This window comes from Campylobacter sp. CFSAN093259 (assembly GCF_012889985.1).
GTDB lineage: Bacteria > Campylobacterota > Campylobacteria > Campylobacterales > Campylobacteraceae > Campylobacter_D > Campylobacter_D jejuni.
Genome location: NZ_CP040617.1, coordinates 57,672 through 980,417 on the forward strand (window position 1 = coordinate 57,672; position 922,746 = coordinate 980,417).

Here is a 922,746-nt window from a genome sequence, read left to right on the forward strand (position 1 = left end):
AGGCATCTCTTATAAAAACAAAGGCTAAAAAACCTACAAGTAAGGCTTCGATAATGCTTAGGAATTTTAAGATTCCTAAGCGTTTAAGTATATAAAGTCTATTATTTTCTAAGCTTTTTAAATCCATTAAGATTTTGCTTTTTCCATTCTTTTTCTTTGAGTTGGGTCAAGATAGCGTTTGCGAACACGCACATTTACAGGTGTAACTTCTACAAGTTCATCTTCTTCTATCCACTCTAAAGCTCTTTCAAGACTTAATTTTCTAGGTGGCACAAGTTTGATTGCATCATCGCTTCCACTTGCTCTTACATTGGTAAGATTCTTTCCTTTGATAGGATTAACATCTAAATCATTTGGACGAGAGTGCTCACCTATAATCATACCGGTATAAACTTTAGTTTGAGGCTCTATGAAAAGTGCTCCACGCTCTTGAAGGTTAAACAAAGAATACCCTAAAGCCACGCCATTTTCCATAGAAATTAACGCTCCATTATTACGCTTTTCAACCGCACCGCTAAAAGGACGGAATTCTAAAAAGCTATGATTCATCACACCTTCGCCTTTAGTATCGGTTAAAAACTGACTTCTAAAACCTATAAGTCCGCGTGCTGGAATTTCAAACTCAAGTCTTGTTTGTCCATCGCCCGTTGGTGCCATGGTTTTCATTTCAGCTTTTCTTTTGCCAAGTTTTTCTATTACTGCACCGCTAAATTCTTCAGGCACATCGATAACTAAATGTTCAAAAGGTTCTGTTTTAACTCCATCTTCAACTTTTACGATAACTTCAGGTCTTCCCATGCAAAACTCAAAACCTTCACGACGCATATTTTCAGCTAAAATAGTGATTTGAAGTTCGCCCCTACCGCTTACTTTAAATTTACCTTCGCCTGTGCTTTCGTATTTCATAGCAATATTAGTTTTCATTTCAGCTTCTAAACGTTCAGCGATTTTATTTGAAGTTACATGTTTTCCTTCAGTTCCTGCTAATGGTCCATCATTTACAGAAAATACTATGCTTAAAGTCGGCTCTTCAATGTGTAAAGGATCAAGTGGCATGGGATTGTTTGGATCTACAACGCTATCGCCAACATCTAAAGCTTCAAAACCTGCTATAGCTACAATATCTCCACTTCCTGCTTCTTCGATGTCCATTTTTTCTAAGCCCATAAAGCCAATGAGTTTTGAAATTCTACCATTTACCTTGGTACCATCAGCTTTTGCAAGCATTACGCTTTGGTTTTTCTTCACAACCCCATTGAAAATTCTAGCAATGCCTATTTTACCTACGAAATTATCATACCCCAAAGTGAAAACTTGAAGTTGCAAAGGATTTTCATCACTACCACTTGGAGCTGGAACGCGTTCAAGTATGGTTTTAAAAAGTGGCTCCATATTATCACTTTCATCGTTTAGATCAAGCTTAGCATAACCATTTTTTGCTGCAGCATAAACTATAGCAAAGTCAAGTTGCTCATCGTTTGCATCTAGGGCTACAAAAAGATCAAAAATTTCATTGATCACTCTTTCAGGATCGGCAGCTGGTTTGTCTATTTTGTTGATTACAACTATAGGTTTAAGCCCTAAAGATAAAGCTTTTTTAACCACGAATTTAGTTTGTGGCATAACGCCTTCTTGAGCATCTACTAAAAGCAAAACTCCATCAATCATTTTTAAAACACGTTCTACTTCTCCGCCAAAATCAGCATGCCCTGGAGTATCTATGATGTTGATTTTTGTACCTTTGTAATTGATCGCTGTGTTTTTTGAAAGTATGGTAATACCGCGTTCTTTTTCTATATCGTTGCTATCCATAACGCGTTCTGAAATTTGTTCTCTTTCGCTAAAGGTGCCTGATTGTTTTAACAATTCATCTACCATAGTGGTTTTACCATGGTCAACGTGAGCTATAACTGCTATATTTCTAATGTTTTCCAAATTTTCTTCTCCAAAGCTAAATTTTTAAAAGCTTAAATTATACAAAAATTTAACTTAAACTACAAAGTATCAAAACTTGGAACACTTCTTGCTTTAAAAACTTATGAAATTAAAATTTTAAAAAGGAAGTTAAAATGTCAAAACCATTAAATGAAGAGATTTTTGTTGAATTTAAAAGTGATTTAGCTGAAAGAAAAAATGAAGTTTTGCTTCAAGTTTTAGAGCTTTTAGAAACTTTTAGATCAGATGAAAACGAAAAAATGGCAAGAATTTCAAGTGAGCTTACAGAAATTTTAGAAAATGAAGAAAATTTAGAGAAAATTTTAAATGCTAAAAATTTAGAAGAGCTTTTAAATATCTTAACTGCTTTAAATGAAGATAAGATGATTAAAGTATATGAAGATTCTTATTTGAAAGAAAAATTTCCTAATGTAATGGTAGATAAATTTTTAAAATAATTTTTTGAAGGAAAAGTGATGTCAAATTTAGCTCCGCAAAATGATGTTTTAAATCTTACGCCGAGTAAAACTTCTACTACTAGCAGTTCTTTTAGTAAAACTAGTAAAAATAAAGAACATGAAAGTAGTGATAGTAAAAATTCAACTCAAGATGATACGGAAAGTTTTTTAAATTCTTTGCTTAATTCTATCAATGAAACCAATGAATTTTTACCTGATCATATGAAGATCAGTCAAAAAGAAGTTGTTAATGAAGCGATGAGCAGACTTCAAAAAGGAGCTTTTGATGAGAGCGATAAGATAAGCATTTTCGAATCTGCTTCTTTTATGCAAATTCTTTCTTTGTTAGATAAGCTAAAAACAGATACAGCAGATGTTAAACTAGCAAATCTTTCTACTCAACTTTCAAGTCTTATTAAAACAGAGGCTAATTTTAATGCTTTAAAAGGTGCATCAAATCTTAGTGAGCTTTTGGACATAGCTAAAGATCTGGGCTTAAATGTAAAAAATATTAAAGTAGATCGTCTTCTTGATCTTAAAGCAACTTTTCCAAATTTAGATAAGGCTGATTTTTTTAAGGGTGCTGTGGATAATGTTTTTAAAGAAATCATCAATAATAAAATTTCCAATGTGAGTAAAAATTTAAATCACAATTTAGAAAATACAACTCATACTACAAGCACTCATTCTATGCAAAAAACAAATTCTAAAGATAGCGGTTCTTTGCTTTCTCAAACTTTAAAAAATTTAGATTCCATACTTTCATCCAAAGAAAGCAAACACGAAAAAAACGATAAAGTTAAATCAAAAATAGAAGAAGATACCACAGATGCTAAAAATACTTTAAAAAATATCAAAAATGATGAGTTTGCAAAAAATTTAACAGAAGAGTTAAATATAAAAGATAAAAAAAACCAAGATAATTTAAATAAAGAAAGCAAAGACTTAAACAAAGATTTTAATAAAGAGTTAAATAAAAATCAAGAAAAAAACAATTTAAATCAAGAAAATATACAAGATCAAAATAAAAATTTAAAGAACAATGATCAAAATTTAAATCTTGATAAAAATTTAAATAAAGAAATTGTTAAAGATACTCAGAAATTAGTTTCAAATTTAACACAAAAAGATTTTAATCTAAATAAAGAGCCTAAAAACAACAACAAAGAAAATAAAGATATAAAACAAAATTTCTTTGATCAAAAATTAAATTTTGAAAATTTAAATAAAACTCAAGTAGTTCAAAACAAAGAGAATAATGCAAATTTTAATAATAATACTACTAATAAAGAAACTTTTACTCAAGAGCAAACAAAAACGCACAGTGAAAATGTAGATAAAAATAGCTTAGATGAGTTAAATTCTTTAGTCAAAGATTTAAATAAAGTAACACAAAACAATGCTCGCAATATCACTCCTAAAGAAACTTTGCAGTATTTTTCACAAGATTTAAAAGAGGCTGTGGATCAATACAAAGCGCCTATTACTAAACTTAGTATCACTCTAAATCCTAATAATCTTGGAGAAGTGGAGGTAACTTTGATACAAAGAGGTAATAACCTTCATATCAATTTCAACTCCAATGCCAATGCAATGAATTTGTTTATCCAAAATCAAGCCGAGTTTAAAAATTCTCTTGTAAATATGGGATTTACTGGACTTGAAATGAATTTTAGTGATCAAGGTAAAAGAGAGCAAAATCAAAATCAAGGAAAAAATCGTAGTGGATATGGTTTTAAAGATGCTTTAGATGGAAAAAATGAAAGTGAAAAAGTCAATCTAGAGCTTGTTTTAGCGAAGTATTTTTAAATTGGAACACTTATTGCTTAAATAATAAAAAACTAAATAAAAAGGAGTTTATAATGATATCATCATCGGATTGGAATTTAAATACCACTGCTACAACTTCAGGTACTACTTCTTCAGGAAGTACTAGTGGAACAACTAGAACAGATTCAAGCAGTAGCTCAGGAATAGTGAGCAATCCAAATGCTACCTTAGATAAGGATGCGTTTTTAAAACTTCTTTTGATAGAGCTTCAACATCAAGATCCAACAGATCCTATGGATAGCGATAAAATGCTTACTCAAACTTCACAGCTTAGTGCACTTGAAATGCAGCAAAATACCAATACAACTATGCAAAAAATGGTTGAAACTATGCAAAAGCTTTCTGATTCTTTTAGTACAAGTATGAGTACTTCAGCTTTAGGGGCTATTGGTAAAATGGCAACTGTTTCAGATAATAAAATCAAACTTACAGGTGCAGATGAGCTTATCGCTCTTAAAATGTATTTGCCTGAAGATTCTGATGAAAACGGTGTTACGCTAGAAATTTATGATAGCAATAATAAACTTGTTTTCAGTGAAAAAAGCGATGCTAAATCTATTTCTCAAGGTTTATTTACTATGGAGTGGCCAGGAAGAAATAACGATGGGGTTTATGCAGGTGATGGTGAGTACACTGTTAAAATGGTTTATAATAATAAAAATGGTGAAAAAATCACTGCAAATTACGGAACTTATCCTATCGAAGGTGTTGTTTTTAAAGATGGTGTTGCCTATGCAAAAATGGCTGGACAAGAAGTTCCTTTTGATGCAATACAAGAAATAACAGATTATAAGCTTGGTTCATCTTCATCTACTGGAGGAAGCGGTTCAAGTGGAGACTCAAGTGGTGGTTCAAGCGATGGAGATTCTTCTGGGTCTGGATCTACAGAAGATGGCGACAAAGAGGAAAAGGCATAAGCCATGATGAATTCATTTTATAATGGGATTTCTGGAGTAAAAAGCAATAGCTTTGGTATTGATATCACTGCTAATAACATAGCAAATGTCAATACCACGGGCTTTAAATACTCTGATGCTCAATTTAAAGATATTTTTTATACTACCATAACAACCCAATCAACCAACCCTGCTCAAGGTGGTTATGGTAGCGGTGCAGCATCTTCTCAAGTTGTTTTCGAACAGGGTTCTCCTGTTGCAAGTGATGGCGAATTTGATGTGGCTTTGCAAGGAAAAGGATTTTTTGGGGTTTTAGGGGCTGATGGCAATGCTTACTATACTAGAAATGGATCATTTAGAAGAGATGCCAATGGATATTTGGTAGATTCTTATGGAAATTTTGTTTTAGGAACAATGAATCCTGCTTTTACTGGTATTAACTATAGCGATAGAGTTGCTGGGCTTATGGGGGATTATCTTAACACAGGAACTCCGGTAAATAATGGTTTTACTGTAAATTCAAATAATTCTTTCAGTATAGGCACAACCGCTTCTCAAGGGGCTATTAAAGTACCTGTGAATATGTATTTACCTCCTCAAGTAACTCAAAATGTAAAATGGAGTGGAAGTTTAAATACTAACACAACAACAGAAGTAGTTAAAGTAGATCTTGATCCTAGTAAATTTAACATTACAAAAACTGAAGATGGAAAATATGTAGTTAGTGGTAGTGTTAGCAAAGAAGATGTGTTTAGTGCTAAAGCGGGTGATAGGATTATTTTAAATTTCACTGATGATAATGGCGTAAAAACAAGCTTTGAAGCGACTTTAGATGAAAATCTAAATTTTAAAAGTAACGAGCTTGATTTAAAAGGATTGGATGAAAATAGCATCAAGCTTGATACAGCTCAAATTTCAACAGAGCAACAAAAAGCCAATAAAGATATTTTAGAATCCCCTATTTATAATGCAGATGGAAGTAAAAGCACTTTAAGGGTTACACTTGAAAGAGTTTTACCGCAAGAAGGCGATAATATACAATATAAAGCTATTGCACAAATTTATGATTCTAATGGCAATGCCGTAGGCAATCCGACTGAAGGAAATATGGTTTTTGATAAAAATGGTGCTTTGCTTCAAAACAATATTACAAGCATTGCAAATCCAAATGGTGGAACAATTAATATTGATTTAGGTTCTCCTTATGATGCTAACAAACCTGGTTCGGGTTATAGTGGGATTTATATTAAACAAGGCGTCGAAAAAAATGTATTTACACAACAAGATGGTGTAGCTGAAGGGTTTTTTGAACAATATAATATATCCGATGATGGAAGTATTGTTGCGCAATTTAGCAATGGTAAAAATGCCATAGTTGGAAAGCTTGCTTTATATAATTTTATCAATGAGCAAGGATTAGTTGCTATGGGAGATAATATTTTTGCAGCAACGGCAAATAGCGGTGATGCAAGTTTTATTATGAAAGATGGTCAAGTTGTTAATACAGCTAAATTTAAAGGCGGATTCTTAGAACAATCAAATGTTGATTTAAGCGCAGAGCTTTCAAACCTTATCGTAACTCAAAAAGCCTTTGATGCAAGCTCAAAAAGTATCACTACAAGTGATCAGATGATACAAAAAGCCATTAATATGAAAAGATAATTCTTAGGAATTATCTTTTTCTAATTTTTCAAAAATAATTTTAATTTCTTCTATGTCGCTTTCGCTATAATTATGGCTTGATTTAATATAACTTACTTGCTGTCCTTTTTCAAGATATAAAACCTTTTCATAGTCTTTTAAATTTATATGATGTTTTAGTTCAAGGTTGGTGTTTGTGTTAGGATAAAATTTTAAAAAATTATCCTCTCCGATATTTTCGGCTTTTATGTATATTTTTACATTGTAAACCATTTCATTTAAGAAATTTAATTTCGCATCAATTTGATATTTTAATTTTACAAGTTTTTTATACGAAATGCTAAGATGATTGTATTTTTTTATGATATCGTGATAAAGATTTGAAAATTTCATTTCTATGGCGCTAGGATTTTTAGTCTTTTGAAGTTTGATGATTTTGATTTGATTTTTGATTAGATAATCATAGTAATTTTGCATTTTGCTTATGGTGTCATCAAGCTTACTTTTTATTTTAAGGCTTAGATTTTTAAGATTTTCGCATTCTGTATCTGAGTTGTTTTCAATAGAAACTAGTGGTGAAACTACGATATTGTTTTTGAATTTTATATTGTTTGTTATGATTAGATTTTTTCTTGGATATAAAGTATTATCCGTTAGTAAATTGCAAATATAAATATTTTCTGCTTCTATTTTTCCACCCATGCAGTTTTCAACAAATACATTTTTAGCTATAATTGTCCCATTTTCTAAATTTTTTATATATACAGTGTCAGCTTGCAAAGTTCCTTTGTGTGTTGTAATAAAAATATCTTGTGCAAAAATTTCGCTTTTTGCATGAGTTAAGCCTTTGATACTGATATTTTTTCCATAAAGTTTTGTTGCTCCAACATTCCCATTTACTTTTATATTTGAAGCTTGAACATTTACAATACCTGATTTAATAGCATCATCACTTATATCAAAATTAGTGATTTCTAAGTTTATATTTTCATCGGTATTTGTTTTGATTGAACCGGTTGTTTTAAGCCCTATTTGTGATAATTTTAAATTATTTGCGATACAATATCCTGTATGATCTTTGTTTAAAAATCCATAATTGGCGCTAAAATATTTAATTCTATCTTCTAATTCTTCTGTGTAAATGCTTTCATCTTTTATGATAAAAGGATTATCAAGAAAGGCTATTGGATTTAAATGAAGTATCTCTCCTCTTAAATTTCGTCCTTCTTTTCCAAGAATTCTATAAATGTATTCAAAAAGTAGCTCATTTTTTTCAATAGGTTTACAGTAGTTTCCTTCATCATAGTTAATATTTTCGTCAAAACATTCTTCGTTAACATCTCTATGATAAATAATTTCATCACTTTTATGTTCAATCTTATCTACACCTTTGGCAATTTCAAGCTCTATTTCTTTAATAGATGGACTTTTTTGTATTGATAAGATAAAATCATCAATCTTGTCAAATAAATTTTTATCAAGTCTTAAGATTAAAAATTTTTGTTTGATCATTATTTTGTAGATATTTTGCAAAATATCAAATTTTAAATTAGGGTAATATTTAAAATTTTCTGTAAGGTTGATACTGGCTTTTAGATGGGTTAGGTTGGAGTTGGATCTAAGTTTGACTGTAAAAGGAAAACTTTGGGTTTTTGGGTAAATTTCTATAAGAAATTTTTGCACTATGGTATTGTAGTTTTTTACAAAAAAATCATCTGCATAAAATAAGTCAAAATCCTTTCTTTCATAAGTTTTTGTTTTTGCTGGTTTTACACTAGAACACAGAAGTTTAAAATCTATAACTCTAAAATCAAGAATTTGTTCTGTGTTTGCTTGTTCATGATTTAAACTTTCAAAAGGATTGAAAGTTTCTAAGGTTTTTACTTGAAAATTCATCTATCCCCCCCCCCATATCATTTTTTTGAGTCGTGAAATGGTGATTTTGTAGTGCATCTTCAAAAGTAGCATTGAATTTTTCGAAATTTTGATTCAAATCAAAATAATCCAAATGAACTAAAATTTGCCCACATTTTTCGCACTTTAAGGTATTTTCTTTGCTAACAAGCTCTTGATGTATAGTCTGTGGAACTGCATGGATACGCAAAGAACAATTGCAAATATAATCATGAGTTTTTTCAGCCCTTAGGTCTTGTTTGATTGATTTTAGTTTTATGTATTGTTCTAAGGTATAATGGATTTCTTGAAGGTGTAGGGTTTTTTTTGTAAAATTAGCTATCCATAAATCTTCATTAGCAAAATGATCTAAAATCCAATCTTTGGTTAATATGGAAAGTTCTTGAGACATTTTTACAATATCATTTGAGTGTTCTAAAAGCTCTTTAGTTTTTTCTACTAATATTTGATGAGATTTTTTATGTTCTTCAATCAAAGGAAAATCAATGCTTTCCATAAATTTTTCTTCATCTTTAAAATGAATTTTGATGTATTGAAATAGCTTTACAAGAATTTGTTTTAAATCATTTTTGTGTTGTGTATTATTATCTTGAATGTTTAGAGCTAAATCATTTGCAAGATTGGTAATTTCAAAAATTAGTTCGTGTTGTTTGTCTAATTGCATATTTTTAATGCTAAAATCTCTACTCCATTTAACTTTCATATTTTTTCCTTGCGATATAAATTATTTTTATATCGTATTTTTAGAGAATAAAATAATAGTTTTTATAAATAAATTTTAAAAAATGTATAAAATTTTAACCAATTTATTATTTATATATTATTTTTTTAGTTTTATAATTCTCAAGGCTTTTTAAGTATATTGTGATATAATTTTAGAGCCTTTTCTTAGACCTGTGCAATGCTATTTTTAAGCACCGCTTCAGGGTGGGAACACAGCAGAGCACTTGATTTTAGTGTGTGCCGCAGTTATCTGGGGAAGGGTTTTATTCATTTTAAAATTCCCTATTTATTTTTCAATCAGGCTAGCTTTTTTATAAATTAAAAATTTATTTAAAAATTATAATTTTAAGATTTATTAAAATATTAGTTAACTAGAATTTCATTACCAATATCAAAAGATAAACAATGGATAGAAAGAAAATTCCCTTGTTGGTGCTGCGTATTTTAATTGCAGCTGTGTTTTGGCCTATACCTACTCCTTGTAGGTTTGGAAGATAATTCTTGGCATTTTCTTGGGCTTTTTATTGCTGTGATTTTACAAGTAATGCCTTTGGGGCCTGTTTGTATGATAGCTATTGCCATAGTAGCTCTTAGTGGCATTACCACTACCCAATTGAAAATCTAAGTAAAATTTACACCAAAGCTACTTCGAAAACTTCTACGCAACAACTTATTGATGAGACTAAAATTTCCTTTAAATACTTCAGTACTTGATTTTTTATATCAAAAGAGTATAAGATGAAAAGGTAAATACTGCTATATCAAATTTAAAATCTAAAACGGGTATAAAAGACGCTTTAAGTGGTTTTTCAAATTCTCTTATTTAGCTTATAGTTATTCTATTATTGTGGCTCGTGGAGTTATTAAAACAGGACTTGGAGAGCATTTGGCTTATCATTTTATCAGTATTCTTGGTAAAAAAACCTTAGGTATTGCTTATTCTATAGCTTTTTGTGAAACTATTTTAGCTCCAGTTACTCCTTCAAATACTGCAAGAGCAGGGGCTATCATAAATCCTATAGTTCAAGTTATTGCAAGAAGTTTTAAATCCACTCCTGAAGATGGAACACAAAATAAAATAGGCACTTATCTTTCTTTGGTAAATTATCAAGAGCCAATCCTATTTCATCAGCTATGTTTATTACAGCTACAGCTCCAAATCCTTTGGTGCTTTATTTTCTCTCTCCGCTAGAAATTAAATCCACGCCTAATGCTTCTACTTTTACTAAAGATAAATTAAAAGAACTTGTAAAAATGAAAAATAGTGAAAAAATCATGCTCAGTGTTTTTGTCTCGCTTTTACTTTTATGGGCTGGAGCTTTGGGCTTGTTTTTTTGGAATTTCTCTTGATGCGACTAGTGTGGCTTTGCTTGGGTTGTCTTTGGTGTTGATTAGTGGAGTTTTAACTTTTGGGGAAGTTTTGGCCGAAAAAGCTGCTTGGAATACTTTAGTATGGTTTTCAGCTCTTGTAATGATGGCAACTTTACTTGGCAAACTTGGCGTTACACAGTTTTTAGCTGAAGCTTAAGGTGAATTTGCTTCTGCTATGGGACTTGGGGAAATTTCTATTATGATATTTTTAAGCCTTGCTTTTTTTATATACACACTATTTCTTTGCTTCCATTGCAGCTCATATATCAGCAATGTTTTTTGTTTTTTTAGTGCAGCTTGCCTTAGGAGCACCACCACTTCTTTATGCTTTTATTATGATAGCTTCAGGTAATGTTATGATGGCATTAACTCACTATGCAATAGGAACAGCTCCTGTTATTTTTGGAACAGGCTGTGTAACTCTTAAAAAATGGTGGAGTATAGGTTTTGTGATTTCCATAGTTGATATAGTAGTGATGATAGCTGTTGGGCTTATTTGGTGGAAAATTTTAGGATTTTATTAATAATTTCTAGGAATTAATTCCTAGAAATTATTCTATAAAACCGCTTGCTATGACTTTATCATGATCATAAAAGACTGCCATTTGTCCGCTAGCAAGTCCATAAACAGGATCTTTTAGGATGATTTTTGCACTTTTATCTTCATAAATTTCTACCTTGCAAGGTGTGGATTTTGAACGATAGCGGATTTTCACTTCGCAATCAAGCTCTTTAGCGTCTATAAAAAGATTGATATTTTTTAGGTTAAATTCACTGATTTTAAGTTCTTCTTTGGTTCCTACGATGATTTGGTTTTGCTTAGGATTGATTTTTAAAACAAAATGTGGTTCATGTGCCCCACGCACTTCAAAGCCCCTTCTTTTGCCTATGGTATAGTGCATATAGCCCTCATGTTTGCCTACCACTTTTCCGCTACTATCTAATACTTCTCCAGGAATTTTTGTATCCATAAACTGATCTAAAACTTGCACATAAGTATCTTCAACAAAGCAAATTTCAGAACTTTCCTTTTGGGTGGCAAAAGATTTTAAAACCTCTATAGTGGAAGCAAATTTTTTCACATCTTCTTTTTTCATTTCGCCTAGCGGAAAAATAAGATATTTTAAAGCTTCTTTATCTGCGCTAGCTAAAAAATAGCTTTGATCCTTGCTTTCATCTACTGCGGTTTTTATTAAGTTGTTTTCAAGTCTTGCATAATGCCCTGTGGCAAGTTTTTCACAACCTAAACTTTTAGCAAATTCTAAAAGTTTTCCAAGTTTGATAAAACGGTTACATAAAGCGCAAGGATTTGGTGTTTTACCCTCTTTATAAGTATCCACAAAAGGCATGTAAACTTTGTTTTTAAAATCTTCTTGTAAGTCTAAAATATGATAAGGAATTTGCAAAAAGTTTGCAACTTTTTCTACTTTTTTGATATTTTCTTCGTGATAATTTGGTTTGCCATGAAGTTTCATATAACAACCTATAACTTCATGACCTAAATTTTTAAGTTTATAAGCAGTGACTGTACTATCAACTCCACCGCTCATAGCGACTAGAATTTTCATTAAATTTCCTTTAAAGTATTAATTATAAAATCCAAGTCGTCAGTGATTTTATACTTTAACTCATCTCCTTTAGAAATCACTTCAAGTTTGAGTAAAGAATTTCTGACGAACTCATCAAAACCTCGCCAAAATTCACTCCCAAACAAAATAATAGGAACATCTTTTTTAAATTCTAATTGTTTTAATGTAAGAATTTCACACAATTCATCAAGTGTTCCAAAGCCGCCTGGGAAGATCACAAAAGCTAGACTCTTTTCAATAAGAGCCATTTTGCGTATGGCTAAGCTCTCAAAAGTAATATTATATTCTACAAAATCATTAAGTTTTTGCTCGTGAGGTAAAAATATATTAAACCCTACAGAACTCATTGAATTTGTATTATTTTTTTGTGAAAAAGCACCTTCGTTGGCTGCACGCATAATACCACCACCTCCACCACTTATCACACAAAAACCATTTTGAACACATTTTTGTGCCAAAATTTTAGCCTGCTGATAATAAAAATTATCTTCTTTAAGTCTTGCTGAACCAAAAAAAGTTACGGCATTTTTTAGGTTTGGTATGTTAGCAAATTTTTCTAAATCTTGGCTTATTTTTTCATTCATTTTTCAACCTTTAGTTAAAATAAATTCCATTCTAGCTAAAAATTTATAATAAGTTCTTTATTATATAAGTTTTAATAGGTTTATTTTATTAAGATTAGGAATTTAAAGACTTTTAAATCCTTAAGCTTTAATATCTATACTTTTTTGTGCAGTATTTTGAGAAATAATTTTGTTAAATTCTCCTGTGTTATCATCACTAAATTTCATACCAAAAAGAAGTTCTAATTCTTTACTAGTGCTAAATTTACCTTCTAATAGTTTTTTTACAAGTTCGTTTCTTGTGCTATCATCTTTGTAAGTTTCTTTGTTTTTACTTTCGCCTTGAATGGCTTTGAAGGGTTTTTCACTTTGTTGAGTGATAATTTCATCATCACTAGAAAGCAACATTTTATCACCCATAGCCATTTCGTATTCTTTCACAAATTCATCGTATCTTTGCTTAAAATCTATGTATTTAGTTTTAAACTCATTTAAGCTTAAATCTTTACTTATAAGTGCGTCAAATTCTTTATAAAATTCATCGGCTTTTTTGATGATGTCGTAGCCCAAATGAAACATCTTAGAATAAGAAACAAAAAAACCTAACATCATTTTCTCCGTAGTTGGGTCCCATTTTGTATAAGCAGGATTAAAATCTTTTAAAGGGGATTTTTCTATTTTATTGGGGTCTTTTAAAGCATTTGACTTCATAAAGTTGTTAAATTCTTGCATATCTTTTTTGCTAATACTTTCATCAAGTCCGAATATTTTAGGATTATACTCAAATTTTTTTCCACGATAAGGCAAAGCACCTTCTCCTGTTATAACGGCTACTCCGTGTTTGTTGATTTTAAAATCAATATTTTTATCTTGTTTAAAATTTGAAGTGTTATAATCATAGTTTAAATTTGAGTTTAGACTATTTATCATTAGTTTTTCCTCTTTACTTGATAGAATACCCACCAAGATATCTTTCTAAAAAGTCTTTATAGTTTGAACTGATTTCCTTAACTACTCTGTAATTATTCAAAGACAGGACTTGATTTTACTCTATACCAAGAACCTGATTGTTCGTTGATTACAGCCACTCCATAAGAAAAATACACAAATCTTTTCCCTAAATTAGAAATACCAATATTTCTTTTCACAGTATATCCAAGAAAGTTACGATAAGGGTCATCGCCCACTATACTCATAGTTTCCCAAAGTCTTTTTTGATTGATATAGGAATGCTTACCATTAACCAAACAATTTGTAGTTTCTATACCGCACATTCCACCAAATCGAACAAGTCCTTCTCTATTCCAATAATATTGATCTCCGTTACTATCTTGAAATAAAGTTAATTCCAAATTCCAATCAGGTTTGGCAAAGGCTATAACTTCATTATCACTAAGTCGTTTTAAATAGGTTATATACCCACCCTTCACTTCTTTCATCTCTTCAAGGCTGAGTTCTTTGACACCCGGGCTTGTATCGCTTAAGGCACCTTTTGTGAGTTTAGCTAAAAAATCCTCAGCAAAACAGAACTAGTCAGTAAAGAAGTTAAAGCTAATAAAGCAAAAATCTTTTTCATTGAAAATCCTTTCATAAATTCTTTTTGTAAGTTCTTTAAAACTACTATCGACTTATTCTAGAAAAAGTTTAATCTTGCTTTGAAAGTTAAGTGAATTTTCTTTAAATACTTAAAATTTTATTCTCGGTTTGTTTGCTTTTGTAACAAATTTTCATTTTTATCTTAAATTATATTAAGCAAGTAAAAATATTTAAAGATTTTAAAATATTTTATCTTAGAATAATAAACTTTTCAATATCAAGGATTAAATTTTAAAATTAACTTGAGCTGATTATTTAAAATGTAAGGATTGACTAATGAAAAAAATTTTCTTAACATTTATGGTTTTAGTTAATTGTGTTTTTGCTAGTGATGAGCTAAATATAGACAGTTTATTTAAAAAGCAAATAGGCTTAAGAAGCATTACAAGCTTTTCTTTACTTAGCACAGGAAATGCAAACTCGTATTCTCTTTATCCTAATATAACAATAGGCGGAGATCCTACAATTTGGAATGATACAAAGCAGGTGTTTTTAACTCAAACTTTCATTTATACCCTAACACCTAAGTTTGACATACTTATTTCAGGGGGCGGAAGTTATGCAAGACAAGAATATACAAATTTTTTCACAAATGCATATTCCCATAAAGATCGCATAGGATTTGATAATCTATGGCTAGGTTTTATTTATACAGGCGATAGTATTGCAGATTTAATTCCACAAATTACCTTTCAAACTGCAGTTGTTCAAAGAGAAAAAGCAATCAATCAAACCAAAAACTTTTATCTAAAATCACAAAGCTTACAAGCTAGTTTAAGGGGATATAGCGATCCTGTAGTTTATAGTATTTATACAGGGTTTGGTTATAATCAATCAAGAAAATTTAAAACCCTTAAAATAGAGTATGGAAATAGTATTTATGTGGGTGGGGATTTATCTATTATTCTAAGTCCTAAAATTACTTTAGATTTAGGAGCAGAGCAAAGATTTCAAATGAAACAAAAAATCAATGGCTATCAAAATTCTGAAGTGCGTTCTATTCCAACTTTAAGTTTAGGTTCTACTTATAGCATTAATTCAGATACCGCAGTTTCTGTTAATGCTAGTTTTGGAGGAAGCTCTGCTTCTCCTGATAGCATATTTGGGATAAGCTTATGGAAAAAATTCTAAAAATTTTATTATTTTTACCCATTCTTGCTTTGAGTACAAAAGCCGAATGGGTAGTTAAGTCTTATCAAGAAATTAAAAACGAAAGAGTAATAAGACAAACTTATGAGCAATCTTGTGGTGCTTCATCTTTAGCAACTTTACTTAATATACTTGATGATCAAAAAAAGTTTGATGAACTTGAACTTTTAAAGATTATGAGCGGACAAGAACTTTATACGGATATGGTAAGCTTTGCAGATTTAAACGATGCAGTTAAAAAACTGGGCTTTCAAAGCAATTCATATCAAATCAATAGAGAAAACTTGGATAAACTTGTAAATATTCCAATGCTTGTAAAAATTGAAGATGATCCACGCTTTCCACATTTTGTTATAATTATCAATCATAAAGGTAATTATTTACAAGTGCTTGATCCAAGCCATGGAGAATATATAAGTTCTAAAAGTCAATTTTTTAGTATTTGGGATAGATATAATAAAGGTGGTTATGCTTTAATTGTTGCTCCTAAAAAAGAGCTAAAACCTTTTAAGTTAAACACTCCAAAATCTTTACATTTTGATTTCAGCCCTTTTAGTTTGTTTTAGTTTTAATTCGTTTATATTTATTATTCTTAATTTGTAGGCTAAAACTTTTTATCTTAGTTGTTCTAATCTTTCTTTTTTAGAACCAATTTCTGTAATTTGAACGCCGAAGTTACCATCGACAATTACTACCTCGCCATAAGCAATTCTTTTATCCCCAATTAAAATTTCAAGCGGATCGTTTGCAAGTTGATTAAGCTCCACAACTGAACCTATATCCATAGTTAAAACATCTTTTAAAAGCATTTTTTTATTGCCTATACGCACACGAACAGGCAAACGCACATCCATGATAAGATTGATATTTTTAAGCTCTTCGCTAAGCATTATCGCTTTTTCTTCAGTATTGTGATTAGAATCAGTGCTTGTATTTCCTGTTTCAGCAGGTTTCCCGCTTAGGATGTTATGGAGTGTTTGATCCATGGCTAAAGAAACTTGTTCTTCTAAATCGCCTATTTTTACATCATATAAAAATAATTTTTTAAAATCTTTAAAATCTACGCTTTCAGCCACAAATTCACAAGATTCTATGCTAAAATCCATTTTTGGAATGTCTTTTTGGGCTCCTAAGGTTGTAGAAAATGCTGAAATGATATTTTGGATGGCTTCTTTAGCTGCATCCATTTCATCAGGACCTAGTTTATCGTTTTTGGTGATCTCTTCTTCACCCATCATCCATTCACCAATAGCACTCATTAAAATAGCACCAGCTAAAATTCCTATTTTTCCACCATTTGCTATATTAAATATAGCATACACTAAAGGTGCTTTTAAAGTATCGCTTGTATTGACATCAAATTCTTTATATTCGCTAAATTCAGCACTTTTTCCTGTTAAACCTTCAATGGTGCTGATGCATTCATTTGTAAACATTTTTAAAAAATCATTGATCATATTTCTTCATCCTCCTCTTCAGGCTCATCATAAACACTAGCTTTAGCTTTACGCTCTTCTTCGTATTTTTCCAAAATTTCTTTGATTTCATCTTTATCTGTGCGTATAAGTTCTAAAATTTTAATAGATTTTCTAAAACGATGCAATCCAATTTGTGCTAAGAAAACATCTTTTTTATCGATGCTTACTATAGCTTTATCATCTGCTTCTCTATCAAGTCTTAAGATATCGCCTTGTTTAAGTTCTAAAAATTCATGAACATTAATTAAGGTTTTTCCTAAAATTGCCTCATATACCACTTCAGCACGACCGATTAAAGTTTTAAGTTCTTTGTTGCGTGATTTTTTGGCTGAGGTTTCACCCATCATAATATCACGGTTTGCTAAACGGCTTAATATACTTTCTAAATGTACTACAGGATAGCAGATATTTACCATTCCGCTTGAATTTCCTATGATGATTTCCATTACTACCATGATAACAATCTCATTTTGAGATACGATTTGTACAACATTTGGACTTGATTCTTTAGCTTCTATACTAGGATAAATTTCAGTTACGGTAGCCCAGCTTTCTTTAAGTCTTTGCATAATGATACGCAAAATAGAATCAAGCAAATTAAGCTCAATATCCGTAAGCTCACGCGAAGCTTCATAGCTATCACCTTGTCCGCCCAAAAGTCTATCTATCATAGGAAAAGCTATGCTTGGATTGATTTCTAAAACACAGTTTCCATCTAAAGGTTTGATAGAAAAAACGTTAAAACTTGTTGGGCTTGGCAAAGACATTAAAAACTCTCCATAAGTCATCTGATCGACTGAATGAAGTTTAGTTTCAACAATACTTCTCATCATCGATGAAATTTGAGAGGCTAAATTTCTTGCTAATTTATCATGTATGCCTTTAATCGTCCTAAGTTGTTCTTTTGAAACTCTGTTTGGACGCTTAAAATCATATACAACGATATTTCTTTCATCTTTTTCATCTTTTGAATTTGAGGCTATGGGTGTGTCGGTGTTATCATCGACAACTTCAAGTAGAGCATCAATTTCTTCTTGGGAGAGTATCTCAGCCATTACACTAGCCTTTCTCTAAGTTTTTTAAGAAGTTTTTTGTGAATTTGTGAAATTCTGCTTTCACTGATTTGTAAAATTTCACTGATTTCTTTTAGGCTTAATTCTTCATAATAATAAAGCTGAATAATTAACTGATCGCGCTCTTTAAGATCATCTAGCACTTCGTGAATTTTTTCTAAAAGTTCTTCTTTTTCAATTTTTTCTAAAGTATTGTCTTCATTATAAAGTTCGATTTGCTCATCAATGGGCAGGGTATAGCTAATAGCATGAGCTGTTCTTACTTCTTTGATTTTTTCTACATCTAAATCAAGTTTTTTGGCTAGATACTCATCATCAGGTTCGCATTCATGTTCTAAAAAATATTCATCCATGATTGCATCAATATCTTTAATAATTTTACGATTATTTCGACTCATTACATCAAGACTTCTAAGATAATCAAGCATAGAGCCGTTAACTCTTTTTCTTGCAAAACCCCAGAAGTTATCATTTTGTTCTTTATCGTAACGGCGTGAAAGCTTTATCATTTCTTCAACGCCTATGCTAATAAGATCATTAACATCTATACTTGAAGGCAAGCGTTCTTTTAGTCTAAAAGCCATAGCACGCAGAGCTGGCATGTAAGAAAGCACAAGCTCATCTTGCTCTTTCTTTAGCATTTGTGCATAAGCTTTAGGCGGCTCTTTTAGCATTTCTTCGTCTTTCTTTGAATTCATTTTTCTTTAGCTCTTCTCTTTCTTCATTGAGCTTTTCTAAAATTATATCCATTTTCTTTTCACGAATAACTAAATCGTTGATAATATTATTGCTAGTTTTTTCATAATCGTGTTTATTAAAGATTCTGCCACTAATTTTCTTTACATCTATAAAATTCATAATAGCAATATGAACAAAAACATAAAACATAAAAGTAATAAAACAAGTAAAAATCAGTATATCAAAGGCTTCATCTATACTAATAATGCTAAATGCAAGTCCTATAAAAAATCCACAAACAGTGAAAAATGCTACGTAATTTTCTGGCCTCATAATCTCTTCTCTTTATTGCTAAAATCTTTCAATAATTTTTCTAAAAAAACTTGAAAAACTACGATTTGAAACATTATCAAGCACTTTCCGTTCCAATCTATATAAAAGCTTGGAAGCTAGGGCTTTAATCTCATCACTTGAGGCTGTGTTTTCATCGCTAAATAAAGTTCTTTTTTTAATACTACCACTTACATCTTTAGAAGCGCTTAAATGACCTAAGAATTCTAAATTTAAAGGATTTTTAATGTTTGCATCTGCAACTTTTTTAATATTTTCAAAAACTTTTAAAGCTTCATTTTCATTTTTTACAACATTAAAGAGCATTAGTAAATTTTCTTTTGTCTTAGAAGTTGTTTTTATGGTTGCATACGCATCAGTGATTGCTGCAGGATCAGGAACAGTTACTACTATAACTTCATCAGCCATTTCTAAAAAATTTAAAATATTTCCACCAATACCCGCGCCTGTGTCGATAATAAGAAAATCAAGTTCATCTAAAATACTTGCTTGATTTAAAAATCTCTCGTAAATATTTTTATCATTATATTTTAAAATCTCATCTCCACTTTCGCCTGGGATGAGCCATAAATTTGGCTTAACTTCTATTAAAATGTCTTCCAAGGAGCATTCTCCGCGTAAAACATGCAAGAGATTTTTTTGTATGCGTACATTTAAAATGACATCCAAATTTGCCAAGCCAATATCAGCATCAAAAAGCCCAACTTTATAGCCATTATTTGCTAAAACATTGGCTAGATTCGCGCTAATCGTACTTTTTCCAACGCCACCTTTTCCACTTGTAATAGCTATAAAATGAGTGTTTTGGGATTTTTTGGTTCCATTTTGACTCATGAGATTGCGAAGTTTATTTGCTTGGTTATTCATTATTTTTTCCTTTGTTAAACCCTTCTAAAATACAATGAACTAGAAAATCACTATTGGCTACTTCTAAATCATCTGGCACTTCTTGTCCTATAGAGAAAAAGCTTAGAGGAATATTTGTTTCATAAACAAGAGAGAAGATATTTCCAAAAACCTTTGTTTCATCAAATTTAGTAATAATCAAAGTATCAATATTTAAGAATGAAAAATTTTTATAAATTTCCATTAAATCTTCATGTTTGGTGTTTGCAGAAACCACTAAATTTACATCAATTTCTGCATTTGAGTGCATTAAAAATTCTTTAGTTTTAGCAAGTTTGCTTTGATCGTATTGTGAATTTCCTATAGTATCAACTAAAATTACTTCGCAATTATTTAAGCTTTTTATCGCTTCATCTAAATCCTTTGGTTCTATGCTATCAATAATAGGAAGTTTCATCATTTTTGCATACTGAAAAAGTTGCTCAACTGCACCGATTCTATAAGTATCAAGCGTAATAATACCTGTTTTATAACGCTTATCTCCATAAGCATAGCGAAAAGCTAACTTAGCTAAGGTTGTTGTTTTTCCGACTCCTGTTGGGCCTACTAGCATCATGATTTTTTGTTTTTTTATATCGCTTTCAACACGACAAGGCAAGATATTTCTTAAAAGTGAGTGAAAATATCTTTGAACCGCATCTTTGTTGGTTTTCATAGCAGCTGGCATATTTTCTATAGTTGCTTTCATAATCGCTTCTAGATGATTTTCAAGCATTCCACTTTCTTTGGCTTGTTTATAAATACTTGCAAATTCAGGAGGTATCATAAGATTTTTTCTAGCTTCAGCTTTATCGTCCCACATCATATCTGCAAGAAGATCTATTTTATCATTAAGCTTGTTGATTTGTTTTTCAAATTGCTTTTCAAAATTTTCTATTTTTTTATTATAATTTGGATTAGGGGTGTAATTTTCTAAAGGTGTGTTTGTGACTTTAGAAATTTCATTGCTAACTTCACTTAGTTTTTCTTTGAAATCATCAAAGCCTAGAGTCTTATTTTGATGAGGGTTGATTTTGTTTTGTGGAAAATCTTGATAGGTTTTTTTAGCTAAGTCATTGTTTTTTACAGTGTTTAAATTTGTATTTAAGCGAGTGTTTGAGAAATCCAAGACTACATCTTCATCTTCTTGAGGGATTTGAGATCTAATTTTTTCTTCTGCAAGAGAGGTAGAGGATGGTTTTGGCGAGCTTTTTTTTGCAGGTAAAGATTTTCCTTGTTTTTTTAAGTGTTCTTCATAGTCGCTTTCTTCTATGGCTACCATAACCTCATAAAGCGCACTGCGATTTAAGGTTTTAGGACGAATTTGTTTATTTGTTATAATTAAAGCTTTATCTCCGTAATCTTCTTTTACTTTGGGTATAATTTGTTCTGTATCTTCAACGGTAAAAGTATGTATAAGTTGTCCCATTTATATTCCTTATATCATGCCTAAAGGCAAAATTACACTCACTCTTTCTTTAGCCCCTTTATGAGGCACCTCACACCACTTATCACGCTTGACTTTTTGTGAAAAGTATAAAAGATCTAAATCAAGCGTTCTAGGAGCGTTTTTGAAAGTTCTCTTGCGTTTAAATTTTACTTCATAGTAAAGTAAAACTTTCAAAAGTGCTCGTGCATGCAAATTAGTTTGTATCAACATAACAGCATTGGTAAAATCTTTTTGCTCTTTAAAACCAAAGGCTTCATTTATCAACATAGGAGATGTGGATAAAATTTTAAATCTTTTATCATCCATCATTACTCGAAAAAGCATATCAAATCTTTTTTTTTCGGGTTCTATATTGCTTCCTAAGCCTATAAGAGCTAAATATTTAAAAGATCGTATATTTTGACTAAAAAAAGGAAAAAAACGACTTTTTTCAAAGTGTTTTACTCCTTGAATTTTTAGCATTATTATTTATTCGTTTGTTGTGCTTGTTGCATTGCGCGCAAATTTTTTATTTGTTCGCAAATTTGAATTATACCCATTAAAGCCAAGTGATAGCCAAAAGGACCAAAACCAACAATAGTTCCAGAACATACAGGCGCTATAAGACTTTTTTGACGAAATTCTTCTCTGCGATAAACATTGCTAATATGTACTTCAATTGTAGGCAAAGCTACTGCTGCAATAGCATCGCGAATAGCTACTGAAGTATGAGTATAGCCTGCTGCATTGATAATAATTCCATCAACTGTTCCAAGGCATTCTTGAATTTTATCTACGATTTCACCTTCAAAATTACTTTGGAAAAAGTCAAGTTCTACATTGTTTTGCGATGCTGCAAGTTTCATTTGCTCATGAATTTCTTCCATTTTCATAGCACCATAAATTCCCACTTCTCTTACGCCAAGCATATTAACATTTGGGCCTTGGATAATCATTATTTTCATGGATTTAACCTTAAAAATTTATTTTTAACCTTTTATTATAACATTTTAAAAATAAATTTTTGCTACAATGTAATTTTTGAAAGGAAAATCGTGTTTATAGTTGCTGCAAGATATCTTTTTTTATGCGATGAAGATTTTACAATACTAGAAAATCAAGCCTTTGTTTTTGAAGATAAAATTTTAGAATTGGGTGAATTGGATAATTTAAAAAAAAAATATCCTAAGGCTAAAATCATCAAAACACCTAAAAATTCGGTTATTTTACCTGCTTTTATAAATCCTCACACACATTTAGAATTTAGTGCAAATTCAACAACTTTACATTTTGGAGAATTTTTAATTTGGCTTAAAAGTGTTATAAATTCTCGTTCCATATTAAATGCACAGGCCAAAGAAGAATTAATACTTCAAAGCATTAAAAAAATGCAAAAAAGTGGTATAGGCACTATAGGTGAAATTTCAAGTTTTGGGAGTGATTTAGATCCTTGCTTAAAGGCTAGTCACAAGGGTATGCGTATAGTATTTTTTAATGAAATTTTGGGTACAAATGAAAATCAAGTTGAAGATAAAAAACAAGAATTTTTAAAAAGATTTGAAAATTCTTTGAAATTTAAAAATGATTTTTTTATCCCGGCAATTTCGATTCATTCTCCTTATTCAACTCATCCTAGTTTGGCTCATTTTGCTCTTGATTTAGCTAAAAAGCAAAATTTACTAGCTAGTACGCATTTTTTAGAAAGTAAGGCTGAAAATATCTGGCTTAGAGAGTCTAAAGGGGGTTTTAAAAAATGGCTTGAAAATTTCACACTTCATCCTAAGCCTCTTTATACACCAAAGGATTTTGTTAAACTTTTTAAAGGAGTAAGGACTCTTTTTACGCATTGTGTTTATCTAAAAGAATATGAATGGTTAGATAAAAATTTACATTCTATTACACATTGTGCATTTTCAAATCGCCTTTTAAGTCAAAAAAGCTTAGATTTAAAAACGGCTTTAAAAAGTGGATTAAATATCCATTTAGGAACCGATGGACTTAGCTCAAATATTTCATTGTCTTTACTTGATGAAATGCGCGCGAATTTGCTTATACATAAGAATTTTGATTTATTAGAGTTAGCCTCTAAGCTTTTGCAAATGGTAACACTTTATCCTGCAAGGGCTTTAAATTTAAATTTAGGAGAGCTTAAAAAAGGTAAAATTGCTGATTTTAACGTATTTGAGCTAGGAGAATGTGATAAAAAGCAAGCTCCTTTGCAGTTTATTTTAAATGCTAAGGAAGTGGATAAATTATTTATAAAAGGAAAAGAATGCAAATTTTAAAATCATTTTTTAAGGCTTTAGGATGCGGTATAAAATTTATCAATACTTATTTTAAAACCTTTGTTTTATTGTTGATTGTTATATGGATTTTAATACCTAGTGCAAATTCAAGCTCTAATCTTGCAAATTTAGAACGCATTGATTTAAAGGGTGAAATTTTTGACAGCTCTGCGGTTTTGGAAAAAATTATCAATGCTAAAAATGATAGCAATATCAAAGGAGTGCTTTTTGTTATAGACTCTCCTGGTGGAGCTTTTGCTCCTAGCATGGAACTAGCTCTAGCTATAAAGGATTTAAAAATTAAAAAGCCTGTGCTTGTTTATGCAAGCGGAACTATGGCAAGTGGAAGTTATTTAGCAGGAGTTGGAGCAAATAAAATTTTAGCCAATCCGGCAAGTTTTATAGGCTCTATCGGTGTGATTATGCAAGGAGCTGATTTAAGCGGATTGGCTAATAAACTCGGTATTAAAGAACAAACTATTCAAGCGGGTGAATTTAAAAGTGCTGGAACTTTTGCAAGAGCTTGGAATGAGAATGAAAGAAATTTTTTACAGGGTTTAATTGATCAAAGTTATGATCTTTTTACAGGTTTTGTTGCCAAGGAAAGAGCATTAGATCTTAACAAAAAAGATCAATGGGCAAATGCAAGAGTGTTTTTAGCTGCCAAGGCTAAGGAGCTTGGTCTTATAGATGAGCTTAGTAATTATGAAAATGCTAAAAAGGAGCTTGAAAAACTTGCTAATGTTTCAAATCCTGTTTGGAAAGAAGAAGATAAGATTGATAAATTTCTTAACCGCCTAGAAGGACAAACATCAAGCTTGATAAGTAAAAGCTTAATCGAAATCGCTTATAAAACTAATAGCAGTTTTATAAACGCTAGATAAAATATATAAATATTTTTATTTAATTTTTGTAATATTTTTATGCAATAATTATTTATATCTTAGATAAGGAGTAAAATAATGAAAAAAAATATTGTTTTTTTCGAAGTTAAAGGTGGGAGTGATAAAGGTGAAGATGGCTATAGAAAAGATACCATGCCTATGGTAAATGCCTTAAAAGCTAAGGGTTGGAATGCTGAGGTGATTTTTTTTGAAGTGGGTAAAAAAGATGAAATTTACAAATATGTGAAAGAAAATTTTGATGGTTATGTTTCTCGCATCAATCCTGGCAATCTTAAAGAAGAAAATGAGTATTTTGATATGTTAAGAAAACTTTGTGCCGATAAGCTTGTAGGTATGCCTCATCCTGATGCTATGATAGGTTATGGTGCTAAAGATGCACTTACAAAATTAGCAGATACTGATCTTGTTCCAAGCGATACTTATGCTTACTATGATATTAAGACTTTTAAAGAAAATTTTCCAAAAAGTTTGGCTAAAGGTGAAAGGGTTTTAAAACAAAATCGTGGCTCTACAGGAGAGGGAATTTGGCGTGTGAGTGTAGAGGGTAATGTTAGTGGAGATAGTTTGCCTTTAAACACAAAAATCAAATGTACAGAAGCTAAGGATAATCATGTAGAACATAGAGAGCTTGGGGAATTTATGGATTTTTGCGAGCAATATATCATAGGTGATAATGGTATGCTTGTGGATATGACTTTTTTACCGCGCATTAAAGAAGGTGAAATCAGACTTTTAATGCTTTATAACACCCCTGTAAATGTAGTGCATAAAAAACCAGCCGAAGATGCTGATGCTTTTTCTGCTACGCTTTTTAGTGGGGCAAAATATCGCTATGATAAGCCAGAAGATTGGAAAACTTTGGTGGATATGTTTTTAGGCGAGCTTCCTAAGGTAAGGGAAAAATTAGGCAATTACGACTTACCATTGATTTGGACGGCTGATTTTATTTTAGATACTGATGAAAAGGGCAATGATAAATATGTTTTAGGCGAGATTAATTGTTCTTGTGTAGGTTTTACTTCTCATTTAGAACTTGCTGATGAAGTAGCTTCAAATATTATTAATATTGTAAGTAAAACTAAGGCTTAGTCTTTAAGCTTAATGTCCATTTTATTATTGTAAAATGGACATTCTTTTTCTATTGTTTTTAAGTTTGAGCTATATTCTATCGAGAAAAAATTTTCACAAAATGAGCATTTTGTATCTTTGGTTAGTATAGGATAGGAATAGTCAAATTTATCCAAAATAAAATATTTTATTTTTTTATCCTTAAATTTCCTTCTTTGTCTAACTTATACTTTATTTATTATTTTAACGCATAAATAGTTAATTAGAAATTTTCTGAATATTTTTTATAAAACTGTATGGCTTCTTTGCATTTTTTACATTTAAATTTTACGCCCTTAAGTTGAATTTTTTGATGAATTCCAAATGGTACATCATGCATTTGTTCTACGCATTCGCATGTATAAAGATAAACTGTATTTTCATCATCTTTTTCTTCTTTGACTTCTTCAAAGCTTACTTCCCCATCATCTTCAGAAGTTAAAGAAGATCTTCTGTATTGTTCAACTTTCACATCTTTATAGAGTATATGTTCTAAAAGCCATTTTTTAGAAACTGTGTAAAGCTTCTCTTTTAAATCATTAGTGGTTTTTATGTTTTGTATAAGATAAGACATATCACGAATGATATTTTATGCATGATTTTGTGTTCATTTAAATAAGGATAATGAATTTCTTGCATATAATCTTCTTCATTACTAAAATGTTCTTTCATATAGTTAAAAAGTTCTGTTAAAATTTCTTTGAGTTCTTCTCGTTTTACAAATTTATAAACAGCACTTTCAACCTTGCTTGCAAGTTCACAAAGTTTTTGGTGTTGAATGTCAATCATTGTGTCATGAATACTGTATTTTTCATTCCAAGTTGGAATTAGTTTATCTAAAAGCACCTTCTTTAATTTTTATATTTAAAATTAATTTAATATATTTGAGTGAAATATTACATAATATTTTATTAAAATATTATTAATTAGAAATTATTTATTTTATTTATATTTGTATAATATAAAAAATATATATAATTAATATTAAAAATTAAGACTTACTGATTCTAGTATAGAATCAGTAAATAATAATATGTGCAATTTGTGGCCCATGAACACCAAAAACAGTGATAAGTTCTATATCTGCTGTTCTTGAAGGCCCTGCTATAAATAAGATATTAGTAGGTAAAATTTCATTTTCTTTTTTTACTAAATTTAAAGCTTCGCTAAGACTTTTAACAACATTTTCTTTTTTAAGCAATACTATGCAAAGTTTAGGTGCAAGGCTTAGCATTCTAGGTTGGGTTTTACTTGAAGGTATAAGTGCAACTCCGTGAGAGCTTACCCCTGCTCTTGCGTGAATGATGGAAAAATCACTATGAAAAACTTCAGATCTTAAATTTTCGATTTCTTTATCAAAGCAAATCTTTTTTTCTGCTTTGATTTGTTCTAAATTTAAATTTAAATCCGCTCCATAAATCATACTTTTAAAGCTATATTTTGCGACAATTTCATTGATTTTTTCTTCTAAGGTATCTTTTGTAGCATTTTCAACGATGTATTTGTTATCGCTCATTTTTTGCTTCATTTCTGTAAGCATATCTTGGGTTGTCTGGATATGTTCTACAGGATCTATACTTTCAATGCGTGTGAAAGTTGTTTCTTTGTAAGCTTTTTTAAGATGTTCTAAAATATTTGCTTTGCTTTTGCTTGAAATTTCATCGATTTTACTCATAGCTTACTCCTTCTAGTTTTTGCACTTCTTTATAAAGATCCATTTTAATTTGAGGTAATTCTTTAAAAGCGTACCATTTTTTAATCACAGGCAAAATGCTTGCGAAATTTTGTACCGTCCAGTTGAAATAATGTGCTTTTGAAAGTGAAAAACGCCATTTATCGCCATTGGTTGCGATATTTTTAAATTGTTTAAAAGCAAAGGCTTCTAGGGCATTGTGATGAACATTATTTGCTCCTAAAGGTGGATTTTTACCTTGTCCTATTTTATCACATCTTAATTTGCGAATAAGATCAGCCAAAGGAATTTGGACTGGACAAACTTCAGAACAACGCCCACAAAGTGAACAGAAATTCAAAATATCTCCTGTATGATCTATACCAAAAATATTAGGACTGATTACTTCTCCTATAGGTCCTGGATAAGTGGTTTGATAAGCATGTCCGCCGATTTGATCATAAACAGGGCAAAAATTCATACAAGCCCCGCATCGAATACAACGCAAAGCCTCATAATAATCCTCATGAGCTAACATTTTAGAGCGATTGTGATCAAATAAAATCACATGTACTTCTTTAGGACCATCTAAATCTCCATTTTTTCTAGGACCTGTAATGATATTGTTATAAGTTGGTATAAATTGTCCTGTGGCTGAAGGAGTAAGTAAAGAAACCATAGTAGCCGCATCTTCAAAGCTTTCCATGATTTTTTCTATACCACAAAGTGCGATATGAATATCAGGTGCTGTAGTGCACATTCTACCATTTCCTTCATTTTCTATAAGCCAAAAAGCTCCTTCTCTTGACATGGCAAAATTGACCCCACTAAGTCCAAGTTTTAAGCCTTCAAAATCTTTTCTTAAATGTTCTCTAGCCACCGCATTTAAACTTTCGGGTTCATCGTTTTCTAAATTTGCTCCTAATTTTTCTTTGAAAATTTCTCCGATTTCATGGCGGTTTCTATGTATGGCAGGTACAACTATGTGTAAAGGGGGTTCTTCATTAAGCTGTAAAATAAGCTCTCCAAGATCGGTTTCTATAGCTTTTAAACCTTTTTTTTCTAGGTAGTGATTTAGGCCTATTTCTTCACTTGCCATAGACTTGCCTTTTAAAAGCTTGGTGATATTTTTTTCTTTCATGATTTCATAGACGATTTCACAGGCATCTTCATCACTACTTGCCCAATGCACCTTAATGCCATTTTTTGTAGCATTTTTTTCAAATTCTAAAAGTCTTTCTTCTAAGCTCATTAAGGCATTATTTTTAGCTTGCTTAGCTTTAGCTCTTAAGCCCTGCCAGTCTTTAAATCTAGCATCAATAACATTGAGTCTATTTTTTTGCAAAGTATGCATGGCAGTCATTAAATTTTCTTGCATTTGTTTGTCATTGAGTTTAATTTGAACGATTTGTTCGTGAGGAATTTTTTGACTCATAGTCTCCCTCCTTCTAAGCGTTTAAGTAAAAAGTCATATAAATGTATGCCTTTTATATCCAAACCCATTCTTTTCATTGTGCCATCTATATTTAAAAGACAACCTCCATCACCACTGATGAGATATTTTGCACCGCTATTTTGTATATCTTTGATTTTGCTTCTTACCATAGCATTTGAAATTTCAGGCTCTTTTACTGAAAAGGTTCCTCCAAAACCACAGCATTCTTCTTCGTATTGAAGTTCTACTAATTCTACGTTTTTTAGTTTTTTGATAAGATTTTTACTCGCTTGTATGCTTTTTTGCACTCTTAAAGCATGGCAATTAGAATGCCAAGTTACTTTTATAGGTACACCTTTATCTTCATAATCTACTTTTAAAACTTCATCAAGGTATTGTGAAAGTTCTATCACTCTAGAGCTAAAAGTTTTTATTTTGGAAAATTCAGGTCTGTTTTTAAAAAGCTCTTTATAGTCATGACTCATCATACCCGCACAAGAACCACTGGGTACAACGATGGGATAATCTTTATCAAATAAATCTACATTATATAAAGCGATCTCACGACTTTCATCGAAATAACCTGAGTTAAAAGAAGGTTGGGCGCAACAGGTTTGATTTTTTTTGAAAATCACTTCAATACCCTCACGCCTTAAAAGTTTTATCGCATTTAAAACGCTTTGTTGCATAGCAGTACTTCCTAAGCATGTGGCGTAAAAATACACTTTTTTCATCATTTTTCTCCTTTTAGGATAATTTAGGATAAATGTTCTAATCCTGTAAAAATAAAAGCAAAGTAAAATTTCTAACAAATATTCTAAAAACGAATATTTGTTGAAATAAAACTTAAATTTTTTTAATTATTTCACTATAACTTCAGGGATGATTCCTTGTAAGAAAAAAGCTATAATGCAAGTCCAAATTCCTATTAAAATAATAAAAGCTACAGAATATTTTAATGTGAATTTGAAAAGATCAGATTCTTTTCCCACAAGTCCAACCGCTGCACAAGCTATAGCAATGCTTTGTGGACTGATCATCTTCCCAACAACCCCACCTACTGAATTAGCTGCTAAAAATAAAGCTTCGCTAATACCTAGTTTTTGAGCGCTTACTTGTTGCAAGGTTCCAAAAAGTAAATTAGCACTTGTATCAGAGCCTGTTAAAAATACCCCTATCCAGCCAATGATTGGTGAAAAGAAAGAAAAAGCGTCACCTGTGTGTGCAAAAGCAAGTCCTAAAGTAGTGCTCATACCACTATTTTTAGAGATAAAAGCAAAGGCCACAACCAAACCTATGGTGATACAAGGTATAGCCATTTCTTTTAAGGTAACCCAAAAGCATTCTGCAGCATCTTCGGCTTTGATTTTTAAAATAGCTATAGTTAAAAAAGCGGCAAGTAAAATCGCTGTTCCTGCTTGAGCTACGGTTTTTCCATTGATTAAATCTACACCCAAGGCCAAAGATAAAGGCTTAGCTTCTCCTATGCCTGTGATAGAAGGGCTTAAAATTCCAGTTGTGATATTGCTAAATTGTAAAGTAATACTTGTATAGCTTAAAATTCCATCCTTATCAAAGAGAGCTTTAAACCAAGGTTGTGTCCAAATGATAATACAAACAATGAGTAAAATAAAAGGTGACCAAGCTTTTAAAATTTGATTAAAACTTAAGGTGTTATCTTGAGTGAAATTGCTTTCATTGTCAAATCTAAAAATATTTTTTGGTTTCCAAAATTTCAAAAATACAGTCGTAACTGCTAAAGAAACCACAGCTGAAATAATATCAGGTAATTCCGCTCCTAGGTGATTTGAGCTTAAAAATTGAGTAGTTGTAAAACTTAGCGCCGCAACTAAAATAGCTGGAAAAGTTTCTTTAATACCTTTAAATCCATCCATTAAAAAAACTATGAAAAAAGGTATAGTAAGGCTTAAAGGAACTAGCATTCTACCTACCATGGCAGAAACTGAATGCTGTTCTATGCCGACAAGATTTGCCATAGCAATAATAGGAATTCCCACCGCACCAAAAGCAACAGGAGCGGTATTTGCGATAAGACAAAGCCCTGCAGCTTGTAAAGGACGCAAGCCAAGTCCTACTAAAAGTGCAGCGGTTATAGCCACAGGGCCACCAAAACCTATAGCACCCTCTAAAAATGAACCAAAACAAAAACCTATTAAAATCACTTGAATTCTATGATCTGGAGTAATGCTCATCACGCTTTTTTTAATGATTTCAAAAGAACCTGACTTGATAGAAAGTTTGTAAAGAAAGATTGCCGCGATGATAATCCAAGCTATAGGCCACATACCATTTGTAAAGCCTTGAATAAAACTTGCACCCACTAAATTCCAAGGCATTTTATAGGCAAATAAAGCTACTAAAGTAGCAAGTATAACAGTTAAAAAACCTGCTTGATAGCCTTTAAGTTTTAAAACAACCAAACAAACTAAAAAACATAGTATAGGTAAAAATGCCACTAAAGCACTTAGCCAAATATTTGAAAAAGGGTCATAAATTTGTTGCCATGTTAAAATTTGTTCCAATTTTTCCTCCTTGATAATTATTATGTATAAATTTATTGTAACAAAAAAATTACATTAAAATAAAAAAATTATAGAGTAAGGTAAATTACATTGTATTATTAATTATTTTGTGTATTTTAGTAATATCATAAATATTAAATAAATATAAAAATAGAACAAGATAAAAATCTTATTCTAAAGGGGTAGCAGCTGTTAAAGGTGGGGTTATAATCATTAGTTCATTTACTTCAGCAAAAAAAATAGGATCTAGGGTGCAAGGGGCTATTCCAAAGCGTTTTTGTATAGGAATATTTGGATTAAAAAAAGTTACTATACATTCATCAGATTCCAAAACTAAAGAACGAATTTGCACAGCTGAAGTTGTTGTTGGCATTATAGAAAATACAGTTTCTAATTTACCATCTTTTAGATCATCTTGACAAGATTTTGCTCCAAAGGTTCCATCTTCTAAGATGGCTAAACAAAGATCGCTTTCTTTTGGATTTGTAAATTGCACATAACCAAAAGGAAGTTCATCAGCTAATTTATCTTTTTGTTTTAACTCATCGCTTAAAACAATTTCTTTAATATTCCAATTTTGATCAATAGGATCTTTTGAGGTATCCCTAAAGGCGCTTAAAAAAATTCCCGTTTCTAAGCTTCTTATAGAAACCATTTCGGTAAAATCTTTCAAATCTCCAGTAGGAGTTGCAAAGGCTAAAGTTATAAACATAAAAAACAAAGTAATAATTTTTTTCATATTAAATGTCCTAAAATTTTCTAAAATTTACTGGAAAATGATCTGAAACTATATGAGATCTTAAACTTGCAAGCATTAAAATCGCAGCTAAAAGCGGTGGAGTATAGGTTTGTTGTCTATTTGAATTTCCTGTAATTGCATAATCAAGAGTCCCTCCGCTTGCTTGAGTTGCGCTAGTTGGAAAAACCACTCTAATTCTATTTGCTAATTCTCTATCCACTGTACTTGTTATAGTAGAAGGATCACGGTTAAAATCCCCTGCTATCATCCAGTTAACTTGAGGCATATTTGCAAAATGTGCATCTACAGCTGTGATAATTGCTCCTACATCTGTTCCTCCATTAGCTAAAGCATGGATATTGAAAAAAGCATCATTTCCATTGCGAATTCCTATAATGGGTCTTGAAACTGTAGTAGGTGGAGGTAAAACAATCACTTCTTCAGCTTGCATTCTTGAAACTATAGCTAAATTTACACGATTAGCTCCTACATCAACGCGAGAATAATAAATAAAAACCCTATCAGGCCTTGAAAGAGTTCCTAAATTCCACTCATATTCATCAATAGGTGTTCCACCTTGTTGCACATGGCGTCCTGTTGGAGTGGCTGTTCTTGGTAAAGTTCCTGCTTCTTGTATCATTAAGATATCTAAGGGGTTTGCTCCACTTACAAGTTGTCTTACACTAACACTCCATTTGCTTTCTGTGGCTGCGGATGAGCCTTGCAAATTCCAAGTGCCAACATTAAAATTTTCTAAATTTGCAAAAGCAAGGTTAAAAGATAAAAATAAACATATAATTTTTTTCATCGTACCTCTCCTTGGCGATATAAAGGTTTTGCGGTAAAAGGCGGAGTAGTTAAAAACCATTGTTGATCAAAATTATCTTTTTTTGCACACTCTACGGTAAAAATTTTAAAAACCTTGTGAAAATCACCATAAAGATTTGTAATAGGTGCTTGTATGCATTTTCCATTTCCTAAATTTTTAATTTGAACCGCTGTATTGCTCATAGGGATAAGTTTCCACATTTGTGCGTGATTGCTTGCATCACAAGGATAATGGACAATTCCATTACCATAAGCATTAAGACAAGTATTGGTTTTGGCATTTTTAATCATTGCAAAATCATTAGGATAAAGCAAAAGTTGCCAAACTCTAGCATCGCCAAATCCTTTGCTATCGATTAAAGTATAGCCCCAAATCCAATTTCCTTGTGCTAAAGCCCAAACCGTTAAAGCTGCTCCGCTAGGGCCTAAAATGGTTAAAAAATCAGAAACCGCAGGGCGATTTTCAAAAATTAAAACATCATTAAAAGCTTCGTCTTTAAAGCGAGGATTGATCCCATTTGCTGCATTATTGTTGGCACTATTGCTTGTTCTAGTTAAAGGTGGGGTAATAGGAGTAATAGGTACTAAATCAGCACCGCTAATTAAACTTGGAATTTCTTGATTGGTAGGAAAAGTAGGTTCAAGTCCTAGTTTTAAAGGATCAGTATCTTCAAATTCTCCAAATGAACGCCCCAAAGGATTTACATTTTCAAATTTAGAAGAACATGCATAAAGAAAAAAAGTCATAAAACAACATAAAATAAAAACTATAATTTTTTGCATTAAAAACCTTGATATGTATTTAAATTTTTAAGAAAATAATAACATAAATTTCATTATAATTTTCCGCTTTTTAAAAATGTTTTATTTTGTTGTTTTTAAAGGTAGAATTTATATGTATCTTAAACACTTATATTTTAGCATCTCTCAAATTTTTAATTTTTACAAAGAAGGTTTTAAAAATTTAACTCTTGGAAAGACCCTTTGGAAAATTATTTTTATCAAACTTTTTGTTATGTTTGTGATTTTAAAACTTTTTGTTTTTGATGTAAATTTTAATTCTATTTTTAAAAGCGACAAAGAAAAAAGCACTTTTGTACTCAAAAATCTTACACTCGAAGGAAAATAAATGAACGAACTTAGTAGCGTTGATTGGTCAAGAGCGCAGTTTGCTTTAACTGCACTTTATCATTTTTTGTTTGTGCCTTTAACCTTAGGCTTGTCTTTTATGATCGCTATCATGGAAACCATCTATGTAAAAACTAAAAATGAAAGATGGAAAAAAATCACCAAATTTTGGCTTTCATTATTTGCTATAAATTTTGCTATCGGTGTAGCTACAGGCATTATAATGGAATTTGAATTTGGAACAAACTGGGCAAATTATAGCTGGTTTGTGGGTGATATTTTTGGTGCACCTTTGGCGGTTGAAGGTATTATGGCATTTTTTTTAGAGGCTACTTTTTTTGCAGTTATGTTTTTTGGCTGGGATAAAGTAAGCAAGGGTTTTCACTTACTTTCAACTTGGTGTGTGGCTATAGGAAGTAATCTTTCTGCTTTTTGGATTTTAGTGGCAAATGGTTGGATGCAATATCCTGTAGGAATGAGCTTTAACCCTGACACAGCAAGAAATGAAATGCAAAGCTTTTTTGAAGTAGCACTTTCTCCTGTAGCTATTTCAAAATTTTTACATACCATAGGCAGTGGTTATGTAATTTCAGCTTTATTTGTAATGGGAATTTCAGCTTGGTTTATGTTAAAAGGACGCCATATTATCGAGGCTAAAAAAAGCTTAGTTGTAGGAGCTAGTTTTGGTTTGGTTTGTTCAATCTTTTTGTTTTTCAGCGGAGATGAAAGCGCTTACCGTGTAACTCAAACTCAACCTATGAAACTTGCAGCTATGGAAGGGGTTTATCAAGGTGAACATCGTGCAGGACTTGTACCTTTTGGAATTTTAAATCCTAAAAAAACCATAGATAATAACGAAAGTGTGTTTTTATTTGACATTACTATACCTTACGCTCTTTCTATATTAGGAAACCGTGATCCAAATTCTTTTGTTCCAGGAATTGAAGATTTGATCTATGGAAATGAAAGCAAAGGTATAGAACCTATGCAAAATCGTATCGATAGAGGAAAAATCGCTATACAAGCTCTAAAAGACTATAAACTTGCTAAAGAAAACAATGATACAATAGCTATGGCAAATCACAAATCCATTTTAGAAACTCATTTTAAAGATTTTGGTTATGGATATTTAGAAAAACCAAGCGATACTATTCCACCTGTGGCTTTAACTTTTTATAGCTTTCATATCATGGTTGCTTTAGGAAGTTTTTTCTTTTTACTTTTCATCGTTACGCTTTATCTTACCATGGCAAATGATATTGAGAAATTTAGAAAAGTACTTTGGGTGTGTTTGTTATCCATTCCATTGGGTTATATTGCCGCTGAAGCAGGTTGGATTGTTGCTGAAGTAGGCAGACAACCTTGGGCAATTCAAGACTTGCTTCCTGTACATATCGCAGCAACACAACTTGGAAAAGTCAATGTTCAAATTTCATTTTGGATTTTTGCAGTACTTTTTACAGCATTATTGATTGCAGAAGTTAAAATCATGCTTACTCAGATTAAAAAAGGTTTTGACGCACATGCAGGACATACTCCACTTATGGGCAAAGGAGAAAAATAATGTTTTTTGGTTTAGAACTTGAAGGTTTGCAAATTTATTGGTGGTTGATTTTAAGTTTACTTGGTGGACTTTTAGTTTTTATGTTTTTTGTTCAAGGTGGACAGACTTTAATCGATGAGCTTAGCAAGGATGAGCTTGAAAAAACTATGCTAGTTAATTCTTTAGGGCGTAAATGGGAGCTTGGTTTTACAACTCTCGTACTTTTTGGCGGAGCAGCTTTTGCAGCTTTTCCACTTTTTTATAGTACAAGTTTTGGCGGAGCTTATTGGGCTTGGCTTTGTATTTTATTTTGTTTTATTTTACAGGCTGTGGCTTATGAATATCGCAAAAAAGAAAATAATGTTTATGGCTCTAAAACCTATGAAATTTTTCTTAAAATTAATGGTTATTTAGGTGTGTTTTTAATCGGAGTTGCAGTAAGTAGTTTTTTTAGCGGTTCTGAATTTATCTTAAATGAGCATAATTTTGTTTCTTGGCAAAATCCTTTGCACGGCTTAGAACTTTTACTTAATCCTTTTAATTATCTCTTAGGCTTATCTTTAGTATTTTTAGCAAGGCTTTTAGGCGCAGCGTATTTTATGAACAATATCAATGATGAGAATATCAAAATAAGAGCTATGAAAAAACTCATGATCAATAGTATTTTATTTTTACCTTTTTTCTTAGGTTTTTTAGCGTGGATTTTCTTAAAAGATGGTTTTAGTGTAGATACAAATGGAGTTGTAAGCATGAGTGCGAATTTATATTTATATAATTTCTTAAATCAAATGATTTTTGCTGTTTTGCTTGTTATTGGTGTGATTTTAGTGCTTTTAGGTATGGTTCAAGGAACAAAAGGTTGCTCTAAAGCTATTTTTACCCTAGGACTTGGAACGGTTTTAACAGTTTTTGCTTTATTATCAAGCATTGGTTTAGGTCAAAGTGCTTTTTACCCATCTTTAAGTGATTTACAAAGTTCTTTAACTTTAAAAAATGCAAGTTCAAGCTATTATACTCTAAGCGTCATGGCTTATGTATCTTTACTTGTACCTTTTGTTTTAGCTTATATTATCTATGTTTGGAATGCAATGGATAAAGTAAAAATCACACGCGAAGAAATCGCAAACGATGATCACGCATATTAAGGAGAAAAAATGTTACATGCTTTGTTTTTATTGGCTTGGCCTTTAGTAATTTATCTGAGCTATAAATTTATAATGCTAAATATCAATCAATTAGAAAAAGATAGCAAACTATAAAGCAAGATAAGATTTAAACCGATATAAGTATAAATCTTTTCAAAATATTGCAATTTGCCCATTTTTGGGCATCTTTTAATCATAAATCTTTTAAAGCTTCATTAGCAGCATCAAGGGCGTGAATAAGGCTTGTGTCAAAAATTTTGATATTTGTATCATTTTTGGATATTAATAAACCAATTTCAGTGCAAGCTAAAAGCACTCCTTTTGCCCCTTTTTCTTGTAGTTTTTTTATAATATTTAAATATTTTTCTTTAGAATCTTGCTTGATTTCACCTTTGCAAAGCTCATTAAAAATAATATCATTAACGATTTTTATATCTTCATCACTAGGAGTAATAACGCTAATATTTTCTTCAATCAGCATTTTTTTATAAAAATCCTGCGTCATTGTGTATTTAGTACCCAATAAACCAATTTTTTGTATGTTTTCTTGTTTTAAAGCCTTAGCAGAACTTTTTGCAATATGTAAAATAGGGATATTTATATTTTGTTGAATTTCATCAAAAACCTTATGCATAGTATTAGTTGCAATTATTATAAAATTAGCCCCTGCAAGTTCTAATTTTTTAGCACATTGAGTCAAAATTTGTGCAGCTTCTTGCCATTTATCTTGGCTTTGTAAATTTTCTATTTCTTCAAAATTAACACTGTAAAGTAAAATTTTTGCAGAATTTAAAGATTTTAATTTATCATTTATAGCTTGATTTATTGTTTTATAATAAGTAATAGTGCTTTCAAAACTCATTCCGCCTATAATACCAATGGTTTTCATTTTTCTCCTTAAGAATTAATTTTTGAGTCGTTTTATTACAATATATTTCATAGAAATATGATTTATTTTTAAATAAATATATTTTAATATTTTTATTAAAGTTTAAAATAATTTTTTAAACTATTTTCCAATCTATAGGAATTTTACCAACTTTTTTTAAAAATTCATTAGCCTTTGAAAAATGCTTACAACCTAAAAATCCTGTTCTAGCTAAAGGGCTTGGGTGAGCTGCTTTTAAAATCAAATGCTTAGTATTATCAATCAAAATCTCCTTGTTTTTTGCGTAATTTCCCCAAAGCATAAAAACAAGCCCTGATTTTTCATTACTTAATTTATGTATTATAGCATCACTAAATTCTTGCCAACCCCACGAACTATGGCTAGCTGCTTTATTTGCTTCAACGCTAAGAATAGAATTTAAGAGCAAAACTCCTTGTTTTGCCCAAGAGCTTAAATCTCCGCTTTTTGCTGGAGTGATGTTTAAATCATTTTGCAATTCTTTAAAAATATTATTAAGACTTGGTGGGATTTTTACATTTTTTGGAACCGAAAAACTAAGCCCCATTGCTTGATTTGGTTGATGATAAGGATCTTGTCCTAGGATAATAATTTTAATTTCTTTTAAAGGACATAAATTAAAAGCATTAAAGATTAAATTCGCAGGTGGATAAATAATTATATTTTGATTAATCGCATTTAGGTATTGTTTTTTGATTTCTAGAAAATATTTTTTTTGAAATTCGTCTCTTAAAAATTCTTTCCAGTCATCATTTATTTTAATCTTATCTATGTTTATTGTAATTTCTTCCATATTATCCCTAATTATTTAAATTATTAAAAATTTTATTCTAACAAAAAAGCTTGCAAAAATATATTAATTTTTTTTGAAGTAAATAAAATTTTTTATATTAATAAAAATTAAATATAAAGACATAATAGGATATAAAAATACTTAATTTATCGTATTTGAAAGCAGTTTACTTATTAATCAATTATTAACTAAAAATGCGATATCATTATTTTATGATTTAAATCAAAAATTTTTGATTTAAAATTAAAATACTTTTATGAAAGGTTCAAAATGGGAACAAGAAAAGAACATGATTTTATTGGGGAATTGGAAATCTCTGATGAGGTTTATTATGGAGTGCAAACTTTTAGAGCTGTTGAAAATTTTGATATTTCTCATGATAGATTAAAAGATTTTCCTCGCTTTGTTAGGGCTTTGGCTAGAGTAAAAAAAGCTGCAGCTATGGCAAATCATGAATTAGGTCTTTTGGATAAAAATATCCAAGATGCGATTATTAAAGCGTGTGATAAAATTTTAGAAGGTGGGTATTATGATCAATTTGTAGTAGATATGATCCAAGGAGGTGCTGGAACAAGTACAAATATGAATGCTAATGAAGTTATAGCAAACATAGGACTTGAACTTATGGGTCATAAAAAAGGTGAATACCAATATCTTCATCCAAATGATCATGTTAATTTAAGCCAAAGTACTAATGATGCTTATCCTACAGCTTTACACCTTGCCTTGCATGATTATTTAAGTGATTTGGCAAAAGCTATGGAACATCTAAAAAAAGCTTATGAGAGAAAAGCTGAAGAATTTAAAGATGTTCTTAAAATGGGTAGAACCCAACTGCAAGATGCTGTACCTATGACTTTAGGTCGTGAATTTAAAACTTTTGCCGTAATGATAGGTGAAGATATACAAAGAGTATTAGAAGCTAGAAAATTGATTTTAGAGATCAATTTGGGTGGAACTGCTATTGGAACAGGAATTAATTCTCATCCTGATTATCCGAAGGTTGTAGAAAGAAAAATAAGAGAAGTGACAGGTTTTGAATATACTGTGGCTGAGGATTTAATCGAGGCGACTCAAGATACGGGAGCTTATGTACAAATTTCAGGTGTTTTAAAACGTGTTGCAACAAAACTTTCTAAAGTATGTAATGACTTAAGACTTTTAAGTAGTGGTCCAAAATGTGGTCTTAATGAGATTAATCTTCCAAAAATGCAACCAGGTAGTTCTATCATGCCAGGTAAGGTAAATCCTGTTATTCCTGAAGTAGTTAATCAAGTTTGTTATTTTGTTATTGGAGCAGACGTAACTGTAACTTTTGCTTGTGAGGGTGGACAATTACAACTTAATGTTTTTGAACCAGTTGTAGCATATAGCTTATTTAATTCTGTTGTAATGCTAGAAAAAGCAATGTATACTTTAGCTGATAAATGTATAGATGGTATTACCGCAAATGAAAAAATTTGTTCAGACTTTGTCTATAATTCAGTAGGTATAGTAACAGCTTTAAATCCTTATATTGGTTATGAAAATTCAGCTTCTATAGCCAAAGAGGCAATGAACACTGGAAAAAGAGTGGCTGATATTGCGCTTGAAAGAGGGCTTTTAAGCAAAGAACAAATTGATGAAATTTTAACTCCATCAAATATGCTAAATCCTCACATGGAAGCTAAAAAATAGCACTTAGGATTTAATATGGATATAATGATAATTTTGCAAGTAATCGTCCTTCTTGGGGCGATTTTTATCGGTATTCGCCTAGGTGGTATTGCTATAGGTTATGCTGGAGGATTAGGTGTAGTTATATTAGGGCTTGTTTTAGGTATGAAACCTGGTAATATTCCTTGGGATGTTATTTTAATTATTGCCGCAGCTATTGCAGCAATTTCTGCTATGCAACAAGCAGGTGGACTTGATTACATGGTAAGGGTGACAGAAAAAATTTTAAGATCAAGTCCTAAATTTATAAATTATTTAGCTCCAGCTTGTGGGTGGTTGCTTACAATTTTAGCAGGAACAGGAAATGCGGTATTTTCTTTAATGCCTGTTGTAGTTGATGTTGCAAAATCTCAAAACATAAAACCTAGTGTTCCACTTTCATTAATGGTTGTTTCTTCGCAAATTGGAATCACTGCTTCTCCTGTAAGTGCAGCTGTGGTTTATATGAGCGGAGTTTTAGAGCCACTTGGATGGAATTATCCAACTTTAATTGGAATTTGGATTAGCACAACTTTTGTAGCTTGTATGCTTGCAGCTTTTATAGTGAGTTTAATCACTCCTATGGATTTGAGTAAGGATAGTGTTTATCAAGAACGATTAAAAGCAGGACTTGTAAAGGATGCAGGAGCTGTTTTGCATGGCGAAGATAAACCAGGTGCTAAACTTTCAGTGGTAATTTTCTTGATCACTGTTTTGGCAGTTGTACTTTATGCAACCGCAATTTCAAGTAATATTAAATGGATTGATCCTGTTGTGGTTTCAAGAGATGCAGCTATTATGAGCTTTTTACTTACTGCAGCAACTTTGATCACTTGGCTTTGTAAAGTTGAACCAGGTAAAATTCTTGACACTAGTGTATTTAAAAGCGGTATGACTGCTTGTGTTTGTGTTTTTGGTGTAGCATGGCTTGGAAATACTTTTGTTGCAGGACACGAAGCTTCTATCAAAGAAGTAGCAGGCGACTGGGTTAAACAAACCCCTGCTATGTTAGCAGTTGCATTTTTCTTTGCAAGTATGCTTTTATATTCTCAAGCAGCAACCGCAAAGGCCATTGTACCTGTAATTATCACTGCTTTAGGAATTTCAGCAGCAAATCCGCATGATTCTTATATGCTTGTAGCTTGTTTTGCAGCAGTTTCAGCACTTTTTGTACTTCCAACTTATCCGACTTTGTTAGGTGCAGTGCAAATGGATGATACAGGAACGACTAGAATTGGTAAATTTATATTTAATCACTCATTCTTTATACCAGGGGTTTTAGCTATTGCAATTGCTGTAGCATTAGGCTTTGTATTAGCTCCTATGCTTATTTAAATCAAACCCTAGGTTTTTCTCTCCTAGGGTTAAAATTTTTTCATTAGTTTTTAAGTATATACTACGCTATAATATTCATTTTTAATTTTCTTTAAGAAAGGAATTTAATGAAGATAAAAGTTGGGTTGATTTTTTCAGGTATTGCTTGCCTTTTTTTAACAGCTTGTGTTAATCAGGTTAAACAAAATACAACATTTGAAAATACTTTAACACAAAAATATTGTGGTGATGATTTTTTCAATCAAAATTTAGAAAAAATTAAAAAAAATGATGATGTCATTTATACAGGATTAAATGCAGGTTTGATTGCTAGAAATTGTGGTGATTTTAATAAAAGTAATGTATTTTTTGATGCTGTAGAAGAATCTTATAAATATGATGTGGATTTAGAAAATGTAAGCCCTAAAGCAGCTAAATTTATTGGTACAACCTTGCTTAATGATAATATAGTAGATTATGATGGTTCTTTATATGAAAGAATTATGGTTAATATATATAAAGCTCTAAACTATATGGAAGAAGATGATTATGAAAATGCAAGAGTTGAGTTTAATCGTGTTTTAATGCGTCAAGATAAGGCAAAAGAATATTTTGCTAAAGAAATTGAAAAAAATCGTGCTGATTTAGATAAGGCAAAAGAAGATAAAAATTATGATAAAAATATGAATGAAAATTCAAAAGTTATAGAAGCGCAATATGACAATTTATTTAAAGAATTTGATACAACAAAAAATTTCATAAATCCTTATGCGACTTATCTTGCTTCAATATTTTTCTTTATGGATAAAGATTATAGAAAAGCTGCAGATTTATTTAGAGAAGTAGCTATTATTTATCCAAAAAACAAAACTATCAAAAAAGAGGCTAAAATTTTTAAAGAATATGCCACAAAAATAAAAGTCAAAAAAGCTAAAAAATATGTTTTTGTAGTTTATGAAAATGGATTTGGTGTAGTTAAGGATGAATTTGCTTTAACCTTACCTTTTATAGTGGATAAAAAAATTATTAGTACAAATATTGCTTTGCAAACCTTGAAAAAAAGGGAAGCTTCTTTTGCAAATTTAAATATAAATGGTCAAAATACAAATGATTTTGTAGATTTAGACAATATTGTCGCTACTGAATTTAAAATAAATATGCCTGCAATGATTGCTAAAGCCTTAGCTCAAACTATAATTAAAACCACTTTAAATGTAGCTGTTGCAAATAATGACTCTACAGGTGGATGGCTAAGTCTTGCAACAGCAGTAGCAACTGCTGCAACCAATAAAGCTGATGTGCGTTCTTGGAGAGGTTTACCAAAAAGTATTGCCATAGCAACAATAGAAAACGACGGAAATTTAGAAATCAAAGATCCACAAGGCAATATTTTGTTTCAAAAATCATTGGATAAAAATAAAAATGCTCTTGTGATAGTGCGTTCTTTTGCTCCGTATTTACCCGCAAGTGTTGCTATCATGGAAAAATAAGGCTAAAAGATGAAAAAAAATATTTTATTTATTTTAATGTTTTTACTTAGTGCTTGTGCACCAAGTTATCAAATAAATTCAAATCAAAATACTGTAATTTTAGGTTCAAATTTACCAAAAAGTTTAGTAAAACAATTTCAAAAGCGTATAAATAGCAATGGTTATTTAGAATTTGAAGTGATTTTGCGCAGTACTTTTGCTAAAGATGTAATTTATAAAGTAGATTGGTTAGATAAAGATGGTTTTGTGCTAAGAGATGTTTTAAATGAGGACTATCAAGCCCTTAGAATTCCAGCAGGACAAGAGGTAATTCTTCGTAAACTTGCATCTGATACAAGAGCGAATGATTTTAGATTAGAAATTAAAGCAAAAAATTAATCTCATTTTAGGAAGGATAAATCATGAAAAAAACAAAAATTTTAGGAACAGCTCTTATTGGAGCTTTGCTTTTTAGTGGTTGTGCGCAAACAGCTTATACAGATGGAAAGGCAAGTCAGGTAAAAAAAGGCGATGCTTTAACCTTGGGTCTTGATAGACAAGATTTTGAAAGTGCAGCTGAAACTATGATAAATAGTATGTTAAGCGATCCTGCTTTTGCAAATATTAAACCAGGTACAAGAAAGGTTATTGCTATTGGTAGGGTTGTGAATGATACCCCGCAAAGAATCGATACTGAAAAACTCACCGCAAAAATCACTTCTGCATTAAGAAAATCAGGTAAATTTGTTCTAACTTCAGCAGTTGCTGCAGGCGGAGCACTTGATAGCATGAGTGAAGATGTAAGAGAATTAAGAGATAATGATGAGTTTAATCAAAAAACCATAGCAAAAAAAGGGACATTGGTATCGCCTGATTTTTCTCTTGCGGGTAAAATTAGACAAGATAATGTAAAACTTAGCAATGGTAAAACTCAAGTAGAATACTTTTTCTTACTAAGACTTACTGATTTAACATCAGGTTTAGTTTATTGGGAAGATGAACAAACTATTGATAAAACCGGTTCTAGTAAATCAGTTACTTGGTAAAATAAAAATTAATTTATGAATAAAATTTTTTAGCTCAAGTGTTTAGCTTGGGCTTTTTTTATGATTTTTAAAAGGATACGAAATGAAAAAAATATTATTTATCGGCTCTTTAGTTATGGCAAGTTTACTTTATGCACAAGGTTCCCAGCCTGTAGAAATTACACAACAAGATATAAATACTCAAAATGAAATGTCTGACGCAAGTACTAAGGATATTACCCCAAAATCAATTGAAGATTTTTTTGAAGAATTTGCGGATAATTTCGGTATAGAATATGGTATAACCAAAGATGGAAAAACTTTTTATACAGGAAAAAGTACTGTTGCTGTAAATGATACTGATCCACAATTTGCACAAGCTTTACAAAATGCTTACCAAAAAGCAATGTTAAATTTGCAAAGCGAATTTATAAGAGATGCTTTTGGAAGAATTGCTACAAGCAAGATTCAAAATTATGAAGCAGATAATTCTACGAATGCTAAGGAATTTGATGAATTGCCAAAAGGTGATAAGGTTGATCAAATTTTAAATAAACTTACACAATTAGCTGGTGCTCAGCTTGATAAGGCATTAAAAGATTTAGGTATAGATACAAATTCTTTAAGCGAAGACAGAAAAAAGACTTTATTAAAGCAAGAATTTCTTAATAAAACTATGACAAATGCCATAGGTTCTATGAGTGGACTTGTTCCTGTGCAAACTATAGTTACACAAAGAAGAGGTGAGTATGATGTAGGTGTTATTGCTGTTATTTCCAATAAAACTCGCCAATTAGCAAAAGATATGGCACTAGCAAGACAGAGTGCTATTAAGGGTAAAGGCAAGGCAATAAGTGAGTATCTGCCAAAAGATACAAAAGGCTTTTTAAATGAATATGGAATTCGCTTAGTTTATGATGAAAATGGTGCACCTATTATTTTAAGTTATGGAAACTGGGGTTATGTAGCAGATCCTAGCAATGCTAAAAAAACAAATATTTTAGAAGATAGAGCCAAAGAAACAGCACTTACTATGGCTGATGCTGCTATTATAGAGTTTATTAATACAAATTTAAGTCTTAAAGATGAAAGAACAACTGGTGATACTTACGAGGAAATCATCAAACAAAGTATTAATGTTAATGATAGTTCCACTCAAGAACAAACTCAAAACATAACAAATATTATTGACAAAGTAAATAGTAAAATAAAAGCAAGCGCAAGCGGTAAAATTCGTGGTATTCGTACTCTTAAAAAATGGAGCTATACAAGTGAAAATGGTATTGAACATGTAGGAGCTGTGAGATTTTATTCTTATGAAAATTTAGCTAACACAAATGAGGCTTTAAATTCAAAGTCAAATGCAACAAAAAATGAAGCTAAAAAATCTTCTAGCATACAAAGAAGTTCTAATGTTGTAAATAGCATGGATGATTTTTAAAGGTAAAAGATGAAAATAATTAAAATTCTTTTTTTAGGCTTATTTTTAAGCCTAAGTCTTAATGCTAAAGTTATAACCACAACTTCAACAAAATCAAGCACAGGTGAAGGCACAGGCTTGACTAGGGAAGATGCGATAAACAATGCCATTATAGAAGCTATAGGAAAAATGAGTGGAGTAAGCATCAATTCTCTTAAGAAATCTAACACTAGCGTTTCAACTGATAATTCAGGTTCAAATATACAAGATAATTACAGCGAGCAAATTTCAAAAGCCACCAAAGGTAGAGCTGATACTTATGAAATCAATAGTGTTGAACAAGATGCAAATGGTAAATATGCAGCCAATGTAACGATTTTTAAAACCACAACAACAAAAAAGTATCAAGCTCCAGGTTTAAGTGCAGATAATAGAAGAAGTATTACTGTTTTTGATTCTACTCCAGATGCTGCAAAAAGAGGTATAGGCTCAGCTTTGCAACAAAAAATCATTTCTGATTTATTGCAAAGTCGTAAATTTAATGTTTTAGACCGTGATTCTAGTGGCTATTATGAAATGGAAAAAGCTTTAATCAAAAGTGGCGACGCAGCTAGCGATGAAGTTTATAAACTTAAAAATATGTTAGCAACAGATTATATTTTATTGTTTTCTATTTCAGGACTTGAAGGTAAACAAAAAACAAGCAATTTAACAGGAAAAAGCAAAACTGAAATTGAAGTTATCGTAGATTATCGTGTGCTTTTATTTGCTACAAGACAAATTAAATTTTCTAATACTTTAAGCATGAAAGTCAATCTTAAAGACAATAGTCTTAGTGCCAATGAAACCGCACTCAAACAAATTGCAAATCGTATAGCAGGAGATATTTTAAACGCAATTTATCCTTTGAAAGTTGCAAGTGTTGAAAACAATGAAGTAATATTTTCTCAAAGCTTAAATCAAGGTGATGTTTATGAATGTTTTGCTCTTGGGAAGGTTATAAAAGATACTTATACAAAAGAAAATACAGGAAGAGTAGAAAGCAAAACAGGAAGTATTGAAATCACTCGCACAAGCCCTAAATTTTCTTATGCAAAAATCACAGAAGGTAGTGTAAAAGTGGCCGATATTTGCAGACCTTTAAGTAATACTGGTAGTGGAAATGGCTACACTATAGGTCGTGATGCAAATTATCAAACCCAAGAAGGCGGCGGAGTAAATCTAGGCTTTTAAATTTTTAGAGTTTGATTTTTCTCAAACTCTAAACTCTTTCTTAAATTCATCAAAAATTAAAGAAAAATTTTGTAAAATCGAAATTTTATTAAACCACTAAAGCTTTTAAATCCGTTATTACGGTGCTTTATGGTACTACCAATTTATAAGGAAAAGCAATGTATGCTATTATCAAACACAGCGGAAAGCAATACAAAGTAAGTGTTGGCGATGAGCTAAAACTAGATCACTTTGAAGCTGAAAGCAAAGCAAGTATTGAAGTAAGCGAAGTTCTTGCTATCAATGATAAAGAATTAAAGGTAGGTGCGCCTTTCGTAGCAGGTGCAAAAGTTGTTTTGGAAGTGATCAATCACGGAAAAGATAAAAAAGTTGTGATTTACAAAAAAAGACGCAGAAAAGATTCTAAACTCAAACGCGGTTTTAGAAGACAATTTACTCGCGTTGTAGTAAAAGATATCAAAGCTTAAGGAGTAAAGAATGGCACACAAGAAAGGTCAAGGTTCAACTCAAAATAACCGCGATTCCATAGGTCGTCGTTTAGGTGTTAAAAAATTTGGTGGCGAGTTTGTTAGAGCTGGAAATATCATCATCCGCCAAAGAGGAACTGCAACTCATGCAGGTAACAATGTAGGCATGGGAAAAGATCATACTATCTTTGCTCTAATTGATGGTTTTGTAAAATTCGAAAGAAAAGACAAAGATAGAAAAAAAGTTTCTGTATATCCTGCATAAGTTTTTAGGACGCTTTTTAGCGTCTTGAAAACTTTAAATTTATAAATTTAACTTCTTTTATTTACTCAAATTTAGCTTTATAAATTTAAAGTCAAAGGCAATTTAAATGTTTATTGATAGTGTTAAAATTACTTTAGCTTCAGGCGATGGTGGCAAAGGTGCTGTAAGTTTTCGCCGTGAAAAACATGTTCCACTTGGTGGCCCTGATGGAGGAGATGGTGGAAATGGTGGTGATATTATTTTCGTATGTGATAATAATACCCACACTCTTGTAAATTTCAAAGGCAAAAGAGAATTACGCGCGCAAAATGGTGCTGGTGGAATGGGACGCAATAAAAATGGCAAAAAGGGTGAAAATTTAGAACTTATAGTGCCCGAAGGAACGCAAGTTATCGATGCACAAACCAATGAAATTTTACTTGATCTTACCAAAGAAGGACAAAGAGAGCTTTTTTTAAAAGGTGGAAAAGGTGGACTTGGCAACACCCATTTTAAACACGCCACCAATCAACGCCCCGATTACGCACAACCTGGTATAAAAGGAGAAAGTCGCTTAGTCAGACTTGAACTTAAACTTATTGCCGATGTAGGGCTTGTGGGCTTTCCAAATGTGGGAAAATCTACTCTTATAAGCGTTGTTTCAAATGCAAAACCTGAAATTGCAAATTATGAATTTACCACCCTTACTCCAAAACTTGGACTTGTAGATGTAAATGAGTATAATTCCTTTGTTATGGCTGATATTCCAGGGATTATCGAAGGAGCAAGTGGGGGTAAAGGCTTAGGACTTGCCTTTTTAAAGCACATAGAAAGAACGAGCTTTTTACTTTTCGTGCTAGATCCTATGAGGCAAATGCCTTTAAAAGAACAATTTATAGTACTAAGAAAAGAACTTGAAAAATTTTCCAATGAACTTTTTGGGCGTAAATTTGGCATCATGATTTCAAAAAGTGATAGTGTTCGTTTAGGAGAGGAATTTGCTGAGCAAATTGCTTTAAACATTAATGAGTTAGACAATTATCTCAAAGAAATAAATAATCCACAAAGCTTTTTAATCAAAGTCTCAAGCCTTGAAAAAACAGGACTTAAAGAACTTAAATTCATGCTTTTAGAAGAAATTAAAACTTTAAGAAATAACAAAAAAAATTTAACAATCTAGGAAGTGTTTTATATTAAAAATTTCAAACACTCCCTATTTTTTCAAAAATAACTAGTTTATATGAAATTTTGGCTAAAATTATAAAAATTTTTCAAGGAATAAGCATGAAAAGAATAGTTGTTAAAGTGGGTTCTCATGTGATTAGCGAAGAAAACACTTTAAGTTTTGAGCGTCTTAAAAATTTAGTCGCATTTTTAGCTAAACTCATGGAAAAATATGAAGTAATTTTAGTAACCTCGGCGGCTATTTCGGCAGGACACACCAAACTAGATATCGATAGAAAAAACCTTATTAATAAACAAGTTTTAGCTGCTATTGGACAACCTTTTTTAATCAGTGTTTATAACGAGCTTTTAGCCAAATTTAACAAACTAGGCGGACAAATTTTACTTACAGGCAAGGATTTTGACTCTAGAAAAGCTACTAAACACGCAAAAAATGCTATCGATATGATGATAAATTTAGGAATTTTGCCTATTATCAATGAAAATGACGCTACAGCTATAGAAGAAATTGTCTTTGGTGATAATGATAGTTTAAGTGCTTATGCTACGCATTTTTTTGATGCGGATTTGCTTGTGATTTTAAGCGATATTGATGGATTTTACGATAAAAATCCTAGTGAATTTAGTGATGCAAAGCGTTTAGAAAAAATCACTCATATTAAAGAAGAATGGCTACAAGCAACCATAAAAACAGGTAGTGAGCACGGAACAGGTGGTATAGTAACCAAACTTAAGGCAGCTAAATTTTTACTTGAACACAATAAAAAAATGTTTTTAGCAAGTGGCTTTGATTTAAGTGTGGCAAAGACATTTTTATTAGAAGATAAACAAATAGGTGGAACTTTGTTTGAGTGATTAATTTATTAAATTCTCTTTTAAAATCAAATAAGCTATAATTAAAACTTTTAATTTCACACAAAGCGAAAAAATGAAAAAAATTATTTTTATGGGCACTCCATCTTACGCAACTTGTATTTTAAAAGCACTAGTAGAAAATGAAAATTTTAAACTCGTAGCACTTTTTACTCAGCCTGATAAAGCCGTAGGTAGAAAGCAAATTTTAACTCCAAGTGATACTAAGGCTTTTTTAAGTCAAAATTATCCTAGTATTCCTATTTTTACTCCAAGTTCTTTAAAAGATAAAAATATTATAAGAGAGATTAAGGATTTAAATCCTGATTTTATCGTGGTTGCTGCCTATGGAAAAATTTTACCTAAAGCCATTTTGGATTTAGCGCCTTGTGTGAATTTGCACGCTTCTTTACTTCCAAAATACCGTGGTGCCAGTCCGATCCAAAGTGCGATTTTAAACAAAGATGAAAAAAGTGGAGTTTGCACCATGCTCATGGAAGAAGGGCTTGACACAGGTGCTATACTTGAAAGCTTAGAATGTGATATAAAAGATAAAAATTCAAGTGAAGTTTTTGAACTTTTAGCAAATTTGGCCGCTAAGATCATCCTCTCTACTCTTTTAAATTTCGATAAAATCACCCCTAAAAAACAAGAGGAAAGTCTAGCAACACTTTGTAGAAAAATCAAAAAAGAAGATGGGCTTATAAATTTGCAAAATGCAAGAGAACTTTATCAAAAATATCTAGCTTTCACCCCTTGGCCTGGAGTTTTCTTGGAAAATGGACTTAAATTCTTAGAACTTGAACTTGTGGATGAATTAAAACAAAATGCTAAGATGGGTGAAATTTTAGAATTAGAAAAAGAAAGTTTTTTGCTTGCTTGCAAACAAGGAGTTTTGCGTATTAAAAAACTTCAAGAAAGTGGAAAAAAAGCTCTTGATGGTAGGACTTATTTAAATGGAAAAAGGCTTAAAAGTGAAGATAGTTTGTGTTGAAAGTATAGACTCAACTCATCTTTTTTTATGCAAGCAAATACGCAATGGAAAGATTGATGAAAATTTTGCTATTTATGCTTTAGAACAAATAAATGGAGTTGGAAGTAGGGAAAATTCTTGGCAGAGCTCTAAAGGAAATTTACATCTTTCTTTCTGTATTAAAGAAGAAGACTTGCCAAAAGATTTACCTTTAGCTTCTGTGAGTATTTATTTTGCTTATTTACTTAAAGAAGTTTTACAAGAAAAAGGTTCTAAAATTTGGCTTAAATGGCCTAACGATCTATATTTAGATGATAAAAAAGCTGGAGGGGTTATAAGTGCTAAAATTTCAAATTTTATCATAGGCGGTATGGGTTTAAATCTGAAATTTGCACCCCAAAATACAGCTTTATGCGATATAGAAATTTCGCTTAAAGATTTAGTGAGTGAGTTTTTGCAAAAAGTAGAAAAAAAAATTTTATGGAAGAATATTTTTAGCAAGTATATGTTAGAATTCGAAAAATCAAGAAAATTTAGCGTCCATCATGAAGGTAAAGTTTTTTCACTTGAAAATTCTTTTTTGTATGAAGATGGTTCAATTTTACTAGGCGATAAAAGGGTGTATAGTTTAAGATGAGCGAAATTATTACAATAGCAAATCAAAAAGGTGGAGTAGGAAAGACTACAACAGCAGTAAATTTAGCCGCTTCTTTGGCTGTGGCTGAAAAAAAAGTACTTTTGATTGATGTTGATCCGCAAGCTAATGCGACTACAGGACTTGGTTTTAATCGTAATAACTATGAGTATAATATTTACCATGTTTTTATAGGAAGAAAAAAGCTTTCAGATATTATTTTAAAAACAGAATTGCCACAACTTCATTTAGCTCCTTCAAATATAGGTCTTGTAGGTATAGAACAAGAGCTTGCTAAAGGTGAAAATAATGAGAAAAAAATGCTGCTTAAAAATCAAATTCAAGAAGTGATTGATGAGTATGATTTTATTATTATTGATTCTCCGCCTGCTCTTGGAAGTATTACTATAAATGCTTTTGCAGCAAGTGATAGTGTAATTATCCCTATACAGTGTGAATTTTATGCGCTCGAGGGTGTAGCTATGGTTTTAAATACAATTAAAATTATCAAAAAAACTATTAATTCTAAACTCAGGGTTCGTGGATTTTTACCGACAATGTATAGCTCTCAAAATAATCTTTCTAAAGATGTTGTAGATGATTTGAAACAAAATTTTAAAAAACAACTTTTTACTATTAATGGAAACGAAGATGACTTTATTGTGATCCCTCGCAATGTAAAACTTGCAGAAAGTCCAAGTTTTGGAAAGCCTATAATTCTTTATGATATTAAATCACCAGGTTCTGTTGCTTATCAAAATTTGGCGTATTCTATATTAGGATAATTATAATGGGGTTAAATAAAGATAGGGGTTTAAGTAGTTTAATCAGTGATATGGATACTGTTTATAGTAAAGAATTGGGTTTTGATAAAAATCAAAGCACTATGATAGAAATTGATCAAATTTCACCCAATCCATTTCAGCCAAGAAAGAATTTTGATCAAGAAGCTTTAGATGAACTTGCTAATTCTATCAAAGAATTTGGACTTATTCAGCCTATTATTGTATTTAAAAAAAATAATAAATTTATTTTAATTGCTGGGGAACGTCGCTTAAGAGCAGTGAAAGCATTAGGAAAAAAAGAAATTCTAGCTTTTATTGCTGATATTGATGAGAATAAGCTTAGAGAATTGGCTCTTATTGAAAATATACAAAGAGAGAATTTAAACCCTATTGAGCTTGCTAATTCTTATAAGGATTTAATGCAAGTTCATAAAATTACTCAAGAGAATTTAGCAGAACTTATTCATAAGTCTCGTACTCAAATAACAAATACTTTAAGACTTCTGAATTTAGATATTAGAACTCAAGAGTTGATTGCTTCTGGAAAAATTTCTCAGGGTCATGCTAAAGTTTTGGTTGGTTTAGATCAAAAAGATGAAAAAATGTTGGTTGATAGCATAATAGGTCAAAAACTTAATGTTAGAGATACTGAAAAAATAGTTAAAAAAATAAAAAATAATGAAAGCTTACCTAATCAAGAATTTGAAGATGAAATAAAAAAATTAAAACAAATGCTAAATCGCTTTGGATTTGACTGCAAAAATAAAAATAATGATTTTGTAATTCATTTAGAAAATATTGATAAAATTAAAAAATTAATCAAAATGCTTGAAAAGCTTTAACCAAAATCTTAGCTTTTTTATGGTAAAATAGTCCTTCAAAAATTCTAACCAAGGAGAATTATGTTTGAAGATATGCATCCTTCCATAATGCTTGCTACTATGGCTATTTTTTTAGCTATGATAGTTATTTTAAATAGTATGCTGTATAAGCCGCTTTTAAAATTTATGGATGAAAGAAATGATTCTATAAAAAATGATGAGAATAAAGTAAAAGAAAATTCTCAAGAAGTTTTAGGTGTGAATGATGAATTAGAAGCTATTCATATTAACACTAGAGAAGAAATTCAAAAAATTAAACAAAGTGCTATAGCTGCTGCTAAAGAAGAGGCAGAGCAAATTCTTAGAAGCAAGAAAGAAGAATTAGAAAGAAAAATGGCCAGTTTTTATGCAGATTTAGCCGTTCAAAAAAAAGAGTTGCAAGAACATTTAAACATACATTTATCTGAGCTTAAGCAAGCTTTGCAAAATAACATAAAGAAAATTTAAGAGGAGAGAAATGAGTAAGTTATTCTTTATTATATTTTTGCTACCTTTGTATGCTTTTGGTGCATCAAACGGTAGTGGAGAATATGATATTATTCCAAGGACTATTAATTTTCTAATTTTTGTAGCTATATTGTATTATTTTGTTGCAACTCCATTTAAAAATTTTTACAAAAACCGTATTGTAAAAATTTCTTCTAAACTTGATGAAATTCAAAAAAAACTTTTAGAAAGTAAAGCTAAGAAATTAGACACGATGAAAAAACTTGAAGAAGCTAAGGCAAGTGCTGCTGCCGCTTTAATTACAGCAAAAAAAGAAGCTGAAATTTTAGTTCAAAATATTAAGAAAGAGACTCAAGATGAGTTAGATTTACTTCAAAAACATTTTGAGGAACAAAAAGATTATGAATTTAGAAAAATGGAAAAAGAATTAGTATCAAATACTTTAAATGAAATTTTTTCTGATCCAAATATGACATTAAAACAGAGTGAAATAATAGAACTTATGATGAAGAAGGTATCTTAAATATGGAAAATATAATTGCAAGAAGATATGCAAAAGCGATAGCTTCAAGAGCTGATATAAATGATTTTTATCAGAATTTGTGTATTTTAAATTCTGCTTTTGTTTTGCCAAAATTTAAAAATATTATAGAATCTAATGAGATTAAAAAAGAAAGAAAAATGGAATTTCTTGATTCTTTTTTTGATATTAAAAATTCTAGTTTTCAAAATTTTTTAAGACTTTTGATTGAAAATTCAAGATTAGAATGCATTCCTCAAATAGTTAAAGAACTTGAAAGACAAAAAGCTTTTAAAGAAAATATTTTTGTTGGTATTGTATATTCTAAAGAAAAATTAAGTCAAGAAAATCTTAAAGATCTTGAAGTCAAACTTAACAAAAAATTTGATGCAAATATTAAACTAAATAATAAAATCAGTCAAGATGATAGTGTTAAAATAGAATTAGAAGAATTAGGTTATGAACTTTCTTTTTCTATGAAAGCTCTTCAAAATAAGCTAAACGAATATATATTGAAAATTATCTAAGGAGAAAAAGTAAATGAAATTTAAAGCTGATGAGATCAGTTCAATAATCAAAGAAAGAATTGAAAATTTTGATTTAAATCTTGAAATTGAAGAAACAGGAAAGATTATTTCTGTAGCTGATGGTGTTGCTAAGGTATATGGACTTAAGAATATTATGGCTGGAGAAATGGTAGAATTTGAAAATGGTGATAAAGGAATGGCCTTAAACCTTGAAGAGTCGAGTGTAGGTATTGTTATACTTGGAAAAGGAGAAGGTTTAAAAGAAGGTGCTTCTGTAAAAAGACTTAAGAAATTACTTAAAGTTCCAGTAGGTGAGGCTTTGATTGGCCGTGTTGTAAATGCTTTAGGTGAGCCAATTGATGCTAAAGGTGTGATCAATGCTAATGAATATCGTTTTGTTGAAGAAAAAGCAAAAGGTATTATGGCGAGAAAAAGTGTTCATGAGCCTTTACATACAGGAATTAAAGCTATTGATGCGCTTGTGCCAATTGGTCGTGGTCAAAGAGAGCTTATCATAGGTGATAGACAAACAGGTAAAACTACTGTTGCTGTTGATACTATTATATCTCAAAGAGGTCAAGGAGTTATCTGTATATATGTTGCAATTGGTCAAAAGCAAAGTACAGTGGCACAAGTGGTTAAAAGACTAGAAGAACATGGTGCTATGGAATATACTATTGTTGTAAATGCCGGTGCTTCAGATCCTGCGGCTTTACAGTACTTAGCTCCATATACTGGTGTAACCATGGGTGAATTTTTTAGAGACAACGCAAAACATGCTTTAATTGTTTATGATGATTTGAGCAAGCATGCTGTAGCTTATCGCGAAATGTCTTTGATTTTACGTCGTCCTCCAGGTCGTGAAGCTTATCCAGGTGATGTTTTTTACCTTCATTCAAGATTGCTTGAAAGAGCAAGCAAGCTAAATGATGAATTAGGTGCTGGTTCTTTGACGGCATTGCCGATAATTGAAACACAAGCAGGAGATGTTTCTGCTTATATTCCAACTAATGTTATTTCAATTACAGATGGACAAATTTTCTTAGAAACTGATTTATTTAACTCAGGAATTCGTCCTGCAATTAATGTTGGTTTATCAGTATCTCGTGTAGGTGGGGCTGCTCAAATTAAAGCTACAAAACAAGTTTCAGGCACATTAAGACTTGACCTTGCTCAATATAGAGAGCTTCAAGCTTTTGCACAATTTGCTAGTGATTTAGATGAGGCAAGTAGAAAACAACTTGAACGTGGACAAAGAATGGTTGAACTTTTAAAACAACCACCTTATTCTCCGCTTAGCGTTGAAAAACAAGTAGTTTTAATTTTTGCAGGAACCAAAGGTTTCTTAGATGATATTGCTGTTTCTAGAATTAAGGAATTTGAAGATGGAATTTATCCTTTTATTGAGGCAAAACATCCAGATATTTTTGAGCAAATTCGCTCTAAAAAAGCTTTAGATTCTGATTTGGAAGAAAAACTAGCTAAAGCCATTAATGAGTTTAAAGCAAATCATTTATAAGGTCTTTTATGTCTAATTTAAAAGAAATTAAAAGAAAAATTAAAAGTGTTCATAACACTCAAAAGACTACAAATGCTATGAAGCTAGTTTCTACTGCTAAGTTAAAAAAAGCAGAAGAAGCAGCTAAAAGATCAAAAATTTATGCACAAAAAATCGATGAAATTTTGAGTGAAATTTCATTTCAGATCAATAAAATTGTTCACAATGAAGATGATGTGCGTTTATCTTTGTTTCATAAAAAAGAACAAATTAAAACCGTAGATTTAATATTTATCACTGCAGATAAAGGCTTATGCGGTGGTTTTAATATTAAGACTTTAAAAACAGTAAGTGAAATGCTAAAAGAATATGAAGCAAAAAATATTAATATTCGTCTTAGAGCTATAGGTAAAACTGGGATTGAATATTTTAATTTTCAAAAAATAGAATTGTTAGAGAAATATTTCCATCTTAGTTCTAGTCCTGATTATGAGAAAGCATGTGAAGTAATTCATGCTGCTGTAGATGATTTTTTAAATGGAAATACAGATGAAGTGATTTTAGTTCATAATGGTTATAAAAATATGATTACCCAAGAACTTAAAATTAATCATCTTATTCCAGTTGAGCCAAAGAGTATTGAACAGACTCATAATTCTCTTTTAGAGCTTGAACCGGAAGGAACTGAGCTTTTAAAAGATTTAATGAAAACGTATTTTGAGTATAATATGTATTATGCGTTAATCGATTCTTTGGCGGCAGAGCATAGCGCAAGAATGCAAGCTATGGATAATGCAACTAATAACGCAAAGGCAAGAGTGAAACAACTAAATTTAGCTTATAACAAAGCAAGACAAGAATCCATTACTACTGAGCTTATAGAGATTATCAGTGGTGTTGAATCAATGAAATAGTAAAATTTTAAGGAGAAGATAAATAATGCAAGGATTTATTTCACAGGTATTAGGTCCGGTTGTTGATGTAGATTTTAACGACTATTTGCCTCAAATTAATGAAGCAATTGTTGTAAATTTTGAAAGCGAAGGAAAAAAACATAAACTTGTTTTAGAAGTAGCAGCTCATTTAGGAGATAATAGAGTTAGAACTATTGCTATGGATATGACAGATGGTTTGGTAAGGGGCTTAAAAGCTGAGGCTTTAGGTGCTCCCATTAGTGTTCCTGTTGGTGAGAAAGTTTTAGGAAGAATTTTCAATGTTACTGGAGATTTGATCGATGAACGTGAAGAAATTTCTTTTGATAAAAAATGGGCAATTCATAGAGATCCACCAGCTTTTGAAGATCAAAGCACAAAAAGTGAGATTTTTGAAACAGGGATTAAAGTTGTAGATTTACTTGCTCCTTATGCAAAAGGTGGTAAAGTAGGTCTTTTTGGTGGTGCAGGTGTTGGTAAAACTGTTATTATTATGGAGCTTATTCACAATGTTGCATTTAAGCATAGCGGCTATTCTGTATTTGCAGGTGTGGGTGAGAGAACTCGTGAAGGAAATGACCTTTATAATGAAATGAAAGAAAGTAATGTTTTAGACAAAGTTGCTCTATGTTATGGACAAATGAATGAACCACCAGGGGCAAGAAATCGTATTGCTTTAACAGGTTTAACAATGGCTGAGTATTTTAGAGATGAAATGGGTCTTGATGTGCTTATGTTTATTGATAATATCTTTAGATTTTCACAATCAGGTTCTGAAATGTCAGCACTTTTAGGAAGAATTCCATCAGCTGTGGGTTATCAACCAACCTTAGCAAGTGAAATGGGTAAATTCCAAGAAAGAATTACTTCAACTAAAAAAGGCTCAATCACTTCAGTTCAAGCTGTTTACGTTCCAGCTGATGACTTAACAGACCCAGCTCCAGCAACTGTTTTTGCTCACTTAGATGCTACAACGGTTTTAAATAGAGCTATTGCTGAAAAGGGTATTTATCCTGCAGTTGACCCACTTGACTCAACTTCAAGAATGCTTGACCCAAATATCATTGGAGAAGAACATTATAAAGTTGCTCGTGGTGTTCAATCAGTGCTTCAAAAATACAAAGATTTACAAGATATCATCGCCATTTTAGGTATGGATGAGCTTAGCGAAGAGGATAAACTTGTAGTTGAAAGAGCAAGAAAGATTGAAAAATTCTTATCACAACCATTTTTCGTTGCAGAAGTTTTCACAGGTAGCCCAGGAAAATATATAAGCCTTGAAGATACAATAGCAGGATTTAAGGGAATTTTAGAAGGTAAATATGATCATTTACCAGAAAATGCTTTCTATATGGTTGGAAATATAGATGAAGCTATTGCAAAAGCGGATAAATTAAAAGGTTAATTTATGAACGATTTGATTAATTTCGAGATAGTTACGCCTTTGGGTGTAATCTATCAAGGAGAAGTAAAATCTGTTACTTTACCGGGTAGTGAAGGAGAATTTGGCGTGCTTAAAGGACATGCTGCTTTGGTTTCTTCTTTAAAATCTGGAGTAATTGATATTGAAAAAGCTGATTTAAACCATGAATTAATTGCTATTGATGCTGGACATGCAAAGGTAGATGAAGATAAGATTTGCGTGTTAGCAAAGGGTGCGGTTTGGGTTTGTGGAAGTGATGAAAGTGAGATTGAAAAAAATCTTGCTCAAGCAAAAGATTTGATTAAATCTATGAGTTCTGATAATGCAGCTTTAGCAGCAACTTTTTCAAAACTTGATAATGCAAGGATGCATTAATGAATTTTGAAGCTATATTTCATTTTTTCAATAGTTCAAGTATTATTACTTATATAGTTTTATTATGGCTTTCTTTATATTTTATTTTAGCATTTAGTATTTTGTTTGCTAGATTGACTTATTTGGCTACATGGAGAAATAAAGAAAAAGAAAGTTTAGAAACTTTGCTCTTGGGTGAGAAGGATTTAAGTCGTACTGATTCGATTTTAAGAAAATGTAATGATACAACTTCAAATCATTTAGAAATCTATAAAAATTTAGCAAGTCGCCGCGCTTCTGCTGGACTTACTTGGCTTAGTATTATTGCTTCAACTTCACCTTTTATAGGTCTTTTTGGGACAGTTATTTCTATACTTGAAACTTTTGGTGGGCTTGGAACTCAAAATTCTTTAAGTATCATAGCTCCTAAAATCAGCGAGGCTTTAGTTGCTACAGGTTGTGGTATTTTAGTAGCAATTCCTGCTTATACATTTCATCTCATCATTAAAAGAAAAGCTTTTGAACTTTTAAGCATTATTGATAGCGAGATTAAAGTTATAAGTTCGAGTAAATAAGGTTAAAAATGCCATTTGATGATGAAAAACCTGAACTTAATATCACACCTTTAGTAGATATTATGCTTGTATTGCTTGCGATTTTAATGGTAACAGCTCCAAGCATTACTTATGAAGAAAAAATTAATCTTCCACAAGGTAGTCAAAAAAATACCAGCACTCCAACTGTTAAGAGTTTAATTATTAGTATTAATGCAAAAAAAGAAATTTTTTTAAATCAAGAAAAATACGATTTTATAAGTTTTGCTGACAATCTTGCTCAAAGAAAAGCACAATTTAATACCGAAGATCCGGTTTTTATACGCGCTGATAAAAGCTTAAAATATGACGATGTTATTTCAGTCTTAAGAAGTGTAAAAAATTTAGGATTTAATAAAGTTGCTTTACAGACTGAATAATCATGAAAAATTATGGTTTGAGTAATTTAAATTCGTTTTTACTTGCTTTAGCAATATATATTAGTATAGTAATTCTTGTTTTTTTTAGACTTGTAAGCGAGGTTGAACCTGCTATACAATATACTGATATAAAAGATAGTTTTGTAGATATTGAACTTGCTGAACCATCAAAACAAGTTATTACTCAAAGCAACACTCCTAAAGAAATACAAAAACCAACAGAGCAAATTGATATAGAAAAGCTTTTTGCTCAGACTACAAATAAAACAGTTAAAACTGAAGATATTGACCAAAAGGCAAGTAATTTTAATGAGCTTTTTGGAAATATTAAAGAAATACAAGAAGAAAAGACTACAAAAATTCAATCAAGTGCTAAATCAGGAATTTCTAGTGCCCCAAAACCTCAAGCTTCTGAACTTGTAAAACAACTTAATGATAGTTTACTTCAAGAAGAAAGTTCAACGCAAGGCGAAAGCACAAAGGCGCAAAAGATTGGAATTTATGATGAATTTTTAGGGAAAGTTGTGCGTATTATCACTCAAAGATGGACTCAGTATTATCCAAATAGTGAAAAAATTTCTGTTAAGGTAAAAATTTTTATTGATGAAAATGGAAAATTTGGCTATACTTCAGTTGAAAAAAGTGGGAATCCTTTATATGATGCTAAAGTGGCTGAATTTTTAGAAAGTCAAAAAGGTAAATTTATTACTTATCCTCCGCAAAATAAAAATATAAGCATTACCATGAATTTAAGAGATGAAGTAAAAGTTAAAAATGATTAGGAGAAAAAAATGAAAAAAATTGTAGCAATTTTTTTAGTCTTTTTAGGAAGTCTTTGGGCAGAAGATCCAGTGATTGATGTTGTTAATTCTGGTGTAGTTTTACCAAAGATTATTGTTAAAGACAATTCAAATTTAAGTGATGAGAATTTAAAGAAAAGCTTTTATAATATCATTGTGAACGATTTGAAAGTAAGTTCAAACTTTGAAGTTGTTGCTAATGCAACTGAGACAAGTAATTATATTTTTGAATACACTTTAAATAAAAATGGTAACACTTTGAGTTTAAATGTAAAAATAAAAGCTGGCGGTTCTGATAAGTCAGAGCAAACTTATACTTTAAATGGTTTAGAGCAATATCCATTTTTGGCACATAAAAGTGTCAAAGCTTCTGTAAATGCGTTAGGACTTGCACCTGTTGATTGGATGGATCATAAAATTTTGATCGCGAGAAATTCTAGCTCTAAAAAAAGTCAAATTATTATGGCTGATTATACTTTAACTTATCAAAAAGTTATTGTTGATGGTGGACTTAATTTATTTCCAAAATGGGGAAATAAAGAACAAACTCTATTTTATTATACAGCTTATGATCATGATAAGCCAACTTTATACCGTTATGATTTAAATACCAATAAAGCTAGTAAAATTTTATCAAGTGGCGGTATGGTTGTAGCAAGTGATGTGAATGTAGATGGAAGTAAACTACTTGTTACCATGGCTCCAAAAGATCAGCCTGATGTTTATTTATATGACTTAAATACCAAAAATCTAACACAATTAACTAATTATTCTGGTATTGATGTTAATGGAAATTTTATTGGCTCAGATGATAGTAAAGTGGTATTTGTAAGCGATCGTTTAGGATATCCTAATATTTTTATGCAAGATTTAAATAGCAATAGTGCTGAACAAGTTGTTTTTCATGGTAGAAACAATTCGGCTGTTTCGACTTATAAAGATTTTTTGGTTTATTCAAGTCGTGAACCAAATCAAGCAGGTGTTTTTAATATTTATTTGATGTCAATTAATAGTGATTATATTCGTCAACTTACAGCAAATGGAAAAAATTTATTTCCAAGATTTTCTAGTGATGGTGGAAGTATAGTATTTATCAAATATTTAGGTGCGCAAAGTGCTTTGGGTGTTATTCGTGTAAATGCAAATAAGACTTTTTATTTTCCTCTTAGGGTTGGAAAAATTCAATCAATTGATTGGTAAAAATTTCAATTTTAGGTTAAAATTAATTAAAAATTAGATATAATAATAAGAATTTATTAACTTTGAAAGGTCATAAATGAAAAAAATTCTTTTTACTTCAATCGCAGCTCTTGCAGTTGTTATTAGTGGTTGTAGCACAAAAAGCACTAGCGTAAGCGGTGATAGTAGTGTTGATTCAAATCGTGGTTCAGGTGGAAGTGATGGTTGGGATATTGATTCAAAAATTTCTCAACTTAATGATACTTTAAATAAAGTATATTTTGATTTTGATAAATTCAACATTCGTCCTGATATGCAAAATGTTGTAAGCACAAATGCTAATATTTTTAACACTGAAGTAAGCGGTGTAAGTATTACTGTTGAAGGAAACTGCGATGAGTGGGGAACCGATGAATATAACCAAGCTCTAGGTTTAAAAAGAGCAAAAGCTGTAAAAGAAGCTTTAATCGCTAAAGGTGTAAATGCTGATAGAATTGCTGTTAAAAGCTATGGAGAAACAAATCCTGTGTGCACTGAAAAAACTAAAGCTTGCGATGCGCAAAATAGACGTGCTGAATTTAAATTATCAAGATAATTAATGAAAAAAATATTCACAGTAGCTCTTCTTGGAGCTACTTTACTTTATGCAGAAAGCTCAGCTTTTGGTGCAGGAGATATAACAAGCAATTCTTCTTATGGTTTAACTTCAAATGAAAAATTATTTAAAGAAAAGTTAGATAATTTAAATAATGAAAATATACAAACAAATGCTAGAATTAATGAAATTAACGAAAGAATCGAGGGTTTACAAAGCACTTTAGAAGGTATAAATTCTCAATATGCCAAATCAAATTCTAGATTAAGTCAAGTTGAAGAGAATAATCAAAATATTGAAAATAATTTTACTAGTGAAATTCAAAAATTAAAGGCTTATGTTGAAGAAAGTAGAAAAATTCAAGAAGCTAATAATAAGCAAGTAAAAAAAGTTTTAGCCGAACTTAGTTCTTTAGTAGATGCTATTAATGCAAATTATGTTTCTAAAAACGAATTAAATGATGCAAATTTAAGCGTTAAAACTATTACACCTAGTGTTGTTGTTTCAACTACAGATTCAAATAGTACCATTGAAAACAATAATACTCAAAATACCCAAGATGATAAAGCAAAACAAATTGATGAATCTTGGAAAAAGAAAAAAAATAATGAAATTTTAGAATTAGCGATAAAAGATGTTGATAAAAATGCTTTTGAAGATTCCAAAGCAAAATTAAATTTTCTCATAACAAAGCAGTATAAACCTGCAAGAGCAAATTTTTGGTTAGGGGAGATCGAGTATAAACAAAAAAATTATAACAATGCTATTGTTTATTATAAAAAAAGTTCTTCTTTGAGTACAAAAGGAGATTATTTCCCAAAACTTTTATATCATACTGCCATTTCATTGGATAAAACAGGTGATACAAAAACAGCAAATGGTTTTTATAAAGCTTTAAAAACTAATTATCCAAATTCACCCGAAGCAAAAGCTTCACCTAATAGAAAATAAATTAAGGAGATAAAATGGCTATAGAAAAAAATAGTGTAGTTTCAATGTTTTATGAGTTAAAAGATGCAAATACAAATGAAGTTTTAGAATCAAATTTATATTCTCAACCTATTTCTTTTATTTTAGGCAAAGGTCAGATTTTAGAAAGCTTAGAAGAAGAAGTGATGAAGCTTGATTGCCCTAGCAATGCTGATGTGGTAATTAAAAAAGAAAAAGGTTTAGGCGAATACGATGAAAATGCCGTTCAAACTTTACCAAAAGAGCAATTTGCAGGTATTGATTTAAAAGTAGGTATGGAGCTTTTTGGCGAAGGTGAAAATGGCGAAACCGTTCGTGTAACTGTAAAAGAAATTGGTGAAAATGATGTGACAATTGATTATAATCATCCTTATGCAGGTCGTGATTTGCTTTTTTCTTTAAATATCGTAGATGCTAGAGCTGCGAGTGAAGATGAAATTCTTACAGGTATTATCGCAGGAAGTCATAGTTGTGGTTGTGGAAGCGGACATGGACACGATCATCATCACGGACATGGACATGGTGGCGGCGGTTGCTGTGGTGGCGGCGGTTGCGGTTGTCATTAATGAATGCTGCGTTTATATTTCCAGGTCAAGGCTCTCAAAGTCTTGGCATGGGAAAAGATTTTTATGAAAACTCTATAAAAGCCAAAGAACTCCTTCAAAACGCAAGTGATTTTTGTAAGATTGATTTTAAACATTTGCTTTTTGAAGAAAACGAAAAACTCAATCAAAGTGAATTTACTCAACCCGCCATCGTTTTAAATTCCTTAATGGCTTATAGTGTTTTACTTGAAAAAAAACCTGATTTAAGTTCGAAATTTGCTTTAGGGCATTCTTTGGGAGAATTTTCAGCCTTAGCTGTCAATGGTGCTTTTGATTTTTTAGAGGCTCTTTCTTTGGTCAATAAAAGAGGGCTTTTCATGCAAGAAGATTGTGCAAAAGTTGAAGCAGGTATGATGGTGGTTTTGGGGCTTGATGATGAAAAGGTTGAAGAGCTTTGTCAAAAAGCACAAAAAGAAAACAAGCAAATTTTCGCTGCAAATTATAACTGCGATGGACAAATCGTTGTAGCAGGTTTAAAACCTGATTTAGCAAGTTATGAAAGTGTATTTAAAGAAGCAGGAGCTAAAAGAGCTATGCTTTTAAATATGAGCGTGGCAAGTCATTGTCCTCTTTTGGAAAATGCTTCAGCTAAGCTTTGTGTGGAGCTTGAAAAGGTGTTAAAACCAAATTTTAAAGCCGTAATTTCTAATGCAAATGCCAAAATTTATACAAGCAAAGAAGAAGCCCTTGAGCTTTTAAAAGTACAACTTATCTCTCCTGTGCTTTATAAACAAAGCATTAAGGCATGTGAAAATGAAGTAGATTATTTCATAGAATTTGGCGCAAGTGTGCTTAAGGGTTTGAATAAAAAAATCACTTCAAAAGAAACTTATGCTTTAACAAATATGAATGATATTGATGAATTTTTAAAGGTTGTATGATGAAAATAGCAATTTTAGGAGCCATGAGTGAAGAAATCACTCCTTTACTTGAAACACTTAAAGATTATACGAAAATAGAACACGCTAATAATACTTATTATTTTGCAAAGTATAAAAACCATGAACTTGTTTTAGCGTATTCTAAAATTGGCAAGGTAAATTCTACTCTTAGTGCTAGTGTGATGATAGAAAAATTTGGCGCACAAGCTTTGCTTTTTACAGGAGTTGCAGGTGCTTTTAATCCTGAACTTGAAATTGGCGATTTGCTTTATGCAACAAAATTAGCTCAATACGATCTTGATATTACTGCTTTTGGACATCCTTTGGGTTTTGTTCCAGGTAATGAAATTTTTATCAAAACCGATGAGAAATTAAACAATCTTGCTTTAGAAGTTGCTAAGGAATTAAATATCAAACTTCGTGCAGGCATTATTGCAACGGGTGATGAGTTTATTTGCGATGAAGCAAAAAAAGCAAAAATTAGAGAAATTTTCAATGCGGATGCTTGTGAAATGGAAGGCGCAAGTGTGGCTTTGGTTTGTGATGCTTTAAAGGTGCCTTGTTTTATCTTAAGAGCTATGAGTGATAAAGCAGGGGAAAAGGCTGAATTTGATTTTGATGAGTTTGTGATCAATTCAGCTAAAATTTCAGCCAATTTTGTGCTTAAAATGTGCGAGAAATTATGATAAATCTTAGCAAAAAACTCATACGCCAAGTTGCACAAGCTAATGCTAAATTTGGACTTATTAAAGATGGAGATAGGGTTCTTTTAGGGCTTAGTGGCGGGAAAGATTCTTTGGCTTTAGCCCATCTTTTAAATCGTATGCAAGCTCACGCTCCTTTTAAATTTGAACTTGAAGCGGTAACTTTGAGTTATGGTATGGGCGAGGATTATTCTCATCTTCATGCACATTGTGAAGAACACGGCATTAAACATAGCGTGCTTGATTCAAATATTTATGAAGTTTCAGGCGATACCATAAGAGAAAATTCAAGTTTTTGTAGTTATTTTTCGAGAATGCGTCGTGGAGCTTTATATACTTACGCTCTTGAAAAAGGTTTTAACAAGCTTGCTATAGCTCATCATTTAGATGATGCAGCAGAAAGCTTTTTTATGAATTTTATTCATAATGGAGCTTTAAGAACCTTAGCGCCTATTTATCAAAGCAAACGCGGTATAACTGTGATACGCCCTTTGATTTTTGTGCGAGAAAGACAGCTTAGGGATAATGCTACGCAAAATGAACTTAGCGTGATAGGAAATGAATTTTGTCCTGGTATGAAACTCAGCGAAAAAAATGTGAAATTTCCACACGCTAGAGAAGAAGCTAAACAGCTTTTAGCAAATTTAGAAAAAGATCATCCTAAGCTTTTTACAAGCTTAAAAACTGCTTTTACAAATTTACACACAGAAAGTTTTTGGCTTCAAAAGGCATAAAAGCATGAAAAAAGCTTTTGTTTTAGTGGATTATCAAAATGATTTTATTGATGGAAGTTTAGGTTTTGATAAGGCTTTAAAAATCAAAGAAAATATTCTTAAAGCCTTAAATCAAATCGATTTTAATAACACGCATTTGCTTTTAACCTATGATACGCATGATGAGCATTATCTACAAAGTAAAGAAGGTTTAAATTTACCTGTAAAACATTGCATTAAAGAGAGTTTGGGTTGGCAAATGCCAAAGGAATTTGAACCTTTTTTACAAAAAGCTCATAAAATTTTTTATAAAAATACTTTTGGTAGCTTAGAATTAGCTAATTTCATACAAAAAAGTGATTATGAAGAACTTCATTTTGCAGGGCTTGTTTCTCATATTTGTGTGTTTTGTAATATTATTTTAGCTTTTGGTGCTAAGCCTAATGCAAGGATAATTTTACACCAAAATTTAAGTGCAAGTTTTGATGAAAATTTAGAAAAATCCGCTTTTGATATACTTAGGGCTTATGGTATTGAAATTGTTTAATGCAAGGCTTTATACTTCATACTCAAAAAGTTAAAGATGAGGATTTGATTGTTTATATTTTAAGTCCTAAAATGCTTATTAAGGCTTATCGTTTTTATGGACTTAGACATTCTAGTATTTTAAGCGGCTATAAAATCGACTTTGCTTTAGAAGAAAATCCTAGTTTTTTACCAAGACTTAAAGATGTATTGCATTTGGGATTTTTATGGATTATGCAAAGGGATAAAATGCTTATTTGGCAAGAATTTATCCGTCTTTTATATAGGCACTTAAAAGATGTAGAAGAGCTTGATAGTTTTTATTTTGATTTACTTGATGAGTGTGTGAAAAGGTTTGAAAAACAAAATCCAAAGCGTGTTATTGTTGATGCTTATTTAAAAATTTTGGAATTTGAAGGAAGATTGCATAAGGATTTTTTTTGTTTTGCCTGTGATGAGAAAATCCAAAATTCCATTACACTGCTAAGGGCTTTTTTACCTTCGCATTCTCAATGTGCTTTAGGATTTGAGTTTGAAGAGAAAAAACTAAAACAATTTTATAGCAGTAAAAATTGTGCGATTTTTGATGATGAAGAAATAGAAAATTTATATCATTTGATTAAGGAAGGTTTATGATATTAAGTGATGAAAAATGTGATTTTTTAGAATCTATAGCAAGTTTTTTAAGTCCTAAAGATGTGGAGCTTGTCTTTGTGGATAGTAAAGAAATGCAAGAAATTAACTTAGAGCAAAGAAAACAAGATAAAACTACTGATGTACTTTCTTTTCCGCTTGAAAATATCGATGAGAGTTTGCCTTTGGGTTCTGTTGTGATCAATGTAGATTTGGCAAAAGAAAAGGCTAAAGAGTTAGGGCATAGCTATGAAGAAGAAATAAGCTTGCTTTTTATCCACGCTATGCTTCATTTGTTAGGTTTTGATCATGAAAATGATAATGGAGAAATGAGAGAAAAAGAGAAAGAACTTATAGAGCATTTTAATTTACCTAAAAGTTTGATTGTAAGGACTTTGGAAGATTAAGTAAGATTTTTTTCAAGGGCTAGAAGACTTGCGCTTTATATTTTAAATATATGAGTAAAAATATTAAAAAAATCATTTTTGCCGATTTACTTTAGAATAAAATTTATTCCAAGGTGATAAAGATGATAGTATTTCCTCTAAGCTCTTTTAATAGATATTTTGGAAACAATCCTTTGCAAACACTTACCAAAATAAGAGATGAAAGTATTGAAAATGGAAATCCCGAGCTTACAAAAAAACAAAGAGAAGAATTAGGTAATGATTTGATAGATTTGTATAAGATTTCTAAAAAATTCAGCGATAAAATAGAATTAGTCGAGGGTTCAATAGAAGATAAGCTTAGAAACAATGAATTACCAGAATCAGAAGTTAAAAATTTATTTCAATGGATGGATGAAAATGCTAAACACCCTCGTTGGATGCATATTGATGGCGTGAGTTATGATGAAGCTTATGTTAAAATTTTTCACACAAGCAAAAGTATAGATGAATTTAAAGAAAAATATCTTGAGCTTCAAAAAAAATATTTTGTTGATTTTAACAATATTGATTCATCGCAGAAAAAATTGCAAGAAACTTCAGAAGAAGACAAAAAAGCTTTCAAACCTATACAAGTAGAAAGTAAAAGCGAAACCTACAAAGATGATAATAAAATGAATGAGCTTTTAAGAAAACTACTAGAAACTAAATTTGGCACAAGCGATGAGCTAGAAATTCTTTTTGGTATGAATTTTAGCAATGATAATGCAGGGGAATTTAATAAAATTCTTTCTCAAAACACTTCAGCAAAAATTATAGATATTAAGGCTTAAGATTTTTTAAATTATAAAAATCAATCAAGTTAAACTAAAAAATTCTTCTATTTTTTTTCGCATTTCTTCGACATTGTCGATACGATTAACGGTATCTCTAAAGGCTGAAGCGTCTTTATGCCCTTTAGAATACTCGTGTAAATGCTTGCGAAATATACTTACGCCTTGATCTTTGTAGTGTTTTATCATTTCATCAAAATGAGTGAGTATGATTTCTTTTTTGAGTTTTTCATCTACACTTTTACCGCTTTTGATTTCATAAAATATCCAAGGATTTCCTACGCTTGCACGCCCTATCATGAGTCCATCACATTTTGTGATTTTATAAACTTCTTTAGCGTTTTGTGCGTTAATATCGCCATTTGCAATCACAGGAATTTTCACGCTCGCTTTAGCACTAGCAATGGATTCATAATCGGCTTTTCCGCTATAAAGCTGTTTTCTTGTGCGTCCATGAATACTTACAAAATCCACCCCCAAGCTTTCACAAATTTTAGCCATTTTTTCAGGATATTTTTCATTAAATCCTAGTCGAAATTTCACACTTGTAAGGCTTTTTTTATTGTTTTCTTTAATCACTCCTACAAGATTTTTAAAAAGCTCTAAATTTTCTAGCAAAGCACTGCCAGCACATTGTTTAACAACTTTATTTACAGGGCAACCGCAATTAAAATCGATCCCATCTACAAAATCCATTTCATTTAGCATTTGCACTGCTTTTTTTAGCACTTCTTTATCTCCACCTGCAATTTGGACTATATAGGGATTTTCTAATTCAGCTCTTTCTAGCATATGTAAAGTTTTAGAACTTTCATAAACTAAGGCATTAGAACTTATCATTTCACTTATGGTAATATCAGCACCAAATTTTTTTACTACATTACGAAAAGGCAGATCTGAAAAACCTGCCATAGGGGCTAAAAACAGGGGTTTTTTGCTAAAATCTATCATTGTATGAGTTGATTTAGATCGATTTTGATATTTTTTTCACGCAAGGCTAAAAAGGCTTTAAAATCATTAAATTTTTTATCATCATTGTGAATTTGTTCTCTTAACTCATCTAAAAGTCCAAATTCAGCCAAAAGATATAAATATGCTCTTAAAGCTTCGCTTTTTTCATTTTTAATTTTGTTAAAAATTCCTAAAATAGCATCAGGATTTAAAAGTTTAGTACTTAGTTTTGCTGCATTAAGATAGTCTTTTTCGCTTAATATGTTGTGTGAAAGTAAAACTTCATATTCTGCTACACTAAGTTCTAAATTTCCTTCTTTAAAACGCTTGATAAGTGTGAGAACTTCAGAAGGCTTTTTAGGGATTTTTACATTTTTAATTTGCTCATAACTAGCTTTTTCTATAAGAGTGTTAAAAGCAATTTCTTCAAATTCATCTTTGATTTCATTAAGGTTTTTAAGTTTGTTATAGGCATAATTTGCATCATTTTTGAGATGATTTTTTTCATTTTGCAAATATAAAACATTGTTATTTTCGAGTTTAAATTTGCTAAGGTTAAAAAATTCGTTTTTATTTAAACCATCAATAAGATCTAAAATTTCATTGATTTTATTTGAGTGTGGAATTTTTTCATGTGTTTTTATGGTTTTAAAAAGTTGTGCTACAGATCTAAATTCTTTTGTTTGAAAAGTGGTTTTAAGATCTTTTTCAAGAAGTAAATCTTGAGTATAAGCTTCAAATTTAGCTGCGTCTTTAAAAAAATGCTTAAATTTTAAATAACGCAAAAATCCATAAAATGCTATGTGTAAAACGGCTAAAATCATATAAATAAATAAAGGAATAACAAGCCATATCATAATAGGTAGTTCAAAGGTATAAGTGCTGATATTTAGAGTATAGCTTCCTAGTTCTAGATGCCAAGCAAAGGCAAAAATAAGTGCTATATAAATAAAACTTGCAAGTAAGAAGAGTTTAATTTTCATGTTTTTTTCCTTGTTCTGCAATTTGACGGCAAGTGATACAATATCTTGCGTGAGGTTTGACTTTTAGTCTTTGAGAGTCGATTTCATCATCGCAAGATTCGCAAATTCCATAAGTGCCGTTTTTGATTTTATCTAAAGAATCTTCGATTTCTATAAGTTCTTCTTTGAGATTGGTGCTGATAGCAAAGTCAATTTGAGAGCCTGTTTCTATGACAGAAAAATCTACACTATCGCTTGGGACGCTATTGTGAAGAGCTTCGATTTCATTTGAATTGCTTTGCAAATTTTCTAAGATAGCTTTTTTTCTTTCTTCTAAAATATTTTTGAAATTTTGTATTTCATTTTTTTTCATTTTAAAACTTTCTATTTGTGATAAGGGTGATTGTTGTTGATGCAAAATGCACGATAAATTTGTTCTAAAAGTAAGGTTTTAACAAATTGATGTGCTAAAGTAAGTTTGCTTAATGATAGTCTAAAATCCAAACTTTGATTAAATTCTTCTCTTAAACCATAAGCACCTCCTATAAAAAAACTTAATTCATTTTTATCTTGGATGAGTTTTGCAAATTCTATACTTGTAAGATCTTTCCCTTTTTCATCAAGAGCGATACAATAGCCTTTTTTATAAGGCATAAAAGCTTCTTCATAGCTTTTTTTTGCTTCTATGGCATTTAAATTTTGAGCTAAGGCTATTTTTTTATTAAAAACATTTATTTCTTTTAAAGTGGCGTATTTGGAGATGAGTTTAGAGTATTTCTCACTACAAGTTTTAAATTCATCACTTTTTTGAATACAAAAGATATTAACTTGCAAATTATTTTCCACTAAAAAATTTTAGTACATCGCTAAGATATTGTTTTTGTTCTCCTCTTTCAACTATGGCATCTATAAGTCCATGTTCTAACAAGAACTCTGCTTTTTGAAAACCTTCAGGTAAATCTGCTCCTATAGTTTGTTTAATAACTCTTGCACCAGCAAAACCTACTAAAGCTTCAGGTTCAGCGATGATTAAATCTCCAAGCCAAGCAAAAGAAGCACTTACTCCACCCATAGTAGGATCGGTTAAAATGCTAATATAAGGAAGTTTTTCTTTGCTAAGAAGTTTAAGTGCAGCACTAGTTTTGCTCATTTGCATCAAAGAATAAGTACTTTCTTGCATTCTAGCTCCACCGCTTGCACTTACGATGACAAGAGAAGTTTTGCTTGTGATAGCTCTTTGTATAGCTCTAACAATTTTTTCTCCTTCAACAGAACCTAAAGATCCGCCCATAAAAGAAAAATCAAATACAACAAGTTGGGTTTTTAAACCATTGATTTCACATTCTCCACTGATGACAGAACTTTTTCTACCTGTTTTACTTTCACCTTCGCTAAGGCGTTTTTTATAGGATTTGCTATCAACAAATTTTAAAGGATCTATAGCTTCTAAATTTGCATCATACTCAATAAAACTGCCTTCATCGCTTAAAAGTTTAATACGTTCATCAGCTGAAATTCTCATGTGATAATTGCATTTAGGACAAACATTAAAACAAGATTCTATTTCTTTATAATACATCAAAGCATGACAACTTTGGCACTTTACCCAGTGATTTGGCGCTTCTTTAACGCTAGGTTGTTGTCTTCTTATTTTTGAAAAAATATCTGCAAAATTCATATATTCACCTAATTATTTTTTAAAAATTCTAAGATTATATCAAAAATTTTTTTGTCTTGGCTTAGGAGAAGGAAATTTTCATTTTTTTCTATATATAAATTTTGATGAATTGCTAAAGCAGCTGCTGTATCAAAAATTCGTGTTTTTCCAAGAATTAATACAAAACTAAAATACGAAGCATAAGCAAGACTTAAGGCTGTTGCACCCAAAGAGCGAAATTTTAATTGATTTTTTGTTAAAAAATCGAGAAGTTCTGGATAAAGTGAAATTTTTTCAACTATACCTATTTTAGAAAATAGATTAGGTGTTAAGGGTGAGTATTTTGGATCGGAAAGATTGGATTTAAAAGCTTGTTTGTTATTAAAAGCAAAAATTTCTTGACTGACAAGATTGCAAACAAAAGCGCTTTTTGCCTGATCTTTTTCCATAAGAGCTATAGAAGTTCCATAAAATGGTATTTTAGAAACAAAATTTGAACTTCCATCCAAAGGATCAAGAATCATTTGTTTTGGGCTAGCTTTTCCGATCAATCCGCTTTCTTCAGAAAAAATTTGTCCAAAACAACTAAGATATTTTATGAAAATTTGTTCACATTTTAAGTCAAGCTCATAGCCTTGATTTTTATCATAGCCTAATTTAGAGCAAAGTTTAAGATCATTTTGTGGGATATTGTTTAGATACTTGCGTATTTGCAAATTTGCATTCAAGCAAGCATCTAAAAATTCTTTCATTAAAAGCGTGTTCCAAGATTAAATTCAAAACTATTAGTATCATCACCTTTTTTATCATTAAGAGGTTTGGCAAATACAAGTTGTAAAGGTCCAATAGGTGTAATCCATTCAATGCCTATACCTGTACTCATTCTTTTTATTTCATCTAAATTTTTACGCCCTATCATACCATAATCAAAAAACACGCTACCACGAAGTTTGATTCTATCAATCAAAGGAAAACTAAGTTCTACGGAATTGGCAAAAGCTATGGTTCCGCCTATTTCATCTCCCCATTGATTTTTAGGACTTACTGTTCTGCTTTCAAAACCGCGTATCGATCTAATACCACCTAAATAAATTCTTTGGTTAATTGGTAAATAACCTTCATCCCATACTTTATAAAAACTCGCTTTATAGCGATAAATAAGATCATATCCTATATAGTCTTGCAAACCTTGATAAAAGTTAAATTTAGAGCTTGATGAAATAAATTCTTGATCTCCGCCAAGTCCAGCGTATTCTAAACTAGTTGAAGCAATAATACCTGATCGTGGCAGATAATAATCATCTGTATTGTTAAAGGTGATTGCTGGAGTTATAGAGCTTTTAATACTTTTGCCAAGTTCATATCCTGTTCTTAAAAGAGTTGGACTTAAGTGGTATATATCGCTTTGTTCAAGATTATAAGTTAAGCTTACATTATAGTATCTTGCAAATTGGCGTCCAACTGTTATATCAAAGCCGTAATTTTTTTCTGAATAATTATCCCATTCATAGTCATTTGAATAAAGTGTTCCACCCAGACTATATTGACTATCAAGAACGCGTGGATTTATGAGACTAATCCTTCCTGATAAGGTATCATCGCTTTTATCTACGCTTACAGAGCTTTTTATTCCTGAACCAAAGATATTTGTATCTGATAAAGAAGCGTTAAGCAAAATACCATCGCTTGATCCATAGCCAATGCCTCCAGAAATAGCTCCTGTAGAAGCTTCTTTAACATCAACAATCAAATCAATATGTGTATCATCAACTTTTTCTTCTTTGATATTTACATCGTCAAAATAAGAAGTTCTTTTTAAAGCATTTTTTGACTCGCTTAAGTCTGTTCTATTATATAAATTACCTTCTGTTATATATAATTCTCGGCGTATGACGCGATCTACGGTGCGTGAATTTCCTGAAATAATAACATTTCTTATATAAACTTTATCGTGAGGGATTACTTTAAATACAACGGTGGCTTCTTGAGTTTGATCATTTTTTTGAATATCAGGATAGACTTCTACAAACGCATAACCCAAATCAGCACTTTGTGTTTCTATGGTTTTAACATCTTTTCTAATGTCTTCGATATTGATAGTTTTGCCAGCGCTTGATCTTAAATCTTTTACGGTTTGTGCATTTTGCTTATCATCAAATAAAGGATTTTCTATGCTTATACTTTTAATTTTATAAGGCTTTCCTTCTTTGATAAAATAAGTCAAATTTGCTTGATAAGTATCTGTGTAGGTTTTAAGATAAGGGGAGGATACTTGAACATCTAAATATCCTTTTTTCATATATTCATCAGCAATTCTTGAACTATCGTTACTAAGTTCAAAAACTTTTAATTTTCCATCATTGCGTCCCCACATCCATCCCATAAATTCTTTTTCTTTGTTAACAACAGCAGGTTCTATATCAGAATATGAAAATTTCTTTGCTCCACTTAAATGAACATTATCAATAATGATATTTTCACCACGATTTACTATAAATTCAAGCTCTAGTCCATCAGTATTTTCTAAAGTCTTTTTTTTGTATTCTACAATAGTATCAAAATAACTTTTTGCTTCATAATAAGCTTTAATGCGTTCAATAGCTTCTTTTATATTTCCTTCATCAAGTAGTGTACCTCTTTTAATCCCTAAAATACTTTCAACTTGTTTTCTATCATTTGAAGCTATACCTGTGATAGTAACCTTTGCTATAGTTGGTTTTTCAGTAACTATAATTTCCAAAATTCCATTGTTGTTTTCTACTGCAATATTTTCGAAATAATTTTGTTTATAAAGATTAAGAATAGCAGTGTTGATTTTTGCAGGATTTATTTCCTCGCCTATTTTAAGCCCCGCGATATTTATAGCGCTTGTGTTCGATAAATGATTTAATCCGATAAATTTAATATCTTTAATGGTTGCTGCATTGGCCATAGCAACTAAAGCACAAATACTAATAAGATGTTTTTTCATTGATTTTTTACCTAAAGCTTTATTAAAAGCTGTATAATAGCAAAAAAAATTTAACAAAAAAACTAAGGTAGAAAGTATGAAAATAGCAATTATAGGGCTTGGGCTTATGGGTGGATCTTTAGGGCTTTGTTTGAAAGAAAATAAGCTTATTTCTTGTGTTTATGGTATGGATTTAAGCAAAGAAAATGAAAAAGATGCCCTGCAATTAGGTCTTATTCATGAGCTTATAGAATTTAAAGATTTAGCTTTATGTGATATGATTTTTGTCGCAACTCCTGTTGATGCTATTATAGAAATTTTGCAAAAGTTAGTTGATTTGCCTTCTAATGTAACAATTATAGAGCTTGGAAGTACAAAAAGAAAAATTATAGAAAGTTTGCCTAAGAATTTAATCAAACAAACTCTTTTTGCTCATCCTATGACAGGAACTGAAAATTCAGGTCCAAAAGCAGCTTTTAAAGAGCTTTATAAAGATGCAGTTTGTGTTCTTTGTGATAGTGAAATAGCTGATGATTTACATCAAAAAAGAGCGGTAGAAATTTTTTCTCATTTAGGGATGAAAATTGTTTTTATGGATAGTAAAGCCCATGATCATCATGCTGCTATTATTTCTCATTTGCCTCATGTTATAAGTTTTTCTTTGGCAAATTTTGTAATGAAGGAAGAAGATAAAAGAAATATTGTTCATTTAGCCGGAGGATCTTTTAAAGGTATGAGCAGAATTGCCAAATCATCGCCACAAATGTGGGAAAGTATTTTTTTACAAAATAAAGATAACTTATTAAGTTCTATTGATTTTTTTCAACAAGAATTAGAGAGATGTAAACAAATGATACAATTAGACAAAAACGATGAATTAAGAGAATGGATGAAACAGGCTAATACCCTAAGAGAAATTTTATAAATTTGCTAGATATTTACTGAAAATATAATAGAATTTATATTAAAAGCAACAAAAACATTGAAAATTTTTAAGGAAGGTTATGGTAAAAAGAAAAGGCAAAACTTATTTATCTGTTTTAATTTTAGTTTTAATAGCAATTTTGATTTTTTTTATTTCAAGATTAAGTATTTTTGAAAAAAATCCTCCTCAAATTTTAATGCCAGATGTTGTATATACTGATCTTAAAAAACCTATTTTAGTGCATATTAAAGATGATGAAAGTTCTATCAAAAATGTACAAATTATATTGCATAAAGACGACAATACTAGTGCAATGGTTATAGCAGATGAAAAGATTTCTAATTTAAAAGATATTACCTTACAAGTTGCTTTGCCAAAATTTGGTTACAAAGAAAATGTAAAATCTTTTGTTTTGGAGGTGATAGCTAAAGATTCTAGTTTTTGGAATTTTTTTAGTGGCAATGAAGCAAGAAAACAAATTGCGGTATTAGTAGATAATACGGCTCCAAAAATCAATATCATAAGCAATTCTTACCAAATCGAGCAAGGCGGTGCCGGGGCAGTTGTTTTTAAGGCTGATGATGCTAATTTAGATAAGGTGTATATAGAAACAAATAAAGGTAAAATCTTTAAAGCCACACCTTATGTAAAAGAAGGATATTATGCGGCTTTGATTGCTTGGGATGCAAGAGATGAGGAATTTCGTGCATTTGTTATCGCTACGGATAAAGCGGGCAATATTTCAAAAGAACGTATAAGGTATTATTTTGTTAATCGTAAATATCGTGTTTCAAATATCAATCTAACGGATAAATTTTTAGATGGAAAGATTGAGAATTTAGCAAATCAGTACGCTCCAAAAGATAATAATCTCAATCGTTATGAAAAATTTAAGTTTGTCAATGAAACTTTAAGAAATAGCAATGAAAAACTTATCCATGAAATCACTTCAAAAGTACCTGAGGAAAAAATTGATAATTTTGATTTGAATTTATTTTTACCTCTTAAAAATGGTATGAAAGTAGCGGATTTTGCTGATCATAGGTATTATTCTTATAATGGGCAATTTGTGAGTGATTCTTATCATATGGGGCTTGATCTAGCAAGCGTAGCACAAGCTCCTATCATAAGTAATAACGCAGGCAAGGTTGTTTTTGCTGCTGAAAATGGAATTTATGGTTTAAATTTAATTGTTTATCATGGTTTTGGAGTATATAGTCTTTATGGGCACTGTTCTTCTAAAAATGTTGATTTAGATGAAATGATTAATAAACAAAGCATTATAGGCAAAACAGGAACAAGTGGTTTAGCCTTAGGCGATCATTTGCATTTTGGAGTTTTGGTTCAAGGGGTTGAAACGCGTCCTGAACAATGGCAAGATAAAAAATGGATAGAAAATAATATTTACAATGTTTTAAATGATGGTAAAAAGATAATTTTAGGAAAAAATTAATGAAACAATTAACTTTAGCAAAAACTGTCAAAGGCGTAGGTATAGGACTTCATAAGGGTGAACCCATAGAAATTACTTTAGAGCCTTTAGAAGCAAATAGTGGTATAGTATTTTTTAGAAGTGATCTTAATGCAAGCTATAAGGCAAGTCCTGAAAATGTGATCAATACTCAAATGGCAACTGTTTTAGGAGATGAAAGAGGGTTTATTTCTACAATAGAGCATTTAATGAGTGCGATTAATGCTTATGGAATCGATAATGTACGCATAGTTTTAAATGCAAATGAAGCTCCTGTTATGGATGGATCAAGTATTAGTTTTTGTATGATGCTTGATGAAGCAGGGGTAAAAGAACTTGATGCGCCTAAAAAAATTATGGTAATTAAAAAGCCTATAGAAGTAAGAGATGGTAATAAATTTGTGCGTTTAACTCCTACTAAAGAACCCCGTATTAATTACACAATTAAATTTGACAATGCTGTTATAGGTGAACAAAGTTACAATTTTGAATTCAGCAAAAAAAATTATATAGAAAACATAGCAAGAGCTAGAACTTTTGGTTTTTTAAAAGATGTTCAAGCTCTTAGGAGTATGAATTTAGCACTAGGTGGAAGTTTAGAAAATACTATAGTGGTAGATGAAAATCGTATTTTAAATCCTGAAGGTTTGCGTTTCAAAGATGAGTTTGTAAGACATAAAATTTTAGATGCAATTGGAGATTTAACCTTACTTGGATATCGTGTTTTTGGGGATTATACTTCATATGCTGGGAGTCATCATTTAAATCATTTACTCACTAAAGAAGTTTTAAAAGATAAAGATGCTTATGAAATTGTAAGCCTTGAAAAAACAACCCAAAAAGCTTATGAAAAGGTATTTGCATAAAAACTTCTCTTTTACTTAATACTTTATCTAAGCCTTTAATGATCGGAATTTATCAAGATGATAAACTTATAAAAACTTATAAAAGTGAAGAAAAAGCAAGCGAATTTTTACCAAAAATTTTAGATGAATTGCTTAAAGAATATGATTTTACAAGTTTAATCTATGCTAATGGTCCAGGTTCTTATATGGGGATTAAAATTTCTTATGTAAGTTTGAGTACTTTAAGTATAGTAAAAAATATTCCTTTATTTGCGGTGAGTGCTTTTGAATTAAATGGCTATAAACCCATAAGTGCAAATAAAAATTTTTGTTTTGTATATAAGGAAGGTGAAATTTATTTAGAGCAAAATATCCCAGCAGAGTTTTTTTTACCAAAAAATTTACAAGAGCTTAAACTAAATAATGATAATCTTCCCTTTTATTTTTTAGATGCAATTTAGGATGAAATTTGAAAATTTTAGTTCCAGCTACGAGTGCGAATTTAGGGCCAGGTTTTGATTGTTTAGGACTTAGTTTAAAGCTTTTTAATGAAACTCAAATCCAAAAATCAGGTGTTTTTAGCATTAGTATTGGAGGCGAGGGAAGTGATAATATTTTTCTTAAAAAAAACAATATATTTGTAAATATTTTTTATGAAATTTATGAAAAACTAAGCGGAAAAAAAGATAATTTTCGTTTTATTTTTCAAAATAACATTCCTCTTTCAAGAGGATTAGGAAGCTCTTCAGCTGTGATTGTTGGAGCTATTGCCAGTGCTTATTATATGAGTGGATTTAAGGTAGAAAAAGAACGTATTTTAGATGAAGCTTTAATTTATGAAAACCATCCAGATAATATCGCTCCAGCTACTCTTGGTGGTTTTGTGTGTTCTTTGGTTGAAAAAAATAAAGTTTATAGTATCAAAAAAGAGATTGATAAAGATTTAGCTGCTGTGGTTGTGATCCCAAATTTGGCAATGAGCACGGAACAATCACGCCAAGCTTTGGCCAAAAATTTAAGTTTTAATGATGCGGTTTTCAACCTTTCTCATGCTTCATTTTTAACCGCTTGTTTTTTGGAGAAAAAATATGAATTTTTAAAATTTGCAAGTCAAGATAAGCTCCATGAAATCAATCGTATGAAAAACTTACCCGAGCTTTTTGAAGTGCAAAAATTTGCCTTAGAAAATAAAGCTTTAATGAGCACACTTTCAGGTTCGGGATCGAGCTTTTTTTCTTTAGCTTTTAAAGATGACGCTTTAGCTTTGGCAAAGAAAATACAAACAAAATTTAAAGATTTTCGTGTGCAATATTTAGAATTTGATGATAATGGCTTTGAAATTTGCTAAAAAATATAAAAAAAAGATATAATTTTGAAAAAACATATACCAATTAGAATGTGCATAGTGTGTAAAAACCGCTTTGAGCAAAATATGTTATTTAGATTTAAAGTTGTTTTAGGAGATATTGTGCCTAAAGCAGAACATGGAAGAAGCGGATATTTATGTCAAAATTGTATTGAGAGAGAAGATAAAGTCTTACAAAAAGCATTTTCTAAAATATGTAAAAATTTAAATACTAAAATTACTCAGCAAGGACTTAAGGAGATATTTTTAAATGGCAAAGATTAGAATTCATGAAATCGCAAAAGAATTAGGTTATGATAGTAAGGAAATTATTGAAAAGGCAAATGAATTAGGACTTGGAATTAAAACAGCATCAAATGCTGTAGAACCTGAGATCGCGGCAGCTATTTATGAGTATATACAAACAAGAGAAATTCCAGAAGCTTTTAAGAAAAATATCAAAACTCCTACGGCAAAAAAGCCTAAAAAAGAAAATATAAAAGAACAAGAAAAGCTAAATGAATCTGAAAAAAAAGAACCTAAAAAAGAAGAAAAGCTTAAACAAGAAGTTAAAAAAGAAGAATTAAAAATTGAAAAAGAAAATGCAAAAGAGGAAGAAAAACAAGAAATTATTGATGCTCATAAGCCACAAAGCCTTGCTAGTGCAACTTTAGCCAAAAGACGCGGACTTGTTATTGTTAAAAAGAAAAAAGACGAAGAAGAAATTCAAGTTAAAAAAGAAGAAGTAAAAAATTCAAATGATATATCTATCAATAATGAAGAGCGCTTAAGTTTAAAAACTATGTTTTCAAATGCTGATGAGAGTTTAAAGAAAAAGAAAAAAGAAAAAAAATCTTTTGTTGCGAGTAAAAAAGAAAGTACCGAAAAAATGAATTTTTTAGATGAACATGATTTTGGTGATATTTCTTTAGATGATGAAGATGAGGTAGTATTACCTGATTTTAGTGTAAAAGAACAAGAAAAACCACAAAATATCAATAAAAAACAACCTAATTTTATAAGACAAGCTGTTGGAAATTCTGCGGGTTTTGGGCTTGAAGGTGGAATTCAAAGAAGAAGTCGTAAAAAACCATCTAAAAAGATTGAAAAAAAGGAAGTAGAAGAAGTAGGTAGCGTTGCTATTTCTAAAGAAATTCGTGTATATGAATTCGCTGATAAGATAGGAAAAAGCACTAGTGAAGTGATTTCAAAACTTTTCATGCTTGGAATGATGACAACAAAAAATGATTTCTTAGATGAAGATGCGATTGAAATTTTGGCTGCTGAATTTGGTATAGAGATCAATATCATTAACGAGGCTGATGAGTTTGATTATGTAAAAGACTATGAAGAAGAGACTGATGAAAAAGATTTAGTGACTAGAGCACCTGTGATTACCATCATGGGGCATGTTGATCATGGTAAAACTTCTTTGTTAGATTATATTAGAAAATCACGCGTTGCAAGTGGTGAAGCAGGGGGTATTACTCAGCACGTGGGTGCTTATATGGTAGAAAAAAACGGGCGTAAAATTACTTTTATTGATACTCCAGGTCACGAAGCTTTTACTGCTATGCGTGCAAGGGGTGCAAGTATCACTGATATTGTAATCATCGTTGTAGCCGCAGATGATGGGGTAAAACCACAAACTAAAGAAGCGATAAATCATGCTAAAGCAGCAGGTGTGCCTATTATTATTGCTATTAATAAAATGGATAAAGAAGCAGCAAATCCCGATATGGTAAAAACTCAACTCGCAGAAATGGAAATCATGCCAGTAGAATGGGGCGGATCTTATGAATTTGTAGGAGTTTCGGCTAAAACAGGAATGGGGATTGAAGATTTGCTTGAAATCGTGCTTTTACAAGCTGATATTTTAGAACTTAAAGCCAATCCAAAAAGTTTTGCTAAAGCAAGCATTATAGAAAGTTCTGTGCAAAAAGGGCGTGGTGCGGTGGCTACTATCATTGTGCAAAATGGAACACTTACTGTAGGAAGTACCGTGGTTGCAGGCGAGGCTTATGGAAAAGTGCGTGCGATGAGCGATGATCAAGGTAAAGCCTTAAAAGAAATTAAACCAGGCGAATGTGGGGTTATCGTAGGGCTTAGTGAAGTAGCAGATGCAGGTGAAATTTTAATCGCAGTAAAAACCGATAAAGAAGCAAGAGAATATGCTAATAAACGCCACGAATACAATCGCCAAAAAGAACTTAGCAAATCCACTAAAGTTAGCATTGATGAGCTTGGAGCTAAGATCAAAGAAGGTAATCTAAAAGCCTTGCCTGTTATTTTAAAAGCTGATGTGCAAGGCTCTTTAGAAGCCTTAAAGGCAAGTTTAGAAAAACTTAGAAATGATGAGATTAAAGTGAATATCATTCATAGTGGAGTAGGAGGAATCACGCAAAGTGATATAGAGCTTGCAAGTGCGAGTGAAAACTCTATAGTACTAGGTTTTAACATACGCCCAACAGGGGAAGTTAAAGAGCGTTCTAAAGATAAAGGCGTAGAAATTAAAACTTATAATGTGATTTATAATCTTTTAGATGATGTAAAAGCCTTGCTTGGTGGTATGATGAGTCCGATTATTTCTGAAGAGCAATTAGGACAAGCAGAGATTAGACAAGTGATCAATGTGCCAAAAATCGGACAAATTGCAGGTTGTATGGTAACCGAAGGGGTGATTAACCGTGGGGCTAAAATTCGCCTTATCCGTGATGGAGTTGTGGTTTATGAGGGAAATGTAAGCTCACTTAAACGCTTTAAAGATGATGCTAAAGAAGTGGCAAAAGGCTATGAATGTGGCGTAGGTATAGAAGGGTGCGATGATATGAGAGTGGGTGATTATATAGAAAGCTATAAAGAAGTAGAGGAACAAGCAAGCCTATGAACCCAAGTGAGATTAAAAAACTACGCACTGAAAGTATCTTAAAAGAGCTAATCCCTGAAGCTTTAGCAAATTTAGATGATGAAAATTTGAAAAATTTGTGTGTAGTGGATGTAGAGTGTAAAAAAGGCAGATATGATGCTTTTGTGTATCTTGATAAGATGTTTTTTAATGTTCATGAGCAAGAAAAAATTTTATCTTCTTTAAAAAAGGCAAGTAGAGCTTTGCAAAATTACTGCATGAGTGAGCAGGGTTGGTATAGGTGTCCGAATTTTCATTTTAAATTTGATGATAGGCTTGAGTATCAAAACCATATGGATGCACTTTTTGAAAAAATAAAAAAGGATAAAAATGAATCTTGAAGCCCTTTGCAAAGAAGCAGAGCTTAGCTTTTATGATGATGAGCTAGTAAGTGAAAATGGCAGAAAAATTTATAGAATTTATGTGCAAAAAGAAGGTGGGGTAAATCTTGATGATTGTGCAAGGCTTAGTGAAATTTTATCGCCTATTTTTGATGTAGAGCCACCTGTAAATGGGGAGTATTTTTTAGAAGTATCTTCACCAGGACTTGAAAGAAAACTTAGCAAGATAGAACACTTTGCTAAAAGTATAGGTGAACTTGTGAAGATCACAACCAATGAAAAAGAAAAATTCGAAGCAAAAATCATTGCTGTAGATGATGAAAATATCACTTTAGAAAATTTAGAAAATAAAGAAAAAACTACTATAAATTTTAATGATATAAAAAAAGCTAGAACCTTTGTGGAGTGGTAAGAAATCTAAATATGATTTAAAAATAGCATAATTTAAGGATTTGGTAATGTGGAATTTAGATGAAAAAAAATTACAAGAAATGCATGATGGCTTTTTAAATTTTCAAGAAGTATGGACTTTAGAAAAAGTTAAAAATATGACTCTTGAAGAATATACTAACATTAAAAAAGATAATCCAAATAGAGATGATTTTACTTTTTGGATAGAAAGCAAATTGGATAATCTAGGAAGTATTTGGGGTGGCTCAGCTTTTAAATTTGGTATATATAGAAGAAATGATGAAAGTCAGAAAGAATCTTCTAACGGTAGATTATATAGTCAAAATTATGCTTGGATTGCTAAATATGGCAATAATGAAAATGAAGCATTTAATAATATCAAAGAAAAAATCATACAAATAATACAAGCAAGTCAAGATAATAATTTAAAAGCTATAGAAAAAATAGATTTTGGGGATGCAATTAAATGGAAAATAGCTTTTCATTATCAAGATGTAAAGAATATAAAAATAGTTAATATTTTTTCTAAAAATGTTTTAGATTTAATATCTTTAAATGAATTTAAAGAAAAATTAAAAATATATCAAATACATAAAAAATCATTAGAGAATAAAAATTTATCATTAGTTAAAATGATAGAAAATATAGCTATTCCTTTATGGAATAAATATGGCATGAATAGCCAAAATTATATAGATAAAATGAAAAATTTATTTAGTGAATATTTAAATAAAAAGAAATTAGATAGAAATACTATAAATAAATATATTCAAGTTATAGAAAATATATCAAAAGAATTTTTAAAAGAAAATCTATATAGTTGTGATTTATTTAGTTTTGATCAAAATATAAATAAATTAAATAAAAATGAAGAATTTGAGTTAAAAAACAGCAATGGAAACAATATGTATTCTAGTGCATTGAATTATTATAGAGCTTTTTTGATTGATTATTATGAACAAGATATTTTTATAACTGAAAGAGTGCAATCTGAGGAATCAAATATGAAAATTATACCCTTAAATCAAATTCTTTATGGGCCTCCAGGGACAGGAAAAACTTATCGTACTATAGATAAGGCTTTAGAGATTATATCAAAAGAAGAAAAAATACAAATTCCAAGCGAAGATGATAGGATAAATAGAAAAAAATTATTTGATGAATATGTAAAAAATGGACAAATAGTATTTACTACTTTTCATCAAAGCTATGGATACGAAGAATTTGTAGAAGGCATAAAACCTATAATAGACAATGATGAAAATTCTCAAGAAGTAAAATATGATATAAAAGATGGGATTTTTAAAAAGCTTTGTAAAAAAGCTTTGGATAAAAAAAGAAAAATTATAAATAATGAAGATATATCTATTGATAAAAATTCAAAAGTTTGGAAAATTTCTTTAGGAGTTAATGCTTCATTAAGAGATGAGTGTTTTGAAAAAAATAAAATTTGTATAGGTTGGAATGATATTCCAAAAAATAAAGATGAGCGTTTTTTAAATTTAGGTTCAAATGATAAAAATAGTATAATAAGTTTTGTAGAATACATGCAAATAGGAGATTTGGTATGTGTTTTTAATACTTCAAAAACTATAAAAGGTGTAGGGGTTATTGTAAGTGATGTTAAATATAGTGATGGAGAATATCAAACTTATAGAGAAGTTAAATGGATTTCCAAAGATAATGAAATAAATATTCTTGACTTAAATAATGATAAAATTTTAGTGCAAAAAACCGTTTATGAGTTATATAGAATTAGTTCTAATGATTTATTAGCAAAGATAAATCTAAATAATCCTAAAGATAACACTAACAATTTAGAAATTGCAGAAGATAATACAACAAAGAATTTTATAATCATCATCGATGAGATCAATCGTGGTAATGTAAGTAAGATTTTTGGTGAGCTTATAACCTTGATAGAGCCTAGTAAAAGGATAGGTGAAAAAGAAGAGTTAAAAGTGACTTTGCCTTATAGCGGTGAAGAATTTGGGGTGCCTAAAAATGTTTATATCATAGGCACTATGAATACAGCCGATAGAAGCATAACTTCTCTTGATACAGCTTTAAGAAGAAGATTTGAATTTGTTGAGATGATGCCTAATTCTGATTTACTTAATAATGTTTTTATTTGTAAAGATGTAGAAAATCCAAATGAAGACGAAGATTATTTAGGAGATGATGCTAAAACAGAGGGTTATGCAGAGATACTTCAAAATATTTTAATAAGTATAAATAAAAGAATTGAATTTTTATTAGATAGAGAAAAAACTATAGGGCATGCATTTTTTATGAGTGAAGCTGTTAAATTTAATAAAAATAATTGGATTAAGCCAGATGAATATGAAGAAGATTGGTATGTTTTAAGTATCTCAAAGTTAAAAAAAGTTTTTCAAAACAAAATTATCCCGCTTTTGCAAGAGTATTTTTATAATGATTATGCTTTGATTAATGCGGTTTTAAATGATAATGGTATGATTTTTGAAGATAAAAAAGACGATAAATATCTTCAAAAAATAAAAAATCTAGATAGTGTTAATAGCGAGAGAAGTATTTATAATATTGCTTCATTTGATGATAAAATTTGGGATAAAATAGAAATATATCAAGCAATTTATAATGATGAAATAGCAAATAAATTAAAAAACGAAAATGAATAGTATTTTTTCCATCATCGAATACCAAGCTTTTTCTAAAGAAGATTTAAAAGAAATTTTCAAAGAAAAGGCCGAAGGGTTTTATAAAGAGCTAGAAGACTTTGCAAAAAATAATGAAAATCTTCTAGGCTTTAAAAACAAAAATTCCTTAAAAGCTAAAAATTATGTCGGCATTATACAGACTAAAAGCGGGGTTTTGGAGATTTTGCCAAAATGCACGAATTTAGATAGTTATAAAAAAGAAGATAGTTCTTCAAATCATGACAAAGAAAAACTAAGAAGATGTTATGAATTAGACAATATTTCTAAAAATAATGATTTTTATGAAAAAGATTTTAAATTTAATCCTAAAAATCTTTTGATAAATATGCTAAAAACCTTAAAAAACTCCCCGTTTAAAAAATCGCAAATTTCATCTTTGCAAAGTTCTAAAATTCCTTTATTTGAAGTGTTTATCACTATGTTTTTAGATGAATTTGATAGCGTATATAAAAAAGGCTTGATGAGATCTTATCTAAGTTGCGAAGAAAATAGGGCTTTTTTAAAGGGAAAATTACTATTTAACGAGCATATCAAGCGAAATTTGATACACAAAGAAAGATTTTTTACAAGCAATGATGAGTTTGTTTTAGATATAGCACCCAATCGTTTGATAAAATCAACGCTAAATTTTTTAAAATCAAAAACAAGTTTGAATAAATTTAGACTTATAAAATCTATGCAAATTCTCGATGAGGTAGAATTTTCTAAAAATTATGAAAAAGATTTTAGTTATAAAATTTCAAGACATTTTGATTATTATGAAAACTTGCTTTTGTGGTGTAAAATTTTCTTAAAAAATGAAAGTTTTATGCCTTATCATGGTAAAAATGAAGCTTTTGCTTTGCTTTTTCCTATGGAGAAAATTTTTGAAGATTATGTAGCTTATATGCTAAAAAAAGTAAATCCAGCTCAAGATATTAAAGTTCAAAACAATGGAAAGTATTTAATCTCAAAAAATGATGAAAATTGTTTCATGTTAAAGCCTGATTTATATATAGAAAATAAAATGATCCTAGATACCAAATGGAAAATTCCAAATGATAGTGAAGATGAGAAAAAACAGGGTATAGAACAAAGCGATTTGTATCAAATGTTTGCTTATGCTTGCAAATTTAAAATTTATGATATTAAACTTGTGTATCCTTTATGTGAAAAAACTCAAGATTTACAAAGAAAAATCGCAGAAAAATTTTTTGTTTTTAAGGCAAGCGAACATTTGTATTTTAAAGAACAAGGGCAAAAAGATATAAAAGTGCAAGTGTGTTTTGCACCTTTACCTTTTTAAAAATTTGCCTATCAAATGCATTAAAAAACCAAAACAAGCTACAGCTATGATACAAGCACCGCTTGAGAGGTTAAGATAATAGCTAAGTATAAGTCCTAAAACACAAAAAATCATACTTAAAAAACTTGCTAAAACCATGATAAAGCCAAGTTTTTTGGTGAAATTTTCAGCAATAAAGCTTGGGATACTAAGTAAAGCCATAACCAAAATAAGCCCTACAAGGCGTATAGAAATAACTATACAAAAAGCCATAAGGGCGATTAAAAGATAATGAAAAAAACTTGTATTGATACCACGAACTTTTGCAAATTCCGCATCAAAGCTTAATGCTTCAAATTGTCTATAAAATAAAAAGATCAAAAGCACCACCACGCTATCAACCAAAGCCATAAGCCATAAATCTTGTGTTCCTACAGCCAAAATGCTCCCAAAAAGATAAGCCATTAAATCTGTGTTATAACTAGGGCTTAAATCGATTAAAATAATCCCAACAGCCATTCCAAAAGCCCAGATTACAGCGATAATACTATCACTTCTGTGTTCATAGCGTTTAGCTAAAAAAGCTACTAAAAAAGCCAAAAATAAAGTAAATATTCCCGTGCTTAATAAAATAGGCAAAGAGAAATAAAAAGCTATACCTATACCACCAAAAGCCCCATGTGTTATACCTCCAGCCATAGAAAAAAGGCGATTTATCATCACCAAAGTACCTATGATCCCACAAGCTATACTGACTAAAATCGCTCCTAGTAAAGCGTTTTGAAAAAAGGTGAAATTTAAAATTTCAAGCATTATTTTCCTTTGAAAATTTTAAACAAAAATTTTCTTTTTTAAATTCTGTTTTTTTCAAATTTCTTCTTGTAAATTCTTGTTCGCATAGTTTTTTACTATCGCAATTTTCTTCATCGCAAAAACAAGTATTTAAACTCATTTCTACATCACAAAAATGAGAGTGGTTTTCGTATAAGTGTTTTAAAAATGAACTTTTTTCTTTTTCTTTAGTGTTGGTATGCAAGAAAAGTTCTTTGTTTAAATGTGCAATTTTATCGCTATAAGCTAATACAAGGTTGATATCGTGACAAATGAGTAAAATTCCCATGCCTTTTTGGTGCAAAGAGCTTAGAAGTTCAAAAATTTGTATAGCAGACTTGTTATCAACGCTTGCGGTAGGTTCATCTAAAATAAGCATTTTGCATTCACTAGCTAAGGCTCTTGCGATAAAAACACGTTGCCTTTGTCCTCCGCTTAAAGAATCAATGGTTTTGTTCCAAAATTTTTCCATTCCTACACTTTTTAAAGCTTGCATAGCTTTTTCTTTATCTTTTTTCCCATAAAAACCAAAAATTTTTTTACTTACAAGTCCCATAAGAACGATTTCAAGTACTCTTGGGCAAAAATTAGGATTGGCTAGAGTGTGTTGAGGAACATAGCCTATTTCTTTTCTTTGAAGAGCTTTGAAATGGATTTCATTTTTGGATTTTAAAAGTCCTAAGATAAGTTTTACGAGTGTTGATTTTCCTGCACCATTTGGACCTATGATAGAGAGAAAGTCTTTATTGTCATAGCTAAGATTGATGTTTTTTAAGATGATTTCATTATCATAAGCGTAGTTTAGATTAGAAATTTCAAAAAAAAGCATCAAAAAACCTGATTATAAATTATGAGAAAAGGCATCAGCAGTTTTTAAAAGCTCATTTTCCCAATCATAAGATAAATGATCTATTTTGTAAATTTTTGCATCACATTCTTTAGCAAGTGTTTTTGCTGCATTTTCAGGGAAACCATTTTGAACAAAAATGACTTTTAAATTTTTATCTTTCATTAGAGTGATAAGTTTTTGCAAATCTTTGCTTTTTGGTTCCTTGCCTAAAATTTCTACAGGAATTTGCGTAAGATTATAGCGTTTTGCAAAATATGTCCAAGAAGGATGATAAACTACAAATTCTCTATTTTTTAATTTTTCTAATTTTGAGGCAATTTGTAAATTTAAACTATCTAATTCTGCTAAAAATTTATCTAAATTTTCTTTATATAAATTTTCATTTTGTGGATATTTTTGAATTAAGGTGTCATAAATATTTAAAGCCATAGTTTGGACTAAAATAGGATCTAGCCAAGTATGAGGATCAAAATGCTCATGTTCGTGGTGTTCATGCTCATGAGAGTGTTCGTGTGTATCATGAGTTTGAATCAAAGCTATGTTTTTTTGCATATTTACAACTTGAAGTTTTGGAAAATTTTGTTTAAATTTATCCGTAAAAACTTTTTCAAATTCTAAGCCTATAGTGAAATAAATATCACTTTTTTCAAGTTTTTTCATAGTACTTGGTTTAAATTCAAAATTATGCTCATTGCTATTTGGGGGCAAAATAACATTGATATCTAGAGTATTTGCAGCTATTTTTTTAACAAAAAATGCTTGAGGTGCTATACTGACACTAACTAAATTGCTACTAGTATTTTGTTCTTGCTCTAAATTTTTAGCTTGTGTGAAAGTATAAAATATCCCTAAAGATAAGATAAATAATATAATTTTTTTCAAAATATTTCCTTTCGATATAAATTTTTTAAATTATAACGATATTAAGCTTAATACATAGAATTTTCGAAGCGATATTTATTTAAATAAAATTTTTTATTACTTTTATATTTAAGTAAAAATCTAGATTTTTTAATTTATAATTCTAAAACTTTATGTAGATATCTCTATAAAATAATATTAGAAAGGAGCGCTTAAATTATGAAAAGCGTAAAATTGAAGGTTTCACTGATTGCAAATTTAATCGCAGTAGTGTGTTTGATAATTTTAGGTGTTGTAACATTTATATTTGTAAAGCAAGCAATTTTTCATGAAGTTGTGAATGCTGAAATAAATTATGTTAAAACGGCTAAAAATTCTATAGAGTCTTTTAAGGCAAGAAATTCTTTAGCTCTTGAAAGTTTAGCTAAAAGTATTTTAAAGCATCCTATAGAACAGTTAGATAGTCAAGATGCTTTAATGCATTATGTTGGAAAAGATTTAAAGAATTTTAGAGATGCTGGAAGATTCTTAGCAGTTTATATTGCTCAACCAAATGGCGAACTTGTTGTAAGCGATCCAGACTCTGATGCTAAAAATTTAGATTTTGGAACTTATGGAAAAGCTGATAATTATGATGCTAGAACAAGAGAGTATTATATAGAAGCAGTTAAAACAAATAAACTTTATATTACCCCATCTTATATTGATGTAACTACAAATTTACCTTGCTTTACATATTCTATTCCGCTTTATAAAGATGGTAAATTTATAGGGGTTTTGGCTGTAGATATTCTTGCGGCAGATTTGCAAGCTGAATTTGAAAATTTACCAGGTAGAACTTTTGTATTTGATGAAGAAAATAAAGTATTTGTTTCTACAGACAAAGCTCTTTTACAAAAAGGTTATGATATTAGTGCAATTGCAAATCTTGCTAAAACTAAAGAGGATCTTGAACCTTTTGAGTATACTAGACCAAAAGATGGTAATGAAAGATTTGCTGTATGCACAAAGGTTTCTGGAATTTATACTGCTTGCGTTGGAGAGCCAATAGAACAAATAGAAGCTCCAGTTTATAAAATTGCATTTATACAAACTGCGATTGTTATTTTTACAAGTATTATTAGCGTCATCCTCCTTTATTTCATCGTATCAAAATACCTCTCCCCACTTGCAGCTATCCAAACAGGTTTAACTTCATTCTTTGATTTTATCAACTATAAAACAAAAAATGTTTCTACTATAGAAGTAAAAAGTAATGATGAATTTGGACAAATCTCAAATGCTATCAATGAAAACATTCTTGCTACTAAAAGAGGTTTAGAACAAGACAATCAAGCCGTTAAAGAATCAGTTCAAACCGTATCAGTTGTAGAAGGTGGTAATTTAACAGCAAGAATTACTGCTAATCCAAGAAACCCACAGCTTATTGAACTTAAAAATGTTCTAAATAAACTTCTTGATGTTTTACAAGCTAGAGTAGGTTCTGATATGAATGCTATTCATAAAATTTTTGAAGAATACAAAAGCTTAGACTTTAGAAATAAATTAGAAAATGCTAGCGGTAGTGTAGAATTAACTACTAATGCTTTAGGTGATGAAATAGTTAAAATGCTAAAACAAAGTTCAGACTTTGCTAATGCTTTAGCTAATGAAAGTGGAAAATGACAAACTGCTGTTCAAAGCTTAACCACTTCTTCAAATTCTCAAGCTTAATCGTTAGAAGAAACTGCAGCAGCTTTAGAAGAGATCACTTCTTCTATGCAAAATGTTTCAGTTAAAACTAGTGATGTTATCACTCAATCTGAAGAGATTAAAAATGTTACAGGTATTATAGGTGATATTGCAGATCAAATCAATCTTTTAGCTTTAAATGCAGCTATTGAAGCAGCTCGTGCTGGAGAACATGGTAGAGGCTTTGCAGTGGTAGCTGATGAAGTTAGAAAGTTAGCTGAAAGAACTCAAAAGTCTTTATCAGAAATTGAAGCTAATACTAATTTACTTGTTCAATCTATCAATGATATGGCAGAAAGTATTAAAGAACAAACTGCAGGTATCACTCAAATCAATGATAGCGTAGCTCAAATTGATCAAACTACTAAAGATAATGTTGAAATTGCTAATGAATCAGCTATTATTTCTAGTACAGTAAGTGATATAGCTAATAATATCTTAGAAGATGTTAAGAAGAAAAGGTTTTAATTAGTCATTTATACCTAGTGAAAAACTAGGTATAAATTTTTCCTTCAATTTAAATTTTTCATCAAAGTTTCTAAAAAGTTTCCAAATATTTTTATACTTCCATTGTTTTAAATTTTAATATGGAGTAAAAACAAATGGAAAGAAGATTGTTTTTAAAAGGTTCAGCTTTAGGTTCTATGGTGGCTTTTTTTGCAAGTTCAAATTTAAGTGCTGCTATGCTTAAGGATAAGGATTTGCTAGGTTTTAAAGCTGTTAGTGCAAGCACGCAAGATAAAGTTATAGTACCACAAGGTTATGAAGCAAAGGTTTTAATTTCTTGGGGTGATCCACTTTTTAGTAAAGCAAAACCTTATGATGAAAGTAAAATCATCGATATGAATGCGGTTAAAAATGCTCATTTGGTTTTTGGAGATAACGATGATGGTATGAGTTTTTTTCCACTTTCAAAAAACAGAGGAATTTTAGCCGTTAATAATGAATATATAAATCCTGAAATCATGTTTAATCATCATGGTAAAAATTTAAGCAAAGAAGATGTTTTATATGAACAAGCCAGTGTGGGTGTGAGTATCTTAGAAATCGAAAAAAAGGGTGATGATTGGACTGTGGTTTTAGACTCTAAGTATAACCGCAGAATCGATGCAAACACTAAAATGCAAGTAAGTGGAGCAGCTAAAAAAGAAGTTTTAAAAAATGAAAAATTTGTTCATGGAACTTTTGCAAATTGTGCAAATGGACAAACACCTTGGGGAACTTATATCACCTGTGAAGAAAATTTTGAAAATTTTTTTGGAAGTTCAGATGAAAATCTAGAATTTAATGATGCCTTTAAGCGCTATGGATTTAACAAAACTAGTCTTTATGGATGGGAAAAATTTGATGAAAGATTTGATTTAGCTAAAAATATGGATGAAGCCAATCGTTTTGGTTGGATAGTGGAAATCAATCCTTTTGATGCAAAAAGTACACCTGTTAAAAGAACTTCTTTAGGGCGTTTTAAACATGAAAATGCAGAAATTATCGTAGAAAAAGATGGTTCTGTTATAGTTTATATGGGTGATGATGAGATGAATGAATTTATTTATAAATTTGTTAGCAAACACAAATACAAAAAAGGTACTGATACAAGTAAAATTTTAGATGAAGGCACTTTGTATGTAGGACAGTTTAACGGCAATGTGGGAGATTTTAAAGGACAGGGAAAATGGATAGCCTTAGAATATGGCAAAAACGGCCTAGATGAAAAAAATGGTTTTAAGTCTCAAGCTCAAGTACTCATCAATACGCGTCTTGCCGCAAGCATTGTAGGTGCAACTCCTATGGATAGATGTGAATGGATAGCAAGCCATAAACAAAGTGGTTCTAAAGAGGTATTTGCAACACTAACGAACAACAAAAATCGCCAAGAACCTAATGCAGCAAATCCAAGGACTAAAAATGTTTATGGACAAATTTTAAAATGGATGCCAAAAAATTCTCATAAAGACGATGATTTTACTTGGGAAATTTTTGCTCTTGCTGGAAATCCTGATAACCAACAAGGCTTATATAAAGGCTCAAATAATATTACAAGTGAAAATAAATTCAATTCTCCTGATGGACTTAAATTTGATAGAGATGGAAGACTTTGGATACAAACAGATGGATCTTATTCTAATAAAGATGAATACGAAGGTATGGGAAATAACTGCATGCTAGCAGCAAATCCAAAAACAGGGGAAATCAGACGCTTTTTAACAGGACCTATTGCTTGTGAATTAACAGGGATTGCTTTTAGTGAGGATTATACTACAATGTTTGTAGGCATACAACATCCAGGAGAAGGTTTGAAAGGTAGTACTTTTCCTTATGGAAAAACACCAAGATCAAGTGTAATGATGATAAGAAAACTTGATGGTGGAGTGATAGGAAGCTAAATAAAAATAAAGTTGCTTTTAGCAACTTTATAAAATCTTAATGCAAGCTTTCTATATAAGCCATAGCACTTAATGCAGCTACAGCTCCATCACCTGCAGCACAAATAACTTGCTTAGGCGCATCTTTTCTAAGGTCCCCTGCGGCAAAAAGTCCAGCAACGCTAGTTTGCATTTTAAGATCAACACTTACTTGCCCACCTTCTTCCATATTGCATAAAAACTTACCATCGTCTTGTTTTAAAATTTCATTTCTTACATTAAGACCAACAAAAGTAAAAATTCCTGGAACATTTAAATCTCTAATACTACCATCTTTTAATTTTACTTTTACCCCAGTAACACCCATTTTATCACCATATACTTCATCTACACTTGCACTAGTAATAAGTTCTATTTTTTCATTTTTCTTAACTTTTTCTACTGTAGATGGAGCCGCTCTAAACTCATCTCTGCGGTGGATAAGATAAACCTTAGAACAAATATTTGCTAGATATAAAGCTTCTTCTAAAGCCGTATCTCCACCACCTAAAACTGCAACTTCTTTATTTTTATAAAAAAATCCATCACAAGTTGCACAAGTACTTACACCTTTTCCAAAAAATTCATCTTCGCCTTTAAAACCTGCTCTTTTTGGAGCCGAGCCTGTACAAACTATCACAGCTTTAGCAAGTTCTGTTTTGCCACCTTCTAATTTGATGGTAAAACTTCCATCGCTATTTTTTAAAATTTGCTCTACTCCAACCATTTCATGTTTTAAACCAAAACGCATACATTGTTCATTCCAAGGAGCCATAAAAGAAATTCCATCCATAACTTGGGCTACACCTGGATAATTTTCTATTTCAGAACTTGAGGTAATTTGTCCGCCAGGCATACCTTTTTCAAGCATTACTACATTCTTAAGACCACCTCTAGTTGCATAAAGTCCAGCACTAAGTCCAGCAGGACCTCCACCTATGATTGCTACATCTAACATTTATATTTCCTTTATATTGAATTTTATTATTAATAATGATATAAAAATTATTCTTAATAGTAGTTAATAAAAATTATTATTTAGTATAAATTTGAAATTTTTAAGAAGAAGGCTAGTCATACTAGCCTTTAGTTTATAGTAAAGAGTTTAGTTTATCGCTAATTGCTTGTTTAGATTGTGCACCAACGAGTTGATCTACAACTTCACCATTTTTAAAGAAAATAAGCGTAGGAATAGAGCGAACACCAAATTCAGCTGCTAAATCACCTTGTTCATCTGTATTTACTTTGCAAATTTTAGCTTTACCATCGAAGTCATTTGCAAGTTCATCAATAACTGGAGCAAGCATTCTACAAGGTCCGCACCATGGAGCCCAAAAATCAACTAAAGCTACACCTTCTTTTGCTTGAGCAAAATTATCACTTGTTAATTCAATATATTTTCCCATAATTTTTCCTTTCTTTAATTTTTGTCTAATTGTATTTTATTTTTTTAAATATCAGCTTAAAAACTTATATTTTCGCAAAATTGTATCACATCATTTTTAATGCAAATCAGATCAATCTGAAAATCCGATGAAATCCCATTTTTAAGATGATAAAATTCTATAGTTTTTAAAATTTTTTCAAGTTTTTTTCTATCCAAACGCTCGGAAACTTCATAATCATTTTGAGTAAATTTAACTTCTATAAAATGTAAAATTTCATCTTTTTTGGCTATTATATCGATTTCTCCAAATTTAGAATGGAAATTTCTTTTTAAAATTTCAAAGCCCTGTTTTTTTAAAAATTTACAAGCTTTATCTTCCCCTAAAATTCCATCTAAATAAGCTTTTACACCCATTATTCTATACGCATCATAAAAGGCTTGGTTTTTATAAAATCTTGTTTGCGTAAAATTTCAAGCAAATTTTGTATGCTTTTTTCATAAGTTAAATGTGTAGTAAAAAACAAAGTACTGTAATTTTCATCATTTTTTTTAGGTTTTTGTAAAAAACTATCGATAGAAATATTATTTTCACTCATCAATTGTGTGATTTTAGATAAAACTCCTATTTTATCTTCAACTTTCACCCTTAAATAATATTTTGTATAAATTTCATCTTTGCTTAAAAGCTTGTATTCTAAAGTATTCACAAAACCAAGCATTGGTGCTTTTACCTGATCTCTTGCTATATCCATAAGATCTGAAATCACAGCACTTGCAGTAGCCTCTCCTCCTGCTCCTGCTCCATAATACAAACTTTCACCCAGCAAATCTCCATTAATGCTTATAGCATTCATCACTCCATCAACTTTTGCAAGCATTTTTTCTTTATCTATCATAGTGGGATGCACTCTTAATTCTACTTTATTTTCACGCACCTTAGCTATACCTAAAAGTTTTATGGTAAATTCAAACTCATTAGCAAAATACATATCTTCAGGCGCAATTTCGCTAATACCCTCGATCAAAATATCTTCAGGTTTAGCTTTAAGATTATAAGCGATACTTGATAAAACAAGCAGTTTGTGAGCTGCATCTTGTCCTTCTATGTCAAAAGTTGGATCAGCTTCTGCATAACCTAAATTTTGAGCTATTTGTAAGGCTTGTTTAAAACTCATATTTTTTTGACTCATAGAACTTAAAATATAATTACTCGTACCATTTAAAATCCCTTTTATAGCCAAAATATTATTTGCACTTAAACCTTCTTTTAAAACCTTGATAATAGGAATTCCTCCAGCCACACTTGCTTCATAACCAAAAGCTAAATTTTTAGCTAAATTTTCAAGTTCATAACGATGATAAGCAAGCATAGCTTTATTTGCAGTAACAACAGCTTTTTTCTTTTTTAAAATTTCACTCACTATTTTAAAAGCTTCATCCACCCCACCCATTAATTCTACAAAAACATCTACATCAGCATTTAAAATTTCTGCAACGCTATGAGTAATTGGAATTAAAGCATTTTTTTTAGGACTTCTAGCAAGAGCGATCACAGGAGTTATGCTTTGCCCACATCTTGCACGAATAAGTTTATCATTTTCTAAAAGAAATTTAACCACCGCACTTCCAACAGTGCCATAACCAAGAATCGCTACTTTCATAACTTACTCTTTTAAATATTTTTTGATATTGCGTGCAGCTTGGCGTATGCGATTTTCATTTTCAATTAAAGCAATTCTTACATACTCATCACCTGCTTCGCCAAAACCTACCCCAGGACTTACTGCAACACTAGCGCGTTGTAAAAGTTGCTTTGAAAATTCTAAACTTTTTAAATGTCTTTTGCTTTCAGGGAGTTTTGCCCAAACAAACATACTTGCTCTTGGTTTTTGAAGTTTCCAGCCTGCATTTTCAAAAGCTTCAAGTAAAATGTGCATTCTTTTATCATAAGTTGCACGGATTTCATCTACACAAGTTTGATCTCCATCTAAAGCTATGGTAGCTGCTACTTGAATAGGTGTGTACATACCATAATCAAACCAAGATTTTATTTTTTTAAGCGCACTGACTAAGCGTTTATTTCCTACTACAAAACCCACGCGCCAGCCTGCCATATTGTAAGATTTTGAAAGAGTGTAAGTTTCTACCGCTACATCTTTTGCGCCTTCAATTTCCAAAATAGAAGGAGTTTTATAGTCATCATAAGTTAAATCTGCATAAGCAATATCTGAAATAATATAAAATCTTTCTTTTTTTGCCGTTGCTATCAATCTTTCATAAAAACTTTTCTCACAAGTTACTGTTGTTGGATTATGCGGGAAATTAACAACGACATATTTTGGGCGTGGGATGCTTTCATTTAAAGTTTTATGTAAATTTTCAAAAAATTGATTTTCATCAAGCTCAAATTTTTCATTATAAGCTAAAGGCATTTTTGCTACATTACCTCCTGCTATAATAAAAGCTTGAGTATGTATAGGATAAGCAGGAGTTGGCACGATAGCAACATCTCCAGGATTTATAATCGCTCTTGCAAGATTTACAAAACCCTCTTTTGAACCCATAGTAGCTACAACTTCATTTTCAGGATCTAAATTGACATTATATTTTCTTTTATACCAATTACAAATTGCTAAGCGAAGTTTATAAATCCCCATGGATGTAGAATATCTCGAGGTTTTATCTTTGTTAGCACTTTCACAAAGTTTATCTATAATGTGTTGTGGAGTTTTACCATCGGGATTTCCCATTGAAAAGTCGATGATATCCTCTCCAGCACGTCTTGCTGCCATTTTTATCGCATTTACTTCTGCGAAAACATAATTTGGAAGTCTTTCTATGGTATTAAAACGGATTTCATCAAACATTTCTTAATCCTTTATTTTTTAAGTGTGATTTTTAAACCCCTGCGTATATTATCTAAACTATACATATCGCTTACAATAGCATATATAGCACCATTTGGAATAAGTTCTGAAAAATGATTATTTTTATTTTCGCTTTTTACTGCTTTAATTAGATTCAGATTTTTATCTAAAAAGAAGATTTTAGGAAACCAATTGTCTAAATCATTTGCATCAATAATCAAATTTGTAGCATTTTTTAAATCAAGCACATAGTCTTTAAGGGGTTTTTCTAATGATTTTGGAGTATTTAAATTAACATTTGTATTGGTTTTTAATACAGCATTGGAAAAATTTAAATCATATTCATAGTCATATGCCCCAATGCGCTTAATATTATCTATATAGACAGAATTTTCTTTTAAGAGATTGTAAAGCGTTCCAGGATCTAAAACATATTGAGATTCTACTTGTATGGTATAGTCAATATTTCCTTCTCTTAAAATCAAATCTGTAGGGATAAAATATATATATCCGGCATCTGTTAAAACATCGGATAAAATTTTAAAAAACATAACTTCATCAGCTTTTGCTTTAAAATTTAGTCTTAGACTTTGAGGATTTGATAGTGTTAAGGCAATTAAAGAATTGGTTTTTAATATTTGAGATATTTTTGCAATATCACAATTTCCATTATTATCTATGTAAGAATTATTTGAAAATAATAATTCTAGTTGAGAATTTTTACTAGGATTGTTTACTAAATTTTTTGCTAATTCAAGACTTGAGATTGCAAAAGATATATTAACCCAAAAAGTAAGAATAATAATTTTTTTTACCATTCTTTACCTTTATTTAATTTTACAAATTCAGCAGCTGAAATACTTGTAATTTTTCCATCTTTAATCAAGAAACGTTTTGAAATTCCTGCAGGAAATTTTTGTTCTTTATTTTCTTGATCAAACATTGTTAAAGCTGCAGCCCCTGTTAAAATTAACTGATCTTTATTTAAAGAAATATTAAAATCTTTTTCTTTAACAAAGCTTGTTTTTTTAAGACTTTTTAAATCTATTAAACCTATCCAAATCTTGGTAGAGGTTTTAAAATGTGCTTCTTTTAAAGAATCAGTTTTTAGTGTATTTGTGTCTTCTTGGATTTGGGTATTTTTTTCTTCATCGAGTAGAGTTGTGTTATTTTCACTGATATTATTTTCTATGCTTATGTTTTTATCATTTTCTTGTAATGAGGTGTTTTGGCTTGGTAAAACGCTCTCTGTTTGATTTGTTTCTTGTGCTTTATTGTTGTCTATAACAACAACATTGTTTCCACTTAAAGATTTTAAATTTTCTTGTGCTTGTCCTATTATGTCTATAACTGTTGCACTAGTATTATTTTGTTCATCTTTGAAAAAAGTTTTAAGTGTATCAAAATAATAAATTCCGCTTCCTATAATCACTAAAACAATAAGAACAATCAAAAAAGGCCAAGCGTTAGAGGATTTTTGACTATAAGCATCTAGTTTTGGGGTTATCATTTTTGATTTTGTTTGTGGAGTAGGATTGTTTTCGTTAAGATAAGCTTCATACTCTTCGTTAAAATCACTAAAGTCGAGTTCGTATTCTCTGCTTAAAATTTTAACAAAACCTTTAACATTAAAACGACTTAAAACAGCAAAATTCTTTTCTACTAAAGCTTCAAGAAAATCAAGTTCAATTTGCGTTTTTGCTGCAACTTCTTTTAAATTTAATTCTTGTATTTTTTTCCAATTAAGCATTTAACATCCTATCACAAAGTATTGCAAAAGCAGCGCTGACATTAAGACTATCAAAATTATTTTTCATCGCAATGCCTACACATTCATCGCATTTTTTTATAATTTTAGAGCTTAAACCAAAACCCTCACTACCCAAAACTAAAACTTTTTTACCATTGCTTATTTTTACACTGTGAATTTCTTTTCCCGAGCCATCGCTCGCATAAAAATAAAAACCTACTTGTTTTAGTTCGTTTATTACACTTAAAGCATCGTTGCTTATTGCAATAGGTAAATCAAGAGCCGCTCCGCTGCTTGTGCGAATTACTCCTTCCATGGCTAATTTTTCACCAATAAAAATTAAAGCCCCAACCCCTAAAGCATAAGCTGTACGCGTGATAGCCCCTATATTTCCTACATCGCTAATTCCATAAAGCATAACAATAAAATCATTTTTTTTGATCTCATTTAAATTCGCAAAAGAACTTTCTTTAATATCTAGCAAAAAACCTTGATGATTGCCACCTTTCGCATAAGCTTGAGCAGTTTTAAAATCAAGTTTTTTGATTTTAAAACCTGATTTTGCGATTTTGGAAAAAGTAATTTTATCACATTCTTTTGCTAAATAAAGCTCATTGATACAGTCTTTATGATATTCTAAAATATAAAAAAATATTTGCTTCCCATAAACTATCATATTAAAATTTTACCTAATCTTGACTTAAAAGCAGTTTTTGATAAATTTCTTTTGCATTTTTTCCATTGATCTTTGATAATAATTTTGCTTTTGCTTTTAAAGGCAGCTCTAAATCCATAATATCTTTTTCACAAAGAGTATTTTGCAAAAAATTTTGTTCTTTTGATTGCAGTACTACAACCCATTCACCGTTTAAATTAGACTTTTTTAAAATTTCAAAAAGCTCTTTAGCATTGCCTTTAAATTTTTTTTCAAATTTTTTACTGATTTCTTTAATCAAAAAAATTTCTCTTTGGCTGTCTAGAATCATAATCTGTTCTACTAAAGATAAAATACGCTTGGGGGATTCGTAAATAATACTTGGATAAGGAAAGTTTAAAATTTTTTCTATATCTTTTTGTCTTTCTTTGCCTTTATTTGCTAAAAAACCAATAAAGATAAATTCTTTTTGACAAAATGCTGAGCTTACAAGAGCAACTAAGGCTGCATTTGCACCTGGTAAAATTTCATAGGCGATATTATTTTCTTGTGCAAATTCTACCAAAGTCTTGCCAGGATCACTAATCCCTGGCATTCCTGCATCGCTTAAATAAACTACATTTTTTTCAAATATCTTTAAATCAATACTCGCTAAAACTTCTTTTTCATTATGGGAGTGTAAGGCTATAAATTTAGAAATATGTATATCAGTGTGAAATTTGATATTTAATAACGAAATCAAAGACTTACTTACTCTTGTATCTTCACAAAACACAAGATCGCAAGTCTTTAAAAGTTCTAAGGCTCTAAAAGAAATATCGCTTAAATTTCCTATGGGAGTAGGAATAAAATAAAGCATAATTATTGCATTGCGTATTTTTTCTTAAATTTCTCTACACGACCTGCAGCATCTACAATTTTTTCACTGCCTGTAAAAAAAGGATGGCAATTTGAACAAATATCTACTCTTAATTCTGCTTTGTTTGACTTTGTTGTAAAAGTATTTCCACAAGCACAACTTACTTTGCATTCTACATATTCTGGGTGAATTTCTTTTTTCATTAGTTTTCCTTAAAAATTAAAACAATAAGCCGTGATTATAAATTATTTAACATAAAAAAGAGATTAATTTAAGAAAAGTTAAAGCAAAATTTTTGAAGCTATAGCTATGATAGCTGTTTGACTTTTTAGAATATTAGAGCTTTTAAGAGAGATTTTTCGGTTAAACAATAATCTCTCATCATTGTTAAATCCACCTTCAGGACCTATAAAATACAATTCTTTTTCATTGAAATGACTTTGTTGTTCTCCTTGAAAATCAACCATAATTGCATTTGGAAATTTTTGAACAAATTCTTGAGTGCTTTGGTGGATAATTAAATCCATTTTAGTATTTCTACCGCATTGTTCACAAGAAGAAATAATGATTTTTTCAAATCTTTCTAAATCGATTTTAAAATTTCTTTGTGAAAAATTTGTAAAAACCAAATGTAACTTTTTTACTCCAAGTTCATTTAAGAAAGGTAGAGTTTTTTCTAAAATTTTAATATCTATAATGGCTAAGGCTAAGTTTAATTCACTTTGTTTTATATTTTGTGATTTTTTGTTTAAAAATTTTAAAGTGCAAGAATTTCTTGTTAAATTTGTGATTGTATAGTTGTAAAGAAAATTATCTTGTAAATTTCTAAGATTTAGCTCCGAATTTTCCTTTACTCTTCTTACTTTTAAATGGTTAAAGTTTTCACCTTGAAGTTGTATAAACTCTTCTCCAGCTTGCTTGTTATACAAAAATTGCATTTTATAGATATCTTTCTATTAAAAAAGGCAAAAACAATAAAAAAATTTCAAAAGGTAAAATCAAACAACTAATCCATCTAAAAGTGGCATATTTTCTAAATCTTCTTGCTTTTTTAAAACAAACAAAGTGAAAAATTGCTAAGGCAAAAATTAAGATCCAAGAAAAAATCATTACCCAGATATTGACATTCATTTGAAATTGTTTCATTGCTGATAACAAACAACCTGTAAAAATAATCAAAGCTAAAAATAAATAATAAATTGGTAAAAATAATCGTATTCTGCGAATAAAAATGAATTCGGTTTTAAAATTTCCTTGTGTTAGTATAAGATAAAAAAGCATTAAAAAACCGCTCGCATAAAGACTATAAAGATGTAAAGCTAAAAAGAATTCGTAACTTTGATCCATTATTTTCCTTTGTTTATAAAATCAGCTAAATTTTGAATTTGTTCATCACTTAAAAAACTATGGTTTTTATCTTTTATCGTTTTTATTTTTTGTATAAAAATTTTATTGCTCAAGGTTTTAATGGCCGTGCTGTTTTTAGGTTTTAATTCCCCTTTTTCTCCATGACAAGTGGCGCATTTTTGTTTATATAAAGAGTTGATAATACTAGGATTGACTTCATGTTCATCATTTGAACTTTGTGCTTCATCATCTACAGGTAAAGGCAGGTTGGAGTCACTTAATTCTGTTTTTTCATCGTTTTGTTCTATTTGGACTACTTCTTGATCTGTATTTTGAGTCTTGGAAATATTTTTTTCATCATTAGAACAGGCAGATAAAACTAATAAAAAAAAACTTAAGGCAATTAAAATTTTAGCTTTTTGCATTAAATCTCCTTTGGATTTATAAAAATTTCTTCATTTTTTAATTTGTTATAAAAATCTATATCATTCCATTCTGCTTTAATGCCATTGGAAAATTCTATGTCTTGAAGTGAAATTTTTGGCATTAGCTCACTATAGGCATCTTCTCTAAAACCTTGTGCATAGCCTGTTCTTGTTTCATGAACAATGATGCTTTGTAAAGTCACTCCTTGTTCTCCATTTACCATTTTTGTTTGTTTTAATAAAGCATCTATAAGTATGAAAAATACACGACAAAAATTTTCAGCACTTACATTAACAGGCAGGCAAATCCAACGACTTGAATATTTTTTCATTTCTTCTAAATATTTTGCGTCATCATATTTAAAAAGAGTGATAGCATGATCAAAACTATCAATAATTTGGCGTATATAGGTTTTTAAAAGTCCAAAATCATAGACCATTCCAGCATTATCTAAATATTTGCTTTCAAGTAAAACTTCAACTTTGTAAGAATGTCCATGAATGCTACTTTTGCAACGCTTAGAAGAACAAAATCTAACAATGTGTGCGTTTTCAAATTCAAATAATTTTCTTATAATCATACACCCTCTTTATCGTTCCAAAGACGAATATGAATTCTATCAGAATAATTATAACCATTCTTAATACAAAATTCAGCAATTTTTTGAGCATTTTTTTTAAGGTTTTGCTCATTTTCACCCATAGGCATACAAAAAATTTGATTTGGAGCTTCTTTTAGAATTTCATTGATTTCTAAAAATGAATTATCAAGAGTATTGGCATCTAAAACAAATTTATAAAAACTATCTTTTGCGTAATTTTTAAATGCTTTTAAAGCTTTAAAATTTAATCGTTTATCTTTTTTTATCCCACTATTTTGGAGTTTAACGCTTAAAGCAAAAATACATTCTTTGTAAAAAGGATATCTATCAAAATCAATTTCTATGCTTCCATTGCTTTCAAAGTGTATTTCGAATTTATTTTTTAATAACATTTGGATAAATTCTATAAATTCAGGATTTTCATAATGGATTAATGGCTCTCCACCTGTGATAACAACTATAGGATCAAAGTCTTTTTTTAATTTTATCACTCTTTTTAAAAGTTCATTAGCATTTAAAGTTTCATAACTTTCTTTAAAATCTTTTGTGAAAACAGCTCTTATCGTGTCACATCCAATGAGAGTTTTATCGTTTTTTGATATTTTTACATTAAAACCTAAACAGTTGAAATTGCAACCAGCAAAACGCATAAAAATAGCTAATTTTCCATTATATTTGCCTTCTCCTTGAATGCTTAAGAAACTTTCAACAAGTTGCAAAATTAACCTCCAGTTTGATAAAAAGCACGAGATGAGGTTTCATTATCAACAACACTCCATTTATTTTTTTCTGGTTTATTTCTTAATACTTCTTGTAATATTTCTACAGCGGCTTTAATATCACCTTTTCGAACCGCTTCTTTTATGCTTAATGCTTCATCAAAATAAAGGCAAGGTATTAACAAGCCTTCAGCACTTAAGCGTATGCGATTGCAAGAATCGCAAAATTCATGGCTATGAGGATCTATAATTCCAAATTCATAATCATCTGCCTTGTAAATACTCACAGGTGCTTTTTCATCTTTTTTTATAAGTTGAATTTGATATTTTTGACTCAAAATTTGTATAATTTCATCTCTTTTTAATCCTTGTAATTTACCATAAGCATGAGTATTTTCCATAAATTCTATAAAGCGAATTTGAGCTTTTTTTGATTTTGCAAATTCCAAAAGAGATATCAGTTCATCATCGTTTAAATTTTTAAGAGCTACAGTATTAAGTTTTACTTTCAAATCTAGATTTAAAGCTTCATCAATTCCAGATAAAACACTATCTAATACATCTTTTTGCGCAAGAGTTTTTGCTTTTTTGTGATCTAGGGTATCAAGTGAAATATTAAGTCGTTTAAGTCCAGCATTTTTTAGGTCTTTAGCAAAGTCTTTTAGTAAAAATCCATTTGTAGTTATAGCAAGGTCAATATCGCTTTTATAATCGCTAATCATTTTTATAAAAATACTTAAATCTTTTCTTAATAAAGGTTCCCCACCTGTTATACGGATTTTTTCAATTCCTTCGTCTATAGCTGCTTTAACAAATAAAAAAAGTTCTTCAAAGCTTAATAAATTTTCTTTTGGCTGATAATCGAAAGGAATTTTTGGCATACAATAAAGGCAGCGAAAGTTACATCTTTGTGTAACTGAAATTCTAAGATAATTTATCTTTCTACCGAATTGATCTATAAGCATTTATTTTCCATTCTATTTTATTAATTTCTTAAATTTTAAGACAAGTTCTACATTTCCAGTGCCAATGCGTAAATCTTTAGCGATTTGTTCTATGCTTTTTCCTTCTTTGAAAAGATTTTCTATTTTTTGTTCTTCTGTATCGTAATTTGGTGTAAGTTTAGCCATGCTTTGTGCTTTTTGTTCCAAATTTAAAAGACGATTTTGTTGTTCATTTTGAAAATCTTCTATGATATGTTCCATAGTTTTTAGTGTTCTTAAAACAGGAGTGATTTTTGAACTGATTTGTTTATCAAGTTCAATCATAATTTCTTCTTTTAAAAGAGAGGTTTTATAGTCTTCATCCTCTTCGCTATCATCTTTAACTCCTAATTCTTTACGAAAATAATGAAGTTCTTTGGTAATATCTTCTATCACATTTTGAAGTTTTGCTATTTTTGCATTATTTTCTCTTTCTTTGATATTCATGTAGGCTAGCATTGCAATTAAAAGCACAATTATAAAAACTAAATAAAGTACATCATCACTCATTCTTGGCCTTTCTTATTTCTTATCATATTTCTTTGGATTTCAACAACAAAAGCATCAAAAGCCATTTTGTCTTCAGGCTTAATTTTGATAATTTTTGCCAATGTTTGACTTTGAGCTTTGATAAAAATAGCTATTTTTTGATTATTTAAATCAAATCTTAAATAATATTCTTTATCTTCTTCTAAAATAGTATCCAAAAAATTTAGATACTCAAAATTTAAAGATTCTATTACCCCTTTTTGCTTAAGTGGTATAAGTTCTTTATTTTTATCTAAAGAATTTTCAAGTCTTAAAATATCTTCTTTTAGACTTAAAAGAAGATCAAAAATAATTTTTTCACCCTCGTCAAAATCAATGCGTAAAGCAAGTTTTTTCCATTTTAAAATTTGAGAAATTGCTCCAAGTTTTAGGTATTCTCCAAGAAAACGGTTATTTTCTATTTCACAACATTCTAAATGAGCTTCAAATCCTGCTTTAAAAAGTGCTAATTCCATAATAAATCAATCCAAATAAAAATAAAAAAGATAATACTTAAATAACCATTTAGAGTAAAAAATGCTCTATCAATATGAGCAAAATTCTTATGAACAATTTTATGTTCCAAGGCTAAAATAATACCGCTTATAATTACCCCAATAAGTGCTATTTTTCCAAGTGCTACACCCCAAACTTCCCACACAAAAAGAAGCCAAAATAATACCGCTAAAATATGGCAAAAAGATGATATAAATAAAGTAGCCTTTGAACCAAATTTAGCAGGAATAGAGTGAAGTCCTATTTTTTTATCATACTCCATATCTTGTAAAGAATAAAGCAGATCAAACCCAGCTGTCCAAAAAGTTACACCTAAACATAAAATAACGCTATAAATGTGAATTTCACCCATAATTATAACACTTCCTGCAATAGGCGCAAGTCCTAAACAAAATCCTAAAACTAAATGTGCTAAAGAACTAAAGCGCTTAAAAGCTGAATAAATAGCCAATACCAAAAGCACAGGAAAAGACAAATAAAAGGCCAAGGTATTAATAAAATAAGAACATGATATAAAAATAAGTGCATTAATAATGATAAAAATCCATACGCTTTTTCTACCTATTTTTCCACTGACATTAGGGCGATTTGCACAACGAGGATTATCCTTATCTATATCTTCATCCATTAAACGATTTGTAGCCATGGCAAAATTTCTTGCACTTACTGCACAAATAATGCCTAAAATCAACGCCTTAAAACCAAACCAAGCAGTGTCATTTGCAAGTTTTGATGCTACAATCATAGAGGAAAATAAAAAAGGCAAAGCAAAAATAGAATGCTTAAATACTACAAGTTCTAAAATATCTTTAAATTTTATCCAGAATGTGTTCATTTTTCTACTTTAAAATATTTTTTGCTATGATTTTACTAAAATTTTTATAAATTTTAGGATAAATATTAAAATGTTTTTTGAAATAGCATTAATAGGAACAACCGCGAGTGGAAAAACATACATAGCCAATACTTTAGCAAGAGAATTTAATGCTGTTGTTTTAAGTCTTGATAGTCTTTGTGTTTATAAAGAGATTAATATAGCAAGTGCCAAGCCTTCACAAGATGATCTTGCGAGTATAAAATACTTTGGGGTAAATTTATTGAGCGTGAATGAACATTTTAATGTTGAGTTATTCATAAGAGAATATCAAAAAGCAAAAGAATTTGCTTTAGCTAGAAATTTACCTCTAATTATAGTAGGTGGAACTGGATTTTATTTAAAAACTATGATAGATGGTTTAAGTGAAAAAACCTTAGAGTCAAAGAGTTCTTTAAATAACGATGAAATTTATGCTCTTTTATTAAATATTGATCCAAACTATAAAATAGAAAAAAATGATACTTATAGATTAAAAAAATGGCTGGGTATTTATGAACAAACAAGAGAAATTCCTAGTGAATTTTTAAAAAGAACACAAAAAACTGGGGTGCTTAAAGATATAGAAATTTATGAGCTTGCGTGGGATAAAGAAATTTTAAAAAAACGTATTAAAACTAGAACAAAAGAAATGCTTGATAATGGACTTTTAGATGAAGCAAAAATTCTTTTTTCTAAATTTGATCATAAACTTAAAGCATTAAATTCTATAGGTTTGAAAGAGTGTAAAGAATATTTAGATGGAGAAATTTCCTTTAAAGAGCTTGAAAATTTAATCACGATACATACTACACAACTTGCCAAAAGACAAAGAACTTTTAATAAAAAATTTCAAAGTAAAGCCTTGGAATTTGATAAAGCTTTAGCTACTTTAAGAATGAAATTTTCAATCGAAAAATAAATGTTCTATTAGAATTTTTACTCCTAGTATAATTAAAACCAATCCGCCTAAAAGTTCAGCTTTATTTTTAAGATAAATTCCAAATTTATTCCCTGTTTTTAGAGCAATGATACATAAAATGAAGGTGATAATACCTATTAAAAATATAGCTAATAATAAATTTACATTTAAAAATGCAAAACTCACACCAACTGCTAGTGCATCGATACTCGTAGCAATTGCTAAAGCTAGCATGGTTTTAAAGCCAAATTGATTGGCATTACTATCGCAATTTTCATTTTCCAATGACTCTTTGATCATTTTTAATCCTATTAAAGAAAGTAAAATAAAAGCTATCCAATGATCAATACTCGCAATAAAAGATGCAAAAGTTATGCCTATAAAATAACCAATAGTTGGCATCAAAGCTTGAAATCCACCAAAATAAATTCCAACAATAAGATAATGTTTTAAATGTAGTTTTTTAACACTAAAACCTTTGCATAGTGATACAGCAAAAGCATCCATTCCTAAAGCACAGGATAAAAAAATAAGACTATAAAAATCCATAATAAATCCTAAAATTTTATAAAAAATTGAAGATGAAATTATAATCAAACAAAGATAAAAATCACATAATTTTGATATATTTAATTAAATTTTAAGAAATAAATATATATAATTCAATTTCATTTTTATTTTTTACTCCTTAAAAGTGGCCCATTCGTCTAGCGGTTAGGACATCGCCCTTTCACGGCGGTAACACGAGTTCGAGTCTCGTATGGGTCACCACTTTTTAATTTTTCTTTTAAAATAACAATTTTTTCATTTTTTCTATTGAAATTTAATAAATATTAATAATTTATTTTGTAGAATACGAATAGCTTTTGATATAAGTCTATTATAGACTTATATCAAGGCTGGGCATTATTGAGCTGGTGTTTGCTCTTTTGTTTTTTTGTGAGTTTTAGCTTCATGTTTTTTATCAGCTTTAGCTTTTGAATGATGAGCTTTTGTATGTGTTTGATTTACATCGCTTGGAGTATTAGCTGCAAAAACATTAGCTGCGAAAGCACCTAGTAATGCCGAGATTAGTACAACTTTTTTCATATTTTCCTCCTTATGAATAATTTTTAGTTGCAAATTAATTGTAATTATTAAAAATCAACAAATAGATATTTTTTGTAAAAATATTTCAAAAAAATATAATTTTTTATATATATTTAAATTATTATTAAAATATATTATAAATGTATCTTATTTTATTTAGGTTAAATAAATAGAAATTTTACCCACTAAGCTTTTAAGATATTTTTACTCTTTTTAATATTATTATGGTAATATTTTCAATATCAAACTAAAAATAAAGGAGAAATTATGTTTGAATTAAGAAAATTACCTTATGATACCAATGCTTTTGGTGATTTTTTGAGTGCTGAAACTTTTAGCTATCATCATGGAAAACATCACAATACTTATGTTACAAATCTAAATAATCTTATTAAAGATACTGAATTTGTAGGTAAAGATCTTGTAAGTATTATCAAAACTTCAAATGGGGGCGTATTTAATAACGCAGCTCAAGTTTATAATCATGATTTTTATTTTGATTGCATTAAGCCAAGTACAGGCTGTGGCTGTGGCGGTTCATGTCAAAGTATAGATGCTAATTTACAAGCGGCACTAGAAAAAGAATTTGGATCTTTAGAAAATTTCAAAGCTGAATTTATCAAAGGCGCTACAGGAGTTTTTGGTTCAGGATGGTTTTGGTTAGTTTATAATACTAAAAATCAAAAACTAGAATTTGTAGGTACTTCAAACGCAGCTACACCAATTACTGAAGATAAAGTTCCTTTACTTGTTGTAGATGTTTGGGAACATGCTTATTATGTAGATCATCGCAATGCACGCCCTGCTTATTTAGAAAAATTCTATGCTCATATTAACTGGGAATTTGTTGCAAAAGCTTACGAATGGGCTTTAAAAGAAGGCATGGGATCAGTTAGCTTTTATGCAAATGAACTTCACCCTGTAAAATAACTTTAATCCTTTTTGTGCTAGAATGGATTTTGACATTAAGTCAACATTCTACACAAAAAGGGGCAAAAATGGATAATTCTTTATCTGCATATACTCAAAAATATGACAAAGAAGGTTATGGACTTCAATATCCTGATGGTCATGTTATAAGATTTTACGAGAGAATCTTAAAATACAAACTAAGCAAAACAAGTGGAAAATTACTTGATTTTGGTTGTGGAAATGGAGTGCATTCTAAGTATTTTAAAAATATAACCGGGGGGGGGGTATAGAGCCTTATGGCATTGATATAGTTCCTAGTTTAAAAAAAGTTTGGGAAAAAGATCCTTGCTTAGATTCTAAAAATTTTCACATCATATCTCCTAATTCTAGCTTTAAAAAACTCTTCAATACAAAAATGGATTTTATATTTGCAAATCAAAGCTTATATTATCTTACAAAACAAGCTTTTAAAGAAGCTGTGCAAGAATTTTATGAACTATGCAATGAAGGAGCTATTATATTTGCAACCATGATGAGCGATAAAGGCTATAGTATGTATGAAAGAGGAGAACTTATGGATAATAGCTTGCGTGAAGTAAAAGGATGTCCAAGTGGTAGATTGAGTGGTTCTTCATATATACGCTTTACTAAAGACATAGAAGAATTAAAAGAAGATTTTAAACCTTTTAAACCTTTATTTTGGGGAGATTATGAATTAATTAATCTGTATAATTTTGAAGGCAGTGTGGAGCACTTTATTTATATAGGACAAAAGTAAGTGCTCTAGCACTTACTCTCCTAAGCTTGGAGTCATTTCGATAATCTTCCAAGGAAGTCCTTGAGAATTCAGCTCTTCCATAAAAGGCTTAGCGTCAAATTCTTCCATATTAAACACGCCTTTTCCTTGCCAAATTCCTTTAGCGATTAATTTCGTACCTATCATAGCAGGAACACCTGTAGTATAGCTCACAGCTTGCGCGCCAGTTTCTTTGTAACATTCTTCATGATTGCAAACATTATAAATATAAACTTGTTTGTCTTTTCCATCTTTTTTACCACGAATCACGCAACCTATATTGGTATAACCTTTAGTGCGTGGTCCTAAACTTGCAGGATCAGGAAGCAAGGTTTTTAAAAATTCTATAGGAATGATTTCTTTACCTTGGTGTATCACAGGTTTAATCCCTAGCATTCCAACATTTTCAAGACATTTCATGTGAGTTAAATAACTTTGTCCAAAAGTCATAAAAAAGCGTATTCTTTTTAAACCTTTGATATTTTTTACCAAGCTTTCAAGTTCTTCATGATAAAGCAAATAGCTATCTTTCACTCCTACTTCTGGATAATCCCACTCCATTTTTATTTCCATAGGCTGCGTTTCTATCCACTTGCCATTTTCCCAATAACGCCCTTTAGCAGAAACCTCACGCAGATTGATTTCAGGGTTAAAATTCGTCGCAAAAGCATAGCCATGATCACCTGCATTGCAATCTAAAATATCTATATAAGAAATTTCATCAAATAAATTTTGCTGTGCATAAGCACAAAAAACATTAGTTACACCAGGATCAAATCCACTTCCTAAAAGTCCTAAAATTCCTGCTTGTTTAAACTCATCATTTCTCGCCCATTGCTCTTTGTATTCAAATTTAGCTAAATCAGGATGTTCATAATTTGCCGTATCTATATAATCAATCCCTGCTTTTATACAAGCATCCATTAAACTCAAATCTTGATAAGGCAAAGCCACATTGAGTAAAATTTGTGCTTCTGTTTTCTTGATAAGTTCTACAACTGCATTGCTATCATCAGCATCAATTTGCGCCGTTTCAATTTGAACCCCTAAACGCTCTTTGATAAAAGCAGCGATTTCATCACATTTGCTTTTTGTTCTACTAGCTAAAGTGATTTTACTAAAAGTATCAGAATTCATTGCGCATTTTACAGTAGCCACACGACTTACCCCACCTGCGCCTATGATTAAAAGATTTTTCATTCCTATCCTTCAAAAATTTTTTTGATTTTATCAAATTTAAACTAAAAATTGATAATATCAAAACTTATTTTCTCTTCTAAATCATAACTTGAGCTCACCAAAATAAAAAAAATTATATTTTTATAAAGTAATTTTAGCCTACAAAAAGCCCCTAAAAATTCTTTTTGTAAAATTTTAGCCTCAAAGCGATTTCCTATTTTAAGCTCTGCATAACCAAAAATATAATTTTTTGAAGCTATCCAAGCAAAAAATTCATCTTCTAAATCAAGTTTTTCTTCTATGATATTTAAATCAGGTAAAATTTGTGCACTTTTAAAATCAGGTTTAAAATAAAGCTCTTTAGGATTTGCATGAGCTAAAATTTTTCCTTTTTCTAAAAAAGCGATTTGATCAGACATACAATAAGCATCTTCAATATCATGAGTTACCATAATAGCCGTAATGCCTTGATTTTCTATCATTTTTTTCAATTCTCTTCTTAAATCCTGTTTTAAATTTTGATCCAAATTAGAAAAAGGTTCATCTAAAAGCAAAAGCTTACATCCTCTTGCCATAGCTCTAGCAAAAGCCACTCTTTGCGCTTGTCCTCCTGAAATTTCATCGATTTTTTTATATCTTAAATCTTCAATTTCAAAAGTTTTAAGCAAATGATTTAAAATTTGATTTTTATCTTTTTTATCATAAAGTGCAAAAAGTATGTTTTTCTCAACATTTAAATGAGGAAATAAAGCATAATTTTGAAACATCAAAGCCACTTCACCTTTGCAAGAAAACAAATCATAAGAACTAGCTTGTTCAAGCTTAGCAATAATCCTTAAAAGCGTGCTTTTTCCGCTTCCACTACCTCCTAAAATGCTTAAAAATTCTCCTTCTTTGACATGAAGATTGATATTTTCTAAAGCTTGTATTTTTCCAAAATTTTTAGATAAATTTTTAATTTCTAACATCATCTTTCCTTGTGATTTTATCCATCCAAACAACAACCATTAAAGAAAGAAAAACGATAAACAAGGAAGGCAAAGCTGCATCATAAATTCTTTCATCACTTGCAAACCAGAAAGCTTTAACACTTAAAGTTTCAAAGCCAAAAGGCGCTAAAATTCTACTTAAAGGAAGTTCTTTAATCGTATCAATAAAAACAATAATAAAAGCCAAAAATAAAAAATGTTTCATTAAAGGTGTGTGAATTTTAAAAAATAAAATAAAATAACTCGTTCTTAAATTTAAACTTGCTTCATCAATGTTTAGATGAATTTTATTATATCCTCCCTCTAAAGAATAAATTGCACTCGCTAAAAAACGAATTATATAAGCAAAAACAAGAACAAGTAAAGAATTTCCCAATAAACTCATGTGAAAAAATTTATCCAAAAATACAAAAAGCACTATAATGCTAATCCCTAAAGCAGCAGCAGGTATAGAATAACCCAAAGAACTTATTTTTAAAATAAATAAATTAAAAAAATGATTTTTAACTATCCTAGAGCTAAACATCAAAAAATAAGCTAAAAAAGTGGTAATTAAAGCAGTGATTAAAGCTAAGATTATAGTTTGAAAACTGATAATATAAAATTGCGATTCAAAAAGCTTATGATCTTTTAGCCCCCAATAAACTAGCCAAATAAAAGGTAAAATAAAACCTACAAAAGCAATCATAAAACAATAAATACAGGATAGAATTTGTTTAATAGGATTTAATTTTCTTTTTTTGATAAAAAGAGCTAAATTTTGATTAAAACTATAATGATGTTTATTTTTATAATAATAATCCACATACATAATCAAAAATACAAAAAGCATTAAAATACCCGATAAAACACTAGAAGAATAAGAATCATTCAAATCATACCAGAGTTTAAAAATTCCAGCCGAAAAAGTATCCACTCCCAAATAAGCACTTGCACCATAATCACTCAAAGTTTCCATTAAAACCAATAAAGCTCCAGAAAAAATGGCAGGTCTTGCACTCAAAAGTGCCACGCGTGTAAAAATTCTAAATTCAGAATATTTCATGATTTTAGCTACTTCATAAGCCTCTTTAGCTTCACTTTTAAAAGCTGTTTTAGCAAATAAATAAATATAAGGATATAAAGAAATAGCCAAAACAAAAATAACACCATAATGATTGAAAAAATCTATCCTAAAGCCAAAATTTTCGTGAAAAAATCCTTGAAAATCCATAATTCCCACATAAACAAAGGCTAAAATATAAGCAGGTATGGCTAAGGGTAAAATGAGTAATTTTTCTAAAATTTTACAGAAATAAAAATCATAATTTGCAATCAAATAAGCAGAACTCACACCCAAAATCAAGCTTAAACACAATACTCCCATGCTAATTATAAAAGTATCTTTGATGAATTTTAAAAATAAATAATCAAAAAAATGACTCAAATTTTCTTTAATAGATGAAAATTGGGTTAAATCACTTGTATTAAAATTTTGAAATAAAATATAAAAAAGTTCAGCAAAAATACCAAAAATAGGTAAAGCAAGAAAAAGGGCAAGTAAAATTGCCCCGAGTTTATAGTATTTTAAGGTTTTATACATTATCTAAAACCGACTTCATCGTAAATTTTAACCGCTTCTTTAATATTTTCTGCTATCTTACTCACAGGGATTTGATCTTCTTTGAAAGTTCCAAAATCTTTTACCGTTTGGCTTAATTCTACATCATTTCTTATAGGAAATTCATAATTACTATCAGTAAGAATTTTTTGAATTTCAGGACTTAACATAAATTCCATAAATTTTTTAGCCGCATCTTGATTTTTACTTGATTTTGTCATAGCAATACCGCTAATGTTAATATGCGTTCCTCTATTGTCTTGATTAGGAAAAATAATACCCAAAGAATTCCCCACTTCTACATCTTTTGGATTTTTAGAATTCTTTAAAAGCCCTATATAATAAGTATTCATAACTGCAAATTTAGCTTCGCCTGCAAATACTTGTCTGGCTTGATCTCTATCCCCACCCTTTGGATTTGTCGCAAGATTTTCAAGCACACCTTTAGCCCATGCTTTAGCCTCTTTATTTCCGTCATTAGCTATAATAGATGCTAAAAGAGTTTTGCTATAAGGAGCTGTAGCACTTCTCATAACAATTTCTCCTTTAAATTCAGCTTTTGCTAAATCTTCATAATTTTTCATTTTGCTAATATCGATATTTGTGTTTTTGTTGTAAGCAATAATTCTTGCTCTTTTTGTAATCGCAAACCATTCTTTATCCTTATCTCTTAAATGAGCGGGTATAAATTCTTCTAAATATTTTGATGAAACAGGGGATAAAAGTCCTAAATTCTTAGCTTCTGTAAGATTTGAAATATCAGCTGTGATGAAAATATCAGCAGGAGAATTACTTCCTTCAAGAGAAAGTCTTTTAATAAGTTCTGAAGCTTTGGCTTGAGTATGATTGACCTTAATACCTGTTTTTTCTTCGAATTTTTTTATGATTTCAAAATCAGCATTATAATGTCTTGCTGAGTAAATATTAAGCTCACTAGCACCTAAAAATGAAACAGCTGTTAAAAACATAAAGAAGATTTTTTTCATATTTTATCCTTTAATTGAGAATTATACTCGGTTTTATTAAGATCTTTAAAATCGGTATGAGAATGTTCAGAGCAAGCAAAAGCAAAGCCAACGCATAGTAAAAATAAAATTATTTTTTTCATAGACATTAATTCCTTTTAGATATTTTGATAAGAAATATTAATATTAAAAAGTAAATATAAAGTAACTTAATAATTTTATAACTGATAAATATTTTCATTTTATTATAATAAATTTTGATAATAATTATAAATAATTAAATTTTAATATAAATATTTAATAGTATTTTTATATATAAAATATTAATATTCAATATCAAAAATAAACCACTAAGAAAGTAACAATAATAATGAAATTTTATACTATTTTAAGCATTCTATTTATAAGCTTTATGTTGAGCGCTTGTGCTGTTTTGCAAAAATCATCTCCACTTCAAGAAAATAAAGATTTTTATATACTTGATACGCATACTCAAAAAAAGATTTCTTTTGAAGATATGATTTTAGAATTGCTAAAAGCAGATGTGATACTGCTTGGCGAAAAACACGATGAGGTTAAACATAAGATAAGTCAAGTTATGATTTTTAATGCCTTAGAAGGAAATTTAAGTTCTCAAAATATAAACTTTGATGTAGCTTTAGAAATGTTAGCAAGCACAGAGCAAAATCACTTAGATAAAGCTTTTAAAAATAAAAAAACCATTAAAGCCAATGAACTTACTAATGCATTAAATTGGGATAAGGTCTGGAAATGGAAAGATTATGAGCAATTTGTCAATGTGGTTTTTTATTCAAAGTCAAAAATATTAGGTGCAAATCTTTCACGCTCAGAAATTACAAGCATTTATAATGGGGCTCAGCCCTTAAAGGGTTATGTTTCAACCACAAATGAAGTAAAAAAACAACTTTTTGACATTATATCCTTAAGCCATAAGCTAAATCCTGAAGAAAATAAAGAATTACTAGATAAATTGGTGGAAATTCAACAATTCAAAGACAGGCGTATGGCTGATGTATTGGTTCATCATGTAAATAAAGTTTTATTGCTAGCTGGAAGCTATCATACAAGTAAAAAAATAGGAATTCCTTTACATATACAAGATTTTAAAAGCAGTAAAAAAATAGTTGTAGTGAATTTAAGCTATGGAGAAATAGATTTAAAAGACAGTGATTATGTTTTGATTTATAAGGGGGAGGAATGAAAAAATTAAGTTTATTTTGTGCTGTAGGTTTATGTTTTGCTAGTTTTGCTTTTTCTGAAGAATTAGAATTTGATAGTCTTGAAATTTCAGGTTCAAAAATCAAAAACGATGAAAAACCTTTTGTAACTCCTGGGGCAACAAGCACAAGAGAGGGTATAGGTTCAGATACACAAAGTATAGATTCTATAGTGCGTAGTATACCTGGAACCTACACAAACACAGATCAAGCTCAAGGCACAGTTCAAGTAAATATTCGTGGTATGAGTGGTTTTGGGCGTGTTAATACCATGATTGACGGTGTTACTCAAACTTTTTATGGTAGTGCATCAGATGATCCAGCTAGATTTCATTCACAAACGGGAACTTCAGCTTTTGGAGCTGTTATTGATACAAATTTCTTAATCGGAGTTGATGTTACAAGGGGAACTTTTGAAGGAGTAGGTGGAGCAAATGCCTTGATGGGATCAGCAAATTTTAAGACCATAGGTATAAATGATATTGTACATGATGGCAATATCTTTGGATTTTTAGGACGATTTTCTTATGGAAGCAATGGAATCGGACCAAGTTATATGAGTGCAGTGGCTGGAAAGACTGAACTTGAAAATAATGGATATGTGGGCGCGCTTTTTGGTTATAGCGCAAAGAGAATTACTCAAAATTACACTGTAGGCGGGGGTGGCAAGATAGGTAGTAGTATGGTTGATACTGATGGAGATGGTATAGCTGATACCAATATCGCTCCTTTTGATCCAGATTTTTTAACCCAAAAACCAAACTCTCAACTTTTTAAACTCGAATATGTCCCAAATTCTTTTACAAACACTATATTTTCTTATCGTAGATATCAAAACGAACTTGCCGGTAGAAAAATACACAATGACAATTATCAACTTGATTTTTGGCACAACCCTAATGAGTGGCTTAATGTAAATACGCTTATTGCCTACAATCAAGGCATACAAACCTATGGATCAAAATTTACTTTTGCGGCAAACGATGCCATAGCTAACACAAAGGCAAAAAATACTGCCACTACTTTTGATATAAGTGATACTTTAGAGGGTGAATGGCATAGATTTAATCTAAACATACGCTTTGGAGCAAATATTTTGCTTAATGATTATAAAAATACCTTAAATACATCAATTCAAGGAGTAAATTCTATACCTTTTCAGCCTCGTGGAAAACAAAATCTTTTTACTTATTATCTTGATAATAGTCTAAATTATGGTATCTTTACACTTGATACCAATGTGAATCTTTTAGATTGGAATATCAAAGGACACAGACCTGCTTGCGATGAAGTAAATTTTATGTGTTTTCCAAAAGCGGCGACAGATATAGATAAAAATGGACTTCGCCTGAATGCTTCTGTCATGCTTTCAGCTGCCATACACGAGCTTTTTACACCCTTTGTAAGTTTTGCGAGAACAAATAGAGCCCCTAATGTGCAAGAAATGTTTTTCTCAAATAACGAAGGCAATGGTATCAATTCTTTCTTAAAACCAGAACAAGCCAATACTTGGCAAATAGGTTTTAATTCTTTTAAACATGGACTTTTAAAAGATGATGATCGCTTTGGTTTTAAAGCCGTGTATTATCATACAAAAATAAAAGATTATATTTATAATGAACAATTTTATCTTGAAGATCCAAGTAAAGATCCTCCAAGCTCGCAATTTTATATGCACTTAAATTCAGCTGATGATACCATATTTAAGGGTGTGGAGTTAGAATTAAGCTATGACTTGGGTTTTGCTTATGCTAAAGCTATGTATTCAAGACAAGATACAAGTTCGACTATTTCTCAAACTTCAGGACCTCTTCTTGGCTCTTTTTCGGCAAGTAAAATCATGGAGCTTCCAAAAGATTATGCAAATGTAGAGCTTGGCTTTAGGTTAAATGATAAAATAAGCTTTGGTGGTATAGCAAAATACACAGGCAAAGCAAAAAGGGTAAATCCAAATACAGATGATTGGAATAAGGATCCAAACAATCCTTATTATCCTAAACCAACCACACAAGACTTACCAAAAATTCCTATTATAGTAGATTTATATTGGAATATAGAATGGTTTAAAAACCTCACAATGAGAGCAGAGGTGCAAAATTTATTTGATAAAAACTACATGGATGCCTTAAATGCTTATAATTCCTTAGATAATCAGCTTCAATATAATGGAGCAGGTGATCCTATCTATCTTTTTAGCAATTCTGCTCGCGGTCGTACTTTTATAGTAAGTTTTGAATATAAATATTAAGGAATATACAAATGTTAAAAAAATATTTTTATTTTGTTTTTTTATTGTTAAATTTAAATGCAGAAGCAAATGCAACAGATACAAATTTATCTTTTGATTCTTCTAAGATAGAAACCGAAGCACCTAAAATAGAGCTTTCTCTTTCTAGTCTTTATCAAAATGCTGATGAGGTGGTAAAAGGTGTTATTTATATATTGGTTTTATTTTCCATTTTAGCATGGGCAGTTTTTATTTCTAAGCTTATGCAATTTTATTTTATGAAAAAAAATCTAGACTTGTCTATACAAAAGATAAAAGAATTAAAAAATCTCAATGAATTAGATCAGACAAAAGATTTTGCAGGTGTTTTATCTTTAGAAATTCAAGATGAGCTTGAAAAAAGTGAATATAAAAATGATCACATAAAAGAGCGTATAGAATTGCGTTTGCAAAATACCATCTCAAAGCAAATCACAGCAAGCAAAAATGGCTTGAGTTTGCTTGCGAGCATAGGTGCTAGCGCACCTTTTATAGGGCTTTTTGGAACAGTTTGGGGAATTATGAATGCATTTATAGGTATAGCAAATCTTGGCAATGCTTCTTTGGCAGTCGTTGCGCCTGGTATAGCTGAAGCCTTGTTTGCTACAGCTTTTGGCTTGATAGCTGCTATCCCTGCGGTGCTTTTTTATAATTATCTTACAAGAAAAAATTTAAAACTTATGCACCATTTAGATGAGCTTGCAAATTTTGTCTATATACTTTTTCATAGGAGTTATTTTAATGATAAAAACTGAAATGGCTCACAAAGAAGAGGAGTTAAGTGAGATCAATATAACTCCTTTTATAGATATTATGCTTGTATTATTGATTGTTTTTATGGCTGTTACTCCTCTTATCACAAGTTCTATCAAAATAGAATTACCCAAGAGTTCGCAGCAAGCAGAGGATAAGCTTAAAAATCCCATCATACTTTATTTAAATACTGATAATACTTTGGCTATTAATGATGATAAATTAAGCCTAGAAAATCTTTCAAGTGCTTTAGATATAAAAACCAAAGGCAATAAAGAAGAAATTATTTATTTTCATATCGATAAAAGTGTAAAGTATGAAGATATTATGCAAGTAATGCAAAAATTAAAAGAGAATGGCTATGGAAAAATAGCTCTTTCAAGTAAAAAGATGGATTAGTATGAAGTCTAGTGTGATTTTTGGGTTTGTGTTAAGTTTGATATTGCATACTTTAGTATTAATGTTTTCCCTTTTTTCTTTTTATACTCAAGAAAAATCAAGTGGTGTTGATTTTAAACAAGGAGCGGAATTTACTTCCATTATGATGGTATCAGAGTTTCCTATCGGGGAATTAAAAGAAGTTTCGATTGATCAAAAAAAGAGTAATTCTCAAGATAAAAACAAAAAACAAGACGAAAGAATAAGTTTTAATTCTCAAGATAAAAATGCTGTATTAAAAGTTCAAAAAAAGATTGAAAAGCAAGATGAAAACCAAGCTCAAAAAGAAATAGCTAATGCAAGTGAAAATTCAAAATTTAAAAATGAATCGCTCAGTGCTCCGCTACAAAGTAATAAAGATAAAACACAAACTATAGTAAGTGGCAATGCCAAAGAACAAGTTAAAAGCTATCAAGCTTTGCTTATGGCTCATTTGACTAAATTTAAAAAATATCCTCAAGAAGCGATAATGCAAAAACAAGAAGGCGTTGTAAGAATTCGCGTAAGCATTGATGAAAGCGGAAATGTCTTAAGCAAAGAGCTTAAAAAATCTTGCCCTTATGCAGCGCTCAATGATGAAGCTTTAAGTTTATTTAAAAGAGCTTCTCCATTGCCAAAACCGCCTAAAGAAATGTTAAAAAATGGTGATAAAATCAGTTTTGTTATGCCTATTGATTACAATATTAAAGACTATTTAGGTAAAAAATAAACTTTTCATTAAAAAAAGTTTATTAGAATTTTTATTTTAAAGGTGATGATTATGTTCTCTTCGTTTTTTAAAAGTAAAAAATGGGCTTTATGGGCTTATTTGGGACTTTTTTTACTGTTATTTTTCTTATATATACAAACAAGCTTAAATGTTGCGATCAATTCATGGTATAGTGATTTTTACAATGTTTTACAAAAGCCAAAAATAGAACTTTTGGATTCTAATTCTACGCAAAAAATAGAAGAAAATCTTGAAAATAATGCCACTTTAATCCAAGAGGCTAATCAAAGAGCTGAGCAAAATTTCCAAAAAGCTAATTTTATCAATAAAGGCGCATTGTATTATTATCAAAATTTATTAGAATATTTTTTCAACTCTAGGGCTATGATTGAAAAGCCAAATTATTCAGCAAGTGATTTTTATGCTTTGATTTTAGTTTTTTTGGCTATTGCTATTCCTTATGTTTTAATCGCTACAATTAATATCTATTTTGCTAGCGTCTATGCTTTTAAGTGGCGTGAGGCTATGACTTTTTCTTATTTAAAATTTTGGAAAAATAAAGATGATAATATAGAAGGAAGTTCGCAAAGAATTCAAGAAGATACTTATAATTTTTCTAAAATCGTAGAGAGTTTAGGACTTAGTTTTATAAAAGCTTTGATGACCCTTGTAGCATTTATTCCGATTTTATGGAGTTTAAGTGATGTTGTGAGTAAAGCTTTATTTGCAAATTTAAGCGAAAATTCTTTTTTTTATTTTTTAAAAAACATTGATGGTTTGCTTGTTTATATTGCACTTTTGATTTCTTTAGGAGGCTTGGTTGTGTCATGGTTTGTAGGTATTAAGCTTCCTGGACTTGAATATAACAATCAAAAAGCTGAAGCAGCTTTTAGAAAAGAGCTTGTTTATGCTGAGGATAATCGCAAAGAATACGCTAAAAATGAGACTATGATAGAGCTTTTTACAGGGCTTAAATTTAACTATAAAAGACTTTTTTTACATTATGGATATTTTAATATTTGGCTCATTTTATTTGAGCAAATGATAGTTATAGTGCCATTTTTAATCATGGCACCAGGGCTTTTTGCTGGAGCTATAGGACTTGGTATTGTAATGCAGATTAATAATGCATTTGATCAAGTGCGAAGCTCTTTTAGTATTTTTATCACAAACTGGACAACTATCACTCAACTTAGAAGTATATATAAGCGTTTAAAAGAATTTGAGAAAAATATTTCTTATAAGTCTTAGTTTTTTCTTATAAAATACAAGAAAAAATTCAAATATTAAATTTACTTTTAATTGTGTATAATAAGGTTTAATAATATTTTATTTCTTAAGGAGCTTCATTGGACCCCAGTCAGGTTTTGGATTTAAACCAAACTTCTACAGCATCTTTTGATGCAGGATATTCTATACTTATGGTTGTTGTTGCACTTGCTCTAGTGTTTTTAAATGGTTTTTTTGTTTTGTCTGAATTTAGTATTGTTAAAGTACGTCGTTCCAAGCTTGAAGAGATGATAAAAGAAAAAAAAGCTGGTGCCAAGAAAGCTTTGGAGGTTACTTCAAGACTTGATACTTATCTTAGTGCTTGTCAATTAGGAATCACTTTAAGTTCTCTAGCTCTTGGTTGGATAGGTGAGCCTGCTATTGCAAAAATGCTAGAAATTCCGCTTATTAATCTTGGTTTTAGCACTGTTATTATCCATACTATGGCTTTCATTATTGCTTTTAGCATTATTACTCTTTTACATGTGGTTTTAGGAGAACTTGTGCCAAAAAGTATAGCTATTGCAGTTGCAGATAAAGCGGTTTTATTTATAGCTAGACCGCTTCATTGGTTTTGGATGCTCTTTTTGCCTTGTATTAAAATTTTCGATTTTTTAGCAGCTATAAGTTTGAAACTTTTTGGAATAAAACCTGCTAAAGAAAGCGAGCTAACTCATAGCGAAGAAGAAATTAAAATCATAGCAAGTGAGAGTCAAAAAGGTGGAGTTTTAGATGAATTTGAAACAGAGATCATACGCAATGCTGTTGATTTTTCAGATACTGTTGCTAAAGAGATTATGACTCCTAGAAAAGATATGATTTGTCTAAATAAACAAAAAAGTTACGAAGAAAATATGCAAATCATTTGTGAGCATAAACATACTCGCTTTCCTTATATTGATGGCTCTAAAGATACTATTTTAGGTATGATACACATACGAGATATAATACAAAATGAATTAAACCATAAAAGTCAAAATTTAGATACTTTTGTTAAACCTTTGATTTTGGTTCCTGAAAATATCAGCATTTCAAAAGTACTTGTAATGATGAATAAAGAACGCTCTCATACTGCATTAGTAGTTGATGAGTATGGTGGAACTGCTGGAATTTTAACCATGGAAGATATCATGGAAGAAATTATTGGCGAAATTAAAAGCGAGCATGAAGAAGACAGCTATAAAAAACTTGCTGAAAATATCTATGAATTTCAAGGACGATGCGATATAGAAACTGTTGAAGAAATGCTTGTAATAAACTATGATGAGGATTTAGAACAAGTTACTATAGGTGGTTATGTATTTAATCTTTTAGGACGCTTGCCTATGGTAGGAGATCGCATTGAAGATGAACTTTGTTACTATGAAGTTAAAAAAATGGATGGGAATTCTATAGAGCGTGTTAAGGTGGTTAAAAAAACAAATAAAGATGAAGAATAAGCCTCTTTAGGCTTATTTCTTTTTGTAAATTTGGTTTTTAATTTCTATACACTCAAAACCTTTTTCATCTAGTGTAACTACGCGTAAATATCCACCATCATCTATTTTACCCTCGCATAAAAATACTCTTTTGGCTATTTTCATAGGAAGTTTTTCTTTATTTCTGTGTCCAAAGATTTGATAAAGATTGTCCGAGGTGAAATTACAAAATTGATTTGCTACTTTTTGACTGTCTTCATATCCACCTACACCATAAATAAAGTCATGGCTTGGTATAAAACTTATTTTTTCAGGTTTGGAGGGTATAAAATTTACTCCTCCATGTGAACAAAATATGAATTTATTTTGGAATTTGTAGTATAAACATTCTTTTAGATGAGGATAGAGTTTTCTAGCATCTCTTGGAGTAAGTTTTTCTTTTCTAAAATCCTTTAAAGTATTTTCATTAAATTCTTTGGAATTTGACAATTCTCCATTAGCCCATTTTATAAGATGTCTTTCGTGATTTCCTTCTAATAAGCATACGTTTTCTTTTTCGCAAATTTTTAAAAGAAATTTTATTACTTTGCCATTTTCTATACCTCTGTTGATATAATCTCCCAAAAATATATAAAATTCATCTTCTTTGATTGTTTTAATGTATTCTTTTAAAACACTATAGCAACCTTGTAAATCTCCTATATGATGAATTTTTTTGTATTTGCTTAAATTTGGCATTTGGTAAAGACATTTTTTCCAGTCTCTTGAGTCTAAAATTGGGTATTTTTTTGGATTTTTTTTGAGCAAATCTTGAGTTTTTTCCAAAAGAGCATAAGGAATGATATATCCATTTTTTTTAGCTTCTAAAAGATTTTTTTCTTGACATTGTTTTAAAGAGCTATCAAAAACAATAACATATATTTTATAGCGATATTGTTTAGCTAAGTCTTTATAAATTTTTAATGTTTCGTTGTAAGCGTTTATGATGCTAAACTCACCTTTTTGCATACGCATTTCTAGAAGTTTGAGTAAAATTTTACTCAAATCTTCATCATTTTTAACATTTAAAATTTTATATTCACTGACTATATTTTTAACGCTTCCTGATAAAAGACGCAAAGCATTTAAATCAAGTGTATAATTTTGAAGTTTATTATTTTTGATAAATTCTTCTTGTCCTGCGTAATAATTCCCTCTTAAAACAAGTAAGATTCGCACATTCTTTGCCTAGATTTTCTTTAAAAATTCAGTTTTTAAAACAATAACGCCAAATTTATCTACTCTAGCCTCAATTTCACCTTCTTTAGAAGTGAGCTTAATATTTTTTATAGTAGTTCCACGTTTTAAAGTTGTACTTGCACCTTTAACCTTAAGATCTTTTATTACACTCACGCTATCACCTGTGTTAAGTTCTATTCCATTAGCGTCTTTAGCCATTTTTTTCCTTTCTTTGATCTAAAATATTTAAAATTTGCACCACTAAAGCAAAAGCCATAGCGGTATAAATATATGCCTTATCAATATGAATATCAAAACTTTCAGCAACTAAAACTACGCCTATTAGCACCAAAAAAGCTAAGGCTAAAATTTTAATGCTTGGATATTTTTCAACAAAATCTGCTATAGGTTTAGAAGCAAAAAGCATCACAGCTACTGCGATAATAACAGCGATAATCATGATGGTTACATCTTGAGCAATTCCTACTGCGGTAATAACACTATCAAGCGAAAACACTATGTCAATCACAGCAATTTCAGCTACAACTATCCAAAGTTTATTGCTTGCTTTAAAATGACTTTGACTTTCTTCTTGATGAGAAATTTGCTCTTTAATTTCTTTAATAGACTTTACAATCAAGAAAAGCCCACCTAGTAAAAGAACTAGATCTCTTCCTGAAATTTCATTGCCCAATACACTAAACAAAGGTGTTACAAGTTTCATTACCCAAAAAAGAGATAAAAGAAGTAAAATTCTTGTAATCATTGCAAAAGCTAAACCTAAGATACGTCCTTTATCACGATGTTCAGCGGGTAGTTTGCTTACTAAAATAGCTAAAAAAATGATATTATCTATCCCTAGTACAATTTCAAGAGCACTTAAAGTAGCTAAAGTAATCCAAGCATCAATACTAAATATCCATTCAAACATAAATTTCCTTGAAAATTTTAAAATTTTTTAAAGCGATATTTTATAGTTTTAAAGCAAATACCTTTAATTCTTTAAGAAAAAATTTCAATCACACTTAAGGGTAAAATTTCATGTTCTAGACTATGAATTTTTTCTTCAAATTCTTCAAAACTCAAATTTCTTTTTTCAAAAGCTTTTTGAGCTATAATCATTCCACCATCAAGTTCTTCACTGACCCAATGCACACTCACACCAGCTACTTTCATATCACTTTCATAACTTTCTTTAATCGCATGTGCTCCTTTAAAAAGGGGTAATAAAGAAGGATGAAGGTTAATTGCCTTAATATTTTTTGTAAAAACAGGACTTAAAATTCTCATAAAACCTGCTAATACAGTAAGATTTGCTCCACTTTCTTTGATTTTTTGTACCAAAATCGTATCAAATTCTTCACGAGTATTATAAGCCTTATGATCAACAATGACAGTATCAAGACCAAATTTTTTTGCTCTTTGTACACCAAAAGCATCTTTTTTATTACAAATGCAAAGTACTACTTCATAGGTATTTTCCCCTATGGTTTTTTTATGAAGTTTTTCTAAAATATTTTCTAAATTACTTCCATTTCCACTAAAAAGTACAGCTAATTTTACAAGCATTTTAATCCTTTGATAAGTTTTAAAGCGTCAAAGCTATTTTTATTAAATTTATATTTTTTTGCAACAAGTCCATGAGCTAAAGTAGCATTTTTTGCTGCTTCTAAAGCGCTAAAACCAAAACCTAAATGTGCAGCAATCATTCCACTTAAAACATCTCCACTCCCACCTTTAGCTAAGGCTTGATTTCCTAAATTTACAACAAATAATTTTTCTTTTTGCACAATAATAGGATTTGCTCCTTTTAAAACAAGAACACAATCATAATTTTGTGAAAATTTTCTAGCATAGAAAAAGCGATTTTTTTGCAATGTTTCTATATCTAAATTCTCATCAAAGCACATTTTATAAAGTTTTATAAATTCTTTTGGATGAGGGGTTATAACAACATCTTTTCTGTTTAAATACCAAAGCAAAGCTTCACTTAAAAAGCAGTTTGCATCCAAGATCAAAGGAGTGTTTTGCAAAATTTCATCTTTTAGAAAATCCAAATTTTCAAGCCCCATACCTAAAGCAATAGCACTTGCATTATTTTCAATTTTTTCTTTTAACATCAAAAGAGGCGAGAAACTTTTTTGTGCTACTAAAGAAACAAGACCTGCTCCAAAATTTAAGGCTCCAAGTCCTGCCAAAGTTCCAGCACTTGCATTGGCAACTATATAAATATGGCCAAAATTTCCTTTATTGGCGTTGATTTTTCTATCTATAGTTTTTAAATCTTTTTTTTCAAGCAAAAAAGCTTGAGAATTAGGGTAAAATTTCTTAGATCTAATGCCTAAATTGGCTATTTTAATCCTTCCTACAAATTCCTTAGCAAAATCTTCAAGTAAAATTTCCTTTAAAGCTCCCATACAAAATGTAATATCAGCTTTAAAACAAGGATAAAATCCCAAATTTGTAGGTATATCACAAGCTATTTTTAAAGCCTTACTTTGATTAACTTTTTGAATAATTAAACTTGTTTTTTCATCTAAACAACGATTTGAACCTGTACCTAAAATACAATCAATGATAATATGAAATTTTTTAAAATTGGGTTCTTTTTTACAAAATTTAAAAGCATAATTTTGTAAAATTTGCTCTTGTTTTTTAAAAAGCGTATTTTCTTTAAAGCCTATTTTATAAGCTTTAGCGTGTTTTAAATTTCTTAAAGCCACCAAGCCATCTGAAGCGTTGTTACCCCCGCCTAATAAAAAAAGTATTTTTACTTTTCTAATCTTGCGTTGAATGCGAATTTTTTTAGCTTCTTTTTTAATTAGCTTGGCTAAATTTAATCCCGCATTTTCCATTAAAATAAGCTCATCTAAGCCTTTATTTATAGCATTTTGTTCTAAAATTTTTATATTATCAATAATAGCTTTCATAATCTTTTTTCACCAAAAAATATATATTTTTTTCTCTTTCTTCTTCAAATTTTTTCATTTTGGGTAAAAATTTCTGGATCAAAGCACGAAAATTCTTAAAACCATAATTTTGCGGATGAAAATCCGAGTATTTGCGGTTCATATTAGTACGGATTTGTGCGTATTCGGCACGCCCTTTTTCATCGATAAGTTGTTCGGTGATATTGATTAAAGCTCTTAAATAATCCTTACTTAAAATATCTTCTTTTTTACTCTCATCTTTATCTAAATAAAAAAATTCACTAAAGGCATTTACATAAGATTTTATAGACTTTTCAAGCCCCATTCCTATAACTTGTTTTTTATTTTCTCTTAATTTTTGAATGAGTGAAGTATAATCACTATCGCTTGAAACAATAACAAAAATATCTATATTTTTTTCATAAAATATGGACATAATTTCAGTGATTAAATACATATCGCTTGAGTTTTTGTTGGCTGCAAAATTAAATTGTTGCATAGCGATTAAAGAATATTCAGCAATTTGCTCTCTCCAACCTTGTATATTTTTTTGAGTCCAATCCCCATAAATGCGTTTAATGATAACCTCTCCGTAATCTGAAGCGATATCAAAAATACTTTTAGCGTATTTTGCAGGGATATTTTCTGCATCTATAAAGATAGCTATACTTTTATTTTCCATTTTAATTCCTTGCTCTAAAGCTTAAAGCTTCTAAAATATGGGTTTTGCTAATATTAAGACTTTGTTCTAAATCCGCTATACTTCTTGAAACTTTTAAAATTTTATTAAGCGATCGCAAAGAAAGATTATAACGTGAAATTGCTAAATCTAGCGTATCTTTGGCATCTTTTTCCAATACACAAAAACGACTTAAATCTTCATCTTTTAATTTCCCATTAAATTCTTTTTGCCCCCGTTTTTTACTAAAAATAAAAGCTTGTAAAATTTTTTCACTCATTTCTTTAGAACTTATACTCGTTTTATCATCCTTGCTGATCTCATCCATAGCTACATAAAGATCAATCCTATCCATAATAGGAGCTGAAATGTGATTTTTGTATTTTTTAATCTCATTTTCACTACAAACACAAGAAAGATTTTTGGAGAATAAATTTCCACAAGGACAAGGATTTTGGGCAGCTATAAAGCTAAATTTTGTTTCATAAGTGATTTTAGAATTTACTCTTGAAATATGAATTTTATGATCCTCTAAAGGTTCTCTTAAACTCTCTATGATTTGCTTGTTAAAATGTGGAAATTCATCAAAAAACAATACTCCACCATTTGCAAGTGCTACTTCTCCAATTCTGGCATTTTTTGTTCCTCCGCCAAAAATACTTGCTCTTGTAGAAGTATGATGAGGATGACGAAAAGCACGAATTTTAGTAAATTCACAATCTTTTGAATCTAAAGACATATAAGCATTTTGCATTAAAATTTCACTTAAACTTTGAGGGGGCATGATATAAACAAGGCGTTTAGCACACATGCTTTTACCACTTCCTGGACTTCCTTCAAATAAGATATTATGCATACCTAAAGCAGCTATCATACAAGCTCTTTTGGCTTTTTCCTGCCCTTTGATATCTTTAAAATCAAGTTTAAAATCCATATTTTGTAAAAAAATTTCATTTTCTATTTGTAAAGGGTTTGCAAATAAAGGATGATTGTGAGAAAAGCGAAAATTTTCATAATTTTTTTCTTTAAAAAACTCTATTGCTTCATTTAAATTTTCAAGTCCATAAACCTCTAAATTTGGTATCATGGAAGCTTTTTGTGCTATACTTTTTGGAACAACGATCTTAGCTTTTTTAATTTTAGTAGAGAGAAACAAAAGCAAAGAAAAAAGCTCATTTGTGCTTTTAATACTTCCATCAAGTCCTAATTCTCCTACTACAAAAAAGTCATCTAATTCTTCATTTTGCAAAAGGATTAATAAAGCGATAGCCAAATCAAAATGCGATCCCTTTTTTGGGATGCCTGAAGGACTAAGATTGATAGTGATTTTTTTAGCAGGAAAAGCAAAATCACAACTTAAAAGTGTGGCTTTGATGCGTTCGACACTTTCCTTAATCGCTGTACTTGCAAGCCCTACTATGCTTAAATTTGGCAAACCTCTTGTAAAAGTGGATTCTACCTCTATAATGTCTAAGCCTTCATGAAAGCTTATGCACTTTAGTTTTTTCATTTCTCTTTTTTATGATTTTTCTTCTTTTTCTTAAATTCTTTATCGAATTTTTGACGCTTAGCAAAGGAAATTTTTTCTATAAATAAATGTCCATTTAAATGATCATTTTCGTGTTGAATAGCCACAGCTAAAAAACCTTTTGCTTCAAGTTCTTTAAATTCTCCAAAGCGATCTTGATATTTAAGCAAGATATGATTATAGCGTTTCACTTCTTCAAAAAAATCTGGCACACTCAAACACCCTTCTGTGCAAGTAATCATTTCTTCATCTAAAGGAATAATTTCAGGATTGATAATCTCTAACAAATCTTCTTTTTTTTGTTCATCGTTTTCATCAAAAATATTTACAAGTAAAACACGCAAAGGAATATCCACTTGAATAGCTGCTAAACCTACTCCATTACTTGCTATCATAGTTTCATACATATCATCAAGCAAGGTGTGAAGTTCTGTATCAAATTTATTTACAATTTCAGAGTTTAAAAAAAGTCTAGGATTGGGATAGGTGATAATTTTTCTAACCATTAAAAAACCTTTGTTTTAAATGATCTCCAAAGAAATCATTTAAAACTTTTTTCCAAAACCTTATCAATCAGCCCATATTCTTTAGCTTCTTGTGCTGACATGAAAAAATCTCTTTCTGTATCTTTTGCTATTTTTGCAACTTTTTGCTTAGTATTTTTTGCCAAAATATCATTAAGTATAGTTTTGAGTCTTAAAATTTCTTTGGCTTGAATTTCAATATCTGTGGCTTGACCTCTAGCTCCACCTAAAGGTTGATGAATCATAATACGTGAATTAGGCAAAGCAAAACGTTTTCCTTCTGCGCCACAACTAAGCAAAAATGCTCCCATAGAAGCAGCTTGTCCTATACAAATCGTACAAACATCAGGTTTGATATAGTTCATAGTATCATAAATACTAAAACCACTTGTAATTACACCACCTGGAGAATTGATATAAAGATAAATATCTTTTGTAGGATCTTCAGCTTCTAAAAAAAGAAGTTGTGCTACGATAGAAGCGGCAAGTTCATCATGAATTTCACCACTTAGCATAATAATTCTATCTTTTAAAAGGCGTGAATAAATGTCATAACTTCTTTCACCACGACTAGATTTTTCAATAACATAAGGAATAAACATTATTTATCTTCTTTCTCTTTTTTGCTCACTTTTTCTGATTTTTCTGTTTTTGGTATAAAAATATCATTAAAAAGTTTTTCTTCAATTAAAGCCATTTTCACAGCAGGCAAAGCTCCTTGTTTTTTATAGTTTTCTAAATGCTCTTTTGGATTCATACCATAGCGATATGCTTCAAAATAAATCGCTTGAATCAATTCTTGATCATTTACTTCAATCTTACGCAATTTTGCAAGTTCATCAATGATAAAAGTAAGTTTTACACTTTTTTGTGCTTCTTCTTTAAAAGAATCACGTTTTTCTTGATATTTTTCTTTACTTGCTTTAAGCTCTTCAATTTCTTTTTCGCTAAAAGTATTAAAAGCCGCACGCATCTGCATATCAGTTTCTTGTTCTACTATGCCTTTAGGTAAATCAAAATTATATTTTTCAATCAAAGCATCTGCAAATTTGCCTTTTAATTCATCATTTACAAGTTTGAAAAGTTTTTCATTTTTGATTTGCTCTTTTAATTTTTCATCTAAAACTTCAACACTAGCTTTTTCTTCTCCTGGTAAAAGTTTTTTAAGCATTTCATCATCAAGTTCTGGAATTTTAAGCTCTTGAATTTCATGTAGTTTTACTTTAAATACTGCATCTTTACCCGCTAAATGCGCTGCGCCGTATTCTTTAGGGAAAGTTACTTTGATATCTTTTTCTTCACCTATTTTCATTCCCACCATACCATCTTCAAAACCTGGAATAAATTGCTTAGAACCAATTTCTAAAACATAATTTTCAGCTTTACCACCTTCAAAAGCTTTATCATCTACAAAACCTTCAAAATCAAATTTTGCAAAATCACCTTCTTTTAAAGCTCTTTTTGTTTTTATAGCTTCAGGAGTAGCAAAACGCTTTAAAAGCTCATCTTTTTTCTCATCAATTTCTTTTTTACTTACTTTTGGAGTTTGATATTCAGGGATGAGTTTTTCATAACCCTCAAGTTTGATTTCAGGTTTAAAAGAAAGTATTAATTCAGCAATAATTTCTCCATCTTTACGATCAAATTTTTCAAAATATGGCTCACCTACAAGCTCTTTATTTTCTTTTTTAAGTTCTTGTAAAGCGCTATTTACAGCGGATTTAAAAAGATTTTGTTCTGCATCTTGAGTGAGCTCTCTTTCATATCTTTTAAGTACGGCACTTACAGGAACTTTTCCTGGTCTAAACCCATCCATTTTTACACTTTTAGAAGCTTTTTTTGCTAAATTTTCTACTTCACTTTTGATCATTCCTGAAGGAATTTTTACACTAGCAGTCGCATTAACAGAATCTAGTTGCTTTGCCTTTACTTCCATAGTTTTTTCCTTATAAAATAAAATTTGCCTTCAATGATAGCAAATTTTTCCTTATTACTTGCATAAAATTTTAAAGTAATTTATGATAAAATTGCAATATTACATTATTATTAAAATATAAAAAATATTTTTGGAGAAAAATGTGCAAAAAAAATTTGAAGATTGTGTTAAAACCATGCTTGAAATTATAGGAGAAAATCCAAATCGTGAAGGGCTTATTAAAACGCCAAATCGTGTTTTTAAAGCTTATGAATTTCTTACTAGTGGTTATACGCAAAATGTCAAAGAAATTTTAAATGACGCTTTATTTGAAAGTTCTAATAATGAAATGGTTTTAGTGCGTGATATAGAATTTTACAGTCTTTGCGAACATCATCTTTTGCCTTTTTTTGGGCGTGCTCATGTAGCCTATATCCCTAATAAAAAAGTAGTAGGTTTAAGCAAAATTCCACGCCTTGTAGAAGTGTTTGCAAGAAGACTTCAAATTCAAGAACAACTTACTGAACAAATCGCACAAGCTTTAATGGAAAATGTCGATGCAAAAGGTGTGGGTGTAGTCATAGAAGCAAGACATATGTGTGTTGAAATGCGTGGAGTGCAAAAAGCTAATTCCACCACTACAACTTCAGCTTTACGTGGAATTTTCTTAAAAAATGAAAAAACCAGAGAGGAATTTTTTTCTCTCATAAACTCTGCTAAACAGGTAAGATTTTAATGAATCTTGAAAAACTACGCTCCAAACTTGGCAAAGAAAATTTAAGTGCTATTTTTGGAGAGATTACAAAAATTTCTGCTACAAGTATAGAAATTCGTGGGCTTAAAACAGGGGTTGGAGATATAGTGAAGTTAGTTTCTAATGAAAATGAAAATTTAAACACTCTAGCTATGGTTGTAGAAATCAAAGAACAATTTAGCTATTTAAGCCCATTTTCTTTTATAGAAGGTTTTAAAATAGGCGATCGTGCTTTTATAAGTGATGCAGGTATGCAAATAGGCGTTAGCGATGAACTTTTAGGCAGGGTAGTAGATCCTTTTATGCGTCCAAAAGATGGTAAAGGAGCTATAGAAGCAACCAAATATATGCCTATAATGCGTGCACCTATTGATGCAATGAAAAGAGGGCTTATAGAAGAAGTTTTTCCCGTGGGTGTTAAAACCATAGACGCGCTTTTAACTTGTGGTGTAGGACAAAAACTTGGTATTTTTGCAGGAAGTGGGGTAGGAAAATCCACTCTTATGGGAATGATAGTTAAAAATTCCAAAGCTCCTATAAAAGTAGTGGCACTCATAGGAGAAAGGGGGCGTGAAATTCCTGAATTTATACAAAAAAATTTAGGCGGAAAGCTCGATGATACAGTGATTATTGTTGCTACAAGTGATGATAGTGCTTTGATGCGTAAATACGGTGCTTTTTGCGCAATGAGTGTGGCAGAATACTTTAAAGAACAGGGCAAAGATGTACTTTTTATCATGGATAGTGTAACGCGTTTTGCTATGGCACAAAGAGAAATTGGACTAGCTCTTGGAGAGCCTCCTACAACCAAAGGTTATCCACCAAGTGTTTTAAGTCTTTTGCCTCAACTCATGGAAAGAACCGGTAAAGAAGAAGGTAAAGGCACTATAACAGCCTTTTTTACCGTTTTAGTGGATGGTGATGATATGAGCGATCCAATCGCCGATCAAAGTCGTTCTATCTTAGATGGACACATTGTTTTAAGCCGTGAATTAACAGACTTTGGAATTTATCCTCCTATTAATATACAAAACTCTGCTTCAAGGGTGATGAGTGACATTATAAGTCCTGAACATAAACTTTGGGCAAGAAAATTTAAGCGTTTAAACTCGCTTTTAAAAGAAAATGAAGTATTGCTTCGCATCGGTGCTTATCAGAAAGGAAGTGATAAAGAACTTGATGAAGCTATTTCTAAAAAAGAATTTATGCAAAAATTCTTAGGACAAAATCCTGAAGAAAGCTTCGAATTTAATCAAACTTTAGAGCTTTTAAGTCAAATTGATACACCAAATACTCCTTTGCCACCAACTCAAAATATAAATGTAGGAAGTGCAAGTGCAACTTTGCCTAATCCTAATTTAAAATAAAATTATTTAATAAAATAATCTCCATCAAAACTGATTAAAGAATATTTCCTTTCATCGCCTATGCTTTGAGTTAGCTCTTCTATGCTTAAAAAACTTAGCGTATCAGCTTCTACATATTCACGCACTTCTTCAGCATTTTTATTTGCACTGATAAGTTCTTCAAAAGTTGGAGTATCTATGCCATAAGTATCAGGAAATTTGATCTCAGGACAAGCTATGGCAAGATGGATTTTGCTCGCTCCTGCAGCACGAAGCAAAGAAATTATTTTTTTAGAAGTAGTGCCACGCACCAAGCTATCATCAATGACTACGATTTCTTTGCCTTCTAAAACTTTACGCATAGGATTAAGTTTTAATTTTACTTTTAAATTTCTAAGCTCTTGAGTTGGCTCTATAAAAGTTCTTCCTACATAATGATTTCTTACTATTGCCATTTCAAGAGGGATTTGTAAATATTGCGCAAAACCTATAGCTGCACTTACTCCACTATCTGGCACAGGCACGACAAAGTCTGCTTTATAAGCAAATTTTTTAGCTAAAGCTTCGCCCATTTTTTTACGCACTTCATACACGCTTTTGCCTTCTACTATACTATCAGGTCTAGCAAAATAAATGTATTCAAAAGCGCAAATTCTAGGAGTTTGAGAAAAAAGTTCTATGCTTTCAAATTTATCATTTCCCTGAGTAAAAATAAGCATTTCCCCTGGTTTAACATCACGAATAAATTCAGCCTCTATAAGATCAAAAGCACAAGTTTCACTAGCAACTATATAGCCTCCATCTTTTAAACGCCCTAAAGACAAAGGACGCACCCCATGAGGATCTCTTACAACATAAAGTTTATCTTTGCTTGCTAAAACAAAACAATAAGCTCCTATACATTCTTTTAAACTCTCAATAAATCTATCTTTTAGACTTTCTTGCTTACTTCTTGCGATAAGATGGACAACATTTTCTGTATCCATATTGGTTTGAAAAATAGCTCCATCTTGAATAAGTCTTGATCTTACCTCTTCTTTATTGACTAAATTTCCATTATGCGCTAAAGCAATATCACCTAAAACCGAAGTAGCTGCTATGGGCTGAGCGTCATTTAAACTTGAATTTCCTGCTGTAGAATAGCGATTATGCCCTATAGCGATTTCACCTTCTAAAGTTTTTAGATTATCAGGATTAAAAATTTGACTCACTTCACCTTTAGCTTTAATAGTCTTAATATTTTTACCATTACTCACACTAATGCCACTTGCTTCTTGCCCACGGTGTTGCATAGCAAAAAGCGCATAATACGCATAAGTGCTAGCATTTTTTGAATTGATAACTCCTACAACTGCACACATTTTAAATTCCTAAAAAATCATTGATTGAATACATTTTTGCTTCTTGCTTGCTAAGCCAAATAGCGATTTTAATCGCACCTTTAGCAAAAGTCGCCCTTGAAGTAGCGGTATGATTAAGTTCTAAAAACTCACCATCTTCGTAAAAACCTACCGTATGGCGTCCTACTATATCGCCACCCCTTAAACTCATCACGGCAATCTCATCTTTACTTCTTTCACCTATAATGCCATCTCTTCCACTTACTCTTACTTTTTCAAGTTCTAAATTTCTAGCTTTTGCTACACTTTGAGCTAAAGTCATAGCTGTACCACTTGGGGCATCTTTTTTATGGCGATGATGCATTTCTAAAATTTCTATATCAAAATTTCTTAGCATTTGACTGGCTTTACTAGCAAGATAGTTTAAAACCGCAACACCTAAAGACATATTGGTCGCATAAAAAATCGGCATCACTTCACTAGCACTTTGCATCAAATGTAAAATTTTCTCATCAAGCCCTGTTGTACCTATTACCAAAGGTTTAGGCATAGTTCTTGCATAATTTAAAAGCTCATGAGTTCCACTTGGGGAAGAAAAATCAATAATCACATCGCTTTTTTCAAAAAGCTCTCCTAAATTTCCACCCTTATCATAAAGTATCGAAATTCGTGCTTGTGTTTCGCTTTTTAAACATTCTTCAATCTGTTTTCCCATTCGTCCTTTAGCGCCATAAATTCCTATTTTAATCATCTTTTTCCTTGAAAATAAAATATTGATTTTAGCATTTATTTTGTAAATTTTAAATAATAAAATTAAGCTTTATGGTTTTTTAATTTATATAAATTATCTAACAATTTTGCTTCTTCTCCTAAGCCCTTGCTATGATAAAATTTTAAATTTTTACCAAGATATTTTTGCTCTACCCAGCCACCAAAATCATGTGGATAAAGATAGTTTTGTTTTTCTTGATGATTGTTGTTAAGATAATTAGGTATTTCTAAAGCTTCATTATTTTTTACATAGTTTAAAGCTTCATTGATAGCTTTGTAGCTTGCATTGGATTTGATTGTGCTTGCTAAATAAACTACGCATTGGGCTAGGATAATTCTTGCTTCAGGATAACCTATATTTTTAACAGCATCTAGAGTCGAAACTGCTAAATTTAAAGCATTTGGATCGGCATTTCCGACATCTTCACTTGAAAAAATCACCAAACGCCTAGCGATAAAATCCGCACTTTCTCCTGCATCAATAAGTCTTGCAAGATAATAAATAGCTGCATCAACGTCACTTCCGCGTAAACTTTTTATCATTGCACTTGCTAAAATATAATGTGTATCTTTTGAGCTAACACCTTCACTATTTATGGTGTTGCGAAGTTTTTTAAGATTTTCAAGACTGATATGTTTTTCATCTAAAACCAAGACAAATTCAAGCAAATTTAGCATAGCTCTTGCATCAGCACTTTTAAGTAGAAAATCTTTAGCTTCTTTATCAATACTAAATTTCATTTTTTCCTGTACGCGTAAGAGTAAAGTTTCAAGTTCCTTTGCCCCTAAAGATTTAAATTCAAAAAGCATGGAACGACTTCTTATACCAGAACTTAAAACAAAATAGGGATTTTCAGTGCTTGCACCAATTAAAATTAAACGGTAATTTTCCATAGGAATTAAAAGCATTTCTTGTTGGGTTTTGCTAAGGCGGTGAATTTCATCAATAAAAATTAAAGGCTTATAAAGACTATTTTTATAATTATCTAAAATTTTTCTTAGTTCTTCGAGTTTAAAATTTCCTCCATCAAATTCATAAAAATCTAAGCCAAATTCTTTTGCTACAACTCTAGCAAAAGTTGTTTTTCCAGAACCTGCTGTTCCAAAAAAAATACTATGAGGAAGTTTTTGTAAAGCAGTAAATTTTTTGAAAATTTCTATAAGCTCATATTGTCCTAAAATATCATCAAAATTTTCAGGGCGAAAGGTCAAAGCTAGGCTCATTAATTTAAATCCATATTTGAAAATTCACTACCATTAATTTTTAGTTGAGGATTGGCCAAGCTATCATAAGATAAATTTAGAAAAAAGTTATTATTTTCTTTTAAAAAATATTGATTTAAACCTCCATAATCCTTTGTCCAAGGAAAAATTTCATCAGGCTCGTCTGAACTGATAACTTGTAATTTTGCTTGATAAGAGTTGTTAATATTTAAATTGCCTTGTAAACTGATATTTTGTTTATTTTTTTCAAGGATTAAATTTTGTATTTTTAGATCAAGATTTTTTTGAATAAAATGAGAGATATTGAAATTTGAATTAAAAAATTTGTTTATGGTTATATTAAATTTTGTTTTGTCAAAATTCAAATTCTGACCCAATAAAGATTTAAGATCAATTTCATTGGATTTTCCTTGTATGTTTAAGTTTACTGCTGAATTTTCTTCATTAAAATTTACTTGGTTTTTGCTGTAAAAAGAATTGATTTTATTGTTATCTAGCACAAGATAATCAAAGTTGATCTCTTGTTGGCTATCGCTAAATAAATTTAACTCATAAAATTGTACAGGATTGTTAAAAAATTGTTCGTAATTTAAATTTTGTAATACAAATTTAGTATAAAATTGAGAAAAATTAATCATATCAAAATGTATTTTCATGTTTTTAATTTCTAAATTTTTATTCATTAAAACTTCAATATATCCGCCGTTTATGATGGTATCTCCGCCTTCATTGCTTAAATTTATATCTTTAATATTTAGAAATATTTTAGAGTTATTATCGTGTAATTTGAGAGTAAAAGTTCCTAATTTATTGTTTTTTAACACTTCATCTAAAAAATCAAAAGGATTTGTAAAATTTCCTTTTATAATTTTATTTAAGAAAAAATAATTATTAAATTTAAGGTTGATTTTGGTTGAAAGCTGTGTATGAGAGTGATTTAAAGTAAAACTTCCTTTAGAGGTTAAAAAACCTTTTTTGAAGTAAATATCTGTAATTGTATAATCAGGATTGCTATTTTTAATAAATTTATTAAATAAAAGTTCGTTAGTGTATCCTATATAAAATATATGAATAATAAAACCTAATATAAAACAAAAAACAATAAAAATCCATTTTTTCATTATTTGCCTTAGATGAAAATATAAGTGTTATTTTATAAATTGCTTGTTAAAAAAGAGTTTAAATTTTTATTTAAGAGTAATGAAGTAGTTTGCCGAAGAATGATTTTTATAAATCCCTTGTTAAGGGATTTATATTAATAAGCTTTTTTATAACATTGAATTTCAATTTTTCTAGCTACTGGAATAGCCTGAGTATTTGGTGTAGCAGGTGTTCCATAAGAAATTTTACTTTCTAAAAAATTTCCAACCTGTAAATCTTTAAAAGTTCCATCTTTATCTGTTCCAAAAATACCACAATCATCCATTTCTATTTCGGTATTTGGTAGAACTTTTATAGCCATTTGTCCGCCATAAATAGAGTCAATAAGCAAGGTTTTGTTGTTATCATAAATTTGTGCAATAGTACCTTCAAGTTTTAGACTATCTGCAAAAAGCATTGAGCTAGCTAAAAGTGCTGATGCGAATAAAATACTTTTTTTCATAATTATTTCTCCTTAATGTAAAGTGATGACATTATAAAATTTTTAAGTGAAGTGAATGTGAAATTAAAAATTTTGACTTTCATAAATTAATACGCTTTGATTATTTTCAAAAAAAGTTTGTGGAAAAAGATATAAACCTTCATTAAAAGGAGCTTTGATTAGAGTATATTGAAGATGAAATGGGGTAATGGAGTTAATAGATTGTTCTAAAAAAGTAGTGCAGTAAAAAGCATCTTTATCTGTACTTATGATAAATTTTCTGCCTAAATGTTCCAAATCTTTAGCAACTATTTTTTGTTTGGTTTTTTCATCAAATTTTAATCTTTTAATAGCAATTTTATGACTCAGTTTTAAAAAATCATCCATAGAGCTTAAGATAACTTGGTTTTTAGCATTTTTGTCATCATCTGTTGTAGCATGTATGAGTATAGTTGGAGAAGTTTTAACTACCATAGCGATATGAGAATAAGGGCTTTGACTTAAATTTTCTATTAAAAAACTTTCACTTCCTATTCCTGCACGAAAGACAAGATCACCTATTTCAAGAAAAGGTAGATAGGGTTTTTTGATGATTTGATTTGAAGGATTGGAATTTATAAAGAAACCCAAAATTCCAATCAATAAAAATAAAATTAAGAAAAAATATAAAATTTTATTTAAGTAAAACAAGCCATTTTCTATCTTTTTTAGCAAGAAAAACATTGCTGCTTTGATTATTATCATTGTTAAATAACACTAAAACTCTGATTTTAGCAGAATCTTTATTGATTGTTTTTTCTTCAATTTGAATATCTTTAACACCACCCATTCTTTTTGCTTTGGCTGCATTTTCAGCAACAACTTGAGTGATTTTATCACTAACAAATGTTTTTTCTTCATCGCTTTTAGCTTCGCTAAGATCAATGTAACTCATAACAGATTTAGTATCACCACTGTAAAGATCTTTTGTAAAATTTTTAGCTAAATCTTCAGGATTTGAAGAACCGTAAGCCACTAAAAAAAGGCAACTAAAGCCAAGAAAGAAAGTTTAAAAAATTTCATTTTTTTCTTTTGATAGTATAAATTAAAATATTCATAATTATAGCAAAATAATTCAAAATTATTTTTTTATTCTTGTTTATAATGGTTACATTAGAAAATATATTTTTTTAAAAAGCTATAAATTTAAACACATATAAGTTGGAGTTAAAATATCCTATTTTATTATCGAATAAAAATGATACAAAAGGATAGGATATGGAAATTTTTTTAGCTTTATTGGGTTTTTTCTCGTTAGGATTGATAGTTTGGCTTTTGCTAAAAGATTATACTACTCCAGCATTAGCTTTTATAAGTGTAAGTATTAGTGTAGCTTGTATTTTACTTATTCTTGAACGGCTTGGTTTTGGCGTGGGTGTAGCTTTAGGGGTTAAAGGAGGTGTTTTTGATATTAAAACATTGGTTGTTTTTATTAAAGATGGAGTCAAAAGCGTAACGGATACGGCAGCTTTGTTTGTTTTTTCTATACTCTTTTTTAGTGTTTTAAATGCAAGTGGTTTTTTTACTAAAATTTTAAATGCATTTTTATCAAAAATGAAAGCTAATGTATATCAAGTTTGCATTCTTACTGTTTTTATTGCTGCTGCTGTGCATTTAGATGGTTCAGGTGCTTCTACTTTTCTTATTGTAATACCTGCATTATTACCTATTTATGAGCGTTTAGGTATAAGAAAGACTTCAATGTTATTGATTATTACTTCGGCTATGGGGGTTATGAATGTTATTCCTTGGGGTGGTCCTACTTTAAGAGCGGCTACTAATATAGGAATGGATGCAAATTTGCTTTGGCACCATATTATACCTATTCAGATTGTAGGTTTGGTATTATCCCTTCTTTTGGCAATTTGGATTGCTAAGATAGAAATAAAAAGAGGTGCAGGCGCAGGTAACTTGTCTGGAATAAATTTAAATATAGAAAAAAGCGAACACCATAATGAAAAATGGTTTTGGTTAAATTTACTTGTAGCTATTGGAGTTATTGGGCTTTTAATTAGCGGTATTATTCCTAGTTATATTTGCTTTATGATAGGACTTGCAATAATTTTACCGCTTAATTATCCTAATTTAAAAACAGCTAAAAAAGTTGTAGATCGTGCAAGTGCTGGTGCAATGCTTATGTATATTACTTTAATTGGTGCTGGGATATTAATAGGCGTATTTGATAAAAGTTGTATTATGGAGAAAATGGGTGTTTTGATTTTAAATTTTGTTCCAGATTATTTAGGCGCTTATATTCCTTTGATGGTAGGGATATTGGCTGTTCCAATGGCAATTATTTTTTGTACAGATTCTTATTTTTATGGAGTGATGCCTATAGTTTTGAGTGTAACTAAGGCTTTTGGCGCTGAACCTTTGACTATAGCTATTATCATGGTGATAGCAAGAAATTGTGCGACATTTATTTCTCCTGTTGTGCCTGCAACTTTGCTAGGTTGTGGTTTAGCAGAGGTTAATATTAAAGATCATATCAAAAGAAGCTTTTTTTATATATGGGGTATAAGTATTATTTGCTTGATTTTTGCTGAGGTAGCTGGGATAATATAATTAAAATAAAAGAACTTTTGATTTTTCAATGATTGGTTCATTGTTTTATGATATTTTTGAGTCAAAAATTTATAAAAATATAAGCGTTTTTTTGTATTATTTTATTTTGCTTTAGAGAAAAATTATAAATTTAAACTTATAAGAATATTTTTTAAGTTGAAAGTAAATTTTAAAACGGAGAAATGATGTACAAAAAACAAAATTTACCAGAACTTACCTTAAGGGGTTTGATTTTGGGAAGTATTTTAACTATTATTTTTACAGCTTCAAATGTATATTTGGGGTTAAAAGTGGGACTTACTTTTTCATCATCAATTCCAGCTGTGGTCATCTCCATGGCGGTTTTGAGTCTTTTTAAGACTTCAAATATTTTAGAAAATAATATGGTTCAAACTCAAGCTTCAGCAGCAGGAACTTTATCATCAGTTATTTTTGTTATCCCAGGGCTTTTTATGTGTGGGTATTGGAGTGAATTTCCACTTTGGCAAACTTTTATGATATGTCTTTGTGGTGGCGGACTTGGAGTGCTTTTTACTATACCATTAAGAAGGACTATGGTGGTTGAAAGCAAGCTTGCTTATCCTGAAGGTAGAGCCGCAGCTGAAATTTTAAAAGTAGCCAATAAAGATCAGAGTAGTAAAAAAGGAAAACAAGGCATTAAAGAAATAGCATTAGGCTCTTTTATAGCTGCTATTTTTAGTTTGTTAAGCAATGGTTTTAAACTCGCTGCAAGTGAGAGTAATTTTGCTTTTATTTGGAATAAAATGGCTTTTGGTTTTTCTATGGGATATTCTTTGGCACTTTTAGGGGCAGGTTATTTAGTTGGTTTAGCAGGTGCTATAGCTCTTTTTGTAGGTATGTTTTTAGCTTGGGGTATTTTTACTCCCTATCTTTCAAATTTTGAATTCGATAGTACAAAAAATGCCGTAGATTTAGCTTCTAGTGTATGGAGTTCTAAAGTAAGGCTTATAGGAACAGGAGCTATTGCTATAGCAGCGCTTTGGACTTTAATAGAACTTTTAAAACCCGTTATTGAGGGTATTAAAGAAATTGTTAAAAATGTTAAAATTACTAATCAAGAAAAAAATGAAAGAACAAATATAGACCTTTCTTTAAAAAGTATTTTTATACTTTTTGTTTTAATGGTTGTGGGTTTATTTATTACTTTTTATAGTTTTGTTGAAGATGCTAACTTAAGTATTTATTATCAAATGCTATTTTCATTTGTTGGAACTTTAGTTTCTGTTTTAATAGGTTTTTTTGTTGCAGCAGCTTGCGGATATATGGCAGGACTTGTAGGATCCTCTTCTAGTCCTATTTCTGGAATCGGACTTATTGGTGTTATTATTTCTTCTATTGTTTTTTTGGTTTTAGGTGTGGAACTTTTTCAAGATCCTATGCTTTCTAAATTTGCAGTAGCATTAGCTATTTTTACTACTAGTGTTATTTTAGCTACAGCTGCTATTTCGAATGATAATTTACAAGATTTAAAGACAGGACATTTAGTCGGAGCTACTCCTTGGAAACAACAAGTTGCTTTACTTGTAGGCTGTGTTTTTGGTGCTTTGGCTATAGTTCCTGTTTTAAATTTGCTTTATCAAGCCTATGGTTTTGTCGGAGCAATGCCAAGAGAAGGTATGGATGCTTCATCAGCTTTAGCAGCACCGCAAGCAAATTTAATGAGCACTATCGCCCAAGGAATTTTTCATCACAATATAGAGTGGGGTTATATGGCTTTTGGTGTATTTGTAGGAATTTTAATGATTATTATAGATAAAATTTTAAAAGGAACACAGAAAATGTCTTTGCCGCCTTTAGCCGTTGGAATAGGTATTTACCTTCCCCCTGCTGTAAATATACCTTTAGTTATAGGCGGAATTTTAAAATATATTGTAATGCAACACTTGACTAAAAAATATGCAAAAAATTCTCATAAAGAAGAAAAACTTGCAAGTTGTGAGCAAAGAGGCACGCTTTTTGCTTCAGGGCTTATAGTGGGTGAAAGTATTTTTGGGGTAATTATCGCAGGAATTACTGTATTTTCAGTAAGTATGGGTGGTAGTGAAAATCCTTTAGCTTTAAATTTAGCAAATTTTCATGATAGCGAGCTTTTCGCACTTATCTTTTTTGTGGGAGTTGTATTATATTTCATTAAGCGTATTGTTAAAAAAGATGCTTAATTTTTGGGGTTAAAACCCCATTTAATCCATTCTGATATAATTTTTCTTTTGCAATTATCATTCAAGGATTAAAATGGAAAATTTATATGCTTTAATACTTGGAATTATAGAAGGTCTGACTGAGTTTTTACCTATTTCTTCAACAGGACATATGATTTTAGGTACGACTATTTTAGGTATCGATATAGATGAGTTTTGGAAAAGCTTTTTGATTATCATCCAGCTTGGTTCTATTTTGGCGGTCATTTTTGTATTTTGGCGTAAATTGTTTCAAGGGCTTGATATTTGGTTAAAACTTGCAGTTGGATTTTTTCCTACCGGAGTTATAGGGCTTTTTGTGGCAAAATACTTAAATGCTTTATTTAATGGTTGGGTTGTGGTTGGAATGCTCATTTTTGGCGGTGTTGTGTTTATTCTTATAGAACTTGCACATAAAAATAAACAATATCGTATCAATTCTTTAGAAGAAATAAGTTTTAAACAAGCTTTTTGCATAGGTATTTTTCAATCTTTAGCCATGATTCCTGGTACTTCAAGAAGTGGAGCAAGTATTATTGGTGGACTTTTGCTAGAATTTAATAGAAAAGTTGCGGCTGAGTTTAGTTTTTTGCTTGCCATTCCAACGATGATTATCGCTACAGCTTATAGCATTTATAAAGAGCCTGAGCTTCTTGGCAATGCAAATTCTTTAATTCCTTTAGGCATAGGTTTTATCACTGCTTTTATTGTTGCAGTTTTAGTTATAAAATTTTTCTTAAAATTTATTTCTAAATTCGACTTTATCCCTTTTGGAATTTATCGTATTATTTTAGGATTTGTTTTCTTTTATTTGTATTATAGTGGGATTTTAAATGCTGGAAGTGAATTTAAGCTATAAATAAATATTAAATTTATTCTAAGATTTTTTTAAAAATAAGCTGAATTTCAAAAATAATTAAGTCTTAGAAAGTTAAAATTAGAACTTTATAAACACTCACAGGGTAAGTGAGCGACAAAGGGTTAAAAATATGGAAAAAGAAGTTATTGCGTATTTGGACAATGAGACAATAATTGACTCTCAAAGTGTGAAAAATACAAATTTAAAAGAAATTTATTTTGATAATTCTAAAGAAAGTTTAGAAGTAATCCGTCATTCTTGTGCGCATTTAATGGCACAGGCGATTAAGAGTTTGTATCCTGAAGCTAAATTTTTCGTTGGTCCTGTTATAGAAGATGGATTTTATTATGATTTTCGTGTGGAAAGTAAGATTGGCGAAGAAGATTTGGTAAAAATTGAAAAAAAGATGAAAGAACTTGCTGAAGCAAAGATTGAAATTTCAAAATATGAAATCACAAAAAGCGAAGCTTTGGCTAAATTTCAAAATGATGATTTAAAACAAGAAGTTTTATTGCGTATTCCTGATAGAGCTGTAAGTATTTATAAACAAGGTGAATTTGAAGATTTGTGTCGTGGTCCTCATGTGCCAAATACGAAATTTTTACGCTTTTTTAAACTCACTCGTGTTGCAGGAGCGTATTTGGGTGGCGATGAAAAAAGAGAAATGCTTACTCGAATTTATGGAACTGCTTTTGCAGATAAGGAAAGTTTAAAAGAGTATTTAACCATTATTGAAGAAGCTAAAAAACGCGATCATAGAAAGCTTGGAACAGAGCTTAAGCTTTTTACTTTTGATGATGAGATCGGAGGAGGTCTTCCTATTTGGTTGAGTAATGGTGCAAGACTTAGATCTAAACTTGAACATATGCTTTATAAGATCCATCGTTTACGTGGTTATGAGCCTGTGCGTGGGCCTGAACTTTTAAAAGCAGATGCATGGAAAATCAGTGGGCATTATGCAAACTATAAAGAAAATATGTATTTTACACAAATTGATGAACAAGAATATGGCATTAAGCCTATGAACTGTGTGGGACATATTAAAATTTATCAAAGTGATGTAAGAAGTTATCGTGATTTGCCTTTGAAATTTTTTGAATACGGCGTGGTACATCGTCATGAAAAAAGTGGCGTTTTGCATGGACTTTTTAGAGTGAGAGAATTCACTCAAGATGATGCACATATTTTTTGTATGCCAAGTCAGATTAAAGAGCAGGTTTTAGAAATTTTAGCTTTTGTGGATAATTTGATGAAATTATTTGATTTTAGCTATGAAATGGAAATTTCAACTAAACCTGAAAAAGCCATAGGTGATGATGAAATTTGGGAAATAGCGACTAAGGCTTTAAAAGAAGCTTTAGATGAACAAGGTTTAAAATACGGTATTGATGAAGGTGGCGGGGCTTTTTATGGGCCAAAGATTGATATTAAAATCACCGATGCTTTAAAAAGAAAGTGGCAATGCGGAACCATACAAGTAGATTTTAACCTGCCAAGTCGTTTTAAACTTGAATACACTGATAGTGATAATGAAAAAAAACAACCTGTAATGTTGCATCGTGCGATTTTAGGTTCTTTTGAAAGATTTATAGGAATTTTAACCGAGCATTGCGCAGGGGAGTTTCCATTTTTTATCGCACCAACCGCAGTGGGTATAGTGCCGATTTCTGATTCTCATATTGCTTATGCGAAAGAAATTCAAAGAGCCTTGCTAGAATTAAATATCGATAGCGAAGTATATGAGAAAAATGAGAGCTTAAGTAAGAAAATTCGCACTGCTGAAAAACAAAAATTACCTATGATTTTAGTTTTGGGCGATGAAGAGGTGGCAAAGCGAAGCGTTGCTTTAAGAGATAGAAGAGCTAAAGAACAAAAAAATCTTAGCTTGGACGAATTTATTAAATTAGTTAAGGAGAAAATGAGTGAGGTACATTTTTGAGTAAAGAAAAAGAAGTATTGCTCAACGAAGAAATTAGAGCGGACGAAATCAGATGTATAGGTGATGATGGCAAAGCATATGGCATTATCAGCAGTGATGAAGCTTTAGAGATTGCAAATCGTTTAGGACTTGATCTTGTAATGATAGCTGCAGATGCAAAGCCACCTGTTTGTAAGATTATGGATTATGGAAAATTCCGTTATCAGCAAGAAAAAAAGCAAAAAGAAGCAAAGAAAAAACAAAAAGTAATCGATATTAAAGAGATTAAACTTTCTGTGAAAATTGCTCAAAATGATATAAATTACAAAGTAAAACATGCTTTAGAATTTTTAGAACAAGGTAAGCATGTGAGATTTCGTGTGTTCTTAAAAGGACGTGAAATGGCAACTCCTGAAGCAGGTGTAGCTTTGCTTGAAAAAATTTGGACTATGATAGAAAATGAAGCTAATCGTGACAAAGAGCCAAATTTTGAAGGTCGTTATGTAAATATGCTTGTAACTCCAAAAAAAGCTTAATCCACTTTTGTGGATAAAGCTTTTAAAGGTTTTAAATTTTGAAAGAAAATCCTTCTTTTTTAAAAGAGCAAATTATAACTTATCTTGGAAATAAAAGAGCACTTTTAAGTTTTTTAAATAATGGCTTTAAGGTAGCTAAAAAAGAACTTGGTAAAGATAAATTTAGTTTTTGTGATATATTTAGTGGCTCAGGTGTTGTAAGTCGTTTTGCAAAAGCACACTCAAATTATATTTTAGCCAATGATTTAGAAGATTATTCAAAACTCATCAATGAGTGTTATCTTGCTAATAAAGACAAAGATTTACTTCAAAATATAAAAAAGTATTATAAAAATTTAATCCAAAATTTAGATTTTCAAAAAGGTTTTATCAGTGAGCTTTATGCTCCAAAAGATGATGATGATATTAAAAAAAATGAAAGGGTTTTTTATACTTTTAAAAATGCTTTATATCTTGATACTATAAGGCAAAAAATCGAAAATGAAATTCCAAAAGAATTGAGGCATTTCTTTATAGCTCCTTTGATTTATGAAGCCAGTGTTCATTCAAATACTAGCGGAGTTTTTAAAGGTTTTTATAAGGGTAAGGATGGCATCGGAAAATTTGGTGGCGAAGGACAAAATGCACTTAAACGCATTAAAGGAGAAATAGAGCTTAAAATGCCTATTTTTTCAAATTTTTCTTGTGAATTTGAAGTGATGCAAAAGGATGCAAACATGCTTGCAAAAGAACTTGATTTTTTTGATGTAGTGTATCTTGACCCCCCTTATAATCAGCACCCTTATAGTTCTAATTATTTTATGCTAAATTTAATTGCAAATTATAAAAAACCTGAAGAAATTTCTAAAATCAGTGGCATTCCAAAGGATTGGAACCGCAGTACTTTTAATAAGTCAAAATTTGCCCAAGATGCTTTATTTGAACTTATTAATGATTTAAAAGCAAGAGTGATTTTACTTTCTTATAATTGTGAAGGTTTTGTAAAAAAAGAAATTTTTTTAAAGCGCTTAAGCACTCTTGGAAAATGCCGGATTTTAGAGCAAAAATATAATACTTTTAGAGCTTCTCGCAATCTTAAAAATCGCAATATCCATCTTCATGAGCAACTTTATATTTTAGTTAAAAATTAGTTTTTCGTGCTAAAATTGCACTTAAAAATGAGGAGGGATTTATGAAACTAAAATTATCTTTTTGTACATTAATGGCATTTGGTTTTTCTAACTATCTTTTTGCTTCAGCTATTGATCCAAAGTTATTTTCAAGAATATCTTGATTTTGCCAGTAATAAAGGCAAATTTCAAGTAGGTCAAATTGGCTTTTAAATTTTAGCAAAAAATCCTAGTCAAAATATCTCTTTTAATGTGCCTATGATTGATTTTTCTACTTCAAATCGTGGAGGAAAATTCCAAGGAGAATTTACCAATATAGGACAATCTTATATAGTCAGCGCTTCTCATATGAGTACAAGTTTAAATACTGGGAAGTAAATAAAGACTATGTGAAACAAGGTAGTGTTTTACACTTTGGAGGGGTAGCAAATAGAATCGTAAGCTCAAGTGATAATTTTACTTATAAAAAAGAAAATGTGGATTTTGCTGTTTTAAAAATGAGTAAGATTAGTCTCAATAAAAGTGCAAATTTGAGTAAAGATTTAAATCTTATTGAAAAAATTCTGGCGATGGTGGAGATATTTATGAATACAAGGATCCATTTTGGGATAGTTGTCAAAGTGGAAAATGTGATTATTCAAAAGGTAAAGGCAAGCTTTTTGATAGTTCGGGTTATGAGTACTTTGCAAGAGAGGGAAGTGGTATTGTAGCTTTAGGTTTTGAAGATACAAATAAAGTACCCATTAAGATTTTTGATTCTAATGAAATCAATTTAGGAGGTTTTGTCGGTTTAACTCCTAAAAATACTGAAGATAAGCGTTTTAAGTTGCAATTTCTTAATTATACCAATGATAAAAGAAATCCTTTTACAAGTTCTTCAATATCCGGGGATTCTGGAAGTAGAGTTTATGTTTATGATAAGATGGATAAAAAATGGTATTTAGTAGGTGTAGTAAGTACGAGTAATTGTAATGTCCATTTTACTATGGATATACTTGTTTGCAGGTTGATTATGCTTTGATCAATCAAGCAAAGATCAATGAATTTTAAAATGCTCATAAAGTAGCCATAGGATCTGGAACTTATACACTTAGTAGCGATGGTTTGGTGAAAGATGGTAAAAAAATAGAAAATGTAAGTTTGATTTCTAAGACTAATGTGGGTTATGTAAGCTATAAAAATTCTTTTGATGATAAAAATAATTGTGATAAGAGAATTGAAGAAATGCAAAATAGCAAGGATTTGTATTTTTCTCAAAATGGAAGTATAAATTTAAATAGCGATGTGGATTTAGGCGCTAGTGTTTTAAATTTGATAAAAATTCAAATTGGCAAATAACAGGCGATAAATGGCTTATACATGGTGGAATTTATGCTGATAAGGGTTCAAGGTAGAATATAATGTTAAAACCAAAAAAGATGATTTTCTTTATAAAATGGGTGAAGGAGAGCTTGTTGTCAAAAGTCAAAGTGTGGATACAGGACTTAGAATGGGTGAGGACCAAGGTAAGTCTTGAGGGTGAAGGTTTAAATTTTGGCGAAATTTATATGAATGGCAGAACTTTGGATTTATCAGGCTTAACATTAAATTTTGATCAAATTAAAACTGACTCTAATAATGTTTTTATCACAAGTTCTTAATCAGGAATACATTTAAATTTAGAAAACAAGCAAGATTATCTTTATCATGGCAATATCTTTTCAGATGAAGCTGTAACAATGAGTGCCAATACAGACAAAGCTTTGATTTTTGATGGTAATATTTACAATAAAGAAGGTGTTTTTAGGACAGAAAATGCCAAGTTAAATTTTCAAGGACATGCTAGAATACACGCTTATGTAAGCAAAGAACAAGCTAAAAAACTTCAAGAACATGGTTTAAGTGCTTTAACTAAGCCTGTAAGTTTTACACAAGAAGATTGGGAAGATAGGGTTTTTGTTTTAAAAGAGCTTAATTTAGAAAAAAAGCGAGTTTTATTTAGGGCGTAATGTAAGCTTAAAAGTAGAAAACCTTAATGCTAAAAATTCCAAAATAGAGCTTGGAAGTAAAAATTTGTGGATCGATGAAAAAGATGGGGAAAATATTATTGATAAGACTGATGATTATTCTTATGGAGATGTTGTATAAACAGGAGTTGGCAAAGAAATGGCTTTTGAGCAAAAGCTTTAAAATACCCAAAATGCTAAGATAGAAAAGGTTTATTTTAGTGTAAATTTAAATCTTGATCATTCTGATATTACTTTGCAAAACACATTTTTTAGTGGTAATATCAAAGGTATCAATGATACGCAAAAAAATCTTGCGATTAAAGATTCTTTGCTTGAGTCTCATATACAAATGAGCAATCTTCAAGTAGAAAAAAGTGCTATTTATAGGAAAGTTGATGCAAAAAAATTAAGTGCAAATAATACAATATTTAAAATCAATGCGGATTTTGAAAATTCTAAAGCAGATTATATTAATTCTAAGGAAAGCACACAAGGAGTAAATAATACTTTAGTATTAATTTTTCTTAATAATCCTAGTAAAAAGCGGGTTTAAATATCTTACTAGCTCATTTAAAAGATGAAAATAAACATTTAACAAAGGAATTTTTTACTATGCCAAATGTGAGCAAGGTTTTAGTACGTATACCCCAAATGTTGTTTTTTCTCATAATGAGGAAAATTTTGCCCAGAGTGGAATTTAGAAAAAATTGATTCTAAGATTAAAGATGAATATTTTTTTACTAATGATAATACTCAAGCTATTGTAAAAACTAAATCTATACTTGCTCAAGCTATTTTAGGCTCCATGATAGGAGTGGAATAATATGCATAAAAGAATGGGGGAATTACGCAATAATCCTTATGAAAGTGGTGTATGGTTAAGAACTTTTGGATGGGGTACGAGTGATGAGTATAATAGTGGAAAATACTTTGAAATTCAAAGCGGACATGATAAATTAAACGAGTATTTGAATTTCGAGCTTTACAGTGGAGTAAGGTTTTTATAGTGATTTTGTTTTAGATATATTTATTATCAAAATGAAATAAATGCAAATTTTATTCCAGGAAATCAAGGTAGATTAGATGATAATGATGGTTCGCATAATATTATCTTAAGTGCTGAGTTAGGTTATAGAAAAGCTTATGATAAATTTTATCTTGAGCCGAGTTTGGAATTTATCAGTGGTTATGTAGGAGCTATGGATCTAAAAGGAGATATTGCTAGTTTAAAACGATTTTCTTATATTCCTTTAGTCGTAAAAACAGCATTTTTCATAGGAAGTCAAAATTAAAATTTAAATTTTAGAACAGGACTTGGTTTGTATGCGGATCCGATTAAAGCAGGAGATCAAATCTTGGAGGATCAAGCAAGTCAGAGAAGATATGAAGGAAAAAAGATCAAAGAATGTTTATAAATTTAGGAAATGATTATAAGCTTAACGATAAAACACGCTTTAGTTTTGAATTTGAAAAGACATTTTTTGGCGATTTAAATGTAGATTGGAGTGCAAATGCTAATTTAAGATATAGTTTTTAAATAAAAAATAATTTAAAAATTGTATTTTTATTTTAAGCTTTTTTGTTTATAATACTTGCTTTTACATTTAAAGGATAAAGATGAAAATAAAAGTTGGGATTTTAGGAGCGAGTGGTTATGCGGGAAATGAACTTGTTCGCATTTTGCTTAATCATCCCAAGGTTGAAATTTCTTATTTGGGTTCGAGTTCTAGCGTGGGGCAAAATTATCAAGATCTTTATCCTAACACCCCTTTAAATTTATGTTTTGAAAATAAAAATTTAGATGAACTTGAACTTGATCTTTTGTTTTTGGCTACTCCGCATGAATTTAGTGCTAAACTTTTAAATGAGAATTTATTAAAAAAGATGAAAATCATTGATTTAAGTGCGGATTTTCGTCTTAAAAATCCTAAAGATTATGAGCTTTGGTATAAATTCACTCATCCTAATCAAGAGCTTTTGCAAAATGCGGTTTATGGACTTTGTGAGCTTTATAAAGAAGAGATAAAAAAAGCAAGTTTAGTGGCAAATCCAGGTTGTTATACCACTTGTTCCATCTTAAGTCTTTATCCGCTTTTTAAAGAAAAGATCATTGATTTTAGCTCAGTTATTATTGATGCAAAAAGTGGAGTAAGTGGAGCAGGAAGAAGTGCAAAGGTGGAAAATCTTTTCTGTGAAGTTAATGAAAATATCAAAGCTTATAATTTAGCTTTGCATCGCCATACTCCTGAAATTGAAGAGCATTTAAGCTATGCAGCCAAAAAGAAAATCACTCTACAATTTACCCCTCATCTTGTGTCTATGCAAAGAGGAATTTTAATCAGTGCTTATGCAAATTTAAAAGAGGATTTGCAAGAACAAGATATACGCGATATTTATACAAAATACTATCAAAACAATAAATTCATAAGGCTTTTACCGCCGCAGTCACTTCCGCAGACTCGGTGGGTTAAATCAAGCAATTTTGCGGATATAAATTTTAGTGTAGATCAACGCACAAAGCGTGTTATTGTGCTTGGTGCTATTGATAATTTAATCAAAGGTGCAGCAGGACAAGCTGTTCAAAATATGAATTTAATGTTTGATTTTGATGAAGATGAAGGACTTAAATTCTTTGCAAATTTGTAAAGGATAAAAATGTTAATACGAGCTATGCAAAAAAGCGATTATGAAGCCGTTTATAAGCTTTGGTGTGAGATAAAAGGCTTTGGGATAAGAAGCATTGATGATAGCAAAGAAAATATAGAAAATTTTTTAGATAGAAACCCAAATCTTAGCGTTGTAGCAGTGATTGATGAAGAAATTGTAGGAAGTATACTTTGCGGGCATGATGGACGCACAGGAGGATTTTATCATGTATGTGTACATAAAGATCATAGAAAAAAGGGCATAGCGCACGAGATGACAAAATTTTGTCTTGAGGCTTTAAAAGCTCAAAAAATCAATAAAATCGCCTTAATCGCTTTTAAAAACAATGATTTAGGCAATGAGTTTTGGAAACATTATGGTTTTACTTTAAGAGAAGATGCGAATTATTACGATCTTTCTTTAAATGAGTATAATCAAACTAGCTTTAATGCTTAAGGAATGATCATGCAAAAATATTTAGAAAAAGCTAATGTCTTAATCGAAGCTTTGCCTTATATACGCAAATTTAATTCTAAGATTATACTTATAAAATACGGCGGATCAGCTATGGAAAATGAAGAGCTAAAGCATTGTGTGATGCAAGATATAGCTCTTTTAAAACTCGTGGGTTTAAAGCCTATTATTGTACATGGTGGGGGAAAAGATATTTCTGCTATGTGTGAAAAATTAGGCGTAAAGAGTGAGTTTAAAAACGGTCTTAGGGTTAGTGATAAAGCCACTATTGAAGTAGCCAGCATGGTTTTAAATCATATCAATAAAAATTTAGTCCATAGTTTGCAAAATTTAGGAGTTAAAGCCATAGGGCTTTGTGGTAAAGATGGCGCGCTTTTAGAATGTGTGAAAAAAGATGAAAATTTAGCTTTTGTTGGCACGATACAAAAGGTAAATTCGAAAATTTTAGAAGAGCTTTTGGAAAAAGATTTTTTACCTATCATTGCTCCTATTGGCATGGATGAGAATTTTAATACTTATAATATCAACGCTGATGACGCAGCTTGTGCGATCGCTAAGGCTTTAAGGGCTGAAAAACTTGCTTTTTTAACTGATACTGCAGGGCTTTATGAGGATTTTAATGATAAAAATTCTTTAATTTCTAAAATCAGCCTTGAACAGGCTAAAATTTTAGCTCCTAAAATAGAAGGTGGTATGCATGTAAAATTAAAATCTTGCATTGATGCTTGTGAAAATGGAGTCAAAAAGGTACATATTTTAGATGGGCGTGTGAAACATTCTTTGTTGCTTGAGTTTTTTACCGATGAAGGTATAGGCACTTTGGTGGGTTAAAGGATGAAAATGGATTATAAAGAACAAAGTCATATTATCCCTACCTATAAGCGTTTTGATATAGTTTTAGAAAAAGGGCAGGGGGTTTATCTTTTTGACGATAAGGCTAAAAAATATCTTGATTTTTCAAGTGGCATAGGTGTTTGTGCTTTAGGATATAATCATGCTAAATTTAATGCTAAAATCAAAGCGCAAGTGGATAAGCTTTTGCATACTAGCAATTTATATTATAATGAAAATATAGCTGCTGCAGCTAAAAATTTAGCCAAAGCTAGTGCTTTAGAGCGTGTTTTTTTTACAAATTCTGGTACAGAAAGTATAGAAGGAGCGATGAAAACAGCTAGAAAATACGCCTTTAACAAAGGTGTTAAGGGTGGACAATTTATCGCTTTTAAGCATTCTTTTCATGGGCGTACTTTAGGGGCTTTATCGCTTACTGCTAATGAAAAATATCAAAAGCCTTTTAAACCTTTAATTTCAGGGGTTAAATTTGCAAAATATAATGATATTTCAAGCGTTGAAAAACTGGTGAATGAAAAAACTTGTGCCATTATCTTAGAAAGCGTGCAAGGAGAAGGTGGGATAAATCCTGCAAATAAAGATTTTTACAAAGCCTTAAGAAAGCTTTGCGATGAAAAAGATATATTATTAATCGCTGATGAAATTCAATGTGGCATGGGTAGAAGTGGAAAATTTTTTGCCTATGAGCACGCACAAATTTTGCCTGATATCATGACTTCAGCTAAGGCCTTAGGTTGTGGGCTTAGTGTGGGTGCTTTTGTAATAAATCAAAAGGTAGCAAGCAATTCTTTAGAAGCAGGCGATCATGGTAGTACTTATGGTGGAAATCCTTTAGTTTGTGCAGGAGTGAATGCAGTTTTTGAAATTTTTAAAGAAGAAAAAATTTTAGAAAATGTCAATAAACTCACGCTTTATTTAGAGCAAAGTTTAGATGAGTTGATAAATGAATTTGATTTTTGTAAAAAACGCAAAGGCTTAGGGTTTATGCAAGGGCTGAGTCTTGATAAAAATGTAAAAGTAGCTAAGGTCATTCAAAAATGCCAAGAAAATGCACTTTTACTGATAAGTTGCGGGGAGAATGATTTGAGATTTTTACCTCCTTTGATTTTGCAAAAAGAACATATTGATGAAATGAGTGAAAAGTTAAGAAAGGCTCTAAAGAGTTTTTGATAAATTTTGTAAAAAAAGTTTATTCTTTCCCATCTACTATAGGCACAAATAAACATTCTTCTAAAATTTCTTTTTGTAAATTTGTGCCATTTTTTCTAAGGCGTGTGATGAATTGTTTGCCATTGTGTAAAATAGGAGCAACTAAAATACCATCATCGCTTAATTGATCGAGTAAAATTTCAGGAATTTGTGTCGCATAAGCAGAAAATAAAATCCTATCATAAGGAGCATAATTTTTCCAGCCATTTTGTCCATCATCAAATTTTACATTGATATTAAAAAGTTCTAATTCTCTGAAAGTTTGAGCGGCTTTTTTGGCTAAATTTTCTATGCGTTCTATGGTAAAAACACGCCTTATGACTTTGCTTAAAATCGCAGCTTGATAGCCACTTCCACAACCTATCTCTAAAATACTATCAGCATTTTTAAAATCTAAAGCCATAGTCATTTTAGCTACAGTTAAAGGTGAACTAATCCATTGAGAATTTGCTAAAGGCAAAGCATCAAGGCGATAAGCATGGGCTTTTAAAGGAGAAAAAATTTCACGCGGAATTTGACAAAAAGCATTAAAAAGCTCTTCATTGATAAAAACTTTTTGTGCAATTTCTTCAGCCATATTTTGACATCTTTTTTGTTCAAATGCGTTCATTACTTCTCCTATAAATTTAAATAAAAATTGTAACTAAAAAAGTTGAAATAGAGTTAAACTTAGCTATACTTAAATAAAAAGGAAAAAAATGCTTATAAAATTTAAAAATCATAGTCCCAAACTAGGTCAAAATGTTTTTGTTGCAGAGGGCGCTAAAATCATAGGAGAAATAGAAATAGGAGATGAAAGTAGTATTTGGTTTAATTGTGTTTTAAGAGCCGATGTTAATTTTATAAAAATTGGCAAAAGAACCAATATTCAAGATCTTAGCACGGTACATGTTTGGCATAGGGAATTTGATGAAAAAGGAAAGTTAAAAGATGCCGGTTTTCCTACAATAATAGGAGATGATGTAACTATAGGACATAATTGCGTTATCCATGCCTGTGTGATAAAAAATCGTGTTTTAATCGGAATGAATGCTGTTATCATGGATAATGCTTTGATAGAAGAAGATAGCATAGTGGGTGCTGGAAGCGTTGTAACAAAGGGTAAAAAATTTCCGCCACGCTCTTTGATATTTGGAAATCCTGCAAAATTTGTGCGTGAATTAAACGATGAAGAAATAAGCTTTCTAAAACAATCCGCTTTAAATTATGTGGATTTTAAAAACGAGTTTTTAAAAGATCTTCAGTGATATTTTGAAGTTTAGGCGAGAGTTTTACTTCAAATTTCACAAAACGATCAAGATCTAAAAAACTCTCATCGAGTTTTGAAATTTGCTCTTTTGTATAATCTTGCATAGTATTTAAAGATGACTTTTTAAGAAGTCTTTTTTCTTTGTAGACTAATTTTAAAAGTTCTTTGCGTTCTAAATTTTCATCTTGATTTGGGTTTTCGTCAAAAACATAAAGTTCATCAAAAAGGATTTTTTGCGTGTTTTTATCATAAACCCTAAAAAGCTTTTTAAAATGAGGTAGGGTTGATTTTTCGTTATTTTCGCTGATTTTGATTTTAGGTTTTATGCCTTGATCTTCTAAGGCTGCGAGTTTATAAACGCAACTAAAAATAGGGTCACTTGAAGCAGTGATCAATCTTTCACCTACACCAAAGATATCAATAGGTGCATTTTGTTCTTTGAGTTTTTTAATGCTCCATTCATCAAGTGCGTTAGAAACTATGATTTTACATTTTTGAAGTCCTGCTTGATCAAGTTCTTGTCTGATTTTCAAACTCAACTTAAGTAAATTTCCAGAATCTATTCTCACGCCGCCTTCTTGAATACCAAATTCTTTAAAAACTTTAATCGCATTTTTAAGTCCGCTATTTAGACAATCATAAGTATCAATCAAAAAAACAGGATTTTTTGGATAAATTTTCACATAAGCTTTAAAAGCTTCAAGTTCATTTTCAAACATTTGCACCCAAGAATGTGCCATAGTTCCATTGATAGGGATATTATAAATTTTTCCTGCTAAAGTACAAGCACTTCCTATGCAACCTCCTATAAAAGCTGCTCTTGCTCCTTTTAAGGCTGCTTCACTTCCTTGTGCTCTGCGTGAACCAAATTCTAAAATTTTACTGTCTTTAGCTGCACGCACGATACGATTGGTTTTGGTAGCAATAAGGCTTTGGTGGTTTAAACTTAAAAGTAAAAAAGTTTCTAAAAGCTGTGCTTCTATGGTTGTAGCTTTAATACATAGCAAAGGTTCGTTTGGAAAAATCACTTCTCCTTCACGCATAGCATAAATTTCACCCTTAAATTTAAAGTTAGCTAAAAAATCTAAAAATTCTGTATCAAAAATACCTTGTTTTCTTAAAAATTCTATATCTTCTGCATCAAAACTCAAATTTTCAACAAAGTCTAAAATATCTTCAAGACCTGCAAAAATAGCAAAAGATCCTGAATCTGGAATTTTTCTAAAAAATATATCAAAATAACAAATTTGATCTTTTTTATTGTTTTTGAAATAGCCTTGAGACATTGTAAATTCATAAAAATCACAAAGCAAGGCTAAAGAAGTTTTAGAAGTCATCAAAGCTTATACTACCCTTAGAATAATTCGTTACTTTACTTTCAAAGAAATTGCTCTTTTGATCGTTAAATTTTGAAAAATCATCTACCCATTTAATAGGATGTTTTGCATTGTATAACTTATCTAAATTGATCGCGCTTAATCTTTGATCTACAAGATAATGGATATATTCTTCTATGATATCATCAGTAAAGCCCATGATTTGATTTTGAGTGATGTATTTACCCCATTTGATCTCAAGATCTCCAGCTTTTTTAAACATATCATAAATTTTATTGATATTTTCATCATGGAACAAATCAGGTCTTTCTTTGCGTACTGAATTGATCATATTTTGAAATAATAAAAGATGTGTGATTTCATCTCTTTGGATAAAGCGGATCATTTGTGCTGAACCTAGCATTTTTCCTGCACGTGCAAGTGCGTAAATAGCAGTAAAACCACTATAAAAATATACTCCTTCTAAAATTTGATTTGCTACCATAGCCAAAAGAAGTTTATTATCATCTACATCGCCTGCTAATTCTTCATAAATGCTTGAAATAAAGTCATTTTTTTCACGCAAAGTTTCATCATGCTTTTCCATTTCATAAATCAAATCTGTATTATCGCAAATCGCTTCTACCATAACAGCGTAAGATTTTGAATGGTTTGCCTCTTCATAAGCTTGGCGTGCCAAAACCGCATTGATTTCAGGAGCTGTGATGTAAGGGTTGATATTATCTGCTAAATTATTGGTTTGAAAACTATCCATAGAAATAAGCTGACTCCAAACCAAATCATACATTCTTTTTTCACCTACAGTTAAATTACAGCGATAATCAAGTGCATCTTTAGTTGTATCCACTTCTTTTGGAAACCAAGTATTTGCCTCCATTAAATCCCAAAGTTTTAAAGCCCAGGTATATTTTGCCTTAGTGAAATTTAAAATTCCATGTGGGTTACCATCAAAAATTTTACGATCTCCTAGGGTTTCGTTTGAGTTTGGATTGTAAATTCTTTTTCTTTGCATTTTTAACCTTTCTTTATGCTTTTAGTAGCTATACAACTTTGAGTTAAAATATCGTGTAAATTTAAACGATCTTTTCTTACAAAACTGACAAATAAACCAAAGAGTAAGCCAAAACTTATAATAAATATCACATATCTTAGTAAAATTCTAAGAAAACTTAGTTTCTTTCCCGTTTTTATATCAATAAGATATAAATCATATGCTTTAAGACCTGGGCTTTGTGCCTTTTTTGTTAAAAAAATAGCTTGAATCAAGCCAAATAAAAAAGTACATAAAGTTGTGATAAAATGGTTGTTTAAAAAAGCTTCTTTAGAGCCTAATAGAAAATAAAATAAATACAAAATAGGAATATAAATAAGAAAAATATCTATAAGCAAAGCTCTAAATCTTAGCCATCTAGAGCTAATTTTTGCTTTAGTTTTCATTTAATTTCCACGACTTCCTGGTTTTATAGCTTTACTCCCTTTTTTACAAAGTGGACAATTTGTTTCATCGTAAATTTCAAATTCAAAATTTCCTAGAGTAAAGAGTGGTAAATTTTCAGGTAATTTCGCATTATCTTTTCTTGGAGATTTTAAATTTTCTACTGCACAAAAACCACGATTTGCCAATGCTGCAAAACCTACAACAATACCACCTAAACTTTCAATGATTTTTGCACTCTCTAAAGCACTACCACCTGTAGTAATGATATCTTCACAAATTATAAATTTTTCACTCTTTTTTACCTCAAAACCACGTCTTAAAGTCATTTCTTTATTTACTCTTTCGGTAAAGATAAAACGTTTACTACAAGCTCTTGCAAGCTCATAACCTGCTAAAATTCCACCTAAAGCAGGGGAACAAATGCTATCAAATTCTATCTTATAGCTTGTAATAATCTTTGCAAGTTCATCACAAAGTTTTGCTGCTAATTTTGGATCCTCTAAAACTTTTGCACTTTGAAGATAAAATTGCGAATGTTTACCTGAACTTAGTAAAAAATGCCCTTCTAAATAAGCACCACAATCTTTATAAATTTGCTCTAAATTCATCGTTAAACCTTTAAAAGTTCACTTTCTTTGTTTTTTACACTCTCATCAATTTTTGTTGTATAGGTGTCGGTAAGTTTTTGCACTTCATCATAAGCTTTTTTTGCCTCATCTTCGCTTATTGCCTTATCTTTTTCTAGTTTTTTAACTGCATCGTTAGCATCTTTGCGTATATTTCTTATAGAAACTTTTGCCTTTTCACCCATAGCTTTAGCTTGTTTTACATTTTCTTCTCTTTGCTCTCTAGTCATCGGAGGGAAAAATAATTTTACACTTTCGCCGTCATTGTTTGGATTTACACCGATATTTGCAGCTGCAATAGCGCTTTCTATGGTTTTTAGTAAAGGTTTTTCCCAAGGAGTGATGCTAATAGTTGAAGCATCACTTGCTAAAACAGTTGCTACTTGATTTAAAGGAGTTTGAGTTCCATAATAATCCACTGTAATATGATCTAAAATATGGGTATTAACTTTTCCAGTTCTTAAAGTGGTGAAGTCTTTTTTTAAGGCTTCTAAAGATTTTTCACTTTGGGTTTTTTGTTTGTTAAAAATTTCATTTAGCATTATCATTTCCTTTAATTATTTACTTGAGTTAACATCGCTTGGAAGTTGTGGTGCACTTGGAGCGATAGAATTTGTGTTTGGGGTAGCAGGCACAATAGGAGCACTTGGAATAGTAGTATTGTTGTTTTCTACTTTAATTTTCTCTGCTAGAGAGTCTTTGCTAGCTTTATTGTATAAATAACCAAGACCAATAGTATTTGCAATAAGTAAAATTCCCATAACAAAGGTAAATTTTGCCAAAAATCCAGCTGGTCCTTTGGCGCCAAATAAACTTTCATTGCTTCCACTATAAGCTCCAAGTCCTATACTTGAACTTTTTTGAAGTAAAACTGCTATACAAATAACTATAACGATGATAAATTGTAAAATGATTAAAAGAGTGATCATTGAAAATTCCTAAAAGTTAATTTTTAAATGATTATTTTAGCTAAATAAAACTTGAAAAGTTTTGAAACTTGAAAAGTTTTTGTGAGAAAAATCCCACAAAAATTTATCTGCTATTGAAGCTTCTTAAGATATTAAGTAAAGATACGAAAAGATTAACAAAATCAAGATAAAGTGCTACTGCACCTTCGATTGGAGTTTCATAATTTCCGCGGATAATATTTTGCGTATCATAAAGAATGTAAAATGAAAATAATATTGCAGCTACTGCTGAAATAGCTAGATTAACTATACTGCTTTGGAAGAAAAGGTTTAGTAAAGATGCTGCTACAATAACGATTAATACTATAAATAAAGCTTTACCCATAACGGTAAAATCTTTTTTTGTATTCATAGCAAATACGCTAAGTCCTGCAAAAGCAACCGTTGTTAAAGCAAAAGCTTGAGCGATGATAATTCCTCCAGCTGGTAGAGCTAAAACTGAAATAAGCAAAGGTGTAAGAGTTAAACCTGAACAGAAAGTAAAACCAAAAAGTAAAACAAGATTTAATGGAGCCTCTCTTTTTTTCCATTGCAAAGCAAATAAAAGTCCGATTTCAACAGCAAAAAGGATCCAAAAAGTTACTTGTGATTGTATAAAAAATGATGCTAAAGCAAAAATTCCTACATACGCACCTACTGTTGCAGCTAATAATGAAGCAGCAAAAAGTTGATAAGTTTGTTTAATAAAAATACTTAATTCGCTTGAGCGTGTATTTTCAAATTCTTTTGATCTTGAGTAGTCTCTATCATAAAGACTCATAAAATTCTCCTTGCAAAATTGTTAGATTTTTTAAAATCTTGAGCGAAATCTAACATATTAGACTAAATAAAAAGTTAATTTATATAATATCTTTATGATTAAATGAAATCTTTGCTGAAATTTTGTTATAATTTCAAGATTTTAGTTTCAGGTTGGTTTTATGGAAAATCTTATTAGTGGTGCGATTAAGTTTATGCAAGAAGACTTTAAGGAGCATGAAGAACTTTTTGAAAGTCTAAAAAATAAGCAAAATCCCCATACTCTTTTTATAGGTTGTTCTGATTCTAGAGTAATTCCAAATTTGATCACCAATACGGGTCCAGGTGAGCTTTTTGTAATACGAAATATTGCAAATATAGTTCCACCTTATCGCATTGGGGAAGATTACTTAGCGACAACTTCAGCAATAGAGTATGCTTTAAATTCATTGCATATTAAAAATATCGTCGTTTGTGGCCATAGTAATTGTGGAGGTTGCAATGCTCTTTATTATTCTGATGAAGAGTTAAATAAAATTCCTAATGTGAAAAAATGGCTTACTATGTTAGATCCGATAAAAAAAGATGTAATGATTTTTGCAAGAGACGATTTGGCTATGCGTTCATGGCTTACAGAAAAATTAAATTTAGTAAATTCTTTGCAAAATATACTTACTTATCCAGGCGTGCAAGAAGCTTTAGATGAAGGAAAAATAGAAGTACATGCTTGGTATTATATTATAGAGACAGGTGAAATTTATGAGTATGATTTTAAAGCAAAAATTTTTACTTTAATACAGGATAGGAAAGTTCAATGAAGAAAATTATTTTTAGTTTATGTTTTTTTATTTTATACCTTGGAGCACAAGAATTTAAATTTATTGATGCGAATATTAGTAAAGAGGATGAAGGAATTTATGCTTTAGTTGAAAAATATGTTGATCTTAACAATCAAATTAAAGAATTTAAGAAAAACAATGATGAAAATTCAAGCACTTTTAATGGTATTTTAAGTGAATTTGAAAAAGACAAAAAGACTATTTTAGCAAAAATACCCGATATGATAGTAGGACAAAAGATTAATGAAGAGGCAGTGGCTAGATTTTTAAAAGCAAAAGAAAAATTACTAGATGTTCAAAAAAAGAATATTAATAAGCCTTATATTTATACAGATGCCACTCTTAATCTAGTTTATTTTAATATTGTGGAAAGTTTTTATTCTTCTTTGTTTGAAGTGGAAAAACTTTTTAAAAATACAGCAAGCAGTGAAGATTTGATTGCTACTGTTGATAAGGCAATGGAAAATTTACAAAATTCTTCTAATGTTAATTTAGATAGTTTTAAAAGCAAAATTACAAATTCAGAAGAATTAGAAAAAATTACCCTAAAAGAAAGATATATCAGTAATGCTGTAGATTCTTATTCTGAAATTCTTAAGTATTTACGCTCAAATGCAGATTTGCTTGAAAGTAATTATATTTTTTCATTACTCGAGCTTCAAGTTTGGATAGATCGTATAAATGAGGCAATTGGGGTAAGTTTTGTTAATATCGGAAAAATAGTAATTTCTGCTTTGGTTTTAGTATTTTTTATATCTTTAAGACGTTTTTTTGCAAATATAGTATATTTTTTCCTTGTTCAGTTTTTTTATAGAAATAAAAATGATGTAGATGATATTAAAGTCATTTTTATTGAGAATATTAAAAAACCCGTAGGCTTCTTGTTGATTGTCTATGCTATTTCTCTTTGTCTTACTATAGCAACTTATCCTGCACCTTTGAGTGTAAATTTAAGTAATTTTTTTCATATAGTTTATGCAGTTTTAATTGCATGGCTTATTTTAAGAATGCTTGATGGTTATGGCGTGGTATTGGTTTCTAAACTTGCTCAAAAAAGTGGAAAAAAAGAAGTTGTAAATTTAATTATTAAAATTTTATATTTTGTCATTATTATTATAGCTTTATTATATATTCTTGCTCAACTTGGTTTTAATATTTCGGCTATTATTGCATCTTTGGGAATTGGTGGTTTAGCTGTTGCTTTAGCGGCGAAAGATATCATTGCAAATTTCTTTGCTTCTATACTCTTACTTTTTGATAATAGCTTTAATCAAGGAGATTGGGTAGAGGTTTCAGACATAGAAGGAACCGTGGTTGAAACAGGACTTAGAAAAACTACTATTAGAACTTTTGATAATTGTCTTGTATTTTTACCAAATTCAACTATTATGGGAGCTAATATCAAAAATTGGAGCAAAAGACGCATGGGTCGCCATGTTAGAATGTATTTGGGTGTTGGTTATGATGCTACTCCTGAAAAACTAGAACAATGTGTAAAAGATCTAAGAGAATTTTTGCATACAAGTGATTTAGTAGCTCACGATGAGGATAGTGCATTAAAATATGGCGATCATACAACAAAATATCGTCAAAATCTTGTATCTATTAATGATTTAGAAGGCTATAAAAATGCTTGTTATGTGGCTTTAAGTGAATTTGCAGATAGTAGTATTAATATAGAGCTTTATTTTTATATCAAAGAAATAGGTGGAAAAGATTTTAGAGAAGCTAGACAAAGTTTAATGCTTGAGTTTATGCGTATAATTGAAAAAAATGGTTTAACCTTTGCTTTCCCAAGTCGTAGTATTTATATAGAAAATTTACCACCCCTTGATTTGCAAGCAAAAGCTAAAAAATAGCAAGATTTTATCTTGCTATTTTTTTAAACCGGCATAACGCGTATATTTGGACTTAATTCTTCTTGTAAAATTGTTTCAATAGCATAAAGTGTTGCACCACTTCCACTAGAACAACCACTACAAGCACCAAGATAACGAATATAAACATCAATTGCTGCACCTTCAGTCTTTTGTATATCAATCACTTCCAAATCTCCACCATCATTATGAAGCATAGGGCGAATTTCAGCATCTAAAACACTTTCAACTGCTTTTAATTGTCCCACTACGGTCATTTCATCAAAAGCTACATCACTTTTCATTGTATTTTTGAGTTTTTCTCTATCTATTTCAGCTCTAGTTTCAGCTAAAATATCTACAAGGTAATAATCTCTTTTTTCATGTCCGCCTGGTTTGATACAGGATTTACAAAAAGCACCCGCTTTAGTGTATTGTGTGATTTCTTCTACGCTATGCAAATCATTAAGTTTAATCACTTCTTTAATAGTTCCAAGACTTACCCTAGCGCACTCGCAAACTATAATTTGATCTTCAAAATCTTCAGGACTTATGCCTTTATAATGCGCTGCTGCTTGTTTGATTACATCATAAGCCATAACCGAACAGTGCATTTTTTGAGGTGGAACAGCTGGAGTTTCTGGATTATCACGCATAGCAAATTCCACATCTAAATTTGTGATTTTTACTGCTTCATCTACAGTTTTTCCTATACAAAGATCCACCATAGTATCACTACTTGCTATAGCTGTACCACAACCAAAACTTTTAAATTTTGCATCGATAATTTTATCAGTTTTTTCATCTACAAGCCAAAAAAGTCTTACCGCATCGCCGCAACTTTCTGCGCCAAAATCAGCTACGATCAATTTTGCATTGCGTGCTTTAGCATCTTCTTCACTAAATTCTCCCATATGTTGAGGATTATTCATTCTATCTTGAACTTTTTGTGAATACTCATCCCAAATGGATCCACCAATTAAACTATTTTTTCCCATTTTTCATCCTTATTTGTAATTATTTGGATTATAAGCATAAGTACAAGAAATTGCTCTTAATCTCTGTGTTGCATTTTTAATTTGTTTTGCTGCATAATCAATTTCTTCTTCAGTGTTAAAACGTGACAAAGAAAGCCTTAAAGCTGTATGCGCTAAATCATGCTCCGCACCGATAGCTTCCATAATAGGATTGCTTTCTAAAGCTTCACTTGCACAGGCTGAGCCCGTACTTGCAGCTATACCATTTTTATTTAAATCCCAAAGCATTGCTTCGCCTTCAACTCCTTTAATACTTGCTAAGATTGTATTAGGCACACGGTGTTCTCTTTTTCCAACCACTGTTGTATCAGGCAAGGCTAAAATTTGATCTTCTAGTTTATCTCTTAAACGGCGTATATGAGAATCTTCAAAATCAAGCATAGTATTTGCAATACGCAAAGCCTCGCCCATAGCCACTATATAAGGTACATTTAAAGTCCCGCTTCTACGACCACCCATGTGTTCTCCACCGTGTAAAAGTGGAGTAAGCTTAAGTCCTTTTTTTATAAAAAGTCCACCCACACCCTTTGGTCCATGAAATTTATGTGCCGAAAATGAAGCAAAATCAACTCCTACTTGAGTTAAATTAACCTTTATTTTACCTACTGCTTGAGTAGCATCTGTATGAAAAAGAGCACCAAATTCATGCGCAAGTTCTGCCATCGCTTTAATATCAAAAATCATACCTGTTTCATTATTTGCCCACATAACACTTACAAGTGCTGTTTTATCGCTAATCACTTTACGCAAATCTTCTACAGTAGAAACTCCTTCTTCATTTACAGGAAGTTCTATGACTTTTACTCCAAGACTTTTTAAAAAATAAGCAGCAGCAGTAACAGCAGGGTGTTCTACACTAGAAATAATCACTTCATTGCGTTCTTTATCTAAAATATAATCAAAATACACACCCTTAAGCACCCAGTTAATGCTTTCTGTCGCACAGGAGGTTACAATTATGTCATCTAGGTCATTTGCTCCAAGTCCTGCATAAAGTTTATCCAAAGCTTCTCTTAAGGCAGGATGTGTTGCGCTACCATATTGATGAAGGCTATTTGGATTTCCATACATATCCTTTAAAAAAGGTAGCATCAACTCATAAGCATTAGGATCAAGCATTGTCGTTGCGTTGTTATCTAAATATACTTTCACTTTAAAATCCTTAATTTATCCTTAATTTTAATTAGGATATTTTTTATCTTTATTTAAAAACGGATAATAACAAAAATTTATAAAAATTAGGTTAAAAATTATAACAAAAATAAAATGCTAAAGTAAAATTTTAAAGTGAAATATTTTGTGAATTTTATATAGCAAAAATGAGAAATACTATTTCTTAAATTTTTCTTCGTAATACTTTACTATTTTTGAATCTTCTTTGGCTGTATGTTTAAAGATAAAATCTTGAACAACGAGATTTAATTTTTCGGTCATTATATTTACAAATTTAGCTTCACTGATGATAATTTCTTCAATTTCTAAGATAATTTTTCTGTGAATTCTTGTATGATGGTTGATATAAGGATATTCTATTTCTCTCATAAAGGCTTCTTCATCTGAAAAATGTCTATTGATCATTATTAACAACTCTCTTAAGACAATTTTTAATTCTTTTGTTCCAACATGACGTTGGTTCATTAAAGAGAGTTTTTTAGAAATTTCAAAAAGTTCTTTATGTTGATGATCTAAAAGATCATTATTCATTGAAATAATTTTTTCATTATAAGTCATGGTTTTGAGTACTTTTATATTTATATTTTTTGAGAGCGGATTATAATGCTATAATACTTAAAATTTTATTAATTAATTATATAAAAATTATTATTATTAAAGTATTTATAATTTATATATTTTTTAAAAAATTATTTTAAACCATTACAGACATATAAGAATTTAGAATTTTATTTATATTTGCTTGTTTTTGACGACGATCTAAAAAATTTTCTATAGAGCTAGAACGTAGTTGATTTGCTTCTTCTAATCTTTGCGTATCTTGGCTTTGGTTTTGATATTGTTTTTTAAGAGTATCAAAATCATTGCGATTTTGATCGATATAAATTTGAAATATTGAACTTGAATTTGCAAATTCTCTTAAATCCATATCTTTTTGGTAGTTAATATATTGTTGAAAAAATACAGATAGTTTGTCTTGAGTGCTTGTTTTTTTATCTACGCCATTAATATAAAGATAAAGATCAAAACTCATCTTTTTTTCATTTTCTTTTTTGATGTAATCTTCTATATCTGTTTCGCCCTTGAGAATTTTTTGTAAATTTTGATGAGAGCTTAGTTCTAAAGTGGCAGGTTTCATAAAAAAGTTAAATTCTTTTTCGTTTTGAGTTTTTATATCATGGTAGATAAAATTCATTAAAAGACCAGATTTTGATACTTCTGCATTTTTAGTTAAATAAGGTTTTAAAATTTCATTAGAAGAAGTGTTTTCTATGGCTTTATCAAAATGAAAATTAGTTATTTTATTATCTAACATTAAAGTATTTAAATTTGTGATATTGCTTAATGCCAAATCAATTTCTTCTTGATTGTTGTAAATTCTTGAAATTTGGCCTAAAAATTCTCCATTATCTGTTGAAAAACCTGATGATAGTTTTGAAATAAGATCGCGACTTAAATAAGCATTATCATCTTGTAAAAATTCTGAATTTATAGATTTTAATGAACTATGATAGCTATTTAAAAGATAAGGTAGATCAATTTTATTGTAGTTTAAATTTTCGTCTTGTTTTGCGAGTTCTTTTGCTATGCTTCTAACACTTTTAATGTTGATATCATAAGATTCTGGTATATTTGCAATTTTATTTAAATCTTTATCAAAAAAACCTTCTTCATTGATTCTAAATCCAAATTCACTAGCATAAGTGGTATTATTAAAAATATAACTTAATTGTTCTAAGCTATTTTCATTTCCTTCTTGATCCAAAGCTTTACTATCTTTAATCAAATTTAGAGCAGAGCTATTCTGCAAAGGATTAGATAAGGTTAAATTTTGATATGGATTTGCCGAATTTATAGTCATTTTAAATCTTTCCAAAATATTGCTGATTTTTTATAAGCAAAAGGTGTGCCAAGTTTTTTAAAAATTAAATTCAGTCAAAAATTAGAAAAAATTTGATAGTATTTAGCTTTTCTTTTAATTTGAAAAATAAAAATTTATCTAAATAAGGAAAGCGTATGCCAAAGATGAAAAGCGTTAAAAGCGCAGTTAAACGCTTCAAAGTAGGTAAAAATAAAATCAAAAGAGGCTCAGCTTTTAGAAGTCATATTTTGACTAAAAAACCTGCAAAAAGAATGCGTGGTCTTCGCACAGCTAAATATGTGCATAGCACAAATGTAAAAGCTGTTGAAAAAATGCTAGGAATTTAAGTTTTTGACTAAAAGTCATTCAAACTCCCCTCTGAGATAAAATTTCAAGGGTAAGCTCCAAATTTGGACGCCACTTTATGAAAGGAAATAAAAATGGCAAGAGTAAAAACAGGTGTTGTTAGACGCCGCAGACATAAAAAAGTTTTAAAATTAGCGCGTGGTTTTTATAGTGGACGCCGCAAACATTTTAGAAAAGCAAAAGAACAATTAGAAAGAAGTCTAGTCTATGCTTATCGTGATAGACGCCGCAAAAAAAGAGACTTCCGTCGTCTTTGGATTGTGCGTATCAATGCTGCTTGCAGACTCAATGATTTAAGTTATTCAAGATTTATCAATGGTCTTAAAAAAGCAGGCATTGAACTTGATAGAAAAATTCTAGCAGATTTAGCTATGAATGATGCTGCTGCTTTTGCAAAAATTGCAGAGGCTGCAAAAAAAGCACTTTGATTTTTTAGTATAAGAATTTCAAGATTTTTGATTCTTGAAATTCTTAATTTTTTCAGTATTGATTTAATTTAGCTAGAACATCTTCATAACATTTGAGTTGATTTACATTTTTTTCAAAATCTTCGCTGACATTGCTTCTTTGTTCCAATTTATCTGAAATTTCTTTACCTGAATTTATAAGATTTGAAATGATTTTGGAAAATTCATTAGTTTTATCTCTTATAAAATTCATTTCTTGAGTACTAGAATTGGAACTTTTTGCAATGGATTGTATGGTCTGAATAACTAATTTGATAGCTCCTTCCATTTCACCTAGACCCATTTGGGTATTTTCTGAAAGTTTTCTAACTTCATCAGCTACAACTGCAAATCCACGACCAAGTTTTCCAGCTCTAGCAGCTTCTATACCTGCATTTAAAGATAAAAGGATAGTTTGTTCAGCAATCCCTGAAATAAGATCTAAAATACTATTTAATTGATCTATATTTTTCAAAGAAGATTGTACTTCTTTTTCTAAATTCATTTTTTCTTCGCTTTGGTAAAGGTTGTATTCTAGGTAGTTAGTGAAATTGGTAAAACTTTCACTAATAGTTGTAAGACTTCTTCTTATATTTTCAAGTTCTTCAAAAATTTCTTTAAATATACTTGTATTTTTATCAATTTCTGATGTATTTTGTTTGAGTTGATTTAAGATTATTTTATTAATCTCATTTGTCATTTCTAGTTTTTGAGCTCTTATATTAAGATAATAGTATTTAAAATCGCTGTATTTTTGTATGAAAGTTTTTAAATATCTAGGTTTGAAATCATTAAAATTTTCAACTTCATAAAAAAATATTGCCACTAAACTTTTTGCAATTCCCACTCCATAAATTTCTCCAAAACTAGAAAAACCAACTATAGGAAAATCATTAAAATGGATTTGATTTAAATGTTCTTTGTTGTGAAGCCTTCTTAAGATACAATCGTTAAAAATTGCTCCTAGTGGTTTTGGTTTATTAAGAGAAAATTTTTCATAATCTTTTTTTATAGCTTCAATAAAATTTGTTTTTTTAAGCAAGCTTAATTCCTGAGCGCTTTCTATATCACAATAACTAAATAATGTTTTATTTGGGTTGATTTCCATAGGGGAAATAAGATAGTCTTCTCCAATTTTTAAAGCAAAAGTATATTCTTGCATTTTATTTTTAAGTTCTTCAAAAGTGCAGTTAAAATAATTACATAAAGCTTCAACCGGAAAGGTTTTTTATTAATCAATTCGCGTACGGTTTTATCATATAAGCTTACATCAAGTATGGTAAAGGTGATATTGCTTTGAGGATTAAAATTTTGAGACTTCATTAAATTAAAACGGTATTTAGGTTTAAATTGAACATGTATGCTTAAAGCTTGATTTTTTAATATTTCTCCATTATAAAATATAAATGCTCCGCTAAAGTCCATGTTTCCGCTAGACCCACCCCCTACTAAAGCACAAGGATAGGGGTTGTGTTTGTACAAAAGTTCTAAAAGAGAACTTTCGCTTTGACTTAAACCATCATAAATTAAATAATACAAAGTATTTATGCAGTGTGCTTCAAAAGGTATATTTATAAATAAAACTTCTTTTTCTATCAGTTTTTTTCTTTCTGTATAATCTTTTATATCACTAAAAAGCTTGATTTTATTTGTGCAAAGATTTTCTATCATATCTTCACTAAAAAGTATCAAGCTTATTCCTTGGATATTTTGTTTATAAGGACTGTTTTCAATGTTTGAGTTAGAATCAAGGTTGCATAATAAATCAGTAGCACTGCTTAAGATGATATCACATTGCTCATTTATAGAATTTTGAATCTTATTTCCTATGATCGCTAGATTAAGTTGATTGACACAAAGCCTATAATTAATTTTGGCTTGATGTTTATTTTTTTTAATTTTTCTTCAAGTTCATTTTATTGAAGATATAGAGCTTCTAAAACTTTTTTACTTCTTCTTTTTTTGTTGAGCTTTTATTTTTAAAATTAAAAAAACATCAATTTTACTCCATTAAAACTATTTTTTAATTACTAGTTAACTAAATCAAGACACCATAAATTCGACATTTATTTGTAATTTTTATTATACCTTAAGTCATAAAAAATGCAATAAGTAAATTAAAATTTAGATATAATTGCAAATTATAATAATATTAATTAAGGATAAATTAAATATGATTGGAGATATGAATGAGCTTTTATTAAAAAGCGTTGAAGTATTGCCACCTTTACCTGATACTGTAAGTAAGTTAAGAAAATATGTGAGCGAGGCTAATTCAAATATAGAAACTATGAAAGTTGCTGAAATCATTTCAAGCGATCCGTTGATGACGGCTAAGCTTTTGCAATTAGCAAATTCTCCTTATTATGGTTTTACAAGAGAAATTACAACCATAAATCAAGTGATTACTTTATTAGGCGTTGGTAATATCATCAATATAGTTATGGCTGACTCCATTAGAGATAATTTTAAAATAGACGTTTCACCTTATGGTTTAAATACTCAAAATTTTTTAAAAACGTGCAATGAAGAGGCAACTTTTATCGCAAATTGGCTTAATGATGAAGATAAAAAACTTTCTCATCTTTTAGTTCCTTGTGCAATGCTTTTAAGGCTTGGTATTGTTATTTTTTCAAATTTTCTTATACAAAATCATAAGGATAAGGATTTTTTAGCTTTTTTAAATAAAAATGAAAATCTTGCTTTAGCGGAGAATGAATTTTTAGGCGTAGATCATATTTCTTTCTTGGGATTTTTGTTACATCGTTGGAATTTTGATGATGTTTTGATTGAAAGTATATGTTTTGTTCGCACTCCTCATGCTGCTCGCGAAAAAGTGAAAAAATCCGCTTATGCTTTAGCAATAACAGATCATCTTTTTGCTCCGCATGATGGTTCTTCTCCATTTAACGCAAAAGCTGCAGTTGCTTTACTTAAAGAGGCAAAAACTCAAGGAATTAATTTTGATTTAAACAATCTTTTATCTAAGCTTCCTAACAAAGCTAAGGAAAATTTAAACAAAAAAGATTAAAGAGCCTTTTTAAGGCTCTAAATTGTAGTGATGAAAAGTTTAATCTTACCTCCTAATGAATTTTTAGATCACTATATTTTAAACGCTGAATTTCATCGTTTTGCTGGAATTTCAAAAAATGCTTATAAATTTTGGAAAAATGCAGAAATAGGTAGATATCAAGGAACAAGAATTATATTTTTGCATAGAAATTGCATTTTAGAAAAACATCAGCAAGCTTTAAGGCAATGTAGTGGTTTAAATGGTTTTGTATTGGCAAGTGCTTTTTGTTCTTTTACTGGATTAGCTCCCTCTCATTTAGTGGAAAAAAATAATTCTTCTATTTATAAACTTTTAGAGCTTAAGGAAATTTGTGGGATTAAATTTGTTAATTTAAAAAAATTTTATGATTTTTTAGGGCTAAATTATCATCAGCATATTTATATAGAAAAATGCCATTTTTTTAGCCCAGCTCCTTTTGAAAAGCGTATTAAAATCACTGAGAGTATGTGCGTTGGGTATTATTAAGATAAGAAAAAATAAATGCACATAGCAAAGCTATAATAGCCAAAAAGAAAACATAAAGTCCCAAAGAAAAACGCCAAAAATTACTTAAATTATTTAAGGCAAAACTATGCAAGAAAAAAGCAAGTTGCGGAGTTAAACCTCCAGCTATAGCATAAGCAATATTATATGAAAAAGAAAGTCCTGAAAATTTAATTTTTGCATCAAATACTTCACTCATTATTAAAGGGCAAAAATTCATCACTCCGCTAAAAAAACATACAAGTAAATATAAGCAAGCTACTAGGTTAAAATCAGCATTTTGTCTATATAAAGTATTAAAATAAAGCAAGCTTGCAATTCCAAAAAAAACACTAAAAAATACACAAGATTTAATAACGCCTATTTTATCCGCTAAAATTCCACTTATAATACACCCTAGGCAAATAAGCAAAATTCCACCTATTTGAAGATAGGTTTGTATAGAAGTATTAATTTGAAGTATTTTTGCCATATAACTAGGCATAAGCAAAATCATTACAACAATACAACCTGTCAAAACCCAAGTAATCATCATAGAAAGAACAATTCCCATTTTAGCTTTTTTAAACACTTCTTTTAAAGGAAATTTTTCTAAAGCCTTGTCTTTTTTCATTTGTTCAAAAACAGGAGTTTCTCTTAAAAATTTTCTCAAATAAGCAGAAATAATCCCAAAAATTCCACCTAAAAAGAATGGAATTCTCCAAGCCCATTCATGAAGTTCTTCTTGGGTATAAATTTTATTCATAATTAAAAAAACCAAACTACCTAATAAAATTCCACCTACAACCGAAGCGGTTAAAATTCCCAAATAAGTTCTTTTTTGACCTTGTGGTGCGTGTTCGTATACAAAAACCCAAGCTCCAGGGAGTTCCCCGCCTATAGCTATACCTTGACAAATGCGTATAAAAACTAAAAGCACAATACAAAGAAAACCTATACTTTCATAATTTGGAATAAAAGCTAGAGTAAAAGTTGGAATAACCATTAACAAAATACTAATCATAAACATTCTTTTGCGTCCAAATTTATCTCCAAAATGTGCCAGTATCACACCCCCTAAAGGACGTGCTAAATATCCAGCTGCAAATATTCCATAAGTATTAAACATTTGCCAAAAACTACTTAAATCTTTTGGAAAAAAGTTTGTTGAAATATAATTTGCAAAAAATACAAAAATAATAAAATCATAAAATTCTAAAGTTCCACCTAATGATGAAAGTCCTAAAACTTTTATATCTTTTTGGTTAAGGGTTTTGCTCATTCTTAATCCATCTCATAAAAATCATCATCATTGTTATCATCATCGTATTCATAATCATCATCATCGTAATTATAATTTTTATGGTGATTTTGTGGATATTCTTCATCTTCGTTTTCATAATCATCGTAATTTAAATCTTCTTCATCTTCATAAGCCATTGTTTTCTCCTTAAATAAAAATACAAAGCTTATTTTATCTTAAATTTGTTTGGTTTTGCTATAATTTTTATAATTTTTTAAAAGGTGAATTTATGAAATTAAGTCATTTAGATGAAAAAAATCATCCTAAAATGGTAGATGTAAGCGATAAAAATATTACTTTAAGAATAGCCACAGCTAGTGGTATAATATATATGAGTCAAGAAGCTTTTGATGTAATTAAAAACAATACCGCAAAAAAAGGTCCTGTTCTTCAAACAGCTATTGTTGCGGCTATAATGGGGGTTAAAAAAACAAGTGAAATTATTCCTATGTGCCATCCTTTGATGCTTTCTAAAGTTGAAACTAATATTGTGGAATTTGTTAAAGAATGTGCATTTAAGCTTATTGTAACAGTTAAGTGTGAAGGTAAAACAGGTGTTGAAATGGAAGCTTTAAGTGGAGTTAGTATAGGACTTTTAACTATATATGATATGATCAAGGCTATAGATAAATCAATGAGAATTACGGATATAGTGCTTGAAAGCAAAGAAGGAGGTAAAAGTGGTAAATTTGTGCGATCTTAAAAAAGAACCTCAGATCAATTATCCTACTTTTTGGGATTATAAGGTGATTTTTGAGGTGCATGTTAAGGCAAGTGAAATTTTTGAAGAAATTTTAGGTCAAAGAGAATATAAATTTAAACATTCGAATTCAAGTGCGAGTGGAAAATATCAAAGTTATTTGTTAAATGTTTATGTTGATAGCAAAAAAGATCGTTTGGATATATTTGATAAATTAAAAGCTAAAGCAAAATTTGTACTTTAAGAAAGAAGGAAAAATGAAAAATACTTTAATTATTTTTGAAAATTCTTTATCAAATCTCGGTAAAGATGAAGCAAGTGATTTACTTGAAGACTTGAGTTTTAATCTTGCGTATAAGCAAATTTCACATAATCCTCATGAAACAAAAAAAGTTTTAAATTCTCTTTTGGTTGAATTTTTAACTATTTTGAAAAAACTTGATTTTTTTGATGATGAAAATGTTACAAAGGTTATCAAAGCTTTGGTTAAGGCGAGTATTGTAGATGCTCAAAATTCACTTTATGAGTATATTAGCGAAGCTGAATTATTAAACAAACAGATTGAAAATCAAAAGAATTTGATTAAAAATCAAATCAGCGATAATTTTTTTGAATTCGAGAATATTTTACAAGAATGTTCTTTTTGTGATGAATTTAGTGGTGGTTTAAATGATGCTATTTTATTTGATATAGAAATGCTTGGAATTTTAAAAGAAACCGCTGAAAGTGCTTTTTTAACTACATTAGAAAAGGCTGAAGATATAGAACTTACAAGTAGTGAAATAGCTAAAAATCTCGTATATAATGCCATTTGTGAAGCTCATTTTGAAAAAGAAAGAATTTTAAAAATTTCAAGTATTATTTTAAATACCGCTTTTGAAATAGCTAATGAATCTATGGCTTATGCAAAAGATCTTTGTTTAGGCGTGATTAAAGGCACAAGGGATGGTATTGTTTTGGCAATGGAAAAATTTAAAGCTTCATTAACTTATGCAAATTTTGAAGAAGATGTTAGTTTAAAAAGCAAAGAACTAATAGGTATAGAAGATGATTTTATTGCTCTTTTAAAAAAAGAGATTCAATTACAAAATGATCCTTGTAAGAGTATAGTTGAGAATTTGCTAGAACATGAACTTGATAATCTTTTTGCTAAATTTAGACGTCTTGCAGGTGAAAGCAGAGAGCAACTAATATTAGTTTTAAATGATATTAAGAAAAATCCAAAGATTAATGATTTTAACAAACTTACTCAAAGAAAATTAAATCGTTTTAAACAAGAAATTTTTGAATTAGAAAAAATTGCTAGTGAAAAATACAAAGATTTAAATTCCAAAAAAGCTAAAAAGCTCGGTGTAAGACTTTGGGAAAAAGCAAAAAAATTCGTTAAAAAATAATATCCCATTTTTGGGATATTAAATATCTATTTCTATACCTACAGGTGCGTGATCAGAGCCAAAAATATCATCTCTTATGAAAGCGTTTTTAAGTTTATCTTTTAAACCCTTTGAAATGAAAAAATAATCAATCCTCCAGCCTACATTTCTTTCTCTTGCTTTCATTCTATAGCTCCACCACGAGTATTTTTCTTTGATTTCGCCATTAATTTCTCTAAAAGTATCTATAAAACCAAGCTTTAGCAAATCATCAATCCAAGCTCTTTCTATAGGTAAAAAACCTGAAGTGTTGGCATTGGCTTTTGGATGAGTAAGATCGATTTCTTTATGAGCGGTATTGACATCACCGCAAATGATAATTTCAAATCCATCCTTTAAAAGCTTATCCAAATACACTAAAAAATCTGCATAAAATTGCATCTTAAAATTTAAACGCTCTTCATCTTTTTGACCATTTGGAAAATAGATATTAAAAAGTGCAATATTTTTAAAGCGGTGTTCTAAAACCCTACCTTCTTCATCATCAAAAAATTCGCATTTTTTTACTTCGCTATTAAAATTACAAAGACTCATTACCCCAGAATACCCCGCTCTTTTAGCAGAATTAAAATACATGTGTTTAAAAGGATATTCATAAATTTTTTTAGGAAATTTATCTTCATGTGCTTTGATTTCTTGAAAACCTATAAAATCAATTTGTTCTTGTGCTATCCAATCAAGTGCATTTTTATCACAAATAGCTCTTAAGCCATTGACATTCCATGAAAGTAGTTTCATTATTTTCCTTAAAATTTTCATTAAAAGTGTAAATCATAACATAAAAAGATTTAAAACTACAATCCATTTAAAAAAATTCAATAAAATTAAAAGCTTAAATTTGAAGGTGGGATTTATATGCTTAGATTAACTTGGTTTCAGTTTACTTTTTTTAATTCTTTGATGATTGTATTGTTGAATTTTAATTTATTTTATTTTGTGTATGAAAAAAATACACAAAACTGGCTTATAACTTTTGTTTTTATTGTGGCCTATTTTGCACTTGTTCACGTGATTTGCTCTTTGCTTTTTATAAAGTTTTTTACTAAATTTTTTTCTATATTATTTATAATATCATCTTTTTTAAGTGTTTACTTTATTAGTTTTTATGGGGTGCTTATAGATTCTGATATGATGCAAAATGTTGTTCAAACAGACATTAAAGAAGTAAAAGATTTGTTAAATTTAAAATTGATCTTATTTGTTGTTTTGGCTTTATTATTGGTTTTTTATGTTGTTAAAGTAAAAATTGATTATTATGGTAGTTTTAAATCCCATATAAAAATTAAAATTATCAATATAATATCAGGTTTGATTGTTGTTTGTGCAGTTTTAATCCCTTTAAGTAAAACTTTCTTGCCTTTTTTTAGAAACTATAATGAAATAAGAATGTATAATACTCCTTTTTATCAAATTTATGCCGTATATCGCTATTATGTTCGTTTTGTAAAAGCTAAGCCAGAATTTAAAACTATAGCTAATGATGCTTATAGAGAAAACAATCACACTAAAAAACTTTTGGTTTTGGTGGTGGGTGAAACCGCTAGAGCGGCAAATTACTCTTTGGGTGGATATACTAAAAATGATACCAATTTTTATACCAAAAAAGATAATGTAGTCTTTTTTGATAATTTTTCATCATGTGGAACAGCAACAGCGGTAAGTTTGCCTTGTATGTTTTCTATTTCTAAGCGTGAAAATTATTCAAGTTCAGAGTTTCAAGAAAATGCGATGGATGTGCTTTATAAAACAGGTGTAGATGCTGTATGGTTTGATAATAATTCTGGTGGTTGTAAAGGGGTTTGTGATAGATTAGCTTATAAGCAAAAGCTTTCTAGTGATTTGGATGAAAATTTACTCGCCCCTTTTAAAGAAAAATTAAATCATTTAAGTGATCAAAATATAATAGTTCTTCATTTGCAAGGTTCTCATGGGCCAACTTATTATAAACGCTATCCAAGCGAATTTAAAAAATTTACTCCAACTTGTGATACTAATGAACTTTCAAAATGTGATAGCGAGGCTTTAATCAACACTTATGATAATACTTTGCTTTATACAGACTATCTTTTAAGTGAGATTATAAAACTATTAAAAGAGCAAAAAAGCTATGAAAGTTCTTTGTTTTATCTTTCAGATCATGGTGAAAGTTTGGGTGAAAATGGTATTTATCTTCATGGTATGCCTTATGCTATAGCACCAAGTTATCAAACTCATATTCCTGCTATTTTTTGGAGCAATGATAAAAATTTAATGAATTTAGCTAAAGAGTATAAAGGTTTAAAACTTTCTCAAGATAATCTTTTTAGTACTCTTTTAGGATATTTTGATGTAAAAACAAGTGTTTATGAACCAGAATATGATTTATTAAATCCTAAACTTAAGGCAAATCCATGAAGCCTAAATATCATTTTTTAAATAACGCAAGATATGCTTTAGAAGGGCTTTTTGCTTTATTTAAAAATGAAATGGCGTTTAGAATTGAACTTTGCATTATTATCCCCGCGATAGTTTTTAGTTTTTTCTTAAAAATTAGTTTTTTGGAGCATTTGTTATTGATAAGTGTCTTAATACTTATCTTAATTGTAGAAGCTTTAAATTCGGCTATTGAAGCTTGTGTTGATTTGATTACAAACGAATGGCATGAAAAGGCAAAAATCGCTAAAGATTGTGCGAGTGCGGCAGTGTTTTTTAGTGTGCTTTTAGCTCTTTTTGTTTGGGGCTTTATTTTATATAATATTTACTTATGAAATTTGAAAATTTAATACGAGAAATTTTAGGAAAAAAGCGTTTTGAATTGTTAAAATTTTTATGTGAAAATGCCGATGAAAATGGTTTTATTATGATTAAAATCAGTGATCTTGAAGAAAAATTACATCAAAGTAAACCTACCATCATCGCTACTTTTAAGTTTTTAGAAGAAAAAAAACTTTTTAAGCGTCTTAAAAATGGATTTTATCAGCTAAATATAGGAGATAAAAATGAAACTTAAAAATCCTTTAGATATGCATTTGCATTTAAGAGATAACCAAATGTTAGAACTTATTGCACCTTTGAGTGCAAGAGATTTTTGTGCAGCTGTGATTATGCCAAATTTAATCCCTCCGCTTTGCAATTTAGAAGATCTAAAAGCTTATAAAATGCGTATCCTTAAGGCTTGTAAAGATGAAAATTTCACTCCTTTAATGACACTTTTTTTTAAAAATTATGATGAGAAATTTCTTTACAGTGCTAAAGATGAAATTTTTGGCATTAAGCTTTATCCAGCAGGAATTACAACAAATTCAAATGGTGGAGTTTCAAGTTTTGATATAGAGTATTTAAAACCTACTTTAGAGGCTATGAGTGATTTAAATATTCCTTTGCTAGTGCATGGTGAAACCAATGATTTTGTAATGGACAGGGAAAGTAATTTTGCTAAAATTTATGAAAAATTAGCCAAACATTTTCCACGACTTAAGATTGTTATGGAGCATATTACCACTAAAACTTTATGTGAACTTTTAAAAGATTATGAAAATTTATACGCGACAATCACTTTACATCATTTAATCATCACTTTAGATGATGTTATCGGAGGTAAAATGAATCCTCATCTTTTTTGTAAGCCTATAGCCAAGCGTTACGAAGATAAAGAAGCCCTTTGCGAACTTGCTTTTAGTGGTTATGAAAAAGTTATGTTTGGAAGTGATAGTGCGCCTCATCCAAAAGATACTAAAGAGTGTTGCGGTTGTGCCGCAGGTGTATTTAGTGCCCCAGTGATTTTACCTGTTTTAGCTGAATTATTTAAGCAAAATAGCTCAGAAGAAAATTTGCAAAAATTTTTAAGCGATAATACTTGTAAAATTTATGATTTAAAATTTAAAGAAGATAAAATTTTAACTTTAGAAGAAAAAGAATGGCAAGTACCAAATGTTTATGAAGATAAATACAATCAAGTCGTGCCTTATATGGCTGGAGAAATTTTAAAATTTCAATTAAAACATTGATTTCCCACCTTAAAGATGGAAAATTTAAGCTTTATTTACAAGAGCATCTCTGATATCTATAACAAGATAGATTACAAAAAAACTTAAAAATAAAGCAATAAAACTGACTATCAGCGATAATAAACCAGCTAAAAATCCAATGCTAAACATCATAAAAAGAGAATAAAGCAAAGCTACAACAAAACTTATCGCTGCAATTGCATCAAGAATCAAGCGTCCAAATTTGATGATTAAATTTTTAACCATTAAAAACTCCTTTGAAATAATGAGTGAAATTGTAATAAATATCAGCTTAATATTTTTATAAGTTATTTATAATTAAAAGTTTTATTTTAGATTCTATAGTTTCAATAATATCATTTTCAACAAAAGAACTTACAGCTTCTTTAGAAGTTGTGATTTTGTTCATGCTTAAATGCCATAGAGCATTTTCTATAGCCTCTTCTTTTGTTCTTTGGACTTTGCGTGTTTCATCAAAAACAATCTTATGAAAAAATATATTTTTTTCTAGTAAATAATTTTCTAAATCTTTTTTATAAAAACCTTTAAATTCAGTATTAAAATATTTAAAAATCGGATCTAAAAAATCACTTTTTCTATAATCAGCCCAACCAAGATAAATTTTTATTTTGGCTAGATTTAAGAAATTTGTATAATCTTTTTCATTTTGTAAAGCAGGAGACATACTTAAAAATGCAAGATCAAATTTAACATTAGGATTGTTTTGCATCCAAGTTTCAAAGCTCAAATTTTCGCATTTTATATTGTTAAGATTTAGTTTTTTAGCATCTTCTTGTAAAATTTCAAGCATAGTATTTGCACTATCTAGGGCTAAAATTTCTTTAGCTTCTTTAGCTAAGTGTAAAGTCCAAACCCCAGTTCCACATCCTATATCTATAATGCTTTTATTTTGAAAAGAAATATTTAAATTTTGTAAATATTCAAAAGTTTGCTTTTGTATGGTGTTTAAAGTGTTTTGATATCTTGCGTAAGTTTTGGCCTTTTTATCCCATAAATTCATATATTTTCCTTGATAAAATATATAAAATCATAGCATAAATTTTTAAAATTCAAGCCCTTTTTTTGGGCTCGAATGACTAATTAAAACCTTTTCTTCTTAACATCTTCTAAGATATTATTAGCTATATCACTTACTGTACTAGAAATAATAGCTGATTCATTAGCAATTTCAACATTATCTTTAGTAGTTTGATCAATTTGAGCTACGCTATCATTGATTTGAGTGATACCTGCAGTTTGTTCTTTAATACTTTCTGCCATATCATTGATAGATTGAACAAGTAAATTAGTATTAGCTTCAATTTCTGATAAAGACTTTTGAGTTCTTTCAGCTAACTTTCTAACTTCATCAGCTACCACTGCAAAGCCTCTACCATGTTCTCCAGCACGAGCTGCTTCAATAGCTGCATTTAAAGCTAAAAGATTGATTTGATCTGCAATATCACCTATAATACCTGTAACATTTTTAATCTCTTCAGATTGAGTGATAACATCACTAGTTTTAACTGAAACATTTTGCATAGAAGAAGTGATCTCTTCTAAAGCTGCTGCAGTTTCTTCTAAAGATTGAGCTTGAGAATTTGAAGAAGTGGTTAAGCTTTGAACAGCAGTTTGTAATTTTCCACTTTCATTAGCTAAAGCATTAGCAAAGTCTGAACTTTGTTTTAGCATTTTAACTATTTCATCACCTAAAGCATTAGTAGTTAATTCTACACTACCGCTAGCATTTTCTAATTTATTTCTAAAGTCTAAGCTTTTGTATTCTTCAAAAATTTTATGAATAGCATTCATATCAGAACCTACTCTAGTTTGTAAAGCATCAAGAAGTCTATTTAGAACATTTTTTAATTCTATTAATTGTGGGTTTCTTGGATTAGCAGTAATTCTTGCTGTTAAATTACCACCTTCTACAACTGATACGGTTTGAACTGATTCTTTAACGGCTTGATTGTCTTGTTCTAAACCTCTTTTAGTAGCAAGAATGTTTTCATTGATAGCATTTGAGATTTGTCCAAATTCATCATTACTTTTTACTTCTATAGTAGAAACATTTTTTGTTTTATGATTGATAAAATCAAAGAATGAAGTTAAACCTGTTTGGATAGCTGCAAGTGGGGAGAGGCTTCTGCTGATTAAAAATCTAATCAAGATTAAAGCTATGATTATAGCTATAATACCGACTATAACTTGTTTCATTAAAATGGAATTAACAGCGGAAGTATAGTTACTATCTAAAGTTACAGCACAAATACGATATAATCCATTGGAACTTGTATCGCACATTGCTTCATATTTGATACCTTTATCATCAAATACAGGAAAAAGAATATCTCTCTTATTTAGATCTATATATTCAGGGTTTTCTTTTATGGCGTTAGCAATATTAACGCTTAAAGTGTTTTTTGTTAAAATTCTATCAAGCACTTCGTGAAAAATAATTCTTCCTTCAGAGTCATAAACAGCAGCATAAGTAGTTGATGAGTGTCCTAAAGATAATACATCTTTGGAAAATTTATCTAGATTGTAATCGCCTCCAACGAAAGCTATAAGTTGATTATTTTTATAAATAGGGAAAACATAAGTTATACCAATCTCTTGATCTATAGGGGATTTATATGGTTGAGTTATTGTGATGCCTTTGTTATTTTTTGCTTCTTGATACCAAATTTGTTTTGTAATGTCAAAATTTGATTTTTTATCTAAAATTGTTCCATTTGACAAAAGCATTTTGTTGTTTTTATCAAACGCAATAAAAACAATATCAAAATCAAACGCCTTCTTAAAAGAATCTAGAAGCAGTGAAATATTTTCATCTTCTAATTTTTTAGCACTTTCATATGCTAGAACCTCTATAGCTTTTTGCTTGCTTTTGGAATAGTTTTCAAAAGTTACTTTAACATCATCCATAGTTTTTAATTGATTTTCTTTTAGTAATTCATATGTGTGATTTTTGGCATCAAAGTAACTAACGGTACTTGTGATTGCTAAAATTAATACAACTAAAATTCCAACCCATAGCGTAAGCTTGGCTGAAATTCCAACGGATTTGCCTGAATTTATTGATTGCATTATAACTCCTATATTTATATTGAAAATGAAATAAAAATATTATTCTAGCAAAAAATAAGAGAAAAAGTGTATAAAAAATGAACTTTTTTACATAAAAAATCAAAAATTTTTAATTATTTTGTATATTTTTATCAAGTATTAACTTTTTATAAATATAAAGAGTTTTAAAATATTATTTATTTAAGAATATTAATGCAATTTACATTTGAACAAATTTTTATCGCAATGCTATTGACTCTTTTTGCAGGTTTTTCTACGGCTATAGGTTCTATAATAGCCTTTTTTTCCAGAAAAGATGATTTAAGAGTGCTTTCTTTGGGGCTTGGTTTTTCAGCTGGAGTAATGATATACATTTCTTTCATGGAAATTTTACCTACTGCACTTAAAGATTTTAAAAATCACTATGATTCGCATTGGGCTGAGCTTTTGGGATTAGCTTGTTTTTTTGGTGGAATTTTAATATCTTTATTGATTGATAAATTAATCCCCGAAGATGTCAATCCTCACGAGCCTAAAGAGGATTTAAGCGAGTTAAAAATTTGTCCCTTGCCTCAAAAAGGACAAAATCCTCCGAAATTTCATCCTGGAGAAAAGTTGCATCAGATCAATACTAAAGCTTTAAAACGTACAGGGATTTTTACAGCTTTGGCTATTGCTATACATAATTTCCCAGAAGGTTTTGCTACTTTTATTTCAAGTCTTGATAATCTTACTTTAGGAATTGCTATAGCTATAGCTGTGGCTATACACAATATCCCAGAAGGTTTGGCTGTGAGTTTGCCAATTTACCATGCTACAGGAGATAAGAAAAAAGCTTTTATTTATTCAGCTCTTTCGGGTTTAGCAGAGCCTTTGGGTGCTTTTGTTGGAGCTTTGATTTTATTGCCTTTTATAGGCGATCTTACTTTAGCTATAAGTTTTGCTGTGATTGCAGGAATTATGGTTTTTATATCCCTTGATGAGCTTTTGCCCGCTGCAAAAACTTATGATAAGGCTCATGATAGTTTATATGGACTTATAGTAGGAATGGCAATAATGGCTTTAAGTTTAAATTTGCTTGGACAATAGAAAGCCTTGCGGCTTTCTTAAATTTAGTTTGCACCTTTTGGCGCGCTGAAGGCAGTAAGTTTTGGTAGTTCACCTTTAAATTTTTCTATATTTACGAGTCCTGTGTGAGAGATATTACCATTGGCAAGTTTTGAAGTTGGTATATCCATAGTTAAAACATTTGCATTTCCACATTTGCAAAGTCCGTTTTCATTAGGATCATACCAAGCACCTTCGCAAAGTCTTACAACCCCTTGCATGATTTCATCACTTACAACCGCCCCTGCTAAAACTTCACCGCGTTTGTTAAACACACGCACTACATCGCCATTTTTTATTCCAAGTTTTTTTGCATCTTTGGAATTGATTAAAATCGGCTCTCTATCTTTTACTGCATAAGTATCTCTTAAGCTTGTGTGGCAAAGTTGAGAGTGCAAGCGATCTCTTGGGTGATTTGTAAGTAGGTGGAAAGGTGCTTCTTTGGTTGCATTTCCAAGCCATTCAATAGGCTCAAACCAAGTAGGGTGGGCTTTGCAATCATCATAATTATAATTTTTAATCGTTTCTGAGTAAATTTCAATGAGTCCTGAATCTGTACCCAGAGCATTTAAGATAGGATCTTCTATAAATTCTGAAAAACGAGTCCATTCTAAACTTTCAGCTGTTGGTTCAAAAGTGATTGGTTCATTTTTAGCCCAAAATTCTTCAAAACTTGGCATAGGAGTAGCAAAAGCTTCACCAAAACTTTGAGTTTGTTTTAGGGCGCTGTTGTAGTATTCTTTGATGAAATCTTTAGCTTTTTTGCCATTTTCTGTGTAGGCATTAAAGACATCTTTTCCATAAATTTTGCAAATATCAGAGAAAATTACATAATCATCTTTGCTCTCACCCACAGGCTCAACGGCTTGTTTCATAGGAGCTATATGCATATTTGAATAATCTCCTGTCATGGTAATATCATCTCTTTCGTAAGATGAAGTTACAGGCATGATAATATCTGCCATTTTAGCTGTTGGAGTCCAGTAAATTTCATTTACCACAACGGTGCGTGGTTTTCTCCATGCTTTTACATTAGTGTTGGTATCTTGATGATGCACTAAAGGATTTCCACCTACCCAGTAGATAAAATCAATATCAGGATAAGTGATTTTAGCACCATTATGATCTATGGTTTTTCCAGGATGAAGTAAAGCATCAGCGATTCTTGCTACAGGGAAAGAATAACTCGCTGCATTTTGAAGCCATTCTGCACCTTCGCTTGAAGCTTCTGCTTTGCTTAAGCCTTTAAATTTACCATTTTTCCAAATTCCTAAGCTACCTGCTGTCATACCACCGATCACTCCGCCTTTGCAAGTTGGAACACCGCCATTGCTATAATGGTAGCTTAGTCCAAAACCACCTCCTTTTGTGCCGATTTGTCCTAACATCGCACAAAGAGTAACTAGCATCCAGTGAGGCTGTTCTCCATGATGTGCTCTTTGCATACCCCAACCACTCATAATCATAGTAGGATTATCATAAAAAGTTTCAGCTAAATTTTTGATAGTTTTTTCATCGATACCACAAATTTTACTTGCCCATTTGGTATCTTTTTTAACTCCATCTTCTTTGCCTTCTAAATAGTCTTTAAATTTATCAAAGCCAGTGGTGTAAGTGTCTAAAAACTCGTAATTGACTTTTTTCTTAGTGATTAAATGGCTTGCCATACCCATCATTAAAGCCACATCGGTATTTGGGCGTGGAGCTATCCATTTGGCATTTAAAAATTTCGCTGTAGTGGTTTTTACAGGATCTATACAAATCACTTTGATTTTACTGTTTTTAAGTTTTTCAAAATACGCCAACCCTCTTTGTTCGTTTGAAGTCCAAGCTATGCGTAAAGTAGAAAGCGGATCAGCACCCCAAATCACAACATATTTAGAATCGCTTAAGATATTTTCCCATGAGGTTTGTTGCTCATAAACTTCAATCGATCCTACAACATAAGGCATAATCACTTGAGAAGCTCCTGTAGAATAGTCCCCTGTAGCTCCTACAAATCCACCTGTTACATTTAAAAATCTATGAAGCAAGATGCGTGAGTTTTGCATATTTCCACTTGATTTCCAGCCATAACTTCCACCAAAAATTGCACTTGCACCTTTGCTATCTCTTGTTTTTTTAAGTTCTTTGGCGATAAGTTTGATCGCTTCATCATAACTTACGCGAACAAACTCATCTTTACCACGAAGTTCAGGTTTAGGATTGTCAGGATTTTCAAGGTAGGATTTACGCACATAAGGGTATTTCACACGAGATTTATAAACCATATCAGCAGTGTAGTGCTGTAAAGGATTATCCATTTTTGTAACTTTTTCCCAAGGTTCACTTTTTACTATTTTGCCATCTTTTATAGTAAGTTTTAAAATCCCCCAGTGTGCTGCGGTGATCACTTCTCCATTTTTTACAAGTCCGAGGCTAACTTTTGAAGCTTCTACGGTTTTTCCTGCACTTAAGCTTGGAATGAGAGGTAAAGCACTTAAGCTCGCTCCAATTTTTAAAAATTTTCTTCTATCTAGCATGCTTTTCTCCTTATTTTGTTTTAAAATCTTTTGCGTTTTTTTGTAAGTATTCTATAACTAGCCATCTGTCTTTTTTATCAATACCTGTTCTATCAGCCATAGAACGGAAAATTGCAGGCCAAGCATTAGCTGTAAATTCTTTTTCTTTGTGGATAGCGTGGCAAATTCCGCAGTTATTTACAAAAAGCTCTTTGGCTCGATTTAACATTTCTTTATTGTCTTTGACAAATTCTTTTTTATCTGCCCAAATTTCAAGGCTTACCTTATCCCATTTGCCATTTTTTCCAGTTATTCTTTGAGAGAAATTTAATTTTGTATTTTTAGAAAAAGCTGCAACAATAATTCTTTGAGAGTCATTGAAATAAATCACAGAAGGTGCTTTAGGATTTACATAACCATCAATTTTTAGCAAAACCCTGTTATTTTCGCTTTTTAACACTTCAAAAGGATTTGTAGGTAAAAGTCTTCCTATGACTTTAGTATCATCTTTATTAAGATAAAGCGATACAACTTCATCAGTATAGGCGGTATTTTTTGCCCATAAACATGTCGCTAGGACAACAAAAGAAATGAAAATTTTTTTCATCACTAATTCCTTAATATAAATTTGATGTAAATGTATTTTAATACTATGCAATTTAATTATTACTTAATTGTATAATTTTTACTAAGATTACTTATTTTTGGTGCTTTAATATTATTCTTTATTGATATAATGAATTTGAGTTAATTATATTTTACTTATTGTTTTTTAGAAAAGATAAAACTTCAATTATAAAAAAAGTTTGTTTTGAGCTCAGATTAATACTTCTGAGCCCATTTTAATCTCGTTGAGTTTTAAGGTATAAGCTTTTTATAGCTTTATTTTTCCTCCCATTTTTAACTCTCATTTAGCAAAGTGCTTTTATATTTAAAGATTGATTGACTCCTTATCTTCTATATTAATAAATATTATATTAATAAAACTTAAATTATTATTAATATTTATATAATTTATAGCGGAATTATTGTTTTGTTATGTGAATAATTAATGTATTTTAGAATTTTTGCTAGTTGATTTCTTGAATCAAATACATTTTAAGGTGTGATAAAATTCAGGATTATTAAAAGTTGGAGGAAAAGGAACGCTAGCTCTAAATTCTTTATAGGTATTACCCGGGAGTGTGTCTATGATTTCTATAGTATAAGAAACACTTGTATTTTGCATTTTAGCGTTACGGATATTTTTATCATTGAAAATTTCACCTCCTACTTGTTGTTGGTTTAATATGCTAAGTATCAAATAGCATTTTTTGATTTCAAATTTAGTAAGATTTTGAACTTTTCCACTTACTATAACGCTTTCATGTCTTAGATCTCTTGTGTAGGTTAGTTTGCTAAGATCGGCTTGAGTGGTGAATTGATTGATTGTTAGAAAAATAGAATATATCAAAAGTGCGGTAAAAATAGTAGCTATGGTATAAGAAATCAAAGCCATTTCTTTCTGTTTGACTTTTAGAAAGATTAAAATACAAATCAAGGCAAAGCAAATAAGTAAAATGATAAAAGCTATAATATGAAAAATCGTAAAATGCATTAAAAACACTCCGAAACTAAGCGTATGGTATAGTTATTTTCATAGTTAAAATTTTCAAAAGCAATTCTTTGAACTTGGGTTGCGTTTTTCTTTAGATCTTTAATTTCTCTACTTTTTTGTCTAAAAGGGATAAATTTCTTTTTATATTCTTCTATGATATTATCATTAGGTATTTTATCTGCAAAAATTTTAGCTGTAATTTTACATTCTTTAAAATTATTTTTTGAATTATTTGTAATGTTAAAATCAACAATTAAATCATTTGAGCTTTGTATCATTTTTTGATCTGTAATAGCGATTTTTCGAGTTCTTACTTCATTGTCTATTAGTTTATACCCATAGATATAAACTAAAAAACAAATAATAATATCAAATGCAATAATAAAAAGTGCTGCTATAGGTCTATGGCGTAAAAATACACAAAGAAGTAAAACACAAGTGAAGAGAAAAAAAACTAATAAAATCAGCATATAATCTACTAAATATAAATGAGTAGTGTAAAAAAGCACGATTTCTCTTAGTTTCTCCACTTGTGTATCCTTTAGTTCATGTTGGCAGCACTTTGCTTTTTAGCATCTTTGGTATCAACCCAAATGTTTGGCACTGCTCCACCTGGAGTTAAGAAAATTTTAGCATCTTGATTGACTTTTAAAGCTTCATTAAATTCTTTTTGAGTTTCAATTTGTTTTAAATTTAGCAAAGGGGTGTTTAGGCTGTTTGCGATTTCTTTGTTAGAATAAGCTTGTGCATCTGCTTCTATTTTAACAGCCATAGCTTTACCTTTGGCGCTGATTATGGTTGCATTTGCTTCCCCTTCAGCTAAAGCAGCTTTTTTTAAGGCTTCTTGATTAGCTCTTTCTACTTCATATTTAGTTCTTTCAGCCTCTTGTTTTGCAATTTGCACGCGTTCGATTTGTTCTTTTACTTTTGAAGGTAAAATAATTTCTCTAAGTTGTACAGCGCGAAGTTCTACAGGTTCATTTGGTTGGGCTTCTATGGTTTTTCTTATACCTTCTTCTATTTGAGTGGCTATTGTATTACGATTAGTAGGAAGTTCTTCGGCTGTGTATTTTCCTACAACACTTCGCACTACATCACGAACAACTGGATCGATAATTTTATTTTCCCAATTTAAGCTCCAAGTAGCTATAGTTTGAGGAACTTGCAAAGGATTTAAGCGGTATTGTACTGTAACATCAATAGATACAGGCAATCCACGAGAGTCAAGTACAGAAATACTATTTTTATTAATAACACCTGAACCTGAAGATAAATTTTCATTACTTCCCTCTATAGAAGCATAGTTGATTTGTCTTACTCTAGTATCGATTATGGTTATTTTTTGTACAAAAGGTAAGAAAAAGTGAAGTCCTGGTTCTAATGGATTTGGGTCATATTTACCTGTTGTTGATTTAATCCCCATTTCCCCAGAATTTATCACCATAAAAGGTTTTGCAACGATTAAAAATAAGATAATAATAATCACCCCATAAACAAATGGAGAGAATTTTCCAAAACCTTTAAAATTAAATTCTGGTGCTTTGAAATTGAAATTTTGACGGTTGTTGTTTCCGTTATTGTTAGAATTTCCATTTTTTTTATTGAAATAATCATTCAAATCAGCTGGCATTTATTTCCTTTTTTAAATATAAGTTAGCATAGATGCGTATTTTTCATTGCGTCCATAAACTACATCAAAATAAGCATCTTGAAGTTTTTTAGTTACAGATCCTCTTAAACCATTTCCTATTATTCTTGCATCAATATTATTAATAGGTGTGATTTCAGCGGCTGTTCCGGTAAAAAATGCTTCATCAGCAGTATAAACTTCATCTCTTGAAATTCTTTGGCGAAGCACAGTAATACCAAGATCATGAGCGATTTTAAGCACTGTATCTTGAGTAATGCTTTTTAAAGAAAAATCATTTGGAGGTGTGATTAAAACCCCATCTTTTACAATAAAGAAACATTCTCCTGTTCCTTCTGCGATAAAACCTTCTTCATCAAGCATCAAAGCTTCTTCATAGCCTGCTTCAATAGCTTCAAATTTTGCAATTTGAGAGTTAAGATAATTCGCACTTGCTTTAGCTTTTCCCATGCATGATTTAACACTATTTCTTGCAAAAGACGAAATTTTTACTTTTATACCTTTTTCTAAACCTTCTTCTCCAAGGTAAGCACCCCATTCCCAAGCTGCAATCCCAACTCTTACAGGAGCTTTTATATGATAAAGTCCCATAACTCCATCGCCTAAGAAAATCAAAGGGCGGATATAGACATTGCTTTTAAAATTGTTTGCTTTTAAGAGTTCAATTTGTGCATTTTCAAGCTCTTTTTGAGAAAAAGGACAATTTAAAAGAGTAATTTTTGCAGACTCTAAAAGTCTTTTGGTGTGATCTTCAAGTCTGAAAATTGCTAAGCCTTTATCTGTTTTATAGGCTCTAGTTCCTTCAAAAACAGCATTGCCATAATGCAAAGAATGGGTTAAAAAGTGCAAAGTTGCATCTTTAAAATCAACTAATTTTCCATCCATCCAAATTTTATCTGCTGAGATCATTTTTTTACCTTTTATAGTTGTTTATTTCTTAAAAAATATTATTTTAAGAATAAATCGGGATTTTATCAAAAATATACTAATAATAAGCTTTTATTAAATTAAGCTTTTTTGTTAAAAAAAATATTAGGTATTTTTTGAAATAATTATGAAAAATTATCGTTAAAAAAGGAGAAATTATGCCATTAGTAAATATCAAATTAGCAAAGCCGTCTTTAAGCAAGGAGCAAAAAGCGGAACTTATAGCTGATATTACCGAACTTTTAAGCACGAAATATAATAAAAGTAAAGAAAGAGTTGTTGTGGTTTTAGAAGATGTGGAAAATTATGACATAGGCTTTGGCGGAGAAAGTGTAGAAGCTATCAAAGCAAAGGCAAGTAAATGAGTTTAAATATAGGAGATAAGGCACCTCAATTTGAGCTTTTAAATCAAGATGGGGTAAAAATAGCATTAAAAGATTTTATTGGCAAAAAGGTGATTTTGTATTTTTATCCAAAAGATAATACCCCAGGTTGCACTACAGAAGCTTGTGATTTTAGTGCAAATTATGATAAATTTGGTGGTAAAAATGCGGTGATTATTGGTATCAGTCCTGATAGCGTGGCAAGTCATGAAAAATTTATCTCTAAATTTGATTTAAAACATATTTTACTTAGCGATAGTGAAAAAGAAGTTGCTAAAGCTTATGGAGCTTTGGGGCTTAAGAAAAATTACGGAAAAGAATACGAAGGTCTTATTCGTTCTACTTTTGTTATCGATGAAACAGGTAAGATTGCTCAAATTTATAGTAATGTTCGTGTAAAAGATCATGCTTTAAAAGTGCTTGAAAGTCTTTAATGCTAGTACATATTTGTTGTAGCGTGGATAGTCATTATTTTATTGAAGAACTTAGAAAGACTTATCCTGATGAAAAAATTATAGGATACTTTTATGATCCAAATATCCATCCTTTAAGCGAATACGAACTAAGATTTTTAGATGTAAAAAGATCTTGTGATAAACTTGGTATTAAGCTTTATAAAGGTGAGTATGAGTATGAAAAATGGCTTAATGCTGTGCGTGGTTATGAAGATGAGCCTGAAAAGGGTGCAAGGTGTGAAATTTGCTTTGATGTAAGAATGGGATCTAGTGTTAAATTTGCTGCTAAAATAGGAGAAAAAAAGCTTACTACTACGCTTTTAACCAGCCCTAAAAAAGATTTAGAACAGTTAAAAAATGCTTTACAAAAAGAATGTGAGCCTTATGGAGTAGAGTTTTTAGCTCCTGATTTTCGTAAAAATGGCGGCACTCAAAGACAGTTTGCTTTAGCAAAAAAGGAAATGCTTTATCATCAAAACTATTGCGGCTGCATTTATGGGCTTAAAAAACAAAAACAAGATAAGAATTTTATTGATGAATTAATGTCTTCTGTAAATAAGCAAATTTTACCTGTAAGTATAGAAGCAAGAATAGCTCTTTATAAAAAAGTAGTTTTATGGGAAAAAAAAGGTATAAAATTTGAAATTTTAAGAGAGAAATTTTTAAATTATCGTCTTTTAAGTGCTTTGATAAAATTAGATAAAAAGCCCGTTAAATCTCATATTTTATTTTATTCGCATTTTAAAAACGCTTATACAAGATTTTCTTTGGATGAGGAAAATTTAAAACAAAATTTAAAAGAAGGCTTTTATAGAAGTACTAAAGATGAAATAGTTTTAGTGGAATTTTGGCGTTTTAATGCATTTTTTAAAAACAAATGGAAAAATTTTGAAGATTTTTTAAAAAAACCTTTAAGTGTTCAAGCAGAAATTAAATGGCGTAATAAATTGTTTGGAACTTATAATCTTAGTCCTATTATCATCCTTGAAAATATTTTACCTTCAAGATATGAAGTGATAGCAAAAAGTGAAATTTATCATGATAATCAAGAGGTGCTTGTAAAAATTTAAGAAATTTATTAAGAAAAACTTTTTTGTTAATATAATTTTTAATGATTTTTTTATATAATAAAATTTTTAATTGTTTTCAAGGTTAATTTAATAATGATAGATGTAATGCAAATTCAAGAAATCTTACCACACCGTTATCCTTTTTTACTAGTAGATAAAATTACAGAATTAAAAGTTAAAGAAGTGGTGCTAGGATATAAAAACATCAGTATAAGTGACCATGTTTTTATGGGACATTTTCCAGGGCATCCTATTTATCCTGGAGTTTTGATTTTAGAAGGTATGGCTCAAACAGGTGGAGTTTTAGCTTTTGAAAGTATGGAAGATAAAGTGGATCCAAAAAGTAAAGTAGTTTATTTCACAGGCATAGATGGAGCAAAATTTAGAAATCCTGTGCGTCCTGGAGATAGGCTTGATTATGAAATGAGCGTGGTTAAAAATCGTGGTAATATGTGGATTTTTAAAGGGCAAGCTTTTGTAGATGGAAATTTAGTTGCAGAGGCCGAGCTTAAAGCTATGATAGTGGATAAATAATGAAAAAAATTCATCCAAGTGCGGTGATTGAAGAGGGTGCACAACTTGGTGACGATGTTGTAATAGAAGCTTATGCCTATGTAAGCAAAGATGCTAAAATAGGTAATAATGTTGTCATCAAACAAGGTGCTCGAATTCTTTCAGATACAACTATAGGTGATCATTCTCGTGTATTTTCTTATGCTATAGTAGGCGATATTCCTCAGGACATATCTTATAAAGAAGAGCAAAAAAGCGGTGTTGTTATAGGAAAAAATGCAACTATTAGAGAATTTGCAACGATAAATTCAGGTACAGCTAAAGGAGATGGTTTTACTCGTATAGGCGATAATGCTTTTATTATGGCTTATTGTCATATTGCTCATGATTGTCTTTTAGGTAATAATATTATTTTAGCTAATAATGCAACTTTAGCAGGACATGTAGAGCTTGGAGATTTTACAGTTGTAGGCGGGCTTACACCTATTCATCAATTTGTCAAAGTAGGTGAGGGTTGTATGATAGCAGGAGCAAGTGCACTTTCTCAGGATATAGTACCGTTTTGTTTAGCAGAAGGAAATCGTGCAAGTATTAGAAGTTTAAATTTAGTAGGTATTCGTCGTCGTTTTGATAAAGATGAAGTAGATAGACTTAGCAGAGCTTTTAAAACTTTATTTAGACAAGGAGACTTAAAAGAAAATGCTAAAAATTTGCTTGAAAATCAAGAAAGTGAAAATGTTAAAAAAATGTGTCATTTTATATTAGAAACAAAGCGTGGAATTCCTGTCTATAGGGGTAAAAATAATGCCTAGAAAATGTAGTTTTTGCAATGAAGTGGAGAATCCACAAAGAAGAATTTTAGCAAATGAAAATGATGATGCTTTTATTTGTGAATATTGCGTTGAAGGTGCTTATAGTATTATTTATGGAGAAGAAAAAGAATTTAAAGAACCTAAACAAAGTCATAATACAGAATTTAAAGATATCACTCCAAAAGAATTAAAAGCTTATTTAGATCGTTATGTCATAGGACAAGATAGAGCTAAAAAAGTTTTTAGTGTTGGAGTATACAATCATTATAAAAGACTTTTTAAAGCTGAACTTCAAGATGATGATACAGAGCTTTTTAAGTCAAATATTTTACTTGTTGGGCCAACAGGAAGTGGAAAAACTTTATTGGCGCAAACTTTAGCTAAATTTTTAGATGTACCTATAGCAATTTGTGATGCAACTTCTTTAACTGAAGCAGGATATGTAGGTGAGGATGTAGAAAATATTTTAACACGTCTTTTACAAGCTGCAGATGGAGATGTGCAAAGAGCTCAAAAAGGTATAGTTTTTATTGATGAGATTGATAAAATTGCCAGAATGAGTGAAAATCGTTCTATTACTCGTGATGTAAGTGGAGAGGGTGTGCAACAAGCTTTACTTAAGATTATCGAAGGAAGTTTGGTAAATATTCCACCAAAAGGGGGGAGAAAACATCCAAATCAAGAGTTTATACAAATTGACACTTCAAATATTTTATTTGTTTGTGGTGGAGCTTTTGATGGTTTGGAAACTATCTTAAAAAGAAAACTTGGAGATAAAGTTGTAGGTTTTTTTGATGATGCAAAAGAAGAAAATAAAGCTTTACTTGAGAAAATTGAACCTGATGATTTGGTTCATTTTGGTTTGATTCCTGAGCTTATAGGTCGTTTGCATGTGATTGCATCTTTAAATGAGCTTAATGAAGAAGATATGGTAAGAATTTTAACTGAACCTAAAAATGCCATTATTAAGCAATATCAAAAGCTTTTTGCTATTGATGGGGTAAATTTAAAATTTGAAGAAGATGCTCTAAGAGCTATCGCACAACTTGCATTGGAGAGAAAAACAGGGGCTAGGGGGCTTAGAAGTATTATAGAAGAAATGATGGTAGATTTAATGTTTGAGTTACCAGAGTATAAAGACTATGATATTGTAATAACCAAAGAAGTTGTTAAAGACAATGCAAAGGCATTATTAATAAAAAGAAAAATAAGTTAAAAAGGATAGAAATGATATTAGATCAACTTATAGGATTTTTTTCTAGTGATATGGGGATTGATTTAGGAACAGCTAATACGCTAGTTTTGGTAAAAGATAAGGGTATAGTGATAAATGAGCCTTCTGTTGTGGCAGTTGAAAGAGAAAGGTATGGTTCCAAAGCAAAAATTTTAGCCGTAGGTAAAGAAGCTAAAGATATGGTGGGAAAAACTCCAGGCAATATCGAAGCTATTCGTCCTATGAAAGATGGCGTGATTGCAGATTTTGATATGACTGAAAAAATGATCCGCTATTTTATAGAAAAAACACACCGTAGAAAAAGTTTTTTACGCCCTAGAATTATCATTTCTGTTCCTTATGGTTTAACTCAAGTAGAAAGAAAAGCGGTAAGAGAAAGTGCTTTAAGCGCAGGTGCAAGAGAGGTATTTTTGATTGAAGAGCCTATGGCAGCAGCTATTGGTGCAAGTTTACCTATACAAGAGCCTAAAGGAAATTTGGTAGTAGATATAGGGGGTGGAACTACTGAGATTGGAGTGATTTCTTTGGGTGGACTTGTGATTTCAAAGTCTATTCGTACGGCTGGAGATAAGCTTGATATGAGTATAGTTAATTATGTAAAAGAAAAATACAATCTTATCATAGGTGAAAGAACAGGCGAAGAGATCAAAATCACTATAGGTTCAGCAATACAACTTCCAAAAGAGCTTTCTATGGTGGTAAAAGGACGCGATCAAGTAAGTGGACTTTTAAGTCGTATTGAACTTACAAGCGAAGATGTAAGAGAAGCGATGCGTGAGTATTTAAAAGAAATTGCTGATGCTTTAAAAATGGTTCTTGAAATGATGCCGCCTGATTTAGCAAGTGATATAGTAGAAAATGGTGTAGTTTTAACAGGTGGCGGAGCATTGATTCGTGGTCTTGATAAATACTTAAGTGAAATTGTACGTTTGCCAGTTTATATCGCAGATGAACCGCTTTTAGCTGTAGCAAAAGGAACAGGTAAAGCTTTAGAGGAAATTTCATTATTGCAACAATTAACCAATGAAGAATAAGATTTTTTATGTTCTTGTCTTAGCCTTTTTGGTTTTTATATCTTTTTATTATGGAGGACTTATTAAGCAAAATGTTCTCCGTGTTAATGATTTTGTTATAGGTAATTTTTATAATATTAAAGATTATTTGGGAGAAAAAATTTCAGAACACTTTAATCAAGCAAATCAAATTCAGCAACTAAAAGCTAGAAATAAAGAATTAGAAGATATTGCTGTAAAGGTAACTAGTTTTGCAAATCAATTAAATCGTATTTTAGAGGATCAAAATTCTACAAAATATTTACCTCAAGTTTCTTTAACTAGAGTTATTTCTTATGTTCAATTGAATGATTATAAAAAATTATGGTTAGATTGGAGCAAAATTCCCGTTGGTAAAAACCGTGGTTTGATATATCAAGGATATACTGCAGGTATAGCTATTAATAAAAATGGTAGAGCAATGGCTCTTTTACAAGGTGATGATCAGTGTGTTTTTTCTGTTTATATAGGAAAATCCAAAGCTCCAGGTTTAATCCAGGGTGAAGATGGCAGGATTGTGGTTAAATTTATTCCAAAATGGGCAAAAATTAATACCGGAGATGAAATTTTAACAAGTGGACTTGATAATATTTTCTTTTCAGATATACCTGTCGGTATTGTGAATAGAGTTAATGATGAAGATATGTATCAAAGTGTAGAAGTAAAGCCTTATGTTAAGATTAGTATTCCTGCTTATTTATATGTAGTTGATAATTTATAAGTCAAGGATTAGACTTTTTAAAAATTTTCTATATTTTTGCTAATTATTATAACTTTGTTTAATGCTAAAAATTTTGTTAAATTATCAAATAAATGTTTATAATTGAATGAGAATTTTATAAAAAATCTTAAATTTCTTTATGTATTATTTCCTAGATTAAAAGCAGAGTGTTTATTTTTTAAAATTATATCGATAATTTCAAAGTTTATAAAACTAATTTTTGTTATAATCAGCCCAAATTTATGCTCTTAGGAAAATTTATGCCAAAACGAACAGATATTAAAAGCATTTTACTTATAGGAAGTGGTCCTATTGTGATAGGACAAGCTTGTGAATTTGATTATTCTGGAACTCAAGCCGCAAAGACTTTAAAAGAATTAGGATATCGTGTAGTATTAATCAACTCAAATCCTGCAACCATCATGACAGATCCCGAATTTGCAGATGCGACTTATATAGAACCCATAACAAAAGAAAGTATTTTAAGTATTATTAAAAAAGAAAAAATTGATGCAATTTTGCCAACTATGGGTGGACAAGTAGCGTTAAATGTTGCTATGGAAGTTTATGAAAGCGGACTTTTAGGAGATGTGAAATTTTTAGGCGCAAATCCTGAGGCGATTAAAAAAGGCGAAGATCGTCAGGTTTTTAAAGAATGTATGAAAAAAATTGGCATGGATTTGCCAAAATCGATGTATGCGTATAATTATGACGAAGCTTTAAAAGCCGTAGATGAAATCGGCTTTCCTTTGATGATCCGTGCTTCTTATACTTTAGGGGGTGCTGGAAGTGGTGTGGTTTACAATATGGACGAATTTAAAGAACTTACCAATACTGCTTTAGCTTTATCACCTATTCATGAAATTTTGATTGAAGAAAGTTTGTTAGGTTGGAAAGAATATGAAATGGAAGTTATACGCGATAGAGCGGATAATTGTATCATAGTTTGTAGCATAGAAAATATCGATCCTATGGGAGTTCATACAGGAGATAGTATTACAATAGCTCCAGCATTAACTTTGACAGATAAAGAATATCAAGTTATGCGTAATGCTTCTTTTGCTATTTTGCGTGAAATTGGTGTAGATACAGGCGGAAGTAATGTGCAATTTGCTATCAACCCAAAAAATGGAAGAATGATAGTTATAGAAATGAATCCAAGAGTTTCAAGATCAAGTGCTTTAGCTTCTAAGGCAACGGGTTATCCTATAGCAAAGGTTGCGACACTTTTGGCAGTAGGTTTTAGCTTAGATGAGATTAAAAATGATATTACAGGAACTCCTGCATCTTTCGAGCCTGTGATTGATTATATTGTAACAAAAATTCCTCGCTTTACCTTTGAAAAATTTCCAGGAGCAAATACAACTTTAGGTACAGCTATGAAAAGTGTGGGTGAGGTAATGGCTATAGGACGCACTTTTAAAGAAAGTATACAAAAAGCACTTTGTTCGCTTGAGCGTTCTTTAAGTGGTTTTGATAGGGTAAAATTTGAAGATAGAAATGATCTTGTTTTTAAAATTCGCAATGCCAATGAAAAGCGTTTACTTTATGTTGCTCAAGCTTTTAGGGAAGGTTTTAGCGTAGAAGAACTTTATGAGCTTTGTAAAATAGATCCTTGGTTTTTAACACAGATTAAAGAAATTGTAGATTTTGAAGAACAAATTGATATGGATATTTTAAACAATAAGGCTCTTTTGAGAAAAGCAAAAACTATGGGCTTTTCAGATAAAATGATAGCCTTGCTTGTAAATTTGAAAGATAATTTAGAATTAAGCCAAAATGATATTTATTATGTAAGAATGAAGCAAAAAATCATCGCAGAATTTAGTGAAGTGGATACTTGTGCGGGTGAATTTGAAGCCTTAACTCCTTATCTTTATTCAAGTATCAATGTAAGCGAACTCACTCAAAGTAAAAACGATGCTAAGGATAAAAAAGAAAAAAAAGTGATGATTATAGGTGGGGGGCCAAACCGTATAGGACAAGGTATAGAATTTGACTATGCTTGCGTACATGCTTCTTTTGCGCTTAAAGATATGGGTATTAAAACTATTATGTATAATTGTAATCCTGAAACCGTTTCGACTGACTATGATACAAGTGATATTTTGTATTTCGAGCCTATTGATTTCGAACATTTAAGAGCGGTGATTGAGCGTGAAAAACCTGATGGAGTGATTGTGCATTTTGGTGGACAAACTCCTTTGAAATTTGCTAAGCGTTTAAGTGCTTTTGGAGCTAAGATTATAGGTACTAGCGCAAGAGTAATTGATATGGCAGAAGATAGAAAGAAATTTGCCGAATTTATTACAAAGCTAGGTATCAATCAGCCAAAAAATTCTACTGCAACAAGCGTAGAAGAAGCGGTTCTTAAGGCTAGTGATATAGGGTATCCTGTGCTTGTAAGACCAAGTTATGTTTTAGGTGGGCGTGCGATGCGCGTGGTAAATGATGAGGCTGAACTTAGACTCTATATGCAAGAAGCTGTGGATGTAAGCGATAAAAGCCCTGTTTTGATCGATCAGTTTTTAGACAATGCTACAGAAATTGATGTTGATGCGATTTGTGATGGCAAAGATGTTTATGTTGCAGGAATTATGGAGCACATAGAAGAAGCAGGAATTCATTCGGGTGACAGTGCTTGTTCTTTGCCGCCTTGCAATATCGATGAAAAAATGCAAGAATTTATTGCACAAAAAACCGCAGATATTGCTTTAAATTTGGGAGTTGTAGGACTTTTAAATATACAATTTGCTTTACATAATAATGAGCTTTATATGATAGAGGTAAATCCTAGAGCTAGTCGTACCATACCTTTTGTTAGTAAAGCTACGGGTATTCCTTTAGCAAAAGTGGCAACGCGTGTGATGTGGCAAGGAAATTTAAAAGAAGCTTTAAAATTTTATGATACTTTTAAAGTGGTTAATTTTGATACTAAAATTTTACGCCCTAAAACTCCAAAATATATGAGCGTGAAAGAAGCAGTATTTCCATTTGCAAAACTTAGTGGAAGTGATTTAGAATTAGGTCCTGAAATGCGTTCAACGGGTGAAGTTATGGGTATAAGCAAGGATTTTGCAAATTCTTATGCGAAAAGTCAAATTGCATCGTTTAATCATCTTCCAGAGCAAGGCGTGGTATTTATCTCCTTAAAAGATAAGGATAAAAAATATACCAAAAAAATCGCTGCAGAATATGTAAAGCTTGGCTTTAAGCTTATGGCAACAGGGGGAACTTGCAAGGAAATTTTAGAAAGTGGTTTTGAGTGCGAACTTGTACATAAAATTTCAGAAGGACGCCCCAATGTTGAAGATAAATTGAAAAATGGAGAAATTCACTTAGTTATCAATACAAGCGATAGTCACAGTTTTAAAGGCGATACGAAAAAAATTCGTGAAAATATTATTCGTTTTAAAATACCTTATTTTACAAATTTACGATCAGCTTTAGCAGGTGCAAAATCGATTAAAGCTATACAGAGTAAATCTTGCCTAGATGTAAAGAGTTTGCAAGAGTGGCTTAAATCTTGATTTATTTAGCTCAAACAGATACTACGGTAGGATTTTTAAGTAAAAATTTAGAAGAGATTAATGCTTTAAAAGGTAGAGATAAAAATCAGCCTTGCTTAATCACTTCTGCGAAATTTTGCGAGTTAAAAAGTTTAGCAAGAATTCCAAAATCTTTTAAAAATTTAGTACGTCGTTCTAAAAAAACAACTTTTATTTATCCAAATAATCAGGCTATTCGTATTGTGAAAGAGTGTAAACATGCGAATTTTTTAAGTAAAAATGGCTATTTTTATTCATCTTCGGCAAACAAGCATGGAAAAGAATTTGATGAAAAATGGGCTAGAAGTGTTGCTGATATAATACTTGATGAGAAATTTTTCGAAAATATCCCATCAAAAATATTAAAACTTTCAAAGAATAAAATGATAAAAATACGTTAATTAAAGAGCTTTTAAAATATCTTCAAAAGCAATACAAAATTGCTCTATGCCATCGCTTAATAAATCATTGCAAGCTTTTTCTCGTTCGCTTTGAGAAATGATTTGATTAAGTTCTGTATAAATTTCAAAATTCATTAAAGGTTTTTTAAAATCCATTTTTCCTTTAAATGCCTCTATTGCATCAAGAGGAGCAGTATTAACAGAATTCTCAAAAAGAAGTTCTTTGATATAATAGTCTTTTGGCAGATCATCTCCTTTAACTCCAGTACTTGCAAACAAGGCGCGAATATTAGGTTCATTTTTTGAGTAGATATTGTTATAAGCTAAATTTGCATTTAAAATTCCAATACGATTTTGCTCTTTGGCTTTAGGATTTAAAAGTCTATCAAAACGACTTACAAAAATACTTACAACAGCTTGTGGTGTTCTAGTATTTTGTTCTTTTAAGGCTATATTGTTTTTTCTAAATTCGACTAAACCTGCATTTAAAGCTTCAAAACATTTTTGACTTTGTTCAAGAGAAAAAATTAAGGTAGCATTGACGCTAATACCATTTTTCATAAGTTCATACATTACTTCATAAGAAGCTTTTGTAGCTGGAATTTTAATCATTACATTTTCTTTGCTAATAGCACTATAAAGTCTTTTAGCTTCGCCTAAACTAAGAGTCGTGTTATCATGAAGTCTTGGATCTATTTCAATACTTATAAATCCATCGTTTTTTTGATAAAAAAGAGGAGCTAATTTATCAGCTGCTTTTTGAATATCAGAAATTGCTAATTCTTCATAAATATCTTTTGTTTTTTTTCCTTTTAATTTAAGAATTTTATCTTTATAAATTGGAGAATTTAAAATAGCATTTTTAAAAATAGCAGGATTTGAAGTAGCGCCATTAATTCCATGTGATAATAAATTTAAAAATTCATTATCTAAAAAACTATTTTCTATAAAATCACACCAAAGAGAAAAATTTTTCATTATATTACCTTTATTATTTCTTTTAAGTCTTTTATATCTATGCAAATATCAGCTTGAGAACGTAAAATTTCTTTAGCACAAAATGCAATCTTTAATCCACTTTCGTTAAACATTGCCAAATCATTTGCCCCATCGCCAACACACATCACTTCATCTGTTTTCAAATTTAAAAAGCTTTTTAATCGTTGTAGCATTAAGCCTTTTGAATTTGAAAACATCATTTCCCCACCAACTAGCCCTGTTAAAATGTCATTTTTATGATGCAGATAATTTGCAAAACCGAGGTTAATTCCAAGTTTTTGCATAGCAGGATTTATGCCTTCATGAAAACCACCGCTAAAAATAACAATTTGTATATTTTTAGATTTTAAATATTGGATAAGTTCATGTGCTCCACGCATTAGTGGAAGTGTGCTACTTAATTCTAAAACTTTTTTATAAGACATACCTTTTAAAAAGCTTACTCGTTTTTGAAGACTTTCGAAAAAATCAAGTTCTCCAGTCATAGCATGGCGGGTAATTTCGCTTGTTTGATTACCCTTGCCATGCGCTGTAGCTAAAATATCGATGGTTTCACCATCCATTAAAGTAGCATCAAAGTCAAAAACACAAAGTTTAATCATTAAAATTCGCGCTTAAGCAAAGCTTCTACTTTGAGTATAGTTAAGATATTTTCATCTCTTTTTCCTATACCATAAATCATACCTTTGTCTTTAACTAAAGTTTCAGGTGGTGGATCGATTCTGTTTCTGTGAATTTTAATTGCTTCAGTTAATCTATCTATAACAAAACCAGCATTTCCTCCAACTCCAGTTCCATTTGTCTCACCTCTTAAAACAATATATCTTGTTTGAGGTGTCATTTTAGAACTTCCTAAATGAAAGCGTTGAGCTAGATCAATGAGCGGCATAACATTACCACGCATATTAAAAACCCCTAGAACATAATCAGGTACACTAGGAACTCTAGTATATTCTATAGGTTTGATGATTTCTTGTATATTAAGAATTGGAATCGCATATTCCTCATCTCCAACTACAAAGCCAACAAGTTGGATGATATCATCTTCTCTTTGATCGACATCAGGACCAGCCATCTGAGTTTGCTGTTTTTGCAAAATTTGCTCTAATTTTTCATTACTCATATTCTTATCCTAGTTTCAAATTTTTTCTAACCACATTTTCCAAGTATTCTGGAGAATAAGGTTTAGTGATATATTCAGTCATACCCACTTCAACACCTCTTAAACGGTCAGTTTTACTTGTTCTTGAAGTAACTGCTATCAATGGTAAGTTGCGATATTTAGAATACTTTCTAATTTCACCAGCTAAGGTGTATCCATCCATTCTTGGCATTTCGATATCTATAAGCATTGCATCAATATCATGTTCGCCAGATTTTATAATATTCAATGCTTCAACACCATTTGTTGCTTCGATTAAACTAACTCCTAGCGGTTCTAAAGCTTTTTGCATTAAAGTTCTATCCATTTTAGAATCATCTACAATTAAGACTTTATAGTCACTTGGTTGTTCTTTAGGTTTTTTGGCACTTGATTCTAATTGCGCTTTAATATCAACTTTAATTTCTTTGGCCATATCCATCATAGCACCTACATCAATGATTAATGTCACTCTACCATCACCACGGATTGTAGCTCCTGCTATACCTTGGATATTTTGTAAATAATCACCCATAGATTTAATAACTATTTCTTCTTGTCCTACAAGAGTATCTACTATAATACCAAGCTTGCTTTCTGCTACCCCTATAACAACGACATAAGTTTGATCACCGCTTTCAAGGACTTGTTTAACTCCAAATACATCTGAAAGTCTCACAAGAGAAAGCACTTCATCTCTTAAGCGTAATACATTTTTACCTTCGATAGTATAGATATCATCAATTGGCACTCTAACTGTTTCAAGAACGCTTGCAAGTGGAATTGCATAGAATTCCTCTTGAGTTCCTACAAGTAAAGATTGAATGATTGCCAAGGTAAGAGGAATTTTAAGTTTAAATGAACTTCCTTTGCCTAACTCACTATCAATTTCAATTACCCCATTAAGTTTTTCGATGTTGGTTTTAACAACATCCATTCCTACACCACGACCTGAAACATTTGTTACTTTAGCTGCAGTTGAAAAACCAGGCTTGAAAATCAAAGCAAAAGCTTCTTTGTCTGTCATTTGATCTGCTTCTCTTTCGGTAATCAAATTTTTCTCTATAGCTTTTGCTTTTAAGCCATTTGGATCAAGTCCTTTACCGTCATCTGTAATTTCTACAACGATGTGATTGCCTTCATTATAAGCTTTAAGTTGTACTATACCTTTTTCAGGTTTTCCATTTGCTGCACGAGTTGCTGGATCCTCAACACCATGATCACATGAATTTCTAATCATATGCATGATAGGATCGCCAATTTCCTCTACGATAGATTTATCAAGTTCAGTTTCTTCACCTGTAATTTCAAGTTCTATTTGCTTTCCTAATTCACGACTTAAATCACGAACAACTCTTGGGAATTTATTGAAAACTTTTGCTATAGGTTGCATTCTTGTTTTCATCACAGCAAGCTGAACATCAGTTGTAATAATACTTAATTGACTTACAACCTGATTAAGTTCTTCAAGGAATTTTTCTCCTTCATAACGCTCTTCAACATCATCGTAAATTTTAAGCAAACGGTTTTTGCCTAAAACAAGCTCTCCAATTAGATTCATTAAGTGATCTAATCTTTTTACCTCCACGCGTATGGTTTGATCCATACTGCTAGCATTACTACCTGAAGCAGGAACTTTTTTCTCTCCACTTTCCGTAGGTTTATTTGCTGTATTGTTAGTCGGTTTAGGTGCCGCATTTGTTGTTTGTTTCTTTTGTGCGCGACGAGCTTGATCTTCAGCTTTTCTAACTTTTAAAAGTCTTTCTATTTCAGCTTCAACTTCAGAATCACTTAATTGATTAACATCTACTTCAGGTTCTGGAGTAGCTATTTCTTGTTTTGGTGCTTCTAGTTCTGCTTGTGGAATAGATTTTTCATTTGAATCTGTTGCCACAACAGGAGACTCTCCCTCTGAAATAGCTGTTAATCTTGCGCAAATTGGTTCTATATCCATACCAATAGCAGTATCGTTGCCATTATCACGAATGGAATTAAGTAAAGTTTTCATTCTATCAATAGACTCTAAAACCACATCCATGATATCTGGAGTTATTTTTAACTCGCCATGTCTTGCTTTGTTTAAAACATCCTCCATGTGGTGAGTTAACTTTGTTAAAACATCAAAATTTAAGAAGCTTGATGATCCTTTAACCGTATGTGCAACACGGAAAATTCTATTTAATAATTCTAAATCTTCTGGATTTGATTCAAGCTCTACTAAATCATGGTCGATTTGCTCAACAAGCTCAAAAGCTTCAACCAAAAAGTCTTCAAGTATTTCTTGCATATCTTCCATATTTTACCCCTGTTCTTGAGATTGATGTTTTTTAATAACCTTTGCAATTTCATTGAAGAAATCGCTAGCGTTAAATTTGACAAGATAGCCTTCTCCACCAGCTTCTTGAACACCTTTCTCATTCATAAATTCATTTGATAAAGATGAGTTAAAGACTATAGGAATATCTTTAAATCTTGGATCTTCTTTAATGCGTGCAGCAAAGTGGAAACCATCCATTTGTGGCATTTCGACATCGCTTACTATAATTTTTAAAGTATCGTTTAAACTTTCACCATAAATTTGGCTTAATTCTTCTAATTTGTTTATGCCCTCTACGCCGTCCTTAGCTTCAACAACTTGAAAGCCCATCTGTTGCATCATTTCTTTGACGCGTTTTCTAGCAGTCATGCTGTCATCAAGTATAAGTGCTGTTCCAGTAAATTTTTCTATTTTTCCAAAATCTATATCTGTTTTTGGAGCGTAAATTCCTAAATCTTCAACAACACTTTCAAGATCTAAAATTAGCAACACTTCATCATTTTCAATGCGTGTTACACCTGTAATTTTACCTTTATCTAAAGCACCTGATCCTGTAGAAAAAGTTGCTGGTTCTATATCTTTCCAGTTTATTCTACGAATTCTTTTTGCTTCGTGAACTATAAAACCAATAAGAATATTGCTAAATTCAGTAATAATAACTCTAGGTTTTAGCATAGTGCTTTCTGGCTCAGTGATTTGCATCCATTTGGCAAGATTGACTACAGGTATAACCACTCCACGAAGATCAAAGATTCCTTCGATGTAATCAGGTACACCTGGAAGTTCTGTAAGGCTTGGGATTTTTATAATCTCCCTTACCTTAGAAACATTTACACCATAAATTCCTTCATAGACTTTATCGTGCCCTTGCTTAAAGATACGGAAATCGACAAGCTCCATTTCATTTGAACCCGTTTTCACGATATTTTCATCAAACATTTTGACCCCTCAATTTCTGTTCTCGAAATTTGATTTCTTGCTGATATTCTACTACAAAAAAACTTCTCTCATATGCAAAACTAGCTAAGTTAAGATATTTAATGTTTTCTTTGTTGATTTGATGATTTTGATGATAGTGTCCTTCACATACCCAAAATCCTAAATTTTCATATTTTTCATATCTTTTTTTCGCTAAATTTTCAAAATCTTTTATTTGATAAAAAAGGTTTTTTTTGTTTTGATTTTGAAGAATTTTATTTGAAATAAAATTACGAGTAATAATATTTAAAAAATTCAAAAATACAAGCAAATAATGATTTCTTAATGTTTTCAGAGTAAATTGTAAAAGAGGTGGTAAAAAAATATCTCCGTGAGCTAATTTTATAAAAGCACTATTTAAAACAAGATTATTACCTTTACTTGTATGCAAATTAAGCTTTATGGGCTGCTCTTGTAAGTTAAAAATTTTTACCCTTTTAAAAAAACAAGAAAGATTAAAATCATGATTGCCTTCTAAGTAGATAATTTCAATTTTTAAGGCCAATTCTTCTAAAAGTTCTATGTAAGGTTTAGCAAATTCATGTGTAGCAGAGATTTCGCCTATAAGCAAATCGAAAATATCACCTATAAGTATGAGTTGAGGGGTGGAAATTTTACCTTTTTTTAAGGCTTGTAAAAATTCCCAAAATCCCTTTCTTTGTTCATTTTCATGAGCATCTGCGATTAAAATCGCTCCATTTTGTAGTAAAATTTTTTATCCTTAAAATTTCAAAGGCTCATAATTTATAGAAAGGATTTCAAATTCACTTTCACCTTTTGGCAAACGCACTTTAAAATCATCTCCTTCTTTTTTTCCAAGCATAGCTTTTGCTATTGGAGATGCGATGGAAATATAACCCTTATCTAAATTTCCTTCGCAAATTCCTACTAGAGTATATTTGCTTTCTTTTTCTGTATCCAAATCCATGATCACAACACTTGAACCAAATTTCACACTATCGTGCTCATAGCTTGAAGGATCGATCACTTGAGCTCTTGCTAGCAAGTCACTAAGCTCTGCAATACGACTTTCTATCAAAGCTTGCTTTTCTCTTGCAGCATGGTATTCAGCATTTTCTTTCAAATCCCCATGACTTCTTGCTGTATCGATTTCTATTACAACGGCAGGGCGTTGATTGTCTTTTAAATCTTTTAATTCTGCGGCTAACTTATCATAGCCAAATTGACTCATTGGTTCTTTTTGCATGATTTATCCTTTTATATTTCGTTTAGGATTTTTGCTAAATTTTTAGCACTTCCAAATTGTAAATATTCTTTTAAAAAATCAACTTTAGCAAAAAATGCCTTATAATCATATTTATTGTAAGCTTCATATAAATTTAAAACATTGACTTTATCTTGTAAAAATTCAGGATTTAAAGCTTCTTTTCCAGCGAAATCACAAAAAATATTTGCAAGTCCTATATGTTTTAATTTTACAAAAAGTTTTGCGATAAAAATATCGATAGCCTTTGCCTTATAAGCAAGAACAAAAGGAGTTCCCACTAAAGCTGCTTCTAAAGTAGCTGTTCCACTACAAATAAAGGCAAAATCAGCTTTTTTAAGCACTTTTGGAGTGTTACTTTCTATCTTAAATTCGCTAATATCACCATAAACTTCTAATTTTTCAAGATTAAATGAGGGAACGCAAAGAATTTTTTTACCCTTAAATTTTTGAGAAAGTTCTTTAAAAATAGGCATTAAACGCCTAATTTCACTACGCCTTGAACCTGGTAAAAAGGCTATAGTTTTTTCATCATCTTTTTTTGAAAATGTATGATTAATGTCTTCTTGATTTTTAAATTCTTTTATCTCATCTAAAAGCGGATGGCCTATATAGGTGCTTTTGTTAAAAAATTGATTATCAAAGGGCAAAATAGAAGCTAAAATATCAAAATGACTTTCTATGATAGGTATGCGACCTTTTTTCCACGCCCAAACTTGAGGCAAGATATAATAAATGCGTGGAATTTTACTGCCTGCTTTTTTTAAAGCTTTAGCAAAAGGTATGTTAAAAGCGGGTGAATCTATACATAAAATCCCATTTATTTTTTGAGTAAAGCTTAAATTTGCAAGTTCTTTTATAGCTTTTTTTGCTTTGAAAATCAAAGGTAAAACTTCTATAAAACCCATAGCACTAAATTCATGTGAGCTATAAAGTGGTTTAGAATTTAAATCAAATTCTTTGCATAAACTCTCATCATAAATCCCATGAAGTTCAAATTCACCAAAATCTTTTTTATAAGCTTTTAAAACTTCTTTTAAATGCAAATTTGCTGAAGGCTCTAAAGCACAAACTAAAAAGGTTTTCAAAAAATTTCCTTATCAATATTTTAAACATTTTATCTTATTTTGGCTTAATTAAAAGAAGTTATGCAAGAATACACGCTAAAAAGCGTGTATGAAGGTTTATTCTCTCCAGCCGTATTTTTTAAAAATTTCTTTAGCTTCCTTAGAACTTAAATAAGCAATAAAATCTTGTGTTTCTTTGCTCGCACCTTCTTTAGCTATCACATTAAAAGTTCTATAAACAACCAAATCTTTTTCTATAGCTACGGCAGTTCCTATGTCAGGATTGCTTTTTGACCAGTCAATCCAAGTGATCCAAGCATCGGCTTGATCTTGTGCGAAAAGCTTTCTTGCACTTCCACTATTTGGAACAAAGGCCACGATATTGTTTCTAAAATTTTGTATGGTTTTTATATCTTGAGTTCTACCTATCATATCTTCCCAAACTCCAGTTCCAGAAGTATTGCTCTTTCCAGCACCTTCAGGCACAACGATTCTTACTTTTTTATTAGCCAAATCTTTTAAACCTTTGATTTTTAAAGGATTGCCTTTTTGAGTAAGTATGATGGCTTCTCTAAAATATAAAGGCTTGATTTTACTCACATTAAAATCTTTTCCAAAATCACTCGCTATAGCTAAAGCCGATTGATCTGAAGCGCCAAATAAAATATCTGCATCTTTTTTAGCCTTTTCAAACCAAGTCGCTTGAGGGCCAAAATTTACATTTACTTTAACGCCTGTTTTTTCGCTATATTTGTTTGCTATATCTTTTAAGGCCGTGTGTGGGCCACCTGGTCCGTAAAGGTTTACATCTGCATTTGCCATACTAAAAGCTAAGGCACATGCACCAAATAAAGTAATAATTTTTTTCATAGTATTTCCTTTTATGATAAATTTTTATTGATTGAAGGTAAGATTTTAGAAATTGTATGTTAATAAATAGTTATAATGTAACAAAAATATTATTAAAATCTAACTTTTGCTTGGTATTTTTGCAAGCAAAAGTTAAAATTGTTATTGATGCTTCTTTTTAGCGCTAAAATGACATAAAGTAGAACAAAGTATACAAAGAATACAAGCACTAAGGAGCATGATAAGACCAGCATTCCAACTACCATAGTAATCCACAGCCCAACCTATGCTTTTGTTCCAAGTGAAGCGCCGACTACATAACTCATAAAGCCATGAAGTCCTACACAAGATCCTACTGCAAAAGCAGGAACGACTTCCATAGTTTGCATACTTGCTAAAAATTGTGGTATATAGACTAAACACCCCGCCATAGCTGCAAAGAAAATAACCATATAAAGATTATTTGAAGTAAAATATCCAATAATCATAAAGAAAATAATCACCATGGCGCCTATAGCAGGAGGCATTCTATAGCCTTTAAAAATTTTATCTGAAATATATCCTGCAAGTAAAGTAGAAGGTATAGCAGCCCATTCAAAAAGCCAAAAGGCAATACCTATTTGTTCTTTATTAAAGCCTTTTGTTTCTAGCAAGTAAATAGGAAGCCAAGAAATAAGCCCAAAACGCACCATATAAACAAAAGTATCCATCCAAGCCACATACCAAGCATTTTTGTTTTTAAGTACATAATGATAAAAAATTTCAAAACTGCTTAAATTTGGAGTTTCTATAGCTTTGATTTCTTCTGTTTTAATCCCTCGCATTTCATTGATTTCAGTAATATCAACCAAACCTTCATTTTTAGGATTTCCTTTAACTGCATAAAGCGCATAAAGACTAATGATAACTGCACAAGCAGCAGGAGTATAAAAATGATTCATGTGCCAATATGTTTCGTTAAAATTTGCCATACTCACACCCAATAATGCTGCCAAAGCAAAACCTGAAAGCGAAACTATAGGAGCAACTATCCCGCCTCCTATATTATGTGAGATATTCCAAACGGCCGTGTAAATTCCCCGCTCTTTTTTAGGATACCAGTTTGCAAGAGTGATAAAAGAAGGACCTACCCCCATACCTTGAAAAACCCCAAGCGCGATAACAAAACCTACATAAGCGTAAAAAGAATTTGAAAAACCAAGTAAAACATTTACAAGAGCACATAAAATAAGACCTAAAGCCATGATTTTTTAGGATCAGCTTTGTCGCTTATAACGCTCATTGCACCCTTGCTAATCCCGTAAGCTATAAGCATTGAGCCTGTGATTGTTCCGATGTCTGATTTACTGAGATTAAGTTGATTTTGTATAAATGGAGTTGAAAGAGTGATATTATTTCGCACAAGATAATATCCCATATATCCTATAAAAACCCCACTTAAACTCCAAGTTCTCATTTTGTAATATCTAGGTAAAATTTCCTAAAGAGGAAATTTAATAGCTTTTGCCTTAGGTTTGAAAAAATCAAACATATTTAAACCATCCTTACTAACTTTATATTTTTATAGTTTAAATAATGTTAATCGATATAAAATAAAAAAATAATTAAAAATAATACGAAATTTATATAATTTAAAAATTAAAATTTTATACTATGAAGCTTTAAAAAAATATGTTAAAATCCAGATTTTTATCTTTTGCAAGGAAGACAATGAAAGAAATTCTTATCACTAATGACGATGGTTATGAAAGCGAAGGACTTAAAAAACTCATTAAGATGTTAACAAAAGAATTTAAAGCCAAGATCACCATAGTAGCTCCTGCTAGTGAAAAATCAGCTTGTTCGCACTCTATAACCCTAACCAAACCTTTGCGTTTTGTTAAAGTGGGAAAAAGATTTTACAAACTTGATGATGGCACTCCAGCAGATTGTGTTTATCTTGCTTTGCATGCTTTATACAAAAAGCGTTTGCCTGATCTTGTAATAAGTGGGATTAATAAAGGTGCTAATGTAGGCGAGGATATTACCTACTCAGGAACTTGCGCAGGAGCTATGGAGGCGGTTTTACAAGGAATTCCTGCTATCGCTCTTTCTCAATTTTATAAAAAAAGCGAAAAAGAACTAGACTATAAAAATGCTTTACAAATTACCAAAAAAATCATTCAAAATATTTTTGATAAAGGTTTTCCTTTGGAAAAAAAAGAATTTTTAAATATCAATTTTCCTGCAAAATCAAAAATCAAAGGCATTAAAATTTGTAAAGCAGGCAAAAGGGTTTATAATTTTGAAGCCCATTCAAATGTCAATCCGAGAGGAGTAGAGTACTATTGGCTTGCAGCGGCGAATTTAGACTTTGAAGATGAGAAAAATAGCGATATTGCCTTACTTAAAAAAGGCTACGCTACAATAACACCTATAATGCTGGATCTTACAGCTTATGAAAGAATGAAAAAAGTTAAAAAATGGTTAAAGGCAAATGATGAATGATAGATTTACACGTATAAAATGGCTAGTTGGAGAAGAAAAATTTCAAAAAATTTCACAAACAAAAGTTTTGGTTTGCGGACTTGGTGGAGTGGGTGGAATTTGCGTTGATGCGCTTTATCGTAGTGGTTTTAAAAACCTTACTTTAATCGATGCGGATAAATTTGAAATCACTAATCAAAATCGCCAAATTCATAGCGAAAATATAGGCGAAGAAAAGGCTAAAGTATTTGAAAGAATTTATAAGGTTAAAGGTATAGTCAGTAAAATCGATGAAAATTTTTTAAAAAATTTTGATTTAAGCGAGTTTGATCTTATCATAGATGCCATTGATGATATTCCTGCAAAAGTAGCTTTGGCTCATCTTATAGATTTTAAAAAACAAATTTTTATCTCCTCAACAGGTGGAGCTAGAAAGCTTGATCCAACACGCATTAAAACTACAAGTATTTTTAAAACTCACGGCGATGCTTTAGCGAAAAAATTTCGTTATGAGCTTAGAAAATCAGGCTTTAAGGGAAATTTTGATGTGGTATTTTCAGATGAGGAAGCGCATTGTAAAGATCTTGGATCTTTTATGGGTGTGACTGCATCTTTTGGTTTAGCCCTAGCCAGCTTGGCATTAAGAAAAGTTCTTGCTAAGAAAAGCTGATATTAAAGATTTAAATGCTTGTTTGTCGCTTTTTGAGCAAAGCGTAAAAACACTTTGTGCTAAGGATTATACAAAAGATCAAATTTGTGCTTGGATTAAAATTGATAGACAACAATGGGAAGAAAAATTTAAATATGATGAGATCTTTGTCTATGAAAAAAGAGGAAAAATCGCAAGTTTTATAAGTGTTAAACAAGAGCAGAAATTGCTTGATTTGCTTTTTACTCATCCTGATTTTGTTAGACAAGGTTTAGCACAAAATTTACTTGATTTTATTTTAAAAACTTATTTGCATAATGAAATTTACACTTTCGCATCCTTAAGTGCTAAAGATTTTTTCTTAAAAAATGGTTTTGAACTTATAAGGGAAAACAAGGTTATCAAAGAGGGACAAAATTTAAAAAAAATTTTAATGAAAAAAGATGTGATTTATAAAAACTAGAAGTTAAGATAAGCAAAAATAATGGATTAAAAGATATAAAAATCATTTTTTTCTATCTTAGATAAATGAATTTATCTAAGATAGAAAAAATTACAAAAATAGCTAGATGTTAGAAAATAGCTCCGTGTTTTTCATAATTTGTTATTTTTGTAGCAGTGTTATTTTCATCCACAAAAACAACTTTTGGTTTAAATGTTTTTGCTTCTTCTTCATTAAAATCAGCATAAGACATGATGATCACCTTATCTCCCACTTCTGCAAGACGAGCCGCAGCACCATTTAAGCATACAACTCCTTCTTCTTGCGTGGCTATGGTATAGGTTTCAAATCTAGCGCCATTATTGACATTGACTACTTGGACTTTTTCGTATTCTAAAATTCCACTCGCTTGCAATAATTTTTCATCTATACTTATACTTCCTATATAATCAAGCCTAGCTTCTGTTACGCTTGCGCGATGTATTTTTGATTTGAGTAAAGTGATATTCATTTTAATCCTTGTACTAAAAAATTATCAATGAGTCTTGTTTTTCCAACAAAAGCAGCCACCGCTCCTAAAACATTATCAGTGATATTTTCGATATTTTCCATGGTGTTAAAATCGACTAATTCTATATAATCGATTTTGATTAGTTTTTCTTTTTCTAAAATATCTTTCATAGCTTGGATGATCTTAGAAGTATTTTTTTCTCCCTCTCGGACTAATTTTTCAGCCAAAAAAATGCTTTGAGATATAGCTAGTGACGCTTTTCTTTCTTCTTTGCTAAGATATACATTTCTAGAGCTTTTAGCTAAGCCATCTTCTTCTCTAATGATAGGACAAATTTGAATTTTTAAATCAAAATTTAAATCATCAACCATATGCCTAACGACTACGCATTGCTGCGCGTCTTTTTGCCCCATATAGACTATATCAGGGTTTAGGATATTAAAAAATTTAGTTAAAACCGTGCAAACGCCTCTAAAATGCCCCGGTCTTTTAGCCCCGCAAAGTTTATCAGTGATCGTATTCATATCTACATAGGTGCTAAAATTCTTAAGATACATTTGAGTTGCATCGGGGATAAAAACCATATCAACGCCATTATCTTGACACATTTTAATGTCGCGTTCTAAATCTCTTGGATAACTAGAAAAATCTTCATTAGGCCCAAATTGCATAGGATTTACAAAGATACTTACTATAACCTTATCTTGTGTTTTGGCATGTTTGACTAAACTTAAATGTCCATCGTGTAAAAAACCCATGGTTGGAACATAGCCTATACTAAGTTGATGTGATTTCCAATCTTTTACAATTTGTTTTGCTTCTTTGACAGAAGTAATGACTTGCATATTTGTATCCTTAGTATAATTTATCTAATAATTCATCATCTAAATAATCAAAGCTGTGCTCTTGGGAAGGAAAAATACCGCTTTTAACTTCATCTCTATATTTTTCAACTCCTACTTGAGGATCAATTTTATCAAAATGCTTTACAAATTTTGCTTTAAAATCTTTATTTAAACCCAAAAGATCGTGATAAACTAAAACTTGTCCATCGCAGTATTTGCCTGAACCTATGCCGATTGTTGGAATTTCTAAAATAGAGCTTATTTTTTGTGCTAGTTTTACAGGCACACATTCTAAAACCAACATACAAGCACCCGCATCTTGCACAGCTTTTGCATCATCTATAATTTTTTGGGCTGATTGTAAATCTTTACCTTGAACCCTATAGCCACCTAGCATATTTACAGCTTGTGGGGTTAGTCCTAGGTGAGCAACGACGGGTATTCCTGATTGGGAAATCAATTTAATCTTACTTGCGATTTCTATACCCCCTTCCACTTTTACCCCATTTGCGTGGCTTTCTTTGATAAATCTTGAGGCATTTAAGATAGCGTCACGATCTGAACTTTGATAAGACATAAAAGGCATATCAGCAAGTACGAAAGACTTTTTAGCTCCGCGAGAAACAGCTTTGGTAAAAATCAACATTTCATCCATAGTAACACTTAAAGTATCTTGCATACCAAGTACCGTCATGGCTAATGAATCTCCAACCAATATAATATCTATATCGCTATTGTCTAAAATTCTTGCACTATGATAATCATACGCACTTACCATGGTTATTTTTTCATTTTTGGCCTTTTTTTCCAAAAAACTAATCATACTTTTTCTCATTTTGCATACCTCAATTTTTAGCTATAAAATAATAAGCAAAAAACTAGCATATAATTTTTCATAAATAGTAAATGAATGATAAAGTAAGTTATATTTAATCGATGGATTGCTTTAATGGTTACAATTTTAGAAAATTTCAGTTCATGTTAAAGGATATTTAAAGAAAATAAAGCTTTAAAAAGTATTTTGTTTAAAATTATTTAAATAGAAAGATATTTTATGAAAAAAATAACTTTATTTTTACTTTTCTTAAATTTAGTGTTTGGGCAAGATAAGATATTAAATAATTGGTTTAAAGAGTATAATACAAGCGGCACTTTTGTTTTTTATGATGGAAAAACTTGGGCGAGTAACGACTTTTCAAGGGCTATGGAGACTTTCTCTCCCGCTTCCACTTTTAAAATTTTTAATGCTCTAATTGCACTTGATAGTGGTGTGATAAAAACTAAAAAAGAAATTTTTTATCACTATAGAGGTGAAAAAGTATTTTTATCTTCTTGGGCGCAAGATATGAATTTAAGTTCAGCTATAAAATATTCTAATGTTCTTGCTTTTAAAGAAGTGGCAAGAAGAATTGGTATCAAAACTATGCAAGAATATTTAAACAAGCTTCATTATGGTAATGCTAAAATTTCCAAGATCGATACTTTTTGGCTTGACAACTCACTAAAAATAAGCGCTAAAGAACAAGCAATTTTGCTTTTTAGACTTTCACAAAATAGCTTACCTTTTTCTCAAGAAGCAATGAATAGTGTTAAGGAAATGATTTATTTAAAAAATATGGAAAATTTAGAGCTTTTTGGAAAAACAGGTTTTAATGATGAGCAAAAAATTGCTTGGATTGTAGGTTTTGTGTATTTAAAAGATGAAAATAAATATAAGGCTTTCGCGCTAAATTTAGATATTGATAAATTTGAAGATTTATATAAAAGAGAAAAAATTTTAGAAAAATATTTAGATGAACTTGTAAAAAAAGTTAAAAATGATGGCTAGTGAGTATTTCGTAAAATGCAAAAATACTTAATTGTATGATTTGCGTACACTTAAAGTACTCATTAAAAAATTAAATTTTTGCTCTTATTTATCAAGTTTTCCTACGATGATAGGGTTAAAGGCTTTTATGGATAGCAAAAGCGTATCGCCGATTTTTACATCTTGATAAGCTTTTAGAAATTCCTCTTCACTAAGAGTGATTTTAATAATATCTTGATTTAAAAGCAAGGTTAAAACCACTAAAATATCACTTTTTTTAATTTCTAGCAAAGTTGCACTTAAGCGTAATTTTGCGCTGATATTTGAATGAGTAAAAAATTCATTTTTAGGAAAATCTTTAATAATTTTTCCGTTTTTAAGCTCTAAAATTCTATGACTTAACTTATAAATTTCAGCTAGATCATGACTTACCAATAAAGTACTTATTTTAAAATACTCTAAAATCTTGGTTAATTCATCTTGTAAATTGGCACGCATTTTAAAATCCAAAGCACTCAAAGGTTCATCTAAAAGCAAGATTTTTGGTTCTCTTGCTAAAGCTCTTGCTAAAGCTACTCTTTGTGCCTGCCCCCCACTTAAATGTTTAGGATAAATTTTAGCTAAATTTTCAAGCTTCATTAAGGCTAAAAGCTCGCTAACCTTTGCTTTAGAACTAGCGGCATAGGCGATGTTTTCTTTTATATTCATATTTGGAAAAAGCGCATAATCTTGAAAAACAAAACCAATTTTTCTTTTTTGTAAAGCTAAACTAAAATTTTTTGAAGAATCAAACCAAAGTTCATTATCTACTTCTATACGCCCCAATTTAGGCTTTATAAGTCCCGCTATGATTTTTAAAAGAGTGGTTTTTCCTGCTCCACTTTCGCCAAAAAGTGCAGTAATTTTTCCTGATTCTATATCTTTTTTAAAATTTAAATCCAGTCTTCCTTTAGCGGTATTCATAGGATGATTGATATCAATTCTTATCATTGAAAACTCATTTTTTTATTGATAAAATAAAGACTAAAAAGTACTAAAAAAGAAAAAATAAACAATATAAAAGCATATTGATGGGCTAAGCTATAGTTTAAGATTTCAAGTTCATCATAAATAGCTATACTAGCCACTAAAGTTTCACCTTGTTTATGTCCTCCTATCATCATCACGACTCCAAATTCACCCACAGTATGGGCAAAACTCATCGCACAAGCACTAAAAATTCCTGCTTTAGAATTAGGTAAAATCACTCTAAAAAGAGTATAAATTTTACTTTTACCTAAACTATAAGAAGCATCGAGCAAATTTGGATTGATCGATGAAAAGGCACTTTGCAAAGGATTTACCATAAAAGGCAAAGAAAAAATCAAAGAAGCAAAAACAAGACCTTCAAAACTAAAAACCAAAGAAAGATTAAAATATTCTTTTAAAACTTGCCCTAAAAAACTATTAGCCGAAAAAGTTACAAGCAAATAAAATCCCAAAACACTAGGAGGTAAAATCAAAGGCAAGGAAATAAAGCTTTGAAGGATTGTTTTAAAAGGAAAACGCACAAAACTTAACAAATAAGCTAAAAAAACACCGATAAAAAAAAGGATAAAAGTCGTGATAAAAGCAAGTTTAAAAGTAAGATAAAGGGTTTGTAAAAAAGCTGGATCAAGCACTATGACTCCTTAATACAATATCATTTGCTTTTACAAAACAAAGCCATTCTTGATTTTCACAAATTTCAAGTTCTAAAGCTTTTTCTTTGGTGATAATACTAGAAAGTTCATTACCTTTAAAATCAAAAAATACCTGATATAAAAGTTTGCCTTTTTTAATTTTTGTAATTTTAGCTAAAAAAGAATTTTCAACACTTAAAAGAGTTTTGCTTGCGCTAAAACAAAGCTCATGCTCTTTAAAAAGAAGTTCTACACTCACACCAATTTTTAAATTTTCTAAAGATTTTAATTCAAGCATTAAAACACTAAAAATCACTTCTTTAGAAAGTATTTTAACAATAACTATATCCTCTTGATTTAAAAGCTCACAAATTTGTCCTTTTATAAGGTTCATGGTGTGCTAAATCCGTATTTTTTAAAAATTTCTTTTGCTTTTGAAGAGCCAATAAATTCGTTAAATTCAAAGGCTAATTTTTTATCCTTAGCGTATTTTGTGATGACATAACTTTGCTCTAAAGGGCTAAAATACTTTGCATCAATTATAACAGCCTTACCCTTAGGATGATTGATAGAAGAAACTAAAGAATAAGCCACTATAGCTATATCTGAATTTTTGCTATCTACATGTAAAACAGGCACTGAGATATTTTCGCCTAAAACGATTTTATCCTTAAGAAGCTCATTTAAACCCAAATTTTCAAGCACTTCTTTAGCTGCTACTCCATAAGGAGCTACTTTAGGATTGGCTATGCTTAGATGCGTGATTTTGTTTGCCTTTTCTTTTAAATTTTCAACGCCTCCTTGGAGTAAATTTTCATCCAAGCTATACAAAGCCAAAACTCCCAAAACATAAACTTTTGGTTTTATTAAAGCATTTTTATCATCATAAATAGCCTTAGCATATTTAGTATCCGCTGAAAAAAAGAGATCAAATTCTCTTCCTTGTTTTAAAAGCTCATAATATTTTCCAGAAGCACCAAAAACCAATTCTATTTTATCTTCTGGATGTGTTTTCAAAAACTCATCTTTAACTTCACTCATCGCCTTTGAAGCTGAAGAAGCTACAAAAATACTTAAATTTTGCGCATTTAAACACGAAACAAAAAGCAAAATCCCAAAAAATACTACAAACTTTTTCATTTAGTTTTCCTTGTGTAAAAATTTAATTTTTGGATTATAACACAAAAAATTCATTTTATATCATTTTTGCATAAAATAAATACAGGATGATAAGTGAGTTTGTTTTGAAATTTTTCTTCAAATTCTTTTAAAAAACCTTTATTTAAAGGATAAAATCCTAAAGAATTTACTCCGCTTAATTTTAAATGTCTAAAAACATCTAAAGCATTATCAAAGCTTAATTTTATGAGTTCTTGAGTAATTTTTACTTCATTAAAATAGACTTTAAAAATTTGCTCTAATTCATTTAAGCTAAAATAATTTAAACCAAAACCCGTGCTTTGCTTGATTTCTTTTAAATTTTGCTCTGCAAAAGTAGAAAGAAGTAAAATCCCATTTTGATTTAGCATATCTCTAAGACTTGGTATAATGCGTTTTAAATCAAGCCATTGCAAAGTTGCATTTGAAACAATAAGATCAAATTTCTCTTTACTTAAATCCTGTTTTGCAATTTCGTTCATATCAAAAATTAAAATACTAGAATTTTCTTTAAAATCTAAAATATCGTTTTTTAAATACTCATCAAAAGTGATAATTTTTGAAAGTTTGTCGCTAAATTCGCCCCTGCCACAACCAAATTCAAACACTTTTTTAAAATGCGAAATTTCTAAATTTTTTAAAATTTCACAAAGTTTTAAGCCCATTAAATCTTGCACTTTTGCGTGTTTTTGATAATCTTTTGCTTTTAAAAAATTCAAATTTCATCCCAAGTTTTAAAATGAAAAAAAGCAAAATGCGGCTCATCTAAAAAAATAAGCTTTGAAAAAGTATTTTTTAAAGCATTTTGAGGAAAAATTTCATCATGATTGCTTGAGTAAATTTTATCCCAAATAAAGCTTTCATTACGCTCTTTTAAGGCAAATTCGAAAAGTTTTTCAAGCTCGGTTTTTAAATCTTTTTCATCTTTAAAGATAAAATCTTTTGCTTCATTTTCGCGCTCTTTAAATAAAGATTTTTTAAAAGCTGTAAGATCAAATTTTTTAATTTGCTTAGCAAAAATTGCAGGATGAATTCCTTTTAATTTATCTATACCAAAAGGAGTACCATTGATAGCTATTTTTTGCGAAAACTCTATATTTTTTAAAACTCTACTTGCCACGCAAACTCCCATAGAAAAAGCTATGAGAGTGATTTTAGAAAAAGAGTTTAAATCAAATTTAAAGTCTAAATTTTCATAATCATAAACCAAAACTACATTTTTATCGCTTTTTAAATGTGCAAAATGACTAGGATGTGAAGCAAAACCACCAAATACCAAGATAAGTTCTTGTGAGTTTTCATTTTGAATTAAATTGCTTATTTTCATAAAAGTTCTACCACTTTCTTTAAGTCTTCTTTGCTAAGTCCTGCATGCAAAGAAAAACGAATTCTAGCTGTATTTTTAGGCACAGTAGGTTCTTTTATAGCGGGTGCAAAAATGCCATTTACTTCAAGTTTTTTTGCTAATTCTATAGCCTTTTGATTTTCTCCTAAAACCAAGGAGATGATGTAAGCATCGCCTAAAATTTGATGACTTTTTTCTATGAGTTGATTTTTAAAAAAATTGCCTATGATTTGTAGTTTTTCTCTTTTTTCTTTTAGTTCGCTCATTTTTTCAAAAATAAATTTTGTCCAAGCTATATTGATAGGAGGCAATGCTGTAGAATAAATAAAAGCTCTAGCCTTGTTGATAAAAAAGCTTTTATAAAGATTATTACAAATCATACAAGCACCCATAGAAGCAAGAGCCTTGCCAAAGGTAAAAACTATAAAATCAACCTTTTCTTCCAAATTTAAAGCTTTAACAAGTCCCAAGCCCTCCTCATCAAAGCAACCCACGCTGTGTGCTTCATCGATATAAAGTTTGATTTTAGGGTATTTTTCTTTAAAGGCGATGAGTGTATTAAAATCAGAAAAATCACCATCCATGCTAAATAACGCTTCGCTTAAAATGATGATATTTTCATAATGATCATAATGTTTTTGAATTAAATTTTCTAAATGATTCATATCGTTATGATAAAAGCGAAAAAATTTTGCTCCGCCAAGTTTTAGTCCATCAATCATACTTGCATGGATGAATTTATCTGCTAAAAAAAGTGTGTTTGGAATGCTTGCAAGTGCAGCTATACAAGAGATATTAAGATGATAACCGCTGTTAAAATGTAAAATTTCTTTTTCTTTAAATTTGGATTTTAAAAAGCTTTCTAATTCTTCATAAATTGTAAAATTTCCACTCAAGCTTCTTGAACTTGAACTTGAAAAAAATAAGTCTTGTTCTTTGATATTATCTAAAAATTCATCTTTTAAAGATTTGCAAAAGCTTAAATTTAAATAATCATTCCCCGCTAAATTTAAAAGCTTTTTGCCCTCTTTAAAAACAAAATTTCCTTCATGTTTAAGGCTTGTAAGTTTTCTAAGGTTGTTTTGTTCTTTTAATTTATCTAAAATTTGTTTGATTTGCATGTTTTAACTCGAATTTATCTTTTAAGTCTTGCGTAGTTTTTACAACCTGTATCATATTTTAGATCGCAAGCCTTACCATAAAATTTTAGAGCTTTAGAAATATCTTTTCTAACACCATAGCCATTTTCATACATACCGCCAAGGTTAACGCAGCTATTTGCGTAGTCCATATCGCATGCTATTTTTAAAAATTTTACCGCTTTAAAATCATTTTTTTCTACATATGTACCATTTGCATACATAGCACCGACAACACCGCAACTGCTTCCTTCGTTTAAATTACATGCTTTTTCATAAAGTTCTATCGCTTTAAATTTATCATCTTTAGTTCTCATGCCTAGCATATACATAAATCCTAAGTTGCTACAACCTTGCTTATAATTCAAATCGCAAGCTTTTTGATATGATTCCATTGCTTTAAAATTGTTTTTTTTGACTAGTGTATACATAGTACCAAGTTCATTGCAGCCATTTCCATTATTTAAATCACAAGCTTGTTGAAAATATTTTATAGCGTTTGTATAATCCTTATTTTTATAAGCATTTTCACCTTTTTCTATTAAATCTTCTTGAGAACATGCGAAATTTAAAAATATAAATCCCAAGATAATTAATACTTTTTTCATAGCTTACCCTATTAAGAAATTTCTGACTCAAAATAATAATTATATAAATATTTCCTAAATAATTCTTTTTAGTTATAAATGTATGATTTTAACTAAAAATTGTAGTATTATTGTATTAAAAAAATAAAGAAATGAAAATGAATTTAAAAGAACTAGACTTAAAACATATTTGGCACCCTTGTACGCAAATGAAAGATCATGAAAATTTGCCACTCATTCCTATAAAAAGAGCTAAAGGAGTGTGGCTTTATGATTTTGATGATAAGGCTTATATGGACTGTGTGAGCTCGTGGTGGGTAAATCTTTTTGGGCATTGCAATGAAAAAATCGCAAATGCCATTAAAAAACAAGTTGATGAGCTAGAGCATGTGATCTTAGCAGGCTTTACACATGAGCCCATCATCAAGCTTTCTGCAAGACTTTGCGAAAAAGTAGGCAGGAATTTTAACAAATGTTTTTATGCAGATAATGGCTCAAGCGCTATTGAAGTCGCACTTAAGATGAGTTTTCATTATCATTTAAATAAGGGGGTGAAAAAAAGTAAATTTTTATCTTTAAGCAATTCTTATCATGGTGAAACCTTAGGGGCTTTAAGTGTGGGCGATGTTGCGCTTTATAAAGATACTTATAAGCCTTTACTTTTAGAGTGTTTAAGCACGCCTGTGCCACAAGGCAAAGACTACACTAAAGAGCTTGAAATTTTAAAAGATATTTTAGAAAAAAATGCAAGTGAAATTTGTGCTTTTATACTTGAACCCTTGGTGCAATGTGCAGGAAATATGCATATGTATCAAGCAGGGTTTATTGATGAGGCCATAAAGCTTTGCCATAAATTTGGAGTGCAAGTGATTTTTGATGAAATTGCAGTGGGCTTTGGACGCACAGGAACTTTGTTTGCCTTACATCAATGCAAACAAAGCCCCGATTTTATCTGCCTTTCAAAAGGGATAACGGGTGGATTTATGCCACTTTCTGTAGTGCTTACAAGAGATGAAATTTATAATGCTTTTTATGATACTTATGAAAGCCAAAAGGCTTTTTTACATTCTCATAGCTATACGGGAAATACCTTAGCTTGCGCGGCAGCAAATGCGGTTTTAGATATCTTTGAGGATGAAAATATTTTAGTAAAAAATCAAATTTTAAGCGAGTTTATCAAAAAAGAATTTTCAAGACTTGAAAAATTTGACTTTTTGGGTAATTTTAGAACTTGCGGGATGATTAGTGCTTTTGATATTTTAAGCACCAAGTATAAACGCGTAGGACTTTTTGTATTTAGGAAGGCCTTAGAAAAAGGTTTGCTTTTAAGACCTTTAGCAAATACGATTTATTTTATGCCTCCTTACATCATCACAAAAGAACAAATCGTTTATGTACTAGAGAGTTTAGAGCAGATTTTTAAGGAATTTTAAGTTGTAAAATTTCTTGCATTTGCTCTTTAAAATCTTTATTTAAAATGCTATTTTCATCAAAAAAATCAAGATTGATTATAGGAATTTTTGCATAATTTTTTATAAAATCATCTTGTAAGATATCTTTTTTACCCATCATTACAAGGGCTAAAATATTGATATTTCTTTGCTTTAAAGCTTCAATGCTAAGCAAGATATGATTAATACTTCCAAGATAGTATTTTGCTACCAAAATCGTAGGGTGTTTGAAAATATTCACAAAATCAATCATAGTGTAATTTTCATCCATAGGAGAAAAAAGCCCACCCGCAAGCTCAATAAGTAGGTTTTTGCTTTTTGGTAAAATGATATCTAAGGCTTTATAATCAAGCTTTTCTTTGATTTTTCCAAGATGAGGAGAAGCTGGAGTTTGCAAAAAAATACCTTCTTTAAAAATCTTTGTTTTTGGGCTAAATTTTGCAATAAACTCACTATCTGTTGGAGTTCCTGCTTGAATGAGTTTAAAATAATCATAGTTAAAATTCGCACAAAAAGCTGCGCTAAAATGTGTTTTTCCTACATCAGTATGTATTCCACTTACATAAATTTGCACAAAAAATCCTCAAGAAAGAAATTTTAAACCCGCTGTACAGGTAATAATCACAGCGATTAAAAAAAGTTTCAAAAAACTTTTACTTTCTTTATAAAAAAGCACTCCTATCATTACCCCACCAGCGGTTCCAGCTCCTGTCCATATAGCATAAGCAACGCTCATAGCGATATTTTGCATACTTAAGCTTAAAAAAGTAAAAGAAAATCCAAAACACACTATCAAAGCTAAAAGGTAAAGCTTGTTTTTAGTGCTTACAAGTTCTTTCATGATCACCACGCCAAAAATTTCACAGGCAGTAGCTAAAAACAAATAAAACCATTCCATAGTTTAAGCTTCCTTGCTTACCCATTTAAGGGCTATAATACTTAAAAGTAAAATTGCTATAAGCACAAGTTTAATTATAGAAACAGCTTCGTTAAAAATAAACATTTCATTTAAAACCACCCCAATAGTGCCAATGCCTACAAAAACACTATAAGTAATACTTACTTCAAGTCTTTCGCAAGCTTTTAAAAAGCAAGTAAAAGAAATACAAACCCCAATGGCTGTTAAAATATACTGCCAAATTTCTGTAGAATATTTAAGTCCACTTACCCAAAAGCACTCTATAATTCCACCTAAGATTATTAAAAACCAAGCTATATTAATATTGAATTTTTCATTCACATGAAGCCTTAAATTAACATAATATTTGTAAAACAAATTATATCTTAAAGAAATTAAAAGAAGCTATAAATTTACTTTTCCATAAGCCAAAATTAGATATAATCAAAGCTCATTTTTTAAGAAAGGATAAAAGATGTTAGAAGGTATCGTTAGAGAGAGTATCGGTAGAAAAGCTGCTAAAGCTTTAAAAAGAGATGGTTATCTAATTGCAAACATCTATGGAAAAGGATTAGAAAACATCAATGCCGCTTTTAAAGTAAATGAGTTTATTAAGGAAGTTCGTAAAAAAACTACTTTAATTTTTGATGTAAAAGTAGGTTCTCAAACTTTAAGCGTTGTAGTTGTGGATTATCAAAAAGATCCTGTAACTGCAGAACTTAAACATGTGGATTTAAAAGTTGCGCAAAAAGGTGTGATTTCTAAATACATGGTTCCAGTTAAAATCACAGGAACAGCTATAGGTCTTAAAAATAAAGGTGTTTTAATTCAATCAAAAAGAAGATTAAAAGTAAAATGTGCAGCTGAAAATTTACCAAATTTCTTCGAACTTGATGTAAGTAAACTTGATGTGGGTGATGCTTTACTTGTTCGTGATATTGTAGTTCCTGCGGGAGTAACTATGATTGATGCTGATAGAGTAGCGGTTGTAGGTGTAGAAAAAGCTAGATGATTTTAGTCGTAGGGCTTGGCAATATAGGCGTAGAGTATGAAAATACCCGTCATAATGTCGGTTTTATGCTAATTGACTTACTTTTAAAAGAAAGCAATTTTACAAATCTTACAAACTCTAAATTTAAAGGAGAGCTTTTTAAAATAGGTTCTTCTTTACTTCTTCTTAAACCTAGTACTTATATGAATAATTCAGGACTTAGCGTAAAAGCAGTGAATGATTTTTATAAATGCGAAAGAATGATAGTTATCCATGATGATATAGATATAAATTTAGGAGCCTTGCGCTTTAAAAAAGGCGGTTCAAGTGGTGGACATAATGGGCTTAAAAGCATAGATACTTTATGTGGAAATGACTATGAAAGAGTGCGTATAGGAGTGGGAAAGGGTGAAAATGTGATTTCCCATGTTTTAGGTAAATTTAAATCCGAAGAAGAAATAACTTTAAGCAAAGTTTTAGAGCATGCAAAAAAAGCTTTGCTTGAGCTTATTGAAAATGATGATTTGTCTGCTATATCATCCAAATACAGCCTAAAGGCTTAAGATGTGGATATTTTTTCGTTTTATTTCAGGGATTTATTTAAAAAATTTTTTTATTATATTTTTTTCTTTACTTGGTTTTTATTGCGGTATTGATTTGCTCTTAAATTTTAAAGATCTACCAAAAGCCGCAAATCTTGATTTGCTTTATGTTATGTTTTTATCTTTTTCGGCAGTGCCTTATGTATTACCCATTTCTTTGATTTTTGCTTTGGTAGTTTCTTTGATTTCTATGATCAGAGCAAATGAATTTGTAAGTCTTTATGCGTTAGGACTGAGTAGAAATTATGTTATTTTATTTCCTTTTTTATGGGCTTTATTTTTTTGTTGTATTTATATAGGATTGAATTTTACTTCTTTTGCTTATGCAAATGATTATAAGAGAAATATTTTGAAAAATGGCACTATTATGAATCAAAGTGGAGAAGTGTTTTTGAAATTTAACAATAATTTTGTTTATATTTCAAAGATAAACAATGGACAAAATAGTGCTCAAAATATAAAAATTTTTAATATTAATGATTTAAATTTAAGCTCTTTTGTAAGTGCTAAAAATGCCCATTTTGAAGGTGAAAGCTGGATTTTGCGAGATGGTAATATTACATTATTACCTAAAAATTATGAACTTGCTAATGATGGTTTAAAGATACAAGATTTCTCCGAGCTTAAATCACTTGAGGGTTTTAAACCAAAGATTATAGAAGGGGTTGCTAGTAATAGTGATTATTCAATATCTGACGCACTTGAAAGTTTTGAGCTTTTTAAGGCGCAAAATGTCAATACAGATACTCTTAAAATCAATCTTTATAAATTTGTTTTTACTCCTTTTTTTGCACCATTTTTAATGCTTATTATGTATTATTTTTTTCCTGTAATAGCAAGATTTTTTAATCTTGCTTTTGTAACTTTTATAGCTTTTGTAGTGACTTTGATGATTTGGGGAGTCTTGTTTTTGCTTACTAGATTAAGCGAAAATAGTGTGATTGCAAGTGAAATTGGCATTGTAGTGCCTATTATAATTTTGGGTTGTTTAAGTGCTTATATGTATTATAAGCATCGATAAATTAAGCTTTGTGTAGTAAAATTATAAAAATTAAAGGTTAAATATGGATTATAAACAATTAAAGCAAGAATTTAATACTCCTTTTTATATTTACAATTTTGATTTCATAAAAGAGCGTTTTTTAAATCTCAAAGAGGCTTTTAAGGCAAGAAAATCTCAAATTTTTTACGCTGTAAAAGCCAATTCAAATTTAAGTTTGTTGCAAATGCTTGCAAATTTAGATAGTGGATTTGATTGTGTAAGTATAGGCGAGGTAAAGCGTGCCTTAAAAGCAGGAGCAAAAGCTTATAAGATTATTTTTAGTGGAGTAGGAAAAACCAAAGAAGAGTTAAGACAAGCTTTAGAATATGATATTTTATATATTAACCTTGAAAGCGAAGCTGAAATGATGCTTTTAGAAAGTGTGGCTAAAGAACTTAATCTAAAGGCAAGAATCAGTATTCGTGTTAATCCAAATGTTGATGCAAAAACTCATCCTTATATTTCTACAGGATTAAATGAAAATAAATTTGGTGTTGAAATTGATATAGCAAGAAAAATGTATCTTTATGCAAAAAATTCATCTTTTTTAGAGCCTGTTGGAGTGCATTTTCATATAGGTTCGCAACTTTTAGATATTTCTCCCATTCATGAAGCAGCAGCCATTGTTGCAAAACTTGTAAGAGAGTTAAAAGCCTTGCAAATCGATCTTAAATTTTTTGATATAGGCGGTGGTTTGGGTGTGGCTTATGAAAAAAATGAGTGCGAACCTGATCTTTATGATTATGCACAAGGTATATTAGCACAACTTCATGGGCTTGATTTAACTATAGGAATGGAGCCTGGAAGGTATCTAGTTGCTAAAAGTGGAGAATTTGTTTGTTCAGTGCTTTATGAAAAACAAAATAAAACCAAGCGTTTTGTTGTAGTAGATGGAGCGATGAATGATCTTATACGCCCAAGTTTATACGAGGCTTATCATGAAATAATCTTACCTTATAATCAAGGCGAAGAGAGTTTATGTGATGTTGTAGGTGGAATTTGTGAGAGTGGGGACTTTTTTGCTAAAGCAAGGTCTTTGCCTAGCACTCAAAGTGATGATATAATGGTTATTAAAAATACTGGAGCTTATGGTTTTAGCATGAGTAGTAATTACAATACTCGTAATAAAGTTTGCGAATTAGCCCTTGAAGAAGGACAGGTAAGATTGATCCGTCAAAGAGAAAATTTTGAAGATCAAATCGCTTTAGAAGAGAAATTTTTAAAGGCTTAAAATGTTTTTTTTAGATGTTCAAGGGACTTTAATTTCTGATCATGATAAATCTTTAATCCATGGTGCTAAAGAACTGATCGATTTTTTAAATGCAAAAAATCTTCCTTATCTTATCATCACTAACAATACAAAAAAACTTGATTTTTTAGAAAAATTACAGCAAAAAGGATTGGTTATAAAAGAAAATGCTTATATTGATCCTTTCAGCGTTTTAAAACACCTTTTAAGACCTTGTAAAGTTGCGGCTTTTGGTGCAGATGAGTTTGTAAAAAGTCTTGAAAATCTTGGTTTTGAGCTCGATTTTGTAAATCCTAGTGCTGTGCTTGTGGCTAGTTATGATGATTTTAAATTTAAAGATTTTGCCACTATGATAGAATTGGCTAGAAGAGAAGTTAGATTTATAGCTATGCACGAAACTAGTATTTATAAAAAAGATGGTAGGCCTTATCCTGGTGTAGGTAGCATTATGGCTATGCTTAAAAATGCTATTGATTTTGAATACGAGGTTGTGGGTAAGCCTAGCATTGCTTTTTATAAAGAAGCTTTAAATTTAATAAGAAGACAAAATTCAAAAATTGATTTTGAAGATATTAAAATCATTAGTGATGATTTTAGGGGTGACTTGCTTAAGGCAAAAGAACTTGGCATGAAAACCTTGCTAGTTTTAAGCGGCAAGATAAGCGACACAAAAGGGCTTGATACGGATTTGCTTGATGGAGTTTATCCTAGTGTTTTTGAGTTTTTAAAGGATCTAAAATGCCAAATTTAGAAGAATTTAGAAATAAAATCGATGCGGTTGATGATAAAATTTTAGATCTTTTAAATGAAAGAATGACTTATGTTAAAAGTATAGGTGAGCTTAAGCAAAGTAGTGGGGGAAGTATTTATCGTCCTGAGCGTGAAAGAGCCATTATCAATCGTTTAAAAAATGCAAATTTAGGACTTTTAGATCAAAATGCCATAGAGGCAATTTATCAAGAAATTTTTGCAGTTTCAAGAAATTTAGAAATGCCTCAAACTATAGCTTATTTAGGGCCTGAAGGAACTTATACACATCAAGCAGCAAGAAGTCGTTTTGGTGCGATGAGTCGTTATATAGCCTTGGCTAATATCGAAGATGTTTTTAAAGAGTTAAGCAACAAAGAAGCAAAATATGGTGTTGTACCTATAGAAAATAATACCGAAGGTGCAGTGGGCATTACTTTAGATTGTCTAGGTAAGTATAATGAGCTTAAAATTTTTGGCGAAATTTATATGGATATTCATCATTCTTTTGTAGGAATTAATGAAAATTTAAAAGAAATCAAACGCATTTATTCGCATCCGCAAGGTTATAATCAATGTCGTAAATTTTTAGAAAGTCATGAACTTAGTGCTATAGAATTTGTTCCTTCAAAATCTACAGCTAATGCAGCTTACCTAGCTTCGCAAGATAAATATGCGGCAGCAATTTGTTCTAGAATAGCGGCTAAGCTTTATAATGTGCCTGTACTTTTTGATAAAATAGAAGATAATGCAGCCAATAAAACAAGATTTTTAATTTTAAGCGATATTAAAAATCCTAAAATGCCAAATTGTAAAACTTCTATTTTAGCACACACAGCACATAAACCTGGGGGACTTAGCTTTTTATTAGAGCAGTTTAAAAAAGAAAATATCAATCTTACTAAGCTTGAATCTCGCCCTGTAAAATCAAAAGAATTTTTACACAGTTTTTATATAGATTTTGAAGGGCATATTGATGATGAAAATGTAAAAAAAGCCTTAAAAGATATACAAGAGATTGTTTGGCTTGGATCTTATTTATCAGGAGAAAAAGATGAAATTTAATGAATTTTTAAATAATTTAAGCAATTATGAACCCGGCAAAGATATAGAAGTTATTGCTAAAGAATATGGCGTTAAAGAAGTGATAAAATTAGCAAGCAATGAAAATCCTTTTGGCACGCCACCAAAAGCTATAGAATGTTTAAGACAAAATGCAAACAAAGCCCATCTTTACCCTGATGATAGTATGATAGAACTTAAAAGCACATTGGCTCAAAAATACAAAGTTCAAAATGAAAATATCATTATCGGTGCAGGCAGTGATCAAGTGATTGAATTTGCTATACATTCTAAGTTAAATTCTAAAAATGCTTTTTTGCAAGCTGGAGTTACTTTTGCTATGTATGAAATTTATGCCAAACAATGTGGTGCAAAGTGTTATAAAACTCAAAGTATTACTCATAATTTAGATGAGTTTAAAAAACTTTATGAAACGCACAAAGATGAAATTAAACTTATTTTTTTATGCTTACCAAACAATCCTTTAGGCGAGTGTTTGGATGCAAGTGAGGCGACCGAGTTTATTAAAGGTGTAAATGAGGATTGTTTAGTTGTGATTGATGCAGCTTATAATGAATTTGCAAGTTTTAAAGATAGCAAAAAACATTTAGAACCTTGTGAATTGATTAAAGAATTTGACAATGTGCTTTATTTGGGAACTTTTTCTAAACTTTATGGATTAGGAGGCTTACGCATTGGTTATGGCATAGCTAATGCTAATATTATTAGTGCATTTTACAAGCTTCGTGCTCCTTTTAATGTGAGCAATCTTGCTTTAAAAGCAGCAGTTGCAGCAATGGATGATGATGAATTTACTGAAAAAACTTTAGAGAATAATTTTTCTCAAATGGAGCTTTATAAAGAATTTGCTAAAAAACATAATATCAAAATTATCGATAGTTATACAAATTTCATCACTTATTTTTTTGATGAAAAAAATAGTACAGATTTGTCTGAAAAATTGCTTAAAAAGGGTATAATAATAAGAAATTTAAAAAGCTATGGTTTAAATGCTATACGCATTACTATAGGAACATCTTATGAAAATGAAAAATTTTTTACAGAATTTGATAAGATTTTAAGATAGATAAATCAAATAAAAATATGTAAAATTCGCTAAACTAAGGGATGAGAATTAATGGATTTTAAAAATATGCTTCATCAAATTGGGCAACTTTATCAAAATTTAACTCGCAAGCAGCGTATAGTGATTGCTGCATCTATTATAGTTGTGGTTGGGTTTTTGGTTTTTTTAGCTTTATTTCGTGGAAGTGGTAGTAATGCAAATAATGGATATGCAGTTTTAGTTGAAAATGTAAGCCCAAGTTCTTCTGCTGCAATTGTAGCTAAACTTGAACAAAATAATATTCCCTATAAATTAGAAAGTGAAAATAAAATTTTAGTTCCACAAGATCAGGTTTATCGTCAAAGAATGTTTATTGCAAGCGAAGGTCTTATAAAAGATAGTCGCGTGGGTTTTGAAGCTTTTGATACTCAAGCTTTTGGAGCTACAAATGAAGAGCAAAAGGTAAAATACCAAAGAGCCATAGAAGGCGAACTTGCAAGAACTATTGAGACTTTAGAACCTATTCGTAGCGCTGTTGTACACATAGCATTTCCTAAAGATAGTGTTTTTACTGAAAGGCAAATTCCGCCTACAGCTTCAGTTGTTGTTAATGTTCGCGAAGGCTTAAAGCTTACTAGAAAACAAATTGATGGTATAAAAAATATTGTTTCAGCGGCAGTTCCAAAACTTACTAAAGAAAATGTTAAGATTAGTGATCAAAGTGGTGTGCCTTTAGATGAGCAAGAAGCATATGAAGATGACTTGGTTCGTGCGCAAATTAAATTTAAAAGTGATCAAGAAAAAGCTTTAGAAGATAAGATTATAGAAAATTTAGCTCCTTTTGCAGGTGGCATGGATAAAGTAAAAGTGAGTGTAAATATAGATTTTGATTTTTCCAAGCAAGAATCTCAAAGTGAAATTTATGATCCAAATCCTATAGTACGTAGTGAGCAAACTTTAAACGAGGAAAGAACAGGTAGAAAAGATCCAGAAATTCAGGGTGTTCCAGGTGCTGTTTCTAATATAGGTCCTGTTGAAGGACTTGACAATAAGGGTCAAATTGACACTTATAAAAAAAATCAAGTTACTACAAATAATGAACTTTCTAAAACTATCACAAATACCAAAAAACAATTTGCAACAGTTTTACGCACTTCAGCAGCTGTTACTATAGATGGAAAATATCAAGATGTGGTTGATGAAAATGGGGATGTGAAAAGCGAATATGTCCCATTGACTAAAGAAGAGCTTGCAAGTGTTGAGAGTATAGTTAAAAATACTATTAATTTTAGCGCTACTAGAGGTGATAGTGTTGTGGTGCAAAATTTACCATTTCATCGTGAGTCGATTAGAGTTGAGAGTAAAGTTAAAACTTTTTACAATCGTTTTGTTGAGCCATTTATTCCGCCGGTTAAATACTTTATTGCAGCGATTTTACTTTTTATTTTTTACAAAAAAGTTATTGCTCCATTTACTCAAAAAATGCTTGAAGATGTCGCAGCACAAGAGGAAATGCAGCAAGGTCCAAATGCTGTTTTAGATGATGCTGAAGATGCTTTAGAGAAATTTAATGCAGCAAGGAAAAAAGTTGAAGAACAACTTGGTTTTGGGGATAACTTCAATGAAGATTCTATCCAGTATGAGGTTTTGCTTGAAAAATTGCGTGGTTTGGTAAGTGATAAAGGTGAGGAAATTGCAGCACTTTTGCAAAACTTAATTCAAAATGATAGCGAATTTGGCGAAAAGGATATGTGATGATAAAGCTAAGTGAAGAACAAAAAATGGTCTATGATGATTTATCGATGCCTGAGAAGGTAGCGATATTTCTTATACAACTTGGCGAAGATGCAACCACTTCTGTGTTTTCACATATGGAAATTGATGTAATCACAGAAATTTCACGTTATATTGCTATGGCTAAAAATGTTGATAGATCTGTAGCTACTGCAGTTTTAGAAGAATTTTACACTCTGCTTCAATCAAATCAATATATTAAAAGTGGTGGTTTGGAATATGCTAAAGAAATACTTTTTCGTACTTTTGGACCAGAGATTGCAAATAAAATTCTTGAAAAACTCACTAAAAGTATGGAGAATAATCAAAATTTTGCTTATTTGGCGCAAATTAAACCACAGCAACTTGCAGACTTTATTACCAAAGAGCACCCACAAACCATCGCTCTTATTTTGGCACACATGGATTCTATTCATGCGGCAGAAACTTTAGAGTATTTTAGCGATGAATTAAGGGCTGAGGTGGTTATAAGAATGGCAAATCTTGGTGATATTTCTCCAAGTATTATTAAAAGAGTTTCTGCAGTGCTAGAAAGCAAGCTTGAAAGTCTTACCTCTTATAAGGTTGAAGTGGGCGGCCCAAGAGCAGTAGCAGAAGTGCTTAATCGTTTGGGTCAAAAAGCAAGCAAATCAACCATTACTTATATTGAACAAAGTGATGAACGCTTAGCAGAGACTATTAAAGAGCTTATGTTTACTTTCGATGATATACAAAAACTTAGCACTCAGGCTATAAGAGAAATTTTAAAAGTAGCCGATAAGCGTGATTTAATGATAGGTTTAAAAGGTGCAAGTGAAGAGTTAAAGCAAAAATTCTTAGCCAATATGTCTACGCGTGCAAGCGAAGCTTTTCTTGAAGAAATGGGTTTTTTGGGTGCTGTGCGTGTTAAAGATGTTGAAGATGCACAAAGAAAGGTTGTTGAAGTGGTGCAAAAACTTGCAGAACAAGGTCTTGTTCAAACAGGCGATGCGGATGAAATGATAGAGTAGGTGAGAGATGGTTAATCGTAGCAATGTAATTTCTGGTGGGGCTTCTGATCAGCATGTTGTTGAAGGATATCGTTTTAAAGTTATTTCAGAATTTGATAATCATACAGGTGAAAAAAAACATACTCAAACTCCAGATGAAGAAAATACTAATATATCTTTAAATGACGAAAAACCAGTCGAAGAAAATCAAGTCATTGCCTCTACACAAGCTGTTATGGAAACTCAAATTCCAACATTTCAACCAAGCTTTGTTGAAGATTTACTTAAAAAAACAGATGAAATGTCAAGCAATATTATTAAACTTCAAATGCAAATAGAAAGCCAAGAGAATGAATTTAATAACCGCTTAAATTCAGAACTTGAAAATGCTAAAGAAAAATTTACCAAAGAGGGTTATGAGAAAGCAAAAGAAGAATTTCAAAAGGAATTGAGTGATTTTAAAGATAAGTATTTAAAAAGTATAGCCAAACTTGATAATGCTTGCGAAAATCTTGAAAATTTCATAGAAAAAAATGAGAAAGAATTAGCAGATACTGCTATAGATATCGCTAAAGAAGTAATCTTAAAAGAACTTGAACTAAATTCAAGTAAGATAGCTTATGCTTTGGCTAAAGATTTAATCGGTGAGCTTAAGGGTGCTAGTGCAATTGAGCTTAAGGTTAATGCAGAGGATTATGAGTATTTAAAAGAGCAATTTGATCAGAATGCTCATATTAAAATAAGTCTTGATGATGCAATTAGCAAAGGAAGTGTTGTTATTATAAGTGACGCAGGCAATATAGAATCCAATCTTAACTCTCGTCTAACTAAAATTAAAAAAATGGTGAATAATGAGTAAAAAATTTGCCCATACTCAAGAAGAGTTAGAAAAGCTAAGTTTAAAAGAATTAGAAAATTTAGCAGCATCTATGCGTGAAAAAATCATACAAGTTGTGAGTAAAAATGGTGGGCATTTAAGTTCAAATTTGGGTGCTGTAGAACTTAGTATAGCAATGCATTTGGTTTTTGATGCAAAAAAAGATCCTTTTATTTTTGATGTGTCGCATCAGTCTTATACACACAAGCTTTTAAGCGGAAAAGAAGAAATATTTGATACTTTAAGACAAATCAATGGTTTAAGTGGTTATACAAAACCTAGCGAGGGAGATTATTTTGTAGCAGGGCATTCTAGTACCTCTATTTCTTTGGCAGTAGGTGCTTGTAAGGCTATTGCTTTAAAGGGTGAAAAGCGTATTCCTGTTGCTTTGATTGGAGATGGTGCTTTAAGTGCGGGTATGGCCTATGAGGCTTTAAATGAATTGGGTGATTCTAAATTTCCTTGCGTAATACTTTTAAATGATAATGAAATGAGTATTTCAAAACCAATTGGAGCAATTTCAAAGTATCTTTCTCAGGCTATGGCAACGCAGTTTTATCAAAGTTTTAAAAAGCGTATTGCTAAAATGTTGGATATATTGCCTGATAGTGCTACTTATATGGCCAAGCGTTTTGAAGAGAGTTTTAAACTTATTACCCCTGGGCTTTTGTTTGAAGAATTAGGGCTTGAATATATAGGGCCTATTGATGGACATAATTTAGGTGAAATTATTTCTGCATTAAAACAAGCAAAAGCTATGCAAAAGCCTTGTGTGATACATGCTCAAACCATAAAGGGTAAAGGCTATGCTTTAGCTGAAGGAAAACATGCTAAATGGCACGGGGTGGGAGCCTTTGATATAGATAGTGGAGAGAGTGTTAAAAAAAGTGATACTAAAAAATCTGCTACTGAAATTTTTTCTAAGAATTTGCTTGATTTAGCCTCAAAATATGAAAATATTGTTGGGGTTACGGCGGCTATGCCAAGTGGAACAGGTCTTGATAAGCTTATAGAAAAATATCCAAATCGTTTTTGGGATGTGGCTATTGCAGAACAGCATGCAGTAACTTCTATGGCCGCTATGGCAAAAGAAGGATTTAAACCTTTTATTGCAATATATAGCACCTTTTTGCAGCGTGCTTATGATCAAGTGATCCATGATTGTGCGATTATGAATTTAAATGTGGTTTTTGCTATGGATAGGGCAGGGATAGTAGGCGAAGATGGGGAGACGCATCAAGGTGTTTTTGATCTTAGTTTTTTAGCTCCTTTGCCAAATTTCACTCTTTTAGCCCCAAGAGATGAACAAATGATGCAAAATATAATGGAGTATGCTTATTTACATCAAGGACCTATTGCTTTGCGTTATCCTAGAGGGAGTTTTATTTTGGATAAAGAATTTAATCCTTGTGAGATAAAACTTGGTAAGGCACAATGGCTTGTAAAAAATAATAGTGAAATTGCTTTTTTAGGTTATGGACAAGGTGTGGCAAAAGCGTGGCAAGTCTTAAGAGCCTTGCAAGAAATGAATAATAATGCTAATTTGATTGATTTAATTTTTGCTAAACCTTTAGATGAAGAGCTTTTGTGTGAGCTTGCTAAAAAAAGTAAAATTTGGTTTATTTTTAGTGAAAATGTTAAAATTGGCGGTATAGAAAGTTTAATTAATAATTTTTTACAAAAATATGATTTGCATGTAAAAGTTGTTAGCTTTGAATATGAAGACAAATTTATTGAACATGGAAAAACAAGTGAGGTGGAAAAAAATCTAGAAAAAGATGTCAATAGTTTGTTGACGAAAGTTTTAAAATTTTATCATTAAATAATAAAAAATATTATTTAATATAAACTTCTTTTAATGAAAATTTTATTATTATTTTTACTTAAAAAAGCAAGGAATAAATAAAATGGAATTACTACAAATGCTTAAAAAACATGAGTTAAAAGCTACTCCGCAAAGACTATGTGTTTTAAAAATTTTAAAAAGACATGAGCATCCTAATATTGATGAATTATATACAGAAATTAAAAAAGAATACCCTTCAATCTCTTTAGCGACGGTTTATAAAAATCTTAATACTTTACAAGAACAAGGTTTAGTTGTTGAAATCAATGTTTTAAATCAAAAAACTTGTTACGATATCTATGAAGAAGAACATATTCATGTTGTTTGCACCAAATGTGGTGGTATAGAGGATTTAAGTTTTAAAGATGCTAAGCTTTATGAATATCAAGAGCATTTAGAAAAAAAGATAGGCAATCTCGTCAATCATCTGTCTGTTTGTGCTTATGTTGATAATTGCAAAAAGTGTCATTAAGCAAAATAAGGTTAAAATAACCCATATATTTTAAGGGTTATTTTAATGGTTTATGAAATTCAAAAAAACTTTTTACTATCTGATTGCACTCTTTTAGAGAATTTAAAAAAAGATAATATACCTTTTCGAAATTCTAAATTTGAAACTTTTTATACTCAAATAACTTCAAATCATAGTGTTAAATTTCAAAGTTTTTGCAATGAATTTTATAAAATTACAAAATTTAATAATTCAATTTTAGAACAGAATCAAGAAGAGAAAATTTCTAAAAAAAAATTTGAAAAAGCTCGAAAAAAGATTATAGGAAAGAGCATTAAAAAAGAACGCTTCGAATTTAAATTTTGCTCTTTAAAAAGTTATATTGATATTTATGAAGAGCCTAAAATTTGTATTTTAAAAATATTTTTTCCAACTTTGGATAGTTCCAATGAATTTAAAATTCCTAAAGATTTTAAAATTCAAAAAGAATTACATCATGATTTAAATTCTAAACATATCGTTTTATATGGTTTTGAATATCAAAATTTTGATATAGAGAAATATTTTAAAATTATAGAAAAAAATCAGAATTTTAGCTTGGATTTTCCAAATTATATTAATGCTTATGATGGATTTAGAATTTTTTTATTTTATTTATTTAAAAAATTAAAATTTTATTGGACTTTATCTTTAGAGAGAAAAGATAAGCAAAGTTTATGCGAATTTTTATTTTATTCAAGAAGCTTGTATATAGTTTTATCAAGTATGAATACTATTTTAGATAAAAATTTGAGTAATATTTTGGCTTTAAAGTTTAAAGATATAACGAAAAAAACTCAAGATATTTTAGCAAGTGAAAATTCAAATCAAGATTTATTGCTATTTTTAAGCGATGAAAAAATCCAAGATTTGTTTAATGATTTTGATTTTTTCATAAAGGAAAATTCTTTTTATGAAGGCGATTGCAAAGATAGGTTTTTTAAACAACTTGTTGCGTTAGAACTTAGAAAAAAAATTATTTTATTTAGAAAAAATATACTAAAAAATTTTGATTTAGAGCTTTTTGAAAATAGTTTTTTTGAATTGGCAATATTTTTAGAATATTTTTATCATTTTTTAGAGATAAAAAATTTAAACAAACTTTATGAAAAATATTCCAAAGATAGGGATAAAAATATTTTTTCCAAAATAATCAATAATAAAAATAAATTTTGCAAATTGCTTAAAAAATCAAGTAAAAATTTGAAAATTTACAAAGGATAAAAATGCAAAAACAAGAAAAAATTATAGAAATGTTTAATCAAATTGCACCTACTTATGATAAGGCGAATAGAATTTTAAGCTTTGGAGCTGATGTAGCGTGGCGCAAAAAAGCTTGTCAAAGAGTGATGAGTTTGTATTTAAAAAAAGATTTAAAAATCGCTGATATTGCCTGTGGCACAGGGGATATGATAGAGATTTGGCAAGAGAGTGCTTTAAAAATGGAAAAAAATATTTTAAATATTAAAGGTATTGATCCAAGTAGTGGCATGCTAAATGTTGCAAAAGAAAAATTTCCAAATGTCGAATTTATAAAAGCAGGGGCGCAAAATTTACCTTTAGAAAGTCAAAGTTTAGATATTTTAAGTATTAGTTATGGCATTCGCAATGTTGTAGAAAGACAAAAAGCCTTAAGCGAATTTGCTAGAGTGCTTCAAAAAGATGGTATTTTGGTAGTTTTGGAATTTACAAAAAGAGAAAAGGGTGGATTTATAGCAGCTTGTAGAGATTTTTATCTTAAAAATATTTTACCAAGTATAGGTGGGATAATCAGTAAAAATAAAAGTGCTTATGAGTATTTGCCAAACTCTATTGAAGGATTTTTAAGTAAGAAAGAATTCATCTTAGAACTTAAAAATGCTGGTTTTGAAATGCTTGATTATAAAAGTTTTAGCTTTGGCGTGAGTTCAATGTTTATAGCAAAAAAACTATGACACCAACAGAATTAAATCTTAAAGCAAAGGCTTTATTAGAAACACATTTTGATGATATAGTTTTAAGTGGAGAAATTTCAAAAATTACTTTGCATGGTTCAGGGCATTGGTATTTTGATTTAAAAGATGAAAGATCAAGCATTGCTTGTGCTATGTTTAAAGGAGCTAATTTAAAAGTCGGGTTTAAACCAGCGGTGGGGGATTTTTTAGAGCTTTGTGGAAGTGTGAGTTTATATCCTGAAAGCGGTCGTTATCAATTTATCGCTACTAGTATGAAAAAAGCAGGTTTTGGGGATTTGGAAGCACAGTTTTTGGCTTTAAAAGAGCGTTTGCAAAAAGAAGGACTTTTTGATCCACGCTTTAAAAAATCTTTGCCAAAATTTCCTAAAAAAGTAGGTATTATAACTTCAAAAACTTCTGCTGCTTTGCAAGATATGTTAAAACTTATTCATCAAAAAGAATATTTTTTGGCAAAAATTTATATTTTTGATGCTTTAACTCAAGGAAATAATGCTCCTTTTTCTCTTATACAAGCTTTAAAAAAAGCCGATGATATGGATTTAGATGTTCTTATTATAGCACGTGGTGGAGGAAGCAGGGAAGATCTTTTTTGTTTTAATGATGAAAATTTAGCAAGAGAGATTTTTAAAGCAAAAACTCCTATTATTTCAGCCATAGGACATGAGATTGATTATGTTATTAGTGATTTTGTTGCAGATTTTAGAGCTCCAACGCCTTCAGCTGCTATAGATACTTTGTTTTATTCTAAGTTGGATATAGAGCAAAGTTTGGATTTAATGGAAGAAAAATTAATGCAACTTTGGAATTATAAAATACAAAATTATGAAAATTTGCTTTTAAATTTAAGCAAATTTTTCAAATTTAATTCTTTGCCAAAAATAATAGATGAAAAAATAAAACAAAGCCATAATATAGAAAAGCAATTAAATCATCTATTGGCAAATCAAATGCGTTATAATGAATTAAAATTAGATAAATTGCAAAATGCTTATTTGCAACATGAGAATTTTTTTAATAAAAGCAAAAAGTTTATTTGTATCAGAAAAAATGGTAAAATAGCAAATTTAGAAGATCTTAAGAGTGATGATATCGTTATTTTAAGTTCTCAAACTTCTCAAAAAGAAGCAAAAATTTTATAAGGATAGATTATGAGAAAAATCAATTTCAGTGCAGGGCCATCGACTTTACCTTTAGAAATTTTAGAGCAAGCTCAAAAAGAACTCTGTGATTATCAGGGTAGGGGTTATTCTATAATGGAAATTTCTCACCGCACAAAAGTATTTGAAGAAGTGCATTTTGGAGCACAAGAGAAAGCTAAAAAACTTTACGAGTTAAATGATGATTATGAAGTATTATTTTTACAAGGTGGAGCAAGTTTGCAATTTGCTATGATTCCTATGAATTTAGCTTTAAATGGGGTTTGTGAATATGCAAATACAGGAGTTTGGACAAAAAAAGCGATTAAAGAAGCACAAATTTTAGGTGTCAATGTTAAAACCGTAGCAAGTAGTGAGGAAAGTAATTTCGATCATATTCCTAGAGTGGAATTTAGCGATAATGCTGATTATGCTTATATTTGTTCTAACAATACTATTTACGGCACTCAATATCAAAATTATCCTAAAACTAAAACTCCTTTGATTGTCGATGCATCGAGTGATTTTTTTTCTAGAAAAGTAGATTTTTCAAATATTGCTCTTTTTTATGGCGGAGTGCAAAAAAATGCTGGAATTTCGGGTTTAAGTTGTATTTTTATCCGTAAAGATATGTTAGAAAGATCTAAAAATAAACAAATTCCTAGTATGTTAAATTATTTGACTCATGCTGAGAATCAGTCCTTGTTTAACACGCCTCCAACCTTTGCCATTTATATGTTTAATCTTGAAATGGATTGGCTTTTAAATCAAGGTGGGCTTGATAAAGTGCATGAGAAAAATTCTCAAAAAGCTACTATGCTTTATGAATGTATTGATTTAAGTAATGGATTTTATAAAGGACATGCAGATAAAAAGGATAGATCTTTAATGAATGTGAGTTTTAATATTGCTAAAAATAAAGATTTAGAGCCTCTTTTTGTAAAGGAAGCCGAAGAAGCTGGAATGATAGGACTTAAAGGACATAGAATTTTAGGAGGAATTCGTGCAAGTATTTATAATGCGCTTAATTTGGATCAGGTAAAAACCTTGTGTGAATTTATGAAAGAATTTCAAGGAAAATATGCATGATAAAGCGTTTTGATGAGTGCGATAGAATGTCGCAAATTATTGTTTTTGATAAATATTTTAAGACTGCAGGACAAGTGGCTTTTGAACCTAGCGGAGATATTAAAAAACAAACTAAAGAAGCGCTTGCAGAACTTGATGCTTTGTTTGAAAAAATAGGCGCAAACAAAGGAGATTTGATTCAAATTCAAATCTGGTTAGCTAATATGCAAGATTTTGATGCAATGAATGAAATTTATGATGCTTGGATTAAAAATTATCCTAAACCTGTTAGAGCTTGTGTAGGAAGTGCTTTAGCAGAGGGTTATTTGGTAGAAATTCAAGCTTTTGGAAAGCTAAGAGAGAATTAAAAATTCTCTCCTCCAAATTTTAAAAGCGCAGATCCCCAAGTAAAACCACCGCCAAAAGCATCTAGTAAGATCAGATTTCCTTTTTTAAGTCGACCTTCTTCATAGGCATCATTCATTGCCATAGGTATAGAAGCAGCTGAAGTATTGCCATATTTTTGTACAGTGATCACACATTTTTCATCGCTTAGATTGAGTTTTTCTTGGACGGCTTTAATGATGCGTAGATTAGCTTGATGAGGAATAAAAAGATCAATTTCTTGTGCTAAAATGTTATTTTTAGCTAAAATTTCTACAACATCATTACTAAGCGTGTTTACTGCTATTTTAAAAACTTCATTGCCTTTCATTTGCATAGAAAGTGTTTGACATAGGCTTGATTTTTGCGATCTTTGAGTCATTAAAAGATCTCCATAATTACCATTGCTTGCAGTATGTACATCAAGGATATGATTTTCATTATCCAAACTTACAACTCCAGCACCTGCACCGTCTCCAAAGAGTATGCAAATACTTCTGTCATTGTAATCCATAATTGAACTTGTTTTTTCAGCTCCTATGATTAAAACATTTTTTTTCAAACCACTTTCTACTAAGGCTTTAGCTTGTTCAAGCAAATAGATAAAACCAGAACAAGCTGCTGAAATATCAAAAGCGCTAATATTTACAAGTCCTAAATTTGAAGCAATTTTACAAGCCGTTGAAGGCATAGTAAAATAATCAGGACTTAAAGTAGCTACAAGAATCGCATCAATATCTTCAGGTTTTAAATTTGCTCTTTCTATGGCTTTTAATGCAGCTTTTGTGCCCAAATCGCTAGTATTTTCATTTTCACTAGCAATGCGCCTTTCTTTAATACCTGTGCGTCTAATGATCCATTCATCGGTGGTATCTACCATTTTTTCAAGATCAGCATTGCTTAAAATTTTTTCTGGAATATAAGAAGCTATACTTTTAAGACTGGCTTTAAGCATTGTATTTCCCAAGTTCATTTTCTATAAATTTATTGATATGAGATTGGCTAAAATTTATAGCTTGAAAAATTGCATTTTTAATAGCTCTAGAATCGCTTTTTCCATGACTTATGATCACGCAGCCATTAACTCCAAGAAGGGGTGCTCCGCCATATTCTTGCCAATCTGTGTGTTTTTTTAATTTTTTAAAAGATGGCTTCATAAGTAAAGCACCTATTTTAGAAATAAAAGATTGCTTTACTTCGTTTTTTAGAAGTTGAAAAATAGCTGTTGCCACACCTTCACAAGCCTTTAAGATAACATTTCCATCAAAACCATCGCAGACTAAAACATCTATTTCACCATTGAAAATATCTCTACCTTCAGCATTACCTATAAAATTTGGAATTTTTTTCATAAGCTGATGACTTTCTTTGGTAAGTTCATTACCTTTGCATTCTTCTTCACCATTAGAAAGTAAAGCAAGGCGTGGTTTTTGAATTTGCATGATTTCTCTAGCATAAACTTCACCCATTATGGCAAATTGAAATAAATTTTCAGCTTTACAATCTGTATTAGCTCCAACATCCAAAAGTAAAGTTTTGTTAACGATATTTGGCATTAAAGTGGCAATAGCAGGTCTTGAAATACCTTTAAGTCTTCCAAGCTTTAAGGTAGCCAAAGACATACTTGCTCCACTATGACCCGCTGAAACTACAGCATCTACTTTTTTTTCTTTTAATAAATTAATAGCTTTGTATATGGTTGTTTCTTTATTTTTTAAAGCATCTGTGGCATTTCCATTCATCGAAAAAATTTCACTAGCTTCTTCGTATTGTATATATTGTTCTAATTTTTTTGGTATTAAAGGTTTTAGAATTTTAGAATTTCCCACTAAGATAGCGTTAAAAGGTTTTGTTTCTAGTGCCTTTAAAACGCCTTCTATAATGGGTTTTTCTCCAAAATCACCACCCATTGCATCAATGGCAATGTTAATCATTGATTTTAATATTCCTTAGTTGTTGGATTCGCACGGTGAGGCATTTTGTAGCTTCCATCTTTGTCTTTTATAGGCATAGGAAGACTAACTTTATAGTGAGTTCTGCGTTTAGCTGCACGAGTTTTGCTCACTCTTCTCTTTGGTACTGCCATTTTTTCTCCTTTATAAAATTTAATTAATTATTGCAATTTATGCAATAAAAATAATCACTCAAATAAGCTTCAAGCTCGCTGATAGCAACTTCTATTAAATCAATATGTCCATCGAAAAATTCTATAGTATTGCTCAATTCGTTTGCTTCATCTTTAAAAATACCATCACTTGCAAAAAGTTCTAAATTTTCTTTAATTTCAAGTTCTAACTCAGTTCCACAACTATCACAAGGTCTATAGATAAAACCTTGCATAATAGCATTTATTTTAACAAGCTTAGGATTTATTTTTACTAAATTTCCCTCAAAAATAATATTTTCAAGATTAAGTTTAAAAGGATATTCCTTTGTATTAATCTTAGAAAAAGGGATTTTCATTTAGCAAATTTCATTTGGTTTAAAGAAAAATTCAATTTCTATTTTTGCATTTTCTAAGCTATCGCTTCCATGAACAGCATTAGCGTCAATACTCTCAGCAAAATCAGCCCTAATTGTTCCTGCTTTAGCTTCTTTAGGATTTGTTGCTCCCATTAAATCTCTATTTTTCAATACAGCACCTTCTCCTTCTAGTATAGAAACAACAACAGGACCGCTAATCATAAATTCAACCAAGTCTTTAAAAAAAGGTCTTTCTTTATGAACAGCATAAAAATTTTCAGCTTGTTCTTTACTAAGTTGAACTTTTTTCATTGCAGCGATTCTTAATCCATTGCTTTCAAAACGATCTAAAATTTTTCCTATAACACCTTTTTTAACAGCATCAGGTTTAATTATAGATAAAGTTTTTTCCATCTTTGTAATAACTCCTTATTTTAATAAAGCTTAAAATTATACTTGAATTTGTTTAAAGAAAGTTAAATTAAATTAAAAAGCTAGGAATCTCTAGCTTTTTAATTTTTTAAAATTATGCAAAAACTGGAGTGTCCCCACTTCTCATATCAGCACCAATATTATCACGACTTGGTTGTCCTGATTCTACAGCACTCCAAACTATACATCCATCTGTTGGGCAAGCACTAGCACAAGCTGGTTGATCATTATGTCCTACGCATTCAACGCATTTGTTTGCATAGACATAATATCTATCTTCACCTTCTGGATTGTTAGTATCATCAACGATAGCATTCACTGGACACTCATCAATACAAGAACCACAAGCAATACATATATCTGTAATTTTTACAGCCATTTTTTCTCCTTATTTAATATTAAGATTTAAAAGATTTTAGCATAAAATTCTTAAATAAAGTAAATTTTGATAATCAAAAATTTACCTTATTTGATAATAATTATAACTTTTTTAAATTTTTAATATTATCTTAGATATTTAAAAAAAAATAAAGATTTAAACGATATAATTTCGTTATCAATAAAATTTATTATTTAGGAGAAAATATGATAGTTACTAAAAAAGCTTTAGATTTTACTGCTCCAGCGGTATTAGGAAACAATGAAATTGTTCAAGATTTTAATCTTTATAAAAACATAGGTCCAAAAGGAGCGGTAGTATTCTTTTATCCAAAAGATTTTACTTTTGTTTGTCCTTCAGAAATTATAGCTTTTGACAAAAGATATCAAGAATTTAAAAACCGCGGTATTGAAGTAATTGGAATTTCAGGAGATAATGAATTTTCACATTTTGCTTGGAAAAATACTCCAGTAAATCAAGGTGGTATTGGTCAGGTTAAATTCCCACTTGTTGCTGATTTAACTAAGCAGATTGCTAGAAATTTTGATGTACTTTATGCAGAAGCAGTTGCCCTTCGTGGTTCGTTCTTGCTTGATGCTGATGGAACAGTTCGCCATGCTGTGGTTAATGATTTACCACTAGGTAGAAATATAGATGAAATGTTAAGAATGGTTGATACTATGCTTTTTACAAATGAGCATGGTGAAGTTTGTCCTGCAGGATGGAATAAGGGCGATGAAGGTATGAAAGCTAACCCTAAAGGCGTGGCTGAATATCTTGGCAAAAACGAAGCTAAACTTTAATTTCTTAGTATAAAGCCTCTTTACGAGGCTTTTTCTTCATTTTTATTCTTTAATTGAAATTCATAAATTTTCTACTATAATTTTACACACATATTAAAATTTTTATTTAGGCTAAAATATGGCAGGCGAAGATCAAGAAAAAACAGAAGAACCCACGTCCAAAAAGATAGAAGATGCGCGTAAAGAAGGTAATGTTCCAAAGTCTCAAGATGCGGCAGCTATTGTAACTTTGATAATTGGAGTAACTATAACTTTATTTATGATGAGTTTTATGGGCGAGAGAATTGTAAATTTATATAGATACTATCAAAGTTTTATTGGTGTTGAATTTGATTTGCGTATTATTCAAGCCATTATGATTAAAAGCATTTTTGAGGTTTTAATTATTCTTGCACCTATTGTTTTAAGTATTATGATTGCTGGGGTTTTGGGAAATATTATGCAATTTGGTTTTATTTTTACAACTAAACCTATTATGCCAAATTTAGGAAAAATCAATCCTCTAAAAGGTTTAAAAAACCTTTTTTCATTGAAAAAAATTGTTGAAAGTATAAAAATTATTTTAAAAGTGGGTATTGTTTTTACTATAGCTTTTATAGTTTTACTTAAATTTATGCAAGAGCTTCCAAGAGTTGAGCTTTATACTATGGTTGCACAGCTTACTTGGCTAAGAGACAGAGCTATTGTTTTAGCAGCTATTGTTATAGTTGCTTTTTTAATTATTGCTGTTTTAGATGTTTTTTTGGTGCGTTTTCAGTATTTTAAAGGTTTGCGTATGAGCAAACAAGAAATAAAAGATGAGTATAAACAAATGGAAGGAGATCCTCAGGTTAAAGGTAGAATTCGTAGACTTCAAATGGAAGCTGCGCGTCGTCGTATGGTTCAAGATGTTGCAGGTGCGGATGTGGTGATCACAAACCCAACGCATTATGCCGTAGCTATTCGTTATGATACAGGTAAAGAACAAGCCCCTAGGGTTGTTGCCAAAGGAGTGGATTTTCTCGCTCTTCGCATAAAACAAGTAGCCTATGAAAATAATGTTGTAGTTTATGAAAATCCTCCTTTAGCAAGAGAGCTTTATAAAGCTTGTGATGTTAATGATCTTATTCCTAGGGAAATGTTTAAAGCTGTAGCTGAGGTGCTAGGATTTGTTTATAATACAAATAATAAGAGTCGTTTAGCTGGTCAAGTAAAAAAAGGAAACTAAAACTTTTAAGGTGCTTTAGTTCCTATTTTGTTAATAAGCTCAAGAACCGATTTTTGAGTACTTGTATCTGCTGTATCGACTTTAAAATATATTTCTACTCTATTATTTTCTAGAGTTTGTGGATTTCCATTGATAGGATTATTAAGCCCGTAGCTTTTAATGCTAATATTTTTCAAATTTGCTCCACCTTCTATAAAATATTTTAATACATTTTCCGCTCTTTGGTAGGCGAGTTCATAACTTCTTATAATAGAGTCGCTATTGTCTGTATAGCCTCTAATTTCTATTTTTGCTTGAGGTGGCAAATATGTTGTTAGCTCAGCCATACGTTTTAAATAATCTTGTATATCAGCTGAAACGATTTGAGCACTACCTCTTTCAAATTCAACTTTAGATGGAAGGTTAAGAGCAACCTGATTATCGCTTTGATCTAGAGCTGCTTGAAGACGTTTGATAGTTTCTTGCTGTGTCATAGTCATTTGTTTTAACGATTTGAGTTCATCGCTTTCTTCTTTTGCTGCGCCTTTATATTTTTCTTGGGTTTTACTCTCTTCTTTGACTGTTTGAGTAGAGGTGTAATCAAAGATTTTAACAAATTCAGTTTTTAAAGCCTCTACTTTAGCAGGGTTTGTTTTAGAAATTGCCCAAAGAGCAATAAAAAGTGCCAAAAGCAAACTTAGAAAGTCTGCATAAGGCACAGCCCATTTTTCACCTGCTGGACATTCTGGGCATTTATGTTTTTTAGCCATTTTTAACCTTTGTCAAATTGTGAAATTCTTGGATCATCGTGACTTAAGAAGTTAAAAAGTTTAGCTTCTAAATCTCTAGGATTAGCACCTTCTGCAATTCCTTTTATAGCTTCAGTAATAACAATTTGCTCTTTTACAAGATCCATTCCATTAGCTTTTAATTTTTTCCCCCAAGGAGCAAAAAGTGCATAAGCGCCAAAAATTCCCGTAACTGTAGCTGTGAAAGCACCTGAAATACCCGCTGCCATTGCTTGAGGATTGTCTAGCAATTTAAGAGCTAGAATAAGACCAAAAACCGCTCCAACAAGCCCCATGGTAGGGCAAGTTTCTCCAAATACTATCCAATATTCTGCGCATTCTTTATAATGCTCTTCAAGTTGTTCGGTTTGTATTTCCATGCTTTCGTGAATTTCTTCAAAGCTTTTACCATCTACAAGCATCATCATAGCATTTTTTAAAAATTCATTTTCAATCTCACTGGTTCTTGATTCTAACGCTAAAAGACCATCTCGTCTTGCAATAATAGCAAATTCTATTAACTGGGCTATCCTTTCGGGTAAATTTACTCCAGAACCTTTAAAAACAACTTTGAGTTCTTTGTAGGCTGCTTTTACAATTTTTTTATGCGTAGAAGTCATTGCGCAAAATGCAGCTGTTGGCATAACTATGAGAAAGGAAGAAAGATGCACAACATGCAAAGGATTGCCTCCCTCTAGTATATCTCCTACCGAAATACTAGTAACTGCAAGCACCATTCCTAATATGGTTGAAAGATCCATTAATTATCTCCTTGATTATTTTAAATCGCCCCAATTTTTGGCGATACTTGAACTTGTTTTTAATTTTACTTTTAATTTTACTATATTTTCCATAATATCTCTAGTTTTTTTTACAAAATTTTCACACAAATCGTCTTTTACTTCAAAAATTAATTCATCATGAATTTGTAAAATAAGCTTTTTATCTTCATTTAATTCTTTATTGATTTCTAGCATTGCAAGCTTGATTACATCTGCTGCTGAGCCTTGCAAGATTGAATTAATGCTTTCTCTTTCATACATGGCAATTTGCATAGGTTTTGCGTTTTCAAAATCAAAATAACGCTTGCGACCGCTTAAAGTAACAATAAAACCATTTTGTTTAGCTTCGTTTTTAACTTTTTCAAAATATTTCTTAATGCTAGTAAAATTTTCAAAATATTTTTCTATGTAAGATTTGGCTAAATTAGCTTCTATTTTTAAATTTTGACTTAAGGTTTTATAACCCATACCATAAATAAGTCCAAAATTTATACTTTTTGCAACACTTCTGGTTTCATAATTGCTTTCACCAAAAATCATTATTGCTGTTCTTGCGTGTATATCTTCATCATTGGCAAAAGCATTTAAAAGTTTTTCATCTTCGCTAAAATGTGCAAGTATTCTAAGTTCGATTTGAGAATAATCAAGAGAGATAAAACTAAATCCATCTTTAGCTACAAAGCAAGATTTATAATCTTTTGCATATTGTCCGTGTGCAGGGATGTTTTGCAAATTTGGATCCTTAGATGAAAGACGTCCTGTAGCGGTTCCAGTTTGTAAAAAACTTGAATAAATGCGTGAATTTTTATCTTTTAACGCTAGTTTTAACAAAGGTTCGCAATAAGTGGAATAAAGTTTGGCAAGTTCTCTATAATCTAAAATTTTAGCAATTACAGGATGTTTATCTAAAAGTATATTTAAAACTTTTTCATCGGTAGAATATCCTGTTTTTCCTTTTTTTCCGCTTGGGAGTTTGAGTTTTTCAAAAAGTATATCACCCATTTGTTTAGGTGAATTTAGATTAAATCTATCCTCGCAAAGAGTATAAATTTCTTCACTTAAATTTTTGATTTCATTTTCAAATTTTTTCATAAGGATTTCAAGTGCATTTGTATCAAGCTTTATGCCATTTTCTTCCATCATCATAATGATTTTAATGAAATCAAATTCGCAGTTTTTAGCAAGTTCTAATAAAGGAGTTTCAAGATTTTTTAAAAAATAAAGATAAAATCTTAAAGTGATATAAGCATCTTCTGCAGCGTATTTACAAGCTTTTTCAAGTTCTACACTTGCAAAATTTTCTCCTTTTTTAACAAGGCTTTCAAAATGCAAGGTTTCGTAATTAAAAAGTCTTAAGGCTAAATCATCCATATTTACTCTTAAAGAAGGATTTTTAAGCCATGCCAAAATCATTGTATCTGCGTATTTTTGAGGTAAATTTAAGTCAAAATTGTTTTGAATGATTTTAAAATCATATTTGAGATTGTGCCCTATAACAAAATGATTAAAGATTACTTCTATAGCTTTTTTGGCACTTTGCAATGAGATTTGCTCACCTACTCCAAGATAATTATGAGTTAAAGGCACGTAAAAGGCTTCATTTTCATTCATGCAAAAACTAAAACCAACAATTTTTGCTTCTTTAGTATCAAGTCCTGTGGTTTCGGTATCAAAAGCAATAATACTTTCTTTATCAAGGGTATTTAAAATTTCAAAAAGTTTGTTTTCATCTTGTACTAAAGTGGCTTTAAAACCTAAATTTTTATCTTTATTATCAGGATTTTGACGCAGTTTTTTAAGCAAAGTATTAAGTTCGTAATGTTCTAAAATTTCAAGTATTTTTAAAAGAGGTTCTTCATCAGGATAAGTGGCTTTTTCTATGAGATTTTGTACTTCTAAATTGTCATACAAAGAAGCTAATTTTTTGCTTAAAAATGCATTTTCCTTACCCTCTAAAAGCAAGTTACGACTTCTTTCGTTACGTACTAGGGTTAAATTTTCATAAATTCCCTCTATGCTACCAAACTCATCAAGCAAGGTTTTAGCTCCTTTTGCACCTATACCTTTAACGCCTGGAATATTATCAGAACTATCCCCACAAAGAGCTAAAAAATCTCTGATTTGATTAGGTTTTACTCCGTATTTTTCTAAACACGCTGCTTCATCATAGTCGTTTTTAGAAATAGGACTGTAAATGCTTGTTTTACCATCTTTTATGAGTTGATAAAGATCTTTATCTTGAGTGATAATACGTACAAAAATATCTCTATTTTCACAAGTTTTTACAAAAGAAGCAATGATATCATCAGCTTCATAACCTTCTTGAGAAACGCTTATGAAACCCATTTTTTCTATCATCTTTATGCAAATTGGAATTTGTTCTAGAAGTTCAGGTGGCGGTGGAGTGCGATTTTGTTTATAGTTTGGATCAATTTCGCTACGAAAAGTTTTTCCTTTGGAATCTAATGCAAAAACAATATAATCACTTTTATATTCATTTTTTAAGCTATAAATAAAATTTGCAAAACCGCTAATCATTCCACTAGCTTGTCCTTGTGAATTTTTAAAACCTTTTAATGCGTAGTAAAGTCTGAAAAAAAATCCAAAAGTATCAACAATAGTTAAAGTTTTCATAATAATTTCTTCTTTTGATAAAATATATTTTTTGGTTATATTATTTCAAAATTTTGCTTAAAATGTCTCGAAATTTAAAGATATTTAAGCGAAAATACTTCAATTTTTAGTCATAATATCGAGTAGAGTAAAAATTTTATATGAATAATGTAAGGAAAATGTAATGACAAATCAGCAAATTGATGGAATTGCAGATAAGAATTTTAACACACCTGAAGGTAGAAAAGTTTTTAAAAAGGCAGTTTTTTCTTGCTGGTTGGGAACTGCTATGGAATATGCAGATTTTGCACTTTATGGTTTAGCAGCTGCAACAATTTTTTCAGAAGTATTTTTTCCTGAGCAAACTCCAGTAATTGCACTTTTGCTTAGTTTTGTAACTTATGGCATAGGTTTTATTGCAAGACCTATTGGGGCTTTGTTTTTTGGTCATTTAGGTGATAAACACGGAAGAAAAAATGTTATGATGGCTACAATAGCTTTAATGGGAATTTCAACTACTCTGATAGGTTTTATCCCAAGTTATGCAGTGATTGGTGTTTGGGCGCCTATTTGTTTGGTTGCATTACGTTTTATGCAGGGTTTTGGCGCAGGAGCTGAACTTTCAGGTGGAACAGTTATGCTAGGAGAATATGCTCCTAGCAAGAGAAGAGGGCTTGTTTCTTCTGTGATTGCTTTAGGATCAAATAGTGGAACTTTGCTTGCGTCTTTTGTATGGCTTTTGATGGTACAAATGGATGAAGCAAGTTTTAAAGAATGGGGCTGGAGAGTTCCTTTTATGGGAAGTATTTTAATCGCTCTTTTTGCTGTATATATTCGTTTTCATGTCAAAGAAACCCCTGTTTTTGAAAAGCAAAAAAATGAAATGATGAAATTGCGTCTTAATAACGAAAAGCATATGAAAAAAGATGAAAGAAGTTTTTGGCAAAGAAGTCGTGCTTTTTGGACTATGGTGGGCTTAAGAATAGGCGAAAATGGACCTTCTTATCTTGCGCAAGGTTTTATTGTAGGTTATGTGACTAAAATTTTACTTTTAGACAAATCAGTAGCTACTACAGCGGTAATGATAGCTTCATTGGTAGGGTTTTTAGTTATTCCTTTGGCGGGTTATTTAAGTGATAAATTTGGAAGATGTATTACTTATAGAATGTTTTGTTTGCTTTTAATGATTTATGCTTTTCCTGCTTTTATGCTTTTAGATAGTAAAAATGAAATTATTGTGATTTTAACTATTATTGTAGGTATGTCTTTAGCATCTTTAGGGATTTTTGGTGTGCAAGCGGCTTGGGGTGTGGAGCTTTTTGGGGTAAAAAACCGTTATACAAAAATGGCTTTTGCTAAGGAGCTAGGTTCTATTCTTTCAGGAGGAACAGCGCCTATGGTGGCTTCTGCTTTGCTTGCATATTATGGCTCTTGGTGGCCTATCGCGACATATTTTGTATTAACTGCAGGTATAGGTTTTGTGACTACATTTTTTGCGCCAGAAACTAGAGGTAGAGATTTAAATAAAATAGAAGATGCGATATGAGACTTATCTTAGACACGGACATAGGCAATGCTATTGCAGGAGCAAATACTGATGATGGTTTAGCACTTGCTTTGATTTTGTCATCTAAAGAAATCAAACTTGAAATGCTAAGCACAGTTTGCGGTAATGTTCCAAGCCTTGTTGCCTATAGTGTGGCTAAGGATTTATTTCAACGTTTAAATTTAAATATCCCCGTTTATTTGGGAGCGAATGAAGCCCTAAAAGAACCAAGTAAAGCTTGGCGTCAAAGACTTGATGAAAGTGTTAAAAATTTTAAACTTGAATATCTTTGGGAAAATATAAAAAGTCCTGAAATTTTAGAAAATATAAATCCTGATGCGATTTTTAAAATGGGTGAGTTGGTGAGTAAAAATCCTAAAGAAATTTCTATTTGTGCGATAGGACCTTTGACAAATATCGCTATGACTATGAAAATTTTTAAAGATTTTGATATAAATCTTAAAGAGCTTTTTATTATGGGCGGCAGTTTTGATATGCCTTATTACACTAAAGATACAAATTTTGGTTTTGATCCTGAGGCGGCTAGTATAGTGCTAAATTCAAGAGCTAAAATTACACTCATACCTTATAATGCAACCATGCAGACTTTATTAACACACGAGGATTTAAAAGAGTTGCAAGGTAAGAATATTTTATGTGATTTTATCGTTGAAACTTTAGGTGTTTGGATTGATTATGCCTCTAAAACACGTGGTACAAAGGGAACTTGGATACATGATGCTTTAACGATAGCTTGCGCATTAGATTCTAGTATTGCAGATTTTGATGAGTGTTATGCTGATGTTATTTGCGATAGTTCTTTGGCAAGAGGTATGAGTTGGCGTTGTTTTAGAGAACCAAAAATGAGTATGGGGGTGGATTTAAGCACTAAAAATTGTGTTAAAATTTTAAAAAATGTAGATAATGCAAGGCTTTTAAAACTTATAAAAGAGAGGCTTTTAAAAGGAGTTTGCTATGAAAATTATGAAAGTATAACGACTTAATTTTCCAAGTAAGATAAAAAATATAGTTTTTAAAAAAGAATATTTCGCAAAACCAAGTCCCAAGGCAAAAAGATCTCCCACTAAAGGTAAAAAAGTAAAAAAAGCAAATATACTTCCAAATTTAGCAAAATTAGCATTGAAATTTTCTAATTTTTTCAAGGATTTGCTAAAGTATTTTTCTAAAATTTTTTCTTTTCCAAAATACGCTAAAGCATAAGTACTTAAACTTCCTAAGGTATTACCCAAAGTGGCTACGATAAATACCAAATTCGGATTAAAATCAAGTTTTATAAAGCCTAAAACAAAGGCTTCACTTGCTAAGGGTAATAGTGTGCTTGAAAGAAAACACACCATGAAAAGCCCCAAATAGCTAATATCATTATATAAAAAATCAAACATAAAATTATGATTTTTGTGTATTTTTAAGCTCTAAGTCTAGATAATATCCTGTGTAAGAACGGGTTTTTTTGTGTTCTTTAGCGACTTTTTCCACGCTTCCTGTGCTTATAACTTTTCCACCTTTAACTCCGCCTTCAGGCCCCATATCGATGATATAATCAGCATTTTTAATCACATCTAAATTATGTTCTATCACAAAAACAGAATTTTTAAGATCAACCAAATGTTGTAAAACTAAGATGAGTTTATTGACATCTTCAAAATGCAGTCCTGTTGTAGGTTCATCAAGTATATAAAGCGTTTTTCCTGTATCGCTACGGCTTAGTTCTTTAGCAAGTTTGATTCTTTGTGCTTCACCTCCACTTAAGGTGGTGGCATTTTGTCCTAGAGTTAGATAATCTAAACCCACTTTTACTAGAGTATCTAATTTTTGTTTGATTTTAGGAACGGCTGTAAAAAATTCACTCGCTTCTAAAACACTCATATTTAAAATTTCACTGATATTTTTGCCTTTATATTTGATTTCTAGCGTGGCATCATTGTAGCGTTTGCCCCCGCAAGTATCACAAACTACCATAACATCAGGTAAAAAATGCATTTCTATTTTGATTTCTCCATCTCCGCTACATTTCTCACATCTTCCACCCTTGACATTAAAAGAAAAGCGTCCGGCTTTATAACCACGCATTTTGGCTTCTTTAGTGGCGGCAAAAAGATTTCTGATTTCATCCATAGCACCTGTATAGGTGGCAGGATTTGAACGTGGTGTGCGCCCAATTGGGCTTTGATCAAGATAAATGACTTTATCAAGTTTTTCAAGTCCTTCTATTTGTACTCCGCCAAGTTTTTTAACTTTTTTCGCACGGTTTAATTCCTCTTGTGCAAAAGGAAGTAGGGTTTGAAGTATCAAAGAGCTTTTTCCAGAACCTGAAACTCCTGTTATAGCGACTAAATTTTGCAAAGGAAATTTTACGCTTAAATCTTGGATATTGTTAATATTTACATTTTTAAGCTCAAGCCATTCTTTCTGTGTTCTGTTTTGAAGTTGTGAAATTTGTTTTTTACCATTCATATAAAGTGCAGTTTCGCTTTTGCTTTTTAAAAGTTCTTTATAAGTTCCACTAAATACAACCTCACCCCCAAATTTTCCTGCTTTTGGACCAATATCTACAATAAAATCTGCTTCTTCTATGGTCATTTTATCATGCTCTACGACAATTAGGGTATTGCCCTTTTGTTGTAAATTTCTTAAAGTTTTAATCAGTTTTGCAGTATCTCTTTCATGAAGTCCTATGCTAGGCTCATCTAAGACATACATCACTCCGCTTAAACCACTGCCAATTTGTGAAGCTATGCGGATTCTTTGTGCTTCACCCCCACTAATCGTTCTTGCATCGCGCCCTAAAGAAAGATAACCTAGCCCCACATCATACAAGAAAAACAATCTTTCGTTGATTTCTTTTAGGATAGGTTTAGAAATAAGTTTTTGTTGCTCGCTTAAATAAGAAAAATTTTTCTCATCTGCAAAAAAGGCCGTACTATCTTCTATGCTCATATCTAAAATTTCACCCAAGCTTTTTTTTGCTACTTTCACGGCTAAACTTTCAGGTTTTAAACGATGCCCACCGCAGTCTTTACAAATTTTTTCACTCATATATTCGGCTAAATCTTTTTCATCTTTTAGCATTTCATAAGCCATTTTAACCACGCCTTCAAAAGTGCGTTTTAGGCGATTTCTTTTCCAAAGAAATTCTATAGTTTTGGCATTACCATACAATACAAGACGTTTTTGTACTTCGTTTAATTGCATAAAAGGTATTTTGATAGGAATTTCATTTTGTTCGCAAAAGGCGATTAGGAATTTATAATAATAACTTTTATTAAAACCATACATGATTTTAACAGCACCGTTTTCGAGACTTAAATTTTCATCGATGATTTTTTTCATATCTAAAGTATAACGAATTCCAAGTCCATCGCAAGCTTCACATGCTCCTTTTGGAGAATTAAAAGAAAAGCTTAAAGGCTCAAGTGGAACAAAGGAAATTTTACAATCAAAACAAGCTGAATGCTCGCTAAAATGATAGTGTTTATTAAGGTTTATTTCCTCATGATTTAAAACTTCTATTTCTATTTCTCCAAAGCTTTCCTGTAAACCTTTTTCTATATCGCTTGCAAGACGAGAAAGTAAATCTTCTTGAATTTCAAGTCTATCTATGACAAGTTTAATGGTGTGTTTTTTGGTTTTGGCTAGTTCAATTTCTTCATCAAGTCTTACCAAAACTCCATCAATTTGAGCTCTTACATAGCCTTTGTTGCGTAAATTTTCAAGCAAATCTGCATAAGTTCCTTTTTTTTCTCGTATGAGTGGGGCGTAGATGATGATTTTTGCACCTTTTGGAAATTTTAAAATTTCACTGACTATATCACTTACACTCATAGATGAAATTTTTTGTCCACATCGATGACAATGTTGAATGCCAACTCTTGCGTATAAAAGTCTTAGATAATCATAAATTTCAGTGATGGTTCCTACAGTAGAGCGTGGATTTTTAGAAGTAGTTTTTTGATCTATGGCAATGGCTGGAGTTAAACCTTCGATTTTATCGACATCAGGTTTGCCTACCTTATCTAAAAATTGTCTGGCGTAAGCACTTAAACTTTCTATATAACGGCGTTGTCCTTCAGCATAAAGAGTTCCAAAAGCAAGGGTTGATTTTCCACTTCCGCTCAGTCCTGTAAAAACAATGAGTTTGTTTTTGGGAATTTCAAGGTGGATATTTTTTAGGTTATTTTCTCTTGCGCCAATGATTTTTATGGTATCGTTCATAGTCTTTCCTAAACATTAAATAAATTTAAGATTTTAGCATAATAATATTAAAAGAACTTGGATAAATCCAAGTTAAAAATTTATAAAATTTAGCTTATTAAGCAAAGAGTGGGTGGTTCCAAGTATTGATAAGGCATATACGCAAAGTAAAATTTTTCTATGAGCTGAAATATGCATTTTTTCTATGATTTTAATTCCTATAAAAACTCCAACCATAGAAGCTATACCTACTAGTATTCCTTTATGAATAACTTCAGAGTCTATAACTCCAGAATTTGAAAAAGATATAATACCAGAGACTGAAGCAAAAATAACAAAAAACAAGGATAAGGAAACAACTTTTTTACTATCATAGCCTAAAAAATAAGCTAAAATCGGAGCAATTAAAAGTCCGCCACCAATTCCCAAAGAAATAGCAAAAATACCAGTAAAAGCTCCAGCAATAAATAAAATGACATTCTTTACCCAAACGCTTCTTTGATTTTGCACAATGTTTTCTTTAATTCCAAAAGCATATTTGATAAAAAATATACAACTTACCGCCAAAAATACGCTAGTAAGAGCTACATCACTTAAAGCTTTTAAAAGCATTCCGCTAAAGCTTGCTCCTATGAGCCCTCCAAAACCTATCATAATACCATCTTTAAGATTTAGATTTTTTTTCTTATAATTAATATAAGAGCCAAAAACTGCTGCAAAAATCATTTGCAATACTGAAATTCCGATAGCATGGTGAGCACTTGCTCCAAGTGCGAACATAGAAGGAACGATAATCATACCTCCACCAATGCCAAAAAGTCCAGAAGCAATACCTGAAATGATTCCTATGATTAGATAAGGTAAATCTGTGATTTCCATAGCTTTTCCTAAAAAATATTAAATATTTCAAATACGGAATAATTTTATCTTATTAAGCTAAGTATTATCTTAGTTTTTTTATAACAATAGAATATTTTTTGGTAACTTTAAGCATCGTAAAAATGTTTCAAAATATTATAAAATATAAAGATTTTATAATATTTATTTTAAATTTAAAGCAAAATTTATATTTATTGATTAAAATTAATTTAGACTTTAAAAATTTTCATAAAAGTCTTAATTTTTGAAATATTTTATAAGAAAGGTAAAAGATGAGTGAAAATGGTTTTTTTAGTAATTCTTTGATTTTAAAACTTACACATACTCTTCGCTCTTGGCGTTTCTAAACTTCTTTTTATCTAAATTTTTTCTTTAATATTATTTTAATTTATTTTTTAAAAAAAGGTTTATTATGTTTGTTAAAAATGTAAATTTTTATTACAGACAAATCCTTGAAAAATTTGAAAATTCTTATTTTGCAGAGGATTTGACTAAGGTAATTATAGGGATTGATTGTGATTATTTAGATGCTAATGAATTATCCTTTAGCGAGTTTAAGGCAAAATATTATGAAGCTTTAAGCAAGAATAAAATTTGCGACTTTGCTGGATTTTTTGGAGTTTTTAGTGCAAATTTTGTATCTTTGTTTGAAAAAATTCCACTTTCTTCTAAGAAAAATTATGATTTTCCTTTATTTTTATTTGCCAATGCTAAGGCTTATTTGATTTATGAGAAAAATAGCAAGATGTTTTTTAAATTTGGTGCTTCAAAATATTTTGAATATTTAAAAGATGATATTGAACCAATGAAAAAGAAACAAAAAAATGATTTTGAAATTTTAAATTCTTTAGAAGATGAAAAAAATGATTTTTTAAAAATGTGCGAAAAAGCCAAAGAATATCTTTTAAGTGGAGATATTTTTCAAGTGGTCTTAAGTAAGCAACTTTGTATCAAACATCAAGTAAATGCTTTTGATTATTATGAGAGTTTAAGTGCTTTAAATCCAAGCGCTTATATGTTTTATTTTCCAAGTAAATATGGTGTTGTTTTGGGTTCTTCTCCAGAGTTTTTATTGAAAATTAAAAAAAGAGAGATTTATTTAGCCCCTATTGCTGGAACTAGAAATTTGGAAAATAACTGTGATCTTTTAGCTTTAGAAAAAGATCTTTTAAGCGATGAAAAAGAACTTAGTGAACATAAGATGCTTGTAGATTTAGCAAGAAATGATGCTTCTAAATTTGGCACTCAAACAAGAGTGGAAAATCTTTTTTCTATTATTAAAAATAAATTTGTAATGCACATAGTGAGTGAAGTGTATGCCAATATGAAAGAAGATGCGAGTATTTTTGATGTGATTGAAGCAGTTTTTCCAGCGGGAACTTTAAGCGGAGCTCCTAAAATAAGAGCTTTAGAGATCACTAGCGAGCTTGAAGATTGCGATCGTGGAATTTATGGTGGTGCGGTAGGATTTTTAAATTTTAACGAAGACATAACTTTAGCGATTTTAATCCGTTGCGCTTTTTTTACTCAAGATAAGGCTTATTTGGCAAGTGGGGCGGGTATTGTTTTGCAAAGTGAGAGTCAAAAAGAATATGCAGAAATTTGTGCTAAACGCAAGGCGCTTTTGGTAGCTTTTGAAAATTTAAAAAAGGAAAATCAATGATACTTTTAATTGATAATTATGATTCTTTTGTTTTTAATGTTAAAAGCATGTTAGAGCAACTCAGCAATGATGAAATTTTAGTAAGAAGAAATGATGCAATTTCTCTGAGTGAAATTAAAAATTTAAATCCTACTCATATTATTTTAAGTCCTGGTCCAAAGCATCCAAGTCAAAGTGGGATTTGTCTTGAAATTTTTAAAGCAAGGCTTAATATCCCTGTTTTGGGCATTTGCTTAGGACATCAAGCTTTAGCTTTAGCTTTTGATTCTTTAGTGGTTAAGATGCAAGAGCCTATGCATGCAAAAAATTCTTTGATAAAACAGTGCAGGGAAAATGAATTATTTTCTAATTTGCCTTCAAATTTTAGTGTAATGCGTTATCATTCTTTAGAGGTTAAACAGCTTAGTGATGAGCTTGAAATTTTAGCCCTTGATGAAAAGGGTGTGATTATGGCTTTGGGACATAAAAATTTACCTTATTATGGTGTGCAATTTCATCCTGAAAGCTATTTTAGTGAATATGGCTTGCAACTTTTTTCTAATTTTTTAAAACAAGATATAAAAAAACCACAAAAACAAGAAAATCCTTTAAGTTTTTATTTGCAAAAAATGAGTGAAAATCATTTTTTACAAAGCGATGATTTTGAGCAAATTTGTAAGATTATTATGTCTAAAGATTATGAAATTTTACAAGTAGTGGCTTTGTTGATTTTAATCACTGAAAAGTCCTTAAATGAAAAATCTTTAAGTGCTTTTGTAAGACAAATTTTAAGATATTCTCAAACTTTTAGTGATGAGAGTGAGATGATTGATATTTGTGGAACAGGTGGAGATGGTTTTAAAAGTATCAATGTTTCTACGACTAGTGCTTTTATTTTAGCAGCTTTAGGAGTAAAAGTAGCCAAACACGGAAATCGTGCCATTTCAAGTTCTAGCGGAAGTACAGATGTGTTAGAAGCTTTAAATATAACTACTCCAAACACTTTAGAATCAGTTTTAAAACAACTAAATAATCAAGGGCTTAGTTTTTTACATGCTCCATTTTTTCATCCTTTAGTAGGAGAACTTAAAGAGATCAGATCAAGACTTGGAGTAAGAACGGTTTTTAATGTTTTAGGTCCTTTATTGCACCCTAATTTAAAGTTAAAATATCAACTTATGGGAAATTATCACGCACCTGTGCATAGGCTTTTGATAGAGGTTTTAAAAAATTTAGGACGCAAAAAAGCTTTAGTGGTAAGAGGAAATGATGGTATGGATGAGCTTAGTATTTGCGATGAAAGTAAAATTTATGAGCTTTGTGAAGGAGAAATTTTAGAGTATTCTATCTGTCCTGAACAATTTGGTTTTAAAAGAGCTTTTCATAGTGAAATCATAGGATCTAGTGCATATGACAACGCTAAAGATTTAAAAGATATTTTAAGCGGTAGAATGCAAGGGGCAAAATTTGATTTGGTAGTTTTAAATGCTATGTTTGCACTTTATACAGCCAATAAAGCAAGTTCGCCTTTAGTGGCTAAAGATATGATTTTAGAAGCCATTTATTCAGGTAAGGTTATAGAATATTTTAAGGAGTATCAAGCTTATGCTAAAGCTTAAAATTTGTGGTATTAAAGATGAAAAAAATGCCAAAGATTTAGCTTTTTTAAATATTGATTTTTTTGGACTTATTTTTGCTAAAAGTCCAAGAAGAGTGAGTTTAGAACAAGCAAGAAATTTAAGTGCAATTTTTCATGAAAAAGATAAAAAAGTTGTCGGTGTTTTTGTAGATGAAAATTTGGAACAAATTTTAAGATGTATTAAAGAAGCTAAGCTTGATGGGATACAAATTTATCGCACTATTACCAAAGAAGAATTTGAAATTTTAAAGGTGCAAAATGTTTTTGTTTGGCAGGTGATTAGTGTGGAAAATAGTTTAGATTTAAAAAGTGAAATTTTTGCTAATTTAGTACTTTTTGATGCTAAGGGAATTTTAAAGGGCGGTAATGGAATAAGTTTTGATTGGACTTTATTAGGTTCTTATACTAAAGATTTTATATTAGCCGGAGGCATAGGTTTGGATAATGTTCATAAGGCTGTAAAAACGGGAGCTAAAATTTTAGATCTTAATTCAAAACTTGAAGATGAAAAAGGCTTAAAAGATATCAACAAAATAAAACAAATTTTAAAGGAGTTGAAAAAATGAAAAAAGCGTATTATGGGGATTTTGGTGGGCAGTTTTTGCCTGAAAGTGCAATGTTTGCTTTAAATGAGCTAGAAGGTGCTTTTTTGAAATTTTCTAAAGATAAACTCTTTAAAAAAGAATTAAACGAGCTTTTAAAAACTTATGTAGGGCGTCCTACTCCACTTTATTTTGCTAGAAATTTAAGCAAAAAATATCAGCATGAAATTTATTTAAAACGCGAGGATTTAAATCATACCGGAGCACATAAAATCAATAATGCCATCGCTCAAGCCCTTTTAGCAAAAAAAATGGGAAAGAAAAAAATCATAGCAGAAACAGGAGCAGGTCAACACGGGCTTGCAACAGCCACTGCAGCAGCACTTTTAGGACTTGAATGTGAAATTTATATGGGGGCAACCGATGTGCAAAGACAGGCTTTAAATGTTTATAAAATGGAGCTTTTGGGTGCTAAAATTCATGCAGTACAAAGTGGGCTTAAAACTCTAAAAGAAGCTACTACTGCGGCTATTCAAGCTTGGGTTGGAGATATTAAAAATATTTTTTATGTGGTTGGAAGTGCGGTAGGTCCTTATCCTTATCCTAAAATGGTAATGCATTTTCAAAGTATTATAGGAAAAGAATGCAAAATGCAACTTCAAAAACTCAATAAAAAAGTAGATTATATTATCGCAGCTGTTGGGGGTGGAAGCAATGCAGCTGGGATTTTTTATGATTTTATCAAAGATGAAAATGTTAAACTTATAGGTATTGAAGCAGGGGGGCTTGGCATTGATACGCCTTATCATGCAGCGACTTTAAATAAGGGAAAAACAGGCATTATTCACGGTATGAAAACCAAGGTTTTACAAGATGATTTAGGCAATATCTTGCCTGTACATAGTGTTTCTGCAGGGCTTGATTATCCAGGAATTGGTCCTTTGCATGCTTTTTTATTTGAAAGCAAAAGAGCGCAATATCATGCTATAAGTGATGAAGAATGTATGCAGGCTTTAAAATTACTTTGTAAAGAAGAAGGTATTATTGCAGCGATTGAAAGTTCGCATGCTTTGGCATTTTTAGAAAAACTTTGTCCAACTTTAAAAAAGAAAAGCGTGATAGTAGTAAATCTTTCAGGCAGGGGAGATAAAGATATGCAAATGATTAGAGATTATAAAAAAGGGGTGATTTATGGTTGATTTTAGAAAATTTTATAAAGAAAATGCAAATGTGGCTTATACGGTTTTAGGTTATCCAAATCTTCAAACAAGTGAAGCTTTTTTGCAAAGATTGGATCAAAGTCCTATTGATATTTTAGAACTTGGTGTTGCTTATAGTGATCCTATTGCCGATGGTGAGATTATTGCAGATGCGGCAAAAATAGCTCTTGATCAAGGCGTGGATATTCATAGTGTTTTTGAGCTTTTAGCTAGGATAAAAACTAAAAAAGCTTTGGTTTTTATGGTTTATTATAATTTAATTTTTTCTTATGGCTTGGAAAAATTTGTGAAAAAAGCAAAATCTTTAGGGATTTGTGCTTTGATTGTGCCTGAATTGAGTTTTGAAGAAAGTGATGATTTGATTAAAGAGTGTGAAAGATATAATATAGCTTTAATTACACTTGTAAGTGTTACAACCCCTAAAGAAAGGGTTAAAAAGTTAGTAAAACATGCTAAAGGTTTTATTTATTTATTAGCAAGCATAGGTATTACAGGTACGAAAAGTGTCGAAGAAGCAATCTTACAAGATAAAGTAAAAGAAATCAGATCTTTTACAAATTTGCCTATTTTTGTAGGCTTTGGCATTCAAAATAATCAAGATGTAAAAAGAATGAGAAAAGTTGCTGACGGAGTGATTGTGGGAACTAGCATAGTAAAGTGTTTTAAACAAGGAAATTTGGATATAATAATGAAAGATATTGAAGAAATTTTCAAAAAATAAAATTTTAAAACATATTTTTATTTTATATTTACTATAATTTTAAATTAAGTTTTTTATAAAGGCGGTAGTTATGTTAAAGATTCTTGAGTATTCCATCACTCATTTTTGCGAGCATATCTTAAGACTTCGCATTGAAGCAGCTCAAGATATAAGCGGTGAACTTTATGGAGCGAGTATTCCTATCATGGGCAAAAGCGAAGGAGAATGTAATTTTTATTTATTTTTTCCAAAAGAATTTTTAAAAAAAATTGCAGAAATTTTAATTAATGATGAAAAATTTAAAGAAGATGACTGGTGCGATTTAACTAAAGAATGTGCCAATCAGATTATAGGTTATGCTAAAAATTTGTTAAATGATGCCAAGGGTGATGACGAGTATAAACTCGGAATTCCGGAATATTTAGGAAAAGTTGATTTTTCTGAAATAGTTCTAGATGAAGCTTTAACTTATAAATTTGAAAATTGTTATTTTAGAATAGGATATTGCAAATAATGAGCGATGATATAGAGTTTAACATTCATCATGGGCTTTTACAATCTTATGAAGATATCTTAGATATTACAGTAGATTTTGTAAGCGAGCTTGGAACTACAAATATGAGTGTAGCGGAGCTTTTAAAACTTGAAGTAGGTTCGGTTATTGATCTTGAAAAGCCTGCTGGAGAAAGCGTTGAGCTTTATATCAATAAAAGAATTTTTGGCAAAGGCGAGGTTATGGTTTATGAAAAAAATCTCGCTATAAGAATTAATGAAATTTTGGATTCTAAGACTGTGCTTCAATACTTTAAAAAAGAAATTTAAATGAGATTGCTAGTATTATTTTTTTTAATTTTACCTTTATATAGTGTTGAGCTGATTAGTTTTAATATCTACGATAGAAATGATCGAGTAGATTTAATGCTTTCTTTTGATAATGCCTATAATGGCAAGATTTCTCAAAAAAAAGAAAAAAATTTAACTCTTTTAACTTTTAGTGATTTAACGTATTCTAAAGATGAATTAAAAGAACTTAACTCTCAACTTGTAGATAAAATTAGTATTAGTTCTAAAAATAATAATACCTATATTATGCTACAAAACAAACAAAATATTAATTTAGAACTTAGCTCTATCAATGATAAATTTGGAGTAAGGATACGAGCTATAGAGCAAGGAAAAGCAAATATCAAATCTGTACCTACAACTACTGTGAATAATTCTCAAGAATTAATGCCTAAACCAAAAAGTACAAGTTTAGAAGGGTATGATTATACAAATTATATCTTAGTAATGCTAATTTTAGTTATTTTGTTAATAGTGCTTTGGTGGTTTAAAAAGACTATGGTTTATAAAAATAACAATGTTTCTAGAGATTTTACTATGATTTTCCAAAGATTTTTAGATAAAAATAATCAACTTGTTATTTTTGATCACGCTAATAAACGTTATACAATGATAATAGGTAATTCCAATGTACTTTTAGAAAGTGTTGAAATTCCAGAGGAACAAACAATAAAACATACAGAAAAAACAGAGAAAAATTTTGATTCTTTTTTTGAAGAGAATAAAAAAAGAATTCAAAATCTTATAGAGCAGCGTCAAAAAGGTAAAAAATCTTAAATTTTTTGATTGATTGCTAATGCTATGGTAGCTGGTTTTGCAATTTTTTTGAGCTCATCTTTGGGTAAATTAAGAATTTTGTTTTCTTGATATATATAAAGAGTATTGTTTGCAAAAGCAAAATCAATCTTATCTTCATTTGTGCTTAAAGTTTTAGCTAAGCACAAAATAAAATTAAGCCATGAAATGGTATGAATATTGGGTAAAAGTTGTTTATAGGGTTCAAGATTATAAGGATTAACTTTTTTTCCATTAAGCTTAATAATACTAGCAATTAAAGCTTTTTCTTTATGCGAAAATCCATAATTTAATCCACCTAGTACAAAATGAGCAGAGTGTTCATTAGCAAAATAGAAATTTAAATATTCTCCAATATGGCATAATTTGGCAGCATTTAGTAAAGTATGCTTATAGTTATCGTTAAGTTTATGAAGATTTTTAAGGGTTGTAAAAATTTGCAGAGCAAAATGTGGAGTTTTATTTTTTTGTTTTGATTGTAAAAATTTATCTTGCAAACATTTTAAACTGGGATTGAAATTTGGTGGAAATGTGATTTTAGGACGAAGTAAATCTTGCAAATAAACTCCTTCTCTGATTCCAACCCCACTCGTGATAACTTGTTTGGCTTTTATTTTTTCCGCAATCTTTAAAAAAATAAATATACCCTCTTTAATGGTATCAAAACGATCCTTTTTTATGCCAAAATTGATTAAAGAGTCTAAGTTTGAATTAAAAATTTTTAAAATATGTCCTTTTTCTTCATCTAGCATATAGCGAAAATCATGTAAATTTTTCAGTGGATAGGAATTTTTTTGCATGATGGAATTAGATATTGCTCTTAAGCTTCCACCTATTGCAATAAGGTTTTGATTGTAAAATTCTTTAGGAATTTGTTCTAAAATTGGTTTTATAAATTCTTCTAAAGAATCCATTTTTCCAGTATCATAGAACAATTCTTTTAGCCTAACAGTGCCAATATCAAGAGATATGCAAGAAATAATTCTATTATTTTTTATTAAACACAATTCACTAGAACCACCACCTATGTCTAAAGTGGTTCCATCCTTAAAAGGACTTAATAAATTTAGAGCTGCAAGACCACCTAAGTAACTTTCGCTTTTTCCATCTATACAGCGTATATTTAAAGACAGATTATCTTTGATTCTTTTAATGAAATTTTTTGAATTTGGGGCATCTCTTAAGGCTGATGTGCCTACTATAAATATTTTTTTGCACTTATGCTTTAAAGCGCATTGTTTGAAAAAAGCTAAGGCATCTTCGGCTCTTTGCATGGCTTCTTCTTGGAGAATTTTGCCATTATTATAAGCATTTTCTCCAAGTCTTACTTTGCGTTTGTATTCGCAAGTTGTATAAAAACCATATCTAGAAGTTTTTTCAAAAATCACCATTCTAATGGAGTTTGAGCCAAGATCAACAACGGCTGTTTTTTTTGCCATTAAAATTCTCTATCTCTATGTTTGAGTTTTAATTCTTCTATAGTTTCTACATTATCAGGATCAGGAATGATACATTCATATGGGCAAGCAACAATACAGGCAGGCTCTGAAAAATCATTAACGCACTCTGAACAAAGATCAGGGTCTATTACATAAATTGGACTATTTTCATAAATAGCTTCATCAGGACATTCTTCTCTGCAAGCATCACAACATACGCAGTCTTTTGTAATTAAAAGAGACATCATAACCTTTCAAAAATTTAAAAAATAATTTTAGTTTATACAATAACCAAACTTAAATAAAATATAAAAATAGAAATAAAGATAAATTTTTTGCACCGAAGGTGCAAAATTGTTAAGATTTTTTAGGGAAGCAGAAACGGTATCCTCTACGACGAACTGTTTCTATGGTAGATATATTTAATGGTTTATCCATTTTTTGACGAATTTGATTGATAGCTACTTCGATAACATTTGGAGTTACTAGCTCAGGTTCTTCCCAGATGGCATCTAAAAGTTGTTCTTTGGATACAATTTGATCCGAATGTCTTGCTAAGTGCGTTAAAACTTCAAAAGGTTTTCCTTTAAGTTCTATATCTTGATCTTTATAAGTAATTTTTTCCTCATCTGGATCAATAACTAAGTCTTCAATTTTAATAACATTGGTTCCGCCAAGTCTTAGTCTTGCTTCAATTCTTGCGAGTAGAATATCAAAATCTAAAGGTTTTGTAACAAAATCATCAGCTCCAGCTTTCAAAGCTTTGATTTCTGTTTCTTTGTCTGTTTTTGAAGACATAATCATAACTGAAGTTCTTGGAGATTTATGCTTAATAGTGTTAACAAGTTCCGCTCCATCTCCATCAGGTAAAGTCCAGTTTGCTAAAACTAAATCATAATGTCTAATGCCGATAAAGTATTCTCCATCTTTAAAATTTTCAGAAGAATCAGTTTGATAACCAAATTCATTAAGATTGTCTATAATTGTTTTATTTAGGCTAATCTCATCTTCTATAACTAAAATTCTCATTTGTTCTATCCTTATTAAGAAAAATTTAAAGAATTATATCATAGCTTAAGTAAATGTTTAGATATCTTTAAAAAAAAATTAATATTTTTTTTTCAATTTAACCCCAACTGTAGCATTTTTTATTATATGGGGTTTGAAAATTTTTATGTTAAGATTGGTTAAATTAGGAAAATCTTTTTTTAAATTTAAGCTTACAAAGTCTAAAGACTCTTCAAGGGTGTAAAATTCTTCTTTTTTATACCATGTTTTAATTTTGGTAATTACTTCTGCATAATTTAAAAATTCATTTGCTTTAGCTTTAAGCTTGATAATAATTTTTTGTTTTTTCCTTCTTTCGAAATCTAATATACCAATGATACACTTAAAGTGAAATTTTATTTTTATATGACTTTGCATTCTTCTTTAAAAATCAATCTTTTAATATTAGGTAGATGTTTATATACTATAATAAAAGCGATAATGAAAACGGGTGCATGTGTATGAATTTCTAAGTCATAATTAAATATAAAAGAACTTACAACAAAAGCAAGTAACGCTGCTAAAGAAGCTAACGAAGATATTTTAAAAATTTTTCCTATAACTACCCATACAATAAATGCTGTAAGCACTTCCAATGGAAGCAAAACTATCATAGCACCTGCTCCTGTTGCTATGCCTTTCCCTCCTTCAAATAACAAGTAAATTGAAAAACAGTGTCCCAAAATAGCCAAAACTGCCACGCTCCAAAGCAAAGCTTGATCATAATGAAGAAATTTCAAGGTTAATAAAGGAATAGCTGCTTTTGCAAAATCTAAAATTATTGTAGCAATGGCAAGTTTTTTTGCTAGTTTGGGATTTTTTTCTTTTACTACTCTTAAAACATTGGTTGCTCCTATACTTTTTGAACCTTCTTTTTTGATATCAGTTTTAGCAAAAAATTTAGCTAGGATTAGCCCAAAAGGGATTGAACCTAAAAGATATATAAAAGCGTAAATTATTAAATTTTCCATAATATCCTTTTCAAATCATCTTAAAATTTTAAGATTTATAACTAAAAATTATATCTTATGAAAATAAATAAACAAAAATAATTTTTATAGGATAAAAATAGTATTAATTAATTGTAAATATTTTTTAATAATATTTATCTTTATTTAAGCTCTAAATAATTATTATTTTATTTTAATTTATCTTTAATAGGAGTTTATAAATGAAAGTAAAAGCATTGCTAATCGCATCCTTAGTTGCTTTTTCAAGCTTAAATGCTGCAAGTCTTATAGATGAAGCTAAAAATTCAGGTCTTGTTGCCTTGCCAAAAGATCAAAAAGGTGTTGATGAAATTTTAAAACAAAATGGAGTAAAGGCTAGTGAATTTACTCTTGAAAAAGCAGAGCTTGGCAAAAAGCTTTATTTTGAACCACGCCTTTCAAAAAGTGGTATCATTTCTTGTAATACCTGTCACAATGTAGGACTTGGTGGAACAGATGGGGTTAGTACTGCAATAGGTCATAAATGGACAGCAAATCCCCATCATTTAAATTCACCAACAGTTTATAATGCGGTTTTAAATAATACTCAATTTTGGGATGGTCGTGCAGGAACATTAGCCGATCAAGCTAAAGGTCCAATCCAAGCTGATCCTGAAATGGCAACTCCTGCTAAACTCGCAGTAGAAAAAATTTCATCATTGCCTGAATATGTGAGTGAGTTTAAAAAAATCTATGGTAAAAGTGGTGTAAATTTTGACAATATTGCTGATGCAATTGCAAATTTTGAAAGAACCTTGATCACTCCATCTCGTTTTGATAAATTTTTAGAAGGCGATGAAAAAGCTTTAACAAAAGAAGAGCAAAAAGGCTTAAAGCTTTTTATAGACAAGGGTTGTGTAGCTTGTCATAATGGTGTGAATTTAGGTGGCAATATGCAAGCGTTTGAAGTTGCTGGTAAATATAAATTTGCAAATTTAGGTGATTTTAAAGGTGATGCAAATGGCATGGTAAAAACTCCAACTTTAAGAAATGTTGCTGAAACTGCTCCATATTTTCATAATGGCGCTATTTGGAATCTAAAAGATGCTATTAAGGAAATGGGTAGTGTGCAACTTGGCATTAAAATTTCTGATAAAGAAGCAAAAAGTATTGAAACTTTCTTAAAATCCTTAACAGGAACAAAACCAGCAATTGTTTATCCACAACTTCCTATTTCTACTGAAAAAACTCCTAAACCTGAACTATAAGGTTCCAAACAAGCTCTATTTTTAGAGCTTGTTTAAATTTCTTTATCTTAGCTTTGTTATAATTGTCTTTAAATTTTGCTAGAAAGGTTTGCAATGAGACTTTTTGGAACTGATGGAGTTCGTGGAAAAGCGGGTGAATTTTTAGATAGTTTTTTGGCTATGCGTTTAGCAATGGCTGCGGGTATTTATTTTAAAGATAAAAGTATTACTAATAATATCTTAGTAGGAAAAGATACAAGAAGAAGTGGCTATATGATAGAAAATGCTATTGTTTCAGGGCTTACTTCTATAGGATATAATGTTATACAAATTGGTCCTATGCCAACTCCTGCGATTGCATTCTTAACTGAAGATATGCGTTGTGACGCAGGGATTATGATTTCAGCTTCTCACAATCCTTATTATGATAACGGTATTAAATTTTTTGATGCTCATGGAAATAAACTCAGTGAAGATATAGAGAAAAAAATAGAAGAAATTTATTTTGATGATAAGCTTATACAAGCCTCTAAGGTAGATATGGAAAAAATTGGTCAAGCAAAAAGAATTGATGATGTTATAGGAAGATATATTGTTTCTATTAAAAATTCTTTTCCAAAAGATCTTACTTTAAAGTCTTTGCGTGTTGTTTTAGATGTGGCTCATGGGGCAGCTTATAAGGTAGCACCTACTGTTTTTAAGGAATTAGGCGCTGAAGTTATAGTAATGAGTGATAAACCTAATGGACTTAATATCAATGAAAATTGTGGAGCTTTGCATCCTGTAAACTTAGCTGCTGAGGTAAAGCGTTTGCGTGCAGATGTGGGCTTTGCTTTTGATGGTGATGCAGATCGTTTGGTGGTTGTAGATGAAAAAGGCGAAGTGGCTAATGGGGATAGTTTATTGGGTGTATTGGCACTTTATCTTAAAGAACAAGGTAAATTACAATCAAGTGTTGTGGCTACTATAATGAGTAATGGTGCTTTAAAAGAGTTTTTAAATAAACATGGTATAGAACTTGATACTTGTAATGTTGGCGATAAATATGTGCTTGAAAAACTAAAAGCCAATGGTGGAAATTTTGGTGGAGAACAAAGTGGGCATATTATTTTTAGCGATTATGCAAAAACTGGAGATGGTTTGATAGCTGCCTTGCAATTTAGTGCTTTAATGCTTTCTAAGAAAAAATCTGCAAGTTCTATTTTGGGTCAAGTTAAACCTTATCCTCAGCTTTTAATCAATCTTAAAATTGCAGAAAAAAAAGATTTAGATAAAATTAAAGGTTTAAAAGAATTAAAAAAAGATTTAGAAAATAAAAATATTAATACCTTATTTCGCTATTCTGGAACAGAAAATTTGATAAGACTTTTACTAGAAGCCAGAGATATTAAGCTCTTAGAAAAAGAAATGAAAAATGTTGTGGAGTTTTTTAAGAAAGCTTTAAATGGCTAAAACTTTTAAATTTATTTTTTATTTTTGGGGTGCCTTTGTTTTGGTTTTTGCCCTTGATCAATGGGTAAAATCCTTAACTTTAGCAGGATTTAGATGGCAGAGTGAATACCTAGATTTAACTTATGCTCTAAATACAGGCGTAGCTTTTTCAATGTTGAGTTTTTTAGAACATAATTTAAAATATTTACATCTTGCTTTAATTGGCGTGCTTTTTATTTATCTTTTTTGGCAAAGAACACTTTTAAAAACTCATAGCATAGCTTTTGGAATGATGCTTGGTGCCGGCGTTTCAAATTTATTGGATCGTTTTATACATGGAGGTGTAGTGGATATGTTTTTTTGGCATAAATGGTTTAATTTTGCTATTTTTAATGTTGCAGATGTCATGATAAATATAAGTGTGGCTTTGATTTTAATACAAGAAATATTTAAAAAAAGGAAAAAAGATGACAGAATGGATTAATGATTATTATTTTTGGATTAAATGGGTGCATTATTTGGCATTTGTTTCTTGGATGGCGGGTCTTTTTTATTTACCTCGTCTTTTTGTGTATCATGCTGAACATAAAGACAATAAAGGTTTTGTCGAGGTTGTAAAAATTCAAGAAAGAAAGCTTTATTATTATATACAAACTCCTGCAATGATTGTGACTTTAATCACAGGAAGTTTAATGTTGCATGCTCATAAGGAAGTTTTAATGGTAGGTGCGGGTTTTATGCATGTTAAACTTACCTGTGTTACACTTTTGATTATTTTTCATATACATAATTATTATTGTTTAAAAGCTTTAGCAAATGATACTTCTACTAAAAGTGGAAAATATTTTAGAATTTATAATGAATTTCCAACTATAATGTTTATTATCATCGCTTTAATGATGGTTGTTCGTCCCTTTTAGTTTGTCTCCGCTTTAAATTCCATACTAGCGGAGTTAAGCGGATCAATATTTTCTTTCATGATATCGATATAATCTTTATTTTTAAGACGCTTATCATCTCTAAATACTGCGCGCACAAGATCCATTCCTGTGTAAAAATCTTTCATTAAAACCACAAAAAGATATTGACCAAATTCAGTTGCGATTAAAGCATTTTGATCTTTTATGATGGCACCACTTGTTTTAAGTCCTAAAAGTTCTATGAAAAGTTCTTTTTCGAGATTGCAATTTAGAGTTTTATTAAATTTATCAATTTCTATTTTCCCTGAAAAAATTTCAGTTAAAAAGACATATTTGATAATTTCTTTTTTATCAAAACAAGCTTTGGCTATATTAGCATTTTGTTTTTCTTGTATAAATTTAGCATAATCATTTAGATTAAATGCATTGATTAAAAGCTCCCCATCTAAAAAGCTAAAAGCCCCGCTGCCTACTCCTAGGTATTCATGATGAGAACTGACATATTCGTCATTAAGCTTGTTTTTTTCTAAAGAAAAACTCCAACCATTGTTTTGGGTATAGTCTTTAAAAAATTCTCGTATGATTTGATAATAAGTAAATTCATTATCTTTAATGCTCACTCCTAGACTTTTAGCGATATTATCTTTGGTAAGATTTGATTTCATTAAAGGATAGGTTGTGATTTGTTGCGGGGCTAAATTTTTAGCAATTTCTAAGTCATTTAAAAGTTGTTTTTCGTTTTGTCCTGGAAGATTGAAAATAAGATCTATACTAAAAATAGGTAAAATTCCTAAAGCTTTTGAAATTTTTTCTTGAAGTTCTTTAGATGAACCAAATTTATTATATCTTGCCACTTTTTTCAAAGTTTCATCATCAAAACTTTGAATCCCGCAACTTAAACGATCAATTATACCTTTAAACATAGAAAGCTTATTTGGATCAATATGATTTGGATCGCTTTCGCATGAAATTTCTTTTATATTAAATAACTTTTTACAAAGTTCTAAGGTTTTTAATAATTCCTCTTCATCAATCAGTGTTGTACCACCACCCACATACATGGAGGTAAAATCAAAACCTTTATTTTTCATGATTTTAATTTCTTCTCTAAGATTTTGAAAATATACTTTGGCTAAATTTTCATCATAATAATATTTATGAAAGCTACAATAAGGACAAAAAGTATGGCAAAAAGGTACATGGGCATAAAGCATATAGCTTTTGTCTTGTTTTGGAATTTTTTCTTCGGGTTGTTTTAAAAGTTCGACATTGAAACCTTTTTGGAGGGATTTTTCCATCATAGTATGAGAGTATTTTAAAGCTAAATTTTGAAATAAATTCATAAGTGGCCTATATATTAAAATATTTAAGTCATAACTTTATCAATTTTTAGCTAAAATAGGAGTAAATTTTTTATTTCTTAAATAAAAAATGGGATTAAGTTTTTAAATTATTTAAAAAGGATATAAAAATGGATAAAGCCAAAATTGTTCAAAATTTAAATGCTTTGTTTAAACAAAGAGCAGAGTTTTACTCTTATTTTGATGAAAATATTGCCAAAATCAATAATACTGAAGTATTTGATTTTAAGAATGCTAAAAATTTAAATCCAGAAGAGGTATATAAGCAATTTTATCATTTTGATTATGCTATAAGAAAATTATTGCCTGCTATTTACAAGGCTTATGAAATTACAGATGCAGATTTAGACAAAGATTTTTAATTTATTTAGAGAATAGAACAAACTATTCTCTAAAAGACATATCTAAATTTTTTGATTCTTCTTTTATATTTTTACTCGTATCTTCACTTTGCTCAAATCCTCCACCAAATGCTTTGATTACATCTACTATGGAATTGGCATAAGAATATTTAGTATTATTAAAAGCAACGGCAGCATTAAGCCAATTTTGACGTGCCTCTAAATAATCTTGCAAAGACATTTCTCCTATATCATAGCGTTCTTTAGCAATTTCATAGATTCTTTTGTAAGATTGTTCGCTTGCTTGTGCATTATCGTATTGTAAGCGTATAGTTTTTCTAGCTACTAAAGCATAGCGAATTTCTCCAAAAGCAGTAATCAAAGTATTTTGATAATTTACAAAAGCTTCATCTTTATTAAGCTTGGCTAAATTTACATTTTGGTAAATTTCACCCCAATGAAAAATAGGCAGAGTAAAGTTTCCACCTATATTCCAAGTCTTAGAACCTCCTTTAACCAAGGTATCTAAATCCCCGCTTTCAAATCCCAATAATCCTGTTAAAGAAAGGCTAGGTAAGAAAGCCGTGCGAGCTACTCCAACAAGATAATTTTGCTGAGTTAATTTTTCTAAAGAAGAGCCAATATCTGGACGTTGAAGCAAGATGGTACTTGAAATTCCAGTTGGAATGTCAAATTCTTTAAGATTAAAAACTTGATAGCTTTGATTTTTGTAAAGTATGTCATTTAAATCATTTGAAGTTAAAATTTTTAAAGCTTTAAGGTAATTTTCTTTATTTAACTTTGCTTCATTATATTGCAAAGCCATACTTTCTAAGTTGGCTCTTGCTTGAGCAAGTTCATATTCACCTACAGCACCAACTTGAAATTTTTCATCATTAATCCTATAAATTTCTTTTGCAGATTTATAGGCTTCTTTAAGAGCATTTTCATTTTCATAAGCATTTACAAGATTAAAATAAGTTTGAACTGTATTTGAAATAACAGAAAGTCTTGCAGTTTCATAATCATACTCACTTGCTTTAAAGCCTGATTTTGAGGCGCGATATGTATCGCGATATTTTCCCCAAAGATCGATTTCATAGCTTAAATTAAGTCCCATTTTAAAATCATTACCGTAACTTACTTCCCCAGTTCGATTGCTTGGAGCATTTATAGCTGTTTTTGCACGACTTCCGCTTGCGCTACCATCAAATTTTGGCAACAAACTGCTAAAATCTATACCTAATTGAGCAGCAGCTTGTTCCATGTGTATGAAAGCAAGTTTTAAATCATTATTATTTTTAAGTGCTAAATCAACCACTTTATTTAAATTTTCATCATCAAAGTCTTTCCACCAATTTTTTGTGATAGAGCTATTGTTTTCTTTTTCCCAAGATAAGGCTCCAAGCTTATTATCAATGCTATAGTTTGCTTCGGGAATATTTAAATTTGGACTTAAAGAGCAAGCTGAAATCAAAAGAGTAAAACTTGCTATAGCACTAATTGAAATTATTTTATTCATGAACCTTACCTCTTTTTTTATCTAGCCATTCATTAAAATTTTCTAAAAGATAGAAAAATAAAGGCACAAAGAATATCGCTAAAGTTGATGCTGCGATCATTCCACCAATAAGCCCTGTTCCTAAAGAGTGTCTTGAAGCACTTCCTGCTCCTGTTGCGAAAATCATTGGCAAGACCCCAAAAGTAAATGCCAAAGAAGTCATTATGATAGGACGAAAACGAAGTTTTGCTGCTGCAACAGCTGCTTCAAAAACTCCTTTGCCTTTTTTAAAGCGCTCTTCCATTGCAAATTCTACGATTAAGATAGCATTTTTAGCTGAAAGTCCAATCAAGAGCAAAAGTCCTGTTTGAAAATATATGTCATTGCTAAATCCCCTTAAATATACCAATAAAAATGATCCAAATACCGCAAAAGGTACAGCTGTTACAACTGCTAAAGGTATAAGCCATCTTTCATATTGGGCAGCTAGAATTAAAAAGACAAATATCATACCTAAAGCAAAAGCATAACTTGCTGTTCCTTTACTAGAAACTTCTTGATAAGCTGATCCACTCCAAGCTATGGAATAATCATCCCCTAAAGTTTCTTTTGCTACTTGAGCAATCGCTTCTATAGCTTGACCTGAAGTATAACCTGGTGCGGGTTGACCTTGAACTTGTGCCGCTGGGAAAAGGTTGAATCGTTTTACATCATCAGGCCCTGAACTTCTTTGTAAAGTTAAGAAAGAATCAAGTGGTATCATTTTTCCATCATTTGATCTTACAAAAATATTTTTTAATGCATCTTGTGTATTTCTAAAATCACCTTTTGCGCGGATATTTACTTGGAAGTTTTTACCTAGCATAGAAAAATCATTAACATAATAAGTGCCTATAGTTGCATTCATCGTGTTAAAAACATCTTGCATGTTAAGATTGTAGTGTTTTAATTTATCTCTATCAATTATAAGCTTGTATTGAGGGAAAGTTGTATCAAGGGTTGTTCTTACTCTTGATAGCTCTTTTCTTTGGTTGGCCACAGCAACAAGTTTATTTACATCTTTTTGTATTTCATCATAGCTTTTTCCGCTTTTGTTTTGAACATACATTTCAAAACCGCCTGTGATACTTAATCCAGGTATAGGAGGTAGGCCTATAAATATACTTGAAGCATTGCGATCAAAAGCAAATTTTTTATTAAGCTCCATGGCGATTTCATCAGCACTCACATTTCTATCTTTCCAATCTTTCAAGCCTATAAACATTGCAGCGGCATTTTCTTTGAGTGAACTTGTAAAAAGATCAAATCCTATCATAGCCATTGCATCTTTAACTCCATTAGTTTTTAAAACTTCTTGGCTTATGTGATCAACTTCTGAGATTGTTCTATGGAGTGCTGAAGCCGAAGGAAGGTTGATAATGCCAATCATCAAACCTTGATCTTCTTCAGGAACTAAAGAGCTTGGTACAGCTTTATAGAGATAAAAAATTGCCCCAAGCATAATACAAAAAATTAAAACAAAACGAATGGTTCTTTTTAGAATATATGCTACTCCTGCGCTAAATACAGAGGTACTCCAATCAAAAAAATCATTAAATTTCTTTACAAATTTAAATGGCTCTCCTTCATTACGTCGCAAAAAGAGTGCACATAAAGAAGGTGTTAAGGTAAGAGCAACAAAACCTGATATGGTTACAGATATAGCTAAGGTAAGAGCAAATTGTCTTTGAATTTCTCCAACAAAACCTGATATAAAAGAAACTGGTACAAAAACAGCACAAAGCACAAGAACAATTGAAATAACCGGAGAGCTAACTTCTTGCATCGCTTGGATAGCAGCATCTTTTACGCTTATTTGCTCATTTTCATGTAAAATCCTATCAATATTTTCTACAACTATAATCGCATCATCTACAACGATCCCTATGGCTAAAATTAAAGCAAAAAGCGTAAGCAAGTTAATACTAAAACCTAAAACATAAAGTCCAGCAAAAGTTCCTAACAATGAAACAGGTACAGCTATCATAGGAATAAGTGTTGCACGGAAATTCTTTAAGAACATATACATAACAATGATAACTAAAATTAGAGCTTCAACAAAAGTTTTAACAACTTCTTTGATTGATTCTATTACAAATTTTGTTGTATCGTAAGGAATTTTATATGTTAAACCTTTTGGAAAATTTTTTGAAAGTTCTTGCATTTTAGCTTGAACAAGTTCTGCTGTATGCAATGCGTTTGCCCCTGATTGAAGATTGATCATAATTGGAACTGCATCATTGCCATTTAATCGTCCTTGTGAGCTGTATTGTTGTGATCCTATTTCCACATCAGCTACATCTTTAAGTCTTAAAAATGATCCATCATTATTTGTTCTTAAAATAATGTTTTCAAATTCACTAGGATTTTGTAGTCTTCCTTGCATAGTGATTGAATAAACATAAGGGGATTTTTGGGTTACAGGTTCTTCGCCAATTTTACCAGTTGCGTATTGGGCATTTTGGTCATTAACCGCAGAAATTACATCAGTAGCTGTGATTCCAAATTTATTTAATAAATCAGGCTTGAGCCAAATTCTTAAAGAATAATTACGATTTCCTATAGCGTTTGCATCTCCAACTCCTGGAACCCTTTTTAACTCATCTAAAACATTTAAAGTGATATAGTTATATACATCTACTGCACTCATTGAGCCATCACTTGAATACATAGAAATTGCAGCAAGTGTTGTTGAGGAAGTTTTTCTAACTGTTACTCCAAGTTTTTTAACTGCATCTGGCATTTTTGCAGTTGCGGCTGAAATTCTATTATTAACATCTATGGTGGCTTGATCAGGATCTGTACCGATATCAAAATAAACAGTCAAACTCATAGTTCCTGAAGAACTTGAAGTTGAATCCATGTAAATCATATTATCTGCGCCATTGATTGCATCTTCGATAGGACTTGCAACTGTTGAAGCAATGGTTTGTGCATCAGCTCCTGTGTAAGTTGCACTTACTTTAACTGTAGGAGGGGTTAAAGAAGGATATTGTTCTATAGGTAAATTTGTAAGACCTATAGCTCCAGCTAAAGAAATGATAATTGCAACAACTGAAGCAAAAACAGGTCTTTCGATAAAAAATTTAGAAAACATTATTGTGCTCCAATTTCTTTAACTTCGCTACCAACTTGAATTTTTTTAAAGTTATCTAAAATGATTTTATCGCCATTTTGTAATCCTTTGTCAATAATGGCATATTCATTGTTTTGGTAGCTTATATGTACAGAAGATTTTTCTACTTTTCCATTTTTAACAAGAAGAACATAAACATCATTTTGATTTTGTTTAACAGCTATTTGAGGCACTTTAAAGCCATTTTTTTGTATAAAACCTTCTGAAGTAATTGTTGCAAAAGCACCTGGTAAAAGTGTTGAGTTGTTGTTGTCAAATATAGCTTTGGCTTTTACTGTTCCACTATTAGCATCTATAACAGAATCAATAAAATAAAGTTTGCCTTGAACGGTTTCTCCATTAAGATTTAAATTTGCATGAATGCTGTCTAAATCCCATTTTCCATTTTGAGTATTGCGGACTAAATTTAGTTTATCTGTATCTGAAATAAAGAAATCTGCGTAAATAGGATTTAAATTTGTAACTCTAACTAGTTCAGTTGTTGAAGCACTTACATAATCTCCTATATTAACTAAAGCATCTCCTATAGTACCATCAAAAGGAGCTTTTATTTCGGTATGATCTAGATCAATTCTTGCATTTGCAAGCTGTGCTCTAGCACTTGCTAGACTAGCTTTTGAATTGTTAAATGTAGCAAGAGAAGAGTCGTATTCCTTTTGAGAGATTGCACTTTTACTAAAAAGAGCTTTAGAACGATTAAAATCCTTGCTTGCATTTTCGAAAGTTGCCTTAGCCATCAAAGCTTGTCCGTAAGCCGAATCAACACTAGCTTTAAATTTGTCTTGTTCTATAATAAATAATGTTTGTCCTTTTTTTACTTTATCTCCAGCTTTAAAAAGTTTATTTTCTATTACGCCACTAACTTGAGGCTTTATAATGACATCATAATCACTGACAAGTTTAGCAGGGTAAGTAAAACTAAGTGGTAAATCTTCAGATTTAGCACTCATGGTTGTTACAGGTTGAGGCGGCATTTGTATTTTTGGTGCTTCTTCTTTGCTGCAAGCAGTGAGTAAAAGCACAACACCTAAAGCTAAAATAGTATTTTTTTGAAATAATTTCATGGTTTTGCCTTGAAAAATTAAATTAAAAATTGTAATTTTTATTACAAAAATTTTTGGCTAATTATATCTTAATTTTGGTTAATAAAATTATTTTTTAAGCTTTGGAGCTATTGATTCCATTTAGAAAAACATTTACAACAAATTCAACATGTTCTTTTTGTTCTTTTTTATTTTTCAAAGGAGCGTTAATTAAAACATTAAGATGATGATAAGGTTCTTTTAACATAGTGCAAAAAAGAACAGCAAGTTTTTCTGCATTTTTTTTCATATAAGAATTATTTTGTTGCTTGAAAAAACCCATAAGTATGTTATAGGAAAAATTTTGTTGATTATTTTCTATCCAATTGGCAAGATGTCTATCTTTGTCATAAACTTGAGAATAGATAATTTTACCAAAAGCTACAGCTTCTGGTTGATTGAAAATTTCTATAAAAGCTAAACCAAAAGAAGTTAAAATTTCTTTTAAAGTGCCATTTTCAATTTCTTGTGTTTTGGAATAAATAAGATGAAAGTGTTTTTTACATATGTCATCTAAAATTTCAAAGAATAGCCCTTCTTTACTTTTAAAACCATCATAAATATTAGAATAAGATCCTCCAGATAATTTAATAATATCACTCAAACTTGTTTCTTGGTATCCTTTTGTTAAAAAAAGCTCTAAGGCCACTGCTTTGATTTTTTCTTGTCTGGCTAAAACTTTTTGTGATGGTGTTCTATTTGAGTTCATTTTTATCCTTTATAAGAGTGCTTTTAGGGTATACAAATATACTTTTTCTAAAAACCGAAATTTTTTCATTATCCTTTGCGTAAGCTTTTATATGTAAAGGAAAGATTACGTCTTTTTTATCATTATTTGCTAAATTTTTTGTAGCCCTGATAACAACTATTTTTTTGACTTGTTCTCCTGCTTTTAATTTAAAAGGTTTGTTTGGTCTTATGATTTCAATTCCATCATTTATTCCTTCTAAATTTGCTGTAAAATAATATTCATGAGGTTTAGAATCTGTATTTTGAAACAAAAAGGTATAAGCATTTGAAATGACTAATTCACCTTTAACATTTGAAATATTATATAATTCACTACTACGATTGATATTTAAAAGCATGCTTTCTTTTTTGCTTCCCATGATGATTAAAGCCAGTAAAGCAATTAAAAGAACTATAAAATATGCTATCGTTCTAAATCTTAAATAATGAACCTTAGAACGCGTTTCAATAGCTTTTGCACTTGTCCAATTGATCAAACTTGGACGATTAAATTTGCTTTGAACCTTAGAGCAAGCATCGGCACATTCAAGACAATTAATACATTCAAGTTGCATTCCTTTGCGTATGTCAATATGAGTTGGACAGATACTAACACAGGCTTCGCAACCTATGCATTCTCCCTCAGGCGGTTTTTTATGAAGTTTGGTGTGTCCATCATAGATCAAGCCCCCGCGTTTTTCATCGTAGATCACTTGCATTGTATCATGATCGAACATTACAGATTGTATTCTTGCATAAGGACAGACATAAACACAAAATTTTTCTTGTAAATAGGTAATATCCAAAGTAAAAAGTAAGCTAGCACAAAATAAAATTCCAAGTAAAAGTAGATGCTCGCCAGGATTTTGAATATAATTGAAAAAATCTTCAGGAGGAATAAAGTACCAAAGTAAATTACTAACAGCAACTAAAGATATAAAATAAAAAATTATCACTCCAAGAAATTTTTTAAAATATTGCCTCTCATATTCTTTTTGTTTGTTATTGATATTTTTGCGAATTTTAAGAAATTTAGTTTGTATGATATCTCTATATATAACTCTAAAAATCGTTTGTGGACAACTCCAAGCACACCAAATTCTTCCACCTAAAGTTGTAATAAAAAAAATAAATAAAAAAAGAAATATAAGAACAAAAGGCATGAGATAAAATTCTTGTGTTGAAAAAGAAATAAAAAATAGGTTTAATTTAGAATGATCAAAACTTAAAAGAAAAAAATGATTCTCATTAATTCTTATGAAAGGTAGGGAAAATATGATAATACTTGCAATTAAATATACAAAATATCGTTTTTTTGTATAGTTTGTAATGTGTCCTTGCATTTTTAGACCTTAATTATAATTTTTTAGCACTTTGTAATTAAGGATTATAACCGATAAAAACTAAAACAATTTTTAAATGCTTTCTAAGTTAGAATTAATAAGAAGTGTTTTATAATTATATTTCACAACAAAAATTTACACAGAAAGGTGGTGAGGACTGTGCCAGGAATCAAGGTGCATCCTAACGAGTCTTTTGATGAAGCGTATCGTAAATTCAAAAAACAAGTAGATAGAAATCTAGTTGTGACTGAAGTAAGAGCAAGAAGATTTTTTGAGCCTATGACTGAAATTCGCAAAAAACAAAAAATTTCAGCACGCAAAAAAATGCTTAAAAGACTTTATATGCTTAGACGCTACGAGTCAAGACTCTAACCCAAAAGCCCGAAAGGGCTTTTTTATATCTACAAACTTCATTTGGTATTAAATTAAAAAGTATTTATTATTTTTTGTTAAAATTTCTAATTTAAATTTTCTGTTTTTAGGATAAACTTATGAAAAAAATCAAAAAAATCATTCAAATTGGTATGATAGGTGGTTTAGCAGCTGTTGCTGGAGGTGCTTTAGCAGGTTGTGGAAGTAATAATGACAATGCAGATACTTTAAATCAAGCGGCTAATGCTCAAGGAGCTTTTGTAATTATCGAAGAAACAGCTCCAGGGCAGTATAAAATCAAAGATCAATATCCAAGTGATGAAACAAGGGTAGTTTTAAAAGATCTTAATGGTACAGAAAGAATTTTATCCAAAGAAGAAATGGATGCTTTGATTAAAGAAGAAGCAGCTAAAATTGATAATGGAACTTCAAATTTAACTAAAGACAATGGACAAATCAGTAGTGGGGGATTGAGTTTAGGGGAAACTTTACTCGCAAGTGCTGCAGGTGCTATTTTAGGAAGTTGGATAGGTTCAAAACTTTTCAATAATCAAAATTTTGCCAACCAACAACGCGGTGCTTTTTCAAATCAAAGTGCTTATCAAAGGAGTGTTAATAGTTTTAATAAAGCAGGCACAACAAGCTCTGCTTCAAGTGCTAAAAAATCAGGTTTTTTTGGTGGAGGCTCTAAAGCCACAAGTTCTAGTTCTTCTTTTGGCTCTTAAGGATAAATAATGCAATTATTACAAGTAGACAAACTTCAAAAAGATTATTTAGAAAATATAGGTTTTTCTTGGCATACAGATGAAGATGGAAGTGATTATATTAGCAATAAGTTAGTTTGTGTTAAGGAAAGTGAAGCTAATGCTTATTATGAAGCGGTAAATGAGCTTTATGATATGTTTATTGCTGCAGCGCAAGAAGTGATTAATAATGATCGTTTTGATGAGCTTGGAATTCCTTTTAATCTTATTGATGCGATTAAGATGAGTTGGGAAAATGAGGTTCATTGGCATTTATATGGGCGTTTTGATTTAGCGGGTGGACTTGATGGCAAGCCTATAAAACTTATAGAATTTAATGCTGATACCCCTACTGCTCTTTTTGAAAGTGCGATTTTACAATGGGCACTTTTAAAACAAAATGGAATGGATGAAAGCGCACAATTTAACAGCATTTATGAAAGTTTGATGGATAATTTTAAAAGACTTATTACCCTTGATGAAAGTGTTGAAGGGTTTGAAGAGCATTATCAAGGATGGAAAATTCTTTTTTCAAGTGTTGCAGGAAGTAAAGAAGAGGAAATCACTACAAAATTGCTTGCACATATAGCCAATGAAGCAGGTTTTCAAACTAATTTTTCCTTTGTAGATGAGGTAGAATTTAGTGAAGAAGGAATTTTTAAAGAGGGTGAAAATTATGAGTATTGGTTTAAGCTTATTCCTTGGGAAGATATAGCCATAGAAGAGGGTGAACTTGCTATGCTTTTAACTCAAATCATGCGTAATCAAAGAGCAATTATTTTAAATCCTGCTTATACGCTTTTATTTCAATCTAAGGGAATTTTAAAAATTCTATGGGAACTTTATCCAAATCATCCATTACTTTTAGAAACAAAAGATACTCCTTTGGAAGGTAAAAACTATGTTAAAAAACCTGTTTTTGGTAGAGAAGGTGCAAATATCAGTATAATTAAAGATGGAAAAACTTTGCATGAGAATGTAGGTCCTTATGGGAATAATAAGGCTATTTATCAAGAATATGTAGAGTTTAATTCATGTGAAAACGAATACTATCAAGCAGGTGTTTTCTTTGCTTATGAAGGGTGTGGCTTAGGATTTAGAAAAGGAGGACTTGTGCTTGATAATTATTCTAAATTTGTAGGACATATTATAAAGGATTAGAAATGAAAATTGTTTGTTTAGATGCGGCAACTTTAGGGGATTATGATTTAAGTGTTTTTGAAAAATTTGGTTCTTTGCAAATTTATACCACAACAAATAAAGAGCAAACCATAGAGCGTTTAAAAGATGCTAATGTCGCCATGACAAACAAGGTTGTAATTGATAAAGATGTGATTGATGCTTGTAAAAATTTAAAACTCATTTTGGAAACTGCTACAGGGGTTAATAATATCGATATTGAGTATGCTAAAGAAAAAGGTATTATTGTAAAAAATGCTGCTGGGTATTCTACTATGAGTGTGGTGCAACATACTTTTGCATTTATGTTTGCTTTTTTAAATCAAGTGCTTTATTATGACAAATGGAGCAAAGAGGGTAAATGGTGTGAAAGTCCTATTTTTACAGATTATAGTAGAATTTTAAACACCTTAAGTGGTAAAAAACATGGTATTATAGGTTTAGGAACCATAGGTAAAGAAGTGGCAAAAATTTCAAAGGCTTTTGGAGCCGAAATTTATTATTATTCTACGAGTGGAGCTAATAAAAACGCAGATTTTGTACATTTGGAATTAAAAGATTTATTAAAAACTTGCGATATTATAAGTATCCACGCACCTTTAAATGAAAAAACCAAAAATTTACTCGCCTTTGAAGAATTAAAGCTTTTAAAAGATAATGCGATTTTGATTAATGTAGGAAGAGGTGGGATTGTCAATGAAAATGATTTAGCTAAAATCATAGATGAAAAAAATATTCGTGTAGGGCTTGATGTTTTAGAAATTGAACCTATGATGAAAAATCATCCACTTTTAAGCATTAAAAATAAAGAAAATCTTATTATCACTCCTCATGTTGCGTGGGCGAGCAAGGAGGCTTTAAATGCTTTAATGGATATAGTTTATAATAATTTAAAAGAATGGATAGAAAATGGCAAGTGAACATAGTTTTGATATTTCAGCAGCTTTAGATAAACAAGAGTTAAAAAATGCTTTTGAACAAGCTAAAAAAGAACTTGATAGTCGTTATGACTTAAAAGGAATTAAGTGTGAGATTGATTTAAGCGAAAAAGAGAGTATTTTTAAACTCAGTTCTTCTAGTGAAGGAAAACTTGATGTTTTAAAAGATATAGTGATTTCTAAACTTATCAAAAGAGGAATTAATCCTAAAGCTATTAAAGAGCTTTCTCGTGAAAGTGGAGCAATGTTTCGTTTAAATTTGAAAGCAAACGATGCTATTGATAGTGAAAATGCTAAAAAAATCAATAAAGTTATTAAAGATAGCAAGCTTAAAGTTAATTCTTCGATTCGTGGTGAAGAAATTCGTGTTGCAGCAAAACAAATCGATGATTTACAAGCTGTGATGAAGCTTGTAAAAGAGCTTGATTTAGAGTTAAATATTAGTTTTAAAAATCTCAAATAAGGTCAAATTTGAAACATTGTTTAGCTCTATGTTTTGTTTTTTTTCTTTGTGCTTGTAGTGTGAAAAATCAAAATTTTTCAAGTCAAAGCTTGATGGTTTTGATTGCTTCCCCTATGATAAAAATCAATGATACAGCTTTTTTAAAAAAAGAAAATAATGCTTTAAATTTAGAAGTTTATAAACTAGGGCAAGCTTTTTTTGAACTCAAAATCAAAGATAAAATTTGTATCAATGCAGTGTGTTATGATAAACAAGTGTTTAATCAAAAATTTTTTAAAAATGTATATTATGATGATATTTTAAGTGATATTTTAAAGGCAAATCCTTTATGGCAGGGTAAAAATTTAGAAAAAACTGATTGTGGTTTTGAACAAAATTTAAAAGCAAAAAATTATGAAATTTTTTATCAAGTTTGTGATAATAAAGTAAGTTTTTTTGATAAAATTTCACATACTAAAATTATCTTAACGCATATTCAAAATTGAAGGATAGAGTTTGAAATTTTTTTTACTGGTATTTTGCTTTGTAAATCTAGCTTTAGCGAAAGTTTATAAAGGTGAATTGCATTTTTATCATTTACAGGATAAAGAAATTTTTGCCATAGTTTATGATAATGCACCTATGACTCCACTTTTTGACAGGGATAAAAATCAAACAAGTTCTAGTTTTTTAATTGTTGATGATATAAATGGAAATTTAGAGATTCCACTCGTTAAGATAAATGATTTTTGGCAAGATGAGCGTAAAAAATATAAAATCAATTCTTCTAAAATGCTTACATATGATAATAAAAATTTTCAAGGAGAAAATTTAGGAACAACTACTTTAGAACTTGTCGAAACGCAAGATGGCATTCGTATAAAGCGTAGTCTTGATTTTATAGGTTTTAATGATGATTTTAAAGAATTTCATCCTGTTCATAAGGGTGTATTTAGTTTTGAACAAATTCGCCAAAAACCTATTTTTTTACAAGATGGAAAAATTAGTTTTGAAGAATGGTATTATTTTTATGAAGATGGTATGAGTCGTGCTATTTTAGAGTTGAATAATTTTGTTTATGATATTAATGCTCACGCGTTTGTAAAACTAAATGATTTATATAATACTGAAAATCAAAAATTTCAAAATCTTTTACATGAGAAGCTTAAAAATACATGTGATGAGTGTTTTGAAGATCTGCAAAATTTACAATTTAATAATAATTTTTTGCTTAATAATGGAAAACTAAAAATTTGTTATCTACCTTTTGAAGGTCATTTTTTAGATGAAAATATTTGCGTAGAATTTAATGAAGATGAGCTTAAGGAATTTAAAAAATAATGGAAAAATTAAAAAATTTTTTAATTTTGAAAAATATAGAAGATACTCAAATTTATAAAGAGCTTAAGTGTGCTAAAAATGAGGCTTTGATTCTTAGGGAGCTTTGTAGAAATTATGTCGTTTCTATTTCTTCTATCAATGCCTTTACTTTATTATCGACAATTTTTGGAAATGATAAGTATCTTTATCTTGATGCTTTGGAGGATTTAAAAAAACTTATTGAAAGAGGTTTTGTAAATCAAAATTCGAGTTTTTTTAAAAGTTTAGAAAATAATAAAACTCAAACATTAACTCTTGCCTTATTGCAAAGTGAGCTTAGTCTAAGTGAATATTTTTTAGAATTTTTAGAAGCAAAACCTCGTTTAAACTTTGAGAAACAAGAGGCTTATGCAGATTATTTAGAATATTTAAAAGATGAATTTGCGCGTATTCAATTATATGAAAGATTAAGTTTTATACAAAAAAGTGCTTATAATAGTGAAATAAAAAACCAAATTAAACTTTATGAAAGACATATCAAAGAAAGACTAAAAAAAAGTAAATTTTATAATGTATTGGCTGATATTTTTAAAGAATATAATCTTGAACATAAAGAACAAATTATTTTTCTAGCACTTTTAAAAGAAGAATATGCCTTAAGTAATGAAAGTTCGATTTCTAGAGAAATGAATTCTTTACTTTCTTTAATCAGTGAAAATGATTTAGAAAGACATAAAAACAAAAAATTATTACAAGAAAATGCTCCTCTTTTAAACTTAATCGAGTGTGATGAATATTTAAATGCTTTTGGAGATATTTCTAAAAGTTTTTTTATTATTGATGAAATTTTACAAAGAATTATAAATTTTGAACCAAAACAAAGTAAAAAAATCAAAATTGAAAGTGTTTTAAAAGATCAAGATATTTTCGAGCTTATAGAACCAAGCACTGACATCAATGATATTATTATGCCTGAAAATACAAAAGAGCTTTTAGAAAATATTTTAAAACAACAAGATAAAAAAGTCCTAGAAAGACTTCATTCTTGGGGTATAAAGAGTAATAAAAATATAGAAGCTAAAATTATTTTTTATGGTCCTGCTGGTACTGGAAAAACTATGTCAGCTTTAGCTATGGCTAAATCAATGAAAAAATCTGTTCTTAGTTTTGACTGTTCTAAAATTTTGAGCAAATGGGTTGGAGAGAGTGAGCAAAATGTAAGAAAAATTTTTGATACTTATAAAAATATCGTGCAAACTTGCAAACAAAGTCCTATTTTACTTCTCAATGAAGCCGATCAGTTTTTAAGTACGCGTGTAGATGGAAGTAGTGGTAGTGATAAAATGCATAATCAAATGCAAAATATATTTTTAGAGCAAATCGAGCGTTTTAGTGGTGTGATTATCGCTACGACAAATTTTTTAGAAAGCTTAGATAGTGCATTTTCAAGAAGATTTGATTATAAGATAGAATTTAAAAAACCTGATTTTAAAGATAGGCTTAAAATTTGGGAAAAATTTCTACCTAAAAAAGCATTATTTGAAAAAGATTTTGATATAAATATTTTATCAAATTATGAATTAAGTGGAGCACAAATTTTAATGGTGGTGAAGAATACAGCTTTGAAAGTAGCTGTATCAAAAGATGGGGTTTTTAAAATGCAAGATTTTATAGAAAGTATACAAAAAGAATTAAATTCAAGTTTTGATAAAAGTAAGATTGTTGGATTTTAACTTTTTAATGTTTTTGTATAGCGAACTATAAAATAAAACAAAGCTATAATTAAAGCACTCCATTCCCAAAACATAGGAATTTTTGGGGTTAAAAAATAATGATAACTTGCCAAAATTAAGCATAAATATCCCAGTTTTCTGATTTTACTAAGTTTTTTAAAGATTTTAAAAGAACTTAAAAGCATTAAAAATATGATTAAAAATGCGATAAATCCAATTGCTTCTAATAAACGATGTGAAATATCATCAAAAAGCCTTAAAATTTGAGCATTTCTATCAAAAATAAAATAATTTAAAAAGTGCAAAATCGCCCAAAAAGCTGCAAAAATACCTAAAATTTTAGGATAATTTTTTGTTTTTTTAAATTTAAGTAAAGAAAATAAAAGACTTAAATTTAAAAAGATTAAAGCAAATATTCCGGTGTAAATATAGGCTTCTTTTACAAAATCAAAGGCTTTTATGATATGATAAAAGCCATAGATTAAACTTATGATAAAGCTAAAATAAGCAAGAAATTTAAAGTATTTTGTCTGCATTAAAAATTCACTTTCAAGTCCATGTTTTTATATAAACTTGCCACTTCTTTTTCATAACCATTAAACATTAAAGTAGGCTTGGTAAAGAAGTCTCCTAAAGCCCTTTCGTTAGCTTGAGACCATCTAGGATGAGAAACATTAGGATTGACATTGGCATAAAAACCATATTCACTTGGAGCGTAACTTTCCCAAGTGGATTTAGGCTGTTCTTTAGTAAATTCTATTTTAACTATAGATTTAATACTTTTAAAGCCATATTTCCAAGGAACAACAAGACGTATTGGAGCGCCATTTTGAGGCTTTAAGGCTTTTTTATACATTCCTACTGCAAGCAAGGTAAGAGGATGCATAGCTTCATCCATGCGAAGTCCTTCTACATAAGGATAGTCTATAGTTGGAAATAAAGCGTCTTGATCGGGAAATTGACTCTTATCTAAAAGAGTGGTGAATTTAACAAATTTTGCCTCGCTTGTAGGTTTTGCCATTTCAATCAAACGACGCAATTCAAAGCCTACCCAAGGTACCACCATAGACCAAGTTTCAACACAGCGAAAACGATAAATTCTCTCTTCTAGTGGAAATTTTAAAATATCTTCCATGCTTAAAGTTAAAGGTTTTTCTATTTCTCCACTGATATCGATTTTCCAATTTTGAGTATTGAAATTTTGTGCCAATGATACAGCCTTTCTTTTATCTGTTGAAAATTCATAAAAATTGACATAATTTGTAGCTAGTTCTTCATCGCTGATTTCAAGTTTGTTTGGATTAGTATCGCTTGTGAAATTTAAAGCAGATAGTTTAGAAGCAAGCACGCTTGAACTTATTAAAGCACCCGCTCCAAGTTTTAAAAAATTTCTCCTTTGTTTATAAAGTTTTTCAGGTGTTATAAGCATAATTTTTCCTTATTAAAAATTTTTATTATTAAACTATAACAATGTTAATACAGGATTAATTTTGTGTGATTTTTTCAAGTTCTATATTGTAGAATATTTCTTCGCAAAATTCTTTATAATGATTAAGTAGTTTAATTTTTGAAGTTTCTTGCATTAGAATTTTAAATTCTAATTTTTTTAATTTTCTAAGTTCATCCTTGAGCTCTTTATCTTTTGAAAACAATAAAAAATATTCTTTAAAGATGAGCTCATAAATTTCAAAAGTTCCATCGACAAGATAATTAATCGCTTTATCAAGATGCCGATTAGAGTCTTTAAAATTTAAAGGATTTAAAACCATGAAACAAAGATGAATCATGGCGAAGTGAAAATATTTAAGATGTTTTTCAGGTAAGGTGAACAAATCGCTTTTTTGAAAATTTTGAAGATTGTTAAAGTCAGAATTCAAGAAATGATAGCCAAAACAGTCATTGATATTTGAAATCAAATTTTTAATTTTTTGTTCTCCATCAAGTTTTTTTCTAAAGGCTACAAAATAAGCGAGAGCCTTGTAAAATATTTGAAAAAATTCAATATGTTTATTTTCTCTTAGACAAATAAGACTTAAATCTTTTGGAGAAGTGGAGTGCTCTTGCATATAATTATAAACTTTCAGGGAAATTTTATTTCTTACCTCAAGCAAGTAGCTCAAGTCTTTTTGTTTTAAAATTTGATAATAAAAAAATATAAAATCTTTAATTAAACCTTTATGATCTTTTTCAAATAATGAAATTTGAAAATCCACGCTAAGAAACTGATTGTAAAGATTAAAGTAATCGCATTCTAATTGTTGATAATTCAATATTTTATCCCACACTTAGCATAAAATTCTTTTAAAGCATGTTCTTTATCAGGCTGAGTTTTAATCCATTCTTCAAAGTGATTACACATATCCCATTCTTTTTGCTGAATTACTTCATAATTTTGCTCTATATCGTTTTCGCTTATATTTTTTCTGTGTATTTTGTTTAAAATTTTTTCACATACAGCCCTAGGATTTTCATTTTTATATATAGGCCTTCCCACAACGATATAATCACTCAAATTTTCTCTAGCCATTGCAAGATTAGCAACACGTTTTTGATCATCATTTGTTTCTCCAAAAGGACGAATTCCAGGAGTAAGGGTTAAGAAATTTGAACTTGTGTGCTCTTTAATTTTTTTGCTTTCAAAAACAGAGCATACCATACCATCAAGTCCATTTTCATAGGATATTTTTGAAAAATTAATTACAGCTTCTTCAATTTTTTGTCTATAAATACTAAAGAAATTTTCTTCATCAAAACTCGTAAGAGCAGAAACTGCTAAAACTAAAGGTCTTTTTGAAAATTTGCTAAGCCGTGTCATAACTTCTTGTATGGCTATTTTTCCAGCACTTGCGTGGATATTGATCATATCAACACCAAGTTTTGATACTTCTTCGCAAGCATCTGCCATAGTGTTGGGAATATCATGAAATTTAAGATCAAGAAATATTTTAAAATCATCAACTTTTTTAAGTTCTTCTATGAATTTAAAACCATCTCTTAAATATGCTCTTAAACCTACTTTTAACCATATGTCTAAATTTTTTAATTCTTTGGCAAGTTGTAAGCATTCTTCTTTTGTAGAAAGATCAAGTGCGACACAAAGCTTCATTTTTTAGCCTTTATTAAGGCATCTAAAACTCCATTTATAAATTTTGGAGAATTGTCATTAGCAAGTTCTTTAGCAAGTTCTATAGCCTCATTGATGACAATGGCGCTAGGAGTATCGGTAAAAAGTAACTCATAAGCTCCAAGTCTTAGTATAGCTCTTTCTACATGTCCTAAAGCTGTAATTTGATTATCATTTAGAAATGAATTTAAGGTTTCATCAATATTGTTTAAATTATCTAAAATTCCATTATATAAATTTAAAGTAAAATTTTTTTGTTCATTGCGTATTTTTTTTTCATCTAAAATTTCATCTACAAAAACGTTGTTTTGAGAATTTAATTCAAAAGCATAAAGTAAGGAGATGACGCTTTGGCGAACTTGATGACGCGTTGCCATTAAAGCTCCTTGCTTAAATTTAACATCTCGATTACAGTTGTCATAGCTTCAAAGCCTTTATTGCCTGCTTTGCTTCCAGCTCTTTCTATGGCTTGTTCTATTGTATCTGTAGTTAAAACACCAAAGCTTACAGGGATATTATGATTTAAACTCACATTGGCTATGCCTTTGGTGGTTTCTGCTGAAACATAGTCAAAATGCGGAGTTGAGCCACGAATTACTGCGCCTACGCAACAAATTGCATCAAATTTTTTGCTTTCTATAGCTTTTTTTAACGCATACGGAAGTTCAAAAGCACCAGGAACAAGTATAAGGCTTAGATTTTCCTCTTTGCCCCCGTGTCTTAAAAAAGCATCTTTTGCTCCTTCTACAAGGCGATCTGTGATGATATGATTAAATCTTGCATTAATGATAGCAATTTTTGTATTTGAGTCTAAATTTAATTTTCCTTCAATAATATTCATTTGTTTTCCTTTATGATATTTTGTATTTCTAGTAATGTATTAACGCAATTTTTAAGGCGTGTAAGATTAAGCATATTAGGTCCATCGCATAAAGCCTCGCAAGGATTAATATGTGTTTCAAAGAAAAAGCCATCTATGCCTACGGCTGCTGCCGCTCTTGCTAAAGGTTCTACAAATTCGCTTTTCCCTCCGCTACTTCCACCTGCAGCCCCTGGCATTTGTACGCTATGGGTAGCATCAAAAATAACTGGAGCAAATTCACGCATGATAACTAAAGAACGCATATCTACTACTAAATTTCCATAGCCAAAGCTAGCCCCTCTTTCAGCTACAAAAACACCATTTCTTTGAGCAGCTTCATAGCCTTCATCTTCTATACCACGGGTTTGTAGAACTTTTTTAACGCTGTATTTGATATCGCTTGGGTTTAAAAATTGTCCTTTTTTGATATTAATTTTTGCCTTAGTTTTTGCTGCGGCTACAAGTAAATCGGTTTGACGACATAAAAAAGCAGGAATTTGCAAGACATCAGCTACTTCACTTACAGGGTTTGCTTGATTGCTTTCGTGTATATCGGTTAAGATTTTCATACCAAATTCATCTTTTACGCTTTGTAAAATTTTTAATCCTTCTTCAAGACCAGGACCTCGAAAAGAATTAATACTTGTGCGATTGGCCTTATCAAAACTTGATTTGAAATAAAATTCTATATTTGGATTTTCATTAAAATTTTTTAACTGTTCAGCAACTTTAAAAATCAAATCTTTGCTTTCTATCACGCAAGGACCAGCAATGAGTATCATTTTTTTCATTTTTTTCCTTTGTTCTTAACTAAAATTAATCCACCAAAAATAATGCCTATTATACCTAAAAAAACCATAGTACTTGGTAAATTATCTCCCAAAATTATCCCAACTATCATACTAAATACTACATCAAGATAACTAACTCCGGCAACCACTCCTGCTTGTTTAGCGATACCATAAGCTTTAGTGACATGAATTTGATAAATGGTGCCTAAAGTTCCCATAATGGCAATGATAAGCCAAGCTGTAAGACTTGGCATCACAAAAGGTGCTAGAATGAAATCTAAATGTAAAGAATCAAGATGCTGTGGTTCAAAAAATTCAGCACTGATCATAGAAATTAAAGGCATTAAGGTTCCTAAAAGGATAAAAGAAAAGGCAATTTGTTCTGTAGTGTAAGATTTTCTAAGTTCTCTTACACTTGTAAGAGCTAAAGCGGCTAAAAATCCACTCGTGATACCTATAACTGAATTTTTTAAATCAAAGCCTGAATGATTTAAATTATGAGCCCAAGGCTGAGCGATTAAAAGCACTCCACCAAATGCTATTAAAATTCCTATCCAGCCTTTGATGCCAATATTTTCTTTAAAAACAACAAAAGCTATTAAAGTAATAAAAATAGGAGCAGTTTTTTGAAAAGCAAAAGCTCCACCTAGTGTAATATTTGAAACATTATAGAAAAACATATATAGTGAAAGCGTGCCTACTACTCCACGAAATACCAAGAGCCAAAAATATCCCCCTTCTTTATGTGCCTTAGATCGTTTTAAAAGATAGACTATGAAAAAAATTCCTATGATATTTCTAAAAAACATAATTTCTATAGAACTCATTTCCTTGCTAAGAATTTTTGCACAAGCTCCCATAAGTGCAAAATCCAAACATGCTAAAATCATGAAATAAATTCCTAAATTATGCTTGATTACTTTTAGCATTTTTTTTCCTTGACTAAAATCTGGGTTAATTCTAGTCTTTTTTTGCTTAATATTAAGCCAAATTTTATATAATTTTAAAAATATAATTTTCTAGGAAAAAAATGCAAAGCATTATACTTATAGGTAAGCCAAATGTGGGAAAATCAAGCCTTTTTAATAGAATGGCAAGACAAAGAATAGCTATTACAAGTGATATTTCAGGCACAACTAGAGATACAAATAAAACGCAAATTCATATTCATTCAAAAAAAGCCATGCTTATTGATAGTGGAGGGCTTGATGAAAGTGATGAACTTTTTAAAAATGTGAAAAAAAACACTTTAAAAGTAGCTAAAGAAAGCGATATCATACTTTATCTAGTTGATGGGAAATTAGCGCCTGATGATGAGGATAGACAGTTTTTTTATTCTTTAAAAAAACTTGGAAAACCTATAGCCTTAGTGATTAATAAAGTAGATAATAAAAAAGATGAAGAAAGGGCTTGGGAGTTTGCAAATTTTGGCGTAAAGGAAATCTTTAATCTTTCAGTAACCCATAATGTAGGCTTAGATGAACTTTATGAATGGCTTGAAAAATTTTTACATGAAGAGTTTTTAATCCCCGATGAAGAAGAAAATTTAGAAGATTTTTTAGAGTATTATGAAGAAGGAAAAGAATTTCAATTTAAAGAAGTCGATCAAAATCATATCAGAGTGGGTATTGTAGGGCGTGTAAATGTTGGAAAATCAAGTCTTTTAAATGCTTTGGTTAAACAAGAACGCAGTGTTGTAAGTTCTATTGCAGGAACTACTATAGATCCTGTTAATGAAAGTGTAGTTCATAAAGATAAAGTGATAGAATTTGTTGATACTGCAGGTATTAGAAAAAGGGGTAAAATTCAAGGACTCGAACGCTTTGCCCTAAATCGCACGGAAAAAATTTTATCTCATTCTCAAATAGCACTTTTGGTTTTAGATGCGCATGAGGGCTTTAACGAGCTTGATGAACGCATTGCTGGGCTTGTGGCTAAGCATTATTTGGGTGTGATTATTGTTTTAAATAAATGGGATAAAAGTGAGATGGATTTTGATAAGACTGTAAAAGAATTGCGTCTTGATCGTTTTAAATTTCTAGCTTACGCACCCGTGATTAGCGTATCAGCTTTAAGTGGAAAAAGGGTGCATGTTTTACTCGATAAAATTTTGCAAATTTTTGAAAATTTCACTCAAAAAATCCAAACTTCTAAGCTTAATACCTTGATAGAAAATGCCACAAGAGCACATCCTTTGCCGCATGATTATGGGAAATTGGTTAAAATTTATTATGCAGTACAATATGACTTAGCACCGCCAAAAATTGCACTTATTATGAATCGTCCTAAGGCCTTGCATTTTAGCTATAAGCGTTATTTACAAAATCAAATCAGAAAAGAATTTAATTTTGAAGGTGTGCCTTTAGTGATTGCTTCGCGTAAAAAGGGCAGTAAAGAAAATGATGAAAGCTAAAAATATCGTTTTTATAGGATTTATGGGTTCTGGAAAAAGCACTTTAGCAAGAGCTTTAGCTAAGGATTTAGATCTTGTTTTTTTAGATAGTGATTTTTTAATAGAACAAAAATTTAATCAAAAAGTCAGTGAAATTTTTGAACAAAAAAGGGAAAATTTTTTTAGAGAACAAGAGCAAAAAATGGCTGATTTTTTTAGTTCTTGTGAGAAAGCTTGTATTGCTACAGGTGGGGGTTTTGTTAATGTTTCAAATTTAGAAAAAGCAGGTTTTTGTATTTATTTAAAAGCAGATTTTGAATATTTAAAAAAGCGTTTAGACAAAGATGAAATTTCTAAAAGACCTTTATTTTATGATGAAATTAAAGCAAAAAAATTATATAATGAGCGTTTAAGCAAGTATGAACAAAAGGCAAATTTTATTTTAAATATAGAAAATAAAAATATAGATGAGCTTTTAAGCGAGATTAAAAAGGTGATAAAATGAGAGTATTAACAGGCCTTCAGCCAAGTGGCGATTTGCATATAGGTAATTATTTTGGTGCGATTAAGCAAATGGTAGATGCACAAGAAAAAAGCCAAATGTTTATGTTTATTGCTAATTATCATGCCATGACTTCTTCTCAAGATGGAGAAAAACTTAAACAAAATTCCTTAAAAGCTGCTGCGGCTTTTTTAAGCCTTGGTATAGATCCTCAAAAAAGCGTTTTTTGGTTGCAAAGTGATGTTAAGGAAGTTATGGAGCTTTATTGGATTTTATCGCAATTTACTCCTATGGGTTTATTAGAGCGTGCACATAGTTACAAGGATAAAGTTGCTAAGGGACTTAGTGCTTCACATGGGCTTTTTTCTTATCCTGTTTTAATGGCGGCAGATATTTTACTTTTTGATACACGAATTGTCCCTGTAGGAAAAGATCAAATCCAGCATGTTGAAATCGCACGCGATATTGCTTTAAAAGTTAATAATGAATGGGGTGAAATTTTTACCCTTCCAGAAGCGAGAGTTAATGAAGAAGTAGCTGTGGTTGTGGGTACTGATGGAGCAAAAATGAGTAAATCTTATCAAAATACTATAGATATTTTTAGCAGTGAAAAAACCTTAAAAAAACAAATTTCTTCCATAGTTACAGATAGTACCGCTTTAGAAGATCCAAAAGATCATGAAAACTGCAATATTTTTAAAATCGCAAAGCTTTTTTTAGATGAATCAGGGCAAAAAGAATTACAAATACGCTATGAAAAAGGTGGTGAGGGTTATGGACATTTTAAAATATATTTAAACGAGCTTGTAAATGCTTATTTTAAAGAAGCAAGAGAAAAATATAATGAGCTTTTAGAAAAGCCTTCGCATTTGAAAGAAATTTTGGATTTTGGTGCGACAAAAGCAAGAAAAATCGCCCAAGAAAAAATGCAAAAAATTTATGAAAAAATCGGACTTTAAGGAGTAGAAAATGCTAGATTTAAAAAATTTGCAAAATAATTTTGATGAAGTGGCTAAAAAGTTAAAAAATAAAAAAGTTGATGAAAATATCTTAAAAAAACTTGCTGAACTTTTTGCAAGTTTAAAAAAAGAAAAAATAGCCTTGGAAGAATTTCAAGCTTTTCAAAATAAATTCAGTAAAGAGCTTGCTACAGCCGAAGATAAAGAAAGTTTAAAAGCAAAATTAAGCGAAAATAAAAGCAAAATTAATGAGCAAAGCGCTAAAGTAAATGCTTTAGAAAATGAGCTTGAGGAAATCGCTCATGCCATCCCAAATATCCCTGATGAATGTGTGCCTGTGGGTGAAGATGAAAATGAAAATGTGGAGCTTAAAAAAGTTTTAAATCCACCTAGCTTTGATTTTACTCCAAAAGAACATTTTGAATTAGGCGAGAGTTTAAATTGGCTTGATTTTATGCGTGGGGTAAAAATTTCACAAAGTCGTTTTTGTGTGCTTAAAAATGAAGGAGCTTTATTAAGCCGTGCTTTGGTAAATTATATGATAGATTTTAATAGAAGTCGTGGATTTGAATTTGTTAATGTACCTTTTTTGGTAAATGGTGCTACTATGTTTGGGACGGGTCAGTTGCCAAAATTTAAAGAAGATATGTATAAGGTAGATGATGAGGATTTGTATTTGATCTCAACTTCTGAAATTCCAGTAACCAATCTTTACAGCGGAGAAATTTTAGCGAGTGAAACTTTACCTATAAAAATGACTTGTTATAGTGCTTGTTTTAGAAAAGAAGCAGGCAGTGCAGGGCGTGATACAAGGGGTATTATAAGACAACACCAGTTTGAAAAAGTAGAGCTTGTAAGTATCACTAAACCTGAGCAAAGTGATAGTGTGTTTAATGAAATGCTTGAGTGTGCAAGTGATTTGCTGAGTTCTTTAGGTTTAGCGCATAGACATTTGATGCTTTGCACTGGAGATTTGGGTTTTAGTGCAGCAAAAACTGTAGATCTTGAAGTGTGGCTTCCAGGACAGAATAAATATCGTGAGATCAGCTCGGTTTCAAATTGTCGTGATTTTCAAGCAAGACGCGCTAAAATTCGCTATAAAAACGAACAAGGAAAAAATGAACTCGTCCACACTCTTAATGGCTCATCTTTGGCAGTAGGAAGAACCTTGGTAGCGATTATGGAAAATTATCAAGATAAAGAAGGAAAAATTCATATTCCTGATGTTTTGAAAAAATATTTTTAAAGAGTATAGATGGCTGAACAAGAAGATATAATACTAGAAAAACCCGAAGATGGCTTAAATCAACCAAGACTTGATGAGAGTTTAGAGGGATTTAAAGGGCAAGAGGGGCAAGCTCCAGAAGATGAAGAATTTGCATCATTGCCAGAAGAATTACCTCAAGAAAATAGTGAAAGTGGTTTTAAATTTACAAGAGAAAGTGCGCCTGAAGATGTATCAACTTTTGAAGAAGTTGAAAGTCAAGAGCCTACGCCTTGGTATAAAGATCGTAAGTTTATGTCTCTTGTGGGTTTATCTTTGGGGATTATTTGTATTTTAGTTTTTACACTTTTTTATTTAACTTTTAGTGAAGGAAAAATTAAACCAGATATTATAGCTTCTAAGCCTTTAGAACAACCTGTTATTATGCCTGATGAATCATATAAATACAATGATATGCAAAGAATTGATGGTATGATCCAAAAAGCAAATGCTTTATATTTAAAGGGTGAGGTTGAACAGGCTTTAAAAGTTTATGAGCAAGTTGCCGTATATAATGAATCTTTATCTAATTATAATTTAGGCGTTTCTCAAATGAATGAGAATAAATTCCAAGAAGCTTTTGAAAGCTTCAAGAAAGCTATAGCCAATGGAGAAAATCAAAGTGTAGCTGCTATCAATGCTGCTGTTTGTGCTTTAAAGCTTAATGATAAGGAAAAATTTAGATATTATATTGATTTAGCTCAAGTGTATCTTCCAAAAGAAGGAAAATCAAAATTATATGATTATTATTTAAGCTTGATTAATTATTACAAAGGATATTACCCTGAGGCCTTACAAATGTTACAAAGAACAGATGTGGAGCCGTATTCTGATGTTGCAAAGTATTTGTCTGCTAAAATTTATGCAAAAATGGACTTTGATTCCAAGGCTATACAGCAATTAAATTCTCAAGGCAATTTTGAATCTAGTTTATCTTTAGGTCTTTTATACGCTAGAATAGGAGAATATGCTAAAGCTAAAGTCGCTTTAAGTACAGCGATGAAAATTGAAAGAGATTTTAATCAGAGTTTGGCGGCTTTAACATTGGTTGATATTAAAACAGGAAATTATCAAGATATGTTAGCGCGCTTGCAAAATTCTTATGATAACGATAAAGATAGATATAAGATTTTAGATACTTATAAAATTCAAGTTCGTTTAAATAAGGATCTTTTTAATATAGCAGTTGCTCAAAATTCTTTTTCAAAAGATTTGCTAAAAAAACAAAAAGATCAATTCGATTTGCTTTTTTATTTTGCACCTTATCAGGTTTTTGATAGTAAGCAGGCTGCTTTATATATTAAAAAAGCTAATGTTACAGATTTCGTTGATGATAGTACTGATGCGGGAATTTATCTTAATATAAGCAAGGCTCTTTCATCTACCAATGTAAAAATTGCCAATATTATTAACTATGCATTAAATCAGAAGTTACGCCTTGCTAACCAAGAATTTCAAAAACTTATCAAGGATTATCCAGAACATAGTATTTTACATTATAATTTGGCTTTAACTTATGCCCAAATGCAAAATTATGAACTTGCTTATAAGCATTTTTCAAGTTCATATCATCTTAATCCTAAAAATTACTTAGCAGGTGCTTTTGCTATGTTTTGTGCAAAATTAATTGATATTGATACAACTAAACTTTACAATGAAATTCTTGATAATATAGCTGCTGATTCTAATTTTAAAGCTAATATGCAAAAAAGTATGTTATTTTTAGTTAATAATAATTATATTTCTATGCTTCCTTATTTAGATGAAACAAAAAAAGATACGCCTTTGAGTTTGATTTTTGAAGCTATTGTTGCTAAAAATAATAACCTTAATAATCAAGTAGATGTGAAAATTGCTAAATTGCGTTCAGAGTTGCCTGAAGATATTTTGGCAAATATTTTGTATTTTAATTCTTTAAATTCAAATTTAAATATTAAAGAATATGCTCAAAATGCTCAAATTCATTTTAAAAATTTAAAACTTGATTATCGTAGTGTTTTTGGTGGGCCAAATATAGCTAGGGAATTTTATGTTAATTTAATGCATATTGCAGGGCTTTTAAATTTAGAAAGACAGAAATTTAAAGAGTTGATTAATGTTTCAGGAGCAAAAGATGAGGGTATTTTACAAACTTTAGCTTATTTGGATATTTTTGCACAGCAATACGAGGAGGCTTATGCGCTTTATAATTCTTTGATTGATGATTATGGAGCAAAAGATACTAAAACTTTATTTTTAGCAGCCGTAGCAGCCGTAGGTGCAAATAATCCAAATTCAGCTATAGCGCTTTTGCAGCTTTCTAAACTTACAGATAAAAATAACAAAGAGAGTAAAGCAGCTCTTGGTATGTTGTATCAAGAAGTAAAGAACTATGAAGCTGCGATATCTCAGTATAAAACTTTACCTAATAATTTTAAGAGTGAATTTTTTACTTTTGATATTAATAACAACTAAAAATGCTTAGAAATTTCTAAGCATTTTTAGTTAAGCTTGAAGATCTAGAGTTTTTCCGCCTAGTTCATCAATGCGATCGCTAACTTTTTTAAGTGCCGCATCTATTGTATTTTGACTGATTTGAGGAAGTTCTCCACCCCACATTTTTTCTGCTTGCTCAAATCCTTTTTTCATACCTTCAAGACCTTTTTTCAATTTTTCAACATCGTCGCCACCGCCTTTAATAACAAAATCCGCGATGCGATTGGCTGTATTTTCCACTCCAAAAAAACCATCTTCACTTACAAGTTGTTGAAGTTCATCTGTATTCATATCAAGTGGATTTTTGCTACTGTAGCCTAAGGATGCAAAATCAATATTTGTAAGTATAGATTTCGCAGTATCTAAATTGGCACCATTTAAAAGACTATCTAGTCCAGTTTGGGCATTGCTCGAACCTATTACAGCATTCATTGTTTGCTGTTGAAACTGAACTAGGTAAATTTGTGTAATGCCTTTTCCACCAAGTGCATTTAATTTTTCAAGGGTATTTTTATCTACATCCTTGCTAGAATTAGCACTTTGAACATTTTTGTCTTTTGTGTTTTCCTTAGCATCATCTGCCTTCTTATTGCTAACTTGTGTTCGTGCCATGCTAGCGATATTTGAAAAAGTATTCACTTGCATATTTGCTCCTTTGTGTGAGGCTTTAATTTATATCGACTTTTGACTTAAAAAATTTATAAGGACATTAAATTCCTTATTTTCAAAGGAATTTAATGTTTTATTGTAGATAATAAGCAATTTGCTCTTTATTGAGAATGCGGATAAGATTGCTAGTACCTTCTACTCCTGTTGGAAAGCCTGCAGTTAGAAGATAGCATTTATCTTCATCCATAAAACCTTTTTCAACACTTGATCTTACAGAGTCTTTTAATAATTCTGTAAGTTCATTACTTTTGTTAACCAAGATTGCAGGATTAACTCCCCAAACTATACTTAAAGAGTTTAAGGTTTTTTCAGAATGCCCTACTGCTATGATTTCTATATTTGGACGATATCTCGCAATCTTAATAGCAGATTTTCCGCTACTTGTTAAAGAAAAAATAGCATCAGCGTTAAGATCTGTTGCAAGATGAGCTGAAGAACGCATGATTTTATCTGTATTGTCTAAATCATTAAAATCATTAAATTTGTTATATGGATAGCGTTTTTCTGTTTCTATTATAGTTTGGCACATTATATCAACAGCGTTTGCAGGATCTATACCAACGGCACTTTCTTCACTTAGCATTACTGCATCTGTTCCATCTAAAACAGCATTTGCAACATCTGAAATTTCAGCTCTTGTGGCGGTTTTGCTTTTGGCTAATGAAAAAAGCATCTGAGTCGCAGTAATAACAGGCTTAGAGGCATTGTTTGCTTTTTGTATAATTTCTTTTTGGATATTAGGAACTTTATAATAAGGTACCTCAATACCTAAGTCTCCTCTTGCAACCATTATACCATCGCTAGATTTAATAATCTCATCAATATTTTCTACTGCATCAAATTTTTCAATTTTTGCAAAAATAGATATTTTTGCGTTATTTTGTGCTAAAATTTCACGAACTTCATCAATATCGTGCGCATTTTGTACGAAAGATATTGCTAAAAAATCTACTTCATTTTTTATACCCCAAAGTAAATCATTTTTATCTTTTTGTGTAATAACATCAATATTGATTTTAGTATTCGGAAAATTAATACCTTTATTTGAGTTTAAAAAACCATCATTTTCTATAATGGTTTCAATTTTTTGATTATCTATATTTACTACTTTAGCACGAATTGATCCATCATACAGATAAATATATTCATCAATTTTTAACATATCTAAAATGGATTTTTGATTGATACTGATTTTATAATGATTTTGAGCAATCTTCTCCCCTAAAATTGTTTCACGATAAAAATCAAGTCTATCACCCTTTTTTAATTCAAATGGTTCTTTAAGTTCACCTGTACGAATTTTAGGACCACTAATGTCTTGTAAAATTCCAATACGAGTATGCAATTCTTTAGCTACTCTTCTTATGGTATCTAAGTTTTTTTTATGATACTCATGTGTTCCATGAGAAAAGTTTAAACGGAAAACATTTACACCATTGATAATCATTTGGCGTAGAATTTCTTCCTTTTCACTTGCTGGACCTACTGTGGCTACAATTTTTGTTTTTTTAAGCATGGTAAACTCCTTTTGAAATTATTGTAGCTAAAAATAGAAACAAAATGATTACAATAATTCTGAAGAAAATTTATCTTCGTTAAATTCCATTCCTAGGTAATTACATACAAGCTTTGCATCTCTTTCAGCATTTCCTAGACAACTTGTTGCTCCAGGACTTGGAGTCATATTGAAAATAATACCAGGGGTTTCTGTGATGCTTGCTTCACCTAGCATTAATTCTCCTTTAGTTTTATCAATAACTTGCGGTCTTACGCCTCCAAAACCTTTCGCATAATAAATATCGCTTGCTTTAAGACTTGGGACTATTTTTTTGGCATCTTTAACAAATAAGCTTTTATCAACAAAAGGTAGTTCAAAAAGATAATTATAAAAGATGTAATTTCTAATTGTTGCATCTTTAAACATATTAAAAGTTACTTTTAAAACAGTTTTATCAAGTTTTAGTGCTTCAAAAAATTCTGGAACTGATTTTAGACCATGATAACGTTCTAGTTTTGGAATAACAAGTGCGGTAGGTCCAAAGCGGGTGTTCATATCAGCAAGCAAATCAGGATCTCCATGAAGAGCTGCAAATGGAAGTTTAGGATTTTGCACCATATAAACCTTACCATTTAAAAGTTTTTGTTTGGTTAAATAAAAACTTCCTGCAACAGGCCAACAAGACTTATCCATACCTAAGTTCATTTTATGTGCTAAATATAAAGAGTGCGCTCCAGCATTGACAACTACGCTTTTGGCATGGTATTCTTGATGATTTGAGGTTTTTAATATAAAAATATCATCCTTTTTTTCTATGTGAATAATTTCTTGATTAAAGGCAACGAAAGTATTTTTATTTTGTTTTTGAGCTTGTTCTATTAGATTTATACTCATTTTCCCAAAATCTACAGTTGTAAAAACCTCGCCGCTTTCAACACCCATGGCGCAGATATTTTCAGGTCTATCTTGATTGCAATCTTCTCCTAAAACAACTTTGGGTTCAATTTGTTTGATTTTTGCTTTATCGAAAAATTTTATATAAGGATAAAGTTCTTTAAATTCTTCATAGCGTTTTTTCATATAATCACATTCTATATCTCCAACAGCTAGAGCCATTTTTTGATGAGAAAACATGAAATTATTTTGCGCATTTTGCATGAGTCCATATTTAACTATCATATCAGCTGTTCTTTTTACTTTTCGCGCTTTTTCTAAAGTATAATTGGTTTCAATATCTCCACAATGAATGGTTTGAGAATTACTCGTTCCCTTAGAATTTAATGTTGCAGCTGTATTATATTTTTCTATCAAAGCAATATTTTTAATATTTGTATATCTTGCAAGCTCGTAAAATAATGCTGCTCCTGAAATTCCAGCTCCGATGACAAGCACATCAAATTCTTGTTGGCTCATTGTTTTTCCTTTTTTTATTTTAATAAACTTTTTTCTAAATAGAAGTTTAATTGAATTTGTTTTACAAAAAGTTAAATTTCATTAAGGTTTGATATTAATGAGAATTTTTGTAACATTTTTAATAAAGTAAATTGGGATTTTCTTTTATAATCTTTTTCATTCCTCGAAAGATTAAAAGTTTATCATAAATTGCGTGATCGAAATAATTTGCTAAAAATTGCCCATCTCCACCAGTGAAATAAAGCTTTTTATTTTGAGCGGCATCTTTTATCAGTAGGTAAATTCCTTTAAAAACACCATAACTTAAAGCATCCATGGTTTTTTGTGGGAATGCATCAAGACTAACTTGAGTGTTAAATTCACTTTTTAATCGTGGTGAAATATGGCTATAAATTTTTTTATAATTTGCAATACCTGGCAAGATAAAACCACCAAGATGTATAGAATTAGAAATAATATCAATTGTAATAGCACTACCTGCATCTACAACAACTCCATCTTCAATAGTATAACAAGCTGCTATGCGATCGATTCCTAATCCTTGATAAATTGTATCAAATAAAAAATAAGGTTCAAGATTGATAAAATTTTTTTGATTTTTTAAATGTTCTTTGAGATGTTCATTGACATTGATATAAAAAATTTTTTGTTCATTTTTAAATTCTAAAAACTGATCTATATTAAGAGTAAAATATTTGTTATCATCTAGGAAATTAGCATTTGAATTCCCAATATCACAGAGCAACATAGATATTAAATCCTTTCATTTCTAGATGATTTTTTGCTTTAGAGCAAAGAGAAGCCATACTAAAAAAATATTTGTTATTTATGTTAATTTGCTGTGCTAGATTTTCTAAAAATAAGGCATCTTTCATTAAAAATTTTGTTTTTCCTGTATACATAAAAAGAATGTTATTTTGATCTTTAGCACAAATATAACTTTTTTTTCTAGTCAACATACTTAAGTCATAGGGCTTTAAATTTAATTTTAAAGCCTTTATTGTTTGTTCTAAAATTTTTATCATAGCAAATCTAAAATTTTATCTCCGTAGTAAAATTTACCATTTCCCATGAAAGAAATTTTATCAACAGCTTCTGAAAGTTTAAATACTTGTGCATTATCTAAATTCAGATTCATTTTGATAAGATAGCCTGTTTTTTCAAAAATATATAAATAATTATTGTATATATTGCTTTTTACAAAAATAGCAAATTCAAATTTTTTTTCCGCAATTTTTCTTAAGTTATAATCAGTTTTAATAATAGTGCCATCTTTTTCTAGTATAAAAATACCATCATCGCTAAGTGCAACATCTTTTATGTCAGCGTCAAGATAAAGAGTTCTAGCAGGGCTTACAACAATGATTTTTTTAGCTGTTGCTGCTATAAGTTTATCTCCGATTACACTTAGATGGATTACATTGTTGAAAAAATTTTCTGCTGAAATAACCACATCTTTAATGATTTGAAGATTGTTTCTTGAAAGAATTAAAATTTTACCATCTAGTGTTGGATAAACGATGATATTGTCTAAAAATATAGGATTAGCGGTACGACTGTCTTGGGCTGGAGCTGAGGTTAGGGTTTGACTGAATTTAATACCCAAAGAACGATTTGCAAGAACTATAGTATTGTTTGCAAGTACAAGGGCTAAATCATCTCCATTAGAAGCTACTCCTACAACACTAGCGTCAAATTGAAAATTATAAATTTCATTATAAGAATTGTCAAAAATTTTTAAATTTCCATTATTATCTGCAGTAAAATATTCCCCATCTTGATAAGCTAGAAGCATATAATTTTTAGGAAGTTTAAACTTGTCTATGGAGATATTATTTTTTAAGATAGTTGTATTATTGCTAAGTTTTGCAGAAACTAGATTCCAATCAACGATTTTACTTTTTAAATTGCTATTATGACTTAAATCTCCATCGGTTTGTTTTGGTTCAAAATATTGTCTTTTGGTGCCACAAGCACATAGAAATATTAAACAAAATAGTGTTAAAAATATTTTTTTCATTGTGTAATGCCTTGATAATGTTTGAGGTTTTTAGCTATTTGATTTAAACTTGAATTTTCTTTTATCTGAGAAAGTAAAACATTAGCTTCTTCGATTTTATTTTGCTCTAAAAGTTTGTAAGCTTCTAATAATTTATCATAATTTTTTAAAAATATTGATTTATCCCCTAAAGATAATGCAATAATATTTTTAAGTAAAGTGTTTGTTTGAGCATTATTATAAATTTGTTTTAGTTCATTTTGGAGAGTTGTATTATTAAAATCATTAATATTTTCTTTTAGTAAAAAGATAGCGTAAAGATTGGTATTTTTATTTTTAAGTTGTTCTAAAAGATTTTTATTGCTAGGATCTTGTATTAGATTGGCATAAATTTCATTTGCTTCTTTTGTTTTATAATCGTTTATTTTTGAGATTATAAAATTTCCAGCAAACCAAGCAACTAAAATTATCACAACAGCAGATATATAAAATTTATACTTGCGTATAAATCTCTCTCCTTTGATAAAATTTTCTATAAATTGTTCTTCTGTGTTAAGTTCATTTTTAACAGCTTTTAAATTATCTTTTAGTCCCAAAATTTATCCTTGAAAAAATATTTTTATTTTTGTATAGAAAAATTATAGTATTGTATCATATAAATTGCAAAATATCCTAAACAATTTAAAGCTTTTTATGATATAATTTTCAAAATTTTAACTTTTTTATTAAGGTTTAAGAAATGCAAATAGATGAGAAATTATTAAGCAAGCTTGAAAAATTAAGTGCTTTACAAATAACAAAAAACAGAAATGAAACCATTGCACAGTTAAGTGAAATTGTGAATTTTGTTGAAAAATTAAACGAACTTGATCTAGATTCCCAAGAGATTACTGTGAGTACTATAAAAGGTGGAGCTCCTTTGAGGATTGATGAGATAAGAAATAGCAATGTTATTGATGAGGTTTTGGATTGTGCTCCAAAAAAACAAGAACATTTTTTTGTTGTTCCTAAAATCATAGAATGATTAACTTAGCATTTAGTGCTTATTTGTAGAATAAATTTAAAACAAAAAAAATCAGAGAGTGATTGAAATGAATTTTTATTGGTTTGATGCTTTTATTTTAGGATTTACCTTGCTTTTAGGGCTTAAGGGTATTATCAATGGTTTGATAAAAGAAATTTTTGGGCTTTTGGGTATTATTGGTGGTGTTTTTATTGCTTCAAAATATGCAACTCAAGCAGCTGAATTTATACAAAGTACTTTTTATAAGATAGAAAATCAAAGCTTAGCTGGATTTGCTGGATTTTTGGCCATATTAATTATTTTTTGGATAGCTTGTTTGTTGGCAGGTAATTTTCTTTCTAAGTTGATTAAATTAAGTGGCCTAGGTTTTTTAGATCGTATTGGTGGCTTTATATTTGGCGGGGCAAAAATCTTTTTAATTTTTGCAATTTTAGTTTTTTGTGTAGCAAGAATCGATTTTTTAAATGATAAATTAGATAATTTTGCTAAAAATAGCTATACTTTGAATTTGCTTAAAGAAACTGGATCTTTTATTATGAATCAACCTTTAACAGAAAATAGTCTAGATCATGCTAGTGAAAAGTTGCAAGATATTGTAAGTGATTTAAACAATACTCAAAAAGGGGAGTGATATGCTGATAGAAAATGTGGAATATGATGTTTTACTTGAGAGATTTAAAAAAATATTAAGACAAGGCGGACTTAAATATACTAAGCAAAGAGAAGTGCTTTTAAAAACTCTTTATCACAGTGATACTCATTACACACCCGAAAGTTTATATATGGAAATCAAACAAGCTGAACCTGATTTAAATGTAGGAATTGCAACTGTTTATCGTACTTTAAATTTGCTTGAAGAAGCAGAAATGGTAACTTCCATTTCTTTTGGTTCAGCAGGTAAAAAATACGAGCTTGCCAATAAACCTCACCATGATCATATGATATGTAAAAATTGCGGAAAAATTATAGAATTTGAAAATCCTATTATAGAAAGACAGCAAGCCTTGATTGCAAAAGAACATGGTTTTAAACTTACAGGGCATTTGATGCAGCTTTATGGTGTTTGTGGTGATTGTAATAATCAAAAAGCAAAGGTAAAAATATAAATGTTTGATAATATTTTAGAGCAGCAAAGAATAGAAAAAGCTAAGGAATTAAAAAATTTAGGGATCAATCCTTATCCTCATTTTTTAGAAAAAGAAATGTCTTTAAAGACTTTTAAGGATAAATTTTCTTATATTTTAGAGCAAGTTGAAAAAAGAGATGAAAGTGTCAATGCTGTTGTTGCAGGACGTTTGAAACTTTTGCGTATAGCTGGGAAATCGATTTTTGCAAACATTGAAGATGAGGATACAAATTTACAAATTTATTTTAGTAAAGATAGCGTAGGCGAAGAGCTTTATACGATTTTAAAAAAGAATTTAGAGGTGGGTGATATTGTTTTGGTTAAAGGTTTTCCTTTTGTAACTAAAACAGGTGAGTTTAGTTTACATGCAAGTGAAGTAAAACTCGCTACAAAAGCTATTGTTCCTTTACCTGAAAAATATCATGGATTAACAGATATTGAGCAAAGATATCGTAAACGTTATGTTGATATGATAATGAATGTCGAAGTTAGAAAAGATTTTTTAGTGCGTTCTAAAGTGGTGAGTTTAATCCGTCATTTTTTTGAAAATAAAGGCTTTTTAGAAGTAGAAACTCCTATGATGCATCCGATTGCAGGTGGAGCAAACGCTAAGCCTTTTGTAACTTTTCATAATTCTTTAGGCGTAGAAAGATTTTTAAGAATTGCTCCAGAACTTTATCTTAAAAGACTTATAGTAGGTGGTTTTGAGGCGGTTTTTGAAATCAATCGTTGTTTTAGAAACGAAGGTATGGATTTAACTCATAATCCCGAATTTACAACTATAGAATTTTATTGGGCCTATCATAATTATAAAGATTTAATGGATTTAACCGAAGAACTTTTTGCTTTACTTTTGGATAAACTTAATTTAGGAAAAACAATAGAATTTGATGGAAAAATGATAAATTTTTCTAAACCTTTTGAAAGAATAACCTATAAAGACGCACTTTGTAAGTATGGTGGTTTAGATAGGGATTTAATCGAAGATAAGGAAAAAATTCTTACTAAATTAAAAGCAGATGGTTTTGAAGCGAATGAAAAGCTTGAACTTGGACATTTGCAAGCTGAACTTTTTGACAATTATGTGGAAGAAAAATTGATCAATCCTACTTTTGTGATTGATTTTCCTATTTCCATAAGTCCTTTATCAAGACGTAGCGATGAGGATTCTCAGATTGCTGAGAGATTTGAGTTGTTTATTTGCGGAAGAGAATTGGCAAATGGTTTTAATGAGCTTAATGATCCTCTTGATCAATATGAGAGATTTTTAAAACAAATTGAAGCTAAAAATGCAGGCGATGAAGAGGCTTGTGAAATGGATGAAGATTTTGTAAATGCTTTGGGTTATGGAATGCCTCCAACGGCAGGGCAGGGCATAGGTATAGATAGACTTGTTATGCTTTTGACAAATAAAAAATCCATTCGTGATGTGATATTGTTTCCTGCAATGCGTCCATTAAAATCAGAACTAAAGGAGAAAGAATGAGTTTAGAAATGTTTGATAAAGAAATTTTTGATTTAACAAACAAAGAGTTAGAGCGTCAATGTGAAGGTCTTGAAATGATAGCGAGTGAAAATTTCACTTTACCTGAAGTAATGGAAGTTATGGGAAGTATCTTGACAAACAAATACGCAGAAGGTTATCCGGGTAAAAGATATTATGGTGGTTGTGAATTTGTTGATGAGATTGAAACTCTAGCTATTGAAAGATGTAAAAAACTTTTTAATTGTAAATTTGCTAATGTTCAGCCTAATTCAGGTTCTCAAGCTAATCAAGGTGTTTATGCGGCTTTGATTAATCCAGGTGATAAAATTTTAGGAATGGATTTAAGTCATGGCGGACATTTAACTCATGGTGCAAAAGTAAGTTCTTCGGGCAAAATGTATGAAAGCTGTTTTTACGGCGTAGAACTTGATGGAAGAATTGATTATGAAAAAGTAAGAGAAATTGCTAAAAAAGAAAAACCAAAACTTATAGTTTGTGGAGCTAGTGCTTATGCAAGAGTGATTGATTTTGCTAAATTTAGAGAAATTGCTGATGAAATAGGTGCCTATCTTTTTGCTGATATAGCACATATTGCAGGTCTTGTTGTGGCAGGTGAGCATCCAAGTCCTTTTCCATACGCTCATGTAGTAAGCTCAACTACACATAAAACTTTGCGTGGCCCAAGAGGTGGTATTATTATGACAAATGATGAAGAGCTTGCTAAAAAAATTAATTCTGCCATTTTTCCAGGTATTCAAGGTGGTCCTTTGATGCATGTAATTGCTGCAAAAGCAGTAGGATTTAAATTTAATCTTAGCGATGAGTGGAAAGTTTATGCAAAACAAGTAAGAACTAATGCTCAAGTTTTAGCTAATGTTTTAATGGATAGAAAATTTAAACTTGTTAGCGATGGAACGGATAATCACCTTGTTTTAATGAGTTTTTTAGATCGTGAATTTAGTGGAAAAGATGCAGATTTAGCTCTTGGAAATGCAGGTATTACTGCAAATAAAAATACCGTTCCAGGAGAGATTAGAAGTCCTTTTATCACAAGTGGATTAAGACTTGGAACTCCAGCCCTTACTGCCAGAGGTTTTAAAGAAAAAGAAATGGAAATTGTGTCAAATTATATTGCAGATATTTTAGATGATGTTAATAATGAAAAATTACAAGAGAATATTAAACAAGAATTAAAAAAACTTGCAAGTAATTTTATTATTTATGAAAGGGCTATGTTTTGATTTCACCAATGGATATGTCGCTAATTAAAATAATTGGCGATCATTATTATATAAGACGCGATAAAATTGTAAATAAAATTACACATAGAGGTCGCTTATTTTTTGATAAATTTGAAAGAGTTGATGCTCCTTTAAATTTAAATGTCATGAGAGAACACGCTGCTAAAAAAATTGTTGTCGCTCATGATTTAATAACAAAAGATAATAAAGTAGAAAATATTGTCTTTGATTATAATGGTTTTAATGCTGAAAGATTTTATCACCGTGCACAACTTATTTTAAGAGAAGAAGGTTTTATAAATTTCACAGCCTATAAGACTAAAACTCCAGGACATTTACATCTTTATATTCACAAAGGACACACGGCGTTAAACGAAGGTTATTCTTTAGCGTCTAAACTTTCAATGATGTTTGCAAGTAAAATGCCAGTAGAATGGAAGGTGTTTCCTAGCATGGATGTACCTAGGGAATTTAATATTTTAATATTGCCTTATGAGGTTTATCAAAAAGAACGAGGAAGTTCTTGGTCTAAGCATATGTAAGAAAGGACAAATTATGGAAAATCAAAAAAATGAATTTGATGATATTATTTTAGAAAAAAGTAATAAAAGTGAAAAAGTAAAAAAAATTCTTTTACGAGTTATTGCTTTAGTTATTTTGTTTTTAGCTATCATGATAGTTATGAAGCTTATTAATGGTAGTGGTGATGAAAATACGCAAAATCAAAGTGTATTGCCAAGTGAACCTATAGCAACTCAAGACAATAACAATGATACTTCTTTTGAAAGTATGCCAATTACAGATAATACTTCAGCAGAAGATCAATTTGAGGCATTAAGAAAACAATTTCAAGATGAACAAAATACAACTCAAAATACAACAACCTCTAGTTCAAATAACAATGATACTACAAATTTTGCTATGCCTGATCAAGAAGTTCCAGCAGAACCAACAGCAACTACTTCAGCAAATACCACTCCACAAGCAAGTACTCCTAAACAAGAAGTAACACAAACTGCAAAATCTAAAGAAGAAGCAAAAAAACAAACAGCTGTAAAAAAAGAAAAAGAAAGTGCAAAACAAACCCCTAAAAAAGAACAAAATGCAAATGATTTATTTAAAAATGTTGATGCTAAACCTGTACATCCAAGTGGTTTAGCATCGGGTATTTATGTGCAAATTTTCTCAGTAAGTAATTTGGATCAAAAATCAAAAGAACTTGCTTCTGTAAAGCAAAAAGGTTATGATTATAAACTTTATAAAACTACAGTTGGAAGTAAAGAAATTACCAAGGTTTTAATAGGACCATTTGAAAAGGCAGATATTGCAGCAGAACTTGCTAAAATCCGTAAGGATATTGCAAAAGATGCTTTTTCTTTTACTTTAAAATGAAATTTTTAGCAGTTATAGGCGATCCTATTTCTCACTCTAAATCGCCTAGAATGCATAATAATGCTATTAAAGCCTTAGGGCTTGATAGCATTTATACACGCTATCATTTAAGAAATGCTAACTGTTTAAGAGAAGATTTTTTTAAATTAGGACTTAGTGGAGCTAATATTACTTTGCCTTTTAAGGAAAAAGCTTTAGATATTGCTGATGTGAAGGATGATTTTGCTAGAAATATTGGCTCTGCAAATACTTTATGCTTAAAAGAAGATAAAATTTACGCTTATAATACTGATGCTTTAGGTTTTTTAGAAGCTATTAAGGATTTTGATAATATAAAAAAAGCTTTGATTTTGGGTGCTGGAGGTACAGCTTTGGCGCTTGCTTATGCATTAAAACAAAAAGGCGTAGAAGTGTATATAGCTAATCGTAGTAAAGAAAGATTTAAAGATTTTTTAGCTTATCCAACTTATCTTTATAAAAACTTGCAAGATTTTGACTTTGATTTGGTTATAAATTCAACTTCTGCTGGATTAAAAGATGAAAATTTACCTTGTGATAGGGAGCTTTTAGATAGAATTTTACCTAAAGCTAAATTTGCTTTTGAGGTAATTTATGGCAGAGAAACACCTTTTTATAGATTGTGTAAAGAGTATCATTTAAAAATTAAAGATGGACTTGATATGCTTTTATGGCAAGGAGTTTTTGCTTTTGAACTTTTTTTTGAAATACAAGATAAAAGAGAGATGATAAAAAATGCAATGCAACAGGCATTGATTTTAAAGTAGAATGATAGTTATTTTTCTTGTATAAGAAAATCTTATTTTTTGTGTGAGAAAGTTTAATTTTCCCACAAGTTTTATCATTCAAATATTTCTACCCCATCTTGATTTTTACTTTGATTATTTTGATTTGTTGAAGATGGATTTGTAGGAATATTTTGTGTAGGCGCGTTTTCAATTGTATTATTTTGATTAGAATTTGTTTGAGGTAAGCTTTCTTCAAAGGTAGCATCGCCATCAAAACTATTAAAACCACTGTTTGTATTAGGTATAGTTTTGCCTATGTCTGTTGCTTTTGGTAGATTGTTATAAAGTGTATTTAATGTATTTTTATAAAAAGCTAAAAAACTTTTATCAATTTCAAAAGCAGGTTGCTCTAAACCTTTATTGAGTTGAGTTGGTACGGTAGAGATAGTAGTTTTAAACATATTAACCCCATCATCATTTTTAATAGGATAGTTAAGCGCAACTAAAGAATCTAGTTTAGTGCTACTTGAAAGATTGGTTGAATTTTGTGGATTGTGTGCATCTATAAAATCTATTTTACCTTTAAAATTTATACCTAAATTGGATTTTACATAATCTCCACTCATAAAATTGTTTGTTTTTTGTACATTTTTTTCTTCCGTATAAATACTGATTGAACTTTTAAGAGTGTAGTCTGGATTAGTAGTAACTATTTTATAGCCTTTTAGTTGAGCGATGGTTTTGATCTGCTCTTCTAAATTTTGTTTTAAAAGATCAATTTCTTTTTCTATGCGAATTTTAAGCACTGAATTTTCAAAATAATCAGAATAATTGTTATTTTGTTCTATATTAATAGGCACAAGAGCAATGCTTACTCCAGAATCAATAGGTTCAACCTTTGTTGGAACTTGGGGTTTAAAATTTGGCATAGAAACATTGACAAAATTACTACTTGTACCCCCACAAGCTGCTAAAATTAACATACTACTAGCAAGTAAAATATATTTTTTCATTTTTTACCTTTATTTAATGTGTTTGTGTTAATTATAGCAAGTTAAAGTTTTTTTGTTATATTTTTATAAAAGAAAATTAGGAAAGATATATGGAATTTTGGCAGCATATTTATTCAAATTTTAATGTTATAGCTTTTAGCATCTTTGGTTTAAAGGTGCATTGGTATGGCATTATGTATGTTATAGCTTTGCTTTTGGCTTTGCTTTTGGCTAAATTTTTTGTAAGAAAATTTCAACTAGACATTAATGAAAAACATTTGGATAGTTATTTTATATGGGTTGAAATAGGGGTTATTTTAGGTGCAAGACTTGGATATATTTTGATTTATGATGCAAATACTATGTATTATATTACTCATCCTTGGCAAATTTTTAATCCTTATATTAATGGTGAATTTGTAGGTATTCGAGGTATGAGTTATCATGGAGCAATTATAGGATTTTTGATAGCTACTTTATTGTTTTGTAAAAAATATAAAACAAATCCTTGGATTTTTCTTGATTTGGTTGCTTTAAGTGTTCCATTGGCTTATGTTTTTGGTCGTATAGGAAATTTTTTAAATCAAGAGCTTTTTGGTCGCATTACAAATGTGCCTTGGGGAATTTATGTTGATGGAGTATTGCGCCATCCATCGCAACTTTATGAAGCATTTTTAGAAGGTATTGTTGTTTTTATTATAGTTTATTTAGCAAGATTTAAGCAAAGCTTTCAAGGGGAATTGATTCTTGTGTATGCTGGTGCTTATTCATTGGCAAGATTTATATGTGAATTTTATCGCGAGCCTGATTTTGGTATAGGTTTTGTTTTATGGGGTATGAGTATGGGGCAAATTTTAAGTTTTATAATGTTTATAACAGCTTTGTTAGTTTATATTTGTATAAAGTTTAAAAAAGTAAATATTTAATCTATCTTAAAGACTTTTGTAATATAATGAAATGGATTTTTTTTAATTTCTTTTTACAAAGGAGTAAAGATGCGTGAGCTTATCGAAGGTTATTTGGGTAAGAGCATTGAGGGCAAAAAAAGTAAAATGCCTGCGAAATTAGACTTTATCCAAAGTGCTTCAGGGCTTTTTTTAGGTCTTTTTATGTGGGTGCATATGCTTTTTGTTTCTACAATTTTAGTCAGTGAGGATTTTTTTAATTCTGTAGTGCATTTTTTAGAATTAAAATTTGTTTACGATAATCCTGTTATGAGTTATCTTACTTCATTTTTAGCCGCCTGTGTTTTAGTGGTTTTTTTCGTTCATGCTTTACTTGCAATGAGAAAATTTCCTATTAATTACCGTCAGTATCAAATACTAAGAACACACAGTAAAAAAATGAATCACAGCGATACTTCGTTATGGTGGGTTCAAGCTTTTACAGGTTTTATTATGTTTTTCTTAGGTTCTGCTCATCTTATTTTTATTGTAACCAATGCAGATAAAATCAGCGGCGATATGTCAGGAGATAGGGTTGTAAGTCATTTTATGTGGCTTTTTTATGCTGTTCTTTTAGTCTGTGTTGAACTTCATGGAAGTATAGGGCTTTATAGACTTTGTGTTAAATGGGGTTGGTTTGAAGGAAAAAATGTAAAAGAAAGTCGCAAAAAGCTTAAAACTGCTAAATGGATAATCAGTATTTTCTTCCTAGTTTTAGGTGTGTTAAGTCTTGCAGCATTTATAAAAATAGGTTATGAAAACTACCAAAATCAAACCCAAACTACTGCGATGATAAAAAACTACAATGGAGCAAATTATGAATATACAATATAGTGATGCTTTAGTAATAGGCGGAGGATTAGCAGGTCTTAGAGCGGCTATTGAAGTAGCAAAGAGTGGCCAAAGTGTAACACTTTTAAGTATTTGTCCAGTGAAGCGTTCTCACTCTGCAGCGGTGCAAGGAGGTATGCAGGCAAGTTTAGCAAATGGGGCAAAAGGTGAGGGTGATAATGAAGATCTTCACTTTGCAGATACAGTAAAAGGAAGTGATTGGGGCTGTGATCAAGAAGTAGCAAGAATGTTTGCTCAAACTGCGCCAAAAGCAGTGCGTGAGCTTGCGGCTTGGGGTGTGCCTTGGACTAGAGTTACTAAAGGTCCAAGAACTGTTGTAATCAATGCACAAAAAACTGTGATTGAAGAAAAAGAAGAAGCGCACGGGCTTATTAATGCTAGAGATTTTGGTGGAACTAAAAAATGGAGAACTTGCTATATCGCAGATGCAACAGGGCATTGTATGCTTTATGGTGTAGCAAATGAAGCTATTAAACATCAAGTAAAAATTATTGATAGAATGGAAGCAGTAAGAATTATCCATGATGGTAAAAAATGCTTAGGTGTGATCGCTAGAGATTTAACTAATGGACAACTCATTGCTTATATTGCAAGAGGAACCATGATAGCAACAGGGGGCTATGGTAGAATTTATAAACAAACTACAAATGCGGTAATTTGTGAAGGAACAGGTGCAGCCATCGCTCTTGAAACAGGGCTTTGCAGACTTTCAAATATGGAAGCAGTGCAATTTCATCCAACTCCTATTGTGCCAAGCGGTATTTTGCTTACTGAGGGCTGTCGTGGTGATGGTGGAATTTTACGCGATGTGGATGGATATCGTTTTATGCCTGATTATGAACCAGAGAAAAAAGAACTTGCAAGCCGTGATGTGGTAAGTCGTAGAATGATGGAACATATTCGTAAAGGCAAAGGTGTAAAAAGCCCTTATGGGGATCATTTATGGCTTGATATTTCTATACTTGGAAGAGCTCATGTGGAAAAAAATCTCCGCGATGTACAAGATATTTGTAAAACTTTTAATGGTATTGATCCAGCAGATGAGGGTCCAAAAGGTTGGGCGCCAGTTCTTCCAATGCAGCATTATTCTATGGGTGGAATTAGAACTAAACCAACGGGTGAAAGTCAATGGTTAAACGGACTTTTTGCTTGTGGAGAAGCAGCTTGCTGGGATATGCACGGATTTAATCGTTTAGGTGGAAATTCATGTGCTGAAACTGTTGTAGCAGGTATGATAGTGGGAGATTATTTTGCAGATTATTGTAAAAATAATGGTGAAGTAATTGACACAAATGTAGTAAAAGACTTCTTAACTAAAGAGTATCAATATTTAAAATCTTTAGTAGATAAAGAAGGTAAACATAATGTTTTTGAAATCAAAAACAGAATGAAAGAAATCATGTGGGATAAGGTGGCCATCTTTAGAACAGGTGAAGGTTTGAAAGAAGCAGTAGATGAACTTGAAAAACTTTATAAAGATTCTCAAGACGTTAAAGTACATTGTAAAGAACTTGATTGTGCAAATCCAGAGCTTGAAGAAGCGTATAGAGTGCCAAGAATGTTAAAAATAGCACTTTGCGTAGCTTATGGAGCGCTTTTAAGAACAGAAAGTCGTGGAGCGCATTATAGGGAAGATTATCCAAAAAGAGATGATTTAAATTGGATGAAAAGAACCAATACTTTTTGGGTAGAAGGCGAAACCTTACCACGCATAGAATACGAAGAGCTTGATATTATGAAAATGGAAATTCCACCAGCATTCCGTGGATACGGAGCCAAAGGAAATATTATAGAAAATCCTTTAAGTGAAAAACGCCAAGCTGAAGTGGATGCAATACGTGAAAAAATGGAAGCTGAAGGCAAAGGTCGTTATGAAATTCAAAACGCTTTAATGCCTTATGAATTACAAGCTAAATATAAAGCACCAAACCAAAGAATAGGAGTTGATTATGAGTAGAAAATTGACAATAAAGGCATTTAAATATAATCCTTTAAGCAAAATTTCTAAACCACATTTTGTGACTTACGAGCTTGAAGAAACTCCTTTTATGACGGTTTTTGTATGTTTGACTTTGATTCGTGAAAAAATGGATGCGGATCTGAGTTTTGACTTTGTTTGTCGTGCAGGGATTTGTGGATCTTGTGCGATGATGATTAATGGAGTGCCAAAACTTGCTTGTAAAACTTTGACTAAAGATTATCCTGATGGAGTGATAGAGCTTATGCCTATGCCCGCATTTAGACATATTAAAGATTTAAGCGTGAATACAGGAGAGTGGTTTGAAGACATGTGTAAACGCGTTGAAAGCTGGGTGCATAACGAAAAAGAAACTGATATTTCTAAACTTGAAGAACGTATTGAGCCGGAGGTTGCGGATGAAACTTTTGAACTTGATCGTTGTATAGAGTGTGGAATTTGTGTAGCTTCTTGTGCAACTAAACTTATGCGTCCAAATTTCATAGCTGCTACAGGACTTTTAAGAACAGCTAGATATTTACAAGATCCGCATGACCATAGAAGTGTGGAAGATTTTTATGAATTAGTGGGCGATGATGATGGTGTTTTTGGTTGTATGTCATTGCTTGCTTGCGAAGATAATTGTCCTAAAGAATTACCTTTACAAAGTAAAATCGCTTACATGAGAAGACAACTTGTCGCTCAAAGAAATAAATAAATCTTTCCCCTTTTTAAGGGGAAGATTATGAAAGAATTATTCCAAAAAATTTGGCAAAATGAACTTCAATTTTTAAATTTTGATGCTAAATTTCAAGATAAAAACAAACTTAATACGGCCGAGTGCGCGATTATTTTAAGTGTCAATAAAGACAATTATGAAAGATATTTTCTCTTAAAAGAATTTCAAGAGCTTTGCAAAAAAATTGATTTAAGAGTGGATATTTTTAGTATACAAAATGCTCAAATTTGTATTTTAAATTTTTTTAAATCAGGCTTTATTTCAAAGCAAGATTTGCTTAAGGCTCTAAAAATTTTAGAAAAAATTTCAAAAAATACCGAAATGCTTGATTTTATTTCACAAGAAAAAGTTCAAAGTATAGATCAAAAAGCTTTATTTCAAAATGATTTTAAAGAATTAAACACCATTAATTTAGAGCTTCAAAAGCTAAGTTTTGATGAAAATTTAAAATCAAGACTTCAAAAAACTTTGGAAAAATTTCAAAATTTAGAGTTTAATATAGCCATCACTGGCGTGATGAATGCAGGAAAATCAAGCCTTTTAAATGCTCTTTTAAAAGAAGATTTTTTAGGGGTTTCAAACATACCTGAAACAGCTAATTTAACAGTATTAAGCTATGGTAAGAGTGAAGAAGCAAAGATATATTTTTGGGATAAAAAAGAATGGCAAAATATACTTGAAAGTTCGCACTTTAATGCAGATTTAAAAGAATTTATTGACAAGCTGGATAAGAGTGTAAATATAGAGGATTTTATCAAGGATAAACCTTTAATACAAAATATCGCACTTTGTGAACTTAAAAATTTCAGTTCAGCTAAAAATAAAATTTCAGCTTTAATTAAAAAAATAGAAATTAAAAGTCATTTAGATTTTTTAAAAAATAATATTTCCATAGTTGATACTCCAGGGCTTGATGATGTTGTAGTTCAAAGAGAAATTGTTACAAATGAGTATCTTAGAGAAAGTGATTTTTTAATTCATTTAATGAATGCTTCTCAAAGCTTAACTCAAAAAGATGCAGACTTTTTAGTGCATTGTCTTTTAAATTCAAGGCTGAGTAAGTTTTTAATTGTTTTAACTAAAGCGGATTTGTTAAGCAAAAAGGATTTAGAAGAAGTCATTGTTTATACCAAAGAAAGCTTAAAATCAAGACTTGTGGATTTAGATGAAAATTTGGTTGAAAAGATTGATTTTTTATGTGTGAGTGCTAAAATGGCAAGTGATTTTTATAAGGGTTTAGCACCTAAGGAAAGTTTGCAAAAAAGTGGTATGCAAGAATTTGAAAACTATCTTTTTAACGAGCTTTATGCAGGAGAAAAAAGCAAGATTGCCTTAAGAGCTTACAAAAAAGAATTACATTTGGAACTTAAAAATATTCTAAGCAAATATGAAATGCAAAATCGTCTTATTAAGGAGAATAAACAAGGTGTAAGTGAAGAAAATCAAAAGCTTTTACTTGAACTTCAAAAGCAAAATATCTTATTAAAAGAAGCACAAGATGAAATTTCAAATTCCATTGTAAAACTTAAAAATATAGATAATGGTATAGATAATCTTGTTTTACTTTTGGCTAAAAAATTAAAAGAACGCTTGATAGATGAGTTTAAATATTTAAAAAATAATGCACAAAAGCTTAATCTTTCTCGTATTTTAAATATAGTTGATATTACTACAAAAGATGGGATTAATGATATTTTAAGAGAAATTAAATTTGAAAATATTAAAAAAATCGAGGAGCTTAAAACAAATTTGTCTTTAAAATATGATTTTTTAAAAGATGATTTTGATAATGGTTTTGAAGGTTTTAAAGATGGAATTTCAAAAAATATAGATAGTATTTTTCAAAGTGAAAAATTTGCACTTTTAAGATTGAAAATTGAAAAATTAAGCAATTTAAAATCAGATTTATATGAGCTTGAAACGAATTTAGATATGGTTATTTTTGATACTTTTAAAGAATTTAAAATGAGCGAAATTTTAAATTCTTTAAATATCAATGGAGCATTTTTTGAGTTTTTAAATGATAAATTAAAACATTATGAAAAAAATCAAAAATCAAAATTAGAAAGTCTTGAAAAAGTTTTACAGAGTCTGAAAAATCAAGATATTAATATTTTAAATTCTTTTGAAGAAAATTTAGAAAAAATTGAAAAATTAAAACAACTTGAAATGGGGCTTTTAAATGCAGATTAATCTTTTAAATGATTTTATAAAAGCCTATGAAAATACTTATAGTGTGAGTTTTGATGATAGTTTTAAAGGGCGTATTCAAGAGCTTTGCAAGGAACTTAATGAGCCTTTTATGCATGCAAGTTATGCTTTAGAAAATGAATTAAAAGAGCTTGTATTTTCTTTGGATAAGAATGTTAATATCGCTATTATAGGGCAGTTTTCAAGTGGTAAATCAAGTTTACTAAATTTGATCTTGGGGTGTGATTGTTTGCCTACGGGTGTTGTTCCTGTTACTTTTAAACCTACTTTTTTACGCTATGCAAAAGAATATTTTTTAAGAGTAGAATTTGAAGATAGAAGTGATATTATCACAAATATAGAAAAATTAGCCTTTTATACGGATCAAAGAAATGAAGTAAAACAAGCAAAAAGTTTGCATATTTTTGCACCTATTCCTTTACTTGAAAAAATCACTCTTGTAGATACTCCGGGTTTAAATGCAAATGAAAATGATACTTTAACAACTCTTGATGAGCTTAAAAATATTCATGGAGCGATTTGGTTAAGTTTGATTGATAATGCAGGCAAAAAAAGTGAAGAAGATGCCATAAAAGCAAATTTAGAACTTTTAGGAGAAAATAGCATTTGTGTATTAAATCAAAAAGATAAATTAAACACAGAAGAGCTAGATAATGTTTTAAATTATGCAAAAAGTGTATTTTTAAAATATTTTGATGAGCTTATTGCCATTTCTTGCAAAGAAGCTAAAGATGAGCAAAGCTATGAAAAATCTAATTTTCAATCTTTGCTTGATTTTTTAACTCAGCTAGATACAACAGCTTTAAAAGAAAAATTTGTTAAAAGAAAAATTTTAAATTTATGCGAAATTTTAGAAGATGAAAACCAACTTTTTGTAGGTATTTTTGATCGTTTATTAAATCAATTTCAAAGTTATGAAAAGCATTTACTTTTAGCGTATGAAAATTTTTTAAAAGAGATTGAAATTTTAAATCATCAGATTTTAGAACAGCTTAAAAGCATTAGCGAAAGAATTTCTAGTGAAATTTTTGCAAGTGTTAAGGAAAAAGATGCTTATTTTTACAAAGAAAGCAAAGGATTTTTAAAGAAAGATTTATACACAAGATATGATTATAAAGTGCCTTATATTTCAAGCGACGATGCTTTTTTGGCGATGTTTTACAATAGTGATGTAATGAGTAAAGAGTTTAAAAAAATCAAAAATGAACTTTATAAATCTTTTGAAGAAATCAAGATGAAATTAAAAGATTTTATAAACATACTTGAGAGAGAAATTTTGCTTTTTAAAGCAGAATTTTCAAACATACAAAAAGATCACATTTTCCAAAGTGATAAAAATTTTAGTGAATTAAGAGCTTTTTGCAATGCAAGTGATGAGTACTTTTTGAAAGATTTTAAGGAGCTTTTATTTAGAAGTATTTTAGAGCTTGATTTATTTTTTGAAAAATTAAATCTTAAGGCTTTTACAAATTATGAAAATGCTACGAAACTAAGCCTTGCATTTTTTAGTCGTAAAATCAATGAAAGTCGTGTTCTTTATGAGCTTGATAGTTCTGAATTTGTACTTTTTTATCCTAAAAAAAGTGAAATTTATGAAAGAGTTTTAAATGAATTAAATGTTTATGAGTTTGAAGCTTTGCTTATTAATAAACCTATTTTGACAAAAATTGCAAAAAATTTTTTAGAACAAAGTCAAATTTTAATCCAAGAAAAAAGTAAATTTTTAGATCTTAAAAAAGCAGAACTTCGAAAAAGAAGAGCACAGATTTTAAATGTTAGAGAAAGTATAAAGGAAGATTAATGAGAATATTTTTAACTTTATTTTTATTTTTTAATTCATTATTTGCATTAAGTGAGCTAGAAGAGGGTTTAAAACTTTACGAGGCAAATAAATTTGATAAAGCTTATGAAATTTTTAAGAATCTTTGTGAAAAAGATATTTCTAAAGCTTGTTTTTCTTTAGCTTTTATGCATGAAAGTGCTAAGGGCGTGAGTAAGGATTTAAATCAAGTTTATAAATTTTATGATAAAGCTTGCAAATTAGGTTTAGCAAATGCGTGTTCTAATATGGCTTTGCTTTTGCAAAATCAAGGTTATAAAAATGAAGCTCTTTTGGCTTTTAATAAAGCTTGCACTTTAGGAGAATCGTTAAGTTGTAATAATATAGCTTTATTTTATAAAAAAGAAAAAGATGGACAAATGGCCTCAAGTTTTTATAAAAGATCTTGTGACTTAAAAAATGCAAGAGCTTGTTATCAGTTAGGATCTTTATATGATAAAGGAGAGCTTGTTAAAGCAAGTGTAAAATCTGCTCTTGCTTTTTATTCTAAATCTTGCACTTTAGGTTTTGGTGAGGCTTGTTATTTGCTAGGACGCTATAATCAACTAGAAAAACAAGATCTAACAAAGGCAAAAAGATATTTTGGTATGGCTTGTGATCAAAAACATCAAGAAGCTTGTGCAGCTTATAAAGAACTTAATTCTAAAGATATAGAGCTTTATTAAAAGTTCTATTTTCATTACTTTCAAAGATATACTTAAATAAAATTAAGAATAACACAAAATTTATCGCTTTTTAAAGTTAAATTTATATTAATAGGACTAATATAGTCTTGTTTAAATTATTATCAAGGAGAAGTAATGCAAGACAATATTATTGATCGCAGAAGCTTTTTTAAACTAGGGCTTCTAGGTGGTTCTGTAGTAGCAGCTAGCACTATAGGTGGCGGTGCTGTTTTAAAGGCAGCAGAATTTACGCATTCGCATCAAGCTTCACAAGGGAAATCAAATAAAGTTAGAGGTAGAATGTTTTTTCAAACTCAAACTGAATTTGATACCTTAAGTGCAGCCTGTGAAAGAATTTATCCTAAAGATGAGCAAGGAGAAGGAGCTATAGGTTTAGGCGTGCCTTATTTTATCGATAATCAGCTAGCTAGTGCTTATGGTTATAATGATAGAGAATATATGCAAGGACCTTTCATTGAGGGTAAAGCTGAACAAGGCTATCAAACTCCTATGCAACGCAAAGATATTTTTTTAGAAGGTGTGCGTGCTCTTGAAGAAAATGCTCAAAAGCGTTATAAAAAATCTTTTTCTTTGCTTAAAGGTGGAGATCAGGATAAAATTTTAAGTGATTTTGAAAAAGGAAAAATTCAAACTACAGGTTTTAAATCTTCTTATTTTTTCACACTTTTAAGAGATATGACAGTAGCTGGAGTTTTAGCTGATCCAATTTATGGCGGAAATGATAATAAAAATGGTTGGAGAATGATGCAATATCCAGGCGCACAAATGAGCTATGTGGATAAAATTGCAAGTGATGAATTTTTTAACATTGAACCTATGGGTTTAGCAGATATGGAGAATTAAAATGGCTGAAGTATTAAAAAAAGTAGATGTAGTAACAGTTGGAGCAGGATGGACTGGAGGTATAGTGGCCGCAGAGCTTACTAAAGCAGGTTTGAATGTACTTAGTTTAGAACGCGGACATATGCAAAGTACTGAAAATTTTAATTTTATCCATGATGAGTGGAGATATGGGATTAATTATGGTTTGATGCAAGATTGCTCAAAAGACACTGTGACTTTTCGCCATGATCCTAGTGGTTTAGCCTTACCTTATCGTAAAATGGGTTCGTTTTTATTGGGTAATAATGTTGGCGGTGCAGGGGTGCATTGGAATGGTTGGACTTTTAGGTTTATGCCTTATGACTTTGAAATTCAAACCCTAAGCAAACAAAGATATGGTAATAAATTAGGTAATGATTATACCTTGCAAGATTGGGGCGTGACTTATAAGGATATGGAGCCTTATTATGATAGATTTGAAAAAACCTGTGGGGTATCAGGTGAGCCAAATCCTTTAGCGGAAAAAATGGGAGCTTTTAGATCCAGTCCTTATCCACAAGAACCTCTTGAAAATACTAAAATGCTTAAACGATTTGAAAGTGCAGCAAAAAGTTCAAATTTACACACTTATCGTTTGCCAGCTTCAAATTCTAAAGGTGGCTATACAAACCCTGATGGTCAAGATTTAGCTCCTTGTCAATACTGTGCGTATTGTGAGCGTTTTGGTTGTGAGTATGGCGCAAAAGCAAGTCCTTTAAACACAGTAATTCCAAAGGCTATGAGCACAGGTAAATACACTATACGCACTTATAGCAATGTAACGCAAATTCTTAAAAAAGACGGAAAAGTAATGGGGGTAAAATTTGTCGATACTAGAACGATGAAAGAGTATATTCAACCTGCTGATATAGTTGTGCTTACAAGTTATATGTTTAACAATGCTAAGCTTTTAATGGTAAGCAACATAGGTGAGCAATACGATCCAAAAACAGGTAAAGGAACTTTAGGTAGAAATTATTGTTATCAAATGAACATGGGTACAACAGCTTTCTTTGATGAGCAATTTAACACCTTCATGGGTTCAGGTGCTTTAGGAACTACGAGTGATGATTTTAACGGAGATAATTTTGATCATTCTAAGGAAAAATTCCTTCATGGAGCTATGATTTATAGCGTTCAGCTTGGAACTCGCCCTATACAATCAGCCCAACTTCCAGCAGGAGCTCCAACTTGGGGTGCTGAATTTAAAAAAGCATTAAACTATAATTTCACAAGAGCTATTACCGTAGCAGGACAAGGTGCTTCTTTGCCTCATAAGAATAATTATTTAAGTCTTGATCCAACTTATAAAGATGCTTTTGGTATGCCACTTTTACGCTTAACTTATAATTTCACCGATCAAGATAGAGCTTTGCATAAATTTATTACAGATAAAACAGCTGAGGTAGCAAAAAGAATGCAAGGAGTAAAATCAATCAAAAAAGGCGCTTATCTTAAGGATTATAGCGTTGTGCCTTATCAATCTACTCATAACACAGGTGGAACAACAATGGGTGCAGATAGAGAAACTAGTGTGGTTAATACTTATTTACAACACTGGGATGCGGATAATCTTTTTGTTGTAGGAGCAGGAAATTTCCAACACAATAGTGGATATAATCCAACTGATACTGTGGGAGCTTTGGCTTATCGCTGTGCTGAAGGTATTTTAAAATATCATAAAAGTGGAAAAAGCTTAGCTTGATAATAACTTGAGAGTTTTTGAAAACTCTCAAGATTATAAATTTTTAATTTTCTTCCGATATAGTATATAATATCAAGGAAGGCAAAAATGATTAATGGTATAAATTCTTATTCAAACTACAATTATACAAAAAGGCAAATGTAGTCTGCTCTTGGAGGGTGGTATGCAAGATGATTACTTTAAGTTCTTTTAATAGATATTTTGGAAATAATCCTCTGCAGACACTTACTAAAATTAGAGATGAAAGTATTGAAAATGCAAAAATTTAAATTATAAAAAGGATAAAAAATGTTAAATATTTTACATGCAAATTCAAGTCATCGTTTCCATAAATGTATGCCTAAGGAAGTTCATCAAATATATGATACTTTAAAGCTTATGGAACAGCAAGAAGGTACAAAAAAAAGTAGAAGCCAAAAAAGAAGAGCAAAGTAATTCTACAAATACAGATAAAGCAGATAATAAAAAAATAAATTTTTAGACATGTCCGTTTAGTTTTAAAACAAAGCTTTATTTATAAGGAAGATTGGCATAATTTTTTTATTTAAATTAAGAATTTTAAGATGCGATGCTGAATTTAATGTCGTTATTTTGTGAATTTTGTTGATAAGTTCTAGTGACAAGATTTTTAAAGTCTTTATCAAAATTTGAATTTTTATCGTTGTTTTTTGAATCTTTATCTGTTTTTTCTAAGCTATTTTCTGAATTTTTGTCATCTTTTTCTTTATTTTCTTCTTCTTTTTCTTTGGCTTCTTCGGCTTTAAGTTTCATTGCTTCAGCTCTTGCTTCAAATTCCATTTTTGTAGCATTTGCTGCAACTTTATAGTCTTGTGGGCTAGGATCAGCAGGAGCCATAGCTGCTGCTGCGATTTGTCTTGCATTGGCTATAGTTTCTTCTGGTGTGTTTCCTTTTTGCATGCTGATAGGAACTTCGCCCGCTGTAGCATACATTTGATTATCAGGGCCTCTTGTGTAAGTAAAACTTGCAGCACCTGCTAAGCCGCCACCCGCTGCTTGATGTGCAGCTTCATGAGCCTTTACATTTCTATCGATACTTTGGAGTTCGCGAACTTGAGCTACTTCTTTTTGGCTTAGCTCTACGCCATTAACCATTTGGGTTTGTTCGCCATTTTTTTCTTTATCATCTTTATTTTCACTAAGATTTTTTTCATCTTTTTGAGTGGAATCAGATTGATTTGTTTTATCAAAAGAAGGTTTGCTAGAGTAGTAATCATAAGAGTTATAACTTGAACTAATTTGCATTTATCCTTCTTTTTGTTTTTTAAATTTTTAGGAATTTTAACGCATTTTGACTTAAAAATTTGATAAATTTTGTAAAATAATCATAAATACAATTTCAAAGGAATGTAATGATTTATGAAAATGATTTGATTTATATAGAGAAAGAGGAGGCTCAAGTGCCTTGGCTTAAAATTTTTACTAAAGAAATTTATAAAGAATTTAGCGATTGTCCTTTAGAGTTGCAAAAGGAACTTTTTGAAAAAATTTTATTTTGTGAAAAGGCTATGATAGAATTTTACAAACCTGAAAAAATCAATATCGCCTCTTTTGCAAATTATGTGCCAAGGGTGCATTTTCATGTTATGGCAAGATTTAAAGAAGATGCGTTTTTTCCAGAGTGTATGTGGGGAAAACAGCAAAGAGAAACAATAAAGCTTGATTTGCCTAAATTTGAAGAATTTGTAAAATTTTTAAATAGTAAAATTTTTTGATTTTTATTAATGATTTGTTATGTTTTATCTAATAAAATTTTTATATTGAAAATTACTATAAAAAAGGAAAAAAATGAAAAAAGTTTTATTGAGTTCATTGGTTGCGGTGTCTTTGTTAAGCACAGGTTTGTTTGCTAAAGAATATACTTTAGATAAAGCACATACAGATGTAGGTTTTAAAATCAAACATTTACAAATTAGCAATGTAAAAGGAAATTTCAAAGATTATTCTGCGGTGATTGATTTTGATCCTGCGAGTGCTGAATTTAAAAAGCTTGATGTAACTATAAAAATCGCATCTGTAAATACAGAAAATCAAACAAGAGATAATCACTTACAACAAGATGATTTTTTCAAAGCAAAAAAATATCCTGATATGACTTTTACAATGAAAAAATATGAAAAAATCGATAATGAAAAAGGCAAAATGACAGGAACTTTAACTATAGCTGGAGTTTCTAAAGATATCGTTTTAGATGCTGAAATCGGCGGTGTAGCTAAAGGCAAAGATGGAAAAGAAAAAATAGGATTTTCTTTAAATGGAAAAATCAAACGCTCTGATTTTAAATTTGCAACAAGTACTTCAACTATTACTTTAAGTGATGATATTAATTTAAATATCGAAGTTGAAGCGAACGAAAAATAATTTTTTAGTCTAAGAGTCTTGCTCTTAGACTTTGTAAATTTTTATCCAAATTTTCTTCACTTTCTTGCCAAATCAATTTAAAATCCGGTTTAAAATTTTCATTTTCTAAATTAAATTCCGTGTTTTTCAAGGTGGATTCTAAAAAAGCAAGATGATTTAAAGCTTGATTTTTATCATTAAAAATTAAAATAAAATCATTTTCTACGATAAAAATTTTTGCTCTAAAGCGTTTTAAAATTTTTGCAATTTGTTTTAAAATGAGTTTGGTATAGCTTTCTTTGGTATCTTTTAGTTCATTAAAATGAAGCAAGGCAATGATATAGTTGTTTTTTCCTTTTGTAAAGCGTGTAAGGCTTTTTTCATTGGGTAGCTTTGTTAAGGTGTCAAAAAAAGCTAACCTATAAGCGTGATTTAAAAGATAAAAACAAAAAACCAAACTTGCAAATTCAAAATATCTTATTCCTGCTCCTTCTTGGAATAAAAATTGAAAATACGCAGTAAAAAATGCGATAAGAAGATAATATTCTTTAGTTTTAAAGGTTTTGATAAAAATGAGTATTAAGCCGACTAAAAAAAATAAAAATCCTAATTCACTCACAGGTTTAAAAAAATCTAATGCAATAAAATGAAATTCTAAACCAGCACTATTAAAAGTAGTATTTCTAGGTAAAATGATACTTAAAATGCCTATAAAAATAAGGGTTGTAATTGAAGCGATATTTTTTTTATTTAAAATTAAAACATGATGTTTTCCAACGCAAAATAGAGTAAAAATCATAGGTAAAAATAAAGCTACAAATAAATTAGCTTGAAAAAAACTTGTATAAAAATAAGGCAACTTGGCTCCTAATAGCACTAAAGTTAAAAAGAAAATTTTTGAATTTTTAAAGTAAAAGGATAATACAAGTGCTGAAATTTCAAAAATAAAACTCAATGATATTAAAAAATCTAATAAAAACATTATCAAATCCTTGATTTTAATAAAAGTGATAATTGTATAGAAAAAAGCTTAAAAGCGGATTTTATTTAAATTTAGCAATTTCATCTTGTATGGTTTGTTCTATATGGAGTAATTCTTCATGAGTTTTTTTGCTATTATCTAAAAGTTCATCAAATTTAAAGCCAAGCATAACAATACGATATAAATTGGGTTTATATTTTCTCCAATTATATAAAGTGCTAACATCAATGTCTAGTTCATATGCCATATCACGCTTGCTCTTTTTTGTCATTTTTTACCTTAAAAATTTAGCCTTTAAAAAATTTTACATTAAAATTTCTTTATTAAAAACACTTGAAATATTCAATCTTTTATATAAAATATATTTAATATTTCAATATTAATTAAGTTATAGTATGGAATAATAGTTTTTATAAAATTTTTATTTAAGGAGAATTACATGGAAGGTGCAAGTGGCGGGTCTATTTTTGTAACAATATTATTGTTTATATTATACATGTTGCCCGCTATTATTGGTTTGAGCAGAAAGCATTCTAATTGGCTGATAATTTCTTTGCTAAATTTGTTTTTTGGTTGGACTATTATTGTTTGGCTTGTTTGTTTAATATGGTCTTTTACGGGAAGTTTTAAGCAAACTATTATTATTAAAGAAAAAAATGAGAAATAGGAGAAAAAATGACAAAATTTTTAAGCATTTGTAGTTTAATTGCGATGTTGTTAAGTGGTTGTGGAAGTGATTTTCCTGGACAACCTAGTGATGTGGCTAGAGTTCAGCAAAACAAATATCCAAATGGAAATTTAAAAGAAGAAATTCCCTATAATAAAGATTCAAGAATACATGGGTTAAAAAGAGCTTTTTATGACAATGGTCAGCTAAGAGCTGAAGAAAATTATAAAAATGGAAAAAAAGATGGAATTAGCAGGGAATATTCTAGAAATGGGCAATTACTTGAGGAGGTGCATTTTAAAGATAATCGCGGATATGGTGATTTTGCAAGCTATTATGAGAATGGAAATATGAGAGCAAAGGGAAAACTACTTGGCTATAATGAAGATGGTATGCCAGAATTTGAAGGTAATTACAAGGAATATTATGAAAATGGAACTTTAATGTGTGATTATAATTTTGATAATAAAGGTAAATTTGATGGAGTACAAAAGCGTTATGATGAAAATGGCGCCTTAGAAGACGAAGAAAATTATAAAAATGGACTTAAAAATGGAGTCTTTAGAGAATATAAAAAAGGGGAGATTGTAAGAGAAGAAGAATATAAAAATGGTATTTTAGTAGCAAAACCTAAAAATTAGAGGAGTTTAGATATGTTTAAAAAAGTAATTTTATTTTTCTTAATGGGGTTTGCCTTGCTTCAGGCCAACTCATTAGACAAATGTGATAATACGGCAGTTGTTTCAAATCTTAAAGAAAAAATTCCTAGTGAAATTTTTAAAAATCTTTATGAATTATCCGGACTTAAAGCCCAAGGGATTGATTATGAAGATTATGCAAAAGGCCTCAAGGAAATAGCCAAGCATGATGGAATGGTAAATTACACTGATATGATCGAAATTAATTCCATTTCAAATTTTGATCTTAATTTTGATTCTTGTATGGCTACGATTAATGCTGCATTAAAAGGGGAACAGAGAAAAGGTCTTTGGAGTGTTGTTTATAAGGTTTCTAACATAAATCAAGTGAAAATTACAGATATAACTTATATCAATGGAGATTTCCAATAATATTTTTATTAAAGTAAGTCAATAGAATTAATTTCATGACTTACTAATATTTTATACTCAATTAATTTCAAGTCTTTTTTTGATACAATTTCTTAAAAATTTTTATAAGTAAAAAATTTAAGGAAAATCATGGTTGAAGTAAAAAATCTTACTATGCGTTTTGCAAATCAGCTTTTATTTGAAAATGTTAATTTAAAACTTGTTCGAGGACAAAGATACGGACTTATCGGTGCTAATGGTGCGGGAAAATCGACTTTTTTGAAAATTCTTTCAGGAGAAATTGAGTCAAGTAGTGGTGAAATAGTATTTGATGAAGGCTTGAAAATCGCAGTTTTAGGACAGGATCAATTTGCTTTTGAAAACTACACCATCAAAGATGCAGTGATGTGTGCAAATAAGCGTTTATATGAGGCCTTAAAAGAAAAAGAAAAGCTTTATATGAGCGAGGAATTTACTGATGAGATCAATGAGCGTTTAGGTGAGCTTGAGATAATAACGGCTGAAGAAGATCCAAATTATGATTGTGAAACACGTTGTGAAAAAATTTTAAGTTCTTTAAAGATTAAAGATTTCGATGCTTTAATGAGCACCTTACAAAGTGCGGATAAATTTAAAGTTTTGTTAGCTCAAGTTTTGTTTTTAGGTGCCGATGCGCTTTTTTTAGATGAGCCTACAAATAACCTTGATTTAGAGGCGATTTCTTGGCTTGAAAATGAACTTTTAAGACATGAAGGAACTTTGGTTGTCATCTCTCATGATAGGCATTTTTTAAATAAAATTTGCACAAGGATTTTGGATGTGGATTTTAAACAAATTCGTGATTTTGCGGGAAATTATGATGATTGGTATATGGCTTCAACGCTTTTGGCAAAACAAGCTGAGCTTAAACGCGATAAAACCTTAAAAGAAAGAGAAGAATTAGAAAATTTCATTCGCCGTTTTAGTGCAAATGCTTCTAAAGCAAAACAAGCCACAAGCCGTGCTAAGGCGCTTGAAAAACTAGAGCTTGAAGAGATTAAAATTTCAAGCCGTAGAGATCCTAGTATAGTATTTAGAACTAATCGTGAAATAGGTAATGAAGTTTTAGAAATTAAAGGTATAGGCAAGGCTTATGATAAACAATTGTTTTCAAATTTGGAGCTAAAAATAGAAAAAAATGATAAAATCGCTTTGATTGGGGCAAATGGTGTGGGCAAAAGTACTTTGGCAAAAATCATCGCCCATGCTATAAGTCCAGATAGTGGATCCATACATCTTGGGGCAACTATAGAGCTTGGATATTTTCCTCAAGATACAAGTAATTTAATTTGTGAAAATTTGAAACTTTATGAATGGTTGATGAGTGAAAAATTTAAAGATCTAGATGAAATCCGTAAGTGTTTAGGTAGAATGCTTTTTAGTGGCAGTGATCAAGAAAAGATGGCAGCAAGTTTAAGTGGGGGTGAAAAACACCGTTTAATGCTTTCTCGTTTAATGCTAGAGCGTCCAAATTTCTTGCTTTTAGATGAGCCTGATAACCATTTAGATCTTGAAAGTATTATTGCACTAGGTGAAGCTTTGTATAATTTCAAAGGTGTAGTGCTTTGTATCAGCCACGATAGGGAGTTAGTTTCTGCTTTTGCTAATAGAATTTGGCATTTAGAAAATGGTAAGCTTACGGATTTTCGTGGAACTTATCAAGAATTTTTAGGAGAAAATGATGGCTAAATTTAGAATTCAATACAGCGCAGGTTTTGGGCACTATACGCAAAATCACAAGGGTTTTGGACCTACGATTTATATAGAAGAGGTCGTAGAGTTTGATAATGGCAAGGATTATTTTGACTATATAGATTTTTATAAAACTTATTCAAAGAGCGATGATACTTATTTTCATATCAGTTTTTTAGAAGATAGACCTCTAAGCGATAAAGAAATCACCATTCGCAATGAATACCGCAAAATGCGTGATGAAAACTGTAAAAAAGCCAAGGAGGAATTTATAGCCAACAATGAGCTTGATGTGGAGCATTTGCCTACTCACCATGATTAAAAAACATTAATTTTTACATAAAAAGGAACGCTTTTTGCTTGTATAGTTTTTGCATATTTTGAAAGGAGAAAACTATGCAGGTAAATTATAGAACGATTAGCTCGTATGAATACGATGCTATTAGTGGTCAGTATAAACAGGTGGATAAACAGATTGAAGATTATTCTTCATCTGGAGATTCTGATTTTATGGATATGTTAAATAAGGCGGATGAGAAGTCAAGCGGAGATGCTTTAAATTCTAGCAGTAGTTTTCAAAGCAATGCGCAAAACTCAAATTCAAATTTAAGTAATTATGCTCAAATGTCAAATGTTTACGCTTATCGTTTTAGACAAAATGAAGGCGAGCTGTCTATGAGAGCTCAAAGTGCTAGCGTTCATAATGATCTTACACAACAAGGTGCAAATGAACAAAGTAAGAATAATACTTTGTTAAATGATTTATTGAACGCAATTTAATCAAAAGCTCCATTTTGGAGCTTTTATATTTACTTGCAAGAATTTATAATTTCTCTATTTCAAAAGGTGCAAAATTTTTACAAAAAATTTCAAATTCTTGCTCCTCTTTTTCATTTAATTTGATATGTAATATAGCTTTGCAATCCTTAAAATCTTTTGTGAAATTAAAAGAATAAGTTTTTAAAAAATGTTCAAAACGATTTAAATTTTTTAAATCAATAGCAATGGTTGTATTTTTTTTCAATTCGAATGAAAGTAAAGAAGAATTATTTATCACAGCATTTGCTGCATCGCTATAAGCTCTTACAAGTCCCCCTGTACCAAGTTTTATACCGCCAAAATATCTTACAGTGATTAAAGCCGCATTGATAAGATCATAGCCCCTTAGAACATTTAAAGTTGGCATTCCAGAAGTTCCTTTAGGCTCTCCATCATCACTTTTATCTTCTACAATTTGATTGAAATCATTTAAAACACGATAAGCATAGACAAAATGAACGGCTTTTGGATGTTCTTTTTTTAGTGTTTCTATTAAAAATTTAAAATCTTTAAAAGGGCAAAGAAAAGATAAGAAAGTAGATTTTTTAATATCGATTTGTGTTTGAAAAATTTGATCAATAGTTTGCATTTTTGCCTTCTTTTATTTAAAATTATACTTATAAAAACTAAAATCAATTTGATGTTAATTTTTAAGATATTTGATATTTGTATGATTTGCATTGATATTTTAAGTTTAATTTTGTAAAATTTTCATTATGGAAAAAATCAAAAATTATAAACTTATCATCATTTTACTTAGTCTTGATTTGTTGGCTTTGCTTTATGGAACTTCAACACTGAGTATTAGTGCTGATGAAGCTGATATTTATTTTGGTGAGCAGGGTAAATCACTTATTTTTTCTCATAGTTTGCTTTATTATATATCTCATTTTGGAACTTTTATTTTTGGGCAAAATGATTTTGGTTTAAGGCTTCCTTTTTTATTTTTTCATTTTTTAAGTTGTTTGCTTTTGTATTTGCTAGCTTTAAAATATACTAAAACTAAAATTGATGCTTTTTTTTCTTTATTGTTATTTGTTTTATTGCCGGGTACTGTTGCAAGTGCTTTACTGGTTAATGCCGCATCTTTGGTGATTTTTTTAACCCTTGCTATATTATGTGCTTACGAATATGAAAAAAAATGGCTTTTTTATATATTATTGATTATAGTATTATTTGTTGATAAATCTTTTAATATTTTATTTTTAACTTTTTTCTTTTTTGGGATTTATAAAAGAAATGCTATTTTATTTACCTTATCTCTTGTTTTGTTTGGAGCGAGTATCAGTTTTTATGGTTTTGATACAGGTGGTCGTCCAAGAGGTTATTTTTTAGATACCTTAGGAATTTTTGCTGCATGTTTTTCTCCTTTGGTTTTTGTGTATTTTTTTTATACTATTTATCGTTTGACTTTTCAAAAATATAAAAATTTATTATGGTTTTTAATGAGCGTAACATTTGTATTTTGTTTGTTGCTTTCTTTAAGACAAAAACTTTTTTTAGATGATTTTTTGCCTTTTTGTGTTATTTGCACTCCTTTGCTTATAAAAACTTTAATGCAAAGTTATAGGGTGAGATTACCAGTTTTTCGATTAAGGTATAAAATCTTTATAGAATGTTCTATAATTTTTTTGATATTTTGTTACTTTTTAATCGTCGCTAATCAATTATTGTATTATTTTATAAACAATCCAAATCGTCATTTTGCCAATAATTATCATTTTGCTAAAGAATTGGCACTAGAATTAAAAAAACAAGATGTTTTAGAGCTTGCAACAGCCCCAAGTTTGCAAAAAAGATTGCGATTTTATGGAATAAAAAATAGCAATAAGTTTTATTTAAAAGCTTTAAAACAAGCCGATAAGCATGATATGGACAAAAAAATTGTTAAAGTAAAACTTGGAAAATATGAAAAAGTATATCAGATTTTAAACTATGATTAAAGCTTTCAGTTTGTTGGAATTTGTGTTTATAATTCTCATTTTAGGTATAGTTTTTAATTTAGGCAGTCTTTACTTAAAAAAAGACAATCTACTAGAAGGTGCGATACAAATTCTTAATGATATCCAATATACCCAAAGTTTAGCCATGATGCAAGAAGGTATAAGAGTTGATGAGTTGACTATTGCAAAAAGAGAGTGGTTTAAAAGTAAATGGCAGATTTATTTTATAAAATCAGCTGCCACAGGTTATGATCAAACATATACTATTTTCTTGGATAAAAATGGCGATGGAAATGCTAATTTAGGTAAAACTGAAATCAATATAGATAGAGAAATTGCTGTTGATGTAATCAATCATAACAAATTAATGAATTCAGGTCAAAGTGGAGTTATTAGTAAAGATGATGAAAAAACTACACAAAGATTTAATCTTACAAAAAGATTCGGAATAGAAAAGGTTGAATTCAAAGGATCTTGTTCAGGATTTACTAGATTAGTATTTGATGAAATGGGCAGAGTGTATTCTCCGTTAAAAAATGCCAATTATGCCTATGAAAAAACTTTAGCAAAGAATAATTCAGATTGCATTATACGTTTGTTATCAAAAAAGCATGCTCTTTGTATCGTTATAGATACGCTTAGCGGTTATGTTTATATTCCAGATTTTAAAACACTTAAAAGTCAATTTGTTAATATAAAAAATAAAAATTACGAGTGCTCTAAAATATAGCCCCCATTATACTTATATAAATACTTACACAAATATTTATACTATTTAATCCTTTGTTTAATCCCCTTTTAAGTTTAATTGGTTATACTTTCATTTCCTTTTTTGAAAAAAGGACTTAAAATCTTTTAAATTATAAAGTTTCACTAGCTTAGTAGATTTTATAAATTAACTCTTTTGGTTTTTGTCTTATAAACTAAAAGCTTTTTTATAAATCTTGTTTTTTAATTTAAAAACTTTTCTTTTAAAAATGATTTTTTGTTTTGTTCTTTTAAATTAGTATTGTTATTCAAATCTTATTAGTCAATCTTTGAAATCTAAATAAGTGATCGATTGAGCCAGAACAGATTTAGGCATAAGCAATTATGTAAAATCTATTCAATCTAATAATTAAAAAGATTAAAAACTTTTCTTTTAATCTTTCATAACTTTTTCTTTGAAGAAAAAGATTAAACTATCTATAATTTTTTATGGAGAGTTTGATCCTGGCTCAGAGTGAACGCTGGCGGCGTGCCTAATACATGCAAGTCGAACGATGAAGCTTTTAGCTTGCTAGAAGTGGATTAGTGGCGCACGGGTGAGTAAGGTATAGTTAATCTGCCCTACACAAGAGGACAACAGTTGGAAACGACTGCTAATACTCTATACTCCTGCTTAACACAAGTTGAGTAGGGAAAGTTTTTCGGTGTAGGATGAGACTATATAGTATCAGCTAGTTGGTAAGGTAATGGCTTACCAAGGCTATGACGCTTAACTGGTCTGAGAGGATGATCAGTCACACTGGAACTGAGACACGGTCCAGACTCCTACGGGAGGCAGCAGTAGGGAATATTGCGCAATGGGGGAAACCCTGACGCAGCAACGCCGCGTGGAGGATGACACTTTTCGGAGCGTAAACTCCTTTTCTTAGGGAAGAATTCTGACGGTACCTAAGGAATAAGCACCGGCTAACTCCGTGCCAGCAGCCGCGGTAATACGGAGGGTGCAAGCGTTACTCGGAATCACTGGGCGTAAAGGGCGCGTAGGCGGATTATCAAGTCTCTTGTGAAATCTAATGGCTTAACCATTAAACTGCTTGGGAAACTGATAGTCTAGAGTGAGGGAGAGGCAGATGGAATTGGTGGTGTAGGGGTAAAATCCGTAGATATCACCAAGAATACCCATTGCGAAGGCGATCTGCTGGAACTCAACTGACGCTAAGGCGCGAAAGCGTGGGGAGCAAACAGGATTAGATACCCTGGTAGTCCACGCCCTAAACGATGTACACTAGTTGTTGGGGTGCTAGTCATCTCAGTAATGCAGCTAACGCATTAAGTGTACCGCCTGGGGAGTACGGTCGCAAGATTAAAACTCAAAGGAATAGACGGGGACCCGCACAAGCGGTGGAGCATGTGGTTTAATTCGAAGATACGCGAAGAACCTTACCTGGGCTTGATATCCTAAGAACCTTTTAGAGATAAGAGGGTGCTAGCTTGCTAGAACTTAGAGACAGGTGCTGCACGGCTGTCGTCAGCTCGTGTCGTGAGATGTTGGGTTAAGTCCCGCAACGAGCGCAACCCACGTATTTAGTTGCTAACGGTTCGGCCGAGCACTCTAAATAGACTGCCTTCGTAAGGAGGAGGAAGGTGTGGACGACGTCAAGTCATCATGGCCCTTATGCCCAGGGCGACACACGTGCTACAATGGCATATACAATGAGACGCAATACCGCGAGGTGGAGCAAATCTATAAAATATGTCCCAGTTCGGATTGTTCTCTGCAACTCGAGAGCATGAAGCCGGAATCGCTAGTAATCGTAGATCAGCCATGCTACGGTGAATACGTTCCCGGGTCTTGTACTCACCGCCCGTCACACCATGGGAGTTGATTTCACTCGAAGCCGGAATACTAAACTAGTTACCGTCCACAGTGGAATCAGCGACTGGGGTGAAGTCGTAACAAGGTAACCGTAGGAGAACCTGCGGTTGGATCACCTCCTTTCTAGAGTACAAAGTAATAAGTCTCACAACTATTACTTCAATATATAAACTCAATTGATTCTTGTTTAGATTTCAAAGATTGATGATAAAGCTAATTGTTTATGGGGAATTAGCTCAGCTGGGAGAGCGCCTGCTTTGCACGCAGGAGGTCAGCGGTTCGATCCCGCTATTCTCCACCATTTATTAAGGGCCTATAGCTCAGCTGGTTAGAGTGCACCCCTGATAAGGGTGAGGTCACAAGTTCAAGTCTTGTTAGGCCCACCATAAAAAAGATTTGAATAAAGAAGCTTTAAAATCTAAAGCAAGTATATAAAATAGATTAAATATAAAATATAAACTCTATACTTAGATTTATTTTTTATCTTTAACTATAAAAGAATATACTTTAATAGATATAAGTAGCATATACATTTATATTTATAATGATTATGTTAATATATATACTTCCTTTAGGTTTTAAACCTAAATGTTCTTTTTAATTATCATTGTTAAGAGTCACAAGCAAGTTTTAATAAAAACAATTTTACAGGACTTGTTAAAGGATAAAACCTATTTATCTTTTCTTTAGTTTAACTTAACTTTTAGCTGTCTTTATTTCTATGAATAAAGAGAATATTGGATTTAAGGATTATAAATTAAAGACAAGTTTCAAACTCACAGCTTAGTTGAGACTAAATCATTTAGTTTTATATTAAGTGTTTGAATGCTTTCCGTCTTAAGATAAAGAAGTCTTATCATAAAAACTTTAACAAGGAAGTGATGCGTTTTAGAATCAATAATAAAAGGTAAAAAAAGGTAAGCTACTAAGAGCGAATGGTGGATGCCTTGACTGGTAAAGGCGATGAAGGACGTACTAGACTGCGATAAGCTACGGGGAGCTGTCAAGAAGCTTTGATCCGTAGATTTCCGAATGGGGCAACCCAATGTATAGAGATATACATTACCTATATAGGAGCGAACGAGGGGAATTGAAACATCTTAGTACCCTCAGGAAAAGAAATCAATAGAGATTGCGTCAGTAGCGGCGAGCGAAAGCGCAAGAGGGCAAACCCAGTGCTTGCACTGGGGGTTGTAGGACTGCAATGTGCAAGAGGTAAGTTTAGCAGAACATTCTGGAAAGTATAACCATAGAGGGTGATAGTCCCGTATGCGAAAAACAAACCTTAGCTAGCAGTATCCTGAGTAGGGCGGGACACGAGGAATCCTGTCTGAATCCGGGTCGACCACGATCCAACCCTAAATACTAATACCAGATCGATAGTGCACAAGTACCGTGAGGGAAAGGTGAAAAGAACTGAGGTGATCAGAGTGAAATAGAACCTGAAACCATTTGCTTACAATCATTCAGAGCCCTATGTAGCAATACAGGGTGATGGACTGCCTTTTGCATAATGAGCCTGCGAGTTGTGGTGTCTGGCAAGGTTAAGCAAACGCGAAGCCGTAGCGAAAGCGAGTCTGAATAGGGCGCTTAGTCAGATGCTGCAGACCCGAAACGAAGTGATCTATCCATGAGCAAGTTGAAGCTAGTGTAAGAACTAGTGGAGGACTGAACCCATAGGCGTTGAAAAGCCCCGGGATGACTTGTGGATAGGGGTGAAAGGCCAATCAAACTTCGTGATAGCTGGTTCTCTCCGAAATATATTTAGGTATAGCGTTGTGTCGTAATATAAGGGGGTAGAGCACTGAATGGGCTAGGGCATACACCAATGTACCAAACCCTATCAAACTCCGAATACCTTATATGTAATCACAGCAGTCAGGCGGCGAGTGATAAAATCCGTCGTCAAGAGGGAAACAACCCAGACTACCAGCTAAGGTCCCTAAGTCTTACTTAAGTGGAAAACGATGTGAAGTTACTTAAACAACCAGGAGGTTGGCTTAGAAGCAGCCATCCTTTAAAGAAAGCGTAATAGCTCACTGGTCTAGTGATTTTGCGCGGAAAATATAACGGGGCTAAAGTAAGTACCGAAGCTGTAGACTTAGTTTACTAAGTGGTAGGAGAGCGTTCTATTTGCGTCGAAGGTATACCGGTAAGGAGTGCTGGAGCGAATAGAAGTGAGCATGCAGGCATGAGTAGCGATAATTAATGTGAGAATCATTAACGCCGTAAACCCAAGGTTTCCTACGCGATGCTCGTCATCGTAGGGTTAGTCGGGTCCTAAGTCGAGTCCGAAAGGGGTAGACGATGGCAAATTGGTTAATATTCCAATACCAACATTAGTGTGCGATGGAAGGACGCTTAGGGCTAAGGGGGCTAGCGGATGGAAGTGCTAGTCTAAGGTCGTAGGAGGTTATACAGGCAAATCCGTATAACAATACTCCGAGAACTGAAAGGCTTTTTGAAGTCTTCGGATGGATAGAAGAACCCCTGATGCCGTCGAGCCAAGAAAAGTTTCTAAGTTTAGCTAATGTTGCCCGTACCGTAAACCGACACAGGTGGGTGGGATGAGTATTCTAAGGCGCGTGGAAGAACTCTCTTTAAGGAACTCTGCAAAATAGCACCGTATCTTCGGTATAAGGTGTGGTTAGCTTTGTATTAGGATTTACTCCGAAAGCAAGGAAACTTACAACAAAGAGTCCCTCCCGACTGTTTACCAAAAACACAGCACTCTGCTAACTCGTAAGAGGATGTATAGGGTGTGACGCCTGCCCGGTGCTCGAAGGTTAATTGATGGGGTTAGCATTAGCGAAGCTCTTGATCGAAGCCCGAGTAAACGGCGGCCGTAACTATAACGGTCCTAAGGTAGCGAAATTCCTTGTCGGTTAAATACCGACCTGCATGAATGGCGTAACGAGATGGGAGCTGTCTCAAAGAGGGATCCAGTGAAATTGTAGTGGAGGTGAAAATTCCTCCTACCCGCGGCAAGACGGAAAGACCCCGTGGACCTTTACTACAGCTTGACACTGCTACTTGGATAAGAATGTGCAGGATAGGTGGGAGGCTTTGAGTATATGACGCCAGTTGTATATGAGCCATTGTTGAGATACCACTCTTTCTTATTTGGGTAGCTAACCAGCTTGAGTTATCCTCAAGTGGGACAATGTCTGGTGGGTAGTTTGACTGGGGCGGTCGCCTCCCAAATAATAACGGAGGCTTACAAAGGTTGGCTCAGAACGGTTGGAAATCGTTCGTAGAGTATAAAGGTATAAGCCAGCTTAACTGCAAGACATACAAGTCAAGCAGAGACGAAAGTCGGTCTTAGTGATCCGGTGGTTCTGTGTGGAAGGGCCATCGCTCAAAGGATAAAAGGTACCCCGGGGATAACAGGCTGATCTCCCCCAAGAGCTCACATCGACGGGGAGGTTTGGCACCTCGATGTCGGCTCATCGCATCCTGGGGCTGGAGCAGGTCCCAAGGGTATGGCTGTTCGCCATTTAAAGCGGTACGCGAGCTGGGTTCAGAACGTCGTGAGACAGTTCGGTCCCTATCTGCCGTGGGCGTAAGAAGATTGAAGAGATTTGACCCTAGTACGAGAGGACCGGGTTGAACAAACCACTGGTGTAGCTGTTGTTCTGCCAAGAGCATCGCAGCGTAGCTAAGTTTGGAAAGGATAAACGCTGAAAGCATCTAAGCGTGAAGCCAACTCTAAGATGAATCTTCTCTAAGCTCTCTAGAAGACTACTAGTTTGATAGGCTGGGTGTGTAATGGATGAAAGTCCTTTAGCTGACCAGTACTAATAGAGCGTTTGGCTTATCTTTAATAAAGCATCACTTCCTTGTTAAGGTTTTTAAGAAGACTTTGAATATAGATAATATTTAGAGTTTAATAGAAATCTTTCAAGTAGAGTTTGTATTAGAACTTGCTCTTAACATTGTTTTTTAAGTATTCTATATAAAAACTTATCAAAGATAAAAGATAAGAAAAGAAGAAAGAGAATAAAGAAAAAAGTAAAGGAATAAAAGATTAAGTTTTATTCTTAAATTCAATCTTTCAAAGAATATTTAAATAACAATGTCCGTGATTATACAGATGTGGAAACGCCTTGCTCCATCCCGAACCAAGAAGCTAAGCACATCGTGGGTGATGATACTACGCCTTACTGGCAGGGGGAAAGTAGCTCATTGCGGACTTGTTAAATGTCTTCATTACTTACTTTATATATAAATCCTATGTTTATTTTTATTGTTGTTTTAGATGATACTTAGAATCGTGTTTAAAAAAGAGTTTGCTGCTGGTTAGGGTTTTTAGAGAGAATAGGGTGTTTTTAGGGGTTTGAAAATACTAGAAGGATAAAATTTAAAATTTTCTATGAAAAGTAAAATAAATTAAATTTTATTCACACATTCTTTAAAGACTTTTCCACGCTCTGCGTAAGAGTTGAACTGATCTAAACTTGCACAAGCGGGACTTAAAAGAGCTACTTCATTGACTCTTAAGTGATTTGAAATTTCATTTACAGCTTTAGATAAAACTTCGCATTTATAGGCTTTCAAATTCGCTTTTTTTGCATAATCAAGCATTTTTTCGGTACTAATACCTATAGCATAGAGTTCTATATCAAATCCTTTCATAAAATCAAATAAATTGCTAAGATCTACACCCTTATCATCTCCCCCTATGATAAGATGGATTTTTTTATCTTTATAGCGACTAAGTGCAGCCATTACAGCACTTTCATTTGTAGCTTTAGTGTCATTTACCCAAAGCCTATTTTGACTGTCTTTAAGCTCTTCGAGTTTATTTTTTTTCATTACAAAGCTATTTAAAAGCTTATAGCTTAAAGTATCAAGTAAAATTTTTTCTATAGCTAAAGCCATGATAGCATCGAGTAAAAAAGGACTTTTAAAGGAAATTTTTTCCGTATCAATGCCAAATTTAACAGCTAGATCTTTTTCATCTTCATAGCTTATTTTATGAGCTTTTGTTGGAGTATTTGCATAAATTTTAGGCAGTATTACTACATCACATTCATTCATTCTTTTTAAAACGCTTAGCTTATCTTGAACATAATTATCAAAACTTCCATGCCAAGAAAGATGATCAGGACTTATAGGTAAAAGTGCATAAATTTCAGGTTTAGCTTTATGAGTGTAGTGTAGGGTAAAAGATGAAGTTTCAAGTATCCAAAGTTTTGCATAAGGATTAAGCTCTGCTAAAGGAGTTCCAACATTTCCACCCATAACAGCACCAATGTGTGATAATAAATGTGTAGCCATTTGTGTGGTGGTGGTTTTGCCATTGGTTCCGCTTATCCAAACGGATTTTGGCATGATATCATAAAAAAAGTCATATTCGCTTTGTAAATTTTTTGCTTTTTGAATGAGTTTGTGCTTTGGTGGAAAACCTGGACTAGGAATTTCAATATCGCTTAAATTATCATCAAAATCATTAGGATTTAAAAGTAAATTTCCTAGTGTATCTTTTTTTGTTTCTGTAAAATGATCATCATAAATATCAAAAGGTCCAAATTTATCTACTAAATTTTCAGCAATAGCACGTGTGGTTTTTCCGTATCCAAAAAGTGAAATTTTCATTATCTTAGCTTTATTGATGCAAGTGCAAGCAAATTTGAAAGTAAGGCTATCATCCAAAAACGCACTATAATTTTATTTTCCACCCAGCCAACTTTTTCAAAATGATGATGAATAGGCGCCATTTTAAATACTCTTTTATTAAAAATTTTAAAACTTCCAACTTGTAAAATTACAGAAACAGTTTCAAGAACAAAAACAAAACCTATGAGTAAAAGTAAAATTTCATTTTTGCTAATAACGGCTAAAAATCCTATAAAGCCACCTAAAGCTAAACTTCCACTATCTCCCATAAAAACTTGTGCAGGATAACAGTTGTACCATAAAAATCCCATTAAAGCACCAATTAGCGCTGCACAAATAATCACTACTTCACCAAGTCCTTGAATTTTTGGCAAAAGTAGATATTCACTATAATTTAAATTTCCACTCAAATATAAGAATATCCCTAAAGTAGATAAAGAAAAAATGCCTGGAACTGTAGCTAAGCCATCAAGTCCATCGGTTAAATTTACAGCATTAGAGCTAGAAATTAAAACCAAAATCCAAAAAGCAATGGCAAAAATTTCCATATCAAAAAGAGGGTGTTTATAAAAAGGTATAAAAAGTTCCGTGCTAAGCTCTGAACTAAAATATAAAGGTAAGATGCAGATAAGTCCAGCGATGATTTGTGCTAAAAGCTTCATTCTTGGACTAAGTCCTGAATGATTATCTTTTTTTAGAACTTTGCCTAAATCATCTATGAGTCCTATCAAACAAAAAAGTATCAAACAAAGTAAAGCACTTATAGCAAAAATATTATCAAATTTGATACAAAATAAACTTGCGATTACTGCAGAACTGATGAAAATAAGCCCACCCATGGTTGGAGTATGGCATTTGGTTTTATGAGTTTCTGGGGCGTATTCGTAAATAGGTTGACTAGCATTTTTAGCTTTTGCCCAAGTAATAAATTTAGGCATTAAAAATAAAGACAAACATAAAGCGATAAAAAATGCAAATCCTGCACGCACACTAATATAAGTAAAAAAAGCATAATGACTTAAATCTGAAAGATAATACAAAACCTAGCCTTCTTTTTGGTTTTTAAAAGTTTAATTTTAGTAAAATCTAACCAAAAAAATTCTTATAAAAGAGAGAAAAATGAAGCAAAAATGCGTTTTAATTATTACAGATGGAATAGGGTATAATAAGAATAGTAAGTTTAATGCTTTTGAAGCAGCTAAAAAACCAAGTTATGAAAAGCTTTTTAAGGAAGTCCCAAATTCTTTACTAAAAACGAGTGGTTTAGCTGTAGGTTTGCCAGAAGGGCAGATGGGAAATAGTGAAGTAGGGCATATGTGTATAGGAAGTGGGCGTATTATTTATCAAAATTTAGTGCGTATTAATAAAGCCATTGAAAACAAAGAACTTGAAAAAAATGAGAATTTAAAAAAACTTTTAGCAAAATGTAAAAGAGTGCATATTATAGGGCTTTATAGTGATGGCGGGGTACATTCTATGGATACGCATTTTAAAGCCATGCTTGAAATTTGTGCGAAAAATGGCAATGAAGTTTTTGCTCACGCAATCACTGATGGGCGTGATGTAAGTCCAAAAAGTGGCTTAAATTTCATAAAAGATTTAAAAGAATTTTGTGAAAACTTAGGCGTGCATTTTGCTACGCTTTGTGGGCGTTTTTATGCTATGGATAGAGATAAGCGTTGGGATAGGGTAAAAGAGTATTATGAGTGCTTGTTAGGTAAGGCTTATAAAGTGCCAAATTTATTAGAATACCTACAAAAATCTTACGATGAAAATGTTACTGATGAGTTTATCAAAGCAGCTCAAAATGAGAATTACAAGGGCATGAGAGAAGAAGATGGCATTATCTTTATCAACTTTAGAAATGATAGAATGAAACAACTTGTTGAAGTGTTAAATTCTAAGGATTTTAAAGAGTTTGAACGCGAAAAAATCTTTGAAAATTTACTTACTATGAGTGTTTATGATGATAAATTTAAACTCCCTGTGCTTTTTGAAAAAGAAAAAATTGAAAATACTTTAGCGCAAGTGATTTCTAAAGCAGGGCTTAGTCAGCTTCATACCGCAGAAACCGAAAAATACGCCCATGTAACTTTCTTTTTTAATGGCGGAAAAGAAGAGCTTTTAGAAAATGAAACAAGGGTTTTAATCCCAAGCCCCAAGGTAAAAACTTATGATGAAAAACCCCAAATGAGTGCTTTTGAAGTGTGTGATGCAGTGAAAAAAGGCATAGAAAAGGGTGAGGATTTTATAGTGGTAAATTTTGCAAATGGAGATATGGTTGGACATACAGGTGATTTTAATGCTACTATAAAGGCTGTTGAAGCGGTGGATACTTGTTTAGGCGAGATTTTAGAATGTGCAAAAAAGCATGATTATGCTTTTATCATTACAAGTGATCATGGAAATTGCGAGGCTATGCAAGATGAAAAAGGAAATTTGCTTACCAATCACACCACTTTTGATGTTTTTGTTTTTGTGCAAGCAAGGGGAGTTTCAAAGATTAAAGATAATATGGGGCTGAGTAATATAGCTGCAAGCGTGCTTAAAATTTTAGACTTAGAAATTCCAAAAGAAATGAATGAGGCTTTATTTTAGTTTGTTTGCCTTTTTTATAAGAAATTTGTTAAGATTGCAATTTTTAAAATTAAACTTATTAAGGATAGATAATGAAATTTAGTGGAAAAAATGTTTTAATTACTGGAGCAAGTAAGGGAATAGGTGCTTCTATCGCAAAAACTTTGGCAGGTTTTGGGCTTAAAGTTTGGATCAATTATCGTTCAAAACCTGAACTTGCAGATGCTTTAAAAGATGAAATTATTGCAAGTGGTGGTGTTGCTGCTGTGATTAAATTTGATGCAAGCAAAGAAGATGAGTTTGAAAACGGCGTAAAAACTATAGTTGAGAGTGATGGAGAGTTAAGTTATCTTGTAAATAACGCAGGCGTTACAAATGATAAACTTGCTTTAAGAATGAAATTAGAGGACTTTAGTGGCGTTGTGGATACGAATTTAAGCTCAGCTTTTTTAGGTTGTAGAGAAGCTTTAAAAACCATGAGTAAAAAACGCTTTGGTGCTGTTGTAAATATCGCTTCTATTGTCGGAGAAATGGGCAATGCTGGGCAAGTAAATTATTCTGCTAGTAAGGGTGGAATGATAGCTATGACTAAATCTTTTGCTAAAGAAGGAGCAAGTAGAAATTTACGCTTTAATTGCGTAACTCCAGGTTTTATAAAAAGCGATATGACTGAAGTTTTAAGCAATGAAATCAAACAAACCTATCAAGATAATATCCCTTTAAAACGCTTTGCAGAGCCTGAAGAAGTAGCTAATTGTGTAGCGTTTTTACTTAGTGATTATGCCTCTTATGTGACAGGCGATGTGCTTAAGATCAATGGTGGTTTATATATGTAAGGAAAAATGATGGATTTAAAAGAAATAGCACAATTTTTAGATGATAATGCACCAGCATTTTTAGCCACTTTAGGAACTTGTGGAAATCCTAGAGTGCGTCCTATACAAAGTCCATTGCTTGTGGGAGATAAAATTTATTTTTGCACAGCAAATACAAAAGGACTTTTTAAGCATATAAAAAATTATAATGATATTGAATTTTGTTCTTGTGCAAAAGATGGGACTTTTTTAAGACTTAGAGCTAATGCGGTTTTTGAACCAAATTTAGAAGTTAAAAAAATGATGTTTAAAAAATATCCTTATCTTGTAAATCTTTATGAAACTCCGCAAAATCCAAAATTTGAAGTTTTTTATCTTGATCATTTAAGCGCTAGAATGCAATTTATGAATGGAGAATTTAAGCTTTTTAAGGCTTAATGATTTGATAATTTTATTAACTATATATTAATTAAGATAAATATTATCTTAATTAATATTAACTTTTTGTTATTTTTTTAAGGTATAATCATTCCGTTTAATTTGCAAGGAATAGATTATGATATATTGCAAAAATTTTTTAATATTTATTTTATTATATTCATCTATCTTCTTTGATTACTTATCTTATGCTTTTTTATATTTACTAAATTATAAATTTGTTTTTAATCCATTTTATATTGAAAGGAGAGTTTGTTTTTGGATTTTTGGCATGCGGTTATGTAAGATTGACTTACATTAAAAATTATTATTAATTTTTTTAAATAAGGAGAATGATATGGGTGAATTTTCTAGAAGAGATTTTATAAAAACAGCCTGTATTAGTGTAGGAGCTTTAGCTGCAAGTTCAAGTGGAGTTTATGCTTTAGATGATTCATCTAAGATGGATAAAGATATAAATTTACCTTCTTGCGATGTTTTGGTAATTGGATCAGGTGGAGCAGGTTTGTGTGCTGCAGCCGCAGTGAGAAAAGAAAATCCAAAATTAAGCGTTGTAGTAGCTACAAAGATGATGCCATCGCGTAACGCAACTTGTATGGCAGAGGGTGGAATTAATGGAGTTACTGATTTTTCTAATGGAGATTCCTATAAATTACATGCTTATGATACTATTAAAGGCGGAGCTTATTTGGTAGATCAAGATGCGGCTTTAAAATTTTGCGAATTAGCTGGAAAGGCTATTTTTAATATGGATTTTATAGGAACCTTGTTTTCAAGAAATGAGCAAGGTGGAGTAGCTCAGCGTTTAATGGGAGGAGCTTCTAAGAAACGCTGTAACTATTCTGCAGATAAAACAGGTCATATTTTAATGCATTCTTGTTTAGATGATGCTATTAGTAGTGGTGTGAAATTTTTAATGGATCATGAACTTTTGGATATAGGTGTTGTGGATGGAAAATGCGAGGGTGTCGTTTTAAGAGATATACAAAGCGGTGGAATTTATCCTGTGTTATGCAAAGCTTTGGTGATTGCTACAGGGGGATACACAAGGATATTTTATAATAGAACTTCAACTCCTTTTATTGCCACAGGAGATGGTGTGGCAGCTGCTCTTAGAGCAGGACTTGGTTTTGAAGATCCTGAGATGATACAATTTCACCCAACAGGAGTTGCAAATGGTGGAACTCTTATTACAGAAGCGGCGCGCGGTGAAGGGGGATATCTTTTAAATAATCGTGGTGAGCGTTTTATGAAAAATTACCATGAAAAAATGGAGCTTGCACCGCGAGATGTGGTTGCGCGTGCTATAGAAACAGAAATTCGTGAAGGTAGAGGTTATGGCGAGGGACTTGGAGCTTATGTTTTGTGCGATGTACGCCACTTAGGAAAAGAAAAAATTTTAAAAGATTTACCAAAAATTCGTCACACTGCAATGCTTTTTGAAAATATTGATTTAGTAGATACTCCTGTACCTATCCGTCCAACGGCGCATTATTCTATGGGTGGAATTGAAGTGGCTAAATTTGAAGATATGAGTACTAAAATTGCTGGAATTTATGTAGGTGGAGAAGCTTCTTGCATTTCTATACATGGAGCTAATAGACTAGGGGGAAATTCTTTAGCCGATGCAGTTGTAACAGGGCATTTAGCAGGCATTGGTGCGACAAATTATGCTAAAGATGCAAGTTTTGGAAAAGGGGCAAAAACTCATAAACTTGCTCAAAAATGGCAGGTTAGATTTAAAGAAATTACAAATAATGGCGGAAATGGTCAAGAAATGTATGAATTGCGAGAAGAGCTAGGAAGTCAAAATTGGGATAATATGGGGATTTTTAGAACTCAAGAAAAACTCGATCTTCTAGCAAAAAAATTAGAAGATATACAAGCGAGATATGAAAAAATTCGTATTCCAAATCCTAATGAAGTGATGAATACTGCTTTTACAGATTATGTAGAGCTTGGTAATTTGATTTTACTTTCTCGCTGTGCTTGTTTAGCAGCTAGAAATAGACTTGAAAGCCGTGGGGCTCATACTAGAGAAGATTATCCAAAGCGAGATGATAAAAATTTCTTAAAACATAGCATTGTAAATTTAGAAAATGATGAATTAAAACTTAGTTATAAAGATGTCGTGGTAACTGAGTTTTCACTTGATGGAAGGAGAGTACAATGAAAATTATCATAGATCGTTTTAATGGCAAGGAAAAATATGAACAAAGTTATGATATTGATGATAAGGATATACAAGGAAAAACTCTGCTCTCTCTTTTGCTTTTTATCAAAAAAACAAAAGATATTACTTTAAATTTTACCGCCTCTTGTCAATCTGCAATTTGTGGGGCTTGTGCAGTTCGTGTGAATGGGCATTCTTATCTTGCTTGTGATACTAAAATGCAAGATTTGTTAAAAGAATATGATAATCCTTCAAGTATACGCATTTCTCCGCTTGGAAATTTTAGAGTAATTTCTGATTTAATTGTGGATTGGGAACCTTCTATAGAAAATTTAAGAAAAATTCGTCCTGCCATGGTGGCAAAAAATGAATTTTCAGCGGAAAAGGGCTGTAAACAAAGTCAAGAAGAATTTGATCGTATTAGCAAGCAATGGGATTGTATTTTATGTGGTAGCTGTGCTTCAGAGTGTAATAAATTAGAAGCAGATAGTAGCGATTATATGCAACCTTTTGTTTTTACTCATGCTTGGCGTGCAGCGGCGGACTCTCGAGGTAAGGATCCTATGTTGCATGTAAAACCCAGCGTAATGAATGGACTTTGGCTTTGTGTTCATTGTCAAGAGTGCGCTGATCGTTGTCCAAAGGGTATAAGTTCAGTAAGTGATATAGCAAATTTAAGAGTGATGGCGATTAAAAAAGGTTTAAATGAAGGCTTAGGGCCTGATCATGCTGAAGCTTTTTATAAAGATTTAGTTGAAGGTTCAGGACGCTTGAATGAAATTTATCTTGCTTTGCGTTCTGAGGGTGTTATAGGTTCTATGGGTAAAACAGATATAGCTTTTAAACTTATGCGTGCAGGAAAAATGAATCCTATGCATGTTTTTGGCGAGGGTGAAATAGAAGGGTATAAAGATTTGGTTAAAATGATAAAGGCGGCACAAGAAGCTGCTGTTAAGGAGTAAAATATGCAAAAAGAGTACGCTTTTTTTCCAGGTTGTGTTTTATCTCAAGCTGCAAAAGAATCTAAAATTTCACTTGAAGCTATTGCACCTATTTTGGGTTGGAAGTTGAATGAAATTAAGGGGTGGAGTTGTTGTGGGGCTTCTCAAGCGCAGTGTGTTGATCCTATTGCGACTTTGGTAGCTAATGCAAGAAATATTGCTTTAGCAGAAGAGATGAAAATGCCAATGCTTACAACTTGTAGTACTTGTATGCTAACTTTAACTAAAGCAAAAAATACTCTTGATAAGGGTGCAAAAGAACGCATCAATATTTTTTTAGCACAAGGTGGAATGAAATATCAAGGTTCAACGCCTATTACAAGTCTTTTGTGGGAGCTTTATGAGGATTTGGATAATTTAAAAAGCAAGGTGAAAAAGCCGCTTTCAAATTTAAAAGTAGCTTTATTTTATGGTTGCCATAGTTTAAGACCTGAAGATGCTTTCGGTAAAAAAGAAAGTTCAACCAATCCAAAAAGTTTTGAAAGTGTAGTAGAAGTTTTAGGGGCTAAAATAGTTCCTTTTGAAAAACGCCTTGATTGTTGTGGTTTTCATGCTTCTTATCCTGCAGAAAAATCTGTGAAAAAAATGTCTAGTCAAATTGTCAATAATGCAAGTGAAAATCAAGCTGATTGTGTTGTAACACCTTGTCCACTTTGTCAAATGCAGCTTGATATCTATCAAGAAAGATTTCAAGATTATACTAATTCTAAAGCAAGATTGCCTATTATTCATTTATCACAATTAGTAGGACTTGCATTAGGACTTTCTAAAGAAATGGTTGGTTTAGATTATAATATTATTGATGCAAGTAAAATTGCATAAAAACATGGGCAAAAAGCCCATGTTTAAAGATTTAATTCCATTCTTAAAGAATGCTCCCAAAAAGCCACTTCTAAGCGTGTTACAGTATGAAAAATTTCGCTGAGTTTTTGGAATTTTTGTGCACCAACACTTGAAGTATAAGAATTAACAAAATCTTCAAATTCTTTAGCTTCATTTTGAAAATTTTCACTTCCATAGGTCAAAATCCATTCCTTGTAAGGATGATCTTTTAAATTTTCATTTTTTAAACGATTTATAATTTCAGCACCTATTTTTGCATAGCCTATAGCGCAAGCACTAAGAGCAACTAACATATCTAAAAAATCTCCATTTTCACCTACGCTTAACATATAACGCGAATAGGCTATATTGACTAAACTTTCATCTTTTATATCGAGTTCATCTGCATTAATGCCAAGAGATAAAATTGCACGATGAAGTTCCATTTCTCCTTCAACTATATAATTTTGAAATTTCATAGCAAAACGAAGTTCTTTTGCAGTATTTGAGTTAAGTGCTAATCTTGCATAACATTTTGCGTAATTAAGCAAATAAATATAATCTTGCTTGAGATAAAAAAGAAAATTTTCTTGCTTTAGGCTTTTATCTTCCAATTTTTTAACAAAATCATGATGTAGATAAGCATTCCAAATTTTTTGATTTTCTTTGATTAAATTAGAGAAAAGCATCATTTTTCCTTTATGTTTTAATATTTTATTTTCAAGTATAATGAAAAACTATAAATATTTTAAGCTTTTTATAGTAAAATACGCTTTATTTTAATTTTTTAAAGGAGAACAAATGGCAACATTTGATGATGTAAAAGCAGTAGTAGTAGAGCAATTAAGTATTGATGCAGATGCAGTTAAAATGGAATCAAAAATTATTGAAGATTTAGGTGCTGATTCTTTAGATGTTGTAGAGCTTATTATGGCTTTAGAAGAAAAATTTGAAGTAGAAATTCCAGATAGTGATGCTGAAAAATTAATTAAAATTGAAGATGTTGTAAATTATATTGACAATCTAAAAAAATAATTTTTTTTCTTGCAAGGAGCTTATTCTTGAAAAGAGTTGTAGTTACAGGTATTGGTATGATCAATGCCCTTGGTTTAGATAAAGAAAGTTCATTTAAAGCAATTTGCAATGGAGAAAGCGGAGTAAATAAAATTACTCTTTTTGATGCTACGGACTTTCCTGTTCAAATTGCAGCTGAAGTTAAAAATTTTGATCCATTAGAGGTTGTTGATGGCAAAGAAGTAAAAAAAATTGACCGTTTCATACAACTTGGAATTAAAGCAGCAAGAGAAGCAATGCAGGATGCTGGATTTAGTGAAGAATTAGATAAAGAAGAATTTGGCATTGTTTCGGCTTCTGGTATTGGAGGTTTGCCTAACATAGAAAAAAATTCCATTATTTGTTCCGAGCGAGGTCCGCGTAAAATTTCCCCTTTTTTCATACCTTCAGCACTTGTAAATATGTTAGGAGGTTTGATTTCTATAGAGCATGGACTTAAAGGGCCAAATATTTCTTGTGTTACAGCTTGTGCAGCAGGAACTCATGCTATAGGAGAAGCTTATAAAAGTATAGCTTTGGGAAATGCTAAAAAGATGTTAGTCATAGGTGCAGAAGCTGCGATTTGTCCTGTGGGTATAGGTGGTTTTGCTTCAATGAAAGCTTTATCAACTAGAAATGAAGATCCACAGCATGCTTCAAGACCATTTGACAAAGAAAGAGATGGTTTTGTCATGGGAGAAGGTGCTGGAGCTTTAGTTTTTGAGGAATATGAAGAGGCTAAAAAACGCGGTGCTACGATTTATGCTGAATTAATTGGATTTGGAGAAAGTGCAGATGCGCATCATATTACTTCACCAACTTTAGATGGGCCTTTAAGGGCTATGAAAAAAGCTTTAAATATGGCAGGGAATCCAAAGGTAGATTATATCAATGCACATGGAACTTCAACCCCTGTAAATGACAAAAATGAAACAGCAGCAATTAAAGAGCTTTTTGGCAATAATATCCCGCTTATAAGTTCCACCAAAGGACAAACAGGTCATTGCTTGGGTGCTGCAGGTGCAATTGAAGCAGTTGTTAGTGTTATGGTTTTAAGAGATGGGGTAGTTCCACCTACAATCAATCAGCTTGTAAAAGATGATGAATGTGATCTTGATTATATTCCAAATATATCAAGAAAAGTAGATTTAAAAGTGGTGATGAGTAATTCTTTTGGTTTTGGTGGCACAAATGGCTGTGTTGTATTTAAAAAAGTAGATTAATATGGCTTCTTATTTAGATTTTGAAAAAAATATTCAGCAAATTGACGAGGACATTATCAATGCTCAGATTAAAGGAGATACTGAAGCTGTATCAATTTTAAAGAAAAATCTTGAAAAAGAAATTTCTAAAACTTATAAGAATTTAAGTGATTTTCAGCGTTTGCAATTAGCGCGTCATCCAGATCGCCCTTATGCTCTTGACTATATTGAACTTATTTTAAATGACGCTCACGAAATACATGGTGATCGTGCCTTTAGAGATGATCCTGCTATTGTTTGTTTTATGGGTTATTTAGGAGAGAAAAAAATAATTGTAATTGGTGAGCAAAAAGGACGTGGAACAAAAGATAAAATCGCTAGAAATTTTGGGATGCCACATCCTGAAGGATATCGCAAAGCCTTAAGAGTAGCAGGACTTGCAGAGAAATTTCAAATTCCTATTTTATTTTTGATAGATACTCCAGGTGCTTATCCTGGAATAGGTGCTGAAGAAAGAGGACAAAGTGAAGCTATCGCTAGAAATTTATATGAATTAAGTGATTTGAAAATACCGACCATTGCTATAGTTATCGGAGAAGGCGGTAGTGGCGGGGCGTTAGCTATAGGGGTTGCAGATAAACTTGCAATGATGAAAAATTCTGTTTTTTCAGTAATTTCTCCTGAAGGTTGCGCTGCAATACTTTGGAATGATCCTGCAAAAAGTGAAGCTGCAACCAAAGCTATGAAAGTAACAGCTGATGATTTAAAATCTCAAGGTTTAATTGATGATGTGATAGACGAACCTACAAATGGTGCACATCGCAATAAAGAAGCTGCAGCAGTAGCTATTGCTGATTATGTAAAAAAATCCCTAAATGAACTTGAAAATATTGATGTACGAGAACTTTCTGCAAATCGTATGCAGAAAATTTTAAAGCTTGGAGCCTATCAAGAGGCTTAGGCTTTTACTTCGCTTTTTTAAATAATTTTATTATTTATAATTGTTATCAAAATTAAGTTAATTAAAAGTATTCTTTTTTTATACTCCAAAAATGATTTTAAATATCAAAATAATTTTTTTTTAAAGGAATTAATTTGACTCAAATCAAAAATATGAAATTTAAAAAAAGTTTACTGTGTTTTTTAATTTTATCTGGAGCTTTGTTAAAAGCAGAAGAAACATATCAACTTAATGATGTTGTGGTTAGCGCTAGTGGTTTTGAACAAGATTTGGTTGATGCGCCTGCTAGTATTTCTATCATTACAAAAGAAGAGCTTGAAAAAAAGCCAATTAAGGATATAGGGGAGGCTATAGGAGATATTCCAGGTGTAGATGTGACTATGGATAAAACAGGCACTTATGATTTTAGCATACGAGGTTTTGGTAGTTCTTATACTCTAGTTTTAATTGATGGAAAACGTCAAAGTGTTGCAAATGGGTTTTATACTAATGTTTTTAAAGGCAGTGAGTCAGGATATCTGCCGCCTTTATCTATGATAGAGCGTATCGAGGTTATACGTGGTCCAGCTTCTACACTTTATGGCAGTGATGCTGTAGGCGGTGTGATAAATATTATCACCAAGAAAAATCCTGATAAAATCGAAGCAAATATAGAATTTAATACTCTTTTGCAACAGCACTCTAATCACTATGGCAATGCGGGCGTTTTAATGCTTATGTAGCAACTCCTTTGATTGAAGATACATTATCAATTTCTGCAAGGTTGAAGTATTATGATAAGGCAGCTTCTGATTTAAAATGGCCTACACCGGTTTGGAATAATAACAATCAAAAACCTGATAATTACCAACAAAGACCTGATAATTACCAAATTGCTATTCATAGTCCAGGTGCTTTTACTAGCTTAGGTTTTGGTTCTAGGCTTAATTGGACAGTAGATGATAAAAATAATATATATTTTGATATAGAGCGATATATTAATGAAATTTCAGTGAATTCTATAAGTAGTAGGGCTATTAAAAGTGAAAAACAACTTTTTAAGGATAATATTGTTTTAAATCATGATGGTAACTATGATTTTGGTTCAACTAACTCATATTTACACAATATGGTAGCACTAAGGATAAGGAATTACATAGTCAAATTTGGGTAGGAGAAGGTAAGGTTGTTTTACCTTGGAATTTAGGTCAATACGGTAATTTAGTAAATACCTTTGGTGCAAGGATTGATTATGAGATGTTAAAAAATGATCAAGCAAGCGCAGGTAGTTAAATAAGAGGTAAAAATCTTGATCAAACCATGGTTGCGCTTTATGGGGAAAATGAGTATTTTATAACCGATGATTTGATTTTTACTACAGGTTTGCGTTATATTTATAGCAATTTGTTTGATTCTGAATTTACCCCTAGGATTTATTTGGTTTATCACTTAAATGATAATATAGCCTTTAAAGGAGGTGTTTCAAAAGGCTATAAAACTCCTTCTGCCAAGCAGTTGACAAATGGATATTATAATTATGCCAATGGCAATGCTCTTTTTGGAAACCCTGACTTAAAACCAGAAGAAAGTATAAATTATGAATTGGGTGCTGATTTTAGGGTATTTGATTTTGCACATTATTCTATCACAGGATTTATTACTGATTTTACAAATCAAATCAGTAGTGAATATTTAACAGGTATGCAAAATGGTATTAATTGTAGCAATGGCACTGTTTGTAAGCGTCCTATTAATCTTGGAAAAACACAGACTAAAGGTATAGAATTTGCATTTAATACCAAAACTTACAATGGTTTTAGCCTAAATTCAAGTTATACTTTTATGGATAATCGCTATAAAGATAGTCAAAAAAATTGGTTTGGTGGTGATAGAATAGAAAATTTACCAAGGCATATAGCAATGTTAAAATTAAACTATGAGCGAGGTAAATTTAATTCCTATATAAAAACACGAGCAAGACTCGATACTATAGCTAAAGCAAGAGTTGGTGGTAATGGTAGTTTGCCATGGCAAAAATATAAGCCTTTTTATATAGTAGATTTAGGGATAAATTATAAAATCAATAAGCAATCTAGCTTAAGTTTTGCAGTGCAAAATCTTTTTGATAAAAATTTCTTTGATCCGCAAGTTACAAGATGGGATGGGGCTAATCCTGCTGGATATGCAAATCGCTATCAAGATTATACAGAAGGAAGAAGTTTTTGGTTAAGTTATAAATATGATTTTTAATTTTTTAAGGCTTTAATCACCTTTATATTTTCAAAAAAGCAAAAATAAAGTACAATGTGAAAAATAAATAAAAGGTTTTATTATGGCGTTTAAAAATTTAAAAGAACTTTCTTTTGAAAAATCAAATTATATTAAGCCTAAGAGATTTGCTTATGAAAGTAATGGTAGGCTTTGCACTTGGGATTTTATAGAATCTAAAGATAGTGTTTCAGTGCTTTTGTATCATAAAGAATTAGAAAGTTTTATTTTTGTACGCCAATTTCGTATACCACTTTGGTATCATCAAATGCATGATAAAGATTATGTAAAAGATGATGATATGGGTTATACTATAGAGCTTTGTTCTGGGCTTGTGGATAAAAAATTATCTTTAGAGGAAATAGCAAAAGAAGAATGTATAGAAGAACTAGGATATGCTCCTAAAAATTTAGAAAAAATAGGAGATTTTTATACAGGGTTTGGTTCAGGTGTAAGCAAGCAAAGCTTTTATTTCGTAGAAGTTGATGAAAAAGATAAAATTTCTTCTGGAGGTGGAGTTGATGATGAAGAGATTGAAGCTGTTTATGTTAAGGTGCAGGATTTTGAAAAAAAATGTAAAAATATGATAAGAACGCCTTTGCTTGATTTTGCTTATATGTGGTTTTTAAAGGAAAAGTGGGGAAAATTAAAGATTATTTAGGTTAAACCTTAAAAAGGTTCAACCTAGGATTTTAATGATCTGACTCATCAAGCATTTCTTTAAATACATTGAAAAGATCAAGCGATGCATTTTCAGCAACTTCGCATTTATTAATTATGCTGTGTTGAGTAATATCTTTGCTAATATCTTCTGTATTTGCTATTGTTATAGCATTATTCATATTTTCATGAACTTTTTCATGTGGCTCGTTAATTTTTAAGAAGCTTTTATTTTGCCCAAATCTTTCTTTTCCTGTGCTAGCAAGCCATTTTCCTAAGCGACAAGATGTATGATCGGCTAATTGCTTTCCTGATTTGGAAAAAATTTCTTTATAACCATTTAATTTAAAAGCTATATGATCTAGTTTTGCTAAAGATACGAAAGCTTCTGAAGCGATACCAACTGCATTTGAATTAGTAGAATGCGCTTCATTTACTAAGTGAGTAAATTTTTCGGAAAAACTCATAATATGAGCATTAGAATCTATAGAAATTTTTTCAACTTGCTCACTTTGAGTATACATTTCATTTGCATTTTGCTTTAGAAGGTTGATGTTCATTTCAACTTCTGTGGTTGCTTTTTGTGTTTTTTCAGCTAGTTTTCTTACTTCATCGGCAACAACAGCAAAACCACGCCCATGTTCACCTGCGCGTGCAGCTTCTATGGCAGCGTTAAGAGCTAAAAGATTGGTTTGATCGGAAACATCTTTAATTAGATTAATTACATTAGTAATTTCATCTACACTTCTATGCAATGTTCCTGCAACATCTCTTGTTTTATTGGCTGATTCTGTAATATTTCCCAAAGAGGCATTGATAGAATTAGCAATATGGTTAAGTTCATCCATTTCAGCAAGAGAAGTTTTAGAATAGCTAGAGATAACTTCTGCCTTATTTACATTTTCTAACATATCGCCTTGAATAATAGTAATATTTTTTAAAACCCCAGTTAATAAAACATTTAAAAGATCTGTTTTAAGTTTAGACTCTAAAGCCGCTTGTTCTAATGATGTAATTTTATTTTTTAATTCTAAATTTTCCGATTGAAATTTTTCAATTTTATGTGTAAGATTTTTATTTTCTTCTTCAAGTTTTTGAAGATCAGAATGGTTTATTTTACTTCCAAACATTGTTTTGCCTTATTTTTTATAATTTGCTAGATATTGGCTAAGTTCATCTTTTACATGAAGCTTTTCTTTTTTTAAAGTTGAAATTTCCATGCTGCTAAGAGAAGTTCTACCTTCTTCTGCATCTTTAATCATGTCATCAAGTTCATTATGACGATCAAATAGTTTATCAAAATGAGCATCTTTACCTTTTAGCTCTGACATTAATTCTCTATATTCATGTAGCATAAACTCTCCTTGTATTAGTGAAATTTAAAATTCATTTAACAAGGTATTTTACACTATTAAAAGATATTTTTAGCTTAAAAAATAATAAAATTAATAATAATTTTTAAATGTGTGTTATATAAGTGATTTGTTAAAGTTTATTTTTAAATTGGAAATTTTAAAATTGAGGAATAAATCCTCAAAATTATTTAGAATTTTGTTTTTTTAGAGTTCTTAGAGTAGAAGCTGCAATTCTCATTTTTCTCGTGGTGCCATCTTCTAAAGTTACACGAACTGTTCTGAGATTAGGTAAAAAGCGTCTTTTTGTTTTATTGTTAGCATGGCTGACATTATTACCCACCATTGGACCCTTGCCTGTGATTTGACATACTCTTGCCATTTTTTTGTCCTTATGAAAATTTTTAAATGGAGATTTTATCAAAATTAAGCTTAAAATATTCCATAATTTATAGTTTTTTTAATATATAAGTCGATAAAATATTATTTATCACATTTATATATAGTTTAAGGTTTTGATCATGTATGTAGCTCCAAGTTTATTGTCTGCAAATTTTTTGAAATTAGAAGAAGAAGTTAAAGCTATTGAAGCTGCAGGTGCGGATCTTTTACACATTGATGTAATGGATGGACACTTTGTTCCAAATTTGACTTTCGGACCTTGCGTGATCGAAAAAATTTCAACTATTAGTAAGTTGCCATTAGATGTGCATTTAATGGTTAAAGATGTAAGTAAATTTGTAGATCTTTTTATCTCTTTAAAACCGAAATTTATCTCTTTTCATATGGAAAGTGAAGTTCATCCTATAAGGCTTTGTGAATATATAAGAAGTCAAGGAATCCATCCTGCTATTGTTTTAAATCCACATACTCCTATTGATTCTATTAAACACATGCTAGAATTTGTAGATATGGTGCTTTTAATGAGTGTTAATCCTGGATTTGGTGGGCAAAAATTTTTACCTTTGATACATGAAAAAATCAAAGAATTGCGCCAAATGATTGATAAAAAAAATGCTAAAGTTTTTATAGAGGTTGATGGTGGTGTCAATGGTTTAAATGCTAGTGATTTAGAAGAATCTGGAGCTGATATTTTGGTGGCTGGAAGTTATATTTTTTCTTCTAATGATTATAAAACTGCAATTTCATCTTTAAAGCTTGAATTTTGAGTTTACAGCAAATTGATCAGATTATTTCTATATTAAATAAGCAAAGCAAGCCTTATGATTGGGTGATGCAAGAGTTTGCCAAAGTTGAAGAATTAAAAAATTTTGATTTAGATTTAGAAACTTTTGAGCTTTTGGGGTTAGGTTTAACTTTAAATAAAGATAATATTTTTACTCTTAAAACACGCACAACAAAAATTAAAGATGAAATTTTTTGCATAGTGGATATAGAAAGTACTGGTGGGGTGAGCAAGGGGGAAATTTTAGAAATTGGAGCGGTAAAAATTCAAAATTATAAAGAAATTGGACGCTTTCAAAGTTTTGTTAAGGTAAAAGAAATTCCAGAAAATATAACTGAGCTTACGGGTATTACTTATGAGATGGTGGAAAATGCTCCAAGTTTAACAAAGGTTTTAAGTGATTTTAGACTTTTTTTAAAAGACAGTATTTTTGTAGCACATAATGTGCGTTTTGATTATAGTTTTATTTCTAAGGCTTTAAATGAGTGTGGTTTTGGCATTTTGCTTAATCGTCGTATTTGCACTATAGAATTTGCACAATGTTGTATAGAAAGTCCAAAATATAAACTAGAGGTTTTGAAAGAATTTCTGGGCGTGGAAAATACGCATCATAGGGCCTTAGATGATGCTTTGGCAGCTGCTGAAATTTTTAAATATTGCCTTGGAAAACTTCCTTATCATATAAAAACTACAGAAGAACTTATAAGTTTTACAAAGACTGCACGCATAAAGTAAAAATAAATATTTAAAGTGTATAATTAAAACATAAATGACGGGAGCTTGTGTAACAGGCTGAGAGTAAGCTAAAAGCTTAGACCGAACCGGATCTGGATAATGCCAGCGTCGGGAAGATTTATAAATTTTAATACTTTAAAAATTTATACTCACCCTTCATTTATCCAAATTTTTTAAAGGATAAATTTATGAAAACTCAAATGAATTATGCCAAAGAAGGTATTTTTACTAAAGAAATGCAGATTGTCGCGCAAAAAGAAAATTTAAGTAAAGATTTTTTGCTTGAAAATATTGCTTGCGGTAAAATTATTATCCCTGCAAATATTAATCATAAAAGTCTTGATCCAAATGGTATAGGTTTTGGACTGCGTACTAAGGTTAATGTAAATTTAGGAGTTTCAAATGATTGCGTTGATTATAGCGAGGAAATGAAAAAAGTAGAGCTTGCTCATAAATTTGGCATAGAAGCAATTATGGACTTAAGCAATTATGGCAAAACAAGTCGTTTTAGAGACGAGCTTGTTAATGTTTCAAAAGCTATGATAGGAACAGTTCCTGTATATGATGCGGTAGGATTTTTAGAAAAAGATTTAAAACAAATTGGTGCTAAAGACTTTTTAGATGTTGTATATCATCATGCTAAAAGTGGGGTTGATTTTATGACAATTCATGCAGGTATTAATTCTCGCGCAACGCATATTTTTAAACAAAGTAAAAGACTTACAAATATAGTTTCAAGAGGAGGCTCTGTGCTTTATGCTTGGATGATGATGAAAGATGCCGAAAATCCTTTTTTTGAGTATTATGATGATTTGCTTGACATTTGTTTAAAATACGATGTAACTTTATCTTTGGGCGATGCTTTGCGTCCTGGATCTACTCACGATGCAAGTGATGGGGCGCAAATTTCAGAGCTTATAGAATTATCGCTTCTTACCCAAAGGGCTTGGGATGTTGGGGTTCAAGTAATGATAGAAGGTCCAGGGCATATGGCTATTAATGAAATAGAGGCAAATATGCAATTAGAAAAGCGTTTATGCAAAGGAGCGCCTTTTTATGTCTTAGGACCTTTGGTAACAGATATTGGCGCAGGGTATGATCATATTAGTGGTGCTATTGGAGGAGCTGTGGCTGCAGCTAGCGGTGCTGATATGCTGTGCTATGTAACACCTGCTGAACACTTAAGACTTCCAAATTTAGAAGATGTTAGAGAGGGTATAGTTGCGACTAAAATTGCAGCTCATGCAGGAGATATAGCTAAACTTCCAAAAGAAAGATCAAGAGATGATGAGATGAGTAAGGCTAGACAAGAGATAGATTGGGAGAAAATGTTTAAACTTGCTATTGATGGAGAAAAGGCTAAAAAAATGTTTAATGAGCGTCGCCCTGATGATTTAAACTCATGTTCCATGTGTGGAAAAATGTGTGCAATGAATACTATGAATCAAATTTTAAAAGGCAAAGATGTGAGTTTAGCTTGAATAAACTTTGAGAGTAAGATCTATAGAGATACCTTGCTCTCCTGCTTTAAGATTAAGTGGATAATCAAGCTTGATTAAGTTATTATAGTTTTTTAGAGCATCAATAAAATCATAAAGTCTTCTAGGATTGTTCATTGTCGCTTTAATGGCTAAGCGGTTTTTTAGATATTTTTCTTGTTTTTCGGGCTTAGTTTCTTGAATTTTTACGTTTTGAAAATATTTTTGTAAAAAAATATCAAAATTTCCTATATTAAAATTTTGCTCAAATTGCTCTAAGCTTTTGTTGTTTTCGCTTCTTAGAGTTGATATTTTATCTTCACTAAAGTCAAATTTTGATTTAGCGGCTTTTAAGATAGCAAGTTGTGAGTTTTCTCTAAGATTTGCTTGTTTGTAATTTTTTAATGTCGGTAAAAGTAAAAATAAGATCAAGGCTGTGCAAACGCTTATAAAACTTAACGCGCAAATGATAAGCTTTAATAAATCAATTTCTTCTAGGCTTTTATCTTTCATCTGCAACTCCTGGAATTTGTTTACTAATACTAACAAAACGATACCACCCATTATCTAAGCGATAATAGGTTGTATAGCTTTGATCAAAGATGCTTTTTAAAGGGGTTTCTAAAAGTAGAGTAAACATTTCTCTTGTAGGAGTGACTCCGATAAGTTTTAAGGAATATTCGTCTTGTTCAACACTTTCAAGAGTAATATTATCAGTTTTTACAATAATATCAAATAGATTTCTTAAGCTTTCTTTAACAATTTGATTTTGAGTATTAAAATTTTTCGCTATTTGGCTTTGATCAAATAAAATTTCATAAAGCATTTCATTTTGCTTAGTTTGATTTTGAAGCACTATAACTTGTTGTTTTTCATCATCGATAGAGCTATTGATTAATGCAATTTTTATTGTATATGTAAAATATACTAGTAAGATAAATAATATACTAAAACCAAAAAGTCCTAGCCAAATTTTATCAAAGAGTGTGAAAATAGGTTTTTTTCTTGGCTGTATAAAGCTATAAGTCATTTAACCTCCTTTCGCATCAATTCTATCATAAGATCTAAGGTGTTGATTTGTTTCGTTTTTATCTCTAAAAAAGTTTCACTTTCTAAAAAATCAATAGCATTTATGTTAATATCTGATTCGCTATATAATAAAATACCATTGATAAATACCCCAGCATATTTATCATCATTATAAAATTTTTCAATGCTCGTAATAATATAACGGCAAAGTTCCATATCATTGCTAAATTGATTTAATTCATCAAGATTAAAATTATCATTATTATCCAAAGTTTCAAGATTATTTTCTTGATCAAGTAGATCAAATTTATTATTTAAGGCTTCATTGAAGTTATCTAAGGTAACTTCAGTATCATCGTTGTTGTTTTCAATTTCTTGATTATCTTCTGATGGAAGTTCAAGCTCTAAACCTAATTCTTGCTCAAATATTTTAAAATCACCGTATAAAATAGTATTGCCTTTAGCAACAATAATTGCCAAAAGATATCCTTGCTTAAATCCATAAAGTAAAATTTGATCATCAGGCTGTTTTTCTTTTTGCATATTGTAGTAAAGAAGAGCAAAAGGGGAATATAAAAAATCTAAACCTCTATATTCTTCAAAAAGCTCGCTATAATATTCTACATGTTCGGTAGCCGTATAAACAAGGGCATTATTAAGCAAAATATGCTGTAAGCTGATTTTTCCTATATTAAAGTGCTCACAATCTTGAATATTTGTACTAGGTATTAATCCTTGTTCTTTGGCGTCTAAAAATAAAGCAGTGTGGTAAAATAAGAAATGCTTGCTTAAATTTTTTATGTACTCTAATAAATTTTCACTTTTATCAAAAGTTTTTTCATTGCTACTGATTAGTTTATTTCCTCTATAAATAGAAGCTTTTACAATATTTTTTTTATCTTCTAAAATAATACTAATAAAAAGTTGTGGAAATATTTTTTTAAGTAAAAATAACATTTCATTCCTTAAATTGATCAGCTAAGCTAATTTTATCAAATTGTTTCATTAGAAATTCTTTAGCTTTTTCTTTATCTAAAGATAAAATATCCAAAGGTTCACTTAGACTATAAGTAATCTTACTAAAAGGTTTTGGCAAGATCATCTTATCCCAACTTTTAAATTTCCAAAAACGATTTGCTTCATAGTTTAAAATTCTTATCTTTAGTTCTTTTTTTTGAGCCAAAATGATAGAACCATCTGAAATACTATGATAAGGCCCTCGTGGACCATCGGGCGTGATAACTATATCGTCATTTTGTTCTAAAACTTTAAATGCAGCTCTAAGTGCACTGCTAGCACCCCTTGAAGTGCTTCCTCTTACAGTATCAAGACCGAAAAGCTTGATGATTTTTGCAATTTGCTCTCCATCTTTATGGTGGGAGATCATGACATAGGCTTTTTTATTTTTTTGTCTATAATGTCTAAACGCAAAAGGCATGAGTGCTAATTTTCCATGCCAAAAAAGTATCACACCAGCTTTACGGTCAACTTTTTCACCTTTATAGTGCTTTTTACAGCTTAAAAAAATAAGCCATTGTAAGATGAAAATTATATATGTTAAGCAATGGATTTTAAACGATTTCCCCATATAAAACCATACGCTTTGCATTAGTTATTTTTACTTCTTTAAATTGCCCTAAAAGTTCTTCGCTACCTTCAACTTGAACTAAAAAGTTATTATCTGTTCTTCCAGCAATGCTATTGCCTGCTCTTAATTCTTCAAATAAAACTTTAAAAGTTTTATTTTCTTGTTTTTTTACAATTTTATCTAAAATTTCACTATGACGATTTTGTAAGGTGCTAAGTCTTCTTGAAGCTATTTCTTCATCGATTTGATTAGGCATGGTTGCGGCTTTTGTTAAAGGGCGTTTGGAGTATTTAAAAGAAAAAATTTGTTCAAAACGCACTTTTTCCAAAACATCTACAGTCTCTTCAAAATCTTTTTCACTTTCCCCTGGAAAAGCTACAATAATGTCTGTAGAAATGCTAACATTTGGACAAAGTTCTCTAAGTTTTAAAGCTCTATTTAAATACCATTCTTTAGTATAGCCACGCTTCATAGCTTTTAAAATTTCACTTGAGCCGCTTTGTAAAGGCATATGCATGGATTTGCAAACTTTTGGATTATTGGCAAAAACTTCTAAAAATTTATCATCCATGTGCAAAGGATGTGGACTTGTAAAGCGAATGCGTTCCAAACCTTCTATAGTGCTAAGTTCTTCTAAAAGATCTGAAAAGTCCATTTTTTTATGTTCGTTTCTAAATCTTTTGCCATAGTTATTGACATTTTGTCCTAGCAAGAAAATCTCTTTAGCGCCTTTTTCAATAGCTTTTTGAGCTTCTTTGTAGATGATGTTAAAAGGTATGGAAATTTCATCTCCTCTAGTATGTGGCACTATACAATAAGTGCAGTGTTTATCACAACCTATGGAGATATTAATATAGGATTTATAAATACTATTTCTAAAATCTGCAAAAGCAAATTCACTTTCATCATAGTCTATATCCACGCCCATAAATTTTGGAGTTTTTATAGCTTGAGTGATTTTGGAAATATTTCTTGCCCCTAGAACAAAATCCACATAAGGAGCACGTTTGAAAATTTCATTTCCCAAATGTGATGCAGTGCATCCACAAACTCCTATTTTAGCACCTTCTTTTTTAACTTTTTCAAAGCCACCCACTTCTGAGAAAAGTTTATGCACAGGTTTTTCACGCACTGAACAGGTATTAATAAGAATAAGATCTGCTTCTTTGATATCTTCTGTTAGTGCGTAATTTTCTTTTTGTGTTAATTCTGCGATCATATGCTCAGAATCTCTGACATTCATCGCACAACCTAAAGTTTGGATAAAAAGTTTTTTAGCACTCAAAGAATATGTACCTCATACATAAAATCATTATCATCAAGTCCGTATTTTACGGTTCTATGATAAATGCTTACTCCTTTTTTTTCAAAATGATTTACAAGGGCAATGAGTTGTTTGTGTGTATTATCTTTATCAAAATAAAAAAACTTTTGTCCTTCTTTTTCTATAGCCTCTTCGATTTTTTCTAGGCTAATATTTTTAGGTTTTTCATTAATCAAAGTTCTTGCCAATTTTAATTCCATAGCTAAATCCTTAAGAATTTTCATTTTAATCTATAATTTTAGCAAATTTTACTTTTAATTAAACTTATTAAGGATATAATTTTTATCTACATTATTTAAATTTCCCACAAAAAAGGTTTTATAAAATATGGAAAAGATAGCAGATATTATCGAATCTATTGCTAATGAAAAAAATTTAAACTTAGAGAATGTAAGAGAAAAGGTAGCTACCGCTTTAATCAATACTGCAAAAAGAATTTATGGACAAGAATATGAGTTTTTTGTGGATCCTAAAAATTTAAATCTTTATCAAAAAATTACCATAGTAGCAGATAATGACGAGAGATTGCAAAATAAAAGTGAGAGTTTTATCGCGTTAAGTAAGGCAAAATCAGAAGCTCCAGATGTTGAAATAGGAGATGAATTAACCTATGAATGTTCTTTGGAAAATTTAGGAAGAACTGCGGTAAATACCTTGCATAAAGAACTTGAATATCATATACAAAAATTATTAGAACAAACTATTTTTGAAAAGTATAAAAACAAAGTAGGGCAAATGGTTTTTGGTACAGTTGTTAGAGTGGATAATGAAGAAAATACTTTTATTGAAATAGATGAATTAAGAGCTTTTTTACCGAGAAAAAATCGCATTAAAGGGGAAAAGTTTAAAATAGGTGATGTGGTAAAAGCTGTGATACGCCGTGTTTATACAGATAAGGGTATTAAAATCGAGCTTAGTCGTACAAGTCCTAAATTTTTAGAATGTTTACTTGAAGCTGAGGTTCCAGAAATCAAAGATGGTTATGTCAATATTATAGGATGTGCTAGAATTCCAGGTGAAAGAGCAAAAATCATTCTTCAGGCCAATGGAACAAATATCGATCCTGTAGGAGCTACAGTAGGTGTTAAAGGTGTAAGAATTAATGCGGTAAGCAAAGAGCTTCATAATGAAAATATTGATTGTATAGAATTTACAAATGAGAGTGAAATTTTAATTTCTCGTGCCTTGGCTCCTGCTATTGTAAATTCTGTAAAAATTGAAGATAAAAAAGCTATTGTAAGTTTAAATAGCGAACAAAAAAGCAAAGCTATAGGAAAAAATGGTATTAATATTCGCCTTGCTTCTATGTTAAGTGGTTATGAAATAGAGCTCAATGAATTAAGCTCATCGCAGCTAAATAATGCCATCAGCAATGAAGAAGCAATGAAAAATCTTCAAGATTTGTTTAAAATTTAAAATATTTGTGAATTTTCACAAATATTTTTTATAAAACCACTTCCAATAAAATGCCGCAAAGATAAAAATCATACCCAATAAGCCTGTAATTAGTTCTAAACTCAAGCCTATTTCAAATAAAAAGCCCATAAGCATTGAAATAATAGCGCTAAAACTAAGATAAATCATATCTGTATAAGCGATCACTCTACCATGATATTCTTTGTCGGCATTTTTTTGTATCATAGTGTAGGTGTAAGCCCAAAGCGCTGAGGTAAAAAAACCTGCACCGATTAAACCTAAAAAAGAAATATAAAAATTAAATTGAGTTAAAGCCCAAAGTATAATACCCAAGCCTTGACCAAGATACATGTAAAATAAATTTTTATCATTAATAAATTTGCTTAAAACCATAGGTCCTATAGCTAAAGAACAAGCACGTACTGCATTTAAAAACCCTATTACTAAAGCAGCAGATAAAACTTCTTTATATTGATGTTGCGCTAAAAGCGTAACCAAGGTTTCATAAGCAGTTAAACCTATAAAAGCGTGAAGCAAGATAAGATGAAAAATTATCTTATTGTTTAAAACATAGAAAAATCCTTCTTTTATCATGGTAAAAAAGCGACTTTGTGTTTTTTGATGAAAATCAGGAATGCTTAATCTTACTAAAAAAGAAATGCCTATGAGTATAAGTATACAGTCAAATAGAAAAGCGGTTTTAACTCCTAGAAAATAAATAAAAATTCCCGCACTTGCCATACCTGCTGTATAAGAAATCGCCCAAATGACACTGTGCATTTCATTAGCGAGTTTAAGTTCTTGAGGAGTTAAAATTTTGGCCAATAAACTCATTTCAGCTTGAAAATAAATCGAAGCAACACAAAGTCTTATGAAAATTAAAATAAATAAAAGCCAAAGCATACTAAGACTTGTGACAAAAATAAGACAAAAAATAGAAATTAATTCTATGCTAATCATACTGAGTAAAAGTTTTTTAGGTTTATTTTTCTCTACTATGACGCCATTAATAGGAGCAAGTAAAACTCCAGGTAAAAAAGCAAGCATAGCACTTGTAGCTGTTGCCCAAGTAGGAGCATTAAGTTCGACTAAAAGGGTAAAAACTCCCGTTTGAGAAAACCATGCTCCAAAATATACTATAAACTGAACCGAAGCTAATATTCTGATATTTTTATTATTTTTTAATAGTTCAATGTAATTCATAAGCGAAACTATAGCATAATTTATATTTTAAATGCTATAATTATTTTAATTATGTAAAAAACAAGGAAAAATTTTGAAAAGACTGGATAAAAAAGAAGCTTTAGATTTATTACACCATGCAAGTTTAACAGAACTTGGAGAAATGGCTTATAAAAGAAAATTAGAACTTCATCCTGAAAAAATCACCACTTTTGTTGTGGATAGAAATATTAATTATACCAATGTTTGTTGTATTGATTGTTCTTTTTGCGCTTTTTATCGCCATCATAAAGAAGATGATGCTTATATTTTAAGCTTTGAAGAGATAGGCAAAAAGATAGAAGAGCTTGAAGCTATCGGGGGAACACAAATTCTTTTTCAAGGCGGGGTGCATCCAAAATTAAAAATAGAATGGTATGAAGAATTAGTTTCTTGGATAAAAGAACATTATCCAAATATCACTGTGCATGGTTTTTCAGCAGTTGAGATCGCTTATATTGCAAAAGCATCTAAAATTTCAATCACTGAAGTGTTAAAAAGATTGCAAGCTAAAGGTTTATTTTCTATACCAGGAGCAGGTGCTGAGGTGCTAAGCGATAGGGTGCGTGATATTATCGCACCAAATAAATGTGATACAGCTACTTGGTTAGAAGTACATCGCCAAGCTCATAAAATTGGTATGAAAAGTACAGCTACTATGATGTTTGGAACGGTTGAAAATGATGAAGAAATCATCGATCATTTTGAGCATTTGAGAAAATTACAAGATGAAACAGGGGGATTTAGAGCTTTTATTTTATGGAGCTTTCAAAGTGATAATACTGCTTTAATCCAAAAACATCCAGAGATTATGAAACAAAGTTCTAACAAATATTTAAGACTTTTAGCTTTAGTAAGACTTTATTTAGATAATTTTAAAAATTTACAAAGTTCTTGGGTAACTCAAGGCTCACTTATAGGCCAGCTTGCTTTAAAATTTGGGGCCAATGATTTAGGCTCAACTATGATGGAAGAAAATGTAGTAAGTGCTGCAGGAGCAAGTTATAGAATGAATCAAGATGAGATGATAAGGCTGATTAGAAGTTTAGGCGAAAATCCAGCTAAACGCAATACCGCTTATGAAATTTTAGAAAGGTTTTAATGCAGTATTTAGAGAGTAGGGGTATTAAAATCCCTTTTATTTTTGAAAAAAATTCTGATTTTCCTATTGTTGTTTTAAAGCTTGTTTTTAGAAATTGTGCTAGAAGTTATGATGAAATAGCAGGCTTAGCTAAGATGTTTTCACGTATTTTAAATGAAGGCGTGGATGATAAATTTTTTAAGGATTTAGAATTTAGAGCGATAAATTTAGAGGCAAGTAGTGGTTTTGAAAGTTTGGAAATCAATCTTTCTTGCTTGAAAGAAAATTTTGATTTTGCTTTAAAGAGTTTAGAAAAATTGCTTTTAAAACCAAGAATAGAAGAAAAAACTTTGCAAAAATTAAAAATCAATGCCTTAGGTGAGCTCGCGAGTAAAAATAGTGATTTTGATTATTTAGCAAAAAATTTACTCAATGCTCAAATTTTTAAATGTAAAGAATTTCAAAGTCCAAATGATGGAGATGAAAAAAGTATAGAAACTTTGTCTTTAAAAGATTTGCAAAATTTTTATAAAAATTTTATCCATCTTAGTGATTTGGTTGTGATTTTAGGAGGAGATTTAGAAGAAAAACAAGCCAAGGAAGATCTTTTAAAACTCTTATCAAAACTTCAAATAGGCAAAAAAAATACTCCAAAAAAATATGAGTTAGGCAAAAACATCAAAGATGAAATTTTGGTACGCCCAGAAAGTGAACAAGCTTATATTTATTTTGCTACGCCTTTTTTTGCTGATTTTAAAGATAAGGATTTATATCTTGCAAAAATTGCCTTATTTGTGCTAGGGCAAGGAGGATTTGGTTCAAGGATTATGGAAGAAATTCGTGTTAAAAGAGGTCTTGCATACTCAGCTTATGCTATGCTTGATATGAATATGTCTTTTTCTAGAGTTTTTGGATATTTACAAACTAAAAATGAAAGCGCTAAAGAAGCTAAAAAAATCGTAAAAGAGCTTTTTGAAGATTTTATAAAAAATGGCATGACTCAAAATGAACTTGATCAAGCTAAAAATTTTCTCATAGGATCAACTCCTTTGCGTTATGAAAGCTTAAGCAAGCGTTTATCTATGTCTTTTAACGAATTTTATCAAGGTTTAAATTTGGGATATTATAAAGAAGAGTTAAAACTTATGGAAAAGGTTAAACTTGAAACCATAAATGCTTATATTAAAAAACATCAAGAGCTTTTAAATATAAGTTTTGCAAGCATACAAAATGAAAATTAAAGAAAGTGATTTTGAATTTTTTAAAAAATTAAAAATTAGAAGTGCTATTGATTTAGCGCTTCTTTTACCTAAAAAAATTGAAAATTTAAATCCAAGTAAAAATCCTAAAGAAAATGAAATTTGTACCCAAAAAATCACTATAAAAAGCGTTAGTTCAAGAAAAAATCAACTTTTTGGTTTAGGTTTTTGTGAGGAATGGCAAGAAAATATTTCTTTTGTGTTTTTTCATCCTAGAGCTTGGCATTTTGGTATTTGTAAGGTAGGAAAAGAGCTTATTTTTAATGCTAAACTCTCGCATTTTAATCACACTTGGCAATTTAACAATCCTAAAATTTTAACTTCTTTTGAGGGTTTTAGTCCAAAGTATCAAATTTTAGGTTTAAAAGATACAAAAATTGCTGCTTTTATACATAAATATCTTAATTATGAAAATTTAAAAGAAAGTGGCATAGAGGATAAATATATACATTTTCTTTTAAATTTGCATGCTTATGATGAAAAAAGTTTTTTTATGTTTGAAAATTTGCAAAATTTTAGCAAAGATTTAAAATATATAGAAATATATAATTTTTTAAAGCGTTTAAAAGCTAAAAAAACGCATTTTAAAGCTCATCAAATCAATGTTTTTAATATAGCCAATTGGCTTAAAGATTTGCCTTTTTCTCTTACTAAAGATCAGCTTAATGCCTTAAAAGACATAGAAAAAGATTTACACTCAAAAGAAGCCAAAAGGCGTGTGATTATGGGTGATGTGGGGTGTGGTAAAACCTTGGTTTTACTTGGTGCGGCTTTGATGGTTTATCCTAAGCAAGCTATTTTAATGGCACCTACTAGTATTTTAGCGTATCAGCTTTATGAAGAGGCTAAGAAATTTTTACCTGATTTTATGAATATTTTGTTTATTAAAGGGGGTAAAAAAGAAAAAGATTTAGAACAAAATATCCAAAAAGCAAATCTTGTTATAGGCACTCATGCTCTAATTCATTTAGAAAGCCATAATGCCGTACTTGTAATGATAGACGAACAACATCGTTTTGGATCAGCTCAGCGTGAGAAAATTCATTCTTTAAATAAACAAGAATTTGCCCCTCATTTTATACAGTTTTCAGCTACGCCTATTCCAAGAACTTTAAGCATGATACAATCTGAACTTTTAAATTTTAGCTTTATTAAACAAATGCCTTTTAAAAAAGATATTACAACTTATTGCATACAAAATGAAGGTTTTTCTAAGCTTAGCGAGAAGATCAAAGAAGAAATCGCTAAAAATCATCAAATTATCATTATTTATCCCTTATTGAGTGCTAGTGATAAGATTCCTTATCTTTCTTTAGAGCAGGCCAAAGAATATTGGCAGAGTCATTATGAAAAAGTTTTTGTAACTCATGGAAAAGATAAACAAAAAGATGAAATTTTAGAGCGTTTTAGAGACGAGGGAAATATTTTACTAAGCACTACAGTGGTGGAAGTAGGTATTTCTTTGCCAAGATTGAGTATGATAGTGATTGTAGGAGCGGAACGTTTAGGACTTGCTACTTTACATCAACTTCGTGGCCGTGTAGGTCGTGTAGGGCTTAAAAGTGCTTGCTATCTTTATACTAAGCTTAAAGAAATTCCGAGTCGTTTAAAAGAATTTGCTAGCACTTTAGATGGGTTTAAAATAGCAGAGCTTGATCTTAAAAATCGTTTGAGTGGAGATTTGCTCGATGGTTTTATGCAACATGGAAATGAGTTTAAATTTTTTGATTTTTCCAAGGATGAGGAGATTTTAGAAAAGGTAAAAAAAGATTTGGCAAAAAAATTGCCAAATTAATGTCCGCCGTACTTGTAAAGCATATTTTGAAAATGTGAAGCTATCATTTGTGCACGCTGTAAAATGACATTTTTCATTTCTTCATTATAAACTATATTTAAACTTTCTTCAAAAAGTTTTAGCCAAATTTCAAAAAACTCTTGAGGAAAAGGAGGTAGATCTAAGTGCTTTTTTAAGGGTTGCCCATTATAATCACCTTCGCCTAAAAGCATGCCTGCCCAAAAATTTCCTATTTTTGCTTTATGTTCTTTCCATTCTTCATCGCTTGTTCCAATAGCATTGTTAAAAATAGGACCTAAATCCTTATCTTTTCTAACTTTTTCATAAAATATTTCCATGAGTTTTGCTATGCTTTCTTGATTAATTGTTTCAAATTTCATATAAGCCTTTCTTAAATGTTAATTTTATGGCGTTAATATAGCAAAAATAAGATAAATTAAATTTAACATAAGTTAAGAATGGAAATATTATATAATGAAAGATTATTTAGAACTTTTATCTAGTGTAGGAAAATTAAAAAAATTTCAAAAAAATAGTATTTTATTTTATGAAGGCGAAGAGGCTAAAAAATTTTTTATTTTACTCAAGGGAAAAATACGCATTTATAAAAGTACAGCAAGTGATAAAGAAATTACTTTGCATTATTTTAATCCTCCAAATTTTATAGCAGAAATGCCTGCTTTTAAAAAATTAAATTATCCTGCTAATGCTGTTTTTGAAGAGGATGGAGAAATTTTGGAAATTGATTTTATTAATTTTCAAAATTTATGCAGTGAAAATAAAGAATTCAATTTTTTACTTATCAGTTCACTTTTTGATAAAATTAAAATTTTAGAAAAGAAATTATCTCAAAATGCATTAGATTTAAGGACGAGATTATTAAAGTATCTTTTGGAAAATGAAAAAAATTTAGATACAATTTCACAAAAACAAATTGCAATTGATTTAAATGTTAGAGCGCAATCTTTATCTCGAGTGTTAAAAGAACTTAAAATTTCAGAACTTATTGATACAAAAAAAGGTAGAATTGAAATTTTAAATAAAGATATGATCATGAAAGAACTTTGGTAAAATTTAAGGTAGAGAATGGATTTTGATTTTATATTAGCTCAAGCTCCTGCTTTTTTAACGGCTGCTTGGCTTACGATAAAACTAAGCTTTTTTGGAATTATTTTTTCTTTGATAATAGGTTTGTTTTGTATTTTAATGAGTTATTTTAAAATAAAAATTTTAGAAAATATTTGCAAGCTTTATATAGAGTTTTCAAGAAATACGCCTTTATTAATTCAACTTTTTTTCTTATATTATGCTTTACCTAAATTTAATATACATTTAGAGCAAATTCCACCGCTTGATTTGATTTGCTTAAGCGTAGAAGAAACTTTAAGGCCTTCTTTTGCTTGTGCTATAGTAGGACTTAGTTTTTTAGGAGGTTCTTATATGGCTGAAAGTTTAAGAGCGGGATTTGAAGCCATAAGAAAACAGCAGTTTGAAGCGGGACTTTCTTTGGGTTTTTCAAAATTTGGAAATTTGCGTTATGTGATTTTGCCGCAAGCTTTGGCTATTTCTATGCCAAGTATTAGTGCTAATATTATATTTTTAATCAAAGAAACTTCAGTCGTTAGTATTATTGCCTTGCCAGATTTGGTGAATTTAATGAAGAGTTTAAATTCCTTAACCTATAAGACAGATGAGCTATTGTTTTTGTTGTTTATGGGATATTTATGCATTATTTTGCCTTTGTCTTTTATTTTGCTAAAGTTTGAAAAAAGGTTGCTTCATGCTTGAACTTTTAAATACCGATACGCTTTTAAGACTCTGGCAAGGGCTTTTTGTCACTCTTGAAATTTCATTTATCAGCATTATTATTACTTCGATAGGTGGGTTATTTTTAGGAATTTTAATGAGTTTTAAAAATACCTATATCTATGCTTTTTGTCGTTTGGGTTTAGAATTTGTGCGTGTTATGCCACTTTTAGTATGGCTTTTTGTGGTGTATTTTGGTTTTCCTAGATGGTTTGGGTGGGATTTGAGTTCTGTAAGTGCAGCTATTATTGTTTTTAGCATTTGGGGTTGTTTTGAGATGATGGATTTGGTGCGTGTTTCCTTGCAGAGTATTCCAAAACATCAGTATGAAAGTGCATCATCTTTAGGTTTAAATACGGTGCAAAGTTTTGCTTATGTTATTATTCCACAAGCTATGCGTCGTTTAACTCCTATGAGCATGAATTTACTTACTCGTATGATTAAAAGTACAACCTTTGCTTATTTAATCGGCGCGGTAGAGCTTGTAAAAGTAGGGCAACAAATTATAGAATTTCATAATAGAAATGATTTTGCACCTTTTATTATTTATGGTTTGATTTTTTTTATCTTTTTTATACTTTGTTATCCTATCACTTTATATTCAAGAAAATTAGAGAAAAAATGGAGCTAAAATGAGTATACTAAAAATAGAAAATTTACAAAAGTATTATGGTTCGCATCATGCTTTAAAAGATATTAATTTAGAAGTTAAGGCTAAAGAAGTTGTGGTGATTTTAGGTCCTAGCGGATGTGGAAAATCTACGCTTTTGCGTTGTATTAATGGGCTTGAAGAGATTGCAAGTGGTAATATTTATATTGATAATGAGAAAATAGATAAAGATTTTAAAGAATGGCCAAGAATGCGTCAAAAAGTTGGTATGGTTTTTCAATCTTATGAGCTTTTTGAGCATTTAAGTGTTGAAGAAAATATACTTCTAGGGCCTATGAAAGTGCAAAAAAGAAAGAAAGATGAGGTTTTAAAAGAGGCTAAAATTTGGCTTGAAAAGGTGGGGCTTTTGCATAAAATTCATGCTTATCCAAGAGAACTTAGCGGAGGACAAAAGCAAAGAATTGCCATAGTAAGAAGTTTATGCATGAATCCTGAGTTAATGCTTTTTGATGAGGTTACAGCAGCGCTGGATCCTGAGATTGTCAGAGAAGTTTTAGAAGTGATGTTAAATCTTGCAAAAGAGGGTATGACTATGCTTATTGTTACTCATGAAATGGGTTTTGCTAAAGCTGTAGCAGATAAAATTATTTTTATGGATGAAGGAAAAATCATCGAAGAAAATGATCCTAAAAGTTTTTTTAAAAATCCAAAAAGCGAAAGAGCAAAGAAATTTTTAAATTTATTTGATTATCATAATATAGATAAAAATAATATTGGTTTATGATAATAAAATTTACAAGACTAAAATTTTATAGAAAAACTAAAAAAGTCTTGACAAAATTTTTTTTTTGAGTTATAATCTTACTTTTATTTTTGCTGGTTTAGCTCAGTTGGTAGAGCAGCTGCCTTGTAAGCAGCAGGTCGGGGGTTCAAGTCCCTTAACCAGCTCCATTTATTTTAGCAGTGTTTGACCAGAATATTGAAAAAGCAATATTTTTATGGTGAGTTACTCAAGTGGCCAACGAGGGCAGACTGTAAATCTGCTGGCTTTCGCCTTCCGTGGTTCGAATCCACGACTCACCACCATGCTTTGCGGGAGTAGCTCAGTTGGCTAGAGCATCAGCCTTCCAAGCTGAGGGTCGCGGGTTCGAGTCCCGTTTCCCGCTCCAATAATTTAAAAGAACTGGGAGCTGTATTTTAAAACCTTTAACTTACAGTATATATCCCATTTAAGAGTTTTTGTTGTCTGTTATTGTGTATAATTTTTCTGAGCGCTCGTATGGCTCAGAGGTAGAGCACTCCCTTGGTAAGGGAGAGGTCGCGGGTTCAATTCCCGCTATGAGCTCCATGAATTGAAAAAATTATATAGATATAAGACTTGCTTTGCTCAATTTATTTTTTATACGGAGGAAAAAAATGGCTAAAGAAAAATTTTCACGTAATAAGCCACACGTAAATATTGGTACTATTGGTCATGTTGACCATGGTAAAACTACTTTAACAGCTGCTATTTCTGCTGTTCTTTCTAGAAGAGGTTTAGCAGAGCTTAAAGATTATGATAATATCGATAATGCTCCAGAAGAAAAAGAGCGTGGTATTACTATTGCTACTTCTCATATTGAATATGAAACAGACAATCGTCACTATGCACACGTTGACTGCCCAGGTCACGCAGATTATGTTAAAAACATGATTACAGGTGCTGCACAAATGGATGGAGCGATCTTGGTTGTTTCTGCTGCAGATGGCCCTATGCCACAAACTAGAGAGCACATTCTTCTTTCTCGTCAAGTAGGCGTTCCATATATTGTTGTTTTTATGAATAAAGCAGATATGGTTGATGATGCTGAACTTTTAGAGTTAGTTGAAATGGAAATTAGAGAATTATTAAGCTCTTATGATTTCCCAGGCGATGATACACCTATTATTTCTGGTTCTGCTTTAAAAGCTCTTGAAGAAGCTAAAGCTGGACAAGATGGTGAATGGTCAGCAAAAATTATGGATCTTATGGCTGCAGTTGATAGCTATATTCCAACTCCAACTCGTGATACTGAAAAAGACTTCTTGATGCCAATTGAAGATGTTTTCTCAATTTCAGGTCGTGGTACTGTTGTTACAGGTAGAATTGAAAAAGGTGTTGTAAAAGTAGGTGATACTATCGAAATCGTTGGTATTAAAGATACTCAAACAACAACTGTAACAGGTGTTGAAATGTTCAGAAAAGAAATGGATCAAGGCGAAGCAGGAGATAACGTAGGTGTTCTTCTTCGTGGTACTAAAAAAGAAGAAGTTATCCGTGGTATGGTTCTTGCTAAACCAAAATCAATTACTCCACACACTGACTTCGAAGCTGAAGTTTATATCTTAAATAAAGATGAAGGTGGTAGACATACTCCATTCTTTAACAACTATAGACCACAGTTTTATGTAAGAACAACTGATGTTACAGGTTCGATTAAATTAGCTGATGGTGTTGAAATGGTTATGCCAGGTGAAAATGTGAGAATTACTGTAAGCTTGATCGCTCCAGTAGCACTTGAAGAAGGAACTCGTTTTGCTATTCGTGAAGGTGGTAAAACTGTTGGTTCAGGTGTTGTTTCTAAAATTATTAAATAATTTAATAAAGCCAAGTTAAAAGCTTGGCTTTAATTTTTTAAGGAAAATTGAAATGAGAATTAAAGTTGGTTTAAAGTGTGAAGAATGTGGTGATATTAATTATAGCACCTATAAAAATAGTAAAAATACTACTGAAAAATTAGAATTAAAAAAATATTGCCCAAGATTAAAAAAACATACACTTCACAAAGAAGTTAAGCTAAAAAGTTAAGCTTGCGCCCTTAGGGCAATAGCTCCAACGGTAGAGCGCCGGATTCCAAATCCGATGGTTGGGGGTTCGAATCCCTCTTGCCCTGCCATAATTAAGGTTTAAATAAATGGAAAAATTAATAACTTATTTTAAATTATCAAAAGCCGAATTAAGGAAAGTAATTTTTCCTTTAAAAGAACAGGTAAGAAATGCCTATATTACAGTTTTTGTGGTTGTTGCGGTGATTTCTTTGTTTTTGGCGTTAGTGGATTGGCTTATGTCCTCTATTGTTTCTGCGATCGTATAAGGAGAGTAAATGAGTACTCATAAATGGTATGCAATTCAAACTTATGCTGGCAGTGAAATGGCAGTTAAAAGAGCCATTGAAAATTTAGTAAAAGATAACGGAATTGAAGAACAACTTAAAGAAATTGTTGTTCCAACTGAAGATGTTATTGAATTTAAGAATGGAAAGGAGAAGATTAGCGAAAGAAGTTTGTATTCAGGATACGTTTTTGCACTTCTTGATTTAAATACAGAGCTTTGGCATCGCATTCAATCTCTTCCAAAGGTTGGTCGTTTTATTGGAGAATCCAAAAAGCCAACCCCTTTAACAGAAAAAGATATTAATTTGATTTTGGAAAAAGTTCACAATCGTGCAGCGCCTAAACCAAAGATTTCTTTTGAAGAAGGGGAAAATGTGAGAATCACAGAAGGGCCATTTGCAAACTTTACTGCAATTGTAGAAGAGTATGATATGGTTCGTGGTTTATTAAAATTAAATGTTTCTATTTTTGGACGTTCAACTCCAGTGGAGATCTTATATTCTCAAGTTGAGAAAATAATTTAATTTATATCAAGTAAGGAGATTTGTTATGGCTAAAAAAGTCGTAGGCGAAATTAAATTGCAAATTGCTGCCACAAAAGCAAACCCATCACCACCTGTTGGTCCTGCTTTGGGTCAGCAAGGTGTTAATATTATGGAGTTTTGTAAGGCTTTTAATGAAAGAACAAAAGATATGGCAGGTTTTAATATCCCTGTTGTTATCACTGTTTATGCAGATAAAAGTTTTACTTTTATTACAAAACAACCGCCAGCTACGGATTTGATCAAAAAAGCAGCTGGAATTTCTAAAGGTACGGATAATCCACTTAAAAATAAGGTGGGTAAGTTAACTCGTGCTCAAGTTTTAGAAATAGTAGATAAGAAAATTGCAGATTTAAATACTAAAGATAGAGATCAAGCTGCTAAAATTATTGCAGGTTCAGCTCGTTCTATGGGTGTTGAAATCGTAGATTAATCCTTTCACCGCCAAGGTAAAAGGCGGTAGCACTTTAAAATGCGGAGAAAATAAATGGCTAAGATAGCAAAAAGATTAAAAGAATTATCACAAAAAATTGATTCAAATAAAGAGTATGCTTTAAGCGATGCAATTGATACAATAAAGACTTTAAAGTCTGCTAAATTTGATGAGACTGTAGAAATTGCTTTAAAACTTAATGTTGATCCAAGACATGCAGATCAAATGGTAAGAGGATCTGTTGTTTTACCTGCTGGAACGGGTAAAAAAGTTCGTGTTGCTGTAATTGCAAAAGACGCAAAAGCTGATGAAGCGAAAAATGCTGGTGCAGATATTGTGGGTAGCGATGATTTAGTAGAAGAAATTCAAAAAGGTAATATGAATTTTGATGTTTTGATTGCTACTCCAAATTTAATGGGACTTGTTGGTAAAGTTGGTAGAATTTTAGGGCCAAAAGGTTTAATGCCAAATCCTAAAACTGGAACAGTGACTATGGATGTTGCTCAAGCAGTTAATAATGCAAAAAGTGGTCAGGTAAATTTCCGTGTTGATAAGCAAGGAAATATCCATGCAGGTCTTGGTAAAGTAAGTTTTTCCAAAGAACAATTATGGGATAATGTTAGCACTTTTGTAAAGGCAATTAACAAACATAAACCTGCTGCAGCTAAAGGTAGATATATTAAAAATGCGGCTTTATCTTTGACAATGAGCCCTTCTGTAAAGCTTGAAACACAAGAATTGCTTGATATGAAATAAGAGTTGCTTTTTTGCAACTCTTTTGTTTTAAAATAAACATTTGAAAAAATTTTTGATTTTTTGAAATGTTTATTTTAGATTGAAGATAGTCGAGGCGTAAGCTTAATTGGATTTCCACTCTACTTGAAATCTCAATCGGAAAGGAGAAAATGTGACTAGAAGCGAAAAAGTTGAGATTATTGCTAAACTTGAAGAAGGTTTTAAAGCTAGTGAAGCTATTGTAGTTTGTAATTACAGAGGTCTTAGCACAAAAAAACTAGAAGAGCTTAGAAATAATGCAAGAGAAAACAATGTAAAAGTTCAAATTGTTAAAAATACTTTGGCTAACATTGCTCTTAACAATTCCGGTAAAACAGGTCTAGTTCTTAAAGATACAAATATTTATCTTTGGGGCGAAGATCAGCTAAGTGTTTCAAAAGTAGCTGCTAAATTTGAAGAAAATAACGATAAATTTGAAATCAAAACAGCTCATATTGAAGGCGAAGTTGCAGATGTTGCTAAGGTTAAAGCTCTTGCTAAAATGCCTTCACGCAATGAGTTGCTTGCTATGCTTTTGCAAGTTTGGAATGCGCCAATTACCAATTTCACAATAGGTTTAAATGCGCTTAAAAATAAAAAAGAATCTGAATAAATTAAATAAAAGGATAAAAAATGGCAATCTCTAAAGAAGATGTATTAGAATATATTTCAAATTTAAGTGTTCTTGAGTTATCAGAACTTGTAAAGGAATTTGAAGAAAAATTTGGTGTGTCTGCTGCTCCTGTAATGGTAGCTGGTGGTGCTGTAGCTGGTGGTGCTGTAGCTGCTGCTGAAGAAAAAACTGAATTTGATATCGTTTTAACTGATGGCGGTGCTAAAAAGATTGAAGTTATTAAAATCGTTCGTGCTCTTACAGGCCTTGGTCTTAAAGAAGCAAAAGATGCAGTTGAGCAAACTCCTTCAACTCTAAAAGAGGGTGTGGCTAAAGCTGAAGCTGAGGAAGCTAAAAAACAACTTGAAGAAGCTGGTGCTAAAGTAGAACTTAAGTAATTTTAAGCTTTAAAGTTAGAAGAAGATTTGCCAAGGCAAGTCTTCTTTTTTTATTTTTACCTAATTTTTAGGTCTTCTTTTTTAAATTTACAAAATTTACCATGAGGTATGTGCGATATGTTAGATAATAAATTAGGAAATCGTTTAAGAGTAGACTTCTCAAACATTTCAAAACAAATAGAAATCCCAAATCTTCTACAATTACAAAAAAAGAGTTTTGATTATTTTTTAAATCTTGATAATGGTGAAAGTGGTATAGAAAAAGTTTTTAAATCAATTTTTCCTATTCATGATCCGCAAAATAGATTGAGTCTTGAATATGTTAGTAGTGAAATAGGCAAGCCAAAATATACCATTCGCGAATGCATGGAAAGAGGTTTGACTTATTCTGTAAATTTAAAAATGAAAATCCGTCTTACTCTGCATGAAAAAGATGAAAAAACAGGGGAAAAAGTTGGCGTAAAAGATATTAAAGAACAAGAAATTTATATCCGCGAAATTCCTTTAATGACAGATCGTGTATCTTTTATCATTAACGGGGTTGAGAGAGTGGTTGTAAATCAATTACATAGAAGCCCTGGTGTTATTTTTAAAGAAGAAGAAAGTTCAACGGTTGCAAATAAGCTTGTTTATACAGCACAAATTATTCCTGATCGTGGTTCGTGGCTTTATTTTGAATACGATGCCAAAGATGTTTTGTATGTAAGAATCAATAAGCGTAGAAAAGTTCCTGTAACTATGCTTTTTAGAGCTTTAGGGTATAAAAAACAAGATATTATTAAGTTGTTTTATCCTATTCAGACTATACATGTGAAAAAAGATAAATTTTTAACAGAATTTAATCCAAATGATTTTATGGATAGAATAGAATATGATATTAAAGATGAAAAAGGAAAAATCGTTCATCAAGCTGGAAAAAGACTTACAAAGAAAAAAGCAGAACAGCTTATTAAAGACGGTTTAAAATGGATAGAATATCCTGTAGAAATTTTACTTAATCGTTATTTAGCAAATCCTATTATTGATAAAGAAAGTGGAGAGGTTTTATTTGATTCTTTAACTTTGTTAGATGAGAGTAAGCTTGCTAAGATTAAAGAGCAAAAAAGTTTTGATATAGCAAATGACTTGGCTAATGGCGTTGATGCAGCGATTATTAACTCCTTTGCCCAAGATGGAGAAACTCTAAAACTTCTTAAACAAAGTGAAAATATCGATGATGAAAATGATTTAGCTGCGATTAGAATTTACAAAGTTATGCGCCCAGGTGAACCTGTGGTAAAAGATGCAGCGAAGGCTTTTGTAAATGATTTATTCTTCAATCCTGAAAGATACGATCTTACCAAGGTAGGTCGTATGAAAATGAACCATAAATTAGGTCTTGAAGTACCTGAGTATGTTACTGTTTTGACTAATGAAGATATTATTAAAACTGCAAAATATTTAATTAAAGTAAAAAATGGTAAAGGACATATTGATGATAGAGATCATTTAGGAAATCGTCGTATCCGTTCTATAGGTGAACTTTTAGCCAATGAACTTCATTTAGGTCTTGCAAAAATGCAAAAGGCGATCAGAGATAAATTTACTTCTTTAAATGCGGATCTTGATAAAGTAATGCCTTATGATTTAATCAATCCTAAAATGATTACTACAACTATCATTGAATTTTTTACAGGAGGTCAGCTTTCGCAATTTATGGATCAAACCAACCCTTTAAGCGAGGTTACTCATAAGCGTCGTTTGTCAGCGCTTGGTGAAGGTGGACTTGTAAAAGAAAGAGCAGGTTTTGAAGTGCGTGATGTTCACGCGACACATTATGGTAGAATTTGTCCAGTTGAAACACCTGAAGGTCAAAATATTGGTTTGATTAACACTCTTTCTACTTATGCAAAAGTAAATGAACTTGGCTTTGTTGAAGCGCCATATAGAAAAGTTGTAAATGGTAAAGTGACTAATGAAGTTGTTTATCTTACAGCGACACAAGAAGAAGGCTTGTTTATCGCACCAGCTTCAACTAAGGTTGATGCTAAAGGCAATATAGTAGAAGAATTTGTTGAGGCTAGGCAAGATGGTGAAACTATACTTGCAAGACGCGAAGAAGTGCAATTAATCGATCTTTGCTCAGGTATGGTTGTTGGAGTTGCAGCTTCTTTGATTCCGTTTTTAGAGCACGATGATGCAAACAGAGCGCTAATGGGTTCAAACATGCAACGTCAAGCTGTGCCACTTCTTACTGCTTCAGCTCCGATAGTAGGAACAGGTATGGAACAAATTATTGCGCGTGATGCTTGGGAAGCTGTTAAAGCAAAGCGTGGCGGTGTGGTTGAGAAAGTGGATAATAAAAGCATTTTCATTTTAGGTGAAGATGATAAAGGTCCATTTATTGACCATTACACTATGGAGAAAAATTTAAGAACCAATCAAAATACAAATTATATTCAACACCCTATTGTTAAAAAAGGTGATATCGTAAAAGCAGGACAAATTATCGCAGATGGTCCTTCTATGGATCAAGGCGAACTTGCTATAGGTAAAAATGCTTTAATCGCTTTTATGCCTTGGAATGGTTATAACTATGAGGATGCTATAGTTGTAAGTGAGAGAATTATTCGTGAAGATACTTTTACAAGCGTGCACATTTATGAAAAAGAAATTGAAGCAAGAGAACTAAAAGACGGTATAGAAGAAATTACCAAAGATATTCCAAATGTAAAAGAAGAAGATGTTGCACATCTTGATGAGAGCGGTATTGCAAAAATTGGTACCCATATTAAACCAGGTATGATTTTGGTGGGTAAGGTTTCTCCAAAAGGTGAGGTTAAACCAACTCCTGAAGAAAGACTTTTAAGAGCGATTTTTGGAGAAAAAGCAGGACATGTTGTGAATAAATCCCTTTATGCAACCGCTTCTTTAGAGGGTGTTGTTGTGGATGTTAAAATTTTCACTAAAAAAGGCTATGAAAAAGATGATCGCGCAATAAAATCTTATGATAAAGAAAAAATGGCTTTAGAAAAAGAGCATCATGATAGACTTTTGATGATGGATAGAGAAGAAATGCTTCGTGTTTGTGCTCTTCTTTCCAAAGCCCCTTTAAATAGCGATCAAAAAATTGGAGATAAAAATTATAAAAAAGGACAAACTGCAGATATTAGCGAACTTGAAAAAATCAATCGTTTTACTTTAACAACTTTGATTAAAGCTTATTCTAAAGAGATTCAAAAAGAATACGATGATTTAAAAAATCATTTCCAAAATGAGAAGAAAAAATTAAAAGCAGAACACGATGAAAAGCTTGAAATTTTAGAAAAAGATGATATTTTACCAAGTGGGGTAATTAAGCTTGTTAAAGTTTATATTGCTACAAAAAGAAAGCTTAAAGTCGGTGATAAAATGGCAGGACGTCATGGAAATAAAGGTATAGTTTCAACTATAGTTCCTGAAGTAGATATGCCTTATTTGCCAAATGGTAAGAGTGTGGATATTGCGCTTAATCCACTTGGCGTTCCAAGTCGTATGAATATAGGTCAAATTTTAGAAAGTCATTTAGGTTTAGTTGGACTTAGACTTGGGGATCAAATTCAAGAAATTTTTGATAGAAAGCAAAAAGATTTTCTTAAAGAGTTAAGAGCGAAAATGCTTGAAATTTGTTCTATTCCAAGACTTGCAAACGAAAAAGAATTTATTAAAAGCTTAAGCGATGAAGAGCTTTTAAACTATGCTAGAGACTGGAGTAAAGGAGTTAAATTTTCTACTCCTGTTTTTGAAGGTGTAAATATAGAAGAATTTAGCAAGCTTTTTAAAATGGCTAAGATAGATATGGATGGCAAAACAGAACTTTACGATGGACGAACAGGGGAAAAAATTGCAGAGCGTGTTCATGTAGGATGTATGTATATGCTAAAACTCCATCACTTGGTTGATGAAAAAGTTCATGCAAGAAGTACAGGACCTTATAGCTTGGTTACCCAACAACCTGTGGGTGGTAAAGCACTCTTTGGGGGACAAAGATTTGGAGAAATGGAAGTTTGGGCACTTGAAGCTTATGGAGCAGCTCACACTTTAAGAGAAATGTTAACCATAAAATCAGATGATGTAGAAGGTAGATTTAGTGCCTATAAAGCATTGACAAAAGGTGAAAATGTTCCAGCAACAGGAATTCCTGAAACATTTTTTGTATTAACCAATGAGCTTAAATCTCTTGCTTTAGATGTTGAGATTTTTGATAAGGATGAAGATAATGAGTAAATTTAAAGTAATAGAAATTAAAGAAGATGCAAGACCTAGAGATTTTGAAGCATTTCAACTAAGACTTGCAAGTCCTGAAAAAATCAAATCATGGTCTTATGGAGAAGTAAAAAAACCAGAAACTATTAATTATAGAACCTTAAAGCCTGAAAGAGATGGGCTTTTTTGTGCAAAGATTTTTGGACCTATAAGAGATTATGAGTGTCTTTGTGGTAAATACAAAAAAATGCGTTTTAAAGGCGTTAAGTGTGAAAAATGTGGTGTTGAAGTAGCAAATTCAAAAGTGCGTCGTTCTAGAATGGGGCATATCGAGCTTGTAACTCCTGTGGCTCATATTTGGTATGTTAATTCTCTTCCAAGTCGTATAGGAACGCTTTTGGGTGTTAAGATGAAAGATCTTGAGCGCGTGCTTTATTATGAAGCTTATATTGTTGAAAACCCAGGTGATGCTTTCTATGATAATGAAAGTACTAAAAAAGTGGAATATTGCGATGTTTTGAACGAAGAGCAATATCAAAATTTAATGCAACGCTATGAAAATAGCGGCTTTAAAGCAAGAATGGGTGGAGAAGTTGTTCGTGATTTACTTGCAAATTTAGATCTTGTAGCGCTTTTAAATCAGCTTAAAGAAGAAATGGGGGCTACAAATTCAGAGGCTAAGAAAAAAACTATCATTAAACGCTTAAAAGTTGTAGAAAATTTCTTAAATTCAAATTTAAACGCCAATACCGATAGCGACGAAGCTGTACCAAATCGTCCTGAATGGATGATGATTACAAATCTTCCAGTTTTACCGCCAGATTTGCGTCCTTTAGTGGCTTTAGATGGTGGGAAATTTGCAGTTTCTGATGTGAATGACTTATATCGTCGTGTTATCAATAGAAATACACGTCTTAAAAAACTTATGGAACTTGATGCACCTGAAATCATTATCAGAAATGAAAAAAGAATGCTTCAAGAGGCTGTTGATGCACTTTTTGACAACGGTCGTCGTGCTAATGCTGTAAAAGGAGCAAATAAACGCCCATTGAAATCTTTAAGTGAAATCATCAAAGGGAAACAAGGACGTTTTAGACAAAATCTACTAGGTAAAAGGGTGGATTTCTCAGGTCGTAGCGTTATTGTTGTAGGTCCAAAACTTAGAATGGATCAATGCGGTTTACCTAAAAAAATGGCTTTAGAGCTTTTTAAGCCACATCTTTTAGCTAAGCTTGAAGAAAAAGGTTATGCAACCACAGTAAAACAAGCTAAAAAAATGATAGAAAATAAAACCAATGAAGTTTGGGAATGTTTAGAAGAGGTAGTAAAGGGACATCCTGTTATGCTAAACCGTGCACCTACTTTGCATAAGCTTTCTATCCAAGCTTTTCATCCTGTTTTAGTGGAAGGTAAGGCTATACAACTTCATCCTTTGGTTTGTGCAGCATTTAACGCAGACTTTGATGGGGATCAAATGGCAGTGCATGTACCGCTTTCTCAAGAGGCTATTGCAGAATGTAAAGTGCTTATGCTTTCATCAATGAATATTCTTTTACCAGCAAGCGGTAAGTCTGTAACCGTTCCATCGCAAGATATGGTTTTAGGAATTTATTATCTTTCGTTGGAAAAAGCAGGTGCTAAAGGTTCGCATAAAATTTGTACAGGCATTGATGAAGTGATGATGGCGCTTGAAAGCAAGTGTTTGGATATTCATGCGAGCATACAAACTATGGTAGATGGTAGAAAGATTACCACTACAGCAGGAAGATTGATTGTTAAATCCATCTTGCCTGATTTTGTGCCTGAAAATAGTTGGAATAAAGTCTTAAAGAAAAAAGACATTGCTGCGCTTGTAGATTATGTTTATAAACAAGGTGGTTTAGAGATTACAGCAAGTTTCTTAGATAGACTTAAAAATTTAGGTTTTGAATATGCAACTAAAGCAGGTATTTCAATTTCGATTGCAGATATTATTGTTCCTAATGATAAACAAAAAGCTATCGATGAAGCAAAAAAACAAGTAAGAGAAATTCAAAATTCTTATAATCTCGGTTTGATTACTTCAGGGGAAAGATACAATAAAATCATTGATATTTGGAAAAGTACAAACAATGTTCTTTCAAAAGAAATGATGAAGCTTGTAGAAAAAGATAAAGAAGGTTTTAACTCTATTTATATGATGGCAGATTCTGGTGCTAGGGGTAGTGCAGCTCAAATTTCTCAGCTTGCTGCGATGAGAGGACTTATGACCAAACCTGATGGTTCTATTATCGAAACGCCTATTATTTCAAATTTCCGTGAAGGGCTAAATGTTCTTGAATACTTTATTTCAACTCACGGTGCTAGAAAAGGTCTTGCAGATACCGCTCTTAAAACAGCAAATGCGGGTTATTTGACAAGAAAACTCATCGATGTTGCACAAAATGTAAAAATTACCATTGAAGATTGTGGAACACATGAGGGTGTTGAAATCAATGAAATTACCGCAGATAGTTCTATTATAGAAACTTTAGAAGAAAGAATTTTAGGCAGGGTTTTAGCTGAGGATGTGATTGATCCTATTACAAATTCTGTGCTTTTTGCGGAAGGTACTTTAATGGATGAGGAAAAAGCAAAAATTCTTGGCGAAAGCGGTATAAAAAGTGTCAATATCCGCACTCCTATTACCTGCAAAGCTAAAAAAGGAATTTGTGCAAAATGTTATGGTATCAATCTTGGTGAAGGTAAATTAGTAAAACCAGGCGAAGCAGTGGGAATTATTTCCGCTCAATCTATCGGTGAACCAGGAACGCAGCTAACTCTAAGAACTTTCCATAGCGGGGGAACTGCAAGTACGGATTTACAAGATAGACAAGTAAGCGCACAAAAAGAAGGTTTTATAAGATTTTATAATCTTAAAACTTATAAAAACAAAGAAGGTAAAAATATCGTAGCAAATCGTAGAAATGCGGCGGTTTTACTTGTGGAGCCAAAAATCAAAACTCCATTTAAAGGTGTGATTAATATAGAAAATATTCATGAAGATGTGATTGTTTCTATTAAAGATAAAAAACAAGAAGTAAAATATATATTAAGAAAATACGATCTTGCTAAACCAAATGAATTAGCAGGTGTAAGTGGCAGTATAGATGGAAAACTTTATTTGCCATATCAAAGCGGCATGCAAGTAGAAGAAAATGAAAGTATCATAGAAGTGATTAAAGAGGGTTGGAATGTACCAAATCGTATTCCTTTTGCGAGTGAAATTTTAGTAGAAGATGGCGAGCCTGTAGTTCAAAATATCAAAGCAGGCGAAAAAGGAACACTCAAATTTTACATCCTTAAAGGCGATGGTTTAGATAGAGTAAAAAATGTTAAAAAAGGTGATATTGTTAAAGAAAAAGGATTCTTTGTAGTGATTGCTGATGAAAATGATAGAGAAGCAAAAAGACACTATATCCCAAGAGAATCTAAGATAGAATTTAACGATAGTGAAAAAATCGATGACGCAAATACTATCATTGCAAGTGCTCCTAAAAAAGAAAGAAAAGTGATTGCAGAATGGGATGCTTATAATAATACTATCATTGCAGAAATTGATGGTGTTGTAAGCTTTGAGGATATTGAAGCAGGTTATAGTGCTGATGAGCAAATTGATGAAGCTACAGGTAAGCGTTCTTTAGTAATTAATGAGTATTTACCTAGCGGAGTTAGACCAACTTTGGTAATTGCAGGAAAAGGTGATAAAGCTGTGCGTTATCACCTTGAACCAAAAACCGTTATTTTTGTTCATGATGGCGATAAAATTGCTCAAGCAGATATTTTAGCAAAAACTCCAAAAGCAGCAGCTAAATCAAAGGATATTACAGGAGGTCTTCCAAGAGTTTCTGAACTTTTTGAAGCAAGAAAACCAAAAAATGCGGCTGTGATTGCAGAAATTGATGGTGTTGTTCGTTTTGATAAGCCTTTGCGTTCTAAAGAAAGAATTATTATCCAAGCAGAAGATGGAACAAGTGCTGAGTATTTAATTGATAAATCAAAACATATTCAAGTAAGAGATGGAGAGTTTATTCATGCAGGTGAAAAACTTACAGATGGAGTTGTTTCGAGTCATGATGTGCTTAAAATTTTAGGTGAAAAAGCCTTGCATTATTATTTGATTTCTGAAATTCAGCAAGTTTATCGCGGACAAGGTGTTGTGATTTCTGATAAACATATAGAAGTTATCGTTTCTCAAATGCTAAGACAAGTAAAAGTTGTAGATAGTGGACATACGAAATTTATTGAAGGTGATTTGGTTTCAAGACGTAAATTCCGTGAAGAAAATGAAAGAATCATTAGAATGGGTGGAGAACCAGCTATTGCCGAACCTGTGCTTTTAGGTGTAACAAGAGCAGCGATTGGAAGTGATAGTGTGATTTCTGCGGCTTCATTCCAAGAAACTACCAAAGTTTTAACTGAAGCAAGTATAGCAGGTAAATTTGACTACTTAGAAGATTTAAAAGAAAATGTTATTCTAGGTAGAATGATTCCTGTTGGAACAGGGCTTTATGGCGAACAAAATTTAAAACTTAAAGAACAAGAATAAAACTCTATTTTATAGCCCTTCGGGGCTATATTAATACAGTGTATCTAAATCATTAAAATAAATTTTTAAAACTTTTTCTATTTTATTTTTTTCTTCTAGAAGTATTTTTTTATTTTTTTCTCTAAAAGCTTTATTAGAGTAATAAATTAGATAAGATATACTAATGGCAGCAATTATTTTATTTTTATGTTCTATGCCTATAGCCATACATTCAATTTGAGGATTCATTTCTCCAATTTCTATGGCAATTTTTTCTTTTTTAATTTGCTTGATTTGTTGATAGAGTTCATTTATATTATTTAAGGTGTTTTCTGTAATTTTATCAAAATTTTTAGGATAAAGTTTTTCTAATTCCTTTTTATTTTTATTTGATAGTAAGGCTTTGCCTAAAGATGTTGCATAAGCAGGATACGAAGTGCCTATAAAAGATTTTAATTGTACTGTATTATTGGCATCAATTTTTTCTAAATAAAGCACATTTCCATCTTTTAAAATTCCCATTTGACAAGTTTGATTGGTTAAATTTCTTATATTTTTCATATGCTTTTTGATTATTTCAAAAATATTATTTTCATTTTTTATATTACATCCTAATTCTATAATCTTAAAATCCAAATAATAACTTTTATTTTTTAAATCACATTTGATATATTTTTTTTCTTGAAGAGTTTGTAAAATAGGCCAAAGAGTTCCAGCAGGAATGTTTAATTTTTTAGCTATAGCACTTAAGGTAAGCTTTTCTTTTGCAAGTAATTCTAGAATATTTAACACTCTAAGAGTGGGCTGATGCATATTGTCTTTATCCTTGTTTTATTTTTATAAATTTTAGCATATTTTTTACTTTTAGTAACATAAAATCATAATTTTTATTATTTATTAATTTTAATATTTTTTTTGTAAAAATTGGCAGTTAATAAGAATAAAATACGAATTTTTACCAAGTTAACAGCTTGATTTTTTTACAAATATTTTGTTATATTTTTTGTATATAAATATATTTTTGTATATACGAAAGGAAAAAAATGGGAATTTTAAAAGGAACTTTACCGGCTTTACTTACTCCATATAAAGATGATGGAAGTATCAATGAAAAAGAATTTATTCGCTATTGTGAATTTGGTATTTCTAAAGGCTTGAACGGATTGTTTTGTAATGGAAGTGCAGGGGATTCTCAAGCTTTGAGCGTGGAAGAGCAAGTTAAGTTAATGAAACTCACCAAAAAGGCTACAAAAAATAATATACCTATCATCACGGGTATTACCTCGACAATTTATGAAAACACTTTTATTTTGGCGCAAAAAGCTTATGAATTAGGTCTTGATGCCTTATTACTTGCTATGCCTTATTATTATAAATTGAGTGAAGATGCACTTTTTGAATATGTAAAATATTTAGCTTCTGAAGTGAAACTTCCCTTATATGTTTATAATATACCTCTTTTTGCACCAGCACTAAGCTTAAAATTTATAGAAAAGGTTTCAAAGCTTGATAATGTTGTGGGTATAAAAGATAGTAGCGGAGATGCTTTGCTTTTAAATCATATTTTAGATGTAGTACCTAGTAATTTTGATGTTTTTGTAGGAAGAGAAGAATTTTATGTAGGTGCATTATTAGCAGGTGTAAAAGGTTCTATGACTAGCATAGGTGGAGTTTTTCCAGAACTTATGAGCGAAATTTACAAATCAATCAATGAAAAAAATATAGGCAGAGCTTTGCTAATACAAAAAAGTTTATTAAAGGCCATAAGATTTGGTATGAGCATAGCTTTTCCTATGGGTTTTGCTTTGCTTTTAAAGGCCAGAGGATTTGAATTTGTAAATGCTAGTATTCATCCTTTATCACCTGCTACAAAAGAAGAATTAAACACTCGCTTTGATGAAGCAAAAGAGCTTATTAAAACTATAGAAAAAGAAACAGGTATAAAACTATGAAAGGATATATTATAGTCAATGAAAAAGACAATGTTGCCACAGCTTTGCGTGACTTTAAAAAAGGCGAAAAAGTGGCAAATATTGAGCTTTTAAATGATATTGCAAGCGGACATAAATTTGCACTAAAGGATATAAAAAAAGATGAAATTATTATCAAATACGCAGAAGCTATAGCTAGTGCAAGTTGCGATATTAGTACAGGGGAATGGGTGCATATCCATAATACTGCGGGAATTAGAGGTCGTGGAGATAAGGAATGAAAATGAAAAAGATAATGGGTTATAGAAGGGAAGATGGAAAATTTGGTTTAAGAAATAAAGTCATTATCATACCAAGTGTACATTGTGCTAATAAAGTGTGTGAAAATATAGCTAGAAAATGTAATGGAGCAGTTTATATCAACCATCAGCATGGTTGCTCCCAGCTTGAATTTGATGCTTTACAAACTAGAGATGTTTTAATAGGTCATGGGAGCAATGCCAATGTTTTTGGTGTTTTAATTATAGGGCTTGGTTGTGAGGTAATACAAGCCAAAGCAGTAGCAGAAAAAATCAAAGAAGCAACGCCTTATAAAAAGGTTGAATATTTAGTGATACAAGAATGTGGTGGTAGTAAAAATACCATTGAAAATGGTATCAAAATAGTCAATGAAATGCTTGAAAGTGCTGCAAAATTACAAAAAAGTGAAGGAGATTTCAGTGATTTGATTTTAGGCACAGAATGCGGTGGAAGTGATAGCTATAGCGGACTTAGTGCTAATCCTGCTTTAGGAAGTTTGAGTGATTTTGTAATCGATGAGGGTGGTGCGGTAATTTTAGCAGAAACTACAGAACTTATAGGTTGTGAAGCCATACTAGCTAAGAGAGCAAAAAACGATGAAATAGCTAAAAAGGTATATGATAAGATTTTAGCTTATGAGAATTTAGTCAAATCTTTTCATGCTGATATTCGAGGAGCAAATCCTAGCCCAGGAAATATGGCAGGCGGGCTTAGTACTATAGAGGAAAAATCTTTAGGCTGTGTTTATAAGGCAGGAACTAGAACCTTAATGGATGTGATTGATTATGCTAAGCCTGTAGTTTCTAAAGGTTTAACTTTTATGAATACACCAGGCAATGATATAGAACAACTTAGTGCTATGGTTGCAGGTGGAGCAAATATTTGTGTTTTTACTACAGGTCGTGGCACTCCAACGGGTTCTGCTATCGTGCCTACTATCAAAATGAGTTCTAATACTTTTTGTTATGAAAATATGAATGATGCTATTGATATTAACGCAGGAAGCATTATAGATGGGGTAAAAACAAAAGAAGAAGTGCGTGATGAGCTTATAGAATTAATCGTGCGAATTTCAGATGGAGAATTGGTAAAAGCAGAGCTTAACGAGCAAAATGATTTTTCAGTTTGGAGACTTGCTACAACTTGTTAAAGGGTAAAGTGATGAAACATGCAAATTCAATAAAGTTAGAGTTAGTATGTAAAAAAATATCTTGGCGTATTTTGCCTTTGATTGTTTTGATGTTTTGTCTTTCTATGCTTGATAGGACAAATATTAGCTTTGTGAAATCTCATATAGAAATTGATGCAGGCATCGGTGAGGCTGCTTATGCTTTGGGTGCTGGAATATTTTTTATAGGTTATGCCATTTTTGAAGTGCCTTCAAATTTATTTTTGCATAAATTAGGAGCAAAAATTTGGTTGAGCCGTATAATGATCACTTGGGGTCTTGTAACTATGGCAATGATTTTTATACAAGGAGAAATAAGTTTTTATGTATTAAGATTTTTATTGGGTTTAACTGAAGCAGGTTTTAGTCCAGGCATTATTTTATACCTTAGTTATTTTTTCCCAGCTATATATCGATCTAAGGCTTATGGAATTTATCAAATGGGAGTTCCAATTGCTTTTGTTTTTGGTTCTTTAATTAGCGGTTTTATACTTGATTATACACCAAATATATATTTTAAAAATTGGCAATGGATGTTTTTAATAGAAGGAGGTATTACCGTTTTAGTAGGTATTTTTTGTTTATTTTATCTTGATTCACATCCAAAAGATGCAAAATGGTTAGATATAAAAGAAAAAGATATTTTGCTAAAACATATTGAAATTTCCAATACTAAAGCTAAGGATTATTCTATAAAAGATATTTTTAAAAGTATTTTGGTGTGGAAATTTGTATTTGTTTATTTTTGTATTCAATTAAGTGTTTATGGAGTGCTTTTTTATTTACCAAGTAAAATTGCCCAAATATTGCAAATAAATGTAGGTTTTGAAGTTGGACTTTTAAATGCCATACCTTGGATTTTGTTTTTATCGCCTTGCCAATATTTACCTCATTGGCTGATAAAAAACATTCTTGGAATTTACATGCGATTTTATTTTTACTGCTAGCAAGTTTGAGCATGATAGCTTCAACTTTTGTTACAAATTTGGCGGCATTTTTATTTTTTATTAGCTTGGCTGCTATAGGTTTTATAGTCATTCAGCCTATATTTTGGAATTTGCCAACTCAAGTTTTAAAAGGAAAAGGAGCCGCGGCTGCTATTGCTCTTATAGGATCCTTGGGAAATTTAGGAGGTTTTGTGGCTCCTACTTTAAAAACATATATAGAAAATCATTTTGGAGTTGAGTTTGGACTTATAGTGTTAGCATTGATAGCAATTTTAGGTGTATTGGTATTAATACATTTAAAAATAACTTTAAATTTAGATAAAGGAGAATAAATGGATTTAAAAATTAAAAATAAGGTTTGTATTATTACAGGAGGGGCTAAAGGTATTGGGTATGGTATTGCTAAATTATGGGCAAGCGAAGGCGGAATTCCTGTAATTTTTTCAAGATCTATGCCTAAAGAGCACGATAAAGAATTAAAAAAATTATCTAGTGAGTATGAATTTTATGAAATTGATTTAAAAAATTATGAGCAAATTGAAAAGCTTGTAAAAAAAGTTGCTATCAAACATGGTGGAATCTATGCTCTTGTAAATAATGCAGGTACAAATGATAATTTACATATTGAAAATACAAGTACTCAAGATTTGATAAAATCTTATGAAAATAATCTTTTTCATTATTATACTATGACCAAAGAATGTTTGCCTTACATTAAAAAAGAACAAGGCAGTATTTTAAATATAGTGAGTAAAACAGGCATCACAGGACAAGGAAGAACTTCAGCTTATGCTTCGGCCAAAGCGGCTCAAATGGGTTTTACTAGAGAATGGGCTTGTGCTTTTGCTAAGGATAATGTTAGGGTAAATGCTATAGCTCCTGCTGAAGTTATGACTCCTCTTTATGAAAAATGGCTGCAAAATTTTCCTAATCCTAAAGAGCAATATGAAAAAATCGCAAAAGCTATACCTTTAGGCCATCGTTTTACTACCATAGAGGAAATTGCAAATACAGCGGTTTTTACACTTAGTCCCCTTGCTTCACATACTACAGGGCAAATTTTAATGCCAGATGGAGGTTATGTGCATTTAGATAGAGCATTAAATTGGGATGAAAACTAAGGAGTAAAAAATGACTGATTCTAAAAATATAAAAATAGCTATTGTTTTGGTAACTTCTCTTTTCTTTTTATGGGGAGTAAGCTATGGACTTATTGATGTGATGAATAAAAATTTTCAAAATCATCTTCATATTAGCCAGCATGAAAGTGGTTTTTTACAGTTTGCTTATTTTGGTGCTTATTTTATCATAGCCTTACCCGCAGGTTATATAGCCAATAGATTTTCTTATAAAATGGGAATCATTTTTGGCTTAGCTCTTTATGCCATAGGAGCTTTGCTTATTATACCTGCTACAAATTTGGCTTCTTTTCATTTGTTTTTGTTTGCGTTTTTTATTTTAGCTTGTGGTATTGGTTCTTTAGAAACTAGTGCAAATCCCTACATGACAAAGCTTGGTGATGAAAAAAATGCGAGTTTTAGAATCAATGCTGCGCAAAGTTTTAATGGTTTGGGGCAATTTGTAGGACCTATTATAGGCGGAGCTTTATTTTTATCTATTACTAAACAAGAAGAGGGTGCGAGTAAAGAGCAAATCGAGGCTGCATTGGTAGCTAATATGGGAAATGTCCAGCTTGTTTATATAGGAATTGCTGTCATTGTTATTTTGATTTTAATTGCTTTTGTTGCAAATAAGCTTCCAGAAGGAAGTGCGGTAAGTGATGATTATAAGCAAAAAGATGATTCTAAGCCCATATATGTTTTTAAACACAGACATTTTAACTTAGGGCTTTTAGCGCAGTTTTTGTATATAGCCAATCAAGTTGCAGCAGGAGCTTTTTTTATCAATTATGTTGTAGAACATAATGAAGGTTTAAAAGATGCGCAAGGTGCTTATTATTTTTCTATAGCTTTGGTTGCATTTATGCTAGGGCGCATTGTTTCTACTCCTTTGATGAAGATAATCAAAGGTGAAAAAATTTTAGGATTTTATTCTCTAATCAATGTGCTTATATGCTTTAGCTTGTATTTTGCTAGCGGGTTTTTTAGCATAGTGCTTTTAATAGCTTTATTTTTCTTTATGTCTATTTCTTTTCCTACTATTTTTGCGGTAGCAACAAAAAATTTACCTTTAAATCAAGTAAAACTAGGCGGTTCTTTGCTTGTGATGAGCATAGTAGGTGGAGCAATTATGCCTATAATTATAGGTTTTATTAATGATCATTATGGTACAGGCGCTGGGTATTTAGCAATGGCACCTTTGTTTTTATATGTGGCTTGGTATGGCTTTATAGGCTCAAAAGTGAGAAAAAATGCAAAAGATTTTTGATGCTCATCTACACCTTTGGGATTTGGAAAAAATACCTATTTCATGGATAAAAGACGATGAAAAATTAGAGCAAAATTATGATTTTTTTAGGATGAAACAAGAATATAAAGAATTTGAATTTATAGGTGCTATGTATGTTGAGGTTAATAGTGATGATTTAGAAAAGGAAGCTTTGTTTGCTTTGGAGCAAAAAAAGCTTCATAATCTTTTGTTTTGTTTAGCGGATTTTAAGCATAAAGAAGAGCTTAGTTCTTTTAGGGAAGTAATGCACACGAGCAAAAAAGGAGCTAAAAGACTATTTGAAGCAGACTTTGAAGAAAAAATAGAAATTTTAAAAACTTTCAATATACCTTTTGAGGCTTGTATTAAAAATGAAGAGCTTGGTTTTTTAGAAAAATTTTTAAGTAAAAATCCAAATTTAAAAGTGGTTTTAAATCATCTAGGAAGTCCAAAAATAAATCGTTTAAATGAATACAAAAAAGATTTAAGTTTTTTGAAAAAATTTCAAAATTTATATATCAAGCTTTCTATTCCTGATGGTTTTTCGCAAGAAACTCCTAAGGAATTTATTTTTGAGCTTTTTGCTTTTTTAAAAGAAAATTTTAGTGAGAATAAATTTATATTTGGGAGCAATTATCCAGTGGCAAAGATAACTCCAGCTAAGTGGGCCAAGCTTATTATAGAGAGTAAAATTTTTGATGATCTAGATAAAATATTTTACAAAAATGCTTTATTAATTTATAAAGGAGGATGAATGCAAAGATACGGTCAAATCATAAAAATAAAAAAAGAAAAAATAGAAGAATACAAAGAGCTTCACACAAAGCCTTATGAAGGGGTTTGTGAGATGATTAAGGAATGCAATATACAAAATTATTCCATTTATTTGTTTGGGGAATATTTATTTGCATATTTTGAATATATAGGTGCTGATTTTGAAGCAGACATGGCTAAAATGGCAAGAGATGAAAGCACACAAAAATGGTGGAAAGTAACAGATCCTTGTCAAATATCTTTAGGCTATGCAGGACAAAAATGGCTAAATATGGAAGAAGTATTTCACTTAGACTAAAAAAGGAGAAAAAATGACAACTTATTTAAATTATATTGATGGAAAGTTTATCCCACATAATGGAGAATTTATCGAAGTTTTAAATCCAGCTACCAAAGAAGTGATTTCAAGAGTAGCTAGCGCTTCTTTAGAAGATACTAAAAGAGCGATTGAAGCAGCTAAAAAAGCACAAAAAGTTTGGGAGGTTAAACCAGCGATTGAAAGAGCAAATCATTTAAAAGAAATAGCTAGTTTAATACGCAAAAATGCTAATTTCTTAACCGAAGTTTTAATGCAAGAGCAAGGAAAAACCAGAGTTTTGGCTAGCATAGAGATTAATTTTACAGCAGATTATATGGATTATACGGCCGAATGGGCTAGAAGATATGAGGGTGAAATCATACAAAGCGATAGGGCTAATGAGCATATATATTTATATAAAAGTGCTATTGGGGTAATTGGTGGAATTTTACCTTGGAATTTTCCATTTTTCTTAATCGCAAGGAAGATGGCACCTGCTTTACTAACAGGAAATACTATTGTTATAAAACCAAGCAGTGAAACTCCAAACAATGCTTTTGAATTTGCAAAGCTTGTTTCGCAAAGTTCTTTACCAAAAGGTGTTTTTAACTTAGTTGCAGGTAAAGGCAGTGTAGTAGGATATGAATTATCAAGCAATGAAAATATAGGTATGGTAAGTCTTACAGGAAGTGTTGAAGCAGGGACTAGAGTAATGGAAGCTGCAGCTAAAAATATTATCAAAGTTTCTTTAGAACTTGGTGGAAAGGCGCCAGCTATAGTGTGCAAAGATGCGGATATTGATTTAGCAGTAGAAGCGATTAAAGCAAGTAGAATTTGCAATAACGGACAAGTTTGTAATTGTGCTGAAAGAGCTTATGTGCATACAAGCGTTTATGATGAATTTGTAGACAAATTTGTAAAAGCCATGAGTAAAGTAAGTGTTGGAAATACCTTAAAAGGTGATTTTGATATGGGACCATTGGTCAATCAAGCAGGAGTTGATAATGCTTTGGCAATGCTTCAAAGAGCTACAGCTAAAGGAGCGATTGTAGAATGCGGTGGAAAAATCACTGATACAAGTGGGTATTATTTTCCCGCAAGCGTTCTTACTAATGTTAAACACGAAGATGAGATCATGCAAAAAGAAATTTTTGCTCCGATTTTACCTATTGCTAAATTTGATACACTTGATGAAGCTATTGATATGGCAAATGATTGTGAATATGGTCTTACAAGTTCTATTTATACACAAAATTTAGATATAGCAATGAGAGCTAGCAGAGAAATTAAATTTGGTGAAACTTATATTAATCGTGAAAATTTTGAGGCTATGCAAGGTTTTCATGCAGGCTTTAGAAAAAGTGGCATAGGCGGAGCTGATGGAAAACATGGTCTTGAAGAATATTTAGCTACCCATGTGGTATATTTGCAGTATAATACTAATAAACAATGATTTTTATCCTATCTAAATTTTTAGATAGGAGTTATTATAATCTTGGAATCAAGTATAATGCTTTATAACTATGGATTAAACACTTTTTTAGTAATTTCTTAAAATCAATTTTGGAATTTTTCATTTTGTCTAAAATGAGTAAGATTATTTTTATAAGTAAAACAATAATTAAAAATTAGTTTATGTTTTATAAATATTAATGTAAATTATGTAGGTTTATTTTATAAAAATTTTTAAAAGCATTTAAATTATTTCTAGTTTATATTTTTGTAAGTAAATTTTAGATATCATCCAAAGTTTATTACATTTTTAAAGAAAGGAATTATTGTGCCTACCATAAATCAATTGGTTAGAAAAGAGCGCAAAAAAGTTTTAGAAAAATCTAAATCTCCAGCGCTTAAAAATTGTCCACAAAGAAGGGGAGTTTGCACTAGGGTTTATACTACAACACCTAAAAAACCAAACTCAGCGTTAAGAAAAGTTGCCAAAGTAAGACTTACTAGTGGCTTTGAAGTGATCAGCTATATCGGCGGTGAAGGTCATAACTTGCAAGAACACAGCATTGTTTTAGTGCGTGGTGGTAGGGTAAAAGACTTACCAGGGGTTAAATATCACATCGTTCGTGGTGCTCTTGATACAGCAGGTGTTGCAAAAAGAACAGTTTCTCGTTCTAAATATGGTGCTAAACGTCCTAAAGCAGGCGCTGCAAAATAATCATTCATACAGACAAATCCGTTAGATTTGATTTTGTTTGAGTAAAATTTAAAATTTGAAGGAAAAATAATGAGAAGAAGAAAAGCTCCGGTAAGAGAAGTTTTGCCTGATCCGATTTATGGTAATAAAGTAATCACAAAATTTATTAATTCTTTAATGTATGATGGTAAAAAAAGCACAGCTACAACAATTATGTATGGTGCTTTGGAAGCTATTGATAAAAAAGGTGGCGAGAAAAAAGGTATTGATATTTTTAATGATGCGATTGAAAATATTAAGCCTTTATTAGAAGTAAAATCTCGTCGTGTAGGTGGTGCAACTTATCAAGTTCCAGTTGAAGTTCGTCCTGCTAGACAACAAGCTTTGGCGATTCGTTGGATTATTTCTTTTGCAAGAAAAAGAAGCGAAAGAACTATGATTGATAAACTTGCAGCTGAGCTTTTAGATGCAGCAAATAGCAAAGGTGCTTCATTTAAGAAGAAAGAAGATACTTATAAAATGGCTGAAGCAAATAAAGCGTTTGCTCACTATCGTTGGTAAGAAGGAGTGTGTATGTCAAGAAGTACTCCTTTAAAGAAAGTTAGAAATATCGGTATTGCTGCTCATATTGATGCGGGTAAAACGACTACATCTGAAAGAATTCTTTTCTTTACAGGTATGAGTCATAAAATCGGTGAAGTTCATGATGGTGCTGCAACTATGGACTGGATGGAACAAGAGAAAGAGCGTGGGATTACTATCACTTCTGCAGCTACAACTTGTTTTTGGAAAGATCATCAAATCAACCTTATCGACACTCCAGGCCACGTGGATTTTACAATCGAAGTTGAAAGATCTATGCGTGTTCTTGATGGTGCTGTTGCGGTATTTTGTTCAGTGGGTGGGGTACAACCTCAAAGTGAAACGGTTTGGAGACAAGCAAATAAATACGGTGTTCCAAGAATAGTATTTGTAAATAAAATGGATAGAATCGGTGCAAATTTTTATAATGTAGAAGATCAAATTCGCAACCGTTTAAAAGCTAATCCAGTTCCACTTCAAATTCCAATCGGTGCTGAGGATAATTTTAAAGGCGTAATCGATCTTGTAACTATGAAAGCTTTAGTTTGGGAAGATGATACTAAGCCAACGGATTATGTAGAAAAAGAAATTCCAACTGAACTTAAAGAAAAGGCAGAAGAATATCGCACAAAAATGATAGAAGCAGTTTCTGAAACTTCAGATGAGTTGATGGAAAAATATTTAGGCGGAGAAGAATTAAGTCTTGAAGAGATTAAAACAGGGATTAAAGCAGGATGTTTAAGTCTTTCTATCGTTCCTATGCTTTGCGGTACAGCGTTTAAAAATAAAGGGGTTCAACCTTTACTTGATGCTGTTGTGGCTTATTTGCCAGCTCCTGATGAAGTGGCAAATATCAAGGGTGAATATGAAGATGGCACAGAAGTTTCTGTAAAATCAACTGATGATGGCGAGTTTGCAGGACTTGCATTTAAAATTATGACAGATCCATTTGTAGGACAACTTACTTTCGTGCGTGTTTATCGCGGTTGTTTAGAAAGTGGTTCTTATGCTTATAACTCAACTAAAGATAAAAAAGAAAGAATTGGTCGTTTGTTAAAAATGCACTCTAACAAAAGAGAAGAGATTAAAGTGCTTTACGCAGGCGAAATTGGTGCTGTTGTAGGACTTAAAGATACTTTAACAGGGGATACTCTTGCAAGTGAAAAAGATAAGGTAATCCTTGAAAGAATGGATTTTCCAGATCCAGTTATTTCTGTTGCAGTTGAGCCAAAAACTAAAGCAGATCAAGAAAAAATGTCTATTGCTTTAAATAAATTAGCACAAGAAGATCCAAGTTTTAGAGTTTCTACAGATGAAGAAAGTGGCCAAACTATCATTTCAGGTATGGGTGAGTTGCACCTTGAAATTATCGTTGATAGAATGCTTCGTGAATTTAAAGTTGAAGCTGAAGTAGGTCAACCACAAGTTGCTTATCGCGAAACTATTAGAAAAACTGTTGAACAAGAATACAAATACGCTAAACAATCAGGTGGTCGTGGTCAGTATGGACATGTATTCTTACGCCTTGAACCACTTGAGCCAGGTAGTGGATATGAATTTGTTAATGATATCAAAGGTGGAGTAATTCCAAAAGAATACATTCCTGCAGTTGATAAAGGTGTTCAAGAAGCATTACAAAATGGTGTTTTAGCAGGTTATCCTGTGGAAGATGTTAAAGTAACTGTTTATGATGGAAGTTATCACGAGGTGGATTCATCTGAGATGGCGTTTAAACTTGCTGCTTCTATGGGCTTTAAAGAAGGTGCTAGAAAAGCAGGTGCTGTGATCTTAGAGCCTATGATGAAAGTTGAAGTAGAAACTCCTGAAGATTACATGGGTGATGTTATTGGAGATCTTAACAAACGCCGTGGTCAAGTAAATAGCATGGATGAGCGTGGTGGAAATAAAATCATCACAGCATTTTGTCCTTTGGCTGAAATGTTTGGTTATTCTACTGATCTTAGAAGTCAAACTCAAGGTCGTGCGACTTATTCTATGGAATTTGATCACTATGATGAAGTTCCTAAAAATGTTGCGGATGAAATCATCAAAAAAAGAAACGGTTAAATTTTTAGCGGGATTTTTCCCGCTTTCTGTCCTCGTAGCTCAGCAGGATAGAGCGCAAAATTCCTAATTTTGAGGCCGTGAGTTCGAATCTCGCCGTGGACACCATTTTATGGGGTGTTATTATGATAAAAATTGCTTTTTTTATAACTTTTGTAATTTCTTTTTTGGCAGCACAAAGCCCAGTAAATTTTAAAGAAGATAATAATATAACAAAAGAACGAAATATATTTAAAGAACAATCTCCAAAACGCATTAAAATTCCAACGCATTAAAATATATGTCAGATCTGATTACGCTAGCACAATTATCACAAGGGTATCGTTACAATAGTGATTCTTTAATTTTAGCTGATTTTATTTTAAAACAAGGAATTAAAGGCGCTGTTTTTGATGTAGGTGCGGGCTGTGGTATCATAGGTATTTTACTTAAAAAAAATATTGCAAATTTAAGTTTATCTTTGATTGATATTCAAAAAGAAAATATAAAATTGATTGAAAAAAATTTAAAATCCAACAAAATACAAGGCGATATTTTTCATGATGATTTTAATCAATTTCAAATCATAAAAAAATTTGACTTCATAGTTTGCAATCCTCCATTTTATAGACAAGGAGCTTACAAGAGTGAAGATCAGCATAAAGCTATAAGTAAATTTCAGGAATTTTTACCCTTGCATAGCTTTTTAGCTAAAACAAATTCTATGCTTAAGCCAAATGGTACTTTGTATTTTTGCTATGAAGCTTTAGCTTTAGATGAAATTTGTTTTATTTTAAAAGATATGAAAATGAAAATAACAAAGCTTTGCTTTGTGCATACACATCAAAACAAAAAAGCAAGACTTGTTTTGATACAGGTAAAAAAAGGTTCAAAATCGCCTTGTGAGATTTTACCTCCTTTTTTTGTATATGAAAATGAAATTTTAAGCAAACAAATGCAAGAAATTCACTTAAGATTTAAGTTAAAAAGTTATGATATTTGATAAAAATTTTTCTTATGCTTTTGATGAAAATGCTTGTGAGAAATGCGGTGGAAAATGTTGCACTGGAGAAAGTGGCAATATTTTTGCGAGCAAGGAAGAATTAGAAGCATTAAGAAAGCATTTAAATTTAGAAAGCAAAGAATTTGCTGAAAAATACTTGAGAAAGGTGGGCTTTAAAATGAGTTTTAAGGAAGTCGAATGTGAAGATGGCTTTGCTTGCATTTTTTTTGATACTCAAAAAAGAAATTGTAGTATCTACGATTTTCGTCCAAAACAATGCAGAACTTTTCCATTTTGGGAATATTTTAAAACACATCAAAAGGAATTAGAAAAAGAATGTATAGGTATTTGTTATTTGTCTTAGCAGCCTTTTTTTTGGCAGCTTGTGGAAGTTCAAAAATCAATGTTGTTTATCCTGATTATACAAAATATAAAAGCAATGATTTTGATTTAAGGGTTATGAAGGCTTATAATTATGAGTATTATAAACAATACAAAGAAGCCAGAGATGAATTTTTAAGTCTTTATCAAGATTATAATAATACTAATTTTTTAGAAAATGCATTTTTACTTACTTTAGCAAACAACCTTGATAAAAAAGAAGAGATAAATAATATAGCCAAGCCTTATCTTGATAAGAGTGATAATCTTAAGCGACTTAGTGCTCTTTATGCTTTAAATTCAAATGATATCAACAATGCTCAAAAACTTATGAAAGAACTTTTAACAAAAAAGGATAGTGATCCTATAAATTTAGAGCTTTATGGTGATATTTTGGTTAAAAAAAATGATTTAAAAAATGCTACAAAATACTATAGATCTGCTTATAATCAAGTGCAAAATGAAGAAATTTTATTTAAACTCATAGGAATTTATGCGATTTTGAATGATACTTTAAATATTAAAAATGTTTTAGAATTTTCAAGAAAAACCAATGGTTGCACTCTCAAAACTTGCGTCTTGCTTGCTAAAATTTATTTTGATGAAAAAAATATCGAAGCTTTAAAAAGTATATATAAAGAGCTTTATCAACTTACCAAAAATAAAAGTTTTGTATTGGCTTTAGTTGAGCTTTTAAATTCTCAAGGCAAAACAGAAGAAGCTTTAAAAATTTCTTTGCAGTATGATTTAGATGATGACATTAAACTCGCTTTGTATCAGAATTTAAAACGCTTTGATGATGCTAAAAAAATGAGTTTAGCTCTTTATCATAAAACAAAAAATAAAGAATATCTTCTACGAGCGGCAGTTTTTGAATTTGAAGCTGCAAATGAAGCTAAAAAAATCACTCCAAAAGTAATTGATTCTGTAAAAGAAAAATTCGAACAGGCTATCGATAAAGATAGCAATGCTTTGTATTTAAACTACTATGGATATTTGCTTATAGATTATGATTTAGATGTTAAAAAAGGTATAGAGCTTGTGAAACTTGCCTTAGAAAAAGATCCACAGAATTTGTATTATTTAGATTCTTTAGCTTGGGGGTATTATAAACTAGGCGATTGTAAGCAAGCATGGGAAATTTTAAAACAAACATTAGATGATAAAGAATTTGCAAATTCTGATGAGAGCAAAGTTCATATAAAAGCGATAAAGGCGTGTATAAAACCATGATATTGGATAAAATTTTTGAAAAAACAAAAGAAGATTTAAAAGAACGCAAACTAAAACTTCCTTATGATATGCTAGGGCGTTCTTTAGCTTCAAATCCTTTCTTTCCAAAAGATGTGATTAAGGCTTTAAAAAGAGTAGAAAAAGAAGTTAAAATCATAGCAGAAGTAAAAAAAGCAAGCCCTAGCAAGGGAGTCATTAGAGAAGACTTTGATCCTTTGAGTATCGCTTTAAATTATGAGAAGAACAAAGCTGCGGCGATTTCTGTTTTAACTGAGCCGCATTTTTTTAAAGGTTCTTTAGAATACTTAAGTCTTATACGCCGTTATACGCAAATTCCTTTACTTAGAAAAGATTTTATCTTTGATGAGTATCAAATTTTAGAAGCTTTGGTTTATGGGGCGGATTTTGTATTATTAATCGCTAAAATGCTAAGCATGAAAGAGCTTAAAAAACTGCTTGAGTTTGCAAGACATTTAGGTCTTGAGGCTTTGGTTGAAATTCATGATAAAGAGGATTTGAGTAAGGCTATTTTTGCTGGAGCGGATATCATTGGTATCAATCATCGTAATTTAGAGGATTTTACTATGGATATGAGTTTGTGCGAAAAACTTATCCCACAAATCCCAAATTCAAAAATCATCATCGCAGAAAGTGGTTTAGAAAATAAAGAATTTTTAGAGCATTTGCAAAATTTAGGCGTTGATGCTTTTTTAATCGGCGAATATTTTATGCGCGAAAAAGATGAAGGAAAGGCTTTAAAAGCTTTGCTTTAAGGAGGGAAAATGCAGTATTTGTATGCACCATGGCGGAGTGAGTATTTTGAAAAAGAAAAAAGCATTTGTCCATTTTGTGATTGTGCTAATAAGATCAAAAGCGATGAAGAATTAGGCGTGATTTTTAGAGCAAAGCATTGTTTTGGAGTGATGAACCGCTATCCTTATTCTGCAGGGCATTTTATGGTGATTCCTTATATACATGAAGAGCATATAGAAAATTTAAGTGATGAAATTTGGCAAGAAATGAGTTATTTTGTGCGTTTGGGGGTAAAAATTTTAAAAGAGCAAATTCATGCAAATGGAGTGAATATCGGTATGAATTTAAGCAAGGATGCAGGAGCTGGCATAGCTTTTCATTGTCATTATCATCTAGTGCCACGCTGGTCAGGAGATACAAATTTTATCACAACCATAGGAGAAACTAGGGTTTGTGGCACTAATATAGAGCAAGTTTATCAAAAACTTGTTTTGGCTTTTAAAAATGCTCAGTGAAGTTGAATTTGTAGAGTTTCAAAAAGAAAATTTCTCTTTTTTAATCGATGCAAGAAGCCCTAGAGAATTTTTGCATTCTCACTTGATAGGAGCTTTAAATTTTTATGCACTCAATGATGAAGAATATCAAGAAATAGGAACAATTTATAAGAAAAATCAAGCTTTAGCTAAGGCTATGGGTGCGAGTTATATTTGTCAAAATACCGCTAAGCATATATTAGAAATCACTCAAAATTTTCGCATAGGAGAAAAGGTGGGGATTTATTGTTCTCGTGGGGGTTTGCGTTCAAAGTCTATCGCAGTGATTTTAAGTGAGCTTGGCTTTAGGGTGGTGCGTTTAAAAGGTGGGTTTAAAGCTTATAGAACTTTTGTAACGCATTATTTCGAAAATGAAATAAATTTTGATTTTTTTGCTCTTTGTGGTAATACAGGTTGTGGAAAAACAGAGCTTTTAGAACAACTCCCACAAGCTATAAATTTAGAAAAAATGGCAAATCATTTAGGCTCGTCTTTTGGTGATATTTTAGGAAAACAACCTACGCAAAAAGCTTTTGAAGCAGAACTTTTTCACAATATTCAAAATTTAGAAAATTTTGCTTTCATAGAAAGCGAAAGTCGCAAAATAGGGGATATTATCTTACCTTTGAAATTTTATGAAAAAATGCAAAAGGCTTTTAAAATTTATTGTTTTTGTTCTTTGGAAAATCGCGTTAGAAGAATACAAAAAATTTATCAAGAAAAAATGACTCCTTTGAAATTTCAACAATGTGTGCAAAAAATCAGTCCTTATATCAGCTTAAATTTACGCCAAGATTTGCTTCAAAGTTATGAGAGAAAAGAATGGCAAAAGCTTATTGTTATGCTTTTGGAGTATTATGATAAAACTTATAAAAAACCAGATAAGATTGATCTTGAGTTAAATACTGATGATATTTTAAAAGCTAAAGAAGAGCTTTTAGGCTATTTTAAAACGCAATTACTTTTTTAATATCAGATAATTTTATTAAATAATCAAATTTTTTCTTCATTATCTTGTAATAATCCTTTTTATCTTTGTTGTTTTTTAACTTGGCTCAAATTTTTATTTTAATGCTAGTAATTTTGAATTATAGAGAAGTAAAATATTTTTTAAAATACCTATTTATAGTAATTTAAGATAAAAAAATAAATTTTGATAAAAAAAATATATAAAATATTTCTTAAATTTATATTTTTTTAAATCATTTTAAATATAATTATCTCGCAATTAAATTTTTGTAAGAAAGGACAGGTAAATGAATGCGATAAATTCAAGTTTTATTGTGTTGTGTACTTTGCTAGTTTTGCTTATGACTCCAGCTTTGGCAATGTTTTATTCAGGTATGGTAAGAAGTAAAAATACTCTTAATACTATAATGAATTGCTTTATTGTTTTTGGTGTTATTACTTTACAATGGGTAGTGCTTGGATTTAGTCTTTCTTTTGGTAAAGATGAAGGACTTGGGCTTGTAGGAAATTTCGAGAATTTCCTCTTAGAGGGTATTAGCGGATACAACGCTTCAGGCGTTCCAAATATTCTTTTTGTGATTTTTCAAATGATGTTTGCACTTATTGCATCTGCCATCATAACAGGCTCTTTGGTGGGAAGAATTAAACTGGGTGTTTTGGTGATATTTCTACTTTTTTGGAGTACTTTAGTTTATGATGTGTTAGCACATATGATTTGGAGCAGTGAGGGATTTTTGCTTAAAAGAGGAAGTCTTGATTTTGCTGGGGGCGGTGTTGTGCATATTAGCTCTGGGGTTGCTGGACTTGTAGGAGCTTTGATGGTAGGCGCTAGAAAAAGTGATGATGAGGATAAAAACGCGCATTCTATTCCTTATGCTTTCTTAGGTGCGATTTTGCTTTTTATAGGATGGTTAGGTTTTAATGCTGGAAGTGCTGGCGAAATGAATGATATTGCTATCAATGCTTTTATAGTAAGTATTATATCAGCAGCTTGCGGCTTTTTATCTTGGGTGGTACTTGAGTGGCTCATCCATAAAAAACCGACTATTTTAGGTGGACTTAGTGGGCTTGTAGCAGGGCTTGTGGGAATTACTCCAGCTTGCGGTTATGTAGATATTTATGCTTCTCTTGTTATAGGGACTTTGTCTTCTGTGTTTTGTTATTTTGGTTTAAGTTTTATTAAATACAAACTCAAATGGGATGATTCTTTAGATGCCTTTTCTTTACATGGAATCGGAGGTATTTGGGGAGGAATTGCCACAGGGTTTTTTGCAAGTGCTAAAGTAAATTCTAATGTGATTGCCCAAAATGCACTCGGCGAGGGACTTTTTATCAGCGGAAGTTTGGAACTTTTAAAAGAGCAAATTTTTGCTATTGTGATTTGTGTGGTTTTGTCAGCTCTTATAAGCTTTGTTATTTTTAAGATTATCTCTTGTTTTACAGACTTAAGAGTAAAAGAAGAAGTAGAGCAAAAAGGCTTAGATGTGAGTTTGCACGGAGAAAAAGCTTATACTTTAGCTTAGTTGGCTAAATTTTTACTAAAAAGTCCTTGTAATCATAAACAAGGACTTCAAAATCATTCTTAATTAAAATCAGACAAATACTTTAAAATAAAGTGGATAAATTCATCACTATCATTTGGGCAAGTGATTAAATCATAATCGCACTTTGCTAAATGTTTATACTCCATACCTAGCTCAAAAATCGTTTCAGAACAATCAATGCAAAAAGAAATAGGGTAAATCAGAGCTTTATCGTTTAAATTTGCCAAAACATCGCTTGTATTTGGTTCAAGCCATTTTACAGGGCCTAGTTTAGACTGATAAGCTAAAATAAATTCATCAAAATGATCTTTTAGCTTTTCTTTTAAAATTTCTACATGATCATTTACATGCTTTTCATATAAATCACCTTTATCAATAATGCTTTGTGGTAAAGAATGCGCTGAAAAAATCAAAATTTTGGCATCAAATTTACTTTTTTTAGCCAAAATGTGCGAAACTATCATCTCGTTATAAAGCTCATTTTTGTAAAAAATATCTATAGTTTTTACTTTTGCTTGAATTTTTTGCTTTGAAATTTCATTTTGCAGAACTTCTAAAGATGAAGTTACTGTGGTGCAAGAATGGTGCGGATAAAGTGGAAAAAGAATGATTTCATCACTTGCATTTAAAGTGTATTTTTGCAAAATTTCTGTGGCAAAAGGAGGAACATAAAGATTTACAAAATCAAATTTAAATTCATCTTGTTTTAAATTAAGCTTGTCACACAGGCTTTGAGTAAGTTCGTTTAAAGGGGATTTTCCGCCCATTTTTTTATAGTTTTCTTGCATGGCTTTAACGCGAGCCTTTGTTATGATCCATGCTACAAATTTTCTTAAAAATCGATTTTTGATTCCTAAAATATAAGGATCATTAAACATATTTTTTAAAAAAACTTCACAATCTTGTAAATTCGTAGCTCCGCCCATATTTAAAAATAAAACTAATTTCACGCAAACCTTTCTAAAATTTCTTGAACTTTGTAAGCATCGCTCGTGCTGGCTAAATGATTGGGTTGATTATCGATAAGTTTTAACAAAGCTTCGTGTTCTGAAAAAAGTGGACTTTGTTGAGTAAGTTCTATAAAATTTCCATCTTTTAATAAAGAAAAGTCATTTAAATTGGCTTCATAAAAATGATTTTTAGTAATAAGATGAATTTTTCTTAGTTTTTGTGTGCTATTCCAACTTTGATGTATGCTAGCAATACATTTTTCAAGCTCACATAGAATAATGCTTTCACTTTCTCTTGTTTGATCTTGGGTGTATTTTTTAAGCAAATTGGTTTTTGTTATTTCTTGTTTGCTTAAAAAACAAAGCAAATCAAGATCATGCACAGCCAAATCTTGCAAAATCCCTACATCGCTGATTCTTTGTGGGTAGGGTGAAAATCTTTGTATGTTAATGCTGATAATTTCTTCATTTTCAAGCTCTTTTTTTAGGGCTAAAACCGCAGGATTAAATCTTTCGCAAAAACCTACACCTACTTTTATGCTGTATTCTTTAGCTAAATTTGAAATTTCGTCTATTTCTTTTAAATTTAGAGCTAAAGGCTTTTCGATTAAAACGCATTTGCATTGTTTAAAAACTTTTTTTGCTATTATTAAATGTGAATTTGTAGGTGTTGCTATGATGATAATATCATTATTTTGATTTAAAAATTTATCCAAATCATCATAAAAAATATCATCAAAAATATTTAGGTTTGGATTTTTGCAAAGATCAAAAAGTGCATTAAGTTTAAAATGAGAATTTTTACTAAGTTCATTTAAGTGGTTTTGCCCCATTTTTCCAAGGCCTATGATACCTATTTTCATGGAATCAATCTTTAAAAATACAAATAACTTGCTCTTGCTCTTCTTCACTTAAAAAAGGTGAAAAAGGCAAAGATAAGATGTGTTCGCTTGCGTATTCTGAATTTTTAAGTTCTAAATTTGAAAACTCACTAAAGCAAGGTTGTTTATGCAAAGGGGTTGGATAGTGTATAGCATAAGGTATATTAGCTTTTTCAAATTTTTGCAATACACTAGCTCTATCTTCAACTAAAACGCTGTATTGTGCATAAGCACTAAAAGCATTTGGATTAATTTGTGGAATTTGGCAGTTTTTTAAATTTGCATTATAAATTTGTGCTAATTTTTGTCTTTTGTCTAATTCTTTTTCTAGGTATTTTAACTTAACATTTAAAATCGCTGCTTGTAAGGTGTCAAGGCGTCCATTTATACCTATAAATTCATGTTTATAACGCTGAGTTTGTCCGTGATTGAGTAAAATTCTTATTTTTTTAGCAATTTCATCATCATGGCAAAAAATAGCCCCGCCATCGCCATAAGCTCCCAAAGGCTTCGAAGGAAAAAAGCTTGTGCATGAAATTTTAGCTATAGAGCAGGATTTTTCTCCTTTGAAACTTGCGCCAAAACTTTGTGCACCATCTTCGATCAAAGTGATATTTTTATCTTTTAAAATTTCTTCTAAAGCCCTTAAATCACTCATTTGTCCAAACATACTCACTGCTATAACAGCTTTAGTTTTTGGAGTTATTGCTTTTTGCACTGCTTTAAAATCAAGATTGTAATTTGATAAATTTATATCTACAAAAACAGGTTTTGCACCTACCAAGGCCACAACTTCAGCTGTTGCTATGAAAGTAAAACTAGGTACTATAACTTCATCATCTTTACCAATATCTAAGACTCTTAAGGCAAGGTATAAAGCACTAGTTCCACTTGAGCAACCTATAGCGTGTTTAACACCTAAGAAATGAGCTAAATTTTGCTCAAATTCGTTAAGCTTTGCACCGCCTATGAAAGAAGAGCTTGATAAAACGCTTTCAATTTCAGCATTGATTTCATCTTTGTATGCGAGATATTGGGCTTGAAGATTGATAAAATTCATAAAAAACCTTAGAGAAATAAAATTAAATAAAAATGTTTATTGTATTTTAGTTTTACTTAATTTAAAGTAATTTTGGTATGATATGTTTTTATAAAAATTTCTTTAGGAAAATTCATGGATATTAGAAAAGCTTATTTGGATTTTTTTGCATCAAAAGGACATGAGATAACCCCGTCAAGTCCTTTAGTTCCTGATGATGCAACTTTACTTTTTGCCAATGCGGGCATGGTGCCTTTTAAAAGTATATTTACAGGAGAAATTCCACGCCCAAACCCTCCACGCAAAACAAGCTGTCAAACTTGTATAAGAGCAGGTGGAAAGCACAATGACTTAGATAATGTTGGCTATACCGCACGCCATCATACTTTTTTTGAAATGCTTGGGAATTTTAGTTTTGGAGATTATTTTAAAGAACAAGCCATAGCTTATGCTTGGGAATTTGTAACTGAAGTTTTAAAACTACCTAAAGATAAACTTTATGTAACCGTGCATGAAAACGATGATGAAGCTTTTAATCTATGGCAAAAACACATTCAAAAAGAAAGAATTTACAAATTTGGCGATAAAGATAACTTCTGGCAAATGGGCGATACTGGTCCTTGTGGTCCTTGTAGTGAGATTTTTTATGACCAAGGACAAGAGCATTTTAACTCAAGCGAAGATTATATGGGCGGAGATGGAGATAGATTTTTAGAAATCTGGAATCTTGTTTTTATGCAATATGAAAGAAGTGCTGATGGAGTGCTTAGCCCACTGCCAAAGCCAAGTATTGATACAGGAATGGGGCTTGAAAGAGTAACAGCAATTAAAGAAGGTAAATTTAGCAATTTTGATAGCTCGCTTTTTATGCCAATCATCAATGAAATTTCAAAACTTTGTAACAAAACTTATGTTTATGAAAGTGGAGCAAGTTTTAGAGTCATAGCTGATCATATAAGATCAAGTGTATTTTTACTTGCACAAGGGGTAAGTTTTGATAAAGAAGGTAGGGGTTATGTTTTGCGTCGTATTTTGCGTCGTGCTTTAAGGCATGGATATTTGCTAGGTTTTAAACAAGCTTTTATGTATAAACTAGTTGATGTTGTGTGCGATTTAATGGGCGGACATTATACCTATCTTAATGAGAAAAAAGACTTTATAAAAGAACAAATTCGCCTTGAAGAAGAAAGATTTTTAAGCACTATAGAAAATGGGATTGAAATTTTTAATGAAGAGCTTAAAAACACTAAAGAAATTTTTAGCGGAGAAGTAGCCTTTAAGCTTTATGATACTTATGGTTTTCCGCTTGATTTAACGGCTGATATGCTAAGAGAAAAAAATCTTAAAGTTGATGAAGAAAAATTTGAACTTTTCATGAATGAGCAAAAAGCACGCGCTAAGGCTTCTTGGAAAGGAAGTGGAGATAAAACTGCAAGCGGAGATTTTAAAAACTTACTTGAAAAATTTGGAGAAAATCATTTCGTAGGTTATGAAAAAGCAGAATGCGAAAGTAAAATTTTAGCCCTTTTAGATGAAGATTTTAAAGAAGTTTCCACCCTTAAAGATGCGGGTTGGGTGATGCTTGAAAACACACCTTTTTATGCAACAAGTGGGGGGCAAAGTGCTGATAGTGGATTTATAGCTAAGCGTGAAGTTTTAGATACGCAAAAGTTTTTTAATCTCAATCTTAGCTTTATAAAAGCAGGCGAAGAACTAAAAGTTAACGATATAGTTCATGCAAGAATCGATACAGAAAAAAGAGAGCAAATCGCACGCCACCACTCAGCCACTCATCTTTTACATCATGCTTTAAGAGAAATTTTAGGTTCTCATGTAAGCCAAGCAGGATCTTTGGTTGAAAGCAATAAACTAAGATTTGATTTTACTCATCATAAAGCTTTAAACAAAGAAGAGCTAGAAAGCATTGAAAAAAGAGTCAATAAAATGATTATAAACTCAAGCGAAGCTATCTTAGAAAATATGCCTTTAGAAGAAGCTAAAAAAAGCGGTGCTATAGCATTGTTTAATGAAAAATACCAAGGCAATGTGCGTGTTTTAACTCTAGGTGAAAGCAAAGAACTTTGCGGGGGAACTCATGTTAAAAATACTGCTCAAATAGGAAGTTTTTACATAGTTAAAGAAAGTGGTGTGAGTGCTGGAGTTAGACGTATTGAAGCTGTGGTTTCTAAAGCGGCTTTAGAATTTGTAAAAAATCAACTCGAAGAACTTTCTAAAGTAAAAGATGAACTTAAAAATAATGATATTTTAAGCGGGATTAAAAAGCTTAAAAATGAAATTTTAAGTTTAAAAAATGAGCTTAAAAATTCAAGTAAAACCGAGCTTGATTCTAAAAATATCCAAGGTGTTGAAATTTGCGTAAAACGTATAGATAATGGCGATATTAAAGCTATGATTGATGATTTTAAAAACAAATTTGCTAAAGCGGTGATTTTACTTATCCAAGTAAAAGATGAAAAAATCACTTTAGCAGCTGGCGTTAAAGATGTGCCTTTAAAAGCAGGAGCTTTGGTTAAAGAAGCGGCGCAAATTTTAGGTGGAAATGGTGGCGGAAGAGATGATTTTGCTACTGCAGGTGGAAAAGATTTAAGCAAAATCAATGAAGCTTTAAAACAAAGCTTAGAAACGATAGAAAAAGCACTTTAATGTTAATTCTTGCTTCAAGTTCCATTTCAAGAGCTAACTTGCTTAAAACCGCAAAGATTGATTTTAGGCAAGTTAGTTTTGATTATGATGAAAATTTAAATAAAAATATTTCACCTTTTTTATATGTTCAAAAAATAGTTCTTGAAAAAGAAAGACAATTTTTAAGTACTTTAGGCAAAGATTTTCAAAACCAAAATTTGCTTTTTGCAGATAGTATAGTTTGTATAGATGAAAAAATTCTTACCAAAGCAAAGGATAAAAAAGAAGCTTATGAAATGCTTGCCTTGCAAAATGGAAAGTATGCAAGTATTTTATCGGCTTTTTTGCTTGTAAAACCTGAAAAAAGAGTTTTTTCTCTTTCAAAAACTACACTTTATTTTAAAAATTTTGATGAAAATGCTTTAAGAGATTATGTAGAAAATGATCTTTATAAAGGCAAGGCGGGTTGTATTATGTGTGAGGGTTTTCATCAAAATTTCATCACCCAACAAGTAGGAAATCTAAGCACTGCTTTAGGGCTTGATATCCAAACTTTAAAGGCTTATTTATGAAAATATTAAAATATATTTTTTCATTTTTTACTCTTTTGTTTATAGCTGGATTTATTTATGTGGCTTATCTTTTCACAAGTGCTGATACTGAGGGTTATACTTTTAAAGAATACAAACCTCCTCTTACAACACAAATTTACGATAGAAATGGCAAGCTTGTGGCTAATATTTTTGAACAACATCGTTTTTACGCTCCTTATGAAGAGCTTCCTCCACGCCTTATAGAAGCTTTGGTTGCTATAGAAGATACAAGCTTTTTTGAACATAATGGAGTTAATATCGACGCCATTTTTAGAGCTGCCGTAAAAATTATAAAAAGTGGTGGAAAAACCATGGAAGGAGCTTCCACTCTTACTCAGCAATTTATTAAAAACACGGAATTAACCCCAGAAAGAACTATTGCGCGTAAAATTCGAGAAGCTTTGCTTGCTTATAAAATGGAAACCATTTTAACTAAGGAACAAATTTTAGAAAGGTATTTAAATTTTATCTTTTTTGGACATGGGTATTATGGAGTAAAAACCGCAGCTTTGGGGTATTTTCATAAAAATTTAAATGAACTAAGCCTTAAAGAGATTGCTATGCTAGTAGGTATGCCAAAAGCACCTAGCAGTTATGATCCTACAAAGCATTTAGATCTTTCCATCTCAAGAGCAAATAATGTTATTTCAAGAATGTATAATCTAGGTTGGATTTCAAAAGCAGATTATGATACAGCCATTAAAGAAATTCCGCAAGTTTATGATGATACGCTTACTCAAAATGCTGCTCCTTATGTCGTAGATGAAGTGATTAAACAATTAAGCCCTAATATCAAAGACTTAAAAACAGGTGGATATAAAATCATTTTAAATATAGACTTAGATGTTCAAAATATGGCACAGAATGCTTTAAAATTTGGTTATGATGAGATAGTAAAACGCGATAAAGATGCAAATTTAAGCACTTTAAACGGAGCTATGGTCGTGGTAAATCATCAAAGTGGTGATGTTTTAGCTTTGGTAGGTGGAGTTGATTATGAAAAAAGTAATTATAACCGCGCTACTCAAAGTATGCGTCAACCTGGAAGCTCTTTTAAACCTTTTGTGTATCAAGTGGCGATTAATTTAGGATATTCGCCTATGAGTGAAATTGCTGATATTTCTAGAATTTTTGAAGGTGGAGCGGGTAATAATGAGGATTGGAAACCTAAAAATGAAGGGGGTAAATTTTTAGGTTTAATTACCTTAAAAGAAGCTTTAACAAGATCAAGAAATTTAGCTACCATTAATCTCGCACTTGATATGGGGCTTGATGTTCTTTACTCTAAACTAATGGAATTTGGATTTAAAGATATACCGCCTAATTTATCAATCGTATTGGGAAGTTTTGGTATTTCTCCTTTGGAGTATTCGAAATTTTATACCATGTTTGGGAACTATGGTACGATTAAAGATCCTCAAATTATCAGACAAGTTCAGGATAAAACTGGTAAAACCATCATGGAATTTAACTCAAATGAGCGTAAAGTCAGCGATGAAGCGCAAAGTTTTCTGGTTTTAGATATGATGAGAAATGTTGTTGAAAAAGGCACAGGGCGTAATGCAAGAGTAAAAGATATAGAAATAGCGGGAAAAACAGGAACAACGAATAAAAGTGTTGATGCTTGGTTTTGTGGACTTACGCCTGAAATAGAAGCAATCATTTGGTATGGAAATGATAACAACAAGCCTATGCGTTATACAGAAGGTGGGGCTAGAACAGCTGCTCCTGTGTTTAGAGAATTTTTAACTCAATATATAGAAAAATTCCCTGATACAACTAGAAAATTTAGCATTCCTAATGGAGTTTATCGTGGAAATTATAAAGGAGAAAGTGCTTATTATACCACCAAATCACCATTACCAAAAGCAAATATGAAATTTAATGAAAGCGAGATTATATTTTGAAAGTAGAAAGATCTACTTTCAAAATGATTAAGCTTTTTTGATGATTATTTCATCATCTTTTGCATCAATGATAATACTATCATTTTCATGAAGTTCATCAGCAAGTATCATATCGCTTAATTTATCTTCTATAAGATCATAAATAGCTCTTCTTAAAGGTCTAGCACCAAAATCAGGGTCAAAACCATCTTTAGCGATTAAAAGGGCTGCATTTTCGCTTAAACTTGCTTTTATTCCCTTGTTTTCTAAGCTCATTTGTAAATCTTTAAATAAAAGCTTGACTATTTCATAAGCTTCATCTTTTCCAAGTGGATTAAAGGTGATAATATCATCTAAACGGTTTAAAAACTCAGGTTTAAAGAAATTTTTTAACTCATTTTTTACCGCATCTTCTTGTTCTTTTCCGCTTAAATTCATAATAGCGTTTGAGGCGATATTAGAAGTTAGAATGATAATGGTATTTTTAAAATCCACTGTTACACCTTTGCTATCGGTTGCTCTACCATCATCTAAAATCCCTAAAAGCACATTAAATACATCTTTATGTGCTTTTTCAACTTCATCAAACAAAAGCACGCTATAAGGTTTTCTTCGTACGGCTTCAGTAAGCTCTCCACCTTCTTCATGTCCTATATATCCTGGAGGCGCACCTAAGAGTCTTGAAACACTATGTTTTTCCATAAATTCACTCATATCAAAGCGAATCATTGCTTTTTCATCATCAAATAAAAATTTTGCCAAAGCTTTAGCCGATTGTGTTTTTCCTACCCCTGTTGGCCCTAAAAATAAAAAGCTTCCTATAGGTTTATTGTCCGCATTAAGCCCTGCTTTGTTACGTTTAATGGCTCTAGCTAAAGCACTTAAGGCCTTATCTTGTCCTATGACACTTTCTTTTAAATGTTTTTCCACTTCTAAGAATTTTTGTTTTTCAGAAGTTAACATTTTTTGCACGCTAATACCCGTCCATTTGCTTAAAATTCCAGCAACCAAATCCTCATCTACTTGATTTTTAAGTAAAACTCCATTTTCACTCATTTTTTTCCATTTATCTTCTAAAATTTCTACTTCTTTTTCAAGACTTGGAATTTTTCCATACTCTAGCTCGGCTGCTTTTTGAAATTCACCTCTAGCTTTAGCCAAAGAAGCTTCATTTTTAAGCAGATCAATTTCTTTTTTCTTAGCACTTATGCCATCAAAAACACTTTTTTCATTTTCAAACTGTGAATTTAGGGCATTTTGTTTTTCTTTTAAATTAGCTAGTTCTTTTGCGATTTCATCGAGTCTTTTTTGATTTTTTTCATCATTTTCCATTTTTAAAGCTTCATTTTCAACTTCTAAAGTTTCTATATCTTTGCGTACTTTTCTTAAAGAACTTGGTTCGCTTTCAATTTGCATTTTCAGTTCAGCTGCAGCTTCATCGATTAAATCAATGGCCTTATCAGGTAAAAAACGATCTGCTATATAACGCTTTGAAAGTTTAGCTGCGGCTACTAAAGCACTATCATTTATGGTTACATTATGATGAATTTCAAGCTTTTCTTTTATACCCCTTAACATAGCCAAAGCCTCATTAACACTTGGCTCACCTACATTTACAGGTTGAAAACGGCGTTGCAAGGCTGCATCTTTTTCAAAATATTTACGATATTCTTTTAAAGTAGTTGCGCCTATGGTATGGAGTTCACCTCTTGCAAGAGCAGGTTTTAAAATATTTGCCGCATCCATGCTGCCTTCACTCGCTCCAGCTCCTACTATAGTGTGAATTTCATCGATAAAAAGAATGATATTTTCACTTTTTATCACTTCATTAACCACAGCTTTTAATCTATCTTCAAATTCTCCTCTGTATTTTGCACCTGCAATTAAAGCACTCATATCAAGAGCGATGACTTTTTTATTTTGCAAAGATTTTGGAACATCTTTTTTAATAATTCTTTGTGCTAAAGCTTCTACTATAGCTGTTTTTCCTACGCCTGGTTCACCTAAAAGTATAGGGTTATTTTTGGTTTTACGTATTAAAATTTGCATCAAACGTTCGATTTCTTCTTCTCTGCCTATAACAGGATCAAGTTTACCCTCGCTTGCTTTTAAGGTTAAATCTATACCAAATTTATTTAAGCTATCTAAAGTTTCATCGCTTGTTTTGCTATCCATTTTTCGTCCCGCTCTTAGACTTTCAAGCTCTTTTTGAAATTCTCTTAAATCTAAAAATTGCGCCAAAATTTCTTTAATAGGACTTTTTTGACTTTCACTTATAAGCCAAGTATCCACACTTAAATAACTATCTCCATTAGCACTCATTAATCCTTTAGCATTTTCTAATGAATTTATAAGTTCATTGGAAAAGCGTATATTTTCACGGTTTACATTTGAACTCGTTGCAAGTTTTGAAATTCTGCTTTTAATTTCAAGCTCTAAGGCTTCTTTAGAAATATTTAATTTATTTAAAATTTGATTTAAAATACTTGTACTATCTACGCTTAAAGCCCATAAAAGATGTAAAGGTACAACTTCATTATTTTTAGAATGTATAGCTAAAGATGCTGCACTTTCAAGGTTTGAAAGCATATTATCAGTTAAAAAATCTTGTATATTTGCCATGTTTTATCCTTTATTTAGTTTATAGACTTGCTATTATATAACTTTAGTCATATAATGTCAAGTTAATTGAGTAAAATTTTTTAAATAATAGGACAAATGACTAATTTTAGATTATTTCATAAACATATCTATAGCCTTGTTTAATTCTTCTATACTTTGAATATCATTTTCTTCTACGGCGTGTACCATACAATGAGCTAAATGTTCTTTTAAAACTACTTTTGCAGTATTGTTAACTTCGGCTTTTACGGCAGCAAGCTGGATTAAAATTTCACTACAGTCTTTGTCATTTTCAACCATTCTTTTAATAGCGCTTAAATGTCCTATGGTTCTACTTAGACGATTGCAAACTGCTTTAAGATGTTTTTGAGAATGTGTATGAGTATGTTTTTCTTGGCACATTGTATTAACTTTCTTTTTGAAATTTTTAGTCTATTTTAACATATTTTTAAGAATTTAAATTTATTTACGAATTTTTAAGCAATTTTTATTAAAATTTACTCTTTAAACTAAAACTCAATGATGGAGCTTATTTTGAAAACAAAACGATTTTTTGCGGGTCTTGCAGGCTTTGCCACTACTTTCATTTTATGTCTATTTTTAACAAGTCATTTACAAGCTAAAGTTGATCAAAAAGAAGAGCAGGTTCAAAAACGCCTAGAAGCTTTAGATAAGCTTACAAAAACTCTTGCCATAGTAGAGCAATACTATGTGGATGATCAAAATATCAGCGATTTGGTGGATAAATCTTTATCAGGACTTTTAAGCAATCTTGATGCGCATTCTTCTTTTTTAAATGAAAAAGATTTTAATGATATGAAAATTCAAACCAATGGCGAATTTGGTGGCCTTGGTATAACCGTAGGTATGAAAGATGGTGCTTTAACAGTTGTTTCTCCTATAGAAGGAACACCAGCAGATAAAGCAGGGATAAAATCAGGAGATATTATTTTAAAAATTAATGATGAGGCCACTTTAGGAATTAATCTCAATGATGCTGTAGATAAAATGCGTGGTAAGTCAAAAACTCAAATCACTTTAACTATTTTTAGAAAAGGTGCAACAAAACCTTTTGATGTTACACTTACAAGAGAAATTATTAAGATAGAAAGTGTTTATGCAAAAATGATAGAAAATGAAAACATTCTTTATCTTAGGGTTACAAATTTTGATAAAAATGTTGTAGATGTGGCAAGTAAAGAACTTAAAAAATATCCTAATGTTAAAGGAGTTGTTTTAGATCTTAGAAATAATCCTGGTGGACTTTTAAATCAAGCCATAGGACTTGTAAATTTATTTGTAGATAAAGGTGTTATTGTTTCTCAAAAAGGACGCATCGCAAGTGAAAATCAAGAATATAAAGCCGATCCTAAAAACAAAATTTCTAATGCTTCTTTGGTTGTGCTTGTAAATGGTGGAAGTGCTAGTGCAAGTGAAATCGTAAGCGGAGCTTTACAAGATCTTAAACGCGGTGTTATTGTGGGTGAAAATACTTTTGGAAAAGGTAGTGTTCAGCAAATCATACCTATTAATAAAACTGAAGCTTTAAGGCTTACTATTGCAAGATATTATCTTCCAAGCGGGCGTACTATTCAAGCAGTGGGTGTAAAACCTGATATTGAAGTTTTTCCAGGTAAAGTAAATACTCAAGAAGATGGTTTTTCTATAAAAGAAAGCGACTTAAAACAACATTTAGAAAGTGAGCTTGAAAAAATAGATAAAAATAAAAAAGAAGATAAACAAGAAAATAAAGACAATAAAAATCTAATCAGTCAAAAACAAATCAATGATGACGCACAGTTAAAATCAGCTATTGATACTATTAAAATTTTAAATATCAAACAAGGACAATAAAATGACAAAAAAAGAAATGCTTTATGAAGGAAAAGGTAAAAAACTTTTCAAAACTGATGATGAAAATTTACTAATTAGTGAGTTTAAAGATGATTTAACTGCTTTTAATGCAGAAAAAAGAGGCAATGAAAGTGGAAAAGGTGCATTAAACTGTAAAATCAGTACTGAAATTTTTCATTTGCTTGAAAAAAATGGGATTAAAACCCATTTGGTAGAAATTATAAGCGATACAGAACAAGTGGTTAAAAAATGTAAAATTGTTCCTATTGAAGTTATAGTACGCAATGTTGCAACAGGTTCTCTTACAAAAAGACTGGGCATTAAAGATGGCACTGTGCTACCTTTTGCTTTGGTGGAATTTTGTCTTAAAGATGATGCCTTAGGCGATCCTTTTATCAATGATGAGCATTGTTTGATTTTAAATTTAGTGCAAAATGAAGCTCAAATTAGTGAAATTAAAAATATGGCTAGGAAAATCAACTCTATTTTAACTCCATTTTTTGACAATAAGAATTTAAGGTTGATTGACTTTAAAATCGAACTGGGTTTAACTAAAGATAATGAGCTTGTTTTAGCTGATGAAATAAGCCCTGATAGTTGTAGATTCTGGGATAAATTTAGTAATGAAAAATTAGATAAAGATAGATTTCGTCAAGATCTAGGTAATGTAAAAATGGCTTATGAAGAAGTTTTAAAAAGAATATTAAATTAAGGAAAAATATGGAAGTTATTGTAAATATTTCTTTAAAAAATGGGGTTTTAGATCCACAAGGCAAAGCGGTGGAAAAAGCTTTGCATTCTTTAAATTTTAATAGTGTTAAAGAAGTAAAAATAGCAAAACAAATCAAAATTTCTCTTGATGAGAAAGATGAAAAATTAGCCAAAGAACAAGTAAAAAAAATGTGTGAAGAGTTGTTGGTAAATAGCGTCATTGAAGATTATGAGCTTATAATTGAGAAAGAATAAAATGAAAGTTGCTATTATTAGATTTCCAGGGACAAATTGTGAATTTGATACAACTTATGCCTTTGAAAAACTTGGAGTAAAGACGCAGATTGTTTGGCATGAAGAAAAAGAATTTGATGCAGATTTAGTTGTTTTACCAGGAGGATTTTCTTATGGAGATTATCTAAGATGCGCAGCTATTGCAAAACTTGCTCCTGCTATGCAAGGTGTTTTTAATCATGCAAAAAAAGGAGGATATATCTTAGGTATTTGTAATGGTTTTCAAATTTTACTTGAAAGCGGTCTTTTAAAAGGTGCAATGAAGCATAACAACAATCTTAGCTTTATCTCAAAAAACCAAAGTTTAAGAGTGGTTTCTAATGATAATGCCTTTTTGAAAAATTTCAAAAAAGATGAAATTATTAATTTACCAATTGCCCATGGAGAGGGAAATTATTACGCTGATGAGACTACTTTAAAAGAATTGCAAGATAAAGATCTTATTATTCTAAAATACGAGCCAAATCCAAATGGTTCTGTATTTGATATCGCAGGAATTTGTGATGAAAACAAAAAAATCTTTGGACTCATGCCCCATCCTGAGCGTGCTTGTGAAAAAGTTCTAGGTAATGATGTAGGTTTAAAAATGCTTAAAGGCTTTTTATCTTGAAAATTTTATTAACTTTAATTTTTAGCATTGTTGTATTGTTTGGCAGGGGTGAAATTTCTGTATTTAGCGGCCAAGATGAAAATATGCAAAAAGAATTACAAAAATTACCCCAAGAAGAACAAAAAATTTATCAAAATATTCCGCCAAGTGATGAAAACAATGACTTTGAAAGCAATGTAGATGATCCTTTTGTAGCCAAAGGGAGTTTGGTTCTTACAAATGATGAATATCCAAGTAGAGTATATGTTGGAGAAGTTTTTCCTATTACGATCTATGCTCGCACTACGGAAAATATAAAATTTGATTTTAACATAAGCGTAGAAAAAACTAACTTATCTTTTTTGAATCCAGATGCAAAATGGGAATTTATCAACAATGAATATAAAACAACTTTATGGTTTGAAGCCAAAAATTCAAATGCTAGTTTGAGTAAAATTTCTATCAAACTTCTTAGAAATAATGAAGCTTTTCAAGAGGCTGATATCAATCTTAATCCTATCAAATTTGAAAATACTTTATTCAATAAAGATTTTTCACACCTTGTGGCAAGTTCTTTGGAAATTAAAAAAGTTAAAGCGAGTTATTTTGATGATGCTAATATCATTATGATGGTAGAACTAAACGCAACCAATACAAATCTTAAAAGCTTTTTTATAGAAGGAATTCAAAAGCAAGGTATTGAAAATTTAAAAGGGGATTTTAATGCTTCTAGTGCTTTTTATTATGCTATTTTGCCATTAAGTAAAACAAATTTTGAATTTTCGTATTTCAATAAGGACAGTAAAAAGCTTGAAAATATAAATTTAAAATTAAAAATTAGTGACGATGAGATTAGTACTCAGAGTGATTTAAATCCTGTAAATAAAGACTTAAATATTTATAAACAATATGCTTTGTGGTTTTTAGCGGTTTTATTTGGAGTTTTATTTGTATGGAGAAAAAATTACATTATTCTGGCTTTGGCAGTTGTTTGTTTTGCACTTAGTTTTCTTGTAGATACCAATACTCAAAATGCAATTATCAAGGCTGGTTCTAGGGCTAAAATTTTACCTACAGAGCCTTCAACTTATTTTTATACGGCAAATGCAGATGAAAAAGTAGAAGTTTTGGGCAAAAGACAAAATTATATTAAAGTATTGTTTTCTGATGGAAAAATAGGTTGGGTTAATAAAGATGATTTACAAAAAAATTAAAGCTCTTTATTTTTGGATTTTTTTTGTTTTAAGTGTTGCTTTGGTGATTTTTTGTTTTTGCTTTACAAAATCTCAAAACACACTTTGGAAAATTCGCAAAATTTGGGCTAAATTTCAAAGATATACTATCTCTTATAAACAAGAAATCATTGGTACTTTTAATCCACAAGCTCAGATGATTTTAATGAATCATCAAAGTGCTTTAGATATCATCGCTTTAGAAGAATTATATCCTAAAAATTTATGCTGGATTGCCAAAAAAGAATTAGGAGAAATTCCTATTTTCAAAGTTGCTATGAAAAAACCAAAACTTCTTTGTATAGATAGAAAAAATCCGCGTGATTTGGTGCGAGTTTTAAAAGAAGCAAAAGAAAGAATTAGTGAAGATAGGGTTTTGGCTATTTTTCCAGAAGGAACTAGATCTAAAAATGAAAAAATGCTTAAATTTCAAAGTGGAGCAAAAATTTTAAGTGAAAAATTAAATCTTAAAGTTCAACCTATTTTAATTGTGGATTCTGCAAAAATTTTAGACACAAAAAGTTTTAGTGCAAGCAGCGGAGTACTTAAAATCATTTGTATGGATTTAGTCGATACAAATGATGAAAAATGGCTTGAAAACACCAGAAAAAAAATGCAAGAATTACTCGATCAAGAAAGAGCTAAGCTTTGTTAAACACTCTTTTAGTAGTTGGTTTTGGGGGATTTATAGGAGCAATATTAAGAATGCTTTCTATAAATTTAGTGAATAAATTTTTTCCTTATTCTATCAGCTTTGGAACTCTTTTTGTAAATGTTTTGGGTTCTTTTATCATAGGACTTTTGTTTTCTTATGCACAAAATAAAGGTTTATCTCCTTTACTTAAAAGCTTTATAAGTACAGGTTTTTTAGGAGCTTTTACAACTTTTTCTACTTTTTCTTATCAAAATTTACTTCTTTTGCAAAGTGGAAATTATCTTCATTTTGCGTTAAATATTATCTTAAATGTCTTTCTTTGCTTATTTGCCGCATGGCTTGGCTTTTTAATTTTCAAATAAATCTTTAAATTTACTTTAGAATTTGTATTTTTTGCTAAAATACCACTTTAAAAAATTACAAAGGAATCAAAATGCAATTTCAAACCGAAGTTAATCAGCTTTTACAGCTTATGATACACTCTTTATATTCTAATAAAGAAATTTTTTTAAGAGAACTTATTTCAAACGCAAGCGATGCTTTAGATAAGCTTAATTTTTTAAGCGTAAGTGATGATAAATATAAAAGCTTAAAATTCGAACCTAAAATTGAAATCAAAATTGATAAAGATAAAAAAACTTTAAGTATTAGTGATAATGGCATAGGTATGGATAAAGATGATCTTATCAACAACCTTGGAACCATAGCAAAAAGCGGTACTAAAAGCTTTTTAGAAAATTTAAGCGGTGATGCTAAAAAAGATTCTCAACTCATAGGACAATTTGGAGTAGGTTTTTATTCTGCTTTTATGGTGGCTAGTAAAATCGAAGTTTTAAGTAAAAAAGCTTTAGATGATAAAGCTTATCTTTGGAGTTCTGATGCAAATGGTTATGAGATTGATGACGCAAACAAAGAAGAACAAGGAACAAGCATTACTTTATATTTAAAAGATGATGAGTTTGCTAATGCTTATAAAATCGAAAGCATTATAGAAAAATACTCTAATCACATTCAATTTCCAATTTTCATGGAAAAAGAAGAATTTACTCCTGCTAAAGAAGGCGAAGAAGAAGGGAAAACTGAACTTAAAATTTCTCAAATCAATAAAGCCAATGCTTTATGGAGAATGCAAAAATCAAGCCTTAAAGCAGAAGATTATGAAAGATTTTATGAGCAAAATTTTCATGATTCAAACAAACCTTTACTTTATCTTCACACTAAAAGTGAAGGAAAATTAGAATACAATTCTTTATTTTTCATACCACAAAATGCACCTTTTGATTTATTCCGTGTGGATTATCAAAGTGGCTTAAAACTTTATGTAAAACGCGTATTTATCAGCGATGACGATAAAGAACTTTTACCAACTTATTTGCGTTTTGTGCGGGGGATTATCGATGTAGAAGATTTACCACTTAATGTAAGTCGTGAAATTTTACAAGAAAATCAAATTTTAAAAGGTATCAAAGAAGCTAGCGTTAAAAAGATTTTAGGTGAACTTGAAAAACTCAAAAACAATGATAAAGAAAAATACTTATCTTTCTTTAAAACCTTTGGTAAGGTATTAAAAGAAGGACTTTATGGTTTTGGCGGAGAAAAAGATAGTCTTTTAAAACTCATGCTTTATAAAAGCACTAAAGGTGAAAATTTACGCTCTTTAGAGGAGTATAAAAATGACCTTCAAGGCGAACAAAAGGAAATTTTTTATATAGCAGGAAATAATGAAAGTTTATTAAGAACCTCCCCTTTACTTGAAGAGTATAAACAAAAAAATATAGAAGTTTTACTCATGGACGATGAGATTGATTCTTTAGTAACTCCTATGCTAGAATTTGAAGGTTTAAAATTTGTATCCATTAATCAAGTAGAAGATAAAAATGAACTAAGCGACGAAGAAAAAAATACTTTTGCTCCACTTGTAGCTAAATTTAAAGAACTTCTAAAAGATCAAGTTGAAGATGTAAGACTAACCAGTCGTTTGAAAGATAGTCCAAGTTGTATAGTTTATGATAAAAATAAACCTGATTTTGCTATGCAACAACTCTTAAAACAAATGGGTCAAGAACAAAATTTCAAACCTATTTTAGAAATCAATCCAAAACACGCTATTTTTACAGGTCTTAAAAACAACGAAAGCTTTAGTGCAGATATAGCAACCTTAGTTTTAAATATGGCAAAATTAAGCGAAGGTATGGGAGTGGATAATCCTGCTGAATTTAATGCAAGCCTTACAAAAATCATCAACAAGGCTTTTTCATGATAGAAAATATCTCTGCAAGTCTTTGGACAAAGCAAGATTTAAACGCATATCAAATTTTTGATGTGCGTACTCCTTTAGAATGGGAAGAAGGTATTTTACCTAATGCGCAATGTGTGGCTTTATATGATAATCAAGGGCTTTTAAATGCTAAATTTTTAGATGAATTTCAAAGCAAAAGAGATGAAAGTAAAAAACTTGCTTTTATTTGTCGTAGTGGCCATAGAAGCATGGTTGCAGCTGAATTTATAGCTGAAAAATTGGGACTTGAAAGCATCAATTTAGATGGCGGAATGCTAGCCCTTAAGGGTTGTTAATGCTAGGAATTTATTTACTCATAGCAGCTTTGTCTTTTTTAGCTCTTTATTTTGCTGTTAAAAAGCTTACTTTAAATATAGATGAGCGAACCCTTTTAGAGCCTATTAAAATGGATATTTATCCAAAATTTTGTGATTTAATCGATGAAAAAATCAGAGAATTTAAAGAAAATATCCAAAATGCTAATTTAACATTAAAAAATTCTAATCAAAAAGATGAATTTTTAGAAAAACTTGGGGATTTAAGCAGAGAGTTGACTTTCATACAAACCATGAATTTGAGCAATAAAAACGATAGTATCTGGCAAAATGAACTTTTTTCTTTTTTAAAAGAATTAGAAAATTTATTGCTTGAGTATCTAGAAAAAGGCGAAGAAGAAGCTGAAAATTTAAGAGAATTTCTGATGGATGAATTTGAAAAACTAAAAGGTTAGGCATTGCAAGAAGAAGGAAATTCTTTAAAATATTTTAAATTTATTTCATGAAGTATTTTTACTTTAGTTCTGATTTTTATTTTAATTCGTTATGACGAGCTTGCTAATCTTTTAGCAGGAGTGGCAATACTTCTTATTGGAATGACTAATTTAGGTATAGGTTTTAAAGTTTTTAGTGGTGATTTGCTTGAAAAAATTTTAGTAAAGTCAACTGATACAAAGATAAAAAGTATACTTTTTGGTACTTTAAGTACTTTAATTATGCAATTTTCAATTTTAGTTTCTATTGTTACGATTTCTTTTTTGAGTGCAGGGCTTATTTCTTTGGGTGCGGGCATAGGGATTATTTTTGGAGCAAATTTAGGAAATACGGCAAGTTCTTGGCTGATTGTTGGTTTGACAAATATTAAAATTTCAATGCTAGCTATCCCACTTTTGATTATTGGAGTATTATTTTTCTTTCAAAAAGATAGTGTTTTAAAAGGTTTAGGTAATATTTTTATTGGTATAGGTTTTTTCTTTTTGGGTGTGGATTATATTAAAAGTGGTTTTGAAAATTTTAAATATATAATTGATCTTTCTCGTTTTGATTTTGCTGGGTTTAAAGGAGTTTTTGTTTTTTTAGGATTAGGTGCTTTGCTTACAGGAGTTATACAATCAAGCACAGCTACAATGGCTATGATTGTTGCTGCTTTACTTGCAGGACAAATCAGTTTGGAAAATTCCTTAGCAGCAACTTTAGGCACTAGTGTTGGAGGAGTTGTAACGGCTGTTTTAGCTTCTTTAAGCACCAATATTGAAGGAAAGAAATTAGCGTTTGCAAATTGTATTTTTAATTTTGGTATAGCTTTTTTAATAGTGCTTATTTTTCCTTATTTTATACATTTTCTTAATTTTTTATCCATTGTATTAAACATAGAAGATATAGCTTTGAAAGTAGCATTATTTCACACTTTGTTTAATTTAATTGGCGTTGCGCTTTTTTCATTCTTTACTCCTCAAATTGTTCTTTTTTTTAAATAAGATAGTAAAAGCTCCTAAAGATAAGAATAAAGACAAGCCTTTATATCTTGATGGTAGTTTGGTTAAGTTTAGTGACACAGCCATCGAAGCTTTAAGGAAAGAAAGCGAGCATCTTTATAACAATACCTATGTAATTGTTGCTCATGCTATAGGTTTTAGTCGTAAAGATATACAAAGTGATAAAAGTTTTAAAGAAATTTTAGAAAATAAAAAGTGGTTTAGTAAAAATGTGGATTTAGACTATTTGTATCAAACTAGGATAAAGGTTCTTTTTGAAGCTATTATCGATTTTTCAACTAAAGCACAAGTTTATATTAACGATGAAACAAAGAATCATAAAATTTTTACCTTTAAGATGGCAGCTAAAAATTTAGCCGAAACAACTAAAAATTTAAAAATTATCCAAGCGAATATTAAGAAATATTCTAGTTCTTCTAATGAATTTTTGGCTTTAGAGTACAATAAAATTAGATCGAATTTAGGAGAGCTTTTAAGAAGTATCGAAGAGCTTAGAGTTGTTGAAGATCGTGAAAAGCTTTATTTGATTATTAAAAATCTTCAAAAAGGAAAAGAAATTTTAAAAGAAATCGATACTTTAACCTTGAGCAATGTTGAACATCTTATTTCAGTAAGAAAAATCACAACAGCTGAAGGAATTTCAATACTTAATGATACAACTTTTGCTGCTAAGATTGCTGAAGAACTTATAGGTGCTGTTGAGGTGATATTTTCTAAAGATATATCAAACTAGTTGTTTGTGCTAGTTTGGTTATTGTCTTGTATAGGCGTTAGAAATTCTTCATTGATTAAAATATCAACAACATCTTTAAACATAGGCAAAGCACTTTGTGCAGCATAATAACTATAAGGTTTAGTAGGATGTCTTACGAGAACTCCTATGGTATAGGCGTGATTTAAATCATTTGCAAAACCAAAAAAGGATGCATTGTAGCGATTTGAGGTGTAACCTTGTCTTTCGGCTATTCTTGCCGTTCCTGTTTTACCTCCTGCAATAATACCTTGTGTAATTGCCTTTTTTCCTGTTCCTTTTTCTATAACATTTATAAGAACATTTTGCATCGTTTTAGCGGCTTCGCTAGAAAGAATTTTTTCTTTTTTTACATCATCATCAAGATTTGTAAAGCGTCCATTTTGATAGAATTTTTCAGCTAAACGTGGTGTGATATAAAACCCATCATTGTTGAAAACATTATAAGCTGCAAGGAGTTGTATAAAGGTTGTTTTAAGTCCATAACCATAACTTAAAACAGATTTTTCTATATCTCTTAAGCGCTTAGGATTTGGAATTTCTCCTTTTTGTTCATAGGGTAGATCAATACCACTTTTTTCGCCAAATTTAAATATTTTAAGTCCTGATACGATTTCTATATTGTTAAGCCTTTTAGCAATTTGTATCATGCCTATATTTGAAGAATATCTTATAACTTCCTCCATAGTCATTTTGTCCATTTTGTGATCGTCTTTGATGGTGAAACGTCCTAGCTTGTAAGAACCGCCATAAGTATTAATCACTTCATCCATTTTTATTTTACCAAGTCTTAAGGCTGTTGTAAAGATAAAAGGTTTGATAACAGAACCTGCTTCATAGCCGTATTCTATAGCGCTTGCATTAAGAACTGATAGATCCTTTCCGCGATTTTGTGGGTCATAACGCCTTGAGCTTGCTAGAGCTAAAATTCTTCCTGTTTTACTTTCCATTACCCCAACGATGATTTCATTGGCTTTTAAATCCTCATTTCTTTGATCTATAGCTTTCTCTATACTTTTTTGCAGTTTTAAAGAAAGATTTAAATATAAATCACAACCATTGATCTTTTTTTGTTGTAGTGAATTTAGATTTAAAATAATATTTCCACCTATATCTTTAAGTCCTTGAATTTTTTCATTTTGAACAGGGCTTAGACATGCATCGTAGTATTTTTCTAAACCTTTAACTCCTATATTTTTTAAAATTCCACTTTCTGGATCTAATATCATTTTAGTATAACCGATAATAGGAGTAAAAGAATCTTTTGACATGTAAATTCTATCTTCTTCATGTTCGATGATATTTAATCCTCTTGTTTCAACTCTTCCTGAGTTATTTGTAAAAGCTTTGAAAAAACCTTGTATATAAAGTTTTTTAGCAAGATCTTTAAGGTAGCTTGCTTGCTTGGAGTCTAAGTTTTGTAAAAGAACAAAATTATAAGAGCGTTTTTTTTGATTTTGCATTCTTTTTTTAATATCTGCTACTTGATCGTTACTTATCCCACTATAAATTTGAAAAAGCTTTAAAAATAGATCAAATTTATCTTTGTTAATGCTTCTAAGATCAATTTCAGCACGATAAATTTGTTTAGAACTTGTGATAGTAAAATTATCTTTGGTTATAATCGATCCTCTTAGAGCAAGAGCGTATTGATCTTTTTCAGTGTTAGGTATATGACGTTTTGATGTAAGAAAAAAAGTAGAGCTGATAAAAATAATCATAAACAAAAGTGCCATGCAGTAGGCAAAGGCAACTTTTGAAACCCTATTTTTTTTATATTCTTGCATTAGGGTTTAAATTTGAGTTCTTGTGATTTCTTTATAAGCACTGATCGCTTTATTTCTTACTTCTAGCATAAATTTCATGCTGCTTTCAGCTTTAGTGATAGCTATAGCTGCTTGATGTAAATCTTTTACTTGTCCTGTGGCAATGTCTGTCATTGCAGCTTCTCCACTTTCTTGTGCTTTATTTAAATCATCGATTTCATTTTTAAGCATCTTGGCAAATTCATCACCAATTCCTGTGGAATTTTGACTTTTGTTGGTATTTGAAATATTATTATTTAACCTTAAATCATTAATATTGTTCATTTTTTATTATCCTCTTAATAAATCAATCGCACTTTGAGCTATAGTTTTTGCACTTGTAAAAGCACTTACATTGGCTTGATAAGCTCTTGTAGCTTCAATCAAATCTGCCATTTCAATAACAGGGTTTACATTTGGATACGCTACATAACCTTCAGCATTTGCATCAGGATGACTTGGATCATACTTCATACGAAAATCTTTGTCATCTCTGACCACTTTATCCACTACAACACTTTGAATAGCAGGTTTAGCTTCTTCTGGCGAACTTGGATCATTTAAAGGATTTTCATATTTTAAAAAATTATTATCTTTGTTAATTCGCTCATTTAAAAGCTTATCAAAATCTGTTGCTTTAAAGATCACTTCGCGTCTTCTATAAGGCCCACCTTCAGCTGTTCTTGTAGTGTTTGCATTAGCTATATTAGAGCTAATAACATTCATTCTAAAACGTTGAGCACTTAAACCATAACCACTAATATCAAAATCACTTAAGTATGCCATAATTTACCTTTAACTTAATTTAGAGCTTGCATCAAGTATAGAACTAAAGATATTGCTTTGTCTTCTTAAAACTCCATCAAGAGCTGTTATCATAACTGTATTTTTACTCATTTCTGTAGTTTCTACATCTAGATCAACAGTATTTGCATCATTTCTTGCCAAATGACCATCTCTTAAGTAAATAGTAGATTTACTAGGATCAGGAAATTTCCAAGGTTTTTGATGCCCTTCTTCGGTTACTGCCAATTCTAATTCTTTTTTGTCATTTTTTTTGAAAATTTCATTTGCACGATTTACCAAAGCTGTTTCAAATTCAATATCTCTTGCTTTATAAAAAGGAGTATCAACATTTGCAAGATTGGCATTGATGAGTTGATTTCTTAGATTTCTACCCGCTAAAGCACCAGTGACTAGTTCTTTTGATTTAAATGGGTTAATCATTTTTTATCCTTTTTATAATTTTTAATATTAACAAGCAAATACTGTTCCAATTTAACTATTTTGTATAAAAATATCAAAATTATTTTCCTTTTTGTAAATTTATGGCTTTATTGTGATCATCTATATTTGTGCTAAAAATATGAACTCCAGTATTTTTATCACGCACAAAATATAAATAATCTGTCTTTAAAGGAAAAATAGCTGCACGAATAGCAGCTAAAGAAACATTACAAACCGCTTCTTTAGGCAATCCTGTAAATTTATAGGTATTATAAAAGCTATTATCTTGTCTTATTCTTTGTGGGGTAACTTTTACATGGGAGTAAATTCCATAATTTAAAGTTCCATCCATTTGAAGCTTCATACCTTTTTTAAGTCGATTGTAAATTACGCTTGCAACTATAGGCATTTCATTGTCATTAGCAGCTTCTTTTTGTATTACAGAAGCGATGATGATATATTGGTGCCATTTTTTTGGATTATAATCACCAAAAATTTTCTCAGAAGTTTTTTTATTGGAAATTTCAGCATGGTTTAAAAGCATTTGAATGAGTAGATTTTCTGTAATGCCTTTCGGGATTTTATAAGTTTCTGGTAAAAAAACTCCTTCATCATAAGGAGCTTGAGCTTGAAATTCTTTTAAAAGTATATCTTTATCAAGTCCAAGTTGTTTGGCTGCTTGTTCTAGAAAGATTACGCTTGTTTCTCCTGGGATAAGAGTAATGGTTTGAAGTGCTGCTTTAGCAATAGTGAGTTTATGTAGAAATTCAGCTCTATTTAAATCTTTTGTACCTATGTTGATCCAGCCTGATTGAGGGTGTCCTAAAAAAAATAAAATATATTTATCAATATTACTCATCTGATATTTATTTTGCTTTAAATATGTTATAATTTGAGAAATTGAACCTTGGGGAATAAATACCACAGAATTGCTTTTTAAAGGCTGAGTTAGATAATAAAAAATCCCCAAAATAAATATCAAAAAGAAGTTGCGTATGAAAAAGAAAATTTTATATATTGTTGTATTTTTTGTTGTGCTTATATTAGCTTTGTTTATAGTGCTTAAAAATGGAATTGTCATCTCTAGTATCCAATTTGATTTTTTAAAATTGGAACAATTATATATTAAATTAGATAAAAAATTAATTGTACGAGCAAAAAATATCACTATAAATGAGACTCAAAATTCCGAAATTTCATCACAAACCCACTCTTCTGACAATGCTTCAACAGAGATTTTAAAAATAACAAAAAATTTAAAATATCTATATACTTTTATTAAAGAGATTGATATACAAAATTTAAATATAAAAGATAATCATGTGCGTATTTTATTTAAAGATAATGAATTTTTTATAGATAATGATTTATTGTTTTTAAAATTAACATTACAGCGTCAAAATAAAGAACTTATAGCTGATATTAAAAAACTTTTATTAAAAGATTATGATTTAAGTATTGATGGAAATTTAAGCATCAATACTAAGAGCGAGTTTTATTATTTTCAAGGTAGAGCAAGTGGAGAATTGCTTGACTTTAACGCAAGCATCTCTTACAAAGATAAAAATTTAGCTTATAAAATAGAAGATTTAAACATTAGAAATATTACGGAAATTTTTAAAAGAGTTAATAAAAGAATAGAACTTCCGCAGAGTTTAAATCTTTGGGTAGCATATAGGGCTAAGGGAGAATTTTATCATTTAGATTATTTGCAGGGCTTTATAGATTTTACTAAAGATAATTATTATTTAGACAATATTAGTGCATCAGGTTATGTTAATAATGTCAAAGTTCGCTTGGATGATAAAATGAATGCTATTGAAATTCCAAAACTCGATTTAAATTTAAACAAACAAAAGCTCGATTTTGTCTTTAATAAAGCTTTCTATAATGGTGCTGATTTAAGTTCTAGTAAGGTTTATCTATATGATTTGTTTGATGAAAAAAAAGTTGGGATTTATTTGCGCATTAAGTCTGATAATCTAAAATTTGACGAAAAACTTGCTAAAGCTTTAGAGGATTATCATTTTTCACTACCTTTTTATCAAAAAAGCGGAAAAATTAAAAGTGATTTGGAACTTAAAATTGATTTTCATGATAAGGGTGAAATTTCTTATAGTGGTATTTTAGCTTTAGAGAATGCTAGTATTTCTTTGGCTGATTTTAATATTACAAAAGCATTTGTAAAATTAAATCAAAATGATTTAAATATAGAAAATGCCAGTGTTAAAAATGGCTTTTTAGAAGCTGATTTTAATGCTAAATTTGACTTACAAAAACAGCAAGGAAATTTCAATACTCAGATTTCAAGGCTTTATTTTGACAATGGAGAGCTTTTAGATTTAAAAAATCAAAATGTAGAAGTAAAATTAGATTATTCGCAAAATGTTAACATTAGCATTCCTCAGTGGAATTTGATTTTAAATTTTAAAGATGGACTTGAGGCTAATCTTAATAATCCTAAGATTTTATTTTCATTTTCTCCATTACTTAAAAAGCTTGGGTTTATCGATGCTAAAAATGTTTATTATAAAACTTTAAATTTTGAAGATTTTAATGCAAGTGTTAATGATGCTTATTTTAAAAATAATTTACTTATCAACGGTCAAACTCCTTATGAAAATGATAGCTTTGATATTGTAAAAAATAAGGGCATTATGGAAATTCATACTCAAAGTGATACAGCAAGTGCTAAAATAAGTTCTGATAATAAAGAAATTCATTTAAAAAATTTAAGTTATATTTATAGAAAACATTCCAACTCTTCAAATTCAACATTTGATATTGCTACTAATACCCAAAATATTAGTTTTGGTGGAGCAAATGTAGCTTTAATTTTGGCAGATTCTAATAAAACTTTGGCTTTTGATAGAGTAGAAGCTGATTTAAAAGGCAATGCTTTAGATCTTAAAGGTTCTAGAGGAAATGCAAAATTTGATCTTTATTATTCTTCTAATGATTTAAATTTAAACGTTAGCAATATTGATGATAATTATTTAAATGAGTTTTTACAAAAACAAGCTGTTCAAGATGGAGTGTTTAACTTAAGTATAAAAGGAAGTGGATTGGAGTATTTTGATGGACAGATCGATTTTAAAAATACTTATGTGAAGGATTTAAGAGGTATAAATCAGCTTATTTCCTTTATCGATACTGTACCAAGTTTATTGATGTTTAAATCTCCAACTTTTAATCAAAAAGGTTTAAGCTTACATGATGGAAAGATTATTTTTAATAGAAAAAAAGATCTTTTAAGTGTTTCAGCTATTAATTTAAATGGCGATAGTGTAGATATATATGGTTTAGGATCAGCAAATTTAAGATTAAATACAGTGGATTTTAGTTTAGAGCTTAAAACTTTAAAATCAGCTTCAGAAGCTATATCCAAGGTTCCAATTTTAAATTATGTAATTTTAGGTAAAAATCAAGAAATTAGCACAAACTTAAAAATAGATGGAAGTATAGATGACCCTAAATTTCATACCGAAATTTTAACAGATACCCTAAAAACCCCTTTTAATCTTATTAAAAATATCATACAACTTCCTGCTAATTTACTTAATTAAAAATATTTAAAGTTTGTTTGAAAACTAAAACAAACTTTAAACTTACTCTTGCATTTTTTTTTATTTGTAATATACTTAAAAATAAAAATAAAAATAAGTATTTTAAAGGACTAAAAATGCAAATTACTTATACCTTAACAGATGAGTCTCCAGCTCTTGCGACTTATTCGTTTTTGCCTATAGTGAAAGCTTTTTTAAGTAGGGCACATATAGGAGTAAAAACCTCGGATATTTCTTTGTCTGGAAGGATTTTAGCTACTTTTAGTGAGTATTTAAAAGAGGAACAAAGATGTGAAGATGCTTTAGAACTTTTAGGTGAGCTTGTCAAAAGATCGGATGCAAATCTTATTAAAACCCCAAATATTTCAGCTTCTATTCCTCAGCTTAAGGCGGCGATTAAAGAATTGCAAGATAAGGGTTACATGTTACCAAATTACCCAGATGAGCCAAAAAATGATGAAGAATTGCAAATTAAAACAAAATATCAAAAAGTTTTAGGTTCAGCGGTTAATCCTGTATTAAGACAAGGAAATTCAGATCGTCGTTCAACAAAAGCGGTAAAAGATTATGCAAAAAACAATCCTTATCGTGTGGTTGAGTTTAATCCAAACTCAAAAACTCGTGTTTCTTACATGAAAGAAGGGGATTTTTTCTCTAATGAAAAAGCGGTTTTAATCGATCAAGATTGTGTGGCTAATATAGAATTTACAAGCGTTGATGGTAAAAAAGAAATTTTAAAAGAGGGCTTAAAACTTGAAAAAAATGAAATTTTAGACGCTACTTTTATGGATGTGCAAAAACTTCAGGAATTTTATGCAAAAGAAATTAAAGCAAGCAAAGATGATGATGTGCTTTTTTCTTTGCATTTAAAAGCTACAATGATGAAAGTAAGTGATCCTATACTTTTTGGTTATGCGGTAAAAGTATTTTTTAAAGAATTATTTATCGAATTTCAAGATGAATTTGAAAAATTAGGCATTAATCCAAATAATGGTTTAAGTGAGCTTTTAAGTAAGATCGAAAATTCAAGCAAAAAAGATGAAATTTTAAAAAAATACAATGAAATTTTAGCTAAATCTGCAGATATTTCTATGGTAAATTCAGATAAAGGCATTACAAATCTTCATGTTCCAAGCGATGTTATCGTTGATGCTTCTATGCCTGCAATGCTTAAAAATGGCGCAAGATTGTGGGATAAGGAAGGTAAGGAAAAGGACACAAATGCCGTAATTCCTGATCAAACTTACGCAACTATTTATGAGGCGGTTATTGAAGATTTGCATAAAAATGGTACTTTAAATCCTTCAAAACTTGGCAGTGTATCTAATGTAGGTTTAATGGCTAAAAAAGCTCAAGAATATGGATCGCACGATAAAACCTTTGTGGCTAAAGAAGAAGGAACTTTTAAAATAGTTTCTAACGGTAAAGTTTTATTAGAACATAAGGTTAGAAAAGGTGATATTTATAGAGCTAATCAGGCTAAATTTGATGCAGTGTTAAATTGGATTGATTTAGGTATAGAAAGATCAGAACTTAGTGGAGCCGAAGCTATTTTTTGGTTAGATAGCAAAAGAGCTAGTAATAAAATCATGATAACTTTGGTACAAAATCGTTTAAAAGAAAAGGGTAAAAATGTAGCCATTTTAACTCCAAAAGAAGCTTGTTTAAGAAGTTTAGAGTTAATCCGAGAAGGTAAAGATGTTATTTCTATCACGGGTAATGTTTTAAGGGATTATTTAACCGATCTTTTTCCTATTTTAGAGCTTGGAACAAGTGCAAAAATGCTTTCTGTTGTGCCTATGTTAAATGGTGGAGCTATGTTTGAAACAGGAGCAGGGGGTTCAGCACCTAAACAAGTAGAACAATTAGTCGAAGAAAATCATCTGCGTTGGGATAGTTTGGGTGAATTTTTGGCTTTGCAAGCAAGTTTGGAATTTTATGTAAATAAGTGTGGCAATCATAAAGCTAAGGTTTTAGCAGAATGTCTTGATGAAGCTATAGGAGAATGGCTTGAAAATAATAAAGCTCCATCAAGAAAAGTCAAAGAAGATGATAATAGAACAAGTCATTTTTATTTAGCAATGTATTTTGCAAATCATTTAGCAAGACAGGCAAGTGATATGGAGCTTCAAAGCTTTTTTAAAGATATCGCCCTAGAGCTTTCTTCTAATGAAGAAAAAATCAGAGCCGAATTTAACGATGCACAAGGTGTGAAAGTGGATTTGGGTGGGTATTATAAATTTGATGATGAAAAAGCAAATAAAATCATGCGTCCAAGTGCAACTTTTAACGCTATTTTAGAAAAAATAGGACAAAGATGAAAATCACTGTTATAGGGGCTGGCAATGTAGGTTCAAGCGTAGCTTATGCTTTGATTTTAAGAGAAATAGCAAATGAAATTGTTTTAGTAGATATTAACGAGGATTTGCTTTACGCAAAAGAACTAGAGCTTACTCAAAGCATAGCTGCTTTAAATTTAAATATAGATTTACTTTGCACTAAAGATTATACTCATACCAAAAATTCAGATATAGTGCTTTTTAGTGCAGGTTTTGCTAGAAAAGATGGGCAAAGTAGAGAAGAATTGCTTCAGTTAAATACAAGCATTATGCTTGATTGTGCTAAAAAAATTAAAGATTTTACAGAAGATCCGCTTTTTATTATTTTAACTAATCCTGTGGATTTTCTACTTAATACTCTTTATGAAAGCGGGATTTTTTCATCAAAGAAAATTATAGCCATGGCGGGTGTTTTAGACAATGCAAGATTTAAGTATGAACTTGCCAAAAAACTTAATGTCAAAATGTCAAGAGTGGATACAAGACTTATTGGTTTTCATAATGATGATATGGTTTTGGTAAAATCTTACGCAAGTGTTAAAAATAAAAATATAAGCGAATTTTTAAATGAAGAAGAATTTGAGGATTTAGAAAATGAAGTTAAAACAGGTGGAGCTAAAGTAATCAAACATCTTAAAACTTCAGCTTATTTGGCCCCTGCTAGTGCTTGTATAAGAATGCTTGAGTCTATAAGAAGTGGCGAGTTTTTACCTATGAGTGTGATTTTACATGGAGAATTTGGAGTGCAAAACAAAGCCTTGGGAGTTATGGCAAGATTAGGACTTGAAGGTGTGATTGAAATCATGAGAATGGATCTTAGTTTGCAAGAAAAAGACAAATTAGAAAAATCTTTAATCAAATATCAATATAAAGGAGAATAAATGAACATACATGAGTATCAAGCAAAAGCAATTTTTGTAGACAATGGCATCCCTACCTTAAAGGGAAAAGTTGCATTTAGCGTAGATGAAGCTGTGGCTAATGCTAAAGAATTAGGCGGTAGTGTTTGGGCAGTTAAAGCTCAAATTCATGCAGGAGGCCGTGGTCTTGGTGGTGGTGTTAAAATCGCTAAGAATTTAGATGAGGTAAAAGATTATGCAAGTAAAATTTTAGGAATGAATTTAGTAACTCATCAAACAGGACCTGAAGGCAAACTTGTGCAAAAACTTTATATAGAAAGTGGTGCTAATATAGTAAAAGAGTATTATTTGGCTATTTTGTTTAATAGAATGGCAGAGCAAATTACCATTATCGCTTCAAGTGAAGGAGGGATGGATATAGAAAAAGTAGCCAAAGAAAGTCCTGAAAAAATTGCAAAAGTAGGTATTGATCCACAAATTGGATTTAAAATGTTTCATGGACTTGAAGTAGCGAGAGTTTTAGGACTTGATAAAGATGAAGGCAAAAAACTCATTTCTATGTTAGCTAAACTTTATAAGCTTTACATGGATAAAGATATGAATATGCTTGAAATCAATCCTTTAATTAAAACTGCAGAAGGGGATTTTTATGCCCTTGATGCAAAATGCAGTTTTGATGATAGTGCGCTTTATCGTCATCCTGAAATTGCTGAACTTAGAGATATTACTGAAGAAAATCCTGCTGAAAGAGAAGCGGCTGAATTTGGCTTAAGCTATGTGAAATTAGATGGAGATGTAGCTTGTATGGTAAATGGTGCGGGTCTAGCAATGGCAACTATGGATATTATTAATTATAGTGGTGCAAAACCTGCAAATTTCTTAGATGTAGGTGGGGGAGCTTCTCCAGAAACTGTTGCAAAGGCTTTTGAAATTATTTTAAGAGATAAAAATGTAAAAGTTATATTTATCAATATCTTTGGTGGTATTGTTCGTTGTGATAGGATAGCAAATGGAATTTTAGAAGCTACTAAGAATGTTGAGGTAAATATTCCAATTGTAGTGCGTCTTGATGGCACTAACGCAGCAGAAGCAAAGACAATTTTAGATAATTCAAATCTTAAAAATATCAAAGCATCAACCAATCTTAAAAACGGTGCAGAGCTTGTAAAAAGTTTAGTAGGATAAGGATGGAAAATGAGTATATTGGTTAATAAAAATACAAAAGTAATAGTTCAAGGTTTTACAGGTAAAGAAGCAACTTTTCACGCTGAGCAATGCATGGCTTATGGTACAAATATAGTTGGAGGTGTCACCCCTCATAAAGGCGGACAAACTCATTTAGGTAAACCAGTTTTTGATACCGTTGCAGATGCGGTTAAAGCAACAAAGGCTGATGTGAGCTTGATCTTTGTCCCTGCTTTTGCTGTGGGTGATAGCGTGATTGAAGCAGCTGATGCGGGTATTAAGCTTGCAGTTGTAATCACCGAGCATACGCCTGTAAAGGATATGATGTTTGCTAAGCAATATGCCAATAAAAAGGGTATGAAAATCATTGGACCAAATTGTCCAGGTATTATCACTTCTGAAGAATGTAAGTTAGGTATTATGCCAGGTTTTATTTTTAAAAAAGGTTGCGTGGGGCTTATTTCAAAAAGTGGAACTTTAACTTATGAAGCTGCTAATCAGGTAGTTCAAGGTGGTTATGGAATTTCTACTGCAGTAGGAATTGGTGGTGATCCTATCATAGGTCTTGCTTATAAAGAACTTTTAAGTGAATTCCAAAAAGATGATGAAACTAAAGCTATTGTAATGATAGGTGAAATTGGTGGTAGTTTGGAAGTGGAAGCGGCTAAATTTATTAAAGAAAATATTAGCAAACCTGTGGTAGCATTCATTGCAGGTGCAACTGCTCCTAAAGGCAAAAGAATGGGGCATGCAGGTGCCATAGTAGGAAGTGCTGATGAAAGTGCTGCAGCTAAAAAAGAAGCTTTAAAAAGCTATGGAATTCATGTGGTGGATTCTCCGGCTTTGATTGGTGAAGAAATTCAAAAAATATTAGGTTAATAAAGGAAAAAAACATGAGTATGACAGCTCCAAAAGATACCCCTGTTTGGGTAGATGAGCATAGATGTAAAGCATGTAATATTTGTGTTAGCTATTGCCCCGCTGGGGTTTTAGCTATGCGCGATGATGTGCATGCGGTTTTAGGACAAATGATAGAGGTGGTACACCCTGAATCCTGTATAGGCTGTACCGAGTGTGAGACACATTGCCCTGATTTTGCTATTATGGTGGCAAAAAGAGAGGAATTTAAATTTGCCAAACTTACTGCTGAGGCTAAAGATAGAGCTGTAGCCGTAAAAAATAACAAATACAAAAAATTAGCATAGGAAAAATAATGAGAGAAGTTATAGCAACAGGTAATGTTTTAATCGCCAAAGCTGCGATTGATTGTGGATGTAAATTTTTTGGAGGTTATCCTATTACACCAAGTTCTGAAATTGCACATGAATTAAGCCATATGCTTCCTGCAAATGATGGAACTTTTATACAAATGGAAGATGAAATTTCGGGTGTAAGTGTGACTATTGGTGCTGCTATGAGTGGCGTAAAATCAATGACCGCAAGTAGTGGTCCTGGAATTTCTTTAAAAGCAGAGCAAATAGGACTTGCATTTATTGCTGAAATTCCACTTGTTATTGTAAATGTTATGCGTGGTGGTCCTTCAACAGGTCTTCCAACAAGGGTGGCTCAAGGGGATTTATTTCAAGCAAAAGCACCAACTCATGGGGATTTTGCAAGTATTGCTATTGCTCCTGCAAGTCTTGAAGAAGCTTATACAGAAACCATTAGAGCGTTTAATTTAGCTGAAAAATATATGACTCCAGTATTTTTACTTATGGATGAAACTGTAGGGCACATGAATGGTAAAGCGGTTTTACCTGATTTAAAAGATATTAAAATTTATAACCGCAAAAAATTTGAAGGAGACAAAAAGGATTATAAACCTTATGCAGCAGGAGAAAATGAGCCTGCAACTTTAAATCCTTTCTTTACAGGTTATCGCTATCATGTAACCGGACTTCATCATGGAGATATAGGTTTTCCAACAGAAGATGGAGCCACAGTGAAAAAAAATATGGAAAGACTTATAGGTAAAATTAAAAACAACCAAGATGATATTTGTACTTATGAAGAATATATGCTTGATGATGCTGAATTTTTAATCATTGCTTATGGAAGTGTAAGTCGTTCAGCAAAAGAAGCTATACAAAGATTAAGAGAGCAAGGGATTAAAGTGGGACTTTTCCGTCCAATTACTCTTTATCCAGTGGCTGAGAAAAAAATTGCTGAGGTTGTAAGCAAATTTAAAAAGGTAATGGTAAGCGAGCTTAATATGGGACAGTATCTTGAAGAGATTGAAAGAGTAACTTCGCGTCGCGATTTTATTAGTTTGCACCGTGCAAATGGTCGTCCTATCACTCCAAGTGAAATTATTGCTAAGGTAAAGGAGAATATATAAATGGCTTTTAATTATGATGAATATCTAAGAGTAGATAAAATGCCTACTCAATGGTGTTGGGGATGTGGCGATGGTGTTGTTTTAAAATGTATTATCCGCGCGATAGAAAAACTTGGTTGGAATATGGATGATGTTTGTCTTGTTTCGGGTATAGGTTGTAGTGGCAGAATGAGTTCTTATGTAAATTGCAATACAGTTCATACTACTCATGGTAGAGCTATTGCTTATGCAACAGGCATAAAACTAGCCAATCCTAGCAAACATGTTATTGTAGTAAGTGGCGATGGTGATACTTTGGCAATTGGTGGAAATCATACCATACATGGTTGTCGCAGAAATATTGATTTAACACATATTGTAATCAATAATTTCATCTATGGACTTACAAATTCTCAAACAAGTCCAACTACTCCAAAAGGTTTTTATACAGTAACAGCTCAATTTGGAAATATCGATCCAAATTTTGATGCTTGCGAATTAACTAAAGCCGCTGGAGCTTCTTTCGTGGCAAGAGGAAATGTTATTGAGGCAAATAAATTAGAAAATTTAATTTATAAAGCTTTAGCACACAAAGGTTATAGCTTTGTTGATGTTTTCTCAAATTGTCATATTAACCTAGGTAGAAAAAATAAAATGGGTGAAGCAGTGGCTATGCTTGATTGGATTAAAAATCGTGTTGTGGATAAGTCTAAATTTGAAAGTATGGATTTTGAAGAAAGAAAAGATAAATTCCCAACAGGTGTTTTATATGAAGATAGCACGCAGCCAGAATATTGTCATGCTTATGAAGAAGTGCGTCGTGCAGCCAAAGAAAAAAGAATGGTTGATTTAGGAGCCTTAAAATGAAATATCAATTAAGATTTGGTGGTGAGGGTGGTCAAGGTGTTATCACCGCAGGAGAAATTTTAGCAGAAGCAGCCATTAAAGAAGGTCGTCAAGCTTTTAAGGCTTCTACTTATACTTCACAAGTGCGTGGCGGTCCTACTAAGGTGGATATTATCATTGATGATAAAGAAATTTTATTTCCTTATGCTGTAGAAGGGGAAGTAGATTTTATGCTTTCGACTGCAGATAAGGGTTATAAAGGTTTTCGTGGGGGTGTAAAAGAAGGAGGTATTATAGTTGTAGAGCCAAATTTAGTACATCCTGAAAGTGAAGATTATAAAAAATGGCAAATTTTTGAAATCCCTATTATTACCATAGCTAAAGATGAGGTAGGAAATGTGGCTACTCAATCAGTTGTTGCACTTGCAATTGCTGCTTATATGAGCAAATGTATAGATTTAGATGTTTTAAAAGAAACTATGCTTCATATGGTTCCTGCAAAAACTCGTGATGCAAATGCTAAAGCTTTTGATCTGGGTGTAAAATACGCCACTCAAGCAAAACCATATTCATAATAAATTCCGCATCATGCGGAATTTAACTTCTAAAATTTTACACATTGCAAATAAAATTTAAATTTTAATTATTTTATTTAGCTACTTTTAACGATTAAAATTTTATAATCAAAAACTTATATTTTCAAGGAAAATTAATGGATTTTTTTGATGAAATGTTTAATAAAACTCCAAAAGAAAAATTTATAGAAATTATACAAAATGGAAATTTAGGAGCCTTAGAAAAAGTTTTTGAGGAATTTTTTGCTGATCATATTGCTATGGTGGAACTTTTGGAAAAACAAGGTCTAACAGAAATGGATGTAAAAAATTTCATATTAGAAAATGGTGATTTCATAGAAGAAAGGCAAAATGATATTTATATAGAATTGGGCGCAAAAATTTTAGGACACGAAGGCTAAAATTGTTTAAAATAAGCCCCTATTTAATTTGTATTTTTTTTATTTTTAGTAATGTTTTAGCATCTGAACCAACTTTTGATTATACTTATAAATTTATACTTAAAAAAGATGAGAGAGCTAGTGTGCAGATTAAAGAAATAGGCTATGAAGATAAGGTGCAAAATTTTGATTTTTATTGGACTTTGTTTGATAATACTAATATCATCGTACATTCGAAATTTCGCAAATATCCGCGTCAATTTGTGATGAGTTTAAGAAGAAATTTAGATTGGGTAACTCAAACTTTAATACCTGATTATACCAATCCACACATTGATAGAGCAAGACTTATTTTAGAATTTAGTGGTTATAATAAAGGTTTGGCAACTTTTACGGTTTATATAGAAGATAAGGAATCTCGCTTAATGGTAGAATTTTTAGATCCGAGAAAAAAAGCTTTACAAAATCCACCGCAAAATAATCAGGTTGTTCCTATGATTAATTTTAACGAACCTCAGGTAAAACCATTAACAAGCAAAGAAAATAATAATAGCAATTAACAAGGAAAAGATAGTGCAAAAAATAGATGAATTAATAAAACAGTTTTTAGAAGAACTTGGCTATGAACCTATTTTAAATATGCTTTCAAATGTAAAATCAGGAAAGAAATTACGCTCTAAATTATTATTAGCTATCGCAGATGAGAGTGAGATTGCTTTTAAAATTTGTGCAGCTATAGAATTGATACATCTTGCTAGTTTATTACATGATGATATTATCGATGAGAGTGAATTAAGGCGTGGGGCAAGATCTGTTAATGCTGAATTTGGTACAAAAAATGCTCTTATGTTGGGCGATATTTTGTATTCAAAAGCCTTTTATGAATTAAGTAAAATGGATGCTAGATTTGCAAGTATTATTTCAGACGCTGTTGTAAAGCTTGCTATAGGCGAACTTATGGATGTTGATTTGGGAGAGAAATTTAATATCAATAAAGAAGCTTATTTGAAAATGATCTATAATAAAACAGCTGTTTTGATCGAAGCAAGTGCGAGATGCGGAGCTATTTTGGCTGGATTATATGAAAAAGATTTTGCAGAATATGGAAAAAATTTAGGACTCGCTTTTCAGATGATTGATGATATTTTAGATATTAAGAGTGATGAAAAAATTCTTGGAAAACCTGCTATGAATGATTTTAAAGAGGGTAAGACTACCTTACCTTATATTTATCTTTATGAAAATTTACAAGAACAAGATAGGATATATTTGCAGACTTTATTTAAAAAAGATTTAAATGAAAATGAAAAAGAGTGGCTAAAAACTAAATTTGAAGAACAAAAAGCTTTAGAAAAAGCTATTTTAGAAGCTAAAACTTATGCAAAAAAGGCTAGTAAAGCGATTGAAAAATATGATAATAACAAGCTTAATGATATTATTAAAGCTATGATAGATAGGGAATTTTAATGTATTATTGTATATCTTTTACTCATAAAAATACAGATATTGCCTTAAGGGAAAAGTTAAGCTTTTCCAATGAAGCTAAAAAAAGTGAGTTTTTAAAAATCATTAGCACTCATGAAAATATTGAAGAATGTTTGGTTATAAGTACTTGCAATCGTGTTGAAATTGTTGCTTTTGTAAAAATGGCCTGTGCGGAGTTTATTGTTAAATCTTTGGCTTTACTTTGTGATGTTGATAAAGATATTTTACTTGAAAAAGCTGATATTTTTGAAAATAGTGGAGCAATCCACCATCTTTTTTCTGTAGCAAGTTCTTTGGATAGTTTGGTGGTTGGAGAAACTCAGATAGCAGGACAATTAAAAGATGCCTTTGCTTTTGCTGTAAAAAATAATTTTTGTGGAGTACACCTTTCAAGAGCAGTACATAGTGCTTTTAAATGTGCTGCTAAGGTACGCAATGAAACTCAAATTTCTAAAAATTCTATTTCTGTAGCTAGCGTTGCCGTGGCAAAAGCAAAAGAACTTGCAGATTTAACGCAAAAAAAAGCTGTTGTTATTGGAGCTGGAGAGATGGGAGAACTCGCGGCAAAACATTTAATTGCTGCGGGTGCTAAGGTGATTATTTTAAATCGTGATTTACAAAAAGCTAAAGATTTGTGTGAGAGACTTGGTGTTTTAAGCGAATATGATAGTTTAGAAAATTTAAAAAAATATTTAAATCAATACGAGTTTTTTTTCTCAGCTACCAATGCACCAAATGCTATTATTACAAATTCTTTAATAGAAGAACTTTCTTATAAAAGGTATTTTTTTGATATTGCAGTTCCAAGGGATATTGATATCAATGAAAATGAAAATATATCTGTTTTTGCTGTAGATGATCTTGAAATTGTGGTTCAAAAAAATTTAGCACTAAGAGAACAAGAAGCTCGTATGGCTTATGGGATAATAGGTCGTGAAACAAGTGAATTTTTTAGGTATTTAAACGATTTGGCTTTGATGCCTATTATCAAAGCTATACGCTTGCAAGCTAAAGAATATGCAGATAAACAACTTGAAATTGCGTTAAAAAAAGGATATTTGAAAAAATCTGATAAAGAAGAGGCTAGAAAGTTGATTCATCAAGTTTTTAAGGCTTTTTTACACACGCCTACTATGAATTTGAAACATTTACAAGGTAAAATGCAAAGCGATACAGTGATTAATGCTATGCGTTATGTTTTTGATTTGCAAAATAATCTTGAAGGTTTAAATCAATATAAATGTGAATTTGATATGGAGAATAATGATGAGATTTACTAAATTTTATGCACCAAGTTTAAAAGAAGCGCCAAAAGATGCGAGTTTACCTAGTCATATTTTTTTAACGCGTGCAGGTTTTGTAGAACAAATTGGTAGCGGACTTTATAATTTCTTGCCTTTGGGAAAAAGAGTTTTAGATAAGATTAAAAATATAGTTAAAGAAGAAATGGATAAGGCTGGAGCACAAGAAGTAAATCTTAGTTTTATCACTCCTGCAAGTTTGTGGCAAGAAAGTGGGCGTTATAATGTTTTTGGAAAAGAACTTTTGCGTTTTAAAGACAGAAAAGAAAATGAATTTGTTTTAGGTCCAACACATGAAGAAGCTATGCTTTCTTTGGTAAAAAACAAAATCACAAGCTATAAACAACTTCCTTTGCATTTATATCAAATTGGACTTAAATTTCGTGATGAAGCAAGGCCTAGATTTGGGCTTTTAAGATGTCGTGAATTTCTAATGAAAGATGGATATAGTTTTCATGCTAATGAAGAAGATTTAGGGCGTGAGTTTGAGCTTATGTATAAAACTTATTCTCAAATTTTACAAAGAATGGGGCTTGATTTTAGAGCAGTTGAAGCTGATAGTGGGGCTATTGGTGGAAGTGGCTCTAAGGAATTTATGGTTTTAGCAAAAAATGGGGAAGATGATATTTTAATTTGTGAAAATTGTGATTATGCGGCTAATGTTGAAGCTGCAAAAAGAGCTAAAAAAACTTGTCAAGATGAGCGTCCTGAAGCAAATTATGCAAGTAAATTTCACACTCCAAATATTAAAACTATAGATTCTTTAGCACAATTTTTTAAAATTAATGCTTTTTATACGATTAAAGCAGTGGTAAAAAAAGCTATTTATGAAAATGAAAGTAAATTAGTTGTGTTTTTTATAAGAGGAAGTGATGATTTGCAAGAGGTTAAGGCTCAAAATGCTTGCAGTGCCCTTGAACTAGTCGATGCGAGCGAAGAAGAATTGGAAAAAGCTGGCTTAGTAGCTGGTTTTATAGGTTTTGTGGGATTAAAAGATATAGATTTTTATATAGATTTTGAGCTTGAAAACGAAAAGCAAATGATTATGGGTGCGAATGAAAAAGATTATCATTTAATCGGTATTGATGTTGTAAATTTAAATAAAGATCGTTTTAAAGATTTGATTGAAGTTAAAGAAGGGGATTGCTGTGTTAAATGTGGAGCAAAATTAAAACAAAGTAAAGGTATAGAAGTAGGCCATATTTTTAAGCTAGGACAAAAATATTCCAAAGCGATGAATGCAAATTTCTTAGATGAAAATGGCAAAAGTCAGCCTTTTTATATGGGATGTTACGGCATAGGTGTTTCACGCTTGTTGGCTGTAGCTATTGAAGCAAGTCATGATGAAAAAGGATGTATTTGGAATAAAACTTTAGCTCCTTTTGTGCTTGAAATTATTGTTTCAAATCTCAAAGATGAAAAGGCTTTAGAATTTGCCAATAAGCTTTATGAGGATTTAACTAATCTTGGATTAGAAGTCTTGCTTGATGATAGAAATGAGCGTTTTGGGGTTAAAATGAATGATTTTGAACTTATGGGTTTTCCTTATGCGTTAGTTATTGGCAAGGGATTAGAAAATAATGAAATAGAGCTTATCCAAAGAGAAGATTTGGTAAAAGAACTTATAAAAACTGATGAACTTATGGAAATTCTTAAAAAGAAAGTGTTATGAATTATAAATTAAGTTTAAGTCCTTTATTTGTACTTGAAATTATTGCAAGTATACTTTTTATAGTGTTTTTTGGTTTTGGTAATTTTTTATTTTTCATACTTTTGAGTATGATTTTTGGTGCGGTTTTATTGGGAATTTTTTGGAAAAATATGCTTGAATTTCAAATGGGTGGCTTAAAGGATATGTTAACACAATTTTCTTTTGTTATCGCAGGGTTTTTACTTGTTTTTCCAGGGATTATTACAAGTGTTTTTGGAATTTTTGTATTTTTCTTTGGTATTGCTTTGAAATTAATAACTAAATCAAAATATCAATACACCAAGCAAGAGTATCAAAATTCTAATGAAGAAATTATTGATGTTGAAATTATAGAGGATAGAAAATGAAGCTTATTATTGCAACAAGAAAAAGTCAATTAGCTCTTTGGCAAAGTGAACATGTAGCCCAAATTTTAAAAAATACACATCAAATTGAAGTGCTTTTAGAAGGTTTTAAAACAAAAGGCGATGTTTTGCTTGATTCTCCTTTGGCAAAAATTGGTGGTAAAGGACTTTTTACAAAAGAACTTGAAGAAAGTATGTTAAGAAAAGAAGCACATTTAGCAGTGCATAGTTTAAAAGATGTGCCTAGTTTTTTTCCTCAAGGTTTAGTTTTGGCAGCGGTAAGCAAAAGAGAGCAAAGCAATGATGCTATGCTAAGTCAAAATTATAAAGATTTTCTTTCTTTACCAAAAGGTGCAAAAATAGGCACTACTAGTCTTAGACGCAAGATGCAGCTTTTATTATTAAGACCTGATTTAGATATTATTTCTTTGCGTGGTAATGTCAATTCTCGTATAGAGAAATTAAAAAATAATGATTTTGATGCGATTATTTTGGCAATGGCGGGAATTAAACGCTTAAACTTAGATAAGCAAGTGAATTTTGTTTATGAATTTAGCAAAGATGAGCTTATTCCTGCGGCTTCTCAAGGAGCTTTAGGTATTGAAAGCATAAATGATGAAAAAATTTTAGAACTTTTAAAATGTTTAAATGATGAAAATGCTTTGATTGAAACAAGCATTGAAAGAGAATTTATTGCTACTTTAGAAGGAGGTTGTCAAGTTCCTATAGGTATTAACGCAGAGCTCTTGGGAGATGAAATTTGTGTGCGTGCGGTACTTGGACTACCCGATGGAAGTGAAATTTTAAAAGATAAGAGAATGATTAAAAAGAATGATTTTAAAGGTTTTGGAGAGAGTTTGGCTAAGGAGTTTATTGCTAAAGGTGCTAAAGAACTTTTAAAAAAAGCTGAGAGTATGATATGAAAGAATTTATTCAAATTTTAAAAGAAAATGATCTTTTAAGGGTAATTGAAGAACCTGTAGATGTAGATCTTGAAATCGCTCATTTAGCCTATATAGAAGCTAAAAAAGGAGAAAAAGGGAAGGCTTTATTATTTAAAAATCCTATAGATAAAAAATTAAATAAACAATATAAATTTCCTGTTTTGATGAATACTTTTTGCAATGAAAAGGCTTTAAATTTAGCTTTTGGACGTGATTATGAAGAGGTGGCTGAAGAAATTTCAAAACTCACCAAGCTTCATATTCCTACGAGTTTTAAAGCAAAAATGGATTTTTTTATGAATTTGTTAAGTTTTAAAAATATTCCTCCTAAAAGACTGAAAAAAAATAAAGCCTTGTATGATTATGAAATTTTAAACTCACTTGAAGAACTTCCCATACTAAAAACTTGGGAAGATGATGCGGGTAAATTTATTACCATGGGGCAAGTTTATACACAAAATTTAGATAAAACTCAAAATAATCTTGGAATGTATCGTTTGCAAATGAGTGATAAAAATGAACTTTTAATGCATTGGCAAATTCATAAAGATGGGGCAAATTTTTATCACGAATACAAAAATGCTGGTTTTAAAAAAATGCCTGTAAGTATAGCCATAGGTGGAGATCCGCTTTATATTTGGTGTTCTCAAGCACCTTTACCTAAGGGAATTTTTGAACTTTTACTTTATGGTTTTATTAAAAAAACTCCTGCAAAAATTACTCCTTGTGAAAATGGTATTTTTATACCTTATGATAGTGATGTGGTTATTGAAGGTTATGTGGATTTAGAAGAGTTTAAAATCGAAGGTCCTTTTGGAGATCATACGGGTTTTTATACTCCTGCTGAACTTTTTCCTGTGATGAAAGTAGAAAAAATTTATGCTAAAAAAGATGCGATCTATCAAGCAACGGTTGTAGGAAAGCCTCCTTTAGAAGATAAGATCATGGGGCTTGGTACCGAAAGAATTTTTTTACCCTTGCTTCAAACTTCAGTACCTGATTTAATTGATTATAATATGCCTGAAAATGGGGTCTTTCATAATCTTATCTTAGCAAAAATCGATGCAAAATATCCCGCTCATGCGCAACAAATTATGCATGCATTTTGGGGAGTAGGGCAAATGAGTTTTGTTAAGCATGCAATTTTTGTGGATAAAAATGCACCTTCTTTGAAAGATTATGATGCTTTAATTCCTTATATGTTAGATCGTTTTAATACAAAGAAAATTTTAATTTCAGAAGGAATTTGTGATCAATTAGATCATGCTTCACCTAATTCTTGTTTTGGGGGTAAAGCAGGACTTGATGCTTGCGAAGAAATACAAGTTGAAGAGCTTGAAATTTTAGAAGATGAAAAATTACTAGAACTTTTTAAAACTAAGGTAGAACTTTTAAATTTAAAGCAATTTTATAAAGAAAGTAAAAGTCCTATAGTTTGTATTTTGCTTGATAAAAAAGAAAAAATCGAACAAAGTTTTGACAAACTTTTAGAATTTAAAAAACATTTTAGGATTTTAGTATTTTTAGATGCTGAAAATAAGCTTGAAAATTCTTATATGCTTGTTTGGCGTGTGGTAAATAATATAGATGCTAAAAGAGATATTTTTATCAAAGAAGAAAGACTTGGAGTAGATGCAAGTGCTAAAGGTGAAGCTGAGGGTTATTTAAGAGCTTGGCCTAAGCAAACAGATTGCACTAAAAGCGTGATAGAAGATTTGATCTTGCGTAATATTTTAGAAAATAATCCAGATCTTTTTAATAAATTTGAAATTTTTTAAGATAATTGAGATTTATTTTAAAATTTTGGCACAGTTTTTGCTTATTATTTTTTTATTATTGAAAAATAAAATTTTCTTTATAGGTGTTCATAAATTTATAAATTTGTCGATATAAGCTTTTAACTAGCAATAGGAAATTTTAAAAAGGATTTTAAAATGGAAATATCGAAGGCAAATGGGCAAATGGATACAGCTTTGGCAAACATTAGCCAAAGAACAAGTGAGACACAGGCTAGTTTAAACATTCAAACCGATAGAAGTCAAAGCCAAGGAGGCGATGATGGACAGCAACGAGGTGTGAGTGAAAAGTTAGCTGATATTACAAAAAAGTTAAATGAGCAAATGGATTCTCTAGATACCAATGTTCGTTTTGGTTATAGTGATAAAATCGGTTCTATGTATATTAGCGTGACTGAAAAAAGTACTGGAAGGGAAATCCGTCAAATTCCTAGCGAAGAAGCTATGAGATTAGCTGAGTATTTTAGGGATGTGATAGGAATGATATTTGATAAGGAGAGTTAAAAATGGCATTTGGTAGTCTATCTAGTTTAGGATTTGGTTCTGGGGTTTTAACTCAAGATACTATAGATAAATTAAAAGAAGCAGAGCAAAAAGCTCGTATTGATCCTTATACTAAAAAAATTGAAGAAAATACAACCAAACAAAAAGATTTAACAGAAATCAAAACTAAATTACTAAGTTTTCAGACGGCTGTTTCATCATTAGCTGATGCTACGGTTTTTGCGAAAAGAAAAGTTGTAGGAAGTATTAGCGATAATCCTCCAGCAAGTCTTACAGTTAATTCGGGTGTTGCTTTACAAAGCATGAATATCAATGTTACTCAACTTGCACAAAAAGATGTATATCAAAGTCAAGGATTGGCAAATGACAGTGGTTTTATTAATGCAAATTTAGCTGGAACCACCGATCTTACTTTTTTTTCAAATGGCAAAGAATATACTGTTACGGTAGATAAAAACACAACCTATAGAGATTTAGCTGATAAAATTAATGAAGCTAGTGGAGGAGAGATTGTCGCTAAGATTGTAAACACAGGAGAGAAAGGCACTCCTTACCGCTTAACTTTAACCAGTAAAGAAACAGGCGAAGACAGTGCGATAAGTTTCTATGCTGGAAAAAAAGATGCGCAGGGTCAGTATCAAAGTGATCCAGAGGCAGAAAAAATATTTTCAAATCTTGGATGGGAATTAGATAAAACGACTCAGACTATTGATCCAGCTAAGGATAAAAAAGGTTATGGTATTAAGGATGCTTCTTTGCATATCCAAACTGCGCAAAATGCAGAATTCACACTTGATGGTATTAAGATGTTTAGATCAAGTAATACTGTTACCGATCTTGGTGTAGGAATGACTTTAACTTTAAATAAAACAGGTGAAATTAATTTTGATGTACAGCAAGATTTTGAAGGTGTGACAAAAGCCATGCAAGATTTGGTGGATGCTTATAATGATTTAGTAACCAATCTTAATGCTGCAACTGACTATAATAGTGAAACTGGAACAAAAGGAACTTTACAAGGCATCAGTGAAGTAAATTCAATACGCTCAAGCATTCTTGCTGATTTGTTTGATTCTCAAGTTGTTGATGGAACTACTGAAGATGCAAATGGTAATAAAGTAAACACTAAGGTTATGCTTTCTATGCAGGATTTTGGCTTAAGTTTAAATGATGCAGGCACTTTGAGTTTTGATTCTTCTAAATTTGAACAAAAAGTTAAAGAAGATCCAGACTCTACTGAAAGTTTTTTTTCAAATATTACTAAATACGAAGACATTAATCACACAGGAGAGGTAATTAAGACAGGAAGTTTAAGTAAATATCTTAATTCCAATGGAGGTAATACTAATGGTTTAGCATTTAAACCAGGAGATTTTACTATAGTTTTTAATAATCAAACATATGATTTATCTAAAAATTCTGATGGTACTAATTTTAAATTAACAGGGAAAACAGAGGAAGAATTGCTTCAAAATTTAGCTAATCATATAAACAGTAAAGGTATTGAAGGCTTAAAAGTTAAGGTTGAATCCTATAATCAAAACAATGTTACAGGGTTTAGGTTGAATTTTAGTGGAGATGGTAGTTCGGATTTTTCAATCAAAGGAGATGGTAGCATTCTTAAGGAATTAGGTTTGTCTGATGTAAATATAACCTCTAAGCCTATAGAAGGTAAAGGTATTTTTTCAAAATTAAAAGCCACGTTGCAAGAGATGACTGGAAAAGACGGTTCAATTACAAAATATGATGAGAGTTTGACAAATGATATTAAATCATTAAATACCTCTAAAGACTCGACTCAGGCTATGATTGATACAAGATATGATACAATGGCGAATCAATGGTTGCAATATGAGAGTATTTTAAATAAACTCAATCAACAGCTAAATACTGTGACTAATATGATTAATGCGGCAAACAATTCTAATAATTAAGGATAAAAAAGATGCAAAATAATTTAGCCTATAATGCTTATTCTCAAAATCAAGTGGGGATAGAGTCCCCGCAAAAACTTATTGAAATGCTTTATGAGGGAATTTTGCGTTTTTGTGCAAGAGCTAAAGTAGCCATAAGAAATGAAGATATAGAACAAAGAGTGTATTTTGTAAAAAGAACCACGGCTATTTTTATAGAGCTTATTAATACTTTAAACTATGAAAAAGGCGGAGAAGTGGCACATTATTTAAGCGGGCTTTATACAAGAGAAATTCAACTTTTATCTTTGGCAAATTTAGAAAATAACGAAGATAGAATCAATGAAGTTATAAATGTAACCAAAGGTTTGCTAGAAGCTTGGAGAGAAGTGCATAACAATGAAACAGTGGCTCAGTGATTTTAAACTTGCATTAATCCAAGAAGATGTCAATAAACTTGAAAATTTACTTGATGAACTTGATATGAAAGCTTTTATTAAAAATTTAGCCAAAGAATCGCCTTCAGAAGATTTTTTAAAAGAAAATGCAAATGATGTATTTTATCAAGTTCAAGCTCTTTTGCAAGAAGCTGTTATACTGATTGAACAAAAGAAAAAAACAAAAGCTGTTGAAATTCAAAAATTTCAAAAAGCGTTGACATATTTTAAATCTTAAAAAAGCATAGCGATAAGCCGAGTTCTGTCTTGAATGCTCATTTATCTAGTTTTGTTTTTGCAAACAAAATCAAGCGAAGGGTTAAAACAAAGACGCTAACCATCCCTTCTTGCTGCACATTGGGTTTACATAGCCGAAATTGTTACCAAAATCGCTGGTGGGCTTTTACCCCGCCGTTTCACCTTTTCCACTTGCGTGGTAGTTTTCTTTCTGTTGCACTATCCCTTAGGTTACCCTAGCCATCTGTTAGATGGAATGTTTGTCTTTAGCAGCTCGGACTTTCCTCTCCTAAAAAGAAGCGAGCATTTACTATGCTTTAAATTTGGATTTTAACGTAATTTTACTTATTTTTTCATCAAATAAAATAATTTTATTGTGATATCAATCAAAATTTGATAAAATTGTTTTTTATTTTTTAACAAAGGAAATTTATGGCATCTTATTCAATGGGTGATTTAAAAAAGGGACTTAAAATAGAAATCGATGGAATTCCTTTTAAAATAGTTGAGTATCAGCATGTAAAACCAGGCAAAGGTCCTGCTTTTGTGCGTATTAAAATCAAATCTTTTATTGATGGTAAAGTACTTGAAAAAACTTTCCATGCAGGTGATAAATGTGAAGCTCCAAATTTAGAAGATAAAACTATGCAGTATCTTTATGATGATGGTGAAAATTGCCAATTTATGGATACGCAAACATATGAACAAGTAGCTATTAGTGATGATGATGTAGGTGAGGCGAAAAAATGGATGCTTGATGGTATGATGGTAGATGTGCTTTTCCATAATGGTAAAGCTATCGGCGTAGAAGTTCCACAAGTTATTGAACTCAAAATCATCGAAACAGCTCCAAATTTTAAGGGTGATACTCAAGGATCAAATAAAAAACCGGCTACATTGGAAACAGGCGCAGTAGTGCAAATTCCTTTTCATGTGTTAGAAGGTGAAGTTATACGCGTTGATACTGTGCGTGGTGAGTATATAGAAAGAGCGAACAAATAATACAAAAAAAGCTTTTGGACTATTCCAAGGCTTTTTTAAATTTATATAAAATTTATTTTGTTACTTAATTTCTCATTCCATTCTTAAAAATATTTTTTTAAACTTTTCTTCAATTTAAAATTTCTATAATATTTCTAATTCATATTGTGGAGATGGTTGATGGAATGGTTACTTCTTGCTTCTATACCTTTGATTGTTTTAGGTTTTGCTTTAAAGATTAACCCCTTTTTAGTGGTAACTTCAGTTGGAATTTATGCTGGACTTGTTTCAGGTTTTGATTTTGTTAAGGTTGTTAGTGATATAGGAAAATCTTTTGTAGATAATCGCTATGTTGCTATAATTTGGCTTATTTTACCTTTACTTGCTGTTTTGGAACGCAAAGGCTTAAGAGAGCAGGCTAAAAATTTAATATCCAAAATAAAAGTTGCCAGTACAGGACGAATTTTAATGTGTTATTTTGTTTTTAGACAAGTTACTGCAGCTTTAGGGCTTTTATCTTTAGGCGGACATGCACAGATGATAAGACCTTTAATAGCCCCTATGGCAGAAGCTGCAGCTAAGCTTAAATTTAAAAACTTAACACATAAAGATAGTCAAAAAATCAAAGCTTTTTCTGCGGGAACGGATAATGTTGCTGTATTTTTTGGAGAGGATATTTTTATAGCCGTGCATTCTATTTTATTTATTAAAGCTTTTTATGAGAGCAATGGTATTATTGTTGAGCCATTGCATTTATCAGTTTGGGCTATACCAACTGGAATTTTGGCTTTAATTATCCATTGCTCTAGACTTTATTTATTTGATAAAAGATTGGAAAAAACTTATAAAGGGTTGAGTGATGATAAGTCTTGATTTACTTTATTATATTGTAGGAATTTTATTTTTAGTTTTTGGAATTTTAAGTTTTTCTAATCAAGCTAAAGATATAAAATCAAGAATAAGCGGCGGGGTATTTTGGATAAGTTATAGTTTTACTTTTTTACTAGCAGGAGTTTTGCCTCATTTTGTGATGGGTTGTATAGTGATTTTACTAGCACTTATAGCAGGATTTAATTTATTAAAACCAGCAAAGATCGAAGTTAGCAAAGAAGAAAAAGAATATGAGATAAAACATGCAAATATTTATAAAAATAAACTTTTTATTCCTGCTTTAATGGTTCCTTTGATTACACTTATTGGGACTTTTTTATTTCCCTATTTGAGTTTTTTTGAAAATAAAAATGCTACATTGATGGCTTTGATTATAGGTATAATTATTTCTTCAGTAGTTGCTTGTTTTATGTTTAAGGCTTCTCCTAAAAGAGCTGTTAAAGATGCAGCACATACTATGGATCACATTAGTTGGGCAGCGCTTTTACCGCAAATTTTGGCTACACTTGGGGTAGTTTTTGTTTCTACAGGAATGGGCGATCAAGTATCTAAACTTTTATCTAGTTATATTAGTTTAGATAATGCTTTTATTGCAGTAGCTGTGTATTGTATCGCTATGGCGCTTTTTACTATAGTAATGGGCAATGCTTTTGCAGCTTTTCCTGTGATTACTGCTGCTATTGCTTTGCCGATTTTAATCATACAAATGCATGCAAATCCTGCTATTATAGGAGCGATTGGAATGCTTAGTGGATTTTGCGGAACTTTAATGACGCCTATGGCTGCAAATTTTAATATAGTTCCTGCGGCACTTTTAAATTTGGATGATAAAAATGGCGTAATTAAAGCCCAGTTTATGTCAGGACTTGTTTTGCTTGTGGCTAATATCTTTTTAATGTATTTTTTAGCTTTTAGATTTTAAGGAGAAACAATGGAAAAATTTATAAAACAATTTAGCTTTATTGCACTAGAAAATATTTTTAGAGAATTGCCAAATAAAATTACACATTCTTTTAATGATATCAATGATATTAAACCGCCAAAACTTATGTATCCTATATTTTATGGTTCTTATGATTGGCATTCTAGCGTACATTCTCACTGGCTTTTGGTGAAAATTTTAAAAGATTTTTCTCATTTTGCTCCAAAGGATGAAATCATCAAAGCTCTAGATTCTCAATTTAGCAAAGAAAAAGCAGAAGGAGAGCTTAAATATCTTCAAAACCCTGCACACAAAGGTTTTGAAAGACCTTATGGATGGGGATGGTTTTTAAAACTGACTTTGGAGATAAATTTACTTGCTAAAGAAAATGACAAAGCTGAAATTTGGGCTAAAAATTTAGAAGGCATAGCTGATTTCTTTGTTAAAGAATTTAAGGAGTTTTTACCTAAGATGGATTATCCTATACGAGTTGGAACCCATTTTAATAGCTCTTTTGCTTTGTATTTTGCTTTAGAATATGCAAGATTTAAAAAAGATCAAGAATTGGAGTATTGCATCATCCAAAGTGCTAAAAAGTGGTTTTTAAATGATAAAAATATGCAAGCTTTAGAGCCTTGTGGAGATGAGTTTTTATCTCCTGTTTTGATGGAAGCGGTGCTTTTAAGTGCTGTTTTACATAAAAATGATTTTGTAAAATTTTTTAAAGCATATTTGCCAAATTTAGAAGCAAAAGAGCCTGCAACTTTATTTACCCCTGTGAGTGTGAGTGATAGGAGCGATGGTAAAATAGCACATTTAGATGGGTTAAATTTAAGTCGTGCTTGGTGTTTTAAAATACTTTCAAATTCTTGCGATGAAAATTTAAAAATTCTTTTAAGAAACAATGCTACAGAGCATTTTGATAAAGCCATAGCTCATATAGAAGATGATTATCTTGGGTCGCATTGGCTAGGAAGCTTTGCTTTGCTTGCTATGGATGTGGATATTTTATAAAAAATTTCATAAGATGAGTAAATTTGTTACTAAATAGATATTTTTTAAATTTAGATTTTGTTTTTATGCTTTGAAAAATATATTTTTTGATATTATAAGCCCTATAATATTTTAAAGGATGATAATAGTTTTTTTAATCATCTCTAGTATTATAGTGGCTATTATTTTGGGCTATATTACTAGACATAATGTTGGAATTTTTGCTATGATTTTTGCTTATATTATAGGAGCTTTTTTTATGGATTTAGCTCCTAAAAAAATCATAGCTTTTTGGCCTATTTCTATATTTTTTGTTATTTTTGCTGTTTCATTGTTTTATAATTTTGCAACCGTAAATGGAACTCTTGAAAAATTAGCTGGACATTTGATGTATCGTTTTGCTAATCATCCTTATTTGCTTCCTTTTGTTATTTTTGTGGTTAGTGCTATTATAGCTGCTTTAGGAGCAGGTTTTTATACAGTTTTAGCTTTTATGGCACCACTTACTTTTTTACTTTGCGATAAAATCGGTTTAAGCAAAATTGCTGGAGCTATGGCTATAAACTATGGTGCTTTGGGAGGAGCAAATTTTATGACTTCTCAAAGTGGGATTATTTTTCGAGGATTGATGGAAAATTCAGGCATTGAAGCAAATGAAGCTTTTGTAAATTCTAGTATTATTTTTGCTTTTACTATAATTTTGCCTATTGTGGTATTATCTTTTTTTGTGTTTAATGCTTTTAAAAATAATATAAAAATTAGTGTTATTTCAAAACCTGATCCATTTGATTATAAACAAAAAACTACTTTAATTCTCATGTTTATGATGATTGTTGTTGTTTTAATCTTTCCTGTGCTAAATATTATTTTTCCACATAATGAGACAATTAGTTATTTTAATAAAAAAATAGATATAGCCATGATAGCCATGATTTTTGTTGCCATTGCTTTATTTTTAAAATTAGCCGATGAGAAACAAGTTGTTGCTTTAATTCCTTGGGGAACCTTGATAATGATTTGTGGAGTAGGGATGTTAATTAGCATAGCAGTTGAAGCAGGGGCTATAAAATTATTTTCAGATCTTGTAGAAAATGAGATCAATGTGATTTTTATTCCGTTAATAATGTGTGCTATTGCAGCTCTTATGTCGCTTTTTTCAAGTACTTTGGGTGTGGTTACTCCAGCGCTTTTTCCTATAGTTCCAAGCATTGCTGCAAGCAGTGGATTAAGCGAGGTATTGCTTTTTTCTTGTATTGTTGTAGGGGCTCAAGCTTCTGCTATTTCTCCTTTTTCTTCTGGAGGAAGTCTAATTTTAGGATCTTGCCCTGATAAATATAAGGAAAAATTATTTAAAGATTTACTTATTAAAGCTGTGCCTATAGGATTTATAGCGGCGATTTTAGCTACTATTATAATGAGTTTTATTTTATAAGGATAATTTAATGAAGATTGATACTCACGCACATATATTTTTGAAAAAGTTAAATACGGTTGCAAATGCAAGATATAAGCCTGATTATGACGCTAGTTTTAAAGATTATAAAGCAAATTTAGATCATTATGATTTTAATAAAGGGGTTTTAGTTCAGCCAAGTTTTTTAGGTATTGATAATGAATTTTTGCTTCAGAGTATAGAAAAAGATGAAAATATAAAAGCTATAGTTGTGGTTGATGAAAATATTAAATTTGATGAGCTTAAAAAATTAAAAGAAAGAAAAGCTTGTGGAGTTAGATTAAATTTAATTGGCAAAGAATTGCCAAATTTTAAAAGTATGGTTTGGACTCAATTTTTTGAAAATTTAAGTAAGCTTAAAATGCAAATAGAAATTCAAAGAGATTTAGATAATAATCTTGTTGATATTGTTGAAAATTTAATTCCTTATGGTTGTAATATTGTTATCGATCATTTAGCAAGAGCTAATGCAAACTTAACAAATTTAGAGGATTTAATTTGCTTAAAAAACTCTAGAATATTTTTTAAAATTAGCGGTTTTTATAGAGCAAAAATAGACTATGCTAATAATGAACAAGCTGTAAAATTTGCAAAGAAAATATATGAAATTTTAAAAGAACATTTTCCACTTAGCAATTTTGTTTTTGGAAGCGATTGGCCACATACAAATTTTGAAGCAAATATTAATTTTTCATCGGCTCTAGTGGCTTTTAATGAAGTTGTCGTATCTAAAAAAGAACAAGAGCAAATTTTAGGGGATAATGCTTGTGCTTTATTTGGCTTTTAAGCTTTTTGTTTTATCCTAAAGATGTATTTTGCAATGCGTTCAAAATGCACTCTTAGATAAGGTTTGTAAATCACAAAACCACCTAAAAGCCCTAAAATGCTTCCTATTACAACATCAATTAAACGAGCGAGTATTAATTTATCTGCATTTTCACTCATAAAATTAGCTGCTTCCGAAAGATAAGTAGCATAAGGAGTAAAGAAAATCATAGCTAAAGCATAGTTTCGATTGACTAAAAATTGTCCTATAAAAAACAAAGACATCATAAGTAAAATAAGCTCTATATCGTGAAATTGTTTAGATAAAAGCCACCATGCAAAACATACTCCTAAGGCCGTTCCTATGATGCGTTGAATTTGTTTAATCCATATAGAATTTAAAGTTACACCTTGCATAATAGCTGTGCAAGAAATGGCTATCCAATAACTTCTTTCAAGTTCTAAAAAAGTTCCTATAAATATAGAAAAAGCCACAAAAGAACCCATGATCAAAGAATCCACAAAAACTGCATCAAAACCTATGTATTCTCTAGGTGGAATTTCGCTAGGTAAAGCATTTTTAAATCCATAAATCACAACGATAGAATATAACAAAGCCATTAAATTAGCTACCATTGCTCCAAGAAAAACAAGACCTACTAAAAAGATAAAATCCTTAGCTTCAAAAGGAGAATAAGCTCCTAAAATACAAGAAAATACAAAGAAAAAATATCCAGGTGCACCAATGTTATAGTATCTAATTAAAATAGAACTTCCCATGGCCATAATTCCTATAGGGATGAAGGCAAAAATTGCAGGCAAAAAATGAGTTAAAATTCCTAAGAAAAAACTAGAAACTATGCCAAAAGAACAGCACATCATAACAGCCATTCTATGATATAAAGGAGTGTTTGGAACATATAAAAAAGACAAAGCTCCTATCATGGCAATGAGTCCATAGTTTAATTTTCCAAAAAATACACTAAGCCCTAAAACTATACCCACGCCTAAAGCCGCAAAAAAAGGCATTTGCCAAACTTGTTCGCTTGAATTTAATTTAGCAATTTCTTTAAAGTGTTGCTTTAGTATTTCTATTTTATTCACTCTCGAATTTGTCCTTCCCCATTGATTATATATTTATAAGTGCAAATATCTTCAATCCCCATAGGACCTCTTGCATGCAATTTGCTGGTTGAAATTCCAACTTCTCCACCAAAGCCAAATTCTCCTCCATCGCTAAAACGCGTTGAAGCATTAGCATAAATACAAGATGAGTTTATAAGGCGTTGAAATTTAGCGATATTTGAAGCATCATTTGAGATAATGGTTTCAGAGTGCAAGGAGCTGTGTTTATTGATATGCTCTATAGCTTCATCGCAATCTTTTACTAATTTTACACTTAAAGCAAAATCAAGCCATTCTGTATCAAAGGTATTTTCATTTGCTTTAAAAATTTCTAAATTTGAGTTATTAAAATAAACCAAAGCATTTTCATGGGCGTGAATTTTTACCTTAAATTTTTCAAATTCAGGTATTAAAAGACTTATAAAATTTTTAGCAATTTTTTCATGGATTAAAAGCGTTTCTAAAGCGTTACAAACACTTACTCTTTGACACTTTGCATTAAGGATTATTTTTAAAGCCATATCTAAGTTAGCACTTTGATCTACAAAAGCATGACACAAGCCTTTATTTTGCTTAATGAGAGGAATTTTGGTATTGTTTGCAATTTCTTGTATCATATTTGAACTTCCGCGAGGTATGATCACATCGATTAAATCATCAAAGGCTAGAATTTGCAAGATTTCATCTCTTTGGGTAAACATAGCAAAACAATCTTGCAAATCAAATTCCTTAAGTGCTTTATTAACAAGAGTAAATATGGCTTTATTTGTAAATTTTGCTTCACTTCCGCCTTTAAATACACAAGCATTGGAACTTTTTATCATTAAAGCTGCGATTTCAGCGCTAAGACTAGGCCTTGCTTCATAAATAACACAAATGAGTCCTAAAGGAATGCTCATCTTTTGTATGCTCAAACCCGCATAATTTTTCCAGCCTTTAGAAATTTTGCCTATAGGATCTTCGATGTAAGCGATTTTTTCTAGGCCTTCGCAAAGAGCTAAAATACGTTTTTCATCTAGCAAAAGCCTATCTTTCATTGCTCCGCTTTTTGTGAAATTTGCCATATCTTTTTTATTTGCTTCTAGGATAATTTTGAAATTTTCTCTTAAAATTTGAGCTAATTTTAGAATAATTTTTTCTTTATCTTTGGGTGTTAAGTTAAGTAGTTTTTGAGAATTTTTCTTAATATTTTCAAGCAAATTTCGCATTTTTAATCCTTTATTTACAAAAAACTTGATAAATTATACAAAAAAATTTAGAATTGAAAGGTAAATATAAATGAAAAAAATAGATTTAATTGTAGTAGGTGCAGGTCCAACAGGGATAGGCTGTGCAGTTGAAGCCAAGCTTAAAAACAAAGAAGTTTTGATACTAGAAAAATCAAATAACATTTGTCAAACTTTAATGCAATTTTATAAGGATGGCAAAAGAGTAGATAAAGCTTATAAGGGATGCGAAGGAACCAATCACGGACATGTTCCTTTTGAAGATGGCACCAAAGAAAGCACTATAGAAACTTTTCAAAACGCTTTAAAAGAGCGCAATATAGAAGTTGAATTTGGTTCTGAAGTTGAGAGCGTTAAAAATGAAAATGGAGTTTTTTTAGTAAGTACAGCTAAAGGTGTTTATGAGTGTAAAAACATTATTGTTGCTATAGGTAGAATGGGTAAACCTAATAAACCTGATTACAAACTTCCTATGACTTTAACAAAAATCATTAATTTTAATGCCAATTCAGTTTTAGCAAATGAAAAAATTCTTGTTGTAGGTGGCGGAAATTCAGCAGCAGAATACGCTGTGGATTTGGCAAATTCAAATCAAGTTAGCCTTTGTTATCGTAAAAAAGAATTTACAAGATTAAATGATATAAATCTTAAAGATATTCACGAAGCTGGAAATTCGGGTAAGGTAGAGTTAAAATTAGGAATTGACATTAATGAAGTAGAAGATGATAACGGCAAAGCTAAAGTAAATTTTACCGATGGTACAAGCGATATTTATGATAGAATCATTTATGCTATTGGTGGTTCTACTCCACTTGATTTTTTACAAAAATGTGGGATTAATGTTGATGATAAAGGCGTGCCTTTAATGGATGAAAACAAACAAAGCAATGTTAAAGGCATCTTTGTAGCAGGAGATATTGCTACTAAAAATGGAGCAAGTATAGTTACAGGGTTAAATGACGCTGTGAAAATTCTTTCTGTGCTTTAAAATTTAGCCTTTGGGCTAAATTTTTATTTTAGTTTAATCTAGAAAATTCATATGCAAAATAAAATAAATATTAATAAACTTATTGCGAAATTACTTTATTTAAATTCTTACATACTAGGACTTTTGGCATTTTATTAGCGGTTTAAAATATTTTTAATTTTAAATATTTTAAGGATTATTATGTCAAGTATTTTTAGCACCTTAAGCCCTTTTAGGCTTTTTGTAAAATGTGCCGTGCCAAATGTTATAAGTATGGCTTTTATTTCTTTTTATTATATAGTTGATGGAATTTTTGTTGGAAAATATCTAGGAAGTGATGCTTTAGCGGCACTAGCCTTGATTATTCCCTTTATCATGATGTCTTTTGCTTTGGCTGATATGATAGCCATAGGATCAGCAGTGCAAATTTCTATGCATTTAGGTTTAGGCAAGAAGAATTTAGCTAGAAAGATATTTAGCTCAAGTATGTTGATTATCTTTATAATCTCTTGTTTTATCGGAATTTTGGAGTATTTTTTAGGACCTGTTTTGATTGATTGTTTAAATGTTAGCGATGAGATTAAAACGATGACTAAAGAATGTATGTTTGTTTTTGCTTTGTTTGCACCCTTTACTATGCTTTCTTTTGCTTTGGATAATTATTTAAGAATTTGCGGAAAAACTGCTTATAGTATGGTAATGAATGTAATTATAGCATTAAGCAATATAGTGCTTGATTATATTTTTATAGTCGAGTTGGGTTGGGGCTTATTTTCAGCTGCTCTTGCAACTTGTTTGGGGCTTGTTTTAGGTGGTATTTTTGGAATTTTTCCTTTCTTGTTTCAAAATTTAGAGCTTAAAATTTCAAGCCTATACATGAATTTAAAAATTTTTAAAAATATTCTTTATAACGGAAGCAGTGAGTTTTTTGGCAATATTTCAGGATCTTTATATAGTATTTTTGCAAATTTTGTTTTATTAAAAATTTCTGATACTCAAGCCGTGGCAGCCTTTTCTATAGTTTTATATATTGATAGTTTTATTATAATGCTTATTATTGCTATGGGTGATGCAATGCAGCCTGCGCTTAGTTACAACTATGCTAAAAAAGATTTTTCAAGAATCAAAGCTATTGTAAAAGTGGTATTTTTTGCAGGGGGATTTTTATCTTTATTCTCTATAGTGCTTATATTGATATTTGGAGAAAATTTAATCACGCTTTTTACAAAAGAAAACAATCAAGAATTTAAAACTTTTGCTTATACAGCTTTGATGCTTTTTGCTTTTAATTATTTTTTTGCATGGTTTAATGTTCTAAGTGGTTCTTTTTTGACAGCTTTTAATAAGGCAAGCTTTTCTTTGGTTTTAAGTTTGGCGCAAAATTTATTTATACCTTTGTTTTTTCTTTTGTTTTTATCTTGTTTTATGGGTTTAAATGGAGTATGGCTAAGTCCATTTTTTGCTGAATTTTGTGTTTTGATTTTAGCTTGGATTTTTCTTAAAAGAATTTTTAAAGATCTATCTTTATAGGAGATAGATCTTTTTTAAATTTTATCAAAGGAGCTTTTTTATAATTTTTAGAATTTATATCCTATACCAGTTAGGACAATTTGATAGGTTTCATCATAAAATCCTATATCGCTATTTCTTTTTTCTATGCCATAATTTGCAAAACCATAAAGTCCGTTATAACCCAAAAATTGATTTTTAACAACTTTTAAATTAAGCTTAACTATATTACCATCTTGTTTTTTGTGAAAGATAGGATCAGTTCCTACTGCTTCATATTTGCTAAGATTTAAATTTGGAGTGAAGATGTAATCATTAGCAAAAGCCAAATTTGTTCCTATGCTAAAACCATATCTTGAATAGCTTTGAGCTTTTCCGTCTGCATCATTGTAATCATAATTTAACCCTAGGTTTAATAAGCTATAATTATAGTTTAATTCAAATTCGTGATAATACCCCTCCCTTTTTAAAGAGCTTTGTGCGATAGTGTCTTTATCATATTTGTTTTTGCTAAATAAATATGAAGTGGTAAATTTCCCAAAATCACTTTCATAAAGTTGAGAGATTTTAAAACCATATCTATCAACATCAGTTTCTTCTCTATTTCCTATTACATAAGGATTTGCATAAGCTTTTTCTCTTAAAGAGGAAATTACAGAAAAAGAAGTGCTAAAACGCTCTAAATAAGCTCTTTCGTAGCCTAAAGCTATACCGCTGATATCTCTTCCATTGTAGTTTTTAATAAAAATTCTATCATTATCTATAAGATTACCATAGTAAAGTTCTGCACCGATAAAAGGAATGAAAGAGGAGTCTGAATTATCAGCATTGTGACTGCTTAGATAATCACTGTTTGCCAAGGTTGAAATATTACTTTTAATATCCCTTGCACCCACACCTATGCTTAAATTTCCACTAAAACCTTCTTGAAATTCTACAGCCGTAGCTGATTGGGTTAAAATGGAGGCTAAAACACAGGAAAATAAATATTTTTTCAAATGTTCTCCTTGAAATGTTTGTTGTTTGTAATGAAATTACATTTATAATTGTAACTAATATTACATTAAATATTTATAAAAAAATTAAGTTTTATAATTTAAGTTTTTTTAGATAGAATTTTTAGAATTAATTTATATTTATAAGGAAATTTAGTGCAGCAAGAGTATTATGACTTGGATTTAGAACGAGCTATTTTAAGCAGTTGTATCATGAGTGAAGAAGCTTATGCTAGTATAGCAGGTGATATTAGCCCAAAAGATTTTAGTCTTAAAGCTCACCAAGATATTTTTAAAGCCGTTATAGCTTGTAGTAATAACAAAGAGCCCATTTCTGTAAGTTTTTTAAGAAAACATAAAAAAATAGATGAGCAAATTTTAGCAGAAATTCTTGCCACTCCTTCTATGATAGATTTGCCTGCTTATGTAAATGAACTTCACGAAAAGTCCGTAAAAAGACAACTCTTGAGTTTTGCACATCTTTTGCCAACTCGTATCAATGAAGATCGTGCTGTAAGTGAAATCGCAGATGAAATTGGTAAAGAAATTTTTAGCATTACAAATCGTGTGAATTCTAGAGATATTAAAGATGTTGATATGGTAATATCAGAACTTTTTGAAGAATTTAAAAAGCAAAAAACTTTAGAAAATAAAGGTATTATAGGGCTTGATACAGGTTTTGAAGGTCTAAATAAAATGACAAAAGGTTTTAAAGGGGGTGAACTTATAATAATCGCTGCGCGCCCAGGTATGGGAAAGACAACTCTTTGTTTAAATTTCATTGACAAGATTTTAAGACAAAAAAAAGGCGTGGCTTTGTTTTCTCTTGAAATGCCTGCAACTCAAATCATGCAAAGAATGCTATCTTCCAAAACTTCCATTCCTTTGCAAAAAATTTTAACTGCAGATTTAAATGATGATGAATGGGAGCGTTTAGGAGATGCTTGTAATGATTATAGTCAAAAGAAATTATATATTTACGATAGTGGTTATGCAACTATTGCTGATGTAAGGGCTATTTTAAGGCGTTTAAAATCTCAAGATGAAAGTATAGGACTTTGTGTGATTGACTATATAGGGCTTATGATGAGTAATTCAAATTTTAATGATAGACATTTGCAAGTTAGTGAAATTTCAAGAGGACTTAAGCTTTTGGCTAGGGAGCTTGATATGCCTATTATCGCACTTTCACAACTTAATCGTGGCTTAGAGCAAAGGGCAAATAAGCGTCCTTTGATGAGTGATTTGCGAGAAAGTGGAGCTATAGAGCAAGATGCGGATGCTATTTTGTTTGTATATCGCGATGAGGTTTATAGAGAACAAGAAGAAAAAGAAAGAGAGAATAAAGCTAAAGCTGAAGGCAAAGCTTATCAAAGACTTTTTATACCAAATCCTATGCAAGAAAATGCTGAAATTATTGTTGGAAAAAATAGAAATGGGCCTGTTGGAACTATAGAAGTTGTATTTTTAAAAGAAAAATCTTGTTTTGTAGATAAACCTATAGGCTATGAAACTACTGAATTTACAGGCTAGCTTTAATAAAATAAGTTTTTAATATTTTAAAGTTATTTTTTACGACACAACCTGTCGCAAGGGTGTTTTATACTTTCTTTGTTATTTTAAAACAAGGAGAGAAAATGTTAAAACAAATCGCATTTGGTAGTATAGCTCTTACAGCTACAGGATATGGTATAAAAAAATTATACGAAAAATTATCCAAGCCAGAAAGAAAATTTGATACACATGCTATTGTTCCAAGCTGTAAGGATGTAATCAATACCGAAGAATACAAACTCAAAAGAGAGCTTGAAATCGAACAAAAGAAAAATCAAATTCAAGAATTTCTTTGCGAATGTATGGAGTGTTATAGCGGCTTTTCAAAATATTTTAATTCTAAGGAATTTTTAGAATTTGAGCAAAATTTTACCTCTAAAAATAATCACAAAATAGAATTTCTTTTGTCGTCTTATAAAGATCAAATGATAAAAGTGATCGACTATGCTAAAAAATTTAAATGCTTGAGTGCTTTTTTGGAAACACAAAGCGAAAAAAATGACTTAGCGGTTGTAAAAATGATAAGTGAAAGTATGGAGAGAAAAACACAGAGATTTTATCTGCAAACAAAATTTCAAACTTTTCCTCAGTATATTTTTCCTTCTGTGTGGAGTTCTCCTATGTGGGATAAACAATGGGAATAATACTTGGAATTTTAAGCCTTATAGCTGGCTTTGTTGCCATAGTGTTGATGTGTGGTTTGTATTTTATAGCGTTTATGGTTTTTGTTGGCATAGCGATACTTATTTTTCTTTCTATGCAACCTTATCCTTATAATATAATATTTTGTGCTATATATTTAATCACAATTTTAGCGCTAGTGCTATGGCGTAAAACTTAAAAATTTCACTTCCCCCTTGACTGGGGGGGGGGGATTTGATAAAATACAAAGTTAAAAATTTTAAAAACAAGGAGAAAATATGGCCTACAGATATGATAAAGATTTAGAATTCTTAAAAGAATTAAGCAGTCCAGAACTCGATTAGCTTGTAAAAATTTTAACCCATGATAAAGACGGGAAAGTTCGTTTTACTGAAGAGTTAACCAATAATGATCTTTATAAAAAACATTATCCAGATCATAAAGAATATATCGAACTCATTTTAGAAGAATTTCAAAAATTTGGAGGAAATAGTATTCTTAATATATTTCGAGGTGGTGGAGTTTATATAATGAAATTCTACGCGATGTTGCAAAAAAATTTGATGTAAAATTTGATGAAAATGAAAGCACAAACTCCATAGAAACATCACTTTTATGCAAATTAATAGAAGAAGAGTTAAAAAATTCTCAAGATGAAAATACATTAAGAGAACTTGTAAATATTTTCGAACTTGGCATTTCTAATATTAATAAACAAACAGTTGTAATGGGATTGCAATCTCTTATTAAAATAGGTGGATTTAAAAGCTATCAAATTGCAGTAATAGTTGCAAATCAAGTTATGAAAGTTTTACTAGGAAGAGGTTTATCTCTTGCGGCAAATGCAACACTTACAAGAGCTTTAAGTCTTTTTTCTGGTCCGGTAGGTTGGACAATTATGACCACATGGACTGCATTGGATTTAGCTAGCCCAGCCTATAGGGTTACTATACCAGCAGTACTTCAAATTATAATTTTAAGACTAAAACACAATACAAAAAACTAAACACAAGGAAATGCATTAATGGAAAATATTTGCCAATTTATCATAGAAAATATTGATAAAAATTCATTAAATACAAAAAAATAAAACTTGTTTTCAATATGCAAGAGCAAGAAATTACAACAATTTCGAAGATATTTAAGGTATCTTCGGAACACATTATTGCTTTTTATGATACCTCAACATCCTTTAATTATTTTAGCAAAACTACCGGAATATGTTTTACTGGCAAAGAAGTTATCTTTAAAAGAAAAGAAGATGAAGTTTTAATGAAAATCAACTATGAAGATTTCAAAGAGGCAAATAAATCCTTACCTGAAAAAACAACAACTCTTCAAGACATCAAATTTCCCATATCTTTTCATAATCTTGGAACATCTTATCTTTCATTTGATGATTTCAAAAAGAAAAACTACATAGAAGAAAATGATGAGCTTATAATAAATTTTTTACACATCTTAACTTCAAAAAATAACATAGAAAGTTTTAAAAATGAAAGTATGTTTCCACAAGCCTTAGAAAAAACAAACGAAAGTATTAAAGAAAACTATATAAAAGTTATCATTAAAATAATATTAGATCAATACGGTTTTTTAGATGAAAAAAGATCAATCAAAATTTTTGCTCTAATGAATAAAATTAATGTTGCTTCAGAAACAAGGTATAAAATACAAGATTTTTTACATAATAAACATTCTAGTTTTGAAGATTTGCTAAACATCATAAAACAAGAATCTAGATTTATGCAATTCAAATATATTTTAATTTCGCTAATAAAAGACTTAATTGATATAGATTTTGAAGATAATAAAATTTATAATTTTTTGTATGAAAACAAAGACATTTTTAAAATCAAAGACCTTAAAGAAATCTATTGGGTAAAAGAAATCATTAAAAAAGAATATCAAATAATATTAGACGATAATAAAGAAATTCAGCAAATTTTTAACTTTATATCCGAAACAGCTACAAAAAATAATATATCATTAAACGGTTTACATCTTTCAGGAATGACAATTGGCATGTCTGTATCAATTATGGAGTTACTAGGATTTGGGGAATTAATAAAATTACCACTAATTGATTCTTCAAAAAAATATCACAATAAAAACAAACAACAATTACGTCTTTTTATTATTCAAGAAATTCTCAAAGAAAATCAAAAAACAATTACCCAAATTATTGATATCATCAATAATTTAATTGAGCAATGTAATACAAATACACAAAATTTACAAGAATTAATAAAATTATTAAAATTGGCTTCAAAAAATAATGAAACTTTTAAAGAAAGGGAAAAACTTTTATATTGCCCAGAAACGCTTTCATTGATAACAATAAATAATCATCTAAAAGAAGATGATATTCAATTTATAGAACAATACTATACCTATAATCAAAATACTCATGAGTATGAGCGCAATGACAATCTTTCTTCGTCGGATTTAGAAAAACTTTCAAATTTTTTTAAATTAAAAAATCTATAAGGATAATTTTATGGATAAAATACAAGAAAACACCAAAATAGAAAAGGCTATATTAGCCGAAAAACAACAAATCTTTTTAATACAAAATAAATTATCCGAAATTGAAAAAAATATCAAAGAATAATGTTTAACCATAGAACAGATTCAAAATAGTATCACAGAAAAAAATCAAAATTTGAGCAATATAGAATATAAGGAAAATCAATCAATCGATTCATTGGAAAATTTTTTTTAACACTTATAGCAATTGGGAAACATATTGTCAAAAAATTGAAAAATATTTAAACTTAAAAAAATAAACTCAAATGAAGATTCTTTAAAATTTTTGATCACTTATTCAAATTTATCAGATGTTAAAAAAAGAATTGAAGATGAATTTACCCATAGAAATGCAGAGTGCGATAAGTATGATTATTTAATAGCAATAACATGTGGAGCAATAGCTGGCATTATGGACATTTTTTTAGTTGGAAATCCTAAAGATAGCTATCTAGGAAAAAAGGTAGATAAGACGGTAGAAAAAATGACTCAAAAATTTGCACAATTATGTGGTTGGGATAAGCAAAAAGCATTAGACAAAAACAAAGATTTAACTAAAAGTGTATAGCGTTTTTGGAAAACAAATTTAAAATTAATTATGATCAAACTACTACAAATGGAAGAAATGGAACAAATGGAAAAGTAGATAATTTAAGTATGAAAAATCATCATTTAAAAAGCATAGGTCACTCTCCAGATATTTTCGGGTTATTTGTATCTATAGTAAATCAATTTACCAATACTTCAACTTTTGTCAGCAACGGAAAAATCATAACCATAGATACAAATACTTTTGAATTACAAGGGGGAAATTTTATTGCTAAAATATTTTGTGGATTTTTTAATTGGTTTGGACATTTAGCATCTGATTGGTGTGGATCTAGTGGAGGCAAGGAAAGAGGTGCAGGCATTCCTATGCCTTTTTATAATTTATTTTTACTTTGTGATTTTGGAAATTTTGGACAACATAGACAAACACTAGCACAAATTGCAACCCAAGTTTTTGAACAAGGATATGATCTTAGGCATGGAGTTACTATGTCTATTCCTGTTATGATTAATAAAATGCTAATTCGTTTTATGTATATAATAAAAGCTAAATTTTACCACAAAAAAGAATGGAAAGAATGTATACCAAAAGATGACATACCTGAATTAAATAAAATGCTTTTAATAGGATCTGGTACTTTTTTATTAATTGATACTGGTGGTGCATGGATAAAAAGTAAAAATCCTATAACAAATCCGGTAGTTTTCCTTTCTGAAATCAATTTAATTAATGTTATAAGATTTAGCACTTTAATTCTTAAAGAAATTTATATATTATATAATAATGGAAAAATAGATAATAAAAAATTAGAAAAATATCTAGATGACACTTGTAAAATTTTATTAATTGAAGCTCATAATAAATCTAAGCCTTTTAAAGAAATCCTAAAATAAGGCAAAGCATGAACCACCTTTTAATCCTTTATAATCCCTACTATCAAGAAGATGTCATCAAGCAACATTTAAGCATTTTACAAGAGAAATCCCAAGTTGCCTTTGGCAAAATCAAATCAAAACTCAACGATCAAGAAAAGCAAAATTCCTTAGAAGAAATTTACCAAAGTACAAATGAAGAAAATTTCTTGCAACTCTTTTTAAGCGATTATGCTAATTTATTTGTCGCTAAGGTGGTAAAAATTTCTAAAAATGTTGATGAAAGTTTGATTCCTAGTTATTATAAAGAAAAAAATTTAGAAGTGGAAGACTTTTTTATTATTAGTGATTTAAGAGAATTGGTCAGGGAAGATTTTAGTCGTTTAAGAGATAAATTTTTAGCCAATTTCATCACACCAAACGATCACACCTATGCTATCTATGGCAATCATTACACCTATCCTTTGCCTGTGAGATTAAAAGAAGAGTGTTCTTATTTTTTAGGAGATGAAAAGCATTATCTAAGTGTGTATAAAAGCAAAGAATACCTAGCCATGCAAGAAAATTTCATACGCTTTGTTTTTGGCAAAAGGATTTTTTATCTCTTACACTCTGATAGCATAAGCAATATCATTCATGCAGAATTAGAGCTTTTGCAAAGCGAAAACGATCTTTTAAATGATTTTACAAGTATTATAGTCAAATACTCTAAAACCTTAGAATATGAAATTTACGCTTTTGCCAAAAAAGTTCTTTTAAAAGCTTGTATGAAAGATCCTAGCCTTTATGATTTAGCTTATAATGTCCAAGGCAAATCTTTTATACTTAAAGATTTTTTTACCCAAAAACCCAATCTTGGAAGTATTAAATTTCTACTCAGACATGAAAATATCCAATGTCATTTAGGAAAAAGTTTAACTCAATTTATCAATTATCCTTTTTCAAAAAGTCTTACTATCATTCAAGAAATCCGTAATGAAGCCGTTCATGCGAAAGCCCCAAGTTTAAATGAAGTCAAAAAACTTAGAAATGAAATTTTAGGCATAGAAGGCGTAAGTTTGTTAAAAAGAATTTTAACCCACAAGGAAATTTCATGAAAGAATACGACAAATTAAGCATACGCTTGGTGCAGATTTTATCAAAATTTAACAATGGGGAAAGTCTAAGCGCCCAAGAGCTTGCACAAGAGTTTAATGTCGATACAAGAACCATACAAAGGGATCTTAACGAAAGACTTACTTTTATGCCTATTAAAAAAGAAAATGGAAGATATGTTTTAGAAAGCTTTGCTTTGGGAAAATTAAGCTTTAAAGATATACAGAATTTCGCCACCTTAAGTGGCATTGCTGAGCTTTATCCAAAACTCGATCAAGGCTTTATAGTTGATCTTTTAAGCCATAGGGTAAATAAAGTTTTGATGGTAAAAAATGAAGGTTTTCAAAAGGTGGATTATGAGCTTTTTAAAGATCTTAGTGTGGCTATACTCAAACACAATGTATTAAATTTTTTCTATAAGGAAAAAGAACGCCAAATCAAACCTTACAAACTCGTAAATTACAAGGGAATTTGGTATCTTTTAGGGGATGAAAACGATAAATTATGTAAGGGGTATTTTAAAAAGAACATGTAACTATCCCTAAATAATTTTAGCAAAAATCCCAAATAATAGGATTTTAAAGCTTACAAAAATGACTTTTTATCTTTCCTAATCTAAAGCGTAAAATATCCCAAATATCCCAAAATGTCCGCTTTGTCCCAAAAAAGTGATTAAATGCTGTTTAAAAGATGGATAAACACGAGCTTTGCTTTTAAATTTTATATCCCAAAAGTGTTTTTTACCCTCTAGGATAGTTACATTTTTGCTTAAAGTATTTTTATATTTTCTTATTGATGTAACTATCCCCATAAAACACTATATAATCATAGTTTAACCACTTTTTATATAAAAATAGCATGTAACTATCTATGGCATTAAGCTTTGGAAGATAGTTACATAGAAAACTTAAAAAGTAATGAAGCAATTTTTTATGAAATCTTGTTAAAAAAATAGCTTAGTAAGATGTTTTTAAATATCAATTTAGAGAGCTTGAAGTTAGATTTTTCAAGCTCTTATATTAAAAATCTTTCAAATCAAAAGTTTTTAATTGCTTTTTGAAATTTTATGTTTAAATTCTTTGAAGTTAAAATCAAAGGATTTAAAATGCAAATGCAAGAAGTGATTGAAAAGTTAAAGGATATACTTGCGAGTGAAGGCAAAAGAGATTTAAAAACAAAAGATATAGCCAAAGAATTAGGAATCAATCCTGATACTTTTAATTCCATGAAATTTAGAAACTCCATTCCTTATCCACAAATCTTAAACTTTTTAAATGAGAGGAATATAAGCATTAATTATTTTTTCTATGGTGTCTCTCCTAAAGATCAATTAGAATGTGAGAATAAATATAAAATTTTAAAGCTTTATAAAACAAATGCGAGTTTAGGCGGAGGTGGAATAAATGATTTAATAGATTGCTCTGAGCTTATTGTAGATGAAAAATTATTAAACTTTTTTGGTAGTAAAGAGTGTGAGTTTATCACTTGCTATGGAGAAAGCATGGAGCCACTTATAAAAGATGGAAGTATTTGTGTAATAGATAGAAATAAAACTTTTAAGAATAAAAGCATTTGTGTGATTAATACTAGAGATGGACTTTTTATAAAACAAGTTTTAAAACAAGATGATGGAGTGATTTTACACTCTTTAAATCCTTTATATAAAGATATATTTTATAAAAATGGAGATTTTTTGCTAATTGGTGTGGTAATTGGAGAACTTTCTAAGATGTAACAGTACACAATAAGCTAAGTCAAGCTAATCTCACAGAGAGTGTAAAACACAAGGTTGTTCTATCAAAAAAGGAGATAAACATGAAAGATATCAAAAATTACACCGATAAAGAATTAAAAGAAAAAATCATACAAGATTTAGAGAGTGAATTTAGGATTTTGTACAAAAAGCTTTTAAAAGAAAAAGATTATCTTGCTAGGGATAATATATTAGAGCTTATGACTATTTATAATATGGGCATAAACTCTTATTCAATCGCTAAAAGATTTGAGATGAATGAAGATAAAAGTCTTATACAAGTTCCTTTGTTTGAAAGATATATTATAGGTAGAAAATTTGTAGTTAAATATAATGATGAAAAACAAAGATACGAATTAAAAAGTACCTTTTGTGAATTTTAAGGAGAAAAGATGAAATATCCTAATGTTTATGTGAAATTAGTTGGCGAAGATGGCAATGCTTTTAGTATTCTAGCAAGAGTAAGCAAGGCTTTAAAAAAAGCAGGTGTAAGCAAAGAAGAAATAAGTAAATTTCAAAAAGAAGCCATGAGTAGTGATTATAATCATTTATTAAATGTGGTGCAAGATTGGGTTAATACAAATTGATTTCAAAAAGATGTCAAACAACAGCACACATTCAGCCAAGCGAAGCTAATCTTGTCTTATCAAAACAAAAGGAGATAAGATGAGTAAAGTAATAGTAGATATCAAAAAAGGTTTTAGCAAGACTTTTATAAACGCAATTTGCAACCATAACAATGAACTTGTTTTAGAATATCTTAAAAATGGTATGAGTGCAACTAAAGAATGCATGGGCGAAGAGCCTATGTTTTATGCAATAACTCATAATAATTTTGGAGCGATTTTGCTTTTATTAAAATACGGTGCTATTTTAGATAAAAATTACCTAGAAGAATACAATAAAGATTTTAGCAAAGAAGCTCTAAAGTTTTTAAGCTCTTTGCTAAAATAAAAGAGAATATAAAAATATTCTCTTAGCTTTTAAAAATTCATAATCAAAAGCTCTTTACTTTCTTTTCTTTTTAAAACATTATTATTTAAAGAATACCTTATTTTTAATTCCTTAATATTAAAATCTTTATAAAGCTCTCTTATAAGCTCACAATCATTATAAGAAAGCATAAATTTACCCTTGATATTTTTAAGCAAATTACATAAAAGCTCGTGTTCTTTTAAGCCAAAACAAGGCACATTTTTATAATAACTCTCAGTTCCAACATAAGGTGGATCTAAATAAAATAAAGCTTCATTGTAATCATATTCTTTTAAAATATATTCAAAGCTTTTATTTTCAATACTGGCATTTTTAAGTCTTTTTGTATGTAAGCTAAAATCCCTACATAATCTCTTTGGTGCTCTTTGTTTACTCATAGCAAATTGTCCCATACTTGAACCAAAAGAAGTACTGATAAGATAAAAATAAAAAGCAGCCCTTTCTAAGTCATTTTTTGGCTTGATTTCTTTATTTTTAAGCATATGAAAGATTTTTCTACTTATTATCATAGAATTAAGCACATTTGCTAGGCTTTGGGGTTTATTTCTTATACAAAGATGTAAATTAATAAGCTCGTCGTTAATGTCGTTAATGACTTCTATTTTTGAAGCACTTTTTTGATAAAAAACACTTAAAGCTCCACCAAAGACTTCAATATAGCTTTTATGCTCAGGCATTAAAGCGATGATTTCTTTAGCTAAATAGTTTTTACCACCCACCCAAGCAAACGGAGCTTTTAGTGTAGTTCTTGTAGGTTTAGTAAGTGTGCTAGTTTTTAGAAATTTGTCTGTATTATTTTTCATACAAACTCCTTTCAAAATAAAATTTAAAAAGCTAGTCTTTAAAAATAAAGCTATAATGCTTTTGCTAGTTTTTAGAAAAAGGAAGGCTTTAGTCTTCCTTGCCATTCTTGCTAACACTTTTTGAAAAATTGCGATTTTCCAAAAAGTCGCATCACTAAAGGCCACGCCCGACCATTCCTTGCTATGCAATGCCCCATATTGTCACTTCTTAACAATTTTTTCAATAAAATCCTTAGTATCTTTATAAATCACACTTCTTATACTTGGGTGCAAGACTTTGTTATTATCTATGGGTAAAAAAGCTCTTTGAGGAATTTTTCTTTTTCTGTTTCCCCATTGATGAACATAACCATATTTAAAGCCATTTTCAGTCTGTATATTATTAAAGACTTTTACGCCACTTTTAGTAGGTTCGCTTTGCCAATTTAAAGCATTGCTTAATTCTCCATCTCTTTTTAAAATTCCTTTATTCTTACCATCTTTTATCTTTTGTTTTATGGTAGCTGGTTTTAAGCTTTTCCATTTTCCATTAAAAATACTGCGTTCGTTTTTAAAAGAGTCTATAATGCTATTTCTTATACTCTCTCCAGCACCCGCCATAATGCTTTGCCCGTGTTTATCCATATCTATTAATTTATCACAAGCTTTAAAAAAGTTTTCAAGCCCTTTTATTTCTATATATTCACTCATATTTTATCCATAAATTGTAGTGTTAATTTTGTTTTGTTCTTGCTTTCTTAAAGCGTCGAATACACTTTTTTGTATAGTATTTGCAAATTCTTGCATATTAAAATTGCCATCTTTAGTTGCTATGTTAAAAGTGCCATTAACACTTACATTGATATTGCCATTATTAAAGCTTGGAGTATGATTTATACTTTTTGTCTCAGCTAATTCATCTTTATAAGTGTTTGTAGTAAAGACTTTTTCTTTGTTTTGTTCACTTTGGCTTATCTTAACTTCTTCATCATCTCCAAGCCCTATAAAATCAAGAGCATCTTTTATAAAGCCACTTATAGATGAGATCATATCTCCTACCCAAGAAAGCTTAGAAGCAAACCAATCAAATAAAGAACCAAAAATACTATAAAAGAAATCCCCAACACCTTGCCAAATAGAATTTAAAAACTCAGCTAATGGAGAAGCAACGCTCATAATAATATCTTTAAAACTTGTAAATACAAGGGCGCATTTATCAAATACTGCTTTAATGACATTGTATATAGGCTCCCAAACAGGTTTAAGCCATTCTATAAAAGATTTAAACCAAGACTTAACCTTATCCCAATTTGCAATAATAAGCCCAGCCACTATTGCAATGCCCCCTAAAATAAGACCAATGGGATTACTCATCATAGCCACGCTTAAGACTCTAATGCCATTAGCTACGGCTTTAAAAACTTTATTAAGCCCACCTAAAACAAAAGATAAGGCTTTAAGGGAGGTTGTGTAAATAGTAGTTGTGACGGTTTTTGCTTTTAAAGTAATATTAGATAATATACAAGAATTACGAAAAGCTAAAAGATGTATTCTTGTTTTAATCAAAGCACTTTTAAGTAAAATGGTGCAATCTTTAAGATAGTTTTTAGCAATAGCATAAGCTAAGACTGCAGGTTTGGCGAGCAAAAAAGTAGCTATAAGTCCTCCTAAAACCCCATTAAGACCAGGGACAAGTCCTGTAATATAAGTGATACTATTAACAAGATAAGAAATTCCAGCACTCACCCATGATATTGCAGGTAAAAAAACCGAACCTAAATTAACAGCTAAGGAATTAAAAGCATTTTTCATTAATATAATAGAATTTTCAGTGGTAGCAGCCCTTGTATCAAATTCCCTTTGTAAAGAGCCTTTTTTTGCTTCATCGCCAGCATTTTTTAAAGCTTCTTTATAAGTGTCAAGCCCTCCAACAAGAGTTGCCATATCATCTGCAAATTCACGACCAAAAATATCAACTAAAACGCCCATTTGTTCTTTTTGGTCTAGTTTTGAAATTCTTTGTAAAAACATATCTAAAGCTTTTTGAGGATCATCAAAACTGGCTTGTTTTAAAAATGCTCCACTTATACCAAGCTTTGCAAAAGCAGATTCAGTTTTAGTTCCCATATTATCAGCTGTGGCTAAAACGCGGTAAAGACTATTAATAGCTGTTCCTGCTACTTCAGGTCCCTTACCTAAAGATATAAAAGAAGAGCTTAAAGCCGCAATTTGTTCTTTAGTAAATCCTATTTGCTTTCCAGCAGCTGCAGTTCTTTTCATAACATCAATAATCTCTCTAGCCTTAGATGCACTATTATCTGAAAGATTATTAATACTATCACCTAAATCCTCCATGTCTTTTAAAGAAATGCCTAAAATATTTTTAATTTTCGCAACGCTATCTCCCACATCTTCAGCGCTCATATCAAATGCCACTTTCATTTTAGTTACAAGATTTGTAAATTCTCTTACATCTTTTGAACCAAGTCCAATCTGTCCTCCAGCAGCAGCTATAGCTGCTAACTCATTGGCAGTAACAGGTAAAGTTTGAGACATCTTAAGGATATCAGCACTCATTTTTTTAATATCATCGCCTTCATCAAAATTCACAACCTTTCTCACATCAGCCATAGCAGATTCAAAGCTGATAGCTTCTCCTAAACCCTTACCAATAATTCCACCTCGAATAACATTACCTAAACTTAAAAACTCATCTTGCAAACCTTTTCTTTGAGCTTTTAATTCCGCTCTTAAATTGGCATTGAGTTTAAGAGTGTTTAATTCTTTTTGCAATCCACTAATGCCGAGTTTAGTTTTTGCTGCTATTTTTTCTAAATTGCTAAAATCTTTAACTACCTTGCCAACCGCACTTGCGTTTTTAATCGCTAGTCCTAAAATAACACCAATTCCAATACTTCCAGCATTTTCCATATTCAACCCTTTTTAAGCGATTGTATTTTAAAATCTTTACTATGAAAGTTTTAAAATTTATTAACGATGATATAATTTCACATATTGCCTTATTATTAACAACGCTCATACCTGCTTTTTACATAAGCTATCAAAGTGCAAGTGATGGTTTTTTTAATACAATGGCTATTTTTATTTTTTCTTATTTTGCAAGCATTATCATAACTGCTATTTTAGTGATGATTATGCCACCCATTGCTTTATTGCTTATTTTACCCACTTGGCTAATTGTAATAAGTTTAGATTTTATTCTTTTTGCTATTTTAAAAATTTATTTTTTGAAAAATAAAACAATCAAAAACTCTTAGCCTTTAAAAATTCTTTTGAAATTTCCAAAGCTTCTTCAAACTCATCTAAGCTTAAATCTAAAACTTCATTTAATCCCCAATGCAAAGTATGACTTATAAGAGCTATAGCCTCTAAGCTATAACTCCTGCTTCTACCAAAAAATCTTTAAGAGCGTCCTGTAAAGCTTTAAAATCTTTAAGATTCAAATCTTCAATTTCACTTTCTTGCTTATTGGTAAGTGCAGCTATCATACAAATAGTTTGCTCCATTTCTTTTTCACCTTTATTAGTGGCGTTTTTTAGCACACGCACATTTGGCTCTCTCATTTTTAATTCTTCTCCATTTTCAAGTTTGATTATTTTTTCTTTCATTTTTCTTTCCTTTTTATCCTTCTTTATGGCGGAAGTAATTCCGCCTAAGAAGCAACTAAAGGCTTCCCCACCCATTGCTACGCAATGCCCAAGAAGCCAAACTTTAATCCTAAAATCCCAGTATTGTTAATTAAACTCCGATTAATCAGTGTTTAAAGGGTTAAATTGCTTCTTACATCACTCATCATATCCACCCCATTTATCATTAAAATAGTGTTTTTATGATCGTAGGTAATGATTGGAATGTTATTGCGGCGTTGCATGTAAAAATGAACTGCCATTTTAATTTCAGCTTCCACCTCTTTTCCACTTTCATGATCACTTTCACTTATGCTTATAAACTCTCCTAAAAACTCAGCACTAATACCATAGTTTTTTCCACCTTTGTGAACACTTTCTCTAAAAAGCAAAGGAGCTTTAATCTCGCTAAAAGTAGTATGAAAGAAAGCCGCATAAAGCACTGGATCAACAACGGCTAATTTAAAGCTAATTTCTAAAGGCTTTAAAACCCCGCTACTATAATTTGCTCCTAAAACTCCTTTGGTTTCAATCATCTCTTGTTCTATATCAGGCAATTTTAAATTTCTAACCACTCCAAGATAACCTTGACCATCTATATAAATATTACCTTCCTGTATAACTTCGCCAATTATTCTTTTCATTTTTATTTTCTCCTTGTAAAAATTTATTAACTATCCGCACTAATAGTTTTAATCAAATCACTCGCCCATTTATCAGAGTAGATGAACTCTAAAGTGATTTGTTTAACGATTGGATTATTCATCATTTTTATATTTAGATAAAACTTACCAGCACTCACATTGGCATCTGTGTTTCTTTCTTCATCCCAGCTTACCTCATAGCCAATTAAAACCTTAGCTCCTTTTAAATCTCTTAGCAATTCTTCAATGCTGATTTTTATAAAATATAATTCACTTGCTTTTTTATCAATAGCCTTAAAAGCTGCTTTTTGTCCTGCTAGGGCTATACGATCAAAAGTTCTTACACGAGCTAAATCTTGCCAAATCGTATCTTCATGGCTAGTCTCCCCACCCCAAGAGCGATAACCTTCACTTAAAATACAAGTTGAGATGTGAGCATTTCTTAATCTTTCTGCATCACAATCAAAGCCATTGATAAACTCTATAAAATGCTCTGTGCCAGTAACCCCATTCATCACTCTATTTGAGTAAGAATCACTGAAACCATATTCTTTATCCCCATCTGTATGGGCTATTAAACCTGCGATGATAGGAGATTGTGGAACATAAGCGTATTTTCCTTGTGTGTTTAAGATTTGAACCTGTGGCCAAGTGGCAATTAATCTTTTAGAGCTAAAAGCCTCCATTGTATTAATAGCTTCGCCAACATTTGTAGCGTAAAGATCCACAATAGCTGTGATATTCATAGAACTTGCCACACTTTCAAGCTTAGCCTTTACTCCTGCTTCATGTGAGTAATAAGGAGTAATGATTAAATCAGGACTAAAGCCTGTTTTATGTTTGGCTTTTTTAAAGGCTTCTATGGCATTAACAATATTGGTTAAAGTGTTTTCACTTTCCTCGCTTTCTTCAAAAAAGCTGACGATTATAACATTGCTTACATTTTGTAAATTGATACATTCTAAAGTATCTAAAAGTCTAAAATCTTGTAAGTTATTTTCTTTGATTAAATCGTTTACAAATTCTTTTGCTTTGCTTACATTTGAAAAGGCAAAGATTGGAAAGCTATCCGCGCTTTCATAACCAGCCTTTGTGTAAATCATTTCTTTACTTGCACCTTTTATAGCCCCAGCAATACCAATAGGCGTATCACTTTGCACTTTAATAGGACTTGCTGCACCATTACTGATATTAAAATTAACTCCATAATTTGCTGCCATTATTCACTCCTTATTTCTTTACATTTTTTTGTATTTTTTTGTTTTTTTAGGATTTAAATTAAGCTCTTTTTTCATAACAATTTGATCTTGTTTAGAAATTTCAAATAAAAAGGCATAATCTCCATAAGTATCAGAACTAGCTTCTAACTTTTCAACATTAAAATCTTCACTTTGAATTTCTTGCTCACCTATAAAAATGGATTTTTTTACTCTTACATTGGTAATTTCTGTTTGACCATAATATCCATTACCTCTAGCAAAAAGCTTATTAGGCATTGGTGTATTTTCAAGTTCTATGCTTACCTCTCTACTTCCTGAACTAGACCATAAGCAACACTCATCAGCGCCACCATTATATTTTTTAAACACATGGGCGATTTTGTGATAGGTTTCTTGATAAATCCCACTTGTTTTAATCGTTCCTACAATTTGATTATCTGTAGGAGTAGGATTAGAATCTATAGTAAAATCACTCCTATTAAGCCCATTGCCATCTTTAGTCATAGTAAATTTTGCGTTTTCATATTCATCTTGAACTTTATTTGGAGTAGCAAAACCATTTTCAAAACCAAGTCTTAAATCACTCATACAACCCCCATATTGTCCACCTGTTGTAGTGTTATCAAATGTGATAATGATTTTTTCTTTAGGGGCAATATCATTGCTACCATCTCCTAGTAAATCAACCCAGCTTGTAAAATCATTATCATTAGCAGTGCAAATAAATAATTGCTTTTTACTTTCTACAACCGCCCAAATTTCTCCCACTTTAGCTTGTGTATTGTAGTTAGGTGGAGTTTTTGATATTTTTATGTTTGTATTTTGGAAATTTTGATCTTGTAAAATTTCCTCAATGAGACTTTTAAGCTCCTCTTTATTAACAAGCTCTTCTTTAAAAAGTTTTAGTTTTTTATCTATAAGCTCATTAACTTTTTGAGCATTAAGCTTATCACTAACTATAGGTTCACTTGGCTCTTTTGAGCCTTGATTAATATCTGGAATAAAAGAAATTCCATAATCTTTCATTTTAACTCCTTTTTTATTGATTTAAACACACACTTTATTGCATGATAAAGATTGCAAGAATGATAAAATACAAAGATTTTAAACTTAGAACATCCAAGCAAAGTCATAGCTTCTTTTAATGCTAAATCAGCTGTCCTATAATCAGTTCTTGAATTTGCTTTTTCGCATAAAAAATCATGCACCACACAAGCGCTAAAATACTCACTTTTAAAAGGTGGAAACAAAGACCAAAAAAGGCGTGGGATACTTGCACCATCAGTTTTAAAGCCTTGTGGTACAATGCCTTTATAATTTGGCAAAGAAAAAGCATAATCACTAATCACTTCAAACCTGTCCTTATCGTATGGCTTTACACAAACCCTTTTTAATTCTGTTTTAGTCATTTTTCACTCTCCCAAACAATTAAATCAAGTTCTTCTTTGCTTTGTGCATTTCTAGCTTTTTCTTTTAAAGCACTTGCTTTAAAAATAGTTTCTTGCACAAAATAAGCCATGCTACTTGCAAAGAGTTTAAACTCATCTACGCTAAATCTTGTAGTTGAATTATCAAGCGCAATCCAATCAATATAAGGAATTAAATTAGGATTAACAAGAGCATTGGTTACTGCTCCATTAATTCTTAACTGATCTTCATTAGAACTTTGATAGATTTTACCTTTAAAAGAAAATCCACCATTTAGAATATTTTCTTTTTTTGCATTAATCTCGTTGATTTTTAACTCTTTTGCCTCGTTTAAAAGCTCTTCTTCGCTTTTAGGAGGATTTATTAAAGAGTTAAATTCTTCTTCGTTAATAGGTGTTAAGCCTGTTTTAATTTGCTCATCGCTCACTTCATCCTCATAAGCATAAATTTGATTATTATCGTTTTTGTCTATAAAATATTTCATTTTTTCTCCTTATTTGCTTGATGCTTATCTAAGCTCCATAAAAGATACAATGCTTTTGCTTGGGTAAAATCCGCTGTGTTCTGGTGTATTTAATCTGTATTGCCCATTTGGTGGAATGATTCCAAAACCAAAATAAGTTCGACTTACTCCACCATTGGATAATGAAGTTTGAAACATAGAAACTACAAATTGCTCACTACAAGAAAAACTGACACCCCCACTTGCACTAGCATTAACTTGAAATTTGGCTGCTATGGGTTTTCCTGTATTATTTGTATAAGTTACATCAAAGGCTCTTGAAACATTTTGCCAAGCTTGATTTACTCCCAATCCTCCTATTAAGCTAGGAGCTTGTTCTTTTAAGGTAGCTAAATTTACAAATTGATTGTCATTTGTAGCTTTTATAGAGCTTGTAGGTAGTTTGGTAAAGTTTTTAGCTCCTGCAATGGTTTGATTAGTAGCTAAAGTAACATATTTGGCAATTTCTGTATTAAATTTATTTTCTAAAAGATATTTAGAAAGCTCATCCCATACTTTTTTAAACTCTGCATCATATTTTTGCGTTAAAGCATCAATTTTAAGATTGAGCTCCACTTTAATAGCATCCACATAATCACGACTTGCCATGATTACACTAGGATCTAGTTTTAAAATAACTTCCTCTGCATTAGAAAGCTCCATGACAATTTTTATCATAAGCTCTTTAGCGCTGCCTTCTTTTAAGATAGGTTTATAAGTGCGTGGGACATTTCCTACTGCAAGCAAATCTCCTGCTTCATCATAAATGCCTACTGCATTAACTTCAAACCCGCCCACATCGCTTGGCACATGACACATTAAATTCACATAGTTTGGATTGCTTTCATCCACGCTTTTGCTACTAATATTAGCTTCATAAACAATCTCTTCTAAGCTTTGCATTTCTTCGCTGGGCAAAATAACTTTTGAACTTAATTTAAAGCTTTTTAAATTGATACCATTTCCACTTGCTCTTGCGGCAATAAATTTAGCAATGCCAATTTTAGTTAGTATGGTATAGTATTCACTTTTTGCCATTAATACACTCCTTTAAAATCAATATTAGTTCTTGTTATTTCACAAATAAAAACACCCATTGCATTTAAACTTGGTTTCTGATTGTTTTCAATTTGCGTGGTTTGAAAAGGTAAGATTTCTATAGTTTCTCCACTTATTTGTGCATTAGCATTAAAACTATCATTTTTACTTTCAATCTCTATTTCAATCGCTTCTAAAACGCTTCTAACATTTTTAAAATCATAAATTAGTCTTTCTAAAGTATTAAGCGTTCTTTCATCAAAGCTAACATTAGTTGTGCTTACTTTAACTTTAAAAAAATAAGGCTTTCCACCATAATTAAACCACTCTTTAACCACTGCAGTAGGAAATACGGCTCTTAAAGCTTCTTTTATAGCCCAAGTTGTGCCGTTGTATCTGTCTAAAAGCAAGGCTTTAGATATAAGCTTTCTTGCTTCTTTTTCATTTAAACCATCAATACTTACATCATAAGCATTGGCTAAAATTGGCAATAATCTTTCATCGCAATTTAGAGCTAGATTTGTGATACTAGATAAATTTAAATCTTCAAATCTTGTTTTAGCACTTAAATCAATAGCCTTGCTTTGTTTTGGATGGTGGTTTAGTATTAGTGTATTCATAGCACCGCCTTTTCATAACTAAGTGAAAAGCTAAGGGTTGCAAACTCATCATCAGCTATTATTATATTTTCTAAGGGCAAGTCTTTTAATTCTTGCTCTTCTTCATTTATGATTTTTTCTTTAATGCTTAAAATTTCGCTTTTATAAACTCCGTCTTGATGAAGACATTTATAAATAAATCCCAGTGCTAAATCCACACTTAAATCAAAGTCCTTTTGCAAAGCATTAATCTTTTCACTTATTTCATTAGCACGGCTTAATTCTAAAAGCAAAAGTTTGGCATCTACGATAAACTCTCTTTTTTTAGCTAACTCAACGCTGACTTCATCAGTTAAAGGTCTTCGCTCATCCGCACTTAAATACTCTTTAACCACATCAACGCTTAATTCATCTTCACTTTTAATGATAACTCTTACTTTTCCTGCTCCATTGTTTAAAGCTTTTATGGAAGCGACTTTTGCACTTGCGCTTAAAGCGTGATAGATATAGCCTTTTTCACTTCCTGCGGTTGAAAAGCGATGTACACTCATTATAGCTCTTTCTCTTAAAGCCTCATCGCTTTCTTCACTGGCTCCACCACTAAAATATTCAAGTTGTTTAATCTTAGCTACAAAAGGCAGTGGGGTTTGTAAAAACTCGGTTTTACTTTCTTTGCTTTGAATAAATTTATTAAGTTCTAAAATACCTTGTGCTTTACTTTGCCCTTTTTTAATCACCACTTCTTCTTTTAAAGTGGCAAGGTCTGCTTTTTCATTTGAAAAAATTGCACCTTTTGGGATGATGACATCATAAGTAAGTAAAGTATTTAATTCAAACTCTACTTTAGCTGTGGGCTTAACCCCTTTAAGCCTTTGTATCAAATAGCCATTAGCTACTACATTATCTAAATCACTTCCCTTTGCATAATGAAGATAAGTTGCTTTTATACTCTCATTAATTCTTGCTCTAATTATCATTTCTCTATAAGCTAAAGCTTCTAAAATGGCTTTAAAAGGGTCAGATTCTAAAAGCTCTACATTATCTTTTAAAAAGCTTTTAAAAAGTTCTTCATAGGCTTTTAAAAGCTTTTCATAATCAAGCTCTTCTATGATTTGTGGGTAAGGAATGTCTTTTAAAAAGCTTTGTTTAAAATAGCTATCATTTGCACTTAAAAGCTCACTCATTTGCCTAGCTCCATTGTTAAATCCCCATAATTTTCAAAAAGCAAGGTAATGCTTAATTTATTGTCTTTACACTCATTAAGTCTCACACCTTTTAGCTTTACTCTTTTTTCCCACTTTGAAATTGCTTCTGCAGTGTATCTAGTAAGCTTTATCTTAAAATCATCATCGATTTTTCTATCTATGAGTGTATAAAGTAAAGAACCATATTCTGGTCTCATTACTCTTGAGCCTAAAGGAGTGATTAAAATGTCTTTGATACTTTCTTCGATGCTTACCATGTAATTCATTTTAAACCTTTGTAAAATTCAAAAATGTTTTCTAGCATTTGCGAAAATCCTAAAAACATAAAAGCTATAAAAAAGCCTATAAAAATGCTTTTGATAAAAAAGTTTAGGTTTAAAAAAGCATAAAATGCCCCCATGCAAAAGAGCATAAAAAAGACTAATGAAAATAAAAGCAAAAATAATTCTTTCATAGTTTTTCCTATCTTGGCGAAGCTGTGGCACCACAAGTACAAGAATGGGTATGATTTGTTAAATCACCTTTGCTATCGCTTATATTTCCACTAACTTGTAAATTGCCTATTAAGTTTAAATTTCCTTTTATGCTAAAAGTACCACTTGCCCCACCTTCGCCACTTGTAGAAATTGCTCCTGCAATTTGAGTATTACCATTTAAATTAATACTTGGAGCGTTAAGCGTTATGGTATTAGCGTTTGTAGTATGATTTTTAGTATTTAAGGTGTTGTTTTGGTTATGGGTGGTTTTATCTACACAAGTGATATTTATATTTTTAACCACATCAAGTTTTAAAGTGCTACTCTTAGAGTTGTATTCTAAATGCGTTCCATCTTCAAAATCTATATTAAAAGTATTTTCATCTGTGTTTTTTGCTCTATGTTTTTCTTGGTAAAGCCCACGCAAAATAACTCCACTATTTAAATCCCCACGCACAGGTATGACTAATACTTGCTCTCCTATTCTTAAAGGAGAAAAGCTCACTGCATAAGAATTAGCTAGACTTTGAAAAACACTTAAAAAATCCGTTACCATATCTCCAATAGCAACCTTAGCTTTATTGTCTTTAATGTCGCAAATGATGCCAAGTTCGTTCATTATAGTTTTTCCATTTTTTTATTAATTAACTTTTCTACAAGTTGCTCAATTTTAAGCAATGCATCTGTCCCCATATAAGCTGCAAAACCACCCACTGCAACGCTAAGCTTTATGCCAAAATTAAGATAATTTACAATTTCAAAAACTAGATATGCCACAAACATAGAACCTAGCATACCTTTTAAAAAGAGTGTAAATTTACCTTTTAAATTAAGAGCTTTGCTTAATTTATTTTTTGTTACAATTCCTACAAGTCCAGCTATAAAGCTTACTATCATTAAAACCATATATACAAATATATCTTCTAATTTCATTGCTAGTTCCTTGTAAAAATTTCAAATAAATATAATAAAGCTAATGCAAAAGTTGAAAACAAAAGAGCTATAAGAAGATCTTTTGCAATGCTTTTTTGATTTATCATTTTATTATTTTCTTTCATCTTTCTCTCCTGTGCAAAGCTTGGCTATATTTTCAACTTCTAAGTAATACTTAGAGATTTCTTTAGCACTTTCTAAGTCTTTTTTGTCTAAAGGCTTTAAAGGAAGTTTTAAAGGGCATTTAATAGGAACTTTAACTTCTTTGATTTCAGTTTTAATCAAAATATCTTTAGAAGCACAAGCGCTTAAAAAAACAAAAGGTATAATTAATAGGAAAATTCTCATTTTATCATTCACTTTTTTGCTCCTAAAATATTAAATAATTCTTTATAAGCTTTAAGTTCACTCTGGCAGCTTTTATCTTTAATAAAAACCTTATCCACTTTTAAAACTTCTTTTAAAGTCTCTTTGGGCTTTAAATCAAGTTTTAATTTATCAATAGCTTTATTTTGCTGGGTTAATTTATCTTTAAAAACATTGATTTCATTGCTAAAATGCAAAGCTTTAAGTTTTAGATTTTCATTTTCTAAAGCTAAAGCATTGTTTTTTAAATATAAAAAACCACAAAGAGCAATTAGAACAAAAAAAGCTATTTTTGAAGGACTTAAAAACCTTGATAAAATAAAACTAAACACAATCTTTTCCTTATGGATAAGTCCATCTTGCTTTTTTGCCTCTAGTGTCTAAATGTACAAACCCAGCATAAGGATCATTAAAATTATGCTTTATGGCAATTCCCAAGCTCCTTTCGCCATAGGTGTTTAAAACATATTGATGAACTTCTTCTGTTTTAACTCCTTTAACCACAAAGTCTGCTGCACTTCCTATAGTGTGTTGGCTTTTAGGGGCTCCACCAACCTCTGCATTATGCTCTTTGCAGCGATATCCACTATTTATAATAATAGGAGCATTGTAATGTTCTCTGATTTCACAAAGAATGTCTATAAGCTCATCACTTGGTACATTTTGAGGCAATTCACATTTGCCGCATTTACATTTAAATTCGCTTTCTTTAAAATAAGGGTTATTTTTCATTTTCACTCCTTTAAATGTCGTAAGTTTAGTTAAAAAGCTGACCCAAAAACTAGAAAAATTTTGTGCTAAAACTCTTTGAAAAAATAATTTGCTTGATTAAAAAAAGAACTCATTTTAAAATTGCCGCTAATTTTTAAAGGATGAAAAATGCTTAAAAGTTTTGAAAATGAGCTTTTAGAACTATTAAAAGATTTTAAAGTAAGAATGTATTTAGGCGAGTTTGAAGACACCCAAAACATAGCAAGTTGTATTAATAATTTAGATGCTTCGCTTTTGCTTGATTTTGAAGGAGAAAGTTATAAAGATTTAGAAAATAAAGTGGGAACTTGGAAACTTTATATTTTAACCCATACAAAATCAAAAGCTCCTAAACACAGAATTGATGCTAAGCATAAATTATTTGATGCAATAGAAGCTGTTGATAAAGTGCTTTTAAATGCAGAACCTAGCAATGGTTTTAGAATAGAGCTTAAAGATCTTAAAAAGGTTTACGAAGGAATAAGCGATCATGGCTATTTAAGCATTTATGCAAGAACTTTGCAAAGTAGCTTTTTACCAAAAGATGATTTTTTAAGGATTTAAAATGCTTTTTATCAATAAAGAAAATTTAGTCGAAGTTAGCAATGATAAGCCCATAAAAGTGGCAATTAAGGGTGAGTGGAAAGGGCATAATAATGGCAGGTTTAAGGTTGATGATAAAGATTTAAACTCGATGATTGATAATTTTAATCAAAAAAAGATTGATTTGGTTATTGACTATGAGCATCAAAGCTTAAAAAATGAAAAAGCACCTGCTGCAGGTTGGATTAAAGAGCTTTATTTGGAAAATGATGCCTTAATGGCTAAGGCTGAGTTTAACGAAGAGGCTAAAAAATATATAGCAAATAAGCAATACCGCTATTTATCCCCTGTGTTTGAATTTAATTCAAAAGACAATAAAAGTGGAGAACTAGTAAGAGCTAAGCTTCACTCAGTCGCACTAACTAATACGCCATTTATTGATGAGCTAGGCGAACTCATTGCTAACAAAAATAATATTCATCAAAACAAAGGAGAGAAAATGGATGAAAAAATCAAAGAGCTAGAATCTCAGATTATAGCTTTAAAAAATGAAAATAGCTCACTCGTTTTACAAAATGAAGCTTTAAAAAAACAAAACGAAGAAAGCGTTAAAAACTTAGCAAGCTCTTTAGTTGATAATGCTTTAAATAGCGGAAAAATTGCTAATTCCCAAAAAGAATGGGCGCTAATGTATGCTTGTAAGGATTTAGAAGGCTTTAAAAGCTTTTTAGATACCAAGAATGATCAAGTGCAAGTTCCAAAAAATAATGTTTTTGCAAATAAAAACACAGCAAAAACTAATGAGTTTGATGTTGTGAAAATGATGTTAGGGGATTAAAAATGGCTAAAGCTAAAAAAGAAACCCAAAACCTAGAAAATGAAGACTTGGAAACTGGAGACTTACCTAAAGCTTTGTCTTTAGAAGATGAGAACCTAGCTAATGAAGAAGCTGTGAGTGAAAATGAAACCGCTAAGGAATTTATAAATGAAGAAGGAGAAGAAATGCCATCAAAGGTCACACCAAAAAGCTTAAGCAATGATCCTTTAATTGCTATGCCAAAAAGCCTTGAAAGTTTTATCAATAAAGATTTGTTTTCAATTAATGCGAAAATAGATCTTGAAACTAATGAAAGTTTAGCTCTTGGAACGCTTTTAATCAGCGAAGATTTTGGAGAAAGCTTTAAAAAATGTCCAAATGAAGATATTAGTGCAAAAGAAAATGTTAAATTAGCAATGCTTAAAGATCACGCTCTTAGTTCTGGAGTTTATGGGGTTTTATTAGCAGGAGAAATCAATTTAAAAGGCGTTCATGTAAGTGCGGTTAAAAAGGCTTTTATGCAAAATTTAATTATTAATACTAAGGAGTAAAAATGGATTTAGAGCAACTTTTGGAACTTTTTTCAAGTACAAAAATAACTGAAGTTATTAATCAAACCAAAGCTTCACCTCGCTTTGTAAGTGATACTTTTTTTAAGGATAAAATCCCAAGTTTAGAGAGCACTGTAAGGGTTGAAATTATAAAAGGTGCTGGAATTGTTTTAAATAGCATTTCAGATAATGGGGAACATTCTTTAGAAAATACTAAAGACGCTTATATTTTAAATATACCTTTACCACGCTTTGCATTAGCAAAAAGAATCAGTGCAAGCGAGATTAATTCTTTAAGGTCTTTAGCATTGCAAGAAGCTCAGACTAAAAGCTTAAGTGGAGCTCTTGGGGTTTTGGTTAAAGAAATGAAAGAAAGCTTTAACACTACGCTTGAATATATGGCAAATGGTGCTTTATTTGGCAAGATTTTAGATGGCAAAGGAAATGTGCTTTTTGATTTTGGAAGTGCAAGTAAGAAAGCTGTTAGTGTTAAAAAAGATGGGAGTGTGACTTTAGCCAGCGTTTGTGATGCGATTGATTCAGCAATTATTGATGAATTTGGAACAAGTGCTGATTATGAAGTGCTTTGTGGAAATGAACTTTTTGCGGCTATTTCTAACTTGGCATTAAGCGAAGATCTTTATAAAAATCATCTTGCAAGTAGGGATGAGAAAGATAAGTCCTTAATTTTATATGGCACCAAATATCGCCGTTATAGTGCAAAATATAAAAATACAAATGGAAAAAGCGTTGAATTTTTAAAAGGCACTGAGGGTATGGTTGTGCCAAAGGATAATTCTAATCGCATTTATTATACAAGAGCAAATCATACTGATGCTTTAGGAAAAGCACCAAGTTTAATGTTTGTTTCTAAGCCTGAGATTTTACCTCGTGGGGCTGGAATTGAAATTGTAGGCGAAATGAGAGCCATGCCAGTTTGCACCAGACCAAATGGACTTATTAAGCTTGTTTTAGAGTAAAACGCACAATTTTAGCTTTAAAGGCAAAAAATGCTTTTAAAGCTAAAAAGATATTAGAAAAAGATTTTAAACGATTTTAACCATATTTTAACCACATTAAAAAAAGGTTTTTTTAAATGAATTATCAAGACATTTTAGAAGAAAAGCTTATCACAGAAACTAAAACGCATTTTTTTATGATAGATGAAAAGGATTTAATCAAAGAATTAAGCGTTCATGCCATAGCAGAGCTTAGCGATTTAAATGCTGATGGGGTTTGTGATAAAGAAGTGATTGATGATGCTATTAATGATGCACAAAGTTATATTGCAAGTTTTATAAAGATACCTAAAAACCCAACTCCTCTTTTAAAAGATATCTGTGTAAAGCTTACAATTATGGAATTAAAACGCCGAAATGATTTTCCAAAAGAAAGCTTAGAAGAGATTAGAGAGTGGGCTAATGATTTACTTTTAAAAATGGCAAATAAAAAAATTCCAACTGAAATCAACGAAGATAACTTTATTCCACAAAACAAAGTTAGAGCGTTTAAAATTAAAAGAAAAAGAATGGATTTAAGGAGATTAAATGGCTAAAAATTTAACTTCCACCACAAAGCCTAAGATGGCAAAGGTCGGGTGCGGCCTTCAGGTGGGTGCAGAGAGTGAAACTCCTGCTCGTAAGGATAAATTTACTTCATCCGCGAAGTCTCAAAACAACTTAAAAGATTTAGCAAAAGAACTTTATATTGCAGGTTTTGATATATTTAAAATTGCAAAAATTTTAAACCGCAATGAAAAAACGATTAGAAACTACAAAGCCAAAGATGGCGATTGGGATAAGCAAAAAGCTAATCTTTTAACTTCAAAAATAAAAGATAAAGAAAGTGCCTCATTATATGAAAGTTTTACTGAGCAAATGTTTTGTGCGATTGAAAATATAAATACTGATGAAAAAATGAATGCAGAAAAGAAAACTGAAGCCATTGCAAGGATAGGCGATAGCTTTTCAAAAATGAGAAAGGTTGCAAGATTAGAAGATCCAAGTAGCTATCGTTTAAATGTTGCTAAAAAAGTGGTTGAAATTATCATAAGTCATTTAAAAAATGATAAAGATTGCGTAGCAAAACTTGTATCACTTTTAGAAAGTGGAGTGATAGAAAAAGAAATTTTAGCAATGGATATTTAATGCTTTTTTCCAAAGAAGAACTCGATGAGTTTTTAATCTCAAACGAACAAAAGCACAAAAACACTCCAAATGAACTAAAAGGTGCTATGCAAAGAAAAGACTTTTTAGAATGGATGGATGAGCTAAAAAATGAATTAAAAACTCAATTTTTGCATGAAAGCCATTTAGATCCTACTTTAAAACAAGAAAGAATTAAAAGAGCGAGTGTGGATTTTGATTATTTTGCAAGAACTTATTTTCCGCATTATTTTACCATTAAAGGAGAATGTGGCTTACATTTGCACTTAAATGAAGTTTTTACAAAAATCGCACTTAAAAAAGAAAGCAAAGGTGAAAAACACGCCATAGCTGCACCAAGAGCTCATGGTAAATCCACCTACACTTCACAACTCTTTCCTTTGTGGTGCTTAGTTTTTAATTATAAAAGCTTTATAGTAGAGATTTCAGATGCGGTCGAACTTATGGAAGGAATGCTTGAAGCTATTAAAGCAGAGCTTGAAGATAATCCGCATTTAAAGCTTGATTTTCCCGAAGTAGTAGGAATTGGCAAGACTTGGCGCGTAGGAGAGTTTGTAAGTAATAATGGCGTAAAGATTAAAGCCTTTGGCAGTGGAAAAAGACTTCGTGGGGTTAGATATGGGGTTAAAAGACCTGATTTAGTTATTTTAGATGATTTAGAAAATGATACTAATGTCAGGAGTAAAGATCAAAGGGATAAATTAGAAGATTGGGTGGATGAAGCGGTTTTAAACTTAGGGAGTGCAGATGGAAGTTTAGATGTGCTTTATATTGGAACCATTTTACATAATGATAGTGTTTTATCTAGAAAATTAAAGCTTGGTTTTTGGAATCCTAAAGTCTTCCGTTCCATCGAAGAGTTTCCACAAAGGCTTGATTTATGGGATGAATACGCCACGCTTTATAGAAATGCTGATTTTAATACCGCTCATCAATTTTATTTAAAAAATAAAGCTTTAATGGATAAAGGAGCTAAGGTTCTTTGGGAAGAAGCTAAAAGCTTAGAGGATTTAATGAAGTTAAGGGCTGAAAATCTAAAAGCTTTTAATAAAGAGCAACTCAATAATCCAAGAAGTGAAAATCAAATCTTTAGCCTTGATGGCATTAATTTTTATGATGATTTACCCGCCATTAATCAGTATTATATGTATATTGACCCAGCAGGAGAAAAAGCAAAAAGTGACTTTACTGCGATTACCATTATTGGCAAAGGTACAAAGGGTTTTTATGTAGCAGAAAGCATCGTAAAAATCTTAAAAGCACAAAGCATTATAAAAACCATTTTTAATCTTCAAAAGATTTATAAATGTCGCTTGATTGAAATTGAAACTAATGGCGGTCAATTTTTCTTAAAAAAATGGTTACAAGAAAAAAGCTTAGAAAGTGGAGTTTTTTTGCCTTTGCGTGGTAAAAATAATAGCGTTAGCAAGTTTGAACGCATTGAGAGTTTAAGCCTTGCTTTTGAAAATGAAGAGCTTTTTTTACATAAAAGCCAAACTATGCTTATAAATCAACTTTTAGAATTTCCAGAAGGGAAAAATGATGATGCACCTGATAGCTTAGCAGGAGCATTTTTATTAGCAAGAACTAAAAGTAGCATTAAAAGAAGAAAGCATCATTTTAACTCTGTTTCAAGAATAAGGCGTTTTTAAAGGAAGAATATGAAAGAAACAAAAAGTAAAAGAGAAGTGATATTAAAAAATAATAGTCTTATTAACACTCTTATCAATTCAAGCTATATAAATGTGCTTAAAATCAGCGAAAACGATCAAAGAATGATTTTTAAAGATCTAAGCTTTACTCAAGCTCATCAATCAAGAAGAAGTGTGATTTTAGCCAAAGAGCTTCAAATCGTTTGTGAAAATGAAAAAATTAAAGAAAGCTTTGAGTATCTTTTTAATCCCGATTTAATAGGTCAAATCTTAGAAACCTATCTTTATGGACTTAATGTTTTTGAGGTTAATTACAAGTTAAAAGATGGTTTTTACTATCCAATCTTAAAACAAAGAGATTTTAGAAATTTTGGCTTTAATGAAAACGATGAGCTAATTTATAATGGCAATGGTTTTGATGAAATTATAGAAGATAAAAAAGCAATTTATGGGCTTTTTGGCTCTAATTTCTTATTTAAAAATGGAGACGCCTTACTAACCAAACTTTATTTTCCAGTAAAGCTTAAAAATGCAAGTTTAAAGTTTTGGATGGAGTTTTTAGAAAGATTTGGCTCTCCTTGGGCGGTTGCAAAAACAGATAGCGATCCTGATGCCTTAGCTTCTGAAATCCATCAAATGCTAAATGGCGATAGTGCGGTCATTGATAAAGAAGAAGAGCTTGATTTAATCCAGCCAAAGGCTAAGGCAAATTATAATGAAATAATAGATTACTTAGATAATCAAATAAGAAGCGTGGTTTTAGGAGCTAATTTAAGTTCTCAAGTAAGCGGAGGTTCTTTAGCAGCGGCTGAGTCACATAATCAAATAAGAAAAGATTTAGCCGCCCAAGATGGACAAATCGTTCTTTTTATTTTAAATCGTGCCATTAAGTTTTTCAAAGAAATCAATCATTTTAAAGATGAACTCTATGTGCAGTTTTTTAGCGAAGCAGAACCAAAAAGTGAGCTTTGCGAAAGAGATTTAAAACTCTTTAATATGGGCTTTAACTTTGATGAAGAATACATTAAAAGCACTTATAATGTAGAGGGAAAGCTTATAAAAGAGCTTTTAAATCAAGAAAGCAAAGTCTTAAAAGATGATAAAGAAAACAAAAAAGCTTTATTTGAAAACAAAGCAAAGTTAGAGAGCTTTGAAGAAGATTTTATTGACAAAGCTTTGGAACAAAAAGAATACTTAAAAGTCGATGAGAGCATGTCAAAGTTTTTTCAAGAGCAATTTGAAAGCATTGTAAAAGATTGTAAAGATTTTAACGAGGCACTCAATAAACTTAAAGAAAATTTTTCTAGTTTAGAGCAAAGCGAGTTTGAAAAACATCTTTTTATAGCTTTAAATAATTCGAGTATTTTAGGATACTTGGAGGATTAAAATGACAGGTGCAAAAATAGGATTTTTTTCAGAACCTACTAAAGCTGTTGATTTTTTAAAAAATAAAAAGCCAGAGCTTAGTTTTGATTATGATGAACTTTCATATTCAACCCATAAAAAAGTCTTTACTATTGCTAAGCTTATGGATGAAAGCTTGTTAAAAGATATGCAAGATACTTTAGTAAATGCTATTAAAAATGGGGATAAATTTAGCACTTGGAGTAAGATTGCAGAGGAGAAATTAAAAGCTAAGGGTTGGTGGGGTTCAAAGGAAGTCATAAACCCTAAAACAGGAGAAGTTAAAAAAACTCATTTTAATAGTGCAAGATTAAAAAAAATCTTTGAGGAAAACTCAAGAAAAGCTAAAGCTAAAGCTATCTATGAAAATCAAATGAAAAGCACTAAACCTTATTTTAAATACTGCACCCAAAAAGATTCTTTGGTTAGGGATAAACACAGAGCCTTTGATGGCATAGTTTTACATAAAGATGATCCTTTTTGGGACACTCATTACCCACATGTAACCATGCATGATTATGGTTGTAGGTGTAAAGTTATAAATCTAGGCGAAAGTGAAGTTAAAGACTTAAAAATTCCACCTTCAAATACCAAAGAAAGCGAATTTAATGGCTTTAACGATGAAGAGCTTTTAGATGAGCTTTATAAACAAAAAAACACTGAAGTCATTCAAAACTTTATAAAGCTTGATATGTTAAGTGCAGCGGCTAAAAAAACAAAAGAAGTTAAAAGCTTTGCTCATCAAAAAGAACTTTACACTTGGCAAAAAAGCTTAGATGATATGGTGGATGAAGTATTAATCAAAGATAATCAAAAATATCCTATCAATTTCATACAAGTAGGTAAAATGGATAAAAGCACCAAAGAGTTTTTAGAAAAATTAAATAAAAAAGACTTAGAAGACTTATACTTTACACTGAGCAAAAACAATCTTTTACACGCAAGCCCTAAAAGAAAGGCAAGTTATAATCAAGCTTTAAGCGCGGATGAAATCAAGCAAATTGTTAAAGTTTTAGATGAAGCAAAAGAAGTTTATTGGGATAATGCAAATAATTCTTTATTGTATTTCTTTGAAGATAAAAAAGATGCTAGTCGTATCAATAAAATTGTAATTACCCCTGATTATAAGCTAAAGAAGTTTGGTAAAACCAATGCAATAGTTACATTAGGAAAAGTAGAAGCGATTAATAAAGATAATAAGACATATATTAAGATCAGATAAGGCGGTGAGACTTGCACTCACAATACATACCCCAATTAATTGGACTATCCTACTACTACATTTTAGGTATCAACCTTATCTAATTAAGATAATTTTAGCTTGATGAAACTAAAAAGGAGTTTAAATGGTTTTAGCTTTAGGAGAATTTGAGTTTAAAGCTTTAAATTTTGATAATTTAGAAAGAAGCTTAGAATATAACATACAAAGTCAAAATAGGCTTAATAATCATAATGCTTTATTTGCAAGTTCTAAAGAAAGCGAAAAGATTAAAATACAAGGCAAAACTTTACCTTTAAAAGGGGATAGAAATACTTATTTAGATAAGCTTGAGAATATGGCAAAAGAACAAAGATCTTTTATCTTAACAGGAGCTAATGGAAAGTATTATGGTAAATTTGTGATTTTATCCTTAAATGAAAACAGAAGTGCATTTGTAGATGGAAGTGGCTTTGTAGCACAAAGCTTTAGCATGGATTTAGAAAGGGACTTTGATGAGTAAGATTTACATAGCTAAAAACAACGAGAGGCTTGATAGTATAGTCTATAAGCATTATGGGACACTTTTGTATTTTAATCAAGTTTTATTAGCCAATCCAAGATTAGAGCCTCTTTTAAAAACAGGGGATAAAGTGATTTTACCTAGTATTAAAATCAAAGAAAGCAAGGAAAAGGCTTTATGGTAAGAAAACCTAAGTTTAAACTTATTGCCAAAGGTGAGGATATCACAGAAAAACTTTCTAAAAATCTTATTAGCATTAGTTATGAAGATAAAGAAAAAGCTGAAAGTGATGAGATAAGTTTAAGTGTTTTTGGGCTTTATTCCAAGCCACTTTTTGGGGATAGTTTAGAGCTTTGGCTTGGCTTTGAAAAGCTTTATAAATGTGGAAGCTTTAGTGTGAATGTAGTGAGTAAAAACTATACTTCAAATACTACTGAAGTTAGAGCAAGTGCTATTAATTTTAGTGGAAAAGGCAGCGTTAATATAAAAGAGAAAAAGACAAGAAGCTTTGAAAACACTACTCTTTTTACCATAGCAAGAAAAATCGCAAATGAAAACAATCTAAAAATCAAAACAAGTGGAGAGGATCAAAATATAGTAAGTATTTTACAAAATAATCAAAGTAATTTAGAATTCTTATATAGTATATGCTTTGATTATGGTTTTATTTGCTGTGTAAAAGAAAATACTTTAATCATTACTCCAAAAGATGGTAAGATTGGCGATAATGCTGCTAATATCACAAGCAAGAATGAAAATTTACCCTTATTTGAAATAGCTTTAAAAGAATGTATTTCATTAGAAATTTCAGAAAGTGCTAGAAATGAATATAGTGCCGTAATAGCAGAATGGCAAGATATAAATGAGGCAAAGATAAAAAGCATAAAAGTAGGAAGTGGGGAGAATATATATAAAATGCAAATCTCACAACCAAAAAATGATAATGAAGCTTTTAAAAAAGCACAAGCAAAACTCAATGAGCTTCAAAAAGGTGGATTAAATGGAAGATGTGAGCTTATTGGGCGTGAAATAAGAGCAGGTGGAAAACTTAAGATTAAAGATATTAATATGGATCATTATGAATTTAGTATTAAAAGCGTGAGTCATAGCTTTAATGACTCAGCTTATATAGTTAGTGTGGAGTTTGAGAGTTAAGACTGATGCTCTAAAATTTCATCAATCGTTTCAAAAAGTATTTTGTAGGCTATCATTATATCCTGTTGCTCTTCTTTCTCTAATTTGGGGTTAAAAAAAGTAATTTTTTTATCTTTTAGATCTTGGCCTAAAAGTAAAAATTCTTGTTCTCGTATTAAATAAAATGACTCAGTCAGCATATCTTTCTTTTTTACTTCGTTAATTGAGAATCTAATAAGTATTTTATAATAATCAAGTATCGCTCTATAAAGATGGCTTTTAGCTTTATCAATATTTTTAAATGGATCTTCAGGATTATCTTGATAAAAAAATGTAGCTAGGTGTGAAAAAGCATTATGAACCTCCAAAACAGGCTGAACAAAACCATTGCTTTTGCCATCTTTTGATTGTTTAAGAATACTAAGGATATCTTCTTTAGCTTTATTTATGATGGACTTAATAAGTTTATTAATTTTACTACAATCACAATATACATTTTTAAAATCTTTCATATACGGCTTCTCAGAAGATTCCCTAAAATAACCAGCTGCATTTAAAATTTCTCCGATTAAATCTACAATCTGATCATCTTCGAGTATTTTTTTAATACAAGATGGATTTATATTATCTTTTTTTATCTTAGTAAGGTTTCTTCCTTTTTTAAGAAGTTTTTCGATAAAAATCTCTAATTTATCCAAATCATGCTTGGTATCAGAAAGCAATGTACTATTAATTTGGTCAAAAAATAAAATACTCCCAAATATGTCTCTAAAACTTACGATAGCATCAATATTTCTACCTCTATCAGAATCATTTCTGAAAAAATTAGATAAATCAACTTGAAGATAATCTAAGTAGCATTTAAATAATCTGTTTATTAATTCTATTTTATTTTTTTCTATATTTGTTTGTGATAAACTCATAAACACCCGAATTTTTATAACTTTTATCTATAGAATCACTCAAATCTTGCAAAGCTTGGTTTAGCTCTTTATCTTCTATTTTGATACATATATCAGATACGCTACCAGTGTTATGAAAGGGTATATTAATATAATTTACCTTTCCATAACTATCTCTAACTAACTTTTCCATTTATTTTCCTTAAAGATATAAAAAAACATTGACAAATTAAAATATTTCTCAAGCCTAAATGCTATCATATTTTAACAAATATTGCAAATTTAATTGAAGTTTATTATCAACATAATCCAAACTAAAACAAACTTGGTTCCAAATTTTCTCTTAATTCTTTAGTGATTAAATACACAGCATTTAAACTTAAATCGTATTTTTTAGCACATTCCGCACTTGCATTTTTAGTGCTTATTCCCTGTTTTATGAGTGTTTTAAAATCCTGTTTTAATTCTTCATCTCTAAGTAAGGTTTTATAGCTTGGTATGTAAATATTTGCACCGCCAAATTCTTTTAAGATTTCTCGTTTGTCGTTATTTTTCACAAAATCAATAAAATATTCAAAGTATTCGTTATTGCTAAGCAATGCTAGTCCTATTTGAGTGTTTTTGCAAATTATAGCAAAAAAGCTAAATTTTATTTAGTAGGGTATAATTTTAAAAAATAAAAAGGAGAATAAATGAAAAAAATAATAAGCGTTTTAATACTTGCTTTAAGCTTATTAAATGCTAAAAGTTTTGAAGAAAGCAAAAAAGAATTAGTAAAATTTTATAATGATCTAGGGAGCTCTTACTGGTATGATTTTTATTGTCAAGCACCTTTTAAGGTTAATAAAAAAGGAAAATATATTAGTTTTGAAGTGATTAAAAGTGATTTATATGCTCCTAGAAACGAATACACCAAAAAAGGAAAAATTAACCAAAGAATCAAACGCATAGAATGGGAGCATATTATGCCCGCCCAAAACTTTGGAAAGCATTTACCTTGCTGGAAAGAAGGTGGCAGAAAAGCTTGTAAAAATGATCCAACTTTTGCAAAAATGGAAGCCGATAAACAAAACCTAGTCCCAGCCATAGGAGAGATAAATGGGGATAGAAGCAATTTTAGATATGCTGAGGCTCCTACTAATTTAAAATATACTCAATATGGAAATTGTAAGGTTTATACTGATTTTAAAGCAAAAAGATTTTATCCTGCAAATTATTCTAAAGGCTGGATTGCAAGAAGCTATTTATATATGAGTAAGACCTATAATATTAAATTGTCAGATCAAGAAAGAAAGCTTATGGAGGCTTGGGATAAACAATACCCTATGGATGAGAAAGAAAAAAGAATTAGAGAATTACTCTAATTCTTTGCAAACTTTAGCCACAATTTCATCTATATCAATAACCAAGCTTTTATCTTCTTCCTCAAAACTCTCATCAATTCTTTCTCTAATTACGCAAATCACATTAAGTAAAATCCCAAAATCTTTATCAGTTTTAATCTGATGAGTGATTCCATTATGCATTATTTCAAGGCTTGTTCTTTTTGCGGCAAAGGCAATTTGTGAGTGTTTTTCTATGCCTAAGGTTAAAAAAAACTCTGCATCGTAAGAATGTATTTCTAAAATCATTTTAATCTCCTTTTGTTTTGATGAGACAACATTAGCTTCGTTTGGCTTAATGTGTGCTGTTGTTTTCTAAATTTTTTAGCCCTAGGATAACTTTATTAGCATCTTCAACGCTTAAATACCAAAGATACAAAGGTCGTTTTTTAATAATATTATTAATAAACTCTCTTAAAGCCCACTGAGTAGGATTTTTAGCATTTTTACTCCAAATGGCTTGTATCATATTAAGTTGCTTTTTTGTAGCCCTTCCGCTTTTAGTGTTTTCTTTTTTAAAATACCTTGCTTTTTTGGTATTTTGCTTTTTTAAAAACTTTTCATCATAGCCCAAAGTTATAGCAAAGTCCCTTAGTTCATCTATGCTTAAATCCTTACTTGAAGCTTTGCCATATCTTTCATTTAAAACCCAGCGATAGCTTTCATCATCGCTTAAATTAGTATCTTTTCTTAAGGTATGAATGATTTTAATTAAGTGCTTTTTTAAAGTGTTTTGAGTATTCATTTTTTAGCCTTTAAAATTTGCTCTAGTTTTGAAGTGAATTTATCAATATTTGCATTATAAAGCTTATCTTGATTTTTTTTGTATTCTAAATAGTTTTGCTCGTAATCTTTATTTATTTTAGTTTGGCTAGGAATTTGAGTTTTAATAACAGGGCTTATTTCAATTTTATTATCAAAAATGATTTTATCTTGGTTTTTAAACATATATTCAACTAGCTTATTATAAAACTCTCCTACATTCAGTGGTTTTCTTTGCTCATCACAAAGCTCTTTATTAGCATTAATAAAATAAAGATTATCCCCACAATCAACATGCTTTAAAACAGGCTTTCCTAACTCATCATAAACAATGTTACCATCATAATATCTAAGTACAAAAGAATATGAGAAATCTCCTTTTTTTGTTTGAAAAATAAAACGATTTGAAAATGAAATGAAAAGCCATTCTAAAAAAGACTCTATATTTTTGTACCTTAAGTTTAAATCAAGCTCTGCAAAGGCGCACACAAGAGAAAGTTTTTCATAGCTTGTACCAACAAATTGCTTTTTTAACATGGTTAAATCATAGTATTTTTTAAAGCCTAGTATATCTTTTGGTGTTTTGGCTTTAAAATAAAGTTTTTCTATAACCACTGCTTGAACTTCACTAATACCAAAAAGCTCTTTTAGTGCCTCTTTTGCATTATCCATTAAAACTCCTCTTCTAGCCAAGAAGCTAAAGCTTTTTGCTTATCTTTGTTTTTATATTTGTTTGCCAGTTTTGGAAGCCAAGTTGAATTAAGTGCTCTTTTCCAGCATTTTAAAGGCTTTTTATTAGCCATGAGCCATCTTCCATCGTCTTGCTTATAGTAATTTATAAAACTATCTGCTATAAAATAAGGGATAGAGCAAGAGTTTTTAGCATTAAACTCATCAATGGCTTTAATTAAATCTTCTTTGCTTGGAGGGTTAAATTTCATAACTCACCCCCAAATAAGCTTAATTCTTTGTCGTTGCTGTCTTTATTGTCAGCTTTTAAACTTTTCCAAACAAAAGTGCGACCATTCTCTCCGCCAAGCTCACTTTCCCAAAAAACACCTTTAAATTTCTCTAAAGTATTCCTTGAAAAATTATCACTCCTACTGACATCAAGAGCCGATAAAATCTCACTTGTGCTTAGGCTTTTTTCGTTTAAAAGCTTTAAAACTTTATCTATAAAAGCTTCTTCTTTATCGCTGATTTTAGCGTTTTGCAAGTCGGTGTTTTTAATATTTAGAGTTTTTGTATTGATAAAAAAGGCTTGATCTTTAATTCCTGCTCTTTCTTTTTGCACACTAAGCAATACTTCAAAGCCTTGTTCTAAGTTAGCCACTTTTTGTAAAAAATACATGCAATCACTTGAGTTTCTAATATGATTTGAGCCTTTAAAAGCTCTGCCATCTTTTGTAGAATGGTGTAAAGCCATAATGGTTGCCCCACATTCTCTTAAATTCATGAGCAAAGACATTAAAGACATCATTTTAGTATCATTATCAATATCTGCAAAATTGCGTAAAGAATCAAGTACAAATAAAACCCCTTCATAGCTTCCTGCTACGCCTTTGCCTTCAATCATTTCTAAAAGTTCATAAGCTGAAGTTTTTAAGCTTGATCTGTGAATATAAGTGAATTTGCTTTCATTTAAAATAAGTTCACCAAAACCTCTTTCATTTAAAACATTTAAAGGATTATCCATGTCAACATAAACGATGCTTTTAACCCTTGCATCTTTGCAAAGTGTTTTAGAAATAGCAGCACTTAAATAACTTTTTCCACTGCCGCCATTTGCGTAAATAATGGTTATTGCTTTTTTAACTAAAAAATCAGGGATTAAAAACTCTAATTTCTCATTTAAATCTTTATTTTTTAGCTTAAACTCATTTAAAAAATCCAAATTCATTTTATTTTTTCCTTGTCAAAACTTAATCAAACCCACTAATTAGTGAGTTTTGTTAAATTTTTTGGCTTTTTTTAACATATTTCATTTTTATGTTAAAATTTTTAATATTTTTTAACATTTCAAAAGTTCAGGATTCTCGTGGATATTGCCGATAGTTTCAATAGTATATCCTTCATCTTCAACTAAATAAATTAAAGAGCCTATGTAATCTCCATTTTTTCCTTCAAAATAAAAAGTCCCTTCTTTGTGAATGCTGATTTTTGCTAAAAAGTAATCGTATAGACTTTTAACTTTAACAATATCATTCTCGTATACTTTTTTACCTTTCTTGTCATAAAGCCCTGTAAAAAGCTCTATTTCACAATCCTCTTTAAACTCAGATAACCTTGTTTTGGCTTCTTCACCATAAACATATTTTGTTTGGCATTTGCAATCCTTATTACCACAACCCTTGTGATGCTTATCCCAAACTCTAAAATCAAAATCTTGTAGTTTCATTTGTTACCTCCATTTATACTTTTTATAGTTTTTTGCCATTCCTCATCGCTTTTAAACTCATTATTAAGTTCTTTTAAAAGTTTAAGTGCTTCATCATTAGACAAATTAGAAAGAATAGCTCTTATTCTTTCTAATGGCTTGATATCCTTATGGATAATTCCAAAGAATTCCTCTTGCTCTTTTGTGCTTAAATCTTCAAAAAGTTCAGCCAAATCATGAGCATCTATATCTTCTAAATCACTCGCATCTATGCTTACATTGACATACATTTTTTATCCTTTTGTTTTAAATTAAGTTTTAAAAACTTAATCAAATCCGCCTTAGCGGACTTGTTAAATTCTTTTAAGTCTAATTTTTTGCTTTGAAGTCATTTTCTTTTTTCTTTTAAAGCTTTGCTTTTTTAGCTTAGGCTTATTTTTAAAATCAAGTTCTAAAAAGCCATTAAAATGAGCTGTTTTTGTTTTAAAAACACTATTTAAAAGTTTAAAAGTCGCTAAGGAAAGCTCTCTCATTTTTCAATCTCCAAGCTTTCAATCTTTGGCTCTATTCTAAAATTATCTTTTACAACTCTTTTAAGTCCTAGCTTTACTAAGGCGCTATCTTCAAGCTCTGCAATAGCATCTTTATTAAGTTCTTCTTTATAAGTAATGCAATCATTAAGTCCATAGCTTTTTAAAGCTTTGATTAAGTTTTCTAGTTTTTCTTTCACACGTGGTAAAGATACACTTTTACTTAAGCGATAGCCAATCTTGCCAAAGGTAAATTCTTTGCTTCTTTTTTCTGCAAACTCGTGTTTATTATTTTCACAAAAGGTTGTAATGCACTGCTCTATATATTTAAGTTCATCACTTAAAACCTTAATCTCTCCTGCACGAGCTTCTTTAATCTCATTACAAGCTAAAGTCACCTCGCCATTAATCTTTTCTATTTTTACGCTAAGTTCTGCCACTTTTTTAAGTGCTAAGTTAACATCTTCTAAATTATTTATTTGCATCTATTCTCCTTTTAAATTAAATTTATTAATTTGATAATCCCAAAGAATTACGCCATATCTTAAAAGCACTGCGTGTTTAGTTTTTTTCTTGATTATCCTTAAGCCCTTATTGTAAGGGCAACTCCAAAACTAGCTCTTTAATGCCAAGCTTTTTAGCAAGTGCTAATTCTTCTTGCATACCTTGTGAATATTTTGCATCTTTGTGTTTGCTAAGATAAATATAATCACACGCTTTTAAAAGCTCTAATCCCATTTGTAAAGCTTTGTCTCTGTGCTTGTTTTCATCCAAATAACTAAATTGTAGTATGGGTGAAACAGGCACAAAACCTTCACATTCACGCATAATTTTTAAGCATTCTTGCTGAGCTATGCTAATAGCTTGTGCTTTTCTTTGACTTTCTCTTACTACTAAAGCTTTGTAAGGAGAGGCTACATAAACTAATGCCATTGTTAATCCTTTCTAATAAATTTAAGTTTTAAAAAACTTAATCAAAGTGCTTTAATTTAAGCACTTTTGTTAAGCTTTTTACCCAAATGAAAACGAATGATTTTTTTTGCAATATAATCAGGATAAATTCCTTTTAAAACATCTACAAACACTCCACTTTCTTTATAAATAATGCTTACACCCTTTATCTCAAAAAGCGAAGCACTATAATCAGCTTTCTCACCTTTAATCATTGGTATCATTTTTTCTCTCCTTGTATTAAGTTTTCTTTCTTTGCTTTTTCTTTTTTGATTAAGTCAATCGTTTCAAAGATAGCCATCCACTTATCTTTATTTTTAGGACTCTTTAACTTTCTAAGAGCTTCAGTATAGATTTGATGAACGCGTGTCACGCTAAGATTAAGTTCTTTAGCTATCTCTTCAAAACTCATTTTTAGCCCAGCATTAAAAATGATGCGGCAGCTTCTATGTGTTTAAGCTCAACCGCTTTTCCATCTGCAAATTCACAAGCTCTTTTTAAAAGCTTCTCACTTTTTCTAAAGTTGCCACGAGCGAGGTTAAAAACTAAATCAATAGCCTTTTTCTCCTCCACATCAAAATGATTACAAAGTGTTTTTAAGTCTTCATCTTTTAAACCTTCTTTGTTTTGGTAGCAAAGTCCTTTTAATTCCCATTTTGCACCAATTCTAGAGCTTAGTTGTCCGTACTCGTTGTAATCATTTCTGCCAATGCCTGTAAGATTGTTTTTAAGTTTTCTAGTACCTACTAAGATTAAAGCAGTATTTGAAAAATCATATATGCGTCTTAAGCACTCCAAAGCACGAAACGGCAAATGCTCACTCTCATCTATAATTAAAACCTTTGAAGTTCTTGCTAACTCGCTAGCAATGCCTCTAATCTTATCATCCAAAGAACCTTTAAAACACACATTGAGTTTATTTTCAAGCCCCACCAAAAGCATTCTTTTGCTTGTCTCAGTTGTTGCTTCAAAAAGCACCACTCTTGTTCCATTTTTAGCGGCATATTCTTTAATGGCTCTGCTTTTTCCAGTCCCCGCTTCGCCAATGATTACTCCCATTTCGCGATTGCTCATGGCACTTTCAATGGTTACATTAATCGCCTTTGCATCTTTAGTGGCAATAAAAGGTGTTTGAAGCTCTTTCACGCTTTTTTCTTCCACAAAGCTTTTAATGTATTTTTCAAGTAAAGGCTCTACTTTTGAAGCGTATTTATAGCTACTTCCTTCTTTCATATAGCCCACCATATAGCTTTTATTAATCCCTAAACGATCGGAGAGATTGTTTTGAGAGATGTTTTGGGTGCTTAAAAACTTTTTAGTAAGTTCTACTAATTGCATTTTTTATCCTTTTGTTTTTTTATGAGTAAAAACTCTTTAAAATTTGAATTAATCAAGCTTTAAACAATTTTTAACCAGCAAAATATTTCTTTTCGACAAAAGCTTCCATGTCAAACTCGCTTTCATCGTTATTTATTTCTTTTTTAGCATTTAAAATAAGCTCATCTGCATTAGCATTATTTTTAATCTCTTCTAATTCTCTTTGAGTTTTTAAAGTTTCTTTTGCAAGGGATTTTTGATGCACCTCTTTAGCTTCTACGAGTGAGTTTTCAAAAGCACTTTGTAAATCTTGTAAGTCTTGTTTAATATTAAGTTTAGTAAAGGCGGCAATCTCATCTTTTTTAAGCACTTCTTTAATCGCTTTAACTTCACTTTCATAACCTTTTTTAAGCATTTTATAGCTTTCTTTACTAAGTTTAGCGATACTTTCATCAAGTGCTAGACAAAGAAAGTTTCCGCTTAAATCATAAATGAAAAGTTCTTTAATATTATCGATATTTTGCACACATTTAACCCTTGTGCCAACACTTGGCATTAAAGCACTTTTATAAACTCTACTTTCAAAGTTAATGCCTTTTTTGCCCACGACCCTAAGTTCTTTATTCCCAGCATTAAACAAAAATTCTTCATAAGATATTTTTACAATAGCTCTATCGCACGAGTTCCAAAGTTCAAGTGGAGTTTTAACGCCTTTTTTTCGGCGAACTTTGCTCATGTTCCACTTGATCACTTCAGCTTCCAAAAGCTCACAAGCTTCGCTGAAGGTGTGAAGGAGTTTTTGATTAGTTTTTTTAGCAAAGCCGTATTCATCTTTAGCTTTTCTTTCTTTCTTAGGAGTTTTTTGCTCTATCATTTCTCTTTTAGCTAAGCTATTTCCAATGTGACCGTGCATTTGAGATAATCTAGCTCTTTGAAGTGTTCCAAAACGCCTTTCAACTAAAGCTTTTTGCTCTCCTGCGTAAGCAATAGCTGCATCATAGCTTATATTAAGACTATCAAGTAAGCTTTGAAAATCTTTTGAAAGATAATCTTTACCATTATCCCCTTTAATCATATCAGGCTTACCAAACTTATCTATGGCTTTCCATAAAAGTCTAGTTAGGCTTAAAGAGTTTGATTTTCCTACTAAGGTAGCTACTCCCATGCCACTAAAGACATCAACGACACTTAAGATGTGCGGGCGGAAAGGCTCTAGTGTTTCATCATCTCTTACTATAAAATCAGCTGGAGAGCTATCGATTTGCCAACACATGTTTTTCATATCATAAAGCTCTCTTTGATTGCCTTGTGCAGGGAGAAACTTACTTTTTGCTTTATCTAAGCCTTGTGTGATAATACAATGCTCCAAAGGCTTGTCTTTATAATAGTTTTTAATGAAATTTTGTAAGGTTTTTACACTAAAGAGTGGCTTTACTTTTCCCAAATCAAAACCTATAAAGTCATAATTTTCTTTAATGGCTGCTTCCTTGTGAATTTGCCACCAAAGCTCAGTGAAATTAAATCCACCTGCCCCAAAGGTGCGATATTCTCTTAAAGCGTATTCTTGCATCCAAGCACTAAGCTTGGTTTTATCTTTGCGGTGAAGTCCGCGAGTGTCGATAAGACCTAGAATGCCATTTTCTTTATATGCTTTGCGAATTCTAAAAATTTCTATTTTAGAAATACCGCATAATTCCAAAGCTCTTTTCTGCTTAAGTCCTCCTTCAATATATTTTTCTACTTGCTTTAAAGACTTAAGCTTTTCTCTAGCATTGTTTTTAATTTCATCGCTTAAATTTTCAAACTTTATATTTAAAACAGCCAAATCATTGTCTATTTTTGGCTCTGTTAAATTTAAATTACTAGTTTTTAAACTATTATTTGTAGTTTTTAAATTATCGGTAGTAATAATTTCGCTCAATTTAACTTTTTGCATTTTTTCATTAAAAATCAAAGTATTTTTACTGATTAATTCTTGATTAAAAGCGGTTAAAAGCTCATCTTTGCTTATTTTAAATAGTAGTTTTTTACCACCCCTGCCACCTTTTTCATTATCCACTTTTAGCCACTCATATTTATTTGAGTTTCTACTTACTGCAAGCCTCAAAGCTCCTGTGCTTACATTAAAAGTTTGTGCGGCTTCTTTGGTTTCTAAGAAGTAACTCATGAACAAGCCTTAGGCATTTCATCAATGATTTTAAGTTCTAAAAGTTTTTCATAAACTGCTCTAGTGTTTTTCTTCGCTTTGTATTTTCCTAAATATTCACCTTTTATAACGCGAATAGTACTTAAATAGTCAAGATTGTGTTTTTGTGCGAATTTTTTTATATTAATACCATTATCTTCGAAGTATTGTTTTAACATTTTTTTCCTTTAATTTGATATTTTTATATCAAATTGAGTTATTTTAAGATACAATTTGCTATTAAAATATCAAATTATAAGACAAAATGCGAATTAAGTCAAGATATTTTATCGCATTTTGTGAATTTTTTAATAAAAGAAGGCTTATAATGCATAAAACAGCAGACATTTTGAATAGAGTTTATGCTCTGTTAAATATCACCGATGATAAAGAATTTTGTGGAATTTTTAAAGTAAAACCCAATACATTAAGCACTTGGAGAACTAGAAATACCATTCCCTACGATTTATTAATGAAAATTTCAAAAGAACACAATATTTCACTTGATGCTATCTTTTTTGACAAAATGCGAATTATAGATGATATTTTGAAATTAAGATATTATACAGATGCGGCAGCCGCCGCTGGATATGGTGCTATAAATAGTCAATTAGAATATACTGAGATAGCAATAAGTAAAAAATTTGCCTGCGAAGCCTTAGGATTACCGCCTTTAGCTAAACTCGATATTATTAAAGTTATAGGAGATAGTATGGAGCCTTTTATCCATAGTGGAGATGTTATAGCTATTGATGTGAGCAAAAATAAACTTGACCTTGTTAAAAATGGAGATATTGTGGTTATCAACCTTGATGGCGAAATTTACTGTAAAAAGCTTTTAAAACAACCATTTGTAAATGAAATTGTATTAAGTTCTATGAACTCTTTTTACAAAGATATTGTTGTTAATATTGAGCATATTAACAACGCTGAAATTATAGGCGTTGTTTGTAAGGCAATATCAATTAAAACTTTTGAAAATGCTATTATAAAGTACGAGTGATGTTATATTTTATTATTATAATATTGATTGCAACAATTGGTTTATTTGTTTATTCTGGTTTTAGAATAAAATCAAAATTAATAAAAATAGCAACAAACGGCACTCTTACTAAACAAGATTTAAAAGAAATAGAAGCAATATCTAAATATTATGAAATTTCTTTAATGGAAGCAGCTAAAATTCATTATGGTAAAGCCATGATTACAGAAGAAATGATTTTAAGATTAGAAAGACCTTATCGAGAATTATATGAGCAGTGTAAAAATTTTTCTACAAATAAACATGAAAAAATTTCACATTATCTCTCTTCAAATAATCAAGATAATTATTTAGAAGCAATAAATTTTATCTTAATCACAGAAGAAAGTGTTAGCATAGCTTTAAAATCAAAAAATAAAGATACTGCAGAAAGCAGAAGAAAACTTGCATTAGAAATGGAACAAAAAATACAGGAAAGACATCCCAAAGCCTATGGCTTAATTGTAGATACAATTCAACTTTTGGAAGATAATTATGATGTAAGTCTTTTTGAAAATCAATGTATTAAGTATTATGAAGAAGCTGGGAAATTAAAAACTATTAAATCCAAACAAAAAAGAATTGATTGTATAAATGATTTAATAAAAGAAGCTGAGGCAAATCCTAAAATTGATAGAAAATTTGTTGATTTTTGGAAAAACAAAGTAAAAGAAATAATATAATTACATTTTAAGTTTAAGTTTTATGGAAAAATAAAATGCAACCAAAAAGTATCATTTTATTTTTCTATGGTTACATTTTATTTTTCCGCCGACAAATTAAAACATTTTAATTTAGATAAAATTTCAAAACTTCGCACTAAAAATGAAAATTTTATTCCCAATGAAAAACTTGAGGAACAAATCCAAAATGATCCTAATATCTGGCTTGGAGAAAGCAAAGAAGTGATTTTAAAACTTGATAAAAATGCTAAGGAATATTTTTTTAGAAAAGAAATACTAAGCAATTATCAAATCATTGATAAAGATGAAACAAGCTATACTTTAAGCACTCAAGTTTCCTATGAAGATGAAATTTTACATTTGGTTAAACAGTGGATTCCTTATATAAAAATTCTAGCTCCTATAGAACTGAAAATACGGCTAGAAGATATTTTAAAAAGTTATTTAAACAATCTATCTAAATAAAATTTATTTTAAATCCTTAACTGGTTGCGAAGGGGAGATTTGAACTCCCGACCTTCGGGTTATGAGCCCGACGAGCTAACCACTGCTCTACTTCGCGGCATATAAGATCTTTGAAATATAAAATAAGAAGTGGATGGGGTAAAGGGATTCGAACCCCTGAATGACAGGACCAAAACCTGTTGCCTTACCGCTTGGCGATACCCCAATAAATATTTTTTAAAAGTGTGATTATAATGAATTTTAATTTATTTGTCAAGCAATTTAAGTTATAATTTTAAAAATTTTAAGGAAATAAAAATGAAATTTGTTAGCGTAGAACAAGCGATTAAGGATTTACAAGCAGGAAAAATGCTTGTTATGGTAGATGCAGAAGATAGAGAAAATGAAGGCGATTTAATCTTTCCTGCGCAATTTAGCACTCAAGAAAAAGTAAATTTCATGATAAAAGAAGCTCGTGGTGTGGTTTGTGTAGCCTTAGATGAAACTTTGGCAAAAAAATTTGAACTTCCTTTAATGGTGCCTAAAAATACTTCAAACCACGAAACTGCTTTTACTATAACCGTAGATGCAAAAGATGCTACAACGGGAGTTAGCGCCTATGAAAGAAATATGACTATACAAATTTTTGCCGATGATAATGCTAAAGCGAGTGATTTTGTAAGACCAGGACATATCAATCCTTTAATCGCAAAAAAAGGTGGGGTTTTAGAACGCACAGGTCATACAGAAGGCACGGTTGATCTTTGTAAATTAGCAGGATTAAAAGGTGCTTGTGTGATTTGTGAAATTGTAAAAGATAATGGAGATATGGCAAGAAGAGAAGATCTAGAAATTTTTTGCCAAAAACATGATTTAAATATGATAGCCGTAAGCGATCTTATAGAATATCGCCTAAAACATGAAAGCCTTATTAAGCTTGAAGAAAAAAGTCAAAGTGTTTTAGCAGGCTTTAAAGCAGAAAAATTTATCTTTAGTGATCATAATCAAACCCAACACATAGCTTTTTGCTTTAAAGATATCAAAAAATGTGAAAATGTTAAATTTCATATCAGTGGTAGTGATTTTGAGCTTTTAACTTCAGATAAATTTTCAAAACTTTTAGAGCAAATCAAATTTCTTAGTGAAAATGGTGGCGTTATAGTTTTCATGCAAGGAGAAAAATCCAGTACTACTCAATACAAAAACTATGGTATAGGAGCACAGATTTTAAGATATTTTGGTATAGAAGAAATTAAACTTTTATCTCAAAGTTGTGATAAAGACTATATAGGTTTAGAAGGTTTTGGTTTAAATCTTAAAGCTTGTAATTTTAACTAAAAAGGAAAAAAATGACTTTAAAAGAACAAATTTTAAACGATATCAAAGAGGCAATGAAACAAAAAGATGATTTTAAAAGAGATAGTTTAAGAACTCTAAATGCAGCTTTTAAGCAAATAGAAGTGGATGAAAGAATAGAGTTGGATAATGAAAGAATTTATAAAATCATTGCAAGTGAAATCAAAAAACGCAAAGACGCAATCGAACTTTATCTTAAGGCAAATCGTGAAGATTTAGCACAAAAAGAACAAAATGAAATAAGTCTTTTTGAAATTTATCTGCCTAAACAACTAAGTGATGAGGAGTTAACTTTAGCCTTAAAACAACTTATAGAAGAATTGGGCGTAAGTTCACTAAAAGAACAAGGTTTGGTAATGAAAGAAGCTAAAATAAAATTAGGTGCGAGTGTTGATGGCAAAAGACTTAATTTAGCACTTAAAGAGCTTTTACAATAATTTTTTGGAGTGTTATTATGAAAGAGTTAAGCGGTTCGGCAATGATTTGCGAGGCTTTAAAAGAAGAAAATGTTAAAATTGTTTTTGGTTATCCTGGAGGCGCTGCGCTTAATATTTATGATGAAATTTACAATCAAAAGTATTTTAAACATATTTTAGTGCGTCATGAACAAGCGGCTTTGCATGCTGCTGATGCTTACGCAAGAATGAGCGGAGAAGTGGGCGTAGCTATAGTTACAAGCGGACCAGGTTTTACAAATACTATTACAGGTCTAGCTACGGCTTATAGCGATTCTATCCCTTTGGTGTTGATTTCAGGGCAGGTGGCAAATTCTCTTATTGGTACAGATGCTTTTCAAGAAATTGATGCAGTAGGCATTTCAAGACCTTGTGTAAAGCATAATTATTTAGTTACTTGTATAGAAGAGTTTCCACGCATTTTAAAAGAGGCTTTTTATATAGCAAGAAGTGGTAGACCTGGGCCTGTGCATATAGATGTGCCAAAAGACGTAAGTGCAACTTTGGGACTTTGGGAATACTCTAAAGAAATTTCCATGAAGACTTATAAGCCCGTTTATAAGGGTAACTCAAAGCAAATTAAAAAATTTGCAGAGCTTTTAAAAGAAGCAAAAAGACCTTTGTTTTACTTAGGTGGAGGTTGCATCAGTTCTAATGCAAGCGAGCAAATCAGAGAGCTTATAAAATTTACAAAAATTCCAGCAGTTGAAACTTTGATGGCGCTTGGAACTTTAAGAAGTGATGATGTTTTTAATCTTAAAATGGCAGGCATGCATGGAAGCTATGCTGCTAATATGGCTTTAAGTGAGTGTGATTTGCTTGTGAGTGTAGGAGCGAGATTTGATGATAGGATTACAGGAAAAACAAGTGAATTTGCTAAACATGCGACTATAGTTCATGTTGATATTGATCCTAGTTCTATTTCAAAGATTATCAATGCGCATTATCCTATAGTAGGAGACATTAAAGAAGTTCTTAAAGAGCTTTTAGAAGAGCTTAAAAAGGAAAATTTCAACACAACTTTTAAAGAATGGCATGAAACTTTAAAGCGTTATAATGAACTTTATCCGCTTTCTTATGAAGATAGCAATGAGATTTTAAAACCGCAATGGGTGATTGAAGAATGTGCGAAAATGGCTCCAGATGCAAGGATTATTACCGATGTGGGTCAGCATCAAATGTGGGTAGCGCAGTTTTATCCTTTTAATTATCCAAGACAACTTGCAACAAGTGGAGGGCAAGGAACTATGGGATATTCTTTACCTGCTGCTTTGGGTGCAAAGCTTGCTGTGGGTGAAGAAGTGGTGATTAATTTCGTAGGTGATGGATCGGTTTTAATGAATATCCAAGAGCTTATGACTGCTTATGAGTATGGTATAAAAGCTATAAATATTATTTTAAATAATGCCTTTTTAGGTATGGTAAGACAATGGCAAAGTATGTTTTATAAAGAGCATTTTTCACAAACTGATTTAAGCACTCAGCCTGATTTTATCAAAATAGCTCAAGGTTTTGGTTGTGAAGGTTATGAAATTTCAAACAAAGAAGAATTCATTCAAGCTTTTAGCCAAGCTTTAAAAAGTGATAAAACCTCTCTTTTAAATGTAAAAATTGATCGCTTTGAAGATGTTTTACCTATGGTGCCTGCAGGAGGTGCGATTTATAATATGATTTTACCAAAGGCAAAGGATAGACAATGAGAAGGGTTTTATCGGTAATTGTTTTAAATGAGCATGGGGTTTTATCTCGTATAGTAGGACTTTTTTCAGGAAGAGGTTATAATATTGACTCGCTTACAGTAGCACCTTTGGAAAATAAAGAATTTTCTCGTATTAATATAGTCACTTCAGGAAATGAAAGAACTTTTGAGCAGATAGTCAAACAACTTCATAAGCTCATTCCTACTTATAAAGTGATAGAAAGTGAAGAATTTATTGACAAAGAAATGGCTTTAGTGAAAATTCCTTTAAATGAAAATTTAGGCGGACTTGATGCCGTTTTGAAAGCTTATAATGGTACTATTGCAAATAGCAATGAGAATTTTTTGTTTTTAATGGTTGCTGATGATGCAAATCGCATTGATAATTTTTTAAAAACAATTAAAAAATACAATCCTAGTGATATAGTTCGCAGTGGATCTGTTTTGATGGAGATTAAATGAAATTAAGTGAAATAGCAGAATTTTTAAGCTTGGAATATAAAGGCGAGGATATAGAAATCAGTGCTTTAAATTCTTTATTGAAAGCAAATTTTACAGAGCTTACTTATTGTGATGGTGAGAAAAATACCAAAGATATACCTCACACAGGAGCTGCTGCTATTTTAGTATCTAAAGAATATGAAAATTTAGTACCTAAAGATACTAAAGCTTTGATTACTCAAAGTCCACATTTGAGTTTTGCTTTTTTAAGCAAGCTTTTTGCTAAACCTTTGATAAGCACAGCTAAAGAAAAAGTACAAAATATCGCAAAAAGCGCAAGAATCATGCCTAATGTTTATATAGGTGATAATGTAAATATCGGTGAAAATGTAATCATTATGGCAGGAGCTTATATAGGCGATAATGTCAGCATTGGTGATGAGAGTATTATTCATCCTAATGTAGTGATTTATAATGATACTAAAATCGGTAAAAAATGTCATCTGCTTGCTAATTGTGTAATAGGAAGTGACGGTTTTGGTTATGCGCACAATAAAAACGGCGAACATTATAAAATTTATCATAATGGCAACGTGGTTTTAGAAGATTTTGTAGAAGTGGGGGCTTGTACAACTATAGATAGAGCAGTTTTTGATAGTACTATTATCAAAGCAGGTACTAAGGTAGATAATCTAGTTCAAATCGGACATAATTGCAATATAGGTCAAAATTGTATCATTGTGGCACAAACTGGAATTTCAGGTTCAAGTGAGTTAGGACGCAATGTTATTATGGGTGGTCAAAGTGCAACGAGTGGACATTTAAAAATAGGCGATTTTAGCACTATAGCTGCAAGAGGCGGTGTGAGTAAAAATTTAGAAGGCGGGCGTGTTTATGGAGGTTTTCCTATCATGCTTCAAAAAGATTGGCTAAAACTTCAAGCTAAAATAGCAATAAATTTTAAAGAAAAATCACAAGATTAGCATCGCATCGCCATAAGAGTAAAAGCGATATTTTTCTTTTATGGCGAGTTCATAAAGTTTTAAACACTGTTCTCTACCGATAAAAGCTGAAACTAGCATGATAAGAGTAGATTTTGGTAAATGAAAATTGGTTAAAAGATGATTTTGTCTTATAGGTGGATTTTGCGGGTGTAAAAAAAGATCACAAAAACCATTTTTTGTTTTAGTTCTTGTATAATATTCTATGGTTCTTGTTACCGTTGTTCCTACGCCTAAAATAGCTTGTTTAGAATCTATAATTTCACATGCTTGCTGCGGAATATTAAAAAATTCGCTATGCATTTTATGCTCTTGTATATTTTCACATTCCACGCTTTTAAAGGTTCCAGCTCCTACATGCAAGGTTAAATGATAAATTTCGTGTTTTTTTCTTAAATTTTCAAGCATAGTCTCACTAAAATGTAAACTTGCAGTCGGAGCAGCCACTGCGCCTAAATTTTTTGCAAAGATACTTTGATAATCTTTCAAATCACTTTTTTCATCCTCCCTTTTAATATAAGGAGGCAAGGGTATATGTCCTATCTTGTCAAGCAGGTTGTAAAGATTTGAGGTGTCTAAGGTTTTATCATTTTGAAAAAATTGAACTTTTCGAAGACCATCATTTAAAAGTTCTACAACGCGTACTTTTAAATCCTCTTTAAAATATAAGATTTCATCTTTTTTAATGCGCCCTTTAATTTGAGCTAGAAAAAGCGGATTGTGAGAATTTAAAAAAGGTTGATGCAAGAAAAGCTCTATTTTTCCTCCGCTTGCTTTATTGCCATAAATTCTTGCTTTAATAACTTTGGTATCATTGAAAAAAATCGCGCAGTTGGGTAAAAAGTCTTGTAAATTTTTAAAAGTAGTATGAAAAATTTCTTTGTTTTTGCGATCAAAAACCAAAAGCCTAGCATCTTCTTTTGGATTTGTAGGATAGTTGGCTATGAGTTCATTAGCTAGAGTGTAATCATAGCTTGAAAGAAGTAAGTCTTTATTCATCACTTTCTTTATCTTTTGGAGCAGGATTTACCTTTTGAACAATTAAAATAGAAAGTCCATAAAGTCCGCAAAGTGGTCCTGCCATTAAAAATTGAGATAAAACATCAGGTGGAGTCATAAAGGCTGAAAAAACAAAAATAACTAAAACAGCTATGCGAAAATGGCGTTTTAAAAAACTATCATCTATAAGTCCGATTTTAGCAAAGAAAAAGGCAATTACAGGCATTTCAAAAGCTAAGCCAAAAGCCACAACAACTTTGGTAAAAAAATCTACATAAGTTCCTATGGTAATCACAGGATTAAAATCTTCATTTAAACCAAAATTAATCAAAAATTTAAAAGCCAAAGGCACTACAACAAAATAGCAAAAACAAGCCCCAAAGGCAAACATAATGCTTGCAAAGCTAACAAAAGGCACTACAAGGCGTTTTTCATTATCATAAAGTCCTGGAGCTACAAATTTCCAAAATTGCCAAAAAATTACAGGTAGAGAAAAGATAAAGGCTGCAAAAAAACTAACCTTCATTGCGGTAAATAAGGCTTCTTGTACTTCAATTACATTCACATGTTTGGCTACTTCGGGTAAAACAGCTATAAGTGGAGCTTTTAGAATATCTAAGATATAGCTTCGTAGAGCAAAACATACAATAAACATAACTACAATGCAAGCAACGCTTATAAAAAGGCGTTTTCTAAGTTCTATTAAATGAGGTCTTAATTCTTCAAACATTTATTTTTCCGTTTTTATCTTGTGTTTCTAATTTGCTAAGATTTGGTTTTTCTTCTGTATTTAAATTTTGTCCGCTAAGGTTATTTTTTACTTTATCATCTCTGCTATCAAAGGTTAAATCTACCTTTGTTTTATCTAAAATATCTCTCTTAAGGTCATCAAATTCTTCAAAGCTGAGTTTTTTGCGTATATTTTCATTAGTGCTTGAAAATTCATCTTTGTATTTCTTAGCTTCTTCTTTTAAGTCATTGATGCGTATTTCTTTTTCTATGCTTGATTTTGCATCATCTATGTTGCGTTTTACAGCCTTTAGAATTTTTGCTATTTGTACTATAGCTTCTGGAAGTTTATCAGGTCCTAAGACTAAAATCGCTACAACTAAAATAACTATAATTTCACCAAAACTCATTAATCATTACTCTTTGATTTGATATTTTAATAAATATTTTACTTAAAAAACTTAAATTTAAGATGAGAGATATAAAGCAAGTTCATCGCTAATGAGAAAATTAGGATTAAAATATCTTTTATTTTTGTAAAAAAGTTTTTTTTCTTTTAATAATATATTTATTTTGTCTTTTTGCCATTGATTGAGTTTTGTTTCATCAATCCCTACTATACTTCTAAGTCCTAAAAATAGGTGCTCTAAATTCAAGTCTTTGGAACTTAGTTGCTCTATAGATCTAAAAGTAGGATTTTCTATGTAATTTTTTAAATTTTTTGCTGTATAAAAACGCTTATTTTCATAAAATCCTACTGCACTTAATCCACAAGCTAGGTAGTTTTTTCCTTGCCAATAAGCAAGATTATGTTTGCAAATTTGGGCTTTGGTTTTTGAAAAATTACTGATTTCATATTGAAAAAAGTCAAGCTCTAGAAGTTGTTTGATGAAAAATTTCATTAAATTAGGAGCATTTTTTTTGAAATGTTCTTTTTTAGCAAAGGCTGTGTTTGATTCTATGGTTAAATTATAAGCACTAAGGTGTGTGATTAAATCCTTGATTTGTTTTAAGTGTAAGAGTTCAAATTCAAGCATTTTTTTATTGTCTAATTTCGTATCATAAATAAGATCTAAATTGATATTTTTAAAACCTACTTTATTTGCGTTTTCTAATGTTTTGATAATCATTTCTTGATTGTGAATTCTTCCAAGAAAGTGAAGTTTTTTAGGATGAAAACTTTGAACTCCAAAAGAAATGCGATTAACTCCTAGATTTTTCATATTTTTAAGCCAATTTAATGTTGCTGAGTTGGGATTAGCTTCGCATGAAATTTCTACATTTTTATCTAGTAAGGGATATAAAATTTTAAAAATATCTTCATAATTATACGCATTAACACAACTTGGTGTTCCTCCGCCTATGAATAAGGTTTTAATTTGATTTGATTGAATGTTAAATTGTTTTAATTGAAAAACAATATCTTCTTTTAAAGCCTTAAAATAGGCTTTTTCATAATCATTTTTTTTCAAACTTGTAAAAGCGCAATAATTACATTTGCTTTCACAAAATGGAATATGGATATAAAAATGCATAAAAACCCTAAAATATTTTATTAAATTTTTTAATGTATTTTAATAAAAATTTGATTTGATTTAGGTTAAAATTATATCCTTGAGATTTAAGGAACAATATTGTGGAAAACGAGAAAAATTATAGACCAAATGTTGCAGCTATTGTTTTATCAAGTTCTTATCCTTTTGAGTGTAAGATTTTTATAGCTAGAAGAAGTGATATGGATAATATTTGGCAATTTCCACAAGGAGGTATTGATAAAGGTGAAAGTGTCAAAAACGCTTTATTTAGAGAACTAAAAGAAGAAATAGGCACTGATGAGGTTGAAATCATTGCTGAGTATCCAGAATGGTTGAGTTATGATTTTCCGAGTAAAATTGTTAAAAAAATGTATCCTTATGATGGGCAGATTCAAAAATATTTTTTAGTGCGTTTAAAGCACGGTGCTACAATCAATATCAATACTAAGCATCCTGAATTTGATGATTATCAATTTGTGAGTGTTAAACAAATTTTTGAAATGATTAATCATTTCAAAAAAAATATTTATGTTAGAGTGATCAAATATTTTGAAGAGAAAGGTTATATCTAAAATGCTTATAGTTCAAAAATATGGTGGAACAAGCGTTGGAACACTTGAGCGTATCGAAGCAGTAGCCAATAGGGTTATCCAAAGTGCGCAACAGGGTAATCAACTTGTTGTTGTAGTATCTGCAATGAGTGGGGTGACAAATACTCTTATCGAGCAAGCTGAATATTTTAGTAAAACTCCTAATGGTAAAGATATGGATATGCTTTTAAGCAGCGGAGAGCGTGTAACAAGCGCTTTACTTTCTATTGCTTTAAATGAAAAGGGTTGTCCCGCTATATCGTTTTCTGGGAGAAAAGCAGGAATTATTACAGATAGTGTTTTTACAAAGGCAAGAATTCATCATATTGATACAAAAGCGATAAAATCAGAACTTCAAAATGGTAAAATAGTTGTTATAGCAGGTTTTCAAGGTGTAGATGAGGAAGGTAATGTAACTACCTTAGGGCGTGGTGGAAGCGACTTAAGTGCTGTGGCGGTGGCAGGTGCCTTAAATGCGGATTTGTGTGAAATTTATACCGATGTTGATGGGGTTTATACAACAGATCCAAGAATTGAACCAAAGGCAAAGAAATTGGATAAAATTTCTTATGAAGAAATGCTTGAACTTGCAAGTTTAGGTGCAAAAGTTTTGCAAAATCGCTCTGTAGAACTTGCAAAAAAATTAAATGTTAATTTAGTAACTAGAAGTAGTTTTAACAATAACGAAGGAACAATGATAACAAAGGAAGATGGAATGGAACAAGCTTTAGTAAGTGGTATTGCTTTGGATAAAAATCAAGCAAGAGTGACTTTAAGAAATATAGAAGATAAGCCTGGAATCGCAGCTGAAATTTTTTCTGTTTTAGCAAATGAAAATATTAATGTAGATATGATTATACAAAATGTTGGAGTTGATGGTGCTACAAATTTGGGTTTTACGGTTCCTCAAAATGAACTTGAATTAGCCAAAAATGCTATGCAAAAAATTTTAAGCTCAAAAACAACTATAGAAAGTGATAGTGCTGTAGTAAAAGTTTCTATAGTCGGCGTAGGTATGAAATCACATTCAGGAGTGGCAAGTAAAGCTTTTAAAGCTTTAGCTGATGAGGGGATTAATATCGGTATGATTTCTACTAGTGAAATAAAAATTTCAATGATAGTTCATGAAAAATACGGAGAACTTGCAGTTAGAGCACTACATGAGTGCTACGGACTTGATAAATAAATGAGTGATTTTTTAAGTTTTACTCTTGAAAATATTCGCAATGGCGGAGCTTTTATGGCATGGTTGGAGTCGCGTCGTTTAGAATGGGCTCCTTTGATGGCTGCAAGACTTAAATATCTTTTAGAAGGACGCACTTTTGTATTAATGTGTGATGAACAAAGATCTTGGTATGAAGAGTATTTTTTAAAAAATATAAATTCAAAAGCCACTCGTCCCATGCTCCCTTTTGTGTCGTTAAATTCTTTATGTAAGAAGAAAGTACAAAGTTCAGAAGATATAGCTTTACTTAATGACTTGCTTGACATTTCTTTTCCTAATGGTTATGTATATTTTTATATAGGAAGTGCTTCTGATAATAAATCTTTAATCGCTAAATCAAGAGATGATAGTTTATTGTGGCTTTTTGATGAGCAGTTACAAGATAGTTTTTATTTAAATTCTAAAGATAAAGACTTGGATATCAAGCTTATTAGTTTATATCAACTTTTTGATGTAAGTTTGGATGCAATATTATTTTCCAAGGTGCAATTAGGATAAATATTTTGTTTATTAGTAAGATTATTATCAGTGAAGATTTTTTAGGTATTAAGGAAGAAATGATTAATAATTTTGGTATTAAAAAATTAAGATTTTTTATACCACAAAATGAATTTTTACTTGATGATGCAAGAGCGGTTGAAAAAGAAAGCTATATCGCAGAAACTGAAGAAAAAATTATTGTTTTAATGGCGGATTCTTATAGGATAGAAGCGCAAAATTTTTTACTTAAACTCCTTGAAGAACCTCCAAAAAATATTAAATTTCTTATTGTGATACCTTCTAAAAATTTACTTTTACCTACTATAAAATCACGTCTTATTTGTGAAAAAAGAAAAGTTGAAAAGGAAGTTAAAAAACTTGATTTAGATCTTAAAAGAATGGATTTAAGAATGCTTTTTGATTTTTTGCAAAAAAATGAAAATTTGGATAAAAATGAACTTATGGATCAAATCGCATTGCTTGCTAAAGAATGTGTGAAATATAAAGATTTTAACGCTGAAGAATTAGAGTTTTTTTATGAAAGTTATGAGCTTGCAAAATTAAATTCTAAAAGCGGGGTGCTTTTAGCTACTCTTTTATTAAATTACTATACAAAGAAATAAAATGAAATTTTTTAAAATCAATCCAAACACCGATTTTAATTTGCTTTGTTCTTTCATAAACCCTCATAAAATGGGACAAAAGATCATGAGTGAAAAAACAAAAATTCATTTTATTTTTATCAAAGATATTTCTACTCCTGCGGCAAATATTTTAAAACAAGATGCTTTAAGAGTAGGAGCTGAACTTATTACTCATAAAGAAGTAATTACTGCAAAAATCACTCATTCAAATGCGCTTTTAATGGCAAGTAAAGAGCAAATTCAAAAGCTTGTTGTCAAAGAAAAACTTCAAGATTTTGGACTTAAAAATTTGGCTCTTTTTTTGCAAAAAGATTTTTTAAAACCGAAAAAAGCCGAGCTTATGGCAGTGATTAATGTCAATGAAGACAGTTTTAATGCAAAAAGTCGTGTGAGTGAAGAAGACTTTGAAAAAAGGCTTAATGACTTTCTTGCTTTAAAGCCTGAATATATCGATATAGGTGCGGTAAGCTCAAGACCTGGGAGTGAGTATTGTGGCAAGGAAGAGGAATTTAAAAGACTGAAAAAAGTACTTGACTTAATTTATGAGAAAAATTATTACGAACAAGCAATTTTTAGTTTAGATAGTTTTGATGAATATTGTCTAGAATATGCTTTAAATAAGGGTTTTAAACTCATTAATGATATTACAAGTTTAAGAAATCTTAATCTAGCCAAACTTGCAAGTAAATATGGGGCAAAATATTGCTTAATGCACATGCAAAACAATCCAAATAACATGCAAGATAATCCTTTTTATGAAGATTTGCTTGATGAGATGACTTTGTTTTTTAAAGAAAAACTTGAGCTTTTAGAAAGTTTTGGAGTAAAAGAAAGTATTTTAGATGTAGGTATTGGTTTTGGAAAGAGTGCGGGGCATAATATGATTTTAATCAAACACTTAGAACATTTTTTGCAATTTAATAAACCTTTACTTATAGGTGCGAGTCGTAAAAGTGTGATTAATGCGTATTTTCAAAGCGAGATTAAAGATCGTTTAGCGGGAACTTTATATTTGCATTTAAAGGCTTTTGAAAATGGTGCTAGTATTATAAGAGTGCATGATTTATATGAGCATAAACAACTTTTTGCTTTAGCGCAGGCAATGGATAATATAGGAGTTTAGATGAAAAAAGAAGAGTATTTAGAAAAAGTTGCTTTAGCTAATTTGTGGATGAAGGCATATTATGAAAAAGATGAACCCTTGGCTAGCGATGAAGAATACGATGCTTTAATCAGAGAATTAAGAGTTTTTGAAGAACAAAATAAAGATGAAATTTCAAAAGACTCTCCAACGCAAAAAATAGCTCCTACTATACAAAGTGAGTTTAAAAAAATAGCTCATTTAAAGCGTATGTGGTCGATGGAAGATGTGTTTGATGAGAGTGAGCTTAGAGCTTGGGCAAAACGCGCAAAATGTGAAAAAAACTTTTTTATAGAGCCTAAATTTGATGGAGCGAGTTTAAATTTGCTTTATGAAAATGGTAAATTAGTAAGCGGCGCCACTAGGGGCGATGGCGAAGTGGGTGAGGATATAACGCTTAATGTTTTTGAGATAGAAAATATACCTAAAAATATAGCCTATAAAGAAAGGATAGAAATTCGTGGAGAAGTGGTGATTTTAAAAGATGATTTTGAGAAAATCAACGAAAAAAGAGCCCTTTTAAATCAAAGTTTATTTGCCAATCCACGCAATGCTGCAAGTGGGAGTTTAAGGCAGCTTGATACAAGCATCACTAAAGAAAGAAATTTGAAATTTTATCCTTGGGGAGTAGGGGAAAATACCTTAAATTTCACCAAACACAGCGAGGTGATGCAATTTATCAGAGAGCTTGGTTTTTTAAAGGATGATTTTGTAAGACTTTGCGCTAATTTAGACGAAGTTTTAAAAGCTTATGATGAGCTTTTAGCTCTAAGAGAAAAAAAACCTATGATGATGGATGGAATGGTGGTAAGAGTTGATGATCTTGCACTTTGTGAAGAATTAGGCTATACGGTAAAATTTCCAAAATTTATGGCAGCTTTTAAATTTCCTGCGCTTGAAAAAACCACGCGTTTAATAGGGGTAAATTTACAAGTAGGAAGAAGTGGAGTGATCACTCCTGTGGCAGTTTTAGAACCTGTAAATTTAGATGGGGTTGTAGTAAAATCAGCCACCCTTCATAATTTTGATGAAATTGCAAGACTTGATGTTAAAATCAATGATTTTGTAAGCGTGATAAGAAGTGGCGATGTTATCCCTAAAATCACTAAGGTTTTTAAAGAGCGTAGAGAAGGTTTAGAGATGGAAATTTCACGCCCTAAGCTTTGTCCTACTTGCCAAAGTGAGCTTTTGGATGAAGGAACTTTAATAAAATGTCAAAATATAGATTGTGAAGATAGACTTGTAAATTCTATCATTCATTTTGTTTCTAAAAAATGTCTTAATATCGACGGACTGGGAGAAAATATAGTAGAACTTTTATACAAGCACAAAAAAATCACTACGCTTGAGAGTATTTTTCATTTAAAATTTAATGATTTTGAAGGTTTGGAAGGCTTTAAAGAAAAGAAAATTAACAATCTTTTAAATGCCATAGAACAAGCAAGAGAATGTGAGCTTTTTCGTTTTATCACAGCTTTAGGAATAGAGCATATTGGCGAGGTTGCGGCTAAAAAATTAAGTTTAAGTTTTGGTAAAGAGTGGTACAAGCAAAGCTTTGAAGCTTATGCCAATTTAGAAGGTTTTGGAGAGCAAATGGCTTTAAGTCTTTGCGAATTTACGCGTGTTAATCGCACAAGAATTGATGAGTTTTACAAGCTTTTAAATTTGAAAATAGAAAAACTTGAAATCAAAAGCGATGGTGTGATTTTTGGTAAAACTTTTGTGATTACAGGCACTCTTTCACGCCCAAGAGATGAGTTTAAGGCTTTGATAGAAAAGCTTGGGGGTAAGGTAAGCGGCTCGGTTTCTAAAAAGACTGACTATGTGCTTTTTGGAGAAGAGGCAGGTTCTAAGCTTAGTAAGGCTAAAGAGCTTGAAGTAAAATGTATAGATGAAAGTGCTTTTAATGAGCTTGTTAAAGAATAGTTCTTATATTTTAACGCTTTTAAGCCTTTTTGGCTTTTTGCTAACTTGGCAAAGGAGTGCTTTTTCTTTATTTTTTTTAATTTCTATTTTTTTAACACTTTTTTGGGAATTCTTTTTATTTTTAAAGCTTAGAAAAAATATTATAAAAGAAGCTACTTTGATTAAGGGAAGTTTGTTTTATCGTGTTAGTATGGGGGATTTTTATCTTTATATTTTTAGTTTTTTCTTGGCGATTTTTGGACTTGTTTCTTTATTTTTAAATTTTTTAAATCTTGAAAAAATTGATTTTGTTTTTATATTTATAATTTTACCTTTATTGATGATATTTTTAAAAAAAGAATTGCATTTGCAATTTGTAGATAATGCTTATAATGATTTTAGAATAGTTGTTATCGCTAGTTTTTTTACTGCTTTATTTTATGCATTTTATGGGCTTTTTTTTACTTACAATGAACTTTTAAATTTAGAACTTTTTTCTAGGAAAATCATTGCCTATAAGAGTGCTTCTTTTGTTTATTTTGATTTTTTATCTGAATTTTTACATTTTGTTTCAAATTTAAAATTTTTTATTTTTTCTTATTTTGGATATTTGGGGTTTAGGGCTTTAAATTTTATTTTTGATTTTTTTAATTTTTTTATGTTTTGTTCTCTTTTGGCTTTTGTTTTTAATTTTGTTTTGAAAATAAAGATAAAAATAATTGTTTTATTTTTATGTTTTATCATGGTTTTAGGAAATTATTTTTTAAAAGAGCAAAGAAATAATGCCTTAAAATCCGAACAAGAGCAAATACTTTTATGGATGAATAATTTTAATTTTTTAAAAGATAATAACTTAAGTTTAATTCAAAAAGAAAAAGATCTTTTTGAAAAAGATCTTAAAGATCTTAGAGAAATTTTTAAAAAAAATGCTTTTGAAATAGGTATTTGGTGGTTTTCTAAAGAAAAAGAAGACTTAGAAAAAAGAATAAATGAGAGTTTAAAATGAGATTTGATTTTTTTGTTTCAAAGCGTTTAAATATCAGTAGAAATAAAGCTTTAGAGCTTATAGAAAATGAAGAGATTTTACTTAATGGTAAAAGTTTTAAAGCTTCTTTTGATGTGAAAAATTTTTTAGAAAATTTAAAAAAAACGCAAGATTTAAATCTTGAAGATATACTTTTAGCCAATGAGTTAAAATTGGATCTTTTAAGTGAAATTTATGTTTCAAGAGCAGCTTTGAAATTAAAAAATTTTTTAGAAGAAAATGATATTGAAATAAAACATAAAAATTGTCTTGATATAGGATCTAGTACGGGTGGTTTTGTGCAAATTTTACTTGAAAATCAGGCTTTAAAAATCACTGCTCTTGATGTGGGTAGTAATCAACTCCATTCAAGTTTAAGAGTAAATGAAAAAATTATCTTGCATGAAAATACAGATCTTAGAGCCTTTAAAAGTGAAGAAAAATTTGAACTTGTTACTTGTGATGTGAGTTTTATTTCTCTTATTAATTTACTTTATTATATTGATAATTTAGCTTTAAAGGAAATTATTTTACTTTTTAAACCTCAGTTTGAAGTGGGAAAAAATATTAAAAGAGATAAAAAAGGTGTTTTAAAAGATGATAAGGCAATCTTAAAGGCAAGAATGGATTTTGAAAAAGCATGTGCTAAATTGGGTTGGCTTTTAAAAAATACGCAAAAATCAAGCATTAAAGGAAAGGAAGGTAATGTTGAATATTTTTACTACTATATCAAAAATTAATATTACCTCTTTAGCCATAGGTTGTTTTGATGGTATGCATTTAGGACATCTAAAACTTGTAAAATGTTTAGATGAGAATGGGGCTTTATTAGTTATTAATAAATTTAAGGGTCAATTTCTTTGTTCAAATCGTCAAAAAGAAGAAATTTCAGGAAAAAAAGTTATAGAAGTGGATTTTGAAAGTATAAAATCTTTAGATGGTAGAGATTTTTTAAGCTTTTTGAAAAAAGAATTTGTCAATTTAAAATTTATAGTGGTGGGATATGATTTTTCTTTTGGGAAAAATAGAGCTTATAATGCTAAAGATATTGAGTCTTTAAGTGGGATAAAAACTATAATAGTTGATGAATTTAGCATAGACGGAATAGGTGTTCATGCAAGTTTAATTAAGGATTTTTTATCAAAAGCAAATTTGCAAAAAGCAAAAGAATTTTTAGGAAGAGATTATAGTATCAAAGGGAAGATGATTAAAGGACAAGGTTTGGGCTCTAAAGAACTTTTTGCGACTATAAATTTAGATTGTGAAGGTTATTTTTTACCTCAAAATGGTGTTTATGTTACTTTGTTAAAAAGTCAAAGAAAAACTTATAAAAGTGTGAGTTTTTTAGGTGTAAGATCAAGCGATGAAAATTTTGCTATAGAAAGTCATATTTTAGAAGAATTGGGTGAAAATTTCACGCAAGGAGAGTTTTTTGAACTCGAGTTTATATCTTTTCTAAGAGAGAATCAAAAATTTCAAGATCTAAAAAAACTTAAAAATCAAATTGCTAAAGACATAGAGCAAGCTAGAGAATTATTAAGGAAAAATGATGAAAGATGAACTTTTTAAACAAAGCCCTAAAAAACAATTTGAATTTGATAAAAGCGTGGCTAGTGTTTTTGATGATATGATCAATCGTTCTGTACCATTTTATAGAGAAAATTTAGAACTTTGTGGCAATTTATTGGCTAAAATTTTACCTACAAATGCAAGTGTTTGCGATTTGGGCTGCTCAAGTGCTAATTTTTTGATTTTTTTGGCAAATCTAAGAAAGGATTTTAAACTTTTTGGCGTGGATAATTCTGCTTCCATGCTTGAAGTTGCAAAATCAAAAGCTAAAGCTTATGGGCTTGATATAAGTTTTTTTGAAGCTAATTTATGCGAATTTGATTTTTTTACTTGCGATGTTTTTGTAGCAAATTATACCATGCAGTTTATTCGTCCTCCTAAAAGACAAGAATTGCTTGATCAAATTTATAAAAATTTAAACTCTAAAGGCATTTTGATTATGAGTGAAAAAATCCTTTATGAAGATGCTTTTTTGTCTAAAAATATCATAGAACTTTATGCTGATTATAAAGAAAAACAAGGCTATTCTAAGTTTGAAATCGCAGCTAAAAGAGAAGCTTTGGAAAATGTTTTAATTCCTTATAGTCAAAAAGAAAATTTAAATATGCTAGAAAAGGCAGGTTTTAAGAAAATAGAAAGTATTTTTAAATGGGCAAATTTTGAAACTTTCATAGCTTTTAAGGATTAGAAATATTTTCATCTTCCCATTCATCTTTTGGAAAACCTATCTTATATGCATTAACACAATCTTGACTAATGATAGCTTTGTGTCTGCATTCTAAACTTCTTTTTTTTGCTTCCTCGGGGTGATTTTGATAATATTCTACACTTTTGGTTTGTTCGCATGCTGCAAAAAATATACCAATAAGGCTTAAAAAAAGAGTTATTTTCATGGTCATTTTTCCTGTGTCATATTAACATCATCGCTAAAGATAGAACTTTGATTGTCTTCTGTTGTTTTGGAAGGATAAATTTCAGAAGGTGTTTCTGCTATAGGTGGTATTATAATACTTTCATTATTTTCTGAACTTTGGTTAATATCTTTTGTGGTTTTTTCTTTTTTTAAATCATTTTGTTTTAAAGCTTCTAATATTTGATTATCAGATTTTTTCGGTGTGTTTGGACTGTATTTACCCTCTTCATTTGTTGGTTTAACACCAACTTTTAATGCATTAATACAATCTTCGCTAAGAGTTCCGCTTTCTTTGCATTCTTTCGCTTTTTCTTTTGCTTCGCTAGGAAGATTTTTGTAGTAATTTTCTGTTTTACTATCACAAGCTGTTATATTAATAACTATTAAAATTGCAAGTAAAATACTTAGTCTTCGCATTTATCAATCTCCTAAAATTTTTAATATCTTAGCAAACTTGTATAAAGCAACGATAAATTATTTTTCTTCATTGTAAGAAAAAATAGGTAAAGACCATTGATATTTGATAGCTAAAAGCCTTGCAAAAACTCCTATAAAAAGAGTTAAAAGTGTGCAAACTAGGGCATTAAGCTCAAGCCAAATTATTAGAGAATAATAGATTGCTCCTGCAATTATGGCAATTCCTGCATAAATTTCTTTTTGAAACACCAAGGGGATTCTCATACATAAAATATCTCTTAAAATTCCACCAAAAACACCGGTAATTACAGCGGCAGCAACGGCTATGATAAAGCCATGGTTTTGATCTATAGCTATTTGAGCTCCAAGTATGCTAAAAACAACAAGTCCTATAGCATCAAGAGTTAGAAATAAAGTTTCAAGTTTGGTTACTACGCGCGGAATTTTTGTGGCTACAAGGGCGCAAAAACAGATTAAAATAATATATTCAGGATGTTTAACCCAAGTTAAAGGATAATGTCCTAAAAGCACATCTCGTATGCTTCCGCCTCCAATTGCTGTTACGAGAGCAATAAAAATAACTCCAAAAAGATCCATTTTGTGGCGTCCTGCAGCTAAAGCTCCTGTCATTCCTTCTGCGGAAATACCTATGATATAAAGAGTGGTTATCGTAAGAGCATTTATCTCCATAATTTATACCTTAAAATTTATCACAATTTATTTGATACTGTTTAATATTTTCATCATTTACTTCGTGGTTTGGTGCTTGATAGCATTCTTTAAATTTCGGAGTTTTAATAATTTTCACATAAAAACTTGGTATAGCAATACGGTTTTTAATGTATTGTGGTTCTTTATCGTAAAGTACTAAATTTAAAACTTCGATACTTTGAAATTCTAAAGCTAAATTTCTTTCTCTTTGTTCGATTTCATTCCAAATTTTATTATTTATTTGTGCATTTTGTGGGGTAATATTACTCATTAAAAATACTGAATTTTGAGCAGCTTTACTAAAGCTAAAAGAAGCATTGGGTGCAGTGTGTCCTCGTGTGTAACCACTGTTTTTATAATTACTCCAAGTAGTGCGGTATTTTTTAGGAATATTTGTATCATCTTCAAAGCGAGGGCGTTTTTTGATTTGTCTATCTTTCAAATTTGAAGCTTCTACCTTATAAGCAACAGCTTTTGTGCCTTTGAGTTTATAATCATAGCAATTTAGATAAAAAAACTTATCTAAGATTTGCGAGCAATTTATATTGTTAAAATAAGAAGAAAAATCAGCACTAGGCTTGTAAGGTTCTAAGGCAAAAATATTAAGAGATATAGTGAGTAAAAAGATGAAAATTTTCATTTAAGTTCCTTATCTTTACTTTTGCAAAGATGATTTAAAAAGCATTCTTTACATAAAGGTTTTTTAGCTTTACAGGTGTAACGTCCAAAAAGAACCATGGCTTGATGAAGATAGTTAAGATTATCTTTAAATGTGCGTGTTAAATCTTCTTCTGTAGCTTCTGGAGTTTTTGCTTTGCTAAGTCCTAAGCGGTGAGAAACTCTAAAAACATGAGTATCTACAGCCATGAAATTTGCTCCGCACCATTCTATTAAAACTACATGAGCGGTTTTTTGTCCTACGCCTGCTAAGGATTTTAAATTTTGTTCATCAAGAGGAATTTCTCCGTCAAAATTTTCACAAACTGCTTTTGCCATTTTTATAAGATTTTGTGCTTTATTATTAAAAAATGAACAAGTTTGTATATAGGTTTTAAGACTTGATAAATTTGCATTTGCAAGGGATTTAATATCAGGATAAGCTTTAAAAAGATCAGGAGTGATGAGATTAACTCTTTTATCAGTGCATTGGGCTGAAAGCATTACGCAGACTAAAAGCTCATATAAATTTGAAAATTTAAGCTCTGTTACAGGCTTGTCAAAATGTTTTAAAAAAAGTTCTTTGATTTCTAAATTTCTTTTCATTTTTTAATTTTAGTTAATTAGCTTTAAACCAAGTTTAGATATAATTGATTTTATATACATTTTATTAAAAAGGAAACCTAATGAAAAAATTTTCTTTAGTCGCAGCAACTTTGATTGCAGGTGTAGTTTTAAATGTAAATGCAGCTACAGTAGCTACTGTTAATGGCAAGAGCATTAGCGATACAGAAGTAAGTGAATTTTTTGCCCCTATGCTTAGAGGACAGGATTTTAAAACTTTGCCAGATAATCAAAAAAAAGCTCTTATTCAGCAATATATTATGCAAGATTTAATTTTGCAAGATGCTAAAAAACAAAATTTAGAAAAAGACCCTTTATACACAAAAGAACTTGATCGTGCAAAAGATGCAATACTTGTTAATGTTTATCAAGAGAAAATTTTAAATACTATTAAAATTGATGCGGCTAAAGTTAAAGCTTTTTATGATCAAAATAAAGACAAATATGTAAAACCTGCAAGAGTGCAAGCAAAACATATCTTAGTAGCGACAGAAAAAGAAGCTAAGGATATTATTAACGAACTTAAAGGTTTAAAAGGTAAAGAACTAGATGCTAAATTTAGCGAGCTTGCTAAAGAGAAATCAATTGATCCAGGTTCAAAAAACCAAGGTGGTGAGCTTGGTTGGTTTGATCAATCAACTATGGTAAAGCCTTTTACAGATGCTGCTTTCGCGCTTAAAAATGGTACTATTACTACAACTCCGGTAAAAACGAATTTTGGTTATCATGTAATCTTAAAAGAAAATTCGCAAGCTAAAGGTCAAATCAAATTTGATGAAGTAAAACAAGGTATTGAAAACGGACTTAAATTTGAAGAATTTAAAAAAGTTATCAATCAAAAAGGCCAAGATCTCTTAAATAGTGCTAAAGTGGAATATAAATAATGGGTGTTTTAGACATTGTAAAAGCAGGGGTGATTAGCGGAGATGAGCTTAATAAAATTTATGACTATGCTAAAGCAGAGGGTTTTGCTATCCCTGCTGTTAATGTTGTAGGAACTGATTCTATTAATGCAGTTTTAGAAGCTGCAAAAAAAGTTAACTCTCCAGTTATTATCCAGTTTTCAAATGGTGGGGCAAAATTTTATGCAGGGAAAAATTGTCCTAATGGAGAAGTTTTGGGTGCAATTAGTGGGGCTAAACATGTACATTTACTTGCTAAAGCTTATGGTGTACCTGTGATTTTACACACTGATCATGCTGCAAGAAAACTTTTGCCTTGGATTGATGGGCTTATTGAGGCAAATGCACAATATAAAAAAACCCATGGACAAGCTTTATTTAGTTCTCATATGCTTGATCTTAGCGAAGAAAGTTTAGAAGAAAATCTTAGCACTTGTGAAGTTTATCTTCAAAAACTTGATGCTTTAGGTGTCGCGCTTGAAATAGAATTAGGTTGTACAGGTGGCGAAGAAGATGGAGTGGATAATACAGGTATTGATAATTCCAAGCTTTATACCCAACCAGAAGATGTAGCTCTTGCATATGAAAGACTTGGAAAAATTAGTGATAAATTTTCAATCGCAGCAAGCTTTGGAAATGTACATGGAGTTTACAAGCCAGGAAATGTTAGCTTACAACCTGAAATTTTAAAAAATTCGCAAAAATTTGTAAAAGATAAATTTGCTTTAAATAGCGATAAGCCTATAAATTTTGTATTTCATGGCGGTAGCGGTAGTGAGCTAAAAGATATTAAAAATGCAGTAAGCTATGGCGTAATTAAGATGAATATTGACACAGATACTCAATGGGCTTTTTGGGATGGGGTGCGTGAATATGAACTTAAAAATAGGGCTTATTTGCAAGGACAAATTGGAAATCCAGAAGGTGATGACAAGCCAAATAAAAAATACTATGATCCGCGTGTTTGGTTAAGAAGCGGTGAAGAAAGCATGATAAAACGTCTTGAAATCGCTTTTGAAGATTTAAACTGTATAAACAAAAACTAAGCATTTTAAAAGCTTAGTTTTATTTTGTTTTAAAAATTTTTATCAAATTAAGTAGCAATCTTTAAAATAAAATTTTTAATGAGGTATTGGTTTCATGGATATTAAATCAGATGAAATTTCAGAACTTGTTTTGCCTGAAGGCAAAGATGCAAGAGGTTCTTTGGTTTATTTTAAAATTATTTTTATTCCAGCTTTTCTTTATATTTTGATTTTATTGGGTTATTTTAATGTAATTGACTTTAAGGTCGAATTACATACGGTTATTATGACAGGTGTGATTTTTTTTACAGCATTGATTTTTGCTAGACATAGTGCTGAGTATGCGTATAGTATTTTTGAACAACAAAAAGATGAATTTAAACAGGCTTTAAAAAGACATATTATGAGGCATTTTCTTGCCATAGGGAAAGACACGAAATCAAATGCCAATTTTGATGACTTTGCTTATACATATATTAAGGGTGCAAGAAATGAGAATTTTGCTAGTATAGGTTCGGCAATTTTTCCAATGATGGGAATTTTAGGAACTTTTATCAGTATAGCTTTTTCAATGCCAAATTTTAGTTCTAGTGATACAGCCGCTTTAGAACAAGAAATTGCAGATTTGTTAAGTGGAGTGGGAACTGCTTTTTATGTTTCAATTTATGGAATTTTTCTTGCATTATGGTGGATGTTTTTTGAAAAATATGGTAAAAGCAAAATAGATCGTTTGCTAAATCGTCAAAAAAACGCTACAAGTGGATTTTTTTGGACAAAAGAAGAGCTTGATCAAAGATATTTAACTGAAAGTTTGCAACATTTTGAAAAAATTGGAGCAATTTTTAAACAAGTTAGTAATGATGATTTTTTTGCAGAGCTTGATCATGCTATTGATAGAAAGTTTGGTATTTTCCAAGATATGCTAAATGTAGAAGAAAAGGCTATTAGATTAAGTAGTGAACATATCAAACAAACCATGGGTGAGCTTAGTAAAGCACAAAGAGATCAACGCGATCTTGGAAAGCTTTATAGTGAAATGTTAAATGGTATAGGTTTGCTCAATCAAAATTTAAAAGAAATCAATACAAGAATGTCAGAACAATATAATCGCTTGCTTGATATCAGTAGTGATAAAATTCATCATCTTGATAAGACACTAAGTGCATTCGATGAAAAAATAGAGCGTTTTGGTAAAAATTTTGAACTTTATGAAAAAGCAATGTTGGAAAGTCAAGAAAAGGTTTTTGAGGGATTTAAAGCAAGCTTGTTTGAAGGTATGCATAAATTTAAAGAAGTATATGAAGAAGAAAAAAGTATTGATGCTAAAATCAAAATGATGGATGAGCTTAAAAAAGAAATGAAAGCACTTGATGAAGAAACAAGTCAAATGATGAGCAAGCTTTCTGGGGATGAAAATCAGAATAAAGAAAATGAAACCAAACAAATAGAAGATTTTTCAGAGTCTAAGACTGAAGAAAATCAAGATGAAATTCAAGCAGAAATATCTAAGCAAGAAAGCAATGATGAGCTAAAAAATGAAGATAAAGAAAATAAATGAAAAATGAGTCAAAAGAAGATAGCAATTTTTGGATAGCTTATGCTGATTTAATGGCAGGATTGCTGTTTGTTTTTATTTTGCTAATAGGTGCTATTGTTGTAAAATATGTTTTAACTCAAAGTGATTTAAAAGAAATCAAAGATAATCTCAATAAACAAGAGGCACGCTTAGAGGAGAGTAAAGAAGAGCTTAGAAATAAAGAAGCCATAGTGTTTAAACTAAGTTCTGATTTAAACAATGCTTCTAGTGCTTTAAATCTTGCTAATTCTCAAAAAGCAGAATTAGAGGCTAATATTACAAATTACAAGCAGTTAAGTAAAGATTTAAACTCAACTTTAGATAATAAAGATAAGCAAATTTTGATTTTACTAGGTCAACTAGAGAAAAAAGATGAAGAGCTTAAAAATTTACAAGAAGATTTTCAAAAAGCTAAAGAAAAGGTGCAAAATCTTGGTTTGATTCGTGAAAATTTAAGCAAGGAATTACAAAGTAAGCTTGATAATAATATCACTATAGATGAAAAGATAGGATCTATTTCTTTGCCTGCTGAAGTACTTTTTGATAAAGATTCTTATGTGTTAAAAAATGAGGCAAAGGCAAGTTTGAGAAAAATCTTAAGCGAATATTTTGATGCTATTCTTGAAGATCCAAAAATTTTTTCTAACATTGAAAATATCATTATTGAAGGACATACTGATAGTGATGGATCTTATATTTATAATTTAGATTTGTCGCAAAAAAGAGCTTATGAGGTGATGAATTTTATCTATACTTTTTATAAGAGTGATAAGCTTCAAAAGCTTTTAATGGCAAGTGGACGTTCTTTTTCAGATCCTGTGTTTGTCAACGGAGTTGAAGATAAGGATAAGAGTCGTCGCATAGAAATAAAATTTAGCATTAAAAATGATAATGCTTTAAAGGATGTAGAAAAATTCTTTGAATTTCATTAAAACAATTAGTCCTATACAAAAAATCAATTTTAACGGATTTGAATTTTATATTAAAAGAGATGATTTATTAGGGGAAATTAATGGAAATAAAGCTAGGAAACTTGCTTTTTATATCCATCAAAGATATCCTAAAAATCAATCTTTTGTAAGTTATGGAGGAAGCCAAAGTAATGCTTTGGCGGCATTAAGTATTTTTGCTAAACAAAGATCATATAAGCTTGTTTTTGCTTGTGAAAAAATTTCTACTTTTCTTAAGAATAATCCTTGTGGAAACTATGCTTTAGCTTTAGAAAATGGTGTTGATTTTGTAGAAAATATCCATTCTTTATCCTTAAAGCAATTTGCTTTGTCTTTGTGTAAAAAAGATGATGTTTTTATAGAACAAGGTATAGCTAATTTAGAAGCTCAATATGGCTATATGGAACTTGCTCAAGAAATTCAAATGCAAAGTCAAAGTTTAAAGCTTGATTTTGATATTTTTTTACCTTCGGGTACAGGCACTTCGGCAGCTTTTTTGGCAAAGTATTCTAAATTTAAAGTATTTACTTGCGCTTGTGTAGGTGATATTAAATATCTTAAAAAACAAATTTTAACATTAGATCCAAGCTATGATTTTTCAAATTTAGAATTTTTAACAAGTGATAAAAAATATCACTTTGCTAAGCCGTATAAAGAATTTTATGAGCTTTATATGGATTTAAAGTTAAAGTGCAATATAGAATTTGACTTGTTGTATGATATTTTAGGATTAAGTATAGCATTAAAACAAGAGTGGAAAAAACCATTGCTTTATATACATCAAGGTGGAATTTTAGGAAATTCCACTATGTTAGAGAGATATAAATTTAAAAAATCAGTTTAAAATTCCATAGATAAAAATGATTAAAATAATCAAAGGTACTATATATTTTACATAATAAAACCAAATTCCAAACCATGAACTTTTAAGTGTATTGTTATTGCTAAGTTCTTTTAGACTTTCTTGTTTGCCTAAAATCCAACCTACATAAATACAGCAAAAAAATGCAGTTAAAACAAACAAAATATTTCCACTAATGAAATCAAAACTATCAAAAATGTTTTTTCCTTTGATGATAACAATATCACGCCAAGGCCCATAAGTTAGAATACAAGGAAGATTGCCAAGTATGAAGATAAACCCTAGAGTTAGGTTAATAGAAAGATTTTTAGAATATTTAAATTTTTCTTCTAATACGCTAATAATAACTTGATAAATTGGCAAGCTTGTGGTTAAAGCTGCAATCAAGAGTAAGACAAAAAATAAAATACACACAATAGTGCCAAAATGGATATGAGAAAATGCTATAGGTAAAGTTTCAAAAACCAAAGAAGGCCCGCTATCTGGAGCAAGTCCCGCTGAGAAAAGTGCTGGAAAAATCATAAAACCAGCCAAAACAGCTATGATAGTATTTAAAACCCCTGTATAAATAGCGGTTTTTGCCATATTTTCATTTTTATTAAGATGAGATGAAAGTGTTATCATTACTCCAAAACCTAGGGATAAAGCAAAAAAGACTTGTCCTAAAACATCGATTAAAAGTTTTGGTGATAAAATTTTACTAAAATCAGGTTCAAGATAAAATTTAACTCCAGCCATAGCTCCATCAAGGGTTAAATTGCGTCCTACAACAATAATAAGACAGATAAATAACAAAGGCATTAAAAATTTTACGGATTTTTCTATACCATCTATAATGCCTCTTTTTAAAATAATATAATTAATAATTACAAAAACAGTGGTAAAAATACCAACTCCTAAAGGATTGAAGGCTATTTTGTCGTTAAAAAACTGATGAGTAAATTCTTTGCTTACTACATTGGCAAGACTAAAATTCCCTAGGGTTAATTCCCAAATATAAACTAAAACCCATCCTCCAAGTACCATGTAGTAAGCCATTATGCCAAAGCTTCCTAAAAGTCCCATATATCCAATACTTTGCCATTTTTGTTTGAAAGCATCTACGCTATTTGTCATCGCTTTTCTGCCTATGACATTTTCAACTAAAATAACAGGAATGCCTATGATAATCATAGCTATACAAAAAACTAATACATAAGCACCGCCACCATTTTCTCCTACAAGATAGGGAAAACGCCAAGTTGCTCCAAATCCTATGGTTGCTCCAGCAACTGTTAGAATATAAGTTAGTGTACTACTCCATGTTTGTCTTTGCATGATTATCCTTTCGAAAAAGAATTATTTTACCTAAAAATAACTTTAAAAACTTATAAGCTATCCATATAGCTTATATCGTAAGTATTTTTTAAGCGTTTGTGTATCGTTTCGTGCCAATTTTGAGATATGAGAGAGTTTAATTTTTCTAATTTATCTAATAAAATCGGATTTTGTCTAAGAGCTTGATGTGGGGAGTAAAAAAGTTGATTGAGTTCAAATACACTAAGTGAAGTAGAATTTTTTTCTAAAATTTTAATATTTTCATACTTTCGTATTTGTCCAACTTGTAAAACTTTATAATACCATCCACTCAAGCCCGTTTTAAAAATTTCATGTGTAAAATTTGAATTATTGTGAATTTTAGAAATTTTTACACAAGGTTTTCTAGGTTCGCTTACTTGCAGTATTGCATTTGAAAATTGATGTATATCACCTATGCAAACATTTTGTTCACAAAGCCCATCGATGCTCAAATTTTCACCCATTGAGCCAAAATTTAGCTTTTTATTAAGAAATCTTTCCCATATAGGATAGTTTTGACAAGAGTTGGCAAAAATAGCCTTATGGTAGCCTCCATGATGAATTTTATCAGCTATTTGATCATCTAAAATACCTAGAAAATCAATTTGTGTTTCTTCTAGGTAAGTATCTTTAATAAATGCGCTTTGGAAATTTTTATAGTTTTTAATTTTCCCTATTTGCAAACTTTGAATTTTCATGGTTCTATTTTTTTTAATAAATCATCAGCACTGATAAAACCCGTGATTTTTAATTTTTCTTTTCCATTTTCAAAGAAAATTAAAACAGGTGGGCCAAAAACATTAAATTCTTTCATGGTTTTAATTTGTTCATTATTATTTTCGCTTACATCAACTTTGATAAGTTTGTAATTTTGCATTTTTTGTATGATTCTTTCATCGCTAAAGGTTAATTCATCTAAAAGTTTGCAATTTTCACACCAAGATGCAGTAAAATCAAGCATTATAGGCTTTGTATTTGTTTGTATTTCTTGCTTTAATTGTTCAAAATTGTTGATATAATCATAGCTTAAAGCATGTTTTGAGGCAGATATAGTATTGAAATTTAAAGGATTTAAGAAATTTTTAGCCCCAAAAAGTCCTCCTAGGAAAATACTTAGAGAATAAGCTAAAATAAGAATTAAAATACTTTTTTTAATTTTAGAAATTATTGTAAAACTTTTTTCAAAAATTCCCATAAAAACACTAAAAAATACACCTAAAATTCCATAGGCAATTAAAATGTAATTTTCTTCAATAATTCTAGAAAGTATCCAAATAGCCATAGCCAACATAACAAAACCAAAGAAAATTTTTACTTTTTCCATCCAAAAACCAGGTTTAATAAAACCTAATCCTAAGCCTATGAAAAGCAAAGGTATACCCATGCCAAAACTCATGATAAAAAGTGCACTACCACCTAATAAAGCATTGCCTGTATTGGCTATATAAATTAAAGCACCTGCTAAAGGAGCTGCTACGCAAGGACCTACTATTAAAGCAGATAAAAATCCCATGATGGCTATACCTACAACTCCCTTCCCTTTTTCGCTTTTTTTATGTATAAAGGTTTGAAATCTTAATGGCAATTCAAAACGAAAAGCTCCAAACATAGCAAAAGCAAAAGCTATGAAAATTAGAGCAAAAAGAATTAAAATAATAGGTTTTTGTAAAATTCCTTGAATACTTGCTCCTAGAAAACTTGCTATAACTCCAGCAATAGCATAGGCTAAAGACATGAAAAAAACATAGATAAAAGAGAGAAAAAAACTATATTTTTTTGAAAATTTAGCATTACTTTTTGCTACGATAAGAGAAGATAAAATCGGAATCATAGGTAAAATACAAGGTGTTAAGGAGAGTAAAAGTCCATAGCCAAAAAAACTTAGCAAAATCCAAAAAAAGTTATCTGTTGCTAAAAAATTTGCTATAGAGCTTTCTTCAGATTCAATTTTAGTTTTTTTATCTGTTTTTTGAGCTTTGTAAGGTTTTGAAATTTCAAAAGCATCTTTTTTAGAAATGAGATCAAAGTACCAAGTTTGAGGATTATAACACAAGCCTTGTTCAGAACAGCCTTGAAATTCGAGTTTGATTAAATTTGTGGTATTTTTTGCAAAGCGCTCTAGTAATAAATTTGGCAAAGCTAAATTTAATTTTTGATAATAAACATTTTCATTACCTCTTGTAGAACTTTGAGGTAGATTAATCAAAGAACTTATATCTTTTTCGTTTATATATAATTTAAGTTTATTAGAATAAAGATAAATATCTTTTCCAAGTTCAATATCAATTGAGATAGAGTTATTATAAGAGTTTGATTTTACATTAAAAGCTTCATTTAAAGATAATATAGAAGCAAAACATAAACAAAAACTTAATAAAATAATACCAAAAATACGCATAAATTTCCTAAAAACTTATTTTTTCCTTTATTTTTAACTTCAATTATAATTTATTATGGTAAATTTACTTTAAATACTTTATAAAGGTTTGAAAATGCAAGAAAATAATTCTCCAAAAGCGCAAGCGGTTGTTAAAAAGAATGAAATTTATGTTTCTGTTAAAAGAAAGAAAAGTACAATAGAATATGAAAAAGATTTAAAGAATTTGCAAATTGAGCTTTTGAAATTTCAAAATCATGTTAAAGCCAAGGGTTTAAAGGTTCTTATACTTATAGAAGGGCGTGATGCGGCTGGAAAAGGTGGGGCGATTAAACGTTTGATTGAGCATTTAAATCCGCGTGGTTGCCGCGTTGTGGCTCTTGAAAAACCTAGTGATGTGGAAAAAACACAGTGGTATTTTCAGCGTTATATAGCACATTTGCCCTCAGCCGGTGAGATTGTGATTTTTGACAGATCTTGGTATAATCGTGCAGGAGTAGAACCGGTTATGGGTTTTTGTACACCGCAACAACATAAAGATTTTTTAAGAGAAGTGCCTTTGTTTGAAAATATGATTTCAAATAGTGATATTATTTTTTTTAAATTTTATTTTTCAGTATCAAAAGACGAGCAAAAAAAACGTTTTGAAAAACGCCGAAGCGATCCACTTAAACAATATAAATTATCTCCTGTGGATCAAAAATCGCAAGAATTATGGGATAAATATACTTTAGCTAAATACTCTATGCTTTTAGCATCTAATACTCCAACTTGTCCTTGGACTATTATTTCTTCTGATGATAAGAAAAAAGCAAGATTAAATTTATTGCGTTTTATACTTTCTAAGGTAGAATATCCAAATAAAAAAACTGGAGATTTTTCCAAAATTGATGCAAAATTAGTGCGTAGTGGAGAAGAAGAAATACGAAAAATGGAGGCGAATTTGGAAAAACTTGACAGTAAAAAAGCAGATGAGAAAATAAAAGATTTAGATTAAGGAAAAGAATGCAAAAGCTGGTTGAAAATTTAGCACTAAAGTACTATGATAAAGTAGTTGATTTAAGACATCAAATTCATATGCATCCTGAGCTTGAATTTGAAGAAGAAAATACAGCCCATTTAGTGTGTAAAATTTTAGATGAGTTTGGCATTAAATATCAAAAAAATATTGCAAAAACAGGAATTTTAGCTATTATAGAAGGAAAAAAGAAGAGTCAGAAAAAACCAAAATGTGTTCTTTTAAGAGCGGATATGGATGCTTTGCCTGTGCAAGAAAAAACTAATCTAAGCTATGCTTCAAAAATTGATGGTAAGATGCATGCATGTGGACATGATGGACATACAGCAGGGCTTTTGGGAGCTGCTTTGATATTAAATGAGCTTAAAGATGAATTTTGTGGCACGATTAAATTTATGTTTCAGCCCGCAGAAGAGGGAAGCGGTGGAGCTAAACCTATGATAGAATCAGGTGTATTGGAAAATCCTTATGTTGATGCAGTTTTTGGTTGTCATTTATGGGGGCCTTTGCTTGAAAATACTGCTCAAATTGTAAGTGGTGAAATGATGGCTGGAACGGATATTTTTGATTTGGAATTTATTGGCAGAGGAGGGCATGGAGCTCATCCGCACACTTGTATAGATCCTATAATTATGACAACGCAATTTGTAAATAATATACAAAGTGTTATTTCTAGACGTTTAGCCCCTTATGAAGCAGGGGTGATTACCGTAGGTCAAATTTGTGCAGGAACTACTTATAATGTTATTCCTACAAATGCTTATTTAAAAGGAACTGTGCGCTTTTTAAATGATAAAACGCAAGATATTTTAAAAAGTTCTTTAGAAGAAGTGGCTGCTGCTACAGCAAAATCCAATGGCGGAGATTATAAGCTTAAATATACTAAAGAATTTCCTCCATTGATTAATGATGAAAAAGCTGTTTTAATAGCAAGAAAAGCTTTTGCAAAGGTCTTAGGAGAAGAAAATATCATTGTTTCTTCTAAACCTGACATGGGGGCTGAAGATTTTGCTTTTTTAACACGAGAAAGAATGGGGGCTTATGTATTTGTTGGAATTTCAAAGGATTTAAATCATCCAGCTTTGCATCATAGTTCTACTTTTTGTTGGGATGATGAAAATTTAAAAGTTTTAATGCAGGGTGATGTGATGATGGCTTTAGAATTTTTAAATTTATAAAATAGAATTAAAAATTCACAAAAAATTCACAAAAAATGAGTAAAATTTAATCTTGATTTTTCTTTAGGATTTGTTATTATGAAAAAGAAGATTGTTTTAATCATTTTAATTGCAATACTTGGAAGTGTTGGGGCTTATTTTATTTTTTTTAATAATGATGAAAAAATCAGCTATTTAACTCAAAAAATACAAAAAAAAGATATATCTCAAACCATAGAGGCAGTAGGAAAGGTATATGCCAAAGATCAAGTCGATGTGGGTGCTCAAGTTAGTGGACAAATTATAAAACTTTATGTTGATGTGGGAACTCATGTAAAGCAAGGTGATTTGATCGCTCAAATTGATAAAGATAAACAACAAAACGATTTAGATATTACAAAAGCTCAGCTTGAAAGTGCTAAGGCTAATTTAGAGAGTAAAAAAGTTGCCCTTGAGATTGCGAATAAGCAATATCAAAGAGAGCAAAAACTTTATGCAGCTAAAGCAAGTTCTCTTGAAAATTTAGAAACTCAAAAAAATAATTATTATACTTTAAAAGCCAATGTTGCAGAGCTTAATGCTCAAGTAGTTCAGCTTGAAATCACTCTTAAAAATGCACAAAAAGATTTAGGTTATACAACCATTACTGCTCCTATGGATGGTGTTGTGATTAATGTAGCTGTAGATGAAGGACAAACAGTTAATGCTAATCAAAACACTCCTACTATAGTTCGTATAGCTAATTTAGACGAAATGGAAGTAAGAATGGAAATAGCAGAGGCTGATGTGAGTAAGATAAAAGTAGGAACAGAGCTTGATTTTTCTTTGCTTAATGATCCTCAAAAAACTTATCATGCTAAGATTGCAAGTATAGATCCAGCTGATACTGAAGTGAGTGATTCTAGTACAAGCTCAAGCTCATCAAGTTCGAGTTCTTCAAGCTCAAGCTCATCAAATGCTATTTATTATTACGCAAAATTTTATGTAGCCAATAAAGATGATTTTTTGCGTATTGGTATGAGTATACAAAATGAAATTGTCGTAGCAAGTGCAAAGGCTGTTTTAGCAGTGCCAACTTATGCAATTAAAAGCGATCCAAAAGGCTATTATGTTGAAATTTTGGAAAATCAAAAAGCTGTTAAAAAATATGTCAAACTTGGCATTAAAGATTCTATCAATACTCAAATTTTAGAAGGTGTAAATGAAGATGAAGAATTGATAGTAAGCTCAAGTGCTGATGGTTTAGCTCCTAAAATGAAGTTGAGATTTTAATGATTTTTCTTAAAAATATTTGCAAAAATATAGGCGAAAATGCCATTTTAAAAAATGTAAGTTTAAGTATAGAAAAAGGTGAATTTGTTGCTATTATAGGACAAAGTGGAAGTGGTAAAACTTCACTTTTGAATATCATAGGAACATTAGATACACCAAGTAGTGGAACTTATGTTTTTGATGAGTATGAAGTCACTAAACTTAATAATGATGAAAAAGCAAGATTAAGGCGTGAAAAAATAGGCTTTATATTTCAAAGATACAATCTTTTAAGCTTGCTGAGTGCTAAAGAAAATGTTTCTTTACCTGCAGTTTATGCGGGAAAAAATTTACAAGAAAGAAGTCAAAATGCTAAAAAACTCTTAAATGATTTAGAATTAGCTCACAAGTTAGATTCTAAGCCAAACGAATTAAGCGGAGGGCAGCAACAACGCGTTTCTATAGCAAGAGCTTTAATCAATGGCGGAGAGCTTATTTTGGCTGATGAGCCAACGGGAGCTTTGGATAGTAAAAGCGGTATTATGGTGCTTGAAATTTTACAAAAACTTAACGAGCAAGGTCATACTATAGTCTTAGTAACTCACGATCCAAAAATTGCAGCACAAGCTAAAAGGGTTATAGAGATTAAAGATGGAGAAATTTTAAGCGATACTAAAAAGGAAAAAGCTCAAGAAAAACTTATTTTAAAAACAATGCCCAAAGAGAAAAAAACACTTACTTTGCTTAAAAATCAAGCCTTTGAATGTTTTAAGATAGCTTATTCTTCCATACTTGCACACAAACTTCGTTCTATTTTAACTATGCTTGGAATCATCATAGGTATTGCTTCTGTAGTTTGTGTTGTAGCTTTAGGATTAGGCTCTCAAGCTAAAGTGCTTGAGTCTATTGCAAGACTTGGGACAAATACTATTGAAATTCGCCCTGGAAAAGGATTTGGGGATTTGCGTTCGGGTAAAACAAGGCTTAATTTTAGTGATTTAGAAACATTAAGATCTTTAGAATATTTAGAAGCAGTTGATGCTCATTCAAATACTTCAGGAGTGGCAACTTATACCAATATTTCTTTAAGCGCAAGAGCTGAAGGAGTAGGGGTAAATAATTTTGCTATAGAAGGTTTAAGGATAGATGCGGGAAGAATTTTAAATAATGATGATGTAAAAAATAGTACCAATGTTGCTGTATTGGATTTTAATGCTAAAAAAAATCTTTTTCCTGATGAAAAAAGTGAAAATATTTTAGGTCGTGTGGTGCTTTTTAATTCTCAACCTTTTAAGATTATAGGAGTTTTGCAAAAAGATACAGACAAGCCTATAGAAGATAATGTAGTACGTTTTTATATACCCTATACAACACTGATGAATAAGCTTACAGGAGATAGAAATTTGCGTGAAATCATAGTTAAGGTTAAAGATGATGTGAGTTCAACTTTGGCTGAAAATGCTATTATAAGAATTTTAGAAATTAAACGCGGACAAAAGGATTTTTTTACTTTTAATTCTGACACTTTTAAGCAAGCTATTACAGCAAATAAACGCACTACAACCATACTTACCGCTTGTGTGGCTGTGATTGCTTTGATTGTTGGGGGTATAGGAGTGATGAATATCATGCTTGTTTCTGTAAGTGAAAGAACAAGAGAAATAGGCATACGCATGGCTATAGGGGCTAGAAGAGAAGATATTATGATGCAGTTTTTAATCGAAGCGGTTATGATTTGTACTATAGGGGCGATTTTAGGTGTGATTTTATCGATTTTTGTTATTTTTGCTTTTAATACTTTAAGTACGGATTTTCCTATGATTTTAAATGCCTATTCTGTGCTTTTGGGACTTTTAAGTTCTATGTTTATCGGTGTGGTTTTTGGTTTTTTCCCTGCAAGAAATGCAGCAAATTTAAATCCTATTAGTGCATTATCAAAGGAATAAAATGAAAATAATACTTAGCATTTTTTTAGCATTTTTCTTGAGCGCTTGTGGTGTAAAACTTAGCTTGCCTAAAGAAGTTGATTTAACTCAAGAACAAATGAAAGATTTAAATCTTACTTATGATTGGTATAGATCTTATGATAATGCAAAATTAAATGAATTTCTAAATTTTGTTTTATTGAATAATAGTGATATTAATATTGCTAGAAAAACTTTGCTTTCGGCTTTGGCTAGAGCTGATTTGATTGATTATGATTTATATCCGACTTTAAGTGGAAATTTGGGTTTTGGTGCGGATAAAGATTTAAATTCAGGCAAACAAAGTAAAAATTTCAATAATTCTTTAAATTTAAGCTATGAGCTTGATATTTATGGCAAATTAAGAGATAGTGCAAGTGCGAGTGAATTTAGTGCAAAAGCAAGTGCTTATGATCTTGAAAATTTAAAAATAAGTATGATCAATACAGCTTTAAATGATGTGTTTGAGCTGGCTTATTTTAACGATGTAGATAAATTGCTTCGAGCTTATCTTTCAAATTTAGAACAAATGAAAGAGCTTTATAACTATAAATACAAGCTTGGAAAAATAGAAGAATTAGATCTTTTAAACATAGAACAAAGCTTATTAAGAGCTAAACAAAATTTATTAAGCAATGATCAAAATCGTAATTTACTCATAAAAAATTTACAAGATTTATTGGCAAGGCAAGAAGGTTTTGCTTATATAGAGTATTTTAAAACTTTATCTTTAAATGATTTTAAAACCTTAAGTCCTGATTTTAATATACCTTTAAAAGCTTTAGCGTACCGTGCAGATGTGAGATCTAAACTCAATAGCTTAAAATCAGCCTTTAAGGATTATTCTTCCATGCAAAAATCTATTTTGCCTAGTATTTCTTTAGGTGGAGCATTAAGCGGAAGTGATAAAAAAATCGATGATAGTTTTAAATTTGAAATTTTAAGTGGCAATGTTAAGATTTCTTTACCTTTCTTAGATTATGGTAGAGTAAAGCAAAATATCAAAATTTCACAATTTACTTATGAGCAACTTTTAATTTCTTATGAGCAAGCCTTGCAAAGTGCGATGAATGAATTTGCATTGAATTATAAAGATTATCAAAGCGACACCTTGCTTTTGCAAAATTTGCAAAATATTAACATTAAACAAGAGCTTATCACTAAGGCGTATTATGAAAAATATATTTTAGGAAAAAGTGAATTAAAAGATTATTTGGATGCAAACAATACTTTAAATTCTACCCAGCAAGAATTTTTAAGAGCTAGATTTAATCTTTTAAAAACCATTAATTCTTACTATCAAATCACAGCTTTAAGTTTTAATGATGAAAACTTAGAATTTCCTAAGTATTAAATTTAATAATCAATGATATTTTTTAAATCCTCGAGTAACTTTTTAGCCATCAGCTCATAGCCTTTTATAGTAAGATGTACATCATTGAGCGAAAGCTTTTGTTCTATCCATTTGTTTTTTCCCCCACTATCTTGCATAAACTGATGCATATCAAAAATAAGAGTTTTTTCTTCTTTAGCAACTTCATATAATGCTTTGCGTATGGTAAAAAAATCAGGAGCAAGCTTGTAGTTTTTACCTTGTTTTTGAACTACAGTTGGTGGAGAGATTAGCATGATAACAGCGTTTTTATTGTAAGTTTTTAAAATACTAATCCATTTTTTTAAATTATTTTTGAATTTTTGTTTTTCAAACCCTTTAAAGAGTGCATCATTAGAACCATAGGCAAGAATAATTAAATCATTGTGTAAAAGTCCTAGTTCTTTTTTTACAACTTCTTGATTCCAAGAGAGCCATAAATCACTTTTGGCACCATTGATTGCAATGGTATCTAAGAAAACATTATTATCTTTATTTGTGATGAAATATCCTCCTAGCTCAGCATCTTTTTGTAAGGCTGAAATTTGCAAAGGAAGATCAAGTTCTAGTTCTTTATAAGACCATTTGTTAATTTGTGTAGTTCTTAACTCATAGCTTTGGTTTTTTGCATCTTTGATGCTAAAAGCATTGGTATTTTGTTTGGCTTTAAATAAAAATCCTATCTTGAATTTTTTTTTATCTAAGGTTGTATCAAGGTTGATTTTTGCGCCTTTGATTTTTGCTTTGGCTATTATCCCACCTAATGGAAAATTATGTCCAGCATTAGCAGGATTTCTTGAGTTTAAAATTTCAAAGTTTTTATAAGAATAAACAAGATTAAGATTTTGTTGATATTTGGGCTGTAAAGGATAGGCAAAACCTATAGAGTTAGAGCGGATTAAATATCCTCTTATGACACGCGGAAAGAAATCAGCCGCCATATGAGAATCTCCATAAATTCTAATTCCTATGTTTTGATTTTTTTCTAATTTTTTTTCTAGATTTTTAAGATCTTTTTTTAATACATAACTTGTTAAAGCAGAGTGATTTTTGTTTTGATTGAGTATGGAATCTATTATGTCATTTGTATTTAAATTTTGTGCATAAGAGCTAGTAAAAATAATAAAAAACAATAAGATAATTTTAAATTTATTTACTAGCATTTTCTTCCTTAAGTTTTATGTGTTCTAATAAAAGTTTAGACATTTCTCTTGCGCCACTTGGAGTAAAATGAACCCCATCATCTGTTCTTACTTTTATACTTCTATTGTTTTCATCTTTTATATAAGCTGAGTACTCATCATTGACACTAAAAAATAGCTTAGTGTTGATAAAAATTTCTTTATTTTTAAGAATTTCATCGCTGTAAATTTTATTGAGCACTTGTATTTTTTTGTTCAAATCTTCTTTTTTTACAGGAGGGATTTCAAACCAAAAAACTTTGGCTTTATGTTTTTTAGCGATTTTAATGATTTCATCTACACGACTTGTGTAAATATCTATCCAAGAAGGGGAGCCAAAACGATGGTAATTTCCTCCTTTTTTAATATCCCAAGGATCATTAGCGCCAAGAAGAACAACAAGATATTTAATATTTGAGTTTTTAATAAAAGCTTCATTGGTTGCTTTTGACCAATCAAAATAGGATTTATAAGAAAGGCCTGTATTTTGTTTGCTAAGATCGGTTACCTTAAGATTTAAATTTCTTAAATCTCTATTTAAGGCTATTGCAACACCTTGCATTAAAGAATCTCCGATAAATAAAAACTCATCTCCATTTTGTAGTTCTAATTTGGTATTGTCGATAAAACTAATATTTGCATCTCGGATTAAGGTTGGATTTGTTTCTTTATGAGAAGTGTTTTCATCATTTTCTAAAGTGTTTAGAACTTTATCTATTTTACTTAAGTTTTCATCTATTGATTTATTTTCTTGATTTGTAGTTTCTTCATTGGTTTGAGGCAAGGGTTCGTTGCTTAAAATTGCACGAATTTGTTCTAATTTAATTTTGAAGCCATTGGCTTCTTTTAAAAGATCATTATGAGGATAGAATGCAAAGTGATATTTTTGTTCTATATAAGAGCTAATGCTCTGATTCATAACTACAACAACCAAGCCAAGCACTATAATCAAAATAAAGAAAAATCTAACCACACTCATCTAAAAACTCGAATAAATAAAATCAGGAATTCCATCTGGCATAAAAGCAAAAACCAAAAGTAAAATAAAAGCTATGATAAAAGGTTTTAGTAAAAATGGAGTAAGATTTAAAATCTTAATGCAATATTCTTTAAAATTAATAAATAAAGGATAGATCATAAAAAGAACCCCAAAAGCAACCAACATATAGATATCGTTATAAGATGGAATTTGGAAGAAATTATAATAACAAGCTTTAAAATATTCTATTGCATCTTCTAGATTTTTGCTATAGTAAAAGAAAATCCAAGTAAAACATACAAATTGAAAGGTTAAAAATCTTCCTAAAGCTGGAATTTTTTGTAAACTAAATTTGCTTAAAGCTAGCAAATGTATAAAAACTATGCCAATACCATGCAATAAACCCCAAACAATAAAAGCAAGTGTATTGCCATGCCACATACCTGAAAGTATAAAAGCGATGAGTATGTTAACTATAGTGCGTGGCATTCCTTTTCTATTGCCCCCTAAAGGTATATAGATATAATCTCTTATAAAGGTTGAAAGACTGATATGCCATCTAGCCCAAAAATCTTTTAGGTTTTTTGCAAGATAAGGCATGTTAAAGTTAGATGGAAGGGTAAAACCTAACATTAAAGCAAAAGCACAAACTAAATCAACATATCCGCTAAAATCGCAGTATATTTGAATCGCATAGGCGTAAATTGCGCTTAAAAGTTGTATGAAATTATAAGATTGTGGAAAGTCTAAAATACTTTTAGCATAAATTCCAAGGTAATTGGCTATTAAAACTTTTTTAACTATACCAAAAACAAGCAAGATGATGATTAAATTTGCATGTTTAAATTCGCGTTTTTGATAGGCCTGTTCAAAGAAAAAAGAACTTCGCATAATAGGCCCTGAAAGTAGTGTTGGAAAAAATGATAAGAAGGTTGCTAAATTTAAAAAACTTTCTAAACGGCGTTTTTGATAAACTTCCACAAGATAAGTGATAGAAGTAAAGGTATAAAAACTAATTCCTATTGGTAATACTAAATCAATATTTAAAAATTCTAAACCGAAAAAATTTAATATCTCATCAACACTTCCTTTGATGCTAGGAAAGTATTTAAAAAAACATAAATTTAAAATAATAAAAGCTATACAAGTAGCGAAAATATAACGCTTGCGACGCACAAAAATTAGCAAGGCAAAATAGTGTATAAAAAAGGTATATATAAATAAAACCAAGGCGAAATAAGGATTGATTAAAATATAAATAATATAAGAGAAAATTAAAATTAAAATATTTTGTATTTTATAATTATTTTTAAAAGTCCAATAAATAGCAAAAAAAGCTATCATTAAAATACTAAATTCTAGAGAAAAATAAGTCATACCTTCAATCCAAAGCGAGATTTGCCCATAATAGGGCAAAGATTATTTTTTTCTACTTAATGCAATATTTTTGATGTATTGATCAGCTAAATAAAGTCCATTTCCGTGTTCTCCGATTAACTTAATCTTGTCAACTATACCGCGGAAAAGTGCTTCTTCTTCGTGTTGTTCGCTTACATACCATTGTAAGAAATTAAAAGTAGAATAGTCTTTATGTGTTAGCATGTGTTCAACTAAAGTATTGATTGATTTTGTGATAAATTGCTCATGTTCATAGGTTTTTTCAAAAACATCAAGTAAAGATTTGAAATTTTGTTCAGGCTGTTTTACTTCTTGAAGCTCTACATGAGAATCTGTTTCATTAAGATAAGTGATAAGCTTTTTAGCATGATCGCTTTCTTCGCTTGCATGTGCAAACAAGAAGGCTCCAGCTCCATCAAGACTGTTTTCATAGCACCAAGAACTCATACTAAGATATAAGTTTGCTGCATACATTTCTTTGTTTATTTGTTCATTGAGTAATTTTACAACTTCTTTAGAAAGCATTCTTATCTCCTTATTAAAATTTAAAATGTTTTATAATGATATATTATTTTTTTAAAAACAAGCTAAATTTTTTGATAGTTAAAAATTATATTTAAGAAAAATACAAAATAAAAAATGTTTCCAAAATGTTTCCAAGTTTTTTTAAACTTCCATTGCTTTTTTAAAGTTAAGGAGAAAAAATGAAAAAAATTCTATCTTTAAGTGTGGCAAGTCTTGCACTTTGTGGTGCTTTAAATGCAGCAGATTTAAAAATCGCAGGTTCATCGACTGTGTATCCTTTTACTTCTTTTGTAGCTGAAGAGTATGCAGCGATTCACAATACAAAAACTCCTATTGTAGAGAGTTTAGGAACAGGGGGTGGATTTAAAGTATTTTGCGAGGGCATAACTGACATTTCTAATGCTTCAAGAGCGATGAAATTTAGCGAATTTGAAACTTGCAAAAAAGCGGGAGTTACTGATATAGTAGGGATTATGGTAGGTTATGATGGTATAGTTTTAGCGCAAAATAAAACCAATGCTCCATTAAATATCACAAAAAAAGAACTTTTCTTAGCATTAGCAAAAGAAATTCCACAAAATGGAAAACTTATACCAAATCCTTATACAAACTGGAATCAAATCAATAAAAATTTACCTAATCGTAAAATCAGCGTTTATGGTCCTCCATCAAGCTCAGGCACAAGAGATACTGTAGAAGAACTTGTAATGAGTGATATTTCTAAAAAAATTCCTGAATACAAAGGCGAGTATAAAACCATACGTCAAGATGGAGCTTATATTCCAAGTGGTGAAAATGATAATCTAATCGTTTCAAAACTTACTATCGATAAAGATGCTTTTGGGCTTTTTGGTTATGGATTTTTAGTAAGCAATGTGGATAAAATCAATGCAGCAGATATTGATGGTGTAAAAGCAGATGAAAAAAATATTGCTGATGGAAAATACGATCTTGCAAGAAGTTTATTTATCTATATCAATGCAAAGAAAAATCCTAAAGAAGCCTTTGATTTTGCAAAAATTTATATGAGTGATGATTTGGCAAAAAGTGGTGGAGAGCTTGAAAAAATAGGACTTGTTCCTTTAAGTGATGATAAATTAAAAGCTTCTCAAAAACACGTAGAAGATAGAAAAATTTTAAATGATGAGCTTGTAAAAGCTGGAAAAGTTTTTTAAGGAAAAACTTTGTTAAAAGAAAAAATAATCAAATTTGCACTTTTTTTATGTGCTTTTGTAAGCGTGATAGTAAGTTTTGCTATCATGCTTACAATTTTAATTGAAGCTTTAAAATTCTTTCAAAAAGAAAGCGTTGTTACCTTTTTATTCTCAAGTCAGTGGGCAGCTGATGCAGCTTTTATGAATGCAGATGGCACGAGTAAACAAGGTGTTTTTGGGGCGCTATCGCTTTTTTGGGGAACTTTTTATATTTCATTGATTGCTATGCTAACGGCTTTACCTTTAGGGGTTATGTGTGCTATATATTTAGGTGTTTTTGCTGGCAAAAAATCTAAAAATTACTTAAAACCTATTTTAGAAATCATTGCAGGGATTCCTACTGTTGTTTTTGGATTTTTTGCGGCTATAGTTGTAGCGCCTTTTATAGTGTGGTTTTTTTCTTTATTTGGCATACAAGCAAGCTTTCAAAGTGCTTTAGGTGCAGGTTTTATCATGGGGATCATGATAGTACCTATAGTGGCTTCTTTATCTCAAGATTGTATTGAAGCAGTAAGCGAGAAAAGGATTAATGGCGCTTATGCTTTAGGTATGACAAAAAAAGAAGTGGTTTTTGCCGTGATTTTACCTGAGGCTATTCCTGGTATAGTTGCAGCTTGTCTTTTAGGACTTTCAAGAGCCTTAGGCGAAACTATGATAGTGGTGATGGCAGCTTCTTTGCGTCCAAATTTAACTTTAAATTTTTTAGAAGATATGACAACGGTAACGGTAAAAATCGTAGAAGCTTTAAGTGGAGATCAAGCTTTTGATAGTTCTTTGGCTTTAAGTGCTTTTTCTTTAGGTTTGGTGCTTTTTGTCATCACTTTAATCATCAATATGTTTAGCGTTTATCTTATCAATCGCTTTCACAAAAGGAAAAATTTATGAAAAAACTTTTTAAAAAAAGACAAAAAGCTTCAAAGTCTTTTAAAAGACTTTGTAAAATGGGGCTTTATATTAATTTAATTTTTCTTTGTATCTTTTTAGGAAGTGTGGCTTATCTTGGATTTCCTGCTTTTAAGCAAACCTATATTTTTGTAGAGGCTAATAGAAATTCTCCTGCTTATGATCTTTTATCTCGTGCTGAGCAAAGAAAGATAAGAACAGGGCAAATCACTGAAAAATCTTGGCTTTTGGCAAATTCAGAAGTAGATCAATATATGAAGCAAAAATATAATCGCCTTAGTGAAAAACAAAGAACTTTAGTCGATGATCTTATGCAAAAAGGCGAGATAGAGCTTAAATTTAATAGCAATTTCTTTTTAAATGGAGACTCAAAATCTCCTGAAAATTCAGGAATTTTATCTTCAGTTGTAGGGACTTTGCTTGTTATGCTTGTTTGTATGGTTGTGAGTGTTCCTATAGGCGTTGCAGCGGCAATTTACTTAGAAGAATTTGCACCACAAAATATCCTTACGCATTTTATAGAAGTGTGTATTAACAACCTTGCAAGTATTCCTAGTATCTTGTTTGGACTTTTAGGACTTGGAGTGTTTATCAATCTTTTTGGAATGCCTCGTTCAAGTGCTTTAGTGGGTGGGCTTACTTTGGCGATCATGAGTTTGCCTATTATCATTGTTTCAACTAAGGCAGCTTTAAAAAGTGTGGATATCAATATGAAAAATGCTGCTTATGCCTTAGGTATGACAAAGGTTCAAATGGTAAAAGGCATTATGCTACCTTTAGCTATGCCTATGATTTTAACAGGTTCTATTTTGACTTTAGCAGGGGCTATAGGCGAGACTGCACCTTTGATGATTATCGGTATGATAGCATTTATCCCTGATGTAGCTAGTTCGATTTTTGATCCAACTAGCGTTTTACCTGCTCAAATTTACTCATGGTCGGCTATGCCAGAGCGTGCATTTTTAGAAAGAACAGCAGCGGGTATTATTGTGCTTTTAGGACTTTTAGTTATGTTAAATCTTAGTGCAATATTATTAAGAAAATATTTTCAAGGAAAATTAAAGTGATAGCAAAAACAACAAATTTAAATTTATTTTATGGAAAAAAACAAGCTTTATTTGATATCAATATGCAAATCGAGCAAAATAAAATCACTGCACTCATCGGTGCTTCAGGATGTGGAAAATCTACCTTTTTGCGCTGTTTTAACAGAATGAATGATAAAATCGCAAAAATCGATGGTTTGGTAGAAATTGAAGGAAAAGATGTAAAAAATCAAGATGTAGTAGCCTTGCGTAAAAATGTAGGCATGGTTTTTCAACAACCTAATGTTTTTGTAAAAAGCATTTATGAAAACATCTCTTATGCACCAAAACTTCATGGTATGATTAAAAACAAAGATGAAGAAGAAGCTTTGGTGGTGGATTGCTTGCAAAAAGTGGGGCTTTTTGAAGAGGTTAAAGATAAATTAAAGCAAAATGCCCTAGCTCTTTCAGGCGGACAACAACAACGTCTTTGTATCGCAAGAGCTTTAGCGATCAAACCTAAACTTTTGCTTTTAGATGAGCCAACTTCTGCACTTGATCCTATTAGTTCAGGCGTGATTGAAGAGCTTTTGAAAGAATTAAGCCATAATCTTTCTATGATCATGGTTACGCATAATATGCAACAAGGCAAACGCGTAGCTGATTATACGGCATTTTTTCACCTAGGTGAGCTTATAGAATTTGGAGAAAGCAAGGAATTTTTTGAAAATCCAAAACAAGAAAAAACCAAGGCTTACTTAAGCGGTGCTTTTGGGTGAGATTTATTTTTTGGAAATTTGATGATATAATTAATTAAAAATTTCCAAAAAAAGGTTTAATATGATTATAAACCAAATTTATTCTATAGATTCTTGTGATGATGTAGAATTAAATATCAAAAGGGGAAGTAAATTAGAATTTAGATTGACTTATGATGATAGTAAAGAAATAGAAGCTATTGTTTGTATTATTCCAGGTGGTGCTGAAGATATGAATAACTATATTTATGTCGATGATTACTTGGCTAGAAATTATAATGTTGCTATTATTAATATTAACTATCATTGCATAGGAAATAGACCTCATTTGGGTTCTAGTTTTTATTTAGATGATATAGATAAATTCATTTTAGATACTAGCTTAAAAACTATCAATTTAAACCATATAAATGTTTTTGATATAAATTCTTATGAAAATCTAAATAATGCTTTTATAAGAATAGATCAAGAAATTCAAAAATTAAAATTAAATCAAAAACTAAATCAAAACTATAAATTAAGAACGCATGTAAGCTTTTTACCATCTAAAAATGAATATCAAAATTTTGGTATAATGCAAGCTATGGATATTTTAAATGCTATTTTTTATATAAAAGAAAATTCTCCATTTAAACTAATGAGGGGGGGGGTATTAGAACGATTTTGTTTGGAAATTCATATGGCGGATATTTAGCAAATTTATGTGCAAAAATAGCTCCTTGGAGTATTGATTTTATATTAGATAATTCTTCTTTTGTTAATTTGTTTGGAAATATTTTTAGACTTATAGGTTTTGGAAAAGAAATCGATTTTACTAGATATCATGGAACATATGATGATACTTTATTTAAAAATATATTTTTATATTTAAGTGATAAAACTTATTGGAATAATAATAAATTTTCAAAAAATTATTTTTCAAATGCTAGAAAAATCATAAGAGAACCATTAAACAAAGAACATCTAATAATACAAAGCTTATACCCAAATCCAAAATATATTGTATATCATAGTATTTTTGATGAAAGATCTCCTTTTAAAAATAAGGAAAATTTTGTACATATTTTAAAAGAATTAAATTTTAAAGTAGAATTTTTTGCTATTTCACAAGTTGATAATAAGTTTATTAAAAATTTAAATCATGGAATGGGATTGAGCACAAAATTATTTTTTAAAAAACATTTATTGCAAATATTAAAAGAACCTTTGCAAGATAAAATTTGCAAGAAGGAAGTCTCATATAAATGTGATGAGCTAGTGTATACTTTCAAAGAAGAAAATCATCAAATTATTTTAAATATAACAAATTGAGTATATTAAATATTTATATTTAAAAAAGTAATTTTTAAGTAGAATTGTTTTTTAAAAGAAATATTTAAAAAAAGAGATAAGATAATATCATGGCAAAAAAACAACTCTCCTTAACAAGACTTAGTTTTCCTATATTTTGGGATTTGCTTTCTAAGTATTTAACTGTGATTATCAATACCGCTATGGTGTCGCATTATTCTAATTTTCTTGTTGGTGCTATGGGCGCTGGAAATCAAATTTTAGATCTTTTTATCACTATTTTTTCATTTTTAAGTGTGGGTTGTAGTGTGCTGATCGCACAAGCAATTGGTGCAAAAGATCATGTTTTAGCAAGAAAAGTGATTCATCAAAGTTTGTTCTTAAATGCACTTTTAGGCTTTGTATGCGGTGTGCTTATTTTATGGCATGGGGAGTATTTGCTTTATCTTTTAAAAATTCCACAAGAATTGCTCAAAGATAGCGAAATTTACTTACATATGCTTGCAATTTGTTTGTTTTTTGATGCCATAGGTATTGTTTTAGCTGCTATTGTAAGGGTTTATAATATGGCTTATTGTGTCATGTTTATAGGTTTTTTGATGGATATAGTGGTGATTTGTGGAAATTATTATGTTTTGCATTATACAAAGTCAGAACTTTTTGGAATAGGGCTTAGTAATATTTTTGCTCGCATTGTTGCTATAGTTGCTTTGTTTGCGATACTTTTTTATAAACTTAAAATTCATCTTAAAATCAAAGAAATGATAAAACTTGAAAAAGAAGTTTTAAAAAAGGTTTTAAATATAGGAGGATTTTCAGCAGGGGAAAATCTTTTGTGGATAGTCCAATATACTATAGCTTTTGCTTTTGTAGCAAGCTTAGGTGAGGCGAGTTTGAGTGTGCAAACGATTTATTTTCAAATTTCAATGCTTATCATGCTTATAGGACAAGCTATAAGCATAGCTAATGAAATTATAGTAGGTAAATTAGTCGGTGCTAGATATGAAAATATAGCTTACAAACATGCTTGGCGTGCTTTATATTTTAGTGTAATAGCGAGTGCTTTAGTGGCGTTTTTAAACTATCTTTGTCAAGATTTTACTATGCAAATTTTAGGGCTTAAAGAAGAGCTAAAAAATTTAATGATACCTTTATTTGCTCTTTCAATCTTTCTTGAAATTTCACGAACTTTTAATATAGTTATGGTTAATTCCTTGCGCGCAAGTGGCGATGCTAAGTTTCCATTTTTTAGCGGACTTGTTTTTATGATGGGGGTATCTTTGCCTGTGGGTTATGTGCTTTGTTTTCATTTTAATCTTGGAATTTTAGGGGTTTGGATAGGATTTTGTGCAGATGAATTTTTGCGTGGAATGGTAAATTCATACAGATGGAAAAGTAAAAAATGGCAAGGCAAAGCTCTAGTTTAAAATCATTTATTTATAAAGATGAGTGCTATTTTTATTCTAAAAAATGCATAAAAACTTTAAGATTAAGGCTAAATGAAAAGGGTGAATTTGTTCTTAGTATTCCTTATTTTTGCACCTTTAAAAGTGTTTATGAGTTTTTAGATAAATCAAGTTCTTGGATGAATGAGGCAAAAAAAAGATTTGAAAAAAAAGCCTTAAAAGATGATGAGTTAATCTTTTTAGCTAAAAAATATCAAATTATTTTTGATGAAAATGCCAAAAAAACTTATTTTGATAAAGATAAAATAATTTGTCAAAATAAAGCAAAATTGGATTTATTTTTAAGACAAAATGCTAAAAAGATTTTTACTTTTTATCTTAAAAAATGGAGTAAAAAAACAGGCTTATTTTACACGCATTTAAGCATTAAAAATATGAAAACACGTTGGGGTTCTTGCAATCACAATAAAGCTTATATTAATTTAAATTTAAAACTCATTCAAAAAAGTTTAAGAGCTATTGAATATGTGATTTTGCATGAAATTAGCCATTTAAAATTTCCCAATCATAGCAAAGAATTTTATACTTTTATAGAGCATTTTATGAGTGATTTTAGGCAAAGAGAGAAAGAATTTTTAAGTTAAAAATGTTATATTTATAGTTTATTTTTCAAAAAAGGCATAATATGACTTTGGATTTTGATTTTATTTATAATGCAGATAATGATATTTTTGAATATTTATTGCGTTTTTATGCGAAAAATTACAATTATATCCTTAGTAAAGAAGAAAATACTTATCATTTTTCTATCGATGCAGATGAAGAAAATTTAAAGACTTTTTGCGATTCTTTGAATTTCATGAGTCATAGCGTTTTTTTGAAAAAATTTGATGTAAAAGCGGGGCAGGGTTTTAACCCTTGTATACCAGAAGATAAAGAATTTTCAAGATTTTCTTATATTACTCATTTAAATTCTAATGCTTATCAAGAAAAAAAACTTTTAAACAAAAACGAATGGGGCGTGTTTTGTGAGTGTGAATTTTCAAGCAATTTATCAGAATTTGAAAAAATCAATGAAGAAAATTTCAATACTTTTTTAAATCTTGCCTTTGATTTGTTAAGTCAAGAAAAAAAGATTTATTTGAAAGATAAAAACGGCATTTATGAATTTTCTTTGTTTAAGAACGAATTTATAGGAGATTTTTTACTTCCTTGTGATATTAAAGCTATAAATTCAGTTTTTGTTTGTTCAAATGAAAATTTAAAACTTCTTGCAAGTTTAGAAAAACCTTTGATGAAGCTAAGGCTTAATGCTATGTTTAGAAAAAATCACAATCTTGATTTTAGTGATTTTAAAATCAGACTTGCTAGAGATTTGTTTTGCTTTGCTTTAGGTTTGAAACTTTTTGAAAATGAGTATAAATTTTTAAGCGTAAAAAAGATAGAAGAATATCAAAAAGATTTTTATATCAGTGCTTTAGATGAGCAAGTGGTGGTTTTAGAGGGTTTTGAATTTATCAATGCTAAGGCAAGAGAGCTTATTTTTTCTAAAGAAGATAAAAATATGGCAAGAATTTCTTATCTTGTAAGCCGTTATAAAGAAAAAGCTTTTATTTTAGAGCTAAGTAAGGATTATGAAGATATTTTGCTTATCAATAAAGAGCTTAATTTACTTAAACTTTGCTTACCAAAACACAGCAAAGAACTTTATGAAGAGATTAAAAAAGATGAAATTGGTGCAAGGCTTTTAGAAAATTTTAACAAGGAATTTCCTCTTTTAGATGAAAATTTTAAGCTTCAAAACAATTTTTATTCCTTGCTTGGCTTGCTGGGTAGAGTGCTAAATTTGGGTAGAAATTTACAAGAGAGTGCTAGTGAGCTTTTAAAAATCGCTGATGAGTCAAAAATGCCTCGTGGAGTAAAGATTGATTATCGTTTGAAAGAAGATAAAAGTTTTGATTATACAAGGACTTTAAGATCTGCCATGAGTTTTATGTTAGCAGGTGTAGATAGTGCTAATATCGCTTATGGAGCGGTTGAGAGTTTGGCTTATTTCTTGCGTGATACTTATGATGAATTAAGAGAGAAAAAGCAAAGTGATTTAGCACTTATAAGTGGATCTTTGTTTGAACATAAATCTTTACTTAAAAATACTTTAAAACATCTTAAAAATTGTCAGTTAAGCGATGTGCCACTTAGGATATAAGATCAAAATTTCAGGTCTAGTTCAAGGGGTGGGTTTTCGCCCCTTAGTTTATGAACTAGCTTTGAAATCAAAGCTTTTTGGAGAAGTAAGAAATGATGGTTTTGGGATAGAAATCATCCTTGCTTGCACTCAAAAAGAATGTGAAAATTTCATAGAAAATTTAAAAAATCATCTTCCACCTTTAGCAAGAATAGATCAGCTTATAATCACGCAAATTTCAATTTCAAACTATGAGAATTTTAGCATTACTCCTTCTTTAGAGAATACAAAAAGCACGCCTATGTTAAGCGATTTTGCGTTTTGTAAGGAGTGTAAAAAAGAATTTTTTGATGAAAAAAATCCACGCTTTTTATATCCTTTTATCACTTGCACACATTGTGGGCCACGCTTTAGTATTATAAAAAGTCTTCCTTATGATAGATTTAATACCTCTATGCAAGAATTATTGATGTGTGAGTTTTGTAAAAGCGAATACGAAGATCCTAAAAATAGGCGTTTTCATGCCCAGCCTATTAGTTGTCCTAAATGCAAAATCAATGTTTTTCTTAAAAATCCAAAGGGTGAAATTTTAGCCAAAGATCAAGAAGCTTTTATACAAAGTGCGAAGTTTTTAAAGGAAGGTAAAATTTTAGCCATTAAAGGCATGGGCGGTTTTCATCTCATGTGTGATGCGTTTAATGAAGAAGCTTTAAAAACTCTAAGACTTAGAAAAAATCGCCCCAAAAAACCCTTTGCTTTGATGTGTAAAGATTTACAAAGTGCTAAAGAACTTGCCTTTATAGATGAAAAAGAAGAAGCTTTGCTTGGTGGGGTTTTGGCTCCTATTGTGATTTTAAAGGCAAAAAAAGCCTTTTCTTTAATCGCTCCTGATGTTGATAAAATCGGCATTATGTTAGCTTATACACCTTTACATCTTTTGCTTTTTGAGTATTTTAAAGGAAGCCTTGTAGCAACGAGTGCAAATTTAAGCGGAGAAAGTATTATTAAAGATGAGTTTAATTTGTGTAAAAAACTTGATAAAGTTTTTGATTTTTATTTGGATTATGATAGGGAAATTATCAATGCAAGTGATGACAGCATAGCTCAAGTGGTAAATGGTGAAACTATGTTTTTGCGTACTTCAAGGGGTTTAAATCCCTTTTATTTGGAAAGAAATTTTAATAAAAAAGGCACTTTTTTAGCTTTGGGTGCGGAACTTAAAAATGAATTTGTGATTTTTTATGAAAATAAACTTTTAATTTCTCCTTATATAGGGGATTTGAAAAGTCTTGATGTGCATGAGAGATTTTTTAAACTTTTAGAATTTTTTAAACAAAATTATGATTTGAAATTTGATGCGATTTTGTGCGATAAACACCCGCATTTTAGCTATGCAAAAGAATTTGAAGAAAGGATTAAAATTTCTCATCATTATGCGCATTTTTGTGCGGCTTATTTTGAATACGAAGAAAATTTTGCAAAAGATGAAAAGGCTTTAGCTTTTATTTGTGATGGAACAGGTTATGGCGAAGATGGTAAAATTTGGGGTGGAGAAGTTTTTGTAGGAAATTTAAAAGAATATGAAAGAATTGCACATTTTGAAAATTTCACTCTTATAAATAGTGATATTAAAAATATACAAAATTTAGCCTTAAGTCTTATTTTTCATTATGATTTAGAAGATAAGGCTAAGGATTTTTTAGCAAAAATTCCAAAAATTAAACTTAAAAATCTTAAAAAAATTTATTCTCATTCTAACTTACAAACAAGTTCTTTAGGACGCATTATCGATGCTTTTGGAAGTATTGTTTTTAACTTAGAAAAAAGTTCTTATGAAGCTCAAGTTGGCTTAATGTGTGAAGCTTTTTATGATAAAAATCTTGATTTTTCTTATAAGCTTTTTGTAGAAAAAGGGCAGGTTAATTTTAAAAATTTAATCCTAGGGGCTTTGCAAGATGAAAAAACTAAGGCGATTACAGGTATGTTTAATGCCTTGGCAAATTTTATCATAGATTTTAGCAAAGATTATGATTTAAAAGTGCTTTTAAGCGGAGGGGTTTTTCAAAACAAAACCTTGCTTGAAATTTTAAAAGCTAAAAATTTTGATTTTTTTATACCTTTAAAGTACCCTTGTAATGATAGCTCCATAGCCTTAGGACAAATGGTGCATTTTTTAAATTTAGAAAAATAAAGCAAATATTCTAAAAACTCATAATTTTTTAATGCTTTTAAGGTTAAAATGAAACAAAAAATATATAAGGAAAGAAAATGTGTAAAGATTGCGGCTGCTCTATAAATTCAAGCCATACGCATGGTCATCATCACGACCACCATCATGAAAATCCAAGCTTAAAAGAGGGTAAAACCATAGAAGTGATTTCTAAAATTTTAAGCAAAAATGATGAAGAAGCTAAGCACAATAGAGCGCATTTTAATGAAGCTAACACGCTTTGTATCAATTTAATGAGTTCTCCAGGTAGTGGAAAAACCACGCTTTTAGAAAGCACGATTAAGGCTTTGAAAAATGAACTTAAAATTGCTGTGATTGAAGGGGATTTAGAAACCAATAATGATGCTCTAAGGGTAAAAAATGCCGGAGCTTTGGCGTATCAAATCACTACAGGACAAAGCTGTCATTTGGACGCTTTTATGGTGCATGAGGCTTTGCATCATTTAGCCATTGATGATGTGGATTTGCTTTTTATAGAAAATGTTGGAAATTTGGTTTGTCCTGCAAGTTATGATTTAGGAGAGCATTTAAATGTGGTTTTGCTTTCGATAACTGAAGGAAGTGATAAACCGCAAAAATATCCTGTGATGTTTAAAAAGGCTGATATAGTTTTAATCACAAAGGCAGATTTAGCTCATCATTTTGATTTCGATATTAAAGAGGCGACTAGCTTGATTAAAGAATTAAATCCTAGAGCAGATATTATCACCCTTGATGCAAAAAATGGCACCAATATGGAGCTTTGGTATAAGGTGCTTAAACTTAAAAAGGAGCTTTTTTAATGTGTTTGTCTATACCTTCTGAAATTTTAGAAATCGATGAGTTAAACAATGCTTTAGTACAAACTTTAGGCGTGAAAAGAAAAGTTAATTTGGATTTGATTGATGAACCTTTAAAACAAGGCGATTATGTCTTAATCCATGTAGGCGTTGCTATGGAAAAAATCGACAAAGAAGCTGCACTAGAAAGCATTAAAACCTATCAAGAAATAGTAGAAAAAATGAATAGTGGAGAGATAAAAAGTGATGAAGGAGATTTGGGTTTAAATGAATTTCATCGATGAATTTAGAGATAAAGAAAGCATTTTAGCTTTAAAAAAACTCATAGAACAAGAACTTAAAAATCCTATTAATATCATGGAAATTTGCGGTGGGCATACGCATAGTATCATGAAATATGCTTTGCCTTCTATTTTGCCAAAGGAAATTAACTTTATCCATGGGCCAGGATGTCCTGTTTGTGTTATGCCAAGAGTTCGCATTGATACAGCTATCAAGTTAGCCTCCATGAAAGATACGATTTTTTGTACTTTAGGGGATCTTTTAAGGGTGCCTGGAAGTGAAATTTCTTTACTGGATTTAAGAGCTAAAGGGGCTGATGTTAGAGCGCTTTATTCTCCGCTTGAGGTTTTGGAAATTGCTAAGCAAAATTTAAACAAAAATATCATCTTTTTTGCTATAGGTTTTGAAACTACTACGCCTATGAGTGCTTTACTTCTTCAAAAGGTTATAGAAGAAAAAATAAATAATGTCTTTTTTCATATCAATCATATCACAGTTCCAGCACCTGTAGAAGCGATCATGAATGATGAAAATGTAAAAATCAATGCTTTTTTAGGTCCTTCTCATGTGAGTGTGATAACAGGTTATGGTATTTATGAGCCTTTAGCAGCAAAATTTAAAACCCCTATAGCGGTGAGTGGTTTTGAGCCAGTTGATATTTTAGAAAGTGTGTTAAATATCATAAAACAAAGCAATGAAGGCACTTTTAAAGTGTATAATCAATACAAAAGAGCCGTAAGCAAAGAAGGCAATGTTAAAGCACAAAATTTAGTAAAAAAATACTTTAGGGTGTGTGATTTTGAATTTCGTGGCTTAGGACTTATTAAAGATGGAGGCTTGGAGTTAAAAGAAGAATTTAGCGCTTACGATGCGAGTAAAAAATTTGATTGTACGGTGCAAAGTAAAAATGAAAGCAAAGCCTGTATTTGTGGGCAAATTTTAAGAGGTTTGGCCAAGCCTTATGATTGTAAAGTTTTTGGCAAGGCTTGTACGCCAAGAAGTCCTATAGGAAGTTGTATGGTTTCTGGCGAGGGTGCTTGTGCGGCGTATTATAAATACTCAAAGGTGAATGCATGAAAAATATTTCCTTAGCCCACGGAGGCGGTGGAGAAGAGATGAATGAGCTTTTAACTAAGCTTTTTAAGATCTTTGATAATGAAATTTTAAACGCAAATAATGATGCAGCGATTTTGGGAAATTTGGCTTTAAGCACGGATTCTTTTGTTTTAAGTCCGATTTTTTTAGATGAAGAGGTTAATATAGGTAAACTTTGTGTTTGTGGTTCTATTAATGATGTTTTGATGGTGGGTGCTAAGCCAAAATATCTAAGCTTAGGGCTTATCTTAGAAGAAGGTTTTGAGCTAGAAAAATTAGAACGTATTTTAAAAAGCATTAAAGAAGAATGTGAAAAATGTGGAGTTATGTTAGTTTGTGGCGATACTAAAGTTGTTCCTAAGGGTAAAGCAGATGAAATTTATATCAACACTACAGCCTTAGGTGAAATTATTTCTAAAAAAGAAAGTAAAAATATCAAAGCAGGGCTTAGCATACTTCTTTCAGGCGATATAGGAAGGCATGGAGCTAGTGTTTTAATCAAAAGAAATGAGCTAGAAGCTGATATTAAAAGTGATTGCAAGGCTTTGAATAAAGAGGTTTTAGAGCTTTTAGAAAAAGATATAAAGGTTGTAGCAATGAGAGATGCTACTCGCGGGGGGCTTAGTGCGGTTTTAAATGAGTGGGCAAAGCAAAGTGGAAATGATCTTTTGATCTTTGAAGAAAAAATCATCGTTCAAGATGAGGTTTTAGGACTTTGCGAGCTTTTTGGTTACGAAGCGTATGAGCTTGCAAATGAAGGCACTTTTATACTTTGTGTGGAAAAAGAAGATGAGTTAAAAGCCTTGGAAATTCTAAAAAAATACAATGTAAATGCGAGTATTATAGGAGAAGTTTTAGAAGAGAAAAAAGCACGCGTGATCTTACAAAACGCTTATGGAGCAAAACGCTTTTTAGAAAGTCCTAAAGGCGAACTTTTACCAAGAATTTGCTAATGCACGAATTAAGTATAGTAGAATCTTTAATCGAACTTTGCGAAGAAAATGCCTTAAACAATAAGGCTTACAATGTGCAAGAAATTTATGTAAAAATCGGGCGTTTAAGCGGTATAGAAGTGGATCTTTTTAAGCGTTGTTTTGAAACTTTTAAAGAAAACTCAAATATTTGCAAAAATGCTAAACTTTTTATAGAGCTTGCTCCGCTTGAAATTTTATGCTTAAAATGCGATCAAACAAGTATTTTAGAAGAAAATGTTTTTAAGTGTCCTAAATGTCAAAGTATAGAATATAAAATCATACAAGGTGAGGACTTACATCTTATGCGACTTGTGATGAAATAATATATTTGGCGTTTTTGTTACAATAGTAAATATTTTATCGATATTATTATTTTAATATTTAACAACCAAGCTAAAAAATCATAAATTTTGAAATTTTATCTAAAAATGCAAAAACTAAAAAAAATATATTTTTAAATTTATTTTAAATAAAATTTAAAAATATTATAAAAATATTGATAATATTTCATACAAATTTATTCTTATTAAGATATTTTAATTTAAACTAAAAATTTAAACCAAAATTTTAATAATAATTTAAGTATAATTATTATATAGTCTTCACTATTTTCTTATTACAGTTTTATATTATTTTTAAATATAAACAAGAAAATATAAATATAAAAGGAAAGGGAATATTTATGAATAAAACTGCATTAACTAAAACATACACAAAAGATATACAAAATTCCTGTTTAAATTCTAAAAAGATAGTTTTATCTTTAGCTACTATTTCTTTTTTGGCAAGTTGTACTCATGCTACACTTACTCCTGAAATAAAAACTTACGAAGAGACAAATAGACATGCTAAAGCTAGGTCAGGTCTTCAATCTAGAAATTCGAATAATGAGACTATAAATAATTTACAAACTTCAACTAAAACTATAAGTGGCACCGGCAATACTCTAGTTATAGAAAGTAGTGGAACTATTACTATTTCTAATGGTGGGCAACAAGCAGTAAACTTTCAACCAAATTCTTCAACTTCTACCTTTTTAAATAAAGGAACTCTTATAGGTGGAAATAATACTGCTAGTGTTCAACTAGGAGCAAATGGAAATAACGGTGTTACCATAGAAACCTTTGATAATCAAGGTATCATAGGCAATGGTTCTTCTAAATTTGGAGTAACAGTTTGGGGGGGGGGAGTAAAGATAACCCTAAATCTATAATCAATAATTTTAGTAATAGTGGAACTATTCACTCTAATACTGGTGAAAGTATTTATTTTGGTAACGCCAAAATATCAAGTTTTGTTAATAGTGGGACTATTAAGAGTAATCAAGGTGCAGGAGTAAATATATCTCAAGGAACAAGTATAGAGAATTTTAACAATACCGGAACTATTGAAGGCAAGAAAGATGGAATACAGATAAATGCTAATGTAAAAACATTAATAAATACGGGAACCATAAAAGGACATGCTATATCTATAAGATTAAATGGAACTATAGACCAATTGATCAATGAAGGCATTGTGGATGGTGAAAGTGCTGGTATTTACATGAGCGGAGGTCGTGTTAAAACTCTTACAAATAAAGGTACCATTAATCAAAACAATTCGGCAACTTGGGCTGCTGGTATAAAACTCCAAAATAACAGTACCATAGAAAATATCATCAACACAGGATCTATCCATTCTAATGCTTTTGGAATATCTGTAACTGGTGGTAAATTTGGAACACTTACTATAAAAGATGGAGGTCAAGTTTATGGAAAATACTCGGCAATAGGAGTGGGTCAATCGCAAACTCTAGGAGATTTATATATAGATGGAAGTTCAAGTAAAATTTATGGAGAAGAAAATGGAATTGTATTAGATGCTAACTCACGAACTCAAAAAATAGAACTTAAAAATGGTGGCATTATAAAAGGTAAGATCCATGGTATAAGATTGGATAATGGTGCCTCTTTAAGTGGAGAAATGATTTTATCTGGCGAAGGTTCTAGGGTAGAAGGTGGAAGTGGTGCTGGTATATTGAATCGAAGTGGAAAAATAGAAGGCTCTATAACCATAAAAGATGGAGCAACTGTTACGGCTACTTCGAATCACGCCATAGCTAACTATCGCTCAGGAAGTATAACAGGTGGTATTACTGTTAGTGGGAAAAACACTAAACTTCAAGGAAATATAAGCAATATAGGTAATGCTTCTATAGGTAGTGATATCAAGATAGAAGATGGAGCTAAGGTAGAAGGTGGTCTTGTTAATCAAGGTAATGGAAGTATCTCAGGAAGTGTTCAAGTAAGTGGTGGTAGTAGTATTGATTCCATTACCAATGAGGGTAATGGAGCTATTTCTGGTTCAATTACTGTAGATAAAGATAGTAAACTTGATTCTATCACTAACACTTCTACATCATCTACAGGTATAAGTGGTTCTATTACTAACAATAGTGATAATAAGCTTAAAATTTCTAATTCAGGTAATATCGGTGGTAAGATTGAAAGTACAGGTAGTGCTGATATGGTGATTAGCAATAGTAATGGTGGAACTATTAGTGGCGGTATTAGTTCTTCAGGAAGTGGAAGCACTAGTATTTCCAATTCACAAGGCTCAACCATAAATAACGGCATCACTGTTTCAGGATCAGCACAAGTTGAAATCTCCAATCAAGGCTCAGTAGGTAAAGATAAAAATGGTAATACAGTAACTAACAATGGTAGTGGTAGTGTTGGAATCAAAGATTGGCTTGTTTCTACAGATAAAAACACAGGTAAATTAAACACTGTGGTTATAGGTGGAAGTGGTAAAGATAATGTAAAAGTAGAAAACATCACCGTAGATCAAAGCAATGTTGATCTTGAAGAGCTAAACGATATAAACAACATCATCTCAGGTGTTAATCAAAACAATATTGGCAATATAGGAACCAATGGAAGTGGAGAAATATCTTTAAGCTTTGATCCAATAACAGGAAAGCTTACTACAGATTTTAATCTTAATGCTTCCATATCAGGTGCAACCTTTAGATCTTTAATCTCTACTACTTCAAGAAGATCAACCTTTATAGATAATGTTATGGGTAATTCTATGCAAAGCTTTGCTTTAGCTTCTTCAAGTAAATCTCAAAGCATCGCTATGTCTGAAAAGGGTAATTTATATGCAGATGCAAGTGATTATATAAAGAGTGATTTAAATAATGGAAGCTATGGTTCTAATAAAGAACATTCTTTATTCATCCTTCCTTATACTTCTTCACAGAATGTTGAACTTTCTTTAAATGAAGAAAGTAAAGGACACACTAAAGGAACCATTATAGGTTATTCTACTTTAAAAGACAGTGGAATATATGGTGTGTATGCAGGTTATGAAGATACAAAAATGGGTTCAACTTATTTTGATATTAATAATAGAACCTATTATGCAGGTTTAAAATACTTTAATACCTTATTTACTACAGAAAAAGGTCAAGAAGTTTATATCAAAGCTCAAGGTAAAGCTGCTTTGATTAAAAATGATTTAACTGAAAAAATAGGAAATAATGAAGCTAAAGCTGAACCTAATTCTTATGCTTATGGAGTCAATACAGCCTTAGGTATGAATTTTATTTCTAATAAAGATATATTCTCTCCTGAAATAGGTCTTGCTTATGAAGGAGGTTATACTGAAGCTTTTTCTATGAAAGACACCATAGGACAAGCAACAGTTAAAGGTGGAGAAAGAACCTATGCAAACTATTTAAATCTTTTCTCTACTAAAACAAGTCTTACTTGGTTTAGAGATTGGTTGCCTAATTTAAAAACTTCAGTAGAACTTGGAGCTAAGTTTAATATCAATCCTAAAGTAGAAGCTGAGGCTAGATTTGGTAATATAAAAGTAAGTGATGAGTTTGATTTACCAAGAGTACAAAAATTTGTAAGCACTTCTTTTATCGTTCCTGTTAATGAAGCTTTCTATTTTAGTTTAAACTATAATGGAATGTTTGATAAAGATGGCAATACCCATACAGGATTTGCTCAGTTTAATTATCTTTGGTAATCTTATAAAAGATAATACTTAGTTTAATTAGTTTACTCTCCTACTTGTTAAAAATTTCATCCTGATAATTTTAAAATTATTAGGATGGATGTTTTTAAGGTTATTAAACTCTTTTTAGATTGCAATCATTCTTTTAAAGTATTTTAAAAACTCAACAAAGATTATAACAATACAATCATTTTAAATTATTTTAATACGATTAAAAAGAAGTGAAGAGGATTGAAGAGTAAAAATTAATTTTTTAAAATCCTTGCAAGTTTAAGTAAATTTGAAATCAAAAATTCTTTTTTTACGAGTTTAGGATTGGTTTTAAGTTCGTATTCGCTTTTAAGCAAAAGAGTGAAAATTTCTTTATATTGTTCGATTTTTAAACTAAAGGCTTGAGAGCTTAAATTTTGTCCCACTTGAGGGGGTGGAGTGTAGCCTAAAAGCTCTTTAAAATCAATTTTACCATTGATTTTAGCATAAAGTGCAATTTTAAATAAACGATAAAAAGAGTTATATAAAGAGTTGATTAAAGCAATTTCATTAAAATTATCTAAAATTTTTTCAAGTTCGCTTTTAAAGTCTTGTTTTTTTAAAATTTTATCAAAAAAGCTTTCAAAACTTCCTGTATTTAAACTATAGCAGTATTGTTCTATGGTTTTTTCATCTACTCTTAAACCACTAAATTTATTAAGCTCACTCGCAGCAAGATACAAGTTTTCATCAAAACTTGTAAAAAGAGTAAATAAAGCATTTTGAGTGATTTCAACCCTTAGTTGTTTTGCTTTTATGCTTAAAAGCTCCACGCCTTCTTTAGCTCCGTTAGCTTTAAAAAATCTTACAAAATGAGGAGAGAAAATTTTTTCTATGTCGCTTTGTTTAGAACTTTCATCATAAAGCTCTAAAAGAAAGAAATTGTCCGCATTGTTTTTACAAAGTTCGACTAAAATTTTAAGATCTTTTATTGGAATTTTTTTAGAAGTTTTAATTTCTAGTAATTTTTTTTCGCTAAAAAGCGATCCTGTGCTTAAAAAATCACTTGCATGAGTGAAGTTGTATTCTTCAAAAAAAAGTTTTAAAGTTTCATCGGGCTTATATTTTTCTTTTATAAATTCAGCATAAAGTTCGCTTTGAAAATTATCTGCTCCATAAAGAAAGAAAAAATTAGGTATTGAATCTTTAGAAAGCAGGGTTTGGAGCTCTTTTCTATACATTTTCTTCCTTTATAAGTCTTTGGGTGATTTTAGCATAAATTTTTGCCATAACTATATCCGCTTCCATGATTTGCACTTCAACATTTTCTAGTAAATTCGCATGCGTATCATAAAGGATTATATCCGCTCCTTTGATTTCATCATCTAGTTTAGCTATGCAAACTCCGTCATTTTGCACAACTAAAGCTTTAAATTTTTTACCTATATTTTTAGCTGCCCATCTAGCAAATTTTCTATCCATAAAATCAAAAGCAACCTTATCCGCCTCTCTTTCAAGTGTGCTAAGATTCTCGCAAGTGCTTTCTATGTTTAAAAGTAGATAATTAAAAAGTTTTTCATCGTTTTTTTGTTTGGCTTTTAAAAGTCTGTGTAAAATAAGATCAGAATACCTTCTTATAGGGCTTGTAAAATGTGAGTATTTATCAAAACCTAAGCCAAAATGCCCCGCATTTACGCTAGAGTATTCCGCTTTTTTTTGTGCTTTGATGATGAGTTTATCTACTTCTGCTCTTAAATTTAATTCATCAGCTAAAGCTTGTATGTCGCGTATGAGCTCAGGAAGATTGGGTTTAAAATTTACATCGATTCCGAGTTCGCGTAATTCATTTAAAAGCTTATCGATTTTTCTTGTATCAGCACTTAAGTGATTTCTAAAAACGCCTATATCTATGAGTTTTGCTGCGGCTTTATTGGCTAAAAGCATACAATCTTCGATCAAATTATGCGAAGGCGTGTCTTTTTCAAAAACTGTGCTTTTTAGACTTAAATTTTCATCTAAATTCATTCTTAATTCTTCGGTGCGAAATTCAAAGGCATTTTTAAGACGCATTTTGCGTAAATTTTTTGTGATTTCAAAAAGCTCATAAAGCCATGAAAGTTCTTTTAAATCAGGTTTTTGTACCAAAATTTCATCAACTTCATCGTAATTAAAACGGCGTTTTGAGTTGATAATACCTTCAAAAAGTTCTTCTTTGATGACTTTATTTTCATGATTGAGTGTGATTTTAAAACAATACGCTAAGCGATCTAAATGAGGTTTTAAAGAACAGATATTTTCACTTAAAGGACGAGGTAGCATAGGTATAGCAATATGTGGAAAATAAATAGAAAATCCACGATTTCTTGCTTCTTTATCTATAGCACTATAAGCATAAACATATTCGCTAACATCAGCAATAGCTACATAAATTTCTCGTTTTTGAGTGTCAAAATAAATCGCATCATCAAAATCTTTTGCATGTATAGGATCTATGGTGCAAAAAGGCAAGGCTCTTAAATCCATGCGATTTTCATACATACTCGCATCAACACTATCGCCGTTTGCTAGAGCTTCTTTGATGCAAGCGTCGCTAAATTCGTTATTTTTATTAAAAAGAGCTAAGGAGATTTTTTCATCTACGCTTTCATCATCGATATGTCCTAAAACTTCTATGATATTGTTATTTTCATTTTCTATTTTTAAAATTGTCCCTAAAGGTAGTGCTTTTAAGGATTTTTGAGAAGCTTTTAAGGCAGTGCTTAATCCTGTTTTGATATTCATTCCAAGCACGGCTTCGCCATACCTTTTGGTGATCATTAAAGAGGTTTCATTGGCTCTTTTTAGAACCAAAATCACCTTTGCACTGGGGCGTTTTTTCTTTAAAGGTAGAAGTTTTACTGCGACTATATCTTTATAGTTTGCGCCTTTTAGGTTTTTGTTTTCTATCAAAAGATCTTTTTTGAAACTTTCATCAAAGCATTGTAAAAAACCTGTGCCTTTACTCGAAATATCAAGTACTCCAAAGGCAAAACCATTGTTAAGATAGTATTTGTTTTTGTGTTCTTTAATGATATGATTAGTTAAAAGTTCTCTGAAAATTTGTTTAAATTCATTGTTTACTTCGTGAGAGCTAATGCCATAACTAAGACTGTTTAAAAATTCTTTCACTTTTGATACTTTATGATTTTTTGTAAAATTCTTACATAAAGTTTATAAAAAAAATATGAAATTTATACTTTAATTGCTATAATAATACCTTTAATTTTTGAATTTTTAAGGAGTGAATATGGCTATTACAGTATATTATGATAAAGATTGTGATTTAAATTTAATCAAATCAAAAAAAGTAGCAATTATAGGCTTTGGCTCTCAAGGGCACGCTCATGCGATGAATTTAAGAGATAATGGCGTAAATGTAACTATCGGACTTCGTGAAGGTAGTGTAAGTGCTGTTAAAGCAAAAAATGCTGGTTTTGAAGTGGTGAGTGTGAGTGAGGCTTCTAAGATAGCGGATGTGATTATGATTTTAGCTCCTGATGAAATTCAAGCAGATATTTTTAATGTCGAAATAAAACCAAATTTAAGTGAAGGCAAGGCTATAGCTTTTGCACACGGTTTTAATATCCATTATGGTCAAATTGTTGTTCCAAAAGGTGTAGATGTTATCATGATAGCACCTAAAGCACCAGGTCATACAGTAAGAAATGAATTTACTCTAGGTGGTGGCACTCCTTGTTTAATAGCTATCCATCAAGATGAAAGCAAAAATGCTAAAAATTTAGCCTTAAGTTATGCAAGTGCGATCGGGGGTGGACGTACAGGTATTATAGAAACAACCTTTAAAGCCGAAACAGAAACAGATCTTTTTGGTGAGCAAGCTGTGCTTTGTGGTGGACTTAGTGCTTTGATTCAAGCAGGTTTTGAAACTTTGGTTGAAGCAGGTTATGAACCTGAAATGGCTTATTTTGAGTGTTTGCATGAAATGAAACTCATTGTGGATTTGATTTATCAAGGTGGTATTGCAGATATGCGTTATTCTATTTCAAATACTGCAGAATACGGCGATTACATCACAGGGCCAAAGATTATCACTGAAGAGACTAAAAAAGCGATGAAAGGTGTTTTAAAAGATATACAAAATGGTGTTTTTGCAAAAGATTTTATCTTAGAACGCCGTGCAGGTTTTGCTAGAATGCATGCAGAACGCAAAAATATGAATGATTCTTTGATAGAAAAAACAGGACGCAATTTGCGTGCTATGATGCCTTGGATCAGTGCTAAAAAATTAGTAGATAAAGATAAGAACTAAACATTGTCAAAGAAAAAATTAGTTCAAATTCAGCGTTATTTAATCATAGCTATACTTTTTTTACTTTGCATAGCTTTAGCTTTGGGAATTTTAGTAAAATATCAAAATTCCCAAGATGTTTCTTCTGTTAAGCCGGATTATTTTATTGATAAGCAAGAAGATTTAATTTCATTAAATAAAGATCATTATGAAATTGGTATTTTTCAAGAGAATGAGTTTGATAATAATAAATCTGTAAGTATTTTAGAGCAAAAAATTCAAGAAATTGATGATTTAAATACAAGTTTAAATGAGCAAAATTTAAGCAGTGTGGAGCAGAATTTAAGTTTAGAGCAAAATCAGAGTTTAGAACAAAATTTTATTCTAAAAGATACAAATTTAACCCAAGATCAAAATTTAACTTTTAATGAAGATATTCATTTAAATAAAATTTCTAAAAAACCAAAACTTGCCATTATTATCGATGATATGGCAAATGCAAGTCAGGTTAGAGGTTTAAAAGCTTTAAATTTAAAGTTAAATCCTTCTTTTTTTCCGCCAGATAAAAACCATAGCGAAACGCCAAAACTTGCTTTAAAATTTGATTTTTATATGGTGCATTTACCTTTAGCAGCAATTAATTACAATAAACCCGAGCTTGATACTTTAAATCCAAATGATAGCAAAGAAAGAATTTTTAAAAAAATCAAGCAAATTAAAAAAGATTTTAAGGATTTAAGATATATCAATAATCACACAGGAAGTTTATTTACAAGCAATGAAGAAGCTATGAGAAAGCTTTACGAGGCTTTAAAAAATCAAAATATATTTTTTGTAGATTCTAAAACTATAGGAAATTCTAAGGCAAATAAAATCGCTAAAGAACTCAGTATGCCTTATATACAAAGAGATGTGTTTTTGGATAATGAAGATGATGTTAATTATGTTAAAAAACAACTTGAAAGTGCGGTAAAACTTGCACAAAAAAAAGGTTTTGTTATAGCCATAGGACATCCTAGGAAAAATACTTTTAAAGCTTTAGAGCAAAGTAAGGATTTGTTAAAAGGCGTTGATCTTGTGTATTTGAGTGAAATTTATGGCAAGTGAAATTTTGCCTGATGAATTTTTAGAACTTTTTAAAGATTTAAAAAAGCCTCCTAAAAAATTACACTATAAAGGAAATTTATCTTTATTAAAACAAGATAAAATCGCTATTATAGGTTCAAGGCGTATGAGTGTTTATACGAAAAATTGTGTTTTTTCCTTAGCGAGTATGCTTAAAAATGCTCATCTTTGCGTGGTAAGTGGCGGTGCTTTGGGTGTGGATATCACCGCAAGTATGGCAGCTATGCCAAATACTATAGGTATTTTTGCCAATGGTTTAGATCAAATTTATCCAAGAACTAATGAAAAAATCATTAAACAAATTTATGAAAATGCTTTAGCTTTAAGTGAATACGAAGATGATTATTTGCCAAAAAATTATGACTTTTTACTAAGAAATCGTTTGGTTATTGCTTTAAGCAAGGCCGTTGTGGTTGCACAAGCAGATATAAAAAGTGGTTCTATGCAGAGTGCAAAACTTGCTTTAGAACTCAATAAACCTTTATATGTTTTACCACAAAGACTAGAAGAAAGCACAGGAACTAATTTTCTTTTAAAGGAAAATAAATCAAAGTTAATTTGTGATTTTAAAGAATTTGTAAGTGAGTTTGCAAGTATAGATATAAATCAAGATGAGTTTTTAGAGTTTTGTAAAAAAGGTGTGAGTGTTGATGAGGCTTTAAAAATTTATGGACAAAAAGTTTATGAATATGAACTTGAGGGAAAAATTTCCATAGAAGGGCTTTTTATAAGGGTTTTAGCATGAGAGCTTTGGCTTTAGATGTAGGTTTAAAACGCATAGGTGTAGCGCTTTGCATAGATAAAAAGATCGCTTTGCCTTTAGATGCAGTTTTAAGAAAAAATCGCAATCAAGCCGCTAATGAAATCAAAAATTTACTTAAAATACTTGAAATTTCTTTACTCATTGTAGGCATTCCTAAGGGTGGATCAAGTGAAGAAGAAATGACAAGACGCATTAAGCATTTTGTTTCTTTGCTTGAATTTGATAAAGAAATTTGCTTTGTAGATGAAAGCGGAACAAGCAAAGAAGCTTTAGGATACGGCGTAGCCAATACACGCAAAAAAGATGGTAAATTAGACTCTTTATCCGCTTTTATCATGATAAAGGATTATTTTGCTCTCTAGAATAGAAAAACTTTATACCAAAGATGAAATGCAAAATATTTTATCTTCTTTTGCTCAAGAAAAAAATGTTTGTGTATTTGCAAATACTTTAAAAACTAGCATTGAAGAATTAGAAAAAGAATTTTTAAAACAAAATTTAAAATTTAAAAAGATCAATGTTTATTGTTATTTGTTTGATGCCAAAGATAAGGCTATCTTAAGTTCTATGAAAGCTTTTAATGAGGCGCACTTTTATATACAAAATTATTCTTCTTATTTGTGTGCTTTAAATTTAGAGGTCAAAGCAGGGCAAAGTGTTCTTGATATGTGTGCAGCTCCGGGTGGCAAAAGTATCAATCTTGCAAATTTTATGCAAAATACAGGTTATTTAGCTTGCAATGAGATGAGTAGGGATAGATTTTTTATTTTGCAAAAAAATCTTAAAAATTACGGCGTGAATGCTAAAGTTTTTATGAAAGATGGTAAAAATATAGGCAATTTATGCCCTTTAAAATTTGATAAAATCTTACTTGATGCACCTTGTTCAACTTTTGCTAAAATAGGTTTTGATTTGGAAAAAAGTTATAAAGAAATCAAAAATATTGCAAAAACTCAAAAAAAACTTCTACATTCTGCTTTAAAGGCATTAAAAATAGGCGGAGAGCTTGTATATAGTACTTGCACCTTTACCAAGGAAGAAAATGAAGAAGTGATAGAGAATGCTTTAAAAAGTGAGTTTAAATTAGAGCTTTTAGATATTGATTTGGAAAATGTTGAGGCTAAAGCAGGGCAAAGTGAAGAATTTGCTGAAATTTCAAAATGCAGACGGATTTTACCAAGCTTAGACTATGATGGATTTTTTATAGCTAAGCTTAGGAAATTATGTTAATTGATAAAATTATTCACATTTAAATACAAATTCATAAAAAAACTTAAAAAACAATAAATAATTTTTTCTTTATTTTAAAGCTTAAAGTTCTATTTTTAAGTACTTTGAAAAGAAAATCACAGCGTGAAAAGGCTGTGAATAAAGTTGAATTTTTTTTAACCTTAAAAAGATGAAATTAGTCTGATTGTATTTTTTGCAGTTTTGGAGCTATTACAGCTTGACAATATCCTTGATCGGGATTATTTATAAAATAATGTTGATGATAGTTTTCAGCTTTATAGTAAGTTTGCAATCTTGAAATTTTAGTAACTATTTTTTTACTAAATATTTTTTGCTGTTCTTCAATGAAATTTTGAGCTAAAATTTTATCTTCTTCATTTTCGTAAAATATTATTGAGCGATATTGTATGCCAATATCTTCACCTTGTTTATCTATACTTGTTGGATCATGAATTTTAAAAAAGAGTATTAGGATTTCAAGAAGAGAGATTTGTTTTTCATCGTAATTTATTTTGACAACTTCTATGTTACCATCACCATTACACACGCTTTCATAGCTAGGATTTGGTTTTCCTCCGCTATATCCAACTTCAGTATCGATTACACCTTTTAGACGTTCAAATACGGCTTCAATACACCAAAAACAACCACCACCTAAAACGATATTTTTCATTGCGAGTTTTCCTTGAGTTTAGCCCTTTGAAGGGCTAGGATTATTTGTAGTTTTTGATTGCTTTTTCTAAAATTTCAATTGCAGCTTTTTCATCTTTGAAATCTTGCACTTTAACCCATTTATTTGGTTCTAAAATTTTATAAGTTTCAAAGAAATTTTTGATTTTATTTAAAGTTGCTTGTGGTAAATCTGTGTAAGTTTTTATATTGTCATATCTTGCATCTATTTTTGAATTTGGAACCGCAAGAAGTTTTTCATCCATTCCGCTTTCATCTTCCATGATTAAAACACCGATTAAGCGGCAAGGAATCACAGCTCCAGCTTGGATAGGATATTCATTAAGCACTAAAATATCTACAGGATCACCATCATCAGCCAAAGTATTAGCAATAAAACCATAGTTTGCTGGGTAAAACATCGCGCTAGCCATAACGCGATCTACCATGATAGCACCGCTATCTTTATCGATTTCGTATTTTATATTTGAGCCATATGGAATTTCGATTACGGCATTGATTTTATTTGGAATATCTCCGATTTTGATTTTGTTTAAATTCATTTTTTCTCCTTATATACTTTGAATTTTTTTAATCAGTTCTTTCATGTCTGCAACGATAGGTTCGATAGCGCGCTCTCCATCGATAATAAAATGAAGTTTTTTCTTTTGATAAAAATCTAAAATTTCATTTAAAGGTTCTGTATAAACTTTCATTCTATTGTAAAACACTTCTTCATTATCATCTGCGCCACGATTTCTGCCTAAAACTCTTTCTTTGGCAACTTCTTCGCTTACTCTTACTTCTATGACGCCTTTAAGACAAATTTCATTTTGCTCACTTAAAACCTTATCAAATTCCATCATTTGCTCTACGCTTCTTGGATAGCCATCGATGATGATAGTTTTAGTTGGAGCAGCTTTTAGAGCACAAACTATAGTATTTATAACAACATCTAAAGGAACAAGATTGCCTTTGGAGATAAAACTATCTATAGTTTTTCCAAGCTCGCTCCCACTTGCTACTTCAGCTCTTAAAAGATCTCCTGTTGAATAGTGTGTGATATTTGTCGCATCTGCTTGTGCGATTAAACTAGCATCGGTAGTTTTTCCACTACCTGGTGCACCTATGATTAAAAACAATTCTTTCATTTTATATTCTCCCTTAATTTGATTCCTAATTCTCTCATTGCTTCATTGCTAGCAGGCGATGGTGCATCTGTCATTAAGCATTGCGCTCTTTGGGTTTTTGGAAAGGCTATAACCTCTCTTATGTTGTTTGCTCCTGTAACTAGCATGATGAGTCTATCAAGTCCTATAGCGATACCTCCATGTGGTGGAGCACCAAAACTTAAAGCATCAAGCAAGAAGCCAAATTTTTCTTTTTGTTGTTCTTCATCGATATTTAAAAGTTTAAATACTTTTTGTTGAATATCATTTTTATGGATTCTTATACTACCTCCACCTAGCTCAACGCCATTTAACACTACATCATAAGCAATAGATGAAATTTCTTCTAAATCAGTCTCATCAATATTTTTTGGCATGGTAAAAGGATGGTGCATCGCAGAATAACTTCCGTCATCATTTTGCTCAAACATAGGAAAATCAACAACCCATAAGAATTCCAAGGCATTTGGATCTATAAGTTTTAACTCGTTGGCTAAGAAAATTCTAAATCTTCCCATATAATCAAGCACGGTTTTTTTAGCTCCTGCACCGAAAAATACCACATCTCCTACTTCAAGCTCACAGCGTTTGCTTAGCTCATTTAAATCTTCTTCGCTAAAGAATTTACAAAGTGGACCTTTAAGCCCATCTTTTTTAACTTGTATGAAAGCTAAGCCTTGGGCGCCAAATTTACGCACAAATTCTTCAAATCTTTGCATTTGTCTTTTTGAAAAAATAGTATCGCCTTTTGGAACGCGTATGGCTTTGATGCGATTTTTCTTTGTATCTTTGGCAATATTTGCAAAAATTTCATTATTTGACTTAGTGAAAATATCAATCACATCAATAAATTTAAGATCAAATCTTAAATCCGGCTTATCAGAGCCATAATTTTCCATAGCGTCTTTGTATTGCATTTGTCTAAAAGGGGTTTGAATTTCTTTGCCGCAAGCTTTGAAAATATCTTTTAAAAAAGTTTCAGCTACCTTGATCACATCTTTTTGTTCGCAAAAGCTCATTTCAACATCAATTTGTGTGAATTCAGGTTGGCGATCAGCTCTTAAATCTTCATCTCTAAAACATTTTGCAATTTGAAAATAACGATCAAAACCGCTACACATTAAAAGTTGTTTGAAAAGCTGAGGGCTTTGTGGAAGAGCATAAAATTCACCCTGATGCACACGAGAAGGCACGAGATAATCTCTTGCGCCTTCGGGAGTAGCTTTGGTAAGAATAGGGGTTTCAACTTCTAAAAATCCCATATTTGCCAAAGAATTTCTAGCTGCTATACAAGCTTTAGAACGCAAGGCAAAATTTTCATAAAGTTTAGGATTTCTTAAATCTAAAAAGCGATATTTTAAGCGTAATTCTTCATTTACACTTTCATCAGCGATAGCAAAAGGAGGTACGGCACTTTCATTTTCTATGGTAAGTTTAGAAACAACTACTTCGATTTCTCCTGTTTTTAACTTAGGATTTACAAGTCCTTCGCCACGCGGACGAATAGTACCTTCTGTAATAAGTACAAATTCATTTCTTGCATTGGAAGCGATTTCATGAGCTTCTTTACTATCATTTGGATCGCAAACAAGTTGGATAATACCGCTTCTATCTCTTAAATCTATAAAAATAACTCCACCATGATCGCGGTAGCTATTTACCCAACCGCAAAGTTTAACGCTTTGACCAACATGGGAAATTCCCAAGTCTGTATTATAATGACTTCGCAAATTTATTCCTTGAAAAAGATTTTTTAAGATAATGAGCAAAATTATAGTATTTTTATTCTTTTGCTTTGCTAAGATTTGATATAATTTTTTATGCAAAATAAAATAGATTATAAAAATATTAAAAAAATTGGACTTGTTACGCGACCCAATGTGAGTTTAGATAAGGAAATTTTAAAACTTCAATCGATTTTATCTATATATAAAGTTGAACTTGTATTGCTTAAAGAAAGTTCTGAAATTTTAGATTTGCCAAAGTATGGATTGGATGATTTGTTTAAAATATCCGATTTTGTTATTTCTTTAGGTGGAGATGGAACTTTGATTTCTTTATGCCGTAAAGCTTGTGAATATGATAAAGCAGTTTTAGGAATTCATGCTGGACATTTAGGTTTTTTAACAGATTTTAAAGTTGATGAAGCTGAAAATTTTTTTCAAGCTTTTTTTCAAGGAGAATTTAGAATAGAAAAGCCTTATTTGTTAAGTATTTTTTTAGAAGATAGGCAAGGAAAAATTTTAGAAAAATTGGCTTTTAATGATGTGGTTATCAGTAAAAACAATCAAGCTTCTATGGCTCATATAGAAGTTTTTAGAAAAGAAAAGAAATTTAATGAATATTTTGGAGATGGGCTTATTGTTGCAACTCCTGCGGGTTCAACAGCTTATAATTTAAGTGCAAATGGACCCATAGTTTATACTTTAGCTCAAGCTTTTATCTTAACTCCTGTTTGTTCTCATTCTTTAACACAACGCCCTATTGTCTTGCCAAAAGGTTTTGAAATAGAGATTATGGCAAAGGATTGCATGCTTTGCATTGATGGGCAAGAAAATTATAAAATGAATGATTTTAAAAGTATAAAAGTGGGTTTAAGTGATAAAAATGTGGCTTTAATTCATCCAAAAAATAGGGATTATTTTCAAATTTTAAAAGAAAAATTACACTGGGGAAATTGATGATAAATAGAATTTTTATGAAAGAAAATCTTGGTTTTAAAAAGGCTGAGCTTGAAATTTCTAAAGGGCTTACCGTTTTTACAGGCCTAAGTGGAGCTGGAAAATCGGTCTTGTTTAAAGGAATTTTATCCGCATTTTCTTTGAGTGAAAGTGAGGCTAAAATTGTCGAAATAGAAGTAGATGATAAGTTGGATTTAGAAAGTTTTGGTATAGAAAGTGAAGAGGAGAATGTTTTTAAGCTCTTAAAAGAAAAAAACACAAAATATTTTATTAACAATCAAAGCATAGCGAAAAAAAGTTTGCAAAATTTAAGTAAAACTTTTATTAAGTATTTAAGCGCAAAGGAAAATAACGAATTTGGAAATGAAAAATTTTTAAATCTCTTAGATGCCTTGGAGATGCAAGAAAATACAAATTTTGTTTCCTTTTTAGAAGATTTTAAAAAAGATTTTAATGCTTATAGTCAAATTTCTAATGAGCTTAATGCAATTTTAGAAGAAGAAAAAAAAGTAGAAGAATTAAAAGAACTAGCTAGAGCACAAATTGAAAAAATTTCAAGCATTAATCCTAAAATAGGTGAGTATGAAGAGCTTTTAATACTTAAAAAAAAGCTTTCTAAAAAAGATAAATTAGAAGAAGCTTGGAGTAAGGCAGAGCGTATTTTTGAGCTTGAAAAAGTTGTTATTGAAGCTTTAAATTTAAGCGAAGTTGATGCGAGTTTTTTTAGTGAATGTTTAAATGAATTGCGTGTGATTTGCGAAAATCAAAAAATGGAAGATTTGGATTTTGATGTGGAGGCGCTTTTAGATCGCATTGAAAATTTATCCTATCTTATCAAGCGTTATGAAAGCATAGAAAATGCTTTAGAAGTTTTAAAACAAAAAAAATATGAGCTAGAGCATTATGAAAATTTAAGTTTTGAAAAAAAAGAACTTGAAAAAAAATTTCAAGAATTAAAACAAAAATTAGAAGAAAAAGCACAAATTTTAACTCAAACAAGAAAGAAAAACCTTAAAAAATTAGAAAAATGTTTAAATAATTATCTTAAAGATCTTTATATGAAAGATGCAAGTTTGACGCTTAAAGAAAATGAAAAAATTTCAATTTTAGGCAAAGATGAGATAATGCTAGATATTAATTTAGCTCATTTAAAAAATTTAAGTTCGGGTGAATTAAATCGCTTAAGACTTGCTTTTATAGCCACAGAATGTAATATTTTAAATGCAGGCAAAGGGATATTATTTTTAGATGAAATTGATGCAAATTTAAGTGGAAAAGAGGCTATGAGTATAGCTAAGGTTTTAGAGGAACTTTCTAAGTTTTATCAAATTTTTGCTATTTCTCATTTGCCTCAACTTTCCTCTAAGGCACATAATCATTTTTTAGTTGAAAAAAATGGTGAAGAAAGTAAGGTAAAAAAGCTTGATCAAGAAGAAAGAATTAAAGAACTTGCTAGGATGGTAAGTGGAGAGCTTGTTAGTGATGAAGCGATCGAATTTGCTAAGACCTTATTTAAGAATTAAGCGGATTTTTTATTTTGCTATGTTAAAATATATAACTATAAAAATTTCCTTTCTTTTGAAACAAATATAATAAAAAATTTTAGATATAAAGGTATTTTACACACTATGAATAAGAAAATTTTAATTATTGATGACAATAAAATGCTCGGCAAACTTTTGGCTAAAAAAATTCAAATGACTTTAGATTATGAGGTAGATATTGCTTTTGGTTTTGCTGAAGCTAAGGAGTTAATGAATAATGATTATTTTTTAGCTTTTGTGGATTTATGCTTGCCAGATGCCCCAAATGGTGAAGTTGTGGATTATGTTATAGAAAAGAAAATTCCTGCTATTGTTCTTACGGCTAGTGGTGATAAGGCTACTAAAGAAAAATTTATGGATAAAGATATATTAGATTATATTTTTAAAGAAAGTGAAACTTGCATTGATGAGATTATTAGTTCTATTGTAAAACTTAATCAATATGCAAAAACTAAAGTGATTGTAGCTATGAGCAAGCTACCTGAACGTAATGAAATTAAAAAAATACTTACTCAAAGACAATTTAATGTTTTAGCTGCGGCTCATGGCGAAGAAGCAATGAGTTATTTAAATGATAATAATGATGTTAAGCTTATTATAGCAGATGTCAATATGCCAGTAATTAGCGGTTTTGAGCTTTTGACTCAAGTAAGAGAACGTTTTAGTGATGATGAATTAGGTGTGATTCTTTTGGGGGATCATAATGATTCATTTGAAGCGAATTCTTTTAAAAATGGAGTTAATGAGTATTTGTTTAAGCCTTTAAGCAAAGAAAGTTTTAATTGTCGCTTAGATCGTTGTTTATCTTACATGGATGATAAAAAATTTTTAAGCACTTATAATGTTTTAGATCTTGTATCTGGGGTTAAAAATTATAATGCTTTAATCGATGGAATAGATGATTATTTTAACGAAATAGCAACAAAAGACGAGGAATTTGCTTTTGCTTTCTTAGATATAGATAATCTTCAAATGATTAACGATGAATACGGCCGTGAAGTTGGTGATGAAGTAATTAAAATCTGCGCCAATGAAATAGTTAATGAAACTAAAGGAAGAGATCTTGTAGGTAGATATAGTGCAGAAAAAATTTGTATTTTGCTTAAAAATATATCTCAAGAAAGAGCGATTAAAATCTTTTCTCGTATACGAGTAAATATAAAAAAAGCTGGTGTTTTAGTTAATTTAGATGAAGTCTTTTTTACAGCTTCTATAGGCGTGGTTTTTGGAAAAAGTGGAGATAAGATTGATTCTTTGGTTGATAAAGCAAGTAAAATATTGTCTCAAGCAAAAGATAACGGCAAGGATAGAGTTGAAGTATGTTCTTAAATCTTGATTTTCAAGATGGTTTAAGGATTGTTGATACGCATTGCCATCTAGACAGTGAAGCATTTAAAGATGATTTAGATGAAACTTTAAATCGTGCTTTTAAGAATGGTATAGAGAAAATCATCATACCTGGTGCTGATATAAAAGACTTGCCTTATGCAGCTACAATTGCTCATAAATATAAAAATATTTTTTTTGCAGCAGGGGTGCATCCTTATGAAATTGATAATTATGATGAGAAAATTTTAAGGCAGTATTTATGCGATGAAAAGTGTGTAGCTGTAGGTGAATGTGGGCTTGATTATTTCCGTTTTAAAAGTGATCTTGCTGAAGAAATTCAAAAAGAAAAAGAAAATCAAAAAAAGATTTTTATCGCACAGCTTGAACTTGCTATTGAATTTAAAAAACCTGTTATCATTCACTCAAGAGAAGCAAATCATGATACTTATGAGATTTTACATGGGTATTCTAAGGATCTTGTAGGAGGAGTTTTACACTGCTTTAATGCAAGCGAACATTTACTAACTCTTTTTGAAGATGGATTTTATTTTGGTATTGGGGGAGTTTTAACTTTTAAAAATGCTAAGAAATTAGTTGAAATTTTACCTAAAATTCCAAAAGATAGACTACTACTTGAAACTGATGCTCCATATCTTACTCCAGAGCCTTATCGCGGTAAAAGAAATGAACCTTTGTTAACTCAATTTGTAGCAAACAAAATGTGTGAAGTATTGAATTTATCAAGAAAAGAACTTCTAGAAATTTGTTTTAACAATTCTGAAAAATTATTTTTTAAAGGTTATTAATGAAAAAAATTTTATTGTGTTTTTTAATATGTTTTAATTTTCTTTTTGCACAAATTAATACTCCTGAATTTTATGAAAGACAAATGAATGTTTTAAGAAATTTAGATATTAATCCAAGTTTTATCAGTGATTTGATTTTTGTGCAAACTCAACAAGATATAAAATCAAAACATGCTCAAACTTTAATAGATAGTATGCAAAATTTTTCAAAAGTTACTCCTATGATAAGAAAAATTTTAGCCCAGCAGGAAGTTCCTGATGAGATTTTGTATCTAGCTATGGTTGAATCAGGCTTGAAAACTCATAGCGTTTCTAATGCCAAGGCTGTAGGGGTTTGGCAATTTATGCAACCAACAGCTAGAAATTTGGGTTTAAGAATCGATGCTTATGTTGATGAAAGGCGTGATCCAGTCAAGTCAACTTATGCCGCTACAAATTATTTAAAAGAGTTAAAAGAAGAATTTGGCAAATGGTATTTGGCACTTTTAGCTTATAATTGCGGAAATGGCAAGCTAAGACAAGCTATCAAGCAAGCAGGAAGTGATGATTTAAGTGTTTTATTGAACCCTGATAAGAAATATCTTTCTTTAGAAACTAGAAATTTTATAAGAAAGATTTTAACGCTTGCTTTTTTAGCTAATGATAGGGATTTTTTACTAGATAAAGATGCGTCTTTAATGAATTATGCTTTAAGCAATGAATTTGCAAAAGTTGATGTGCCTTCTTCTGCATCTTTAAAAGAAATAGCTAAAAATTTAAATATGGATCTTGCAACTTTTAAGAAATATAATCCACAATTTAAACATAATTTTACGCCTCCTGGTAAAGGGTATTATATGTATATACCACTTAATAAAGTAGCATTTTTTGATAAAAATTTTAAAGCAGAAAAACTTGCGAAGGTTGATACAACTATACCTATGACAAGAACTTATACCGTTAAGTCTGGTGACTCTTTATATAAAATAGCAAAAAATTATAATATAAGTGTTGATGAAATTCGAGAATTCAATAAAATAGCAAAAAATCATCTTAGCATTAATCAAAAATTAATTATACCAATCAAGGAGAATAAAAATGCAAATAAAAACAATTACACTAGAGTTGTCAGCCGTTAGTCTAGGGGCTTTATTTTTTAGTGGTTGTTTAGGCACTAGTTTTTTTTCTAGCTTGGATAATGCTCAAGTGTATTATCCTTCAAATGATTTTAAAAGCAGTCCTAGTTCTTCAGGGACTAAAGGAACAATGAAGCCTTATACTATCAACGGTAAAACTTATTATCCTACTGTTGTAGCAGTAGGCGAAACTGCTGATGGTATTGCGAGTTGGTATGGGCCAGGCTTTCACGGCAAGAAAACCTCTAATGGCGAAACCTATAATCAAAATGCTTTAACCGCGGCTCATAAAACTTTACCTATGAATACCATCTTAAAAGTAACCAATCTAAATAACAATCGTCAAGTTACCGTTCGTGTGAATGATAGAGGTCCTTTTGTAAATAATCGTATTATAGATTTATCAAAAGGAGCTGCTAGTCAAATTGATATGATTGCTTCAGGAACAGCTCCAGTAAGGCTTGAGGTTATAGGGTTTGGATCAAGTAATTCGGGTAATAATATTGTACATTCTAATGTAAACTATGGAAATAGTGGAGAGATTGCAAATAATGGACAAATTTATGAAGGTGGAAATTTCATGGTTCAAATTGGAGCCTTTAAAAACCCAGCTGGAGCACAAACGATAGCAGCAAGATATAAAACTTATAGAACTTATAGCTCTACTATACGCACAAGCTCAGTGGATGGGTTAAATCGCGTTTTCTTAACAGGCTTTAGAAGTGAAGATGAAGCAAGGGATTTTGCTGCAAGTGGTGCATTTGCAGGTGCATTTGTTGTAAGAGAGTAGAAATTATGACAGAATTGATTTTTTTGGATGTAGATGGCTGTTTAACTGATGGGAAGATTATTTATACTTCTAATGGAGAATTTATTAAAGAATTTAATGTAAAAGATGGAGCGGCTATCGAGGCTTGGCTAAAGCTTGGTAAAAAAATTGCTATTATTACAGGTAGAAATTGTCCTTGTGTTGAAAAAAGAGCTAAAGATTTAAAAATAAAAATTTTATATCAAGGTATCAAGGATAAGTTAGCTTGTGCAAAAGAAATTTTACAAAAACTTAATTTAGATTTTTCTCAGTGTGCGGCTATTGGAGATTATTTTAACGATAAGGCTTTGCTTGAAAGTGTAGGACTTAGTTTTAAGCCAAAAGATGGTCATAAAGATTTAAATGTAGACATAGTGCTTAGCAAAAAAGGTGGTAAGGCTGCTGTAGCACAGATGATAGAAATTTTAGTAGAAAAAAATCATCTAGAAGAAGAATGGAATAAGCTTTGGCTATAAAAATTTTTGGAATTTTAATTGCTCTTTTTACAATTACTTTTACGATTTTAAGTTTGCAAGATCCGTATTCTTTGAATTTGCAAACTAATGCTTTAAATTTTAAAAATATTGAGGCTAAAAATTTGAAAGCTTATGAGAGTAATACTAGTATAATTAAGGCATATTATAAGGCAAATTCTTGGGTGAGATATGCAGATAGAGATGAATTTAATGATTTTATTACTTTAAATTTAGATTTTAATCTTAGCGCGAATCGTTTAGAGTTTTTCAATAAAGATATGAGCAAGGTTTTGTTTGAAGGAAATGTTACTTATATAGGTTCTAATAATGTCAAAATTATTTCTCAAGAGGTAGAATACCAACCTAAGGATAAAATTTTACACACAAATACTAATTTTAAAGCTCTGATCAATGGAAGTATTATTAACGGAAATACTTTAAACTATGATGTAAAAAACAAAATTTTAAATATCCAAGGAGTAAACGCGTGGTTGCAAGACAAATAATTTTATTGTTAGTTTGTGTAAGTGTAACTTGGGCAACTCAAATTGAAGTAAAAGCTTTAAATTTTTACTCAGATGAAAATAAGGGTGAAAGTATTCTTAGTGGAAATGTAGAAGTAATTAGAGGTGATGATATTTTAAATTCTGAAAAATTGATTATTTATACGGATAAAAATCGCAAACCTATTCGTTATGAAGCAATGCAAAATGCTAGGTTTAAGATTGTTTTAAAAGGTAAAACTTATAAAGGTAGTGGAGATAAATTTATTTATAATGTTATTAAAGATACTTACGAGATTAATGGTCATGCTTATATAAATGAGCTTGGAAGCAATCAAAAACTTTTTGGTGATAAAATAATAGTCGATAGAAAAGCTAATATTTATCGAGTGGAGAGTAAGGATCAAAAACCTGCTCGTTTTGTGTTTGATCTTAAAGACAAATGATAATTAGTGCTAAATTTATCACTTCTTTAGTGAAATTTGATGAGAATTTGAGCTCAAATTTTAGTGAAGTAGCATTTTTGGGGCGTTCTAATGTCGGAAAAAGTTCTTTAATCAATTCTTTGTGTAAACAAAAAAATTTAGCCAAAAGTTCGGCAACTCCTGGAAAAACTCAGCTTATAAATTTTTTCGAAGTAATTTGCAGAAGAAATGAAGAAAAATTTAATATCAATTTTATCGATTTGCCAGGGTTTGGTTATGCAAAGGTTTCTAAAAATTTAAAAGAAATATGGAATCAAAACTTAGATGAATTTTTAAAATTAAGAACCTCGATAAAGTTATTTATACATTTAATCGACTCAAGACATACTCATTTAGAGATCGATGTAAATTTAAATGACTATTTGAAAAGATTTTTACGACCTGATCAAAAAATTTTAAAAGTTTTTACCAAATGCGATAAATTAAATCAAAGTGAAAAAGCTAAGTTAAAAAATGAATTTAAAGACTCTATTTTAGTTTCAAATTTGAATAAATTTGGCCTTGATTCTTTAGAAGATATTATTATCAATCAAACTTTAGGTCTTGATAAATGAGAAGAAATTTAAGTGCTTATAAAGCAAAATTTAATGGAGCTTATGTCTTTTTAGGATTTTTTTTTCTAATTTATCAGATTCTTGGTTCGACTTTTGTATATACCCCGTTACTTTATGGGATTTTTTTCTGTTATATGTTTTGCTTACTAGAAGAGAGAGAAAGAACTTTTTCAAAGCTTGATTTTAGATGGTATTTTTCTTTATTTTTTTTATTTTTTACTGATATAACTTATAATTTTTTTATTTTTTCATCTTGGTTGGCATTTTTTATTTTTTATTATCTTTGTGCAGATTGGATTAAGACAAATTTAAAAATTGGTAAATTTATCCCTGTTGTTTTTGTGCTTTGTGCTTACGGCATTATTTTGTTTTTGGATATGATATTGTCTTATATTGGAGATGAAAAAATTAAAATTTTAGGATGGGCGTATATTGTTTCAGTTTTTATAGAATGTTGTTTAGCTTATGTGTTTTTTAAAGGTAAAATTTAAATGAGAATGCGTTTAGTTGTTGGATTTATACTATTGTTTTTTATATTTTTATTAAGTCGTGTGTATTATTTGAGTATAAAATCAAATGTATATTATGAAGAGCTTGCTAAACAAAATGCCATAAAAACTGAATTTTTACCACCTGTTAGGGGTCAAATTACAGATAGAAATGGAACTTTATTGGCTATTAATGATTTGGGTTTTAGTATTTCTATTAAACCTTATTTAAGTATTAAAAAGTCAAATAAAGGAATTTTGGATAAAGAATTATCTGAACTTACAAATTTATTTCCCGATTTAAATGCTAGTAAATTAGCAGAAATTTATAAGAGAAATGATTCTTACTATAATCAAGATTTTATTAAAGTAGTAGATTTTATACCCTATGATGAGATTATTTCGCATTATTCAGAGTTAAATCTTAATAAAACAATAAAAATAGATCCTGTTGTAAAAAGAAAATATCCTTTTGGAAAATTGGCTTCGCATATTATTGGGTATGTAGGTAAGGCAAATTTGCAAGATGTTCAAGAAAATGAAATAGCAAAACTTTCTAACTATACGGGAAAAAGCGGTATAGAACGCTATTATAATGATATTTTACAAGGAGAAAAAGGAACTAGGGTTTATAAGGTTAATGCCTTAAATCAAGAAGTAGAACAGCTTTCTTACACTCCTGCTATGTCTAATGATATAGAACTTACGATAGATATAGAGCTTCAGTCTTATTTAACTTCATTGTTTGAAGGGAATGCTGGAGCTGCTATAATTATGAATGTAAATGATGGATCTATTTTAGCTGCAGGGAGTTTCCCTGAATATGATCTTAATCCTTTTGTAACAGGGATTTCTTTTAAGGATTGGGATGAGCTTTCAAATAGTCTTGATCATCCTTTTACAAATAAACTTATAAATGGATATTATCCTCCAGGTTCTGTTGTAAAAATGGGAGTAGGGCTTTCTTTTTTAAATTCTAAAAATATTAGCCCGTCGACTCATTATGTTTGCAATGGAAGCATTGAGCTTGGAGGCAGGTTTTTTAGATGTTGGAATCGATCAGGCCATGGACCTGTGGATTTAAAACATGCGATAAAATATAGTTGTGATGTTTATTTTTATAATGGCAGTTTGCAAGTTGGAATCGATCAAATAAGTGAAACTTTATCTCGCATTGGCTTTGGAGTGAAAACAGGGGTAGATTTACCTAGTGAATTTGTAGGAACTTTACCAAGCAAAGAATGGAAGATGCAAAGATATAGACAATCTTGGTTTCAAGGTGATACTTTAAATACAGCTATAGGTCAAGGTAATTTTCTTGCAACACCTATGCAAATTGCTAGATATACGGCTCAAATCGCAAAAGGTGGAGAGGTTATACCTCATTTTTTAAAAAGCATAGAAAATAATAATACAACTATAGAAAATCAAATGGATGAAAATAAAAAAGAAATTTTTACTTTATTTGAAAAGAGTCAATTGCCTTATATAAGAGATGCAATGTATGCTGTTGCTAATGAGCAAGGAGGAACCTCTTATCGTTATTTGCATAATCTTGATGTGAAAGTTGCAGCAAAAACAGGAACTGCTCAGGTTGTGGGATTTTCACAAACAGATAAAAATAGGGTTGATGAAAAACAATTTGAGTATTATACTAGATCTCATGCGTGGCTTACTTCTTATGCTCCTTATTCTAAGCCAAAATATGTAGTTACCGTTCTTTTGGAACATGGTGGGAGAAATATTACTTCAGGGGCAACTGTAGCTAAAATTTATCAAAAAATGATTGAACTTGGATATTTTAAATAATTTTTAGTTGTAAATTGAGTTTTTCAAAAAAAACTTTTTTAGCAATTGGTTTAAAAATCTTGTATTAAACAAATTATAAGTTTAATACAAGGAAAATTTATCTATGTTAACAAAAGTATCTTAAAAGATGGCTTTTGTTCTTTTTTCAAGCCAAACTAGAGCTTTTGGATAATCACCTAGCTTAGGAGAAAGTTTTTCAAATACTTCTTTGTGATAATTGTTTAACCATTCTTTTTCTTTTTCATCTAACATTTTTGTATCAATACAAGATATTTCAAAAGGACAAAGAGTAACAGGTTTAAAGTATAAAAACTCTCCAAAATCTTTATTTTTAGGATTTTCTACTTTGGTATGAATAACTAAATTTTCAAGTCTTATACCCCATTTACCTACTTTATAAATACCTGGCTCTATGGAGGTTAGCATACCTTCTTTGGCTTTTGTTTTTTCAAGCACAGGGGATAGATAAGATAAAACTTGTGGACCTTCATGGACATTTAAAAAATATCCCACGCCATGTCCTGTGCCGTGTATATAGTCAATTTGTTCTTTCCATAAAGGTGCGCGTGTGATTGCATCAAGTAAGGGCATAGTTATATCTTTTGGAAAAATTGCACTGGAAATGGCAATATGTGCTTTTAAAACCAAGGTATAGTCATGAATTTGTTCTGCATTAGCCTTTCCTATTGGTACAACGCGTGTAATATCTGTTGTGCCGTTTTTATATTGTCCACCAGAATCAATAAGTAAAAGCCCATCTTTTTTAAGATAAGCAAAACTCTCTTTTGTGGCTTTATAATGTGGATATGCTGCATTTTCGTTAAAGCCTGCTATAGTGGCAAAACTATCACTTATGTAGTACTTGCTTTGTGCTCTAAATTCGCTTGCTTTAACATCTATGTCTAATTCGCTTATTAGTTCTTTATTTTTTATCGCTTCTTCAAGCCAGGCAAAAAATTTACATAAAGCCACTCCATCTTCTATCATAGCATCTTGTATATGCGCTATTTCTTTTGTATTTTTAGCTGCTTTTAAGTGAGTGCTTGGATTAATTTCTTGAATGATTTTTACGCTTTTATCTAAAGAATTTATGAGTAAAGCGGTCATTTTTGAAGGTTCAATAAGCAAATTTGTATTTGCAAGTTCTTCAAGCTCCATGATGATTTTATCATAATTTTTAAGCCAAAACCCATCTAAATTTAATTTTTTTTCAAGTTCTGAATTTACTTTTTTCTGATCAACAAAAAGCAAGGCTTTGTCTTCCAAGATTAGCAAATGACTTAAAAATACAGGATTATAATTTACATCATTCCCTCTTAAATTTGTAAGCCAAGCTATATCATCAAGGCTGGAGATTAAATGAGAGGTAACATTTAAATTTTTCATTTTTTGACGCACTAATGCTAATTTTTCTTTTCTTGAGTAAGAGCAGTATTCTAGTTCGTGTTCATAAATTTTTTCTTGTGGTAAAGTGGGACGATCTTTCCAAAGTGGACTTATCAAATCTATATGTTTTAAATTTGCCTTGCAATTAATCTTTAAATCTTTTTGCAAAGATAAAGGTAAAAGTGCAAAATCGATGCCTAAAATTTGATCTTCGCTTAAATTTTTTTCCAACCATTTGGTAAAAGTATTTTTAGCATCTTGCTTTTGTAAAAGTATGCCACTACCTTCTAATTCCTTTTGTGCTTGAAGCCAATATCTTCCATCTACCCACAAAAAGCCCTCTTCTTGTGTGATAAGAACTGTTCCAACAGAACCCTTAAAGCCACTGATAAAGACTCTGTTTTTGTAATATTCTGGTAAATATTCGCTCAAATGCGGATCCGCGCTTAAGATGAGATAGGCGTCAATATTATTTTCTTTCATTAATCTTCTAAGTTCTAATACTCTTTGTTTGTAAATACTCATATTTTCTCCTTAATATTAATTTTTTAGTATTTTATTGATAGGTTTTTTGAGTATAAGTAAAATTATAACAGCACCAAGTAATATCCACATACATTGGTAAAATAAATTTGGCAAATAAGCTATATTTTCTTCACTTGCTTTACCACCTATGAATCCAGCTAAAGCATTGCCTAATGCACTTGCTACAAACCAAAGTCCCATGACTTGAGATTTAATTAAATTAGGTGCAATTTTTGTCATTATAGAAAGTCCCACAGGGGAAAGGCAAAGCTCTCCTAAAACCATAAGCAAAAAGCTACTGACAAGACACCAAGGTGAAACTAAAATAATTTGTGATGAATTTTCTAAATTTTCTCTTAATGTATTAGCATCGCCATTTAAACTAATTGCATGATTTGAAGCTAAAGCCATTATTAAAAATGCCAAAGCTACACCCAAAAGTCCTAATGCAAATTTAATAATAGATGAAATTTCTTTATTATTTTTGGCACATATAGTCCATATAAAAGCACTAAAAGGTGCAAAAAGTATAACAAATAAACCTCCAAGAGATTGAAACCATATTGTAGGAATTTCATAATTTAATATGGTTTTATCTGTTAATTTTTCTGCAAAAAAATTAAAAGAAGTGTATTGTTGCTCATATACTGACCAAAATAACGCAGCCGCTAAAAATAAAACAATAAAAATAATTAAATTTCTTTTTTCTTCTATTTTTAAAGAAGTAAAAGCGAAAAGATATAAAAAATAAATTCCAGCACAAGCTAAGATAGTTAGAATAATATTTTTATTAATAACTTGTGCATCTAATTTTATAAAACCACCAAGGATTAAAAATATTGCTCCAAGCAAAACAATACCTGATACAATGATGATGTAAAATGCGTTTTTGCTTTTTTTGCTTGGTCTATCCCAAGTAGAGTCTATGCCAACTTTTTCATCAAATTCTTTTAAATCAGGCATAGTTTTTAGGTAGAAAATAATTACCGCTAAAAGCATACCAATCCCACCTGCACCAAAACCAAAATGCCATCCGTATTCTTTTTGTAAAAAGCCGCAAATTAAAGGAGCTACAAAAGCACCAAAATTAAAGCACATATAAAAAAGAGTAAAACCAGAGTCACGCCTTGCATCATTTTTTTTATAAAGCATTCCAACCATTACAGAAGCACAAGTTTTAAAAAGTCCTGTACCTATAACCAAAAAAACCATACCAACAAAAATCATTTTATTGTTAAAATAAGAAAAGGCTATGCACAAATGTCCAAATGCTATAGTTAAAGCACCTAGTAAAATTGCTCTTTTTTGTCCTAAGTAATTGTCCGCAAGCCATCCACCTGGCAAAGCAGCAAGATATAAACAACTTGCAAAAATTCCCATAATTGCACTTGCTTCTTCAGGTTTTAAGTTCATTCCACTTTTTTCAAAACTTGCTATCATAAAAAGGTAAAGCAAGGGACGAATTCCGTAAAAAGAAAATCTTTCCCAAAGCTCAGTAAGTGAAAGAGATAAAAGTGGTTTTGGATGTCCAAAAAATGAAGTATCTAAATTTTTTACATTTTTACTCAATTTATATCCTTTGTGTATTTTTATTTATAAATTATAGACAAGAAATTAAAAAATATGTATAACTTTGTAATATTTTTAAATGATTTATATCATAATGTTACTTTTTTGCAAATATAAAAAAAAGAAATATTAAGATCAATTTTCAACTTTGGTGTATTTTGTATTTTAAGTTTAGTTAGATAATTGCTTATTTTTTTTGTTAAGATGGTTTTTTAGCAATAAAAAGCAAAAGTGATACAACAAAAAGCATCCACATGCATTGTCCAAAAATATTAGGAAGTTGATCGATGTTTTTAATATTGACATTTCCTCCTATAAGTCCTGCAACAAAATTTCCAAGCGCACTTGCTACAAACCAAAGTCCCATGATTTGATTTTTGATTAAATCAGGGGCAACCTTAGCCATTATAGAGAGTCCAATAGGAGACACGCATAATTCCCCAAGTGTTAAAAAGAATATACTTATGATAATCCAAGCCATGGATATTGGCAAACCATTGTTGTTTATTAGATTTTGTGAAGCAAAGGTCATCATCATAAAACCAATACCGGCAAATAATATTCCTAAAGTAAATTTTCCAATGGAAGAAAAATATATATTTTTTTTCTCTAAAAATATCCAAATATAACTTGCTATAGGAGCAAGTATGATGATAAAAATTGGATTAAAAGATTGAAACCAGTTTGTTAGAATTTTCCAATCAAAAATATTTCTATTTGTAAAATCTTGCGCAAAAAGATTATAAGCAGTAGGTTTTTGTTCAAAAGCACTCCAAAAAAAAGTGGCTGCAAAGAATAAAACAATTAAAATTGTTAATTGCTGTTTTTCTCTTTTATTTAAAGCTTTAAAAACAAAAAGATATATGAAATAAATTACCAAACATAGTAAAATTACAATTAGAAGTTTTTTTGATAGTATTATATGGGATTAATATTTACAAGATTAATAAACATTAGAAAAAATCCAATAATACTTAACAAGCTTATACTTAGTATAAGAGTTAAATTTTTTACTTTTTTAAATGGTTATTCCCAGTTTTGCTTTAAGGTTCAATTTTTATGAAATTCTTCAAGCTCAAGGGCAGCTTTAAAATATAAAATAAGCAAAGAGATTAGCATACCTAAACCTCCTATGACAAATCCTAAATGATAATTCCATTTTGCTTGAACAAAACCACATATAAGAGGAGCAATGAATGCTCCAATGTTAATTCCTATATAAAAAATCGTATAGCCAGTATCGCATCTTGTATCATTTTGTTTATACAACATTCCAACTGTTACAGAAGCGTTAGTTTTAAAAAATCCAGTACCAATAACGATAAAAGTAAGCCCTAGGAAAAACATAGGTGTGCTTAAAATAGATAAGGCTATGCTAATATGTCCTAAAGCTATAATAAAAGAACCTAAAAATAAAGCCTTTTTTTGCCCTAAATAATTATCAGTAATCCAGCCTCCAGGAAGTGCTGCTAAATACAAGCATCCTGCAAAAATGCCATAAATTGCCGAGGCGTATTCAGTGCTTATTCCAAGTCTACCTTTGCTTATGGTTGTTGCCATGAAAAGCACAAGTAAAGATCGTATGCCATAAAAAGCAAATCTTTCCCAAAGTTCTACCATTGATAAAGAGAATAAGGGCTTGCGATGACCTAGGAAATTTGTATCGAGTTTTTGTATTTCTTGTTTAGTCACTTCCCAATACCTTTCTTTTTTTTATGCTTAAAATATTTTAACTAATAGTAATAGAAAAATAATTAAATTACAATATTTTTAAATATTTTTTTTATAATAATATTTAAAAATATAATATTTTAATATTATTATAAATTAACAAATTTAAACATTAAATCAAGCTTTAATTTTAAACCCTGTGTATTGTATAGTTTTATTTTATCAATTTTTAAAGCTATAGGAAGATTTTCTAAATTTTGTATAAAATTGAGTAAGTCTTTAAAGTTGCCATTTAAACTTAGAAAAACATAATTATAGTGGATAAAATTTTTGTTTTCTTGGGAAAATTTTATTTCATTAATGGTTAAATTTTTGGATAAATTATTGATTTTTTTATTGAAAAAATCTTTATCATAAAAAAATAAATGCAATTTTTCTTTATAGTATTTTAATTTTTCTTCCTCTGTTTTTATCTGTTTTGTTAGCTTTGTCTCTATTTCTTTAAGATGTGAATTTTCTATTTTTGCTTCATTTAATGCAAGGTAATTATGTTCTACTAATGTTTTTTGAAAAATATCTTCCAAAAAGCGATCATGAATTTTAAAAGCTAAAAACAAAGCACAAAGGCAGATAAAAGAAATAAAAAGAAATTTTTCCCTAGGATTTAAATTTTGCAAAAATACTTCTATTTTATTCATGTATGACTTCTAATATGATATTCAATGTTTCTTCATTTTTATCAAGGAATTTAAAAGTAGAATTTAGATTTTCTAATGCTCTTTTAAAGTGGTTTTCATCGATAAAAGAAAGAATGATTTTTGTTTGTTCAAATTCAAGATTTGTGATTTTAAGTTCATTGGAATTAAGCCATGATATGATTTGATTTAGAATGATTGCCTTATTTTTATCTAAATTGATTTCTTTTGTTATGGTGGATAAAATATGAAATTGTTGTTGTGTAGATGATATTTTATTGGAAAGAGTAAAGTTTAAATCTTGTATGTTTGTTAATAATTTTTGCTTATCTTGTTTTAGTTTAGAAATTTCTTCTTGTATGATAAAATTTTTATTTTGAATTTCCTTATTTTGTTTGTACTCTATAAAATCTTTAAATAATAAAATCATCATGCTAAGACTAAAGCTAAAAATAAATATTAATATAATTTTAAAAGAAATAGATATTTTTATTTTATTATGCTTGATAAAATTACAATTTTGATCTAGATTTTTTATACTATATGAACTTAATTTCAATAAACTATTTTTATCAAGAATATCATTTAGATTTAAACATTTTATTTGAGATGAGAAGTAATGTTTGATTGTATCCAAATCCTGATAAAGTAGCAATTTGCTTTCATAGTGTTTTAAAAGTTCTATAAATCGATTTTGTTTAAAAAATAAATCCATATTGCTTGGGTTGAAATTTTCGATTTTTTTAAGATTGATAAATTTTCCCTCTTGGTAAAAATATAAATATAAAGTTTGATCATATAAATTTAAAACACAATAATCACTTTCCTCAATAAATCTTTCATCAAATAAAGCTTGAAAAATTAAAGGCTCGGGAAAGCAAAAACGACTTTTTTTCAATTTGTAAACAGGTGCTAAAAAACAATGATAAATTTCATTATGTTTAAAAAAAGCTATTTGATAGTCAAAGGGTTTGCTTAGCTTAAAATCTGCAGTTAAATTGTTAAAAAGTTCGTCTTCTTTGGATATTCCCGTTCTTTGAGCATAAAGTAAATCTGTAGATTTTATAAAATTTATTTTATTTAATGAATTAATTTTCATCATTTAGAAGTTTTTTTAAAAATTCTTCATCTTTTTGCCAGTTTTTTTTCACTGTTACAAAAAGCTTTAAAAGTACCTTTTTTTGGGCAAGTTTTGAAATTTTAAAGCGTGCATCTTTGCCTATTCTTTTTAAAGTTGCCCCTTCTTTTCCTATAAGCATACCCTTGTGAGAGTTTGTATCTGTGATGATATTGGCTTCTAGGATTAAAAGATTAGGTGTGTCTTTGGTGCGATGGATAAGCACTTCGCTACTATAAGGAAGCTCATCGCTTAAATTTTCATAAATACTTTCAAGTATGAAATCTCTATAAATTTCTTTTTCGCTACTCGCACTTAAAAATTCAGGATCATAAAAATATTCATGTTCGTCAAGATATTTTACTATCTCATCTAACAAGCCTTTTTTATAGCTTTTTTTCTTAGAAGAATAAGGAATGATAGCCTTAAAATGTTGGCTAAATTTTGCATATTCGCTAAGTTTTTTTAAAAGTGTAGCATTGTCGGTTAAATCTACTTTATTTAAAGTGATGATATGTGGTACTTGTGGGTTTAGACTAAGAAAATTTTCATAGTCTTTTGTACTATCAAAAACACTCGCCACAAATAAAATCACATCACAATCCCCCATGGATTTAATAGCACTTTGGACAAGCAGTTGATTAAGCGTAGCACCGCTTTCGTGAAGTCCTGGGGTATCGATGAAAATGATTTGATTTTTTTCATGCATCACTATGGCTTTGATTTTACGCCTTGTGGCGTTTTGTTTGTGAGAAACTAGGGCGATTTTTTCTTCTAATAAGGAATTGATTAAAGTACTTTTTCCTGCATTAGTACGCCCTATGATACTAACAAAGCCACTTTTCACAAAATATACCTTGCAAGATCTTTATTTTCTATGATATCTCCGAGTTTTTCTTCTACCATTTTTTTATCCACTACGAATTTTTTACCCGCATACTCATCAGCTTCAAAACTTAGATCTTCAAGTAATTTTTCTATCACAGTATGTAAGCGTCTAGCACCTATATCTTGCATTTCTTCATTGGCTCTTGAAGCTATTTTTGCTATTTCTTTAATGGCTTCATCATCAAATTCAAGTTCTAAATTTTCAGTTTTTAAAAGCTGAGAGTATTGTTTTAAAAGTGAATTTTTAGGGCGTGTTAAAATTTCATAAAGAGCTTTATCATCAAGACTATCTAATTCCACTCTTAAAGGAAAGCGTCCTTGCAGTTCAGGGATAAGATCACTTGGTTTGCTAAGATGAAAAGCCCCTGCAGCGATAAAAAGAATATGATCGGTTTTTAAAGTACCTATTTTTGTTTGTACATTTGATCCCTCGACTATAGGAAGTAAGTCTCTTTGCACCCCTTCTTTACTTGGATCTTGGCGGTTTGAATTTCCGCTTGAAACAGCGATTTTATCGATTTCATCAATAAAAATAATACCTTCATTTTCCGCTCTTTTTAAGGCTTCGCTTTTGATGCTTTCTTGGTCGAGGATTTTTTCTCCTGCTTCATTTTTTAAAGCATTTTTAGCGTCTTTGATTTTCATTTCTTTTTTGACTTTTTTACTGCCAACGCCTATAACCTTAACTATATCTTGCATTGCACCCATTTCAGGAGGTAGGTTGGGATTGGTATCAAACATATTTTGTGAAATTTCTATCTCTATGGTGCTTTCATCAAGATCGCCATTTCTTAGTTTAGTTCTCATTTTTTCAAGACTGTTTTTATATTCTTCTTGTTTTTCATCGCTGATACCCTTTGGTAAAGGTGGTAAAAGTTTTTCTAAAATTTTATTTTCTATAAATTCATCGATTTTATCTTTGTTTTTTTCTCTTTGCTCATTTTTTACCAAATTTAAAGCCGCATTGGCAAGATCTCTTACCATGCTTTCTACATCACGACCTACAAAACCTACTTCAGTATATTTACTTGCTTCGATTTTGATGAAAGGAAAGCCCATCATTTTAGCTAAACGCCTAGCGATTTCTGTTTTTCCTACACCTGTAGAACCTATCATCAAGATATTTTTTGGCACTATATCATCTTGCAACTCAGGGCTAAGTTGCATTCTGCGGTAGCGATTTCTTAAAGCTATAGCTATGATTTTTTTAGCTTTTTTTTGTCCTATAACATAATCATCTAAAAATTTAACGATTTCTTTTGGAGTTAGATTCATTTCTCATCCTCAATTACATAAGTTTTGATATTGGTATTGGTATAAATGCAAATTTCACCTGCGATTTGAAGACTTGATTTTACAAGTTCTTCTTCATCTAAATCGGTATGTTTTGCTAAGGCTCTAGCAGCTGAAAGCGCATAGTTTCCACCACTTCCTATGGCTGCGATTTGTCCATCTTCAGGTTCGACCACATCGCCTGTACCAGAAAGTAGAAAAATGTGATTTCTATCAAGTACGAGCATCATGGCTTCAAGTTTTCTTAGGTATTTGTCTTTTCTCCATTCTTTAGAAAAGTCAATTGCTGCTTTTAAAAGATCGCCTTTAGAACTTTGAAGGAGATTTTCAAACATATCAAAAAGATTAAAAGCATCAGCTGTTGATCCTGCAAAACCTGCTAAAACTTTGCCATTGTTGAGTTTTCTAATCTTTACAGCATTGCCTTTTAGCACCGTATTTCCAAAGCTTACTTGTCCATCTCCGCCAATTACGGATTTATTTTTACCTTTGTAAGCTAAAATCGTTGTTGCGTGAAACATTATTCTGCCTTTATATTTATGTTAAATTTAGCATGGATTGCGTGTCCAAGTTTTACGCTTACTTCGTGGATTCCTAAGCTTTTTAAGGTATCACATTCTAAACTTTTTTTATCGATTTCTATATGGCTTTGTTCTTTTAGGGCGTGAGCGATTTCATCTTTGGTTACGCCACCAAACAAACTTCCATTTGCACCTACGGGTTTTGAAATTTCAAGAGTGATTTTGCTAAGTTCTTCTTTGAGTTTTTCTAAATTTGCGATTTCAAAGCGTAAATTTTCAGCCTCTTTTTTCTTGTCGCTTTCATATTTTCTTAAAACTTCATTAGTAGCTGCTTTAGCAAAGCCTTTAGCGATTAAGAAATTTTGTCCATAGCCGTCTTTTACTTCTTTTATTTCTCCTGCTTTTCCAAGTGCTTTTACATCTTTGATTAATAATACTTTCATTTTATTCCTTTATTAAAATTTTCTTCCATTTTTTCCTGCGATGATAAAACGCAAAGCATTAAGCTTGATAAAGCCTGCTGCGTCTTTTTGATTATACACTTCATCTTCTTCAAAAGTACAATAAGCTGCGTTAAACAAGCTATCGTTCGCACTTTCGCGTCCTATAACCATCACATTGCCTTTATAAAGCTCGAGCTTTACTCTGCCATTGGCGTGAATTTGAGACTCATCGATTAAGGCTTGAAGCATCATTCTTTCAGGCGAGAACCAATAGCCATTATAAATTAAACTCGCGTATTTTGGCATGAGTTCATCTTTTAAGTGTGCTGCTTCTCTATCAAGCGTGATGCTTTCAAGCGCTCTATGTGCTTTTAAAAGTATAGTACCGCCTGGAGTTTCGTAACAACCACGGCTTTTCATGCCTACATAGCGATTTTCTACTATATCAAGGCGTCCTATACCGTGTTTGCAGCCTAGTTCGTTAAGTTTGGTTAAAAGTCCTGCAGGACTTAGTTTTTCTCCATTTATCGCTACTAAATCTCCTTTTTGGAAATCAAGTTCTATAATTTCACTTTCATTTGGAGCGTCTTTTGGGCTTTTACTCCATCTCCACATATCTTCTTCAGGTGCGTGTGCAGGATCTTCTAAAACAAGTCCTTCGTAAGAAATATGAAGTAAATTTGCGTCCATAGAATAAGGGGATTTTCCTTTTTTCTTAGAAATATCAATGCCATGTTTTTGCGCATAAGCAAGGAGTTTTTCACGACTGTTTAAATCCCACTCACGCCATGGAGCGATGATTTTTAAATCGGGACTAAAAGCAAGATAACCAAGTTCAAAACGCACTTGATCATTTCCTTTGCCTGTGGCGCCATGACTTACCGCATCAGCACCTGTTTGCAGGGCAATTTGTGCTTGAGTTTTTGCTATGAGTGGTCTTGCTATACTTGTTCCTAAAAGATACTCTCCTTCATAAATTGCATTGGCTCTAAACATAGGAAATACATAATCTTTAACAAATTCATCTCTTAAATCTTTAATGAAAATATTTTCTTCTTTTATGCCTAAAGAAAGGGCTTTTTTTCTCGCAGGTTCGAGTTCTTCGCCTTGACCAATATCTGCTGTAAAAGTTACAACTTCACAATTATACTCATCTTGAAGCCATTTTAAAATAATGCTCGTATCAAGCCCTCCAGAATACGCTAAAACTACTTTTTTTACTTCATTTTTCATAAGATATCCTTTGTTAAAATAGATTTGAAAATTATAAAATTGTATCCAAATTTCATTAAAGAAAAGTTTTTACTTGCTATTTTCTTAAAAAAATAAAGCAAAGGCGTAAGCAAATTTTGTTCCAAAAATTGATTTTTTTTGCTAAAATTGCTTTTATGAGAGTAGATAAATTTTTAAATGTAGTTAATATCACGAAAAGAAGAGCTATTTCTGAAGATATGTGTAAAAGTGGTGTAGTGGGGATTAATGGCGTTATTGTTAAGGCGAGTAAAGAGGTTAAGGTAGATGATATTATCACTTTACATTTTACTGAATACACTCAAAAATATAAAGTGCTAGCTCTACCTAGTACGAAAAGCATTCCTAAAAACGCACAAAATGAATATGTGGTAAAATTATGAAAGAATTTATTTTAGCAAAAAATGAGATCAAAACGATGCTTCAAATAATGCCTAAAGAAGGTGTTGTTTTGCTTCAAGGAGATTTGGCTAGCGGAAAAACAAGCTTGGTGCAAGCTTGGGTTAAATTTCTTGGTCTTGATGTAAGGGTAGATTCTCCAACTTTTTCCACTATGCAAAAATATGAAAATCATGATATTTGCATTTATCATTATGATATTTATCAAGAAGGTTTAGAAGGACTTTTAGCGAATGGTTTATTTGAAAATTTTTTTGAAAAAGGTTTGCATTTGGTTGAATGGGGCGGTGAAAATTTGAAAAAAACTTTAATGAAATTTGGAATTTCTACTATCCAGATTAAAATTAGCATTAAAGATGACAAAAGAAAGTATGAAATTTATGAGTAAATTAGAAATTGTAAATTTAGAAAAAATTATTAAAAAAACTAAGATTATACATGGAATTTCTTTGGAGGTTAATAGCGGAGAAGTTGTGGGGCTTTTAGGGCCAAATGGTGCAGGAAAAACAACAACTTTTTATATGATATGTGGACTTATTTCCCCAAGTAGTGGAAAAGTTCTTTTAGACGGTTTAGATGTGACAAAAGATCCTTTAAATAAAAGAGCTAGATCAGGGATAGGTTATTTACCTCAAGAAAGTAGTATTTTTAAGGATTTAAGCGTAGAAGATAACCTGCTTTTAGCGGCTCAGATTTTTTATAAAGATAAAAAAATTTTACATGATAAAGTTGAGCAAATGCTTGAACTTTTAAGTATAGAGCCTATTCGTTTAAGGAAAGGTTTAAGTTTAAGTGGAGGTGAAAGAAGGCGTTGTGAGATCGCTAGAAGCTTGATGTGTGAACCTAAGTTTTTGCTTCTTGATGAGCCTTTTGCAGGTGTTGATCCTATAGCAGTGGCTGAAATTCAAACTTTAATTAAAGAGCTTAAAAGATTGGGGATTGGGGTTTTAATTACCGATCATAATGTGCGTGAGACTTTAGCTATTTGTGATAGAGCTTATGTTATAAGATCGGGCTCTTTGCTTGCTAGTGGGAATGCTGATGAAATTGCAACCAATAAAGACGTGAAAAAGTATTATTTAGGAGCGGAGTTTAAACTCCTTGATTGATGTTAAAGCAAAAAATCACCCAAGCACCTAAGACTAAAATTTCTCAAACTTTACGCTCTTGGTTGCCGATTTTACAAGCAAATATAGAGGATTTAAAAGAAAATTTAGATAAATTTGCTGAGGATAATCCTTTCTTAAATGTTCAAGATTCGATACAAACTCATGATAAGGGTAAGAATTATTTTGATTCATTTTATAAACATAATGTAAATTCGGCTTTTGTGGATAGTAAAGGACTTGCCAAAAAAAGTGTTTATGAGCTTTTAAATGAACAGATTCTTCCTCCTTTGTTTCCTACAAGCAAATCTCAAGAACTTGCAAAAAAAATTATAGAATGCTTAAATGAGGAAGGATATTTTGAACACGATGAAGAATTTTTAAAAGAGTATTCTTTGGAAGAAATTGAGCGAGTAAGAGCAAGATTTAAATTTTTAGATCCTGTAGGAGTGGGAGCTAAAGATTATAAAGAAGCATTTTTATTTGCTCTTGAAAATATGGAGTTAGATGAAGATATTGATGAGTTTTGTAGAATGTTGATTATGGATTTTGAAAATATACAAAACTATACCAAAGAGCCTTTATATAAAGAAGCATTGGCTGTACTTAAGCGTTTTAGCACTCCTCCTTTTTTGGAATATTTTGAAGATTCTCGTATAATTGTTCCTGATATTTTTGTTTATAAAGAAAATGGTGAAATTAAAGTAAAAATCAATGATGATTATTATCCTGAAATTTCAATCCAAACTGATGGTTTAGAGCATGATTTTTTAAGTCATTACATCAAAGAAGCAAAAAATTTAGTTGATGCTTTAGCGATGAGAAAAGCTACTCTTTATAAAATAGGGCTTATGATAGTAGAATATCAATATGATTTTTTCATGGGAAAAGAGATAAAACCTATGACTTTTAAGGATTTAGCACTTGATTTAGAACGCAATGCTTCGACTATATCAAGAGCTGTGGCAAATAAATATTTAAGTTGTGAAAGAGGACTTATTCCCTTGCGTGATTTTTTTGCTTTTGCTCTTGATGAAGAGGGAGAGACTTCAAATGTAGGTGTTAAAGAATTTGTAGCAAATTTAGTAAAGAATGAAGATCGAAATAAACCTTTAAGCGATAGTAAAATTTTAGAATTAATCAAAGAAGAATTTAAAGTCGATATAGGGCGAAGAACTATTACAAAATATCGCAAACATCTTAATATAGCAAGTTCTACAGATAGAAAAAAATTATATGAACTTGAAGGATAAAATTCTATCAATCTATCAAACCCATTACACTTTTGTTTTATATTTAAATTTAATTTAAATAATATAAAAAATTATTGTTTTATTTTTAGAAATATTATTCTTTAATTTAAAAATGTGATACAATAATAACTGTTTTTAAATATTAATTTTCAAAGGAGTTAAAATGGACTTTTTAACAAGTCTTAGCGAGGCAGGGCAATTTGCAATCCAAATCATTATCGTTTTAATTTGTCTTTTTTACGGTGCAAAAAAAGGCGGCATAGCGCTTGGTTTACTTGGTGGTATAGGTATTTTAATGCTTGTATTTGCTTTTCATATAAAGCCTGGAAAACCAGCCATAGATGTTATGCTTACGATTTTAGCGGTAGTGGTTGCGAGTGCAACTTTGCAAGCAAGTGGTGGTTTGGATGTTATGCTTCAAATAGCAGAAAGAATTTTAAGACGCAATCCTAAGTTTTTGACAATATTAGCACCTTTTGTAACCTGCTTTTTGACTATACTTTGTGGAACAGGACATGTGGTTTATACTATTATGCCTATTATTTATGATATAGCGATTAAAAACGGTATTCGTCCTGAGCGTCCAATGGCGGCAGCTTCTATATCATCACAAATGGGTATTATTGCATCTCCTGTATCTGTGGCTGTTGTGAGTTTGACTGCTTTGCTTTTAAATGCTAATCATAAATTAGCAGGTTTTGATGGTTATATTAATCTTCTTCAAATTACTATACCTAGTACATTATTTGGTGTATTGTGTATAGGAATTTTTTCTTGGTTTAGAGGAAAAGATTTGGATAAAGATGAAGTATTTCAAGAAAAACTTAAAGATCCTGAATTTAAAAAATATGTTTATGGGGATTCTAAAACACTTTTAGGTGTTAAACTTCCAAAAAGCAATTGGGTTGCAATGTGGATTTTCTTAGGAGCTATTGCTTTAGTAGCTTTATTAGGTGTATTTGATTTCTTGCGTCCAAACTGGGGGCAAGTTGTAAAAAATGGCATTCCTCAAGTAGATGCTTTAGGCAATCCTAAAATGGATGTTTTATCCATGGTTTCAGTTATTCAGATGTTTATGCTTTTAGCAGGTTCTTTGATTATCATCTTTACTAAAACAGATGCAAAGAAAATCGGCTCTAATGAAATTTTTAAATCAGGTATGATAGCACTTGTTGCGGTTTTTGGAATTTCTTGGATGGCTGATACTATGTTTGCAGTTCACACTCCTATGATGAAAGCAGCGCTTGGAGATATAGTAAAAGAGCATCCTTGGACTTATGCTGTAATGCTTCTTTTAATTTCAAAATTTGTAAACTCTCAAGCAGCGGCTATTTCAGCTTTTGTTCCTTTGGCTTTAGGAATTGGTGTTGAACCTGGTGTAATTGTTGCTTTTGCGGCTGCTTGTTATGGGTATTATATTTTACCAACTTATCCAAGCGATTTGGCTACTATACAATTTGATAGATCAGGTACTACTCACATCGGTAAATTTGTTATCAATCATAGTTTTATTTTACCAGGTCTTATAGGTGTAATCACTTCTTGTATAGCAGGATATTTTATTGCTATGGCAGCAGGTTATCTTTAACAATTTTTAGCAGGATTTTTCCTGCTAAATTCTTCATTTGTCTTTTTATTTAATATAGATAAAAATTATAAATAAATCATAAAATTAGTATTAATCAAAATATAAGCTTAACAAGGATAGAATAAATCCTATTTTGAATCAATGAGAAAAGGCTATCCTATGGATATTATCTTTGCTTCTACTTTTAGCTTTTGGTAGTTTATGTTTTTTTATCCGTTTTTGTGAAATTCAAACTAAGGACACGCGGATGATATTTTTACTAGTTTTAAGCTTAATACTTGCTCTTTATTTATTTTATGCTCTATTATATCCTGAAAAATTTTAAAGGAAAAATATGCTAGAAATTTTAATAACACTGATTATAGCTTTTATATTGGCTTTAATTTTTGGAAATTATCTTTATAAAATTGCAAGCTGTAAAAAAACTATTTTTGATTTTATTTTTAATCCAATTGATAACTTAATTTATAAAATTTGTGCAATTGATAGAAAAAATATGACTTGGCAAAAATATTCTTTGCATTTAATTGCTTTTAATGCCTTAGTGGCTATTTTTTCTTTCGTGATTTTTTATTTACAAGATAAACTTTTTTAAATCCCAATTCGATAAATTCTATGATAAGGGGATTTGAATTTAAATACTGTAATTAGTTTTATTACAAATACAAACCTTCAGCATTATAGTGGAGAGAATGCTTTAAGTTTGCTTTCGCAAAATACAGGCATTTTGCTTGCTATGTTTGTTTCAAGTGCGAGTGGATATTCTGCTTGTATGGCTTTTTGTCGTGCTTTATGTAGTATGCAAATGGGAAATTTTTATGAAGATTTTACGCGTATTATTACGCGTTTGATGTTGCCTTTAAGTTTTATTTTGGCTGTAATTTTTATCTCTGAAGGCGTGGTGTAAAATTATCACGCAAATTTTAGCGTGCTTACTTTAGAAAATAAATTTCAAAGCATTGCCACAGGTCCTGTTGCAGCTCTTGAGTCTATAAAACATTTAGGGACAAATGGGGGTGGTTTTTTTGGTACTAATTCAAGCATGCCTTTTGAAAATCCTACTTTACTTACAAATTTTTTGCAAATTTTATCCATGATGCTTATTCCTAGTGCCTGTGTTGTAGCTTTTGGATTGATGGTTTATCATAGAAAAGAAATACAAGGTTTTGCTCTTATGGGAAAAGAAGAAGAAGGGGGGGGGTTATTTTTGGTGCAATGGGGATTATTTTTATCATTTCTTTGCTTTTAATTTATTTTAGCGAAAAAATGTCAAATCCAAATTTGGATTCTTTGGGTTTAAATGCAAATTTGGGAAATTTGGAAGGTAAAGAAATAAGATTTGGCACAGATGGTTCGAGTTTATTTAGTGCTGTAACTACTGCTTTTACTACAGGAAGCGTCAATAATATGCACGATAGTTTAAATCCTTTAAGCATCAGTGCTACTTTGCTAAATATGATGCTAAATGTAGCTTTCGGTGGCGAAGGAGTAGGGCTTATGAATATGATTATTTATGTGCTCTTAACCGTGTTTATTTGTGCATTAATGATAGGTAGAACTCCAGAATTCTTGGGTAAAAAAATAGAAAGCGCACAAATGAAGCTTATAGCTTTGGTAATTCTTATCCATCCTTTATTAATCCTTGTTTTAAGTGCATTAGCTGTTGTTTTTGCAAAAGATAGTATAAGCAATCCTAGCTTTCATGGCTTGGCTCAAATTTTGTATGAATTTAGTTCTTCGGCAGCAAATAATGGTTCAGGACTTGAAGGTTTAAAAGATGATAATTTATTTTGGAATTTAAGCACAGCTTTTGCTATGTTTTGTGGGCGTTATTTGGTTTTAATAGCTCAGCTTGCTATAGCTGGATCGCTTTTGGCTAAAAATACACAAGAAAATACTGCAAATTCTTTAAAAACGGATAATTTAACTTTTATGTTTGTGCTTGTTTGTATTATATATATTTTTGCTGCACTTACTTTTTTCCAGTGCTTACTTTATCAAGCGTTGCAGAATATTTATCTTTATGGCATTAAGGAGAGTCAATGTCTAAAAAACAAAATAAACTCATTACAAAAGAAATTTTAAATAATGCCATAAAAGGAGCATTTTTAAAATTTGATCCACGCTTTATGGTAAAAAATCCTGTTATGTTTATGGTGGAAGTTGGATCGATTCTTACTTTGATTTTAAGTATTTTTCCTACTTTGTTTAATGGAAATTCTGATGAAAGAATTTATAACATCTTAATCACTTTTATTTTATTTATAATCTTGTTTTTTGCAAATTTTGCAGAAAGTATTGCAGAAGGAAGGGGTAAAGCCCAAGCAGCTACCTTAAGACAAAGCAAAAAGGATTCTAAAGCTAGACACATAAAAAGTGATGGCAGTGAAGAAATGCTTAATTCTAGCGAGTTAAAAATAGGTGATATAGTTTTAGTTAAAGCAGGTGAACTTATACCTAATGATGGAGAAATTATAGAAGGTACTGCAAGTGTTGATGAATCAGCTATTACAGGTGAAAGTGCACCTGTTATGCGTGAAGCGGGCGGTGATTTTTCTTCTGTTACAGGTGGGACTACGGTTTTAACTGATTTTTTAAAGATTAAAATTTTAGTTGGAGCTGGGGAAAGTTTTTTAGATAAAATGATCAATCTTGTAGAAGGTGCTGCGCGTCAAAAAACTCCAAATGAAATTGCTCTTAATACTCTTTTAATTGTACTTAGTTTGAGTTTTTTGATGGTGGTTGTAAGTTTATATCCTTTTATGCAATTTTTAGGCGTGAGTTTGCCTATTTCATGGTTAGTAGCATTGCTTGTATGTCTTATTCCTACAACTATAGGGGGACTTTTATCAGCTATAGGAATAGCAGGTATGGATAGGGTAACGCGTTTTAATGTGATCGCACTTTCAGGCAAGGCTGTTGAAAGTTGTGGTGATGTTGATACTATGATTTTGGATAAAACAGGAACGATTACTTTTGGAAACCGTTTGGCAAATGAATTTTATGAAGTCCAAGGTATAAGTAAAGAAGAAATGATTAAAGCTTGTGTTTTATCCTCTTTAAAAGATGAAACTCCAGAAGGTAAAAGCATAGTTGCATTGGCTCAAAAAATGGGTTATGAATTAGAAGGTAATGATATTAAAGAATTTATCGAATTTAGCGCTCAAAATAGAATGAGTGGTGTGGATTTGCAAGATAATACAAAAATTCGCAAAGGTGCTTTTGATGCTATAAGAGCTTATATAAGCGAAATGAATGGAAAAATTCCTAGCGATTTAGAAACTAAGGTAATGGAAATTTCAAATCTTGGCGGCACTCCTTTGGTAGTGTGTAAAAATGAAAAAATTTTAGGAGTGATTTATCTAAAGGATACAGTAAAACCAGGACTTAAAGAGCGCTTTGATGAGCTTAGAAAAATGGGCATAAAAACTTTAATGTGTACCGGAGATAATCCTTTAACAGCAGCTACTATAGCTAAAGAAGCAGGGCTTGATGGATTTATAGCAGAATGCAAGCCTGAAGATAAAATAAAAGCCATTAAAAAAGAACAAGCCCAAGGTAAGATAGTAGCCATGACAGGAGATGGAACCAATGATGCTCCAGTTCTTACACAAGCTGATGTAGGTATAGCTATGAACTCAGGAACTCAAGCAGCCAAAGAAGCAGCCAATATGATAGATCTTGATTCTAATCCTACTAAAATTTTAGAAGTAGTTGAAATAGGAAAAGGTTTGCTTATTACTAGAGGTAGTCTTACAACTTTTAGTATGACAAATGATATTGCTAAGTATTTTGCTATTTTACCTGCTATGTTTAGTGTGGTTTTACCTCAAATGCAAATTTTAAATATTATGCATTTGGCTACCCCGAAAAGCGCTATTTTATCAGCACTTATTTTTAATGCTATTATTATACCTTTGCTCATACCTATTGCTATGCGTGGAGTTAAATTTAAGCCTATGAAAAGCGAGCATTTGCTTTTAAGAAATTTGAGTATTTATGGTTTAGGTGGTATGATAGCACCTTTTATAGGGATAAAAATAATTGATATTCCTACAGCTTGGATACTTAGAATTTTAGGAGTGTGATATGCTTAGAAACTTTGCTTAGTTTTTTTGTGGTAATGCTAATATTGTGTACTCTTGTTTATCCTTTTGCTTTAAATACAGTTGCAAAATTTATTTTTCCTTATCAATCAAGTGGAAGTTTAGTAGATAAAGAAGGTCGTCCGACTTTGGATGTAAGCAAAGCGGTAGGTTCAAAGCTTTTGGGTCAAGATTTTAATAAACCTTATTTTCTACATTCAAGAACATCTGTGTCAAATTACAATACAAGCGATACAAATGAAAGCAGTGTAAGTTCAGGTGGATTTAATTATGCTATGTCAAATCCTGCTTTAAAAGAGCGTGTGCAAAAATATTTGCAAAAATTTTTAGATGAAAATCCGCAAATTACAAAAGAACAAATTCCTTTGGATTTCAGGATCAGGTCTTGATCCTCATATCAGTCTTCAAGCAGCCCTAGTGCAAATTCCTAGGATAAGTCAATCTTCAAAAATCACCAAAGAAGAACTAGAAAAAATCATTCAAGAAAATACTGAGTCTAAATTTTAGGGATTTTTGGGGAAGAAAAGGTTAATGTTTTAGCTGTTAATATAGCTATTGCTAAAGCCATGAAAAAAGAATAAACATGCAAAGACAAAGTCCTGAACAAATTCTTAAAAAACTTGAGGTTAAAGCTAAGGAAGAAGAAAAAAACAAACTTGTAAAATTAAAAATTTTCTTAGGTTATGCTGCAGGTTCTGGAAAAACTTATGCTATGTTAAGTGAAGCCAGAACTTTAAGGGATAATGGAGTTGATGTTGTTTTAGGCTATATAGAGCCTCACGATAGACCTGAAACAATGGCTTTAGCACAAGGTTTTGAAAGTATAGCTAATCTTGAAATTCCTTATAAAAATATAGTATTAAAAGAATTTGATTTAGACGCTACCCTTAAGAGAAAGCCTGCTTTGGTTTTAGTAGATGAGCTTGCACACACTAATGCTAAAGGCTTGCGTAATGAAAAGCGTTTTCAAGATATAGAAGAACTTCTAAAAGCAGGGATTGATGTTTATACTACTTTAAATATACAACATTTAGAAAGCTTAAATGATTTAGTCGCTAATATCAGTAAGATAGAAGTTAAAGAGCGTATTCCTGATCGTATTTTTGATGAGGCTGATCAGGTTGAACTTGTTGATATTGAACCTAATAAGCTTTTAAAAAGAATGCAAGATGGTAAAATTTATAAGGAAAAACAAGCTAAACTAGCACTTGAAAATTTCTTTCGCCAAGAAAGACTTATAGCTTTGCGTGAGATTGCCTTAAGAAGACTTGCTTCAAGAGTGAATTTAAGAGCAAGTGAACAAAGGCTTATTAATGATGATTTAGCTTATCATACTGGAGAGCATATTTTAGTTTGTATTAATGCTTCAAATGCAAAGGTTATTCGTGCAGCTGCAAGACTTGCTTTAGCTTTTCATGCTAAATTGAGTGCGCTTTATATAAAAAATCCCAATATTAAAGAAGCAAAAGCCTTAGAAGAAAATATAGAACTAGCTAAAAGTTTTGATGCTAAAATCATTAGCGTATATGATGATATAGCAAGACAAATTGCAGAGTATTCAAGCCTTAGCAATGTCTCTAAAATTGTTTTAGGCAAAAATAAAGATAAAAAAAGTTTAAAGAAGAGATTTTTGAAGCTGTCGCTAAAAAAGCACCCGATATTGATTTATATCTTGTCAATGAAAATCAAATTTCTACTCCTAAAATACGAAGTAAAAAAAAGTTTTGATTTTTTAGGTTTTTTAAAAATCACAGGAGTTTTGCTTTTAGCAACTTTTATAGCTTTTGTATTTCATAAATTTAATACTCAGCCAAGTAATATAGTTATGATTTTTATTTTAGCAGTTTTTGCTTCTTCTTTTATTTCTGATAATAAAATTTTCGCCTTTTATTCTTCTTTGGTAAGTGTTTTGATTTATAATTTTTTCTTTTTAGAACCTATTTTTAGTCTTAAAGTTCATGATAGTGGAAATATTATTACTTTTACAACTATGTTTATAGTTGGATTTTTAACAGCTGTTTTTACTAGAAGATTAAAATTGCAATCTAAAGAACTCACTAAAAGGGCTTATAGAACAGCTATTTTACTTGAAAATAGTGAAAATTTAGCAAGAGTGAAAAGCAAACAAGAGCTTTGGGAACAACTTGGAAATCAAGCTTTAAAATTATTAAATTTACCTATTATTATTTATCCTATAAATAAAAACAATATTTTATCGAAACCTTTGTTGTTTTTTAACGATGATAAGCAAATGTTAAAAAATTGTTTTAGTGCTGATGAGATTGCTATTGCTCAATGGGTTGCAACAAATAAAGAAAGAGCAGGTGTTTGTACAAATACCCTACCTAATGCTAATGCTATGTATTTACCTATAGAAGATGGGAAAAAACTAAAGGGGTTATAGGTATAGTTTTAAAAGAAAAACGTCCCTTGCAAGACTTTCAGTATGAAATTTTAAGTGCTTTACTTAATGAGGCAGGAGTTAGAACAAGGGATATATTTTTATTATAAATCCCTTAATTTATTAATCTCATCTCTAATAGCAGCAGCTTTTTCAAACTCAAGTGCTTTAGCTGCTTCAAGCATTTGTTTTCTTAATTCTTTGACAAGTTTTGCTCTTTCGCTAGCAGGCATTTTTTCTAGTTTTTTACCTTTGCGATAAATTTCGCCTAAATCCTCTTCATTTTTCAAACTTTCTTCAATATGGCGTTTGACTGAAGTTGGCGTGATATTGTATTTTTTATTATAAGCCATTTGAAGTTTGCGGCGTTCATTGGTAGTATCCATAGCTTCTTGCATAGATTTTGTAATCTTTTTGCAAAAAAGCAAAACCTTACCATTGACATTTCTAGCTGCTCTTCCCATGGTTTGGATTAAACTTGTAGTACTTCTTAAAAAGCCTTCCTTATCTGCATCCATAATGGCAATGAGTGAAACTTCAGGCAAATCAAGTCCTTCTCTAAGTAAGTTAATGCCAATTAGCATATCAAAAGCACCGCTTCTTAAACCTCTTATGATTTCATTGCGTTCTATAGCATCGATATCTGAGTGCATGTATTTGACTTTTATACCAAGCTCTAAATAATACCTTGTAAGCTCTTCAGCGAGTTTTTTAGTCAGTACAGTTACTAAAACCCGTTCGTTTCTTTGTATGACTTTTTTAGCCTCATCAAATAAAATTTCAACCTGATTATCACTATCTTTTAATTCTATCAAAGGATCAAGCAGTCCCGTAGGACGCATGATTTGATGAAAGATGTTTTCTTTGCTAAGTTCAAGTTCTAAAGGTGCAGGTGTAGCTGAAACAAAAAGAAATTGACAATTTTTATGGATAAATTCATCAAACATTAAAGGACGGTTATCCAAGGCTGAAGGCAAACGAAAACCATAATCCACCAAGGTTTGTTTTCTGCTTCTATCTCCTGCAAACATACCTCTAAATTGTGGTAAAGATACATGGCTTTCATCGACTATAACAAGAAATTTTCTATCTTTAATCGCAAAATAATCAAAAAGCGTATAAGGAGTATCACCTTCTTTAAGTCCTGTTAAATGCCTTGCATAGTTTTCAACTCCTTTACACATTCCTGTGCTTGTAAGCATTTCAAGATCAAATTCAACCCGTTGTTTAAGGCGTTGATATTCTACGAGTTTATTTTCATGTTCAAAATAAGCAAGGCGTTCGTTAAGTTCTGCTTTTATGTCTTTTATCGCTTGTTTTAATCTTGTTTCGCCCACGCTAAACTGGCTTGTAGGATAGAGTATGAAGCGTTTTAAATCTTTACCTTTTTTATTTTCTAAAACATTGTAATGATACATAGCATCAAGCTCATCGCCAAAAAATTCAAGTCTTACTACTTCATCTTCATAATAAGCTGGATAAATATCTATAATATCTCCTTGAACTCTAAAATCTGCACGATCAAAAAAATTATCATTTCTTTTATAACCCATATCTACAAGTTTTTTTAAAAGTTCTTTTTGTGAAATTTGCATACCTAGTTCAAAGATTAAAACCATGCCTATGTATTCATTTGGATTACCAAGTCCATAATTTGCCGAAACACTAGCTATGCAAACTACATCTTCATAACTTAAAAGAGAAGCAGTAGCACTCAGTCTTAAACGCTCTAAGTCTTCATTAGTAGAGCTATCTTTTTCTATGAAAACATCAGTGCGTGGGATATAGGCTTCAGGTTGATAATAATCATAATAAGATATAAAATATTCCACATGATTTTTAGAAAAAAAGCCTTTAAATTCGCTATAAAGTTGTGCACAAAGGCTTTTGTTGTGACTCATGATAAGAGTGGGTATATTAAGTTCTTTAATGACATTTGCCATGGTAAAGGTTTTTCCACTTCCTGTAACGCCTAGTAAGGTTTGATATTTGTTGCCTTTTTTTATGCTTTTTACTATGCCTTTTATGGCTTCTTGTTGATCGGGACTGGGTTTAAATTCGCTGGTAAGTTCTAACATTTTTCTACTTTATTTTTATTTTTGAAAAAATTTTAAAAGAAAATGCTTTAATTAAAAATTAATTGACAATAAAAACCTAAATTTAAATTTTTTTCTGCTACAATATCAAATAATATTTTCCATAAATTACAAATTTTTTAAGAAGGCAAAAATATGTTTGATGAAAAAATAATCAATACTATGACAGATAAAGTAAATGAACTCATTGAAAAATATAACGAAGTTTGCGAAGCCAATGAGGCTTTAAGAAATGAGCTTGTAAGCGTTAAAGCACAAAATGAAGCAAAAAGTAATCAAATCATGCGTTTAGAAGAAGAACTTAAATCTCGCAATATAGAAAGCGAAGATATTTATAAGAAAATAGAGGCTGTTCTTGGCAGATAATCTAAAACAAGTCATTGTTAATGTTAATGCAAAAGATTTCATTGTTAAGTGCAGTGAAGAATTTGCAAATTTTTTAGAAGATGATATCGCTTTGATTTCTGGCGGTACTAAAAAAATAGAACTTAAACGCTTTGTAGATGCGTTTGTTAAAAAAAGTTATGAAAATTATATTTTAGAAAGAGAACTTAAGAAGCTAATAAAAGCAATCAATGAAGAACTCCCGACAAAATGAATAAAGCTTTTACTCTGCTTGAGCTTGTTTTTGTGATTTTGATTTTGGGAATTTTATCAAGCTTATCTTTATCTTTTATCAATACTACAAAAGATGAGGTTAAAATTTTAAAATTAAAAATGGACTATGAAATGCTAAGCTCAGCTCTTGCTTTAATGCGTAGTCAAATGAGACTTAAAAATTTAAATTTTCCAGAAATTTTAGATAATGCACAAAACAATCAAGCCAAAGAAAAACTCTTTTATTGTTTAAATGATTGTGATTATTCTTTGCTTGATACACCTATTTATTCTGATTTTAAATCTTGGATAAAAATAGGTAAAAATCACTATAGATTTGCATTAAACGCCAAAGAGATGGTTGAATTTATTTATGATTCTAAAGAAGGTTTGTTAAAGTGTATAGGAAGTTCTAGATGCAAAGATCTGATATAAGATATTATGAACTTGCAATTTGTGGTTTGTATTTGGATAATTTAACTTTTCATAGTTTTGATGAAATCAAACCTTTAACACAAGTATTAGTGGATTTAAAAACTAAAAAAAACCTTAAAGCTATCGTGCTTAAAGAATGTCAAAAACCTGATTTTAAAACCGTAGAAATTAAAGAAATTACAGAGTATTTTCTAACTCCTTTGCAGTTTGAATTGGCAAATTTTATTGTTTATTATTATGCTTCAAAACTTGGTTTTGTTTTGGGTTTTTTTGAAACTAGTCCTAAGTATGAATGTCACAAAATGTTTTTTAAAGATACTCCTAAACTAAGCAATCAACAACAAAATGCCTTAAGTTTTCTTCAAAAAGAAAATAATTCCTTGCTTTTTGCTGATACGGGTAGTGGCAAGACTGAAATTTATATTTCTTTGATAAAAGAGTGTTTAGAACAGGGTAAGCAAGCTTTGCTTTTGATGCCAGAAATCGCACTTACTCCACAAATGCAAAAGCGTTTAGAAGTGTATTTTAAGGATAATTTTTTCCTGTGGCATTCTAAAATTTCAAAGAAAAAAAAGCAAGAATATTTAGAGCGTTTTTGCAAGGGAGAAGTGCTTTTAGTAGCGGGTGCAAGATCGGCTTTGTTTTTACCTTTTAGAAATTTAGGACTTATTGTAGTAGATGAAGAACATGATAATTCTTATAAGGCTTCTAACCAGCCTTTTATCAATGCAAGAGATTTAGCACTTTTTTTGGGTCAAAAAAATAATATTCAAGTGATTTTAGGTTCTGCAACCCCATCTTTAACGAGCTTTTATAAACAAAAAAGTTTTAGACTAAAAGGAACTTTTTTTGAGAGTAAAAAACATTTTTTATATGATGAAAATGAGCTCGGTATAACACCTATGCTTTTAAGCGAATTAGAAAAAAGTTTAAAACATCAAAAACAAGCTATAGTGTTTTTACCTACAAGGGCTAATTTTAGGCAAATCATTTGCAAGGATTGTGGAGAAACGATAAAATGTCCTTTTTGTTCTATTGCTATGAGTATGCATAAAAAGAAAAATATTTTAAAATGTCATTATTGTAATTATACTTCTTTAATAGAGCAAAATTGTCCAAGTTGCAAAGGAGAAATGTTAGAAGCTAGAAAAATTGGGACTGCTGAACTTTTAGAGCTTTTGCAAAATGCTTTGCCTTTAGCAAAAATAGCAAAATTTGATAGCGATGAAATCACAAGCGTTAAAAAGCTTAATACTATTTTAAAAAACTTTAATGAAAATAAGATCGATATACTTATTGGCACTTCTATGCTTGCTAAAGGACATGATTATCATAGTGTGGATTTGAGTGTGATTTTAGGGCTTGATGAATATTTGTTGCGTCCTAGTTTTAGAGCGAGTGAAGAAACTTTAGCTTTAGCTATGCAAGTTGCAGGCAGGGCAGGGCGTAAAGGCGAAGCAAGAGTACTTTTGCAAACAAAAAATAGAGCTTTTTTTGAAAGGTATATAGAGAATTATGATGCTTTTTTAAAAGATGAGTTAGAAAATAGAAAAGATCTTTACCCCCCATTTAAACGCCTTTTAAGAGTTCTTATAGAAGATAAAGATCAAAAAAGTGCACAAAAACTTTGTGAAAAATTTGCTTCTCAATTTAGAAATATCAAACAGGTAGAATTGGTAGGCTATGGAATTTGTGGAGTTGAAATGCTGTATGGAAAATATCGTTTTTATTTGTTACTTAGAAGTGAAAATCATAAAGCTTTAGTGGCAATTGAAAATTATATTTTGCAATTTAAAAATGCAAGTGCGGATATTGATCCTATTGATTTTGTGTAAGTGATATGATTATTTATCTTTGTATATTTTTTCAAATTCTTTATAATATTTCCAAGAATCAATAATATGAGGATGTGTTTGTTTTAAATGATTTAGTTCATTTTCAAATATATTAAAAAAGTGTAAATAAGTGATTTATTTTTTATAAAATAATCTATTACATCTTTTTCTTTCATCATTTTTGATTCTGTTTCATCTATGGTTATTTTAATTTGATATAAAAAATCATACAAATAATGTTTAATTGTTGAAAATAAAAGATTGTTTTGTTCTAATTGCTTAAAATCATTTTTATCAATATATACACCCATATCATTACATAGGTCGTTTTTTATAATTTCTTGTATTACGTCTATTTTTTCATGATTGATATGTTTTCTGTCTAAAATTATGGGAATGCTAGAAGTTCTATCAATATTGAAATTTTTATTATTTTTAGGAGTATTAAGATAAAAGGTGTTATTAATATCTTTAGAATTTGCATAAAGTGTAATAGGAAAAAGATAGCGAATATAACCTCTAAATTCTTTAATTTTAAATAAATCTAATTTATCTTTATGGGGGGGGGTAAAATTAAAATTTATAGCAAGTAAATTCATGGTATCGAAGGCCTTTGATTGGCGGATTTCTTCCATATCAAGATAGTATACATTGTCTTTGTTAAAATATTTTAATAAATAAGAGATGATAAAAACTCCTTGTTGTAGTTCATTTATATCGATTTTAATTTTATGATTTTGATGAGTAAGATAGTTGATGTAATAACGCCAATCATAAGTTAGATTAAATTCGGGGGGATAGTTTCTTAAAACTTTACTCCAATCTCTTCCCCAGCTATGCTTTAAAAGTCCTATTGGATCTCGAACTCCGCAAATAATCTTAGAATTAAAATCTAATAAAGATAGATATTTATCAAAATAAGGTAGATTAATTTCTGATATATTAATAGCATATTGAGCAATTGTATTATCATTTAGACACATGTAATTAATACAATATCTCTCTTTGCTATCAGGTGGTAAAACCCAGGAGGCAAAACAAGTCACATCGCAACATTGATTAAGGTATCTTAAAAATGCTGCTGCTCCAACGCCATGTGGAGAAATATAGATAAATTTATAGTGTTTAGGTAGGGGTAAATTTAAATCCCAAGCTAATTCTGCGCAATGTCGACTAGAATCTATTTCTATAAAATTAGGATTGATTAAAGGTGGATAAGGATGTTTTGTTGATAAATATCTATCCCTAAATTTGTTAGAATTGAGCCAAGTGCAAATTGTTTCAATATTTTCCAAAACAAAGGTAAAAAATTTTTCATTATTCGAATTTTTTAAAGCTTGTAAAAGAATTTGAGCTAGGGTTGGAGTTAGGTTATTTTTTATATAGAGTAAAAGATTTTGCATATAACCTCTTTTAATTGTATTTAATTTATATATATAATTCATAAATATTTAAATGTCATGAAATTTAAATATATTATCAAAAATAAACTTTAATTAAAGCAATAAAAAGTTAAAATTTGATATTAAAATTTTTCAAAGAGTGAAGTTATGGAGTATAAAAGATTTAAAACCAGACAAATCAAAGTAGGAAATGTTTTAATAGGCGGTGATGCACCCATTTCAGTTCAATCTATGCTTTTTACTAAAACAAGAGATATAGAAGGTTCTTTAGAACAAATCAATCGTCTTTATTTTGCAGGAGCAAACATAGTGCGTTTGGCGTGCTTGGATATGGCTGATGCAAGGGCTTTAAAAGAGATTAAAGCTAAAAGTCCTCTACCTTTAATCGTAGATATTCATTTTAATCATAATTTGGCTGTATATTGTGCTGAATTTATCGATGGCGTGCGTATAAATCCTGGCAATATAGGCTCTAAAGAAAATATCAAAGAAGTGGTAAAAGCATGTAAAGAACGGGGTATCCCTATACGTATCGGTGTAAATCACGGCTCCATAGAAAAACAATTTAGCGATAAATTTGGCTATGGTGTCGATGCTATGCTAGAAAGTGCGATGTATAATATCAAGCTTTTAGAGGATTTAGACTTTTTTGATATTAAAATTTCCATGAAGACTTCAGATGCTCAAAAAACTATAGAAGCTTATGAGAGATTAAGACCGCTTTGTGATTATCCTTTTCACTTAGGGGTAACTGAAGCAGGAACTAAATTTCATAGCACTGTAAAAAGTTCTATAGCTTTAGGAAATTTACTTCTTAAAGGTATAGGCGATACTATGCGTGTTTCTATGACTGGCGAACTTGAAGAAGAAATTCGTGTAGCAAGGGCGATTTTACAAGATAGCGGAGTGCAAAAAAGCGGAGTAAATATTATTTCATGTCCAACTTGCGGTAGGATTCAAAGTGATTTGTTAAGTGCGATTAAAATCGTAGAGGAAAAAACCAAGCATATAAAAGAACCTTTAAACATCAGTGTCATGGGTTGTGTGGTAAATGCTTTAGGCGAAGCTAAGGGCGCTGATGTGGCTATAGCCTTTGGGAAAAATCAAGGACTTGTCATAAGACATGGTGAAGTTGTAGCTAAATTAAAAGAAAGTGAACTTGTAGATAGATTTTTAGCTGAAGTTGAAGATGAGGTTAAAAGTAGGGTTGTAAAAGAATAAAAGCCTAAAAGCAAGGTTAAACCTTGCTTTTTAGAATGGCCATATCGCTTCTATAACTTTACTACCCCAAGGTTTTCTTGTGCTTCTATCCACTTCTCCTTCTGTTTTATATAGAATTTTAGCATCTGCTATATATTTACTATCTATAGTATTGTCTTGACCGATGTCATAAGGACGAATAACACCGCTTAATTGTATGATTTGCTTCTCTCCGTTGATTAAAAGCTCTCTTGAACCTTCGATAAAATAATTACCATTTGATAAAATTTTAATTACACGTGTTGAAATTGTAGTATTGAAACTTTCATTTCTGCTTTGCGAGCCTGTTCCTGTGTAGTTGTTTGAACTATTGGTTTGAAAGCCTATATTAGAATAAGCATTGACTTTATTAAGAGCATTAGCTACCACTCCTGAACTTCCTGTTAAAGCACCTCCGCCTAAATTTGAGGTATTAGTTCTGCTTGTTGCTTTATTAGCTTGTGTGCTTTGAGTGGTACTTTCTTGTATAACAACTGTAACTAAATCATTTACATTCATAGCTTTTTTATCTGAAAATAAAGGATTATCTCCTTTGCCAAAAAGCGATCCTGGCGCACTTTCTATATTATTACTTTGTTTTGGTGCAAGTTCTTCTACATAAGCAGGTGGTTTCATTGAAATTTGCGGATCAACCGTTGCAGAACAACCAAAAAACACAAACGGTAACACATAAAATAAAACTTTTTTCATTTTCGTCCTTTAAAATATGAATTTTTATTTTTCTTTGTTAAAATTAGAAAAAGCAAAGAGTGTTCCACATTTATAAATTCAAGGAGAAAATGATGGCAAATCTTTATTTGATGAGATCTAGAAGTGATGAGTTAAATACTATTATTAGTACAAATTTGCTTAAAAATTATAGCAAAATTTACAAAAATATCGCAATTTATTGCCCTGTGATATACATACATCGCGTCCCTGTTTTGCAGGGTTGGTTGGAAGAATTTAATATCAATCAAACCGTAAAAAGCGCCTATGGTTTTACCTTTAGAGAGGCAATGGAGGAATTTAGCAAAGATCCTCATAATTTTTTTAATGTTATTTTAGAAGAATACGAAGAGTTAAAACGCAAATACGATTTTGTGCTTGTAAATAGTTTTTGCGAATTTGGAATACTTGATGGATTTGATCTTAGTATAAAATTGGCCAAAAATCTTAATACCCCTATCGCTGCTATTATTAACGATGAAGATAAACTTATAGCTCAAAAATATTTCGATCATGCCCTAGATGGTCGTAATTATGTTTTGATTAATGAAAATTTTAATTTTGAAGAAGTGCAAAAGCTTAAAGAGTATGATTTTATAACTCCGCATCGTTTTAAATATGAATTGATTAAACAAAGCGTAAAAAATAAAAAAACCGTTGTTTTACCAGAAAGTAATGATGAGAGAATTTTAAAAGCTGCTGAAATTTTATTAAAAAGTAAAGTTGTTGATCTTATTTTATTGGGCGATGAAGAAAAAATCAAACAAGATGCTACTAGATTAAGTCTTGATTTAAGTGCTATGCAAATTATGAATCCACTTAATTCAGAATATAATCAAGAATTTACTTCTATTCTTTATGAAGCAAGAAAATCTAAAGGCATGAGTTTAGAAGAGGCTAGGAAGCTAGTTCAGGATAAAACTTATTTTGGAACTTTGCTTATACATACTGGAAAAGCTGATGCTATGGTTAGTGGAGCATCAACTACTACGGCTGAAACGATTCGCCCTGCATTACAGCTTATTAAAACTAAAGAAGGTATTAGTTCCGTTTCAGGAATTTTCTTTATGGGACTTGAAGATCAAGTTTTAGCTTTTGCTGATTGTGCTGTAAATCCAAGCCCAAGTGCTGAGCAACTTGCAACTAGTGCCTATGTAAGTGCTATGACTGCTAAATCTTTTGGACTTGAACCAAGAATAGCTTTGCTTTCTTATTCTAGTGGTGATAGCGGTAAAGGAGAAAGCGTAGATCTTGTAAAAGAAGCATTAAAGATTGCTAAAGAAAAATATCCTGAGTTGAATATAGATGGTCCTATGCAGTTTGACTGCGCTTATGATCCAAAAACTGCAGCAAAGAAAATGCCAAATTCTAAGATAGCAGGTCATGCAAATGTGTATATTTTTCCTGATCTTAACGCAGCAAATATTTGTTACAAAGCAGTTCAAAGAACTGCTAATGCTTTAGCAATCGGTCCTATTTTGCAAGGTCTTAAAAAACCTGTCAATGATTTAAGTCGTGGATGTTTGGTAGATGATATTGTAGATACCGTAATTTTAAGTGCAATACAAGCTCAATAGAAAGGAATGATAAATGAAAATTTTGGTTTTAAATTCAGGTTCTTCATCGATTAAATTTAAATTTTTTGATAATAAAATCGTTAAAGCCAGTGGATTGGTAGAAAAAATTGGAGAGCAAAATTCAAAGGTTGTATTAAAAAATACTTTAAATAATGAAAGTTTTGAAAGAGAATTAACAATAAATAATCACGAAGAAGGCCTTAGTATAGTTAATGAGCTTTTTAAAGAATCAGGAATTTTAGCAGATTTAAATGCACTTGATGGCTGCGGTCATCGTATAGTTCATGGGGGAAGAAATTTAAGCGAGCATTGTTTAGTGGATGATTATGTTCTTAAAGAGATAGATAGGGTTAGTATTTTTGCTCCTTTGCATAATCCTGCGCATTTAGCAGGTATAAAAACAATGATCAAAGCTGCACCTAGTGTTGCTAATGCAGCTATTTTTGATACAGCTTTTCATCGCACTATGCCTGATTTTGCTTATATGTATGCTTTGCCTTATGATTTTTATGATAAGCATAATATTAGAAGATATGGTTTTCATGGGACTTCTCATGCTTATGTTAGTTCTAGAGCGGCAAAATTTCTTCAAAAAGATCAAAATGAATTAAATGTCATCTCTGCTCATCTTGGAAATGGTGCAAGTGTATGTGCTATAGAAAAAGGTAAGAGTATGGATACTTCTATGGGCTTTACTCCACTTGAAGGACTTATTATGGGAACGCGTTGTGGAGATTTAGACCCTGCTATTTTACCTTTTGTTAGTCATCTTAAGGGTTTAACTATAGAAGAAATAGATACACTGATGAATAAAAAAAGTGGAGTATATGGAATTTGCGGTTATAATGATTTTAGAGATATAGAAAGAGAGATAGAACAAGGTAATGATAAAGCACGCTTGGCTCTTGATATGTTTTGTTATCGTCTTGTTAAATATATAGGATCCTACTTTGCTGTGTTGCCAAAAACCGATGCTATTATTTTTACAGGTGGTATAGGAGAAAATGATAGTTTGGTTCGACAAAAAGTATGCGAGAGATTAGCTCATCTTGGTATCGAGTTAGATTTTGAACTTAACAAACAAAGGATTTCGGGCGAAAGAATGATAAATCATGCAAATTCTAAAGTTAAAGTGCTTGTTATTCCTACAGATGAAGAATTAGAAATCGCTAGAATCACAGAAGAACTTATCGGTAAAAATTAAATTTTAAAAACTATATAAATCTTTCATTTATATAGTTTTTAGCAAGGTTATATATTCACTTTGCTTTTCATTTAAAACTTTAAAAGTTCTTATCATGTAAGAAAATTCATCATCACTTAAACCATAAAGTTCTTTGACTAATAAATCATTTTTTGCTCTTAAGATATCATAAGCTTTTTTAGTTTTTGGAATTTCTTCATTTTTTATACTAAATTCTTGTTTTAGCTCATCAAAATGATGATTTTTATCATTGTAAAGTTGTAAAAGCAAGGCATTTTTAGCGAGGGTTTTATAAATTTCATTGTTTTGAATTTCTTCATCACTTGGTTGAGGCAGAGGAATTCTTTCTAGGTAAGTTTTATTTACATTGATTTGCACCATATTTCTTATGATAAAATCAACCACTAAAGAATTAAACAAAGCCAAAGTAAATAAAATTTTTTCATAAGGTATTATATCTATACAAATTTTATCATCTTTTAAAATATATTGTTTTGGAATATTAGAATAAATACTATTTCCACATCCGCAATTTTTTGGCAATAAAGAAGATATCAAGGTTCTTTCATTTGTATCGCTTGCAATAGTTCTATATCCAAGTCTAAAAAATTCTCTATCGTATTTTATTAATTTAGGATTTAATTCTTTCCCAGTAGCTTTTTTAGCTCTTGAAAGTTCTTTACTTTTTAAACGCTCGTCAAATTTAGCCTTTTCTAAAAAATAAGTAGCTTGGCTAAAATTTGTATCAAACTGATGTATCATTTTACCTTCATATAAGGGTAAAAGTCCTTCCCTAAACTCTTCTATAAACAAATCTTTATCATTTGTCATATGAAGTTCATTTACAAAATCTATATAATCAAAAGACAAGTTTTGAAAAGCATTGTAGCATTTTCTTAGAATTTTTAAAGCTTGTTTGTCTTTTAACTCCATTAAGGCCAGGTGAGTTGGGCTTAGTTTTTTGATATCTTTTAAGCTTAGAGTTAAAATTTCATCTTTGTTTTTTAGTGAGTTTATATCTGTTTTATAAAACATCATTTTGATTTTATGAGTGTGATTTGCTTGCGTGTTTTTTACTTGTATAAGAGCAAATTTATAGCTTTTATGCACATCAGCAAATATAGCTTGTCTATTTTCAAAACTATAAAAATATTCTAAAGTTTTATTTTCTAAAATTTCTTTTTTTAAAGTTAAGCTTCCATCTTCAAACATCAAAGCACTAGGAAGTACATAAGCTAAATTTCCATCTTGTTTTAAAAGAGAAAGATTTTTTTCTACAAAAAGACGAAATAAATTTCCATCTCCACTGCCTTTGTTTAAAGGATAGGCTTTTTTATAATACTCGTTTAAATCATTTATATATGCTTTTTATTTTTCGTAATTTTGCTTTATATAATCTTTAGCTAGCAAATTGTCTTGAATTTCTTTTTTCTTGCTAGCGATTAAGCTTCTATAATCGCTTTTATATTGTGGAAAGAAATCATCGCCACTAAATTTAGTTTTATCCCAAGGTGGATTACCTATGATGATATCAAAGCCTTTAAAGACTTGATTTTCTGTGATTTCAGGAAATTCTAACTCATAGTTAAAGAAGTTAAATTCTTTTTGATATTTGCTAATGATGTTTTTTGCTTGTTCATTTTGGCTTAAATTTTGTATATCATCTTGGCTTAGGGCTTTTAGAATTTGTAATTCTTCTTTGTTGACAAAATGAAGCGTGTTGATATAGTTTAGATATAAATTTAGTTTATTAAGTTTTGGTGTGATTTCATTTTGATAGATTTGTTTAGATTGTTTGATTTGTTCTTCGTTGGTATCTTTTAGGTTGTCAAGTTTTTCAAATACTTCTTGTAAAATTTCAAATTCTTGTGTTATGGAATTTGTAAAAAGGTTGCTTGAGTTTTGTTTTATCAAATCTTTAAAATCACTTAGATTAGAATTTATCAAAGCATTGCCGCACTTTATGTGGTGTTCTATAAAAGAAAGTGGGGTTCCAAAGATAAAACTATCTATCCAAAGGCTAAGTTTAGTAAGCTCTATGCTAAAAGGGTTTAAATCCACCCCATAAATAATGCGTTTTAGTAAAAGTCGTTTTAAAATATCACTCTCATCTACTTCATAGTCTTGCACAAAATCTTTTATATAGTTTAAAATATTTTCTTTTTCTTCTTCGTAAAGTTCTTTTAAATTTGTAAAATGATCAAAATCTGATAAAACAATGTGTGTAATAGCATTTAAAACTCCAACTAAAAAATGTCCACTACCGCAAGCATTGTCTAGTATTTTAAATTTCAAAATATTTTCATTGTTTAGTTTGTCTTTTAAAGCACTTTGGATTAAAAAATTAGCTATGGATTGAGGTGTGTAAAAGCTTGCTGTTGATTTTCTTGAATTACTAGAATTTTTAAGATAAATTTGTCCTTTTTTGTAAAAGGTGTATTTTTCTACTTTTTTTGATTTTTCTAAAATTTTAAAATCATAATTATCAAAATAACATTCTATTTCTTTTGATTTTTCTTTATAACTTACATAGTAAATATCTTCATTTGCTATTTCAAAAAAATAAGAAAGCAAGCCTTCATAAATTGTGCCTAAATGTTCTACACTTAAAGTTTTGTAATCTCTTTTAAAGCTTAGATTTTTATCTTTAAAATTTAATAATTGGTTTAAAATGAATTTTAAATCTTTATCGTTAAAGATTTTTGGCGTGCTTAAAAGAGCGGTTTTGCTCTCATCAAACAAACCGCCATTAAAAACAGGCATGTCAAAATTGCCTTTGCCTTTGTTGTAAATGTTGAAAATATTTTCAAGTTCTCCAAAGCCACCACTTGAGTTTTCATCTTCTTGTAAATTTTCAAGTAAGGTTCTAAGACTGATTTTACTTTTAAAATACTTATGTTTTTCTAGTATAATTTCAAATTTATCTTCAAAATAAGCAATAAATAAAAGCCTAAAGATAAAATATAAAGAATTTTCATAGATTAGTTTTAAATCCGCCTTTGTTTTATTGTAAATTCTAGAGCCTATGAATTCAAATAAAGATTCATTTCCATTGGTTCCGTAAATGATAGATTTTAAATCATCTTCTATTTTGATTTTTGAAAGTTTATTGTTTTGTAGAGTTATTTCTAAATGATCTTCTTTTTCTGTGAAATTAAAAGCGCTAAACACACTATAAAAATACGCAAAAGCTTCAATATTTTGATCTTCAATGATTTTTTCTAGATTGATTTCGTAAAAAACTTTGTTTGAATTCAGTATAGAATTATCATAAAAACGCCAAAATCTACCATTGGTTAAAAAACCATAATTTTTCTTAAGATTGCCTAGATATCTTAGAATTTGAAAGTGAGGGTTGTCTTTTACTTTTTTATTGTCTATTTCTATATTATAAGCTTTTGACTCTAAAATGATTGTGAAATCATTGCTTGATTTTTTTGTTTCTTTGTCTAAATTTTCGTATTTTGATTTTAATTTGTCATTGCTAAAAAGTAGAAAATCAGGTTTTTCCAATTTTCCTTGTATGATTTTTTCATCTTGTCTTACAAAGCACCACCCTAAAATTTCTAATACTTTTGATATAAATTCATCTTCAAATTGATGTTCGTTTTGTTTTATAAATTTATTTTTGTCGTAAATTTTTGTAATTTTAGTTAAAATATCTCTAAAGGCTTTTTGATTTGCGTTGAAATTATAAATCTTAGGAAAGTCAATTTCTAAAGAATAGCTTGTAAAAAGATTATTGTTGAGGTATTTTTTAAGTTCTTGATAGTAATTCATGGCTTTCTTTCTAAAGTATTTTTAAAAATTTGACATTTTAAATTATATCTAAAAAACTTTAAAGACTTGTGCTTATTTATGAAAATGATTTTTTAGTTGGAATTAATTTTCTTTGGATAAAATTTTAATTAAAAAATAAAGCGTGGATTATGAAAAAATTTAAAGAATTTAGCCTTCGTTTTTTATTTAAAGTATCAGAGCAACCTGTTCTTATAAGAGATTTATTAGAGGCAAATGCACTTTTTAACGATGGAATGCTTGTAGATCCTTCTAAGCTAAATTTTAATTTCAAAATTCTAAATTCTTATATTTATTTTGGTGTTTTTTGCGCTGTGATTTTATTGCCATTGCTTTTGATTACTCATTATTTTTTAACAAAGCTTGACTTTCATATAAGCATAGTGAGTGCTGTTATGGTTACTGCTTGTGTATTTATAGGATATGATATTTTTAAAGTTTATACTCGCAAAATAATCTCAAAAAAAATAATACAAAAAGCCTGGGCTTTACACTTTCCTTATTTTGCTTATGAAAAGTACTCTACAATGGCGGGTGAATTTTATAAAGAAGCTTTAAAAGAAGAAATTCCAAAAGCAAATTTAGAGCAGTATGTTTTAGATAAGATTATTCATTCTAAATAATCTAAAATTTGATTTTGGAATCGCATATTTTCAAGTCTTCTTTTTAAGTCTTTATTTTCCTCGTTTAAAACACTTTCTTCTGTTCTTAATGTAGCAATCTCTCTACTAAGATAATAAATTTGATTTCTAATATAAATTTGTGGGGCAAATAAAAATAATGCAAAACTAACAAGTAAAGCTGCAAAAAGAAGATGATTGAAGTTTAGGTTTCTATCTTCTTTGGTAGCATTAGAGAAGCCTTCTAGTAAAATATTTTTTGCCTTTTGAGCATCTTCATCATTTTGTTGTTTTTCTTGAGCTTGATTAGATGGTTTTGGAAGTTCTTGTTTATTTTCTTGTGGTGTTATTTTTTTTTGTAAATTTTCTAAACTTTTCTTGATATTAGGTTGATTTTTAACATCTAGTTTTTTTTCTATAATTAGAGGTTTTTGTATTTTAGTTTCTGTTTTTTGAATTTTTTCTATAGAATTTGTAAGTTCCTTTTTTTCTTGTTTTGTTTGAGTGGTAGCTTGATTGCTTTTTGTTTGAATTTGTGTTTTGGTTTGGATATTTTTTATTTCGTTTGCTTTTTTTCTGCTAAATAAAAAATTTTTTTTAGTTTTTTTATTTTCTTCTTTTCTTCTTTCTTTCATTTTGGAAAAAATTTTTTTAGCAAGAGATTGCTTTTCTTCTAATTTAACATTGATTAGATCTTCTTTTAAATATATATTTGATTTTTTAGTATGTTTTGACTCATACTCTTCATCGAGTTCTTCTAAGAATTTATTAGGAGTCTTTTTTTTAAAACGACGTCTTAAAATATCATCGCTAGAAATTTCATCTCTTAAATCATCATCAAGCGGTTTGCCTTGATTTATGGCGCGAGAAAATTTCAGCATTTTTTGGCGTATGTTTTGGCGTTCTTTTATAAAATCATCTTCTAGCATTATTTATTGTCCAAATTATTAAAATAAAAAGCCCGCATTTTAGCACAACTAGAGCGAGAATTTTTTAAAAGTTCTTCCTTGCTCGCACTTATAGCTTTTTTAGTTATTATTTGTCCTAGGCTATGGTTATTTCCACATTCGCAACGCATTATTTTTTCATTACAAATGCAGTTTTTTGACCATTTTTTGAAAAATTGTTTTACTATTCTATCTTCTAAAGAATGAAAGCTAATGATAGCTAAAATGCAATTTTTTGGTTTTAAATTTTCTAAATGTTCAAGAAAATCTTTAAGCACTTTAAGTTCTTGATTTACTTCTATTCTAATGGCTTGAAATGCTAAAGTAGCTTTGGAAATTTTTCTATGATTTTGTTTACCTTTTCCTATGATTTGATAAAGCTCTTTGGCGCTTTTGATTGGATTTTTACTTCTTTCTAGGCAAATTTTTTCAGCAATAAAATGTGCATCATGTAATTCTCCATAATCTTTAAAAATGGAAGTTAATTGCTCTTTTGTATAAGTATTAATAATCTCATAAGCTGATATTTTGGAGTTTTGATTCATTCTCATATCCAAAAAGTCAGAATTTACACTAAAACCTCTTTCGTTATTATCAAGCTGAAATGAAGAAACTCCAATGTCTGCTAAAATACCTCTTAATTCTTCTTTATGTGAAATTTTTTCTAAAACTTCACTAAAATTACTTTGCATAAAAGTTATCCTATTGCGAAAATCTTTAAGACGTTTTTTAGAAAATTTTAAAGCTTGTTGATCTTGATCACAAGCAATGAATTTAAGATCAGGATGATTTTTAAGCAAAGCTTCACTATGTCCGCCAAATCCTAAAGTGCAGTCTAAAAAATAACCTGTTTTAAGATTTTTAAAAATCTCTTGAACTTCATTAAGTAAAACTGGGATATGAGGAATTTCCAAAATCAATCCTAATAAATTTTTATAAACTATAATTATAACTAAATTTCATTGTAAAAATCATAAAATTTAAAGAACAAATATTTTTTGGTAAAAATTTTATAATTAAACTCCACTTAAACACTTCTACGATACAATATCTGGTTTAAATTTAATCAAGGAATGATATGCTTACTTGGATGCAACATCACAAAAAATATCTTGTTGTTACTATATGGGTTAGTACTATAGCTTTTGTTGGCGCTGGCTTTTTAGGTTGGGGTGCTTATGATTTTAATCTCAATAGAAGTTCGAGTGTTGCAACTGTAGGAAATGAAAAGATAGGTTTTAGCGAATTTGATACTAGATATAGACAAATTTTAAGTTATTATAATCAAATTAGCAATGGTGCTTTAACTCCAGAAAATGCTGAGCAACTAGGCATTAAAAATATAGCTTTAAGCTCTCTTGTTGAAGATAAGCTTTTGTTAAATTTTGCCAAAGATTTGGGTATTGGTGTGAACGAGAATCAAATTTTACAAAAACTTGCAAATACTAGAGAATTTCAAGATCCTACAGGGGATTTTAACAAAACAATTTATTATGAACTTTTAAATGCCAATAATTTAGCTCCAAAAGATTATGAAACACAACTTGCAAATGAAGTAATTACCGATAAACTTAATCAAATTTTTAATATTCCTAGCAAAGATGAGGAATTAAAAATGTTAGCTTCTAGTTATTTCATGCAAGATGCTTTAAGTATTGCAAAAATTGATTATGACAAAAAAAATATTAAGATTAACGAAGAGGATTTAAAAAAGCTTTGGAATGAACATAAAGAAGATTATAAAACTAAAAAAATATATGAAATTTCAACTTATTTTTTGCCAGTTAGCAATGAGAAAATTGACGACAAAGAATTAGAAAAATTTTATAATCAAGATGAAAATAAACTAAAATATAAAGATTTTGCAGGTAAAGTGATGGATTTTCAGTCTGCTAAAAATGAAGTTGCTAAAGATTACGCCTTAATGCAACTAAAGAATGTGGCTAATGCTAAATTTTTAGATTTAAAAAATGGGAAAGATAATTTTCAAAAAGATCAAAATATTAGTGAATCTGATGTTTATTATCCAATTGATCTTTTGAATAAAGCTAAAAATGGAGATGTTTTACGGCCAGCACCTTATAATAACGGATATATCATAGTTAAACTAAATAAAGTAGATCCTATAAGAAATAAAACTTTTGAAGAAGCTAGAGAAGAAGTTTTACCTATGTATTTAAGCGAACAAGCTAGAAAAAATTTAGAAGAAAAAGCTAAAAATAGTTTAGTAAATTTTAAAGGCGATGATATAGGCTTTGTAAGTCGAGATAGTTCTCGCGAGAGTGTAAAGGTTAGCGATAAAATATTAAACGATTCTGAATTTGCTTATTTTTTAATGAATGTATTTAATACTGATCAAAATAGTTCTTATGTGGTCATTAATGACAATAAAGCAATATTATATAAAATAAATAAACAAAAATTAGATATGAACTCCGATAAATTTGAACAATACAAAACTATGCTTGAACAAAATTTGCAAAATTTAAAAGCAAATGAGCTTAAGCAAGAACTTGTTGATGAACTTAAAAAGATATATCCGATAAAAATTTATTATAAAGGGAATTGATTTTGAATATATTAGGAATTGACTTAGGCTCAACCCAGACTTGTGCCATTATTGCTCAAAAAGATGAAGATGGATTAAAAATTATTGGTTTTTCCAAGTCGAAAACCAACGGGGTTAAAAAAGGTGCCATTACCAATATAGAGCTTGCTTCTAAATCTATTGAAGAGGCTGTTAGAAGTGCTGAGATGATGAGCGGAGTTCATTATGATAGGGTTGTGGTGTCTATATCAGGTGCTTATACTAAAAGCGTTGATAGCATAGGTGTTGTTAATATTCCAAATCATGAAATAGGCATTAAAGAAATTCATCGTGCTGTAAGTACAGCTAAGCATACTGCCAATCTACCAAGTGGTTATGAAATTATCCATGTTTTGCCTTATAATTTTAAGGTTAATGATCTTGAACATGTTGATGATCCTTTGGGAATGAGTGGCAATCGTTTAGAAGTTTCAACCCATATAGTGATTTCACAAGAATCTCATATTAAAAATCTTAAGAAAGCAGTTGAATTAGCTGATTTAAGAGTGGATAATATAGTTCTTTCAGGATATGCTTCAGCTATAGCTTGTTTAGATGATAGCGAAAAGGAATTAGGTGCTGTTTTGATTGATATGGGTGGAGCGATTTGTGATATGGTTGTTCATACTGGAAATTCAATTAGATATAATGATTGTTTGCAAATTGGCTCGATTAATATCACTCAAGATTTATCAATGGCATTGCATACACCTTTAAAAGAAGCAGAAAAAATCAAGCTTAATTATGCAGCTCTTTCACAACAGCCTAATACCCTTATACAAATTCCTTCAATGGGTGATGAAAGAAAGGTTAATGAAGTTTCTTTGGATATTATTTCAAACGTAATTTATGCAAGAGCGGAAGAAACTTTGATGATTTTGGCAAAAATCTTAAGTGATAATCGTTATGCCAATGCTATAGGTGGCGGAGTTGTTTTAACAGGTGGAATGACTAAGTTAGCAGGTATTGATGAGCTAGCTCCTGCAACATTTGATAATCGCTCAGTTAGACTGGCTACTGCAAGAAAAGATTTGATTACTGGTTTTAGTGAAATTTTTAATGATCCTGAAAATACTTGTGCTATAGGACTTTGTTTATATGGAGCGGGATATTTTACGCCTTATGAACTTGATTCTAATGAGAAATTAAGATATAAAGGGGAAATTGAAAATTTTAATCGTCAAATTAAACAAGATATTGTTTTGCAAAAAGATACAGAAAGTGAAATAAAATCTGATTTTTTTGATGAAAATTTGCAAGAAAATGATACAATTGCAATACAAGAACAATTAGATTTTAAAGAGCCAAAAGAAAAAAAACCTAGTGTTTTTTCAAATATCTGGCATAAAATTATGAATCAATTTTAACAAGGAGAAATTTTTATGAGTGAATTTTTAGTAGAAGAAATGCAACATAATAAAGGTGCAAAAATTAAGGTTATAGGCTGCGGTGGCGGTGGCGGTAATATGATTAACCATATGGTTAAAATGGGATTAAATGATCTTGATTTAATTGCAGCGAATACTGATGCACAAGCTATTTCAATTTCATTAGCAAAAACTAAAATTCAACTTGGCGAGAAAAAAACTAAAGGTTTGGGCGCTGGTATGCTTCCTGAAGTAGGTGCAGAAAGTGCTAGAGAAAGTTTTGAAGAAATAAAAGCAAGTCTTAGTCAAAGTGATATTGTATTTATTGCTTCAGGTTTTGGTGGAGGTACTGGAACGGGTGCCACTCCAGTTATTGCACAAGCAGCTAAAGAGATTGGAGCTTTAACTGTTTCTGTTGTAACTATGCCTTTTGCATTCGAAGGAAAACAAAGAAAAAAACTTGCTGAAAGCGGTCTCCTTGAGCTTAAAAAAGAAAGTGATTCTATTCTTGTAATTCAAAATGAAAAATTATTGAGCATTATTGATAAAAAAGCAGGTATTAAAGATGCTTTTAGGTTGGTTGATGATATTTTAGCTCGTGCTGTAAAAGGTATGGTGTCTATCTTACTTGATAATGGAGATATTAATGTTGACTTTGCGGATGTAAGAACCATCATGAGTCATCGCGGACTCGCGCTTATGGGTGTTGGTAGTGCTAGCGGTGAAAATGCTATAGAAGAGGCTCTTTCAAACGCTATAGAATCTCCTTTGCTTGATGGAATGGATATTAAAGGTGCCAAGGGAGTTATTTTACATTTTAAAACAAGTTCTAATTGCTCTTTGTTTGAAATTTCGGCAGCAGCAAATAGTATACAAGAAATTGTTGATGAAAATGCTAAGATTATTTTTGGTTCTACTACAGATGATAGCATGGAAGATAGAGTTGAAGTAACTATTATTGCGACAGGGTTTGAAGATAAAGATACAGTAGCTAAAAAATCTACCGAAGAAGCTCAAGCTTCTAAGAAAAATCCTTATTTAAGTCTTAAAAAGGTAAGCGGTGGTTACGATGAAGAGATAATGGCGCAAATTGAAACACCAACTTTCTTGCGTCGTCAAATGGATTAAAATTGATTTTTAAAGCAAGATTGAGTCAAATCTTGCTTTTTATAGTTTAAAATTCTCTCCTAATAATCTTTCAAATATTTATTTTTCTTTGTTTTTAAAAGTTGGAACACTCTTTGCTTTTATAGTTATAAAATCTTAAATTTATAGGTGAAAATATGCAAAATGGATATTATCAAGCAACTGGCGGAATGGTAACTCAGTTTAATAAACTTGATGTGATTACTAATAATCTTGCCAATATTAATACAAGCGGATACAAAAGAGATGATGTGGTTATTGCAGATTTTAAAAGGATTTTTAAAGAAACTCAGGATGAGTTGCCTATAGAAAATCACACAAGAGATGCATCTCGTTTTGTAAATACTACAATAGATGGAATCCCACAAGTTTCTCAAGAATATACGGATTTTAGCCTAGGTTCTTTAAAGGCCACAAACAATCCTTTGGATTTGGCAATGACTAGAGAAGATGCTTTTTATTTGGTTCAGACCAAAGATGGAGAAGTAAGATTAACCAAAGATGGAAATTTTCAACTTGATGATGAGGGTTATTTGGTAAATAAGCAAGGATACAAGGTATTAAGTAGTGATTATTTTAATAATCCTCAGAATGCTGGCATACGCATTCCTAATGGTGCTGTTCAAATTAGCGTTGATAAAAACGGAAGCATTGAAGTTGATGGAGCTCAAAATGCAAGATTATTTGTAGCACAAGTAGATGATATAAGAGCTTTGCAAAAAGATGGGGATAATGTCTATAAAATAGATGATCTAACCCGTATTAGAGATTTGAAAAACTCCAATGCTATTCGCCAAGGTTTTTCTCAGGGATCAAATGTTAATCCAGTTACTGAAATGGTAGGACTGATTGAAGCAAACAGAATGGTAGAAATGTATCAAAAAGTTATGACAGCTCATATGGATGACTTAAATCAAGAAGCTATCAATAAGCTTGCAGCTGTTAAATAATTTAAAATAAAATAAAAAAGGATTAAAAATGATGAGATCACTTCATACTGCTGCTACAGGAATGGTAGCGCAGCAAACACAAATTGATGTTACTTCAAATAACATCGCCAATGTTAATACAGCAGGTTTTAAGAAAAGTCGCGCAGAATTTGCTGATCTTATGTATCAAGTTATGAAGTATGCAGGAACTTCAACTTCAGCTACTACTCTTTCTCCTTCGGGTATAGAAGTGGGTGTGGGTGTGCGTCCAACAGCGGTAACTAAAGTTTTTACTGAAGGAAATTTAAAATCAACAAGTACTGATGGTCTTGATATGGCTATTGCAGGTAATGGGTTTTTTCAAATACAACTTCCTGATGGCACTATAGGATATACTAGAAATGGGCAATTTACAAAAGATAATGAAGGTAATATTGTAAATTCAGATGGTTATAGACTTTTACCTGAAATGACAATACCTGAAGGCGCAACAGCAATTAATGTTGCTACAGATGGAACCGTTTCTGTAATGCTACCAGGGGAGCAACAAGAAACTCAAATTGGCCAAGTGGAGCTAGTTCAGTTTATAAATCCAGCGGGTCTTCATTCTATGGGTGATAATCTTTATCTTGAAACAGGAGCAAGTGGTGCACCTGTTGCGGGTATAGCAGGACAAGATGGGCTTGGAACAATAAGACATGGATTTATAGAACTTAGTAATGTTCAGCTTGTTGAAGAAATGACAGATCTTATCACAGGACAAAGAGCTTATGAAGCGGGTTCTAAGGCCATTACAACAAGTGATGATATGCTAGGAATTGTAAATCAGCTTAAGCGATAGTTGATATAAAATAAATAATTTTTAATTCTTTTTTGTTTAATGGCGTGTTAAACGCCATTAAATTTTTTAGCAAGAGTAGCAAGTTTTAAATTCATAAGCAGTTGGACGAGCTTCTACTGGCCAAACTTGTGTTTCAAATTTTAAATGCTGATAGTCATCGATAAAAATATCGCTCATTACAGGTTTTAAATAAGAATTATGTCGGATTAAAGCTTCCAAACTTCCTCTTAGAGTATGTGGTAATTGCTCTATCCCTTTTTCACGTATTTCATCCAAAGTAAGATCAAATAAATTTTCATCCATAGGACCCACAGGAATGGTTTTATTTTTGATTCCATCAAGACCTGCCATTAAAAGACTAACAAAAGCTAAATAAGGATTAGCAGTGCTATCAGGGAAGCGAATTTCTATACGAGCTGAATTTTTACCTATGCCATAAGGAACGCGACAACTTGCTGATCTGTTTTGGCAAGAATAAGTTAAAATACAAGGAGCTTCAAAGCCAGGAACTATTCTTTTGTAAGAGTTGGAACTTGGATTTGTAAAAGCTGCAACACTTCTAGCATTTTTTAAAATTCCACCTATATAATTTATAGCAGTTTGACTAAGTCCACTGTATCCATCTTTATCGTAAAATAAATTTACTCCATTTTTCCATAAGCTCATATGAACATGCATACCATTGCCATTATCTCCGTATAAAGGTTTTGGCATAAAAGTGGCAGTTTTGCCATTTAAATGAGCTACCATTTTTACAACATATTTATAAATTTGAACATTGTCAGCTGCTTCTACAAGCGTGCCAAAATTTACTCCTATTTCAGCTTGTCCTTGTGCAACTTCATGATGATGAACAAAAGTTTTAAGACCTACTTTTTCAAGGGTTTGAACCATTTCAGAACGAATATCTACTAAAGAATCAATTGGCTGAACTGGAAAATATCCACCTTTGTTTCTTGGCCTGTGTCCAGTATTGTAGCTATCGGTAAATTCTCTATCATCATTCCACTCTCCTTCTTCGGTATCAACTTCATACTTAGAACAATGAGTAGTATCAACTATTTTTACACTATCAAAAACAAAGAATTCATTTTCTGGTCCAAAGTAAGCAGTATCAGCTATGCCACTATTTTTAAGGTGTTCTATTGCTTTTTTTGCTATGCTTCTTGGACATTTTTCATACATTTGTCCTTTGTAAATATCATACACATCACAAAATACTATGATAGTAGGATCAGCCGTAAAAGGATCTAAAAAAGCACTTTGAGCATCAGGTTTTAAAATCATATCTGATTTTTCTATAGGTTGCCATCCATGAATTGAGCTTCCATCAAATGGAATGCCAGTTTGAAATGTTTCTTCATTGATTGCATGAAGATTATAGGTAATATGATGCCAAGTTCCTATCATATCTGTAAAACGAAAATCAACAAAAAGCACTTCATTTTGTTTGCAAAATTTGAAAAAATCATCTATATTATTAACAAATTTTCCCATATTTTTACTCCTTTATGTAATTAAATTTATAAAATTATATCATAAAATTTTTAATTAAGATTTAATTAATATATTTTTTTTAATAAATTTAAAAATTTAATTTAAAAAGATTAAAAAATAAAAATTTATATTTTTGTTTTAGATAAAATTGATTATAATTTTGAGCAATTATTGAAAATCTAGATTTAAAAAAGGGAAAAAAATGACTCAAGAAGAGCTTGATGCTTTGATGAATGGTGATGTTGATCTTGATTCAGAGACAGAAGCAGAGGTAAAAACCGAAGAATCGAATACCGAAGAAGATGCTTTGATGTTAGAAGATGTCAAAATAGCTGATTACAAACCTAATCCTAGTGTAGTATGGCCACCACCCCCACCAAATCAGGAGCATAAAGTTGTACATCAGTTAGATGATGTTACAAAAGATAGCGAGCTTAAAGCAACGGAAATGATGGATAAGCTTGAAAGTATTAATAATTTTTTTGCGGATTCTGAAAGTTTACTCAAAGAAATAAATAAAGCAATAGAAAAAAATATTGATATTTTTTCTAAACTTAATGAAAAATTTCCTAATGTGGAAAGTTTCAGTGAAGCTTTAGAATTAAACAATCAAGCTAAAAAAAGTTCTAAGGAGATTGTCGGAAATCTTCAAAGCGGACAAGATGAAGTGATGATGGCAATGGATGCAATGCAGTATCAAGATATACATCGTCAAAAAATCGAACGTGTTATTAATGTAATGCGTGCTTTAAGCCGTTATATGAGTTCCTTATTTGAAGGTAAAATTGATGATAAAAAACGTGTAAGTTCTGCAGTGCATATTGAAGGTGATAGTACTGCTGATGTTGTAAGTAATGATGATATAGAAGCTTTAATTGCAAGTTTAGGGCAAAAATGATCATTCCTGAAATAGTAGCTCCTGCAGGAAATTTCACAAAATTAAAAATTGCTTTAGCTTATGGCGCAGATGCGGTTTATGCGGGTGTGAATAATTTTTCTTTAAGATCACGCACTGCAAGAGAATTTAATTATGAAAGTTTTGAAGAAGCTATCAAATATACTCATGAGCGTGGTAAGAAAATTTATGTTACTTTAAATGGTTTTCATTTGAGTTCTCAAATTGAAGGTTTAAAAAGACATATTTTAAAATTGCGTGAGATGAAACCTGATGCTTTTATTGTAGCTTCTGTTGGAGCTATGCGTCTTGTTAAAGAACTTGCACCTGAAATTTCTTTACATGTTTCTACTCAGGCAAATATTTTAAATTATTTAGATGCTCAAGTTTATAAGGATATGGGTGCTAAAAGGGTTGTAATTGCCAGAGAATTAGGGCTTAAAGACGCTAAAGCTTTAAAGGAAAATTGCGATATTGAACTTGAAGCTTTTGTGCATGGTTCTATGTGTTTTGCTTATTCAGGGCGTTGTTTAATAAGCTCTGTGCAAAGTGGAAGAATGAGCAATCGTGGATCTTGTGCAAATGATTGTAGATTTAATTATGAGCTTTATGCTAAAAATCCAGAAAATGGCACTTTATTTCGCTTAGAAGAAGATGAAAATGGTACTCATATTTTTAATTCTAAAGATTTAAATCTTTGTTCTTATATAGAAAAAATCATGCAAGAAAATTGTATCAGTGCTTTTAAAATAGAAGGGCGTACTAAAAGCGAATATTATGTTGCGCTTACAACAAGGACTTATAAAATGGCCATACAAGATGCTTTAGAGGGTAAATTTGAGTCAAGTAAGTATGAAAAAGAGATTGCTACACTTAAAAATCGTGGTTTTACAGATGGCTATCTTGTTTCGCGTCCTTTAGAAAAAACCGACACACAAAATCATAATACAAGCATAGAAGAAGGTTCTCATCAAGTGCATGCTATAAGCGAAGATGGAAGATTTTTTAAATGTAAAGGGAAAATCGTTTTAAACACGCCTTATGAAATTTTAACCCCTTTAGGCGATGTGATTCAAACTTGCGATAATGAACTAGGTAAAATTTATCAAAAAGAGGGTAAATATTTTATAGAGTTTAAAAAACTTATTGCTAAAAACAATAAAGAATTTAGCGAAATTCATAGCGGTAATGAACATGAAATCCAATTACCAAATAAAATCAGTGCATTAAGTTTTTTAAGAAAGGAAATATAGATGAATTTTGTTTCTATTTTAATGGGAAGCAAGAGTGATTATGAGACTATGAAAGAGGCTGCTAAAACTTTAGAAAGTTTTGGTGTAAAGTATGAACTTATCATCTCATCAGCTCATCGTAGTCCAAAAAGAACAAAAGAGTATATTGCAAATGCTGAAGAAAAAGGTGTGAAGGTTTTTATAGCAGCAGCTGGAATGGCAGCGCATTTAGCTGGAGCTGTTGCAGCTTATACAACAAAACCTGTTTTAGGAGTGCCTATGTCAGGAAGCAATCTTGCAAGTATGGATTCTTTGTTTTCTACGGTGCAAATGCCTAGTGGAATTCCTGTAGGAACTTTAGCTATTGGTAAGGCTGGAGCAATCAATGCTGCTTATTTGGCTATGCAAATTTTAGCTATTTATGATGTTGATTTAGCACAAAAGCTTAAAGAAGATCGTCTTGAAAAAGAAAAAAAACTTGTATCTGATTCAAAAGAAGTAGAAGTTTTATTATAAGGGATAAAAATGCAAACCTATCTTGAACTTGAAGAATTTTGTAAACTTGTGCATTTAAATGAAGATGTGGTTAAGGGTATGATGGCCAATGGGGCTTTAAATTTTAAAGAAGAAGAGGGTAAAATTTACATCGAAGCCCATCAAGGTACTTTTAGTGTAGTGCCTAGTTCTGCAAAATCTCAAACTGCAATGGTAAATTCAATGACTTTAGCAGGAGAAAGTTTTGTTGAAAAAACAATAGGAACTATTTTAAATTTACATGAAAAAGTTTTAGATGCTAAAGATGAAACACTTGAAGCATTAAAAAATGAAAATAAATTTTTAAAAGATGCCCTTTATTCTATGCAAGAGCTTTATGATGAAGATAGAAAAACTATAGAAACCTTAAACAATGAGTTAAAACATGCGCGTGAAGAGATAGAATTTCTCAAGCGTAAATATAAATTAATGTGGAGTAAAACTGCAGAAATTTTTGGAGCTAAGACAGAGCCTGATTTGGAAATGAATAAAAATTTAGAAAAACCTATTGAAAATATGGAACAATAAAGAGAGATACAATGACTTTTTCACAAATGATACTTAATTTACAAAATTATTGGCAAGAGCAAGGTTGTGCGATTATGCAACCTTATGATATGCCAGCAGGTGCAGGAACCTTTCATCCAGCAACTTTTTTAAGAAGTTTAGGAAAAAAACCTTGGGCAGCTGCTTATGTGGCTCCAAGTAGAAGGCCTACTGATGGACGTTATGGTGAAAATCCTAATCGCTTAGGTGCTTATTATCAATTTCAAGTTTTAATTAAACCTAGTCCTGATAATATTCAAGAATTATATCTTAAAAGTCTTGAAAATTTGGGTTTTGATTTAAAAAGTCATGATATTCGTTTTGTTGAAGATAATTGGGAGAGTCCAAGTTTGGGTGCTTGGGGTTTAGGCTGGGAAGTATGGCTTGATGGTATGGAAGTTACTCAATTTACTTATTTTCAGCAAGTTGGCGGTATAGCAGTAGATTTAGTAAGTGCTGAAATTACCTATGGTCTTGAAAGAATAGCCATGTATCTTCAAAATGTTGATAATGTTTATGATATAGTTTGGAGTGAATTTAATGGAGAAAAAATTAAATACGCAGATGTGCATAAGCAAAGTGAATATGAATTTAGTAAATACAATTTTGAAGTAAGTGATGTTAAAATCTTAAATGAGCAGTTTGAAAATTCTTACAAAGAATGTAAAAATATTTTAGAACAAGGACTAGCTTTACCTGCTTATGATTATTGTATGCTTGCTGCACATACTTTTAATCTTTTAGATGCAAGAGGAGCAATTTCTGTAGCACAAAGACAAGATTATATGTTAAAAATTCGTGAACTTTCAAAAAATTGTGCTGAAATTTATAAGAAAAATTTAAATGAAGCTGAGTGAAATTTATAATTTTTTAGATCAATTAAGTCCCTTTAATATCCAAGAATCATGGGATAATAGTGGAATTTTGCTTGGAGATAGGGATAGTGAAATTTCAACTGTTTATTTAAGCTTAGATATTGATGAAAATATCATTAAAGAAGCGAGTGAAAATTCTTTAATTATCACACACCATCCTTTGATATTTAAAGGTTTAAAAGATTTATATGACAAGACTTATCCTAGGGCTTTTATCAAAGAAATGATTTATAAAAATATTTCTTTAATCAGTATGCATACAAATTACGATTTAAGTCATTTAAATACTTATTTTACGGAAGAAATTTTAGGTTTTAAAATTTCTTTTAAAGATAAATTTTTAATTTATGTGGAAAATTCTATGTCTTTTGAAGCTTTGTGTGACTGGGTGAAAAAAAAGTTAAATTTGCAAATTTTACGTGTAAGTGATTGTGGCAAAAAAGACATTAAGCGCATTGCTATATGTACTGGAAGTGGTGGGGATTTAATTTCTAAAGTAGATGCGGATTGTTTTTTAAGTGGAGATTTTAAATATCATCAAGCTTTAGAGGCGCTTAGTAATCAAATCAGTCTTATTGATTTGGGTCATTTTGAAAGTGAGAGATATTTTTCTCAATGTTTAGCAAAAGACTTGAAAAATTTGCCGCTACAAGTTATAATAACAGTTTCAAAAAATCCATTTCAATATTTTTAAGGAAAATAAATGAATAAATATCTCGAACAATTAGTGCTTTTATCAAAAATAGATCAAGAAATTGATAGTTATGAACCAAAAATAGACAGTATTAATAAGACTTTAAAAGATGCTGAGTTAAAAATAGAAAAAATCAACGCAGATTTAGAAAAAATCGATGAAGAAATCAAAGATATAGAAAATCAAAAAATACAAAATAATGCTCATATTTCCGAGTTTTCAGCAAAAATTAAAGATCTTTCTAAAAAAAGTGGTGTGGTAAAAACAGAAAAAGAAGCTAATGCTTTAAAAATTGAAGAAGATATTGCAAAAGAGCAATTAGACGCTGCAAATGATGAGATTGTAAGACTAGATAAAATTTTAGAGAATAAAGAAACTTATAAAAAAGAACTTGAAGAAGAAAAAATCAAACAAGAGCAAAATATTAACGAGATTAGAGTAAGCATTAAATCTGAAATGGAAGTTCTTGAAAAAGATAGAATGAGTGTTTATGATAAAAAAACTAAACTTGTGAGTGAGATGAATCAAAAAGTTTTAAGTTTTTATGAGAAAATTCGCAAATGGGCGAAGAATACTGCTGTAGTTCCTGTTAAAAAACAAGCATGCTATGGATGTTTTATGAAAATTTACGATAAGACTTATCTGTCCGTTGTAAAAGGTGAAGAGATTGTAACTTGTCCTCATTGCGGAAGAATTCTTTATAAAGAGCAAGAAGAACAAAATTGATCTTTTTTTATTATTTTTTAACTTGGACGGCATTTTTATTTTGTGCCGTCTTTATTCTTTTACTTTCTTTTTTAAAATCCAAATACAAAATTAGTTTAAAATCTCGATTTTTTCTTTATAAAAATTTACATCAAGAAAAAGCTGATGTACATTTTCATGCTTGTTCTTACGGGGAGGTAAGAAGTATTAAAGCTTTGGTTTTGAAATTTGATTCAAGAATAACTACTATTACTCAAACAGGTTTTGAATGTGCAAAAGAATTTTGTAAAAAGGTAAATTATCTTGCTTTTGAAAATTTTTTGCCTTTTTGGCTTAAGCCTTGTAAGGTTTTGGTAATTTTTGAAGCAGAATATTGGCTTATGCTTGTTTTTATGGCACGTATTTATAAGGCTAAGATTATTTTGCTTAATGCGAGAATATCTGATAAGTCTTATCATTCTTATCAAAGATTTTCTTTTTTTTATAAAAAAATTTTTTCTTATATTGATGAAGTTTTTGCTCAAAGTGATTTAGATAAAGCAAGACTTGAAAGTTTGGGAGCTAAAAATGTTAAAATTTTTAAAAATATTAAGGCAAATTTAGAAATTAAAAATAATAAAATTTATACCAAACCTAAGGAAAAACTTATCATTTTTGCCAGTACGCATAAAGATGAAGAAGAGCTTTTGCTTGATCATTTTAAACTAGAAGAAAATGAAAAACTCATTATCGCCCCACGACACCCTGAACGTTTTAAAGAAGTTGAAAATTTACTTTTAAACAAAGGTTTAGAATTTGAAAAATTTAGTTCTTTAAAAGATGAAAATAAGAAATTTTCTAAAAAAATTTTGCTTTTAGATGCTTTAGGGGAGCTTGTAAATTTTTATGCAATTTCTGATGTTGTTGTGCTTGGAGGTTCTTTCATAGAAGGCATAGGAGGACACAATCCTATAGAAGCGGCATATTTTGACAATGTATTAATCAGTGGGAAATTTATTCACAATCAAAAGGTTTTGTTTGAAGAAGTGGAAAATGTATATTTTTGTGAAAAATTAAAGGATTTAAATGATAAAGTTCATTATTTAAATTTAAAAGCTAAAATTTCCAAAAAAGAAAATTTAGATCTTATCATACAAACTATACAAAAGGGAATTGATGCAAGAAAAAGCTTATAAACTCTTAGCTTTGCAAGAAAAAATTTCAAATCGTGAAGCTAAAGATTTGATTGATAAGGGTTGTGTTTTTTCATATGGAAAAAAAGTTGTGGTTGCTAGAGCTTTGATGAGCGATAAGGCAAGATTTAATGTGATAAAAGCTAAAAATCCTCAAATTATTTTTGAAGATGATAAGATTATTGCTATTAATAAACCTTATGCTTATGTGAGTGAAGATTTAGAGAAAAAATTTAATGCCAAGCTTTTAAATCGTTTAGACAAAGAAACAAGTGGTGTGATTTTGCTTTGTAAAGATGAAGATTTTAGAAAGCTTTGTATAGAAGAATTTAAAAAACACAGGGTTTATAAAAGTTATATTGCGGTTTTAGATGGGGTTTTGGCTGAAGAGGTTGAAGTGAATGAACCTATTTTTACTATAAAAGTAAAAGGCGGGGCGTTAAGTAAAGTTTCAAAAGATGGTTTAAGTGCCTTAAGTATCATTACTCCTATCATGATGCAGTCAAAAAAAACCTTAGCAAAAATAGTTATTCAAACAGGTAGAACTCATCAAATCAGAGTGCATGCTAAATTTATAAAACATGGCGTTGTAGGTGATGAAAAATATGCTAAAATTTCAAGCGATAGAATGTATTTGCATAGCTATGAAATTAAAATTTTTAATTATCATTTTAGGGCTAATTTAGATAGTGGTTTTGCAAAATTTGGCTTTGATATAAAAAATTTAGATTTTTAAAGCCATTTAAGAAAAAATTTTGTATAATGCAAGGTTTAATTTAAAAATTTTATAGAAAGGTGATAAAGTGTTTGAGTTAGTCAGCGAATCTTTTAAATCAGCGATTAATAAATTACGTTTTGTTGATGATGAAAAAGCACTTAAGAACGCTTTAGAAACCTTAAAAAAAGCTCTTTTAAAAGCAGATGTTCACCATAAGGTAACTAAAGAGCTTTTGACTTTGATAGAAGAAGATGCAAAGCAAAACGGAATAGGTCAAAAACAATTTTTAAATGCCATTAAAATAAATTTAGAAAATATTTTAAGTGTCAATGGCAAAAATCAAGGTTTTGTTTTTGCTTCTAAACCCCCAACAGTAGTTCTAATGGCAGGTTTGCAAGGGGGCGGTAAGACTACAAGCACTATCAAACTTGCAAATTATTTAAAATTACGCAATAAAAAAGTTTTAGTTGCAGCTTGTGATTTACAGCGTTTAGCGGCAGTGGAGCAGCTAAGACAACTTTGTGAAGCTAATGAAATTGAACTTTTCTTCATAGAAAATGAAAAAGATCCTATTAGGGTTGCTAAAGAGGCTTTAAAAAAGGCTGAAAGTTCTATGGTGGATGTTTTGCTTGTGGATACTGCTGGACGTTTGGCTATAGATGAAGCTTTGATGGATGAGTTAAGAGCAGTTAAGGATGTCTTAAATCCTGATGAGATTTTTTATGTTGCTGATGCAATGAGTGGTCAAGATGGGGTTAAGACTGCTGCTAGTTTTAATGAAGTTTTAGGTATCAGTGGGGTAATTTTATCAAAATTTGATGCAGATACTAAAGGTGGAGTAGCCTTAGGTATAGCAAAACAAATCGGTATTCCTTTAAGATTTATTGGTGTGGGTGAAAAAGTAGCAGATTTAGAAGTTTTTATACCAGATCGTATAGTAAGTCGTATTATGGGTGAGGGTGATTTGGCAACTTTAGCTGAAAAAACTGCTGCGATTATTGATGAAAAAGAGGCTAAAAAACTCAATCAAAAAATTAAAAAAGGTGAATTTAATTTTAATGATTTTCTTAACCAAATGGAAAGTATTAAAAAATTAGGAAGTATGAAGTCTTTAATCGGTATGATACCAGGACTTGGTGGAATGGCAAATGCGGTAAAAGATATAGATTTGGATAATTCTAAAGAAATCATACGCATTAAAGCAATGATTTCTTCAATGACTCCAAAAGAAAGAGAAAATCCTGATTTATTAAATAATGCTAGAAAGCGTCGTATAGCAGAGGGAGCAGGTCTTTCTCAGGTAGAAGTCAATCGTTTTTTAAAACAATTTAGCAATGCAGCAAAACTTGCAAAAAGATTTTCAGGTAAAAAAGGAATGGAGAGTTTGACACAAATGATGAGTCAAGCTAGAAGACAGTTTTAAATTTTATTTATAAATACTTTTTATAGTATCTATAAATAAAATTTTTAATTTTTAAGGAGTGTAAATGACAGTTATTAGACTTACAAGAATGGGTAGAACCAAAAGACCATTTTATCGTATTGTAGTTACGGACAGTAGAAAACGTCGTGATGGTGGTTGGATAGAAAGTATTGGGTATTATAATCCTATGGTAGAACCTGAAGTAATTAAAGTTGATGCAGAGCGTTTAGCTTATTGGAAAAGCGTTGGTGCAAAACTTAGCGATAAAGTTGCTTCTATCACTAGCAAATAATCATGGTAGAGAATTTTCTTAGAGAATACGCAAAATTAATTGCAGATTATCCTGAACAGATTGATACTCAAAAAATTGAATTAAGTGAAAATTTTTTTGAGATTGTTCTTTTTGCACATAAGGTTGATACAGGTAAGCTTATAGGTAAAAATGGAAAAATGATCAATGCTATAAAAACCGTAATCTCTGCTTATAAGAGCAAGGATGCAAGTTCTTATAGAGTAACGGTAAAAGCACTTGAGTGAAAAAGATTTTGTTCAAGTTGCAAAACTTGGTAAAACTGTGGGTCTTAAGGGTTATGTAAAATTGCATAACCTGAGCGACTTTTCTTCTCAATTTAAAAAAGATGCTACTTTTTTTATAAAAAACACCAAAGAAATGTTAAAGATTAAGCATTATAATGCAAACAATTCTACTGTTTTATTTGAAAATTATGAAGATATAGAAAAGGCCAAAGAATTAACTAATCTTATTCTTTTTCAGAGTATCGAGAAAAGCAGACAAACTTGTAAATTAAAAAAAGATGAGTTTTTTTATTTTGATATTTTAGAGTGTGAAGTTTTTGAAGAAGATAAAAGATTAGGTAAAGTGGTTGATATCTTGGAAACTGGAGCTTCTTATTTATTTGAAATTCAAAGTGATGAAAAATGGGTTGAAAAAAAATATCCTAAAATATTTTTTATTCCATATTTGGATAAATTTGTTAAAAATATAGATATAGAAAAACGACAGATTTTTTGCACGCAAGATGCTTTTTTAATTTTAGAAAATTCATGAAATTTAGTTTCGTTTCTTTGTTCCCTAATCTTATGGAATTTTACTTTCAAGATTCTATACTTGCAAGAGCAAAAGAAAAAAAACTTTTCAAACTTAATTTTTATAATCCAAGAGATTTTTCTAAAAATTCTTATCATAAAGTCGATGATTATAAAATAGGTGGTGGAGCTGGACTTTTGATGCAAGCTGAACCTATGTATGAGGTGCTAAGAAGTATTCAAGAAAAAAAAGAAAATCCCTATTTTATTTTTTTAAATCCAAGTGGTAAAACCTTTAATCAAAAAGACGCCAAACGCTTAAGTAAAAAAGAACATATAGTTTTTGTATGTGGGCGCTATGAAGGTATAGATGAAAGAGTGCTTGAAATTTTTGCGAATGAAGTTTTTAGTATAGGGGATTTTATTTTAACTGGAGGAGAATTACCTGCGCTTGTAATGTGTGATGCAATTTTAAGAAATGTTAACGGGGTTTTAGGAAATATGGAAAGTTTGGAAGAAGAAAGCTTTGAAAATAATTTACTCGAAGCGCCTGCTTTTTCAAAACCTTTTATTTTTGAGAAAAAAAATAAAAAATTTTATACTCCTTCAGAGTTTTTAAAGGGTAATCACGCTAGAATTGCAAGTTTAAAAACTACTTTGGCGTCTTGCAAAACGAAATTTTTTCGTCCAGATTTATTTTTAGAGCATGAACGCAAAAAATAAGGGATTTTTTATGAAAAATAAATATATAGAACAATTTGAAGCAAAACAAATTGAAGGTAAAAATGTTCCAGATTTTCGTGCTGGTGATACTTTAAAGCTTGCAATTCGCATCAAAGAAGGAGATAAAACAAGAATCCAAAATTTTGAGGGTATTTGTATTGCTAGAAGAGGTAATGGCGTAAGTGAAACTTTTATCGTGCGTAAAATTGGCGCTAATAATGTTGGCGTTGAGAGAATTTTTCCTATTTATAGTGAAAGTTTAGAAAGTATTACTGTTTTGCGTCGTGGTCGTGTACGCCGTGCAAGATTATTCTACTTAAGAGATAGACGCGGTAAAGCAGCGCGTATTAAAGAGCTTAAAAAATAATTTATAATTATTTTTATTATAAGTCTAACAATTAAATAATTATAATTAATTTATAATTATTATTTATTTGATTTTAATTATTAATAATACTCTTGTATAATATTCCTTGTAAATATTATACAAGGAGAGAAAATGTTTTCTATTAAAAAAACTTTATTAATACTAGCAAGCGTGCCAATGTTTTTGAGTGCTACTGAATATCAATTAAGTACTCATGTCTTGGATATTACTTCTGGACAACCTGCTCCTAAAGTAAAAGTTGAGCTTTATAAGTTGGAAGCAAATCAACAGTGGAAAAAAGTAAGTGAAGAATTTACCGAAGAAAATGGTAGAATAGGAGATTTATTACCATATGAAAAAGCTGAAAATAGGGCTTTTGGAATTTATAAGCTTAAATTTTTTACAAAAGACTATTACACATCACACAAAATAAATACTTTTTATCCTTTTGTAGAGGTAAGTTTTGAGCTTTCTAAAGATCAGAAACATTATCATGTTCCAATAACCCTTTCTCCTTTTGGTTATTCAACTTATAGAGGAAGCTGATAAATAAAACGAAAGAAAAAACCATGTGGGCTAAGAATTCTTGGAAAAACTATCCTATAAAACAGCAACCTATCTATCCAGATCAAGAGGAAATGAATAGAGTTTTAGCAAGACTTGAGAAACTTCCTCCTTTGGTTTTTGCTGGAGAAGTGAGAAATCTTCAAAAGTCTTTAGCAAGAGTTTGTAAAAAAGAAGCTTTTTTACTTCAAGGTGGAGATTGCGCTGAAAGTTTTGAAAATTTTGGCGCTGTAAATATCCGTGATATGTTTAAAATTTTACTTCAAATGGCTATAGTACTTACATTTGCTGGTGGATGTCCTGTTATAAAAATTGGTCGTATTGCAGGGCAGTTTGCCAAGCCAAGAAGTAGTGATTTTGAAGAGTTAGATGGTATAAGTCTTCCTAGTTATCGTGGTGATATTATTAATGGTTTTGAATTTAGTGAACAAGCACGCATTCCTGATCCACATAGAATGCTTGAAGCTTATTATCAAAGCGCAATAACGCTAAATTTGTTGCGTGGATTTGCTAAGGGTGGTTTAGCAGATTTACATGAAGTACATCGTTGGAATTTGGGCTTTTTAAAAAAGAGTGAACTCCATAAGCAATATACTGATATCAGTGAAAAAATTTCACAAGCTTTAGCTTTTATGGAAGCTTGTGGAATTAATACAAGTAATACTCCAAGTCTAAGAGAAGTTAGTGTTTATACTTCACATGAAGCTTTACTTTTGCCTTATGAAGAAGCTTTAACTAGAGTGGATAGTTTAAGTGGAGAAATTTACGATTGTTCAGCTCACATGCTTTGGATAGGTGAAAGAACAAGGGCGCTTGATGAAGCTCATGTGCATTTTTTAAGTGGAGTAAAAAATCCTTTAGGGGTTAAAATAGGACCTAGTGCAAGTGCTGATGATATCATAGCTTTAGCAAATGTTTTAAATCCAAACAATGAAGAAGGAAGATTAAATATTATTATCCGCATGGGTGCAGATAAAATTATCAATAATTTGCCAAAAATTTTCTCTAAACTTAAAAGTGAAGGTTTAAATTTAGTATATAGCATAGATCCTATGCATGGAAATACGGTAAAAGCAGGCAATTTTAAAACACGTGAGTTTGATAAAATTATGCAAGAAGTGAGATCTTTTTTTGAGATTGCAATAAGCGAAGGGGTTTATCCAGGTGGAGTGCATCTTGAAATGACTGGGAAAGATGTAACAGAATGCACAGGTGGTGCAAGCAATGTTACTGCTCAAAGCTTGGAAGATCGTTATGAGACTCAATGCGATCCAAGACTTAATGCGGATCAAGCATTAGAACTTGCTTTTTTAATCGCAGATTTGGTAAAAAAGACTAGAAAATGAAACTTTATGGTATTAAAAATTGCAATTCTGTAAAGAAAGCTATGGATGCTTTAACACAAAAAGGTATTGTGTTTGATTTTATGGATATTAAAAAGATTAATCAAGATATTTTATACACATGGTTAAAACAAAAATCTTTTGAAGAACTTATCAATACTGCTGGATTAACTTCTAAAAAACTTGGCTTAAACAAAGAAAAAGTTAAAAATTTAAATGAAAAAGAACTTGAAAAAATTGTATTGGAAAATCCAAGTTGTATTAAGCGTCCTATTATCGAGTATGAGCAAAACATATATATTGGTAAGGAATATGAGAAAATGTTATGATAGAGTGTTTGATTACACTCTATTTTTTATTAATTGATTAATTTCATTTTGATATGGAAATCTTTCACTTTCGCAATTAATAAGTTGTGTTTTAGAGAAGATAACTTTTCCGTCTACTTCAACGATAAAATCACCTCTGCCGCCAATTTCAAATTCTACTTCAACATCTTTGAAATCGCTTTGTAGTTCTTCTGCAACCCTTGCAGCTTGTGGGCGATAATTTCAAAGATTGCAATAAGCAATTTTTACTTTCATCATTTCATCCTTTGAGAAGTTCTTTTTATTAAGATTAAAATCTTAGATTTTATTATAGTTTATTTTGGCTGAATTTTTGCCTTTTTGTAAAATTTAAGTTGAAATTTAGGGTCAATTTCTTTCAAATTCAGCGAGAAAAATTTATAATTTTTATCAAAATTAAAATAAGCCTTAAAAAACTAAAGGAAGAAAATGAGTCAATTTACACACTTGCATTTACATACAGAATATTCTTTGCTTGATGGAGCCAATAAGCTTAAAGAATTAGCTTTGACTTTAAAAGAGCAGGGTGCTACAAGTGTGGCTATGACAGATCATGGAAATATGTTTGGGGCAATTGATTTTTATCAAACAATGAAAGCACAAGGTTTAAAACCTATCATTGGTATAGAAGCGTATTTGCATAATCATGATGAGTTAGATGATAAAAGTTCTCGTCAGCGTTTTCACCTTTGTTTGTATGCAAAAAATGAGATTGGATATCAAAATTTAATGTATTTAAGTTCTCAAAGTTATATTAAAGGTTTGTATTATTATCCGCGTATCAATAAAAAGCTTTTGGAAGATTATAGCGAAGGTCTTATTTGCTCTTCTGCTTGCTTGCAAGGTGAAGTAAATTGGCACTTAAATACTTATAGTGAAAGAAATGTGCGTTTTGGTGCAAAAGGCTATGAAGCAGCAAAAGAAGCGGCATTATGGTATAAAAAAGTTTTTAAAGATGATTTTTATTTTGAAATCATGCGTCATGGTATAGGCGATCAAAGAATGATAGATGATGATATTATCAGACTTTCTAAAGAATTAAATATAAAAATCATTGCTACAAATGATACGCATTATACTTTTAAAGAAAGAGCGGCTGCCCATGAGGTTTTTATGTGTATAGCCATGGGAAAAAAACTTAACGATCCTGATAGAATGCGTCATAGTGTGCATGAATTTTATGTTAAAAGTCCTGAGCAGATGAGTGAGCTTTTTGCAGATATTCCAGAAGCTATAGAAAATACACAAGAAATCGCACAAAAATGTAATTTAGAGCTTAATCTTGGCAATCCCACTCCACCGAATTTTAAATTTACAAGAGAATATGCTAAAGATCATAATATTATCTTACCTGAAGAAACAAAAGAATTTAGCTTTGATAATGATGACATGGTTTTTGAAGAACTTTGCAAAAAGGGACTTGAAGAGAGATTAAAATTTATCGATGAAAGTAAGCATGAAGAATACAAACAAAGACTTGAAGTAGAAATTAACATCATTAAAAATATGAAATTTTCAGGTTATATGCTTATTGTTCATGATTTTATTAAAGTGGCTAAGGATAAAGGTATTCCAGTAGGCCCTGGAAGAGGATCAGCTGCAGGAAGTTTGGTTTCTTATTGTTTAAGGATTACGGATTTAGATCCTATTCCTTATAGTCTACTTTTTGAGCGTTTTTTAAATCCTGAGCGTGTGAGCATGCCTGATATTGATGTGGATTTTTGTCAAGACAGACGTGCTGAAGTGATTGATTATGTGATTGATAAATATGGAGCGGATAAGGTTGCACAGGTGATTACCTTTGGTAAACTTTTGGCTAAAGGGGTGATTCGTGATGTGGCTAGAGTTTGTGATATGAGTATTCAAGATGCTGATGAGCTTGCTAAACTTGTGCCTGAAGAGCTTAAAATCACTCTTGATGCTGCTTATGAAAAAGAACCTAAAATCAAAGAATTTATCGATCGTCATCCTAAAGGTCTTGAAGTTTGGGAGTATGCAAGAGCTTTAGAAGGATTAAATCGCAATGCGGGTATGCACGCAGCAGGTGTTGTAATTTCTAATGAAAGTTTATGGAAGAAAACTCCGCTTTTTAGACAAAGTAAAAATGATGAAAGACATTTGGTAACGCAGTATTCTAAAGATCATTTAGAAGATGTGGATTTGATAAAATTTGACTTTTTAGGTCTTAAAACCTTAACAGTAATCAATAATGCGATCAAGCTTATTAAAAAGCGTTACAATAAAGACATTATTTGGGAAACTATAGATGTAAATGATAGCAAAGTTTATAAAACCATACAAAGTGGAAATACTTTGGGAATTTTTCAAATCGAATCAGGCGGTATGCAAAGCTTAAATGCACGCTTAAAACCAGAGCGTTTTGAAGATATCATTGCGGTTCTTGCGCTTTATCGTCCAGGCCCTATGGAATCAGGAATGCTTGATGATTTTATCGACAGAAAGCATGGTTTAAAAAGTATAGAATATCCTTTTGACAGTTTAGAAAAGGTTTTAGAGCCTACTTATGGGGTTATTGTTTATCAAGAACAGGTTATGCAAATTGTTCAAATTATAGGTGGCTTTTCTTTAGGAGGTGCTGATGTAGTGCGTCGTGCTATGGGTAAAAAAGATCCTGAGAAGATGAAAAAGCTTAAAACTGATTTTGCAGATGGAGCAGAAAAACAAGGATATGATAGAGCAAAAGCTGAGGATTTATGGGAGCTTATCGTAAAATTTGCAGGATATGGTTTTAATAAATCTCACTCTGCGGCTTATGCATTGATTACTTTTCAAACAGCTTATTTAAAAACTTATTATCCTAGTGAATTTATGGCAGCGCTTTTAACAAGCGAAGAAAACAATGTGGATAAAATTGCTGTTTATATTGATGAGATGAAAAAAATGAATATTAAACTTTTACCTCCATCGATTAACAAAGCGATCCGTGAATTTAGTGCTTTAGAGCAAGATGGCAAGGATGCTATTATATACGGACTTGGGGCTATAAAAAGTGTGGGTATTCCTGCAGTTGAAAATTTACTTGAAGCAAGACAAGATGGAGAATTTAAGGATATTAATGATTTCTTAGGTAAGATAGATCCCACCAAAATAAACCGTAGAACATTAGAAAGTCTTATTAAGGCAGGGGCTTTTGATGAGTTTGGTTTTACTAGAAAAGCTTTGTTTGATAATATGGAAAATCTTAGCGAAGCATCGCGTAAAATGGCTGAAGTAAGAAAAAATGCTGCAAGTTCTCTTTTTGGTGAAGAGGAATTAACTTCAGGTGTTCAAGTAAATTTTACTCCCAAAAATGAAGAATTTGAAGTGATGGAAAAATTAGGATATGAAAAAGAAATTTTAGGAATTTATGTTTCAGGCCATCCTTTAGATCGATTTTATGAACAAATTAATGCCATAGATTATGTTAAAAGTTTAGATTTTGAAAGTTTAAAAAACAATGGAGAAATTTTAAGTATAGGTAAAATTGAAGATTTCAAATCCATGATGAGTAAAAATAATAAGCGTTATGGTAGAATTGAAATTTTGGATTATTATTCTTCGTTTGATGCTACTGTATTTGAAAGCAATGTAGAAGAAATAGAAAACATCATCAAAGATGAAAATTTAAAAAATAATGCCTATGGTTTTGTATTGGGATTTAAAGCTGAAGGAGGGGAGAAGCCTAGCTTTTTTTTAAAAGCAATTAAAGATTTGCAAAGTCTTGAAGATGGCGAGATTAAAGCTATAAAAAAATTTGGAGCAAAAAAAGATTTTAAAAATAAAGAAGAAAATCATTTTACCGCAGAACCTAAGGAATTTGAAAAAAATATCATAGAGCTAGATTTGACAAGATTGAATAGAGAATTAATCTATGAAATTCATGAAATTGCTAGAAATGCACATAATCCTAATGAAAAAAATAATAAAAAACTTGTTTTAAAAGTTATTAGTGCGGGATCTTGCTTGCTTTATCATACAGATTTTATTATCTCTGATAGTATAGTAGAGGAAATTTCTAATAAATATGCTTAAGTAAGATTGTTTTACTTAAGATTTTTAAATAAAATGCTTCCGAGTCTTACCAAGTTGGATCCGCATTTTATAGCAATTTCAAAATCATTACTCATCCCCATAGAGCAAATCTTAGCCCCATGTTTTTGAAGAATTTCATAAATTTTAAATGTAGTTTCAAAGCTTTTTATAATATTTTCTTTATCTTGGCTGTGTGATCCTATGCTCATTACGCCACAAAGATTTAAATTAGAGCATTCTTCTTGTATTTGTAAATATTCTTCTACGGCTTGATTTGGATCTAGACCGCTTTTGCTATTTTCATTTGCACTATTGATTTCTAATAAAGTATTTAATTTATAATCAAGTCTTTTGTCCATAGCTTTAGCTATTTTAATACCATTGCAAGAGTGCCATAATATAGGTTTTTGTTTGATTAAGAGATTGATTTTGTTGCTTTGTAGCGTTCCTATAAAATGCCACTTTATGTCTAGTTTTTTTTCATCAAGATTTTCTTTTTTTTGTGCTAGAGCTTGGACTTGATTTTCTCCAAATTCTACTATACCTTGATCAAAAAGCTTTTCAATTATACTTGCATCGACATACTTGCTTGCGGCTACAAGACGAACGTTTTTGGTTTTTTCTAAAATTTGCTCTAAAGTCATTTTGATAAAAAATAAGCCCTATTTAGGGCTTATTTTATTGTAATAAATTAGCAATTTTGCTTTGAAGCTGCATGTTGGATTGCGCAGCAACAAAAGCAGCAGCATTTTCTTTTAGATAATTGGCATTAAAATCATTGACATTTTTTGCCATGTCATTATTTAGTAAATTATTTTCAGCTGCTTTTGAGTTGATGCTATTTTGAACACTTGCATTAATATTTGATGTGATGGCATTGATACCTGAGCCTATTTCACTTCTTAAACTTCCAAGTTGATCCATAAAATTTGTAATACTATCTTGACTATCTATGCTTAATCCATCTGTTGCTAATGGATTTAAATTTGTAGTTTCAGTTCCGCTACCTACTACAAAATTCATAGTTTGAAAGACATTTTTTCCATTATAAGTTGCATTATTAAAAGAATCATTGATGGATTCTTGTATGCGTGTTGCTTCTGTTCTTAGCATTCCTTTTTGAGAATCATTAAGTGCAGCATTGTTCATTTTTACTGAAAGTTCATTAAGTCTATCTGCGCTTTGAGAGATATTGGTAAGGCTAGCATCTGCAATTTGTAAAACCCCTATAGCATCATAAGCATTTGCGACACCTTGATCTATAGTGCTTGATTGAGATCTTAAAGAATCAGCAATAGCTAAATTAGCACTATCAACTCCACTTATTGCGCGAACAGCTGCAATATTTTCTAAAGCTTTATCGCTAGCTTTTTGTGCATTATTTAAATAATAATTTTGTTGCATCATAGTTGCATCAGAGATCATCATGGCCTACTCCTTCTCTTTTGGATTTATTTAATATTTTATCATTTTTTTGCTATTTTAAAGCTTAAGAAATATAAAAAAACTTGCATTATCAAGATGATTTTAACCACCACTTCACTTGCATTATGGATACTGATAAATTCTTGAGTTTTTGTAGCGTTTTCGCCTAAGTTTTGGAGTTCAATTATGGTATTAGTAAAATAAAAAACAAATATTAAGCTTAAAATCAAAATAAGCAAACTCAGCATAAATTTTGAAAATTTTATTTGAAATTTCATTTCATCTTTTATAAGAGAATAAATTTCATATAAAAAATTAACCACTGAAACAAAAATCAGCAAATATCCCATCTTAATAAAAATTTGCGTCATCATTAAGCCACTTTGAAAATGGCTCAACACTCCTTCTCCTATAAGATTTTGAGGAAAAAAAATTGTTGGTGCAACAACTATTCCTAGTATGAGTTCAACCCCTATGATGGAGGCAAGTAAAAATAAATTAACAGCTTTCAAGAGTTTCTCCTTTTATTTTTTATCATAACGCATATTTGTAAATTTAGCTATAAAAGCACGATTATAACCTTGTTCATCTTTGAAAAAATCAACAATGAAATTATTTTGATATAAAATTTTTTCCAAAATTTCTTTTTGATCATAGCCAAATTCGCAAGCTAAAAATTTAACTTTTTTATCAAGGGAAAAATGTATGATTTCTTCTAGAATTTCATATCCTTTTTCTCCGCCAAATAAAGCCTCTTTGGGTTCTTTTTGCACCCAAATATCTATAGGATATGAATTTTTAATATAAGGTGGATTTGAAAAAATAAAATCATAATTTTCTTTAATTTGCTTAAAATTACAAAGTTTAAAGTCAATCAAGTGATCGACTTTGTGTAATTGGGCATTCTCTAAAGCTAATTCTAAGGCTTTGGGATTGATATCACAGGCTGTGATTTTTAACCCAAGTTCTTTGGCTAAAACAATGCTTAAAATTCCGCTTCCAAATCCTATTTCTAAAATCCCATTAAAAGTATTTTTTTTGCATAAATTTAAAATTTGAAAAAGTAAAATTTCACTATCGTAGCGAGGGATTAGAATGCCTTTTTTTATCTTAAATTCTAAGCCCCAAAAATCCACTTTTTCAAATATATATTCAAAAGGTTCTCCAGATTTAAAACGCTTTATAAGCTCAAAATAAGGTTCATGATCTATTTTTATATCTTGGTTTAAAAATAACCAAGCTTTATCTTTTTTTAGATATTCGCAAAGTATAAATACCGCTTCATTTTCATAACCTTTTAAGCTAGATTTAGCTTCCATAAGAGCATTTTTTATAGTCAAGAAAGAGCCTTGATTCTATCACTAATACTTGGATGACTGAGATAAAAAAATGTATATATTTTACTTGTTTTGATAAAAGCTTTATTTTCTCTTGCTAGAGCTATCAATGCATTTTTCATATCTTCTTTGCTTGTAACTTTAGCTCCGTGTTGATCAGCTGCAAATTCATTTTTTCTACTTAAGGCATTAAGCATAGGAGAGATTAAAAAGCTAAAAATATTCGCCAAGATAAACAAAAGAGCAAACACGCCACCATTTACTCCTTCTAGATGACTTTCTAAGTAAACAAATTCAGGTAAATTTGCAAAAACAAAAAAAAGTAAAAACATAGTTATAGCGCCGTTAAATAAAGCTTTGATAATATCCTTATGAACAAAATGTCCAAGCTCATGTCCTAAAACAGCTAAAAGTTCTCTTTCATTTAAGGCTTTTAATAATGTATCAAAAAGCACCACTCTTTTGCTTTTAAAAAGTCCACCAAAATAAGCATTTAAACGCTTATCTCTTTTGCTTGCATCAATAACATAAACCCCATTTGCACTAAACCCACATTGTTTCATCAAAGAGCTGATTTTTTTCAGCAAATTTTCATCGTCTAGTTTTTTCATTTTATTAAAAATAGGTGCTATTAAGGTAGGGTAGATGAGATTTATAATCACTATAATACAAAAGGCAAAAATAAAGGCCGCAATCCACCAAAAAGTTCCAAAAAAATCATAGCAAAAAAGCAAAGTATAAAGGATTAAAAATCCAAATATTAAAGTTAAAATAAGACTTTTCATAGTATCTTTGATAAAAAGTTTTACAGTCATATTTGAAAAACCATGGGCTTTATCTTTGATAAAACTTTCATAAATACTTAAAGGTAGATTTAAAATACTTGTGATTATTAAAAAAGATAATAAAAATAAAGTATTTTCAAAACGAGTGTTGTTTAAGATAAGTAATTCTTTAAGGTATAAAAATCCAAAACCTATCCATGCAATACTGATGATTAAATTATAAAAATTGGAAAATAGTTTAAATTTTTCATTTTCGATGGCAATATCTGCTGCATTTTGATAGTCTTTTTCGCTTAAAATTTGAGCTTGTTTGTCTTTTTCTCTTTCTAAGAAACGAATTTGAGCATAGGAAATCCAAGATAAAAGTGCTGTGTAAAGACATAAAATTGCAATTAAAGTCATTATTTTTCCTTGATTAGTTTTTTGCGAATTCTAGCTTAAAATAATGAAATAAAGTTAATAGTTTAAAATCTAAAATAATATTCTTTTCAACTAAGTTGGTATATATTTATAAAAAAGGATTAAAGAATGTTTTTTAAGAAAAAGATTTCACAAAAACAAAAAGAAAAGCCTAAAATTCCAATCAATGATGTGATTTTAGATGACAGACTTTGTAAGTTTAAAAATAAAGTGCAAAAGATAAGCAAAGATGAAGCTTCGGCAAGTCTGCTTGCTAGACAATTAAGCAGACTTATCAGAGCTAATAAATTTTAATTTTGACATTTTTTCTTAGGGCGAAAAACCTTAATAACTTCATCATTTGCTTCTATATAAGCACCTTCTATCAAATCGATACAGTAAGGTATAGCCGGAAAAACAGGCTCTAGGCATTCTTTTATAGCCTTAGGATTTCCTGGTAAATTAATGATAAAAGATTTATTGCGAATTCCTGCACTCTGTCTTGAAAGTATAGCTGTTGGGACATATTTTAAACTTTCTAAGCGCATAAGTTCTCCAAAACCTGGCATCATTTTATCACACACGGCTTCCGTGGCTTCTGGGGTTACATCACGAAGTGCTGGACCTGTACCTCCGCTTGTAACAATCAAATCGCATTTTTTTTCATCTGCTAGATAAAGTAATTTTTTAATGATCAAATCATAATCATCAGGGATTAATTCTTTATGATAAATAATATCATTTTTTATATATGAATTTAACACTCTTTCAATTTCAGCAGTGGCTTTATCTTCGTATATACCACTACTTGCTCTATCGCTTAGGGTTAAAATTCCTATGTTTATTGTATCCATTGTTTCTCCTTAATAAATTTTTATAACCATCCTTTTTTCTTGAAAACAACCAAAGGTAAAATGATAGAAATTACCATCACGCCAAGCACTATGGGATAAGCATAGTGAAGTTCAAGTTCGGGCATGAATTTAAAATTCATACCATAAACAGTTCCTATTAAAGTAGGTGGCATCATGGCAACAGTTGCAACGGTGAAAATTTTAATGACTTTGTTTTGTTCTATGTTGATTTGACTGGCTAAAATGGTTTGGATATTATCTAAGATATTAAGTTGCGAAACGCTAAATTCAACCAAAGAATTTAAGTCTTTTAAAACTATAGTGAGATTTTGTTTTATGTCTTTATCGATTTTATCGCTTTTTAACAAAGAAGTCATAGCGCGACGCTTATCAAATAAAGAATCTCTTACGCGCATATTAAGCTCTTGCAAACTTGAAATATCCTTTAGCATTTCATCATAACTATATTCATCTTTTTTTTCTAAAACACTTGTTCTTAAGCGTCTTGCTTCTTTATCTATCCATTCTAGTAAATCCGCATCTTTTTCAACGCGTACTTCAAACATTTTATCAATAATATCAAAACCATCTTCAAAATTCTTCGGACTAGCTAAAATCCTTGCTTGAATTTCTTCAAAAGTGCTAAATTCGTTATATCTTATAGTAAATAAGATATTTTTAGCGGTAGCAAAAGTAACAATTTCTGTGCGAAGCTTGATTAAATTTCTATCTTCTTCATCACTTTTAAGATCTCTTACTAAAAAATGAGCATTGATGGTTATTGTTGCATTATCTTCCCAATATTTTGCGCTAAGCTCTATTTCTTCCCTTTCTTCTTTTGTAGGAAACTCAAGATTAAATTCACTTGATATAAAAGCAATTTCTGCTGCACTTGGATGAAGTAAATCAATCCATAAAATATTTTGCGGTAGTTCTTGACTATCGAGATTAAAATTGATTCTTTGAACTAAAGCATTTTGAGTTTTGATATAAATATAAAGCATGATCGCTCCTTGTTTATGACTTTAAAATTATAACCTTGTTTGCTTAAAAATTAACTTGTTTCTAAAATGTTTCTAAAACTCATTAAATTTCCAAAATATTTTTTGAAAGGAAAAAAATGAGTAAGAAATTTTTCTTAAGTTTAGGTCTTGTTGCTTTATTGTTTTCAAATTCACAAGCTATTGATGAGAATTTGATTAAAGCTGCGCAAGCAGAAGGTAGGGTAAATTCTTTAGCTATGCCTGATACTTGGGCAAACTGGAAGGATACTTGGGCAGATCTTAAAAATCTTTATGACATAGAACATAGTGATACAGATATGAGTTCAGCTCAAGAAATTGCTAAATTTAAAACCGAAAAGAAAAATGCAAGCGGTGATATAGGGGATGTAGGGGCGTCTTTTGGAGAGATAGCGGTTAAACAAGGAGTAGCTCAGCCTTTTAAGACAAGTTACTGGGATCAAATTCCAACTTGGGCTAAAGATAAAGATGGAAATTGGCTTTTAGCTTATACAGGAACCATAGCTTTTATAGTCAATAAAGATGTAGTAAAAGATATACCTAAAACTTGGCAAGATTTGCTTAAGGGAAATTATAAAATTACCGTGGGCGATGTAAGTGTAGCAGCTCAAGCTGTGAGTGCAGTTTTGGCAGCTAATTATGCCTTAGGTGGGGATGAAAAAGATTTAAGTCCTGCTTTAGCTTTTTTTAATACTTTAGCCAAACAAGGAAGACTTGTAAATAATGATGTAAGTATAGCCAATCTTGAAAAAGGTGAAGTTGAAGTGGGTTTAGTTTGGGATTTTAATGGTTTAGGCTATAGAGATAAAGTGGGCAAAGATCGTTATGAAGTTTTAATCCCTGCTGATGGTAGTGTTATTTCGGGTTATACAACTATTATCAATAAATACGCAAAACATCCAAATGCGGCTAAATTAGCCCGTGAGTTTATACTTTCTGATAAAGGACAAATCAATCTAGCAAAAGGTTATGCAAGGCCAATAAGAATTGATCATATTACCTTGCCAGATGATATAAAAGCTAAACTTTTACCAAGTGAGCAATACAAAAATGCAAGAGCAATCAAAGATCAAAAAGCTTGGGAAAAAAGCGCTAAAGAATTGCCACAACTTTGGCAAGAAAAAGTTATAGTGGATATGAAATAAAGGAGATTGGATGAAAAAGGTTATTTTAACAAGTGCTATGCTTTGCAGTGTTTTATTTGGAGTTCAAGAGTATGAGGCCAATTTAGCAGGGCATATTATCATAGATTCTAAAAGTACAGTAAAACCTCCTAAGGATGCTCCTGATTTTTTTAAAACTTATGGGAAATTTGCAAATATCGCTAGAGAAGAAAAAATTGGAACTTTTAAATCTAAGGGAAACAGGGAAACAGATTTTTATTTACCTTTTAAAAATCAACCTATACAAGGACATAGTGGGATAAAATATATTCCAAAAAAAGATGTTTTTTGGGTAATTAGCGATAATGGCTTGGGTAAAAAGTATAATTCTTATGATGCCATGCTTTATGCTCACGAGTTTAAATTTGATTTTAAAAACTCAAAATACGAACTTTTAAAAACAGTTTTTTTTAAAGATAGTGATAAAAAATACCCCTATCCTATAACCACCGAAACAACCAAAGAAAGGTATTTAAGTGGGGTTGATTTTGATACTGAGAGTATACAGGTTATCAATGATGAATTTTATATAGGTGATGAATTTGGTCCTTATTTGCTTCATTTTGATAAGAATGGGAATTTAAAAGAAGTTTTTGATGTGTATGTGGAGGGTAAAAAACTTATTTCTCCTGATAATCCAAGTTTAAAATTTAGCGATAAGCCTGATGGAGAAAATGAGAAATTTAATATCAAGCGTTCTAAAGGCTTTGAAGCTATGGCAAGCTCTAAAGATGGTTCTAAACTTTATTTGCTTTTAGAAGGAAGCATTTATAATAACAACGCTTATGAGAATGAAAAAGGTAAAGAATATCTAAGAATCATAGAATTTAATGTAAAAAATAAAAAATTCACTGGAAAAACTTATAAATATTTCTTAGAAGATAAAAGCCATTCCATAGGTGATTTTAATATGATAGATGATAAATACGGCATCATCATAGAAAGAGATCAAAAAGAAGGCACTAAAGATAAGGCTTGCAAAGAAGGTGAAGATACTAAGCATTGTTTTAATAATGTAGCTCAATTTAAAAGAATTTATAAGGTTAAATTAGATGATAAAACTCATGAAGCTCAAAAAATTTCTTATATAGATCTTTTAAATATTAAGGATAGAAATAAAATTTCTAAAAAGCCTTTGGTAAATGATAAATTTGTTTTTCCTTTTGAAACCATAGAAGGTGTGGATATAGTAGATGACTCTCATATAGTCGTAGAAAATGACAATAACTTTCCTTATTCTTCAAGTAGAGAACCTAATAAAACTGATGATAATGAATTTATTTTACTTGAAGTAAAAGATTTTTTAAAGAGTAAATGATGTCCAAAGCTATTTTAGTTGTGCTTGATGGCTTAAATTGTAAAAGTGCTAGTATAAATATGGGATATTTAAATGCGCTTTGCAAAGAGAATTTAGGCAAATTTTATTCTTTAGAATGCGAACTTCCTAGTATGTCTCGTCCTTTATACGAGTGCTTATTAACAGGCGTAAAGCCTGTTTTAAGTGGGATAATTAATAATAAATTGAGTTTTTCAAAACAAACAAGCATTTTTGACCTTTGCAAAGAACAAGGCTTAAAAGCTGGAGGCGCAGCTTATCATTGGGTTTTTGAGCTTTATAATAAAAAAGAATTTATTCCTTCTTTACATCGCCACATAGAAGATGAAAATTTAACTTTGCCTTATGGACATTTTTATTATGAAGATGATTATTTAGATTCTCATTTATTTGCAGATGGGGAGCATTTAAGAAACAAATATAATCTAGATTTTACTCTTATACATTCTATGAATATAGATGATGCAGGACATAAATTTGGCTCACACTCTATTGAGTATGCTAATAAAACCAAAAAAGTTGATATTTTGATTTCTGAGTATTTGCCTACTTGGTTAGAACAAGGTATTAATGTAATCATCACAAGCGATCATGGTATGACAGAGGGTAAAAGTCATGGAGGCTTAAGTGAAGATGAAATTTTAGTGCCTTTTTTCACTTTTGGTAGTGCTTTTTCGTATGAAAATGCCAAGATAAAACAGGATGAAATTTGTGGCAGTATCTGTGAAATTTTAGGACTTAAACACGATAAGAGATATAATGATGAAATTTTAAAGGCCAAAAAATGAAAGAAAAATTTCTAGCCTTTTTAAGTATTTTACCTTTTTTTATAGTTTTTACTTTTTTTATGATAGCGCCTTTGATTTGGATTGTTTTTAATGCTTTTTATGTAGAAGAGGATGAAATTTATTCTTTAGCCAATTTTATACATATTTTTGAGTCCAAATTCTATCTACAAAGCATTATAAATTCTTTACAAATCAGTTTTATTTCTAGTATTTTTGGACTTTTAATAGGGCTTTTGGCGAGCTATTCTTTATTTGTTTTAGCTCCATCAAAAATATGTAAATTTCTTTTTTCTTTAAATACTATGATAAGTAATTTTTCAGGAGTTCCTTTAGCTTTTGCTTTCATTATAGTTCTTGGAAGCAATGGTGTAGTTAATGTGTTTTTGAAAAATTTAGGCATAGAGCCTTTTGTTAGTGTTTATGCTAATTTCGGGGTAAATATTGTTTATGTGTATTTTCAAATTCCTTTGGCAATCTTGCTTTTGCTTCCAGCTTTTAAAAGTCTTGAAAATTCACATTTAAATGCTTGTAAAATGTTAGGTGGAGGCAATTTTTTATATTGGTTAAAAATAGCTTTGCCTTTGCTCGCTCCTGCTTTGTTTGGTGTTTTTGTGATTTTATTTGCCAATGCTTTTGGAGCTTATGCGACTATTTATGCTTTAAGTTCGGGAAATTTTAATGTCGCTCCTGTAAGAATCGCTGCTTTAATCGCAGGCGATATCAATCTTGATCCTTATATGGCTAGTGCTTTAAGCATCATTATAACTATTATCATGCTTGTTGTTACCTTTATAGCCAATTTCCTTTCTAAAAAATATAATTTTAAGGTGCTTTAAATGAATGAAAATTTGAGTTTAAAAGCTAAAATTTATCATTATGCAGTTTTGTTTTTGGTTTTTTTATTTTTAGCTTTGCCTTTAATGGCTACTTTTTTATATTCTATTTCCACTTCTTGGGGTGTAAGTGTTTTGCCTGATGATCTTACGCTTAAATGGTATCAAGAACTTTTTCATGACGAAAGATTTTTACTTGCTCTTTGGCATTCTTTGCTTGTTTGTGTGGGCAGTATTTTACTTTCTGTGATTCTTGTTTTCCCTTTGGTTTTTGTGCTAAATTATTATTTTTTAAAATTAAAAGCCTTTGTAAATATACTTATTATCATGCCTTTTGCTGTACCTCCTATAGTTAGCTGTGTGGGGCTTTTGCAACTTTATGCTGACAATATAGGAGGCACAGCTTGGATACTCATTTTTACTTATTTTACTATAGCTTTACCTTTTATATATAGGGCTTTAGATAATGCTATATCTAATGTCAATTTAAATGAACTCATCACATCTAATGCTATGCTTGGAGGTTCTTTAATGGGAGCGATTTTTAAACTTATCTTGCCTAACTTAAGAAATGGAATTTTGGTGGCAGTTTTTTTAAGTTTTTCTTTTTTAATAGGTGAATTTTTATACGCAAATATTCTTGTAGGAAGTGCTTATGAGACTTTACAAGTTTATCTTTATAATATCAAAAATCAAAGTGGGCATTATTCTAGTGCTTTGGTAATAGTTTATTTTGTATTAATTTTTATAACAACTTTTATAGCTAGTTTGATTAAGGAGTGAAAAATGGCTTATTTAAAGATTAAAAATTTTAAAAAAGCTTATGGGGATAAAATTATTTTTGAAGATATTAATTTTAGTGCTAAAAAGGGTGAGTTTATAACCCTTTTAGGCCCAAGTGGCTGTGGAAAATCCACTCTTTTAAGGTGTATAGCAGGGCTTAGCCAAATTAATGGAGGAAAAATTTCTTTAAATGATAAAGATCTTACCAAATTAAGTCCTCAAAAAAGAAATATAGGTATGGTTTTTCAAAATTACGCTCTTTTTCCAAATCTTAACGTTTTTGAAAATGTAGCTTTTGGTTTAAAGATCAAAAAAATGGATAAAAAGGACATAGAAAAAAGAGTGAAAAAAATGTTAAAACTCGTCGAGCTTGAAGAATACGCTAAAACTTATCCACATAAGCTTTCAGGCGGACAAATGCAAAGAGTGGCTTTAGCAAGATCTTTGGTGATTAAACCTGATTTACTTTTACTTGATGAGCCTTTATCGGCACTTGATGCTAAAATTCGTAAGTATTTAAGGGTGCAAATTAAAGAAATTCAAAAAGAACTTGAACTCACCACTATTTTTGTAACGCACGATCAAGAAGAAGCTTTAGAGTTATCCGATACGATTATTTTAATGAATGAGGGTAAAATCATACAAAATTCCAACGCAAATAATCTTTATCTTTTGCCAGAATCTCATTTTGTGGCTAGCTTTATAGGAAATTACAATATTTTAAGCCCTAAAGAGCTTGATAGCTTGGGTTTAAAACACGATTTTAAAAAAGATATAGCCTTGCGTCCTGAAACCATAGAAATTTCTAACGAAGGCTTAGAGGCTAAAATCAAAGAAAAATCATTGCTAGGCAATATCATACGCTATAGGGTTAGAGTGCAAGAAATTGAATTTAAGGTAGATACTTTAAATTTTAGCACTCATAGTACTTATGAAGCAGGTGATAAAATCGCTTTAAAATTCAATCTTTCTTTAGCAAAAGAGTTAAAATGAAGCTTGTTTTATTTGATTTAGATGATACTTTAATACAAGGCGATAGTGCTAAACTTTGGCTTAAATTTTGTGTTGAAAAAGGTTTTTTACCTCAAGAATATTTAGAAAAAATCGTTTTTTATCAAAAACAATATCAAGAAAAAAAGTTTGATATGGATGAATTTATGACTTTTTTTCTTCAAAGTGTTAAGGGTAAAAATGAAGATAGAATTTCATCTTTGGTAGATGAATTTATAAAAATTTATATAAAACCTTATGAAAAAGCTAAAGAACTTATAATCAAATATCAAGATCAAAGGTGTATTATAATTTCAGCTACGGCTGAATTTTTAGTTAGAAAAATCGCCTCTTTTTTGGGAGTGAGAGAAAGCATAGCCATAAAATGCGAGCGTGTGGGTGATAAATTTAGTGGAAAAGCTTATGGGATTTATAGCTTTAAGGAAGGCAAGGTTTTAAGACTTAAGGAATATTTGGGTAAAGATTATGAAAAATGGATGAAAGATTCTTATTTTTTTAGTGATTCTATCAATGATTTACCTTTACTAGAGTCTGTTAGCAAAGCCTTTGTATGTAATGGTGATGAAAAAATTTTAAAAATTGCAAAAGAGAGAAAATATGAAATTTTAACTTTTTAAGCTATAAGCGTGAAAATTCACGCTTATTCTAATTCATATTTTTTAATTAAAGTATCATAAAATCCATCAGTTTTTGCTTCATCTATGCCTTTGTTAAATATTTCAATAATATTTTTTTGTTTATTTTTATCAAAAGCAAAACTAAAGCCTTCCCCTCCATCTGTTTCTTGGTAGAAGCTTACCAATTCTGGATTTTCAGCTAAAAAACCTTTAGCAGTATCTTGATCAGCTACAATAGCATCGATTTTGTTGTTTTTTAGTGCTAAAACAGCTATGTTTAAATCTTTATTGCTTTGTACTTGTGCATTTTTGATAGCTTTTGCAGTATTTTCTTGTAAAGTTCCTAGTTGAACTCCTATTTTTTTACCTTCTAAATCATTTTTCGTTTGAAGAGAGTCGTTGTTTTTTAGCTTAAGATAAAGATTTTTACTCATATAGTAAGGTTTGGTAAAATCAACACTTTGTCTTCTTTCGTCAGTTGCGCTCATAGCTGAGGCAATCATATCGATTTTGCCAGCTTTTAAAGCAGGAATCAATCCATCGAAATTGGTTTCAACCCAAACAATTTTAATACCATTTTTTTTGGCAATCTCTTCAACCAAATCAGTATCAAAACCTGTAAGTTTTGAGTTTTCTTTATAATTAAAAGGTTTATAATTTGGAGCAGTTCCAACCTTTAATTCTACACTTGCATTTGATTCTTTATTTTTAGAATCACTACAAGCACCTAAAAATAAACCAACTAAAGCAACTAGAGCAATGCTTAATATTTTTTTCATTTTTTTCCTTTGATATAAAATGTTTTAAAATTATACTTATTTTAAATTTATATTTAATTAAGTCTGGATCAATTTTTAGAAAAGTTATATTAATGTTGTGCTTTTAGATAATATTTAAATAATTATAAAAGTATTCTTTTAATATTTAAAATAAAATTTTATTTAAGAATATATTAATATAAAATTTGTTAAATTTTCATTAAATTTAAATATTGAAAAATAAAATATCAAATTAATATTTTATAATCAACTCAGGACATACGGGATAGTGTTGCAAATAATCAATTTGCGATAAATCAAAAGGTTTTATTTTAGTAAGAAATGAGATGAAAAAATATTTTAATATTTTTAAAATTTTTACAAATAAGACAAATGCAAAATTTGGCTTGGGCGTTTGTAGTGTGGTTTTATCTTCTTCGGTTTGTTTTGCGGCGGTTCAGGCTGCAAGCAAGGATGGAAAAATTTTTTATATTTCTGAACATTCTTTTAAGGATAATCAAGTTTATGATCCTCAAGCAGAAATTTTTAAAAAAATTAATGGAAAAAATTTCTATGCTTCTAAGTCAAAATACCCTATATCAAATTTAACTATGATTTATAATAACCCTAAATCTGGAAATAAAAATTTATCCAAGCTTGAAATTTTAACTCCGGATACTTCAAAAGAAGAGATCATAACAGCTTTTAGCACTTTAGGAACCGTATCTTCAGATACTCAAGCCGTTCCTAGTTCTTTTATGCCTTTTATTGTAACAGCTTATGCGCAAAATACAAATGCAACAAATAATAAACTTATATTAGAAAATGGAGAATTATCTTCTGTGTATTTTTGCAAACCAAGCATAGGGGATTGTGGAGTACCTAATAATTCTCAAAAAGGCGATCGTTTTAAGTATTTAATTACTGCGGCGTTTACTGACAGGGGGGAGGGATTTAACAATCAAACCATTTTAAAAGAAAACTCCTATATCAATAATGGGTGTAGAAAATATCTACACCTTGCCCTTAAATGGAGTTCCTTATATTTCAGGATCTGTAGCTTTTGATGATGAAGCTAAAGACAATAAATTAATCTTAGAGTCAAATACAAAAATTGACCTTCATAATTCCCAGTATTTTTCAGATGAAGAAGGTAAGGATATTTATGATGAAAGAATTACTCGTTTAATGGGAGCTTTTGGCATAAATTCTAATTTACAAAACAATAAAGTTCTTATCGATTCAGCCAATATCGTCCTTCATGGGCCAGATGGTGAGTATACAGCTCGTTCGACCTTTGAAATTTTAGGTGCTTTAGCTGATGTAAATAATCTTAAAAAATACAATGTAAGTAAAAATTCTGTAATAATTAAAAATTTAAATTTAGATTTAATGGTAAATTCGCAAAATAAAATAACTTTTTATGATGCTGTTTTATTTGGAGAAATTTACGGTGGAAGAACATTACAGGGTAATGCAGAGAAAAATTCTATAGAAGTTTATCATTTTAACTCATTAGATCATCTTAATAAAAACATTAAAACACATGCATCGTTAAACCTCTATGGTGGGTATTCTAATGATGGTGAAGCTAATGGAAATAAAATTGTATTTCGTCTTAAAAAACCTTTAAAAATCAGTGATAATTTTTATGGAAAAAATTATTACAATCTTTACGGAGGTTTTGCTACAGAGGGTGCGAATTTTAATGTTTTTGATATACAAAATGATTTAACCTATGAAAAAGTTCCACAAAATTATTCTGATAAATTTACCGTATATGCGGCAAGAACTTTAAGTGGAAAAGCAAATAATAATACCTTAAGTATAAAAGATTCTATTATTTCATTGCCTTTATATGCTTTTATTACAAGTGAAACTACGCTAGATGGTATAGACTATATCGCCGATGAATCAAACAATAATGAAGTAAATTTTGAAAATATTAAATCATCTAAAAATTTAAGTTTGATGATCAATGCTAAAAATGTTTCAAATAATAAAATAAATTATAATCTCATTCAGAGTTTAACCGAAGCGAGTTCTTTAGGAAAGGGCTCAAAAATTATTTTAAAAGCAACTCAAAATGCAAACAACAATCTTATAAAGCTTAAAGATTGTTCTTCGGCTGCCGTGGAAAGTTCGTGCATCATAAAAGCAGATAAAGAAAGTGCTTTTAATAAAATCATCATCAACAACACAGCTTTTAGTACTGCCTCAGATAAAAGACAAGGTTATGTGGGGTTGATAGCTGGAGTGTCTGCAAATTCTCATGATAATATCATGGAGCTTGTTAATTTAAATATAGATGAGTATAAAAATCAAGATGCTATATTTTTAGCTCCATCTGGAACTTCGGATATTTCAAATTTTAAATCTTATAACAATACTTTATATTTAGGTGGAGAGTTGAATTTCTTTAAAGATGTAAATATCGATTTGCTTTCTGGTTCTGTTTTTCATGAAGTAAATAAAAAAGGTAAAATAATCACTCAAATTCTACCGCATCAAGAAGATTTTTCTAAAAACAATCGTTTGATTATAGATACTCAAGATGTCAAATCAGAAGTGGTAAATAACTTTGAAAATTTTACTTTTATTTTACCAAATAAAATAAAAAATCCTATCTTGACTATAGAAAAACTTATCAATCTTCCTGCAAATGGAAGTATGGAAATTCTTACTAAAAATAAACCAACAAAAGGAAAATATATTCTCATACAAAGTGATGTTGGAATTTATGATGGTGACAATGGATTGTTAAATCAACAAGAATTAGAAAATTTGTTAGAAAAAATGAAAAATAATAAAAATAAATTTAATTACAACAAGATAGAAAAGTTGGCTAAAAGTACATTGAAAAATGTAAATTTTAGCTTTGAAGTTTCAGATGATGCAAAAATAATTTATATCAACATACTTTAAAGGAGAGTAACATGAAAAAGATGAGTAAACATATAGTTTTATCATTTGCGGTGAGTTCTTTGCTCTTTTCTCAAGCTTATGCTTTACTAAGTGGGGGTAAATTTACTCATGGTACAAGTGGGACTATCCATACCTCTGGCAATACTGTAACGATTACAGGAAAAGGACAAAATCATGTTATCCAATGGGGTGGCGGTTTTAATATAGGACAAAATGAAAGTGTAAATTTTAACGGCAAAAATCAAAACTACCTAAACATTGCTTATCAAAAAGATGCTTCTAAGATAGACGGAGCTTTAAATAGAGGGAATAACAATATCTTTTTAGTTAATCCTATGGGAGTTTTGATTGGCAAAACAGGAACTATTACTGCGGGAAAATTTGTAGCTAGCACAACAGCTTTAAGTGATGATAATGTCAAAACTTTTTTAGAGAAAGGAGCTAGTTTCTCTCCGGCATTTGATGTAAGCAAACAAGGAAATATTATAAATCTTGGAAAGATCAATGCAGATAATATTGTTTTAATAGGAAATAAGGTTGAAATCAATAAAAGAAAAATTACTTTGGATGTATTAAAACTTGAAGGTAATAAAGTTTATGTTGATGCTGGAGTGGTAAAAGATACAAAAAATATCGTAGCCAAAGCAGAGCAAGAAGCTATCATTCAACAAAGCATAACAAGTTTTGAAGAAGATGGAGCTTTATTGGGTAATTCTAGTAGTAAATTTAGTTTTGATGATAGTAGTAAAGTTAAAAACTGGACTAAATATGGAAGTATTGCGGATGCAACAGAATGGAATAAATTTGCTGATTTTTGGAATGTAAATAAAGAAAAATTTAGAACAGCTTTTGATCATTTTCGTTTGATTGATGATATTGATTTTAGTGGCGTGAAAACATACATAGTAGGTGATAATACAAGCAATGCTTTTGCTAAATCTTTCGATGGTTCTGGTTATGCTTTAAAAAATGTTAATATTAATTCATCAAATCAATATGTAGGAATTTTTGGAGTTGTTCAAAATAGCTATATAAGAAACTTTAATATTCAAGGATTGAAAATTGCTTCAACTGGTTATGATGCTTAGTTGGAGGTATAGTAGGGCAAAATATTGCAAACAGTTATACGGGTTTTGAAAATGTGACTGTTAATGATCTCGTTATTAATACAGCTGTAAATACTAAAGTTGGCGGAATAATAGGCTGGGGAATGGTAGTGGAGGGAATAACACTATCAATTTTACAAATGTTGCTATTAATAATATAAGTATAGTAGCAAAGAAGGTTCTTATGTGGGTGGCATAGGCAGACAAATTGATGGTGGTAATTTTAATAATGTTGTGGTTAATGACATAGAAAAACTTATAACTTCTGGGAATGATAGTAAAACAGGAGGATTTACTGGAAAAGTTGGAAATTTAAAGATTAATAATGCTTACTTATTTTATAAAATGGAGCAATTTTGAGTGCTGGAAACTATAAAACACAAGCTGGAAAAGTTATTGGTGATCCTGGAATTAGTGTAAATAATAATTTTAGTAATATTTATGTTTATCATAATTTAGAAAATGGTTACATTGATGAAGGACAGAATTTTTTAAGTCTGTGCAATATAATAATGAAGTAACAGGAAAAAAAGATTTTGATAGTGCTGTAAGAAAGAAATTTAACGATATAAAATATCTTGATAATAATTCTTATGCTTTTGCTGATTCTTTTACCAAGGCAACAGATGCTGTGAAATTATCCAAAGACGACTTTGACCCTAAATTGCTTCAAAGAATTTTAGATGATTTGATGAATGGAAAATACACTTATGATTTTGATACCAAAACTTGGACTTACACAGATAGTAAGGGTGTGGTAGGAAAAGATGAGGCTAGTGAAATCACTCAAAGTTTAAATTTCTTAAATGCGTTTAAAGATACGGGAGTAGAACAAGAATTTTTAAAGTTATGGCAAGGTTCGCAAGAACAAAATTATAAAAATTATACCAATCTTTATGAAAAATGGACGCAAAAGAAAACTGCTATGGATAAAATCAAAACCGGCGAAGGTTATTTCGCTAGTTTTAAAGAAGAATTACAAAAATACCAAGAAGCCTTAGCTCAACTTGACAAAGAAAATAAAAACTATGAAAAAATCAAAGAATCAGGCTTAGTTAGCGATGAAACATTAAGGGCTATATATGAAAAACTTTTAGAACAAAAAGAAGCTCTTGAAAAGCAGTTTGCGGATCTTAGTGGAAATGAAGGATTTCGCTATAAGCTTGAAAATGAAATTCTAAATTCTCAAGGTTTTTCTATAGAAGGTAAAGATGTAGATGGTAAAGTATACACTGGAAATTTTAATTTTAAAGGAAAATTAGCCTCATTGCCAGAAAAACCAAATATATCTATCTATGAGCCAGATAAACAAGGGGGTGAAGATCCAGACAAACCTTCTGTATTGCCGCCTGAAATTCCTGAAAAGGTTGTAGAAGCTCCTATAAAAATTCAAACCGAAGTAGACGCAAAAAAAAGAAGAAGATGATGATCAAGTGGAAATAGGAGAAGCAGATGCTAGAAGTAGTGGTTTGCGTTGTATTGTAAGTGATAATTTTAAGACAATGAATATTTGTGTAAATGCAAAATAGGAAATAAAAATGAGAAAAATTTTAGTTGTTTTAGTCTTATTGCAAGTATTTTCACATGCTGAAGAGCTAAATAATAATAAAATAAGAGAGCTTATAGAAAGCTCTCCTGAAGCAAATGAACCACAAAATAAAAATTTAAAAAATACATTAAAAAATCAAAAAAGCCCTGTAAATTTCAAAGAGCAAAATACTACAAATATTACAAATTCACAAACTGATCAAAATGAAGCTAAGGTTTTTGTAAGAGAGTATGTTTTGCATATCGATAATAAAGATTTGACATTTAAAAAATTAAGAATTAGCGAAAAATAAATTCAAGATGCAATAGCTGAATATCGCAACCAAGAATTAAGCTTACAAAATTTAAAAGATATAACAAACATTATAGCTTATTATTGTCAATTAAGTGGCCATCCTTCGGCAACTGCTTATATACCACCGCAAGATTTAAGTTCTAACAAAGTGCAAATTAACATAGCTTTTGGAACTTTATAGGAAAAGTAATTATTAAAAACAACTCAGGTGTCAGAGATTATGCTTTAGAGAGTAAATTGAACAAAAATCTTAAAGGGAAAGTTGTCACAACTAAAAATGTGGAAAATGAAATTTATAAAATCAATGAAATATACGGAATCCAAACCAATGCTAATTTACAATCAGGTGATGGTTGTGGAGAAAGCGATGTTATTATAGAAGTAAACAAAGGTGAGATAGTGTAACTTTAACTTTATATTCTAACAACTATGGGACTAAAGAAACAGGTCGTTTTAGAGCAGGAATGAGTCAAAGTTTAAACAATATAGCAAGATAAGGGGATAACTTAAATTTTTATCTTCAAGATAGTGATGAAAATCAAACAGATTATGGGATTAATTATAGTACTTTTATAGGGAATTTAAAAATTACTCCATTTGCAACTCAAGGACATTATGTTCCTGGCAGAATTTATAGAAATCTTAGTTTTTATAGGGACTCTATGAATGTTGGAGTAAATTTTTCTTATCCTGTGTTTTTATATACTGAGTATTCTTTATATCTTGTTTCGGGTTTTACTCATAAAAAGATTAAAGATTATTATCTTGATGGTTTAGTAAGCAATGAAAAAGCGAGAAATAGTGTAAATTTGGGCATAGAAAGAACTTATAGAGGTTTGGAGAATAATGTCCTAAGTTATACTTTAAATTTTATATATGGTAATGTTGAAAATGATGGTGATTTTTCTGGATTTAATGGAGTAAATTTAGGAAATTTTGGAAAAATGAATTTAAATTTAAGCAACAAATATCAATTCTAAGAACGCTTAACTCACATTTTTCAACTCAATTATCAAAAAGTTATCAGCGATGCTGTTTTAGATAGTAGTGAATCCGTATCTTTAGGTAGACCTTGTGGTGTATGTGTTTGTTTAGAAGGTGAGGGAAGTGCGGATAATGTTGTTTCTGGCGCCTTGGGAATAAGATTTCAAACACCTTTAGAAGGGCTTTACTCGACTCCTTTTTATGATATAGGGTATTCTTGGTATGAAAATAAAGAATATCAAAGTGAAAATCATTATCTTATGGATGCAATGGGTATATAAATACTCTATACAAGAAGTGCTAATTTTTATGTAAAAATGGATGCTGCAAGAGCTGTTCATCAGTTTAAACACGATGGAGAACATCGAGCAAGAGTTTATGCAAGCCTAGAAAAATACTTTTAACTTTGGGGTGATTGGAAAATTCCCCCCCCCCCCATTTTTAAACCCACCAAATACTTATATAAATACTTACACAAATATTTATACTATTTAATCCTTTGTTTAATCCCCTTTTAAGTTTAATTGGTTATACTTTCATTTCCTTTTTTGAAAAAAGGACTTAAAATCTTTTAAATTATAAAGTTTCACTAGCTTAGTAGATTTTATAAATTAACTCTTTTGGTTTTTGTCTTATAAACTAAAAGCTTTTTTATAAATCTTGTTTTTTAATTTAAAAACTTTTCTTTTAAAAATGATTTTTTGTTTTGTTCTTTTAAATTAGTATTGTTATTCAAATCTTATTAGTCAATCTTTGAAATCTAAATAAGTGATCGATTGAGCCAGAACAGATTTAGGCATAAGCAATTATGTAAAATCTATTCAATCTAATAATTAAAAAGATTAAAAACTTTTCTTTTAATCTTTCATAACTTTTTCTTTGAAGAAAAAGATTAAACTATCTATAATTTTTTATGGAGAGTTTGATCCTGGCTCAGAGTGAACGCTGGCGGCGTGCCTAATACATGCAAGTCGAACGATGAAGCTTTTAGCTTGCTAGAAGTGGATTAGTGGCGCACGGGTGAGTAAGGTATAGTTAATCTGCCCTACACAAGAGGACAACAGTTGGAAACGACTGCTAATACTCTATACTCCTGCTTAACACAAGTTGAGTAGGGAAAGTTTTTCGGTGTAGGATGAGACTATATAGTATCAGCTAGTTGGTAAGGTAATGGCTTACCAAGGCTATGACGCTTAACTGGTCTGAGAGGATGATCAGTCACACTGGAACTGAGACACGGTCCAGACTCCTACGGGAGGCAGCAGTAGGGAATATTGCGCAATGGGGGAAACCCTGACGCAGCAACGCCGCGTGGAGGATGACACTTTTCGGAGCGTAAACTCCTTTTCTTAGGGAAGAATTCTGACGGTACCTAAGGAATAAGCACCGGCTAACTCCGTGCCAGCAGCCGCGGTAATACGGAGGGTGCAAGCGTTACTCGGAATCACTGGGCGTAAAGGGCGCGTAGGCGGATTATCAAGTCTCTTGTGAAATCTAATGGCTTAACCATTAAACTGCTTGGGAAACTGATAGTCTAGAGTGAGGGAGAGGCAGATGGAATTGGTGGTGTAGGGGTAAAATCCGTAGATATCACCAAGAATACCCATTGCGAAGGCGATCTGCTGGAACTCAACTGACGCTAAGGCGCGAAAGCGTGGGGAGCAAACAGGATTAGATACCCTGGTAGTCCACGCCCTAAACGATGTACACTAGTTGTTGGGGTGCTAGTCATCTCAGTAATGCAGCTAACGCATTAAGTGTACCGCCTGGGGAGTACGGTCGCAAGATTAAAACTCAAAGGAATAGACGGGGACCCGCACAAGCGGTGGAGCATGTGGTTTAATTCGAAGATACGCGAAGAACCTTACCTGGGCTTGATATCCTAAGAACCTTTTAGAGATAAGAGGGTGCTAGCTTGCTAGAACTTAGAGACAGGTGCTGCACGGCTGTCGTCAGCTCGTGTCGTGAGATGTTGGGTTAAGTCCCGCAACGAGCGCAACCCACGTATTTAGTTGCTAACGGTTCGGCCGAGCACTCTAAATAGACTGCCTTCGTAAGGAGGAGGAAGGTGTGGACGACGTCAAGTCATCATGGCCCTTATGCCCAGGGCGACACACGTGCTACAATGGCATATACAATGAGACGCAATACCGCGAGGTGGAGCAAATCTATAAAATATGTCCCAGTTCGGATTGTTCTCTGCAACTCGAGAGCATGAAGCCGGAATCGCTAGTAATCGTAGATCAGCCATGCTACGGTGAATACGTTCCCGGGTCTTGTACTCACCGCCCGTCACACCATGGGAGTTGATTTCACTCGAAGCCGGAATACTAAACTAGTTACCGTCCACAGTGGAATCAGCGACTGGGGTGAAGTCGTAACAAGGTAACCGTAGGAGAACCTGCGGTTGGATCACCTCCTTTCTAGAGTACAAAGTAATAAGTCTCACAACTATTACTTCAATATATAAACTCAATTGATTCTTGTTTAGATTTCAAAGATTGATGATAAAGCTAATTGTTTATGGGGAATTAGCTCAGCTGGGAGAGCGCCTGCTTTGCACGCAGGAGGTCAGCGGTTCGATCCCGCTATTCTCCACCATTTATTAAGGGCCTATAGCTCAGCTGGTTAGAGTGCACCCCTGATAAGGGTGAGGTCACAAGTTCAAGTCTTGTTAGGCCCACCATAAAAAAGATTTGAATAAAGAAGCTTTAAAATCTAAAGCAAGTATATAAAATAGATTAAATATAAAATATAAACTCTATACTTAGATTTATTTTTTATCTTTAACTATAAAAGAATATACTTTAATAGATATAAGTAGCATATACATTTATATTTATAATGATTATGTTAATATATATACTTCCTTTAGGTTTTAAACCTAAATGTTCTTTTTAATTATCATTGTTAAGAGTCACAAGCAAGTTTTAATAAAAACAATTTTACAGGACTTGTTAAAGGATAAAACCTATTTATCTTTTCTTTAGTTTAACTTAACTTTTAGCTGTCTTTATTTCTATGAATAAAGAGAATATTGGATTTAAGGATTATAAATTAAAGACAAGTTTCAAACTCACAGCTTAGTTGAGACTAAATCATTTAGTTTTATATTAAGTGTTTGAATGCTTTCCGTCTTAAGATAAAGAAGTCTTATCATAAAAACTTTAACAAGGAAGTGATGCGTTTTAGAATCAATAATAAAAGGTAAAAAAAGGTAAGCTACTAAGAGCGAATGGTGGATGCCTTGACTGGTAAAGGCGATGAAGGACGTACTAGACTGCGATAAGCTACGGGGAGCTGTCAAGAAGCTTTGATCCGTAGATTTCCGAATGGGGCAACCCAATGTATAGAGATATACATTACCTATATAGGAGCGAACGAGGGGAATTGAAACATCTTAGTACCCTCAGGAAAAGAAATCAATAGAGATTGCGTCAGTAGCGGCGAGCGAAAGCGCAAGAGGGCAAACCCAGTGCTTGCACTGGGGGTTGTAGGACTGCAATGTGCAAGAGGTAAGTTTAGCAGAACATTCTGGAAAGTATAACCATAGAGGGTGATAGTCCCGTATGCGAAAAACAAACCTTAGCTAGCAGTATCCTGAGTAGGGCGGGACACGAGGAATCCTGTCTGAATCCGGGTCGACCACGATCCAACCCTAAATACTAATACCAGATCGATAGTGCACAAGTACCGTGAGGGAAAGGTGAAAAGAACTGAGGTGATCAGAGTGAAATAGAACCTGAAACCATTTGCTTACAATCATTCAGAGCCCTATGTAGCAATACAGGGTGATGGACTGCCTTTTGCATAATGAGCCTGCGAGTTGTGGTGTCTGGCAAGGTTAAGCAAACGCGAAGCCGTAGCGAAAGCGAGTCTGAATAGGGCGCTTAGTCAGATGCTGCAGACCCGAAACGAAGTGATCTATCCATGAGCAAGTTGAAGCTAGTGTAAGAACTAGTGGAGGACTGAACCCATAGGCGTTGAAAAGCCCCGGGATGACTTGTGGATAGGGGTGAAAGGCCAATCAAACTTCGTGATAGCTGGTTCTCTCCGAAATATATTTAGGTATAGCGTTGTGTCGTAATATAAGGGGGTAGAGCACTGAATGGGCTAGGGCATACACCAATGTACCAAACCCTATCAAACTCCGAATACCTTATATGTAATCACAGCAGTCAGGCGGCGAGTGATAAAATCCGTCGTCAAGAGGGAAACAACCCAGACTACCAGCTAAGGTCCCTAAGTCTTACTTAAGTGGAAAACGATGTGAAGTTACTTAAACAACCAGGAGGTTGGCTTAGAAGCAGCCATCCTTTAAAGAAAGCGTAATAGCTCACTGGTCTAGTGATTTTGCGCGGAAAATATAACGGGGCTAAAGTAAGTACCGAAGCTGTAGACTTAGTTTACTAAGTGGTAGGAGAGCGTTCTATTTGCGTCGAAGGTATACCGGTAAGGAGTGCTGGAGCGAATAGAAGTGAGCATGCAGGCATGAGTAGCGATAATTAATGTGAGAATCATTAACGCCGTAAACCCAAGGTTTCCTACGCGATGCTCGTCATCGTAGGGTTAGTCGGGTCCTAAGTCGAGTCCGAAAGGGGTAGACGATGGCAAATTGGTTAATATTCCAATACCAACATTAGTGTGCGATGGAAGGACGCTTAGGGCTAAGGGGGCTAGCGGATGGAAGTGCTAGTCTAAGGTCGTAGGAGGTTATACAGGCAAATCCGTATAACAATACTCCGAGAACTGAAAGGCTTTTTGAAGTCTTCGGATGGATAGAAGAACCCCTGATGCCGTCGAGCCAAGAAAAGTTTCTAAGTTTAGCTAATGTTGCCCGTACCGTAAACCGACACAGGTGGGTGGGATGAGTATTCTAAGGCGCGTGGAAGAACTCTCTTTAAGGAACTCTGCAAAATAGCACCGTATCTTCGGTATAAGGTGTGGTTAGCTTTGTATTAGGATTTACTCCGAAAGCAAGGAAACTTACAACAAAGAGTCCCTCCCGACTGTTTACCAAAAACACAGCACTCTGCTAACTCGTAAGAGGATGTATAGGGTGTGACGCCTGCCCGGTGCTCGAAGGTTAATTGATGGGGTTAGCATTAGCGAAGCTCTTGATCGAAGCCCGAGTAAACGGCGGCCGTAACTATAACGGTCCTAAGGTAGCGAAATTCCTTGTCGGTTAAATACCGACCTGCATGAATGGCGTAACGAGATGGGAGCTGTCTCAAAGAGGGATCCAGTGAAATTGTAGTGGAGGTGAAAATTCCTCCTACCCGCGGCAAGACGGAAAGACCCCGTGGACCTTTACTACAGCTTGACACTGCTACTTGGATAAGAATGTGCAGGATAGGTGGGAGGCTTTGAGTATATGACGCCAGTTGTATATGAGCCATTGTTGAGATACCACTCTTTCTTATTTGGGTAGCTAACCAGCTTGAGTTATCCTCAAGTGGGACAATGTCTGGTGGGTAGTTTGACTGGGGCGGTCGCCTCCCAAATAATAACGGAGGCTTACAAAGGTTGGCTCAGAACGGTTGGAAATCGTTCGTAGAGTATAAAGGTATAAGCCAGCTTAACTGCAAGACATACAAGTCAAGCAGAGACGAAAGTCGGTCTTAGTGATCCGGTGGTTCTGTGTGGAAGGGCCATCGCTCAAAGGATAAAAGGTACCCCGGGGATAACAGGCTGATCTCCCCCAAGAGCTCACATCGACGGGGAGGTTTGGCACCTCGATGTCGGCTCATCGCATCCTGGGGCTGGAGCAGGTCCCAAGGGTATGGCTGTTCGCCATTTAAAGCGGTACGCGAGCTGGGTTCAGAACGTCGTGAGACAGTTCGGTCCCTATCTGCCGTGGGCGTAAGAAGATTGAAGAGATTTGACCCTAGTACGAGAGGACCGGGTTGAACAAACCACTGGTGTAGCTGTTGTTCTGCCAAGAGCATCGCAGCGTAGCTAAGTTTGGAAAGGATAAACGCTGAAAGCATCTAAGCGTGAAGCCAACTCTAAGATGAATCTTCTCTAAGCTCTCTAGAAGACTACTAGTTTGATAGGCTGGGTGTGTAATGGATGAAAGTCCTTTAGCTGACCAGTACTAATAGAGCGTTTGGCTTATCTTTAATAAAGCATCACTTCCTTGTTAAGGTTTTTAAGAAGACTTTGAATATAGATAATATTTAGAGTTTAATAGAAATCTTTCAAGTAGAGTTTGTATTAGAACTTGCTCTTAACATTGTTTTTTAAGTATTCTATATAAAAACTTATCAAAGATAAAAGATAAGAAAAGAAGAAAGAGAATAAAGAAAAAAGTAAAGGAATAAAAGATTAAGTTTTATTCTTAAATTCAATCTTTCAAAGAATATTTAAATAACAATGTCCGTGATTATACAGATGTGGAAACGCCTTGCTCCATCCCGAACCAAGAAGCTAAGCACATCGTGGGTGATGATACTACGCCTTACTGGCAGGGGGAAAGTAGCTCATTGCGGACTTGTTAATTCTACTTTATCTTATTCTTATAGATTTAAAATCTTAGTTTTTATACGTCAATCGTTGTTTTTATATTTAATTATTTTTTTATGTTTATAGGTTTAATTAGCTTGGGTTGATTTAATGGTTGTTTGAGTTGTTTAGTTTATATGTTTTTATATCTCAATTATTCTTTTTATTTATTTATTGAATCTTTTGTATCAATAATTAATCTTTATGTTTACTTGTATAGGTTTATTTATTCAATCTATTTTTATGTGTCAATTGTTCTTTATATGTCTAGTTTATATTTTATTATGTAGGTTGGGTTTGTTCAATAATTGGGTTGGATTTTTAATCACTCAAGTTTATTTTATAGTGTTTATTGAGGTTTATGGGTTGGGGTTGTTATACACTTCTTAGTTGGGTTAGGGGTTAATGTTGGGTTAGGGTGGATAGACTATGATTGTCTATTCTTGTTGGCGAGAATGAATGTTATACTTGAGATAAATTTTTTATTATCGATAGTCTTGCTATTTAATTGATGTTTGTAAAAAAGTGTGTGTAATTTATGGCTTGTTTGGGTTTGGGTGGGATTAGCTTGGTTAATTTATGGTTTTTTATTGTTAATCTTATAAATTAAATTTATTAGTTTAATCAATTAAATTAATTATGCTTGCTTGATTTATTGCTTTATGGGTCGGTTGAGATTGTTTTTGTCTGGGTGATTGAGATTTATTGTTTGCTTGTTCTTTACAAATACTTTTATTTTATAGTGTTTATTGAGGTTTTATGGGTTGGGGGTTGTTTATGATGAAATAAATATTGCTGTAAATACATGCAAGGGTTTAGTGTTGTCTAAAAAAAGATTACTTGCTTTAAATTTATCTTTTTTTATTCAATAAAACTCTCACTTCTTAAGTGGGAGATGAATTGCTTACAGTGTTAGTTGTACGGCTCTAGTTAGGTATTTGACATAATCAGTAATTTTTTATAGAATACCTATGCGGAATAATGCTAGAAACTCTTAAAAAATATGCAGAAAATCAAGGCATAGAAGATAATTACCCTAAAAAAATATATAACCAAAAAGAAAAAAAGCCCTAATGGAACAAAGCAATGCAAATAACCAAAGGTTTTAAATATAGAATTCTACCTAAACAAAGAACAACAAAAGCTTATTAATCATCAATGTTTCATCTATATCAAGCCTATAATATTTGTTTAAATTTACAGCAAGAGAGTGGGATAAAAATAAGAATTTAGATAAAAAAGATAGGAGTTATTTAAAGGCAAGTAAGATAGATAATCAATAAAACTAGCCTTATAAAAGCAAGAGAATTAAGCTATAAAAGTGTTGTAACCCAACAAGCAAGGATTAATCTTCTCGTGCCTTAGAGCAAGCAATTAGAGATAAAAACAAAGGCTTTCTCAAATTTAAAAACTCTAAATTTGCAAAGCAAAGCTTTAATTGGAATAATCAAGCCTACAAAATCAAAGATAGTGATACTACTAAGTTTAAGATATTTAGACTTATGAATACATTTTTTAAAATGCGTTATCACAGAGATTTACGAAATACTTATAAGTTTAATCAAATCACTATTATCAAAAATCACAATAAATACTATTTAGCTTTTAGTATCATTTATGATGAATCGAATGTTTCTTTAATGTCTAGCAAAGATTTTGATATTAAAAAAGCAGTTGACATTGATTTAAATATCAATGAGATTACCTTAAGCAGTGGAGAGTTAATAGCTACTAACTCAAAGCTACTTAGTAGAGCTGAATATTAAAAGATTGCAAAGAAAACAAAGCAGGAGAATATTAAAAACAAAAAAGGAGAAAACAAAGTTAAGCCATAATTTCAAAAAAACACAATTAAAATTAAATAAAATCTATGAAAAAAGTTCAAAATCAAAAAGGATAGTTATCACAAGATAACTTCAAAACTCATACAAGAATTTGACTTGCTAGCAGTTGAAGATTTGCAAATTAAGAATATGTGTAAAAGAGCTAAATTAAAGAATATAAAAGCTAAAAGTGGTTTAAATAAATCTATTCTTAATACTTCATTCTATCAATTCTCTCAATATCTAGAGTATAAAGCAAAGCATAATGGCAAATTCTTTATAAAAGTCAATCCACAATATACAAGCAAAACTTGTAGTGTATGTGGAAATATCAAAAAAAATCTTATGTTTAAAGATAGAGTGTATCTTTGTGAAAAATGTGGCAACACTTTACATAGAGATATTAATGCTGCAAATAATATCTTAAAGCGTGGATTAAAGTCGTTTGGGTTAGGAATTAGCCTTGAGGACTATAAACTCAAAGCCTTTCGAATTAGCTAATACTAGTTAGCTTTAGCTAGGAAGCTTCTACTTCTAAGCGTTAGCAAAGCTGGAGTGATTTGCATTAAAAATAGAGTATATTGTGAAAGATTTAGCTTAATTTATATACCAATGGTATTTTTATATGAAAAGTTTTTTCATATTGTGGAAATTTTTTAGAAGCTATGCGTATAGTTTCTAAAGCACTTTTATTTAGAAAATCATATTTTGAAGGCTTAAGTATTTTTAAATTTTCTAATTTCTTTTCTTTTGTCCAGGTAAATTCTACAAGAACCTCCCCACTCATACGCATTTTTCTAGCTTGTCTAGGGTAGATTAGGGCTTCATCGATTGCTGATTTTATTTCTTTTAAAAGCTCACTATTACTAGTTAAAGATACGCTTTGGTAAGAGCTGGCTTGTGGAGTTTGTTGCTGCATGATTGGTTGCTGCATGTTTGTATCTTTTTTGGGTTGACTTATTGCCTTTGCATTTGCTGGAGGGATTATTTTTTTAGGTTTAGCGATAGGTTTTTCTTTTCTCGGTTTTATTTTTTTTATTTCTTGCACAGGTTCTTTGGGTTGCACATTCGAAGGCTCTTGTATAGTTTGTGTGGGTTGTGTCGGTTTCATATCGGAGGAATTTTGTACAAAATGTTTGATTGCCATATTAAATTTATTTTCTTTAATAATTTCATTGGGTTGTATGTGTAAAAAATCTTTAGAATAAAGAAAAACAAAAAATAAAGGTGTAAAAACAAATAAAGTGATAAAAGAAGATTGGTTTTTATGATTGCTTATAAATGTTTTCATCTTTTACTCCGTTATGATTTTATTTTTTGATTTAAATATCTTTATTTCTTAAAACACATTCTATGGTAAATTGTTTAAAAAGATAAATTTTGAAACAAATTTCACAGAGAAAAATAACAATCAAATAATCAAGCTTGTATCTAAAAGATATTTAATTTTTGCTATTTACTTCTCTAAAAAAACTTATATTTTTAAGAATTATAGCAAGAAAAAATAAATTTTTAATTAATACTAATTATCACAATTGATACAAAATTTATATTAAATTAATAATTATTATCATAATATTTTGATTTCTAAATCAATATTTGACAAAAGGAGAAAAATGAAAAAAATATGTCTATCAGTTTGCGCCATTGGTCTCTTAAGCTCCAATGCCATATCGCAAAATGTAGAACTAGATAGCTCAATCGTTAGTGCTTCTGGCTTTACCCAAGATATTAAAGAAGCTCCTGCTACTATCAATGTTATCAGTAAAAAAGAATTACAAAGTAAGCCTTATAGAGATGTTGCAGAGGCTATCGCAGATATCCCAGGCGTTGATTTATATGCTAGCAAGGGAAAAACAGGTTCTTATAATATCACTATGAGGGGTATTACTGGATATACTTTGGTTTTGATTGATGGGCGTCGTCAGGGTATTGGCGGAGAGGTGGGCCCTAATGGTTTTAATGAAATTTCAAATTCTTTCTTACCTCCGATTTCTAGTATAGAAAGGATAGAAGTTATAAAAGGCCCTATGAGTACTTTATATGGCTCTGAAGCTTTAGGCGGGGTGGTAAATATCATTACCAAAAAAGTAAGTGATAAATGGGAAACTTCTGTAAGTTTGGATGCTCTTTTAAATGAAAATAAAGATTGGGGTAATACTTATGGAACGAGTATTTATTCTAGTGGTCCTTTGATGAATGACAAATTGGGTCTAACACTTCGATTTAGAGAATTTTACAGACAGCAATCTAATGTTGAATTTACAAATGGAAGTGGACAAAGAGTTCAAGGAGATCAAGCTCAAAGTCCCACAAAAGCAAATAATTTTAATATAGGAACAAGAATTAGTTATTTAGCTAATGATTATAATACCTTTATATTTGATATAGATTTTTCAAGAAATCATTACGATAACAAACAGGGTCAATTAGGAACCATCACAAGCCCAGGTAGTGCGCCAGATAGCTTAACGGGTGGTTATGCAGATATTATGGAAGTTGATAAATTTGTGACTTATTTAAGCCATGAGGGTGTTTATGAAAACTTTTCTATCACTTCTGGTTTGCAGTATAATAGAGTAAGCAATAATGGACGCGAAGTTGTAGGACAAGCTAATCAGCCATTTTTAGGACAAAATAGAGATATAGTCGCAGAAGATATTATCTTAGATACTAAGTCTGTCATTCCTTTGGGACAAAGTCATATTTTAAGCGCAGGTGGTGAATATAGGCTTGAAAAAATGCAAGATAAAATAGCTAATCCGACCAATTTTGATCAGTATTTATTGGCAATATTTGCAGAGGATGAGTACAGCATAAAAGATAACTTAAGATTGACTTTTGGAGCAAGATACAATCATCATGAAATTTTTGGAAATAATATTTCGCCAAGAGCTTATCTGGTTTATAATCCTACTGATGAACTTACTTTAAAAGGCGGTGTATCTACGGGTTTTAGGACTCCTTATGCAAATCGTTTGATAAATGGAGCTTATAATTATAGTGGTCAAGGTAGATTCCCTATATATGGAAATCCTGATTTAAAAGAAGAGACATCTTTAAATTATGAAATAGCAGCTATTTACAATAATGATTTGTTTTATGTTTCTGCGACAGGTTTTTTAACAAATTTTAAAGATAAAATTTCAACCCAAAGATATGATAAAGGCAATATGATTCCAGGAATTGGTACTTGCGATGCTGATAGATGTTTTAAGGCAATCAACCATGGCAAGGTTGAATATAAAGGTATAGAGCTTGGAGCAGGGATAAGCCCTCTTGATAATTTAAATGTAAATTTTGCTTATACTTATCTTGATAGTGAGGTTAAAGAAGCACAAGATAAAAGTGTGATAGGTAAACCTGAGCAGGATAGTTTAAAACACAATATCATGTTAAAAACTGAATACAGCTTCTATAATAAAATTACCCCTTGGATAAAAGGCGAATGGCAAATAGATCGCTATATGGGTGATACTAATATAAATAGGGAATATTATAAGGATATCTTTTTCGCTTCTATGGGTGTGCGTTATGATATCAATAAGCAATGGAGTATCAATGCAGCTATTTATAATCTTTTTAACAAAAGTTTTACAGATGGTTGGGAATCTTATCAAAATAGCGGTGCTCCTACTTGGGTCAATACTTACAATCGTATAGAAGAAGGAAGAAGAATGTATATTTCTATCAATGGTAGCTTTTAAGCTTTAATAGAAAAACTAAAGGGCTTTTAAAGTCTTCTTTAGTTTTTTATTTTAATACCCTATACCTTTAAAAAACTAGACAATCAATTCAATTTAAAATTTTCATCTTATTTTTATCGTTGCATTTTCAATCTTAAAAGATAGCTTATCCTTATAAAAAAGTAACTAATAAAACTTTAGTCATATAGACTAAATAAAATTAAGTATATTTTTTATATTTACACTTGACAAAATAACACTCAATGTTGTATAATATATCTAGCAATCAAAAAATAGAGTGCTAAAAATTTAAGGAAAGAGCTATGAAAAGCCGAGATAAAAAGGATTTGATTTTAGAGTCTATTATCCAAACTTATCTTTTGGATAATGCGCCTATTGGTTCTAATGAGTTAAATTCAAACCTTTGCATACCTGCTTCGACTATACGCGTTTATCTTAAAAGACTTAGCGATGAGGGTTTGATCACTCAGCTTCATATAAGTAGTGGTAGAATTCCTACTATTTTAACGATGCAAAATTATTGGCAAAGTTTTTGGGAAAAAGAACAAGATAAAAATATCCATATCAAAAACGAAAGCTTTTTGAAAGAGTTAAGTAAAGAATTTGAAATTTATTGTCTTGTTTATGGAGGTAGAAGTTTAGTACTTAAAGAAGTACTAGATCTTAATACTAAATTTATAGTGCTTGATTTTGAAGATGAAGAGCTGGTTTTAAAATACGAAAAAGAAGCGTGGAATTTTTTACAAAGTCTTATAGGGCTTGATCTTTCTAGTATAGAAAAAATAGCTTTGAGAGTTCATTTTATAGATCTTGTAGAAAAAATAGCTAGCTTAAGACAAAATTTGATTTGCTATAGAAGCAATGAAGAAAGAGCTTATCAAATTTATCAAAATGATGAATTTGTTAAGCTCTTAGATTGTCAAATTCACCGTCATTTTAAAGAAAGTCTTGAATTTGAACCTTTATTTAAAGAAGGTTTTATGGGGCTTAAGGTGGATGCGCAGTTTTTGGGCGAAGATGTAAATATTATCTTAGCAGGTAGTGTTTATACGGATTATAAAAAAATATTACAATATATAAAGGAGGCGGCGTGAGCGAGCAAAAGCAAGAATTTGAAAACGAAAACGCAGAAAATTCTGAACATTTGCAAGATGAGAATTTGCAAAATATCGAAGATGTTGAGCAAAACAAATTGCAAAAAGACTATGATGAATTAAAAGACAAATATATGCGTGCAAACGCTGAATTTGAAAATATTAAAAAAAGAATGGAAAAAGAAAAGCTAAGTGCTATGGCTTATGCAAATGAAAGCTTTGCAAAGGATTTGCTTGATGTTTTAGATGCTTTAGAAGCAGCTGTTAATGTTGAATGCCAAGATGAAATTAGCTTAAAAATCAAAGAAGGAGTGCAAAATACTTTAGATTTATTTCTTAAGAAACTTGAAAAACATGGAGTGGCTCTTATCAAAGATGAAAAAGAGTTTGATCCTAATTTACACGAAGCAATGTTTCATGTAGATAGTGAAAACCATCAAAGTGGTGAAGTGGTTCAAGTGCTTCAAAAAGGTTATAAAATAGCCGATCGCGTGATCCGCCCAACCAAAGTTAGTGTAGCAAAATAAATTTTAATAAAAGGATAAAAAATGAGTAAAGTTATAGGTATAGATTTAGGAACAACCAATTCTTGTGTTGCTGTGTATGAACGCGGCGAGAGCAAAGTAATCCCAAACAAAGAAGGAAAAAACACAACTCCTTCAGTGGTAGCTTTTACAGATAAAGGCGAGGTTTTAGTAGGCGATAGTGCAAAACGCCAAGCGGTAACTAACCCTGAAAAAACCATTTATTCTATCAAAAGAATTATGGGTTTAATGATCAATGAAGATGCGGCTAAAGAAGCTAAAAATAGACTTCCTTACCACATCACCGAAAGAAATGGTGCGTGCGCAATAGAAATCGCAGGTAAAATTTACACCCCACAAGAAATTTCAGCAAAAGTTTTGATGAAATTAAAAGAAGATGCAGAAGCTTTTTTGGGTGAAAGTGTTACTGATGCGGTGATTACTGTGCCTGCTTATTTTAACGATGCACAAAGAAAAGCGACAAAAGAAGCGGGAACGATAGCAGGACTTAATGTATTAAGAATTATCAATGAGCCTACTTCAGCAGCTCTAGCTTACGGACTTGATAAAAAAGATAGTGAAAAAATTGTGGTTTATGATCTAGGTGGGGGAACTTTTGACGTTACTGTGCTTGAAACGGGCGATAATGTAGTAGAAGTTTTAGCAACAGGTGGTAACGCTTTCTTAGGTGGTGATGATTTTGATAATAAACTTATAGATTTTCTAGCTAATGAATTTAAAGATGAAACAGGCATAGATCTTAAAAATGATGTTATGGCTTTGCAACGCTTGAAAGAAGCAGCAGAAAATGCTAAAAAAGAATTAAGTTCAGCTAATGAAACTGAAATTAATTTACCATTTATCACAGCAGATGCAAGTGGGCCAAAACATTTGGTTAAAAAACTTACTAGAGCTAAATTTGAAGGTATGATTGATTCTTTAGTAGCTGAAACCATCACTAAAATCAATGAAGTAGTAAGCGATGCAGGGCTTAAAAAAGATGAGATCAAAGAAATCGTTATGGTAGGGGGCTCTACTCGTGTTCCTTTAGTGCAAGAAGAAGTGAAAAAAGCCTTTAATAAAGATCTTAATAAGTCTGTAAATCCTGATGAAGTTGTGGCTATCGGTGCGGCGATTCAAGGTGCGGTTATAAAAGGTGATGTAAAAGATGTGCTTTTACTTGATGTTACTCCGCTCTCTTTGGGTATAGAAACTCTAGGCGGGGTAATGACTAAGATTATCGAAAAAGGTACAACTATTCCAACTAAAAAAGAGCAAGTTTTCTCAACCGCTGAAGATAATCAAAGTGCTGTAACTATCAATGTTTTACAAGGGGAAAGAGAATTTAGTCGTGATAATAAATCTTTAGGAAATTTTAATCTTGAAGGAATTCCACCAGCACCACGCGGTATGCCACAAATCGAAGTTACTTTTGATATCGATGCAAATGGTATTTTAACTGTTAGTGCAAAAGATAAAGCAACAGGTAAGGCTCAAGAGATCAAAATCACAGGTTCAAGCGGACTTAGCGAGGAAGAGATTAATAACATGGTAAAAGATGCTGAACTTCACAAAGAAGAAGACAAAAAACGCAAAGAAGCTGTAGATGCTAGAAATGCAGCTGATAGCTTGGCGCATCAAGTAGAAAAATCTTTAAGTGAGTTGGGTGAAAAAGTTGCCGCTGCTGATAAAGAAAATATTCAAAAAGCTCTTGATGATTTGCGTGAGACTTTGAAAAATCAAAATGCAAGCAAAGAAGAGATTGAAAGCAAAATGAAAGCTTTAAGCGAAGTTTCTCATAAGTTAGCCGAAAATATGTATAAAAAAGATGAGCCAAACACAGCAAATGATAAAAAGAAAAAAGATGACGATGTAATCGACGCTGAAGTTGAGTAATCTTAAAATCTCTATTCAAGCCTTTTTAAAAGGCTTGAAAATTTTTTAAAATTTTAAAGAAATGACAAAATCTGTAAAACATAATTCTTTTATTAGCTTGCTACCTAATTTTTCATTGATTTTTTAACCAATTCTTTTTGAAGTTCTAATTCAAATCAGACAATTCATTTTAGTGTAAGCAAACTAAAAAATTAACAATAAAATAAAATTAATCTAAAAACTTTTTAGATATAATCTTAATAAACATAAAAGGAAAAATTTGAATTTATCATTTAAAATCTTTGATATTTCCAATACACAACGATCAAAAGCTAAAAAAGTGCAGGGTAAAAAATATGAAATTTTTCTTAATGAAAATGAGCACAGTCTTATAACTCCTAAAGTGTCTTTTAAAGAAATTTTGAGGTATTATTATCTTTATCCAAAAAATGCCATCCCTTCTTTTAAGTTACCTTTTTTCAAGCCTGATTTGAGTGGTTTTAGCACCCCACATATTACTTGGCTTGGCCATTCTTCGCTTTTTATAAGTTTTAAAGAGTATAAAATTTTGATTGATCCTATTTTTAACACTCATGCTTCGCCCATTTCTTTTATCAACAAGGCTTTTAAAAATGCTCCTGTTTATAATATAAATGATTTTAATGAAATTTTTGCTGTGATTATCACGCATTCGCATTTTGATCATTTAGATGCTAAGAGTGTAAAAGCTTTAAAAGATAAGGCTAAATTTTTTATCACTCCTTTAAAAGTGGGAAATTATCTAAAAAGCTATGGGGTGAGCGAGAAAAAAATCATAGAGCTTGATTGGTGGAGTGGAATAGAATTTGGTGATTTAAAAATCATGGCAACACCTGCACAGCACAGTTCAAGTAGGGGAGATGGTAAAAACAAAACCCTTTGGGCTTCTTTTGTGATGGAATTTTTAAGTGTAGATAAGAGAGTGTTTTTTAGCGCAGATGGAGGGTATTTTACACATTTTAAAAAAATAGGTGAGTATTTTGGAAGTTTTGACCTAGCTTGTCTTGAAAGCGGACAATTTAATATCGCTTGGCCATATTCACACTCTTTTCCTGAGCAAATTTTAAAAGAGGCAAAAGATCTTAATGCAAAGGCTGTCATGCCTATACATTGGGGGAGATTTTTAGCAGGAACTCATGCATGGAATGAGGTGGTAAAATTTCTTTATGAAAATTTAGATTTACCCCTTATCACACCAAAAATGGGCGAGGCTTATGAAGTAGGAGCTAAATTTAAACAGGATTTTTGGTGGAAAGAAGAATAAATTAACACAAGTTTATAATTTATATTTTGGCTTTTGCTATAGTTTTGTAAAACTAAAAAAGGAGATTTTGTGAAAATCATTCAATGGAATGGAGCGGAATTTAGCCCAAAAGAAGTGAAAATCAATGTTTTAATTGACAATGAAAAAGGTAAAGAAATTCAAATTTTATTAGCTAAAGACAGTGTGATGAAAGAGCATAAAGCTCCTTTTGCTATACATGTTCAAGTTTTAAGCGGTAAAATTTGGTTTGAAGTGGAAAAGGAAAAATTTGAATTAAATGCTTTAGATATGATAAGCCTAGAGGCAAATGTAGCACATTCTTTAGGTGGATTAGAAAATTCTATAATAAGATTGAGTTTAAATAAATCAGATAGTGTTCAAAGGGTAAATGCTGTGCTTAAAAAGCCTTGATTTTATAAGGTTTTAATTTGCCTAAATAATTCTAGGCTTTAACCTAGAATTATTTATAGTTTTTAATGAAATTTGCTATTCTTTCTAAACCTTTTTTGATAAGCTCATCGCTTGTAGCATAAGAAAGTCTGAAGTATCCATCCATTCCAAAACCTACACCTGGAACAACGGCAACTTTTTCTTGTTCAAGTAACTTTTGACAAAATTTCATAGAATCTTTTTCTATTTTTTGTATATTTACAAAAAGATAAAAAGCACCTTCTGGTTTATAAACACTGATATTTGGGATTTGTTTAAGTATGTCTAAGGCTAAGTTACGGCGTTTTTCAAAGGCTTGACGCATTTTTTCTATATCTTTATCACATTCTCCATTTAAAGCAGGAATGGCTGCATGTTGAGTGATAGAGCAAATATTTGAAGTGCTTTGTCCTTGAAGTCTTTTAACGGCTGAAATTAGGGCTTTATTTTTGCTTGCCATATAGCCAAAACGCCATCCTGGCATAGCTCCACATTTGCTAAGTCCGTTAATGGTCACAGTGCGTTTTAAAGCATCTTTGCTTACACTTGCAAAAGCTACAAAATCAAAACCATCATAGCGAAGTTTTTCATACATTTCATCACTTAAAACAGTAATTTGCGTTCCTTCTAAAACTTTAGCAATTTGAGTTAATTCTTCTTTAGAATAAATCGATCCCACAGGATTTGAAGGAGAATTTAGCATCAAAACTTTGGTTTTAGCTGTGATAGCTTTTTTTAATTGTTCAGCGGTAATTTTAAAGCCATTTTCTTCTAAGCCTTCTATAAATACAGGTTTTCCACCTGCAAATTTTACCATTTCAGGATAGCTTACCCAGTAAGGACTAGGGATAATCACTTCATCATCTTTTTCTACTAAGCATTCTATACATTCAAAAAGAGAGTGTTTTGCGCCTACATTGGTGATGATTTCATTTGTTTCATAATCAAGATTATTATCTTTTTTAAATTTGGTTTGAATAGCTTTTAATACTTCAGGAATTCCTGCAACAGCAGTGTATTTTCCACATCCTTTTTCAATAGCACTTATAGCGGCATTTTTGATGGTTTGTGGTGTGTCAAAATCAGGTTCACCCGCTGAAAAACTAATGATATCCTCGCCTTTGGCTTTAAGTTCATTGGCAAGTGCAGTGATAGCTAAAGTGATAGATTCTTCTAAAACTTGAGATCTTTTTGTAAGCATTTTTCAATCCTTGATAATTTTTGTTTAATTTTAGCAGAAAATTGCATTTTTACAATAAATTTAATTTAAAAATGAGTTGTAAATTTCAATAAATGTGAAAATTTGTATTAATTTTTAGGAAAAATTAATACGCATAATAATACATATAATTTTATGTATTATAAAAAATTATTATTTTTGTGATTCAGGTTGTTTTAATATAAGATTTTCAAGTTCTAAAATTTTCTTTTCTAACTTTTCTAGTTTGTCATCGCAATTTGCATCTATGGCTCTAATGTTTTTATTTTTACGCTCTTCGATAATATAAGCAGGAATTCCAACGGCAGTTAAATTTGCACCTATATCTTTAACCACTACAGCATTTGAGCCTATTTTGGCATTTTCTCCTATGGTGATATTGCCAAGCACTTTTGCGCCTGAGCCTATGATCACTCCTTTTTTTATGGTTGGATGGCGTTTAGTACCTTTTTCAAGGCTTGTCCCACCTAAAGTAACGCCTTGATAAATTAAAACATCATCTTCTATAATTGCTGTTTGACCTATAACCACTCCATTGGCATGATCTATAAAAATACGCCTTCCAAGTTCTGCTCCAGGGTGCAAATCTACCCCAGTTAAGAATTGTGAAATTCCGCTAATCATTCTAGCAATGCGTTTAAAATTTCTTATGTAAAAAAAATGTGCAAAGCGGTAATTTACTACAGCCCATACTCCAGGGTAATTAAAAAAAAGTTCTATACAAGAATTAAAAGCTGGATCTTGTGCCTTTGGCTGAGAAAAATCTTCTTTTATAATACCCCAAAAATTCATCTAAACTCCTATGCTTTTTAAATAACCATTATCATTTAAGAAAAGATAAAGCTCGCCTAAAATATGTTTTTTTTGTTTGTCATTTACAAGCTTAGAATTACTTATGCGTTCATTAAGTATATCCATGATAGCGTGTATATCATAGTCTAAATCTTCTAAGGCATCAAGTATGGATTGTGCTTCTATAATCCCCTCAACTTCATAGCCTTTTTCATTGATGCTTATAATAGCTTCAGTAGGATGAGTAAAAAGATTGTGTTTCATTCCAAGTACTTCTTGATAGGCACCTACAAGGAAAAATCCTAGAAAATAATTTTCTTTTTCCACATCTACATCGTGTAAAAATAAAGGTTTATCTTTAGAGTATGAAATTTCTCCATCGCTATCGCAGGTTATATCCCAAATACTTGCACTTCGAGTCGGTTCTTCATCTAAGCGATCAAGTGGCATGATGGGGAAATTCTGTTCTAAGCCCCAAAAATCGGGTATGCTTTGAAAGAGTGAAAAATTTACCAAATACCTTTCTTGCACTTCATCTTGTATGGCAAGTAAATCCGCAGGATTTTGTTTATCGCCTAAAAGCAAGATGGCTTTTTTCGTAATCAAATGAGTTAAAATTTCAGCATTGGAACGATCTTGCAAATCGACATAGCCCAAATCAAAAAGAGTTAAAATACTCTCTAAATGATCTATGCTATCGTGCAAGTATTCTAAAGCATTGGAAGGTTTTATGCTTTTATAAAGATCGTAAAGCTCATCGATAAGTTTTGGATTTTGTTTTTTAAGTATGAGTTTGTTTTCTGCGTATTCTTGAGAAAAAAGTTCTAATACAGGAGCGATTAAAACAGCGTGATTGGCTGCTACAAAACGCCCACTTTCTATGAAAATATCAGGCTCTAAATCTTTTTTTTGTTCGGCTATGTTTTTTAGGATAAAAACTACATCGTTAGCGTATTCTCTTAGGGTGTAATTTCTACTTTTTTCATTTTTAAATTGTGAGTATTCCACAGCTAAACCGCCACCAAGATTGATAGCTTTTAGATTTTTAGCTCCCATTTTTCTAAGTTCTGTGTAAATATTTCCTGCTTCATTTAAGGCTTTTTTCAAGGGATGAATTTCGGTAATTTGTGAGCCTAGATGAAAGTGAATCATGGTAAATTGTTCTAAAAGTTTGTTTTCTTTGAGTAAATTTACCGCTTCTATGAGTTCAGTGGATGTAAGTCCAAATTTAGAATTAATCCCACCACTTTTTGCCCAAATTCCAACTCCAGCAGAATGCAAACGTACACGTAAGCCTATATTTGGTTTAGGTTTAAAGCGTTCTTTAGCTATGTCTATGATAGCTTCAAGTTCATTAAGTCCTTCTATGGTTAAAGTGATATTATGTCCCATTTCAGCTGCGATAAAGCCTATGTTGATAAGTTCTCTATCTTTAAAGCCATTTACGGTAATAGGTGCGCCTTCGTTATTATAAGCCATAGCGAGTAAAAGCTCTGCCTTAGAACCTGCTTCAAGTCCATAGTTATAGTCTTTTCCAAGTTTTACAAGATTTTTTACAAAACCAGGATATTGATTGACCTTTAAAGGATAAACAGCGTTAAATCCTCCTTTATAGCCAAATTCCTTTCTTGCTTTATTGAAATTTCCGTAAATATTTTCAATTTGTTTTTGGATAAGATGAGGAAATCTTAAAAGTAAAGGCCCCTTGTATCCATCATCTCTTAATTCTTTAACTATATCAATAATAGCAGGTTTTTTCTCGTAATTGATACAAACTTTACCATTTTTGATAATGAAATTTTCATTTCCCCAAATATCAATACCATAATCCATCATAAAACCTTCTTTAAGTCTGAAATTTTAATCATTTTTTCTTCTTTTTTTGCTAAATTTTTATAAAACAAACTTTCATTTTGTGCTTCATTTTCTCCCATGCAAAGAAAAATTTCAGTATTATTTTTATCCGCGTTTTCAAGATGTTTGGCTAGTTTTCTTGCTTCATAGCTTAAAAGTACTTTATATTCTTTTCTTAAATTTGTAGCGATATGCAAAAGTTTTTGGATATAAATTTCATCCATAGCACAAAGATAAATTCCTTCTCTTTGAATCTTTTCTTCTTTTTGTTCTAAAATAGTTATAATTCTTTCTATACCCATGGCAAAACCTATACCATAGCCACTTTTTCCACCTAAATACTCTATAAGTCTATCGTAGCGTCCTCCACCTGCGATAGCAGCCTTTGCTCCTATTTCATCGCTTATAAATTCAAAAGCCGTTTTAGAATAATAATCCAAACCCCTCACAAGTTTTGAATCTAACTCAAATTTAACTCCATTATCCTTTAAAATTTGTTGCAGTGTTTCAAAGTCTTTTTGGCAAGAGGTGCATAAATTATTGATCAAAAGCGGAGCATTTTCAAGCAAATTTTGACAATGCTCATTTTTACAATCTAAGACACGAATAGGATTTAAATTTTTTCTACGCAAACAATCTTCACAAAAACCTTCTTTGGAATCTAAGAATTCAACGAGCCTATCGCGGTATTTTGGCAAGCATTGTGAGCAGCCTAAAGAATTAAGTTGAAGTTTAAAATCAATACCAAGGCGTGAGAAAATTTCTACTAGCATTAAAATAATGCTTGCATCTTCATAAACATTAGGTATGCCAAGGCTTTCAACTCCAAATTGATGAAATTCTCTTAAGCGACCCTTTTGAGGTCTTTCATAACGAAACATAGAACCATAATAAAACCATCTTTTCACACTAGTGTTTTTATCGAGTTTTTTTTCTATATAGGCACGCACCACCCCAGCAGTTCCTTCAGGACGCATGCAAACATGATTTTCGCCTTTATCGATAAATTCATACATTTCTTTACCTACTATATCAGAACTTTCTCCTACGCTTCTTTTAAAAAGGGTGCAAAGTTCTAAATGCGGTGTATTGATAAAAGTAAAGCCATAGTTTTTAGCTACTTCTTCGCAGATTTTAATCACTTTTTCATAATAATATGCATCTTTATCTAATAAATCTTTCATTCCTTTTAAAGCGTTAATCATTGTAAAAATTCCTTTATTTGTTGGTGTAATTTTTCTTTACTTTCTTTTGCGTCAAGTGTTAAAATTTCTACAGAAATTTTTTCTTTTAAAAAATGAAGCACTTTTTCGAGTTTATCTTGCACGCTTAAAAAATACTCAATGCCACGTTTTTCTATACTATCTAGTTCTTTTTGACTGAGGCGTTCTTGGATAAGGTTTGCATCTCCTTTTAAAAAGATAATTTTTTGTGGAAAAAAATTTTCTAAAGCAAAACTATTTAAAGCAAAAAGCAAATCGTTTTCAAAATCTTTGGCATAAGCCATGCCTGAAATAAAACTTCTATCGCTAATAATGAGTTTGTTTTGATTGGTTTTTAAGATTTCTTCAAAATGTTGAGCACGATCAGCTAAAAAAAGCAAGAGTTCAGCTCTTTTGTTAATAGGATGAGTTTTATTAAGTAAAATTTCTCTTAAATGTTTTCCAAGTTCTGTTCCGCCAGGTTCGAGTGTGAAAATGGCGTCTTTATAAATTTCTTTTAAAAGTGAAATTTGCGTACTTTTTCCTACGCAGTCAATACCTTCAAAAACTACATACAAGATTGATCCTTTAAAAAAGGTAGAATTTCTTTTGGAACAAGAGAACTTACATCACCCCCATGTGCTACTATAGAACGCACAATAGAACTTGAAATAAAAGCATGTTTTAGACTTGGCATAAGATAAATGGTTTCCATATCTTCCCAAAGTGCGTGATTTGCATAGCCAATTTGCAATTCGTATTCAAAATCACTCACTGCTCTAAGTCCACGGATTATAGTATTAACTTTTAATTCTTTGGCTAAATCTACAAGTAAATTATCAAAAGCAATGATTTTAACATTTTTTAAATTTTGTGTTGCGAGCAGGGCTAGTTCTTTGCGTTTTTCTAAATCATAGCAAGGTTTTTTATGTTCACTTTTTGCTATGGCAACGATGACTTCATCAAAAATTTTTAAAGCCCGTTTTATAACATCTAAATGCCCGTTGGTAATAGGATCAAAAGTCCCAGGATATAAACAAGTCATTTTTGCTCCAATTTTTTTTAAAAATATAACAAATTTAAACTAAAAATTTTGCCATTTTTCATATAAATTGTGTTTTATTTCTAAAAGATCTAACCATTTACCTGCGATAAAATTTTCCATTTGCTCTAGATTGTTTGCTTTAGAATAGCTTGCGATAATAGGAGGGGCGATGATAACTCCCATTTGGCTAAGTTTTAACATATGTTCTAAATTTAAAGTAGAAAAAGGCATTTCACGTACCCCTAAGATGAGTTTTTTTCTTTCTTTTAGGGCTACTGCTGCAGCACGCATTAAAAGAGTGTCTGCAAAACCAGCGTGAATTTTTGCTAAACTTGAAATTGAACAAGGAGCAATGATGGTTTTTTCTATTCCAAAAGATCCACTTGCTACACTTAGACTTAAATTTTTATCATCTAAAAAATGAGTGTATTTAAAATTTTCTTGACAAATTTCTTCTAAATTTGCTTGATTTTCAGTTTTGAAGTTAAGTTTTGCACCTTGGGTTAAAATACAATAAAGTTCGCATTGATTTTCTAAATTTTTTAATAATTTTAAGCCTAAATTGACACTGCTTGAACCAGAAATTCCCAATAAAACTTTCATTGTATAATCATCCTATTTTTACCCACTACGATACCTTGCATAACTTTACCTTCTTTGTTTTTTGCACGAATCCTTTCGCCCATATTTGCACTTTGCAAAGCCACAAGTTCGATTAAAACATCAACATTTGCTTCGCTTAAAACCCCGATTATAGGATCATTTCGGCGTATTAAAGCTGTGGTTTTAAACATATTTGCTCTTAAAATGGCGTTTTTGTTAATATTGCTTTTAGCTACAAGATTATCTACATCATCTAAGGTTAAGGCATTTAAAGGAACTTTATCAAAATCAATCAATACGCTTTTATAGTCAAAAGCTCCAAGTTTATCTCCTCTTTTTATAGCGCGTTCGCTTTTTAAAACTTCTAAATTTGCTTGAATGAAATATCTAAAAAATACATTTTTTTGTATATTTTGCGGAGTTTTAAATTCAGCCCTTAAAAAGCCTTGTGCTTGATTAAAACGCCCATTAGCGATTCTTAGAAATTCATATTGATCAAAATCTTTAGGCAATGATGTTATTTTTAAATCAATTTGAGAAATTATAATTTTAGGAAAATTATTTCTAAATTCTTTAGCTAGTGCTGTTTTGATTTCTTCTAAACTAGCTGCTTGGATATAATTTATCACAATAAAAAAAGTTAAAAAAATAATTTTCATTTTTATCCTAAGAATTATAATGCAATAAATAGTATTTTAGCTTTTATAAGTTTAACAAAGCCTTTAGAAGGCTTTGTATAGAGTTAAAAAGTAGGGATAACAGAGCCTTTGTATTTTTCTATGATAAAATTTTTAATTTTATCGCTTGTTAAAATTTCTTTAATAACAAGACTTTTTTGACTTGTTTCTTCACCTTTTCTTGTAGCTAAAACAATAGCATATAAACTATCTTTATCTTCCATAAAAATACCATCTTTTAAAGGGTTTAAGCCTGCTCCAAGAGCATAGTTTGTGGTAATAATAGCCAAATCAGTATCATTTAGGGCTCTTGGAAGTTGTGCGGCTTTAAGCTCTATAAATTTAAGTTTTTTTGGATTTTTACTTATGTCAATAGGGGTTTTAAGGGTGCTTTGACTTTTAAACTCTATTAAATTTGCTTTAGCTAGTAAATCAAGAGCTCTGCTTTCATTGGTAGCATCATTAGGTATAGCGATTTTAGCACCATTAGGAATGTCTTTTATATCTTTTATGGAGTTAGAATATATAGCCATAGGAACTAAAACAATAGCACCTAAAGAACTTAATTTTGTTCCTTTGTGGGTATTAAAATCATCTAAAAAAGGTTTATGCTGATATAAATTTGCATCTAAATCTTTTTCATTTAAAGCGATGTTAGGTATATTATAGTCATTAAATTCCTTAACTATTAACTTCCAACCTTTTTCTTGAAATAAGGGTTTAGAGAAATTTAAAATTTCAGCATAAGGCGTTGGTGTTGCACCTATGATTATGGTTTTATCTGCCCCAAAACTAAGGCTAATTGTAAATAAAACACTTAAAAATATTTTTTTAATATTCATATTATACTCCTAAAAAGCTGGGATTAATATATCTTTATAATGTTCATTAATGATGGCTTTAAATTTATCGCTTCTTAAAATTTCATCAATTACTTTGGTTTTTTCGCTATTTTTACCTTCTGAGCGTACCACAACATAATTTACATAAGGGCTATTTTTATCTTCCCTAAAAATAGTATCTTTACTTGGATTCAGACCGGCTCCAAGTGCGAAATTAGAATTAATTATAGCAATATCAACATCATCTAAAGCTCTTGGAAGTTGTGCGGCTTTAAGTTCTATAAATTTAAGTTTTTTTGGATTTTTGTTTATGTCCAATGGGGTTTTTAGAGTATTTTTGTTAAGCTCTATTAATTTTGCTTTCTCTAAAAGCTCTAAAGCTCTGCTTTCATTGGTCGCATCATTAGGTATAGCAACTCTAGCACCTTCTTTAAGATTTTCTAAATTTTTGATTTTTTTACTATAAACTCCTACTGGAGCTATAAGTACAGGCGTTGTTGCAATTAAATTTGAACCTTTTTTTAGGTTGTATTCTTCTAAAAAAGGTTTGTGTTGATATAAATTTGCATCAAGTTCTTTTTCCTCTAATGCACGATTGGGCAAAATATAGTCTGAAAATTCTACTATTTTAAGCTCATACCCTTTGTTTTTAAAATCATCTTTCATTAGTTCTAGTAAGCTACCAAAAGGATTTGGAGTGGCTCCTATAGTAATGTTTTGTGCAAATAGGCTAGATAAATTTAGAATGCAAGCGAGTATAATAATTTTAAATAAATTCATAAAAACTCCTTTGTACTTAAGAAAAAAGTCCCTAGGTAAGGGACAAAATTAAAAAGCAGGTAAAACAGATCCGTTGTATTTTTCTATGATAAATTGTTTGATTTTATCACTTTGTAGAGCTTGGATTAAGGCTTTGATTTTTGGATCGTTTTCATGTCCCACTCTTACAACAAGAATGTTTGCATACGGGCTTTCTTTATCTTCGATAAATACGCTATCTTTTGCAGGATTTAGATTTGCAGAGAGAGCGTAGTTGGAATTAATTACAGCAAAATCAACATCATTCAAAGCTCTTGGAAGTTGTGCGGGCTTTAATTCTACAAATTTAATTTTTTTAGGATTGTCTATAATATCAAGAGGTGTTTTTAAAGCCTTATCTTTAAATTTTACCAAACCTTTTTTTGCAATAATATCTAAAGCTCTACTTTCATTGGTTGGATCATTTGGAATGGCGATTTTAACCCCTTCTTTAATATCATCTAGACTTTTGTATTTTTTGGAGTAAACAGCCATAGGTTCTATGTGTATGGCAGCTACTTTGATAAGTTTGGTGCCTTTGTTTTTATTAAATTCTTCCAAATAAGGAGTATGTTGGAAAAAATTTGCATCGGCTTCTCCGTTATCAACAGCTAGATTAGGCAAAACATAATCCGTAAATTCTTTGATTTCAAGTTTATAACCTTGTTTTTCTAAATCAGGTTTTACTTGTTCTAGGATTTCAGCATGAGGGACGGGAGTTGCTGCAACTGTGATGGTTTCTAATGCATTTGCATTAAGACTTAATGTTAAAATACTTGCTATAAATAAAGATTTGATTTTCATTTTTTTCCTTTTTAGTCATTTTGTGCTTGCTTTAATCTTAATAAATTCACTCTGACTATCAGGAAGAAGCATATAAAAACTTGTTGATAGTCAGATTAACGCATCTGATACATCATTTTAATTCCTTTAATTTTTTTTAAATTTTACTTAAAAAAACTTATATTTATCTTAAAAGGAGATATAATCTCCTTATTTTTTGAAACCTTTATAAAGCAAACTTCCTAAAAATAAGATAAAAACAATTACTTGCCAAAAGAAATTTTCATCATTGTTTATATTGATAACTATACTAACTCCAAGTAAAATCAATAGAGTGGCAATGATATATGTAGTTTTACTATTTTTAGCCCAAGTATAAAATAAATTACCTAGAATTTGAACTAATTGAACTAATATAAGTAAAATAACTACAGTTTGAATCATAACTTCTTTGTTAAATCTTTCATAACCATAGCGAATAGCTACATCTCCTAATCCTCCACCACCGACAGTTCCAGCAAGAGCAGAAAAACCAATGGTAAAGATCAAAGTTAGGGTAATTCCGCTAATTATAGCAGGAAGGGCTTCACTAAAGATAACCTTGAAGATAATTTGAATATTGCTAGCACCATAACTTTTTGCTGCTTCTATAATTCCTTTGTCTATTTCTTTAAAAGCGCTTTCAAGCATCTTTGCCAAATAAGGAGCTATTCCGATAGCTAAAGGAACTATGGCAGCATTTGTACCTATGCTTGTGCCTACTATGATTTTAGAAAGTGGTAAAAGAACAACTATAAGAATTAAAAATGGAAAGGCGCGTAATATATTGGTAATAAAATCTAAAATACTATAAGCGATTTTATTTTCTTTAATTCCATTTTTATCCCAAATAGCAAGTAAAATTCCAGGAATGATAGCCAATAAAAATCCAAATAGTACAGCCATTAAACTCATATAAATTGTTTCATTAAGTGCAGGTTTTAAAATGTTTTCATAATTTTCATTGAAACTCGTGATAGAACTTAAACTCACTTCTTTAATATCCTGCCAAGAAAATTCATTAAAAAATTGAGAAATTCTACTAAAAAAAGCACTGACAATAGAGATGTTTTCTTCATTCATGATGGCACCTCCCATAATACTCCACTTTTTTCTATGTAATCAAGAACCTTGTCTTTATCCTTTTCATTTATATTTATAACTAAATTTCCCAAGGCTTTTCCATTCAGTTTTTCTATTTTACCCCAAACTATGTTAAAGTCTATATTTAGAGTTCTTGCCATATGAGTGATGACGCTATTTTGGGCAACTTCTTTTGGAAAGTAAAGTTTGATATTAAGTCCGTGCTCAGGCAAGAAGTCGCTTTCTCCTAAAAATTCTTTCATTTTGGCATTAGGCCTTAAAAAAAGCTCATCAATTGCTCCACTTCCTATGATTTGTCCATGTTCAAGTAATAAAGCTTTTTGAGCTATGTCTTTTACCACATCCATTTCGTGAGTTACTAAAACAACAGTAATCCCAAATTCAGCATTGATTTTAGATATAAGCTCTAAAATATTTTTTGTAGTGTTTGGATCAAGAGCCGAAGTAGCTTCGTCACTAAGTAAAATTTTTGGGTTTAAAGCTAAGGCTCTAGCAATAGCAACACGTTGTTTTTGCCCTCCGCTCAGTTCTCTTGGGTAGGATTTGTTTTTATGATCAAGCCCTACGATTTCAAGTAAGGAATTGACTTTTTGGGCAATTTCTTTTTCGCTCATGTATTCTTTATTAAAAAGCTTGGCATGAAATTTACACTGAGTATAGTGTGTTCTTAAAGGCATAGCAACATTTTCAAATACATTTTTGCGCTCCATTAGGGCAAAATTTTGAAAAATCATCCCTATATCTTTTCTAAGCATTCTTAACTCTTTTGATTTTTTTTGACTTAAATCTTTAATTTCTTGATCAAAGACTTTTAAACTTCCTTCTTGATAATTCTCAAGTCCATTAATACATCTTAAAAGAGTGGATTTTCCAGCTCCACTATGACCTACTATGGCGTAAATTTCACCCTTTTTAATCTCCAAAGAAACATCGTTTATCACGAGTTCCTTGCCATAATATTTTTTTAAATTTTTTATTTTTATCAAATTTTTAACCTCTTAGATTTTGAAGTTCAACTGATATTTTTTCAAGTTGAATTTTTAAATTTTCTAGAGCTTCTTTATTTTGCTCCACCACCTCTTTAGGTGCGTTAGCGATGAATTTTTCATTTGAAAGCATGGAGTTAAGCTTGAAACTTTCTTTTTCAAGCTTATTTTTTTGATTTTCAAGTCTTGTTAAAATACCACTTAAATCAACATTTTCAAGCGTAATAAAAATTTCTAAATTCTCGCTAACATCACATATTGCCTTTGGTAATTTTTCTTCACTAAATTCTATTTGCTCGCACTTTGCGAGCATTATGATAAAATTCATATAAGCTTTGATTTCATCTTTGATTTTTTTATCGTTAAATTTGATATAAGCTTTTTCTATTTTAGAATTTCCAAGATCGATTAAACTTTTAGCACGGCGGATACTAACTATGCTTTCTATGAGCAAAGAAAAGATTTTTTCTATATTTTTATCTTGTTCTTTAAATTTTGGATATTTGCTTATCATAATAGAAGGGCTTGTTTTAAGTTCTGTATCGCTTAGTTTGTGGTATAAATACTCGCTGATAAAAGGCATGAAAGGATTTAAAAGTTTTAAAGCTTCTTTGAAAATACTACCAAGTTCTTTAACGCTTGATTTTTCGGCTTTGCTAAGCTCTATACCCCAATCGCAAAAATCATCCCAAAAGAATTTATATAGAGTATTAGCCGCATCATTAAAGCGATAATTGTCTAAATTTTCTCTTACATCCTTAACACAAGTTTGAAATTTGGCATAAATATATTTTGCTAATTCTGAATGAAGTGTGATATTTTCCAAATCTTCAAATTTACTTTCATTTAAAAGCAGATAATTTTTAGCATTATAAATTTTATTTGTAAAATTTCTAACTTGTAAAAGTTTATCATTGCTAAGTTTAATATCGCGTCCTTGTATAGCAAGAAGTGCTAAAGTAAAGCGTAAAATATCAGCACTATATTCTTTAATGCTTTCATTTGGGTCGATAACATTTCCAAGGCTTTTACTCATTTTTCTACCTTGCTCATCTTTCACAAGAGCATGTAAATAAATATCTTTAAAAGGAAGTTGATGTAAGACATTGGTGCTTTGAAACATCATTCTAGCCACCCAGAAAAATAAAATATCAAAACCTGTAATGAGTAAAGAATTGGGATAAAAATCTTTTAAATCCTTTTCAGACCAAATTTTATCTTTACCCCAATTTTCATTTCCCCAGCCTAGAGTACTCATAGCCCAAAGTCCTGAAGAAAACCAAGTATCAAGCACATCTTCATCTTGTTTGAAATTTTGACTTTGACATTTTGGACAAGTTTTAGGCGTATGTTGGCTTGCCCATTCATGAGAGCATTCGCAATAATACACAGGAATTTGATGCCCCCACCAAAGTTGTCTTGAAATACACCAATCTCTTAAATCTTTCATCCAAGCATTAAAGCTATTTATCCAGTGATTTGGGTAAAATTTACTTTCTCCAAGCGCAACTTTTTCTATACTTTCTTGGGCGATTTCTTTTTTTACAAACCATTGTTTGGAGATATAAGGTTCAACTATATTGTTGCAACGATAACAATATCCTATTTGATTGTTATACTCTTCTATTTTTTCTATAAAACCAAGACTTTCAAGTTTGGCTACGATTTTTTCTCTTGCTTCTAAGCGTTCTAAACCTTGAAACTCTAAACAATGCTCGTTTAAAATTCCTTTTTCATCAAAAACACTTATAAAATCTAAATTATGTCTAAGTCCTACTTCATAATCGTTCATGTCATGAGCGGGAGTAACTTTTACAACTCCTGTTCCAAATTCTTTTTCTACATGTTTATCGGCTATGATTTTAATGGCTTTTTTGCTTATAGGCAAAATCACTTCTTTGTCCACAAATTTAGCATAGCGTTCATCATCAGGATGCACCATAACTGCAGTATCGCCAAAAAAAGTTTCAGGACGCGTTGTGGCTACTACTAAAAATTCATCGCTATCTTTTAAAAAGTATTTAATATGATAAAGTTTTCCTTTGTTTTCTTTGTATTCAACTTCTATATCACTTAAAGCGCCATCATGAGTACACCAATTTATCATGTAGTTTCCACGTACAATAAGTCTTTTATCATAAAGTTCTACAAAGGCTTTTTTTACGGCATTAACCAAACCTTCATCCATAGTAAAACGCAAGCGACTCCATGCAGGAGTGATGCCTAGTGTTCTCATTTGGTCTAAAATTTTTCCACCGCTTTGCTCTTTCCACTCCCAGACTTTTTCTATAAATTTCTCTCTACCTAGTTCTTCTTTTTTAATGCCTTGAGCAAGGAGTTGTTTTTCTACAACATTTTGAGTGGCAATACCTGCGTGATCAAGCCCTGGTTGATAAAGAACCTTATAGCCATCCATTCTTTTGTAACGCGTCATAATATCTTGCAGAGTAAAAGTTAAAGCATGTCCTATGTGTAAAACTCCAGTGACATTAGGAGGAGGCATCATAATGCAGAAATTTTTATCTTTTTCTTGTATGGTTTTATTGCCATCGATTTCAAAATATCCGCGTTCTTCGCAAATTTGATAATACTCTTTTTCTAAATTTTTATCATACATTATTTGCCTTTATTGTTTTAGCTTATTTAATAGAGCTAATTTCTATAATTTCACAAAACGGGAAGAAATATTGTGCTGTATTAAGTCCAGTTTTCAAACTTTTGATATGTTTAGAAAAATCACTTCCTTTGCCGTCTTTTTTAATTTGAAGTTTAAGTCTTTCTAAAATTTCTTCACGTGCTACATGTTCATTTAATTCTTTTGGATTGTTTAAATATGGGCTTAATCTATCTAAACTAATATATTTATAAGCTTTTTTCATATCTGAAAAGATAATTTCTTTGTTATAGATAGTTAATTTCATTTCCCCTTTTGGTAGCATTTTAACAAAAATACTTAGATAATAATCTTTTGCATTATCTTGTATAACGCTTAGCATATCTTTTAACAGATTGATTCTGTATTGGCTTAAAAATTTTCCATCTAAAATGTAAACTTTCATATTTTCTGTGCTAAGCTCAGGTTCTAAACGACTGTTTTTTCCTATGCTTAGATACTCTCTAGCGGTATTTAGATATTTATTTTTGTTTGATTTGTTTGATTGAAGTTCTTTTTTTACAGCTCTTTCTCTTTCTAAGATCTTTTGTTGTTTGCTGATTTCTTTTTTAAGAGCTTCTATTTTGGCTTGTTTATTTTCTTGTTTTAATTTTTCTTTATCCGTATCTAAAATTTGCTTATTTTCATTTGTATTAATATTATTACTTGTATTGGTGTTATTATTTAAGCTTTGATTGTTTTCGCTTATTGATGTATTAAATGTATTGTTATTTAAGCTTTGATTTTCATCTAATAGGTTTGTTTCTTGCTTTTGGATGGTATTGTTATTAATATTTATATCTGATGAACTATTGTTGGTTTGGATCGAGGGTGAATAGGAATTATCGTAGTTATTGGTATATGATTTTTGTTCGGTGTAAGTGTTGGTATTTAAGGTGTAATTCTTTGGTTTTGAATATTCAAAAAGATAATAATAGGTTCCACCTAATATCACAATAACAGCAATTAATATGCCAACAATAATAGAAAAAATTTTCAAATTCATTTGCTATCCCTTAAAAACAGAAAGTTAAATAATTTTAGCATTGTACTATAATCTAATATAAAGTAATTTTAAATTTTTATATTTTTAAGTAATTTTTTTTTATAATTTTAACTTTTATAAGGAAAATAATGCCACTTTCAAAATTAAATAATGAACAATATCTTGCTGCTACTGCTGATTTTGGACACAATCTTGTTATTGCAAGTGCAGGGACGGGAAAAACTTCTACTATTGTTGCAAGAATTTCTTATCTTTTAAGCAAGGGAGTGGCACCTCAAAAAATTATGCTTTTGACTTTCACAAATAAAGCCAGTAAAGAAATGATAGGGCGTTTAGGGAAATTTTTTGATAAAAATATTACCAGTAAAATACTTGCAGGAACTTTTCATAGTACGGCTTATACCTTACTTAGAAATGCGGATAAAAATATAGCCTTAAAGCAAGCAAGCGAGTTAAAAACTCTACTTAAAAGTGTCTATGAAAAAAGAACTTTTAGGCATTTAAGTGATATAAAACCTTATCAATCAAGTTATTTATATGATCTTTATTCTTTGTTTCAAAACAAAGCGCACAATCAAGATTTTTATACTTGGTTTTGCCAAAACTACGAAGATCAAAGTATTTATGCTGAAATTTATGAAGATATTTTAAAAGAATATGATAATGAAAAAAAGCGTTTTAATTATGTAGATTTTAATGACTTGCTTATCAATCTAAAAGATCTTTTAAAAGAAGAAAAATATGAATTTGATGAAATTTTAGTAGATGAATATCAAGACACAAATACTTTGCAAAGTTCCTTAATAGAGGCTTTTCATAGTAAAAGTTTGTTTTGCGTAGGGGATTATGATCAAAGTATTTATGCTTTTAATGGAGCGGATATTAATATCATAGGTGGGTTTAAAGATCGTTTTAAAGATGCAAAAATTTTTTCTTTAAATAAAAACTACCGTTCATCAAGAAGTATTTTAGCTTTGGCTAATAAAGTGATTTTAAATAACGAAAGATTATACCCAAAAGAACTTATTGTTACAAGAAATGATGAGTTTAAAGCCCCATCTTTGCTTACTTTTGAAGAATTATTTGATCAGTATCAAAATATAGCCAAAATGATACTTACAAGCGGAGTAAGTTTGGAAGAAATTGCCGTGATTTTTCGCAACAACTCAAGTGCTGATGGGGTTGAAGTAGCTTTAAGGGAGCAGGGCATTGCAAGTGTGAGAAAGGGAAGTGGAAGTTTTTTTGAAAGTTTAGAAGTTAAAGCTTTTAGCTCTATGCTTGCTCTTGTGGTAAATCCTAAGGATATTATGGCTTTTATTCATTTGGTTCAATACACCAAAGGTGTGGGTGGAGTTTTAGCAAAAGAAATTTTTGACGCACTTTTAAAATTAGGGCATGGAAATTTAATAAAAGGTTTTTTAGATCCTGATAAAAATGTAAATTTGCAAAATCATCAAAAAAGAAATTATCAACTTGGGCTTTTTGCGGATTTAGAAGAATTAGCCAGCGAAACTCGTTTTAAATTTGAGAGTGAATTTGATGCACATCCTATTTTAAAACTTTCAAAAATCAATGATTTATGTGCTAGAAATTTAGAAAAAATTTATCTTTTTTTAAAAAAAGCTATGGAAATAAAACATTCTTTGACTTTGGTAAATTTAATTTGTGAAAATTCTTTTTATAGAGAAATTTGTGAAGAACTTGCAACCAAAAGAGCAACAAATAAAGCAGGACAGGTGGATTTATTAAGAAAGAGTGAAAATTTAGAAAAAATAGAAACAAAATTCAATGTCTTAAAAGAGCTTACAAAAAATTATAGCGATATTTATAAGTATTATAATTTTCTAACTTTAGGTGCAAGTGAAATGAGTAGTGGCAAAGGAGTTAATTTGCTTAGCGTACATGCAAGCAAGGGCTTGGAATTTGATCTTGTTTTTGTGATTGATCTTGCGCAAGGTCGCTTTCCTAATCAAAAGCTTATGGGAATGGGTGGAAGTTTAGAAGAAGAAAGAAGGCTTTTTTATGTTGCAGTAACTAGGGCAAAAAATATACTTTATTTAAGCTATGCTAAATATGATAAAAATAAAAAAACTTCTTTCGCTCCTTCTCGTTTTCTTATAGAAGCAGGGCTTTGCAAGGGAGAGTTAACTATAGATTGATAAAATTTCCTTTATATTATTATAAAGAAAGGTTTATTTTATGAAAAAAATATTAATTTTAAGTTTAGCAGCAGCAAGTTTTTTAAATGCTGAAATTTTAGTTTATGGTCCAGGTGGTCCCGCTCCTGTGCTAAAAGAGCTTGCTTTAAAATTTGAAGAAAAAACAAAAGAAAAGGTGATTGTAACCGCAGGTCCAACTCCAGCTTGGATAGATAAAGCAAAAGAAAATGCAGATTTGATTTTTTCAGGCAATACTTCAATGATGGATGATTTTGCTAAAAAAATTCCAAGTTTAAGTTTGGAAAATTTAAGCGTTTTAAATGTGCGTCCATCAGGTATTATCGTGCGTCCAAATAATCCAAAAAATATTAAAAATTTTGAAGACATTTTAAAAGATGGCATAAATGTTATGGTGGTTGATGGTGCAGGACAAGTTGGACTTTATGAAGATATGGCTTTAAAAAGTGCAAAAAGAGAAAATTTGGTAAAATTACGTAAAAATATAAAAATTTATGCTAAAAATTCCAAAGCTGCTGTAGATGAGTGGAATAACAATCCAAATATTGATGCTTTAATCATTTGGTCTCATTGGGCAAAGGCTTTAGGCGATGATAAAGCTTTATTTATCAAAGATAAAAATGCAGTGATTTATCGTGCAGCTGAAATTGCTCCTACAAAAAAAGGTTTAGAAAATAAAAAAGCTTTAGAATTTGTAGATTTTATTAAGAGTAAGGAAGCTCAAAAAGTGTGGAAAAAATATACTTGGAAAGAAGTAAAATAATTTTGAGTGAAATTAAAAAATAATTAACATTTATAGGATATAATCACTCCTAAAACATTAATTGCAATAATGTTTAAAATATCAAAAAAGGAAATTAAATGAGTACAGTAAATTTTAAAGGAAATCCTGTAAAACTTAAAGGAAATTCAGTAGAAGTTGGAGCAGATGCTCCTAAGGTAAATCTTAAAGCTAAAGATTTAAGCGTGATTGAAATCGGTGCAGCGGGTAAAACTCAAATCATTTTAAGTGTTCCAAGCTTAGATACACCAGTTTGTGCTACAGAGGCTAGAGAATTTAATAAAAAAGTAGCCAGTTACAATGGTGCTGAAGTGATTGTAGTAAGTATGGACTTACCTTTTGCTATGGGAAGATTTTGCAGTACAGAAGGTATTGAAAATTTAAGTGTTGCAAGTGATTTTGTGGCAAAAGAATTTGGTGAAAAATATGGTGTTTTGATAAATGAAGGTGCTTTAGAAGGGCTTTTAGCTCGTGCCGTATTTGTGATTAAAGAGGGTAAAGTGGCATATAAAGAACTTGTAAATGAAATCACAGAAATGCCAGATATTGCAAAACTTGATGCATTTTTTGGTGGTTCTAGCTGCTGCGGTGGTTGTAGTTGCCATTAATTTTGATTAAGCCCATTCTTAGGGCTTAATTTTTATATCTTCATTTTTTTATTATTTTAAGTTGATTATATTTTAATTGTTAAGTTGATTATTTTTAATATTTATTTTGTGTAAGAATAATATAAAAAGGACAATAAAACTCCTATAAAATAGAGCTTTAAAATTATTATTTTTATTAAAATTTCAAGAGATTTTTATACTTCATTTTTTATAATAAGATGATTTTTTTATTTTGGAGGAATAAGGATGAATAGAAGGGATTTTATTAAAAATACCGCTATTGCAAGTGCTGCTAGTGTTGCAGGGCTTAGTGTTCCAAGCTCTATGCTTGGCGCGCAAGAAGATTGGAAATGGGATAAAGCTGTTTGTAGATTTTGTGGAACTGGCTGTGGAATTATGATAGCTAGAAAAGATGGCAAAATCGTAGCAACAAAAGGTGATCCTGCAGCACCCGTAAATCGCGGACTTAATTGTATCAAAGGTTATTTTAATGCTAAGATCATGTATGGTGAAGATCGTCTTGTTATGCCTTTGCTTCGCATGAATGAAAAAGGCGAATTTGATAAAAAAGGCAAATTTCAACAAGTTTCTTGGCAAAGAGCCTTTGATGAAATGGAAAAACAATTTAAAAAAGCCTACAATGAACTCGGCGTTACAGGTATAGGGATTTTTGGTAGTGGGCAATACACTATCCAAGAAGGTTATGCTGCTTTAAAGCTTGCAAAAGCGGGTTTTAGAACAAATAATATCGATCCAAATGCAAGACATTGTATGGCCTCTGCAGTGGTTGGTTTTATGCAAACTTTTGGTGTAGATGAGCCATCAGGCTGTTATGATGATATAGAGCTTACAGATACTATTATCACTTGGGGAGCTAATATGGCTGAAATGCACCCAATCCTTTGGTCAAGAGTAAGTGATAGAAAACTAAGCAATCTTGATAAGGTTAAAGTTGTTAATCTAAGCACTTTTTCTAACCGTACTTCAAATATTGCTGATATTGAAATTATTTTTAAACCAAATACAGATTTGGCTATTTGGAACTACATAGCAAGAGAGATTGTTTATAATCATCCAGAGGCTATGGATATGAAATTTATCAAAGATCACTGCGTATTTGCAACTGGTTATGCTGATATTGGTTATGGTATGAGAAATAATCCAAATCATCCAAAATTTAAAGAAAGTGAAAAAGATACGGTTGAAAAAGAAAATGTAATCACTTTAGACGATGAAGAGGCTACTTCTTTATCTTATCTTGGCGTTAAAGCGGGTGATAAATTTGAAATGAAACATCAAGGTGTGGCTGATAAAAACTGGGAAATTTCTTTTGACGAATTTAAAAAAGGTTTAGCCCCTTATACTTTAGAATACACTGCAAGAGTAGCCAAAGGTGATGATAATGAGTCTTTGGAAGATTTTAAGAAAAAACTTCAAGAATTAGCTAATCTTTACATAGAGAAAAATCGCAAAGTCGTAAGTTTTTGGACTATGGGCTTTAATCAACACACAAGAGGTTCTTGGGTAAATGAACAAGCTTATATGGTACATTTTTTGCTAGGAAAGCAAGCTAAACCAGGTAGTGGAGCCTTTTCTTTAACAGGACAGCCAAGTGCCTGTGGAACAGCTAGGGAAGTAGGAACTTTCTCACATCGTTTGCCTGCAGATATGGTTGTAGCCAATCCAAAACACAGAGAAATTTCTGAAAAAATTTGGAAAGTTCCTGCAAAGACTATCAACCCAAAACCAGGTTCTCCTTATCTTAATATCATGAGAGATTTAGAAGATGGAAAAATTAAATTTGCATGGGTGCAAGTGAATAATCCATGGCAAAACACTGCAAATGCAAATCACTGGATTGCAGCAGCAAGAGAAATGGATAATTTTATTGTTGTAAGTGATTGTTATCCTGGAATTTCAGCAAAAGTAGCTGATCTTATTTTACCAAGCGCTATGATTTATGAAAAATGGGGTGCTTATGGTAATGCTGAAAGAAGAACTCAACATTGGAAACAACAAGTCTTACCTGTAGGTGCTGCCATGAGTGATACTTGGCAAATTTTAGAATTTGCAAAACGCTTTAAGCTTAAAGAAGTTTGGAAAGAGCAAAAAGTGGATAATAAGCTTACCTTGCCAAGCGTTTTAGAAGAGGCAAAAGCTATGGGTTATAGCGAAGATGATACACTTTTTGATGTGCTATTTGCCAATAAAGAAGCAAAAAGCTTTAATCCAAACGATGCTATCGCAAAAGGCTTTGATAATACCGATGTTAAAGGTGATGAGAGAAAAATTCAAGGCAGTGATGGAAAAGAATTTACAGGCTATGGCTTTTTCGTTCAAAAATACCTTTGGGAAGAATATCGTAAATTTGGCTTAGGACACGGACATGATTTAGCGGATTTTGATACCTATCATAAAGTAAGGGGTTTAAGATGGCCTGTGGTTAATGGCAAGGAAACACAGTGGAGATTTAATACTAAATTTGATTATTATGCTAAAAAAGCGGCTCCAAATTCAGATTTTGCTTTTTATGGTGATTTTAACAAAATGCTTACAAATGGGGATTTAATAGCTCCTAAAGATGAAAAAGAGCACAGTATTAAAAATAAGGCTAAAATTTTCTTTAGGCCATTTATGAAAGCACCTGAAAGACCAAGTAAAGAGTATCCGTTCTGGCTTGCAACAGGAAGGGTTTTAGAGCATTGGCATAGTGGAACTATGACTATGCGTGTGCCTGAGCTTTACCGTGCTGTGCCTGAAGCACTTTGCTATATGAGTGAGAAAGATGGAGAGAAATTAGGCTTAAATCAAGGTGATTTGGTTTGGGTGGAATCTCGTCGTGGTAAAGTAAAAGCAAGAGTAGATATGCGTGGAAGAAACAAACCGCCTGTAGGACTTGTGTATGTGCCGTGGTTTGATGAGAATGTATATATCAATAAAGTTACTTTGGATGCGACTTGTCCGCTTTCAAAACAAACTGACTTTAAAAAATGTGCTGTAAAAATTTATAAAGCTTAATTTAGGGTTTTGATTAAATGAAAGGTAGAAGAGAATTTTTCGTTAGTGCCTTTAAGGCTGCATGTTTATGTACAGGAGGTGGATTTTTGGCTAATTTGGCTTTAAAAGCTGATGATAATTATGCCTTGCGTCCTCCTGGGGCTGAAAATGAAGCTAGATTTTTAAGTAAATGTATTCGTTGTGGGCTTTGTGTAAAAGCCTGTCCTTATGATACTTTAAAGCTTGCTAGCTTGTTAGATAGTCCAAAAAATGGTACGCCTTTTTTTAAGGCAAGAGAAATTCCTTGTTATCTTTGCAAGGATATTCCTTGCATTAGAGAATGTCCAACTGATGCTTTAGATAAAAAGCATTTAGAGCAGGGTATAGAATCTTTGAAAATGGGTATTGCTATTGTTGATAGTGCTTCTTGTGTGGCACACTGGGGAATTCAATGTGATGCTTGTTATAGAGCTTGTCCTTTGATAGATAGGGCTTTAAAACTTGAGCTTAAACGCAATGAACGCACCGCCAAACATGCTTTTTTACTACCTAGTGTGGATCATGAAGTGTGTGTAGGTTGTGGGCTTTGTGAACTGGCTTGTATTACTGAAAAACCGGCCATTCGTGTTTTGCCAAGGGAGTATGTATTGGGAAAAGCAGGATCTCATTATGTAAAAGGCTGGGATGAAAAAGATGAAGGTCGTATAAAAAATGCAGATACTTCAAAACATTTTAATGTTAAAAAAGCAACCAATTATTTAAATGATGGAGAACTGTGATGAAGTATTTAATTGCTAGACGCATCGTTCAGCTTGGAATTTTAGCGCTTTTTAGTTTTAAAGCTACAGATTTTATCTTGCAGGGAAATTTAAGTTCTTCTAGACTTTTTAATACCATACCTTTAAGTGATCCTTTTGCAGTTTTGCAAATCATTCTAGCAAGCTGGAGTATAGATTTAATGGCTTTAATAGGAGCTTTGATTATATTTTTTATCTATGGTTTGCTTTTAGGAAGGGTTTTTTGCTCTTGGGTTTGTCCTGTTAATTTAATCACAGATTTTGCTGCTTTTGTGCGAAATAAATTAACCCTTAATAATAAATTTTTAATTTTGCCTAAAAATTTACGCTATTTTGTATTGGTCTTGGTTTTAGTCCTTTCTTTTGTATTTTCATTGCCTGTGTTTGAAAGTTTTTCTTATATAGGAATGATACATAGAGGGATTATTTTTGCTACAAGTTCTTGGATTTTTGTAGCCTTTATACTTTTTTGTATCGATACTTTTTTAAGTCCTAGGGCAATTTGTTCACATTTTTGTCCACTAGGAGCTTTTTATGCTTTTATTTCTCGTTTTGCTTTGCTTAAAATAAAGCATGATAGTGATAAATGCACTAAATGTTATGAATGTATCCGTATTTGTCCTGAAAAACAGGTTTTGTGGATGGTTGGAAAAGAAAGTACTAGCGTGAAATCAGGAGAGTGTATAAGGTGTGCAAGATGTATAGAAGTTTGTAATGATGATGCTTTGAATTTTAATATTTTTGATTTAAGGAATAAATGATGAAGAAGAAATTGGTTTTATTAGGAAGTGCTGCAGTGGTATTTTTTGCCGCTTGTGCAATGAATAGTGGGGTAAGTTCAGAACAAATTGGACTTAGAAAAGCAAGTTTAGAAAATGAAAATAAAGTAAATTTAGTGGAGGCAAATTTCACAACTTTACAGCCTGGGGAATCTACTCGTTTTGAGCGTTCTTATGAAAATGCACCACCATTAATTCCGCATGCTATTGAAGATTTGTTACCTATAACTAAAGATAACAATATGTGCTTAAGCTGCCATGATAAGGCTATAGCAGCAGATGCTGGTGCAACTCCACTTCCTGCTAGTCATTATTATGATTTTAGACACAATAAAACCACAGGAGATATGATTAGCGATAGTCGTTTTAATTGCACTCAGTGTCATGTTCCACAAAGTGATGCAAAACCTTTAGTGGGAAATAGCTTTAAACCTGAATTTAAAAATGAACAATTAAAAAGTCGTTCAAATTTAATTGATGTGATTAATGAGGGTGTAAAGTAAATAAATGAAAAAATTTCTTTTTATTTTGAGTCTTTTTTGTGTTTTGTCTTATGCTTATGAGCTGAAATTAAATGCCAATATAACAGCTTTAAAGCTTGATAAGCAAAACTTATATATAGGCACTGATAAAGGTGAAATTTTGCAATATAACATTAAAGATAAAAGTTTAAAAGAACTTTTATCTTTGCCAAAGATTAAAAATTATTATGGTGATGATTTTGCTAAAATTTACAACATTGATATTTTTAAACATACACTTTTAATACTTAGCGAGGGTGATTTTGGTGCTAAAAATTTAAGTTTTTATAAGGAAAATTTACAAATCAAAAAGCTCGAAGAAAATAGCATAATAAAAGCATTTTTTATCAATGAAAATACTTATCTTTTGATTTCTATTGGTTCTGAAATAGAATTGATTGATAAAAGTTTAAAAAATATAAAAAAATTTAATTTTTCCCATTCTAGTCTTAATGATGCAGTTTTAAATGAAGATAAGAGTAGACTAATTGCAGGTTTTGAGAGTGGCGAAGTAGAACTTTTTGATTTGAAAAATTGGAAGATGTTGAAAAACTATGATAAAATGCATAAAGATAATATCTATCAAGTAGATTTTAAAAATAATGTTATTTTAAGTTGTGGAACGGATAGGCGTATAGGAGTTGTAAAAAATGAAGAACAAAATTTTTTACAAAAAGATTTTTTGATATATACTTGTGCTTTAAGTCCTAGTGGAGAATTCGCTGTTTATAGCGATAATGAAGCTGGAGTTAGTGAAGTTTTTAGCACAAGTGATTTTAAGCCTGTTAAAACTTTTAATAATGAAAATTTGATGAGTGAGTTTATTATTTTTTTAAACAATAAAGATTTTATCGTTTCAGGCTTTGGTGATAGTATAATGTTTAGGAGTATTGATGAATAATCTTTCTAGTGTTTTGATTTTAGCAAAAGAAGAATATATAAATGATTTAAAAAAGGCTATATCTGAAATTCCTTTTTGTTCTGTAGAACTTTGTGAAAATGAAAAGATTATAGTTGTGATTGAAAGTGAAAATTTAGAAGATGAGTTAAACTCTTATAAAATGCTTGAGAAATTGCCAAATATTATCAGTATTAATATGGTTTTTTCTTATCAAGATTTAAATGATGATATCCAAAAAGCAATCAATAGTGGCGCAATAGAAACGATAGAAAAAAATGAAAATGCTGAGAATGTTCGCTACTATGGTAGTGTGTTTAATCAATTTTCTTAAAGTGTAAAGTATATGGTATTTTTAATCCCATTGCTTATTATAATTGGTGTTATTTTTGGAATTGATTATGTGTATTTTAAAAATCAAGATTTAAAAGTGCAAGTTAAAAAAGAACAAAAAGAATTAAATTCTAGCTTAGAGAAAGAAAAAAAAGAATATATAGAAAAATTGTTTAAAACAAAATAGGCATTAAAAATCATATTATTTTCTTAAAGATAAATTAAAAAGCTTTTTGCTAGAATTAAAGAAAAATTTTAGGAAACAGTGATGAAAAATACAGTCACTGAAGCTTCTATCTATGAGGCTCAAGGGTTAAAAGACGAAGCTTTAGAAATTTATAAAAATATCTTAAAAGAAGATCCGAATAACCAAAACGCTATCGATGCGGTTCGTCGTCTTAGTGGTTTTAGATCCAAGCATAAAGACTTAAACACTCAAATGTTGGATTTTTTTATTAATATGAAAAGCGATGAAGAAATTAATGAATTTAAAAGGTGGTTGATAAAAATATGAATTTGGAAGATTTAGCTAAAAAAACCATTAGCGAAGTTAGCTCTATCATGGAAGAGCAAAGAAGACAAAATGAAATTTTAAAAGAACAAGAATTAAATAGAAAAACTGAAATAAAAGATGAATTACCACCTATGGAGTTTGTATGCGAAGAGCTTGATACTCCGCAAGACTTAGAAGATAAAATTTCTATGGCAAAATTTGAAGAAGAGCAAAAAATACAAAATAATATTGAAATTTCTACTCAGGAAAATAAAGAGTTTAAAAAAGAAGAGCCTTTTTTACAAAATGAAATTTTAAATCCTAGTGTTATGACAGAGGTTCAAACGCTTAATGAGGATATTTTTTTAAAACATCTTAGAGAGAGAATTTTAGTTCTTTTTGAAGGTTTAAATAGCATAAAAAAAGATGATCTTGAAAATAGGTTAAACTTGACCATAAATTTTTTAGAGTTTTTGCTTGCAAATATCGAAGATAAGCTTAAAAAATAATCCCGATTTACAGTTTATCGCTGAGTTTTTAAAGCCTTATACCAAACGAGCGTATTTGGTTGGAGGTAGCGTTAGGGATTTGTTTTTAGGTTTAAAAATTTGCGACTATGATATAGAGCTTTATGATATAAAACCTAAAGATTTTGAAAAGATTATGCAAAAATTAGGTGCACAAGGTTTTGGAAGAAGTTTTTTTGTGTATAAGTTTAAAAATTATGATTTAGCTCTTGCTAGAACCGAAAACAAAATAAGCCATGGACATAAAGGTTTTGAAGTTCAAATTTGCAATGATGAAAAACTTGGCGCCAAAAGACGCGATTTTACCATAAATTCTATGATGATTAATCTTTTTAACGATGAGTTTTTAGATTTTTATGGAGGATTAAAAGATCTAGGAGTAGGCTTTTTAAGGCATATTGATAAACAAAGCTTTCAAGAGGATAGTTTAAGAGTGTTAAGAGCAGTAGTATTTGCTTCAAGGTTTAACTTTAAGATAGCTAGCGAAAGCTTGAAATTGATGCAAAGTATGGATATAACTGATCTTAGCAAAGATAGGATCAATGCGGAGCTTTATAAATTCTTTAAAAGCCCTAGACTTGATGTTGGCTATAGATATTTGCAAGAACTTGACTTAGAAAAACAGATTTTCGGCTTTGAGAGTATTTTTAAGAGTTTGGAATTTCAAAATTTGCTCAGACAAAGTAGAGAATTTGTAAAAAGCGATGCTTTATTCTTGTATTTGTATTTGAATTTTTTTAATTTAGGAAAAGATATATTTTTTAAAAGAACTAAACTTAAAAAAGAATACCTAAAATACGCAAATCAAGCTTTTTATCTTGATGATATAAGTGATTTTGAGCTAGCAAAAATTGCTTTTGAAATGCCTTTGAAGGAATGGCTTGGACTTTGGAGTAAAAAGCGTATTGAGCAAGCTAAAAGATTAGGGCTTTATGAGAATAAGTTTGAAAGTAAAATTTTAGCAAAAGATTTCATAAATGCTGGATTTTGTGGTAAAATTCTTGGCCTAAAGCTTCAAGAAGCAAGAGAGAATGAATTAAAAGAATATATAAAAGGTTTAGCTAAATGATTTCTGTATTAAAAATTTGCACCAAAGATCAAAAAGGTTTAATCTATAGAATTTCTGATGTTATTTTTAAATATCATATCAATATAGTGAAAAACGATGAATTTGTAGGCGAAGGAATGTTTTTTTTTCGTGCTCTTTTAGAAGGTGAGTTTGATAAAGAAGCTTTTATAGGAACGCTTGAGGCTATGCTTGGACAAGAAGCCTTGATAGAGCTTTGCGAGAAGAGAAAAAAAGATATTGTTGTTTTTGCTACTAAAGAAAGTCATTGTTTGGGAGATTTGCTAATAAAGCATTATAGTAACGAACTTGAAGCAAATATCAAAGCTGTGATTTCAAATCACAACTCTTTAAAGGATTTAGTTGAGAAATTTGAAATTCCTTATCATTTTATCAGCGCTGAAAATTTAGATCGTAAAGAGCAAGAAAATCAGATTTTAAAATGTCTTGAACAATATAAATTTGATTATTTGGTTTTAGCAAAATATATGCGAATTTTATCTCCTGATTTTGTTAGGCATTTTGAAGGCAAGATTATAAATATTCACCATTCTTTTTTACCTGCATTTATAGGAGCAAATCCTTATAAACAAGCCTTTGAAAGAGGGGTTAAAATAATTGGAGCTACGGCACATTTTGTAAATAATAATCTTGATGAAGGTCCTATTATCACTCAAGCTGTTTCGCCTGTAAACCATGAATTTACTTGGCAAGATATGCAGCAAGCAGGTAGAAATATAGAAAAAGATGTTCTTTCAAAGGCACTTGATTTGGCTTTTGAAGATAGAATTTTTATATATAATAATAAAACTATAATATTTTAATGCGATAATTTTATTATAGTTTTATTTAAAGCATTAAAAAAATAATCAATATCCTCTTTTTCATGCGTATAATGCAAGCTTATTCTTAACCAGCCTGGTTTTGTTTTAAGTTTTTGATTGTCTTTTAAGCCTAGTAAATCATGACCATAAGGCCCAGCACAAGCACATCCAGCGCGTGTTTCTATGTGGTATTTTTTACTAAGTTCATAAGCGATATCAAAAGGAGAAATTCCTTTGATATTGAAAGCAAAAATAGGCAATCGGGTTTTTAAATTCTTTGCGTATAAAATTAAATTAGGTATAGTTTTTAGTTTTTTAAAAAAATAATCTTTTAGAATTTCTTCTTTTTTTTCTATATTTTTAATCCCTATAGAATCTTTGATTTTAAAAGCTAAGCTAGCGCGAATGAGTTGTAAAATTCCAGGTGTTCCTCCTTCTTCTAAAGCTTCTTCATTGCAAAGGTAGCATTGTGAAGTGCGAGAAACATAGCCCACAGTTCCACCTGCTGCAAAGCTAGGCTTGTTTCCACAAAGATCTTTTTTGATGGCTAAAAGTCCAGAACCGCCAATGCCACCGATTAATTTATGAGAACTTATAAACAACGCATCATAGTATTGACAAGATATGTTTTTATAAGGAATGAAACTAGATGCATCAAAAGCAACTATCCCTTTAAATTTACGAACCATTTCAGAAATGCGTTTGTAATCACTTAATATCCCAGTAACATTTGAAGCTAAAGAAAAGCTAGCGATTATTTTTCTTTTTTTATTTTTTTGTAAAGTTTTTTCTAGAAAATCAAAATCAATTTCTCCATTTTTATCTAAGGGAATTCTAATACATTCGCACAAGCCTTCTCGAAATGAAAGTTCATTAGAATGATGCTCATAAGGCCCTACAATAACTAAAGGTAAAGTATTTTTATCAATTTGCGTAAAATATCTTTCTTTTACAAGAGGAGGAATGTAAATGCCGATCAATTCTTGAAATTTTTTAATAGCACTGCTTGATCCTGTTCCGCAAGCTATAAGGGCAAAATTTTCATCCAATGATAAACTTTTTTTTATATCTTTTCTTGCTTGTTCGTAAATTTGTTGAGTTTTAAAAGAATTTAAAGAGCTATCAGAATGTGTATTTGCATAGGTTGGGAGAATTTTTGAAATTTCTTTTTCTACACATTTTAGAGCTAAAGCACTTGCTGTGAAGTCAAAATGCAAAATACCTTTTTTTAAGATCAATTCTTTTTTTAAATCTGAAATTTGCAAATACAATCCTTATAAAAATTTGCTAAAATTATACTATAAAAATGCTTTATAAAAGGAAAAATATAAAATTTAAGAACTTTGTAGATTTGCATAAGAATTTGTCTTTAAGTAAGCTTTTTGATTTTTATAGTGTATTTGAAGGTTTTGAAAAATTAAACATTTTAAATTTTGAAGACGATGTATTTACAAATATAGAGCGAATGTTGCTTGATGATTATCTAAAAATTAAAAGTTATTTCGCCTTGGATGAAACAAGTTCTTATGCTCTTACTTTGCTAGCTAAAAACAATCGTAAGCGTTTTTCTATCAATAGAAAAATTCAGCATTTTAAAGCTTTATCTACACTTAAATATCTTTTAGAAACAGGTATAATAAAACTTGAGTATAGTAAGGAAGCTAAAAAAATAAAAGATAAAAGACAAAAAATCAAAAAAGAACTAAGATCTTATGTTGTCCAAGATAAGATTATATTTAGCAACCAATTTACTCGTTTCTTTTTTTATTTTTTAAAGCCCAATGAAAAGCTTATTTTGCAAAATCGTTATAAAGAAGTTTTAGAATACATTAAAGAAAAATTTGAACTTTATCAAAGTTTTTGTTTTGAACAGCTTTCTAGAGAATTGCTTGAGAAAAAATTCAATATCAATGGAGTGCAAAGTTACTGGGATAAGAATTTAGAACTTGATCTTTATTATCGAGATAAAAATTTGTGTTTTGTCGGAGAAGTTAAATTTAAAAATAAAAAAATTTGTAAAAATATTTTAAATCTTTTAAAATCAAAAGCAAAGTCTTTAAATTTGGCTCCAAATTATTACATTATAATCTCAAAAAATGGTTTTAGCAAGGAATTTGATAAAATATGCGAACAGAATTTGCTTTTACTTGATTTGAATGATTTTAAGATTTTATTAGAGGAATGATAAATGAATGAAAGTATTTTAAAAAGTTTAGACTCAAATGAAAAAGAAACCCTACAAAAAGGCTTAGAAAGTCTTATAGAACAAACTTATGTAATAGAAAATGAATACAAAACTTTAAATGAAAACTATAACTCCTTACGCGCAATGGTTGATGAGATTATAGAGGTGTTGCCTAGTGCGCTTTGGATTTTAGATAAAGAAAAAAATATTATTTTACAAAATCAAGAAGCCTTGAAAAATCCAAAATTACTTAGTATCATTAGTCTTGATAAAATTCGTGATGAGCTTGAATTTGAAGGTAGGTTTTATGCGGTAAAAATCATAGCGCATAATGAAAAAACTATAGTTTCAGCTACAGATATTAGCGATGAAAAACGCAATGAAAGGCTTGCAAGCATGGGTAGTGTAGCGGCTCATTTGGCACATGAGATAAGAAATCCTATTGGATCTATATCTTTACTTGCTTCAACCCTTTTTGCTCGTAGTGAGCTTAAAAATAAGCATATAGTTCTTGAGATCCAAAAGGCTATTGCTAGAGTGGAGCGTATCGTAAATTCAACTTTACTTTTTACTAAGGGTGTACACATCAATGCTTTAAATTTTAATCTTTTAGAGTTAAAAGAAGAGTGTGAAAGTGCCATTAACTCTTATAATTTCACTTCTCAAATAGACTTTGAAATATCTTTTTTGGATAAGCAGATTTGTGCTGATAAAGCTCTTCTTGGTTTGGTTTTGCAAAATTTGATTTATAATGCTATTGATGCGATAGAAGAAAGCGAATGTGAAAAGCCTATGATTAAAATTTTAGCAAGTTATGATAATGAAAAAATATGCATCAGAGTGTATGATAATGGTTGTGAAATAAAAGATGAGAAATTGGTTTTTGAAGCTTTTAAAACAACAAAACTTAAAGGCAATGGACTTGGCTTGTCTCTTTCTAAAGAAATCATAAACGCTCATAAGGGAGAGTTAAGTTTTCAAAGTGATCCTAAGAATTTTTATTTTACCTTACCTTTGGCGTGATAAATATTTTCTTTTCACCCCAAAACGGAACAAATTTTGCTTATATTATTTTAATATATTTAGGTTGAAGGCAGAAAAATCTAAATCAAGGAATTAATATGAGTATCTTTAGTATCAATGATAATTCAAACTATAATTCTATACTTTCACAAGCAAAAGCTAATAAAGAAAGTAAAGAAAATTCTAAAATAAGTTTTGCTAATGCTTTTTTAAAACAAAATGCTAGTAAGTTAAATGAAATTCAAAATGCAAATTCACAAACTCTAGCAAGAAGTGAAGCATTAAATTCTACTAATACAACAAATACTAGCAATAATACTAATTTTAGTATAAGTAGTAAGACAAGTTCTCCTAATTATGATATATCTAGTGAATTTAAAAACTCTATTTATACTCTAAAATACAAACAAGCTGATTTAAACACTAATACAGCCTATGGTTATAGTGTAGATAAAGATGGTTATATGGGAAGTGATTTTAATAAAGCTGCGGGACTTCCTGAAGATTTTAAGATACATAAATCTACTTTGGATGAGATAGAGAGGAAGGCTGAAAATAACTCTTATACTTCAGATATAAAAAAATATTTAGGTATAGATAAATATTATACAAACATAGATATGGCTGAAACCATAAAACAATATTATAATCAATTTAATCAAATTGTTAATTATGCTTTTAATGATACCAATAAAACAAGTTTCACTGAAGCAGATATAAATTCTATGCCTAAGGGAATTAGTGAATTATCATCTGATAAAACTATAGGTATTATGCCGAAAAATTATGACAAGCTAACAATAACAAACTATTATAATACACAAGAGCAATATAATGAAGCAGAACAATTAGGAATGTTTGGACATATTAATATAGGCTTACAACCATTAAATTTCACTCCGCAAAGTATGCAAACTCAAAATTTAGATAAAGACACTGCAATAGATACTTTTAATCCTGATATGTCAGTTTATCCACAAAATGAAGATGGAAGTTATTCTAAAGAAGCTTTGTTTATGAGTTTTTTAAAATCAACGGGTGTATCGCCAAGAGAAGGTAGTGCAACATTAAATCCTATAGCTAAGTCTTATGCTGAAGCTATGGCTAAAGAAAGCTTTGATGGCTCTTTAGCTTCTTTAGATGACATTATGACAGGTAAAGTTGATTTTGCAAGTTTGTTAAAAGGCTATGCACAAGAGGGTTGGCTTGATGCAGATATATATGCAATGGATAAAGGGGTTGCTTGGCAAAATACAAGCATAGGTTATGGTGGAGCTTGGTTTGATAGAGAATTTAATCAAGTAAAAGCTAATGGTTGGAAAGCAAGCAGTGAAAGTATCAATTCTTATGTTGGATCTATAATGGATAGATTAAATAATCTTATGGGGCAAACTAGGGTTTAGGAAGTATTTGCACGAAGTCAAATTAAAAATGATGACATTTGCAAATACTTATGCGAATCACATAAAGCTAGGTGCATCGTTTGAAAAGAGTATCAAATCTCCGTGTTTTGTTTCTTTAGCTAGAGTTTGAACTAGTTGACTCTTTTCTTTAAGTATAATGGTTTTTATTTTTAACTCTTTTTTGAAAATTTCAGCATTGATTTGTGCACTAATGATAGCAAGATCAAAACACTCATTGATGATTTTGGCAAGTTTTATATTTTCTTCTTCGCTTACTTCTACTATACCAGGACTTACTAAAACTTTGCGTCCTTTATAGCTTTTACAAAGTTTATAGCTTGTGCTCATACCTTTAAAATTTCCATTAAAACCATCATCTATGATAAATTTAGGCTCTCTTGAAAGCACTTGCAAGCGATGTTCTACGGAATTTATATTTAAAACTTGCTTTTGAATTTTTTCTAGTTTTATGCCAAGATAATGAGCACAAAGTATACAAACACAAAGATTTTGCGCATTAAAATCCCCTAAAATTTGACTTTTAAAATCATAGGATTTATTTTCTATATCGACTTTAAATTCTAAACCTTCAAGACTTGAATGAATAAGACTTAATTTATCATCATAAAGGCTGATGAGTTTATCTTCTTCTTTTTGGGTGCTAGAGTGTAAAAAAGCCTTTTCTAGTCTTTCGGAATTTAAGGCTTCAAGTTTGGTTGAGCGGATATTTTCAACACTTTTAAAATACTCTAAATGTGCATTGCCTATCTCTCCTACTATGCTGATTTGAGGTTGTAAAAAATGCGTGATTTCATCGATATCGCCTTTAAGTCTAGCGCCTGCTTCAGCTATGTAAATTTGAGTATCTTGACTTAAATTAGCATTGATATCAGCAACTATACCTAGTAAGGTATTGACAGAGCGTGGTGTTTTGTAGCTTTTAAAGTCATCTTTTAAAAGTTCGTATAAAAAATTTTTAATACTTGTTTTTCCAAAACTTGCGGTAATGAGTATGATTTTTAAATTTTCATTGGCTCTTAGTTTGGCTTTGGCTTGTTTTTTATAATATAAATTTGTAAAAAACTCATAAATTTTAAGACTCAATAAAGCAAAAGGAAGACTAAAAAGATTAAAAAGAAAAGAAAAACGCAAAGCAAGGATGGTAAAAATAGCATTATAAACAAAAACAAAAACAAAAAACCATTTAACCTTACTTGTAAAAACAAGCTTTTTATCTATGCCTTTATTCCAAAAATACAAAATCGGAGTATGGATCAATGCAAAATATACCAAAGAGTATAAAGGAAAAGCTAAGAATAAAAAATAAGGAATAAATAAAAAATACAAATGCCACAAAGGTTTATGATAATGAAAAAACACGCGTTTAAATTTATAAGAATACCATTGTAAAGCACTCATAAGATAAAAAGCTATACAAAAATTAAAAAATAAAGAATTGATAAAATAAAGAGTATTGATAAGCATTTAAATTTCCTTGATTTTTTGAGCTATGAAAGCAGAGTGTTTTAAAAAGAAAAAATGATCCCCCTCTAAAGGATAAAAAGTACTATTTTTTAAAAATTGATGCATTTTTTCACCACAATACAAAGGCGTAGCTTCATCGCTTTTTCCCCAAAAAATCAAGCTTTTAGCCTTTTGCTTGGCAAAAATTTCACTAAAATCCTCATCAACAACCTTTTTAAAGGTTTCATACATTATAGGACTAAGATTTGCTCCATCTTTACTAGCAAAATAGCGATAAAATTTTCCCAAACCAAAGAGTTTTAAAATTTTAAAAATACGGATTTTAAAACGCACTTTTAGGGATTTTTTAGCCAAAATTCCTGCACTTGAAAGTAAGATTAGGGTGTCTTTTTCTTTTGCGAGTAGGGTACTTACTTTTCCACCAAAAGAATGCCCCATGAAAAAACAGACATTGAGTTTTTTTTGTTTTAAAAAAAGTTCTGTGATATTGGCATAATCTTGAGTGTTTAAAATTTCTTCCACGCTTGAATTTCCAAAACCTGCTAAATCCATATAAATTTGACAAAAATCTTTCAAAAAAGGACAAAAACTTTGTTTCATAAGTTTTTTATCAGCTCCCCAGCCGTGTAAGATAAGTATTTGCGGTAAGGAAAGATCACCTAAAATTTCATAAGAAATTTGATAAGTTTTGTTTTTATAAGAAAGTTGAGTTTGAGCCATTTTAAGCCTTTTGATTTTTGTAGATATTTTCTAAAAGTTGCATGGCATTTTGTAAGCGTTCAAATTCTTTCATACTAAGCATTACAGCTTCAAATTTGTTATTTTTTAAAATAACTATTTTTCCACTTTCGCTTTTTTTGAGTTTTTCCATAATGGGGCTAAAATTTCTTACCACTTCGGTGGCAGTGTAAATTTCATCTTGTTTAAAAGAGAGCATTTTTCTTCCTAAAATACGCTAAATTTTATGTATAATTTAGCGCATTTTGACTTAAAAGCTTATAATTTTCCTTTTTGTCCGTTAATGGAGTGAAGGAAGTTGTAATTGATTTTTATCATTTTTTCAAGTGAAATTTGATCAGCTAAAGCGTTTAAAGTGGTATTAAAATCTTTAAAAAGATAATTAGCCAAAGAACCAGGGTTTGGGTTGATTTCATTTAAATATATTTCATTATCCAGTATAAAAAAATCACAGCGTATTAAAGCACCTTTAAACAAAGGATTGTAGATCTTTTTAAAGCTATCTTTGAGTTTTTCTTTTAATTCTTCGCTTAAATCTGCTTCTATAAGTTCATTGTGTCCTGAAAAGCTAAGATATTTTTGTTCAAAGTCTAAAAATTCTTTTTTCTTTGGCTCTTCTATAATGGAAAAAACAAACTCATCATTGATCATACATCCTGCAAGATTGTATTCTTTGATATTGTTTTTAAATTCTTCTACTACAAGATCATTGTCAAATTCAAAACCTACATCTTTGGCGTATTCTAAATCTTTTTCATCTTTTACTATACTAATACCTATACTACTTCCAAGTCTTGCAGGTTTGATAATGCAAGGAAAACTAAGCTTTTCTTTAGAGTTTTGATTTTTTCTTAGTATGGTATAATCAAGTGTTTTTACTCCAACGCTTTTGGCATAAAGTTTGGTAAGTTCTTTGTTAAAAGATAATACACTAGCTTCAAGCCTAGGTCCTATAAATTTAATAGAATAAAACTCAAATAAAGCCGCAATTTTTCCATCTTCTCCATCTCTACCATGGATAAGATTGATCACGCATTCGCACTCTAGTTTATTTTCTTTTAAAAAGCCTTTGCTAAAAAAACCTCCTTGTTTGATGAAGAGTTCTTTTTCTTTTTTATAAGCTTTGGTGCTAAAAGTTTTAGAATTCATTTTTTCACTTGGGATATGATAAAATCTTCTTTCTTCATCACAAAAAATAAATTCTAAATTTTGATTGATAACTTTTTTAAGCACTACAGCACTTACTATACTAATCTCATGTTCATAAGAATTTCCGCCAAAAAGTATTGCAAATTTCATTTTATTCCTTTATCCTAGTTTTTTAAGAGCTTCTTTGATGAGTTCGCTTGTGCCTGTTGCTTGAGCACTTACTAAAACACTTATGATTTTTTCTTGTTTAAAGCCTAGAGTAAGAAGTGCGGCTAAGGCTTCGCTTTTATCATCGCTTACATTTTCAAGTTTGGTTTTTGTGTCAGAAAGTTCTACTATAATGCGTTTTGCACTTTTTGGACCTATGCCAGGTACTTTTTTAAGCACGCTTTCATCGCCCAAACTTAACGCTTTGTAAAAAGAATTTACATCAAGACTAGAGCATACCGCCATAGCAGTATTTGCACCCACTCCATTGACTTTTAAAAGCATTTCAAACATTTTTTGTTCATCTTTATCCAAGAAGCCATAAAATTTATTAGAATCTTCTTTGATGATTTGAGTGATAAAAAACTCATGCTTTTCTTGAGTTTGAATTTTAGCAGAACAAAAAAGAGAAATAAATATCCCATAGCTTAAACCACTAGCACATTTAACAATGATAAAAGTAGGTTCTTTTTTTGTGATTATTCCTTCGATGCCGACAACCATGCTATATCCTTTTCTTCATAATCTAATTTTTTATGTATTTCTATACTTTCTTGGTTGTTTTGTATGACTTTTTTAATGCCTATAAATTTAGCACTTTCATTAACAAATGAAGAGCAAAAAATATCTTCTTTAGGCTCTAGAAGTGAAAATTTGATTTCATTCATATCAGTCCATTTGCCGCTTTTATTTATAAAAGTTGCTTCAAAAAGCATTTTTTGCAAATTGATTAATTCTAATTGCAAAGATTTTTTGCGTTCAAGAAGTTCTTTTTCTTCATTTTGTAGTTTATTTAATTCAAGATTTTGTAAAGAGAAATCTTTTAGGGCTTTTTCGTATTGTACAGGAACATTTTGACCTTGATTTTTAAGTTCTGTTATCTTTTTTTCAACGCTTAAAATTCCATTTTTGCTTGATAAAATGTATTGTCTTATTTTATTTATTTTATGATTTAACTTAGAAATTTGCTCTCCTAAAATCGCAAATTCTTCATCATAATTTTTATCAAGAGTTTTAATTTTAGCATGAAATTTATTGTTATCCCCGTTAATGCGTTCTATTGTGGTGTTTTCAAAAAACACACAAGAATTATTACTTTCTAAATTTTCTATATAGATTTTATCAGCTTGTATATTTCCGCCTAAACTTTTTTTAATTCTCACTTCTTTGGCTTTGATTGTTCCACCTTCGAGCAAATCTATATTTAAAATTTCGGCTTCCGCAAATCCTCTATGAGTTTTTATATAGGCTTGTTTGGCTTGAATTTTGGCTTTAGAGTGCGTAGTGCCTTCAATTTTCATTTTGGTGGCATTAAGTTGAGTGTTGCTTCCTACGCTTCCGACTACATTTAATTCTTCACATTCTATCCCAACGCCAGAATTTACAGCATCTTTTACTTCTGAAAGAAATTTTATATTGATTTTGACATTTTTGTCTAGTCCAGCTCTTATAATCCCTATATTTTTAAAATCTACCCCATTAAAATCTAGTTCATTGGCGATATCAAATTTTTCACCATCTTGTACTACATAACCTTTTTTTAAGGCTATATATTCTGTGTATCCATCTTGCTCTACTTGTTTAAAAGCCGAAGAACAAGAAAATTTAACTTTATTTTCATTTGCAGCTAAAACTTTTAAGGTGTGTAAATTTAAGTCTTTTCCTTCTTTACCTTGTTTAAATTTGACGTGTTTTAAAACAACTTCATTTTCATCAACAACAATAATACCTGAGCGTTTTTCATCGATAGTGTAGTTTTTGGTTTTTTCTTTATAAGTCAAGATCAGAGATTCATCTTGACTTTCTATAGGATCAATACCTTGTGCAACGGTGATTTGTATAGTTTTATTTAAAGGGGTGTTTTTATATTGGTTGCAAAAAGACATTAATTTTTTCTTAAAATCAAAAATGCGGATACCTATTAAAAATTTAAGTTTCAACATCTTTTTATAAATATTTTGCAAAAGTTCTAGTGCTAGTTTTTCATGAAAGTCTAAATTTGTAAAATCAATTTGAGCAACTATTTTGGTTAAATTTTTATTTGCAACTAGTTTGACTGCTTGAGATGCTTTGCTTTGGTTTATACCGTGGAAAATTTCTATTTTGTATTCTTGCTTGATTTGAAGATCATTTTTTAAAAAAATTTCATCTTTATCAAAAAGAGTTAATTCTTTTTCAGAGATTTTTTCCCATTCTAAATCTCCAAAACGATATTGTGTAGAAAATGCCAATAAACTAAAATCAAGCTCATTTAAGCTAAGGTTTGTTCGTGAAGCTACGCTTAAAAGCTCTCGAGCTGGATTTTCTGTATAGGCAATAATTTTTTCATCCAAAGCCAAAACTTTCCCCTTGTAAAAAATTAAGAATGTAATTATAGTCAATTTTTAATCAATTTTAGTTAAAATAGTTCTCTTTATATTTTGAAATTTATGAAAAAATTTAATGAAGAGTTTAGTATTTAAAAATTTTATTATCAATGCTTTAGGAATTTTATTTTCAAGAATTTTAGGGCTTGCTAGAGATGTTTTAATAGCGCTTTTTTTAGGAGCAGGGCTTTATAGTGATATTTTTTTTGTGGCTTTAAAAATGCCTGCTTTTTTTAGAAGAATTTTTGCAGAAGGGGCTTTTGGACAAAGTTTTTTGCCTAATTTTGTAAAAGCGAAAAAAAAGGGAGCTTTTTGCGTTAGTGTAATGATGCAATTTAGCCTTATAGTTTTTTTATTTTGTCTTTTGGTAAGTTTTTTTTCCTCTTTTTTTACTAAGCTTTTTGCTTTTGGGTTTAACGCAGATACTATAGCTTTAGCGGCTCCTTTGGTGGCGATTAATTTTTGGTATTTGTTTTTTATTTTTTTAGTTACTTTTTTAGGAGCTATTTTAAATTATAGACAAAAATTTTTCATTACCTCTTTTTCTGCGGCATTATTTAACTTAAGTATTGTTATAGCTGCCTTTTTTGTGGATAAAAATACACCGCAAAATACACTTTATTATTTTTCTTATGCAACGGTTTTAAGTGGGGTGGCACAGCTTATTTTACATTTGCTTGTTTTAAAAAACAATCCTGTAATACGTGCTATGACTTTAAGTATAAAATTTAAAAAAACCAAGGCGAAATTACAAGGTTTTTATGGCAATTTTTTTCATGGAGTTTTAGGTTCTTCTGCGACTCAATTTAGCTCATTGCTTGATACAACTATAGCTAGTTTTTTAATGAGCGGGAGTATTTCTTATCTTTATTATGCAAATCGTGTCTTCCAACTCCCCCTGGCACTTTTTGCTATTGCTTTAACTCAAGTTTCTTTTCCAAAAATTTTAAAACATTTAAAAAGTGATCAAGAAAATTTAGCCTTAAAATTTATGCAAAGAGCATTAGCGCTTTTAAGCATTTTGCTTATTGCTTCTAGTATTGTAGGTTCTGTGTTTGCTTTGGAAATTTCAAAGCTTTTATTTGAAAGAGGAAATTTCACTCACGAAGATAGTGTGATTACGGCTTATGTTTTGATTGCTTATCTTATAGGGCTTTTACCTTTTGGTTTGCAAAAGCTTTTTTCTTTGTGGCTTTATGCAAAATTTAAACAAAAAACAGCAGCTTGGATCGCGGTAAAATCTTTAATTATCAGTGCTTTATGTTCTATGGCTTTTATATTTTTGATTAAAGATGAAAGTTTAAAGGTTATTGCAGTAGCACTTTCAAGCTCTATTAGTGCTTTTTATTTGCTTGGAGCTAATATCAAAGAATTTGGTTTTAAGAAATTTTTTGCTTTAATATCTATTAAAATTTGCTTATTGGTTATAGTTGCTTTGATTGTTTTTACGATCTTACTTATTTTGATTAAACCTTATATTTTAAGTTTTTTTATAGGAATTTTTACAAGTTTTAAAGGAGTTTTTTAATGAGATTATTAGATAGTGTAACAAAAGAGAAAATAAAACTTGATAAAAAAGATATTAGTATTTATTTATGCGGACCTACGGTTTATGATGATGCACATTTAGGACATGCAAGAAGTAGTGTTTGTTTTGATCTTTTGCGTAGGGTTTTACTTGCTCAAGGCAATAGGGTAAAATTTGCTAGAAATTATACAGATATTGATGATAAGATTTTGAAAAAAATGGCTCAAAGTGGTCAAACTTTAGAGGAAATTACGGAATTTTATATCAAAAGTTATGAAGAGGATATGAGGGTTTTAAATGTATTAGATCCTGATTTTAAACCTCGTGCAACGCATTATATAACAGCTATGCTTGATTTGATTAAAAAGCTTGCTAAGGATGGGTTTGTTTATACTCTAGAAGATGGAATTTATTTTGATACAAGTAAAGATGAAAAATATTTAAGCCTATCAAATCGCAATTTAGAAGAAAATATCTCTCGTCTAAGTAATGAAGTGCAAAAAAGAAATGAAAGCGATTTTGTGCTTTGGAAATTTGATGAAAATTTTTACGAAAGTGAATTTGGCAAAGGGCGTCCAGGTTGGCATACTGAATGTGTTGCTATGATTGATTCTATTTTTGAAAATACCCTTGATATACATGCTGGAGGGATAGATTTGCTTTTTCCTCATCATGAAAATGAAGCTGCGCAATGTCGTTGTGGATGTAAGAGAAAATTAGCAAATATTTGGCTTCACAATGGTTTTGTAAAAATCGATGGCGAAAAAATGAGTAAAAGTTTAAATAATAGTTTTTTTATAAAAGATGCTTTAAAAGAATTTATGGGCGAGGCTTTAAGATTTTATCTTTTGAGTTCTCATTATAGATCTCATTTTAATTATTCTTTATCGGATTTAGAAAATGCTAAAAAACGTTTAGATAAATTTTATCGCCTTAAAAAAAGATTGGATTTAGGTGAAATTTCTGATTTTGATGTTTTAAATGATATTGAAATAAAAAGCGAAATTGCTAAGCAAATTTTAGAGATTTTAAATGATGATTTAAATGTTTCTAAAGCCTTAGCTCTTTTGGATGATTTTATCAGTAGTGCAAATTTAGAGTTGGATAAAGAAAGCAAAAATAAAATTTTAAAACAAAATATCAAAGAAGCTTTAAGTGAGCTAGCTAAAATTTTTGGCTTTGGTTTTATGGATGCAACTTTATATTTTCAATGGGGTGTAAGCAAAGAAGAACGAGAAGAGATTGAAAAGTTAATTTTAGAAAGAACTGAGGCTAAGAAAAACAAAGATTTTAACACAGCTGATGCAATAAGAGAGCAATTAAATAGTAAAAAAATCACTCTTTTAGATACTCCAAATGGAACAATTTGGGAGAAAATAAATGCATAATGAGATGAATTTAAAAGAGGTTTTAATACGCTTTAAGCCCTTTTATAAAAGATATTGGAAACAATTTGCTATAGCTATTTTTGGTATGATTTTAGCAAGCGGAGGAACTGCTGGAAGTTTTTATGCTTTAGAGCCTATTTTAAATTATATTTTCGTTGAAAAAAATGAAGCTTTACTTTATACAGTACCTTTTTTGCTAGTATTGATGTATTTTTTTAAAAATCTTGGAACTTATTTACAAAGTTTTTATGTTTCCTTTATAGGAACAGATATGTTAAGAGTATTGCGTGCTAGGGTTTTAAAAAATGTTTTACGCTTGGATATGGATTTTTTTAAACGCTATAGAAGCGGAGAGCTTGTAAGTCGTTGTACTAATGATATTAATGCACTTCAAAGCATAGTATCAAACATTATTCCTGATTTTTTTAGAGAGCTTTTAACTGCTATAGGACTGCTTGCGGTAGTCTTGTATCAAAGTCCTACTTTGGCTTTTTTTGCTTTAGTGATTTTGCCTTTAGCTATTTTTCCTTTGGTATGGTTTGCTAAAAAACTTAAAAAATATGCAAGAAATATACAAGAAACAAATTCGGATTTACTTTCTTATTTGGGTGAAATTTTTTCAAATATTGAATTGATCAAAGCTAATGATAATGAAAAAAAAGAAAGTGATAAATTTGCTAAGCATAATGATACTTTATGTAAATTAAACCTAAAATCCGCACGTATTGATGCACTTACAAGTCCTTTAATGGATATGATGGGTTCTGTTGGGGTTGCTGTGGTGATTATTGTAGGGGGTAGAGAGGTTATCAATGGTTCTATGAGTGTGGGAAGTTTTATCAGTTTTGTTTCGGCACTTTTTGCGATATATACTCCTTTAAAGCGTCTTTCGTCTTTATATGGAAAACTTCAAGGTGCTGTTGCGGCAAGTGAAAGAACTTTTTATTTATTGGATTTAGAACCTCAAATTAAAGGTGGAAGCAAAGAATTAAAAAACATTGAAAAAATTAGCTTTGAAAATGTTGAATTTGCTTATGAAAACCCGCATAAAAGTGTTTTAAAAGGCGTAAATTTTGATTTTGTTAAAGGGCAAATGCTTGCTCTTGTAGGGACAAGTGGGGGTGGTAAATCTTCTATTATTAATCTTTTGATGTATTTTTATGAAAAGCAAAAAGGTAAAATTTTACTCAATCAAGAAGATATTAGCACTTTTACCATAGAAAGCTTACATGCTAAAATAGGACTTGTAACGCAAAATATTTATCTTTTTAATGATAGTTTTGCTGCAAATATTGCTTATAGCGAAGAGTTAGAAGAAGAAAAAGTCATCCAAGCTTTAAAATTGGCCAATGCTTATGAATTTGTTAAAGAAATGGGCGGGATTTGGGCTGAAGTGAAAGAACATGGTAAGAACTTAAGTGGAGGGCAAAAACAAAGAATAGCAATCGCTAGAGCTTTATATAAAAATCCTGATGTGCTTATTTTTGATGAAGCAACTTCAGCTTTGGATAATGAAAGTGAAAAAGCAATAGTTAAAACTATAGAAAATTTAAAACAAGATAGATTGATTTTAGTGGTTGCACATCGTTTAAGCACTATAGAAAATGCGGATAAAATAGTAGTATTGGATAAGGGTAAGGTATTGGCAATAGGTAAAGATGAAGAGCTTTTGCAAACTTGTTCTTTGTATCAAAAATTTAAAAGCAAAGAAAAAACAAAGCCCAGCTTTAGTTAATTTTAGTTAGAATTTCAAAAAGGATTAAAAAATGGCTTATGAAATGATAAAACTTTTACTTTTTAAGTTAAACCCTGAGCATGCACATGCTTTGGTTGAATATAGCTTAAGGGCTTTAAGTGCCAGTTTTCCAGGAGCTTTAAGTTTTTTAGCACACAAATATATAGTTGATGATGAGAGTTTAAGGCAAAATTTACTTGGACTTGATTTTAATAATCCTGTAGGTTTAGCAGGAGGCTTTGATAAAAATGCCACTATGATAAGACCTTTGAGTGCTTTAGGATTTGGCTTTTTAGAAGTGGGAACTTTTACTCCAAAACCTCAAGAAGGCAATGAAAAGCCACGTCTATTTAGACTTGTAAAACAAGAAAGTATACAAAATGCTATGGGTTTTAACAACGAAGGTGCTGAAAAGATTGCTTTAAGACTTGCAAAAACCTATCCTTTTGTTTTGCCTTTAGGGGTAAATATAGGGAAAAATAAAATCACTCCAAATGATAAAGCCTTGGAGGATTATTTTACTTTGTTTAGAGATTTTAAGGATTTGTGTGATTATTTTATCGTTAATATCTCATCTCCTAATACTAAAAATTTAAGAGAGTTGCAAAATGATGATTTTTTAAATACCTTGCTTGAAGAAGCCAAAAAAATCACTTCTAAGCCTATTTTGATAAAAATTGCTCCTGATATGAAAATAGATGATGCTTTAAATTTATGTGAAAATGCCATTAAAAAAGGTGCAGATGGGTTTATATTAGCCAATACTAGTGTTGATTATAGTTTATTAGATAATAATCGTACTTTTGGTGGTATTAGTGGAAGACTGATTACGGAAAAAAGTGGTATTTTTTTCAAAGAAGTAACTAAAATTCTTTTTGGCAAAACCTTGCTTATTGCAAGTGGAGGGATTGATAGTGCTGATATTGCTTATGAGCGTATTAAAAATGGGGCTAATTTGGTGCAAGTTTATACAGCTTTGATTTTTAAAGGTCCTTCTTTGGTAAAAAATATCAATCAAAATCTTATAGAGCTTTTAAGAAAAGATGGTTTTTTACACATTAGCGAAGCTGTTGGGGTAAATTTAAAATGATTGCTTATGAAAAAATTCAATTAAAAAACAAGCTTGAAGTTTATGCTTTGCCTGTAAATAAAAATAGCGATGTGATTAGCGTTGATATTTTTTATAAAGTGGGTTCAAGAAATGAGATCATGGGAAAAAGTGGCATAGCTCATATGTTAGAACATTTAAATTTTAAAAGTACTAAAAATTTAAAAGCTGGCGAATTTGATGAGATTGTTAAGGGTTTTGGTGGTGTGGATAATGCAAGCACAGGTTTTGACTATACTCATTATTATATTAAATGTGCGAAGAAAAATTTAGATAAAGCTTTAGAGCTTTTTGCAGAACTTATGGCGAATTTAAATTTAAAAGATGAAGAATTTCAGCCTGAAAGAGCAGTGGTTTTAGAAGAGCGTAGATGGAGAACAGATAATAACCCTTTAGGATATCTTTATTTTAGGCTTTTTAATCATGCATTTATGTATCATCCTTATCATTGGACTCCTATAGGTTTTTTTAAGGATATAGAAAATTGGAGTATTGAAGATATTAAAGAATTTCACAGTATTTATTATCAACCTAAAAATGCGATTTTACTTGTAAGTGGCGATATAGAAAGTAAGGAAGTTTTTGAGCTTTCAAAAAAACATTTTGAAAAGATTAAAAATACTAAGACTATACCTAAAATTCACACAAAAGAGCCTAAGCAAGATGGAGTAAAAAGAATATATTTACATAAAAACTCAGATACTGAACTATTAGCCCTTGCTTATAAAATTCCAAATTTCAAGCACAAAGATATACCTGCTTTAAATGCTTTATCCGAGCTTTTAGGAAGTGGGAAAAGTTCTTTAATGAGTGAAATTTTGATTGATAAATTAAATTTAATCAATGATTATTATGCTTATGTTAATGATTGTATAGATGAAAATTTATTTATTTTTATTTGTAATTGTAACCCCAATGTTAATGCAGAAAAAGTAGAAAAAGAGCTTTTAAAAATCATTGATAAACTTAAAATGGGTAAAATTTCTCAAAAAGATTTGCAAAGAGTGAAAAATAATGTCAAAAGTGATTTTATTTTCTCACTTAACAATGCTAGTGCAGTGGCAAATATTTATGGTTCATATCTAGCAAGAGGAGATATCAATCCTTTGTTAAATTATGAGAAAGATATACAAAATTTGGAATTAAAAGATTTGATTTCTTGTGCTAAAAAATATTTTATTCAAGAAAATTCAACTACGGTAATTCTAAGAAAGGATTCAAATGGATAAAAATATTATCATTGGGGCGATGACGGCTCTTATTACACCATTTAAAAATGGAAAAGTTGATGAGCAAAGTTATGCAAGATTGATTAAAAGACAAATAGAAAATGGCATCGATGCAGTAGTTCCAGTAGGAACAACAGGAGAAAGTGCAACTTTAACCCATGAAGAACATAGAACTTGCATAGAAATAGCCGTTGAGACTTGTAAAGGAACTAAAGTTAAGGTTTTAGCAGGTGCGGGAAGTAATGCAACTCATGAGGCAGTGGGTTTGGCTAAATTTGCTAAAGAGCATGGTGCTGATGGGATTTTAAGTGTGGCACCGTATTATAATAAACCTACGCAACAAGGACTTTACGAGCATTATAAGGCTATTGCGCAAAGTGTAGATATTCCTGTGCTTTTATATAATGTTCCAGGAAGAACAGGTTGTGAAATTTCAACGGATACTATTATCAAGCTTTTTAGAGATTGTGAAAATATTTATGGAGTAAAAGAAGCGAGTGGAAATATCGATAAGTGTGTGGATTTGCTTGCACACGAACCTAGAATGATGCTTATTTCAGGGGAAGATGCGATCAATTATCCTATACTTTCAAATGGTGGAAAGGGAGTGATTTCAGTAACTTCAAATTTATTACCCGATATGATTAGCGCTTTAACTCATTTTGCTTTAGATGAAAATTATAAAGAAGCTAAAAAAATCAATGATGAGCTTTATAATATCAATAAAATTTTATTTTGCGAAAGTAATCCTATTCCTATTAAAACGGCTATGTATTTAGCTGGATTGATAGAAAGTTTGGAATTTAGACTTCCTCTTTGTTCTCCAAGTAAGGAAAATTTTGCTAAAATTGAAGAAGTGATGAAAAAATATAAGATCAAAGGATTTTAATGAATACAGAATTTCAAGGAAAAACTTTAGTGATTAGCGGTGGAACTCGCGGGATAGGCAAAGCTATAGTTTATGAATTTGCTAAAGTGGGTGCAAATATAGCTTTTACTTATAATTCTAATGCGCAAATTGCTGATGAAATGGTTCAAGATTTGGAGAAAAATTATAAAATCAAAGCTAGAGCTTATGAATTTAATATCTTAGAACCTGAAACCTATAAAGAACTTTTTGAAAAAATTGATGTGGATTTTGATAGAGTGGATTATTTTATCTCAAATGCTATCATTTCAGGACGTGCGGTTGTAGGTGGCTATACCAAATTTATGAAGTTAAAACCAAAGGGAATTAATAACATTTTTACAGCCACAGTAAATGCTTTTGTTGTGGGCGCACAAGAAGCAGCTAAAAGGATGGAAAAAGTAGGGGGTGGAAGCATTATTTCTATCTCATCTACAGGAAATTTAGTGTATATAGAAAATTATTCAGGTCACGGTACAGCAAAAGCCGCTGTAGAAGCTATGGTAAGATATGCGGCTACTGAACTTGGAGAAAAAAATATCCGTGTAAATGTCGTAAGTGGTGGGCCTATTGAAACTGATGCTTTAAGAGCTTTTACAAATTATGAAGAAGTAAAACAGGCTACTATAAATTTAAGCCCTTTAAATCGCATGGGGCAGCCTGAAGATTTGGCTGGAGCATGTCTTTTTCTTTGTTCAAGTAAGGCAAGTTGGGTTACAGGACATACTTTCATCGTTGATGGTGGTACAACTTTTAAATAAAAATTAAGAAAAATCAATGGATTTTTCTTAAAAATATTTTTCAATCAAGTTTTAATTTCCACCCTAAAAAAACACTTAATAATGCAAGTAAAAAAATAAAATTTAAAGTCCAATTACCAAAACCTACAAAACCTATAGATAATACGCTGTAAAAAAATCCTCCCACAGCTGAATAAATACAAATCGTACTTAAAGATCCATTTTCTGCCATTTTTTTACATGGGCAGATTTTATAAAATTTTTTATCGTTAAATTGATTTTTCTTTTTATTTCCTAAAAATAAACCAAAAAGGGCAAAAAGATTTAAAAAAATAAAAGCATATAATAAAATTTGATCTAATTCCATTTTAATATACCTTAAAAGTATCTAAGCCAAGAGGGTAGATGGACTTGCTCTTCTTTTAAAGTAGTCTCTTGTCCATGTCCTGGTAAAAGTTTAAAATCTTCTTTGTAAGTCATAACTTTTTCTAAGCTTTGTTTCATTAAATTTGCATCTGAATAAGGAAAATCCCATCTTCCTATGCTTCTATAAAATAAAAAATCTCCACTAAACATGATATTTTTACCTACAATTTCTATCATAGTGCAACCTGGTGTGTGTCCTGGTAAAAAGTGAAATTTAAAATCAACTCCGCAAATATTTAAAATATCTTCATTATCTACTAAAAAATCCGCATCGCTAGAATCATAGCCTTGATTAAAATCATCATGTAGCATAAAAGCATCATTTTTATGAATATAAATAGGGATGTTGTATTCTTTTTTAACCTTGGCATTATCCCAAATATGATCATAATGCCCGTGAGTATTTAAAATCGCCAAAGGATTTTTTACATGTTTTTTGATAAATAAAAGTGCATCAGTTCCTGGATCAATGATAAATTCACCCTTTGGGGTAAATAAAATATAGCAATTAGTTTCATAAACTCCACAAGCTTGTTTGATAATTTGCATTTTTTGCCTCTTTAATAAAAAATTTGCCTTAAATAAATATAATTATACATTAAATTTTTAAAAGGCAAGCTTTATGGATTGGCAAAAGATTACGGAAAAAATGTGTGATTTTATACAAGAAAAAGTGAAAAATTCTCAAAGTCAAGGTGTGGTTTTGGGGCTTAGTGGCGGGATTGATTCTGCTTTAGTAGCAACGCTTTGTAAAAGAGCTTTAAAAGAGAATGTTTTTGCTCTTTTAATGCCAACTCAAATTTCAAACAAAGCCAATCTTGAAGATGCTTTAAGGCTTTGTGCGGATTTAAATCTTGAATATAAAATCATAGAAATTCAAAGCATTTTAGATGCTTTTATAAAGCAAAGTGAAAATACCACTCTAGTATCTTTGGGAAATTTTGCAGCGCGTATTAGAATGAGTTTGCTTTATGATTATTCTGCTTTGAAAAATTCTTTAGTCATAGGCACTTCTAATAAAAGCGAATTGCTTTTAGGTTATGGTACGATTTATGGGGATTTAGCTTGTGCTTTTAATCCTATAGGATCGCTTTATAAAAGTGAAATTTATGCCTTAGCAAAATACCTTAACTTGCATGAAAATTTCATCAAAAAAGCTCCAAGTGCGGATCTTTGGGAAAATCAAAGTGATGAGGCGGATTTAGGTTTTTCTTATACAAAAATCGATGAAGGTTTAAAAGCTTTAGAAACTAATGATGAAAAACTTTTAAGAACGCTTGATCCTTCTTTGATTGCTATGTTAAAAAATCGCATGCAAAAAAATGCTTTTAAGGGAAAAATGCCTGAAATTTTGGAAATTTAAACAATGAATGAAGAAAAAAATTATGAACTTTGGCTTGATAATTATTTTTTTAAGCCCAATTTTTGGCAAAAATGCCTTGCTTTTATACTTTTACCTTTAAGTGTGCTTTATGCTTTTTTTGCGATTTTAAATACTTTTTTTCGTAAAAAAATAGTTTTTAAAAAGCCTGTTATTAGCGTTGGTAATTTAAGTTTTGGAGGTAATGGAAAAACCCCGCTTTGTAAAGCTATAGCAAGGGAATTTGATGGTGTTTTTATAGTACTTAGGGGCTATAAAAGAAAGTCTAAAGGTTTGTTTGTTGTTAAAAATCAAAATGAAATTTTATGCACCTTAACACAAAGTGGCGATGAAGCTATGGAGTATGCTTTTGAAGAAAATATCAAAGGTGTGATTGTGAGCGAAGATAGAGTAAAAGGTATTGAAAAAGCTTTTGAATTGGGAGCTAAAATCGTTGTGCTTGATGATGCTTTTTCTAAATTTCATATTAAAAAATTTGATATTTTACTTGAAAGTAAAATCAAACCTTATTTTAATTTTACCTTACCAAGTGGAGCTTATCGTTTGCCGAAATTTTATGAAAAAAGGGCTGATTTTATTGCATTAGAAGGCAGGGATTTTGTGCGTTATTCTTTTGTAAAAGAAAATCCAAAGGCTGTTTTGGTAACTGCTATTGCTAAACCTTTTAGATTGTATGAGCATTTTATCAAGGCAAGGGCTTGTTATTTTTTTAAAGATCATTATGAGTTTAAAAAAGAAGAATTAGAAAATTTGCTAAAAAAACATAATTGCGATACACTAATGCTTACTTTTAAGGATTTTGTTAAAGTTAAAGATTTTGGTTTTAAATGTCAAATTATAGAATTAAATATAGAATTAAAAGATTCATTAAGAGAAAAAATAAAAACTTATATCAAGGAGTTTGAACAGTGAAATTGGTCGAGAGTAGAAATGTAAATAATGTATCAAGTTTTAAGGAAGCTTTGATTAACCCAAACGCTCCAGAAGGAGGGCTTTACTCACCTTTAAATTTGCCTATTTTTGAAGGAGAAAAATATGCCAATTTGTCTTATAAAGATTTTGCTTTAAAGCTTATAGAAAGTTTTGGTTTTGGCGAAGAAGAGCTTTTTAAAAAGGCTTTGAAAAGTTACGAAAGCTTTGATGATAAAAATACACCTATTTCTTTGCAAAAAATCTCTGAAAAAACCTATATTAACGAGCTTTGGCATGGGCCTACAAGAGCTTTTAAAGATATGGCTTTACAGCCTTTTGGCGTGCTTTTAAGCGAATTTTCAAAGGATAAAAATATTTTAATTATCTGTGCTACAAGCGGCGATACAGGGCCTGCAACCCTAAAAAGTTTTGAAAATGCAAAAAATGTTAAAGTAGCTTGTATGTATCCAAAAGGTGGCACAAGTGGAGTTCAAGAGTTGCAAATGCGAGCTTTAGATAAGGATAACTTGAAAGTTTTTGCCATAGATGAGGATTTTGACGCAGCGCAACGCACTTTAAAAGAATTGCTTTTTTCAAAAGATTTTCAAAATGAAATTAAAGCTTTAAATTATGAGCTTTGCGCAGCTAATTCTGTAAATTTTGGGCGTATTTTATTTCAGATTATTTATCATTATTATGCGAGTTTAAAACTTTTTAATGAGTTTTTAGAAGAAGTACAAATCATCGTTCCAAGTGGAAATTTTGGCAATGCTTTAGGAGCTTTTTATGCTAAAAAAATGGGAGCTAAAATTTCAAAAATCAAAATCGCTTCAAACGCAAATAATATTTTGAGTGAATTTTTTAATCAAGGCGTTTATGATTTGCGTGAAAAAAGTCTTAAGAAGACTATTTCTCCAGCTATGGATATACTTATTTCATCTAATATCGAAAGACTTTTGTTTGCGAAATTTAAAGATAAAAGAACTAAAGAACTGATGAATTTGTTAAAAAATGAAAGATATTTTAAACTTGAAAAAGAAGAATTACAAAGTTTGCAAGAAGATTTTGAGGCGGATTTTTGCACCGATGAAGAATGTATGCAATTTATCAAACAAAGCAAGATTTTAATCGATCCGCATACCGCAACTTGTTTTAAAATGCTTGATCCTTTAAAACCTAGCATTATCACTTCTACAGCAGAATGGACAAAATTTACTCCAAGTATGATAAAAGCTTTATATGATAGGGATTCTAAGAATGAAAAAGAAGATTTAAAATTTATAGCTAAAGAGTTTAATGTCCAAGTTAAAGATGAAATTTTGGCTTTATTTGATTTGAAAAATAGCGATGAAAAGGTATTTGAAGCCAGGAATATAAAAAAAGAAATTTTAGATTGGATGCAAAAATGATTATTATTCCTGCAAGATTAAAATCAAGTCGTTTTCATGAGAAAATTTTATGTGATATAGGTGGAGTGCCTATGTTTGTGGCTACTGCAAGAAGAGTAAGTAGCGTGGATGAAGTTTGTATAGCTTTAGACGATGAAAAGGTTTTAAGTATCGCTAAAGAATATGGTCTAAATGCGGTTTTAACAAGCAAAGATCATGAAAGCGGTACGGATAGGATTAATGAAGCTTGTAAGAAACTAGCTTTAAAAGATGATGAGATTATTATCAATGTCCAAGCTGATGAGCCTTTTATAGAATGTGAAAATTTATTAAAATTTAAAGAATTTGCAAGTTTTTGCTTGGATAAAAAAGCTTTTATGGCGAGTTGTTATAAAAAAATCACTCAAGAAGAAGCTATGGATCCTAATCTGGTTAAAGTGCTTTGCGATAAAGAAGGGTATGCCTTGTATTTTTCAAGAGCTAAAATCCCTTATGAAAGAGAAAATTACGAGGAAAGTTTTAAAGGGCATTTAGGCATTTACGCTTATAGTGTCAAAGCTTTAAGGGAGTTTTGTTCTTTATCAAGTTCTGCACTTGAAAGAGCGGAAAAATTAGAGCAGTTAAGAGCTATAGAAAATGGTAAAAAAATCAAAATGCTTGAAATTTCAACAACAAGCATGGGGATTGATACTAAAGAAGACTATGAAAGGGCTTTAAAAATTTATTTAGAAAAATAACTCCACCCCAAAACGGAACAAATTTTGCTTATATTATTTTAATATATTTAGGTTGAAGGCAGAAAAATCTAAATCAAGGAATTAATATGAGTATCTTTAGTATCAATGATAATTCAAACTATAATTCTATACTTTCACAAGCAAAAGCTAATAAAGAAAGTAAAGAAAATTCTAAAATAAGTTTTGCTAATGCTTTTTTAAAACAAAATGCTAGTAAGTTAAATGAAATTCAAAATGCAAATTCACAAACTCTAGCAAGAAGTGAAGCATTAAATTCTACTAATACAACAAATACTAGCAATAATACTAATTTTAGTATAAGTAGTAAGACAAGTTCTCCTAATTATGATATATCTAGTGAATTTAAAAACTCTATTTATACTCTAAAATACAAACAAGCTGATTTAAACACTAATACAGCCTATGGTTATAGTGTAGATAAAGATGGTTATATGGGAAGTGATTTTAATAAAGCTGCGGGACTTCCTGAAGATTTTAAGATACATAAATCTACTTTGGATGAGATTAAAAAAGCTGCCGAAAATGATCCTGTTGTTTCAAGTACAAAAGAATACTTAGGCGTAAGCAGTTATTATTCTAATATAGATATAGCAAATACTATAAAACAATATTATAATCTTTTTTCTAATGCTCTAGGTCAAAGCTTTCCAAATGATAAAACAAGTTTTAGTGAAGCAGATATAAATTCTATGCCTAGTGGTTATGGTGTAAGTGGAACGCAATGGATGGACTTTAATGAGCCAAGCAATAGAATGAATATTACAGGTTTAAAAGATTTTTCAAATTCTTTAATTTCAAATGTTTATAAAACCCCTGAACAAGCAAAAGAAGCTGATGAAATTTGACTTGATTCAGGATGTATGATCAAAGGATTATCATCTGAGACTTTAGGTTTATCCTTAGAAGAAATCAAAAATGTTTCTAGAGGTGAAGATTGGCAATTTAATCCTGATATGTCAGTTTATCCACAAAATGAAGATGGAAGCTATTCTAAAGAAACTTTGTTTATGAGTTTTTTAAAAGCTCAAGGTGGACAACCTGTTGAGAGTCTAAAAACCACACTTAATCCAAAATTAGAAGCTTACAAGAGGGCTATGGCTAAAGAGAGTTTTAGTGGTCCTGCAATTAACATTGATAGTATTATGACAGGTAAAAGTGACTTTAAAAGCTTTTTTAGATACTGGGCAGAGCGTGGCATAGAAGGTGATTTATATATGTATGAAAATAACATTTCTAAAGAATCTGCTATGGGTAATTGGGCTTTAGACGCTGAGATTAAACAAGCTCTTGCTAATGGTTGGAAAGCAAAACCTAGCACTATTGATTCCTACGCTGATTCTATAATGGATAGATTAAATAATCTTTTGGGACAAACTAGGGTTTAGGAAGTATTAATTTTTTAAGTTTGAAATAAATTGCTAATAACAAAATAAGATAAAACTAGTATAATTTTTTTACAAAAAAAATTGAAAGGAAATTATGAAAAAAATTATTTTGATTTTTATCTCTTTTTTTGCTTTAAATTTGAGTGCAAAAGATTTGGTTGTAGGAATGGAGCTTGGATATCCGCCTTTTGAAATGAGCGATAAAACAGGCAAAGCAAGTGGAATTAGCGTGGATTTTTTAGAAGCTTTTGCAAAGAAAAACGGCTATAAACTTGTAGTAAAAAATATCGCTTGGGATGGTTTAATACCTGCTTTAAAAACAGCCAAGATAGATCTTATTATGTCCTCTATGACAATTACCGATAAGAGAAAGAAAGTGGTGGATTTTAGCATTCCTTATGCTAAGGCAAATTTGGCTATTTTAACTCCTTTGAACTCTGATATTACAAATATCAAAGATTTAGATAAAAAGGGCAAAGTTTTGGCTTTAAAGCGTGGTTCTACAGGGCATTTATATGCGGTTAAAAATTTAAAAAATGCAACTATTAATTTATTTGATAAAGAAAATGCTGCTATTTTGGAAGTGATTCAAGGCAAGGCTGATGGATTTTTTTATGATCAACTTACGATTTATCGGACTTGGCAAAAGCATCAAGATACAACCAGAGCCATTTTAGCGCCTTTTCAAGAAAATCCTGAGTTTTGGGGTATAGCTGTAAGAAAAGGTGATGAAGCTTTAAAGGACAAGCTTGATAATTTCATTGATGAGAGTAGGAAAAATGGCTTTTTAGATTTTTTGGGCAATAAGTATTTAAAAGACATTAAAGAAGTTTTTAAGCAAAATAATATCACTTTTTTCTTGTAGGCTTTTAATAAAATATTGATAATTAATATTAATTTTATGAATTTTGATATACAATATCATTATCTAAATTTTAAATAAAAGGATTTAAGATAATGAAAAAAGTTGCATTTTTTTGTTATTTTTGTTTTTATCTTGCACTGTACTAAACGCAGCTAGGGAGTATTGCAAATATGCTTATCAAGAAGATAGAGCTATACCTTTAATTTTAAATTATGGAATAAGATTGGGGGTAGTAGGTGCTGGGGTTGCGAATGCACCTGCACCGGGCGGAAGTACTTACAATTCAAAAATTGACATGATGGCTGCAAGATGCCACTAAGCTTAGTTTTTGGGTGTATTTTACAATGCTAGAATTTATTTTTACTCTTATTTTAGATTTTACTTTTTATTCTATCAAGACCCTAGAAAAAGTCTTTCTAGGGCGAACAGCCTTAGTAATTCTTTTTGTTGTTTTTATAGCTCTTTTTTGCGTTAAAGGCTTGTTTTTGTATATACTTTTAGCTTTAGAATTATTTTTGCTTTTGTATCTTTTTCTTGGAATTTTGTTTTTAAGATTTTATAAATCTTAGGTTACAAAGCTTTCCACAAGCCTTTGCACTAGCAAATTCCATCCATCCACTAATACAAAAATTAAGAGTTTAAAAGGTAAAGAGATCATAGTAGGAGGTAGCATCATCATACCCATAGCCATTAAAACTGAGCTTACAACCATATCTATGACTAAAAAGGGTAGGTAGATTAAAAACCCTATTTCAAAAGCGGTTTTAAGCTCTGAAATCATAAAAGCAGGAACTAAAACCGTAAGGGGAACATCATCTATGGTTTTGGGATTGGGTAGATTGCGTATGCGATAAAAAAGGGCTAAATCTTTTTCGCGAGTATTTTTAAGCATAAAATCTTTAAAAGGCTTTGCTCCTTTTATAAAAGCCTCTTCATAGCCTATTTTTTCTGCTAAATAAGGTTTTATACCTTCATTATAGGATTTTGTAGCTACAGGTTCCATGATAAAAAAAGTTAAAATTAAAGCCAAGGTTACTAAAATGGTATTAGGTGGCATACTTTGCGTCCCCATAGCTTGTCGCAAAAATGAAAATACTACAATAAGACGCAAGAAAGAAGTCATAACAAAAACTATACTTGGAGCGAGCGCAAGTATGGTTAAAACAATCACTATATTTAAAGTAGTAACAAGCTGATTAGGTGTATTGGGTGCACTTAAGCTTAAATTTACTGTAGGGATAGTTGCTTCAGCAGCAAATAAGCTCATGCTTAAAAGTAAAAATAATAATATTTTTTTCAAAATTTAAAAACCTTTTTTTGTTTTTTACTAAAGAAATTTAAATTTTATCTTTTGATGACTAAAAACTAGTTTAAGGGTATTAGGATTTTAACTTTAAACTGCTAAAATAGTCTTTTAGACTTCTTAATAACAAAGGTAAAAAATGAAAACTTCTATTTTGATTTTAGCGGCAGGATTAGGCACTAGAATAAAATCACAAAAGCCAAAGGTTTTGCAAGAGCTTTGTCAAAAAAGTATGATTTTACACATTTTAAAAAAGGCTTTTGCTTTAAGTGATGATGTAAGTGTAGTTTTATCGCATCAAAAAGAACGCGTTGAAAAAGAAATTTTAGAATATTTTCCAAAAACACAAATTTTAGAGCAAGATTTGCAAAATTATCCAGGAACTGCGGGAGCTTTAAGTGGGTTTGAGCCTAAAAATGAAAGAGTGTTGATTCTTTGTGGTGATATGCCTTTGGTTGAGCAAACAAGTTTGGAAGCTTTGTTGGGTAATAATGCAAAATTAAATCTAGCAGTTTTTAAAGCAAGAGATCCTAAAAGTTATGGTAGGGTGGTGATAAAAAACGATAGCGTTGAAAAAATTGTTGAATTTAAAGATGCAAATACGCAAGAAAAAGAGATAAATACTTGCAATGCTGGGGTTTATGTGATTGACTCGAGGCTTTTAAAAGAGCTTTTACCTTTGATTGATAACAATAATGCGGCAAAAGAGTATTATTTAACCGACATTGTAAAACTAGCAAAAGAAAAAGATGTGATGATTAAAGCAGTTTTTGTAGATGAAGATGAATTTATGGGGATTAATGATAAATTTGAACTCAGTATAGCTGAAAATTTCATGCAAAAAAAAATTAAAAAATACTGGATGCAACAGGGTGTGATTTTTCATTTACCGCAAAGCACTTTTATAGGTGCAGATGTTGAATTTGTAGGTGAATGTGAAGTATATGAAAATGTAAGGATAGAGGGCAAAAGTAAGATTATAAACTCTATCATTAAAAGTTCAAGCGTGATAGAAAATTCCATCGTAGAAAATAGCGATGTAGGGCCTTTGGCACATTTGCGTCCAAATTGTGAGTTAAAAAACACTCATATAGGAAATTTTGTAGAATGCAAAAATGCAAAGTTAAATACCGTAAAAGCAGGGCATTTGAGCTATTTAGGAGATTGTGAGATAGATAGTGGAACCAATATAGGCTGTGGGACTATCACTTGTAATTATGATGGGGTAAAAAAGCATAAAACCATCATAGGAAAAAATGTTTTTGTAGGTTCTGATACGCAATTTATCGCACCTGTAAAAATCGAAGATGAAGTAATCATAGCAGCAGGAAGCACAGTAAGTATCAATGTAGAAAAGGGTGCTTTGTTTATCAATAGAGCAGGGCATAAAATGATAAAAGATTATTATTATAAGAAATTTCAAAAATGAAAACCATACTTTTAGCCATTAGCGGTAGTATAGCTTTTTATAAATCTTATGAGCTTATTTCTTTGTTTAAAAAAGAAGGCTTTAGGGTAAAAGTTTTGCTTTCTAATGGTTTGTTAAAATTTGCTAGCAAAATGAGTTTTGAAGCCTTGGTTGATGAAGTTTTATGTGAGGAAAATGAAAGTTGGCAAAATTCAAACAATCACATAGCTTTTAGCAAGGATGTAGACCTTGTTTTGTTTACCCCTGCAAGTGTTAATTCTATCAATAAACTTGCTTTTGGTATAGCGGATAATCTTTTTATCCAAACTTTAATTGCAGCAAATAAACCTCTTATCATAGCTCCTGCGGCAAATACAAATATGTTTCATCATTTTAGCACGCAAAATTCTTTAAAGATACTTAAAGAAAATAAAGCTTTGATTATAGAGCCTATTTGTAAAGTTTTAGCTTGTAAAGATGAAGGCGTAGGAGCCTTAGCTGAAGTTAAGGATATTTTTAATATCACCAAAAGAGAGCTTTTAAAAGAAAAGTTTTGGTGCAATAAAAGCGTAGTTATCACAGGTGGCGGCACAAGGGAAAGAATCGATGATGTGCGTTGTGTGAGTAATTTTTCAAGTGGAAAAATGGCAAAAGCCATAGCTGATGCTTTTTATTTTTTAGGAGCTAGGGTAAAACTTTTAAGCTCTGTGGAATTTGATACGCCTTATGAGCTTTGCAAATTTGAAAGTTCTAAGGATCTAAAGGAGCTTTTGGATAAAAATTTAAGTCATGACTTTTTGATTATGACGGCTGCAGTGAGTGATTTTATCCCTCAAAGTGTAAAAGGGAAAATTAAAAAAAATGAGCATTTACAGGGTTTAAATTTGCATCTATCTTTAAATGAAGATTTGCTTAAAACTTGCAAATTTCAAGGCAAAAAGATAGGTTTTAAGATGGAATTTGATTCTCAAAATGCCTTAGAAAATGCGAAAAAATCTCTAAAAGATAAACAACTTGATATGGTTTGCCTTAATATCATTGATCAAAAAAATTATTTTGGAAGTGATCAAAATGAACTTTATTTTATCACTTTAAACAATGAAAATAAAAGCACTTTGCAAAGCAAAGAAAAATTGGCATTTGAATTAGTAAAATGGTGTGAAAAATTATGAGTATGATTAATTCTACTTTACCTATACAAATGAAAGTTTTAGCTAAATCAGGTTATGGACATTATACGCTTTTATTAAATCACAAAAAGATTCAAACCAAAAGCATGATAGAGCTTGAAATTGGTGCTGAATATTTAGCTGAACTTTATATGCAAAATGGTGGAGTTATACAATTTAAACATCTTTCAAAGCGTCCTAATTTCAAACCTTTTGAAGAGGGATTGGCTTTGATAATCGCTATTTTAGAGGATAAAATTTCTTATAAAAAATTCATTATACAAAATCTTTTAGATTGTAAAGATATAGAGCGTTATCAGATATTAAAAGAAATGCTTTTTGCAAGTTTTGAAAATATTTATCATATTCCTTTTAACTTTGAAAATAAATCTTGCTTGTTTCAAATGCGTAAAAGAGCAAAATATTTAGAAATTTACTTATATTTTAGCGTTTTTGGAGCTTTAAAAATTTTAATAGACTCGCAAGGCATTAGTGTTTTTACACCTTTTGCCAAGGTGCAAAAATTTTTAAACGAACATTTAGATTTTAATGTATCTCAAGAAAACAAGATTGAACCTTTGTTTGTTTTCAAAAGGCTTTTTGATTTTAAAGGATGAAAAATGAATGAATTAAAACACCTTGCTGTTGTTATGGATGGCAATAGGCGGTGGGCTAGAGCTAAGGGTTTTTTGGCAAAGCTTGGATATTCCCAAGGAGTCAAAACTATGCAAAAATTGATGGAAGTTTGCATGGAAGAAAATATTTCAAATTTAAGCCTTTTTGCTTTTAGTACGGAAAATTGGAAGCGTCCTAAAGATGAAATTGATTTTATCTTTGAACTTTTAGATCGTTGTTTAGATGAAGCTTTAGAAAAATTTGAAAAAAATAATGTGCGTTTAAGAGCTATAGGTGATTTATCGCGCTTGGAAGATAAAGTAAGAGAAAAAATTACCTTAGTTGAAGAAAAAACAAAGCATTGTGACGCACTTTGTGTTAATTTGGCTATAAGTTATGGTGCAAGAGATGAGATTATAAGAGCTGCTAAGCGTGTGATTGAAAAAAAACTTGAGCTAAATGAAGAAAATTTAACGCAAAATTTAGATTTACCTTTAGATGTGGATTTGATGCTTCGCGTTGGAAACGCTAAAAGACTTTCAAATTTCTTACTTTGGCAGTGTTCATATGCTGAAATTTATTTTAGTGAAACTTTATTTCCATCTCTTACCAAGAGAGAATTTAAAAGGATTATTAAAGAATTTAGAAATAGAGAAAGAACTTTTGGAAAATGATATTTTTCATAATAATTCTAGGGGCTTGTTTGGGTTCTTTTTGCACAAGTTTGGCAAGTAGGATAATTGAAAAAAAACTCTTTTTTATCTCGCGCTCTTTTTGTTTTTCTTGTGATACAAAATTAAAATACTATGAAATTATTCCTATTTTTTCTTATATTTTTTTAAAGGCAAAATGTCAAACTTGTAAATGTCATTTGTCTATTTCTTTGTTAATCAATGAAATTTTAGGCGCAATTTTGCTTATTTTGGTTTATTCTTTAAGTCAAAATTTTTATGATTTTTTATTTTTATCTCTATTTTTATTTAATCTTTTCTTACTTTCTTTGATTGATATTAAACTCAAAGCCGTACCACAAATTTTACTTTGGAGTGCTTTTTTATTTGCTTTTTTTTACGCCTTTAGGGAAAGTGAAATTTTACATTTTTTGATTTTTAAAGAGTTTAGTGGAGGTTTTTTACTAAATGCTTTTAGTTTTGGAGGATTTGTTTTTTTATTAAAAAGTTTGGTTTTTTTTCTAATGAATTTCCAAAAAAAAGATGAAATTTTAGAAAATTTGGGTGATGCTGATATTATTATTATGTCTTGTATAGGTGGAATTTTAGGTTTTGAGTATGGATTTTTAGTATTATTTATAGCTTCTATTTTGACTTTGCCTTTTTTTATTTTTTTTAGAATTAAAGCAATAAAAGAGCAAGAACTTGCTATGATACCCTTTTTAAATATCGCTTTTGTGGCAGTTTTATTTTATAAAAACTTAGGATTATTCTAATGAAGCTTAGTTTAAGATATGTTTTAAATCAATTTTTAAGTACGAATTTGTCTATATTTTTCGTACTTTTTGCTATTGTATCTATGGTGTTTTTTATTCAACTTGCAAAACTTACTTCAAGTATAGAGATTAGTTTTTTGGATCTTTTAAAGCTTTATGGGTTTATGTTGCCTAGAATTTTAATTTTTACCTTGCCTATATCTTTTTTTATTTCTTTAACTTTGGCTTTGTTTAGGCTTTCTAAGGAAAATGAAAGCATAGTGCTTTTTACTTTGGGATTTTCACCAATGATTTTGGCAAAATTTTTCCTTAAAATTGCAAGCTTGATTAGTGCTTTTATGCTTGTTGTAGCTTTGGTAATGATACCTATAGTATTTGAACTTCAGGATAACTTTGTAAACTATAAAAGCACTCAAGTGAAATTTAACTACAAAACAGGAGAATTTGGACAAAAATTTTTAGACTGGATGATTTTTATAGAAAAACAAGATAGTGATAAGTATGAAAACATAATTATGTATCGCCCTAAACATAAAGCAGATGATAAAGAACAACTTATCATAGCCAAAGAAGCGCATGTGCAAAGAAAAGATGATAGCTTTGCTTTTAGCTTAAATCAAGGCAAAATGTATAATTTTGAGCAAGGTCAAAGTATTTTTAGTGGAGAATTTGACACTTTAGTAGTAAATACTCAGTTTAATACAGACAATCTTCAAACAAAGAAATTTTATGAATACTGGAATGATTTAAACGAAAATCTACAAAGAGCAAGAGAATTTGTGATTTATACAACTATAGCCTTGTTTCCACTTGCTAGTACGCTTTTTGCGCTTTGTTTTGGTTTGGTTACTTATCGTTATGAAAAAGGCTATGTGTATTTAGGTATGTTTGGAGTGATTGCTATATATTTTGGACTTTTAAGTTCTTTTTCTCAACCTCCAATTTTGGCTTGTCTTGGAATTTTTTCTTTAAGTTTATTTGTTTCGGCTTATTGTTTTAAGAAAATGATTTTGAGTCGATATTGATGAAAATAAAAATTATATTTTCTTATGATGGCTCTGCTTTTTTAGGTTCTGCTACTCAGCCTCATAAAAAAGGTGTTCAAGATGCTTTAAGTGGGGCCTTATCGCATTTGGGTATTTTTTCACCTCTTTTGATGGCTTCTCGTACAGATAAAGGAGTACATGCAAGCTATGCTGTAGCTAGTGTGGAGTGTGGAGATTATTTTACAAATTTAGAATATCTTCAAAAACAACTTAATAAATTTTCCCATCCTTTTATCCATATCAAAAAAATTGAAAAAGTAAAAGATGATTTTGAAGTAAGATTTGATGTAAAAAGTAGAGAATACCGCTATATATTTTCTCACGCTTCTTATAGTCCTTTTATGGCTTCTTATGTACATTTTTATCCTAAATTTGACCTAGGTAAAGCTAATGAACTTTTGGGTTTTTTTGTAGGAAAAAAGGATTTAAAGTTTTTTTGCAAAAGTGGAGGGGATAATAAAACGACTTTAAGAGAAATTTTTATTGCTAGAGCTTATGCTTATAAAGATTTTAGCATTTTTCATTTTAAAGCTAATGGTTTTTTAAGAGGGCAAATTAGATTAAGCGTAGCAAGCGTTTTAAAAGTTTTAGAAGGAAAAATGAGTGAAAAAGAACTCAAAGAACAGATTGAGGCTAAAAAGCAATACAATCACTTTTTAGCACCGCCAAATGGGCTTTATTTAAGCCGTATATGTTATTAAAAACTTTCATAGAAATTAAAAGCCTTTTGGGTTAAAATTTTTCTTATTTCTTCTTGATGTTCTTTACCTTTGGTTTCTAGAGTAATTGAAATCATCGCATCGCCATAATCAAGCTTGGTAGAAAATCTATCATAGTCGATTTTTACTATATTTGCATTGGCTATTTTTAAGCTGTCTGTAAGGTGTAATAATGCCCCAGGTTTATCTACTAAAGTAACATAAATTTGCATTTTTCTGTAAGATTTAAATAAACCTTTTTCTATGATGATATTTAGCATTTGTGCATCGATATTGCCTCCGCTTAAAACTACGCCAATTTTTTTATGATTTTGTGTATTTATTTTTTGATGAAGCAGGGCGGCTACACTCGCAGCTCCCGCACCTTCGACTATGATTTTATGTTTTTCGAGTAAAAACAATACCGCATTAGCTATTTCTTCATCATCAACTTGGATAAAATCATCTACACATTCTAAGATAATGTTAAAATTTATAGGATTTGCATCACGCACAGCAATACCATCGGCTATAGTGCGTACGCTTTTCGCATTTTTGATTTTTTTAGCATGAAAACTTTCATACATTGCAGGAGCTCCTTTGGCTCCAACTCCGATGATTTTAATGTTAGGATTGATTTGTTTAGCTGTACTTGAGATACCGCTTATAAGTCCTCCGCCTCCAACAGGTGCAATAATCATATCAAGATCGCTTATTTCATCAAGCATTTCAAGCATTAAAGTTCCTTGTCCTGCCATTACAAATTCATCTTCAAAAGGATGGATAAAGCTAAGATTATTTTCTTTAGCATAAGAGGTTGCAAAAGCATAGGCTTCATCAAAATTATCTCCTCTGAGTATCACCTCTGCTCCTAAGGCTTTTGTAGCAGAAACTTTTAAGAGTGGAGTGGATTCTGGCATTACGATAACTGCTTTAATGCTAAATTTTTTTGCACTAATGGCCACGCCTTGAGCATGGTTTCCCGCACTTGCTGCAATGACTCCATGTTGTTTTTGTTCAGTGCTAAGATTGGCTATTTTATTGTAAGCTCCACGAATTTTATAAGCACCTGTAATTTGTAAATTTTCATTTTTAAGATAAATCTCACTTTGACAAATATCACTTAAAAAAGAAGAGTATATGAAAGGAGTTTTGTTTACAAATCCTGAAATTTGTTGTTTTGCTTTGTAAATTTTATTAAGCTCTAACACTATTTTTCCTTTGTTTTAAAATGCGGATATTCTAGCATAATGCAACGATTTTGTATAAAATTTATATCTAATTTTTTACATTCTTCTTTGGCTGTTTCATTACTAATATCAAGTTGAAGCCATAGGTTTTTAATATTTTTTTCAACAAGCTTAGGAAGAATTTCTAGCGCCACTTCACCTTTTCTAAAAAGTATAAGTGTATCGATTTTTTCTTCTATTTGATCTAAATTTCTATAAACTTTTTCATTTAAAATAAACTCTTCTTTAGGATAAATAGGAAAAATTTTATAATTTTTTCTTTGTAAAAATTCTGCTACCCTATAAGAAGCTTTTGTCTTATCTGGACTTAAAGCAAATATGACAATATTTTTACTTGTATTTATAATATAAGAGATAGTTTCTTTTTCGTTCATTGTTAACCTTTGTTTTGGTATTTTATCTTAAATGATTAAAAAATTAACTAAAGTGAATTCAAAAAATGAAAAAAGTGTTATAATATAGCAAATTCCGAAGTTTAATAAGGAGGGAAAAATGGAAGAATTTTATCCATATACTTTAACAATCCATCTTCTTTGTGCTATTTTGTTTATAGGTTATTTGTTTGTTGATGTATTTGTTTTGGGTGTAGTTAAAAAGAAAAATCCTAATTTTGACAAAAGTCTTTTTAGTGCTACTGGAGTTAAAATAATGCCTTTTGTTGTTCTTTTGCTTTTTTTAAGTGGAGGTGCTTTGGCAGGTTTTCATTTTAAACCTTTAAATTTACTTTTTGCTGTAAAAATTATTTTGGCTTTTGGAATTTTATCTTTAGTTGTTTTTTCTTTATTTTGTCATTTTATATTAAAGAAGAAAAATCCACTCGGTGTTTTTATCCACCCTTTTGTATTTGTGCTTTGTATCGCGATAGTAATACTGGCTAAATTAATGAATTATTTTTTTATACCTTGCTAAGAAATACTCCACATTCAAGATGTGGAGTATTGACAAATTGATCAAACAGAGCAAACTCTTCCACTCTATGTGTTAGGCTTAATTCTTTTAAATTTTCTTTTAAAGTCATAGGATTGCAAGAAATATAAATAATATTTCCATATTTTTTTATTAAGTCAATTACGCTTTTATCAAGTCCTGCACGGGGTGGATCAACTAAAACATGAGAGAAATTAAAATCATCTAATCGAATATCTTTTAAACGAAAAAATTCTCTTTCTTTTTTGATAGCAAGACTTAATTCTTCGCTTGAAAGTCTTGCAAAGTGGATATTTGTTGTATTGTTAAGCTCGCAATTTTTTAAAGCAAAATTAATATTGCTTTTTGAAATTTCAGTGGCTAAAATTTTAAAAAAGAATGGCGCTAAAGCTAAAGTAAAATTTCCATATCCACAGTAAAGCTCAAGCAAATCCATTCTTTTTTGAGTGTTTAAAATTTCACACACCCAAGTAATCATTTTTTCATTTATAGCAGTATTAGGCTGAATAAAACAATCGTTGTTAAATTCATAAAATATTTTTCTATCTTGAATATTTAAAGTTTGTCTTAAATTTTCTGTTTTAAAAATAAGTTTTTTGCCTTTACTTCTTGCTATGAGGTTGATATGAAGAATATTGCTTAAATTTTCTAAATTTGACTTTATATCTTCTATATTTTTATGATAGAGTAAGGTTATGCTAAGTTCTTGCTTTGTGGTTAAAAATTCTACACCAAAAAGTTTTTCTTTTAATTTATTATCTTGACGCAAGTATTCTAGAAGTCTTGGCATAAAAGCACAAATTTTTTCATCAGCAAAATCTAAATATTCTATAATGTACTTTTTTTTGCTTTTTGGATCAAACATTGCATAAAAAAGCGTATCATTTTCATGATAAAATGAAAGTTCAGCTCTTGTACGATAATGTTTATCTTTTGAAGCAAAAAGTTTAAAATCCTTTGTATAAAATTCTTTAAAATATTTTTTTATGAAAGAATGTTTTTCATCTAAAGTGAGAAAATTTCCAAAATTTTCAAGACTCATGGAACTTTCTTTCCGATGAGTCTTAGTAAAAGTGCAATAAGTATGAAATTTAAAGGCAAGACAAACCAAACGCTAAGTCCTAAAGATACAGGAATATATCCAGCGATTAAAGAAATGCCACAGATAAATAAAGCATAAGGAATTTGTGTTCTTACATGCTCCATATGATCGCATTTTGCACTCATAGATGAAAGGATTACATTATCTGAAATTGGTGAGCAATGGTTTCCAAAAATCGCACCTGTTAAAACGCAGCTTATATTAATAACCATATAATGATGCATAGCGTTTGCATCCATACCATTGATTTTGGCGATTTCATGAGCTAAAGGCACAGCTAAAGGCATTAAAATCCCCATAGTTCCATAGCTTGTTCCTATGGCAAAAGAAATGGCTGAAGCAAAAGCAAAAATAGTAGCAGGCAAAATAAACTCAGGCAATTTGTCTGCAAGCAAACTAGTGATAAATAAAGAAGTTCCTAGATCTTTTACTATGCTTGAAAGTGACCAAGCAAATAAAAGCAATACTATGGTAAAAATCATGGTTTTCCAGCCATATATCCAAGTTTCTACCGCTTCTTTAAGATTGAAAATTTTACGACGCACCCCGATAAAAATCGCTACAATAGCAGCAAACAAAGCAGCTTGGAATAACACCACAGAAGAATCAGCATTTCCAAAAGCAGCTCTAAAAGTTTCAAAAGACAAAGGATTGGTACTTGCTTTTGCAAGTTCTTCGCCTTCTAAAGTGCTAAGTCCATTAAAATAAAATCCTAATATAGCTAAAATGATTAAAGTAAAAATAGGAACAATAGCATCAAAAGCACGAATTTTAATACCTTCTTTTGGTGCTAAAAACTGATCTTCTAATTCAGTAGTATCTAGTGTGCCTGATTTAGGTAGAGGAGCAATTTGTCCTGTGGTTCTTGCACGCACTTCAGCCTTGTACATAGAACCAAACTCACGCCCCATGATTGCAGTCATGACTACAAAAAAAAGCATGAAGATATTATAAAAACGATAAGGTATGGTTTCAACAAAAATTCCAAAAGCACTAATATTGCTAATGCCTATGTGTTCATAAGCGGTTTTAATTAAAGAAACTTCTAAGCCTATCCAAGTAGAAATTACAGCTATTCCTGCCACAGGAGCTGCGGTAGAGTCGATAATAAAGGCAAATTTTTCACGAGAAATTTTAAATTTATCTGCCAAAGGACGCATAATTGGACCTACGATTAGTAAATTAGCATAGTCATCAAAAAATATTAAAAGCCCTAAAAACCAAGTGTTAACTTGAGCTGATACAGCTGATTTGGCTCTTTTGGCAAATTTTAATGCTACAGCTTTTGCACCTCCCATTTTTGTGATAAGTGCCACAAGACCACCTATACAAAGAATTTGTAAAATGATTCCTGCATTTACTGGATCTGAAGTTGAACCTAAGATATAGGAAATAATTTTTGAAAAAGATTCTACTGTAGTATTGTAATAATTTACAAAAGTTAAATGTTGTGCTTTAAAAATATTTGTAGAAAGGCTAAGTAGAAAAGTTCCACTTAAAACTCCAGTAAAGAGCGATAAAATAACATCTTTTGTGATAAAGGCTAAAGCAATAGCAACTAAAGGTGGTATAAGCGTAAAAGCTCCAAATAAATTAGCATTTGCAGCTGCTTCTGAGGAGTTTGCAAATGCAACTAAAGGTAAAAACAATGAAACTAAAAATTTATTCATTCATCTCTTTCTATATAAAATCCATTCCAAGTTTGTGTTACCGGCATAAGCTCGATTTCATTAACATTAATATGGCTTGGTAGGTTAATGATAGACATTACCACTTTGGCAATATCATTAGCACTGATAAATTGCGTATTTTCATACACTGCATCAGCTTTTTGGATATCTCCTTTAAAACGCACTTCACTAAATTCAGTTTTGCAAAGTCCTGGAGCAATGTTTGTTACTTTGATATTGCTTCCTCTAAGATCATTTCTTAAGGCCAATGAAAATTGTCCTACAAAGGCTTTGGTTCCACAATACACATTGCCTCCAAAATAAGGATTGCGTCCCGCAACCGAACCTAAGTTAAAAATATAAGCATTTTTTTGTTTGCGAAGTATAGGAATAATAGCTTTTGCAACATATAAAAATCCTTTGATGTTTGTATCTACCATAGTGTTAATATCTTCAAGGTTTAATTTATCAAATTCATCTACCCCTAAAGCTAAACCTGCATTATTAAAAAGCACATCAATTTCTTGAAATTCTTTGGGTAAATTTTCAATAGCCTCAAAGATTTCTTTTTGATTTCTTACATCTATGCAAAGCGTGTAAATCTTATCTTTGTAAGCATTTTTTAACTCTTCTAGACGCTCTTTGCGTCTAGCAAGGGCGATTGCTTTGTAGCCTTCTTGTATAAAAGCTTCAACGCAAGCTCTACCAAAACCTGAACTAGCTCCTGTAATAAATGCGGTTTTCATTCTAAACTGCCTCCGTAAAATAGATTTTCGTTTGCTTTTAAACCCAAGCTTTTTAGATAATCAGCATTTTCTTTTTTACCTGCTGATAGCGCAAAGTCGAGTGCATTAAAACCAAGATCATCAACAGCATTAAAATTTGCTCCTTTTGAAATAAGAAGTTTTAAAATTTCAACATTTCCATAGGCTGCAGCATGCATTAAAACATTTTTTGAAGTGTGCTCTAGAGCACAAAATGTAATAAAATAAGGCGTATTTGAACCTATGTTCGCGCTTAATGCTAATTTTTCATTGTTATTAATATATTTTTGATTAACATTTGCTCCATTATCAAGAAGTAGTTTTATGATATCAAGACGATTAAACTCTATGGCATAAAAAAGTGGGGTTTTACCAAAGGCATTGGCTTGATTAACATTTGCTCCATTTTGGATTAAAAAGTTTGTATTTTCATAACTTTCCAATGCATAAAAAATAGCACTTTCATAACCTTCGTCAATCCTAGCGCCAAAACGAATCAAAAGTTCTAAAATTTCTTTTTCTCTTTGATTTAGAAGCGCTGCTTGCAAGGCTATAGTAAGGTCATCTTGGCTTGGATTATTTGAAAAAATAAAATCTTGTATATAAGATACTGAATAATTTTTATTTGACATGATTTTTGCTAAAGGACTAATGTCTTTGTAAATTTTTGTTTCACCAACAGCCCAATTTAAAAATTCGTTTAAGGCATTGCTAGTATAGTAAATATTACTGCCTTTGTCAAAATTAAAATTACTTTCAAAATACTTTTCTAAAGGTTCTATAGCATTATTGTATTCTTGCCAAAAAGCTTTGTAAAGTCTAAAATTTCCTATGCTTTGATATGCCCAATATCTAAAATAAGATTTTAAAATATCATATTTTTTTTCTAAATTTTCGGGTGTATCTAAAGTTTTTTGATAAGCGATGGGATCGATAGCTATTTTTAATAATAAAAAATCAAATTGTTGTAATTTTGGCAAATAAGCCACACCATTACAAGAGCTATTGCTTCCGCGAATTTCATTGGAAATTGCATAGAGTTTTTTTGTAAAATCTTGATTTTTTAAAGATTCTTTACAGCTTGAAGCTATATTTAAATAATCTAAATTTGAACTTTCATTTAGCAATGTTTTATTATTTTTAATGTTGTCGCAGTTAATGGCATCGCTAGCCATTAAACTTGCAAAACAACAAAAGGAAGTGAATAATAACTTCAATATTTTTCCTTTGAAAATTTTAATTTTGTTATTTAGTATTAAATTTGAATTAATTTTCAAGTTTGAAATTTTCAATCTCATTAAAATTTAAATATCTATAGATATTTGCCTTATGCTCATTACTTAGTTTTTCGCTGACAATTTGTAAGTATTCTTCCTTGCTTGGAATTTTACCCAAAATCGCACAAACTGCTGCAAGTTCAGCACTTCCTAGATATACTTTAGCACCCATACCCATACGATTGTCAAAGTTTCTTGTAGAGGTTGAGAAGACAACAGCACCATCATTTACTCTTGCTTGATTTCCCATACACAAAGAACAACCAGGAACTTCTATTCTAGCACCTGCTGCGCCAAAGATGCTGTAATAACCTTCATTGATAAGTTGTGCTTTATCCATTTTTGTTGGAGGCACTACCCAAAGTCTGGTTTTAAGTATGCCTTTATCTTTTAAAATTTCTCCCAAAGCTCTATAATGTCCTATGTTTGTCATACAAGAACCTACAAAAACTTCATCTATATTTTTTGGACGCTTGTCATCGGCTAAAATTTCGCTTAAGGTTGCCACATCATCAGGGTCATTTGGACAAGCTAGAATTGGCTCCTTGATATTGTTAAGATTAATATCGATAATGTACGCATATTTTGCATCTTTGTCTGCTCTTAAAAGAGTAGGGTTTTTAAGCCATTCTCTCATTTTTTCAGCCCTTCTGGCAAGGGTAGCTTTATTCTCATATCCTACTTCTATCATAGCTTCAATTAAAGAGATATTGGATTTGATATATTCGCTTACACTTTCTATGCTTAAATCCACACTGCAAGCAGCTGCAGATCTTTCAGCGCTTGCATCACTAAGTTCAAAAGCTTGTTCGACTTTTAAGTTTGGCAAGCCTTCTATTTCTAAAATTTTTCCTGCAAAAATATTTTTCTTATTTTTCTTTTCAACGGTAAGTTGTCCTTGTTTGATTGCATAATAAGGTATAGCATTAACCAAATCTCTTAAGGTAACTCCGGCTTGCAATTCTCCACTAAAACGCACTAAAACACTTTCAGGTACATTTAAAGGCATAGAACCAGTAACCGCAGCAAAAGCTACAAGTCCACTTCCTGCAGGGAAAGAAATTCCTATAGGAAAGCGTGTGTGAGAATCCCCGCCCGTTCCTACGGTATCTGGCAATACAAAACGATTAAGCCAAGAGTGGATAACTCCATCACCTGGTTTTAAACTTACCCCACCACGACTTATCATGAAATTGGGCAAGGTTTTATGTAAATTTGAATCGCTTACTTTTGGATACGCAGCTGTATGGCAAAAGCTTTGCATAACAAAGTCTGCATTAAAACCTAGGCTTGCAAGTTCTTTAATTTCATCTCTAGTCATAGGACCTGTGGTATCTTGAGAGCCTACAGTTAAAGTTATAGGTTCTATATACATACCTGGACGCACACCTTCAACTCCACAGGCACGACCTAGCATTTTTTGAGCCAAGGTATAACCACCGCTTGAAGATTTAGGTTGTTCAGGTTTGGTAAAGATATTTTCACTTTCCATTCCTAAAAATTCTCTAGCCTTAGTACAAAGCCCGCGACCTATGATAAGTGGGATTCTTCCTCCTGCTCTAACTTCATCTAAGAGAGTGTTTGGACTGAGTGTAAATTCTGCGATTGTAGAGCCATTTTTTATGATTTTTCCCTCATAAGGATGAATTTCAAACTCATCGCCCATTTCTAAGTTTGTTACATCACAGATGATAGGTAAAGCCCCGCTATCTTGAGCAGTGTTAAAGAAAATCGGTGCTATAGTTGAACCCATTATTATACCACCGCTGTGCTTGTTTGGCACACCTTCTATTTCTTTTCCTAAGTGCCATTGTATGGAATTTATTGCCGATTTTCTACTTGAACCTGTTCCTACAACATCACCTACATAAACCACTTCGCGACCGCTTTTTTTAAGCTCTTTGATTTTTTCTAAGGATCCTGTTTGTCTTACCTTTAGCATGGCATTTGCATGTAAAGGAATATCGCTTCTTGTAAAAGCATCTCCTGCAGGGCTTAGATCATCGGTATTTGTTTCCCCTGCTACTTTAAAAACTATACATTTAATCACTTGTGGTAGTTTTTCTTTTTTATTAAACCAGTCCGCATTTGCCCAGCTTTGTAAAACTTCCTTAGCGTGTGGATTGTTTTTGCTAAGTTCAGCTATGGTATGGAAATTATCATGTACAAAAATAATATTTTTCAACACTTCTGCAGCATCTTTGGCTATGTTTTCATCTTTTAAGGCATCGATTAAAACTTTAACATTATATCCGCCTAGCATAGTTCCAAGCATTCTTAAGGCTCTTTTTTTGTCTATATTTGGAGCACTGATTTTGCCTTTAAGTATGGAATCTAAAAATTCACATTTTACTAAAGCTGCATCATCAACACCAGGATTTACTCTATTTTCTAAAAGATTTGCAAGCTCTTCATTATTTTCATTTTCAAGTAATTTACAAAGTTCTCTAGTTTGATTTGCATTTAAAGGAAGGGGTGGTATACCCAAAGCGGCTCTTTCTTCAACAAGTTTATTGTATTCTTGCATAAAAGACATTTTCTACTCCTTAAATATTTTTTATTATAATTGTAGCTCTTTGAAGGATAAAAAATGTTTAAAGTTTATTATAAAATGCCTTTATGTTACCTATCTTTACATAGTGATGGAAAATTTTTAACTAGAGTCGATTTTTGTGATAATAAAAGATCAGAAAAAAATTGTAGTTTGCTTGACTTAGCAAAATATGAACTTGATTTATATTTTACTCATAAGCTTAGAAAATTTAGCATTCCTGTTTTGATACAAGGTACGGATTTTGAATCAAAGGTTTACAAGGCTTTAATGGAAATTCCTTATGGCAAAATAGCTACTTATAAAGATATAGCAGAAAAAATTAATCATCCAAAAGCTTTTAGAGCTGTTGGAAATGCAAATTCTAAAAATCAAATTCCTATTTTTATACCTTGTCATAGAGTTATTGCAAGCAATGGCATAGGAGGATATAATGGAGGGCTTGAAATAAAAAGATTTTTGCTTGAAAATGAAGGAGTGAATTTAAAATAAGCTTGGGGTTTGATTTTCTTTGTTTTCAAATTCTTGCTCAAAAATATCATAATTTTCAAGAATTAAACAATATTTAAAATTTTTTAATTTTCTTAAATCTGAAAGCTGATTATAGGAAAAATCGCAAAATAAAGAATTTTTAGAAGCAATTTTAAAGTCTTTTATGTTTTTAAATTTTTCTTTCCAGAATTCAAAGGTATTTTGGTTGTTGCTTACAATAAACGCTTGAGAGCTTGAACCAAAAGGAGTGATTTCAAATTTATCATCAATAAAATAAATTTTAAAATCATCAATCTTATTAAAGTCAAATATTATTTTTTGACTTTTTTCTTTTAAAAAAGAAATAATTTTTGCAAAACTATTTGCGTAAAAAAAAGGCAAATTAAGATTTTTAAAATATAAATTTTCACAAATCAAAGTTGTAAAAAAGAAGCTAGATCGCGATAATAAGGTAAAATTAGCATCTTTTAGACTATGAGAATAGGTGCAAAGTTTATTTAAGTAATTTTCTTCACAGTAGCAAAAAATTTCACCCTTTTTTGCTTTGATTAGTTTTTCAAAATCAGCAAAAATATTTCCTTTTAAAATGTTAAAATAAAAAGCCTTGCAAAGACTTAGTTCGTAAGATTTAAAAAGTAAAAATTCACATTCTTTATCTTCGCAAAAAAAGCGTAAAAATCTTACAAGAGCTCGTTCTAGATTTTCTACTCTAAAGTAAAAAATTTCTTTATCTTCAATAGTAATGTCATTTTCTGTAATTATAGCATAAGCGCCTTTTTTTACAGCTTGGGCAATTTCTTTTTTATCGTTATTAAAGAAGGCAAAGCCTGTTTTAAGTTCGTTTAAATTTATGGCAAAACCTTCCACGCTTAAAACACTACCTTCATGAATTAGTGTTGCGTTTAACAGTTCGCCTAAATTGCTAATTTGCATATTTTAACCCACTAAAGAGCCGTTTTGCACAAGTTGTTCAGGGGCGATTAAAACAAGTTTATCTCCGCTTTTTGCAGAAAGTATCATACCATCGCTTTCATGTCCAAAAATTTTAGCTTTTTTAAGATTGCTTATAACGCAAACTTGTTTACCGATTAAATCACTGGCCTTATAGTATTTTGCTATGCCTGAGAGTACTTGACGGATTTCTTTATCGTCAAGTTCGAGTTGAAATTTTAAAAGTTTTTCACTCCCTTCTATATTTTGACAATCAAGTACCTTAGCAACTTTGATTTCAATTTTTGCAAAATCATCGATTTTTATTTTAGGACTTTCTTCTTTTTTAGGTTCTTCTTTAATTTCTTGTTTTAAAAGAGCTTTTTCTACTTTTGGAAATAAAGCTTCGCAAGGATTTGCTTTAAAATCTAAAAGTTCATTATCAAGTATCATTTTTGTGTAATTTGCAGACGAAATTTCAAAATTTAAAGCTAAGGCCACCTTTTGAGAGGACTTTGGTAGAGTAGGGCTTAATAAAAGGCTTGTTTTGGCTAAAATATTTGCACAAAGTGCTACTAAAGCATTAGCTTGTTCGTGTTTGTTTTCTTTGATTAAACTCCAAGGTTCGTATTTACTAATGGCTAAATTTGCCACACTTAAGGCTTTAAAAAGTTCTTCTAAATAACGATTACACTGTAAGTTTTCTAAAAATTCTACCGCTAAATTTAAGTGTTCTTTTGCTTGATTTAGTTCGGCATTGTAAAATTTTAAAACACCTTCTTTTGAAATATTTCCTTGAGAATATTTTGTACTCATACCTATAATGCGATTAAGTAAATTTCCAAATTCATTGCTAAGCTCTGCATTGATACGATTTATCAGCATATTTTCGCTAAAATCCCCATCGTTACCAAAAGGCACTTCTCTAAGCAAGAAATATCTAAAAGCTTCACTTCCATAGGCATCAACTACTTCTTTAGGTTTTACAACATTGCCTTTAGATTTGCTCATTTTTTCACCTTCTTTAGTCCACCAGCCATGTGCACCTATAAATTTTGGCAAAGGCAAATCCACGCTCATTAAAAAAGCTGGCCAATAAATGGCATGAAAACGCAAGATATCTTTTCCTACTAAATGCACATGCGCAGGCCAAAATTTAGCATTTTCTCCCTTGTTTTGAAAGTCAAGTGAGCTTACATAGATAAAAAGTGCATCAAGCCATACATAAATAATATGTTTATCATCATTAATTTCTTGAGGCAGTTTAATCCCCCAATCAAAACTTGTTCTTGTAATGGAAAGATCTTTAAGGCCGTTTTGGACAAAATTTATAAGTTCGTTTTTTTTGTTTTTTGGCAAGATGGGATCTTTTTCTTCATACCATTGTAAAATTTTATCTTGATATTTTGAAAGTTTGAAAAAATAGCTTTCTTCTTTTAAAATTCTAGTTTGTTTGCCACAATCTGGGCAAGAACAATCGTTAATAAGCTGACTTTGAGTAAAAAAGCTTTCACAAGAAATACAATAGTGTCCTTCGTATTCATCTTTATAAATATCACCTTTTTGCCACATTTTTAAAAACATAGCTTTAATAAATTCAATATGCCTTGTATCAGTTGTTCTTGCGTAAATATCATAGGTGATTTCAAATTCATCCCATAATTTTTTAAATTCAAAACTGATTTTATCAGCGTATTCTTGAGGAGTGGAATTTCTTAGTTTGGCAGCTTCTTCGATTTTTTGTCCATGCTCATCTGTTCCTGTTAGAAATCTTGTTTCATGTCCTTGCAAACGATAAAATCTTGCTAAAGTATCGGCTATGATGGTAGTATAAGCATGACCTAAATGAGGTACATCATTTACATAATAAATTGGTGTTGTAATATAACGCATTTTTTTCCTTTAAAAGTCAAATCCGCCTTCGGTTTTACCCTTAGACATACTGTTATAGACTGCATCAACATAATTTTTTCTAGTTTGGCAGTTAAAAATTTCATCGCAATTATAACAAGAGTTTAGGTTTTTTGAGTTTTGACATGAAAGTAAAATTTCTTTTTTTTTATCCATATCTTGCTCAAATTCATCTCTAACTTCATTCATTGTAAGCCTTTAAAAGTTTTGAAATTTCATATTCTGAGCCAAAAAAACAAGGAGTTGTCGCATGGATTTTATCAAATTCAAGTTCAAGTAAAGAGCGGTTTTTTCCATTTGTAGTTTTTCCGCCTGCTTTTTCTATGATAAAGGCTAGAGGAAAGACTTCAAAAAAGGCACGAAGTTTGCCATTAGGCGCATCTTGTGTTGCAGGATAGCTAAAAATGCCACCCCTTTTTAATAAAATTTGATTGATATCGCTTACCATGGCTCCAGAATATCTTAAGCGATAGCCTTCATCAAAAAGACTTTTGATAAATTTAGCGTGTTTTTCTTCCCAAAATTTTTGCGTTCCGCCTGTAGCATTAATCTTGCCTTTTTCATTCATTCTAAGATCTTTTATAAAAATAAATTCATTATTTGCATTTAAGCGATAAAGTTTTGGCTGATCTTTGCAAATCACAAGTTCTAATCGCGCTCCATACATACTATAAAGCGCAGCTCTTAAATTTTTAGCACTTGCTTTTTCTTCATAGATAGCAAAAATAGAACCTATGGCAAAATTAACATCCATTAAGCTAGAACCGTCTAAAGGATCATAAGCTACGATAAAATTTGCCCTCTCGTTAAGCGTTAAAATTTCATCTTTTTCTTCACTGATGATGGCTTTAATACTTGAACATTGACTTAGGGTTTTTGTGATAATTTCATCACTTAAAACATCAAATTTGAGTTGGGTATCGCCTGTAAAATTTTGATTTTGACTGTAGCTTGTATCGGGAAATTTTAAAGCGTTAGAAATTTCTAAAACCGCTTTTTGTATATAAGAAATCACTTCTTGCATTTTATAATTCTCCTTGTAAATTTTTAGCATTTTTAAGTATGTATTGGCAAATAGCTTGTATATCGTTTAAATCAAGCCAAGTAAGATAAGGGTGAGAAATTTTTTCATAGCTTGCAATGGCGTTTGAAAAAATAAAATAACTTTCATCAATTTCTTTGCAAAATACGCTAATGCGTGGTAAATCAAGAGTTTTTAATCCTTCAACCAAACAAATGTCAAAATCAGGGCTTAATTTTAAAGCTTTTAAAATATCTCTATTTTCATGAGAAAAAAAAGTTGTTCTTGTAGGGCTTAAAACCATGACTTCAGCTCCACTTTGAAAAAATTTAAAACTATCTTTACCGTTAAAATCAAATTGAGCTTTATCGGCAGGGTCATGTTTAATGATTAAAACTTTTAAATTTTGTTGCAAAAAATTATCAGCTATTTTAGTGATGAGTGTAGTTTTTCCTGAATTTGAAGGCCCGCTAAAAGCTATAATAAGTTGTTTCATAAAATATACTCTTAATTTTTTTGCAAAATTATATCTTTTTAAACCAAAAAATAGGGTTAAAAGGCTACAATAATACTAAAAAATATGGAAAAAGAATGAAAATTTATAGTGTAATTTTAGGTGCTTTTTTGCTTGGAGCTTGTTCTTTAAAAGATCAGGCGATTGTGGATACAAATTTAAAATCTCAAACTTTAATGTTTACTCAAAAATACAAAATCACACAAGATAAGATTAATGCCATTATAACTATGTCTTATTTAAACCCAATTCTAGACAAGACAAGTAAAGATGATGTATTAGCTTTATCTTTTACTCCAAATACATTAAAAATTCAAAATTTAGAAGTTTTTATCAATAATAAAAAAGCCAATATTGAAAAATTGGATGATGAGTATTTAAAATATATAATACAAAACAACTATACTGATTATTTTAAAGTATCTCTTCCTAGTGTCAAGGAAGAGATTAGGCTTGTAGCTAAGATTTGTTTAGATCATTTGCCTTGTTTTGAATTAAATTTTCAAAAATATCCGAAATCTTTATACTATCGTTCAGAAGATGTCGATACACAATATAATTAGCTAGAACTTTTTTTCCGTAAATTCGGCTTTCTTGATAAGGAACTAGCTCCATAGACAAGAAAGGTTCAAATTTGCCTGTCTTAAACATATCATTTCTTGCAAGCATACGGTTAGTAAATCCTATACCGCCATTATAAGCATAAGCGACAAAAAGTGGAGATTTTAAACGTGATTCAAGGTAATTTAGATGATAGTTTCCAAAGTAATATGCTATTTCAGGTTTAAACATAAAATCTTGATCGAAATTTGGAATTTTTAATTCTTTTTCCCCTATGTGATTGGCTAAAAATGGCATAAATTGCATCATGCCTAAAGCATAAGAAACTGAAATAGCAGTTGGAATAAAACGACTTTCTTGTCTGGCAATAGCCAAAATTAAAGCTTGTCTTGTTTTGTTATAGTCTTTTATATTATCATAATAAGGCATTATAAAATAATGTTTTTTAAAATTATTTTTGCGTTCTAATATGTAAGCATAAATAGGCAAGGTTTCTTGTGTGTCAAATTCTTTTGCCAAGACATCTAGTTGACTTGCGTTAGCATCGCGAATTTGTTTGTTTATTTTTTGCCAAGCAAAAGGATCTTGCATATTAAAATTATTTTTTTTCTTGCTTGGATTAAGGCTTTCTATCTTTGGAAAAGGTGTGTTGGTAAGTTCTTTTGCGTAAAGACTATAAATATTTAAAGAAGAACTTTGCGATAAAGTTTTTAAATCTTCTTCATTGTTTTTAATCAACCACATCCAAAATATAGCATTGTCTTTATTACTTTGCGATTTAAAACTTTGTGCCGCCTTTTTAAAAAAGTCATAAGCAAGCTCTGTTTTATCATAAGTTAAGGCATTGACTCCTAAATAGAAAGCAGAATCTTCACTTACATTTTCAGGATTTATTTCTAGCATAGAATATCTAAATTTTGGATTTTCTTTTTTAATAATAATATTTTGTGCAAAATCTTTAAAACCAATGTGGTTTGGTAGTTTATTGACTAAACTTGTATTTAAATCTAAGTCGTATTTTTTAGAATAATTATAAAGTTTAAAAAAACCATTAATATCTTCTTTTTGTACTATATAGCTCATAGGATCAGAAGTATTAAAAGCTAGCAATAAATTTGTCAAATCAGGTCTTTGATTTTTAAAGGTTTGAGCTAAAGTAGTTCGGTCTTTGGAATTTAGACTCGCTATAAAAACTAATGAATTTAAGCGCACACTTTGACAAGTTAAATTTGCATCTAAGATAGTATTTGCTATATAGGTATAGCATTTAGCATATTTTGGGTTGATATAAGGCTTTAAAGGGATGATTTTTTCAAGTTCAGATTTAATTTTTCCTATATAGCGAAAAATATGAGAATTTAAATCCTGTGCATCTTTTTTACTGATTTTATTTTTTTCTAAAAGCCTATAAATATAATAATCCTTAGCAAGTGAATTTTCTTCCTTTTTGAGTTTTTCTATACTATATTGTGTAGCATTTAAACTTGAAAAAATAAATAAAAAAACGAGTATTTTTTTTATCACAATATACTCCTTAAGATATTCCCAAGAAAAATGCCAAGAAACTGCAATGCTAAGACTATAATCAAAGGCGCAAGATCAATATTACCAATGCGTGTTGGAATTTTTCTAACTAAGGCGTAAGCAGGGTAGCTTAGTTTATATAAAATTTGCACTATGGGATTATAAGGATCAGGGTTTACCCAGCTTAAAAGTGCTGTGATGATAATAATCCAAGTATAAATGTTAATGACAATTTGAAGTACTTGAAAAATAGAAATAATAAAAGAGTCTATAACCATAGTTAAATCCTTGCTAATTCGTGAATAAAATTTTTAATATAAGGATAAAGATCACTAAGCTCAGGTCCGTGGATATTTCCTGTTAAAATTATCCTTAAAGGCATGAAAAATTTTTTACCTTTTAAGTTGCTTTTATTTAAAAGTTCATTTTTAAAATCTTCATAATTTTCAAAAAGTTCAATATCTTTTAAGAGTTCTTTTAAAATTTTACATTCTGTTTCAAACTCGCCAAAATCTTTTGCGTTAAAAATAGCTTGCATTTTTTCTTTAAGTTCTTTTATAGTACTTGTTTCTTGAGTATAAAATTTAGCAAGTTGTGCAAGATCTTTGTTTAAATCTAAAATTTTATTAAGCTCATCATCTTTGATCATTTTGATATGTTCACGATTGATTTGTAAGAGTTTTTTAAGATCAAATCTTGCGGGAGCTTTTGAAACTTTAGAAATATCAAACCATTTTATAGCCTCTTCTAAGGTAAAAATTTCACAAGGAGTTTTATTGCCTAGTATGACAAGATAATTCGCGATTGCGCTAGGTAAAATTCCACTTTCAAGTAGCCATTTTACAGAAGAATGTGCTTCTCTTTTACTCATTTTAACACCTTCTTCGTTTAAAATGATAGGCAAGTGTGCATAAGTCATGGCTTTATTATAACCTAAGCTTGCGCGGATATGTTCTTGTTTTGGAGTGTTTGAAACATGATCTTCTCCGCGTATAATACAAGTGACATTTTCAAGCATATCATCAACCGCACAAGCAAAATTATAAGTTGGAGTTTTATCCGTTCTCATAATCACAAAAGAGTCTATGTTTTCAGGCTCAAAACTAAGCTCGCCTTTGATAAAATCAGTAAATTTCATAGTATGAGTAGGTTTTTTAAGACGGATAACAAAGGGTTTTTCACATTCTAAAACATCAATATCGGCTAGTTTTTCACAAGTGCCATCGTAGCGATAAGCTTTACCTTGTTTTTTAGCCAGCTCTTTTTTTGCTTCAAGTTCTTCTTCGGTGCAAAAACAAGCAAAAGCTTTTTTTTCGCTTACAAGTTTTAAAGCCATTTGGCGATGGAATTTTAAATTTTCACTTTGTATATAGTAATGCTGCCATGAAATACTAAAAAGATTTAAAATTTCTTTGATTTCTTCTTCTTTTCCTGCTATATTTCTAGCCTTATCAGTATCTTCAATACGTAAGATAAAATCCATATTTTTTTGTCTTGCACAGATATAATTAAAAATTGCTGCGCGTAAATTTCCTATGTGCATATCACCTGTGGGAGAAGGTGCAAAACGGTACATCTTATAGCCTTTAAAATTATTTAAAAGCTTATTATAACAGAAAAATTTATACGGATATTTAATTTTACTTGGTTATAATACTTTTATGATATTTTTAATTTTTTCTTTCATTGTGTTATTGATTTTTGGCTTAGCAAATGTTTATATTTATAAAAGATTAATCAAGAAAATTACTCTTTTTAAGTATTTTTATAAAATTTTTTCCTTTATTTTTATTGTGCTTTTTTTAGCTCAAGCTGTGTTTTTAATATTTCGTAGAGATGAATATTTAAGTGATACTTGGTATGAAATTTTAGCCATGTTTTATGCGCCGACTTATTGTTTGTTTTTTATGACTTTAGCTTGGGATTTTGTTAAATTGATTTTAGCTCTTATGGGTAAAAGAGATAAAACATATAATCTTATTTTGCGTTTGATTTTTGAACTTTCTCTTATAGTTTTAAGTGTGTTTTTAATTTATGCAAGTATAAATAATGCTCTAAAAACACCTGAAGTAAAGAGTGTTGATGTTGAAATACCAAATCTTAAACAAGATTTAAAAATTGCCATGCTTACTGATATACATTTGGGTAAAAATTTGCATGAAAATTTTTTAGACAAGCTCATCACTAAAGTGAATTTGCAAAGTCCTGATATGGTTGTAATAGTAGGGGATCTGATTGATACTAATCCTAAAGATTTAAAAAATTACATCTCAAAACTTAATGATTTTAACTCCACTTACGGAACTTTTTATGCTTTGGGAAATCATGAGTATTATCATGGTATCAATGAAGTTTTGGATTTACTTAGAAAACATACTAATATGAAAATTTTAGTCAATCAAAATTTAGATTTGGGTTTTATAAATATTGCTGGACTTGGAGATTTAGCCGGACTTGATAGGGGTTTATATGCTCCTGATTTAGCAAGAATAAAAGTGGATTTAAATACAAGCAAAGCTAGTATTTTACTCACACATCAACCTAAAACAGCTTTGCTTTATGATTTAAGTGATTTTGATCTTGTTTTAAGTGGGCATACACATGGAGGGCAAATTTTCCCTTTTATGTTTTTAGTTAAACTTCAGCAAGGTTTTGTTTATGGGCTTTATGATTTAGGAGAAAAAACTAAGCTTTATGTGAGTAGTGGAGTAGGATTTTGGGGGCCAAGTCTTAGAGTTTTTGCTCCGAGTGAAATAGTGATTTTAAATTTAAAAGGAAAAAAATGAGTTTTTCAAAAGAAAGTTCGAGACTTTTTGGTTTTGTAGCGGGGATTAAATTTCCTAAAATGATACAAAAAGTTATTAATGAAAATTATGTTAAGTATTTTAATATCAATATGAGTGAATTTAAAGCTCCTTGTGAATATGAGAGTTTAAATGCTCTTTTTACAAGAACTTTACAAATTCCAAGAAAATTTGAAGAAGGTTTTATCAGTCCAAGTGATGGTAAAATTTTAGAGTGTGGAAGTACTTTTTTAGCAAATGAAGAACATTTTGCTTTTTCTATAAAAGGACATGCTTATAGCGTTGAGGAGCTTTTAAAAGATAGCTTTGAAAAAGATGAACTTAAAAATGGGCTTGATTATGTCAATATTTATCTTTCTCCAAAAGATTATCATCGTTATCACAGCCCTTGTGATATGCAAATTTTAAGTGCAACTTACACAAGTGGAGTGCTTTATAGCGTAAATGAAAAACATTTAGAACGCATTAGTAATTTATATGTAAAAAATGAAAGAGTGAGTTTGAAATGTCAAAATGAAAAAGGTATTTTTTGGCTTGTTTTTGTAGGAGCGCAAAATGTAGGAAAAATGCGTTTTAATTTTGATGCAAGCATACAAACCAATGCTAAAATTTCTCATAATTTTACTAGAAAATATGAAAATTTAAATTTCAAAAAAGGCGAAGAACTAGGAAATTTTGAGCTAGGTTCTACTATAGTTTTAATCTCTCAAAAAGGACTTTTAACTTTTAATTTAAAAGTAGGGCAGGGTATTAAATTTGGAGAAAAAATAGCGGATTAGTTTTTAGGAGTTTTATTTGCCATTTGATAGATAAAGGCAAAAACTTCAGCTACAGCTTTATACATATTAGGTGGAATTTCATCACCTAAGTCAAGCTTGCTTAAAATTTCTATTAAATCTTCATCTTCTTTAATAGGAACTCCGTGTTCCTTGGCTAAAGAAATAATTTTAGCAGCACTTTCTCCTTTGCCACTTGCAAGCACTTTTGGTGCAGAGTTTTTTTCTTTTTGATAGCCTAGAGCTACAGCTTTTTTAATCGATCTTTTGATTTTGCTCATACTTTTTTATCCATACCCATTTCAAGATCTAAATTTTTCATATTTCTAGTATCAAATTTACTTCTTATGATATCACCTACAAAGAAATTTGCACTTAAAAGTCCTGCTTTATTGATATTTCTTTTAAGCTCATGGGCATTTTCATAGATGGTTTTTCTAAATTCAATATTTTCTGCCATAATATTAATATCTATATATTTTTCATTATTTAAAGAAATAAGAATTTCCAAATCCCCAAGTTTTGCAAATTCGAGTTTAATCTGAGCAAAAAATTTGTCCTTTTTTCCGCGTCTAAACATAATTTTAGAATCATTTAAATCATCCCAAGAAAAAGGCAGATAAGTATTGATAGAATCATTAGCTAAAGACATAAGCTGATTGATTTCAATTTGCGCTAAAAGACGATTAGCTTGATTGTATACAGCTTCATTGCCTTCATTTTTAGCTAAATTTGAAATTTGCAAAAGTGTTGATTTTACATCATGATGTAAAGATTCAGCTATATCTTGTTCTGTTTTTGGTTTAATTTGCGCTAGATCTTTGATAGAAAGATTGAGTTTGTGTTCGAGATTTTTAAGTTCTGCTTGATTAAGCTTGGCATTTTGAGTATAGGGTTCAAGTTCTTTTAAGCTTTCATTAAGTCTACGAGAAAGATTGCTTAAATTTTTACTTAAATCTTGCACTTGTTCTAGATCTAAATTTTCTACATTAAATGCTAAATTTTTTACAATATTTTGTTTTATAAATTCCTGATTTTTAAAAATATTTTGCATAGTTTGGTTATTGTTAGATTGAATATTTTGAGTATTATTTAAATTTTGCGTATTGTTTGTGTTAGGATTTGAAGTGTTGGTATTTGTATTGATTGAAGTTTTGTTTTCTGTTTTTGTTTCATAAAATTTTGGATTTTCTTTGATATTTTCTTTTGATTTTTCTTGTTTTTCATCTTTAATTTTTTCTTGGTTTGGAGTAGAATTTTTTATATCATTGTCTGGCTTATTTTCTGTTTCATTATTTTGAATATCATTTTTTGTATCTTGGGTATCTTCTTCATGGGTTTTTATACCAGAATCTAAATTTTCATCTTCTTTTGATGCTTTTATATGTTTTTCTTCATCTTGGTTTTTTGTATTATGATTAAGTTTTTCTTCCTTGATATTTTCTTTGTTACTTAAAAGATTTTCTAAAATATTTTCTTTATCTTGTATTTTAGAAGCTTGATTGCCTAGTATATTTTTTAAAGTATTTTCAAGTTTTTCAAAGGCGGTAGCAGTTTGCTTAAGGATGTTTGGATCTTTTATCATTAAATTTTCTGGCTTATTAAGAGCTTTGAAAAAATCATTTTTGATGGAATTTAATTCTTTTAAAATTTTATTAGCTATAGGGGTGATTTTTTCTTGAGCATGACTGGGATTTTTACTTATATAATTTTTAAAATTTTCCAATTTAGAACTTAAATTTAAAAGTGCTTTAAAAGAACTTTGATTTAAAATTTGCTTATTTTCATTTTTGCTAGAATTAATAATATTTTTTAATTCTTTTAAAGTGTCTTTTGGGCTTAAATTTGTATTTGCAAGCTGGGCTATCTGAACGCTTAGTTTTTCGCTACTAAGACCTTTGATTGTACTTAAAAGAGAGTGAAAACTTTTGGGTAGTAATTCTTCGTTTAGGGCATCTTTTAATTTAGCTTCTAAAAATACGCCTGAATTTTTAAACAAAGGAGCTAAGTTATTGTTTTTTATTTCACTGGCAGGTTTTAAAATTTGATTTAATCTGTCTAAAACTTGTGTAAAAGTATCACTTTTTGCAAGTTCTGTACTTAAGATTTTTAATTCATTAGCAAAATTAGGAGCTAAATTTAAATTTTTTCCTTGTTTAAGCACAGGGGAATCGGGATTTTTTTGAGCATTGATTTGATCTAAAAGTTTATTAACAAGTTCTTTTAATTTGGTACCTGTTTCATTTTGAACAAATTTTGCTAGTATTTCCTCACTACTAGCGTCCTTGCTTAAACCTAAATTTTGCTTTAAAGCTTGTGCAAGTGCTTCTTTTGGATTGTCTTTTAAATTTGTTTTATCTTTTGAAGCAGAGTTATCTACTTTTAAATCATTTTTTTGCGTATTGGCAATTTGACTTGCTAGTTGAGTATTAATCATCAAATATCACCATATTTCCAGGCTTTTTCTTAAATTTTTTATTTAAAATATTTGGTTTATTGATAGCAAAAAGAATTAAAAATGCTAAAGAAACTATATAAAACCATATAAAACCTTTGATTTCAAAATATTGCATTAAAAAACCTAAAATTAAAGGGCCAAACAAAGAGCCCAAAGAATAACAAAAAAGAACCCCACGACCTAACTCTACACCTTTATTTTTGCTTACTAAAACATCATTTGCTCTAGCAAGTGCTAAAGCATATAAGCAAAATATTCCTATACCAAGAGTAATTCCTAAAAAATATTGCATATATAAATGAAGTTTAAAAAAGATAAATATAAGCATAGTGATAAATCCTATACTTGCACAAGTGATAATGGCAAATTTGCGACCAAGTTTGTCTGAAATAGTTCCTATGATGGTTTGTGCAATAAAACCACCTAAAACCCCACAAAATATAAAATAAGAAACCGCTTTTGTATCAAAACCTTGCAAAAGTATAAATAAAGATGCCATAGAAAAAAAGCCATTTATAAGCATTCCGGCTATAAAGCTTGTGACGATAGCTAAAGGAGCTATATCAAAAATTTTAGGTATAGAAATAGGACTTGATGCGGGTAAAACAGGTTCTTTGATTTTAATTAGATTTAAAGGTAAAGATGAAAGTAAAATTAAAGTTGCACTGAGGATAAATACACTATGTTTGCTTAAATTTAACGCTATGATTAAAACTCCAATACCAAACGCAAGATAAAAAACAATTTCATAAAAACCTAAAATTCTAGATCGAATGGCATTTTTGCTTTTTTCATTAAGCCATGATTCTATGACCATTAAAAGCCCATAGTAGCAAATTCCTATGGAAAATCTTAAAACAGCCCAAAAAATAAGATTTTCGCTTACTGTATGAAGCATAGCTGAAATTCCAAAAATAGCACCAAATAGCCCAAAAGAGCGTATATGACCTATACGAGAAATAATTTTATGAGCACTGATAGTTCCAACAAGAGCGCCTACAAAAAAACAAGAACTTACTACTCCAACAGCTAAAGAACTTTCTCCGTTTTCTTTTAATATAACACCTATAGAGCTTACTATCAAGGCATTACCTGCAAATAAAAATGCCATACCAGCAAAAAGTGCTGTCATTGATTTAATAATTTTTTTTGGACTCATACTTTTTTATATATAAAATAAAAATAAACACACAAACTAGCAAGGATGAAATTCCACAAATATAAGCAAAGATATCTAATTTATCTTGGCGATGTAAAAATAAAAATCCAGCAACCAATATCACATAAGCCATCAATTTAAAGAGAGTAAAAAACATAGTAAAAAAATGGATTTTCTCTTTAATATTTGGCTTTAAATCGTCTTTTAGAACTTTAAAATGAATAATTTTTGATAAATTTTGTTTTTTTTTAATAAAAAGTGATGAAATGAAATTAAAATCTTTTTCATAATTTTTTGATTTTTTTATAATGACTTTTTTATAATTTAAATAAGAAGTAAAAATAATCAATAAAACACCAAAAAAAGCTATTTCATAGCTTAAAAATGTATCTAATTTAAAATGATTTAACGATGAAAATATGATCCAAAAAAATAAATGAATAATGGCAAAAATACAAAATAGAGCTTTTTTATGTTCCATTATTTGTTCTTTTCTTTTTGAATTTTTTCTTTGATCAACTCATCTCTTTCTTTAAATTCTTCATAGCTTTTTACTTGAACTTTATAAGCTTTATAAACATTAAGTATAGCAGCACTGATCCCCCAAAAAACTCCAAGCCAAAAAAGCCAAGGATAAGGAGTAAATTTTTTAAGCAAATATCCTATTCCCACACCTATAAATACAGCAACAACCATAGAAATGCCAAGACTTAAACCATCCGCAGCTTCAAGAGTTTTGCGAATGATTTTTTGTCTTTTGCTGTTGGAATTTTCTAAGTGATTTTTTTCTTCTTTTAAAATATTGCTCATATTCTTTTAAAGCTTTCCCTAACAGCCTCTAATGTTGTATCTATAATTTTATCATCCATTTTTGAACATATAAAGCCTGTTTCAAATTGAGAAGGTGCTAAATAAATTCCATTTTCAAGCATATTTTTGTGAAATTTTGAAAATAATGCTAGATCAGATTTTAATGCATCTTGGTAGTTTGATACAGGATCTTTGGTGAAAAAGTATCCAAACATAGAACCTACATGACAAGCTTGCAGCGGAAGTCCTTTTTCATCTGCTAATTTTTTCATTCCTTGTGTAAGTTTTTTTGCTAATTTTCCAAGTTTGTCATAAAGCTTGGTTTTCTTTTTGGCTTTTGTAAGACTTGCTATACCTGCAGCCATTGCCAAAGGATTTCCACTTAAAGTTCCTGCTTGATAAACTCCACCCAAAGGACTTAAAATATCCATAATTTCAGCTCTAGAAGCAAATGCTGCTGCAGGTAGACCGCCTCCTATTACCTTACCAAAAGTAATTATATCTGCTTGGATATGATTGATTCCATAGGAACCAAGGTAAGATGCTCTATATCCACTCATTACTTCATCAAAAATCAGCAGAGTTTGATTGTTTTTACAGATCTTAGCAAGTTCTTCTAAAAAATCTTGTTTAGCTGGAACTAACCCCATATTTCCAGCAATAGGCTCAATGATAATACATGCAATATCTTTATTTTTTTCAAAAAGCTCTTTAACGCTATTTATATCATTATATTTAGCTACTAAAGTGTGTTTAGCTACATCTTCTAAAACACCCAAAGAACTAGGAGAGTTAAAAGTAGCAGCACCACTTCCTGCACTCACTAATAATGAATCAGAATGCCCGTGATAACATCCTTCAAATTTTAAAATTTTATCTTTTTTAGTAAAACCACGGGCAAGACGAATAGCACTCATGGTTGCTTCTGTTCCACTGCTTACAAAGCGGATCTTTTCTAAATGAGGAAAATCAGATAAAACAAGCTTGGCAAGTTCAGTTTCTAATAAAGTTGGAGCTCCAAAACTTGAACCTTTATGAAGTGCTTTTTGACAAGCTTTTTGTATATCTTTATCACAATGTCCAAAAAGTAAAGGCCCCCAGCTTTGAACATAGTCTATATAAGAATTTCCATCTATATCGAAAATATAAGCACCTTTTCCATGAGAAATAAATTTTGGCTCACTTTGAACATTTGCAAAAGCACGAACTGGAGAATTTACACCACCTGCGATGAATTTACACGCTTCTTTAAAAGCTTTTTTGTTTGTCATTTTTCTTCCTTGCTAAATTGCTTGATGTAATTATATAAAGTTACAATTTCATCATTTGTTAAAGAGTAATTTGGCATGATTGATTTTGCGTCTTTACTCTGATTAAGAGAATTTTTAAAATTTTCAAAACTAAGATTTTGTATACTTGGAACTTTATAAGCTGTTTTAATACCATTTTTCATATAATATCCTAAAATTTGTTCGCTTCCATTTGCTCCATGACATTCTTTACAACTAATGCCCCTTGGATTTTCATAAAGCATTTTAGAGTATTCTTTAAGAGTGATAAAATCAGCACCAAAAAGACTGATACTAAATAAAAAAAACATTAAGACAATTTTCAAAGTTTCACCTTGTTAATGAAGTTTTAATATGATACAATTTTTACTTTAAAAAAGTGATTAAATTTATAGAAGGAAAATAATGACTTTGCTTGATGGTAAAGCTTTAAGCGCAAAAATCAAAGAAGAATTAAAAGAAAAAAATCAATTTTTGAAAAGCAAAGGGATTGAAAGCTGTTTAGCTGTTATCTTGGTTGGAGATGATCCTGCAAGTCAAACTTATGTAAAATCTAAGGCTAAAGCCTGTGAAGAATGTGGAATTAAATCTTTAGTTTATTATCTTAATGAAAATACTACACAAAATGAACTTTTGGCATTGATTAATACCTTAAATCACGATGATAGTGTTCATGGAATTTTGGTTCAACTTCCCTTACCTGATCATATTTGTAAAGATTTAATACTTGAAAGCATTATAAGTAGTAAAGATGTTGATGGCTTTCATCCTATTAATGTAGGATATTTAAATTTAGGCTTAGAAAGTGGGTTTTTGCCTTGTACTCCACTTGGAGTTATGAAGCTTTTGAAGGCTTATGAAATTGATTTAGAAGGAAAAGACGCTGTTATTATAGGTGCTTCAAATATAGTAGGTCGTCCTATGGCTACTATGCTTTTAAACGCTGGAGCTACAGTAAGCGTTTGTCATATTAAAACCAAAGATTTGAGCCTTTATACTAGGCAAGCTGATTTGATTATAGTAGCAGCAGGTTGTGTGAATTTACTTCGATCGGATATGGTAAAAGAAGGAGTGATTGTTGTTGATGTTGGAATCAATCGTCTTGAAAGTGGAAAGATAGTTGGAGATGTAGATTTTGAAGAGGTATCTAAAAAATCTAGTTATATAACTCCTGTTCCAGGTGGAGTAGGTCCTATGACTATAGCCATGCTTTTAGAAAACACAGTTAAATCTGCTAAAAATAGACTTAATTAGGGAAAATCTATGGAAATTTTAAAGAAATTATATAAATTTTCACAGTCTTGGACTGGAACTGTAGTTATTGTTCTTTTGGTGATTTTTTTCTTTATACAAGCTTTTGTTATTCCTTCTGGTTCTATGAAAAACACCTTATTAGTAGGGGATTTTTTATTTGTTAAAAAATTTAGCTATGGTATCCCAACTCCTCATATTCCTTGGTTGGAAATTCCTGTTTTGCCGGATTTTAATAAAGATGGGCATTTGATAAAAGCACAAGGGCCGCAAAGAGGAGATATAGTTGTTTTTAGAAATCCTAGAAATGAAAAAGAACACTTTGTAAAGCGTTGTGTAGGCACAGGAGGAGATAGGATAGTTTATGCAAATAAAACACTTTATGTAAGAATGCATGAGGGTGATGAATTTATGAAAGAACATTATCCGAATGATCTTGTTACTCTTGGAGGGCAAATTTATGTAAAAGAACCTTATAAACAAAAAGGTATTCATTATGATCCAAAAAAAGATATAGAAAGCGATATTTTACGCTTTCTTAGCATAGGTGATTTTGCCATGTCTCCAGCTTATATTAAAGAACTTGGAAATCATATAGGTTTTAGCGGCGGAAATGCTTATGTTTTTGATGTACCTGAAAATGAGTATTTCATGATGGGTGATAATCGCGATTATTCTTATGATAGTCGTTTTTGGGGTTCTGTTCCTTATAGGTTGATAGTAGGTAAACCTTGGTTTGTATATTTCTCTTGGGATAAAGATAAAAATGTTCGCTGGGAAAGGATAGGGCGTTTTGTTGATACCTTGGAAAATGATGAACAATATATCCATGATCATGATGATGAGGATAAATTAAGCTAATGTTTGTGAAAAACACAAACATTATATTTTTAAAAGCGTGATTTCATCACCTTTTTTTAATTCACTCGTATTTTCTTCGCTTATAAGCAAAAACTCACTTTTAATAAGTGGAAGTATCATACCAGAGCCAAATTTGTTTTCGTTAAATGGTGTAAAAATACCTTTTTCTAAATTTCCTAAAATGAGATTATTTCTTCCGCTTTTAAGCTTTAAATCCATACCCATTTTGCCATAAAATGTTAAAGGATTGTCTAGGTTTCCACTTAATAAATTAATGATTTTTTTAGCAAAAATAAAACAAGAAAGATAAGCTGCCATAGGGTTTCCTGGTAAAATCAATACGAAATTTTCACCTTTTCTATAAAGCTTAGTAGGTCTTGCAGGGCGTGCTTTTAAACCTTTAAAAAGCGGAGTAAAGCCTAATTCATCTAAAGCTTTTTCCATAAAATCAGCCTCGCCAACGCTTGCACCTCCTGAAGTGATTAAAAGATCAAAATTTGTATTTTCTAAAGCCTCTTTAGTGCTTTTAAAATCATCTTTGATAATACCCAAATAAGAAGCATTTTGAAGCATAGTTAGTAAAGGCAAAGCATTGGCATTATAAATACTTTCTTCATCGCATTCTTGCCAAGGTTCTTTTAGCTCATTTCCACTTGAAAAAATACCTATGCGAATTTTTCTTATGACTTCTATTTTATAAAGCCCTTGAGAAGCAAGCAGGGCGATATGTTTATCATTAAGTTTGGTGCCTTTTTGAAGTAAAATTTCACCTTTTTTTAATTCTTCGCCTTTATAGCGATAGGCATTGTATTGTTTAGGGGTTTTTTTAATGATGAGTTTATTTTCTTCTATATACTCATCTTCTAACATTAAGATAGTATCAGCATTTTTGGGCATTTTAGCCCCTGTCATGATTTTATAGCATTCATTCTTAGCAACTGTATAAAAATTTTTATCTCCTGCAAAAATAGTCCCTTTAATCTCCAAAGCCTCATTGATATCAGTATAATTAAAAGCATAGCCATCAAGAGCAGCATTGTCAAAACTAGGTAGATTTTTTCTAGCGTATAAATCTTTAGCTAAAATTCTATCCTTTGCTTTTTCAAGGCTAATAAGCTCACTTTCATCTAAACATGAAATTTGATTTTCTAAGTCTTTTAAGGTTTCAAAGATATTTTTCATTCTTCAAGCCTTGTGATTTTCACACCCAAATCTTTAAATTTTTCTTCTAAATTTTCATAACCCCTATCAAGATGGTAAATTCTATGGACTTTGCTTGTACCTTTAGCTGTAAGAGCTGCTAAGATAAGGGCTGAAGAAGCGCGCAAATCTGTAGCCATGACATCAGCAGCGTTAAGTTCTTTTCCGCCTACTATGGTAGCAATATGACCATTGAGTTTAATATCCGCACCCATTCTTAAAAGTTCACTTACATGCATGAAACGATTTTCAAATAGTCTTTCATCAATAATACTAGTTCCATTAGCTTTTAAAGCTAGTGCCATAAACTGCGCTTGCATATCGGTTGGAAAGCCTGGATATTCACTTGTCATGATTTCTACAGGTTTAATTTCTTTAGCAGGAAGTAGGGCGATACTATCTTCTGCAATCAAAGTTTCAAAACCCATTTGATGAAGTTTTGCTAAAACTGCACTAAGATGAGTGGCGTTAACGTTATCTAAAGTAATTTTAGAATTTGTAATAGCCCCTGCACAAAGATAAGTTCCTGCCTCAATTCTATCAGGTATAACGCTAAATTCTTTAAATTCTAAAAGTTCTCCATCACTACCATAAATTTCAAGTTCATCTGTACCTATGCCTTTGATTTCAAGTCCTGCGTCTTTTAAAACTTCGCAAAGTTGAACTACTTCGGGTTCTTTTGCAACATTTAAGAGTTTGGTTTTACCTTTAGCTAGAGCTGCTGCCATGATGATGTTTTCACTACCTGTAACCGTGATTTTATCAAAAAGAATTTCATTGCCTTTTAAATTTCCACTAGCTACGACATAGCCTTGTTTGATTTGTATATTTGCCCCCATTTTTTCTAAGGCTAAAAGATGTAAATCAATAGGTCTTTGTCCTATGGCACATCCACCAGGCAAAGATACTTCACAATGCCCAAAACGAGCAAGCAAAGGCCCTAGAGTAAGTATAGAAGCACGCATTTTACGCACAATGTCATATTTAGCTATGGTTTGATTAAGAGTGTTTGTGTTTAATAAAGCACTATTGTTTTGAAAATTGACTTTAGCTCCTAAATTTTCTAGCAAAGATATAAGAGTTTTTATATCAGCAACATTAGGAACATTGTTGATTTTTACTTCGTTTTTAGCAAGTATGCTTGAAACGATCAAGGGTAGGGCGGCATTTTTTGCCCCGCTTATTGCAACATTTCCGCTTAGATGATTTGTGCCTTCGATTTCTAGATAAGTCATATTTTTCCTTGAAAAAGTTTAAAAATGCACCATTATAGCATTCTTAAACTTTTGAAAAAATATAATCAAGCTTGTTGGCTTTGGAGTTCTTGAATTTGAGCTTGAATTACATCTGCTTGAGATATTAGCACATCAATTTGTTTTTGAAATGTCGTTTTCATTTGTTCGTTAGCGTTTGTCATTTTTTGAGTAAGTTCTGCAATTTTAGCTAAAATTTCAGCTAATTTTGCTATTAAAGCCTCTAATGCGGGATTTCCGCCACCTTTGCTACTTTGAATGGAATTTTGGTCTTTGTGGTTTTCTATTTTTTCTTGACTTACTTTGATTTCATATTCTTTTTCATTTTTTGAATTTGCTTGACTTAAACTTCTTGCTTCATCTGAAATTTGAATTTTAACCACATTGTCACTATGAACATTACTTGCCAAATCATTGTTTTTGTTTATTTGTGTTTGATAATTGCTAAAATTTTTTGTCAAAGTATCTATTTTCATCTTAAATCTTTTTAAATTAATTTATATTGTTATCGGTTTTTTTATTTATAAATTTATATTAATGATAATTATTTTAAGGATATTTTATTTTAGATTTTCATATTTATATTTTAAATGCAAAAAAGACTAAAGTTTCATAAAGTTTTTAAGTATTTTTTTGCCTTTTTGAGTTAAAACCGCTTCAGGATGAAATTGCAATCCATAAATAGGATATTTTTTATGTTTAATTGCCATAATAATATTTTCTGAATTATGAGCTAAAATTTTGCATTTTTCAGGCATGGAACTAATGTGTAAAGAATGATATAAGCAAATTTCAATTTCTTTTTTAATACCCTTAAAAATAGGATCTTTTTTAAAATAAAGTTTAGAAATTTTACCATGCATGGGATTTTGCATTTTAGAAACCCTACCGCCAAAAATTTCAGCTATACACTGATGTCCTAAACATATACCTAAAATTTTTTTATTTTTTTTAAAATATTTGATTGCTTTTAAGCTTAATTTAGATTCCTTAGGAGAATGAGGGCCAGGAGAGATGATAAGATGAGTGAAATCAAATTTTTCTAATTCTTTAGCTTTTTTAAAGGCATCATTTTTTATCACTTTACATTCAAAACCAAGTTCTTTAAGATAATAGATGATGGTATAACTAAAAGAATCATAATTATCTATAAATAAAATTTTCTTCATTGTAATTTTACCTTTTTTAAACCACGCACGGAATTAATACAATAAATATTTTCTGCTTCAAATAAATCTTGTTTAAATAATGCTTTTTCTTTTATCAAACCAAGATTGATTAAGAAATTTCTATATACTCCATTTAACATACCGCTTTGAATTTGTGGAGTATAAAATTGAGAGTTTTTTTCTAAGATGAGATTGGTTCTTGAGCCTTCGCAAAGTTCATCTTTTTCGTTAAAAAAAGCTATGTCATAACACAAGTTTTGCTGCCATTTGTATGAGTGTTGATTATAAAAAGTACGCAAAGAGCTTTTGTGATAGAGATTGTCACTTTTTGAGTTAATTTTATCATCACTTAAAAGCAAAATATCGTTTGAATTTTGCTTTAAGGCACTTTGTTGAAATTCGTATCTTCCGTCTTTGTATAAAATAAGCTTTAAAATTCCTTCTTTATGTGGATTTTTAAAGGGTAGGGGAAAATTATAAAATAAAGAGTGTTTTTTGTGGAAAATTTTTTCATCGAGTTTAAAAAGTGTAAAATTTTGATATTTTTTATAAGAACTTTTTTGATTTAAAACATTATAAAAATCTTTAAAGAGCTTGTGAGTGTTAAAATTAAATTTAAGAGCTGAATTTATAAGCCTTAATAAATGTTCTTTTAAAAATAAAATTTGAGAATTTTTAAAATACATGGTTTCAAAAAGATGAAAATCACAAGGATTTAAGATTGCACTTTTAAGTTTTAATTCTTCAAATTCATCTTTAAATTTTGAGTCCCAAACCAAGCCGCTACCCGTGCTATAAGTATAAATTTCATCTTGTTTTTCTAAGGTGCGTATGGCTACGCTAAATTTATTTTTATTTTTGCGTATTAAACCTATAGTTCCGCAGTAAATACCACGATCTCTTTGTTCTAATTCTTCAATAAATTTAATGCTTTCAAGCTTTGGAGCACCTGTAATAGAACCACAAGGAAAGAGAGCTTTAAAAATTTGATATAAAGAAATATTTTTTTTAAGTTTTCCTTGTACGCTTGAAGTCATTTGATGTAAAGTAGGGTGACTTTGAATTTCAAAAAGTTTGGTTTTTAAGCTTTTTTTTGTGATGATTTTTGAAAGATCGTTGCGTAAAAGATCACAAATCATAACATTTTCACTCAGATTTTTTGTATCATTTTGCAAGAAAATTTTATTTTCTTCATCTTTTATAGGATCTTTATCACGCTTAATTGTGCCTTTCATAGGTTTTGTAAATATTTTTCTTTTTTTGGTCTTGAAGAAAAGTTCAGGTGAGAAGGACAAAATTTCTCTTGTTTCATCTTTTATAAAAGCTTTAAATTCAGTATCTTGTCTAGAAAGTAAAAGTTTAAAAAGTTCAAAAGAATCCATTTTGCTATGAAATTTAAAATTTTGAGTGAGGTTGATTTGATAAACTCTTCCTTTGGAGATTGCCTCTTTAACCTTGATGAAATTTTCTTTGTAATTATCTTGATCTAAAAAATTTATAAATTCAGGAATAAATTTTTCTTCATCAATATCTTCTTTTTGAAATTTTTTTCTTTTTTTAAAAGCAAATACAGACAAATAAGCCTTTTTGCTTGTGAAATTTTTATCTTGAAAATATCTATATAGTTCATAATCAGTAAGCATTAAAATATAAAAATCATTTTTATATTTCTCTATAAATTTAAAGCATTTTTTACTTTCTTTGTGGTTAAAGGCTTTTAAAGTGTGTTTTAAATCATGGTAAAAATATTTACCAAAAACAGCATAGTTTTCAAGAGTCACTTAATTCCTTTGCAACCTGTGCGGCAAGTTTTAATTTATCATTATCAAAATGAGTGTAAATTCTTGAGGTATTTAAACTTGCATGCCCTAAAGCTTCTTGAACTAAAACTAAATCTTTTTGCTTTTTATAAAGCAGGGTGGCAAAAGTATGACGCAACATATGAGCACCATTTTTTTGTTTGCGAATTCCTGCGCGAAATAAAAGCTGTTCTACTATGCGACTGACATAAGATTGAGTCAGTGGAGTGCCTTTTTTATTGACAAAAAGTAGGGCGTCTTTACTTATATAATTAATACTTACATTTTTAAGCAAATCGTAAATAAGTTCTTTTTTTATCATTACAACACGATATTTATTGCCTTTAGCTCTTATTCTTATGATATAAAGATCGTTTTCTTCGCTAATATCACCCATTTTGATATTGATAGCTTCACTTACCCGTATGCCTGTAAAAATGATGATTTTAATAATAAGTTTATTGCGTATGGTATTGTTTTTAAAATCTGCATTTTCAATAGCATCAAGAAATTTTTTAAGCTCTTCTTCACTCATAAATTCAGGTAATTTTACCCCTTTAGAACCTGCTATACCTGCCCAGTTTTTAAGATTGATATCGAAAATATGTGCTTTTTCATCTTCTTCATTTTGCTTGTCTAAAAAATCAAAAAAATTAATCACAGCAATACGGTAATTTTTTTTGCTTGCATCTGATAAAGCACCTGTTATACTTGCTAAAACTTCTACAATAAGTTCTTCATCAATCTGTTTTAAAGAGTAAAGCTTATAAAAATTTAAATATTCAAATACTTTTTTTAAAGGATTAAAATAAGTATTAACTCCACTTAAACCAGCATTTCTTGCTTTTTTTGCTAGAGCGTCAAGTTCATCAATATTTTTTACACCTTTTGTAAGAGCAAAATTAACTTCTGCTAAAGCTTGTGGATTTTTTAACTCTTTGTTAGATAGTGAGTTGAGTTTAAATTTTACATATTTTGCTAACCAAAATAAGAATGATTTTTCAAAATTTTCTTCACAATCTAAAGGGTATTTCATAAAAACTTTTCCTAAATCTAAAATTTTAGCTTTTTAACTAGAAAAGGTATTTTAGTATTAACTTAGTAAAAAAAAGCTTTTTTAGGAAAAAGTTTGTTTTTATATGCAAGGCAAAAAGATTAAAATATTTTTATTAAATAAATCTTATATCAATCATAAAAAGATATGATAAAAGGTAAAAATATATAAAATTTATAATTTTGTATTGAAAACTGTAATTTTCAAACTTTTTTATATACACCTAGATTATTCTACTTTGATATAGATTAAGCTACTATTTTTACATACTTTTATGATTTTACCTTTTGAGTGAAATAAACTTATCCATAAAATATAATGTAAAAAATTGATAATTTTATTTCGTAAATTAAAATTATATTTTACTTTTCTTGAAAACTATAAAGAATATTTAAAAATTAAATTATTTTATATTATTATCAAAATATACATAAAAATGATAACTTGTGCATTAAATTTTTTAATCCCCTATTCTTGATTTTTAGTTAAAGTAAATATTCTTAGTTATAAAATTTTTTAAGAATATTTTTATTTTAATAGTTTTATAATAGTTATTACATAAAAACTTAATAAAAAGTTTTATCAAAACCAAATTTCAAGGAGAGGGTAATGAAATTTCCAGTAAAATTAGCAAGATCTATTGTTGTATGTGCTTTTTTAGCAGGTATAAGTGCTAGCGCATTAAGTGAAGGTAAAGAATATGTAATTCTTAAAAATCCTATTGCTAACGCTGATAATTATAGTGTCGGTTTAAAAGCAATGAATGTAAGTAAAGCTGATTTTGAAAATTTCTTAAAAACTCCAGAGGCTGCAGAGCTTTTAAAAAGTTATGAAATTGCCAATCCTATTTCGCAAAATTATGGCACCCCTGCTTTTGTTGTTAATGGAAAATATCAAATCGTTCCAAGTGCAATCAACTCTCCAGAGGCTTTGATTGAAATTACTAAAGAACTTAGCAAGCAAAAATGAGTTGTATAAAAATGAAAGATAAATGCAGAAATTTTTTACTTTCCAAATGGCAAGATACGCGCAAACCTTGGTTGATTTTGATTATAGTTACTATAGGACTTACTTGTATAGCACATTTTTTATTTCAAGAATATCTTTTTATGAAACCTTGTGAACAATGTGTGTATATAAGATTTGATATGCTTGTTATGGCTATAGGTGGTATGATTGCATTAATCAACCCTGCAAATAATATTATAAAAATTTTTTCTTATAGCTTAGCTTTTTATGGAATTTGGCTTGGCTTGGAGCATTGTCTAACTTTAAATCATATCCATGAAGTGGTTCATTCTGAAAATCCTTTTGCAGGCGTAGATGGATGTCGTGAAATTCCTATTTATCCATTTAATTTACCTTTGCATGAGTGGGCTCCTAGTTGGTTTTTGCCAACAGGAGAATGTGGGATGGATACCCCTGTAGTTCCAAAAAATGCTTATAATCATCTCAATGCTTTTCAAAAATTTTTTATAGGAACTCTACCTGATTTTGAAAATGGGCTTTATAGCAATGGTTGGTATTTGATTCCTAGTTTAAAGTTTATGAATATGGCAATTTGCTGTCTTATAGCATTTTTATGTTGTTTTATTGTGCTTTTTGCAATGTTTATAGCCTATGTTTTAGATAAAAATAAACCTAATGCTAAAATTTTTGCATTGGTGATTGTTATTTTGGTTTTAGTGCTTAAATTTATAGGCGAACCAAAAAATCCGAATCAAAATATAGCTAGTTTAAATCAAGTCGTTTTAAGATACTCTTAAAATAGGATGGCTTAAATAATTTTAAAGGATTTATCATGAGACTTAGCAAAACTCTTTGCATGGCACTTTTGGCGTGTTCTATCCTGCTTGCACCTAATGCTTTAATGGCCATGGGTGATCCTAATGGAGTGAAAATAGATTGGCAAATTCAAGGACAAATGGGTATGATTAAAATGAATCCTTATGGATTGTCTCCTTTGACCGCTATTATCATGAATAATGGTTATGTCTTAAGCGATATAAAAAAATCAAATGGTCAAACTATTTCTTAATAATGTGAATTCTAAAATGGCTAAGACTTATGGTGGAATTCCTATTTTTGGACTTTATCCTTCTTATAGTAAAGGTAAGTTATGCTAAATCTACAAATAGTAAAAGTCAAAAAATCATTGATGAGATTTATAAAATTACAACTCCAGAGGTTAGTATAGAACCAAGTAGAAGGCACTGATCAAAGAGGAACTCTTTTTGAAAATGTGAAAGTATTAAAAATGGATCCAAAATTTTCAGATAGGCTATATTTAGTAAATAATGCTCCTGGAAAATAATCTGGCAAAGACTCATAATCTGTATGGAATAATCTTGTAGGTGGTGCTATGGAATGGGATGAAAATTCAAATGTCTTTATCATAAGATACCAAGGGTGAAATCAGATGGTATTATGATAACAATAAACTAATGAACTGGGACAATATTTACAATCGTGGAATTATGATGAGTTTTCGTCAAAACAAAGATGGAGCTTTAACTTGGGGATTTGGTCAAAGATATGTAAAATACGATGTCTGGGAAGAGAAATTTTCAATCGCAAATTACCTGCTGTCTATATAGATTTTTTCTCATGCTATGGACAATATGCAAAATGGGCATTATTTCTTCAACAAATACTTTGCGTCCAAGATAGTAAGCATGTACGCACAGTGTGTGATACTATTATAGAAGTAGATGAGAATGGTAATGTTGTTGATGATTGGAGATTGTATAAGATTTTAGATCCTTATAGAAGTACTATTATCAAAACTTTAGATCAAAGTGCAGTGTGTTTAAATATAGATGCAAGTAAAGTGGGTAAAACTTTAAGCGATGAAGAGCTTGCCAAAATGGATGAAAGCGACAAATTTGGAGATATAGCAGGTATAGGTAGGAATTGGGCGCATATAAAGGGTGGAATAAAGAATTTCAAAAATATTTATTGCAACCTGTAGATAAAAATGGAAATGAATGGTTTTCTCCTGTAACTTCTTTAACTCAATATGAACCAGATAAAGATTCTATTATGGTTTATAGTGCAACAGCCTGAATGGCTTTTGATCTTAGTAAAGGTGTAAGTTTTGGAGAGCCAAAACCTGAAATTGATGAATTTAACTGGGGTGCCAAGGAGCCTTCGGTTCAAATTCAATTTAGCGGTTCAGGAACGGGTTATCAAGCAATGCCTTTTAGTGTTGATCAATAAAAATTACCAAAAAATAAATTTTGGCGGCTTATTTATTTTTTTTAAATAAAATTATCTTTGAAAATTTTATTTAACTAAAGGATATAATATGCGTAAATTTTTTTGCAAATTTGTTTTAACGCTTGTATTTTGTTCAAGTTTTGCATTAGCAAATAATAGTTTTATTACTCTTAATCCAAGTTTACCTAGTTCTGAAAATAGTGTAATAGAAGCATTTTCTTATAAATGTATACATTGTTACAATCATCATAAATTTGGAACCCTTGAAAAACTGAGAGAAGCTTTTCCAAATTTACATTTTAAACTCTATCCTGTAAGTTTAATGAATGGGGAATTTTCCAAAGAAATGAATGAGCTTTTTGCCTTTGCTCAATACAAAGATGAGCAAAATGGTAAAGACGCGAGTTATTCTGATAGTTTATCTTATAAACTTGCTGATGTTTATTTTGTTTCTTATTTTTTAAACAAGCAAAGAAATTTTTCAAATTTAAATGAATTTTACGACATAGGTTTAAAGGCTATGAATGTAAATAAAAATGAAGTATTAAATTTTTTAAATACCCCAAAAGCTAAAGAAATTTTAAGCGAGTTTCAAAGAGCTAATGATATAGCTAAAACCTATGGCACCCCTGCTTTTGTTGTTAATGGAAAATATCAAATTAACCCAAGTGCAATCAATTCGATGCAAGATTTAGAAGATCTAGTTAAAAAATTAAGTAATATGAAATAATAAATTTTTAAGGCAATAAAAATTGCCTTAAAAATTATTTTTTGATCATATTTGTATAAGGTCCATAGCGATGTTGGGTTGTAGAAAAGCTATCATCATAAGGTCCTACATCCATATCTAAAGGCTTAACCTTTCTATCTGGAAAGTCTTTATTTCTATTTGCTTTAATAGGACGAGCTTGTGAATTCATGTAAGCTGCTACATCATAAGCATCTTCAAGACTTAAGTCAGGCGCACCTTGAGGCATATTTTCTTTAATATAAGAAGCAGCTTTGATAAGACGATACATTCCAGCTCCTGTATTATAACTATCATCACCCCAAAGTGGTGGATAAAGATAATACGCCCCTGTGCTATCCTCATTTTTAAGCCCTAAGCCATTTTCTTGATGACAAACGGCACATTTATCCATATAAATTGCCTTACCTTTTTTTAGGATCAGCTGCTCTTAAGATGAAATCTATCTTCTTAAGTCCCTATCCTTCTATCTTAGCTCCTACTGGAACTCCTTGAGATAACCATTGCATATAAGTTAGCATGGCTTTCATTTCAGGTGTATCACTAGGCATTCTTTTGCCATTCATAGAGCGTTCAAAACAGCCATTGATCCTATCTGCTAAGGTAATTACTTTATCTCCTCTTGCATTATATTGTGGAAATCTTGCCCAAATTCCTACAAAACCCGATTGATTTTGCACACTTCCACCATTAGCATGACAGCTTGAACAAGAAAGATTATTTCCCGCAAATCTTTTTTTAGGATCTTTGGCTTGTGGACCCACATATTTGCTTGTTTCATTAAGAATTTTATTTCCCAAAATAACCATTTTGCTATATTCTGAATTTTTTGGCATTTTAGTTTCATCTATAGTGCCATCTTCATTTAATTCCTTAGGTAAATTCCATTTGGCAGTAGGCAGATCAATACCTGTTGCACTCTTAGTTTTTTCCAAATTTGGATCTAAGGCTAAAGCACAACTTCCACATAACAACAAAGTTAAAACTATAGAAAATTTATTCATCAATTTCCCTCCTTATTTTGCGTAATTTAAATTCAGTATAAGACTTTATTTAGAAAAAGTCAATAAAACCTAATTACATTTTAAGAAAAAAGCTTTAAACCTTAAAATAATATTCGTTTATATTTAAAATAGAACTTATATATTTAAAGCAAAAATAAAGTTTTTTCGCTATAATAAAATCTTGCAATATTTTTAAAGGTTAGGTTAATGAAAAATTTAAGCATTCAAGAAAAAAAAGACTTAGACAACTGCGTTTTTCAAAATCTTGGAAGGCAAGATACTTTTACTTTAAGTGTGGTTTTTAAAAATTTTTATTTAAAAATTAAAGCATTTATTTATTCTAAATAATACCACTTAAAATCCTTTTTTGTGTAGGAAAGATCTTTAAAAGAAGGTGATTGGATAAATAGTTTGCACTCTTTATCCAAATTTTCTATCCCGTATATTTTCATAGCCATTCTTGAGTCATGTCTTGTAAGTTCTATTCCAACACAAGCTTGATTGTTGATTTTGTAAAGTAAAGTGCCACCATCTTTTTCATCTATATTTAAAATATCCAAATTCTTATTTTTACTCATATCTTTTACATCTTTACTAAAAGAATATCGGAGTTTATAATATATCATAATATCCTGCATGGTATTTTTCAAATTTTGTAAATTTTCATTAATCAAATATCCATTATTTTTATAAAGTTTTAAAAAATCTTCATTAAGAAATTTTTGAAAACTTTCATCTTTAGATAATTTTTGACAAGAATTATAGCTATTTAAAATTCTAACTTGACTGGCTTCTATTAAAAGTTCAAGGCAATCTTTATTCTCTTGTGAAAATTGCACTAATTTAACTTCTTGAATCTTAAAATCTTTATTCGGTTTTTTTTCATAAGCAAAATCATTTAATTTTTCATAAATATTAGCAAAACTTAAAGAATATAAACTAAAAAAAATTAAAATACACTTTTTCATTGAAAAAAATCTTTGTATTTATTTTTTAGAAATTCCACCACTTCTAAAATTTCATCAACCCCTTCTTTGTTGGAATTTTCGAGTACATTATCTATATTATCAATATAAGCTTCTATTGCATTTTCTAATTTTTCTCTTTTAACTCCAGCGTATAAAAGCATAGCTTCTAAAACTATGCTAAGCTCATATTGTAAATCTTCTAATTCATTTTTTAAGGTTTTATTATTGTTTTGATTCATTGTTTTCCTTTTTAAGTTCTTTGCTTTTAATTAAATCAATAATTTGAGCCTTAATATAATTATAATTTGCTCCATCTTTAAATGTCGCAAAAAGTCCACCACTAGCATTTTTATGTCCGCCACCACCTACTAAATTTTTAGCCATTAAACTTACATCTATTTTTCCATTTGCACGAAAACTTAAGGTTTTTCTAGAACTAACATCAATAAAAAAGTCATAATCAGGATTTTTTACTAAAAAATCATTTCCAATAACAGAAGTATTGCCTATATTTGAAGTTAAGATGCCTTTATGGCCTTCATATTCTATGCTGAAATTTTCTTTTAGCTCACTTAGTTTTTCAACTACAAAATAAGAAATTAAATTAGAAAGAGTATCATCATTTTTTCTGGCAAAATAATCCTTTTTTATAAAATGAGTAGCATTATCGAGTAAAATATTTGCATTTTCTTTTCCTATAAATTTCCAAGCCTTATCAAGCAAGAAAAACATATAATCAATTTGAGATTCTTTAAACATTACACGATTTATTTCTTTTGCATTGGCAATCAAGCCTAAAAAAACCTTTCCAAGTTCAAAATTTTCATCCTCGCTTAGCCAAATATCAACAGCATTAACCACATCAACAAATTTTGAAAGTTCTAAAACAGGAGTACAGATTTTAGAGAAAAAATCATAAACGATTTTAGTTGCACATCTTTTAGAATCAAGTAAATACCAAGAATATTTTTGAGCACATTCTTCGCCACTTTGATGATGATCAAGAAGAAAAATTTTAGTATTTTTCTCTTTGCAAATTTTTTCAAATTCTTCGCATTGATTTAAATTTAAATTTAAATCTGTTATTAGAATAATAGCTTTTCCGAAATTTTCATCTTTTTCTATATCGCCTATAATAGAGTTAAAATTTTCATTAATTTCTTTGCCATAATTAGAATTATAAAATTTCACATTTTTAAAATAAAAATTTACTATAAATTGACAAGCATAGCCATCAAGATCTGTATGTGAAAGATGATAAATTTTCATTATATTCCTTAAAGTTCTATCCTAATAATACCCTCGGTATTAAAATTTGTATTTTCTGCAATTTCTGCAAAACTTAACACTACTATATTAATGCTAAAATTATAACAAATATCAGCAATGAATTTTCTAAGCTGCGGTTCAACGCAAAGTATAAAAGGCTTGATACGACCATTTGCTACTGCGGCAACTTCAGCCCTTAGAGTATCTACTAAAGTACCTGTTTGAGCTACACTTAAAGGCAAGTGATAACTTCCATCTCTAAATTGTACATTTTCCATTAAAACCGCAGAACTAGCAGAGTCTAAGATAAAAATATCCAAATTTCCTTTATCATCTAAATACATATTTGTAATCATCCTAGCTAAGGACGCCCTTACATGTTCAATAATCATATCAAAACTCTTGCTTACTTCTGCTATATCGCTTACAGATTCTAAAATAGTAAGCATATCTTTAATTGGTATGTGATGCTTAAGCAAGTCTTTGAGAATTTTTTGAATAAGACTTACAGGTGCAACACCTAAAGCACCTTCTACGATGATTGGATAATCATTTTTAACCTTATCAAGAAGATTTTGTACCTCTTGGCGTGTGAGAAGTTCGCTTGCGTGCGCTTTGATAAGTTCGCTCATATGTGTTGAAATAACACTTGCAGGATCTATTACTATATAGCCATTTAATGTTGCTTCATCTTTTAAATTCGCATCAATCCAAAGTGCATCAGAGTTAAAAGCGGGTTCTTTTGTAGCAATCCCTTCTATCTCTTCTGTGATAAAACCACTATCCATGGCTAAATATTTATCCGGATAAATTTCAGCACTTGCTATAGACACGCCCTTGAGTTTAAAACTATACTCATTTGGTTTAAGTCTTAAATTATCTCTTATTCTTATTTTTGGCATTAAAAATCCTAAACTTTCAGCAATACTTCTTCTCATTGAGCGAATTCTTTCTGTAAGTTCGTTTTCAGCAAGCTTAATAAGTCCGTATCCAAGTTCAAGTTCTAAAATTTCAACTTTGAGTATATCGTTAATCTTGTACTCTTCTTCTTTGAGAATTTCTTCTTCGCTTTTCTTAGCAGGCGCTGCCGTTGTCCCACCTGCTCCACTTTGAGATGCAGCTGCGGCACTTGGTTTGCTTTTTTTAACTGTAGTTATATCAATTTTACCTTCCTTAACCTGCTTGGTAAGATAGCCAAGGCTTAAAAATACTAAAGCCATAAAGCCCAAGGATAAAGTTGGCAAACCAGGCACTAACGCAAAGATAAAAAGTACAAAACCTACTATTAAAAGCGTGCGATATTCGCTTAAAAGTTGAGTTAAAGTTCCTTCTGCAAAATTTTCCTCATCTTTGCTTGCACGAGTGATAATTATAGCGGTTGCAGTAGAAGTAATAAGCCCTGGAATTTGAGATACAAGTCCATCACCTATGGTTAAAATAGTATAGGTAGAAGCAGCATCGCTTAAAGCCATATCGTGCTGAAAAGATCCTATTAAAAAACCACCTATGATATTTATAATAGTTATGATAATTCCTGCAACAGCATCTCCTTTGATAAATTTAGAAGAACCATCCATTGCACCATAGAAGTTTGCCTCAGCAATAACTTCTTGACGTCTTGCTCTAGCGGTTTGTTCATCAATAAGTCCTGCATTTAAATCCGCATCAATAGCCATTTGTTTACCCGGCATCGCATCAAGTGTAAATCTTGCTTGTACTTCAGAAACCCTTGTACTACCTTTTGTTACAACCATGAAATTAATCAATACTAAAATACAAAATACAATCACGCCAATGACCATATTTCCACCAACAACAAATTCTCCAAATGCTGCTATAATCTCACTCACAGCTTCAGGGCCGTTTTGCCCTTCGCTTAAAATCATCCTTGTGGTAGCTATATTTAATGAAAGCCTAAATAAAGTGATAATCAAGATTAAAGTTGGAAAAGTTGTTAAATCTGTCGGTTTGGGTATATAAATAGAAATTAAAATAATTAATACCGATAAAGCTATACTTAAAGCCAAGAAAAAGTCCAAAATAGGACTTGGTAAAGGAACTATAATAATAGCTAAAATACAAACTAAAAAACCAACAATAGTCAAGCTTTTAGCTTTTAAAACAGGAGCGATTAAAGGCCCCAAGAAAGGAAAAACTAAATCGACTATTTTATTTTTTGCCATTATTTTTCATAATATCTTCTAAAGTAATAGAATCTAAAAATTCATCTACTTTATTTTGTAAATTTACTAACATAGGCATTAAGGTGCAATTTTCTTCTTTATTATTTGGACAAGTGCCACCACTGCATTCAAATACACTGATATCCTTTTTTTCAGCACTATTAACAATTTCTTTTATAGTATATTGACTTGGTTCTTTGATTAAAACAAAACCACCTTTTGCCCCTTTAAAGGATTTTAACAAGCCATCTTTAGCTAAAGTTTGTAAAATTTTAGCTAAAAAACTTTTAGGAATATCAAGCTCTAAAGCTAAAGAATCTACATCTTGAGGTGTTTCTTTTTGAGAAATATAAATTAAAGAAAGTAAAGCGTATTCGCTAGCTTTGGTAAATAGCACAGATTCTCCTTGTTATAACTACAGAAATAGCTGTAATTATAATAAATAATTCTTAGAAAAAGACTTAAATTTTGACAAAACCTTCTAAAAAAGATAAATTCAGTTTATTTTTTGCTTTTTAAGATAAAATTACAGTTCTTTAATTTTATTATTTTACCAATCAGGAGGTCTATCATGGCTTTGGATTCGGCCAAAAAAGCAGAAATAGTTGCGAAATTCGCTAAAAAACCAGGTGATACTGGTTCAACAGAAGTTCAAGTAGCTCTTTTAACTGCAAGAATTGCAGAACTTACAGAACATTTAAAAATCTACAAAAAAGACTTTTCATCAAGATTAGGACTTCTAAAACTTGTAGGTCAAAGAAAAAGACTTTTATCTTATCTTAAAAGAAAAGATTATAATTCTTATAGTAAGTTAATTACTGAATTAAATCTTAGAGATAAATAATTTTTAAGCCCTTTTTACGGGGCTTTTGCCTTTTAAATTTCTTCTTTTGTAATCAGTTTTATATATCAAAAACACAAGAAAAATCTTACAAGATTTCCCTTTGTCCTTTGGCATCAGGTTCGCTTAAAATCCCGTTTTGCGTAAGTTGTTCAATAATATTTGCAGAGCGGTTATAGCCGATTTTTAAACGGCGTTGTAAATAAGAAATGCTTGTTTTTCCATCTTCTAAGATTACTCTTTTAGCTTCTTCATAAAGCTCATCTGCTTCCCCATCAAAGCTTTCATTTGTTGTAACACCTACGCTTTGCTGATCCTTTAAAAAGCTTTCATCATATTCTACGCTTTGTTGATCCTTTAGAAAATCCACGATTTTTTCTATTTCAAATTCGCTTGCAAAAGGCGCATGCAAACGCACTATAGAGCTTGTTCCAGGAGGAGTAAATAAACAATCCCCTCTTCCAAGTAAACTTTCAGCACCCATAGCATCTAAAATAACTTTAGAGTCAATTTTTTGCCCTACTTTATAAGAAATTCTACTTGGTAAATTCGCTTTAATTAGTCCTGTTACAACATCAACAGAAGGTCGTTGTGTAGCTACAATCAAGTGGATTCCACTTGCTCTTGCCATTTGCGCAAGTCTTCCTATATAAAATTCTACATCTTTACCCGCAGTCATCATCAAATCAGCAAGTTCATCGATAATTACTACAATAAAAGGAAGTTCTTCTCCGCCTAATTCTTTCATTTTTTCATTGTAATTTTCTATATTTTTGGTTTTTGCATCAGCCATTAAGCGATAGCGTCTTTCCATTTCAGCTACCATATTTGAAAGCGCATTGACTGCTTTTTTTGGATCTGTGATAACAGGAGTTAAAAGATGAGGAATGTCATTATAAATGCTAAATTCAAGCATCTTAGGATCTATCATCATCAAACGCAAGGTTTTTGGAGAGTTGCGATATAAAAGACTTAAAAGCATAGAATTTATCCCCACACTTTTACCACTACCTGTCGTTCCTGCGATGAGTAAATGCGGAAGTTTTTTAAGATCGGTTACAAAAGCATTGCCTACTATATCTTTACCTAAAGCTATGGTTAAAGGACTTTTAGCGTTTTTAAAAACTTCACTTTGTAAAATTTCTCTTAAATAAATGGTTTGAATTTCATCATTTGGAACTTCTATACCTACAACATCTTTTCCTGGTATTGGAGCTTGAATACGGATTGATTTTGCCATTAAAGCCATAGTTAAATCATCTTGTAAATTTAAAATACGACTTACTTTCACATCTGCACTAGGACGAAATTCAAAAGTAGTTACCACAGGACCAACATAAGTGCTTATAACATCGCCGCCTATTTTAAAACGACGCAATTTTTCAAGAAGATTATAAATTTTTTTATCTATTTCACTTTCATTGATTTCTTGTTTGTGTTCTTTTGGATTAGCTAAAAAATCTAATGGCGGCAAGGTGAAATCTTTTGGTTTTTCTATTTCGCCCTGCTCTATTTCACGCAATAAAGCTTGGTTAATAGCAATTTCTTTGGCTAAAACTGCTTTTTGAAGTTTAATTTCTTGATCATTTGTTTTTTCATTATCGATTTTAGTTTCTGTATTTTGGATAAAATCGAGTGTATTTTTTTCTTCTATAACTATTTCATTTATATTTTTTATAGGAGTAGGTTCTATATAAGGATGATTTAACTCTTCTACAATGGGAGCAAATTCAAAGATATTGTCTGCTTTATCTAGATTTTTATTTTCATTTATTTTGTCTGATTCTTGTGTTTCTGTTTTAATTGTTTTTGGGCTATTAAAACTATATTTATTCCCTTCTATAATATCGCTTGAATTTATCGCATCATATTCTTCTAATTTTTTAATTTCTTGTTTTACTTTATTTTCTAAAATTTCATTTTGATAGGCTTTGTATTCTTGTTCTAGTTTTTCTTTTTTTATCAAATTCTCTCTAAGTTCAAGCTCTTTTGTAAAAATTTTTGGTTTAACTTCTTGATTAGAAACTGGAATTTCAATATTTTTACGTTTATAACTTGGCTCATCTAAATTTTTATTTGTATCTATTTGCTTTATATCTTCAAGTTTTTTAGGTTTTAAAAAACGTTCAGGAATCATATCTACCTCTTCTTCTGAAATAAAATTAAAATCTTCATCAAGACTAATGCTCATTTTACTAGCCTTTTGTGCGAAATTTCGCACTTGTTGAGAATGCTCATGAACAAAACTTCTTGATTCTTTTAAACTTTGTTTATCAATCTCTATGGTTTCATCTAAAATTTGATTTTTTAGTTTTTCAAAATTTTCCTTGGCCGTGGTAATTGAATTTTTACTTGCATTGATATTGCTATCTTTAATTATCTGTTCTAAGTTATTGGTTTCCCCTTTTTTGTTTATTTGTAAATTTCCATAAATACTATCTTGCAAAATATTTAATTTTGGAACTATAGGTTCTGATTTACCTACATCTTCTTTCTCGTTTTCTCCACCAAATACACGCATAAGTAAAGATTTAAAAGCTTGCTCTACTTTTAATAAATAAGTAAAATCTAATTCTATTTTTAAAATTTCTTTTGCAAATTTTGGAAACAATAAAACCAAAGAAAATAGTAGAAGTAAAAGAGCGAAAATTCCGCTCCCAGTATGCCCCAAAATAGTAGAAAAAATCGCATAAGCAAGCTCTAGTATATAGCCTGAATTAGGATAAAAAACTGCAAATAAAAGCAAACTCGAGAAAAAGGCAAATCCTATACCAAAAAGCTCTCTTCTTGTAAAATTAGCTAATTTGTAATTTCTTTTATAATAAACATAATTTAAAATAAATAAGAAAAAAGGATAATAATACGCAAATTCTCCAAATAAAAATAAATTAGCCTTGTAAACCCATTCTCCCATGCCAGGTGCTAGCATACAAAGACAAAGATAAAAAATAACAAGCGTGGAGCTGGTAAAAATGGCTTCTTTTTTAATATTCTTTCCTTGAAAATAAAATCAAAGCCAAATTATACCATAAAAAATTTTACATATAATTTAATAAGCTAAGTTGAGAAATTGTTGTACTAGCTTTAAGAGAAGCTTGATATGCAAGTTGAACTTGCATTAAATTCATCATTGCCTCACCATAATCTACATCAATCACATTTGATTTTATACTTTGGACATTAACGCTTAAAAAGGATGTGCGTGTATTAACACCTTCGATAGTATTATGATATGCTCCCATAGTTGTATTAAGCTTGCTAACATGATCTGCTAAATGATCAAGTCTTTCTAAAGCTCCTTGCATACCTGTATTTCTAGGGTTTTCACTTTCGGAGTCTGCTCTCATATTGCCTTTTAAAACAGCATCAATCATTGAATCTAAATCTTTAATAATATCCACATTTGGCTCATCTATAGTTAAAGAATTATTCGCGCTAAAACTAAAATTTGGACCATTTTGTACAGTAGAAGTTGTGGTAAAAGGAGGTGCTGGAAATTGGCCACTTTGAGAATCACTAAGAGAAATTTCTATATTGGTTCCTGATGAAAGTTTATCAGTAACACTAATACGACCTTTATAATCCATACTTACATCAACAGTAGCTTGTGAATCTTTCATGAGTTGTTGTATTTGGGTATAATCTGCATTATTAATTTGACCATTATTGGCTTGTATGGTTGTTGTAGGAATTTTATCTGCAGCAAACATACCTATAATATCATTAATTTGACCATAAGTAATATCATTTGATCCTGTAACAACCCCACTATTTCCAGTTGCAGGATTAGTATGCATAATAGGAAAGCTTATGGTTTGACCTGGATTATTAGGATCAGGATAGCTTACAGTTGAAGTTTGTAAATTTATAGTAACATCGTAAGAATTTCCACCTTTGGAATTGACTTTTAAATTTAAAGTAGTACCATTTAGGCTATCTCCTGCCATTACCTCGCTAAGTTTGGTTGAATCAGTGGCATAAGCATTGCTTCCTTTGATAACTTGAGAAACATTACCATAAACAGTATTGCCATTTTTTTCAAAATACACATTATCGTAATCAGCTCCATTAGCAGCATTTCCATCTGTATCTGTCATTTTACTTTTGATAAAATCAGTTTGTTTTAAATCAATTTCAAAGTTTTGTCCGTTAATTTGAATGGTTACAGGATTATTTAAATTTGTAATATCTCCATTATTGGGATTTCCTAGTGCAGCAGTCATAACCCTGTTTGTAACATCTTCCATTGTAATGCCTTCATCCTGTGCTGCTTGGATAATATTATTTAATTCAGTTTTATCATCAGCTTGTGGTGTGAAAGCTACAGCATGAAAATCGAGTTTATTATTACCTTGCTTTAGATCTGTAATTTGAATTTGACCACTATCATTCATACTTACTTCTACTACTTTATTATTTGGAGTATTACCATAAAGAGCTCCAATATTTTCCATTACATCTTCTAAAGTATCTTCGGGTTTGACGAGTACAGCACTTTTAAAACTTGTTCCATCGGGTCTTGTACCTTGAACATAAAGAGTTGTTGGAGGAAAATCTAGTTTGCTATCATCATACTCAAAGTCTTTGTCAGCATCTAAGCTATTATCTTTTACATAACTTTGTCCGATAAGTTGTTGCCATTTAGAATCTCCTGTGAGATATTTAGTTTTATCAGGGTCTTTATTTAAATCCCAACGATTATCTGTAAAACTAACATTAGTGCTTATTTGTTTTTTATAGTCTCCATCTGCTTTAAAAAATAAATCCCAACCTGGTATATTGTATGGGCTTTCAGTTCCAGCTCCAGTTACTACATTAATATTATTTTTATCTCCATAATAATTTCCATTAGAATCAAAAGGTTTGTTTGCAACTTGAGAACCCGCAAAAAGATACTGACCATTAACACTGGTATTTGCAAGCTGAACTATGCTTTCTTTTATACGTTCTAGTTCTTTTGCTATAGCTTCTCTTGAGGTTTGAGAATTGCTATCGCTTGCAGCTTGGGTTACTTTAACTTTAAAATCTTCAAGAAGTTTAACCATATCTTGTAAAGCTTTCATACTATTTTGAGTCATTTCTTGAGCTCTACTTGTTGATTCTTTTACTTGTTCTAACGTTTTAATTTCATATTCAAGACGCGTATTATCTATATAAGTGCTTGCATCTTCATATGAATTTTGTATTTTCAAACCTGAAGCAAGTTGTTGAGATATCTGATATAAAGCACTTTGACCGCCCATAGAATTATTCACACTATTTGTGAAGTTAAGTTTATTTGTAATTCTCATTTTTTTCCTCTAAAGTATTAAAGTTAAAATCTTTTCAAACATTGCTAATAAACAAAAGCAATAACTGTTCCAAAAATTTAAATTATATAATTTTATATTGTCTTTTTGAAAATACTTTTTATTTTTAAAGTATTTTTTAGCCTAAAAAAGTATAATTTTAGCTTTAAATCTTAAAAATGAGCCCGAGTGGTGAAACTGGTAGACGCGCCAGACTCAAAATCTGGTAAGGGCAACCTTGTGTCGGTTCGAGTCCGACCTCGGGCACCACTTATTTTTTGCGGGAATAGCTCAGGGGTAGAGCACAACCTTGCCAAGGTTGGGGTCGCGAGTTCGAATCTCGTTTCCCGCTCCATAGAGTAAAAAAAATATAAAATCTCTTTAATTATAAATTCTCGCTTTTCTCTAATACTAAAAAATACTCATTTTCTAGAATTTCAAGTTCTTTTTGCATTACTTCAAGCTCTTGATAAAGCTTGTTAATACCTATTTCTTGATATACATTTGGATCGGATAAATCTTGATTTAATTTAGCTATCTTTTGCTCTAAAAAATCTATTTTTTCAGGATGGTTTTTTAATATCTCATTTTCTTTGTAGCTCAATTTTTTGGAGCTTTTTTCTTTTTGGTTATTATTTTGCTCTTGGGTTTGAAGCTCTAAAGCAAAATTATCCAATTCTTCAATTTCTTTTTCATTTTCAAGATATTCAGTATAAAGAGTGTGTAAAATATTTATATATCCATTTCCCTCAAAAGCATAAAGTTTTGTTGCGATTTTATCAACAAAATATCTATCGTGTGATACTAGCAAAATAGCCCCTTCAAAACTAAGTAAGTATTCTTCTAATATATTAATCGTAGCTATATCAAGATCATTAGTTGGCTCATCTAAAATCAAAACATCATATTCTTTAGCAAAAAGCAAGGCTAAAGCAACGCGATTTTTCTCTCCGCCGCTTAAAAGAGCCACGCTTTTATCTAAAAATTCCTTAGGAAATAGAAAATTTTTCAAATATCCATAAACATGCATATTTTTACCACGAACTTCAACCCTATCTCCACCATTGGGACAAAAAATTTCAAGCAAGCTTTTATCAGAATTTACCAAGCTTCTAGCCTGATCAAAATATCCTATCTTAAGCTCTCCGCGTTTTATTTCACCACTATCTTGTTTTATTTGCCCTAGAAGAATTTTTAACAATGTTGATTTTCCACAACCATTTCTTCCTACGATAGCTATGCGTTCACCTTGTAAAATACGCGTTGAAAAATCTTTAAAAAGATTTTTATTGTTTATATTTTTGCTTATATTTTTAAGCTCAAAAAGCATTTTTTTACGATTGATCGTTTTTTCTCCATTAAAATTTAAAGCCGCTCTTGAAATTTCAAGTTTTAAGCGTTTGATTGCCCCAGGATTTTTTTTCGCTTCTTCACGCATTTTAAAAATGCGTTCTTTTCGTCCTTCATTTCTTTTAAGTCTTGCTTTAACCCCTCTTCTAAGCCATTCTTCTTCGCTTTTTAATTGCTTTAAAAGAGTTTCATGGCTCTTAGCAAGGCTTTGCAAAATTTGTGTTTTTTTCTCTAAATAGTTTGCATATCCGCCTTTAAAAATACTAAGCTTACCCTGCTCTACTTCTACACACTTGTGTGCTATAGCGTCAATAAAATATCTATCATGGGAAATAAAAATCACACACATCTTTGAATTTTTTAGCAATTCTTCCAAAAAGCTTGTCATATATACATCTAAATGATTAGTTGGTTCATCAAGCAATAAAATATCAGGATTTTTTAGTAAAAGTATGCAAAGCCCAACGCGGCGTATTTCTCCACCACTTAAAGTAGATATAATGCGATTTTCATACTCAAGTAAACTAAATTCTTTTAAAACGCGTATTATTTTAGATTCTATACTCCAAGCATCTTTACTATCAATCAAAGTCATAAGCGTATCTATTTTTTGAAGATAATCTTTATTACTAGGATCTTCTTCTAATTTTTTATGCAGTATTTCATATTCTTCTAAGGTATTGTAAATTTCTACAAGCTCTTGCTTGATGGCTTCTTTTACGCTTAAATTTGCATTAAAATCAACGGTTTGTGAAAGCATGGCTATGCTTTTTCCATTTTGTCTTATTATTCTACCGCTATCTAAAGGAAGTGTGCCTAAAAGCGTTTTTAAAAAAGTAGATTTTCCTTCTCCATTTTTGCCTATAATAGCAATCTTTTCTCCCTCGTTTGCGCTAAAATTTACTTCATTTAAAACTATTTTGTCTCCAAATTTTTTTGAAGCTTCAATTAAATCTATAAGAGCCATTTTTTATCCTTGACTGAGTTTAAAGCTAAAACTAGAACCATAACCTAAAGTGCTAGAAATTTCAAGATAACTTTTATGTATATTTAAAATTTTCTTTACTAAAAAAAGTCCCAAACCAAAAGAATTATCACTTTTTACATCAATTTTATAAAATTTTTTTGTAATCAATTTTATTTTATCTTCTTCTATGCCTTTTCCAAAATCTTGCACTATTATCTTTTGATCTCTTGCCGTTAAAATGACTTTTTTTTGACTATATTTTAAAGCATTAGAAAGCAAATTTATAATCACTTGCTCGATTAAAAATTCATCAGCCTTAACTTTCGTGCTTTTACCTTGCAATGCAACTCTTTCAAAGCCTGGGTTTTTAGTGATTTTTTCACATAGAGAAAAAAGATCGAATTCTTGCATCTGCAAGGCTTCACTATTAAGATTAAAAACAAAATTAAGCTTATGGGTTAAAGCATTAAGTTTAACGCTTTGACGTGAAATTTTTTCTAGTAATTCCTTTTTTAATTTTTTATCTTCCAATTTCTCATCTTTTAGCATCTCTAAGCTAAGATCAATCACGCTTAATGGATTTTTAAGCTCATGAGAAATAGCAGAAATCACGCTAGCAAGCTGAGTATTTTTTAAAGTGATTTTATCGCTTTGTTTTTTATTTTTTTGGGTATTCTTTAGAATTTTATCCTTAGTTTTTAAAAGTTTCTCATTTAGTAAATTAAATTCTTTAAAGATTCCTTTTTCTAATATAACAACTTTATGATCCCCTATAGAATCCAAAAAATCCAAAATTTTATTAAAATTTTTCTCTATTCTTCTACCTAACAACAACATTAAAATAAAAACAAACAGCAAGCATACTCCAAAACCGATTGCCATTTTTGTCCAAAAAAGTTCTAAATCTAAAAAACGAGGATAAACAATAATAATATATTTATATCCTTTGTAAATAAAGCTTTTAGTGAGAATTTTTTTTGAATTGAAATTTAAAATTTCTCCTTCTTTAAGATTAGAAAAAAAATCAGGATTTTTTACAGAACTTATTTTCATATCATTGTTTAGGATAATAAAATCAGCCCTAGTATCTTTAGCAAAATCCTTGATATTAGCATCATTTAAATGCTCTAAGAGAGAAAATTTTAAAACATCATCAAGGCTTTTGATTTTTTGTTCATATTGTTTTATAAGCAAGAAATTAAGATAAGAATTAGTAAAAGTATAAAAAATAAACCCAAAAATCAAAGCCAATACAACAAAAAAAACTATAAAAATATTTTTAGTTTTTAGCATAATTTATAGCCAATACCCCTAACACTTATAATATGATCTTTTAGTTTTGGAAATTTATTTCTAAGTCTTGTTAGAGCTATATTGATTGTTTTATCACTTGTAGTATCATCTTTCCAAACACTTTCGCTTAAAAATTGTCTAGTAAGCAAGGTATTTGGATTTTCAAAAAAACATTTTAAAAGCTCATAGTCAAGATTTGAGATTTCTAATTTTTGATTTTTGTAAAAGAATTCATAACTAACCAAATCTAAAATAAAATCACCAAAAGATAGTTTTTCTTCTTCTTTTTTATGGCGTTTTAAAATTGCTTTAATGCGAAGCAAAAGCTCATTGAAATCAAAAGGTTTACAAACATAATCATCACAACCACTTTCAAAGCCTTCGAGTAAATCTTGATGTAAAGCCTTGGCTGTAAGAAAAATAACTGCTTCTTTATATCCTTGCTCTCTTAAATCTTGAATTTTTTCTAAAGAATCTCCACTGGGCAAATTTCTATCGACTATTAAAAGATCAATTTGCTCATTATCGAGCAAATCTTCAACTCCAAAAAAATCCGCTAAAGATATAACTTCATAACCACTAGATTTTAACTTTAAAACAAGCAGTTCGTTTAAATCTATATCATCTTCTATAATTAAAATTTTAAATTTCAACATATTGGACAAATACACACGCCTCTAATTGTTTTAGTTCATCTAATACTTCTTTTTGAACTTTTTCATCAATCAAAACAACAGCCAAAGCATACCCAAAACCATCTCTACCAAGCCTAAAATCAGCTATATTGATATTTTTAGCTGCCAAAACGGAACTGATTTTAGCTATAACTCCTGGTATGTCTTTGTTTTTAAAAATAATCATTTTTCCCTTTGGCTTAAAATCAGTTTTAAAGCCATTTAATCCAACTATGCGTTGTTCATTTTCATTAAACACTGTTCCTGAAACACTGATATTTGAATTTTCGGTGATAATTTTAACGCTAAGTTTATTATTATAACCACTATTTGGAAGAGTTTCGCAAGATAATTCAACTCCTTTTTCTTTGGCAACAAATTCTGCATTAACATAATTAATTTTCTCTCCTAAAATTCCACCCAAAGCACCAACAGCTGCAAAAGTTAGCATAGAATTTGCATACTCACCAATAATTCCTTCAGCCTCTAATTTAATACTTTTTATAGGATTTTTATCAATTTGAACAGCTAAAAAAGCCATTTTAGAAACAAGTTCTATATAAGGAGCTACAAAAGGTGGTAAATCTTCAGTTTTAATTGGTAAATTTAAGGCATTAGGATAAGCCACGCCTCGTGCTGCGCTTAATGCTTGCTCACAAGCTTCTCTTGCGATATTGTCTTGACTTTCTAAAGTATTTGCTCCTAGGTGAGAAGTAACTGAAATATTTTCAAAGTCTAAAAGAGGATGATTAGTCGCGGGTTCTTTATCGAACACATCTATACCAAGCCAAGCTATTTTACCACTTTTTAAACCTTCATATAAAGCCTCTTCTGTGTACAATCCTCCACGAGCACAATTTATTAATCTTATTCCATCTTTCATTTTTGCAATTTCTTGCTTTCCTATCATACCATTGGTTTCTTTGGTTTTTGGTGTGTGAATGGTAATAAAATCACTTTTTTCTAAAATTTCATCCAAATTTTTTGCTTGTTCCATATCTAAATCTGTAATCTTAGAAGCAGAAATATACGGATCATAGGCTAAAATTTTCATACCAAATGCTTTAGCACGGATAGCTACTCTTGAACCTATATTTCCAAAACCTATAACCCCTAGCGTTTTATTCATCAATTCAATGCCATACCATTTTTCTCTTTCCCATTTTCTTTCAATTTTTAAAAAATTATGAGCATTGACAAAGCTTCTAGCTGATGTTAAAAGATGTGCCATTGTTAGTTCAACTGCGGCAATAGTATTTGCAGTTGGGACATTCATCACAATCACTCCTCGTTTAGAACACTCTGGAATATCAACATTATCTACGCCCACCCCGGCACGCACAAGCGCTTTTAATTTTTTGGCATGATTTAAAAAATTTACATCTACATCCGTAGAACTTCTAGTAATTGCAACTTCAATATCGCTTAGCATTTGCATAAGTTCATCTTTTGGAAATTTTGCAGCTTCTATAAGCTCAATATCTTCAGCTTTTCTTAGAATATCGACACCTTTATCCAAAATAGCATCACACACTATAATCTTTTTTTTCATAACCAAATTTCCTTTACTTCTGTATTTATTTTATATTTTTTTAATTCTTTGATAATATCATCTATAAGTTTTTCATTGCCTGTATCCAAAAAGATTTCTGGACTATGGCCAGATTTAAGAAGAAAATACTTCACATTAAAAGAATTTAAAGTCTGTCTTAAGCAAAACATAGAATAAATATCATATTTTCCAACTATAAGTTGATAATATTTATTTTTCTCCTTAAGCTCGCTAGTATCCGCATCAAAATATAAGGTAAATTTTTCTGCTGCTGGGGTAAAATCTCTTGTAGGCCATTTTGCTAATTCTTCTTGCCATGAAAGATCTTGATTTTGGGTTTGAATGCTTGGCTGCGTATTTGTATCTTTAGCAAATTGTGGAATGAAATTTACATTAGCTTTAAATTGCCAAAGCAATGTAAAAACAACAGCAAGCAAAATGAGTAATAAAATACTCAAAATGCTTATTGTAATGTATTTTTTCATTAAGCTAGCTGATCTTTAATGATATCACCTAAAGTTACTTTATCATCATTATTGATTTCATTAAGAACTTCTCTTTCTTTTATTCTAACAAGATTTTTAACACTTAGGCGAATTCTATTTTTCTTTTCATCAATAAAAACTATAGCAGCTTCAATATCGTCGCCAATTTTTAAATTTTCAAGCATAGAAGTGCTTATATCTTCTTTATGAATTAAAGCATCAACATTTTTACTTAGCTCTACAAAAACACCAAAATCTTTAATATCACGGATAGCACCTTTTACAATATCGCCGACTTTATGAATTTTAGCATATTCTTGCACTGGAGAACTGCTTAATTCTTTTGTACTTAATGATATTTTTTGGTTTTCTTCATCTATTTTGATAATTTTTACCTTGATTTTATCCCCTTGAGAGAATTTGTCTTTGCATTTATCGTTTCTATCCCAAGAAGCATCTTCATTATGCAATAAACCTTCAATACCACCAAGTTTAACAAATGCACCAAAAGAAGTTACTGAGGTAATTTCTCCTTCAACCACATCTGCAATTTTGTAAGATTTCATAAATTCATCAAAAGGTCTAGAAAGTAAATTTCTTAAAGAAACCCTTAAGCGTCTTTCATTTGGATTGATTTCAATTACTTCAACATCAATTTCTTGACCTTTATTGATATAATCTTTTGGATTTTTAATATTTTTATCCCAAGAAATTTCACTGATATGTAAAAATCCTTCTATATCATTTCCTAAATCCACAAAAGCACCATAAGGCTCTATATTTGATACTATTACTTTAATGGTATCACCTATATCAAGAGTATCTTTTATCTCGCTCCATGGATCAGGTAAAGCCGCTTTTATAGATAAGGATAAATGTTTGCGTTCTTTATCATACTTTATTACTTTAACTGGAACTTTATCGCCCTCTTTATAAAGTGTTCCAGGGTTTACAGGTCCTTTGTAAGAAATTTCGCTGTAATGAACAAGGCCATCAACACCTCCTACATCTACAAACATACCATAAGTGGTAATTTTTTTTACAATACCTTCAATTAAATCTTCTTGTTGTGCTACATTATTGATCAATTCTTTTCGTTTTCTTCTCTCATCATCTAAAGTTTTTTTACGAGAAACAATGATACTTTGCTCATCTTTGTCGATTTTAATAATTTTAACTTTAAACGTTTTGCCTATAATATTATTTGTTTCTTTAAAGCCATATTGAGATTTTGGTAAGAAAAATTCAACATCATTTTCATCAACAACTATCAATCCGCCTTTATTTTTTCCAACTACTTTTACGGTAAAAATATCATCTTGATTTTCTTGATAGTTTTTAATAAATTCAATAACTTTTTCTTTTCTCAAAGCTTTTTTATGAGAAAGTAAAGATCTGCCACCACGAGAACCCATAACAGCAACTTTAATACTATCACCTACATTAAACAATAGCTTAGAATTGTCACCTTGTATTTCGCTAAGAGCTAAAATACCTTCAGATTTTTTACCTATATCTACATAAACTTCATCATTTTTGATCTCTACAATCACACCCTCTGTTGTAGCCTCTTCTCTTGATTTATCAAAAGCTTCTAAAAGCTGTCCAAAATCTTCTTCCTCAAGATAATCATCTACGCCGTCTTGAACTTTTTTGTTCACCTCGCTCATTATGGTCCTTTAAAATAATTTTTAGAAATTGATTGATTTTACCTTATTTTTCTTTAATTAGTGTTAAGTTTTTTTATTTTTGTTAATTTTTTTTAAATTTTTGACTTTTTTATTCTATTTAAAAACATTTTTTAATTAATTCTAAAATTTTCTATTTTGGCGATAACTTTTTGTATAATCCAATCAGGAGTACTAGCACCTGCACTAATGCCACAATGTTTTTTATCTAAAAACCATTCTTTTTTTAACTCTTCTTCGGTTTCAATTAGATAGCTATCTTCACAATTGGTTTTTGCAATCAAAAAAAGTTGTTTTGTATTGGCTGAGTTTTTACCCCCTACAACAACCATAACATCACTTTTAAGCGAGAGTTCTTTAATGGCATCTTGATTTTTAAAGGTTGCATCACATATAGTGTTAAAAACTCTTACTTCTTTGGTTTTAAGTATTAAAAAATTTACTATCTCCATAAAATGCTCAGGCTTCTTAGTTGTTTGGCTTACTACAGCTATTTTATTAGGAAGTTTTATATTTTGAAGTTCTTTTTTATCCAAAACTACATAAGCTTTTGTACTTACATAACTTTTGACTCCTTTAACTTCGGGATGATTTTCATCTCCAAAAATAACAACTTCATAACCCTCCTTACTCATTTGCTCGCAAATTTGTTGTGGTTTTGTAACAAAAGGACAAGTGGCATCAAAAATTTCTATATCTTTTTTTCTCAATTCTTCTAAATCTTGCTTTGTAATACCATGAGTTCTTATAATAGCCTTTTTTTCATTACTTAAAGCTTGTATATTTTCCAAAGTTTTGACATTAAAATTTTTTTGCAAACGAGAAATTTCTTCGTTATTGTGAATAAGAGGGCCTATAGTTGCAGCATCTTTTATTTGTTCTGCTTTTTTAATAGCTCTTTTAACACCAAAACAAAAACCATAGTTTTTTGCTAATTCAATAATCAATCCTAGCTCCTAAATTTGATAAAATCTCTATAAAATTTGGAAAAGAAGTTTTTATACAATCACTATCATCAATCTCGATTCCACAAAGCAAACCTAAAATAGCAAAACTCATAGCAATACGGTGATCTCCATAGCTTTTAATTTTTGAAGATTTTAGTTCGCATCCACCTTCTATTTCAAAACCATCATCAAGTTCTCTAGCTTCAACACCACAAAGCTTTAGATTTTCAACCATCACAGCAATCCTATCGCTTTCTTTAACGCGTAATTCTTTAGCATTTATTAAACTAGATTTACCCTTAGCCAAAGCAAAAGCTATAGCCAAAGCAGGCGCTTCATCTATTAACCAAGCGATATTATCTTTAACTTCTATGCCATTAAGCTTGCTAGACTCCACCCTGATCTCACCAATAGTTTCAAAATCATTTTGAGTTATTGTCATTTCAAGTTTGGCACCCATTTTTTGCAAAATTTTATACGCCTCTATACGAGTAGGATTAAGCAAAATATTTTTTAAAATAATTTGAGATTTAGGTAAAATAATAGCTGCTAAAACAAAATAAAAAGCCGAAGAAGGATCATTAGGAATGATTATATTTTGAGCTTTTAAAGGTTTTTTTAAAGGATTTATTTCAAGACTTAAGCCATCATTACTAACCCTTATTGGAGCTTTCATAGCCTTTAGCATGTTTTCACTATGATTTCGACTAAGAGAAATTTCACTAAAAGTGCATACATTATCAGCCCTAAAAGCAGATAAAATCATAGCTGTTTTAACTTGAGCCGAAGAAATTTCGCTTTTAAAATTAAAAGCTTTTAATTTTTGACCTTCTATACAAAGTGGAGCTAAATTTGCCTCATTTCTTCCATAAATTCTAGCGCCTATTTGAGTAAGTGGTTTGCTTATCCTTCTCATAGGACGATTGTTTAAATACTTATCTCCACTTAAAACAAAAAAACCAGAAATTCCTGCTAAAAATCCTATCATCAAACGCATAGCAGTTCCTGAATTTCCACAGTCTAAAATACAATTTGGAGATAAAATTTCTTTAGGGGGTATAATTTTGACGCAAGAATCTTTTTGTTCAATTTTAGCTCCAAGATTTTTTATAATTTCAAGAGTGTTTAAAGTATCTTGAGCTAAGAGATAATTTTGAGCCTTATTTTCTTCTTGTGTTAAAAGCGAAAATATAGCAAAACGATGAGATATGCTTTTATCTGCTGCTATATTTTCAAGTATAGCATTTACAGGGGTTTGCAATTTGTAAATTTTCATCTTAAATCAAGACCCAAATTTTTAAGAGTATTTAAAATTTTATCCATACATTCATTCACTTGATTATCTTCTAGAGTTTTATTTATATCCCTAAAAGAAAAACTTATAGTAATGCTATAAAATTCTTTAAGGTTTTCATCACTATAAATATCAACTAAACGAAAATTTTCAAGTATTTCTAAATTCAATTCTTCGATACAATTTTTAATCTGATTGTATTCAAAACCTTTAGGTATTAACACGCTAAGATCTCTAGTGATAGCTGGGAATTTGGAGTAAGGCTTAGCTATTTTAAAATCTTGCCTGATTAAATCTAAATCAAGTTCGCAAATATATGTTTTTGGTAAATCTCTCTCATTTTCTATTTTTAAATGCAAACGGCCTATAAAACCTACTTTAATATCCGATAGATAAATATCTGCTTGTTCATAAGGGCTTAAAATATTATATTTTGATGATTTTAGTTTAAAATCACCTATAATATTTTTAATATCTAAAAGAAAATCATAAAATTGCACCGATTCAGGTTTGGCCTTGTTGGAAATTTTAGCTTCTTCTTTTAAGCCAGAATGGATAAATGCAATACGATTTAATTCTTGATTATTAACATTGAAAACAGCCCCTAATTCAAAAAGTTTAATAATTTTTTTAGAATTTTTTGCATTTAAACTTGCTGCATTTAACAAATGATTTAAAAGGGTTGTTCTTAAAGTATTAAGTTCTGCTGTAATTGGATTGATTAGTTTTAATTTAACAGAGTCAAAACCTAATCTTTTAAGTTCTTCTCCATTATCCAAAACATAATGTAAGCTTTCAAAATAACCACTAGCTACTGCTCTTTTTCTTAAATTTAAAAACTCAATATAATTTTTATATGCAGAATTTAAACGATTTTTTTCTATAAATTCTAAACCCTTGGAAGCAATATTATCAATACCTATAATTCTTACAACTTCCTCGCAAATATCTGATAAATTTTTAATATCAGGACGATGTAAAGGTGCTTTAACATTTATAAGCCCTTCACCTGAAAGTATGAGCTCAAAACCTAATTTCTTTAATATTTTTAATACTTCATCTTTATCAACATTTTGTCCTATTATATCGCTAATACCTTCAATACTTATTGGTATGATTGGTAATTCTTTGTCAGTTAAAATTTGTTGAGAAGAACTATAAATAACAAGATTTGGAATCTGCTCAAAAATACCAAGCAAAAAATCCATTCCTAAATTTAATTTAGGTTCACTTCCCCTAAAACTTCTATAAAGCATTTTTTCATCTTGATCTTTATGATATATTTTAGCATCTGCAATTACCAATGGATCGGTATAATTAGCCTCAATAATAATTATTTTAGAATCATCTTTACATCTACTTTCATTATTTTGGAAAATTCCGCTAAAGCTTAAAAGTTTATCTTTGTAAGATACTTTTGTTTCTCCATGCACTTGCTTGCTTAAATTAATGGTAAATTCTTCATCTTTTTCAGAAAAACTACTTAAATCATAAGCATTAAAAAGAACACCAGTTGAATGCGTTGCATAATTTAATAAATTTTCTATGGAATTTTTTCCCAAACCTTCAATTTGAGCAAGTCTTAAACTAAGCAATAAATTTGTTTGAATTTCTTCTTTTAGCCCTATGGCTCGATAATTATAAAGTCCATTAAGTTCTTTCTCAGCTGCTAAGCGCAAAATTCTACCGATACCTAAAACATTTTCACTTTCTTTAAATGGTTTTGGTTCTTTTAAATTTAAATTTAAAGCTGCGGCTAAATCACGAGCTATACCATAAATACTTAAACAATCACCCCTATTAGGAGTAAGTTCCACTTCTATTAGCTCATCATTAAAAATTTCATAAGTATTTAAAGGTCTCCCAAGTTCTAATTTCCCTATACTCTCATCTAAAAGCATAATTCCTTCATTGATTTTTTCAAAACCCAGTTCTAAACTAGAACAAAGCATACCACAAGAATCCACTCCTCGCAATTTTGCTTCTTTTATTTCCATACCGTTTGGCATGATAGCACCTTTAGTTGCAACAGTTACAAATTGTCCTGCATCAACATTCGCAGCACCGCAGACAATTTGCAAGATTTCACTTCCGATATCAACTTGACAAATGCTTAATTTATCTGAATTTTCATGTTTAATTTTTTCCTTAACATAGCCTACAACAACTTTATCTGGAGCCTTTAAAGCGCCAACCCTATCAACTTCTATACCTATAGAGTTTAAAGTTTTAGCTATTTTATCTGAACTTATTTCTTCAAGTTCTAACCAATCATTCAACCAACTTTTAGTAATTATCATCTAAACTGCTCCAATAATCTCAAATCACCTTCAAATAAAGATCTTAAATCTGGAATTTGATGCAAAAGCATTGCAAAACGTTCTACTCCCAATCCAAAAGCATAACCACTTACATTTTCATAACCAACAAAATTATAAACATTAGGATCAACTATTCCACATCCTAAAACTTCAAGCCAACCTGTATGTTTGCAAACTCTACAACCCTTTCCTTTGCAAAATACACAAGAAATATCAACTTCAGCAGAAGGTTCTGTAAATGGGAAAAAACTTGGACGAAAACGAACTTTCACATCTCCAAACATATAACGCAAAAAATCTTCCAATACACTTTTTAAATTTGCAAAGCTAACCTTTTGCCCTTCTTCCACCACAAGGCCTTCAACTTGATGAAACATAGGAGTATGCGTAATATCAAAATCTCTTCTAAATACAGCACCAGGGGCTATCATCCTAATAGGAGGTTTTTGTGCAAGCATTGTCCGTATTTGCACTGGCGAAGTTTGTGTTCTTAAAAGCCTTTTATCATCAAAATAAAAGGTATCTTGCATATCTCTTGCGGGGTGAGATTTAGGTAAATTTAACGCTTCAAAATTATGAAAGTCATCTTCTATTAAAGGCCCTTTTTCTATGCTAAAATTCAAAGCTATAAAATATTCTATGATTTTATCCATGGTGCTCATAACAGGATGCAAGGCACCTGTTGTAATACTTTCATCAAAATAGTTAAAATTTAAAGCATCTTGTTTCATTCTTTCTTCTAAAGCAAGATTTTCCAAATCTTTAAATTTGGCTAAATAAGCCTCATTAAATATTTCTTTTTGTGCATTTAATTTAGCAGCAAATTCTTTTTTCGCCTCATCTTCTAACTCTTTAAGCTTTGTAAAGCCTTCTGTTAAAATACCTTTTTTTCCAAGAACGGAAATCCTAATGGCTTCCAAATCATTTAAATTCTCACATTTTTGAATCTGTTCTATAAAATTTTGCAATTTTCTTACCTTAAATAAAATATTTCAAGTTCTAATTCTATTAAAAACTATTTTAAATTCAGCATAAAAACCAAACTTTAAAGATATAATTGTATCAAACCAACAATAAAAAAGGATAAATAATGCAAGAAAAAACAATTTTTGAACTCATAGTTGAAGGTAAACTTCCATGCAATAAAGTGCTTGAAAGTGACGATTTTCTAGCATTTCATGATATTGCACCCAAAGCACCCATACATATACTTATAATCCCTAAAAAATATTTTAAAGACTTTCAAGAATTTGATCCTGAACTTATGGCCAAAATGACAAGTTTCATACAAGAATTAGCTGTTCTTTTAGGTGTAGATAAAAGTGGATATCGCTTGGTAACAAACTGTGGAAAAAATAGTGGACAAGAAGTTTTTCATTTGCATTTTCATATGCTTGGAGGTTTTGAACTGCCTAAGGAAAAAACTAAAAAAGAAAATCCTCAAGCTTTATTTTAATTTAAATGGTAGAAAAACTACCATTTAAACTATTTTGTCAAAGGTAGCAACATTCCCTCGTATAATTTTTGATAAATTTCATCACCGCATAACTTTTTAGCTAGTTCTAAACCAAAAAGAATTGCCGTAGCTGGACCTGCTGAAGTTATAACATTTTTATTTACAACTACAGCCTTGTTAACACGATTTCCATTAAGTCCAACTTCACAACTAGGATAACAAGCAAACTCGCCCTCTAAAACACCTGCTTCATTTAAAACTATAGGAGAAGCACAGATTGCGGCAACAATTTTATTTTTGCTATGAAGTTGTTTAATGATATTTAAAATAACATTTGAATTCTTAAGATTCATCATACCTTCAAAGCCACCCGCCAAAGCAATAGCATCTAAATTTTCTATATCAACATCCTCTATAGAACAATCTGCTTTTATACTAATGCTATTAGCACCTTTTACCAATAACTCACTGTTTAACGAAGCTATAACAACTTCCAAATCTGGATTTAATTCTTTTGCTCGTTTTAAAACATCCGCAATTCCTATAAATTCAGCTTCTTCAAAACCTTGAGCCAATGGAATTAATACTTTTTTACTCATTTTGTTCTCCTTTTTTATATTTTTTAAATCTTTCTTCTCTTTCTTTGTTTTTTTGCATCATTTGATGATTGAAACCTATAACCAAAACAATCATTAAAAACACAAAAATAACTATTAGAATGAAATCTAAAATTTCCATAAATACAACCTTATTTTTGGGAAATTCTAACACATTTTTTTAAATCTTTAGAGAAAATTCAAAGATATTTCTATAAAATCTTTTTTTAAATAATTTCTCTGAAAAGGTTTACAAATTGAATCAGAAAAATATAAGAATTTTTGTTTTTTTTGTTATTATTATTTTATGGGGCTATTTTTCTTTCCCAATAGAAATATTAAAAATTCAAGATCCTAGTGGAGTTGTAAGCTATGGCTATACAGAAAATGCAAAAGCTTATTTAAAAAGTTATCTTATTACACTTTTATTAACTGCTTGCGCTGTTATTATCGGAGTGATTATTGGTTTTAGTTTAGCTATTTTACACTTCTCTAAATTTAAAACGCTTAATTTTATTATAGATGAATATATAGACATTATACGAGGAACACCAGTAATTTTACAATTGATGATTTTTGCTTTTGTAATTTTTACTTTTATAGATAACCTTTATGCAGCCATTCTTGCACTAGGACTTAATAGCTCGGCTTATATAGCAGAAATTGTAAGAAGTGGCATTAATAGTGTAGATAAGGGACAAATGGAAGCTGCAAGAGCAATGGGACTTGATTACAAAACTTCAATGAAAGAAATTATTCTTCCACAGGCTACTAAAAACATTCTACCTGCATTAGCTAATGAATTTATTTCTTTATTTAAGGAAACTTCTGTTGTAGGATTTATTAGTGTTATTGATATTACCATGCAAAGTCAAAGCTTGCAAGCCGTACTTTACAATCCAAAACCTATTATTTTCACTGGACTTGTTTATTATGTAAGTGTAAAAATTTTTAGCTATTTTGCAAAAAAACTTGAACTTAGGATGAATAAAAATGATTGAAGTTAAAAATTTACAAAAAAAATATGGAGAATTAGAAGTTTTAAAAAATATTAACACTACAATCTCAAAAGGCGATGTAATAGCTATCATAGGTCCAAGTGGAGGCGGAAAAAGTACATTTTTACGCTGCATCAATCGCTTAGAACTAGCTGATAGTGGGGAAATTTTAATCAATAAGCAAAACATACTTGATAAAGAAATTGATATTAATAAGATCAGGCAAAAAGTTAGCATGGTATTTCAGCATTTTAATCTTTTTGCTAATAAAAATGTTATGGAAAATTTATGTTTAACGCCCATTAAAACAGGAATTTTAAGTCAAGAAGAAGCCATAAAAAAAGCAAAATTACTTCTTGCTAAGGTGGGTTTAGCAGACAAAGAAAATATAATGCCCCATAAGCTCTCTGGCGGACAAAAACAACGCATAGCTATTGCTAGAAGCTTGATGATGAATCCTGATGTTATTTTATTTGATGAACCTACTTCAGCTCTAGATCCTGAAATGATAGGCGAGGTTCTAAGCATTATGAAAGATGTTGCAAAAGAAGGTTTAACTATGCTTGTAGTAACTCATGAAATGGGCTTTGCTAGAAATGTTGCCAATCGTATATTTTTTATGGATAAAGGAAAAATTGCTGTTGATGCAAGCCCTAAAGAAGTATTTGAAAATCCTAGCAATGAAAGATTGAGAGAATTTTTAAACAAGGTTTTAAATCATTAATTCATAAGCCACTAAGGCTTATGAATTTTAATCCCAACATTCAGCGTTTTTAATTCCAAGTTTGCTAGCATTAAATTTAGGATCTATACCAGATTTTTGTTGCGTATTAAAATCTTTTAAAACTTTATTTACTATACCACCTAAAAGCAATAAAGATATAATATTTGTCGTTGCCATGAAAGCCATAGTCAAATCAGCCAAATTCCAAGCAAGTTTTAAATTCATTTGCGAGCCTATAAAAATCATAGCCACAGCTGTAATTCTAAACAAATTCATTACAAATTTGGAATTTGTTAAATATTTAACATTAGCTTGAGCATAATAATAATTTCCTATTAAAGAAGTTATTGCAAAAAGAACAATAGCTATAGTAATAAAATGGATTCCAAAGCTACCGTAATACTCACGCATAGCTTCTTGAACTAAAGGCATTCCACCATCAATTTTACTTTCTCCAAGTCCTAAATATGCCATAGAAAAAAGAACTAAAAATCCAGAACTTGTACAAACAACAACATCAATTAAAACTGAAAAGGCTTGTATAACACCTTGTTTAGCTGGATGACTTGTCAAAGCTGCTGCAGCTGCATTAGGTGCCGAGCCCATACCCGCTTCATTTGAAAAAAGTCCTCTTTTAATCCCTATAACCAAAGCAGAACCAGCAAAACCACCAAAAATCGCTTTAAAATCAAAAGCACTTTGTAAAATCATATGAACCACAGAAGGAATTTTATCAAAATTCATTAAAACAGCAATCACAGCAAGTAAAACATAAGCTAAAGCCATAAAAGGAACAATTAAAGAACTAATTTTACCTATTTTAGTATGGTGAGAAAAAAACATCCATGCACCAAAAATAGTTAAAACAATACCAATAATCATTGGCCAAGAACTTGATGCAAAATCTACAGCAGCATTTGGATTAAACATATCATAATAAACTTTGAAAGACGAAGTCATTGTTTGACTTTGAAGTCCGTTAAATCCATAAGCATAAGTAATAATAAGAATAAAAGCAAAAAAAGCTCCAAAAAAATGTGAGCCTAAGGCTTTTTTTATATAATAAGCTGGACCACCTTTAAACCCGCCTGTATCATCTTTTGATTTGTAAACTTGAGCTAAGGTACTTTCAGCAAATGCTGAGGCACCACCAAAAAATGCCATAACCCACATCCAAAATAAAGCACCAGCTCCACCTGTAGCCAATGCCAAAGAAATTCCAGCAATATTTCCTATACCAACTCTAGAAGCAGTTGAGATCATCAATGCTTGAAAAGGTGAAATATGTTCTTTAGCGTGTCCTTCGTTTTTTTCTGTAAGAATTTTAAATACAGAACTCAACATACGAAACTGAACAAAGCGAGTTAAAAAACTATAATAAAGCCCACAAACAATAAGTAAAACTACCATAATAATGTCTGTATTTGGGACAATCTTATTAGCTATAATATCAGACGCTTTATTGGCAAAATCTAGCATAATATCTAATTTCATCCAAACTCCTCAAAAAATAATCTAAATTTTACTTTAACATAATTTTTATAAAAAGGACTTTATGATTTTATTTGTTTTAAGCTATTGTGTAAATTTAAAACTTTTAAGAAGCAAAATTTCTAAAATTTTGTCTTAAAGCTTCATAAGAGATTATACCAACGCTTGTGGCTAAATTTAAACTTCTTCCATAAGATTTCATAGGTATAGTTATAGCATTTTCCCAATTTAATTGCATTAATTCCATAGGCAAACCATAACTCTCACTTCCAAAGAATAAGAAATCATTTTTTTGAAATTCTGCATCAAAATAAGCTTTTTGACTCTTAGTTGTTGCGAAAAAAAAGCGATTTTTATAAATCATATTTTCATTCAAAAATTCTTCAAGATTCTCCCAAATAATAGGCTCTAATTTATCCCAGTAATCAAGTCCTGCCCTTCTAACAGCCTTTTGTGAAATATCAAAAACAGTTGGTTTAACAATATGAAGTTTAAAACCAGCATTAAAGCACATTCTACCTATACTACCTGTATTTTGCGGTATTCTAGGGTGAACTAAAACTATATTAAACATATTTATACTAGAACTCTTTGAATATTAGGATTTAATTTTACTAAAATTTCATAGTTAATAGTATGAAAAAAATCAGCCCAAATATCAGCATCTTTAAACACGCAAATTTCTTCGCCAGAATTTTCACAAGAAAAACTATCCATTGACATCTTTCCAAGCATTGTTTTTCCATTTCCAAGCACTAACTCCCCCCTTCCATTGTAGCGAAAAAGACCATCAGCATAACCCAAATCATAAGTTGCTACTTCCATATCCTTTGCAGCAGTAAAAATGCCTCCATATCCTATGCTCTGTCCTTTTTGTAAAATCCTTTGACTTAATCTATGAGCATACAAACTTAAAACTCTTTTTAAATTTGAATCCCCATATCCAAATTGAACAAGCCCAACTCTACAATATTCATCTTCAGGAATTTTCCCTCTAAATAATGCTGCAGAATTATACGAATGAAATAATAAATTTGAAAAATATTTTTTTACTATCTTTTTAGCTTTTTGAAAATTTTCTTTTTGAACAAAAAAACTTCCATCCATTTCATCTGCACTAGCAAAATGTGTAAACATTCCAGTAAGTTTTAAATCACTACCTTGAATAAGATTTATAGCATGCTCTAAATTTTCTACACAAATTCCATTGCGATGCATGCCTGTATCTATTTTTAGATGTATTTTTATATCTTGCTTGTAATTTTTTACTTGAGAAATGTCATTTAAAGCATAAATAAATCGAGAATTTTCATTACCATGAGGACGATGTGATAGTATTAATATATTCTCAAAAAATTCTTCGATTTCTCGAGCTTCTTCTTCACTCTTAACAGCAACAAAAGAAACTCCTAAATTTTTGGCTAATGGAGCTAAAAGCTTAGCTCCATGTCCATATGCATTATCTTTAAAAACACAAATTAATCTTTGAAAACTCCCTATTTTTTTAGCAATATGTCTTAAATTGTATTCATAAGCTTTTTGATCAATTTTTATTAAAGACATTTATTGCTCTGCTAAAATTTTCATTTTACCTTTACTATCTATCTTAACGTATAAAATTTTATCGCCTCTAAACCGATAGTTTTTAGTGTAATAATCCTCATAAAATGAAATTCTATACATAGTTTCATTTTCTAAATTCGGATAAGGGCTGATATTAATATCTGAAAATTTAATCTTTTTATCTTCTTTACGAGAAAAAATAGATTTTTTCATGGAAGCAAACTGTTCAAATTTCATTTTATCAAAACGTTTAAATTCTTGCTCATCATAAAAACTTAAATAGGCATTAGTGTCACTATTTGTCCAAGCTAGTTTCCATGTAAAAAGATCAGCCAATAAACTAGCGATTTGATCCTTTTTAGCTCTAATTTTTTCTTTTTCTTCTGTCATAACAAAAACTTTTTTATCTTGCACAACTTTTGCAAATTTCTCCAAATTATTATTAAATAAAGCAATACACCCTCTTGTTTTAAATTCATCAAGTCTAGAACCATCTAAAGGATAGCCATGGATCCAAATACCACCACCTGTTTTTCCTTGTACTTTATCAAGTAAATTTGGATAAGTTGTGGCAAAAGCAAAGGGACCATAATAAGGATCACCTGGATTAAACTTACGGCCTAACTCATAAAAACCTACTGGAGTTTTCAAATCTCCTTCTATTTTTTTATCACCCATTAATCCAGTTATTATTTCTTTTTGTTCAAAATCTTTTCTTATTTTTCCGTCCTCGTAAGAATAAACACGGAGAATTTTATCTGTTTTATTTGTAAGCACGATAGCAACATTATCATCATAGTATCCAAGTGAAATATTTTTATCTCCTATTTCACTTAACCAAAAATCCTTTTGAGTTAATTCTTTTTCAATCGCTACACCAACAGCATCTAATCCTTGATTAAGATAAATTTTAACAAGATCTGAGGCATGCAACATCAATGAAGAAAGTGCAATTAATAAAGCAAGTCGTTTTAACAATGTTTTTCCTTAGGTATTTCAAATTTTTTAAGTCAAAAATGTTTGTGATTATAATATTTTTTTTCTTAAAAAATATTAATTATATTAACAATGCAGCCTTATTTATGATATAATTTTTACAAATCATAAAGGCTTGTTTTAAAAGGTTGTCTATAATGATAAGAAATTTTTTTATAGGAATGTCTTTTTTAGGCATTTTGTTTTTAGCTTTTTATACATTATATGATAAAAAGAAAGAAAGTATATTTAGCTTAAATACATGCCAACCTCTAACTTGTGACTTAAATTTACAAGATTGTGTTTTTTCTTTTAATAAAAAAAATATTGAAGTTTCAGCCTACCCAAAACCTATAAAAATTTTCAATAAAACTACTATAAAAATTAAGAATTTTCCTCATTATTCTAATTTAAAGATTAAAATTTATAGTTTAAATTCCTATATAGGCGATATCATTCCTAAATTTAATATAGTTAATGGTGATATTCTTATAAATTTTATAGGTAGAAGCATTACCGATGATTCTAGATTTAGGGTTGAATTTTTAAACAATAATGCTCCAACTGGTTTTTTCTTTGATTTTGATGTTACTATGCAAAAAAATTTTCAAACAGGTAACACACATTGAAAAATTTTCAAAATTTTATATTCAAATAAAAATATTTTTTGATATAATGAACAAATATTTAATATTATAAAAATAAGGATACAATATGAAAAAAATTCTTCTCTTAGGTGCTCTTTTTGCTGTAAATCTTTGGGCTGTTAATGATATAGAGGTAAAAAATGCCTTTGTAAAACAAACTCCACCTCATGCGCAAAATAGTGCTATTTTTCTTACTATTTTTAATAATACTAATAAGGATATTGCTCTAATAAGTGCCAAAAGCGATATCAGTGAAGTCAGTGAACTGCATACACATATACATAAAGATGGAAAAATGATGATGCAAAAAATTCCTGAAATTATTATAAAAGCTCATTCAAGCACAGAGCTTAAATCTGGAGGTTACCATATAATGCTTTTAAAACTAAAAAAACCTATTATTAAAGACACGAAGGTAAATTTAGATTTAAAATTTAATAATCACAAAACCATAGAGTTAAAAAATATTGATTCTAAAGAATTTTAATTAATGAGAAAAATTATTTTTATCCTAGCTTTTGCTTTTGTTATTGCTATTTTATATATTATTTTTGATTTTTATGTAATAAAAGATTCTCAAAAAATAACAAAAACTGATTTTTCTACCCCATTGACTTGCGATCTTAATGTTAAAGACTGCACATATAGTTTTAACAATAAAAAAGTCTTAATTTCCCTAAATCCCAAACCCTTACAATCTTTAGATGTTACAAATCTAAAGATTGTAAATCTAGGAAATTATAACAACTTAGGAATTAAAATTTATGGATTAAATATGTATATGGGCGAAATTAAACCTAAAATACATCGATTAAATTCAACAGACTATGAAAGTAAAATAGTTCTTGCTGCTTGCGTTTTAGATACTATGCGTTTCAGGGTAGAATTTATGGATAATAATAAACCCATAGGGTTTTATTTTGATTTTGAGCTAAAAAAATGAAAAAAAATATTATTTTGTTTATAGTTATAGTTGCCATTATTTTAGGTGTAATATTTTTTATTAAAAATCATCAAAATTCTTATGATTTTATCTTAAAATCAGACTTAAAAGAGGAAACCACCCTAAAAGATTTTAAAGGAGATAAGCTTATTATCTATTTTGGATATACTTATTGCCCTGATGTTTGTCCGGCAACTCTTAGTTTAGTAGGCAAAGCCTTAAAGCAAATCAATAATCCTAAGGCTCACCTTCTTTTTATTTCTTTAGATCCAAATAGAGATAATAACTTAAGCAATACAAACGAATGGTTACGATACTTTTACCCAAAAGCAGATGCCTTAATTGCAAAAGATGAAAAAACTCTTCAAAAAATAACAAAACAATATAATGTTCAATATCAAAAAATAGATCTAAATGATTCTTTTATGGGTTATTCTATAGCACATAGCAATATGCTTTATCTTATTGATGAAAAAGGTCATTTTTATAAAGAAATTAACGATTTAAATCCACAAGAAATTTTAAGAGAACTTAGAATTTTTCTAAATTCTCAATAATTATACTTAAGCAAAAAGATCGGTTGAGAGGTATCTTTCAGCCGTATCGTTTAGCATAGTTAAAATTCTTTTATCTGGAAATTTCTTTGCTAGCATACTTGCGGCAAATACATTTGCTCCACTTGATATACCTACCATTAAACCACTTTTGGCAAGTTCTTTGGCTGTATTTATAGCATCTTCATTACTTACTGTGATCACTTCATCTATAACTTCTTTATTTAAAATAGCAGGTATAAAATTCGCCCCTATTCCTTGTATTTTATGGCTTCCCGCTTCACCTTTGCTAAGCAATGGAGAATTTAGAGGCTCGACTCCAACAATATGCACTTTTTCTAATTTTTCTTTTAGTATTTCCCCAACTCCACTAATAGTACCGCCAGTTCCAAAACCAGCTACAAAAATATCAAGTTCATTATCCAAATCTCTTAAAATTTCTAAAGCCGTATTCTTACGATGCGCATTTTTATTTGAAATATTTTCAAATTGAGAAACCATAAAAGAATTTGGAGTATTTAATAATATTTCATTTGCTTTATCAACCGCTCCTTTCATTCCTAAATTTGCAGGAGTTAATTCTAACCTAGCGCCAAAGAGTGTTATCATTTTTCTTCTTTCTAAACTCATAGATTCGGGCATTACAGCAATAAATTTAAGTCCCAAATCTGCACAAATCATAGCCAAAGAAATTCCAGTATTTCCACTAGTTGCTTCAACTATTGTAGTATCTTGATTAATTTTTTTACTATCTAAAGCATCTTTAATCATTTCAAAAGCTGCTCTATCTTTTATAGAATGACTAGGATTTAAAAATTCACATTTAGCAAAAACATTGATACCAAATTTTTTCAAATGTATAATAGGAGTATTTCCTATAAGCTCACTTACTTTTTCATGTACTTTCATAATTTTAATATCCTTTTTTGTTTAATAATGATAGTTTTATAAAAGTTTAAAAAAATAAAGTAAATAAAAGATACAAAATATCTGAATTAATTAAGAAAGAAGGCTAGAATTTATCTAGCCGAAGTTTTATTTTTTCTTTTTGCCGCTTGCTTTTGCAACAGCTTCTTTAAGGTTTTTACCTACCTTAAATTTTGCAACTCTTGTAGCAGGAACTTTGATTGTTTTTCCTGTGCTTGGTACTCTAGCTTCTCTAGCAGCTCTTTCTTGAGTTGAAAAAGTACCAAAACCAATAAAACTGATGCTATCACCTTTAGCTAAAACATCAGTAATAGTAGAAATAACTGCATCAGTAGCAGTAGTAGCGTCTTTTTTTGTTAGCCCAGCTGTTTGAGCAACTAATGAAATGAAATCTGCTTTAGTCATAAAAGCTCCTTTGTTTTAATTGAAACGCCTAATTTTAGCATATTTAAAAAACAATATCAAGTAAAAAACAGCTTTTTTTAAGTTTTTTTCAAAAAACTTTATTATTTTTTCTTATATCTTTCAAATTCTCCACTATTATCAATTTCATTACCAATTTTCTCGTATAAATCATAATAAAATTTAACAAATTCTTTACACTTAGGCATAATAGGAAGAAAAATATTATCTTCAATTTCACAAAATCTACTTAAAAACTCTTTTGCATCAAGTCTTAAAGCATAGTGTTTTGCCAATTCATGATAATTTTTTAAAGTTAGCTCTTTAAATTTTTCATAATACCCTAAATCAAAATTTATCTTCAAATTATTATTTTCAAAAATCAATACTTCGCTTTCAAAAAGCAAGCTAAGATGAATAAGTCCTTCCGTATAATAAGGTCTAACTTCATCAACCCTTTGCCAAGAAATAAGTCCAATAGCTCTTTTTATAAGTTCATGAAAAACAGGCATTATCAAGTCATCTTGTTCATGATAAAAGAAATTTATAAGTCCACCTGTAGTAGCTTTATATTCTTCTATATTTTTAAAAAAACCACTCTGATTCATTGTTTTTTCGGTATCATTAGCAATAAAAAATATATGACCAAATTCATGGCCTATAGTTGATACTTCATAAACCCTTTTCCAAATTTTTTCCTGATAAAATAAAATATTTCTTCCAAAATCCAAAAATTCTTTATCAAAAACCTCGCTAGAAATTTTCATAAAAGGCTTTGTTTTAGCATTTTCATATACAAAATTTATAAAGGCAAATATTTTTTTTCCCGCCTTAGAACTTACAAACTCATCATTTGGAACGACTTGAGCTGAGAATAAACCTTTAAGTTCAGCACCATAAAATATCATCGGAGTGCAAATATAAAGTTGAGTTTTTTCTATATTAGATAAAACTTCTTTTTCTAATTCACAATCTTCAAGTCCTATATTTTTATAAACATGTTCAAAACTTTCCTTAATTTCATTACCAAATTTCAAAACATCAAAATCATTTTCATCTTCTATTCTTATATCCCATTCTAATGCCACCGCATGAGTATAATTATCTTCATAATATTCTAAAGGATGTCCCACTTGTAAAGGTGATTTTACTTTCATCCAAGCAAATTCAGCTTCTTGCCAAGCTTTTATAACCCTATCTTCATCTTTTTCACAAAACGCTAATTTTAATTTTTCAAAATATTCTATATAAGCTTTTTCCTCTTCGCTGCTAGCAAATATTTTAAGCTGATCAATCATATTTTCAAAAGCAAATTCTAATTTTAAAATTTCATTCTCGAAAAATCTCGCATAAGGAACAAATTTCCATAAATTTCCTATTCTAACTAAAACACCATAGCTTCGCTCACAAATTTCTCCTTCTGGAGTTTTTTGATATAAATGATTTTTACGTAAAAATTCCATTGCATCATCTAAATTTGGAAATTGAGTAGATAAAATTTTATTATTTTTTTCTATAATTTCTTTAGTCCAAGAAATTTCAAAAATATTCATAATTAAACCTATATTATGCACTCCTTGTATTAAAGACTGATAAAAATTATTTAAAAGTTTTTTCTCTTTTATTTCATTAATTAAATTTTGATGTTCTTTTTCATAAAACTTTCTAACCTCTTCATAGAACTTATGTTTTAGCTCTATAATCTTATCTTCCTTAAAGTTGTTTTTTTTCCACTCTTGAACTAAATTTTCTTCCTTTAAATCAACCAAACGCCTAAGTATGGCTAGCATAGTTGTTTTATCTTGTTTTAATTCGCTTAAAGAAATCAAAGATCTAAAATACTCGCCCACATCTTCTTTGTCTAAAAACTCATATAACGCATTATTTCTTTCTTTGTATTTTCTAACTAATTTAGCTATTTCTTTAAAATTATTCATACTTTTATTCTCCTTTTTAACTTTTTTAATTATAATTCATTTTTTAAAATAAGGAGTAAAAATGAGAGATATGGGAGAACCAAAATTAAAAATTGTAGCTATGCCAAGTGACACAAATCCAGCGGGAAATATTTTTGGCGGATGGATACTTTCACAAATCGATTTAGCAGGAGCTATCGCAGCAAGAGAACTTTCTCCTGAACGCGTTGTAACCATCTCTATGGATAAAGTAGTTTTTAAAGAACCTGTTTTTATAGGCGATATAATTTCTTGTTACTCTAAAGTTGTAAATGTGGGCAACACTTCAATCAGCGTTGAAGTAGAAGTCACAGCTCAAAGAGTGGATTCTCAAGGTTGTACTTCTTGCATTAATGTAACTTCGGCTTTAGTAACTTATGTAAGTGTTACAAGAGATGGAAAGAAAAAGCCTATTAGTGAAGAACTTAAAAGAATTCATGGCTTTTTAAATGCTTAAAGCTTATTTTGTATGATAAAACTTTATCCTTTAAGCTTATCAGCATTTATTTAAACCGCCACTATTATATTTTTTATCTAGACATTCTTTGAAAAATTCCCCTCTGGTTTTTGGAATTTTTCCTGGATGTTTTTGTTTCATGTGTTCTAAATACTTATCATAACTAGAAAGTCCCACCAAGGGATGAAAAAACCTTTCAGCTTTTTCATAATAATATTTAAATTTTTTGAAATTCATCAATCTTAATATACTTAGTTTCTTTAAGAGGAATTTTAATTTTACCTAAGCAAATTCCTATACAAGAAATTATAACAAGCAAGGTAGCTATCATAAAGAACACACAAAGAATTGCATTAAGCAAATTTCCAACTTTACTTTGAGTGGCTATTGAAATTTCTTTTTTAATTACAGAAATTTCTTTTTCATCTTTAGTATTATTTAATTTAAATTCTAAATCTTTAATTTTTTGACTTTGTATGCTAACGGCGGCTACATGACTTACCGCATTTGCTACTTTATTGCCTTCTTCATAAGGCATAATTTTTTGAATTCCTCCATACAGAGTTGCCACTAAGACAAATACCGCAGGTACTAAAGTAACCCAAGTATATCTTGCCTTGCCCATTTTTACAAGTATAGTTGTAGCAAGAAGCAAAGCCATACCCGCAAGCATTTGATTGCTCACGCCAAAAAGAGGCCAAAGTGTATAAATTCCTCCCTTAGGATCAATGGCGCCTTGATAAAGAAAATATCCCCAACCTGCAACACTTAAAGCCGTAGCCAAAAGTCCAGCTGGATAATTATGAATATCTCCTAAAGGTTTATAAACATTACCCAATATATCTTGCACCATAAAACGACAAGCCCTTGTCCCAGCATCCACCGCTGTTAAAATAAATAAAGCTTCAAACAATATAGCAAAATGATACCAAAAAGCCATCAAATCCACGCCGCCAAAAAGTTCATGCAAGATCAAAGCTACACCTATAGCAAAAGTCGGGGCTCCCCCTGTTCTTGAAAGTATAGTATACTCTCCTATATTTGTGGTTAAAGTAGTAATTTCTTCAGGAGTAATACTAAATCCCCAACTTGAAATAGTTTGTGCTACATTTACAACATCTGTTCCTATCAAAGCAGAGCTTGAATTTATAGCAAAATAAAGACCTGGATGTAAAATACAAGCACAAATTAAAGCCATAATCGCCACAGCACTCTCAGCAAGCATAGAGCCATATCCAACAGCCAAAGTATGAGTTTCGTTTTCAAGCATTTTAGGAGTAGTTCCACTAGAAATCAAAGCATGAAAACCACTGATCGCACCACAAGCAATGGTAATAAATAAAAATGGAAACACTCCACCTGCAAATACTGGACCTGTTCCATCAAAATACTGAGTATTTGCTTTTGGCATTTGTAAATCAGGAGCAACCAAAACAATAGCTACAGCCATTACCACAATAACACCGATTTTCAAAAAAGTTGAAAGATAATCTCTTGGAGCAAGTAAAAACCACACAGGTAAAACAGAAGCAATAAAACCATAAGCCATCATAACAATTGCCAAAGTTGGAGCTTCTAAAGTAAATATTTTAGCCCAATAAGGATCAGCAGCTATAACGCTACCATAATGAATAGCCAAAATTAAAAGCACAAAACCTATTATAGAAGCCTCCCCTACTCTACCTGGACGGATAAAACGCATATAAATTCCCATAAATATTGCTATAGGAATCGTCATTGCGATAGTAAATAAACCCCATGGAGATTCTGCTAAAGCTTTTACAACCACCATAGCTAAAATGGCAATAATAATAAGCATAATGCCAAAAATCGCCACCATAGCAACTCCACCTGTAAATTTACCCATCTCATCCTTAATCATCTCGCCAAGACTTCTACCTTTTCTACGAGTAGATATAAAAAGAACAACAAAATCATGCACAGCACCCGCTAAAACTCCTCCTACTAAAATCCAAAGCATAGAAGGCAAATATCCCATTTGAGCGGCCAAGATAGGTCCTACTAATGGACCTGCTCCTGCAATAGCAGCAAAATGATGTCCAAATAATACAGCTTTATTTGTAGGCACAAAATCACGCCCATCATTTTCTACAAGTGCTGGTGTTGCACGATTTTTATCAAGTTCTAAAACCTTATAAGCTACAAAACTCCCATAAAATCTATATCCTATCATATAAATACATACAGCAGCAACCACCAAATAAATCGCTGATACACTTTCGCCATTTTGTAAAGCTAAATAACCAAAACAAATAGCGCCTAAAGCTGCAACAAACAACCATAAAATTTTAGTACTTAACTGAGTCATATTTCTCCTAAGAAAATAAAATATTTTCAAAGAATAGCAGATTTATAGATTAAATTGTATAGAAAGATGTTTAGTTTTTTCACATTTTTAAAAAAATATATGTTTTTTGTTTCTTTAAGTAGCATAAAAATGAAAAGCTTAAAAATAATCTTTAAGCTTTTTTAATCTAAATAAAGAGAGAATTTACACTTTCGTTATGATAAACACGACGTATTACTTCAGCAAAAACAGGTGTAACGCTTAATACTTTAATATTTGGTAATTGCTCTTTTAAAGGTATAGTATCTGTTACCACAAGCTCATCTAAAACTCCGCTTGCTATTCTCTCATAGGCTTTTCCACTTAAAACTGCATGAGTACAGCAAGCCATAACAGATTTTGCACCTTTTTCTTTTAAAGCTTCCGCGGCTTTAACTATAGTGCCAGCAGTATCAATAATATCATCCACTAAGATAACTTCTTTATCTTTTACATCTCCAATAATATTCATTACTTCACTTTCATTGGCTTTTTCACGACGCTTATCAACTATAACTATATCAAGTCCTAAATGCTTTGCAACACTCCTAGCTCTTGCAACACCCCCTATATCTGGACTTCCTATAATAGCATTTTTAAAATGTTTGGCTTTAATGTAATCATTAAAAACTATACTTCCATAAAGATTATCTACTGGAATATCAAAAAAACCCTGAATTTGTCCTGCATGCAAATCTATCGTAGCTACGCGATCAATCCCAGCTGCTTGAATCAAATTAGCCACAAGTTTAGCAGTAATTGGCACTCTAGGATTTGCTTTTCTATCTTGTCTCGCATAGCCAAAATATGGGATAATAGCCGTAATTGAATTTGCACTTGAGCGACGCAAAGCATCTGTAAGAATTAAAAGTTCCATTAAATTATCGTTTGTAGGAGCGCAAGTACTTTGAATAATAAAAACATCCTTTCCGCGTACACTCTCATCAATTTGAACGCTAATCTCTCCATCACTAAACCGCTTTACTCCAGCATCACTTAAAGGCAGGGAGAGATATTTAGAAACTTGTCTTGCAAATTCGACATTAGCTGAGCCTGAAAAAATTTTATAACCTCGCATAAAAAACCTTAATCAATAAAATTATGAATTAATACAAAAGATTTTAATAAAAAAAATGTTAAAAACTGCTGTAAATTTAAAAAGCTTATATAAAAATATAAGCTTTTTTAAGAAATATAAGCTGTCTTTTTGGCATAATATCTTACCAACATAGAAAGTGAAAAACATATTATAAAATAAATTCCCGCAACAACACCTATCATCGCTAAAATTTCTTCAAAACTTGTTAGTTTTGCCAATATAGTTTTTGAATTATAAGTAAGTTCAGCTATACCCAGACCTGCTAAATAAGCTGTATCCTTTACAGTGGTTACAATTTGAGATAATAAAGCAGGTATTATTTTTCTAAAAGTTTGTGGTAAAATAATATAAAAAAGAGTAAAAAATTTACCAAAACCTTGTGAATAAGCTGCTTCAAACTGACCTTTTGGTATAGAATTTAATCCGCCTCTAATAATTTCAGCCATAACCGAACTCGTATAAAGTGAAAATCCTATAGTACCCCAAAAAGCTTGAGGAAATTGTCCAAAAAATACAGGCAAAACAAAACAAGCTGCGAGCATCCATAGCAATAAAGGAGTATTTCTAAAAATATCTATATAGCAAGCTGCTAAAAATTTACTTAATCTATCTCCATAATTTTTAGTTATAGCTAAAAAAGTTCCAAAAACAATCGAAATAATACAAGTTGCCAAGGCTATTTTTAATGTCAGAAATAAACCTTGCATTAAAAATTCAATATTTTGCGCATTAAAAACATTTTCCATTAACAACCCTTTATCTCGTTAAATGTGCTTTTTTTAATTTATTTTCATAAGCTTTTGCAAAATAAGCCAAAGGATAGCAAATTATAAAATATAAAACCGCTGCAAATATATAAGCTGGCGCATAATTTCCATAATCAGCTGCATAACTATCAGCAGAATGCATTAACTCAGCTCCACCTACAATAAGCAATACAGAGGTATTTTTAATTAAATTTACCATTTGATTTGTCATCGGTGGTAAAATAATTCTAATGGTTTGAGGTACTATAATATAACGCATTTGTTGAATATAAGTAAACCCTTGAGACGCAGAAGCTTCAAACTGACCTCTTGGCACAGCCAAAATTCCACTTCTAACCACCTCGCTTACATAAGCTCCGTGATACGCCCCAACACCCAATACACCAATAGTAAATATATCAAGCCTTATACCTAAAACAGGCAAGGCATAAAACAAAAAGAAAATTTGTATTACCAAAGGAACATTTTGAAAAAGCTCTACGTAAATTCTAGTGTAGGCTCTGATAATTTTAAATCTACTTGTAGCCATAACTCCGCCTATAGTTCCAAAAATTGTAGCTATAAGCAAAGCAAGAATGCTTACTTCTAAAGTATAAATAAAACCATTAATAAAAGCATCTTTATTATCCAAAGCATCTAAAAATTTCCATACCGCAAAAGGGCTTATACTATTTTCATCATATAAACCCCAAGAAGTAAGAATTTGTCTTAAATGTTCAACAAAACCTACACTTTCATTCATATTATAAACCCCATTTTTTCGCTAAAGCATCAATTTCATTTTTATGTTCTTTTACAAAATCATCAACATATTTTGCAAAAGCTGGATCATCTTTTTTGGTTACAATACCATAACTTTGTGGTTCAAAACTATCTGGCAAAATTTCACTTTTATCATCCACATAACCTAACAATATTGATTTGTCTACAGAAAACGCATCAACTCTTTTAGCATCTAAAGCAGCTTTTATACTTGGATAATCAGGAAATTCACTAAATTTAACATCAATGCCAATTTTTTTAGCAGCTTCACCTATAGCTTTTTTTGTAGTTGCAGCTTGAGCCACTCCAATATTTGCACCTTTCATATCAGCTAAAGATTTATATTTTTTTTCTTTTAAAACCAAAAGCCCTATAGCATCTTGATAATAAGGCTCTGAGAAATTATAAATTCTTTTTCTCTCTGGAGTAATAGTAAAAGTTGCTATCACCGCATCTACACTACCATTATCAAGCAAAGGGCCTCTTGTTTTAGCATTAACTGCAACTAGTTTTATTTTTTTATCATCACCCAATATACTTTTAGCTAGCAATTTGGCAACATCTACTTCGAAACCTTTAATTTCACCTGTTGCTTGATCAAGTAAAGCATAATGCGGAACATCATTTTTAACACCAACTATTAATTGTCCTTTAGATTTAATAGACTCAAGTTTACCTTCTGCTGCATTAGCATTGCTAAATGCAACACAAGCACCTAGAGCAAAAACTGCCAACTTTAACAAAGATTTTCTAAAAACCATTTTTTCTCCTTTCAATTTTGGTTAATTTTTAAGAATTTTCCCTAAAAAGAGTCGCGCTCTTTCAGTTTTTGGATTTGAGAAAAATTCACTAGGAATATTTTCTTCCACAATAGCACCATCTTCCATAAAAATAATCCTATCTGCTACTTCTTTTGCAAAACCCATTTCGTGTGTAACAACCACCATGGTAGTATTGCTTTGATGTGAAATTTCTTTCATTACATCTAAAACCTCTTGTATGGTTTCTGGATCAAGGGCTGAAGTAGGTTCATCAAATAAAATATAGGGTTTTTTAGTACAAAGTGATCTTGCTATAGCAACGCGTTGTTGTTGTCCACCTGAAAGGGTTGCTGGATAAACATTTGCTTTATCCAGCAAACCTACAACTTTTAAATACTTAAAAGCTGTTTCTTCAGCTTCTTTTTTAGATTTTTTTTGAAGTTTCATTGGAGCTAAGGTCAAATTTTGCAAAACCGTCATATGTGGATATAAATTAAAATGCTGAAAAACCATTGCACAATATTTTCGGCAAATTTCAATTTTATTTTTATGATTTAAAACAAGATTGTTAACTACGACCTCTCCTGAACTAACTTCTTCAAGCCCATTCATGCAACGGATAGTTGTACTTTTTCCACTTCCACTTGGACCTATAATAACAAGCTTCTCACCTTCTTTAACAGAAAGATTAATATTCTTTAGAACATGATGAGTTCCGTAGTATTTGTTTACATTTTTTAATTCAATCAAGTTTTTTCCTTTATTTTTAGCTAAATATAAAATTAATTGAAATTATTTTATCATTAAATAAAGAAAACTACTTCAAAATGTAACTTATTTTTACTAATAAATTTCCAAAGTGTAACTTTTAGTAATTTTTAGAATTTATACTTTTTCATAGTAAACACCTCTTGGAGAGAAAATCTTTTTAAAATAAATAGTCTCTGGAATTAAATCAGCATTGCCAACATAAAGCCTTCCTTTATCATTTAAAATTCTATGAAACCTCTCCATAAGTTTTAGTTTTGATTCATGATCAAAATAAATAATCATATTTCTAGAAGCTATAATATCAAATTTTCCCAATCTTGAAAATTTTTCTTCAAAAACATTGCAAAGTTCAAATTTACAAGTACAAAGCTCATTTTTATTAATAGTATAAAATTTATCTTCGCTTTCTAAAAAAAACCTTCTTTTTTCACTCTCGCTCAATCGCTGTAAAGTTCTTCCTTGATATTTTCCAAGTTTTGCTTTTTCAATCACACTTGAATTAATATCAACGCCTAAAATATACATATCTTTAATAAAATTCTGTGCAGCCAATAATGCCAAAGAATATACTTCTTCTCCACTTGAACAAGGGGCGCTTAGGATATTTACTCTCTTTTCTAAGCTTTTGGCATAATAAATTATTTCTTTCAATTGAGCCAATTCTCTTAAAAAATAAGTTTCACCTATGGTTACAAAATCTAAAGTTTCTTGTTTAAGTTGTCTATTGCTTTTTAATTTTCCCAAAAATTCGGAAAAATTTTTAGTATTAGTTCCTTCAAGAAATTTATTCAACTTTAAAGCTAGTATATTTTTTTTATCGGTTAAATCAATACCACTCATTTCGTTGATAATTTTTATAAATTCATTAAGTTCCAATTCGCTAGGAGTTATTTTTTTTTCCATGCAATTTTCCTTTTATTAATCCTGATCAATAAAATTTACAATTTCTTTTTTAATTTCTTTTAAGCTCATAGGTTTTAAATGCGGATTCATATCTTTTGCTCTTTTTGGCATACCATAAACGACGCTATCTGCTTCATTCTCACATAAACATCTAACTCCTGTTTTATAAAGCTCAAATAAACCTTTTGCGCCATCATCTCCCATGCCCGTTAAAATAATAGCAAGTATTTTATTTGTTTTTGCCAAAGAAACAGCGGAATGAAAAAGTAAATCCACACTCGGTTTAAAGCTTGAAGCCACATCTTGCCAAGCGGCTACAATATTTAAATTTCCAGATAAAATAGTATTTTTAGGGCAAATATAAATTTTATTGCTTAATATCTCTTTATCGTTCAATAAGCACACTTCACTAAAAGCTTCTTTATTAAATTGCCCCACAAAAGATGGAATAAAACTGGCACTCATGTGCTGAGCTATAACTACACAAGTATTTTTTACATCAATATCCTTTAAAAGAAATTTAAGCTGATTAGGACCACCTGTTGAAGATCCTATGAGTATGAGCTTCACTTTCTTCTCCTCTTAATTTATTGAAATTTTATTTTTCTTGTCACATGATTCTAACATATATAAAGAAAAATAAAGCTTATTTTTAAAACAAAGAAAAGCTGTTTTTATGATTTAATATGATAAGATTAGGTTTTTATCTTATTTTATATAGTAATTAGGAAACCAATGCTTAGGGAAAAAATTTATATTGCTAGTGATCATGCTGGTTTTGAATTAAAAGAAAAAATTTGCGTATTTTTAAAAGAAAAAAATATAATTTTTAACGATTTAGGAACAAACACTTGCGCAAGCTGCGATTATCCTGATTATGCGCATTTACTTGCCGAAAAAATAAACAAACGGAGCTTTGGCATTCTTATTTGTGGAAGTGGAATTGGAATTTCTATTGCAGCAAATCGTCATAAAAACATTCGTTGTGCATTATGCCACGAAAGCTTAAGTGCAGAACTTGCAAGAAGGCATAATGATGCCAATGTTTTGGCATTAGGCGGAAGATTAATTGGGGTTGAATTAGCTATAGATATTATAGAAAAATTCATTCAAACTCCTTTTGAAGAAGGGAGACATATGCAAAGAATTCAAAAAATTGAGGTAAAAATATAATGTTTACAAACTGGCTTGTTTTAACTATATTGATTTGTGCAACTATCTATCTTATTGTAATGTTGTTTTACTATAAAACTCTACTTAATAAAGAAAAAACATCAAAAGATTTTATCAAAAACAATCTTGATGATACTGAGATTGTCATTAGAAAACTACAAATTCAACTTCAAAGAAGTCTTGGAAATATAGATATACTCACAGAAGAACTTAATAAAATCAAAGCAGACCTTACATCTTTAAGAACCAGAAATTCTCAATATCGCTTGGAAAATGACAAACTAAGACAAAGAATTAAAGAATTAGAAGCAAAAATCGAGGCATTATTATGATAAAACTAACACAAGAAGAAAAAAAATATCTGCTTGATAGCATTAGGATTATTCCTGATTTTCCAAAAAAAGGAATTATTTTTAGAGATATCACCACTCTACTAAATAACAAAGAAGCTTTAAATTTTCTACTTAGACATTTAAAAGAACGCTACAAAGATTACAATCTAGACTTCATAGCAGGAACAGAAAGCAGAGGATTTATCTTTGCATCTATGATTTGTGCAAAACTTAATCTTCCTTTTGTGCCTATTAGAAAACCTGGAAAACTCCCTTTTGAAACCTTTAGCTGCGAATACGATCTTGAATATGGCAGCGATAAAGTAGAACTTCATAAAGATGCATTTAAAAATATTCAAAATGCAAGAGTTTTACTTGTAGATGATTTAATAGCAACTGGCGGAACAGCTATAGCTTCATATGAACTCATTCAAAAAGCTGGAGCTAAATGTGTTGAAGCTTGTTTTTTAATGAATCTTAAAGATTTAAATGGAGCAAATAAACTTGAAAAACTTACTTCAGTTTATAGTGTTTTAGAAATTTAAAACTATAGAAAGGTACAAATGGAAGAATTTTTAAAAAATTTACTTTACCAATACAAAGATCTAGCTTATATTATTATTTTTTTATGGTGCATTTTAGAAGGAGAGTTAGCTTTAATTTTAGCAGGTATTTTTGCTCATCAAGGACATGTAAATTTAGGTTTTGTTATATTTATAGCAGGACTTGGTGGTTTTGTAGGTGATCAAATTTATTTCTATATAGGAAGATATAATAAACGCTACATACAAAAAAAATTAAAAACTCAAAGGCGTAAATTTGCAGTAGCACACCTACTTTTACAACGTTTTGGTTGGCCTATTATTTTTATACAACGCTATATGTATGGTTTTAGAACCATTATACCTATGAGTATAGGAATCACGCGTTATAGTGCAAAAAAATTTGCTATTATCAATCTTTTTAGTGCTTGGGTTTGGGCATCAATCACTATACTTTTAGCTTGGTATTTTGGAGAACAAATTTGGAAGATGGTGACTTGGGCTGAAGAACATTGGTATTATGCAGCCATTATTATTATAGCTTTTTTATCCCTTTTATTATTTGGTTTTAAACAAATGGAAAAAGCTATACTTAAAGATAAAAGGAAAAAATCATGAAATTTGAATTAAACGATAAAAAACTAGATGCTATAAAAGCAGACTTTGAACTTGTTTTTATACAGGATAAAAATTTAAAAATTTTTAACAAAGAAAAAGATTTTTTTAAACTTAATAATTACAAAGGCGAAGGTGTATTATTAGACTTAAACAATAAAAAGCTTTATTTAGAGCTTAAAAGTCTTGCTTATGAGGATATAAGATTAAGTCTTTGCACAGCATATAAAACTCTTGAGAAACTTAATATTAAAAGCGTAAAACTTCCTAGCATAATAGGAGATTGTGTAGTTAGAAGTTTTGCATCTTTAGTTGAAGGCGTACTTTTTGGAGCTTATAAATTTGACAAATATAAAAGCGAGAAAAAAACAAGTACTTTGGAAAAATTTATTATTTCAAGCGAAGAATTAAATGGTAAGAAATTTAATAAAGATGAAGCTAAGATAGGTTTAGAGCGTGGAGAAATTTTAGCTAATGCTACAAATTTTACTAAAAATATAGTCAATGAAATTCCTGAAATTTACACCCCTTTAAAAATGGCAGAAGATGCGCAAAATTTAGCTAAAGAAAATAAAAACATTATTTGTAAAATTTATGATGAAAAATTCTTAGCCAAAGAAAAAATGAATGCCTTTTTAGCGGTAAATCGCGCCTCGATACACCCACCACGCCTCATTCATCTAAGCTATAAAGCCAAAAATGCAAAAAAACGTGTTGTATTTGTTGGAAAAGGCTTAACTTACGATAGCGGTGGATTAAGCTTAAAACCAGCTGATTTTATGCTTACAATGAAAGCTGATAAAAGCGGTGCAGCAGCAGTAATGGGAATCATAAAAGCCGTAGCTGAACTTGCTTTAGATTTAGAAGTGCATTGCATTTTGGGCGCAACTGAAAATATGATAGGCGGCAATGCTTATAAGCCTGATGATGTGTTAATCAGTCGTGAAGGTGTAAGCATAGAGGTAAGAAATACAGATGCAGAAGGACGCTTGGTTTTAGCTGATTGTCTTTCTTTTGCACAGGATTTAAAACCTGATTTACTTATCGATATGGCAACTCTTACTGGAGCTTGTGTTGTAGGACTTGGAGAATTTACAAGTGCTATTATGGGAAATAATGAGGAATTGCAAAATGATTTTTATCTAAGCTCTAAAAAAAGCGGAGAATATACCACAATCTTACATTTCAACCCTCACTTAAGAGAACTTATAAAATCAAATATTGCCGATGTTAGTAATACTGCCTCTAGTCGCTACGGAGGTGCAATTACCGCAGGGTTATTTTTAGATAAATTTATTCGTAAAGAATATAAAGATAAATGGCTACATCTTGACATAGCAGGACCTGCTTATACAGAAAAATCTTGGGGATATTCTAGTTTTGGCGCAGGTGGAGCTGGAGTTAGAATGTGTGTTAATTATTTAATTCAAATTTTAAGGAAAGCTAAATGAGTTTAAGCGTAGGTATAGTAGGACTTCCAAATGTTGGCAAATCAACAACTTTTAATGCTTTAACTAAAGCACAAAATGCCCAAAGTGCAAACTATCCTTTCTGCACCATAGAGCCTAATAAAGCCATGGTTGAAGTTCCTGATTTAAGACTTAATGAACTTGCTAAAATAGTAAAACCTGAAAGAATTATGCATTCTTTAATAGAATTTGTAGATATCGCTGGACTTGTTAAAGGCGCAAGTAAAGGCGAAGGCTTGGGAAATAAATTTCTTTCAAATATACGTGAAACTGAGGTTATTTTGCATATAGTACGTTGTTTTGATGAAGAAAATATTACCCATGTTGAAGGTGGAGTTGATCCTTTACGTGATGTAGAAATTATCAATACAGAGCTTATTTTAGCAGATATTGAACAACTGAGTAAAAAAATAGAAAAACTCACCAAAGAAGCCAAAGCCAATCAAAAGGGTGCTAAAGAAAGTCTCGAACTTGCAAATTCCTTACTTGATCATTTAAACAAAGGCTTAGCTGCAAGTTCTTACCCTGAAAAAGAAAGTGAAATTTATCAAGCCTTAATCAAAGAATTAAGACTGCTTTCTGCTAAAGAAGTGATTTATGGTGCAAATGTTGATGAAAATGGTATTAGTGAAGATAATGATTATGTAAAAGCTTTAAAAGAATATGCTAAAAAAAATGATCATGAAGTTATCAAGCTTTGTGCAAAAATCGAAGAAGAATTAGTAGGATTAAGCGATGAAGAAAGTCATGAATTTTTAAGTTCTCTAGGAGTTAACGAAAGCGGTCTTGATCAAATCATACGCACTGCTTTTGCTAAGCTTGGACTGATCAGTTATTTTACCGCTGGTGTAGTTGAAGTGCGTTCTTGGACAATCAAAAAAGGCTGGAAAGCACCAAAAGCAGCAAGTGTAATTCACAATGACTTTGAAAAAGGCTTTATAAAAGCTGAAGTTATTTCCTATGAAGATTATATCCAATACAAAGGCGAAAATGGCGCCAAAGAAGCAGGAAAGCTACGCCTTGAAGGAAAAGACTATATCGTTTTAGATGGCGATGTAATGCATTTTAGATTCAATGTTTAGGCAAAATAGCCTAAACAATATTTATAAATTTTGAATAAAACCTTCCAAAATTTGAATTTGCTTTTCTACGCTTGCAATAGAACTTGAGCCTTCACTTTGCTTAGAATTTAAAGAAAATTCAAAATTTAAAAGTTCCATAGCTTTTTCATCAAATACAGGATCTATTTTTGAAAGATCTTTAATTTCACTTATATCAATACCTTGTGCTTCAGCTTGTGCAACAACATTTCCCACTATAAAATGTGCTTTTCTAAAAGGAATATTTTTTTCACGCACCAAATAATCTGCCAAATCGGTAGCCAATAAATGACCTTTTTTACAAGCATTAAGCATATTTTCTTTATTAATTTGTATTTCTTTTAGCATTGCATTTAAGATGATTAAGCTATCTTTAGCGGTTTTTACACTATCAAAAATCCCTTCTTTATCTTCTTGCATATCTTTATTATAGGCTAAAGGTAAAGCTTTCATTATAGTTAAAAGAGAAATCAAATTTCCATAAACACGCCCTGTTTTTCCACGTATAAGCTCACAAACATCAGGATTTTTTTTCTGAGGCATAATAGAACTTCCCGTTGAAAAACTATCACTTATGGTTATAAAAGAAAATTCTGAGCTTGAAAATAAAATCATTTCCTCACAAAGTCTTGAAGTGTGTGTAAAAATAACTGCTATATCATAAAGCAAATCAAGAGCAAAATCCCTATCACTCACTCCATCCATAGCATTTGGCATAATATCTTTAAATCCTAAAATTTTAGCACTCAACTCACGATTGGTAGCATAGCTTGTTCCTGCACATGCACAAGATCCAAGTGGTGAAAAGTCTGCAAGTTCTAGGCTATTTTGCAAACGCTTAATATCTCGCATTAACATAAAAGCATAAGCTAAAATATAAAAAGAAAAACTCACAGGCTGAGCGTGCTGTAAATGTGTAAAACTTGGCATAATAGTTTTTTTATGCACTTTAGCATGTTCGAGCATGGTTTGAATCAATTCTTTTAAAAGCTTTATGAGTTCAATATGAGATTTTTTTACAAAAAGTTTAAAATCAGTAGCCACTTGGTCATTTCTACTTCTTGCAGTATGTAGTCTTCCGCCAATTTCACTACCTATAATCTCGCTTAAACGCTTTTCTACAGCCATATGAATATCTTCATCTTTAATATCAAAAATAAATTTACCTTGCTCTATTTCACTTCTAACCTGCTCTAAACCTTTTATAATAGCATCTAATTCTTCTTTTTTTAAAATACCACAACTTTCAAGCATTGTAGCGTGTGCTATAGAACCTTGTATATCTTCATTGAACAAAGTTTTATCTACATTTAAACTTGCATTAAATTCTTTTAAAAGCTCATCACTTGCACCACTAAAACGTCCTGACCACATTTCATTTTTCATTTAAATGCCTTAAATTTTTGGTCCAAATTTGCTAAATTCAATGCCTTCTTTGACATCTTCATAACGTTTAAAATTTTGTATAAACATATGTGCTAATTTATCTCTTGTTGCAATATAAGCATTTTTATCTAACCAAGTATTTATAGGATTTAAAAGTACACTTTCTACACCTTCTAAAGCTTTTGGAATAGCTAAATCAAACACTTCAAAATTTTCAAATTCGCATTTTGTAATACTTCCATCTAGAATGGCATTAATGCAAGCCCTAGTAGCCTTAATGCTCATTCTTTTACCCACACCGTAGCTTCCGCCACTCCAACCCGTATTAACAAGATAAACATTAACTTCATGTTTTTCAATCTTTTCACCAAGCAATCTCGCATAAACCGTTGGATGTAAAGGCATAAAAGGTTCTCCAAAACAAGCTGAAAAAGTTGCTTGAGGCTCTGTTATACCGCGCTCAGTTCCAGCTACTTTTGCTGTATAGCCACTTAAAAAATAATACATAGCCTGCTCTTTGCTTAGTTTGCTTACCGGGGGTAAAATTCCAAAAGCATCTGCACTTAAAAATATAATATTTTTTGGATGCCCTGCTTTTAGACTAGGCTCATGATTTTCAATATGCTCTATAGGATAAGAAACTCTCGTGTTTTCTGTTTTTGAGGCATCAGCATAATCAACACTCTTATCAGCTCTTAAAACTACATTTTCTAAAAGTGCATTTCTTTTAATAGCTCCATAAATTTCAGGCTCATGTTCAGGATCAAGATTGATTGTTTTTGCATAGCAACCGCCCTCAAAATTAAACACACCTTCATCATCCCAGCCATGCTCATCATCACCTATGAGTCTTCTTTTTGGATCGGTTGAAAGCGTAGTTTTTCCTGTACCGCTAAGTCCAAAGAAAAGTGCCACATCGTCTTTTTCTCCGACATTTGCACTACAATGCATAGAAAGTTTATTTTCTAGTGGTAACCAATAATTCATCATAGAAAAAATACCTTTTTTCATTTCTCCACCATACCAAGTTCCACCAATAACCGCTATATTTTCTTCAACATTAAAGATCACAAAAACCTCTGAATTTAAACCATCTTGTTTGTAATCTTCATTGATGCATTTGCAAGCATTATAAACAATAAAATCTGCTTTAAAATTCTCAAGTTCCTCTTGACTTGGGCGAATAAACATATTTTTAACAAAATGCGCTTGCCATGCAATTTCAGTAACAAATCTTACTGCTTTGCGACTTTGCAAAGAAGCACCGCAAAAAACATCTTGAACATAAATTTTCTTTCCGCTTAATTCTTGCTTTGCTTTAGTTAAAAGTTTATCAAATAATTCTTTTGTAATAGGCTGATTTACCTTTCCCCAAGCTATATATTTACTAGATGGATCTTGTTTTACAAAATATTTATCTTTAGGACTTCTACCTGTAAAAATCCCTGTATCTACACAAAAAGTATCATTATCCGTGCTTAAACCTTCATTATTTGCTTTTTCATGAGCATTTAATTCATCATAACTTAAATTATGAAAAATTTCCTTTATATTATCCAAACCTAACTTATCAAATTTTTTCATTTTTCCCTCACTTTAATTCTTGTAAATAGCTAATACTTCGCCTTCATTAACAGTATCACCTATTTTAATACAAAGCTCTGAAATAATTCCATCTTTTGGGGCATTAACCTCAATCTCCATCTTCATTGCTTCTAAAACCATGATAGCTTGACCTGATTTTACTTCTTCGCCTTCGTTAACATAAATTTTAAAGACATTACCTGAAATACCTGCTAAAACTTCATTTTCAGCATCTACAGAACTTGTTGAATTTGAAGAAATAATATTTTTATTTTCTTCTACTTTTTTCACACTTTTAACATTAACATCTTTATCAAAGCCATAGCTTACTTCTACATGATATTTATTACCATTTACAGCTACGGTAAATTTGTTTTCATCTGCACTCATAGGTTTTGGCATACTGGCTAATTTGCGTATATTTACCTTTGCCTCTCCTTTTAAAAATGCTATACCTTTTTCTTTGCAAGCTGCTGCAACAAATATATTTTCTTCACTCGTTTCTATACCCTCTTTTTCAAGCAAGGTTTTGGTATAAGCTATACTTTTACTCTCATCTTTATCAGCTATATTTATAGCAAGCTCTGTAGTAGGTTCTAAATTAAGTTGTTTTGAAGCAAGCTCAATAATGTTTGCATCGGGTGCAACTGGAGTTTTTCCAAAATAACCAAGCACCATTTTTCCATAACCTTCTGCGATTTTTTTCCAAGACCCAAACATAACATTATTAAATGCTTGTTGAAAATAAAATTGAGAAACTGGAGTAACCGAAGTACCAAATCCACCTTTTTCTACAACTTCTCTCATAGCATGAATGACCTGTGGAAATTTATCTAAAATATTATTATCCCTCATCATTTGTGTATTTGCCGTTAAAGCTCCTCCTGGCATAGGAGAAAAAGGAATAAGTGGATTTACCATAGTAGCTTCAGGGGGTAAAAAATACTCTTTTAAACAATCTTTTAAAACTTCTTCGTATTTTAGAATTTTTTCTTCTTCAAGTCCACCTAAATCATAATCTTTACCTTTTAAGGCATGCATCATGGTTAAAATATCAGGCTGAGAAGTTCCACCACTTACAGGAGCTGCAGCCAAATCGATACCATCAACACCTGCTTCAAGTGCTGCAAGATAGCAGGCTATACTCACCCCTGCAGTTTCATGCGTATGAAGTCTAATATGCATATCTTGAGGTAAAATTTTTCTTGCCATTTTAATGGTTTCATAAATTTTATTTGGATTTGAAGTTCCACTTGCATCTTTAAAACAAATGCTGTGAAAAGGAATTTCTGCTGCTAAAATTTCTTTTAAAATTTTTTCATAAAAAGGCACATCATGAGCACCTTTGCAATTTGGCGGTAGATCCATTAAGGTAATAGCGATTTCATGTTTTAATCCATGTTTTGCTATACATTCACCACTAAATTTTAAATTATTTATATCATTAAGAGCATCAAAATTTCTTATCGTTGTGGTACCGTGTTTTGCAAAAAGTTTTGCATGCAAATCAATAAGCTCACTACTTCCAGTATCTAAAGTAACAGTATTAACCCCTCTTGCTAAAGTTTGAAGATTAGCATCTTTTCCTACAATAGCCCTAAATCTATCCATCATGGTAAAAGCATCTTCATTAAGATAAAAATACAAGCTTTGAAATCTAGCACCACCACCAAATTCAAAATGAGTAATACCCGCTTCTTTTGCTGCTTCTACTGCAGGAAAAAAATCATCCATTAAAACCCTAGCTCCATAAACAGACTGAAAACCGTCCCTAAAGCTTGTATCCATTACATCGATGAATTTTTTAGCCATTATTTTTCCTTAAAAAAATATTTTTTCATTATTATACAAAAATTTGATAACACATTACCAAAATTATTGCTATAGGCGATATAAAACGAATAAAAAACAACCAAATTAAGAAAATTTTTCGACTTATAAATTTAGAAAAAATTTTATAAATTTGTTTTTTATTCATAAAAAAACCTACAAATATAGAGCATACTATAGCACCAAGTGGAAGTAAAAAATTTGAAGTTAATTTATCTAATAAAGTAAAAAAATCTTTACCAAAAAAACTAAACATAGAAAAAAAATTTAAATTTAATGACAAGATACAACAAATTCCAAAAACAAAAACAAATAAACCTATTAAAAATAGAGCTTTAACACGAGAAATTTGATAGTTATTAATCATATAAAAAGTTAAAGGCTCTATCATTGAAACAGCTGAAGTAATACCAGCAAAAAAAAGTGCTAAGAAAAAACAAAATGCAAAAATATAGCCTAAAGCTCCAAGTTGATTAAACAAACTCATCAAGGATATAAAAACAATTCCTACTCCTTGAGTATGCGGATCGGCTCCAAATTCAAAGATAAAAGTAAAAACAATAAGTCCCATGATAAAAGAAATCAATAAATTAATCAAAACAATATACACTGAACTTTTTATAAAATTTGTTTTTTTATCCAAGGCCGATGAATATGTAACTATACAACCTATTCCCAAGCATAAGGTAAAAAATGCAAGCCCTAAAGCTTCGGCAATAGAGCTGAATTTAAAATGTAAAAAATCGGGATAAAATAAATAAGAAAAAGCATTTGCAAAACCTTGCTTAAATCCCATGCAATAAAACAACATAAAAACAAGCATTAAAAATAAGCTAGGCATTATAACAACGTTTAATTTTTCAATCCCTTTGATTAAACCTTTAGATACTATCAATAAAGTAAGAAAAAAAGATAAAGTGAAGAAAAAAACAGAACTTGTCAAATTTGTAGTAATTAAATTCTGAAAATTACTTGCTGCTTCATCTAAAGTTTTAGGAAGATAATAAAGACTCACTACAGTATATTTTAAAACCCATCCCATGATAACTAGATAAAAAGAGAGGACAAAAATACCACCTAACATAAAAACGCCGCCATATCGCCATCTATTGCCATATTTTATGGCAAGATTTGAATAAGCATTTGCAAGATCACTTTTACTTAAACGTCCCATAGCCACTTCAGCCAAAAAAATACTAAATCCTATAGTTAAAGTAAAAAACAAATATAAAAGCACAAAAACAAAACCACCATTTTCTGCGCTTAAAGTTGGAAATTTCCAAGCATTACCTAAACCAACGGCTCCACCAGCAACAGTCAATACAAAACCGATTTTTGAAAAATATGTTCTCATTATTTTTCAAACTCACTTTAAAAAAGCGGCTATCATAACTATAACAACAGCCAAAGGGGAAATAAATCTCAAAAACACATACCAAAGTTCAAAAAATATACCCCTCATATAAGGTTTAAATAAAATTTTTAAAGCTTCTTTTTTCATCACAAATCCCACAAAAATAGCTGCCAAAATTCCACCTAAAGGCATAATAACCTTGCTTGAAACACTATCAAGCAAATCAAAAAAACTCATTCCAAAAAATCCAAACTGAGTACTTTTTAAAGAAGATAAAATACACAACATTCCTAAAATATAAACAACAATTCCTATTAAAATCAAAGCTTTTTTACGGCTCATACCAAAAGTATTAATAAGGTAAAAAGTGAAAGGCTCTATCATTGAAACAGCTGAAGTAATACCAGCAAAGATTAAAGAAATAAAAAACGCTGCTCCAAAAATACAACCAATCACTCCAATTTTTTCAAATAAAGTAGCCAAGGAAATAAAAACAAGTCCTGGTCCTTGCTGATTAGGATTGTAACCAAACTCAAAGATAAAAGTAAAAACAACCAAACCCATTAATAAACCAACTAAAAGATTGATAAAAATAATATTTAAAGTACTGGTAATAAAATTGGTTTTATCAGGCAGACTAGCAGAATAAGTAATAATCGTTCCAACGCCCAAAGAAAGACTAAAAAAAGCAAGTCCTAAGGCTTCAAGAACATTTGAAGTGTTGATTTTGGAAAAATCAGGTACAAAAAGAAATTTAACCGCCATTATAAAACCATCTTTGCTAATAGCATAAACAAGCATCAAAATAAGCAAAATAAACAATGAAGGCATCATCCAAACATTTAACTTTTCAATCCCATTCTTAACACCTTTAGAAACAATATAAAAAACACATAAAAAAACCAAAGTAAAACAAATAAACTGACTTAAAAAATCCTCACTTATAAAAAATCCAAACTGTGCTTTACTTACTTCTAGATCCATAGGCAAATTTCCAGTGATACTTAAAAACACATATTTAACTATCCAGCCAATCACCAAGGTATAAAAAGAAACTATTAAAATCGCCCCCACCATAGTAAAACCAACATAAGACCAAGCTTTTTTATTTGAAGGTGCTAACTTTTCATAGGCATTAACCGGATCTTTTTCACTAATTTTTCCTATGCTAAGCTCAGCTAAAAATATCACAAAACCTACACCTAAAGTAAGAATTATATAAAGCAAGATAAAAGCAGATCCACCACTTTGACCTACTAGTGTTGGAAATTTCCAAGCATTACCCAAGCCCACCGCTGAACCTGCTACCGCTAAAATGAAACCTATTTTTGAAAATTTAGAACTCAATGTTACAACCTTGACTTAAAAATTATTTTAAAATATTATTAAAGCAAAAAAACTTTTAAGCTTTATTGAAAACAATCAAATTTAAATCAAAAATGTGAATTTTTGTAAATTTCAATAAAAATAAAGATACTTTTGGTTATAATTCGAATTTATTTTTAAGTCTTAAGTAGGGATACGCAAGCCGAACTGATTTAAAAATTGAAAAAAATTTTTTATAGAAAGGTTAAGATAATGAAAAAAGTTCTTTTTTTATTATTAGCATGTACAGCAGTAGCTTTTGCAGCTGAAACTAATGCTCCAGTAGAGCAAGAAGCTATTAATGTATGGATTAAAGCATTTTCAGTTCTTGCAGCAGGCTTAGGTCTTGGTGTTGCAGCACTTGGTGGTGCTATCGGTATGGGTAATACTGCAGCGGCAACAATTGCAGGAACAGCTAGAAACCCTGGTCTTGGGCCAAAATTAATGACAACTATGTTTATCGCTTTAGCGATGATTGAAGCACAAGTTATCTATGCTCTTGTTATCGCGCTAATAGCACTTTACGCAAATCCTTTTATAGTTTTACAATAAAACTTATCAAAGCCCTTTTTGGGCTTTTTTCTATGCGGTTATGGTGGAATTGGTAGACACGCCATCTTGAGGGGGTGGTGCGCTCCGCGTGTGCGAGTTCAAATCTCGCTAACCGCACCATTATTTAAAATTATAATCATTCAACTTAAAATACTAACTATTCAAAATCAAATTTCAACTTACAATTTCTTAAAGTTACAAAAAATAAAAAATATTGGTTTTTTTAAAAAACTTAAAAAATATTAAGATTTTTTTTAAGTATAAAGAATATAATTCTATCCGTTTTCAAAAACCATCCCTTAAAAAGGATTATTCAATGTTTGTTTTTATACCATTATTTACAATTTTTATTTTACTTGCAGGCGGATATTTTGCCAAAAGAATTGGCGTTTTAAAGCAAAAACAAGCTAGGACTTTTTTAGATTTTGCTATTATTTTTGCTTTACCTTGTTTGATTTTCGATAAAGCATATCATTTAAATTTTGATTTTTCATTGATTATTTTTATTTTTATTGGATTGTTTAGCTGTATACTAGCAGCTTTTTTTGCTATTCTTATTGGAAAAGTTTTTCATTTTTCTAAAGTAACTTTAGTCAGTATGTTTTTGCTTTCTTGTTTTGGAAATACTATATTTGTGGGTATGCCTATTGTTGCTGGTATATTTAATGACCCACAATTTAGCGCTGAAGTTATATTTTACGATGCTTTAGCCACAACTTTACCTATATCGCTTTTTGGACCTTTTATACTTTCTTTGGGAAATGGAGAAAAAGTCAGTTTGCTTGCTAATGTTAAAAAAATTCTTAGTTTTCCACCTTTTTTAGCTTTGCTTTTTGGTTTTTTGTGTAAATTGATTACTTTACCTGAATTTATTTTCTCTCCTATTCGTTTATTTGGTGCCTCTGCAACCCCTGTTGCACTTTTTGCTATAGGTTTAGGACTTGGCTTTATGGCGATTAAAACCTCTTACAAACCTACAATAGTTGTCATCTTTGCTAAAATGATTTTAGCTCCTTTATTTTTTGTATTTTGTTTAAAATTATTTAATTTGGAATTAAAAGATTCTACCATCGTTGCTATTATAGAAAGTGCAGCTCCTACTATGACTTTAGCAGGAGCTATGGTAATGAAAGCTAAACTAGATAGTAATTTAGCCGTAAGTGCTGTAGCCTTTGGAGTTCTTTTTGCTTTTGTTTCTATGCCAATTTTAATTTGGACTTTGTTATAAGCTCAAATTATATGGCTAAATTTTTAGCTAATTCTTTAACTTTTTTAAGATCAACTTTTCCTGAACCTAGGAGGGGAATTTTTTCTATTTGAAAATAATATCTAGGTTTAAAAAGTGTAGGTATATTAGAATTTTTTATAGCCTCACATACTCCTTCAAAAATTTCATTATTGCATTCTATGAGTAAAACAATTTGTTCCCCTTTTTTCTCATCTTCTAAAGATGTGGCACAAAATTTAACCACTTCAGTGTCTATAAATTTGGCAATTTCTTCTTCTATTGCACCCAAAGAAATCATCTCTCCGCCAATTTTTGCAAAGCGAGAATAACGATCGACAATATATAAAAAACCATCTTCATCCAAATGTCCCTTATCTCCCGTGTTGTACCATCTTATGCCATCAATTTCTTTAACCACTTCATCGGTTTTTTCTTTGTCATTAAGATAGCCTACCATAACTTGATGACCGCCTATAAGTATGAGTCCATCTTCATTTGTTTTTAAATTTTCATAATTATTTGGATCAACAATACGTACCGCAGTTCCAGGTAGAGGCATTCCTACGCTTCCTTCTTTATTGGCACGATGTATAAGCCAATAATCCACATCAAAATGATTTGGTAAATTTACACTCGCCACAGGCGTGGTTTCCGTAGCCCCGTAACCTTCAAAAATGCTTTTTTTAAACTTCATTTCAAAAGTAGTTCTTACTTCATTTTTTAGTTTTTCAGCGCCCGATACAACTATTCTTAAACTTTCAAACATTAAAGCATCAAGCTTTTTATTTCTTGCATAAATTCCTAAAAAGGTTGAAGTTCCACACATAATAGTGACATTATTTTTAGCAACAGCTTTGGCAACCCCTAAGGCATCGGTTGGATCTGAAAAAGTGATGCTTTTAATACCTTCAAGCAAAGGCAAAAATGTAGTTACGGTAAGTCCAAAAGCATGAAAAGGTGGTAAAGATGAGAGAATGACATCATTATTTCTTGTGCAAAGCACATCAGAAATTTGTGCTATATTGCTTAAAATATTACGGTTATTGAGCATAACACCTTTTGGAGAACCTTCACTTCCACTACTAAATAAAATAGCTGCGATGGCAAGATTGTTTTTTGAAGGAGTGAAGATGCTTTTGAGTATAAAACTAGGTATAATACTAACTGCTAGCATCATGCTAAAAATTTTAGTTTTTTGCATTTTAAAATCTTCTACAATATCTTCAAAATAAATTAAATGTATATTTGTATCGAAATTTAGGTTTATACCTTTATTTGCTAATTTTTCTAAAAAAGTTTTAGAAGTATAAATTTGTGAAATTTGCGCATTTTTTATAGCTGCTTTTAGAGCTTTTTCTCCAGCAGTGAAATTAAGATTTACTGCAATTTTTTCTGCGATTAAAACAGATAGATTGGTTAAAGAACTTGCAAAAGAAGCAGGTAGTAAAATTCCTATAGCTTCCTCTTTAGGAGCGTAACTTCCACGCTGAAGGTTAATGTTTAACTCTTTGGATTTTCTTTTAATAAAAAAATTAAGAAATAAACTAAGAGTCAACATTTTTCTATAAGAAATATCTCCAGCTAGTGTATCGATAATAGCTATTTGATTTAGATTTTTTTTAGCTGTATCTATCCAAGCTCTTGCTATAGTATGCATAGCTTCGCATTGTGATTTCCAAGCCATAAAAGAAAGTTCAAAAACTTTAGCTTTAACTTCATCTTTTTTAGAATGCAAAGGTATAGCTTTACCAAAAGCTATAGCAATTTTTCTTTTATTTAAAGTGCGGTTTCTTGCTGAAAATTCTTCATCACTTCTTGAAAAAGCGCTACCCCAAAGCCCTCTTATATAAAAAGGAATAATTTTTCCATCATCTTCACTTAAACATTCACAAGCTAATTCAAATCCTGCTTTAAATTCATTTAATTGCCCATGTCGCGAAAGTGTACCTTCAGGAAATAAGCAAACTAAATTACCTTCTTTAATATGCTTTGCTATCAGTTCTAAACTCGTCTTACTTCCTGTACTTGATACAGGAATAATACCAAATTTATCAAGAAAAATTTTAATATACCATTTAGAATAAATACTTCTTTCCATAACAAAATAAATTTTTCTTGGAATTGCCATTTGTACAACAGCCCAATCAATAAAAGAAATATGATTACCCAAAAGTAAAGCTCCACCTTTTTCTGGTATATTTTCAAAACCTTCCACAAGTAAACGGTATCGTTGTAAAAAAGCTATGCTTAAAAGTATACGCACTAAAGAAAAGGGGAGTTTTAAAAGTATGTAAAAACTTCCTATAAAGGTTACCAAAGCAATAAAATAAAACAAATAAATCACATTGATTTCAAATTTTACAAATAAAGTTGCCAAGAGCAAAAATCCCAACATGGCAATATTTTGAAAAAAATTATTTCCTGCAAGAATTTGTCCTAATTCATTTTCTTTAGCATGAAATTGGATTAAAGTATTTAAAGGAATGATAAAAAGGGCTCCGCAAAATCCAAAAAAGAAAAATAAAAAACTATAACTTAATAAACTTATAAAATAAGGCATTAAAAAAGCCATTAAAAACATACCCAATGCACCAAGTGGAATAAATCCAAGTTCTATATAATTTTTTGAAAATTTACCAGCTACTAAAGAGCCTAAAATCACTCCTATACCAGAAAAAGCGAGTGAAATTTGCACATAAAAAGTATTTTCTATGAAAAGTTCATTTTTAGCAAAGACAGGAAAGCTGACAAGATAAAGTTGAGATATAGCCCAAAAAAATGAAATTCCAATTATACAAAGCCAAATAGTTTTATTTTTAAAAACAAGCTTAAGATTATTTATTAGAAGTTTTCCACGAATATAGTCTTTTTTATTAAAAACTAAATCTTTATTTGTTTGTTTGAGCTTAGGTAAACGCCACGCAAAAAATACTTCGATACAAGAAAATAAAATTAGCACAATTCCTAAAGGCGCTACTTCTTTTAAAATTTCATCTGTTTGATTATACATAGAACTATAAAGACTTTCAAAGCTTAAAGAAAATAAAGCCATTCCCGCTAAGATTGCCACAATGCTTACCGCATTAATTACACCATTACCCATAGCAAGAAAGTCTTTTCCCACGAGTTCTTTAATAAAACCGTATTTACTTGGTGAATAAATCGCTGCTTGTGCTCCCATTATAAAAGTAAAAATAAAAGCCATCCAAAAAGCACCGCTATAGTAACAAATGCAAATTATTAAAGTGAGTATAACATTGAAAATTGCTGAAATTTTCATTACAATATTTTTTGGATATTTATCCGCTAAAAAACCCGAAGGAGAAAGCATAAGAATAAAAGGAAGTAAAATCAAAGCATTAACTATAGCATTTAAAAATAACTGCTCACTTCCTTCATAGGCCTTATAAATAGTATTTTGAATAATAATTTTATGTCCCAAATCTACAAAAGCATTGATGAATGCTATAAGTAAAAAAGGAATTAATCCGTAAATTTTCAAAAAAGATTTTTTTTGCATTATTTAAACCTCGTCAATTAGCGCTTATTTTACAAAAGAATTTATCAGTTTTTAGGAAAATTATCTATATTATCTTTTAAAATAATTCCATCGATTTTTAATTTATAAAATTTTTTAAAATTCTCTAATTTATCAACAATCATTAAAACCCTACTATCAAAAACATAAAATTCTGCAACCTTACTAGCAAATTTTGCAAGTTTTTTATCATTACAAAGCAAAAACTTAGCTCCTAAAGCATTGGCTAAAAATATCTCATCTTTATTTTGAACTAAAATAGCAAATTCAAAATCATTTTGACTTAAATAAGAAATCAATTTTTCATCATAAACAATACAATAAACTTTATTATCTTTAACTTCTTCAACACTTTCAATAAAAGAAAAATCTAAATTTTTTAATAATTTATGTCCAATAATAAGCATTTTTTTCCTTAGCTCTATTTTTTATTATTTTGTAAATTATACTTATAAAATTGTTACCAAGCAAGATGGCGCAGCGGACGGGGCTCGAACCCGCGACCTCCGCCGTGACAGGGCGGCATTCTAACCAGCTGAACTACCGCTGCATCCAAAGTAAAGAAGTAGAGATTATAAAACCTATTTATGATTTTATAAAATGGTGGTCACTATAAGACTCGAACTTATGACATCCACCTTGTAAGGGTGGCGCTCTACCAACTGAGCTAAGCGACCTATGATTGGCGACCCCTAGAGGATTTGAACCTCTGTTTCCACACAGAGAGAGTGTTGTCCTGGGCCACTAGACGAAAGGGTCATAACCCTAACAATAAAAATGGTGTCCCGTGTTGGATTCGAACCAACGGCCCCCTCCTTAAAAGGGAGATGCTCTACCGGCTGAGCTAACGAGACAATATGGCGCAGCGGACGGGGCTCGAACCCGCGACCTCCGCCGTGACAGGGCGGCATTCTAACCAGCTGAACTACCGCTGCATCCAAAGTAAAGAAGTAGAGATTATAAAACCTATTTATGATTTTATAAAATGGTGGTCACTATAAGACTCGAACTTATGACATCCACCTTGTAAGGGTGGCGCTCTACCAACTGAGCTAAGCGACCTTTATAATGGTGTCCCGTGTTGGATTCGAACCAACGGCCCCCTCCTTAAAAGGGAGATGCTCTACCGGCTGAGCTAACGAGACATTTTCTGAAATAAAAATGTGATTATGCCAAAATTAGCTCTATTTGTCAAGCTTTTTTAAATCATTTTTGGCATTTTCTCTCCAAATAACGAGAAAATATACTTATAGGTAAAGTCAAAACAAGATATGTAATAGCCAAAATTACATAAGCTTCAAGAGTAGCAAAAGTATAAGAATTTATCTCTTGCGCACTTTGGGTTAATTCATTTACAGCAATAACGCTTAATAAGGAACTATCTTTAATTAAATTTGCAAATTGTCCACTCAGCGGTGCTAAAATATTTTTTAAAGCTTGGGGAAAAATTACATACGCAAAAACCTGCATCTCTTTTAACCCTAAAGCCCTAGCGCTCTCAAGCTGAGATATAGAAATACTTAAAATTCCAGCTCTAAATATTTCAGCTAAGTAAGCAGCAGAAAAACATGATAAAATAATAACTCCAGCCACATATCGATTATCAAGTCCTAAATTATTTGCAATGATATAATATATCAATAATACCTGCACTAGTAAAGGGGTTCCTCTGACAAGCTCTATGTAAAATGTAGATAAAAATCTTAAAAAAACAATCGAACTTAAAGAAAAAGCACAAAAAACTCCACCCAAAATTATACTCAACAATAAAGAAAAAAAACTGATTATTAAAGTATTTAAAAAACCTTGAAGAAATTTTTCTTTATAGGTTGCAATTGCGCTAAAATCAAAATGATAAACACTTATACTAAAACTACAATAACAAAACAATATTAAAAATAAAATCAAAAGAATTAAATTAGTGATTATTTTTGACTTTGATAGAGGTTTTAAAGGTTTAAAATTCTTATTTTTTTGAGTAAACAAAGACAATAAAAATCTCCAAAATTACAATTTATTCATTTCTTAAAGTATCTAAAATATTAATTTGAGTTGCTTTTTTTGCAGGATAAAAAGATGATAAAGCTATGATTATTAAAGCACCCACAATGGTTAAAGAAAAATCCATTAAAGACAAATCAAGTGGTAATTTACTGGTTCCATAAACATCAACAGGTAAAGTTACAATATCAAAATTTCCCAAAAGCCATAAAGCAAAAAATGCAAGTACCACACCCACTATCATACCACCACCACCAATAAGCATACCTAAGGCAAAAAAACTCTTTTTTACCTCATTTTTGCTTGCACCTAGAGCAAGTAAAAGTGCTATTTCACTGCGACGATTCATTACTATCATCAATAAAGAACTTACTATATTTAAACTTGCAACCAAAATAATAAGCATCAACACTATAAAAAGCGCTCTTTTTTCAAGTTCTAAGGCTGAAAAAAAATTTTTATTTTGCTCCCACCAACCCACCACAGCATAATCATCTTTTAAATAAGATTTAATTTTTTCAACATCCTTAAAAGCATTATCGCTATATACATGAATTCCATCATAATTTGGATTTTTAGGTATTCCAAGTACTTTTTTCAATGCATCAACATCTGTGTACATATAAGCTTTATCATAAAATGCAAGCCCTGAAGTAAAACGCGCTTTAACATCAAAACGTTTAGTTTGCGGTACTAAAGAAAATCCACTAGGATTAAGATTTGAAAAAATAAGTGAAAGTTTGTCATTTTTATGCAAACCAAATTCATCAGTAAGTGCTGATCCTACAAGTATATCAAAACCACTTAAATTCTCATCCTTTAAAGCTTTAGCAACCACTTCGTTTATTTTTTTTTCATCATTAAAATTAACGCCAAAAAGCACACCACCTTCAAAACGATTATCTCCCTTTACAACAACTTGAGTGCTTAAATAAGGGCTAAATAACAAATTTGGAAATGTTTTTCTTAACTCATCTATAAATTCATCATTTACAGGAGCGTAGAATTTAGGCAAAATAGTAATAGGATAATTCATCACAAAAAAGCGTTTTTCAAATTCTTTATCAAAACCATTCATAATTGCCATAGCTACAAGCAAAACGCAAAGTCCTACACAAACTCCTAAAAAGGCCAAAAGCATAGAAAGATTGATAAAGGGTTGCTCTTTATCAAATCTTAAATACTTAAAAAGTAAATATTTTAAAACGCTTTTATTCAAGCTAAAATTCCTTGCTTAGGACCACTTTTTCCATGGCATTCTTTAAATTTTTTTCCACTTCCGCAAGGACAAGGAGCATTGCGTGGAACTTTTTTAAATTCAGCTTCGCCAAGATTATCTTCGCTTGCGCCCATTTCTACTGAGCTTTGAAGTAGCTTTTCATTTTCTTCATTGGCTTTATTTTCTAAATTTTGCGCCTCTTCTTGATTAAATTGCACGCTAAAAAGTAGTTTAATACTATCAAATTTAATACGATTGACCAACTCCAAGAAAAGATTATAACTTTCTTTCTTATATTCCACAAGAGGATCTTTTTGATTGTATCCACGAAGTCCTATTCCTGTTTTTAAAATATCCATTTGATACAAATGCTCTCTCCAAGCATTATCCAAAACTTGCAAATATAAAATACGCTCTATATTACGCAATTCTTTAATCTCAAGTCTTAACATCTTTTCATTATAAGAATTTTCAAGAATTTGACTTAGCTTGTCTTGCATTTCAATGACGCTTAAATTCTCAAAATCTTTTTCACTAATCTGAGTTGAACATTCATACAAAATTTTTGCTTTCAAATTTTCAAAATTTACATTAGAACCGCTTTCGTCAAGCATATAATCATTCATTACATTTGCGCTATATTCAGCGATATTTTGAGAAATTTTAGCTCTAATATCATAGTTTTCATCTAAAAGCTCATTACGATAACGATAAATAGTTTTTCTTTGTTCATTTGCTACATCATCGTATTCTAACAAATGCTTTCTGCTTTCAAAATGCAAGCTTTCAACTTTTTTTTGCGCATTTTCAACCGCTCTTGTAACGATTCTTGATTCTATGCTTTCGCCCTCTTCTATGCCCAAGCGATCCATAATACTTTTAATACGATCCCCACCAAAAATTCTTAAAAGATTATCTTCTAAACTTAGATAAAAACGACTTATTCCAGGATCACCCTGCCTTCCTGCACGACCACGAAGTTGATTATCAATACGGCGGCTTTCATGTCTTTCTGTACCGATGATATAAAGCCCACCCAAAGCCCTAATCTCATCATCGATTTTTATATCCACACCACGACCTGCCATATTTGTAGCGATAGTTACAGCACCTTTTTTACCTGCATCTTGGATAATCAAAGCTTCTTGCTCGTGATTTTTAGCATTTAAAACATGATGAGGGATTTTCTCTTTTACAAGCATATTGTGAAAAACTTCACTGCGCTCTATACTTGCGGTTCCTACAAGTACAGGCTGACCTTTAGCATTGGCTTTTTTAATCTCTTCAATTACAGCTTTGAATTTTTCATTTTGAGTTTTATAGATAAGATCATCTTTATCTTGTCTTTTAATAGGAATATTTGTCGGTATAGAAATAACATCTAAACTATAAATTTGAGAAAATTCAGTCGCTTCTGTTTGTGCAGTTCCTGTCATACCTGCAAGTTTATTGTACATTCTAAAATAATTTTGAAAAGTAATATCTGCTAGAGTTTGGCTTTCTTCTTGAATTTTTACATTTTCTTTAGCTTCTAAAGCTTGATGCAATCCTTCGCTAAAACGACGTCCTTCGCTTAAACGCCCTGTAAATTCATCAACAATGATAACTTCATTATTTCTTAAAACATAATGCACATCTTTTTCAAAAAGATTATGTGCTTTTAAGGCTTGATCAAGCTGATGAGCTAAGATAGCATTATCAAGACTGTATAAATTTTCTACGCCAAAAAGTTTTTCAGCCTTAGCAATACCTGCTTCTGTAATTAAAATATTACGATTTTTCTCATCTACTACAAAATCACCCTCAGGTTTTGCAGGGGGTAAAACTGCTTCACCTTTTTGCATTTGTTTAGCTACTTCATTGGCTTTAATATAACCATCTAAAGTACGATTTGTAGGACCACTGATGATAAGCGGAGTTCTTGCCTCATCAATTAAAATACTATCTACTTCATCTACGATAACAAAATTATGCTCTCTTTGAACTTTTTCAGCTTTTGAAAATTTCATATTATCACGCAAATAATCAAAACCAAACTCATTATTGGTTCCATAAGTAATATCACAATCATAAGCTTGCTTGTGTTCTATATCACTATTTTGAGAAGAAAGCACCACGCCAACACTAAAACCTAAAAAATTATAAATCGCACTCATTTGCTCAGCATCTCTTTTGGCTAGATAATCATTTACTGTAACGACATGTACGCCTTTGCCACTCATGGCATTTAAAACAACAGGTAAGGTCGCTACAAGAGTTTTACCTTCTCCTGTTTTCATTTCTGCGATTTTTCCATCGTGCAAAACCATACCACCGATTAACTGCACATCAAAATGACGCATATTTAAAGTTCTCTTACCTGTCTCTCTGACTATAGCAAAAACATCATTTAAAACATCATTTTCGTTTTTTTCTCCGCTTAAAATTTGCTCTTTAAATTTTGCAAATTCAGCTTTTAATTCATCATCGCTTAAATTTTGATAGTTGCCTTCTAAAGCATTGATTTGTGCTACACGCTTGAAATATTTCTTAACTTCACGATCATTTTTTGTGCCAAACACGGCTTTTAAAGCATTTAAAAACATTTCTAAACCTTTATAAATTTTTCAAGCTATCATTATAACGATTATTTAATTAAAATTAGCTAGAATGACATAAAAAATATATTTTTTTAAGGAAAATAAATGAAAAAAACATTCTTGATATTTTTTATTTTTATAGGACAACTTTTTGCCCTTGATCTTAATTTTAATACCTTTTCAAGCAATTTTACCCAAATAGTGAAATCCAAAAACTCTACACTTTCTTATTCTGGGCATTTTATACTGAGTAAAGATCAAGCATATTGGAGTTATGATACTCCTAGTAAAAAAGAGATTTATATCAACAAAAATCAAGTAACCATAGTAGAGCACGATCTAGAACAAGTCATTTTCTCTCATCTTGATAACATTCCAAATCTTAATGAAATTTTCAAAAAAGCAAGTCTTATAGACAAAGATAAACTTGTAGCAAAATATGATAATATAAATTATACAATTAAACTCAATCAAGAGCAAATTCAAAGCATATCCTATAAAGATGAATTTGAAAATGATGTTATAATCAATCTAAACAATCAAATTAAAAATCCAAAAATTAATTCCGATGTTTTTAAGGCAAAAATTCCGCAAAATTATGATATAGTTCGCTAATTTTGCGTTGAATTCTCATCAAGCTTTATATCATAGCCTGTTTGTGGCAAATGATAAGGCTTGCTTGCGTTATTTTCTTTGAATATTTGTGGAGGATTGGCGATTAAATCTCTTTTAATTTTTTCTTCTATATCTGGAGTCATTTTAGGTGTATTTAAATTATCTATATTGATTTCTCCATTGTCATTTTTATTTTCTTCATCTGGATCTTTGAAAAGCTGTTCAACTTGCTTGACTTCTAAATTTGGAACACTAGGAGTTGGGATCTTTTCAACACTAGGAACTTGAGTTTTAGGAACTTCTAAGTTTTCAAGTGCTTTTTTTACCTCGCTACCCATACCCTTCTCTTTAGCCTCAGTACTTTCTAAAAAGCGTTTAAACTCCTCTAAATCAAATTTTTCCACTCCACTTAAAGATATGATATATATATCATCTAGTTTAATCTTATATTTCTTATCTAAAAATTTTTCTAAAGTTTTTTTAAAATTATTTTTTCCAATTTCTGTAAAAATATCTTCATAAAAAAACCCTGAAATTACTGTATTTACAGCATCAATTAACTTATTTTCATTTTCTTTTAAATTATTCCCATCAAATTCCAAAGAAATTTCAACTTTTTTAAGAACATTTGCTCCACTTTTAGAATACAAATCTGTTCTTATTTTATCTATTTCAAGATTTTGAGCATTTAAACTCAAAACCAAAAAAACACTTAAAAATATTTTTTTCATTTAATGCCTTTAAATGATTTGTTCTTGTATTTCGAGATCTAAAAAATTATGTTTTTTATAAAATTCAATCACATTAGAATCTATTTTTAAAATATTAGCAAAATAAAATCCAAAATTTATCTTTTTTGTAGAATAAATTTTTAAAGTATTTGGGTTTGTAGCGCGAGAAAGAGCGACATAAAGCTGTCCATTTTCAAAAATATGATCAATATCACACACTAATTTTTCAATACTCATACCTTGTGATTTGTGTATAGTAATAGCATAAGCTAATTTAATAGGAAACTGTGTAACACTTGCGAGAATATTAACAACAAAATCTTTACCTGATTGCTCAAGTTCTTCCATGAAAAAAGTATAAGGTTCAAGTAAAATTTTCATCCCATTATTTTTAATAATGCTAATATAAATTTTCTCCTCTTCATAAAGAATATCTTCTATAATGCCTTGCTCTCCATTATAATAATTCTTATCCCAATTATTTACGCAAAAAATAATACGAGCGCCTATTTTAATATTTAATTCTTCCAATATATTTAAGCTTCTAATCCAAGAATCAAGCTCTTCATCTTTTATTCTCTTATCTTCTTTTTTAACCTGAGCCTTAAAGCATACAAGCGGGGTCTCAAGTTTGCTTAATTTTTCTTGATTGATATTGTTTACTTTTTTATTGATACCACAAAGTAAAGTATAATCATCTTCTAAATTTTCTAATTCTTTATAATCAATTCGCAAAGATTCAAAAAAGCTTAAAATTTTTTCATCTAAAAAACCTTGTCTAATCAAAGATAAATGGTTATAAAATTCCATATTTTGCGTTCTTTTAGGTTGAGAAAGTTTAATATTCTTAAAATTTAAATCTTGCCAAAAAAATGAAGAAAAAGCATAATAAGAATGGTTAAATAAAGTTTCTTTTTTTTCTTTAATTACTGGAGGCAGTTGAAAAAAATCTCCAACAACTAAAATTTTTCCATTAAATTGAGAATTTTTAAGTCTAAAGCCTATCATTTCAAAAACATTTGCACTAACCATGGAAATTTCATCGATAATAATAAGCTCAATCGTTTTTAAAAGCTCTTTAAGTTTTGTTAATTTTTCTTTTTGTTTTTGATTGCGATCCAATACACTTAATTTCATCATATCATCACAATACCCTAAACAAAAAAAGCTGTGTAAAGTAACACCGCCTATATTAAACGCCGATAGAGCACTAGAACCAAGAGCTATGGCTAATTTTTTTTGTTTTCTATAAGATTTGATAAGCTCATTTGTCAAAAAGCTTTTACCAACTCCAGCACCACCACTTAAAAAAACATTATCATAAGCTAAAATTTTTTCTAGTTTATCAAACATTATATTTCCTTGGCTTTAATTATAACTATTTTTTCTAAAAGGTTGATTATGAAATCTTGTTTATATTTTACTTTTATAGTGCTATTTTTAACAGCTTGTTCAACAAAAAATTTAACTTCACTTCATCGTGAAAATTTAGAACAAAAAAATGAAAATCAACATTATGTAAAACTTGAATACGAACAAAATGTAAACATTTTGCCACAATTTGCTTACGATATTAATTTTGATGCAAAACGATATAAAAAATATTTCTTTAACCCTTGGCATGATTCATTTAAAAATTACAAAGGACAAAATATTTTTTGGTCCTTTCCTTTATATTTAAATTCAAAAAATACTTATTATTTTTTCAATAAACAAATTATTCCACTTTCATGGTTTAAAAACGCTATAAATAACGCAAATATCCAAGAATTCGGTAAACTTAATCAAAAAGCTTTAATTATCCAAAATACAATCATTAAAAATCTTCCAACCCAAAGAGCTATCTTAAAAAATCCTTTTTTTGAAAATGAAGGAATTCCTTTTGACTATGCAAGCGATGGCATTTTAAATACTGGAGCCCCTGTCTTAATTTCACATTTTAGTAAAGATAAGCGTTATGCTTTTGTTTTAGGTGAAGCTGGATTTGGATTTGTTGAAAGTAAAAATTTGGAATTTTTCTCAAACGATAGAGCGAAAATCTATGAAAATCTCAACTTTATCACACCACTAAAAGAAAAATTTGCTATCTATAGCGAGGATGGTAAATTTTTATTTGAAAGTAGAATTGGTGCTATCTATCCTTACTACAAAGAAGATAAAAACTATTTTTATGGAAAAATAGGTTCTAAAAAATATAAAATTTCTAAAAAAGATGTATCTAAATTTCCTTTACAATTCAATGATAAAAATTTAAAAAATCAACTTTCACAAGTTTTAAATTTGCCTTATGGCTGGGGCGGTTATAATTTTGAAAGAGATTGTTCTTTACTAACTCGTGATATCTTTTCAGCTTTTGGACTTTATCTACCAAGAAATTCAGCTGCACAAAAAAATTCTTTTAATCATTTTGATATAAGCACTCTTAGTAATTCTCAAAAAAAAGATTTTTTAAACCGCTTTGGGAAAGCTTATCTTAGTTTACTTTATTTACCTGGACATATTATGCTTTATGCAGGGCAAATTACAGATAATAATATTGCCATACATAATATATGGGGCTTAAGAAAAGATGCAACCCAAAGACTTCTCATAAGTTCTAGCGTCATCACTTCTTTAGAAATAGGAAAAAATGAAATTTTAGAAGATAATTTGCTTTTATCAAGACTTAAAGAAATAAGTTTTATAAATTTAAACGAACAAGAAAAAGAGCAAATAAAAAGCTATCTTGAAAATATACAAAACAAATAAGATTTATTGATTTAATCAATAAATCTTTTAGTTAAATCTGTAAAATATTCTATGCGTCTATCTCGCAAAAAAGGCCACCAACGACGCACATTTTCACTTCTTTTTTTATCTATTTCTATGATTTTTACACATTCGTTTTGAGAATCTAAAAGACAAAGTTCTTCACCTTGAGGGCCAAAAACAAAAGAATTTCCCCAAAATCTAATGCCCTCTTCTACCCTGCTTACATCTTTTTCAAAACCTACTCTATTGATAGCTACTACATATAAACCATTAGCTATAGCATGTCCTTTTTGTACGCCAAGCCAAGCATTGAGCTGTCTTTGTTTTTCTTCATCTTTATCCTTATCAAACCAACCAATTGCCGTGGGATAAATAAGAATCTCAGCTCCTTTTAAAGCCATAATTCTTGCTGCTTCAGGATACCACTGATCCCAACAAATAAGCACTCCAAGCTTACCTAAACTTGTATTTATAGGTTCAAAACCCAAATCTCCAGGAGTAAAATAAAATTTTTCATAAAAACAAGGATCATCGGGTATGTGCATTTTGCGATATTTGCCTGCTATAGAACCATCTTTTTCAAAAACCACTGCAGTATTATGATAAAGTCCGGCACTTCGTTTTTCAAACAATGAAGCAATAAGCACTATTTGATTTTTTCTAGCTATATTTGCCCAAAATTTCACATCTTTTTCATAATCATTAGCATAGTCAAAAAAATCCACATTTTCACTTTGACAAAAATACTCACTTTGATGAAGTTCTCCTAAGCAAACAAGCTCAGCTCCTTGTTTAGAGGCTTCTTCTATAAATTCGCAAGTTTTTTTTATAGTTTGTTCTTTATTTAAATGAAATTTTTGTTGTATTAAAGCGATTTTCATTGTCTTTGCCTTTCTTGTTCTGCATCATCATAAGGATCTAAATGAATTTGTATATCCCATTTTTCATTTTCAAACATCTTACGCACACCTTCTTCTATTTCATCTGAAATTTTATGCGCATTTAAAAGCGAAATTATAGGGCAAAAAACCAAATGCACGCTTAAATAATTACAACTTGGAGTTTTACGCGTCTTTAATTCATGATAGGAAATTATTTCAGGATTATTAGAAATCAAAGTACAAATTTTATCCACTTGTTCCTTAGGTAAAGCCTCATCCATTAAAAAAGCTAAAGCTTTTTTAATGATTTTAAAAGCAGAAAATGCCGTATAAAGACTGATCACTATCCCAAAAATAGCATCAATAATATGTAAATTTGTAAAATAAATCAAAACCAAAGCCCCTAAAGTACAAGCATTGGTTAAGCAATCTGTTTTGTAATGCAAAGCATCACTTTCTATAATCAAACTTTTGGTTTTTTTAGCTACATAATTTAAAAAAAGTACAAGAAAAAAAGTCATAATTAAAGCAAAAATCATCACATAGATGCTTGAATTTAAATCTTTAATTTCTTCTTTATAATAAATCTTTAAAATACTCTCATAAAAAATAAAAATCCCCACGCCAACTATAAAAACACCTTCTAACAAACCCATTAAAGCTTCAATTTTAGAAAAACCAAAATTATAATTTTCATTCGCCTTTTGTGAGCTTTTTTTAAGAGCCAAAAAATTAAAAGCAGAAATAGCAAAATCCATTAAAGAATCAATCGCACTTGAAAGTACTGCAACAGAACCACTTGTTAAGCCTACTATAAATTTAACCAAGGCTAAAACAATAGCACATAAACTTGCTACAAGAGTTGCTTTTTTTTGCAAACTCATCTTAAACCTTTGAAACGATTTTGACAAGAACAATGCAAAGAACCGTTTTGTCGTAAAAACACTCTTGCATCTACTCCTATAATTTTATGATTAGGTAAAGCTTTAGAAAGTCTTTTAGCTATGATTTCATCATTTTTATCCTTGTAAAAAGGCACAATTAAAGCATTATTTATAAAAACAAAATTCGCATAAGTCGCTCCTAATCTTCTTTCTTCATAGTATAAAGGCTTAGGTATAGGAAGTTCTAATAAATCAAAGCCTGTTTTTTTAAGCTCTTCTTTCATTTTTTGCAAAGGCAAATAATGCTCATCCTCTTCATCTTCACAAATACAATGCGCTATGGTATTTTTATCTATAAATCTTGCTAAGGTATCGATATGATGATCCGTATCATCACCTTTTATGAAACCATTTTCTAGCCAAATAATTTGCTTTAAACCAAAAATTTCTTTTAATTTTGTATCAATTTGAGTTTTGTTTAGATGAGAATTTCTATTTTCATTTAAAAGACAATGAGAGCTTGTAAGCATCACACCCTCTCCATTAAAGTCAATACTTCCTCCTTCTAAAATAAAATCAACCTTTTTAAGCTCCTCTTTAAATTTTTCTTTAAAAAGCTTAGAATTTACAGCATTATCAAGCTCGCTTTGAAATTTATTTCCCCAAGCATTAAAAGTAAAATCAAGAGCTTTTAAACGACCATTTTCTACTATATCTATAGCTCCAAAATCGCGTATCCAAGTATCATTGGTATCACATTTAAAAAACTCTACATTTTTTATATCTTTAAAATTTTCAAAATCACTCTGTTTAGGAGCTATAAGTAAAACTTTTTGAAATTCACTTACCACTTTTACAAATTCTTTATAACTTTGCAAAATTTCCTCTAAGTAGGGATTCCAATCGCTTTTTTCATGGGGTAAAGAAAGCATGAGGTATTCTTGCTCACTCCATTCAGGAATTGATTTTATCATTTAACTACCTTTTTTGATAATAAAATTATAATTGTATCATTTTTTAGACTTTTGTCAAATTTAAGAAGATTGCCTCGATATTTCGAGGCTTTAGGGCATTATTTAAAAAAGATTTTCATTTCATCATTGCTTAAAACAAGTTTTCCATTTTCATTTGAAATTTTAAAAGTTCCTTTGAAATTTGAAAGGAAAGAATTTTCAAAATCCATTACATCCATTGGGTGACAAAGCATTTGAGTTGAAGCTACGCGATCACCTTCGATTTGTAAAGTATCCGCCTTAGTTTGATAAGAACCAAAAAAACGATTGCATCCTGAATAACCATAAAATTTATTATTTTCAAAACTGATATTTGGACTTTCCTCTGCGTTTTTTGGAACAAAAGTTTTGCCATTTACTATAATTTTTTCTATTTTGAAAAGCTGATTTTGCACAAGTTCATTATTACCTTTAGAAGTAGATGAAGTAAGAGAAGTACTAGCACAACCCGCAAAAAAAGTTGCAGCTAAAGCAATTTGAAGCATTTTTTTCATTTTATTCCTTTAAATTTGAAATTGGTTAAGTTCGCTTTCAAGATTATGACACACTATTTTTAACTCATCTGCAACTTGAAGCAGAATTTTAGAAATTTCTTCATTCTTTTCACTTACTTCAACATTTTCTTGCATACGAGAAAGTAAATTTTGTATATTCTCTTGGGAAATTTTTATTTTTTCAGTACATTGAGTTACCAAAGCCCTAGCATCTTCGTTGCATAATTTAACCTCATTAGCATCATCAACCAATAAAGCGGTGTCATCATTTAAAGCTTGTACACTTTGAGCATTTTTCTTTAATTCTGCGCTAACCTCATTAATACTTTGCAAAAGCTCTTTTGTAATTTGAGCTACATTTCCCAAAAATTCTTCACTGTTCTGAGCCAACTGCCTAACATCCTCAGCAATTACAGAAAAACCTCGTCCAAATGCACCAGCCCTAGCTGCTTCTATGCCAGCATTTAGGGATAGTAAATTGGTTTTATCTGCGATCTCATCCATCATTTGAGTTGCTTTTTGTATATTACCTGCTTGATTGACCATGTTTTCAACTTTTTTAGCCAATTCATTTTCATTTTGAGATACTGTTGATACTTTATTAGCAACATTAAACAAAGATTTAAGCATTTGTTCTAATAATAAAAAGGATTTTTCATTGGCACTATTTGCTTTATTTGACAAACTAGCAAGTTCTCCAAGTTCATTGCCAACATTTGCACCAAGTTTAAAACTTTGATCTATTTGCTTATGACTTTGTGAACTGATATCACTTAAAGAAATAGCATTTGAATTTAAAAGATTGCTTTGTTTTTCTACATTTTTTGAATTATGACTTGCACCGCTAACTGCCTTATGAGTTTTTTCGATAAATTGATTGATATATCCACAAGCTAAAGCAATTTCATCTTGACCTTTAACTGAAATACGAGCTTTTAAATTGCCACTTCCTTGAGCTAATTCTTTAGCATGATTTAAAAGCTCTAAAACAGGCTTTCCAACAACAACTTTAAGCATTAAAAGAACCACACAAAGGGTAAAAATCAAAGCAATAGTAAATATTACAATATAAGATTGACTGGTTTTGCTTATATCTTTTTGAACACCTTCTAAAGAATGTGATATATCCATAACCCCAATCACACTCCCTATATTAGCATTTGCATGACAAGCAACACAACTTTCATCTGCAATCAAAGGGCGTATCAATCTTAAATGCACAACACCATTTACATTTTCTTCTAAAGCTTGAATTTTAGGATTTGAAAATTGTTCTATAATACGCTTATCATTTGAAATTTGAGGGGCTTTCATCTCAAAAAGATCTATAGTATCTTTTGAAGGATAAATTTTAATATCACTAATACCCTCTATACTTTTTGCATCTTCAATGGCTTCTTTAATTTTTTCAGGATCTCCTAAATTCATAGCCATTCTCATTGTTTGAAAAACAGAAGTACTTACGGTATCTAAATTTGCCCTGCTCATTTTATTGGCAGTATTTTTAAAATCCAAATTTAAAATCACTTGCATTACAATAAAACTTATAAGCAACACCACAAAAATTGCAGCAGAAACCTTAAATCCTATAGTTTTAAACATCATAGTTTCCTAAAAATAAAATTTTTCGGAAATATTTTACACATAATTTATTTAATTTTTATTGAATTATGTGTAAAAAACATAACATTCCATTAAACTTAATGTAAGAAATGTCTTACTCCTGTAAAATAAAGCGCCATACCATACTCATCAGCCGCCTTTACCACTTCATCATCTCTTATACTTCCGCCTGGTTCTACCATAGCTTTAACCCCTACTTTACTTGCTTCATCTATGCTATCTCTAAAAGGAAAAAAGGCTTCACTTGCTAAAACGCAACCTTGCAAATCAAGTCCCATTTCTTTAGCTTTAGCGATTGCTGCCTTTGCTGCATCGATTCTACTTGTCATACCCATACCTATAGCCACCATAGCGCCATTTTTTACATAAACAACATTGTTTGATTTGGTAAACGCTGCTATTTTCATAGCGATTTCAAGATCTTTTAATTCTTCCTTACTTGCCTCTCTTTGACTCATAAGCTTTGCATTTTTAAGCTCATCTTCGCCCACTTCATCACTGTTTTGATACACAAAACCCCCATCAATATGTTTAAAATCATATTTATCAAAACTGCGGATTAAAAACGGACTTTCTTGAGTGAAAATTTTAATGCGTTTTTTACCTTCAAACACGGCTAAAGCTTTTTCATCTACATTGGCTGCAATGATTACTTCTACATAAATTTCATTGATTTTATTTGCTAAAGCCTCATCAAGAGTTCCATTGATTGCAACCACTCCTCCATAAGCACTGACGCTATCGCATTTTAAAGCATGTATATAGCTTTGTACTAAATTTTCTTTTATAGCAAAACCGCAAGGATTTCCATGTTTTACTATAGCAATAGCTGGAGCTTTATCGAAACTACTAGCTAAATTTAAAGCTGCGTTAATATCGGTTAGATTGTTAAAACTTGCTTCGCCTTTAAGGGCTTTGAAATTTGCGCTAAAAAAGGCATCAAACTCGTATAAAGCCCCTTTTTGATGTGGATTTTCTCCATATTTTGTATCAAATACTTTTTGTCCTACTATAAATTTACTCGCTCCAAAACCTCCGTTAAAGCGTTCATTCATATAATTTGCAATATAAGCATCGTAATTTGCTGTATGCTCATAAGCTTTTATCATCAAATTTAAACGAAAATTCTCATCATTTTGACCTTTTTTTAAAGTCTCAATCACTTTTTCATAATCAAGTGGATCGCAAAGCACCATCACATCTTTATAGTTCTTTGCTGCACTTCTTATCATCGCAGGTCCGCCTATGTCGATATTTTCTATAATTTCATCAAAATCATCGCTCATAATGGTAGTTTTTTTAAAAGGATATAAATTTACACAAACTAGATCAATGCCTAAAATTTCATTTTCTTTTGCTTGTTTGATATGATTTTCATCGCTTCTTTTATGCAAAATCCCACCGTGAATCTTAGGGTGCAAAGTCTTCACACGCCCTTCAAAAAGCTCAGGACTCTTTGTAAAATCACTCACTTCTATAACTTTTATTCCATTTTCTTTTAAAAGCTTAAAAGTCCCCCCAGTTGAAAGAATCTCAAAACCTAAATTTTCAAGCTCTTTGCCAAATTCTACTATGCCTTCTTTATCACTCACACTAAGTAATGCTCTCATTTTTACCTTTCTAAATGTTTTTTAACTTTTTCATAAGCTTCGTTGATTTTTTGAAATTTCTCTACGCCGATTTTAAGCTCTTCTTCGCTAACATTGTTTGCATTTAAAATATCAGGATGGTATTTTTTTGCCAAATTGCGGTATTGTTTTTTTACCGCATTTAAATCCGCATTATTTGGAAGTTCTAAAATAGCAAAAGCTTCATCAAGACTTAATTCTTTTTTAGTACTTTTTAAATTTGAAAGACTTGCTATAAAAGCGTCTAGTTCGCTTTTTGCTATATCAAAGGCTTTAGCGATTTGCTCTAAAATTTCACGCTTTTTAGCATTAAAATCTGCATCGATTAAAGCCATAAAAACAAGCACACGCAAGACATTAAAACGCTCATTTTTAGGCAAAGGCACTTCTTTTAAAAAATCTTTTGCCACATAAAAAGCATCGCTTAAATTTTCTTTATGTTCGTTAAAACTTGCTTTTAAAAAAGCTCTTTCTTTTTCATCTTTGGCATTTGCATCTAAAAGATCTTTGATCATTTCAGCTTCATTTTCACTTACCCTGCCATCGCTTTTTGCAATTTTTGCCAAAAGTGCGATAACATAGTAATTCATACGCCTTTTAAACTCATCCATTCTTTCTTCCATAACCCCACGAGCAAAACCCTTAGCAAAGCCTTTGGCTCCTCTTGTAGCTGAGTTTAAAAAATCCTGTTTTCCCCAAGTTTTATAATACCAGTAAAACACCAAAACAACGAGTATAATTAAAACTAAAGTCATTGGATTTGCTCTTTAAAACTTTCAAAATAAAGCTTATCAAGTTCAGCCTTGCTTAACTCAATGCTATCAAGTTTAAAATGTTTTTGGCTTGTACTCACACCTAATTTATAAGCTTTTACTCCAAATTCTTTAGCTAAATTTAAAAAAGCTTCTTCATTTTCTTTACTAAGCCCTATTATAGCACGACTTGCACTCTCATCAAAAATCATTTTTTCATCATCAAAATCACTTGTTAAATTTGCACCCACACTAGAAATAGCAAACATTTTTGCCAAAGTCATAGCAATACCCCCTATTCCTACGCTATTGGCACACTCAAGTAAAGAATTTTGATTGGCTTTATAAAGCAAATCCCAAAGTGCAAGTTCAGCTTTATAATCAAGCTCTTTAAGACTTCCTGATACTTTTTTATCTTGGATTTTCATTACCATAGATCCACTAAATTCTCCTAAACTTTCACCCAAAAGATAAACGCTTAAATTTTCTTTTTCAAAACTAGCTTTTAGGGTTTTATTTGCATCTTCTAAAACCCCTACACTTACTATAGTAGGACTTGGATAAATACTTACGCCTTCAGTTTCATTATAAAGCGAAACATTGCCGCTTACTACTGGGGTATTTAACTCTTTACAAGCTTCTTTAATACCTTCGCAACCTTGTGCGAATTGCCACATCACTTCAGGATTTTGCGGATTTCCATAATTTAAACAATCGCTTATTGCCAAAGGTTTAGCCCCCGTACAAGCAACTTTTCTTCCTGCAGAAGCTACTGCTAAAGCTGCTCCTATTTTAGGATTTACATAATTTAAGCGTGAATTACATTCTATAGCCATAGCCACACTTGCACCATTTTCTTTGATACGAATAACACTAGCACCTAATCTTCCATCAGCTTTTATGGTATTGGTTTGCACACTTGAATCAAATTGATCATAAATAAAAGCTTTATTATTAATATTTTCATTTTGAAGCATTTGTATAAAAAGCTCTTGAACGCTTGATTTTAACTCAAATTTATAATTTTTAATTTCACTTAAATATTTTGGTTCACTTGTAGGGCGACTTAAAATCGGCGCTTTTTCACTTAAAGGCTCGATAGGAATAAGTCCTACAAGCTCATCATGCCAAAAAAGCTCCATTTTTCCTGTATTGGTAACTTCACCCATAACCACAGCATCTAAATCCCATTTTTTGAAAATCTCTATAACCTTATCTTCATAGCCTTTTTTCGCACAAATAAGCATTCTTTCTTGAGATTCGCTAAGCATTAACTCATAAGGAGTCATACCGCTTTCACGCATAGGAGTTTTATCTAAGTAAAGTTTCATGCCACTGCCACTTCTTCCTGCCATTTCAAAAGAACTTGAAGTAAGCCCTGCAGCACCCATATCTTGAATACCCACAATATAATCGGTTTTAAAAAGCTCTAAACAAGCCTCCATAAGAAGTTTTTCACTGAAAGGATCGCCAATTTGCACTGTAGGACGCAAAGATTTGCTTTCTTCATTGAAGCTATCACTTGCCATAACCGCTCCACCAAGTCCATCACGCCCTGTTTTTGAACCCACATAAATCACAGGATTTCCTACACCTTCAGCCTTAGCATAAAAGATATCTTCACTTTTACAAACCCCTAAAGCAAAGGCATTAACTAAGATATTTCCATTAAAACACTCATCAAAAGCACATTCTCCGCCTATAGTTGGCACACCCATGCAATTTCCATAATGAGAAATTCCATTTACCACGCCTTTAACAAGGTATTTTTGATGTTTGCCGCATTTTTCATCATGAATATCGCCAAATTTTAAAGAATTTAGCCCCGCAACCACTCTTGCACCCATAGTAAAAACATCACGCAAAATTCCCCCTACTCCTGTAGCCGCACCTGCAAAAGGTTCGATAAAACTAGGGTGATTGTGACTTTCCACTTTAAAAACCGCTGCCATACCTTGCCCGATATCAATAACCCCTGCGTTTTCACCTGGACCTTGAATCACCCAAGGTGCTTTAGTTGGAAAACCATTAAGATATTTTTTACTGGATTTATAAGAGCAATGCTCACTCCACATCGCAGAAATAACCCCAAGTTCTAATAAATTTGGCTCACGTCCTAAAATTTCTAAAATTTGTGCATATTCTTCATCGCTGATTTTATGTGCTTTTATGGTTTCTTTATCCATTTCTATCCTTTCATTTTCCTAAACAAAAATTACCAAACATTTCGTCTAAAATTTCATCTCTTTGAAAATCTTTGGTAAATCTTGCAAGTTCATTAATAGCTAAATTAAGCTCAAAAGCAAAAAACTCTAAAGAACTTTCCTCTAAAAGCCCCTTAGCTCTAAAAATCGCTTCACTTGAAATTTTACAAGCATTAATAAGATCTAAAGAACTTACCATAATACCTTCGCTATCAAAAGAATTAAGATAATTTTGCAATTCTTCTTTTAACAAAGTAATGTCTTTTTGAGCACTAAGCTTGATAAAATTTTTATTTTGAGTATTTTTGAAAACATTTTCTAAATCACTTTTATTTAAAATCCAAAAGATTTTTTTATCAGTATTTGCTAATAAGTCAAAAATTTTCTCATCTTCTTTATCTTGCACTCTTGAAGCATCAAAGACTGCCAAAATAATATCTGCATCTTCTAAACTTTTTTTACTTAAAGCTACGCCGATTTGTTCTATAACATCTTTACTTTCCCTAATACCCGCTGTATCTATAATGCGTAATAAATGCGTTCCTAATTTAAAGTTCTCTTCTATAGTATCACGAGTGGTGCCTGCTATATCTGAAACAATAGCTCTTTCATAAGAAAGCAAGGCATTTAAAAGCGAAGATTTGCCTACATTTGGCTTACCTACAATAGCGATTTTAAAACCTTCTATGAGTCCTTTTTTGCTTTGAGAAAGCGTATAAATTTCTTTTAAAATTTTAGAATTTTCTTCACACATAGTAGAAATTTGCTCTAATAAATCAGAAGGTAAATCATCATCAGCATAATCAATGCTAGTTTCTACAAAAGCCAAGGTTTTAACCAAATCTGTGCGAATTTTTTCTAAAAGTTCTCCTAAGTTTCCTTGCATGTTGCGTGCTATAATTTTAGCTGCAAGTGCAGATTTTGAAAGTATGAGATCTTGTATATTTAAAGCTTTTAAAGGAGTCATTTTGCCATTTAAACACGCTCTTTTGCTAAATTCCCCTGCTAAAGCAAGTCTTGCTCCTAAACTCACAAGTTCTTCGAGTAAAACTTCACTCACACTAAATCCTCCATGAGTTTGAAACTCTACTATATCTTCCCCTGTAAAACTATAAGGGGCTTTAAAATATATCATTATAGCTTCATCGATAATTTCATTATTTTGATTAAAAAGTTTTGTAAAAGTAGCATGGCGCGGGGTAAGTTTGGTTTTGTGGCTAAGCTTTAAGGCAAATTCTAAAGCCCTTTCACCGCTTAATCTTACAATAGAAATCGAACCCACACCATGAGCTGTGGCAATAGCCGCTATAGTATCACTCATCTTTTTTGAAAAAGTCGTTTATTACAACAAATCTTTGATCATTATTTTGCTTAATTCCTACATACTTATCTGGAAATTCAGCTCTTAACTGCTCTAAAGCGATTTTTATCAAAACCCCATCTAAAGGTTTGGTTTGTCCGCGTCCATGAATTTTAATTTTTTCAATCACGCTTTGTAAATAAAGCTGCATACCTTGAATTTGATTTTCTAAAAATTGAGCGATCTCAAGGCGCACTAAAAGATTATATTTTAAATTGATCCAATTATGCAAAAGATAAGAAATAGCCTTGTAACGATGTGCTTCTTTGCCTATCATCAAAGCAGCATCTTCCCCATCCAATCGAATCAAAACACAATCTTCATCATACATTCTAAGTTCACTAAGCTCTATTTTAAACTGGGAGCTTTCTAAAAGTTTTACAAGCTGAATACGAATCTCATCTAAAATATCCTGAGTATTACGCACTCCTTTGCTTTCTCGATGAAAACTATCAAAAATTTCATCACTTTTTACTGTGTATTTTTCTTTTTGACTTTTATTTTTTTCATTTTTTATTTCAATCTTGTTTTCTTGTTTTGGCTCATGTGTTTCTGGTTTGTGATTTTTTGAACTTGTAAATTCTTTTTTAGGATTTTTTTTCAAAATCCTTTTTTTTGCTTTAGCCTCTATAATTGCCTTTTTTCTTCCAAATCCAAAAAAACCTTTTCTTGGATGCTGAATAATCTCATATTCTAAGTCCATCACAGAACATTCTAAACTTCTTGAAGCTTCTGTTAAGGCACTTTGAAGATCAATGGCTTCGATTTTCATTTTTCATGCTCCGCTTGTTTTTTTGTGATGTTCTTTAGCAAATATTTTATTGATAACCCATTGTTGAACCAAAGAACAAAGGTTATTTACAAACCAATAAAGCGTAAGTCCTGCTGGGAAAGTGATAAAGAAAAAAGTAAAAATCACTGGTAAAAATTTCATAATCTTAGCTTGCATAGGATCTTGTATAGTCATAGGTGTAATAAGCTGTTGTAAAAACATCGTTGCACCCATTAAAATAGGCAAAATAAAATAAGGATCCATTACCGATAAATCATGTATCCAAAACGCCCAAGGAGCTGCTTTTAGCTCAATAGCATTAAGCAAAACGCGATAAATAGCAAAGAAAATAGGAATTTGTAAAAGTATAGGCAAACAACCACTCATAGGATTTGCACCATGTTTTTTATAAAGCTCCATCATGTGCATATTCATTTTTTGTGGATCGCCTTTATAACGCTCTCTAATATCTTTCATTTTAGGAGCAAGATCTTTAAGTTTATTCATAGAAATCATAGACTTATAAGTTAGCGGGAATAAAATAATACGCACAATTAAAGTCATCACAACGATAGCCCAACCCCAATTTCCTATATACTGATGCAAGAAATTCAAAAACTCAAACATAGGCTTAGCAATAAAAGTAAACCAACCATATTCAACAACTGCTTCAAGGCGTGGATCTATACTTCTTAAAATCACATGTTCTTTAGAGCCTATATAGCCCCCTGCTTTAAATTCATTATCACTATAAGCAAAAACTATAGGGTTTTGATTAGCATCCTTGCTGATTGCCACATTTAAAGGTTTATCAAAATTATAAAAGAAAGTTGCATAGTATCTATCAAAAGCCGAAGTCATTACGACATTATTAGCACTTTCATCCTTTTCTACATCTCCATCTTTATAAGTTTCGATGGTTTCTTTATTATCCATTACCAAAGCACCATGAACTGTATAACTATCTACGGCAATATTTGGACGATATCCTGGACTTATAAAATAATTTGCATTCTTGCTGAGTTTAACTTCTATCTCATAATTTCCTTTTGGATAAAAAGTAATATCTTTTTCGATTTTCAATCCAGAAAGATTTTGAGTGAGTTTTAAAACTTGACTTCCATTTTCATCAACAAAAAGATTGCTAGCGTTAGCAACATAAGGAATTTTAAAAGCCTCTGAGTTAATACTTGGATCACTAAAACGCATTTCTAAAGGATAAGGACTATTTTCCTTGCTAACAAGATTTATAAATTCTCCTTTCTCATTTTGGTATTTTCTATCTTTTAAATAAAAAGCAGAAATTCTACCAAAAGAGTCAATTTGTGCTTCAAAATGCTTGCTTTGAACCTTAGATATCACACTATCTTGCGAAACTAAAGCCGCACTTGGAGTATTTGTGGTGGCATTTTGTATATTAGGAGTGTTATTTATGCTTGTGTTTTGTTGATTTTTTTGTGTAATGTTTTGTTCTATTTTTAAAGGTTGCTTTGGAATGAAAAAATAATCATAAATAACAAAAAATAAAAAAGAAATCACAACAGCTAAAAGTATACGCTTTTGCTGAAAAATATTATTTGAATTATTCACTGATTTGTCCTTTTAAAGATGATTTTTATAAGATAAAAACTTTTATTTTTATAAGGTATATATAAAAAACAAAGTTGTTTTTCTGCTAAAAATATAGGCTTAAAACATAAATTTATAGGATAAAAATTTTTAGAAACTCTAGGATAATCAAAACCCCCTTTAAAAAAAGGGTTGCATCTTAAAATTCTAAAAAAAGTAGAAAAAAAAGCTAGAAAAAAATTCTTTTTTTGAAACTGCCAAAGCGCATACTCAGAACAACTAGGATAATACCTACAAACAGCGGGTTTTAAAGGGCTTAAGAATTTCTGATAAAAACGGAGTATTTTTAGGCATATCATTTGAAACATTCTAGTTTTTTCAATCCCCATTTTAGATTTTTTTCTAACCTAGAAAAAGAAAGTTCAGTGATTTCATTTTTAGCTACAAAAATATATTTGCCATCTTGAAGATATCTTTCAAACTTAGCAAACAAAGCTCTTAAAATTCGTTTTGAACGATTTCTAACCACTGCTTTTCCAACTTTTTTACTAGCAACAACTGCTATTTTTTTTTCATAACTATTCAGATAAAAAATGATCACACCTTCGCAATGCCATTTTTTGCCTACTTTATATACAGATGAAAATTCCTCGTTTGTGCTAAATTTATCAAAATTTTTCACACAGCAAGTCTTTTTCTACCTTTAGCGCGTCTTGCATTGATCACTTTGCGACCATTTTTAGTTTTCATACGAACACGGAAACCATGAGTGCGTTTTCTTGGAGTACCATGCGGCTGATAAGTTCTTTTCATTTGATTTTTCCTTAAAAAATTATAAAATAAACTTGTATTTTATCTTAATCTTACTTATAAATTGCTTTTGATTAAGAGTAATTTTTAAATTCTTTTGATAAATTTTGAAATTATTTTTAAAAGGTTAAAAATGTCAGAATTTAAAATTATTGATTTAAGACAAGAAGATTTAGATATTTTACAAGAAATGATCATAGAATTTGCAAAATACGAAGATATGTTAGATTTTCTTCAATGCACGAAAGAAAAACTGGAACATTCTTTACTAAAAAATAAATTTGCTCGTGCTTTTTTGTTAAAAGAAAATGAAAAAACTATAGGCTATATGATTTATTTTTATACTTTTTCGTCTTTTTGGGGCAGCGGTGGAATTTATCTTGAAGATATTTATATACGAGAAGATTTTCGTAAAAAAGGTTATGGAAAAGCTGTTTTTAAATTTTTAGGAGAAATTTGCAAAAAAGAAAATTTAAAAAGACTCGACTGGGTTTGCTTAAATGATAATATTTTAGGTATTAATTTTTATGAAAGTTTAAACGCTAAACATCTTAAACAATGGAGAAATTATCGTCTAAGTGGAGAAAATTTAGAAAAATTATGTGATTTATGATAAGAAGTCTTTATTATTTAAAAGCTATGGGATTTAACTTTGTTGATACACATACAAACCACTTTGAACAAGTACAAAATTTTCAAGAATTAAAACAACTTGTTTCATCTTGCACCTTATGCCAATTTTCCAAAACAAGAAAATTTAGTCTTATGGAGCCTAAGATAAAAAATGCCAAATTGCTAATTCTTGATGTTTTTGGGCAAAAGAGTGAAAATGAAAGCGGAATTTTACTTAATTCAAAAAAAGGTGAAAAATTAAAACACTATATTTATCAAATTTTAGGGCTTTGCGATGAAGATTTTTATTTTTCTTATTTATTTAAATGTTTTTGTAATGGAAAATTTGATGATTTTTCGCTACAATCTTGCTTACCATTTTTCTGGAACGAACTAAAACTGATTCAACCTGCTTTTTTACTTTGTCTAGGAGAATATACATTTAAAAGCTTGGGATTTAAAGATTATCACATTTTAAAAGGTGAAGTTTTTGCTTATAAAAATTTTTTCATAATGCCAAGTTATGATTTAGATTTTATAGAAAAAAATCCAAGTTATGAAAAAAATTTTATACAAGATTTAAAAAAAATTAAAGGATTTTTATGAAAAAAATATTTTTAATATTTTTCTTATCTTGCTTTTTGCTTAATGCAAAAGAGCAAAAATTAGTCGATGTAAAACCAGTTGAAAATTTTTATCCTAAATTAAGCGTTCAAGAATGCAACACAAATTGTCTTTTTGATCTTTTAGAATCAAGATTGTATCTTAGTTTTTTAAGTGAATTTGCAGATCAAAACGATCAATTTTTATCTAATGTTTATGCAAAATTATTAAATTCCATTACTGATTTTGAAAAAAATGTTCAAAAAATTACTTCTGTTAAACTTGCGATAATTATCCCAGAAAAAACCATAAAAAGCTACTCAAATACTATAATAAATTCAAGCATAGCCTATCTTTTAAGACAAAGAGCTGAAATCAAAGTAAAAGTTTTTTTAACCGGCACAGAAGATAATGATAAAATTCGAGCCGCGCTTGATGCAGCACAAGCTCAAGGATATCAGTATGCCATAGCTGGATTTACCTTAAAAGGTGCTAATGAGTTGAAAAATTACTCAGGAAATATGAAAATTTTCATACCGACTATCCATAAAAACAACATACAAATTTCAAATCAAAATATTATTTTTGGAAGTATTGACTATGATGCTCAAATTGCCACACTTTTAAGCAAATCAAATGCTAATATCGCAATATTTAGCGATGGCTCTGCCTTATCAAGCAATCTAAATTCAAGAATTCTTGCTCAAAATAATAATGCTAGAATATATACCATAGAAGGCGAGAAGCTTGATTTTAGCAGGCTTTTAAGATCACAAGGTGGAGTTAATAATGCCTCAATATTTTTTAACACTCCATTGATCAAAACAGCTCTAGCAAGTTCTCAGCTAAGAATTTATAACATTCATCCTTATGTGCTTTTATCCACTCAAATCAACTATAATCCAACATTTTTAAGTTTAACACAACAAGGAGATAGAGAAAATTTTATCATTGCTAATTCTATCAATAACCACGATGATAACCTAGTCTATCTTAATGAAATTTTTAATCAAAGTATAGATTATAACTGGATTGCTTATGCTACTAGTATAGGAGTTGATTACTTTTATACCGAATTCTTAAATAAAAAAAGCGAAAGTTTATTTGATGAGAAAATCAAAAATTCTCAAGTTGATTACAAAGTGCGTCTTATGCAAGGCAAACAAGCAAGCTTTGAAGAATTAAAATAATTCTTCAAAGAGCTTTTTTAACTGCATATCCATTCTAGCTGGTTTTTCGTTTTTAATAAAAGCTAAAGTTAATTCCATTTTAAAAAGCAAAATTTCATCTTTATAAATTTCTTGTAAAATTTCCACAGAAGCATTTTTGACTTCTAAAATTTTTGTTTTAATCTCTATCATATCTCCAAGTTTTGCAGGTTTTAAGAAATTGCAATTTGCTTTTGCAAGCAAAAAATGTCCCTTAGACGCATCAAAAATATCTACTTTTTTATTGAAAAAAATTTCACTTCTTGCTCTCTCGCAAAATTTTAAATAATTACTATGATACACCACTCCACCCGCATCAGTATCTTCATAATACACACGCATTTTCATCGCTTTACCTTAAAAAATATTTTACATTTAAAAAACATTAGATTATACAACGGAAATTCTTTGATATCGCTTTTTAGTTTATATTAAAAAATTCCGCCCAATCTTAATTTAATAAAGCTTTTTAACTTCACGGGGAGGGGGTATAGAGAAATTTTGTTTTAAACTTTCTATTGTTACCTTCTTAAGCATCAACGCTTTTGCAGCCACTCAAGCAAATACTACAGACAATCGAAATTTCAATATTCCAGAGCATTATTTTAATGATAACGAACTTTATGATAAAACCAATTCTACTTATAAAAAACTCCAAGGTATAAATTATTATGCTAAGAGTTCTAAACAATATATTAACAATATTACTTTAATATATAACAATCCTAAACCAAATATTACAAATATAAACGATTTAAATTTTAAACATTATTTACTTACTCCTGATATGAGAGAAGATGAAGTTCTTTCTTTTAAAGCAAGGCATGGTGTTAATACAGCCGGTCATAGTATAAAAACAGTTAGAGTGCTTCCTTTTTTAATCACAGCAAAAACCGATCATGCTGATGCAAGTTATAATAAACTTATATTAGAACAAGGAGAACTTAGTTCAGTTTTTTATCTTAAACCTAAAGATACTCATATAAAAAACCCTAGTAATTCTAAAAGCAATCAACGCATGAATTTCTTAATGAGTTCTACCTTTACTCATTATGGTAATGCAAGCTATAACCAAACCATACTTCAAAAAGATGCCCATATTAGTATGGGAGTTGAGAACACTTATGATTTAGCCTTAAATGGTGCTCCTTATTTAATCGGAGCTATAGCCACTTATGGAGATTCTACAAATAATAGTTTAAATATAGAAGCAGGTAGCAGTGTAGAGTTTTTTACTTCCTTACCTAAAAAAGATAAAAATGGTAATAATACCTTTGATGAAAGAATCACTCACCTTGTAGGTGGTTTAGCTTATCAAGGTAATGTAAAAAACAATAAAATCTTTATCAAAGATGCTAATATGATTATCCATGGTCCAAGCAAAGCTTATGCTAGTTTAGCTGCTGCTCATATTAGCGCAGGTTATATAGATAGTGGAACAGATAAAAACTTTCAAGCCAGTAAAAACCTTTTAGACATAGATGGTTTTAATCTTGATATGTATATGAACCATGATAAACAACCCTTAGCTTATAATTCTGTTTTATTTGCTGATTTTTGGGGTGGAAAAACCGAACAAGGACAAGCCTTAGATAATACTATCAATTTAAAAGATATTAAAAACCTAAAAAAAGATAAAAACAATGAGAACATTTTTGCTCAAGCTTTGTTTAACTTCTATGCAGGAGCTTCTAATAATGGAGAAGCAAATTATAATACCTTAAACATAGAATTAAAACATCCTTTAGAAATCGCTAATAACTTCTTAGGTTATAACCAACATTCTTTTTATGGTGGCTTTGCAACTAAAGGAGCTAATCATAATACCATTAACATTAAAAACGATCTTACCACAACCGATCTTTCTCAAAGCTATAAAGATGCTTTAAATATTGTAGCTGCTAGAACCTTAGAAGGCAGTGCGGATTATAATAAAGTTTATATTAATAATTCTATGTCAACCTTACCTGTATACATTTATACAGCTAAGAAAAACATTCTTAATAACCAAGACTTTTATCCTAGTAGTGCTAATAACAATGAAGTAGTGATTAAAGACTTTGCTTCTTTTAGAAATTTAACTGTATTAACAGAAGCTAAAGAAGCCTCTTATAATACTATAAATTATAACAATGTTCAAAGCATTACCGATGTAAGTAATATAGATAAAGGTTCTAAAATCATCATAAGAGCTTTAGATAAAGCCAATCATAATACTATAGATATAAAAAACTATTCTTCTAATGCAGCTGATAATGCTTATTTGATTATGGCTTATAATGAAGCTGCTTATAATAAAATCATTATCAATGATACTTTATTTGGTGTAGCTTCAGATAAAAGAGAAGGAATTTTAAGTATTATAGCTGGACTTTCAAACAATGCCCATGATAATACCTTAATCATAAACAATCTTAATCTTGATGAGTACAAAAATAACAATTCTATTTTTATAGCTCCTTCAGCCATTACAGGTTTAAGTGAAGCTAAATCTTATAATAATACCTTATATATAGGTGGGAATTTAAATATATTTAAAAACACTTTCATAGATATATTAGCAGGAGCGTTGGTGCATTATGAAGATAATTATAGTGCTTCTAATGCTGCAGCTCCTTCAGATATCAGTTTAAGTAAAAACAATAGACTGATTTTAAATACTAAAGTTGAAGCTAGAATTATTAATAACTTTGAGCATTATTATCTTATTGTATCCAATAAAATCAACACAACTCCCCTTTTGAAGTCATACGATGCTCCTATTAATATTTCTAGCTAGGGAGTATTAGCTCTTTACACCCTCAAAGAGTAATACCCTTATATTAAAAATAAAGAAATCTTAATCTTATAAAGTGAGCAAGGTTTTATAGATGAAAACTCTAATATTTTAAATCAAGAAGAACTTCAAAGCTTTATTGAAAAAATGCAAAAAACAAAGAAGATTTTAAACTAAGTTCTATAGATAGATTAGAAAATATGAACCTACAAAAGCTTTCTTATGAAGCAAGAATATCTCAAGATGACAAAAACATTTATGCAAGGATAAAATAAATCATTCCTATTTTTAAGATAGGAATGATTTATTTGTATTTTTATAAATATAAACAAAAGATTCTTAAATCTTAATCTTACAAAAAGGAGCAAGTCATGAAAAAGTTAAATAAACTTTCTTTGTCTTTAGTTGTAGGTTCTTTACTTTTTACACAAAGCTATGCTTTACCAAGTGGGGGTAAGTTCACTCATGGAACAAGTGGAAGTATAAGTGTTAGTGGTGGTTTTAATATAGCAAGTAATGAAACTGTAAATTTTGGACAAGGAAAAACTAACCAAAATTATTTAAATATTGTCTATGGTTCTAAAAGCTCTCATTATAGATGGAACACTCAATAGTGGAAGCAATAATATCTTTTTAATCAATCCTAATGGCATAGTAGTGGGTAAAGGTGGAAAAAAATTGTTCTGTCTGCTTCATCAATAGGTGATAAGGAGATGAAGGAGTTTACAAAAGATGGAAAACTTTCAGCATTTAAAGGAAATCCTAAAACAATATCACCTGTAATTAAATCCAATGCAGGAAATGTTATAAATTTAGAAACTATAACGGTAGGAGAAAGAGTTGCTATGGCAGGCAATCAAGTTTCAAATATGAAATATGGTGGCACTGATTATGGTAAATTCATTTTTACAAATAAAAAAGAACAATCCAATACCGTCTATCTTAATGTCTATAGTAATGATACATTTGTCATTCGTGGTCCTGCATCAAATACAATAAAAAAGAAGACTCTGTAATATTGAGTATAAGATCTAATAAAGGCTTAACTGGACCAGGAGGAGATCCAACAGACACAATAGGCTATAAAGAAACTAGCGATCTTATTGCTAAAGATAACATCTCAAATGAAGTTTTAAATTCTATATTTAATGACTTGAAATTTAATTCTAGTGTTGATATTAGCGACTTAAGTAAATTTTATAAAGATGGAAAAATATTAACAGCTGATGAACTAACAAGCATTAATCAAAGTATGGATTTTATTACTGCTTTATATGGACAAACTCAAGATAGCAATAATGCAACATTTGCAAACGCTTTAAAGGAAGTATTGGGAAATTCTTATGGTGATCTAGGAAAAGCTAAACAAGCCATTATTAAAACAAAGGAAATTCTTTCTCAAAATTCCTAAAATGACCGAAGGGCAAGAAAACGCTCAAAAAACTTACGATACTGCTGCAAATGCTTATAATGAAGCAGTTAAAGCTTACAATACAGCTCTAAGTGGTATAACAGGTAATAATGGCGATAAAGTTATTGCAGGTTTAAAACAAGCTGTAGATAAAGTTTCTAGTGATTTACAACAAGCTACAATAGCTCTTCAAATCGCTACAGCGAGTACTAATTCTAGTTTAGAAAATTCTAATAAAACCTTAGCAAGTGCGAGCATAAATGGAACTAGTCATCTTACAGTCAATGAAAATATAGTGCAAACTATAAGCCAGTATCCATTATAAATTTAGGATCTAACAACTCCAACAACAGAAACGATGGAACCGATTCAGGTGATATTAACAATAGCAACAACAACGGTTCTAATAATAACCCAAATGATACCATAGGACAACAAGAACCTGGCATTGCTACAGCTTTTTATACAAACTACAGATGAAGATCCAAATATCAATGAAGATGATAAACAAGCAAGTATAGATGAAGCCAGTACTCAAGAAAGTGGTAATGTTGTATAGTATCGGATAATTTTAAAGCAGGAAATCCTTGCTCAAGATGATTAAAATCCAAAAGGTTAAAAGCCTTTTGGATCTTGTTAAAAAATTAAAAAACAAACAAAGTTTAAAGATTAAAAATCAAACAAACACTAAGGAAAATTTAAATAAAACGCATTATCTTACTATCTAGTTTAGCTATCTTAAGCCTTTATGCTAGTGATACTAAAGATAATAAAAAACCATACAAATGTTAGAACAATCTCCTTATAAAGAAGATGCTAACTCAAAAAACTACAACAACACTTTAAAAGTAAAAGATGGAGTGATTATCATAGATCATTCTAATACTAGTGATGATAATAATTCAAAAACCATCAACACAAAGAAAAACACTCAAAAAAATCAACCTAACTTGTCTAATGATAATACTTTAAAAACTAAAACCCCAAATTCAAACACTCCTTCTTTAAAAAATACTTCTAAAGAAGAATCAATTCATAAAGTTAGCTTTAGCTTTCATATTACCAATAAAAACATAAACTTTAAAGATCTAGGTTTAGATGAGCAAGTTTTACAAGAAGCCTTAAACGATTACAAAAAAGAAAGTATTTCAGTTCAAGACTTACAAGATATAGCCAATATCATTTCTTATTATGTTCAAGTTAGTGGTTATCCTGCTGCTACAGCTTATATCCCACAACAAGAACTAAAAGATCAAATTCAAATCAATATCACCTTAGGTGTTTTAGGTAAATATGTGGTTCAAAACAATTCTAGTGTAAGAGATTATGCTATAGAAAGTAAATTACCTAATCACAAAGGTGAAATCATCACTACTAAATTAGTAGAAGATGCAGTTTATAAAGTCAATGAAATGTATGGCATACAAACCCTTGCTTCTTTAAAAGCAGGAGATAATCCAGGTGAAACAGATGTAGTGATAGAAACTACCCCTAGTGATAGCTTTGTTTCTGTATTGTTTTATGGGGATAATTACGGTATAAAAGAATCAGGCAGATATAGGGGTGGTGCCAGTATGAGTTTTAATAACATAGCTCATCAAGGAGATAGTCTTAATGCTTATTTGCAAAGAAGCGATGAAGCACAAACTAACTATAGTATAAGCTATACTACTTTCTTAGGGAATTTAAAAATCACTCCAAGTTATTCTAAAAGAAACTATGCTTTAGGAGGAGCTTATAAAAATGCAAACTTTATAGGAACTTCTGAAAATCTAGGTATAGATTTAAAATATCCTTTGTGGATTACGACTTATAATTCTTTTTATTTAACTTCAAGTTATTATCATAAAAAGCTTAGTAATTCAAGATTAAATATCATGACTATAGATAAAAGCTCTGATACGATAAGCTTTAGTATAGAAGGAGTTTATAATGGCATTAGTAATGATAGTTTTTCTTATAGTGCTAATGTAAGCTATGGTAATGTTAAAGATGGGGGAACTACTATATTAGGAATGAGTTCTAAAACAGATGGAGATGGCTTTGGAAAATTTGCTAAACTCAATGTCAATCTTAACAATGCTTATTTCTTTAATGATACTTTTACTCATCTTTTTAGTTTAAATTATCAACAAGTTGTCAATGGAGCTACATTAGATAGTAGTGAAACTATATCTTTAGGAGATCCTTATGGAGTAAGGGCTTATAATAATGGAGATGGAGAAGGAGATAATGCTGTAGTGGCTAGCTTTGGACTTAGAATGGCTACTCCTTTAAAAGATTTTTATATCACTCCTTTTTATGATATAGGTTATTCTTGGTATGAGAATGATTCTAAACTATATAGAGCAAGTGAAACAAACTATATGGATGCTTATGGTTTACAACTGCTTTATAATAAAACAGGGAATTTTTATGTCAAGCTTGATTTAGCTAGAGCTTTAAAGAAATATAAACTAGATGATGATTATAGTTCTAAAGCTTATGTAAGCTTTGGGAAGTATTTTTGAGTTTTTAAAAATTTATTTTTGATCAAATACTTAATGCATATGAGATTTATATTGCCATAAAAGCTTTTAATGTTATAATTTAGCATTAAAAGCAAATGTCAAGGATAAAAATGCAAGAAAATTTACTTGAAAAACAATTTCTAAATCACCCTTTATACGCTAAAATTCAAGAACTTAAAGCTCTCAATCTTGCTTGTAATTTTTCTTTAGGCGATAGCGTGAATTTATCTACAAATTCTCAAGCCAAAGATGAAATCTTAGCTATAGCAAAAGAACTTAAACCATGGAGAAAAGGTCCTTTTAAAATAGACGATCTTTTCATCGATACAGAATGGCAAAGTTTTATTAAATTCAACATTCTAAAGCCTTTCATGAACGAAATTTCTCAAAAATGCGTTGCTGATATAGGCTGTAATAATGGTTATTATATGTTTAAAATGCTTGAATTTAATCCTGCAAAACTCATAGGTTTTGATCCTTCTATCAAATACCGTTTGCAATTTGAACTCATTAACGCTTTAGCTAAAACTCCTATAAAATACGAACTTTTAGGCGTAGAAGATCTTCCAAGCTATAGCTTGAAATTTGATGTGATTTTCTGTCTTGGGGTGATTTATCATAGAAGTGATCCTATAAAAATGCTAAAAGATTTAAAAGCAGGACTTAATAAAAATGGAGTTGTTTTTTTAGATACCATGTATATAGAAGATGAGAGAGAAATCGCTCTTGTGCCTAATAAAACTTATTCTAAAATTCCAAATATTTATTTTGTACCAAGCATTAGTGCATTAAAAAACTGGTGTGAAAGAGCAGGATTTAAAGAATTTGAAGTTTTGGCTACAAAAAAAACCGATGAAAACGAACAAAGAAAAACAGAATGGATAGACTCTTTTTCGCTGGAAAATTTCTTAGATCCAAAGGATAAAAATCTTACCATTGAAGGCTATGAAGCACCCAAAAGAGTTTATATACGCATTAAAATATAAATTCTTTTTATTTTTTGCCGATATTGAATTTTAGATATTTTGAAGTAGATAAGTAGAATTTAAAGGTTAGATATGGCAAAAAAAGATAATTTTGAAGAATATGCACAACTTGAAGAATACGCATCTGCAGAAGATATATCTCGCGTTAGAGCAGAATTACTCACTTGTCCTGAATTAAACACCTCACTTGCTGGAACCATTATCGAAATTGATAAAAACTATGCCAAATCAATTTTAATAACCACAAGCGAAATGGTAGCAGATGATCAAGGATTGATTTTTGATGCCTTTATTTTCGCTGCAGCAAACTATGTAGCACAAGCCTCTATCAATAAAGAATTTTCAGTGATTATTGGATCAAAATGTTTTTTTTATGCTCCGCTTAAATTAGGCGATGTTTTAGAACTTGAAGCTCATGCACTTTTTGACGAAACCTCCAAAAAAAGAGATGTAAAAGTGGTTGGACATGTTAAAGAAGTTAAAATGTTTGAAGGAACGATACAAGTTGTTAGCACCGATGAGCATATATTTAAACTCAAGCGTCCGCCACTTAACACTGTTAAACCTACAGAAAATCAAGAACAAGGTGCCAAAATCAACAATCCAGAAGCCGTAGCAGCTGCATTAATGGCCTCTGTGGGTGGAAAATAATCAAGGAGTCATTTTAATATCTACCCAATTTTTTGGGCAATCCTTATGATAAGTTCCGCTTCCATCATAATACTCTTTACAATCATCATAAAAACGATTTGAAATCCCTCTTTCATTTACAAAACATCCAGAAATTCCTAAAACTAATAGCACCATTAAAGTATATTTTTTCATGTTTTTCCTTAGAATTTATTGTGTTTTCTCCATTTATAAGGCTCTATAGGATTACTCTCTTTCCAAAGACCTAAATGATTTTTCTTAGCATTTTCTTGTTCTTTGGTATAAGCGTTACTATAGTAAGTATCAGCCCAAGCATAGCCTTTGCTTACCAAAAATCGATTAATATCAACATCATTAAGCTTTACAATAGCAACAATTCTACCATAAGTATCTTTATTTTTATAAATAATTTCAACTTGTTTGCCACTTAAAATTCTACTTAAAGCTTCTTTTGACTGCTTTCCAAAACTTTGTTTAAGTTCTGGTGCATCTATACCGAAAAATCTTATTCTAGCGAGTTTGTTTTCATGATTAACTTCTATAGTATCTCCATCAATAATTCTAACTACTTTTCCTTCAAAACTAGAATTTTGGGCAATATAGTTCTGGATAAAAACAACTACAAGAGTGAAGATTAATACAGAAAAAAGTTTTTTTGGATCACTTAGTAATTTTCTCAGATTAAATATTTTTTTATAATTTATTCTCATTTTTTAATCATTTTGCCTTTAAATTTTAAAAAATATGCCATAATTTTATCAAAACAAAGGAGATAAAATGCAAAATGTTATAGAAAATTTTAAACAATTATGCAAAATTCCTCATTGCAGTTATGAAACAGAACAAATGAAAGAATTTTTAAGCTCTTACGCCAAAGATAAAGGCTTTAAGGTGAGTGTAGATAAGGCAGGAAATATCCATGCCATAAAAGGCAAACCAAAAATTTGTCTACAAAGCCATTATGATATGGTCTGTATGGGCGATGCACCAAACTTAGAAGTTTATGAAGAAAATGGCTTTTTAAGAGCCAAAAATTCAAGTCTTGGTGCAGATAATGGCATAGGTATAGCCATCATGATGAGTGCTATGGCTGAATTTGAAAATTTAGAATGTCTTTTTACAAACGATGAAGAAGTAGGACTCATGGGAGTGAATTTACTCGAGCACACTTTAGAATCTAAAATGCTTTTAAATTTAGATCATGAAAGCGATGATGAGATCATGATAGGCTGTGCAGGTGGAGTAGATATAGAAGCAAGTTTGTCTTTTAATACCCTTAGAAAAAAGGGTAAAATTTACGAGCTTTGTGCGCAAAATTTTAAAGGTGGACACTCAGGCATAAATATCATACGCAATGAAAAAAGTTCCATCAAAGAAATGGCTAAATTCATACAAGAAAATGAAGGAGAAATCATTTCTTTTGAAGGCGGAGAAAGAATCAATTCTATACCTAAACACGCCAAAGCTTTAGTGCATTTTAAAGATGAAGTAAAGAGTAATAACTGGATAAAATGCGAATTTAAAGAAGAAAATGAATTTGAAATTTGCGATCAAAGTAAAAAACTTTTAAGCCTTATAAATTCTTTCACTCATGGAGTTAGAGCTTATGATGAAAATCTAGATATAGTTCAAACAAGCATTAACCTAGCTACTTTAAGAATGCAAGATAACCAAATCAAATTCGCACTTTTTGCAAGATCTAATATACTTGATGGACTTAAGCAAGTAGAATTTGAAACTTTAGAATTTTTCAAAGCTTTTGATTTTAAAATAAGAAGTTTTAATTTCTATCCACCTTGGGAAGGTAAACCAAACGCACTTAGCGACATGGTTTTTAAAGCACTTAAAAAAGTATCGCCTAATGCCAAAGTTTCAGCTATCCATGCAGGGCTTGAGTGTGGCATTATAGAGAAAAAACAAGAGCTTTTATGCGCTTCTATAGGCCCAAATATCCATAATCCTCATTCAACTGATGAGCATTGTGAAATCGCTTCAGTTGAAAAAATATCTAAGGTTGTTTTTGAAGTTTTAAAAGACAATGCTTAATTCTTTAATCTTACTTCTTGCAAAAACGCGTTTTAACAAAAACACGCAAAGCAAGGAGCAAGATCCCACTATAGCAAGATAAATACCTAAATACTCTTTATAAAAAGCATTAACTATAAAAGGGGTTAAAAAACCTAAAATCGCATAAGAAATATTATAAGCAAAACTAAGCCCGCTAAATTTAAGTTCGCTTTTAAAAATTTGCGTCATAAAAACAGGCGCGAAAGTAATAATACCTTGTGCAAAACAAGCCAGTAAAAAATAAAATAAAAAATTCTCATCATAAAAACCAAAAAGCATACCAAAGATAATAAAAGCTATACTAAAAATAGAGCAAATTTTATAGCTTCCCCATTTGCTTGCTAAAAAACCTTGAAATAAAGCTCCAAAAATCACCGCTAAAATAGCAAAATTTTGCACCCATAAAGCAGAAGTTTTACTCATAGCTAAAAGACTTTCAAAATACTTAGGCAAAATCATCAAAGTTGCCACACCGCTTGTTAAAACCATGGTCATTAAAAAACAAACAAGCATACTCATTTTATGAGTTTTCAAAGCTTCAAACAATGGAAAACTTAAAATTTTCTTTTCATTTTGAACTTTTATAAATTCTGGAGTTTCGCTGAGTTTATTTCTTAAAAACAAAGCTAAAATTCCAAAAAATCCTCCTATGATAAAAGGAATTCTCCAAGCATAGCTTTGAACTTCTTCTGGGGTAAAATAAGATCTTATGCCCAAAGTGGCAATATTTCCTAGCAATAAACCTATGGTTAAAGTCGCTGAAATAAAACCAAGAGCCAAAGGAATTTGACGCCCTTTAACAAATTCGCTCACATAAATCCAAGCTCCGCTCACCTCAGTTCCAACGGCTAAACCTTGCAAAATACGAATAGTAAATAAAATCAAAGTAGCAAATATACCTATACTTTCATAACTTGGTAAAAAAGCTAAAGCAAAACTAGGCAAAACCATCAAAAGCATAGAAATATAAAAAATATTCTTTCTTCCATATCTATCAGCAAAATGTGCCATCACAATAGAACCAAAAGGACGCGCTAAATAAGCAGCACCAAAGGCTATATAAGCATTTATCTGCATCCAAAAAGCATCATTTTGCGGAAAGAATACCTTAGCAAAAATATCCAAAAAAAAGGCAAAAAGCACAAAATCATAAAATTCTAAAATTCCACCCAAAGAAGCATAAATAATATTTTTGTATTTTTTTTGCATATTTTATCCTAAATCAATATAAAGGGCAAAAAGCCCTTTATTAAATTTTTCCACCTTCAATCACTACATCATCAGCCTTAACATCATCTCCAAAATGAGCTTTTAAAGTTTCATCATAAGCCTTGTGAAAAAACTGCTCTTGGCCTAGTTTAATGATTAAATTATCGATAAATTCTTTAAGTTCTTTATCGCCTTTTTTAACCGCTGGTGCGATAACATCTTTGTTACCTAACTCTTTGATACCCATTTTAAAATCAGGATGATCTTTCACCCAAGCAAAAAGCAAGGTATTATCATGACTTAAAGCATCGCCTCTTTTATCCATCAAAGCGGCAAAGGTTTCGGTATTTTGATCATATTTTAAAGTTTTAATATTAGGATAATTTTGCGTAAAATAAGCATCTGCTGTTGTGCCTTTGTTTAAAAGCAAGGTTTTATCTTTTAAATCTTCTACGCTAGTTATATTACTATCCTTTGGTACAGCTACGCCTAAAGCTACCTTCATATAAGGCGAGCAAAAATCAACCTGCTCTGCCCTTTGCGGAGTTTGAGTAAAATTAGCCAAAATAATATCTACTTTATTTGATTTTAAAAACTCAACCCTATTTGCAGCTTCAACAAGAACAAATTGTACCTTGCTTTCATCTCCAAAAAGTTCTTTTGCTATGCGTTTAGCTAAAGCTACATCATAGCCTTGATTGTTTCCTTTTTCATCTACATAACCAAAAGGTGGTTTATCGCCAAATACCCCAATCCTAACAACTCCATTTTGCTTGATCTTATCAAGAGAATTTAAAGTTTTAGAGTCAGAATTTCCTCCACAAGCAGCCAATACTACTGCAACAAAGGCCGTTAAAACACTTAGAAGTATTTTTTTCATACATTTCCTTTCTTTAAAAAATAAGCTTAAAGCTGTTGCAAAAATATATAATAATTGCAAAGTTAATTATACTTAAAATTATAAATAATACATTTGAAACAAACTAAAAAGATTTTCCTATGTGTAAAAATGTAATTAATCCCACACTCTCTTTTAGCATTGTTTAAATTTTAAGTAAAAAAAGATATAATCTTTTTTTAAAATTTTTAAGGAGAAAACTATGAAAAAAGGTATTTTTCTCTCTATTGGAATAGCTGTTTTGTTTTCAGCTTGCGGAAATTCCATAGATGAAAAAACAGTTAAAAAATATGAAAATCAACTAAATCAAACAGTTAAACAAGAAATTGCAAGTCTTTCTCAGGACTCTGGAATAAAGATTGAATTTTCTGATTTTAAATGCAATGCAGATGGTGATTTTATAGCGTGTTTAAGTCCAAATTTCAAAACTCTTGCAAAAGATAATAACGATGAGTATCAAGAACTATTTCAAGCAAAAAATATCAAAATTCGTTCAAATGAAATTTACAAAGGCGAAGCAAATACATCAATTAGCATTAAAGAATATTACAACGATCTTTTTAAAAACCAAAAAAGCATACAATCAAATTTGGTTTTTGAAGATTTTAAACTTGGAGAAAAAGTTGTTAGTGACATCAATGCAAGCTTATTTCAACAAGATCCAAAAATCAGCTCTTTGATCAATAAATTAAGCTCAGATTCTTATACTTTATCATTTGACAACTCCATCAACAAACAGGAAAACAATTATATAGATAATCTTGATATAAAATTTTATAACGCAAAATTAAATTTCAATACAAATTTAAATATAAATCTAAAAGAAGATTTGCTTAATTACCTTGATTCTAAGGGTATAAAATTTAACACTCAAACTTTAGCTATGGATGAACAAGCTATCAATGAACTTCTTAATATAGCAAACTACGAACAAGCTTCAGATTTTAGCAATACAATCCAAAAATACATCATCTTAAACAATTTTAAAATTGATTCAACTCTTAAAACCGAAGGCGTATTTAGTAGCTATATAACAACTGCTAAGGAAAATTTACAAACCTTAAAAACTCAAAGTCAAAATGAAGAACAAGCATTAATCTTTGATAAAGCTTTAGCTATTTTAAATAATATCACTCAAAACGATGATTATAAACTCAATCTTGATTTAAAATTTAAAAACATCCCTGTTAGTGACTATAGCACACAGGGAATCGACAGCATAGAAAAACTAAGCATCAACAATCAAGATGCCACAGAAGCGTTAAAAATTATACTTCCATTTATCATGTTTTCTATGTTAATGGGCGGAGCGTCATTTTAAATTTTAAAATGATAAAAACTTCAAAAACATTAAAAGCAAGATTAAATTTCTTTGCTCTTAATGTTTTCATAACATTAACAAAAAAGGCTAAAATGAAAATTTTATTCTCCCCTAGTGAAAGCAAAAATGAAAATTGTACAAAAAATCCCATCGATGAAAACTCATTTATATTTAAAGAATTATTTCCTTATAGAATGGAAGCTTTAAAGCATTATGGAGAATTTATCAAAAATGCAAGTTTAAAAAATTTACAAGAACTTTTTGGCATTAAAAACGAAAATGAAATTGATAAATTTAAACACGACTTAAAACAAGCTCCCACTCAAGAAGCTATAATGCTTTACACTGGGATAAGTTATGAATATCTTAATTTTAAAATCCTAGATAAAAAAAGTCAAGCTTATATTTTAGAAAATACTCTTATATTTTCTAATCTTTTTGGCGTTGTAAGAGCTAATGATACCCTACCCTTTTATAAATTCAAGCAAGGGGCTAAAATAGGAAATTTTACCATAGAGAAATTTTATAAAGAACATTTTAGTAAAGCCTTAGATGAATACTTGGAAAATGAAGAAATACTTGATCTTAGAGCAGGATTTTATGATAAATTCTATACCCCAAAAAAGAAATTTTATACCTATAAATTTGTAAAAAATGGTAAAGTCATCAGTCATTTTGCTAAAGCTTACCGGGGAATTTTACTCTCCATAAGTGCAAAAAACCAAGTAAAAAACAATAAAGAGCTTTTAGCAAACCTTCCTTCAAATCTAAAACTCAAAGAAATTCAAATCAAAGGTTTAAAGGAAGAAATTGCGCTTGAAATTCTAGATTAGTTTTTATTTTAAGTATTTTAAAGCTAGCTTCGCATAATAACTTGCAGCCCTAGCTAAAAGTTTATCATTAAAAACATAACTAGAATTATGTAAATAAATGTCGTTTTCATTTTCTAAAAAAGCATAGGCACATTTTTTCATTTCGCAAAAAAACCCAAAATCCTCACTTGCCATTAAAGGACGATAATTAAATTCACAATTTTTTTCGCCAAATAATTCTTTTGCAACCTCACTAGCAAAATCCACGGCCTCATCGTTATTCATAGTCACTGGTGCAACAACATTTTTATTGATTTTAATTTCTATATCATTGGCCTGAGCAATACCTTTACAAATTTTATAAATTTTTTCTTCAGTTAGCTTTCTAGTTTCATTATCTAATGCTCTAACACTCATTTTAATCGTTGCAATATCTGGAATGATATTAAAAGCATGCCCTGCATTAAAAGCTCCTATGCTTACAACTGCTGAATTTTGGGGATCAACATTGCGAGATACTATACTTTGCAAAGCCACAACAAGCAAAGAAGCGGCATAAATAGGATCTTTTGCCTTTTCTGGAGCACTTCCATGACCACCCCTTCCAATAACTTCAATGCTATAACTATCCGAAGAAGCCATCATCGCACCTTTTTTAAGATAAAATTTCTTATCTCTACCAAAAGGCATATTGTGCCATCCAAAAACATAATCACTATCAAATTTTTCAAACAATCCATCTTCTATCATTGCCTTAGCACCACCCAAGCCCTCTTCAGCAGGTTGAAAATAAAGATTTAGAGTACCATTAAAATTCTGACTTGCTAAATACTTTGCAGCAAGCAATAAAGAAGTAGTATGTCCATCATGACCGCAAGCATGCATTACATTTTCTTTTTTGCTTTTATAAGGCAAATTTGTGCATTCTTGCAAAGGCAAAGCATCCATATCTGCACGAAGTCCTATTTTTTTATCGCTATTCCCCTTTTTTAAAACCCCCACAACGCCTGTTTTTCCTATTTCTTCATAAACCTCATAACCAAATTCTTTTAATTTTTGTGCCACTAATTTTGCAGTATATAATTCATCAAAACCAAGCTCAGGATTTTCATGAATTTGATGACGAATTTTTTCAAATTCGCCTTGTAAGTCTAGTATTTCTGGAATTAAATTCATTCTATTTTTCTCCTTGTATAAAATTTTCTCTTCTAGGCAAAACAAATTGTGCTAAGATCGCTGAAATAAAAATCAAAGCAAAAATATAAACAAAACCCAAAGTAAAACTATGGGTTTTATCAATACTCCAAGATACTACCCATAGGTTAAATGATAGTATAACAAAGGTAATACTCCAAAAAGCACTCATAATATAAGCAGTTTGATTTGGATTGGAAATTTTTAATTCTGAAGGTAGATTAAAGAAAAATGGAAACCACATAGAATAAAAAATGCCTGATAACACAGCAAAAATCTGTATCAATACTAAATTTTGCAAAAACAACATACAAAATCCGCATATAAAAATACACGCTCCTCCAGACAATAGCATTATTTTAAAAGAGATATTTTTTCTTTTAAAAAATAATCCAAGATAAGGACCAAAAATAATAGCAAAATTAGCCAAAGCTGGAATTTCTTTTTTAGCAAAATCAGCTAATTCTTTACTAAAACTCGCATATTGTGCATAAAAAGTTGGTAAAAAAGTAAAAAGAGAATTTAAAAATAAAATAGGCCCTATGTAAAAAATAATCATACCCCAAGCAACACGAGATTTTAAAGCATAAATAAGATCTTTTGCATTATTCTTTTTTTCTTCTTTTTTATTCTCATCTTTACCTACAAAAAGCCACAAAATCAATAAAATCAAATTAATCCAAGCATAAAATGATAAAGAATCTCTCCAATTTCCAAAATAATTTGAGATGCTTTCAGCTAAAATAAGTCCTAGAGTAATGCCTACTAAATTTGAAGTTATATTAAAACTAATTACAAAATGCAAAGCTTTTTTTCAAACCATTGCTGTGCAATAGGCACTAAGCAAACTAAAGCACAAGCTGAACCAAGCCCTGTTAAAAATCTTATAATCAAAATACCACTATAACTATCTACAAAACTTAAAAAGATACCCGAACTCATTAAAATACAGCCTAAAAAATATCCCTTTTTTAATCCGAATTTATAAACCAAAAAAGCAGTAAATGAAGCACCAAAAATTTTCGCAACTACTATCATACTAGTGATTAAAGTAGCTTGCTGAGTATTTAGGGCAAGATCATTTGAAATCAAAGGCATTAAAGACCCTGTTGCTGCCCAAGAGATACTAAAAACAGCATAAACACTAAAAATGATAAATTCAACTCCAATGCGTCTAAAATGAAATAAAAGTGATTTTTCCATATTAAAATCCTTTTTAGATATTTATTAAAATATAAACATAAAAAAATAAGATATTTATTATCTTTAATTATTTTTTTAATTTAATTATTTTTTTATATATTTTTTTGTTACTTTTTGAAAATTTATATATAAGTTTAAAGATAAAAAAACTAAAATACAAAATAAAAAACCCGTAAAAGTTTTTTGAAGTATTTAAATGATATATTTCAAAATCTAGTTTTAAAAAGGAAAAATATGGAATTTTTAGCATTTATTTTTTTGATTATTATATTTTTATTTGTAGTCTTTATCATCGTTACTCGCTATGAAAAAAAGATAAAATTACTCAACCAAAACATACAAAATATGAAAGAAGATATAGCCGATCTTAAAGAAACAACTCAAAAAAATCGCTCTTTAATTGAAAAAAATCGCTCTAATATAGAAAATATAATAAAATAAAACTAAGAAAGATTTGCGATAAGCTTATAGTGTTTTTTCTGATTTATCATTAAAGTAAAAATTTTTTCACTTGAATTTTCGCTTTTATTTTTATAAATCATACTTTTTAAAAACGGAAAAAGCATCGTACTAGAAGTTTTACCTTGTAAAATAATATGCATAGAGCCTTTTAAAATTCCGTACTTATAGCTCATACCGCTTGGAAATATATCAAGATTAAAACTTAAACTATCTTCATTACTATCATAATTTAAAATTTCAATTTTAACAAAGCTAATTTCTTGATCTTCTTGAGATAAATTTTTAAAAATTTCAAGTTTTTCATGTTTTTTGATAGTAACAACTTCTTGCTTACTTTCTTTAAAATCAGAAAGAAAATTTTCATTTTTAAAAATTCTTGAAAAAAATTTTAAATTTTTAAATTGCATACTTGTTTGTTTTGTGTTTTCATGTATTATTTTTTCGGATTTTAAGATGTTGTGTTCTATATCATCTTCTTGGTTTTGATTATCTTTGTTTGATTTCATGTCAAAATCTTCAACGATAATCATATCTTCAGTATCACAAATATTAAAATGTTTTACAATTTCTTCAAAAGTAAAACTGTCATCACTAAATTCCAAAAGATCTACATTTGAAGTGATAAAATCAACACCATCTCGTTCTTCAATCTTATCTTTAATCACAAAAGCATCAACACAAAAGCACGATCTTTGAATTTCATATTCAGAACTTTTGCCTTTAAATACTATCTTCATCATCACAAAGCTTTTGCTATAAGTTCTAAAGGACTAGCAAAAACAACCTTGCTTGAATTTTGTTCTAATGCATTTGAAATTTGCATTCTACAAGCTGAACACTCGGCACTTACCACACTAGCCTTACTTTCATCGATCATTTGTGCTTTTTTAAGCCCTACACTTAAAGCTCTATCATAATAATCCGTTTGCATACTCACCCCGCCAAAACCGCAACAAGTATTAGAATTACTCATTTCTACAAAATGATAATTTGTTTTTAAAAGTTCTCTTGGCTCTTTAAAAACCCCTTGCATTTTTCTTGCATGGCAAGGATCGTGATAAGTAATGCTATAATTAAATTTATTTTTTGTTTTTAAAATTTCTTCCAAAGAAGTAAATTTATAAAAATACTCGCTAGCCATATATATCTTAGATGACACACATTTTGCGCGTTTTGCCCAGTCTAAATCATTTTGCATTATAAAAAAATGTTCATAATCTATCTTTAACATAGCCGAACAAGTGGCCTCAGGAACTATAATAGCATCTAATTTTTCTAATTTTTTTTCAAAATACTCAATATTTTTTTTAGCCAAAACTTCAACACTTTTAAAATCACCCGTAAAAAATTGCGGCGCTCCACAACACACTTGTTCTTTCATCAAATCCACATTGATTTTTAATTCCTTAGCGATTTTAAGCACTGCATTAGCCGTATCTATGTAAAAATAATTCGCCAAACAACCTACAAAAAAACCTATGGTTTTTTCTCCATCATTATTGATAAATTTTGGATTAGAATTTAAGAAACTTTTTTTATTAAAACTTGTAAGTAATCTTCCCTTTTTAACAAAAGGCATGGAAAATCTTGCCTTCATACCTGTATTTTCATTCTCATTTTGAATTTTAAACGCACAACTTTGAAACACATAGCCAAGCTTAGCTACCAAATCTAAAATTTTGCGTCTTCTTAAAAAGAAAAAAATAAGTTTTTTATACCAAGCTATACCAAATTTTTTAGCTATATCATAACGAACTTCTTCTATGGCATTATCTACTCTTAATTTACTTGGACATACTTCAACACAATTGGTGCATAAAAAACAAGATTCAAAAACTTTCTTAGCTTCTTTATCAAGTTCTAGACTTCCCTCTTTATAAGCAGCTAAAAGATCTAAAAACCCTCTTGGACTAGTAATTTCATCGCGATTTTCTTCATGTATAGTACAAACAGGTATACATTTGCCACATTTAACACAAGCATCACTTATTTGACTAAATTTCATCTTACACCGTTTTTGAGAATACTTTTTTATCTTCACTAATGTTTTTCATATAAGCATCAAAACACATAGCAATATTTCTTATAAGCAAAACACCTGTTTCATTGACTTTGATAAAATTTTCATCAAAATTAATAAAATCTTTGTATTCTTCTAAAGCTTTTAAATCCTCTTTAAAATACTCCTTAAAATCAATGCAAAATTCTTTTTCTATTGACTTAATATCAAGCTTAAAATTTGCCATTAACTCCATAATCACTGCTTTTCTAAGCTCATCATCATCGCTTAAAGCTACGCCTCTTTCAAAAGGCAAAACTCCTCTATCTAATGCAGCTTCATAACTTGACATATCTTTAAAATTTTGCGCATAATGTCTTTGTCCTTCGCCTATACTTGTAAGCCCAACACCGACTAAATCAGCACCGCCTTTGGTAGTATAACCTTGGAAATTTCTATGCAAAGTTCCATTTTCTAAAGCTTTAAAAAGCTCATCATTTTCTTTTGCAAAATGATCCATTCCTATCATTTTATAACCATTTTTGCTTAAAAATTTCTCACAAAATTCTAAAATTTCAAGCTTAACATCAGGACTTGGCAAGGTATTTTCATCAAATTTTCTCATATTTTTCTTAAGCCAAGGCACATGAGCGTAATTAAAAATCGCCAAACGATCAGGGTTTAAAAGCATAACTTTTTCTAAAGTTTGTGTAAAGCTTTGTAAATTTTGATAAGGCAAACCATAAATTAAATCCATATTTACAGACTTTATGCCTTTGCTTCTTACAAGATTTAAAGCATTTTGCGTTAATTCAAAAGGCTGGATGCGATGAATTTCTTTTTGAACTTTTTCATCAAAATCCTGCACTCCAAAGCTGATACGATTAAAGCCATTTTGCGTTAAAACTGTGGCTTGTTCCTCATTTAAAAAACGCGGATCGATCTCACAGCTAATCTCTGCATCTTTAGAAAAATTTCCAAAAACAGATCTGATTTTTAAAATCAAATTTTGAAGTTGTTTAGCACTAAAAAAAGTTGGAGTTCCGCCCCCAAAGTGCATTTGCACCACTTCTCTTTTAGTATCTAAAATAGTACTTAAAATATCAAGCTCTTTAAAAATATAAGTTAAATACCTTTCTTTACTCTCTTCTTTTGCAGTATAGATGACATTACAACCACAAAAATAACAGGCACTCCTACAAAAAGGCAAATGAAAATAAAGCGATAAAGATCTATCTTGCTTTTTTAAAATTTCTATATATTCTTCGTATTTGAAATTTGTATTAAACTCTACTGCTGTAGGATAAGAAGTGTAGCGTGGTCCTGCTTTAGAGTATTTTACAAAAGCTTTATAATCTCTCATTTTGGTTTACCCTTTCTATCATCGCTTGCATATCTACAAATAAATTTGGATGCTCTTGTTTGATTTTAGAAATTAATTTTTCAAGATCAATACTAACTTCCATGGTGCCATTTTGCGCCTTTTGCTTGATCTCATCCATAGCAACCGTCCAAACATCGTTAAAATCTACAGGAATTTGTTGATAAATCGCCTTTTCTAAACGCAATTCAAAATTCTCTTTTTGACTTTGTTTTAAACTTTCAAGTATATTCTTAAGACTTTGCAAAGAAAGCAAAGTGTGAATTTCATCGTTTTCATCGATCACAAACCAAGGCTCAGGAGAATCAAAACTTCCATTTTCAAGAACTAAACATTTTTCGTTTTCATTCTCGCTTTGCTTCATTTTAAAAATCGTTCTATCTTTTTTCTTTATTCCTAGATTTTGACTAAATTCATCAATGCGTTTTAAGCAAGTGCTATACTTTTCTAGCTCTTTCATTCTCTTCCTCTCTGATTATCCAAAAAGCAAAGCAAGGCTTTTACCACATAAAGGCGATTTCTTGCTTCTTCAAAAATCACATCTGCATGTTTTTCAAAAATTTCTTCACTCACTTCATAACCTCTATAAGCAGGCAAACAATGAAGCAATATCGCGTCTTTATTGGCAACGCTCATAGCCTTTTCATCGATCATAAATCCTTCAAATTCTTTAATCTTACGTTCTTTTTCATTCTCTTCGCCCATGGAAACCCAAGTATCGGTAATGACTACATCTTTATCCTTTAAGGCTTCAAATTTATCATGGCCTAAGGAAATTTTAGCTCCTGAAATCAAAGCCTGTTTCATAGCAAATTCCCAAATTTCAGGGCTAATTTTATAGTTTTTTGGCATAGCTATACTAATTTCAAAGCCCAAAATCGCAGCCGCAATAAGCCAAGAATTGCACATATTATTACTATCTCCGATAAAAGCAACTTTTGCTATACCATTTTGCATTTTATTCCATTCTTTGATAGTAAACAAATCCCCTAAAACCTGAGTAGGATGATAAAGCTCGCTTAAAGCATTGATCACAGGAGCTTTAGAATATCTTGCAAATTCGAGTAAAGTTTCATGTTTATTGACCCTCATCATCACAAAATCAACCATCGCCCCTATCACCCTAGCTGTATCCTTTACAGGCTCACCACGACTAAGTTGTAAATCATTGCTGCTTAAAAACAAAGCCTTTCCGCCAAGCTCTGTTATGGCTAATTCAAATGCCATTCTTGTTCTTGTAGAGTTTTTCTCAAAAATCATTGCTAAAGTTTTATCTTGTAAAAGTTTTTTAGGCTCTTTTTTAAGCTCGCTAGCATGATTTACAAGGCTTAAAATTTCCTCCTTAGAAAAATCTCTTAAAGTTAAAAAATGTTTCATTTTTCTCCTTTTAACGTTTTAGCTAATTCTTTAGCATGATAAGTGATGATAAGCTTTGCCCCTGCTCTTTTAAAAGCTATTATAGTTTCATACAAAACTTTTTCATAATCAATCACTCCTGCATTTTTAGCTGCCTTTAACATAGCATACTCTCCGCTTACATTATAAACACACAAAGGCAAGTTAGAATGAAGGGATATTTCTTTAACCACATCAAGATAAGCAAGGGCAGGTTTTACCATTAAAATATCAGCTCCTTGTGCTTCATCCTCCAAGCTTTCTTCTAAAGCTTCTTTACCATTAGCAAAATCCATTTGATAGCTTTTTCTATCTCCATAACTTGGAGCTGACTCTGCTACATCTCGAAATGGCCCATAATAACTTGATGCAAATTTAGTAGAATACGCCATTATAGGCAAATTTTCAAAACCTTCCTTATCTAAAGCTTTGCGCAAAGTAGTGATAACACCATCCATCATTCCACTAGGTGCTACCATATCTACCCCTGCTCTTGCATGAACTAAGGCTTGCTTGGCTGAAATTTCTAAAGTTGCATCATTATCTACGCTTTTTGTTTTTGGATCGATAATCCCACAATGCCCGTGATCTGTGTATTCACAAAAACAAAGATCACTGATTATAAAAAGATCTGGAAAATTTTTCTTAATCTCTCTTATACTTCTTGCAACAAGCCCTTCATCATCTAAAGCATCGCTTCCACAACTGTCTTTTTTCTCATTTTCTAAAACACCAAAAAGTATAATGGCTTTAATGCCTAAATTAACTACATTTTGACACTCTTTTAAAATTTCATCTAAACTCATTTGAAACACATCAGGCATAGAAGAAATTTCTTTTTTTATCCCCGTTCCATTAACCACAAAAAGCGGATAAATCAAATCATTTACACTTAAAGAATTTTCCCTTACCATAGATCTTAAGTTTTCATTAAGCCTTAATCTTCTAAATCTTTTAAACATTTTTTTGTCCTTTTTTTGCTAAAATCTTAACATAAATTTGATTATAGAGAGTAGTAAATGGAAATAAAAATTTCAGAAATTGCGAATTTACCTAGCAAATGGGGAAATTTCCAAATGCAAAGTTTCAAAGAAAACGATAAAGAACATTTATGCATATTTAAAAACACTCCAAAAGATACACTCAATCTAAGAATTCATTCAGAGTGCTTAACAGGAGATGCTTTAGGAAGTTTAAAATGCGACTGCGGAGAACAGCTTGAATTTTCGCTAAAATATATAGAAAAGAATGGCGGAATGGTGATTTATCTTAGACAAGAAGGAAGGGGTATAGGGCTTTTTAACAAGGTTAATGCTTATGCTTTACAAGATAAAGGTTTTGATACGATTAAAGCAAATCATCAGCTTGGCTTTAAAGCCGATGAGAGAACTTATGAAATTGTAGAATTTATACTCAAACACTATGAAATTTCTAAGGTTAATTTACTCACAAATAACCCTGAAAAGCTAGATTCTATCAAAGAAAAAATCATCACACGCATACCGATTTTAATAGAACCTAATCGTTTTAATGTAGAGTATTTAAACATAAAACAAACTCAAATGGGACATCTTAAATAAATGATTTTTAAAGATTATGATTTTTTGCAAAACTACGATTTAAAAAACTTTGAAGAAAAGGTAAAAATTTATAAAGAATTATTATCTAAATTTAACCGCATTCACAATCTTACTCATTTAAAAAATATAGATGAAAATATCTTTGATAGTATTAAAATTTTAGATTTTTATGATTTTTCTAAAGCAAAAAATATTGCCGATATGGGAAGTGGCGCAGGATTTCCAGCTGTATTTTTAGCTTTTTTACTGCAAAGCAATTTTCATCTTTTCGAACCCAATCCCAAAAAAGCTGCCTTTTTGCGGACATTAAAAATAGAATGTGAACTTCCAAATTTACATATTTACAAAGAAAAAGTTCAAGAATACAAGCATACCTTTAAAGCTGATATCATCACTTCAAGAGCCTTAATGGATGTCAAGCCTTTACTTGAAATTTGCAAAAATCTAAAAGATGAAAATACAGTTTTTATTTTATGGAAAGGTAGTGAAATTTATCAAGAACTTGAAAATATAAAAGATTATGAAATTTTTGAAAATAATTTAAGAAGATATTGTATTTTAAAGTAGCCCTAAGGCTACTTTTTATTCTGCTAAATCAGCATTAAAACTGATATCCACTAAAGGCCAAGAAATTCCACCATGTCCTGCAGCAACATCGCTTAATGCTTTTAATGCTTTAGAACCATTTTTAAAAGTATGCAAATCAAGTTGTCCTTTAGCTTCAAATTTATTATCTTTGATGGTATAAGTTAAAGGTACAATAGTACTTTTTTTATCCATAGTAATTTTTGCTGAAATAACGCCTTTATTTTCACCCGCAATCGCATCTTGAAAAACAACTTTAATATCCGTATCTCCCAATAAAGCAGGGAAAAATACTTTTGTGATATTATTGGTTATAATATCATTGCCTTCACCCATAAAAGCATTGCTTGGCTTTATGGTAGCTTTAGCGCCTTTAAGATAACTTGCCAAATCCTTTATATTTTTAGAAAATTTATATTCTACATTTTTAAATTCACCTTTTGTTCCTATCATATCTTTAGTTTTATATCCTTCAAAAGAAACCTTTAAACTATCTTCTTTAAAAGATACAGCACTTAAAGCCGAAGCTAACAAGCAAGAACTTAAAACACTTGCAAGAATTTTTTTCATCTTTATTCCTTTTTAATAAATTTAATTAATGAATTAAATTATATTCTTAGTTGATTAATAAAATAAAAATTTTCTAAAAAATAATTTTTATTACCAAAGTATACCTTTAAAAGCTAAGGTTAAAAAATATCCTCCAAAAATCAAAACAAGCCCTAAAACAAAAGCCAAGCCAAATACCCTAGAGCCACTTTTTAAAAATTTTTTAAAGTCAATTTGCAAGCCTAAAGCTGCCATAGCAAAAACGATACATAAAGTACAAAGTGTTTTACCTAAAGAGATGATATCACTCGTAGCAATACCTAAAATACTTTCTTTGCTTGCTAAATAAGTATTTAAAACTATCATGCCTAAAAATGCAAAAGCAAAATAAGGTATAGTGATACTTTTTGCAGTTTTTCCACTGCTTGAATGTTGATTTTTAGCGAAAAAATAAGTCACTATAAGCAAAAAAGGCACAAGTAAAATCACTCTCATCATTTTTATAATCACTGCAACATTAGAAGCACCTTGCTCAAATCCTGCCATATCCTTTGCCATTTCAGCAGCACCTGCGACATTTGCCACCTCATGCAACGTAGCTCCCATAAAAACACCCATAGCATTTTGATCAAAAAAAGGAAAAAGATTTAAAGAAAAAACTATGGGATATAAGAACATAAATACAAGTCCAAAAATCACCACCGTACCTACAGCTAAAATTCCCTTAAAAGGATCACTTTTCAAACTTGACTCTAGTGCTAAAACCGCTGCCGCACCGCAAATCGCACTCCCAGCTCCAACAAGCATAGAAGTTTCTTTATCGAGTTTAAAAATTTTCGTTCCCACAAATAAAGCAATAATAAAAACAAAAAATATCACTATAGCAGAAAGCAAAAATCCTTTCAATCCTACGCTTAAAAGCTCAGTTAAAGTGATATTAAAACCATATAAAACAATGCCAAGTCTTAAAAGTTTTTTCGCACTAAAATGCACTCCGGCTTGAAAATGATGTTGGTATTTAAAAAACCAAGGAGAAAGCAACACTCCTATGATAATAGCAAAAGCAGTCGCTGCTAAATGAGTGGTATCTTTGATACTTTGAACACTAGAAAGATACATAGCAAAAATCACTATACAAGCAGTAAAAAGCAAACCCTTAAAATTTGATCGCACTATAGCCACGCTATGTGCTAAAAAACTTGTTTTCATTTATTTTCCTTTTTGTAAATTTTGTGTTATTATATTTTTTTTATTAAAATTATAGAAATATATTATTTTAATTTTTATAATAAATTTTTTTTATTAAATAAAGGAATCACTCATGAAAATCAAAGATATGGAAATATTTTTAGATCTTTTAAACACTCAAAGTCCAACTCATACAGCCAACAATTTTTCCATAACTCAACCTAATGTTTCAATAGTAATTAAAAATTTAGAAAATAAATTTGATGGCATTTTATTTGAAAGACTTGGAAAAAAACTCTTACCTACACCAAAAGCTTTAGAACTAGGAAAAAATTGGTTAAAAATTATACAAGCCTACTACCAAAGCTTAGAAAAATTAAACGACGAAAGTATGCTCTTAGGGGAAATAAAAATAGCCTCAACTCAAAGCATTTCTGAACATTTTTTAGCTCCTATTTTATTTGATTTTAAGGCAGAATTTAAAAACATAGAAATTCGCTCTCAAACGCAGAATTCAAAAGAATGTTTAAATTTACTAAAAAACGGAAATATAGAATTTGCAATCATTGAAGCAGAACTTGATCCAGCTTTAGTGGAGTATGAAAATTTAGAAATAAATTTTTGGCAAGATGATGAACTTATAGTAGCTACAAGTGATAAAAAACTCAATGAAAAAGAATTTTATATCGATGAACTTTTGGAACAAAAGTGGATTTTAAGAGAAGTAGGCTCAGGCTTAAGGGATAAATTTTTAAACGAAATTGGTGCAAGCTCAAAAAAACTTAATATTTTTCTTGAACTTGATAGAATGGCTGCGATTAAAGAACTTGTTTTACAAAAAAAAGCAATCTCTATTTTTTCCAAAAAAAGCATAGAAAAAGAATTAAAAAATTCAACACTTTATGAAATTAAATTAAAAAATATCGACCTAAAGCGTAAATTTTATACCTTAAAAAGAAAAAATTATAATTTTAACAGAGCTTTAGAAAAATTTGAAAAAATATTCAAATCATAAACATAATAACCGATTTATATAGAAAGTTAAGCAATTTTTAGATAAAATCCAAAGCTTATATAAATTTCAAGGATAATCAATGAACGCCAAAACTCAAGAAGCTGAATTAGAAGAATTATTTCAAGAAAATGCAAAAGATTATATCACATATGAAAAATTGGTAAAATATCTTACAAAACAACCAAGTGCATCAACCACTAAAAAAGTGCAAGCATTAATGAAAAAACACAAAGTGCAACTTTTTTCAGCAGCTGAAATTGCACAAATGAAAAACATAGAAGATGCAAAAAGACTTCAAGAAGAAAAACAAAAACTCCAAGATACAAGCCTTGAGAACGAATTTGATTTAGCCAATGAAAACGATTTATTAGAATGGAGCAGATCAGACTCTCCTGTTCGTATGTATTTAAGAGAAATGGGACAAATTGCTTTATTAAACAAAGATGAAGAAATTGAAATTTCCAAAAAAATAGAACTTGGCGAAGATATTATCATTGATGCTTTTTGTTCTGTACCTTATTTGATAGATTTTATTTTAGATTATAAAGAACCTTTAATAAACAGAGAAAGAAGGGTAAAAGAACTATTTAAAAGCTTTGACGATGAAGAAAAAAGTGATGATAAACTTGATGAACTTGATATAGATGAAGATGAAGAAAACGAAACAGAATTAGAATCAGATGAAGAAAATACTAAAAAAAACAGCAAAAAAGAAGATGAAAGAACTTTAAAAGTTATAGAAAAATTTAAAGCTCTAGAAAAAGCTAAAAAAGATTGGCTAAAAACATCCAAAGACAAAGAAAGCGGAGATGAACTTTTAGATAAATTAAGCATTGCGTTCAAAAAAAATATTTTAAAAGAAAAATTAATGGATCTAGGCCCTACTTCAAAACTTATTAGCGAAATCGTAAAATCAATGGAAACTGCACTAAAAAGTGATGAAGAATTTGACAAAGAACTTAAGCGTTTAGAATACCGCTTACCTATGTTTTCTGATGAACTTAAAAAACGCCATGCAGATATTTTAAAAGATATTACAAAATTGAGCAAAGAAGAAATCACAGAGCGAGCTTTAGAAACAACCATGGTAAGCACTTATATGGAAATTAAAAAACTATTTCAAACTAAAGAAGCCAGTGAAAAAAGCTTTGATCTTGAAAAATCACGCTTAAAAGAAATTTTGGAGCAAATTAAACGCGGTAAAAAAATCTCTGATGAAGCAAAAGGAAGAATGGCAAAATCAAACTTGCGCCTTGTTGTAAGCATAGCTAAACGCTACACAAATCGTGGTCTGCCTTTCTTAGACCTTATCCAAGAAGGAAATATAGGTTTGATGAAAGCTGTGGATAAATTTGAATACAAAAGGGGTTATAAATTTTCCACTTATGCAACTTGGTGGATCAGGCAAGCTATTTCAAGGGCTATAGCTGATCAAGCAAGAACCATAAGAATTCCAATCCATATGATAGAAACCATCAATCAAATTAACAAAATTATCCGCGAACATCTACAAAAAGATGGAAAAGAACCTGATGTCAGTGTTATAGCTAAAGAAGTAGGTTTAAGCGTAGATAAGGTTAAACAAGTTATTAAAATCACAAAAGAACCAATTTCTCTTGAAGCTCCAATAGGAAATGAAGATGATGGTAAATTTGGAGATTTTGTTGAAGATAGAAATTCACTTTCTCCAATGGATCATATCTTAAAGGATGATTTAAAAGAACAAATTGATGAAGTTTTAGATCAATTAAACGATAGAGAAAAAGCGGTAATTCGTATGCGTTTTGGTTTAATGGATGATGAAAGTGATAGAACTTTAGAGGAAATTGGAAAGGAACTTAATGTCACTCGAGAAAGAGTGAGACAAATAGAAAGCTCAGCTATAAAAAAACTCAAACACCCTAAAGTAGGAAGAAAACTAAAAAATTATATAGAAGGTTGGAAGTAAGAGTCAATCTCCTTACTAAAAACCCAGATCTTTTTCTTCTTTTAACTTGCGTACATGTTCAAAAAAAACTAATTTTCCGCTATGTTTTTTTAAATTTTTAAATTCCTTAATATCAAATTCTAAACACAAGATAGAAGAAGTTGGAAAAGAAGCTAAACATAGCGAACTTAATAACTCTCCAAGCTCCATTAAACTAGGATTATGACCCACTAAAAATACTTCATTAAACTCATCATCAATATCTTGCAGAATTTTTAGCAAATTTTCAACATTGCAAAGATACAATCTTTCATCAAAACAAATTCTATTTTTATCAAAATTATAAAATTTGGCTATTTTTTTCGCTGTTTTAGCGGTTCTAACAGCAGGACTCGATAGCACCAAATCAGGATGAATTTCATGCGAAGCAAGATTTTTAAAAAGTTTTTTTAAATCTTCCTTTCCACTCTTAGTAAGTTTTCTTTCAAAATCATCGATGTCTTCACTCTTACTTGCTTTTGCATGTCTTATAATATAAATTTTTTTCATTTTACCTCTTTTATTTTAGCTAAAATATAACCACACATAAACCCGAAAATATGACCATACCAAGCAACATTTACTCCCATAAGCAATGGCACAAAACTCATAAGTAAAATTGCCACTATAAGTCCTTTTGTGCTATTTTTATCAATAACAGCATAAAAGCCTATTAAAACACAAATTGCACCACTAGCGCCTATGACATTTATATTTTCTCCAAAATATTTAAAATCAAAATACACATAAAAAACACTTAAAAGTGAGCACAACAATCCGCCAATAAAATAAATAAAAATAAAACACAAAGCACCCAAATAAGTTTCTAACATACGCCCAAATTGAAACAAAACTATCATATTTAATATAAGATGAGTTAAATTTCCATGTAAAAACATTGAACTTAAAAGCTGCCAATAAGCTCCATTAAAAAATAAAATATTCAAACCAAGGATATTGTAATAATCATAAGAAATCAAAAAATAACATAAAATATTTAAAAAAATTAAAAAAATTAAAAAAATTGTAAGCAAAATATAAAACCTTTATTTTTTATAATATTGTCTTAAAATTCACATAAAATTCACATAAATTCTTTACAATTTTACTAAAAAATAATTTAGGAAAAATATTGAAAATTAAATTTTTAAATATTATTACTATTTTAAGTTTATCTTTAAATGCTGATATAATAATTTCTGCTGATAATTTACCAAATGTTTCTAAAGAATTTTTACAACATAATTTCAAAGCGCCTATAGGGATCGTGCAAAAAGACAAAAATTCCTATGAAGTCTATCTTAGCGATGGAACAGAGCTTGAATTTGATATAGATGGAGCTTGGAAGGAAATTGAAAATAAAGCCTTTCCTTTTGATCTAGATTTTTTACCTCAAAATTTAGCCAATATCATCAAAAACGAATTTCCAAATACAAAAGCTAGAGAAATTGAAAGAAAAATCAACCATTATAAGATTAAACTTGATAACGATATAAAAATTCTTATAGATTTTAATGGAACTATCTTATATAAAGAATTTGATGATTAAACATATCATCAAACCTGCATTATATCTTTAACATCGTCATATTCTATCTTTTCTTTTTCAAGCAAAAGCTCTGATAATTTTAAAATTTTATCCTTCATAGAATTTAAAAATTCATCCATTTCTTTTTTTTGTTCACTTAAATTTGACTCTTTCAACATATCAAAACTCAACATATAATCAAGCAATTCTTTAATCTTTAAAAAATCATCTTGCGAGTTAGTATAACTTTCATTGTAAATCAATCTCATGGCTCTAGAACCAGCCAAATAAACTTTTATACGATTGATAAGCTCTGATTTTGATCTTATATTATGCTCATATTCTTTAAAACGATCTTCAATGAGAGTGATTTTTTCAAATCCTATGTCAAAATAATACGCACTCAAAGCTTTTGCAGCTTGATAAGTGGCTTGAATTTTCTTCTCTTCATTATTAAAACTTAAAATCTTTTTCTTACCTAAAAGAACTTTATTTAATACAGCATAAAAATCGCTTTCCTCAACTAAAGCACTATTTCTTCTTAAAGCATTAATTGCTGCTTCATTGACCAAAGTTTCAAGCCCTGCTCCACTAAAACCTACGCTTGCTTTAGCGATTTTATTTAAATTGATATTATTGTTTTTATCTTTCATATAAATTTCTAAAATTTTAAGTCTATCCTTAAAATCAGGCAAAGATAAAAAAATTCTCCTATCAAAACGTCCCGAACGCAATAAAGCAGGATCCATAAGTTCGATTTTATTTGTCGCAGCTATAACTATAACCCCGCTATTGTCCTCAAAACCATCCATTTGAGTTAAAAGTTGATTTAAAGTGCTATCTCTTTCAACATTTGACATTTCTCCTCTTGCCTTACCTACGGCATCTATTTCATCAATAAAAACTATGCTAGGCGCCATCATTTTAGCTTTTGAAAAAAGCTCTCTAACTCTTTTTGCACCCATACCTACATAAATTTCAACAAAACTTGAACCACTTTGATAAAAAAATGGCACCCCTGCTTCTCCTGCAACTGCTTTTGCTATCAATGTTTTTCCTACACCAGGTGGGCCTACCATTAAAACACCTTTTGGCATTTTTACACCAAATTCTTTATATTTTTTAGGATTTTGTAAAAAATCCACAAGTTCGCTTAGCTCCATTTTAACTTCATCAACACCTGCTACATCATTAAAAGTAATATTTGAAATCACAGGTTTTATATGAGAACTTTCTAAATTTATATTTGAATTTTGAGCTTGAGTGTGATTTTGATTCTTATTTGATATTGGATATTTAGTTAACTCTTTTTTACGAGCAAAATAGCCAAGACTTATAAAAAGTGCGATAATAAAAACAAGTAAAATAAAAAACACCCAAAGCGTATTATCTTTTTTAACCTCTACGGGAACTTTTGATAAAAGTGTTTTTATATCTATGCCATCTTTTATAATTACGTAATTTTCACCTTCTGCCTTAAGCCAAATTTCGTCTTTATCAATCACAGCTTTTTGGATTAAATTTTGGCTTAATAGACTTTGATAAAGATTTTCATCTATATATTTAGGTTCATTTTTAAAATATAAAATTCCCAAAAGCATACATAAAACCATAAAAGATGCTAAAATTATCTTTTTATTTTTCATTATCTAGCCTTTTAAATTTGCAAAGTTAGACTTTTCTTGTACTTCATATTCAGATATAACGATCCATTCTTTAGCTATATCTTTATCACTTTTAATTTTAATCTTATTAAAAAACTGATCATAACCCTCAAAAAAACCATCTTTTTGATTTTCTACCAAAACTTCAAGTGAAACTTGATTTTTTTTCCTAAATTCATAATTATTTTTTTCTACTATGGATTTTAAAGTGTTTAGCCTTTCTTTAGCTAAAGTTCCATTTATCACATCTTTCATGGTAGCAGAATGCGTGTTGTTTCTAGGGCTAAAAATAAAAGCATGGATATGAGTGAGTGGAAATTCTTTAAAATTTCTTAAAGCTTCTTGCCATAGCTCTTCACTCTCGCCTGGATGAGCTACTATAAAATCCGTCCCTAAAGCATATCCTTTGCTTGCTATAGTATTAAAAAGCTTTAAATCATTATCCGTATGTGATCTTCTTCTCATTATACGAAGCATTTTTTCACTTGTATGTTGCAATGCAATATGTAAATGCCTTTCAAGCCAAGCTTCATCTAAGATTTCTAAAAAACTTTCATCAAGTTGTGCAGGTTCTAAACTACCTAGCCTTATGCGTTTTATACCTAAAATTTGTCCCATTTTTTGCAAAAGCTTGCCTAAACTTGTGCCATTTTTAAGCCCATATGAACCTATATTAGTCCCTGTTAAAACAATTTCACTATAACCATTAGCTCCTAAAATTTCAACCTGTTTTAAAAGAGCTTTTTCATCCACGCTTCTTGATTTTCCCCTCACGCTAGGAATAATACAATAAGAACAAGCAAAATCACAACCTTCTTGAATTTTCACAAAAGCTTTGGTATGATTTTCATACTCACAAACTATATCTTTATCAATAAAATTTAAATTTCCAAGTTCATAAAAACTTGTCTTTGCTCCTAAAAATTCATTGATTTTATCTTTATTTGACGCTCCAAGCACTCCAAAAACTTGCTTTTTATCTAAAAGCTCCTTACCTTTGCTTACAGCACCACAACCTGTAAGTATAACTTTAATGCCTTTTTTTTGCATGGTATTTACATAAGACTTTATCCCGCTATCAGCTCCATTTGTAACCGTGCAAGAATTTACAACGATAATTTGTGCTTTATTCTCATCATTTATAATCTCATAATCTTTTACATAACTTTTTAAAAGCTCTGTATCATAAATATTTGTGCGACACCCAAAGGTTTTAAAAAAAACTTTTTCTTTCAATCTTTATTCCTTGCATGAAAATACATATTTTCATGATGTTGTTCAAAATGATTTTGATTTAAATTTCCTAAATATAAATTTTGCGATGGATAAGCAATTTTTATATCTTTATGCTTATTAAATTCTTTTATAATCTCTTTGCTAATCGTACTTCTTAATACCAAAGCCGCATAAGCATTAGTCATATACCATGCAGAAATTCTCATTCCCCAATGTTCAAAAAACATAAAAAACCTTGGCTCCACTTTAGGATTTTTAATACTATATTCATGTTGTAAACGAGCTATATTTTTTCTAGCAAGCTCAGTATAACCTTTGGCATGGCGTGTAACAATATTTTCTACAATTTCTTGAGCTTTGTCAAGATTGCTATCAAAAGTAACACTTATATCAATGCCATCAAGCACGGTTTTCATACCATGATGGGTATAATTAGCAAGCAAATTTGTAAAAACATAGTTATTAGGAATAAATATAATACGCCCACTACGACGATTTTTATTATAAGTTTCAAGCGTAAGCTCTTCATAAAGAGTAATGCGTAAAAAAGAAATGTCTATAATATCTCCTATATAGGCAGTATCGTTTTGAAAAACTTTTACACGATCCCCTACTCTAAAACTTCCGCCAAAAATAATCACACACCATCCAAGCATAGACATAAACATATCTTTCATAGCAATAGCTAAGCCCGCAGAGGCAAAACCAAGTATAGTTACAAGATAAGTAATATTTTCTATATAAGCAAAGAGCAAAATAAGAAAAATAATATTTATATTAATAAAATTAATAATCTTCGTAGCAGTATAATATCTTTCACTATCCTTAATGTATTTTTTAGCAATAAATTTCAACATAAAAGCTATAGCTATAACAATAACAATAGCAACAAGTATATTTACAGCCCTTAAGCTTTGAACTTTAATCTCAGCACTTACTCGAGAAAGCTCTTCATCAATTTTTTTCTCATAAACAGAATAAGAAACACTAGCAAAATTTAAAGCTTGCTCAAATTCTTCCAGCTTTTTATCCGAAGCTTTTAAAGCTTCTATATTCTCAACACTTGGTTTAAGCTCAACTAATTCCTTAAGTTCTGAGTTTTTTTCCCTGATTTTATCTACTAAATTTTTAAAATCATTAAATTTAAATATATACTCTTCCTTTTCTCCTTTTAATTTCTTAATATGAGAAAAAGCTCCTATAATAGCCAAAGGATTAGTAAGCTTAGATAAAGTTTCTATATTATCAGGGGCACTAAGACTTTGTGCAAAATTTAAATCTTTATATTCTTTAAGCAAGTTCAATTGCTCTTCTAAATTTGCTATCTTGCGTTTAAGTTCTTCTTGTTGATGAATATCGGAAGTCTTTTTTAAATTAAGATTTAAAATGATTAATTCATCATTTATATCTTGATATTTTATAAAATTTTCATAACGTATATTCCAAATACTAGCACTGATTACAGTATTTAAAGTATTAATTTTCTCATTTATATTATTAATAATAGTCCGATTTACATCACCAAAAGCAAAAACAACAAAAAAGGTTAAAATAATAATTTTTTTCATTGGAATTCTCTTAAAGTTGCAATTATATCTTCTTTAGAAATATCACCTTTTATCAAACCCTTACCCAAAGGACTAGCAAGAACAAAATTGATTTTTTTATTAGAGCTTTTTTTATCCATGAAAAAAGCTTCATAAAATTCATCTACATTGTTGATTTTATATGATATTGGCAAACCGAATTTAAGTAAAATATCTTTTATTCTTTGACTTTGCATTTTATCCAAAAGCCCTAAATTTAAAGCCAATTGATTTGCCATAACCATACCTATAGCCACCGCTTCTCCGTGTAAATAAAGCTTATAATCTGTAAAATTTTCTATAACATGAGCAAAAGTATGACCATAATTTAAAAGCATTCTAAGCCTTGATTCTTTTTCATCTTGTTCAACAACCCTTGATTTAAGCTCTATGCTTTTTGCTATAATTTGAGTAAAAATTTCATTCTCACAAGTAGCATTTAAGAAACTTTTTTCATCAATTTTTTCTATAAAATCAAGTATACTATCATCAAACATTGCTGCCATTTTAATAAATTCAGCCATGCCTGCAGTAAGTTCTCTAGAGCTCAAAGTCTTTAAAAAAAAACTCTCACAATATACAGCTTTAGGTTGATAAAAAGTGCCAATAAGATTTTTACCAAAATTATTATTAACACCTGTTTTTCCACCTACTGCTGCATCAACACAAGCTAAAAGTGTAGTAGGAATATTTATAAAATCAATACCTCTTTGATAAATACTAGCAGCAAATCCGCCCATATCACTAATCACGCCACCACCAAAACTTATAAGTACGCTTTTTCTATCCAATTTAGAATTAAACATTTGGTTTAAAATTTCTTCCATGGTGCTTAAATTTTTATATTCTTCACCATCTTTCACAGTGGCAATAAAAATTTCTTTTGCCTTAATTTTAGAAAGTAATGTTTTCAAATGAAGACCTGAAATCTTAGGATTTGAA

General features: G+C 30.5%; 953 protein-coding genes, 23 tRNA genes, 6 rRNA genes, 2 other RNA genes, 21 pseudogenes and 1 riboswitch (2 of these 1006 running past the window's edge). Of the genes and pseudogenes, 568 read left to right on the top strand and 437 right to left on the bottom strand.

All coding sequences use genetic code 11. From position 1 onward, the window contains the following. Together FBF20_RS00210 and typA are read right to left on the bottom strand one after the other, a co-directional pair. Nucleotides 1–127, bottom strand: the start of a protein-coding gene (locus tag FBF20_RS00210) for a hypothetical protein (protein ID WP_002851804.1). It extends 521 nt beyond the left edge of the window; 127 of the gene's 648 nt are visible here — the first part of the coding sequence; the start codon lies at nucleotides 125–127; the stop codon falls past the left edge of the window. Continuing rightward, nucleotides 127–1,935 carry a translational GTPase TypA gene (gene typA, locus FBF20_RS00215; RefSeq protein ID WP_002917077.1) on the bottom strand — a complete coding sequence of 603 codons (1,809 nt, stop codon included), beginning with the start codon at nucleotides 1,933–1,935 and terminating at the stop codon, nucleotides 127–129. Before typA ends, FBF20_RS00210 begins: the two co-directional genes overlap by 1 nt. Before the next feature lie 134 nt (nucleotides 1,936–2,069). Here typA and FBF20_RS00220 point away from each other — a divergent pair, with 134 nt between their 5' ends. Genes FBF20_RS00220 through FBF20_RS00235 form a run of 4 tightly spaced genes read left to right on the top strand, consistent with a single transcriptional unit; the run spans nucleotide 2,070 to nucleotide 6,781 of the window. After that, nucleotides 2,070–2,393 carry a hypothetical protein gene (locus tag FBF20_RS00220; RefSeq protein ID WP_002782892.1) on the top strand — a complete coding sequence of 108 codons (324 nt, stop codon included), beginning with the start codon at nucleotides 2,070–2,072 and terminating at the stop codon, nucleotides 2,391–2,393. A 15-nt stretch (nucleotides 2,394–2,408) separates the two neighbouring features. After that, on the top strand, nucleotides 2,409–4,202 hold the full coding sequence (locus tag FBF20_RS00225; RefSeq protein ID WP_075912916.1) for a flagellar hook-length control protein FliK: 1,794 nt from the start codon (nucleotides 2,409–2,411) through the stop codon (nucleotides 4,200–4,202). Between the two features lie 53 nt (nucleotides 4,203–4,255). Continuing rightward, nucleotides 4,256–5,140: a flagellar basal body rod modification protein gene (locus FBF20_RS00230; RefSeq protein WP_002805290.1), complete on the top strand. Its 885-nt coding sequence runs from the start codon at nucleotides 4,256–4,258 to the stop codon at nucleotides 5,138–5,140. Between the two features lie 3 nt (nucleotides 5,141–5,143). Beyond that, nucleotides 5,144–6,781 (top strand): flagellar hook protein FlgE, encoded by a 1,638-nt coding sequence (locus tag FBF20_RS00235; RefSeq protein ID WP_002851688.1) that lies wholly within the window; start codon nucleotides 5,144–5,146, stop codon nucleotides 6,779–6,781. Between the two features lie 3 nt (nucleotides 6,782–6,784). On the opposite strand, the gene FBF20_RS00240 is transcribed toward FBF20_RS00235, so the two are convergent. Together FBF20_RS00240 and FBF20_RS00245 are read right to left on the bottom strand one after the other, a co-directional pair. Continuing rightward, nucleotides 6,785–8,656, bottom strand: coding sequence for a FapA family protein (locus FBF20_RS00240; RefSeq protein WP_002851645.1), 1,872 nt, complete (start codon nucleotides 8,654–8,656; stop codon nucleotides 6,785–6,787). Then, a complete protein-coding gene (locus tag FBF20_RS00245) occupies nucleotides 8,613–9,377 on the bottom strand; it encodes a bacteriohemerythrin (RefSeq protein ID WP_002911176.1) in 765 nt (254 codons plus the stop codon). The genes FBF20_RS00240 and FBF20_RS00245 overlap by 44 nt, the downstream gene beginning before the upstream one ends. 182 nt (nucleotides 9,378–9,559) lie before the next feature. Here FBF20_RS00245 and ffs point away from each other — a divergent pair. The 6 genes from ffs (at nucleotide 9,560) to FBF20_RS09040 (ending at nucleotide 11,292) form a co-directional block, all read left to right on the top strand. Continuing rightward, nucleotides 9,560–9,657: signal recognition particle sRNA small type (ffs, locus tag FBF20_RS00250), an RNA gene on the top strand. A 227-nt stretch (nucleotides 9,658–9,884) separates the two neighbouring features. Continuing rightward, entirely contained in the window at nucleotides 9,885–10,022 is a 138-nt protein-coding gene (locus FBF20_RS00255; RefSeq protein ID WP_002851951.1) for a hypothetical protein, read from the top strand. A gap of 222 nt (nucleotides 10,023–10,244) precedes the next feature. Next, on the top strand, nucleotides 10,245–10,589 hold the full coding sequence (locus tag FBF20_RS00260) for an anion permease (RefSeq protein WP_002851927.1): 345 nt from the start codon (nucleotides 10,245–10,247) through the stop codon (nucleotides 10,587–10,589). Next, nucleotides 10,532–10,747, top strand: coding sequence for an anion permease (locus tag FBF20_RS09030; RefSeq protein ID WP_002869943.1), 216 nt, complete (start codon nucleotides 10,532–10,534; stop codon nucleotides 10,745–10,747). The genes FBF20_RS00260 and FBF20_RS09030 overlap by 58 nt, the downstream gene beginning before the upstream one ends. Further along, complete coding sequence (locus FBF20_RS09035) at nucleotides 10,662–10,925, top strand: anion permease (RefSeq protein WP_002868357.1); 264 nt, start codon at nucleotides 10,662–10,664, stop codon at nucleotides 10,923–10,925. The genes FBF20_RS09030 and FBF20_RS09035 overlap by 86 nt, the downstream gene beginning before the upstream one ends. A 115-nt stretch (nucleotides 10,926–11,040) precedes the next feature. Then, nucleotides 11,041–11,292: an anion permease gene (locus tag FBF20_RS09040; protein ID WP_002851683.1), complete on the top strand. Its 252-nt coding sequence runs from the start codon at nucleotides 11,041–11,043 to the stop codon at nucleotides 11,290–11,292. A gap of 27 nt (nucleotides 11,293–11,319) precedes the next feature. Here the strand turns inward: FBF20_RS09040 and mnmA are convergent, their stop codons facing one another. The 4 genes and pseudogenes from mnmA to FBF20_RS00295 form a co-directional block, all read right to left on the bottom strand. After that, entirely contained in the window at nucleotides 11,320–12,336 is a 1,017-nt protein-coding gene (gene mnmA, locus FBF20_RS00280) for a tRNA 2-thiouridine(34) synthase MnmA (protein WP_002851977.1), read from the bottom strand. Beyond that, nucleotides 12,336–12,941, bottom strand: a complete 606-nt coding sequence (locus tag FBF20_RS00285; protein ID WP_002851677.1) for a TIGR00730 family Rossman fold protein — start codon at nucleotides 12,939–12,941, stop codon at nucleotides 12,336–12,338. Before FBF20_RS00285 ends, mnmA begins: the two co-directional genes overlap by 1 nt. 120 nt (nucleotides 12,942–13,061) lie before the next feature. After that, the gene (locus FBF20_RS00290; protein WP_002851701.1) at nucleotides 13,062–13,850 is read right to left on the bottom strand and encodes a hypothetical protein; all 789 of its coding nucleotides are present in this window, start codon (nucleotides 13,848–13,850) and stop codon (nucleotides 13,062–13,064) included. 13 nt (nucleotides 13,851–13,863) lie between these two features. Then, nucleotides 13,864–14,511, bottom strand: a pseudogene (locus FBF20_RS00295) (hypothetical protein). Nucleotides 14,512–14,792: 281 nt separating this feature from the next. Between FBF20_RS00295 and FBF20_RS00300 the strand changes: the two are divergent. Next, complete coding sequence (locus tag FBF20_RS00300) at nucleotides 14,793–15,647, top strand: hypothetical protein (RefSeq protein WP_002864362.1); 855 nt, start codon at nucleotides 14,793–14,795, stop codon at nucleotides 15,645–15,647. Beyond that, entirely contained in the window at nucleotides 15,632–16,231 is a 600-nt protein-coding gene (locus tag FBF20_RS00305; protein ID WP_002851963.1) for a C39 family peptidase, read from the top strand. The genes FBF20_RS00300 and FBF20_RS00305 overlap by 16 nt, the downstream gene beginning before the upstream one ends. Nucleotides 16,232–16,279: 48 nt before the next feature. On the opposite strand, the gene fliY is transcribed toward FBF20_RS00305, so the two are convergent. From fliY to aroQ, 8 genes are read right to left on the bottom strand one after another with little or no spacing between them, the layout of a single operon-like run. Beyond that, nucleotides 16,280–17,122: a flagellar motor switch protein FliY gene (gene fliY, locus FBF20_RS00310; RefSeq protein ID WP_002891032.1), complete on the bottom strand. Its 843-nt coding sequence runs from the start codon at nucleotides 17,120–17,122 to the stop codon at nucleotides 16,280–16,282. Further along, nucleotides 17,119–18,198, bottom strand: a complete 1,080-nt coding sequence (gene fliM, locus FBF20_RS00315; protein ID WP_002851710.1) for a flagellar motor switch protein FliM — start codon at nucleotides 18,196–18,198, stop codon at nucleotides 17,119–17,121. The genes fliY and fliM overlap by 4 nt, the downstream gene beginning before the upstream one ends. Next, nucleotides 18,198–18,890 carry an RNA polymerase sigma factor FliA gene (locus FBF20_RS00320; protein WP_002851943.1) on the bottom strand — a complete coding sequence of 231 codons (693 nt, stop codon included), beginning with the start codon at nucleotides 18,888–18,890 and terminating at the stop codon, nucleotides 18,198–18,200. The genes fliM and FBF20_RS00320 overlap by 1 nt, the downstream gene beginning before the upstream one ends. Further along, nucleotides 18,871–19,227 (bottom strand): membrane protein, encoded by a 357-nt coding sequence (locus FBF20_RS00325; protein ID WP_002851727.1) that lies wholly within the window; start codon nucleotides 19,225–19,227, stop codon nucleotides 18,871–18,873. Before FBF20_RS00325 ends, FBF20_RS00320 begins: the two co-directional genes overlap by 20 nt. An 18-nt stretch (nucleotides 19,228–19,245) precedes the next feature. After that, complete coding sequence (gene flhG / locus FBF20_RS00330; protein ID WP_002851985.1) at nucleotides 19,246–20,112, bottom strand: flagella biosynthesis ATPase FlhG; 867 nt, start codon at nucleotides 20,110–20,112, stop codon at nucleotides 19,246–19,248. Beyond that, nucleotides 20,105–21,559 (bottom strand): flagellar biosynthesis protein FlhF, encoded by a 1,455-nt coding sequence (gene flhF, locus FBF20_RS00335; protein WP_002851941.1) that lies wholly within the window; start codon nucleotides 21,557–21,559, stop codon nucleotides 20,105–20,107. Before flhF ends, flhG begins: the two co-directional genes overlap by 8 nt. Before the next feature lie 9 nt (nucleotides 21,560–21,568). Continuing rightward, nucleotides 21,569–22,042 carry a 2-amino-4-hydroxy-6-hydroxymethyldihydropteridine diphosphokinase gene (gene folK / locus FBF20_RS00340; protein ID WP_002851803.1) on the bottom strand — a complete coding sequence of 158 codons (474 nt, stop codon included), beginning with the start codon at nucleotides 22,040–22,042 and terminating at the stop codon, nucleotides 21,569–21,571. 2 nt (nucleotides 22,043–22,044) lie between these two features. Beyond that, a complete protein-coding gene (gene aroQ, locus FBF20_RS00345) occupies nucleotides 22,045–22,524 on the bottom strand; it encodes a type II 3-dehydroquinate dehydratase (protein ID WP_002852001.1) in 480 nt (159 codons plus the stop codon). Nucleotides 22,525–22,614: 90 nt separating this feature from the next. Between aroQ and FBF20_RS00350 the strand changes: the two genes are divergently transcribed. The 3 genes from FBF20_RS00350 (at nucleotide 22,615) to FBF20_RS00360 (ending at nucleotide 25,838) form a co-directional block, all read left to right on the top strand. Next, nucleotides 22,615–23,844: a metal-dependent hydrolase gene (locus FBF20_RS00350; protein ID WP_002851913.1), complete on the top strand. Its 1,230-nt coding sequence runs from the start codon at nucleotides 22,615–22,617 to the stop codon at nucleotides 23,842–23,844. After that, nucleotides 23,832–24,728: a signal peptide peptidase SppA gene (gene sppA, locus FBF20_RS00355; protein WP_002851869.1), complete on the top strand. Its 897-nt coding sequence runs from the start codon at nucleotides 23,832–23,834 to the stop codon at nucleotides 24,726–24,728. Before FBF20_RS00350 ends, sppA begins: the two co-directional genes overlap by 13 nt. A gap of 78 nt (nucleotides 24,729–24,806) precedes the next feature. Then, nucleotides 24,807–25,838 (top strand): Cj0069 family protein, encoded by a 1,032-nt coding sequence (locus tag FBF20_RS00360; RefSeq protein WP_002851763.1) that lies wholly within the window; start codon nucleotides 24,807–24,809, stop codon nucleotides 25,836–25,838. A 241-nt stretch (nucleotides 25,839–26,079) separates the two neighbouring features. Here the strand turns inward: FBF20_RS00360 and FBF20_RS08800 are convergent, their stop codons facing one another. The 9 genes from FBF20_RS08800 to cdtA form a co-directional block, all read right to left on the bottom strand. Beyond that, nucleotides 26,080–26,430: a cation-binding protein gene (locus FBF20_RS08800; RefSeq protein WP_002851815.1), complete on the bottom strand. Its 351-nt coding sequence runs from the start codon at nucleotides 26,428–26,430 to the stop codon at nucleotides 26,080–26,082. After that, nucleotides 26,406–26,702, bottom strand: coding sequence for a hemerythrin domain-containing protein (locus FBF20_RS08805; protein ID WP_002864365.1), 297 nt, complete (start codon nucleotides 26,700–26,702; stop codon nucleotides 26,406–26,408). Before FBF20_RS08805 ends, FBF20_RS08800 begins: the two co-directional genes overlap by 25 nt. A gap of 172 nt (nucleotides 26,703–26,874) precedes the next feature. Next, nucleotides 26,875–27,531: a lactate utilization protein C gene (locus FBF20_RS00370; RefSeq protein ID WP_002851721.1), complete on the bottom strand. Its 657-nt coding sequence runs from the start codon at nucleotides 27,529–27,531 to the stop codon at nucleotides 26,875–26,877. Beyond that, nucleotides 27,524–28,963, bottom strand: coding sequence for a LutB/LldF family L-lactate oxidation iron-sulfur protein (locus tag FBF20_RS00375; protein ID WP_002851925.1), 1,440 nt, complete (start codon nucleotides 28,961–28,963; stop codon nucleotides 27,524–27,526). The genes FBF20_RS00370 and FBF20_RS00375 overlap by 8 nt, the downstream gene beginning before the upstream one ends. Next, nucleotides 28,960–29,700 (bottom strand): (Fe-S)-binding protein, encoded by a 741-nt coding sequence (locus FBF20_RS00380; protein ID WP_002851599.1) that lies wholly within the window; start codon nucleotides 29,698–29,700, stop codon nucleotides 28,960–28,962. Before FBF20_RS00380 ends, FBF20_RS00375 begins: the two co-directional genes overlap by 4 nt. A 123-nt stretch (nucleotides 29,701–29,823) precedes the next feature. Continuing rightward, nucleotides 29,824–31,506, bottom strand: coding sequence for an L-lactate permease (locus FBF20_RS00385; protein WP_002851907.1), 1,683 nt, complete (start codon nucleotides 31,504–31,506; stop codon nucleotides 29,824–29,826). A 169-nt stretch (nucleotides 31,507–31,675) separates the two neighbouring features. Continuing rightward, complete coding sequence (gene cdtC / locus FBF20_RS00390) at nucleotides 31,676–32,245, bottom strand: cytolethal distending toxin subunit Cj-CdtC (protein WP_002851967.1); 570 nt, start codon at nucleotides 32,243–32,245, stop codon at nucleotides 31,676–31,678. 10 nt (nucleotides 32,246–32,255) lie between these two features. Further along, on the bottom strand, nucleotides 32,256–33,053 hold the full coding sequence (gene cdtB / locus FBF20_RS00395) for a cytolethal distending toxin nuclease subunit Cj-CdtB (RefSeq protein WP_002851847.1): 798 nt from the start codon (nucleotides 33,051–33,053) through the stop codon (nucleotides 32,256–32,258). Then, nucleotides 33,050–33,856, bottom strand: a complete 807-nt coding sequence (cdtA, locus tag FBF20_RS00400; RefSeq protein ID WP_002852021.1) for a cytolethal distending toxin subunit Cj-CdtA — start codon at nucleotides 33,854–33,856, stop codon at nucleotides 33,050–33,052. The genes cdtB and cdtA overlap by 4 nt, the downstream gene beginning before the upstream one ends. 112 nt (nucleotides 33,857–33,968) lie before the next feature. Here cdtA and FBF20_RS00405 point away from each other — a divergent pair, with 112 nt between their 5' ends. Genes FBF20_RS00405 through cydB form a run of 3 tightly spaced genes read left to right on the top strand, consistent with a single transcriptional unit; the run spans nucleotide 33,969 to nucleotide 36,889 of the window. After that, nucleotides 33,969–34,202 carry a DUF4492 domain-containing protein gene (locus tag FBF20_RS00405; RefSeq protein WP_002851632.1) on the top strand — a complete coding sequence of 78 codons (234 nt, stop codon included), beginning with the start codon at nucleotides 33,969–33,971 and terminating at the stop codon, nucleotides 34,200–34,202. After that, a complete protein-coding gene (locus FBF20_RS00410) occupies nucleotides 34,203–35,765 on the top strand; it encodes a cytochrome ubiquinol oxidase subunit I (RefSeq protein ID WP_002859765.1) in 1,563 nt (520 codons plus the stop codon). It begins immediately after the preceding gene. Continuing rightward, nucleotides 35,765–36,889, top strand: coding sequence for a cytochrome d ubiquinol oxidase subunit II (gene cydB, locus FBF20_RS00415; protein ID WP_168952589.1), 1,125 nt, complete (start codon nucleotides 35,765–35,767; stop codon nucleotides 36,887–36,889). Before FBF20_RS00410 ends, cydB begins: the two co-directional genes overlap by 1 nt. Nucleotides 36,890–37,082: 193 nt before the next feature. On the opposite strand, the gene FBF20_RS00420 is transcribed toward cydB, so the two are convergent. Continuing rightward, nucleotides 37,083–37,778: an aspartate/glutamate racemase family protein gene (locus tag FBF20_RS00420; protein WP_002851706.1), complete on the bottom strand. Its 696-nt coding sequence runs from the start codon at nucleotides 37,776–37,778 to the stop codon at nucleotides 37,083–37,085. Between the two features lie 115 nt (nucleotides 37,779–37,893). Beyond that, nucleotides 37,894–38,589, bottom strand: coding sequence for a uracil-DNA glycosylase (gene ung, locus FBF20_RS00425; protein WP_002851931.1), 696 nt, complete (start codon nucleotides 38,587–38,589; stop codon nucleotides 37,894–37,896). A gap of 270 nt (nucleotides 38,590–38,859) precedes the next feature. Here ung and aspA point away from each other — a divergent pair, with 270 nt between their 5' ends. From aspA to FBF20_RS00605, 36 genes are all read left to right on the top strand, one after another. Next, nucleotides 38,860–40,266, top strand: coding sequence for an aspartate ammonia-lyase (gene aspA, locus FBF20_RS00430; RefSeq protein WP_002851742.1), 1,407 nt, complete (start codon nucleotides 38,860–38,862; stop codon nucleotides 40,264–40,266). Between the two features lie 15 nt (nucleotides 40,267–40,281). Continuing rightward, complete coding sequence (locus FBF20_RS00435; RefSeq protein ID WP_002852014.1) at nucleotides 40,282–41,619, top strand: anaerobic C4-dicarboxylate transporter; 1,338 nt, start codon at nucleotides 40,282–40,284, stop codon at nucleotides 41,617–41,619. Between the two features lie 107 nt (nucleotides 41,620–41,726). After that, complete coding sequence (locus tag FBF20_RS00440) at nucleotides 41,727–43,088, top strand: COG3014 family protein (RefSeq protein ID WP_002851858.1); 1,362 nt, start codon at nucleotides 41,727–41,729, stop codon at nucleotides 43,086–43,088. A 9-nt stretch (nucleotides 43,089–43,097) separates the two neighbouring features. Then, entirely contained in the window at nucleotides 43,098–43,466 is a 369-nt protein-coding gene (locus FBF20_RS00445) for a YcfL family protein (RefSeq protein WP_002851817.1), read from the top strand. Between the two features lie 23 nt (nucleotides 43,467–43,489). Next, nucleotides 43,490–44,113 (top strand): penicillin-binding protein activator LpoB, encoded by a 624-nt coding sequence (gene lpoB / locus FBF20_RS00450; protein ID WP_002851945.1) that lies wholly within the window; start codon nucleotides 43,490–43,492, stop codon nucleotides 44,111–44,113. 82 nt (nucleotides 44,114–44,195) lie between these two features. Next, nucleotides 44,196–45,533 (top strand): DUF6844 domain-containing protein, encoded by a 1,338-nt coding sequence (locus FBF20_RS00455; protein ID WP_002851604.1) that lies wholly within the window; start codon nucleotides 44,196–44,198, stop codon nucleotides 45,531–45,533. A gap of 9 nt (nucleotides 45,534–45,542) precedes the next feature. After that, entirely contained in the window at nucleotides 45,543–46,745 is a 1,203-nt protein-coding gene (locus FBF20_RS00460; protein ID WP_168952590.1) for a CsgG/HfaB family protein, read from the top strand. A 158-nt stretch (nucleotides 46,746–46,903) separates the two neighbouring features. Next, a complete protein-coding gene (rplU, locus tag FBF20_RS00465; RefSeq protein WP_002778820.1) occupies nucleotides 46,904–47,212 on the top strand; it encodes a 50S ribosomal protein L21 in 309 nt (102 codons plus the stop codon). Between the two features lie 10 nt (nucleotides 47,213–47,222). Further along, a complete protein-coding gene (gene rpmA / locus FBF20_RS00470) occupies nucleotides 47,223–47,477 on the top strand; it encodes a 50S ribosomal protein L27 (RefSeq protein WP_002800974.1) in 255 nt (84 codons plus the stop codon). Between the two features lie 106 nt (nucleotides 47,478–47,583). Continuing rightward, complete coding sequence (gene obgE, locus FBF20_RS00475; RefSeq protein WP_002851611.1) at nucleotides 47,584–48,636, top strand: GTPase ObgE; 1,053 nt, start codon at nucleotides 47,584–47,586, stop codon at nucleotides 48,634–48,636. A 104-nt stretch (nucleotides 48,637–48,740) separates the two neighbouring features. Continuing rightward, nucleotides 48,741–49,496 carry a glutamate 5-kinase gene (gene proB / locus FBF20_RS00480; RefSeq protein ID WP_002851769.1) on the top strand — a complete coding sequence of 252 codons (756 nt, stop codon included), beginning with the start codon at nucleotides 48,741–48,743 and terminating at the stop codon, nucleotides 49,494–49,496. 73 nt (nucleotides 49,497–49,569) lie between these two features. Continuing rightward, nucleotides 49,570–50,487, top strand: coding sequence for a methionyl-tRNA formyltransferase (gene fmt / locus FBF20_RS00485; RefSeq protein WP_002851657.1), 918 nt, complete (start codon nucleotides 49,570–49,572; stop codon nucleotides 50,485–50,487). Next, the gene (locus FBF20_RS00490) at nucleotides 50,450–51,103 is read left to right on the top strand and encodes a biotin--[acetyl-CoA-carboxylase] ligase (protein ID WP_002858812.1); all 654 of its coding nucleotides are present in this window, start codon (nucleotides 50,450–50,452) and stop codon (nucleotides 51,101–51,103) included. The genes fmt and FBF20_RS00490 overlap by 38 nt, the downstream gene beginning before the upstream one ends. Further along, on the top strand, nucleotides 51,100–51,885 hold the full coding sequence (locus FBF20_RS00495) for an AAA family ATPase (RefSeq protein WP_002851697.1): 786 nt from the start codon (nucleotides 51,100–51,102) through the stop codon (nucleotides 51,883–51,885). Before FBF20_RS00490 ends, FBF20_RS00495 begins: the two co-directional genes overlap by 4 nt. Before the next feature lie 5 nt (nucleotides 51,886–51,890). Then, on the top strand, nucleotides 51,891–52,727 hold the full coding sequence (locus FBF20_RS00500; protein WP_002890231.1) for a ParB/RepB/Spo0J family partition protein: 837 nt from the start codon (nucleotides 51,891–51,893) through the stop codon (nucleotides 52,725–52,727). Between the two features lie 60 nt (nucleotides 52,728–52,787). After that, nucleotides 52,788–53,213 carry a FoF1 ATP synthase subunit B' gene (locus tag FBF20_RS00505; RefSeq protein WP_002851812.1) on the top strand — a complete coding sequence of 142 codons (426 nt, stop codon included), beginning with the start codon at nucleotides 52,788–52,790 and terminating at the stop codon, nucleotides 53,211–53,213. Between the two features lie 10 nt (nucleotides 53,214–53,223). Next, a complete protein-coding gene (locus FBF20_RS00510) occupies nucleotides 53,224–53,736 on the top strand; it encodes a F0F1 ATP synthase subunit B (protein ID WP_002851681.1) in 513 nt (170 codons plus the stop codon). A 2-nt stretch (nucleotides 53,737–53,738) separates the two neighbouring features. Next, nucleotides 53,739–54,260, top strand: a complete 522-nt coding sequence (locus FBF20_RS00515; protein WP_002851861.1) for a F0F1 ATP synthase subunit delta — start codon at nucleotides 53,739–53,741, stop codon at nucleotides 54,258–54,260. A 13-nt stretch (nucleotides 54,261–54,273) separates the two neighbouring features. Next, nucleotides 54,274–55,779 carry a F0F1 ATP synthase subunit alpha gene (gene atpA, locus FBF20_RS00520; RefSeq protein WP_002851836.1) on the top strand — a complete coding sequence of 502 codons (1,506 nt, stop codon included), beginning with the start codon at nucleotides 54,274–54,276 and terminating at the stop codon, nucleotides 55,777–55,779. A gap of 8 nt (nucleotides 55,780–55,787) precedes the next feature. After that, on the top strand, nucleotides 55,788–56,672 hold the full coding sequence (gene atpG, locus FBF20_RS00525) for an ATP synthase F1 subunit gamma (protein WP_002851834.1): 885 nt from the start codon (nucleotides 55,788–55,790) through the stop codon (nucleotides 56,670–56,672). Nucleotides 56,673–56,697: 25 nt separating this feature from the next. After that, nucleotides 56,698–58,095: a F0F1 ATP synthase subunit beta gene (gene atpD / locus FBF20_RS00530; protein ID WP_002890232.1), complete on the top strand. Its 1,398-nt coding sequence runs from the start codon at nucleotides 56,698–56,700 to the stop codon at nucleotides 58,093–58,095. A 3-nt stretch (nucleotides 58,096–58,098) separates the two neighbouring features. Further along, nucleotides 58,099–58,488: an ATP synthase F1 subunit epsilon gene (gene atpC / locus FBF20_RS00535; RefSeq protein WP_002851752.1), complete on the top strand. Its 390-nt coding sequence runs from the start codon at nucleotides 58,099–58,101 to the stop codon at nucleotides 58,486–58,488. Continuing rightward, nucleotides 58,488–59,042, top strand: coding sequence for a MotA/TolQ/ExbB proton channel family protein (locus tag FBF20_RS00540; protein WP_002854361.1), 555 nt, complete (start codon nucleotides 58,488–58,490; stop codon nucleotides 59,040–59,042). Before atpC ends, FBF20_RS00540 begins: the two co-directional genes overlap by 1 nt. Before the next feature lie 8 nt (nucleotides 59,043–59,050). Beyond that, nucleotides 59,051–59,440: an ExbD/TolR family protein gene (locus tag FBF20_RS00545; protein ID WP_002858790.1), complete on the top strand. Its 390-nt coding sequence runs from the start codon at nucleotides 59,051–59,053 to the stop codon at nucleotides 59,438–59,440. A 2-nt stretch (nucleotides 59,441–59,442) separates the two neighbouring features. After that, nucleotides 59,443–60,222: a TonB C-terminal domain-containing protein gene (locus tag FBF20_RS00550; protein WP_002859784.1), complete on the top strand. Its 780-nt coding sequence runs from the start codon at nucleotides 59,443–59,445 to the stop codon at nucleotides 60,220–60,222. A 9-nt stretch (nucleotides 60,223–60,231) separates the two neighbouring features. Then, nucleotides 60,232–61,440, top strand: coding sequence for a Tol-Pal system protein TolB (tolB, locus tag FBF20_RS00555; RefSeq protein ID WP_002858647.1), 1,209 nt, complete (start codon nucleotides 60,232–60,234; stop codon nucleotides 61,438–61,440). 76 nt (nucleotides 61,441–61,516) lie between these two features. Continuing rightward, entirely contained in the window at nucleotides 61,517–62,014 is a 498-nt protein-coding gene (gene pal / locus FBF20_RS00560; RefSeq protein ID WP_002851617.1) for a peptidoglycan-associated lipoprotein Pal, read from the top strand. 3 nt (nucleotides 62,015–62,017) lie between these two features. Beyond that, a complete protein-coding gene (locus FBF20_RS00565) occupies nucleotides 62,018–62,965 on the top strand; it encodes a tetratricopeptide repeat protein (RefSeq protein ID WP_002851738.1) in 948 nt (315 codons plus the stop codon). 14 nt (nucleotides 62,966–62,979) lie between these two features. Continuing rightward, nucleotides 62,980–63,549 carry a peptidylprolyl isomerase gene (locus FBF20_RS00570; protein WP_002851661.1) on the top strand — a complete coding sequence of 190 codons (570 nt, stop codon included), beginning with the start codon at nucleotides 62,980–62,982 and terminating at the stop codon, nucleotides 63,547–63,549. Between the two features lie 47 nt (nucleotides 63,550–63,596). Further along, complete coding sequence (locus FBF20_RS00575) at nucleotides 63,597–64,469, top strand: ACP S-malonyltransferase (protein WP_230097710.1); 873 nt, start codon at nucleotides 63,597–63,599, stop codon at nucleotides 64,467–64,469. Continuing rightward, a complete protein-coding gene (pfs, locus tag FBF20_RS00580) occupies nucleotides 64,466–65,155 on the top strand; it encodes an aminodeoxyfutalosine nucleosidase (RefSeq protein ID WP_002859787.1) in 690 nt (229 codons plus the stop codon). Before FBF20_RS00575 ends, pfs begins: the two co-directional genes overlap by 4 nt. After that, the gene (locus FBF20_RS00585; protein ID WP_002857529.1) at nucleotides 65,152–65,907 is read left to right on the top strand and encodes a tRNA 2-thiocytidine(32) synthetase TtcA; all 756 of its coding nucleotides are present in this window, start codon (nucleotides 65,152–65,154) and stop codon (nucleotides 65,905–65,907) included. The genes pfs and FBF20_RS00585 overlap by 4 nt, the downstream gene beginning before the upstream one ends. A gap of 4 nt (nucleotides 65,908–65,911) precedes the next feature. Continuing rightward, nucleotides 65,912–66,433 (top strand): cysteine hydrolase family protein, encoded by a 522-nt coding sequence (locus FBF20_RS00590; RefSeq protein WP_002785057.1) that lies wholly within the window; start codon nucleotides 65,912–65,914, stop codon nucleotides 66,431–66,433. Then, nucleotides 66,433–67,047, top strand: a complete 615-nt coding sequence (recO, locus tag FBF20_RS00595; protein ID WP_002851895.1) for a recombination protein RecO — start codon at nucleotides 66,433–66,435, stop codon at nucleotides 67,045–67,047. The genes FBF20_RS00590 and recO overlap by 1 nt, the downstream gene beginning before the upstream one ends. Then, complete coding sequence (gene ybeY / locus FBF20_RS00600; protein ID WP_002851664.1) at nucleotides 67,044–67,451, top strand: rRNA maturation RNase YbeY; 408 nt, start codon at nucleotides 67,044–67,046, stop codon at nucleotides 67,449–67,451. Before recO ends, ybeY begins: the two co-directional genes overlap by 4 nt. 122 nt (nucleotides 67,452–67,573) lie before the next feature. Beyond that, the gene (locus FBF20_RS00605) at nucleotides 67,574–68,263 is read left to right on the top strand and encodes a hypothetical protein (RefSeq protein WP_002851870.1); all 690 of its coding nucleotides are present in this window, start codon (nucleotides 67,574–67,576) and stop codon (nucleotides 68,261–68,263) included. Between the two features lie 24 nt (nucleotides 68,264–68,287). On the opposite strand, the gene FBF20_RS00610 is transcribed toward FBF20_RS00605, so the two are convergent. From FBF20_RS00610 to bamA, 7 genes are read right to left on the bottom strand one after another with little or no spacing between them, the layout of a single operon-like run. Continuing rightward, complete coding sequence (locus tag FBF20_RS00610; protein WP_002890239.1) at nucleotides 68,288–69,214, bottom strand: tRNA-dihydrouridine synthase; 927 nt, start codon at nucleotides 69,212–69,214, stop codon at nucleotides 68,288–68,290. Then, on the bottom strand, nucleotides 69,211–70,197 hold the full coding sequence (locus FBF20_RS00615; protein ID WP_002851806.1) for a hypothetical protein: 987 nt from the start codon (nucleotides 70,195–70,197) through the stop codon (nucleotides 69,211–69,213). Before FBF20_RS00615 ends, FBF20_RS00610 begins: the two co-directional genes overlap by 4 nt. Next, nucleotides 70,187–70,549: a molecular chaperone DnaK suppressor DksA gene (gene dksA, locus FBF20_RS00620; RefSeq protein WP_002851949.1), complete on the bottom strand. Its 363-nt coding sequence runs from the start codon at nucleotides 70,547–70,549 to the stop codon at nucleotides 70,187–70,189. The genes FBF20_RS00615 and dksA overlap by 11 nt, the downstream gene beginning before the upstream one ends. Nucleotides 70,550–70,560: 11 nt before the next feature. After that, nucleotides 70,561–71,010, bottom strand: coding sequence for a 23S rRNA (pseudouridine(1915)-N(3))-methyltransferase RlmH (locus FBF20_RS00625; protein ID WP_002851666.1), 450 nt, complete (start codon nucleotides 71,008–71,010; stop codon nucleotides 70,561–70,563). Between the two features lies 1 nt (nucleotide 71,011). Further along, entirely contained in the window at nucleotides 71,012–71,854 is an 843-nt protein-coding gene (gene accD / locus FBF20_RS00630) for an acetyl-CoA carboxylase, carboxyltransferase subunit beta (RefSeq protein ID WP_002851791.1), read from the bottom strand. An 8-nt stretch (nucleotides 71,855–71,862) separates the two neighbouring features. Then, the gene (locus FBF20_RS00635) at nucleotides 71,863–72,585 is read right to left on the bottom strand and encodes an inositol monophosphatase family protein (protein WP_002851687.1); all 723 of its coding nucleotides are present in this window, start codon (nucleotides 72,583–72,585) and stop codon (nucleotides 71,863–71,865) included. Continuing rightward, a complete protein-coding gene (bamA, locus tag FBF20_RS00640) occupies nucleotides 72,585–74,804 on the bottom strand; it encodes an outer membrane protein assembly factor BamA (RefSeq protein WP_002890261.1) in 2,220 nt (739 codons plus the stop codon). The genes FBF20_RS00635 and bamA overlap by 1 nt, the downstream gene beginning before the upstream one ends. A 76-nt stretch (nucleotides 74,805–74,880) precedes the next feature. On the opposite strand from bamA, the gene FBF20_RS00645 reads away from it, so the two are divergent. The 11 genes from FBF20_RS00645 (at nucleotide 74,881) to FBF20_RS00695 (ending at nucleotide 87,010) form a co-directional block, all read left to right on the top strand. Continuing rightward, the gene (locus tag FBF20_RS00645; RefSeq protein WP_002851653.1) at nucleotides 74,881–75,708 is read left to right on the top strand and encodes a prephenate dehydrogenase; all 828 of its coding nucleotides are present in this window, start codon (nucleotides 74,881–74,883) and stop codon (nucleotides 75,706–75,708) included. A 79-nt stretch (nucleotides 75,709–75,787) separates the two neighbouring features. Further along, nucleotides 75,788–77,161, top strand: coding sequence for a M23 family metallopeptidase (locus FBF20_RS00650; protein WP_002917336.1), 1,374 nt, complete (start codon nucleotides 75,788–75,790; stop codon nucleotides 77,159–77,161). Further along, on the top strand, nucleotides 77,161–78,045 hold the full coding sequence (gene lpxC / locus FBF20_RS00655; protein ID WP_002851689.1) for a UDP-3-O-acyl-N-acetylglucosamine deacetylase: 885 nt from the start codon (nucleotides 77,161–77,163) through the stop codon (nucleotides 78,043–78,045). Before FBF20_RS00650 ends, lpxC begins: the two co-directional genes overlap by 1 nt. A 38-nt stretch (nucleotides 78,046–78,083) precedes the next feature. After that, the gene (locus FBF20_RS00660; RefSeq protein ID WP_002873672.1) at nucleotides 78,084–78,485 is read left to right on the top strand and encodes a tRNA (adenosine(37)-N6)-threonylcarbamoyltransferase complex dimerization subunit type 1 TsaB; all 402 of its coding nucleotides are present in this window, start codon (nucleotides 78,084–78,086) and stop codon (nucleotides 78,483–78,485) included. Between the two features lie 8 nt (nucleotides 78,486–78,493). After that, nucleotides 78,494–79,372 (top strand): homoserine kinase, encoded by an 879-nt coding sequence (gene thrB, locus FBF20_RS00665; RefSeq protein ID WP_002851909.1) that lies wholly within the window; start codon nucleotides 78,494–78,496, stop codon nucleotides 79,370–79,372. Nucleotides 79,373–79,396: 24 nt separating this feature from the next. Then, nucleotides 79,397–79,654, top strand: coding sequence for a YlxR family protein (locus FBF20_RS00670; protein WP_002859353.1), 258 nt, complete (start codon nucleotides 79,397–79,399; stop codon nucleotides 79,652–79,654). Continuing rightward, entirely contained in the window at nucleotides 79,641–82,256 is a 2,616-nt protein-coding gene (gene infB / locus FBF20_RS00675; protein WP_002851655.1) for a translation initiation factor IF-2, read from the top strand. Before FBF20_RS00670 ends, infB begins: the two co-directional genes overlap by 14 nt. Next, nucleotides 82,253–82,615 carry a 30S ribosome-binding factor RbfA gene (gene rbfA / locus FBF20_RS00680; protein ID WP_002778650.1) on the top strand — a complete coding sequence of 121 codons (363 nt, stop codon included), beginning with the start codon at nucleotides 82,253–82,255 and terminating at the stop codon, nucleotides 82,613–82,615. Before infB ends, rbfA begins: the two co-directional genes overlap by 4 nt. After that, nucleotides 82,605–83,027, top strand: coding sequence for a ribosome maturation factor RimP (gene rimP / locus FBF20_RS00685; protein ID WP_002857456.1), 423 nt, complete (start codon nucleotides 82,605–82,607; stop codon nucleotides 83,025–83,027). The genes rbfA and rimP overlap by 11 nt, the downstream gene beginning before the upstream one ends. A gap of 46 nt (nucleotides 83,028–83,073) precedes the next feature. Next, on the top strand, nucleotides 83,074–85,686 hold the full coding sequence (locus tag FBF20_RS00690; protein WP_002917339.1) for an McrB family protein: 2,613 nt from the start codon (nucleotides 83,074–83,076) through the stop codon (nucleotides 85,684–85,686). Further along, nucleotides 85,679–87,010 (top strand): McrC family protein, encoded by a 1,332-nt coding sequence (locus FBF20_RS00695; RefSeq protein ID WP_002858668.1) that lies wholly within the window; start codon nucleotides 85,679–85,681, stop codon nucleotides 87,008–87,010. The genes FBF20_RS00690 and FBF20_RS00695 overlap by 8 nt, the downstream gene beginning before the upstream one ends. On the opposite strand, the gene FBF20_RS00700 is transcribed toward FBF20_RS00695, so the two are convergent. From FBF20_RS00700 to FBF20_RS00710, 3 genes are read right to left on the bottom strand one after another with little or no spacing between them, the layout of a single operon-like run. Then, complete coding sequence (locus tag FBF20_RS00700; RefSeq protein WP_002857348.1) at nucleotides 86,999–87,802, bottom strand: metal ABC transporter permease; 804 nt, start codon at nucleotides 87,800–87,802, stop codon at nucleotides 86,999–87,001. The two genes, FBF20_RS00695 and FBF20_RS00700, sit on opposite strands and share 12 nt — an antisense overlap. Beyond that, the gene (locus FBF20_RS00705; RefSeq protein ID WP_002872247.1) at nucleotides 87,795–88,649 is read right to left on the bottom strand and encodes a metal ABC transporter ATP-binding protein; all 855 of its coding nucleotides are present in this window, start codon (nucleotides 88,647–88,649) and stop codon (nucleotides 87,795–87,797) included. The genes FBF20_RS00700 and FBF20_RS00705 overlap by 8 nt, the downstream gene beginning before the upstream one ends. Nucleotides 88,650–88,661: 12 nt before the next feature. Then, nucleotides 88,662–89,552 carry a zinc ABC transporter substrate-binding protein gene (locus FBF20_RS00710; RefSeq protein WP_002917341.1) on the bottom strand — a complete coding sequence of 297 codons (891 nt, stop codon included), beginning with the start codon at nucleotides 89,550–89,552 and terminating at the stop codon, nucleotides 88,662–88,664. Between the two features lie 198 nt (nucleotides 89,553–89,750). On the opposite strand from FBF20_RS00710, the pseudogene FBF20_RS00715 reads away from it, so the two are divergent. After that, a pseudogene (locus FBF20_RS00715) lies at nucleotides 89,751–91,730 on the top strand (methyl-accepting chemotaxis protein). Nucleotides 91,731–91,864: 134 nt separating this feature from the next. Next, a complete protein-coding gene (locus FBF20_RS00720; RefSeq protein ID WP_002917405.1) occupies nucleotides 91,865–93,646 on the top strand; it encodes a PhoX family phosphatase in 1,782 nt (593 codons plus the stop codon). 37 nt (nucleotides 93,647–93,683) lie between these two features. Here the strand turns inward: FBF20_RS00720 and trxB are convergent, their stop codons facing one another. The 19 genes from trxB to mqnP all read right to left on the bottom strand — a co-directional run bounded on the left by trxB (nucleotide 93,684) and on the right by mqnP (nucleotide 107,137). Then, the gene (gene trxB / locus FBF20_RS00725; protein WP_002917406.1) at nucleotides 93,684–94,622 is read right to left on the bottom strand and encodes a thioredoxin-disulfide reductase; all 939 of its coding nucleotides are present in this window, start codon (nucleotides 94,620–94,622) and stop codon (nucleotides 93,684–93,686) included. A gap of 133 nt (nucleotides 94,623–94,755) precedes the next feature. Beyond that, nucleotides 94,756–95,070, bottom strand: a complete 315-nt coding sequence (trxA, locus tag FBF20_RS00730) for a thioredoxin (protein ID WP_002778629.1) — start codon at nucleotides 95,068–95,070, stop codon at nucleotides 94,756–94,758. Between the two features lie 56 nt (nucleotides 95,071–95,126). Further along, nucleotides 95,127–95,465, bottom strand: coding sequence for a YraN family protein (locus tag FBF20_RS00735; RefSeq protein ID WP_002851874.1), 339 nt, complete (start codon nucleotides 95,463–95,465; stop codon nucleotides 95,127–95,129). Then, a complete protein-coding gene (locus FBF20_RS00740) occupies nucleotides 95,465–96,712 on the bottom strand; it encodes a homoserine dehydrogenase (protein WP_002878951.1) in 1,248 nt (415 codons plus the stop codon). Before FBF20_RS00740 ends, FBF20_RS00735 begins: the two co-directional genes overlap by 1 nt. Nucleotides 96,713–96,715: 3 nt before the next feature. After that, the gene (locus FBF20_RS00745) at nucleotides 96,716–97,918 is read right to left on the bottom strand and encodes an LL-diaminopimelate aminotransferase (protein WP_002917407.1); all 1,203 of its coding nucleotides are present in this window, start codon (nucleotides 97,916–97,918) and stop codon (nucleotides 96,716–96,718) included. Between the two features lie 11 nt (nucleotides 97,919–97,929). Beyond that, nucleotides 97,930–98,736, bottom strand: coding sequence for a hypothetical protein (locus FBF20_RS00750; protein WP_002917408.1), 807 nt, complete (start codon nucleotides 98,734–98,736; stop codon nucleotides 97,930–97,932). Beyond that, nucleotides 98,730–99,668, bottom strand: a complete 939-nt coding sequence (locus FBF20_RS00755) for a membrane protein (RefSeq protein ID WP_002917409.1) — start codon at nucleotides 99,666–99,668, stop codon at nucleotides 98,730–98,732. The genes FBF20_RS00750 and FBF20_RS00755 overlap by 7 nt, the downstream gene beginning before the upstream one ends. After that, on the bottom strand, nucleotides 99,661–100,344 hold the full coding sequence (gene rlmB, locus FBF20_RS00760) for a 23S rRNA (guanosine(2251)-2'-O)-methyltransferase RlmB (RefSeq protein WP_002854186.1): 684 nt from the start codon (nucleotides 100,342–100,344) through the stop codon (nucleotides 99,661–99,663). Before rlmB ends, FBF20_RS00755 begins: the two co-directional genes overlap by 8 nt. A gap of 13 nt (nucleotides 100,345–100,357) precedes the next feature. Further along, a complete protein-coding gene (gene rsmI / locus FBF20_RS00765) occupies nucleotides 100,358–101,182 on the bottom strand; it encodes a 16S rRNA (cytidine(1402)-2'-O)-methyltransferase (protein WP_002904278.1) in 825 nt (274 codons plus the stop codon). Nucleotides 101,183–101,184: 2 nt separating this feature from the next. Beyond that, on the bottom strand, nucleotides 101,185–101,385 hold the full coding sequence (rpmE, locus tag FBF20_RS00770) for a 50S ribosomal protein L31 (protein ID WP_002851603.1): 201 nt from the start codon (nucleotides 101,383–101,385) through the stop codon (nucleotides 101,185–101,187). A 78-nt stretch (nucleotides 101,386–101,463) separates the two neighbouring features. After that, nucleotides 101,464–102,120, bottom strand: coding sequence for a 16S rRNA (uracil(1498)-N(3))-methyltransferase (locus tag FBF20_RS00775; RefSeq protein ID WP_002904280.1), 657 nt, complete (start codon nucleotides 102,118–102,120; stop codon nucleotides 101,464–101,466). Nucleotide 102,121: 1 nt separating this feature from the next. Then, nucleotides 102,122–102,529 carry a membrane protein gene (locus FBF20_RS00780; protein WP_002851635.1) on the bottom strand — a complete coding sequence of 136 codons (408 nt, stop codon included), beginning with the start codon at nucleotides 102,527–102,529 and terminating at the stop codon, nucleotides 102,122–102,124. Then, nucleotides 102,529–102,954 (bottom strand): cytochrome c, encoded by a 426-nt coding sequence (locus tag FBF20_RS00785; protein WP_002851842.1) that lies wholly within the window; start codon nucleotides 102,952–102,954, stop codon nucleotides 102,529–102,531. Before FBF20_RS00785 ends, FBF20_RS00780 begins: the two co-directional genes overlap by 1 nt. Further along, on the bottom strand, nucleotides 102,954–103,535 hold the full coding sequence (locus FBF20_RS00790; RefSeq protein ID WP_002858675.1) for a 6-carboxytetrahydropterin synthase: 582 nt from the start codon (nucleotides 103,533–103,535) through the stop codon (nucleotides 102,954–102,956). Before FBF20_RS00790 ends, FBF20_RS00785 begins: the two co-directional genes overlap by 1 nt. After that, a complete protein-coding gene (locus tag FBF20_RS00795) occupies nucleotides 103,532–104,275 on the bottom strand; it encodes a 7-carboxy-7-deazaguanine synthase QueE (RefSeq protein ID WP_002851883.1) in 744 nt (247 codons plus the stop codon). The genes FBF20_RS00790 and FBF20_RS00795 overlap by 4 nt, the downstream gene beginning before the upstream one ends. 2 nt (nucleotides 104,276–104,277) lie before the next feature. Next, nucleotides 104,278–105,240 (bottom strand): GTP 3',8-cyclase MoaA, encoded by a 963-nt coding sequence (moaA, locus tag FBF20_RS00800; RefSeq protein ID WP_002868437.1) that lies wholly within the window; start codon nucleotides 105,238–105,240, stop codon nucleotides 104,278–104,280. 12 nt (nucleotides 105,241–105,252) lie between these two features. Next, nucleotides 105,253–105,768, bottom strand: coding sequence for a hypothetical protein (locus FBF20_RS00805; RefSeq protein WP_002851715.1), 516 nt, complete (start codon nucleotides 105,766–105,768; stop codon nucleotides 105,253–105,255). Beyond that, nucleotides 105,765–106,262, bottom strand: a complete 498-nt coding sequence (locus FBF20_RS00810; RefSeq protein ID WP_002851641.1) for a hypothetical protein — start codon at nucleotides 106,260–106,262, stop codon at nucleotides 105,765–105,767. The genes FBF20_RS00805 and FBF20_RS00810 overlap by 4 nt, the downstream gene beginning before the upstream one ends. Beyond that, on the bottom strand, nucleotides 106,253–107,137 hold the full coding sequence (mqnP, locus tag FBF20_RS00815; protein ID WP_002851905.1) for a menaquinone biosynthesis prenyltransferase MqnP: 885 nt from the start codon (nucleotides 107,135–107,137) through the stop codon (nucleotides 106,253–106,255). Before mqnP ends, FBF20_RS00810 begins: the two co-directional genes overlap by 10 nt. A 70-nt stretch (nucleotides 107,138–107,207) precedes the next feature. Between mqnP and miaA the strand changes: the two genes are divergently transcribed. Beyond that, nucleotides 107,208–108,077 (top strand): tRNA (adenosine(37)-N6)-dimethylallyltransferase MiaA, encoded by an 870-nt coding sequence (gene miaA / locus FBF20_RS00820; RefSeq protein WP_002851982.1) that lies wholly within the window; start codon nucleotides 107,208–107,210, stop codon nucleotides 108,075–108,077. On the opposite strand, the gene FBF20_RS00825 is transcribed toward miaA, so the two are convergent. Further along, entirely contained in the window at nucleotides 108,063–108,626 is a 564-nt protein-coding gene (locus FBF20_RS00825) for a manganese efflux pump MntP family protein (RefSeq protein ID WP_002857544.1), read from the bottom strand. The genes miaA and FBF20_RS00825 overlap by 15 nt on opposite strands. A 147-nt stretch (nucleotides 108,627–108,773) precedes the next feature. On the opposite strand from FBF20_RS00825, the gene FBF20_RS00830 reads away from it, so the two are divergent. Continuing rightward, nucleotides 108,774–108,848, top strand: a tRNA-Glu gene (locus tag FBF20_RS00830). 135 nt (nucleotides 108,849–108,983) lie between these two features. Here the strand turns inward: FBF20_RS00830 and FBF20_RS00835 are convergent. Next, on the bottom strand, nucleotides 108,984–109,166 hold the full coding sequence (locus tag FBF20_RS00835; protein WP_002851904.1) for a hypothetical protein: 183 nt from the start codon (nucleotides 109,164–109,166) through the stop codon (nucleotides 108,984–108,986). A 267-nt stretch (nucleotides 109,167–109,433) separates the two neighbouring features. On the opposite strand from FBF20_RS00835, the gene sodB reads away from it, so the two are divergent. The 3 genes from sodB to FBF20_RS08845 all read left to right on the top strand — a co-directional run bounded on the left by sodB (nucleotide 109,434) and on the right by FBF20_RS08845 (nucleotide 110,856). Next, nucleotides 109,434–110,096: a superoxide dismutase [Fe] gene (sodB, locus tag FBF20_RS00840; RefSeq protein WP_002917632.1), complete on the top strand. Its 663-nt coding sequence runs from the start codon at nucleotides 109,434–109,436 to the stop codon at nucleotides 110,094–110,096. Nucleotides 110,097–110,164: 68 nt separating this feature from the next. Then, nucleotides 110,165–110,368, top strand: a complete 204-nt coding sequence (locus FBF20_RS08840) for a hypothetical protein (RefSeq protein WP_002851823.1) — start codon at nucleotides 110,165–110,167, stop codon at nucleotides 110,366–110,368. A 125-nt stretch (nucleotides 110,369–110,493) separates the two neighbouring features. Then, the gene (locus FBF20_RS08845; RefSeq protein WP_002851711.1) at nucleotides 110,494–110,856 is read left to right on the top strand and encodes a hypothetical protein; all 363 of its coding nucleotides are present in this window, start codon (nucleotides 110,494–110,496) and stop codon (nucleotides 110,854–110,856) included. A gap of 12 nt (nucleotides 110,857–110,868) precedes the next feature. Here the strand turns inward: FBF20_RS08845 and FBF20_RS00850 are convergent, their stop codons facing one another. From FBF20_RS00850 to FBF20_RS00870, 5 genes are read right to left on the bottom strand one after another with little or no spacing between them, the layout of a single operon-like run. Next, complete coding sequence (locus FBF20_RS00850) at nucleotides 110,869–112,074, bottom strand: saccharopine dehydrogenase family protein (protein WP_002852026.1); 1,206 nt, start codon at nucleotides 112,072–112,074, stop codon at nucleotides 110,869–110,871. 41 nt (nucleotides 112,075–112,115) lie between these two features. Continuing rightward, nucleotides 112,116–113,024: an ABC transporter ATP-binding protein gene (locus FBF20_RS00855; RefSeq protein ID WP_010891842.1), complete on the bottom strand. Its 909-nt coding sequence runs from the start codon at nucleotides 113,022–113,024 to the stop codon at nucleotides 112,116–112,118. Further along, on the bottom strand, nucleotides 113,008–114,624 hold the full coding sequence (locus FBF20_RS00860) for an iron ABC transporter permease (protein ID WP_002852018.1): 1,617 nt from the start codon (nucleotides 114,622–114,624) through the stop codon (nucleotides 113,008–113,010). Before FBF20_RS00860 ends, FBF20_RS00855 begins: the two co-directional genes overlap by 17 nt. Beyond that, nucleotides 114,624–115,628: a Fe(3+) ABC transporter substrate-binding protein gene (locus FBF20_RS00865; protein WP_002857563.1), complete on the bottom strand. Its 1,005-nt coding sequence runs from the start codon at nucleotides 115,626–115,628 to the stop codon at nucleotides 114,624–114,626. The genes FBF20_RS00860 and FBF20_RS00865 overlap by 1 nt, the downstream gene beginning before the upstream one ends. Then, a complete protein-coding gene (locus tag FBF20_RS00870; protein ID WP_002859376.1) occupies nucleotides 115,625–115,756 on the bottom strand; it encodes a lipoprotein in 132 nt (43 codons plus the stop codon). The genes FBF20_RS00865 and FBF20_RS00870 overlap by 4 nt, the downstream gene beginning before the upstream one ends. 221 nt (nucleotides 115,757–115,977) lie before the next feature. Here FBF20_RS00870 and FBF20_RS00875 point away from each other — a divergent pair, with 221 nt between their 5' ends. From FBF20_RS00875 to FBF20_RS00905, 7 genes are all read left to right on the top strand, one after another. Next, nucleotides 115,978–116,829, top strand: a complete 852-nt coding sequence (locus FBF20_RS00875; protein ID WP_002851704.1) for a ChaN family lipoprotein — start codon at nucleotides 115,978–115,980, stop codon at nucleotides 116,827–116,829. Beyond that, entirely contained in the window at nucleotides 116,826–119,093 is a 2,268-nt protein-coding gene (locus FBF20_RS00880) for a TonB-dependent receptor (RefSeq protein WP_002890651.1), read from the top strand. Before FBF20_RS00875 ends, FBF20_RS00880 begins: the two co-directional genes overlap by 4 nt. Before the next feature lie 11 nt (nucleotides 119,094–119,104). After that, nucleotides 119,105–119,866 carry a MotA/TolQ/ExbB proton channel family protein gene (locus FBF20_RS00885; RefSeq protein WP_002890649.1) on the top strand — a complete coding sequence of 254 codons (762 nt, stop codon included), beginning with the start codon at nucleotides 119,105–119,107 and terminating at the stop codon, nucleotides 119,864–119,866. Beyond that, nucleotides 119,853–120,263, top strand: a complete 411-nt coding sequence (locus FBF20_RS00890) for a biopolymer transporter ExbD (RefSeq protein WP_002851714.1) — start codon at nucleotides 119,853–119,855, stop codon at nucleotides 120,261–120,263. The genes FBF20_RS00885 and FBF20_RS00890 overlap by 14 nt, the downstream gene beginning before the upstream one ends. Before the next feature lies 1 nt (nucleotide 120,264). Then, a complete protein-coding gene (locus tag FBF20_RS00895; protein WP_002890647.1) occupies nucleotides 120,265–121,011 on the top strand; it encodes an energy transducer TonB in 747 nt (248 codons plus the stop codon). A 45-nt stretch (nucleotides 121,012–121,056) separates the two neighbouring features. Next, nucleotides 121,057–122,262 carry a putative transporter gene (locus tag FBF20_RS00900; protein WP_010891843.1) on the top strand — a complete coding sequence of 402 codons (1,206 nt, stop codon included), beginning with the start codon at nucleotides 121,057–121,059 and terminating at the stop codon, nucleotides 122,260–122,262. Between the two features lie 98 nt (nucleotides 122,263–122,360). Continuing rightward, nucleotides 122,361–123,719 carry a hemolysin family protein gene (locus FBF20_RS00905; RefSeq protein WP_002890646.1) on the top strand — a complete coding sequence of 453 codons (1,359 nt, stop codon included), beginning with the start codon at nucleotides 122,361–122,363 and terminating at the stop codon, nucleotides 123,717–123,719. 12 nt (nucleotides 123,720–123,731) lie between these two features. On the opposite strand, the gene FBF20_RS00910 is transcribed toward FBF20_RS00905, so the two are convergent. From FBF20_RS00910 to tig, 10 genes are all read right to left on the bottom strand, one after another. Further along, a complete protein-coding gene (locus tag FBF20_RS00910; protein WP_002851935.1) occupies nucleotides 123,732–124,916 on the bottom strand; it encodes a metallophosphoesterase in 1,185 nt (394 codons plus the stop codon). A gap of 9 nt (nucleotides 124,917–124,925) precedes the next feature. After that, nucleotides 124,926–125,135 (bottom strand): alkylphosphonate utilization protein, encoded by a 210-nt coding sequence (locus tag FBF20_RS00915; protein ID WP_002851709.1) that lies wholly within the window; start codon nucleotides 125,133–125,135, stop codon nucleotides 124,926–124,928. Continuing rightward, nucleotides 125,128–125,847, bottom strand: coding sequence for a TerC family protein (locus FBF20_RS00920; protein WP_002890644.1), 720 nt, complete (start codon nucleotides 125,845–125,847; stop codon nucleotides 125,128–125,130). The genes FBF20_RS00915 and FBF20_RS00920 overlap by 8 nt, the downstream gene beginning before the upstream one ends. Before the next feature lie 71 nt (nucleotides 125,848–125,918). Continuing rightward, nucleotides 125,919–126,485 (bottom strand): phosphoribosylglycinamide formyltransferase, encoded by a 567-nt coding sequence (gene purN / locus FBF20_RS00925; protein WP_002851620.1) that lies wholly within the window; start codon nucleotides 126,483–126,485, stop codon nucleotides 125,919–125,921. Further along, nucleotides 126,476–127,846, bottom strand: a complete 1,371-nt coding sequence (locus tag FBF20_RS00930) for a bifunctional ADP-dependent NAD(P)H-hydrate dehydratase/NAD(P)H-hydrate epimerase (protein ID WP_002851837.1) — start codon at nucleotides 127,844–127,846, stop codon at nucleotides 126,476–126,478. Before FBF20_RS00930 ends, purN begins: the two co-directional genes overlap by 10 nt. Continuing rightward, nucleotides 127,830–128,528: an NYN domain-containing protein gene (locus FBF20_RS00935; RefSeq protein WP_002826913.1), complete on the bottom strand. Its 699-nt coding sequence runs from the start codon at nucleotides 128,526–128,528 to the stop codon at nucleotides 127,830–127,832. The genes FBF20_RS00930 and FBF20_RS00935 overlap by 17 nt, the downstream gene beginning before the upstream one ends. A 1-nt stretch (nucleotide 128,529) precedes the next feature. Then, nucleotides 128,530–130,035 carry a YifB family Mg chelatase-like AAA ATPase gene (locus tag FBF20_RS00940; protein ID WP_002890640.1) on the bottom strand — a complete coding sequence of 502 codons (1,506 nt, stop codon included), beginning with the start codon at nucleotides 130,033–130,035 and terminating at the stop codon, nucleotides 128,530–128,532. Then, a complete protein-coding gene (def, locus tag FBF20_RS00945; RefSeq protein WP_002851936.1) occupies nucleotides 130,032–130,559 on the bottom strand; it encodes a peptide deformylase in 528 nt (175 codons plus the stop codon). The genes FBF20_RS00940 and def overlap by 4 nt, the downstream gene beginning before the upstream one ends. Before the next feature lie 35 nt (nucleotides 130,560–130,594). Then, complete coding sequence (gene clpP / locus FBF20_RS00950) at nucleotides 130,595–131,179, bottom strand: ATP-dependent Clp endopeptidase proteolytic subunit ClpP (RefSeq protein WP_002806309.1); 585 nt, start codon at nucleotides 131,177–131,179, stop codon at nucleotides 130,595–130,597. After that, the gene (gene tig, locus FBF20_RS00955) at nucleotides 131,179–132,513 is read right to left on the bottom strand and encodes a trigger factor (protein ID WP_002851938.1); all 1,335 of its coding nucleotides are present in this window, start codon (nucleotides 132,511–132,513) and stop codon (nucleotides 131,179–131,181) included. Before tig ends, clpP begins: the two co-directional genes overlap by 1 nt. 142 nt (nucleotides 132,514–132,655) lie before the next feature. Between tig and folE the strand changes: the two genes are divergently transcribed. Both folE and fliI read left to right on the top strand, forming a co-directional pair. Then, complete coding sequence (gene folE / locus FBF20_RS00960) at nucleotides 132,656–133,228, top strand: GTP cyclohydrolase I FolE (RefSeq protein WP_002851990.1); 573 nt, start codon at nucleotides 132,656–132,658, stop codon at nucleotides 133,226–133,228. Beyond that, entirely contained in the window at nucleotides 133,228–134,613 is a 1,386-nt protein-coding gene (fliI, locus tag FBF20_RS00965) for a flagellar protein export ATPase FliI (RefSeq protein WP_002851735.1), read from the top strand. The genes folE and fliI overlap by 1 nt, the downstream gene beginning before the upstream one ends. Before the next feature lie 2 nt (nucleotides 134,614–134,615). Here fliI and purF read toward each other — a convergent pair whose 3' ends face one another. From purF to FBF20_RS01000, 7 genes are all read right to left on the bottom strand, one after another. Then, the gene (gene purF / locus FBF20_RS00970) at nucleotides 134,616–135,953 is read right to left on the bottom strand and encodes an amidophosphoribosyltransferase (protein WP_002851896.1); all 1,338 of its coding nucleotides are present in this window, start codon (nucleotides 135,951–135,953) and stop codon (nucleotides 134,616–134,618) included. A gap of 1 nt (nucleotide 135,954) precedes the next feature. Then, the gene (dapB, locus tag FBF20_RS00975) at nucleotides 135,955–136,683 is read right to left on the bottom strand and encodes a 4-hydroxy-tetrahydrodipicolinate reductase (RefSeq protein WP_002851754.1); all 729 of its coding nucleotides are present in this window, start codon (nucleotides 136,681–136,683) and stop codon (nucleotides 135,955–135,957) included. Between the two features lie 62 nt (nucleotides 136,684–136,745). Then, complete coding sequence (locus FBF20_RS00980; RefSeq protein ID WP_002851835.1) at nucleotides 136,746–137,927, bottom strand: replication-associated recombination protein A; 1,182 nt, start codon at nucleotides 137,925–137,927, stop codon at nucleotides 136,746–136,748. Continuing rightward, complete coding sequence (locus FBF20_RS00985; RefSeq protein ID WP_002851609.1) at nucleotides 137,927–139,048, bottom strand: hypothetical protein; 1,122 nt, start codon at nucleotides 139,046–139,048, stop codon at nucleotides 137,927–137,929. The genes FBF20_RS00980 and FBF20_RS00985 overlap by 1 nt, the downstream gene beginning before the upstream one ends. A gap of 134 nt (nucleotides 139,049–139,182) precedes the next feature. Next, on the bottom strand, nucleotides 139,183–139,530 hold the full coding sequence (locus FBF20_RS00990) for a hypothetical protein (protein ID WP_002851849.1): 348 nt from the start codon (nucleotides 139,528–139,530) through the stop codon (nucleotides 139,183–139,185). A 63-nt stretch (nucleotides 139,531–139,593) separates the two neighbouring features. Next, complete coding sequence (locus FBF20_RS00995; protein ID WP_002858707.1) at nucleotides 139,594–140,199, bottom strand: YiiX/YebB-like N1pC/P60 family cysteine hydrolase; 606 nt, start codon at nucleotides 140,197–140,199, stop codon at nucleotides 139,594–139,596. Next, nucleotides 140,183–140,524: a DUF4878 domain-containing protein gene (locus tag FBF20_RS01000; protein WP_002851872.1), complete on the bottom strand. Its 342-nt coding sequence runs from the start codon at nucleotides 140,522–140,524 to the stop codon at nucleotides 140,183–140,185. Before FBF20_RS01000 ends, FBF20_RS00995 begins: the two co-directional genes overlap by 17 nt. Nucleotides 140,525–140,766: 242 nt before the next feature. Between FBF20_RS01000 and FBF20_RS01005 the strand changes: the two genes are divergently transcribed. The 11 genes and pseudogenes from FBF20_RS01005 to FBF20_RS01085 all read left to right on the top strand — a co-directional run bounded on the left by FBF20_RS01005 (nucleotide 140,767) and on the right by FBF20_RS01085 (nucleotide 155,863). Beyond that, the gene (locus FBF20_RS01005; RefSeq protein ID WP_002904057.1) at nucleotides 140,767–142,113 is read left to right on the top strand and encodes an SLC13 family permease; all 1,347 of its coding nucleotides are present in this window, start codon (nucleotides 140,767–140,769) and stop codon (nucleotides 142,111–142,113) included. Between the two features lie 182 nt (nucleotides 142,114–142,295). Then, nucleotides 142,296–144,293 (top strand): oligopeptide transporter, OPT family, encoded by a 1,998-nt coding sequence (locus tag FBF20_RS01010; protein WP_010891845.1) that lies wholly within the window; start codon nucleotides 142,296–142,298, stop codon nucleotides 144,291–144,293. A gap of 73 nt (nucleotides 144,294–144,366) precedes the next feature. Beyond that, nucleotides 144,367–145,170 (top strand): undecaprenyl-diphosphate phosphatase, encoded by an 804-nt coding sequence (locus FBF20_RS01015; protein WP_002836742.1) that lies wholly within the window; start codon nucleotides 144,367–144,369, stop codon nucleotides 145,168–145,170. Between the two features lie 130 nt (nucleotides 145,171–145,300). Then, a complete protein-coding gene (thrS, locus tag FBF20_RS01020; RefSeq protein WP_002890635.1) occupies nucleotides 145,301–147,109 on the top strand; it encodes a threonine--tRNA ligase in 1,809 nt (602 codons plus the stop codon). Then, a complete protein-coding gene (gene infC, locus FBF20_RS01025) occupies nucleotides 147,106–147,624 on the top strand; it encodes a translation initiation factor IF-3 (protein ID WP_002838346.1) in 519 nt (172 codons plus the stop codon). The genes thrS and infC overlap by 4 nt, the downstream gene beginning before the upstream one ends. Nucleotides 147,625–147,662: 38 nt before the next feature. Next, on the top strand, nucleotides 147,663–148,754 hold the full coding sequence (locus tag FBF20_RS01030; RefSeq protein ID WP_002857221.1) for a DNA adenine methylase: 1,092 nt from the start codon (nucleotides 147,663–147,665) through the stop codon (nucleotides 148,752–148,754). A gap of 41 nt (nucleotides 148,755–148,795) precedes the next feature. Continuing rightward, nucleotides 148,796–152,258, top strand: a pseudogene (gene vvfC, locus FBF20_RS08810) (autotransporter serine protease VvfC). An 80-nt stretch (nucleotides 152,259–152,338) separates the two neighbouring features. Beyond that, on the top strand, nucleotides 152,339–153,367 hold the full coding sequence (gene argC, locus FBF20_RS01070; RefSeq protein ID WP_002857251.1) for an N-acetyl-gamma-glutamyl-phosphate reductase: 1,029 nt from the start codon (nucleotides 152,339–152,341) through the stop codon (nucleotides 153,365–153,367). 9 nt (nucleotides 153,368–153,376) lie between these two features. Next, a complete protein-coding gene (locus tag FBF20_RS01075; protein ID WP_002860626.1) occupies nucleotides 153,377–153,823 on the top strand; it encodes an N-acetyltransferase in 447 nt (148 codons plus the stop codon). A 3-nt stretch (nucleotides 153,824–153,826) separates the two neighbouring features. Then, nucleotides 153,827–154,672: an acetylglutamate kinase gene (argB, locus tag FBF20_RS01080; protein ID WP_002864194.1), complete on the top strand. Its 846-nt coding sequence runs from the start codon at nucleotides 153,827–153,829 to the stop codon at nucleotides 154,670–154,672. A 3-nt stretch (nucleotides 154,673–154,675) separates the two neighbouring features. Then, nucleotides 154,676–155,863 (top strand): aspartate aminotransferase family protein, encoded by a 1,188-nt coding sequence (locus FBF20_RS01085; RefSeq protein WP_079263765.1) that lies wholly within the window; start codon nucleotides 154,676–154,678, stop codon nucleotides 155,861–155,863. A gap of 19 nt (nucleotides 155,864–155,882) precedes the next feature. Here the strand turns inward: FBF20_RS01085 and FBF20_RS01090 are convergent, their stop codons facing one another. Then, complete coding sequence (locus FBF20_RS01090) at nucleotides 155,883–156,512, bottom strand: protein-L-isoaspartate(D-aspartate) O-methyltransferase (RefSeq protein WP_002851780.1); 630 nt, start codon at nucleotides 156,510–156,512, stop codon at nucleotides 155,883–155,885. An 88-nt stretch (nucleotides 156,513–156,600) separates the two neighbouring features. Between FBF20_RS01090 and FBF20_RS01095 the strand changes: the two genes are divergently transcribed. Further along, nucleotides 156,601–157,149 carry a gamma carbonic anhydrase family protein gene (locus FBF20_RS01095; protein WP_168952591.1) on the top strand — a complete coding sequence of 183 codons (549 nt, stop codon included), beginning with the start codon at nucleotides 156,601–156,603 and terminating at the stop codon, nucleotides 157,147–157,149. On the opposite strand, the gene FBF20_RS01100 is transcribed toward FBF20_RS01095, so the two are convergent. The 7 genes from FBF20_RS01100 to FBF20_RS01130 all read right to left on the bottom strand — a co-directional run bounded on the left by FBF20_RS01100 (nucleotide 157,118) and on the right by FBF20_RS01130 (nucleotide 162,280). Next, on the bottom strand, nucleotides 157,118–158,491 hold the full coding sequence (locus FBF20_RS01100; protein WP_002857622.1) for a nicotinate phosphoribosyltransferase: 1,374 nt from the start codon (nucleotides 158,489–158,491) through the stop codon (nucleotides 157,118–157,120). The genes FBF20_RS01095 and FBF20_RS01100 overlap by 32 nt on opposite strands. Next, a complete protein-coding gene (locus FBF20_RS01105; protein ID WP_002859397.1) occupies nucleotides 158,478–159,500 on the bottom strand; it encodes a ribonucleotide-diphosphate reductase subunit beta in 1,023 nt (340 codons plus the stop codon). The genes FBF20_RS01100 and FBF20_RS01105 overlap by 14 nt, the downstream gene beginning before the upstream one ends. 2 nt (nucleotides 159,501–159,502) lie before the next feature. Next, on the bottom strand, nucleotides 159,503–159,925 hold the full coding sequence (locus FBF20_RS01110) for an RDD family protein (protein WP_002867136.1): 423 nt from the start codon (nucleotides 159,923–159,925) through the stop codon (nucleotides 159,503–159,505). Then, complete coding sequence (pyrE, locus tag FBF20_RS01115; protein ID WP_002867137.1) at nucleotides 159,926–160,534, bottom strand: orotate phosphoribosyltransferase; 609 nt, start codon at nucleotides 160,532–160,534, stop codon at nucleotides 159,926–159,928. Between the two features lie 2 nt (nucleotides 160,535–160,536). Beyond that, nucleotides 160,537–161,100, bottom strand: coding sequence for a ribosome recycling factor (frr, locus tag FBF20_RS01120; protein ID WP_021137781.1), 564 nt, complete (start codon nucleotides 161,098–161,100; stop codon nucleotides 160,537–160,539). A gap of 9 nt (nucleotides 161,101–161,109) precedes the next feature. Continuing rightward, nucleotides 161,110–161,481 carry a preprotein translocase subunit SecG gene (gene secG, locus FBF20_RS01125; protein WP_002890625.1) on the bottom strand — a complete coding sequence of 124 codons (372 nt, stop codon included), beginning with the start codon at nucleotides 161,479–161,481 and terminating at the stop codon, nucleotides 161,110–161,112. A 103-nt stretch (nucleotides 161,482–161,584) separates the two neighbouring features. After that, a complete protein-coding gene (locus FBF20_RS01130; protein WP_002851668.1) occupies nucleotides 161,585–162,280 on the bottom strand; it encodes a Bax inhibitor-1/YccA family protein in 696 nt (231 codons plus the stop codon). A 160-nt stretch (nucleotides 162,281–162,440) separates the two neighbouring features. Here FBF20_RS01130 and FBF20_RS01135 point away from each other — a divergent pair, with 160 nt between their 5' ends. Both FBF20_RS01135 and FBF20_RS01140 read left to right on the top strand, forming a co-directional pair. Next, a complete protein-coding gene (locus FBF20_RS01135; protein ID WP_002859401.1) occupies nucleotides 162,441–163,076 on the top strand; it encodes a carbonic anhydrase in 636 nt (211 codons plus the stop codon). After that, nucleotides 163,073–164,956 carry a mechanosensitive ion channel family protein gene (locus FBF20_RS01140; protein WP_002890623.1) on the top strand — a complete coding sequence of 628 codons (1,884 nt, stop codon included), beginning with the start codon at nucleotides 163,073–163,075 and terminating at the stop codon, nucleotides 164,954–164,956. The genes FBF20_RS01135 and FBF20_RS01140 overlap by 4 nt, the downstream gene beginning before the upstream one ends. A gap of 23 nt (nucleotides 164,957–164,979) precedes the next feature. On the opposite strand, the gene FBF20_RS01145 is transcribed toward FBF20_RS01140, so the two are convergent. The 4 genes from FBF20_RS01145 to FBF20_RS01160 form a co-directional block, all read right to left on the bottom strand. Then, nucleotides 164,980–165,951, bottom strand: a complete 972-nt coding sequence (locus tag FBF20_RS01145; RefSeq protein ID WP_002890622.1) for an iron-sulfur cluster assembly scaffold protein NifU — start codon at nucleotides 165,949–165,951, stop codon at nucleotides 164,980–164,982. A 9-nt stretch (nucleotides 165,952–165,960) separates the two neighbouring features. Continuing rightward, nucleotides 165,961–167,142 carry a NifS family cysteine desulfurase gene (locus FBF20_RS01150; protein WP_002869262.1) on the bottom strand — a complete coding sequence of 394 codons (1,182 nt, stop codon included), beginning with the start codon at nucleotides 167,140–167,142 and terminating at the stop codon, nucleotides 165,961–165,963. Between the two features lie 177 nt (nucleotides 167,143–167,319). Then, nucleotides 167,320–167,721 (bottom strand): bacteriohemerythrin, encoded by a 402-nt coding sequence (locus FBF20_RS01155; RefSeq protein WP_002851900.1) that lies wholly within the window; start codon nucleotides 167,719–167,721, stop codon nucleotides 167,320–167,322. Between the two features lie 136 nt (nucleotides 167,722–167,857). Then, nucleotides 167,858–169,024: a hypothetical protein gene (locus FBF20_RS01160; RefSeq protein WP_145699604.1), complete on the bottom strand. Its 1,167-nt coding sequence runs from the start codon at nucleotides 169,022–169,024 to the stop codon at nucleotides 167,858–167,860. A gap of 155 nt (nucleotides 169,025–169,179) precedes the next feature. Here FBF20_RS01160 and rpmI point away from each other — a divergent pair, with 155 nt between their 5' ends. Beyond that, nucleotides 169,180–169,371 carry a 50S ribosomal protein L35 gene (rpmI, locus tag FBF20_RS01165; RefSeq protein ID WP_002851822.1) on the top strand — a complete coding sequence of 64 codons (192 nt, stop codon included), beginning with the start codon at nucleotides 169,180–169,182 and terminating at the stop codon, nucleotides 169,369–169,371. 93 nt (nucleotides 169,372–169,464) lie between these two features. Next, the gene (rplT, locus tag FBF20_RS01170) at nucleotides 169,465–169,818 is read left to right on the top strand and encodes a 50S ribosomal protein L20 (protein WP_002851731.1); all 354 of its coding nucleotides are present in this window, start codon (nucleotides 169,465–169,467) and stop codon (nucleotides 169,816–169,818) included. 52 nt (nucleotides 169,819–169,870) lie between these two features. On the opposite strand, the gene FBF20_RS01175 is transcribed toward rplT, so the two are convergent. Both FBF20_RS01175 and FBF20_RS01185 read right to left on the bottom strand, forming a co-directional pair. Continuing rightward, entirely contained in the window at nucleotides 169,871–170,998 is a 1,128-nt protein-coding gene (locus tag FBF20_RS01175) for a methyl-accepting chemotaxis protein (protein ID WP_002858658.1), read from the bottom strand. Further along, entirely contained in the window at nucleotides 170,974–171,528 is a 555-nt protein-coding gene (locus tag FBF20_RS01185; protein ID WP_002851848.1) for an FIST N-terminal domain-containing protein, read from the bottom strand. The genes FBF20_RS01175 and FBF20_RS01185 overlap by 25 nt, the downstream gene beginning before the upstream one ends. Before the next feature lie 481 nt (nucleotides 171,529–172,009). Here FBF20_RS01185 and cheP point away from each other — a divergent pair, with 481 nt between their 5' ends. Both cheP and cheQ read left to right on the top strand, forming a co-directional pair. After that, the gene (cheP, locus tag FBF20_RS01190; protein ID WP_002890621.1) at nucleotides 172,010–172,867 is read left to right on the top strand and encodes a cheVAW transcriptional regulator CheP; all 858 of its coding nucleotides are present in this window, start codon (nucleotides 172,010–172,012) and stop codon (nucleotides 172,865–172,867) included. Nucleotides 172,868–172,894: 27 nt separating this feature from the next. Further along, nucleotides 172,895–173,374 (top strand): cheVAW transcriptional regulator CheQ, encoded by a 480-nt coding sequence (cheQ, locus tag FBF20_RS01195; protein WP_002851877.1) that lies wholly within the window; start codon nucleotides 172,895–172,897, stop codon nucleotides 173,372–173,374. On the opposite strand, the gene FBF20_RS01200 is transcribed toward cheQ, so the two are convergent. Then, on the bottom strand, nucleotides 173,343–174,653 hold the full coding sequence (locus FBF20_RS01200) for an MFS transporter (protein WP_002851616.1): 1,311 nt from the start codon (nucleotides 174,651–174,653) through the stop codon (nucleotides 173,343–173,345). The genes cheQ and FBF20_RS01200 overlap by 32 nt on opposite strands. A gap of 2 nt (nucleotides 174,654–174,655) precedes the next feature. Next, nucleotides 174,656–174,811, bottom strand: coding sequence for a highly acidic protein (locus FBF20_RS01205; protein WP_002851965.1), 156 nt, complete (start codon nucleotides 174,809–174,811; stop codon nucleotides 174,656–174,658). A gap of 92 nt (nucleotides 174,812–174,903) precedes the next feature. On the opposite strand from FBF20_RS01205, the gene moaC reads away from it, so the two are divergent. Genes moaC through FBF20_RS01220 form a run of 3 tightly spaced genes read left to right on the top strand, consistent with a single transcriptional unit; the run spans nucleotide 174,904 to nucleotide 176,768 of the window. Beyond that, complete coding sequence (gene moaC / locus FBF20_RS01210; protein WP_002851725.1) at nucleotides 174,904–175,377, top strand: cyclic pyranopterin monophosphate synthase MoaC; 474 nt, start codon at nucleotides 174,904–174,906, stop codon at nucleotides 175,375–175,377. Next, nucleotides 175,355–175,618, top strand: a complete 264-nt coding sequence (locus tag FBF20_RS01215; RefSeq protein WP_002852023.1) for a DUF493 family protein — start codon at nucleotides 175,355–175,357, stop codon at nucleotides 175,616–175,618. The genes moaC and FBF20_RS01215 overlap by 23 nt, the downstream gene beginning before the upstream one ends. Further along, a complete protein-coding gene (locus tag FBF20_RS01220) occupies nucleotides 175,608–176,768 on the top strand; it encodes a hypothetical protein (protein ID WP_010891847.1) in 1,161 nt (386 codons plus the stop codon). The genes FBF20_RS01215 and FBF20_RS01220 overlap by 11 nt, the downstream gene beginning before the upstream one ends. Before the next feature lie 18 nt (nucleotides 176,769–176,786). Here the strand turns inward: FBF20_RS01220 and FBF20_RS01225 are convergent, their stop codons facing one another. Next, nucleotides 176,787–177,545 (bottom strand): exodeoxyribonuclease III, encoded by a 759-nt coding sequence (locus tag FBF20_RS01225; protein ID WP_002851821.1) that lies wholly within the window; start codon nucleotides 177,543–177,545, stop codon nucleotides 176,787–176,789. A gap of 117 nt (nucleotides 177,546–177,662) precedes the next feature. On the opposite strand from FBF20_RS01225, the gene eptC reads away from it, so the two are divergent. From eptC to pyrC, 4 genes are read left to right on the top strand one after another with little or no spacing between them, the layout of a single operon-like run. Further along, complete coding sequence (gene eptC, locus FBF20_RS01230) at nucleotides 177,663–179,201, top strand: lipid A/FlgG phosphoethanolamine transferase EptC (protein WP_002851930.1); 1,539 nt, start codon at nucleotides 177,663–177,665, stop codon at nucleotides 179,199–179,201. Then, nucleotides 179,198–179,554, top strand: coding sequence for a diacylglycerol kinase (locus FBF20_RS01235; protein WP_002851707.1), 357 nt, complete (start codon nucleotides 179,198–179,200; stop codon nucleotides 179,552–179,554). Before eptC ends, FBF20_RS01235 begins: the two co-directional genes overlap by 4 nt. After that, a complete protein-coding gene (locus FBF20_RS01240; protein WP_002851854.1) occupies nucleotides 179,551–179,796 on the top strand; it encodes a replication/maintenance protein RepL in 246 nt (81 codons plus the stop codon). The genes FBF20_RS01235 and FBF20_RS01240 overlap by 4 nt, the downstream gene beginning before the upstream one ends. Then, complete coding sequence (gene pyrC / locus FBF20_RS01245; RefSeq protein WP_002852008.1) at nucleotides 179,786–180,793, top strand: dihydroorotase; 1,008 nt, start codon at nucleotides 179,786–179,788, stop codon at nucleotides 180,791–180,793. The genes FBF20_RS01240 and pyrC overlap by 11 nt, the downstream gene beginning before the upstream one ends. A gap of 31 nt (nucleotides 180,794–180,824) precedes the next feature. Here pyrC and FBF20_RS01250 read toward each other — a convergent pair. The 3 genes and pseudogenes from FBF20_RS01250 to FBF20_RS01260 all read right to left on the bottom strand — a co-directional run bounded on the left by FBF20_RS01250 (nucleotide 180,825) and on the right by FBF20_RS01260 (nucleotide 183,883). Then, nucleotides 180,825–181,039, bottom strand: a pseudogene (locus FBF20_RS01250) (hypothetical protein). 55 nt (nucleotides 181,040–181,094) lie between these two features. Beyond that, complete coding sequence (locus FBF20_RS01255) at nucleotides 181,095–181,814, bottom strand: class I SAM-dependent methyltransferase (protein ID WP_002857630.1); 720 nt, start codon at nucleotides 181,812–181,814, stop codon at nucleotides 181,095–181,097. Nucleotides 181,815–181,894: 80 nt separating this feature from the next. After that, complete coding sequence (locus tag FBF20_RS01260) at nucleotides 181,895–183,883, bottom strand: methyl-accepting chemotaxis protein (protein WP_168952592.1); 1,989 nt, start codon at nucleotides 183,881–183,883, stop codon at nucleotides 181,895–181,897. 192 nt (nucleotides 183,884–184,075) lie between these two features. Here FBF20_RS01260 and zupT point away from each other — a divergent pair, with 192 nt between their 5' ends. Beyond that, entirely contained in the window at nucleotides 184,076–184,951 is an 876-nt protein-coding gene (gene zupT / locus FBF20_RS01265; protein WP_002868346.1) for a zinc transporter ZupT, read from the top strand. 23 nt (nucleotides 184,952–184,974) lie between these two features. Here the strand turns inward: zupT and FBF20_RS01270 are convergent, their stop codons facing one another. The 6 genes from FBF20_RS01270 to ilvE all read right to left on the bottom strand — a co-directional run bounded on the left by FBF20_RS01270 (nucleotide 184,975) and on the right by ilvE (nucleotide 191,624). Beyond that, a complete protein-coding gene (locus tag FBF20_RS01270) occupies nucleotides 184,975–187,491 on the bottom strand; it encodes a molybdopterin guanine dinucleotide-containing S/N-oxide reductase (RefSeq protein ID WP_002875096.1) in 2,517 nt (838 codons plus the stop codon). Nucleotides 187,492–187,501: 10 nt separating this feature from the next. After that, on the bottom strand, nucleotides 187,502–188,077 hold the full coding sequence (locus FBF20_RS01275) for a cytochrome c3 family protein (protein WP_002851702.1): 576 nt from the start codon (nucleotides 188,075–188,077) through the stop codon (nucleotides 187,502–187,504). 480 nt (nucleotides 188,078–188,557) lie between these two features. After that, nucleotides 188,558–189,067: a DUF2393 family protein gene (locus FBF20_RS01280; protein ID WP_002864577.1), complete on the bottom strand. Its 510-nt coding sequence runs from the start codon at nucleotides 189,065–189,067 to the stop codon at nucleotides 188,558–188,560. Further along, nucleotides 189,067–189,597 (bottom strand): DUF2393 domain-containing protein, encoded by a 531-nt coding sequence (locus FBF20_RS01285; RefSeq protein ID WP_002858737.1) that lies wholly within the window; start codon nucleotides 189,595–189,597, stop codon nucleotides 189,067–189,069. The genes FBF20_RS01280 and FBF20_RS01285 overlap by 1 nt, the downstream gene beginning before the upstream one ends. A gap of 11 nt (nucleotides 189,598–189,608) precedes the next feature. Then, nucleotides 189,609–190,697, bottom strand: coding sequence for a prohibitin family protein (locus tag FBF20_RS01290; protein WP_002858687.1), 1,089 nt, complete (start codon nucleotides 190,695–190,697; stop codon nucleotides 189,609–189,611). Nucleotides 190,698–190,709: 12 nt separating this feature from the next. Beyond that, entirely contained in the window at nucleotides 190,710–191,624 is a 915-nt protein-coding gene (ilvE, locus tag FBF20_RS01295; RefSeq protein WP_002851928.1) for a branched-chain-amino-acid transaminase, read from the bottom strand. Nucleotides 191,625–191,800: 176 nt separating this feature from the next. Between ilvE and FBF20_RS01300 the strand changes: the two genes are divergently transcribed. From FBF20_RS01300 to FBF20_RS01345, 10 genes are all read left to right on the top strand, one after another. After that, the gene (locus FBF20_RS01300; RefSeq protein ID WP_002851942.1) at nucleotides 191,801–192,007 is read left to right on the top strand and encodes a 4-oxalocrotonate tautomerase family protein; all 207 of its coding nucleotides are present in this window, start codon (nucleotides 191,801–191,803) and stop codon (nucleotides 192,005–192,007) included. Continuing rightward, on the top strand, nucleotides 192,004–192,459 hold the full coding sequence (bcp, locus tag FBF20_RS01305; protein WP_002854561.1) for a thioredoxin-dependent thiol peroxidase: 456 nt from the start codon (nucleotides 192,004–192,006) through the stop codon (nucleotides 192,457–192,459). The genes FBF20_RS01300 and bcp overlap by 4 nt, the downstream gene beginning before the upstream one ends. After that, on the top strand, nucleotides 192,459–193,550 hold the full coding sequence (locus FBF20_RS01310; protein WP_002858664.1) for an epoxyqueuosine reductase QueH: 1,092 nt from the start codon (nucleotides 192,459–192,461) through the stop codon (nucleotides 193,548–193,550). The genes bcp and FBF20_RS01310 overlap by 1 nt, the downstream gene beginning before the upstream one ends. A 93-nt stretch (nucleotides 193,551–193,643) precedes the next feature. After that, the gene (gene fabZ, locus FBF20_RS01315) at nucleotides 193,644–194,084 is read left to right on the top strand and encodes a 3-hydroxyacyl-ACP dehydratase FabZ (RefSeq protein ID WP_002857452.1); all 441 of its coding nucleotides are present in this window, start codon (nucleotides 193,644–193,646) and stop codon (nucleotides 194,082–194,084) included. After that, a complete protein-coding gene (gene lpxA / locus FBF20_RS01320; protein ID WP_002851756.1) occupies nucleotides 194,084–194,875 on the top strand; it encodes an acyl-ACP--UDP-N-acetylglucosamine O-acyltransferase in 792 nt (263 codons plus the stop codon). Before fabZ ends, lpxA begins: the two co-directional genes overlap by 1 nt. Beyond that, nucleotides 194,868–196,091, top strand: coding sequence for an ATP-dependent Clp protease ATP-binding subunit ClpX (gene clpX / locus FBF20_RS01325; protein ID WP_002864582.1), 1,224 nt, complete (start codon nucleotides 194,868–194,870; stop codon nucleotides 196,089–196,091). Before lpxA ends, clpX begins: the two co-directional genes overlap by 8 nt. A gap of 11 nt (nucleotides 196,092–196,102) precedes the next feature. Next, a complete protein-coding gene (locus FBF20_RS01330) occupies nucleotides 196,103–197,143 on the top strand; it encodes a rod shape-determining protein (protein ID WP_002851700.1) in 1,041 nt (346 codons plus the stop codon). Further along, nucleotides 197,133–197,882, top strand: coding sequence for a rod shape-determining protein MreC (mreC, locus tag FBF20_RS01335; protein ID WP_002864583.1), 750 nt, complete (start codon nucleotides 197,133–197,135; stop codon nucleotides 197,880–197,882). The genes FBF20_RS01330 and mreC overlap by 11 nt, the downstream gene beginning before the upstream one ends. A 260-nt stretch (nucleotides 197,883–198,142) precedes the next feature. After that, on the top strand, nucleotides 198,143–201,412 hold the full coding sequence (gene carB, locus FBF20_RS01340) for a carbamoyl-phosphate synthase large subunit (protein ID WP_002851917.1): 3,270 nt from the start codon (nucleotides 198,143–198,145) through the stop codon (nucleotides 201,410–201,412). Beyond that, a complete protein-coding gene (locus FBF20_RS01345) occupies nucleotides 201,409–201,831 on the top strand; it encodes a hypothetical protein (protein ID WP_002889707.1) in 423 nt (140 codons plus the stop codon). The genes carB and FBF20_RS01345 overlap by 4 nt, the downstream gene beginning before the upstream one ends. Here FBF20_RS01345 and FBF20_RS01350 read toward each other — a convergent pair whose 3' ends face one another. The 11 genes from FBF20_RS01350 to FBF20_RS08850 all read right to left on the bottom strand — a co-directional run bounded on the left by FBF20_RS01350 (nucleotide 201,832) and on the right by FBF20_RS08850 (nucleotide 211,863). Then, nucleotides 201,832–202,809 (bottom strand): transaldolase, encoded by a 978-nt coding sequence (locus FBF20_RS01350; protein ID WP_002874134.1) that lies wholly within the window; start codon nucleotides 202,807–202,809, stop codon nucleotides 201,832–201,834. After that, a complete protein-coding gene (gene serB, locus FBF20_RS01355; protein ID WP_002851598.1) occupies nucleotides 202,809–203,432 on the bottom strand; it encodes a phosphoserine phosphatase SerB in 624 nt (207 codons plus the stop codon). The genes FBF20_RS01350 and serB overlap by 1 nt, the downstream gene beginning before the upstream one ends. Continuing rightward, nucleotides 203,432–203,953: a chemotaxis protein CheW gene (locus FBF20_RS01360; protein WP_002826355.1), complete on the bottom strand. Its 522-nt coding sequence runs from the start codon at nucleotides 203,951–203,953 to the stop codon at nucleotides 203,432–203,434. The genes serB and FBF20_RS01360 overlap by 1 nt, the downstream gene beginning before the upstream one ends. Before the next feature lie 4 nt (nucleotides 203,954–203,957). Continuing rightward, nucleotides 203,958–206,267, bottom strand: coding sequence for a chemotaxis protein CheW (locus FBF20_RS01365; RefSeq protein ID WP_002851649.1), 2,310 nt, complete (start codon nucleotides 206,265–206,267; stop codon nucleotides 203,958–203,960). A 3-nt stretch (nucleotides 206,268–206,270) separates the two neighbouring features. Continuing rightward, entirely contained in the window at nucleotides 206,271–207,227 is a 957-nt protein-coding gene (locus FBF20_RS01370; protein WP_002851778.1) for a chemotaxis protein, read from the bottom strand. Continuing rightward, complete coding sequence (locus FBF20_RS01375; RefSeq protein WP_323468479.1) at nucleotides 207,220–207,978, bottom strand: UDP-2,3-diacylglucosamine diphosphatase; 759 nt, start codon at nucleotides 207,976–207,978, stop codon at nucleotides 207,220–207,222. The genes FBF20_RS01370 and FBF20_RS01375 overlap by 8 nt, the downstream gene beginning before the upstream one ends. A 9-nt stretch (nucleotides 207,979–207,987) precedes the next feature. Beyond that, nucleotides 207,988–208,473 carry a transcription elongation factor GreA gene (gene greA, locus FBF20_RS01380; RefSeq protein WP_002858660.1) on the bottom strand — a complete coding sequence of 162 codons (486 nt, stop codon included), beginning with the start codon at nucleotides 208,471–208,473 and terminating at the stop codon, nucleotides 207,988–207,990. A gap of 11 nt (nucleotides 208,474–208,484) precedes the next feature. Continuing rightward, nucleotides 208,485–209,579 carry a lipid-A-disaccharide synthase gene (gene lpxB / locus FBF20_RS01385; protein ID WP_002858730.1) on the bottom strand — a complete coding sequence of 365 codons (1,095 nt, stop codon included), beginning with the start codon at nucleotides 209,577–209,579 and terminating at the stop codon, nucleotides 208,485–208,487. Between the two features lie 96 nt (nucleotides 209,580–209,675). After that, nucleotides 209,676–210,428 (bottom strand): AcfC family glycoprotein adhesin PEB3, encoded by a 753-nt coding sequence (peb3, locus tag FBF20_RS01390; protein ID WP_002857286.1) that lies wholly within the window; start codon nucleotides 210,426–210,428, stop codon nucleotides 209,676–209,678. 263 nt (nucleotides 210,429–210,691) lie between these two features. Continuing rightward, the gene (locus FBF20_RS01395; protein WP_002857303.1) at nucleotides 210,692–211,651 is read right to left on the bottom strand and encodes an MFS transporter; all 960 of its coding nucleotides are present in this window, start codon (nucleotides 211,649–211,651) and stop codon (nucleotides 210,692–210,694) included. Continuing rightward, on the bottom strand, nucleotides 211,642–211,863 hold the full coding sequence (locus FBF20_RS08850) for a glycerol-3-phosphate transporter (RefSeq protein WP_002857419.1): 222 nt from the start codon (nucleotides 211,861–211,863) through the stop codon (nucleotides 211,642–211,644). Before FBF20_RS08850 ends, FBF20_RS01395 begins: the two co-directional genes overlap by 10 nt. A 254-nt stretch (nucleotides 211,864–212,117) precedes the next feature. Here FBF20_RS08850 and surE point away from each other — a divergent pair, with 254 nt between their 5' ends. From surE to FBF20_RS01410, 3 genes are read left to right on the top strand one after another with little or no spacing between them, the layout of a single operon-like run. Continuing rightward, on the top strand, nucleotides 212,118–212,894 hold the full coding sequence (surE, locus tag FBF20_RS01400; RefSeq protein ID WP_002854555.1) for a 5'/3'-nucleotidase SurE: 777 nt from the start codon (nucleotides 212,118–212,120) through the stop codon (nucleotides 212,892–212,894). Next, nucleotides 212,884–213,543: a tRNA cyclic N6-threonylcarbamoyladenosine(37) synthase TcdA gene (locus FBF20_RS01405; protein ID WP_002860322.1), complete on the top strand. Its 660-nt coding sequence runs from the start codon at nucleotides 212,884–212,886 to the stop codon at nucleotides 213,541–213,543. The genes surE and FBF20_RS01405 overlap by 11 nt, the downstream gene beginning before the upstream one ends. Further along, complete coding sequence (locus FBF20_RS01410; RefSeq protein WP_002858683.1) at nucleotides 213,527–213,985, top strand: GNAT family N-acetyltransferase; 459 nt, start codon at nucleotides 213,527–213,529, stop codon at nucleotides 213,983–213,985. Before FBF20_RS01405 ends, FBF20_RS01410 begins: the two co-directional genes overlap by 17 nt. A 109-nt stretch (nucleotides 213,986–214,094) precedes the next feature. Here the strand turns inward: FBF20_RS01410 and panD are convergent, their stop codons facing one another. Genes panD through panB form a run of 3 tightly spaced genes read right to left on the bottom strand, consistent with a single transcriptional unit; the run spans nucleotide 214,095 to nucleotide 216,155 of the window. Next, complete coding sequence (gene panD, locus FBF20_RS01415) at nucleotides 214,095–214,475, bottom strand: aspartate 1-decarboxylase (RefSeq protein ID WP_002857482.1); 381 nt, start codon at nucleotides 214,473–214,475, stop codon at nucleotides 214,095–214,097. Beyond that, on the bottom strand, nucleotides 214,472–215,320 hold the full coding sequence (panC, locus tag FBF20_RS01420) for a pantoate--beta-alanine ligase (protein ID WP_002778123.1): 849 nt from the start codon (nucleotides 215,318–215,320) through the stop codon (nucleotides 214,472–214,474). Before panC ends, panD begins: the two co-directional genes overlap by 4 nt. Nucleotides 215,321–215,330: 10 nt before the next feature. After that, nucleotides 215,331–216,155 carry a 3-methyl-2-oxobutanoate hydroxymethyltransferase gene (gene panB / locus FBF20_RS01425; protein ID WP_002783229.1) on the bottom strand — a complete coding sequence of 275 codons (825 nt, stop codon included), beginning with the start codon at nucleotides 216,153–216,155 and terminating at the stop codon, nucleotides 215,331–215,333. Between the two features lie 219 nt (nucleotides 216,156–216,374). Between panB and FBF20_RS01430 the strand changes: the two genes are divergently transcribed. Then, on the top strand, nucleotides 216,375–217,148 hold the full coding sequence (locus tag FBF20_RS01430) for an OXA-61 family class D beta-lactamase OXA-193 (RefSeq protein WP_002783228.1): 774 nt from the start codon (nucleotides 216,375–216,377) through the stop codon (nucleotides 217,146–217,148). An 84-nt stretch (nucleotides 217,149–217,232) separates the two neighbouring features. Here the strand turns inward: FBF20_RS01430 and FBF20_RS01435 are convergent, their stop codons facing one another. The 8 genes from FBF20_RS01435 to FBF20_RS01470 are packed head-to-tail and all read right to left on the bottom strand — an operon-like array spanning nucleotide 217,233 to nucleotide 223,038. Then, entirely contained in the window at nucleotides 217,233–218,117 is an 885-nt protein-coding gene (locus tag FBF20_RS01435) for a sulfate/molybdate ABC transporter ATP-binding protein (protein ID WP_002816233.1), read from the bottom strand. Next, nucleotides 218,114–218,788, bottom strand: coding sequence for a molybdate ABC transporter permease subunit (modB, locus tag FBF20_RS01440; RefSeq protein ID WP_002857391.1), 675 nt, complete (start codon nucleotides 218,786–218,788; stop codon nucleotides 218,114–218,116). Before modB ends, FBF20_RS01435 begins: the two co-directional genes overlap by 4 nt. Continuing rightward, nucleotides 218,781–219,182, bottom strand: coding sequence for a molybdenum-pterin-binding protein (locus FBF20_RS01445; protein WP_002857328.1), 402 nt, complete (start codon nucleotides 219,180–219,182; stop codon nucleotides 218,781–218,783). Before FBF20_RS01445 ends, modB begins: the two co-directional genes overlap by 8 nt. Further along, nucleotides 219,179–219,928, bottom strand: a complete 750-nt coding sequence (gene modA, locus FBF20_RS01450) for a molybdate ABC transporter substrate-binding protein (protein ID WP_002857589.1) — start codon at nucleotides 219,926–219,928, stop codon at nucleotides 219,179–219,181. The genes FBF20_RS01445 and modA overlap by 4 nt, the downstream gene beginning before the upstream one ends. A gap of 50 nt (nucleotides 219,929–219,978) precedes the next feature. Continuing rightward, nucleotides 219,979–220,665 (bottom strand): malonyl-ACP O-methyltransferase BioC, encoded by a 687-nt coding sequence (gene bioC, locus FBF20_RS01455; RefSeq protein ID WP_002917031.1) that lies wholly within the window; start codon nucleotides 220,663–220,665, stop codon nucleotides 219,979–219,981. Beyond that, nucleotides 220,662–221,273: a pimeloyl-ACP methyl esterase BioG family protein gene (locus FBF20_RS01460; RefSeq protein ID WP_002778143.1), complete on the bottom strand. Its 612-nt coding sequence runs from the start codon at nucleotides 221,271–221,273 to the stop codon at nucleotides 220,662–220,664. The genes bioC and FBF20_RS01460 overlap by 4 nt, the downstream gene beginning before the upstream one ends. Continuing rightward, complete coding sequence (locus FBF20_RS01465) at nucleotides 221,270–222,412, bottom strand: pyridoxal phosphate-dependent aminotransferase family protein (RefSeq protein WP_002818366.1); 1,143 nt, start codon at nucleotides 222,410–222,412, stop codon at nucleotides 221,270–221,272. Before FBF20_RS01465 ends, FBF20_RS01460 begins: the two co-directional genes overlap by 4 nt. Nucleotides 222,413–222,426: 14 nt before the next feature. Continuing rightward, on the bottom strand, nucleotides 222,427–223,038 hold the full coding sequence (locus FBF20_RS01470) for a tetratricopeptide repeat protein (protein ID WP_002778147.1): 612 nt from the start codon (nucleotides 223,036–223,038) through the stop codon (nucleotides 222,427–222,429). A gap of 137 nt (nucleotides 223,039–223,175) precedes the next feature. Here FBF20_RS01470 and FBF20_RS01475 point away from each other — a divergent pair, with 137 nt between their 5' ends. Beyond that, complete coding sequence (locus tag FBF20_RS01475; RefSeq protein WP_002822618.1) at nucleotides 223,176–224,450, top strand: adenosylmethionine--8-amino-7-oxononanoate transaminase; 1,275 nt, start codon at nucleotides 223,176–223,178, stop codon at nucleotides 224,448–224,450. On the opposite strand, the gene bioD is transcribed toward FBF20_RS01475, so the two are convergent. The 3 genes from bioD to FBF20_RS01490 are packed head-to-tail and all read right to left on the bottom strand — an operon-like array spanning nucleotide 224,437 to nucleotide 225,708. Next, entirely contained in the window at nucleotides 224,437–225,042 is a 606-nt protein-coding gene (bioD, locus tag FBF20_RS01480; protein WP_002917022.1) for an ATP-dependent dethiobiotin synthetase BioD, read from the bottom strand. The two genes, FBF20_RS01475 and bioD, sit on opposite strands and share 14 nt — an antisense overlap. Nucleotides 225,043–225,051: 9 nt before the next feature. Beyond that, nucleotides 225,052–225,366, bottom strand: a complete 315-nt coding sequence (locus FBF20_RS01485) for a multidrug efflux SMR transporter (RefSeq protein WP_002783223.1) — start codon at nucleotides 225,364–225,366, stop codon at nucleotides 225,052–225,054. Nucleotides 225,367–225,369: 3 nt separating this feature from the next. Continuing rightward, nucleotides 225,370–225,708: a multidrug efflux SMR transporter gene (locus FBF20_RS01490; RefSeq protein WP_002783219.1), complete on the bottom strand. Its 339-nt coding sequence runs from the start codon at nucleotides 225,706–225,708 to the stop codon at nucleotides 225,370–225,372. 133 nt (nucleotides 225,709–225,841) lie between these two features. On the opposite strand from FBF20_RS01490, the gene FBF20_RS01495 reads away from it, so the two are divergent. The 17 genes from FBF20_RS01495 to FBF20_RS01575 all read left to right on the top strand — a co-directional run bounded on the left by FBF20_RS01495 (nucleotide 225,842) and on the right by FBF20_RS01575 (nucleotide 242,627). Further along, nucleotides 225,842–226,378 (top strand): 50S ribosomal protein L25/general stress protein Ctc, encoded by a 537-nt coding sequence (locus FBF20_RS01495; protein WP_002791314.1) that lies wholly within the window; start codon nucleotides 225,842–225,844, stop codon nucleotides 226,376–226,378. Next, a complete protein-coding gene (gene pth, locus FBF20_RS01500) occupies nucleotides 226,375–226,920 on the top strand; it encodes an aminoacyl-tRNA hydrolase (protein WP_002858659.1) in 546 nt (181 codons plus the stop codon). Before FBF20_RS01495 ends, pth begins: the two co-directional genes overlap by 4 nt. A gap of 1 nt (nucleotide 226,921) precedes the next feature. After that, complete coding sequence (locus FBF20_RS01505) at nucleotides 226,922–227,980, top strand: LptF/LptG family permease (RefSeq protein ID WP_002875401.1); 1,059 nt, start codon at nucleotides 226,922–226,924, stop codon at nucleotides 227,978–227,980. Nucleotides 227,981–228,023: 43 nt separating this feature from the next. Next, nucleotides 228,024–229,232 (top strand): diaminopimelate decarboxylase, encoded by a 1,209-nt coding sequence (lysA, locus tag FBF20_RS01510; RefSeq protein WP_002858733.1) that lies wholly within the window; start codon nucleotides 228,024–228,026, stop codon nucleotides 229,230–229,232. A gap of 1 nt (nucleotide 229,233) precedes the next feature. Next, nucleotides 229,234–230,001, top strand: coding sequence for an HAD-IIA family hydrolase (locus FBF20_RS01515; protein ID WP_002858702.1), 768 nt, complete (start codon nucleotides 229,234–229,236; stop codon nucleotides 229,999–230,001). Next, entirely contained in the window at nucleotides 229,989–231,062 is a 1,074-nt protein-coding gene (pheA, locus tag FBF20_RS01520; protein WP_002858741.1) for a prephenate dehydratase, read from the top strand. The genes FBF20_RS01515 and pheA overlap by 13 nt, the downstream gene beginning before the upstream one ends. Continuing rightward, nucleotides 231,052–232,146, top strand: a complete 1,095-nt coding sequence (gene hisC / locus FBF20_RS01525; RefSeq protein WP_002858650.1) for a histidinol-phosphate transaminase — start codon at nucleotides 231,052–231,054, stop codon at nucleotides 232,144–232,146. The genes pheA and hisC overlap by 11 nt, the downstream gene beginning before the upstream one ends. 51 nt (nucleotides 232,147–232,197) lie before the next feature. Further along, a complete protein-coding gene (fliF, locus tag FBF20_RS01530; RefSeq protein WP_002859425.1) occupies nucleotides 232,198–233,880 on the top strand; it encodes a flagellar basal-body MS-ring/collar protein FliF in 1,683 nt (560 codons plus the stop codon). After that, nucleotides 233,880–234,908 carry a flagellar motor switch protein FliG gene (gene fliG / locus FBF20_RS01535; protein WP_002854670.1) on the top strand — a complete coding sequence of 343 codons (1,029 nt, stop codon included), beginning with the start codon at nucleotides 233,880–233,882 and terminating at the stop codon, nucleotides 234,906–234,908. Before fliF ends, fliG begins: the two co-directional genes overlap by 1 nt. 7 nt (nucleotides 234,909–234,915) lie before the next feature. Continuing rightward, the gene (fliH, locus tag FBF20_RS01540) at nucleotides 234,916–235,746 is read left to right on the top strand and encodes a flagellar assembly protein FliH (RefSeq protein WP_002858748.1); all 831 of its coding nucleotides are present in this window, start codon (nucleotides 234,916–234,918) and stop codon (nucleotides 235,744–235,746) included. Next, on the top strand, nucleotides 235,739–237,586 hold the full coding sequence (dxs, locus tag FBF20_RS01545) for a 1-deoxy-D-xylulose-5-phosphate synthase (RefSeq protein ID WP_002858717.1): 1,848 nt from the start codon (nucleotides 235,739–235,741) through the stop codon (nucleotides 237,584–237,586). Before fliH ends, dxs begins: the two co-directional genes overlap by 8 nt. A gap of 85 nt (nucleotides 237,587–237,671) precedes the next feature. Then, nucleotides 237,672–238,082 (top strand): peroxide-responsive transcriptional repressor PerR, encoded by a 411-nt coding sequence (gene perR / locus FBF20_RS01550; RefSeq protein ID WP_002872045.1) that lies wholly within the window; start codon nucleotides 237,672–237,674, stop codon nucleotides 238,080–238,082. A gap of 45 nt (nucleotides 238,083–238,127) precedes the next feature. After that, nucleotides 238,128–239,324, top strand: a complete 1,197-nt coding sequence (locus FBF20_RS01555) for a hypothetical protein (RefSeq protein WP_002858679.1) — start codon at nucleotides 238,128–238,130, stop codon at nucleotides 239,322–239,324. A 2-nt stretch (nucleotides 239,325–239,326) separates the two neighbouring features. Then, nucleotides 239,327–240,034 (top strand): bifunctional demethylmenaquinone methyltransferase/2-methoxy-6-polyprenyl-1,4-benzoquinol methylase UbiE, encoded by a 708-nt coding sequence (gene ubiE / locus FBF20_RS01560; protein ID WP_002858648.1) that lies wholly within the window; start codon nucleotides 239,327–239,329, stop codon nucleotides 240,032–240,034. Continuing rightward, nucleotides 240,031–241,194 (top strand): exodeoxyribonuclease VII large subunit, encoded by a 1,164-nt coding sequence (gene xseA / locus FBF20_RS01565; protein ID WP_002851089.1) that lies wholly within the window; start codon nucleotides 240,031–240,033, stop codon nucleotides 241,192–241,194. The genes ubiE and xseA overlap by 4 nt, the downstream gene beginning before the upstream one ends. Nucleotides 241,195–241,203: 9 nt before the next feature. Beyond that, nucleotides 241,204–242,280, top strand: coding sequence for a phosphoserine transaminase (serC, locus tag FBF20_RS01570; RefSeq protein ID WP_002858670.1), 1,077 nt, complete (start codon nucleotides 241,204–241,206; stop codon nucleotides 242,278–242,280). Beyond that, nucleotides 242,277–242,627 carry a RidA family protein gene (locus FBF20_RS01575; protein ID WP_002854323.1) on the top strand — a complete coding sequence of 117 codons (351 nt, stop codon included), beginning with the start codon at nucleotides 242,277–242,279 and terminating at the stop codon, nucleotides 242,625–242,627. The genes serC and FBF20_RS01575 overlap by 4 nt, the downstream gene beginning before the upstream one ends. On the opposite strand, the gene FBF20_RS01580 is transcribed toward FBF20_RS01575, so the two are convergent. From FBF20_RS01580 to FBF20_RS01605, 6 genes are all read right to left on the bottom strand, one after another. Then, nucleotides 242,624–243,598: a beta-ketoacyl-ACP synthase III gene (locus FBF20_RS01580; protein WP_002904017.1), complete on the bottom strand. Its 975-nt coding sequence runs from the start codon at nucleotides 243,596–243,598 to the stop codon at nucleotides 242,624–242,626. The two genes, FBF20_RS01575 and FBF20_RS01580, sit on opposite strands and share 4 nt — an antisense overlap. Then, a complete protein-coding gene (gene plsX / locus FBF20_RS01585) occupies nucleotides 243,591–244,577 on the bottom strand; it encodes a phosphate acyltransferase PlsX (RefSeq protein WP_002858645.1) in 987 nt (328 codons plus the stop codon). The genes FBF20_RS01580 and plsX overlap by 8 nt, the downstream gene beginning before the upstream one ends. A 5-nt stretch (nucleotides 244,578–244,582) precedes the next feature. Next, a complete protein-coding gene (gene rpmF, locus FBF20_RS01590; protein WP_002858674.1) occupies nucleotides 244,583–244,729 on the bottom strand; it encodes a 50S ribosomal protein L32 in 147 nt (48 codons plus the stop codon). 23 nt (nucleotides 244,730–244,752) lie between these two features. Beyond that, nucleotides 244,753–245,106, bottom strand: a complete 354-nt coding sequence (locus FBF20_RS01595; RefSeq protein WP_002858727.1) for a hypothetical protein — start codon at nucleotides 245,104–245,106, stop codon at nucleotides 244,753–244,755. Next, the gene (ndk, locus tag FBF20_RS01600) at nucleotides 245,107–245,520 is read right to left on the bottom strand and encodes a nucleoside-diphosphate kinase (protein WP_002858685.1); all 414 of its coding nucleotides are present in this window, start codon (nucleotides 245,518–245,520) and stop codon (nucleotides 245,107–245,109) included. It abuts the gene before it with no gap. Nucleotides 245,521–245,632: 112 nt separating this feature from the next. Then, a complete protein-coding gene (locus FBF20_RS01605) occupies nucleotides 245,633–245,917 on the bottom strand; it encodes a 4Fe-4S dicluster domain-containing protein (RefSeq protein WP_002858671.1) in 285 nt (94 codons plus the stop codon). 206 nt (nucleotides 245,918–246,123) lie between these two features. Here FBF20_RS01605 and FBF20_RS01610 point away from each other — a divergent pair, with 206 nt between their 5' ends. Further along, nucleotides 246,124–246,720 carry a peroxiredoxin gene (locus FBF20_RS01610; RefSeq protein ID WP_002854219.1) on the top strand — a complete coding sequence of 199 codons (597 nt, stop codon included), beginning with the start codon at nucleotides 246,124–246,126 and terminating at the stop codon, nucleotides 246,718–246,720. A gap of 118 nt (nucleotides 246,721–246,838) precedes the next feature. Then, on the top strand, nucleotides 246,839–247,927 hold the full coding sequence (flhB, locus tag FBF20_RS01615) for a flagellar biosynthesis protein FlhB (protein WP_002858726.1): 1,089 nt from the start codon (nucleotides 246,839–246,841) through the stop codon (nucleotides 247,925–247,927). 5 nt (nucleotides 247,928–247,932) lie between these two features. Here the strand turns inward: flhB and motB are convergent, their stop codons facing one another. From motB to polA, 3 genes are read right to left on the bottom strand one after another with little or no spacing between them, the layout of a single operon-like run. Beyond that, nucleotides 247,933–248,676, bottom strand: coding sequence for a flagellar motor protein MotB (motB, locus tag FBF20_RS01620; RefSeq protein ID WP_002851120.1), 744 nt, complete (start codon nucleotides 248,674–248,676; stop codon nucleotides 247,933–247,935). Between the two features lie 2 nt (nucleotides 248,677–248,678). Further along, entirely contained in the window at nucleotides 248,679–249,455 is a 777-nt protein-coding gene (gene motA, locus FBF20_RS01625) for a flagellar motor stator protein MotA (RefSeq protein WP_002858693.1), read from the bottom strand. 15 nt (nucleotides 249,456–249,470) lie between these two features. Continuing rightward, on the bottom strand, nucleotides 249,471–252,110 hold the full coding sequence (gene polA / locus FBF20_RS01630; RefSeq protein ID WP_002858644.1) for a DNA polymerase I: 2,640 nt from the start codon (nucleotides 252,108–252,110) through the stop codon (nucleotides 249,471–249,473). A gap of 163 nt (nucleotides 252,111–252,273) precedes the next feature. On the opposite strand from polA, the gene FBF20_RS01635 reads away from it, so the two are divergent. Next, nucleotides 252,274–253,635, top strand: coding sequence for an MFS transporter (locus FBF20_RS01635; RefSeq protein WP_002889664.1), 1,362 nt, complete (start codon nucleotides 252,274–252,276; stop codon nucleotides 253,633–253,635). Then, nucleotides 253,632–254,639 carry a nucleoside hydrolase gene (locus FBF20_RS01640; protein WP_002858745.1) on the top strand — a complete coding sequence of 336 codons (1,008 nt, stop codon included), beginning with the start codon at nucleotides 253,632–253,634 and terminating at the stop codon, nucleotides 254,637–254,639. Before FBF20_RS01635 ends, FBF20_RS01640 begins: the two co-directional genes overlap by 4 nt. Here FBF20_RS01640 and FBF20_RS01645 read toward each other — a convergent pair. The 3 genes from FBF20_RS01645 to FBF20_RS01655 form a co-directional block, all read right to left on the bottom strand. Then, nucleotides 254,595–255,038, bottom strand: a complete 444-nt coding sequence (locus FBF20_RS01645) for a YqaA family protein (protein ID WP_002889663.1) — start codon at nucleotides 255,036–255,038, stop codon at nucleotides 254,595–254,597. The two genes, FBF20_RS01640 and FBF20_RS01645, sit on opposite strands and share 45 nt — an antisense overlap. Before the next feature lie 4 nt (nucleotides 255,039–255,042). Further along, the gene (gene uvrA, locus FBF20_RS01650; protein ID WP_002889662.1) at nucleotides 255,043–257,868 is read right to left on the bottom strand and encodes an excinuclease ABC subunit UvrA; all 2,826 of its coding nucleotides are present in this window, start codon (nucleotides 257,866–257,868) and stop codon (nucleotides 255,043–255,045) included. Nucleotides 257,869–257,940: 72 nt separating this feature from the next. Further along, nucleotides 257,941–258,726, bottom strand: a complete 786-nt coding sequence (locus FBF20_RS01655) for a TSUP family transporter (protein ID WP_002858695.1) — start codon at nucleotides 258,724–258,726, stop codon at nucleotides 257,941–257,943. A gap of 122 nt (nucleotides 258,727–258,848) precedes the next feature. Between FBF20_RS01655 and FBF20_RS01660 the strand changes: the two genes are divergently transcribed. The 9 genes from FBF20_RS01660 to FBF20_RS01700 all read left to right on the top strand — a co-directional run bounded on the left by FBF20_RS01660 (nucleotide 258,849) and on the right by FBF20_RS01700 (nucleotide 266,089). Next, on the top strand, nucleotides 258,849–258,974 hold the full coding sequence (locus FBF20_RS01660) for a hypothetical protein (RefSeq protein ID WP_002854718.1): 126 nt from the start codon (nucleotides 258,849–258,851) through the stop codon (nucleotides 258,972–258,974). Nucleotides 258,975–259,138: 164 nt separating this feature from the next. After that, complete coding sequence (locus tag FBF20_RS01665) at nucleotides 259,139–260,389, top strand: anthranilate synthase component I family protein (protein WP_002858746.1); 1,251 nt, start codon at nucleotides 259,139–259,141, stop codon at nucleotides 260,387–260,389. Further along, nucleotides 260,386–261,987 (top strand): anthranilate phosphoribosyltransferase, encoded by a 1,602-nt coding sequence (trpD, locus tag FBF20_RS01670; protein ID WP_002858662.1) that lies wholly within the window; start codon nucleotides 260,386–260,388, stop codon nucleotides 261,985–261,987. The genes FBF20_RS01665 and trpD overlap by 4 nt, the downstream gene beginning before the upstream one ends. Continuing rightward, complete coding sequence (locus tag FBF20_RS01675) at nucleotides 261,974–262,573, top strand: N-(5'-phosphoribosyl)anthranilate isomerase (RefSeq protein ID WP_002858740.1); 600 nt, start codon at nucleotides 261,974–261,976, stop codon at nucleotides 262,571–262,573. The genes trpD and FBF20_RS01675 overlap by 14 nt, the downstream gene beginning before the upstream one ends. Then, nucleotides 262,570–263,748: a tryptophan synthase subunit beta gene (trpB, locus tag FBF20_RS01680; RefSeq protein WP_002854204.1), complete on the top strand. Its 1,179-nt coding sequence runs from the start codon at nucleotides 262,570–262,572 to the stop codon at nucleotides 263,746–263,748. Before FBF20_RS01675 ends, trpB begins: the two co-directional genes overlap by 4 nt. Next, nucleotides 263,741–264,490, top strand: a complete 750-nt coding sequence (gene trpA / locus FBF20_RS01685) for a tryptophan synthase subunit alpha (protein ID WP_002854645.1) — start codon at nucleotides 263,741–263,743, stop codon at nucleotides 264,488–264,490. Before trpB ends, trpA begins: the two co-directional genes overlap by 8 nt. A 70-nt stretch (nucleotides 264,491–264,560) precedes the next feature. After that, nucleotides 264,561–264,983 carry a chemotaxis protein CheX gene (locus FBF20_RS01690; RefSeq protein WP_002854524.1) on the top strand — a complete coding sequence of 141 codons (423 nt, stop codon included), beginning with the start codon at nucleotides 264,561–264,563 and terminating at the stop codon, nucleotides 264,981–264,983. Next, nucleotides 264,983–265,291: a flagellar motor switch protein FliN gene (gene fliN / locus FBF20_RS01695; protein ID WP_002824739.1), complete on the top strand. Its 309-nt coding sequence runs from the start codon at nucleotides 264,983–264,985 to the stop codon at nucleotides 265,289–265,291. Before FBF20_RS01690 ends, fliN begins: the two co-directional genes overlap by 1 nt. After that, nucleotides 265,292–266,089: a hypothetical protein gene (locus FBF20_RS01700; RefSeq protein WP_002904011.1), complete on the top strand. Its 798-nt coding sequence runs from the start codon at nucleotides 265,292–265,294 to the stop codon at nucleotides 266,087–266,089. It abuts the gene before it with no gap. On the opposite strand, the gene FBF20_RS01705 is transcribed toward FBF20_RS01700, so the two are convergent. The 5 genes from FBF20_RS01705 to plsY form a co-directional block, all read right to left on the bottom strand. Continuing rightward, entirely contained in the window at nucleotides 266,086–267,546 is a 1,461-nt protein-coding gene (locus FBF20_RS01705) for a Ppx/GppA phosphatase family protein (RefSeq protein WP_002858654.1), read from the bottom strand. The two genes, FBF20_RS01700 and FBF20_RS01705, sit on opposite strands and share 4 nt — an antisense overlap. Then, entirely contained in the window at nucleotides 267,546–267,791 is a 246-nt protein-coding gene (locus FBF20_RS01710) for a YfhL family 4Fe-4S dicluster ferredoxin (protein WP_002854647.1), read from the bottom strand. Before FBF20_RS01710 ends, FBF20_RS01705 begins: the two co-directional genes overlap by 1 nt. Before the next feature lie 112 nt (nucleotides 267,792–267,903). Further along, complete coding sequence (hsrA, locus tag FBF20_RS01715) at nucleotides 267,904–268,575, bottom strand: homeostatic response regulator transcription factor HsrA (protein WP_002851101.1); 672 nt, start codon at nucleotides 268,573–268,575, stop codon at nucleotides 267,904–267,906. 78 nt (nucleotides 268,576–268,653) lie between these two features. Then, nucleotides 268,654–268,971 carry a dihydroneopterin aldolase gene (locus FBF20_RS01720; protein ID WP_002854273.1) on the bottom strand — a complete coding sequence of 106 codons (318 nt, stop codon included), beginning with the start codon at nucleotides 268,969–268,971 and terminating at the stop codon, nucleotides 268,654–268,656. Next, a complete protein-coding gene (gene plsY, locus FBF20_RS01725; protein ID WP_002854681.1) occupies nucleotides 268,956–269,564 on the bottom strand; it encodes a glycerol-3-phosphate 1-O-acyltransferase PlsY in 609 nt (202 codons plus the stop codon). The genes FBF20_RS01720 and plsY overlap by 16 nt, the downstream gene beginning before the upstream one ends. A gap of 200 nt (nucleotides 269,565–269,764) precedes the next feature. Between plsY and FBF20_RS01730 the strand changes: the two genes are divergently transcribed. From FBF20_RS01730 to hemJ, 4 genes are all read left to right on the top strand, one after another. After that, nucleotides 269,765–270,790, top strand: a complete 1,026-nt coding sequence (locus tag FBF20_RS01730; RefSeq protein WP_002854298.1) for a cytochrome-c peroxidase — start codon at nucleotides 269,765–269,767, stop codon at nucleotides 270,788–270,790. A gap of 93 nt (nucleotides 270,791–270,883) precedes the next feature. Further along, a complete protein-coding gene (gene glmM, locus FBF20_RS01735; protein ID WP_002854369.1) occupies nucleotides 270,884–272,221 on the top strand; it encodes a phosphoglucosamine mutase in 1,338 nt (445 codons plus the stop codon). Further along, nucleotides 272,214–272,684, top strand: coding sequence for a signal peptidase II (gene lspA / locus FBF20_RS01740; RefSeq protein WP_002858678.1), 471 nt, complete (start codon nucleotides 272,214–272,216; stop codon nucleotides 272,682–272,684). The genes glmM and lspA overlap by 8 nt, the downstream gene beginning before the upstream one ends. After that, the gene (hemJ, locus tag FBF20_RS01745; RefSeq protein ID WP_002854237.1) at nucleotides 272,668–273,120 is read left to right on the top strand and encodes a protoporphyrinogen oxidase HemJ; all 453 of its coding nucleotides are present in this window, start codon (nucleotides 272,668–272,670) and stop codon (nucleotides 273,118–273,120) included. The genes lspA and hemJ overlap by 17 nt, the downstream gene beginning before the upstream one ends. On the opposite strand, the gene FBF20_RS01750 is transcribed toward hemJ, so the two are convergent. Then, nucleotides 273,117–274,463: a coproporphyrinogen III oxidase family protein gene (locus tag FBF20_RS01750; protein WP_002851099.1), complete on the bottom strand. Its 1,347-nt coding sequence runs from the start codon at nucleotides 274,461–274,463 to the stop codon at nucleotides 273,117–273,119. The two genes, hemJ and FBF20_RS01750, sit on opposite strands and share 4 nt — an antisense overlap. Nucleotides 274,464–274,591: 128 nt before the next feature. Between FBF20_RS01750 and cmeU the strand changes: the two genes are divergently transcribed. After that, nucleotides 274,592–274,843 (top strand): CmeU family protein, encoded by a 252-nt coding sequence (gene cmeU / locus FBF20_RS01755; protein WP_002857293.1) that lies wholly within the window; start codon nucleotides 274,592–274,594, stop codon nucleotides 274,841–274,843. A 22-nt stretch (nucleotides 274,844–274,865) separates the two neighbouring features. On the opposite strand, the gene cmeC is transcribed toward cmeU, so the two are convergent. The 5 genes from cmeC to ccoG all read right to left on the bottom strand — a co-directional run bounded on the left by cmeC (nucleotide 274,866) and on the right by ccoG (nucleotide 282,652). Next, a complete protein-coding gene (cmeC, locus tag FBF20_RS01760) occupies nucleotides 274,866–276,344 on the bottom strand; it encodes a multidrug efflux transporter outer membrane subunit CmeC (RefSeq protein WP_168952593.1) in 1,479 nt (492 codons plus the stop codon). Further along, nucleotides 276,337–279,459: a multidrug efflux RND transporter permease subunit CmeB gene (cmeB, locus tag FBF20_RS01765; protein ID WP_002872052.1), complete on the bottom strand. Its 3,123-nt coding sequence runs from the start codon at nucleotides 279,457–279,459 to the stop codon at nucleotides 276,337–276,339. The genes cmeC and cmeB overlap by 8 nt, the downstream gene beginning before the upstream one ends. Continuing rightward, nucleotides 279,459–280,562, bottom strand: a complete 1,104-nt coding sequence (gene cmeA / locus FBF20_RS01770) for a multidrug efflux RND transporter periplasmic adaptor subunit CmeA (protein ID WP_002858646.1) — start codon at nucleotides 280,560–280,562, stop codon at nucleotides 279,459–279,461. The genes cmeB and cmeA overlap by 1 nt, the downstream gene beginning before the upstream one ends. 94 nt (nucleotides 280,563–280,656) lie before the next feature. Continuing rightward, nucleotides 280,657–281,289 carry a multidrug efflux system transcriptional regulator CmeR gene (cmeR, locus tag FBF20_RS01775; protein WP_002843095.1) on the bottom strand — a complete coding sequence of 211 codons (633 nt, stop codon included), beginning with the start codon at nucleotides 281,287–281,289 and terminating at the stop codon, nucleotides 280,657–280,659. Beyond that, entirely contained in the window at nucleotides 281,276–282,652 is a 1,377-nt protein-coding gene (gene ccoG, locus FBF20_RS01780) for a cytochrome c oxidase accessory protein CcoG (RefSeq protein WP_002858753.1), read from the bottom strand. Before ccoG ends, cmeR begins: the two co-directional genes overlap by 14 nt. A gap of 159 nt (nucleotides 282,653–282,811) precedes the next feature. Here ccoG and rpsU point away from each other — a divergent pair, with 159 nt between their 5' ends. The 8 genes from rpsU to FBF20_RS01820 all read left to right on the top strand — a co-directional run bounded on the left by rpsU (nucleotide 282,812) and on the right by FBF20_RS01820 (nucleotide 289,379). Beyond that, a complete protein-coding gene (rpsU, locus tag FBF20_RS01785) occupies nucleotides 282,812–283,024 on the top strand; it encodes a 30S ribosomal protein S21 (RefSeq protein ID WP_002780697.1) in 213 nt (70 codons plus the stop codon). Nucleotides 283,025–283,143: 119 nt separating this feature from the next. Beyond that, a complete protein-coding gene (locus FBF20_RS01790) occupies nucleotides 283,144–283,749 on the top strand; it encodes a UPF0323 family lipoprotein (protein WP_002854351.1) in 606 nt (201 codons plus the stop codon). Between the two features lie 9 nt (nucleotides 283,750–283,758). After that, on the top strand, nucleotides 283,759–284,928 hold the full coding sequence (locus FBF20_RS01795; RefSeq protein ID WP_002858689.1) for a glutathionylspermidine synthase family protein: 1,170 nt from the start codon (nucleotides 283,759–283,761) through the stop codon (nucleotides 284,926–284,928). 2 nt (nucleotides 284,929–284,930) lie between these two features. Continuing rightward, nucleotides 284,931–285,866, top strand: a complete 936-nt coding sequence (locus FBF20_RS01800; RefSeq protein WP_002854730.1) for a D-2-hydroxyacid dehydrogenase — start codon at nucleotides 284,931–284,933, stop codon at nucleotides 285,864–285,866. Continuing rightward, nucleotides 285,856–286,347, top strand: coding sequence for a YajQ family cyclic di-GMP-binding protein (locus FBF20_RS01805; RefSeq protein WP_002858699.1), 492 nt, complete (start codon nucleotides 285,856–285,858; stop codon nucleotides 286,345–286,347). The genes FBF20_RS01800 and FBF20_RS01805 overlap by 11 nt, the downstream gene beginning before the upstream one ends. Before the next feature lie 8 nt (nucleotides 286,348–286,355). Continuing rightward, nucleotides 286,356–286,832, top strand: coding sequence for a lipoprotein (locus tag FBF20_RS01810; RefSeq protein ID WP_002858715.1), 477 nt, complete (start codon nucleotides 286,356–286,358; stop codon nucleotides 286,830–286,832). A 10-nt stretch (nucleotides 286,833–286,842) separates the two neighbouring features. Then, entirely contained in the window at nucleotides 286,843–287,667 is an 825-nt protein-coding gene (locus FBF20_RS01815; protein ID WP_002854586.1) for a hypothetical protein, read from the top strand. After that, complete coding sequence (locus FBF20_RS01820; RefSeq protein WP_002875291.1) at nucleotides 287,667–289,379, top strand: ATP-binding protein; 1,713 nt, start codon at nucleotides 287,667–287,669, stop codon at nucleotides 289,377–289,379. Before FBF20_RS01815 ends, FBF20_RS01820 begins: the two co-directional genes overlap by 1 nt. On the opposite strand, the gene FBF20_RS01825 is transcribed toward FBF20_RS01820, so the two are convergent. The 8 genes from FBF20_RS01825 to FBF20_RS01860 are packed head-to-tail and all read right to left on the bottom strand — an operon-like array spanning nucleotide 289,376 to nucleotide 295,085. After that, nucleotides 289,376–289,915, bottom strand: coding sequence for a sulfite oxidase heme-binding subunit YedZ (locus FBF20_RS01825; RefSeq protein ID WP_002858705.1), 540 nt, complete (start codon nucleotides 289,913–289,915; stop codon nucleotides 289,376–289,378). The genes FBF20_RS01820 and FBF20_RS01825 overlap by 4 nt on opposite strands. After that, complete coding sequence (msrP, locus tag FBF20_RS01830; RefSeq protein ID WP_002858649.1) at nucleotides 289,915–290,808, bottom strand: protein-methionine-sulfoxide reductase catalytic subunit MsrP; 894 nt, start codon at nucleotides 290,806–290,808, stop codon at nucleotides 289,915–289,917. The genes FBF20_RS01825 and msrP overlap by 1 nt, the downstream gene beginning before the upstream one ends. 55 nt (nucleotides 290,809–290,863) lie before the next feature. Further along, nucleotides 290,864–291,649 (bottom strand): hypothetical protein, encoded by a 786-nt coding sequence (locus tag FBF20_RS01835; RefSeq protein ID WP_002824766.1) that lies wholly within the window; start codon nucleotides 291,647–291,649, stop codon nucleotides 290,864–290,866. Continuing rightward, on the bottom strand, nucleotides 291,646–292,485 hold the full coding sequence (pyrF, locus tag FBF20_RS01840; protein ID WP_002869748.1) for an orotidine-5'-phosphate decarboxylase: 840 nt from the start codon (nucleotides 292,483–292,485) through the stop codon (nucleotides 291,646–291,648). The genes FBF20_RS01835 and pyrF overlap by 4 nt, the downstream gene beginning before the upstream one ends. Further along, a complete protein-coding gene (nusB, locus tag FBF20_RS01845; RefSeq protein ID WP_002824771.1) occupies nucleotides 292,482–292,880 on the bottom strand; it encodes a transcription antitermination factor NusB in 399 nt (132 codons plus the stop codon). The genes pyrF and nusB overlap by 4 nt, the downstream gene beginning before the upstream one ends. After that, a complete protein-coding gene (ribE, locus tag FBF20_RS01850) occupies nucleotides 292,880–293,344 on the bottom strand; it encodes a 6,7-dimethyl-8-ribityllumazine synthase (protein ID WP_002854278.1) in 465 nt (154 codons plus the stop codon). Before ribE ends, nusB begins: the two co-directional genes overlap by 1 nt. Next, nucleotides 293,341–294,156 carry a 3-deoxy-8-phosphooctulonate synthase gene (kdsA, locus tag FBF20_RS01855; protein ID WP_002858652.1) on the bottom strand — a complete coding sequence of 272 codons (816 nt, stop codon included), beginning with the start codon at nucleotides 294,154–294,156 and terminating at the stop codon, nucleotides 293,341–293,343. Before kdsA ends, ribE begins: the two co-directional genes overlap by 4 nt. After that, nucleotides 294,153–295,085 carry a DMT family transporter gene (locus FBF20_RS01860; RefSeq protein ID WP_002865582.1) on the bottom strand — a complete coding sequence of 311 codons (933 nt, stop codon included), beginning with the start codon at nucleotides 295,083–295,085 and terminating at the stop codon, nucleotides 294,153–294,155. Before FBF20_RS01860 ends, kdsA begins: the two co-directional genes overlap by 4 nt. A 101-nt stretch (nucleotides 295,086–295,186) precedes the next feature. Between FBF20_RS01860 and der the strand changes: the two genes are divergently transcribed. From der to pflB, 5 genes are read left to right on the top strand one after another with little or no spacing between them, the layout of a single operon-like run. Then, a complete protein-coding gene (gene der, locus FBF20_RS01865; RefSeq protein ID WP_002858744.1) occupies nucleotides 295,187–296,569 on the top strand; it encodes a ribosome biogenesis GTPase Der in 1,383 nt (460 codons plus the stop codon). Further along, nucleotides 296,556–297,053, top strand: a complete 498-nt coding sequence (locus FBF20_RS01870) for a shikimate kinase (protein WP_002904001.1) — start codon at nucleotides 296,556–296,558, stop codon at nucleotides 297,051–297,053. Before der ends, FBF20_RS01870 begins: the two co-directional genes overlap by 14 nt. Next, the gene (gene trpS / locus FBF20_RS01875; RefSeq protein WP_002858719.1) at nucleotides 297,050–298,009 is read left to right on the top strand and encodes a tryptophan--tRNA ligase; all 960 of its coding nucleotides are present in this window, start codon (nucleotides 297,050–297,052) and stop codon (nucleotides 298,007–298,009) included. Before FBF20_RS01870 ends, trpS begins: the two co-directional genes overlap by 4 nt. A 10-nt stretch (nucleotides 298,010–298,019) precedes the next feature. Continuing rightward, nucleotides 298,020–299,255, top strand: a complete 1,236-nt coding sequence (serS, locus tag FBF20_RS01880) for a serine--tRNA ligase (RefSeq protein WP_002858681.1) — start codon at nucleotides 298,020–298,022, stop codon at nucleotides 299,253–299,255. Between the two features lie 9 nt (nucleotides 299,256–299,264). Further along, nucleotides 299,265–301,727 (top strand): motility protein PflB, encoded by a 2,463-nt coding sequence (pflB, locus tag FBF20_RS01885; protein ID WP_002858651.1) that lies wholly within the window; start codon nucleotides 299,265–299,267, stop codon nucleotides 301,725–301,727. Nucleotides 301,728–301,757: 30 nt separating this feature from the next. Here pflB and FBF20_RS01890 read toward each other — a convergent pair whose 3' ends face one another. The 7 genes from FBF20_RS01890 to FBF20_RS01920 all read right to left on the bottom strand — a co-directional run bounded on the left by FBF20_RS01890 (nucleotide 301,758) and on the right by FBF20_RS01920 (nucleotide 307,923). Beyond that, a complete protein-coding gene (locus FBF20_RS01890; RefSeq protein WP_002858686.1) occupies nucleotides 301,758–302,393 on the bottom strand; it encodes a hypothetical protein in 636 nt (211 codons plus the stop codon). A 97-nt stretch (nucleotides 302,394–302,490) separates the two neighbouring features. Then, complete coding sequence (gene pyk / locus FBF20_RS01895; protein WP_002858708.1) at nucleotides 302,491–303,933, bottom strand: pyruvate kinase; 1,443 nt, start codon at nucleotides 303,931–303,933, stop codon at nucleotides 302,491–302,493. Between the two features lie 48 nt (nucleotides 303,934–303,981). Then, entirely contained in the window at nucleotides 303,982–305,328 is a 1,347-nt protein-coding gene (locus FBF20_RS01900) for an FAD-dependent oxidoreductase (RefSeq protein WP_002854402.1), read from the bottom strand. 118 nt (nucleotides 305,329–305,446) lie between these two features. Next, nucleotides 305,447–306,076: a type III pantothenate kinase gene (locus FBF20_RS01905; RefSeq protein WP_002864777.1), complete on the bottom strand. Its 630-nt coding sequence runs from the start codon at nucleotides 306,074–306,076 to the stop codon at nucleotides 305,447–305,449. Then, a complete protein-coding gene (locus FBF20_RS01910; protein WP_002858698.1) occupies nucleotides 306,063–306,353 on the bottom strand; it encodes a hypothetical protein in 291 nt (96 codons plus the stop codon). Before FBF20_RS01910 ends, FBF20_RS01905 begins: the two co-directional genes overlap by 14 nt. After that, nucleotides 306,350–307,348, bottom strand: coding sequence for a lipoprotein (locus tag FBF20_RS01915; RefSeq protein ID WP_002858656.1), 999 nt, complete (start codon nucleotides 307,346–307,348; stop codon nucleotides 306,350–306,352). The genes FBF20_RS01910 and FBF20_RS01915 overlap by 4 nt, the downstream gene beginning before the upstream one ends. After that, a complete protein-coding gene (locus tag FBF20_RS01920) occupies nucleotides 307,345–307,923 on the bottom strand; it encodes a hypothetical protein (RefSeq protein ID WP_002851102.1) in 579 nt (192 codons plus the stop codon). Before FBF20_RS01920 ends, FBF20_RS01915 begins: the two co-directional genes overlap by 4 nt. Nucleotides 307,924–308,066: 143 nt before the next feature. On the opposite strand from FBF20_RS01920, the gene gatC reads away from it, so the two are divergent. The 8 genes from gatC to FBF20_RS01960 all read left to right on the top strand — a co-directional run bounded on the left by gatC (nucleotide 308,067) and on the right by FBF20_RS01960 (nucleotide 314,381). After that, nucleotides 308,067–308,351: an Asp-tRNA(Asn)/Glu-tRNA(Gln) amidotransferase subunit GatC gene (gene gatC / locus FBF20_RS01925; protein ID WP_002858734.1), complete on the top strand. Its 285-nt coding sequence runs from the start codon at nucleotides 308,067–308,069 to the stop codon at nucleotides 308,349–308,351. A gap of 67 nt (nucleotides 308,352–308,418) precedes the next feature. After that, nucleotides 308,419–308,982 (top strand): CvpA family protein, encoded by a 564-nt coding sequence (locus tag FBF20_RS01930; protein WP_002858643.1) that lies wholly within the window; start codon nucleotides 308,419–308,421, stop codon nucleotides 308,980–308,982. A 1-nt stretch (nucleotide 308,983) separates the two neighbouring features. Then, complete coding sequence (locus tag FBF20_RS01935) at nucleotides 308,984–309,457, top strand: Fur family transcriptional regulator (RefSeq protein WP_002854230.1); 474 nt, start codon at nucleotides 308,984–308,986, stop codon at nucleotides 309,455–309,457. Beyond that, complete coding sequence (lysS, locus tag FBF20_RS01940) at nucleotides 309,458–310,963, top strand: lysine--tRNA ligase (protein ID WP_002858694.1); 1,506 nt, start codon at nucleotides 309,458–309,460, stop codon at nucleotides 310,961–310,963. Beyond that, nucleotides 310,960–312,204 (top strand): serine hydroxymethyltransferase, encoded by a 1,245-nt coding sequence (locus FBF20_RS01945; protein WP_002858710.1) that lies wholly within the window; start codon nucleotides 310,960–310,962, stop codon nucleotides 312,202–312,204. The genes lysS and FBF20_RS01945 overlap by 4 nt, the downstream gene beginning before the upstream one ends. Then, nucleotides 312,201–312,746: a DUF1882 domain-containing protein gene (locus tag FBF20_RS01950; protein WP_002859481.1), complete on the top strand. Its 546-nt coding sequence runs from the start codon at nucleotides 312,201–312,203 to the stop codon at nucleotides 312,744–312,746. The genes FBF20_RS01945 and FBF20_RS01950 overlap by 4 nt, the downstream gene beginning before the upstream one ends. Before the next feature lie 13 nt (nucleotides 312,747–312,759). Then, nucleotides 312,760–313,596 carry an SPOR domain-containing protein gene (locus FBF20_RS01955; protein WP_002864776.1) on the top strand — a complete coding sequence of 279 codons (837 nt, stop codon included), beginning with the start codon at nucleotides 312,760–312,762 and terminating at the stop codon, nucleotides 313,594–313,596. Further along, nucleotides 313,593–314,381 (top strand): shikimate dehydrogenase, encoded by a 789-nt coding sequence (locus FBF20_RS01960; protein WP_002858718.1) that lies wholly within the window; start codon nucleotides 313,593–313,595, stop codon nucleotides 314,379–314,381. Before FBF20_RS01955 ends, FBF20_RS01960 begins: the two co-directional genes overlap by 4 nt. A gap of 74 nt (nucleotides 314,382–314,455) precedes the next feature. Here the strand turns inward: FBF20_RS01960 and FBF20_RS01965 are convergent, their stop codons facing one another. Next, complete coding sequence (locus tag FBF20_RS01965; protein ID WP_168952594.1) at nucleotides 314,456–315,355, bottom strand: membrane lipoprotein lipid attachment site-containing protein; 900 nt, start codon at nucleotides 315,353–315,355, stop codon at nucleotides 314,456–314,458. Nucleotides 315,356–315,444: 89 nt separating this feature from the next. Here FBF20_RS01965 and lgt point away from each other — a divergent pair, with 89 nt between their 5' ends. The 11 genes and pseudogenes from lgt to FBF20_RS02015 all read left to right on the top strand — a co-directional run bounded on the left by lgt (nucleotide 315,445) and on the right by FBF20_RS02015 (nucleotide 327,564). Then, the gene (gene lgt, locus FBF20_RS01970) at nucleotides 315,445–316,260 is read left to right on the top strand and encodes a prolipoprotein diacylglyceryl transferase (RefSeq protein WP_002854600.1); all 816 of its coding nucleotides are present in this window, start codon (nucleotides 315,445–315,447) and stop codon (nucleotides 316,258–316,260) included. 69 nt (nucleotides 316,261–316,329) lie between these two features. Further along, entirely contained in the window at nucleotides 316,330–317,112 is a 783-nt protein-coding gene (locus tag FBF20_RS01975) for a fumarate reductase cytochrome b subunit (protein ID WP_002854660.1), read from the top strand. Next, entirely contained in the window at nucleotides 317,096–319,087 is a 1,992-nt protein-coding gene (locus FBF20_RS01980) for a fumarate reductase flavoprotein subunit (RefSeq protein ID WP_002854193.1), read from the top strand. Before FBF20_RS01975 ends, FBF20_RS01980 begins: the two co-directional genes overlap by 17 nt. After that, the gene (locus tag FBF20_RS01985; protein ID WP_002854302.1) at nucleotides 319,080–319,805 is read left to right on the top strand and encodes a fumarate reductase iron-sulfur subunit; all 726 of its coding nucleotides are present in this window, start codon (nucleotides 319,080–319,082) and stop codon (nucleotides 319,803–319,805) included. The genes FBF20_RS01980 and FBF20_RS01985 overlap by 8 nt, the downstream gene beginning before the upstream one ends. A gap of 27 nt (nucleotides 319,806–319,832) precedes the next feature. Continuing rightward, nucleotides 319,833–322,019 carry a dynamin family protein gene (locus tag FBF20_RS01990; RefSeq protein ID WP_002889904.1) on the top strand — a complete coding sequence of 729 codons (2,187 nt, stop codon included), beginning with the start codon at nucleotides 319,833–319,835 and terminating at the stop codon, nucleotides 322,017–322,019. Continuing rightward, on the top strand, nucleotides 322,009–323,838 hold the full coding sequence (locus tag FBF20_RS01995) for a dynamin family protein (RefSeq protein ID WP_002875093.1): 1,830 nt from the start codon (nucleotides 322,009–322,011) through the stop codon (nucleotides 323,836–323,838). The genes FBF20_RS01990 and FBF20_RS01995 overlap by 11 nt, the downstream gene beginning before the upstream one ends. Further along, nucleotides 323,838–324,542, top strand: coding sequence for a tetratricopeptide repeat protein (locus tag FBF20_RS02000; RefSeq protein WP_168952595.1), 705 nt, complete (start codon nucleotides 323,838–323,840; stop codon nucleotides 324,540–324,542). Before FBF20_RS01995 ends, FBF20_RS02000 begins: the two co-directional genes overlap by 1 nt. 135 nt (nucleotides 324,543–324,677) lie before the next feature. Then, nucleotides 324,678–325,406, top strand: coding sequence for a gluconate 2-dehydrogenase subunit 3 family protein (locus FBF20_RS02005; protein WP_002875091.1), 729 nt, complete (start codon nucleotides 324,678–324,680; stop codon nucleotides 325,404–325,406). Between the two features lies 1 nt (nucleotide 325,407). After that, nucleotides 325,408–327,129, top strand: coding sequence for a GMC family oxidoreductase (locus FBF20_RS02010; RefSeq protein ID WP_002855617.1), 1,722 nt, complete (start codon nucleotides 325,408–325,410; stop codon nucleotides 327,127–327,129). 170 nt (nucleotides 327,130–327,299) lie between these two features. Next, nucleotides 327,300–327,386: pseudogene (locus FBF20_RS08855) on the top strand (hypothetical protein); the annotation flags it as partial. Between the two features lie 31 nt (nucleotides 327,387–327,417). Next, nucleotides 327,418–327,564, top strand: a complete 147-nt coding sequence (locus FBF20_RS02015) for a hypothetical protein (protein WP_002858682.1) — start codon at nucleotides 327,418–327,420, stop codon at nucleotides 327,562–327,564. Nucleotides 327,565–327,687: 123 nt separating this feature from the next. Here FBF20_RS02015 and FBF20_RS02020 read toward each other — a convergent pair whose 3' ends face one another. Then, nucleotides 327,688–328,392 carry a putative metalloprotease CJM1_0395 family protein gene (locus FBF20_RS02020; protein WP_002858642.1) on the bottom strand — a complete coding sequence of 235 codons (705 nt, stop codon included), beginning with the start codon at nucleotides 328,390–328,392 and terminating at the stop codon, nucleotides 327,688–327,690. Nucleotides 328,393–328,499: 107 nt separating this feature from the next. Here FBF20_RS02020 and FBF20_RS02025 point away from each other — a divergent pair, with 107 nt between their 5' ends. Continuing rightward, on the top strand, nucleotides 328,500–328,862 hold the full coding sequence (locus FBF20_RS02025; RefSeq protein ID WP_002858673.1) for an HIT family protein: 363 nt from the start codon (nucleotides 328,500–328,502) through the stop codon (nucleotides 328,860–328,862). A 73-nt stretch (nucleotides 328,863–328,935) separates the two neighbouring features. Further along, the gene (locus FBF20_RS02030; protein WP_002855621.1) at nucleotides 328,936–329,508 is read left to right on the top strand and encodes a YceI family protein; all 573 of its coding nucleotides are present in this window, start codon (nucleotides 328,936–328,938) and stop codon (nucleotides 329,506–329,508) included. A 4-nt stretch (nucleotides 329,509–329,512) separates the two neighbouring features. Here FBF20_RS02030 and FBF20_RS02035 read toward each other — a convergent pair whose 3' ends face one another. Together FBF20_RS02035 and FBF20_RS02040 are read right to left on the bottom strand one after the other, a co-directional pair. Beyond that, nucleotides 329,513–330,442: a hypothetical protein gene (locus FBF20_RS02035; RefSeq protein WP_223209688.1), complete on the bottom strand. Its 930-nt coding sequence runs from the start codon at nucleotides 330,440–330,442 to the stop codon at nucleotides 329,513–329,515. Between the two features lie 88 nt (nucleotides 330,443–330,530). Then, nucleotides 330,531–330,740, bottom strand: a complete 210-nt coding sequence (locus FBF20_RS02040) for a transcriptional regulator (protein WP_002858725.1) — start codon at nucleotides 330,738–330,740, stop codon at nucleotides 330,531–330,533. 168 nt (nucleotides 330,741–330,908) lie between these two features. Between FBF20_RS02040 and FBF20_RS02045 the strand changes: the two genes are divergently transcribed. The 6 genes from FBF20_RS02045 (at nucleotide 330,909) to FBF20_RS02070 (ending at nucleotide 334,696) form a co-directional block, all read left to right on the top strand. Next, complete coding sequence (locus FBF20_RS02045) at nucleotides 330,909–331,136, top strand: superinfection immunity protein (protein WP_002858641.1); 228 nt, start codon at nucleotides 330,909–330,911, stop codon at nucleotides 331,134–331,136. 8 nt (nucleotides 331,137–331,144) lie between these two features. Then, nucleotides 331,145–331,777, top strand: a complete 633-nt coding sequence (locus FBF20_RS02050; protein ID WP_002818736.1) for a toxin-antitoxin system YwqK family antitoxin — start codon at nucleotides 331,145–331,147, stop codon at nucleotides 331,775–331,777. A gap of 12 nt (nucleotides 331,778–331,789) precedes the next feature. Beyond that, nucleotides 331,790–332,206 (top strand): hypothetical protein, encoded by a 417-nt coding sequence (locus FBF20_RS02055; RefSeq protein WP_002824822.1) that lies wholly within the window; start codon nucleotides 331,790–331,792, stop codon nucleotides 332,204–332,206. Between the two features lie 129 nt (nucleotides 332,207–332,335). Further along, complete coding sequence (locus tag FBF20_RS02060; RefSeq protein WP_002858735.1) at nucleotides 332,336–333,913, top strand: ABC-F family ATP-binding cassette domain-containing protein; 1,578 nt, start codon at nucleotides 332,336–332,338, stop codon at nucleotides 333,911–333,913. Beyond that, the gene (locus FBF20_RS02065; protein ID WP_002859498.1) at nucleotides 333,903–334,238 is read left to right on the top strand and encodes a hypothetical protein; all 336 of its coding nucleotides are present in this window, start codon (nucleotides 333,903–333,905) and stop codon (nucleotides 334,236–334,238) included. The genes FBF20_RS02060 and FBF20_RS02065 overlap by 11 nt, the downstream gene beginning before the upstream one ends. Nucleotides 334,239–334,312: 74 nt before the next feature. Further along, entirely contained in the window at nucleotides 334,313–334,696 is a 384-nt protein-coding gene (locus FBF20_RS02070) for a hypothetical protein (protein ID WP_002858752.1), read from the top strand. A 43-nt stretch (nucleotides 334,697–334,739) separates the two neighbouring features. Here the strand turns inward: FBF20_RS02070 and FBF20_RS02075 are convergent, their stop codons facing one another. After that, the gene (locus tag FBF20_RS02075; RefSeq protein WP_002858665.1) at nucleotides 334,740–335,324 is read right to left on the bottom strand and encodes a YigZ family protein; all 585 of its coding nucleotides are present in this window, start codon (nucleotides 335,322–335,324) and stop codon (nucleotides 334,740–334,742) included. 127 nt (nucleotides 335,325–335,451) lie between these two features. On the opposite strand from FBF20_RS02075, the gene FBF20_RS02080 reads away from it, so the two are divergent. The 7 genes from FBF20_RS02080 to rrf (FBF20_RS02110) all read left to right on the top strand — a co-directional run bounded on the left by FBF20_RS02080 (nucleotide 335,452) and on the right by rrf (FBF20_RS02110) (nucleotide 343,456). Continuing rightward, a complete protein-coding gene (locus FBF20_RS02080) occupies nucleotides 335,452–336,678 on the top strand; it encodes a membrane protein (protein ID WP_002868718.1) in 1,227 nt (408 codons plus the stop codon). After that, nucleotides 336,671–337,408 (top strand): hypothetical protein, encoded by a 738-nt coding sequence (locus FBF20_RS02085; RefSeq protein WP_002868719.1) that lies wholly within the window; start codon nucleotides 336,671–336,673, stop codon nucleotides 337,406–337,408. The genes FBF20_RS02080 and FBF20_RS02085 overlap by 8 nt, the downstream gene beginning before the upstream one ends. Before the next feature lie 464 nt (nucleotides 337,409–337,872). Further along, nucleotides 337,873–339,385 (top strand): 16S ribosomal RNA (locus FBF20_RS02090). Between the two features lie 102 nt (nucleotides 339,386–339,487). Continuing rightward, nucleotides 339,488–339,563: transfer RNA gene (locus FBF20_RS02095), tRNA-Ala, on the top strand. A gap of 8 nt (nucleotides 339,564–339,571) precedes the next feature. Beyond that, nucleotides 339,572–339,648 (top strand) — tRNA-Ile (locus FBF20_RS02100). A 529-nt stretch (nucleotides 339,649–340,177) separates the two neighbouring features. Then, nucleotides 340,178–343,084 (top strand): 23S ribosomal RNA (locus tag FBF20_RS02105). A gap of 255 nt (nucleotides 343,085–343,339) precedes the next feature. After that, nucleotides 343,340–343,456 (top strand): 5S ribosomal RNA (gene rrf, locus FBF20_RS02110). The 16S, 23S and 5S rRNA genes sit together here with 2 tRNA genes alongside, the layout of an rRNA operon. 195 nt (nucleotides 343,457–343,651) lie before the next feature. Here rrf (FBF20_RS02110) and murD read toward each other — a convergent pair. Both murD and mraY read right to left on the bottom strand, forming a co-directional pair. Then, nucleotides 343,652–344,860 carry a UDP-N-acetylmuramoyl-L-alanine--D-glutamate ligase gene (murD, locus tag FBF20_RS02115; protein WP_168952596.1) on the bottom strand — a complete coding sequence of 403 codons (1,209 nt, stop codon included), beginning with the start codon at nucleotides 344,858–344,860 and terminating at the stop codon, nucleotides 343,652–343,654. Further along, nucleotides 344,860–345,921 (bottom strand): phospho-N-acetylmuramoyl-pentapeptide-transferase, encoded by a 1,062-nt coding sequence (gene mraY / locus FBF20_RS02120; RefSeq protein ID WP_002858494.1) that lies wholly within the window; start codon nucleotides 345,919–345,921, stop codon nucleotides 344,860–344,862. Before mraY ends, murD begins: the two co-directional genes overlap by 1 nt. Nucleotides 345,922–346,000: 79 nt before the next feature. On the opposite strand from mraY, the gene gpmI reads away from it, so the two are divergent. From gpmI to sdhE, 7 genes are all read left to right on the top strand, one after another. After that, the gene (gene gpmI / locus FBF20_RS02125; RefSeq protein WP_002858599.1) at nucleotides 346,001–347,479 is read left to right on the top strand and encodes a 2,3-bisphosphoglycerate-independent phosphoglycerate mutase; all 1,479 of its coding nucleotides are present in this window, start codon (nucleotides 346,001–346,003) and stop codon (nucleotides 347,477–347,479) included. Continuing rightward, the gene (locus tag FBF20_RS09095; RefSeq protein WP_002869268.1) at nucleotides 347,463–347,561 is read left to right on the top strand and encodes a hypothetical protein; all 99 of its coding nucleotides are present in this window, start codon (nucleotides 347,463–347,465) and stop codon (nucleotides 347,559–347,561) included. Before gpmI ends, FBF20_RS09095 begins: the two co-directional genes overlap by 17 nt. After that, the gene (fabG, locus tag FBF20_RS02130; protein ID WP_002858551.1) at nucleotides 347,551–348,294 is read left to right on the top strand and encodes a 3-oxoacyl-ACP reductase FabG; all 744 of its coding nucleotides are present in this window, start codon (nucleotides 347,551–347,553) and stop codon (nucleotides 348,292–348,294) included. The genes FBF20_RS09095 and fabG overlap by 11 nt, the downstream gene beginning before the upstream one ends. A gap of 6 nt (nucleotides 348,295–348,300) precedes the next feature. Further along, nucleotides 348,301–348,711 carry a pyridoxamine 5'-phosphate oxidase family protein gene (locus FBF20_RS02135; RefSeq protein ID WP_010891857.1) on the top strand — a complete coding sequence of 137 codons (411 nt, stop codon included), beginning with the start codon at nucleotides 348,301–348,303 and terminating at the stop codon, nucleotides 348,709–348,711. A gap of 337 nt (nucleotides 348,712–349,048) precedes the next feature. Beyond that, a complete protein-coding gene (gene sdhA / locus FBF20_RS02140; protein ID WP_168952597.1) occupies nucleotides 349,049–350,884 on the top strand; it encodes an 8-methylmenaquinol:fumarate reductase flavoprotein subunit in 1,836 nt (611 codons plus the stop codon). Further along, nucleotides 350,881–351,846, top strand: a complete 966-nt coding sequence (sdhB, locus tag FBF20_RS02145) for an 8-methylmenaquinol:fumarate reductase iron-sulfur subunit (RefSeq protein WP_002889654.1) — start codon at nucleotides 350,881–350,883, stop codon at nucleotides 351,844–351,846. Before sdhA ends, sdhB begins: the two co-directional genes overlap by 4 nt. A 3-nt stretch (nucleotides 351,847–351,849) precedes the next feature. Beyond that, nucleotides 351,850–352,707 (top strand): 8-methylmenaquinol:fumarate reductase membrane anchor subunit, encoded by an 858-nt coding sequence (gene sdhE / locus FBF20_RS02150; protein ID WP_002855106.1) that lies wholly within the window; start codon nucleotides 351,850–351,852, stop codon nucleotides 352,705–352,707. A 23-nt stretch (nucleotides 352,708–352,730) separates the two neighbouring features. Here the strand turns inward: sdhE and tenA are convergent, their stop codons facing one another. Then, nucleotides 352,731–353,399, bottom strand: coding sequence for a thiaminase II (gene tenA / locus FBF20_RS02155; RefSeq protein WP_002864183.1), 669 nt, complete (start codon nucleotides 353,397–353,399; stop codon nucleotides 352,731–352,733). Between the two features lie 109 nt (nucleotides 353,400–353,508). Between tenA and acpP the strand changes: the two genes are divergently transcribed. From acpP to FBF20_RS02190, 5 genes and pseudogenes are all read left to right on the top strand, one after another. Continuing rightward, nucleotides 353,509–353,742 carry an acyl carrier protein gene (acpP, locus tag FBF20_RS02160; protein ID WP_002854831.1) on the top strand — a complete coding sequence of 78 codons (234 nt, stop codon included), beginning with the start codon at nucleotides 353,509–353,511 and terminating at the stop codon, nucleotides 353,740–353,742. 26 nt (nucleotides 353,743–353,768) lie between these two features. Beyond that, complete coding sequence (locus tag FBF20_RS02165) at nucleotides 353,769–354,983, top strand: beta-ketoacyl-ACP synthase II (protein ID WP_002858574.1); 1,215 nt, start codon at nucleotides 353,769–353,771, stop codon at nucleotides 354,981–354,983. 1 nt (nucleotide 354,984) lies between these two features. Then, entirely contained in the window at nucleotides 354,985–355,923 is a 939-nt protein-coding gene (gene accA, locus FBF20_RS02170; protein WP_002858530.1) for an acetyl-CoA carboxylase carboxyl transferase subunit alpha, read from the top strand. Between the two features lie 143 nt (nucleotides 355,924–356,066). After that, nucleotides 356,067–358,152, top strand: a pseudogene (locus tag FBF20_RS08860) (TonB-dependent receptor). A gap of 82 nt (nucleotides 358,153–358,234) precedes the next feature. After that, nucleotides 358,235–358,831 carry an NUDIX domain-containing protein gene (locus FBF20_RS02190; protein ID WP_002855131.1) on the top strand — a complete coding sequence of 199 codons (597 nt, stop codon included), beginning with the start codon at nucleotides 358,235–358,237 and terminating at the stop codon, nucleotides 358,829–358,831. 31 nt (nucleotides 358,832–358,862) lie between these two features. On the opposite strand, the gene FBF20_RS02195 is transcribed toward FBF20_RS02190, so the two are convergent. From FBF20_RS02195 to rpmB, 3 genes are all read right to left on the bottom strand, one after another. Continuing rightward, nucleotides 358,863–359,960, bottom strand: a complete 1,098-nt coding sequence (locus FBF20_RS02195; protein WP_002858516.1) for a methyl-accepting chemotaxis protein — start codon at nucleotides 359,958–359,960, stop codon at nucleotides 358,863–358,865. Between the two features lie 9 nt (nucleotides 359,961–359,969). Then, on the bottom strand, nucleotides 359,970–360,185 hold the full coding sequence (locus FBF20_RS02200; RefSeq protein ID WP_002855201.1) for a YdcH family protein: 216 nt from the start codon (nucleotides 360,183–360,185) through the stop codon (nucleotides 359,970–359,972). Nucleotides 360,186–360,369: 184 nt separating this feature from the next. Next, the gene (gene rpmB / locus FBF20_RS02205; protein ID WP_002854974.1) at nucleotides 360,370–360,564 is read right to left on the bottom strand and encodes a 50S ribosomal protein L28; all 195 of its coding nucleotides are present in this window, start codon (nucleotides 360,562–360,564) and stop codon (nucleotides 360,370–360,372) included. Nucleotides 360,565–360,703: 139 nt separating this feature from the next. On the opposite strand from rpmB, the gene rpe reads away from it, so the two are divergent. From rpe to thiC, 3 genes are all read left to right on the top strand, one after another. After that, nucleotides 360,704–361,351, top strand: a complete 648-nt coding sequence (gene rpe, locus FBF20_RS02210) for a ribulose-phosphate 3-epimerase (RefSeq protein ID WP_002858571.1) — start codon at nucleotides 360,704–360,706, stop codon at nucleotides 361,349–361,351. Continuing rightward, nucleotides 361,348–362,103, top strand: coding sequence for a 3'-5' exonuclease (locus FBF20_RS02215; protein WP_002880676.1), 756 nt, complete (start codon nucleotides 361,348–361,350; stop codon nucleotides 362,101–362,103). The genes rpe and FBF20_RS02215 overlap by 4 nt, the downstream gene beginning before the upstream one ends. 27 nt (nucleotides 362,104–362,130) lie before the next feature. Then, a riboswitch (TPP riboswitch) is annotated at nucleotides 362,131–362,235 on the top strand. A gap of 56 nt (nucleotides 362,236–362,291) precedes the next feature. Continuing rightward, nucleotides 362,292–363,584 carry a phosphomethylpyrimidine synthase ThiC gene (thiC, locus tag FBF20_RS02220; protein ID WP_002889652.1) on the top strand — a complete coding sequence of 431 codons (1,293 nt, stop codon included), beginning with the start codon at nucleotides 362,292–362,294 and terminating at the stop codon, nucleotides 363,582–363,584. On the opposite strand, the gene FBF20_RS02225 is transcribed toward thiC, so the two are convergent. From FBF20_RS02225 to FBF20_RS02250, 6 genes are read right to left on the bottom strand one after another with little or no spacing between them, the layout of a single operon-like run. Then, nucleotides 363,576–364,094, bottom strand: a complete 519-nt coding sequence (locus FBF20_RS02225; RefSeq protein ID WP_002868197.1) for a hypothetical protein — start codon at nucleotides 364,092–364,094, stop codon at nucleotides 363,576–363,578. The two genes, thiC and FBF20_RS02225, sit on opposite strands and share 9 nt — an antisense overlap. Further along, nucleotides 364,084–364,611, bottom strand: coding sequence for a hypothetical protein (locus FBF20_RS02230; protein ID WP_002858498.1), 528 nt, complete (start codon nucleotides 364,609–364,611; stop codon nucleotides 364,084–364,086). The genes FBF20_RS02225 and FBF20_RS02230 overlap by 11 nt, the downstream gene beginning before the upstream one ends. Beyond that, nucleotides 364,608–365,567, bottom strand: a complete 960-nt coding sequence (locus tag FBF20_RS02235; protein ID WP_002858619.1) for a hypothetical protein — start codon at nucleotides 365,565–365,567, stop codon at nucleotides 364,608–364,610. Before FBF20_RS02235 ends, FBF20_RS02230 begins: the two co-directional genes overlap by 4 nt. A gap of 1 nt (nucleotide 365,568) precedes the next feature. Continuing rightward, on the bottom strand, nucleotides 365,569–366,198 hold the full coding sequence (locus FBF20_RS02240; RefSeq protein WP_002867614.1) for a lysophospholipid acyltransferase family protein: 630 nt from the start codon (nucleotides 366,196–366,198) through the stop codon (nucleotides 365,569–365,571). Continuing rightward, the gene (gene miaB / locus FBF20_RS02245; protein WP_002858634.1) at nucleotides 366,182–367,483 is read right to left on the bottom strand and encodes a tRNA (N6-isopentenyl adenosine(37)-C2)-methylthiotransferase MiaB; all 1,302 of its coding nucleotides are present in this window, start codon (nucleotides 367,481–367,483) and stop codon (nucleotides 366,182–366,184) included. The genes FBF20_RS02240 and miaB overlap by 17 nt, the downstream gene beginning before the upstream one ends. After that, complete coding sequence (locus FBF20_RS02250; RefSeq protein ID WP_002851103.1) at nucleotides 367,480–367,722, bottom strand: HP0268 family nuclease; 243 nt, start codon at nucleotides 367,720–367,722, stop codon at nucleotides 367,480–367,482. The genes miaB and FBF20_RS02250 overlap by 4 nt, the downstream gene beginning before the upstream one ends. A 127-nt stretch (nucleotides 367,723–367,849) precedes the next feature. Between FBF20_RS02250 and nusA the strand changes: the two genes are divergently transcribed. Next, the gene (gene nusA, locus FBF20_RS02255; RefSeq protein ID WP_002858478.1) at nucleotides 367,850–368,938 is read left to right on the top strand and encodes a transcription termination factor NusA; all 1,089 of its coding nucleotides are present in this window, start codon (nucleotides 367,850–367,852) and stop codon (nucleotides 368,936–368,938) included. Between the two features lie 15 nt (nucleotides 368,939–368,953). Here the strand turns inward: nusA and FBF20_RS02260 are convergent, their stop codons facing one another. Beyond that, on the bottom strand, nucleotides 368,954–370,141 hold the full coding sequence (locus tag FBF20_RS02260; protein ID WP_002858477.1) for an MFS transporter: 1,188 nt from the start codon (nucleotides 370,139–370,141) through the stop codon (nucleotides 368,954–368,956). Nucleotides 370,142–370,214: 73 nt separating this feature from the next. Between FBF20_RS02260 and FBF20_RS02265 the strand changes: the two genes are divergently transcribed. The 3 genes from FBF20_RS02265 to recG are packed head-to-tail and all read left to right on the top strand — an operon-like array spanning nucleotide 370,215 to nucleotide 374,294. Continuing rightward, a complete protein-coding gene (locus FBF20_RS02265; protein WP_002851090.1) occupies nucleotides 370,215–371,261 on the top strand; it encodes a dehypoxanthine futalosine cyclase in 1,047 nt (348 codons plus the stop codon). Continuing rightward, entirely contained in the window at nucleotides 371,261–372,481 is a 1,221-nt protein-coding gene (locus tag FBF20_RS02270) for a pitrilysin family protein (RefSeq protein WP_002858609.1), read from the top strand. Before FBF20_RS02265 ends, FBF20_RS02270 begins: the two co-directional genes overlap by 1 nt. Next, nucleotides 372,471–374,294 (top strand): ATP-dependent DNA helicase RecG, encoded by a 1,824-nt coding sequence (recG, locus tag FBF20_RS02275; RefSeq protein ID WP_002858588.1) that lies wholly within the window; start codon nucleotides 372,471–372,473, stop codon nucleotides 374,292–374,294. The genes FBF20_RS02270 and recG overlap by 11 nt, the downstream gene beginning before the upstream one ends. Here the strand turns inward: recG and ctb are convergent. Then, entirely contained in the window at nucleotides 374,291–374,674 is a 384-nt protein-coding gene (ctb, locus tag FBF20_RS02280) for a truncated hemoglobin Ctb (protein ID WP_002858471.1), read from the bottom strand. The two genes, recG and ctb, sit on opposite strands and share 4 nt — an antisense overlap. A 94-nt stretch (nucleotides 374,675–374,768) precedes the next feature. Between ctb and nssR the strand changes: the two genes are divergently transcribed. From nssR to rpoC, 19 genes are all read left to right on the top strand, one after another. Beyond that, entirely contained in the window at nucleotides 374,769–375,365 is a 597-nt protein-coding gene (nssR, locus tag FBF20_RS02285) for a nitrosative stress-sensitive transcriptional regulator NssR (protein WP_002859028.1), read from the top strand. A gap of 15 nt (nucleotides 375,366–375,380) precedes the next feature. Then, nucleotides 375,381–376,082: an amino acid ABC transporter permease gene (locus tag FBF20_RS02290; RefSeq protein WP_002858512.1), complete on the top strand. Its 702-nt coding sequence runs from the start codon at nucleotides 375,381–375,383 to the stop codon at nucleotides 376,080–376,082. Then, nucleotides 376,075–376,731, top strand: coding sequence for an amino acid ABC transporter permease (locus FBF20_RS02295; protein ID WP_002864176.1), 657 nt, complete (start codon nucleotides 376,075–376,077; stop codon nucleotides 376,729–376,731). The genes FBF20_RS02290 and FBF20_RS02295 overlap by 8 nt, the downstream gene beginning before the upstream one ends. A gap of 1 nt (nucleotide 376,732) precedes the next feature. After that, complete coding sequence (locus FBF20_RS02300; protein ID WP_002858600.1) at nucleotides 376,733–377,494, top strand: amino acid ABC transporter ATP-binding protein; 762 nt, start codon at nucleotides 376,733–376,735, stop codon at nucleotides 377,492–377,494. Nucleotides 377,495–377,585: 91 nt separating this feature from the next. Continuing rightward, nucleotides 377,586–377,661: transfer RNA gene (locus FBF20_RS02305), tRNA-Thr, on the top strand. A 49-nt stretch (nucleotides 377,662–377,710) separates the two neighbouring features. Continuing rightward, a tRNA-Tyr gene (locus tag FBF20_RS02310) sits at nucleotides 377,711–377,796 on the top strand. 6 nt (nucleotides 377,797–377,802) lie between these two features. Continuing rightward, nucleotides 377,803–377,879 (top strand) — tRNA-Gly (locus FBF20_RS02315). A 104-nt stretch (nucleotides 377,880–377,983) separates the two neighbouring features. Beyond that, nucleotides 377,984–378,058 (top strand) — tRNA-Thr (locus FBF20_RS02320). A 68-nt stretch (nucleotides 378,059–378,126) separates the two neighbouring features. Continuing rightward, a complete protein-coding gene (gene tuf / locus FBF20_RS02325; RefSeq protein WP_002855271.1) occupies nucleotides 378,127–379,326 on the top strand; it encodes an elongation factor Tu in 1,200 nt (399 codons plus the stop codon). Nucleotides 379,327–379,378: 52 nt separating this feature from the next. Then, nucleotides 379,379–379,537, top strand: a complete 159-nt coding sequence (gene rpmG, locus FBF20_RS02330) for a 50S ribosomal protein L33 (protein ID WP_002793551.1) — start codon at nucleotides 379,379–379,381, stop codon at nucleotides 379,535–379,537. Nucleotides 379,538–379,549: 12 nt separating this feature from the next. Then, a tRNA-Trp gene (locus tag FBF20_RS02335) sits at nucleotides 379,550–379,625 on the top strand. 18 nt (nucleotides 379,626–379,643) lie between these two features. Further along, entirely contained in the window at nucleotides 379,644–379,823 is a 180-nt protein-coding gene (gene secE, locus FBF20_RS02340; protein WP_002854985.1) for a preprotein translocase subunit SecE, read from the top strand. Between the two features lie 9 nt (nucleotides 379,824–379,832). Then, the gene (gene nusG / locus FBF20_RS02345) at nucleotides 379,833–380,366 is read left to right on the top strand and encodes a transcription termination/antitermination protein NusG (protein ID WP_002851098.1); all 534 of its coding nucleotides are present in this window, start codon (nucleotides 379,833–379,835) and stop codon (nucleotides 380,364–380,366) included. A gap of 25 nt (nucleotides 380,367–380,391) precedes the next feature. Continuing rightward, entirely contained in the window at nucleotides 380,392–380,817 is a 426-nt protein-coding gene (gene rplK, locus FBF20_RS02350; protein WP_002779452.1) for a 50S ribosomal protein L11, read from the top strand. 54 nt (nucleotides 380,818–380,871) lie between these two features. Then, on the top strand, nucleotides 380,872–381,573 hold the full coding sequence (rplA, locus tag FBF20_RS02355; protein WP_002854928.1) for a 50S ribosomal protein L1: 702 nt from the start codon (nucleotides 380,872–380,874) through the stop codon (nucleotides 381,571–381,573). A 151-nt stretch (nucleotides 381,574–381,724) separates the two neighbouring features. After that, entirely contained in the window at nucleotides 381,725–382,204 is a 480-nt protein-coding gene (gene rplJ, locus FBF20_RS02360) for a 50S ribosomal protein L10 (RefSeq protein WP_002858610.1), read from the top strand. A 20-nt stretch (nucleotides 382,205–382,224) separates the two neighbouring features. Then, on the top strand, nucleotides 382,225–382,602 hold the full coding sequence (rplL, locus tag FBF20_RS02365; RefSeq protein WP_002858569.1) for a 50S ribosomal protein L7/L12: 378 nt from the start codon (nucleotides 382,225–382,227) through the stop codon (nucleotides 382,600–382,602). A gap of 108 nt (nucleotides 382,603–382,710) precedes the next feature. After that, nucleotides 382,711–386,847, top strand: a complete 4,137-nt coding sequence (gene rpoB, locus FBF20_RS02370) for a DNA-directed RNA polymerase subunit beta (RefSeq protein ID WP_002859904.1) — start codon at nucleotides 382,711–382,713, stop codon at nucleotides 386,845–386,847. Further along, nucleotides 386,840–391,393 (top strand): DNA-directed RNA polymerase subunit beta', encoded by a 4,554-nt coding sequence (gene rpoC, locus FBF20_RS02375; protein WP_002888155.1) that lies wholly within the window; start codon nucleotides 386,840–386,842, stop codon nucleotides 391,391–391,393. The genes rpoB and rpoC overlap by 8 nt, the downstream gene beginning before the upstream one ends. Before the next feature lie 30 nt (nucleotides 391,394–391,423). On the opposite strand, the gene FBF20_RS02380 is transcribed toward rpoC, so the two are convergent. Further along, entirely contained in the window at nucleotides 391,424–392,185 is a 762-nt protein-coding gene (locus tag FBF20_RS02380) for an IclR family transcriptional regulator (protein ID WP_002889650.1), read from the bottom strand. Nucleotides 392,186–392,415: 230 nt separating this feature from the next. Between FBF20_RS02380 and FBF20_RS02385 the strand changes: the two genes are divergently transcribed. From FBF20_RS02385 to FBF20_RS02485, 21 genes and pseudogenes are all read left to right on the top strand, one after another. Further along, complete coding sequence (locus FBF20_RS02385; protein ID WP_002858487.1) at nucleotides 392,416–393,324, top strand: dihydrodipicolinate synthase family protein; 909 nt, start codon at nucleotides 392,416–392,418, stop codon at nucleotides 393,322–393,324. Continuing rightward, nucleotides 393,321–393,584, top strand: a complete 264-nt coding sequence (locus FBF20_RS02390) for a UxaA family hydrolase (protein ID WP_002779462.1) — start codon at nucleotides 393,321–393,323, stop codon at nucleotides 393,582–393,584. The genes FBF20_RS02385 and FBF20_RS02390 overlap by 4 nt, the downstream gene beginning before the upstream one ends. Before the next feature lie 2 nt (nucleotides 393,585–393,586). Beyond that, a complete protein-coding gene (locus FBF20_RS02395) occupies nucleotides 393,587–394,753 on the top strand; it encodes a UxaA family hydrolase (RefSeq protein WP_002837600.1) in 1,167 nt (388 codons plus the stop codon). An 11-nt stretch (nucleotides 394,754–394,764) separates the two neighbouring features. After that, nucleotides 394,765–396,050, top strand: a pseudogene (locus FBF20_RS02400) (MFS transporter). Further along, nucleotides 396,051–396,839, top strand: coding sequence for an SDR family oxidoreductase (locus tag FBF20_RS02405; protein ID WP_002825115.1), 789 nt, complete (start codon nucleotides 396,051–396,053; stop codon nucleotides 396,837–396,839). A gap of 10 nt (nucleotides 396,840–396,849) precedes the next feature. Then, complete coding sequence (gene fucP / locus FBF20_RS02410) at nucleotides 396,850–398,106, top strand: L-fucose:H+ symporter permease (RefSeq protein WP_002868189.1); 1,257 nt, start codon at nucleotides 396,850–396,852, stop codon at nucleotides 398,104–398,106. Beyond that, complete coding sequence (locus FBF20_RS02415) at nucleotides 398,090–398,860, top strand: amidohydrolase (protein WP_002837605.1); 771 nt, start codon at nucleotides 398,090–398,092, stop codon at nucleotides 398,858–398,860. The genes fucP and FBF20_RS02415 overlap by 17 nt, the downstream gene beginning before the upstream one ends. Continuing rightward, entirely contained in the window at nucleotides 398,861–399,178 is a 318-nt protein-coding gene (locus FBF20_RS02420; protein ID WP_002837607.1) for an L-rhamnose mutarotase, read from the top strand. It abuts the gene before it with no gap. Nucleotides 399,179–399,191: 13 nt separating this feature from the next. Beyond that, nucleotides 399,192–400,631: an aldehyde dehydrogenase gene (aldA, locus tag FBF20_RS02425; protein ID WP_002888147.1), complete on the top strand. Its 1,440-nt coding sequence runs from the start codon at nucleotides 399,192–399,194 to the stop codon at nucleotides 400,629–400,631. A 327-nt stretch (nucleotides 400,632–400,958) separates the two neighbouring features. Beyond that, nucleotides 400,959–401,345 carry a 30S ribosomal protein S12 gene (rpsL, locus tag FBF20_RS02430; protein WP_002782934.1) on the top strand — a complete coding sequence of 129 codons (387 nt, stop codon included), beginning with the start codon at nucleotides 400,959–400,961 and terminating at the stop codon, nucleotides 401,343–401,345. 69 nt (nucleotides 401,346–401,414) lie between these two features. Then, nucleotides 401,415–401,885 carry a 30S ribosomal protein S7 gene (rpsG, locus tag FBF20_RS02435; RefSeq protein WP_002779471.1) on the top strand — a complete coding sequence of 157 codons (471 nt, stop codon included), beginning with the start codon at nucleotides 401,415–401,417 and terminating at the stop codon, nucleotides 401,883–401,885. 12 nt (nucleotides 401,886–401,897) lie between these two features. After that, nucleotides 401,898–403,973: an elongation factor G gene (fusA, locus tag FBF20_RS02440; RefSeq protein ID WP_002888146.1), complete on the top strand. Its 2,076-nt coding sequence runs from the start codon at nucleotides 401,898–401,900 to the stop codon at nucleotides 403,971–403,973. A gap of 28 nt (nucleotides 403,974–404,001) precedes the next feature. Then, nucleotides 404,002–404,078, top strand: a tRNA-Arg gene (locus FBF20_RS02445). A 17-nt stretch (nucleotides 404,079–404,095) separates the two neighbouring features. Next, entirely contained in the window at nucleotides 404,096–404,245 is a 150-nt protein-coding gene (locus tag FBF20_RS02450; RefSeq protein WP_002854981.1) for a hypothetical protein, read from the top strand. 5 nt (nucleotides 404,246–404,250) lie between these two features. Further along, a complete protein-coding gene (locus tag FBF20_RS02455; protein WP_002888144.1) occupies nucleotides 404,251–404,952 on the top strand; it encodes a tRNA1(Val) (adenine(37)-N6)-methyltransferase in 702 nt (233 codons plus the stop codon). Next, on the top strand, nucleotides 404,942–405,316 hold the full coding sequence (locus FBF20_RS02460; RefSeq protein WP_002855009.1) for a YkgJ family cysteine cluster protein: 375 nt from the start codon (nucleotides 404,942–404,944) through the stop codon (nucleotides 405,314–405,316). Before FBF20_RS02455 ends, FBF20_RS02460 begins: the two co-directional genes overlap by 11 nt. Further along, a complete protein-coding gene (locus tag FBF20_RS02465) occupies nucleotides 405,289–406,566 on the top strand; it encodes a hypothetical protein (protein ID WP_002888140.1) in 1,278 nt (425 codons plus the stop codon). Before FBF20_RS02460 ends, FBF20_RS02465 begins: the two co-directional genes overlap by 28 nt. After that, nucleotides 406,563–407,339 (top strand): indole-3-glycerol phosphate synthase TrpC, encoded by a 777-nt coding sequence (gene trpC, locus FBF20_RS02470; RefSeq protein WP_002854779.1) that lies wholly within the window; start codon nucleotides 406,563–406,565, stop codon nucleotides 407,337–407,339. Before FBF20_RS02465 ends, trpC begins: the two co-directional genes overlap by 4 nt. 9 nt (nucleotides 407,340–407,348) lie before the next feature. Beyond that, complete coding sequence (locus FBF20_RS02475) at nucleotides 407,349–407,834, top strand: HIT domain-containing protein (RefSeq protein WP_002854919.1); 486 nt, start codon at nucleotides 407,349–407,351, stop codon at nucleotides 407,832–407,834. Further along, nucleotides 407,824–408,822: a tRNA 2-selenouridine(34) synthase MnmH gene (gene mnmH / locus FBF20_RS02480; RefSeq protein ID WP_024266087.1), complete on the top strand. Its 999-nt coding sequence runs from the start codon at nucleotides 407,824–407,826 to the stop codon at nucleotides 408,820–408,822. The genes FBF20_RS02475 and mnmH overlap by 11 nt, the downstream gene beginning before the upstream one ends. A 286-nt stretch (nucleotides 408,823–409,108) precedes the next feature. After that, nucleotides 409,109–410,344, top strand: coding sequence for an ammonium transporter (locus tag FBF20_RS02485; protein WP_168952598.1), 1,236 nt, complete (start codon nucleotides 409,109–409,111; stop codon nucleotides 410,342–410,344). Nucleotides 410,345–410,403: 59 nt separating this feature from the next. On the opposite strand, the gene hemH is transcribed toward FBF20_RS02485, so the two are convergent. Genes hemH through FBF20_RS02500 form a run of 3 tightly spaced genes read right to left on the bottom strand, consistent with a single transcriptional unit; the run spans nucleotide 410,404 to nucleotide 413,256 of the window. Further along, nucleotides 410,404–411,315: a ferrochelatase gene (gene hemH, locus FBF20_RS02490; protein WP_002859048.1), complete on the bottom strand. Its 912-nt coding sequence runs from the start codon at nucleotides 411,313–411,315 to the stop codon at nucleotides 410,404–410,406. After that, the gene (locus FBF20_RS02495; protein ID WP_002889199.1) at nucleotides 411,312–412,178 is read right to left on the bottom strand and encodes a Gfo/Idh/MocA family oxidoreductase; all 867 of its coding nucleotides are present in this window, start codon (nucleotides 412,176–412,178) and stop codon (nucleotides 411,312–411,314) included. The genes hemH and FBF20_RS02495 overlap by 4 nt, the downstream gene beginning before the upstream one ends. A gap of 4 nt (nucleotides 412,179–412,182) precedes the next feature. Beyond that, the gene (locus FBF20_RS02500) at nucleotides 412,183–413,256 is read right to left on the bottom strand and encodes a DegT/DnrJ/EryC1/StrS aminotransferase family protein (RefSeq protein WP_002868051.1); all 1,074 of its coding nucleotides are present in this window, start codon (nucleotides 413,254–413,256) and stop codon (nucleotides 412,183–412,185) included. A 114-nt stretch (nucleotides 413,257–413,370) separates the two neighbouring features. On the opposite strand from FBF20_RS02500, the gene alaS reads away from it, so the two are divergent. The 3 genes from alaS to FBF20_RS02515 are packed head-to-tail and all read left to right on the top strand — an operon-like array spanning nucleotide 413,371 to nucleotide 418,378. Further along, entirely contained in the window at nucleotides 413,371–415,899 is a 2,529-nt protein-coding gene (gene alaS / locus FBF20_RS02505; protein ID WP_002889642.1) for an alanine--tRNA ligase, read from the top strand. Continuing rightward, nucleotides 415,899–416,450, top strand: coding sequence for a septum formation inhibitor Maf (maf, locus tag FBF20_RS02510; RefSeq protein ID WP_002855005.1), 552 nt, complete (start codon nucleotides 415,899–415,901; stop codon nucleotides 416,448–416,450). The genes alaS and maf overlap by 1 nt, the downstream gene beginning before the upstream one ends. Beyond that, nucleotides 416,447–418,378: a penicillin-binding protein 1A gene (locus tag FBF20_RS02515; RefSeq protein WP_002872099.1), complete on the top strand. Its 1,932-nt coding sequence runs from the start codon at nucleotides 416,447–416,449 to the stop codon at nucleotides 418,376–418,378. Before maf ends, FBF20_RS02515 begins: the two co-directional genes overlap by 4 nt. A 27-nt stretch (nucleotides 418,379–418,405) precedes the next feature. Here the strand turns inward: FBF20_RS02515 and FBF20_RS02520 are convergent, their stop codons facing one another. Then, nucleotides 418,406–420,979 carry an AAA family ATPase gene (locus FBF20_RS02520; protein WP_002858618.1) on the bottom strand — a complete coding sequence of 858 codons (2,574 nt, stop codon included), beginning with the start codon at nucleotides 420,977–420,979 and terminating at the stop codon, nucleotides 418,406–418,408. Nucleotides 420,980–421,090: 111 nt separating this feature from the next. Then, nucleotides 421,091–421,381, bottom strand: a complete 291-nt coding sequence (locus tag FBF20_RS02525; protein WP_002855280.1) for a metal-sensing transcriptional repressor — start codon at nucleotides 421,379–421,381, stop codon at nucleotides 421,091–421,093. Nucleotides 421,382–421,498: 117 nt separating this feature from the next. Between FBF20_RS02525 and FBF20_RS02530 the strand changes: the two genes are divergently transcribed. The 11 genes and pseudogenes from FBF20_RS02530 (at nucleotide 421,499) to FBF20_RS02580 (ending at nucleotide 431,096) form a co-directional block, all read left to right on the top strand. Further along, on the top strand, nucleotides 421,499–422,833 hold the full coding sequence (locus FBF20_RS02530) for a S41 family peptidase (RefSeq protein WP_002890274.1): 1,335 nt from the start codon (nucleotides 421,499–421,501) through the stop codon (nucleotides 422,831–422,833). 1 nt (nucleotide 422,834) lies between these two features. Further along, complete coding sequence (gene purC / locus FBF20_RS02535; RefSeq protein WP_002858572.1) at nucleotides 422,835–423,545, top strand: phosphoribosylaminoimidazolesuccinocarboxamide synthase; 711 nt, start codon at nucleotides 422,835–422,837, stop codon at nucleotides 423,543–423,545. A gap of 8 nt (nucleotides 423,546–423,553) precedes the next feature. Continuing rightward, nucleotides 423,554–423,799: a phosphoribosylformylglycinamidine synthase subunit PurS gene (gene purS / locus FBF20_RS02540; protein WP_002858611.1), complete on the top strand. Its 246-nt coding sequence runs from the start codon at nucleotides 423,554–423,556 to the stop codon at nucleotides 423,797–423,799. A 1-nt stretch (nucleotide 423,800) separates the two neighbouring features. After that, a pseudogene (purQ, locus tag FBF20_RS02545) lies at nucleotides 423,801–424,473 on the top strand (phosphoribosylformylglycinamidine synthase I). Continuing rightward, nucleotides 424,445–425,641, top strand: coding sequence for an SH3 domain-containing protein (locus FBF20_RS02550; RefSeq protein ID WP_002872001.1), 1,197 nt, complete (start codon nucleotides 424,445–424,447; stop codon nucleotides 425,639–425,641). Before purQ ends, FBF20_RS02550 begins: the two are co-directional and overlap by 29 nt. Next, entirely contained in the window at nucleotides 425,622–426,314 is a 693-nt protein-coding gene (locus FBF20_RS02555; RefSeq protein ID WP_002858620.1) for a lysophospholipid acyltransferase family protein, read from the top strand. Before FBF20_RS02550 ends, FBF20_RS02555 begins: the two co-directional genes overlap by 20 nt. Next, nucleotides 426,308–426,676, top strand: a complete 369-nt coding sequence (crcB, locus tag FBF20_RS02560; RefSeq protein WP_002858490.1) for a fluoride efflux transporter CrcB — start codon at nucleotides 426,308–426,310, stop codon at nucleotides 426,674–426,676. Before FBF20_RS02555 ends, crcB begins: the two co-directional genes overlap by 7 nt. 71 nt (nucleotides 426,677–426,747) lie before the next feature. Then, nucleotides 426,748–428,574 carry a molecular chaperone HtpG gene (gene htpG / locus FBF20_RS02565; RefSeq protein WP_002858566.1) on the top strand — a complete coding sequence of 609 codons (1,827 nt, stop codon included), beginning with the start codon at nucleotides 426,748–426,750 and terminating at the stop codon, nucleotides 428,572–428,574. Next, the gene (locus FBF20_RS02570; protein WP_002858489.1) at nucleotides 428,571–428,888 is read left to right on the top strand and encodes a rhodanese-like domain-containing protein; all 318 of its coding nucleotides are present in this window, start codon (nucleotides 428,571–428,573) and stop codon (nucleotides 428,886–428,888) included. The genes htpG and FBF20_RS02570 overlap by 4 nt, the downstream gene beginning before the upstream one ends. Further along, nucleotides 428,888–429,322, top strand: coding sequence for a hypothetical protein (locus FBF20_RS02575; RefSeq protein WP_002858595.1), 435 nt, complete (start codon nucleotides 428,888–428,890; stop codon nucleotides 429,320–429,322). Before FBF20_RS02570 ends, FBF20_RS02575 begins: the two co-directional genes overlap by 1 nt. 54 nt (nucleotides 429,323–429,376) lie before the next feature. Next, a pseudogene (locus FBF20_RS02580) lies at nucleotides 429,377–431,096 on the top strand (Na/Pi cotransporter family protein). Here FBF20_RS02580 and FBF20_RS02585 read toward each other — a convergent pair. The 5 genes from FBF20_RS02585 to mltG form a co-directional block, all read right to left on the bottom strand. Continuing rightward, a complete protein-coding gene (locus tag FBF20_RS02585) occupies nucleotides 431,093–432,901 on the bottom strand; it encodes a penicillin-binding protein 2 (RefSeq protein WP_002858598.1) in 1,809 nt (602 codons plus the stop codon). The pseudogene FBF20_RS02580 and the gene FBF20_RS02585 sit on opposite strands and share 4 nt — an antisense overlap. A 6-nt stretch (nucleotides 432,902–432,907) precedes the next feature. Then, nucleotides 432,908–433,204 (bottom strand): flagellar hook-basal body complex protein FliE, encoded by a 297-nt coding sequence (gene fliE, locus FBF20_RS02590; RefSeq protein ID WP_002856884.1) that lies wholly within the window; start codon nucleotides 433,202–433,204, stop codon nucleotides 432,908–432,910. A 6-nt stretch (nucleotides 433,205–433,210) separates the two neighbouring features. Next, nucleotides 433,211–433,705 carry a flagellar basal body rod protein FlgC gene (gene flgC, locus FBF20_RS02595; protein ID WP_002867675.1) on the bottom strand — a complete coding sequence of 165 codons (495 nt, stop codon included), beginning with the start codon at nucleotides 433,703–433,705 and terminating at the stop codon, nucleotides 433,211–433,213. A gap of 9 nt (nucleotides 433,706–433,714) precedes the next feature. Then, nucleotides 433,715–434,146: a flagellar basal body rod protein FlgB gene (flgB, locus tag FBF20_RS02600; protein ID WP_002859066.1), complete on the bottom strand. Its 432-nt coding sequence runs from the start codon at nucleotides 434,144–434,146 to the stop codon at nucleotides 433,715–433,717. Between the two features lie 79 nt (nucleotides 434,147–434,225). After that, a complete protein-coding gene (mltG, locus tag FBF20_RS02605) occupies nucleotides 434,226–435,227 on the bottom strand; it encodes an endolytic transglycosylase MltG (protein ID WP_002859925.1) in 1,002 nt (333 codons plus the stop codon). Between mltG and FBF20_RS02610 the strand changes: the two genes are divergently transcribed. The 21 genes from FBF20_RS02610 to FBF20_RS02710 all read left to right on the top strand — a co-directional run bounded on the left by FBF20_RS02610 (nucleotide 435,142) and on the right by FBF20_RS02710 (nucleotide 456,887). After that, nucleotides 435,142–437,712, top strand: coding sequence for a DUF3971 domain-containing protein (locus FBF20_RS02610; protein ID WP_002890283.1), 2,571 nt, complete (start codon nucleotides 435,142–435,144; stop codon nucleotides 437,710–437,712). The genes mltG and FBF20_RS02610 overlap by 86 nt on opposite strands. A gap of 116 nt (nucleotides 437,713–437,828) precedes the next feature. Next, nucleotides 437,829–440,033, top strand: a complete 2,205-nt coding sequence (locus tag FBF20_RS02615; RefSeq protein ID WP_002884524.1) for an NADP-dependent isocitrate dehydrogenase — start codon at nucleotides 437,829–437,831, stop codon at nucleotides 440,031–440,033. Then, a complete protein-coding gene (locus tag FBF20_RS02620; protein ID WP_002884523.1) occupies nucleotides 440,030–440,932 on the top strand; it encodes a malate dehydrogenase in 903 nt (300 codons plus the stop codon). Before FBF20_RS02615 ends, FBF20_RS02620 begins: the two co-directional genes overlap by 4 nt. Then, nucleotides 440,933–442,096 (top strand): ADP-forming succinate--CoA ligase subunit beta, encoded by a 1,164-nt coding sequence (gene sucC / locus FBF20_RS02625; RefSeq protein ID WP_002884522.1) that lies wholly within the window; start codon nucleotides 440,933–440,935, stop codon nucleotides 442,094–442,096. 9 nt (nucleotides 442,097–442,105) lie between these two features. After that, complete coding sequence (sucD, locus tag FBF20_RS02630; RefSeq protein ID WP_002855278.1) at nucleotides 442,106–442,975, top strand: succinate--CoA ligase subunit alpha; 870 nt, start codon at nucleotides 442,106–442,108, stop codon at nucleotides 442,973–442,975. A gap of 14 nt (nucleotides 442,976–442,989) precedes the next feature. Beyond that, a complete protein-coding gene (locus FBF20_RS02635; protein WP_002884521.1) occupies nucleotides 442,990–443,301 on the top strand; it encodes a 4Fe-4S binding protein in 312 nt (103 codons plus the stop codon). Between the two features lie 8 nt (nucleotides 443,302–443,309). After that, a complete protein-coding gene (locus FBF20_RS02640) occupies nucleotides 443,310–444,434 on the top strand; it encodes a 2-oxoglutarate synthase subunit alpha (protein ID WP_002890287.1) in 1,125 nt (374 codons plus the stop codon). Beyond that, a complete protein-coding gene (locus tag FBF20_RS02645; RefSeq protein ID WP_002818915.1) occupies nucleotides 444,435–445,280 on the top strand; it encodes a 2-oxoglutarate ferredoxin oxidoreductase subunit beta in 846 nt (281 codons plus the stop codon). Beyond that, on the top strand, nucleotides 445,277–445,834 hold the full coding sequence (locus FBF20_RS02650; RefSeq protein WP_002812564.1) for a 2-oxoacid:acceptor oxidoreductase family protein: 558 nt from the start codon (nucleotides 445,277–445,279) through the stop codon (nucleotides 445,832–445,834). Before FBF20_RS02645 ends, FBF20_RS02650 begins: the two co-directional genes overlap by 4 nt. A gap of 137 nt (nucleotides 445,835–445,971) precedes the next feature. Then, on the top strand, nucleotides 445,972–446,235 hold the full coding sequence (locus tag FBF20_RS02655) for a DUF2018 family protein (RefSeq protein ID WP_002854834.1): 264 nt from the start codon (nucleotides 445,972–445,974) through the stop codon (nucleotides 446,233–446,235). A gap of 2 nt (nucleotides 446,236–446,237) precedes the next feature. Beyond that, nucleotides 446,238–446,774 carry a hypothetical protein gene (locus FBF20_RS02660; RefSeq protein WP_002855217.1) on the top strand — a complete coding sequence of 179 codons (537 nt, stop codon included), beginning with the start codon at nucleotides 446,238–446,240 and terminating at the stop codon, nucleotides 446,772–446,774. Nucleotides 446,775–446,787: 13 nt separating this feature from the next. Further along, a complete protein-coding gene (locus FBF20_RS02665; protein ID WP_002858511.1) occupies nucleotides 446,788–447,681 on the top strand; it encodes a hexaprenyl-diphosphate synthase in 894 nt (297 codons plus the stop codon). After that, nucleotides 447,681–448,979 (top strand): glutamyl-tRNA reductase, encoded by a 1,299-nt coding sequence (hemA, locus tag FBF20_RS02670; RefSeq protein WP_052792835.1) that lies wholly within the window; start codon nucleotides 447,681–447,683, stop codon nucleotides 448,977–448,979. The genes FBF20_RS02665 and hemA overlap by 1 nt, the downstream gene beginning before the upstream one ends. Continuing rightward, on the top strand, nucleotides 448,963–450,672 hold the full coding sequence (locus tag FBF20_RS02675; RefSeq protein ID WP_020837007.1) for a proline--tRNA ligase: 1,710 nt from the start codon (nucleotides 448,963–448,965) through the stop codon (nucleotides 450,670–450,672). The genes hemA and FBF20_RS02675 overlap by 17 nt, the downstream gene beginning before the upstream one ends. Next, nucleotides 450,669–451,058: an FxsA family membrane protein gene (fxsA, locus tag FBF20_RS02680; protein WP_002854991.1), complete on the top strand. Its 390-nt coding sequence runs from the start codon at nucleotides 450,669–450,671 to the stop codon at nucleotides 451,056–451,058. Before FBF20_RS02675 ends, fxsA begins: the two co-directional genes overlap by 4 nt. After that, nucleotides 451,055–451,978 carry a hydroxymethylbilane synthase gene (gene hemC, locus FBF20_RS02685; protein ID WP_002820769.1) on the top strand — a complete coding sequence of 308 codons (924 nt, stop codon included), beginning with the start codon at nucleotides 451,055–451,057 and terminating at the stop codon, nucleotides 451,976–451,978. Before fxsA ends, hemC begins: the two co-directional genes overlap by 4 nt. Continuing rightward, a complete protein-coding gene (locus FBF20_RS02690) occupies nucleotides 451,975–453,777 on the top strand; it encodes a menaquinone biosynthesis decarboxylase (protein ID WP_002867682.1) in 1,803 nt (600 codons plus the stop codon). The genes hemC and FBF20_RS02690 overlap by 4 nt, the downstream gene beginning before the upstream one ends. A gap of 156 nt (nucleotides 453,778–453,933) precedes the next feature. Beyond that, entirely contained in the window at nucleotides 453,934–454,299 is a 366-nt protein-coding gene (locus FBF20_RS02695) for a FlaG family protein (protein WP_002858519.1), read from the top strand. 2 nt (nucleotides 454,300–454,301) lie between these two features. After that, nucleotides 454,302–456,233, top strand: coding sequence for a flagellar filament capping protein FliD (gene fliD / locus FBF20_RS02700; protein ID WP_002884515.1), 1,932 nt, complete (start codon nucleotides 454,302–454,304; stop codon nucleotides 456,231–456,233). Nucleotides 456,234–456,244: 11 nt separating this feature from the next. Continuing rightward, on the top strand, nucleotides 456,245–456,631 hold the full coding sequence (gene fliS, locus FBF20_RS02705; RefSeq protein ID WP_002776169.1) for a flagellar export chaperone FliS: 387 nt from the start codon (nucleotides 456,245–456,247) through the stop codon (nucleotides 456,629–456,631). Then, a complete protein-coding gene (locus FBF20_RS02710) occupies nucleotides 456,612–456,887 on the top strand; it encodes a hypothetical protein (RefSeq protein ID WP_002776186.1) in 276 nt (91 codons plus the stop codon). The genes fliS and FBF20_RS02710 overlap by 20 nt, the downstream gene beginning before the upstream one ends. Here FBF20_RS02710 and rnpB read toward each other — a convergent pair. Then, nucleotides 456,885–457,205, bottom strand: an RNA gene (gene rnpB, locus FBF20_RS02715) — RNase P RNA component class A. The two genes, FBF20_RS02710 and rnpB, sit on opposite strands and share 3 nt — an antisense overlap. Before the next feature lie 113 nt (nucleotides 457,206–457,318). On the opposite strand from rnpB, the gene efp reads away from it, so the two are divergent. The 6 genes from efp to FBF20_RS02745 all read left to right on the top strand — a co-directional run bounded on the left by efp (nucleotide 457,319) and on the right by FBF20_RS02745 (nucleotide 462,913). After that, a complete protein-coding gene (efp, locus tag FBF20_RS02720; RefSeq protein WP_002890292.1) occupies nucleotides 457,319–457,888 on the top strand; it encodes an elongation factor P in 570 nt (189 codons plus the stop codon). A 159-nt stretch (nucleotides 457,889–458,047) separates the two neighbouring features. After that, nucleotides 458,048–458,740, top strand: coding sequence for a DUF969 domain-containing protein (locus tag FBF20_RS02725; RefSeq protein ID WP_002856730.1), 693 nt, complete (start codon nucleotides 458,048–458,050; stop codon nucleotides 458,738–458,740). Then, complete coding sequence (locus FBF20_RS02730) at nucleotides 458,727–459,680, top strand: DUF979 domain-containing protein (protein ID WP_002858607.1); 954 nt, start codon at nucleotides 458,727–458,729, stop codon at nucleotides 459,678–459,680. Before FBF20_RS02725 ends, FBF20_RS02730 begins: the two co-directional genes overlap by 14 nt. Nucleotides 459,681–459,689: 9 nt before the next feature. Next, complete coding sequence (locus tag FBF20_RS02735; RefSeq protein WP_002890294.1) at nucleotides 459,690–460,694, top strand: DUF2891 domain-containing protein; 1,005 nt, start codon at nucleotides 459,690–459,692, stop codon at nucleotides 460,692–460,694. 118 nt (nucleotides 460,695–460,812) lie between these two features. Continuing rightward, on the top strand, nucleotides 460,813–462,105 hold the full coding sequence (locus FBF20_RS02740) for an SLC13 family permease (protein WP_168952599.1): 1,293 nt from the start codon (nucleotides 460,813–460,815) through the stop codon (nucleotides 462,103–462,105). Nucleotides 462,106–462,115: 10 nt separating this feature from the next. Beyond that, on the top strand, nucleotides 462,116–462,913 hold the full coding sequence (locus FBF20_RS02745) for an amidohydrolase (protein WP_002825067.1): 798 nt from the start codon (nucleotides 462,116–462,118) through the stop codon (nucleotides 462,911–462,913). Here the strand turns inward: FBF20_RS02745 and FBF20_RS02750 are convergent. Together FBF20_RS02750 and FBF20_RS02755 are read right to left on the bottom strand one after the other, a co-directional pair. Beyond that, entirely contained in the window at nucleotides 462,910–463,995 is a 1,086-nt protein-coding gene (locus FBF20_RS02750) for an FUSC family protein (RefSeq protein WP_002890302.1), read from the bottom strand. The genes FBF20_RS02745 and FBF20_RS02750 overlap by 4 nt on opposite strands. Then, on the bottom strand, nucleotides 463,992–465,224 hold the full coding sequence (locus tag FBF20_RS02755; protein ID WP_002890303.1) for a glutamate-5-semialdehyde dehydrogenase: 1,233 nt from the start codon (nucleotides 465,222–465,224) through the stop codon (nucleotides 463,992–463,994). Before FBF20_RS02755 ends, FBF20_RS02750 begins: the two co-directional genes overlap by 4 nt. 70 nt (nucleotides 465,225–465,294) lie before the next feature. Between FBF20_RS02755 and FBF20_RS02760 the strand changes: the two genes are divergently transcribed. Together FBF20_RS02760 and FBF20_RS02765 are read left to right on the top strand one after the other, a co-directional pair. Next, nucleotides 465,295–466,230 (top strand): NAD(P)-binding domain-containing protein, encoded by a 936-nt coding sequence (locus FBF20_RS02760; protein WP_002890304.1) that lies wholly within the window; start codon nucleotides 465,295–465,297, stop codon nucleotides 466,228–466,230. Between the two features lie 180 nt (nucleotides 466,231–466,410). Then, nucleotides 466,411–467,739, top strand: coding sequence for an MATE family efflux transporter (locus FBF20_RS02765; protein WP_002890305.1), 1,329 nt, complete (start codon nucleotides 466,411–466,413; stop codon nucleotides 467,737–467,739). Between the two features lie 47 nt (nucleotides 467,740–467,786). Here FBF20_RS02765 and FBF20_RS02770 read toward each other — a convergent pair whose 3' ends face one another. After that, entirely contained in the window at nucleotides 467,787–468,716 is a 930-nt protein-coding gene (locus FBF20_RS02770) for a DUF2860 domain-containing protein (RefSeq protein WP_002890306.1), read from the bottom strand. Nucleotides 468,717–468,869: 153 nt separating this feature from the next. Here FBF20_RS02770 and FBF20_RS02775 point away from each other — a divergent pair, with 153 nt between their 5' ends. From FBF20_RS02775 to FBF20_RS02845, 14 genes and pseudogenes are all read left to right on the top strand, one after another. Then, nucleotides 468,870–470,246, top strand: a complete 1,377-nt coding sequence (locus FBF20_RS02775; RefSeq protein ID WP_002887667.1) for a replicative DNA helicase — start codon at nucleotides 468,870–468,872, stop codon at nucleotides 470,244–470,246. Between the two features lie 62 nt (nucleotides 470,247–470,308). Continuing rightward, a complete protein-coding gene (locus FBF20_RS02780) occupies nucleotides 470,309–470,911 on the top strand; it encodes a hypothetical protein (protein WP_079263766.1) in 603 nt (200 codons plus the stop codon). Continuing rightward, nucleotides 470,902–471,108 carry a membrane protein gene (locus FBF20_RS02785; protein WP_002858584.1) on the top strand — a complete coding sequence of 69 codons (207 nt, stop codon included), beginning with the start codon at nucleotides 470,902–470,904 and terminating at the stop codon, nucleotides 471,106–471,108. The genes FBF20_RS02780 and FBF20_RS02785 overlap by 10 nt, the downstream gene beginning before the upstream one ends. A gap of 79 nt (nucleotides 471,109–471,187) precedes the next feature. Beyond that, nucleotides 471,188–471,253: a DUF3944 domain-containing protein gene (locus FBF20_RS02790; protein ID WP_100221710.1), complete on the top strand. Its 66-nt coding sequence runs from the start codon at nucleotides 471,188–471,190 to the stop codon at nucleotides 471,251–471,253. A gap of 383 nt (nucleotides 471,254–471,636) precedes the next feature. After that, nucleotides 471,637–471,915 carry a ubiquinol-cytochrome C chaperone family protein gene (locus tag FBF20_RS08865; protein WP_002858615.1) on the top strand — a complete coding sequence of 93 codons (279 nt, stop codon included), beginning with the start codon at nucleotides 471,637–471,639 and terminating at the stop codon, nucleotides 471,913–471,915. A gap of 18 nt (nucleotides 471,916–471,933) precedes the next feature. Then, nucleotides 471,934–473,399 (top strand): annotated as a pseudogene (locus tag FBF20_RS08870) (hypothetical protein). Between the two features lie 325 nt (nucleotides 473,400–473,724). After that, nucleotides 473,725–474,006, top strand: coding sequence for a hypothetical protein (locus tag FBF20_RS02810; RefSeq protein ID WP_002865392.1), 282 nt, complete (start codon nucleotides 473,725–473,727; stop codon nucleotides 474,004–474,006). A 5-nt stretch (nucleotides 474,007–474,011) separates the two neighbouring features. Beyond that, nucleotides 474,012–474,881 carry a hypothetical protein gene (locus tag FBF20_RS02815; protein WP_002852065.1) on the top strand — a complete coding sequence of 290 codons (870 nt, stop codon included), beginning with the start codon at nucleotides 474,012–474,014 and terminating at the stop codon, nucleotides 474,879–474,881. 8 nt (nucleotides 474,882–474,889) lie between these two features. Continuing rightward, complete coding sequence (locus FBF20_RS02820) at nucleotides 474,890–475,957, top strand: HP0729 family protein (RefSeq protein ID WP_002852192.1); 1,068 nt, start codon at nucleotides 474,890–474,892, stop codon at nucleotides 475,955–475,957. Then, nucleotides 475,954–476,460: pseudogene (locus FBF20_RS02825) on the top strand (HTH domain-containing protein); the annotation flags it as partial. The gene FBF20_RS02820 and the pseudogene FBF20_RS02825, both read left to right, overlap by 4 nt. Before the next feature lie 600 nt (nucleotides 476,461–477,060). Further along, nucleotides 477,061–477,690 (top strand): LexA family transcriptional regulator, encoded by a 630-nt coding sequence (locus tag FBF20_RS02830; protein WP_002878902.1) that lies wholly within the window; start codon nucleotides 477,061–477,063, stop codon nucleotides 477,688–477,690. Between the two features lie 80 nt (nucleotides 477,691–477,770). Beyond that, nucleotides 477,771–478,091 carry a hypothetical protein gene (locus FBF20_RS02835; RefSeq protein ID WP_002865000.1) on the top strand — a complete coding sequence of 107 codons (321 nt, stop codon included), beginning with the start codon at nucleotides 477,771–477,773 and terminating at the stop codon, nucleotides 478,089–478,091. A 9-nt stretch (nucleotides 478,092–478,100) separates the two neighbouring features. Beyond that, nucleotides 478,101–478,295, top strand: a complete 195-nt coding sequence (locus tag FBF20_RS02840) for a hypothetical protein (protein WP_002843339.1) — start codon at nucleotides 478,101–478,103, stop codon at nucleotides 478,293–478,295. Between the two features lie 79 nt (nucleotides 478,296–478,374). Further along, nucleotides 478,375–478,662 (top strand): hypothetical protein, encoded by a 288-nt coding sequence (locus FBF20_RS02845; protein ID WP_002865266.1) that lies wholly within the window; start codon nucleotides 478,375–478,377, stop codon nucleotides 478,660–478,662. A 29-nt stretch (nucleotides 478,663–478,691) separates the two neighbouring features. Here the strand turns inward: FBF20_RS02845 and FBF20_RS02850 are convergent, their stop codons facing one another. From FBF20_RS02850 to FBF20_RS02860, 3 genes are all read right to left on the bottom strand, one after another. Then, a complete protein-coding gene (locus FBF20_RS02850; protein ID WP_025985917.1) occupies nucleotides 478,692–479,507 on the bottom strand; it encodes a DNA adenine methylase in 816 nt (271 codons plus the stop codon). A 201-nt stretch (nucleotides 479,508–479,708) separates the two neighbouring features. Beyond that, entirely contained in the window at nucleotides 479,709–480,197 is a 489-nt protein-coding gene (locus tag FBF20_RS02855; protein WP_002865380.1) for a phage virion morphogenesis protein, read from the bottom strand. A gap of 3 nt (nucleotides 480,198–480,200) precedes the next feature. Then, nucleotides 480,201–482,417, bottom strand: coding sequence for a phage tail tape measure protein (locus FBF20_RS02860; RefSeq protein WP_168952600.1), 2,217 nt, complete (start codon nucleotides 482,415–482,417; stop codon nucleotides 480,201–480,203). 41 nt (nucleotides 482,418–482,458) lie between these two features. Here FBF20_RS02860 and FBF20_RS02865 point away from each other — a divergent pair, with 41 nt between their 5' ends. After that, a complete protein-coding gene (locus FBF20_RS02865; protein WP_002865378.1) occupies nucleotides 482,459–482,764 on the top strand; it encodes a hypothetical protein in 306 nt (101 codons plus the stop codon). Between the two features lie 111 nt (nucleotides 482,765–482,875). Here FBF20_RS02865 and FBF20_RS02870 read toward each other — a convergent pair whose 3' ends face one another. The 16 genes from FBF20_RS02870 to FBF20_RS02945 all read right to left on the bottom strand — a co-directional run bounded on the left by FBF20_RS02870 (nucleotide 482,876) and on the right by FBF20_RS02945 (nucleotide 492,276). Continuing rightward, a complete protein-coding gene (locus FBF20_RS02870) occupies nucleotides 482,876–483,115 on the bottom strand; it encodes a phage tail assembly protein (protein ID WP_002873740.1) in 240 nt (79 codons plus the stop codon). Between the two features lie 152 nt (nucleotides 483,116–483,267). Next, entirely contained in the window at nucleotides 483,268–483,777 is a 510-nt protein-coding gene (locus FBF20_RS02875) for a phage major tail tube protein (protein WP_002865376.1), read from the bottom strand. Between the two features lie 26 nt (nucleotides 483,778–483,803). Beyond that, the gene (locus FBF20_RS02880) at nucleotides 483,804–484,997 is read right to left on the bottom strand and encodes a tail sheath protein (protein ID WP_002878906.1); all 1,194 of its coding nucleotides are present in this window, start codon (nucleotides 484,995–484,997) and stop codon (nucleotides 483,804–483,806) included. Nucleotides 484,998–485,015: 18 nt separating this feature from the next. Beyond that, nucleotides 485,016–486,023 (bottom strand): hypothetical protein, encoded by a 1,008-nt coding sequence (locus tag FBF20_RS02885; protein WP_002878907.1) that lies wholly within the window; start codon nucleotides 486,021–486,023, stop codon nucleotides 485,016–485,018. Then, on the bottom strand, nucleotides 486,020–486,406 hold the full coding sequence (locus tag FBF20_RS02890) for a DUF1353 domain-containing protein (RefSeq protein WP_002878908.1): 387 nt from the start codon (nucleotides 486,404–486,406) through the stop codon (nucleotides 486,020–486,022). The genes FBF20_RS02885 and FBF20_RS02890 overlap by 4 nt, the downstream gene beginning before the upstream one ends. Continuing rightward, nucleotides 486,403–486,909 carry a DUF4376 domain-containing protein gene (locus FBF20_RS02895; protein ID WP_002878909.1) on the bottom strand — a complete coding sequence of 169 codons (507 nt, stop codon included), beginning with the start codon at nucleotides 486,907–486,909 and terminating at the stop codon, nucleotides 486,403–486,405. The genes FBF20_RS02890 and FBF20_RS02895 overlap by 4 nt, the downstream gene beginning before the upstream one ends. A 24-nt stretch (nucleotides 486,910–486,933) precedes the next feature. Next, nucleotides 486,934–487,965 carry a phage tail protein gene (locus FBF20_RS02900; protein ID WP_002896214.1) on the bottom strand — a complete coding sequence of 344 codons (1,032 nt, stop codon included), beginning with the start codon at nucleotides 487,963–487,965 and terminating at the stop codon, nucleotides 486,934–486,936. Next, a complete protein-coding gene (locus tag FBF20_RS02905) occupies nucleotides 487,965–488,585 on the bottom strand; it encodes a phage tail protein I (protein ID WP_002878911.1) in 621 nt (206 codons plus the stop codon). Before FBF20_RS02905 ends, FBF20_RS02900 begins: the two co-directional genes overlap by 1 nt. Continuing rightward, a complete protein-coding gene (locus tag FBF20_RS02910; RefSeq protein WP_002878912.1) occupies nucleotides 488,582–489,748 on the bottom strand; it encodes a baseplate J/gp47 family protein in 1,167 nt (388 codons plus the stop codon). The genes FBF20_RS02905 and FBF20_RS02910 overlap by 4 nt, the downstream gene beginning before the upstream one ends. Next, nucleotides 489,745–490,035: a GPW/gp25 family protein gene (locus tag FBF20_RS02915; RefSeq protein ID WP_002795239.1), complete on the bottom strand. Its 291-nt coding sequence runs from the start codon at nucleotides 490,033–490,035 to the stop codon at nucleotides 489,745–489,747. Before FBF20_RS02915 ends, FBF20_RS02910 begins: the two co-directional genes overlap by 4 nt. Then, nucleotides 490,032–490,223, bottom strand: coding sequence for a hypothetical protein (locus FBF20_RS02920; protein WP_002795238.1), 192 nt, complete (start codon nucleotides 490,221–490,223; stop codon nucleotides 490,032–490,034). Before FBF20_RS02920 ends, FBF20_RS02915 begins: the two co-directional genes overlap by 4 nt. Before the next feature lie 8 nt (nucleotides 490,224–490,231). Further along, nucleotides 490,232–490,864, bottom strand: a complete 633-nt coding sequence (locus FBF20_RS02925) for a phage baseplate assembly protein V (RefSeq protein ID WP_002827116.1) — start codon at nucleotides 490,862–490,864, stop codon at nucleotides 490,232–490,234. After that, on the bottom strand, nucleotides 490,864–491,178 hold the full coding sequence (locus FBF20_RS02930; RefSeq protein ID WP_002784492.1) for a phage holin family protein: 315 nt from the start codon (nucleotides 491,176–491,178) through the stop codon (nucleotides 490,864–490,866). Before FBF20_RS02930 ends, FBF20_RS02925 begins: the two co-directional genes overlap by 1 nt. A gap of 111 nt (nucleotides 491,179–491,289) precedes the next feature. Beyond that, nucleotides 491,290–491,538 carry a hypothetical protein gene (locus FBF20_RS02935; protein ID WP_002784496.1) on the bottom strand — a complete coding sequence of 83 codons (249 nt, stop codon included), beginning with the start codon at nucleotides 491,536–491,538 and terminating at the stop codon, nucleotides 491,290–491,292. After that, nucleotides 491,535–491,876 carry a hypothetical protein gene (locus FBF20_RS02940; protein ID WP_002865466.1) on the bottom strand — a complete coding sequence of 114 codons (342 nt, stop codon included), beginning with the start codon at nucleotides 491,874–491,876 and terminating at the stop codon, nucleotides 491,535–491,537. Before FBF20_RS02940 ends, FBF20_RS02935 begins: the two co-directional genes overlap by 4 nt. A gap of 10 nt (nucleotides 491,877–491,886) precedes the next feature. After that, nucleotides 491,887–492,276, bottom strand: coding sequence for a D-Ala-D-Ala carboxypeptidase family metallohydrolase (locus FBF20_RS02945; protein WP_002878913.1), 390 nt, complete (start codon nucleotides 492,274–492,276; stop codon nucleotides 491,887–491,889). A 147-nt stretch (nucleotides 492,277–492,423) separates the two neighbouring features. Between FBF20_RS02945 and FBF20_RS02950 the strand changes: the two genes are divergently transcribed. From FBF20_RS02950 to FBF20_RS03005, 12 genes are all read left to right on the top strand, one after another. Then, the gene (locus FBF20_RS02950) at nucleotides 492,424–492,858 is read left to right on the top strand and encodes a hypothetical protein (protein WP_002784501.1); all 435 of its coding nucleotides are present in this window, start codon (nucleotides 492,424–492,426) and stop codon (nucleotides 492,856–492,858) included. 1 nt (nucleotide 492,859) lies between these two features. After that, nucleotides 492,860–493,675: a phage protease gene (locus FBF20_RS02955; protein WP_002865468.1), complete on the top strand. Its 816-nt coding sequence runs from the start codon at nucleotides 492,860–492,862 to the stop codon at nucleotides 493,673–493,675. Between the two features lie 2 nt (nucleotides 493,676–493,677). Continuing rightward, nucleotides 493,678–494,205: a hypothetical protein gene (locus FBF20_RS02960; RefSeq protein WP_002784505.1), complete on the top strand. Its 528-nt coding sequence runs from the start codon at nucleotides 493,678–493,680 to the stop codon at nucleotides 494,203–494,205. A 2-nt stretch (nucleotides 494,206–494,207) separates the two neighbouring features. Next, the gene (locus FBF20_RS02965) at nucleotides 494,208–495,185 is read left to right on the top strand and encodes a major capsid protein (protein WP_002865469.1); all 978 of its coding nucleotides are present in this window, start codon (nucleotides 494,208–494,210) and stop codon (nucleotides 495,183–495,185) included. Between the two features lie 116 nt (nucleotides 495,186–495,301). Further along, nucleotides 495,302–495,760: a phage protein Gp36 family protein gene (locus FBF20_RS02970; RefSeq protein ID WP_002855185.1), complete on the top strand. Its 459-nt coding sequence runs from the start codon at nucleotides 495,302–495,304 to the stop codon at nucleotides 495,758–495,760. Then, nucleotides 495,753–496,352, top strand: a complete 600-nt coding sequence (locus FBF20_RS02975) for a DUF1804 family protein (RefSeq protein WP_002803360.1) — start codon at nucleotides 495,753–495,755, stop codon at nucleotides 496,350–496,352. Before FBF20_RS02970 ends, FBF20_RS02975 begins: the two co-directional genes overlap by 8 nt. Next, nucleotides 496,352–498,022: a phage terminase large subunit gene (gene terL / locus FBF20_RS02980; RefSeq protein ID WP_002865471.1), complete on the top strand. Its 1,671-nt coding sequence runs from the start codon at nucleotides 496,352–496,354 to the stop codon at nucleotides 498,020–498,022. Before FBF20_RS02975 ends, terL begins: the two co-directional genes overlap by 1 nt. A gap of 9 nt (nucleotides 498,023–498,031) precedes the next feature. Continuing rightward, the gene (locus tag FBF20_RS02985) at nucleotides 498,032–499,408 is read left to right on the top strand and encodes a DUF935 family protein (RefSeq protein WP_002865472.1); all 1,377 of its coding nucleotides are present in this window, start codon (nucleotides 498,032–498,034) and stop codon (nucleotides 499,406–499,408) included. A 1-nt stretch (nucleotide 499,409) separates the two neighbouring features. Beyond that, nucleotides 499,410–500,648 carry a phage minor head protein gene (locus FBF20_RS02990; protein WP_002865473.1) on the top strand — a complete coding sequence of 413 codons (1,239 nt, stop codon included), beginning with the start codon at nucleotides 499,410–499,412 and terminating at the stop codon, nucleotides 500,646–500,648. 124 nt (nucleotides 500,649–500,772) lie between these two features. Then, nucleotides 500,773–501,147: a phage tail protein gene (locus tag FBF20_RS02995; protein ID WP_002784519.1), complete on the top strand. Its 375-nt coding sequence runs from the start codon at nucleotides 500,773–500,775 to the stop codon at nucleotides 501,145–501,147. Beyond that, on the top strand, nucleotides 501,140–501,331 hold the full coding sequence (locus tag FBF20_RS03000) for a tail protein X (RefSeq protein WP_002784520.1): 192 nt from the start codon (nucleotides 501,140–501,142) through the stop codon (nucleotides 501,329–501,331). The genes FBF20_RS02995 and FBF20_RS03000 overlap by 8 nt, the downstream gene beginning before the upstream one ends. Then, nucleotides 501,325–502,302, top strand: coding sequence for a tail protein (locus tag FBF20_RS03005; RefSeq protein WP_002855003.1), 978 nt, complete (start codon nucleotides 501,325–501,327; stop codon nucleotides 502,300–502,302). Before FBF20_RS03000 ends, FBF20_RS03005 begins: the two co-directional genes overlap by 7 nt. Here the strand turns inward: FBF20_RS03005 and FBF20_RS03010 are convergent. From FBF20_RS03010 to FBF20_RS03020, 3 genes are all read right to left on the bottom strand, one after another. Beyond that, nucleotides 502,299–503,204: a hypothetical protein gene (locus FBF20_RS03010; protein ID WP_168952601.1), complete on the bottom strand. Its 906-nt coding sequence runs from the start codon at nucleotides 503,202–503,204 to the stop codon at nucleotides 502,299–502,301. The two genes, FBF20_RS03005 and FBF20_RS03010, sit on opposite strands and share 4 nt — an antisense overlap. Continuing rightward, a complete protein-coding gene (locus FBF20_RS03015; protein WP_002865476.1) occupies nucleotides 503,170–503,376 on the bottom strand; it encodes a CJH_07325 family protein in 207 nt (68 codons plus the stop codon). Before FBF20_RS03015 ends, FBF20_RS03010 begins: the two co-directional genes overlap by 35 nt. 121 nt (nucleotides 503,377–503,497) lie before the next feature. Beyond that, nucleotides 503,498–503,782, bottom strand: a complete 285-nt coding sequence (locus FBF20_RS03020) for a Mor transcription activator family protein (RefSeq protein WP_043012815.1) — start codon at nucleotides 503,780–503,782, stop codon at nucleotides 503,498–503,500. Nucleotides 503,783–503,875: 93 nt separating this feature from the next. Between FBF20_RS03020 and FBF20_RS03025 the strand changes: the two genes are divergently transcribed. Then, nucleotides 503,876–504,547 (top strand): endonuclease, encoded by a 672-nt coding sequence (locus FBF20_RS03025; RefSeq protein ID WP_002852234.1) that lies wholly within the window; start codon nucleotides 503,876–503,878, stop codon nucleotides 504,545–504,547. Here the strand turns inward: FBF20_RS03025 and FBF20_RS03030 are convergent. The 15 genes from FBF20_RS03030 to FBF20_RS03100 all read right to left on the bottom strand — a co-directional run bounded on the left by FBF20_RS03030 (nucleotide 504,539) and on the right by FBF20_RS03100 (nucleotide 512,866). Further along, the gene (locus FBF20_RS03030) at nucleotides 504,539–504,814 is read right to left on the bottom strand and encodes a hypothetical protein (RefSeq protein ID WP_002795452.1); all 276 of its coding nucleotides are present in this window, start codon (nucleotides 504,812–504,814) and stop codon (nucleotides 504,539–504,541) included. The two genes, FBF20_RS03025 and FBF20_RS03030, sit on opposite strands and share 9 nt — an antisense overlap. A gap of 46 nt (nucleotides 504,815–504,860) precedes the next feature. Next, on the bottom strand, nucleotides 504,861–505,310 hold the full coding sequence (locus tag FBF20_RS03035; protein WP_002865478.1) for a regulatory protein GemA: 450 nt from the start codon (nucleotides 505,308–505,310) through the stop codon (nucleotides 504,861–504,863). Further along, nucleotides 505,307–505,999, bottom strand: a complete 693-nt coding sequence (locus tag FBF20_RS03040; protein WP_002878916.1) for a hypothetical protein — start codon at nucleotides 505,997–505,999, stop codon at nucleotides 505,307–505,309. Before FBF20_RS03040 ends, FBF20_RS03035 begins: the two co-directional genes overlap by 4 nt. Next, nucleotides 505,999–506,268, bottom strand: coding sequence for a hypothetical protein (locus FBF20_RS03045; RefSeq protein ID WP_002784531.1), 270 nt, complete (start codon nucleotides 506,266–506,268; stop codon nucleotides 505,999–506,001). The genes FBF20_RS03040 and FBF20_RS03045 overlap by 1 nt, the downstream gene beginning before the upstream one ends. Beyond that, complete coding sequence (locus FBF20_RS03050) at nucleotides 506,265–507,227, bottom strand: hypothetical protein (protein WP_002878917.1); 963 nt, start codon at nucleotides 507,225–507,227, stop codon at nucleotides 506,265–506,267. Before FBF20_RS03050 ends, FBF20_RS03045 begins: the two co-directional genes overlap by 4 nt. A gap of 111 nt (nucleotides 507,228–507,338) precedes the next feature. After that, complete coding sequence (locus FBF20_RS03055; RefSeq protein ID WP_002791413.1) at nucleotides 507,339–507,725, bottom strand: YopX family protein; 387 nt, start codon at nucleotides 507,723–507,725, stop codon at nucleotides 507,339–507,341. Next, nucleotides 507,722–507,994, bottom strand: coding sequence for a hypothetical protein (locus FBF20_RS03060; protein WP_002791414.1), 273 nt, complete (start codon nucleotides 507,992–507,994; stop codon nucleotides 507,722–507,724). The genes FBF20_RS03055 and FBF20_RS03060 overlap by 4 nt, the downstream gene beginning before the upstream one ends. 63 nt (nucleotides 507,995–508,057) lie before the next feature. Beyond that, the gene (locus tag FBF20_RS03065; RefSeq protein WP_002791416.1) at nucleotides 508,058–508,237 is read right to left on the bottom strand and encodes a hypothetical protein; all 180 of its coding nucleotides are present in this window, start codon (nucleotides 508,235–508,237) and stop codon (nucleotides 508,058–508,060) included. Further along, on the bottom strand, nucleotides 508,234–508,719 hold the full coding sequence (locus tag FBF20_RS03070; RefSeq protein WP_168952602.1) for a host-nuclease inhibitor Gam family protein: 486 nt from the start codon (nucleotides 508,717–508,719) through the stop codon (nucleotides 508,234–508,236). Before FBF20_RS03070 ends, FBF20_RS03065 begins: the two co-directional genes overlap by 4 nt. A gap of 106 nt (nucleotides 508,720–508,825) precedes the next feature. Next, complete coding sequence (locus tag FBF20_RS03075) at nucleotides 508,826–509,167, bottom strand: DUF4406 domain-containing protein (RefSeq protein WP_002791419.1); 342 nt, start codon at nucleotides 509,165–509,167, stop codon at nucleotides 508,826–508,828. Between the two features lie 56 nt (nucleotides 509,168–509,223). Beyond that, nucleotides 509,224–509,409: a hypothetical protein gene (locus FBF20_RS03080; protein WP_002824157.1), complete on the bottom strand. Its 186-nt coding sequence runs from the start codon at nucleotides 509,407–509,409 to the stop codon at nucleotides 509,224–509,226. Beyond that, nucleotides 509,406–509,597, bottom strand: a complete 192-nt coding sequence (locus FBF20_RS03085; protein WP_002795448.1) for a sigma factor-like helix-turn-helix DNA-binding protein — start codon at nucleotides 509,595–509,597, stop codon at nucleotides 509,406–509,408. Before FBF20_RS03085 ends, FBF20_RS03080 begins: the two co-directional genes overlap by 4 nt. A gap of 2 nt (nucleotides 509,598–509,599) precedes the next feature. Next, nucleotides 509,600–510,523: an AAA family ATPase gene (locus tag FBF20_RS03090; protein ID WP_002806833.1), complete on the bottom strand. Its 924-nt coding sequence runs from the start codon at nucleotides 510,521–510,523 to the stop codon at nucleotides 509,600–509,602. A gap of 70 nt (nucleotides 510,524–510,593) precedes the next feature. Next, a complete protein-coding gene (locus FBF20_RS03095; RefSeq protein WP_002878918.1) occupies nucleotides 510,594–512,669 on the bottom strand; it encodes a DDE-type integrase/transposase/recombinase in 2,076 nt (691 codons plus the stop codon). Continuing rightward, nucleotides 512,666–512,866: a hypothetical protein gene (locus tag FBF20_RS03100; protein ID WP_002826948.1), complete on the bottom strand. Its 201-nt coding sequence runs from the start codon at nucleotides 512,864–512,866 to the stop codon at nucleotides 512,666–512,668. The genes FBF20_RS03095 and FBF20_RS03100 overlap by 4 nt, the downstream gene beginning before the upstream one ends. A 149-nt stretch (nucleotides 512,867–513,015) precedes the next feature. On the opposite strand from FBF20_RS03100, the gene FBF20_RS03105 reads away from it, so the two are divergent. From FBF20_RS03105 to FBF20_RS03115, 3 genes are all read left to right on the top strand, one after another. Then, nucleotides 513,016–513,690 (top strand): S24 family peptidase, encoded by a 675-nt coding sequence (locus FBF20_RS03105; RefSeq protein WP_002791430.1) that lies wholly within the window; start codon nucleotides 513,016–513,018, stop codon nucleotides 513,688–513,690. Beyond that, on the top strand, nucleotides 513,690–514,391 hold the full coding sequence (locus FBF20_RS03110) for a hypothetical protein (protein WP_168952603.1): 702 nt from the start codon (nucleotides 513,690–513,692) through the stop codon (nucleotides 514,389–514,391). Before FBF20_RS03105 ends, FBF20_RS03110 begins: the two co-directional genes overlap by 1 nt. A gap of 66 nt (nucleotides 514,392–514,457) precedes the next feature. Beyond that, a complete protein-coding gene (locus tag FBF20_RS03115) occupies nucleotides 514,458–514,856 on the top strand; it encodes a WYL domain-containing protein (protein WP_282434113.1) in 399 nt (132 codons plus the stop codon). Between the two features lie 21 nt (nucleotides 514,857–514,877). Here FBF20_RS03115 and FBF20_RS03120 read toward each other — a convergent pair. Both FBF20_RS03120 and FBF20_RS03125 read right to left on the bottom strand, forming a co-directional pair. Further along, nucleotides 514,878–514,953, bottom strand: a tRNA-Met gene (locus FBF20_RS03120). 33 nt (nucleotides 514,954–514,986) lie between these two features. After that, nucleotides 514,987–515,061, bottom strand: a tRNA-Gln gene (locus tag FBF20_RS03125). Between the two features lie 92 nt (nucleotides 515,062–515,153). Here FBF20_RS03125 and FBF20_RS03130 point away from each other — a divergent pair. The 5 genes from FBF20_RS03130 to lpxD are packed head-to-tail and all read left to right on the top strand — an operon-like array spanning nucleotide 515,154 to nucleotide 519,769. Next, nucleotides 515,154–516,173 (top strand): bifunctional 3,4-dihydroxy-2-butanone 4-phosphate synthase/GTP cyclohydrolase II, encoded by a 1,020-nt coding sequence (locus tag FBF20_RS03130; protein WP_002852104.1) that lies wholly within the window; start codon nucleotides 515,154–515,156, stop codon nucleotides 516,171–516,173. 11 nt (nucleotides 516,174–516,184) lie between these two features. Next, complete coding sequence (locus FBF20_RS03135; protein WP_002852081.1) at nucleotides 516,185–516,628, top strand: GatB/YqeY domain-containing protein; 444 nt, start codon at nucleotides 516,185–516,187, stop codon at nucleotides 516,626–516,628. 17 nt (nucleotides 516,629–516,645) lie between these two features. Next, the gene (locus tag FBF20_RS03140) at nucleotides 516,646–518,346 is read left to right on the top strand and encodes an acetolactate synthase large subunit (protein WP_002852093.1); all 1,701 of its coding nucleotides are present in this window, start codon (nucleotides 516,646–516,648) and stop codon (nucleotides 518,344–518,346) included. Further along, complete coding sequence (gene ilvN / locus FBF20_RS03145; protein WP_002852211.1) at nucleotides 518,343–518,807, top strand: acetolactate synthase small subunit; 465 nt, start codon at nucleotides 518,343–518,345, stop codon at nucleotides 518,805–518,807. Before FBF20_RS03140 ends, ilvN begins: the two co-directional genes overlap by 4 nt. After that, entirely contained in the window at nucleotides 518,804–519,769 is a 966-nt protein-coding gene (gene lpxD / locus FBF20_RS03150) for a UDP-3-O-(3-hydroxymyristoyl)glucosamine N-acyltransferase (RefSeq protein ID WP_002852180.1), read from the top strand. The genes ilvN and lpxD overlap by 4 nt, the downstream gene beginning before the upstream one ends. On the opposite strand, the gene queA is transcribed toward lpxD, so the two are convergent. The 4 genes from queA to hemW are packed head-to-tail and all read right to left on the bottom strand — an operon-like array spanning nucleotide 519,758 to nucleotide 523,050. Continuing rightward, nucleotides 519,758–520,786, bottom strand: coding sequence for a tRNA preQ1(34) S-adenosylmethionine ribosyltransferase-isomerase QueA (gene queA / locus FBF20_RS03155; protein WP_002852279.1), 1,029 nt, complete (start codon nucleotides 520,784–520,786; stop codon nucleotides 519,758–519,760). The two genes, lpxD and queA, sit on opposite strands and share 12 nt — an antisense overlap. After that, nucleotides 520,779–521,516, bottom strand: a complete 738-nt coding sequence (tatC, locus tag FBF20_RS03160; protein ID WP_002852171.1) for a twin-arginine translocase subunit TatC — start codon at nucleotides 521,514–521,516, stop codon at nucleotides 520,779–520,781. Before tatC ends, queA begins: the two co-directional genes overlap by 8 nt. Continuing rightward, nucleotides 521,509–521,925: a Sec-independent protein translocase protein TatB gene (tatB, locus tag FBF20_RS03165; RefSeq protein ID WP_002852097.1), complete on the bottom strand. Its 417-nt coding sequence runs from the start codon at nucleotides 521,923–521,925 to the stop codon at nucleotides 521,509–521,511. Before tatB ends, tatC begins: the two co-directional genes overlap by 8 nt. 57 nt (nucleotides 521,926–521,982) lie before the next feature. Beyond that, a complete protein-coding gene (hemW, locus tag FBF20_RS03170) occupies nucleotides 521,983–523,050 on the bottom strand; it encodes a radical SAM family heme chaperone HemW (protein WP_002852262.1) in 1,068 nt (355 codons plus the stop codon). Nucleotides 523,051–523,151: 101 nt separating this feature from the next. On the opposite strand from hemW, the gene FBF20_RS03175 reads away from it, so the two are divergent. Genes FBF20_RS03175 through cmoA form a run of 10 tightly spaced genes read left to right on the top strand, consistent with a single transcriptional unit; the run spans nucleotide 523,152 to nucleotide 532,316 of the window. After that, the gene (locus FBF20_RS03175; RefSeq protein ID WP_002852091.1) at nucleotides 523,152–523,622 is read left to right on the top strand and encodes an RNA pyrophosphohydrolase; all 471 of its coding nucleotides are present in this window, start codon (nucleotides 523,152–523,154) and stop codon (nucleotides 523,620–523,622) included. Between the two features lies 1 nt (nucleotide 523,623). Continuing rightward, nucleotides 523,624–524,826 carry an aspartate kinase gene (locus FBF20_RS03180; RefSeq protein ID WP_002852266.1) on the top strand — a complete coding sequence of 401 codons (1,203 nt, stop codon included), beginning with the start codon at nucleotides 523,624–523,626 and terminating at the stop codon, nucleotides 524,824–524,826. Continuing rightward, on the top strand, nucleotides 524,827–525,363 hold the full coding sequence (locus FBF20_RS03185) for a HobA family DNA replication regulator (RefSeq protein ID WP_002852154.1): 537 nt from the start codon (nucleotides 524,827–524,829) through the stop codon (nucleotides 525,361–525,363). 5 nt (nucleotides 525,364–525,368) lie between these two features. After that, nucleotides 525,369–525,968, top strand: a complete 600-nt coding sequence (locus FBF20_RS03190; RefSeq protein WP_002852167.1) for a DNA polymerase III subunit delta' — start codon at nucleotides 525,369–525,371, stop codon at nucleotides 525,966–525,968. 1 nt (nucleotide 525,969) lies between these two features. Further along, on the top strand, nucleotides 525,970–527,112 hold the full coding sequence (folP, locus tag FBF20_RS03195; protein WP_002858587.1) for a dihydropteroate synthase: 1,143 nt from the start codon (nucleotides 525,970–525,972) through the stop codon (nucleotides 527,110–527,112). After that, the gene (ligA, locus tag FBF20_RS03200) at nucleotides 527,113–529,056 is read left to right on the top strand and encodes an NAD-dependent DNA ligase LigA (protein ID WP_002890331.1); all 1,944 of its coding nucleotides are present in this window, start codon (nucleotides 527,113–527,115) and stop codon (nucleotides 529,054–529,056) included. Then, the gene (locus FBF20_RS03205) at nucleotides 529,037–530,041 is read left to right on the top strand and encodes a membrane protein (RefSeq protein ID WP_002852264.1); all 1,005 of its coding nucleotides are present in this window, start codon (nucleotides 529,037–529,039) and stop codon (nucleotides 530,039–530,041) included. The genes ligA and FBF20_RS03205 overlap by 20 nt, the downstream gene beginning before the upstream one ends. Continuing rightward, on the top strand, nucleotides 530,038–530,799 hold the full coding sequence (locus FBF20_RS03210; RefSeq protein ID WP_002890333.1) for a TlyA family RNA methyltransferase: 762 nt from the start codon (nucleotides 530,038–530,040) through the stop codon (nucleotides 530,797–530,799). The genes FBF20_RS03205 and FBF20_RS03210 overlap by 4 nt, the downstream gene beginning before the upstream one ends. Further along, the gene (locus tag FBF20_RS03215) at nucleotides 530,765–531,619 is read left to right on the top strand and encodes a bifunctional riboflavin kinase/FAD synthetase (RefSeq protein WP_002852206.1); all 855 of its coding nucleotides are present in this window, start codon (nucleotides 530,765–530,767) and stop codon (nucleotides 531,617–531,619) included. Before FBF20_RS03210 ends, FBF20_RS03215 begins: the two co-directional genes overlap by 35 nt. Beyond that, the gene (cmoA, locus tag FBF20_RS03220; RefSeq protein ID WP_002859101.1) at nucleotides 531,606–532,316 is read left to right on the top strand and encodes a carboxy-S-adenosyl-L-methionine synthase CmoA; all 711 of its coding nucleotides are present in this window, start codon (nucleotides 531,606–531,608) and stop codon (nucleotides 532,314–532,316) included. Before FBF20_RS03215 ends, cmoA begins: the two co-directional genes overlap by 14 nt. On the opposite strand, the gene FBF20_RS03225 is transcribed toward cmoA, so the two are convergent. Genes FBF20_RS03225 through nth form a run of 5 tightly spaced genes read right to left on the bottom strand, consistent with a single transcriptional unit; the run spans nucleotide 532,306 to nucleotide 534,932 of the window. Next, nucleotides 532,306–532,527, bottom strand: a complete 222-nt coding sequence (locus tag FBF20_RS03225) for an EexN family lipoprotein (protein ID WP_002859102.1) — start codon at nucleotides 532,525–532,527, stop codon at nucleotides 532,306–532,308. The genes cmoA and FBF20_RS03225 overlap by 11 nt on opposite strands. Continuing rightward, nucleotides 532,524–532,958: an EexN family lipoprotein gene (locus tag FBF20_RS03230; RefSeq protein WP_002890334.1), complete on the bottom strand. Its 435-nt coding sequence runs from the start codon at nucleotides 532,956–532,958 to the stop codon at nucleotides 532,524–532,526. Before FBF20_RS03230 ends, FBF20_RS03225 begins: the two co-directional genes overlap by 4 nt. A 57-nt stretch (nucleotides 532,959–533,015) precedes the next feature. Next, nucleotides 533,016–533,648, bottom strand: a complete 633-nt coding sequence (locus FBF20_RS03235) for a trimeric intracellular cation channel family protein (RefSeq protein WP_002852232.1) — start codon at nucleotides 533,646–533,648, stop codon at nucleotides 533,016–533,018. 10 nt (nucleotides 533,649–533,658) lie between these two features. Then, the gene (locus tag FBF20_RS03240; RefSeq protein WP_002852117.1) at nucleotides 533,659–534,309 is read right to left on the bottom strand and encodes a DNA/RNA non-specific endonuclease; all 651 of its coding nucleotides are present in this window, start codon (nucleotides 534,307–534,309) and stop codon (nucleotides 533,659–533,661) included. Then, nucleotides 534,306–534,932 (bottom strand): endonuclease III, encoded by a 627-nt coding sequence (nth, locus tag FBF20_RS03245; RefSeq protein WP_002852225.1) that lies wholly within the window; start codon nucleotides 534,930–534,932, stop codon nucleotides 534,306–534,308. The genes FBF20_RS03240 and nth overlap by 4 nt, the downstream gene beginning before the upstream one ends. A gap of 80 nt (nucleotides 534,933–535,012) precedes the next feature. Here nth and peb4 point away from each other — a divergent pair, with 80 nt between their 5' ends. From peb4 to FBF20_RS03270, 5 genes are all read left to right on the top strand, one after another. Beyond that, nucleotides 535,013–535,834 carry a peptidylprolyl isomerase PEB4 gene (gene peb4, locus FBF20_RS03250; RefSeq protein WP_002852119.1) on the top strand — a complete coding sequence of 274 codons (822 nt, stop codon included), beginning with the start codon at nucleotides 535,013–535,015 and terminating at the stop codon, nucleotides 535,832–535,834. Continuing rightward, nucleotides 535,834–536,898: a class II fructose-bisphosphate aldolase gene (gene fbaA / locus FBF20_RS03255; RefSeq protein WP_002852272.1), complete on the top strand. Its 1,065-nt coding sequence runs from the start codon at nucleotides 535,834–535,836 to the stop codon at nucleotides 536,896–536,898. The genes peb4 and fbaA overlap by 1 nt, the downstream gene beginning before the upstream one ends. A gap of 94 nt (nucleotides 536,899–536,992) precedes the next feature. After that, complete coding sequence (locus FBF20_RS03260; protein WP_002852205.1) at nucleotides 536,993–538,435, top strand: MotA/TolQ/ExbB proton channel family protein; 1,443 nt, start codon at nucleotides 536,993–536,995, stop codon at nucleotides 538,433–538,435. Then, entirely contained in the window at nucleotides 538,432–539,385 is a 954-nt protein-coding gene (locus FBF20_RS03265; RefSeq protein ID WP_002858561.1) for an OmpA family protein, read from the top strand. The genes FBF20_RS03260 and FBF20_RS03265 overlap by 4 nt, the downstream gene beginning before the upstream one ends. After that, nucleotides 539,372–540,247 carry a 1-aminocyclopropane-1-carboxylate deaminase/D-cysteine desulfhydrase gene (locus FBF20_RS03270; protein ID WP_002852217.1) on the top strand — a complete coding sequence of 292 codons (876 nt, stop codon included), beginning with the start codon at nucleotides 539,372–539,374 and terminating at the stop codon, nucleotides 540,245–540,247. Before FBF20_RS03265 ends, FBF20_RS03270 begins: the two co-directional genes overlap by 14 nt. On the opposite strand, the gene FBF20_RS03275 is transcribed toward FBF20_RS03270, so the two are convergent. From FBF20_RS03275 to FBF20_RS03285, 3 genes are read right to left on the bottom strand one after another with little or no spacing between them, the layout of a single operon-like run. Next, nucleotides 540,239–541,582 (bottom strand): sodium-dependent transporter, encoded by a 1,344-nt coding sequence (locus FBF20_RS03275; protein ID WP_002852070.1) that lies wholly within the window; start codon nucleotides 541,580–541,582, stop codon nucleotides 540,239–540,241. The two genes, FBF20_RS03270 and FBF20_RS03275, sit on opposite strands and share 9 nt — an antisense overlap. A 50-nt stretch (nucleotides 541,583–541,632) precedes the next feature. Further along, a complete protein-coding gene (locus FBF20_RS03280) occupies nucleotides 541,633–542,301 on the bottom strand; it encodes an MOSC domain-containing protein (protein WP_002890337.1) in 669 nt (222 codons plus the stop codon). Next, the gene (locus FBF20_RS03285; RefSeq protein ID WP_002852245.1) at nucleotides 542,298–544,001 is read right to left on the bottom strand and encodes a protein-disulfide reductase DsbD; all 1,704 of its coding nucleotides are present in this window, start codon (nucleotides 543,999–544,001) and stop codon (nucleotides 542,298–542,300) included. Before FBF20_RS03285 ends, FBF20_RS03280 begins: the two co-directional genes overlap by 4 nt. Nucleotides 544,002–544,095: 94 nt before the next feature. Between FBF20_RS03285 and ppk2 the strand changes: the two genes are divergently transcribed. From ppk2 to FBF20_RS03310, 5 genes are all read left to right on the top strand, one after another. Continuing rightward, nucleotides 544,096–544,977, top strand: a complete 882-nt coding sequence (ppk2, locus tag FBF20_RS03290; protein ID WP_002852184.1) for a polyphosphate kinase 2 — start codon at nucleotides 544,096–544,098, stop codon at nucleotides 544,975–544,977. 8 nt (nucleotides 544,978–544,985) lie between these two features. Next, nucleotides 544,986–546,176, top strand: coding sequence for a M20 family metallopeptidase (locus FBF20_RS03295; protein ID WP_002852326.1), 1,191 nt, complete (start codon nucleotides 544,986–544,988; stop codon nucleotides 546,174–546,176). A gap of 78 nt (nucleotides 546,177–546,254) precedes the next feature. Beyond that, nucleotides 546,255–547,427, top strand: coding sequence for an efflux RND transporter periplasmic adaptor subunit (locus FBF20_RS03300; protein ID WP_002852311.1), 1,173 nt, complete (start codon nucleotides 546,255–546,257; stop codon nucleotides 547,425–547,427). Then, nucleotides 547,427–549,352, top strand: coding sequence for an ABC transporter permease (locus FBF20_RS03305; protein WP_002858539.1), 1,926 nt, complete (start codon nucleotides 547,427–547,429; stop codon nucleotides 549,350–549,352). The genes FBF20_RS03300 and FBF20_RS03305 overlap by 1 nt, the downstream gene beginning before the upstream one ends. Before the next feature lies 1 nt (nucleotide 549,353). Next, nucleotides 549,354–550,724 (top strand): TolC family protein, encoded by a 1,371-nt coding sequence (locus FBF20_RS03310; protein WP_002852248.1) that lies wholly within the window; start codon nucleotides 549,354–549,356, stop codon nucleotides 550,722–550,724. Between the two features lie 2 nt (nucleotides 550,725–550,726). Here FBF20_RS03310 and FBF20_RS03315 read toward each other — a convergent pair whose 3' ends face one another. Genes FBF20_RS03315 through ctf form a run of 4 tightly spaced genes read right to left on the bottom strand, consistent with a single transcriptional unit; the run spans nucleotide 550,727 to nucleotide 554,825 of the window. Further along, nucleotides 550,727–551,905, bottom strand: coding sequence for an SGNH/GDSL hydrolase family protein (locus FBF20_RS03315; protein WP_168952604.1), 1,179 nt, complete (start codon nucleotides 551,903–551,905; stop codon nucleotides 550,727–550,729). Continuing rightward, entirely contained in the window at nucleotides 551,892–552,902 is a 1,011-nt protein-coding gene (locus tag FBF20_RS03320; RefSeq protein WP_002859968.1) for a GDSL-type esterase/lipase family protein, read from the bottom strand. The genes FBF20_RS03315 and FBF20_RS03320 overlap by 14 nt, the downstream gene beginning before the upstream one ends. Then, nucleotides 552,903–554,279, bottom strand: coding sequence for an MBOAT family protein (locus FBF20_RS03325; RefSeq protein WP_002869992.1), 1,377 nt, complete (start codon nucleotides 554,277–554,279; stop codon nucleotides 552,903–552,905). A gap of 42 nt (nucleotides 554,280–554,321) precedes the next feature. Further along, nucleotides 554,322–554,825, bottom strand: a complete 504-nt coding sequence (ctf, locus tag FBF20_RS03330; RefSeq protein WP_002852256.1) for a non-heme ferritin — start codon at nucleotides 554,823–554,825, stop codon at nucleotides 554,322–554,324. Between the two features lie 179 nt (nucleotides 554,826–555,004). Here ctf and FBF20_RS03335 point away from each other — a divergent pair, with 179 nt between their 5' ends. The 16 genes and pseudogenes from FBF20_RS03335 (at nucleotide 555,005) to FBF20_RS03410 (ending at nucleotide 572,989) form a co-directional block, all read left to right on the top strand. After that, the gene (locus FBF20_RS03335) at nucleotides 555,005–556,000 is read left to right on the top strand and encodes a substrate-binding domain-containing protein (protein ID WP_002867711.1); all 996 of its coding nucleotides are present in this window, start codon (nucleotides 555,005–555,007) and stop codon (nucleotides 555,998–556,000) included. 9 nt (nucleotides 556,001–556,009) lie between these two features. Further along, entirely contained in the window at nucleotides 556,010–556,924 is a 915-nt protein-coding gene (pstC, locus tag FBF20_RS03340) for a phosphate ABC transporter permease subunit PstC (RefSeq protein WP_002776292.1), read from the top strand. Next, nucleotides 556,921–558,009 carry a phosphate ABC transporter permease PstA gene (gene pstA / locus FBF20_RS03345; protein WP_002790067.1) on the top strand — a complete coding sequence of 363 codons (1,089 nt, stop codon included), beginning with the start codon at nucleotides 556,921–556,923 and terminating at the stop codon, nucleotides 558,007–558,009. Before pstC ends, pstA begins: the two co-directional genes overlap by 4 nt. After that, nucleotides 558,006–558,746 carry a phosphate ABC transporter ATP-binding protein PstB gene (gene pstB, locus FBF20_RS03350; protein ID WP_002776307.1) on the top strand — a complete coding sequence of 247 codons (741 nt, stop codon included), beginning with the start codon at nucleotides 558,006–558,008 and terminating at the stop codon, nucleotides 558,744–558,746. The genes pstA and pstB overlap by 4 nt, the downstream gene beginning before the upstream one ends. A gap of 61 nt (nucleotides 558,747–558,807) precedes the next feature. Next, nucleotides 558,808–559,419, top strand: coding sequence for a DUF2920 family protein (locus FBF20_RS09045; RefSeq protein WP_072213565.1), 612 nt, complete (start codon nucleotides 558,808–558,810; stop codon nucleotides 559,417–559,419). Further along, a complete protein-coding gene (locus tag FBF20_RS09050; RefSeq protein ID WP_002870228.1) occupies nucleotides 559,389–560,036 on the top strand; it encodes a DUF2920 family protein in 648 nt (215 codons plus the stop codon). Before FBF20_RS09045 ends, FBF20_RS09050 begins: the two co-directional genes overlap by 31 nt. A gap of 89 nt (nucleotides 560,037–560,125) precedes the next feature. Then, nucleotides 560,126–561,442: an MATE family efflux transporter gene (locus FBF20_RS03365; protein ID WP_002789884.1), complete on the top strand. Its 1,317-nt coding sequence runs from the start codon at nucleotides 560,126–560,128 to the stop codon at nucleotides 561,440–561,442. After that, nucleotides 561,418–562,065, top strand: coding sequence for a M48 family metallopeptidase (locus FBF20_RS03370; RefSeq protein WP_002870230.1), 648 nt, complete (start codon nucleotides 561,418–561,420; stop codon nucleotides 562,063–562,065). The genes FBF20_RS03365 and FBF20_RS03370 overlap by 25 nt, the downstream gene beginning before the upstream one ends. 41 nt (nucleotides 562,066–562,106) lie before the next feature. After that, complete coding sequence (locus tag FBF20_RS03375) at nucleotides 562,107–563,627, top strand: hypothetical protein (protein ID WP_002870231.1); 1,521 nt, start codon at nucleotides 562,107–562,109, stop codon at nucleotides 563,625–563,627. Then, nucleotides 563,608–565,797, top strand: a complete 2,190-nt coding sequence (hypF, locus tag FBF20_RS03380; protein WP_002870232.1) for a carbamoyltransferase HypF — start codon at nucleotides 563,608–563,610, stop codon at nucleotides 565,795–565,797. The genes FBF20_RS03375 and hypF overlap by 20 nt, the downstream gene beginning before the upstream one ends. Before the next feature lie 77 nt (nucleotides 565,798–565,874). Further along, nucleotides 565,875–566,618 carry a hydrogenase nickel incorporation protein HypB gene (gene hypB / locus FBF20_RS03385; RefSeq protein WP_002867717.1) on the top strand — a complete coding sequence of 248 codons (744 nt, stop codon included), beginning with the start codon at nucleotides 565,875–565,877 and terminating at the stop codon, nucleotides 566,616–566,618. After that, nucleotides 566,618–566,899, top strand: a complete 282-nt coding sequence (locus tag FBF20_RS03390; protein WP_002776342.1) for a HypC/HybG/HupF family hydrogenase formation chaperone — start codon at nucleotides 566,618–566,620, stop codon at nucleotides 566,897–566,899. The genes hypB and FBF20_RS03390 overlap by 1 nt, the downstream gene beginning before the upstream one ends. After that, nucleotides 566,883–567,974 carry a hydrogenase formation protein HypD gene (hypD, locus tag FBF20_RS03395; protein WP_002776343.1) on the top strand — a complete coding sequence of 364 codons (1,092 nt, stop codon included), beginning with the start codon at nucleotides 566,883–566,885 and terminating at the stop codon, nucleotides 567,972–567,974. The genes FBF20_RS03390 and hypD overlap by 17 nt, the downstream gene beginning before the upstream one ends. Then, complete coding sequence (gene hypE / locus FBF20_RS03400; protein WP_002776344.1) at nucleotides 567,971–568,945, top strand: hydrogenase expression/formation protein HypE; 975 nt, start codon at nucleotides 567,971–567,973, stop codon at nucleotides 568,943–568,945. Before hypD ends, hypE begins: the two co-directional genes overlap by 4 nt. Then, nucleotides 568,945–569,289 (top strand): hydrogenase maturation nickel metallochaperone HypA, encoded by a 345-nt coding sequence (gene hypA, locus FBF20_RS03405; protein WP_002864538.1) that lies wholly within the window; start codon nucleotides 568,945–568,947, stop codon nucleotides 569,287–569,289. The genes hypE and hypA overlap by 1 nt, the downstream gene beginning before the upstream one ends. 359 nt (nucleotides 569,290–569,648) lie before the next feature. Beyond that, nucleotides 569,649–572,989, top strand: a pseudogene (locus FBF20_RS03410) (hypothetical protein). A gap of 233 nt (nucleotides 572,990–573,222) precedes the next feature. Here the strand turns inward: FBF20_RS03410 and holA are convergent. Together holA and FBF20_RS03420 are read right to left on the bottom strand one after the other, a co-directional pair. After that, entirely contained in the window at nucleotides 573,223–574,188 is a 966-nt protein-coding gene (gene holA, locus FBF20_RS03415) for a DNA polymerase III subunit delta (protein WP_002852363.1), read from the bottom strand. Continuing rightward, nucleotides 574,181–576,115 carry a ribonuclease R family protein gene (locus FBF20_RS03420; protein ID WP_002890708.1) on the bottom strand — a complete coding sequence of 645 codons (1,935 nt, stop codon included), beginning with the start codon at nucleotides 576,113–576,115 and terminating at the stop codon, nucleotides 574,181–574,183. Before FBF20_RS03420 ends, holA begins: the two co-directional genes overlap by 8 nt. 118 nt (nucleotides 576,116–576,233) lie before the next feature. Here FBF20_RS03420 and ilvC point away from each other — a divergent pair, with 118 nt between their 5' ends. The 5 genes from ilvC to FBF20_RS03445 are packed head-to-tail and all read left to right on the top strand — an operon-like array spanning nucleotide 576,234 to nucleotide 580,353. Then, entirely contained in the window at nucleotides 576,234–577,256 is a 1,023-nt protein-coding gene (gene ilvC, locus FBF20_RS03425; RefSeq protein ID WP_002858483.1) for a ketol-acid reductoisomerase, read from the top strand. A 3-nt stretch (nucleotides 577,257–577,259) separates the two neighbouring features. Continuing rightward, entirely contained in the window at nucleotides 577,260–578,342 is a 1,083-nt protein-coding gene (locus tag FBF20_RS03430) for a divergent polysaccharide deacetylase family protein (protein WP_002864866.1), read from the top strand. Next, nucleotides 578,332–579,105, top strand: a complete 774-nt coding sequence (locus FBF20_RS03435) for a DNA-processing protein DprA (protein WP_002858613.1) — start codon at nucleotides 578,332–578,334, stop codon at nucleotides 579,103–579,105. Before FBF20_RS03430 ends, FBF20_RS03435 begins: the two co-directional genes overlap by 11 nt. After that, a complete protein-coding gene (ruvX, locus tag FBF20_RS03440; protein ID WP_002858579.1) occupies nucleotides 579,102–579,485 on the top strand; it encodes a Holliday junction resolvase RuvX in 384 nt (127 codons plus the stop codon). The genes FBF20_RS03435 and ruvX overlap by 4 nt, the downstream gene beginning before the upstream one ends. Before the next feature lie 28 nt (nucleotides 579,486–579,513). Continuing rightward, a complete protein-coding gene (locus tag FBF20_RS03445) occupies nucleotides 579,514–580,353 on the top strand; it encodes an RsmB/NOP family class I SAM-dependent RNA methyltransferase (RefSeq protein ID WP_010891872.1) in 840 nt (279 codons plus the stop codon). Nucleotides 580,354–580,528: 175 nt separating this feature from the next. Here FBF20_RS03445 and msrA read toward each other — a convergent pair whose 3' ends face one another. The 4 genes from msrA to aspS are packed head-to-tail and all read right to left on the bottom strand — an operon-like array spanning nucleotide 580,529 to nucleotide 583,921. Next, nucleotides 580,529–581,026 carry a peptide-methionine (S)-S-oxide reductase MsrA gene (gene msrA / locus FBF20_RS03450; protein WP_002890709.1) on the bottom strand — a complete coding sequence of 166 codons (498 nt, stop codon included), beginning with the start codon at nucleotides 581,024–581,026 and terminating at the stop codon, nucleotides 580,529–580,531. A 40-nt stretch (nucleotides 581,027–581,066) separates the two neighbouring features. Then, nucleotides 581,067–581,585 carry an inorganic diphosphatase gene (gene ppa / locus FBF20_RS03455; RefSeq protein WP_002867724.1) on the bottom strand — a complete coding sequence of 173 codons (519 nt, stop codon included), beginning with the start codon at nucleotides 581,583–581,585 and terminating at the stop codon, nucleotides 581,067–581,069. A gap of 9 nt (nucleotides 581,586–581,594) precedes the next feature. Further along, the gene (locus FBF20_RS03460) at nucleotides 581,595–582,173 is read right to left on the bottom strand and encodes an adenylate kinase (protein ID WP_002859580.1); all 579 of its coding nucleotides are present in this window, start codon (nucleotides 582,171–582,173) and stop codon (nucleotides 581,595–581,597) included. After that, nucleotides 582,170–583,921: an aspartate--tRNA ligase gene (aspS, locus tag FBF20_RS03465; RefSeq protein WP_002890710.1), complete on the bottom strand. Its 1,752-nt coding sequence runs from the start codon at nucleotides 583,919–583,921 to the stop codon at nucleotides 582,170–582,172. The genes FBF20_RS03460 and aspS overlap by 4 nt, the downstream gene beginning before the upstream one ends. 90 nt (nucleotides 583,922–584,011) lie before the next feature. Between aspS and FBF20_RS03470 the strand changes: the two genes are divergently transcribed. The 12 genes from FBF20_RS03470 (at nucleotide 584,012) to mrdA (ending at nucleotide 594,789) form a co-directional block, all read left to right on the top strand. Further along, nucleotides 584,012–584,872: an NAD(+) kinase gene (locus tag FBF20_RS03470; protein WP_002858573.1), complete on the top strand. Its 861-nt coding sequence runs from the start codon at nucleotides 584,012–584,014 to the stop codon at nucleotides 584,870–584,872. Next, the gene (locus FBF20_RS03475) at nucleotides 584,872–586,395 is read left to right on the top strand and encodes a DNA repair protein RecN (protein ID WP_002871805.1); all 1,524 of its coding nucleotides are present in this window, start codon (nucleotides 584,872–584,874) and stop codon (nucleotides 586,393–586,395) included. The genes FBF20_RS03470 and FBF20_RS03475 overlap by 1 nt, the downstream gene beginning before the upstream one ends. 105 nt (nucleotides 586,396–586,500) lie before the next feature. Continuing rightward, nucleotides 586,501–587,745 (top strand): bile resistance response regulator CbrR, encoded by a 1,245-nt coding sequence (gene cbrR / locus FBF20_RS03480; RefSeq protein WP_002870095.1) that lies wholly within the window; start codon nucleotides 586,501–586,503, stop codon nucleotides 587,743–587,745. Next, on the top strand, nucleotides 587,736–588,551 hold the full coding sequence (locus FBF20_RS03485) for a TatD family hydrolase (RefSeq protein WP_002852210.1): 816 nt from the start codon (nucleotides 587,736–587,738) through the stop codon (nucleotides 588,549–588,551). Before cbrR ends, FBF20_RS03485 begins: the two co-directional genes overlap by 10 nt. Next, nucleotides 588,551–589,669 carry a lytic transglycosylase domain-containing protein gene (locus tag FBF20_RS03490; RefSeq protein WP_002890711.1) on the top strand — a complete coding sequence of 373 codons (1,119 nt, stop codon included), beginning with the start codon at nucleotides 588,551–588,553 and terminating at the stop codon, nucleotides 589,667–589,669. Before FBF20_RS03485 ends, FBF20_RS03490 begins: the two co-directional genes overlap by 1 nt. Then, a complete protein-coding gene (locus FBF20_RS03495; RefSeq protein ID WP_002890712.1) occupies nucleotides 589,629–590,456 on the top strand; it encodes a septal ring lytic transglycosylase RlpA family protein in 828 nt (275 codons plus the stop codon). Before FBF20_RS03490 ends, FBF20_RS03495 begins: the two co-directional genes overlap by 41 nt. Before the next feature lie 5 nt (nucleotides 590,457–590,461). Beyond that, nucleotides 590,462–590,950 carry an HAD-IIIA family hydrolase gene (locus FBF20_RS03500; RefSeq protein ID WP_002858506.1) on the top strand — a complete coding sequence of 163 codons (489 nt, stop codon included), beginning with the start codon at nucleotides 590,462–590,464 and terminating at the stop codon, nucleotides 590,948–590,950. Continuing rightward, nucleotides 590,941–591,456, top strand: coding sequence for a membrane protein (locus FBF20_RS03505; RefSeq protein ID WP_002855039.1), 516 nt, complete (start codon nucleotides 590,941–590,943; stop codon nucleotides 591,454–591,456). Before FBF20_RS03500 ends, FBF20_RS03505 begins: the two co-directional genes overlap by 10 nt. After that, nucleotides 591,438–591,899: an LptA/OstA family protein gene (locus tag FBF20_RS03510; protein WP_002852252.1), complete on the top strand. Its 462-nt coding sequence runs from the start codon at nucleotides 591,438–591,440 to the stop codon at nucleotides 591,897–591,899. The genes FBF20_RS03505 and FBF20_RS03510 overlap by 19 nt, the downstream gene beginning before the upstream one ends. Continuing rightward, nucleotides 591,896–592,492, top strand: a complete 597-nt coding sequence (yihA, locus tag FBF20_RS03515) for a ribosome biogenesis GTP-binding protein YihA/YsxC (protein WP_002852258.1) — start codon at nucleotides 591,896–591,898, stop codon at nucleotides 592,490–592,492. The genes FBF20_RS03510 and yihA overlap by 4 nt, the downstream gene beginning before the upstream one ends. Further along, nucleotides 592,489–592,983, top strand: coding sequence for a membrane protein (locus tag FBF20_RS03520; RefSeq protein WP_002852364.1), 495 nt, complete (start codon nucleotides 592,489–592,491; stop codon nucleotides 592,981–592,983). The genes yihA and FBF20_RS03520 overlap by 4 nt, the downstream gene beginning before the upstream one ends. Continuing rightward, a complete protein-coding gene (gene mrdA, locus FBF20_RS03525; RefSeq protein ID WP_002890720.1) occupies nucleotides 592,984–594,789 on the top strand; it encodes a penicillin-binding protein 2 in 1,806 nt (601 codons plus the stop codon). Between the two features lie 120 nt (nucleotides 594,790–594,909). Here the strand turns inward: mrdA and FBF20_RS03530 are convergent, their stop codons facing one another. From FBF20_RS03530 to FBF20_RS03575, 10 genes and pseudogenes are all read right to left on the bottom strand, one after another. Next, a complete protein-coding gene (locus tag FBF20_RS03530; protein ID WP_002852238.1) occupies nucleotides 594,910–596,700 on the bottom strand; it encodes an aminopeptidase P family protein in 1,791 nt (596 codons plus the stop codon). Nucleotides 596,701–596,715: 15 nt separating this feature from the next. Beyond that, a complete protein-coding gene (locus FBF20_RS03535; RefSeq protein ID WP_002890721.1) occupies nucleotides 596,716–598,269 on the bottom strand; it encodes a peptide MFS transporter in 1,554 nt (517 codons plus the stop codon). 171 nt (nucleotides 598,270–598,440) lie between these two features. After that, nucleotides 598,441–599,961, bottom strand: a pseudogene (locus FBF20_RS09100) (peptide MFS transporter). A gap of 128 nt (nucleotides 599,962–600,089) precedes the next feature. Further along, the gene (locus FBF20_RS03545; RefSeq protein WP_002852208.1) at nucleotides 600,090–600,638 is read right to left on the bottom strand and encodes a hypothetical protein; all 549 of its coding nucleotides are present in this window, start codon (nucleotides 600,636–600,638) and stop codon (nucleotides 600,090–600,092) included. Next, nucleotides 600,631–601,737: a hypothetical protein gene (locus FBF20_RS03550; protein ID WP_021034203.1), complete on the bottom strand. Its 1,107-nt coding sequence runs from the start codon at nucleotides 601,735–601,737 to the stop codon at nucleotides 600,631–600,633. Before FBF20_RS03550 ends, FBF20_RS03545 begins: the two co-directional genes overlap by 8 nt. Next, complete coding sequence (gene era, locus FBF20_RS03555) at nucleotides 601,724–602,599, bottom strand: GTPase Era (RefSeq protein ID WP_002852114.1); 876 nt, start codon at nucleotides 602,597–602,599, stop codon at nucleotides 601,724–601,726. Before era ends, FBF20_RS03550 begins: the two co-directional genes overlap by 14 nt. Continuing rightward, nucleotides 602,596–603,915: an ATP-dependent protease ATPase subunit HslU gene (hslU, locus tag FBF20_RS03560; protein WP_002852226.1), complete on the bottom strand. Its 1,320-nt coding sequence runs from the start codon at nucleotides 603,913–603,915 to the stop codon at nucleotides 602,596–602,598. The genes era and hslU overlap by 4 nt, the downstream gene beginning before the upstream one ends. Beyond that, a complete protein-coding gene (gene hslV, locus FBF20_RS03565) occupies nucleotides 603,912–604,454 on the bottom strand; it encodes an ATP-dependent protease subunit HslV (RefSeq protein WP_002781630.1) in 543 nt (180 codons plus the stop codon). Before hslV ends, hslU begins: the two co-directional genes overlap by 4 nt. Then, nucleotides 604,454–604,897 (bottom strand): 50S ribosomal protein L9, encoded by a 444-nt coding sequence (rplI, locus tag FBF20_RS03570; protein ID WP_002781628.1) that lies wholly within the window; start codon nucleotides 604,895–604,897, stop codon nucleotides 604,454–604,456. Before rplI ends, hslV begins: the two co-directional genes overlap by 1 nt. A 12-nt stretch (nucleotides 604,898–604,909) precedes the next feature. Then, the gene (locus FBF20_RS03575) at nucleotides 604,910–606,130 is read right to left on the bottom strand and encodes an argininosuccinate synthase (RefSeq protein ID WP_002852200.1); all 1,221 of its coding nucleotides are present in this window, start codon (nucleotides 606,128–606,130) and stop codon (nucleotides 604,910–604,912) included. A 155-nt stretch (nucleotides 606,131–606,285) separates the two neighbouring features. On the opposite strand from FBF20_RS03575, the gene FBF20_RS03580 reads away from it, so the two are divergent. The 11 genes and pseudogenes from FBF20_RS03580 (at nucleotide 606,286) to FBF20_RS03625 (ending at nucleotide 617,004) form a co-directional block, all read left to right on the top strand. Further along, nucleotides 606,286–606,531: an RNA-binding S4 domain-containing protein gene (locus tag FBF20_RS03580; RefSeq protein ID WP_002890722.1), complete on the top strand. Its 246-nt coding sequence runs from the start codon at nucleotides 606,286–606,288 to the stop codon at nucleotides 606,529–606,531. Then, nucleotides 606,528–606,935: a tRNA (adenosine(37)-N6)-threonylcarbamoyltransferase complex ATPase subunit type 1 TsaE gene (gene tsaE, locus FBF20_RS03585; protein WP_002852319.1), complete on the top strand. Its 408-nt coding sequence runs from the start codon at nucleotides 606,528–606,530 to the stop codon at nucleotides 606,933–606,935. The genes FBF20_RS03580 and tsaE overlap by 4 nt, the downstream gene beginning before the upstream one ends. Continuing rightward, complete coding sequence (lptB, locus tag FBF20_RS03590) at nucleotides 606,928–607,656, top strand: LPS export ABC transporter ATP-binding protein (protein WP_002855252.1); 729 nt, start codon at nucleotides 606,928–606,930, stop codon at nucleotides 607,654–607,656. Before tsaE ends, lptB begins: the two co-directional genes overlap by 8 nt. Then, nucleotides 607,656–608,906: an RNA polymerase factor sigma-54 gene (locus FBF20_RS03595; RefSeq protein WP_002852268.1), complete on the top strand. Its 1,251-nt coding sequence runs from the start codon at nucleotides 607,656–607,658 to the stop codon at nucleotides 608,904–608,906. Before lptB ends, FBF20_RS03595 begins: the two co-directional genes overlap by 1 nt. Before the next feature lie 163 nt (nucleotides 608,907–609,069). Beyond that, nucleotides 609,070–610,494, top strand: coding sequence for an anaerobic C4-dicarboxylate transporter (locus tag FBF20_RS03600; protein WP_002890723.1), 1,425 nt, complete (start codon nucleotides 609,070–609,072; stop codon nucleotides 610,492–610,494). 141 nt (nucleotides 610,495–610,635) lie between these two features. After that, nucleotides 610,636–610,819 (top strand): annotated as a pseudogene (gene kdpF / locus FBF20_RS03605) (K(+)-transporting ATPase subunit F). Nucleotides 610,820–610,828: 9 nt separating this feature from the next. Then, nucleotides 610,829–611,743 (top strand): annotated as a pseudogene (locus FBF20_RS09055) (potassium-transporting ATPase subunit KdpA). Continuing rightward, nucleotides 611,710–612,579: a potassium-transporting ATPase subunit KdpA gene (locus FBF20_RS09060; protein WP_002858628.1), complete on the top strand. Its 870-nt coding sequence runs from the start codon at nucleotides 611,710–611,712 to the stop codon at nucleotides 612,577–612,579. Before FBF20_RS09055 ends, FBF20_RS09060 begins: the two are co-directional and overlap by 34 nt. After that, nucleotides 612,537–614,582 carry a potassium-transporting ATPase subunit KdpB gene (gene kdpB, locus FBF20_RS03615; protein ID WP_002890143.1) on the top strand — a complete coding sequence of 682 codons (2,046 nt, stop codon included), beginning with the start codon at nucleotides 612,537–612,539 and terminating at the stop codon, nucleotides 614,580–614,582. Before FBF20_RS09060 ends, kdpB begins: the two co-directional genes overlap by 43 nt. A 35-nt stretch (nucleotides 614,583–614,617) precedes the next feature. Continuing rightward, nucleotides 614,618–615,181 (top strand): annotated as a pseudogene (locus tag FBF20_RS03620) (potassium-transporting ATPase subunit C). A gap of 2 nt (nucleotides 615,182–615,183) precedes the next feature. Then, nucleotides 615,184–617,004: a sensor histidine kinase KdpD gene (locus FBF20_RS03625; RefSeq protein ID WP_002858538.1), complete on the top strand. Its 1,821-nt coding sequence runs from the start codon at nucleotides 615,184–615,186 to the stop codon at nucleotides 617,002–617,004. A gap of 101 nt (nucleotides 617,005–617,105) precedes the next feature. Here the strand turns inward: FBF20_RS03625 and uvrB are convergent, their stop codons facing one another. Next, nucleotides 617,106–619,079, bottom strand: coding sequence for an excinuclease ABC subunit UvrB (gene uvrB, locus FBF20_RS03630; protein WP_002855027.1), 1,974 nt, complete (start codon nucleotides 619,077–619,079; stop codon nucleotides 617,106–617,108). Between the two features lie 153 nt (nucleotides 619,080–619,232). Between uvrB and FBF20_RS03635 the strand changes: the two genes are divergently transcribed. From FBF20_RS03635 to FBF20_RS03650, 4 genes are read left to right on the top strand one after another with little or no spacing between them, the layout of a single operon-like run. Further along, the gene (locus FBF20_RS03635; protein WP_002852327.1) at nucleotides 619,233–619,463 is read left to right on the top strand and encodes a hypothetical protein; all 231 of its coding nucleotides are present in this window, start codon (nucleotides 619,233–619,235) and stop codon (nucleotides 619,461–619,463) included. Then, nucleotides 619,453–619,695, top strand: coding sequence for a hypothetical protein (locus FBF20_RS03640; RefSeq protein WP_002854947.1), 243 nt, complete (start codon nucleotides 619,453–619,455; stop codon nucleotides 619,693–619,695). The genes FBF20_RS03635 and FBF20_RS03640 overlap by 11 nt, the downstream gene beginning before the upstream one ends. Beyond that, nucleotides 619,692–620,129: a prepilin-type N-terminal cleavage/methylation domain-containing protein gene (locus FBF20_RS03645; RefSeq protein WP_002852324.1), complete on the top strand. Its 438-nt coding sequence runs from the start codon at nucleotides 619,692–619,694 to the stop codon at nucleotides 620,127–620,129. The genes FBF20_RS03640 and FBF20_RS03645 overlap by 4 nt, the downstream gene beginning before the upstream one ends. Beyond that, the gene (locus tag FBF20_RS03650) at nucleotides 620,111–621,964 is read left to right on the top strand and encodes a primosomal protein N' (RefSeq protein ID WP_002852169.1); all 1,854 of its coding nucleotides are present in this window, start codon (nucleotides 620,111–620,113) and stop codon (nucleotides 621,962–621,964) included. Before FBF20_RS03645 ends, FBF20_RS03650 begins: the two co-directional genes overlap by 19 nt. On the opposite strand, the pseudogene FBF20_RS03660 reads toward FBF20_RS03650, so the two are convergent. Next, nucleotides 621,907–623,409 (bottom strand): annotated as a pseudogene (locus FBF20_RS03660) (DUF2972 domain-containing protein). The gene FBF20_RS03650 and the pseudogene FBF20_RS03660 overlap by 58 nt on opposite strands. Before the next feature lie 105 nt (nucleotides 623,410–623,514). Here FBF20_RS03660 and ispG point away from each other — a divergent pair. Continuing rightward, the gene (ispG, locus tag FBF20_RS03665; protein ID WP_002852250.1) at nucleotides 623,515–624,588 is read left to right on the top strand and encodes a flavodoxin-dependent (E)-4-hydroxy-3-methylbut-2-enyl-diphosphate synthase; all 1,074 of its coding nucleotides are present in this window, start codon (nucleotides 623,515–623,517) and stop codon (nucleotides 624,586–624,588) included. 30 nt (nucleotides 624,589–624,618) lie between these two features. Here ispG and flgH read toward each other — a convergent pair whose 3' ends face one another. Then, nucleotides 624,619–625,317, bottom strand: a complete 699-nt coding sequence (flgH, locus tag FBF20_RS03670; protein WP_002852146.1) for a flagellar basal body L-ring protein FlgH — start codon at nucleotides 625,315–625,317, stop codon at nucleotides 624,619–624,621. 89 nt (nucleotides 625,318–625,406) lie between these two features. Between flgH and pta the strand changes: the two genes are divergently transcribed. Together pta and FBF20_RS03680 are read left to right on the top strand one after the other, a co-directional pair. Continuing rightward, entirely contained in the window at nucleotides 625,407–626,912 is a 1,506-nt protein-coding gene (gene pta, locus FBF20_RS03675; RefSeq protein WP_075912943.1) for a phosphate acetyltransferase, read from the top strand. Between the two features lie 13 nt (nucleotides 626,913–626,925). After that, nucleotides 626,926–628,116 carry an acetate kinase gene (locus FBF20_RS03680; protein ID WP_002852136.1) on the top strand — a complete coding sequence of 397 codons (1,191 nt, stop codon included), beginning with the start codon at nucleotides 626,926–626,928 and terminating at the stop codon, nucleotides 628,114–628,116. 27 nt (nucleotides 628,117–628,143) lie between these two features. On the opposite strand, the pseudogene FBF20_RS03685 reads toward FBF20_RS03680, so the two are convergent. After that, a pseudogene (locus FBF20_RS03685) lies at nucleotides 628,144–631,896 on the bottom strand (restriction endonuclease). Between the two features lie 149 nt (nucleotides 631,897–632,045). Here FBF20_RS03685 and FBF20_RS03690 point away from each other — a divergent pair. Beyond that, a complete protein-coding gene (locus tag FBF20_RS03690) occupies nucleotides 632,046–632,537 on the top strand; it encodes a hypothetical protein (protein ID WP_002852223.1) in 492 nt (163 codons plus the stop codon). Here FBF20_RS03690 and FBF20_RS03695 read toward each other — a convergent pair. After that, nucleotides 632,525–633,463, bottom strand: coding sequence for a hypothetical protein (locus FBF20_RS03695; RefSeq protein ID WP_002852050.1), 939 nt, complete (start codon nucleotides 633,461–633,463; stop codon nucleotides 632,525–632,527). The genes FBF20_RS03690 and FBF20_RS03695 overlap by 13 nt on opposite strands. Next, nucleotides 633,463–634,401: a 16S rRNA (cytosine(1402)-N(4))-methyltransferase RsmH gene (gene rsmH / locus FBF20_RS03700; RefSeq protein WP_072224443.1), complete on the bottom strand. Its 939-nt coding sequence runs from the start codon at nucleotides 634,399–634,401 to the stop codon at nucleotides 633,463–633,465. Before rsmH ends, FBF20_RS03695 begins: the two co-directional genes overlap by 1 nt. A gap of 158 nt (nucleotides 634,402–634,559) precedes the next feature. On the opposite strand from rsmH, the gene FBF20_RS03705 reads away from it, so the two are divergent. From FBF20_RS03705 to flgG, 5 genes are all read left to right on the top strand, one after another. Next, nucleotides 634,560–636,050: a peptidylprolyl isomerase gene (locus FBF20_RS03705; RefSeq protein ID WP_002852128.1), complete on the top strand. Its 1,491-nt coding sequence runs from the start codon at nucleotides 634,560–634,562 to the stop codon at nucleotides 636,048–636,050. Then, the gene (gene ftsA / locus FBF20_RS03710) at nucleotides 636,047–637,435 is read left to right on the top strand and encodes a cell division protein FtsA (RefSeq protein WP_002859607.1); all 1,389 of its coding nucleotides are present in this window, start codon (nucleotides 636,047–636,049) and stop codon (nucleotides 637,433–637,435) included. The genes FBF20_RS03705 and ftsA overlap by 4 nt, the downstream gene beginning before the upstream one ends. Before the next feature lie 15 nt (nucleotides 637,436–637,450). Next, nucleotides 637,451–638,563 carry a cell division protein FtsZ gene (gene ftsZ, locus FBF20_RS03715; protein WP_002852071.1) on the top strand — a complete coding sequence of 371 codons (1,113 nt, stop codon included), beginning with the start codon at nucleotides 637,451–637,453 and terminating at the stop codon, nucleotides 638,561–638,563. Between the two features lie 155 nt (nucleotides 638,564–638,718). After that, nucleotides 638,719–639,531 (top strand): flagellar hook-basal body protein, encoded by an 813-nt coding sequence (locus FBF20_RS03720; protein ID WP_002858501.1) that lies wholly within the window; start codon nucleotides 638,719–638,721, stop codon nucleotides 639,529–639,531. Between the two features lie 28 nt (nucleotides 639,532–639,559). After that, nucleotides 639,560–640,351, top strand: a complete 792-nt coding sequence (flgG, locus tag FBF20_RS03725; RefSeq protein ID WP_002852142.1) for a flagellar basal-body rod protein FlgG — start codon at nucleotides 639,560–639,562, stop codon at nucleotides 640,349–640,351. Nucleotides 640,352–640,417: 66 nt separating this feature from the next. Here flgG and glnA read toward each other — a convergent pair whose 3' ends face one another. Then, on the bottom strand, nucleotides 640,418–641,848 hold the full coding sequence (gene glnA / locus FBF20_RS03730; protein ID WP_002858636.1) for a type I glutamate--ammonia ligase: 1,431 nt from the start codon (nucleotides 641,846–641,848) through the stop codon (nucleotides 640,418–640,420). Nucleotides 641,849–642,050: 202 nt separating this feature from the next. Between glnA and FBF20_RS03735 the strand changes: the two genes are divergently transcribed. The 18 genes from FBF20_RS03735 (at nucleotide 642,051) to FBF20_RS03820 (ending at nucleotide 655,015) form a co-directional block, all read left to right on the top strand. Then, the gene (locus tag FBF20_RS03735) at nucleotides 642,051–642,746 is read left to right on the top strand and encodes a chemotaxis protein (RefSeq protein ID WP_002852254.1); all 696 of its coding nucleotides are present in this window, start codon (nucleotides 642,051–642,053) and stop codon (nucleotides 642,744–642,746) included. Then, nucleotides 642,743–643,996 (top strand): peptidase U32 family protein, encoded by a 1,254-nt coding sequence (locus tag FBF20_RS03740; RefSeq protein WP_002852318.1) that lies wholly within the window; start codon nucleotides 642,743–642,745, stop codon nucleotides 643,994–643,996. The genes FBF20_RS03735 and FBF20_RS03740 overlap by 4 nt, the downstream gene beginning before the upstream one ends. Continuing rightward, on the top strand, nucleotides 643,997–644,491 hold the full coding sequence (purE, locus tag FBF20_RS03745; protein ID WP_002852194.1) for a 5-(carboxyamino)imidazole ribonucleotide mutase: 495 nt from the start codon (nucleotides 643,997–643,999) through the stop codon (nucleotides 644,489–644,491). It begins immediately after the preceding gene. Between the two features lie 9 nt (nucleotides 644,492–644,500). Next, entirely contained in the window at nucleotides 644,501–645,037 is a 537-nt protein-coding gene (locus tag FBF20_RS03750) for a DUF3972 domain-containing protein (RefSeq protein ID WP_002852251.1), read from the top strand. Between the two features lie 11 nt (nucleotides 645,038–645,048). Next, nucleotides 645,049–645,912, top strand: coding sequence for a glycine--tRNA ligase subunit alpha (glyQ, locus tag FBF20_RS03755; RefSeq protein WP_002852069.1), 864 nt, complete (start codon nucleotides 645,049–645,051; stop codon nucleotides 645,910–645,912). Then, complete coding sequence (locus FBF20_RS03760; protein ID WP_002852315.1) at nucleotides 645,899–646,624, top strand: Nif3-like dinuclear metal center hexameric protein; 726 nt, start codon at nucleotides 645,899–645,901, stop codon at nucleotides 646,622–646,624. Before glyQ ends, FBF20_RS03760 begins: the two co-directional genes overlap by 14 nt. Nucleotides 646,625–646,633: 9 nt before the next feature. Continuing rightward, complete coding sequence (locus FBF20_RS03765) at nucleotides 646,634–647,350, top strand: zinc ribbon domain-containing protein (protein WP_002852139.1); 717 nt, start codon at nucleotides 646,634–646,636, stop codon at nucleotides 647,348–647,350. Next, entirely contained in the window at nucleotides 647,347–648,504 is a 1,158-nt protein-coding gene (gene waaA / locus FBF20_RS03770) for a lipid IV(A) 3-deoxy-D-manno-octulosonic acid transferase (protein ID WP_002852277.1), read from the top strand. Before FBF20_RS03765 ends, waaA begins: the two co-directional genes overlap by 4 nt. Then, the gene (locus FBF20_RS03775) at nucleotides 648,485–649,237 is read left to right on the top strand and encodes an RluA family pseudouridine synthase (protein ID WP_002852134.1); all 753 of its coding nucleotides are present in this window, start codon (nucleotides 648,485–648,487) and stop codon (nucleotides 649,235–649,237) included. The genes waaA and FBF20_RS03775 overlap by 20 nt, the downstream gene beginning before the upstream one ends. Before the next feature lie 67 nt (nucleotides 649,238–649,304). Continuing rightward, nucleotides 649,305–650,642, top strand: a complete 1,338-nt coding sequence (gene ffh / locus FBF20_RS03780) for a signal recognition particle protein (RefSeq protein ID WP_002852163.1) — start codon at nucleotides 649,305–649,307, stop codon at nucleotides 650,640–650,642. A 64-nt stretch (nucleotides 650,643–650,706) separates the two neighbouring features. Continuing rightward, nucleotides 650,707–650,934 (top strand): 30S ribosomal protein S16, encoded by a 228-nt coding sequence (gene rpsP, locus FBF20_RS03785; protein WP_002852274.1) that lies wholly within the window; start codon nucleotides 650,707–650,709, stop codon nucleotides 650,932–650,934. 2 nt (nucleotides 650,935–650,936) lie between these two features. After that, on the top strand, nucleotides 650,937–651,179 hold the full coding sequence (locus FBF20_RS03790) for a KH domain-containing protein (protein ID WP_002852144.1): 243 nt from the start codon (nucleotides 650,937–650,939) through the stop codon (nucleotides 651,177–651,179). Continuing rightward, on the top strand, nucleotides 651,172–651,711 hold the full coding sequence (rimM, locus tag FBF20_RS03795; RefSeq protein WP_002852323.1) for a ribosome maturation factor RimM: 540 nt from the start codon (nucleotides 651,172–651,174) through the stop codon (nucleotides 651,709–651,711). The genes FBF20_RS03790 and rimM overlap by 8 nt, the downstream gene beginning before the upstream one ends. After that, nucleotides 651,708–652,412, top strand: coding sequence for a tRNA (guanosine(37)-N1)-methyltransferase TrmD (trmD, locus tag FBF20_RS03800; RefSeq protein WP_002868040.1), 705 nt, complete (start codon nucleotides 651,708–651,710; stop codon nucleotides 652,410–652,412). The genes rimM and trmD overlap by 4 nt, the downstream gene beginning before the upstream one ends. Nucleotides 652,413–652,422: 10 nt before the next feature. Then, a complete protein-coding gene (gene rplS / locus FBF20_RS03805) occupies nucleotides 652,423–652,779 on the top strand; it encodes a 50S ribosomal protein L19 (RefSeq protein WP_002852307.1) in 357 nt (118 codons plus the stop codon). A 132-nt stretch (nucleotides 652,780–652,911) separates the two neighbouring features. Further along, entirely contained in the window at nucleotides 652,912–653,325 is a 414-nt protein-coding gene (uraH, locus tag FBF20_RS03810) for a hydroxyisourate hydrolase (protein ID WP_002852246.1), read from the top strand. 23 nt (nucleotides 653,326–653,348) lie between these two features. Then, nucleotides 653,349–654,689, top strand: a complete 1,341-nt coding sequence (locus tag FBF20_RS03815; RefSeq protein WP_002852215.1) for a 3-deoxy-7-phosphoheptulonate synthase class II — start codon at nucleotides 653,349–653,351, stop codon at nucleotides 654,687–654,689. Beyond that, nucleotides 654,686–655,015 carry an ArsC/Spx/MgsR family protein gene (locus FBF20_RS03820; protein WP_002854966.1) on the top strand — a complete coding sequence of 110 codons (330 nt, stop codon included), beginning with the start codon at nucleotides 654,686–654,688 and terminating at the stop codon, nucleotides 655,013–655,015. Before FBF20_RS03815 ends, FBF20_RS03820 begins: the two co-directional genes overlap by 4 nt. Before the next feature lie 12 nt (nucleotides 655,016–655,027). Here FBF20_RS03820 and FBF20_RS09065 read toward each other — a convergent pair whose 3' ends face one another. Beyond that, the gene (locus tag FBF20_RS09065; protein WP_257406500.1) at nucleotides 655,028–655,270 is read right to left on the bottom strand and encodes a SelT/SelW/SelH family (seleno)protein; all 243 of its coding nucleotides are present in this window, start codon (nucleotides 655,268–655,270) and stop codon (nucleotides 655,028–655,030) included. Between the two features lie 192 nt (nucleotides 655,271–655,462). On the opposite strand from FBF20_RS09065, the gene dnaE reads away from it, so the two are divergent. Continuing rightward, nucleotides 655,463–659,065 carry a DNA polymerase III subunit alpha gene (gene dnaE, locus FBF20_RS03830; RefSeq protein ID WP_002852165.1) on the top strand — a complete coding sequence of 1,201 codons (3,603 nt, stop codon included), beginning with the start codon at nucleotides 655,463–655,465 and terminating at the stop codon, nucleotides 659,063–659,065. Nucleotides 659,066–659,076: 11 nt separating this feature from the next. On the opposite strand, the gene FBF20_RS03835 is transcribed toward dnaE, so the two are convergent. From FBF20_RS03835 to FBF20_RS03855, 5 genes are read right to left on the bottom strand one after another with little or no spacing between them, the layout of a single operon-like run. Further along, complete coding sequence (locus FBF20_RS03835; protein WP_002852054.1) at nucleotides 659,077–659,709, bottom strand: YggS family pyridoxal phosphate-dependent enzyme; 633 nt, start codon at nucleotides 659,707–659,709, stop codon at nucleotides 659,077–659,079. A 34-nt stretch (nucleotides 659,710–659,743) separates the two neighbouring features. Further along, nucleotides 659,744–660,493 carry a flagellin C gene (gene flaC / locus FBF20_RS03840; protein WP_002858476.1) on the bottom strand — a complete coding sequence of 250 codons (750 nt, stop codon included), beginning with the start codon at nucleotides 660,491–660,493 and terminating at the stop codon, nucleotides 659,744–659,746. Nucleotides 660,494–660,531: 38 nt separating this feature from the next. Next, nucleotides 660,532–661,002, bottom strand: a complete 471-nt coding sequence (locus tag FBF20_RS03845) for a DUF4149 domain-containing protein (RefSeq protein WP_168952605.1) — start codon at nucleotides 661,000–661,002, stop codon at nucleotides 660,532–660,534. Between the two features lie 12 nt (nucleotides 661,003–661,014). Continuing rightward, complete coding sequence (locus FBF20_RS03850; RefSeq protein ID WP_002858549.1) at nucleotides 661,015–661,830, bottom strand: HemK/PrmC family methyltransferase; 816 nt, start codon at nucleotides 661,828–661,830, stop codon at nucleotides 661,015–661,017. Further along, complete coding sequence (locus tag FBF20_RS03855; protein ID WP_002858475.1) at nucleotides 661,827–663,014, bottom strand: M48 family metallopeptidase; 1,188 nt, start codon at nucleotides 663,012–663,014, stop codon at nucleotides 661,827–661,829. The genes FBF20_RS03850 and FBF20_RS03855 overlap by 4 nt, the downstream gene beginning before the upstream one ends. 126 nt (nucleotides 663,015–663,140) lie before the next feature. Here FBF20_RS03855 and FBF20_RS03860 point away from each other — a divergent pair, with 126 nt between their 5' ends. Continuing rightward, the gene (locus tag FBF20_RS03860) at nucleotides 663,141–663,326 is read left to right on the top strand and encodes a hypothetical protein (protein WP_002825403.1); all 186 of its coding nucleotides are present in this window, start codon (nucleotides 663,141–663,143) and stop codon (nucleotides 663,324–663,326) included. Here FBF20_RS03860 and mog read toward each other — a convergent pair. Next, the gene (gene mog, locus FBF20_RS03865) at nucleotides 663,323–663,865 is read right to left on the bottom strand and encodes a molybdopterin adenylyltransferase (RefSeq protein ID WP_002842823.1); all 543 of its coding nucleotides are present in this window, start codon (nucleotides 663,863–663,865) and stop codon (nucleotides 663,323–663,325) included. The genes FBF20_RS03860 and mog overlap by 4 nt on opposite strands. Nucleotides 663,866–663,885: 20 nt before the next feature. Further along, complete coding sequence (corA, locus tag FBF20_RS03870) at nucleotides 663,886–664,869, bottom strand: magnesium/cobalt transporter CorA (RefSeq protein WP_002852367.1); 984 nt, start codon at nucleotides 664,867–664,869, stop codon at nucleotides 663,886–663,888. Nucleotides 664,870–664,985: 116 nt separating this feature from the next. Between corA and FBF20_RS03875 the strand changes: the two genes are divergently transcribed. From FBF20_RS03875 to FBF20_RS03905, 7 genes are read left to right on the top strand one after another with little or no spacing between them, the layout of a single operon-like run. Beyond that, nucleotides 664,986–666,032, top strand: coding sequence for an extracellular solute-binding protein (locus tag FBF20_RS03875; protein WP_002852095.1), 1,047 nt, complete (start codon nucleotides 664,986–664,988; stop codon nucleotides 666,030–666,032). 10 nt (nucleotides 666,033–666,042) lie between these two features. Further along, nucleotides 666,043–667,368 carry an esterase-like activity of phytase family protein gene (locus FBF20_RS03880; protein WP_002793291.1) on the top strand — a complete coding sequence of 442 codons (1,326 nt, stop codon included), beginning with the start codon at nucleotides 666,043–666,045 and terminating at the stop codon, nucleotides 667,366–667,368. Continuing rightward, nucleotides 667,365–668,174, top strand: coding sequence for an alkaline phosphatase family protein (locus FBF20_RS03885; RefSeq protein ID WP_010891882.1), 810 nt, complete (start codon nucleotides 667,365–667,367; stop codon nucleotides 668,172–668,174). The genes FBF20_RS03880 and FBF20_RS03885 overlap by 4 nt, the downstream gene beginning before the upstream one ends. Then, the gene (locus FBF20_RS03890; RefSeq protein ID WP_002784190.1) at nucleotides 668,171–669,010 is read left to right on the top strand and encodes an ABC transporter permease; all 840 of its coding nucleotides are present in this window, start codon (nucleotides 668,171–668,173) and stop codon (nucleotides 669,008–669,010) included. Before FBF20_RS03885 ends, FBF20_RS03890 begins: the two co-directional genes overlap by 4 nt. Next, nucleotides 669,011–669,790, top strand: coding sequence for an ABC transporter permease (locus FBF20_RS03895; protein WP_002793289.1), 780 nt, complete (start codon nucleotides 669,011–669,013; stop codon nucleotides 669,788–669,790). Between the two features lie 3 nt (nucleotides 669,791–669,793). Then, nucleotides 669,794–670,783 carry an ABC transporter ATP-binding protein gene (locus FBF20_RS03900; RefSeq protein ID WP_002793288.1) on the top strand — a complete coding sequence of 330 codons (990 nt, stop codon included), beginning with the start codon at nucleotides 669,794–669,796 and terminating at the stop codon, nucleotides 670,781–670,783. Beyond that, nucleotides 670,780–671,418 (top strand): HAD family phosphatase, encoded by a 639-nt coding sequence (locus FBF20_RS03905; RefSeq protein WP_002810914.1) that lies wholly within the window; start codon nucleotides 670,780–670,782, stop codon nucleotides 671,416–671,418. Before FBF20_RS03900 ends, FBF20_RS03905 begins: the two co-directional genes overlap by 4 nt. A gap of 23 nt (nucleotides 671,419–671,441) precedes the next feature. Here FBF20_RS03905 and FBF20_RS03910 read toward each other — a convergent pair whose 3' ends face one another. Next, nucleotides 671,442–672,197, bottom strand: a complete 756-nt coding sequence (locus FBF20_RS03910) for a basic amino acid ABC transporter substrate-binding protein (RefSeq protein WP_002858622.1) — start codon at nucleotides 672,195–672,197, stop codon at nucleotides 671,442–671,444. A gap of 326 nt (nucleotides 672,198–672,523) precedes the next feature. Between FBF20_RS03910 and FBF20_RS03915 the strand changes: the two genes are divergently transcribed. The 18 genes from FBF20_RS03915 (at nucleotide 672,524) to FBF20_RS03975 (ending at nucleotide 687,862) form a co-directional block, all read left to right on the top strand. After that, entirely contained in the window at nucleotides 672,524–673,243 is a 720-nt protein-coding gene (locus FBF20_RS03915; protein WP_002852321.1) for a hypothetical protein, read from the top strand. Continuing rightward, entirely contained in the window at nucleotides 673,173–675,101 is a 1,929-nt protein-coding gene (locus tag FBF20_RS03920; protein WP_002904449.1) for a hypothetical protein, read from the top strand. Before FBF20_RS03915 ends, FBF20_RS03920 begins: the two co-directional genes overlap by 71 nt. An 11-nt stretch (nucleotides 675,102–675,112) precedes the next feature. Next, a complete protein-coding gene (locus tag FBF20_RS03925; RefSeq protein WP_002917109.1) occupies nucleotides 675,113–676,189 on the top strand; it encodes a filamentous hemagglutinin N-terminal domain-containing protein in 1,077 nt (358 codons plus the stop codon). Nucleotides 676,190–676,393: 204 nt separating this feature from the next. Next, nucleotides 676,394–676,567, top strand: coding sequence for a hypothetical protein (locus FBF20_RS08890; RefSeq protein WP_002858593.1), 174 nt, complete (start codon nucleotides 676,394–676,396; stop codon nucleotides 676,565–676,567). Nucleotides 676,568–676,706: 139 nt separating this feature from the next. Next, nucleotides 676,707–677,633, top strand: coding sequence for a hypothetical protein (locus FBF20_RS03930; RefSeq protein ID WP_002858499.1), 927 nt, complete (start codon nucleotides 676,707–676,709; stop codon nucleotides 677,631–677,633). 112 nt (nucleotides 677,634–677,745) lie between these two features. Further along, nucleotides 677,746–678,048 (top strand): hypothetical protein, encoded by a 303-nt coding sequence (locus FBF20_RS08895; RefSeq protein WP_002858562.1) that lies wholly within the window; start codon nucleotides 677,746–677,748, stop codon nucleotides 678,046–678,048. A gap of 60 nt (nucleotides 678,049–678,108) precedes the next feature. Then, entirely contained in the window at nucleotides 678,109–678,231 is a 123-nt protein-coding gene (locus FBF20_RS08900; RefSeq protein WP_285816309.1) for a hypothetical protein, read from the top strand. A 56-nt stretch (nucleotides 678,232–678,287) separates the two neighbouring features. Then, nucleotides 678,288–678,455 (top strand): hypothetical protein, encoded by a 168-nt coding sequence (locus tag FBF20_RS08905; protein ID WP_248276692.1) that lies wholly within the window; start codon nucleotides 678,288–678,290, stop codon nucleotides 678,453–678,455. Between the two features lie 257 nt (nucleotides 678,456–678,712). Next, nucleotides 678,713–679,030 (top strand): hypothetical protein, encoded by a 318-nt coding sequence (locus FBF20_RS08910; protein ID WP_002858604.1) that lies wholly within the window; start codon nucleotides 678,713–678,715, stop codon nucleotides 679,028–679,030. Between the two features lie 153 nt (nucleotides 679,031–679,183). Beyond that, a complete protein-coding gene (locus tag FBF20_RS09070) occupies nucleotides 679,184–679,315 on the top strand; it encodes a hypothetical protein (RefSeq protein ID WP_002858570.1) in 132 nt (43 codons plus the stop codon). 629 nt (nucleotides 679,316–679,944) lie between these two features. Further along, nucleotides 679,945–681,457: ribosomal RNA gene (locus FBF20_RS03940) — 16S ribosomal RNA — on the top strand. A 102-nt stretch (nucleotides 681,458–681,559) separates the two neighbouring features. After that, a tRNA-Ala gene (locus FBF20_RS03945) sits at nucleotides 681,560–681,635 on the top strand. An 8-nt stretch (nucleotides 681,636–681,643) separates the two neighbouring features. Then, a tRNA-Ile gene (locus FBF20_RS03950) sits at nucleotides 681,644–681,720 on the top strand. 529 nt (nucleotides 681,721–682,249) lie between these two features. Then, a 23S ribosomal RNA gene (locus FBF20_RS03955) occupies nucleotides 682,250–685,156 on the top strand. 255 nt (nucleotides 685,157–685,411) lie between these two features. Then, nucleotides 685,412–685,528, top strand: a 5S ribosomal RNA gene (rrf, locus tag FBF20_RS03960). A 991-nt stretch (nucleotides 685,529–686,519) separates the two neighbouring features. Beyond that, nucleotides 686,520–686,612 (top strand): hypothetical protein, encoded by a 93-nt coding sequence (locus tag FBF20_RS03965; protein ID WP_002776614.1) that lies wholly within the window; start codon nucleotides 686,520–686,522, stop codon nucleotides 686,610–686,612. 428 nt (nucleotides 686,613–687,040) lie between these two features. Next, complete coding sequence (locus tag FBF20_RS03970) at nucleotides 687,041–687,304, top strand: hypothetical protein (protein WP_002890613.1); 264 nt, start codon at nucleotides 687,041–687,043, stop codon at nucleotides 687,302–687,304. Between the two features lie 174 nt (nucleotides 687,305–687,478). Continuing rightward, a complete protein-coding gene (locus FBF20_RS03975) occupies nucleotides 687,479–687,862 on the top strand; it encodes an RNA-guided endonuclease TnpB family protein (protein ID WP_002792118.1) in 384 nt (127 codons plus the stop codon). A gap of 91 nt (nucleotides 687,863–687,953) precedes the next feature. On the opposite strand, the gene FBF20_RS03980 is transcribed toward FBF20_RS03975, so the two are convergent. Then, on the bottom strand, nucleotides 687,954–688,652 hold the full coding sequence (locus tag FBF20_RS03980) for an energy transducer TonB (protein WP_002858756.1): 699 nt from the start codon (nucleotides 688,650–688,652) through the stop codon (nucleotides 687,954–687,956). A gap of 325 nt (nucleotides 688,653–688,977) precedes the next feature. Between FBF20_RS03980 and cfrA the strand changes: the two genes are divergently transcribed. The 4 genes from cfrA to dnaK all read left to right on the top strand — a co-directional run bounded on the left by cfrA (nucleotide 688,978) and on the right by dnaK (nucleotide 694,582). Continuing rightward, nucleotides 688,978–691,068: a TonB-dependent ferric enterobactin receptor CfrA gene (gene cfrA, locus FBF20_RS03985; RefSeq protein WP_002904671.1), complete on the top strand. Its 2,091-nt coding sequence runs from the start codon at nucleotides 688,978–688,980 to the stop codon at nucleotides 691,066–691,068. A 302-nt stretch (nucleotides 691,069–691,370) separates the two neighbouring features. Continuing rightward, entirely contained in the window at nucleotides 691,371–692,162 is a 792-nt protein-coding gene (locus FBF20_RS03990; protein WP_002843531.1) for an HrcA family transcriptional regulator, read from the top strand. Next, a complete protein-coding gene (grpE, locus tag FBF20_RS03995; RefSeq protein WP_002780052.1) occupies nucleotides 692,159–692,689 on the top strand; it encodes a nucleotide exchange factor GrpE in 531 nt (176 codons plus the stop codon). Before FBF20_RS03990 ends, grpE begins: the two co-directional genes overlap by 4 nt. A 21-nt stretch (nucleotides 692,690–692,710) precedes the next feature. Next, complete coding sequence (gene dnaK, locus FBF20_RS04000) at nucleotides 692,711–694,582, top strand: molecular chaperone DnaK (RefSeq protein ID WP_002826316.1); 1,872 nt, start codon at nucleotides 692,711–692,713, stop codon at nucleotides 694,580–694,582. 45 nt (nucleotides 694,583–694,627) lie between these two features. On the opposite strand, the pseudogene FBF20_RS09105 reads toward dnaK, so the two are convergent. After that, nucleotides 694,628–694,737, bottom strand: a pseudogene (locus FBF20_RS09105) (flagellar basal body protein FliL); the annotation flags it as partial. Between the two features lie 104 nt (nucleotides 694,738–694,841). On the opposite strand from FBF20_RS09105, the gene FBF20_RS04005 reads away from it, so the two are divergent. Both FBF20_RS04005 and FBF20_RS04010 read left to right on the top strand, forming a co-directional pair. Beyond that, nucleotides 694,842–695,864, top strand: coding sequence for an MBL fold metallo-hydrolase (locus FBF20_RS04005; protein WP_002852439.1), 1,023 nt, complete (start codon nucleotides 694,842–694,844; stop codon nucleotides 695,862–695,864). A gap of 69 nt (nucleotides 695,865–695,933) precedes the next feature. After that, on the top strand, nucleotides 695,934–696,275 hold the full coding sequence (locus FBF20_RS04010; protein ID WP_002852534.1) for a cupin domain-containing protein: 342 nt from the start codon (nucleotides 695,934–695,936) through the stop codon (nucleotides 696,273–696,275). Between the two features lie 49 nt (nucleotides 696,276–696,324). Here FBF20_RS04010 and FBF20_RS04015 read toward each other — a convergent pair whose 3' ends face one another. The 15 genes from FBF20_RS04015 to FBF20_RS04085 form a co-directional block, all read right to left on the bottom strand. Next, nucleotides 696,325–697,494, bottom strand: coding sequence for a pyridoxal phosphate-dependent aminotransferase (locus FBF20_RS04015; RefSeq protein WP_002852601.1), 1,170 nt, complete (start codon nucleotides 697,492–697,494; stop codon nucleotides 696,325–696,327). 171 nt (nucleotides 697,495–697,665) lie between these two features. Beyond that, entirely contained in the window at nucleotides 697,666–698,304 is a 639-nt protein-coding gene (cysE, locus tag FBF20_RS04020; RefSeq protein WP_002852612.1) for a serine O-acetyltransferase, read from the bottom strand. Further along, nucleotides 698,305–700,140 (bottom strand): biosynthetic arginine decarboxylase, encoded by a 1,836-nt coding sequence (speA, locus tag FBF20_RS04025; protein WP_032599057.1) that lies wholly within the window; start codon nucleotides 700,138–700,140, stop codon nucleotides 698,305–698,307. It abuts the gene before it with no gap. Then, nucleotides 700,137–701,363, bottom strand: a complete 1,227-nt coding sequence (gene hisS, locus FBF20_RS04030; RefSeq protein WP_002852541.1) for a histidine--tRNA ligase — start codon at nucleotides 701,361–701,363, stop codon at nucleotides 700,137–700,139. Before hisS ends, speA begins: the two co-directional genes overlap by 4 nt. Next, the gene (tmk, locus tag FBF20_RS04035; RefSeq protein WP_002852526.1) at nucleotides 701,360–701,938 is read right to left on the bottom strand and encodes a dTMP kinase; all 579 of its coding nucleotides are present in this window, start codon (nucleotides 701,936–701,938) and stop codon (nucleotides 701,360–701,362) included. The genes hisS and tmk overlap by 4 nt, the downstream gene beginning before the upstream one ends. Continuing rightward, the gene (gene coaD, locus FBF20_RS04040) at nucleotides 701,929–702,405 is read right to left on the bottom strand and encodes a pantetheine-phosphate adenylyltransferase (RefSeq protein ID WP_002852633.1); all 477 of its coding nucleotides are present in this window, start codon (nucleotides 702,403–702,405) and stop codon (nucleotides 701,929–701,931) included. Before coaD ends, tmk begins: the two co-directional genes overlap by 10 nt. A gap of 39 nt (nucleotides 702,406–702,444) precedes the next feature. Next, entirely contained in the window at nucleotides 702,445–703,008 is a 564-nt protein-coding gene (locus FBF20_RS04045) for a UbiX family flavin prenyltransferase (protein ID WP_002852466.1), read from the bottom strand. Next, nucleotides 703,005–703,667: a flagellar basal body P-ring formation chaperone FlgA gene (gene flgA / locus FBF20_RS04050; RefSeq protein ID WP_002852578.1), complete on the bottom strand. Its 663-nt coding sequence runs from the start codon at nucleotides 703,665–703,667 to the stop codon at nucleotides 703,005–703,007. Before flgA ends, FBF20_RS04045 begins: the two co-directional genes overlap by 4 nt. An 83-nt stretch (nucleotides 703,668–703,750) precedes the next feature. Continuing rightward, nucleotides 703,751–704,527: a MetQ/NlpA family ABC transporter substrate-binding protein gene (locus FBF20_RS04055; protein ID WP_002852406.1), complete on the bottom strand. Its 777-nt coding sequence runs from the start codon at nucleotides 704,525–704,527 to the stop codon at nucleotides 703,751–703,753. A 9-nt stretch (nucleotides 704,528–704,536) separates the two neighbouring features. Beyond that, nucleotides 704,537–705,307: a MetQ/NlpA family ABC transporter substrate-binding protein gene (locus FBF20_RS04060; RefSeq protein WP_002852483.1), complete on the bottom strand. Its 771-nt coding sequence runs from the start codon at nucleotides 705,305–705,307 to the stop codon at nucleotides 704,537–704,539. A 48-nt stretch (nucleotides 705,308–705,355) separates the two neighbouring features. Beyond that, nucleotides 705,356–706,129, bottom strand: a complete 774-nt coding sequence (locus tag FBF20_RS04065; RefSeq protein WP_002852410.1) for a MetQ/NlpA family ABC transporter substrate-binding protein — start codon at nucleotides 706,127–706,129, stop codon at nucleotides 705,356–705,358. A gap of 189 nt (nucleotides 706,130–706,318) precedes the next feature. Then, entirely contained in the window at nucleotides 706,319–707,230 is a 912-nt protein-coding gene (locus tag FBF20_RS04070; protein ID WP_002852518.1) for a methionine ABC transporter permease, read from the bottom strand. Next, on the bottom strand, nucleotides 707,227–708,237 hold the full coding sequence (locus tag FBF20_RS04075) for a methionine ABC transporter ATP-binding protein (protein ID WP_002904588.1): 1,011 nt from the start codon (nucleotides 708,235–708,237) through the stop codon (nucleotides 707,227–707,229). Before FBF20_RS04075 ends, FBF20_RS04070 begins: the two co-directional genes overlap by 4 nt. Before the next feature lie 4 nt (nucleotides 708,238–708,241). Further along, on the bottom strand, nucleotides 708,242–710,854 hold the full coding sequence (locus tag FBF20_RS04080) for a valine--tRNA ligase (protein ID WP_002889734.1): 2,613 nt from the start codon (nucleotides 710,852–710,854) through the stop codon (nucleotides 708,242–708,244). Between the two features lie 22 nt (nucleotides 710,855–710,876). Next, complete coding sequence (locus FBF20_RS04085) at nucleotides 710,877–711,896, bottom strand: hypothetical protein (protein ID WP_002867971.1); 1,020 nt, start codon at nucleotides 711,894–711,896, stop codon at nucleotides 710,877–710,879. A gap of 128 nt (nucleotides 711,897–712,024) precedes the next feature. On the opposite strand from FBF20_RS04085, the gene FBF20_RS04090 reads away from it, so the two are divergent. From FBF20_RS04090 to purU, 14 genes are all read left to right on the top strand, one after another. Then, nucleotides 712,025–714,055: an ATP-dependent helicase gene (locus FBF20_RS04090; RefSeq protein ID WP_002857005.1), complete on the top strand. Its 2,031-nt coding sequence runs from the start codon at nucleotides 712,025–712,027 to the stop codon at nucleotides 714,053–714,055. A gap of 40 nt (nucleotides 714,056–714,095) precedes the next feature. Then, nucleotides 714,096–714,836, top strand: a complete 741-nt coding sequence (gene peb2, locus FBF20_RS04095) for an AcfC family adhesin PEB2 (RefSeq protein WP_002856943.1) — start codon at nucleotides 714,096–714,098, stop codon at nucleotides 714,834–714,836. Nucleotides 714,837–714,934: 98 nt separating this feature from the next. Continuing rightward, nucleotides 714,935–715,462 carry a thiol peroxidase gene (tpx, locus tag FBF20_RS04100; protein WP_002889743.1) on the top strand — a complete coding sequence of 176 codons (528 nt, stop codon included), beginning with the start codon at nucleotides 714,935–714,937 and terminating at the stop codon, nucleotides 715,460–715,462. 246 nt (nucleotides 715,463–715,708) lie between these two features. Next, nucleotides 715,709–718,480 carry a periplasmic nitrate reductase subunit alpha gene (gene napA / locus FBF20_RS04105; RefSeq protein ID WP_002856999.1) on the top strand — a complete coding sequence of 924 codons (2,772 nt, stop codon included), beginning with the start codon at nucleotides 715,709–715,711 and terminating at the stop codon, nucleotides 718,478–718,480. Between the two features lie 17 nt (nucleotides 718,481–718,497). Further along, nucleotides 718,498–719,238 (top strand): ferredoxin-type protein NapG, encoded by a 741-nt coding sequence (gene napG / locus FBF20_RS04110; RefSeq protein ID WP_002852504.1) that lies wholly within the window; start codon nucleotides 718,498–718,500, stop codon nucleotides 719,236–719,238. Further along, nucleotides 719,235–720,017: a quinol dehydrogenase ferredoxin subunit NapH gene (gene napH / locus FBF20_RS04115; RefSeq protein WP_010891886.1), complete on the top strand. Its 783-nt coding sequence runs from the start codon at nucleotides 719,235–719,237 to the stop codon at nucleotides 720,015–720,017. Before napG ends, napH begins: the two co-directional genes overlap by 4 nt. Further along, nucleotides 720,014–720,538, top strand: coding sequence for a nitrate reductase cytochrome c-type subunit (locus tag FBF20_RS04120; protein WP_010891887.1), 525 nt, complete (start codon nucleotides 720,014–720,016; stop codon nucleotides 720,536–720,538). The genes napH and FBF20_RS04120 overlap by 4 nt, the downstream gene beginning before the upstream one ends. A gap of 4 nt (nucleotides 720,539–720,542) precedes the next feature. Next, nucleotides 720,543–721,457: a WD40 repeat domain-containing protein gene (locus FBF20_RS04125; protein ID WP_002852557.1), complete on the top strand. Its 915-nt coding sequence runs from the start codon at nucleotides 720,543–720,545 to the stop codon at nucleotides 721,455–721,457. Further along, nucleotides 721,450–721,788 carry a chaperone NapD gene (locus tag FBF20_RS04130; protein ID WP_002852435.1) on the top strand — a complete coding sequence of 113 codons (339 nt, stop codon included), beginning with the start codon at nucleotides 721,450–721,452 and terminating at the stop codon, nucleotides 721,786–721,788. The genes FBF20_RS04125 and FBF20_RS04130 overlap by 8 nt, the downstream gene beginning before the upstream one ends. A 12-nt stretch (nucleotides 721,789–721,800) precedes the next feature. Beyond that, entirely contained in the window at nucleotides 721,801–721,974 is a 174-nt protein-coding gene (tatA2, locus tag FBF20_RS04135; protein WP_002852615.1) for a Sec-independent protein translocase subunit TatA2, read from the top strand. Between the two features lie 78 nt (nucleotides 721,975–722,052). Then, nucleotides 722,053–722,301, top strand: a complete 249-nt coding sequence (locus tag FBF20_RS04140; protein ID WP_010891888.1) for a tetratricopeptide repeat protein — start codon at nucleotides 722,053–722,055, stop codon at nucleotides 722,299–722,301. Next, nucleotides 722,298–722,789, top strand: coding sequence for a hypothetical protein (locus tag FBF20_RS04145; protein WP_002852635.1), 492 nt, complete (start codon nucleotides 722,298–722,300; stop codon nucleotides 722,787–722,789). Before FBF20_RS04140 ends, FBF20_RS04145 begins: the two co-directional genes overlap by 4 nt. Continuing rightward, nucleotides 722,758–723,876, top strand: a complete 1,119-nt coding sequence (locus tag FBF20_RS04150; RefSeq protein WP_168952606.1) for a CCA tRNA nucleotidyltransferase — start codon at nucleotides 722,758–722,760, stop codon at nucleotides 723,874–723,876. Before FBF20_RS04145 ends, FBF20_RS04150 begins: the two co-directional genes overlap by 32 nt. Next, complete coding sequence (gene purU / locus FBF20_RS04155) at nucleotides 723,873–724,697, top strand: formyltetrahydrofolate deformylase (RefSeq protein ID WP_002859821.1); 825 nt, start codon at nucleotides 723,873–723,875, stop codon at nucleotides 724,695–724,697. The genes FBF20_RS04150 and purU overlap by 4 nt, the downstream gene beginning before the upstream one ends. Here purU and FBF20_RS04160 read toward each other — a convergent pair. Further along, the gene (locus FBF20_RS04160; RefSeq protein WP_079263773.1) at nucleotides 724,694–725,968 is read right to left on the bottom strand and encodes an aminotransferase class V-fold PLP-dependent enzyme; all 1,275 of its coding nucleotides are present in this window, start codon (nucleotides 725,966–725,968) and stop codon (nucleotides 724,694–724,696) included. The two genes, purU and FBF20_RS04160, sit on opposite strands and share 4 nt — an antisense overlap. Before the next feature lie 35 nt (nucleotides 725,969–726,003). Between FBF20_RS04160 and FBF20_RS04165 the strand changes: the two genes are divergently transcribed. The 3 genes from FBF20_RS04165 (at nucleotide 726,004) to FBF20_RS04175 (ending at nucleotide 729,308) form a co-directional block, all read left to right on the top strand. Continuing rightward, nucleotides 726,004–726,882, top strand: a complete 879-nt coding sequence (locus tag FBF20_RS04165) for a DUF234 domain-containing protein (RefSeq protein WP_079263774.1) — start codon at nucleotides 726,004–726,006, stop codon at nucleotides 726,880–726,882. A 3-nt stretch (nucleotides 726,883–726,885) separates the two neighbouring features. Then, nucleotides 726,886–727,905 carry a fla regulon two-component system sensor histidine kinase FlgS gene (gene flgS, locus FBF20_RS04170; protein ID WP_002889760.1) on the top strand — a complete coding sequence of 340 codons (1,020 nt, stop codon included), beginning with the start codon at nucleotides 726,886–726,888 and terminating at the stop codon, nucleotides 727,903–727,905. Nucleotides 727,906–728,003: 98 nt separating this feature from the next. Further along, on the top strand, nucleotides 728,004–729,308 hold the full coding sequence (locus tag FBF20_RS04175) for a hypothetical protein (protein ID WP_015016451.1): 1,305 nt from the start codon (nucleotides 728,004–728,006) through the stop codon (nucleotides 729,306–729,308). 57 nt (nucleotides 729,309–729,365) lie between these two features. Here the strand turns inward: FBF20_RS04175 and murF are convergent, their stop codons facing one another. The 6 genes from murF to FBF20_RS04205 are packed head-to-tail and all read right to left on the bottom strand — an operon-like array spanning nucleotide 729,366 to nucleotide 735,226. After that, nucleotides 729,366–730,793, bottom strand: coding sequence for a UDP-N-acetylmuramoyl-tripeptide--D-alanyl-D-alanine ligase (gene murF / locus FBF20_RS04180; RefSeq protein WP_002852462.1), 1,428 nt, complete (start codon nucleotides 730,791–730,793; stop codon nucleotides 729,366–729,368). Beyond that, nucleotides 730,794–731,513 carry an alpha/beta hydrolase gene (locus FBF20_RS04185; protein ID WP_002852645.1) on the bottom strand — a complete coding sequence of 240 codons (720 nt, stop codon included), beginning with the start codon at nucleotides 731,511–731,513 and terminating at the stop codon, nucleotides 730,794–730,796. It abuts the gene before it with no gap. 1 nt (nucleotide 731,514) lies between these two features. Then, nucleotides 731,515–731,730: a type II toxin-antitoxin system Phd/YefM family antitoxin gene (locus FBF20_RS04190; protein WP_002852622.1), complete on the bottom strand. Its 216-nt coding sequence runs from the start codon at nucleotides 731,728–731,730 to the stop codon at nucleotides 731,515–731,517. Between the two features lie 59 nt (nucleotides 731,731–731,789). After that, entirely contained in the window at nucleotides 731,790–732,830 is a 1,041-nt protein-coding gene (locus FBF20_RS04195; RefSeq protein ID WP_002852516.1) for a D-alanine--D-alanine ligase, read from the bottom strand. A 9-nt stretch (nucleotides 732,831–732,839) separates the two neighbouring features. Then, complete coding sequence (gene ruvA, locus FBF20_RS04200) at nucleotides 732,840–733,391, bottom strand: Holliday junction branch migration protein RuvA (protein WP_002852492.1); 552 nt, start codon at nucleotides 733,389–733,391, stop codon at nucleotides 732,840–732,842. After that, a complete protein-coding gene (locus FBF20_RS04205; RefSeq protein ID WP_002852626.1) occupies nucleotides 733,367–735,226 on the bottom strand; it encodes a flagellar assembly protein A in 1,860 nt (619 codons plus the stop codon). The genes ruvA and FBF20_RS04205 overlap by 25 nt, the downstream gene beginning before the upstream one ends. A gap of 103 nt (nucleotides 735,227–735,329) precedes the next feature. Between FBF20_RS04205 and murJ the strand changes: the two genes are divergently transcribed. Genes murJ through FBF20_RS04240 form a run of 7 tightly spaced genes read left to right on the top strand, consistent with a single transcriptional unit; the run spans nucleotide 735,330 to nucleotide 743,909 of the window. Beyond that, the gene (gene murJ, locus FBF20_RS04210; RefSeq protein WP_002890591.1) at nucleotides 735,330–736,781 is read left to right on the top strand and encodes a murein biosynthesis integral membrane protein MurJ; all 1,452 of its coding nucleotides are present in this window, start codon (nucleotides 735,330–735,332) and stop codon (nucleotides 736,779–736,781) included. Next, entirely contained in the window at nucleotides 736,781–738,169 is a 1,389-nt protein-coding gene (cysS, locus tag FBF20_RS04215) for a cysteine--tRNA ligase (protein ID WP_002871728.1), read from the top strand. Before murJ ends, cysS begins: the two co-directional genes overlap by 1 nt. Then, nucleotides 738,162–739,904, top strand: coding sequence for an ABC transporter ATP-binding protein (locus FBF20_RS04220; protein ID WP_002858782.1), 1,743 nt, complete (start codon nucleotides 738,162–738,164; stop codon nucleotides 739,902–739,904). Before cysS ends, FBF20_RS04220 begins: the two co-directional genes overlap by 8 nt. 31 nt (nucleotides 739,905–739,935) lie before the next feature. Next, nucleotides 739,936–740,994 carry a quinone-dependent dihydroorotate dehydrogenase gene (locus FBF20_RS04225; RefSeq protein ID WP_002852597.1) on the top strand — a complete coding sequence of 353 codons (1,059 nt, stop codon included), beginning with the start codon at nucleotides 739,936–739,938 and terminating at the stop codon, nucleotides 740,992–740,994. Beyond that, on the top strand, nucleotides 740,991–742,241 hold the full coding sequence (locus tag FBF20_RS04230; RefSeq protein ID WP_002852436.1) for a pitrilysin family protein: 1,251 nt from the start codon (nucleotides 740,991–740,993) through the stop codon (nucleotides 742,239–742,241). Before FBF20_RS04225 ends, FBF20_RS04230 begins: the two co-directional genes overlap by 4 nt. Beyond that, a complete protein-coding gene (gene dapA / locus FBF20_RS04235; protein WP_002852574.1) occupies nucleotides 742,234–743,130 on the top strand; it encodes a 4-hydroxy-tetrahydrodipicolinate synthase in 897 nt (298 codons plus the stop codon). The genes FBF20_RS04230 and dapA overlap by 8 nt, the downstream gene beginning before the upstream one ends. After that, nucleotides 743,130–743,909 carry an enoyl-ACP reductase gene (locus FBF20_RS04240; protein WP_002890592.1) on the top strand — a complete coding sequence of 260 codons (780 nt, stop codon included), beginning with the start codon at nucleotides 743,130–743,132 and terminating at the stop codon, nucleotides 743,907–743,909. Before dapA ends, FBF20_RS04240 begins: the two co-directional genes overlap by 1 nt. Before the next feature lie 40 nt (nucleotides 743,910–743,949). Here FBF20_RS04240 and FBF20_RS04245 read toward each other — a convergent pair whose 3' ends face one another. Both FBF20_RS04245 and FBF20_RS04250 read right to left on the bottom strand, forming a co-directional pair. Beyond that, nucleotides 743,950–744,255, bottom strand: coding sequence for a hypothetical protein (locus FBF20_RS04245; protein ID WP_002852583.1), 306 nt, complete (start codon nucleotides 744,253–744,255; stop codon nucleotides 743,950–743,952). An 11-nt stretch (nucleotides 744,256–744,266) separates the two neighbouring features. Beyond that, entirely contained in the window at nucleotides 744,267–744,863 is a 597-nt protein-coding gene (locus FBF20_RS04250; RefSeq protein WP_002852433.1) for an MBL fold metallo-hydrolase, read from the bottom strand. A gap of 73 nt (nucleotides 744,864–744,936) precedes the next feature. Between FBF20_RS04250 and FBF20_RS04255 the strand changes: the two genes are divergently transcribed. From FBF20_RS04255 to FBF20_RS04295, 8 genes and pseudogenes are all read left to right on the top strand, one after another. Further along, a complete protein-coding gene (locus FBF20_RS04255) occupies nucleotides 744,937–745,677 on the top strand; it encodes an NAD+ synthase (protein WP_002852555.1) in 741 nt (246 codons plus the stop codon). A gap of 3 nt (nucleotides 745,678–745,680) precedes the next feature. Beyond that, the gene (locus FBF20_RS04260; protein WP_002852582.1) at nucleotides 745,681–746,607 is read left to right on the top strand and encodes a tetraacyldisaccharide 4'-kinase; all 927 of its coding nucleotides are present in this window, start codon (nucleotides 745,681–745,683) and stop codon (nucleotides 746,605–746,607) included. Beyond that, entirely contained in the window at nucleotides 746,604–748,016 is a 1,413-nt protein-coding gene (gene thrC, locus FBF20_RS04265; protein ID WP_002852451.1) for a threonine synthase, read from the top strand. The genes FBF20_RS04260 and thrC overlap by 4 nt, the downstream gene beginning before the upstream one ends. Beyond that, nucleotides 748,013–748,732 carry a 3-deoxy-manno-octulosonate cytidylyltransferase gene (gene kdsB, locus FBF20_RS04270; RefSeq protein ID WP_002852502.1) on the top strand — a complete coding sequence of 240 codons (720 nt, stop codon included), beginning with the start codon at nucleotides 748,013–748,015 and terminating at the stop codon, nucleotides 748,730–748,732. The genes thrC and kdsB overlap by 4 nt, the downstream gene beginning before the upstream one ends. An 86-nt stretch (nucleotides 748,733–748,818) precedes the next feature. After that, a pseudogene (locus FBF20_RS08915) lies at nucleotides 748,819–750,138 on the top strand (hypothetical protein). 94 nt (nucleotides 750,139–750,232) lie between these two features. Then, nucleotides 750,233–751,003 (top strand): transporter substrate-binding domain-containing protein, encoded by a 771-nt coding sequence (locus FBF20_RS04285; protein WP_002858779.1) that lies wholly within the window; start codon nucleotides 750,233–750,235, stop codon nucleotides 751,001–751,003. Nucleotides 751,004–751,109: 106 nt separating this feature from the next. Next, nucleotides 751,110–751,322 carry a hypothetical protein gene (locus tag FBF20_RS04290; protein ID WP_079264038.1) on the top strand — a complete coding sequence of 71 codons (213 nt, stop codon included), beginning with the start codon at nucleotides 751,110–751,112 and terminating at the stop codon, nucleotides 751,320–751,322. Nucleotides 751,323–751,347: 25 nt separating this feature from the next. Continuing rightward, entirely contained in the window at nucleotides 751,348–751,572 is a 225-nt protein-coding gene (locus tag FBF20_RS04295) for a hypothetical protein (protein WP_002780361.1), read from the top strand. Here the strand turns inward: FBF20_RS04295 and fliP are convergent. Continuing rightward, nucleotides 751,569–752,303 (bottom strand): flagellar type III secretion system pore protein FliP, encoded by a 735-nt coding sequence (gene fliP / locus FBF20_RS04300; RefSeq protein WP_002852529.1) that lies wholly within the window; start codon nucleotides 752,301–752,303, stop codon nucleotides 751,569–751,571. The two genes, FBF20_RS04295 and fliP, sit on opposite strands and share 4 nt — an antisense overlap. A 142-nt stretch (nucleotides 752,304–752,445) precedes the next feature. On the opposite strand from fliP, the gene glmU reads away from it, so the two are divergent. The 7 genes from glmU to truA are packed head-to-tail and all read left to right on the top strand — an operon-like array spanning nucleotide 752,446 to nucleotide 758,692. Beyond that, nucleotides 752,446–753,735, top strand: coding sequence for a bifunctional UDP-N-acetylglucosamine diphosphorylase/glucosamine-1-phosphate N-acetyltransferase GlmU (glmU, locus tag FBF20_RS04305; RefSeq protein WP_002852530.1), 1,290 nt, complete (start codon nucleotides 752,446–752,448; stop codon nucleotides 753,733–753,735). Then, entirely contained in the window at nucleotides 753,732–754,886 is a 1,155-nt protein-coding gene (gene coaBC, locus FBF20_RS04310) for a bifunctional phosphopantothenoylcysteine decarboxylase/phosphopantothenate--cysteine ligase CoaBC (protein WP_002852470.1), read from the top strand. The genes glmU and coaBC overlap by 4 nt, the downstream gene beginning before the upstream one ends. Then, nucleotides 754,883–755,500, top strand: coding sequence for a hypothetical protein (locus FBF20_RS04315; protein ID WP_002852539.1), 618 nt, complete (start codon nucleotides 754,883–754,885; stop codon nucleotides 755,498–755,500). The genes coaBC and FBF20_RS04315 overlap by 4 nt, the downstream gene beginning before the upstream one ends. 3 nt (nucleotides 755,501–755,503) lie before the next feature. Then, entirely contained in the window at nucleotides 755,504–756,172 is a 669-nt protein-coding gene (uppS, locus tag FBF20_RS04320) for a polyprenyl diphosphate synthase (protein WP_002852565.1), read from the top strand. Continuing rightward, nucleotides 756,169–756,945, top strand: coding sequence for an A24 family peptidase (locus tag FBF20_RS04325; RefSeq protein WP_002858757.1), 777 nt, complete (start codon nucleotides 756,169–756,171; stop codon nucleotides 756,943–756,945). The genes uppS and FBF20_RS04325 overlap by 4 nt, the downstream gene beginning before the upstream one ends. Then, entirely contained in the window at nucleotides 756,945–757,970 is a 1,026-nt protein-coding gene (locus FBF20_RS04330) for an LptF/LptG family permease (protein WP_002852624.1), read from the top strand. The genes FBF20_RS04325 and FBF20_RS04330 overlap by 1 nt, the downstream gene beginning before the upstream one ends. Next, nucleotides 757,967–758,692, top strand: a complete 726-nt coding sequence (gene truA, locus FBF20_RS04335) for a tRNA pseudouridine(38-40) synthase TruA (protein ID WP_002852636.1) — start codon at nucleotides 757,967–757,969, stop codon at nucleotides 758,690–758,692. The genes FBF20_RS04330 and truA overlap by 4 nt, the downstream gene beginning before the upstream one ends. Here the strand turns inward: truA and ilvA are convergent. Together ilvA and FBF20_RS04345 are read right to left on the bottom strand one after the other, a co-directional pair. Next, the gene (ilvA, locus tag FBF20_RS04340; RefSeq protein WP_002858758.1) at nucleotides 758,689–759,900 is read right to left on the bottom strand and encodes a threonine ammonia-lyase; all 1,212 of its coding nucleotides are present in this window, start codon (nucleotides 759,898–759,900) and stop codon (nucleotides 758,689–758,691) included. The two genes, truA and ilvA, sit on opposite strands and share 4 nt — an antisense overlap. Continuing rightward, the gene (locus FBF20_RS04345) at nucleotides 759,900–760,313 is read right to left on the bottom strand and encodes a CoA-binding protein (RefSeq protein WP_002858783.1); all 414 of its coding nucleotides are present in this window, start codon (nucleotides 760,311–760,313) and stop codon (nucleotides 759,900–759,902) included. The genes ilvA and FBF20_RS04345 overlap by 1 nt, the downstream gene beginning before the upstream one ends. Before the next feature lie 118 nt (nucleotides 760,314–760,431). On the opposite strand from FBF20_RS04345, the gene FBF20_RS04350 reads away from it, so the two are divergent. Beyond that, nucleotides 760,432–760,848, top strand: coding sequence for a membrane protein (locus tag FBF20_RS04350; RefSeq protein WP_002852650.1), 417 nt, complete (start codon nucleotides 760,432–760,434; stop codon nucleotides 760,846–760,848). Here FBF20_RS04350 and trmA read toward each other — a convergent pair. From trmA to FBF20_RS04375, 5 genes are read right to left on the bottom strand one after another with little or no spacing between them, the layout of a single operon-like run. Beyond that, nucleotides 760,835–761,908, bottom strand: a complete 1,074-nt coding sequence (gene trmA / locus FBF20_RS04355) for a tRNA (uridine(54)-C5)-methyltransferase TrmA (RefSeq protein ID WP_002890843.1) — start codon at nucleotides 761,906–761,908, stop codon at nucleotides 760,835–760,837. The genes FBF20_RS04350 and trmA overlap by 14 nt on opposite strands. Continuing rightward, on the bottom strand, nucleotides 761,905–763,638 hold the full coding sequence (locus FBF20_RS04360) for a Na+/H+ antiporter NhaC family protein (protein ID WP_002852459.1): 1,734 nt from the start codon (nucleotides 763,636–763,638) through the stop codon (nucleotides 761,905–761,907). Before FBF20_RS04360 ends, trmA begins: the two co-directional genes overlap by 4 nt. After that, a complete protein-coding gene (locus FBF20_RS04365) occupies nucleotides 763,635–764,384 on the bottom strand; it encodes an SDR family NAD(P)-dependent oxidoreductase (protein ID WP_002852646.1) in 750 nt (249 codons plus the stop codon). The genes FBF20_RS04360 and FBF20_RS04365 overlap by 4 nt, the downstream gene beginning before the upstream one ends. Continuing rightward, nucleotides 764,381–765,619, bottom strand: coding sequence for an ankyrin repeat domain-containing protein (locus FBF20_RS04370; RefSeq protein ID WP_002867487.1), 1,239 nt, complete (start codon nucleotides 765,617–765,619; stop codon nucleotides 764,381–764,383). Before FBF20_RS04370 ends, FBF20_RS04365 begins: the two co-directional genes overlap by 4 nt. A 49-nt stretch (nucleotides 765,620–765,668) precedes the next feature. Continuing rightward, nucleotides 765,669–768,215, bottom strand: a complete 2,547-nt coding sequence (locus FBF20_RS04375; protein WP_002916893.1) for a bifunctional aconitate hydratase 2/2-methylisocitrate dehydratase — start codon at nucleotides 768,213–768,215, stop codon at nucleotides 765,669–765,671. 54 nt (nucleotides 768,216–768,269) lie between these two features. Here FBF20_RS04375 and FBF20_RS04380 point away from each other — a divergent pair, with 54 nt between their 5' ends. Continuing rightward, nucleotides 768,270–768,722: a methylated-DNA--[protein]-cysteine S-methyltransferase gene (locus tag FBF20_RS04380; RefSeq protein WP_002852552.1), complete on the top strand. Its 453-nt coding sequence runs from the start codon at nucleotides 768,270–768,272 to the stop codon at nucleotides 768,720–768,722. Here FBF20_RS04380 and FBF20_RS04385 read toward each other — a convergent pair. Genes FBF20_RS04385 through mobB form a run of 5 tightly spaced genes read right to left on the bottom strand, consistent with a single transcriptional unit; the run spans nucleotide 768,714 to nucleotide 773,080 of the window. Then, entirely contained in the window at nucleotides 768,714–769,655 is a 942-nt protein-coding gene (locus tag FBF20_RS04385; RefSeq protein ID WP_002852449.1) for a hypothetical protein, read from the bottom strand. The two genes, FBF20_RS04380 and FBF20_RS04385, sit on opposite strands and share 9 nt — an antisense overlap. Nucleotides 769,656–769,658: 3 nt before the next feature. Continuing rightward, complete coding sequence (gene metG / locus FBF20_RS04390) at nucleotides 769,659–771,545, bottom strand: methionine--tRNA ligase (RefSeq protein ID WP_002852639.1); 1,887 nt, start codon at nucleotides 771,543–771,545, stop codon at nucleotides 769,659–769,661. A gap of 9 nt (nucleotides 771,546–771,554) precedes the next feature. Beyond that, nucleotides 771,555–771,752 carry a hypothetical protein gene (locus FBF20_RS04395; protein WP_002797008.1) on the bottom strand — a complete coding sequence of 66 codons (198 nt, stop codon included), beginning with the start codon at nucleotides 771,750–771,752 and terminating at the stop codon, nucleotides 771,555–771,557. Further along, entirely contained in the window at nucleotides 771,745–772,587 is an 843-nt protein-coding gene (locus FBF20_RS04400; protein ID WP_002852540.1) for a class 1 fructose-bisphosphatase, read from the bottom strand. The genes FBF20_RS04395 and FBF20_RS04400 overlap by 8 nt, the downstream gene beginning before the upstream one ends. A 1-nt stretch (nucleotide 772,588) precedes the next feature. Then, complete coding sequence (gene mobB / locus FBF20_RS04405; protein WP_002852644.1) at nucleotides 772,589–773,080, bottom strand: molybdopterin-guanine dinucleotide biosynthesis protein B; 492 nt, start codon at nucleotides 773,078–773,080, stop codon at nucleotides 772,589–772,591. Nucleotides 773,081–773,175: 95 nt separating this feature from the next. Here mobB and FBF20_RS04410 point away from each other — a divergent pair, with 95 nt between their 5' ends. Beyond that, nucleotides 773,176–773,661 (top strand): hypothetical protein, encoded by a 486-nt coding sequence (locus FBF20_RS04410; RefSeq protein ID WP_002890840.1) that lies wholly within the window; start codon nucleotides 773,176–773,178, stop codon nucleotides 773,659–773,661. Here the strand turns inward: FBF20_RS04410 and FBF20_RS04415 are convergent. The 3 genes from FBF20_RS04415 to gltX are packed head-to-tail and all read right to left on the bottom strand — an operon-like array spanning nucleotide 773,558 to nucleotide 776,759. Next, the gene (locus FBF20_RS04415; protein ID WP_002852559.1) at nucleotides 773,558–775,183 is read right to left on the bottom strand and encodes a lytic transglycosylase domain-containing protein; all 1,626 of its coding nucleotides are present in this window, start codon (nucleotides 775,181–775,183) and stop codon (nucleotides 773,558–773,560) included. The genes FBF20_RS04410 and FBF20_RS04415 overlap by 104 nt on opposite strands. Continuing rightward, entirely contained in the window at nucleotides 775,180–775,461 is a 282-nt protein-coding gene (locus FBF20_RS04420; RefSeq protein ID WP_002852501.1) for a YggT family protein, read from the bottom strand. Before FBF20_RS04420 ends, FBF20_RS04415 begins: the two co-directional genes overlap by 4 nt. Before the next feature lie 2 nt (nucleotides 775,462–775,463). Continuing rightward, nucleotides 775,464–776,759, bottom strand: a complete 1,296-nt coding sequence (gltX, locus tag FBF20_RS04425) for a glutamate--tRNA ligase (protein WP_002852637.1) — start codon at nucleotides 776,757–776,759, stop codon at nucleotides 775,464–775,466. Nucleotides 776,760–776,844: 85 nt separating this feature from the next. Between gltX and FBF20_RS04430 the strand changes: the two genes are divergently transcribed. Further along, nucleotides 776,845–777,969: a metallophosphoesterase gene (locus FBF20_RS04430; RefSeq protein WP_002890838.1), complete on the top strand. Its 1,125-nt coding sequence runs from the start codon at nucleotides 776,845–776,847 to the stop codon at nucleotides 777,967–777,969. Then, nucleotides 777,966–778,766 (top strand): phosphatidylserine decarboxylase, encoded by an 801-nt coding sequence (locus FBF20_RS04435; protein WP_002852452.1) that lies wholly within the window; start codon nucleotides 777,966–777,968, stop codon nucleotides 778,764–778,766. The genes FBF20_RS04430 and FBF20_RS04435 overlap by 4 nt, the downstream gene beginning before the upstream one ends. On the opposite strand, the gene FBF20_RS04440 is transcribed toward FBF20_RS04435, so the two are convergent. The 7 genes from FBF20_RS04440 to FBF20_RS04470 are packed head-to-tail and all read right to left on the bottom strand — an operon-like array spanning nucleotide 778,763 to nucleotide 784,805. After that, nucleotides 778,763–779,044, bottom strand: coding sequence for a FlhB-like flagellar biosynthesis protein (locus tag FBF20_RS04440; protein ID WP_002852641.1), 282 nt, complete (start codon nucleotides 779,042–779,044; stop codon nucleotides 778,763–778,765). The genes FBF20_RS04435 and FBF20_RS04440 overlap by 4 nt on opposite strands. Beyond that, nucleotides 779,041–781,200, bottom strand: coding sequence for a flagellar hook-length control protein FliK (locus FBF20_RS04445; RefSeq protein ID WP_002852642.1), 2,160 nt, complete (start codon nucleotides 781,198–781,200; stop codon nucleotides 779,041–779,043). Before FBF20_RS04445 ends, FBF20_RS04440 begins: the two co-directional genes overlap by 4 nt. Next, nucleotides 781,193–782,380, bottom strand: coding sequence for an MFS transporter (locus tag FBF20_RS04450; protein ID WP_002875209.1), 1,188 nt, complete (start codon nucleotides 782,378–782,380; stop codon nucleotides 781,193–781,195). The genes FBF20_RS04445 and FBF20_RS04450 overlap by 8 nt, the downstream gene beginning before the upstream one ends. Further along, nucleotides 782,358–782,861 (bottom strand): hypothetical protein, encoded by a 504-nt coding sequence (locus FBF20_RS04455; RefSeq protein WP_002875210.1) that lies wholly within the window; start codon nucleotides 782,859–782,861, stop codon nucleotides 782,358–782,360. Before FBF20_RS04455 ends, FBF20_RS04450 begins: the two co-directional genes overlap by 23 nt. Next, nucleotides 782,861–783,190 carry an AtpZ/AtpI family protein gene (locus tag FBF20_RS04460; RefSeq protein ID WP_002852414.1) on the bottom strand — a complete coding sequence of 110 codons (330 nt, stop codon included), beginning with the start codon at nucleotides 783,188–783,190 and terminating at the stop codon, nucleotides 782,861–782,863. Before FBF20_RS04460 ends, FBF20_RS04455 begins: the two co-directional genes overlap by 1 nt. Then, nucleotides 783,187–784,461, bottom strand: a complete 1,275-nt coding sequence (gene hemL / locus FBF20_RS04465; RefSeq protein WP_002852533.1) for a glutamate-1-semialdehyde 2,1-aminomutase — start codon at nucleotides 784,459–784,461, stop codon at nucleotides 783,187–783,189. Before hemL ends, FBF20_RS04460 begins: the two co-directional genes overlap by 4 nt. Next, nucleotides 784,458–784,805: a c-type cytochrome gene (locus FBF20_RS04470; protein ID WP_002858771.1), complete on the bottom strand. Its 348-nt coding sequence runs from the start codon at nucleotides 784,803–784,805 to the stop codon at nucleotides 784,458–784,460. The genes hemL and FBF20_RS04470 overlap by 4 nt, the downstream gene beginning before the upstream one ends. A 79-nt stretch (nucleotides 784,806–784,884) precedes the next feature. On the opposite strand from FBF20_RS04470, the gene folD reads away from it, so the two are divergent. Both folD and lepB read left to right on the top strand, forming a co-directional pair. After that, the gene (gene folD / locus FBF20_RS04475; protein WP_002858768.1) at nucleotides 784,885–785,733 is read left to right on the top strand and encodes a bifunctional methylenetetrahydrofolate dehydrogenase/methenyltetrahydrofolate cyclohydrolase FolD; all 849 of its coding nucleotides are present in this window, start codon (nucleotides 784,885–784,887) and stop codon (nucleotides 785,731–785,733) included. Nucleotides 785,734–785,742: 9 nt separating this feature from the next. After that, nucleotides 785,743–786,591, top strand: coding sequence for a signal peptidase I (lepB, locus tag FBF20_RS04480; RefSeq protein WP_002852457.1), 849 nt, complete (start codon nucleotides 785,743–785,745; stop codon nucleotides 786,589–786,591). A 21-nt stretch (nucleotides 786,592–786,612) separates the two neighbouring features. Here the strand turns inward: lepB and FBF20_RS04485 are convergent, their stop codons facing one another. From FBF20_RS04485 to FBF20_RS04510, 6 genes are all read right to left on the bottom strand, one after another. Continuing rightward, nucleotides 786,613–787,773: a molybdopterin molybdotransferase MoeA gene (locus FBF20_RS04485; RefSeq protein WP_002852443.1), complete on the bottom strand. Its 1,161-nt coding sequence runs from the start codon at nucleotides 787,771–787,773 to the stop codon at nucleotides 786,613–786,615. After that, a complete protein-coding gene (murA, locus tag FBF20_RS04490) occupies nucleotides 787,770–789,026 on the bottom strand; it encodes a UDP-N-acetylglucosamine 1-carboxyvinyltransferase (protein ID WP_002868146.1) in 1,257 nt (418 codons plus the stop codon). Before murA ends, FBF20_RS04485 begins: the two co-directional genes overlap by 4 nt. A 65-nt stretch (nucleotides 789,027–789,091) precedes the next feature. Then, nucleotides 789,092–789,520 carry a flagellum-secreted nonflagellar protein FspA2 gene (gene fspA2 / locus FBF20_RS04495; protein ID WP_002858761.1) on the bottom strand — a complete coding sequence of 143 codons (429 nt, stop codon included), beginning with the start codon at nucleotides 789,518–789,520 and terminating at the stop codon, nucleotides 789,092–789,094. Nucleotides 789,521–789,646: 126 nt separating this feature from the next. Then, nucleotides 789,647–790,213, bottom strand: coding sequence for an aminodeoxychorismate/anthranilate synthase component II (locus FBF20_RS04500; RefSeq protein WP_002852589.1), 567 nt, complete (start codon nucleotides 790,211–790,213; stop codon nucleotides 789,647–789,649). After that, nucleotides 790,210–791,994 (bottom strand): bifunctional anthranilate synthase component I family protein/aminotransferase class IV, encoded by a 1,785-nt coding sequence (locus FBF20_RS04505; RefSeq protein ID WP_002878827.1) that lies wholly within the window; start codon nucleotides 791,992–791,994, stop codon nucleotides 790,210–790,212. The genes FBF20_RS04500 and FBF20_RS04505 overlap by 4 nt, the downstream gene beginning before the upstream one ends. Next, the gene (locus FBF20_RS04510) at nucleotides 791,984–793,048 is read right to left on the bottom strand and encodes a tyrosine-type recombinase/integrase (protein WP_002890807.1); all 1,065 of its coding nucleotides are present in this window, start codon (nucleotides 793,046–793,048) and stop codon (nucleotides 791,984–791,986) included. Before FBF20_RS04510 ends, FBF20_RS04505 begins: the two co-directional genes overlap by 11 nt. 627 nt (nucleotides 793,049–793,675) lie before the next feature. Here FBF20_RS04510 and FBF20_RS04515 point away from each other — a divergent pair. The 8 genes from FBF20_RS04515 to FBF20_RS04530 all read left to right on the top strand — a co-directional run bounded on the left by FBF20_RS04515 (nucleotide 793,676) and on the right by FBF20_RS04530 (nucleotide 797,015). After that, the gene (locus FBF20_RS04515; RefSeq protein WP_002852474.1) at nucleotides 793,676–794,035 is read left to right on the top strand and encodes a thiol:disulfide interchange protein; all 360 of its coding nucleotides are present in this window, start codon (nucleotides 793,676–793,678) and stop codon (nucleotides 794,033–794,035) included. After that, nucleotides 794,032–794,832 carry a protein-disulfide oxidoreductase DsbI gene (dsbI, locus tag FBF20_RS04520; protein WP_100626444.1) on the top strand — a complete coding sequence of 267 codons (801 nt, stop codon included), beginning with the start codon at nucleotides 794,032–794,034 and terminating at the stop codon, nucleotides 794,830–794,832. Before FBF20_RS04515 ends, dsbI begins: the two co-directional genes overlap by 4 nt. 35 nt (nucleotides 794,833–794,867) lie before the next feature. Further along, the gene (locus FBF20_RS08920) at nucleotides 794,868–795,104 is read left to right on the top strand and encodes an aryl-sulfate sulfotransferase N-terminal domain-containing protein (RefSeq protein ID WP_021357914.1); all 237 of its coding nucleotides are present in this window, start codon (nucleotides 794,868–794,870) and stop codon (nucleotides 795,102–795,104) included. A gap of 406 nt (nucleotides 795,105–795,510) precedes the next feature. Then, on the top strand, nucleotides 795,511–795,663 hold the full coding sequence (locus FBF20_RS08930; RefSeq protein WP_021357915.1) for an arylsulfatase: 153 nt from the start codon (nucleotides 795,511–795,513) through the stop codon (nucleotides 795,661–795,663). Next, nucleotides 795,609–796,037: an aryl-sulfate sulfotransferase gene (locus FBF20_RS08935; RefSeq protein ID WP_079462648.1), complete on the top strand. Its 429-nt coding sequence runs from the start codon at nucleotides 795,609–795,611 to the stop codon at nucleotides 796,035–796,037. The genes FBF20_RS08930 and FBF20_RS08935 overlap by 55 nt, the downstream gene beginning before the upstream one ends. Beyond that, entirely contained in the window at nucleotides 796,025–796,132 is a 108-nt protein-coding gene (locus tag FBF20_RS08940) for an aryl-sulfate sulfotransferase (protein ID WP_021357916.1), read from the top strand. The genes FBF20_RS08935 and FBF20_RS08940 overlap by 13 nt, the downstream gene beginning before the upstream one ends. Further along, nucleotides 796,133–796,285, top strand: coding sequence for a hypothetical protein (locus FBF20_RS08945; RefSeq protein WP_021357917.1), 153 nt, complete (start codon nucleotides 796,133–796,135; stop codon nucleotides 796,283–796,285). 88 nt (nucleotides 796,286–796,373) lie between these two features. Further along, nucleotides 796,374–797,015: a thiol:disulfide interchange protein DsbA/DsbL gene (locus FBF20_RS04530; RefSeq protein WP_002867467.1), complete on the top strand. Its 642-nt coding sequence runs from the start codon at nucleotides 796,374–796,376 to the stop codon at nucleotides 797,013–797,015. 34 nt (nucleotides 797,016–797,049) lie between these two features. On the opposite strand, the gene FBF20_RS08950 is transcribed toward FBF20_RS04530, so the two are convergent. Both FBF20_RS08950 and FBF20_RS08955 read right to left on the bottom strand, forming a co-directional pair. After that, nucleotides 797,050–797,427, bottom strand: coding sequence for a c-type cytochrome (locus tag FBF20_RS08950; RefSeq protein WP_002868140.1), 378 nt, complete (start codon nucleotides 797,425–797,427; stop codon nucleotides 797,050–797,052). A gap of 64 nt (nucleotides 797,428–797,491) precedes the next feature. After that, entirely contained in the window at nucleotides 797,492–798,037 is a 546-nt protein-coding gene (locus FBF20_RS08955; RefSeq protein ID WP_002873064.1) for a hypothetical protein, read from the bottom strand. Nucleotides 798,038–798,244: 207 nt separating this feature from the next. Between FBF20_RS08955 and FBF20_RS04540 the strand changes: the two are divergent. After that, nucleotides 798,245–798,395: pseudogene (locus FBF20_RS04540) on the top strand (hypothetical protein). Here the strand turns inward: FBF20_RS04540 and FBF20_RS04545 are convergent. The 5 genes from FBF20_RS04545 to FBF20_RS04565 are packed head-to-tail and all read right to left on the bottom strand — an operon-like array spanning nucleotide 798,373 to nucleotide 802,854. After that, a complete protein-coding gene (locus FBF20_RS04545; RefSeq protein WP_002852437.1) occupies nucleotides 798,373–799,005 on the bottom strand; it encodes a hypothetical protein in 633 nt (210 codons plus the stop codon). The pseudogene FBF20_RS04540 and the gene FBF20_RS04545 overlap by 23 nt on opposite strands. After that, complete coding sequence (locus FBF20_RS04550) at nucleotides 799,002–799,244, bottom strand: hypothetical protein (RefSeq protein WP_002852415.1); 243 nt, start codon at nucleotides 799,242–799,244, stop codon at nucleotides 799,002–799,004. The genes FBF20_RS04545 and FBF20_RS04550 overlap by 4 nt, the downstream gene beginning before the upstream one ends. Continuing rightward, a complete protein-coding gene (locus tag FBF20_RS04555) occupies nucleotides 799,228–800,274 on the bottom strand; it encodes a DHH family phosphoesterase (RefSeq protein WP_002859543.1) in 1,047 nt (348 codons plus the stop codon). The genes FBF20_RS04550 and FBF20_RS04555 overlap by 17 nt, the downstream gene beginning before the upstream one ends. Before the next feature lie 8 nt (nucleotides 800,275–800,282). Then, nucleotides 800,283–802,457, bottom strand: coding sequence for a flagellar biosynthesis protein FlhA (gene flhA, locus FBF20_RS04560; protein ID WP_002890378.1), 2,175 nt, complete (start codon nucleotides 802,455–802,457; stop codon nucleotides 800,283–800,285). Continuing rightward, a complete protein-coding gene (locus tag FBF20_RS04565) occupies nucleotides 802,444–802,854 on the bottom strand; it encodes an RrF2 family transcriptional regulator (RefSeq protein WP_002852609.1) in 411 nt (136 codons plus the stop codon). The genes flhA and FBF20_RS04565 overlap by 14 nt, the downstream gene beginning before the upstream one ends. A gap of 174 nt (nucleotides 802,855–803,028) precedes the next feature. Between FBF20_RS04565 and rpsO the strand changes: the two genes are divergently transcribed. Further along, the gene (gene rpsO / locus FBF20_RS04570) at nucleotides 803,029–803,301 is read left to right on the top strand and encodes a 30S ribosomal protein S15 (RefSeq protein ID WP_002852579.1); all 273 of its coding nucleotides are present in this window, start codon (nucleotides 803,029–803,031) and stop codon (nucleotides 803,299–803,301) included. An 85-nt stretch (nucleotides 803,302–803,386) separates the two neighbouring features. Here the strand turns inward: rpsO and FBF20_RS04575 are convergent, their stop codons facing one another. Together FBF20_RS04575 and flgL are read right to left on the bottom strand one after the other, a co-directional pair. Beyond that, the gene (locus FBF20_RS04575) at nucleotides 803,387–806,227 is read right to left on the bottom strand and encodes a DNA translocase FtsK (RefSeq protein ID WP_024266103.1); all 2,841 of its coding nucleotides are present in this window, start codon (nucleotides 806,225–806,227) and stop codon (nucleotides 803,387–803,389) included. Nucleotides 806,228–806,336: 109 nt separating this feature from the next. Continuing rightward, nucleotides 806,337–808,589: a flagellar hook-associated protein FlgL gene (flgL, locus tag FBF20_RS04580; RefSeq protein WP_002852538.1), complete on the bottom strand. Its 2,253-nt coding sequence runs from the start codon at nucleotides 808,587–808,589 to the stop codon at nucleotides 806,337–806,339. A 180-nt stretch (nucleotides 808,590–808,769) separates the two neighbouring features. Here flgL and FBF20_RS04585 point away from each other — a divergent pair. Together FBF20_RS04585 and FBF20_RS04590 are read left to right on the top strand one after the other, a co-directional pair. After that, nucleotides 808,770–808,856: transfer RNA gene (locus tag FBF20_RS04585), tRNA-Leu, on the top strand. 10 nt (nucleotides 808,857–808,866) lie between these two features. Next, a tRNA-Gly gene (locus FBF20_RS04590) sits at nucleotides 808,867–808,941 on the top strand. Nucleotides 808,942–808,971: 30 nt separating this feature from the next. Here FBF20_RS04590 and abc-f read toward each other — a convergent pair. The 10 genes from abc-f to pheS all read right to left on the bottom strand — a co-directional run bounded on the left by abc-f (nucleotide 808,972) and on the right by pheS (nucleotide 822,125). After that, nucleotides 808,972–810,903 carry a ribosomal protection-like ABC-F family protein gene (abc-f, locus tag FBF20_RS04595; protein ID WP_002889623.1) on the bottom strand — a complete coding sequence of 644 codons (1,932 nt, stop codon included), beginning with the start codon at nucleotides 810,901–810,903 and terminating at the stop codon, nucleotides 808,972–808,974. 3 nt (nucleotides 810,904–810,906) lie between these two features. Next, nucleotides 810,907–812,196 (bottom strand): HAMP domain-containing sensor histidine kinase, encoded by a 1,290-nt coding sequence (locus FBF20_RS04600; RefSeq protein ID WP_002852536.1) that lies wholly within the window; start codon nucleotides 812,194–812,196, stop codon nucleotides 810,907–810,909. Continuing rightward, nucleotides 812,190–812,852, bottom strand: coding sequence for a response regulator transcription factor (locus FBF20_RS04605; RefSeq protein WP_002860529.1), 663 nt, complete (start codon nucleotides 812,850–812,852; stop codon nucleotides 812,190–812,192). The genes FBF20_RS04600 and FBF20_RS04605 overlap by 7 nt, the downstream gene beginning before the upstream one ends. After that, nucleotides 812,839–814,422: a phosphoglycerate dehydrogenase gene (gene serA, locus FBF20_RS04610; protein WP_002852643.1), complete on the bottom strand. Its 1,584-nt coding sequence runs from the start codon at nucleotides 814,420–814,422 to the stop codon at nucleotides 812,839–812,841. The genes FBF20_RS04605 and serA overlap by 14 nt, the downstream gene beginning before the upstream one ends. Further along, entirely contained in the window at nucleotides 814,419–814,907 is a 489-nt protein-coding gene (locus tag FBF20_RS04615) for a hypothetical protein (protein ID WP_002852423.1), read from the bottom strand. The genes serA and FBF20_RS04615 overlap by 4 nt, the downstream gene beginning before the upstream one ends. Continuing rightward, nucleotides 814,907–816,577 (bottom strand): 30S ribosomal protein S1, encoded by a 1,671-nt coding sequence (locus FBF20_RS04620; RefSeq protein ID WP_002852520.1) that lies wholly within the window; start codon nucleotides 816,575–816,577, stop codon nucleotides 814,907–814,909. The genes FBF20_RS04615 and FBF20_RS04620 overlap by 1 nt, the downstream gene beginning before the upstream one ends. Before the next feature lie 131 nt (nucleotides 816,578–816,708). Beyond that, nucleotides 816,709–817,542 carry a 4-hydroxy-3-methylbut-2-enyl diphosphate reductase gene (locus FBF20_RS04625; protein ID WP_002852585.1) on the bottom strand — a complete coding sequence of 278 codons (834 nt, stop codon included), beginning with the start codon at nucleotides 817,540–817,542 and terminating at the stop codon, nucleotides 816,709–816,711. Beyond that, nucleotides 817,532–818,818, bottom strand: a complete 1,287-nt coding sequence (gene aroA / locus FBF20_RS04630) for a 3-phosphoshikimate 1-carboxyvinyltransferase (protein ID WP_002852577.1) — start codon at nucleotides 818,816–818,818, stop codon at nucleotides 817,532–817,534. The genes FBF20_RS04625 and aroA overlap by 11 nt, the downstream gene beginning before the upstream one ends. Beyond that, on the bottom strand, nucleotides 818,815–821,136 hold the full coding sequence (gene pheT, locus FBF20_RS04635) for a phenylalanine--tRNA ligase subunit beta (protein ID WP_002852489.1): 2,322 nt from the start codon (nucleotides 821,134–821,136) through the stop codon (nucleotides 818,815–818,817). The genes aroA and pheT overlap by 4 nt, the downstream gene beginning before the upstream one ends. Then, nucleotides 821,133–822,125, bottom strand: a complete 993-nt coding sequence (gene pheS / locus FBF20_RS04640) for a phenylalanine--tRNA ligase subunit alpha (protein WP_002852567.1) — start codon at nucleotides 822,123–822,125, stop codon at nucleotides 821,133–821,135. Before pheS ends, pheT begins: the two co-directional genes overlap by 4 nt. A 122-nt stretch (nucleotides 822,126–822,247) precedes the next feature. Here pheS and FBF20_RS04645 point away from each other — a divergent pair, with 122 nt between their 5' ends. Further along, a complete protein-coding gene (locus FBF20_RS04645) occupies nucleotides 822,248–822,613 on the top strand; it encodes a histidine triad nucleotide-binding protein (protein WP_002852408.1) in 366 nt (121 codons plus the stop codon). Between the two features lie 29 nt (nucleotides 822,614–822,642). Here FBF20_RS04645 and FBF20_RS04650 read toward each other — a convergent pair whose 3' ends face one another. Next, nucleotides 822,643–823,212: a DJ-1 family glyoxalase III gene (locus FBF20_RS04650; RefSeq protein WP_002852508.1), complete on the bottom strand. Its 570-nt coding sequence runs from the start codon at nucleotides 823,210–823,212 to the stop codon at nucleotides 822,643–822,645. After that, a complete protein-coding gene (locus FBF20_RS04655; protein WP_010891894.1) occupies nucleotides 823,205–823,384 on the bottom strand; it encodes a hypothetical protein in 180 nt (59 codons plus the stop codon). Before FBF20_RS04655 ends, FBF20_RS04650 begins: the two co-directional genes overlap by 8 nt. A gap of 82 nt (nucleotides 823,385–823,466) precedes the next feature. Here FBF20_RS04655 and FBF20_RS04660 point away from each other — a divergent pair, with 82 nt between their 5' ends. Further along, nucleotides 823,467–824,210 carry an amino acid ABC transporter permease gene (locus tag FBF20_RS04660; RefSeq protein WP_002852595.1) on the top strand — a complete coding sequence of 248 codons (744 nt, stop codon included), beginning with the start codon at nucleotides 823,467–823,469 and terminating at the stop codon, nucleotides 824,208–824,210. Beyond that, nucleotides 824,203–824,931 (top strand): amino acid ABC transporter ATP-binding protein, encoded by a 729-nt coding sequence (locus tag FBF20_RS04665; RefSeq protein ID WP_002858785.1) that lies wholly within the window; start codon nucleotides 824,203–824,205, stop codon nucleotides 824,929–824,931. The genes FBF20_RS04660 and FBF20_RS04665 overlap by 8 nt, the downstream gene beginning before the upstream one ends. Before the next feature lie 27 nt (nucleotides 824,932–824,958). Here FBF20_RS04665 and FBF20_RS04670 read toward each other — a convergent pair whose 3' ends face one another. The 4 genes from FBF20_RS04670 to FBF20_RS04685 all read right to left on the bottom strand — a co-directional run bounded on the left by FBF20_RS04670 (nucleotide 824,959) and on the right by FBF20_RS04685 (nucleotide 828,963). Next, a complete protein-coding gene (locus tag FBF20_RS04670) occupies nucleotides 824,959–826,425 on the bottom strand; it encodes a sodium:alanine symporter family protein (protein WP_002889612.1) in 1,467 nt (488 codons plus the stop codon). Between the two features lie 103 nt (nucleotides 826,426–826,528). Then, complete coding sequence (locus tag FBF20_RS04675) at nucleotides 826,529–826,996, bottom strand: tRNA (cytidine(34)-2'-O)-methyltransferase (RefSeq protein WP_002859556.1); 468 nt, start codon at nucleotides 826,994–826,996, stop codon at nucleotides 826,529–826,531. Between the two features lie 2 nt (nucleotides 826,997–826,998). Further along, on the bottom strand, nucleotides 826,999–827,985 hold the full coding sequence (locus FBF20_RS04680) for an alanine racemase (protein ID WP_002889609.1): 987 nt from the start codon (nucleotides 827,983–827,985) through the stop codon (nucleotides 826,999–827,001). After that, nucleotides 827,986–828,963 (bottom strand): murein L,D-transpeptidase family protein, encoded by a 978-nt coding sequence (locus FBF20_RS04685; protein ID WP_002852494.1) that lies wholly within the window; start codon nucleotides 828,961–828,963, stop codon nucleotides 827,986–827,988. A 155-nt stretch (nucleotides 828,964–829,118) separates the two neighbouring features. Here FBF20_RS04685 and FBF20_RS04690 point away from each other — a divergent pair, with 155 nt between their 5' ends. The 4 genes from FBF20_RS04690 (at nucleotide 829,119) to FBF20_RS04705 (ending at nucleotide 831,107) form a co-directional block, all read left to right on the top strand. Beyond that, entirely contained in the window at nucleotides 829,119–829,589 is a 471-nt protein-coding gene (locus tag FBF20_RS04690) for a hypothetical protein (RefSeq protein WP_002852438.1), read from the top strand. A gap of 85 nt (nucleotides 829,590–829,674) precedes the next feature. Continuing rightward, a complete protein-coding gene (locus tag FBF20_RS04695) occupies nucleotides 829,675–830,094 on the top strand; it encodes a copper chaperone PCu(A)C (protein ID WP_002852580.1) in 420 nt (139 codons plus the stop codon). A gap of 3 nt (nucleotides 830,095–830,097) precedes the next feature. Then, nucleotides 830,098–830,550, top strand: a complete 453-nt coding sequence (locus FBF20_RS04700) for a hypothetical protein (RefSeq protein ID WP_002852445.1) — start codon at nucleotides 830,098–830,100, stop codon at nucleotides 830,548–830,550. Further along, a complete protein-coding gene (locus FBF20_RS04705; protein WP_002852563.1) occupies nucleotides 830,547–831,107 on the top strand; it encodes an SCO family protein in 561 nt (186 codons plus the stop codon). The genes FBF20_RS04700 and FBF20_RS04705 overlap by 4 nt, the downstream gene beginning before the upstream one ends. A 6-nt stretch (nucleotides 831,108–831,113) precedes the next feature. Here FBF20_RS04705 and cysM read toward each other — a convergent pair whose 3' ends face one another. The 3 genes from cysM to ciaB all read right to left on the bottom strand — a co-directional run bounded on the left by cysM (nucleotide 831,114) and on the right by ciaB (nucleotide 834,370). Next, nucleotides 831,114–832,013: a cysteine synthase B gene (gene cysM, locus FBF20_RS04710; protein WP_002858759.1), complete on the bottom strand. Its 900-nt coding sequence runs from the start codon at nucleotides 832,011–832,013 to the stop codon at nucleotides 831,114–831,116. Nucleotides 832,014–832,139: 126 nt separating this feature from the next. Further along, nucleotides 832,140–832,436 (bottom strand): HU family DNA-binding protein, encoded by a 297-nt coding sequence (locus tag FBF20_RS04715; protein ID WP_002859562.1) that lies wholly within the window; start codon nucleotides 832,434–832,436, stop codon nucleotides 832,140–832,142. 101 nt (nucleotides 832,437–832,537) lie between these two features. Further along, the gene (ciaB, locus tag FBF20_RS04720; protein WP_002889606.1) at nucleotides 832,538–834,370 is read right to left on the bottom strand and encodes an invasion protein CiaB; all 1,833 of its coding nucleotides are present in this window, start codon (nucleotides 834,368–834,370) and stop codon (nucleotides 832,538–832,540) included. A 61-nt stretch (nucleotides 834,371–834,431) separates the two neighbouring features. Between ciaB and FBF20_RS04725 the strand changes: the two genes are divergently transcribed. Then, a complete protein-coding gene (locus FBF20_RS04725; protein WP_002853544.1) occupies nucleotides 834,432–834,845 on the top strand; it encodes an acyl-CoA thioesterase in 414 nt (137 codons plus the stop codon). 39 nt (nucleotides 834,846–834,884) lie between these two features. Here FBF20_RS04725 and kcuS read toward each other — a convergent pair whose 3' ends face one another. The 9 genes from kcuS to FBF20_RS04770 all read right to left on the bottom strand — a co-directional run bounded on the left by kcuS (nucleotide 834,885) and on the right by FBF20_RS04770 (nucleotide 842,825). After that, a complete protein-coding gene (gene kcuS, locus FBF20_RS04730; protein ID WP_002867452.1) occupies nucleotides 834,885–835,082 on the bottom strand; it encodes a KCU-star family selenoprotein in 198 nt (65 codons plus the stop codon). Next, nucleotides 835,063–837,174 (bottom strand): carbon starvation CstA family protein, encoded by a 2,112-nt coding sequence (locus FBF20_RS04735; protein WP_002875462.1) that lies wholly within the window; start codon nucleotides 837,172–837,174, stop codon nucleotides 835,063–835,065. The genes kcuS and FBF20_RS04735 overlap by 20 nt, the downstream gene beginning before the upstream one ends. 166 nt (nucleotides 837,175–837,340) lie before the next feature. Then, nucleotides 837,341–838,270, bottom strand: a complete 930-nt coding sequence (locus tag FBF20_RS04740; RefSeq protein WP_002853293.1) for a ribose-phosphate pyrophosphokinase — start codon at nucleotides 838,268–838,270, stop codon at nucleotides 837,341–837,343. Nucleotides 838,271–838,377: 107 nt separating this feature from the next. Beyond that, nucleotides 838,378–839,037 (bottom strand): amino acid ABC transporter permease, encoded by a 660-nt coding sequence (locus tag FBF20_RS04745; protein WP_002853290.1) that lies wholly within the window; start codon nucleotides 839,035–839,037, stop codon nucleotides 838,378–838,380. Nucleotides 839,038–839,047: 10 nt separating this feature from the next. After that, nucleotides 839,048–839,800, bottom strand: coding sequence for an amino acid ABC transporter permease (locus tag FBF20_RS04750; protein ID WP_002853332.1), 753 nt, complete (start codon nucleotides 839,798–839,800; stop codon nucleotides 839,048–839,050). Between the two features lies 1 nt (nucleotide 839,801). Then, entirely contained in the window at nucleotides 839,802–840,581 is a 780-nt protein-coding gene (gene peb1A / locus FBF20_RS04755; protein ID WP_002853252.1) for a bifunctional adhesin/ABC transporter aspartate/glutamate-binding protein PEB1a, read from the bottom strand. Between the two features lie 21 nt (nucleotides 840,582–840,602). Continuing rightward, nucleotides 840,603–841,331, bottom strand: a complete 729-nt coding sequence (locus tag FBF20_RS04760) for an amino acid ABC transporter ATP-binding protein (protein WP_002853259.1) — start codon at nucleotides 841,329–841,331, stop codon at nucleotides 840,603–840,605. Between the two features lie 135 nt (nucleotides 841,332–841,466). After that, nucleotides 841,467–842,255 carry a CheR family methyltransferase gene (locus FBF20_RS04765; RefSeq protein WP_002853285.1) on the bottom strand — a complete coding sequence of 263 codons (789 nt, stop codon included), beginning with the start codon at nucleotides 842,253–842,255 and terminating at the stop codon, nucleotides 841,467–841,469. A gap of 15 nt (nucleotides 842,256–842,270) precedes the next feature. Then, a complete protein-coding gene (locus FBF20_RS04770; RefSeq protein ID WP_002853263.1) occupies nucleotides 842,271–842,825 on the bottom strand; it encodes a chemotaxis protein CheB in 555 nt (184 codons plus the stop codon). Nucleotides 842,826–842,990: 165 nt separating this feature from the next. Here FBF20_RS04770 and rpiB point away from each other — a divergent pair, with 165 nt between their 5' ends. From rpiB to ychF, 6 genes are read left to right on the top strand one after another with little or no spacing between them, the layout of a single operon-like run. Further along, a complete protein-coding gene (gene rpiB / locus FBF20_RS04775; protein ID WP_002853308.1) occupies nucleotides 842,991–843,428 on the top strand; it encodes a ribose 5-phosphate isomerase B in 438 nt (145 codons plus the stop codon). Beyond that, nucleotides 843,428–843,760, top strand: coding sequence for a membrane protein (locus tag FBF20_RS04780; protein WP_002853247.1), 333 nt, complete (start codon nucleotides 843,428–843,430; stop codon nucleotides 843,758–843,760). Before rpiB ends, FBF20_RS04780 begins: the two co-directional genes overlap by 1 nt. Continuing rightward, on the top strand, nucleotides 843,757–844,305 hold the full coding sequence (apt, locus tag FBF20_RS04785) for an adenine phosphoribosyltransferase (protein WP_002859569.1): 549 nt from the start codon (nucleotides 843,757–843,759) through the stop codon (nucleotides 844,303–844,305). The genes FBF20_RS04780 and apt overlap by 4 nt, the downstream gene beginning before the upstream one ends. Nucleotides 844,306–844,323: 18 nt before the next feature. Next, on the top strand, nucleotides 844,324–844,920 hold the full coding sequence (locus FBF20_RS04790) for a DedA family protein (protein ID WP_002854047.1): 597 nt from the start codon (nucleotides 844,324–844,326) through the stop codon (nucleotides 844,918–844,920). Then, nucleotides 844,917–846,368 (top strand): leucyl aminopeptidase, encoded by a 1,452-nt coding sequence (locus FBF20_RS04795; protein ID WP_002868120.1) that lies wholly within the window; start codon nucleotides 844,917–844,919, stop codon nucleotides 846,366–846,368. The genes FBF20_RS04790 and FBF20_RS04795 overlap by 4 nt, the downstream gene beginning before the upstream one ends. After that, a complete protein-coding gene (gene ychF, locus FBF20_RS04800; protein WP_002853275.1) occupies nucleotides 846,365–847,468 on the top strand; it encodes a redox-regulated ATPase YchF in 1,104 nt (367 codons plus the stop codon). Before FBF20_RS04795 ends, ychF begins: the two co-directional genes overlap by 4 nt. 21 nt (nucleotides 847,469–847,489) lie before the next feature. On the opposite strand, the gene argH is transcribed toward ychF, so the two are convergent. From argH to FBF20_RS04825, 5 genes are read right to left on the bottom strand one after another with little or no spacing between them, the layout of a single operon-like run. Next, the gene (gene argH / locus FBF20_RS04805) at nucleotides 847,490–848,872 is read right to left on the bottom strand and encodes an argininosuccinate lyase (protein WP_002858438.1); all 1,383 of its coding nucleotides are present in this window, start codon (nucleotides 848,870–848,872) and stop codon (nucleotides 847,490–847,492) included. A 9-nt stretch (nucleotides 848,873–848,881) separates the two neighbouring features. Next, nucleotides 848,882–850,456, bottom strand: coding sequence for a phosphoenolpyruvate carboxykinase (ATP) (gene pckA, locus FBF20_RS04810; protein WP_002853265.1), 1,575 nt, complete (start codon nucleotides 850,454–850,456; stop codon nucleotides 848,882–848,884). A 12-nt stretch (nucleotides 850,457–850,468) separates the two neighbouring features. Next, nucleotides 850,469–852,268 carry a biotin/lipoyl-containing protein gene (locus FBF20_RS04815; RefSeq protein ID WP_002889596.1) on the bottom strand — a complete coding sequence of 600 codons (1,800 nt, stop codon included), beginning with the start codon at nucleotides 852,266–852,268 and terminating at the stop codon, nucleotides 850,469–850,471. Between the two features lie 31 nt (nucleotides 852,269–852,299). Beyond that, nucleotides 852,300–853,640, bottom strand: a complete 1,341-nt coding sequence (locus FBF20_RS04820) for a sodium-dependent transporter (RefSeq protein ID WP_002853313.1) — start codon at nucleotides 853,638–853,640, stop codon at nucleotides 852,300–852,302. A gap of 12 nt (nucleotides 853,641–853,652) precedes the next feature. Beyond that, nucleotides 853,653–854,987 carry a sodium-dependent transporter gene (locus FBF20_RS04825; protein ID WP_002858451.1) on the bottom strand — a complete coding sequence of 445 codons (1,335 nt, stop codon included), beginning with the start codon at nucleotides 854,985–854,987 and terminating at the stop codon, nucleotides 853,653–853,655. A 231-nt stretch (nucleotides 854,988–855,218) separates the two neighbouring features. Between FBF20_RS04825 and FBF20_RS04830 the strand changes: the two genes are divergently transcribed. From FBF20_RS04830 to FBF20_RS04840, 3 genes are all read left to right on the top strand, one after another. Then, complete coding sequence (locus tag FBF20_RS04830) at nucleotides 855,219–855,557, top strand: F0F1 ATP synthase subunit C (RefSeq protein WP_002853292.1); 339 nt, start codon at nucleotides 855,219–855,221, stop codon at nucleotides 855,555–855,557. A gap of 34 nt (nucleotides 855,558–855,591) precedes the next feature. Beyond that, nucleotides 855,592–855,677: transfer RNA gene (locus tag FBF20_RS04835), tRNA-Leu, on the top strand. Nucleotides 855,678–855,873: 196 nt separating this feature from the next. Continuing rightward, nucleotides 855,874–856,785, top strand: coding sequence for an AEC family transporter (locus tag FBF20_RS04840; protein ID WP_002890662.1), 912 nt, complete (start codon nucleotides 855,874–855,876; stop codon nucleotides 856,783–856,785). Between the two features lie 7 nt (nucleotides 856,786–856,792). On the opposite strand, the gene FBF20_RS04845 is transcribed toward FBF20_RS04840, so the two are convergent. The 12 genes from FBF20_RS04845 to secA all read right to left on the bottom strand — a co-directional run bounded on the left by FBF20_RS04845 (nucleotide 856,793) and on the right by secA (nucleotide 866,128). Continuing rightward, on the bottom strand, nucleotides 856,793–860,305 hold the full coding sequence (locus FBF20_RS04845; protein ID WP_002890671.1) for an acyl-[ACP]--phospholipid O-acyltransferase: 3,513 nt from the start codon (nucleotides 860,303–860,305) through the stop codon (nucleotides 856,793–856,795). A gap of 44 nt (nucleotides 860,306–860,349) precedes the next feature. After that, nucleotides 860,350–860,730, bottom strand: a complete 381-nt coding sequence (locus FBF20_RS04850) for a hypothetical protein (protein WP_002853267.1) — start codon at nucleotides 860,728–860,730, stop codon at nucleotides 860,350–860,352. A gap of 66 nt (nucleotides 860,731–860,796) precedes the next feature. Further along, nucleotides 860,797–860,873 (bottom strand) — tRNA-Asp (locus tag FBF20_RS04855). Between the two features lie 51 nt (nucleotides 860,874–860,924). Continuing rightward, nucleotides 860,925–861,000, bottom strand: a tRNA-Val gene (locus tag FBF20_RS04860). 6 nt (nucleotides 861,001–861,006) lie between these two features. Continuing rightward, nucleotides 861,007–861,082: transfer RNA gene (locus tag FBF20_RS04865), tRNA-Arg, on the bottom strand. Nucleotides 861,083–861,101: 19 nt separating this feature from the next. Next, nucleotides 861,102–861,177, bottom strand: a tRNA-Lys gene (locus FBF20_RS04870). 4 nt (nucleotides 861,178–861,181) lie between these two features. Continuing rightward, a tRNA-Asp gene (locus FBF20_RS04875) sits at nucleotides 861,182–861,258 on the bottom strand. A 51-nt stretch (nucleotides 861,259–861,309) separates the two neighbouring features. Then, nucleotides 861,310–861,385 (bottom strand) — tRNA-Val (locus tag FBF20_RS04880). Nucleotides 861,386–861,392: 7 nt separating this feature from the next. Continuing rightward, nucleotides 861,393–861,468, bottom strand: a tRNA-Lys gene (locus tag FBF20_RS04885). A gap of 61 nt (nucleotides 861,469–861,529) precedes the next feature. Continuing rightward, complete coding sequence (locus FBF20_RS04890; protein WP_002916931.1) at nucleotides 861,530–862,315, bottom strand: amino acid ABC transporter permease; 786 nt, start codon at nucleotides 862,313–862,315, stop codon at nucleotides 861,530–861,532. Nucleotides 862,316–862,337: 22 nt separating this feature from the next. Continuing rightward, nucleotides 862,338–863,543: an ABC transporter permease gene (locus FBF20_RS04895; RefSeq protein ID WP_002853329.1), complete on the bottom strand. Its 1,206-nt coding sequence runs from the start codon at nucleotides 863,541–863,543 to the stop codon at nucleotides 862,338–862,340. Continuing rightward, nucleotides 863,540–866,128, bottom strand: a complete 2,589-nt coding sequence (secA, locus tag FBF20_RS04900; RefSeq protein ID WP_002858134.1) for a preprotein translocase subunit SecA — start codon at nucleotides 866,126–866,128, stop codon at nucleotides 863,540–863,542. Before secA ends, FBF20_RS04895 begins: the two co-directional genes overlap by 4 nt. A gap of 99 nt (nucleotides 866,129–866,227) precedes the next feature. Here secA and lolA point away from each other — a divergent pair, with 99 nt between their 5' ends. After that, entirely contained in the window at nucleotides 866,228–866,737 is a 510-nt protein-coding gene (lolA, locus tag FBF20_RS04905; protein WP_002853302.1) for a LolA-like outer membrane lipoprotein chaperone, read from the top strand. Here the strand turns inward: lolA and FBF20_RS04910 are convergent. Continuing rightward, nucleotides 866,734–867,468 (bottom strand): hypothetical protein, encoded by a 735-nt coding sequence (locus FBF20_RS04910; RefSeq protein ID WP_002853278.1) that lies wholly within the window; start codon nucleotides 867,466–867,468, stop codon nucleotides 866,734–866,736. The genes lolA and FBF20_RS04910 overlap by 4 nt on opposite strands. A 9-nt stretch (nucleotides 867,469–867,477) precedes the next feature. After that, nucleotides 867,478–868,821: an ATP-dependent DNA helicase Pif1 gene (gene pif1 / locus FBF20_RS04915; protein WP_002853306.1), complete on the bottom strand. Its 1,344-nt coding sequence runs from the start codon at nucleotides 868,819–868,821 to the stop codon at nucleotides 867,478–867,480. A 48-nt stretch (nucleotides 868,822–868,869) separates the two neighbouring features. On the opposite strand from pif1, the gene FBF20_RS04920 reads away from it, so the two are divergent. Then, the gene (locus FBF20_RS04920; RefSeq protein WP_002853331.1) at nucleotides 868,870–870,216 is read left to right on the top strand and encodes an SH3 domain-containing C40 family peptidase; all 1,347 of its coding nucleotides are present in this window, start codon (nucleotides 868,870–868,872) and stop codon (nucleotides 870,214–870,216) included. A gap of 11 nt (nucleotides 870,217–870,227) precedes the next feature. On the opposite strand, the gene FBF20_RS04925 is transcribed toward FBF20_RS04920, so the two are convergent. The 14 genes from FBF20_RS04925 to rpmH all read right to left on the bottom strand — a co-directional run bounded on the left by FBF20_RS04925 (nucleotide 870,228) and on the right by rpmH (nucleotide 884,212). Further along, nucleotides 870,228–871,100 (bottom strand): N-carbamoylputrescine amidohydrolase, encoded by an 873-nt coding sequence (locus FBF20_RS04925; protein ID WP_002890565.1) that lies wholly within the window; start codon nucleotides 871,098–871,100, stop codon nucleotides 870,228–870,230. After that, complete coding sequence (locus tag FBF20_RS04930) at nucleotides 871,097–871,984, bottom strand: cation diffusion facilitator family transporter (protein ID WP_002853697.1); 888 nt, start codon at nucleotides 871,982–871,984, stop codon at nucleotides 871,097–871,099. The genes FBF20_RS04925 and FBF20_RS04930 overlap by 4 nt, the downstream gene beginning before the upstream one ends. Beyond that, nucleotides 871,981–872,958: an agamatine deiminase gene (locus tag FBF20_RS04935; protein ID WP_002855829.1), complete on the bottom strand. Its 978-nt coding sequence runs from the start codon at nucleotides 872,956–872,958 to the stop codon at nucleotides 871,981–871,983. The genes FBF20_RS04930 and FBF20_RS04935 overlap by 4 nt, the downstream gene beginning before the upstream one ends. 98 nt (nucleotides 872,959–873,056) lie before the next feature. Then, nucleotides 873,057–873,491: an META domain-containing protein gene (locus tag FBF20_RS04940; protein ID WP_002890566.1), complete on the bottom strand. Its 435-nt coding sequence runs from the start codon at nucleotides 873,489–873,491 to the stop codon at nucleotides 873,057–873,059. A gap of 9 nt (nucleotides 873,492–873,500) precedes the next feature. Continuing rightward, nucleotides 873,501–875,093, bottom strand: a complete 1,593-nt coding sequence (locus FBF20_RS04945; RefSeq protein ID WP_002904532.1) for a methyl-accepting chemotaxis protein — start codon at nucleotides 875,091–875,093, stop codon at nucleotides 873,501–873,503. A gap of 98 nt (nucleotides 875,094–875,191) precedes the next feature. Continuing rightward, nucleotides 875,192–876,724: a bifunctional phosphoribosylaminoimidazolecarboxamide formyltransferase/IMP cyclohydrolase gene (gene purH / locus FBF20_RS04950; protein ID WP_002890568.1), complete on the bottom strand. Its 1,533-nt coding sequence runs from the start codon at nucleotides 876,722–876,724 to the stop codon at nucleotides 875,192–875,194. A gap of 2 nt (nucleotides 876,725–876,726) precedes the next feature. Next, nucleotides 876,727–877,497 carry a DnaJ family molecular chaperone gene (locus tag FBF20_RS04955; protein ID WP_002853334.1) on the bottom strand — a complete coding sequence of 257 codons (771 nt, stop codon included), beginning with the start codon at nucleotides 877,495–877,497 and terminating at the stop codon, nucleotides 876,727–876,729. Beyond that, nucleotides 877,494–879,680: a phosphoribosylformylglycinamidine synthase subunit PurL gene (gene purL, locus FBF20_RS04960; protein WP_002853351.1), complete on the bottom strand. Its 2,187-nt coding sequence runs from the start codon at nucleotides 879,678–879,680 to the stop codon at nucleotides 877,494–877,496. The genes FBF20_RS04955 and purL overlap by 4 nt, the downstream gene beginning before the upstream one ends. Nucleotides 879,681–879,690: 10 nt before the next feature. Beyond that, nucleotides 879,691–881,019, bottom strand: coding sequence for a tRNA uridine-5-carboxymethylaminomethyl(34) synthesis GTPase MnmE (mnmE, locus tag FBF20_RS04965; RefSeq protein ID WP_002853397.1), 1,329 nt, complete (start codon nucleotides 881,017–881,019; stop codon nucleotides 879,691–879,693). Then, nucleotides 881,012–881,830 carry a Jag N-terminal domain-containing protein gene (locus FBF20_RS04970; protein WP_002853389.1) on the bottom strand — a complete coding sequence of 273 codons (819 nt, stop codon included), beginning with the start codon at nucleotides 881,828–881,830 and terminating at the stop codon, nucleotides 881,012–881,014. The genes mnmE and FBF20_RS04970 overlap by 8 nt, the downstream gene beginning before the upstream one ends. A gap of 3 nt (nucleotides 881,831–881,833) precedes the next feature. Next, on the bottom strand, nucleotides 881,834–883,420 hold the full coding sequence (yidC, locus tag FBF20_RS04975; RefSeq protein WP_002853384.1) for a membrane protein insertase YidC: 1,587 nt from the start codon (nucleotides 883,418–883,420) through the stop codon (nucleotides 881,834–881,836). Further along, the gene (gene yidD / locus FBF20_RS04980; protein ID WP_002890569.1) at nucleotides 883,417–883,758 is read right to left on the bottom strand and encodes a membrane protein insertion efficiency factor YidD; all 342 of its coding nucleotides are present in this window, start codon (nucleotides 883,756–883,758) and stop codon (nucleotides 883,417–883,419) included. Before yidD ends, yidC begins: the two co-directional genes overlap by 4 nt. Next, nucleotides 883,755–884,081: a ribonuclease P protein component gene (rnpA, locus tag FBF20_RS04985; RefSeq protein ID WP_002853349.1), complete on the bottom strand. Its 327-nt coding sequence runs from the start codon at nucleotides 884,079–884,081 to the stop codon at nucleotides 883,755–883,757. Before rnpA ends, yidD begins: the two co-directional genes overlap by 4 nt. Continuing rightward, nucleotides 884,078–884,212, bottom strand: coding sequence for a 50S ribosomal protein L34 (gene rpmH / locus FBF20_RS04990; RefSeq protein WP_002776864.1), 135 nt, complete (start codon nucleotides 884,210–884,212; stop codon nucleotides 884,078–884,080). The genes rnpA and rpmH overlap by 4 nt, the downstream gene beginning before the upstream one ends. Nucleotides 884,213–884,342: 130 nt before the next feature. Here rpmH and FBF20_RS04995 point away from each other — a divergent pair, with 130 nt between their 5' ends. Genes FBF20_RS04995 through FBF20_RS05005 form a run of 3 tightly spaced genes read left to right on the top strand, consistent with a single transcriptional unit; the run spans nucleotide 884,343 to nucleotide 886,614 of the window. Then, nucleotides 884,343–884,822: a GNAT family N-acetyltransferase gene (locus FBF20_RS04995; protein ID WP_002853404.1), complete on the top strand. Its 480-nt coding sequence runs from the start codon at nucleotides 884,343–884,345 to the stop codon at nucleotides 884,820–884,822. Next, nucleotides 884,819–885,427 carry a uracil-DNA glycosylase family protein gene (locus FBF20_RS05000; protein WP_002853338.1) on the top strand — a complete coding sequence of 203 codons (609 nt, stop codon included), beginning with the start codon at nucleotides 884,819–884,821 and terminating at the stop codon, nucleotides 885,425–885,427. The genes FBF20_RS04995 and FBF20_RS05000 overlap by 4 nt, the downstream gene beginning before the upstream one ends. Then, on the top strand, nucleotides 885,424–886,614 hold the full coding sequence (locus tag FBF20_RS05005) for a hypothetical protein (RefSeq protein WP_002853393.1): 1,191 nt from the start codon (nucleotides 885,424–885,426) through the stop codon (nucleotides 886,612–886,614). The genes FBF20_RS05000 and FBF20_RS05005 overlap by 4 nt, the downstream gene beginning before the upstream one ends. Here the strand turns inward: FBF20_RS05005 and FBF20_RS05010 are convergent. Further along, nucleotides 886,606–886,980, bottom strand: coding sequence for a thioesterase family protein (locus tag FBF20_RS05010; protein ID WP_002853400.1), 375 nt, complete (start codon nucleotides 886,978–886,980; stop codon nucleotides 886,606–886,608). The two genes, FBF20_RS05005 and FBF20_RS05010, sit on opposite strands and share 9 nt — an antisense overlap. Nucleotides 886,981–887,122: 142 nt before the next feature. Here FBF20_RS05010 and FBF20_RS05015 point away from each other — a divergent pair, with 142 nt between their 5' ends. The 9 genes from FBF20_RS05015 (at nucleotide 887,123) to FBF20_RS05040 (ending at nucleotide 894,966) form a co-directional block, all read left to right on the top strand. Next, the gene (locus tag FBF20_RS05015; protein WP_010891897.1) at nucleotides 887,123–889,411 is read left to right on the top strand and encodes a hypothetical protein; all 2,289 of its coding nucleotides are present in this window, start codon (nucleotides 887,123–887,125) and stop codon (nucleotides 889,409–889,411) included. Between the two features lie 368 nt (nucleotides 889,412–889,779). Then, nucleotides 889,780–890,022: a hemagglutination domain protein gene (locus FBF20_RS08960; protein ID WP_002853396.1), complete on the top strand. Its 243-nt coding sequence runs from the start codon at nucleotides 889,780–889,782 to the stop codon at nucleotides 890,020–890,022. Nucleotides 890,023–890,121: 99 nt separating this feature from the next. Next, a complete protein-coding gene (locus tag FBF20_RS08965) occupies nucleotides 890,122–890,424 on the top strand; it encodes a hypothetical protein (protein ID WP_002853370.1) in 303 nt (100 codons plus the stop codon). Nucleotides 890,425–890,426: 2 nt separating this feature from the next. After that, nucleotides 890,427–890,819 (top strand): hypothetical protein, encoded by a 393-nt coding sequence (locus tag FBF20_RS08970; protein ID WP_002853377.1) that lies wholly within the window; start codon nucleotides 890,427–890,429, stop codon nucleotides 890,817–890,819. A 1-nt stretch (nucleotide 890,820) separates the two neighbouring features. After that, nucleotides 890,821–891,144 carry a hypothetical protein gene (locus FBF20_RS08975; RefSeq protein WP_002853350.1) on the top strand — a complete coding sequence of 108 codons (324 nt, stop codon included), beginning with the start codon at nucleotides 890,821–890,823 and terminating at the stop codon, nucleotides 891,142–891,144. 262 nt (nucleotides 891,145–891,406) lie between these two features. Beyond that, nucleotides 891,407–891,547, top strand: coding sequence for a hypothetical protein (locus tag FBF20_RS05025; RefSeq protein ID WP_002860721.1), 141 nt, complete (start codon nucleotides 891,407–891,409; stop codon nucleotides 891,545–891,547). 57 nt (nucleotides 891,548–891,604) lie between these two features. Beyond that, nucleotides 891,605–893,329: a ShlB/FhaC/HecB family hemolysin secretion/activation protein gene (locus FBF20_RS05030; protein WP_002890579.1), complete on the top strand. Its 1,725-nt coding sequence runs from the start codon at nucleotides 891,605–891,607 to the stop codon at nucleotides 893,327–893,329. Between the two features lie 95 nt (nucleotides 893,330–893,424). After that, nucleotides 893,425–894,315: a tRNA 5-methoxyuridine(34)/uridine 5-oxyacetic acid(34) synthase CmoB gene (gene cmoB, locus FBF20_RS05035; RefSeq protein WP_002864121.1), complete on the top strand. Its 891-nt coding sequence runs from the start codon at nucleotides 893,425–893,427 to the stop codon at nucleotides 894,313–894,315. 72 nt (nucleotides 894,316–894,387) lie between these two features. Beyond that, complete coding sequence (locus tag FBF20_RS05040; RefSeq protein WP_002853367.1) at nucleotides 894,388–894,966, top strand: hypothetical protein; 579 nt, start codon at nucleotides 894,388–894,390, stop codon at nucleotides 894,964–894,966. On the opposite strand, the gene FBF20_RS05045 is transcribed toward FBF20_RS05040, so the two are convergent. Continuing rightward, nucleotides 894,967–895,140 (bottom strand): lipoprotein, encoded by a 174-nt coding sequence (locus FBF20_RS05045; protein ID WP_002853385.1) that lies wholly within the window; start codon nucleotides 895,138–895,140, stop codon nucleotides 894,967–894,969. It lies immediately after the preceding gene. Nucleotides 895,141–895,148: 8 nt separating this feature from the next. Continuing rightward, entirely contained in the window at nucleotides 895,149–895,676 is a 528-nt protein-coding gene (locus FBF20_RS05050) for a thermonuclease family protein (RefSeq protein ID WP_002853387.1), read from the bottom strand. 67 nt (nucleotides 895,677–895,743) lie between these two features. Here FBF20_RS05050 and FBF20_RS05055 point away from each other — a divergent pair, with 67 nt between their 5' ends. Then, nucleotides 895,744–897,012: a M20/M25/M40 family metallo-hydrolase gene (locus FBF20_RS05055; RefSeq protein WP_002853369.1), complete on the top strand. Its 1,269-nt coding sequence runs from the start codon at nucleotides 895,744–895,746 to the stop codon at nucleotides 897,010–897,012. Here the strand turns inward: FBF20_RS05055 and FBF20_RS05060 are convergent. Both FBF20_RS05060 and FBF20_RS05065 read right to left on the bottom strand, forming a co-directional pair. After that, complete coding sequence (locus FBF20_RS05060) at nucleotides 896,995–898,242, bottom strand: MFS transporter (protein WP_002853379.1); 1,248 nt, start codon at nucleotides 898,240–898,242, stop codon at nucleotides 896,995–896,997. The genes FBF20_RS05055 and FBF20_RS05060 overlap by 18 nt on opposite strands. Before the next feature lie 40 nt (nucleotides 898,243–898,282). Continuing rightward, the gene (locus tag FBF20_RS05065) at nucleotides 898,283–899,122 is read right to left on the bottom strand and encodes a cysteine ABC transporter substrate-binding protein (protein ID WP_002879001.1); all 840 of its coding nucleotides are present in this window, start codon (nucleotides 899,120–899,122) and stop codon (nucleotides 898,283–898,285) included. A gap of 220 nt (nucleotides 899,123–899,342) precedes the next feature. On the opposite strand from FBF20_RS05065, the gene jlpA reads away from it, so the two are divergent. Further along, entirely contained in the window at nucleotides 899,343–900,461 is a 1,119-nt protein-coding gene (gene jlpA / locus FBF20_RS05070; RefSeq protein ID WP_002868338.1) for a lipoprotein adhesin JlpA, read from the top strand. Nucleotides 900,462–900,553: 92 nt separating this feature from the next. After that, nucleotides 900,554–901,294 carry a peroxide stress protein YaaA gene (gene yaaA / locus FBF20_RS05075; protein ID WP_002879000.1) on the top strand — a complete coding sequence of 247 codons (741 nt, stop codon included), beginning with the start codon at nucleotides 900,554–900,556 and terminating at the stop codon, nucleotides 901,292–901,294. 3 nt (nucleotides 901,295–901,297) lie between these two features. Here yaaA and FBF20_RS05080 read toward each other — a convergent pair whose 3' ends face one another. Genes FBF20_RS05080 through FBF20_RS09075 form a run of 3 tightly spaced genes read right to left on the bottom strand, consistent with a single transcriptional unit; the run spans nucleotide 901,298 to nucleotide 903,670 of the window. Next, nucleotides 901,298–902,449 (bottom strand): M20 aminoacylase family protein, encoded by a 1,152-nt coding sequence (locus FBF20_RS05080; RefSeq protein ID WP_002904421.1) that lies wholly within the window; start codon nucleotides 902,447–902,449, stop codon nucleotides 901,298–901,300. Between the two features lies 1 nt (nucleotide 902,450). Then, nucleotides 902,451–903,272 (bottom strand): MFS transporter, encoded by an 822-nt coding sequence (locus FBF20_RS05085; RefSeq protein WP_021357865.1) that lies wholly within the window; start codon nucleotides 903,270–903,272, stop codon nucleotides 902,451–902,453. Beyond that, nucleotides 903,260–903,670, bottom strand: coding sequence for an MFS transporter (locus tag FBF20_RS09075; protein WP_021357866.1), 411 nt, complete (start codon nucleotides 903,668–903,670; stop codon nucleotides 903,260–903,262). The genes FBF20_RS05085 and FBF20_RS09075 overlap by 13 nt, the downstream gene beginning before the upstream one ends. A gap of 234 nt (nucleotides 903,671–903,904) precedes the next feature. Between FBF20_RS09075 and FBF20_RS05095 the strand changes: the two genes are divergently transcribed. Then, nucleotides 903,905–904,111 (top strand): membrane protein, encoded by a 207-nt coding sequence (locus FBF20_RS05095; RefSeq protein ID WP_002853356.1) that lies wholly within the window; start codon nucleotides 903,905–903,907, stop codon nucleotides 904,109–904,111. 2 nt (nucleotides 904,112–904,113) lie between these two features. Here FBF20_RS05095 and FBF20_RS05100 read toward each other — a convergent pair whose 3' ends face one another. Genes FBF20_RS05100 through hemB form a run of 6 tightly spaced genes read right to left on the bottom strand, consistent with a single transcriptional unit; the run spans nucleotide 904,114 to nucleotide 909,869 of the window. Then, on the bottom strand, nucleotides 904,114–904,875 hold the full coding sequence (locus FBF20_RS05100; protein WP_010891900.1) for a DUF5416 domain-containing protein: 762 nt from the start codon (nucleotides 904,873–904,875) through the stop codon (nucleotides 904,114–904,116). Beyond that, nucleotides 904,872–906,137, bottom strand: coding sequence for a (Fe-S)-binding protein (locus FBF20_RS05105; protein ID WP_002890010.1), 1,266 nt, complete (start codon nucleotides 906,135–906,137; stop codon nucleotides 904,872–904,874). Before FBF20_RS05105 ends, FBF20_RS05100 begins: the two co-directional genes overlap by 4 nt. 1 nt (nucleotide 906,138) lies before the next feature. After that, nucleotides 906,139–907,494, bottom strand: a complete 1,356-nt coding sequence (gene hemN, locus FBF20_RS05110) for an oxygen-independent coproporphyrinogen III oxidase (protein WP_002890012.1) — start codon at nucleotides 907,492–907,494, stop codon at nucleotides 906,139–906,141. After that, nucleotides 907,481–907,972, bottom strand: a complete 492-nt coding sequence (locus FBF20_RS05115) for a DUF2603 domain-containing protein (protein ID WP_002853412.1) — start codon at nucleotides 907,970–907,972, stop codon at nucleotides 907,481–907,483. Before FBF20_RS05115 ends, hemN begins: the two co-directional genes overlap by 14 nt. Further along, a complete protein-coding gene (gene argF, locus FBF20_RS05120; protein ID WP_002871756.1) occupies nucleotides 907,969–908,889 on the bottom strand; it encodes an ornithine carbamoyltransferase in 921 nt (306 codons plus the stop codon). The genes FBF20_RS05115 and argF overlap by 4 nt, the downstream gene beginning before the upstream one ends. Beyond that, nucleotides 908,886–909,869 carry a porphobilinogen synthase gene (hemB, locus tag FBF20_RS05125; protein ID WP_002871757.1) on the bottom strand — a complete coding sequence of 328 codons (984 nt, stop codon included), beginning with the start codon at nucleotides 909,867–909,869 and terminating at the stop codon, nucleotides 908,886–908,888. The genes argF and hemB overlap by 4 nt, the downstream gene beginning before the upstream one ends. Nucleotides 909,870–909,926: 57 nt before the next feature. Between hemB and ribA the strand changes: the two genes are divergently transcribed. Both ribA and rsmG read left to right on the top strand, forming a co-directional pair. Continuing rightward, entirely contained in the window at nucleotides 909,927–910,487 is a 561-nt protein-coding gene (gene ribA, locus FBF20_RS05130; RefSeq protein WP_002853056.1) for a GTP cyclohydrolase II, read from the top strand. Further along, nucleotides 910,488–911,054, top strand: coding sequence for a 16S rRNA (guanine(527)-N(7))-methyltransferase RsmG (gene rsmG, locus FBF20_RS05135; protein ID WP_002871758.1), 567 nt, complete (start codon nucleotides 910,488–910,490; stop codon nucleotides 911,052–911,054). Between the two features lie 15 nt (nucleotides 911,055–911,069). Here rsmG and FBF20_RS05140 read toward each other — a convergent pair whose 3' ends face one another. Beyond that, nucleotides 911,070–911,642, bottom strand: coding sequence for a hypothetical protein (locus FBF20_RS05140; RefSeq protein WP_002890016.1), 573 nt, complete (start codon nucleotides 911,640–911,642; stop codon nucleotides 911,070–911,072). A 90-nt stretch (nucleotides 911,643–911,732) separates the two neighbouring features. After that, the gene (locus FBF20_RS05145) at nucleotides 911,733–912,830 is read right to left on the bottom strand and encodes a YeiH family protein (RefSeq protein ID WP_002871760.1); all 1,098 of its coding nucleotides are present in this window, start codon (nucleotides 912,828–912,830) and stop codon (nucleotides 911,733–911,735) included. 112 nt (nucleotides 912,831–912,942) lie between these two features. Here FBF20_RS05145 and FBF20_RS05150 point away from each other — a divergent pair, with 112 nt between their 5' ends. Then, nucleotides 912,943–913,824 (top strand): LysR family transcriptional regulator, encoded by an 882-nt coding sequence (locus FBF20_RS05150; RefSeq protein WP_002855820.1) that lies wholly within the window; start codon nucleotides 912,943–912,945, stop codon nucleotides 913,822–913,824. A gap of 79 nt (nucleotides 913,825–913,903) precedes the next feature. Next, on the top strand, nucleotides 913,904–915,772 hold the full coding sequence (rpoD, locus tag FBF20_RS05155) for an RNA polymerase sigma factor RpoD (protein ID WP_002852997.1): 1,869 nt from the start codon (nucleotides 913,904–913,906) through the stop codon (nucleotides 915,770–915,772). Between the two features lie 15 nt (nucleotides 915,773–915,787). Here rpoD and FBF20_RS05160 read toward each other — a convergent pair whose 3' ends face one another. After that, a complete protein-coding gene (locus FBF20_RS05160; RefSeq protein WP_002852934.1) occupies nucleotides 915,788–916,300 on the bottom strand; it encodes a histidine phosphatase family protein in 513 nt (170 codons plus the stop codon). Beyond that, nucleotides 916,297–916,815, bottom strand: coding sequence for a rhomboid family intramembrane serine protease (locus tag FBF20_RS05165; protein ID WP_024266104.1), 519 nt, complete (start codon nucleotides 916,813–916,815; stop codon nucleotides 916,297–916,299). The genes FBF20_RS05160 and FBF20_RS05165 overlap by 4 nt, the downstream gene beginning before the upstream one ends. A 107-nt stretch (nucleotides 916,816–916,922) precedes the next feature. On the opposite strand from FBF20_RS05165, the gene FBF20_RS05170 reads away from it, so the two are divergent. Beyond that, the gene (locus FBF20_RS05170; RefSeq protein ID WP_002853001.1) at nucleotides 916,923–917,339 is read left to right on the top strand and encodes a PepSY-like domain-containing protein; all 417 of its coding nucleotides are present in this window, start codon (nucleotides 916,923–916,925) and stop codon (nucleotides 917,337–917,339) included. 8 nt (nucleotides 917,340–917,347) lie between these two features. Here the strand turns inward: FBF20_RS05170 and FBF20_RS05175 are convergent, their stop codons facing one another. The 4 genes in view from FBF20_RS05175 to aroB are tightly spaced (at most 3 nt apart) and all read right to left on the bottom strand, a layout consistent with a single transcriptional unit that may run on beyond the window. Next, the gene (locus FBF20_RS05175; protein ID WP_002868673.1) at nucleotides 917,348–918,964 is read right to left on the bottom strand and encodes an ATP-dependent metallopeptidase FtsH/Yme1/Tma family protein; all 1,617 of its coding nucleotides are present in this window, start codon (nucleotides 918,962–918,964) and stop codon (nucleotides 917,348–917,350) included. Between the two features lie 3 nt (nucleotides 918,965–918,967). Beyond that, nucleotides 918,968–920,218: a tRNA (N(6)-L-threonylcarbamoyladenosine(37)-C(2))-methylthiotransferase MtaB gene (mtaB, locus tag FBF20_RS05180; protein ID WP_002868672.1), complete on the bottom strand. Its 1,251-nt coding sequence runs from the start codon at nucleotides 920,216–920,218 to the stop codon at nucleotides 918,968–918,970. After that, nucleotides 920,215–921,786: a mechanosensitive ion channel domain-containing protein gene (locus FBF20_RS05185; protein WP_002890021.1), complete on the bottom strand. Its 1,572-nt coding sequence runs from the start codon at nucleotides 921,784–921,786 to the stop codon at nucleotides 920,215–920,217. Before FBF20_RS05185 ends, mtaB begins: the two co-directional genes overlap by 4 nt. Next, a protein-coding gene (gene aroB / locus FBF20_RS05190) for a 3-dehydroquinate synthase (protein WP_002890023.1) crosses the window boundary here: on the bottom strand, nucleotides 921,783–922,746 show its 3' portion. It continues 92 nt past the right edge of the window; the window shows 964 of its 1,056 coding nt (coding positions 93–1,056); its start codon lies off the right edge, out of view; the stop codon is at nucleotides 921,783–921,785. Before aroB ends, FBF20_RS05185 begins: the two co-directional genes overlap by 4 nt.

Bases quoted from the DNA above. Each gene is read 5' to 3' on its own strand.
- FBF20_RS00245 (WP_002911176.1), bottom strand. From the start codon at position 9,377: ATGAAAGTTAAATGGAGTAGAGATTTTAGCATTAAAAATATGCAATTA.
- FBF20_RS02855 (WP_002865380.1), bottom strand. From the start codon at position 480,197: ATGAGTGAATATATAGAAATAAAAGGGCTTGAAAACTTTTTTAAAGCT.
- FBF20_RS04925 (WP_002890565.1), bottom strand. From the start codon at position 871,100: ATGAAAATCGCTTTAATACAACAAAAATTTCATTTAAATAAAGAACAA.
- msrP (WP_002858649.1), bottom strand. From the start codon at position 290,808: ATGCTTATAACACCTGAAAAACTTTATAAACAAAGGAGAAATTTTTTA.
- FBF20_RS05150 (WP_002855820.1), top strand. From the start codon at position 912,943: ATGAAAATCAAAGATATGGAAATATTTTTAGATCTTTTAAACACTCAA.
- accA (WP_002858530.1), top strand. From the start codon at position 354,985: ATGGCTTCTTATTTAGATTTTGAAAAAAATATTCAGCAAATTGACGAG.
- hypD (WP_002776343.1), top strand. From the start codon at position 566,883: ATGAATTTCATCGATGAATTTAGAGATAAAGAAAGCATTTTAGCTTTA.
- FBF20_RS03055 (WP_002791413.1), bottom strand. From the start codon at position 507,725: ATGAAACTACAAGATTTTGATTTTAGAGTTTGGGATAAGCATCACAAG.
- FBF20_RS04750 (WP_002853332.1), bottom strand. From the start codon at position 839,800: ATGAATGAAAGTGTAGGTTTTGTTGAACATTTAAGACAAATTCTTACT.
- FBF20_RS02555 (WP_002858620.1), top strand. From the start codon at position 425,622: ATGATTTACAAAAAAATTAAAGCTCTTTATTTTTGGATTTTTTTTGTT.
- FBF20_RS01110 (WP_002867136.1), bottom strand. From the start codon at position 159,925: ATGAAAACTAAAGCAAAAATTAGCTCTAGATGGCTAAGATTTAGAGCT.
- FBF20_RS01360 (WP_002826355.1), bottom strand. From the start codon at position 203,953: ATGAGTAATGAAAAATTAGAGCAAATTTTGCAAAAACAGCAAACTCAG.
- uvrA (WP_002889662.1), bottom strand. From the start codon at position 257,868: ATGAACGATACCATAAAAATCATTGGCGCAAGAGAAAATAACCTAAAA.
- FBF20_RS02675 (WP_020837007.1), top strand. From the start codon at position 448,963: ATGATGAGATTTACTAAATTTTATGCACCAAGTTTAAAAGAAGCGCCA.
- flgL (WP_002852538.1), bottom strand. From the start codon at position 808,589: ATGAGAATTACAAATAAACTTAACTTCACAAATAGTGTGAATAATTCT.
- cmoB (WP_002864121.1), top strand. From the start codon at position 893,425: ATGTCAAGGATAAAAATGCAAGAAAATTTACTTGAAAAACAATTTCTA.
- perR (WP_002872045.1), top strand. From the start codon at position 237,672: ATGGAATTACTACAAATGCTTAAAAAACATGAGTTAAAAGCTACTCCG.
- FBF20_RS03260 (WP_002852205.1), top strand. From the start codon at position 536,993: ATGGATATTAAATCAGATGAAATTTCAGAACTTGTTTTGCCTGAAGGC.
- FBF20_RS04240 (WP_002890592.1), top strand. From the start codon at position 743,130: ATGAATACAGAATTTCAAGGAAAAACTTTAGTGATTAGCGGTGGAACT.
- FBF20_RS00440 (WP_002851858.1), top strand. From the start codon at position 41,727: ATGAAGATAAAAGTTGGGTTGATTTTTTCAGGTATTGCTTGCCTTTTT.
- FBF20_RS04055 (WP_002852406.1), bottom strand. From the start codon at position 704,527: ATGAATATTAAAAAAATATTTTTAAGTGTTTTATTTACAATTAGCCTT.
- FBF20_RS01955 (WP_002864776.1), top strand. From the start codon at position 312,760: ATGGAAAATCAAAAAAATGAATTTGATGATATTATTTTAGAAAAAAGT.
- pyrC (WP_002852008.1), top strand. From the start codon at position 179,786: ATGAAACTTAAAAATCCTTTAGATATGCATTTGCATTTAAGAGATAAC.
- FBF20_RS02765 (WP_002890305.1), top strand. From the start codon at position 466,411: ATGTCAAGTATTTTTAGCACCTTAAGCCCTTTTAGGCTTTTTGTAAAA.
- FBF20_RS03010 (WP_168952601.1), bottom strand. From the start codon at position 503,204: ATGAGTTTATCACAAACAAATATAGAAAAAAATAAAATAGAATTAATA.
- FBF20_RS03310 (WP_002852248.1), top strand. From the start codon at position 549,354: ATGAAAATAATACTTAGCATTTTTTTAGCATTTTTCTTGAGCGCTTGT.
- FBF20_RS02005 (WP_002875091.1), top strand. From the start codon at position 324,678: ATGCAAGACAATATTATTGATCGCAGAAGCTTTTTTAAACTAGGGCTT.
- FBF20_RS03485 (WP_002852210.1), top strand. From the start codon at position 587,736: ATGTTCTTAAATCTTGATTTTCAAGATGGTTTAAGGATTGTTGATACG.
- FBF20_RS01655 (WP_002858695.1), bottom strand. From the start codon at position 258,726: ATGGAAATCACAGATTTACCTTATCTAATCATAGGAATCATTTCAGGT.
- FBF20_RS00690 (WP_002917339.1), top strand. From the start codon at position 83,074: ATGTGGAATTTAGATGAAAAAAAATTACAAGAAATGCATGATGGCTTT.
- glnA (WP_002858636.1), bottom strand. From the start codon at position 641,848: ATGGGAAAATTTGTTAATAATATAGATGATTTTTTCAAATTTTGCAAA.
- cdtC (WP_002851967.1), bottom strand. From the start codon at position 32,245: ATGAAAAAAATTATTACTTTGTTTTTTATGTTTATAACTTTAGCCTTT.
- FBF20_RS02250 (WP_002851103.1), bottom strand. From the start codon at position 367,722: ATGGAATTAAAATTGGCAAGAACTTTGATTAATGAAAAACCTAAAAAT.
- FBF20_RS04435 (WP_002852452.1), top strand. From the start codon at position 777,966: ATGAGTTTTTCAAAAGAAAGTTCGAGACTTTTTGGTTTTGTAGCGGGG.
- bamA (WP_002890261.1), bottom strand. From the start codon at position 74,804: ATGAAAAAACATCTTATTAGTATTTGTGCTTTAGTTGCTATGGCCAAT.
- miaA (WP_002851982.1), top strand. From the start codon at position 107,208: ATGTTTTTTGAAATAGCATTAATAGGAACAACCGCGAGTGGAAAAACA.
- FBF20_RS02970 (WP_002855185.1), top strand. From the start codon at position 495,302: ATGAATTATCAAGACATTTTAGAAGAAAAGCTTATCACAGAAACTAAA.
- FBF20_RS05080 (WP_002904421.1), bottom strand. From the start codon at position 902,449: ATGAATTTAATTCCAGAAATACTAGACTTACAAGGCGAATTTGAAAAA.
- FBF20_RS04510 (WP_002890807.1), bottom strand. From the start codon at position 793,048: ATGAAATACCCTTTAGATTGTGAAGAAAATTTTGAAAAATCATTCTTA.
- FBF20_RS04450 (WP_002875209.1), bottom strand. From the start codon at position 782,380: ATGAGTCCAAAAAAAATTATTAAATCAATGACAGCACTTTTTGCTGGT.
- FBF20_RS01935 (WP_002854230.1), top strand. From the start codon at position 308,984: ATGCTGATAGAAAATGTGGAATATGATGTTTTACTTGAGAGATTTAAA.
- FBF20_RS03735 (WP_002852254.1), top strand. From the start codon at position 642,051: ATGACTCAAGAAGAGCTTGATGCTTTGATGAATGGTGATGTTGATCTT.
- FBF20_RS00360 (WP_002851763.1), top strand. From the start codon at position 24,807: ATGAAAAAAAATATTGTTTTTTTCGAAGTTAAAGGTGGGAGTGATAAA.
- FBF20_RS08930 (WP_021357915.1), top strand. From the start codon at position 795,511: ATGAACTGGGACAATATTTACAATCGTGGAATTATGATGAGTTTTCGT.
- FBF20_RS01475 (WP_002822618.1), top strand. From the start codon at position 223,176: ATGAATTTAAAAGAACTAGACTTAAAACATATTTGGCACCCTTGTACG.
- FBF20_RS01825 (WP_002858705.1), bottom strand. From the start codon at position 289,915: ATGCAGACAAAATACTTTAAATTTCTTGCTTATTTTAGCTTTATCATA.
- FBF20_RS03045 (WP_002784531.1), bottom strand. From the start codon at position 506,268: ATGAAATTTAACCCTCCAAGCAAAGAAGATTTAATTAAAGCCATTGAT.
- FBF20_RS03065 (WP_002791416.1), bottom strand. From the start codon at position 508,237: ATGAGAGAGCTTTCCTTAGCGACTTTTAAACTTTTAAATAGTGTTTTT.
- mltG (WP_002859925.1), bottom strand. From the start codon at position 435,227: ATGACAATTCCATTTTTAAGCACTATAAACAAAGCTAATATAAGCACA.
- ispG (WP_002852250.1), top strand. From the start codon at position 623,515: ATGGAGTATAAAAGATTTAAAACCAGACAAATCAAAGTAGGAAATGTT.
- FBF20_RS03580 (WP_002890722.1), top strand. From the start codon at position 606,286: ATGAGAGTAGATAAATTTTTAAATGTAGTTAATATCACGAAAAGAAGA.
- FBF20_RS00370 (WP_002851721.1), bottom strand. From the start codon at position 27,531: ATGAGTAAAATCGATGAAATTTCAAGCAAAAGCAAAGCAAATATTTTA.
- FBF20_RS04410 (WP_002890840.1), top strand. From the start codon at position 773,176: ATGAAAATTTATAGTGTAATTTTAGGTGCTTTTTTGCTTGGAGCTTGT.
- rplU (WP_002778820.1), top strand. From the start codon at position 46,904: ATGTATGCTATTATCAAACACAGCGGAAAGCAATACAAAGTAAGTGTT.
- sdhA (WP_168952597.1), top strand. From the start codon at position 349,049: ATGGGTGAATTTTCTAGAAGAGATTTTATAAAAACAGCCTGTATTAGT.
- FBF20_RS03060 (WP_002791414.1), bottom strand. From the start codon at position 507,994: ATGTATGTCAATGTAAGCATAGATGCGAGTGATTTAGAAGATATAGAT.
- FBF20_RS02515 (WP_002872099.1), top strand. From the start codon at position 416,447: ATGAAAATATTAAAATATATTTTTTCATTTTTTACTCTTTTGTTTATA.
- FBF20_RS00410 (WP_002859765.1), top strand. From the start codon at position 34,203: ATGAACGAACTTAGTAGCGTTGATTGGTCAAGAGCGCAGTTTGCTTTA.
- FBF20_RS01270 (WP_002875096.1), bottom strand. From the start codon at position 187,491: ATGCTAGATAGAAGAAAATTTTTAAAAATTGGAGCGAGCTTAAGTGCT.
- FBF20_RS01235 (WP_002851707.1), top strand. From the start codon at position 179,198: ATGAAGCCTAAATATCATTTTTTAAATAACGCAAGATATGCTTTAGAA.
- FBF20_RS03095 (WP_002878918.1), bottom strand. From the start codon at position 512,669: ATGAGTTACTTCTTAGAAACCAAAGAAGCCGCACAAACTTTTAATGTA.
- FBF20_RS09060 (WP_002858628.1), top strand. From the start codon at position 611,710: ATGGGGATTATTTTTATCATTTCTTTGCTTTTAATTTATTTTAGCGAA.
- folP (WP_002858587.1), top strand. From the start codon at position 525,970: ATGAAATTTTTTAAAATCAATCCAAACACCGATTTTAATTTGCTTTGT.
- lpxA (WP_002851756.1), top strand. From the start codon at position 194,084: ATGAAAAAAATTCATCCAAGTGCGGTGATTGAAGAGGGTGCACAACTT.
- FBF20_RS03500 (WP_002858506.1), top strand. From the start codon at position 590,462: ATGACAGAATTGATTTTTTTGGATGTAGATGGCTGTTTAACTGATGGG.
- FBF20_RS02195 (WP_002858516.1), bottom strand. From the start codon at position 359,960: ATGTTTGGAAGTAAAATAAACCATTCTGATCTTCAAAAACTTGAAGAA.
- FBF20_RS01580 (WP_002904017.1), bottom strand. From the start codon at position 243,598: ATGCTTAAAGCCAGTCTTAAAAGTATAGCTTCTTATATTCCAGAAAAA.
- FBF20_RS02450 (WP_002854981.1), top strand. From the start codon at position 404,096: ATGATAAAAATTGCTTTTTTTATAACTTTTGTAATTTCTTTTTTGGCA.
- FBF20_RS05160 (WP_002852934.1), bottom strand. From the start codon at position 916,300: ATGAAAAAAATTTATATTATAAGACATGCAAAAGCAAGTAAGAGTGAA.
- proB (WP_002851769.1), top strand. From the start codon at position 48,741: ATGAAAAGAATAGTTGTTAAAGTGGGTTCTCATGTGATTAGCGAAGAA.
- FBF20_RS04395 (WP_002797008.1), bottom strand. From the start codon at position 771,752: ATGAATGAAGTTAGAGATGAATTTGAGCAAGATATGGATAAAAAAAAA.
- nusA (WP_002858478.1), top strand. From the start codon at position 367,850: ATGGAAAAGATAGCAGATATTATCGAATCTATTGCTAATGAAAAAAAT.
- FBF20_RS05045 (WP_002853385.1), bottom strand. From the start codon at position 895,140: ATGAAAAAATATACTTTAATGGTGCTATTAGTTTTAGGAATTTCTGGA.
- lysS (WP_002858694.1), top strand. From the start codon at position 309,458: ATGTTTGATAATATTTTAGAGCAGCAAAGAATAGAAAAAGCTAAGGAA.
- FBF20_RS04085 (WP_002867971.1), bottom strand. From the start codon at position 711,896: ATGAATTTGAAAATTTTTTCTATTATTGTTGGCATATTAATTGCTGTT.
- glmU (WP_002852530.1), top strand. From the start codon at position 752,446: ATGAAAACTTCTATTTTGATTTTAGCGGCAGGATTAGGCACTAGAATA.
- FBF20_RS02885 (WP_002878907.1), bottom strand. From the start codon at position 486,023: ATGAAAGATTATGGAATTTCTTTTATTCCAGATATTAATCAAGGCTCA.
- ilvE (WP_002851928.1), bottom strand. From the start codon at position 191,624: ATGATCTCAGCAGATAAAATTTGGATGGATGGAAAATTAGTTGATTTT.
- plsX (WP_002858645.1), bottom strand. From the start codon at position 244,577: ATGATTAACATTGCCATTGATGCAATGGGTGGTGATTTTGGAGAAAAA.
- FBF20_RS03325 (WP_002869992.1), bottom strand. From the start codon at position 554,279: ATGACTTATTTTTCTCTAGAATTTAGTATTTTAATGATAGCTTTTTTT.
- FBF20_RS04935 (WP_002855829.1), bottom strand. From the start codon at position 872,958: ATGATAAAATCAATTCCTGAATGGAGTGAGCAAGAATACCTCATGCTT.
- FBF20_RS00880 (WP_002890651.1), top strand. From the start codon at position 116,826: ATGAAAAAATTAAGTTTATTTTGTGCTGTAGGTTTATGTTTTGCTAGT.
- cmoA (WP_002859101.1), top strand. From the start codon at position 531,606: ATGATGAAAGATGAACTTTTTAAACAAAGCCCTAAAAAACAATTTGAA.
- napA (WP_002856999.1), top strand. From the start codon at position 715,709: ATGAATAGAAGGGATTTTATTAAAAATACCGCTATTGCAAGTGCTGCT.
- FBF20_RS02875 (WP_002865376.1), bottom strand. From the start codon at position 483,777: ATGAAAAGAATAATTGGCGAAGTTATACAGGAAGGTAATATTTATATA.
- recO (WP_002851895.1), top strand. From the start codon at position 66,433: ATGCAAGGCTTTATACTTCATACTCAAAAAGTTAAAGATGAGGATTTG.
- FBF20_RS02520 (WP_002858618.1), bottom strand. From the start codon at position 420,979: ATGGCAAATATACAAGATTTTTTAACTGATAATATGCTTTCAAACCTT.
- FBF20_RS02045 (WP_002858641.1), top strand. From the start codon at position 330,909: ATGGAAGGTGCAAGTGGCGGGTCTATTTTTGTAACAATATTATTGTTT.
- pckA (WP_002853265.1), bottom strand. From the start codon at position 850,456: ATGAAAAAATTTGATAAGTTAGGTTTGGATAATATAAAGGAAATTTTT.
- FBF20_RS02025 (WP_002858673.1), top strand. From the start codon at position 328,500: ATGATTTATGAAAATGATTTGATTTATATAGAGAAAGAGGAGGCTCAA.
- FBF20_RS04230 (WP_002852436.1), top strand. From the start codon at position 740,991: ATGATTGCTTATGAAAAAATTCAATTAAAAAACAAGCTTGAAGTTTAT.
- FBF20_RS08955 (WP_002873064.1), bottom strand. From the start codon at position 798,037: ATGAATAAATTTTCTATAGTTTTAACTTTGTTGTTATGTGGAAGTTGT.
- fliG (WP_002854670.1), top strand. From the start codon at position 233,880: ATGATAAAGCTAAGTGAAGAACAAAAAATGGTCTATGATGATTTATCG.
- thiC (WP_002889652.1), top strand. From the start codon at position 362,292: ATGAAAACTCAAATGAATTATGCCAAAGAAGGTATTTTTACTAAAGAA.
- FBF20_RS04070 (WP_002852518.1), bottom strand. From the start codon at position 707,230: ATGAATGAAGAAAACATCTCTATTGTCAGTGCTTTTTTTAGTAGAATT.
- FBF20_RS02650 (WP_002812564.1), top strand. From the start codon at position 445,277: ATGAAATATCAATTAAGATTTGGTGGTGAGGGTGGTCAAGGTGTTATC.
- rlmB (WP_002854186.1), bottom strand. From the start codon at position 100,344: ATGATAGTTTATGGGAAGCAAATATTTTTTTATATTTTAGAATATCAT.
- FBF20_RS01470 (WP_002778147.1), bottom strand. From the start codon at position 223,038: ATGAAAAAAGTATTAATTATCTTGGGATTTATATTTTTAAATTTCGCA.
- FBF20_RS00435 (WP_002852014.1), top strand. From the start codon at position 40,282: ATGGATATAATGATAATTTTGCAAGTAATCGTCCTTCTTGGGGCGATT.
- FBF20_RS03070 (WP_168952602.1), bottom strand. From the start codon at position 508,719: ATGCAAATAAATAATTTAGAAGATGTTAACTTAGCACTTAAAAAAGTG.
- yaaA (WP_002879000.1), top strand. From the start codon at position 900,554: ATGAAAATTTTATTCTCCCCTAGTGAAAGCAAAAATGAAAATTGTACA.
- FBF20_RS08910 (WP_002858604.1), top strand. From the start codon at position 678,713: ATGAATGTTGGAGTAAATTTTTCTTATCCTGTGTTTTTATATACTGAG.
- FBF20_RS04920 (WP_002853331.1), top strand. From the start codon at position 868,870: ATGAAATCTTGTTTATATTTTACTTTTATAGTGCTATTTTTAACAGCT.
- tatA2 (WP_002852615.1), top strand. From the start codon at position 721,801: ATGGTATTTTTAATCCCATTGCTTATTATAATTGGTGTTATTTTTGGA.
- eptC (WP_002851930.1), top strand. From the start codon at position 177,663: ATGCTTAGATTAACTTGGTTTCAGTTTACTTTTTTTAATTCTTTGATG.
- FBF20_RS02915 (WP_002795239.1), bottom strand. From the start codon at position 490,035: ATGAATTACATGGTAAGCATCGAAGAAAGTATCAAAGACATTTTAATC.
- FBF20_RS02655 (WP_002854834.1), top strand. From the start codon at position 445,972: ATGGATTTTTTTGATGAAATGTTTAATAAAACTCCAAAAGAAAAATTT.
- FBF20_RS03550 (WP_021034203.1), bottom strand. From the start codon at position 601,737: ATGATGAAAATTAATTCATTAAATAAAATAAATTTTATAAAATCTACA.
- FBF20_RS02460 (WP_002855009.1), top strand. From the start codon at position 404,942: ATGATATTTGATAAAAATTTTTCTTATGCTTTTGATGAAAATGCTTGT.
- mobB (WP_002852644.1), bottom strand. From the start codon at position 773,080: ATGAAACAACTTATTATAGCTTTTAGCGGGCCTTCAAATTCAGGAAAA.
- FBF20_RS02755 (WP_002890303.1), bottom strand. From the start codon at position 465,224: ATGCGAAATTTGCTTGAAAATATTAAGAAAAATTCTCAAAAACTACTT.
- FBF20_RS00615 (WP_002851806.1), bottom strand. From the start codon at position 70,197: ATGAAAATTAAACTCTTCTTACTTGCAAGTTTTATTTATATAGCACTT.
- FBF20_RS04675 (WP_002859556.1), bottom strand. From the start codon at position 826,996: ATGTTTAATATAGTTTTAGTTCACCCTAGAATACCGCAAAATACAGGT.
- FBF20_RS03855 (WP_002858475.1), bottom strand. From the start codon at position 663,014: ATGACTTTAATTGCAATTTTATGTCTTTACACAGCACTTTTATCTTGG.
- FBF20_RS03210 (WP_002890333.1), top strand. From the start codon at position 530,038: ATGAGATTTGATTTTTTTGTTTCAAAGCGTTTAAATATCAGTAGAAAT.
- FBF20_RS00500 (WP_002890231.1), top strand. From the start codon at position 51,891: ATGGGGTTAAATAAAGATAGGGGTTTAAGTAGTTTAATCAGTGATATG.
- motB (WP_002851120.1), bottom strand. From the start codon at position 248,676: ATGGCTAAAAAACATAAATGCCCAGAATGTCCAGCAGGTGAAAAATGG.
- tuf (WP_002855271.1), top strand. From the start codon at position 378,127: ATGGCTAAAGAAAAATTTTCACGTAATAAGCCACACGTAAATATTGGT.
- FBF20_RS00985 (WP_002851609.1), bottom strand. From the start codon at position 139,048: ATGAAAAAATGGATTTTTATTGTTTTTTGTTTTATATTAGGTTTTATT.
- fmt (WP_002851657.1), top strand. From the start codon at position 49,570: ATGAAAAAAATTATTTTTATGGGCACTCCATCTTACGCAACTTGTATT.
- bcp (WP_002854561.1), top strand. From the start codon at position 192,004: ATGAGTTTAAATATAGGAGATAAGGCACCTCAATTTGAGCTTTTAAAT.
- flgG (WP_002852142.1), top strand. From the start codon at position 639,560: ATGATGAGATCACTTCATACTGCTGCTACAGGAATGGTAGCGCAGCAA.
- FBF20_RS02640 (WP_002890287.1), top strand. From the start codon at position 443,310: ATGAGAGAAGTTATAGCAACAGGTAATGTTTTAATCGCCAAAGCTGCG.
- FBF20_RS00790 (WP_002858675.1), bottom strand. From the start codon at position 103,535: ATGATTATAAGAAAATTATTTGAATTTGAAAACGCACACATTGTTAGA.
- cmeB (WP_002872052.1), bottom strand. From the start codon at position 279,459: ATGTTTTCTAAATTTTTTATCGAAAGACCTGTTTTTGCTTCAGTTGTT.
- FBF20_RS03180 (WP_002852266.1), top strand. From the start codon at position 523,624: ATGCTTATAGTTCAAAAATATGGTGGAACAAGCGTTGGAACACTTGAG.
- murD (WP_168952596.1), bottom strand. From the start codon at position 344,860: ATGAAAATTTCACTTTTTGGATACGGAAAAACCACACGTGCTATTGCT.
- surE (WP_002854555.1), top strand. From the start codon at position 212,118: ATGAAAGAAATTCTTATCACTAATGACGATGGTTATGAAAGCGAAGGA.
- purN (WP_002851620.1), bottom strand. From the start codon at position 126,485: ATGCTTGTAAAATTAGCTGTACTTTTTAGTGGAAATGGAAGTAATTTA.
- FBF20_RS03925 (WP_002917109.1), top strand. From the start codon at position 675,113: ATGAAAAAGATGAGTAAACATATAGTTTTATCATTTGCGGTGAGTTCT.
- FBF20_RS02635 (WP_002884521.1), top strand. From the start codon at position 442,990: ATGAGTATGACAGCTCCAAAAGATACCCCTGTTTGGGTAGATGAGCAT.
- FBF20_RS01890 (WP_002858686.1), bottom strand. From the start codon at position 302,393: ATGCAAGTGAATACTTTTTCAAATATCGCTAGCATGGCACGAACACAA.
- FBF20_RS02995 (WP_002784519.1), top strand. From the start codon at position 500,773: ATGGTTTTAGCTTTAGGAGAATTTGAGTTTAAAGCTTTAAATTTTGAT.
- pheA (WP_002858741.1), top strand. From the start codon at position 229,989: ATGCCAAATTTAGAAGAATTTAGAAATAAAATCGATGCGGTTGATGAT.
- FBF20_RS04725 (WP_002853544.1), top strand. From the start codon at position 834,432: ATGAGAGATATGGGAGAACCAAAATTAAAAATTGTAGCTATGCCAAGT.
- uvrB (WP_002855027.1), bottom strand. From the start codon at position 619,079: ATGTTAGAACTTACCAGCGAATTTAAACCCAGTCCCGATCAACAAGAA.
- FBF20_RS03860 (WP_002825403.1), top strand. From the start codon at position 663,141: ATGTTTTTTAAGAAAAAGATTTCACAAAAACAAAAAGAAAAGCCTAAA.
- ribA (WP_002853056.1), top strand. From the start codon at position 909,927: ATGGAAATAAAAATTTCAGAAATTGCGAATTTACCTAGCAAATGGGGA.
- FBF20_RS05140 (WP_002890016.1), bottom strand. From the start codon at position 911,642: ATGAAAAAAATTCTTGCAAGTGTTTTAAGTTCTTGCTTGTTAGCTTCG.
- FBF20_RS03000 (WP_002784520.1), top strand. From the start codon at position 501,140: ATGAGTAAGATTTACATAGCTAAAAACAACGAGAGGCTTGATAGTATA.
- ctb (WP_002858471.1), bottom strand. From the start codon at position 374,674: ATGAAATTTGAAACAATTAATCAAGAAAGCATAGCAAAACTCATGGAA.
- FBF20_RS00605 (WP_002851870.1), top strand. From the start codon at position 67,574: ATGATAGTATTTCCTCTAAGCTCTTTTAATAGATATTTTGGAAACAAT.
- argB (WP_002864194.1), top strand. From the start codon at position 153,827: ATGATCATGCAAAAATATTTAGAAAAAGCTAATGTCTTAATCGAAGCT.
- FBF20_RS03695 (WP_002852050.1), bottom strand. From the start codon at position 633,463: ATGCTAGAAGATGATTTTATAAAAGAACGCCAAAACATACGCCAAAAA.
- FBF20_RS03300 (WP_002852311.1), top strand. From the start codon at position 546,255: ATGAAAAAGAAGATTGTTTTAATCATTTTAATTGCAATACTTGGAAGT.
- FBF20_RS03885 (WP_010891882.1), top strand. From the start codon at position 667,365: ATGATGTCCAAAGCTATTTTAGTTGTGCTTGATGGCTTAAATTGTAAA.
- ybeY (WP_002851664.1), top strand. From the start codon at position 67,044: ATGATATTAAGTGATGAAAAATGTGATTTTTTAGAATCTATAGCAAGT.
- rplT (WP_002851731.1), top strand. From the start codon at position 169,465: ATGGCAAGAGTAAAAACAGGTGTTGTTAGACGCCGCAGACATAAAAAA.
- flgC (WP_002867675.1), bottom strand. From the start codon at position 433,705: ATGGCATACTTAAGTGATTTTGATATTAGTGGTTATGGTTTAAGTGCT.
- rpmB (WP_002854974.1), bottom strand. From the start codon at position 360,564: ATGGCAAGAGTATGTCAAATCACAGGCAAGGGTCCAATGGTGGGTAAT.
- FBF20_RS01160 (WP_145699604.1), bottom strand. From the start codon at position 169,024: ATGACTATAAATTCGGCAAATCCATATCAAAATTTAACCTTATCTAAT.
- FBF20_RS00510 (WP_002851681.1), top strand. From the start codon at position 53,224: ATGAGTAAGTTATTCTTTATTATATTTTTGCTACCTTTGTATGCTTTT.
- purS (WP_002858611.1), top strand. From the start codon at position 423,554: ATGGAAGTTATTGTAAATATTTCTTTAAAAAATGGGGTTTTAGATCCA.
- FBF20_RS03275 (WP_002852070.1), bottom strand. From the start codon at position 541,582: ATGCAAAGACAAACATGGAGTAGTACACTAACTTATATTCTAACAGTT.
- FBF20_RS01915 (WP_002858656.1), bottom strand. From the start codon at position 307,348: ATGAAAAAAATATTTTTAACACTATTTTGTTTAATATTTCTATGTGCT.
- FBF20_RS04930 (WP_002853697.1), bottom strand. From the start codon at position 871,984: ATGAGTTTGCAAAAAAAAGCAACTCTTGTAGCAAGTTTATGTGCTATT.
- FBF20_RS01465 (WP_002818366.1), bottom strand. From the start codon at position 222,412: ATGCAAATCAAACAAATTTTAGATAAATTAAAAGAACAAAACAACCTT.
- FBF20_RS02230 (WP_002858498.1), bottom strand. From the start codon at position 364,611: ATGACTTATAGCTTTATACAGCCAAGAAAAAAACCTATTTTCACACTC.
- acpP (WP_002854831.1), top strand. From the start codon at position 353,509: ATGGCAACATTTGATGATGTAAAAGCAGTAGTAGTAGAGCAATTAAGT.
- FBF20_RS04840 (WP_002890662.1), top strand. From the start codon at position 855,874: ATGTTTGTTTTTATACCATTATTTACAATTTTTATTTTACTTGCAGGC.
- peb3 (WP_002857286.1), bottom strand. From the start codon at position 210,428: ATGAAAAAAATTATTACTTTATTTGGTGCATGTGCCTTAGCTTTTAGT.
- FBF20_RS04220 (WP_002858782.1), top strand. From the start codon at position 738,162: ATGCATAATGAGATGAATTTAAAAGAGGTTTTAATACGCTTTAAGCCC.
- hemN (WP_002890012.1), bottom strand. From the start codon at position 907,494: ATGAGAGATTATAAAGCTTTTGTAAAATACTCTAAAGCAGGACCACGC.
- rimP (WP_002857456.1), top strand. From the start codon at position 82,605: ATGAATCTTGAAGCCCTTTGCAAAGAAGCAGAGCTTAGCTTTTATGAT.
- atpD (WP_002890232.1), top strand. From the start codon at position 56,698: ATGCAAGGATTTATTTCACAGGTATTAGGTCCGGTTGTTGATGTAGAT.
- dxs (WP_002858717.1), top strand. From the start codon at position 235,739: ATGAGTAAAAAATTTGCCCATACTCAAGAAGAGTTAGAAAAGCTAAGT.
- atpG (WP_002851834.1), top strand. From the start codon at position 55,788: ATGTCTAATTTAAAAGAAATTAAAAGAAAAATTAAAAGTGTTCATAAC.
- fliN (WP_002824739.1), top strand. From the start codon at position 264,983: ATGAGCGATGATATAGAGTTTAACATTCATCATGGGCTTTTACAATCT.
- FBF20_RS03690 (WP_002852223.1), top strand. From the start codon at position 632,046: ATGAAAAAATTTAAAGAATTTAGCCTTCGTTTTTTATTTAAAGTATCA.
- FBF20_RS04195 (WP_002852516.1), bottom strand. From the start codon at position 732,830: ATGAAATTTGCAATACTTTTTGGCGGAAATTCTTATGAACATGAGATT.
- FBF20_RS03815 (WP_002852215.1), top strand. From the start codon at position 653,349: ATGTGGGCTAAGAATTCTTGGAAAAACTATCCTATAAAACAGCAACCT.
- FBF20_RS03530 (WP_002852238.1), bottom strand. From the start codon at position 596,700: ATGAGTATTTACAAACAAAGAGTATTAGAACTTAGAAGATTAATGAAA.
- FBF20_RS02930 (WP_002784492.1), bottom strand. From the start codon at position 491,178: ATGAAATTAGAAGATATATTTGTATATATGGTTTTAATGATAGTAAGC.
- FBF20_RS00935 (WP_002826913.1), bottom strand. From the start codon at position 128,528: ATGGAAAATAAAAGTATAGCTATCTTTATAGATGCAGAAAATATCCCT.
- FBF20_RS03645 (WP_002852324.1), top strand. From the start codon at position 619,692: ATGAATAAAGCTTTTACTCTGCTTGAGCTTGTTTTTGTGATTTTGATT.
- apt (WP_002859569.1), top strand. From the start codon at position 843,757: ATGATAAAACTAACACAAGAAGAAAAAAAATATCTGCTTGATAGCATT.
- murJ (WP_002890591.1), top strand. From the start codon at position 735,330: ATGAAGAGTTTAGTATTTAAAAATTTTATTATCAATGCTTTAGGAATT.
- serC (WP_002858670.1), top strand. From the start codon at position 241,204: ATGAGAAAAATCAATTTCAGTGCAGGGCCATCGACTTTACCTTTAGAA.
- ruvA (WP_002852492.1), bottom strand. From the start codon at position 733,391: ATGGTTGTCGGCATCGAAGGAATAATCACAAAAAAAGAACCTACTTTT.
- mreC (WP_002864583.1), top strand. From the start codon at position 197,133: ATGAAGAATAAGATTTTTTATGTTCTTGTCTTAGCCTTTTTGGTTTTT.
- fliS (WP_002776169.1), top strand. From the start codon at position 456,245: ATGCAAAATAATTTAGCCTATAATGCTTATTCTCAAAATCAAGTGGGG.
- FBF20_RS04245 (WP_002852583.1), bottom strand. From the start codon at position 744,255: ATGGAATTAGATCAAATTTTATTATATGCTTTTATTTTTTTAAATCTT.
- fliF (WP_002859425.1), top strand. From the start codon at position 232,198: ATGGATTTTAAAAATATGCTTCATCAAATTGGGCAACTTTATCAAAAT.
- FBF20_RS05055 (WP_002853369.1), top strand. From the start codon at position 895,744: ATGCAAAATGTTATAGAAAATTTTAAACAATTATGCAAAATTCCTCAT.
- modA (WP_002857589.1), bottom strand. From the start codon at position 219,928: ATGAAAAAGTTTGTAGTATTTTTTGGGATTTTGCTTTTTGTTTCGTGT.
- FBF20_RS01300 (WP_002851942.1), top strand. From the start codon at position 191,801: ATGCCATTAGTAAATATCAAATTAGCAAAGCCGTCTTTAAGCAAGGAG.
- FBF20_RS01140 (WP_002890623.1), top strand. From the start codon at position 163,073: ATGAAGAAAATTATTTTTAGTTTATGTTTTTTTATTTTATACCTTGGA.
- FBF20_RS02880 (WP_002878906.1), bottom strand. From the start codon at position 484,997: ATGGCAGCAAATTATGGAGTTAATTTTAATATCAGTAATGGTGCAGCA.
- FBF20_RS03900 (WP_002793288.1), top strand. From the start codon at position 669,794: ATGGCTTATTTAAAGATTAAAAATTTTAAAAAAGCTTATGGGGATAAA.
- FBF20_RS01805 (WP_002858699.1), top strand. From the start codon at position 285,856: ATGGCAAGTGAACATAGTTTTGATATTTCAGCAGCTTTAGATAAACAA.
- lysA (WP_002858733.1), top strand. From the start codon at position 228,024: ATGGATTATAAACAATTAAAGCAAGAATTTAATACTCCTTTTTATATT.
- FBF20_RS00515 (WP_002851861.1), top strand. From the start codon at position 53,739: ATGGAAAATATAATTGCAAGAAGATATGCAAAAGCGATAGCTTCAAGA.
- nusG (WP_002851098.1), top strand. From the start codon at position 379,833: ATGAGTACTCATAAATGGTATGCAATTCAAACTTATGCTGGCAGTGAA.
- FBF20_RS01105 (WP_002859397.1), bottom strand. From the start codon at position 159,500: ATGCAAAGAAAAAGAATTTACAATCCAAACTCAAACGAAACCCTAGGA.
- corA (WP_002852367.1), bottom strand. From the start codon at position 664,869: ATGCTTTATATTTATATCAAAACTCAAAATGCTTTAGTTCAAAGAATC.
- rpiB (WP_002853308.1), top strand. From the start codon at position 842,991: ATGCTTAGGGAAAAAATTTATATTGCTAGTGATCATGCTGGTTTTGAA.
- FBF20_RS03475 (WP_002871805.1), top strand. From the start codon at position 584,872: ATGATAAATAGAATTTTTATGAAAGAAAATCTTGGTTTTAAAAAGGCT.
- FBF20_RS01975 (WP_002854660.1), top strand. From the start codon at position 316,330: ATGCGTGAGCTTATCGAAGGTTATTTGGGTAAGAGCATTGAGGGCAAA.
- FBF20_RS02610 (WP_002890283.1), top strand. From the start codon at position 435,142: ATGAAAAAGAAAATTTTATATATTGTTGTATTTTTTGTTGTGCTTATA.
- fucP (WP_002868189.1), top strand. From the start codon at position 396,850: ATGACTGATTCTAAAAATATAAAAATAGCTATTGTTTTGGTAACTTCT.
- frr (WP_021137781.1), bottom strand. From the start codon at position 161,100: ATGATAATGCTAAATGAAATTTTTAACAAACAAAAAACCCAAAGTGAA.
- FBF20_RS03895 (WP_002793289.1), top strand. From the start codon at position 669,011: ATGAATGAAAATTTGAGTTTAAAAGCTAAAATTTATCATTATGCAGTT.
- FBF20_RS02985 (WP_002865472.1), top strand. From the start codon at position 498,032: ATGAAAGAAACAAAAAGTAAAAGAGAAGTGATATTAAAAAATAATAGT.
- mrdA (WP_002890720.1), top strand. From the start codon at position 592,984: ATGAGAATGCGTTTAGTTGTTGGATTTATACTATTGTTTTTTATATTT.
- FBF20_RS04365 (WP_002852646.1), bottom strand. From the start codon at position 764,384: ATGAAAACCGCATTTATTACAGGAGCTAGTTCAGGTTTTGGTAGAGCT.
- mnmA (WP_002851977.1), bottom strand. From the start codon at position 12,336: ATGAAAATTCTAGTCGCTATGAGCGGTGGAGTTGATAGTACAGTCACT.
- FBF20_RS00875 (WP_002851704.1), top strand. From the start codon at position 115,978: ATGAAATTTTATACTATTTTAAGCATTCTATTTATAAGCTTTATGTTG.
- der (WP_002858744.1), top strand. From the start codon at position 295,187: ATGCAAAGCATTATACTTATAGGTAAGCCAAATGTGGGAAAATCAAGC.
- FBF20_RS00720 (WP_002917405.1), top strand. From the start codon at position 91,865: ATGGAAAGAAGATTGTTTTTAAAAGGTTCAGCTTTAGGTTCTATGGTG.
- ctf (WP_002852256.1), bottom strand. From the start codon at position 554,825: ATGCTTTCTAAAGAAGTTGTAAAATTACTCAATGAACAAATAAACAAA.
- FBF20_RS03875 (WP_002852095.1), top strand. From the start codon at position 664,986: ATGAGTAAGAAATTTTTCTTAAGTTTAGGTCTTGTTGCTTTATTGTTT.
- tatC (WP_002852171.1), bottom strand. From the start codon at position 521,516: ATGTTTGAAGAATTAAGACCTCATTTAATAGAACTTAGAAAACGCCTT.
- FBF20_RS04550 (WP_002852415.1), bottom strand. From the start codon at position 799,244: ATGAATCAAAACAATAATAAAACCTTAAAAAATGAATTAGAAGATTTA.
- kdpB (WP_002890143.1), top strand. From the start codon at position 612,537: ATGTCTAAAAAACAAAATAAACTCATTACAAAAGAAATTTTAAATAAT.
- FBF20_RS01660 (WP_002854718.1), top strand. From the start codon at position 258,849: ATGTTTCAAAATATTATAAAATATAAAGATTTTATAATATTTATTTTA.
- FBF20_RS02415 (WP_002837605.1), top strand. From the start codon at position 398,090: ATGCAAAAGATTTTTGATGCTCATCTACACCTTTGGGATTTGGAAAAA.
- FBF20_RS02525 (WP_002855280.1), bottom strand. From the start codon at position 421,381: ATGTGCCAAGAAAAACATACTCATACACATTCTCAAAAACATCTTAAA.
- FBF20_RS04815 (WP_002889596.1), bottom strand. From the start codon at position 852,268: ATGGCTAAAAAATTCATCGATGTAATGGATACAAGCTTTAGGGACGGT.
- FBF20_RS03740 (WP_002852318.1), top strand. From the start codon at position 642,743: ATGATCATTCCTGAAATAGTAGCTCCTGCAGGAAATTTCACAAAATTA.
- FBF20_RS01700 (WP_002904011.1), top strand. From the start codon at position 265,292: ATGAGATTGCTAGTATTATTTTTTTTAATTTTACCTTTATATAGTGTT.
- FBF20_RS00565 (WP_002851738.1), top strand. From the start codon at position 62,018: ATGAAAAAAATATTCACAGTAGCTCTTCTTGGAGCTACTTTACTTTAT.
- FBF20_RS01985 (WP_002854302.1), top strand. From the start codon at position 319,080: ATGAGTAGAAAATTGACAATAAAGGCATTTAAATATAATCCTTTAAGC.
- FBF20_RS01990 (WP_002889904.1), top strand. From the start codon at position 319,833: ATGAAAGAATTATTCCAAAAAATTTGGCAAAATGAACTTCAATTTTTA.
- FBF20_RS04360 (WP_002852459.1), bottom strand. From the start codon at position 763,638: ATGAATAAATTTTTAGTTTCATTGTTTTTACCTTTAGTTGCATTTGCA.
- FBF20_RS02395 (WP_002837600.1), top strand. From the start codon at position 393,587: ATGAAAAAGATAATGGGTTATAGAAGGGAAGATGGAAAATTTGGTTTA.
- FBF20_RS04225 (WP_002852597.1), top strand. From the start codon at position 739,936: ATGGCTTATGAAATGATAAAACTTTTACTTTTTAAGTTAAACCCTGAG.
- FBF20_RS02010 (WP_002855617.1), top strand. From the start codon at position 325,408: ATGGCTGAAGTATTAAAAAAAGTAGATGTAGTAACAGTTGGAGCAGGA.
- FBF20_RS02485 (WP_168952598.1), top strand. From the start codon at position 409,109: ATGAATGCGATAAATTCAAGTTTTATTGTGTTGTGTACTTTGCTAGTT.
- cmeA (WP_002858646.1), bottom strand. From the start codon at position 280,562: ATGAAATTATTTCAAAAAAATACTATTTTAGCTTTAGGTGTTGTGCTT.
- FBF20_RS02745 (WP_002825067.1), top strand. From the start codon at position 462,116: ATGAAGATTGATACTCACGCACATATATTTTTGAAAAAGTTAAATACG.
- fxsA (WP_002854991.1), top strand. From the start codon at position 450,669: ATGAATTATAAATTAAGTTTAAGTCCTTTATTTGTACTTGAAATTATT.
- FBF20_RS08800 (WP_002851815.1), bottom strand. From the start codon at position 26,430: ATGTCTTATCTTATACAAAACATAAAAACCACTAATGATTTAAAAGAG.
- FBF20_RS03990 (WP_002843531.1), top strand. From the start codon at position 691,371: ATGAAAAGCCGAGATAAAAAGGATTTGATTTTAGAGTCTATTATCCAA.
- FBF20_RS02405 (WP_002825115.1), top strand. From the start codon at position 396,051: ATGGATTTAAAAATTAAAAATAAGGTTTGTATTATTACAGGAGGGGCT.
- FBF20_RS08950 (WP_002868140.1), bottom strand. From the start codon at position 797,427: ATGGATAAATGTGCCGTTTGTCATCAAGAAAATGGCTTAGGGCTTAAA.
- FBF20_RS04680 (WP_002889609.1), bottom strand. From the start codon at position 827,985: ATGTCTTTAATAAAAATTGATCAAAAAGCTTATGAATACAATTTAAGA.
- FBF20_RS01800 (WP_002854730.1), top strand. From the start codon at position 284,931: ATGAAAATTGTTTGTTTAGATGCGGCAACTTTAGGGGATTATGATTTA.
- FBF20_RS03285 (WP_002852245.1), bottom strand. From the start codon at position 544,001: ATGCGTATTTTTGGTATTATTTTATTAAGTTTTTGTTTATGTTTTGCT.
- FBF20_RS02695 (WP_002858519.1), top strand. From the start codon at position 453,934: ATGGAAATATCGAAGGCAAATGGGCAAATGGATACAGCTTTGGCAAAC.
- FBF20_RS01085 (WP_079263765.1), top strand. From the start codon at position 154,676: ATGAAAATGGATTATAAAGAACAAAGTCATATTATCCCTACCTATAAG.
- FBF20_RS03265 (WP_002858561.1), top strand. From the start codon at position 538,432: ATGAAAAATGAGTCAAAAGAAGATAGCAATTTTTGGATAGCTTATGCT.
- FBF20_RS02620 (WP_002884523.1), top strand. From the start codon at position 440,030: ATGAAAATCACTGTTATAGGGGCTGGCAATGTAGGTTCAAGCGTAGCT.
- FBF20_RS03135 (WP_002852081.1), top strand. From the start codon at position 516,185: ATGACTTTAAAAGAACAAATTTTAAACGATATCAAAGAGGCAATGAAA.
- dapA (WP_002852574.1), top strand. From the start codon at position 742,234: ATGGATAAAAATATTATCATTGGGGCGATGACGGCTCTTATTACACCA.
- FBF20_RS00930 (WP_002851837.1), bottom strand. From the start codon at position 127,846: ATGAAAGCTATTATTGATAATATAAAAATTTTAGAACAAAATGCTATA.
- FBF20_RS00810 (WP_002851641.1), bottom strand. From the start codon at position 106,262: ATGGAATTAGCACTTTTTAAAGCAGGATTTGAAGCTCATTTAGAATGT.
- FBF20_RS01665 (WP_002858746.1), top strand. From the start codon at position 259,139: ATGTTTGTTAAAAATGTAAATTTTTATTACAGACAAATCCTTGAAAAA.
- FBF20_RS00860 (WP_002852018.1), bottom strand. From the start codon at position 114,624: ATGTATAAAACCTTAAAATACTATAAACTCGGGGCAATTTTACTTGCC.
- fliE (WP_002856884.1), bottom strand. From the start codon at position 433,204: ATGAACAATATTAATGATTTAAGGTTAAATAATAATATTTCAAATACC.
- FBF20_RS02190 (WP_002855131.1), top strand. From the start codon at position 358,235: ATGGCGTTTAAAAATTTAAAAGAACTTTCTTTTGAAAAATCAAATTAT.
- FBF20_RS00445 (WP_002851817.1), top strand. From the start codon at position 43,098: ATGAAAAAAAATATTTTATTTATTTTAATGTTTTTACTTAGTGCTTGT.
- pstA (WP_002790067.1), top strand. From the start codon at position 556,921: ATGAAAAAACTTTTTAAAAAAAGACAAAAAGCTTCAAAGTCTTTTAAA.
- FBF20_RS02890 (WP_002878908.1), bottom strand. From the start codon at position 486,406: ATGACTAAAACAGAATTAAAAAGGGTTTGTGTAAAGCCATACGATAAG.
- FBF20_RS03130 (WP_002852104.1), top strand. From the start codon at position 515,154: ATGAAATTTGTTAGCGTAGAACAAGCGATTAAGGATTTACAAGCAGGA.
- holA (WP_002852363.1), bottom strand. From the start codon at position 574,188: ATGTATAGAAAAGAGCTCCAAACCCTGCTTTCTAAAGATTCAATACCT.
- FBF20_RS01705 (WP_002858654.1), bottom strand. From the start codon at position 267,546: ATGGCAAAAAAAACAGCCGTTGTTGATCTTGGCTCAAACTCCATTAGA.
- aspA (WP_002851742.1), top strand. From the start codon at position 38,860: ATGGGAACAAGAAAAGAACATGATTTTATTGGGGAATTGGAAATCTCT.
- FBF20_RS03335 (WP_002867711.1), top strand. From the start codon at position 555,005: ATGAAAAAAATTCTATCTTTAAGTGTGGCAAGTCTTGCACTTTGTGGT.
- FBF20_RS04455 (WP_002875210.1), bottom strand. From the start codon at position 782,861: ATGGAACATAAAAAAGCTCTATTTTGTATTTTTGCCATTATTCATTTA.
- FBF20_RS01430 (WP_002783228.1), top strand. From the start codon at position 216,375: ATGAAAAAAATAACTTTATTTTTACTTTTCTTAAATTTAGTGTTTGGG.
- FBF20_RS04735 (WP_002875462.1), bottom strand. From the start codon at position 837,174: ATGACTCAGTTAAGTACTAAAATTTTATGGTTGTTTGTTGCAGCTTTA.
- FBF20_RS01610 (WP_002854219.1), top strand. From the start codon at position 246,124: ATGATAGTTACTAAAAAAGCTTTAGATTTTACTGCTCCAGCGGTATTA.
- FBF20_RS03820 (WP_002854966.1), top strand. From the start codon at position 654,686: ATGAAACTTTATGGTATTAAAAATTGCAATTCTGTAAAGAAAGCTATG.
- FBF20_RS03965 (WP_002776614.1), top strand. From the start codon at position 686,520: ATGCTAGAAACTCTTAAAAAATATGCAGAAAATCAAGGCATAGAAGAT.
- fliD (WP_002884515.1), top strand. From the start codon at position 454,302: ATGGCATTTGGTAGTCTATCTAGTTTAGGATTTGGTTCTGGGGTTTTA.
- cmeC (WP_168952593.1), bottom strand. From the start codon at position 276,344: ATGAATAAAATAATTTCAATTAGTGCTATAGCAAGTTTTACTCTTTTG.
- FBF20_RS00380 (WP_002851599.1), bottom strand. From the start codon at position 29,700: ATGATGAAAAAAGTGTATTTTTACGCCACATGCTTAGGAAGTACTGCT.
- flhB (WP_002858726.1), top strand. From the start codon at position 246,839: ATGGCAGGCGAAGATCAAGAAAAAACAGAAGAACCCACGTCCAAAAAG.
- FBF20_RS01945 (WP_002858710.1), top strand. From the start codon at position 310,960: ATGAGTTTAGAAATGTTTGATAAAGAAATTTTTGATTTAACAAACAAA.
- hemB (WP_002871757.1), bottom strand. From the start codon at position 909,869: ATGTTTAAAAGATTTAGAAGATTAAGGCTTAATGAAAACTTAAGATCT.
- fbaA (WP_002852272.1), top strand. From the start codon at position 535,834: ATGGGTGTTTTAGACATTGTAAAAGCAGGGGTGATTAGCGGAGATGAG.
- FBF20_RS03435 (WP_002858613.1), top strand. From the start codon at position 578,332: ATGGCAAGTGAAATTTTGCCTGATGAATTTTTAGAACTTTTTAAAGAT.
- FBF20_RS01690 (WP_002854524.1), top strand. From the start codon at position 264,561: ATGTTAAAGATTCTTGAGTATTCCATCACTCATTTTTGCGAGCATATC.
- kdsA (WP_002858652.1), bottom strand. From the start codon at position 294,156: ATGAAAAAAATGATACTCATTGCTGGTCCTTGCGTGATAGAAAGCAAA.
- FBF20_RS01075 (WP_002860626.1), top strand. From the start codon at position 153,377: ATGTTAATACGAGCTATGCAAAAAAGCGATTATGAAGCCGTTTATAAG.
- pfs (WP_002859787.1), top strand. From the start codon at position 64,466: ATGATGAAAATAGCAATTTTAGGAGCCATGAGTGAAGAAATCACTCCT.
- FBF20_RS04045 (WP_002852466.1), bottom strand. From the start codon at position 703,008: ATGAAAGTTTTATTGGGAATTTCTGGTTCAAGCAGTGTCAATTTAGGC.
- flhG (WP_002851985.1), bottom strand. From the start codon at position 20,112: ATGAATAACCAAGCAAATAAACTTCGCAATCTCATGAGTCAAAATGGA.
- sdhE (WP_002855106.1), top strand. From the start codon at position 351,850: ATGCAAAAAGAGTACGCTTTTTTTCCAGGTTGTGTTTTATCTCAAGCT.
- pth (WP_002858659.1), top strand. From the start codon at position 226,375: ATGATTTTAGTCGTAGGGCTTGGCAATATAGGCGTAGAGTATGAAAAT.
- FBF20_RS01135 (WP_002859401.1), top strand. From the start codon at position 162,441: ATGGAAAATCTTATTAGTGGTGCGATTAAGTTTATGCAAGAAGACTTT.
- FBF20_RS02895 (WP_002878909.1), bottom strand. From the start codon at position 486,909: ATGAAATATTTTATAGACAAAAACGATAATAATCAAATTTATGCTTAT.
- flgH (WP_002852146.1), bottom strand. From the start codon at position 625,317: ATGAAAAAAGTTTTATTTTATGTGTTACCGTTTGTGTTTTTTGGTTGT.
- FBF20_RS01515 (WP_002858702.1), top strand. From the start codon at position 229,234: ATGTTTTTTTTAGATGTTCAAGGGACTTTAATTTCTGATCATGATAAA.
- mqnP (WP_002851905.1), bottom strand. From the start codon at position 107,137: ATGAACACATTCTGGATAAAATTTAAAGATATTTTAGAACTTGTAGTA.
- rpmH (WP_002776864.1), bottom strand. From the start codon at position 884,212: ATGAAAAGAACTTATCAGCCGCATGGTACTCCAAGAAAACGCACTCAT.
- queA (WP_002852279.1), bottom strand. From the start codon at position 520,786: ATGAATAAAGACTTACTTCTTTCAAGCTATGATTACACTCTAGCTAAT.
- FBF20_RS00780 (WP_002851635.1), bottom strand. From the start codon at position 102,529: ATGGATCAAAGTTACGAATTCTTTTTAGCTTTACATCTTTATAGTCTT.
- FBF20_RS03295 (WP_002852326.1), top strand. From the start codon at position 544,986: ATGCAAAAGCTGGTTGAAAATTTAGCACTAAAGTACTATGATAAAGTA.
- FBF20_RS02020 (WP_002858642.1), bottom strand. From the start codon at position 328,392: ATGCAAATTAGTTCAAGTTATAACTCTTATGATTACTACTCTAGCAAA.
- carB (WP_002851917.1), top strand. From the start codon at position 198,143: ATGCCAAAACGAACAGATATTAAAAGCATTTTACTTATAGGAAGTGGT.
- alaS (WP_002889642.1), top strand. From the start codon at position 413,371: ATGGATATTAGAAAAGCTTATTTGGATTTTTTTGCATCAAAAGGACAT.
- FBF20_RS03495 (WP_002890712.1), top strand. From the start codon at position 589,629: ATGCAAATAAAAACAATTACACTAGAGTTGTCAGCCGTTAGTCTAGGG.
- FBF20_RS01860 (WP_002865582.1), bottom strand. From the start codon at position 295,085: ATGCTAAAAGTAATCAAGCATAATTTAGGAATTTATTTCATGATTTTA.
- FBF20_RS04145 (WP_002852635.1), top strand. From the start codon at position 722,298: ATGAATTTGGAAGATTTAGCTAAAAAAACCATTAGCGAAGTTAGCTCT.
- FBF20_RS03305 (WP_002858539.1), top strand. From the start codon at position 547,427: ATGATTTTTCTTAAAAATATTTGCAAAAATATAGGCGAAAATGCCATT.
- FBF20_RS04130 (WP_002852435.1), top strand. From the start codon at position 721,450: ATGAATAATCTTTCTAGTGTTTTGATTTTAGCAAAAGAAGAATATATA.
- FBF20_RS01555 (WP_002858679.1), top strand. From the start codon at position 238,128: ATGGTTTATGAAATTCAAAAAAACTTTTTACTATCTGATTGCACTCTT.
- FBF20_RS01255 (WP_002857630.1), bottom strand. From the start codon at position 181,814: ATGAATTTATGGGATAAAAAGGCCAAAACTTACGCAAGATATCAAAAC.
- FBF20_RS00375 (WP_002851925.1), bottom strand. From the start codon at position 28,963: ATGAGTCAAAAAATTCCTCACGAACAAATCGTTCAAATTAAACTCAAT.
- hslU (WP_002852226.1), bottom strand. From the start codon at position 603,915: ATGAATCTAACTCCAAAAGAAATCGTTAAATTTTTAGATGATTATGTT.
- terL (WP_002865471.1), top strand. From the start codon at position 496,352: ATGCTTTTTTCCAAAGAAGAACTCGATGAGTTTTTAATCTCAAACGAA.
- fabZ (WP_002857452.1), top strand. From the start codon at position 193,644: ATGATAGATGTAATGCAAATTCAAGAAATCTTACCACACCGTTATCCT.
- FBF20_RS05065 (WP_002879001.1), bottom strand. From the start codon at position 899,122: ATGAAAAAAATACTTCTAAGTGTTTTAACGGCCTTTGTTGCAGTAGTA.
- uppS (WP_002852565.1), top strand. From the start codon at position 755,504: ATGAATGAATTAAAACACCTTGCTGTTGTTATGGATGGCAATAGGCGG.
- FBF20_RS03185 (WP_002852154.1), top strand. From the start codon at position 524,827: ATGAGTGATTTTTTAAGTTTTACTCTTGAAAATATTCGCAATGGCGGA.
- FBF20_RS04605 (WP_002860529.1), bottom strand. From the start codon at position 812,852: ATGTTGAAATTTAAAATTTTAATTATAGAAGATGATATAGATTTAAAC.
- panB (WP_002783229.1), bottom strand. From the start codon at position 216,155: ATGAGAAAAAGTATGATTAGTTTTTTGGAAAAAAAGGCCAAAAATGAA.
- trpC (WP_002854779.1), top strand. From the start codon at position 406,563: ATGATATTGGATAAAATTTTTGAAAAAACAAAAGAAGATTTAAAAGAA.
- FBF20_RS01730 (WP_002854298.1), top strand. From the start codon at position 269,765: ATGAAAGTAAAAGCATTGCTAATCGCATCCTTAGTTGCTTTTTCAAGC.
- FBF20_RS02085 (WP_002868719.1), top strand. From the start codon at position 336,671: ATGATTAAAGCTTTCAGTTTGTTGGAATTTGTGTTTATAATTCTCATT.
- aldA (WP_002888147.1), top strand. From the start codon at position 399,192: ATGACAACTTATTTAAATTATATTGATGGAAAGTTTATCCCACATAAT.
- rpe (WP_002858571.1), top strand. From the start codon at position 360,704: ATGTATGTAGCTCCAAGTTTATTGTCTGCAAATTTTTTGAAATTAGAA.
- moaC (WP_002851725.1), top strand. From the start codon at position 174,904: ATGAAATTAAGTCATTTAGATGAAAAAAATCATCCTAAAATGGTAGAT.
- FBF20_RS02495 (WP_002889199.1), bottom strand. From the start codon at position 412,178: ATGAAAATAGGTATCATAGGCCTTGGAAAAATGGGGCAAAACCACTTA.
- FBF20_RS02225 (WP_002868197.1), bottom strand. From the start codon at position 364,094: ATGAAAGATAAAAGCCTAGAAGAAATTGATTTATTAAAGCTTATCATT.
- FBF20_RS00575 (WP_230097710.1), top strand. From the start codon at position 63,597: ATGGGAAAAGATTTTTATGAAAACTCTATAAAAGCCAAAGAACTCCTT.
- FBF20_RS04795 (WP_002868120.1), top strand. From the start codon at position 844,917: ATGAAATTTGAATTAAACGATAAAAAACTAGATGCTATAAAAGCAGAC.
- pta (WP_075912943.1), top strand. From the start codon at position 625,407: ATGATGGCAAATCTTTATTTGATGAGATCTAGAAGTGATGAGTTAAAT.
- kcuS (WP_002867452.1), bottom strand. From the start codon at position 835,082: ATGAATTTCAAAAAATTTAAATATTATTATGAAAAAGCTGAAAGGTTT.
- FBF20_RS00940 (WP_002890640.1), bottom strand. From the start codon at position 130,035: ATGAAAAAACTAAAGTGCATAAGCTTTCATGAAGGCTTAGACATTATA.
- FBF20_RS02260 (WP_002858477.1), bottom strand. From the start codon at position 370,141: ATGAATTACATTGAACTATTAAAAAATAATAAAAATATCAGAATATTA.
- ftsZ (WP_002852071.1), top strand. From the start codon at position 637,451: ATGAGTGAATTTTTAGTAGAAGAAATGCAACATAATAAAGGTGCAAAA.
- rpoB (WP_002859904.1), top strand. From the start codon at position 382,711: ATGTGCGATATGTTAGATAATAAATTAGGAAATCGTTTAAGAGTAGAC.
- FBF20_RS02240 (WP_002867614.1), bottom strand. From the start codon at position 366,198: ATGGGGAAATCGTTTAAAATCCATTGCTTAACATATATAATTTTCATC.
- FBF20_RS04325 (WP_002858757.1), top strand. From the start codon at position 756,169: ATGATATTTTTCATAATAATTCTAGGGGCTTGTTTGGGTTCTTTTTGC.
- FBF20_RS05095 (WP_002853356.1), top strand. From the start codon at position 903,905: ATGGAATTTTTAGCATTTATTTTTTTGATTATTATATTTTTATTTGTA.
- cdtB (WP_002851847.1), bottom strand. From the start codon at position 33,053: ATGAAAAAAATTATATGTTTATTTTTATCTTTTAACCTTGCTTTTGCA.
- FBF20_RS08945 (WP_021357917.1), top strand. From the start codon at position 796,133: ATGGCTTTTGATCTTAGTAAAGGTGTAAGTTTTGGAGAGCCAAAACCT.
- FBF20_RS03050 (WP_002878917.1), bottom strand. From the start codon at position 507,227: ATGAATTTGGATTTTTTAAATGAGTTTAAGCTAAAAAATAAAGATTTA.
- ychF (WP_002853275.1), top strand. From the start codon at position 846,365: ATGAGTTTAAGCGTAGGTATAGTAGGACTTCCAAATGTTGGCAAATCA.
- clpX (WP_002864582.1), top strand. From the start codon at position 194,868: ATGCCTAGAAAATGTAGTTTTTGCAATGAAGTGGAGAATCCACAAAGA.
- tatB (WP_002852097.1), bottom strand. From the start codon at position 521,925: ATGAGTTTTGGTGAAATTATAGTTATTTTAGTTGTAGCGATTTTAGTC.
- FBF20_RS08920 (WP_021357914.1), top strand. From the start codon at position 794,868: ATGAGACTTAGCAAAACTCTTTGCATGGCACTTTTGGCGTGTTCTATC.
- FBF20_RS09045 (WP_072213565.1), top strand. From the start codon at position 558,808: ATGATTATAAACCAAATTTATTCTATAGATTCTTGTGATGATGTAGAA.
- FBF20_RS01365 (WP_002851649.1), bottom strand. From the start codon at position 206,267: ATGGAAGATATGCAAGAAATACTTGAAGACTTTTTGGTTGAAGCTTTT.
- FBF20_RS08850 (WP_002857419.1), bottom strand. From the start codon at position 211,863: ATGAGAACTTGGAGTTTAAGTGGGGTTTTTATAGGATATATGGGATAT.
- argC (WP_002857251.1), top strand. From the start codon at position 152,339: ATGAAAATAAAAGTTGGGATTTTAGGAGCGAGTGGTTATGCGGGAAAT.
- FBF20_RS04600 (WP_002852536.1), bottom strand. From the start codon at position 812,196: ATGCTAAAAACTAAAAATATTTTTATAGTTTTTTTTGTTGTATTGGCT.
- FBF20_RS00745 (WP_002917407.1), bottom strand. From the start codon at position 97,918: ATGTTTGATGAAATCCGTTTTAATACCATAGAAAGACTTCCAAATTAT.
- nssR (WP_002859028.1), top strand. From the start codon at position 374,769: ATGAAAGATTATTTAGAACTTTTATCTAGTGTAGGAAAATTAAAAAAA.
- FBF20_RS01310 (WP_002858664.1), top strand. From the start codon at position 192,459: ATGCTAGTACATATTTGTTGTAGCGTGGATAGTCATTATTTTATTGAA.
- FBF20_RS03085 (WP_002795448.1), bottom strand. From the start codon at position 509,597: ATGAGTTTTGAAGAGATAGCTAAAGAACTTAATCTTAGCGTGACACGC.
- FBF20_RS00650 (WP_002917336.1), top strand. From the start codon at position 75,788: ATGGTAAAAAGAAAAGGCAAAACTTATTTATCTGTTTTAATTTTAGTT.
- FBF20_RS02575 (WP_002858595.1), top strand. From the start codon at position 428,888: ATGCTAGGAATTTATTTACTCATAGCAGCTTTGTCTTTTTTAGCTCTT.
- FBF20_RS03375 (WP_002870231.1), top strand. From the start codon at position 562,107: ATGACTTTGGATTTTGATTTTATTTATAATGCAGATAATGATATTTTT.
- msrA (WP_002890709.1), bottom strand. From the start codon at position 581,026: ATGAAAAATATCGTTTTAGGTGGTGGTTGTTTTTGGTGTATTGAAGCC.
- FBF20_RS03015 (WP_002865476.1), bottom strand. From the start codon at position 503,376: ATGGAAAAGTTAGTTAGAGATAGTTATGGAAAGGTAAATTATATTAAT.
- panD (WP_002857482.1), bottom strand. From the start codon at position 214,475: ATGAATATCACTTTACTCAAATCAAAAATACATCGCGCAAGCGTAACA.
- FBF20_RS04250 (WP_002852433.1), bottom strand. From the start codon at position 744,863: ATGCAAATTATCAAACAAGCTTGTGGAGTTTATGAAACTAATTGCTAT.
- FBF20_RS00570 (WP_002851661.1), top strand. From the start codon at position 62,980: ATGGCTATAGAAAAAAATAGTGTAGTTTCAATGTTTTATGAGTTAAAA.
- lptB (WP_002855252.1), top strand. From the start codon at position 606,928: ATGAGTAAATTAGAAATTGTAAATTTAGAAAAAATTATTAAAAAAACT.
- FBF20_RS03365 (WP_002789884.1), top strand. From the start codon at position 560,126: ATGGCAAAAAAACAACTCTCCTTAACAAGACTTAGTTTTCCTATATTT.
- FBF20_RS03235 (WP_002852232.1), bottom strand. From the start codon at position 533,648: ATGGAGATAAATGCTCTTACGATAACCACTCTTTATATCATAGGTATT.
- FBF20_RS02015 (WP_002858682.1), top strand. From the start codon at position 327,418: ATGTTAAATATTTTACATGCAAATTCAAGTCATCGTTTCCATAAATGT.
- FBF20_RS00885 (WP_002890649.1), top strand. From the start codon at position 119,105: ATGTTAAAAAAATATTTTTATTTTGTTTTTTTATTGTTAAATTTAAAT.
- FBF20_RS04080 (WP_002889734.1), bottom strand. From the start codon at position 710,854: ATGTATGATAAAAATTTAGAAAAAGAGTATTATCAAATTTGCGAAGAA.
- FBF20_RS00990 (WP_002851849.1), bottom strand. From the start codon at position 139,530: ATGAAAAAAAGTATTTTATTCGCATCAGCACTTTTAGCTAGCTCAATG.
- pyk (WP_002858708.1), bottom strand. From the start codon at position 303,933: ATGCTTAAAAAAACAAAAATTGTAGCCACAGTAGGTCCAGCAAGTGAA.
- FBF20_RS03110 (WP_168952603.1), top strand. From the start codon at position 513,690: ATGTTATATTTTATTATTATAATATTGATTGCAACAATTGGTTTATTT.
- hsrA (WP_002851101.1), bottom strand. From the start codon at position 268,575: ATGAGAATTTTAGTTATAGAAGATGAGATTAGCCTAAATAAAACAATT.
- FBF20_RS04745 (WP_002853290.1), bottom strand. From the start codon at position 839,037: ATGGAAAATGTTTTTAATGCGCAAAATATTGAATTTTTAATGCAAGGT.
- FBF20_RS01015 (WP_002836742.1), top strand. From the start codon at position 144,367: ATGGAAAATTTATATGCTTTAATACTTGGAATTATAGAAGGTCTGACT.
- hemC (WP_002820769.1), top strand. From the start codon at position 451,055: ATGAAGCTTATTATTGCAACAAGAAAAAGTCAATTAGCTCTTTGGCAA.
- FBF20_RS01280 (WP_002864577.1), bottom strand. From the start codon at position 189,067: ATGCATTTTACGATTTTTCATATTATAGCTTTTATCATTTTACTTATT.
- fabG (WP_002858551.1), top strand. From the start codon at position 347,551: ATGAAATTTAGTGGAAAAAATGTTTTAATTACTGGAGCAAGTAAGGGA.
- rsmG (WP_002871758.1), top strand. From the start codon at position 910,488: ATGATTTTTAAAGATTATGATTTTTTGCAAAACTACGATTTAAAAAAC.
- accD (WP_002851791.1), bottom strand. From the start codon at position 71,854: ATGAATTTTGCAGATATTTTTTCAAAAATAAGAAGACAACAACCTAGC.
- FBF20_RS04285 (WP_002858779.1), top strand. From the start codon at position 750,233: ATGAAAAAAATTATTTTGATTTTTATCTCTTTTTTTGCTTTAAATTTG.
- FBF20_RS01795 (WP_002858689.1), top strand. From the start codon at position 283,759: ATGCAATTATTACAAGTAGACAAACTTCAAAAAGATTATTTAGAAAAT.
- FBF20_RS00900 (WP_010891843.1), top strand. From the start codon at position 121,057: ATGATTATGTTCTCTTCGTTTTTTAAAAGTAAAAAATGGGCTTTATGG.
- mnmE (WP_002853397.1), bottom strand. From the start codon at position 881,019: ATGAGTGATACTATAGCGGCTATTGCCACAGCTCATGGTGTGGGTTCG.
- FBF20_RS03595 (WP_002852268.1), top strand. From the start codon at position 607,656: ATGTTAAAGCAAAAAATCACCCAAGCACCTAAGACTAAAATTTCTCAA.
- cdtA (WP_002852021.1), bottom strand. From the start codon at position 33,856: ATGCAAAAAATTATAGTTTTTATTTTATGTTGTTTTATGACTTTTTTT.
- FBF20_RS00320 (WP_002851943.1), bottom strand. From the start codon at position 18,890: ATGCTAAAAGAGCCGCCTAAAGCTTATGCACAAATGCTAAAGAAAGAG.
- sodB (WP_002917632.1), top strand. From the start codon at position 109,434: ATGTTTGAATTAAGAAAATTACCTTATGATACCAATGCTTTTGGTGAT.
- FBF20_RS03880 (WP_002793291.1), top strand. From the start codon at position 666,043: ATGAAAAAGGTTATTTTAACAAGTGCTATGCTTTGCAGTGTTTTATTT.
- aroQ (WP_002852001.1), bottom strand. From the start codon at position 22,524: ATGAAAATAATGATTATCCAAGGCCCAAATGTTAATATGCTTGGCGTA.
- cfrA (WP_002904671.1), top strand. From the start codon at position 688,978: ATGAAAAAAATATGTCTATCAGTTTGCGCCATTGGTCTCTTAAGCTCC.
- FBF20_RS03230 (WP_002890334.1), bottom strand. From the start codon at position 532,958: ATGCGAAGACTAAGTATTTTACTTGCAATTTTAATAGTTATTAATATA.
- FBF20_RS03075 (WP_002791419.1), bottom strand. From the start codon at position 509,167: ATGGCATTAGTTTATGTAGCCTCTCCTTACAAAGCTTTAGTAGTAAGA.
- FBF20_RS00325 (WP_002851727.1), bottom strand. From the start codon at position 19,227: ATGAGGCCAGAAAATTACGTAGCATTTTTCACTGTTTGTGGATTTTTT.
- FBF20_RS04515 (WP_002852474.1), top strand. From the start codon at position 793,676: ATGAAATTTCCAGTAAAATTAGCAAGATCTATTGTTGTATGTGCTTTT.
- FBF20_RS04705 (WP_002852563.1), top strand. From the start codon at position 830,547: ATGAAAAAAAATATTATTTTGTTTATAGTTATAGTTGCCATTATTTTA.
- FBF20_RS04575 (WP_024266103.1), bottom strand. From the start codon at position 806,227: ATGCTAGCACCTGGCATGGGAGAATGGGTTTACAAGGCTAATTTATTT.
- argH (WP_002858438.1), bottom strand. From the start codon at position 848,872: ATGAAAAATGAAATGTGGTCAGGACGTTTTAGTGGTGCAAGTGATGAG.
- FBF20_RS01595 (WP_002858727.1), bottom strand. From the start codon at position 245,106: ATGAAAATCCCTTTTTCTAAGATTAATACAAAGGAATATCCTTTTAAA.
- ppk2 (WP_002852184.1), top strand. From the start codon at position 544,096: ATGCAAGAAAATAATTCTCCAAAAGCGCAAGCGGTTGTTAAAAAGAAT.
- FBF20_RS03280 (WP_002890337.1), bottom strand. From the start codon at position 542,301: ATGAAAATTCAAAGTTTGCAAATAGGGAAAATTAAAAACTATAAAAAT.
- FBF20_RS02455 (WP_002888144.1), top strand. From the start codon at position 404,251: ATGTCAGATCTGATTACGCTAGCACAATTATCACAAGGGTATCGTTAC.
- rplK (WP_002779452.1), top strand. From the start codon at position 380,392: ATGGCTAAAAAAGTCGTAGGCGAAATTAAATTGCAAATTGCTGCCACA.
- rplA (WP_002854928.1), top strand. From the start codon at position 380,872: ATGGCTAAGATAGCAAAAAGATTAAAAGAATTATCACAAAAAATTGAT.
- metG (WP_002852639.1), bottom strand. From the start codon at position 771,545: ATGCGTTATATTACAACACCAATTTATTATGTAAATGATGTACCTCAT.
- FBF20_RS01910 (WP_002858698.1), bottom strand. From the start codon at position 306,353: ATGATAAAAATTTTAGAACAAACAATAAAGGCTTTAAAATTAAATTTA.
- purC (WP_002858572.1), top strand. From the start codon at position 422,835: ATGACAAAAAAAGAAATGCTTTATGAAGGAAAAGGTAAAAAACTTTTC.
- FBF20_RS04845 (WP_002890671.1), bottom strand. From the start codon at position 860,305: ATGCAAAAAAAATCTTTTTTGAAAATTTACGGATTAATTCCTTTTTTA.
- FBF20_RS05105 (WP_002890010.1), bottom strand. From the start codon at position 906,137: ATGAAATTTAGTCAAATAAGTGATGCTTGTGTTAAATGTGGCAAATGT.
- FBF20_RS02785 (WP_002858584.1), top strand. From the start codon at position 470,902: ATGGGAATAATACTTGGAATTTTAAGCCTTATAGCTGGCTTTGTTGCC.
- FBF20_RS01485 (WP_002783223.1), bottom strand. From the start codon at position 225,366: ATGGAATGGTTTTATTTGTTTTTAGCTACTGCCTGTGAAATTTTTGGC.
- FBF20_RS05050 (WP_002853387.1), bottom strand. From the start codon at position 895,676: ATGAGAATAAATTATAAAAAAATATTTAATCTGAGAAAATTACTAAGT.
- secG (WP_002890625.1), bottom strand. From the start codon at position 161,481: ATGATCACTCTTTTAATCATTTTACAATTTATCATCGTTATAGTTATT.
- FBF20_RS04190 (WP_002852622.1), bottom strand. From the start codon at position 731,730: ATGCTCTCTTTTAAACAAGATGAAATTTACACTGCCACCGAAGTGGTA.
- gpmI (WP_002858599.1), top strand. From the start codon at position 346,001: ATGAAGCAAAAATGCGTTTTAATTATTACAGATGGAATAGGGTATAAT.
- FBF20_RS02000 (WP_168952595.1), top strand. From the start codon at position 323,838: ATGAGAATATTTTTAACTTTATTTTTATTTTTTAATTCATTATTTGCA.
- FBF20_RS09095 (WP_002869268.1), top strand. From the start codon at position 347,463: ATGAGGCTTTATTTTAGTTTGTTTGCCTTTTTTATAAGAAATTTGTTA.
- FBF20_RS03760 (WP_002852315.1), top strand. From the start codon at position 645,899: ATGAAGCTGAGTGAAATTTATAATTTTTTAGATCAATTAAGTCCCTTT.
- FBF20_RS01965 (WP_168952594.1), bottom strand. From the start codon at position 315,355: ATGAAAAAATATATTTTACTTGCTAGTAGTATGTTAATTTTAGCAGCT.
- flaC (WP_002858476.1), bottom strand. From the start codon at position 660,493: ATGATGATCTCTGATGCAACTATGATGCAACAAAATTATTATTTAAAT.
- FBF20_RS05060 (WP_002853379.1), bottom strand. From the start codon at position 898,242: ATGCAAAAAAAATACAAAAATATTATTTATGCTTCTTTGGGTGGAATT.
- rplL (WP_002858569.1), top strand. From the start codon at position 382,225: ATGGCAATCTCTAAAGAAGATGTATTAGAATATATTTCAAATTTAAGT.
- dapB (WP_002851754.1), bottom strand. From the start codon at position 136,683: ATGATTAAAATAGGAATTTATGGCGCTAAAGGACGAATGGGAAAACAG.
- FBF20_RS04430 (WP_002890838.1), top strand. From the start codon at position 776,845: ATGATATTTTTAATTTTTTCTTTCATTGTGTTATTGATTTTTGGCTTA.
- FBF20_RS00460 (WP_168952590.1), top strand. From the start codon at position 45,543: ATGAAAATAATTAAAATTCTTTTTTTAGGCTTATTTTTAAGCCTAAGT.
- trpS (WP_002858719.1), top strand. From the start codon at position 297,050: ATGAGAGTATTAACAGGCCTTCAGCCAAGTGGCGATTTGCATATAGGT.
- FBF20_RS04255 (WP_002852555.1), top strand. From the start codon at position 744,937: ATGGATTGGCAAAAGATTACGGAAAAAATGTGTGATTTTATACAAGAA.
- FBF20_RS02865 (WP_002865378.1), top strand. From the start codon at position 482,459: ATGAAAGTTTTAAAATTTATTAACGATGATATAATTTCACATATTGCC.
- lpxD (WP_002852180.1), top strand. From the start codon at position 518,804: ATGAAATTAAGTGAAATAGCAGAATTTTTAAGCTTGGAATATAAAGGC.
- uraH (WP_002852246.1), top strand. From the start codon at position 652,912: ATGTTTTCTATTAAAAAAACTTTATTAATACTAGCAAGCGTGCCAATG.
- FBF20_RS03370 (WP_002870230.1), top strand. From the start codon at position 561,418: ATGGCAAGGCAAAGCTCTAGTTTAAAATCATTTATTTATAAAGATGAG.
- FBF20_RS01675 (WP_002858740.1), top strand. From the start codon at position 261,974: ATGCTAAAGCTTAAAATTTGTGGTATTAAAGATGAAAAAAATGCCAAA.
- FBF20_RS02910 (WP_002878912.1), bottom strand. From the start codon at position 489,748: ATGAGTGAGCTTTTAAGTGCAAATGATAGCTATTTTAAACAAAGCTTT.
- FBF20_RS00785 (WP_002851842.1), bottom strand. From the start codon at position 102,954: ATGCAAAAAGCTAAAATTTTAATTGCCTTAAGTTTTTTTTTATTAGTT.
- pheT (WP_002852489.1), bottom strand. From the start codon at position 821,136: ATGATAATTACTAAAAGTTGGTTGAATGATTGGTTAGAACTTGAAGAA.
- hemL (WP_002852533.1), bottom strand. From the start codon at position 784,461: ATGACAAACAAAAAAGCTTTTAAAGAAGCGTGTAAATTCATCGCAGGT.
- FBF20_RS04780 (WP_002853247.1), top strand. From the start codon at position 843,428: ATGTTTACAAACTGGCTTGTTTTAACTATATTGATTTGTGCAACTATC.
- FBF20_RS08965 (WP_002853370.1), top strand. From the start codon at position 890,122: ATGAAGGAGTTTACAAAAGATGGAAAACTTTCAGCATTTAAAGGAAAT.
- FBF20_RS02135 (WP_010891857.1), top strand. From the start codon at position 348,301: ATGATGGATTTAAAAGAAATAGCACAATTTTTAGATGATAATGCACCA.
- FBF20_RS03750 (WP_002852251.1), top strand. From the start codon at position 644,501: ATGCAAACCTATCTTGAACTTGAAGAATTTTGTAAACTTGTGCATTTA.
- FBF20_RS04400 (WP_002852540.1), bottom strand. From the start codon at position 772,587: ATGCAAGAAGTGATTTCTTATATACAAAAAGCGGTTTTAGAAATTTCT.
- FBF20_RS00855 (WP_010891842.1), bottom strand. From the start codon at position 113,024: ATGATGTTAGAAATTAAAAATTTATCTAAAAATTTTGGAAAAATACAA.
- FBF20_RS02955 (WP_002865468.1), top strand. From the start codon at position 492,860: ATGCTTTTTATCAATAAAGAAAATTTAGTCGAAGTTAGCAATGATAAG.
- FBF20_RS03315 (WP_168952604.1), bottom strand. From the start codon at position 551,905: ATGCTAGTAAATAAATTTAAAATTATCTTATTGTTTTTTATTATTTTT.
- motA (WP_002858693.1), bottom strand. From the start codon at position 249,455: ATGGATCTTTCAACCATATTAGGAATGGTGCTTGCAGTTACTAGTATT.
- FBF20_RS01820 (WP_002875291.1), top strand. From the start codon at position 287,667: ATGGAAAAATTAAAAAATTTTTTAATTTTGAAAAATATAGAAGATACT.
- rplS (WP_002852307.1), top strand. From the start codon at position 652,423: ATGAAAAATAAATATATAGAACAATTTGAAGCAAAACAAATTGAAGGT.
- FBF20_RS02950 (WP_002784501.1), top strand. From the start codon at position 492,424: ATGCTTAAAAGTTTTGAAAATGAGCTTTTAGAACTATTAAAAGATTTT.
- FBF20_RS02830 (WP_002878902.1), top strand. From the start codon at position 477,061: ATGCAAATGCAAGAAGTGATTGAAAAGTTAAAGGATATACTTGCGAGT.
- FBF20_RS03115 (WP_282434113.1), top strand. From the start codon at position 514,458: ATGGTTACATTTTATTTTTCCGCCGACAAATTAAAACATTTTAATTTA.
- FBF20_RS04385 (WP_002852449.1), bottom strand. From the start codon at position 769,655: ATGCAAATTAGCAATTTAGGCGAACTGTTAAACGCAACACTAATTCAT.
- FBF20_RS04375 (WP_002916893.1), bottom strand. From the start codon at position 768,215: ATGTCTTTTATGCAAGAATACAATAAACTTGTTGAAGAAAGAGCCGCT.
- fliH (WP_002858748.1), top strand. From the start codon at position 234,916: ATGGTTAATCGTAGCAATGTAATTTCTGGTGGGGCTTCTGATCAGCAT.
- FBF20_RS02870 (WP_002873740.1), bottom strand. From the start codon at position 483,115: ATGAAAGAAAAAATAATCAAACTTGAAAATGGAGAAGAATTAAAAATG.
- trpD (WP_002858662.1), top strand. From the start codon at position 260,386: ATGATACTTTTAATTGATAATTATGATTCTTTTGTTTTTAATGTTAAA.
- FBF20_RS00735 (WP_002851874.1), bottom strand. From the start codon at position 95,465: ATGGGTGTAAAAGCTTATTTAGATGGAATTTTAGGGGAAGATAAAGCT.
- FBF20_RS04830 (WP_002853292.1), top strand. From the start codon at position 855,219: ATGAAAAAAGTTCTTTTTTTATTATTAGCATGTACAGCAGTAGCTTTT.
- FBF20_RS00540 (WP_002854361.1), top strand. From the start codon at position 58,488: ATGAATTTTGAAGCTATATTTCATTTTTTCAATAGTTCAAGTATTATT.
- FBF20_RS05005 (WP_002853393.1), top strand. From the start codon at position 885,424: ATGAAAAAAATATTTTTAATATTTTTCTTATCTTGCTTTTTGCTTAAT.
- FBF20_RS02925 (WP_002827116.1), bottom strand. From the start codon at position 490,864: ATGAACGAACTTGGCATCATTTGCGACATTAAAGACAATAAAGCTAAG.
- trmD (WP_002868040.1), top strand. From the start codon at position 651,708: ATGAAATTTAGTTTCGTTTCTTTGTTCCCTAATCTTATGGAATTTTAC.
- FBF20_RS03910 (WP_002858622.1), bottom strand. From the start codon at position 672,197: ATGAAAAAAATATTAAGCATTGCTCTAGTTGCTTTAGTTGGTTTATTT.
- secA (WP_002858134.1), bottom strand. From the start codon at position 866,128: ATGTTTTTAAATGCTTTAAAAGCCGTGTTTGGCACAAAAAATGATCGT.
- FBF20_RS01395 (WP_002857303.1), bottom strand. From the start codon at position 211,651: ATGGCTTTAGGTCTTATTTTATGTGCTCTTGTAAATGTTTTACTTGGT.
- rpoC (WP_002888155.1), top strand. From the start codon at position 386,840: ATGAGTAAATTTAAAGTAATAGAAATTAAAGAAGATGCAAGACCTAGA.
- FBF20_RS02735 (WP_002890294.1), top strand. From the start codon at position 459,690: ATGGAAAAATTTATAAAACAATTTAGCTTTATTGCACTAGAAAATATT.
- FBF20_RS02475 (WP_002854919.1), top strand. From the start codon at position 407,349: ATGCAGTATTTGTATGCACCATGGCGGAGTGAGTATTTTGAAAAAGAA.
- tolB (WP_002858647.1), top strand. From the start codon at position 60,232: ATGAAAAAAATTGTAGCAATTTTTTTAGTCTTTTTAGGAAGTCTTTGG.
- FBF20_RS05040 (WP_002853367.1), top strand. From the start codon at position 894,388: ATGGCAAAAAAAGATAATTTTGAAGAATATGCACAACTTGAAGAATAC.
- FBF20_RS04620 (WP_002852520.1), bottom strand. From the start codon at position 816,577: ATGAGCGAGGTGAACAAAAAAGTTCAAGACGGCGTAGATGATTATCTT.
- FBF20_RS02920 (WP_002795238.1), bottom strand. From the start codon at position 490,223: ATGAAAGAATTATTTTTGCTTTTATTTTCATTAGTCTTTTTTATGCTC.
- FBF20_RS00220 (WP_002782892.1), top strand. From the start codon at position 2,070: ATGTCAAAACCATTAAATGAAGAGATTTTTGTTGAATTTAAAAGTGAT.
- rpsP (WP_002852274.1), top strand. From the start codon at position 650,707: ATGACAGTTATTAGACTTACAAGAATGGGTAGAACCAAAAGACCATTT.
- FBF20_RS03005 (WP_002855003.1), top strand. From the start codon at position 501,325: ATGGTAAGAAAACCTAAGTTTAAACTTATTGCCAAAGGTGAGGATATC.
- FBF20_RS02850 (WP_025985917.1), bottom strand. From the start codon at position 479,507: ATGAAAAATAATACAGACAAATTTCTAAAAACTAGCACACTTACTAAA.
- FBF20_RS01900 (WP_002854402.1), bottom strand. From the start codon at position 305,328: ATGAGCCAACAAGAATTTGATGTGCTTGTCATCGGAGCTGGAATTTCA.
- FBF20_RS03890 (WP_002784190.1), top strand. From the start codon at position 668,171: ATGAAAGAAAAATTTCTAGCCTTTTTAAGTATTTTACCTTTTTTTATA.
- cysS (WP_002871728.1), top strand. From the start codon at position 736,781: ATGAGATTATTAGATAGTGTAACAAAAGAGAAAATAAAACTTGATAAA.
- FBF20_RS02270 (WP_002858609.1), top strand. From the start codon at position 371,261: ATGCAGTATTTAGAGAGTAGGGGTATTAAAATCCCTTTTATTTTTGAA.
- FBF20_RS03225 (WP_002859102.1), bottom strand. From the start codon at position 532,527: ATGACCATGAAAATAACTCTTTTTTTAAGCCTTATTGGTATATTTTTT.
- FBF20_RS02040 (WP_002858725.1), bottom strand. From the start codon at position 330,740: ATGACAAAAAAGAGCAAGCGTGATATGGCATATGAACTAGACATTGAT.
- FBF20_RS04545 (WP_002852437.1), bottom strand. From the start codon at position 799,005: ATGAAAAAGTGTATTTTAATTTTTTTTAGTTTATATTCTTTAAGTTTT.
- rpoD (WP_002852997.1), top strand. From the start codon at position 913,904: ATGAACGCCAAAACTCAAGAAGCTGAATTAGAAGAATTATTTCAAGAA.
- FBF20_RS04175 (WP_015016451.1), top strand. From the start codon at position 728,004: ATGAGTATCTTTAGTATCAATGATAATTCAAACTATAATTCTATACTT.
- FBF20_RS03040 (WP_002878916.1), bottom strand. From the start codon at position 505,999: ATGGATAATGCAAAAGAGGCACTAAAAGAGCTTTTTGGTATTAGTGAA.
- FBF20_RS00660 (WP_002873672.1), top strand. From the start codon at position 78,084: ATGATCGGAATTTATCAAGATGATAAACTTATAAAAACTTATAAAAGT.
- FBF20_RS03625 (WP_002858538.1), top strand. From the start codon at position 615,184: ATGCAAAGACAAAGTCCTGAACAAATTCTTAAAAAACTTGAGGTTAAA.
- dnaK (WP_002826316.1), top strand. From the start codon at position 692,711: ATGAGTAAAGTTATAGGTATAGATTTAGGAACAACCAATTCTTGTGTT.
- FBF20_RS04645 (WP_002852408.1), top strand. From the start codon at position 822,248: ATGCAAGAAAAAACAATTTTTGAACTCATAGTTGAAGGTAAACTTCCA.
- FBF20_RS01980 (WP_002854193.1), top strand. From the start codon at position 317,096: ATGAATATACAATATAGTGATGCTTTAGTAATAGGCGGAGGATTAGCA.
- FBF20_RS04790 (WP_002854047.1), top strand. From the start codon at position 844,324: ATGGAAGAATTTTTAAAAAATTTACTTTACCAATACAAAGATCTAGCT.
- FBF20_RS01145 (WP_002890622.1), bottom strand. From the start codon at position 165,951: ATGGGAAAAAATAGTTTAATTGGTGGATCCATTTGGGATGAGTATTCA.
- FBF20_RS03445 (WP_010891872.1), top strand. From the start codon at position 579,514: ATGCAAAATATTTTATCTTCTTTTGCTCAAGAAAAAAATGTTTGTGTA.
- FBF20_RS02845 (WP_002865266.1), top strand. From the start codon at position 478,375: ATGAGTAAAGTAATAGTAGATATCAAAAAAGGTTTTAGCAAGACTTTT.
- FBF20_RS02975 (WP_002803360.1), top strand. From the start codon at position 495,753: ATGGCTAAAAATTTAACTTCCACCACAAAGCCTAAGATGGCAAAGGTC.
- FBF20_RS03205 (WP_002852264.1), top strand. From the start codon at position 529,037: ATGAGCTTGTTAAAGAATAGTTCTTATATTTTAACGCTTTTAAGCCTT.
- FBF20_RS00635 (WP_002851687.1), bottom strand. From the start codon at position 72,585: ATGAAAGAATTTTTAGATGCTTGCTTGAATGCAAATTTGCAAATACGC.
- maf (WP_002855005.1), top strand. From the start codon at position 415,899: ATGTTAATTCTTGCTTCAAGTTCCATTTCAAGAGCTAACTTGCTTAAA.
- fusA (WP_002888146.1), top strand. From the start codon at position 401,898: ATGTCAAGAAGTACTCCTTTAAAGAAAGTTAGAAATATCGGTATTGCT.
- FBF20_RS02235 (WP_002858619.1), bottom strand. From the start codon at position 365,567: ATGTTATTTTTACTTAAAAAAATATTTCCACAACTTTTTATTAGTATT.
- FBF20_RS00705 (WP_002872247.1), bottom strand. From the start codon at position 88,649: ATGCTTTTTTTTGAAATTTCTAATCTAAACTACGCTTATGATAATGAA.
- trxA (WP_002778629.1), bottom strand. From the start codon at position 95,070: ATGGGAAAATATATTGAATTAACAAGTGATAATTTTGCTCAAGCAAAA.
- FBF20_RS02945 (WP_002878913.1), bottom strand. From the start codon at position 492,276: ATGAAAAATAACCCTTATTTTAAAGAAAGCGAATTTAAATGTAAATGC.
- nth (WP_002852225.1), bottom strand. From the start codon at position 534,932: ATGAAAAGAAATTTAGAAATCAAAGAACTTTTTTTAAAACATTTTGAC.
- rsmI (WP_002904278.1), bottom strand. From the start codon at position 101,182: ATGCTTTATTTTATTCCTACTCCCATAGGAAATTTAAGCGATATTTCT.
- FBF20_RS03970 (WP_002890613.1), top strand. From the start codon at position 687,041: ATGAATACATTTTTTAAAATGCGTTATCACAGAGATTTACGAAATACT.
- FBF20_RS04530 (WP_002867467.1), top strand. From the start codon at position 796,374: ATGCGTAAATTTTTTTGCAAATTTGTTTTAACGCTTGTATTTTGTTCA.
- FBF20_RS04910 (WP_002853278.1), bottom strand. From the start codon at position 867,468: ATGAAAAAAATATTTTTAAGTGTTTTTTTGGTTTTGAGTTTAAATGCT.
- rpmG (WP_002793551.1), top strand. From the start codon at position 379,379: ATGAGAATTAAAGTTGGTTTAAAGTGTGAAGAATGTGGTGATATTAAT.
- FBF20_RS03650 (WP_002852169.1), top strand. From the start codon at position 620,111: ATGCAAAGATCTGATATAAGATATTATGAACTTGCAATTTGTGGTTTG.
- FBF20_RS01640 (WP_002858745.1), top strand. From the start codon at position 253,632: ATGAGACTTATCTTAGACACGGACATAGGCAATGCTATTGCAGGAGCA.
- FBF20_RS00230 (WP_002805290.1), top strand. From the start codon at position 4,256: ATGATATCATCATCGGATTGGAATTTAAATACCACTGCTACAACTTCA.
- FBF20_RS03100 (WP_002826948.1), bottom strand. From the start codon at position 512,866: ATGTTAAAACAATACTTCGAAGATAATGGTATTAATATAAAAAAATTC.
- FBF20_RS02080 (WP_002868718.1), top strand. From the start codon at position 335,452: ATGGAAAAAATCAAAAATTATAAACTTATCATCATTTTACTTAGTCTT.
- FBF20_RS04500 (WP_002852589.1), bottom strand. From the start codon at position 790,213: ATGAAGAAAATTTTATTTATAGATAATTATGATTCTTTTAGTTATACC.
- cheP (WP_002890621.1), top strand. From the start codon at position 172,010: ATGATTGGAGATATGAATGAGCTTTTATTAAAAAGCGTTGAAGTATTG.
- pflB (WP_002858651.1), top strand. From the start codon at position 299,265: ATGGCTGAACAAGAAGATATAATACTAGAAAAACCCGAAGATGGCTTA.
- yihA (WP_002852258.1), top strand. From the start codon at position 591,896: ATGATAATTAGTGCTAAATTTATCACTTCTTTAGTGAAATTTGATGAG.
- FBF20_RS01405 (WP_002860322.1), top strand. From the start codon at position 212,884: ATGATGAATGATAGATTTACACGTATAAAATGGCTAGTTGGAGAAGAA.
- dsbI (WP_100626444.1), top strand. From the start codon at position 794,032: ATGAGTTGTATAAAAATGAAAGATAAATGCAGAAATTTTTTACTTTCC.
- FBF20_RS09075 (WP_021357866.1), bottom strand. From the start codon at position 903,670: ATGGAAAAATCACTTTTATTTCATTTTAGACGCATTGGAGTTGAATTT.
- FBF20_RS08960 (WP_002853396.1), top strand. From the start codon at position 889,780: ATGAAAAAGTTAAATAAACTTTCTTTGTCTTTAGTTGTAGGTTCTTTA.
- hisC (WP_002858650.1), top strand. From the start codon at position 231,052: ATGAAATTTAATGAATTTTTAAATAATTTAAGCAATTATGAACCCGGC.
- lgt (WP_002854600.1), top strand. From the start codon at position 315,445: ATGGAATTTTGGCAGCATATTTATTCAAATTTTAATGTTATAGCTTTT.
- serB (WP_002851598.1), bottom strand. From the start codon at position 203,432: ATGATTAAACTTTGTGTTTTTGACTTTGATGCTACTTTAATGGATGGT.
- FBF20_RS02760 (WP_002890304.1), top strand. From the start codon at position 465,295: ATGAAAAAAATAGATTTAATTGTAGTAGGTGCAGGTCCAACAGGGATA.
- FBF20_RS02905 (WP_002878911.1), bottom strand. From the start codon at position 488,585: ATGAATACACTAATACTAAACCACCATCCAAAACAAAGCAAGGCTATT.
- FBF20_RS02615 (WP_002884524.1), top strand. From the start codon at position 437,829: ATGCAAATTACTTATACCTTAACAGATGAGTCTCCAGCTCTTGCGACT.
- FBF20_RS00870 (WP_002859376.1), bottom strand. From the start codon at position 115,756: ATGTCTATGAAAAAAATAATTTTATTTTTACTATGCGTTGGCTTTGCT.
- xseA (WP_002851089.1), top strand. From the start codon at position 240,031: ATGACACCAACAGAATTAAATCTTAAAGCAAAGGCTTTATTAGAAACA.
- FBF20_RS00645 (WP_002851653.1), top strand. From the start codon at position 74,881: ATGAAAATAGCAATTATAGGGCTTGGGCTTATGGGTGGATCTTTAGGG.
- fspA2 (WP_002858761.1), bottom strand. From the start codon at position 789,520: ATGAAAATAGATACTTTGACAAAAAATTTTAGCAATTATCAAACACAA.
- FBF20_RS02385 (WP_002858487.1), top strand. From the start codon at position 392,416: ATGGGAATTTTAAAAGGAACTTTACCGGCTTTACTTACTCCATATAAA.
- FBF20_RS04065 (WP_002852410.1), bottom strand. From the start codon at position 706,129: ATGAAAATCAAATCTTTATTTATAGCAAGTATTTTAACATTAAGTCTT.
- peb2 (WP_002856943.1), top strand. From the start codon at position 714,096: ATGAAAAAAATATTAATTTTAAGTTTAGCAGCAGCAAGTTTTTTAAAT.
- FBF20_RS04650 (WP_002852508.1), bottom strand. From the start codon at position 823,212: ATGAGTAAAAAAGTATTAATTCCATTGGCTCAAGGTTTTGAAGAAGCT.
- cysE (WP_002852612.1), bottom strand. From the start codon at position 698,304: ATGAATTTTTGGGGTATTATAAAAGAAGATTTTTCTCAGCCAAAGGCA.
- FBF20_RS01960 (WP_002858718.1), top strand. From the start codon at position 313,593: ATGAAATTTTTAGCAGTTATAGGCGATCCTATTTCTCACTCTAAATCG.
- FBF20_RS00700 (WP_002857348.1), bottom strand. From the start codon at position 87,802: ATGCTTGAAATTTTAAATTTCACCTTTTTTCAAAACGCTTTACTAGGA.
- plsY (WP_002854681.1), bottom strand. From the start codon at position 269,564: ATGGAAAATTTAATAATTTACGCTTTTATATATCTTTTAGGTTCAATC.
- lolA (WP_002853302.1), top strand. From the start codon at position 866,228: ATGAAAAAAACATTCTTGATATTTTTTATTTTTATAGGACAACTTTTT.
- hypA (WP_002864538.1), top strand. From the start codon at position 568,945: ATGCACGAATTAAGTATAGTAGAATCTTTAATCGAACTTTGCGAAGAA.
- FBF20_RS03080 (WP_002824157.1), bottom strand. From the start codon at position 509,409: ATGATACCAATGATTAAAGGTGAGAAAGCTGATTATAGTGCTTCGCTT.
- FBF20_RS00300 (WP_002864362.1), top strand. From the start codon at position 14,793: ATGAAAAAAATTTTCTTAACATTTATGGTTTTAGTTAATTGTGTTTTT.
- FBF20_RS02465 (WP_002888140.1), top strand. From the start codon at position 405,289: ATGTATAGGTATTTGTTATTTGTCTTAGCAGCCTTTTTTTTGGCAGCT.
- purE (WP_002852194.1), top strand. From the start codon at position 643,997: ATGAATTTTGTTTCTATTTTAATGGGAAGCAAGAGTGATTATGAGACT.
- fliI (WP_002851735.1), top strand. From the start codon at position 133,228: ATGAATCTTGAAAAACTACGCTCCAAACTTGGCAAAGAAAATTTAAGT.
- FBF20_RS01930 (WP_002858643.1), top strand. From the start codon at position 308,419: ATGAATTTTTATTGGTTTGATGCTTTTATTTTAGGATTTACCTTGCTT.
- FBF20_RS04380 (WP_002852552.1), top strand. From the start codon at position 768,270: ATGTTTAAAGTTTATTATAAAATGCCTTTATGTTACCTATCTTTACAT.
- FBF20_RS03390 (WP_002776342.1), top strand. From the start codon at position 566,618: ATGTGTTTGTCTATACCTTCTGAAATTTTAGAAATCGATGAGTTAAAC.
- pif1 (WP_002853306.1), bottom strand. From the start codon at position 868,821: ATGTTTGATAAACTAGAAAAAATTTTAGCTTATGATAATGTTTTTTTA.
- mog (WP_002842823.1), bottom strand. From the start codon at position 663,865: ATGGATACAATAAACATAGGAATTTTAACCCTAAGCGATAGAGCAAGT.
- FBF20_RS02820 (WP_002852192.1), top strand. From the start codon at position 474,890: ATGAACCACCTTTTAATCCTTTATAATCCCTACTATCAAGAAGATGTC.
- zupT (WP_002868346.1), top strand. From the start codon at position 184,076: ATGCAATTTACATTTGAACAAATTTTTATCGCAATGCTATTGACTCTT.
- FBF20_RS03215 (WP_002852206.1), top strand. From the start codon at position 530,765: ATGTTGAATATTTTTACTACTATATCAAAAATTAATATTACCTCTTTA.
- peb4 (WP_002852119.1), top strand. From the start codon at position 535,013: ATGAAAAAATTTTCTTTAGTCGCAGCAACTTTGATTGCAGGTGTAGTT.
- coaD (WP_002852633.1), bottom strand. From the start codon at position 702,405: ATGACTTGTTTATATCCTGGGACTTTTGATCCTATTACCAACGGGCAT.
- lspA (WP_002858678.1), top strand. From the start codon at position 272,214: ATGGCTAAAACTTTTAAATTTATTTTTTATTTTTGGGGTGCCTTTGTT.
- serS (WP_002858681.1), top strand. From the start codon at position 298,020: ATGCTAGATTTAAAAAATTTGCAAAATAATTTTGATGAAGTGGCTAAA.
- FBF20_RS08895 (WP_002858562.1), top strand. From the start codon at position 677,746: ATGAGAAAAATTTTAGTTGTTTTAGTCTTATTGCAAGTATTTTCACAT.
- FBF20_RS08840 (WP_002851823.1), top strand. From the start codon at position 110,165: ATGGATAATTCTTTATCTGCATATACTCAAAAATATGACAAAGAAGGT.
- FBF20_RS08865 (WP_002858615.1), top strand. From the start codon at position 471,637: ATGGGATTGCAATCTCTTATTAAAATAGGTGGATTTAAAAGCTATCAA.
- FBF20_RS04970 (WP_002853389.1), bottom strand. From the start codon at position 881,830: ATGAAAATCGAAGCCATTGATCTTCAAAGTGCCTTAACAGAAGCTTCA.
- FBF20_RS03105 (WP_002791430.1), top strand. From the start codon at position 513,016: ATGCATAAAACAGCAGACATTTTGAATAGAGTTTATGCTCTGTTAAAT.
- FBF20_RS02860 (WP_168952600.1), bottom strand. From the start codon at position 482,417: ATGGAAAATGCTGGAAGTATTGGAATTGGTGTTATTTTAGGACTAGCG.
- ubiE (WP_002858648.1), top strand. From the start codon at position 239,327: ATGCAAAAACAAGAAAAAATTATAGAAATGTTTAATCAAATTGCACCT.
- FBF20_RS00285 (WP_002851677.1), bottom strand. From the start codon at position 12,941: ATGAATGAAAAAATAAGCCAAGATTTAGAAAAATTTGCTAACATACCA.
- FBF20_RS00755 (WP_002917409.1), bottom strand. From the start codon at position 99,668: ATGCTTAATTGGAAAAAAATACAAGAATTAAATTTAAAAGAAGTTGCA.
- FBF20_RS01175 (WP_002858658.1), bottom strand. From the start codon at position 170,998: ATGCAAGAATATACTTTTGCTTTAAAAATTGGAGAAGACTATCTTATT.
- FBF20_RS03520 (WP_002852364.1), top strand. From the start codon at position 592,489: ATGAGAAGAAATTTAAGTGCTTATAAAGCAAAATTTAATGGAGCTTAT.
- ppa (WP_002867724.1), bottom strand. From the start codon at position 581,585: ATGAATTTAAACAAAATCAAAATCGGAGATATTCCAAATAAAATCAAT.
- FBF20_RS01905 (WP_002864777.1), bottom strand. From the start codon at position 306,076: ATGTTGCTCTGTGATATTGGGAATTCAAATGCTAATTTCCTAGATGAT.
- FBF20_RS00590 (WP_002785057.1), top strand. From the start codon at position 65,912: ATGAAAAAAGCTTTTGTTTTAGTGGATTATCAAAATGATTTTATTGAT.
- panC (WP_002778123.1), bottom strand. From the start codon at position 215,320: ATGCAAGTCATTACTTCTGTCAAAGAAGCAAAACAAATTGTAAAAGAT.
- rpmI (WP_002851822.1), top strand. From the start codon at position 169,180: ATGCCAAAGATGAAAAGCGTTAAAAGCGCAGTTAAACGCTTCAAAGTA.
- FBF20_RS01750 (WP_002851099.1), bottom strand. From the start codon at position 274,463: ATGAATTTATTTCAAAATTTAGCTTTAAAATACTCTCATACTATGATG.
- FBF20_RS02060 (WP_002858735.1), top strand. From the start codon at position 332,336: ATGGTTGAAGTAAAAAATCTTACTATGCGTTTTGCAAATCAGCTTTTA.
- tpx (WP_002889743.1), top strand. From the start codon at position 714,935: ATGAGTACAGTAAATTTTAAAGGAAATCCTGTAAAACTTAAAGGAAAT.
- FBF20_RS04165 (WP_079263774.1), top strand. From the start codon at position 726,004: ATGCTTTATAAAAGGAAAAATATAAAATTTAAGAACTTTGTAGATTTG.
- FBF20_RS03240 (WP_002852117.1), bottom strand. From the start codon at position 534,309: ATGAAAATTTTCATCTTTTTACTCACTATATCTCTTAATATTTTTGCC.
- FBF20_RS04820 (WP_002853313.1), bottom strand. From the start codon at position 853,640: ATGAGAACATATTTTTCAAAAATCGGTTTTGTATTGACTGTTGCTGGT.
- FBF20_RS04945 (WP_002904532.1), bottom strand. From the start codon at position 875,093: ATGTTTAAAACTATAGGATTTAAGGTTTCTGCTGCAATTTTTGTGGTG.
- FBF20_RS02390 (WP_002779462.1), top strand. From the start codon at position 393,321: ATGAAAGGATATATTATAGTCAATGAAAAAGACAATGTTGCCACAGCT.
- FBF20_RS02990 (WP_002865473.1), top strand. From the start codon at position 499,410: ATGACAGGTGCAAAAATAGGATTTTTTTCAGAACCTACTAAAGCTGTT.
- FBF20_RS01995 (WP_002875093.1), top strand. From the start codon at position 322,009: ATGCAGATTAATCTTTTAAATGATTTTATAAAAGCCTATGAAAATACT.
- purU (WP_002859821.1), top strand. From the start codon at position 723,873: ATGATTTCTGTATTAAAAATTTGCACCAAAGATCAAAAAGGTTTAATC.
- FBF20_RS00490 (WP_002858812.1), top strand. From the start codon at position 50,450: ATGGAAAAAGGCTTAAAAGTGAAGATAGTTTGTGTTGAAAGTATAGAC.
- yidD (WP_002890569.1), bottom strand. From the start codon at position 883,758: ATGATATGCCTAAAAATACTCCGTTTTTATCAGAAATTCTTAAGCCCT.
- FBF20_RS00835 (WP_002851904.1), bottom strand. From the start codon at position 109,166: ATGAAAAAAGTTGTACTAATCTCGGCATTACTAGGTGCTTTCGCAGCT.
- flgB (WP_002859066.1), bottom strand. From the start codon at position 434,146: ATGATTAACCCATTTAAATCAAAAGAACTAGTCACTGGTGCTTTAGCG.
- FBF20_RS01720 (WP_002854273.1), bottom strand. From the start codon at position 268,971: ATGCAAAGTCATATAAAAATAAAATTTCACTTTAAGTGTATCATTGGT.
- FBF20_RS01090 (WP_002851780.1), bottom strand. From the start codon at position 156,512: ATGAACGCATTTGAACAAAAAAGATGTCAAAATATGGCTGAAGAAATT.
- FBF20_RS01710 (WP_002854647.1), bottom strand. From the start codon at position 267,791: ATGTCTCTTTTAATTACAAAAGACTGCGTATGTTGTGATGCTTGCAGA.
- FBF20_RS01505 (WP_002875401.1), top strand. From the start codon at position 226,922: ATGTGGATATTTTTTCGTTTTATTTCAGGGATTTATTTAAAAAATTTT.
- ilvC (WP_002858483.1), top strand. From the start codon at position 576,234: ATGGCTATTACAGTATATTATGATAAAGATTGTGATTTAAATTTAATC.
- FBF20_RS00750 (WP_002917408.1), bottom strand. From the start codon at position 98,736: ATGGTAAAAAAAATTATTATTCTTACTTTTTGGGTTAATATATCTTTT.
- FBF20_RS05010 (WP_002853400.1), bottom strand. From the start codon at position 886,980: ATGAAAATGCGTGTGTATTATGAAGATACTGATGCGGGTGGAGTGGTG.
- FBF20_RS04015 (WP_002852601.1), bottom strand. From the start codon at position 697,494: ATGCTTACAAAAAGATCTCAAGTTTTAGAAGAATCTATCACTTTAGCT.
- def (WP_002851936.1), bottom strand. From the start codon at position 130,559: ATGGTTAGAAAAATTATCACCTATCCCAATCCTAGACTTTTTTTAAAC.
- FBF20_RS01495 (WP_002791314.1), top strand. From the start codon at position 225,842: ATGTTAGAAGGTATCGTTAGAGAGAGTATCGGTAGAAAAGCTGCTAAA.
- moaA (WP_002868437.1), bottom strand. From the start codon at position 105,240: ATGCTTATAGATCAATTCGGTAGAAAGATAAATTATCTTAGAATTTCA.
- FBF20_RS05145 (WP_002871760.1), bottom strand. From the start codon at position 912,830: ATGAAAACAAGTTTTTTAGCACATAGCGTGGCTATAGTGCGATCAAAT.
- FBF20_RS02055 (WP_002824822.1), top strand. From the start codon at position 331,790: ATGTTTAAAAAAGTAATTTTATTTTTCTTAATGGGGTTTGCCTTGCTT.
- FBF20_RS04740 (WP_002853293.1), bottom strand. From the start codon at position 838,270: ATGCGAGGTTATAAAATTTTTTCAGGCTCAGCTAATGTCGAATTTGCA.
- glyQ (WP_002852069.1), top strand. From the start codon at position 645,049: ATGACTTTTTCACAAATGATACTTAATTTACAAAATTATTGGCAAGAG.
- sppA (WP_002851869.1), top strand. From the start codon at position 23,832: ATGCAAATTTTAAAATCATTTTTTAAGGCTTTAGGATGCGGTATAAAA.
- FBF20_RS04665 (WP_002858785.1), top strand. From the start codon at position 824,203: ATGATTGAAGTTAAAAATTTACAAAAAAAATATGGAGAATTAGAAGTT.
- FBF20_RS00695 (WP_002858668.1), top strand. From the start codon at position 85,679: ATGAATAGTATTTTTTCCATCATCGAATACCAAGCTTTTTCTAAAGAA.
- ilvN (WP_002852211.1), top strand. From the start codon at position 518,343: ATGAGAAGGGTTTTATCGGTAATTGTTTTAAATGAGCATGGGGTTTTA.
- FBF20_RS01225 (WP_002851821.1), bottom strand. From the start codon at position 177,545: ATGAAACTACTTTCATGGAATGTCAATGGCTTAAGAGCTATTTGTGAT.
- rpsO (WP_002852579.1), top strand. From the start codon at position 803,029: ATGGCTTTGGATTCGGCCAAAAAAGCAGAAATAGTTGCGAAATTCGCT.
- FBF20_RS04185 (WP_002852645.1), bottom strand. From the start codon at position 731,513: ATGGCTCAAACTCAACTTTCTTATAAAAACAAAACTTATCAAATTTCT.
- FBF20_RS03920 (WP_002904449.1), top strand. From the start codon at position 673,173: ATGGGTGTAGAAAATATCTACACCTTGCCCTTAAATGGAGTTCCTTAT.
- sucC (WP_002884522.1), top strand. From the start codon at position 440,933: ATGAACATACATGAGTATCAAGCAAAAGCAATTTTTGTAGACAATGGC.
- FBF20_RS03575 (WP_002852200.1), bottom strand. From the start codon at position 606,130: ATGAAAAATGAAGTAAAAAAAGTAGTTTTAGCGTATTCTGGAGGGCTT.
- hisS (WP_002852541.1), bottom strand. From the start codon at position 701,363: ATGATTAACGCTTTAAAAGGAATGAAAGATTTATTAGATAAAGATGCA.
- FBF20_RS04120 (WP_010891887.1), top strand. From the start codon at position 720,014: ATGATGAAGAAGAAATTGGTTTTATTAGGAAGTGCTGCAGTGGTATTT.
- folK (WP_002851803.1), bottom strand. From the start codon at position 22,042: ATGCTAAAAATTCAAGGAGTAAAACACTTTGAAAAAAGTCGTTTTTTT.
- FBF20_RS00405 (WP_002851632.1), top strand. From the start codon at position 33,969: ATGTATCTTAAACACTTATATTTTAGCATCTCTCAAATTTTTAATTTT.
- dnaE (WP_002852165.1), top strand. From the start codon at position 655,463: ATGAGTCAATTTACACACTTGCATTTACATACAGAATATTCTTTGCTT.
- FBF20_RS00740 (WP_002878951.1), bottom strand. From the start codon at position 96,712: ATGAAAGTAGCGATTCTTGGTTATGGCACTGTTGGAAGTGCGGTGGTT.
- speA (WP_032599057.1), bottom strand. From the start codon at position 700,140: ATGATGGATTATGGTATTGATATTTGGGGAAATGAAAATTTCATTATC.
- FBF20_RS02725 (WP_002856730.1), top strand. From the start codon at position 458,048: ATGGAATGGTTACTTCTTGCTTCTATACCTTTGATTGTTTTAGGTTTT.
- FBF20_RS00850 (WP_002852026.1), bottom strand. From the start codon at position 112,074: ATGAAAAATCTTTTAATCATAGGCGCAGGTGGGGTAAGTCGTGTGGCT.
- ruvX (WP_002858579.1), top strand. From the start codon at position 579,102: ATGAGAGCTTTGGCTTTAGATGTAGGTTTAAAACGCATAGGTGTAGCG.
- FBF20_RS04345 (WP_002858783.1), bottom strand. From the start codon at position 760,313: ATGAACGAAAAAGAAACTATCTCTTATATTATAAATACAAGTAAAAAT.
- FBF20_RS01330 (WP_002851700.1), top strand. From the start codon at position 196,103: ATGATATTAGATCAACTTATAGGATTTTTTTCTAGTGATATGGGGATT.
- kdsB (WP_002852502.1), top strand. From the start codon at position 748,013: ATGATTATTATTCCTGCAAGATTAAAATCAAGTCGTTTTCATGAGAAA.
- sucD (WP_002855278.1), top strand. From the start codon at position 442,106: ATGAGTATATTGGTTAATAAAAATACAAAAGTAATAGTTCAAGGTTTT.
- cbrR (WP_002870095.1), top strand. From the start codon at position 586,501: ATGAATAAGAAAATTTTAATTATTGATGACAATAAAATGCTCGGCAAA.
- FBF20_RS00865 (WP_002857563.1), bottom strand. From the start codon at position 115,628: ATGAAAAAAATCTTCTTTATGTTTTTAACAGCTGTTTCATTTTTAGGT.
- FBF20_RS03765 (WP_002852139.1), top strand. From the start codon at position 646,634: ATGAATAAATATCTCGAACAATTAGTGCTTTTATCAAAAATAGATCAA.
- recG (WP_002858588.1), top strand. From the start codon at position 372,471: ATGAAAATTAAAGAAAGTGATTTTGAATTTTTTAAAAAATTAAAAATT.
- hypE (WP_002776344.1), top strand. From the start codon at position 567,971: ATGAAAAATATTTCCTTAGCCCACGGAGGCGGTGGAGAAGAGATGAAT.
- FBF20_RS00915 (WP_002851709.1), bottom strand. From the start codon at position 125,135: ATGGCTAAAGACGCTAATGGAATAGAACTTAACACAGGTGATAGCGTG.
- FBF20_RS01645 (WP_002889663.1), bottom strand. From the start codon at position 255,038: ATGTTTGATTTTTTATATAATGATATTAGCTATTTGGGGCTTTTCATG.
- aroA (WP_002852577.1), bottom strand. From the start codon at position 818,818: ATGAAAATTTACAAATTGCAAACCCCTGTAAATGCTATACTTGAAAAT.
- FBF20_RS02840 (WP_002843339.1), top strand. From the start codon at position 478,101: ATGAAATATCCTAATGTTTATGTGAAATTAGTTGGCGAAGATGGCAAT.
- ligA (WP_002890331.1), top strand. From the start codon at position 527,113: ATGAAAAAAGAAGAGTATTTAGAAAAAGTTGCTTTAGCTAATTTGTGG.
- flgS (WP_002889760.1), top strand. From the start codon at position 726,886: ATGAATGAAAGTATTTTAAAAAGTTTAGACTCAAATGAAAAAGAAACC.
- rpmA (WP_002800974.1), top strand. From the start codon at position 47,223: ATGGCACACAAGAAAGGTCAAGGTTCAACTCAAAATAACCGCGATTCC.
- FBF20_RS03680 (WP_002852136.1), top strand. From the start codon at position 626,926: ATGAAAATTTTGGTTTTAAATTCAGGTTCTTCATCGATTAAATTTAAA.
- FBF20_RS04995 (WP_002853404.1), top strand. From the start codon at position 884,343: ATGTCAGAATTTAAAATTATTGATTTAAGACAAGAAGATTTAGATATT.
- FBF20_RS02200 (WP_002855201.1), bottom strand. From the start codon at position 360,185: ATGCTACATGAATATAGAGAATTAATGTCAGAGCTAAAAGGTAAAGAT.
- FBF20_RS02380 (WP_002889650.1), bottom strand. From the start codon at position 392,185: ATGCATCAGCCCACTCTTAGAGTGTTAAATATTCTAGAATTACTTGCA.
- FBF20_RS03905 (WP_002810914.1), top strand. From the start codon at position 670,780: ATGAAGCTTGTTTTATTTGATTTAGATGATACTTTAATACAAGGCGAT.
- FBF20_RS03025 (WP_002852234.1), top strand. From the start codon at position 503,876: ATGAAAAAAATAATAAGCGTTTTAATACTTGCTTTAAGCTTATTAAAT.
- FBF20_RS04060 (WP_002852483.1), bottom strand. From the start codon at position 705,307: ATGAATTTATTTAAAATTATTATACTCGCTTGCATTCTAAATTTATCT.
- FBF20_RS02690 (WP_002867682.1), top strand. From the start codon at position 451,975: ATGAAAGAATTTATTCAAATTTTAAAAGAAAATGATCTTTTAAGGGTA.
- sdhB (WP_002889654.1), top strand. From the start codon at position 350,881: ATGAAAATTATCATAGATCGTTTTAATGGCAAGGAAAAATATGAACAA.
- FBF20_RS04940 (WP_002890566.1), bottom strand. From the start codon at position 873,491: ATGAAAAAAATGCTTCAAATTGCTTTAGCTGCAACTTTTTTTGCGGGT.
- ccoG (WP_002858753.1), bottom strand. From the start codon at position 282,652: ATGCAAGGACACATTACAAACTATACAAAAAAACGATATTTTGTATAT.
- FBF20_RS03775 (WP_002852134.1), top strand. From the start codon at position 648,485: ATGCAAGAAAAAGCTTATAAACTCTTAGCTTTGCAAGAAAAAATTTCA.
- FBF20_RS02740 (WP_168952599.1), top strand. From the start codon at position 460,813: ATGATAATAGTTTTTTTAATCATCTCTAGTATTATAGTGGCTATTATT.
- purF (WP_002851896.1), bottom strand. From the start codon at position 135,953: ATGTGTGCAGTTGTAGGAGTTATCAATTCAAAAAATGCTAGCACTTAT.
- FBF20_RS04440 (WP_002852641.1), bottom strand. From the start codon at position 779,044: ATGAGCAAAATCAAAAGATCGATTAAAAAAGCTGTAGCTCTAGGCTAT.
- pyrE (WP_002867137.1), bottom strand. From the start codon at position 160,534: ATGAATTTAGAGCAAATTTATAAAGATTGTGGTGCTTATTTAGAAGGG.
- trxB (WP_002917406.1), bottom strand. From the start codon at position 94,622: ATGTTAGATGTAGCAATCATAGGTGGAGGTCCTGCTGGACTTAGTGCT.
- FBF20_RS02570 (WP_002858489.1), top strand. From the start codon at position 428,571: ATGATAGAAAATATCTCTGCAAGTCTTTGGACAAAGCAAGATTTAAAC.
- argF (WP_002871756.1), bottom strand. From the start codon at position 908,889: ATGAAACATTTTTTAACTTTAAGAGATTTTTCTAAGGAGGAAATTTTA.
- purL (WP_002853351.1), bottom strand. From the start codon at position 879,680: ATGGATAAAGAAACCATAAAAGCACATAAAATCAGCGATGAAGAATAT.
- FBF20_RS04690 (WP_002852438.1), top strand. From the start codon at position 829,119: ATGATAAGAAATTTTTTTATAGGAATGTCTTTTTTAGGCATTTTGTTT.
- FBF20_RS01275 (WP_002851702.1), bottom strand. From the start codon at position 188,077: ATGAAAAAAATTTTCATTTCTTTTGTTGTCCTAGCGACATGTTTATGG.
- gltX (WP_002852637.1), bottom strand. From the start codon at position 776,759: ATGTACCGTTTTGCACCTTCTCCCACAGGTGATATGCACATAGGAAAT.
- cydB (WP_168952589.1), top strand. From the start codon at position 35,765: ATGTTTTTTGGTTTAGAACTTGAAGGTTTGCAAATTTATTGGTGGTTG.
- nusB (WP_002824771.1), bottom strand. From the start codon at position 292,880: ATGGCAACGCGTCATCAAGTTCGCCAAAGCGTCATCTCCTTACTTTAT.
- ung (WP_002851931.1), bottom strand. From the start codon at position 38,589: ATGGAAGAAATTACAATAAACATAGATAAGATTAAAATAAATGATGAC.
- FBF20_RS01240 (WP_002851854.1), top strand. From the start codon at position 179,551: ATGAAATTTGAAAATTTAATACGAGAAATTTTAGGAAAAAAGCGTTTT.
- secE (WP_002854985.1), top strand. From the start codon at position 379,644: ATGGAAAAATTAATAACTTATTTTAAATTATCAAAAGCCGAATTAAGG.
- trmA (WP_002890843.1), bottom strand. From the start codon at position 761,908: ATGAGTCTTGAAAATTTTGGAAATTTTCTCACTTTAGATGAAAAACAT.
- FBF20_RS02835 (WP_002865000.1), top strand. From the start codon at position 477,771: ATGAAAGATATCAAAAATTACACCGATAAAGAATTAAAAGAAAAAATC.
- cysM (WP_002858759.1), bottom strand. From the start codon at position 832,013: ATGAAAGTACATGAAAAAGTAAGTGAGCTTATAGGAAATACTCCTATT.
- FBF20_RS03470 (WP_002858573.1), top strand. From the start codon at position 584,012: ATGCAAAATAAAATAGATTATAAAAATATTAAAAAAATTGGACTTGTT.
- folD (WP_002858768.1), top strand. From the start codon at position 784,885: ATGACTTTGCTTGATGGTAAAGCTTTAAGCGCAAAAATCAAAGAAGAA.
- FBF20_RS02030 (WP_002855621.1), top strand. From the start codon at position 328,936: ATGAAAAAAGTTTTATTGAGTTCATTGGTTGCGGTGTCTTTGTTAAGC.
- hslV (WP_002781630.1), bottom strand. From the start codon at position 604,454: ATGTTTCACGCAACAACGATTTTAGCTTACAAAGGTAAAAATAAATCC.
- FBF20_RS00775 (WP_002904280.1), bottom strand. From the start codon at position 102,120: ATGCAATTTTTGTATAACAAGCAAGCTGGAGAAGAGTTTATACAACTT.
- FBF20_RS02965 (WP_002865469.1), top strand. From the start codon at position 494,208: ATGGATTTAGAGCAACTTTTGGAACTTTTTTCAAGTACAAAAATAACT.
- FBF20_RS02290 (WP_002858512.1), top strand. From the start codon at position 375,381: ATGGATTTTGATTTTATATTAGCTCAAGCTCCTGCTTTTTTAACGGCT.
- hypF (WP_002870232.1), top strand. From the start codon at position 563,608: ATGTGCCACTTAGGATATAAGATCAAAATTTCAGGTCTAGTTCAAGGG.
- FBF20_RS00920 (WP_002890644.1), bottom strand. From the start codon at position 125,847: ATGTTTGAATGGATATTTAGTATTGATGCTTGGATTACTTTAGCTACT.
- FBF20_RS01350 (WP_002874134.1), bottom strand. From the start codon at position 202,809: ATGAAAAATTTTTCTCTTTGGTGTGATTTTATAGAAAATAGTTTTTTA.
- greA (WP_002858660.1), bottom strand. From the start codon at position 208,473: ATGCAAAAAGAACCAATGAGTCAATTTGGCTATGATAAGTTAGCCGCA.
- fliY (WP_002891032.1), bottom strand. From the start codon at position 17,122: ATGATCAATGATTTTTTAAAAATGTTTACAAATGAATGCATCAGCACC.
- atpC (WP_002851752.1), top strand. From the start codon at position 58,099: ATGAACGATTTGATTAATTTCGAGATAGTTACGCCTTTGGGTGTAATC.
- FBF20_RS03915 (WP_002852321.1), top strand. From the start codon at position 672,524: ATGAAAAAATATTTTAATATTTTTAAAATTTTTACAAATAAGACAAAT.
- FBF20_RS02710 (WP_002776186.1), top strand. From the start codon at position 456,612: ATGAAACAGTGGCTCAGTGATTTTAAACTTGCATTAATCCAAGAAGAT.
- FBF20_RS04445 (WP_002852642.1), bottom strand. From the start codon at position 781,200: ATGATTAATACTCAACTAGCAAGTCAAATTGCCAATACGCAAAAAAAT.
- FBF20_RS02050 (WP_002818736.1), top strand. From the start codon at position 331,145: ATGACAAAATTTTTAAGCATTTGTAGTTTAATTGCGATGTTGTTAAGT.
- FBF20_RS04555 (WP_002859543.1), bottom strand. From the start codon at position 800,274: ATGAAAATTTATCATCTTTCACATACAGATCTTGATGGCTATGCTTGT.
- FBF20_RS01575 (WP_002854323.1), top strand. From the start codon at position 242,277: ATGATAAAGCGTTTTGATGAGTGCGATAGAATGTCGCAAATTATTGTT.
- FBF20_RS01130 (WP_002851668.1), bottom strand. From the start codon at position 162,280: ATGAGTCTTTATGATAGAGACTACTCAAGATCAAAAGAATTTGAAAAT.
- mnmH (WP_024266087.1), top strand. From the start codon at position 407,824: ATGCTCAGTGAAGTTGAATTTGTAGAGTTTCAAAAAGAAAATTTCTCT.
- trpA (WP_002854645.1), top strand. From the start codon at position 263,741: ATGGTTGATTTTAGAAAATTTTATAAAGAAAATGCAAATGTGGCTTAT.
- FBF20_RS05115 (WP_002853412.1), bottom strand. From the start codon at position 907,972: ATGAAAGAGCTAGAAAAGTATAGCACTTGCTTAAAACGCATTGATGAA.
- FBF20_RS01005 (WP_002904057.1), top strand. From the start codon at position 140,767: ATGGAAATTTTTTTAGCTTTATTGGGTTTTTTCTCGTTAGGATTGATA.
- FBF20_RS02730 (WP_002858607.1), top strand. From the start codon at position 458,727: ATGATAAGTCTTGATTTACTTTATTATATTGTAGGAATTTTATTTTTA.
- FBF20_RS01205 (WP_002851965.1), bottom strand. From the start codon at position 174,811: ATGGCTTATGAAGATGAAGAAGATTTAAATTACGATGATTATGAAAAC.
- FBF20_RS02960 (WP_002784505.1), top strand. From the start codon at position 493,678: ATGGCTAAAGCTAAAAAAGAAACCCAAAACCTAGAAAATGAAGACTTG.
- FBF20_RS04715 (WP_002859562.1), bottom strand. From the start codon at position 832,436: ATGACTAAAGCAGATTTCATTTCATTAGTTGCTCAAACAGCTGGGCTA.
- pal (WP_002851617.1), top strand. From the start codon at position 61,517: ATGAAAAAAATTCTTTTTACTTCAATCGCAGCTCTTGCAGTTGTTATT.
- trpB (WP_002854204.1), top strand. From the start codon at position 262,570: ATGAAAAAAGCGTATTATGGGGATTTTGGTGGGCAGTTTTTGCCTGAA.
- napG (WP_002852504.1), top strand. From the start codon at position 718,498: ATGAAAGGTAGAAGAGAATTTTTCGTTAGTGCCTTTAAGGCTGCATGT.
- obgE (WP_002851611.1), top strand. From the start codon at position 47,584: ATGTTTATTGATAGTGTTAAAATTACTTTAGCTTCAGGCGATGGTGGC.
- FBF20_RS01790 (WP_002854351.1), top strand. From the start codon at position 283,144: ATGAAAAAAATCAAAAAAATCATTCAAATTGGTATGATAGGTGGTTTA.
- FBF20_RS04330 (WP_002852624.1), top strand. From the start codon at position 756,945: ATGAAGCTTAGTTTAAGATATGTTTTAAATCAATTTTTAAGTACGAAT.
- FBF20_RS00505 (WP_002851812.1), top strand. From the start codon at position 52,788: ATGTTTGAAGATATGCATCCTTCCATAATGCTTGCTACTATGGCTATT.
- FBF20_RS00545 (WP_002858790.1), top strand. From the start codon at position 59,051: ATGCCATTTGATGATGAAAAACCTGAACTTAATATCACACCTTTAGTA.
- FBF20_RS00290 (WP_002851701.1), bottom strand. From the start codon at position 13,850: ATGATAAATAGTCTAAACTCAAATTTAAACTATGATTATAACACTTCA.
- flhA (WP_002890378.1), bottom strand. From the start codon at position 802,457: ATGGCAAAAAATAAAATAGTCGATTTAGTTTTTCCTTTCTTGGGGCCT.
- tsaE (WP_002852319.1), top strand. From the start codon at position 606,528: ATGAAAGAATTTATTTTAGCAAAAAATGAGATCAAAACGATGCTTCAA.
- FBF20_RS00305 (WP_002851963.1), top strand. From the start codon at position 15,632: ATGGAAAAAATTCTAAAAATTTTATTATTTTTACCCATTCTTGCTTTG.
- purH (WP_002890568.1), bottom strand. From the start codon at position 876,724: ATGAGAGCATTACTTAGTGTGAGTGATAAAGAAGGCATAGTAGAATTT.
- atpA (WP_002851836.1), top strand. From the start codon at position 54,274: ATGAAATTTAAAGCTGATGAGATCAGTTCAATAATCAAAGAAAGAATT.
- rpsG (WP_002779471.1), top strand. From the start codon at position 401,415: ATGAGAAGAAGAAAAGCTCCGGTAAGAGAAGTTTTGCCTGATCCGATT.
- gatC (WP_002858734.1), top strand. From the start codon at position 308,067: ATGCAAATAGATGAGAAATTATTAAGCAAGCTTGAAAAATTAAGTGCT.
- peb1A (WP_002853252.1), bottom strand. From the start codon at position 840,581: ATGGTTTTTAGAAAATCTTTGTTAAAGTTGGCAGTTTTTGCTCTAGGT.
- pyrF (WP_002869748.1), bottom strand. From the start codon at position 292,485: ATGAAGCTTTGTGTCGCACTTGATCTTTCTACAAAAGAAGAATGCTTA.
- FBF20_RS03090 (WP_002806833.1), bottom strand. From the start codon at position 510,523: ATGCAATTAGTAGAACTTACTAAAAAGTTTTTAAGCACCCAAAACATC.
- FBF20_RS00240 (WP_002851645.1), bottom strand. From the start codon at position 8,656: ATGAATTTTCAAGTAAAAACCTTAGAAACTTTCAATCCTTTTGAAAGT.
- dksA (WP_002851949.1), bottom strand. From the start codon at position 70,549: ATGAAAAAAAATGAAATACAAAATTTCAAAAATATTTTAGAAGAAAGA.
- infB (WP_002851655.1), top strand. From the start codon at position 79,641: ATGGCAAAGATTAGAATTCATGAAATCGCAAAAGAATTAGGTTATGAT.
- FBF20_RS03705 (WP_002852128.1), top strand. From the start codon at position 634,560: ATGCTTACTTGGATGCAACATCACAAAAAATATCTTGTTGTTACTATA.
- FBF20_RS02300 (WP_002858600.1), top strand. From the start codon at position 376,733: ATGAGTATACTAAAAATAGAAAATTTACAAAAGTATTATGGTTCGCAT.
- FBF20_RS03600 (WP_002890723.1), top strand. From the start codon at position 609,070: ATGGACTTTTTAACAAGTCTTAGCGAGGCAGGGCAATTTGCAATCCAA.
- rpmF (WP_002858674.1), bottom strand. From the start codon at position 244,729: ATGGCAGTACCAAAGAGAAGAGTGAGCAAAACTCGTGCAGCTAAACGC.
- FBF20_RS02420 (WP_002837607.1), top strand. From the start codon at position 398,861: ATGCAAAGATACGGTCAAATCATAAAAATAAAAAAAGAAAAAATAGAA.
- FBF20_RS01460 (WP_002778143.1), bottom strand. From the start codon at position 221,273: ATGAAAATAAGCAATTTAATTCAAAATGAAAACTCACAAGAACTTATC.
- flgA (WP_002852578.1), bottom strand. From the start codon at position 703,667: ATGAAAATTATTTTTTTAACTTTTTTTATTGTGATAAATTATATCCAA.
- tig (WP_002851938.1), bottom strand. From the start codon at position 132,513: ATGGAAGTAAAGGCAAAGCAACTAGATTCTGTTAATGCGACTGCTAGT.
- FBF20_RS05000 (WP_002853338.1), top strand. From the start codon at position 884,819: ATGATAAGAAGTCTTTATTATTTAAAAGCTATGGGATTTAACTTTGTT.
- FBF20_RS00455 (WP_002851604.1), top strand. From the start codon at position 44,196: ATGAAAAAAATATTATTTATCGGCTCTTTAGTTATGGCAAGTTTACTT.
- FBF20_RS00805 (WP_002851715.1), bottom strand. From the start codon at position 105,768: ATGAGTGATGATGTACTTTATTTAGTTTTTATAATTGTGCTTTTAATT.
- hemJ (WP_002854237.1), top strand. From the start codon at position 272,668: ATGACAGAATGGATTAATGATTATTATTTTTGGATTAAATGGGTGCAT.
- cmeU (WP_002857293.1), top strand. From the start codon at position 274,592: ATGGATAAAGCCAAAATTGTTCAAAATTTAAATGCTTTGTTTAAACAA.
- FBF20_RS04350 (WP_002852650.1), top strand. From the start codon at position 760,432: ATGGAAGAATTTTATCCATATACTTTAACAATCCATCTTCTTTGTGCT.
- murF (WP_002852462.1), bottom strand. From the start codon at position 730,793: ATGCTTATCAATACTCTTTATTTTATCAATTCTTTATTTTTTAATTTT.
- FBF20_RS01200 (WP_002851616.1), bottom strand. From the start codon at position 174,653: ATGAGCAAAACCCTTAACCAAAAAGATATAAAAGTTTTAGGACTTTCA.
- FBF20_RS02295 (WP_002864176.1), top strand. From the start codon at position 376,075: ATGCTTGAACTTTTAAATACCGATACGCTTTTAAGACTCTGGCAAGGG.
- FBF20_RS01635 (WP_002889664.1), top strand. From the start codon at position 252,274: ATGACAAATCAGCAAATTGATGGAATTGCAGATAAGAATTTTAACACA.
- FBF20_RS00610 (WP_002890239.1), bottom strand. From the start codon at position 69,214: ATGATAGATTTTAGCAAAAAACCCCTGTTTTTAGCCCCTATGGCAGGT.
- FBF20_RS03030 (WP_002795452.1), bottom strand. From the start codon at position 504,814: ATGATTTTAGAAATACATTCTTACGATGCAGAGTTTTTTTTAACCTTA.
- FBF20_RS09030 (WP_002869943.1), top strand. From the start codon at position 10,532: ATGTTTATTACAGCTACAGCTCCAAATCCTTTGGTGCTTTATTTTCTC.
- FBF20_RS01870 (WP_002904001.1), top strand. From the start codon at position 296,556: ATGATGAAAGCTAAAAATATCGTTTTTATAGGATTTATGGGTTCTGGA.
- FBF20_RS05030 (WP_002890579.1), top strand. From the start codon at position 891,605: ATGTTAGAACAATCTCCTTATAAAGAAGATGCTAACTCAAAAAACTAC.
- glmM (WP_002854369.1), top strand. From the start codon at position 270,884: ATGAGACTTTTTGGAACTGATGGAGTTCGTGGAAAAGCGGGTGAATTT.
- FBF20_RS00585 (WP_002857529.1), top strand. From the start codon at position 65,152: ATGATAAATCTTAGCAAAAAACTCATACGCCAAGTTGCACAAGCTAAT.
- fliM (WP_002851710.1), bottom strand. From the start codon at position 18,198: ATGGCTGAGATACTCTCCCAAGAAGAAATTGATGCTCTACTTGAAGTT.
- FBF20_RS02645 (WP_002818915.1), top strand. From the start codon at position 444,435: ATGGCTTTTAATTATGATGAATATCTAAGAGTAGATAAAATGCCTACT.
- hemA (WP_052792835.1), top strand. From the start codon at position 447,681: ATGTATTATTGTATATCTTTTACTCATAAAAATACAGATATTGCCTTA.
- FBF20_RS01290 (WP_002858687.1), bottom strand. From the start codon at position 190,697: ATGCCAGCTGATTTGAATGATTATTTCAATAAAAAAAATGGAAATTCT.
- FBF20_RS00235 (WP_002851688.1), top strand. From the start codon at position 5,144: ATGATGAATTCATTTTATAATGGGATTTCTGGAGTAAAAAGCAATAGC.
- FBF20_RS02585 (WP_002858598.1), bottom strand. From the start codon at position 432,901: ATGCAAGAATATAAAAAAAATAGGGTTTCAAAAGTTGCCTTTGCCTAC.
- FBF20_RS03790 (WP_002852144.1), top strand. From the start codon at position 650,937: ATGGTAGAGAATTTTCTTAGAGAATACGCAAAATTAATTGCAGATTAT.
- FBF20_RS00550 (WP_002859784.1), top strand. From the start codon at position 59,443: ATGAAAAATTATGGTTTGAGTAATTTAAATTCGTTTTTACTTGCTTTA.
- FBF20_RS04295 (WP_002780361.1), top strand. From the start codon at position 751,348: ATGCTAGAATTTATTTTTACTCTTATTTTAGATTTTACTTTTTATTCT.
- FBF20_RS04420 (WP_002852501.1), bottom strand. From the start codon at position 775,461: ATGGTTATAGACTCTTTTATTATTTCTATTTTTCAAGTACTTCAAATT.
- FBF20_RS03545 (WP_002852208.1), bottom strand. From the start codon at position 600,638: ATGAATAAAATAGAAGTATTTTTGCAAAATTTAAATCCTAGGGAAAAA.
- FBF20_RS00495 (WP_002851697.1), top strand. From the start codon at position 51,100: ATGAGCGAAATTATTACAATAGCAAATCAAAAAGGTGGAGTAGGAAAG.
- FBF20_RS04460 (WP_002852414.1), bottom strand. From the start codon at position 783,190: ATGAGCAATATTTTAAAAGAAGAAAAAAATCACTTAGAAAATTCCAAC.
- FBF20_RS04615 (WP_002852423.1), bottom strand. From the start codon at position 814,907: ATGAAAAAATACATTACAATAAGCATTTTGAGTATTTTATTACTCATT.
- FBF20_RS03635 (WP_002852327.1), top strand. From the start codon at position 619,233: ATGTTTGATGAAAAAATAATCAATACTATGACAGATAAAGTAAATGAA.
- FBF20_RS04850 (WP_002853267.1), bottom strand. From the start codon at position 860,730: ATGCTTATTATTGGACATAAATTATTAAAAAATTTAGATTTTTCTTTT.
- FBF20_RS02065 (WP_002859498.1), top strand. From the start codon at position 333,903: ATGATGGCTAAATTTAGAATTCAATACAGCGCAGGTTTTGGGCACTAT.
- tenA (WP_002864183.1), bottom strand. From the start codon at position 353,399: ATGATGCTTTTCTCTAATTTAATCAAAGAAAATCAAAAAATTTGGAAT.
- FBF20_RS05185 (WP_002890021.1), bottom strand. From the start codon at position 921,786: ATGAAAAAAATTATTATTTTAACCTTTTTTGTTGTTTTTGCTTTTGGT.
- hypB (WP_002867717.1), top strand. From the start codon at position 565,875: ATGTGTAAAGATTGCGGCTGCTCTATAAATTCAAGCCATACGCATGGT.
- FBF20_RS04695 (WP_002852580.1), top strand. From the start codon at position 829,675: ATGAAAAAAATTCTTCTCTTAGGTGCTCTTTTTGCTGTAAATCTTTGG.
- FBF20_RS08975 (WP_002853350.1), top strand. From the start codon at position 890,821: ATGACCGAAGGGCAAGAAAACGCTCAAAAAACTTACGATACTGCTGCA.
- FBF20_RS03320 (WP_002859968.1), bottom strand. From the start codon at position 552,902: ATGAGTGTGGTTAGATTTTTCTTTATTTTGATTATAGTGCTTGGCTTG.
- murA (WP_002868146.1), bottom strand. From the start codon at position 789,026: ATGACTTATCTAGAAATCGAAGGCACAAATCATCTAAGCGGAAATGTT.
- htpG (WP_002858566.1), top strand. From the start codon at position 426,748: ATGCAATTTCAAACCGAAGTTAATCAGCTTTTACAGCTTATGATACAC.
- FBF20_RS04765 (WP_002853285.1), bottom strand. From the start codon at position 842,255: ATGGAAAAAAAAATAACTCCTAGCGAATTGGAACTTAATGAATTTATA.
- serA (WP_002852643.1), bottom strand. From the start codon at position 814,422: ATGAAAAAAAAGATTATAGTGTGTGATGCTATTTTGGATAAAGGTGTC.
- FBF20_RS02070 (WP_002858752.1), top strand. From the start codon at position 334,313: ATGCAGGTAAATTATAGAACGATTAGCTCGTATGAATACGATGCTATT.
- FBF20_RS02075 (WP_002858665.1), bottom strand. From the start codon at position 335,324: ATGCAAACTATTGATCAAATTTTTCAAACACAAATCGATATTAAAAAA.
- lepB (WP_002852457.1), top strand. From the start codon at position 785,743: ATGGAAATTTTAAAGAAATTATATAAATTTTCACAGTCTTGGACTGGA.
- FBF20_RS04670 (WP_002889612.1), bottom strand. From the start codon at position 826,425: ATGAAATTAGATATTATGCTAGATTTTGCCAATAAAGCGTCTGATATT.
- efp (WP_002890292.1), top strand. From the start codon at position 457,319: ATGGCATCTTATTCAATGGGTGATTTAAAAAAGGGACTTAAAATAGAA.
- FBF20_RS03140 (WP_002852093.1), top strand. From the start codon at position 516,646: ATGAAAGAGTTAAGCGGTTCGGCAATGATTTGCGAGGCTTTAAAAGAA.
- FBF20_RS01095 (WP_168952591.1), top strand. From the start codon at position 156,601: ATGCTTATAAAATTTAAAAATCATAGTCCCAAACTAGGTCAAAATGTT.
- FBF20_RS03980 (WP_002858756.1), bottom strand. From the start codon at position 688,652: ATGAAAACATTTATAAGCAATCATAAAAACCAATCTTCTTTTATCACT.
- rplI (WP_002781628.1), bottom strand. From the start codon at position 604,897: ATGAAAGTATTATTAATCAAAGATGTAAAAGCACTTGGAAAAGCAGGA.
- FBF20_RS02500 (WP_002868051.1), bottom strand. From the start codon at position 413,256: ATGAATTTTATCAATCTTCAAGCCCAATATCTCGCATACAAAGATGAA.
- abc-f (WP_002889623.1), bottom strand. From the start codon at position 810,903: ATGGCTCTTATAGATTTAATTGAAGCTTCAAAAAAATTTGGAGACAAA.
- FBF20_RS04125 (WP_002852557.1), top strand. From the start codon at position 720,543: ATGAAAAAATTTCTTTTTATTTTGAGTCTTTTTTGTGTTTTGTCTTAT.
- FBF20_RS00980 (WP_002851835.1), bottom strand. From the start codon at position 137,927: ATGAGCCTAGCTTTGACCTTTCGCCCTGAAAATTTTGATGATATTTTA.
- FBF20_RS03720 (WP_002858501.1), top strand. From the start codon at position 638,719: ATGCAAAATGGATATTATCAAGCAACTGGCGGAATGGTAACTCAGTTT.
- hemW (WP_002852262.1), bottom strand. From the start codon at position 523,050: ATGCATTTTTATATCCATATTCCATTTTGTGAAAGCAAATGTAATTAT.
- FBF20_RS01445 (WP_002857328.1), bottom strand. From the start codon at position 219,182: ATGAACCTTATAAAAGGACAAATTTGTGAGCTTTTAAATCAAGAGGAT.
- FBF20_RS01010 (WP_010891845.1), top strand. From the start codon at position 142,296: ATGATGTACAAAAAACAAAATTTACCAGAACTTACCTTAAGGGGTTTG.
- FBF20_RS01155 (WP_002851900.1), bottom strand. From the start codon at position 167,721: ATGACTTATAATGAAAAAATTATTTCAATGAATAATGATCTTTTAGAT.
- FBF20_RS00895 (WP_002890647.1), top strand. From the start codon at position 120,265: ATGAAGTCTAGTGTGATTTTTGGGTTTGTGTTAAGTTTGATATTGCAT.
- FBF20_RS00825 (WP_002857544.1), bottom strand. From the start codon at position 108,626: ATGGATTTTTATAGTCTTATTTTTTTATCCTGTGCTTTAGGAATGGAT.
- FBF20_RS00890 (WP_002851714.1), top strand. From the start codon at position 119,853: ATGATAAAAACTGAAATGGCTCACAAAGAAGAGGAGTTAAGTGAGATC.
- FBF20_RS03490 (WP_002890711.1), top strand. From the start codon at position 588,551: ATGAAAAAAATTTTATTGTGTTTTTTAATATGTTTTAATTTTCTTTTT.
- FBF20_RS09040 (WP_002851683.1), top strand. From the start codon at position 11,041: ATGTTTTTTGTTTTTTTAGTGCAGCTTGCCTTAGGAGCACCACCACTT.
- FBF20_RS04485 (WP_002852443.1), bottom strand. From the start codon at position 787,773: ATGAAAAATATCTTTGAAACCTTAAAAGACTTAGAAAATCAAATTTCA.
- flhF (WP_002851941.1), bottom strand. From the start codon at position 21,559: ATGGGACAACTTATACATACTTTTACCGTTGAAGATACAGAACAAATT.
- FBF20_RS04955 (WP_002853334.1), bottom strand. From the start codon at position 877,497: ATGACTTTAGTTTTAATTATACTCGTTGTTTTGGTGTTTTACTGGTAT.
- clpP (WP_002806309.1), bottom strand. From the start codon at position 131,179: ATGTTTATTCCTTATGTTATTGAAAAATCTAGTCGTGGTGAAAGAAGT.
- FBF20_RS02530 (WP_002890274.1), top strand. From the start codon at position 421,499: ATGATGGAGCTTATTTTGAAAACAAAACGATTTTTTGCGGGTCTTGCA.
- FBF20_RS04700 (WP_002852445.1), top strand. From the start codon at position 830,098: ATGAGAAAAATTATTTTTATCCTAGCTTTTGCTTTTGTTATTGCTATT.
- lpxC (WP_002851689.1), top strand. From the start codon at position 77,161: ATGAAACAATTAACTTTAGCAAAAACTGTCAAAGGCGTAGGTATAGGA.
- FBF20_RS03835 (WP_002852054.1), bottom strand. From the start codon at position 659,709: ATGACTTTAGAGCAAATTTTAGAAAAAACCAAAAACGTTCGTCTTGTA.
- cmeR (WP_002843095.1), bottom strand. From the start codon at position 281,289: ATGAACTCAAATAGAACACCATCACAAAAAGTTTTAGCCAGACAAGAA.
- FBF20_RS03035 (WP_002865478.1), bottom strand. From the start codon at position 505,310: ATGAATACTCAAAACACTTTAAAAAAGCACTTAATTAAAATCATTCAT.
- rpmE (WP_002851603.1), bottom strand. From the start codon at position 101,385: ATGAAAAAAGAAATTCACCCAGAATATGTAGAATGCAAAGTAAGTTGT.
- FBF20_RS04260 (WP_002852582.1), top strand. From the start codon at position 745,681: ATGAATGAAGAAAAAAATTATGAACTTTGGCTTGATAATTATTTTTTT.
- jlpA (WP_002868338.1), top strand. From the start codon at position 899,343: ATGAAAAAAGGTATTTTTCTCTCTATTGGAATAGCTGTTTTGTTTTCA.
- FBF20_RS02900 (WP_002896214.1), bottom strand. From the start codon at position 487,965: ATGGCAAAAAGTGAATACTATACCATACTAACTAAAATTGGCATTGCT.
- thrS (WP_002890635.1), top strand. From the start codon at position 145,301: ATGGAAAAAGAAGTTATTGCGTATTTGGACAATGAGACAATAATTGAC.
- FBF20_RS01260 (WP_168952592.1), bottom strand. From the start codon at position 183,883: ATGCAATCAATAAATTCAGGCAAATCCGTTGGAATTTCAGCCAAGCTT.
- ribE (WP_002854278.1), bottom strand. From the start codon at position 293,344: ATGAATATTATTGAAGGAAAATTAAATTTAGACTCAAATACAAAAATT.
- FBF20_RS03460 (WP_002859580.1), bottom strand. From the start codon at position 582,173: ATGAAAGAATTGTTTTTAATCATAGGTGCACCAGGTAGTGGAAAAACT.
- polA (WP_002858644.1), bottom strand. From the start codon at position 252,110: ATGAAAACTTTAACTATTGTTGATACTTTTGGATTTTTTTTCAGACTT.
- FBF20_RS01370 (WP_002851778.1), bottom strand. From the start codon at position 207,227: ATGTTTGATGAAAATATCGTGAAAACGGGTTCAAATGAAATGGAGCTT.
- FBF20_RS04090 (WP_002857005.1), top strand. From the start codon at position 712,025: ATGCCACTTTCAAAATTAAATAATGAACAATATCTTGCTGCTACTGCT.
- rbfA (WP_002778650.1), top strand. From the start codon at position 82,253: ATGAACCCAAGTGAGATTAAAAAACTACGCACTGAAAGTATCTTAAAA.
- FBF20_RS05175 (WP_002868673.1), bottom strand. From the start codon at position 918,964: ATGAAAAATAAAAAGATAATTTTAGCATCTTTTATGGTTTTATGTATG.
- coaBC (WP_002852470.1), top strand. From the start codon at position 753,732: ATGAAAACCATACTTTTAGCCATTAGCGGTAGTATAGCTTTTTATAAA.
- FBF20_RS04315 (WP_002852539.1), top strand. From the start codon at position 754,883: ATGAGTATGATTAATTCTACTTTACCTATACAAATGAAAGTTTTAGCT.
- FBF20_RS00420 (WP_002851706.1), bottom strand. From the start codon at position 37,778: ATGAAAACCATTGGTATTATAGGCGGAATGAGTTTTGAAAGCACTATT.
- FBF20_RS08845 (WP_002851711.1), top strand. From the start codon at position 110,494: ATGGATTTTATATTTGCAAATCAAAGCTTATATTATCTTACAAAACAA.
- lpoB (WP_002851945.1), top strand. From the start codon at position 43,490: ATGAAAAAAACAAAAATTTTAGGAACAGCTCTTATTGGAGCTTTGCTT.
- FBF20_RS01605 (WP_002858671.1), bottom strand. From the start codon at position 245,917: ATGGCTGTAAAAATTACAGATATATGTATTGCTTGTGGTTCTTGTATT.
- FBF20_RS01435 (WP_002816233.1), bottom strand. From the start codon at position 218,117: ATGATAAGAATTGATATCAATCATCCTATGAATACCGCTAAAGGAAGA.
- ndk (WP_002858685.1), bottom strand. From the start codon at position 245,520: ATGGAAAAAACTTTATCTATAATTAAACCTGATGCTGTTAAAAAAGGT.
- ciaB (WP_002889606.1), bottom strand. From the start codon at position 834,370: ATGAATAATTTTAAAGAAATAGCTAAATTAGTTAGAAAATACAAAGAA.